This is a genomic window from Pseudomonas sp. HD57-3 (assembly GCF_056113135.1).
In genome coordinates this window covers 4737501-5660246 of the sequence record NZ_CM148568.1, presented here as the reverse complement: position 1 = coordinate 5660246, position 922746 = coordinate 4737501, and the positions used below count along the sequence as shown (strand labels likewise).

Sequence of the window (922746 nt, the reverse complement as noted above, 5' to 3'; positions counted from 1 at the left end):
GCTGTACCTCGGCGATTGCGGCCACATTCCTTATGGCGAGAAAACCCCGGAATTCATCCGCCAGCGTTGCAGCGTGATGGCCGGTTTTTTCCGCGAGCAGGGTGCCAAGGCGCTGGTGATCGCGTGCAACACCGCGACCGTGGCCGGCGTCGCCGATCTGCGCCGGGACTTTCCCGAGTGGCCGATTGTCGGCATGGAGCCGGCGGTCAAACCGGCCGCCGCCGCCACCCGCAGCGGCGTGGTGGGGGTACTCGCCACCACCGGCACTTTGCAGAGTGCGAAATTTGCGGCGCTGCTCGATCGTTTTGCCACCGATGTGCGGGTCATCACGCAGCCGTGCCCCGGACTGGTCGAGCGGATTGAAAGCGGCGATCTTCACAGCCCCGAGTTGCGTGCATTGCTCAAGCACTACGTCGATCCGCTACTGGCCAACGGTTGCGACACGATCATTCTGGGCTGCACTCACTATCCGTTTCTCAAGCCGATGCTCAAGTCGATGATCCCCGAGAGCATCAGCCTGATCGACACCGGCGCGGCAGTAGCCCGACAATTGCAGCGGCTGCTGGCCGAGCGGGATCAGCTCGCCGAAGGGCCGAACCGGCCGGTCAGATTCTGGACCAGCGCCGATCCCGCGTCTTTGCGCAAGACCCTCGCCCTGCTGGGTCAAGTCGATGGCGACGTCGAAAAATTCACCTTGTAAAAAAAATGTGAAATATCTAAAAAGTCAGCTGAACTTCTGACCAAGCGCAGATTTCTATAGCGCAGAGTGACCTAGAAAAACCAAACGATCGTTCCGGAAAAGGAAGTTTCAACGTGAAGCGACTATTCTGCTTGGCCGCGATTGCGGCTGCACTGATGGGGCAAAGTTTTACCGCACAAGCTGCTGGCGTCGAGTTTGCAGTGGGTGCCACCAGCGATTCGACGATGACTTATCGCCTGGGCATGAATTTCGATTGGGACAAGAGCTGGCTGCAAAGCGACGTCGGTCGCCTGACCGGTTACTGGAGTGGCGCCTACACCTACTGGGAAGGCGACAAGACCTCCAGCAACAACAGCCTGTCGTTCTCGCCGGTGTTTGTTTACGAGTTCGCCGGCCAGTCGGTCAAACCGTATGTCGAGGCGGGGATCGGCGTGGCGCTGTTCTCCAACACCGAGTACGAAGACAACAAGCTCGGCGGTTCTTTCCAGTTCGAAGACCGTATCGGTTTCGGCCTGCGCTTCAATGGCGGGCATGAAGTCGGGATCCGTGCGACGCACTATTCCAACGCCGGTCTGAGCAGCGACAACGATGGGGTCGAAAGCTACGCATTGCATTACACGATGCCGCTATAAGCCCCCAGAAAGTCAGCCCCGTAAAAAAGGAGCGCCTAGCGCTCCTTTTTTTATTCAGCGATACGCCGTGGCAATCCCCTGGCGTTCGTCGATGCATTCCGGTGCGCCCATTTCGAACTCGCGGCAGATCAGCGGACGCTTCTCGTAGATCGTGCACATCATCGTGTCGCGATCCAGCGCCGCGCACCAGCCGTCGTCCAGACGCAGCATCACCTCACCACCCCAATCGTCGGTATCGATAAAACGCTCGGGCACGCCGGTGTCGGTGATCAGCATTACTTCGAGCTGGCAGCAGCAGGCTGCACAGGTCGAGCAGGTGACCTCGGGCTCGGCGATTTGCCGATGGGGTATGGTTTTCATGGCGCCAGTGTACGGCAGTGGCCGATGAGCGTGTGAAAGGCCTGACAGGCGTTTAACGCGTCAGCCGTCGGGACAGTTGGTGCAGCAGCGGAAACAGCAACGCCCACAGCAGTGCGATGCCGATCAGGGTCGGTAACTCACCGAAAGGAAATTGCACACCGGCCAGTCGTCCGCCGGCGCCATAGGACAGCGCGCCACCTGTTGCGCCAAGCAGACTGGCCAGCCACCACGGCGTCGCGCTCCATTGCAGACAATGACGCAATGTCGTGGCAAATAACGCCCACAACAACATCAGCCACAGCGGAATCAGCGGCGACAGATCCTTGAACTCGAAAACCCCGAGGCCGCGCAACACGCTGTCCACCGCCGTGCCGATGATCACCACGCTGAGGATCAACCGGCCTTCCTGCGCCCAACTGCTGATCCAGCGCAAATGAATCACCAGCACCGCCAGCGCCAGCAGCAACCACAAACTGTTGCCGCCGAGTACGCAGGCCAACCAGCCGATCTGGAACAGCACCGCGTTGGCCAACCGCTCAAGCATCGAAACGGCCCAGCAAAGGCGCGGTCATCGCCGCCGGTTTGGCCAGCACCAGTTGTGCGGTGCCGATGGTGCGCTCGAGGAATCCGCCCTCGCAATAACACAGGTAGAACTCCCACAGCCTGAGGAAGTAATCGTCATAGCCCAATTCGGTCAGACGGCCGTGAGCATGGCGAAAGTTCTCGTGCCACAGACGCAGGGTGCGGGCGTAGTGAAGGCCGAAATCTTCCATGTGCAACAGGTTCATGTCGGTGTCGCGGCTGACGATCTCGAGCATTTTCTGCACGCAGGGCAGGGCGCCGCCGGGGAAAATGTAACGCTGGATGAAGTCCACCCCACGACGCGCCTGCTCGTAGCGCTGTTCGCGGATGGTGATCGCTTGCAGCAGCATCAGGCCGTTGCTCTTGAGCAAGTGCGCGCACTGTTTGAAGTAGGTCGGCAGGAAGCGGTGGCCGACTGCTTCGATCATTTCGATCGACACCAGTTTGTCGTACTGGCCGGTGAGGTCACGGTAATCCTTGAGCAGCAGCGTCACCTGATCCTGCAAGCCGAGGCGTTCGATGCGGGCGGCGGTGAAGGCGAACTGCTCCTTCGACAGCGTGGTGGTGGTGACTTTGCAGCCGTAGTGCTGCGCCGCGTAAAGCGCCATGCTGCCCCAGCCGGTGCCGATTTCCAGCAGATGGTCGCCGGGCTTGAGCGCGAGCTTCTGACAGATCCGCTCCAGTTTGTTCAGTTGCGCCTGCTCCAGGCTGTCTTCGGGGCTGAGAAACTGCGCGGCGGAATACATCATGGTCGGGTCGAGAAACTGTTCGAACAGGTCATTGCCGAGGTCGTAGTGGGCGGCGATGTTTTTCTGCGAGCCCTTGCGCGTATTGCGGTTGAGCCAGTGCAGCCCGCGCACCAGCGGGCGACCGAGTCGGGCCAGGCCACCTTCCATTCCGTCGAGCACTTCAAGGTTGCTGACGAAGACCCGCACCACCGCCGTCAGATCCGGCGAGCGCCAGTAACCATGAATGAAAGCCTCACCGGCGCCGATCGAGCCATTGCCCGCGACCAGGCCCCAGGCAGCCGGATCCATGACCTGAATTTCCCCCACCAACGCGCTACCCGGTGTGCCGAAGACGTGGCGTTCGCCGTCCTCGATGACGATCAGTTGACCCTGTTTGAGCTGCTCCAGCTGGCGCAGTACTCCCCGGCGCAGCAGCGAGCCGCTCAGGCCGTGGGGGCTGAACAGGCTGGCTTTGGCCGAGACGCTAGTGGATTTCATGGTGACGTTCCTCGGGCGGTACGGTGGCGGTTCGAAAACGGTCGTCGGCGCGCTGGTGGGCAAACACCGGCGTGCGCTTGAGCAACAGGCGTAGCGCCTGCCAATAGATCGCCAGCGCGGTCTTGGCGGTCATCCAGGGAAAGCGCCACAGGTGCCGGTGCAAGTGGTGTCGATCAAGGGGTTCACGTCGCAGGTCGAGGGTGGCGTCGAACAGTTTTTGCTCGCCTTGCCAGTCGGCCATGTGCACACCCAGGACCTGCGCGGCAGGGCTGAAGCTCATGCGGTATTCCAGGTCCGGCGGCAAGAATGGCGACACATGAAACGCCTTGGTCACGGCAAAGTGCTGGTGAAAGTCCTGCAGATTGCTGGGCGTTCGGGCCGGCAGCACGTAGTGAAAACGCTCGCGCCAAGGGGTATTGCTGACTTCGCAGAGAATCGCCGCCAGTTGCCCGTCGGCCTCGTGGCAATAGAAAAAACTCACCGGGTTGAACGACAGGCCCCAGCTGCGTGGCTGGGTCAGCAGGCAGATCGAACCTTGCGGCGCATGGCCCAGAGCTTCGCCAACCAACTGGCGCACCGCATCGCTCAGGCGCATGCCCCGGCCGGTGAAGGTTTTCAGGTAATCGGTTTCGCGAAATGAAAACGGTGCAAAGCGGCTGGCGCCCGCCAGTCGGGACAGGCCCAGCACCGCCTCCTGTTCAGCCAGATCGAGGTACAGCATGCCGATCCGGTAACGGAATTCATGACGGCGCGGGGCGAATCGCCGATGGGCGATCCAGCCACTGTAGAGTGCGCTGTTCACAGGCTTTCTCCGAAGGACGCGGCCACGCGCAAAGCGCTGACCACGCCATCCTCATGAAAACCGTTGGCCCAATAGGCGCCGCAATAATGCGTGTGCTGCTCGCCGTCGATTTCGGCCCAGCGCTGTTGCGCCGCCACCGCCGCGAGGCTGAATTGCGGGTGAGCGTAGGTGAAGCGCGCGAGCACTTTGGACGGGCTGATGCCGGCGCTCTGGTTGAGGCTGACGCAGAACGTGGTATCGCTCTGGATGCCTTGCAGAATGTTCATGTCGTAGGTCACGGCGGCCTGGGTATGACCGGCGCCGCCGAGGCGATAATTCCAGCTGGCCCAGGCCCGTTTGCGTGTGGGCAGCAGGCGGGTGTCGGTGTGCAGCACCACTTCGTTGTCGGCGTAGGGCAGGGCGCCGAGGATTTCCCGTTCGACCTTGCCGGGGTTGCCCAGCATTCGCAGGGCCTGGTCGCTGTGACAGGCCAGCACCACTTTGTCGAAACGCTCGATGCCGGCCGGGCTGTGGATAACCACGCCGTGCGCGTCGCGATCGATCCGGCCCACCGGGCAGTTCAGGCGGATGCGTTCCTTGAACGACTCCGTCAGCGGCGCAATGTAGGCGCTGGAGCCACCCTTGATGACCTGCCACTGCGGGCGATTGCTGATCGACAGCAACCCGTGGTTCTCGAAAAAGCGCACGAAGAACTGCAACGGAAAATTGAGCATCTCGGCCATCGGCATCGACCAGATCGCCGCGCCCATCGGCACGATGTAATGCAGGATGAAACGCTCGCCGTAGCCGCCGGCCTTGAAGTAATCGTCGAGGGTGGTGTCGGTGGCGATCCGCTGTTCGGCAAGGTCGCGCCGGGCTTCTTTGTTGAACCGCAGGATGTCGCGCAACATGCCCCAGAATCCGGGGGACAACAGGTTGCTGCGCTGGGCGAACAGGCTGTTCAGATTATTGCCGTTGTATTCCAGACCGGTGTCCGGATCGTTGACCGAAAAACTCATCTCGGTGGGTTTGAAGGCCACGCCCAATTGGCCGAGCAAACGAATGAAGTTCGGATACGTCCAGTCGTTGAACACGATGAAACCGGTGTCCACTGCGTAGTCGCGCCCTTCCACGGTGACCGGTACCGTGTGCGTATGACCGCCGACCCGGGCGTCGGCTTCGAACACGGTGATGTCATGTCGGCGAGCGAGCAGATACGCGCAGGTCAAACCGGCGATGCCGCTGCCTACGATGGCGATTTTCATGTTGCATCCCTGAGCGGCGGATTGCTGCGCACCATGCGTTTGCCAATCGCCAGTTGTACGCGCGCGGGCATTTTCGACAAGGGCCACAGGACCGCCATGAACAGCGCCGGAAAGGCGATCTCCAGCGGCCGGTCTTTCAGCTTGGCGAAGATATGCCGCGCGGCTTTATCCACAGGCCAGCTGAGCGGCATCGGAAAATCATTTTTGGCGGTCAGCGGCGTGTCGACGAAACCGGGGCTGATCACCGTGACTTCAATGCCTTCGTCCGCCAGGTCGATGCGCAGGGATTCGAACAGATAACGCAGCCCGGCCTTCGACGCACCATAAGCTTCGGCGCGAGGCAACGGCACATAGGTCACCGAGCTGGCCATCCCCACCAGATGCGGTGCCGTGCCTTTGCGCAACAAGGGCAGGGCGGCTTCGATGCAATAGCTGCTGGCGAGCAGGTTGGTGCGTACTACGTGTTCGATGATCGACGCGTCGAATTGACGGGCGTCGACGTATTCGCAGGTGCCCGCGTTGAGGATTACCGTATCGAGCGAGCCCCAGTCCGCAGCGATCTGTTCGCCGATCTCACGCACCGTCTGACTGTTGGTCAGATCGCCGGGCACCACCAGTACCTGTCCCGGATAACGTTGCGACAGCACTTTGAGCGGCGCGACCTGGCGGGAACTGACCGCCAGATGTGCACCGGTCTTGAGGATTTCTTCTGCCAATGCTGCACCGATGCCACTGCTGGCACCGGTCAGCCAATAACGCCGTGGAGCTGTACGACTCATCCCAATCTCCTTTTCAGCCAGGCAATCACTCGGCCCAATACGGGTAAATGTTCATAAAGCAGCGCTCCGGCATCGAAGTAATCCCGGTGGCGGTAAACCTTGTCGCTCCAGAGCAGGTGCGAGCAGCCGGCGACGCGGATCAGTTGCCCACCGCTCAGACGCGGGTGGCGGTAGCTCATGACCCAACGCAGATAGCCTTCGCCGTCGCTGATCTGGTCGAAGCCGTGGAAATCGAAGCGCAGTTCGTTGACGTTGGCGTACAACTCACTGAAGTAAGCGCGCAGGTTCGTCAGCCCCTGCACTTCGTGTAGCGGGTCGGTGAAATGAATGTCCTCGCTGTACAGCTCATCCAGGGTGCGCAAGTTGTCCTTGTTCAACTGTGCGAACCGCTGGGCGAAACCGCGCAGAAATTCACTCATCGCTCACTCCTTGAGACGCGCGTGACGGCAGGTTTTTGAACGCTGTCAGCGCCCGTTCCCGTGATGCGCTCAGATTGACGATCGGCGCCGGATAGTCCGCCACGCCGAACAACCCGCCGGCACTGGCCGGATTGTGGACTTCTTTCTTGTTCAGCCCGGCCAGTTCCGGCAACCAGTGCTTGATGAACAGGCCTTCGCTGTCGAATTTTTCCGACTGGCTGACCGGGTTGAAAATCCGGAAGTACGGCGCCGAATCGGTGCCGGTCGAGGAACTCCACTGCCAGCCGCCGTTGTTGGCGGCCAGGTCGCCGTCGATCAGGTGGCGCATGAAGAAACGCTCGCCTTCACGCCAGTCGATCAACAGGTTTTTGGTCAGAAACATCGCCACTACCATTCGCAGGCGGTTGTGCATCCAGCCGGTTTCCAGCAGTTGGCGCATGGCCGCGTCGATGATCGGCAAGCCGGTGCGGGCCTCTTGCCAGGCGGCCAGATCCTCGGGGGCGTCGCGCCAGACCAGGGCTTCGGTTTCCGGGCGGAATGCGCGATGGCGTGAAACCCGTGGGTAACCGACGAGGATGTGTTTGTAGAACTCGCGCCACAGCAGTTCGTTGATCCAGGTGACAGCCCCGACCTTGCCGCTTTCGAATTCGCCCTGATTGCTTTGCAGGGCAGCGTGCAGGCATTGGCGCGGCGAGATCACGCCAGCGGCAAGATATGCCGAGAGCTGGCTGGTGCCGGGTTTGGCCGGGAAGTCGCGTTCGCTCTTGTAGTAGTCGATCTGCGCATCGGCGAACGTGTCGAGACGGCGCCGGGCCTCGGTTTCACCGGCGGGCCACAGGGCGCGCAGGGATTCGCCGGGTGTCGGGAACCCTTCGATGGCTTCTGGAACGGGATCGCTGGCAATGTTCAGCGCTTGCTGTTTGCCCGGGGCCTGTTTAAGCGACGGCATCGAGCGGTGCAGGCGTTCGTAGCAGACCTTGCGAAACTGGCTGAACACCTGAAAGTAAGTGCCGGTTTTGGTCAGTACGCTGCCGGGTTTGAACAGCAATTGGTCGAGGTAGCTGTGGAAGGTTATGCCTGCCGCTTGCAACGCCTCGGCAACGGCCTCGTCGCGACGGCATTCGTTGATGCCGTATTCCTCGTTGACGTGCACGGCCTCGATCTTCAGTTGTCGGCACAGTTCGAGCAGCACGGCGGGTGCCTGATCCCAGTGAGGCGCGGTGCGGATCAGGAGCGGGATGTTCAGGGCACCCAGGCTTTTGCTCAACTCGCGCAAATTGCGCAGCCAGAAATCGATCTTGCACGGCGCGTCGTCATGTTCCTGCCATTGCAGCGGGCTCAACAGGTACACAGCCACGGTCGGGCCACGCTCGGCGGCGGCCGCGAGGGCGGTGTTGTCGTGTTGGCGCAGGTCGCTGCGCAGCCAGATCAATTGCATGTCGGTCTCTGTCTGAATCATTAAATCAATCCACGCTGAATGAGCACCCGATGCGCCGAAAGAGGGTCTTCGGCCAGGAGCAGATCAGCGAAATCGGAAGTCTTTGCGGACAACTCGGCGTGGTGAATGCACACCGTGGGTCCGGCAATCAGTTTTGGGCAGCTGACGCCATTCAACAGTTTCGGTAGTTGGGCAAGGCTCAGGGCTTTGCTGGAGTACAGCAGTACGCCACGGGCTTGCAGGGTATCGGTTGCCAGCGCCAGCTCTCCGGCCGGCAGCGGCCAGTCGAACACCTGCACCGGGCAGTCGGCGCTGCTGATCAGCCAGGCGCAAAGCCACAGGTGCGGCTCCAGCGGTAAATCCGACTGATTGACCAGCAGCAGCGGCGCGGTGCGCAACTGACGGTTGTTATGGTAGATGCGTGCGCCAAATTTGCTGCGTAACCAGGCAAAAAAGAACACGCGCTCCATCTGCGCGCCGAACTGGCCCTGCCAGCGCTGTTCGAGATCGCTCAGCAGCGGCAGCAACAATTGCTCGCAGAGTGTGCGTGGCGGATACAGCGCCATCGCCTGGTTGATGCTGTCGTCGAGGCTGCGCTCGTTCAGGTGAGTAACCGCCAGCAGGGCGGCCTGGCGCAGCGGATGCCATTCGTCTTCCACCGGTTCGTTTAAAGCTTGCGCAGTGTCGAGCAGCGGTTTGACCTGGCTGACCGCAACGCCCCGATTGAGCCAGGTGAGGATGTTCTGGATGCGCTGCACATGTTCGGCGCTGTAAAGACGATGGCCCTTGGGCGTGCGCTGCGGAACGATCAGCCCGTAGCGTCTTTCCCAGGCGCGCAGGGTGACGGCATTCACGCCGGTCTGGCGCGCAACTTCGCGAATCGGCAGCCAGCCTTCGTCGAGGGCTTTCTTGAAGTCGGCGCCGAGGTCTTCACGGGCGCTGGTGTCGGGTGAGTCGTTCATCAAATGGCGTTTCGCAGACTGAGGTTTTCCGGATGCGGTTGCAGGTACACCTGCTGCGCAATGTAAGGGTCCGGGTGGAGGCGAAAGTGATGCTTGAGCAGCGTCAGCGGCACTACCAGCGGCACGATGCCGTGCCGGTACTGGCCGATGATGTGCTGCACTTCCTGTTTGTCTTCGGGGGTGATGACCTGTTTCAGGTAACCACTGATGTGCTGCAGGACATTGCTGTGGGTGCGGCGGGTGGCGCATTTTTTTAGCGCCGCCATCAGTTCACTGAAATAGCGCGGGCCCAGCTCGTCCGGCGCTGTCTGGCCCATGTTGCCCAGCAGATTGCCCAGCGTCTTGTATTGCACCGGGTTGTGGGCCATCAACAGGTATTTGTAGCGCGAGTGAAATTCGGTCAGTGCACGGCGGCTCAAGCCCTGCTCGAGCACCTGCTGCCATTCGCGGTAGGCGAGCACGCGGGTGATGAAGTTTTCCCGCAGCACCGGATCGTTCAGGCGCCCGGCTTCCTCCACCGGCAGATTCGGATGCTGCGCACAGAACGCCTCGGCGTAAATGCCACGCCCGCCACCATTCACCGGTGCACCGTTGGCGTGGTAGACCTTGACGCGCTCCAGACCGCAGGAGGGCGATTGCTGCATGAAGATGTAGCCGCAGATGTCACTGAGTTCCCCCGCCATTTTCTCGCCGTAAGCGGCCAGTGGCTGGGTGACGTTAATCGACGGATTGACGGTGCCGACCGCTTCAGGCTTGGCCGGGTCGCCCACAAGTCGAATCGGCTCGCGGGGAATCCCCAGACCGATCGCTACTTCAGGACAGACGGGAACGAATTCAAAATGCTCGGCCAGGGTGCGGCTGCACAGCCGCGATTCCTTGTGTCCGCCGTTGTAGCGGACCTCGGCGCCCATCAGGCAGGCGCTGATGGCGATTTTCGGTAGGGACGTCGATGAGTCGGACATGCAGCAACCTCGAATCTAAACCTGTACAGACAAACTGATCTGTACAACATGCCTTCAGCATAGATTCATGGGTGTACAAGTCAAATTGTTTGTATAAGTTTTTTGAGGTTTTTAGCGCCAGCCCATTTTCCAGCGTGAGTCATCCTGCAGGACCTGCCAGTCGCATTGCTCGGTACGCCGGGTCAGCACCGCCTGCAATTCGATCGTCAGCACCGTACCTTCTTCGTCGCGGAACAGTTCGGTCACCAGAAAATGCTTTTCACGGTTTTGCGGGTGGGCTGCTGTCCATTTCGACAGCAGCAATTTGCGCGGATTGATGCGGTTCACTGCAGGTGTTCGTGCAAGCGTCTTGCAGCCTCCTGACCACTGAGCCACGCCCCTTCGACCCGACCCGACAGGCACCAGTCGCCACAGGCGTACAGGCCCAGATCGGCATCGGCCAGGGTGCCCCATTCATGACTGCTGGCCGGCCGGGCATAGAGCCAGCGGTGGGCGAGGCTGAAGGTCGGGGCTGGCATGGCGCTGTGCAGCAATTCGGCGAAGGCGCCGTGTAATTGTTCGATCACCGCTTCCTTGGGCAAGTCGATGTGCTGACGGCTCCAGGCGCTGGTGGCGTGCAGGACCCAGGTGTCGCACGTGGTGTCGCGTCCCGGTTTGCTGCGGTTGCGGGCCAGCCAGTCGAGGGCGCTGTCCTGGACGAAGCAGCCTTCGATCGGCGTATCCAGTGGCGTGTCGAAGGCGAGGGCGACGGCCCAGGTCGGATCCATTTTTACCCCGGCGGCGGCACCGGCGAGTTTCGGCGCGGCGGCCAGCAGGGCGGTGGCCTGAGGCGCCGGCGTGGCGATCACGACGTGGCTGAACGGCCCGTGAGTGAAGCCTTCGGCGTCCTGCAGGTGCCAGTGTTCTTCGCCGCGATAAACCTCGGTGATCCGGCAGGCGAAGTGCACTTCCAACCCGTCGAGCAGGCCTCGGGTGATGGCGCTCATGCGCGGCGTGCCGACCCAGCGGGTCTGTTCGTCCGGCGACAGGTTCAACTGCCCGCCATGAAAGGTGTAGAGCTGCGGTGCCCATTCGGCGACCCAGCCTTTGCTTTGCCAGCGCTGGACTTCGGTCACGAAGCGTCGGTCACGGGCGGTGAAATATTGCGCGCCCATGTCCAGCGAGCCGGCGTCGCTGCGCTTGCTCGACATGCGCCCGCCGCTGCCGCGGCTTTTATCGAACAACTGAACGGTATGCCCGGCATCCGTCAGGGCCTGGGCGGCGGAGAGTCCGGCGATGCCGGTGCCAATGATTGCGATAGGTACAGTCATAGGGGCCTCGTTTACCTTTCTGTACAGACTACGCCGTGGATGAAACCTGTACAATTTTGTTTTTTGGTATAACTTCCAGCGTTCTCGTTCTGACAGCTTGGCCTATGGTTAAACAATAGAGCCTGCCCGATAGAAAAGATCCCTGTTTATAAAAATAGACTAGTGATCGGGGTAAAACTCCACGCGAGGTAGAAGTCATGCACATATTGCTGACCGGCGGTACTGGATTGATCGGACGTCAGCTATGCCGGCACTGGTCCGGGCAGGGGCATCGCCTGACGGTCTGGAGTCGCCGTCCGGAAAAAGTCGCGAAAATCTGTGGCGACCAGGTGCGTGGAATCGCGCGTCTGGAGGACCTTGGCGACGAGCCGGTCGACGTGATCGTCAACCTCGCCGGCGCGCCGATTGCCGACCGGCCCTGGACCCATCGGCGCAAGGCATTGTTGTGGAGCAGCCGGATTACGCTGACCGAATCGTTACTGGCGTGGCTGGAACATCGGGGGCAGAAACCGTCGCTGCTGATCTCGGGCTCGGCCGTGGGTTGGTACGGTGATGGCGGCGAGCGCGAGTTGACCGAAGACTCGCCGCCGGTGATCGACGATTTCGCCAGCCAGTTGTGCATCGCCTGGGAGGAAACCGCGCAACGCGCCGAAGCAATGGATATTCGTGTGGTGCTGGTTCGCACCGGCCTGGTGCTGTCGGCCGAGGGCGGCTTTTTGTCGCGCCTGCTGCTGCCGTTCAAGCTCGGGCTGGGCGGGCCTTTGGGCAATGGTCGGCAGTGGATGCCGTGGATTCATATCGATGACCAAATCGCCCTGATTGATTTTCTTCTGCACCGCAATCAGGCGAGCGGTCCTTATAATGCGTGCGCGCCGAAACCTGTGCGCAATCGCGAATTCGCCAAGACGCTGGGCAGCGTGCTGCACCGCCCGGCGTTCATGCCGATGCCGGCCCTCGCGTTGAAGGTCGGGCTCGGCGAGATGTCATTGCTGTTGCTGGGTGGCCAACGGGCCACGCCGAAACGCTTGCTGGAAGCGGGATTCACTTTCCGGTTCACGGATTTACGCGCGGCCCTGGACGATCTTTCCAGCCGCCTCTGAAATAGGACGTTGCATGACCGATCACGCCTTGCTTCTGGTCAACCTGGGTTCGCCGGCCTCCACTTCGGTGGCCGACGTGCGCAGCTACCTCAATCAATTCCTGATGGACCCGTACGTGATCGACCTGCCGTGGCCGGTGCGGCGTCTGCTGGTGTCGCTGATCCTGATCAAACGCCCGGAGCAGTCAGCCCATGCCTACGCCTCGATCTGGTGGGACGAAGGTTCGCCGCTGGTGGTACTCAGTCGTCGCCTGCAACAGCAGATGAAGGCGCAGTGGACTCACGGTCCGGTTGAGCTGGCCATGCGTTACGGCGAGCCGTCGATCGAGACAAGCCTGCTGAAGCTGGTGGCGGCGGGGCATAAACGCATCACCCTCGCGCCGCTTTATCCACAGTTCGCCGACAGCACCACCACCACGGTGATTGAAGAAGCCAAGCGTGTGGTGCGTGAGAAAAAGCTCGATGTGCAGCTGTCGGTGTTGCAGCCGTTCTACGATCAGCCGGAATACCTCGACGCGCTGGTGGCGAGCGCCAAGCCGCACTTGCAGCAGGATTACGATCACCTGTTGCTGAGCTTCCACGGTTTGCCGGAACGGCATCTGACCAAGCTCGACCCGACCGGCAATCATTGCTTCAAAAATGAAGATTGCTGCAAGAACGCCTCGGCGGCCGTATTGGCGACCTGTTATCGCGCCCAATGCCTGCGCACAGCGGCGCTGTTCGCAGAACGCATGGGTTTGCCAGACGGTAAATGGTCTGTGTCGTTTCAGTCGCGACTGGGCCGGGCGAAGTGGATCGAACCCTACACCGAAGCGCGGCTGGATGAACTGGCCAAAAGCGGCGTGAAGAAGATTCTGGTGATGTGCCCGGCGTTTGTTGCCGATTGCATCGAGACCCTGGAAGAGATCGGCGATCGCGGCAAGGAACAGTTCTGCGAAGCGGGGGGAGAGGAGCTGGTGCTGGTGCCGTGCCTGAATGATGACCCGCAATGGGCGAAGGCGTTGGCAACGCTGTGTGAACGGGCGCCACTGGCCCTTTGATGATCGTCGATGATTGATTGTTCCCACGCAGAGCATGGGAACAATCAGTGTGGGGTGATCCGCGTGGGAACGATCTTGAAGCCAAGGCTTATATGAGCGGCTCATCCGCCTTCTTGTGTTTCCAGCTGTCGTTGCCCGGCAGGATCAGGTTCAGCGCAATCGCCACCACCGCGCACAGCGCGATGCCTTTGAGGCCGAAGTCGTCGGGACCGGTGCCGGTGCCGACCAGCACACCACCGATACCAAACACCAGGGTCACCGAAACGATCACCAGATTGCGCGCCTCGCCCAGGTCGATCTTGTGACGGATCAGGGTGTTCATCCCCACCGCCGCGATCGAACCGAACAGCAGGCACAGAATCCCGCCCATCACCGGCACCGGAATGCTTTGCAGCAAGGCGCCGAACTTGCCGATGAACGCCAGGGTGATGGCGAAGATCGCCGCCCAGGTCATGATTTTCGGGTTGTAGTTCTTGGTCAGCATCACTGCGCCAGTCACTTCGGCGTAGGTGGTGTTGGGCGGGCCGCCGAACAGGCCGGCTGCGGTGGTGGCGATGCCGTCACCGAGCAGGGTGCGATGCAGGCCCGGCTTCTTCAGGTAATCGCGACCGGTCACGCTGCCGACTGCAATCACGCCGCCGATGTGCTCGATGGCCGGGGCCAATGCTACCGGGACGATGAACAGGATCGCCTGCCAGTTGAATTCCGGCGCGGTGAAGTGAGGAAGTGCAAACCATGGGGCCGCCGCAATCTTCGCGGTGTCGACGACACCGAAATAGAAGGACATGGCGAAACCCACCAGCACGCCGGAAATGATCGGCACCAGGCGGAAAATGCCCTTGCCGAACACCGCCACGATCAACGTGGTCAGCAGTGCCGGCATCGAGATCATCATCGCGGTCTGGTAATGGATCAGCTCGGAACCGTCACCGGCCTTGCCCATCGCCATGTTCGCGGCAATCGGCGCCATGGCCAGGCCGATGGAGATGATCACCGGGCCAATGACGACTGGCGGCAGCAGACGGTCAATGAAGCCGGTGCCTTTGATCTTCACGGCCAGGCCGAGGAAGGTGTAGACGAAACCGGCCGCCATCACGCCGCCCATGGTCGCCGCCAGGCCGAACTGGCCCTTGGCGAGAATGATCGGGGTGATGAAAGCGAAGCTCGACGCCAGGAACACCGGCACCTGACGCCCGGTGACGATCTGGAACAGAATCGTGCCTAAACCCGCGGTAAACAGTGCCACGTTCGGGTCCAGGCCCGTGATCAGTGGCATCAGCACCAGGGCGCCGAAAGCCACGAACAGCATCTGTGCGCCGGACAGCACCGTGCGCCAGAGCGGATCGTTGAACTCTTGCTGCATGCTTACGCGTCCTTCTGCTTGGTGCCGAAGATCTTGTCACCGGCATCGCCAAGCCCAGGAATGATGTAACCGTGCTCGTTGAGTTTCTGATCGATGGACGCGGTGTAGATGATCACGTCCGGGTGGGCTTTCTCGACAGCGGCGATGCCTTCCGGCGCGGCTACCAGCACCATCGCGCGGATGTCTTTGCAACCGGCCTTCTTCAGCAGGTCGATGGTCGCAACCATGGAGCTGCCGGTGGCGAGCATCGGGTCGATGATCATCGCCAGGCGTTCGTCGATTTCCGGAACCAGTTTTTCCAGATAGGTGTGGGCCTGCAGGGTTTCTTCGTTACGGGCAACGCCGACGGCGCTGACCTTGGCGCCCGGGATCAGGCTGAGCACGCCTTCGAGCATGCCGATGCCGGCACGCAGGATCGGTACGACGGTAATCTTCTTGCCGGCGATTTTCTCGACCGACACGGTGCCGCACCAACCTTCGATGTCGTAGGTTTCCAGCGGCAAGTCTTTGGTAGCTTCATAGGTCAACAGCGCACCGACTTCCTGAGCGAGCTCGCGGAAATTCTTGGTGCTGATGTCTGCACGGCGCATAAGGCCAAGTTTGTGACGGATCAGCGGATGGCGGATCTCTTGGATGGACATGGGGAAAGGCTCCGGCGGCGGGCAAAAAAACCGGCCTAGATTAATCTATCCGAGGGTGATGTCCTATAGGACATACAGTACGTTAGTCCACAAATGCTTGATTCGGCCGTGCGGGATGCGTACCTTTGCCCGCTTTTCCGAAACAGACCCCCCTTGGAGAGCGCCATGTCCGCTGATCTCGAGCATATCCGTCAAATCATGCGAGAGGCTGACTGCCTGTACACCGAAGCTGAAGTCGAGGCTGCCATTGCCCGCGTCGGTGCACAAATCAACGAACAACTGGCCGACAGCAATCCGGTGGTGTTCTGTGTGATGAACGGTGGTCTGATCTTCTCCGGCAAACTGCTGACGCATCTGCAGTTCCCGTTGGAAGCGTCCTACCTGCACGCCACCCGTTATCGCAACGAAACCAGCGGCGGCGACCTGTTCTGGAAAGCCAAGCCTGAAGTCTCGTTCATCGACCGCGACGTGCTGATCATCGACGACATCCTCGACGAAGGTCACACCCTGGGCGCGATCATCGACTTCTGCCGTCACGCCGGCGCGCGCAAAGTGCACACCGCCGTGCTGATCGACAAGGATCACGACCGCAAGGCCCGTCCTGATCTGAAAGCCGACTTCGTCGGTCTGCCGTGCATTGACCGTTACATCTTCGGTTACGGCATGGACTACAAAGGCTACTGGCGCAACGCCAACGGGATCTTCGCCGTCAAAGGCATGTAAGAACCCCTGAAAGATCGCAGCCCCAGGCTGCGATCTTTTGCTTTTAAAGACTGCTAAAGTGCTCGGCCCCGCCCCCCGGAGCCTGTCATGAGCCTCTTGATCCGCAGCTGCGCCGCCCTGTTGCTGACCCTCAGCCTGCCCTTGGCCGCCGCCCCGATGCACAGCCAATTCCTGCCGCCCGACGATCTGACCCTGCGCGATGCCGAACCCGAGCAGCAGCAACTGTTGCAGGTCACCGATTATTCCGTGGTCGTGGGGGCCCAGCGCCAGTCCAATCAGCAGCCGATCCCGGTCACCTCGCCATTGATGATCCGCCTCAAGGGCAAATCCCTGAACAAGGGCGCGACGATCAATCAGGTGCTGGTCAACTTCGATGGCGAAAGCAAAAGCCTGAAAAAGCCGGTGTATGACGACAAGAGCAAGACCCTGACACTCTTTTATCCGCTCGCCCAGTACCGGGTGGTGATCGATCTGTTGCGCAATGACACCGTGTATTGCCAGTTCCTGACTTACGCCAACGGCCACATCTGGGCCGATTTGCACACCGGCAGCACGCGCTCGCGTTGAGCCTTGTGCCTGCGCAGGGGTAAACTGCCCGCCCCGTGAAATGTCTGCGAGCTGGAGTCGGCAATGCGTAAAGATAAGAAGCAAGTGATTGGTGACGAGATCGGCGATGAGCAGATCAAGCTGTTTCTCGATTTTGAGCCGGTCGACGCCACCTCGCCGTCGCTGCACAAACTGGTCAAGGCCTACCGTGGCCTGCGCATCGACGATTTCGAGCGTTTCCTGACGTTTTTCGTTGCAGCCGGTTATGACGTGGATGGTAAAGACGAGCACGGCAAGACCTTCGTCGACCAGATCCGCGATCAGCGCAACGCGCCGGAGTACATCGAGCTGATCGAGAAAGCACGCGGCTGATAGCCCGAAGTTTTCCACAGGCATAAAAAAACGCCCCGCACTCATCGAGTGCGGGGCGTTTTTCATGGAGCCGAATCAGGCGTAGCTTTCGGTCTCGTTGCTGGCTTCAACCAGTTCCAGCGCGACGTTGTTCTGCGTGTTGATCTTGCGATACAACGCAGCGTCGGTTTCCAGGACCTTTTCACGGGCCGGGAAGATTTCTGCCAGTTTGGCAGCCCATTCACCCTTGGCCTTGGCCGGGAAGCACTTCTCGATCAGTTCCAGCATGATCGAGACGGTCACCGAAGCGCCTGGCGAAGCGCCGAGCAGGGCGGCGATGGAGCCGTCCTTCGCAGCGACCAGTTCGGTACCGAACTGCAGGATGCCGCCTTTTTTCGGGTCTTTCTTGATGATCTGTACCCGTTGGCCGGCCACTTCCAGGCGCCAGTCTTCGGCTTTCGCCTCGGGGTAGAAACGGCGCAGAGATTCCAGGCGCTGTTCCATCGACTGCATCACTTCGCTGACCAGGTACTTGGTCAGGTCCATGTTGTTTTTCGCCACGGCCAGCATCGGGCCGATGTTGCCGGCGCGAACCGACAGCGGCAGGTCCATGAAGGAGCCGTGCTTGAGGAACTTGGTGGTGAAACCGGCGTATGGCCCGAACAGCAGGGATTTCTTGCCGTCGACCACGCGGGTGTCCAGGTGCGGCACGGACATCGGTGGCGAACCCACGGCGGCCTGGCTGTAAACCTTGGCCTGGTGATGCTTGACCACTTCCGGGTTGTCGCAACGCAGCCACTGGCCGCTGATCGGGAAGCCACCGAAGCCTTTGCTTTCTTCGATACCCGAGGCTTGCAGCAGCGGCAGGGCCGCGCCACCGGCGCCGAGGAATACGAATTTGGCGTCGACTTCACGGCTGCTGCCGCTGTTGACGTCCTTGATGCTGACGGTCCAGCCGTTGCCATTACGCTTGAGGCCGGTCACGCGCTTGCAGTACTTGACCTGGGCATCGGGTGCGCTGGTCAGGTGCTTGAGCAACTGATTGGTCAGGGCGCCGAAGTTGACGTCGGTGCCGTTGATCACGCGGGTGGCGGCGAGCACCTGGTCTTTCGGACGACCCGGCATCATCAATGGCATCCACTCGGCCATCTTCGCCTTGTCTTCGGTGTATTCCATGTCGGCGAAGGCGTGGTGCTTGTGCAGCACGTTGAAGCGTTCCTTGAGGAACGAAACGCCTTTTTCGCCTTCGACGTAGCTCAGGTGCGGCACCGGGCTGATGAAGGATTTGCACGAGCCGAACGTGCCCTTCTTGGTCAGGTACGACCAGAACTGCTTCGACACCTCGAACTGGGTGTTGATGTGCACGGCTTTCTTGATGTCGACGGTGCCGTCGGCAGCCTGTGGCGTGTAGTTCAGCTCGCACAGGCCGGCGTGGCCGGTACCGGCGTTGTTCCAGGGGTTGGAACTCTCCGCGGCACCGGAATCCATCAGCTCGACGACTTCCAGCTTGATCGCCGGGTCGAGCTCTTTGAGCAGTACTGCGAGGGTGGCACTCATGATGCCGGCCCCAACCAGAACTACGTCGACTGCTTCGTTATGCGCCATTTAACGCGTCTCCAAAATCTGCAGCACCAAATTGTCGGCATGGCTGCCAGGCGTCCAGGGCAGGTCAGTTGAGCCCCGGGTATCCTTGGTCAGGTGTGCCATGTCCGAATCTTCGCAATTTTTCGCAACTTCGACGGATGCGTGCGGCCTGGCTTCAAGAGTCCTATGAACTCATTTCGGCACGGGGCTGGCAATTCGACTTATGGTCGAGACATCCGTTTGTGCAACCAAATCCGTAGCGGACAGGCTTCAGGCTCCGGTATTCGAGGCGTTCCCGTTCCTGTGTCGTTGGGCTGTTTCAGACGCTAATGGTGCATGTTCAGACGCAAAACTATTCATTTGCTCGCCACACTCTTGTGAAGTTGTGAAAACCCGTTTTTTTCACGCTCTTTTGAAGACGTGAACCTCAAAAAGGGCTGTCCGGGGCTGGCACCGTGCCCGAGGGGGCAAACAACTCAGTGGCCGAGCGTCATGACAGCTCTGCAGATTCGCGAAAAGCGGGATTTGCCAGGGAAACAGCAAGCACGCCAGCTTCACTCGATCTGTGTGGGCGGCTCTCTGTGGGCGATTTGGATGCCAATGCAAGCGCATTGACGCTGTTGCGGGGCCCGATCAGGAGACGTCCTTATAATCGGGGGGAGATTGTATCGAAGAAATGCGGGGAGTTGGTCGAGTTTAATGACTTTTATTAGGCATCCGGTCAGATGCTCAACATCGCCTGAGCACGTGCGCGTGGGCGCTGCTGTTCGACCCGGGCGCTGGCGGGCAGTGGCTGGTGCAGCCAGTTGAGGCGGATTTCCTCGATTTCCACCCAGCCGTCACCCATCGGTTGCAGGCTGCATTGCTTGAAGGCCTGGCAATGGCCGTTGCGGTCGAGCAGGGCGAAGCTGCGGTGCAGCGGGCGTGGGGCGAACAACGAGATCAGATAGCGCATGGCAGTGCTCCTTTTGGGGATCTGTGAGCAAGATTGTCAAAAGGCCGTGACGCGAACGTGTATGGGGAGTGAAGAATGTGTGACAGGAACCGCTGGCGGCGGGTTTTGTCTGACATTTCAGTGCTGGTGACCCACAGTGGCCCACCGCTATACTGCCGGCCTGTCTGTGCCTGATTCTGGAGAGAAGAGCATGTTGCAACGCCTGTTGTTCGGTTTGATCACTGTGACCAGTTTGACCCTGGTTGGCTGCGCCCACAGCCCGCAACAACTGAGCCCGGAACCGAAGCTGACCACTCAGCTGGCACCGGTCGGCCATGGTCAGCCTGTCGTGGTCCGCGTGGTCGACGGTCGTCCGTCGCCAACTCTCGGCACCCGTGGCGGCCTGTACCCGGAAACCAGCGCCATCACCGTGCAGCGCGAGCAGATCCTGCCGAAGCTGCAGGCCCAGGCTGAAGCCGCCGTGCGTCTGCTCGGGTTCACCCCGACCAACAACGCCCCCAATGCACCGCAGTTGACCGTGACGTTGGCCGAACTGAAATACCAGTCGCCCAAAGAAGGCATGTACGTGACCGAAGCCACCATCGGCGCGACCTTCCGCTCCGACGTGCAGAACGCTAACCGTCGCTACAGCGGCCGTTACGGTGCCTCGCTGGACCAGCGTTTCGGCATGGCGCCGAACCAGGAAACCAACACCAAACTGGTCAGCGATGTGCTGAGCGATGCGCTGACCCGTCTGTTCAAGGATCCGACCGTGGGTCAGGTCCTCGCCGAGTAAGTGTCCGGTTGATGTGAAAAAGCCCGGGGCCAGTGATGGCTCCGGGCTTTCTCGTTCAGGCGGCCTGTGAATAGAAGTCGAGAACGCTGACACCAGTCAGCAAATCAGTCTCGGGCAAATCCGCATGCTGGTGCCCGCCGAGGGCGCAATACACCAGCCAGTGGCGGTCCTGAACATTGAAGGCCAGGCTGCCGACGAGGATCTGCTGTTCGTCGGACGGGGAGATGAGGTACAGGCGATCCTGGTTTTCAGCGTGAAGCATGTCGCGTTCCGTGTCGGTTTCGAGGCGCGCAGGGTGACTGAAACAAATGACGATGCCGTGACACAGGACAGCCATCGGTCGATTGACGGGTTATTTGTCGCAAAGGCTAGGGCAGTGGGGGAGGGTTTCGGTAGAATCCGCGCCGCGGTCGTCGGTCTGGCGTTCGCCATACCCGGTTTAGATTGAGGTCTGTGATGTCGCTGCACTTGATGACGCTGTTTACCGCCCATCCCGCCAAACTGATCAACCTGCTGGCCCTGCTGTTGGCCTTCCCCGGCAGTTGGCTGCTGCACGCGACCCGTCGCCGTGAACAACGGGCGATGGCCAGTATCGCGGCCCAGCGTCAGAGTCAGCCGAATCAGGAGCCGGTGCTCGATTGGGCGACCCTGCGCATGAATCGCTTCTTCTACCGCTTCGGTTTTGCCTGTCTGGGCCTGGCGTTGCTGGTGTCCTGGATCAGTACCCGCTTCTGAACGAAAAACGGCGCCCGAAGGCGCCGTTCTTGTATCTGGCCGACACCGCTTACAGCGGCAAACCAGCCTTGACCCGGTACTGATTGCGTACCGGCGTCGCATATTGCAGCACCAGATACGGACGATGCTCCTCGGGGCAGGCGTCCAGACGGTTCTGCCATTCTTCCTGGGCCTTGGCCAGTTCCTCGGCACCGAACACGTCGGCAGCCTTCGGCACGTTCAATTGCGGATCGGCATCGGCCCACTGCGCGTACGCCAGGTAATGCACCGGGAACAACCGGTAGCCGCCGAGAATCTGCTTGTCCATCTCGACCGCCAATTGCTTGGTGTCTTCGAACAGCTCGGTGATCGGCGCGGCGAAGTTCACGTGCACCCGGCCCTTGTAGCCGGTGATGCCCTTGGCGATGCTCACGTCATCCTCGCCCGGCGCCTTGCTGTAGGTGCCGGTGGTGGCGCGGATGTACAGCTCGCGGGCCTTGGCCTGGTCGCATGGGTCGTATTCGTAGCTGATCGACACCGGGGTCAGGTTCAGCGACTGAATGACCTCGCCGAACGGCTCGTCCTTGCGGCTCATGTGGAACATCTTGAGGATCGCCGACTCGGTACGGTCGTCACCGTCCTTCGCGCGGCCTTCGGCCTGGGCGATCCAGATTGAGGCGCAGTCGTTGCGGATCGAGTGGTTGATGTACGCCGACAGCAATTGATAGGCGGCCATTTTCTCGCGACGCCCGGTGATCGAGCGATGAACGATGAAGCTCTTGTTCAAGCGCATCAGATCGCTGACGAACGGCTTTTGCAGCAGGTTGTCGCCAATCGCGATGCGCGGCGTCGGCAGGCCGGCGTGGTACACGGCGTAGTTGACGAAGGCCGGGTCCATCACGATGTCGCGGTGGTTGGCGATGAACAGATAGGCGCTGCCGGACTTGAATTGCTCGACACCGGTGTAGGTCACGCCGTCGGTGGCGCGCTCGATGGTGTGGTCGACGTAGAACTCGACCTTGTCCTGCAAAGTGGCCACGGAGGTCACGTCGGCAAACTCACGACGCAGCCGATGGGCTATAAGTGGTTTGAGCATCCAGCCGAAGGCACCGGCAAAACGCGGGAAGCGGAAGTGGGTGAGGATATCTAGAAACGCCTTGTCGCCGAGCAGTCGCGCCAGTACCGCAGGTACTTCGCTGTCGTCGTAAGGTCGGATGGCATCGAATTCGCCCATCATGCTCTCTTGTTGGAAACGGCTAGGGTAAGTAAAGGTTTTGATCGAAAACCAACGGGGCACGGTCTGAAAAAGTAGCCAGACAAAAATAGCCCTGCAAATAGACCGGCGATTATACGCACAAGTCACCCGGGAGACCGCGATGCTGGAAAGCGCAGTATATGAATGTCCGTATTGTGGTGAAGAGGTCGAGACGACCGTGGATCTCTCCGCTGGCGACCAGACCTATATTGAAGACTGTCAGGTGTGCTGTCGGCCGATCACCTTTGTGTTGCAGGTCCACGGAGAGGACTGGTTTCTGGAAGTCTTCCACGAAAACGATTGAGGCGCGCTCATGCAGCGAATCTACGAGCCGGAAAACCTGATGGAAGGCGAAATGCTCAAGGGCATGCTCGCCAGCGAGGGCATCGAGGCGCATCTGGTCGGGCGCGATCTGCTGGGCGGCACGGGCGAGTTGCCGATCTTCGGTCTGCTGGGCCTGTCGGTCGATAACGACCAGGCCGAATACGCCCGCGAGTTGATCAGTGCGTACAATGCCGCGCTGCCGCTGCCCGGCGATGAACCGGACAGCTATCCCGGGACGCTGGTCTGTTAGGCTGGCGTTCGTTTTATTTGTGAGTCGTGCTGCCCCATGTGTGGACGTTATGCCCTGTTTCGCTGGAACCGCGATTTCGCGAACCTGCCAGGTTTTCCTGCCGATCAGCAGGCGCAGTGGAACATTTCCCCCAACGATTCGGTGTTGATGCTGCGCGCCGAACCCGACGGCCAGCGCACGCTGGCCCGTGCCCGTTGGGGGCTGACACCGCCGTGGCTGACCGACATGTCGCGCACGCCGGCCCACGCCCGGGCCGAAACCGTCGCCGAACAGCCGATGTTCCGTGAAGCCCTGCGCCTGCGCCGCTGCCTGCTGCCGGCCAACGGTTTCTACGAATGGCGCGGCAACGTGCGCAAACGCCCGTACTGGCTGACGCCGGGGGAAGGTGCTTCGTTGTTTTTTGCGGCGATCTGGGAAGCGTATCCGGTGCAGGAGCAGGTGTGGCTGAGCACGGCGGTGATCACTCAGTCGGCGGCCAGTCAGCGCCGGCCGTTGATTCTCGATGAGGCGGGGCAGGCGGCGTGGCTTGATCCTGAAACGCCGTTGCATGTCCTGCAGGGTTTGCTCGCCAGCGAACCCGCCGCCTTGCGCGAGCGGGTGCTGGCGAATCTGGTCAATGATCCGAAGCTCAACGGGCCGGAGTGCCTGACTCCGGCCTGATCGGTCAGACCTTGAACTGATTGATCAACCGCCGCTGTTGCTCCGCCAGTTTGGTCAAATCGGCACTCGCCGAACTCGATTCATCCGCACCACCCGCCACCTCATTGGCCACCTGACCGATATTGATCACGTTACGGTTGATGTCGTCGGCCACCGCGCTCTGTTCCTCGGCGGCGCTGGCGATCTGGGTGTTCATGTCGTTGATCACCGATACCGCCTGAGTAATGGTCTCCAGCGCTTCGGCTGCCTTGGCCGCGTGCTGCACGCTTTCGTCGGTGCGGTTCTGGCTGTCCTCCATGACCCGCACCACATCGCGGGTGCCCTGTTGCAGTTGCTGGATCATGCTCTGGATTTCTTCGGTGGCCTTCTGGGTTTTCTGCGCCAGGTTGCGCACCTCGTCGGCCACCACCGCAAAACCACGTCCTTGTTCACCAGCGCGGGCCGCTTCGATCGCCGCGTTGAGGGCCAGCAGGTTGGTCTGCTCGGCGATCCCGCGAATGGCGATGAGGATCGCGTTGATGTTTTCGCTGTCCTTGGCCAGGGTCTGCACCACGTCCACGGCCTTGCCGATTTCCACGGCCAGCACGCCGATCGAATTCGACGTATCGCGCACGATTTGCATGCCCTGGCTTGCCGCCTGATCAGCGTGGCTGGCGGCTTGTGCAGCCTGGGTCGCGTTACGCGCCACGTCTTGCGCGGTGGCGGTCATTTCCTGCACGGCGGTGGCGACCTGATCAATCTCGGCCATTTGTTTCTGAATGCCGATATTGGTGCGGATTGCGATGTCCGCGGTGTGCTCCGAGGAATCGCTGACGCTCTGTACCGACGACACCACCTGCGTGATCATCCCCTGCAGTTTGGCGAGGAAGGTATTGAAGCCTTTGGCGATTGAACCGAGTTCGTCTTTGCGGTCACTGGTCAAACGACGGGTCAGGTCACCTTCGCCCTGGGCAATGTCATCGAGCATGGTCACCATTTGTTTGAGCGGGCGGGCGATGCCGTGGCCCACCAGCCAGATCACCAGCAGGCCGAGGCCGGCAATGATCAGACCGACCATGGCCATGCCGAAGGTGTCGGATTTGCGCTGGGCGTCGAGGTCGCCTTGGAGCTTTTGCAGGTCAGCCATTACCGCGTCGAGCGGCAGTTGCAGCATCAGCGTCCAACGCGCGTCGGTCTGGCCGATGCCGAACGGCAGGTACAACTCGATCCGGCCTTGCTCTTTATTGACGGTGTAAGTCACTTCGCCGCGCTTGAGATTGGCCATGTTGGAGATCTGTTGCGCGTCGAGAATGTCGCTGACTTTCTCGCCGAATTTGCTCGGATCCTTGGTGTAGGCGACGATCCGGCCATTGCCGCCGATCAGGGCCATTTGCCCGGCGCCGCTGTACAGTTTCTGGTTGGCGCCCAGGAGCATTTCCTGGATGAAGTTCACCGACAGGTCGGCGCCGACGATGCCCTGGAAGGCGCCGTTGAGCATGATCGGTTCAATAAAGGAGGCGAGCATGACGATCTTGTCGCCGACCTTGTACGGGGCGGGATCGATCACGCAGGATTTCTTGGTTTCTTTCGAGCACAGGTAGTACTCGCTGGCGCGCACGCCGGTGGACAGGACTTTCTGGTCGTCGACGTCTACCAGTTTGTCCAGGCCCAGGGTGCCGTCGTCGTTGCGGAACCACCACGGCAGGAAACGTCCGTTGGCGGCGTCGATGCCGACCACACTGGTGCCGACGTAGGCCGAATCGTTGTGGTCGAGTGCGTTCTTTTCCCAACCGATGTAGGTGCCGAGAATCTTCGGGTTCTTCTCGACGTTTTCCTTGATCAGGCTGATCAGTTGCTCACGGCTGACGGTCAGTCGCGGCTGACCATCGGCGGCCGGCGTGCCGAGCAGGGCGTTGACGCGTACCAGTCCGCCGGCAATCAGCAACGGTGCTTCCAGTTCGCGCTGGATCTGGCTGACCTGGGTCTGTGCCAGCGACGTCAGGCGCTGTTCGATGACTTGCTCGAACTGGGCCTGGGTCCGTTGCTGGACCATTTCCTGTGTGCGGGCACCGGAGAACAGCGCGTACAGCACCAGCGCGGCGACTACGCTGAGTACGATGGCGCCGGCCAGGGCGGCCACGGAAAACTGGATCGACTTGAACTTCATGGGAGCTCCGCACGCGAGAGGACGTCTGCGCTGCTGTATCGGCAGCCACTATTGCGCCATGAGGTGCGGAGCAAGTAATTGCAGTCGGATGTCGCAAATGGATCAGTGCGCGACGCAGTTGCAGCGGGCGCGGCGGTGGATGTGAATTTTTTCCTGCAGGGCTGGCGTACGTGTTCTGAAAACAGGTGCAACACGTCCGTTGTATCTGGCGTCGATACAATTACCCGCCTAGGATACGCGGCAGGTTTTCAGGGAGCTTTTGAATGAACAAGACATTGGTTGTAAGTGCACTGAGCGCGGCGCTGTTGCTGGCCGGTTGTCAGTCGGTCAACACCACCAGCGGCGGTGCCGTGGGCGTGGAGCGCAAGCAGTACATGTTCAGCATGCTGTCCTCGCAAGAGGTCGACCAGATGTATGCCCAGTCCTATCAGAAGACCGTGGGCGAGGCGTCCAGCAAAGGCGTGCTGGACAAGACCAGCAATGACGCCAAACGCATTCAGGCCATCGCCAACCGGCTGATCGCCCAGGCACCGAATTTCCGTCCGGATTCGGCGCAGTGGAAATGGGAAGTGAACCTGATCAAGAGCGACGAGCTCAACGCCAACTGCGGTCCTGGCGGCAAGATCATTTTCTACACCGGGCTGATCGACAGCCTGAAACTCACCGACGATGAAATCGCCGCGGTCATGGGCCATGAAATCGCTCACGCCTTGCGCGAGCACGGACGTGAAGCCATGTCCAAGGCCTATGGCATCGAAATGGCCAAGCAGGGCGCCGGTGCGTTGCTCGGCCTGGGGCAGGACAGCCTGGCGCTGGCCGACACCGTGGCCAACTACGGCATGACGCTGCCCAACAGCCGCGCCAACGAGAACGAGGCCGACCTGATCGGTCTGGAACTCGCCGCGCGTGCCGGGTACAACCCGAACGCCGCCATCACTCTGTGGGAGAAGATGAGCAAGGCCTCTGAAGGCGCGCCGCCGGAGTTCATGAGCACTCACCCGTCTTCCAGCAGCCGCACGGCTGCGTTGCAGGCGGCGATTCCGAAGGTCATGCCGCTTTACGAGAAAGCGCCCAAGTCCTGAAGCCATGATCGCTCCCGCACTCGGTGCGGGAGCGATCTGCCGGATCAAACCCAGCCGCTGCTCTGCATCGCCTTGTACACCGCGACGATCGCCAGGATCAGGAACGCCGAGGCGGCCAGTCGACGGATCAGGGTCAGCGGCAGTTTCTCTGCTGCGAAATTCCCCGCCAGTACCACCGGCACGTTGGCGATCAGCATGCCCGCCGTCGTACCGATGATTACCAGCCACAGCTCCGGGTATTGCGCCGCCAGCATTACGGTAGCGATCTGGGTCTTGTCACCGATTTCCGCGAGGAAGAACGCAATCAGCGTGGTCAGGAATGGCCCGAACTTGCGGGCGGTGCTGGCTTCATCGTCGTCCATCTTGTCCGGCACCAGCGTCCACAGGGCGGTGGCGGCGAAGCTCGCGGCGAGAATCCAGTGCAGGACCGAATCGGAGAAGAAGCTGCCGAACCAGGCGCCGACCGCACCGGCTGCCGCGTGGTTGGCCAGGGTCGCAGCCACGATACCGGCAATGATTGGCCAGGGTTTGCGGAAGCGAGCGGCGAGAATCAGCGCGAGCAGTTGCGTCTTGTCGCCGATTTCGGCCAAGGCAACGATTGCGGTGGGAACGAGTAACGAGTCCAGCATCAGGATTTCCTAAGGGGCGGGTCGACACGGCTATGACACGTACAACCTTCCCGCCCCGGGTAAGGTGTGCGTGTCATAGGTCTTGTCAAACCCTGCGATCCGTCTGGTGCGGACGCTTGGGTCGCATACGCCATGATCTGAGGATCAAGTATGTTGACGTATGCCGGACGAGCTTGGCGCTCGTGGGAGACTACTCCCCTAGGACGGAGCGGATTCTGCCTAGGCAGAATCCATTCGGCAAGTGCTAATTTTCAGCCGCGCTTGGCCCGGTAAATCCGGAAACCATTGCCTTCGGCCTTGATCGCGCAGACCCCGAGATGCTCTTCGATCAGCGGCTGATACTTGAGGAAGCTGTTGGCAACCAGGCGAAGTTCGCCACCGTTTTTCAGATGTTTTGCCGCTTTTCGCAGCAAGTTCTCGGTAGCGAAATAATCGGTGTGCACGCCGACATGGAACGGTGGGTTGCTCAGAATTGCGTTCAAACCCATCGGCGCGGCGTCGATGCCGTCACCGGTCAATACTTCGGCTTCCAGACCGTTGGCCGCCAGGGTCAGACGGCTGCTGGCGGCAGCGAAGGCATCAACGTCGAGCAACGTGACCTGATTGTGCGGGTAACGACGCTTGACCGCCGCACCGAGTACGCCGGCGCCGCAACCGAAGTCCAGCAGATGACCGCTCGGCAGTTTGTCCAGGTGCTCCAGCAGCAGGGCGCTGCCGCGATCCAGTCGGCCATGGCTGAACACGCCCGGCAGGCTGATGACTTTCAACGGGCCTTCGGCCAGCGGCAGTTCGTAAGTCTGCGCCAGGCTTTCCAGCGGTTTGGCTTCCGGCGCGTTGGCCACGGTCACTTGCCACAACTGGCAATGGCGCGCGCTGTCGAGCTTGCGCGGCTTGCCGAACGGGTTGAGTTGCTTGGATGCGCCTTCGATACCACTGCGTTTCTCCCCGACCAGATACACCTCACGCCCGGCCAGACGCGAAGCCACGGCATTGAGGATGTAATCGGTCAGATCCTTGGCCTTGGGCAGGAACACCACGGCGTTGGTGAATTCGCGTTCCGGCACGTTCACGCCAAAATGGCTGCGGCCTTCGAAGCGCGCATCGAGCGCGGCCTGATCGCCGGCGTGCCAGCACCAGCCAAACGCATCGGGCAGACGCCCCAGCAGATCATCGGCAGGTAAACCGGCCAGCAACACCGAACCCTGGAATAACTCGGCCTGACGAAGCAGTACTTCACTGCGCGGATCCATAACTGCTCCTGTGAAAAAAAGTGCCGCAGTTTATCAACTGACGACCCGCAGCGCCTTACCGCTGTAGAACGCCTGGGTGTTTTCGACCAGTTGGCCAACGATCCGCTGCCGCGCTTCGCGGCTGCCCCAGGCGTTGTGCGGGGTGACGATCAGGCGCGGGATGTCGGCGGCGAGCAGCGGATTGCCGTGGGTCGGTGGTTCGACGCTCAGTACATCGGTGGCCGCGCCGCCCAGATGACCGCTGCGCAAGGCGTCGGCCAGGGCCTGTTCGTCGATCAGCCCGCCCCGGGCGGTGTTGACCACGAACGCGCCGGGTTTCATCGAGGCGAGTTCGCGAGCACCGATGAAATGCCGGGTGTGTTCGTTGAGCGGGCAGTGCAGGGTGAGGGCGTCGATCTGTGGCAACAGTTCTTCCAGCGGCAATCGATCCGGACGGGCCGGGCGCCCCGGAATCTGCCCCAGCAGCACGCGCATGCCGAAGGCTTCGGCCAGACGCGCGACCGCGCCGCCGAGTTCGCCGTGTCCAAGCAAGCCAAGGGTTTTGCCTTCCAGTTCGACAATCGGGTAATCCAGCAGGCAGAACTGTTTCGCCTGCTGCCAGCGGCCTTCGCCGACGGCTTTTTGATAATCGGCCAGGCGCGTGGCGAGGTTGAGCAGCAGCATGATCGTGTGCTGCGCCACCGACGGCGTGCCGTAACCCTGGCAGTTGCACACCGTGATGCCGTGGGCGCGGGCGGCGGCCAGATCGACGTTGTTGGTGCCGGTGGCGGTGATCAAGATCAGTTTCAACTGAGGGTTGGCGGCCATGGCGGCGGCGTCGATCAGGATCTTGTTGCTGATCGCCACGGTCGCCCCTTGCAGGCGTTCGCTCACTTGCGCAGGCAACGTCTGGGCGAACAGTTGCAGATCGCTGAAGCAGTCACGCAAAGGGCTCAGATCGAGATCGCCAAGATCCAGCGACGGGTGATCGAGGAATACGGCGCGGTGGGCGTTCGTCATCAACTGTACCTGTTGTGCTTTGAAGGGAAGGCGTAATCTGCCGAGCCTACCAGATGAAACAACTCGTTACGCTTGGCCGAAAGGAGCCCCCATGTACTGGACCGAATTCTTGACCGTTGCCCTGATTCACCTGCTGGCCGTCGCCAGCCCCGGTCCTGATTTCGCCGTGGTGGTGCGCGAAAGCGTGACCCACGGGCGACGCGCGGGGACTTGGACCGCGTTGGGCGTGGGCACGGCGATTTTCCTGCACGTCGGTTATTCGCTGCTGGGGATCGGCCTGATCGTTTCCCAATCGATTGTGCTGTTCAACGCCCTGAAATGGGCGGCGGCCGCGTACCTGCTGTACATCGGCTTCAAGGCCCTGCGTGCGCAACCGGCGAAAACCGTGACCGATGATCTGCACAAAGAAGCCGGCGAACGCACCGCCCGTGGCGCCTTCACCTCGGGTTTCGTGACTAACGGCCTGAACCCGAAAGCCACGCTGTTCTTCCTGTCGCTGTTCACCGTGGTGATCAACCCGCACACCCCGCTGGCAGTCCAGGCCGGTTACGGCATTTATCTCGCCGTCGCGACCGCCACCTGGTTCTGCCTGGTGGCCATGCTGTTCAGCCAGCAGCGCGTGCGCGCCGGTTTCGCCCGCATGGGCCACTGGTTCGACCGCACCATGGGCGCGGTGCTGATCGCCATCGGCGTGAAACTCGCGTTCACCGAGATGCATTGATCGAGCGAAGCTGATTCAGGGCGTTGAGGTACTCCCGGGGATTGTCCCCGAGCAAACGGCGAAACATCGCGCTGAACGCCCGCGCGCTGCCGTAACCCAGATCCCGCGCCACGCTCTGCACGCTGTCCCCGGCGAGCAGGCGGGGCAGGGCTTCCATCAGGCGCAGTTGCTGGCGCCAGGCATTGAAATTCATCTTCAGTTGTTGCTGGAACAGCCGCGCCAACGTGCGTGAGCTGGCGCCGACCTGCTGCGCCCAGTCTTCCAGGGTGTTGGGATGATCCGGCGTGCGTAACAGCGCCAGGCAAATGCCTTGCAGGCGCCGGTCAGTGGGCATCGGGATGTGCAGCGGCAGATTTTCGAGGCTGGCGAGTTCTTCCAGCATCAGTTGCTGGATCAGCGGATTGTCGGCATGCGGCGGGCCCTGCACCGCACGCAGGATCAGTTCGCGCAGCAATGGCGTGACCGCCAGCACACAACAGTTGCGCAGGCTGGCCGGCGCCAGTTCGGGGGCGATGAACAGTGAACGCATCTGCACATCGCCGGACATGAAAATCTCGTGGGCGACTTCGGGCGGAATCCACACCGCCCGACTCGGCGGAAGCACCCAGGCACCTTGCGCCGTCACCAGCCGCATCACTCCGCTCACGGCATAAAGCAATTGCGCCTCGCGGTGCAGGTGCAGCGGCTGGTGCGAGCCGTCCAGATAGTCCCGGGGATAGGCACTGACCGGTCCGTGTTCGAAATGGCTGATCAACATGTCGGATTCGATGACTTGGTTGGCATAAATGCGCTTTCCGGTCACCTTAGCATGAGCGCTCACTACAACGTAAAGCGTGCCGTCATGAACCAGTCCAGAAACGTCATTCGCTACATCAACGCCGCCCATGTGATCGATCACATGTTCATGCTGATTTTCCCCGCCGCCGTGCTTGGCATGACCCAGGCTTTCGCCCTCGACTACGCCGCGCTGATCGGCCTGTCGCTGGGCGGCTTCATCGCGTTCGGCGCGTGTTCGCTACCGGCCGGCTGGCTGGGGGATCACTGGAGCCGGCGGCAAATGATGCTGGTGTTTTTCTTCGGCATCGGTGCCTCGGCAATCTTCACCGGTCTCAGTAACAGCCCGACGATGCTGGTCATCGGCCTGACCCTGATCGGCATTTTCGCCGCGATCTATCACCCGGTCGGCACGGCGATGCTGGTGGCCTATGCGCAGAATCGCGGGCGCGAGATCGGTATCAACGGCATGTGGGGCAACCTCGGGGTCGCGTTCTCCGCGCTGATCACCGGGCTGCTGGTGGCGCAGTTCGGCTGGCGCTCGGCGTTTCTGATACCCGGTGCCGTGGCAATCGTGCTGGGGATCGGTTTTGCCTTGCAGGTGCACGAGGAGCCGATCCCCAAGCGCCCGCACACCGCGCTCAAAGGCGCAGGCGGCCAGCGTATTTCGATGGTCATGGTGTTCGGCGTGTTGGCTCTGGCCACGGCCACCGGGGGGGTGGTGTTCAACGCCACCACCATGACCTACCCAAAATTGTTTCAGGACCGCTTGCATGATCTGTTCGCCTCGCCGCAAACCCTCGGTGTGGTGGTCAGTCTGGCTTACGCCTTCGGTGCGATTGCGCAGTTGAGCATCGGCCGGGTGTTGCACCGCGCCAGCCTGAAGTGGCCGTTTATCGCGCTGACGTTGTGCCAGGCGCCGTTGCTGTTCGCCCTGGCTTATGTCGATGGCTGGGCGGTGATCGCCGTCGGGGCGGCGTTCATGTTCGTGGTGTTCGGCCAGGTGACGGTGAACGATTCGATGGTCGCCAACTTCGTTGCGCCGCAATGGCAGTCGCGGGTGTTTGCCTTGCGTTACTGTTTATCGTTCGGTGCCAGTGCGACGGCGATTCCGCTGATTTCTTATGTCGAACCGCGCCATGGCTTTGTGGGGCTTTACCTGATTCTCGCGGGTTTTGGCGCTTTGACTTTCCTCGCTGCGGTGGTTTTCCCACGTACGCCTTCCGAAGCGGCTGTAGGGCAAACGGCCTGATCGGTGACGAATACCGGCAAATGCTGGCGCAAAGCTAGCATTTGTACGGCTCTGCAAATCATTCCTTTGGCTGATTTGGCTGACGTATAAGGGTTCTAGAGTACGAAACTCCAAAGCCAACACCGTGCAGTCAGAAAAGGGATTCTTATGTTGCAGACTCGCGTTATTCCGCCCGCCGAAGGGGCGTACCAGTATCCACTGCTGATTAAACGGCTGCTGATGTCGGGCGCCCGTTACGAGAAAACCCGCGAGATCATCTATCGTGACCAGCTGCGCTACAGCTACCCGACGCTGATCGAACGGGTCGCGCGGCTGGCCAACGTGCTGACGGCGGCCGGCGTCAAGGCCGGTGACACCGTGGCGGTGATGGACTGGGACAGCCATCGCTACCTGGAGTGCATGTTTGCGATCCCGATGATCGGCGCGGTGATTCACACGATCAATGTGCGCCTGTCGCCGGAGCAGATCCTCTACACCATGAACCACGCCGAGGACCGCTTTGTGCTGGTCAACAGCGAGTTTGTCGGGCTGTACCAGGCCATCGCGCCGCACCTGACCACGGTGGAGAAAACCCTGCTGCTGACCGATCTGCCGGAAAAAACCGCCGATCTGCCGAATCTGGTAGGCGAGTACGAGCAACTGCTGGCGGCCGCGAGTCCGCAGCACGACTTCCAGGATTTCGACGAGAACTCGGTCGCCACCACGTTCTACACCACGGGCACCACCGGCAACCCGAAAGGCGTGTACTTCACCCATCGGCAATTGGTGCTGCACACCATGGGCGTGTCGACCATCATGGGCGCCATCGACAGCGTGCGGCTGCTGGGCACCAACGACGTGTACATGCCGATCACCCCGATGTTCCATGTGCATGCGTGGGGCCTGCCGTATGTGGCGACCATGCTCGGGCTCAAGCAGGTTTATCCGGGGCGTTACGACCCGGAATTCCTGGTCGAGCTGTGGCGCAAGGAAAAGGTCACGTTCTCCCATTGTGTGCCGACCATCCTGCAGATGGTGCTCAACGCCAAGGGCGCGCAAGGCACCGATTTCGGCGGCTGGAAAATCGTCATCGGCGGCAGTGCGCTCAATCGCACGCTGTATGAAACGGCCAAGAGCAAGGGCATTCAACTGACGGCCGCGTATGGCATGTCGGAAACCGGGCCACTGGTTTCGTGCGCGCATCTGAACGATGAATTGATGGCGGGCACCGAAGACGAGCGCACCACCTACCGGATCAAGGCCGGCGTGCCTGGGCCACTGGTCGAAGCGGCGATCGTCGACACCGAGGGCAATTTCCTCCCGGCCGATGGCGAGACCCAGGGCGAGCTGGTGCTGCGCGCACCATGGCTGACCGAGGGTTATTTCAACGAGCCGCAAAAGGGCGCCGAGCTGTGGGCCGGCGGCTGGCTGCACACCGGCGATGTCGCCACGCTGGACAGCATGGGCGTGATCGACATCCGCGACCGGATCAAGGATGTGATCAAGACCGGCGGTGAGTGGATCTCTTCACTGGACCTCGAAGACCTGATCAGTCGTCATGTCGCGGTACGTGAAGTAGCAGTGGTGGGCATCGCCGATCCGCAGTGGGGCGAGCGTCCGTTTGCCTTGCTGGTGGTCCGCGAAGGGCACGCCATCGGGGCGCGCGAGCTCAAGGAACACCTCAAGCCGTTCGTTGAACTGGGGCACTTGAGCAAGTGGGCGATTCCGAGCCAGATCGCGCTTGTTACTGAAATTCCCAAGACCAGTGTCGGCAAGCTCGACAAGAAGCGCATCCGCCTCGACATCACCGAATGGCAGGCCAACAACAGCACCTTCCTCTCGACGCTCTGAGCGTCCTCTGGCGCGCCGAAAACGGCGCGCCAGACCCACCAAGCAAGCGCTTGGCTTGTGAAATCCGAATTTTCAGCCATCCTTGCCGTGCCGACATGCGTCGGACTGGCGAAAGGACTGTTCCAGAGTGGTTGGCAGCTGCAAATCACACTTTAGAGGGATCAAGCAGTACCACCTGCTGGCTATAGTCCGCTCAAGGATTTTTAAGAACGGGGCACACGCACAAACGGGGCGATGCAACATTGAAGCGATTTCGGGAAGCCTCTGGCGCCCGGTCCTTCAGGCGTTTTTAAAAGTACTCACTGCCATAACAATAATGCACATGGAGTAGCGTCGATGACCTCAGTAAACCAGTTCTGGCGCCGGGCAAAGCTGCCTCTGGCCGTCAGTCTTGCTTCTTCGCTCGCCGGGCCCGCATTCGGCGTCAGTTTCAACGTCGGTGAAATCGAAGGCCAGTTCGACTCCTCCCTGTCGATCGGTGCCAGCTGGTCCACCCAGAGCCCGAACAAGAACCTCATCGGCGTCAACAACGGCGGTCACGGTCTGTCCCAGACTTCCGACGACGGCCATGCCAACTTCAAGAGCGGCGAAACCTTCTCGAAGATCTTCAAGGGCATCCATGACCTCGAACTGAAATACGGCGACACCGGCGTGTTCGTCCGTGGCAAGTACTGGTACGACTTCGAACTGAAGGACGAGAGCCGCGAGTTCAAGGACATCAGCGACAGCAACCGCAAGGAAGGCGCCAAGTCCGCCGGCGGTCAGATCCTCGACGCCTTCGTCTACCACAACTACTCGATCGCCGATCAGCCAGGCTCCGTGCGTCTGGGCAAACAGGTGGTGAGCTGGGGTGAAAGTACCTTCATCGGCGGCGGCATCAACTCGATCAACCCGATCGACGTGTCCGCGTTCCGTCGTCCGGGCGCCGAGATCAAGGAAGGCCTGATCCCGGTCAACATGTTCTACGTGTCCCAGAGCCTGACCGAAAACCTGTCCGCCGAAGCCTTCTATCAGCTCGAGTGGGACCAGACCGTCGTCGACAACTGCGGCACCTTCTTCTCCCAGCCGGACATCATTGCCGACGGTTGCACCGACAACCTGCGCGTGCTGAACAAGCGTTCGCAGATCCCGGCCATTGCCTTGGGGCCATTGGCTGCCAACGGCGTCAACGTCAATGAAGAAGGCGTTCTGGTCCAGCGCGGCGGTGATCGCGATGCACGCGACAGCGGCCAGTGGGGCGCGTCCCTCAAGTACATGTTCGAACCGCTCGACACCGAGTTCGGCGCGTACTTCATGAACTACCACAGCCGTGCGCCGATCTTCAGTGCTACCGGCGCACCGCAGTCGGTCTACAACACTGCTGCGTCCTTGCCTGGCCCGTTCGCCGCGTTGGGTCCGTTGCTGGTGGCGGGTAACTCGAAGTATTTCGTCGAGTACCCTGAAGACATCCGCCTGTATGGCCTGAGCTTCTCCACCACCCTGCCTACCGGTACGGCGTGGAGCGGTGAAATCAGCTACCGGCCGAACGCTCCGGTGCAGTTGAACTCCACTGACATCCTGTTCGCCGGTGTGCGTCCACTGGGCGGTGCGCTGACTAATGCTTCGCTGCTGACAGGTGTTCCGGGCCAGGACCTGCACGGCTATCGTCGCAAGGAAATCACCCAGTTCCAGACCACGCTTACGCACTTCTTCGATCAAGTCATGGGCGCCAGCCGTCTGACCCTGGTGGGTGAAGTGGGCGTGACTCATGTCGGCGGCCTGGAAAGCACCTCCGACGTCCGTTACGGCCGTGATCCGGTCTACGGGCCTGGCGAATTGCCGGCCACTGGCACGACCAATACCTGTGCCAACATCCTCAACGCCGGCACCATCAACGGTGCAGGCCCAGGCTCGCCACAGAACAACCGTAGCCGCAACTGCACCAATGGTGGCTTCACCACATCGACTTCGTGGGGTTATCGCGGTCGCGCCATCTGGGAATACAACGACGTGTTCGCCGGCGTGAACCTCAAGCCGAACGTGGCCTGGTCCCACGACGTCAGCGGCTACTCGCCAGGCCCTGGCGGCAACTTCGAGGAAGGTCGCAAGGCGGTGAGCCTGGGCGTCGATGCCGAGTACCAGAACACCTACACCGCGAGCCTGGCCTACACCAACTTCTTCGACGGCAAGTACACCACCGTGGATGACCGCGACTTCGTGGCGCTCAGCTTCGGCGTGAACTTCTAAGCACTGCATTTTCAGGACGAACGAATTTATGAAAATAACAAAAAGTCTGTTCCACGCCGGTGTTCTGGGCCTGTCGCTGCTGGCGACCGGTGTCATGGCGGCGGTGCCCGCCGCCGAAGCGGACAAGCTGGGCAAGAGTCTGACCCCGATGGGCGCGGAAATGGCTGGTAACGCCGACGGCTCGATTCCGGCCTGGAAACCGATGCCGAAGAATGCCGGCACCGTCGACAGCAAAGGCTTCCTGTCCGACCCTTACGCTAGTGAAAAACCGCTGTTCACCATCACCAAGCAGAACGTCGATCAGTACAAGGCCAAGCTTGCGCCGGGTCAGTACGCGATGTTCCAGCGCTACCCTGAAACCTTCAAGATGCCGGTCTATCCGTCCCATCGCGGTGCCACCGTGCCGGACTCGGTATTTGCCGCCATCAAGAAAAACGCCACCACCACGAATCTGGTGCAAGGCGGCAACGGCCTGGAAAACTTCGATACCGCCGTGCCGTTCCCGATTCCGAAAACCGGTGTGGAAGTCATCTGGAACCACATCACCCGCTATCGCGGCGGCAGCGTGACCCGTCTGGTGACCCAGGCCACTCCGCAACCGAACGGCTCGTTCAGCCTGGTGTACTTCCAGGATCAGTTCGTGTTCCGTGACCGGATGAAGGATTACGATCCGGCGAACCCGGGCAACATCCTGTTCTACTTCAAGCAGAAAGTGACCGCGCCGGCACGTCTGGCCGGTGGCGTGCTGCTGGTACACGAGACCCTCGACCAGGTGAAGGAACCGCGTTCGGCGTGGGTCTACAACGCCGGTCAGCGTCGTGTACGTCGCGCACCGCAAGTGTCGTATGACGGCCCGGGTACCGCGGCGGATGGCCTGCGTACTTCCGACAACCTGGACATGTTCAACGGTGCACCGGATCGCTACGACTGGAAACTGGTCGGCAAACAAGAGATGTACATCGCCTCCGATAGCTACAAGCTCGACGATCCGAAGCTCAAGTACGCCGACATCATCAAGGCCGGGCACATCAACCAGGATCTGGCGCGTTATGAACTGCGTCGCGTCTGGCACGTGACCGCGACCCTGAAGGAAGGCCAGCGTCACATCTACGCCAAGCGTGACTTCTTCATCGACGAAGACACCTGGCAAGCGGCCGTGATCGATCACTACGACGGTCGCAACCAGCTGTGGCGCGTGGCGGAAGCTCACGCCCAGGACTACTACAACGTGCAGGTGCCGTGGTACACCCTGGAAACGCTCTACGATCTGCAGTCCGGTCGTTATCTGGCACTGGGCATGAAGAACGAAGAAAGCCGGGCTTATGACTTTGGCTTCACCGCCACCATCAGCGACTTCTCGCCGGCCGCCCTGCGTCAGGACGGCATTCGCTAAGCTCCTGTAAACCGAGGCCGCATCCTCGTGAAAACGCCCCGACAGGTTCGGGGCGTTTTTTTGCCTGTCGCTTTTTCCGTAGCCTTTTTGTAGCCATTTGTAGCAACGACCTTCATAACCGCTCCGTTTAAGGCTAGTCTGCGGGCATCTGCTACGCCGCCAACAGCCATACAAACAAGAGCCGGCCATGACTGATCTGTCCCCACTTCCGGGCCCTGCAAGCGTTGCCGTCGCGGCACTGGACGGACGTTTTTTCCGTCCGCCGCTACCCGACGGCTACGTGCTGCGACCCCGTTTGTGCGAGCGCCTGAGCGCCGGGCTCGGAGGGCGCCTGTTGCTGGTCAGCGCCCCGGCCGGGTTCGGCAAGAGTTCGCTGGCGGTGGAGTTCTGCCAGAGTCTGCCGGCGCACTGGCAAAGCCTGTGGCTGGGCCTGAGTCCGCGAGACAACGATCCGGGGCGGTTTCTCGAGCGACTGCTCGAAGGTTTGCAGGACTACTTCCCGGAACTCGGCAGCCGCGCACTCGGCCTGTTGAAAATGCGCCAGCGTCATCAGCCGTTCGCCTTCGAAGAATGGCTCGACGGTCTGCTCGACGAGTTGGCACTGCAGCTGGAACCGTCTTCGCCGCTGTTGCTGGTGCTGGACGATTATCACCTCGCTCAAGGGCCGGTGCTCGACCGTTGCCTGCAATTTTTCCTCAACCACTTGCCCGATGGTTTGTTGGTCATGGTTACCAGCCGTCAGCGGCCGGACTGGCATCTCGCGCGTCTGCGCTTGTCGCGACAGTTGCTGGAACTGCATGAACAGGATCTGCGCCTGACCCACGACGAAGCGCTGGCCCTGCTTGATCGCCACAGCAGCGCGTTGCGCGGCGAAGCGCTGGAAAGCCTGATCCAGCGCAGCGAAGGTTGGGTGGCCGGGCTGCGCTTCTGGCTGCTGGCTGCCGCCGAGGCCGGCAGTGATGTGGCCTTGCCTCAAGCGTTGAATGGCGGAGAAGGGCTGATCCGTGATTACCTGCTGGAAGAGGTCATCGACTGCCTGCCCGCCGAGGTTCAGGCTTTTCTCTACGAAACCGCGCCGCAAGAACGCTTTTGCAGCGAGTTGTGCGACGCGGTGCGCGAAGCCCATGACAGCGCTGAAATCCTGCGTTTTCTCTCGGCGCACCAGGTGTTTCTGGTGCCGCTCGACGAGCATGGTCACTGGTATCGCTATCACCATTTGTTTTCCGATCTGTTGCGCAGTCGGCCGATGGCGCAGGCCATGGTACCGACCGCCACCCTGCATCTGCGCGCCTGTCGCTGGTTCAATGCCCAGGGCCTGCTGGATGAGGCGGTGGAGCAGGCGTTGCGCGCCGGGCATCTCGATGTCGCGGCGAATCTGGTGCAGAACCTGTCCGAAGAACAGCTGTTGGCCGAGCAGAACGTCGGCATGCTGCTGCGCTGGAAGATGGACCTGCCCGACAGCCTGCTGATCAGCACGCCACGTCTGATCGTGCTGTACAGCTGGGCGTTGGGGCTGGCCTGCCAGCTGGATGCCGCCGAAGAGCTCGCCAGTCACCTGAGCCGCTTCCTGCCGGCACCCTCGGCTACCGCGCAAAAGTCGATGCTCGCTCAATGGCTGGCGCTCAGCGGTATCATCGCTCGAGGTCGTGGGCACCGTGAATTGACACTAAGGTATTGCAGCGAAGCGCTGGAAAGTCTTCCGGCCAAGCGTTACGGCCAGCGTTTGATGTGTCTGTCGACGCTGTCCAACCTGGCCATTGCCGATGGCGATCTGTGGCGTGCGCGTGGCTTGAACCGCGAGTCCCTTGAACTGGCGCAACGGGTCGGCAATCCGTTGTTCGAAGCGTTGGCGCATTACGACCGGGCGCGGGTATTGCAGTCGCGCGGCGAAATCCTGCGCGCGCTGGAAGAAGTGCATCAGGGGCTGGAACGCTTGCGCGGTTTGTCCCCGCAGCGTTTGTACGCGGTACGCGCACGGCTGACGCTGTACGAAGGTTTTCTGTTGGCCATGCGTTTGCAGCCGCAGGCCGCGCGTGCGCGGCTGTTGGCCGGGATCGGTGAGGCGCGCGCGTGTCGTGATATCAGCGTCCTGATCGGCCACTGCGTGGTCGCTCGCCTGGACGGCAGTGGTGGCGAGTTTGCCAAGGCGTTTGCAGAGCTTGCCGAAGCGGAACGGTTGATGCACATCTGGGATGTTCCGCCGATCTACTACCTGGCAATGATCACTCTGGTCAAATGCGAACTCTGGCTTGCCCAGGGGCGTACCGATCTGGCCGAGGCGTGGCTGGCTCGTCTGGGGCAGACCTACACCGGAGAACGTGCCGCCGCACCTCCTGAATTTCATCCGCAGTTGCCCTTGCATGTTGAACTGCAACAGGCACTGCTCGATGTGATTCAGGGGCAGCCGATGCTCGCCGAAGGGCGTTTGAATGTGCTGCATGAAAACGGCCAGCAGACCGGCCGGCAATTGCTCAGCGTGATGGCACTGACGCAGAAAGTGGCATTGCTGCTGGCGGATGAAAGGGAGCCAGAAGCGCGCAAGGCATTGAGTCTGGCGCTGGAGGCAGCGGCGGGTGGGGTCGTGCAGCCGTTCGACGCACTGGTCGACCAGCACCCGGACTGGTTGCGTGGGCAGTTGGTAACGAGCGCCCCGGCTGCGGTCAGTCAGCAACTGCTGGAGCTTCTTCCGCAACCGATTGCTCGTCCGGTCCCGGAACAGGCCGCGACCGAACAACTCAGCAGTCGCGAGTTGGCCGTGTTACGTCTGATCGCCCAGGGCTGTTCGAATCAGGAGATCAGCGAGCAATTGTTCATTTCGTTGCATACCGTGAAGACCCACGCCAGCCATATCAACAGCAAGCTGGGCGTCGAGCGACGAACACAGGCCGTGGCCCGGGCCAAGGAACTGGGGCTGCTGTCCTAGAGCAAGCACAAAAAAACACCCCGCCAAGGCGGGGTGTTTTCATTTGCATCTATCTGTCCATTCAGGAGTCGAAAGGGTCAGACCAGTACATCGTTCGCGCTGAGGGTATGGACGCCCACCAGTTGCACTTGGAAGTCAGCTCCGAGGTCACCGCTTACGTTGCCGAGAAGGACCTGATCCACGAAGCGCATTTGACCGGCACCGGTGAACTCATTGGAACCGATGAAAGTCAGGTGCTGGACGCCGAGGCTCATCGGATCTATGTCGTAGCCGGAGAAATCGATCTTGTCACCTTCAAGCACGTTGAAATCGGTAACGATGTTCTGTGAGTTGGCAGGGCCCATGCCCAGTTCCGTTTCCAACGTGATCAAGTTATTAAAGGTAAACGTGTCGGCCCCTGTACCACCGGTCAGTTTGTTACTTCCCCATCCGCCGAACAGTATGTCGTTACCTTCTGCGCCAAAGAGTTGGTTGGTGCCGCCAAAGCCCATGAGTGTGTTATTGCCGGAGTTGCCGGTCAGGACGTTATCGAGATTGTTGCCGCGCAGGGTGAGGTCCGCATTGCCAAGCAATACGCCGTCTTCGACGTTCTCCGAAAGGCTGTAGTCGACCCACGTCTGGATCAGGTCGTGGCCGCCATTGAGTGGCGATTCATAGACGAGATCATTGACGTTATCCACGATATAGATATCGTCGCCGCCCTCGCCGATCATGTGGTCGGCACCGAGCCCGCCCGACAGGATGTTGTTGCCGCTGTTGCCGTGCAAGACGTTATCCAGGGCATTGCCGGTCAGGTTCAGGTTGGCGTTTCCAAGTATCTGGCCGTCTTCGACGTTGTCCGTCAGCGTGTAATCGACACTGGTTTTGACGGTGTCGATACCCTCATCGGCGAGTTCGATCACGACATCGTTGATGTTGTCCACGACGTAGGAGTCGTGGCCGCCGCCGCCGATCATGGTGTCCGCACCCAGTCCGCCATCGATGTAGTTGGTGGAGGAATTGCCCCTGATGACGTTGTTCAATGCGTTGCCGACCAATATCGAAGTAGCGTCACCGATCATCGTCAGGTCTTCGAGATTGGCTGAAAGGGTGAAGTCGATGCTGGTTTTGATCAGGTCATGGCCTTCACCGAATTGTTCGATCACGACATCCTTGTAGTTATCCACAATGTAGGTGTCATCACCGGCACCACCGATCATGGTGTCGGCGCCGAGGCCGCCATCGAGCGTGTTGGCCAGGGCGTTGCCGGTCATGCGGTTGTCCCGCTCGTTACCGGTGCCGTTGACCGCATTGCCGATCAGGATCAGGTTCTCGACGTTGGCGCCGAGGGTGTAATCGATGGAGGAGAACACACGGTCAAGGGCGGTCAGTGAAGCGTCGGTTTCGATGACCACATCGCCGACGTTGTCGACGTAGTAGGTGTCGACGCCGTCGCCACCGATCATGGTGTCGGCGCCGAGGCCGCCGTTGAGTGTGTTGGCCGCAGCGTTACCGGTCAGGGTGTTGTTCAGCTCGTTGCCGGTGCCGTTGACGGCGTTGCCGGTCAGGACCAGGTTTTCCAGGTTGGCACCGAGGGTCCAGTCGATCGATGAGCGCACGGTGTCGATTTCACCGACCAGGGTGCTGGTTTCGGTGGTGATGTCACCGATGTTGTCGACGATATAGGTGTCATTGCCCAGGCCACCGATCATGGTGTCCGCGCCGAGGCCGCCATCAAGGACGTTGTTGCCCTCGTTGCCGGTCATGCGGTTGTCCCGCTCGTTACCGGTGCCGTTGACCGCATTGCCGATCAGGATCAGGTTCTCGACGTTGGCGCCGAGGGTGTAATCGATGGAGGAGAACACACGGTCGAGGGCGGTCAGCGAAGCGTCGGTCTCGATGACCACATCGCCGACGTTGTCGACGTAGTAGGTGTCGACGCCATCGCCACCGATCATGGTGTCGGCACCGAGACCGCCATCGAGCGTGTTGGCCAGGGCGTTGCCGGTCATGCGGTTGTCCCGCTCGTTGCCGGTGCCGTTGATGGCATCGCCGATCAGGATCAGGTTCTCGACGTTGGCGCCGAGGGTGTAATTGATGCTGGAGAACACGCGGTCAAGGGCGGTCAGTGAAGCGTCGGTTTCGATGACCACATCGCCGACGTTGTCGACGTAGTAGGTGTCGACGCCGTCGCCACCGATCATGGTGTCGGCGCCGAGGCCGCCGTTGAGTGTGTTGGCCGCAGCGTTACCGGTCAGGGTGTTGTTCAGCTCGTTGCCGGTGCCGTTGACGGCGTTGCCGGTCAGGACCAGGTTTTCCAGGTTGGCACCGAGGGTCCAGTCGATCAATGAGCGCACGGTGTCGATTTCGCCGACCAGGGTGCTGGTTTCGGTGGTGATGTCACCGATGTTGTCGACGATATAGGTGTCATTGCCCAGGCCACCGATCATAGTGTCCGCGCCGAGGCCGCCATCAAGGACGTTGCTGCCCTCGTTGCCGGTCATGCGGTTGTCCCGCTCGTTACCGGTGCCGTTGACCGCATTGCCGATCAGGATCAGGTTCTCGACGTTGGCGCCGAGGGTGTAATCGATGGAGGAGAACACACGGTCAAGGGCGGTCAGCGAAGCGTCGGTCTCGATGACCACATCGCCGACGTTGTCGACGTAGTAGGTGTCGACGCCATCGCCACCGATCATGGTGTCGGCACCGAGACCGCCATCGAGCGTGTTGGCCAGGGCGTTGCCGGTCATGCGGTTGTCCCGCTCGTTGCCGGTGCCGTTGATGGCATCGCCGATCAGGATCAGGTTCTCGACGTTGGCGCCGAGGGTGTAATTGATGCTGGAGAACACGCGGTCAAGGGCGGTCAGTGAAGCGTCCGTTTCGATGACCACATCGCCGATGTTGTCGACGTAGTAGGTGTCGACGCCGTCGCCACCGATCATGGTGTCGGCACCGAGACCGCCGTTGAGTGTGTTGGCCGCAGCGTTACCGGTCAGGGTGTTGTTCAGCTCGTTGCCGGTGCCGTTGACGGCGTTGCCGGTCAGGACCAGGTTTTCCAGGTTGGCACCGAGGGTCCAGTCGATCGATGAGCGCACGGTGTCGATTTCACCGACCAGGGTGCTGGTTTCGGTGGTGATGTCACCGATGTTGTCGACGATATAGGTGTCATTGCCCAGGCCACCGATCATGGTGTCCGCGCCGAGACCGCCATCGAGCGTGTTGGCCAGGGCGTTGCCGGTCATGCGGTTGTCCCGCTCGTTGCCGGTGCCGTTGATGGCATCGCCGATCAGGATCAGGTTCTCGACGTTGGCGCCGAGGGTGTAATTGATGCTGGAGAACACGCGGTCAAGGGCGGTCAGTGAAGCGTCGGTTTCGATGACCACATCGCCGACGTTGTCGACGTAGTAGGTGTCGACGCCGTCGCCACCGATCATGGTGTCGGCACCGAGACCGCCATCGAGCGTGTTGGCCAGGGCGTTGCCGGTCATGCGGTTGTCCCGCTCGTTGCCGGTGCCGTTGATGGCATCGCCGATCAGGATCAGGTTCTCGACGTTGGCGCCGAGGGTGTAATTGATGCTGGAGAACACGCGGTCAAGGGCGGTCAGTGAAGCGTCCGTTTCGATGACCACATCGCCGATGTTGTCGACGTAGTAGGTGTCGACGCCGTCGCCACCGATCATGGTGTCGGCACCGAGACCGCCGTTGAGTGTGTTGGCCGCAGCGTTACCGGTCAGGGTGTTGTTCAGCTCGTTGCCGGTGCCGTTGACGGCGTTGCCGGTCAGGACCAGGTTTTCCAGGTTGGCACCGAGGGTCCAGTCGATCGATGAGCGCACGGTGTCGATTTCACCGACCAGGGTGCTGGTTTCGGTGGTGATGTCACCGATGTTGTCGACGATATAGGTGTCATTGCCCAGGCCACCGATCATGGTGTCCGCGCCGAGACCGCCATCGAGCGTGTTGGCCAGGGCGTTGCCGGTCATGCGGTTGTCCCGCTCGTTGCCGGTGCCGTTGATGGCATCGCCGATCAGGATCAGGTTCTCGACGTTGGCGCCGAGGGTGTAATTGATGCTGGAGAACACGCGGTCAAGGGCGGTCAGTGAAGCGTCGGTTTCGATGACCACATCGCCGACGTTGTCGACGTAGTAGGTGTCGACGCCGTCGCCACCGATCATGGTGTCGGCGCCGAGGCCGCCGTTGAGTGTGTTGGCCGCAGCGTTACCGGTCAGGGTGTTGTTCAGCTCGTTGCCGGTGCCGTTGACGGCGTTGCCGGTCAGGACCAGGTTTTCCAGGTTGGCACCGAGGGTCCAGTCGATCGATGAGCGCACGGTGTCGATTTCACCGACCAGGGTGCTGGTTTCGGTGGTGATGTCACCGATGTTGTCGACGATATAGGTGTCATTGCCCAGGCCACCGATCATGGTGTCCGCGCCGAGGCCGCCATCAAGGACGTTGTTGCCCTCGTTGCCGGTCATGCGGTTGTCCCGCTCGTTACCGGTGCCGTTGACCGCATTGCCGATCAGGATCAGGTTCTCGACGTTGGCGCCGAGGGTGTAATCGATGGAGGAGAACACGCGGTCAAGGGCGGTCAGCGAAGCGTCGGTCTCGATGACCACATCGCCGACGTTGTCGACGTAGTAGGTGTCGACGCCATCGCCACCGATCATGGTGTCGGCACCGAGACCGCCATCGAGCGTGTTGGCCAGGGCGTTGCCGGTCATGCGGTTGTCCCGCTCGTTGCCGGTGCCGTTGATGGCATCGCCGATCAGGATCAGGTTCTCGACGTTGGCGCCGAGGGTGTAATTGATGCTGGAGAACACGCGGTCAAGGGCGGTCAGTGAAGCGTCGGTTTCGATGACCACATCGCCGGCGTTGTCGACGTAGTAGGTGTCGACGCCATCGCCACCGATCATGGTGTCGGCACCGAGGCCGCCATCGAGTGTGTTATTGAGTGCATTGCCGGTAAGAATGTCATTGAAGGCTGAACCGACGGCATTCTCTATTTTGGCGCCGTACGCGATCGCCAGTCCGTCGTTGATCGAACTCAGGTTATTGAAATCAACAAATTTCTTGCCGATTTGACTGTAGGCGCCTTCATTCAGATTGATGCTGACGGCAGCAAGCTGATTACTACCATCGATTGTGTCGTTGCCACCGCCGTCCCAGATGGTTTCGAAAATCGACTGGTTGGCATCCCACTTGTAAACGTTGTCGCCGGCCTGCCAATGCATATTGGCGCCATACAGGCTCTGGATTGCGATGATGTCCAGCACCATCGGCGTCGTCGGCTGATAGGAATAGTTACTGTTGTAACTCATCACTGTGAAGTGAACATCGTCCAGTTTCGGGTCCAGCAGGGTCTTGTTGGTGGCACTGGTGTCGAATGGATGCTTGAGACCCAGGGCATGGCCGATTTCATGAACGAACGTCAAGTAGTCGTAAGTGCCTTTGCCAGGGTTCGGATTGTTGGTTTGCGGACCGACCCAGACATCACCGGCAACAGGACTGTTGGCCGGAAAATACGCCCAGGCAGCCGTTTTGTCGTCCATCAGGCGATAGCCGCCGAAACGCAGGTCACCCACGTTGGTCAGGGTGTCGCTGGTCAGCGTGAAATTGAGATTGGCAACACTGCTCCAGGCCCCCAAAGCATCGGTGATCGCGTTTTTCTGTCCTGCCGTGAGCTCATACAGCGCGTTGTATTCGTTATCGGGGCTGTAGTTGGTAACAAAATAGGAAGTCACCGGCGCCATGAAGCTATAGCTGAGGTTGGTCGGCCCGGACGGAGTCCAGTTGGCCCCCAGCCAGTAAGTACCGGAAATTAGGCTGTCGACAATGGCATTACCAGTCAACGTAGCGGGCAAACTTGAGGAATACGTCTTGGGCGTAGGCATGGAGAATTTCCTGAGTGCGCTGCGGCCCTTCCTGAATGCGACCGCTACAAAAAAATGCGATTTTGCACCAGAAACAGGAGGTTTGACATCATTAAGCCATCATTTTTTTGATTGCTGACGTCAAATAACTGACCGGGCGATCTGTATCGGCGCGTGAAGTAGAATTCTGAAACAAATCCCACTGCCGTTCGTCCAGGATTTTCCATGACCGCACATAAATCTACGCTTATTCGCGAAACCTTCCCCGTCGGCCCCCTGCAATGCAACTGCACGATCATCGGTGACCCTGTCACGAAAAAAGCCATTGTCGTCGACCCGGGCGGCAACCCCGATCTGATCATGGCGCGCCTTGATGCGCTGGGTCTGAAAGTAGTGAGCATCATCCACACCCACGCGCACCTCGATCACTTCCTGGCTTCCGGCCAGATGAAGGAAAAGACCGGTGCCACCTTGCACCTGCATAAAGAGGATCAGTTCCTGTGGGACAACCTGGAGATGCAATGCCAGATGTTCGGCGTGCCCTACACACCGGTGCCTTCGCCGGATCGCTGGCTGAGCGACGACGAAGAGCTGGCCTGCGGCTGCGGCGTGGCACTGCATACGCCGGGGCATACGCCAGGTTCCATGAGCTTCTGGTTTTCCGAGGCTAAGCTGTTGATTGCTGGCGACACGTTGTTTCGTCGCGGAGTAGGGCGCACGGATTTGTGGGGTGGCGATCAGGCGACCATCGTGCGATCGATCAAGCAGCGGCTGTACACCCTGGATGAAGACGCGACCGTTGTGGCCGGGCATGGTCCGGATACGCGTCTGGGGGATGAAATGCGCGAGAACCCGTTTGTGCGTGCCTAAACATTTTGTCACGGGTGCCCAGCGGAATTTTTGTGCATTGTCATGATCCAACGCCCGCACGGGCCAGTTGCCAATGGCCGCTGCACCACAGAATGCAAAATGTAGGAGCACTCCATGTTCACCACGCGTCGTTTGATTATTGTCGCTACTGCCGTGGCCGTCTTGTCCGGCTGCGCCTCGCCCAACCCGTATGACAATCAGGGTCAGGCCGACGGTGGCTCCCAGGGCATGAGCAAAACCGCCAAGTACGGTGGCCTTGGTGCACTGGCCGGCGCGCTGGCCGGTGCCGCCATCGACCACGACAACCGCGGCAAGGGTGCGCTGATCGGCGCAGCCGTCGTCGGTGCCTCGGCCGCCGGTTACGGCTACTACGCCGACCAGCAGGAGAAAAAACTGCGCGCCAGCATGGCCAACACCGGGGTTGAAGTGCAGCGTCAGGGCGACCAGATCAAGCTGATCATGCCGGGCAACATCACCTTCGCCACCGATTCGGCGAACATCGCTTCGAGCTTCTATCAGCCGCTGAACAACCTGGCCAACTCGCTCAAAGAGTTCAACCAGAACCAGATCGAAATCGTCGGTTACACCGACAGCACCGGCAGTCGTCAGCACAACATGGACCTGTCCCAGCGTCGTGCGCAGAGCGTGGCAACCTACCTGACTTCGCAAGGCGTCAGCGGTGCCAACCTGAGCGCCCGCGGTGCCGGTCCGGATAATCCGATCGCCAGCAACGGTGACGTCAATGGCCGCGCGCAGAACCGCCGCGTCGAGGTCAACCTCAAGGCGATCCCGGGCCAGCAGTACGGTGGCCAGCAACAACCGGGCACGGTTCAGCAGTACCCGTAACTGTCAGGTACAAAAAAGCCCCCGGACAAGTGATTGTCCGGGGGCTTTTTGTTGGCGCGAAGGCTGATTACTTCTTCAGGCCGTAATGCTCGTCGAGCATGCCCGGCGAGTTCGGGGTCTTCGGCGCGTAGTCACGCGGCGGTTCCTGATCCCGTGGTGGCGTCAGGCGTTCCCGTGGGGCCTGTGCTGCGTCGGCGTGCAGCGAGGCGAGCAAGCGTTGACGGGTCTGCTCGTCCAGGGCCAGACGGTTGGCGCCCTCGGCGAGGTGGTCCTGCACTTCCTGATAGCTTTGGGTCAGTTTCTTGACCAGATTGGCGGTGCTGTTGAAGTGGGTCACCACTTCGTTCTGATAACTGTCGAAACGTTCCTGAATATCATCCAGTTGACGCTGCGTGCGGCTGGGCGCGGCGTTCGGCGCAACGCGAGCGATCAGGAAACCAATGGCGACACCCACAACCAGGGCAAGAGTCGGTAACAACCAAACTAAGAGCGAGTGTTCCACGAGTCCTTCCTCTATAAACGGCTTTGCTTTACGTTAACGGCTCGAACCTGCGCTGTATACCGCGATTCACTCGCAATAGACTGGCACAGACAATTTGCTAGACGAGTCGACCCGATTCGAGGTCACGGAGTTCCTTCCTTGCTGATGCGTGAAACCCCTGTAGTGATTGATGGCCCGGTGGGTCAACTTGAGAGCCTTTACCTCGACAACGAGCAGCCACGTGGCATCGCGCTGATCTGCCACCCGAACCCGGTGCAGGGCGGCACCATGCTCAACAAGGTCGTCTCGACCCTGCAACGCACCGCGCGCGACGCGGGCCTGATCACCTTGCGCTTCAACTATCGCGGCGTCGGTGCCAGCGAAGGTTCCCATGACATGGGCACTGGTGAGGTCGACGACGCCCAGGCCGCTGCCGCATGGTTGCTGGAAAAACACCCGGATCTGCCGCTGACCCTGTTCGGTTTCTCCTTCGGTGGATTTGTTGCCGCAAGTCTCGGCGGCCGTCTCGAAGCCCAAGGCATCACGCTCAAGCACCTGTTCATGGTCGCGCCGGCGGTGATGCGTCTGGGCGATCAGGATCAGTTGCCGCAACAGGGCGAGCTGACCGTGATCCAGCCGGAAACCGACGAAGTGATCGATCCGCAGTTGGTCTACGACTGGTCTGACAAACTCCAGCGCCCCCATGAGCTGCTGAAAGTGGCAGAATGCGGACACTTTTTTCATGGCAAGCTGACCGATCTCAAGGATCTGATCCTGCCGCGTCTCTCGAATTGATTGCAGTCTGACAAGCGATTACCCATGACGAACCGTACCCGCATCCTCACCGGCATTACCACCACCGGCACCCCGCACCTGGGCAACTACGCCGGCGCCATCCGCCCGGCGATTCTCGCCAGCCGCGACAGCAATGCCGACTCGTTCTACTTCCTGGCCGACTATCACGCCCTGATCAAGTGCGATGACCCGCTGCGCATCCAGCGCTCGCGTCTGGAAATCGCCGCGACCTGGCTGGCCGGTGGCCTGGATGTGGATCGCGTGACCTTCTACCGTCAGTCCGACATTCCGGAAATCCCCGAACTGACCTGGTTGCTGACTTGCGTCGCCGCCAAGGGCCTGCTCAACCGCGCCCACGCCTACAAGGCTTCGGTGGACAAGAACGTCGAGACCGGCGAAGACCCGGATGCCGGTATCACCATGGGCTTGTACAGCTATCCGGTGCTGATGGCGGCGGACATCCTGATGTTCAACGCGCACAAGGTGCCGGTCGGTCGCGACCAGATCCAGCACGTGGAAATGGCCCGTGACATCGGCCAACGCTTCAACCACCTGTTCGGCCAGGGCAAGGAGTTCTTCACCATGCCCGAAGCGCTGATCGAGGAAAGCGTGGCCACGTTGCCGGGCCTGGACGGTCGCAAGATGTCCAAGAGCTACGACAACACCATTCCGCTGTTCTCCAGCGCCAAGGAAATGAAGGACGCGATCTCGCGGATCGTCACCGACTCCCGCGCGCCGGGCGAAGCGAAAGATCCGGACAACTCGCACCTGTTCACCCTGTTCCAGGCCTTCTCCACGCCGGCGCAGGCTGACGAATTCCGCAGCGAACTGCTGGGCGGTCTGGGTTGGGGCGAGGCGAAGAACCGTCTGTTCCAGCTGCTCGACAACGAGCTGGGCGAATCCCGCGAGCGTTATCACCAGTTGATCGAACGCCCGGCAGATCTGGAAGACATCCTGCAACACGGCGCCAAGAAGGCCCGTGCGGTGGCGACGCCATTCCTCAACGAACTGCGCGAAGCGGTCGGCCTGCGCTCCTTCGTCAATCAGGTTCAGGTGACCGCGACCACCAAGAAGAAAGCCGCGAAAGCTGCACGTTTCGTCAGCTTCCGCGAAGACGACGGCAGCTTCCGTTTCCGTCTGCTGGCGGCTGACGGCGAGCAACTGCTGCTGTCGCGCAACTTCGCCGACGGTAAAACCGCCGGTCAGGTGACCAAGCAACTGCAATCGGGTCAAGCGCTGGATGTACGCAGCGAAGACCTGAGCTTCAGCGTCTGGCTGGAAGGCGAGTGCGTCGGCGACAGCCCGGCGTTCGCCGACGTGGCTGCGCGCGATGCGGCTGTCGAGGCGTTGCGGATCGCTCTGACGCCGATTCAGGAATAATCAACGGGCCGGCCCGACCAAGGGCCGATTGCCATTCCCACGGGCCATCGCTACAGTGACGGCCCGTTTTTGTTGCCTTGCTAACGAATTATGACGCCCCTAGAACGATATCAAGCTGATCTGAAACGCCCGGACTTCTTCCATGACGCGGCGCAGGAAACTGCCGTTCGTCATCTGCAACGCCTGTACGACGATCTGATCGCGGCCGAGCAGAACAAGCCGGGTTTGCTGGGCAAGCTGTTTGGCAAAAAGGATCAGGCGCCGGTCAAGGGCCTGTACTTCTGGGGCGGCGTGGGTCGCGGCAAGACTTACCTGGTGGATACCTTCTTCGAAGCGCTGCCATTCAAGGAAAAGACCCGCACTCACTTCCACCGCTTCATGAAGCGCGTGCACGAAGAGATGAAAACCCTTGGCGGCGAGAAAAACCCGCTGACCATCATCGCCAAGCGTTTCGCGACTGAATCGCGGGTCATCTGCTTCGATGAATTCTTCGTTTCCGACATCACCGACGCCATGATCCTCGGCACGCTGATGGAAGAGCTGTTCAAGAACGGCGTGACCCTGGTCGCCACGTCGAACATCGTGCCGGACGGCCTGTACAAGGACGGCCTGCAACGCGCGCGCTTCCTGCCAGCCATCGCGCTGATCAAGCAGAACACCGAGATCGTCAACGTCGACAGCGGCGTCGACTACCGTCTGCGCCACCTCGAACAAGCGGAGCTGTTCCACTTCCCGCTCGACGAAGCCGCCCACGAAAGCCTGCGCAAGAGCTTCCGCGCGCTGACGCCGGAATGCACGGCGGCGGTGGAAAACGATGTGCTGATCATCGAGAACCGCGAAATCCGTGCCCTGCGCACTTGCGACGACGTGGCCTGGTTCGACTTCCGCGAGCTGTGCGACGGCCCGCGCAGCCAGAACGACTACATCGAACTGGGCAAGATCTTCCACGCCGTGCTGCTCAGTGGCGTGGAGCAGATGAGCGTCACCACCGACGACATCGCCCGACGCTTCATCAACATGGTCGACGAGTTCTACGACCGTAACGTCAAACTGATCATTTCTGCCGAAGTCGAGTTGAAAGACCTGTACACCGGCGGGCGTCTGACATTCGAGTTCCAGCGTACCCTCAGCCGTCTGCTGGAGATGCAATCCCACGAGTTCCTGTCCCGGGCACACAAGCCTTAAGCGGATTCGGCAAACAAAAAGGGCCTGCAGATGCAGGCCCTTTTTTGTGTCTGGTCGAATCGTCAGGCAGCTTGCTGAAACTGCTGCCGGTACTGGTTCGGCGACAGTTCGGTGTGCTGGCGGAACAGCCGTGCGAAGAAGCTCGCATCGTCGTAGCCGACTTCGTAGCTGATGGTCTTGATGCTCTTGCGACTGCCGGAGAGCAAGCCCTTGGCGGTCTCGATGCGCAGCCGTTGCAGATAGTGCAGCGGTTTGTCGCCGGTGGCGGTCTGGAAGCGGCGCATGAAGTTGCGGATGCTCATGCCGTGCTCGCGCGCCACGTCCTCGAAGCGGAACTTGTCGGCGAAATGCTCTTCGAGCCAGTGCTGGATCTGCAGGATGATCACGTCCTGATGCAGCTTCTGGCCGCCGAAACCGATGCGGCCCGGTGCGTAGCTGCGCTGCACTTCATAGAGAATGTCGCGAGCTACCGCCTGGGCTACATTGGCGCCGCAGAAGCGCTCGATCAGGTAAATGTAGAGATCGCAGGCCGAAGTGGTGCCGCCGGCGCAATACAGGTTGTCGGCGTCGGTCAAGTGCTTGTCCTGATTGAGGTAGACCTGCGGGAAGCGCTCGGCGAAAGCGTTGAAGAAGCGCCAGTAGGTGGTCGCTTCCTTGCCGTTGAGCAAGCCGGCCTCGGCCAGCCAGAACACCCCGGTAGCCTCGCCGCAGAGCACGGCGCCCCGGGCATGCTGTTCGCGCAGCCACGGCAGGATCTGTGGATAACGTTGGCACAGCGTATCGAAATCGTCCCAGAAGGCCGGGAGGATGATGACGTCGGCGTTTTCCAGGCCGCCGTCCACCGGCATGACCACGTCACTGAAGCTGTTCACCGGTTTGCCGTCGGGGCTGACCAGGCGGGTTTCGAACGCCGGAGTCAGGCCGTGGCCCAGTTGTTTGCCGTAACGCAGGCTGGCCAGATGGAAGAAATCCTTGGCTTGCATGAGGGTGGAAGCGAAAACCCGGTCGATCGCCAGGATGCTGACGCGCCGCAAGGGCGTGGAGACTTGCTTGGACATAATTCAACTTTTGTTTTTATAAGGGAAAGTGGTCACCAGACGGCTGGATCGTCTTATTTTTTGTCGGATGTGTCCAGTGTCCTGTATCGGAAGCGAGGCTTAGTCTCTGAAGGTCTGATCCCTCCAACAATAAAGAAAAGGTGCCGCATGATTCCCAGAACCTTGTTCAGCTCCGAGCACGAATTGTTCCGCGACAGCGTACGAACATTCCTCGAAAAGGAGGCCGTGCCGTTCCATGGGCAATGGGAAAAACAAGGCTACATCGACCGCAAACTGTGGAACAAGGCGGGGGAGGCGGGGATGCTCTGCTCGCACCTGCCGGAGGAATACGGCGGGCTGGGAGCGGACTTTCTCTACAGTGCAGTGGTCATCGAGGAAGTGGGCCGGCTGGGCCTGACCGGTATCGGTTTTTCACTGCATTCGGACATCGTCGCACCGTACATCCTGCATTACGGCAGCGAGGCGCTGAAACAGAAATACCTGCCGAAGCTGGTGTCCGGCGAGATGGTCACCGCGATCGCCATGACCGAACCGGGCGCCGGTTCCGACCTGCAAGGGGTCAAGACCACGGCGGTGCTGGATGGCGACGAATATGTGATCAACGGCTCGAAAACCTTTATCACCAATGGCTTCCTGGCGGATCTGGTGATCGTTGTGGCCAAGACCGATCCCAAGGCCGGCGCCAAGGGCACCAGCCTGTTTCTGGTGGAGGCGAACACGCCGGGCTTCGACAAGGGCAAGCGCCTGGAGAAGGTCGGAATGAAGGCTCAGGACACGTCGGAATTGTTCTTCCAGGACGTGCGAGTACCGAAAGAAAACCTGCTGGGTCAGGCCGGGGCGGGATTTGCCTATCTGATGCAGGAACTGCCGCAGGAGCGTCTGACCGTGGCGATTGGCGGTCTGGCTTCAGCCGAGGCGGCGCTGCAATGGACGCTGGATTACACCCGTGACCGCAAGGCGTTCGGCAAGTCGATTGCCGACTTCCAGAATACCCGCTTCAAACTGGCGGAAATGGCCACCGAGATTCAGATCGGCCGGGTGTTCGTCGACCGCTGCCTGGAGTTGCATCTGCAAGGCAAGCTTGATGTGCCGACGGCGGCGATGGCCAAGTACTGGGGCACCGACCTGCAATGCAAGGTGCTCGACGAGTGCGTGCAACTGCATGGAGGCTACGGTTTCATGTGGGAATACCCGGTGGCGCGAGCCTGGGCGGATGCGCGGGTGCAGCGGATCTATGCCGGCACCAATGAAATCATGAAGGAGATCATTGCGCGGTCGCTTTGATCCGAGCGTGTGATCGTACCCACGCTCTGCGTGGGAATGCCGCCATGGACGCTCTGCGTCCGCTTTGGGGTGCAGTCCACAGAGCGCGGGAACGATCATCGTCCTGGGTTACGGCGCCGGGTTCGGATGATCCTTGTGAATCGCTTCGATCCCTTCCAGCACTTCCCTCGACAGTTTCAGCTCGTAGCTGGCGATGTTGCTGTCCAGTTGCTCCAGCGTCGTCGCCCCGATGATGTTGCTGGTGACGAACGGTTGCTGGTTCACAAAGGCCAGGGCCATTTGTGCCGGATCCAGACCGTGTTCACGGGCCAGTGCCACATAACGGCTGCATGCCGCTTCCGATTGCGGGTTGAAATAGCGGCTGAAGCGGCTGTAGAGGCTCAGGCGGCCTTTTGGCGGGCGCGCCCCACCCTCGTACTTGCCCGACAGGAAACCGAACGCGAGCGGCGAATAGGCGAGCAGACCGCATTGTTCACGGATGGCGATTTCCGCCAGGCCGATCTCGAAACTGCGGTTGAGCAGGTTGTACGGGTTCTGGATCGACACGGCGCGCGGCCAGCCACGGGCTTCGGCCAGGGCGAGAAAGCGCATGGTGCCCCACGGTGTCTCGTTGGACAGGCCGATATGGCGGATCTTGCCGGCCTTCACTTGCTCATCGAGCGCTTCAAGGGTGTCTTCGAGGGGCGTCAGGTTGGCTTCGGTCTGGTGCTTGTAGCCCAGCTGTCCGAAAAAGTTGGTGCTGCGCTCCGGCCAGTGCAATTGATACAGATCGATGTAATCGGTCTGGAGGCGCTTGAGGCTGGCGTCCACGGCTTCGGTGATGTGCTGGCGGTTGTGGCGCAGGTTCTTGTCGCGGATGTAGTCGATGGTGTTGCCGGGGCCGGCGATCTTGCTGGCGAGGATCCAGTCGGCGCGGTCGCCACGGCTCTTGAAGTAATTGCCGATGTAGCGCTCGGTGGTGGCGTAGGTTTCGGCTTTCGGCGGCACCGGGTACATCTCGGCGGTGTCGAGGAAATTGATCCCGGCCTCTTTTGCCCGTTCGATCTGGGCGAAGGCTTCAGCTTCAGTGTTTTGCTCGCCCCAGGTCATGGTGCCGAGGCAGATTGCACTCACGTTCAGGTCGGTACGGCCTAGCTGGCGATAGTCCATCGGGTGCTCCTTGGGCAAAACAAGCATAAAAGCAGGTTGAAATTTTTTTCGCAATCTGCATAATTGCCGACCTCTTTCTGCAGTGGAAGTGATGCGCCGCCGCCGAAGAATCTTGCCGTTGAACGGACGCGCCGACCCGAGCCCCCGAAAGCGTCTGTATCCGGCTGCCTTTGACTTGTCAAAGTACGCACTATTCAGTAAGATCCGCCGTCTTATTTACAGGCGGCCCCTGAGGCTATAAAGAATGAAAACTTTTACTGCTAAACCGGAAACAGTAAAGCGCGACTGGTTTGTCGTCGACGCTGCTGGTCAGACCCTGGGTCGTCTGGCCACCGAAATCGCGAGCCGTCTGCGTGGCAAGCACAAGCCTGAGTACACTCCTCACGTTGACACCGGCGACTACATCGTCGTAATCAACGCTGAGCAGATCCGTGTTACCGGTGCTAAAACCACTGACAAAATGTACTACTCCCACTCCGGTTTCCCGGGCGGCATCAAGTCGATCAACTTTGAAAAGCTGATCGCCAAGGCCCCTGAGCGCGTGATCGAGACCGCGGTTAAAGGCATGCTGCCTAAAAACCCACTGGGTCGCGACATGTACCGTAAGCTGAAAGTCTATGCGGGCGCTGCACACCCTCATACTGCTCAGCAGCCCCAAGAACTGAAGATTTAACGGAATAGTTCATTATGTCGGCGACTCAAAATTACGGCACTGGCCGTCGCAAGACCGCAACCGCACGCGTTTTCCTGCGTCCGGGTACTGGTAACATCTCCATCAACAACCGCTCCCTGGACACGTTCTTCGGTCGCGAAACTGCCCGCATGGTAGTTCGTCAGCCGCTGGAACTGACTGAGACTGTCGAGAAGTTCGACATCTACGTCACCGTCATCGGTGGTGGTGTAAGTGGTCAAGCTGGCGCAATCCGCCACGGCATCACTCGCGCTCTGATGGACTACGACGAAACCCTGCGTAGCGCTCTGCGCAAAGCTGGCTTCGTTACTCGCGACGCCCGTGAAGTTGAACGTAAGAAAGTTGGTCTGCGTAAAGCGCGTAAGCGTCCGCAGTACTCGAAGCGTTAATTTCGCTTCCACGTTCAAAAAGAACGCCCGATTCCTCACGGAACCGGGCGTTTTTTTATGCGTGCGATTTCTTGAATAATTGCGCTGTGACAACTTGCCACATTCGTAGACCCCCTATACTACAAGGCTTGAGGGCCAGCCCTCCGGGTAATTACCTTGTCAGAATTGGGGGTTTTCATTACCATTCGGCAAAATTTTTATAAGTACATAGTTTCAATTTAGTAGACGCCTGATTTAACAGGCCACAAAGCTGATGGGAGAGGACTGAATGAGCAATGACGGCGTGAATGCAGGCCGGCGTCGCTTCTTGGTAGCAGCCACATCCGTGGTGGGTGCTGCAGGAGCGGTGGGGGCTGCGGTCCCGTTCGTGGGGTCATGGTTTCCCAGTGCCAAGGCGAAGGCTGCCGGAGCACCGGTGAAAGTGAATGTCAGCAAAATCGAGCCAGGGCAGCAGATGATTGCTGAATGGCGCGGCCAGCCGGTGTTCATTGTCCGCCGTACCGAGGAAATCCTGGGGAATCTCAAGAAGATCGAGGGCCAGCTCTCCGATCCGACCTCCAAAAACTCCACGCAACCCACTTATGTCGACCCTGAAGTGCGTTCGATCAAGCCGGAAATCCTCCTGTTGATCGGGATCTGCACTCACCTGGGTTGCTCACCGACTTTCCGTCCCGAAGTGGCACCCGCGGATCTGGGCAAAGACTGGGTAGGCGGCTATTTCTGCCCTTGCCACGGTTCCCACTACGATCTGGCTGGCCGCGTCTACAAGTCGCAACCTGCGCCTTTGAACCTGCCAGTACCCCCGCATTCCTATGAGACCGATGACCTGATTGTCATTGGCGTCGATACGGAGAAAGCGTGATGAGCAAGTTCATGGATTGGGTTGATGCACGCTTCCCCGCCACCAAGATGTGGGAAGACCATCTCAGCAAGTATTACGCTCCAAAAAACTTCAACTTCTTCTACTTCTTCGGCTCGCTGGCGCTGCTCGTTCTGGTCAACCAGATCGTCACCGGTGTCTGGCTGACCATGAGCTACACCCCGTCGGCGGAAGAAGCGTTCGCTTCCGTCGAATACATCATGCGCGACGTCGAGTACGGTTCGATCCTGCGCCTGCTGCACTCCACCGGCGCTTCGGCGTTCTTCATCGTGGTCTATCTGCACATGTTCCGTGGCCTGCTCTACGGTTCGTACCAGAAACCGCGTGAGCTGGTGTGGGTCTTCGGCATGCTGATCTACCTGGCGCTGATGGCCGAAGCCTTCATGGGTTACCTGCTGCCATGGGGCCAGATGTCCTACTGGGGTGCCCAGGTGATCATCTCGCTGTTCGGTGCGATCCCGGTCATCGGCAACGACCTGACCCAGTGGATCCGTGGTGACTACCTGATTTCCGGGATCACCCTGAACCGCTTCTTCGCCCTGCACGTGGTTGCGCTGCCGATCGTGATTCTCGGTCTGGTGGTGCTGCACATTCTGGCGCTGCACGAAGTCGGTTCGAACAACCCGGACGGCGTGGACATCAAGAAGCACAAAGACGAAAACGGTATCCCGCTGGACGGCATTGCCTTCCACCCGTACTACACCGTGAAAGATATCGTCGGCGTCGTGGTGTTCCTGTTCATCTTCTGCTTCATTGTGTTCTTCTTCCCGGAAATGGGCGGTTACTTCCTTGAAAAGCCTAACTTCGAGCAAGCCAACCCGTTCAAGACGCCTGAGCACATTGCACCGGTCTGGTACTTCACACCGTTCTACGCAATCTTGCGTGCGGTCCCTGACAAGCTCATGGGCGTTATCGCCATGGGTGCAGCGATTGCGGTGCTGTTCGTCCTGCCGTGGCTCGACCGCAGCCCGGTCAAGTCGATGCGCTACAAAGGCTGGATGAGCAAAATCTGGCTGGTGGTGTTCTGCATTTCGTTCGTGATCCTCGGCATTCTGGGCGTTCTGGCCCCGACGCCAGGCCGTACGCTGCTGTCGCAGGTCTGCACCTTCCTGTACTTCGCCTACTTCATTCTGATGCCGTTCTACACCAGGCTCGAGAAGACCAAACCGGTTCCGGAAAGGGTGACTGGCTGATGAAAAAGTTATTTTTTGCTCTGATTTTTGCTGCTCTGCCAGTGCTGTCTTTCGCGGCCGAACACGGTGGTCCGGAACTGGAAAAGGTCGACATCGACGTTTCCGACAAGGCTGCCTTGCAGGATGGTGCGCGTACTTTCGCCAACTATTGCATGGGTTGCCACAGTGCCAAGTTCCAGCGTTACGAGCGTGTGGCCGATGACCTCGGCGTTCCGCACGAACTGATGCTGGAAAAACTGGTGTTCACCGGCGCCAAGATCGGCGATCACATGAACATCGGCATGCAGCCGGCCGACGCCAAGACCTGGTTCGGCGCAGCGCCGCCGGATCTGACGCTGGTGGCTCGTGTTCGCGGCACCGACTGGCTCTACGGTTACCTCAAGTCGTTCTACGAAGATCCTGCGCGTCCATGGGGCGTGAACAACAAGGTCTTCCCGAACGTCGGCATGCCTAACGTGCTGGTCGGCCTGCAAGGTCGTCAGGTCGTGGGTTGCAAACAGGTACAGATCGTCGAAGACGGCAAGAAGCAATATGACCCGCTGACCGGTACGCCTCTGACTCATGAAGCGTGCGATCAGTTGACCATCGTGCCGAAAACCGGAACCCTCAACGAAGAGCAGTTCGATGAGAAGGTCAAGAATCTGGTAACCTTCCTGGCTTACTCGGCTAACCCGGTTAAGCTGCAACATCAGCGCATCGGTACTTATGTCTTGCTGTACCTGGCGTTCTTCTTTGTGTTCGCCTACCTGCTCAAGCGTGAATACTGGAAAGACGTGCACTGATACGCTTCAAGCAATTGCTGTTAATCGCGCGCGCCCAAGGGCGCCTCTGAAAACGCAACGCCTGGTTCGCCAGCCGTTGCGGGAGGCGCCCTCTGGGCGCGCGCGTTTTTCCGGCTCCGACTATTTCAACAAGCGAGGAGGATCGCCATGGGCGTGACCAATCGGTTGGCCTGTTACTCCGACCCCGCCGACCACTATTCCCACCGAGTGCGCATCGTGCTTGCAGAGAAGGGTGTCAGCGCCGAGATCATTTTTGTGGAGGCTGGTCGTCAGCCGCCTAAACTGATTGAAGTGAACCCTTACGGCAGTCTGCCCACGCTGGTCGATCGTGACCTGGCGTTGTGGGAGTCGACCGTGGTGATGGAATACCTGGATGAGCGTTACCCGCATCCGCCATTGATGCCCGTGTACCCGGTGGCGCGTGCCAACAGCCGTCTGCTGATTCACCGCATTCAGCGCGACTGGTGTGGTCTGGTGGATCTGATTCTGGATTCGCGCACCAAGGAAGCGGCCCGTGCCGTGGCGCGCAAGGAATTGCGCGAAAGCCTGACGGGCGTGTCGCCGCTGTTTGCCGACAAGCCGTTTTTCCTCAGTGAGGAACAAAGTCTGGTGGATTGCTGCCTATTGCCAATACTCTGGCGTTTGCCGATTCTGGGTATAGAACTGCCGCGGCCCGCCAAGCCGCTGCTTGATTATATGGAGCGTCAGTTTGCGCGTGAGGCTTTCCAGGCGAGTCTGTCTGGTGTCGAACGCGACATGCGCTAAGGCTTAAGGAGCCGCTATGAACTCCAGTCGACCTTATCTGGTCCGCGCGCTCTACGAGTGGATTGTGGATAACGATTGCACCCCGCACATGCTGGTCAATTCCGAGTACCCGGCGGTGCAGGTGCCACAGGGCTTTGCCAGTGACGGGCAGATTGTCCTGAACATTTCGCCGAGTGCCGTGCGGCACTTGCACATGGACAACGACGTTGTGACCTTCGAAGGTCGCTTCGGTGGCGTCCCGCACAGTCTGTACGTGCCGATTGCTGCAATTCTGGGGATCTATGCCCGGGAGAACGGTCAGGGCATGGTGTTCGATCTGGAGTCGCCGATGGATGACGAAGACGAGATCGAGCAGGATGACGATGTTCCGCCACCGGACAGCGAGCCGCCGCGCCCAAGCGGCCGGCCAAGCCTGAAAGTGGTGAAGTAATAAAAAAGGCGATCCGGTTGGATCGCCTTTTTTGTGCCTGCGTTTTGCGGGTCAGTCGATGTATTCGAACAGCTTCACAATCTTCTGCACGCCGGAGACGCCCTGAACCAGGTTGGTCGCCTGGGCGGCTTCCTGTTTGGTCAGCAGGCCCAGCAGGTAAACGATGCCGTTCTCGGTCACGACCTTGATGCGCGAGCCGGGAATGCTGGCATCGGCGAGCATCTGGGTCTTGATCTTGGTGGTCAGCCAGGAGTCGTTCTGACGGGCAACGAAGCCTGAAGGTGCGATCACTTGCAGTTCGTTGTGAACCTTTTTCACGCGCTGAACGTTGGCCGCGGCCTGTTCGGCCTTCTCCTTGAGGTCCGCGCGCGGGGTCTGGCCGGCCAGCAGTACGACACCGTTGAAGCTGGTGACGACGATGTGCGAGTCGTTGTCCAGGGCCGGATCGGCCTTGGCCACGTTGACGCCGACTTTGGTTTCGATCAGCGAGTCATCGATCTTGCTGCCGAAAGTGCGGGTACCGCGGTCGTCTTCGATCGGCGCTTCACGGCTGGCATTCACCACCGAGGTGCAGCCGCTGATGCCGAGGCACAGGGTCAAGGCCAGAAGGCCAAGGCGATTAGGGGTCATTCTTCACTCCCGAACAGTTGGCTGTCGATCAGATCGCAAAGGCAATGGATCGCCAGCAAGTGGACTTCCTGAATACGTGCGGTGACGTTGGCCGGTACGCGAATCTCGACGTCTTCGGGCAGCAGCAGCGAAGCCATGCCGCCGCCATCGCGTCCGGTCAATGCTACGACAATCATTTCGCGATCATGTGCGGCCTGGATCGCCTGAATAATGTTCGCCGAGTTGCCGCTGGTCGAAATCGCCAGCAATACGTCACCCGGCTGGCCGAGTGCGCGGATCTGCTTGGAGAACACTTCGTTGTAGCTGTAGTCGTTGGCGATCGAGGTGATGGTCGAGCTGTCGGTGGTCAGCGCGATCGCTGGCAGGCTAGGGCGCTCACGCTCGAAACGGTTGAGCAGTTCCGAGGAAAAGTGCTGGGCATCACCGGCCGAGCCGCCGTTACCGCACGAGAGCATTTTGCCCTCGTTGAGCAGGGCGTTGACCATTACCTGGCTGGCTTGCTCGATGTGCGGTGCAAGTACGTCCATCGCCTGTTGCTTGGTGTCGATGCTGGCCTGGAAAAGCTGGCGAATTCGGGATTGCATGTCCATCTGTGTGACCTTAATTAGCGCGGCTGTCCGGCACGTGAATGGGCAGCCCGCAAAGCAAAGAGCAAAAGTGTTGAGTGAAAGTGTCCGGGTCGGAGCAGGCGGTCAACTGTCGAACGCATTCTGCAACCAGTTCAGCTGACCCTGGTGGCTGTCGATGGCCACCACGTCGAAGCGGCAGGGGGAATTGGCCCAACGCGACTCGCGCTGAAGAAAATACTGTGCGGCGAAAATCAGTTTCTGCCGTTTGCGCCCATCGATGCTGTCGAGTGCGCCACCCCATTGAGTGTTCTTTCGGTAACGGACTTCGACGAATACTACTGTATCGCCATCAAGCATGACCAGATCAAGCTCACCGCGTTTACATAACCAGTTCTGCGCCAGCAGGCGCAGACCCTGGTGTTGCAGATGCTCGAGCGCCTGGCGCTCGGCATCCTTGCCGCTTTGCAGGTGTGACCTGTCGGGCATCAGCGTGGAGTGTCCGGCAGACGCTGGATCTGACCGCTGACGAACTGCGCCCATGGCAACTGACGTACGACGCGTTGGCTCTGAGTCATGCCCAGGCTGCCCGACTGACCTTCGATGCGGCTGTCCGGCAGTGCCTTGAGCTGATCCAGGCGTGGCGCGAGGCGGTAGGCATCGACGCCCATCGCGTACAGGCGGCCGAGGCTACCAGCGGCTTGTGGCCATTGCGCGGTGACCTGCTGGCGCAGCGGATCGCTGGTTTCCAGCAGCCATGGCGTTTCGCAGAAGCGCACGCCGTTCATGTCGTTGTACTGGTTCACGTCGCCGCTGGCGCTGAATACGTGGGAGGTCGCGTAAACCGGCACATCACCGGCGTACTGGAAGTTCAGTGTCGGCTTGATCTGCTGCGCCTGCTGCGGGGTGGCGGCGAGGAAGATGAACTCGATGTCCTGGCGACGCGAAGGCTGGGCGGCAACGTTGGTGCCGGCAGCATTCTGCAGGCTCTTGGCGCGAGCTTCGCTCTGACGCAGCTGGAACATGTCGGCGATCTGCTGAGCCAGTTGCACCGGCTGGTCGACGCGCTCGGTGGCGACAATGCTGCCGCCGTTGGCTTGCCAGTCCTGGCTGAACGCGCGCAGGACGCGGTCGCCCCATTCGCCTTTCGGCACCATGATGGCGGCGCGATGCAGGCCGTCGGCACGGGCGCGGCGGGAGACTTCGCGGGCTTCGTCTTCAGCGGCCAGACCGAACTGGAACAGCTGCGCCGGGCCTTGATCGCCTTCGCTGTAGTTCAGGGCGAGGGTGGTGATCGGCAGTTGCGGGCGAGTGCTCAGCTGTTTGACCAGCGGCTTCTCCAGCGGGCCGACGACCAGTTGCACGCCATCGGCCTGGGCCTTGCGGTAGAACTCGTCGAGGTTGGTCAGTTTCGAGCTGTCATAGAACTCGATGGCCGGTGGTTTCTGGCCGGCTTGCTGAGCCTGATAGTGCGCGGCCATGAAGCCGTCACGCAGGGCCTTGCCGACCGAGGCCAGTTGGCCGTCCTGTGGCAACAGCAGGGCGATCTTGCTCAAAGGCTGGCTGGCCAGTTCCTTGAGTTTGGTCAGGGGCAGCGGCAGGTTGATCGCGGCTGGGTGCTTTGGATGCTGGTTGCGCCAGTTGTCGATGGCGGCTTGCTGCTGTTCCAGAGTGCCGGCGGTTTTCACCGCCAGGGCCAGGCTCATCCAGCCGCCGAGGTCATCGGTGGTGTTCGCTTGCAGTTGATCGGCCGGCAGCGATGCAATCAGGGTCCAGATCGCTTCGTGGTTCTTGTTGGCGGCTTCACCTTCCAGCATCGGCGCGATGAAGATGCGCTCGCGGGCGGCGGCCAGGGTCTGGCCGTCGGCTTCAAGGGCGCGGGCGTGAACGGTGCCGGCGCGAACTTGCAGCGGTGCCGACATTTCGCTCAGGCGTTGCAGGCTTGGGTGGCTCAGGGCAGTCAGCGCGGCTTTCGGCTGGTTGCGGGTCATGGCCAGTTCTGCAGACAGCGTGCTGGCAAATGCCTGCTGGCCCGGCTGAAGTTGTTCCATCGGCACTTGCTGCAGGATTTGCGCGGACTGTCCGGCATTGCCCTGGCGGTACGCCATATCTGCCGCACTCAGGCGCAACAGCGCAGCCTTGTCCGGCGATTTGGCCTGGGCAGCCTGTTCGAGCAGTTGCTCGATGGTGGCATCCGGGGTCCGTGGAAGTTCGCCAAGGCTGGAGGAAGGGGAGCTGGCGCAAGCCGCCAGCAAGGCAGCGAGGCAGAGGGCAGTGAACAGCCGCAGGCAAGCGATCATGTAAGTGTTCCTGATACTCGATCAAATTAGCGTCGAATTGTACCCAAGCACTGGCCGGGGCGCGATGTTACTGGCGTGAAACCGTCAATTTAGCTGATACAAAGAGTGCGCAGCCTCACAATGGTGCGACAAACCGTGTCCGACTCGGACGCATCGACCGGCGCACGACGCGCTACAATGGCGGCTTTTACCGATCATGAGGTGTGCGCTTTGACTGCTCCAGGTCCTTTGAATTCCGCTGCGGGCTCGCTTTATGTGGTGGCGACGCCCATCGGCAACCTGGATGACATCAGCGCCCGGGCGTTGAAGATCCTGCGCGAGGTGGCGCTGATCGCCGCCGAAGACACACGCCATTCCCAGCGCCTGATGCAGCACTTCGGCATCTCCACGCCGCTGGCAGCCTGTCATGAACACAACGAGCGCGATGAAGGCAGTCGCTTCATTACCCGTCTGCTGGCGGGCGACAACGTCGCACTGATTTCCGATGCCGGTACGCCGCTGATTTCCGATCCGGGCTATCACCTCGTGCGTCAGGCTCGTGCCGCCGGGATCAATGTGGTGCCGGTGCCGGGTGCGTGCGCATTGATCGCAGCGTTATCGGCTGCCGGTCTGCCGTCCGACCGCTTTGTCTTCGAAGGCTTTTTGCCGGCCAAGGCCGTGGGGCGCAAGGCGCGTCTGGAAGCTATCAAGGAAGAACCGCGCACGCTGATTTTTTACGAGGCGCCGCACCGTATTCTGGAATGCCTGCAGGATATGGAAGTGGTATTCGGCGCTGATCGTCCTGCATTGCTCGCTCGTGAAATCACCAAGACCTTTGAAACGCTCAAGGGATTGCCGCTGAGTGAGTTGCGGGCATTCGTCGAGGCGGACAGTAATCAGCAGCGCGGCGAATGCGTCGTGGTGGTGGCAGGTTGGACCGCGCCGGAATCCGAAGACGCCGTCAGCAGCGAGGCGATGCGCATCCTCAATCTGTTGCTGGAAGAGATGCCGCTCAAGCGCGCGGCGGCTCTGGCAGCGCAAATCACCGGTGAGCGCAAAAACGTGCTGTATCAGGTAGCACTGGATCAGCAAAAAGACGCGTAACCCGTCGCGCAGACCGGTTTGCGGGCTATTAGCGCTTGTTCTTCGGCCGCTCTGCCGTTAACCTGCGCGGCGGAGAGTCGATCGGACAGTCGCTGCCCTCTATGAAAATTAGGGGGGGGAGGAAAGTCCGGGCTCCATAGGGCGAAGTGCCAGGTAATGCCTGGGAGGCGTGAGCCTACGGAAAGTGCCACAGAAAATAACCGCCTAAGCGCTTCGGCGCCGGTAAGGGTGAAAAGGTGCGGTAAGAGCGCACCGCACGTCTGGCAACAGTTCGTGGCTAGGTAAACCCCACTTGGAGCAAGACCAAATAGGGTCCCAAGGCGTGGCCCGCGCTGGGACCGGGTAGGTTGCTAAAGATGTCCAGTGATGGCCATCGTAGACGAATGACTGTTCAAGACAGAACCCGGCTTACAGATCGACTCTCCACCTTTTTCTTTTCCCTGCTTGAATTAAAGGCGACAGGGCTGTTTATTATCAGCAGGCCTGCGCTGGAAATCCGGTAGCGGCAGACGCAGTAATAGCCATTTCCCACCTTGCTTCAATCAACAGCAGAAGCGCTTTTGTAATACCGAAAAAATCTTACTCTTAACAAATTACTTTAACTTTCGAGCGCAGCTTTCAGTGCTGCTTCAAGTTATTGGATAAAAGCATCCGCCAGATTCTCGTTGCTCCTCCTTTTATGCTCCTAAATCTCCGTTCTGTAAGGGTTTTCCTTTAATCCGCGCCTTGACGGTGTGGTGGGCGCATTCCTATAGTGTGCGCAAGTGGCGGAAAGTGGCATGAAGTGGGTTTTTTGAGCTCAAAACGATAAAAATTGGAGAAACGCAGACGTGTTTCGCGGAGCTAACGCTATCAGTCTCGACGCAAAGGGCCGTCTCGCCATGCCGAGCCGGTACCGTGACGAGCTCGATTCGCGCAGTTCCGGCCAGTTGATCGTGACCATTGATGCCGTTGATCCATGTTTGTGTGTCTACCCGCTCGATGAGTGGGAAATTATTGAAACCAAGTTGCGCGCGCTTCCTTCGCTTCGCGAAGAGAACCGTCGTCTGCAACGTTTATTGATTGGTAATGCCGTTGACCTCGAGCTCGACGGCAGTGGTCGTTTCCTGGTGCCGCCGCGCCTGCGCGAATACGCGAAGCTCGACAAGCGCGCGATGCTGGTGGGCCAACTGAACAAGTTCCAACTGTGGGACGAAGATGCCTGGAATGCGGTTTCTGCCGCTGACCTGGCTGCCATACAACAACCGGGCGCCATGCCTGACGAACTGCGTGATCTGATCCTGTGACTATTGATAGCGGCTTTAACCACATCACCGTACTGCTTGACGAAGCCGTCGAGGCTCTCGCCGTACGTCCTGATGGCTGCTATCTGGACGGCACGTTCGGTCGCGGCGGGCACAGCCGGTTGATCCTGAGCAAGCTCGGGCCGGATGGTCGGCTCATCGGATTCGACAAGGATCCTCAAGCGATTGCCACCGGGCAAACGCTAGCGGCCGAAGACGGCCGCTTTGTCGTTGTGCAGCGCAGCTTTGCCGAGCTCGGCTCGGTGGTTGCGGAGCAGGGTCTGGCCGGCAAAGTCAGCGGCATTCTGCTGGATCTGGGCGTGTCTTCGCCGCAGCTCGATGATGCCGAGCGCGGCTTCAGTTTCCTCAACGACGGCCCGCTGGACATGCGCATGGATCCGTCCCGTGGCATCAGCGCCGCCGAGTTCGTCAACACCGCGCCGGTGGAAGAAATCGCCCGTGTTTTCAAGGAATACGGCGAAGAACGTTTCTCCGGTCGCATGGCCCGTGCCGTGGCCGAACGCCGTGACATCACGCCGTTCGAGCGCACCGCCGATCTGGCCGAAGTCCTGAAAGTCGCCAACCCGGCGTGGGAAAAGGGCAAGAACCCGGCGACCCGCGCTTTCCAGGGCCTGCGCATTCACGTCAACAACGAACTGGGCGATCTGGAAGCGGGTCTTGAAGCCGCGCTCGAATGCCTGGAAGTGGGCGGTCGTCTGGTCGTGATCAGCTTCCACTCGCTGGAAGACCGTATCGTCAAACTGTTCATGCGCAAGCTGGTGAAAGGCGAAGCCGACAACCTGCCGCGCAACCTGCCGGTTCGCCACGTTGCGTTCGAACCGAAAATCAAAGTCCATGGCAAAGCGCAGACGGCCTCCGACGCCGAACTCAAAGCCAACCCACGTTCCCGTAGCGCCGTCATGCGCGTCGCGGAGAAGCTGCGGTGAGCAAGCTTTTCGCCAAGCCACTGCCCGGCGGCAGCTTTTTCATGCTGCTGCTGTTCATCGGCGTGCTCGTGTCGGCCATCGGCGTGTCTTACAGCGCCCACTGGAACCGGCAGTTGCTCAACACCCTGTACAACGAATTGAGCGTGCGCGACAAGGCGCAGGCCGAGTGGGGGCGCCTGATTCTGGAGCAAAGCACCTGGACCGCCCACAGCCGGATCGAAGTGCTGGCCACCGAACAACTGAAGATGCACATCCCTGGCGCGGCTGACGTGAAGATGGTGGCGCCATGATGAAACTCGAGGGGGCTCTCTTCCCGTGGCGTTTCCGTCTGATGGTGGCACTGCTCGGCGTGATGGTCGCGGCGATCTGCTGGCGCATCATCGACTTGCAAGTGGTTGACCGTGACTTCCTCAAAGGCCAGGGCGACGCGCGCAGTCTTCGGCACATTCCGATTCCGGCTCACCGTGGTCTGATCACCGACCGTAACGGCGAGCCTTTGGCCGTGAGTACCCCGGTGACCACGTTGTGGGCGAACGCCAAGGAAATGCAGACCGCCAAAGAGAAGTGGCCGGCACTGGCCGCCGCGCTGGGGCAGGATCCGAAAGCCCTGGCCGAACGTCTCGAAGCCCAGGCCAATAAAGAATTCATTTATCTGGTGCGCGGGTTGACCCCCGAGCAGGGCCAGGCCGTGCTCGACCTGAAAGTGCCGGGTGTCTACGGCATCGAAGAATTCCGCCGGTTCTATCCGGCCGGTGAAGTGACGGCGCACATGGTCGGGTTCACCGATATCGATGACCACGGTCGTGAAGGCGTCGAACTGGCCTACGATGAATGGCTGGCCGGCGTGCCCGGCAAGCGGCAAGTCATCAAGGATCGGCGCGGACGGCTGATCAAGGATGTCCAGGTCACCAAAAACGCCAAGGCCGGCAAGCCCTTGGCGTTGTCGATTGACCTGCGCCTGCAATATCTGGCCAACCGTGAACTGCGCAACGCGATCATCGAGAACGGCGCCAAGGCCGGCAGTCTGGTGATCATGGACGTGAAGACCGGCGAGATCCTCGCCATGGTCAACCAGCCGACCTACAACCCGAACAACCGTCGCAACCTGCAGCCAGCGATGATGCGTAACCGCGCGATGATCGACGTGTTCGAACCCGGTTCGACCATGAAAGCGATCTCGATGAGCGCCGCGATCGAAACCGGCCGCTGGAAACCGAGCGACACCGTCGAGGTGTATCCGGGCTCCCTGCAGATCGGCAAATACACGATCAAGGACGTATCGAAGACCGAAGGTCCGGTACTCGACCTGACCGGCATTCTGATCAATTCCAGTAACGTCGGCATGAGTAAGGTCGCGTTCGATATCGGCGGCGAAACCATTTTCCGCCTCGCGCAGAAAGTCGGCCTCGGCCAGGACACCGGCCTCGGCTTCCCGGGCGAACGTGTCGGCAACCTGCCGAACTACCGCGAGTGGCGCAAGGCCGAGACCGCAACGCTGTCGTACGGCTACGGTATTTCGGTGACTGCGATCCAGCTGGTGCACGCGTTCTCGGCGCTGGCCAACAACGGCCGCCTCGCACCGCTGACCCTGATCAAAACCGACAAGGCGCCGCAGACCACCCAGGTGCTGCCGGAAGCCGTCGCCAAAACCATGCAAGGCATGCTGCAACAAGTGATCGAAGCCCCGCGCGGCGTGTTCCGTGCGCAGGTGCCGGCGTATCACGTGGGCGGCAAGTCCGGTACCGCGCGTAAAACATCGGTCGGCACCAAGGGCTACGCCGAAAACTCTTACCGCTCGCTGTTCGCCGGCTTCGGCCCGATGAGCGATCCACGTTATGCAATCGTCGTGGTGATCGATGAACCGACCAAGGCCGGTTACTTCGGTGGTCTGGTCTCGGCGCCGGTGTTCAGTCGCGTGATGTCGGGCACCCTGCGCCTGATGAACGTCACCCCGGACAACCTGCCGACCACACAACAGGCCAACGCCACCCCGGCCGTTCCGCTGAAAGCCAATGGAGGGCGCGGCTGATGTCTCTGAGTCTGAACAAGATTTTCCCCCACGCCGGCCACGATCTGTTGATCCGTGAACTGGCGCTCGACAGTCGCAACGTACGCGCGGGTGACCTGTTCCTCGCGGTGCCAGGCGGCAAGTTCGACGGGCGTGCGCACATCGCCGACGCCTTGCAGCGCGGTGCTGCTGCCGTGGCTTATGAAGTGGAAGGCGCCACCGTGCTGCCGATCACCGAAGTGCCGCTGATTCCGGTCAAGGGCCTGGCAGCGCAGCTGTCGGACATCGCCGGGCGTTTTTACGGTGAGCCGAGTCATCACCTGAACCTGATCGGCGTGACCGGCACCAACGGCAAGACCAGCGTGACCCAACTGGTGGCGCAGGCGCTGGACCTGCTCGGTCAGCATTGCGGCATCGTCGGCACTCTCGGCTCCGGTTTCCATGGCGCGCTGCAAAGCGGCCTGCACACCACACCGAATCCGATCGCCATGCAAGCGACCCTGGGCGACCTGAAAAAGGCCGGCGCCAAAGCCGTGGCCATGGAAGTCTCGTCCCACGGTCTGGATCAGGGCCGGGTTACCGCGCTGGCATTTGACGTTGCTGTGATGACCAACCTGTCCCGCGATCACCTGGATTACCACGGCACCATGGAAGCGTACGCCGAGGCCAAGGCCCGGCTGTTCGCCTGGAATGACCTGAAGTGCCGCGTGGTCAACCTCGACGACGATTTCGGCCGGCAACTGGCCGCTGAAAAACGTGAGTCGCGTTTGATCACTTACAGCCTGCTCGACAGCAGCGCCTATCTCTATGTGCGTGAAGCGCAGTTCGACGACCATGGCGTGCGTGCCACGCTGGTCACGCCGCAGGGCGAGCATCATCTGCGCAGCACATTGCTGGGCCGTTTCAACCTGAGCAACGTACTCGCCGCCGTCGGCGCCTTGCTCGGTCTCGACTACGCGCTTGACGAAATTCTCAAGGTGTTGCCGAAACTCGAAGGCCCGGCCGGACGCATGCAGCGTCTCGGCGGTGGCACCCAGCCGCTGGTGGTGGTCGATTACGCCCACACCCCGGACGCGCTGGAAAAAGTACTTACCGCGTTGCGCCCGCACGTCAAAGGCCAGTTGCTGTGCCTGTTCGGCTGCGGCGGTGATCGCGATCGCGGCAAACGGCCGCTGATGGCCGAAGTGGTCGAGCGTCTGGCTGATCGTGTGCTGGTGACCGATGACAATCCGCGCACCGAAGACCCGGCGGTGATTTTCGATGACATCCGCGCCGGTTTCGCGGCTGTGGATAAAGTGACGTTCGTGGCTGGCCGTGGCCAGGCTATCGCGCAACTGATTGCCGGCGCTTCGGCCGAAGACGTGATTGTCCTGGCCGGCAAAGGTCACGAGGACTATCAGGAAATCAACGGCGAGCGCCATGCATTTTCCGATCTGGTCGAGGCCGATCACGCCCTGACCGCGTGGGAGGTGGCCCATGCTTAAGGCCCTGAAACTCAGCGAACTGACCAACGCGCTCGACGCCCGTCTGATCAGCGCCGACGCCAGTTTTGACGGCGTGAGCATCGACAGCCGCGCGATCAAGGCTGGCCAACTGTTTATTGCCCTGACCGGCCCGCGTTTCGACGGTCATGACTATCTGAATGAAGTCGCCGCCAAAGGCGCCGTTGCGGCATTGGTCGAGCGCGAAGTCGCCGACAACACGCTGCCGCAATTGCTGGTCAAGGACACCCGCCAGGCCCTCGGCCAGTTGGGTGCGCTGAACCGTGCCGCGTTCACCAAACCGGTTGCGGCCGTTACCGGTTCCAGCGGCAAGACCACGGTCAAGGAAATGCTCGCGAGCATCCTGCGCACTCGCGGATCGGTGCACGCGACCCGTGGCAACCTGAACAACGACCTCGGCGTACCGCTGACCCTGCTCGAACTTGCGCCGGAACACAGCGCGGCAGTGATCGAGCTGGGCGCCTCGCGTCTGGGTGAAATCGCTTACACCGTCGGGCTGACCAAGCCGCACGTAGCGATCCTCAACAACGCCGGGACCGCCCACGTCGGTGAGTTCGGCGGGCCGGAGAAAATCGTCGAAGCCAAAGGCGAAATCATTGAAGGGCTGGCGGCCGACGGTGTCGCCGTGCTGAACCTCGATGACAAGGCGTTTGGCATCTGGAAGACCCGCGCAGGCGCGCGCAAGGTGCTGACGTTTGCCCTGAGCAACACTCAGGCGGATTTTTACGCCAGCGACCTGGCCACCGATGCCCGTGGCTGCCCGGCGTTCAATCTGCACAGTCCTGAAGGTGTGGAACGGGTTCAACTGAACCTGCTCGGCACCCATAACGTCGCCAACGCCATGGCTGCCGCCGCTGCCGCTCACGCTTTGGGCGTGTCGCTGTTCGGCATCGCCACCGGGCTTGGCGCGGTACAACCGGTCAAGGGTCGCACCGTCGCGCAACTGGCGAAAAACGGCATGCGCGTGATCGATGACACTTACAACGCGAACCCCACCTCGATGTGCGCGGCCGTTGATATACTCGCCGGCTTTTCCGGCCGCACCGTCCTGGTGCTCGGGGATATCGGCGAGTTGGGCGACTGGGCGGAGCAGGGGCACCGCGACGTGGGCGAATACGCCCGGGGCAAGGTTTCCGCGCTTTACGCCGTCGGGCCGAACATGGTCCACGCCGTGAACGCATTCGGTAACGAGGCGCATCACTTCGGCACACAGGCCGAACTGATCCAGGCCCTCGACGCCGAGCAGGACACAAACACCACCATTTTGATCAAGGGTTCGCGCAGCGCAGCGATGGAAAACATCGTTGCGGCCCTGTGCGGGTCCAGTCTGGAGAAACATTAATGCTGCTGCTGCTAGCGGAGTATCTGCAACAGTTCTACAAAGGCTTCGCGGTCTTCCAGTACCTGACCCTGCGCGGGATCCTCGGTGTGCTGACCGCGCTGGTCTTGTCGCTGTGCTACGGCCCGTGGATGATCCGCACCCTGCAGAACCGTCAGATCGGTCAGTCCGTTCGTAACGACGGCCCGCAATCGCACCTGTCCAAATCCGGTACGCCGACCATGGGCGGCGCGCTGATTCTGTCTTCGATCGGCGTCAGCACCCTGCTGTGGGCTGACCTGAGCAACCGCTACGTGTGGGTCGTGTTGCTGGTGACCCTGCTGTTCGGCGCCATCGGCTGGGTCGACGACTACCGCAAGGTGATCGAGAAGAACTCCCGTGGCCTGCCGAGCCGCTGGAAATATTTCTGGCAGTCGGTGTTCGGCCTCGGTGCGGCGATCTTCCTTTATATGACTGCCAGCACTCCGGTGGAAACCACCCTGATCCTGCCGATGCTCAAGGACTACAGCATTCCGCTGGGCGCAGGCTTCATCGTGCTGACCTACTTCGTGATCGTCGGCTCGAGCAACGCGGTCAACCTCACCGACGGCCTCGACGGTCTGGCGATCATGCCGACAGTGATGGTCGGCGGTGGCCTGGGCATCTTCTGCTACCTGTCGGGTAACGTGAAATTCGCCGAATACCTGCTGATCCCTTACGTACCGGGCGCAGGCGAGCTGATCGTGTTCTGCGGCGCGCTGATCGGTGCCGGCCTGGGCTTCCTGTGGTTCAACACCTACCCGGCGCAAGTTTTCATGGGCGACGTCGGCGCACTGGCGCTGGGCGCGGCCCTGGGCACCATCGCGGTGATCGTCCGTCAGGAAATCGTCCTGTTCATCATGGGCGGCGTGTTCGTGATGGAAACCCTGTCAGTCGTCATTCAGGTTGCCTCCTTTAAGCTGACCGGTCGCCGTGTGTTCCGCATGGCGCCGATTCACCACCACTTTGAACTCAAGGGCTGGCCCGAGCCGCGCGTGATCGTCCGTTTCTGGATCATCACCGTGATTCTCGTGCTGATCGGCCTTGCCACCCTGAAGCTGAGGTAGAACGAGTGTCTCTGATCGCTTCTGACCACTTCCGCATCGTTGTCGGCCTCGGCAAGAGCGGCATGTCCCTGGTTCGCTTCCTGGCGAACCGGGGCGTGGCGTTTGCTGTGGCCGACACGCGGGAAAATCCACCGGAACTGGCCACGCTCCAGCGTGACTATCCGCACGTGGAAGTGCGTTGTGGCGAGCTGGACGTCGAATTCCTGTGCCGTGCCGACGAGCTCTACGTGAGCCCCGGCCTGGCGCTGGCGACCCCGGCCCTGCAAGCCGCCGCGGCCCGTGGCGTGAAGCTGTCCGGCGACATCGAGCTGTTCGCGCGTAACGCGAAGGCGCCGATCGTGGCCATCAGCGGTTCCAACGCAAAAAGCACCGTCACCACCCTGGTCGGCGAGATGGCGGCTGCGGCCGGCAAACGCGTCGCCGTGGGCGGCAACCTCGGTACGCCGGCGCTGGATCTGCTCAGCGACGACGTCGAGCTGTACGTGATGGAGCTGTCGAGCTTCCAGCTGGAAACCACCGACCAGCTCAACGCCGAAGTGGCGACCGTGCTCAACATCAGCGAAGACCACATGGACCGCTACAGCGGTCTGCCGGCCTATCACCTGGCCAAGCACCGGATCTTCCGTGGTGCGAAGCAGTTCGTGGTCAACCGTCAGGACGCCTTGACCCGGCCACTGATGGGCGAGGGCCAGCCGTGCTGGACCTTCGGCCTGACCAAACCCGATTTCAAGGCATTTGGCCTGCGCGAAGAGAATGGCGAGAAATACCTGGCCTTCGAATTCCAGAACCTGATGCCGGTGCGCGAATTGAAGATTCGTGGCGCCCACAACCAGTCCAACGCCCTGGCGGCGCTGGCGCTCGGCCACGCGGTCGGGCTGCCGTTCGACGCCATGCTGGCAGCGCTGCGCACCTTCGCCGGTCTTGAACACCGTTGCCAGTGGGTGCGTGATCTGGACGGCGTCGGTTACTACAACGATTCCAAAGCCACCAACGTCGGCGCCGCACTGGCGGCCATCGAAGGCCTGGGCGCGGACATCGACGGCAAGGTCGTGCTGATCGCCGGTGGCGACGGCAAGGGTGCCGAATTCAAGGACCTGCGCGATCCGGTGGCGGCCCATTGCCGCGCCGTGATCCTGATGGGCCGCGACTCCGACAAGATCGGCGAAGCGATCGGCGATGCCGTTCCGCTGATTCGCGCGACCACGCTGGTCGATGCGGTCGCCCAGTGCCGCGCCGCCGCCCAACCGGGTGACGTGGTGCTGCTGTCGCCGGCCTGCGCCAGTTTCGATATGTTCAAGAACTACGAAGACCGTGGTCACCAGTTCGTCCGCGCCGTGGAGGATCTGGCATGAGCTTGAGAAACATCATCAAGCCATACCCGTCGCCGCTGATCACCGGACGCGGGATCGACCTCGACTTCCCGATGCTCGCCGGTTGCCTTGCGTTGCTCGGCCTGGGCCTGATCATGATTGCTTCGGCCTCGACAGAAGTCGGCGCGGCGCAGTCGGGCAGTGCTCTTTATTACATGACCCGTCACCTGATCTACGTGGTGCTGGGCCTGGGCGCGTGCGTCGTCACCATGATGATCCCGATCGCCACCTGGCAGCGACTGGGCTGGCTGATGCTGATCGGTGCGTTCGGTCTGCTGGTGATGGTGATCATCCCGGGGATCGGCCGTGAGGTGAACGGCTCGATGCGCTGGATCGGTTTCAGCTTCTTCAACGTTCAGCCGTCCGAGATCGCCAAGGTGTTCGTGGTGATCTACCTCGCCGGTTATCTGGTGCGTCGCCAGAAAGAAGTGCGCGAGAGCTGGATGGGCTTCTTCAAGCCGTTCATCGTTCTGCTGCCGATGGCGGGCCTGTTGCTGATGGAGCCGGACTTCGGTGCCACCGTCGTGATGATGGGCGCTGCGGCGGCGATGCTGTTCCTCGGCGGGGTCGGGCTGTTCCGGTTCTCGCTGATGGTGGTGCTGGCCGTCGGTGCGGTGGTGTTGCTGATTCAGATGCAGCCCTACCGGATGGCGCGTCTGACCAACTTCGCCGACCCGTGGGCCGACCAGTTCGGCGCCGGTTATCAGTTGTCGCAAGCCTTGATCGCGTTCGGTCGCGGCGAATGGCTGGGCGTTGGCCTGGGCAACAGCGTGCAGAAGCAGTTCTACCTGCCGGAAGCGCACACCGACTTCGTGTTCTCGGTCCTGGCCGAAGAGCTCGGCGCCGTAGGCTCGCTGTGCACCGTGGCGCTGTTCGTGTTCGTGTGTATTCGCGGCATGTACATCGGTCTGTGGGCCGAGAAAGCCAAACAGTTTTTTGCCGCTTATGTTGCCTACGGTCTGTCGTTTCTGTGGATCGGCCAGTTCCTGATCAACATCGGCGTGAACGTCGGCCTGTTGCCGACCAAGGGCCTGACCTTGCCGTTCCTCAGTTATGGCGGCAGTTCCCTGGTGATCTGCTGCGCCTGCCTTGGCCTGTTGCTGAGGATCGAGTGGGAGAGCCGGACCCACCTGGGCAGTGAAGAGATGGAATTCCATGAGAGCGACTTCGCCGAGGAGCCGAACCATGGGCGCTAACGTATTGATCATGGCCGGCGGCACCGGTGGCCACGTGTTCCCGGCGCTGGCCTGTGCCCGCGAATTCCAGGCGCGCGGCTACACCGTGCACTGGCTCGGCACACCGCGCGGGATCGAAAACGATCTGGTGCCGGCGGCGGGTCTTGAGTTGCACCGCATCAATGCTACTGGCCTGCGTGGCAAGGGCAAGCTGTCGTTGCTCAAGGCGCCGTTCATGCTGCTGAAATCGGTCTGGCAGGCGCGGGCGATCATTCGCCGCTTGCGTCCGGTGTGCGTGGTCGGATTCGGCGGTTATGTGACCGGCCCCGGTGGTCTTGCCGCCAAACTGGCCGGCGTGCCGGTGATCGTTCATGAACAGAATGCCGTGGCCGGCACCGCCAATCGGTTGCTGGTGCCGTTCGCCGCCCGGGTGTGTGAAGCCTTCCCCGACACCTTTACCCTGTCGGACAGCCGCCGTACCACCGGTAACCCGGTGCGCAGCGAGCTGTTCCTCGAAACACCGCGCCCGGCCCTGGCCGGACGCAAGGCGCGTTTGCTGATCCTGGGCGGAAGCCTGGGCGCAGAGCCGTTGAACAAGTTGCTGCCTGAAGCCTTGGCACAAGTCGCTGCCGACTTGCGTCCGGAAGTGTTTCATCAGGCTGGCAGAAACCACGATGAAGTGACTGCAGAGCGCTACCGCGCCGCCGGCGTGGATGCGCAGGTGCAGCCGTTCATCAAAGACATGGCCCAGGCCTATGGCTGGGCTGACCTGGTGGTGTGCCGCGCCGGCGCATTGACCATCAGCGAACTGGCCGCCGCCGGTCTGCCCTCGATGCTGGTGCCCTTGCCCCACGCGATCGACGATCACCAGACCCGCAACGCCGATTATTTGGCCCGCGAAGGCGCTGCCTTCCTGATGCCGCAAAGAACGACTGGCGCCGCGGACCTTGCCGCGCGCCTGACAGAGGTCTTGATGCAACCGCAACGACTCGAACAAATGGCCCAAGCGGCCCGCCGTCTGGCGAAACCCGAAGCCACCCGTAGCGTGGTCGATACCTGTCTGGAGGTGGCCCATGGTTGAGAATCAGAAAGCCATGCCGCAACCGGAAATGCGCCGCATCCGTCGCATCCACTTCGTCGGGATCGGCGGCGTGGGCATGTGCGGTATTGCCGAAGTGCTGCTGAACCTGGGCTATGAAGTGTCCGGTTCGGACCTTAAAGCTTCGCCGGTGACCGAGCGCCTGGAATCCTTCGGTGCACAGATCTTCATCGGCCACCGTGCCGAGAACGCCGCGGCCGCCGATGTGCTGGTGGTGTCGAGCGCCGTCAACACCTCCAACCCGGAAGTGGCGACTGCCCTTGAGCGTCGTATTCCGGTGGTGCCGCGTGCCGAGATGCTCGCCGAACTGATGCGCTACCGCCACGGCATCGCCGTTGCCGGTACTCATGGCAAGACCACCACTACCAGCCTGATCGCTTCGGTGTTCGCGGCCGGTGGCCTGGATCCGACTTTCGTCATCGGTGGCCGTCTGAACGCCGCGGGCACCAATGCCCAGCTCGGCACCAGCCGCTACCTGATCGCCGAAGCCGATGAAAGCGACGCCAGCTTCCTGCACCTGCAACCGCTGGTGGCCGTGGTCACCAACATCGACGCCGACCACATGGCGACCTACGACGGCGACTTCAACAAACTGAAGAAAACCTTCGTCGAGTTCCTGCACAACCTGCCGTTCTACGGTCTGGCGGTGGTGTGCCTGGACGACCCGGTGGTGCGTGAAATCCTGCCGCAGGTCAAACGCCCGGTCGTCACCTATGGCTTCAGCGAAGAAGCCGACGTGCGTGCGATCAATGTTCGCCAGCAGGGCATGCAGACCTTCTTCACCGTGCTGCGCCCCGAGCGTGAGCCGCTGGATGTGTCCGTGAACATGCCGGGCAACCACAACGTGCTTAACGCGCTGGCCACCATCTGCATCGCCACCGACGAAGGCGTCAGCGATGAAGCCATCGTCCAGGGCCTGTCCGGGTTCCAGGGTGTCGGCCGACGCTTCCAGGTCTACGGCGAACTGCCGGTGGACGGTGGCAGCGTGATGCTGGTCGACGACTACGGTCACCACCCGACCGAAGTCGCAGCCGTGATCAAGGCCGTGCGCGGTGGCTGGCCAGAGCGCCGTCTGGTGATGGTCTACCAGCCGCACCGCTACAGCCGCACCCGCGACCTGTACGACGATTTCGTCAATGTGCTGGCCGACGCCAACGTGCTGTTGCTGATGGAAGTCTATCCGGCCGGCGAAGAGCCGATCCCGGGTGCCGACAGCCGCAAGCTGTGCAACAGCATTCGCCAGCGCGGTCAGCTCGACCCGATCTACATCGAGCGCGGCGTCGACCTGGCGCCGGTGGTCAAGCCGCTGCTGCGTGCCGGCGACATTCTGCTGTGCCAGGGCGCCGGTGATATCGGCGGTCTCGCACCGAAACTGTTGAAAAGCGAGTTGTTCGCCGGTGCCGTGGCGGCATCGGTCGAGGGGAAGTTGAAATGACTGCTGCCTACGCCAATCTGTTTTCCACCATCGCCCCGAAGGATTTCGGCCGTGTGGCCGTGCTGTTCGGTGGCCTGAGTGCCGAGCGTGAAGTCTCGCTGAAGTCCGGCAACGCCGTGCTCACTGCGCTGCAAAGCGCGGGTGTGGACGCGTTCGGCATCGACGTCGGCGCCGATATTCTGCAGCGCCTGCTGAGTGAAAAGATCGACCGCGCGTTCATCATCCTCCACGGTCGTGGCGGTGAAGACGGCAGCATGCAGGGCCTGCTCGAAGTGGCCGGCATTCCGTACACCGGCAGCGGCATCCTGGCTTCGGCACTGGCGATGGACAAACTGCGCACCAAGCAGGTCTGGCACACGCTCGGGATTCCGACGCCGCGTCACGCCGTGCTGCGCAGCGAGGCCGATTGTATTTCGGCAGCGACGGAACTGGGCTTCCCTTTGATCGTCAAACCGGCGCATGAAGGTTCAAGTATCGGGATGGCCAAAGTGAGTTCTGCGTCCGAGTTGATCGACGCATGGAAAGCGGCCAGTACCTACGATTCGCAAGTGTTGGTCGAGCAATGGATCCACGGTCCGGAGTTCACCATCGCCACCCTGCGTGACCAGGTGTTGCCTCCTATCGCCCTGGGCACGCCACACACGTTCTACGACTACGACGCCAAGTACATCGCCAACGATACCCAGTATCGGATTCCGTGCGGGCTCGATGCCGCCAAGGAAAAAGAACTCATGGACCTCACGGCGCAAGCCTGCGAGGCGCTGGGTATCGCCGGTTGGGGCAGGGCAGACGTGATGCAGGACGCCGATGGCAAGTTCTGGTTCCTGGAAGTCAACACCGCTCCCGGCATGACCGATCACAGCCTGGTACCGATGGCGGCGAAAGCGGCCGGTCTGGATTTCCAGCAACTGGTCCTGGCCATTCTGGCCGCCAGTGTCGATGCCGATGGCAAGAAAGAGGCGCGAGGTTAAGACCATGCAAGGCGCACAGCTCAGACATCAGCCACCCGCACCCGGCCGCAAGCCGGTGCCGCGGGGTGCCAGCCGAATGGTGGCCAAAGAGCCGATGTCCGCGCGCCTGCCAAAAGCCAACTTCGGCTTTTTGAAAGGTCTGTTCTGGCCGGTGCTGCTGGTGGCCCTGGGGTTCGGCACTTACGAAGGCGCACAGCGTTTGCTGCCGTATGCCGACCGGCCGATCACCAAGATCGCGGTGCAGGGCGACCTGAGTTACATCAGCCAGCAAGCGGTGCAGCAGCGGATCGCCCCGTACGTGGCGTCGAGCTTCTTCACCATCGACCTGGCGAGCATGCGCACCGAGCTTGAGCAGATGCCATGGATCGCCCACGCCGAAGTACGCCGGGTGTGGCCGGACCAGGTGGTGATCCGCCTCGAAGAGCAACTGCCGGTGGCCCGTTGGGGCGACGAGTCGTTGCTCAACAACCAGGGCCAGGCGTTCACGCCCAAGGAACTGGCGAACTACGAACACCTGCCGCAGCTTTTCGGTCCTCAGCGGGCCCAGCAGCAAGTGATGCAGCAATACCAGGTGCTGAGCCAGATGCTCCGGCCATTGGGCTTCTCGATTGCGCGGCTCGAGCTGCGTGAACGTGGCAGCTGGTTCCTGACCACTGGTGCCGGCAGTTCCGGCCCCGGGATCGAGCTGCTGCTGGGACGCGGCAACCTGGTGGAAAAGATGCGCCGCTTCATTGCCATCTATGACAAGACGCTCAAAGAACAGATTACGAACATTGCGCGCATCGATCTGCGCTATGCCAACGGCCTTGCTGTTGGCTGGCGGGAACCAGTAGCGCCGACGACAGCCCAACCCGCTGTCGCAAAGAATTAAGAAGAGGCAGGACCCATGGCAAACGTGCAAAGCGGCAAAATGATCGTCGGTCTCGATATCGGCACCTCCAAGGTGGTGGCGCTGGTCGGCGAGGTTGCGGACGACGGCTCGCTGGAAATCGTCGGGATCGGCACTCATCCGTCCCGCGGCCTGAAGAAAGGCGTGGTGGTCAACATCGAGTCCACCGTGCAGTCGATCCAGCGCGCGATCGAAGAAGCCCAACTGATGGCGGGCTGCCGCATTCACTCGGCGTTCGTCGGCGTGGCGGGCAATCACATCCGCAGCCTGAACTCCCACGGCATCGTCGCGATTCGTGATCGCGAAGTCAGCTCGGCTGACCTGGAGCGCGTACTCGACGCCGCCCAGGCTGTGGCGATCCCGGCCGACCAGCGTGTGCTGCACACCTTGCCGCAGGATTACGTAATCGATAACCAGGAAGGCGTGCGCGAGCCGCTGGGCATGTCCGGCGTACGTCTGGAAGCCAAGGTTCACGTGGTCACCTGCGCCGTCAACGCCGCACAGAACATTGAAAAATGCGTGCGCCGCTGCGGTCTGGAAATCGACGACATCATTCTCGAGCAACTGGCTTCGGCCTACTCGGTCCTGACCGACGACGAAAAAGAACTGGGCGTGTGCCTGGTCGACATCGGCGGCGGCACCACCGACATCGCGATCTTCACCGAAGGCGCGATCCGCCACACGGCCGTGATCCCGATTGCCGGCGATCAGGTGACCAACGACATCGCCATGGCGTTGCGCACCCCGACCCAGTACGCCGAAGAGATCAAGATCCGCTACGCCTGCGCCCTGGCCAAACTGGCCGGTGCCGGCGAGACCATCAAGGTGCCGAGCGTTGGCGACCGTCCGCCGCGCGAACTGTCCCGTCAGGCCCTGGCCGAAGTGGTCGAGCCGCGTTACGACGAACTGTTCACCCTGATCCAGGCCGAGCTGCGTCGCAGCGGCTACGAAGACCTGATCCCGGCCGGCATCGTGCTGACCGGTGGTACGTCGAAGATGGAAGGCGCCACGGAACTTGCCGAAGAAATCTTCCATATGCCGGTCCGCCTGGGCGTGCCGCATGGCGTGAAAGGTCTGGATGACGTGGTACGCAACCCGATTTATTCCACTGGCGTTGGCTTGTTGATGTACGGCCTGCAGAAGCAGTCCGACGGGATCTCGTTCTCGGGCATCGGCAGCCGCGACAGCTACAGCAACGATGAGCCGCAGGCGCCGTTGCTGGACCGTTTGAAGAAGTGGGTTCAAGGCAACTTCTAACGCTTTACCGCAGCACCGCAACAAACAGCAGTAGGCGAAAAAACTAGAGAATGTAAGGAGAGGGAAAATGTTCGAACTCGTAGACAACATCCCCGCAAGCCCGGTAATCAAAGTTATCGGTGTTGGCGGTGGCGGCGGCAACGCTGTCAACCACATGGTCAAGAGCAACATCGAAGGCGTGGAATTCATCTGCGCCAACACCGATGCTCAAGCGCTGAAAAACATCGGCGCGCGCACCATTCTGCAATTGGGCACCGGCGTGACCAAAGGCCTTGGCGCCGGCGCCAACCCTGAAGTAGGTCGTCAGGCCGCTCTCGAAGACCGTGAGCGCATTGCCGAAGTCCTGCAGGGCACCAACATGGTGTTCATCACCACTGGCATGGGCGGCGGTACCGGTACCGGTGCTGCGCCGATCATCGCCGAAGTGGCCAAGGAAATGGGCATCCTGACCGTTGCGGTCGTGACCCGTCCGTTCCCGTTCGAAGGCCGCAAGCGTATGCAGATCGCCGATGAAGGCATCCGCATGCTCTCGGAAAGCGTCGACTCGCTGATCACCATTCCGAACGAAAAACTGCTGACCATCCTCGGCAAGGACGCAAGCCTGCTGTCGGCTTTCGCCAAGGCTGACGATGTACTGGCCGGTGCCGTTCGCGGTATCTCCGACATCATCAAGCGTCCGGGCATGATCAACGTCGACTTCGCCGACGTACGCACCGTGATGAGCGAAATGGGCATGGCGATGATGGGCACTGGCTGCGCCAGCGGTCCGAACCGTGCACGTGAAGCGACCGAAGCGGCCATCCGCAACCCGCTGCTGGAAGACGTGAACCTGCAAGGCGCACGCGGCATCCTGGTGAACATCACTGCCGGTCCTGACCTGTCCCTGGGTGAGTACTCCGACGTGGGTTCGATCATCGAAGCCTTCGCTTCCGAGCACGCGATGGTCAAGGTCGGTACCGTTATCGATCCGGACATGCGCGACGAACTGCACGTGACCGTGGTTGCCACCGGTCTGGGCGCGAAAATCGAGAAGCCTGTGAAGGTCATCGACAACACCGTTCACACCTCGATGGCGGCTGCTCAAGTGCAGCAACCGGCACCCGCTCGTCAGGAACAGCCAGCGGTGAACTACCGTGACCTGGACCGTCCGACCGTCATGCGCAACCAGGCTCAGGCCGGTGCTGCGACTGCCGCGAAGATGAATCCGCAAGATGACCTGGACTACCTGGACATCCCGGCTTTCCTGCGTCGTCAGGCCGATTGATGAAATGTATCAGGGGTATTCAGGTGATTGGTGTTCAGCAAAGGCTCGGTCTGCTATCATCGCCAGCCTTTGTTGATACCAGTTCGCAATTTGCGCTGAAGCGGCCCATGCCATGATTAAACAACGCACACTGAAAAATATTATCCGTGCCACCGGTGTAGGTCTGCACTCCGGGGAGAAGGTTTACCTGACCCTCAAGCCTGCACCTGTCGACACCGGGATCGTCTTTCGTCGTGCCGATCTCGATCCGGTTGTCGAGATACCGGCTCGTGCGGCCAACGTCGGCGAGACAACCATGTCGACGACGCTGGTCAACGGTGACGTGAAGGTAGACACGGTGGAGCACTTGCTCTCGGCCATGGCTGGCCTGGGCATCGATAACGCCTACGTCGAGCTCTCCGCGTCTGAAGTCCCGATCATGGATGGCAGCGCAGGACCTTTCGTATTCCTGATTCAATCGGCTGGCCTGGAAGAACAGGACGCCGCCAAGAAATTCATCCGCATCCTGCGTGAAGTGACAGTGGAAGACGGCGACAAGCGCGCCACTTTCGTCCCTTTCGAAGGGTTCAAGGTGAGCTTCGAGATCGATTTCGATCACCCGGTTTTCCGGGACCGCACCCAAAGTGCAAGCGTGGATTTTTCCAGCACTTCGTTCGTAAAAGAAGTCAGCCGCGCCCGTACTTTCGGTTTCATGAGTGACATCGAGTACCTGCGCAAGCACAACCTCGCACTCGGCGGCAGCGTGGAAAACGCGATCGTGGTCGATGCCGATGGCGTACTGAACGAAGACGGCCTTCGCTATGAAGACGAATTCGTGAAGCACAAGATCCTCGATGCGATTGGCGACCTGTACCTGCTGGGCAACAGCCTGATTGGTGAGTTCAAGGGCTTCAAGTCCGGCCACGCACTGAACAACCAGCTGCTGCGCAAGTTGATTGAGCAGAAAGATGCCTGGGAAGTCGTGACGTTCGAAGACGCCAGCACTGCACCAATCTCTTACATGCGCCCGGTTGCGGCGGTGTAAGTAAAAAACCTCTCTAGTTTTTTGAAGGCCACCTTTGGGTGGCCTTTTTTTATGCCTGTTCTCAGGCCACCACCACCCGGTTTCGCCCACCTTCCTTGGCCTGATACAACGCCTTGTCCGCCGCGAACAACAGCTGTTCCAGGCTGATCTCGCTCGTCGCCGTCCAGGTGCTGATGCCGATACTCACGGTCATCGGTGACTGGTCTTCATTCACGCTTGGCAGTTGTTCCACCGCTGCGCGAATGTGCTCGGCGATCTGTTGCGCCCCGACGCTGTCGGTTTCCGCGAGGATCACCGAAAACTCCTCACCGCCATAACGGGCCACCAGATCCGCCGGACGCCGCACATTGGAGGTGATTACCTTCGCGAGTTCACGCAACGCCTGATCCCCGGCCTGGTGTCCGTGTCGGTCGTTGAAAGCCTTGAAATGGTCGGCATCGATCATCAGCAATGACAGTGGCTTGCCCGAGCGTTGTGCGCGAAACCACTCGTGACGCAGCGACTGATCGAGCATCCGCCGATTGGCGACGCCGGTCAGGGCATCGGTCGCCGCCAGTTGCGCCAGTTCGCGTTCGGCCCGCTGGCGCAGGCGCAGCTCCCGGGCCAGCAGCCAGGTCAGCCACAGCAGCCCGGCACACAGCACGCCGGTGGCGCCGCTGATCAGGATCGCCGTGCGTCGCCACGCGCCGAACACTTCTTCGCTGGACAGGGCAACGATCACCGTCAGCGGCAGATTGCCGACCCGCGAATAGGTGTACAGCCGTTGCTGATAATCCATGCTCGAAATGCTGTTGAAACTGCCATTGCCGTTGCTGTCGCGCAGGATCCGCACCACATTGGGCCGAGCGGCAAAGCTCTTGCCGATCGAATCGCTTTGCAGATAAGGCTTCTGTGCCAGCAGGATGCCGTCGTTGTTGATGATGTTGAGGGTGCTGTCGATGCCGATGTCGAGGCTGTTGAACAGCTGATCGAAGTAATCCAGTTTCATCGACGCCACGGCCACGCCCAGAAACTCGCCGGTGTCCGAAGAGATGCGCCGGCTGAAACTGATTCGCCACTGGTTGGCGTCATCGCAGTCGCAGCGGGGTTTGAACGGACGGCTGATGAACATGCCGGTGTCGCGGTTGAAGGCGTGGGCGAGGAAGTAGTCGCGGTCGGCGAAATTGCCCGGCAGCGGATCGACCCGCGAGGAGTCGGCAATCACGTCGCCATACTTGTCGAGCAACAGGATGTCGCCCTTGAAGCGCGCCGTGGTGGACCGATCGAACAGCGCCAGATGGCGGATCTGCGGTGACACGTCTTTCAGGTCGTCACGCTGGGCGGCGGCGATCAGCCCTTGCAGCGTCAGGTCATACAGCTCGACGGTACGCAGCACGTCGGCGTCGATCAGCTGGGCGATGGTGGTGGCGCCCCGGGTGGCCGATTCCTGAGCGTTGGCGTGTTCGCGAATCAGCAGGAACGTGACGATGCACACAATCGCGATCACGCTCAGCAGGCTGCCGAGGATCAGCAGCAGCTCGGAGCGTCCGGTCGTGCCGGGAACGGTAGGGGTGCGGCTCGCGATCATGGTTCGGTTTCGGTAAGGGATTCTTGTAAGCGTAGTTGTACCCGCTTCGCTGCCACAGGCAAGAAAAAGGCCAGCGCATCAGGCTGGCCTTTTACTGTAGCGCCGATCTTAGAAGACGTTGATCGGGTAGTCGATGATCACACGGTATTCATCTGTGTCCGTATCCAGCGCGCCGTAACCGTTGCCGCCCCGGTTGGTCGCCCATTGCAGACGCACCGCCAGATCTTTGGCCTGGCCGCTCTGCACCACGTACTTGAGGTCGATGTCGCGCTCCCAGTGCTTGGCGTTGCGGCCTTCGGCGCTGTACCAAGAGGCGTAGCCTTTGCTGTCCGGATCGGTCTTGGTCAGGTCCAGTGTGCCGCGCGAGTAGGACAGCGACGAAGTCAGGCCCGGCAGGCCGACGCCGGCGAAGTCGTAGGCGTACTTGAGTTTCCACGAGCGCTCGTTCGGGCCGTTGAAGTCCGAGTACTGCTGCGAGTTGTCGAGGTAAACGCTGTCACCCTGGCTGATGTAATCGAACGGCGTGTTGCCGTTGACCCGCTGATACGCGGCGGTGACGCTGTGGCTGCCGATGCCGACGGTGAAATGCAGGCTGTAGGTGTTGTTGTCGATGTTGCCCAGCAGCGCGTCGCCGGTGTCCTGCGTGTGATAGAAGTGCAGGCCCGGGTTGAGGGTCACCAGATCGTTCAGCGCCCAGGTGTAGTCGAGGTCGTAGTAGTACTGGTTCCAGATGTCCTTCAGTTCGGAGGCATACAGGCTGCTGGTCAGGCCTTCGACACCGCTCCAGGCCACGCCGGCCCAGTTCAGGTGCTGGCTCTTGTCGCCGTCGGCGAGGGTGCCGTAAGAGGTGCCGATGCGTTTGTGACCGCTCTGGTTGTAGGGCTTGGTGAAACTGGCCTGACCGCCTTCGATCATCCAGCCATCGAAGCTGTGGTTGGTCAGGCTGAGGCCGCGAAAGGTCTGCGGCAGCATGCGCGTCTCGCCACCGGCGATCACCGGGTTGGCGAGGAACAGATCGCCGGCCTTCAGCTCGGTATCGAACGCGCGCATTTTCAGGGTGCCGCCCGCCGTGGAGAACGAGCCCGGCGCTTTGCCGCTACCGTCGCTGACCGGCAGGATGCTGGAGTTATCGGTGCCGCCACCGCCGTCGAGTTTCAGACCGAGCATGGCGTGGGCATCGATGCCGAAACCAACCGTGCCTTCGGTGTAGCCCGACTCGAATTTGCCGAGGAAACCCTGGCCCCACTCGATGTTGTCATCCGTCTGCTGCAGACGGTTGCGGTTCATGTAGTAGTTGCGGGCGTTGAGGTTGAGGCTCGCGCCTTCGACGAAACCTTGTTGCTCGGTTTCGGCAGCGTGGGCGGCGGGGGCAATCGTTGCGGCAACTGCAATGAACAGCGGGGTGAAGCGAACTGGGTAACGCACGTGCGGTAAAGCTCCTTGGGGTCAACTGACACTTCAATGTCTTGAGGTGCGGGATGTTTCTAATTGTTAAAGACGAACCGGACAGCTTACAGACCACAACGAAAAAAGGCCGCTGAAAATCAGCGGCCTGCAAGGACGACGGTTGAACGGGAAGAGCCAAACAACCGCGTCGAGGGAAACATTGCGCGGTGCGCGACTCAGCTGTCTTTCTCTGAAGCCTGAGTCTGGGAAGTTGCGGCCTGAGGGGCTTGCGTGGCGTCTTGAGCCTTGGCCATCACTTCTGCCTGATGCTGTTCGAATGCGTGAGCGCGAGCGGCGTTTTGCGCTACGAACGACTGCGATTCTTCAGCCATCGCCATCGGCGACAGGATCAATGAGGACAAAACGAAAGCGCTGGCAATACCCATACTGTTGGACATCTTGAAAACCTTCTTGCTTGGCAAGTGCTGTTTGGTGCGGGCAAAGATAAGGTTGCCGGCCATGTGTAAACAGAGCCAATTCATGAAAGGACTTTTGTTTGATTGGTAACAGTAAACGCAAGCCAGAAGAATAAAAGGGGAAAGGCCATGAGGTAGAAGATACTCATGGCCTTCAGCGGATTACGGTTAAGCCGTAGCCCAAATGTCAAACGTCCCCTTGAAAGCGTGATGTTTTCCTTGGATGGGAATCTTTACGACAAAGGAACCTTGAACATGCGCCTTGTCGACATCGAACAACGTGAGTGTGATCGTCCCTTCATCGGCGAGGGTGGATGTTCTATGGTCACCTATTTGAGTGAAATATTTGACGTTACGGTCCACCGGCCATGGTTGAACCGGAAATTCACCCAGCTCTGAATTGTAGGGCAGGTCTATCTGAATGCCACGGTAGTATGGACGACCGTCGCCCGGATCAGGATTGGGTGCCTGTACTTTTCCGTCGACGGTAATACTTCGAGTACCTACAGGGGACTGGCGGTAATTGACTTCGGTGGCGTCAATCGGCCCGCCAAAAGCCTCTTCAGCTTTGAGAGAACCTCCTGAACTGTTGGGGGATGTGTTGTGCGTGTCGCTGCTCATACTGACCTCCTGGTCATTCAATGAAGCACGGCAAATACCGGGCCGGAATTTGTCTGCTCATTTGATGAGCTGAGCGAAGGAACGTCTACTGTCAGAAATTACAGGTAGGGCCATTTTCGGGCGTTTATCTGACCGGTGGTCAAGGTGGGTCAGCGGTATCAGACCGGCAAGTGAATCCCGAAGGTATTCATCCCGCGATCACTGCGCACAAACACATCGCCGCCATGCATCAGCGCAATCGCCTTGACGATAGCCAGCCCGAGACCATGGTTGTTACCGCTGTTGCTGCGCGACGCATCGACCCGGTAGAAACGCTCGAACAACCGCGGCAAATGCTCGCTGGCAATCGGCGAACCGGGGTTGGCCACGCCGATGCTGACCTGATGTTCCTCGACCGCGATCTGCACTTCGATCACCTGACCGGGCGCGGTGTGTTGCACCGCGTTGCTCAGCAGATTGATCAGTGCCCGGCGCAGATGAGCGATCTCGATCTGCACCTGCGCATCGCCGCTTACCCGAACCTGGACCTGCGCGTCTTCGAGGATGAAATCGAGGTATTCGAGGGTAGTCGCCACTTCATCGGCCAGCGAGGTCGAGGTCAGTTTGGTGGCCTTGCTGCCCTGATCGGCGCTGGCCAGGAACAGCATGTCGTTGATGATCGAGCGCAGGCGCTCCAGTTCTTCGAGGTTGGATTGCAGCACTTCGAAATAATGTTCGGCGGAGCGCCCGCGAGTCAGGGCGACCTGGGTCTGGCCGATCAGGTTGGTCAGCGGCGACCGCAGCTCATGGGCGACGTCGGCGTTGAAGGATTCCAGCCGTGAATAGGCTTGTTCGACCCTCTCCAGTGTCGAGTTGAACGAGTCGACGAACTGCTCCAGTTCCGGCGGCAACGGCGACAGACGCAGGCGTCCGGCCCGCAACGGTGGCGCCAGGCGCTGGGCTTCGTGGGACAGCTTGATCAACGGCTTGAGGCCGATCCGCGCCACCCAGTAACCCAATGCCGAGGCCAGCAGCACGCCGATCACCGCCAGACTCACCAGTGCGATCAGCAACTGATGCTGGGTCTGGTGAAAGGTCTCGGTGTCGATGCCGATCATGAAGCGCAGGGGCGGGCGTTGATCCTTGGCCGGCAGCTCGGTGAGCAGCACTTTGAGCGGATAGGGATGGTCGGGCAGTTGCAGGTCGCGCATGCCCAACGGGCCTTGGGCGAACGCGCGGATCAAGGCATCCGGCTCGCCGAACTCGTAGCCCGGATTGCCGCTGACCACCCAGAAACGGATGCGCTTGTCTTCTTCGCCGAGCAGCTTGAGCTTGGCGTTGATCTTCACCCAATGCTCGGGGGTGCCATACCGATTGAGCGCGGATTCGAGCACGCTGTAACGCGCATCGAGCTCCGCTTCCGGCAGCAGGCCCAGGCCTTTGTCCACTTGTTGATACAGCGCGCCGCCGATCAACAGGAACACCAGCAGCGCCACCAGCGTGAACATCCCGCTCAGACGTAGCGCAATCGAATTACTGGACACCACGGCTCTCCAGCACATAACCCATGCCCCGGATCGTGTGCAGCAGTTTCTCGTCGAACGGCCCGTCGAGCTTGGCTCGCAGGCGTTTGATCGCGACTTCGACCACGTTGGCGTCGCTGTCGAAATTGATGTCCCAGACCATCTCGGCAATCGCGGTTTTCGAGAGGATTTCGCCCTGACGCCGGGCAAGCACGCTGAGCAGCGAAAACTCCTTCGCGGTCAGATCCAGCCGGGTGCCGGCGCGGGTGGCTTTGCGGCTGATCAGATCAATCCACAGGTCGGCGATGCTCACTTGTACCGGTTCATGGCCGCCACTGCGCCGGGTCAGCGCTTGCAGGCGCGCCACCAGTTCGAGGAAGGAGAACGGTTTGCCGAGGTAATCGTCGGCGCCGTCGCGCAGGCCTCGGATCCGGTCTTCGACCCGTTCACGGGCGGTGAGCATGATCACCGGCGTCTGCTTGCGCGCACGCAATGCGCGTAGTACGCCGAAGCCGTCGAGGCCCGGCAGCATCACGTCGAGGACGATCACCGCGTAGTCGCTTTCCAGCGCCAGGTGCAGGCCCTCGACGCCGTCGCGGGCCAGATCCACGGTGTAACCCTGTTCCGTCAGGCCGCGGTGCAGGTAGTCCGCGGTTTTCTCTTCGTCTTCGATAATCAGAACGCGCATGACCCGCCTCAGTCTGTCGTTGCCAGCGCCGCGATGGGCGCAGGTTTGGGCTTGTGGAACAGCCGCTCAAGCCACAAGTATATGACCGGCGTGGTGAACAGCGTCAGCATCTGGCTGACCAGCAAGCCACCCACCACCGCGATCCCCAGCGGCTGGCGCAGTTCGGCGCCGGTGCCGTAGCCGAGCATCAGCGGCAGGGCGCCAAGCAGGGCGGCGAGGGTGGTCATGATGATCGGCCGGAACCGCGTGATACACGCCTCGAAAATCGCATCCTGCGGCGACAACCCGCGATGACGCTGCGCTTCCAGCGCGAAGTCGATCATCAGGATGCCGTTCTTCTTGACGATACCGATCAGCAGCACCAGCCCGATCAACGCCATGATCGAAAAGTCCTGGCCGCAGATCCACAGCATGATCACCGCGCCAAGACCCGCCGCCGGCAAGGTCGAGATGATCGTCAGCGGATGGACGAAGCTCTCGTAGAGCACGCCGAGAATGATGTACACCGCCACCAGCGCCGCGAGAATCAGCCACGGCTGACTTTTCAGCGAACTCTGGAACGCCTGGGCCGCACCCTGGAAGTTGCCGCTGATGGCGGTCGGCATGCCGATCTCAGCCTTGGCCTGATTGAGCAGAATCACCGCGTCGCCCAGTGCCACACCGGGCGCCAGGTTGAACGACAGGTTGGCGGCCGGAAACATGCCGTCGTGGGCGATGGACAGCGGGCCGATGGTCGGCGCGTCGAATCGGGCCAGCGCCGACAGCGGCACCATTTCCCCACTGAGCGGTGAGCGCAGGTAGAAATAATTGAGGCTTTCGGCCTTGCCGCGCTGTTTGGTGTCCAGCTCCAGGATCACGTTGTACTGGTTGACCTGTGTCTGGAACTCATTGATCTGCCGTTGCCCGAACGCGTCGTACAGCGCCTCGTCGACATCACTCGCCGTCAGGCCGAAACGCGCAGCGGCGCTGCGGTCGATGCTGATGTGAGTGATGCTGCCGCCCAGTTGCAGGTCGTTGGAAATGTCACGGAACGCCGGGATGCTGCGCAGCTTTTCGGTGAGTTTCTGGGTCCAGGTGGCGAGGGTCGGCCCGTCGTTGCTCTTGAGCACGTATTGATACTGCGCACGGCTCGGGCCAGAGCTGAGGTTGATGTCCTGGCCGGCGCGCAGGTAAAGCACGATGCCGGGGACTTTCATCAGTTGCGGACGGATGCGGTCGATGAACTGGCTGGCCGAAACATCGCGGTCACCACGTTTTTTCAGGGCAATCCAGAAGCGGCCGTTGGCGATGGTCTGGTTGCTGCCGGACACGCCGACCGAATGGGAAAACGCCTGGACGGCGGGGTCGGCGGCGACGATTTCGGCCATCGCCAGGTGTTTTTTCACCATGTCGCTGTAGGAAATATCGGCGGCGGCTTCGGTGGTGCCGAGGACGAAACCGGTGTCCTGCACCGGGAAGAAACCCTTGGGGATAAACACGTAGCCGCCAATCGCCAGCGCGACGGAAATGCCGAACACGCCGATCATCAGTTTCTGGTGGGCGAGGGCGCGGCGCAGGCCTTTTTCGTACCAGCCGAGCAGCCGTTCGCTGAAGCCCGGTTTGTCATGGGCGTGATGCACCGGTTTGCGCATGAACAGCGCCGCCAGCGTCGGCGCCAACGTCAGGGATACCACCACGGAAATCATGATGGTCGAGGTGGCCGTCAGGGCGAATTCCTTGAACAGACGCCCGACCACACCGCCCATGAACAGCAGCGGAATGAACGCCGCCACCAGCGAGAAACTGATCGAGACCACGGTGAAACCGATCTCGCCGGCGCCCTTGATCGCGGCATCGCGCATGCTGTCGCCGGCCTCCAGATGGCGGTGAATGTTTTCCACCACCACGATCGCATCGTCGACCACGAAACCTACCGCCACGACGATGGCCACCAGCGTCAGGTTGTTCAGACTGAAGCCGAGTAAATACATCAGCGCGAAACTGGCAGTCAGCGACACGCCGAGCACCGCCGAGACAATCATCGTTGCCGACAGCTGGCGCAGGAACAGCGCCATCACTGCCACCACCAGCAGGATCGCGATCAGCAGAGTGATTTCCACTTCATGCAGCGAGGCGCGGATGGTCTGGGTGCGGTCGATCAGGGTCTTGACCTGCACCGAGGCCGGCAGCATGGCTTCGAGGCCGGGCAGGGCGGCCTGAATCCGGTCCACGGTTTCGACGATGTTGGCGCCAGGCTGGCGGGAGATCACCAGGTTCACGCCCGGTCGATCGCCGGCCCAGGCTTGCACGTAGGCATCTTCCGAACCGTTGACGACTTTCGCGACATCTTTGAGGTGAACCGGGGCGCCATCCTTGTAGGAAACGATGAGCTGGCTGTATTCCTCGGGATGGAACAACTGGTCGTTGGTCGACAGCGTGGAAATGCTCGAGTCGCCGTACAGCGCACCTTTGGCGAGGTTGAGGCTGGTCTGCTGGATCGCCACACGAATATCGGCGAGGGTCAGGCCGATGGCCGCCAGTTTGTCCGCCGAAGCTTGAACACGAATCGCCGGACGTTGCTGACCGGTGATGTTGATCTGGCCTACGCCGTCGATCTGACTGATCTGACGCGCGAGCAGGGTTTCCACAAGGTCGCTGAGTTCGGTGCCGGGCATTTGTGTGGAGCTGACACTGAGGATCAGCACCGGGCTATCGGCCGGGTTGACCTTCTTCCAGGTCGGCAGGGTCGGCATGTCTTTCGGCAGTTTGCCGGCGGCGGTGTTGATCGCGGCCTGCACTTCCTGGGCTGCGGTGTCGATGCTCTTGTCGAGGGTGAATTGCAGGGTCAGCAGGCTGGAGCCCAGCGCACTGCTGGAGGTCATCTGGGTCATGCCGGGGATGGCGCTGAATTGCACCTCCAGCGGCGTGGCCACGGACGAAGCCATGGTGTCCGGACTGGCGCCTGGCAACTGGGCGGAAACCTGGATCGTAGGAAATTCCGCTTCCGGCAGTGGGGCAATCGGCAGGCGCGGGAAGGCAATCACCCCGACCAGTACCAGCGCGATGGTCAGCAGAATCGTCGCCACCGGGTGATCGATGCACCAGGTCGAAACGCCTTTGTGCTGCTTCATGGCTTGGGCTCCGCTTGCACCACCTGCGGCGGTTCGCTCATGACCTGCACGGTCGAACCGGGCTTGAGCCGCGACTGGCCATCACTGACCAGTACGTCGCCGGGCTTCACGCCCTTGATGATGTCCTGGCCGCTGCCCTGATAAACCATCTGCACCTGCACGGCTTCAACCTTGTCGCCGTTGACCCGGTACACGAAGTGTTGATCCAGACCTCGCTGTACGACGGTAGGCGGGACCACCAGCGCATCTTTATCCAGCGCCGTCTGAATCTTTACCGTCACCAGCAGGCCGGGCCAGAGCTTCTGGTTCGGGTTGTCGAATTCGGCCTTGGCGCGGATGGTGCCGGTGTTGGCGTTGATCTGGTTGTCGATCAGGGTCAGGTGACCTTCGCCGAGCAGGTTGCCGGTTTCGCCGTCGGTGTCGGCGCCGATGTAGGCCTTGACCTGTGCGCGCTGTGGATCGCTGATCAGGCCTTGCAGGGTCGGCAGCATTTGCTGGGGCAGGGAAAACTCGACGGCGATCGGGTCGATCTGGGTCACGGTGAACAGACCCTGGGTGTCGGTCATGCGCAGGAAGTTGCCTTCGTCGACCGTGCGAATCCCGACGCGGCCGGTGACCGGGGAGCGAATCTGGGTGTAGGAAAGTTGTACCTGTGCCGCGTCAATCGAGGCCTGGTTGCCTTGGGCGGTGGCCTTGAGCTGGTTGACCAGTGCTTGTTGCTGGTCGTAAGTCTGCTTGGAGACGCCGTCGTCGACGCTGAGCAGTTTGTAGCGTTTGAGGTTGACCAGGGCGACTTGCAGTTGTGCCTGGCTTTCGCCCAGTTGTGCGCGGGCCTGATCGAGGCTGGCGCGGATCGAGCGGTCGTCGATGGTGGCGAGCAGGTCGCCTTGTTTCACTAACTGACCTTCTTTGACCAACAGCTTGGTGAGGATGCCGTCGATTTGTGGGCGCACCACGACGCTGTGCAGTGAGAGGACCGAGCCGATGCCGCTGGTGTAGCGGGGGACGTCTTTTTCGCTGACGGCGACGACCCGCACCGGGATGGCGGTGGGGGCTGCGAGTTTGGCCGGGGCGGGTTTCAGGGTGAACCACAGGGCCCCGGCTGCGACGGCGATCAGCAGGATAGCGAGCAGGGCTTTTTTCTTCTGGGTTTGCATGCTTGTGGGGCGCCAGGGGGACGGGGTTTGGGCAGGTTTTGTCTTTATAAACTTGTTTGGGGGTCAGGAGGGTGACGGCTAGCTGTCGCGGCTGTCAGTTTCGGCTTTTGATCAGGTTGGTTGATAAGTCCCAAAAAGAGACCTATCGTTCCCTTTTTGGGACTTTTGGTGTTTGACGTGGAAAACCTTTCCCTCGGTGAAGCCTTGTTCACCAATACTCAGCAAAAGGTGTTGAGCTTGTTGTTTGGTAAACCCGATCAAAGCTTTTATGCGAATGAAATCGCACGCTATGCAGGAGTTGGTAAAGGCAGTCTGATGCGTGAGCTCGACCGTTTGCAGCGGGCAGGTATTTTGTCGATGACGCGGGTGGGCAATCAGACCCACTATCAGGCGAATCCCGATTGCCCCATCTTTGCAGAGCTGTTGGGGATTGCTCGAAAGACCTTTGGCATCGCCCAGCCTTTGAGGTTGGCGTTGCAGCCATTTGCTGGGCAAATCACGTGGGCATTTATCTACGGTTCCATTGCTAGAGAAAGCGCAAACGCATTCAGTGACATTGATCTCATGCTGATCGGCGAAGGTCTGCACTACAGCGAAGTAATGGAACAGCTGATGCCTCTGGAAGAGCAACTGGGCCGCCCCATCAACCCGACGCTATACACCAGCGATGATTGGGCCGCGAAACTTGCGGCGCAGAACAGCTTTGTCGTACGGGTAGCCCAGCATGAAAAAATCAATCTGATAGGGTCAAACCCTCTGGAGTCCACGGATGGGCAACAACGAGAACCTCGAGAACCTTCTACGTAGTGGTGGGCTGAAAGCGGAGCCCCCCGATCGCAAGGAGTGCGAAGGGCTGCTGCGTTCAGCAGTTGATCGACTGAGGGATGCACAAACTTCGAAGCTGTCTTTCGCGAGTCGCTTCGACCTGGGATACAACGCGGCTCATGCGTTGGCGCTGACAGCGCTGCGTTTGAGCGGCTACCGGTCTGACAAGCGTTATCTGGTATTTCAATGCCTGATTCATACAGCGCAGGTGAGCAGAGTTGAAGTCCGATTGTTTGCTTTATGTCACGAGCGACGAAATCTGGCGGAGTACGAAGGCTATATGGACGAAGACGAGGCGCTGCTCTCACAGCTGCTGAAGAGTGCTTCCCTGTTGCTGGCTGAGGTTCGGTTACGGATGGAGAGACTTTGATGGAAGGAGGATGCTGGCAGGTGGAAGGAAGGTATACTGCGCGCTTTCGCGGCTCGTCCACCGGGCCGGTCTTTTTGCTTCGCGGAGCTTTCATGACTTCCCCAATCGACAACGCTGTGAGCGATGTCCCGGCAGAGCTGGCCGAGGCCGGCGAATCCAAGCCGACCATTCCTGCGTTCAAGTTTCCGTTCAAGCCAGGTGAGCTGGCGGCTGGCAAAGCGGCCAAGCAGCCGCAGTTCAAGGGCAAGGACGGTGATCGTCACGCCAAGATTCCGGGTGTGGCGCCGTCAGGCACTCGCCGTTCGATGGGCAAGCGCTGATTCATTCCCGCCTCGGCCCTCGCTGTGATTTTCGGTCACAGTGATGGCTAATTGCTCAGTTCCTGAGCCAGATCAACGTTTAACCAGTTAGTGCGCTTAGAGTCAGCAGCCCTGCCGACTCTTTCCAATAAAACGAGCGCGCTTTCCATGAAGATCAATCTCCCGGTGACCGGGCGCAATGTCGATGTTGCGCCGGATGCGAACATTCTCTCGACCACCGATCTGACCAGCGCGATCACCTACGCCAACGACGATTTCATCAAGATCAGCGGTTACAGCCGCGACGAGCTGCTGGGTGCGCCGCACAATTTGCTGCGTCATCCGGACATGCCGGCGCAGGCGTTTGCCCATATGTGGCAGACGCTCAAGCGTGGGCGGTCGTGGATGGGGCTGGTGAAGAATCGTTGCAAGAACGGTGATCACTACTGGGTCAGTGCCTATGTCACGCCGGTCACGCAGAACGGTGCGGCGGTGGAGTATCAGTCGGTGCGCACGCGGCCGGATGCGCGGCAGATTGCGTCGGCAGAGCGGGCGTATGCGCAGTTGCGCGAGGGGCGGGTGGCGCGGTGGCAGCGGCTGCCGAGCCTGAGTTTGCGGGCGCGGATCATGGTGTTGACCAGTTCGGTGCTTGCGGTGGTGCTGGGGATTGAAGCCTGGCTGCGGCCGGAGTCCATCGGGATCGAAGCCGCTGCGTTGGTGGCCGGCAGTGGTGCGTGTGCGCTGGGCGTGGGTTGGTTGCTGCGGCCGCTGGAGCGTCTGACCGAGCGTGCGCGGGTGATTGCCGACAACCCGTTGAGTCTGGGGATTTATACCGGGCGGCGGGATCAGTTCGGGCAGATCGAGTTTGCGTTGCAGATGCTCGAAGCGCAGGTCGGTGCAGTGGTGGGGCGGATCGGTGATGCCTCGCAGCGGTTGGCCGGGCATGCGGCGCAATTGGTGGATCATCTGCACAGCAGTCACACCAGCACGCTGGCGCAGCAGGCGGAAACCGATCAGGTGGCGGCGGCGATTCATCAGATGGCGGCCAGTGTGGCCGAGGTCGCCAGCCATGCGCAGCAGGCGTCGGTGGCGGCGGATATGGCTGGGACGGAAACCCGTGAAGGTCATCTGCTGGTCGGCGAAAGTCGCAGTGCGGTGTTGCGGCTGGCCGAGGAGTTGGGGCGGGCGACTGAGGTTATTCATCAGCTCGAAGGCCACAGCAGTGAGATTTCCGGAGTGCTGGAGGTGATTCGCAGCATCGCCGAGCAGACCAATCTACTGGCGCTCAACGCGGCGATCGAAGCGGCGCGGGCCGGGGATGCCGGGCGCGGGTTTGCGGTGGTAGCCGATGAGGTGCGCGGTCTGGCCCAGCGCACTCAGCAGTCGACCAACGAGATTCAAAGGATGATCAGCACCCTGCAAAACGGCGCGCGGGATGCGGTGCTGGTGATGCAGCAGAGCAGCGAGCATGTGGATAACAGCGTCGAACAGGCGCAGCGTGCGGCCCGGGCATTGGACGGCATCAGCGGACGGGTCGAGCAGATCACCGAGATGAGTCTGCAAATCGCGGCGGCGGTCGAGGAGCAAAGTGCGGTGAGCGAGGACATCAACCGTAACATCGTCAGTATTCGCACGGCCTGTGAATTGACGGTGGATGAGGGGCGGCAGAGCCAGCTCAACTCACAGGATGTGGCGGGGCTGGCGGGGGATTTGCGTTCGCTGGCGCGGGAATTCTGGGGGCGGCGGCAGGGCGCTTAGGCTGCTCGCAGTGAAATGAACGCGTAGGTCTGCGGCGGTTCGGACACCACTTGTGCCCCGGCCGCCCGCACTTGCCCGGCGATGTCGTCGCCGGAGACATGGAACAGCCATTCGCTGGAAACTTCGCTCAATGGCTGCGCCGTGACCTGATCGATCACCGAGGCAAACGCGCCCATGTCCGGCAGGTACGCGGTAAAACCGTCGCCCTTGAGCGCGGTGGTGCGGATGCCGAGCAAGCCGCAGATCGCATCCTTGATTCGGATGTCGTCGCGATCTGCCTGGCGGGAACGCTGGATCAGCGTCACCAGTTCCTGATCCACCAGTTCACCGCCGACGATCAGGTCCGGTCCTTGCTCCCACGACTCCGGCGGGCAGTCCTTGGCGGCGGGGTTGAGTGGGATGTGCGGATTGATTTCGGCGGGATAGATACGGCACACCAGCGGCCGGCGTTCATAGATGCGGCACAGCTTGTCTTCGTCAAGATTCCGGCAGGGGCCGACGTTGTAGGCGGCGAAAGTGATCGCCACATGGGCGTCGGACATCCCGCTGCGCACCACCGCCGAACGCCGTTGCGCATGTTCGCGCTGCTGTTCCGGCAGGCCCAGGCCGTTGGCGAGAAACGCCTCCACCAGCACGATCACCTGACCGCCGTCGGCCGCCCACATGCGGGCTTCGGCCAGGGTCAGGGGCACATGGTGATCGGTGCAGCATTTGCCGCAACCTACGCAGGAAAAGGTCGTATTCATTGAGCGGGCAATCTTCAATCAGGGTATGAATCGGCGACATAAAGCCGCCGTACAGGCCCGGAGTGAAGCAAGTTGTGCGCCATTCGCTCAGGGCTTGGCGGTCGGGCGGATCGAGTCCCATTCGGTGACGTACGCGGTTTTGGACTTCTTGTTGTACAGGCACAGCTCGGTGCCTTGCTGGCCCTTCATGTGTTTTTGCGGGTACTGGCCTTGCAGCAACAGGGCGGTGTAGCCGACCCGGTCATCGAATTGCGCGGCGTTGCCGACCGGTTTGGCGTTTTTCAGGCCGCTGGCCTTGGTGCAGCTGGCGAGCACGGTTTTGTCGTAGGCCGCCCAGGCGTCGGGGCTGGAGGCGTGGGCCAACGGGGCGATGAGGCAAAGCACGGAGAGGGCGAGGCGTTTCATGGTTCGGGCATCCTTGGAAGTTGATCGCCAAGGTTGGAGTATGCCGCAGGATTTTAGTTTGTCAGTCCGGCACCAATTCCCGGCGAACCACGTACATTCCAGACATTTCGTACAAGCGCTGCGCTCGCCGGTTGTCTTCCAGCACCTTCAGGTCGACATATCCTTCGCGTCGATCCTGAAACGCCTTGAACGCATGAAGCAACAACGCCCGACCCAGTCCACGGCCCTGGGCGCGAGGATGCACCACCAGATTCTTGATGTAGGAACTGGTCCAGCATTGCGCCACGCCGATGACGCCGTCGGCATCGCTGGCGATGAAACACAGTGCCGGATCGTATTCCGGATCGTTTTCGAACTGCTGTTGCCAGACGTCCAGCGCCGGCACCCGACCACCGCCTTCGCGGTAACCGATTTGCATCAGTTCATGCACGGCGGATGCGCGTTCGGCGCTGTAGGTCGTGAGTTCGATACCGTTCGGCCATTCGATGGCGGGCACGTCCTGGCTCAGGTCGCGCCGCATCAGGAAGCAGAACGTCTCGCTCAAGACTCAGTGGCCTTGGGCCGCGACGAATTTGGCCGCTTCGATCAGGCAGTGGGTCAGCTCCGGCGAGGAGAACTTGGTCAGCACGCCGTTGGCGCCGGCGAGGCGGGCCTTTTCGCTGTTCATCGCGCTGTCCAGCGAGGTGTGCAGCAGCACGTAGAGGTGAGCGAAGTCCGGGGTTTCGCGCAGGGTGCGGGTGAAGGCGTAGCCGTCCATCTCGGACATTTCGATGTCGGAGACGATCAGGTTGATCTGCTGCGCCGTGCCTTGCAGGTCCAGCAGGCAGTCGATGGCTTCCTTGGCGCTGCGCGCGGTGTGGCATTGCAGGCCGAGGTTGCGCAGGGTGTGCACCGATTGCTGCAGCGCCACCTGGCTGTCGTCGACCACCAGAATCCGCGCGTTGCCCAGGACTTCGGCGTCTTCCATGCTCAGCTCGGTCGGGGCCATTTCGATCTGCGCCGGGGCGATGCCGTGGATGACTTTTTCGATGTCCAGCACCTGCACCAGCGTGCCGTCCACCGAAGTCACGCCGGTGATGTAGGCGCGCGAACCGCCGGAACCGAACGGCGGCGGTTTGATGTCGGTGGTCAGGCAATGCACGATCTTGCTCACCGCCTGCACGTGCAGGCCCTGTTTCGAACGGCTGACGTCGGTGACGATCAGGCAGCCGCCGTTCGGATCTTCCAGCGGCCGCTCGCCGATGGCGCGGCTCAGGTCGATCACCGACAGCGAAGCACCGCGCAAAGTGGCGATACCTTTAACGTGCGGGTGTGACTCCGGCAGCTTGGTCAGCGGCGGGCAGGGGATGATTTCACTGACCTTCAGCAGGTTGATCGCCATCAGCTTGCCGCTGCGCAAGGTAAACAGCAGAAGCGAAAGTGAATCTGCGCGGGCTTTGTTGGAAGACATAAAAACCTTCTGTGGAAAAAGGTGAGCGGCAATCGCACGGATCGCCAGCAGGTATCGATGCCGGGTTATCGACTTGTAACCGGCAGGCTTTAGGGATTCTGGCGCCAATCCGACGGCGGGACTTTTATTTCATCCCCAACCGCTTCGCCATCCGCCCCAGATTCGCCCGGTCCAGCCCCAGTTCACGCGCGGCACTGGCCCAGTTGTCCTGATTGCGCTCAAGCGCTGCACTGATCAGCTGCCGCTGATACTGCTCGGTGGCTGCACGCAGATCTCCGCTGATCAATGGCAGGGCGGCAGTCGCTTCGGACGGCATCGGCGAGTTATCCACAACCTCGCGCGGCAGGTCGAGATCCATGGCGCTCAGGCTGAGAATCTTCGGCCGCACCTTGCAGTTGCCCAGCGCCTTCAGCGCGCTGCGCCCAATCAAATGCTCCAGTTCCCGCACATTGCCCGGCCAGGTGTAGGCCAGCAACGCTTCCTGGGCATCGCTGTTCAGGCGCAGGCTGTTGAGGCCCATGCGCGAGCGGTTCTGTTCCAGGAAGTAACCGCTGAGCAACAACACATCGCGCCCCCGGTCACGCAGCGCCGGGACCCGCAACGGGTAGACGCTGAGGCGATGATAGAAGTCGGCGCGGTAGCGGCCGCTGCGTACTTCTTCGGCCAGGTCGCGGTTGGTCGCGGCGATCAGGCGCACGTCGACCTGATGCTCCTTGTCCGAACCCAGGCGCTGCAACTGGCCGCTCTGCAACACCCGCAACAGCTTGGCCTGGACGGTCAGCGACAACTCGCCGACTTCATCGAGAAACAGCGTGCCGCCATTGGCCAGTTCGAACTTGCCGCGCCGGTCGCTGGTGGCGCCGGTGAAGGCGCCGCGCACGTGGCCGAACAGTTCGCTTTCCACCAGCGTGTCCGGCAGGGCCGCGCAGTTGAGGCTGATGATCGGTTTGTCGGCGCGCTTGGAAGCGGCGTGGATGGCCTGGGCCACCAGTTCCTTGCCGACCCCGGTTTCCCCGGTGATCAGCACAGTCAGGTCGCTGCCGCCGACCAGGTTGATCTCTTCCACCAGCCGTTTATGCGCTTTGCTCTGGCCGATCATTTCACGGTTCTGCTGACCGCTGGCCTGGCGATAGACCTCGGCGCGCTGGTGTTCGTCCTCGGCGCGGATGGCCAGGCGTTCGATGCGTTCGGCGGCATTCACAGTGGCCGAGGCGAGGCTGGCGAAGGCTTGCAAGGCGTCGAGTTCGATCGGCTCGAAACGCTCTGGATCGAGTGCGTCGAGGGTAATCAGACCCCAAAGCTTTTCATCGACGAACAACGGACAGCCGAGGCAGTCGTGAACTTCAAGATGATCGTCGAGGCCGTCTACCAGTCCGTCATACGGATCGGGCAAGTCGCTGTCGGCGGCAAAACGGGTCGGCCCTTCGCCGGCCAGCAGCACTTCAAAGCGCGGGTGTTCGCTGACCTTGAAGCGTCGACCAAGAGTGTCGGTGCTCAAGCCATCCACCGCCAGCGGCACCAGCCATTCACCATCGAGGCGCAGCAGTGCGGCGGCATCGCAGGGCAGCAGGGCGCGCATGGCCTCGAGCAGGCGTCGATAGCGCTCGCCTTCGGGCAGTTCGCGGGACAGGTCGGAGACCAGTGGGAGCAGGGCGGTGAGCAATGATTTGGCGGACATAGGCTTGTAGTCAAAGAGACACGTTGTAGTCGAAGCGACTATAGAGTGGCTTGTGTCGATCTGACTACATAATTTTCAAGCTATTGATTTATATAGAAAAAATAGTTGGCACGAATACTGGAATGGATAAGGCACTTTTAGAGAAAGCTCAGGAGTCACCCTTATGCTTAGCGTCCAGGATCGTGCCATCGTCAAATCCACTGTGCCTCTGCTGGAAAGCGGCGGTGAAGCGCTGATCACCCATTTCTACCGGATGATGCTCTCCGAGTACCCGGAAGTCCGCCCGCTGTTCAACCAGGCCCACCAGGCCAGCGGTGACCAGCCCCGCGCCCTGGCCAACGGCGTATTGATGTACGCCCGCCACATCGATCAACTCGACCAGTTGGGCGATCTTGTGGCCAAGATCATCAACAAGCACGTAGCCCTGCAAATCCTGCCGGAACACTACCCGATCGTCGGCACCTGCCTGCTGCGCGCCATCTCCGAAGTACTCGGCGAAGAAATCGCCACGCCGGAAGTGATGAGCGCCTGGGGCGCAGCCTACGGTCAACTGGCCGATATCCTGATCGGCGCCGAAACCGCCATTTATGACCAGAAAGAGCAAGCCGTCGGCGGCTGGCGCGGGGCGCGTGAATTCATCGTCGCGGCCAAGGTCGAGGAGAGCGCGGAAATCATTTCGTTCTACTTCGAGCCAGCGGACAAAGGCCCGATCCTCGCAGCCGAGCCAGGCCAGTACATCGGCATGAAGCTGATCCTCGACGGCGAAGAAATCCGCCGCAACTACTCGCTGTCGGCCCTGGCCAACAAAGGCCAGTACCGCATCAGCGTCAAACGCGAACCGGGCGGTCGTGCCTCCAATTACTTGCACGATCAACTGCACGTCGGCGCCAGCATTAAGCTGTTCCCGCCATCGGGCGAGTTCACCCTGACTGCCAGCGACAAACCGCTGGTGCTGATCAGCGGCGGCGTCGGCATCACTCCGACGCTGGCGATGCTGGAAGCGGCGCTGGAAACCGAGCGTCCGGTGTACTTCATCCACAGCGCGCGCAACGGCAGCGTGCACGCGTTCCGTGACTGGATCGATGGTCTGGCCGCGCGTCATCCGCAGCTCAAGCGTTTTTATTGCTACGCCGAAGATGACGGCGTGAGCCCAGCGGCGGACAAGGTCGGATTGTTGAGCGAGGAGCAACTGGGCAAGTGGCTGCCGGCGGAGCGTGATGTGGACGCTTACTTCCTGGGGCCGAAAGGTTTCATGGGAGCGATCAAGCGTCACCTGAAGGCACTGGGTGTGCCGGAGAAGCAGAGCCGTTACGAGTTCTTCGGGCCGGCTGCTGCTCTGGAATAATCCGGAACCGAGTCGCCTTCATTCGCGAGCAAGCTCGCTCCTACAAGTTTGATTCTTGTGGGAGCGAGCTTGCTCGCGAAGGCCATTACTCGGCCCTGATTCTTAAATTCTGTTTAAAGGTTAATCGTTTCTTAACCGGTTTATCGTTTATTCCCCGATGCTGATGATAGGCGCTCGTTCGTTTACATGATCAGGATCGCCCCCATGTCGCACTTCGCCTCTTCCCGTCGTTTCAGCCTGGCCACGTTGGGCCTGTCGGTGGCCTTGTTGTCCAGTCCGTTCGCGTTCGCCGAATCCGCCTTGATCGAACCCCAGACCCTGATCGTCGATCAGAGTCTGCCCAAGGCCCTGCGTGATGCGATGGAGCTGGCGGCGCGGCGTTACGGCAGTTTCTGGAACACGGGCGAAGAGGCGCTGGCCACCGCCGCCCTGTCGCCGCAGTTCGTCGACAAGACCCCGCCGGAAGGCCGGGTGCAGGGGCCGACCGGGCCGCTGCTGGCGTCGAAGTTCTTTCGCACGGCGGTGCCGGACTTGAATTGCGAGATCGAGCAAATGATCGTCGCCGGGGATCGCGTGGTGGTGCATCTGCACTTTCGCGGGCATTTCACCGGCACGTTCAAGGCTCTCAAAGGGCAGGGCCAGCGTGTAGACTTCCGGGCAACCGATATCTATCAGATCGACAACGGTCGCATCGCGGCCAATTGGCATATCGAAGACAACATCAGCCTGATGGCGCAACTGCAAGCGCAGCCGCCGGCCAGCTGAACCATGGACATGAAAGGGAAACGCGATGAGCGAGGAAACGATTCGATTGGGACGTGAGCGGCGCTATCTGGTGTTGCTGGGCATCATCTGCCTGGCGCTGATCGGCGGCGCGCTGTACATGCAGATCGTGCTGGGCGAGGCGCCGTGCCCGCTGTGCATCCTGCAGCGTTATGCGTTGCTGCTGATCGCGCTGTTCGCGTTCATCGGCGCGGCCATGCGCACCCGGCGCAGCATCACGGTGTTCGAGGTGCTGGTGGTGATTTGTGCCATCGCCGGGGCCGGTGTCGCCGGGCATCACGTGTACACCCAGTTCTATCCGGCGGTGAGCTGCGGCATCGATGTGTTGCAGCCGATCGTCGATGACCTGCCGCTGGCGAAGATCTTCCCGCTGGGCTTCCAGGTCGACGGTTTCTGCTCGACGCCGTACCCGCCTATCCTCGGCCTGTCGCTGGCGCAATGGGCACTCGTTGCCTTCGTGCTGGTGGTGATCCTGGTGCCGCTGCTGACCTCGCGTAACCGAAAAGCGTTGCGCTGAATCAACTTTTCGGCGCGTGCGCCGATAAACCAAACGCCTCGATTTGCGGTGACGCAGATCGAGGCGTTTTGCATTTCAGGGTCTGTGTGAAAACACCGTGACGAACGGCAAGGAAGGGTGCGACAGGTGTGCGACATGTTGTCACACAGGCCGTGTCGCAGCTCGTTTCACAGGCCCGGATTGGAGTGCTGTTACAAAAAAGGATTGGTCTGTTTCAGCGTTTTTCGGTTTTTGCACGCGTGTGCCGGATCAGGCAGTTTTAACAGAGTCCGGCAGATGGCCAAAAGCCTTGGCATATCGGGCTTTGCGCGGATCGCGCCGTGGGAAAAAGCCCTCGGAGCTGTCTGAACTGAGGCCGATAGACCTACATTTTTTGGTGTTTTTGTTGAGAATCGATTTCGATAACATGCGGAACTTTTGCAAAAACGGTGATGGATTGTTGCTCAGAGCGATAAAAATTATTTCGGGATAAGACATGGTGTATAGGGCGCTACCTATCTACAATCGCCCGCACTGAATTCCCGGCACTGTTCAGCCTTTATTAAGGAGGCGAGCAGGAAGTCGGGTGTCGAGCAGCCGAGAGGCTTGCGAGACACCCAGGTGTCGGTGCCTTCCAACTTTCCGCACCAAATGGAATTGGTCTGTAACAAGGCCTTTGACCACGAATTCGAATAAGAACTGACCGCTGTCCCAGGTTTTGTCGAGCGTCTGACGCGCGACGGGCGGCCCTTATTCAATCCAAAGAAAATGCCAACCCTTGGCAGGGTGAAGTGTTGGCGATCAAAACCCAACTGCATTGCGCAAGCTGCTTTAGAGGTCGTGAGATGAGTAAAAACAGGTACCCCAGATTACTAGGCCTAGTGCCGCTGCTCGGCACGTTGTTGCTGGGAGGCTGCAACATGACCTTGCTCAATCCAACGGGCCAGGTCGGCCTGGAACAGCGCAACCTGATCATCACCGCCACGCTGCTGATGCTGTTGGTCGTTGTGCCGGTCATCGTCATGACCTTCCTGTTCGCCTGGAAGTACCGCGCCTCCAACAAGAACGCCGTCTACACCCCGAAATGGTCGCACTCGACCAAGATCGAAGTGGCAGTCTGGACCATTCCGGTCCTGATCATCATTGCCCTGGGTTACATCACCTACAAGTCGACCCACTCGCTGGATCCGTATCGTCCGATCGAATCCGACGTCAAGCCTGTGACCATCGAAGTGGTCGCGCTGGACTGGAAGTGGCTGTTCATCTACCCGGAACAAGGCATCGCCACGGTCAACAAGATCGTGTTCCCGGCGCACACGCCAGTTAACTTCCGGATCACTTCGGACGCGGTGATGAACTCGTTCTTCATCCCGGGCCTGGGCGGCCAGATCTACGCGATGGCGGGCATGACCACCAAGCTGCACCTGATCGCTGACCGCAACGCTGAAATGGACGGCATCTCCGCCAACTACAGCGGCGCTGGTTTCACCGGTATGAAATTCAAAGCGATCGCAACTTCTCAGGAAGATTTCGACGCCTGGGTAAGTGAAGTCAAAAAGGCACCTAAACAGCTTGAACCAGCTGAATACGCAGCCCTTGCCAAGCCAAGCCAGAACAATCCAGTCGAGCTCTACTCCTCGGTCACGCCGAACCTGTTCCAGACCATCGTCGACAAGTACGAAGGCATGAAACCGGGCAAGCCGCTGAAGCACGAGAAGAAAGAGAAAGAAGTGGCGGCAACGGATATGGACTCGAATTCGCATTCAGCTGCCGGGGCAGAGGAGTAAACGATGTTTGGTAAATTAAGTTGGGAAGCGATCCCTTTCCACGAGCCGATCGTGATGGTCACCATCTCGATGATCGCGCTCGGTGGTCTGGCGTTGTTCGCTGCAATCACCTACTTCAAGAAGTGGACTTACCTGTGGACCGAGTGGCTGACTTCGGTCGACCACAAGAAAATCGGCGTGATGTACATCATCGTCGCCATGGTCATGCTGCTGCGCGGTTTTGCCGACGCCATCATGATGCGTACCCAGCTGGCCATGGCCACCGAGGGTTCGCCTGGCTACTTGCCACCTGAACACTATGACCAGATCTTCACCGCTCACGGTGTGATCATGATCATCTTCATGGCGATGCCATTCTTCACCGGCCTGATGAACCTTGCAGTGCCGCTGCAGATCGGCGCGCGTGACGTTGCGTTCCCGTTCCTGAACTCCCTGAGCTTCTGGCTGCTGGTGTCCGGCGTCGTGCTGATCAACCTGTCCCTGGGCGTCGGCGAATTCGCCAAGACCGGCTGGGTTGCCTATCCACCGCTGTCGGGTCTGCAATACAGCCCTGGCGTGGGGATGGACTACTACATCTGGGCGCTACAGCTATCGGGTCTGGGTACAACGTTAACGGGGGTTAACTTCCTCGCGACCGTGCTGAAAATGCGTACCCCTGGCATGAAACTGATGGACATGCCGATCTTCACCTGGACCTGCACCTGGGCAAACGTTCTGATCGTGGCTTCGTTCCCGATCCTGACCGCTACCCTGGCACTGCTGACCCTTGACCGTTACATGGATTTCCACATTTTCACCAATGAACTTGGTGGCAATCCAATGATGTACGTCAACCTGTTCTGGGCATGGGGCCACCCTGAGGTTTACATCCTGATCCTGCCGGCGTTCGGCATTTTCTCGGAAGTCATCTCCGCCTTCACCGGCAAGAAACTGTTCGGCCACCACTCGATGATCTACGCCTCGGGCGCGATCTCGGTACTGGGCTTCATGGTTTGGCTGCACCACTTCTTCACCATGGGTTCGGGTGCCAGCGTCAACGCCTTCTTCGGTCTGGCGACGATGCTGATTTCCATCCCGACGGGTGTGAAACTGTTCAACTGGCTGTTCACCATCTACCAGGGCCGTCTGCGCTTCACCAGCCAGGTTCTGTGGACCCTGGGCTTCATGGTGACCTTCGCCATCGGCGGCATGACCGGCGTACTGCTGGCCATCCCGGGTGCTGACTTCGTTCTGCACAACAGCCTGTTCGTGATCGCTCACTTCCACAACGTGATCATCGGCGGCGCGGTATTCGGCTACATCGCAGGCTTCGGCTTCTACTTCCCGAAAGCGTTCGGCTTCAAGCTGCACGAAGGCTGGGGTAAAGCAGCGTTCTGGTTCTGGATCTCGGGCTTCTTCGTCGCGTTCATGCCGCTCTACGCTCTGGGCTTCATGGGCATGACCCGTCGTCTGAACGCCACCACCAACCCTGAGTGGGTACCGTACCTGTACGTTGCCATGTTCGGTGCGGTGATGATCGCTGTGGGTATCGCCTGCCAGCTGATCCAGCTGTACGTGTCGGTGCGTGACCGCAACAAGCCGGAAAACATGTGCGAACACGGTGACCCGTGGAATGCCCATACCCTGGAATGGTCGACCTCGTCGCCACCTCCGTTCTACAACTTCGCTGTACTGCCAAAAGCAGACTGCATCGATCCGTTCACCGAGGCCAAGGAAAACGGTACTGCGTACAAGGCTCCGGCCAAGTACGAACCGATCCACATGCCGAACAACACCGCCACTGGCGTGGTGATGGGCGCACTGCTGACCGTGTTCGGTTTCGCGATGATCTGGCACATCTGGTGGTTGGCAATCGCCAGCCTGGCCGGCACTGTCATCTACTTCGTGATCCACGCAGCACGTGACGATCAGGGCTACATGGTGCCGGTCGACGTGATCGAGCGCATCGAAGCCGAGCAGCACAAGCGTCTGGTAGCGGCCGGGAAGATCCCAGCTTCCGCAACCCGTGTTGAAACCAAGTTGGAACAGGCTTAAACAATGTCGAACTTAGTGACCAATGCTGGACACGCCCATGGTCATGACCATGGGCACGATGACCATCACCACGACTCGGGCGAGATGACCGTATACGGTTTCTGGCTCTACCTGATGACCGACTGCATTCTGTTTGCGTCGATCTTCGCGGTGTACGCGGTACTGGTAAACAACGTCGCCGGTGGCCCGTCGGGCCACGACATCTTCGAACTGCCATACGTGCTGGGCGAAACCGCTCTGCTGTTGTTCAGTTCGATCACCTACGGCTTCGCCATGCTGGCGTTGTACAAAGGTAAAAAGCAGCAGGTTCTGGGCTGGTTGTTCATGACCTTCCTGCTCGGCGCAGGCTTCATCGCCATGGAGATCAACGAGTTCCACCTGCTGATCTCCGAGGGCTTCGGTCCTAGCCGTTCGGGCTTCCTGTCGGCGTTCTTCACGCTGGTCGGTACCCACGGTCTGCACGTGTCCGCCGGTCTGATCTGGATGGGCATCATGATGTACCAGGTCAACAAGCACGGCCTGACGGCGACCAACAAGACCCGTCTGAGCTGCCTGAGCCTGTTCTGGCACTTCCTGGACGTGGTGTGGATCTGCGTATTCACCGTTGTTTACCTGATGGGGACCCTGTAATGGCTAATGCACACTCCCATGACAGCCATGATGCTGGCCACGGCAGCGTAAAGTCGTACGCCATCGGCTTCATCCTGTCGGTAATCCTGACCGTCATCCCGTTCGGCCTGGTGATGTTCCCGACCCTGCCGAAGTCGACGACGCTGGCAATCGTCCTGCTGTTCGCCGTGATCCAGGTGATCGTTCACCTGTATTACTTCCTGCACCTGGACCGTTCCATCGCTCAACGTAACAACGTGATTGCGTTCGTCTTTACGGCCATCGTGATCGTGCTGCTGGTCGGTCTGTCGCTGTGGATCATGTTCAGCATCCACACCTACATGATGGCGAAGTGAGGTAAACCCGATGTCGCTCAAGCACTTTATCCAAATCACCAAACCGGGGATCATTTTCGGTAACGTGCTTTCTGTGGCAGGCGGGTTTTTCCTGGCCTCGAAAGGGCATGTCGATCTGGCCGTGTTTCTGGCAGCCATGATCGGCACTTCCCTGGTTGTGGCCTCCGGTTGCGTGTTCAACAACTGCATCGACCGCGACATCGACCTGAAGATGGAACGCACCAAGAACCGGGTGCTGGTCCAGGGCTTGATCTCCCTGAAACTGGCCCTGGTCTATGCGACCGTCCTGGGTGTCGCCGGCGTTGCGTTGCTGTACAAGGTGGCCAACCCGTTGGCTGCCCTGTTCGCCGTGATCGGCTTCATCATCTACGTCGGCTTCTACAGCCTGTACCTCAAGCGCAAGTCGGTTCACGGCACGCTGGTGGGCAGTCTGTCGGGCGCCATGCCGCCGGTGATCGGTTACGTGGCCGTGACCAACAGCTTCGACATGGCCGCGCTGACCCTGCTGGTGATGTTCAGCCTGTGGCAGATGCCGCATTCCTACGCCATCGCGATCTTCCGCTTCAACGATTACCTGGCCGCATCGATTCCGGTGCTGCCAGTGAAGCGCGGAATCCAGGTGGCCAAGAAGCACATCCTGATCTACATCCTGGCCTTCCTCGTGGCGACCTTGATGCTGACCTTCAGCGGTTACGCCGGCATGAGCTACCTCGCCGTCGCCGCGGCCATGGGCATGTACTGGCTGTACATGGCCTGGACCGGCTACAAGGCGGTGGATGACACGGTCTGGGCACGCAAGCTGTTCGTGTTCTCGATCTTCACCATCACCGCGCTGAGCGTCATGATGTCCCTGGACTTCAAGGTGCCGACCGAGCTGCTGCTGACGTACGCGCCGTAAGGTTCGAACGTTGTACGAGAAACCCCGTTCATCGAGAGATGAGCGGGGTTTTTTGTTGAGGATTGTTTATTCGCCGCGAAAGGTGTTTATTGTTCAGCTATAGGCAATTTGCTTATAGTTTTTGAATGAGAACAGTATTCTTTGAAACCACACTATTCACCGCAAACCTGGGTCATTACCTCACGGACGACGAATATCGTGAGCTGCAGACCTACATGCAAAGCAATCCGCATGCAGGCGATGTCATGCCACGAACAGGCGGCTTCCGAAAATTGCGTTGGGTTGATGTTCGTCGTGGCAAGGGCAGGCGAGGCGGCTTGCGAGTTATCTATTATTGGCTTATGAATGATGGCCAGTTCTGGATGTTTGCGATTTATGACAAAGATGAGCTTGAGAATTTGACCGCCGAGCAAGAGAAGGCGCTCAAGGGAGCTATAGAGAAAGAGTTGAAAACACGAGGTACCCCATGAAAAAACGCGACCTGTTTGCAGAATTGATGCAGGGCGTTGATGAGATGGCGGCTCAACGCGAAGGAAAAATCACGCTACGTAATACGACACTAAAGGACAAACCCGCTCCTGAAGTCGGTGCTCATGAAATCGTAGCGCTACGGGAAAAACTGCACATGTCACAGGCGGTTTTTGCCAGGCGAATCAGGACAAGTCCAAGCACTCTGAGAAACTGGGAGCAGGAGAAATCGAAGCCCAACGCTCAGGCTGCCTTGCTGATCCGTTTGGTGGAAAAATTCCCTGACATGGTCGAGCGATTGAGTGCTGTTTAAAGTCATTTCCAAGTCTAGATAAAGCCCCGCACGGTTTATGTCGTGCGGGGCTTTTTCGTTGTAGCAGTCACGGGTTGCGGCGCACTGGCAAAAGACCTAGATTTGGATCCAACCCTGTCAGTTATGGCGCCAGCACTGTTCGGCGCTCGACTGTCGTAATCTGCGGTTTTCATGCATCGATCAAGAGGCTGGGCGAAATGACTGAGAGGATGACCTGCGACGAGCGCTTCATTGCCCTGGCAAAAGAGCTGAATTACGACATCAACGGTGAGAACACGGTGGGTGGCAATTACGCGCCGTTGATCCGTCATCACGATGAGATTTACATCAGCGGCATGGTGCCGCGCACCGAGGGCAAGATTCAGTATCCGGGGCGGGTGGGGCAGGAGCTGACGCTCAAGGATGCGCAGGCCGCGGCGAGTATCAGTGCGATGCGTTGTCTGGCCTTTATCGTCGATGCAGTCGGTTCGCTGGACAAGGTCAGGTCGTTGTTGCGGGTCACGGTGTACGTGAAGTCCACGCCGGATTTCGTTGACCTCAGCGAAGTCGCCAACGGCGCGTCGGATGTATTCAGTTATGTGCTGGGCGATGTCGGGCGCCATACCCGCACCACCGTCGGCGTCTATCAGTTGCCGAAAAACGCAGCCATCGAAGTCGACATGATTGCCGCCGTGCACCCATCGGCATAACCGCCAATCTGCGGACAACAAAAAGCCCCGCCTGAATTTCAGAGCGGGGCTTTTTCGTCAGCGCCGGTATTACTGGGCGGCGATGCTGTAGCCATCAAACGCGGTCTGCTGTTGCAGCGCGGTGATGATGTTTTTGCGGTTGATCGCGTGCTCGGTGCCGGCGTTGTCGACGAAGGTTTCGCCTTCGATTTCCGCCTCTTCGCCTTCACCGACGAAGGTGAAGCCGAGGAACTCCAGCGCCTCGCGATCCACGCTCAGGCGCGAACGCGGTGTGCGCATTGGCAGGGTCACGCTGATGCCGTCCTTGCTGATGCTGAACACTTCGACGTCTTTCTTGGCGCGTGCGGCCTTGCTCTTGCCGCCGCTCGGGCTGCTGATCGCTTGGTGAGTCTGGTTCAGAACCTTGAGGGCCAGGCCGTAGACGATTTCCTGGAACGCCGGATCGTCCTTGAAGCTGGACAGGATGCGGCTGATCGGGAACTTGCTGCTGAGGTCTTCGAGGGCGGCGATGTCGGCGGCTTCGGCGTCCTTCAGGCGCTTGAGTTCGCCCATCAGCTCGTAAGCCTGGTCGTCATCGAAGCGGTCGTGGGCCTGACGGATCGCGGCGCGCAGTTCGCGGATCTGATCGCTCTCGCGGCTCGACTGGAACGCGTCCAGCACCATCTCGCTGATGATCTTCGCCTGTGGGATGTGTTGTGAAAGATTGATGGAGTTTTCGTATTCCGCTTTGGACGACAGAGTGACTACGGATTCAGCGGTGTTGAAATCGGACATTGAAATTTCACTACTTTTTTAACTTGAGATGAGACGAGAAAGCGCGGGGGGCTTTTTCAGGCCGACTAATTTAGGGGAGCGCGACGGCGTTGTCACGGAGCAAGGGGCCGGCGGTGCCGATTATTTATCCGGATGATTTGTGAAGGGCAACCAGACACCGCGCGCGCCTTGGCTCATTCATTGGCGACAGCGTTCTCCGGTAGCCGCCGGGATGTCAGGCCACGCAGCGTCCAGTAGAGCTTCAGAGAACGGGTGCCGATCAGGCCGCACATGAAGCCCGCAATGCCGCCCTTGAGCAGCAGCATGTCCGGTGACGCGGAACGCTCCGGATTCACGTCATTCTGGTAACCGAAGTAGTAGTTCGCGGAAAAGAACATCAGGTACATGATCAGGATTTTTGTGGTGCCCGGCATGATCAGCCCTTTCGCAGAGTCGTCGAGCACCACGCCCCGGCGGGAGAACACCAGCCAGGCCGAGAGACCGCCCAGCAACAGCGCGCCGAGCCAGATGCTGAAAAACAAGGCCGGGTTGATCGACAGGTTCAGGGAGTACAGCGACCACGCCAAAAACGCCGGGGGTGTTATCAGCATAGAGGCACGGCTTTCGCGGCGGGGAGAGAACGCCTTTATACCGAAGCAAACCACCAGCAGAAAAATCAGGTAAACCCGTATCGGAGTGTTTTGCAGAATCGTGAGCATTGCGCAGCATCCATGCTGGAAAAGGAGGAGGGTGGAGCATAGTCGGGGTCACAGTAACCGTCGGCTATTTCAGTCGCAAACGCTCCATCGCGATCACCGATGTTTCAAACCCCAGGCTGGCAAAAAACGCTTCCGCGCCTTCGCGCCCGGCACGCAGGACCCAGGTAATGTCGCTGTTGTCGCCCATCACATGTTCGACCAGCGCCCGCCCGATGCCCGCGCGCCGGTGTTGCCCGTCGACCACCACCATCGACAGGTAACCGTTGGAGATCCCATCGGTGATACCACGGGCGAAACCGACAATCTGCTGGCCGCTCAATGCAACGGCAGTGCGTTGGGAGTTCTGGATGAGCTGTGCGAAATGTTCGGCGGTGCCGGTGCGATGGCCCCAGCCGTTCGCCTCCAGAAACTGCCTTGCTGCCTCCACTTCCGTGGGCATGAGGTCGCGTATTGAAATGTCTTTGTTCATTCGTTGATCCCGTCCCTGGTGTATTTCCAACAGTAGTCGCGTTGCCTACGGTCTGCCCCACATCTGCATGGCGAACTCGACGAAGCGACGCAGTTTAGGCAACCGATAGCGATCCGGCGCGTAAAGCAGATGCATCGGGCGGTTCGGCGGCTGATAGTCCGGCATCACCACGACCAGTCTGCCGTCGCGCAGGTCCTGTTCCACAAGCGCGTCCGGCAGCATCACGATGCCCATGCCGGTGCGCGCGGCCTGATGCAGGCCGGCGGAGCTGTTGATCAGCATCGGGCCTTTGACGTCGACCATGATTTCGCCGTCCGGGCCGCTGAGGCGCCACTGTTTTTCCACCGATTGCCAGTCATCGCCGGCGGGGTAGGCGAAGGACAGACAGTCGTGTTGGCGCAGTTCTTCAGGCGTGAGCGGCATGCCGCGTCGGGCCACGTATTCCGGGGAGGCGCAGACGGTCAGGGTGTAGTCGATCAGCGGGCGGGCGATCAGGTTGGACTGGTCGAAGTGGCCCAGTCGGAAGGCCACGTCGAGGCCGCTTTCCAGCAGGTCCGGGCGGCGATTGGTCAGGATCACGTCGAGTTTGACCTGCGGACATTGCAGAGAAAACTCACTGAGCGCCGGGGCCAGGCGTTCGACGCCGAAGGTCAGCGGCGCGGTAACCCGCAGGATGCCGCGCGGTTCATCAAGCGTCTGCTCGGCGAGGCGTTCGGAGTCGGCGACAAGACCGAGCACTTCCAGACAGCGCTGGTAGTAAACGCTGCCGAACTCGGTCAGTCGCTGGCGGCGGGTGGTGCGTTGCAGCAATTGCACGCCGAGCCGTTGCTCCAGCGCCCGCAGGTGATTACCCACCATGGTCGTGGACATTTCGCACTGCAGCGCGGCCGCCGTCATGCTGCCGGACTCCACAACCTTGACGTACACGCTCATCGACTGGAACAGATCCATTATCAAGCCCGGCTTTTAAATGATTGAAGTTTTGCCGAGTTTATCCAGTTCAGGTGGATAACCATACTGCCAGCACCTCTCACCTCGCTGGAGTTTGCCGACATGACCGCCGCCCTGATGAACACCTATCAACCTCTGGATTTGAGCTTCATCAAAGGCCTGGGCACCCGACTCTGGGATCAGGCAGGCCGCGAATATCTGGACGCGGTGGCGGGCGTGGCGGTGACCAATGTCGGCCATTCGCACCCGCGCATCGTGTCGGCGATCAGCGAGCAGGCGGGATTGCTGCTGCACACCTCCAACCTCTACAGCATCGACTGGCAACAGTCGCTGGCGCAGAAGCTGACACGGCTGGCGGGGATGGAGCGGGCGTTCTTCAACAACTCCGGTGCCGAGGCCAACGAAACCGCGCTGAAACTGGCGCGTCTGTACGGCTGGCGCAAAGGCATCGAACAGCCGCTGGTGGTGGTGATGGCCAACGCATTTCATGGTCGTACCCTCGGTACCTTGTCCGCCAGCGATGGCCCGGCGGTGCGCCTGGGTTTCAATGACTTGCCCGGGGATTTCGTCAAAGTGCCGTTCGGCGATCTTGCGGCGCTGGAGCAAGTGCAGCGTAAGCATGGTCAGCGGATCGTGGCGATTCTGGTCGAGCCGATCCAGGGGGAAAGCGGCGTGCAACTGGCGCCGCCCGGCTACCTCAAAGCCCTGCGTGAATTGTGCAACCGTCACGCGTGGCTGCTGATGCTCGACGAAATCCAGACCGGCATCGGCCGTACCGGTCGCTGGTTTGCGTTCCAGCACGAAGGCATCGTTCCAGACGTCATGACCCTCGCCAAGGGCCTGGGCAACGGCGTGCCGATCGGCGCCTGTCTGGCACGGGGTCGGGCGGCCGATCTGTTCACCCCCGGCAGCCATGGCAGCACCTTCGGCGGCAATCCACTGGCGTGCCGGGTGGGCTGCACCGTGCTCGAGATCATCGAGGAACAAGGTCTGCTGGAAAATGCCAGGGTTCAAGGCGAGCGCCTGCTGACTCGCTTGCGTGCAGAGCTGGCGGACAATCCGAATGTGCTGGCGATTCGCGGGCAAGGGCTGATGATCGGCATCGAACTCAAACAGCCGATCCGCGACCTGACACTGATTGCCGCGCGGGATCATGGCCTGCTGATCAACGTCACTCGCGGCAAGACGATCCGGCTGCTGCCACCGCTGACGATTGATGAGCGGGAGGTGGGGATGATTGTCGGAGGGGTTGGCCGTTCCCTGAGCCATGTCTCATCCCTCGGTCAGTAGTGAAATCTGCAAGTTATGACGCAGATTTCGCCGTCTACGATTGCATAGACCAGGCGATGCTCGGCAGTTATCCGCCGTGACCAGAAGCCGCTCATGTTGTGCTTGAGCGGCTCCGGCTTACCCAAGCCTTCAAAGGGTTGGCGCTGGATCGCTTTGATCAGAAGATTGATTCGTTTGAGACCGGCCTTATCGTTTTGTTGAAACCATAAGTAGTCTTCCCAGCCCGTTGGCGTGAACTGGATTTTCATTCTTCAATCAGTTGCCTGACTTTGGCTTTTCCAGCGCGCATTTCGCCGATCGATTTGATCAAGCGCTCGGCATTGGCCGGAGAACGCAGCAGATAAGCCGTTTCTTCCAGCGCGTTGTATTCGGCCAGAGACATCATGACTACAGGCTCGCCTTTTTGGCGGGTTATCAGAAGTGGGGCGCAGTCTTCATTCACGCGATCCATGGTTTCAGCCAAGTGCGCACGAGCTGTGGTGTAGTTGATAGTGTCCATGTTGTAGTCCTCGCTTGATGCAAAGAACGTACAGAAATGAGTACAGGATGACAAGGCGATTCCTACCCGTGGTTGCGCCGCAGATGGGCTGCCTGCGGTGTGCTGAGTATCACCGAAGTCTCATCGAGACGTTTCTGGGTCTTCTGTAAGCTGATTCCGGCGAGCCTGCCATCCTTCTCGCTCTCTACGTGAGATTTTTCTAATCAGGGTAGTCCGACAAATCCGGTGCCAGCATCCGGGTCTTCGGTGCGCCGTTCGCGTTGTGCTGGATGATGTCGTTCGGCTGCCCCTGTTGATTGAAAAACACCTGGCCGATCCCCGCCGAATTCCACAGCCGTTCACCCGCTTCGGCGTGTTCCGGCACGTACGGGACGATGCGCATGCGGCGGCGTTTGGTCAGCCAGTTGAGCGGCGAGCGTGGTGAGTAGAGCCAGCGGTTGAGGCGGTCGAACCATTCCAGCAGGGTAGGCGGGAACTCGTTCTTGATACCGCTGCTGGTGATCTGCCAGATGCGCGGGCCGGCCTTGCGGTGTCGGATCAGGACTTCGTAGACGAAGGAATAATGCACGTCGCCTGACAGCACCACGTAGCTGCCCGGTGTACGCGAGTGTCGGAAAATGTTCAGGATCACTTGGGCTGCGCCGCGATGGGCCATCCAGTTTTCTGCGTCCACCAGCAGTGGATAACCGCACCAGCTGAACACTCGCTGCACGGTTTCGATCAGCTTCACACCGAAGATCGGTGCTGGCGACACGATGATCGCCGAAGGGTGGTCGAGCAGTTCCTGCTGCAGTTCGCTCAAGGCTTCCCAGTCCAGCAAACCCGACGGTTGCTTGAGCGCCATTTCGCTGCGCCAGCGTCGGGTGCGAGTGTCGAGCACCACCAGCGCCGGGCTGGTTGGCATTACGAAATGCCATTGCTGAAAGCGCAGCAGTTCCTCAATCAGTTCGTCCTGCACGGGAGCGTCGAGATAGCGGTCGTCACCGCTGGCGCTCAGGCCGCGGGTTTTCTCCAGCACTGCGCCGAATGCATCCGGATTGTTGCCCCAGCCCTGACACAACATGTAGGCGATCAGCGCGTTGCCGATGATGCGCTTGGAGAACGGGTGGCCGTAGGCCGTTTCCTCCCATTGCGCGGACAGGTTCCAGTCATCGGTGATGTCGTGGTCGTCGAAAATCATCAGGCTCGGCAAGTGCGCCAATGCCCGGGCCACCTGGCCGAGGCCGGCCTTGAACCCGTCGATGCGGGTCTGTTCGAGGGCATAGCGCTTGAGGCGTTCCGGCGTCAGTGTCGGCGGCTGCGGGTTGACCAGTGCCCAGGGCGTTGGCGACCACACCAGCAAATACATCGCCATGACTTCGGCGAAGGTCACTAGGTGATTGTCGGCGCTGCTGCTGGTGAAAATCGGCTTGCGTGCACCGCCGAAGAAGCGCTCGCGCAATGTCTCGTTGCTCTCGAGTGCCGGCAGCAAATCCGCACGATGGTAGTAGCTGGCCGGATGTTCATAGAGCTTCGCGCTGTCGCTGACCACCGCGCCTTCGAGGTGCTCACCGAACAGACCGAGGCGCTCGATCAGGGCATGAATCGCCCGCAACATCGGACCGGCAACATCGTCGGCGTAAACCTGATCGCCGCTCATCATCAACAGGGCGGGACGTTGCTGCGGATCGGTTTCGGCGGCCAGCAACCGGTCAACGCAGAGCAGGCCGTCGGCGGCCGGGTGATGGGGCTTGCGGCAGGAACCGTGGAGCAACTGGTCGATGCGCGAACGCAGGACGAAGTTCGGGCCGCTGGCGTTGTCGTAGAGCAGGTGTGGCGCCCAGTCGGCGATGGGCTTCTGGCCATCGATCAACAGGTCGTAGTCGATGCGGGTGTCGCAGGGCAGGGCGGTTTCCAGCGGAACGTCGATCAGGTGAACAAACGCCCGGGTGCCTACCGGAATGACCGTGCATTTCCCGGCATCCAGTGGAATGTCTCCTACACCTTGCAGGCGCAAGGTCAACGACAGTTCGCGGCTGCCGACCAGCCAAAGCACTAAGCGCGTCGGTTCCAGTCGGCGCAGCAGTGGCCCGGCCAGAACAGCAGGCAACGGGCTCAGGTCATCAGGTGTCGGAGGCATCGGGGGAAAAGCTCAAGGCGCACAGGCCGGCGATGATAGCGCAGCCGGCGCCTCGAACCCTTAAACCAGGCTTAAGAGCCCGCTTTTTCCAGCTTCAGCGCCAACAGGCGCCATTCGGCAGGCGTCGCATCGACTCTTGGCTGTTCCTGTACGGAGCAGTCGAAGCGGTACGTCACATCGTCGCCATTCATGTTCCGCGCGGTGACGGTGTTGCTGAAGGTGTAGACCTGATCCTTGAAGCGTTGCGGCGTCAGGCTTTTGCTGTCGGCAAACCGGGCAGATGCGGGGAAGCGCAAGGTGCTGGTCACGAACGGGCTGCACATGACATACGCGAGCATCGACTTGTCGCCTTGCGCATCGGCGCGCAATTTTTTGCTCAGCGCCGTCAGTGCCTTGCGCCCCTCATCGTCACTCTGGTCGATCACGGTTTGCACCGACATCGTCTTCGGCGCGCGACTGGCGTAATTCGGCAGCAACGCGGAATCCGCTGGAGAGGGCTTGTTGTCCGGCTCGATAGCGGCAAACACCGGCGCATCTTTCAGCGCAGCAGAACTTGCAACTGCCTCGGCTTCCGGCAGCAACGAGGTCGGTTCGGCTTCCTGCTGTGCCACGACGTTTTCAGTCTGCGCGGCTTCGTAGCGATGCGCCGACGGGAACAATGAAAAAGTGATCGCCAGCACCACCATCGAAACAATGAAACCGCCCGCGACACCGACCAGGTTGGCGTAAAACAGATTCCAGCTGCCGCGGTTTTTCACTACCCAGCGCCACATGAAACCCCAGGCCGCGACAAATGCCAGAAAACGCAAAAACTCCATTCGATCCTTTCCTTAAACCTGCAAAACCTGAATTCAGCGCTCGCAGTGCTGAGATGGGCGGCAAGATAGCAAAATAGACATCCGCTGCTACAGCAACCATCGCATTCAACGCCGGCAAAATTATTTGAGTGCAAAAAACATGAATGTTGTCAGGCCGGCCACGGTGCCGCAAAGACCTGCCAGTAGCTGACGCGCAACAGGATGTTCGACCTGCGATCGATGGGATACCAGCATCCATACACCCACCAGCGCCGCAGCGGTTGTCAGCATCTGCAGCACTGTGCCCATTAGCCCGGGTATGGGCGGCCGGTCCGCCCCGAACAGGCGAATGTAAAACTCCGAGATCACCACGCCTACCATCATGCCGCTGGCGGCACCGAGCACATTGGCGAGGATCAGATTCCAGGCACCACGTTGCCTGACGACCCATACCCACATGGCCGCCCAGGCAAAAAACATAACGGCTATTTCCATCGCATTCTTCCTTCGGAATCGGTGTTGATCAGGCCCTTGGCACCTTGCTCGACAGTGGACGGCAAGATAGCAAAATAGTAGCGTCGCGCCACTGACTTCATCTCCGTAATGGACTACTCATGCCTGCTCTCAAAACCTGCCGTCTGTTTTGTGCGTTCGTCCTTGCTACCACGCTGACTCCGGCATTCGGCGCCTGGAAAGAGCACCCGGAAAACAGCTGGAAGTATTACCTCGCCAACTGTCAGCGAATGCAGGAAAAAATGGCCGACGTCCAAAACGGTCGCGTGCCCAGCGCCTTTGAGGTGACGGGCGATCTGGAGAACAGCCAGGGGAGCATGAATGAGCACCGCCCAAACCTGCCTCCCCAGTACCTCGCCTCCCGGGAATTCGCTCAATGCGAAAACGTGGCGGCCGAGGCCGATGCGATGATTGCCCGTGGCAAAGCCGAGTTCGCCGACAGAATGAACCAGGCTGCCGAGCAAGGCCGGATCGCCCACCAGAACTCCCCCGAATACCAACGTGCCCGTTCACTCGGCTACAGCGATGTCGGTGAAATCTCCTTCCTCAAACTTCACGAAGACATGGACGGCGAAGCACGCCTGAAAACCATGATGATTACCGTCGATGAAGTCTGCGGCCAATACTTTCGTGCCACGCAATATGTGAAGCCGTATGTGATCTACACCGTTCGGCCGTCGGATGGCGGGTGTGGTGAGGAAAAGCGCGTGGCGATTGTCGGCGGAAGGTCGGTTGAGAAGGGTGATTACATCGATGAGCGGGGCGAGTTTCAGTATGTGGGCTGGAAGAAGATTGTCGGTGCGGACGGGTTTGCGTCGGATATTCGGGTGTTGAAGGCTCGGCGCTGACTGCAAAACAGCCACGCCGTCCAGTCACGTGTGGGGGAAGTAATTCACAGCAAGAAACAGCAGGGTCGCCATGCCGGCGGCCAAGCCACACACCGCGCCGAGCAACTGACGTGCAACCGGATGTTCGGGTTGACGGCGATTGGCAATCCACAGCCATACCCCCGCCAGAACGCCCGCGCTGGTGATGAACACCCCCAGACTGCGATGCAGGTTGGGTGTCGCCATTGACGTACCAATGACTGCGTCGTAAATCAGCGTGAACACAATGCCGGTAACCACGCCACTTCCGGCGCCGGCAAGGTTGGCCAGCAACAGGTTCCACTCACCCCGTTGCTTCACCACCCACAGCCAGGTTCCAGCCATCACCAGCAAGCACAACACAGCATCCATTTTGGTTTATTCCCGATTGCGCGATAACAGAGGCGGTTGACGGGCCTCTAGCGAGTGGACGGCAAGATATCAAAATAGAAGCTTCGCGCCACTTGCTTCATCTACGTAGCTTAAAGAATGTCCTTCAAATAACCCTTGAGCGCGAGGAGCGGCTGATCCAGCTGCTCCAGCGACTGCGCCTGACTGAAGTCGGTCGACAACTTGTGCAGTTCCCGCCCCAACGGTTTCTCGACGCCACCCAACGCATCCATCGCCAGCGCCAGACACTCATTCATCTTGAACTGGCTGGTTCTACTGTAGCTCGGGATCCCGGCATTCCCCACCATAGGAACTGCTACGATTATCGCGTAGACGAACATTGGAAAATAAACAGGCGCGAATCTGAGACGCGTCCGAATTTAAAAAAGAGCCGCCAGGGAGCCGTTAAAAATGGCCACCGCTTAGCTCTGTTATCAGCTCAAATTGAGCGTCGGGAGGATGATCTGGCAGAGTTATTAGAATTGTCGGATAGCTATGTGGGAGTAACTACCCATGTAATTTTTTTTCACGGTTTAGACGGTGATAAAGAGAAAACTTGGCTCTCCAGCAGCAAACCAGCAGAGCTATGGCCCCGTTGGTTAGGTGCAGACTGTGCCAGAGTAGGTATTTGGAGCGTGGGCTACGAGTCATCTGCAACTAAATGGCGGGGCGGCAGCATGCACCTACCAGATCGAGCGGAAAATGTTTTACCACTGATTCTAGCTGAACGGCGGCTTCAAGATGGCAATCTTATTCTTATTGGGCATAGTCTCGGCGGACTAGTAATAAAACAGTTGCTTAGAATCGCTCAGCGAGACGCATCGAAAAATACTAAAGCTGAGTCTTTTGTTCATCGTGTGAGACGTGTTGTATTTCTTGGTACGCCGCATTTTGGTGCAGGTTTGGCGCAGCTGGCAAAATTAATAAACCCACTTTTTAGACGTTCCTCGTCTACTCGAGCTCTCGAGCGAAATGATCCTAATTTACGTGATCTGAATAACTGGTACAGAAGGTTTTGCGTCGAAAGCAATCTAGAAACTCTGGTGCTCGTAGAAACAAAACCGATAAGTTTTTTTGGCGTGAGATTGCCCGAGTTCATTGGGCAAGTTGTACTCCCGGATAGCTCTGATCCAGGAGTAGATGCCATCGCTATCCCAGTAGATGCAGATCACATTCAAATAGCTAAGCCCGCTACCAGACGCTCGGAGATTTACATTCATGTCGCGGAATTCATCAGTCGGGAATTTACAAAGCAACATGAAGACTTTTTAATAGCAAAAGAAATTCAAGTTCAGGCGGAAGCTATCGAAACTCTTTCTGATAAAGCCGAAGGTCAAACTAAGGCAATCGAAGAGGTTGGTAAAATAGTAAGCTCACTTGAGAGCTTTGTATCGAAAAAGACAGTGGTTAGCGGGGGGTCAAAAGTAGTCGATAATGAAGCTTGTGAACGTCTAGAAGCTATTGTTAAGTCAAGACTGTTTCTAGAGTATAAGTCAGAGTTGCAATCGAAAAAACTAGTGGAGAGTTTACGGTCAGGAGATCTGAATGGGGTTTCGCTGCCGGTAAAAGCGCGGATTTTTAGTTGGTGTGCCCGTTTCTTATCTGTCTCGGATATACAGTATGCGCGTGAGCTGATAGAAGAAATTTGCAGTACAGACGCCATTGATGAAACAAATATCGCGAAGGCTTTTATAGCAGGGCAGGCTGGGGATTTACCGTCGGCTCTAGCTCTCTTGGACGAGTTGCAAACTCCGACATCAAGGTCGGCTGCTTTCATAATGATACGGAATATACATGGATCCTCTAAGGCGTTGACATGGATCGAGAGTTCCGAAATTGGTTTGGTAGATCTCGAATCAGATGGAAAATTTTTCTTGATTCAAAGTTTTGTCGAATGTGATTTTTGGGATGACGCTTTGAAAACGGTCGATGGTCTTTCTGAAGAAGATTACCTCTGTACGCCAGCTCTGGCATATTTGTCTGCGCTTGTTTACTTAGCTCAGGCAGTGCCTGAAGAGTTAAGGCCGTTAGTGTATCAAACTCCGCCTTTCGAGGCTCGAACGTTTCCCCTGGCAGGGGACGAAAAAGCTATCCAGTTTAGGCGAAAAGCCCAGGCTTATTTTGAAAGAGTTGCTCAAAGCGCAGTCGCCTTGACTCTCAATTCAATGGCGGAAATCGCAAACGATAGTGCGTTGTGGCTTGCTCTTAGAGATGTCGAACGGCATGACGCAGCCCGTAGAGAACTTGAACAGAGTATGAGTGATCGCGTTGTATCCCTCAGGCGCTTGCCGCTTGCGATGCAATTTGGTCTAAATATTGATGTACATGCAGTTGAGCGAGAGATTGAGAGGCGAACTGCTTTAAGCGGAGGTAAATCATCCGACGCCGCGGTGGCAAGGTTTGCTTTGGCATTCACACAAAAGAGTCCGAAAGATGTTGCTTTATATATTGATCGTCATAGGTCGCAATTAGTTGAGCATTTAAATTACAAAACCATCGCGTTTCTTGAAATTGAAATGTTAGTTCGATCCGGTCAAAAAACAGCTGCCGAGGAACGGCTGGCGGAAGTAATAGCGGCGGGGTTGTCAGAACCCGAGAAACAGAGAATTGAAAGATTGGTTTTCGAAGCGTCTGATTCTGATCTGGTTTCGCAACGAATTGCTTTATATGAAACCAGCAAATCTATCACGGACTTGCATAATGTAGTATCAATATTAGAGGAGCAGCAAGATTGGGGTGGGCTAGTAAATTACGCTCGCGAAATATTTGACCTCACTCGTGATATAAAGGACGCGCAGCGTTACGCACGGGCACTTTACAATGTTGGGAGGGTCGATGACACTTTAGGGTTTTGTACTGAGTACCCGATATTTTTAGAACAGTCAGAAGAGCTGCAGCGAATTCGCTGCTGGAGTCTTTATGAACAGGGGCGTTTCATTGAGGCGCGGGAAGCTCTAAGTAAGCTAAAAAATAACTTTAAAGAAGAGGAGCAGCGAAGTTTAACGATCAGTATAGCGGTAGCCTCTGGCGATTGGGATTCACTTCAGATTAATGTCGAGGAGGAGTGGAGGGCGAGGGATAATCGCACCGCTATGGACCTTCTTCGCGCGGCGAAACTTGCCCAGCTTATAGTTTCTCCTCGTCTGAAAGAGTTGGTGTTTGAGGCCGCTCGGAAAGGGGCGGAGGATCCGAAAGTATTAATAGCGTGTTATGGGATTTCAACAGAGTGTGGGTGGGAGGATGGCGACCTAACATTCGGATGGATGCAGGCCGCCAGTGAACTATCGGGTGATGACGGACCTGTTCTTAAAATATCTCTGCAAGAGTTGATGGATAGGCAACCAGATTGGGAGGAGCAGACTAGGCAAGCTTACAAGAAAATGGCGGATGGAGATATTCCAATATTTGTATCAGCTAGTCTTCATAATAAAAATCTACTAAGTTTTTATCTGGCTTTGGCACTTAATAACCTCGATCAGGTTGATGCAAGAAAACGAAGCGTGATTTTTTCATTTTCAGGATCTAGATCGATGCGTACTGTTAATCCTGACCGTATCGCGATTGATGTCACGGCACTATTAACATTAGAGCTTATTGGTGTATTGGATTCGGTCCTCAGTACCTTCGATGCCGTGGTTGTTGCGCATGGAACATTGAAGTGGCTATTTGATGAGAGACGTAGCTTGTCATTTCATCAGCCCAGTAAAATACGAGAGGCGCACGAGCTTAAGCAATTAATAGCTGCGGGTAGTATCAAGAATTTTGAAACTACCAAGAGAGCTTCGACTGCAACTTCTTCAGAAGTTGGTGACGGGTTAGCGTCAATGCTGGCGGTTGCATCAGATGAGCTTTCTGACAGCGTTCCACAGCGCCTTGTGATTCACCCAGGGCCTGTGCATCGAATCGGCAGCCTTGTAATGGAGGAAGCGGATCTATCGGAGTTCTCAGCGTGTCTTTGTAATTGCCAGTCGGTAATCGAAAAGTTGATCGAACGTGGTGTCTTAACAGCTGCGGAAGCGAAAGTTGCAAAAGACTTTCTCTCCCCTATTGAGCGTCCGTGGCCTCAGTCACCTGTGATAGCTGATTCTGCTCATTTATATTTGGATGATCTTGCGGTTTCATACTTTCAGCATTTGAAGTTGCTGCCAAAACTGTCTCGCGCCGGCTTTACTGTCTTTGTCTCGTCGCGTGAGGTTGCGGAGTCTGATGAGTTGATTAGTTATGAAAAGCAAGCTTTAGTTTCTATTTCGGTACTTGAAAATCTCAGGTTGAGGATCAGGGACGGAATTGCTTCTGGGAAAATTGAGGTCGGTTCGCTCTCTAGGAAATCCGAAGATGAAAACGAAAACTCTATGCGCGATCATCCTTGTCTAGATGTTCTGAAGTTGGTAAACGCTGCAGATGTGTTAGTTTCCGACGATAGATATATAAATAAATTCCTTGCTTTCGAAGAAGGTGGCGTTTCGCATAGTGTGCTTACAACGATCGATATTTTGTATAATCTTTCGTCTCGTGGGGTTCTGACAAATATTCAAGTTTCAGAACTTAAAACCCAATTGCGTCGTATGGGTATGGCATTAGTTCCGGTCGATGCTTTTGAGTTGATGCACAATTTGCAGCAATCGAAAATCGTAGACGGGAAAGTACTGGAAAATGCAGGGCTGAAAGCCATAAGGGAGGCAGTGTTCAGAATTGCAATGTCTGACATTTTGCAACTACCTAAAGAATTTCCTTGGTTACATGCCATATTTCAAGAGAGCTATAGTGTAATGAGAGAGCTCTGGTGTGAAGACGCGGAATTAACAACCTCCATAGCTCAATCAAATTGGCTTTTTAGTTTGTTGGACATCAGAAAGTGGTCGCATCGTTTTATACCGGCTGGCCTTGATGTAAGAAGTCAATTTGAAACGCAGTTAATGGCTCTTATGGTTCTTCCAAGTCATCAGTCTAAAGTTGTTCGTAAAAATTATTCGGATTGGCTGGAGCGAAGGATATTGGGACAGCTGAAAGAGGAGGATTCAGAGCTCTTTAATAGATTGATAGAACATGCATCAAGAGTTGTTGAGCATGGGGTTAAGCAGCAGTATGTCAATGAGGTGGACGATGCGCATTGAAGAGAACACGGCCTTGATGTTTGAGGCGGCATTGAATCTGTTTCCCGAAATCGTAAGTAATTCGCTTTTAAATGACTCACTGTTGACTCATCGTCTTGGTGTTGAAACTTCCACTCGGCTATCCTTTGGTGATTTAGAATTTTCATTTGATAGCAAGGATTTTTTTAACTGTGCTCGCAACATTATGTCTGAGATTGGTACAAAGTTCTCGGTACAAGACTCAGTTGGTAACGAATGGGTTTTGAGTGTCGAAACTGGAAAAGGAGGTAAGTTTACACTGCTAGCGTGCGGTGAAAAAAAAGCCCGACTTCCTTATTTTTGGCAGCTGTCTCCTAACGCAGTCCTACGTGCTTCAGAATTTGATAAGGAAGCTAAATTAATTAATCTGCGAGGTTCAGCCTTAAATTATTGGAGAGAAAGAATATTAGTTGCCCCTCTAGACGTGGATGGTCTTGATGCATTTAGAAAGGATTTGTCATTAACTCCAATACGCTTTGCTGAATCTCTAGCAGAGAAATTGCGTCAGGATGATTGCAGCCTTAAAGATCTTATACCTCGGGATGCCTCATACTATGAGGCGTTAGTAGGTTCTCTTACGCGAATTGCAGATCTCCCCGCATATACTCTAGAAGCGAAAGGTTTTTTGCTTCAACTTTTAGAGTGGGAGTGCGTGCGTGGGTTGGGGTTTGCGTTGCTTCTTTCAGGGCATTCAAAGTTTATTTCGAATATTGATATGGGGGATTGTCAGCTAAATGATTTTTTGTCCGTGTTGGAGTTTGTAAGGGATAAGGGCGATGTGTTCTCCAAAGTTGGTGTGATAGAGCTTGGTGCTGCAAATATTGAAAGGTGGCCGGAGGTTCAGCCGATCCTGTTGGATCTGTTTACTCAGTTGGTTGATGATGATCCGCTCAATACGAGTGGTCGATTTGCGTTTGTTTCGTCGCTTGTTGTTTTGGTTATAGGTGAGTTGTCCAGGATTAAAATTTTTAAAGATAAACCGCCTTTTTGGGTACGCCTCGCTGCGATAGCACACGCATCTCACATTGAAAGAGTGTATCTAGCTTCCCATGTAATGCCAGATGACTTTAAAAGTTGGGTTTTTGAAACTCGAGGTATGCATTTTTTCATGCAGTCGCTTTTAGATATGCGGCTAGAACCTAGGTGGCAGCCGGATTTTATTTCACCAACACAGCTAAAGTTTGAATTGCTTGGTAGGGCTGTAACTGCATTGAATCTAAAGCGAGACTGTATTACGTTTCCGGCATTGCTAGACCTTATAGAGGTAGATGCCGAAGGAGGGAATAGTTATTTAAAGTTTCCTGAATCATTTCTCCCTGGTCCTTTGGAAGGTGGGGTTGTATCCACATTAGATATGCCTGGCGAGATTCTGAAAGGTTTAGAGTTGAAGCTTAAATCTGAAGTTGTTAGTGTCGATTCTTTCAATGCTTTGGTCAATAGTTCGTTAATATTTAACATCACTGTAGATCATGCACGTTTCGCTGCTACGGCACTTAGAAAAGTTAAATACCAACTGGGGCAATCGGATAGTAGTAATGATCTTTTTGCCTTGATAAGTGGGTTGGCTGCTGTTGCTGCAGTGACTAGAAGTGAGGAGCTTGCAGCTGAAGTGCGAGTGTTGAGTAGGGTCACTAGGAGGCGTAAGGATTTAGCTATATTGGCGGGGCAGGAGTTTCGAATAGCTCTAATGGCTGCTGCTTCAATATCAGATTTCGAGGAGTGGTCTGTATTTTTAGGTGATTGGTTGACAGAGGTGGCATATGAGGTTGAGGCCGGTGAGCAGTCCGCGCATTTGTTAATTTGTCTGAAAACTATTGTGGGACTTATGCCGGAGCTCTCAGGGACATGCTCCAAAGCTGAAGCGTCATTGTATATAAGCTCTCAATGATTATTAATAGTTGTAGTGTTAACCAGCTTGATTAACTTGTTTTTTAATAAGACGGACATTTCTTTTGACACTTTAGCTAGAGAAAACCTGCGAGTCTGATAACCCGTGTAGGGGGCACCCCTTAGGGAGGACCCGTGAATTCTGCCGCTACGGCTCCTTTGCCTGGGACGAATCGGACACAACAGTCGGTAGGATCTGGAGCTATCCGCCGCGTCCGTTAGCGCTGAAGGTTCACGCCGTGAAAAGGGGCGAGGGGAAGGCTAATCGCTAGGTAGCGAAAAGGCGGTGTTCCGTGTGTTCCATGTGTTCCAGAAACTCTGGAGGCTAGGAAATACGTGGCTTTCAGAGGTGGAACACCAAATGCAAATAACCGGAACACCAGTTACGCGGAACACGTTTGGTGTTCCACGATTGGTGATCCGGTTAGGGGGAGGAAATGCTTCATCTAAGTTAGCGGCGATGCGGTGAGTCAGGCGGCTAGCAATTGCTCCATAGACAGTGCGTAGGCTTTATCGCTGATTGTCTTCTGGCTAATGCACGCAGGGCCGTGCGGGGTTTGCAATGGTACGTAGAGCTCACTCATCGAGCTTGTCCAACCCAACGCTTTCTCGGTGGCTTCCAAGTGTGCTGCGACGGCGGCAAATTCCAGAGCAGCCTTGTCCAAGCGGTCAGCCCACATGATTCGCGCTACCCGTAGCTGCTTCTGACGGAGATCTTTCAGAACCTCTTTGATTTCTGTGATTTCCTCGTCGAGCTTTTCAACTTCATTTTTCAAGGCTTGCGCGGTCGTTGCCACTCCCCGCTTGCCACGAGTTGCCGTTGCTAGCACTTCCGAGGCCAAACGCAGTGCCTTCTCCGCTCGCTGCTCATCTGCCTCGTTCCCATCGCTGAGAGCTACCGCATAGCTCGCTGCCGCTTGTTTCTCAGCATATTGGGCTTTCTCGACTTCGGTTCGTTTCTCATCCTCCAACTTTTGCAGCTTGGTCGATAGTTTCAAGCGTTTGTCCTGCAGCTTTTGCAGATCGCTCTCTACCTGGCTGATTTCTTTCTGAGCCTTTTTGATATTGGTGCTCGCGAACCGGGTGCCATCATCCCAGGCGATAAGCCTTTGAATACGCTTGATCTCGGTGGCATGGCCCTCGATAGCGGATTTAGCGTCATCAAACGCATCAACGATTTCGTGAGGATAGGGCGCTCTATTGATGCGGTTTTTGCAAAGAAGCGCTTGGCTTACTTTAGTGCTGGGCGGTTAAGGAGGGAGTCGATTTCGACTGGCCGACTTGGATTTAAGGGATGGTTGCAAATGGGGCAGTCAGTCAAGTTGCATGGATAAAAAGTAGAAGTCGAACTGCGTCGGGAGGGATGTTTGCGGTTATTGAATTCGACATTGAGCAGAACAGAGTGCAGTCCATCTCCCTTGCCCTCACTTTTCTGTAGACGAAAAAAAAGGCCTTGCTAAGCAAGACCTTTCTTAATTTTGGTGCCCCGAGGGAGACTCGAACTCCCACTCCTTTCGAAAACGGATTTTGAATCCGCCGCGTCTACCAATTCCGCCATCAGGGCTCAATGGCGGCGAAGTATAGAGAGGTGCCTACCGTTGGTCAATCACGTTTCATGGTCAATTTTCGATATTTCCGCTAGACTTTCCGGCCCTGCTAGACGAACCCCATCATGCGCGTTGCTGACTTTACCTTCGAGCTTCCTGATTCGCTGATTGCCCGCCATCCTTTGGCCGAGCGTCGCGGTAGTCGCCTGTTGACCCTGGATGGGGTCAGCGGCGCCCTGGCACACCGTCAATTCACTGATCTGCTGGAGCATTTGCGCCCGGGCGATCTGATGGTGTTCAACAATACCCGGGTGATTCCGGCGCGCCTGTTCGGGCAGAAGGAGTCTGGCGGCAAGCTGGAAATCCTCATCGAACGCGTGCTCGATTCCCACCGCGTGCTGGCCCATGTGCGTTCCAGCAAGTCGCCGAAGCCGGGTTCGAAGATCCTGATCGACGGCGGCGGCGAAGCCGAGATGCTGGCGCGTCACGATGCGCTGTTCGAGCTGGGGTTTGCCGAAGAAGTGCTGCCGCTGCTCGATCGCGTCGGCCACATGCCGTTGCCTCCTTATATAGACCGCCCGGACGAAGGTTCGGATCGCGAGCGCTATCAGACCGTGTATGCCGAGAAGCTCGGCGCGGTGGCGGCGCCGACCGCCGGGCTGCATTTCGATCAGACGCTGATGGAAGCGATCGCCGCCAAGGGCGTCGAGACTGCGTTCGTCACGCTGCACGTCGGCGCTGGCACGTTCCAGCCGGTGCGCGTCGAGAAGATTGAAGATCACCACATGCACACCGAGTGGCTGGAAGTCGGTCAGGACGTGGTCGATGCAGTCGCCGCTTGCCGTGAGCGCGGCGGTCGAGTCATCGCTGTCGGCACCACCAGCGTGCGTTCGCTGGAAAGCGCCGCCCGCGATGGCGTGCTCAAGCCGTTCAGCGGCGACACCGACATCTTTATCTTCCCGGGCCGGCCGTTCCATGTGGTCGATGCCCTGGTCACCAATTTCCATTTGCCCGAATCCACGCTGTTGATGCTGGTTTCGGCATTCGCCGGTTATCCGGAAACCATGGCTGCCTACAAAGCCGCGGTCGATAACGGATACCGCTTTTTCAGCTACGGTGATGCGATGTTCATCACCCGTAATCCCGCTCCCCGCGGCCCAGAGGAATCCGTATGAGTCGCACCTGTCGTATGTCTTTCGAGTTGCTTGCCACCGATGGCAAGGCTCGTCGTGGTCGTCTGACCTTCCCTCGTGGCACCGTCGAGACCCCGGCCTTCATGCCGGTGGGCACCTACGGCACGGTCAAGGGCATGTTGCCGCGTGACATCGTCGCCACGGGCGCGGAGATCATTCTGGGCAACACTTTCCACCTGTGGCTGCGCCCGGGTACCGAAGTGATCAAGGAGCACGGCGACCTGCACGATTTCATGCAGTGGAAAGGCCCGATCCTGACCGACTCCGGCGGCTTCCAGGTGTTCAGCCTCGGCGCCATGCGCAAGATCAAGGAGGAGGGCGTGACCTTCGCCTCCCCGGTCGACGGCTCGAAAGTGTTCATGGGCCCGGAAGAGTCGATGCAGGTCCAGCGCGATCTGGGCTCGGACATCGTGATGATCTTCGACGAATGCACGCCGTACCCGGCTGACGAAGACGTTGCCCGTGTGTCCATGGAGCTGTCGCTGCGCTGGGCCCAGCGTTCGAAGAATGCCCATGGCGACAACACGGCGGCGCTGTTCGGCATCGTTCAGGGTGGCATGCACCAGGACTTGCGCATGCGCTCGCTGGAAGGCCTGGACAAGATCGGCTTCGACGGCCTGGCCATCGGTGGTCTGTCGGTGGGCGAACCCAAGCACGAAATGATCAAGGTGCTGGACTACCTGCCGGGCATGATGCCGGCTGACAAACCTCGTTACCTTATGGGCGTTGGCAAACCGGAAGATCTGGTTGAGGGTGTGCGCCGCGGTGTGGACATGTTCGATTGCGTGATGCCAACCCGTAATGCCCGCAACGGGCATCTGTTCATTGATACAGGCGTGCTGAAGATCCGTAACGCGTTCCATCGCCATGATGATTCGCCTCTGGATCCGACCTGCGATTGCTATACCTGCCAGAACTTCTCCCGCGCTTATCTGCATCATCTGGACAAGTGCGGCGAAATGCTCGGCAGCATGCTCAATACCATCCACAATTTGCGCCATTATCAGGTGCTGATGGCTGGTTTGCGCGAGGCTATTCAACAGGGTACATTGGCCGCCTTTGTCGATGCCTTCTACGCCAAACGCGGGCTTCCCGTTCCGCCTTTGGACTGAGTTTTCTGACCCCAAGATTCAACATTTGCAACTGGAGTGCTAAATGAGCTTTTTTATCTCTAATGCCATGGCTGACGCGGCTGCACCGGCTGCAGCGCCTATGGGCGGCGGCTTCGAGTGGATTTTCCTGGTCGGCTTCCTGGTCATCTTCTACCTGATGATCTGGCGTCCACAGGCCAAGCGCGCCAAAGAGCAGAAGAACCTGCTGAGCAGCCTGCAGAAGGGCGACGAAGTGGTCACCACCGGTGGCATCGCCGGCAAGATCACCAAAGTGGCCGATGACTTCGTGGTTCTGGAAGTTTCCGACACCGTGGAAATGAAGTTCCAGAAGGGCGCCATCGCCGCCACGCTGCCAAAAGGCACGCTGAAAGCGATCTAAGGTTCCAACTTCTACTCAATCGACGGGGCGCGCAAGGCGCCCCGCGTTCATAACGGGCGGCGTGATGCTGAACAAATATCCTCTGTGGAAATACATTCTGATCCTGGCGGTGCTGGCGATCGGTCTGATTTATTCCGCTCCGAATCTATACCCCGATGACCCGGCCATTCAGATCAGCGGCGCCAGCACGGCCCTGCAGGTCAATCAGGCCGATCTGGATCGCGTGAGCACCGCGCTCAAGGAATCCGGGATCAACGTCAAGGCTTCGAGCCTGGCTGCGAACGGCAAGGGCGGTCTGATCCGTCTGACCAAGGCTGAAGACCAGCTGCCGGCCAAGGACGTTGTCCGCAAGGCATTGGGTGATGACTACGTCGTCGCGCTGAACCTGGCACAAACCACCCCGCAATGGCTGCGCAGCTTGGCCGCGCACCCGATGAAGCTGGGTCTGGACTTGTCCGGTGGTGTGCACTTCCTGCTGGAAGTGGACATGGACAAAGCCCTCGACGCCCGCCTGAAAGTCTACGAAGGCGACGTCAAGAGCCTGTTGCGCAAAGAGAAACTGCGTTATCGCAGCCTGCCGCAACTCAATGGCGCCATTCAGCTGGGCTTCAGCGATGCTGATTCCCGCGAACAGGCCCGCGCGCTGATCCGCAAGAATTTCAACGATTTCGACATTGTTCCGGCCGACCTCAACGGTCAACCGGTGCTGCGTCTGGCGATGACCCCGGCCAAGCTGGCGGAAATCCGTGAATACTCCATCAAGCAGAACCTGACCACGGTACGTAACCGCGTCAACGAGCTGGGTGTTGCCGAACCGATCGTCCAGCGTCAGGGCGCCAACCGTATCGTGGTTGAGCTGCCGGGCGTGCAGGACACTGCCGAAGCCAAGCGCATCCTCGGCAAGACGGCCAACCTGGAGTTCCGTCTGGCTGCAGAGCCGGGTGCTTCGAAAGCCACTTCCGAAACTTTCGAATTCCGCGAAGGCAATCGTCCTCCTGCCCAGATCGAGCGTGGCCTGATCATCACCGGTGACCAGGTGACTGACGCCAAGGCCGGTTTCGGCGAGCACGGCACGCCTGAAGTGAACATCCGTCTGGATGGCCACGGTGGCGAGCTGATGAGCCGCGCGACCCGCAGCAACGTCGGTCGCAGCATGGCGGTGATCTTCATCGAGCAGCGCCCGGTCACCACTTACACCAAGCAAGTGGTCGACGGCGTCGAGAAAGACGTCGCGGTGCAGACCTTCAAGGAAGAGAAGAAGATCATCAGCCTGGCGACCATTCAGTCGCCGCTGGGTGCTCAGTTCCGTATCACCGGCCTGAACGGCCAGGGCGAGTCGTCCGAACTGGCGCTGCTGCTGCGTGCCGGTGGTCTGGCTGCGCCGATGTACTTCGCTGAAGAGCGCACCATCGGCCCGAGCCTGGGTGCGGACAACATCACCAAGGGTATCGATGCATCGCTGTGGGGCATGCTGTTCGTCTCGCTGTTCATCATCGCCATCTACCGTTTCTTCGGTCTGATTGCCACCGTTGCACTGGCGGTGAACATGGTGCTGCTGCTGGCGCTGATGTCGCTGCTGGGCGCCACGCTGACCCTGCCGGGTATCGCCGGTATCGTGTTGACCATGGGTATGGCGGTCGACGCCAACGTACTGATCTTCTCGCGGATTCGTGAAGAGATCGCCGCCGGCATGACCGTGCAGCGTGCAATCAACGAAGGCTTCGGTCGGGCATTCACTGCGATTCTCGACGCCAACCTGACCACCTTGCTGGTCGGCGGCATCCTTTTCGCCATGGGCACCGGCCCGGTGAAGGGCTTCGCAGTAACCATGTCCCTCGGGGTTCTGACTTCGATGTTCACGGCCATCATGGTCACCCGCGCGATGGTCAACCTGATCTTCGGCGGTCGTGACTTCAAGAAGTTGTGGATTTAAGGGGCTGCCATGTTACGTACAATCAACTTCATGGGCGTCCGCAACTTTGCGTTCGGCGTCACTGTATTTCTGACCTTGCTGGCAATCTTCAGTGTGTTCCACAAGGGCATGAACTGGGGTCTGGACTTCACCGGCGGTACGCTCATCGAGCTGACTTACGAGCGTCCGGCCGATGTCACCAAAGTGCGCGAGCAGCTGGTTTCTTCCGGTTATCATGAAGCCGTGGTGCAGAACTTCGGCGCGACCACCGATCTGCTGGTGCGCATGCCGGGTGAAGACCCGCAGCTGGGCCATCAGGTGGCGGAAGCGCTGCAGAAGGTCGGCGGCGACAACCCGGCGACCGTCAAGCGCGTCGAGTTCGTCGGCCCGCAGGTCGGTGAAGAACTGCGCGACCAAGGCGGCATGGGCATGCTGCTGGCGCTCGGCGGCATCCTGATCTACCTGGCTTTCCGCTTTCAGTGGAAGTTTGCGGTCGGCGCCATCGTGTCGCTGATCCACGACGTGATCGTGACCGTGGGTATCCTGTCGTTCTTCCAGATCACCTTCGACCTGACGGTGCTGGCGGCGGTACTGGCGATCATCGGTTACTCGCTCAACGACACCATCGTCGTGTTCGACCGGGTGCGTGAGAACTTCCGTGTTCTGCGTAAGGCCACGCTGATCGAGAACATCAACATCTCGACCACGCAGACCCTGCTGCGGACTATCGCGACCTCGGTTTCGACCTTGCTGGCGATTGCGGCGCTGCTGTTCTTCGGCGGTGACAACCTGTACGGCTTCTCCCTGGCGCTGCTGGTGGGTGTTCTGGCGGGTACCTACTCGTCGATCTACATCGCCAACGTGGTGCTGATCTGGCTGAACCTGTCGACCGAAGACCTGATTCCGCCGGTCAACACCGAGAAGGAAGTCGACGACCGTCCATAACGGCCATCGTTTCCCCGGCTGTCAGTCAAAAAAGACGCGAGTTGAACTCGCGTCTTTTTTTTTGCTCCAAGGCTGGGAGAAGCGCGGGCGCGTCCCGCATGTGATGGTCAGGAGGTTCATGTGAACAAGTCGTTGCTGGTTGGTGCGGTATTGGGTGCTGTCGGTGTGACTGCCGGGGGTGCTGTTGCCACCTACAGCCTGGTTAAAAGCGGCCCTGAGTATGCGCAAGTGCTGGCTGTAGAACCGGTCAAAACACAGATCAAGACTCCACGTGAAGTGTGCAAGGATGTGACAGTGACCCGGCAGGCGCCGGTAAAAGATCAACACCAGATCGCCGGCACCGTGGTCGGTGCGCTGGCAGGTGGTCTGCTGGGTAACCAGATCGGCGGCGGCACCGGCAAGAAGATTGCCACGGTGGCCGGTGCGGTCGGTGGTGGTTACGCCGGTAACAAGGTTCAGGAGGGTATGCAGGAGCGTGATACCTACACCACGACTCAGACTCGCTGTAATACCGTGAATGACATCAGCGACAAGGTCGTGGGCTATGACGTCCGGTATTCGTTGGACGGCAAGGAAGGCAAGGTGCGGATGGATCGTGATCCGGGCAACCAGATTCCGGTCGACAAGGAAGGCAAGCTGATCCTGTCGCAGAACGAGCCGGGCCAGTGATTGGTTGACTGTTTATAAAAAAAGCACCCTTCGGGGTGCTTTTTCATGCCCATAAAAAAACACCCCGAAGGGTGTTTTTTTGGTTTCGCGAAACGCTTAGCGCTTCAGCGAGGCCGGCAGGTGCGGCTGGATCGCCGTCAGAACTGCCTTGAAGCATTTGGTGTTGCCGGCAACGACGTGGCCTTTTTCAAGGAAGTCGTGACCGCCGGTGAAGTCGCTCACCAGGCCGCCTGCTTCTTGAATCAGCAGGGCGCCAGCGGCCATGTCCCACTCGGACAGGCCTGATTCCCAGAACGCGTCGAAACGACCAGCAGCAACGTAAGCCAGGTCCAGGCTCGCCGAACCGGCGCGGCGGATGCCGGCAGTCTGGCCAACCAGGGCGCGGAACATGCCCAGGTAGTTGTCGAGGTTGTCCATCTGGTCGTCACGGAACGGGAAACCTGTACCGAGCAGAGCGCCGTCCAGGCTGGTACGACCGCTGACACGCAGGCGACGACCGTTCAGTTGAGCGCCGCGACCACGGCTGGCGGTGAATTCTTCCTGGCGAACCGGATCCAGAACAACGGCGTGTTCCAGGCGACCACGGTATTTGCAGGCAATGCTGACAGCGAAGTGAGGAATGCCGCGCAGGAAGTTGGTGGTGCCGTCCAGCGGATCGATGATCCACAGGTATTCTTCGCCTTCGATGCCGGTGCCGGCGTGCAGGCCGGTCTCTTCACCCATGATCGAGTGATTCGGGTAAGCCTTGCGCAGGGCGTCGATGATTTTCTGTTCGGCGGCGCGATCGACCTCGGATACGTAATCCTTGGCGTCTTTTTCGTCGACCTTGATGGTATCCAGGCGCTCGATGGAGCGGAAGATCAGTTCACTGGCGCTGCGGGCGGCGCGCAGCGCGATATTCAGCATGGGCTGCATGGATGTGTCACCTAAGGTTGTTAAAGAAAGCCGCGCATTCTATCAGAACTTTTCTTCAGGTGAAGGTCGCTGTTCGCTTTCATAGCTTAACGGTAGGCTGTTCTGTAAGATTTGCACCCCTTTGCCGAGTCCGAGAGCGCCCGCCGTGCTGCAAAATATTCGTGTCGTCCTGGTCAACACCAGCCATCCGGGAAACATCGGCGGGACCGCGCGCGCCATGAAAAACATGGGCCTGTCGCGGCTGGTGCTGGTTGATCCGCGAGTCTTTCCGCATCACGAAGCCGATGCCCGTGCTTCCGGTGCCGGTGACATCCTTGAAAACGCGCAAGTCGTCGCCACCTTGGAAGACGCCTTGGTCGGTTGCAATCTGGTGCTCGGCACCAGTGCCCGTGACCGGCGTATTCCCTGGCCATTGCTGGATCCGCGCGAGTGCGGGACCAAAGTGGTCGAGGAGGCCGGGCAGGGCGCGGAAATTGCGCTGGTGTTCGGTCGTGAAGATTCCGGCCTGACCAACGACGAGCTGCAGCGATGTCACTATCACGTGCACATCCCCTCCGATCCTGAATTCAGCTCGCTGAACCTCGGGGCGGCGGTGCAGGTGTTGAGTTATGAAGTGCGCATGGCGTGGCTGGCTGCACAAGGTCAGCCGACCAAGATCGAGAAGGAAGAAGTGGCCTCCGTGAAAAGCGCAGAGCTTGCGACCATGGATGAGCTGGAGCGGTTCTATGAGCACCTGGAGCAGACTCTGGTGGCCATCGAATTCCTCGATCCGGAAAAGCCGCGGCACTTGATGGCGCGCCTGCGCCGGTTGTACGGACGCAGCTCGGTCAGCCGGGCGGAAATGAATATTTTGCGTGGCATCCTCACGGAAACCCAGAAAGCGGCCCGTGGCGAGCTCCTTAAGCGGAAGGATTAATGATGTTCGAGCGTTTGCGTGAAGATATCCAGAGCGTATTCCACCGAGACCCGGCGGCGCGTAACGCTTTTGAAGTCCTGACCTGCTACCCCGGCATGCATGCAATCTGGATTCATCGACTGGCCGGCATGCTCTGGCGCAACGATCTGAAATGGCTGGCGCGGCTGGTGTCGAACTTCGGTCGCTGGCTCACCGGGATCGAGATCCATCCGGGTGCCAAGGTCGGTCGACGCTTCTTCATCGACCATGGCATGGGCATCGTGATCGGCGAAACCGCTGAAATCGGCGATGACGTGACGATCTATCAGGGCGTGACCCTGGGTGGTACCAGCTGGAACAAGGGCAAGCGTCACCCGACCCTCGGCGATGGCGTTGTGGTGGGGGCGGGTGCGAAGGTGCTCGGTCCGTTCACTGTGGGTGCCGGCGCCAAGGTTGGTTCCAATGCCGTGGTCACCAAGGAAGTGCCTCCGGGCGCTACCGTGGTGGGAATTCCGGGCCGGATCATCGTCAAGTCCGATGATGAGGCGGACGCCAAGCGCAAGGCGATGGCCGAGAAGATCGGCTTCGATGCCTACGGTGTCAGTGAAGATATGCCTGATCCGGTGGCGCGCGCCATCGGCCAGTTGCTCGATCACCTGCAAGCGGTGGACGGGCGTCTGGAAGGAATGTGCGGCGCGCTGAAGGACCTGGGCAGCAATTACTGTGCGAAAGACCTGCCCGAGCTGCGTGAAGAAGACTTCGCCTGCGTCAAGGGCAAGGACGAATCCAAGCTCCATTGATGCACTTGCAGGGCTGCTGCCGACCGGTGTGCCATTAGGCCGCAGACCCTGCTATCATTCGCGCGCTCTTTTGCGGGTAAACCCGACTAAAGCACTAGGTCTTATAGTTGACTTAAATGCTCGGGAATTGCATACTCCCGCCCATTCCGAACTCCGTGGTAATTGTCCATGCGACTGACTACAAAAGGCCGATACGCCGTGACCGCCATGCTTGACCTGGCGTTGCACGCGCAACACGGGCCGGTGTCCCTGGCCGATATCTCCGAGCGCCAAGGCATCTCCCTGTCCTATCTCGAACAGCTTTTCGCCAAGCTGCGCCGCAGTAACCTGGTTTCCAGTGTTCGCGGTCCGGGCGGTGGCTACCAGTTGTCCCGCGACATGCAGGGCATCCAGGTGGCTCAGGTGATCGATGCGGTGAACGAATCGGTCGATGCAACAAAATGCCAGGGCCAGGGCGACTGCCACTCCGGTGACACCTGCCTGACCCATCACCTGTGGTGCGACCTGAGCCTGCAGATTCACGAATTTCTCAGCGGTATCAGCTTGGCCGACCTCGTAACTCGCCGTGAGGTGCAGGAAGTGGCCCAGCGTCAGGATCAGCGTCGTTGCAATGGCAAGGCGCCGCGCCTGGACAAGATTGAAGCGTCCGCCGTCGAATGACAGCCAGAGAGCTAGCGGCACGCCAGCCAGCCTGATTTAGGAGATAGTCCATGAAATTGCCGATTTACCTTGATTACTCTGCGACCACCCCGGTCGATCCGCGCGTTGCGCAAAAAATGAGTGAATGCCTGCTGGTCGACGGAAACTTCGGTAACCCGGCGTCCCGTTCCCACGTGTTCGGCTGGAAAGCCGAAGAGTCTGTCGAAAACGCCCGTCGTCAGGTGGCCGATCTGGTCAACGCCGACCCGCGTGAAATCGTCTGGACCTCCGGTGCCACCGAGTCCGACAACCTGGCAATCAAGGGTGCGGCACATTTCTACGCCTCCAAGGGCAAGCACCTGATCACCTCCAAGATCGAACACAAGGCTGTCCTCGACACCATGCGCCAGCTGGAGCGTGAAGGTTTCGAAGTCACCTACCTCGATCCGACCGAAGATGGCCTGATCACCCCGGCCATGATCGAAGCCGCGCTGCGCGAAGACACCATCCTGGTGTCGGTAATGCACGTGAACAACGAAATCGGCACCGTCAACGACATCGCCGCCATCGGCGAGCTGCTTCGTTCGAAGGGCATCCTGTTCCACGTCGACGCCGCTCAGTCCACCGGCAAGGTCGAAATCGACCTGCAGAAACTGAAAGTCGACATGATGTCGTTCTCCGCCCACAAGACCTACGGCCCTAAAGGCATCGGCGCGCTGTACGTCAGCCGCAAGCCGCGTGTGCGCATCGAAGCGACCATGCACGGCGGCGGTCACGAGCGCGGTATGCGTTCCGGCACCCTGGCGACTCACCAGATCGTCGGCATGGGCGAAGCGTTCCGTGTGGCCAAGGAAGACATGGCTGCCGAAAACGTACGCATCAAGGCCTTGAGCGACCGTTTCTACAAGCAGGTCGAGCACCTGGAAGAGCTGTACGTCAACGGCAGCCTGACCGCCCGCGTTCCGCACAACCTGAACCTGAGCTTCAACTACGTTGAAGGCGAGTCGCTGATCATGGCGCTCAAGGATCTGGCGGTTTCGTCCGGTTCGGCCTGCACCTCGGCGTCGCTTGAGCCTTCGTACGTACTGCGTGCCCTGGGCCGCAACGACGAACTGGCACACAGCTCGATCCGTTTCACCTTCGGCCGTTTCACCACCGAAGAAGAAATCGACTACGCCGCGCAGAAAGTCTGCGAGGCCGTTACCAAGCTGCGCGCTCTGTCGCCGCTGTGGGACATGTACAAAGACGGCGTCGATATCTCGAAGATCGAGTGGGCGGCACACTAAATATAGAAGCCGCCGGATACAGATCCTGTAGCGACGCGGCGGTTTACGCAGCGCAGTTGCAGGGTCTCAAGAGCGGCCCTGATGAGTGAGGATTGAGAATCATGGCTTACAGCGAAAAGGTCATCGACCACTACGAAAACCCGCGTAACGTCGGCAAGATGAACGCGGAAGATCCTGATGTCGGCACCGGCATGGTCGGCGCTCCGGCGTGCGGCGACGTGATGCGTCTGCAAATCAAGGTCAACGATCAGGGCGTTATCGAAGACGCCAAGTTCAAGACTTACGGCTGCGGTTCGGCTATCGCCTCCAGCTCCCTCGCCACCGAGTGGATGAAAGGCAAGACCCTGGACGAAGCTGAAACCATCAAGAACACTCAGCTGGCCGAAGAACTGGCCCTGCCGCCAGTGAAAATCCACTGCTCGGTTCTCGCTGAAGACGCCATCAAGGCCGCCGTTCGCGATTACAAGCAGAAGAAAGGCTTGATCTAAGCATTGGGCGACGAGTAAGGAGTCAACGATGGCTATCAGCATGACAGAAGCGGCTGCTCGACACGTGCGACGCTCCCTCGACGGGCGCGGCAAGGGTGAAGGGATTCGTCTGGGTGTTCGCACCACGGGCTGTTCCGGCCTTGCCTACGTGCTGGAGTTTGTCGACGAGGTGGTTGCAGAAGATCAGGTGTTCGAGAGTCACGGCGAGAAAGTGATCATCGACCCGAAGAGCCTGGCCTACCTCGACGGCACCGAGCTCGATTTCGTCAAGGAAGGGTTGAACGAAGGCTTCAAGTTCAACAACCCCAACGTACGCGGTGAATGTGGCTGCGGCGAAAGCTTCAACATCTGAGGCTTGTCGTGGGTATTCCTTGTCATTTCGCTTTATTCGAGCTGCAACCGGGCTTTCGTCTGGATCTCGAGCAGTTGGCCACGCGCTATCGCGAGCTGGCGCGCGGCGTTCATCCTGACCGCTTTGCCGATGCTTCCGAGCGCGAGCAGCGGTCGGCGCTCGAACAGTCTGCGCGGCTCAACGATGCCTACCAGACGCTCAAGAGTCCGGCCCAGCGTGCACGTTACCTGCTGACCATCAGCGGGCATGAAGTGCCGATGGAAGTCACCGTCCACGATCCCGAGTTTCTTTTGCAGCAGATGCAATGGCGCGAAGAGCTCGAAGATCTGCAGGACAGTGCCGATCTGGACGGTGTCGCGGCCTTCAAGCGTCGCCTGAAAACCGCCCAGGAAGAGCTCAACGAAAGCTTCGCAGCCTGTTGGGATGATGCAGCGCAGCGCGAACAGGCCGAACGCCTGATGCGGCGCATGCAGTTCCTCGACAAGCTCACCTACGAAGTGCGCCAGTTAGAAGAGCGCCTCGACGATTAACCCAGTGCCGCTCCGGTCGCACGCCTGATATACAGATAAGTCCTGATCACGATGGCCCTACTGCAGATCGCCGAACCCGGCCAAAGTCCTCAACCGCACCAGCGTCGTCTGGCTGTGGGGATCGACTTGGGCACTACCAATTCGCTGGTCGCTGCGTTGCGCAGTGGTCTTTCCGAGCCGCTGGCCGACGCCGAAGGGCGGGTCATCCTGCCTTCCGCCGTGCGTTATCACGCCGATCGCGTCGAAGTCGGCGAGTCAGCCAAACTGGCTGCGTCCTCCGATCCCTTGAACACCGTGCTGTCGGTCAAGCGCCTGATGGGTCGTGGTCTGTCCGACGTCAAGCAATTGGGCGATCAGTTGCCGTACCGCTTTGTCGGCGGCGAATCGCACATGCCGTTCATCGACACCGTGCAGGGCCCGAAAAGCCCGGTCGAAGTCTCCGCCGATATCCTGAAAGTATTGCGTCAGCGCGCTGAAGCCACCCTTGGCGGTGAGCTGGTGGGCGCGGTGATCACCGTTCCGGCGTATTTCGACGATGCTCAGCGCCAGGCTACCAAGGACGCGGCGAAACTCGCCGGTCTGAACGTGCTGCGTCTGCTCAACGAGCCGACCGCTGCGGCGGTGGCATACGGTCTGGATCAGCATGCCGAAGGCCTGGTCGCCATTTACGACTTGGGTGGCGGTACATTCGATATTTCGATTCTGCGCCTGACCGGCGGTGTCTTCGAAGTCCTGGCTACCGGCGGCGATAGCGCGCTGGGTGGTGATGACTTCGATCACGCGATTGCCGGCTGGATCATCGAGAGCGCTGGCTTGTCCGCCGACCTCGATCCGGGCGCACAACGCAGCCTGCTGCAAACCGCCTGCGCCGCCAAAGAAGCCCTTACAGATGCCGACAGTGTTGAAGTTGCCTACGGCGACTGGAAAGCACAGCTGACCCGTGAAGCCTTTGATACGCTGATCGAACCAATGATTGCTCGCAGTCTGAAAGCCTGCCGCCGCGCCGTCCGCGATTCCGGTGTCGAGCTGGAAGACGTGCACGCCGTGGTCATGGTCGGTGGTTCGACCCGCGTTCCACGTGTTCGCGAAGCCGTCGCCGAAGCCTTCGGCCGTCAGCCGCTGACCGAAATCGACCCGGATCAAGTGGTGGCCATCGGTGCTGCGATCCAGGCTGATACGCTGGCCGGCAACAAGCGTGATGGCGGCGAACTGCTGCTGCTCGACGTGATTCCGCTGTCCCTGGGGCTGGAAACCATGGGCGGCCTGATGGAGAAGGTGATACCGCGCAACACCACCATCCCCGTCGCTCGCGCCCAGGACTTCACCACTTATAAAGACGGCCAGTCGGCCATGGCGATCCACGTGTTGCAGGGCGAGCGTGAGCTGATCAGCGATTGCCGCTCTCTGGCTCGCTTCGAATTGCGCGGCATCCCGGCAATGGTGGCCGGAGCGGCGAAAATTCGCGTGACCTTCCAGGTCGATGCCGACGGTCTGCTCAGCGTCTCTGCCCGTGAACTGGGTTCGGGCGTTGAAGCGAGCATCCAGGTCAAGCCTTCCTATGGTCTGACCGATGGCGAAATCGCCAAGATGCTGAAAGATTCGTTCCAGCACGCCAATGACGACAAGGTCGCCCGCGTTCTTCGCGAGCAGCAAGTCGATGCGCAGCGCCTGATCGAAGCGGTGCGGGGCGCTCTGGAGGCGGATGGCGAGCGTTTGCTCGACGCCGAAGAGCGCATGGTCATCGATCTGCAGGTGCAGGAACTGACCGAACTGATGAAAGGCACTGATGGTTATGCCATCGAGCAGCAGACCAAGCGTCTGTCGCAAGTGACCGATGCTTTTGCAGCCCGTCGTATGGATCAGACGGTGAAAGCCGCTCTGTCCGGGCGCAATCTGAATGAAATCGAGGATATCTGATGCCGCAGGTCATTTTTCTGCCCCACGAGAAGTTCTGCCCTGAAGGCATGGTCGTTGACGCTGCGCCTGGCACGTCGATCCTCGAACTGGCTCACGAACACCACATCGAGATGGAAAGCGCCTGCGGCGGCGTCTGCGCCTGCACCACTTGTCACTGCATCATTCGCGAGGGTTTTGACTCGCTGGAAGAAGCCGACGAGTTGGAGGAAGATTTCCTTGATCGTGCCTGGGGGCTGGAAGCCCAGTCGCGCCTGGCTTGTCAGGCGATTGTCGGTGAAGAAGACATCACCGTCGAAATTCCGAAATATTCGCTTAACCATGCGGCCGAAGCGCCGCACTGACTGGTAAGACTGTCATGAGCTACGGTTGGAATGATGTTCAACGTATTGCAGAAGAGCTGGCCGAAGCCAAGCCGGGTGTAGATCCGTTTTCTGTCAATTTCGTCGACCTGCAGCGATGGATCATGGAGCTGCCTGACTTCGACAACAACTCTGGCCGGGTCGGCGAGAAGGTGTTGGAAGCGGTTCAGCAGCTCTGGAATGATGAAATAGACTGATCGTCCTCACAGGTTAGGCAATACCCAAGAACCCGCGTATAATTCGCGGGTTTAATTTTTCGCAAATTACCGTTTCTGGAGTTACACCATGGCTGTTCAACGTACTTTCTCCATCATCAAGCCTGACGCCGTTGCTAAAAACGTGATCGGCGAGATCACCACTCGTTTCGAAAAAGCCGGCCTGCGCGTTGTAGCTTCGAAACTGAAGCAACTGTCCAAAGCCGAAGCCGAAGGCTTCTACGCTGAGCACAGCGCTCGTGGCTTCTTCGGCGACCTGGTTGCCTTCATGATCTCCGGTCCTGTTGTTGTTCAGGTTCTGGAAGGCGAAAACGCTATCGCTCTGAACCGTGAGCTGATGGGCGCTACCAACCCTAAAGAAGCTGCTGCCGGCACCATCCGTGCTGACTTCGCTGATTCCATCGACGCCAACGCTGTACACGGTTCGGACTCCGAAGCCGCTGCTGCTCGTGAAATCTCGTACTTCTTCGCAGCTACTGAAGTAACCACTCGCTAAGCATTGGCTTAAAGAGTGAAGGTGAATCCATGACTACATCGACTGTTAAAACCAACCTGCTGGGTCTGACCCAGCCGGAAATGGAAAAATTCTTCGACTCAATCGGGGAGAAGCGTTTCCGTGCCGGTCAGGTAATGAAATGGATTCACCACTTTGGCGTCGATGATTTCGACGCCATGACGAACGTCAGCAAGGCCTTGCGCGAAAAGCTCAAGGCTGTTGCTGAGGTCCGTGGTCCCGAAGTGGTCAGCGAGGACATTTCCAGCGACGGCACCCGCAAGTGGGTGGTGCGCGTGGCGTCCGGCAGCTGCGTCGAGACCGTTTACATCCCCCAGGGCAAACGCGGCACTCTGTGCGTTTCGTCCCAGGCAGGCTGTGCCCTGGACTGCAGTTTCTGCTCCACTGGCAAGCAAGGCTTCAACAGCAACCTTACCGCCGCCGAAGTCATCGGCCAGGTGTGGATTGCCAACAAATCCTTTGGCAGTGTTCCGGCTACCATCGACCGCGCCATCACCAACGTGGTGATGATGGGCATGGGCGAACCGCTGCTGAACTTCGACAACGTCGTGGCCGCCATGCATCTGATGATGGATGACCTGGGCTACGGGATCTCCAAGCGCCGCGTGACCCTGTCCACGTCGGGTGTGGTGCCGATGATCGATGAGCTGGCCAAGCACATCGATGTATCCCTGGCGTTGTCCCTGCACGCACCGAATGACGCATTGCGTAACCAATTGGTGCCGATCAACAAAAAATATCCGCTTAAGATGCTGCTCGAGTCGTGCCAGCGCTACATGTCCGAACTGGGCGAGAAGCGCGTGCTGACCATCGAGTACACCTTGCTCAAGGACGTCAACGACAAGCTTGAGCACGCTGTGGAAATGATCGAGTTGCTGAAGAACATTCCATGCAAGATCAACCTGATTCCGTTCAACCCGTTCCCGCATTCCGGGTACGAGCGGCCGAGCAACAACGCCATCCGCCGGTTCCAGGATCAGCTTCACCAGGCCGGTTTCAACGTCACCGTGCGCACCACCCGTGGTGAAGACATCGACGCGGCTTGTGGTCAATTGGTAGGGCAGGTGCTGGATCGCACCCGTCGCAGCGAACGTTACATCGCCGTGCGTGAGTTGAGCGCCGACAGCGATCTGGCACAGAACGCCGCGAACACTAACTAAGAGAGGATCTCTATGTCCCTGCGCTTTGCGCTGCTGTTGCTGTTGGCCAGCCTGTGTGCTGGTTGTGTCCTGTCGGGCGATTACAACCCGATGAAGACCAGCAAGGGCCGTGACGAAGCGCGGGCTGCCTACGTGCAGCTGGGGCTGGGATACTTGCAGCAGGGCATGACCGAGCGGGCCAAGGTTCCACTGAAGAAGGCCCTGGAGCTGGACGGTTCGGATCCCGACGCCAATGCCGCGCTGGGGCTGGTTTTCCAGGCCGAAATGGAACCTGCGCTTGCTGACGAACACTTCCGCAAAGCCTTGTCCTCCCGTCCCGCCGATGCGCGCATCCTCAACAACTACGGCAGTTTTCTCTACGAAGAACAGCGTTACAAGGAAGCCTACGAGCGTTTTGAACAGGCCGCCGCCGATACCCTGTATCCTGAGCGTTCGCGAGTGTTCGAGAACCTCGGCATGACGGCGGCGAAGCTCGGGCAGCGTGATCTGGCGCAGCAGCAGCTGGAAAAAGCGCTGCGTTTGAACCGTCAGCAGCCACGCGCATTGCTGGAAATGGCTGAGTTGTCATTCGAAGACAGGCATTATGTGCCCGCGCGTGACTATTACGACCGTTTCAGCCAGCTCTCCGAGCAAAATGCACGTAGTCTGTTGCTCGCCGTTCGGTTGGCAAAAGTATTTGAAGATCGCGACAAGGCCGCCAGTGCGGGCCTGCAATTAAAACGACTCTATCCCGGTACGCCGGAATATCAGCAATACCTGTCGGAGCAATGATGAAAGCGGCGCATCCCGAAGTTGTAGCAGCGAATCGCGTTAACCCCGGTGAGACCCTGCGCCAGGCCCGCGAAAGCAATGGCTGGTCGCTGGCCGAAGTGGCCCTCAAGCTCAACCTCACCGTGACTTCCCTGAGCAATCTTGAAGCCGGCGCATTCGACAAGTTGCCGGGGCATACCTTCGCTCGCGGTTACATTCGTGCGTACGCCAAATTGCTCGGCATGGATCAGACCGTTCTGGTCCAGCAATTCGACCAGTCCACCGGCACCGATTCCCAGGGCAGCAATGTACACGCACTGGGCCGTATCGAAGAGCCGGTACGGGTATCCCACACCATTTTGCGTATCGTCAGCCTGTTGCTGTTGATCGCGGTCATCGGCGGCGGTTTCGTCTGGTGGCAGGATCAGACCTCGCTGCGTACCAAGGACCTGATCGGCCTGGCGCCGGAGCACGTCGAAGTCGAAGGCGCCGACGGCACCACCCAGATTCATCCGCTGGACGAGCCGGAAGACCAGGCCGTCGCGGAAGGCGAAGCCGAGGGCTCGACCGCTCTGGCGCTGCCTCAATCGGAAACCACGGCTGAATCGACCGGTGCCGAGACCGAGGCCGCAGCGCCAGCGACCGCACCCATTGCTCCGGCACCTGCTGCGCCAGCCGCTACTCCGGCTGCACCGGCTCATACGCCAGCGCCTGTGGTTGCTGCTCCAGCGAATCCTGCGCCAGCCGCTCCGGCCACGCCTGCCCCGACCGTCACTGCCCCGGCCGTCGCTGCACCCGCGCCGACAGCGCCAGTTGCTCCGGTTGCAGGTCAGGGCCAGGTTCAGGTGCAGTTCATCGCCGATTGCTGGACTCAAGTGACCGATGGCAGCGGCAAAGTGCTGTACAGCGGCCTCAAGCGCAAGGGCGACAGCCTGTCTGTCGTCGGCAAGCCGCCGTTTGCCGTGCGTCTGGGCGTTGCCCGTGGCGCGCAGGTCAGCTACAACGGCCAGCCTGTCGATGTCGCTCCGTTCACCAGTGGCGAGACCGCTCGCCTGAAGTTGGGTCAATAAGTCATGCACGGCGAATCTCCAATCAAACGTCGCGAATCGCGCAAGATCTGGGTCGGTAACGTGCCCGTGGGCGGCGATGCCCCTATCGCTGTGCAGAGCATGACCAACAGCGACACCAATGACGTCGCTGCCACCGTCGCGCAGATCAACCGTCTGGAAGCCGCCGGCGTCGACATCGTCCGCGTTTCGGTGCCGGACATGGACGCCGCCGAGGCGTTCGGCAAGATCAAGCAACTGGTCAAGGTGCCGTTGGTTGCCGACATCCATTTCGACTACAAGATCGCTCTGCGCGTGGCCGAACTGGGTGTGGACTGCCTGCGCATCAACCCGGGCAACATCGGTCGCGAAGACCGCGTGCGTGCGGTGGTCGATGCCGCCCGTGACCGCGGGATCCCGATCCGCATCGGCGTCAACGCCGGCTCGCTGGAAAAAGACCTGCAAAAGAAATACGGCGAGCCGACGCCGGCCGCGCTGGTCGAGTCCGCCCTGCGTCACGTCGAACACCTCGAACGCCTGAATTTCCAGGACTTCAAGGTCAGCGTGAAGGCTTCCGACGTGTTCATGGCCGTTGAAGCCTACCGTCTGCTGGCCAAGGAAATCGTCCAGCCGCTGCACCTGGGCATCACCGAAGCCGGTGGATTGCGCTCCGGTACAGTGAAATCCGCCGTGGGCCTAGGTATGCTGCTCGCCGAGGGGATTGGCGATACTATCCGCATCTCGCTGGCGGCCGACCCGGTCGAGGAAGTGAAGGTCGGTTACGACATTCTCAAGTCTTTGCATCTGCGTTCCCGCGGTATCAACTTCATCGCCTGCCCGAGCTGCTCGCGGCAGAACTTCGATGTGGTCAAGACCATGAACGAGCTGGAAGGGCGCCTTGAAGACCTGCTGGTGCCGCTGGATGTCGCGGTGATCGGTTGCGTGGTCAACGGCCCCGGCGAAGCCAAGGAAGCCCATATCGGCTTGACCGGCGGCACGCCAAACCTGATTTACATCGACGGCAAGCCGTCGCAGAAACTGACGAATGACAATCTGGTGGACGAGCTGGAAAAGCTGATCCGCGAGAAAGCGGCCGAGAAGGTCGAAGCTGACGCAGCGGTTATCGCGCGCGGCTGATCGAACGAATTAAGGAATTTCTGTGAGCAAGTCTCTGCAAGCCATTCGTGGCATGAACGACATCCTGCCGGAACAGACGCCGGTATGGCGTTATTTCGAAGGCACCGTTTCGCGCCTGCTGGATAACTACGGTTACAAGCAGATCCGCATGCCGATCGTCGAGTTCACCGAGCTGTTCAAGCGCTCGATCGGTGAAGTGACCGACATCGTCGAAAAAGAGATGTACACCTTCGAAGACCGCAACGGCGACTCCCTGACCCTGCGTCCGGAAGGCACGGCCGCGTGCGTGCGTGCGGTGCTCGAGCACGGCATCACCGGCGGTGGCCAGGTGCAGAAGCTCTGGTACATCGGCCCGATGTTCCGTCACGAGCGTCCACAGAAAGGCCGTTATCGCCAGTTCCACCAGATCGGTCTGGAGGTGTTCAACCTCGATGGTCCGGACATCGACGCCGAGCTGATCGTGCTGACCTGGCGCCTGTGGGGCGAGCTAGGCATCCGTGATGCGGTCAAGCTCGAACTCAACAGCCTCGGTACCAGCGAGTCCCGTGGCCGTTATCGTGAAGCGCTGGTCGAGTATCTCTCGGCGCACCACGACAAACTGGACGAAGACAGCCAGCGTCGCCTGAAAACCAATCCGCTGCGCGTGCTCGACACCAAAAATGCCGACACCCAGGCCGTGCTGGTCGATGCGCCGAAAATGGCCGACTATCTGGACGACGAATCCCGTGCCCACTTCGAAGGCCTGAAGGCCCGTCTGGATGCCGTCGGCATTCCTTACGTGCTGAACCCGAAGCTGGTGCGTGGTCTGGATTACTACAGCAAAACCGTATTCGAATGGGTCACCGACAAGCTCGGCGCCCAGGGCACTGTCTGCGCGGGTGGGCGCTATGACGGTCTGGTCGAGCAGATGGGCGGCAAGCCGACCCCTGGCGTCGGTTTCGCCATGGGTATCGAGCGTCTGGTGCTGCTGCTGGAAACCCTGGAGCAGATCCCGGAAGAAATCTCCCGTCAGGTCGACGTCTATCTCTGCGCCTTCGGCGAAGAAGCAGAGCTGGCCGGTCTGGCCCTGGCCGAGCGTGTACGCGACCAACTGCCCAACCTGCGCCTGCAAGTCAATGCCGGCGCCGGCAGCTTCAAGAGCCAGTTCAAGAAAGCCGACAAGAGCGGTGCGCTGTACGCACTGATCCTCGGTGACGACGAAATGGCCCAGCAAGTGGTAGGTTTCAAACCCCTGCGTGGCCAGGGCGAACAACAAAGCATTGCCTGGGATGCGCTCGCTGCACACCTGGCCACCTGCGTCGTGCAGGGTTGAAGCTGTCTAAGCAGCCGATTTAGCGATTAAGGAGTATTGGGGTGTCGAGTACCGAAGACGAACAGTTGGCGGATTTGAAGGACTGGTGGACACGCAACGGCAAACCTCTGGTCACCGGCGGCCTGTTGGCGCTTGTCATCGTGTTCGGCTGGCAGGCTTTTCACAAGTATCAGAGCAACCAGTCGCAAGGCGCCTCGGTGCTCTATCAGCAATTGCTGGAAACCACGCTGACCCCGGATGGCAAGCCTGACGCCGCGCGCGTTGCGGATCTGGCCGGCAAGCTCAACAGCGAATTCGGCGGTTCTGCCTACGCGCAGTACGGCAGCCTGTTCGTGGCCAAGGTAGCGGTCGACAGCGGCAAGCTGGACGACGCGGCGACCGAACTGAAGGCCATCGTTGCCAAACCGGCCAACCCGGCGCTGGGCGAAATCGCCCGTCAGCGTCTGGCGCAGGTACTGGGCGCGCAGAACAAGGCCGATGAAGCCCTGAAACTGCTCGAAGGCGATGCCGACAAGTCGTTCCTGGCCACTCGCGAAGAACTCAAGGGCGACCTGCTGGTACAGCTGGGCCGTACCGATGAAGCGAACGCGGCGTATCAAAAAGCCAAGGCGGCACTGTCGGATGAAGCGGCGGTCGGTGGCCTTCAAATCAAGCTGGACGACCTGGCCAAAGGGGATGCGTGACGTGATCCGTTGGAAGCATGCAGCATTGCTGGCTCTGGCCATTCTGGCCGCGGGTTGCAGCAGCAACAGCAAAAAAGAACTGCCACCGGCCGAGCTGACCGACTTCAAAGAAGAAGTGGTCCTGCACAAGCAGTGGAGCCGCTCGATCGGTGACGGTCAGGGCGAAACGTACAACATGCTGGTGCCGGCGATCGACGGTGACACCATCTACGCGGCCGATGTGACCGGTATCGTGATGGGCCTGGATCGTGGCAACGGCGACGTGAAATGGAAGAAAGACCTTGAACTGCCTGTGTCCGGCGCCGTTGGCGTGGGTTACGGTCTGGTCATGGTCGGTACCCTGCGCGGTGAAGTCGTTGCCCTCGACGCCATCAACGGCGAAGAGAAGTGGCGTTCGCGCGTCAACAGCGAAGTCCTCGCGCCACCGGCCAACAACGGTGACGTGGTGGTGGTACAGACCCAGGACGATCGTCTGATCGGTCTGGACGCGTCCACCGGCAACCAGCGTTGGGTGTATGACAGCACGCCGGCCGTACTGACCCTGCGCGGCACCAGCGCACCGATCGTCACCAACCGCCTCGCGGTGGCTGGCCTGTCGACCGGTAAAGTGGTCGCTCTCGACATTTCCAACGGCGTGCCGGTCTGGGAACAGCGGATCGCGATTCCACAAGGTCGTTCGGAACTGGAGCGTGTGGTCGACATCGACGGCGGTCTGCTGCTGTCCGGCGGTACCCTGTACGTTGCCAGCTATCAGGGTCGCGTTGCGGCACTGGATCTGGAAAGTGGCCGTCAACTCTGGCAGCGCGACGCGTCGAGCTACGCCGGTGTTGCCCAGGGTTTCGGCAACGTCTACGTAAGCCTGTCGTCGGGCACGGTTGAAGGCGTCGACGAGCGTTCCACCACAGCACTGTGGAGCAACGACTCGCTGGCCCGTCGTCAACTGTCGGCGCCGGAAGTGTTCTCCAGCTACGTTGCAGTCGGTGACCTGGAAGGTTACCTGCACCTGCTGAGTCAGGTGGACGGTCGTTTCGTCGGCCGCGAGCGCATCGACAGCGACGGCCTGCGTGCCCGTCCGCTGGTGGTGGGTGACACGATTTATGTGTATGGCAACAGCGGCAAACTGGAAGCCCTGACCATCAAGTAATGGTTTGACTATGCTTGGGGTTAATTCCCCAGGCGGCCCTGCTTCTGCAGGGTTGCAGCACCCACGGGTGTTGCCCCGAGCACCAGCCGCTGCCTCGCAGCGGCTTTTGTATTTTCTGAAATAACGAAGTGGAGAGCCGCATGGTTCCCGTAATCGCCCTGGTGGGCCGACCGAACGTCGGCAAGTCCACCTTGTTCAACCGCCTGACCAGGACTCGCGACGCCATCGTCGGCGACTTGTCCGGTCTGACCCGTGATCGCCAGTACGGTGAGGCCAAGTGGCAAGGGCGTTCCTACATTCTGATCGACACCGGCGGTATCTCCGGTGACGAGCATGGTATGGACGAAAAAATGGCCGAGCAGTCGCTGCTGGCCATCGAAGAAGCGGATGTCGTTCTGTTCCTGGTAGATGCCAAGGCCGGTTTCACCGCTGCCGACCAGATGATCGCTGAACACTTGCGCAAACGTAACAAGCGTTCCCACGTAGTGGCCAACAAGGTCGACAACATCGACCCGGAAATGGCCCGCGCTGAATTCGCCCCGCTGGGCATGGGCCACGCGATCCCGATCGCCGGCGCCCACGGTCGCGGCATCACGCAATTGCTGGAAGCCGCCCTGAGCGATTTCCCGCGCGATGATGACGAGCCGGCCGAAGGTGAAGAGGAAGAAGTGGTCGCCGAAGGCGAGGAAGCCAAGCGCATTCCTGGCCCGAGCGAAAAAGACGGGATCAAGATCGCCATCATCGGCCGTCCGAACGTCGGCAAGTCGACCCTGGTCAACCGCATGCTCGGTGAAGACCGGGTAATCGTCTATGACCAGCCCGGCACCACCCGCGACAGTATCTACATCCCGTTCGAGCGTAACGACGAGAAGTACACGCTGATCGACACCGCCGGTGTACGCAAGCGCGGCAAGATCCACGAAGAAGTCGAAAAATTCTCGGTGGTCAAAACCCTGCAGGCGATCAAAGACGCCAACGTGGTGATCTTCGTGATGGACGCCCGCGAAGGCGTGGTCGATCACGACCTCAACCTGCTGGGCTTCGCCCTTGAAGCAGGTCGTGCGCTGGTGATCGCGATCAACAAGTGGGACGGCATGACGCCGAGCGAGCGCGACTTCGTGAAGGTCGAGCTGCAGCGTCGGTTGTTCTTCGTTGACTTCGCCGATATCCACTTCATCTCGGCACTGCACGGTACTGGCGTGGGCAACCTCTACGCCTCGGTGCAGAACTCGTTCAAGTCCGCGGTCACCCGCTGGCCGACCAGCCGCCTGACGCAGATTCTCGAAGACGCGGTCAGCGAGCACCAGCCGCCGATGGTCAACAGCCGCCGGATCAAGCTGCGTTACGCTCACCTGGGTGGTGCGAACCCGCCGATCATCGTGATCCACGGCAACCAGATCGAGAAAGTGCCGAAGTCGTACGTGCGCTATCTGGAAAACACTTACCGCCGTGTGCTCAAACTGGTCGGTACGCCGATCCGTATCGAGTTCAAGGGTGGCGAGAACCCGTACGAAGGCAACAAGAACACGCTGACCGACCGCCAGGTCAACAAGAAGCGTCGTTTGATGTCGCACAACAAGAAGGCCAGCAAGAAGCGCCGCGACAAGAAGTAAGGTCGCTGCGAACAGAGAGAAGGGGCGCCGTTTGGCGCCCTTTTTTTATGGGCGCCGGATGGGCTATCCTCGGGCTCTCCCGCGCCGTCGTCAGAGCCGGGGCAGAGCAGGGAACCCCGATGATCACCAGCAAGCTGCCGAATGTCGGCATCACTATTTTCACGCAGATGTCTCAGCTCGCGGCGCAGACCGGAGCGATCAACCTTTCCCAGGGTTTTCCTGATTTCGACGGCCCGCAGGCACTGCGCGACGCGGTTGGTCGACACATCGCCAGCGGTCATAACCAGTATTCGCCCATGACCGGCCTGCCGGCGCTGCGCCAGCAGATCGCGGCGAAAATCGCCCGCAGTTATGGCGCCAACGTCGATGCCGATACCGAAGTGACCGTCACACCGGGCGCGACCCAGGCGATCTTCTGTGCGATCCAGGCGGTTATCCACAGCGGCGACGAAGTCATCGTGTTCGATCCGGCCTACGACAGTTACGAGCCAGCAGTAGAGCTGGCCGGCGGGCGCTGCGTGCATGTGCAACTTGGGCTGAAAGATTTCTCCATCGACTTCGACAAACTCAGCGCAGCCCTGAGCCCGCGCACGCGGATGATCATCCTCAATACTCCGCACAACCCGAGCGGCGCATTGATCAGTCGCGCCGAGCTGGATCAACTGGCGGCATTGATCCGTGATCGCGACATTTACGTGATCAGCGACGAAGTCTACGAACACCTGGTATTCGACGGCATGCCGCACGTCAGCGTGCTGGCCCATGAAGAGCTGTATCAGCGTGCCTTCGTGGTCAGCTCGTTCGGCAAGACCTATCACGTCACTGGCTGGAAAACCGGCTACGTCGTGGCGCCGCCGGCCCTGACGGCAGAGCTGCGCAAGGTGCACCAGTACGTCAGTTTCTGCGGCGTGACGCCGTTGCAGTTCGCTTTGGCCGATTACATGGCCGAGCATCCGGAACACGTCGAAGTACTGCCGGGCTTCTATCAGGCCAAGCGCGATCTGTTCTGTGATCTGCTGGCGCCGTCGCGATTCAGCTTCACCCGTGTCACCGGCACCTATTTCCAGCTGGTCGATTACTCGCAAATTCGTCCTGACTTGAACGATGTCGAGATGGCGATGTGGATGACCCGTGAGCATGGCGTGGCGAGTATTCCGGTGTCGGTGTTCTACCAGAATCCACCCGAAGGCCAGCGCCTGGTGCGCCTGTGCTTTGCCAAACGTGAGGAGACGCTGCGGGAAGCGGCGGCCAAACTATGCGTGATCTGAGTGCGTTGCCCGATCTCAATCTGGCGCTGATCCAGACCAGCCTGGCCTGGCATGATCGTCAGGCCAATCTCGAGCATTTCGACGCTTTGCTGGAGCAGGCGCGCGGTGCGGATCTGATCATCCTGCCGGAAATGTTCACCACCGGATTCTCCATGGAATCCGAAACCCTGGCCGAAGCCGAAAACGGCCCGACCAGCAAATGGCTGCGAGCCCAGGCGGCGAAGCTGAATGCTGTCGTCACGGGCAGCGTGATCATCCAGGCCGCCGACGGCAGTCATCGCAACCGGCTACTGTGGGCGCGCCCGGACGGCGAAGTGCTGCATTACGACAAGCGTCACCTGTTCCGCATGGCCGGCGAGCACAACCACTACACCCCCGGCGAGCGCCAGGTGCAGTTCGAGCTCAAAGGCTGGCGGGTGCGCCCGCTGATCTGCTACGACTTGCGCTTCCCGGTGTGGAGCCGCGACGCTCAGGACACCGATCTGCTGCTGTACACCGCCAACTGGCCGGGCGCGCGGCGTCAGCACTGGAACCGCTTGCTGCCGGCCCGGGCGATCGAAAACCTGTGCTATGTGGCGGCGGTCAACCGGGTTGGCACTGATGGCAAGGGTTTCGCGTATACCGGCGACAGTCAGGTGCTGGATTTCCAGGGCGAGAGTTTGCTGGCGGCGGGGGAGGCTGACGGGGTGTTCAAGGTGGTTCTGGAAGCGGCTGCACTGGCCGCTTACCGCGAGCGGTTCCCGGCGAATCTTGACGCGGACACCTTCGAGTTCACTTGATAGCCCAGATCACCTAGATCGTTCCCACGCAGAGCGTGGGAACGATCAGATTGAAAATAAAAAGGCCCCGGAGTTCGCACTCCGGGGCCTTTTGCATTGCAGCGGTCAGTTACGCCGCTTTCGCTTCCGGCTGGCTCAGCGAGCGGTTCAGCGCGCTGAACAGGGCCTTGAAGCTGGCGGTGGTGATGTTTTCATCGATGCCCACGCCGTGCACCGCACGTTCGCCGTTCACACGCAGTTCGATGTAGGCCGCCGCCTTGGCGTTGGTGCCCGCGCCGATGGCGTGTTCGTTGTAGTCCATGATCTCCACCGGAATCGGCAGACCGGCCACCAGCGCCTCCAGCGCGCCGTTGCCCTTGCCGCGCCAGTGCAGGTTGGTTTCGCCCTGACCCTTGCTCGCCACTTCCACTTCGACGGCGCTGTTGCCGTTTTCTTCCTGCAGGCGATGGCTGACCAGCGCGTATGGGGTGTTGGCTTGCAGGTACTCGCTGTGCAGCAGCGCGTGGATTTGCTGCGCGGTCATCTCCAGGCCCAGGCGGTCGGTTTCACGCTGCACGACCTGGCTGAATTCGATCTGCATGCGACGTGGCAGGCTGATGCCGTATTCCTGCTCCAGCAAGTAGGCGATGCCGCCCTTGCCCGACTGGCTGTTGACGCGGATCACCGCCTCGTAGCTGCGGCCGATGTCGGCCGGGTCGATCGGCAGGTACGGCACTTCCCACAGAGTGTCCGGTTTCTGCTGCGAGAAGCCCTTGCGGATCGCATCCTGGTGGGAGCCGGAGAACGCGGTGTGCACCAGGTCGCCAACGTATGGGTGACGCGGGTGAACCTGGATCTGGTTGCACTCTTCGACGACCTTGCGCACGCCGTCGATGTCGGAGAAGTCCAGTTGCGGGTCGAGGCCCTGGGTGTACATGTTCAGTGCCACGGTCACGAGGTCGACGTTACCGGTACGCTCGCCGTTGCCGAACAGGCAGCCTTCGACGCGGTCGGCGCCGGCCATCAGGCCCAGCTCGGTGGCGGCCACGCCGGTGCCACGGTCGTTGTGGGTGTGCAGGCTGATGATCACGCTGTCACGACGGTTGATGTTGCGGTGGAACCACTCGATCTGGTCGGCGTAGACGTTCGGGGTCGCGCATTCGACAGTGGCCGGCAGGTTGAGGATGATCTTGTGCTCAGGCGTCGGGTTCCAGACCTCGATCACCGCGTCACAGACTTCCTTGGCGAATTCCAGCTCGGTGGCGCTGAAGGTTTCCGGCGAGTACTCGAAGGTCCACTCGGTGTCCGGCTGCATGGCTGCGTATTTGACGAACAGCTTGGCGGCGTTCACGGCGATGGCCTTGATCCCGTCCTTGTCCTGGTTGAAGACGATGCGACGGAAAGAAGGGGAGGTGGCGTTGTACAGGTGAACGATGGCTTTCTTCGCTCCGCGCAGGGATTCGAAGGTGCGCTCGATCAGGTCTTCACGGCCCTGGGTCAGCACTTGAATAGTGGTGTCGTCCGGGATGTGGCCGTCTTCGATCAGGGTACGCACGAAGTCGAAGTCGGTTTGCGAAGCGGCCGGGAACGAGGCTTCGATTTCCTTCACGCCCACCTGCACCAGGGTTTTCCAGAAGCGCAGCTTTTTCACCGCGTCCATTGGCTCGATCAACGACTGGTTGCCGTCACGCAGGTCGGAGCTGCACCAGATCGGCGCGGCATCGATGGTCTTCGACGGCCAGGTGCGGTCCGGCAGGTTGATCACAGGAAACGCGCGGTATTTCGAAGACGGGTCTTTGAGCATGCTCATCGGGAAATTCCTTATTGTCTGGGCCGAAAAGAGGCGGCCTGCCGGTGGAACGAACGTTCTTGGAAAAGCGTGGGACGAGGCGCAGCGATTCAGCCCGGCAGTCGTGCGCTGACGAGGCACAGGCTGCGGTGCTGGCGAAGCTGAATGAGGGTGTGAGAGGTTTTCATGCCTTCAACCCTAACCGCGGGGGATAAGGATGGCAAGCAGTCGAAAAAAATTGAGAGGAATACCCGGAAAGCGGTTTTTTCCGAGATTTTATTCTCTGAATCAAAGTGAATGTTTGCAGAGATTGCGCAGTCCGTTCGTCGTGCGCAATCCCTGTGGGAGCGAGCCTGCTCGCAATGAGGCCAGTCGCCTCACCCGCAAATCAAGGCTGGAAAGCCCCAATGAAAATCGCCGGATCGACCCGCGCATCGTTCAGGCTGACGTTCCAGTGCATGTGCGGCCCGGTCGCCCGACCTGTAGCGCCCACCTTGCCCACCACCGCACCGCGGGCCAGTTGCTGGCCGTTCTGCACATCGATCTTCGACATGTGGCAGAACATGCTGATGAAGCCCTGGCCGTGGTCGACGAACACCGTGTTGCCATTGAAGAAGTAGTTGCCGATCAGGATCACCTTGCCTGCTGCCGGGGTCTTGATCGGCGTGCCGGCCGGCACCGCGAAGTCCAGACCTGCGTGCGGATTGCGCTCTTCACCGTTGAAGAAACGGCGCACGCCGAACTTGCTCGACAGCGGTCCGTTGACCGGTTTGTCCAGCAGCAGATTGCTCGGGGTATTCGGACTGAAACTGCGGTAGGCCTTGATCTGCTCGGCCAGTTCGCCCTCGATGCGCTTCAGATTCGCCGGGTTCGGATTGACCTGCTGGGTGTTCTTCAGGGTGATGTGCTGTTCCGGGTATTTCTTGTTGCCGACATTGAAGTTGAGGTTACTGCCGCCACTGCTGATCTGCTGAACGCCGGGTTTGACGGTCAACGGAACGCCGACAATCGCCAGCCAGTTGTTCTGTTCCTTGACCACCAGCACCGGTTTGCCCTGATACGTGGCTTTCGGCGCTTGCGCAGCGGTGCCCAGATCGACGACAGCCACGCCGCCCGGCACCGGTTTGTTCAGCAGGCGGGTAATGTAACTGTCGGCGTGGGCATTGAAGGTCAGGCACAGCAACAGCAGCGGAGCAAAAAAACGCGGCATGGATCAGTCCAGTAAAGAGAGAGTGACAGGCGTCAGGTGATTGTCCTCGACGCGCACTTGCAGTTCGCCTTCGCCCAGTCTTGCCTTGAGGCGCTGGCCGGTGTGAGTCTGCGCGGCGTTGCGGATCGCGTTACCGCGCTCATCCAGCAGAATGCTGTAGCCACGGCCGAGTGTCGCCAGCGGGCTGACCACGTGCAGGGTCTGCATCTGGCTTTGCAACTGAAGGCGACGGCGTTTCAGACCTTCGTTCATGGCGCGCGGCAAGCGCTCGGCGAGGCTGTCGAGGCGGTGGCGCAACAGGGCCAGCTGGCGTCCCGGATGTTGCCCGGCGAGACGGGTTTCCAGGCGGATCAGTCGTTCACGACGGGTATTGAGCTGGCGCTCGAAGGCGCGGCGCATGCGCATGTCCAGATCATCCAGACGCTGTGCCTGCTGGCGCAGACGCTCGCCGGGATGGCGCAGGCGGCGGGTCATGCCTTCAAGGCGCAGGCGATCGCGCATCAGGCGGTCACGCATGCGCATCACCAACCGACGATGCAGGCTTTCGACCTGCCGGATCAGGTGGCTGGAATCCGGGGCAAGCAGTTCAGCGGCGGCGGACGGTGTCGGTGCGCGCACGTCCGCCACGAAGTCGCTGATCGACACATCGGTTTCATGGCCGACCGCACTCACGATCGGCGTGACGCAGGCATCTACCGCCCGGGCCACGGCTTCTTCGTTGAAGCACCAGAGGTCTTCCAGCGAGCCGCCGCCACGGGCCAGGATCAGCGCGTCGAAGCCACGGGCGTCCGCCAGTTTCAGGGCGCGGACGATCTGCGCGGTGGCTTCGCGGCCCTGAACGGCGGTGGGAATCAGCGTCAGTTGAACCTGCGGCGCGCGGCGGCGGAACACGCTGATGATGTCGCGGATCACCGCGCCGGTCGGCGAACTGATGATGCCGATGCGCTGCGGATGTGCCGGCAGCGGCACCTTGCGCTCGGCACTGAACAAGCCTTCGGCGCTGAGCTTTTCCTTCAAGGCATCGAAGGCCAGGCGCAGGGCACCGTCACCGGCTGGCTCCACGGTGTCGAGGATCAGTTGATAGTCGCCACGCCCTTCGAACAGCGAGACCTTGCCGCGCACCTTGACCGCCAGGCCATCCTTCAGCGCCTGACGCACCCGCGCCGCATTCTGCCGGAACAGCGCGCAACGCACCTGCGCGCCGCTGTCCTTGAGCGTGAAATACACGTGGCCGGACGCCGGGCGGGCGAGGTTGGAAATTTCGCCTTCGACCCAGATGTTGCTGAACACGTCTTCGAGCAACACCCGCGCGCGGCCGTTGAGCTGGCTGACGGTCAGGACTTCGCGGTCGAGGCCGAGTCTTGCAAAGGGATCTTTAATCATGGGGCGCAGTTTAAAGGCATTCGCCGGTGAATGTCTGGAGGAAGTGTTGCACCAGAGGTGTGGGATTTTGCCGAGAAGCAAGGGCGACGGTGCTCTGGCAATCGCCGGTCAGCGGCAGAAATCTCACACCGGCCGGCGCAATGTCCTGCATTGATTCCGGCAGCAGAGCGATGCCGAATCCGGCCTGGATCAACTGCAATTGTGTGGTCTTGCGCGACATCACTCGCGCAGCCTGGGGGAAGAAACCGTGACGCATGCACAGGTCCGCGCACAAATAACTCAGCCCGCCGCGCTGCGGATGCGGGATGGAGATGAAGGCTTCGTCTTTCAGTTGTGCCAGATCGACGGCCTCCGCCGACGCCAGTCGATGATCCGCCGGCACGGCAAGCAGCAAGTGTTCGGTATAGAGCGGCACAATCTGAACGCCCTCGCGCTGGCGCAGCACCGGCAGGCGCAGAAGGCCAATATCGAGGCGTCCCTCGGCCAGTTCTTCAAGTTGCGACTCCGAGGAGAGCGTGCCGATGTCCAGCGAAACCCCGGGTTGCTGCTTCAGATAAGTGCTCATGTCGCGCAACAGTTGGCCGCTGATCGGCACGGTACTCGAGTGGCATACGCGCAATGTGCCGCGTTGACCGTGGCCGATTTCCGTGGCCAAAGTGCTGGCCTTGTTCAATTCATTCAGCAGGTTTCTCGCCCGCGGCAGGAACGCTTCACCAGCGGCGGTGAGCCGGGGCTGGCGTGCGGTGCGTTCGAAAAGCGGCGTTTGCAGGCGGGTTTCCATGTCCTTGATCTGCCGGCTCAGCGCCGATTGAGCGATGAACAGCCGTTCGGCTGCGGCACTGAAGCTGCCGCTCTCGGCGATTTCCACGAAGTAGCGCAATTGACGGGTTGAAAGCACGAGGCATGCCTTTTCGAGATGGCTTGGCGGTTTCGAAGATATTAGTCGCAACCCTCGGCGCTGGCTAAAGTCATCGCAGGCTTATAAAGGAAGCGAGCGAATGAGTGTGGCGGGGTTGTTGAGCGAATGGTCGTGGGGCGCGCAAGGCTGGGTGGTGATCGGACTGGCGATCGCGCTGGCCTACATCGTGTTCGGGATTGCCGGTTTCGGTACGGCGCTGGTGGCGGGGCCGATTCTGATTCTGTTCATGCCGCTGTCGAAAATCGTGCCGTTGCTGGTGCTGCTGGATTTTGTCGCGGCGTTCGGCAATCTGCTGCCGTCGCGGCGTGATGTGGCGAAACCGGAATTGCTGCGGCTGCTGCCGTGCATGGCGGTCGGGTGCACGCTGGGGGTGATTTTCCTGCTTAACCTCAAGTCCGATCTTTTGCTGCTGTTGATGGGGCTGTTCATCAGTGCCTATGCGATCTACAGCTTGTGGATCAAGGCGCGACCGGCGCAGTTGTCTGCCGGGTGGGCGTTGCCGATGGGCACCGTGGGCGGGCTGTTCGGCGCGTTGTTCGGCAGTGGCGGCTTTCTTTATGCGATCTACCTCAACAGCCGACTACCCAAGGACGCAGCCCGGGCCACGCAAAGTGCGCTGATCAGTTGCAGCACGGTGGTGCGTTTGAGCCTGTTCGCCATCGCCGGGGTGTATGCCGAGCTACCCTTGTTGATGCTTGCGCTGTGCCTGTTGCCGGCCATGGCGCTGGGCTTGTGGGTCGGGCGGCGTTTGACGATGCGCCTGTCCCGCGAGGCCTTCGTGCGGTTGGTGACCTGGCTGGTGCTGGCGAGCGGGATTGCGCTGATCGGCCGCTATTTAAGCACTTGACCGGATTTTGTCAGGGATTAAGCTGCCGGCCGCGTTCGTCGCAGAACATCCTTTGACGCAGCAGGCTTGCACCATGAACTCCCAAAGCATCATCGTCCCGAAAATCTCCAACCTGCCGGTGCACGAACCCCGGGCCCGGGCGATCCTGCGCTGGCTAGTGCGCAAGAACATCGTCAAGGAAGAGCTGAGTACCTGCGGGCGTACCGGCAATCGCATGGCCTACGCCATCGCCGATGGTGCCCGCGCAGTGGTGCTGCACCCCGAGGCGCTGCCGTTCGGTGAGCCGATCAATGGGCTGGAAGTCATCACCAAGCGCTGCATCTACACCCCGGCCAAGGGTTTTCTCGAAGAGGCCGGTTGCGCCGAGTGCCGCCAGGAAATCGGCGAAGCGCTGTTCGAAAGCCTGGAAGACTGGATGCCGGGCCGCACCGACAACTTCACCTGCCCAGAATGCGGGCACGAAGACGACATCAACGGTTTTCTGTATTTGCAGGAGTGCGGGTTTTCCAATCTCGGTTTCATCTTCAACAACTGGCTGGAGGCGGGCTTCAAGCAGAGTTTCATCGACGAATTCGCCGACTGGCTGGATCAACCGGTGAGCTGGGTCAAGGTCGAGTTGTAAGGGGCGTTTTTCCCGTACATCAGCAACATTGATATAAGACAAGTTTTACATTGAGCCCGGTAGGGTGTCTGAGTATAATGGCGCGCTTCCATTTTCCCGCTCGGGAGCCCCCGCGATGCTGCGTATCAGCCAAGAAGCTCTGACCTTCGACGACATTCTTTTAGTGCCTGGTTATTCCGAGGTGCTTCCTAACGAAGTCAGTCTGAAGACCCGCCTTACCCGTGGCATCGAGCTGAACATTCCTCTGGTTTCTGCCGCCATGGACACCGTCACCGAAGCCCGTCTGGCAATCGCCATGGCTCAGGAAGGTGGCATCGGCATTATCCACAAGAACATGACCATCGAGCAGCAAGCTGCCGAAGTTCGCAAGGTCAAGAAGTTCGAAGCCGGTGTGGTCAAGGACCCAATCACCATCGAGGCTGACGCCACGGTTCGTGATCTGTTCGAACTGACCCGCATGCACAACATTTCCGGCGTTCCGGTTTTGCACGATGGCGACCTGGTCGGCATCGTCACCTCCCGTGACGTGCGTTTCGAAACCCGTCTGGACGCCACCGTTCGTGAAGTGATGACGCCTAAAGAGCGTCTGGTCACTGTTCGCGAAGGCGCCGACAAGAACGAAGTCCGCGAGCTGCTGCACAAGCACCGCCTGGAAAAAGTCCTGATCGTCGACAACAAGTTTGCCCTCAAAGGCATGATGACCGTCAAAGACATCGAAAAAGCCAAGGCCTACCCGCTGGCCAGCAAGGACGATCAAGGTCGTCTGCGCGTCGGCGCTGCAGTCGGTACCGGTAAAGACACCGGTGACCGCGTTGCCGCCCTGGTCAATGCCGGTGTGGACGTGGTGGTGGTCGACACCGCACACGGTCACTCCAAAGGCGTGATCGACCGCGTTCGCTGGGTCAAAGAGAATTTCCCTGAAGTGCAGGTGATCGGCGGCAACATCGCCACCGGCGCAGCCGCCAAGGCTCTGGCCGAAGCTGGCGCCGACGCCGTCAAGGTCGGTATCGGCCCTGGCTCGATCTGCACCACCCGTATCGTCGCCGGTGTCGGCGTTCCGCAAATCAGTGCCATCGCCAACGTGGCCGCTGCCCTCGAAGGCACCGGTGTTCCGTTGATCGCCGACGGCGGCATCCGTTTCTCCGGTGACCTGTCCAAGGCCATCGTGGCCGGTGCTTCCTGCGTGATGATGGGCTCGATGTTCGCCGGTACCGAAGAAGCGCCGGGCGAGATCGAACTGTTCCAGGGCCGTTCGTACAAGGCTTATCGCGGCATGGGTTCGCTGGGCGCCATGTCCCAGGCTCAAGGTTCCTCCGACCGTTACTTCCAGGACTCCTCGGCAGGCGCCGAGAAACTCGTTCCGGAAGGCATCGAAGGCCGTGTTCCTTACAAGGGTACCCTGAGCGCGATCATTCACCAGTTGATGGGCGGTCTGCGTTCCTCGATGGGTTACACCGGCAGCGCCAACATCGAAGAAATGCGCACCAAGCCTGAGTTCGTGCGGATCACCGGTGCCGGCATGGCCGAATCCCACGTTCACGACGTGCAGATCACCAAGGAAGCGCCAAACTACCGCGTAGGTTGAGGCTTCAAGCAAAACGTTAAATGACCGGGGCTGTTTTATTCAGCCCCGAGTCGTTTCTGAATCAAAGACTGTTTCTGAATTACTTAGACGAGACTGAATCATGGCCCTCGACATTCACGCTCACCGCATCCTGATCCTCGACTTCGGTTCGCAATACACCCAACTGATCGCCCGCCGCGTGCGCGAGATCGGTGTGTACTGCGAACTGCACCCGTTCGACATGGACGAAGATGCGATCCGCGAATTTGCGCCAAAAGGCGTGATCCTCGCCGGCGGTCCCGAGTCCGTGCACGAAGCCAACAGCCCGCGCTGCCCGCAAGCGGTGTTCGACCTGGGCGTACCGGTCTTCGGTATCTGCTACGGCATGCAGACTATGGCCGAGCAACTGGGCGGCAAGGTTGAAGGCTCCGAGCTGCGTGAGTTCGGTTATGCCCGCGTTGACGTGGTCGGCAAGAGCCGTCTTCTCGACGGCATCGAAGACCACATCGACGCCGACGGCCTGTTCGGCCTCGACGTATGGATGAGCCACGGTGACAAAGTCACCAAGATGCCGGAAGACTTCCACATCCTGGCCAGCACCCCGAGCTGCCCGATCGCCGGCATGTTCAACGACGAGCGCGCTTACTACGGCGTGCAGTTCCACCCGGAAGTGACCCACACCAAGCAGGGCGGTCGCATCCTGTCGCGTTTCGTTCTCGACATCTGCGGCTGTGAAGCCCTGTGGACTCCGTCGAAGATCGCCGAAGACGCCATCGCCAACATCCGCGCACAGGTCGGTACCGACAACGTGCTGCTGGGTCTGTCCGGCGGTGTGGACTCCTCGGTGGTTGCGGCACTGCTGCACAAGGCCATCGGCGACCAGCTGACCTGCGTCTTCGTCGACAACGGCCTGCTGCGTCTGCACGAAGGCGAGCAGGTTATGGCCATGTTCGCCGAGAACATGGGCGTCAAGGTGATCCGCGCCAACGCTGAAGACCAGTTCCTGAACAACCTGGCCGGCGAAGCCGACCCGGAGAAGAAGCGCAAGATCATCGGCCGTACCTTCATCGACGTGTTCGATGCCGAATCCTGCAAGCTGGACAACATCAAGTACCTGGCTCAGGGCACCATCTACCCGGACGTGATCGAGTCGGCTGGCGCGAAAAGCGGCAAGGCCCACGTGATCAAGTCGCACCACAACGTGGGCGGCCTGCCGGAAGAGATGAACCTGAAACTGGTCGAGCCACTGCGCGAACTGTTCAAGGACGAAGTCCGTCGTCTGGGCCTGGAACTGGGCCTGCCGTACGACATGGTCTACCGTCACCCGTTCCCGGGCCCGGGCCTGGGCGTGCGGATCCTCGGCGAAGTGAAGAAGGAATACGCCGACCTGCTGCGTCGCGCCGACCACATCTTCATCGAAGAACTGCGCAAGGCCGACTGGTACCACAAGGTCAGCCAGGCCTTCGTAGTGTTCCAGCCAGTGAAATCGGTTGGCGTGGTCGGCGATGGCCGTCGTTACGCCTGGGTCGTGGCCCTGCGTGCCGTGGAAACCATCGACTTCATGACTGCACGTTGGGCACACCTGCCTTACGAACTGCTGGAAACCGTCAGCGGCCGCATCATCAATGAAATCGAAGGTATTTCGCGCGTCACTTACGACGTGTCGAGCAAGCCGCCGGCGACCATTGAGTGGGAGTGATCCTGCATCACGCCCTCTAGCATTCAAGGTTGGATTCGCAGAGGCGCAAAAGGGGTTATAAAAAATGCCAGTCAGTTAATCTGACTGGCATTTTTGTTTTTGGGCGGAAGTGCGGAGGCAGGCGCAGGTATTAGAGGAACTGTGACCGAATCAAATCCGTATCGAACGGCGTTATCCCCTGATCAGGTGCAAACACCGCTTGTGCCTGCTGCGGCGAAGCCACTCGTTCGCCTCGTGCTCGTACATGCAAATCGAACAATGTCTCCAGATCAGGCCGTGGTGTATGTACCAAAGCCCGCAGCATCAACGAAATCCCACTGAGGTTGTTCCCGACATTGTTCCACCGAGGAGATGAGGTCAGTCCCAGGTCGGCCCAGATCACGCGCCGCTCCTGCAAGTCCATCACAAATGGCAGACAGATCTGTGTGTCGGAGGCGATATCGATACGATCGAACACGGTTCGCGGCTCGAATACTTCACCCGATGCAGTATCGGCGCGTGCCATCCAGCCAGCGAAGCATTCTGGAAGATCGCAGTACGGCTGCTGAGTGAATGAGTTGATAGACGTGACGACGTAGCGAATGCCCTTCTCGACGAGGACTTCAAGGTCGAGGTCGATGAACTCCGAAGCCCCTTCGGGTGCGTCGACGATGTCGCCGCTGTGGCAGCCGCCGTAATCTCTCAGGTTGTAGTACGCAACCGTTTCTCTGAACACGAAGTTGGCATCGAAAAATGCGGCGGACAAGTCGATGTCCGTGCGTGAACGACCGTTCTTCCACCAAAGAAAAAGGCGAATGAAACGTGTGTCAGGCATCGGCAATCGGCTGCCCCGCACCAGTGTCCGTAGCGATTTCGAAGAAGCGCGTTGTGCCAGCGGTACCCTGTATTCGAGTAATTCCGGATCGATGTAACAGCGACCCAATGGCGGGAGTGTCGCAAACCGCGTTACCAGAGCGTCCTCGCAGATTCGCGCTGCACGAGCCAGCACCTCGGGTGCGAGAGGCTCTCGGTCATCCTTGATGCCATAGACTTTGGCGAATGAACCTTTCGGTGTGAACGCCCGAAGTGGCAGGGGGCGCGGCGCACGTGACTGGGCCAGCAACTGCAGCAGGACAGGCGAGGACACTTGTGGTGCAACAGCCTCGAACGCATCGAGAACCGACTCTCGTTCTGTCGCGCGTCGCAGCGTTGCGTCCAACCGTCTTGCAAACTCACCGGGACGGCTCTGTAGTACGGGCACAAGCTTGGCAATATCGCGCTGGGCGAACAATGTTTCGACACGTGATCCAAACGAGGCAGGCGCTTCGTTGCGACGCGCTGCGGTGATGGCGGCCAGCGCTCTTGGGTATTTATCGGTGTAATCGCCCGGATGAAGTACTTCAGCCAGGCGTTTCCATCGCTCGGCATGCCGCATCACGTCTTCCGTAGCGTTGGGTATTCGGTCGAGCAGGCTCAACAGCAGACGGCGCATCGAGCGCTTCACCGCTTTGAAACGTGTCGTGGCGGTCGCCAGTGACACGTCTCCTCCATTCAGCGCGATCGCCAGTCGTAGCACGTCAGTCGCCGTTTCGACGTTCTGCTCCAGAAATGCATCCACCCGTGCATCGCCAGCTACATGCAGGATCAGTGTGCCGCCAACCTGTGCCCGGATCTCCCGGAACGGGACGACCTCAGGCAGCAGACGGAACACATCACTTTTGTACTCGCGGATAAACCAGATGACATCATTCGCTTCCTCTTCGGAGAGCGAGGTGCGTGATGAAACCAGTGGCTCGAGCAGCGACTCGAACTCAGGGATGCTTCCCGGTTCGATAACCCAGGAAATGAAGTTGCCTTCAAGCAGTGGAGGTCGAGAGTCTTCAGTCGCGGGTAAACGTCGAAGCGTGTGGTAGTGCATGACGGCGTTGAGGTACAGCTCGGCCTCCGAGGCCGTCAGAACCTGCTCAGGAAAGTCAGGGTAAAACGGCCGGTGGTGCACATGAGCGCCACTCCTGCGCCGAAGCACTCTGACAATGTCACGCAACCAGTACTTGAGCTCTGTCGCCGACAACAGGCCGATTTGCTCAATCAGGGGCTCTGACAGTACGCACCGGAACGCCGCGATTTCCCGAATAGCCGACGCGACCTGAGCGCGCGTGGCACCACCAGTGCCCATCGGGACGTGAACTTTACTGCGGCGACGCAGGAACAGCTCCTGATTCATGCTTGATTTTCTCCCTGGGTCGCCGTCGTGAGCGAGCTGCAGCATCGTGTCTACAGCCGATATGAAAACGCCTGCTGGGAGCAGGCGCGGTGTGGAGAGCGGAACCCCTAGTTCATAGGGTTTAGAAGGAAGGTGTTCCATAGCCACGCCGGCATTCTACGGAAGGTTTTCGCTTTTTGTCAGGCCGCTGTGTCTTTCAACAGTAACAAGCTGCTTCGCGAGTGGAGAGAAGTGATGCCCCTGCGGCCTGTGGTCACGGCCGCTTTGCTGTTTCTTTCTCATTTGCAGGTGTATCGTATTCGCCCTTTCCGGGTCTGCGGGCCCGCCGCAGATACGTGAGGTAGTTGAGTTCATGTCCTTTACCCGTCGCCAAATCCTCGGTGGCCTGGCCGGTCTTGTTGTCGTTGGCGTGGGAGCGGGGGGCGCGTCGCGTTACTGGCTGGGCAAGATGGCCGATGCCGATGCGGGGCATGACTATGAGCTGATCGCCGCGCCACTGGACGTTGAGTTGGTGCCAGGGCACAAGACCGAGGCCTGGGCATTTGGCCCGTCGGCGCCGGGTACCGAGTTGCGCGTGCGTCAGGGCGAATGGCTGCGGGTGCGGTTCATCAACCATCTGCCGGTGGCGACGACCATTCACTGGCACGGCATCCGCCTGCCGCTGGAGATGGACGGTGTGCCGTACGTTTCGCAATTGCCGGTGCTGCCGGGCGAATACTTCGATTACAAATTCCGTGTGCCGGACGCCGGCAGCTACTGGTATCACCCGCACGTCAGCAGCAGTGAGGAACTCGGTCGCGGGTTGGTCGGGCCGTTGATTGTCGAAGAGCGTGAGCCGACCGGGTTCAAGTACGAAAAGACCCTGAGCCTGAAGAACTGGCACATCGATGACGAGGGCAACTTCGTCGAGTTCAGCATTCCGCGCGAAGCCGCCCGTGGCGGTACGGCGGGGCGGCTGTCGACCATCAACGGCGTGCCTACGCCGGTGATCGAGTTGCCGGCGGGGCAGATCACCCGCGTACGCCTGCTCAACCTCGACAACACCCTGACCTATCGCATCAACATTCCCGGCGTCGAAGCGCAGATCTATGCGCTGGACGGCAACCCGGTCGAGCCGCGCCCCTTGGGCAAGGAATATTGGCTCGGCCCGGGGATGCGCATCTGCCTGGCGATCAAGGCGCCGCCGGCCGGTGAGGAACTGTCGCTGCGCAACGGCCCGGTTCGTCTCGGCACCCTGCGCTCAGTGGCCAACAATGACGCGCCGACCGACTGGCCGAAAGCACTGCCGGCCAACCCGGTGGCCGAGCCGGACCTGGCCAATGCCGAGAAACTCAACTTCAATTTCGAATGGGTCGGTTCGGTGTCGGTGAATGTCGACAACGGCAAGCCGCCGAGCCTGTGGCAGATCAACGGCAAGGCTTGGGACATTACCGACAAGACCTGCGCCGATCGGCCGATCGCCAGCCTGAAACTGGGCCAGAGCTATATTTTCGAACTGAAGAACATGACCCAGTATCAGCACCCGATCCACCTGCACGGCATGAGCTTCAAGGTGATTGCGTCGAACCGGCACAAGATCGTGCCGTACTTCACCGACACCTACCTGCTGGGCAAGAACGAGCGCGCGCAAGTGGCGCTGGTGGCGGATAACCCGGGGGTGTGGATGTTCCACTGCCACGTGATTGACCACATGGAAACCGGCCTGATGGCCGCCATCGAGGTGAAGTGATGCGCCAGATTCGCCCCGCGGCGATCATCGACCGCAGCCGTGACCGCGACTTCATGCGCGAGGCGCTGGAGTTGGCGGCGCAAGGCGCAGCGCTCGGCGAAGTGCCGGTGGGCGCGGTGCTGGTGCAGGATGGCGAGATTATCGGTCGTGGCTTCAACTGCCCGATCAGTGCCAGTGACCCGAGTGCCCATGCGGAAATGGTCGCGATCCGCGCCGCTGCTCAGGCTGTGAGCAACTATCGTCTGCCGGGCAGCACGCTCTACGTGACGCTGGAACCGTGCAGCATGTGCGCCGGGCTGATCGTGCATTCGCGGATTGCGCGTGTGGTGTACGGCGCGCTGGAGCCGAAGGCCGGGATTGTGCAGAGTCAGGGGCAGTTCTTCACTCAGGGCTTTCTCAACCATCGAGTGTTGTATGAAGGGGGAGTATTGGCGGAGGAGTGTGGTGCGGTGTTGACTGAGTTTTTCCGGGCGCGGCGGGCAAAACCGGCAGACTGAACACAAAACCAATGTGGGAGCGAGCTTGCTCGCGATTCGGTCCAACAGTTACAGAAATGTTGACTGTCAAACCGCTATCGCGAGCAAGCTCGCTCCCACAGGTTTTTCAGTGTTCGGAAGATTTACTTCTTCGCGACAATCACCGCCCGCATCGGCGCCGGCAGCCCTTCGATCGTCTTGCTGTGATCTTCCGGATCAAGGAAATCGCTCAACGACTGATACTTCATCCATTCAGTCCCGCGCTGTTCTTCAACGGTGGTGGTGCTCACATCCACGCACCTCACATCCGTGAACCCCGCACGACGTAGCCACAACTCCAGCGCCGGCACCGACGGCAGGAACCACACATTACGCATCTGCGCATAACGGTCTTCCGGCACCAGTACCTGATGTTTGTCGCCTTCGACCACCAGCGTCTCCAGCACCAGTTCACCACCTTTCACCAGGCAATCCTTCAGCGCCAGCAAATGCTCGATCGGCGAGCGACGGTGGTAGAACACGCCCATGGAAAATACCGTGTCGAAGCCTTCCAGATTCGGCGGCAAGTCTTCGAACGGGAACGGCAGGTGCCAGGCATTCGGCTCTGACAGATAACGCTGCACCGCCTGGAACTGGCAGAAGAACAGCCAGTTCGGATCGACGCCGATCACACTGTCGGCACCGGCGCCGAGCATGCGCCACATGTAGTAGCCGTTGCCGCAACCGACATCGAGGATGCGTTTGCCCTTCAGATCCAGATGCGGGGAGACCCGCGACCACTTCCAGTCCGAGCGCCATTCGGTGTCGACGTGCACCCCGAACAGATCGAACGGCCCCTTGCGCCACGGCGACAGGCCCATCAGGGCAGTACGCATTTGTGCGCGGGTTTCGTCGTCGCAATCGGTGTCGAGTTTCAGGCCGTCGAGCAGGTCGACTTCGGTCGGCTGGATCTTCGGCAGGGCGTCCAGCGCACTTTGCCAGCGCTCCAGATCGCCGTGGCCTTTCTCCATTTTCTTGTCGAGCTGCACTTGCAGGGTGTTGGCCCATTCGGCCAGCGGCGTGCCGGCCAGACGGCGGGCGAGGGGGGACAGATCAATCATGGCAAGGCAATCAACGAGGCAAAGTTAAGACACTGGAACCACGGCACGACTTTCGAGAACCCGGCGGCCAGCAGGCGCTCGCGGTGTTCTTCGAGGCTGTCGGGCTTCATGACGTTTTCGATGGCGCTGCGCTTCTGGGCGATTTCCAGTTCGCTGTAGCCGTTGGCGCGTTTGAACGCGACGTGCAGGTCGGTCAGCAGCGCATGTTCTTCGCTGTCGTTGAAACGCAGCTTCTCCGACAGAATCAGTGCGCCGCCCGGCAACAACGATTGGCGGATGCGTGAAAGCAACGCCGTACGCTGATCCGGGGCGATGAATTGCAGGGTGAAATTCAGCGCCACCACCGAGGCCGGTTTGAAATCGAGGGCGAGGATGTCGCCTTCGATCACTTCGACCGGAAGCAACTCCTGGAACATCGAATCCTGACCGTTGAGGTACTCGCGGCAGCGCTCGACCATCGCCGCCGAGTTATCCACCGCGATCACCCGGCAACCGTCGGTGCGCACGTGACGGCGCAGGGCCTGGGTCACCGCACCGAGGGAGGCGCCGAGGTCGTAGAGCACGCTGTTCGGCTGGGCGAACTGCGCCGCGAGCACGCCGAGGTTCTCGACGATGGTCGGGTAACCCGGCACCGAACGCTTGATCATGTCCGGGAACACCCGCACCACGTCTTCGTTGAAGGCGAAGTCGGGCACCTGGGCCATCGGCTGGGCGAAAATGCGATCGGGTTCTTTGCTCACGGCGGTTCCGGCGGTGTCGATGAAAAGGCCGGCATTTTAGCCAAACTGGCGCGCAGATGCGCGGGTTGTCTGATAAACCGCTTTGCAGCAGGTGATCGTTCCCACGCTCCGCGTGGGAATGCATCCTGTGACGCTCTGCGTCACTTGCGCAAGGACTCAAAGCGTGGGAACGATCAGTTTCAGAGGTCGGGGCGTTTGGTTTGGGAGAAGGCCGAGGCGGCAATCCCCCACTGCCCCAGCCAATAGCTGAGGATGATGATGTAAGGTGCCGCGTTGAACGGTGAGACAAACCGGTTGATGCCGATCACGCTGTCGGAGAACACGAACGCCACCGCGCCGCCCGCCGCCAGCAGCGCCGAACGTTGCGGTACGCCGCTGCCGAGTCGGGCCAGTGCGCGCCAGAGCATGGCGCTGATGGCGGTGCCGTAGACGATCACCGGCACGGTCAACGGGCCGAGTCCGCTGCTGATCAATATGCCCAACAGCACGGCGCCCACGCTGAGGGCCAGGATCAGCGGCAGCAAAGCCAAGCGCCGGCAATCGCTGAGGTAAGCCTTGAGATACGCCAAATGCGCGACCAGAAACGCTCCCAGACCGAAGACGAACAAATCCCCCGGCCACGCCAGCAACACATCGCCGATCAACGAGAAAATCAGACCTAGGCTGATCCAGCGCCGATAGTCGCTGGGCGGCGCATCGTGCAACCAGCCCAGCAACGCCAACACCGGCAGCGGTTTGACCAGCAGGCAGAGCAACGCCGCATGGGTGCTGACGCCATAGAGAAAGGTCACGGCGCCCATCAGCGCGAGGATCAGCCAGCCCACGATCAGTTCACCGAAATGGCGCAGTCAAAGGTTTCCACCGGCAACACTTCCGGCGCCCACGGTTGCTGCGAAGTCAGACGCAGGCGACCGGTGCCGGTGGCGAAAGCCTGGAAGCGCCAGGTCGAGAGACCGGCCGCGCCGACCACGCCGGCATCTTCCGGATTGCTGTAGACCTCGGGGCTGAGGGCGCGCAATACGCCGCCGGCAGAATCCTGGATGGCCCAGCGGTAACCGGTGGTGGGGTTGCTCGGGAGCATGACGATCAGGTTTTGCCCGTTGGTCAGCCGCACCGGGCATTCGCTCTGTTTTTCCACGGTCACGTTGGTTTTCGGTTGCGTGGCGCAGGCGGCCAGCAGGGCGAGGGACAGGGGGACAAACAGGCGAAGGGGGGACATGGATTCAGTGGCTCCGGCGTTGGCGACGAACGGCGAGCATAACTGAAGATGAGACAAAGTGTGACAACGCCAGGCTTGGCGTGATCGTTCCCACGTCGAGGCGTCGAACCGTCCGCGTGGGAATGCATCCTGTGACGCTCCGCGTCACGCTTGTGAAGGGACGCAGAGCGTCCCGGGCGGCATTCCCACGCAGAGCGTGGGAACGATCAGCAGGGGAGCGTTAGAAAAGCACCTTCGCCACATCCGCAAACTTCTTGGCGAAATGCACCGTAATGCCTTCCTTCAAGTAATCCGGCAGCTCTTCGAAATTCCCACGATTCGCCTCCGGCAGAATCAACTCGAAAATCTTCTGCCGTCGCGCCGCAATCACCTTCTCGCGCACCCCGCCAATCGGCAGCACATGCCCGGTCAGCGTCAGTTCACCGGTCATCGCCACGCCTTTTTTCGGCGCCTGATTACGGGCGAGGGAGAGCAGGGCGCTGGCCATGGTCACGCCGGCGCTCGGGCCGTCTTTCGGCGTTGCGCCTTCCGGCACGTGCAGGTGGACGAAAGCCTCGTCGAAGAATTTCGGATCGCCACCGAAGGATTTGAGGTGCGAGCTGACGTAGCTGTAGGCGATCTCCGCCGACTCCTTCATCACGTCGCCCAGTTGCCCGGTGAGTTTGAAACCACGATTGAACGTGTGAATCCGCGTGGCCTCGATCGGCAAGGTCGCGCCGCCCATGCTGGTCCAGGCCAGGCCGGTGATCACGCCGGTGCCGGACAACACTTGCTCGTTGCGGAACACCGGATGGCCGAGGGACGCTTCGAGGTCTTTCGGGCCGATCTTGATCACCGCTTTCGGATCGTCGATCAGCTTCATCACCGCTTTGCGCACCAGTTTGCCCATCTGTTTTTCCAGCTGGCGCACGCCGGCTTCACGGGCGTAACCGTCGATCAAGGCTTTGAGCGCCGTATCGCTGATGCTCAGGCTGCCCTTGGACACGCCGGCCTTTTCCAGCAGTTTCGGCCACAGGTGACGCTTGGCGATGGCGACCTTTTCTTCGGTGATGTAGCCGGACAGGCGAATCACTTCCATCCGGTCCAGCAACGGGCCGGGAATCGAATCCAGGGTGTTGGCGGTGCAGACGAACAGGACTTTCGACAGGTCCATCCGCAGGTCCAGATAGTGGTCGAGGAATTCGACGTTCTGTTCCGGGTCGAGGGTTTCCAGCAGCGCCGAGGCCGGGTCGCCCTGGTAGCTCTGGCCCATCTTGTCGATCTCGTCGAGCATGATCACCGGGTTCATCACTTCGACGTCTTTCAACGCCTGCACGAGTTTGCCCGGCTGCGCGCCGATGTAGGTGCGGCGGTGGCCCTTGATCTCGGCTTCGTCGCGCATGCCGCCGAGGCTGAAGCGGTAGAACGGCCGGCCGAGGGATTCGGCGATCGATTTGCCGACGCTGGTTTTACCCACGCCCGGCGGGCCGACCAGCAGCACGATGGAACCGCTGATCTCGCCTTTATAGGCACCGACCGCGAGAAATTCGAGGATCCGGTCCTTGATGTCGTCGAGGCCGGCGTGGTGTTTATCCAGCACCTTGCGCGCGTGCTTGAGGTCGAGTTTGTCCTCGCCGTACACGCCCCACGGCACCGAGGTGGCCCAGTCGAGGTAATTGCGGGTGACCGCGTATTCCGGCGATCCGGTTTCGAGGATCGACAGTTTGTTCATTTCTTCTTCGAGGCGCTTCTGCACCTGCGTCGGCAGGACCTTGCCTTCCAGGCGCTGCTCGAACTGTTCGAGATCGGCGCTGCGGTCGTCCTTGGTCAGGCCGAGTTCCTGCTGGATGACCTTGAGCTGTTCCTTGAGGAAGAACTCGCGCTGATGCTCGCCGATCTTGCGGTTCACTTCGGCGGAGATTTCTTTTTGCAGGCGCGCGACTTCGACTTCCTTGCGCAGCATCGGCAGGACTTTTTCCATGCGCTTGAGCATCGGCACGCAGTCGAGCACTTCCTGCAGCTCGGGGCCGGTGGCGGAGGTCAGGGCGGCGGCGAAGTCGGTCAGCGGCGACGGGTCGTTGGGGCTGAAGCGGTTGAGGTAGTTCTTCAGCTCTTCGCTGTACAGCGGGTTGAGCGGCAGCAGTTCCTTGATCGCGTTGATCAGCGCCATGCCGTAAGCCTTGACCTCGTCGGTCGGCTCGGTGGGCTGGTGCGGGTATTCGACTTCAACGAGATAGGGCGGGCGGTGGTGCTTGAGCCAGGTCTTGATGCGGACGCGGCTCAGGCCCTGGGCGACGAATTGCAGTTTGCCGTTTTCGCGGCTGGCGTGGTGCACCTTGACCAGGGTGCCGTATTGCGGCAACGCCTTGGTGTCGAAGTGGCGTGGGTCTTCCTGGGGGGTGTCCATGAAGAACAGGGCCAGGGAGTGGTGTTCGGATTTGCTGACCAGTTCGAGGGTTTCGGCCCAGGGTTCTTCGTTGACGATGACCGGCAGGACCTGGGCCGGGAAGAACGGGCGGTTGTGGATCGGGATGATGTAGACCTTGTCCGGCAGGTTCTGGCCGGGCAGGGCCAGGCCTTTGCCGGGGACGTGGTGTTCGATGTGTTCGGCGTCGGTTTCGGTGATGTCGTCGGGGTTCTCGGGGAATTCTTGCTGGTCGCTCATGGGGCACCTGCGCAATTGGGTATGGGTCTTAGATGGGGCAGGGTTTTGGTGGTTTCAATGGGTCGGGATGTTTCTGCTTGTGTGTTCAGGGTTTTGACAGGGTTTTGGGGTTGGGCTTGGGCTTGGCGGCCTTTGGGCCGGCCATGCTCTGGATGTTTGGGTGAATATCCGTTTCTGCGGGTGCGCCCGCTGGCGGTTTCGCCCTTACGGCGACTCACTTTTTTGACAAACGCCTCAAAAAAGTAAGCAAAAAAAGGCTTGTCCCAACGTTCGGCCCGCTCGCTGAGGCTCGGGGTTCCTTCGCTCCGGGATTCATCCGGGGGCATCGCCTCCGGTTTGCTTCGCTGCACCTCCTCTCGATGTGTTCGACTGCGTCGAACGGCGCTGCGCGCCTACCCCCCGGATGAACCCCTCCACTCAGCCTGCCGACGGGACGGGTGGATCAAGATCAAGAGCTTTGTCGAGCTAACGCTCATCCTGTTTTTTGGGGAGCTATGCGCGGGTTGGTCGACCGGGGAATGGAACCTGGCAGGGCGTAGGCCCTCCCGCGCATGGCTGTAACTTGATCGTTCCTACGCTCTGCGTGGGAATGCAGCCCGGGACGCTCTGCGTCCCAGTCGAGCTGCCAGCGAATGCGGTCTGTGGCTGGCAGTCGATTTCGTCAGGGTGGCTTTGATCGTTCCCACGCTCTGCGTGGGAATGCAGCCCGGGACGCTCTGCGTCCCAGTCGATCTGCCAGCGAATGCGGTTTGTGGCTGGCAGTCGATTTCGTCAGGGTGGCTTTGATCGTTCCCACGCTCTGCGTGGGAATGCAGCCCGGGACGCTCTGCGTCCCAATCGATCTGCCAGCGCATGCGGTCTGTGGCTGGCAGTCGATTTCGTCAGGGCGGCTTAGCTGGGTGTCGGGTAACGCTGTACTTCGACGTTATCCAGTACTCGGTTCACCGCCAGTTCCGCCAGCATGATCACCTGCTGAATTCCCAGGATCCGATGCCGCTGCGGCGTATCGACAAAAGCCGCTACATCACTGGCCATGACACTGGCTGTGGCCAAAGACTCACACGCATGAGCCAGGAGGGTTTCGTCGTCCATGTCCGGGGATATCTGGAACATCTGGCTCGGTCGGCGGCCGGGGCATTTTTTCGGGATAGGGTTGAAGTGATGGTCGAGGGCGCGTTCGGCGGCGTCGTGGAGTTTCTTTGAATCAGGGGATTCGTATGGCGAGGTGTCGTTTGATTCGGGGGGATTGGGTGTTGGTTTTTTCATGGTGGAACTCCAAGTGACAAATTGAGCTACCACGAATCGCTGCGAAACGATGGAGGGTGGCAGCTGTGCGCGGGTTCGCAGACCGGATCACTCGGAAAACTCCGGCATACCCGAAGGTATCCCGCGCACAGCCACCATTAACAAACGAAAAGTGCCGAGGCACTTCGGTTTGGGGTGGCGATTATGCACCAAGTGAGTTGAGCGGACTGCGACGCCCGTTCGCTGAATGTTTCAGCGACCCCCAAAGCCTATCCACCCCATTTCCGAGCCACAACCGACGCGACATGTCAGAAACATCCCCCGCAAACACCCCGTCTGTAGGACATAAACACCCCGTTGAAAAACCGCAGCCCACAAAAAAGGCGACACCCCTCACAGGGCATCGCCTTTTTCCTTACTGCCGTTACAACTTATTCCGGCAGTTTGTAAGCAATCACATAGTCACCCATCTTGGTGCCCAACGAACCGTGACCACCCACCACGAGCAGGACGTATTGCTTGCCGTCTTTGCCGGTGTAGGTCATCGGGGTCGCTTGGCCGCCGGCAGGCAGACGCGATTTCCACAGTTCTTTACCGGTGTTCACGTCGTAGGCGCGCAGGTACTGGTCGAGGGTGCCGCTGAGGAAGCCGACGCCGCCAGCGGTGACGATCGAGCCGCCCATGCTTGGCACGCCCAGGGTGAAGCCGATCGGGATTGGCGAGCTGTCGCGGCTGGTGCCGTTTTTGCGTTTCCAGACGACTTTGCCGGTGGTCAGGTCGATACCGGCGACGTAGCCCCAAGCCGGGGCCTGGCACGGTACGCCCAGTGGCGACATGAACGGGTGCATGATCACCGCGTATGGCGCGCCGGTGTTCGGTTGCACGCCGGCGGTTTCGCTCTCGCGTTTGCTGCCGGCGGCGACTTTCTCGCGTGGCACCATTTTCGAGACGAAGGCCATGTAGTTCGGGCTGGTGAACAGCATCTGGCGAACCGGGTCGACAGAAACACCGCCCCAGTTGAACACGCCGACGTTACCCGGGTAGATCAGGCTGCCCTGTTCCGACGGAGGCGTGTATTGGCCTTCGTAGCGCAGTTCCTTGAACTGGATGCGGCACAGCATCTGGTCGAACGGGCTGGCGCCCCACATGGCTTTTTCGGTCAGTTCCGGGGCCAGCAGGTTCAGGTCCGAACGGGCCTGGGTCGGGGCGGTGTGGTCGCCTTTCACGGCGCCTTGCGGAACCGGGATTTCCTGGATCGGGATGATCGGCGTGCCGTCACGACGGTCGAGGACGTACAGGCTGCCCTGTTTGGTCGGGGCGATTAGCGCAGGCTTGATGCCGTCGGCGGTTTTCATGTCCAGCAGGGTTGGCTGGCTGCCGACGTCCATGTCCCACAGGTCGTGGTGGGTGAACTGGTAGTTCCAGCGCACTTTGCCGGTGCCCAGGTCCAGGGCGACGACGCCGGCGCTGAATTTCTCGGCGCCCGGGGTGCGGTCGGCGCCCCATTGGTCTGGAGTCTGGTTGCCCAGAGGCAGGTAGACCATGCCGAGTTTTTCATCGACGCTGGCCAGCGACCACATGTTGGCCGAGTTGCGGCTGTAGGTCTGGCCCGGGGCCAGGGGTTCGGTGGCGTCCGGGTTGTTGCTGTCCCAGTTCCAGACCAGATGACCGTCGCGCACGTCGTAGGCGCGGATCACGCCGGACGGCTCGTTGGTCGATTCGTTGTCGGTGACGTGACCGCCCATGATCACCAGATCGCGAGTAATCGCGGCTGGCGAAGTGGAGTAGTAGCCACCGGCGGTGAACGGGCCGATGCCTTGGGTCAGGTCAACCACACCGTTGGTGCCGAAGCCTTCGCAGATCTTGCCGGTGTCGGCGTTCAGTGCGATCAGGCGGGCATCGGCGGTCGGCAGGTACAGGCGACGCGGGCAAGCCTGGGCGACGGCTTTGCCGGCCTCGGAGATGACGGCGGAGGCTGCATTTTCAGACTTGGCGTAAGCGGCTTCGTCGTAGTACGACACGCCACGGCAAGTCATGTGGGCGAAGCCCTTGAAGCCGACCGGGCTCTTGATCTGCGGGTCGAAGCGCCACAGTTCCTTGCCGGTGTCCGGGTCCAGTGCCAACACTTTGCTGTGCGCGGTGCAGGCGTAGAGCATGCCGTTGGCTTTCAGCGGGGTGTTTTCGTTGGTCAGTTCCACCGGGTCATCGGCAGTCGGCAGGTCGCCGGTCTGGATGCGCCAGGCTTCTTGCAGCTTGCCGACGTTGGCCGGGGTGATCTGCTTCAGTGGCGAGTAACGGTCACCGAACTCGGTGCGGCCGTAGGCCTGCCAGTCGCCGTCCGGCATTTGCGGGGCGGTGCTGGTGGTGTCGGCGGTGTCGCGACCCAGTTCGCCGAAGGTTTCGCCCGGGTGGGTGAACAGGCTGGCCAGAGCGGTGACGCCGGCCAGAATCACGGCCACGGTCAAACCGCCGGTGCCCATCGGTGCAGGACCGTTGAGCAGCAGCGGGCGACGGAACCACGGCAGCAGCATCACGAAGCCGAGGACAAACCACAGCGCCAGACGCGGCACCAGTTGCCACCAGTCCAGGCCGACTTCCCACAGCGCCCAGACGGTGCTGGCGAACAGCACGATGGCGTACAGGCCCAATGCTGCGCGACGGCCCATCAGCATCAGAATGCCGGTCAGCGTGATGCCGATACCGGCCAGCAGGTAATACAGCGAGCCGCCGAGCGTACTCAGCTTGATTCCCCCGGCCAGCATGGCCAGGCCCATCAGCAGAAGCAGAATGCCGAGCAGGTTCGGCAGAAGACGGCTTCGACTCGAAGCACCTTCAGTGCTCATAGTGTGGTTCTCCGTGACGTTTCAAGTAGTCCCGCGCTGTAGTCACTGTAGATGACGATCGGGCGCGGGCATGGTTCAGATAAAAACTTGTCTTGCTATCGAATTTCATCTGCAGGCCTGAGCGGCCTGCATTGGGTCAGAACGACGACTGGATCTTGATCCCGCCGATCAGCGCGTCATCGACCTTGTCCACACCGCCGGGATGGCGGATGTATTGCAGGTTCGGGCGCACGGTCAGCCAGTTGGTGACGTGCACGCCGTAATAGAGTTCGGCGCTGTATTCAGTGTCCTGTGGTGGCAGGAACGACGGATCGTCGTAGTCGTAGACGGCGCGAGCCTGGTTGGTCGCTTCGGCGTTCTTGCGGTAGGCCGGGTTGACGTGGACGCGGGCCAGGGCGAAGCCGATGTCGTCCTTGGCGCGGGCGCCGAACAGGCCTTTGTAGACCACGCCGGCCTGGACGTAGTTGTCGATGGCGTTGGTCTTTTTGTCGTGCATCGTGCCGTTGGCGAACACGCTCAGACCACGGGAGTTGTCGCTGGCGACGCTGGTGACCTGCTGTTGCACGCCGAGCCACACGCCGTGTTTGCTCGAAGCGCTGCGATAGGCTTCGCCGCTCAGGGCAGCCGGCTGGCCGTTGCTGTCTTTATAGGCGTCGGTGGCCTTGGCGTTGCTGTAGTAGTAACCGGCGCGGTATTCGCCCGGCAGGCCGTTGAGTTTCGGCTTCCACACCAGTTCGATCGGCAGGATCGCGCCCTGGGTGCCGCTGCCGCTGAGCTTGAAGCCGTTGCCGCGATCGAGGTTCGACGGGTTCTGCTCATAGGCGCCGATTTGCGCGTACAGCTCCGGCGTCAGGTGATATTTGACGCGCAGCGCCCACTGGCTGACCGGCCAGTTGTACCAGATGCCGCCGACCCAGTTGCCGACCTGCGAGCCGCAGAACGCCAGGTTCTGGAAGTCGCACGGGAAGGTGTTGAAGTCTTCGCCTTCGCCGAAGCGGCCGACCTTGATGTCGAGCTTCTGGTCGAAGAACTTCTGCTGGTACCACATCTGCGTCAGGCGGGTGGTCTGGCCACGGCCCCAGACTTCCTGGGCGGAAGTGAAGCCACCGATGCGCGGGTCGTTGATGCGGTCGTTGCTGATGTTGTTGCCGCTGCGCTTGGTTACGGTCAGCTGGAATTCAGCGTCGTTCCAGCCCAGCAGTTTTTGCAGGTCCAGATGAGTGCCGAGGCCCCATTGGTCGCTGTAGCGCGCAGTGCGGTCGTGGTCATAGCCGCCGTGCAGGTTGCTGCCCATTTCGCCGGTGTAGTCGAGCTTGAAGTCGATACCTTTTGCCGCGAGTTCGCTGCGGGTGCCGTTCCAATCACCGAGCATCCACGGTGATTCACTGTCGAAGGCCGGAGCGGCCTGGGTGCAGGTGGCGAGGCCAAGGGCGGTGCAGCCGCCGATCAGGCGCAGGGTTGAGATAGCGCTGTCTCGGGAGAACGGAAAATCGGGCATGAATAGGGTCTTTCTTGATCTTTTTGGGGGATAAGCTGGCCGCTACGATTTGACGCAGGCAGTGAAGCGATTCAGCAGAAGGGCGGCAGGATAATGTCCTGTTACAAAAACACAAAGTGCTTTTGCAGACATGAACCCTTTCGGATTCGGTAACAGTGCGGCAATACAGCGCATTGCGGGTGTTGGCGCAGGCTGCGATCTTCTCCGGTTGGCCTACATTTAACCCAAGGCCTTCCACCCGCCCATGCCCTCGGCTAAGGTGCGCGGCTTCTGCATTTTCACTTCGCCCAAAGGCCCGGCATGAACGACCACAATCCCGATCCGCTGCACGGCGTGACCCTCGAACAGATCCTCAATGCACTGGTGACCCACTACGAATGGTCGGGCCTGGCAGAGCGCATCGACATCCGCTGCTTCAAGAGCGATCCGACCATCAAGTCGAGCCTGACCTTTTTGCGCAAGACCCCATGGGCGCGGGAAAAGGTCGAGCGTCTGTACGTGAAACTGATGCGCACCAAGCGTCCGCTCTGAGATGAACGCCGAGCTGCGGCGACGCCTGATCACTTCGGCTGCGGTGCTGGGCTGGGCCGGGCTGGGAATTCAGCTGTACCTGATTTTCTTCGCGCGCCTGAGCGTTGGCGCCAGTCTGCTGGGCGGGCTGGTGAGTTTCTTCAGTTACTTCACTGTGCTCACCAACACCCTGGTGGCGGTGGTGCTGACCTGCGCGGTGACCGACCGCGAATCCGCAGCGCGACGCTGGTTTCTGCAACCCTGGGTCAGCAGCGGGATTGCCGTGAGCATTGCGGTGGTGGGCCTGGCATACAGCATTCTTCTGCGGCATTTGTGGCATCCGCAGGGCTGGCAATTTATCGCTGACGAATTGCTCCACGACGTGATGCCGCTGCTGTTTCTGGCGTATTGGTGGTTGTGCGTGCCGAAGGGCAGCTTGCGTCTGAAGCACCTGCCGTTGTGGCTGATCTATCCGCTGGTGTACTTCGCCTATGCGCTGTTGCGCGGGCATTTGCTGGGGGCTTACGCCTATCCGTTCATTGACGTGGCACTGCTGGGTTATCCACAGGTGTTCGTCAATGCCGGGGGGATTCTGCTGGGGTTTGTGCTAATTGCATTGCTGGTGATTGGCATCGACCGCTGGCAAGGGCGGCGCCTTTAACAGCGCCGCCGCTCGTAATCACTCTTCTTCGGAGCCTTCGGCGCGCCAGTAGCCTACGGCTTTGACGAACTGCTCATCCAGCCCGTGCTCATCAAGCAGCACTCGGCGGATCTGCCGCGAGACTTTGGTTTCCGTCGCCACCCACGCGTACAGATTGCCCTTGGGCACCTGCAACTGTTTGACGGTCGTCAGCAGATTGTCCTTGCCACCTTCGCGCAATACCCAGATCACGTTGACCTGCGCCGCACTTTCCAGGGTTTGCTGCTCCTTGCCGTTTTCCACCTCGATCACCACCAACGCCTTGCGATTGGCTGCCAGGCCTTCTAGGCGGCGGGCGATGGCGGGCAGGGCGGTTTCGTCGCCGATCAGCAGGTAGCTATCGAAGATGTCCGGCACGATCATCGAGCCACGCGGGCCGCCGATATGCAGGAATTGCCCCGGTTTGGCCTGCTCGGCCCAGGTCGAGGCAGGGCCGTCGCCATGCAGGACGAAATCGATGTCCAGCTCCTGCTTGTCGAGGTCGTAACGGCGCGGGGTGTAGTCGCGCATTTCGGGCATCGGCACATCGCTCTTGCCGCCGCCGAGCACCAGGGTTTCCAGCGCGGCGGTCTGTTCGGCGTTCTGCGGGAACAGCAGCTTGACGTGATCGTCGGTGCCCAGGCTGATGAAGCCGGCCAGTTCCGGCCCGCCGAGGGTGATGCGGCGCATGCGCGGGGTCAGGTCGACGACGCGCAACACTTCCAGGCGGCGACGTTTGATTTCGTGCATCACACGATGGATGCCTTGGGTCTGTACTTCAGTCATTCGGCTTTCTCCGGGGCAGATTGAACGGCGGGGCCGTCGACGATGGCTTTGGCGGTGTCGTTGAGCAGGTCGCGCACCCGCAGGATTTCTTCCGGGCTCCAGCGCCCGTGGTGCATCTGCAGGGCATGACGCAGGTTGTGCACCGCCTCATGGATTTCCGGCGGCCGGTCGTGGCCGCGCAGCGAGCGCTTGCTGACGTCGATGCGCATGCGCACGCCGTCCAGCGCCACCGCTTGTTCGCTGAGGGATTGACGGCCGGCATCGGTTACCGCGTAGCGCTTTTTGCCGCCTTCGGCGTCGCCGGTGATCATTTCGCTTTCTTCGAGGAATGTCAGGGTCGGGTAGATCACGCCCGGGCTGGGGCTGTACGCGCCGTCGAACATGGTTTCGATCTGGCGGATCAGGTCGTAGCCGTGGCACGGCTGCTCGGCGATCAGCGCCAACAGCAGCAATTTCAGATCGCCCGGGGCAAAGACCCGTGGGCCGCGACCGCCGCGCTCGCGGCCGTGGCGTTTTTCGAAGCCGTCACGGCTGTCGCCGTGGTCGCGGTGGGGGGAATGATGGTCTCTCATTTCAGTCTTCTCTCGTCGTGTTTAGATACAACTTAAGATATATCTTTACGGCTGGGCAAGGGCTTTTTGCCGCAGAGCTGACGAGTGGTCAACGGCGAGAAAGGCGCTCCGACGGAGGGACCGCCATGGCTTGTTGATCGAGACAGGAATAACCGGAAAGTTAAAGCTATCACTCTATTAATACTTGAGCTTATATTCTAAAAAGATTAGAAAGTGCTGACCGGTATTGTCGAAGCTGCTGTAACTTTTTTCATGAATAACTGTAGGTAGGGAATGTCTTACAGCTACTTTTATATATTTTTATTTTTTGATGTTTTTTCTTTCGTGTCGCGAGGTTGTTGAACTACAAGCTCGTGGGAAGTTGCCTGCTTACATTCTTGAGACAAGCGTCGATCATGCCCCGGCGTTGAACTTCCATGTTTCGGTACTTATCGACCGGTGTGACATGAACTTCAATGTTCCGATTCCTTAAAAAGAAAACAGGTACTGACCGATGTTCAAGAAAATCGCAATCACCGCTTCTCTCGCTGCCCTGGCCCTGAGCTCGTCCGTGACCTTCGCTGCCGGTGAAGCCCGTCACTCCATCAGCCTGATCGCCCACGTACCGACCAACGGTTTCTACGTGGTGCCGACCGACTCCGACCTGGTCAACAAAGACCAGGACATGAGCTTCCAGCCAAGCACCGGCAAGATGCGTGAAGTCAATGGCTTCTTCGATGTGCGCAATAACAACGGTTCTGTGCATGCCAGCCTGGAAAGCGTGCCGAAACTGATCTCCGGCGCCCAGGCGATCGATCTGCAAGTGCTGTTCAACAACAAGGAACTGACCCTGACCCCGCAAATGGTCGTGGGTGAGTCGGAGTCTGACGTCAACTATCGCGCGCCGCTGAAAATCAGTGCCAAAGGCAGCACTTTCCAGCCGGGTGATTACACCGGTGTTGTCGCCATGACTTTCGATGCCGTGCCGCCGATCGGTGGTGGCAAGTAATCGGTTGATCTGCACTCAACGCAGCTTGCCAGAGTCGCGTTCCCCGGCGGGATAAGCAGCAGTGTCTGTTCCGCCGGACTTCAACTTTTGTAAATCAGAGTACGAGTTCATGTTCCCGATGACACCCGTCGCGGCTGCGCTTGCGCTGTTGTTTTGTGCCAACGCAGCGGCCGCTTCCGAACCCGCCGGCACGACTCCGCGCAGTCTGCTGGCGCAGGCCAAAGGTTTGCCGGCAGATTTCGAAGAGCACTTTTTCGATGTGCCGCTGGCGGTGCGGGTCGAACTCGACCAGCAACCGCTGGGGGAAGCCATGGTGGTGTTGTCCCGCGATGATCGCGTCACGTTGCTGGAATTCACTGACACCAGTGAAAACCGCTACACACCCGCCGAACGCGAGAAGTGGGCGGCCTATCTCAAACCTGGCGTGCCGCTGGGCGCGTGCACCGGCTCCTGCCCCGATCAGGTGCTGGCGGTGCATTACAACCTGGAAAATTCGTTGCTCTCGGTTCTCACCGAGAACGCTGAGCGTGACCTGGAAACCAAGCGTTTCTATGACCAACCCGAAGACGGCAGCAGCGGGCTGATGGTGCGAAACCAGCTCAACCTCAATGGCGGCCAGGATCAGGATCTGGGCGGACGTTTTGGCCTCGAAGCCAGCGGCAGCCTGGGCAACTGGAGCCAGACCTTCAACATGCAAATGGCTCGCCTCGGCGGCCCGGACGACAAGCTCTATCACGCCGTCCACGAGCTCTACACCCAGCGCGAACTGCAAGGCAATTTCTTTCGCCTGGGCTATTTCACCCCCAATTCCGAAGGGCTGACCCGCCAGCCGCGCACGTTCGGCACCAGCCCTGACACGGCGGTCGGCGTGATGTACGGCAGCTCCGACAGCCTGGCGATCAACAACGCAGCGCCCAGCGTCTACCCGATTTACGTCACCGCCAATCGCCAAGGTTCGGTGGAGATCTGGCGCGACGGTCTGCTGATCAACACTCAATCGATACCCGCCGGTTTGCAGACCCTCGACACACGACCGCTGCCCGGTGGCATTTACGAGGTGGAAGTGCGGTTGATCGAAGACGGCCAGATCACGTCCAGTACCCAGGAGCTGGTGTACAAGCCCAGCAACTGGCGCAACCTCGACGAGCGCTGGCGTTACAACCTGTTTGCCGGCGAAGAACAGAAACTGCTGAGCAACTGGGATCAACAGTCCAGCGGCAGTCCTACGGCGGGCGCCTCGCTCAACTACCTGCTGCACCCGCGAGTGATCCTCGGCCTGTCGGCGCGGCAGATTCGCGAAAAGCTGCAATACGGTACGTCCATCGACTGGACCTTGGCCAATCACATCAGCCTGTATGCCAACGTCTACAAGACCGAGGATCACGGCACCGGCCTCGATTTGCAGAGCCTGTACAACTACGGTTCCGGCAGTCTGGTGATCAGCCACAACCGCAGCTGGCTCGACACCACCGACCAGTACGAAACCCTGCCGGACGGCACCCGGGTGCGTCAGCGCAATGTGTTCATCGGCGAAACCAGCAACTCGTCGCTGGCGCTCAACCACCGGCTCAACAGCCGCAATTCGCTCAACGCACGGGTCTCCCACAGCGAAGGCAATGTCGAAGGCGTCGGCGTGGATCTGGGCTGGACCCGGCGCAGCGAACTGTTCGGCAATGACGCCAACTGGCGCTTGTCGCTGTTCGATCGACCGGGCAGCTACAGCAGTGGCGATGCGCGTAATCGCGGGGTCGACTTGAGCCTGAACATGGCGCTGGGCGCGCCCGGCGAGCAGATCACCGGCAGCATCGGTTCGCGCACCGACCGCGACGGCGGGCGTGACAACAACGCTTCGATCGGCTGGCGCAAGGACCTCAAGGGCCACGTCCTGCAGAACGTCTCGGTGACGGCGTTGACCGACACCTATGGCATCGGCGCGTCCGGCCTGGCCAACTTTCGCACCGACACGATCAATGGCGACGGCTTCATCCAGCGCTCGTCCTACAACGGCAATTTCACCGGCGGTCTCAACCTCGACAGCACGCTGGTGGTCGGCGGCCAGCAGATGCTCATGACCAGCGAATACGAAATGCGCGGGGCCGGGATGATTGTCGACGTCGAGTCGGACATCGAGGGCATTGCCTTGCGCGCCGACGACTTCAGCGGCGGCAGCGCAGCGCTGAAACCGGGGCGCAACTTCATCCCTATCACGGCGTACCAGAACAGCTCGGTGAGCTTTGACTTCGAAGGCAACAGCGTGCCTGCGGCGACCATCGAACCGGCGCGTACCCGTTACCACCTGAACAAGGGTGGGGTCGACTACCGCAAGATCCGTGTGATGAAAACCCTGACCGTGCTCGGTCGGCTGGTCAACGAACAGGGCCAGCCGCTCAAGGGGCATCACGTGATCAACCACGCCAGTCGCGGGGTGACCGAGGTCGACGGGTTCTTCTCGATGGAAATGAACGCCGGATCGCCGACCCTCGAGGTGCGCCAGGATAACCGCCTGCTGTGCCAGTTCCGCCTCGAGGCGGATCAGCACCGCAGCGAAAACAATGTGTTGATGATCGGGGATCTGCGTTGCACACCGGACACCCTGGCCGATGCGACCTCTACCGATCAGAAGGCGGGTTGAGCGTGAAAAAGCTAACCGTATTCATGGCCTTGATCGCGGCACTGAGCCTGCCTTCGGTCGAGGCGGCGAATCAGGAAATCAGGGCATTGTTCCAACCCGACTCCTCGCAGCCGAACAAGAATGTGTTCGTCAACAAGACGCCAAACAGTGGTTATTGCGCGGATTTCCCGAGTGAGTGCGCCAGCAACGGCATGTTCAGCATCCGGGTGCCGATTCGCTTCAGTACGTTTACCCCGCTGTTTTCGTCCAATGGTGTCTGGGTGAAAGTGCCCGCCGCCTGGCAAGTCCTGAACGTAACCAATCAGCAGACCCAGCAGACGCGTCCGGTAGAGGTCCGAATCAGCGGAATCGGCTCGCGCTTTCGCTTGAGCAAGCCCGTCACCGAGTTGACAGGCGAGTCTGATGTGGGGGAGGCGCATCGCAAACTCTGGGAGGGCAGTTCCTGGGTCTACGCCGCGCCCCCCTGCCTCTATAGCGGATGGGGTCTTCCTTCACCGACGACTTATCAGTTTTTCTGGAAGACGCCCGTGCAAGGCAGCTGTATCAAGACTGCCGCGATGGATGTCGGGCATATGGATTTCGAGTATCTCGATATCGCCTACGAGTTGCGCACTCCCGATCCGTTGACCATGCCGACCGGTACGTACACCGGCGCATTGACCTATAGCGTCGGAGCGGGTGGCGCGGACTTCAACATGGGGCCCTTTTTTCGTGCGGATGACTCCAGCCTGACCCTGGACTTCGTGCTCGACGTTCATCACGCCCTGAAAGTCGATCTGCCACCCGGCGGCGACAAGGTGACGATGGAACCGGTTGGCGGATGGCAACGCTGGATCGACACGGGGCGCATGCCGACCGAGATCTATCGCGACCAGCAGTTTTACCTGTCGGCCTCGTCACCCTTCAAGGTGATGATGATCTGCAACTCGCTGGGCGGCACTGAGTGCGGCATCGGCAACAACGAAGTGGGCTTTTCCAAGTTCGAGGTCAAGCTGACCCTGCCCCGAGGTATCACAGGCCCCGGCAACAGCGATGGCTGGTCCGGCACGTTGTCGCACAACACCTGGCTGGGGCCGTTCGAGCCTACTCGTTACGTTGATCGAAAACCCGGCACCTTGCGTTTCCAGATCCCTCGACGATGGATCGAATCGCTGCTCAAACCCGGCATGAACGGCACGCTGTGGGGCAACGTCACCATCATTTTCGACTCGGAAGTATGAACCTCCGGGGCTGGCCAATTTTCATTTTCACGAGGTTGAATTCCATGACTCGAATGTTTTTGCTGATGCTGTCCGGCCTGTGTTGCCTGACTGCCCATGCCGGGCCGCAGATCAATGTCGGCACCGTGTACGACTATCTCGACGGCGACAAAAGTACGTACCTGAAGCGTGTTTTCAACAGCGGTGACAGCACCGCTTTCGTCAAGATCAATGTGCTGGAAATCGTCTATGACGCCGACGGCAAACCGCAGGAGATTCCCGTGGTCAACGCGGCCGACGGCGCTTCGCGCAACGGCATCATGGCCAGCCCCGCGCGCCTGATCGTGCCGGCGCAGGGCATGCAGGGCACGCGCTTGCTGTACATGGGTGAGCGGGATCGCGAACGCTACTTCCGCGTGCGTTTCGTGCCGGTCGTGCCGGAAAAGGAAGACGAATTCGTGGTCTCCCAAGAGGAGCGCGAAGACTACAAAAAGTCGCTGTCGGCCGGGGTCAACGTGATGACCGGATTTGGCATCGTGTTTTTCGTGCGCCCCAAAGATGCACGTTTCGACACGGTGATCAGCGACACGGCCGAACGCTACGAGATCCGCAACAACGGCAACACGGTGATGGTGGTCGACGAATTCAAAAGCTGTTCGGTGAGCAATGAAGCCGATTGCGGCGCGACCACCAAACACCACGTGATGGCTGGCAAAAGCTTCGCCTTTGAAAAAGAAGCCGGCCGCGAATACCGCTTCAAACTGGTGGAAGGCGACAACAGGAAAGACCTCAGGGTCGCGCGCCGCTAAGGCCTCTATCCACGACGCGCCAGGTATCGATCATGAACAAGCAATGCGCCGCTGCGGCACTGATGGCTTTCACCGCCCTGATGAGTATCCCCGCTTGGGCGGTTCGGGAAGAGCTCAACTTCGAAGTGTTCCTGACCATTCCCAGTCGGGCGTTCTACGTCATCCCCGCAGAGTCGGACTGGATTCACCGCCCGCAGCGCCTGCTCTGGGATTACAACACCTCGACCCTGCGCGGCTTGCGTAAATCGTTTGACGTGCGCCATGACAGCAGTGCAATCGAAGCGCGGCTGGAAAGCACCGGACGCCTCTCCAATGGCAGGCTGGGCGAAGAGATCCTGCTGCATGTGAAATTCAACGGCGTGTTGCTGAGCGCAGACGTTCGTCCGCGCGAAGTCCTGTCGCAGGCCGAAGCGGCCGTCGGGAAGCGTGTGCTGCTGGAAATCGATCCGATCAAGCCGCTCGGCGGTTTCAAGCCAGGGGATTACGACGGCACAGTCATGCTGTTGTTCAACGCAAAGGCACCGGGAAGTTGATTGTCACCATCACCCACGCAGAGATCCCAGCCATGATCAAGCGAGTCGCCATCGTACTCTGTCTGAGCGTCCCGACATCGATCCATCCGGCGGTGTTTGCCGCCCAGGAAAAGCACACCTTCGAAGTCTCGGTGGACATTCCGACACTGGGTTTTTACGTGCTCCCCAGCGAAGCCGACTGGATCCATCGTGAGCAGACCCTGCCGTGGGATATCCACACCTCGACGTTGCTGGGGCTGCGCAAGAGCTTTGATGTGAAAACCGACGGCAGTGCCATTGAAGCGCGTCTCGAGAATTTCCCTTACCTGACCGCCGGCGGCGATTCTCGTGACAACATCGTGTTGCGCGTCAGCTTCAACGGCAAGGAACTGGCCCAGGATCCGACGCCCCGGCAAGTGGTGTCCGCAGAGGAGGCGATGGCGGGCCGTCGTGTGCAACTGGAGATCGTGCCTCGCGAGCAGGCCGGTGGCTACAAGCCGGGCGAGTACAACGGCACGGTCAATATCGTGTTCAACGTGGCGGCGCCGGCAGGATGAACAGCGCATGCCGAACAAGGACAAACGACCTGACAGGCAAGGAAATAGCCAATGGTTTCAGCTGTGCGCAAGTGCTTGAAGAACAGCGTGTTTTGCTTCTGCGGTGGCCTGCTTTCAACGTCGGCGGCTGCCATCACTCAGGAACTTCGCGCGACCTACGTCCCCGATCCCGCCAACCCGCAGAACAATGGGTTCATCAACCAGACACCGCAGAGCGGTTACTGCGGCCAGTACCCGAATGATTGTCGACGCTACGACCTTATGGGGGTTTCGTTGCCAATGCGTTTCTCGTCGGTACAGGCAATACGGCCAGAAAGCGCTGAGCGCGACGGTGCGACATTCAAGATGCCGGCGCAATGGCGCAGCCTGACGGTGCGCAATATCGTTACCGGTGAGACGCAAACCGTGGAAATGCGTATCGGTGGCTTCGGTACACGTTATGTGCTCAGTGATACGGCAAGCAATCTGACTGGCGTTTCCGGAGAATACGAAGCGCATAACGCGCTTTGGGCAAGGTCGGGATGGCACGTACCGCCCAGGCCGTGCGAACCCGGTGCAATGTCCTCTTATGGTCCGAACTTCTTTCGTTTTTTCTGGTTTACCCCCGCCGAAAACTTTTGCAGCAAACAGTCTGCATTCGTCATTCCGTGGATGTCCTACGACTATCTGGACGTGGCCTATGAGCTGCGTACACCCAATCCGCTGGGCATGTCGGCGGGAATCTATGCGGGTGAACTGACCTATGGCGTGGGTTCCGGTCAGGACATCGACACGGGCAACAACCTGTTGCCTGACACCTCCAGCCTGACGTTCAGGGTTCTTCTCGACGTGCAGCATGTGCTCAAGGTCGACATCCCGCCCGGCGGCAACAAGGTTGCGCTGGTGCCGCAAGGCGGCTGGCAGGCCTGGTTGCAGCAGGGCAGCAAACCGACCCGGCTGTTTCGCGATCAGACTTTCAATATTTCCGCGTCCTCGCGTTTCAAAATGCACTTCGAATGCGAGCACGCCGCCGTCGGTGCCTGCGCATTGCGCGATACGCTCAGCGGCGCCACCGATGCGCAGGTTTTTCTGAGTGTGAGCCTGCCCGACAGCATTTCCGATACCGCAGGCCAACCGGTGAAGCGCCGCCCCTTGAGCAACAATCCTGATGGCGTGGCGTTTCAACCTTCCAGTTTCATGCAGCGAGCACCCGCGACGCTGCACTTCGAGATTCCGGGCGTGTATGTCGAACAGATGCTCCAGCCGGGAAAAGGCAAACGCTATGTCGGCAACGTCACGGTGATCTGGGATTCGGAGGTTTAGCGCTTGGGCCCTGAAGACTTTTGCAGCGAGGCTTCAGGGCGTGATCGTTATGCAGGCGATATTCAGATTCCGGCCCTGCTCATGGCCTCCCGGGTGAGCTGGCGGCGCAGTTCCTTCTCCTGATAACCGATGTCACGAAGCAGGCGGTCATAGGTTTCGGTGCTCATTTCCATTCCGGTGAAAACCTCCTGTTCGGCAATCGGCAAGCGCTTTGCCAGGTCGCTGAGGGTGCGCCTGCGCAATGCGCGCTCGGCAGGTAACGAGTCGGTTGATTGCGCCCAGTCTCGTTGCGCGGATTTCAGCGCTTCCAGCACGTCGAGCTTTTCCATGTGCAGCTGTTTGTTGGTTTCCATTTCACCTGGCCAGTTGTTGCGCAGATAGCTTTCCCAGAACGGTAGCTCGATCATCTGATTGACCAGGCCATCGCCTTCTTCTGCCTTGAGCAAAGACTCGATAGCCTTGGCAATGGTCTGATCATCGACACCGGCGACCAGGCGATACCTCATGCCTTCGGATTGCCAGGGCAGCTCCAGTCTGGCCGCCATGCCTGTTTCGTAGGCCAGATGCACTTCGACTTCATCGGGATTGCCCGTGCGGTTCCTGATATCGGCCCGGGCAATTTCAGTGACCTGACCGAGACGCGCCGATCCTTTGGCCAGTGTCACCAGCTTGCGCTCAAGCTCGGCCTGGTTGGTCGAGTACGAGTAGGCTTCGGAAGCCAGCACCTTGACCCCCATGTTGTTGAACAGTTGCGCGCCGGCATCCTCGCAACCTTCAGGATCGGTCGACATCAAAAACAGCTCCTCGCGCAGCGGCGTGTCGATGTCCATGGCGCCAATCATCCGCCAGACGCGGTCGGTCAGTTGATCATTGGCTTTGCCGCCAGCGATGTAATCGGCCGAATGGGTCAAGTCTTCGATCACCGAGAAGAAACCGTCGGCGTTTGGCTCCCCCGCAAGGTCGTGCCAGGCCTCGGGGCGATAGGTGCCGAGCCCGGCCGTTTCGTTGCGCAGCGAGGTGTCGACGAATGCGGGCCAGCGCTCGAGCAGATCTTCCGCCGCCCTGTTATACGTCAGGCGTGGATGGATCCCCACCGAAGTCCGGTAATGTTCGTACTTGACCCGAACCGGGTCCGAGAGCCTGTTGGCGTAGACCCGGGTACGGGCGATCAGCCGCGCGTTATCGGAGCCCGGCGGCACATCCGGGATGCGCTTGAGCGCATTCGCGCCCAGATCAAGAAAGAAGCCGCGTGGCCGGGATTTTTCGAACAATCCCGGTGGCCAGCTCTCGAGGCCGGTGTCGATCAGGCTCAACACCTTGAGCCGTGGCATGCGCTCGACATTCGGCGCAAGGCTCAGCGGGTTGTGATCGAGCCTGAGGGTTTCCATGCGCGTCATGTTGCGCAGTTGCTCGACAGTGGTCGGCGTCAGGCGGATCTGGTTGTCGTTCAGGCGCAGGGTTTCCAGCAAATGCATCTTGCCGACAGGCTCCGGCAGAACTGTCAGCCCGCAGTTGCGGGCGCTGAACTGGCGCAGGTGGGGAAGGTCTTTCAACAGGCCGTTCGGTGATTGAGAAAATACCGATCCGTCCAGGTTCAGGGTTGTGACCTGATCGATCCAGGGCTTCAGCTCTTCCGGCAACTGCCGCCACCAACGCTCGATGTCCTTGGGCAACCACTCGCTGGACAGGTCCAGTCGATAGCCTTCCTGCACGCTGAGACTGCGCTCGCCGAACACCTCGGACTTGCGTTCGAAACAGTCCAGCAAGCGTTCGGCGAGAAACTGCCCGCCCTTTTGCTGGTAGTCCCAATAGGCACGTGGCACGTTGCTGTCCGGGTTTTCAGGATCCCAATCAGTCAGGTAGCGCTGACGCCAGGTTTCCAGGGTCTGCTTGAGCTGTTGAATCTCCTGCTCAAGCATCTTGATCTGTGAGTGAGGGGCACCGTTCGCTTGCAGGGATCGACTGAAAGCCAACGCCTCGGCCTGGTCGAAATGCGGATAGAGATTCTGGACTTTCTCTTCCACGCTCAACGCTTTTTTCGATTGTCCCGGCCCGCGCAGCAGCAGTTCGGTTTGCAACGGAACCTGCGCGCGAATCGGTGGACGCGCAAGCAGCGTCCTGCGCTCGGCGGGGCGCTCGGTCATGACCAGCACCCATTGTCTGAACAATTGTCCCTGGCCGGCGCGGTAACCCAGCGCGGTACGCTTGTCGGCGGGCATGGCCAGCAGGATGGCTTCATACAAGTCTGCGGCAGGATGCAGACTGTCGTTGCGCGCATCGCGCACTTCATAGCGGCCACGCTGATCCCGGACCAGCACGCGCACGATACTGGCCTGCTCGTCGCCCACACTGCAGCGAAGCGCGCCGTCATAGAAGTGCTCGCGTACTTCAATGCGCAGATCGGCGAAGGTATCGGTGCGTTGTCTCAGGACGTTGAGAATCAAGCGCTCGGTATCGGGCAGTCGCAATGCCGGTTCATACAAACCTTCAATGGCACGCGCCGCACTGATTTCAAAGGCGCTTTCCCGGGCCTGATCTTTCAGGCGCAGGGGGATGCGCTGTTCTTCGCGGATGATGGCCTGTTCGGCCGGCGTCGCTTTCTTCAGCAGCGCCTCGGCGACCCGTGAAGGCAGTGGTGGAAATTGCTGTTGCAGCAGTTGCACCTGGGCATCGCCACTATGATCTGCGGCCCGATACTGGTAATCGAAAATGTCGGGCGTACGGGTTTCCACGATATCCCCCAGCTGGTTGCGCAACACCTGTGCCCGCTGGCTTTTGGGGTATTGATGGCCGAGCAGGGACTGCATGTCTGCATCGTCGAGAAAGTCCACCAGCCGTTCCGGCAGCTCGCCGGCCAACAGGTCAGGAATGCCGATGCTCATCGTCTGTTCGGCTGTCGCTTGTGGATTGCCGTACAGGTGAAAGTTGTCGCTCGAATCAGCGGTTTCAAATACTTTCAGCGCCTTGTCGGCAGGCCAGCCGGGCATGTCCGGCACCATTCGGCTGAACCAGTAGGCAGTCGGGGCCAGCGGTTGTCCGGAACGAATCAACTGGCCGACGTTGCGGGTTTCGTCCCAGATCCGGAAACGCGTCAGGGTATCGGACAGGAGCGCCGGTGGTGGCGTGTTTTCCACGTACATCCGGCGCAGTGATTCTGGCGCGGTGCCGCTGATGCTGCGCAGGTGTTCCAGTTCGCTATCGTTGTAGCCGTCAACGCCGGGGCCCAACCGGCGCATCAGGATCGAGCCCTCCCAGTCTTGCGGTGTTTCCCCCTCGTGCACCCACGCACCCTGTTCGTTGTGGCGCAGTTGTGGCGAGTAGGCTTGTGGACGGGTCGGATGCTGGACGCGATGGCGACCGTTGCTGCGGTCATATTTCACCGCGTAGTACCGACCGTCGAGGGGCAGCAGCACTTTGTCCGCGTGGCGATACAGCCCGGATGCGGACGGTTTCGATGCGGGCGGTGGGGTAATGTCTGTTTGCGCGTAGGGCGTGAGGTCGGTGTGCCACAAGCGGATTTTTCCGTCGTGTCCCGTCACCGGTTTCATGCTTTCGACCCGTGGCGACAATTTGAGGATTTTTTGGGCGGCCTGGCCACCGACGACAAATGCCGCCAGTTGCACCACATCGTTGACGACACCGACGACATGTTGCGCAGCCTCGGCCCAGTGTTTATAACCAAGCTCCACTGCGCCTTCGACGACTTCATTGGTCAGCTGAAAAGCCGTGTAGACCAGCATCGCGACACCGACATACGGCACGAACGGCATCAGGACGAACAACGCGGCGTTGAAAATGTCGCCGGCAATCTTCAGAACGTTTTCCCACCACGCCCAGCGCGCATTGTCATCGGCGTCGGCGGTTGGCACCGCAATCTGGCGGGCGTCATTGAGAATCTTGTTGAGTCGTTGCTGAAAAAGGTACGTCCACAGCGGCGAGCTGATCGGCGGTGCGCTGAATTGCAGTTGCGGTTTCTCCACCGGTGTTTCCCGCCAGGAGGGACGCGAATCTCCCCGTTCCCGCGGATACCATTTCACGTAGCTCAGGCGTTGTTCGAGCCCGGCGAAAAAATGCCCGCGCTGCTCATGATCGACAAACTGACTGAAGAATTGCCGGTAGCTGAGTCCGGAGGAAGGTGATGTCTGGTTGGTCCGCAGCTGGCGGGTCAGCTCTTGCATGAAGTCCAGGGTCGAGGCGTATTCCTTGAGCGGGTGCTCCGGGTCATGGGGGACATAGGCAATCATTTTTTGCGAGTGTTGCGGCTGTTCCGGATCCGGCCGAATGATCAGGATGCCGGTGAAAGTCAGGTCCATCATGCCCAGGTCGCAGACCCGCATCGCCTGGCCGTCCAGCAGCAGATTCTGACGGCCAAGCAGCACTTCGCGGATCAGCCCATGGGCGCTGTGACCAATGTCTTTTTTGAGCCGGGCCATTTGCGCGGCAGCCTTGAGCGTCGCTTGCAGGCTTTGCTCGACCCGGGTGCGCAGGTACGTTTCGGCCACCGGTTCCTTGTCCAGCAGAATGCTCTCGAGATGGCGCTTGTAGAGCGCGCCAATGTCCAGCTCCCGGCACAACGCCTGAAACTGGCTCACGCTTATTTTCTGGTTGATCGGCGAGGGGTCGAACAAGTCGCGTGCGACATCGGTTTTGATAATGAAGGTCGAATAATGTTGATAGCGCTCGTCGCGTGCGAAGTTATGCAATGCCGCATCAAGCATCGAAACGGTTCTGGCCTTGGAGCCTTTGCTGAAGTTGTGGACGTACCAGGGCGTTTGAGCCGAGGTATACAGTCTCAGGTAGGTGTTCTTGACGTCGATATCGATCTGGAACTGTTCGAGCAGCTTTGCCTTGAGCAAGGGTTCGGCGAATGCGTACACATCCTGAAGTCGTCCGAGCAGGCGATCGATACGGTTCTGTGCGCCCCACGCCTTTCGGTTATCGGCGGACATTCGTTCCAGCTCGTTGGCCGAAGTCTCGATCATCCATGGTTCAAGCTGCAGAGGCGTGTTGCTCAGCGCCTGGGCCCGATGTAACTGCATATCGCTGAACACCGGATCGATGCGCGATTTAATTAAGTCGTAATGTTGCCCTTTATATATGGATGTTGCAGTCATGGTGCAGGCCTTGAATAAGTAAAAAATTCTCAGCCTAACGTTCAATGAGCGGATTAATTAGTTTAAAAGCCTGCTGCCGAAGTGTCGGGTTAATACCTGATTTATTGAATATTGGAATGCATAAAATACATAACTACTACCCCGGATCAATTCAGTCCGCTGCGGATGCCACCGTCGCCACTTGCGGCGCCAGACACTGCGAATCACTGCCCGGTTGCAGGTACGGCATCAGAATCGGCGCCATGCCCTTGAGCACCTGCACCGGCAGGGCGGAAGTGAACTTGAAGTTCTCCGCCGAGCGCCCCGGCACGAACGCGGTGAGCGTGCCGAAATGGTGGTCGCCGATGTAGAACACGAAAGTCGCCGTGCGGTTGATCGACTTCGAGCTGAGAATCCGTCCGCCGGAGCCGATCGCCTCGATCCGGTTGTCGCCGGTACCGGTCTTGCCGCCCATGGTCAGGGGTGTTCCATCGTTCAATTTGAAACTGCCGGAAACACGTTTGGCCGTCCCCGAGTCCACCACTTGCGACAGCGCTTCGCGCATCGCCGTGGCGACTTCGGACGGCATCACCCGCTTGCCCACGTGAGGGTCATTGACCAGTTTGGTTTCGTAAGGCGTGCCGGCGGCGAAGTGCAGGCCGTCGATGCGCAGGGTCGGCATGCGCACGCCGTCGTTGAGGATGGTGCCGATCAGCTCCGCCAGCGCGGCGGGGCGGTCGCCGGAACTGCCGATGGCGGTGGCCAGCGATGGCACCAGGTGATCGAACGGATAGCCGACTTTCTGCCAGCGCTGATGGATCTCGAGGAATGCCTCGATCTCCAGCATCGTGCGGATCCGGCTGTCGCGGGCGCCTTTGTGCTTGCTCTTGAACAGCCAGCTGTAGACTTCCTGACGCTCGAACTGGCTGGCCTTGACGATGTCCTTGAAGGTCGCGTCGGGGTGGTTGAGCAGGTAGCCGATCATCCACAGGTCCAGCGGGTGAACCTTGGCGATGAAGCCCTGATCCGGCAGATCGTAGGTGCCGGGGCCGTAGGCCAGATAGAGCCGTTCCAGGCGTTCGTCGGTGAGTTTTTCGGTGATTTTTACGCCCTTGAGGTGCGAGCGCACAAAGGTATTGAAGTCTTCCTGACTGGCGTTGGGCAGCAGGTAACGGTGCACGGCGGCCATGCGGATCGGGGTCGGGCGCATGCTGTCGAGGAAGGTGTCGAGCCGGGCCTGGGTGTCCTTGTTCCGGTACTTTTTCCAGAACTTGAGCAGGAACGAAGTGCCTTCGCGGTCGGCGAACGAGGCGAGGTATTCCTGACGTCGCGGGTCACGGTCGTCCTTGAGCAACTCGGCGCTGTTGTTCGGGCCTGAGTAAGTGGTGTAGCGCACCAGATCGCGCATCAGGCGAATGAACGGCAGGTTGATCGACTCGCGCAGGGCATCGCGCAGGGTCGGCAGGCGGCCGTTGTCTTCCTTGCGGAAGTTATGGAACACATGCAGGCCGCCACCGGTGAAAAACGCCTCGCCGGGGCTGGCCGAGTATTTGCGGTCGAGGGCGGCGGAGAGCATTTTCGACAGGTCGTGATCCTTGTTCTGGATCAGGTAATCGATCACCCACTGGCTCAGACGATCCTGATCCGGCACCTCGACTTTCTTCAGTTCCGGCACGGTCATGGCGCCGTACTTGTCATGCAGCTCCGCGATGATTTGCAGGTAGGTGGTCAGCACCCGCATCTTCGCCGTGGAGCCCAGTTCCAGCTTGCTGCCTTCGTTGATGTCGAATGGCTGGTCGGTGCTGTCGGTCTGCACCCGCACGCGCGAACCGTCCGGGGTCAGCTCGAACAAGGTGAAGCTGTAGCGCACCTGAGTGGTGCTGGTGGGCGTCAGCAGGCGTTCGCCCATCAGGCCGACTTCGGTCGCGTAGGCCGGGTCGGCCAGTTTTTTCAGGTAGGCGGTGGCCTGGGTTTGCAGCTCGCCTTGCAGGGTGCTGGTGGCGGACAGATCGAGTCGGTCGAGGTCGTACAGCGGACGGTTGAGCATCGACGCCAACCGGCTGCGGGCGACACTGATGCCTTTGTTGGTTTCGATCGGCTGAATCGTCGGCTGGGTCTGCCAGTCGCGATAGCTGATGGTGCTGGCCAGCGCGGCATCGGCCAGGGCGGCGTCGATCACGCCGTTCTGCTTGAGCAGGCGCAAGTGACTGTTGGTCAGTTCGACCAGCTCTTCGCGACCCTTGGTCAGGTAATGCGAAGGACGGCGCTGGGCGATCATCAACGAGAGCATTTCGCGCAGGGCCAGGCCCTTGTCCGCCATGGTCTTCGGATCGGTTTCGGTACTCGCGAGTTTGCGGTTGGCCTCGTTGAAATCGGCGCCATACCAGACCCGCAGGCCCTCGGCCATGCCGTGCACTTCGCCATGCCCCGGCACCGCCGATAGCGGCACGCTGTTGAGATAGTCACGAATGATGTTCTGCCGCGCCGGCAAGGTGTCCGGGCCGCCCTGATAGGCGCGCACGCTGGCGGAAATCATCTGGCGGATCTTCTCCGCGCCGGACACCGTCAGCCCGTCGGGCGAGTGGCGGTATTTCTCAAGCTGGGTGGCCAGGGTACTGCCGCCGGCTGACTGCCCCGGCAAGTGCAGCAGCTTGGCGACCTGCGACCACGCGGCCATGCCGAAGCGGGGCCAGTCCACCGCCGGGTTGGCCATCGGTTGCTTGGGGTCTAGCAGAAAGCGGTTTTCGATGAACAGCAGGCTGTTGACCACCACCGGTGGGATCGAGTCGAAACTCGCGTACAGCTGCTGCGGATAGTTGTACTGATACAGCGGCGCGGCGCGGCAATCGGTGATCGACAGCCCGGCCTGGATCTTTTCGGAGTAGGGCACGAACAGGCCCTTGTCGGTGTAGTTGAGCAGCGCCGGGGAGAAGCGCGTCTGCTCGGTGATCACGTAGTTGCGCTTGATCAGCCGGGGCAGGAACTCGTCCAGCGAGCTGTAACCCAGACGCAGATCGAATGGCCCGTTGCCCGGATAGCGGATCGCTTCACTGGGTCCCGGTTGCAACTCGTACTTGAGCTTGGCGGCGTACTGGCTGACCTCCCGGGACTGAAAACGCGAGGTGCGCATTTCCTTCATCGCAGCCAGGCCCACGACAATCGCAATGATCACCAACAGGAGCCAGAAAGCCTTCCACCCATGCCGGTTACGACGGGGTTTTTCAGGTACAGGCGCTTCATCCACACGTTCAGTCGGAACCACTTTTTCACTCGAATCGGTTTGCCACAAAGCGCCCATAGTCGATTGATCCATTCACGCAGATTGATCGGACTTGACTGAAGCTTAGTCGGTGGTTGGCGCGGGTGAAAAAATTGTGAAGGCGGGACCCTGAACAAATCTGCAAATCTGGCTGCTGCCTTCCTGCAAGTGATCGAAAGCCTGAAAAGGCCGGAACAGAGAGGTCTTCAGGCCGCTGCGACTTTGGTCGCGGCATGACGTTGCACCATTGCTGTGCAATACTCGGCGCCCATTTGCGCGGTGAATAATCCTCGAAATGCAGGATGTTTTGTCTCGTAAACCTTGTATTTGGCGAGGTTTACGTCTGAATCAGATGCCTTATAGAGTGAAAAAACCTGTCGCAAGCTTTTTATACTGCATGCCCCGCTGATCCCGCAGGTTGCTTCTGCGGGACGATCCTGCCCACGAAGCAGGGCCGGTTTTACCCAGGCGCAGGCTTATCGGCCGACGCTTGAACACTCGGTGGTCACATCCAATAACAAGACGAGGAAGTCCCCCATGCCAGTCGGCAATCACCCGCCCCATGGCGAAACCGCTCAAGGCGGCCCGCTCAAACGCGAACTCGGTGAACGGCATATTCGCCTGATGGCGCTCGGCGCCTGCATCGGTGTCGGTCTGTTTCTCGGTTCGGCCAAGGCCATCGAAATGGCCGGTCCGGCGATCATGCTGTCTTACATCATCGGCGGTCTGGCGATCCTGGTGATCATGCGCGCCCTCGGCGAGATGGCCGTACACAACCCGGTCGCCGGCTCCTTCAGCCGTTACGCACAGGATTACCTCGGCCCGCTGGCGGGCTTTCTGACCGGCTGGAACTACTGGTTCCTGTGGCTGGTGACCTGCGTCGCCGAAATCACGGCGGTGGCGGTGTACATGGGCATCTGGTTCCCCGATGTCCCGCGCTGGATCTGGGCGCTGGCGGCGCTGGTCAGCATGGGCTCGATCAACCTGATCGCGGTGAAGGCGTTCGGTGAATTCGAGTTCTGGTTCGCCCTGATCAAGATCGTCACCATCATCGCCATGGTGCTCGGCGGCATCGGCATCATCGCCTTCGGTTTCGGCAACGACGGTGTGGCACTGGGGATTTCCAACCTGTGGGCCCACGGCGGCTTCATGCCCAACGGTGTGACGGGCGTGCTCATGTCCCTGCAAATGGTGATGTTCGCCTACCTCGGCGTGGAAATGATCGGCCTGACCGCCGGTGAAGCGAAGAACCCGCAGAAGACCATCCCGAATGCGATCGGCTCGGTGTTCTGGCGGATCCTGCTGTTTTACGTCGGCGCGCTGTTCGTGATCCTGTCGATCTACCCGTGGAATGAAATCGGCACCCAGGGCAGCCCGTTCGTGATGACCTTCGAACGTCTGGGCATCAAGACCGCCGCCGGCATCATCAACTTCGTGGTGATCACCGCGGCGCTGTCGTCGTGCAACGGTGGCATCTTCAGCACCGGGCGCATGCTTTACAGCCTGGCGCAGAACGGCCAGGCGCCGGCCGGTTTTGCTCGCACTTCGAGCAACGGCGTACCGCGTCGCGCATTGCTGCTGTCGATCTTCGCGCTGCTGCTGGGCGTGCTGCTCAACTATCTGGTGCCGGAAAAAGTCTTCGTCTGGGTGACTTCGATTGCCACCTTCGGTGCGATCTGGACCTGGGTGATGATCCTGCTGGCCCAGCTGAAATTCCGCAAAGGCCTGAGCGCCAGCGAACGGGCCGGCCTGAAGTACAAGATGTGGCTGTTCCCGGTCAGCTCGTATCTGGCGCTGGCGTTCCTGGTGCTGGTAGTCGGCCTGATGGCGTACTTCCCGGACACTCGCGTGGCACTTTATGTAGGCCCGGCGTTCCTGGTGCTGCTGACCGTGTTGTTCTACGTGTTCAAGCTGCAACCAAGCGATGCGTCCCAGGGCGCGGTGCGTTCGGCTTCGTAATTCGTTGTTCCTGAAACTCGAAAGCCCCGGTCGAAAGTCCGGGGCTTTTTCGTGGGTGCGAGGTTGATGCCGCTGGTCTGAAAGCGCCGCAAAAAACGACTTCTGATTCAGAGTCATGTTCGAAGGTTTATCTACGTTGTTTCCAGCGCAGCCGTGAACAGAGGCGCAGGTATGAGGATGAGCGATTTTCTCGTAAGAGAACTCGGCCGCCGTCAGGTCGTGCTGTTCTTCCTGCTCGCCACGCTGCTGTATATCTTGCCGCTGATCCTCGCCGACTTCCCCTACATCGACGACAACTGGCGCACGCTGGCCGCCGGCAACGCCTGGGCCGGGCAGGGGCGATTGTTCATGGACTGGCTGTATCAGGCGCTGACCTTCACCGGCGCTGCGCCGAATATTTTCCCACTGCCGCTGTTACTCGCCACGGTGGCCATGTCGTTCGCGTTGACCCGGCTGACCTTCCACTATTTTCCCGAACCGACGCTGGCCTGTTGTCTGGTGGTGTTGCCGCTCTGGTACAACCCGTTTCTGCTGCAGAACCTGTCCTATCAATACGACGGGGCCGGCATGGCGCTGAGTCTGGTCGCGGTGATTTACGCGATCACTTTTTGCGGCGCTTCACGCATTCAGCGATGGCTGGTGCCGTCGGTGTTGCTGGCGCTGGCGATCGGGCTGTATCAGATCAGTCTCAATGTGTTTCTCGGGCTGTGTTGCCTTGAATTGCTCAGGAATGTTCACGGGCGAATGCCGTGGTCAGCGCTCTGGTGCCAGTCAGGCTGGCGGCTGGCGCAACTGCTGCTGGCGGTGCTGATTTACAGCGTCACGGCCTATCCGTTCACGGACCACGGGCGCACGCAATTGCTGAAGGCGAGCGCTGATCCGTTGCTGCAGATCGGCATCAATATCGGTCGGGTGATGGAGAAGGTTGCGCTGCTGTTTCACGGCGGCTACACGGTGGTTTTTATTGTTTTGGTGCTGTGCGCCGTGTTCGGCGCCGTGCAATTGGGGCGGCAGATTCGCGAGCGCAAAATGTCCCGCGCCAAGGGTTTGTTCCTGAGCTTCAGCTGCCTGCTGGCATTGCCGCTGATTGTGCTGCTGGTGCCGGGCATGACGCTGCTGTTTCGCGATTTCAACGAAGGCGCGCGCACCCTGATGGGGTTCGGCGTGCTGCTGATGTTGCTGTTCTATCTGGCCTGGTTGGGGTTGATGCCGCTGCATCAACGGTTGCCTTTGGTGTTGGCGATTCCGCTTCTGGCCACGCTGTCGCTGTCCTTCGCTTATGGCCGGGTGCTGATGATGGAGAAAACCTTCGCCAGCAGTGCGCTCTACAGCCTGAACCACGACATCTCGTCCCATCGCGAACTGCGCGAAGCCAAACGGATTTATATCTCGGTGACGTACTCCGACCGCTGGCTGGCGGGGGCGGTGGGTACGTTCAAGCAGTTGCCGGTGCTGCACTATCTACTCAGCATCGATTACTTCATGCTCGCCGAAAATCTGCCCTCGGCCGGCATCACCAACGTGGTCGCCGAGCGCGAACGGCGCAACGCGACCCACGTCGGTCTGATGGGCTATCCACCCTTGGTGGACAGCCTCTATTACCGCCTCTACCTGATTGGCGACTACGGCTTCATCGTGATGAAGGAACCGCCCCACGGTCGCTTGCTGCAATGGTGACCGTTCAGAGTCTAGGCCGCCGCGATTTCCTGCGGTTCGAAACTGTCCGCCCGCGCCATCTGCCACATCCGCGAATAGAACTCGCCGTTCACTTCCCCGGTGAGCAATTCCCCTGGCTTCAGGAACACGTGCAGCTGCGAGAACAGTTTGATTTCGGTGGCCGACATGCGCCGCACCAGATGCTTGGCCGACAGTTGCGACGGGTGATCGAGGCCGGCGGCGGCGAGCATTTCCGCCAGGGCCTTGAGCGTATTGCGGTGGAAGTTGTAGACCCGCTGGGCCTTGTCCGGCACCACCAGCGCGCGCTGGCGCAGGGTGTCCTGGGTGGCGACGCCGGTCGGGCATTTGTTGGTGTGGCAGCTTTGCGACTGGATGCAGCCGATGGCGAACATGAAGCCGCGCGCCGAGTTGGCCCAGTCGGCGCCGATGGCCAGCACGCTGGCGATATCGAAGGCGCTGACGATCTTGCCGCTGGCGCCGAGCTTGATCTTGTCCCGCAGATTCAGACCCACCAGCGTGTTGTGCACGAACAGCAGGCCTTCGCGCATCGGCACGCCGATGTGGTCGGTGAACTCCACCGGCGCGGCGCCGGTCCCGCCTTCCTTGCCGTCGACCACGATGAAGTCCGGCAGGATGCCGGTTTCCAGCATAGCCTTGGCGATGCCCATGAACTCCCACGGATGGCCGAGGCAGAACTTGAAGCCCACCGGTTTGCCGCCGGACAGTTCACGCAGTTGCTGGATGAAATGCATCATCTCGATCGGCGTGGAGAACGCGCTGTGGCGCGACGGCGAGATGCAGTCTTCGCCCATCAGGATGCCGCGGGTGTCGGCGATTTCCTGGGTCACCTTGTGCTTGGGCAGAATCCCGCCGTGGCCGGGTTTGGCGCCCTGGCTCATCTTGATTTCGATCATCCGTACTTGCGGAGTCTGCGCCTGGGCGGCGAAGCGTTCCGGGTCGAAGCGGCCGTCGCTGGTGCGGCAGCCGAAATAGCCGCTGCCCAGTTCCCAGGTCAGGTCGCCGCCGTGTTCGCGGTGATAGGGGCTGATGCTGCCTTCGCCGGTGTCGTGGGCGAAGTTGCCGAGTTTCGCACCCTGGTTCAGCGCGCGGATCGCGTTGGCGCTGAGCGAGCCAAAGCTCATGGCCGAGATGTTGAACACCGACGCCGAATACGGCTGGGTGCACTGCGGGCCACCGACGGTGACACGAAAACTGCTCGGGTCGCTCAACGGCGCCGGGCGCATCGAGTGGCCGATGAATTCGAAACCGGATTGATAGACGTCGATCAGGGTACCGAACGGCTTGTCGGCGGTTTCATTCTTGGCCCGCGAGTACACCAGCGAGCGCTGGGCGCGGGAGAAGGGCAGGGCGTCGCTGTCGGATTCCAGCAGGTACTGGCGGATCTCCGGGCGGATGCCCTCGACCAGATAACGGATGTTGCCCAGGATCGGATAATTGCGGCGCACCGCGTGCGGGCTCTGCATCAGGTCGAACAGACCGATCAGGCTCAGGATCCCGGTAACGGCGGTGATCGGCCACAGCCAGTCATGTTCGAGAAAGGGCAGGCTGGCGAGGGTGAAAATCACGCAGACGGCAAAGAAGGCGTAGCGGCTCAGGAGTGACAGGCTCATACGGTTTCCTTGGTTCGGACGGTTTTTTTGCGACAGTCAGGCGTTCTGCGCCTGCAAAAAGATCGAAAACAGCTCCGACTGGGATTTGATCCCCAGCTTGCTGTACATGTGTTTCTTATGGACTTTCACGGTTTCAACAGAGATTTCCAGCTTACGGGCGATTTCTTTACTGGAGCAACCGCTGAGCATCAGGCGCCCGACGTCCAGTTCCCGGGCGGTCAGTTGCGCGCCCTTGAGTTGCTGCACCGACGCTTCGAGCTGCACCCGCCAGTCCGGTTGCGCAGGCGCCGGGGCCAAGGCCACGGTTTCGTTGATTTCATAGGGCAGGCGCTGACGCAACAGGCCGAGCACCCACGGCTGGATCAGCGACAGCAGGGCAATCTGCTCGCCGGTGAAGCGTTGCTGGCTGCCCAGCGACAGGCACAACGTGCGGTCGCCTTCGAGCTGGCAATTGAACTGGATTTCGTCGGCCACCACATTCAGACGAAAGTATCGCTGGTAATACTCGGTCAGTTCGAAGTGCTCCGGCGCGACCTCCGACAGGCGATACAAACCGGTGCGCGACTGCTCGCGGCAGGCGATGTAGAACGGGTCGAGCAGGTACAGACCGCGCAGGTAGTCCTGAAACAGTTGATCGGGACTGCCATCGGCGCCGGGGCATTCGGCGAACACCTGCGGGTGGCGGTCGGCGCTGAACAGCAGCGCCACCCAGCTATCGAACGGCACGTACTGGTCAAGCAGGCGCACCAGTTGCGCCCAGAAATTCGGCTTGTCGAGGGCGTCGATCAACTGCCCGACGGCGCGGTGCCAGGTGATGTCGTCAAACGAAAGAGTCATGCCTCTACCCCTATCGGGTTACCCCGGCCGCGTAATTCCCTGGCCGGTCGAATGCGAAGCATACTGGCCCACAGACAGCCGCCGGGCAATCTTTCGGCGCCCGGCGCTCATAACAAGGACTACCCATGAAAGTCGAACTCGCCCAACTGGCGGGCCGTGACAAAGACACGGCGTACAACCTCGAACGCGCCCTCGCGGCGATTGCGGCCTGCGCCGTCGACACGCAATTGATCGTGTTCCCCGAGACCCACCTGATGGGCTTCCCGACTTCTGACACCGTGGCGCAGATCGCCGAGCCGGTAGACGGCCCTACCGTCAGCGCCGTGCAGGCCGCCGCCCGCGAGCGCAACCTCGCCGTGGTGATCGGCATGGCCGAGAACGACAACGGCCGCTTCTACAACACCACGCTGCTGATTACCCCCGAAGGCATCGCCCTGAAATACCGCAAGACCCACCTCTGGGCGTCGGATCGCGGTGTGTTCGAGGCCGGCGACCGTTACGCCACGTGTCTGTGGAACGGCGTGCGGGTCGGTCTGCTGATCTGCTACGACATCGAGTTCCCGGAATCGGCCCGGGCCCTGGCGCAACTGGGCGCCGAATTGCTGATCGTGACCAACGGCAACATGGACCCGTACGGCCCGACTCATCGCACCGCGATCATGGCCCGGGCTCAGGAAAACCAGGCGTTTGCGCTGATGGTCAACCGTGTGAAAGCCGGGGATGACGGGTTGATGTTCGCCGGCGGCAGTGCGCTGGTGGATCCGCTGGGCACGGTGCTGTTCGAGGCCGGGCGAGAGGAAGGGCGGTTCAGTGTCGAGCTGGATTTCGGCCAGCTAGAGCTGGCGCGTAAGGATTATCGGTATCTGGATGATCAGCGGTTGAGGTTGCCGGGGGAGGTGGTTGAACACGCTTCTGGAGTACGCGAGCTGCTGATTCCTTGACCCGTTGTACCCGATCGTTCCCACGCGGACGGTTCGACGCCTCGACGTGGGAACGATCAGCAACACCCGAAACATTCGCCGAACTCGGCCTCTGCCATAAATCCAATAAAATCCGGAGTAAGTCGCCCATGGCTCGTTTGCAACGCACCCTTTCGCTAGGGTCGGTGGTGCTGTTCGGCATCGCCTACATGACGCCGATCATTGTCCTCGGCACGTTCGGCATCCTCGCCCAGTCCACCGCCGGCATGGTGCCCGCCGCGTATCTGGCGGCATTGGTGGCGATGTTCTTCACCGCCATGAGTTACGGGCGCATGGCCGCCGCGTTCCCGGTGGCCGGCTCGGCCTACAGCTACGTGCGCAAGGCCATCAGCCCGAAACTTGGCTTCATCGCCGGTTGGGCGGTGCTGCTCGATTATCTGTTTCTGCCGATGGCGATCTGGCTGATCGGCGCCGCCTATCTGGCTTCGGCCTTCCCGTCGATCCCGCAGTGGATCTGGGTACTGGCGTTCATCGGCATCACCAGCGCGATCAACATCATCGGTCTGAAACTGGCCAACGGCATCAACGCCTTGCTGATGCTGGTGCAGTTTCTGGTGCTGGTCGCCTTCGTCGCACTGTGCGTGCACTACGTCGGTGGTGATGCCAGCACGCCGTTGTGGTCGATCAAACCGTTCTTCAACGGCGACATGCAGATGCCGCTGATCATGAGCGGCGCCGCGATTGCCTGCTACTCGTTCCTCGGTTTCGATGCGGTCAGCACCCTCACCGAAGAAACCCGGGATCCACGTCGCACCATCCCTCGGGCAATCATGCTGATCACCCTGATCGGCGGGCTGATTTTTGTCGGTGTGTCGTACTTCGTGCAGATCGCTCATCCGTCGTTCCAGTTCGACAGCGTCGACTCGGCGGCCTACGAAATTGCGCGCAACATCGGCGGCGACCTGTTCGTGTCGATCTTCCTGATCGGCCTGATCGTCGGTCAGTTCGCCTCGGGTCTGTCCGCCCAGGCCAGTGGTTCGCGGCTGTTGTTTGCGATGGGCCGTGACGGAGTGCTGCCCAAGTCGTTTTTCGGCACCTTGCACGAGCGCTTCGGTACGCCGGTCAACAGCATTCTGCTGTGTGCGGTGGTGGCTTTGCTGGCGCTGAAACTCGACGTGACCACCTCGACCTCGTTCATCAACTTCGGCGCATTCCTGGCGTTCAGTCTGGTCAATCTGTCGGTGATTTTTCACTACTGGATCGGCGGCGAGAAAAAAGGCCTGCGCGAGTTGGTCCTGTTCCTGATCTTTCCGTTCATCGGCCTGGCAGCGGACTTGTGGCTGATGGTCAGCCTCGATCACCTGGCGGTGTATCTGGGCCTGAGCTGGCTGGCGATTGGCGTGGTGTACCTGGCGGTGCTCACGGGTGGTTTCCGCCGGCAGCCGCCGGAGATGGATTTCCAGGAAGCGACCTGAGGTTCCGGCGCCGAGTCTTTGCTCATGAACGGCAGGCGTGTGATGCTTGCCGTTTTTTGAGTCAAAGGCTTTCCGTTCATGTCGACCGCAAATAACTCCACGATCCGCATCGCCGCGGCGCTGTTGCTCAACCCCGACGGCCAGACCCTGCTGGTGCGCAAGCGCGGCACTACGGCGTTCATGCAACCGGGCGGCAAGATCGAACCTCATGAACTGCCGGTGCATGCATTGGCCCGTGAGCTGGAAGAAGAGCTGGGGCTGGTGATCGATCCGGCGCAGGCGAGCTTTCTCGGCCAGTTCTCGGCACCCGCCGCCAACGAGCCGGGATTCGTCGTGCAGGCCGAGATCTTTCAGCTGACCATCGACGCCAAAGTGTCTCCGGCCGCCGAGATCGAAGAGGTGATCTGGATCGACCCGGCTACTGACGGCGATGTGGTTCTCGCCCCATTGACACGTGACCTGATCCTGCCGTTTTATCGAGCCTCGCTGACCGCGATCGCCTGATCATTCGTACAAAGGACTTCGTCATGATCCCGCTTCCAGACCTGCTGATTTTTGCCGCCGCTGCACTGCTGATGGTACTGACGCCGGGGCCGAACATGATCTACCTGATCTCGCGGTCGATCTGCCAGGGACGCCGCGCCGGGGTGACCTCGCTGCTCGGCGTGGTGGCGGGGTTCTTCGTGCACCTGTTCGCGGCGGCCGCCGGTTTGACCGCGGTGTTTCTCGCGGTGCCGATGGCCTATGAAGTGTTGAAGTGGGCCGGTGCGCTGTACCTGCTCTGGCTGGCCTGGCAGGCGGTGAAACCCGGCGCCCGTTCGCCGTTCGAGGCGCAGCAATTACCGGCGGATTCCTCGCGCAAACTGGTCACTATGGGTTTCCTGACCAGCGCGCTGAACCCGAAAATCGCGGTGTTTTACCTCTCGGTATTTCCGCAATTCATTTCGCCAGAGCACGGCTCGGTGTTCACCCAGAGCATCATCCTGGGCCTGACCCAGATCAGCGTCAGCTTCTGCGTCAACCTGTTGATCGCGCTGTTCGCCGCTGGCATCGCGTCGTGGTTCGTCAACAACCCGACCTGGCTGGCGGCGCAGCGTTATTTCATGGGGTTTGTGCTGGGCGGCCTGGCCGTGCGGCTGATGCTTGAACAGCGCAAGGCCGCCTGACATGTGGATCGAACGGCTGGACGCCAGCCATGCGCTGGCCTATCGCGAACTGATGCTGGAAGCCTATGACCGGCATCCGCAGGCGTTCACTTCCAGTGTGCGCGAGCGCGCGGTGATGCCGCTGAGCTGGTGGGAGTCACGCCTGACCAGCAAGCTCGACGCGGTGTTCGGCGCGTTCGAAGACGGCCGTTTGGCGGGCATCGTCGGTCTGGCGTTCGAGCCTCGGGAAAAGGCCCGGCACAAGGCAACGGTATTCGGTATGTATGTGTCGGCGGAGTTTCGTCAGCGCGGGCTGGGGCTGAAATTGATGGAGGCGGTGCTGGGTGAAGCGCAGCAGCATCCGGCGCTGAAAGTCATTCAATTGACCGTCACCGCCGGCAATGACGCGGCGTTTCATCTGTACCAGCGCTGCGGCTTCATTCAGTTCGGCCTGGAGCCGATGGCGGTGCGGGTCGGCGAGGACTACTTCGACAAGATCCACATGTGGTGCGCGCCTTTCGTGCCAACCGCCAGCCTCAACGAACCGCGCTGACCCCATCCAGCGTCGAGAACGAAGTGTCCTTGGCCGTTAGCAGGAAATCGCGCATGTACGGCGCGTCCAGCATGTCGGCGCGGATTGCCGCGTACAGCGTCGCAAACAGACCTTTCTCGCCCAGCCGCTTGCCCTTCACGTAGCCCCGCGAGCTGTATTCATGCAGCGCCCAGTGCGGCATGCCGCACACGCCACGACCGCTGGCCACCAGCTGCATCATCATCACCGTCAGCTCTGAGGTGCGTACCTGCGCCGGTTCGATGTCGGCCGGTTCGAGGAAGCGGGTGAAGATGTCCAGCCGATCGCGTTCGACCGGGTAGGTGATCAGGGTTTCGGTCAGCAGGTCTTCGGGAACGATGTACGGTTTGCTTGCCAGTGCGTGCTGATTGGCGACCGCGAGCATGGCTTCGTAGGTGAACAGCGGCACGTAGGTGATGCCGGCGATTTCCAGCGGGTCGGACGTCACCACCAGATCCAGATCACCCCGGGCCAGCGCCGGCAGCGGGGCAAACGAGAAACCCGAAGCCAGGTCGAGTTCGACTTCCGGCCAGGCATCGCGGAATTGGTCGATGGTCGGCATCAGCCACTGGAAGCAGCTGTGGCATTCGATGGCCATGTGCAGACGCCCGGCGGTGCCACCGGCCAGACGCCCGATATCACGCTCGGCGGCGCGCAGCAGCGGCAGGGTCGCGTCGGCCAGTTGCAGCAGGCGCAGGCCGGCGCTGGTGAAGCGCACCGGTTTGGTCTTGCGCACGAACAACGGCATGCCCATGCGCTCTTCCAGTTCCTTGAACTGGTGGGACAGCGCCGACTGGGTCAGGTGCAGGCGGTCGGCCGCATCGACCAGGCTGTCGGCTTCGCGCAGGGCATGCAGGGTTTTCAGGTGACGGATTTCAAGCACCGCAGGCTCCATGAGGAAAATTTGTGATCAACACGAAAAGGTTGAGTTTGTCTCATGTTGCCCTGGCTGTCGACAATGGCGCCATCTTTTACGCAATGGAGAACACTCGACATGGCCGTGGCACACACCCTGGGTTTCCCGCGCATCGGCGCCGACCGCGAACTGAAAAAAGCCCTTGAAGCCTGTTGGAAAGGCGATCTCGATCAGGCCGCCCTGAATCAGGTTGGCCGTGAGCTGCGCGCCAAACATTGGCAACTGCAGAAGGACGCCGGCATCGATCTGCTGCCGGTCGGCGACTTCGCCTGGTACGACCAGGTGCTGACCCACTCGCTGACCTTCGGTGTGATCCCCGAGCGCTTCGACGGTGTGCGTGACGAACGCGGTCTGCCAACCCTCGACACGCTGTTCGCCATGGCCCGTGGCGCCACGTCGTCCTGCTGCGGCGGTGAGCACGGCAAGACTCAATACGCGCAAGAGCTGACCAAGTGGTTCGACACCAACTACCACTACCTGGTCCCGGAATTCAGCGCAGACCAGCAATTCAAGCTGAGCTGGGAACAACTGTTCGACGAAGTCGAAGAAGCCAAGGCCCTCGGTCACAACGTCAAACCGGTGATCATCGGCCCGCTGACTTACCTGTGGCTGGGCAAGGCGAAAGGCAACGACTTCGACAAGCTCGATCTGCTTGAGCGCCTGCTGCCGGTGTACAACGAAATCCTTGGTCGCCTCGCCGAACAAGGCGTGGAGTGGGTGCAGATCGATGAGCCGATCCTCACCCTCGACCTGCCGCAAACCTGGAAAAGCGCCTTCGAACGCGCCTATCACATCCTTCAGTACTCGCCGCTGAAGAAACTGGTGGCGACCTATTTCAGCGGCCTGCAAGACAACCTCGGTCTGGCCGTCGGCCTGCCGGTACAAGGCCTGCACATCGATGCGGTGCGTGCGCCCGATCAGCTCGGTCAGGTGCTTGATCGCCTGCCGACCTACAAGATTCTTTCGGTGGGCCTGGTCAACGGGCGCAACGTCTGGCGCTGCGAACTGGAGCAGGCGCTGGCGCAACTGCAACCGGCGCAGGAGCGCTTTGGCGATAACCTTTGGGTCAGCAGTTCCTGCTCGCTGCTGCACAGTCCGGTGGATGTCGAGCGTGAAGACAAGCTCGATCCGGAACTGAAAAGCTGGCTGGCATTCGCCGTGCAGAAGTGCAGCGAAATCTCTGTACTGCGTGATGCGCTGAACGATCCGCAAGCGCCAAAAGTGCAAAGCGCACTGGCCGAAAGCCGCGCGATTCAAGAGAGCCGCACTCGGTCGCCACGCATTCACAAAGCCGAGGTGCAGGCGCGGATCGAAGCGATCAACGCCAGCGACAGCCAGCGCCATTCGCCGTTCGCCAAACGCATCGCCGCACAGCAGGCGCGTTTGAAATTGCCGACGTTCCCGACCACCACCATCGGTTCGTTCCCGCAGACCGGCTCGATCCGTCTGGCCCGTCAGGCGTTCAAGCAGGGCAAGCTGTCGGCCAACGATTACCACGACGCCATGCGCAGCGAAATCCGCCACGCGGTGCAAGTGCAGGAGCGTCTGGGCCTTGATGTATTGGTGCACGGTGAAGCCGAGCGCAATGACATGGTCGAGTACTTCGCCGAACAGCTCGACGGTTATCTGTTTACCCGTTTCGGCTGGGTGCAGAGCTACGGCTCCCGCTGCGTGAAACCGGCGGTGATTTATGGCGATCTGTCCCGTCCGAACGCCATGACCGTGGACTGGATCACCTACGCCCAGAGCCTGACCGACAAGGTCATGAAAGGCATGCTGACCGGTCCGGTGACCATGCTGATGTGGTCGTTCCCCCGTGAAGACGTGTCGCGCAAAGTCCAGGCGCAACAACTGGCGCTGGCCCTGCGTGACGAAGTGGTGGATCTGGAAAACGCCGGAATCAAGATCGTGCAGATCGACGAGGCGGCGTTCCGCGAAGGCCTGCCATTGCGCCGTGAACAATGGCAGGAATACCTCGACTGGGCGGTGGAAGCGTTCCGCCTGACAGCCTCGGGCGTGAAGGATGAAACCCAGATCCACACCCACATGTGCTACAGCGAATTCAATGACGTGATCAAGGCGATCGCCGACATGGACGCCGACGTCATCACCATCGAAACCTCGCGCTCGGACATGGAATTGCTCGAAGCCTTCGAAGCGTTCGACTACCCGAACGATATCGGCCCGGGCGTCTACGACATCCACTCGCCGCGCGTGCCGGACACCGCCGAGATGGTGAAACTGATGAGCAAAGCCGTGAAGCGCATCCCGGCGCAGCGCCTGTGGGTCAATCCCGATTGCGGCCTGAAGACCCGAGCGTGGCCGGAGACCGAGGCGGCGCTGGTGAACATGGTGGCGGCGGCGCGGCAGTTGCGCAGTCAGTTGGCGTAACGCGTCGGGCGCGTCGCAAGGTCAGATAACCCGCTGAGTGTTTTCGCTCAGCGGGCTTCTGTCATTGACTCCAGCGCTTCCCCGCAGGACTTTTTTGTGAGTTGAGGGTGTAACTGACGTTGTCGATGTAGGTGCGCCCTTTGACCTGAAGAGGATCTGAAGGAAACGAAAGCTGCACTTCCGCCCTCACCACATTAGAGGGCATTGTCCCGATGTACCGGTGTGTCTGTTGAGTCACCTCCAGCCACCAGCTTCCGACGTCGAACTGGACAGTTGAGCCATCGGCTGCATAGCCCGTGACGAACATAAACAGGATCGGATGAGTTTCGATTTCACGTGGGTCCTGGTGAAACTGTGCTGTGGGCGCCGTGGCATCCAGCATCAAGGTAAAACGACCCGGGGTGATATCGAATCGGGTGTACAGCACAACGCCGTCGTCCAGACCTGGCTGCACCTCTACCTGGAAGCTTCGGTCATATAAAACAACACTGGCCTTTCCCTGATTGATTTGTAGGCCCCAGCCTGTGAGATCCCTTGTCTCGAAATCTCCGTTCTGAATCTGATTTACGTTCATCTCGCCTCCGCTTTCCATGAATGGGCTGTCAGCCTTGCACGCTCATGAAAGGCTTTAATCAGGTGACAATCCACTGTCAGATCTGACAGTCCGGACAGGTGGTTCGACCTCAATCCTGCCCCGTCATGACGGCACCTGCCCGTGCGCTTCGGAACGGTCAGGCTTGTCGCCCATTCGACCGCTCGGCACTCTTCATCAAACTGTCATCGAACTGTGGCAGCGCGCTTGAACAAACTTCATCAGACTCGCGCTCTACTGGGGTTCTGCGTTTCGGTGTTTTTCATGTTCAAGGGATTTTTTGCAATCGCGGCGTTGTTGGCCGCGGTTTTTTTCGTTCCGGCGTCTTATGCGGCGTCGCGTTGCGACGTCAATGTACCGACCGAGCGGGTCGATCTGGAGCAGGTGAGCCTGGCGTACCAGAGCATCGGCCGTGCGTCGGATCCGGCGCTGTTGCTGGTGATGGGCCTGGGCGGGCAGTTGATCCACTGGCCGGACGAAGTGGTGGTTGCGCTGTGTCAGCAGGGTTTTCGGGTGATCCGTTATGACAACCGCGATGTCGGTCTGTCGACCTGGCGCCAGACGCCGGTGGAAGCCAACCTGACCTTTGAGGTGCTGCGCTACAAGCTCGGCCTGCCGGTGGCGGCGCCTTACAGCCTGACCGACATGGCCGACGATGCACTGGGCCTGATGGACGCGTTGCACGTCGAGCAGTTCCACGTGCTCGGCGCGAGCATGGGCGGGATGATCGCCCAGCACATGGCGGCGATGGCGCCGCAACGGGTCGAGAGCCTGACGCTGATCATGACAAGCTCCGGTGCCGAAGGGTTGCCGGCGCCGAGTGCGGCGCTGGTGCAGTTGCTGGCTCGGCGTGGCGCTCCCAATCGCCAGATCGCGTTGGAGCAACAGGCTGATTTGTTGGCGGCGCTGGGCAGTCCTTCAGTCAGCGATGATCGGCAGGCTTTGCTGCATCAAGCGGCGCTGTCCTATGACCGGGCGTTCAATCCCGAAGGCGTGAAGCGCCAGATCATGGCGATCCTCGCCGAACCGAGCCGGGTAGCGTTGCTCAATCAACTGCGCGTCCCGACGCTGGTGGTGCACGGCACGGCCGATCCGTTGTTGCCGGTGATGCACGGCGTGCACCTGGCGGCGCATATTCGCGGCAGTCAGCTGCGGCTGATTCCGGGGCTGGCGCACCGCTTTCAGGAGGCATTCAAGGAGCCGTTGCTGGCGGTGGTGTTGCCGTACCTGCGTGAGCATCGCGAAGACACGTCGCACTGGGCGCAGATCGAACCGGTGGCGGAACACAACCTGCTCTGATTCAGGCGTGAAGCCGAACCCACACCGACACCAGCACCGTCGCCGCCATCAGCCACGCCACTGCCGCGACCGCCAGTGAAGCTTCGAGACGCATGCGGTCGACCATCACGTACAAGGTCGCCAGATAGACGAAGTACGGAATGATCGACCACATGCCGAAGACGATGGTGGTCTTCAGGTCGTCGATCGAACGGCCCTTGCCGACGATGTAGTGGGCGATCAGGGCGAAGGTCGGGAACAGCGGCACCAGCCCGGCGATGTAGTAGTTTTTGGTCTTGGCCAGCATGGCGAGGATCACCACCACGGCCGCACCGAGCATTGCCTTGAAAATCAGATCCACGTCGTTCTCGCTTAATGGCTCAGGCCGTATTTCTTCACTTTGTCGAACAGCGTGGTCTTGGCCATGCCCAGTTCCAGGCTGGCCTGGGTCAGGTTGCCGCCGCTGCGTTGCAGGGCGTCGCTGAGCAGGTTGCGCTCGAACGCTTCCACTGCTTCGGCGAATGCCAGACCCTGGCCCGCGCTACCCGCGCCGGTTTTCTTGAACGCCGGCAAACCGAGGGCAAAACGCTCGGCGACGTTGCGCAGTTCCCGTACGTTGCCCGGCCAGTCGTGGCTCATCAGGCTCGACAGGGTCTGGTTGTCCAGCTCCGGCAGCGCCCGGTCGAAACGCAGGGCCGATTGCTGGGTGAAGTGTTCGAACAGTTGCAGGATGTCTTCGCGGCGCTCGCGCAGGGGCGGCAGTTCCAGCGTCACCACGTTGAGGCGGTAGTACAAGTCGCTGCGAAATTCCCCGGCCTTGCTTGATTCGTCGAGGTCGGATTTGGTGGCCGCGATCACCCGGCAATCCACCGCCACGCTCTGGTTCGAACCGAGGCGTTCGAGGGTGCGTTCCTGCAATACCCGCAGCAGTTTGATCTGCAACGGCAGCGGCATGCTTTCCACTTCGTCGAGGAACAGCGTGCCGCCGTCGGCGTGTTCGATCTTGCCGATCCGCCGTTTGCCGGCGCCGGTGAAGGCGTTGGCTTCGTGGCCGAAGATTTCGCTTTCAAACAGGTTTTCCGGCAGCCCGCCGCAGTTCAGCGCGACAAATTGTTTGGTGTGGCGGCGGCTGAAATCATGCAAACAACGGGCGACCAGTTCTTTGCCGGTGCCGGTTTCGCCTTCGATCAGCACGTTGGCTGAGGTGTCGGCGACGTTGGCGATCAGCTCGCGCAGGTTCTGCATGGCCGGCGAACGGCCGATGATCCGCCCTTCAAGGGAATCGCGTTCGGCCAGTTGCCGGCGCAGGGACGAGACTTCGCGATTCAGGCTGCGTTGCTCCAGCGCGCGGCGGGCCACATCGACCAACCGCTCAGGGGAGAACGGTTTTTCCATGAAGTCGTAGGCGCCTTTCTGCATCGCGCCGACCGCCATAGAGATGTCGCCATGTCCGGTGATCAACACCACCGGCAAACTGCGGTCGCGTTGCTTGAGTCGGGTCAGCAGTTCCAGACCGTCGATGCCGGGCAGGCGAATGTCGCTGATGACGATCCCGGCGAAGTTGTCACCGACCTGCTCCAGCGCTTCTTCGGCACTGCCCACGCCGATGCAGGGAATGTCTTCCAGCGTCAGCGCCTGCTGGCAGCCGAGCAGGACATGGGGGTCGTCTTCGACGATCAATACACTGAGGTCGTTGTTCATATTGGCTCGGCAGGAGTAGGGCTTACCAACGGTAAACTGAGGACGAAAGTGGTACCACCGCTGGCCGGGTGTTCGACACCCAGATGCCCGCCGGTGGCGGCGGCGAGGCTGGCCGACAGGGTCAGGCCGAGGCCCAGGCCCTGTTCGCCGGGCTTGGTGGTGAAGAACGGTTCGAACAGGTGCTTGCGCGCTTCGGCGTCGATGCCGTGCCCGTTGTCGCGCACCCGCAGGCGATATTTGCCGTTGAATTCTTCGCCTTCCAGCCACAGTTCCGGCAGCGGTTGCGCCTGCATGGCGTCGAGGGCGTTGCCGATCAGGTTGACCAGAATCTGCTCCAGCCGCGTCTGGTCGATCTGCACCTGAACATCGTCGAACTGGCGATGCAGTTGCAGGGACGCACTTTCGACACGGGCGCCGAGCACTTGCAGCGCGGCATCCACCGCTTTGCCGAGGCTGGCGCGGCCCTTGTCGTCGCCGCGCCGGGCGAAGGAGCGCAGGCTGGCGGTGATCCGGCCCATGCGGTCGATGAGGTCGTTGATGGTCTTGAGGTTGGTGCTGGCGACATCCAGCTGGCCGCGCTCAAGGAAGCGAATGGTGTTGCCCGACAGCGTGCGCATCGCCGCCAGCGGCTGGTTCAGTTCGTGGGCGATGCTGGTTGACATCTGGCCGATGGCTGCGAGTTTGCCGGCCTGCACCAGTTCGTCCTGGGCGCGGCGCAAAGTCTCTTCGGCCTGACGCCGTTCGCGGATCTGGCTCTTGAGCCGGTCGTTGCTGGCGCGCAGGTCGGCGGTGCGTTCGGTAATCCGACGCTCCAGCTGATTGTTGGCTTCCTGCAGGGCTTCGCGGGCGGCGAGGCGGGTGGCGATGACCTTGCGCCGTTCGTTCCAGGCGATCAGCAGGAACGCCACCAAGGCAAACGCCACGGCCACCAGAATCCCCTGATTGATCGCTTCGCGCCGCAGATCCTGCAACGGCGTGAGCAGAGTGAAATTCCACGGGGTATCGCTCAGTGGTCGGGTTTGCGCCAGATAGCTGATGTTTTCCTCATCGCCATCCTGTTGGCTCGGCACTTCGCTGTTGGCCGGGAAAGTGAGTTTTTCCACGCCTTCGGACAGGGTTTCCCGGGCCAGCGGTTGCAGCTCGTTCAGCGGGAACCAGTAGTACTGCAGGCTGCGGGCGAGTTTTTCCTTGGTCTCGTCGCTCAGCGGTATCACCGATTTCAGGCGCCGGGCCGGATCGCTGGACAGAATGATGATGCCGTTTTCATCGCTGACGAAGGCTTCGAGACGTGCCCGTTGCCAGCGTTCTTCCATGGCTTCCAGGCGCACCTTGACCACCGCGACGCCGATGATCTTGCCGTGTTCTTCGAGGCCGTGGGCCAGGTAATAACCGGGTTCGCCGTTGGTGCTGCCGATCCCGTAGAAACGTCCGGGCTGGCCGCGGATGGCGTTCTGGAAGTAGGCGCGGAACGACAGGTCTTCACCGAGATAACTGTCGACGTCGCGCCAGTTGCTGGTGGCCATGACACGGCCGGTGGTGTCCATGACGTAGATGGCCCGACTGCGGCTGCGCCGGTTCAGGCCTTCAAGGTAATCGTTGACCGTTTGCCGGTGTTCCGGGGTCGGGTCGTCCAGCAACTGCGATACGCTCGATTCGAGCTCCAGCAGGCTGGGCAGGTAGGTGTATTTGCTGATCTCGCTTTCGACCGCGCGGGCGTGCAGTTCCAGCTGGCGCTGGCCGTTTTCGCCGAGACTGCGGATGCCGAAATGTTCGCTGGTCCAGAAGCCGATGTAACCCAGTCCGATCATCAGGGCGATGACCAGCGGCGGCAGGAACAGGTGGCGGATCAGACGGGGTTTCACGGCAAGTGATGGCGGCGTGGCGCGATAGAGAGTGGGGTCGCATTTCATCACAGATGCCTTGGGTCAACCACCTGCATTCCCCGACAGTGGATGTCGGGGAGTGCAGCAGTTTTTAGTGCTGCAGGATTTTCTCGAGGAAATGCTGCGCGCGTTCGGAGCGTTGGCTGATGTCGCCAAAGAACTCTTCTTTCTTGCAGTCTTCGATGATCTTGCCGGCGTCCATGAAGATCACACGGTCGGCCACTTTACGGGCGAAGCCCATTTCGTGGGTCACGCACATCATGGTCATGCCTTCGTGGGCCAGTTGCACCATCACGTCGAGCACTTCGTTGACCATTTCCGGGTCCAGCGCCGAGGTCGGTTCGTCGAACAGCATGACGATCGGGTCCATCGCCAGCGCACGGGCGATCGCCACACGCTGTTGCTGACCGCCGGACAGTTGGCCGGGGTGCTTGTGGGCGTGAGCCGACAGGCCGACGCGCTCGAGCAGTTGCAGGCCTTTCTTGGTTGCTTCTTCCTTGCTGCGGCCCAGCACCTTGATCTGCGCGATGGTCAGGTTTTCGGTGATGGTCAGGTGCGGGAACAGTTCGAAATGCTGGAACACCATGCCGACGCGCGAGCGCAGTTTCGGCAGGTTGGTCTTCGGATCGGCAATCGATGTGCCGTCGACCACGATGTCGCCTTTCTGAAACGGCTCGAGCGCGTTGACGCACTTGATCAGGGTCGACTTGCCCGAACCGGACGGACCGCAGACCACGATCACTTCACCCTTTTTGACCTCGGTGCTGCAATCGGTCAGCACCTGGAAGTCCCCATACCACTTGTTGATGTTCTTGATAGAGATCATACGGCGAACCTTTTTTGCAGACGCTTGACCAGCACCGAGGCGGCAAAGCTGATGGTGAAGTACACGAGACCTGCGAAGATCAGGAACTCATTCGAGCGGCCAATGATGTCGCCACTGGCGCGCGAGGCGTTGAGGAAGTCCACCAGGCCCACGGTGTAGACCAGCGAGGTGTCCTGGAACAGGATGATGCTCTGCTGCAGGAGCAGCGGGGTCATCTTGCGGAACGCCTGAGGCAGGATGATCAGGCGCATCATCTGGCCGTAGGTCATGCCCAGTGCCTGCGCCGCGCCCATCTGGCCTTTCGGGATCGACTGCACGCCGGCCCGGACGATTTCGCAGAAGTACGCCGCTTCGAACATCATGAACGCCACGATGCACGAGGTGAACGCGCCGATCGGGGTGTCTTCGCCGGTGATCCAGCGCAGCACGAACGGCACTGCCAGGTAGAACCAGGTGATCACCAGCAGCAGCGGGATCGAACGGAAATAGTTGACGTAGGCGCCGGCGATGCTCGACAGCAGTTTGCTGTGGGACAGGCGCATCAGCGCGAGGATGGTGCCGAGGATGATCCCGCCGACCACGCCGAGCGCCATCAGCTTGAGGGTCATCAGCATGCCGTTCCACAGGCCGGGAATGGCCGGAACGATGCCACTGAAATCGAATTCCATTATTTACCCCCCACGGAGATCAGGCCGGGCACGGCGACTTTCTTCTCGACCATGCGCATCAGCAGCATCAGGCTCATGTTGAGGGTGAAGTAGATCAGGGTCGCCAGGGTGAAGGCTTCAAACAGGTTGGCCGAGAATTCGGCGGTCTGTTTGGTTTGCGCCAGCAGCTCCATCAGACCGATCAGGGACGCCACGGAGGAGTTCTTGAACACGTTCAGGAATTCCGAGGTGAGCGGCGGAATGATGATCCGGTAGGCCTGGGGCAGCAGCACGTTCCAGTAGATCTGCGGCAGCTTGAAACCCATGGCGCGGGCGGCGGATTCCTGGCCGCGTGGCAGCGCCTGGATACCAGTGCGAACCTGTTCGCAGACACGGGCGGCGGTGAAGAGGCCCAGGCACACGACAACGCTCAGGTAGGCCGAGGTGGTCGGGTTCAGGTCCTGCTTGTACCACTCCTGCAGATCCGGCGGCAGCAGATCGGGCACCAGGAAGTACCAGATGAACAGCTGAACCAGCAGCGGCACGTTACGGAACAGTTCGACGTAGCAGGTCGCGATGCCCGACACGATGCGGTTTGGCACGGTGCGCATGATGCCCAGCAGCGAGCCGAGCAGCAGGGCGATGATCCAGGCCACGATGGCGATGGCGATGGTCCAGCCCAGACCGGAAATGAACCAGTCGAGATAGGTCTCGCTGCCCACGCCGGTGGACTTGAAGAACACGCCCCAGTCCCAGTTGTAATTCATTAGGGTCTCCCCTCGATTCGATCGATGTACAAGTGCCCGCCTGGGGAAGCTCCGTTCCCGCCCTGATTGTGAAAATCAGGCACACGCGATCGGCTCGACAGCCACCGGTTCGAGTGTTTCCAGAAAATGCCAGCAGGGAGTGACCATCCCCTGAAAAGGCAGGCGCCTCCTCAGGGGATAAGGTTAGTCAGAAATCAGGATTTCTTGTCGTCAGCCGCTTTGTCGGTCGGATTGGCGATCAGGGCCTTGAGCTCGTCGCTCATCGGGAAGTTCAGGTTCAGGCCTTTTGGCGGAATCGGCTGCATGAACCATTTTTCGTAGATCTTGTTGATCTCGCCCGAGGCGTAGGTTGCCTTGATGGCGTCGTCGACAGCCTTTTTGAACGGCTCGTCGCCTTTGCGCATCATGCAGCCGTAGATTTCGTACGACTGTGGAGTACCGGTCACGGCCCAGTCGGAGGCTTTCTTGGCCTTGGCGGCTTCACCGGCCAGCAGGGCGTCGTCCATCATGAACGCAACGGCACGACCCGATTCCAGCATCTGGAAGGATTCACCGTGGTCCTTGGCGGAGATCACGTTCATGCCCATCTGCTTGTCGGCGTTCATCGCCTTGAGGATGCGCTCGGAAGTGGTGCCGGCGGTGGTCACGACGTTCTTGCCTTTCAGATCGTCGAAATCCTTGTACTTGGAGTCAGCCTTGGACAGCAGACGGGTACCGATTTCGAAGATGCCGACGGAGAAGTCGACCTGTTGCTGACGCTCGACGTTGTTGGTGGTGGAGCCGCATTCGACGTCCACGGTGCCGTTCTGCACCAGCGGGATACGGGTTTGCGAAGTGACCAGGTTGTATTTGACCTGCAGATTTGGCAGGTCCAGGTCTTTCTTGATCGCTTCGACGATGGCCAGCTGGATATCGTGGGAGTAGCCGACCGGCTTGCCGGAAGCGTCAGCGATGTAGGAGAAAGGAATGGAAGCGTCACGGTGGCCCAGGGTGATGACGCCGGACTCTTTGATCTTCTTAAGGGTGCCGGTGAGTTCGGCAGCGAAAACTGGTGTGCTGATCAGAGCGGCAGCAATGGCTGCGCCCAGGATATGGGGAACGATGCGCATCAAATTTTCCTCGACATTGTTTTTTTTATGGAGCCGGTTGAGCGGGCCCTTTGTACTTCGAATGCCTGACGGCTCCTGTTGTGTTGGCGCAACAGGCATTCGTCGAAGGAGTGTAGAGCATGAGTCGTGCCAGACCAGTCGGTACGGGTTAATTCGTTGATTTATAACGTTATTAAAGTTTTGTGATGGTGTTTTTCCGTGAATCTGATCCGGTTAACCGAATTGACCGTCAGGTCGCGTTCGGAAAACCGAACGTCCTCATTGCGCCTTGTTTCAGCCTGAATGCAAAAAGCCCCTGAATCTTGCGATTCAGGGGCTTTTTGTTCAGCGACGAACGAATCAGGCCGCTTCGATCTTGCTGCGGTTCAGCTCGACCTTGTTCAGGTACGCCGCCAGTCGCTCTTGCTCGGCCGGCGTGGTGAACAGGCCCAGTTTGCTGCGACGCCACAGGATGTCATGCGCGGTGGTGGCCCATTCTTCGGTGCACAGGTAATCGACTTCACGGGTGTAGAGCCCGCCACCGATGTGTTCGCCCATGTCGGCGAGGGTGTCGACGCCTTCGAGCATGCGCCAGGTGCGGCTGCCGTAGGTGGTGGCCCAGCGGCGGGCGATTTCGGTCGGTACCCAGTCGAACTTGTCGCGGATCAGCGCGCTCAGGGCCTGTGGCGTGGTCATGTCTTCGCCGCCGGGCAGGGTGGCGGTGGCCGTCCAGCTCGGGCGCATCTGGGTGAAGTACGGCATCAGCTGCGCCATCGCCGACTCGGCGAGCTTGCGGTAGGTGGTCAGCTTGCCGCCAAACACCGACAGCAGCGGCGCTTCTTCGGTGCTGCCGGACAGCGCCAGGGTGTAGTCGCGGGTCACGGCCGACGGATTGTCGGACTCGTCGTTGCACAGCGGACGCACGCCCGAGTAGGTGTGCAGGATGTCATCACGGCTGATCTGCTTCTTGAAGTGGGCGTTGACCACTTTCAGCAGGTAATCGGTTTCGCCGTCGGTGATCGCCACTTTGGCCGGATCGCCGGTGTACTCGCGGTCGGTGGTGCCGATCAGGGTCAGGTTGTTCAGGTACGGAATGGTGAAAACGATGCGCTGATCTTCGTTTTGCAGGATGTGCGCGTGATCGCCTTCGTACAGTTTCGGCACGATGATGTGGCTGCCCTGGATCAGGCGGATGCCGTACGGCGATTCCATCTTCAGGTCGTCACGGATGAACTTGGCGACCCACGGACCGGCGGCGTTCACCAGTGCTTTGGCGGTAATCGAAAACAGGCTGCCGTCGGCGCGTTCCAGGTTCAGGTGCCACAGACCCTTGGCGCGGCGGGCACTGACGCAACGGGTCTGGGTGTGAATGTGCGCGCCTTTTTCACGGGCGGCCATGGCGTTCAGAACCACGAGGCGGGCGTCGTCGACCCAGCAGTCAGAGTATTCGAAGCCTTTGCTGATTTCGCTTTTCAGTGCGCTGTCGGCGCCGAACTTCAGGCTTTTCGAGCCCGCCAGTTTTTCGCGCTTGCCGAGGTGGTCATAAAGGAACAGGCCTGCGCGGATCATCCACGCCGGACGCAGGTGCGGGCGGTGCGGCAGCACGAAACGCATTGGCTTGACGATGTGCGGGGCCTTGGCCAGCAGCACTTCGCGTTCGGCCAGGGCTTCGCGCACCAGACGGAATTCGTAATGTTCGAGGTAGCGCAGGCCACCGTGGATCAGCTTGCTGCTGGCCGAGGAGGTGTGGCTGGCCAGATCGTCCTTTTCGCAAAGGAACACCGAAAGACCGCGACCGGCGGCATCCGCTGCGATCCCCACGCCATTGATCCCGCCGCCGATGACGGCGATGTCGTAGATCTCGGAGATAGGTGGCGTACGCAAGGTAGATGTGGACATCGGCTGGCCTCGGGCTCTTTTGATTTTCTGTCTTGGAAATCGAACATGAATGTTCATTTGCGAAAATGGTAGCCCATAAAGACGCGCGCAGCCAGTCGACTTCGATTGAAAAAACTCATCGAAGGACGGTTAAAAGAAAATTTTCGAACATCAGATGCGCGTTAGAGCACTGATCGTTGCACGCAGTGTGGCTGATCGTTCCCACGCTCTGCGTGGGAATACATACATTGACGCTCTGCGTCAGCGCTGGGGAGGGGACGCGGAGCGTCCCGGGCTGCATTCCCACGCGGAGCGTGGGAACGAGAAATAAAAAGGGGGGGTTAAACGACTTCCAGGCGAATCTTGTGCTGACTCAGCAGTTGCGCCAGGGCCGGCACCGGCTGCTGATCGGTCACCAGGCAATCGATCAGGCTGATCGGGCCGAGGCGGATCATCGCGTTACGGCCGAACTTGCTGGAGTCCGCCGCCAGGATCACCTGTCGGGCATTGGCGATGATCGCCTGGGACACCCGGACTTCCTGGTAATCGAAGTCGAGCAGGCTGCCGTCTTCGTCGATGCCGCTGATGCCCACCAGTGCAAAGTCGACCTTGAACTGGTTGATGAAGTCCACGCTCGCCTGACCCACCACGCCGCCGTCGCGACGCACATTGCCGCCGGTCAGCAGCACATCGAAATCATCTTTGGCACTGAGCATCGAAGCGACGTGCAGGTTGTTGGTGATGATCTTCAGGTGGCTGTGATTGAGCAGGGCGCGGGCAATCGATTCGGTCGTCGTGCCGATATTGATGAATAGCGAGGCGTGATCGGGAATCTGTGCGGCGATGGCTTCGCCGATGCGTTGCTTTTCATCGCGCATCTGATCGGCGCGCATCGCGTAGGCGGTGTTTTCGACGCTGGAATCATAAGCGGCGCCGCCGTGGTAGCGACGCAGCAGATTGGCTTCCGCCAGTTGATTGATATCGCGGCGGATGGTTTGCGGGGTAACAACGAACAGCGTGGCCATCTCCTCGATGCTCACATAGCCGCGTTCGCGGACCAGCTCGAGGATTTGCTGCTGACGGGGAGGCAGATTCATGGGGCTTCCTTTGGGCTGCCGTGCAAAATTTGCCCATGATGACGCAGGAATCCGCTCCCTACCAGTTTCCAAACAACGTGAAAGCTACTGCGCTCGGCAATCCTGCGTTAAAAACAGGCTCGGACTGCTCATTTACAAACCCGTAAACTCCGCGTCCTCGCCTGTTTTTGCCTTGTCTTGCCTTCGCTCGCTACGCTTTCACGCTGTTTGGACCAACAGGTTACGAGTACTCAGCTTGGCTTATTCAGCGTCTTCACGTTCCCAGTCGCGGGTACGGCTGACGGCTTTTTTCCAGCCTTTATAGAGCTTCTCTTTGGCCGCTTCGTCCAGGCTCGGTTCGAACTCGCGTTCGATCACTGCCTTGCCGCGCAGCTCTTCCAGGCTGCCCCAGAAACCGCACGCCAGGCCGGCCAGATAAGCGGCGCCCAGCGCCGTGGTTTCGCGCATTTTCGGACGCTCGACCTGAGTGCCGAGAATGTCGGCCTGGAACTGCATGAGGAAGTTGTTCGCTACAGCACCGCCGTCCACGCGCAGGGCCTTGAGGCGTTCACCGGAGTCCTGTTGCATGGCGTCGAGGACGTCGCGGGTCTGGTAGGCGATCGATTCCAGCGCAGCACGGATGATGTGATCCACACGCACGCCACGGGTCAGGCCGAACAGGGCGCCACGGGCATACGGGTCCCAGTAGGGAGCGCCGAGGCCAGTGAAGGCTGGCACCAGATAGACGCCGTTGCTGTCCTTCACTTTATTGGCGAAGTATTCGGTGTCGTGGGCGTCGTTGATGATTTTCAGTTCATCGCGCAGCCATTGCACAGTCGAGCCGCCGTTGAATACTGCGCCTTCCAGGGCGTAAGCCACTTCGCCGCGTGGGCCGCAGGCGATGGTGGTGAGCATGCCGTGCTGGGATTTCACGGCTTTGTCGCCGGTGTTCATCAGCAGGAAGCAACCGGTGCCATAGGTGTTTTTTGCCTGGCCCGGCTCGACGCACATCTGTCCGAACAGCGCAGCCTGTTGGTCGCCGGCGATACCGCCGATGGCGATGCCGCTCTTGGTGCGACCGTAGATTTCCGAAGAGGCTTTGACTTCCGGCAGCATCTCGCGCGGGATGTCGAGGATCTCCAGCATCTTCGCGTCCCACTCCAGTGTGTGGATGTTGAAGAGCATGGTGCGCGAGGCGTTGGTGTAGTCGGTGACGTGGACCTTGCCGCCGGTGAATTTCCAGATCAGCCAGCTGTCGACGGTGCCGAACAGCAGTTCGCCGTTGCGCGCACGTTCGCGGCTGCCTTCGACGTTGTCGAGGATCCACTTCAGTTTGGTGCCGGAGAAGTACGGGTCGGTGACCAGGCCGGTGGTGTCGCGGATGTAGTCTTCATGACCGTCGCGCTTGAGCTGCTGGCAGATCTCGGTGCTGCGGCGGCATTGCCAGACGATCGCGTTGTACACCGGGCGGCCGGTGGTCTTGTCCCAGACCACGGTGGTTTCGCGCTGGTTGGTGATGCCGATGGCGGCGACCTGGTCATGGTGCAGACCGGCCTGGGCCAGCGCTTCGACCATCACCGCGCTCTGGGTGGCGAAGATTTCCATCGGGTCGTGTTCGACCCAACCGGCTTGCGGGTAATGCTGGGCGAATTCGCGTTGTGCGGTGCAGACCACGTTCGCGTCGCGGTCGAAAATGATCGCGCGGGAGCTGGTCGTACCCTGATCGAGGGCAATGATGTAGTTCTTATTCTGAATGTCGGTCATGTCGATTGCCTTGGACGAAATAAGGGAGAGTGGGCCGTGGCGCGGGCTCTATAAGGGCAGGAGCCCGCGCCGACTGTTTCAAGAAGTTCTTGGTTTGCCGTCAATGGCCGGTTCTGCATCCTTTGTAGCAGGTGTGGCGCCGGTCAGGTGACGGGCAATCAGCCCGCGATACCCGGCAGCGCCGAGGCAGGCACCGACAATCGGTGCAAAAATCGGAATCAGGAAGTACGGGATTTCACGTGCGCCGGTGAAGGAAATTTCACCCCAGCCGGCGAAGAAAGTCATCAGTTTCGGACCGAAGTCCCGGGCCGGGTTCATCGCGAAACCGGTCAGCGGGCCCATCGAGCTGCCGATCACGGCAATCAGCAGACCGATCAGCAGCGGTGCCAGCGGGCCTTTCGGCAGGCCGTTGTTGTCGTCGGTCAGGGACATGATCACACCCATCAGGATCGCGGTGATGATCACCTCGACCAAAAACGCCTGGGCAGTCGAAAGCGCAGGGTTCGGGAAAGTGGAGAAGACCGACGCCAGTTCGAGGCTGGCTTCAGTGCCACGAACCATATGGTGAGTTTGTTCGAAATCGAAGAACAGGTTGCTGTACAGCGTGTAAACCAGCAGCGCGCCGCAGAAGGCGCCGGCGACCTGAGCCAGAATGTAGAACGGCAGTTTGCGCTTTTCGAAGTCGGCGAAAATGCTCAGGGCAATACTGACGGCAGGGTTGAGGTGCGCGCCGGAAACGCCGGCGGTGAGGTAGATCGCCATGCTCACGCCGATGCCCCAGATGATGCTGATTTCCCACAGACCGAAGCTGGCGCCCGCGACCTTGAGCGCGGCGACGCAACCCGTACCGAAAAAGATCAGGAGTGCAGTACCCAGAAACTCGGCCAGGCACTGGCTCGAGAGCGAAGGTTGCTGTAACGCAGTTGTCATTGAAAACCTCGGTTTTTGTTGTTGTCTGGCGCGTTGCCGACAGGGCAAGGCGCGATTTTCGCCGAGGCAGGATCCCCATCCTGTTCCCGGTTTACTGCTGGGTGCTGCGATGACGATAATTCTTACATTATTCAGATTCGAAAAAATATAGACAAGAAACAAACCTGTCAAAGGTCGAAAGTGAACCGTCAGTCACAAATAAACTATCAGTCACGTGAATGATCCTGCGGGTCACCCGTTCTGCACGAAAGTTATCGGCCTGCAAACGCCGGGAAACGTGGCGCGTGGTAGAGCCTTTTACACAGCGATGACCTAAAATCCGCCGCAGGTTTTTTTGCCACTGCCGAACCCGGAGCTGCCATGACCCCTGCGTTGGACTTGTTGAAAAAAGTTCGTGCCGAACATCGCGTGCACAGTTACGAACATGACCCGAAGGCGGCGTCGTATGGTCTGGAGGCCGCGGAAAAACTGGGGCTCGATCCGGCGCAGGTGTTCAAGACGCTGCTGGCGGCCAGTGAGAAAGGTGAACTGCTGGTGGCGGTGGTGCCGGTCGTCGGAAGTCTCGACCTCAAGGGGCTTGCCCACGCCGCCGGTGTGAAAAAAGTCGAAATGGCCGACCCGGCCGCCGCGCAACGTTCCACCGGTTACCTGCTGGGCGGCATCAGCCCGCTGGGGCAGAAAAAACGCCTGCGTACCTTCATCGATAACTCGGCCCAGCCTTTTGCGACCATTTATGTCAGCGCCGGTCGGCGCGGGCTGGAAGTGGAGCTGGCACCGGCGGTTTTGGCAGAGCACACCCAGGCGAAATTTGCCGACATTGGTCGCCCTTGACGTCTGTATGAAGAAAATTGGCCGGTACTGTCACTGGCGCTGATCCGGCCGGCGCTGCATGCTCGTTCGACTGACACAGGGAGAAGGTTATGCAGCTCGAGTTTCATCAGGTCGACGCGTTCAGTGATCGGCCGTTCAGTGGCAATCCGGCAATGGTCTATCGGCTCGACGCGTGGCTCGCGGATGAGCTGATGCAAAAGATCGCCGCCGAGCACAATCTGGCGGAAACCGCGTTTCTGGTGCGCGAAGGGCTGGCGTGGCACATCCGCTGGTTCACGCCGACGACCGAGGTGCCGCTGTGTGGTCACGCGACCCTGGCCAGCGCCTATGTGCTGTTCGAGATCTATAAGGAAACGGCCGGGCGTCTGGACTTCACTTGCAAGTCCGGGCCGTTGAGCGTCAGCCGCGAAGGCGACAGGTTGTGGCTGGATTTCCCGGCCATCGAAGCGGTGGAGAAAGGCGTCACCGTGGAGATCGAGCGGGCGCTGAATGTTCAGGCGGTGGATGTCCTGAGTTCCAACGAGCTGTTTGTAGTGCTGGAGTCCGAGCAGGCGGTGCTTGATTGCCAGCCGGACATGGTCGCCCTCGCCAAGCTGCCTTGGCTGGGTGCGATCGTCACCGCCCGGGGCAATCAGCATGATTTTGTCTCGCGCTATTTCGCCCCGGCCATCGGCATCAATGAAGACCCGGTGACCGGCTCGACCCATTGCAGCCTGATTCCGTACTGGTCGAAACGTCTGGGCAAATCCAGCCTCACTGCATGCCAGCGTTCGGCGCGGGGTGGTGAACTGTTCTGTCGGCTGGAAGGCGAGCGGGTGAAAATCGGCGGCAATGCGACGCTGGTGGCCAGCGGCACATTGATGCTGGGCTGAAGCCAAAAAATAAGGGAGCCATCAGGCTCCCTCATTGTTTGCGTGCAGATCAGTGCGCGGTGCTGTAACGGCGAACGCCGTTTTCCACCGCCGGAATCTGCGCAGCCGTGCTGCCGGAGGCCTGGAACAGCACCAGATGTTCCGCCGCCACACGAATCCCGACATCCGCACCCACCTGATGGTCGGCATGGCTCGGGAAGATTGATTCCAGCTGTGCGCCGGTCGGCAGTTGCAGGCGGTACAGGGTCGATGCACCGAGGAAGGTCTTGCCGACGATCCGCGCTTTCAAAGCGCTGTCCGGCGCGTAAACGATGTCGTCCGGACGCAGCAGCACATCCACCGCGCCACCGATCGGCCAGGTGTAGGCGCGATTGCCGCGCAGTTCACCGAGTTCGGTGTGCACTGATTCCGGGCTGCCGAGCTGGCCGCGAATGAAGTAACCCTGACCGATGAAGCTGGCAACAAATGGCGTCGCCGGCTCGTGATAGAGGTTGTAGGGCGTGTCCCACTGCTCCAGCCGGCCTTCCTTGAACACACCAACGTGATCGCTGACGGCGAAGGCTTCTTCCTGGTCATGAGTCACCAGAATCGCGCTGGTGCCACGGGCCTTGAGGATGTCGCGCACTTCGTGGCTGAGCTTGCGGCGCAACTCGCCATCGAGGTTGGAGAACGGCTCGTCGAGCAGCAGCAGTTGCGGCTCCGGCGCCAGGGCGCGGGCGAGGGCGACACGTTGTTGTTGGCCGCCGGACAACTCGTGAGGGAAGCGTTTGCCGAGGTTCTTCAGGTTGACCAGTTCCAGCAGCTCTTCGGTGACGCGCTCCTTGTTCGGGTGCTTGCGGATGCCGAAGGCGATGTTGTCCGCGACACTCAGGTGCGGGAACAGCGCGTAGTCCTGGAACACCATGCCGATCCGGCGCTTTTCCGGGGCGAGGGTGAAACCGGCGCTGGAGATCACTTCACCGCCGAGAGAAATCTCCCCTTCGTGCACCGGTTCGAAACCGGCAATCGCACGCAGGGTGGTGGTCTTGCCGCAGCCCGAGGAGCCGAGCAGGCAACCGATGTCGCCGGCGTTGAGGTGCAGATTGAGGTTCTGCACCACACGTTGATCTTGATAGCCGCAAGCGAGGTTGCGCAGGTTCAGCAGTAATTCATGGCTCATGCGTGGTGATATGCCGGTTCAACGAGGAACTCGAGCAGGGCCTTCTGTGCGTGGAGACGGTTTTCTGCCTGATCCCAGGCGACGGAGCGCGGGTCATCAAGCAGGTCGAGGCTGATTTCTTCGCCGCGGTGGGCGGGAAGACAGTGCAGGAATAACACGTCCTCCGCCGCCAGGTCGAGCAGGGCACGGGTGACCTGGTACGGCGCGAACAGCTTGAGGCGCTTGGCGGTTTCCTCTTCCTGGCCCATCGAGGTCCAGACGTCGGTGCTCACCAGATGCGCGCCGCGCACGGCGTCTTTCGGGTCGCGGACGATGGTCACGCGGTCACCGGCCTTGGCCACGAACTCAGGGTTTGGTTCGTAGCCTTCCGGGCAGGCCACGCGCAACTGGAAGTCGAACTGGATCGCCGCTTCTATATAGCTGTTGCACATGTTGTTGCCGTCGCCGATCCAGGCCACGGTCTTGCCCTGGATCGAGCCGCGGTGTTCGAGGAAGGTCTGCATGTCGGCCAGCAACTGGCACGGGTGCAGGTCATCGGACAGGCCGTTGATCACCGGCACGCGGGAGTTGGCGGCGAATTCGGTCAGGGTGCTGTGGGCAAAGGTACGGATCATCACCGCGTCGAGCATGCTCGACATGACGATGGCGCAGTCGCCGATCGGCTCGCCACGGCCCAGCTGGGTGTCGCGCGGCGACAGGAAGATCGCCTGGCCGCCGAGCTGGATCATGCCGGCCTCGAAGGAGATCCGGGTACGGGTCGAGGATTTCTCGAAGATCATCCCCAGGACGCGGTTTTTCAGAGGCTCGAACAGTACGCCGCGGTTACGCAGGTCCTTGAGCTCAACGCCTCGACGGATCACGCTGACCAGCTCTTCGGGCGTGCAATCCATCAGGGAGAGAAAGTGCCTTGCGCTCATCATTGACTACCTTTTTGCTACAAACCGCAGATGCTCAAAGCCTTGTTTATCGGAACAACGGGCGAGACCTGCGGCGTAAGCCGCACGGGGGCGACGAAATAGGGGAAGGCGCGATATTGACACTAAATGTCGCGTTTTTCCAATAGGCTACGGTTTTTGCAGAAATGTGACGGGGTTAGAACAGTGCGAACACTGTGATTTCCGGTCAGTTTTCGAGGGGGCAGCGAAGCATTTGTACACTGGCCTCACCGGGCTTGGCAATCAGGCGCGGCGGGGATGGCACAGCTCTGGTCGGTTTGCGACCGTTGAGCCACCGGTTCGCTTGGTCGGATGCGCAGGTTGAAACATTTGCTAAAGCAAAGTGCTGGGTTATAAATAAATCACGAGCGACGCAGGAAGCCTCCGCATGGAATCGAAAGAAAAACTGTTAATGGAACTGCTGGGCCACACGGCACGCTCATTGACCCACCTCACCGCCTCGATGACCTCGATGTCCTTCGAACTGCTGCGCAGCGATGACGACGTGGTCAAGGCCGCCAGCCGGCAGATGATCGACCGCATGGCGACCATCAGCGCCGGACTCGACGAGCATTGGCGACTGATCGGCGAACTCACCGGCGTCCACGTCGCCCACGAGCAGATCGAGACCATCCAGGAAATCCAGCTGGCCGCACCGCCTCAGCTTCCGGCGAACTGACGCGTCTATCGGCGGGCCTGATGGCCGCCGATTCACAAGACGAACGTCGCTGGCGCTGCACCGGGTCGCGGGCCATAGTTTTGTTCCCGCAGGCGTGATTGCCTGCCCAGAACAAGACAGAGACTGGCCATGACCAAGACTCTCCATCACCGTGCCTGCCACCTGTGTGAAGCCATCTGCGGCTTGACCATCGAAACCACCGAAACCGACGGCCAGGTGCAGATCACCTCGATCAAGGGCGACGCCCTGGACACGTTCAGTCGTGGCCACATCTGCCCCAAGGCCGTGGCGCTGCAAGACATCCAGAATGATCCGGATCGCCTGCGCCAGCCGATGCGCCGGGTCGGCAGCGAATGGCTGCCCATCGAGTGGGAAGAAGCGTTCGAACTGGTCGCCGAAAAACTCTCGGCGATTCAGGAGCGTCATGGGCAGAACGCGGTCGCCGTGTATCAGGGCAACCCCAGCGTGCATAACTACGGGCTGATGACCCACAGCAATTACTTCCTTGGCCTGTTGAAAACCCGCAACCGCTATTCGGCGACGTCGGTCGATCAACTGCCCCATCACCTGACCAGCTACCTGATGTACGGCCACGGCCTGCTGCTGCCGATTCCGGACATCGATCACACCGACTTCATGTTGATCCTGGGCGGTAATCCGCTGGCGTCCAACGGCAGCATCATGACTGTGCCGGATGTGGAGAAGCGTCTGAAGGCGATCCAGGCCCGGGGCGGCAAAGTGGTGGTGGTCGATCCGCGGCGCAGCGAGACGGCGGCGATGGCCGACCAGCATTTGTTCGTGCGCCCCGGCGGCGATGCGGCGTTGTTGTTTGGTGTGCTCAACACGCTGTTCAGCGAAGGGCTGACGTCTGACAGTCATTTGCCGGTGGACGGTCTGGACGACGTGCGCGCGGCGGTGGCGGGGTTCACCGCCGAGGCCATGAGCCCGTTGTGCGCGGTTCCTGCCGCACAGATCCGCCAACTGGCCCGGGACTTCGCCGCCGCGCCAAGCGCTGTTTGCTACGGCCGGATGGGCGTTTCCACTCAGGCCTTCGGCACGCTGTGTCATTGGGTCGTGCAGTTGATCAATCTGGTGACCGGCAATCTCGACCGCGTCGGCGGTGCCTTGTGCACCGAGCCGGCGGTGGATCTTGTGGCCTCGACTTCGGGCGGGCATTTCAACAAATGGCAGAGCCGCGTGTCCGGGCGCCCTGAGTACGGCGGCGAATTACCGGTCTCGGCGTTGGCTGAAGAAATGCTCACCGAAGGCGAGGGGCAGATTCGCGCGCTGATTACCGTGGCTGGCAATCCGGTGTTGTCCACGCCCAACGGCCGGCAACTGGAGCAGGCGCTGGACGGGCTGGAGTTCATGGTCAGCGTCGATCTGTACATCAACGAAACCACGCGCTACGCCGACCTGATCCTGCCGTCGACCTCGGCGCTGGAGAACGATCACTACGACACCACCTTCAACCTGTTCGCGGTGCGCAACGTCACCCGTTTCAACCGGGCAATCCTCGCCAAACCCGAAGGGGCGCTGCACGACTGGGAAATTTTCGTCGGCCTGGCCAAGGCCTTTGCCGCGAAGACGGGCAAGGAACTGAAGCCGACGATGGCGCCGGCGAAGATGATCGACATGGGATTGCGCATGGGCTTGTATGGCGATGCATCCGAGCAAAAATTGTCGCTTGCGACGCTGTTCGATCATCCGCACGGTGTTGATCTGGGAGCGCTCAAACCCAACCTGACATCTCGATTGAAGAGCGCCAATCAACGAGTTCAGGCAGCGCCGCCGGAAATCCTGGCCGACCTTGCGCGCTTCGCCGCGTTGCAGGCGCCCGCCGCCGATGAGCTGTTGATGATCGGCCGCCGCCATGTGCGCAGCAACAATTCGTGGATGCACAATTACCATCGACTGGTGAAGGGCAAGCCGCGTCATCAGCTGTTGATGAACCCGGACGATCTCGCCAGTCGCGGGCTCAGTGACGGTCAGCTTGTGCGGGTCAGTTCGCGGGTCGGGCAGATCGAGGTCGAAGTGCTGGGCAGTGCGGACATGATGAAGGGCGTGGTCAGCCTGCCGCACGGTTGGGGTCATGCTCGGCCGGGTGTGCAGATGGCGATTGCCAGCGGTCAGCCGGGTTCCAGCGCCAATGACCTGACCGATGAATGCCAGCTCGACGAGCTGTCAGGCAACGCGGCGCTCAATGGCGTGCCGGTGACGGTGGCGGCGGCTTGAGCAAGTCTGTCGGGGAGACCGAGCAGGGCGCTCTGGATTCCGTTACAATGCGCCACCGTGCCGACCCATGAGTCGGAAAGTTCAGCCGAGGTGCTCCATGGATATCATCGAAACGATTAAAGAGCAGATTGCCAACAACACCATTCTGCTTTACATGAAAGGCTCGCCGAATGCCCCGCAGTGTGGCTTCTCCGCGAAAGCTGCGCAGGCCGTGATGGGCTGTGGCGAGAAGTTCGCCTACGTCGACATCCTGCAGAACCCGGAAATCCGTGCCAACCTGCCGAAGTACGCCAACTGGCCGACTTTCCCGCAACTGTGGGTCGGCGGTGAACTGGTCGGCGGCAGCGACATCATGGCTGAAATGTTCGCCAACGGTGAGCTGCAGACTCTGGTCAAGGAAGCATCCGCCAAGGCTGCTGCGGCCAAGTCCGAAGCCTGATTGGCTTCTTTCCGGATTTCGGCGAGTCTGAAGTCCGGGCAATAAAAAGCCCCGCCTCTCGAAAGAGGGCGGGGCTTTTTAGTGTCTCGAGTTTAGCGTTGGCTAATTACTCGTCTTCGCCCATCTGCGATTGCAGATAGTTCTCAAGACCGACTTTATCGATCAGGCCCAGTTGGGTTTCCAGCCAGTCGATATGTTCTTCTTCGGATTCAAGGATGTCTTCGAGCAGTTCGCGGCTGCCGAAGTCACCGACGGATTCGCAGTGGGCGATGGCGACTTTCAGGTCGGCATGGCCGGTCTTCTCGATACGCAGGTCGCACTCCAGCATTTCCTTGGTGTGCTCGCCGATGTGCAGCTTGCCCAGGTCCTGCACGTTCGGCAGGCCTTCGAGGAACAGGATGCGCTTGATCAGCTTGTCCGCGTGCTTCATCTCGTCGATGGATTCTTTGTACTCGTGCTTGCCGAGCTTGTTCAGGCCCCAATCTTCATACATGCGCGCATGCAGGAAGTACTGATTGATCGCGACCAGCTCATTGGCAAGGATCTTGTTGAGATGCTGGATGACTGTTACGTCGCCTTTCATGATGGGAGTCCTGCCCTAAGTAGCGGTATATAAGGCAGAGTTTGAGCTTGGTATTTATAAGTGTCAAACCTAAGTTATTGAATAATAAATGAAAATTAATCGGAATAAGAATGTTTGTGTTCCGCGTCTAGACGCTAAGCAGTTGATTTTCAGGCATAAAAAAACCGGACATAAGTCCGGTTCTTCGAATTCGGGATAATTACGCGGCGGTAAATTCTGCCGGGTAGGGGATCGCAGCCTGGGCGGTTTGCAGCTTGGTCAGGGTTTCGCGAACCACTTCCTTCGCCAGGCACGCACATTTGCCGCATTGGCTGGCTACGCCGGTGGCCTGACGAACTTCTTTATAGCTGCAGCAACCTTCATAGATCGCTTCGCGGATCTGTCCGTCGGTGACGCCAGTGCAGAGGCAAACATACATAAGTGAGAACCGTCGCTGGTTGTGACTCAATTGCGATGGATCTTAATGTTAACGAGAATGATTGTCAAAGTGCTTTCCCAGTGGTTTTCATCGCCAACGCCTGTGACTGACGAACGGTGGTACATGGCCGGATGCCAGCCGGGATTTCGCGAAAAACCTTTAAGGACAGTCGAAAAACGCAGTGTATGATGGTCGGCCCTTGCGAAGGGGGTTCGTGTCACAGGGCTGTCGCCTGAGGGTGGCAGGCTGGCCCGAACCCTGAACTTCAAGTTTCTACACCAGGAGATATCAATGAGCGTACTCGTAGGCAAACAAGCCCCTGACTTCACCGTCCCGGCCGTACTCGGCAATGGCGAGATCGTTGACAGCTTCACCCTGTCCTCGGCCATCAAAGGCAAATACGGCCTGGTGTTCTTCTACCCGCTGGACTTCACCTTCGTCTGCCCGTCCGAGCTGATCGCTCTGGACAACCGCATGGCCGACTTCAAGGCACGCAACGTAGAAGTGATCGCCGTGTCGATCGACTCGCACTTCACCCACAACGCCTGGCGCAACACCCCGGTCAACAATGGCGGCATCGGCCAGGTGAAATACACCATGGCTGCCGACATGAAGCACGACATCGCCAAGGCCTACGACGTTGAGTCCGAAGGCGGCGTGGCTTTCCGTGGCGCGTTCCTGATCGACGACAAAGGCGTTGTCCGCTCGCAGATCGTCAACGACCTGCCGCTGGGCCGTAACATGGAAGAGCTGATCCGTCTGGTCGACGCGCTGCAATTCCACGAAGAGCACGGCGAAGTCTGCCCTGCCAACTGGAAAAAAGGCGACAAAGGCATGAACGCTTCGCCAGAAGGCGTTGCGGCTTACCTGACCGAGAACGCTGCTGCCCTGTAAGGCGCAACGTCGAGGTACAAAAAAACCGGCCCATGTGGCCGGTTTTTTCATGCTCGGAAGAAAACCGACGAGTATCAGTCGTCGAAGTCTTCCCAGCCGCCCATCTGTTTCCAGCGGTTGACGATGCCGCAGAACAACTCGGCCGTCTTCTCGGTGTCGTAGCGCGCGGAGTGCGCTTCACGGCCGTCGAAGTCGATGTCGGCTGCCTGACAGGCCTTGGCCAGTACGGTTTGACCGTACGCCAGACCGGCGAGGGTCGCAGTGTCGAAGCTGGAGAACGGGTGGAACGGATTGCGCTTCATGTCCAGCCGCGCGACGGCGGCGTTGAGGAAGCCCAGGTCGAAGCTGCTGTTGTGGCCGACCAGAATCGCCCGCTTGCAGCCGTTGGCCTTCAAGGCCTTGCGCACGCCGCGGAAGATGTCGGTCAGCGCTGTTTCTTCGCTGACGGCCATGCGCAACGGGTGATCGAGCTTGATCCCGGTGAACTCCAGTGCCGCCGCTTCAACGTTGGCGCCTTCGAACGGCTCGACGCGGAAGAAGTAGGTGTGATCCGGGTAGACGAAACCCTTTTCATCCATGGCGATGGTGGTCGCGGCAATCTCCAGCAGAGCGTCGGTGGCCGAGTTGAAGCCACCGGTTTCTACGTCGACGACAACCGGCAGGTAGCCGCGAAAGCGTGCTGCCATTGGATGGCGCGAACCGCCGCCACCTTGACCGTCCAGTTCGTCGTCGAAATGGTCTTCACTCACGCGTGTTCCTCCAGCAGGCGCCAGCGCAGTTTTTCACCGGCGCGCAGCGGGATAACGGTCAGCTCGCCGAAAGGCAGGCTGGTCGGGGCGGTCCATTCGTCACGAACCAGGGTGATGCGATCGGTGTTCGCCGGCAGGCCGTAGAAACGCGGGCCGTTGAGGCTGGCGAAGGCTTCGAGCTTGTCCAGCGCATTGCGTTGTTCGAAGGCTTCGGCATACAGCTCGATGGCGGCGTACGCGGTGTAGCAGCCGGCGCAGCCGCAGGCGGCTTCCTTGGCGTGCTGGGCGTGCGGCGCCGAGTCGGTACCGAGGAAGAACTTCGCGCTGCCGCTGGTGGCGGCGTCGAGCAGGGCTTCCTGGTGCGTGTTGCGCTTGAGGATCGGCAGGCAGTAGAAGTGCGGCCGAATCCCGCCTACCAGCATGTGGTTGCGGTTGTAGAGCAGGTGATGCGCGGTGATGGTCGCGCCGACGTTGGCCGAAGCCTCGTTGACGAACTGCACGGCATCACCGGTGGTGATGTGTTCGAACACCACTTTCAGCGTCGGGAAACGCTCGACCACGCGGCGCATGTGCTCGTCGATGAAGATTTTTTCGCGGTCGAACACATCGACGTCGCCACGGGTGACTTCACCGTGGATCAACAGCGGCATGCCGACTTCGGCCATGGCTTCCAGCGCCGGGAAAATCTTGTCGATGCTGGTGACCCCGGAATCGGAGTTGGTGGTGGCTCCGGCCGGGTACAGCTTGGCGGCGTGCACGAAACCGCTGGCCTTGGCCTCACGGATTTCTTCGGGCTGGGTGCGGTCGGTGAGGTACAGCACCATCAGCGGCTCGAAACGACTGCCGGCCGGGCGGGCAGCGAGAATCCGCTGGCGATAGCCGTCGGCTTCAGCGGCGTTGCGCACCGGAGGTACCAGGTTGGGCATGATGATGGCGCGACCAAAGGTGCGCGCGACATCCGCAACGGTATTGGTCAACACGGCACCATCGCGAAGATGAATGTGCCAGTCGTCGGGACGCAGCAGGGTCAGGCGGTCGGACATGAGGGGATTCCAGGCGGGTCAAACTGAGGCGAATGCTACCGGAAAAGACTCTTGCAGGCACTCGCTATCAAGTTTTGCGACGAGCGTCCGATATCCCATAGGTATGCCGTAAAGATGTATGTCTCGGTCTTTTTTGTTGTAGAAGCCAATGGAGCCTCCCGTGCGCCAGCGATATTTAGCCTTGCTCAGTGTGTTTGCCAGCCTTCCCGCGATGGCACTGACCTACCAGACCCGTCTGGAGAACATTGAGTGGACGGTCGAGGGCGACAAGTTCGAGTGCCGTCTGACGCAGCCGATCACCGACTTCGGCTCGGGGCAATTCGTGCGCAAGGCCGGCGAGCAGGCGACCTTTCGCCTGAACGCCTACAACGCCATGCTCGGCGGCGGGTCGGCGACCTTGCTGGCGGCGGCTGCGCCGTGGCAGCCGGGACGTGGCGACATCAACCTGGGCACGGTTCGACTGGGCAGCGGCAACGTGCTGTTCAACAGTTCTCAGTCCCAGGCCGGGCAACTGATCAGTGGGCTGATGGACGGTCGCAGCCCGGTGGTACGCCGGGCATCGGGCGATGGTCGGGTGTCGGAAGTGCGCCTGTTGCCGGTCAAGTTCAGCAAGGCGTTCAATGACTATCAGACCTGCGTGGCGAAACTGCTCCCGCAGAATTTCGATCAGGTCAAACAATCGCAGATCGGCTTCCCCGGCGAGGGCATCGAACTGGACGCCGCCGCCAAGGCCAAGCTGCAAGTGATGCTCGAGTACATGAAGGCCGATCCGACGGTCAATCACATCGAACTCGACGGCCATTCCGACAACAGCGGCAATCGCCTGACCAATCGCGAACTGTCGCGTCGCCGCGCGCTGGCGGTGGTCGACTTCTTCAAGGCCAATGGCATCCAGGAATCGCAGATCACCGTGCGTTTCCATGGTGAGCGTTATCCTCTGGTGCCGAACACCAATGCCGCCAACCGGGCCAAGAACCGCCGGGTCAACGTGCACCTGGCGCGGGTGGCACCGACGACTGCTCCGGCACCTCAGGCCAGCACGCCTGCCAACACTGCGGCGACTTCCTGACCTGCCGGTCATCGTCGCCCTCTCGACAGATTCTGTCGCTTTGTCGTCTTAAGCTGTCGCGCCTCTGTAAATTATCGCGTTTGAGCGGTAGACTCCTCGGCTTTCCGTAGAACCCCGTGGAGTGATGGCATGGCGGACGTAAACAAGGTCGTTCTGGCGTATTCCGGCGGCCTGGACACTTCGGTGATCCTCAAGTGGCTGCAGGATACTTATAACTGTGAAGTCGTGACCTTCACCGCTGACCTGGGTCAGGGCGAAGAAGTCGAGCCGGCTCGCGCCAAGGCGCAGGCCATGGGCGTCAAAGAAATCTACATCGACGACCTGCGCGAAGAATTCGTGCGTGACTTCGTGTTCCCGATGTTCCGCGCCAACACCGTTTACGAAGGCGAGTACCTGCTGGGTACTTCCATCGCGCGTCCGCTGATCGCCAAGCGTCTGATCGAAATCGCCAACGAAACCGGCGCCGACGCCATTTCCCACGGCGCGACCGGCAAGGGCAACGACCAGGTCCGTTTCGAACTGGGTGCCTACGCACTCAAGCCAGGCGTGAAAGTGATCGCCCCTTGGCGCGAGTGGGACCTGCTGTCCCGCGAGAAACTGATGGACTACGCCGAGAAGCACGCGATCCCGATCGAGCGTCACGGCAAGAAGAAATCCCCGTACTCGATGGACGCCAACCTGCTGCACATCTCCTATGAAGGCGGCGTGCTGGAAGACACCTGGACCGAGCACGAAGAAGACATGTGGCGCTGGACCGTCTCCCCGGAGAAGGCTCCCGACACCCCGCAGTACCTGGAACTGACCTACCGCAACGGCGACATCGTCGCGCTGGACGGCGTTGAAATGACCCCGGCCACCGTGCTGGCGACGCTGAACAAGATCGGTGGCGAGCACGGCATCGGCCGTCTGGACATCGTCGAGAACCGTTACGTCGGCATGAAGTCCCGTGGCTGCTACGAAACCCCGGGTGGCACCATCATGCTGCGCGCTCACCGCGCCATTGAATCGATCACCCTGGACCGCGAAGTCGCTCACCTCAAAGACGAGCTGATGCCGAAGTACGCCAGCCTGATCTACACCGGTTACTGGTGGAGCCCTGAGCGTCTGATGCTGCAACAGATGATCGACGCCTCCCAGGTCAACGTGAACGGCGTCGTGCGCCTGAAGCTGTACAAGGGCAACGTGATCGTGACCGGCCGCAAGTCCGACGATTCGCTGTTCGACGCCAACATCGCGACCTTCGAAGAAGACGGCGGTGCCTACAACCAGGCCGACGCGGCGGGCTTCATCAAGCTCAACGCCCTGCGCATGCGCATTGCTGCCAACAAGGGCCGCAAGCTGTTCTGAGTCCTTCGGGCCTGATGTAAAAAAACGGCCTTGTCGTAGTGACAAGGCCGTTTTTTTTGCACTTTTCCTTTGACTTGATCGATATCGGTCAACGTTACTGTCCTCATCGGCTGTACATCGTGCGTTGCGTGGATGTCTTGCCCCGCGTTTTATCCCCTTTCAAATCTTTCCCAATACAGATGTGGTCAACGAATGCGTGTCGTAGATAATACAGAACGTTATTCCTTGGCTTCTCTTTGTTTGTTTGGCCAAAGTTTCGATATTGTCCTTAAGTAAAATATCTGACACAGCGTCGGTCAAAAACAGGAATAACCTCAGCGAATGCTTGTTTGGATGTGGGAATTTTTCCAATAGCACTTCTATTCCCGAACTCGTGTGTATCTGCCGAATGTCGATGATGTACACCCTGTCCAACGGTCTGGGTAGTTTGATAGCGTGTAATTCGACGTTTGGTTGAGTGGGAGAAGTCTCGGTTGGAAGAGTGATTTCTTCTTCGAACGCCTTGAGGAAGTTCTTGTCGCTGTCGAAGTCTGATGGAGCATACAGAGAGCGATAGTTGAAGTTCAGCGTGACGAAGAACAGAAATAACAAGTAGAACGGAAAGCTGATCAGAAACCAGACGTAGAGCTCCCGCTCATTATTATTAAGAAATGGCAATGACACGGCCGCGGAGGTCTCCGATATAAAGGCGAAGATGGCAATAACGGTGATGGGGTTGGGGATCTTCCTGTTGATTTTTAGCATGGTCTTTACTCATGAATGGTCTTTCTCGTCGTCTGGGTTGGATTGAGTGGTCGTGTTTAAGTTGTCGGCTAAACAGGGCCGTCGGTGTCTGGTGTTTATATTAAATTTCGGGGGTGCGATATATGTAAGTTGTTTCAGTTGTTTTTAATGTCTGGTCGTTGATCTTTGTTTCGGAGTTTTTTCAGTCTGTCGTGAAGGCTCTGAAGGAGGGCGTGGCAGACGCCGAACTTCCTGATGTGAATTCATGATTTTCTGTAAGTGAGTCTTTTCTGTAGGAATAATCTTTATTGCCTGTAGGAGGCGTCTCTCGGTGCTGGTGCAGAGGAACTTATCCATGCCATGGGTGAAATGACTACGTTATTGTGCCGGTTCTAAAAATTCGAACAGCGAAACTGGACTTGCCCATGAATAAAGTGCTGATCGTGGATGATCACCCCGTCATTCGTCTTGCGGTACGTATGCTGATGGAACGTCATGGCTACGAAGTCATTGCAGAAACCGATAATGGCGTGGATGCGTTACAACTGGCTCGTGACCAGATGCCGGATATTGTCATTCTGGATATCGGCATACCGAAACTGGATGGACTGGAAGTCATTGCGCGTCTTACGACGAGTGCGATGCCGTTGAAAGTGCTCGTGCTGACATCCCAGTCACCGGGACATTTTTCCATGCGCTGCATGCAATCGGGGGCGGCGGGATATGTTTGCAAGCAACAGGATCTGACGGAGTTGCTGAGTGCAATCAAGGCGGTACTGTCCGGATACAGCTACTTCCCGAACCAGGCGTTGCACACCGTGCGGACCAGTCTTGGTAACGCCAGCGAAGCGGACATGGTTGATCGCCTGTCCGGGCGCGAAATGATGGTGTTGCAGCAGCTGGCGCGCGGCAAGACCAACAAGGAAATTGCCGACGGGATGTTTCTCAGCAACAAGACCGTGAGCACTTACAAGACCCGCTTGTTGTTGAAGCTCAACGCGCGCTCCTTGGTGGATCTGATCGAACTGGCGCAGCGAAACGGCCTGGTTTGAGGTTTGTAGTGGCTGACGGATCATGGGCGGATCGAAATCAGCGTATGGCAGAAAGAGAAAAGCCTCCGTTTCGGGAGGCTTTCAAATGTCAGAGATCAAAATCGTAATCGGCCAATTGCTTCTGCAGTCGGCGCTCCTCAAGCAGGTTGTCGATGGTTCGGCGCTTGCTCAAGTTGGTCTTGGCGACTTCAACCACAGGTTCGGCATCATCGGCCTCCGTGGCGATAAAGTCGTCATCCGCTTCCAATTGCTCTTTGCTGGTGCTCATAAGGTCAACTCCAGGCTAAGACTGCCTTTGGCGCTCCTTATATCGATATTCCAGCAGATGGTAAAAAAGATTTTTTCAATCGATAAATCAATAAAACCAATAGCCGCTCAATCGTCAGAAGTTTTGTGCTTGTAGTCGCACAGATCTTCGATCCGACAGCTGCCACAGCGGGGTTTGCGTGCCAGACACACGTAACGCCCGTGAAGAATGAGCCAGTGGTGCGAGTCGAGCAGGTATTCCTTTGGCACAAACTTCATCAGCTTCTTTTCCACCTCGACCACATTTTTACCCGGTGCAATGCCAGTGCGGTTGCTGACCCGGAAGATGTGGGTGTCCACCGCCATGGTCAATTGGCGGAACGCGGTGTTGAGCACGACGTTGGCGGTCTTGCGGCCAACGCCGGGCAAGGCTTCCAGTTCTTCGCGCGTCTGCGGCACTTCGCCGTTGTGCAACTCGACCAGCAGGCGGCAGGTCTCGATGACATTTTTGGCCTTGCTGTTATAGAGGCCGATAGTCTTGATGTACTCGGACAACCCTTCGACGCCCAAGGCGTGAATGGCCGCCGGCGTGTTCGCCACCGGGAACAGCTTCGCCGTCGCCTTGTTCACCCCGACGTCCGTGGATTGCGCGGACAGAATCACCGCAATCAACAGTTCGAAAGGTGAGGAGTAGGCCAATTCGGTCTTGGGCTCGGGATTGTCCTCGTGAAGCCTGCGGAAGATCTCCAGACGTTTTGCGGCATTCATGGGTGATGCGTTTCCTCGGGTGGGGCGGCCGGGCGAGTCCAGGCCTGACGGGCGGCCAGTAACAGTCCAAGCAATATGAAGGCGCCGGGAGCCAGTGTCGCGAAATGCAGGCCTTCGCTGAACAGAATCAAACCTTGCCAGTGTGCCGACAGATGATGGCCGATGCTGCCCTGACCGATCAGCTCACGCAACACTGCGAGCACAATCATCAGCACGGCAAACAGGCCGAACAGTTTCAGCCGTTTACGAACAGGCTGGCGAAAAAATCCATTGCGCTCCAGCACGATGCACTGCAAGCCGATCAGCCCGGCGTAAAGACTGATCAGTTGGTGCCACTGCATCGCACCGCGTTGCAGAACAATATCGGCGCAGCCCGCCAGGGTCGCGGCCAATACCAGGCTGACCGGCAACAGGCTTTCGCTGCTCAGGCGCGAGCGCAGCGGTGTCATGCACAAACCGTAAACGCCCACGACAACCGCACACATCAACAGAGTCGCCAGCGCGCCCGCCACAGAGTCGGTGGCGCCGATCAACAGCACCAGCATCATTGAGTTCGACAGTGTCGCTGACGTATTCATGGCGCGCTCCCGAGCAGGGTCGTCCGGTGTTCATCGAAATAACGCAGGGCATCGTGGATGGCATTGATCGCCGCGCGAGAGGTAATGGTTGCGCCAGCGATCTGGTCGAATTGCCCCTGATCCTTCTTCAAGGCCCATCCGGCGTCCGTCGGTTGATTGCTCGATTTTCCGCTAAAGGTTTGAAGCCAGCTATTTGGCCAGTCGCCGATATGTCCACCCAGCGAAGGTGTTTCGTTTTGCTCGAGGGTTTTGACACCGAGCAATCGGCCGTTGGCGTCGATGGCAATCAGCAACTCTATATTCCCGGCATAACCTTGGGTCTGGCTGCGCAACAGCACCGCTACAGGTTGGCCGCTTTTGCTCGCCCGATAACCGCCCAGCAACAGACTGTGGCTCAGGTTGATGTCGTTCAGCGTCAGAGTTTGTTCAAGCGGCAGATTGTCGTAAGCGTCGAGCGGCAGCACGTCCAGCAGCTTGCGACTTTCAAGCAGACGCTTTTCGGCGGCGATCTGAGGTGCGTTGCTTCGTTGCACCAGCCACGTCACGCCGATGCCCAACGCAGTAATCAACGCCAGTGTGATCAGGCTGCTCGTGCGGTTCATGGCGTCATCTGCGTCTGACGGGCCACCGCGAAGCGCTCCAGCGCCGGCACGCACAGATTCATCAACAGCACCGCAAACGCCACGCCGTCGGGGTAACCGCCCCAGGTGCGAATCATGTAAGTCAGCAACCCCACGCCGACGCCGAACAGCAGGCGGGCGAGCGGGCTTTTTGCCCCCGATACCGGTTCTGTGACGATGAAAAATGCCCCTAGCATCGTCGCGCCACTCAGCAGGTGAAACAGTGGCGAGCCGTGGGAGTCGGATCCCGAACCGTTCCAGCACAACAGGCTGATCACGAACAGGCTGGCAAGCATGCCGACCGGCGCGTGCCAGCCAAATACCCGACGCTGCAGCAGGAACAGCCCGCCGGCGAGGAACGCCAGGTTCACCCATTCAACGCCGTGCCCGCCAAAGCGACCGAATGCCGGATTGCCGGCAAACAGTTCGTCCATGGTCAGGCTTTTATTGATGCGCAGACTGTCCAGCGCGGTGGCCTGAACCCAGGCGTCTGGCTGCGCGCCCAGGTTGAACACCTGGCCAAAAGCCGCCGTCAGATTCATGCCATGGGCCGGCCAATGAGTCATCGGTTGCGGGAACATCACCATGGCCAGCGCGAAGCCGAGCATGGCCGGATTGAACGGGTTTCGGCCCACACCACCGTACAGATGTTTGCCCAGCAGCAGACCCGAGGCGATCGCCGTGACCGTCAGCCACCACGGGCAATAGGGCGGCAGCGCGACCGCCAGCAGCGTGGCGCTGACCACCGCGCTGCCATCGGTCAGGGTGGCCTGCAGAGGTTGCCGACGCAGATGAGTCACGGCGGCTTCAACGCCCAAAGCCGTGACGACGGACAGGACCAGGTTGATCAACCCGCCCCATCCGTAAAACCAGAACAGCGCCAGTACTCCCGGCAATGTCGCCAGCAAAACCAGCTTCATTGCCTGTTGCAGGCGCTCGTCTCTGGTTTCAATGGATGACATGGGCTTGTACCTGCCGCTCTGCTTCTTGCAGGCGGGCGCGGGCCTTTTCGAGGATATCGGCGGGCGTGCCGTCGCGCCGTTGCAGTTTGTTCAGATCGGCGCGAGCGTAGGCCAGTTCGGTTTTCAGCTGACGCAGCTGGTCGTCGATCGGACGTTTCTCGACACGCACAAGCTCCGGCGCCGGTTGATCGCTGGCGGCTTCGGCGTTGTGCAGCGCCTGTTCGGCGTCACGCAGCGCTTGCTCCAGCGCGGCGATCTCGGCTGGCGGGGCCTCTGTGGTTTGCGCCTTTTTCAGCTCGGCGCGGCGCATCGCCAACTGGATCTTCGCCCGTTTCAGATCGGCGTCCTTCGCCGGGGCGGCCACGACCGGCGCAGGTGCCGCGCTGCTTTCCAGCTTCGCCAGTGCCTGTTCGGCCGCTTCGAACTGCTGTTGCAGGACGATCAGTTGCGATTGCTGATCGAAGGTCGGCGGATGACCGAATGCCTTGAGCGACTTGTTCAATTGCGCCCGGCTCATGGCCACGTCGATCTTGGCTTTTTTCAGCGCAGCATCGGCGGTGGCGGCTTTTTGTGCGCGCACCCGTTCGAGCGCCGCCTGCACCGGATCGAGCGTGGTGGTGGCGACTTCGGCCTGTGCCGCGCGCTGCGCCCGGGCTTCGCGTTCGGCATGCTTCTGCTGTTCTTCGCGTTGCAGGCGAGCATTGCGCCGTTCAAAGCGCTGACGGGCGTGATCGCGTTTGGCTCCGCGGGCCTGTTGTTCTTCAAGGCTGGCGGCCAACCCACCGACCACCGGCAGCGTTCCCAGCGGCAACGGATGCATCTCGATGCAGTCGACCGGGCAGGGCGCCACGCACAGATCGCAGCCGGTGCATTCGTCGATGATGACGGTGTGCATCAGTTTTGCCGCGCCGACGATGGCGTCGATCGGGCAGGCCTGAATGCATTTGGTGCAGCCGATGCATTCGGCCTCGCGGATGTAGGCCACTTGCGGCGGCGCCGAACCGCGGCTGATGTCCAGCTCCAGCACCGGGATTTTCAACAGTTCGGCCAGTGCCGCGATGGTTTCGACGCCACCCGGCGGGCACTTGTTGATCGGCTCGCCGTCGGCGATGCCTTCAGCGTAGGGTTTGCATCCGGGATGGCCGCACTTGCCGCATTGGGTCTGCGGCAGCAGGGCATCGATGCGTTGAATCAGACTCATGTTTTGATCAGTCCACTGAATCCGAGAAAAGCCACGGCCATCAGTCCGGCGCCGATCAACAGGATCGGCAGGCCACGAAAGGGCAGGGGAATATCGTTGTCGGCCGTGCGCTCACGCAAATCGCTGAACAGGCTCAACACCAGCCAGAAACCCAGACCGGCGCCAAGGCTCAGCGCAATCGCATGAAACAGGCCTTTGTCCGCTTGCGCGATGATCAGCGTCAGCCCCAGCACACCGGCATTGCCCAGCAACAGCGGCCACAAACCGTCGAACGGCAGTGCGGGTAGCCAGCGCGCCAGCAACTTCAGCAACGGCGTGATCAGCAGGACGCTCAACGGCAGAAACACAAACAGGCGCAGGAATTCCAGTTGCAACGGTACCAGCAGCCAATGCCAGATCGCGTAACCTGCCACACCGACAATCAGCATCAGACACAACGTTGCCAGCCCCAGCGCATGCACCTGACGGCGTTCGCCCGCCAGCAGCGGATCGACGCCCAGCGGCCAGTGCAACACGAAGTTGTTGATCAGCGCAGCACTGAAGAGCGTAAGCACGAGTTCGGTCATGGTTCTGCCGGCAGGAACGGGCGTGTGTCACGTAAGGTTAGGCATTATCCGGCAGCCGTGGAGGGCGGGCCAGATATGAAAAATCCCACAGGCGCACGGAGCACGCCTGTGGGATCTGTCAGGGCAGAACCTTACTTGATGCGCTGACCCGGCTTGGCGCCGCTGTCCGGGCTCAGGAGGTAGATTTCTTCACCGCCAGGGCCGGCCGCCATCACCATGCCTTCGGAGATGCCGAACTTCATTTTCCGTGGCTTGAGGTTGGCGATCATCATGGTCAGGCGACCGTCGAGCTTGGACGGATCCGGATAAGCGCTCTTGATCCCCGAGAACACATTGCGTTGCTCGTCACCGATATCCAGGGTCAGGCGCAGCAGCTTGTCCGCGCCTTCAACGTGTTCGGCCTTGACGATCAGCGCGACGCGCAGGTCGACGGCGGCGAAGGTGTCGAAGTCGATTTCCGGCGACAGCGGATCCTTGGCCAGTTCGCCATTGCCGGCAGGTGCGGCGGCACCGGTGTCGGTCTGGCTGGCGGTCAGGTCTTCTTTCGAGGCGTCGGTCATGGCTTGCACTTTTACCGGGTCGATGCGGGTCATCAACGGCTTGAATTCGTTCAACTGGTGGTTGGCCAGCAGGGTGGTGTGGTCGTTCCAGGTCAGCGGGGCGACGTTGAGGAACGCCTCGGCATCGGCGGCCAGCAGCGGCAGCACCGGTTTGAGGAAGATCACCAGCTGACGGAACAGGTTGATCGCCGTGGCGCAGACCGCCTGGACTTCATCCTGCTTGCCTTCCTGCTTGTTCAGCGACCATGGCGCCTTGTCGGCGATCCAGGCGTTGGCGCGGTCGGCCAAAGCCATGGTTTCGCGCATGGCGCGGGCGAAGTCGCGGGCCTCATAGGCGTCGGCGATGCTCGGCGCAGCGGCCAGGAACGCTTCAGTCAGTTCCGGCGCGGCGTTGGTGTCCACCAGCAGACCGGCGTTGCCCTTCTGGATGAAACCGGCGCAACGGCTGGCGATGTTGACGACTTTGCCGACCAGGTCGGAGTTGACCTTCTGCACGAAGTCTTCGAGGTTCAGGTCGAGGTCGTCCACGCCACGGCCCAGTTTGGCCGCGTAGTAGTAACGCAGGTATTCCGGCGACAGGTGATCCAGGTAGGTACGGGCCTTGATGAAGGTGCCGCGGGATTTGGACATCTTCTGACCGTTGACGGTCAGGTAGCCGTGCACGTTGATCCCGGTTGGCTTGCGGAAACCCGCGCCTTCGAGCATCGCCGGCCAGAACAGGGCGTGGAAGTTGACGATGTCCTTGCCGATGAAGTGGTACAGCTCGGCGGTGGAGTCCTTGCCCCAGAACGCGTCGAAGTCCAGCTCCGGCGTGCGGTTGCAGAGGTTCTTGAAGCTGGCCATGTAGCCGATCGGCGCGTCCAGCCACACGTAGAAATATTTGCCTGGCTCGCCCGGGATCTCGAAGCCGAAGTACGGCGCATCGCGGGAGATGTCCCACTGTTGCAGGCCGGCGTCCAGCCATTCGGCGATCTTGTTGGCCACGGCATCCTGCAGGGTGCCGCTGCGGGTCCAGGCCTGCAGCATTTCCTGGAAATCCGGCAGCTTGAAGAAGAAGTGCTGGGAATCCTTGAGCACCGGGGTGGCGCCGGAGATTGCCGACTTCGGATCCTTCAGGTCGGTCGGCGCGTAGGTTGCACCGCACTTTTCACAGTTGTCGCCGTACTGGTCTTCGGTGCCGCACTTCGGGCAGGTGCCCTTGATGAAGCGGTCGGCCAGGAACATTTTCTTTTCCGGGTCGAAATACTGGGTGATCGAACGTTGGGCGATGTGCCCGGCGTCACGCAGCTTCAGGTAGATCTGGCTCGACAGCTCACGGTTTTCTTCGGCGTGAGTGGAGTGGAAGTTGTCGAAGTCCACCAGGAACTCGGCAAAGTCGGCGCTGTGTTCAGCCTGGACGTTGGCGATCAGTTGTTCCGGGGTGATGCCTTCCTTTTCCGCGCGCAGCATGATCGCCGAACCGTGGGCGTCGTCGGCGCAGACGTAAATGCACTGATTGCCACGATGCTTCTGGAAGCGCACCCACATATCGGTCTGGATGTATTCCAGCATATGGCCAAGGTGGATCGAACCGTTGGCGTAGGGCAGGGCGCTGGTGACGAGAATCTTGCGTGGTTCGGACATGTGGGGCTTCGCTACTTGATGAAACGGAGGTCGGCCACTATAAAGCGCCGGGAAAGATATTTCACCTCTGCAAATCGTTGCCGGACATGCCGTCCGGAGGACAGAAGGGGTAGGATACCCGTCATCTTTTCCCAGTCTTGTTATCGGAGTTGCCCATGAGTGCCGTCACTCGCGCAGCGGTGGAAGCCGTCCTCAGCCAATACACCGACCCTTACCTGAACCAGGATCCGGTCAGCGCCGGTTGCGTGCGCAACATCGAAATCACCGGCGATCGCGTCAGCGTGCAGCTGGAAATCGGCTATGCCGCCGGTCTGTTCAAGAGCGGCTGGGCGCAATTGCTGCAACTGGCCATCGAAAACCTCGACGGCGTGGTGACTGCGAAGGTCGAGGTCAACAGCGTGATCGCCGCGCACAAGGCCCAGGCGCAGATTCCGGGGCTGGCCAACGTCAAGAACGTGGTCGCCGTGGCCTCCGGCAAGGGCGGTGTGGGCAAATCCACCACCGCCGCCAACCTGGCGCTGGCATTGGCTCGCGAAGGCGCGAAGGTCGGGATTCTCGACGCCGATATCTATGGCCCGAGCCAGGGCATCATGTTCGGCATCCCCGAGGGTACCCGTCCGCAGGTCAAGGATCAGAAATGGTTCGTGCCGCTGCAGGCCCACGGCGTGGAAGTGATGTCGATGGCGTTCCTGACCGACGACAACACGCCGATGGTCTGGCGCGGGCCGATGGTGTCCGGCGCGCTGCTGCAACTGGTGACGCAAACCGCTTGGGGCGACCTGGATTATCTGGTGATCGACATGCCGCCAGGCACCGGCGACATCCAGCTGACCCTTGCGCAGAAAGTCCCGGTGGCTGGCGCCGTGATCGTCACCACACCGCAGGATCTGGCGCTACTCGATGCGCGTAAGGGCGTGGAGATGTTCCGCAAGGTCAACATTCCGGTGCTGGGCGTGGTGGAAAACATGGCCGTGCACATCTGCTCGAACTGCGGGCATGCCGAGCATCTGTTCGGTGAGGGCGGTGGCGAGAAGCTGGCGACCCAGTTCGGCGTCGAGCTGCTGGCTTCGTTGCCGCTGTCGATGCTGATCCGCGAGCAGGCCGATGGCGGCAAGCCGACGGTGATTTCCGAGCCGGACAGCCAGATCGCCATGGTTTATCAGGAACTGGCCCGTCACGTCGGCGCGCGGATCGTGTTGCAGGAAGCGGCTTCGCCGGCGATGCCGAACATCACCATCAGCGACGATTGATGCCTGTGGTTTAAACAAAAACGCCCCGGTGCCTGTGCACCGGGGCGTTTTTCATTGCGCGACAGAGGTCAGATGCGCAACCCGCCATCCATCTCCAGAATCCGACCGGTGTAGTAGTCGTTCTCGAAGATGTAGGCCGCCGAATGGGCGATCTCTTCCGGCTTGCCCATGCGCTTGAGCGGAATGCCCGAGGTCATTTTTTCCAGCGCTTCTGGCTTCATGCCCAGGGTCATCTCGGTTTCGATGAAGCCCGGTGCGATGCCCGCCACGCGAATGCCGTAGCGCGCCAGTTCCTTGGCCCAGGTCACGGTCGCTGCCGCCACGCCGGCCTTGGCGGCGGAGTAGTTGGTCTGGCCGACGTTGCCCGCGCGGGAGATCGACGAGATGTTGATGATCGCGCCGCTGTTCTTCAGCTCGACCATTTTCGCCGCCACTTCACGGGTGCAAAGGAATACGCCGGTCAGGTTGACGTCGATCACCGCCTGCCACTGGGCCAGGCTCATCTTGGTCATCTCGCCGTCCTTGACCTTGAGCAGCAGGCCGTCGCGCAGGATCCCGGCGTTGTTGATCAGGCCGTGGATCGCGCCGAAATCTTCGGCGACCTGGGCAACCATGTGCGTCACCTGCTCTTCATTGGCGACGTTGCACAGATAGCTGCGTGCCTCGACACCCTTGGCCTTGCAGGCCGCGACGGCATCATCGAGTTTTTCCTGGTTCAGGTCGACCAGCGCCAGCTTCGCGCCCTTGCCTGCGAAATACTCGGCCATCGAGCGGCCCAAGCCTTGGCAACCGCCAGTGATAATGATTACTTTGTCGTTGAGTTGCATTCGCATGCCCCCGAGAGCAGGTCAGAGTGGTCCTTATAGGTAGCCTCTCGATCTGCACCGGCCAGGGGCCTGTTGCACATGAGAACTGCCCGATGGCGTGTGGGACAAATCCCATGCGCCTGTCCGTTTTTTCGACGGATTCTATTTAAGGAGTCATAAATTGAGCGTTGAAGCGGCTAAGAATGCCCGAGAATTGCTTCTCAAGGAATACCGTGGCGTGCTGTCGACCCACTCCAAATCGATGCCCGGTTTTCCGTTCGGCTCCGTGGTTCCCTACTGCCTGGACGAGCAGGGCCGGCCGCTGATCCTGATCAGCCGCATCGCCCAGCACACCCATAACCTGCAGAAAGATCCGAAATGCTCGCTGCTGGTGGGTGAGCGCGAGGCCGACGATGTGCAAGCCGTTGGTCGCCTGACCTATCTGGCCGAAGCAGAAAAACTCGAAGACGCTGCCGCCATCGAAGCCGCCGCCGAGCGCTACTACCGTTATTTCCCCGATTCGCAGAATTACCACAAGGCCCACGATTTCGATTTCTGGTTGCTCAAACCCGTGCGCCATCGCTACATCGGCGGCTTCGGCGCGATCCACTGGATCGATCACCTGACCTTGGCCAACCCGTTCGCCGGCAAGGCCGAAATCAGCATGGTCGAGCACATGAACAGCGACCACGCCAAGGCCATCGCCCATTACGTCGACCTCGCCGGGCTGCCGAAAACCGTCCCGGCACAAATGGCCGGGATCGACACCGAAGGCATGCACCTGCGCATCGGCCAGGCGCTGTACTGGCTGCCGTTTCAAGCGCCTTGTCATACGCCGATACAAGTGCGCGAGGCCTTGGTTTCTCTGGCTCACGCCGAGGTCTGGCCAAAAAATGCGGTAGCCGACGCTTGAATTCACGAAAGGGCGACGTCATCTAAGGCTTACTGCAAGGCATTTCTTGCGTTGAGGAAACTTTGATGCGCCCTTTTTTGTTGCTCTTTCTGCTGTTCCCGGTGTTGGAGCTGTTCGTATTCGTCAAAGTGGCAGGCTCGATCGGATTTTTCCCGGCCCTGCTGCTGATCATTCTCGGCTCGATGTTCGGCGTGTTCGTGCTGCGCGTCGCCGGGCTGGCCACCGCACTGCGTGCCCGTGAAAGCCTGAACCGCGGCGAACTGCCTGCGCAAACCATGCTCGAAGGCCTGATGCTGGCCCTGGCCGGTGGCCTGCTGATTCTGCCGGGCTTCATCAGCGATGTGATCGGTCTGGTGCTGCTGTTGCCGTTCAGTCGTCGACTGGTTGCCAACAAGATGCGCCAGCGCGCCGAAGAACAGGCCATGCGCCAGCGAGCGTTCGCCGATGACCTGCAACCTCGCGGCGGTCCTGCACCGCGCCAGCCGCTGGGTCGCGAAGGTGATGTGATCGAAGGCGAATTCGAACACCGCGATACCAAGTAACGTCTGCATCGACACGGCACCTTCGGGTGCCGTGTTCGTTTGTGGGGCGAATTCATGCAATGTGCGTGAAAATTTTTTAGCCCCCGCCCTTGTAATAAGCTTATGCGCCCTTATGTATCGGTCACCGAAAGGTTTCCGACATTTTGAGTCGGACAGACTTCCGCGGTTCGCTCGACGAGCCGCAACCGGCGCAGGCCGGATTCGTTAAACCCGCCGGGACTACACCGGCCGATGAAAACCACAATTAGGAGAGATCGACAATGAAGCTTCGTCCTCTGCATGACCGCGTCGTTATCCGTCGCAGCGAAGAAGAAAAGAAAACCGCTGGCGGTATCGTCCTGCCAGGTTCGGCTGCTGAAAAAGCCAACCACGGTGTGATTCTCGCTGTAGGCCCGGGCAAAGTTCTGGAAAACGGCGAAGTGCGCGCACTGTCCGTGAAGGAAGGCGACAAGGTTGTGTTCGGTCCTTACTCCGGCAGCAACACTGTGAAAGTCGACGGCGAAGACCTGCTGGTAATGAGCGAGAACGAAATCCTCGCTGTTATCGAAGGCTGATTACCCGCTCATTTTCCCGCTACTACAAAGTATTTAAGGAATATCGATCATGGCTGCTAAAGAAGTTAAATTCGGCGATTCCGCCCGCAAGAAAATGCTGGTTGGCGTAAACGTCCTGGCTGACGCGGTAAAAGCGACCCTGGGTCCGAAAGGCCGTAACGTGATCCTCGAGAAGAGCTTCGGCGCTCCGACCATCACCAAGGACGGCGTTTCCGTCGCCAAAGAAATCGAACTCGAAGACCGTTTCGAAAACATGGGCGCGCAGCTGGTCAAAGACGTTGCCTCCCGTGCCAACGATGACGCTGGTGACGGTACTACCACCGCTACCGTTCTGGCTCAGTCGATCGTCAACGAAGGCCTGAAAGCCGTCGCTGCCGGCATGAACCCGATGGACCTGAAGCGCGGTATCGACAAAGCGACCATCGCGATCGTCAAAGAACTGAAAGCCCTGTCCAAGCCATGCGCTGACACCAAGGCTATCGCTCAGGTGGGCACCATCTCCGCCAACTCCGACAACTCCATCGGCGACATCATTGCCGAAGCCATGGAAAAAGTCGGTAAAGAAGGCGTGATCACCGTTGAAGAAGGCTCGGGCCTGGAAAACGAACTGTCGGTTGTAGAAGGCATGCAGTTCGACCGTGGCTACCTGTCCCCGTACTTCGTCAACAAGCCGGACACCATGGTTGCCGAGCTGGAAGGCGCGCTGATCCTGCTGGTCGACAAAAAGATCTCGAACATCCGCGAAATGCTGCCAGTACTGGAAGCCGTTGCCAAAGCCGGCCGTCCACTGCTGATCGTTGCCGAAGACGTTGAAGGCGAAGCCCTGGCGACTCTGGTCGTGAACAACATGCGTGGCATCGTTAAAGTCGCAGCCGTCAAGGCTCCAGGCTTCGGCGACCGTCGCAAGGCCATGTTGCAGGACATCGCCGTTCTGACCGGCGGTACCGTTATCTCCGAAGAGATCGGCCTGAGCCTGGAAAGCACCACCCTGGAACATCTGGGTAGCGCCAAGCGCGTGACCCTGTCCAAGGAAAACACCATCATCGTTGACGGTGCTGGCGTTCAAGGCGACATCGAAGCCCGTATCGCTCAGATCCGTGCCCAGGTTGCCGAGACTTCCTCGGACTACGACCGTGAAAAACTGCAAGAGCGTCTGGCCAAGCTGTCCGGCGGCGTTGCAGTGATCAAGGTTGGCGCCGGTTCCGAAGTTGAAATGAAAGAGAAGAAAGCCCGCGTTGAAGACGCCCTGCACGCAACCCGCGCAGCCGTTGAAGAAGGCGTGGTACCTGGCGGTGGCGTTGCGCTGATCCGCGCTCTGGAAGCCCTGACCGAACTGAAAGGCGACAACGCTGACCAGAACGTCGGTATCGCTGTACTGCGTCGCGCTGTTGAAGCGCCGCTGCGCCAGATCGTTGCCAACTCCGGCGACGAGCCAAGCGTGGTTGTCGACAAGGTCAAGAACGGCGAAGGCAGCTTCGGCTACAACGCTGCTACCGGCGAATACGGCGACATGATCGAAATGGGCATCCTGGACCCAACCAAGGTCACCCGTTCGGCTCTGCAAGCTGCAGCCTCCATCGGCGGTCTGATCCTGACCACCGAAGCTGCTGTTGCTGACGCACCGAAGAAAGAAGGTGCAGCTGGCGGCGGTATGCCAGACATGGGCGGCATGGGTGGCATGGGCGGCATGATGTAAGCCAGCCTTACCCTGTAACGAAAAACCCCGTCTGCGTGAGCAGACGGGGTTTTTTATTGCCCGCGTTTCAGGGTTCAGGCGTTGACCGGATGGGCCTGCGTGTCTGTTTCAGCCTTGACTGCCGGGCGATACAGAATCCAGTAATACGACCCCAGACAGATCAGCCAGCAGAAGATCGCCGTCCACACGTTGTGGGAAAAGAAGTGTGCGCCCTGCATCATCCGGCTGATCGAAAACACCGAACCCAGCGCGAAGGCAAAGATGAACGCCTGACGGGCCAACCGTGGGCGACGATCACGCAGCACGAAGAACAACGCAAACAAGGTAAAACCGGTGGCCGCATGACCACCCGGCCAGCAACGACCGGGCTTGTCGGTCGGCGGGCGATGATCCAGCAGTTTGCTGTAGGTTTCGTGGCCGCCGAACTGTTCGAGACTCCATGGGCATTGCACCGCTGTCACCGCTTTCACCGGCGTGACAAACGAGGTGGCCAGACCCAGCGACAACACCAGACAACCCAGCTCACGCTTGAACGGTTTGAGCCGATTAATGAAAAACGCACCGATGAACCCGAGGATGGCAAACACCGAAAAGGCGATCACCACTTGTTTGGCGCGGTCGTGGAGGATGTCTTCGAGAAAGTAACTGTGCCGGCCGATGAAGTCGCCCGCGACCGGATCGTAAAACAGCTGCGCCAGATCCATGTCCAGGTCGGTCAGCTCCAGCAACACCAGAATGACCGCCGCGACGGCGGGAATGCCCAGGCAAAGCCATACATTCAAAGGCCTTGAAGCGGGGCGGGCAGAGATCGAAACCATGGCAATTCCTTCATCGGTAAGGTCTTCAAAGAAGCACAACCGCGTGAGTCTGCGCCTGGTTCTGTCGGCGATTTGTCGGCCGCTCGTGAAAAACTCGTCAAGTCCGGCGATCCGTGCAATTAAGTCAAATCAACCCACCCGGCGCCTAGCCGTGAGCCACACTTGGCCGTAAGCTGCGCGGGCCAAGACGGCCGTTACTGTGTACGTAGGAGGTGCCCATGCGAATTCTATTGGTCGAAGACAACCGCGATATCCTGGCCAATCTGGCCGATTACCTGGGGCTCAAAGGCTATACCGTCGATTGCGCCCAGGACGGTCTGTCGGGCCTGCATCTGGCGGCCACCGAGCATTACGACCTGATCGTGCTCGACATCATGTTGCCGGGCATCGACGGCTACACCCTGTGCAAGCGCCTGCGCGAAGACGCCCGTCGCGATACACCGGTGATCATGCTTACCGCCCGCGATCAGCTCGATGACCGCTTGCAGGGCTTCAAGTCCGGGGCCGACGATTATCTGGTCAAACCGTTCGCGCTGTCGGAACTGGCGGCCCGGGTCGAAGCGGTGATGCGCCGCACCCAGGGTGGCGGTCGTCGTGCCCTGCAGGTCGGCGATCTGAGCTACGACCTCGATACCCTCGAAGTGACCCGCGAAGGCAAACTGCTCAAACTCAACCCGGTCGGCCTCAAACTGCTGGCGGTGCTGATGCAAAAGAGCCCGCATGTCCTGCGTCGGGAAATTCTCGAAGAAGCGCTGTGGGGCGATGACTGCCCGGACAGTGACAGCCTGCGCAGCCATGTCCACCAATTGCGCCAGGTGATCGACAAACCATTCGCCAAGCCACTGCTGCACACCGTGCATGGCGTGGGTTATCGCCTGGCCGAGGGCCGCGATGGAGTTTAAGCAAAGCCTTGCCCAGCGGATCATCATCGCCTTTGCGCTGATGAGTGCGCTGGTGGCCGGGGCGTTTGCGATGGGCATCGTCGCGACCGTGCACCTGGTCGAGGAAAAACTGATTTCCGCCGGGTTGGGCGGGGATCTGCAACGCCTGCTGCTGATGGACAACGTCTCGGACTGGAGCCACCGGCCGGAGCCGGATCAGCTGTTCTATTTCAGCGGCGGGCCGGGCGACTTCGAACTGCCCAAAGACCTGCGACACCTGGATTCGGGTTTCCATGAAGTCTTTCGCGAGCAGCTGTCGTACCACGCGATGGTCGAGGTGGTCGACGGTCGTCGTTATGTGCTGCTGCAGGACCAAAGCGATTTCGAAGAGCGCGAGCGCGTGCTGTTCGCCGTGGTGCTGGTGGGCTTTGTGCTCAGTCTGGCGCTGGCGGTGTTCCTCGGCTGGGTTCTGGCGCGCAAGGTGATGGCTCCGGTGGTGCGGCTGGCGCGCCAGGTACGCCATCGCGACCAGTTGCTCGGGCTGGCGCCTCCGCTGGCGCCGGACTACGCGGCAGACGAGGTGGGCGAACTGGCGGTGGCGTTCGACGCTACGCTCGGGCGCCTGCGTCAGGCGCTGACGCGGGAGCGGCTGTTTACCAGCGACGTCAGCCACGAATTGCGCACTCCGCTGATGGTATTGGCCAGCTCCTGTGAGCTGCTGCTGGAGAATCCGGGTATCGATCAACGCGGCAAGGCCCAGGTTCAACGCATTGCGCGAGCCAGTGAAGAGATGCGCGAGCTGGTGCAGACCTTCCTGATGCTCGCCCGCGCTCAGCGCGAAGACGCTGGCGCCGCCCCTCGGCACACCCTCGCGCAAGTGGCCGACAGCTTGCTCTGCCTGTGGCGCGCGCCTATCGAATCCAAGGGTTTGCAGCTGATTTTCGAACCGGGCACCCCGCTGGATACTCGTTACAACGCGACGCTGCTCAATGCCGTGATGGGCAATCTGCTGCGTAACGCCTTGCACTACACGGAGCAGGGGTTTATTCGCCTGACGCTCAATGAGAACGGTTTTGTGGTCGAGGATTCGGGCGTGGGCATTCCCGAGGAAAAACGCGAAGCCATGTTCCAGCCGTTTGTGCGCGGCAACGAAAAGCGCGGCGAGGGGCTTGGATTGGGCTTGTCGCTGGTTCAGCGCATTTGTGAAAACGAAGGCTGGAGCGTCACGTTGAGCACGATGGAGCCCAATGGCTGCCGTTTCGAGGTCGATCTGGGCAAGCGCTGAAGATCAGCCGGTTGTTGAGGGGACTCCCGCCAACCTGTCTAATTCCTGTATAACCTTGAAATAGTTTGCCGATTTACATGACGTTTTTTTCACAAAGGGATGACCTGACGCTGACACACCGCTGCTTAAGGTGGCGTCATCAGTAATTCAGGAGTCCTGGTGATGGCCGGCCCGATCAAACTCGATTTTTCCGAAAAGTACGACGACAACCATGCGCAGAAATACCTGCGTAAACACCAGGACGGTCTGGGGCGTCGTTTGTCCAACTGGCGGGATCAGCAGTTGGCCCGCAAGGCGTTGACCCTCGTTGGTGAGCCGGGACTGGTGCTCGACCTGCCATGCGGCGCAGGACGTTTCTGGCCATTGCTGGCGGAAAAACCCAATCGGGTGATCATCGGAGCGGACAACTCCGAGTCGATGATCAAGACCGCCATGCAGGCGCAACCGGCAGATGTGGTGAAACGGGTACAACCCTTGCACACGTCTGCGTTCGACATTGCCTTGCCTGATAACGCCGTCGACAGCATTTTCTGCATGCGACTGCTGCATCACATCGGCGAAGCCGAGCATCGCCGGGCGATTCTGCGCGAGTTCGAGCGTGTCACCCGGGACAGCGTGATCATTTCGCTGTGGGTGGACGGCAATTTCAAGGCCTGGAAACGCAAGCGCGCCGAGCGAAAGCGTGGCCAGGAGGGTTACCAGAACCGGTTTGTGTTACCGGCCGCAACAGTTGAAAAGGAATTCGAAGAAGCAGGATTCCGGATCCAGGAACAACTGGACTTTATTCCGCTCTATGCCATGTGGCGAGTCTACGTATTACGCAAGAGGTAAGAGGATGGCAGTGCAATTTGCAGCAGAAACGGAAGTAGCGCCCGAGGATCGCTTCGACTACTACTGGAACCAGCGTGGCGAATGGGTCGAGGAACCCAATGTGCGCCGTGGTGGCGAAAGTGGTGTGCAACGGGTCGTGGGGCGCGATGGCCAGCTGCTGTATGCCAAACGCCAGACCGGACATATCTATCGCAGCTGGCGGCATCCGTTCGGACGTCCGACTGTATTGCGCGAGCTGGATGCATTGACCGGGGTTTCCCGTCTCGGTGTCCGGGTGCCCGAAATTGTGTTCTGCGGTGCCCAGCCAGATCCAGAGTTCAAGTGGCGTGCGCTGTTGGTGACCAAGTCTCTCGATGGCTTTCAGGAACTCGAGCATTGGGAAGCCGGCGGCGGTCGCGAGCAATATGGCGAAGCCGTCTATGAGCGCGTGCTCAAGGACCTCGCTGAAAACCTGGCCCGCATGCACAAGGGCCGCTGGCAGCACAGCTGCATCTACATCAAGCACGTGTTTGTGCGAGTGACGGGCGAAGGTGATTCGGCCAAGGTCGAAGTCGCCCTGATCGATCTGGAAAAATGCCGTCAGCGTCTGACCGCTCATCGCGCCGCTGCCCATGACATGAAGCAATTGCGCCGCCACTCGTCGTTCAGCGCGACGGACTGGAAAAAACTCGTCTACTTTTATGAGACGGCGTTTGGCAGCGCTATCAAAGGTTTATAGCGATGAAACTAGAAATTGCTCGAGGTTTGTTTCTGGTAGGAGCCTTGGCAGTTGCATCATTGGCGGTGGCGGCCTGGGAACAGCCACGCATGCAGGTGATCGGCGCCTCGGCGAGCGACCCGCATTGCCCGATGCCACGGGTGGCGAAAGCCGCCGTGGCGACTCAGCCGGATCATGATCTGTTGCTGTTCATGTTCGGACTTTCTCAAGGGATGAGACCGCAGAGTTGAATCGATTGAAATCTCTTTCTACAAGAGCCGAAGGCCTCGCTGATGCGAGGCCTTTTTTATTGCGTCATGGCTTTTATGGCTTTTTTACTGCGTCATGTCTTGGGATCGGGTTTCGCCAGCAGGGTGTAAACGCACGGCAGGACAAACAGCGTAAACAATGTCCCGATCGACATCCCGGTGGCAATCACCGTCCCGATGTCGAAACGGCTGACCGCCCCGGCGCCGGTCGCCACGATCAGCGGCACCATGCCGAAAACCATCGCCGCGGTGGTCATCAACACCGGGCGCAGGCGAATCGCTGCCGCTTCCTCCACCGCCTCACGGGGTGTCAGGCCCTTCTCCTTGCGTAACTGGTTGGCGAACTCGACGATCAGAATCCCGTGCTTGCTGATCAGCCCGATCAATGTCACCAGCCCGACCTGGGTGTAGATGTTCATGCTCGACCAGCCGAGGAACAGCGGAATCAGCGCTCCGCAGATCGACAACGGCACGGTCACCAGAATCACCAGTGGATCGCGGAAGCTCTCGAACTGCGCCGCCAGCACCAGGAAAATGATCGCCAGGGCCAAGGCAAAAGTTACCCACAGCGCGCTGCCTTCCTGAACGAACTGGCGGGAGGCGCCGCCGTAATCGAAGGCGAACCCGGCCGGAGCTTCTTCCCGGGCAATCTGCAACACGCTGTCGATGGCTTCGCCCATGCTCACCAGCGGGAACCCGGACAGCTTGGCCGCGTTGAGTTGCTGGAACTGGTTGAGCTGTCGCGGTCGTGCGCGGTCGGTCACGGTGATCAGGGTCGACAGCGGCAGCAGTTCGCCCTGGGTGTTTTTCACGTAGTAATTGTTCAGCCAGTCCGGGTTGTCGCGGTAGGCCCGTTCGACCTGGGCGATGACCTTGTAGCTGCGGCCTTCGATAGTGAACCGGTTGATCTCGGCTTCGCCCAGCAGGGTGGCGAGGGTGCCGCCCAGATCCTGCATCGACACGCCCATCTGCGCAGCCTTGGCGCGGTCGATGTCGACCACCACTTCGGGTTTGTCGAAAGCCAGGTCGAGGTCGACGAAGGCGAACTTGCCCGACTCCATGGCGCGCTTCTTGATCCGGTCGGCCACTTGCAGCAACAGCTCGTAGTCGTTGGCGGTGTTGATCACGAACTCGAACGGCAGGCCTTCACCGGTGCCTGGCAGGGACGGCAGGTTGAAGCCGAAGATCTGCAGGCCCGGAATGCCCTCGAGTCTGCCCTGTACCTCGGGGAGGATTTCCATTTGCGTGCGGCTGCGCTCGTTCCACGGCTTGAGCAGGAAACCGCCAATGCCGGACTGCACGCCGTTGTAGCCGTTGATCTGGAACGAAGAGTAGTACTCCGGGAACTCCTTGAAGATCTTGATGAACTCGTCGGTGTAGGTGTTCAGGTAATCGAGGTTGGTCGGCTGCGGGGCGTTGGCCATCATGAAAATGATGCCCTGGTCTTCGTCCGGTGCCAGTTCCGACTTGGTGAACTTGAGCAGCACCGGAATCAGGCACAGCACGATCACCGCAAACACCAGCACCACCGGCCGGGTATTGAGCGTGCCGTGCAGCATGCTCTGATAGCGACGCTTGAGGCTGTCGAAAATCCGGTCGAGGCGATGGGCCAAACCGCTGGGGTTTTCGTCATGACGCAACAACACGGCGCACATCATCGGCGACAGGGTCAGGGCGACGACGCCGGAGATCACCACCGCCCCGGCCAGGGTCAACGCAAACTCCTTGAACAGTGCCCCCGTCAGCCCGGTGAGAAAACCGATCGGTGCGTACACTGCCGCCAGGGTGATGGTCATCGACACCACCGGCATGGCGATTTCGCGGGCGCCTTCGAGCGCGGCCTCCAGTGGTGTCTTGCCTTCCTCGATGTGACGGTGGATGTTTTCCACCACCACAATTGCGTCGTCCACCACCAGCCCGATGGCCAGCACCATTGCCAGCAGGGTCAGCAGGTTGATCGAGTAGCCCATCATCTGCATGAAGAACATCACGCCGATCATCGACAGCGGAATGGTCACCACCGGAATCACTACTGAACGCAGGGCACCGAGGAACAGGAACACCACCACGATCACGATCAGCACCGCTTCGAACAGGGTTTTCACCACTTCGTCGATGGAGGCCTGGATGAACAGCGTGGCGTCGTAGGCGATCTCGCTCTTGAGGTTGGGCGGCAACTGGGCTTCCAGCTCCGGCATGATCTTGCGCACTTCCTTGATCACTTCCAGCGGGTTGGCGCCGGGTGTGGCCTTGATCCCGATGTACACCGAGGGCGTGCCGCCGAACGAACTGATCGAGTTGTAGTTTTCCGCACCCATCTCGACCCGTGCCACATCGCTGAGCAGTACCCGGCTGTCACCGCTGACCTTGAGCGGGATCTTGCCGAAGGCTTCGGCGGACTTCAGTTCGGTGTTGGCGTTGATGCTGGTGACCACGTACTCGCCTTTCACTTCGCCGGCGGCGGAGAGGAAGTTGTACTGGCGCACCGCGTTGGTCACGTCGCTGGCGCTGAGGCCGAAGCCGGCGAGTTTCACCGGGTCGATCCACAGGCGCATGGCGAACACCTGGTTGCCGAGAATCTCAGCCTCGGCCATGCCCGGCAGGGTCGCCAGTTTCGGCTGGATTACCCGTGACAGATAGTCGGTGATCTGCGGGTTGTTCAGCTCCTTGCTGAAGAAGCTGATGTACATCAGCGCCGAGGCGTCGGCGGCCTCCTTGCTCAGCACCGGGTCTTCAGCGTCCTGAGGCAGCTTGTTCTTCACCTCGTTGGCCTTGGCCAGCAGCTCGGTGAACAAGCGGTCGCTGTTGGAGCCGATGCGCGCGTAGATCGAAATCACCGAGAAGTTCTGGCGACTGACCGAGGTCATGTAGTCGATGCCCTCGGCGCTGGCCAGGCTCTGTTGCATCGGCTGGGTGATGTAGCCCTGGATGGTTTCGGCGTTGGCCCCGGGGTACGCGGTGGTCACCGTGATCAGGGCGTTTTCCATTTGCGGATACTGGCGCAGCGGCAGTTTGCTCCAGGCCTGGAAGCCCAGCAGCACAATCAGCAGGCTGACCACGGTGGCAAGCACCGGGCGGCGGATGAACGGATCGGTAAAAGCCATGGGGTTTCCTTGATCAGTCGGCGCGGGGCGGACTGTTCTGCTCGCCGAGGGTCTTGTCGTCGCTGATGGCAATGTGGGCGCCGTTGTCCAGTTTGATCTGGCCGGCCGTCACCACCTGTTCGCCGCTCTGCACGCCCTTGTTGATCATCACCTGGCCATCGCGGCGTTCGCCGGTCTCGACGAACCGACGCTCGGCGATCAGCACAGGCTGGCCCTTGTCGTCCTTTTCGACGGAGCCGTCTTCGGCTTTCTTCTGGGTGACCACGTACGTCGAGTTGCCGTAGAGGGTGTAGGTGATCGCGCTTTCCGGGACCACGATGTGTTTCTGCGGATCCGGCAGCAGCACCTCGATACTGGTGAACATGCCCGGCAGCAACTTGCCGTCGGGGTTGGCCAGCGTGGCGCGCACCAGAATGTTACGGGTGGTGCTTTCGACGATCGGGTTGATCGCGGTAATGGCGCCGGTGAAGCTCTGGCCGGGGTACGCCGCGACCGTGATCTGTACCGGCTGACCGATGGCCAGTTTCGGCACCGACTGTTCGGGCACGTAGAAGTCGGCGTAGAGGCTGCTCAGATCCTGCAGGGTGGCGATCTTGGTGCCGCTGGCGAGGTAGTCGCCGATGTCCACGAGGCGGATGCCGATGGTGCCGCTGAAGGGCGCGACGATGCGTTTTTTCGCCAGCGCCGCATTGAGTTGATTGACCGTGGCCTTGTTCTTTTGCAGCTGCGCCGAGAGCCGGTCGAACTCGCCTTTGGAGATGGCGCTGCTGCCGACGAGCTGGCTGCCGCGACCGTAATCCAGCTGTGCGAGGCCGAGATCGGCCTTGGCGGTTTCGAGAAAGGCGGCTTCGACGGCGCTGTCCAGTTGCAGCAAGGGCTGGCCGGCCTTGACCTTCTGCCCCGATTCGAATTTCAGCTCGGTGACGGTGCCGGCGTTCTCCAGACTCAGGTCGACGCCTTGCAGCGCCTTCAGCGTGCCGACGGTGGGCAGACGCATCTGCCACGGGCGCTCGACGGCCGTGGCCACGGCGACGCTGATCGGCGGCTTCGGCTTGGAAAAGCCCTGGATCATCGTATAGATCGAGAAGGCCTTGTAACCGGCGAGAAGCAGAACGATCAGCAGTACAACACCCAACATGATCAGCATGCGGCGACGCAGCATATTTCCAGTTCCTTGGAGAAAATCAGGCGAGACAGGCGGGCACATTACCCCGAGTCCGGCAGGGATTCCAACTGCCAGTTTTTACCGGGTGTAAGGGAAGAAGGTGGAGAAAAGCGGGGCCGCCGACCGAACGGTCGGCGGCGAATTTCAGGCCATCAGATGAAGATGGTTGTCCCAGAGCCCTGCGGGCAAATCCAGCGGTTTGGCCAGCAGATCGTCCTGGCGGCAATCGTAGTAGCGGCAACGTCCCTGACCGGAGGTCACGACAAAACCGTCCTTCACCGCACCGACGCCGGCGCAGTCGGGTAATGGTGCGTCGAGGCGCACTTCGCCGCTGTCCAGATCCCAGATGAAGAAGCGGTTGCCGCGGGGTGCGGTCAGTGCCACCAGACGCAGGTCGCTGTGCACGGCGACACTGGCGGTGTAATGACCCATCGACTGCAACTGATGCTCCGGCACCGGGAACGCCACGAATGGCTGGCCGGGACGTTTGATCGCCAGCAGCTCCGAGCGCTCATGGGAAGGCCCCATGAATTGCTGGCCGGCGACGATGGTGCCGTCGCTGGCGATTCCCAGGTGGCGCACGCTGTTCATCTGCTGGGCGAGGGTTTCCTTGCTCAGCAGGGTGCCGTCGCGTTGCATCAGCACCAGGCTCGGTTCCATGGCATCGAGGTTCATGTCGACCCGGCTTTCGGCCTCGGTGCGGATCCCACCGTTGGCCACCACCAGGGTTTCACCGTCGGGCATCCACGACACCTGATGCGGGCCGAGACCGTGGGTGGAAATCTCGCCGCTGTGCACCAGCCGTTCGCCTTCGAATTTGTACACCCCGAGCAAGCCACGGCCCGGATCGGTGGTGTCGTTTTCGGTGGCGTACAGATAGTCGCCACTGTGATGGATCACCGCGTGGCCGTAGAAATGCCGGTTCGGCTGCGACGTCACGGTTTGCAGCAATGCACCGTTGCGCAAGTCGATCAGGTAGCTCTCGGTGCCCGGCCGGCGGGCAACGAACAGCGCGATCGGCAGCGTCGGGTGATTGATGATGTCGTGGCAGCGCTGGCCGACTTCCGTGGCGAACACCTGAGTGCCGTCCAGCCGATAACCGACGGCGTAATGCTTGCCGTCGGTGTCGTCCCGCGCCGACAGCAGCAGTGGGCTTTGATCCTTGCGTTTGAACAGCGTCCAGCCGCCCAGTGTCACTGCTCCCAGCAGCAAACTACCTAAAGTCAGAGCCTGGCGTCGCAGCATGGCACGTGCCCTCATCAGTCACCGTCGTTGGCGTTGAAGCCCAGTTGGATGCCCAGCGCCTTGGCCAGCTCGCCTTCGTGCAGGCGGTGGACGACGTTGAGGCTGTCGTAGATGTCGTTGAGCTGCTGGCGACCGGCGTCATCGTTGAGCATTTCAGTCAGCGAGCGCTGAGTGCTGCCGAACAGTTTGAGCGACGCCGCGTAGGCTGCATCGATCTTGTCCGCCAGCGGTTTTTGCTCAGCCGGTAACAAGCCGCGCAGACCTTTGTTGTCGACGCCTTCCCAGACGGTTTTGGCCGCTGCGAGGCTGGCTTCCAGCGACTCCATGGACGACTGGCTGCGCCATGCGTCAGCCTGGAACGGCTGAGGTACGCCCTTGCTCTGACGACCCATCGGCGTGCCGAGTTTTTTCTTCAGGGTGTCGAGGGCGGTGACCTGTACGCGCAGCAGATCGGCGATCGCTTCGTGGGAGTCGGCGTAGCGCTGGTTCGGGAACTTGCTCATCTGCGCGAGCATGCCGTCGGTGTTGTTCCAGCTGCTGAGAATCTCTTCGGCCAGTTGTTTCTGACGCTCGCCGATGGCCACCAGCAGTGGGCAGTATTTGGCTTTCTGCGCGTCGTTGGCCACGTCAGGCTTGGCGTCGAACAGGATGTACTCGTAAGCGGACAGGCCTTGCACCACAACGCTGGACTTGGCCAGTGCGGCGGCGTCGATCTGCGGCTGCGCGGTGACCAGTTGCTCGACCTGACGGCCGACCAGGTTTTTCTTGTCCGGCCAGAACTGCACCTGCCACGAGCGATTACCTTCGGCCAGCGGGCCGATCAGCAGTGGTTGCAGCTCGGCCCAGGCTTTCTGCGCGTGCAGGAAGTCGGCACGGGCGGTGTCCAGCGACTCTTTGCCCTGGCAGTAGGCGAGGGCGCTGACAGCCAGTTGCTTGTCGGCTTCGACCCAGCGGGTGTAGGTCGGCAGGATCACCGATTTGGCGATGGCCGCCGAAGTGACGGCTTGCGGATCCTGCGGCGAGCACGCGCCGAGGGCCAGTGCGGCAAGGCTGGTGAACAACAGCTTGGGACGGAACATGTCGGGCTCCCGATTCTTTTAAGTGTTTAAAGTGAGTTCAAGAACGCCAGCAGCGCGGCACGCTGCTCGGCGTTGAAAGACAAAACCTGTTGCTGCGCCGCCTTCGCTTCGCCGCCATGCCAGAGCACGGCTTCGAGCAGGTTGCGGGCGCGGCCGTCATGCAGAAACTGGGTGTGGCCGCTGACCGCCTGCGTCAGGCCGATGCCCCACAGCGGCGGGGTGCGCCAGTCGCGGCCGGAGGCCTGGAATTCGGTGCGGTTGTCCGCCAGGCCTTCGCCCATGTCATGCAGCAGCAGATCGCTGTACGGGCGAATCACTTGATTGGCCAGTTCAGGTTCGGCCGCGTTGGCGGCGGTGGTGTATTTCGGTGTGTGGCAGGACTGGCAGCCAGCCTGGAAAAACAGATTCTTGCCGGCCAGCACCTGCGGATCATTGACTCCACGGCGGGCGGGAACGGCGAGGTTGCGGCTGTAGAACAGCACCAGGCGCAGGATGTTGTCGCTGACTTCCGGTTCGCCGTCCGGGCCATTGCCGTTCGGCGCCTGTTTGCAGGCGGTTTGCGCATCGGTGCAGTCATCAAACGGTCTCAGGCTGGTGGTGAGGCCCATATCACCAGAAAACGCGTGAACATTTTGTTGATTGAGGTTCGGCTGGCCGGCTTTCCAGCCAAATCGTCCCATCACTGTCTTTTGCAGCTCATCGTCCCAGACCCGGTTTGGCCGGCCGTTGATGCCGTTGTTCTCTTTGGCTTGCGCAGTGGCGTTGGCGAGGATCGCTTCCTCGGGGATCGCTTCGAGCAGGCCCAGGCCGATCATCGGCGGCGCAACGCGGGCCGAGAAACGTGTGTCCGGGTGCATCGGGCCGTAGCCGAGCTGGGTGATCTGCAGGACCGGTTTGCGCAGTTCGACCTCGGTGCCGTCCTTGAAGCGGACCGGTACTGGCGTGTAATCGACCCGCACCTTGCCTTCCGGCGCGACGCCTGGGACGGCCATGTCCTGGAACTGGCCACCGTAGACCGGCTCGGGCACCACGCCCACCTGTTCGATGACTTTGGCATAGGCCGGCGCATCGGGAATCGACAGACGCACCAGCATTGAAACCGCGTTGGCCGCATCCGGCGTCGGCGGATGGCCGCGACCGTCCTTGATGTGGCAGTTCTGGCAGGCGTTGGTGTTGAACAGTGGGCCGAGACCATCGCGAGCGGTGGTGGTCGACGGCGCGATCACCCACGGGCTGCGAAAGAAGCTGTTGCCGACGCTGAAGTCCACCCGCCGCGAAGGCGGCAGGTTGGCCGACGGCAGGGAAAACGCGTTCTGATCGCTCTTGCGCACGGTCGCCGCACCGCCGGAACGGGCCTCACCCGGCTCGGCCTTGGTGAAACGCGGGGCGTCATCGCAGGCACTCAGGCCCAGGGCCAGAAACAGTGCGGACAAGCGAAGAGGCAGCGAGGGCATCAGACATCCTGCAAGAGGGGCGAATTTAAAGGCGCAAAGTCTAACAGGGCGAGGGGGTTTGAATAAGAGGAATTATCGTTTGCTTGATGCACGTCAGGTCAGCCAGAACGAAAAAGGCGACCCGAAGGTCGCCTTTATTAACGCGGACGCTGTGATCAGAACTCGTGATCGGCGTTGTCCGGGTTCAGGTCGCTGATGCCCAGTTTGCCGGCAGCGGCTTCGATCGAACCGGTCTGCTTGACCAGCGAAGCGATGGCGTCACGGACGATCTGGTTGCCGGCGGTGTTGCCGGCCGCGATCAACTGGTCGTAGTGCTCACCCTTGTTGGCGTGATCGACCATGACCTGGATCTTGGCTTCGGTGGCGGCCAGATCGGCTTTCAGTGCGGTGTCGGCAGCCGGATCAACCTTGGCCACCAGCGACGACAGGCTGGCGCCGGTCATTTTGGTGCCGTCGACACGGGTGTACTCGCCCAGGTAAACGTTACGAATGCCCTTGGCATCGTAGAAGTGCGAGTTGTGGGTGTTGTCGCTGAAGCAATCCTGTTCGTCTTCCGGTGAGTTCGCTTCCAGGGACACCTTCATGCGCTCGCCGGCCAGCTCGCCCAGGGACAGGCTGCCCATGCCGAACAGCATTTTGCGCAGGCCGCTTTCAGCCGGTTCGGCTTCCAGGGTGGCGCGGTAGTTGTCCGCCACGTTCGGCTTCCAGTTGCCGACCATTTCTTCCAGGTCGCTGACCAGCAGCTGGGTCACGGCTTTCAGGTAGGCACGACGACGGTCGTTGTGACCGCCGGTGGCGCCTTTGCCTTCCAGGTAGTCCGACGGTGGACGGTTGCCGGCGCCAGGGCCGGTGCCGTTCAGGTCCTGGCCCCAGAGCAGGAATTCGATGGCGTGGTAGCCGGTGGCAACGTTGGCTTCGGAACCGCCGAGCTCGTTCAGGCTGGCGAGTTTTTCCGGGGTGATGTCCTTGACGTCGACCTTGTCTTCGCCGACCTGTACTTCGGTGTTGGCGATGATGTTGGCAGTGGCGCCCGGGTTGCCCAGTGCGTGTTCGTAGGACTTGTCGACGTAGTCGATCAGGCCTTCGTCCAGAGGCCAGGCGTTCACCTGACCTTCCCAGTCGTCGATGATGGTGTTGCCGAAGCGGAACACTTCGCTCTGCAGGTAAGGAACGCGGGCGGCAACCCAGGCAGCCTTGGCGGCTTTCAGGGTGTCGGCGTTCGGCTTGGCGAGGAAAGCGTCGACGGCGGTTTGCAGGGTTTTCGCGGTGGATTCGGCATCGCTGTAAACGGCGAAGACCATGTCGGCGTAGTGCGAGACAACGGCTTTGCCGGCGGCCTCGTCGACTTTACCGGCAGCAGCAGGCGCAGCCGGTGCAGTGCTCGCAGCCGGAGTCGGCGCAGGAGCGGCGGCCTTTTCTTTGTCTTTACCTTCGCCGCAACCGGCGAGGGAAATAGCGATGGCCAGCAGACTGGCGGTAGCCAGAGGCATACGAATCATGGCGAACATCCTGCTTCGGTAATTGAGTGGACAGGCGCGGGGGTGCGCAAAAGCTGCGACATAATGCAAATCTTTCGCATTATGTGTAAAGGGTTGTAGCTGGAAATATTTCCTATTTGCGCGGGGGTTGCGCTGGATCAACAGCGTAGACCACGCCCGGCGGATCAAGGGTTTGCCGGGCTTCGCAGGGAGATTTCAGAGGATGGCCGCGTTGCTGCGCTGGGCCTGCTTGAGATAAACGCTCAGCTCGCGCGCCGGCAGCGGTTTGCTGTAGTGGTAGCCCTGACCTTCGTGGCAGCCTTCGGAGATGATGTAGGTTTCCTGTTCGGCGGTTTCCACGCCCTCGGCGATCACCTGCATGCCCAGGCTCTTGCCCAGTTGAATGATGGCGCGAACGATGGTCGCGTCATCGTCGTCATCCAGCAGGTCCTGGACGAAGCTCTTGTCGATCTTGATCTTGTCCAGCGGCAGACTCTTGAGATAACTCAGCGACGAATAGCCGGTGCCGAAGTCGTCGATGGCGATCAGTGCGCCGGAGCGGCGCAGGCTCAGCAGGTGCTGGGCGGCGGTGCTGATGTCTTCCATCAGGCCGGTTTCGGTGACTTCCAGCTCCAGGCTGCGCGGCGGCAGGCGGTACATCTGCAACAGGTTGTTGACCACCCGCGGCAGTTCGGCGTGGTGCAGTTGCACGGTGGACAGGTTGACCGCCATGCGCAGGTCGACGAAGCCCTGATCGTGCCAGTCGCGCAGTTGCTTGCAGGCCTGATCCAGCACCCATTCGCCGATGGCGATGATGGTGCCGTTCTGCTCGGCCAACGGGATGAACAGGTCCGGCGGCACCAGACCGTGTTCCGGATGTTGCCAGCGGATCAATGCTTCGACCCCGACTACACGGTGATCGCGGTAGCTGATCTGCGGCTGATAGACGAGGTAGAACTGATCGCGCAGCAAGGCATCGCGCAGGTCTTTTTCCAGTTCGCGACGGCGGCGCATCTCGCTGTCGACGCTGGCGATGTAGAACTGATAACGGTTGCGCGAGCGGGTCTTGGCCAGGGTCATGGTCTGCTCGGCTTTCTGCAACAGCTTCTCGGTGCTGTCGCCGTCCTCCGGGAACAGGGTGATGCCGATGGTCGCGCGCAGGCGGATTTCCTGATGATCGAGGGCGAACGGCGCTTCCAGGTCATCGAGGATGCTTTGGGCCAGTTCCGCCGCTTCGTAAGGCTGTTCGATATCGGCCTGCACCAGCGCGAACTGGTCGCCGCCGAGACGGGCGAGGGCGCCGAGGCGACCGCTGTGGGCGCGTAGACGATCAGCCAGGGCCAGCAACAACTGGTCGCCGGTCTGGTAGCTGAATTGTTCGTTGATGCCTTTGAAGTCATCCAGTCCGACACACAACACCGCAACCCGACGCTGCAGCTTGCCGGCATCCACCAGGATCTTGTCCAGTTGCTGCTGCAATTGCTGGCGGTTCGGCAGGCCGGTGAGGAAGTCGTACTGGGCCATGCGCAACAGACTGTTTTCCGCCTCGTGGCGCAGGTGGGTGTTGCGCTCGATGGATTCGAGCAACTGGTTGGCGGTGTTGATCCAGATACCCAGTTCGTTTTTTTCGTGACCCTTGAGCTGCGGAATCTTGTGTTCGCTGGGGCGGTCCGGGTTGATCTCGGTGAGGTGTTCGATGATCCGCGACAGTGGTTTGGTCAACAGCCAGTGATAGACCAGGTACAGCACCAGACCCATGGCCAAGGCGCGCAACACACCGGAAATGAAGATGATCACCGAGCTGACAATGAAACCCTGGCCGTAGGTGGCGGTGTCGAGGGTGATGCTCAGGTCGCCGTAATATTCGCTGTAGGGGCCGCGTCCCACCAGCTGGGTGGTAAACGTGCGTTCCTGGCCAAGAATCAGGTCGGTCAGCCAGCGGCTGTTGGAATGCTGCAGCTCACGGGACTTTTGCGCGAGCATCGCTTCGTTGGGATGGCCGATGGAGGCCTGGCGCACGGCGTCGTCCTGGAACAGGCCTTCGATCACCTGCATGCCCATCTCCCGGTCCAGGCTGTAGACCGCCTGGGTAGAGGGATCGCGGAACATGTCGAGGATGCGTTCGGCATCGCCGGCGACGGCCTGACGTGTTTTATAGGCATCGAAAACGATCTGCGCGCAGCTCAAGACCACGCCGACGATCAATGCCGACAGGAGCACGACCCGGAGCAACTTCACCGACAAGCTGTTCTTGAGTTCCAGCTTCAAAGGGTTATTCCTTGTTCCGTGCGGGTAGCGTCAAGTTGCCATGAGTATTGGCAATCCCGTGTTGGCAGTCAAAGGGACAATCAAGCCGCGGAAAATTTGTCCGTGGCCTTGGCCGAAATGCTGCTGTCTGGAGTATTTGCCCTATTTGTACTGTGTCGGTAGTTTTGGCCTCCAACTTGAGGGGCGTCGGACAATTTTTCCTCTTTTGATGGTAGTTCGCCGTGGCTTGGGAGCAAGGCGAGAAGGGCTGCTTTGCGTGTGGGAAAAGGCCCTGTTTGTGATGCGACTTATCCATGATGATTTCTGCGGGCAGAAAAAAACCCGGCAATGGCCGGGTTTTCTGTCTGGCGTGCAGCTTAAGCGGTGAAGGTCTTGCCTTCGAACTGCTCGGCCACGAACTTCCAGTTGACCAGGTTCCAGAACGCCTCGACGTACTTAGGACGCAGGTTACGGTAGTCGATGTAGTAAGCGTGTTCCCACACGTCGCAGGTCAGCAGCGGGGTGTCGCCGCTGGTCAGCGGGTTGCCGGCGCCGATGGTGCTGGCCAGAGCCAGGGAACCGTCAGCCTTTTTCACCAGCCAGCCCCAGCCGGAACCGAAGGTGCCGATCGAGGTTTTGCTGAACTCTTCCTTGAACTTGTCGAACGAACCGAAAGCCGCGTTGATGGCTTCAGCCAGTGCGCCGGTTGGTTGACCGCCGGCGTTTGGCGCCAGGCAGTTCCAGTAGAAGGTGTGGTTCCAGACCTGAGCGGCGTTGTTGAAGATGCCGCCCGAGGAAGTCTTGACGATTTCTTCCAGGGTCTTGCCTTCGAACTCGGTGCCTGGCACCAGGTTGTTCAGGTTCACGACGTAGGTGTTGTGGTGCTTGTCGTGGTGGAATTCCAGGGTTTCCTTGGAAATGTGCGGCTGCAGGGCATCGTGTGCGTAAGGCAGCGGCGGCAATTCGAAAGCCATGATGATTCTCCTAATCAGGTCTGTTGCGGTGAGCGCAAGGCCGATCACGGGCGGCCAGAAATGCACCGGCGAGTTTTTACTCTTTGCGGCGCAGGGTTCGGATCATAGCACCGGGGGGGCGGCTTAACCACGCAACAACTGTGTGGGATAGAGGTTCCAGAGCTGTTTGGAATAAATCATGAAGCCAATATCAATTGCCCTGCCACCGTGAACATCATCACCGCCACCAACAGATCGAGAATCCGCCACGTACTCGGCCGCGCCAGCCACGGTGCCAGCCATGCCGCGCCGAATGCCAGAGTGAAAAACCACAGCAGCGAGGCACTCGCCGCGCCCACGACATAAGCGCCGGGCACCGACTGCTGTGCGCCGAGAGAACCGATCAGCAGAACGGTGTCGAGATAGACGTGCGGGTTGAGCAACGTCACCGCCAGTGCGCTGAGCATCACCGCCCGCAGCGAACGTACGGTCTGGTTTTCACCCTGCTGCAAACTCTGTTTCGAGAAGGCCCGGCGCAACGCCTGGCTGCCGTACCAGATCAGAAACACCGCGCCGCCCCAGCGGGCAACCGCCAGCAACGTCGGGTTCTGCGCCAACACCGTGGCCAGACCGAACACTCCTGCCGCCACCAGCAACGCATCACAGGCAACGCACAGCGCCGCGACCGGCAGGTGATGTTCACGCCGCAGGCTCTGCGCCAGGACAAAGGCATTCTGGGTGCCGATCGCCATGATCAGCCCGAACGCCACCAGCAAACCGTTGGTATAGCTTTGCCACATGACGGTTACTCCGCGTTGGCTGCGAGATCGCGCAGCACTTGCATGGCGCGTTCGGCGTCGGCCTGACCGACAAACAAATGGTCGTGGTAATAGCCGGCAATCACGTTGCAACTGATCCCGGCCTTGCCCAGTGCGGTGGCGAATGCGGCGGTCAGGCCGACGGCTTCCAGCGCCGAATGCACGTTCAAGGTGATCCAGGCCGCGACGTAGTCGAAGCTGAAGCCGGCGCGCTCGGCGTGGGACCGTTCGAGAATCACCGTCAGGCCTTCCTGTTCACGGAAGCTGCCGACGATTTCCAGATCGCTCGGCAACTGGCCGTCGCGCAGGGTGCAGAACACGAATTCGCCGGCATTGAGCTGCGGGCTCATGCTGCGCAGCAGGGTGGTCAACGAGGTTTCGCCAGCCATGGGGGTGATCCTTGATAAAGAGTGCTTGCTGGCTATTCTCCCGGTTGACGTTGTATAAGAAAAACCAATAGTGCTGATCGCTCATTAGGAAAACTGATGTTCGACTACAAATTGCTTTCCGCTCTGGCCGCCGTGGTCGAGCAGGCCGGATTCGAGCGGGCGGCGCAGGTGCTGGGCCTTTCGCAATCGGCGATCTCCCAGCGGATCAAATTGCTGGAAGCGCGGGTCGGCCAGCCGGTTTTGGTACGTGGCACGCCGCCGTCGCCGACCGAGATCGGCCGACGTTTGCTCAACCATGTGCAGCAGGTGCGCCTGCTTGAACGGGATTTGCAGACGCTGGTGCCGGCGCTGGACGAAGAAGGCCTGCCGGAGCGCCTGCGCATCGCCCTGAATGCCGACAGCCTCGCCACCTGGTGGGCCGAGGCCGTGGGCGACTTCTGCGCCGAACAACATCTGTTGCTGGATCTGATCGTCGAAGACCAGACCGTCGGCCTCAAACGCATGCGCGCCGGTGAAGTGGCCGGTTGCCTGTGCGCCAGTGAGCGTCCGGTAGCAGGTGCGCGCAGCGTGTTGCTCGGAGCGATGCGCTATCGGGCGCTGGCCAGTCCGGCGTTCATCGAGCGGCATTTTCCCGAGGGCGTGCGGGCTGAACAGTTACCGCGCACCCCGGCGCTGGTATTTGGCCCGGACGACTTTCTGCAGCATCGATACCTCGCGTCCCTCGGCGTCGATGGCGGTTTCGAACATCATCTGTGCCCGTCGTCCGAGGGTTTTATCCGCCTGACCGAAGCCGGGCTTGGCTGGGGACTGGTGCCGGAATTGCAGGTGCGCGAGCAACTGGAGCGGGGCGTACTGCGCGAACTGTTGCCAGATAAACCGATCGACGTGCCCTTGTACTGGCATCATTGGCGCAATGGCGGTCAGTTGCTCGGTCTGTTGACCGAGCAATTGGTGCGTTCGTCGGCGCAATGGCTGGTGCCGTTGGACTGACGGCCAGCGTCAAGACTCACGAATCAGGCAAAACGAAAGACAGCGGAGCTTTACATGAAAATTCTGGTCACCGGCGCAAGCGGCTTCATTGGCGGACGCTTTGCGCGTTTCGCCCTGGAGCAGGGCCTGGACGTGCGGGTCAACGGTCGCCGGGCCGAGGGTGTCGAGCATCTGGTGCGTCGCGGCGCCGAGTTCGTTCAAGGCGATTTGAGCGATCCGGATCTGGTGCGTGCGCTGTGCAGCGATGTCGAAGCCGTGGTGCATTGCGCCGGTGCGGTCGGCTTGTGGGGCCGGTATCAGGACTTCCATCAGGGCAACGTGCAAGTCACCGAAAACGTGGTCGAGGCCTGCCTGAAGCAACGGGTTCGGCGGCTGGTGCATCTGTCGTCGCCCTCGATCTACTTTGACGGTCGCGACCATCTCGGCCTGACCGAAGAACAAGTGCCCAAGCGCTTCAAGCATCACTACGCCGCGACCAAATACCTGGCCGAGCAAAAGGTCTTCGGCGCCCAGGAATTCGGCCTCGAAACCCTCGCCCTGCGCCCGCGTTTCGTCACCGGCGCCGGCGACATGAGCATCTTCCCGCGCTTGCTGAACATGCAGCGCAAGGGCCGTCTGGCGATCATCGGCAACGGTCTGAACAAGGTCGATTTCACCAGCGTGCACAACCTCAACGAAGCGCTGCTCAGCAGTCTGCTGGCCGACGCCTCCGCGCTGGGCAAGGCCTACAACATCAGCAACGGCGCTCCGGTGCCGCTGTGGGATGTGGTCAATTACGTGATGCGCAAGATGGAAGTCCCACAGGTCACCAAGTACCGTTCCTACGGACTGGCCTACAGCGTGGCGGCGCTCAACGAGGGGGTGTGCAAGCTCTGGCCCGGGCGTCCCGAGCCGACCCTGTCGCGCCTGGGCATGCAGGTGATGAACAAAAATTTCACCCTCGACATCAGTCGCGCCCGGCATTATCTGGACTACGATCCGAAAGTCAGTCTGTGGACGGCCCTCGATGAGTTCTGTGGCTGGTGGAAGGCTCAGGACATTCGTTGATACGAATCTGCCGGCCGGCACTGAACCGCGCCACGGCTTGAGGGTCAACCCCAGCGGCCGCGGGGTTTATACTTCGCGCCAATCTGCCATCACCGCGTTTCACAAAGGTTGCCTCAATGTCCATGCGTAACGATGCCCACGACGATTTCGACGATGTACCGAGCCTGCGCGCCGATACCCTCGATGACGACGATTTCCCGGCCACCGCCCGCACCTCCGTGCATTCGCGCACGCCGCCTGTGGTCAAGGTCAAGGCCGCCAGCACCGGGCCGTTGTGGGCATTGGTCGGCGCATTGTTCTTCGCCTTCATTGGTCTGGCCTGGTGGAGCTTCCAGCAGATTTCGCTGATGGAGCAGCAACTGGTGGCGACCCAGGAAAGTTTCGCGCGCATCAGTGAGGAAGCGGCGGGGCGCCTGCAGGACATTTCCGGCAAGGTCGTGGCCAGCCAGACCAACGTCACCACCGACAGCGAAGCCCTCAAGCTGCAGATCAAACAGCTGCAGAGTGCGCTTCAGGATCAGAGCAAACAGCAGCAGGGCGTGGCCGGGCAGGCGACGGATCTGGACAAGCGTCTGGCGCAGATGACCGCCCAGACCACCGAACAACAGAACGCCAACACCCAGTTGCAAGCCCAGGTCAAAGCCCTGAGCGCCGAACTGGCCACGCTGAAAAGCACCCCGGCCGACACCAGCAAGCTTGACGCCCAGCTCAAGAGCTTCGATGCACAGGTGAAGGGTTTCGATGCGCAGTTCAAAAGCCTCGGTGCCGACATCACGGCCCTGAAAAAACAGGGTGGCTCAAACGCCGCCATCGACCGTCTGGAGCAGGAAATCGTCATCCTCAAAAGCGAGCAGGACAACCGTCCGGCCGCTGCGCAGGGCGGCACCAACACTGCCGAGTTCGATGCGTTCCGTGGGCAGATGACTCGCAACATCAACACCCTGCAAGCGCAGATCCAGAACCTGCAGCAGCAACTCAACGCCCGTCCGTAAGCCTCTTGTGTGGCGAGGGCGCGAACGCCCTCGCCATAGCAACATTCAGAAGCTTTCTGAATATCCATACATGCCTTCAGGCCGTCTACGCTCTTGAAACACCAACAAGAACGAGGGATGCGTCATGGGGTTTGTGCACAAGCTGGCCTGGCTCGGCGCGGTGCTGCTGTTGAGTTTCGGTCAGGCCAACGCGGCCACCACGGAAAAAGACGACAGCAAGGCCGCCATCGCCTTGCTGGAAAAGGCTCTGGCCTATTACCACGACAACGGCGACAAGGCGTTCGCGGCGTTCAGCCGTCAGGGCGAGTTCGTCGACAAGGACCGTTACGTGTTCGTGGTCGACACCAAGGGCGTGATGCTCGCCAGCGGCGGGCCGTCGTCGGCATTGATCGGTCGCGACGTCAGCGAAGTCCTCGGGCCGGACTTGCAGAAGTCCTTCAAGGACGCCTTGAAAGTACCGGAAGGCAACGGCATCCAGCAGGCCGAATACCGCTGGCAGAACTGGTCAGACGGCAAGGTCGAGCGCAAGCACGTTTACTATCAACGCATCGGTCAGCGGATTCTGGCGGTGGGTTATTACCTGCCGCGCGCGTCGGCGGAGCAGGCGAAAGCGTTGCTCGACAAAGCGGCCACCGATTTGACCAAGGACGAGAAGGGCACGCTGTCCGCGATCAACTCGCTCAAGGGCGGTTACCTGCAGGACGACCTGTATGTGTTCGTGGTCAATCTCGACAACCGGCGCTACGTCGCCCACGGCACCAATCTGCGGCTGATCAACACCGATTTCGCCAAGGTCGATGACCCGGAAGGCAAACCGGTGGGCGAACCGATTCTGGCGTTGATCGGCAAACAGGATGAGGGCGAGTACGAGTACCGCTGGAAAAACCCGGTGACCGGTAAGGTCGAGGACAAGCATGCCTACTTGAAGAAGGTCGGGAACATGCTGGTGGCGGTCGGTTATTACAGTGCTTGATTCGTGATGGCTCCCACGCCGCGCGTGGGAGCCATCGGCATCAATCAGCGGGCGCCATGCTCACGGCCCCGCAGCAACCGGTTGGGCATCGCAATTGCCGCCGCCAGCCCGAGCAGCGACACCGCCGCGCTGACCATCAGCAAATGCCGGAACGTCACCAGCAACTCGGCACGCAAGGCATTCTGCGCATCGCCGGGTGCCGCGTTCAGGCCATCGAGCAGCACGTTGCCGGAATGCCCTTCGCTCATCAGCGAGCTGCCGGCCAGGTGGGCGAAACTGGAGTCCTGCAACAACGCCAGCAACAGCGCCGACATCAATGCCACGCCCACCGCACCGCCCAAAGAGCGGAACAGGTTGGTGGTACTGGTGGCGACGCCAATGTCCTTTTGCTCGACCGAGTTCTGCGTACCGACCAGCGACGTCGGGAACTGCATGCCGCCGGCGATCCCGCTGAGCAACATGAACAGGCTGCTGAGCAATGTCGCATCCGGCGGGCTGAAGGCCATGCCGAGGATCGAGATCGGCATCAGCAGCGCGCCGGTCAAAATCTGCGGTTTGTAGCGCCCGGTGATCGAGGTGCGACGTCCGGCAAAATACGCGCCGATCGGCAAACCCATCGCCAGCGGCAGCAGGTGCAATGCCGCGCTGTCGGCCCCGGCGCCGGTCACGCTCTGAAAGCGCAGCGGCATCAGCACGATCAGGGAAATCGCCTGGAAGCTGCAAAAGAAAATCGTGCACCAGCACAGCAGCGCGCTGCGGTTGGTGAACAGGTGCATCGGCAGCAACGGTTCCCGGGCGCGCCGCTCGTGCCAGACGAACACTGCCAACACCGCCACCGCGCAAGCGAACAGCCCGAGCACTTCGCTGCTGCGCCACGCATGGCCTTGGCCGACCTGAGTGATCGCCAGCAACAGCGCGGTCAGGCCGATGATCATCAGTAGCGTGCCGAGATAATCGATGACTGGTTTGCGCTGCGGAATCGGCAGGCCGATCAGGTTGCGCCGCGCAACCCAGTACGCGCCGAGGCCCAGCGGCAGGTTGATCAGGAACACCCAGCGCCATGACAGGTACTCGGTCATGTAACCGCCGAGCACCGGCCCGGCGACGCTGGCCACCGCGTACATGCTGCTGAAGTAACCCTGATAACGCCCGCGTTCGCGAGGCGGCACGATATCGCCGATGATCGCCTGGCTCACCGAAATCATCCCGCCGGCACCGATGCCCTGGAAGATCCGCGCCAGCACCAGTTGCTCCATGCTCTGGGCCATGCCGCAGAACAGCGAGGCGAGGGTGAACAGGCCCATGCCGAACAGCATCAGTTTGCGCCGCCCGTACAGGTCACCGAGCTTGCCGTAGATCGGCACCGCCACGGTCATCGCCACCATGTAGCCGGAAATCACCCAGGCCAGCAGGCTGACGTCCTTGAACTGGGCGGAGATGGCCGGCATGGAAACGGCGACGATGGTCTGGTCCAGCGCGCCGAGAAAGATCGCCATCATCAGCGCGACCAGCACGCTGCGAATGGCCGGTTTGGGCGTTTCGGGATGGTTGAGATTGGTCACGGGCGAACCTGCGGGCAGTGATTGACCCGCAGTGCCAGGGCGAGCGGGTGAGTGCTCGCCAGTGTAAGTCGGTAGGAAGCTATTCGATAGCCTCATAAGGAAGCCCGACGTAATTTTCTGCAATGGTTTTTTGACCGGCCTCCGAGCTGACAAAGTAGTCCAGTTCCGAAGCACAGATCCGCTGGCTGAAATCATCATGCTCGTCGAAGCGGTGCAGCATCGAGGTCATCCACCAGGAAAACCGCTCGGCTTTCCACACCCGGCGCAGGCAGATCTCCGAGTATTTCTCCAGCAAGTCAGTGCGACCTTCGCGGTAAACCTTCAGCAGAATCCTGAACAGCGTGCTGACATCGCTGGCCGCCAGATTCAAACCCTTGGCGCCGGTCGGCGGAACGATGTGCGCCGCATCGCCGACCAGAAACATCCGCCCGAATTGCATCGGCTCGACCACAAAACTGCGCAGCGGCGCGATGCTCTTTTCAATCGACGGACCGGTCACCAGTTTCTGTGCCAGATCCTCCGGCAGACGATTGCGCAGTTCATCCCAGAAACGCTGATCCGACCAGTCATCGACGTTTTCTTCGGCCGGCACTTGCAGGTAATAACGGGTGCGAGTCGCCGACCGCATGCTGCACAGCGCGAAGCCGCGCTCGTGACGGGCGTAGACCAGTTCATCGTGAATCGGTGGCGTGTCGGCGAGAATCCCCAGCCAGCCAAACGGATAAACCCGTTCGAAGACTTTCAGGCAGTCCTCGGGAATCGACTGTCGGGCCACGCCGTGGAAACCGTCGCAACCGGCGATGTAGTCGCAATCGACGCGCCAGGTTTCGCCGTCCTTTTCGAAGGTGACATAGGCTTTGTCGCTTTTCATGCCACAGGGAACGACATGGCTGGCTTCATAGATTGTCTGTCCGCCGGTCTCCCGACGAGCGGCCATCAGGTCGCGAGTGACCTCGGTCTGGCCGTAGACCATCACGGTTTTTCCGCCGGTCAGGGCTTGCAGGTCGATGTGGATCCGGCGCCCGTCGAGGGCCAGTTCGAAACCACCGTGCACCAGACCTTCGGCGTCCATCCGCTGACCCACGCCAGCCTCGCGCAACAGCTCTACCATGCCTTGTTCAAGCACGCCTGCGCGGATTCGGCCGAGCACATAGTCAGGTGTCTGGCGCTCCAGAATCAGGGTGTCGATGCCGGCATTGTGCAGCAGTTGGCCGAGCAATAATCCGGACGGACCGGCGCCGATGATGACGACTTGGGTTTTCAGCGTTTTCATTGTTTTTATGACTCGCAAGCTTCACGCGACAACGGCCGGTGAATGATTTTCAGGATTCGAGTGCTTGCATTTTTCCCTTGCGGGTCTGTCAATTGAAGGTGAAAACTGAGCCGATACCTGTACATTCTGCCAATCGGTGCGATTATCGCCCGCAAACCTCGAGGCCTGGATTGAAGTGATGAACAAGCCTGACCTGCCTTCGATTCCGGTGTTCAAGCTCTACGGTGAAAGCCTGGACTGGCCGACCCCTGACTTGCTGCACTGTGAAACCATTTCCAAACGCAGCCGCGAACACCAATGGGAAATAAAACCCCACCGCCACGCCGATTTGTGCCAGTTGCTCTTCGTATTCAAAGGTCAGGCAGAGCTTGAAATCGAAGGCCAACGCACGCAACTGAACGAAGCCGCGATCCAGATCCTGCCGCCGTTATCGGTGCATGGATTCCGTTTTTCCGAGGACGTCGAAGGATTCGTCGTCACCCTCGCGACACCGTTGATCAACCATTTGCAGGCGCAACTGGGCAGCGCGGTGCAGGCCCTGGCCCAGGCCGAAAGCTACCCGGCGGGCAAGGACGCGGAGTACCTCAACAGTCTGTTTGCCGCGTTGCAGGCCGAGTACAACGGCCATCAACCGGCGCGGGAAATGCTCATGCATTCGCTGGTCAGCGTGATCATGGTCTGGGTCAGCCGCCAGGCGATCCACCGTCACAACGCCACGCAACGCCCGCAGCGTCAGCGCGAATACCTCAACGGGTTCATTCAGCTGGTGGAGGAAACCTACCGCCAGCACGTCAAGGTCGAAGACCTGGCCCATCGCCTGGGGATTTCCGTCTCGCACCTCAACGGCACCTGCCGTGAACTGGCGGGGCAGCCTGCGTTGCAGATCATGCATGAACGTCAGCTACTGGAAGCCAAACGTCTGCTGACTTACACCAGCATGACGATTTACGAGATGTCCGAGGTGTTGGGGTTTTCCGATCCGACCAACTTCACGCGTTTGTTCCGGCGCCGGGTGGGGATCTCGCCAAAGGCGTTCCGCGACCGCTTGAAGGCCGAGCAGAACGACGACGCCTGAGCCCTTTATCAGCGCAGGGCGTTGAGGGTGGCGTTGTGAGGGATGCAGCGCTCGAAGTTGCAGCTCGCGTACTCACGGGGCAGTTGCCGCAACTGCTCCACGCGCCACGCCGCGGTGCCATACAGCGCCAGCGTGGCCGCGCAGGTGATGAAAATCGCGAGGTATCTTCTTGTTCTGGTGTTCATGGCGTTGACCTCTGAACGAATACCCTTGGGTACTACTTTCAGCATAGGTCAGCGCCGTGGAGTTGCCAGCGGCTCTGCGAACAGGATTACAGCCCGATATCCCACTGCGGGTTTTCGGGAAAACGCTGCACCAGAAAATCCAGCATGCAGCGCAATGCCGCCGGCATGTGCTTGCGCGAGGCATACACGGCGTAGATGTTCATCTGCCGAGGCTCGGCGTGGGGCAGCAGGCGAACCAGTTCGCCGCTGTGCACATGCACCCCGGCCTGATAGGTCGGCAGCATCGCCACGCCGGCGCCGGCCAGGGTCGCGCGCAGCAGGGTGCTGGCCTCGTTGGCGCTGATGTTGCCCTGCACCGGCACCGAGACCGGTTCGCCATCCTCCTCGAAATGCCACAGGCTTTTGCCGAAGTAGGAATGGGTCAGGCAGTTGTGCCGGCTCAGCTCCTCGACCCGCTGCGGCTGCGGATGTTCCTGCAGATAGGCGGGTGCGGCGCAGACCACCGAACGGCAGACCGTCAGGCGCCGGGCGATCAGGTTGGGATCGAGGTCATTGCTGGTGCGGATCGCCAGGTCGATGCGCTCGTCTACCAGGTTCACGGTGCGATCGAGCATTTGCAGGTCGATGTTCACCCCCGGATACGCCTTGACGAACGTCGCCATGGCATCGGCCAGTTGCGCCTGGCCGAACGAGGTGCTGACGCTGATCCGCAGCAAACCTCGTGGCGCATCGGCAGGTTCGCTGACGGCGGCCTGCATGTCGCCGGACAGCTCCAGCATCTGCCGGCAGCGCGGCAGGATTTCGTTGCCGGCGGCGGTCAGGCTCAACTTGCGCGTGGTGCGGTGCATCAGGCGCGCGCCGACCCAGTCTTCCAGTTCCGCCAGATAGCGCGACACCACCGGCCGCGACAGGTCCAGGTGATCGGCCGCCGCCGACTGGCTGCCCAGATCCACCACCGTGACAAACACCCGCATTGCTTGGAGACGATCCATGATTTGCCCGCTTTCAGAAACAAACTATGTTCAAGCATCGCATTTTTTGTAACGAGTCTGGCAACTAAGCTCTGTCCCCATCGCCAAGCACGGCATTCGAACAGCGGAGCAACCCATGATCGGCTTCACCACCCTCAAGCGCGTTTTACTGGCCACCGCCACCCTCGGCTTTGCTGCCCACGCAGCGGCTGCGAACCTGACCCTCGATGTCTACAACCCAGGCACCAACGCGATCTTCCCGGTGACTTCGGTGCTGGTCAGCGGCGAGAAGGACGCGATTCTGGTGGACGCCCAGTTCGGCAAATCCCAGGCCGAGCAAGTGGTGGAAAAGATCCGCGCCAGCGGCAAGCAACTGACCACCATCTACATCAGCCACGGTGACCCGGATTACTACTTCGGTCTCGACACCCTGACCAAAGCCTTCCCGGATGCCAAGGTGCTGGCCTCGCAACCGACCGTTGATCACATCAAAAAAACCGTCGACGGCAAACTCGCCTTCTGGGGCCCGAAAATGGGCGCCGACGTGCCGGCCAAAACCATCGTGCCGGGCGTGCTCAAGGGCGACAGCCTGATGCTCGAAGGTCAGAAACTGCAGGTGGTCGGCCTGGAAGGCAAACAACCGGATCGCAGCTTCGTGTGGATTCCTTCGTTGAAAGCCGTGGTCGGTGGTGTGGTTGTCGCCGAGAACATCCACGTGTGGATGGCCGACACCCAGACTGCGCAATCCCACGCCGACTGGCTGGAAACCCTGCACTCGATCGAAACCCTGAAACCGAAAACCGTGGTGCCGGGTCACTACCTGGGTGACAGCGCCCGTTCGCTGGCGGCGGTGAAATTCACCGCCGACTACATCAAGGCGTTCGATGCCGAAACCGCGAAAGCCAAGGACTCTGCTGCGCTGATTGCCGCGATGAAAAAACGCTACCCGAAACTGGGCGAAGAAAGCTCCCTGGAACTGAGCGCCAAAGTCGCCAAGGGCGAAATGCAGTGGTAACCCGATTCTGAAAAACGCAGCACTCTCAAGCCAACTGGAGAATGTCATGAGCAAGATCGCAATCATTGGTGCCACCGGCCGTGCCGGCAGCCAACTGCTGGAAGAAGCACTGCGTCGCGGCCATAGCGTCACCGCCATCGCCCGGGATACCTCGAAGATCGGCGCCCGCGCCGGTGTGGTCAGCAAGAATGTCGACGTGCTGGACGCCGCCGCGTTGCAGGACGCCGTCGCCGGCCACGATGTAGTCATCAGCGCCGCGCATTTCGCCACGGTGCCGGCCAGCGCGCTGATCGGCCCGGTGAAACAGGCCGGGGTGAAACGTCTGCTGGTGGTCGGCGGTGCCGGTTCGCTGTTGCTGCCGGACGGCACCCGTGTGATCGACAGCGCCGGTTTCCCGGCCGAGTACAAGGCTGAGGCCAGCGCTGGCGCGGCGTTCCTTGATGCGCTGCGTCAGGAAAAGGAGCTGGACTGGACGTTCCTGTCGCCGTCGGCGCTGTTTGTCGAAGGCGAGCGCACCGGCAAGTTTCGTGTGGGCAAGGATGACTTGCTGGTGAGTGCTGACGGTCAGAGCTCGATTACCTTTGCCGATTACGCGATTGCGCTGATCGACGAAGTGGAAACGCCGAAGCATTCGCGTCAGCGGTTTACGGTCGGTTACTGACCGTATTGATCGTTCCCACGCGGAGCGTGGGAACGATCATCAGGTGAGGCCGGGCTCAACGCGTATGAGCCTGCTCCACCAACCACCCCATCAATTCCTGCAACTTCGCCGACGGCTCCGACGCCGGCGCCACGATGTAATAGCCCAGTCCCGTCTTCACCTTCAGATCGAACGGCATCACCAGTCGCCCGGCGTTCAAGTCGTCGCCGATCAGTGACCAGTCGCCGATCGCCACCCCCGTCCCGTGGGACGCCATCGACATCGCCTGATCCAGCGTCTCGAAATGCTGACCGCTGGCGATGTTGCTCAAATGCAGTTCGGCGGCTTCAAGCCAGAGTGTCCAGTCGTCATCCGTGTGAGTCGGATGCAGCAGCAGGTGCTGTTGCAGGTCTGCCGGTGTGTGCAGGGCCGGCCCACCGTTGAGCAGTGTCGGCGAGCAGACCGGCGTCAGTTGCTCATCGAACAGATGCAGGGTTGCGGGTGAGTCATGGGGCGCGGTGCCGTAGATCACCGCTGCGTCGAACTGCTCGCGATGAAAATCCACCCCGTGTTGCAACGACGCCGTGAGTTTCACCGGCACGTCCGGGCGCTCGCGCTGCCATTGCAGCAGTCGCGGCAACAACCAGCGCATCACGCAGCTCGGCGCCTTGAGTTGCAAGGTTTCGCGTTTGGCGCCGATCTGCTCCACCGAGTCGCCGATCAGGCTGAACACCTGCTGCACCCGTGGCAGCCATTCGCGACCTTCGGCCGTCAGCTCCAGGCCCCGGGCCAGGCGAATGAACAGCTCATAACCCAGATGTTCCTCCAGCCCGGCGATCTGCCGGCTCACCGCACCTTGGGTGATGTGCAACTGCTCGGCGGCCCGGGTGAAGTTGCAGCACTGCGCGGTAATCAGAAACGTATGCAGGGCGGGCAGGGGAGGCAGTCGTTTCATGTGGATCCAAGGTATGACGTGAGGACATGGCTAGTATGAGCTTTTATCGATTGTTGCGGCTACGGGTCGCCCGTTTCAATGAGGCCAATCACCGGTTCCTTTAAAGCCCGGTGCCTCAACGAACAAGAAGGGCAAAGACATGGCGACGTGTGGCGAAGTACTGGTCAAGTTACTCGAAGATTATGGGGTCGAGCAGGTGTTCGGCATTCCCGGGGTGCATACCGTGGAGCTGTATCGCGGGCTGGCCCGTTCGAGCATCAACCACGTCACCCCGCGCCATGAACAGGGCGCCGGCTTCATGGCCGACGGCTACGCCCGCACCAGCGGCAAACCGGGCGTGTGCTTCATCATCACCGGCCCGGGTATGACCAACATCACCACCGCCATGGGCCAGGCGTACGCCGATTCGATCCCGATGCTGGTGATCTCCAGCGTGCAGTCGCGCAGTCAACTGGGCGGCGGTCGCGGCAAGCTGCATGAACTGCCGAACCAGAGCGCACTGGTCGGCGGCGTGGCGGCGTTCTCCCACACGCTGATGTCGGCGTCCGAATTACCGGGCGTATTGGCCCGTGCTTTCGCGCTGTTCCAGGCCGGACGTCCGCGTCCGGTGCACATCGAAATTCCGCTGGACGTACTGGTCGAAGAGGCCGACGAACTGCTGACCAGCGTGCCGGTCAACATCGACCGTGCCGGTGCTGCGCCGGCCGCCGTGAGCCGCATGACTGAACTGCTGGCCGGCGCCCAGCGTCCGCTGATCCTCGCCGGTGGCGGCGCCATCGATGCGGCTGCCGAGCTCACCGAACTGGCCGAACTGCTCGACGCACCGGTGGCCCTGACCATCAACGCCAAAGGCATGCTGCCGTCGAGCCATCCGCTGTTGATCGGTTCGACTCAGAGCCTGGTGGCGACCCGCGCCTTGGTGGCCGATGCCGACGTGATCCTGGCGATCGGCACCGAATTGGCGGAAACCGACTACGACGTGACCTTCGCCGGCGGTTTCGAAATCCCCGGCAAGTTGCTGCGCGTCGATATCGATCCGGATCAGACCGTGCGTAACTACCCGCCTCACGTGGCGCTGGTGGCCGACTCGCGCAACGCCGCACAAGCGCTGCTCAGTGCGCTGTCGCACAAGCCGCTGGCCGAGCGCCGCAACGATTGGGGTCAGGTACGCGCCGCCCGTCTGCGTGAAGACCTGGCCGCGACCTGGGATGCACCAACGCTGGCCCAGACCCGTTTCCTCGAAACCGTGCTGCACGAATTGCCGAACGCAGTGTTCGTCGGTGACTCCACGCAACCGGTGTACACCGGCAACCTCACGTTCAACCCGGAGCGCCCGCGCCGCTGGTTCAACTCGTCCACCGGCTACGGCACCCTCGGTTACGCCTTGCCGGCGGCGATTGGCGCGTGGCTCGGCGGCAACCTCGAACATGGCGCACGTCCGCCGGTGGTGTGCCTGATCGGCGACGGCGGTCTGCAATTCACCCTGCCGGAACTGGCCAGCGCCGTCGAAGCGCGGACCCCGGTGATCATCCTGCTGTGGAATAACCAGGGTTACGAAGAGATCAAGAAATACATGGTCAACCGCGCCATCGAGCCGGTGGGCGTCGACATCTACACCCCGGACTTTATCGGTGTGGCCAAGGCCCTGGGTTGCGCGGCGGAAGCGATCAGCTCGGCCGAACACCTGCGGGGTGCATTGCGTGCCGCCACCGATCGTCAGGGCCCGACCCTGATCGAAATCGACCAGACCCAATGGATGAAGGCGGTGGCCCAATGATCAATTTCCCGACCACACTCGACGGCCTGTACATCAACGGCCAATGGTCCGCCGGCCGCGAACACCTGCGCGTGATCAACCCGGCCACTGAAGCGCTGCTGACCACGGTCAATGGCGGTGACGAAAGCGCCGTCAACCAAGCGGTAACGGCAGCGACCGAAGCTTTTAAAGGCTGGTCGAAAACCACCGGCGCCGAGCGCGCTGCGATCCTGCGCAACATCGCCAATGGCGTGCGCAACGGCCGCGAACATCTGATGAAATTGCAGTCGAGCAACAACGGCAAACCGCAGTTCGAAGCGGGCATCGATGTCGACGACGTGATCGCCACCTTCGAGTACTACGCCGAACTCGCCGAAGGCCTCGATGCGAAACAGGACAGCAATGTGCCGCTGCCCAGCGATGACTTCAGCGCACGTCTGCGCCGCGAGCCGTGCGGTGTGGTCGGGCTGATCGTGCCGTGGAATTTCCCGATGGTCACCACCGCGTGGAAACTCGCGCCAGCTCTCGCTGCGGGTTGCTGCGTGGTGCTCAAACCGTCGGAAGTCACGCCGCTGCCGGAGCTGGAACTGGCGACCATCATCGCTGAATCCGGTCTGCCCAAAGGCGTGTTCAACCTGGTGTGCGGCACCGGTCTGGCGGTCGGTGCGCCGCTGTCGGCGGACCCGCGCATCGCCAAGATTTCCTTCACCGGCAGCAACGCCGTCGGTGTGCAAGTGATGCAGCGCGCCGCTGAAACCGTTAAGGGCGTGAGCCTGGAACTGGGCGGCAAATCCTCGCTGCTGATTCTGGAAGACGCCGACCTGGATCTGGCGGTGGAGCTGGCCTGTGGCGGCGGTTTCTTCAACGCCGGGCAGATGTGCTCGGCCACTAGCCGGGTGCTGGTTGCCGATGAAATCGCCGATGAATTCCTGATTCGCTTGAAGGCCCGCGCGGAAAAAATCCGTGTGGCCGATCCATTCGATCCTGAAGTCGAGATGGGCGCGCTGGTCAATCAGGCGCAGTACCAGCGAGTGCTCGGTCACATCGACCGTGGCCTGAGTGCCGGCGCCAAGCTGATCTGTGGTGGCAATCGTCCCGCCGATCTGCCGCGCGGATATTTCTTGCAGCCGACGATCTTCACCGAAGTGCCCCTCGACAGTGCGCTGTGGTGTGAAGAGATTTTTGGCCCGGTGATCTGCGTGCGCAGTTTTGCTTCGGAGGCCGAGGCGATTGCCCTGGCCAACGACAGTCAGTTCGGTCTGGTCGCCAGCGTGGTCACGCGTAATGCCGAGACCGCGGATCGGGTCGCCAACGCCTTGCAGGCGGGGCTGGTGTGGCTCAACGCGCCGCAGGTGATCTTCCCGCAGACAGCGTGGGGCGGCTACAAACAGAGCAGCATCGGCCGCGAATTGGGCCCGTGGGGCCTGGCGGTATTTCAGGAAATCAAGCACGTGATCCGCGCGCTCTGAATGCCCGAAAAAGGTCAGCGCATGCCTCGCAACGAGGCATGCGCCGGCGTCATGGCTCCAATGAGTTTTTATCGATAGTCAGGTGTTTTGCACGACCTCAGGATGAACCCGCAGACCACGCTCAAGCCCTTTGAAACCGGGCGCTTGAGCAATTCCGGTCAGGCAGATGCAAGGGTTGCGATCAGTCTCATACTTACAAGAATAATGGGAGTCCTACATGGGCGAGCACGATCTGAACAGGCGTCAATTCATCAAAACCGTCGGCGTGGCCTCGGTGGCTGCGGCGGCCATGAGCATGCCCTTCATCCGGGCCAGTGCCAGCGACACCCGCTTTGCCGGCAAGACCCTGCGCCTGTTGACCTGGTCCGATGACACGGGCCTCGCTGCACTGCGCAATATCGCGGCAACCTTCGAAGCCAAGACCGGCGCCAAAGTGATTGCCGACCGCACCGGCAGCACCTCGGAAATGGTCGCCAAGCTCAAGGCCGGCGGTGACCGTCCGCAGTACGACATCATCACCCTGGCTGGCGTCGGCGCTGAAGGTCTGGCCGCTGCCGGACTGCTGGAAAAACCCGATCTCAACCGCATTCCCAATCTGGTCGACGTCCCGGAAAAATACCGCACCGGGGCCAACGGTCACGGCATCGGTTACCTGCTGTGGTGCAACAGTCTGGTCTACAGCACCCGCACCCAGACCACCGCGCCGGACAGTTACGCCGCGCTGTGGGATGCCGATCTGGCACCGAGCATTTTCCTGCCGCCGCCGAACTGGACCGAGGCGATGGACCTGATCATCATCGCCGCCAAACTGGCCGGTGGTGACGAGCACAACATCGAGCCGGGCTTCAAGAAACTCGCCGAGCTGAAAGACCGCGTGGTGACTCTGGGTGAAAACCCCAACCAGATCGCCGAGCTGTTCCGCACCGGTTCCCTGGACATGGGCGGCCTCTACGCCCCGGCATTTTTCCCCAAGCAGATCCGCGATCCGAACTATGGCCTGGGCGCCACGTTCGGCATGAAGGAAGGTTTCTACACCGACCTGATGCTCTCGGTAATGCCGAAGAATCGTCCGGGCGACACCGACCTGGCCTACGCCTTCATCGACCACTCCCTCGACCCGCTGGTGCAGGGCAAGATGGCCGAAGACATCTTCAACGGCCCGGTCAACGCCAAGGCGATCATCTCCGCCGAAGCGCGCAAGAGCCCGTTCATCCTCACGCCGGAGCAGATCGCGGAGAAGGCGATCATGCACGACAACGCCTTCCTGGCGACCGTGCATGACCAGTGGATTCGTCGCTACACGGAAATCTTTTCTTCCTGATCGAGTGATGGACGCAGGTTCTTCAAACACCGAAGTACCTGTGGGAGCGAGCTTGCTCGCGATTGCGGACTGACATTCACCGACAGTGTCGACTGACAGATTGCTATCGCGAGCAAGCTCGCTCCCACAGGTTTCTCGGTGAATTTGAAGGCAGTGTCTGTCAGTTGTTTTTCCATTGACGAGATCATTGCTATGGAACATCAATCCCTGACCCAACCGGTCGGCGCGGGTGACGTGCGCCCGGCGCGCGGTGTTTCGCCGACTGCACGGGCGTGGTTTTTCCTCACGCCGTCGATGCTGTTTCTCGGCGTGCTGATTGCCGCCAGCCTGCTGGTGCTGCGCATGAGCGTCGGCACCAAGGGTGCGGAGTGGTCCGGTTTCAGCCTGGCCAGTTACGCCCAGTTGCTCGAACCCTACTACCTCAAATCGTTGCTGCTGACCTTGCGTCTGGCGCTGATCAGCGCGGTGATCGCGGTGGTCTTGGCGATCCCGGTGGCGTACACCATGTCGCGTCTGACATCACCATTCGTGCGGCGGATTTTCCTTGCGGCGGTGCTGTTGCCGCTGCTGGTCAACCTGCTTCTGCAAAGCTATGGCTGGCTGGTGATCCTCGGTCCCGGCGGCATGCTCAACCAGACCCTGATGGGCCTCGGTCTGATCAAGCGGCCGATCATGTTGCTGTACAACCAGAACGGCGTGTTGATGGGCCTGGTGCAGACCGCGTTTCCGCTCGCCGTGCTGCCGATTGCCAGCGCCATGCGCGGTGTTGCTCGCAGCTACGAGGAAGCCGCCGCCACCCTCGGCGCCAGTCGTTTTCAGGTGTTCCGCCAGGTGGTGTTGCCGATGAGTCTGCCGGGGATCATCACCGGTGCGACGCTGGTGTTTGCCTACAACGCCAGCAGCTTCGTGGTGCCGCTGTTACTCGGTGGCCGTCGCGTGCCGATGCTCGCGGTGATGGTGCATGACCAGATCGCACCGCTGATGAACTGGCCTGCTGCATCGGCTGCCGGGGTGGTGCTGATCGTCACCACGCTCGCCATCATGACTTTGTCCGAATACATCACCGGCCGCCGTCGCCGTCTGCTGGAGGCTTCGCAATGAGTGCCCTGATCAAGAAGCGTCAGTCGCTGTTGCCGGGCGACACCGGCAAGTTCGCCGGCATCCTCTCCGGGATCATTTTGTTCCTGGCCGTGTTGCCGATCCTGACCATGATCGTGATGTCGTTCAGCGGCGCGTCGAACCTCGACTTCCCGCCGAGCAGCTATAGCCTGCAGTGGTACAAGGCGGCGTGGCACACCTTCGTTTCGCCCGATGCCAGCGATGTGCTGAGCCTCGGCCAGGCCATGGGCACCAGTTTGCTGGTGGCGTGCCTGACGATGATTTTCGCCACGCTGATCGCGGTGCCGGCGGCCTACGCGCTGACCCGTTGCGATTTCCGTGGCAAGGGCGTGGCGCTGCAATTGATGTCGCTGCCGCTGGTGTTCCCGATGGTGGTGCTGGGGTTGGCCTTGCTGCTGGTATTCGACAGCCTGCCGTTCCACATGACCACCTCGCGGCTGGTGATTGCCCACGTAATTCTGGCGCTGCCGTTCGTGGTGAAGAACTGCACGGCGGCCATGCTTTCCATCGGCAGTGAAGTCGAAGAGGCCGCGCAGATGCTCGGCGCCTCGCCGTTGCGCGCCATCGTCGATGTGGTGGTACCGCTGATGAAATCGGGGATTCTGGCGGGGATGCTGCTGGCGTTCATCGTCTCGTTCAACGAATTCACCGTGACCTATTTCCTCTACACCATCGACGTCATGACCGTGCCGATCTGGATGTACAGCCGCACCGTGTCATCGCTCGACCCTACCGTGTTCTCGTTTGCCGTGCTGATCGTGCTGATCGACTTCGTCCTGATCTGGGCGTTGGAGAAGCTGGTCGGTGAAGGCGGCGTTTCCTTTTGATTTCTTGAGGTGATTTTTATGTCTGGTCTGATTCTGGAAAACGTCGAGAAACACTACGGCTCGGCCTGCGCGGTGAAAGACGTCAACCTGCATTTGCCCGAGGGCAAACTGGTGTGCTTCCTCGGCCCGTCGGGCTGCGGCAAGACCACGTTGCTGCGAATGATCGCCGGGCTGGAAACCCTAACCGGCGGCGAGATCCGCCTGGACGGCGAGGACATCGGCCACACCCCGGCGCACCTGCGCAACTTCGGCATGGTGTTTCAGTCGCTGGCATTGTTCCCGCACATGACGGTGGGCGAGAACATCGCCTATCCGCTGAAACTGCGTGGTGTGAGCAAGGCTGATCAACAGGCGCGGGTGGTGGAGTTGCTGGAGCTGATCCAGCTGCAACCGATGATTGATCGTCCGGTGGCCAAGCTCTCCGGCGGCCAGCGTCAGCGAGTGGCGATTGCCCGGGCGATTGCTTCGCACCCGAAAATTCTTCTGCTCGACGAACCGCTGTCGGCGCTGGATGCCAAGTTGCGCGAGTCGATGCAGGTGGAAATCCGTCAGCTGCAACAACGCCTGAACATCACCACCATCATGGTCACCCACGATCAGCGCGAGGCCATGACCATGGCCGACATCGTGGTGGTACTGGGTGAGCATCGGGTGCAACAAGTGGGCACGCCGATTGAAATCTATCGGCACCCGGCCAACGAATTCGTCGCGGACTTTATCGGCTCGGGGAATATTTTCCCGGCCACCGCGCTGGGCGATGGCAAGGTCGTGCTGCCGGGTGGCGATGCGCTGCAAGTGCCGATCTGCAGCAGCATCGTGGTCGGGCAGAAAGTGAAAATGCTGATCCGCCCCGAAGACCTGCAACTGTCGGCGCCCCAGGCTGCGGCGGGCAATCGTCTGTTGGGCAAGGTGACGTTTGTGCGGGATATCGGCGCGACGATCGAGACTACGGTGGAGTGTTCCGGGGTGACCTTCACGGCGCTGAGCACGCCGTGTCAGGGCTTCGGTCTGGGGATCGGGCATCCGGTTTCGGTGACGTTGCCGAGTGAGGCGTGTCGGGTGCTCGGCGCCTGATCAGACACTCAATCGCAGGCGCGCCAGATCCCGCAACGGCGGCGCGCCAAACAACCGGCTGTACTCGCGGCTGAACTGCGACGGACTTTCATACCCTACCCGATACCCCGCCGCCGAAGCTTCCAGCCCCTCAGCCAGCATCAAACGCCGCGCCTCTTGCAGGCGCAGTTGCTTCTGATACTGCAACGGACTCATCGCCGTCATCGCCTTGAAACGGTGATGCAAGGTCGAGACGCTGAGGTTCACTTCCTTCGCCAGATCATCGATGCGCAGCGGCTGTTCGAAGTTGCCGTTGAGCCATTTGATCGCCTGGCTGATGCGGTGGCTCTGGCTGTTGGCGATGGCGATTTCGTACAGCCGATGGCCCTGCGGACTGCGCAGCAGGCGATAGAGAATTTCCCGGCGGATCAGCGGCGCGAGCATGGCGATATCTTTCGGCGCATCGAGCAGACGGGCCAGACGCAGCACCGCATCGAGCATCGCGCTGTCGATTTTCTCCACATACAAACCACGTCCGGTCGGCCGGGTCGGTACACCCATCGGGCCGGCATCGGCGATCAGCGCAGTGATCTCCGCCGGATCGATGTCCAGGCGCACGGCGAGGATCGGCTCTTCAGGCGAGACATTCACCACCCGACCGCTCAACGGCATCGAAACCGATACCACCAGGTAATTCAACGGATCGTAATTGAAGAATTCGTCCGCCAGCCGCACCTCTTTGCGACCCTGGGCCATGATGCACAGCGCCGGTTGCGCGAGCACCGGGGCGAAGTCATGGGACTGGGTGTGGCGCGACATGACCAGCGAGCCGACGGCAGTGGCATAACTGCCATCTTCGGAGGTATTGCGGCGAATGATGGCCGCCAGTTCCGCGCGCTGCTTTTCCATGTCGGCATCGGGCGGCGCCTGAAAACGATCGAATGACGTCATGCACAGCCTCCTCGGCAAGGGATGGAATGGGAGCAGAGCATAAGTTTGTGCAAGCGCAAGCGGTAGACACATCCTGCGAAATGCTTGCCTGATCCTGCATGGCGTTGCGTACCTGCCCAGACATGACAGGGCGAGCCCTGTAAAACTTGCTCGAAACCGGTGTGACAGGACGGTGACAGCAATTCACGACTTGTTACAGGTCTGCACGACAGTCTCGCAGGATTGTGCAACGCGACGGCAGGAATCGACTAACGGCGAACGGGGAGCGGCCCTTAACCTTGAATCCTGTCGCAGCCCGTCCCCGGCTGCTACGCGACTCCCTGGGAGGGTTGAACATGTCCAAGCAGATTCCCGTCAGTCATATGGCCTTCGTTCGAGCGCGCGCCGGGCGTTCGGCGGAACTCGGCATGCGCCTGAGCGCCCTGATCGAACCGTCCCGTGCCGCCCCCGGTTGCCTGAGCTTCGCCTTGCAGCATTCGCAGTGTGATCCAGAGTTGTGGCTGGTCTCCGGTTTCTGGAACAACCAGCAATCGATGACCGCGTATTTCAGCAGCCCGTCGATGGAAATCTTTGCCGAGCTGGTGCAGGAGCTGGTGGTCAACAGCCTGGATTTCCACACCTTCAAGGAAGTCTCGGCCGCACAGGCCGTAGGGCAATGCACTGCGCCGATACACAAACTCGCCGGTTGAATGTTTAATGTCGGGCTCATCTGACTGAGCCAGGACCTGCGATATGGCACGTAAAGAGTTCGAACACTTCGAAGCGGTTTCCGCTGTAGTCCCCGTCGAGTTGGGCGGCAACAAGGGTTATCACGCGGCAATCGCCGTCAAGGCCCTGGTCGACGGCGGCGCACCGCGCTTTCACAAACTGCTGAACGATCAGGTTTTCCCCGGCGCCATCGCCGCCGATGAAGCCGCGATCAATGAACTGGACAAGCTCAAGGGCGTCACCGAAGACGCCGAGCTGATCTGGTAAGCGCTTACTTCGTTGCCCCCGGGCGCCACATCTTGAACAACGCCTCCGGCCCCAGCTGGAAATAGTCCGCCGGCCCGCCGCCCCGCAGAATCGGTTCGGCGGCGGCGGTGTCGTAGATCCCGTCCTTCAACAGCCATTTGGCAATGTGCACGGCGACCACCTCGCCAAGCACCAGCCAGCTCGGCACGGTCTCGCCGTCGGCGCGCTGCAACTGAATGATCTGGGTGACCTTGCATTCGAAGGACACCGGGCTTTCGGCCACGCGCGGCACGGCAATCACCTTCGACGCCACCGGCGTCAGCCCCGCCAGTTCGAACTCGTTGACCTCCGGCCCGACCATCGCGCAGCTCTGGTTCATCTGCTCGGCCAACGGGCGAGTGGCGAGGTTCCAGACGAATTCGCCGGTCTGCTCGATGTTGTTCAGGCTGTCTTTGCGACCAACGCTGGAGAACCCGATGATCGGCGGAATGTAGTTGAACGCGTTGAAAAAGCTGTAAGGCGCCAGGTTCAGCCGGCCCTCGGCATCCTGCGAAGAAATCCAGCCGATGGGGCGCGGGCCGACGATGGCGTTGAACGGATCGTGGGGCAGGCCGTGGCCGTTGGCGGGTTCGTAGAAATGGATGTCGTCGGGCATGGCGGGGTGATCCTGAAGGCTTTTATAAGCGACCAATAGTGCAAGTCCGATCCGCGAAGATCAAATGCGCCGATGGTGAAGTTTTCAAACCTGTAGACATGAACAAGCCCGGCAATGGCCGGGCTTTGGTGTCTGCATTCTGGTAATCAGCTGATGGCAGCGGCGGTGCCGGTTTTATCGAAACCGTCGGCGGCGATGGCGTTGGCGGTACCGGTTTTATCGAAACCGTCAGCAGCGATTGCGTTGGCGGTGCCGGTTTTATCGAAGCCATCGGCAGCGATTGCGTTGGCAGTGCCGGTTTTATCGAAACCATCAGCAGCAACGGCTTTGCCGACGTTGGTCTTGTCGAAGCCGTCGGCAGCGTAGGTGCCGGTGTGGCTGGTTTCGATGGCAGCGCTGGCGCCGGAAATGAAGTCGGCGGATTTGGTTTTGTCCGAGCCATCGGCGGCGAAGGTATTGGCGGCCAGTACGGACAGGGTCAGGGCGAGGATCAGTTTGGTTTTCATGGTCGTTCTCCAGATTCGAAATTCGTTGGCGATGTGTTTCGCATGGGGTTCATGCTACGCCAATTAAATTGATTAAAAAGCGCAAAATAATGCTAAAAACAATCGATTAAATTGATATTAAGGGCGACGCATTCAATTCGCTTTCGTCGTCGGAGCGAGCGTCGCGCAGTTAATCGATCAGGTAGGTGCAGGATGCGGCAGGGGCATTAACCGGTGATTAATCGCCGTTTTTTGCGTGTGTGACAGATTTTTCATGGATTCCCGACCGGTTTTTCACCCGCGCAACGCCAGTCTGCCCACGGCCATAAAGCCAAAAACCGGCCGTCACACACTGGAGCGTTGCCCGCGATGAACAAACTGCCTCAAATCACCCTGGCCTTCTGGGTCATGAAAATCTGCGCGACGACCCTGGGGGAAACCGCGGGGGATTTGTTGTCGATGACCCTTAACGTCGGCTACGCCATCAGCTCGCTGATCCTGATCAGCGTGTTCGTCCTGACGCTGATCGCGCAGTTGATGTCCAAGACTTACAAGCCGTTGCTGTACTGGATCGTGATCCTGTCGACCAGCACCGCTGGCACCACCATGTCCGACTTCATGGACCGCACGCTGGAACTGGGTTACGCCACCGGTTCCATGATCCTGATCGCGATCCTGCTGGCGATCTTCGCGGCTTGGCGCCTGAGCGGCGATTCGCTCAACGTGACCAAGGTGCAGAGCTTTCGCGGCGAGATGTTCTACTGGATGGCGATTTTGTTCTCCAACACCCTGGGCACCGCGCTCGGCGATTACCTGGCGGACGACTCCGGCCTGGGCTTTGCCGGTGGCGCGCTGTTGATCGGCTCGGCGATTGGCGTGGTCGTGCTGCTCAAGTACTTCACGAAGATTTCGTCGGTGGCGCTGTTCTGGGTGGCGTTCGTGCTGACCCGGCCGTTTGGCGCGACCTTGGGCGACTTGATGACCAAGTCCCATGAGAAGGGCGGACTGGACTTCGGCACCATCGGTTCGTCGGCGGTACTGGCGGGGATTCTGCTGGTGATGATCGTCGGGGCGTCGTATGCGCAGAAGCGTTATGGCAGCAAACAGGGGGTTGCCGAATTGTCCTGATACCGAGGTGACTTCAATCGCGAGCAAGCTCGCTCCCACAGGGTCAGTTTTACGCCGATCCAATGTGGGAGCGAGCTTGCTCGCGATGGGGCCAGAACAGCCACCATTGCAGTGGCTGAATAAACCCGATCAGTCAGTGACGATGCGCGAGTGTTTCTGGGTGTCTTTCATGGTGATGTACACCAGCAGGGACACCGCGATGCACGCGGTCACGTACCAGTAGTAACCGGTTTCCATGCCGATGCTCTTGAACCACAGCGCGATGTATTCGGCGGTGCCGCCGAAGATCGACACGGTCAGTGCGTACGGCAGGCCGACACCCAGCGCACGGATTTCGGTCGGGAACAGCTCGGCCTTCACCACGGCGTTGATCGAGGTGTAGCCGCTGACGATGATCAGCGCCGCCATGATCAGGAAGAACGCGCCCCACCAGGTCTGGATGGTGTGCAGGGTCATCAGGATCGGCACGGTGAAGATCGTACCGAGCACGCCGAAGGCGATCAGGATCGGACGACGACCGATTTTATCGGACAGGCCGCCGATGATCGGTTGCAGGCACATGAACAGGAACAGCGTGGCGGCGGAAATGGTGGTGGAGTCGGAGATGCTCATGCCGACGGTGTTCACCAGGTATTTCTGCATGTAGGTGGTGTAGGTGTAGAACGCCAGCGTACCGCCCATGGTCAGGCCGACCACGGTCAGCAGTTCCTTCGGATGACGAAGCAAGGTGCGCATCGCGCTTTCCTTGGACTTTTCCTTCTTGGTGAACGACTCGGTTTCTTCCATGCCACGACGCAGGTACAGCGCCACGATTGCGCACAGCGCGCCGATGGCGAACGGGATACGCCAGCCCCACGCGTACAGCTCTTCGGTGGTCAGGAACTGTTGCAGCACGATCAGTACGCCCAGCGCGATGAGCTGGCCGGAAATCAGGGTCACGTACTGGAAGCTGGAGAAGAAGCCGCGACGCTCCTTGGTCGCCATCTCCGACAGGTAGGTCGCCGAGGTGCCGTATTCGCCACCGACCGACAGGCCTTGCAGCAGGCGGGCGAACACCAGCAGGATCGGCGCGCCGACACCGATGGTTTCATAACCCGGGCTCAGGGCGATGATCAGCGAGCCGAAGCACATCAGGTAAACCGAGGCCATCAGGGCCTTTTTGCGTCCGACCTTGTCGGCGTACAGGCCCATCAGCCAGCCACCGATCGGGCGCATCAGAAAGCCCACGGCGAAGATCGCGGCGGTGTTTAGCAGTTGGGCGGTGGTGTCGCCTTTGGGGAAGAAGGCTTTGGCGAAGTACAGCGAGAAGGCGGCATAGACGTACCAGTCGTACCACTCGACCATGTTGCCGACGGAACCGCTGAAGATCGACTTGATGCGACTGGCGGTGGTTCGTTCTTTAGCCGGCACGGCAGCCGACCCAAGAGGCAGGGCGTTGGAGTTATCCATTGAAGGATCCTTCGTTTAATTGTTTTTGTGGAGCGCGTTGAAACGCAGCCTGCGAGGGCTATAGCAGGAGCTGTGCCAACGGGGGGAGGGCCGGTTTAGAGGGGCTGGGGAGATGGGTTGAGCGGGATTTTGCCGATAGGAAGTTGGCGATGAGCGGATTTCCGCCTATCTGATCGTTGATCTGATCGTTCCCACGCTCTGCGTGGGAATGCCTCAATGGACGCTCTGCGTCCGCTTTGGGACGCAGAGCGTCCCGGGCTGCATTCCCACGCGGAGCGTGGGAACGATCAATTCAATCAGCCAAAAACATTTCCCGGGTCAAACCATGCCGCTGCATCTTTTCATTGAACGTGCGCCTCGGCAGTTGCAGCTCTTCCAGCACGGCTTTCACATCCCCCTTGTGCCGGGTCAAAGCAGCCCGCAAACACTGCGCTTCAAACGCTTCCTGCTGCGCCGCCAGCGACTGCCCCGGATCAATCCCCTGCACCGGTTCATCCAGCCCCAGCACCTGACGCTCGGCCACGTTCGCCAACTCCCGCACATTGCCCGGCCAGTCATGACTCAGCAGATGGCTCAACTGCGCGCCACTGAGCGGCGGAAAAGTCCGGCCCAAGCGCTGTGCCGCGCTCTGGGCGAAGGATTCGAACAACAACGGAATGTCTTCCCGACGATCACGCAGCGGCGGCAGGCGCAATTCGGCGACGTTCAGGCGATACGCCAGGTCTTCACGAAAGCGCCCGGCCCGCGCTTCATCCAGCAAATCGGGTTTGGTCGCCGCGACGATCCGCAAGTCCACCCGAATGCTCTGGTTCGACCCCAGCCGCTCCAGCTTCTGCTCCTGCAACACCCGCAGCAGTTTCACTTGCTGGGCCAGCGGCATGCTTTCGATTTCATCGAGAAAAAGCGTGCCGCCATCGGCGTATTCCAGCTTGCCGATGCGCTTGCCGGAAGCCCCGGTGAACGCGCCGCTCTCATGCCCGAACAGCTCGGCTTCGAACAGCTGCTCGGGGATCGCCGCGCAGTTCAGCGCCACGAACGGCTTGTCGGCGCGCGGGCCGAAGTCGTGCAGGCAACGGGCGACCAGTTCCTTGCCGCTGCCGGTCTCGCCACGGATCAGCACGTTGACCGGCAGCGTCGCCAGATCCAGCACCTGCCGGCGCAAGGTCTGCAAGCCACGGGAAACACCGAGCAACGTCGCATCCAGTCTGGCGCGGTTGTCGGCCTGCTCGTGCAGGGCGCGGTTTTCCAGCACCAAGCGACGCTTTTCCAGCGCCCGGCGCAGGCTGCCGAGCAGGGTCTCGGGGCTGAAGGGTTTTTCCAGAAAATCGTAGGCGCCGTCGCGCATCGCTTCGACCGCCATCGGCACATCGCCGTGGCCGGTCAGCAGAATCACCGGCAGGTCGGCATCCCGGCGCTGTACTTCGGCCAGCAGTTCAAGACCGCTGAGGCCGGGCATGCGCACGTCGCTGACAATCACCCCGGCAAAATGCGCGGGCAGCGCCGCCAGGCATTCCTCGGCGCGGCTGAACAGCTGCACTTCGAACCCGGACAGGCTCAGCCATTGCTCGACGGCACTGCGAATGCTGCTTTCGTCGTCGACCACCATCACCGAGTTGAGCATCAGATGTGCGCCTCCAGATCGATCGGCAAGGTCAGGCTGAACACCGCGCCGTTGTCACCATTCTCGGCGCACAGGCGCCCGCCGGATTCATGGACGATGGCGAACGATACTGCCAGCCCCAGACCCAGCCCGTCACCCACCGGTTTGGTGGTGAAGAACGGATCGAACACCTGAGCCAGATGTTCTTCGGCGATGCCGCCGCCGTTGTCGATGACGCTCAGGCGCCACAATTGTTCGTCGGCTTCCAGACGGATTTCCAGACGCTTGCACGGCTTGCCCTGCATCGCGTCGAGGGCGTTGCGCAGCAGATTGATCAACACCTGCTCCAGGCGGATCGCATCGCCGCGCACCCAGGCCGGACGGGTCAGGTGCAGCACCAGACTGACCTGCTCATCGCGCAGACGCGCATCGAGCAATTGCAGGGCCTGATCGACCACCGTCGCCAGATCCAGCCGTTCGCGCAAACCGCTGGGGCTCTTGCGGGCGAAGGTTTTCAGGTGGCCGGTGAGGGCGGCCATGCGCGTGAGCATGTCATCCACCGGTTTGAGCGCCTTGTAGGCGTCATCGACCCGGCCATGATCGAGCAGCAGACGCAGGGTCGCCAGCTGCATGCGCTGGGCGGTCAACGGCTGATTGATTTCGTGGGCCAGCGCGGCGGACATCTGCCCCAGTGCCGCCAGTTTTGCCGACTGCACCAGACCGTCCTGTGCGGTGCGCAAGTCGCGCGTGCGCTCTTCGACCAGTTGCTCAAGCTCTTCGCGGCTACGCTGGCGCATCTTTGCCAGGCGCCAGCGCTGATTGAGGAACAGCAGCAGGAACACCAGCGCCAGCCACACTCCGGCGGCGGCGAGCCCGGCATTGCGCTGATCCTCGAAGGACACCTGCGGATGCCGCAGCAGGTGCAGCGTCCAGCCTTCGGTGCTCAGCGGCAGCGATTCCCACAGGTAATCCGCCGTGCCTTGCGGGCCTTCGACGCGGCGCAGATCACTGTTGTCGTCGAAGGTGCGCAGCGCCAGATGCGTCAGCGGCACCAGCGACTGTTTGTCGTATTGGCGGGTGGCCTTGATCTCGCGGTAATCGGCCGGGCTCAGCGGGTGCAGCAGGCGATAGCGCCAGCCGGGCTGGTTGGCGATGAAGATGATGCCGCGCGCATCGCTGACCAGCAGGGTGTCATTGCCCTGGCTCCATTCGCGTTCGAGTTCGGGGAATTCGAGCTTGACCACCATCGCCCCGAGAAACTCGCCGTTGTCGCCGAGCACCGCGCTGGACAGGAAATAACCGGGAATGCCGCTGGTCACACCGACCGCGTAGAAACGCCCGGTGCCCTGGGTGCGGGTCTGACTGAAATAGGGGCGAAAGCCGTAGTTGTGACCGACGTAACTGCTGGGCAGACGCCAGTTGCTGGCCGCCACCGCGAGGCCGGTGTGGTCGAGCAGTTCAAGGGTTGAGGATTGGGCGGCGCCGTTGATTTTTTCCAGCTTCAGATTCAGCGCCGCTTGCTGTTCGGCGTCGACCGGGCCGGCCAGCGCCGCACGCAATTGCGGGTCCAGCGCCAGCACGGCGGGCAGGGCGCGATAGCGGTCGATCAGGGTATGCAGCGAGTTGGCGTACAGCGCCAGCTGTTGATTGGCCCGCGCGGCGTCTTCTTCCAGCGCCTGGCGCTCGGCGTGGCGGATCGCAAGCGTTGCAGCAAGGGCGGCACCGGCGATGATCAGCAGGGTATACAACGACAGACGCAAGGTACGGGAAGTCGGCAGCATGCTGAAGAACTGAGGGGGAAATGGGGCTGGCACCATACCATGAGGCGCTGTGCTTCGCCCGTTATCCCCCGCCGGATTGGCCCTGTTCCAGCGCTGGGCTACTGACTCCCGGTGAACCCGTTACCTGATTATTAATAGGTCGGGTGAGCCATGCGCCGCGAGTACTGATTGTCCGTGGTGCCCATCTCTTTGTAGGCGGCCAGACCGCGCTGGGCGTGGGCGATTTCATATCGGGTGGCTGCGGTTTGTCGACGCAAGCCCGAGCGGGTGATCGGTGCCAGCATTTCTTTTGTGGTCGTGTTGTTTACATTCGGCAGCACATCGGCTGGATAGAGGATATCTGTGCCCATTGCATCGAAAGCTTTCTCCATCCATGCCGAACGCTCTTCGAGCGCTGTCTGCCAGTCGCTGAGCATCGTCTCGATTTTTCCGACCTTGACCGGGTCCAGGCGGTTCTTGATGTCTTCGATTTCGATAGTCAGGGCAAGCATATTGAGCGCGGCGGGAATGATCGATATCCAGGAGGACATCACCCTGTTCATCATGAACTCCGGATTGAGGACTTTGTCGAGCGCCGGGGTGCCTCGTTCATTCATGAAGTCGCTGAAGTTGCGAATGTCCCCGACGGCTTGCTTGATTCCCAGATCGTGATCAATCGCACCAACGGACATCTTCGAGGTTTTCGGAATCATCCCTCCGACGGTGAGGCCGACGGATCTCAGTGGCACATCTGCCATGGCGCCCGACACATCGCCGCCGATGTTTCCTCCGATCAGCCCTCCGGTTGTCGCATATGGAGGGAGAGTCAATCCATGTGGTATGGCCATGTCAACCTGCGCACCACCAATCAACCCGGCTTCGTAGCCGATCGGGCCCTTTACGCCCTCCACGACAGCGTTGGTAAACAGCGCTTTTATGAAGCCTTTCTGGTGAATGATGTTGTGGAGTTGTGCATTGGTTTGTTCGGCATATTCACTCACGTGGCCCAGGAAGCCCGCGTATAACATGATGGTGGCTTCGGCTCTGGTTCCTCCCGACGGATCAACGTAACGCAGCGGATTATTCCCCACAAATGCATACCGGTTCAGCCCGTCCGTATCCCCGGCCGGGTCGGCGCTCACCCAGCGACACAACCACGGCGCGTAATACCGTGCGCCGTAGTAATAAAGCCCGGTGACATCCATTTCCTTGCCCGAATAGCGGGTGAACTTGTAGTCCGCTTCGATTTGCGAGCGAGCGGTCATCCAGGCCGTGCCGCCGTAGGCAAAATAGCCCTCGGCATTGATCAACAGTGCCTGCTGATCGAGTGTTTTTGTGATTGATCCCAGGTGGTCACTCAGCGAGTACTGCAATTGATCAGCGTCGATACCTGGCGGTTTGCCGGCGACCCAATGCAGACACGTCACCTCGCCGACACCGATTGCGACGGTGATGCGGTGCAATTCCTCTCCATTGTTGCTGGTGCGGACTTCCAGACTCCCTGCGTAATGCACTTCATCGACGTGGCTGACTTTACGGGTGTGGGTTTCGTGACGTTTGTAGACCCTTGTGCCCTGGCTGTATTGGTACCGCTCCTGATCCGATGGCCCGCTGTCATGTTCGACGAGGGTCAGCGATTGCAGTTGGTTGCGACTGTTCCAGTCGAGCGGCTGGCCGGTCTGCAGGTGCCTGAGATTGCCGGCAGGGTCGAAATGAATGCCAAAGTCAGGATCCGGATCGCCACTTTTCCAGCGCACGCCGCGATTGCTGGCAAGGTCGATGAACATCTCGCGGGTGTAGGTGTTGCCGTCGCGAACGTGGGTCAGTTTTTTCAGATTGTTGCCGTCGTCGTATTCGAAAGACTCGACATAGTTGAGTCGGTCATCGGGATCGGCGGGTATCGGCCACCCGGGGTTGTCCTTGGGCGGGGCATCGCTGTATCCGGTGGCACCGGTCAGCCGGTACATCGAATCGTAGAGAAATGTGCGGTCACCGTTGACCCGCTGGTTGCGGAAAAACGTCGTTTTGTAGATGGGGTCGACAATGTGAATGACGTTTCCCGCCGCGTCGTAGTCATACACGAAATCCTGAATTGCCGGTGCCGAACCCTTATGCGCGTACTGCCGCAACAGACGTCCATCGGCTGCCCGGTAGTGCCAATGATTGGTCACGCCGTTACCGAGTCGCTGTTCGGTGATCTGGCCGGCGGCGTTGTAATCCGCGCCGTTCAAAATATCCTGGAAGGCTTGCCCGCTGAGTTGCAGTTGCACCCGGACAAGTTGTCCGGCGATGTCGTAAGTCGATTGTTGTACATGCCCGCCGGCGTCGGTGGTTTGCAGCAGCGCACCGACGGCGCTGAAGCGCTGGCGGCTGGTGCAGATCTTGCCGTCCTTGAAGGTGCGGGTTTCTTCCAGTGACGGGCCGCTCATGGCGAAACTGTTGATTTGTAACGTGCTCGATGGATCGCTCAGCGCTGTCATCTGGCCGCGCAGGTTGTGTGTCGGGTCGGCTAGGTTGTTGCCGTAGTGGAAGGTTTCGAAGTCGGTTATCCCGTTTTCCGCGACGCTCCGCAACCGCAGTTGCGGGTCGTAGCTCATCTCCCGGTGATTGCCGTTTGCATCCCAGCTTTGCAGAAGTTCGCCACCGAGTCCTTGCAGAACAGTGGTTTCCCCGCCGTCGACGTTGAAGGTCCTGACCGTCGTACCGTCGAGTCTGTGCACGGTTATTGTATTGGGCGTGGGCAGGCGCGGATCCAGTTGTGCCACCGGTTGGCCGGCCACGTCATATTGCAGTCGGTTGATGAGTGCTCGCACCTCTTCGCCGGCCACCGAACGCAGGTATTCGGCTTGTCTGACGGTCGCGCCATGCGGACCGATTGACGACATCTTCGGTGTCAGATGGTGCACGCTGGCGTTCATGACTTGACCCGTTTTGCAGGTTTTGCAGGTGTCGGTTTTTTCGCGGGCCTGGCGGGTGATGGCTCTTGTGTGTCGTTGTAGTCGTAGCTGAGCGTGAACCATGGATGCAATTGCTCCAAGGCCGTATGGCCCAGCGCATTGATCGTTTTGATCAGTCGGCCCTGGGCGTCGTAGAACATTTGATCGTGATGGCCGTGTTCACGCATGGCGCGGTCATTGATGCAGCGATGGGTATTGAGAAAATACGAGCGATAGACCCGGATAGTCTCGCCCTTATGGTTGTATTCGACACGTCCCATGACTCGCCAGCGACGCGCGGCGGGCATTTCGATCGGCTTGCCGTCGGCGTCGGTCTCGAGGCCGTCCTCGGGCGTGGCGACAAGGGCATCGCCCGGCGGCACGAGCTGTTTGCTTTGCAGCTCGCGGCCAAAACCGTCGACGTAACGGACGGTCATCTGAATCTGTTGCTGCGGGTCGGTGTGGTAGCAGTCGGCAGTCAGGTTGACGCTGTTTACCGGCTGCCTGAGGGCGGTCTGGATGATCTTGAGCAGGGTTTGTTCGCTGGCAGTGCGTTTCTTTTGCTGGTTCAGCCAGCGCAGGGCCGATGCGCGTATGTGGCCGTCGGGCAGGATCAGGCCGTTGGCGATCCATTGCTTTCTTTTGAGCCGCGCCGTTTTGACCGGTAGCAATGGCATCCAGCTGAACAGATTGGTGCGCACCACGCCGGCAGCGGATGCCAGCACGGTTTTCGGGTTGGCGAGGGCAAACTCGACGCTCAGATCAGACTGAGGTGGATAAACGGACAGATCTTCGAAACCGGCACGCACGCCTTCCTCGTTACCATGAAAGCTGAAGGCAATCGGTCGACCGCCCGCTTCGTACCGCACTTCGTGAATGTTGTCGTTGTGATCCGTGACACGCTGCACCTGCAAGGTGTGCATGTCGTAGGTCATTGCCGTGACGCAGCCGTCCGGCAGGGTGATGGCAGTGGTCAGCAGATGGTTTGCGTCCCTGGTGATGTGGGTTGCGCCATGGCTCGCGGTCTGCTGAACATCGGTGACGTGGTAGAAACCGCTGGGGTCGGAGTAGGTGAACAAGCCGCTCTGTGCCGACCAGAGGTTTTTCAGAAGATCTTCATCCGTGTCTGGCGGCAAAAACAGGTTCATGGGCTTGTAGCCGATTTTTGTCAGCTCGTCCCGAATGACAATCGGGACGTCGACGTAAGCCGCCAATGCCTTTTTGTCGAACACAGCCCGCTCGGTCGGTCCCTGGCGCGGTGGGTACTCGATCTTGCCGACCGCCTCCAGATACGTTTGTTGCGAGAGTGACGTCAGTTCGCGTTCCGATGTCCACGCTGCGCAGCCCTCATACTTTTCGAAGTTTTCGAAACTGATGTCTGCCGATTGCAGCCCGTCCGGCAGCGCTCCCTTGGGCAGCCTCAGCGCATTGCTGCGCTGGCGCCAGGGCAAACCGAGCAGCCAGTGGTCGTCAGTGATCAGGTGAATCGGCTCGGCAAGGGTTTCCGTCAGATAGAAGTACCGCTGTTGCTCATCGTGACTGTCCAGCCAGGCGAGCTGTTGATCCTTTTGAGTGAAAGGCGGTTTGTCGGTTTTAGTGCGGCGGCGTGCGCAGGCGACCGCGAAGCGTTGGGTCGGATGACCGAACATGTCCCATGCCAGACCGACCGCGTGCTGACAGCGGGGATCATCCATGAAACGTTCGTATTGCTGGCTGCGGTTTTCCAGTTCCAGCACCAGCAGGCTGGACGGGGTTTCATCGACGACCCGAACCAGATAACGGAATTCGCTCAGGGAAATCGGGCGAGCGGGAGCGGGGTCGTCCGCCTGACAGGCTTCAATGCGAAGCAGACGACCGGCCAGGGCGTAGGCGACTTCGGGATCGTCGCTCTTGCGCCGTTTGCGAATTCGTTCTCTACCGCGTCTGGCGTCGAGCGTTGAAGTGACGGTGGGCCCAAAGGGCGTGATTTCATCGTCGAGTTCGCTGATACCTTTCAAAACCGGATCGACACTTTCGCCGGTATGAATCCATTGAGTGGTGCGCATCGGGGCTGTATGGCCACTTTCGGCCTTGCCCGGTTCCAGTTCGCTGTCGATCTGACAGACCCGGCCGAAGCCGCGAAATTCGCGTTCGCGACCGTCGTAATAACCCTCGAAATACTCATGGAACTGCATCAGGTAATTGCCGGTGATTTCATCTTCCTGACGCAGCCAATGGAGCACCATCTGCGGAAACGGCAAATGGCACACCGGCTTCCTGCGTGCCACCAATTCCTGGCGTTTTTCATCCAGCCAGAATTGCGCACTGCTGCGATATTGCAACGACGCGTTGTAACCCATGTTGTTGTTGCATCCAGTGAGCAGGTATGGCCGCGCGTCGACCAGGTTATACACATAGTGTCGAGGTGACATGTGCGGAACGGTCAGCAGCAGGCTGGCGCAGCCAATGCCCCTGAGATCAGCAAAGGTCACCTGGCAGAGGTTGTCGTAGCGCACGCCTCTGGGCCATGGAATTCGGACGGGTTCCGATGCCAGGGAGTTGCCACCGTGGTTCAACCAGATTTCGAAGAAGTCCGAATACAGGTAAATGAGAGCCGGAGCACCGGAATTGTCTACGTCGGCGATGCGCACTCGGTCGGGATCGAACTCGCCATATTTGAACGGCAAGTCGCTCATCTTGAAACCCTCGCCAAACCGGCCATGCCCGAGGCTGATCCAGCAGCGGATTTCATCATGGCGGATCCGGCACAGTTCCATACCGCTGGCGCCCATATCGCTGAAAGACACCAATTCGTTACCGGCTCCACTGAACAGCGGCAATCGGTCCGGGGTATGGGGTACATCCTTGCCGGGAGCAAAGCCTGTTTCCCTCAAATTCGCGTACACCCGCACGCTTTTCGGTCCGATCAGCGCCAGGGAGTTGAGACCGTCACCGCTCAAGTCACCCAATTGGGCCAAATAATGGAAGAACTCCACGGGAAACTGCTTGAACGATTTCAACAGCGACCAGGTGCCATCCGGATTGAGCGTGTAATACCCGCTGCCGTCGGGCTGCGCGACGACCCAGTCCAGGCGTCCGTCGCCAGTGAGGTCCATGAGGATTTGCACCACCGGTTTGTTGCTGTCGGCGTTGGGGATCAGCGGCAGCAAGGTCCACGGGCCGTAGATAATTTCGTCAGTGCCGGGTGTGCCGCGCAGAGGCTCACGGTAATACCAGGCGTTGTCGTGCTGGCAGAGAAAACCAGGCAGGCCTTCTCCGTAAAGGTCGACGCAATGATAGGGCTTGCCATCGTTGAGGCCCGGCATATGGTCGAGTGCCAGAAACGCCTGGGGAAAGGGGTTGAGCTTGAGCGGCTCATAGCAGTACTCAAGCGGCGGTAGTTGTTTGACGTGCCCCTCTGCGTCGTAACTCATGTAATGCGCGGCTTTGAGGTGGTTGTATTGAGACAGCGTGGGTTCGTGCTCCAGCAACAGACGTTCGACCAGTACCGGGTCGGGGCCGATGTGGTTGAACAACAGAAACTGCTGGCACAGGCGCCGGGTGCCAATCTCGAAACCGAAGCGATGATTGCGAAACGGATCGCTGCGCAGCAGCCATTTGTTCTCGTTCGGGGCTGAATAGGGGGGAACAGCCTCGCGCCGGGTGACGCGCTCCCCGTAGTCGACTATCAGACGGAACAGCCAGTCCAGCAGTTCTGGCTGCGAATGATCAAGGCAATACAGACCAGTGCTGGCGGTCTTGTTGCAATAACAGACCTGCCGCAGATAGCGCTGGGCCTGATAGTCAAAGCGATCGTCGGCGACCTTGTCATCGGCCTTGTACTCGTAAAAGATGTTTTCCCCCACCGCGTTCCTGGTTTCCACCAGCAGCCACGCGGCGATATGGCTCGGTTTTGCCGGGTCGTAGATGCACGATCCCTGGTTATTGCCATAGCAATGTTGTGAGCCGTCGGCGCGGGAAACGATCCAGTAGGGGGCGCCGTCTGCAGGTGTCCAGAGTTCGTAGCGGTCGAACGTGCTTTCCAGGCGAGGGATATAACGCACCACCGAAAACTTTCGGGCGCTCTTGCCTTTACCCCGAGTGCGTCGGGTTACCTTGATCTTGCCGCGGGTCGTCAGCTCGGGTCGCAGGTCGGTGCCGTCAGCCTGCATGACGTCGTCGGGTGCGTATTTCGGAACGCCCTTGCTGGTCTTGCGGGAGATGACCGGCAGCGGTAAATCCCAGCCGAGGCCGCACTTGCCGTTGCCCGCGTTGCCGTCATAGACCAGTTGCAGGTCAGGATTGAGCGAGCGCGCAGCGATGATCGGCAACGTCAGTGTGTAAGAGCGTTGCCCGGTTGCACCGATCTCTCCCCAGCTGCGTCCATTGGTGGCAATGGACGCGGTTTTGGCAATGGAGGGCGGGGTGACGAGCGCATCTGCATCTGGAACCATGGCAACGCAACCAGTGAATGCCGAGATTGCACGCTAACAGAGCGCCTTTGTTCCGACACCTGTCAGATCTGACAGGTGCCGGCGCCTGCACTTTTATGGCAGGCGAAAAAAAGGCCGGGCGGTCATTGCTGACCGCCCGGCCTTTTTGCTGGCAGATGAAGCGCTTACTGCACTTCTACCGCCAGGCTTTCGCTGATCTTCTGTTGCCAGATCGCAGGACCGGTGATGTGTACCGATTCACCTTTGCTGTCCACCGCAACGGTGACCGGCATGTCCTTGACCTCGAACTCGTAGATCGCTTCCATGCCCAGCTCGGCAAACGCCAGGACCTTGGACTTCTTGATCGCTTGCGCCACCAGGTAAGCGGCACCGCCGACGGCCATCAGGTACACGGCCTTGTTGTCCTTGATCGCGTCGATCGCGGTCGGGCCGCGCTCGGACTTGCCGATCATGCCCAACAGGCCGGTCTGCTCGAGGATCTGACGGGTGAACTTGTCCATCCGTGTGGCGGTGGTCGGGCCAGCCGGGCCAACCACTTCGTCACCGACCGGATCAACCGGGCCGACGTAGTAGATGAAGCGACCTTTCAGATCCACCGGCAGTGTTTCGCCCTTGTTCAGCATCTCGACCATGCGCTTGTGCGCAGCGTCGCGACCAGTGAGCATCTTGCCGTTGAGCAGGACGGTTTCGCCCGGCTTCCAGCTCTGCACGTCTTCCGGGGTCAGGGTGTCGAGGTTGACGCGACGGGCCGAAGGGCCGGCTTCCCAGACGATTTCCGGGTAGGCGTCCAGCGGTGGCGCTTCCAGCGAAGCCGGGCCGGAACCGTCGAGCACGAAGTGCGCGTGACGGGTGGCGGCGCAGTTCGGGATCATGCACACCGGCAAGGAGGCGGCGTGAGTCGGGTAGTCCATGATCTTCACGTCGAGCACGGTGGTCAGGCCACCGAGGCCTTGGGCGCCGATGCCCAGCTGGTTGACCTTCTCGAACAGCTCCAGACGCATTTCTTCGATGCGGTTCTGCGGGCCACGGGCCTTGAGCTCGTGAATGTCGATGGACTCCATCAACACTTCTTTTGCCATCACAGCGGCTTTCTCGGCGGTACCGCCGATGCCGATGCCCAGCATGCCCGGTGGGCACCAGCCGGCGCCCATGGTCGGAACGGTCTTGAGTACCCAGTCAACGATCGAGTCGGACGGGTTGAGCATGGCCATTTTCGACTTGTTCTCGGAGCCGCCGCCCTTGGCCGCTACGTCCACTTCCACGGTGTTACCCGGGACGATGGAGTAGTGGATGACCGCCGGGGTGTTGTCCTTGGTGTTTTTACGCGCACCGGCCGGGTCGGCCAGGATCGAAGCACGCAGGACGTTTTCCGGCAGGTTGTAGGCGCGGCGTACGCCTTCGTTGATCATGTCGTCCAGGCTCATGGTCGCGCCATCCCAACGCACGTCCATGCCCACACGCACGAACACGGTCACGATGCCGGTGTCCTGGCAGATCGGCCGGTGGCCGGTGGCGCACATGCGCGAGTTGATCAGGATCTGCGCCATCGAGTCACGGGCCGCTGGCGATTCTTCGCGCAGGTAGGCTTCGTGCATCGCCTGGATGAAATCCACGGGGTGGTAGTAGGAAATGAACTGCAGGGCGTCGGCAACGCTCTGAATCAGGTCGTCTTGCTTGATCACGGTCATGAGTCGCGCTCCTCTAAAAGACGGGAACATTCAATAAGGTGCCTGCGGCTTGGGTGCATCGGTCGGTCGCAGACACCTTTCAAGGCACGCCGGGGCTGCTGGCGCGACGCTAAAAAGGCGCGGCAGTATACCGCGCCTCGGTGGCGGGCACATCTGCCGGGAGTCATTCGTTGGTCGCATGGCTGCAGGTTTTTGACGCCAAATACCCGGCCCGAAAATCAATGGTCATTTATCGCCTGCGCCACTAAAGTGGCAGCCGGTCTGTAGAGTAGGACACTCGGTCAGCCTCTTATCGCACGGTGAGTCAACGATTGACCCATAACGCCATTCAACGTCTTTTGCTCAAACGCTTCGCCCTTGCTGCAGCCACCTATGGATTGGCTTTGCTGCTGCTGTGGCTGGCGTATTTCACCGGACACTACAACGACTCGCTGGCCGGCGTTGCCATCGGCAGCGCGCTGGTGGTGATCAGTCAGGCGGCCCTGTTCGCCGTGTTCTTTTCCGGCTGCAACCTGCGCTTCTCCGACCCGAGTCTGACCGAAGTCCAGGTGCTGCTGGGCCTTGGCTGGCAGACGTGGCTGATCGCCCATCTGGAAGAGGCGCGGGGCGAGTTTCTGGTTTTCTATGTGCTGGTGCTGCTGTTCGGCCTGTTCCATCTGTCACAGCGGGCGTTTGTGCGCTGCGCGATGCTGGTGTTTTTCAGTTTTTGCGCCATCACGCTGTGGGACGGTTACCACTTGCGGCTGCACGATCCGGCGCTGTCCGCGTTGCAGGCCTGCATCCTGTTGATCGTGCTGGCGTGGCTGGTGATTTACGCACGCTTCGTCCAGACCTCGCGCCAACGCATGCGCCAGCGGCGGTTCGCCTTGCAGGCGCATCAGGACACCCTGCGCGGGATGATGCGCCAGCTCGAAGACCTGGTGGCCACCGACGAACTGACCGGGCTGTTCAACCGCCGGCATTTCCTGCGCCTGGCCACCCGCGAGCTGAATGCGATGGAGGCCGACGTGGTGCACGGTCTGGCGCTGATCGACCTCGACCACTTCAAACGCATCAACGATATTCACGGCCACGCCGCCGGCGATCAGGTGCTGCAAGCGTTCGCCGGGGTCGCCGGTGCGTGCCTGCGCGACGGCGACGTGCTGGCGCGTTATGGTGGTGAAGAATTTGTGGTGCTGCTGCCCGATTGCAACGCCGAGCGCCTGACCGCCTGTTGCGAACGGCTGCGCATCGCCTTCACCGACGTTGAACTGGTGGGCCTGAACGTGAAAAACCTGAGCCTGTCCGCCGGCATGACCCTGCTGGAACTGGGCGATGATCTGGACGACGCCTTGCAGCGTGCCGATCAGGCGCTGTACCGGGCCAAGCGTGACGGGCGCAACCGCTGCGCAGCCGCGTGGGAGAACGTCGATGCCTGAACTGCGGGTCGGTGAACGACAGTGGTCGGTGGCAGCGGGCAGCAACCTGCTCGATGCCCTCCTTCAGAACGGTGTGGCGGTGCCTTACAGCTGTCGCGCCGGCAGTTGCCATGCGTGCCTGGTGCAATGCGTGCAGGGCTTGCCCGCCGACAGTCGCCCCGATGCCTTGAGCGCCGAGCAGCGTGATCAGGGCTGGCGGCTGGCCTGTCAGTGCCAGGTGATCGAAGACTTGCAGGTGCATACTTTCGACCCCGTCACCGATGGTCGCTCGGCCACGGTCGAAGCGCTGGACTGGCTCGGCGACAGCGTGTTGCGACTGCGCCTGACACCTCAGCGGCCGTTGCGCTACAGCGCCGGTCAGCATCTGGTGCTGTGGGCCGGCCACATTGCGCGGCCGTATTCGCTGGCGAGCCTGCCGGAAGAAGACCGCTTTCTTGAATTCCACCTCGATTGCCGCCAGCCCGGCGAATTCAGCGATGCTGCACGACGCTTGCAGATCGGCGACCCGATCCGCCTGGGTGAACTGCGCGGCGGCGCGCTGCATTACGACCCGGACTGGCACGACCGGCCGCTGTGGCTGCTCGCCGCCGGCACCGGGCTCGGCCCGTTGTTCGGCGTGTTGCGCGAAGCTTTGCGTCACGATCATCGGGGCGCCATTCGCGTCATTCATCTGGCCCATGATGCCGACGGGCATTACCTGGCCAAACCCCTTGAAGCATTGGCCGCGCAGCGGGAAAACCTCAGCGTGGAATTGTGGACGGCGGCCGAGTTGCCGGGCGCTTTGGCGCAACTGCGCCTTGTCTCCCGACAAACCCTGGCCTTAGTCTGCGGCTCGACTGCCAGCGTCGACGCGTTTGCCAAGCGTCTGTTCCTGGCCGGACTGCCGCGCAATCAACTGCTGGCCGATGTCTTCCTGAGCCGTGGTTGAGCGCTGAATTCTCAGACGCGAGACACACCATGCCCGAAGCCATCCTGCTGCACCGCGAACGCGGTTTGCTGACCCTGCGCCTCAACCGCCCGGACAAGAAAAACGCCCTGACCCGCGCCATGTACAGCCAATTGGCGGAGGCGCTCAAGCAGGCGAATCACGACCCCGAAATCAACGCCGTGCTGATCACCGGCAGCGCCGAGTGCTTTACCGCCGGCAACGACATCGCCGACTTCATCCAGCAACCGCCGAGCGACCTCGACAGCCCGGTGTTTCACTTCATGCTCGAACTGCTCGAATGCCGCAAACCGGTGATCGCCGCCGTGGCCGGGGCGGCGGTGGGGATTGGCACGACATTGTTGCTGCATTGCGATCTGGTGTACGTGGCGCGGGATGCGCGGTTGCGCATGCCGTTCGTCAATCTCGGGTTGTGCCCGGAGTTCGGTTCCAGCCTGATCCTGCCGCGTTTGTTGGGGCAGGCCAAAGCGTCGGAGTTGTTGCTGCTGGGTGAGGGTTTTACCGGTGAGCAGGCGGCGGCTTGGGGAATCGCGACCGAGTCCTTAAGCAGTGGCGAAGCCGCGTTGGCCAAGGCGCGGGAGATGGCGCTGCGGTTTGACGAGCTGCCGGCTGAAGCGGTGCGGATCAGCAAGCAGTTGATGCGGGCGCCGGATCGGGAGTTGATTCGTAAGGTGATCGAGGAGGAGGGCGCGTTGTTTACCCAGCGGCTGAGGTCGCCGGAGGCGTTGGCGGCGTTGACCGGGTTTATCAAGCGACACTGAGATTGCACAAACGAAAAAAGTCCCGGTACTCACATACCGGGACTTTGATGACTCAGACTTCTGTGTGTTGCCATTCTCAATCGAGCAGGCCTCGTGCAATGCTAAATTGCTCTCCCTTAGGGGTGGCGAAAACGGCGTAAAACAGAACGCTCCTGTCTTCGAAGGTGACCGGCCGACTGTAATTTGTCCTGGTCCCGGCGAAGTGAAGAAATCCGGCACCCTCACCGAAGGAGGTGTCGAGTTCTCCTTCATTCAAAACACGTGCGATGACAAAGTTGCCGCCGACGCCTCCACCGGTAATAAGCACGTGGCCATCAGCTTGCGCTTTACCCGAAGTCCATATAGTGGGTTGGTTTTCAAGTATGGACAGAAGCGGTTTACCGCCGTTGAATTGTATGTTCGCTGAACCATCCCGTTCGCGACTGATCAACAGGCCCGCCGTTGCCGCAGCGGTCGTATGGCCAACTCCCAAAATGCGTTTGTTAGGTTGGTTAATCAGTTGATACGAATGAAACTCTGTGTCGGGAAGTTGGCCAATCGTCAGATATCCCTTTTTATTGAAAGATTGATCAAATTGTCCGTTGCTATCCAACTGAACGAACAACGCCTCTCCGGGTTTTTCTGAATAATACACAGATCCTGCAGCAACATACTTGTCATCGTCGGTGACCGTGATCGCTCTCAGTTGTGTTTCATTGGCTTCCTCAAGGAAGAGGAAGGTATATCCATCTTTATTGAAAGTTCGATCGAGGGAGCCGTCTGGATTGACTCTTATAATATAGCTGCCGGTTCTGAAATCCCACGATGGTCGACCATCTCGCACCAGTACCACCTTGTTGTCCGGCAACGAAATTGCCCTCGTTCCATGTCCGTTGCCTGCGTCCCCAGAAGTCGATTGAGAAGGTTCGTCTGCTTTCCTTTCACGCGTGGGCAGATCAATCACTGTCACACCGTCTGTTCCGTAGCTACGGTCCACGCTGCCATTACTTTCCAGTCTGGTCAGAGCACTCTTGGAGTGGGATCCAGTGATGCTCGTCCCCACTAACACGATTTTCCGAACGCCATCTACGTTTTGAATGAGGATGTGTTCTGCTTCGGATTGGGTCGAACTGCTTCCTGGTAGGTCAAAAGTGCCTCTGGCATATCCATTTTCTCCAAAGGCCGTGTCCAGGACACCCCTTTCGGACAGGTGAATGCAAAAATACTCCGATCGTCCTCGAGCGTCGAGTACATAGCCTGCGCAATAAATAGTCTTGTCTTCATCACACGTTAGCGCTTTGACGATGACAATCTGATCTTCAGGATCAGGAGAAACGGGGGTGAAGCGGCCGTCAGTGCCAAAGGTTGGGTCAATCCGACCCACACCGACAGGTGATTGATTGTTCTTGGTATTCATTTTCGCTTGCCTTTTTATCTGGTGATTGTTGGGGGAACAGTGAAAAACCAGAAAAGCAGCTTTTGATTGGCTGGGCTACTGTCGGTTCTGACAGTAGCGATGAGCGGGGAAATGTGGATCTCGCAGCCAGGGAAATTGGCGAGTCACTTGCCTTATTTCGGACATAAAAAAACCTGCCGTTACTAGCGGCAGGTTTTTACACTACGAGTCACTCAGACCTGCGGGTCGCCCACGTGCAGGATCTTCATGCCGTTGGTGCCGCCGGTGGTGTGGTAGCTGTCGCCCTTGGTCAGGATGACCCAGTCGCCTTTCTCCACCACGCCGCGCTTGACCAGCTCGTCGATGGCTTTCTGGCTGACTTCGTTCGGAGCCAGCGAAGCCGGGTCGAACGGTACGGTGTACACGCCACGGAACATCGCTGCGCGGGCCTGGGCTTCGCGGTGCGGGGTGAAGCAGTAGATCGGCACCGACGAACGGATACGCGACATGATCAGCGGGGTGTAGCCGCTTTCGGTCAGCGCGATGATCGCCTTGACGCCCGGGAAGTGGTTGGCGGTGTACATAGTCGCCAGCGCGATGCTTTCGTCGCAGCGCTCGAATTCCTTGCCGATACGGTGGCTGGAAGTCTTGCTGGTCGGGTGCTTTTCAGCGCCGACGCAGATGCGCGCCATTGCCTGCACGGCTTCCAGCGGATAAGCGCCGGCAGCGGATTCGGCAGACAGCATCACGGCGTCGGTGTAGTCGAGCACGGCGTTGGCCACGTCGGACACTTCGGCGCGAGTCGGCATCGGGTTCTGGATCATCGACTCCATCATCTGGGTCGCCACGATCACCGCCTTGTTGTGGCGGCGTGCGTGCAGAATGATTTTCTTCTGGATGCCCACCAGTTCAGCGTCGCCGATTTCCACACCCAGGTCGCCGCGGGCAACCATCACAGCGTCGGAAGCCTTGATCAGACCGTCGAGGGTTTCGTCGTCGGCCACGGCTTCGGCGCGTTCGATCTTCGCCACCAGCCAGGCGGTGCCGCCGGCTTCGTCGCGCAGTTGACGGGCGTAGTTCATGTCGGCGGCGTCACGCGGGAAGGACACGGCGAGGTAGTCGACTTCCATTTCAGCGGCGAGCTTGATGTCGGCCTTGTCTTTTTCAGTCAGGGCCGGCGCGGTCAGGCCGCCACCGCGACGGTTGATGCCTTTGTGGTCGGACAGCGGACCGCCGATGGTCACGACGCAGTTCAGCTCGGTCGCGGTGGCGGTTTCAACGCGCATCACCACGCGGCCGTCGTCGAGCAGCAGCTCGTCGCCCACGCCGCAGTCCTTGACCAGGTCCGGGTAGTCGATGCCGACAACCTGCTGGTTGCCTTCGGTCAGCGGATGGCTGGTGGAGAAGGTGAACTGGTCACCGATCTTCAGCTCGATGCGCTTGTTGGCGAATTTGGCGATACGGATTTTCGGGCCTTGCAGGTCACCCAGCAGGGCGACAAAGCGGCCGTGCTTGGCAGCGAGGTCACGCACCAGCTTCGCGCGAGCCTTGTGCTCGTCGGGGGTGCCGTGGGAGAAGTTCAGACGGGCGACGTCCAGGCCAGCCAGAATCAGCTGTTCGAGAACTTCCGGCGAGTTACTGGCCGGGCCAAGGGTAGCGACGATTTTGGTACGACGGACGGACATGCAAAGACTCCTCAGGTTCAAGCGCTCGCAGAGGCTACTACGCTCTTTGGGTGTAGTCATTGTTCGTTTGCACTACTTATTGTTTTCTTTATTGAACGCGACAATCGGAACAAAGGGCTCTGAAGATTTCTCGCCAGAGGTCGATAATGATCACAAGACAGGAGAATACCCCATGCGATTCGTGCCCATTGCCGCCCTTGCCCTCAGCGTCCTCGCCGCTTCGGGCTGCACCCGTTGGTCGATGAACCATCATTTGAACAACGCCTACAGCGCCTACGACCGGGGCAACTGCGAGCAGGTGATGCTCGAACTGTCCAAGGTCGAACGCGCCAGCCGTGCACGCCCTTATGTGTGGCCGGAAGTGTCGATGATGCGCGGCCAGTGCCTCGAACGGCAGAAAATGTTCGTCGATGCGGCGCAGACCTATCAGTTCATCATCGCCTCGTACCCCAACAGCGAATACGCCTACCGCGCCCGAGCGCGTCTGGAAACCCTGCAGAGCCTGGGTCACTACCCGACTCGCAGCGCTGCCGCCGTGGTACGTCCAACCCGCTTCTGATGGCGGTTGTCATACAAAAGCTGGCTGCTTGTATAGGGTGAGCTATAGTCGAATGACACCGGTGCAGATCGAATTCAGTACCGGCGCAACACCTGCGACTGGCATGAGATGCACGTGGCAAGCGCCACACCGGGAGCGGGGAGAGCGAACCTGACGCACAGGTCCGTTCCGAAGCGAGAGTGCGGCTCTGTGATGGAGCCTTGCATGGCGAATTGCGTATGTTTACCGACCGTCGAATCGAACGGCATCAGCTGCCGTATTTTCTGCGAGTATTCAACAGCGTCACCGACAAACCCATCGGCTTTCTGGGCAACGTGTCCGAAGACGGTTTGATGCTCATCAGCCAGTTGCCGATGATGATCGGTGCCGAATTCAACCTGCGCCTGAAAATCCCCTTGGGTGAGGGCTGTCAGCAGGTCATCGACCTCACCGCGTGCTGCCTGTGGTGCCACGAAGACGCGACCCCCCGACACTACGACGCCGGCTTCAGCCTGTACCGGACGCCGCCCGAGTATGGGCAACTGGTCGAGGCGTTGAAGCAGTACTTCAGTTTTCAGCCGTTGCCGGCCTCGGCCTGAAAACAAAAAAGGGCCACAACCTGATGAAGGTTGTGGCCCTTTTTTCTTACGCGGTTATCGCAATCGCCCGCTCGTTATCCAGCGTCTTCTCCACCAGCAACAACCCCAACTCACTCAACTGATAGATCGCCATCGCCAGATGCCGCGGCTTGTCGTCCAGGCTGTCGGCCAGGTCGAGCAGCAGGATGCTGACCGAAGAAAAGGTCTCGTAGGTCTGGATGGCGATCGCCTCGGGGTTGATTTCAGGATCGACTTTGAACATCTGCATGCCGCGATCCACGGAGTTGCGCGGTTTGTCTTTTGGGGGATTGAGGTAGAAATCCAGGGCCCGGTGGGCTGCGTCGTGGAGTTTTTTTGAATCGATGGAGGCGTAGGGGGAGACGGGATCGGGTTGGTCGGTCGGATTCGTTGGATCGGTATCGAGTGGCGGATTTGGAGTTGCTTTGAACATAAACGTAAATCCTCTAGTGGGCCTGCCACCACCTCGCGACTAAACGAGGGGTGGCGGCTGAACGCAGGTTAGTCGACCGGGAGGAATTACGAAAAACCGGCGCGCCCGAGGGCGCCCTGCGTACAGCCACCATCGAGTGCGGGGATAGGGAGTACCCGACTTGATGACGCTTATACACCTTTCGTAATACCTGCCCGAGCGACTAAACCCGGCCGCTGATTGCAGCGACGGGGATCAAGTTACGGGGCAACGCCAAGGCGCACAAGCCGGCGGATTCTGAGTGATTTGTAGGCAATGGCACAAGGCGTCGTAGCCCGTTGTTACGACTTGCAGGACGCTGCCGGAGCGGGTTGTGGGAAAGGTTACCGTTTGTCGGGACTGTCAGATTTTACAGGTAGGCAAGTCCGCTATTGGGGGGTTTACTGTTTTAGAGGCGAGGTTACTTTTTCTCATTCGGTGTTTTTAGTTTGAAGTTCGAAAGGGCGTCAATTTGGTTTGTTGTCTATGAATAACTCTGGAGTGATCAGACTATGAATAATAATTTGGCTGATAAAGGCGATTTCAGTAATGAGGTGCTTGACCCGACAACTCAGGCGGAGCGGGACCAGTTTCGGACTCAGTGGTTACAGGATGTGCTGAATTCGGACCCGAACAAAGTATATGTTGACGATGAAGTGGCTATTCCCGAAGCGGGAAGGGCAGTTACCAAAACCCTTGTCGGAAACAAGGGGAACTTCAGAGGGCATTTGACTTACACGATTGAGAAAATAGGTGGGCAAGTAAAGTTCAATACTGTTCAGTATAAGATTGAGAGGTTTAATAATCAGGGCGGTGGTAACAAGGCAAATATGAATACGGCCCTCGCTACGTTTCTCAATCCTCAATTTGTGACATTCGCATCACCGGATGCCCTATGGCAGGATGGCGAATGGCATAGCTGGAGTGTCCAGCATTTTGTTCCTATTACGGGTGGGTCAACTGTTTTTAACATTCGCACAATTATGATTTTCGATATTGGTGGAAACGATCCGAAAGCAGATGTTGAGCAAAGTACTATGCTTAATGATTTTTGATTTGACCTCCGTCGGGTAGAGAGCGCTGAAGTTTGTATGTGATGTCGATGGCTCAGCTTCTAGAGCCACTGCATTTCATGCTCGCGCTGTTGTGTTATGAAATCCATAGTGCGCGGAAGAGGGAATAACATGGCGACTGAAATTGAAGAGGCTGGGTCTGCGGTCATAACATTTCCCGTCAATGGTGCTTCAGTCAGAAACAGCTCAATACCCGTCTCGGGAACGGTCCCGGTCACAACGCTGCCACTCGTATTACGCATGTACCAGGTTTCAAACCCGACGCCAGTAGCACAGGAAAACGTACCGCTTCCCAGTACTCACTGGAGTACCCAATTGCACGGTGTATTCGCCCCGGGGTCGTATTATATTGTTGCGACTCAAACCGGGGATACTGCAGTCAATGTGACCTTGCGCGTTCCTCCTGTAATCATTTCGTCACCGACTTCCGGCGCACAACTTCCAGACAAGCAATTCCCCGTTACCGGCACTGGTGGGGAATACAACATAGGCACGGTCGTGTTGTATAACGCCAGCAACAACAATCGCTTGGGTGAAGCCGTAATTGAACCAACCGGTACCTGGACGGCGACGCTGATGATGGCGGGAAATAGTCTTGGATTTTATGCCAGGCAAACGATCGGTGCTTTCTCTTCGGCCAACTCCGCTACCGTTAATGTCACATACAAGGTGGCCCCAGTGGTCATCACATCGCCTGTAAACAATGATGTCGTCACCACGCCAAGACCAACCGTCTCCGGAGATGGTGAAACGAATGCAAGTATAACGGTGCACCTGGCCGGTAATCCTGCCGATGTTTATGGCTCCGGGACGGTTGTCGGTGGTAAGTGGAAGATACCGCTCGCCAAGTCGTTGCCCCTCGGCTCCATTACATTACAAGCAACGCAGGATTATAACGGGGATAAAGCTTCGTCCAATCAGGTGCGCATTACGGTAGAAGTAGAAACACAGAAACCTGTCATCACCTGCCCCGACGCCCTCTCAAGGCAGAAAACCACATTTCGAGTTGGCGGCACTGGTGGGGTTGACGGAGCCCTCATGGAGATCGTGCGTGATCTAGACCATTCAAAAAAAGTCGGAGAGGCTACAGTCACTGACGATTTCTGGTCTGTGGAGGTGACCGACGAGCCAGGTCGGATCGGGCTGGTTGCGCGGCAGACAGTGCCATCACGCCCGCCAGTGTACAGCCTGCTGGCCCGAGCGTTCGACATCATTCCTCCCGCAATCACAGGCGTTGTTGTCACCAACCCAAGTGTAGGCATCGTGCAATTTTCAGGACACGGCCTTGACGGTGCCACGGTATTTTTCAAAAAGATCAGCGGTCCGGATGGAGATGCGCCAAATGAGGCTGTAGTCAGCAACGGCACGTGGCAAACCGCCGTAACAGGCTGGGTATATGGTCAGCACGAACTGGAAGTCATTCAGACAATTTCCAACAATGCAGGTGGCAGGATCGAGTCGGAGCCATTTCCGCTCAAGGTTACTTACTCGTTTCCACCTCCGTCCAACGTGAAGTCTGATGCGCAATACCAACCGACCATTTCAGGCGATGGGCTTATTGGCGCAAAGGTGTCGGTTCTGGACTCCGACCAGCTCACGAAAATCGCTCCGGATGCAGCGGTAGGGAACGATAACCGATGGTTGACCACAGCCTATGTGTCATGGGGGGCGACATGGGACCGGTCCATATACGCCCACCAATACCTCGGTAGTGAGAAATCTGCTTCCGTCGAACACAAAGTCCGCATTCCACCGATTATGCCTGGTATTGACAGCGTTTCACCGGACGGCTTGTCGCCTACGTTCACCGGCACCTGCGAGCTGAATGCCCGCGTCAATCTGGTGTTCAGTGGCAGTGATACTTCATTTCCTGCACTGGTGTCCGACAGGAAATGGTCGTTTCAGCGAACGCAGCCATTCACCCCGGATACCGAGCACACCATCACAGCAATCCAAATTGCCGCTCAGCAGCTTTCCCCTGCCGCCGTTCGATCGTTCCAGCTAAACAGGCCGATGGAGCCGGTGGTTATTACCGATCCCGCCCAGAATTCCGAGATTGGTCATGGTGAGGTGACCTTCAAAGGAACGGGGGGTATGAAAGGTGCCACAGTGTCTGTATGGGACTACGTGAACGGTGGCACTTTGGGTTCCGTTACACTGGAAGCCGACGGTTGGTGGGAAATTGTTGTGCAAATGACGTTTGGTCGTTGGGTGGTTCGGGCAAAACAGGTCATCGATGGCCGGGACTCGCCGCACTCTGATTCGCGCGTATTCGATGTGGTGCTGTTACAACCTGAGATCGGTATACCGAAGGAGGCCGACACTCGGACACGAACCTCGATGATCGAGGGCAGGGGCGAACCGCGTGGGTATGTCAATGTTTTTCTGGACAAATCGGAAGAGCCTTTTCTCGAAATGGTACCCATTGGAGACAGCGGCCAATGGGGCGCCGAAGCCATCATGACCGTAGGCTATAAAACCATCAAAGCCAGACAATACTTCCAGAATCAGATTTCGAAAGACACAAAGCTGCGCACATACGTAGTTGTACCGCATTCGGGGGTTATGGAAACGCCTGCTGCGTATGACCACGTTGGCAAAAAAGAGACGGTCTCGGGCTTCGGCGTGCCGGGTGACAGGGTCAAGGTAAAACTCGGCCCTGGCACAGGCCCGGCGTTGGGTGAAGCCCTCGTGGGTGAAGACCGCACATGGTCTGTGCAAGTGGAAATCCCTCACGCGGGGCCGGACGTCTCATTGGTGGTCACCTCCTCGGAGGGGGCTTTCGAGTCCGCTGCATCTGCGCCCCGCCCGGTGCTGGCCGGTATCTTTGAGCCCTCCATCGAGATACCTGCCGAGGGACGGCCTGTTTCCAATCCGGTGCATTTCGCAGGCACGGGCCAGGACGGTGAAGCTCAGATCTGCAGCTGGTTCAACCCGGATGTCATCCAGGCATCGGGTTTGCCCGTAACCACTGCGGCAGGCTGGGAAGGCGCGGCAAGGATTGCTCTTTCGCCGGACGGGAACTGGAGCGTGATTCAGCAAACCCTTACCGCGGATCAGGACGGTGCGACCGTTTCCGATAAAGTCACGAGCCGTCGATTCGAAGTTGGCCCCGTGCCTTCAGAACGCAAATCATCGGATATTCCCGATAAACGGTCGCCCTGACTGTCATTTCTGACAGTAGACGACCCGTGCATTCCAGCGCCAAATCTAACCATTGCAAACGAATGGTCCGACAACTGTGTCGGGCCATTCAGGGCCGCTTTCGTCTCAGGAAATACGCCATGGCCAAGACCCGCTTACGTCCAGCCGCAGAACTCTACGAGCGACTGTTTGCAACGCGCACGCGCCGCAAGAAATACCCGGCCTTGCATACCTATCTGACGCAGGGTGGTTCGATTTTTCCTTTGGTGGAAAAAGGTGTCGACAGCTTGGTGAAAGACTATCGGATGAGCCGCGAGGACGCGCAGGCTTTCTTGCGTCAGGCCAGCAGTATGGCGATTTACATTCGGCGCCGGTTCATCGAGCACACATTGACGTTTACCGAGCAGCAGACGCCCGGCAAAGCACTGAAAAAACCTGCATCGAGCGCGTTGAGTTCGCTGGTTGAAGGGCCCACGTTCGAAAAGTTGTTCAAGCCAAACTTTATCGGGTCTTGTCCGCCGAATGCGCTGGAGAGTCTGTGGGGACCTGTAGCTTATCTGGTGGAGTTGTTCCAGTGGATCAGCAAGCGTATAGAGCCCATTGGCGACATTGAGGATAAGTACAAGCTGCACGTACGGCGCAGCGACTTGAATGAGCTGGTGGTCGACGCCAATGCGGTTTTCCAGCCGGTATCTGCCGTAGAAATCATCAACAATGCGCTGGAAGCGTTCATCAAAAAACACGGGACGCTGACAGACCTGGTGGAAGCCTTGCTGACGGCGCGCTACCCCAATGACCTGCCCTGGTTTCAGCATTGGAGCACCCTTGATGGGGTCGCAGAGCATCTGGGCATGTCGGTAGGCAACTTTGTGTTCACGGTCGATTTGCTGTCTCCCTACTTTTTGCAATCAGAGGCCTGGGGAGCGGACGCCGACCGCGCCTTGGCCCACTCTTCACGTCTGGGGCCGTACCAGAGAACCTTGTTGACCGAGGCTCGGGTGGCCCATGCAGTCCGCAAAGCCTTCTTTGACGAAAACTACGGTTGCGAAGGCGACGAAGGTTATAAAACTCTCAATCAATTGCCGACGTTCGGCATGCAGACCGGCCTGGACCCCGCCGGTATCGAGGCGCTGTTATCGATTAAAGCTTCCGCACCGCGGCGTTCCGTGAATGTGAAGTTCGCTGATAACCCGCCAGTAGGTCCGGAAAGCCATCTTTTTGGATCGGTTTACATCAATGCTGGAGCGAGTCCTCCGGTGGGTATTGCCGAGGAGAGCGATGGTCTGCAAACACTGACGATCGTGCCCGAGTCGCCAGCAACCGACAAGGACCTTGAACGCTTCGACCGACTGAACCGCAAGATACGTCTGAACAAATGGTTCGGCCTGCGCAGTTTTGAGGTGGACTCATTACTGGTCGCCGCGATTCGCGCAGAGGAGCAGGGCGGGCTAGCCCCAGGCCAGTGGTGGATCACTGACAACGTGGTGCATGCGCTGGGACTGTTCCAGCTATTGCGTGAGAACTATGGCTGCAAGCCGATGGATTTTGTCGCTTTTCTCCACGAAATGTCGGTATACGGCGTCGAAAACGAGCTCTCGCTGTTTGATCGGGTTTTCAATGCCGACGGCGACTATCGTCGGGCCTTGGTGCTCGACGGTGCAAGCTTTCCCGCGATTCCCGCAGTGGGAAGCAACGATCTGACCGTCAACCAGTTGTGCAATGGTCTGCAGATCGATCCGCTGACCTATGGTTACCTGGCCCTCGCAATCGCCAAAGCTCAAGGACTTGGCGACAACCTGGAGCGCACGCCGGCGGTGGTTTCAGCCTTTTACCGATTAGTGAAGCTGGCGCGCTTGATGAGCCTCACACCGATCGAACTTGTGCTGATGCTGACCTTGTTCGCAGACGACGATAAATGGCTCAACGGGCTGGCGGGAGTGCCTCAAATCCACGGCCAATCGAGCGAAACGCGGGATGTATTGAACATCATCTATGCCGTGCATGAATGCGTTCGCTGGTGCAAGGATCGGCAGTTGCCGGTGCTGACAATGCTGCAGATGGTGGCGCAGCCGCAGGTGAGCGGCGCTGCCTCGGAGGCGCAACGGCAAATGTTCGACAAAGTGATCAGTCTGCTGCCGGCGGCTCGCTTGACCAATGCCGGATTACTGATGGCCGATGTGCCGCCAACTCCAGCAGGCAACTGGCTCCATTTTATGAAGTCGGTGGCTGATCCCTCTGGTTTGGTCCGCCCGCTCGGCTACAGCGAAGCGCAATACCTGTGGGAAGCACGCGTGAGGCTCAACCAGGCAGTCCTGGATGGGCTCCCGGCGATGGCCGCCGAAGTGCGAGCCCCCATAGTCGAAAAAATGCTCGGTGTTTTGCTGCAAGCCAGGGAGGCACAGGCCTCGGTGGCCAAGGAGGCATTGGCAGTATTCACCAGTCTGGACTCCGAGCGCGCGATGGGCGTTCTTGCCTGGGCCAACACGACGGTCTTTCTGATCTTGCGCGAAATCACCGCCCATGTTGGTGCGAGTGTGCAGGACGGTCCACGCCCGCGCGCTGTCGACAATCCCCTGCTCAGCAGGTTGGCCAATGTGCAACGCCTTGGCGAGGTCGTGACACAACTGCACCTGAGTGCTGCAGTGATGCGCGATTATCTGGATTACGGTTACAGGGCCTGGCTTGGCCAGGCGGACAAGTACCAGTTCTCGATGAGTACGCTGTATGACCTGACGGTGCTCGGCCGGGCGTTCGAGATGAGCGATCAGCCGGAGGAAAAGTTGCTGCACTACCTGCGTACCGTCGACCAGCTGCCAGGCAATATCGCAGGCGATTCGTTGTGGCTGGCCCAAGAGGCAGGCTACATCCTGCTGGCGGGGTTTTTCCAGTGGAGCGTTACGCAGGTGCGCGAGTGTGTCCATCACATCGATCCGTCCGACACGAAGATCTTGAAAACCCTGCGTCAACTGGATCTGTTGATGCGTATTCGCACACTGGCGGAGCAAAGCGGCATGGATGCCCAGACGATTTTACGGCTGGGCAGGTTGCCTGCAAGCATTGACAAGGCAGCCTACGCTGAAGCCGCCGAGCGCGCGTTGCTGAGCCAGTCCGAAACGCTCGTACTGGATCGGCAGCCTCCCGGCGAAGTAGAGCAACTGATTGTTCGCACATGCACCGTGGACAACAGTACCGTCGTGGCAAACAAGAAAGACGCGAAATCCATTTACACGGTGACGCTCAAGAATTCCGAAGGATCGCCGTTGAAAGGTGTCCGGGTTTTCTGGCAAGCCATTCTCGGTACCATCCAGACCTTGAGCACCGATGATAACGGCGTGCTCAAAGCCGAGTTCATTCCAGGCAGCGTGCTGGGCAGCGAAACGCCGACCTATTGGCTGGATCTGTTCCAACCGCTTGATGCGTCTGAAATTCATGTTGTTCCTGACCCGAAATCGCTGTTTTTCTCTGGCCCCTTCTCGTCGCCGATACCGTTGGAGGCTGTACGCGCGGGCGCAGAAGTGCAGTTGTTCGCCACGCTGAAGGACGAATTCAAAAACCTCGGGCCAGACCAACTCGTCAATTGGTTCTCCGAACCTGCCGAAGGGGATGAGTCAAAGCCGATCATTATCCGGCCAGCCTCAGACGTCTCTACCGATCAGTCAGGCCTGACAACAGTATTTGTCCACGCCCCTGAAGGCGGTACGTTCACGTTTGAAGTGCGCAGCCAGTCCAGTGATAAAAACCTTTTTTTCGGACCCATCACGTTCTTGCCACCGGGGTGAGCCTGATCGTTCGCGCGACATGCAGTTTCGGTTAATGCTTCAGGAGCAAAAGTCATGGCAACGATCGACAACATCGGCGGGCTGCAGGAAAAGCGTCAGCGCGCGTTGCTTGCTTACGCCATCGGAAAAATCCGTACAGGCAACGTCAAGAAGTACGAGTCTGTGACGACACCGGAAGATCTGTCCGAGGTATTGCGGCTGGATGGGCAGGATAGCTACGCAGTGCAAAGCTCCCGGGTTGCCGAGGTGGTGAGCTGTGCGCAGCAGTACACCGCTTCTGTGTATACCAAGCGTGAGCCTGGCTTTGAGACTGTAGAGTTCGACAAAAAAGATCTGCAAGCGTGGAGATTTATGAATAATTATCCGGACTGGGCGTCGTTGAAGATGCTCCAGACCTATCCGGAAAACTTCGTCCAGCCCTCGGTGCGCCAGGGCATGACCAGCCTGTTCAAGAACTTGCAAAACGATTTGAACAAGGCACGACTTACCACAGACGGTGTGCAGGCTGCGCTGCAGGCCTATCTGGAATCGTTCGAGAAAATTTGCAATCTGGACTTGGTCAGCATCTGCATGGCCGAGGGGCTGCCGGAGTCGACGGTCTATTATTTGCTCGGCCGAACGCGCAGTGATCCGCGTCAATACTTCTGGCGAATGGCTGACGTTGAACTGGGGATCACTGAGGAAGCCATGAATCCGGCGGCTTGGAGCGAATGGTTGCCCGTGGACATTCCGACGGGCGTACAAGTCCTGGATATGCGTCAGGTGGTATGGAATGAGCAGCTGTGCATCGTGTGGGCGGTGTGGCGCGACCGGGTGGATAACGACGAAGAGTTTCTACCGGACAGACTGGAGATCTTCGTGGCGTTCAAGCGCCAGAACGATCAGTGGTCGCCACCGACGACTTTGATCATCCAGGAATACCCGACAAAAACTTTGCACATCGGCGCCCGGCTGATCGCAACGGTCTGCAAGGATTATCAAAATCCAAAAGGCAAACTCGGAGTATTGCTGACCAACGGTAAAGAGGGCTCCGTGAATGTCCTCACCGTCCGGGATGTATTTCTGCGTGCCATGCCCCATGACGATGGCGCCTGGCTGAGGTCGGCGGCTGAACATCGCTTTCCGGAAGCCGCCATGGTTCAGCATCCGCTGATGAATCAGCCGACGGTGGTTGCCAGCGATGCAACGGCTTCGGGCGCTCTGTTGGAGTTTCTTGGGCTGCATGCCACAGCTCATCGCGTAGGCAGCAAAGATGTCCTGTTTGTTCAAGGTTATTGCTGGGTGACCGGGCTTGTCGGAGACAATGTTTCCCTCACATTGAACCTGGAAGGTGCCCTTCCCGATGACGGGTTTCCATTGACCGCTGACTACCCGCTCCCAGGCGGCTGGAGCACCGTTTCGATCCAGCTTGCTCGCGATGCTGGAGGCTGGGCCCAGCCAGCCGTCTTCACATTTGGCAGTACCACCCAAGGGCTGAAGCGCTTCGAGGTGCGGGTCAAGGATCTGACGGATTTCGCAGTTCCGACCCTACTCAAGAACACTCGGAATGCGGCGCAATTCTTATCGCTCAACCAGGCGCACCTTGCTCTGTGGGGCACCCGGCTCAACACCTTGTTCGGACCCGAGCTCGTACAGCGCGCCAGTAGGTCCATCGATTCCCTTCTGGACTGGTTCACTCAGTTCCTCGAGGAACCAGGTCCTGAATCGGACCTTGAGAAGTTCGAGGAGACCAACGGCGCATTCGACAGCGCCAACGGCCGGAATTTCTGGGAGCTGTTTTTTCACCTGGTGCATCTTGTCGCCACTCGCCTGCGCGATGAGCAGCGTTATGACGAGTCGTATGAATGGCTCAAGTACGTATTTGATCCACAGGCGCCTGCGGACAAACCGGGGGCCGGTCTCAGCTACGATGCGCGTCCCGCATATTGGCGGTGTCGGCCGTTGAACCGGGACGAGGGCAACCCGGGATATGAGGCCCTGAATCCGGGCGATGTGGATTCCATCTGCTACGCAGCACCCAGGCACTATCGGATTTTGATGTTCTGCGAGTACGTCCGGACTCTGATCGCCCAAGGTGATTGGCACTATCGCCAATTGACGCGCGACAGTCTGGTGGCGGCGAAGCTGTGCTACACCCGAGCGCAGTCAATGCTGGGCAAGCCACCTTCAGTTCGCGCCGTTAACCGTTGGAACCCGATCAAGCTCGGTAATCTGTTGGCCGCTAGCGAGTCGCGATCCAGGCTTGAGGCATTCGAAAAAACGTTGGCGTTCAGCCTCAAGGATTTTCCCCAAGCCACCGATGCCGATGCGCGATCGGGATTGCTCGGCTCCGATTTGTTCATCAATCCCCTCAATGAAGATCTGCTCAGGTTGTTTGCCTTGCCTGGCGCACGCCTGGATAACTTGCGCAACAACCGCAACATCGACGGCGTGTCGATGCTCATTGAACCATTCAGTGCCCCAACCGACCCCCGTCAGTTGATGCGCGATCTGGCAGCCGGAAGCGGTGGCGCGCCCAGGCCGATGGGTGGGCGCCTCAAGGTCAACGCTTTTCGCTGGCGCGTCTCGTTCGATGCCGCGTTTCGCGCAGCGCAAATGCTCTCGGAGTTCGGCGCGCAGGTGCTGAACTTGCTCGACCGGGGGGATCAGGCAGAACAGCAGGAAATTCAGTTGCGGCAGATGGTGGAGATAGGCGACTACGTGAGCGCAATGCAGGAGCAGACCATCGAGCAGTTGCGCCTGCAGGTCACAGCGCTGGAGCAGAGCGAAGCCGTGGCGCAAGAACGCGCTGCCGCGTACGCGCGACTCTATGACGAGCACATATCGAATGCTGAATATGAGGTCATGGACAAGATCCAGTCGGCCAAATTGTTTTCCTTGATTGCGTCCAGCATCAAACCGGTTGGCGCATTTGTCGCCGCACTACCCAACATTTTCGGTTTCGCCAATGGTGGGCACAGGGCGGAAAAAATCACCGATGCAGTGGTATTCGGACTGAACGTTGCCTCCTCGGTCGAGCAGATGGAGGCCGATAAACTGGCAACCACCGAAGCTTACCGCCGCCGACGTGCCGATTGGGGCCTGCAACGTGATCAGGCGCAGGCAGAAGCTCGCGCGCTGAAAACACAGATCAGCGCACAGCAGCAGTCTGTACTTGCAGCGCAGACCAATCTGGAGCAAACCAGGCTCTCCAACAGCCATACCTTGACGATTTACAACTTCCTCAAACAACGAGCGACCAATGCCGAGCTGTTCCGATGGATGCTGGGGCAGCTCAGTGCGCTGCACTATCAGGCACACGATACGGTAGCGAGCCTTTGCCTCAGTGCCCAAGACTCGCTGAATGCAGACACTGGCGATTACGATACGGTCCGCTCGTTACCCGGGGTCTGGCTGGACAATCGTCATGGCCTGACCTCCGGCGAGCATCTGCGGATGTGGCTAACGAACCTAGAACGTGACTATACGCAAAAGCACCAGCGACGACTGGAGCTGCGCAAAACGGTATCCCTGCGTCGCTTGTTCGACGACCCCATTGCGCCCCAACTCGGCCATGACAGCTGGACGCTAGCGCTGGCGCATTTGCGGAAGGAAGGAACACTGGATTTCTGCCTGACCCAGTTGCTGTTTGATCGTGACCATCCGGGGCATTACTGCCGGCAGATCAGTTCGGTCTCGGTCGATCTGCCAATGGTCAATGGGCCTTACGAGAATGCGCGTGCTTCCCTGGTCCAGATCAACAGCAGAATCGCCACCAAGGCAACGGCACAATCGGTTGCTTATTTGCACGATCCGGTAAACCACGTGGCCCCACCGGATGTGTTGATCAACTTGCTCTCCGGTCAGCAGATCACCCTGTCTACCGGAATGGCAGACAACGGTTTGACCGCCAGCAAACCAGATGAAGGCTTGCTCAATCCGTTCGAAAACACCGGGGCGGTTTCCTGTTGGCAGTTGAACTTCCCTTGGCCGCAGAAAGAACCGCAGAGCGGCATGCTGGCCTCACTGACGGACATCATCGTGGAGATCTGTTTTACCGCCAGAGCCGGTGAGCCGACCTTTACGCGCCAGGTCGAGGACATGGTGACGATTGCCGAGACACCGGAGAAAAACAAAAAACGCAAGGGAGCGAGCAACCATGGGTAATCAGGGCGTTCTCGCCAATCAGAATCTGGTGGCTTATGGGTCATTCGAGTCTGTCTTGACCGGCTGGACTGAGTATCCGAAAAACAGTCGATGGGTCACTGTTTCCTCACAGAAGTACAACGGCGAGGATATCAACACGCTGTCGGCCGGTTATGGGGCATCGGTTAGCCAGGATATTGTTGCACCAATAACCCCGGGCCAAGCGGCACAGTACGTTCTGAAGTTTCTGTGCGAGTCGCGCCATACGGGCACAGGGTTGGTACGCCTCTCCAGTCCGAACATGGCACCCGTAGACATTCAGATTCCCCCAGGTAGACAGCGCAATACAGGGCAGCCGTTGGACTTTGTCCCGGTCGAGTATTCAATCGCCTTGCCCGCTACGTTCAGCGCCCGGGATATTCTGACATTCAGTTTGACCAGCCCGACGAGCAGACCTGATGACGATCATTTATTGGTTTATCTCAGTCGCGTCATTATCGAGTTGCACCTGGGACCTTTGAAGCTGAAGGAATTCATACTCGACGGGCAACCCCATCCATCGACGTCTCTGGTGCCGCTATGCCTCGGTGCGGAAAACACCGCAACGCATATGCTCGGTTTTCACGTAGAGGAGGGCAATGTCTGGGAGGGTACCGATTACTCTCTGGAGTTCGGCAGCAATCCTGATGAAGCCGTTGTCGCCTATCCCGATGCGTCGATCGATCACCCGCTGCACGAGGGGCGGGCACTGAGCTGCCCGGCACTCGACCTGTCAGCGGCGCACCCGATGACGCTGAAATTGTGGAGCCAGTACCACGCCGCTCCCTATCTGTTACAGGCATCGCTGTGGCATCACCGGCTGGATTTTCTTGAAGTACTGGATGCGGCGTATTTTCCGATACTTGCGCTCAATCAAAGCGTCAAGTTGGGCGTGCGAGTTGCATCGTTTTACACAAGGCAGACGCTTGAGGGGGTGCCGGTCACCTGGACTGTTACCGGGAGCTCGATCCAGGTCAATGTGACCACCGGTGCCGATGGCTGGGCGTACTTGGACTTCCTGCCAGACGTTAAGGGTGTCGTTAACATCAGCGCCTCGGCTCCGAGCCTTTTCTACACGTCGGGCGTTGTCACGCAGGACTTTGAAGTGACGGTGTTAGAGAAGAATCCGATGGACGAGGTCATGGCGGTTGTCGAAGGCAAGCCAGAACCTTGGGCATTGAAGACGGGGTGGCTGAATCGGGCGTCGAAATATGATCTGCGGGTAACCGTGCCGGCGGTCCTTGAGAGAACCAATATGTCGCTCGGATGGAGTGGCGATTCCCAAGAGCAGCTTGAGGTCTATGTCAGTCCGCAGGTCAATAAAGAAGTGCCGGTACCGTCCAGCCTTGAACTGCTTTGGAGCATGGAAAACGGGGATGTGCTGGACGGCAGTTTCCATTTGCATTTGACCTGCTCGCAATTGCTCCTGCCGTCTGCGGACAAACTCATGCGCCTGGCACGCAACGAACTCGAGATTGGCCGGGTGATTGAGGCGGACAAGACGTGTGTCGTCGATGAACTGGAAAGTGCAACGGTTCAGGTCGAGGTTTTGCACAAGGTCACGGCCGGCGACGGTGATCCGGTGCAGGGAGCCTTGGTGAAGTGGATGCTGCCGGACGGAACCATTGTTCACTCGACTACGGGCGCTGGCGGCTGGACCAGTGTTTCGTATCGGCCGACCAGTCCCGGCGATCATGTAATCGTCGTGCGTATCCAGGCGCACCCGGACGCGATTCCGATTGAATGGAGTTTCGTCATATCCGCAATTGCGACCAGTCGGTGGAAGAGTGAGGTCACATTTTTACTTGATGGTGTTGCAGTACAGCGCAACACGCTTGGAGTGCTCTGCCGCCGTGGACAGACACATACCTTGAAAGTCTTGCCGATCGAAGGCAGAGACTGGATCGGGAAAAACATCAGTCTGAATTGGCGTGGTGAGGATCCCGATATCGGGTTGGTCATCAGCGATCCGGGCATGTCAAAGATTCTCGTGGAAGAGGGTGTGGAGTGGACCCTTACCTCTGAGGTAGCCAGCAGTTTCAGCAGGCGGTTCGAAGTCGAATTTCGTCTGGAGGGCGAGCCTACGGTGCGGGAGCTTTCCGGGCGTTTGCTGCACGCTGATCTCGGGGTGGAACTGAGTCTGTTACTCGATCAGGTTTCTCGACCACTGACCGGTCAACAGTTTGATCCCTGCCTGGGTGCGGTTCATTCGTTCAAAGTACTTCCCAATGCACTAAGTGCGCTGCTGGGGCTGAATATATGGCTGAAGTTGACGGGCACGCCGCTCGACCAGTTGGGTGCTTCGATAAACCCGGCACCGGATCAGCCTCATCCCCTGGACGCCGGCGGGGTGCACTGGGAGCTGAACTTCACTGATGCTGTGGCCGGTCTGTTCAATCTGATCGTGTCTGTGCCTGAGCTGAATTTCGTCGCTGTCGCCACACCCATGAAGCTGGATCACAACAAGCTCCGGTTGGCCACACTGCGCGATCCGGCAGTGGATCCGGTCGTCTGGCGGGACACGGCCTGGATCTGGGCGTGGGTGGTTTCCCATTTCACCGGCAAGCCGGTTGCGGGCGCGTTGGTAATTTGGGAGGCCGAAGGCACAAGCACCGAAGTCAAGTCCGATGCCGGGGGGGCGAGCGGTTATGGCATGGTGCCGAAATCGCCGGGAGAACACCTGGTCACAGGTTCTATCTTCAGCCGTTTTGATGGTTTTAAAGAAGCGCGCTCGACATCGGTCACCGCTTTGCCCAGTGATCCTTGGGATACGTTTCGCGTAAGTATGGACGGACTGACCGCCGTTGCTCCCGGAGAGCAAACCTACTACCCGCGCCGCAAGGCCCAGCACTCACTGGAAGTGTCGGCGCCCGCAGACAATGCGTTGATTGGACGCAAGTTGACATTGGGAATGGGCGGGAACGCTCCCAGCAAATTGGGGTTCGTTTTTGCTACGTCCAACATCCTCGGATTGGCGCAACCATTTCAGGGAAATTTGCGTTATGTGTTTTCTTTACTTGATCAGACGGACGGCAGCTGCACATTCCGCTTCGGGGCGGAGCGACTGGCACGTCTTTCTCCGGAAATCCATCTGTCGGTGGGGCCAGGCGCTCCAGTATGGAAGATCAGCGCGACCACGCTTGCACCTCCAACGCTTTACTGGAAGGAGACATTTACGGCTGAAGTCAAAGTCATTTCGTCCATCAGCCAGAGGCCAATGGCGGGTGTGCCCGTCGAGTTTCAGGGGGAAAACGGAGTGAAGTCCATGGTCGCTACCGACTATTACGGGGTGGCCAGATATAGTTTCATTCCAACGATAACTGGATTGAATGAAGTGATAGCGAAGGTTGGCGCTGGAGAGTTTTCGGATAGCGTCAAGTTGCCGTACATCTTGTTGGCGCCTCGGAAGATCGAATCATTCACCAGTCCGGAAACCTCAGCCCCGGTGGGTGCAAGAGTTTCAGCAGATATCCGGATAGTGTCGTTCCTGAATGACCAGCCTGTGTCGGGTGCCAGGGTTGTATGGAGCTTTCTGGATTTTGTTCTTCCTGATTCGATAACCGGTGCCGACGGTGGAGCGCATGTGGAGTTCAGGCTGCCTGGTATGAATCGAGCGCTTCTTAAAGCAACTGTAGAGGGCGGGGTTGCGGGTTGGGTAGGACGACATATCGAGTTCAGCGCGATACCGACTTGATTCATTCATCTGGTATTTCACGAAACACTGGAAGAACACGAGGTTTGAAAATGACCAATTTTTTACAGACTTCAACCTGGCGGGCAAATTTCAGGCCTCATCTCGATGGCGTGCGTTGCAGGTGGGACGATCTGAGGCTGAACTTGGTAGCAGGTAAGTGTTATCAACTGACATTGGAGTTTGATGGAAGCTATTTGATTGGCGATGCCGAATCACCCATTGCCATATGCCGTGTTTCAAACAGCGATATGAGCGGCATTGAAATTGCTCCTGAAGAAGGGCGGCCGATTCAAATGGTTGAGGATCCGAATACATTCAGCAATTTGGTTTGGAATATATCGACTAATCAGTCGCCAAGTAATTCGTGCAGTCTGCACTTTGAAATGCCGAATTATCCGGGAATGCCGAATTCGCCTTCCATTCCTGTCCGAATTGAAGACATGATCATTGGATCAGTGAGCTGTGATCGGCCTGTTACATATGCCGGATATAAAGTCAGTGCCCAGGCATTGGTCATCGCTACTCCCAGCGGTACGCCTGTCTCCGGGGTTCCTATCAATGCCTCATACGAAGGCAAAGCGTTGCCTGAGTCCGTTACGGATAAAAATGGTATTGCGCAATTTGATTTTGTGGCTGCAAACGTTGGGGAGAATGATCTGATCGTCACTCAGGGTATCGGGGCTCCCGATTCAAAGACGCTGCGGATAGTGGTTCAGGAACAGAAACGAGCAACGATTTATAGAATGACCCGCTATCCGTTTGAGCTACACATCGGACAAACCTGTGAATTTGCAGTGTTTGTTGCGGACCAGCAAACGCTGAAGCCTATCGCAGGAAGAGAAGTTCGTTGGAGACTCAATGACTTTGAGATAGGGGTGAGTTTTACGGGTGAGGATGGCAGGGCAACAGTGCAATGGCTCGCCACGGGAATCATAATGGGGATCGTGGAGGTATGGGCCTATGTGTTTAGCCAAACCGACACGGCGAAAGAATCGGCGCAGGTAAATGTCGTACGGTCTCCGATACTTGAATAAAAGATCTTTTTCGCAGGACATGATCAATGCAATACACCTGCTTTTTTCCACGCTTTGTAGCGAGTCACCAGTTCCGCGCTCATTTCACCTGCGTGGACGTCCAGTACCGGAACCCCATGAGCATTTAACCGCTCATTGATGTCGGCTCTGACGTTAAGGTAATCCACCGTGCCGCAGTAGGTCAGCGATTCCTCCATGGTCCTCGCAGGAGAATGAAGTACAAGATCCAGGATCCGTTCGCGGAGACTGACAACAAGTACTTGATGCTGGTGAATCAAACGTTTCACGGCATTCAACAGTTCTTGATCATGCTCATCTCTAAGGTTGGTGATCAACACCACCAGCGCCCGACGCTTCTGTCTGGCCAGTAACTGATTCACCGCCGCCGGATAATCCGCCGAACGCCGCGTGCTATCCAGATCATAAACACCGTTGAGCAACACCTTGAGCTGCCCCGCACCTTTGACCGGTGCAATGAACCGCGGCTGATCGCTGGCGAAGGTGGACAAGCCCACCGCATCCCCCTGGCGCAACGCCACATAACTCAATAGCAGACACGCATTCAACGCATGATCGAAATGCGACAGCTCGCCGTCCTGACTGCGCATCTGCCGCCCGCAATCGAGCATGAAAACAATCTGCTGATCCCGCTCGTCTTCGTACTCGCGGGCAATCGGTGTGCGGTGGCGGGCGGTGGCTTTCCAGTCGATCTGGCGCAGGCTGTCGCCTTCGCGAAATTCCCGAAGTTGATGGAATTCCATCCCTTGGCCACGGCGTTGGCGCTGGCGTACGCCGAGTTGGCTGAGCCAGTTGTCGACCGCCAGCAACTGGCCGCCGTAGAGGCGGGCGAAGTCGGGGTAGACGCGGGTGTGGTCGGTGATGTTCAGCAGGCGTTTGCCGGACCACAGACCCAAGGGGCTCGGCAGGTTGAGTTCGCAGATTTCGAAGGTGAAGTGGCCGCGTTTGAGTGGGCGCAGGCGATAGCCGATCAGGCTGCGCTGGCCGGGTTGCAGCTCGGTGGAGAGCGGCAGGTTTTCGTGGCTGAGGCCGTCGGGTACGTGGTCGAAGAGTTGAATGGCCAGTGGTGGGTCGAAGTCGTGTTCGACCTCCAGCCGGATTTCGCTCCAGCGACCGAGGGCCAGGCTGCCGGGCATCTGTCGTTGCACGCGGGGCGAGGGCAGGCGCTTGAGACGCAGCGCGTCCAGCAGGCTCAGCGCAAGCAGCGCCAGCAACAATCCCCAGTTGATCGACAACAGGCTCGACGGCACCTCGACGTCCAGCGCCTGCAACGCGCCCAGCACAATACCGATGGCCAGCAGGATCGCCAGCCAGATCAACAGCAGGCGCGACGGTTTCACAGGCGCGGCGCCGGTACTTGGTCGAGCAGTTGCTGAAGGACTTGATCGACTTGCAGCCCTTCGATATCCAGCTCCGGTGCAAGGCGTACGCGATGGCGCAACACCGCCAGTGCGCAGCCCTTGATGTCGTCGGGAATCACGAATTCGCCGCCGCGCAACAGGGCCCGGGCGCGTGCGCAACGCACCAGTGCAATGGAGGCGCGTGGTCCGGCGCCGAGGGTCAGCCCCGGCCAGGTGCGGGTGCTGCGGGCGAGGCGCACGGCGTAATCGAGCACCTGCTCGTCCAGCGGCAGATCGCTGGCGATGCGTTGCAGGGCTTGCACGTCCTTGGCCTGCAACACGGTGCGCAGCGGTTGCACGTCGAGCATGTCGGCACGGGTCGAGCGACTGACCTGCCGCACCATGTCCAACTCCTGATCGGCATCGGGGTAATCCATGCGGACCTTGAGCATGAAGCGGTCGAGTTCGGCCTCCGGCAGCGGGTAAGTGCCTTCCTGTTCGATCGGATTTTGCGTGGCGAGCACCATGAACGGCTGGGCAATCGGCAGGGCCCGGCCTTCGAGGGTGACCTGACGTTCCTGCATCGCTTCGAGCAGGGCGGCTTGCGTCTTGGCCGGGGCGCGGTTGATCTCGTCGGCCAGCAGCAGGTTGGTGAACAACGGGCCTTTGCGCAGTTTGAATTGCTCGGTCTGCAGGTCGTAGACCGCGTGGCCGGTGACGTCGCTGGGCATCAGGTCCGGGGTGAACTGGATGCGCGCGAATTCGCCGCCGAAGCATTTTGCCAGGGCGCGTACCAACAGGGTTTTGCCGAGGCCGGGAACGCCTTCGAGCAGCACGTGACCGCCGGCGATCAGGGCGGTCAGCACGTCGTCGATCACCGGGTTCTGGCCGATCAGCGCCTTCTGCAATTCACCGCGCACCGCTTGCGCCAACTGGCTCGCGCGCTGGCGTTGTTGGGCCGCGTGGCCGGGCGAGCCGGATTCGATGTGTTCGGTCATAGCGTGTTCCTCAAGGCTTGCAGGTGGGCGACCTGACGGCAGAATTCGGCGCTGGACATACGCCGCTTCGGTGCCGGGCTCAGGGCCTGGCTGATGGCACGGGTCGGTTGGCGGGTCAGGCGCGACAGCACCAGCCATTGTTCGGCGACGTTCAGTTGGTCGAAACCGGGATGACGGTGACGGGCGCGGCGCAGGACATCCTGCTGCAAGGCTTGCAGCAAGGTCTGTTGACCGTTGTGACGCAGGATGAAATCGGCACTGGCGCGCAGGTGTTCCATCAACTGTCGACGACCACTCGGAGCCGGCGCCTGCACCGGGCCGTGACGCACGCCGACATGCCACAGCCACAGGCCGATCAGCGCCAGCAGGGCGACAATGGCTTGCGGGAAATAGCGCCAGAGCAGGGTCAGCAGACTGTCGTGTTCGGTGTTGTACAACAAGGTCACGGCGGTGTCGGCGCTGAGGTACCAGAGCAGCCAGGCATTGTCGTGCTGTGCAATGGCCGGGGTTTTCCACAGATCGGCATCGGTGACCACGGTGATCGTGCCGAGGCCGAAAGCCAGTTGCATCATGTGTGTGGCTTTCGCGCTGTTGGCCCAGGCCTGGGCGAGGTTTTTCGGGTCGTCGAGGTGGAACGCGGTGTCGAACCCGGCATAGGCCGGGGTGTCTTCGTCTTCCAGATAGAGCTTGGTCAGATTGGGCCAGGGATCTTCGGCGGCATCCGGTGGCGTGCCCTTGAGATCCTTGGTGAAGGATTGATGCAGTTGCACGCGGTCAAGCAACAGGTCGTTGCTCTGGCCGGTCTTTTCATCCCAGATCGATTCGGCAACGAACACCAGCCTTCCGCCAGCCCGGGCCCAGTTCAGAACCTGATCGACCTGACGCGGAGTCATTTTCGAGCGGTCGTTGAACATCAGCAGCGTGTGCTGGCGCGGATCGATATCGGGCAACACGGCGAGGCTTTCGGCATGACTGACGTCGATCCCGCGTTCACGCAGAAACATCTCCGCTGCCAGATAAGGATTGGCTTGTGCAGCGGGGGACGGGCCGTGATCGACCTCGGCCTGGTAAGGCGTGGCGTTGAGGTACAGATAAATGCCCAGCGCACCGAGCAGGGCGACGATCAGCGCGCCGCACAACAGCCAGAGCGTGCGCCGCTTCAACGGGCGACTCCGTGGCCAAACAGAGTGCGCCAGCCGTCACACAATTCCTGTTGCAGATGCTCCGCCGGTACGCGGTGCCCGTAGGCCATGTTCTGCCAGTGGCCGGTGAGATGACGGCTATAAGTGAGCAGGTCCGGTCGCTGCAATTGTTCGATCCGGGCCAGCACTTCGTTTTCGGTGTCGGCGGGTTTCAGGGTCAGGTTGAAGTCGTGCAATAGATGACTGAGCAGTGCCCGGTACAGCAGACCCAACGCTGCGCGCGGTTCGGTTTGCCAGAGCTGTTCCGCGTGGCTGGCGATGTCATCGGGCAAGGTTTCCTTTTGCAGATCCAGACCGAAGGCCTGTTGCGGCAAGGGCCTTTTGTTCGCTTCGGGCAAGCGCGGACGGCGGCCGACGAACGCTTGCAGAAAATCCCGGTAGCGCCAGACCAGCCAGCCAATCCCGGCAGTCACCGCGCCCCACAGCACGACTTCGATCGCCTTGGCCAGGCCGTCGAGGTGTCGGCCGTCCAGCCAATCGAGCAGGGTCTTCAACCATTGCGGAGCTTCGCCTTCCCTGGGTTTTTCGGCAGCCGCGGGATCTTCGCCGAAGCGATAACGGGTGACGGTTTCCTTGTTCTTGAATGGTGGTTGTTCGAGCAAGGCCTTGATGCTGTTGCGGGACGCCTCGCTGGTCAGTGGCTGATTCAGGAGACGCGGTGCATCCGGAGCAGTGGCAGGCTCGGCAGCCCAGGCTGAGGGCAACCCCGGCAACAGCAGACACGCCACCATTAGCAAGCCGATCGCGCTGCTGTTCAAACGCTGGCGCAAGCGGCGGAACACCAGTTCGATGTCCCAGGCTTCGAGGACGGTGCGGCGGTTCAGATACAGGCTGAATCCGCAGGCGACATACACCGGTTCCCAGATCACCAGAATCAGCGCATAGAACGCATTGGTCAGATGCTCCAGCCAGCGCCATTCGTAGTCGGCCGCGAAGATCAGGCTTTGCCAGTCCCAATCGGTTTCGACCTGTTGCGGCAGAAGCAGGTAGAACAACACCATCAGGCCGATCCACAGCGCCGTTTCCAGGTGCACGCCGATGATCGTCAGCCACTGCGCGGCGCCGGCATTGCGTTGCAACAACACCTGCAAACGCTGCTGACGGGCCGTGCCGTCGAGGCCTTCGAGTTGCAGCACGGGCAGCAGGAAGCTGCGACTGAGGCTGAGGCGGCGCCAGGTCAGGCTGGCGATGAGTTGCGGCTTGAGCAGGCGCGGCCATTGGCGCAAGGCCTGTTTCAAGGTGGGGGTTTCGCCGAACAGCGCCTTGGACAGGATGTACAGCGGCAAGCGTTCGTAGGCCGGTTTCAGCCACCAGAAGATGAACACGGCCAGTGACGGCGAATCCCACAACAACAGGCTGAGCACCGCGAACAGCGGCAGGGTGACGATGGCCCAACTGGTCATCAGCAGGCGCCGATGTTGCTGGCTCATGAGCACGCCCAGATCCATGGCTTCCCAGGTGGTGCGCGGACGGATCGCCACGGTTGCGTCACTCAGGCGCATGGCGGGTCCTTCCGGCGAACAGCAGATAGAGCGCCACACAGAGCCAGAGCCCGGCGCCGACCAGGTATTTGGTCTGCGGCGTAACCCCGGTGCGCGACGACCAGTAGGCTTCGATAAACGCGGCGATCAACAGAAACAGCATCACGCCGCAGATCAGCAGGATGCTCTGGCGCGCCGCGATCTGCAGGGCCTCGATTCGTGTCAGGCGTCCCGGCGCGATCAATGCCCAACCCAGTTTCAGTCCTGCCGCGCCGGCCAGGGCGATGGCGCTGAGTTCGAACGCGCCGTGCCCGATCACGAACGACCAGAAGGTCTGGCCGAAGCCGATCTCGCTGAGATGGCCGGCCACCGCGCCGATGATCAGCCCGTTGTAGAACAGGAAAAACGCACTGCCCACCCCCAGCAGCAAACCGCTGGCGAAGGTCTGAAAGGCGATGCCGATGTTGTGCATGATGTAGTAGCCGAACATCACCCAGTCTTCGCTCGCCGCGCGCTCGGCGGAACGCCCGAGATGGCCGGCGGCAGGGTCGTACATGCTTTGCATCTCGCGGACCTGATCGGCGGGGATCAGGTTGTAGACCAGCTCCGGAAACAGGAAAACCAGCAAGCCGAAACCGGCCAGGCTGCCGAAGAACAGCAGGGCGGCGGCCAGCACGAAACGCCATTCGGCGCGCACCAGCTGTGGAAAACCGGCGAGGATGAAACCCAGCACGTTAGCGCCGAGCTGGCTGCGATGCCGGTAAAGCTGTTGATGGCCGCGCAGCACTTGCTGTTGCAAGGAGTCGACCAGAAAACTGCTGTAGCCGCGCTCTTGCGCCAGGGCCAGATGCTGGCAAAGTCGGCGATAGGCCTTGGGAAATTCCGCGACCTGCGAAGTGTCCTTGCCTCGTTCCAGACGTTCGAGGGCGAGGGTGAAGCGCTCCCATTCGGCCTTGTAGCGGGATTCGAAAAGGCTTTGCTTCATGTCGGACCCAACAGACCGCGAGCGATGCCGTTGAGTTCACCGACGGCTTTCGGCGCGCTGATGTGCAGCGGCTGGGCCAGCAATGCAGCGAGTTCGTTGACCCGCGCGGTCGACAGTTCGCTTTGGCGTTCGGCGAAAGCGAGCAGGGCGCGTTGTTCAGTCAGGGTCAGCGGGATCGGCGAGCGGCGCGGTTCGGCATCGGGCAATTGCGGGCGCTTGAGCGGGCGTTCGCTGTAGATCACCAGCGTGCCGGCAGCGATGTCGCCGAGGCGTTTGAAGGTCGGGTGTTGCAGGCAACTGATCACACCGAGGAAATAGCCGAACGGCATCAGGTCGACAAAACGCAGCAAATTGCGCAGCAGCGACGCCGACCAGCCGACCGGCGTGCCGTCGTCGTGCACCACCCGCAGGCCCATCCATTGCTTGCCCGGCGAGCGGCCCTGACGCAGCACTTCGAACAACACCATGTACCACCAGCTCACCACGAACAGCAGCAGTGAGCCCAGACCGATGCCGAGTTTGCCGAGCAGCGCCAGCACCATGAGCAGCAGGCCCAAAATCAGCCCGCGCAACCCCAGATCGATGGTGAACGCCACGGCACGCACCATCAGGCCGGCGGGACGCAGCGGCAGGTCGATGCCTTCCGGCGTTTCGACCTGGTGCCGCGTGTCCAGCGGGGCCAGCGGTGCTTTCCTTGGCGGTGCTGTGGTCTCGAGCATGGGCTACCTGATGTTGCCGGATCGGGATGCAAGTGCGTCCGATGCTAGCAGTCTCTCGGGGGGAAACGACATAACTATGTCATACACATCCTTCAACCAAAGGTGACTGAATGATGCGGCGCTGGCCGCGACCGCAGTCGAACGCCTAGACTTTGCCGATCTTCAGTTCAGGAACCGCCCGTGACTTCCATTTTCTGGTACGACTACGAAACCACCGGCATCAATCCCCGATGCGACCGCCCGTTGCAGGTGGCCGGGATCCGCACCGACCACGAACTCAACGAAATCGACGCGCCGGTCAATCTCTACTGCCAGCCCAGCGAAGACATCCTGCCACACCCGGCGGCGTGCGCGATCACCGGCATCACCCCGAGTCGTCTCGCCGAACAGGGCTTGAGCGAAGCTGACTTCATGACTCGGGTTCACGCCCAGCTCGCGGCTCCCGGCACCTGTGGCGCGGGTTACAACACCTTGCGCTTCGACGACGAGATGACCCGCTACAGCCTGTACCGCAACTTTTTCGATCCCTATGCCCGTGAATGGCAGGGCGGCAACAGTCGCTGGGACCTGATCGACGTGGTACGCGCCGCCTATGCGTTGCGCCCGGATGGGCTGGTTTGGCCGACCGATGACGAAGGCAAGGTAACGCTCAAGCTCGAGCGCTTGACCGCCGCCAACAACATCGATCACGGCAATGCGCACGAAGCGTTGTCGGACGTGCGCGCCACCATTGCTCTGGCCCGGTTGATCCGCGAGAAGCAGCCGAAGCTGTATGACTGGCTGTTCCAGTTGCGCAGCAAACAAAAGGTCATGGACCAGATTCGCCTGTTGCAGCCGATGGTGCACATCTCCGGTCGCTTCTCCGCTGCGCGCAGTTATGTCGGCGTGGTGCTGCCGCTGGCCTGGCATCCGCGCAACAAGAACGCGCTGATCGTCTGTGATCTGCACCTGGACCCGCAGGGGCTGCTCGACCTGGATGCCGAAACATTGCGTCAGCGGCTGTATACCCGCCGTGACCAATTGGCCGAAGGCGAGTTGCCGGTGCCGCTCAAGCTTATTCACATCAACAAGTGCCCGGTGGTGGCGCCGTTGGCGGTGCTGAGAGCCGAAGATCAGCAGCGTCTGGGTCTGGACATGGCGTTGTATCAGGCGCGTGCATTGCGACTAAGTGACGCACAACAAGTTTGGAAAGATAAAGTCTCGGCGATTTATGCCAGTGAAGATTTCGCCTCGAGTGAAGATCCCGAACAACAGTTGTACGACGGATTTATCGGTGATCGCGATCGTCGTTTATGTGAGCAAGTGAGGACGACCGATCCTGCTCAATTGGCGCGAGAGCAATGGCCGTTCGATGACGAACGTTTGCCTGAATTGTTGTTTCGATATCGAGCACGTAACTTTCCCGATACGTTGAATTTCGAAGAACAAGAACGCTGGAAAACCTTTTGCCGGCAACGCTTGTCCGCGCCGGAGTGGGGTGCCCCTAATACCTTGCAATCTTTTGCCGAGGCCATGGAGCAATGGCTGCTTAGTGCTGCGCCGATGCAGGCCGAGGTGTTGGTTGAATGGCAGAACTATGTCCAGGCATTGCGCAAACGTTTGGATCTTTGAAATCGAACATGTCCGGCGCTTGAATGCCGGGCATAAAAAAACGCCAGCATTCGCTGGCGTTTTTTTGTGTCACAGAAGCGCTCTGCGACAAGGGTTGCGGCTTAGCCCAGCAGGGTAGCCCAGCCTTCAACCACGTCACCGCCCCACTTGGCTTTCCACTCTTTCAGAGTTTTGTGGTTGCCACCTTTGGTTTCGATGACTTCGCCGTTGTGCGGGTTTTTGTATTGTTTAACTTTGCGAGCACGCTTGGTGCCGGTAGTTTTGGCTGCGCCGCCACGTGGTGCTTTGGTTTTGGACTCTGGATCCAGCAGCGCGATGATGTCGCGCAGGGATTTGGAATATTCGCCCATCAGTGTGCGCAGTTTGCCTTCGAATTCCAGCTCGGCTTGCAGTTTGTCGTCTTGCGACAGGTTCTTCAAACGGGCTTGCAGCTCTTTGATAGCTTCTTCGGTGGCACGATATTCGTTGATCAAGGACATGATTACTACCTTATGTGGGAGTGCGCGATGGCAGGGGACAGTGCGGCAATAATAGTCAGGCTGTTTCATCAAGTAAACATTTAACCGGGGTTTTTATTTGAATTAGTTACGTTGAAAAGCCCTGAATTGAATGTTCAGTTAAATAATGTGATGGAGTCTTCACAGATATTCACATCAGTCTGTTCATGCATGGCTATTACTGCGCCATCATTCTGGCGTTTACGGGCGTCAAAAAAGCTGCGACGGGCTGCCGTGAGCCTCCGAGGGTCATCAATACTGCAGTTTTCCCGCGCAGTCGCTAGAATGGCCGCCTTTGCGAAGTTCTGGAGTTTCCCCCTCATGCGCACTTTTCGGCTGGTGATTTCTTGCCCGGACCGCGTTGGCATCGTTGCCAAAGTCAGTAACTTTCTGGCGGCCCACAATGGCTGGATCACCGAAGCGAGCCACCACTCGGATAACCAGGTCGGCTGGTTCTTCATGCGTCACGAAATCCGTGCCGATTCCCTGCCTTTCGGTATCGAGGTGTTGCGCGAGAAGTTTGCACCGATCGCCGAAGAGTTCTCGATGGACTGGCGCATCACCGACACCGAGCAGAAAAAACGCGTGGTGCTGATGGCCAGCCGCGAATCCCACTGCCTGGCTGACCTGCTGCACCGCTGGCACAGTGATGAACTCGATTGCGAGATCTCCTGCGTGATTTCCAACCACGACGACCTGCGCAGCATGGTCGAGTGGCACGGCATTCCTTATTACCACGTGCCGGTCAATCCGCAGGACAAGCAACCGGCCTTCGATGAAGTGTCGCGTCTGGTCAAGCAGCACGACGCCGAAGTGGTGGTGCTGGCGCGTTACATGCAGATCCTGCCGCCGGACATGTGCCGGGAATACGCGCACAAAGTCATCAACATTCACCACAGCTTCCTGCCGTCGTTCGTCGGTGCCAAGCCGTACCACCAGGCTTCGATGCGCGGCGTGAAGCTGATCGGTGCGACCTGCCACTACGTGACCGAAGAGCTGGACGCCGGACCGATCATCGAGCAGGACGTGGTGCGTGTCAGCCACAGCGACAGCATCGAAGACATGGTGCGTTTCGGCCGTGACGTCGAGAAGATGGTGCTGGCCCGTGGTCTGCGTTATCACCTGGAAGACCGCGTGCTGGTGCACGGCAACAAGACCGTGGTGTTCTGATCGAACCTTTCGGTTGAAAAACAAAGGGCCTGGGCGTTCAATCGCCTCAGGCCCTTTTTTTCGACTTGTTGCAGCCCTGTGAGGAAGCGTTCATGAGCGATCCACTGGACAAAGCCACTTCCAAGGCACCCGCCACCCTCGGTGAGGGCTGCCTGAGCCGCTATGACCCGGATGACCTGAGCCCGGAGGACGGCACGGAGTTTCCCGGCGCTGCCGAGCTGTGGGAACAACTCAAGGACGAAGAGGATGACCTCAAGAAGCCTGTCTGACGCTCAGCAGCTTTTTCAGCAACGGCCGGCCCAGCATCAATAGAAACACCGGGCCACCGACCAGCAGATAGAAGTAATACGTCACCACCCGCCAGATCAGGATCGCCGCCGCCGCGGTCGATTTGCCGACCATCGGCGCCAGCAGCGCCGCCGAGGTCAATTCCGCTGCACCGGCACCGCCCGGCAACAGGCTGAATTGCCCCGCACCCAGCGAAAGCATCTGGATCAGAAACGTCCAGGCCCACTGCACGTCCGCCCCCAGCCCGCGCAACGCCAGATACAGCACGCTGTAACGCAGCGACCAATGCACGCAGGTCAGGACGAACACCTTGATCAATGTCTGCCACGGCAATTTCAGCGCATCGGTGAAAGCGGCCAGAAAGTGCAGCAACTGCCGCGCCCAGCGCCGTCGGGTACGCGGTTCGACGTTCATTCCGGCCAGCAGGCGCCCGCTCAGGCGGATCAAGCGACGGTGATAACGCGCGACCAGCACGCAACTGAACAGGCCGCCGGTCAACGACATCGCACTGACGATCAGCAACCATTCCATACGGTCGCTGAGATGCTGGAACAACGCGTAGATCAGAATTCCGATCAGGGCGCAGAGAAAGAACAGCAGATCGCTCAACTGATCCATCGCAAACACGGCGCTGCCCCGGGCCGGGCGCACGCCGCTGCGCGCCAGCAACGCCATGATCGTCAACGGCCCGCCGCTGCCGCCGGGCGTGGCGCACCAGGCGAATTCGGCAGCCATCACCACCCCAAGGCTTTTGACGGGCGTGACCCGGTCACGCTGATCGCCGAGCAGCAGCCGAAGGCGCAAGGTGTTGATGCCCCAGCACAGCAGAACCATGGCGAACATGATCAACAGCCAGCGCAGCGGAAAGGCTTGCAGGCGCTCCCAGGTCTCGCCGCCCCCGAGCAGGACGGGCACAGCGACGGCCACCAGCAGGCCGATCAGCAACAGAATGCCGCGGCTCAAGCGGCACGCTCGGCTTGAGTGCGCTGGCGCGTCATCCAGTCGATTTTGGTCATGGGCACGCGTCCGTCCGCCAACAGTCGTTCAAGGGTGCGCCACCAGTAATCCCGGGAAAACCGGTGGCGCATGTCCACCGGGTGCAAGCCTAGACGAATCACCGGCGCCTGACGCCAGCGCTGTTCACGCTGTTCGCTGACGACCTTCGACATGCCGCGACGCCAGGCGCTGCGTGCGCTCCAGACCAGTCCCGGAGCCTCGACCGCGGTGAAATCCGGCAAGTGATAAAGATGCTGCGGATCGCTGGTGTAGCGCAGCGGCAATTCGCGCAGTGCCTGGCGCGTGCCGGCGCTCATCAGCCAGGCGGGGGCGACGAAACCGTGCAGCGGCCAGTCGTGGCGCCGAAACAGATCGATGCCCGGGCGCAGGCGGGCGAGGGCGGCTTCCCGGGACAACTGATAGAACTCGCCTTCATGGGTGTAGACCCGGCGCATGAACCAGTCGCGCGCCGTGCGCGGGCCGGGTTCGGTGTCTTCATGAAAGTGGCCGTGCAGGGCCAGTTCATCGCCGCGAGCGACGCGCTCGTCGAGCATTCGACAAAACGCCGGATGAGCTTCAAGGGCATCGTGTCGGTGGAAGTCCGGGACCACCAGCCACGTCATCGGGACGTTGCCCAACCGGTCAACGGCTTCGACGAACGCTCGATAATCGGCCCACGTGGAGGGCGCCACGTCATGCAGCACCAGCATCAGCGCCGGGCGCTCGTGAGATTCAGCCATTGGCCACCCGTGGAACCGAATCGCCGAGTACGGCGTGATAATGCCCCAGCAGGCTATCGACCACCGTGTCCCAGGCGTAATGCCGTTCGACATGCTGGCGTGCCTGTTGACCGAGTACGCCAGTTCCGCGACTGAACAGTTCGCGCACGGCATTGGCCATGGCTTGCGCGTTGTTCGGCGCGCAGAGCAGGCCGCAGGATTCGCTGACGATTTCCTCGAACGCCCCGGCCGCCACCGCCACTACCGGGATGCCGCAGGCCATCGCCTCCAGAATCACCAGACCGAAGGTTTCCTGATCGCCGGCGTGGATCAGCGCGTCGGCACTGGCCATCAGTCGCGCGACCTGCGCGGCCGGGCAGAAACGGTCGATCACGCTGACGTTGTCCGGGACGGACGCCGGCATCGACGAGCCGACCAGCAATAGGTGATAGCGCGGGCCCAGGCGTTTCATGCAATCGAGCAGCACTGGCAGGTTTTTCTCTTTGGAACCGCGACCGGCGAAGATCAGCAGGCGCGTGTCCTCGGCAATCCCCAGCTCGCTGCGCAGTCCGGCATCGCGGGCATCTGGATGAAAGGTGTGCAGGTCAACGCCCAGCGGTTGCACGAAGACGTTGCGCACGCCCAGCCCGCTGAGCTTGTCGGCCATGACCTGGCTGGGCGCCAGCACCCGGTCGAAATTGCCGTACAACTTGCGCACATACGCATCGACATTCGGCGTGACCCAGTGGCCCATGCGGTTGCCCACCAGTAGCGGCAGGTCGGAGTGATAGAAACCGATCACCGGCACATCCAGCTGCCGACGCGCATCGAGCGCGGCCCAGGCGGTGAGGTACGGGTCGCCGACTTCGATCAGATCGGGTTGCAGATCCTGCAGGACATTTCGCCAAGGGGCCAGGCGCAGGGGAAAGCGATAGCCTTTGCCAAAAGGCAGGGCGGGGGCGGGAACCGTATAGACGCCATCACGTTCGCCGAAATCCGCGCCGGGAATCAGCAGGCTGTGGCGGATGCCGGGTTTGATCCCCAGCCGACGGTGCTTGGCATCCAGGTAGGTGCGCACGCCACCGCTGGCCGGGGCGTAGAACATGGTGATGTCGGCGATATGCACGGTGAACGTCCCTCCGCTTTGATCTCCCTTGGTTGACCTTTATCAAGAATAGATGTTCGGTCGGGGTTTCGCGGTGGGGTGCAAGGCCGGTTTCGGAGGGATTGTCGGTCGTCTTCGTCGGTGGGTAGCGCACCGACGAAGACGACCGGCAGAGCGGCTTTAAATGCGGAAGCTGCCAACCAGTTGCTTCAATCGCGAAGCCTGCTGTTCCAGATCCGAGCAAGCCCGCAACGTCGCCTGCAGGTTCTCGACGCCTTCCTGGTTCAGCGTGTTGATCTCGGTGATATCCACGTTGATCGACTCGACGACGGCAGTCTGTTCCTCGGTAGCGGTGGCCACCGACTGGTTCATCCCGTCGATTTCACCAATGCGCTGGGTCACGCTGTTCAAACGCTCGCCGGCGAGGTTGGCGATGTCCACGCTGTCCTGGCTGTGACGCTGGCTGTCGCTCATGGTGCTGACGGATTCGCGGGCGCCGACTTGCAGCTCCTCGATCATGGTCTGCACCTGTTGCGCCGATTCCTGGGTGCGGTGGGCGAGGTTGCGCACCTCGTCCGCCACCACCGCAAATCCGCGCCCGGCTTCACCGGCCCGCGCTGCTTCAATGGCCGCGTTGAGCGCCAGCAGGTTGGTTTGCTGGGAAATGCTGGTGATCACTTCCAGGATCTGGCCGATGTTCACGGTCTTGCTGTTCAGCGATTCGATATTGCTGCTGGATGCGCTGAGCATGCTCGACAGTTGGTTCATTGCCTTGATGCTGCGCTCCACCACTTGCTGACCGTCTTCGGCCAGGCCACGGGCGTCGCTGGCCTGGGTCGAGGCCTGGGCGGCGTTGCGGGCGATTTCCTGGGCGGCGGCGCCGAGCTGGTTGATCGCGGCGGCCACGCTGTTGGTGCGCGAAGCTTGCTGGTCGGAGTTGTACATCGACGAGTTCGAGGCTGCGACCACGCGCAAGGCGACTTCGTTGACCTGGCCGGTGGCCGACGACACTTCGCGGATCGAGCCGTGGATACGTTCGACGAAACGGTTGAACGCGGTGCCGAGCACGCCGAATTCGTCCTGGTTCTGGATGGTCAGACGCTTGGTCAGGTCGCCTTCGCCGTCGGCGATGTCTTCCATGGCGCGGGTCATCACGTGCAGCGGCTGGATCAGGATGCGGATCAGCATGCCGAGCAGGGCGATGATGATCGCCACCGCAATCACGGTCGCGATCACGGCCGAAGCGCGGAATTCGCTGAGCATCGAGAAGGCTTTGTCTTTGTCCACCGACAGACCGATGTACCAGTTCACCGACGGCAGGCCCTTGATCGGGGTGAAGTTGACGATGCGGGTCTTGCCGTCGACGGTGACTTCAGTGAAGTCGCTGCTGATGCGCGGAGTGTCCTGCGGATAGGCTTCCTTCAGTGACTTCATCACCAGGGCCTTGTCCGGGTGCACCAGGATCTTGCCGTCGGCGCTGACCAGGAACGCATAACCCATGCCGGAGAAGTCCCGGGCGCTGAGGGTGTTGATCAGGGTTTGCAGGCTCAGGTCGCCGCCCACCACGCCGACGCTCTGACCGGCCTTTTTCGCGGCGGTGGCGATGGAAATGATGGTCTGGCCGGTGGCGGCGTCGATGTACGGTTCGGTCAGGGTCGAGGTGCTGCTGCTTTCCGCACCTTTATACCAAGGGCGAACGCGCGGATCGAAACCGTCCGGCATCTTCGCATCCGGGCGGATGGTGAAGTGCCCGGTGGCATCGCCGAGGTAGGACGCCATGAAGGTCGACGTCAGGGCTTTCTGTTCCAGCAGGCTGGCGACGGCGGACGGCTCGGGGTTGATCGCAATGTTCTGTGCCGCGTTCTCGATCAGCAGGATGCGCCCGCTGAGCCAGGTCTGGATGTTGTCGGCGGTGACCTCGCCCATCTCGTTGAGGTAATTGTCCAGGTCCTCGCGGATCGCATTGCGCTGCAACCAGTCGTTGTACAGCGTGAACGAGGCGAAGGCGGCAATGACGATGAGGGCGGCGGCAAGCAGGATTTTATGGCTGAAACGCAGATTTTTGTTCATGGCTTGGGGTTCCGCTAAGGTCTTATTATTCAGGGCGTGCTTCTATAGATACTCGCCAGGTGGGCTTGATGGGTACAAGCAGGTATTTCCGCTTCTCCTTAGGGAAATCTCCGATGCGGATGTCAGTCGCATCTGTCACCTTTAGCTATCGGCCATGCTCGATCAAAGATTAACCATTGGGTGACCAAATGCCTGAATCTTCGCAACTCACAATCGGCGCCGACCTCGCCGGGCAACCGATCGCCCAGGCCATGCGCCTGGCCAACCGTCACGGACTGGTCGCCGGCGCAACCGGTACCGGCAAGACCGTTACTTTGCAGCGTCTGGCCGAGGCGTTCAGCGACGCCGGGGTCGCGGTGTTCGCCGCCGACGTCAAGGGCGACCTGTGCGGCCTCGGTGCTGCCGGCAACCCTCAAGGCAAGATCGCCGAGCGCATCGCCGGCATGCCGTGGCTCAAGCACACGCCTCAGGCGTATCCCGTGACCTTGTGGGACATTCACGGTCAGTCCGGTCATCCGTTGCGCACTACGTTGAGTGAAATGGGCCCGCTGCTGATCGGCGCCTTGCTGGAACTGACCGACAGCCAGCAATCGGCGTTGTATGCAGCGTTCAAGGTGGCGGATCGCGAAGGCCTGTTGCTGCTGGATCTCAAAGACCTGAAGGCGCTGCTCAACCACCTCAAGGACAATCCGCAGCTGCTGGGCGAAGACGCCGCGCTGTTCACCACCGGTTCCAGTCAGGCGCTGTTGCGGCGTCTGGCGACACTGGAGCAGCAGGGCGCCGAAGCGTTGTTCGGCGAACCGGCGCTGCAACTGGAAGACATTCTGCAGCCGACCGCTGACGGTCGCGGGCGCATCCATCTGCTTGACGCCAGTCGTCTGGTGCATGAGGCGCCGAAGGTCTACGCGACCTTCCTGTTGTGGCTGCTGGCCGAACTGTTCGAGCAACTGCCGGAGCGCGGCGATGCCGACAAACCGCTGCTGGCGCTGTTTTTCGATGAGGCACATTTGTTGTTCGGCGATACGCCCAAGGCGTTGCAAGAGCGCTTGGAGCAAGTGGTGCGGCTGATCCGTTCCAAAGGCGTGGGCGTGTATTTCGTCACCCAGTCACCGGGCGATCTGCCGGACGATGTGCTGGCGCAACTGGGGCTGCGGATCCAGCACGGCCTGCGCGCGTTCACCGCCAAGGAACAGAAATCCCTGCGGGCGGTGGCGGACGGCTTCCGGCCGAATCCGGCGTTCGACACGTTGTCGGTGCTCACCGAACTCGGGATTGGCGAAGCCTTGGTTGGCACCTTGCAGGAGAAGGGCACGCCGGAAATGGTTCAGCGAGTGCTGGTGGCGCCGCCGCAATCGCGGATTGGGCCGTTGACCGAGACCGAGCGCACGATGCTGATTGCCGGTTCGCCGTTCAAGGGCCGTTATGACAAGCCGATCGATCGCGAGTCGGCCTATGAAATCCTGATGCGTCGCAAGGGGCTGGCGCCGGAGGCTGAAGCGGCGCCGGGCAAACCGGCCGCTGAAGAGCCGAGTCTGGCGGACAAGGCCGGAGAATTCCTCGGCACGGCGGCAGGGCAGGCGCTCAAGTCGGCGATGCGTCAGGCGGCGAATTCGCTGGGTAAACAGTTGGTGCGCGGTCTGATGGGCTCATTGCTCGGCGGCAGCAAACGCCGCTGATCAACAAGGCTCAGGTTTTGGGTTTGGCGTGGGCGGCCAGTCGCTCCAGTGCCGCTCGCAGATTCGGATCGCTGATCCCGTCGGCGGTGGCCTGGATGGTCGCCGCCGCATCCGTCGACAGGTCGATCGTCGGCCCGCTCGCCTCGCGCTGGATGGTCGGTGGCCGCACGGCGAACTTGATCCGCGTCAGATTGGCGAACTCGTCGAACATCTGGAGTTGCCGTTGCAGACGTTTCTGCTGATAGCGCAGGCGCGTGGCCCAATGGCCGTCGGTGACAATCAGCAACAGTTCGCCTTCGCGCCACTTGGCCACGTGGCAATGTTCACGGGCGGCGGGTTGCAGTTGGCTTTCGAGCAGACGTTGCAGATGGGCCAGGCGTTGCGCATGACCGAGGATGGCTTTCAACGGCCTGGCTTCGCGTAGCAGAACGGCGGGCGCTCTGGCTGTGAGAGGGCGAAATGCCATGATCTAGGACCTGAAGTGACAGAGGCGCCATGGTAGCAGATGGCACCCATTTCACTCGCCCATTGCTTTTGTCCCTGCTTTGCCCATTAAATCAACGACTAACTTCTTTGCTGTACGGCTTGAAGTTGAGCAAAACGCCCCTATTTTAAGTGAGCCCCGTCAAAGCGCAGTGCCAGCATCGTGGAATATCCCCACTTTCCTCACCACCGTTTCCGGGTAGAATGCTCGTTCGCATGCGGCCATGAGGGCTGCACGGGCGACTCACGGGGCCGCCCTCCATCCCTTTAGTGTGGAAGATCCTGCCGATATGTTTGCGCCTTTGTTAAAGAAACTTTTTGGAAGCAAGAACGAGCGTGAAGTCAAACGCATGCTCAAGACGGTGCAGCTCGTCAATGCCTTCGAAGAGAAGATGGTCGCCCTCTCGGACGATCAACTGCGCGCCAAGACCGCAGAGTTCAAGGACCGCATTGCCAAGGGGGAGACCCTCGACAAGCTGTTGCCCGAAGCCTTTGCGGTCGCCCGCGAAGCCGGCAAGCGTGTCATGGGCATGCGCCACTTCGACGTCCAGCTGATCGGCGGCATGACCCTGCATGAAGGCCGGATCGCCGAAATGCGTACCGGTGAAGGCAAGACGCTGGTGGGTACCCTGGGTGTTTACCTCAACGCGCTGTCCGGCAAGGGCGTGCACGTTGTGACCGTGAACGACTACCTGGCCCGCCGTGACGCCAACTGGATGCGCCCGCTGTATGAATTCCTCGGCCTGACCGTCGGCATCGTGACGCCGTTCCAGCCGCCGGAAGAGAAGCGCGCCGCCTACGCTGCCGACATCACCTACGGCACCAACAACGAATTCGGGTTCGACTACCTGCGCGACAACATGGCGTTCAGCATGGAAGAGAAATTCCAGCGCGAACTCAACTTTGCCGTGATCGACGAAGTCGACTCCATCCTCATCGACGAAGCGCGTACCCCGCTGATCATTTCCGGTCAGGCCGAGGACAGCTCCAAGCTGTACATCGAGATCAACAAGCTGATCCCGAAACTCAAGCTGCACGTCGAAGAAGTCGAAGGCGAAGTCACCCAGGAAGGCCATTACACCGTTGACGAGAAGACCCGTCAGGTCGAACTCAACGAAGCCGGTCACCAGTTCATCGAAGACCAGCTGACCAGCATCGGTCTGCTGGCCGAGGGCGAGAGCCTGTACTCGGCGCACAACCTGAGCCTGCTGACTCACGTCTACGCCGGTCTGCGTGCGCACAAACTGTTCCACCGCAACGTCGAATACATCGTGCAGGACGGTCAGGTCGTACTGGTCGACGAACACACCGGCCGTACCATGCCGGGCCGTCGTCTGTCCGAAGGCCTGCACCAGGCCATCGAAGCCAAGGAAAACCTGAACATCCAGGCCGAGAGCCAGACCCTGGCATCGACCACGTTCCAGAACTACTTCCGTCTGTACGAAAAACTGTCCGGCATGACCGGTACGGCCGACACCGAAGCGTTCGAATTCCATCAGATCTATGGCCTGCCGGTCATCGTGATCCCGACCAACAAGCCGTTGGCCCGTAAGGACTACAACGACCTGGTGTTCCTGACCGCCGAAGAGAAATACGCGGCGATCGTCAACGACATCAAGGAAAGCATGGCTGCCGGCCGTCCGGTGCTGGTGGGTACTGCGACCATCGAAACCTCCGAGCACATGTCCGCATTGCTCGAGAAGGAAGGCATCGAACACAAGGTCCTGAACGCCAAGTTCCACGAAAAAGAAGCTGAAATCATCGCGCAGGCCGGTCGTCCGGGCGCACTGACCATTGCTACCAACATGGCCGGTCGTGGTACCGACATCCTGTTGGGCGGCAACTGGGAAGTTGAAGTCGCGTCGCTGGAAAACCCGACCCCTGAGCAGATCGCCCAGATCAAGGCCGACTGGCAGAAGCGTCACCAGCAAGTGCTGGAGTCCGGCGGTCTGCAGGTGATCGCCTCCGAGCGTCACGAATCCCGCCGTATCGACAACCAGCTGCGTGGTCGTGCCGGCCGTCAGGGTGACGCCGGTTCCAGCCGCTTCTACCTGTCGCTGGAAGACAGCCTGATGCGCATCTTCGCCTCTGACCGGGTGAAGAACTTCATGAAGGCCCTGGGCATGCAGTCCGGTGAAGCGATCGAGCACCGCATGGTGACCAACGCCATCGAGAAGGCACAGCGCAAGGTTGAAGGCCGCAACTTCGACATCCGCAAGCAACTGCTCGAGTTCGACGACGTCAACAACGAACAGCGTAAAGTGATCTATCACATGCGTAACACGTTGCTGGCTGCGGACAACATCGGCGAGACCATCGCTGATTTCCGTCAGGACGTCCTGAACGCCACCGTCAGCGCGCACATTCCGCCGCAATCGCTGCCAGAGCAGTGGGACGTGGCCGGTCTGGAAGCGTCGATCGCCAGCGACTTCGGCGTGAAACTGCCGATCCAGCAGTGGCTCGACGAAGACGATCACCTGTACGAAGAAACCCTGCGCGAGAAGCTGATGAACGAGCTGATCGCCGCGTACAACGAAAAAGAAGACCAGGCTGGCGCCGAAGCCCTGCGTTCCTTTGAGAAGCAGATCGTGCTGCGCGTTCTCGACGACCTGTGGAAAGACCACCTGTCGACCATGGATCACCTGCGTCACGGCATCCACCTGCGTGGTTATGCGCAGAAGAACCCGAAGCAGGAATACAAGCGCGAGTCCTTCACACTGTTCTCCGAGCTGCTGGATTCGATCAAGCGCGACTCGATCCGTGTGCTGTCGCACGTTCAGGTTCGCCGCGAAGATCCGGCCGAGGAAGAGCAACGCCTGCGTCAGGAAGCCGAAGCACTGGCCGCCCGCATGCAGTTCGAACACGCCGAGGCTCCTGGCCTGGAAGCGCAACCGGAACTGGTCGGTGAAGAGGTCGATGTGGCCCTCGCCACCGCCCCGGTTCGCAACGAGCAGAAGCTGGGCCGCAACGAACTGTGCTACTGCGGTTCGGGCAAGAAATTCAAGCATTGCCACGGGCAGATCCAGTAAAACCCGTTTCAATCGCTGAAATACCCGCGCCGCGACCGGCACCAGCCGTCGCGGCGTTTTGCCATTTACACCACCGCCACTACGCTTGGCGGTGCTGACATCATTGAGTAAGGAGCGCATTCATGGCTGTTGGTCTTGGTCCTTTGCCAACGTTGCACCCGGTTGCCGGTTTTGAACTCGGTATCGCTTCGGCCGGCATCAAGCGCCCGGGGCGCAAGGATGTCGTCGTGATGCGTTGCGCTGAAGGTTCCACCGTGGCGGGCGTGTTCACGTTGAACGCTTTCTGTGCAGCGCCGGTGATCCTGGCCAAGAAGCGCGTGCAGAACGCTGTGCGCTACCTGTTGACCAACACCGGCAATGCCAACGCCGGCACCGGCGAACCGGGCCTGGCCGCCGCCGAGCGAACCACCGCCAAACTGGCCGAACTGACCGGCGTGGATGCCAGCCAGATCCTGCCGTATTCCACTGGCGTGATCGGCGAGCCGCTGCCGGTTGAGAAAATCGAAGGCGCCTTGCAGGCCGCACTGGACGATCTGTCGGAAAACAACTGGGAAGCTGCCGCCACCGGCATCATGACCACCGACACGCTGCCAAAAGGCGCCAGCCGCCAGTTCCAGCATGACGGCGTGACCATCACCGTCACCGGCATCAGCAAGGGCGCGGGCATGATCCGTCCGAACATGGCGACCATGCTCGGTTACATCGCCACCGACGCCAAAGTCTCCCGCGATGTGTTGCACAACCTGATGCTGGACGGCGCCAACAAGTCGTTCAACCGCATCACCATCGACGGCGACACCTCGACCAACGACTGCTGCATGCTGATCGCCACCGGCAAGGCTGCGCTGCCTGAAATCAGCAGTGCCGAAGGCGAGCTGTTCGCCAAGCTGAAACAGGCCGTATTCGAAGTGTGCATGGACGTGGCTCAGGCCATCGTGCGTGACGGCGAAGGCGCGACCAAGTTCGTGACCGTTGAAGTCAACGGCGGCGGCAATCACCAGGAATGCCTGGACGTCGGCTACACCGTGGCCCACTCGCCGCTGATCAAGACTGCACTGTTTGCGTCCGACCCGAACTGGGGCCGAATCCTCGCTGCCGTTGGTCGTGCCGGCGTGCCGGATCTGGACGTGAGCAAGATCGACGTGTTCCTCGGCGACGTGTGCATCGCCAGCCGTGGCGCCCGCGCCGCGACCTACACCGAAGCCCAGGGCTCGGCAGTGATGCAGCAGGAAGAAATCACCATCCGTATCGAACTGGGTCGCGGCGATTGCAGCGAAACCATCTGGACCACCGACCTGTCCCACGAGTACGTGAAGATCAACGCCGAATACCGCACCTGATCCCTGCCGAAGAGGGAGGTCTGCGGACCTCCTTTTCTTCTGTCCCATGAAAGGACCCGAACATGAGCCTTCACCTGATCATCGGCGACAAACTGCTTTCCTCCTGGTCCCTGCGCGCGGCACTGGCGCTTGAACTGACCGGCGCGCCCTACACCGAAGAACTGGTCAAACTCGGCAAGCCCGACACCCGCGAGCGGCTGCTCTCGCACTCGCCGACCGCCAAGGTGCCGCTGCTGAAGACCGCCCGCGGCACCGTCGCCGACTCTCTGGCGATTGCCGAATACCTGGCCGAACAGTTTCCTTCCGAACAACTCTGGCCGACCGATATCGCCGCCCGCGCCCAGGCCCGATCCGCCTGCGCACAGATGCACAGCGGCTTCTTCGCCATGCGCAATCACATGCCGTTCAACCTGAGCCACGACGCGCCGCTCAACCCGGTGCCGCCGGAAGTGAAGGTCGATGTCGAGCGCATGCTCGCGCTATGGGCCGAATGCCGCGCCGTCGCGACTGAACCTGGGCCTTACCTGTTTGGTCGGGTGTCGCTGGCCGATGCGTTCTTCGCACCGATTGCCGTGCGCCTGCGCACCTATCAGGTGAAGCTGCCGGCCGATGATGAAGCCTATGTTGAAACCGTCTACCAATGGCCGGCCTTCAAGGCCTGGCAAAAGGCAGGACTGGAGGAGTTGCAGTCGTGAAACGTATACACGTCGCCGCCGCCGTCATTCGTGACGACAGCGGCAAGATTCTGATCGCCCGCCGTGCCGATACCCAGCATCAGGGCGGCCTCTGGGAATTTCCCGGTGGCAAGGTCGAAGCCGACGAGTCGGTGCAAACCGCGCTGGCCCGTGAGCTGCACGAAGAATTGGGCATCGTCGTCGGTGCCGCCCGGCCGCTGATCAAGGTGCGTCATGATTACCCGGACAAGCAGGTGTTGCTGGATGTCTGGGAAGTCTCGAGCTTCACCGGCGAACCCCACGGTGCCGAGGGCCAGCCTTTGGCCTGGGTTTCGGCCAAGGAGCTGACGGATTACGAATTCCCGGCGGCCAACCAGCCGATCGTCGCGGCGGCGCGTCTGCCTGCCGAATACCTGATCACCCCGGAAGACCTGGAAACCCCGGCCTTGCTGCGCGGCATCCAGAAGGCGATTGCCGGCGGTATCAAACTGATTCAGCTGCGTGCGCCCAACGGTTATGACCCGAAGTACCGCGACCTGGCGGTGGATGCGGTCGGCCTGTGTGCCGGCAAGGCGCAGTTGATGATCAAGGGCCCGTTCGAGTGGCTGGGCGATTTCCCGGCCGCTGGTTGGCACATCACCTCGGCGCAGTTGCGCAAGTACGCGGCAGCGGGTCGTCCGCTGCCGGCAGATCGCTGGTTGGCAGCGTCCTGCCACAACGCTGAAGAACTGGCGCTGGCCGAGCAGATGGGCGTGGATTTCGTCACCCTGTCGCCGGTGCAGCCGACCCTGACTCACCCGGACGCACAGCCGTTGGGCTGGGAGCAGGCTTCGACGCTGATCGAAGGCTTCAGCAAACCGGTGTTTCTGTTGGGTGGAGTCGGCCGGGCGGAGCGCGAAAAAGCGTGGAATGCCGGGGCTCAGGGTGTGGCGGGGATTCGGGCGTTCTGGCCACAGGCCTGAGTTTTTGTTGATTCTGCCGGCCTCATCGCGAGCAAGCTCGCTCCCACATTCGACCGCATTCTGTCTGTCGGAACTCGGTCAACTGTGGGAGCGAGCTTGCTCCGGGCGGCGTTCCGACGAAGGCAGTTTGTCAGGCGCTACTTTTCTGTGGGTTTTGCCGCCGGCTGCCACAGGATTTCTGCAACACCCTGGCGCCGGGCGATCAGTCTGGCCGCCACAAACAACAGATCCGACAAGCGATTGATATACGCCAGGCCAACCCCGGCCAACGGCTCGATCGCATTCAAATGCTGGCAACGACGTTCGGCACTGCGCGCCAGGCTGCGGCAGACATGGGCCTGGGCAATCAGCATCGAACCGCCCGGCAGAATGAAATTCTCCAGCGGCCCCAATTCCTCGTTCCATACATCAATGGCCGCTTCCAGCCGTTCGATTTCTGCTGCGTTCAGCGCCTGATATTCCGGCATCGCCAGCTCGCCACCAAGATCGAACAACCGATGCTGGCAGGGCGCCAACACGTCGATCAATTCATTGAGCCCGGGGCAGGTTTCGCGTTCGGCGATCAATCCGGCCAGCAGCACGCCGACCTGACTGTTCAGCGTATCGACCTCGCCAATGGCTTCGATGCGCGGGTGATCCTTGGGCACCCGGCGGCCGTCGCCGAGTCCGGTTTCGCCCTTGTCGCCGGTGCGGGTGTAGATCTTCGACAAGCGAAAGCCCATGGTTTACCTCGGTAGTTGATTGGTTTCGGCGGCGATGGGCGCCGGTTGCGCCAGTGGCAGGCGCAGGGTGAAGCAGGTGCCTTGTCCCGGCGCCGACTGCACTTCCATCTGCCCTTTGTGGTTGTTGGTGATGATGAAGTACGACACCGACAGGCCGAGGCCCGTGCCCTGGCCGATTTCCTTGGTGGTGAAGAACGGCTCGAAGGTGCGCTTGCGCACGTTCTCGCTCATGCCGATGCCGTTGTCCTCGACCTGAATCTCGGCCCAGGGCGGATTGAGTCGGGTGCGCAGAGTGATCCGCCCCGGCTCGCTGTCATCTTCGCGCTGGTGGATCGCCTGCGCGGCGTTTTTCAACAGGTTGAGCAGCACCTGTTCGAGTTCGTTGGCGGTACCGGGCACCGGGCCCAACGCGGGGTCGAACTGGCGAATGATCGCCTGGCCCTTGAAGTCGAAACCGATGGCCAGGTCGAAGTCGTTGCCGGCGATTTCCACGGCTTGATCGATCAGCGCCGGCAGGTCGCACGGCGCCATCTGCCGGTTGCTGCGACGACTGAAACTGAGCATGTGGGTGACGATTTTTGCTGCCCGGGCGCCGGCCTGCTGGATGCCGTCGAGCAGTTGCGGGACTTCCCGGCCTTGCAGGTAACGGTTCACGGTATCGAGTTCGATGCCCAGTTGTTCGGCTTGTTCGAGGTTCTTCGGCAGGTCTGGCGACAGGCGTCGGCGGATGTTCTGCACGTTGTGCAGGATCGCCCCCAGTGGGTTATTGATCTCGTGGGCCATGCCGGCGGCGAGGCCACCGACCGACAGCATTTTCTCCGACTGCACCATCATTTCTTCCAGTGACAGGCGCTGGGTGATGTCGTCGATGCGGATCACCACGCCGCGCCCGGCGCCGCCCATCAACGGATAGAAGGTCAGGGCGTAGTGCTTGGGCTCGTCGTCCTTGAACCACGTCACCCGCTCGATTTTCGCCACTGTGTGTTGCTCGACGGTCTGCTTGAGTTGCGGCAGGAACGGCTTGAGCGGCTCGAAGGCGAGGAAGATCGGCTGGTTCAGCGCTTCGTCCAGTCGTGTACCGGAAAGGGCGCTGGCCTCCTGGTTCCACTGCGTGACGTAGAGTTGCTCGTCGAGGGCGATCAGCGCCGAAGGCATGGAGTCGATGATGCTGTTGAGGTAGTTCTGGAACCCGGTGAGTTTCTTCTCGATCTTGCTGCGCACCTGGACTTCCAGTTCCAGCTTGCGATTGGTGTGGCGGGTTTCTTCGGCCAGACCCTGGGCCTGATCGTAAGCCGCCTGGGAATCATCGCGGGCGCGCTTGAGCTGCTGCTCCCGGGCCTCGATGCGCGAAAGCATGGTGTTGAATGCCTCGGCCAGACTGCCGATTTCGTCATGGTTACCCCGGGAGGCGCGCAGGGCGTAGTTTTCCTCGCGGGTCACCTGGCGGGACAGTTCTTCCAGTTGATGGATCGGGCGGGTTATCAGGCGCTTGATCTGCCGGGCGATGACCAGCCACAGCAGCACGCTGAAAATCAGAATCCCTAGGCTGGCCGTGAGTGTGCCGGTGTAGAACGCGACTGGCAGCTCGCTGCTGGCCACCAAAAGCAGGTGGCCCGGCGCAGTACCGGGGCGGGGCAGGGTGATGAGTTGATTGCTGCGAAACTCGGTCAGTTGCCAGGCTTCGATGTGCCGGTAGCGTTCCGGCAGTTTGAGTTTGTCGCCGTGTTGCAGCTGCGCCAGACGTTCGCCTTTGCCGTCATATAACGCGGCGGCACGCAGCGGGGAATAGCTGTCGAGTTCCTTGAGCAGGCGTTCGGCGCTTTGCGGCGACTGCAAGGCTTCGGCCACCAGACTCGGGTTCGACACCAGCCGGCCGATGGTCTGCAACGCCTGGGGCGCCATGCTTTCCTGGGAAATGTAATAGGCGGCGCTGATAAAGGTCAGGTTGGCGACCAGCAACACGGTGGTCAACAGCACCAGCAGGGCGGCCAGCAGTTTCTGGCCGACCGGCAGGTTTTCAAGACGCTGGCGCAATGGCATCAGGTTTATCGCAGCAAAGGAACAAGTGGCCAGCGTAGCCGCTGCTCAGTCGACGGGCAATCCGAGACTGTGCAGATGAGCGCTCAGCCGCTGTTGCAATTGCTTGAGATGCGGCAGGTTCAACTGATGACGCTCTGCAACCTTGCAGGCATGCCCAAGCAAATAGCTGATCTCGGTGCGGCGTTTGCTGGCCACGTCCTGATACATGGACGAGAAATTCGCCGCCGTGGCCTGGATCACCCGCTCCACTTCCTGTTGCAGGTTGTCCGCCGCCGCCGGTTGCCCGCAGCGTTCGAGCAGCTCGGTCAGTTCGCCGCACAGCGTGGCGACTTCGCAGTGATGTTGCTGCAAGCCGCCGTTGCGGCAGTCGTGCAGCACCGTCAGCGGATTGATCGCACAGTTGAGCGCCAGCTTGCGCCACAGGCGGGTGAGGATGTCGGCGCTCCATTCATGGGGGATTTTCGCTGCCTCAAGGTCGTCCAGCCAGAATGGCGCCACGGGATGACCGGCGTCGCCGAGCCAGGTGTAGCCGTGGCCGGCGAATACCACGCGCCAGTCGCCATCGCGAAACGCGCCCTCGGTGCTGGAGGCGCTGATGCAGCGGGCCTGCGGGACTTGTGCGGCGACCGCTTCCTGGCTGCCGAGGCCGTTCTGCAAAAGAATCAGTTCGGCGTCCGGTGCCAGACGATGGGCAAGCCCGGCCACGGCCGCTTCGGCGTCGTAGGCCTTGCAGGCCACCAGCAGGCGACGGATGGGGCCGGGACTGTCCGGGGTTTCACCGGGGATCGCGTAACTGCTGGCGATGCCTTGTTCGACGAGGGTCAGGCCGCCCGCCGTTGCATAGTCGTGCAGGCGGTCGATGTCGCGCAGGATCAGCCGGACCGGCAATCCGGCCCTAGCCAGACGCGTGGCCCAGAGCGTGCCGAGACTTCCGGCGCCGAGGACGTGCCAGGGGGTGGACATCAGTTTTTCACTCGGTAAGGTACAGGCATGCAAGGCTCGCCGTGTCGGTGGGAAAAGACCCGTTATAATGAGCCCGATTTTAACCGCAAGCCAAGCGCGCCGCGTCCCGTACGAGCGCGCCTTTTTATTGGAGAGATTACATGCCGTCGTTCGACGTGGTATCCGAACTGGACAAACACGAACTCACCAACGCGGTCGAGAACGCCGTGAAGGAACTCGATCGTCGTTATGACCTGAAAGGCAAGGGCAGCTTTGAATTCAAGGAAAAGGACCTGACCGTCCACCTGACCGCTGAAGCCGATTTCCAGCTGGAAGCGATGATCGAGATCCTCAAGCTGGCCCTGGTCAAGCGCAAGATCGACGTGCAGTGCCTTGAAGTCAAAGACTCCTTCGCCTCCGGCAAACTGATGAAACAGGACGCCGTCCTCAAGGAAGGCATCGACAAGGAACTGGCGAAGAAAATCGTCGGCCACATCAAGGAAGCCAAACTCAAGGTACAGGCCGCCATTCAGGGCGAGCAGGTGCGTGTGACCGGCAAGAAACGTGACGACCTGCAGGAGGCCATCGCGGCCCTGCGTGCCAAGGAATTCGGCATGCCACTGCAGTTCAACAACTTCCGCGACTAAGCTTTTCGGTCGGGAACCTCTCGGCGTTTAAAGCGTCCGAGGCCCAAGCAACGGCAGAAACGATTGAGCCCTTTACGGCCCGGTCTTTCTGCCGCTGGTTTTTTACAGCCCGGGAAGCCGGCAATCAGGAGATAAAAGATGGATTTGAATGCTGAGGTGGACAACCTGGTCAAGGCGTCCCAGGCGTGGATTCCGATGATCATGGAATACGGCAGTCGTGTGCTGCTGGCGGTGATCACCCTGGCCATCGGCTGGTGGCTGATCAACAAGGTCACGCAAAAGCTCGGCGGCCTGCTGGCCCTGCGCAATGCCGACCTGGCCTTGCAAGGTTTCATCAGCAGCCTGGCCAACATCATTCTCAAGGTGCTGCTGATTGTCAGCGTGGCGTCGATGATCGGCGTCGAGACCACTTCGTTCGTGGCGGCGATCGGTGCGGCCGGCCTGGCCATCGGTCTGGCGTTGCAGGGCAGCCTGGCGAACTTCGCCGGCGGCGTGCTGATTCTGCTGTTCCGTCCGTTCCGCATCGGTGACTGGATCGAAGCCCAGGGTGTGGCGGGTACCGTCGATAGCATCCAGATCTTCCACACCGTGCTGCGTACCGGTGACAACAAGACCATCATCGTCCCGAACGGTAATCTGTCGAACGGCATCATCACCAACACCAACCGTCAGCCAACCCGCAAGGTTGTGTTCGACGTAGGTGTGGATTACGAAGCCGATCTGCAAAAGGCCCGTCAGGTGCTGCTGGATCTGGCAAAGGATGATCGTGTTCTGCAGGATCCGGCACCTCAGGCCGTTATTTCGACGCTGGGTGACAGTTCGATCACTGTTTCTCTGCGCGTGTGGGTTAAAACTGCGGATTACTGGGATGTCATGTTCATGTTTAACGAACAGTCCCGTGATCGTTTAAAGACTGCTGGCATTGATATTCCTTTTCCGCAACGAGTGATTCGTGTGGTTCAGGAATCGGCAGTGTAATGATAGGTTGCTAATTAATTGCCTGACTTATCGGTCAGGCAGTTATTACAAGTGACAGGTAATAAAAAAGGCCCATCCGAAGATGGGCCTTTTTGTTTTGTTACCGCAACTAACTCGGTGCGATTACAAAAGCGACAGCGGGTAGTCGACGATCAGACGGAACTCTTTGATGTCGCCTTCGCCTTGGTCAGCGTTGGCGTTATGCCATGCTTGACGAACACGGAAGGAAAGATCTTTGGCCGGACCGGACTGAACAACGTACTTGACTTCCAAGTTGGTTTCGTTGTGTTTGCCGTCAGCGCCGTAGAGTGGATCACCGTTGGATTTACGGTAAACACTGTTGGCGGCCAGACCGGTACCATCGATATCCCAGCCTTTAACGTAACGGGTCATGAAGCTCAGACCAGGCACGCCGTACTCAGCCATTTTCAGGTCATAACGGATCTGGGCAGATTTCTCGTTCGGACCGTTGAAGTCAGAGTACTGGATGGAGTTGGCGAGGAAGATCGAGTCGCCACCACGGTTGTTCTTGCCCACACCGACGTAGTCGAATGGTGTGTCACCGTTAACTTTCTGGAAGGCCAGAGTAATGGTGTGCGCCTTCAGGAACGACAACGCGGTCGCCAGGGAGAAGGTGGTGTTGCTGATGTCGCCCGCTTCCTTGTCACCGGTGTCGGTGGTGCGGTAGATGTTGAAGTCAGTGTTCAGCGAAGTGTCGCCACCGAACGGGGTGGTCAGGTTCACGTTCGCGTAGTACTGGTTCCAGACGTCTTCCAGCTTGGCGCCGTACAGGGAAGCAGTCAGGTTTTCGGTGATGCCGTACTTGCCACCGAAGTAGTCGATGGTGTTGGCTGCAACGCCAGCATAGTTGGCCCACAGGTCGCCTTCACGGGAGTTGCGATCCTGGCTGGTCGACGAGTAGAAGTGACCGGCTTCGAGGTCAAGGTCTTTGACTTCGCTGCTCTGCAGTTGGAAACCGCTGGCAGTTTGCGGGAGGATACGGGAGCCGCCTACAGCGAACACCGGAGCGGTGCTTGGCTGCATGTCGCCAACTTTCAGTTCGGTTTTCGATACGCGGAATTTCACGGCTGCGCCGGCTTTGCCCTGACTGTCGTTGACGTGGCCGTCAGCGTCGCGGCTCATGTTGCCGGTACCGCCGGTGCCATCACCGCCGTCCAGTTTGATTGCCAGGTAACCGAAAGCATCAACGCCTACACCCACGGTGCCCTGAGTGTAACCAGAGCTGAAGTTGCCCCAGATACCCTGAGTCCAGTCTTTCTGGTCGTTGCCGCCGTCTTTGTTATTGCGGTTGAAGTAATAGTTGCGAATCAGCAAATCAGCTTTCGCGTCTTCAACAAAGCCTTTGGCTTCAGCCTGGTCACTTACGAACGGTGCGGCCGTAGCCATCTGAGTACTGGCTGCTGCTGCAACTGCCAGTGCGATCATGCTCCACTTCATCACGCGCATCGTGATTTGCTCCTTTGGTTTTAGAAGAGTACTGCCGTCCCACCTGTTTTATTATCTGGGCGGCTCTTTCTTTTTGTGTCGGCGCAAACTTATATCACGCCGACCATGTTGGCGATACTTGCGAATCCAACCTTTCAGCTTCTTTACGAGCGTGTCGCAAACGGCTTGGTAGATGTCGCAAATTTACAGTCCAAATGCAATGGGACTGACAACTTCAGCGCTGTTTTACAGAGCTTGAGCATCGGTAAAAAAGAGTCCCTTGGCAAAACGCTTGAATCTCCATCGGGCAACCCTGCCACTGTTTTTATGGGGCTCAAGGCATCCACTTCTTGTGGTGCGCTTATAGTCCATATGGGTATGAATGCAACAAGCGTGCACAAACCGCTGAATTGTTCCAGTTTTTTTCAAGGTGCTCGTCTGACGCTGTAAAAACCTCATAAAACCGGGGGCTTCGAGGGCCTTTCAAACAGGCTTGACGCCATCCTTCGCATGGTGTTGCTCCCTGAAAGTCGCATCGCGACAACCAAAAACGTTACCGGTTCACCCCGTCGGTGAGTATTCGGCGGATGCCCGACGCACTGAGCGTAGACGCACTGTGCGGTTTTGGTGCAAAAAAATTCAAAGGCTGTACTGAATTCATACAGTTGGGTCGCTGGATGAACGTAAACGCTGAGGTGTGAGCGGGTCATTTTGCTCGGTTTATTCGCATTGCCGGTTCCGTCCTGGTGCACGCGAGGCATAAATGTCACATCCCGGAGCGTGGAGGCATTCTTGCGGCAACGCTGTTCGTCGTGAAGCTCACTCCAATCGCAGGTATGCTGCCGTCCAGTCGCTTGGCGCAGCGCATTCACAGCGGGGCGCTAAGCTGAAAACAGGTCATTTCGCCGGGAGTGCGCGCAGTGTTTGCTTTAGATCCACGACTTCAACAGGACACGCTGACCATCGGCGATTTCCCGCTTTGCCGATTGCTGTTGTCCAACGACGCCAACTACCCGTGGTTCATCCTGGTGCCACGCCGCGACGATATCAGCGAGTTGTTTCAGTTGGATGTCGCCGACCAGCAGCGCTTGTGGGAAGAAACCACGGCCCTGGCCGAGGTGCTCAAGGACTCCTTCGACGCCGACAAGATGAATGTCGCGACCCTGGGTAATGTGGTCAGCCAGATGCATATGCATGTGATCGTGCGTAAACGGGACGACGCCGCGTGGCCGGCACCGGTCTGGGGCAAACATCCCGCCAAGCCTTACAGTGCCGAGCAAGTGGCCGCGATTCGCGAGCGCCTGCGTCTGGTGCTGGACGAAGAATTCACCTTTCTGGAGGGCTGATCATGAGCCTCGAGCAACGCGTTACCGAGCTGGAAAGTCGTCTGGCATTTCAGGATGACACCATCCAGGCATTGAACGATGTGCTGGTGGAGCAGCAGCGAGTGGTCGAGCGTCTGCAATTGCAGATGGCAGCCGTACTCAAGCGCCAGGAAGAGATGGTGGGGCAGTTCGGTTCTTTCGAAGAAGACGCACCGCCGCCACACTATTGAGAAGTGCGCGGGCAGGCTCCCGTGAAAAACGCACCCATTAAAAAACCGCGAACAGCCAGGCTGTTCGCGGTTTTTTTTTTGCGTGGACGTGGATCAGCGACGCGGCAGGGCGGCGATCACGTCCTCGGCCTGCAGGCCCTTGTCACGGTTCATCACCGAGAACTCCACACGCTGGCCTTCGACCAGAACGCGGTGGCCTTCGCCACGGATGGCGCGAAAGTGCACGAAAATATCATCGCCGGAATCCCGGGAGATAAAGCCGAAGCCCTTGGAGGTGTTGAACCACTTGACGGTGCCGGTATCGCGGTTGCTCATGTCGTAGCTTTGCGCGGCGGCGGCCGGGGAGGATTTGTAGAAGCTGACGGCCAGGTGCAGAACCACGGCGACCAGTGCGATCACCAGGCTGAACAGCACGGCTGGCTGGCCGGCGATGACAGGCATCGGCGCGATCAGGGTCAGGGTTTGCAGGACAACGGTCAGGACCAGCAAAGCGCTGACCAGGTTTTGCAGATGCTGGCGCGGACCTTTGTTCCAGTAAGGGATAACTGGCGCAAGGATCAGGTTCAGCAGGCCGAAAAAGGCCAGGTAAAGTGCATCGGGTTGTTGCAGGTAAGGTACCGCTTCGGACTTCAGGCTGGGTATGAAGGACAGCAGCAAGGCTGCTGCGCCCATTAGCAGGTGGACGATTTTCAACATTTTTATTGACTCACGTTATGACGGCTCACAAGGAAGAGCTGAAGGCGCACGGTTCGCTTCGGAACAATAAAGAGGCGTTGGACACGTGCCCGGCATCAGCCTATGCGCAGGCCCGGAAAACGGGGCGTAGCGACACACTGCCTATTTAACAGCAAAGCCTGCGGCTACTCAAATCACGCCGGCCAGCGGCAGCGTGTGGGGCGATTTGTCGCCTCTATCGGGTCGATACGGGGGCTGCGATGCGAGGGAGGCCTTGCTACAGTGAACCGACACCTGCTGGATGAATTCAATCGCCGTTAGGGGGTAAGCATGTCAATCGATATCGGTATCAGTGAAGAAGACCGCAAATCCATCGTCGAAGGGCTCTCGCGCCTGCTGTCCGACACCTACGTGCTCTACCTGAAGACTCACAACTTTCACTGGAACGTCACCGGGCCGATGTTCCGGACCCTGCATCTGATGTTCGAGGAACAATACAACGAGCTGGCCCTGGCGGTGGATTCGATCGCCGAACGGATCCGGGCACTGGGCTTTCCGGCGCCGGGCGCGTACGCGACCTATGCGCGCCTGTCTTCTATTAAGGAAGAGGAGGGCGTGCCGAGTGCCGAGGACATGATCAAACAATTGGTCGAGGGGCAGGAAGCGGTCACCCGCACGGCGCGGGGGATTTTCCCTCTGCTGGACAAGGTCAGTGACGAACCGACCGCCGACCTGCTGACCCAACGCATGCAGGTTCACGAGAAAACTGCGTGGATGCTCCGCGCACTGCTCGAGGCCTGATGACGGAAAGCGCACGGATCCTTCGCTCGTGCGCTTTTCTCTTTTTTGCCCGGAAAAATCATCCGCGAAGGTAGGAAACAAGGAAGACGACCCGCCGCTCCATGATCCTCCGTATCGCGTTGGCTTATCCTACGTGGATGGTCAAAAAGTCATCTGGATCTGCCTTTGCACCTGCGCTTTTAATGAGGTCACAGGAACTCGCCTTGATCACAGGCGCAGAAATGGCAAAGGAGTGTCAGCGATATGGAAGGTGGAGACAGGCGAGGCGACATTGCTGTCGGTTTGCAGCAGGAAAAGTTCGGGGAGCCGTTTCTCGGCGGGTTCGACATGGCGTTGATCCGGCCATTGTCCCGATCGGTACGCTTGAACGGGTTTGCGACCTGCATGCGGCTGGAGCAGGTTTACTGGAACATCCTGGGCCAAATGGCCGAGGACAATTGCTGTTCGGTCGGCACGTTGTTGTCCCGCGTCGATCGTGAAGTGCACTTGCGCCACGGCGGGGTGAAAAACTTCAGCGGTCTGGTGCGGGTGGTGTGTGTGGTGCATGGCCTGCGGGATTCTCCGGGGATGCACGACGCGGGTTGTCACTGACAATACGGCCTGTGCAGTCTTCCGGCTGCACAGGCCGCATTTAATGGATATAATCCCGCTCTTTCGCCGCACAGCCCTGCGCGTGCTGGCAATCTGATTGCCGAGACAACCCCATGCCGATGTACGATTACCAATGTGCTTCCTGTGGTCATCAGTTGGAAGCCATTCAAAAGATCAGCGACGCACCACTGGTCGATTGCCCTGCCTGCCAGGCGCCGGAACTCAAGAAGCAGCTGTCGATGCCGGGCTTTCGCCTCAGCGGCAGCGGCTGGTACGAAACCGATTTCAAGACCGGCGCGAAGAAGAATCTGGCCGGTGGCGACAAATCTGACTAGGGTTCAAACCCAGGTCGAACGACACGCGCGAGTTTCCACACGTTGCACAGTGCTTGAGTGCAGCGGGATCTCCACCGAATTTCGAATTACGAGAAGCGAACCACTACCATGATGCGCAGCCATTATTGCGGCCAACTGAACGAAAGCCTGGAAGGCCAGGAAATTACCCTTTGCGGATGGGTTCACCGTCGTCGCGACCACGGCGGGGTGATTTTCCTCGATATCCGTGATCGTGACGGTCTGGCCCAGGTAGTGTTCGATCCGGATCGCGCCGAGAGCTTCGCCGCCGCCGATCGCGTGCGCAGCGAATACGTCGTGAAGATCACCGGCAAGGTGCGTCTGCGTCCGGCCGGTGCCACCAACGCCAACATGGCGTCGGGCATGATCGAAGTGCTGGGCTACGAGCTCGAAGTGCTGAACGAGTCGGAAACCCCGCCGTTCCCGCTGAACGAGTTCTCCGACGTCGGCGAAGAAACCCGTCTGCGCTATCGCTTCCTGGACCTGCGTCGTCCGGAAATGGCCGAGAAGCTGCGTCTGCGTTCGCGCATGACCACCAGCATTCGTCGCTACCTGGACGAGAACGGCTTCCTCGACGTCGAAACGCCGATCCTGACCCGTGCCACTCCGGAAGGCGCGCGCGACTACCTCGTGCCGAGCCGTACCCACGCCGGTTCGTTCTTCGCGCTGCCGCAATCGCCACAGCTGTTCAAGCAACTGCTGATGGTTGCCGGCTTCGACCGTTACTACCAGATCGCCAAGTGCTTCCGCGACGAAGACCTGCGTGCCGACCGTCAGCCTGAGTTCACTCAGATCGACATCGAGACCAGCTTCCTCGACGAAAAAGACATCATGGGCCTGACCGAAGGCATGATCCGCAACCTGTTCAAGGAAGTGCTGGATCTGGAATTCGGCGAATTCCCGCACATGACCTTTGAAGAAGCCATGCGCCGTTACGGTTCCGACAAGCCGGACCTGCGTAACCCGCTGGAACTGGTCGACGTGGCCGATCAGCTGAAAGAAGTTGATTTCAAGGTCTTCAGCGGCCCTGCCAACGATCCGAAATGCCGTATCGCCGCACTGCGCGTTCCAGGCGGGGCGAGCATGCCGCGCAAGCAGATCGACGACTACACCAAGTTCGTCGGCATCTACGGTGCCAAGGGCCTGGCGTACATCAAAGTCAACGAGCGCGCTGCCGGTGTTGACGGTCTGCAATCGCCGATCGTGAAAAACATCCCGGAAGCCAACCTGAACGTGATCCTCGATCGCGTTGGCGCAGTCGACGGTGACATCGTGTTCTTCGGCGCCGACAAGGCCAAGATCGTCAGCGAGGCCCTGGGCGCGCTGCGTATCAAGCTCGGTCACGACCTGAAGCTGCTGACCTGCGAATGGGCGCCGATGTGGGTCGTCGACTTCCCGATGTTCGAAGAGAACGACGACGGCAGCTTCTCGGCTCTGCACCACCCGTTCACCGCGCCGAAGTGCTCGCCGGAAGAGCTGGAAGCCAACCCGGCTGGCGCTCTGTCCCGTGCCTACGACATGGTGCTGAACGGCACCGAGCTGGGTGGCGGTTCGATCCGTATCCACCGCAAAGAGATGCAACAGGCGGTATTCCGTCTGCTGGGCATCAACGAAGCGGAACAGGAAGAGAAGTTCGGCTTCCTGCTCGACGCCCTGAAATACGGCGCGCCGCCGCACGGTGGTCTGGCCTTCGGTCTGGACCGTCTGGTGATGCTGATGACCGGCGCCCAGTCGATCCGTGAAGTGATCGCCTTCCCGAAAACCCAGAGTGCTGCCGACGTGATGACGCAGGCGCCGGGTGTCGTGGATGCGAAGGCATTGCGCGAATTGCACATTCGTTTGCGCGAAACGCCAAAGGCCGAGTAAGACGGGCCTGAAGGCGCATCTTCGGATGCGCCTTTTTTCTTTCTGCAGTGATTGAAAACAAGATTTTTTTGCCGGCCGATGCACCTGCATGGCGGGCATTGTTCAAGAGAATTCGGAGCGAGTTATGGCAGGTCATTCCAAGTGGGCGAACATCAAGCACCGCAAAGAACGCCAGGATGCCAAGAGAGGCAAGATCTTCACCAAGTGGATCCGCGAACTGACCGTGGCGGCCCGTCAGGGCGGCGGTGATCCGGGCTCCAACCCGCGTCTGCGTCTGGCACTGGACAAGGCACTGGGCGCCAACATGAGCCGGGACATCATCGACCGTGCCGTGGCTCGTGGTGCGGGTGCGACCGAAGCCGACAACGTTGAAGAGCTGACCTACGAAGGTTACGGCCCGGGTGGCGTGGCGGTGATGGTCGAGTGCATGACCGACAACCGCAACCGCACCGCAGCAGCTGTTCGCCACGCGTTCAGCAAGTGTGGCGGCAACCTCGGTACCGACGGTTCGGTAGCCTATCTGTTCGAACGCAAGGGGCAGATCAGCTTTGCCCCGGGCGTCGACGAAGATGCACTGACGGAAGCGGCGCTGGAAGCCGATGCCGACGACGTGGTCAGCCACGAAGACGGCTCGATCGACGTGTTCACTTCGTTCACCAGTTTCTACGCGGTACGCAATGCCCTGGAAGCCGCCGGCTTCAAGGGTGATGACGCGGAAATCGTCATGCAGCCGACCACCAGCGCCGAACTGGATCTGGAGGGCGCCGAGAAGGTGCTCAAGCTGATCGACATGCTGGAAGACCTGGACGACGTGCAGAACGTCTACTCCAACGCGGACATTCCGGAAGACGTGGCCGCTCAGCTCGGTTAAGAGCGACTACGATTCAATGTGGGAGATTCCGTGTTTGAGGCTTACCCTCAAGCACGGGATCTCCCACATTTGTTTTTGTGTTTTTTCGAACCAGCAGGCTTATGACTTTAATTCTTGGTATCGACCCCGGTTCGCGCATTACCGGTTACGGCATTGTTCGCGATACCGGACGCGGCGGCTGCATCTATGTCGCCTCGGGTTGTATCCGCACCGGTGCCGGCGAGCTGCATGAGCGGTTGCAGATCGTCTATCGCGGCGTGCGGGAAATCATCCAGACCTACGGCCCGGTCACCATGGGCATCGAAAAGGTGTTCATGGCAAAAAACGCCGACTCGGCCCTCAAGCTCGGGCAGGCCCGTGGGGCCGCTATCGTTGCTGGCGCCGAAGAAAGCCTGGAGATCGCCGAGTACACGGCCACTCAGGTCAAGCAGGCTGTGGTGGGAACTGGCGCTGCCAATAAAGAGCAGGTGCAGATGATGGTCATGCACATGCTCAAGCTGACCAGCAAACCGCAAATCGACGCATCGGATGCTCTGGCGATTGCCATTTGTCACGCCCACACCCGCTCCAGTCTGTTGCCACACGGCCTGGGAACAGCACGCAGTCGTGGCGGGCGCCTGCGTCTCTGATAGCATCAGCAGTCAATTTCACGGAATGTGGATTTCGCGCCTGGGTCGTCGGCCGTCAATCCATGTTCTGTCGGTCGCCAGCCCACGGCTGGCCAACGCTCAAGGATCTGAAACGTGATTGGACGCTTGCGCGGCACTCTGGCTGAAAAACAGCCGCCGCACCTGATTCTGGATGTAAACGGCCTCGGGTATGAGCTGGAAGTGCCCATGACCACCCTTTATCGTCTGCCGTCGGTCGGTGAACCGCTGACCTTGCACACCCATTTGGTCGTACGCGAAGACGCGCAGTTACTCTATGGTTTTGCCGGCAAGCGTGAGCGAGACTTTTTTCGCGAGTTGATCCGTCTCAATGGTGTGGGGCCGAAACTGGCCCTGGCCTTGATGTCGAGTCTGGAAGTCGACGAACTGATCCGCTGCGTGCAGTCCCAGGACACCTCGGCGCTGACCAAGGTGCCGGGCGTGGGCAAGAAAACCGCCGAGCGTCTGCTGGTCGAACTCAAGGATCGCTTCAAGGCCTGGGAAACCTCGCCGGCCATGTTCGCACTGGTGCCGAACCAGCCGGACGGCCCGGCGCCGGTCAACACCGCCGAGAACGATGCGGTCAGCGCGCTGATTTCCCTGGGCTACAAGCCACAGGAAGCGAGCAAGGCGATTTCCGCGATCAAAGAGAAAGACCTGAGCAGCGAAGACATGATTCGACGCGCCCTGAAGGGAATGATTTAAGTGATTGAAGCTGATCGTCTGATCGCCGCCACGCACAGTCCGCGTGAGCGCGAAGAAGTCCAGGATCGGGCGATACGTCCCGTCAGCCTGGCCGAATACATCGGCCAGCCGACCGTTCGCGAGCAGATGGAACTGTTTATCCAGGCCGCCCGTGGCCGTAGCGAATCCCTCGACCACACCCTGATCTTCGGTCCGCCGGGGTTGGGTAAAACCACGCTGGCCAACATCATCGCTCAGGAAATGGGCGTGTCGATCAAGAGCACTTCCGGCCCGGTGCTGGAACGTCCGGGGGATCTGGCGGCGCTGTTGACCAATCTTGAGCCGCACGATGTGCTGTTCATCGATGAAATCCATCGCCTGTCGCCGATCGTCGAAGAAGTGCTGTACCCGGCGATGGAAGACTTCCAGCTCGACATCATGATCGGTGAGGGGCCGGCGGCGCGTTCGATCAAGTTAGATCTGCCGCCGTTCACTCTGGTCGGTGCGACCACGCGGGCGGGCATGCTGACCAACCCGTTGCGCGACCGTTTCGGTATCGTCCAGCGTCTCGAGTTCTACAGCACCGCTGACCTGGCGACGATTGTCAGCCGTTCGGCGAACATTCTCGGTCTGCCGCTGGATCCGGAAGGGGCTTTCGAGATTGCCCGTCGTGCACGTGGTACGCCGCGAATCGCCAACCGACTGTTGCGTCGGGTGCGGGATTTCGCCGAAGTCCGGGCCAAGGGCCATATCACCAAGGCTGTCGCGGATCTGGCGCTCAATCTGCTGGATGTCGACGAGCACGGTTTCGATCATCAGGACCGGCGTCTGCTGTTGACCATGATCGAGAAATTCGACGGTGGCCCGGTGGGCATCGACAGTCTGGCGGCAGCGATCAGCGAAGAACGCCACACCATTGAAGACGTGCTGGAGCCATATCTGATTCAGCAGGGTTACATCATGCGGACGCCGCGGGGCAGGGTGGTTACCCGTCACGCGTACCTGCATTTTGGTTTAAACATTCCGACACGAATGGGCGAGATGCCCGTGGTAGACGAGTTTCTCGATGCCGTGGACGATTAATACACATTTATTGTCGATTTATTCAGCGTTTGTACTGTCTCAGGACGGTACTTTTGCGGTAAAGCCTTCGAACAATGAAAAACAGTTGCCTGGCCGGATTGGCAACCCGAGGAGTAAGCACTAGAGTATGCGCGCGCAAAACGGGCTTGAGCCGTTCGCACATCGTTGTCGCGTTTATTACGAGGACACCGATGCGGGCGGCATCGTGTATTACGTTAATTACCTCAAGTTTATGGAACGGGCTCGAACCGAGCGGCTCCGGGAGCTGGGCTTTGCCCAGTCGGCGCTGGCAGGGGAGGACCTGTTGTTCGTCGTGCATTCCAGCGAAGCGCGTTATCACGCGCCGGCGCGACTGGACGACGAGCTTCTGGTAAGCGCTGATGTAATCGAATTGAACCGTGCCAGCCTGCGCTTTCGACAGCAGGTCAGGCGGGCAACGGATAATGTGCTGCTCTGCGAAGGGCAGTTTCTGGTGGCCTGTGTGCGCACTAACAGTTTGAAACCCCGGGCCCTTCCCGAAGACCTGCGTGCGGCCTTTGCCGACGCGGTCGGCACGGGTACACACTCAAAGCAGGAGATAAAGCGTGGAAGCTAACGTCGTCGACCATTCCTCCATGTGGAGCCTGGTCAGCAATGCCAGCATCGTGGTGCAGTTGGTAATGTTGACCCTGGTGGCCGCATCGGTGACCTCATGGATCATGATCTTTCAGCGCAGCAACCTGCTGCGCGCCGGTCGACGTGCCCTGGAGAGCTTCGAGGAGCGCTTCTGGTCGGGTATCGACCTGTCCAAACTCTATCGTCAGGCCGGCAGCAACCCGGATCCGGATTCGGGCGTCGAGCAGATCTTCCGTGCCGGCTTCAAGGAGTTCTCCCGTCTGCGTCAGCAGCCAGGCGTCGATCCTGAAGCGGTGATGGAAGGTGTGGCCCGTGCCATGCGCGTCGCCATCTCCCGCGAAGAAGAAAAGCTCGAGCAGAGCCTGCCGTTCCTCGCCACCGTCGGTTCCGTCAGCCCGTACATCGGTCTGTTCGGTACCGTCTGGGGGATCATGAACTCCTTCCGTGGTCTGGCCAGCGCCCAACAGGCCACTCTGGCTACCGTGGCTCCCGGCATCGCCGAAGCCCTGATCGCCACCGCGATCGGTCTGTTTGCCGCGATCCCGGCCGTTATCGCTTACAACCGTTTCTCTGCCCGCAGCGAAACCTTGCTGAGCCGCTACTACACCTTCGCCGATGAATTCCAGGCGATCCTGCACCGCAAAGTGCACACCAGCGAAGAATAAGCAGGTATTTCCCGATGGCTTTAATCACTCGAGCCCGACACAAGCGCAAGCCGGTCGCCGAGATGAACGTAGTGCCTTACATCGACGTGATGCTGGTGCTGCTGGTCATCTTCATGGTGACTGCGCCGATGCTCAATCAGGGCGTGAAAGTGGATCTGCCCAAGGTTTCCAGCGAAGCCTTGCCGCAGGACAACAACACCCAGGTGCTGACCATTTCGATCAAGTCGGACAAGACCTACTACTGGAACCTTGGCAGCGAAGTCGACACCGAGAAGCAGCAGGACCGGGCCATGACCCTGCCACAGATGACCGACGCGGTGACCAAGATCATTCGCGCCGGCACTGAAGGCGGCAAGCGTACCCAGGTCTTCATCCGTGGCGACAAGTCCGTCGATTATGGCTCCGTCATGGGCGCCATGGGCGGGTTGCAGAAAGCCGGGGTCGGTAACGTTGGCTTGATCACCGAGGCGCCCTGATGCAGCAACAGCGAGAGCCGTCCGCCTCGGAAAGCTACTTCTGGCCTAGTGTCTGGGCGATTGGCTTGCACGTGCTGGTGTTCGGCATGCTGTTCGTCAGTTTCGCCCTGACCCCGGAGCTGCCGCCGGCCAAGCCGATTGTCCAGGCGACCCTGTACCAGCTGAAATCGAAAAGTCAGGCAACCACCCAGACCAATCAGAAGATTGCGGGTGAGGCGAAGAAATCCGCCGCGCGCCAGACCGAAGTCGAGCAGATGGAGCAGAAAAAGGTCGAGCAGGAAGCGGTGAAGGCTGCGGAACAAAAGAAAGAAGAAGCGGCTCAAAAGGCCGAGGAAGCCAAGAAGGCCGATGAGGCGAAGAAAGCGGACGAGGCGAAGAAGGCTGATGAAGCCAAGAAAGCCGAAGACGCGAAGAAAACCGCCGAAGCCAAGAAGGCAGAAGAGAAACAATTGGCTGATATAGCCAAGAAGAAAGCCGAAGAAGAAGCCAAGAAGGCTGCTGAAGAAGAGGCCAAGAAAGCGGCCGCTGAAGAAGCCAAGAAGAAGATCGTCGAAGACGCGAAGAAGAAAGCCGCCGAAGACGCCAAGAAGAAAGCTGAAGCTGAAGAGGCGAAGAAGAAAGTCGCCGAGGACGCGAAGAAGAAAGCTGCTGCCGATGCTGCGAAGAAGAAAGCGCAGGAAGCGGCACGTAAATCCGCCGAAGACAAAAAGGCTCAGGCCCTGGCAGATTTGCTTTCCGACACGCCGCAGCGCCAGCAGGCCTTGGCCGATGAGCAGGGCGATGAAGTCGCGGGCAGTTTCGATGACCTGATTCGTGCGCGGGCAGCGGAAGGCTGGGCACGTCCACCTTCGGCACGCAAAGGCATGACGGTTGTGCTGCAGATCGGCATGTTGCCGGACGGTACGGTGACTTCGGTCAGCGTGGCCAAGTCCAGTGGCGACGGTCCGTTCGATGCGTCGGCAGTGGCAGCGGTCAAGAATATTGGACGTTTGACGGAAATGCAGGGAATGAAGCCGAGCGATTTCGCTCCGTATCGTTCATTCAAGATGACATTCACACCTGAGGATCTAGCCTTGTGAGAAACCTTCTTCGAGGAATGCTGGTCGTGATCTGCTGCATGGCAGGGATCGCGATGGCAGATGAAAAGAACATTCTGGTCACCAGCGGCAGCGATCGGGCAACTCCGATCGCCGTCGTACCGTTCGGTTTCCAGGGCGGTGCCGTCCTGCCGGATGACATGGCTGAAATCATTGGTAACGATTTGCGAAACTCGGGCTATTACTCGCCGATTCCAAAGCAAAACATGATCAGCCAGCCAAGCCAGCCGAGCGAAATCATCTTCCGTGACTGGAAGGCGGTGGGCGCGCAATACATGATGGTCGGCAGCATCGCGCCGGCCGGTGGCCGTCTGCAGGTGCAGTGGGCTCTGTTCAACGTCGCCACCGAGCAGAAAGTGGCTGACGGCAGTGTATCGGGTACCACCGAACAACTGCGTGACATGGCGCACTTCATCTCCGATCAGTCGTTCGAAAAACTGACCGGCATTAAAGGTGCATTCTCGACTCGCCTGCTGTACGTCACAGCCGAGCGTTTCTCCGAGAAGAACACCCGTTACACCCTGCAGCGCTCGGACTATGACGGCGCCCGCGCCGTGACCCTGCTGCAATCGCGCGAGCCGATCCTGTCGCCGCGTTTTGCACCGGACGGCAAGCGTATCGCCTACGTGTCGTTCGAACAGAAGCGTCCGCGCATCTTCATGCAGAACATCGACACCGGTCGCCGCGAGCAGATCACCAACTTCGAAGGCCTGAACGGCGCGCCAGCCTGGTCGCCGGACGGCAATCGCCTGGCGTTCGTGCTGTCGAAGGACGGTAACCCGGACATCTACGTGATGAACCTCGGTTCGCGTCAGATCACCCGCGTGACCGCAGGTCCTGGCATCAACACCGAACCGTACTGGGGCAAGGATGGTTCGACCATCTACTTCACCTCCGACCGTGGCGGCAAGCCGCAGATCTACAAGACCAGCGCTGGCGGCGGTGGTGCCGAGCGTGTGACGTTCGTGGGCAACTACAACGCCAACCCCAAGCTTTCGGCGGATGAAAAGACCCTGGTGATGATCCATCGTCAGGACGGTTTCACCAATTTCAAAGTGGCGGCCCAGGATTTGCAGCGCGGAAGTGTAAAAATCCTCACTGATAGCACTCTGGACGAGTCGCCTACTGTTGCGCCCAACGGCACCATGGTAATCTACGCCACCCGCCAGCAGGGCCGGGGAGTCTTGATGCTCGTGTCCATTAATGGACGCGTGAGGCTCCCGCTTCCTACCGCTCAAGGCGAAGTCAGAGAACCGTCCTGGTCCCCTTACCTGAACTGACGCGGCGCTTTACGTTTTACTTAACACACTGGGGTTCATTAGGAGTTTCACGATGGAAATGCTGAAGTTTGGTAAATTTGCTGCGCTGGCTCTGGCCATGGCTGTAGCTGTAGGTTGCTCGTCCAAAGGCGGCGACAACGCCGGTGAAGGCGCTGTTGATCCAAACGCTGGTTACGGCGCAAACACTGGTGCAGTTGACGGTTCCCTGAGCGAAGAAGCTGCTCTGCGCGCAATCACCACCTTCTACTTCGAATACGACAGCTCGGACCTGAAGCCAGAAGCCATGCGCGCTCTGGACGTTCACGCCAAAGACCTGAAAGCAAACGGCGCTCGCGTTGTTCTGGAAGGCAACACCGACGAACGTGGTACTCGTGAGTACAACATGGCACTGGGCGAGCGTCGTGCGAAAGCCGTTCAGCGCTACCTGGTACTGCAAGGTGTTTCCCCAGCTCAGCTGGAACTGGTTTCCTACGGCGAAGAGCGTCCAGTTGCTACCGGCAACGACGAGCAGTCCTGGGCTCAAAACCGTCGCGTCGAACTGCGTAAGTAATTCGATATGCGAACGTGCCGTCGTGCTGTAACTGTTCTGGCTCTCAGCCTCGCGCCGCTTGCGGCATGGGCTGCGGTTCCTGTGGTCGATGACAACTCCGGTTATAACAATAGCGGGAGCAGTTATCCGCCTGCAGGTTACGGTACGAGCGGCGCCTATGCCGGGGGAGCGGCTTCGGCCCCTGCCTCGGCAAACGGCATGCTGTTCAACCAACTGCAACAAATGCAGGATCAGATATCGCGCCAGCAAGGCGTGATCGAAGAACTGCAGAACCAAGTTTCGCGCATGAAGCAGGAATCCCTGGAGCGATACCAGGATCTTGATCGGCGCATAGGATCCGGCGTTGCACCTGCCGCGACTCCCGAGAATTCTTCTGCCGGTGGCGATGCAAGTGCTGCTGCCGGTGCCGCCGCTGGAGCCGGGGCTGCTGCTGCCGCCCAGGCACCTGCTGCGGGTGGCGAACCGGCTGATCCGGCCAAGGAAAAGCTGTATTACGACGCAGCTTTCGACCTGATCAAGGCCAAGGATTTTGACAAGGCCAGCCAGGCATTTGCCGCTTTCCTGCGTAAATACCCGAACAGCCAATATGCGGGCAACGCCCAGTACTGGCTGGGTGAAGTGAACCTGGCAAAAGGCGATCTGCAAGGTGCAGGTCAGGCTTTCGCCAAGGTTTCGCAGCTGTATCCCAAGCACGCCAAAGTGCCGGATTCGCTGTACAAGCTGGCTGACGTAGAGCGCCGTCTCGGTCATACCGACAAGGTCAAAGGCATTCTGCAGCAGGTGGTGGCCCAGTATCCGGGCACGTCCGCCGCGCAGTTGGCCCAGCGCGATCTGCAACGCATGTAACAGCTTTGACCCGTTTGGAAGAAACCCGCGCTTGTCGCGGGTTTTTTCGTTAGAATTCACGCCCTTTTATGAAACACGCTTCTGGTGATCTACGCGTTGGCGGGGTTGCCTGAAGTGCCTGACGGAGGCGGACAGCCTGTTTAGCTGTTACGCCCGTGGCGACTATGCAAGACACATTGAGAATCACCGAAGTTTTCTACTCGTTGCAGGGGGAAACGCGGACTGCCGGGCTGCCCACTGTTTTCGTGCGCCTGACCGGTTGCCCATTGCGTTGCCAATACTGCGACAGCGCCTACGCGTTCAGCGGTGGCACGATCCGTACCCTCGACGACATCCTCGAGCAAGTGGCCGGCTTTCGCCCGCGCTACGTCTGCGTCACTGGCGGTGAGCCGCTGGCACAACCCAATGCCATCCCTTTGCTCAAACAGTTGTGCGATGCCGGCTACGAAGTCTCGCTGGAAACCAGCGGCGCCCTCGACATCTCGGCGGTCGATCCGCGGGTCAGTCGGGTTGTCGACCTGAAAACGCCAGACTCCAAAGAAGCCCATCGCAACCGTTACGAGAACATCGAACTGCTGACGCCCAACGATCAGGTGAAGTTTGTCATCTGCTCGCGGGAGGACTATGACTGGGCGGTATCGAAGCTGATCCAGTACGGTCTCGAGCGACGTGCAGGTGAAGTGCTGTTTTCCCCAAGTCACCACGACCTGAACGCTCGGGATCTGGCGGACTGGGTGGTGGCGGATAACCTGCCAGTGCGCCTGCAACTGCAGCTGCATAAATATCTATGGAATGATGAGCCGGGGCGCTGAGATGACTGAACAACTGAACACTAGCCAGAAACGTGCGGTAATCCTGCTGTCGGGTGGCCTGGACTCGGCCACTGTCGTGGCCATGGCCCGCGCTGAAGGCTACGCCTGCTACACCATGAGTTTCGATTACGGTCAGCGTTCCCACGCCGAACTGCATGCCGCTGCTCGCGTTGCCCGCGACCTGGGCGTGGTCGAGCACAAGGTGATCGGCCTGAATCTGAACGGCATGGGCGGTTCGGCCCTGACCGACACCAGCATCGACATCCCGGAAGAGTTGGGCGAAGGTATCCCGGTGACTTACGTGCCGGCGCGCAACACGGTTTTCCTGTCGCTGGCCCTGGGCTGGGCTGAAGTGCTCGGCGCCCGTGACATCTTTATCGGCGTCAACGCGGTGGATTACTCCGGTTACCCGGATTGCCGTCCCGAGTTCATTGAGTCGTTCGAGCGCATGGCCAACCTGGCGACCAAGGCTGGCGTCGAAGGCAATGGTTTCCGCATCCAGGCACCGCTGCAGAACCTGAGCAAGGCGCAGATCGTTCAGGCAGGCGTGAAGCTTGGCGTTGATTACGGGCTGACCGTTTCCTGCTATCAGGCGGACGATGACGGCCGCGCTTGCGGTAAATGCGACAGCTGCCGACTGCGTGCAGAAGGCTTCGCAGCGGCCGGAATCAGCGACCCGACACCTTATTTTTGATTTTTTTCAAATTAGGTGTTGAATAGTCCTTAAAAATCAGTATTATACGCGCCACCACACAGCGGGTCGTTAGCTCAGTTGGTAGAGCAGTTGGCTTTTAACCAATTGGTCGTAGGTTCGAATCCCACACGACCCACCATATTTGGCGGTTTAGAAAATCCGGAAGGCCCACGAAAGTGAGGATTTCCGGGTTTTTTTTTGCCTGCGATTCGGGCATCCCTCCCTTCGTTTCTTCCTGCCGTGACGCAGGTCAGAATCATCTTTTGTATCAACGGGATATTCTGTAGCCTTGCGCAGCTTCAATGCTGTCCGTGCCTGATAATACTCACTCTCCCGGCGGTACCCTCAAGCGGTCCGGAGCCGGGTGTATACTCGACTTTCGCGCGAATGCGCCTGCAGGTCTTGCGAACATGACGCAGATTTCCGAACGCCTTCTGGTACAAGCCCACCTCGATGCCAAGCAGCCCAAGCCGCTGACAGCCGAGGAAGAGGCTTATTACCGTTCCGCCATCGCCGCCGAGCTCAAGGCTCAGGACGCGGTGCTGGTTGCCCACTTTTATTGCGATCCGATCATCCAGGCCCTCGCCGAAGAAACCGGCGGTTGCGTGTCCGATTCCCTGGAAATGGCCCGCTTCGGCAACGCCCATCCGGCCAAGACCGTGGTGGTTGCCGGCGTGAAATTCATGGGCGAGACCGCGAAGATTCTCAACCCTGAAAAACGCGTGCTGATGCCGACCCTGGAAGCGACCTGCTCGCTGGATCTGGGTTGCCCGGTGGACGAGTTCTCGGCGTTCTGCGATCAGCATCCGGAGCGCACCGTGGTGGTGTATGCCAACACCTCGGCTGCCGTCAAAGCCCGGGCCGACTGGGTGGTGACCTCCAGCTGCGCACTGGAAATCGTCGAAAGCCTGATGGACAACGGCGAAACCATTATCTGGGGCCCGGACAAGCACCTGGGCACCTACATCCAGCGTCAGACCGGCGCCGACATGTTGCTCTGGGACGGTGCCTGCATCGTTCACGAAGAGTTCAAGTCCAAGCAGCTGGAAGACATGAAAGCGCTGTACCCGGACGCTGCCATTCTGGTGCACCCGGAATCGCCGACCTCGGTGATCGAGCTGGCGGACGCCGTCGGTTCCACCAGTCAGCTGATTGCCGCCGCACAATCGCTGCCGAACAAGACCCTGATCGTCGCCACCGATCGCGGCATCTTCTACAAGATGCAGCAGCTGTGCCCGGACAAGGTCTTCATCGAGGCGCCAACCGCCGGTAACGGCGCTGCATGCCGCAGTTGCGCACATTGCCCGTGGATGGCCATGAACACCCTTGAACGCACGCTCAAGTGCCTGAAGGAAGGTTCGAACGAGATCTTCGTCGACCCTGCTCTCATTCCTCAGGCGATCCGTCCGCTCAAGCGCATGCTCGATTTCACTCAAGCCGCGCGCATGAAGCTGGCCGGCAACGCCTGACCTTGAGACGCAAACAAAAACGCCCCGATTGGATCGGGGCGTTTTTGCATCTGCAGGATTATTTGGCTTTCTTCGGAATTCGCACCAGCTGCGTGTCGGAGTACATGTCATGCCAGGCGCGTTTCTGTTTGTCGAACAGCGACCAGAAGAAACCCAGGCCCAGGCACAGCCACGACGCAATCGACACCATGAATCGCAGTAACGCCTGCCACAGGCTGATCGCAGTGCCATCGGCGTTCTGCACGCGAATGCCCCAGACCTGCATGCCCAGGGTTTGCCCGGCGTGAGTCCAGAACTTGGCGAAGAAGCCGAACAACACCAACAGCAGCACCGTGGAGTACAGCGGATCACCGTCCAGTTGCCCGGCGTCGGTCAGAACCCGCAGACGCTCCTCACCGATGATCGCGGCCTGGATCATCTTGTAGACGCCACCCGTCACGATCAGCAGGGCAGTGCACAGCAGAAAGTCATAGAACATCGCTGCCAGACGACGGCCGAGGCCGACGGCGGGGAAATCGCCCTGGGGAGTGAGCAGGTGTTTCGACATGGCAGCCTCTGGACGGGAAGTGAAGCGCCATTTTACGGATTTGCGCCCACAAAAAAGCCCCTGATATCAATATCAGGGGCTTTTTCGTAACAGAAATCAGGCTTCTGCGATGACTTCGTCAGCTTGCATGCCTTTCTGGCCTTGCACTGCAACGAAGGTCACTTTCTGGCCTTCTTTCAGGCTCTTGAAGCCGTTGCCCTGAATGGCGCGGAAATGCACGAACAGATCCGGACCGCTTTCTGGAGTGATAAAACCAAAACCTTTCTCGTCGTTAAACCACTTGACGGTACCGCTCTGACGTGTGGACATTTCTTATTTCCTTTGACGCATAAATTGATGACAGTCTCTTCCTCATGAAAGAGTACTGGGGCTGGTTGCAGGAGAGTAAGAAGACGTCGAACGGGATGTAGCTAACTTGTAGGCTACTGCCCAGGTCACGATTCCAAGCTGACCCATGCAAACACAGTGGACAAACTCTACGCCAACTACGGGAGGAAAAACAAGCCCTGTGAAGGCCCCGGTTTTCCTGCGCTTGCTGGCACTTAGTCGGTCCACTAGTCCGGCTTATTCGATTGGCTTGTTCAATTGTTTTCGAACGTTATAAGCCAAGTTCATATTCGAATCGAATGTAAACAGAGTGCACTGTTTTATGGCGATTGCGTTACACATTAGTGCACGCATAACGCAATCGCGTTACTTATAGAAACAGTCAATCAACCGCGATAGTAGCGTTGTGGAACAAATGGCATTTTGCTTACAAGCAATGGCACCTTTTTCCCACGAACAATCGCCCAAACTGGCGTGTCGAGCGCGACGTAGGCGCTGTCCAGGTAACCCATGGCCAGCGGGCCGCCCAAGGTCGGGCCGAAACCGCCGCTGCACACGCTGCCGATGATCTCGCCCGCTTCGTTGACGATCTCTGCACCTTCACGGACCGGCGTACGCTCTTGTGGCAGCAGGCCGACGCGTTTGCGCTGAACGCCGTTCTGCTGGTGAGCGAAGACTTGTTCCGCACCCGGGAAACCACCGGCGCGCGCACCGTCGGCACGCCGAGGCTTGGAGATTGCCCACAGCAGGCTGGCTTCGATCGGGGTGGTCTCGGTATTCATGTCGTGGCCGTACAGGCACAGGCCGGCTTCCAGGCGCAGCGAGTCACGGGCGCCGAGGCCGATGGCGGCGACTTCCGGTTCGGCCAGCAGGGCGCGGGCGAGTTTTTCCGCATCAGCTGCCGGAACCGAGATTTCGAAACCGTCTTCACCGGTGTAGCCCGAACGGCTGACAAAGCAGTCAACGCCCAGCAGCTTCACGCGGGTGAATTGCATGAAAGTCATTTTCGCCACTTCCGGCGCCAGGCGCGCCAGCACGGTCACGGCGGCCGGGCCTTGCAGGGCGAGCAGGGCGCGTTCTTCGAACAGCTGCTCGATCTTGCACTGGTCGCCGATGTGTTTTTGCAGATGGGCCAGGTCCTGGTCCTTGCACGCGGCGTTGACCACCAGGAACAGTTCGTCGTTGCCAAGGTTGGCGACCATCAGGTCATCGAGGATGCCGCCGGTTTCGTTGGTGAACATCGCGTAGCGCTGCATGCCCACCGGCAGGTCGATGATGTCCACCGGCACCAGGGTTTCCAGGGCTTTGGCGGCACTGGCGCCGGTCAGGCGGATCTGGCCCATGTGCGAGACATCGAACAGCCCGGCCTGCTCACGGGTGTGCTGGTGTTCTTTCATCACGCCCAGCGGGTATTGCACCGGCATGTCGTAGCCGGCGAACGGCACCATGCGGGCGCCGAGTTCGATGTGCAGAGCGTGCAGCGGGGTTTTCGACAGTTGTTCGGTGGACATGCGTGACTCCTTGATTCACACCAACCCTCTCCCGGAGGGAGAGGGGGCCATTTTTGTGTTCTCTCCCAAAGGGAGAGCGAGTTTATGGCGCGATCAGCACTCGATAATGTTGACCGCCAGACCGCCACGGGCGGTCTCCTTGTATTTGCTTTTCATGTCGGCGCCGGTCTGGCGCATGGTGCGGATGACCTTGTCGAGGGAGACGAAGTGCTGCCCGTCTCCGCGCATGGCCATGCGCACGGCGTTGATTGCCTTGACCGAGCCCATGGCATTGCGCTCGATGCACGGCACCTGCACCAGCCCGCCAATCGGATCGCAGGTCAGGCCGAGGTTGTGTTCCATGCCGATTTCAGCGGCGTTTTCCACTTGTTGCACGCTGCCGCCGAGGACTTCGCACAACGCACCGGCTGCCATCGAGCAGGCCACGCCGACCTCGCCCTGACAGCCGACTTCGGCGCCGGAAATCGAGGCGTTTTCCTTGTACAGAATGCCGATGGCCGCGGCGGTGAGCAGGAAGCGCACCACGCCGTCATCGTTCGCGCCGGGAATGAAGCGCATGTAGTAATGCAAAACCGCAGGAATGATTCCCGCCGCGCCGTTGGTCGGTGCCGTGACCACACGCCCGCCGTTGGCATTTTCTTCGTTGACGGCGAGGGCGTAGAGGTTGACCCAGTCCAGCACCGACAGCGGATCGCGCAGCGACGATTCCGGGTTCTTGCACAGTTGCCGGTGCAGCGCCGCCGCCCGCCGCTTGACCTTGAGGCCACCCGGCAGGATGCCTTCGTTGCGACAGCCGGCGGCCACGCAATCCTGCATCACTTGCCAGATTTTCAGCAGGCCGGCGCGGGTTTCCGCTTCCGGGCGCCAGGCGCTTTCGTTGGTCAGCATCACCTGACTGATCGACAGACCATAGGTGGCGCAGTGACCGAGCAAGTCCTTGGCACTTTTGAACGGGAAGGTCAGCGGGGTGGCGTCCTCGACGATGCGGTCGGCTCCGGCCGCGTCTTCGTCGACCACAAAACCGCCGCCGACCGAGTAGTACTCGCGGCTGCGGATCTGCAATCCCGCCGCATCGAAGGCGCGGAAGATCATGCCGTTGGGGTGATAGGCCAACGGCTTGCGGATCATGGCCAGGTGTTCTTTCTCGTTGAACGCAATGCTGTGTTCACCGAGCAGGTTCAAACGCCCGTTGCCACGAATCTCCGCGAGACGGGCGGCGACGGTTTCGGTATCCACGGTGTCCGGGTGTTCACCTTCCAGACCCAGCAGCACGGCCTTGTCGCTGCCGTGGCCCTTGCCGGTGGCGCCGAGGGATCCATACAACTCGACCCTGACGCTGGTGGTGGCCGACAACAGGTTTTCCCGACGCAGCCCTTCGACGAAGCGCGCAGCTGCGCGCATCGGGCCGACGGTGTGGGAGCTGGAGGGGCCGATGCCAATCTTGAACAGGTCGAACACGCTTAACGACATGGTTGTTCTCCGGTTTCTTGTTATAGGAATTGGCGGGATATCAGGCTTGATGCATTTCCTTGTGGGAGTGAGCTTGCTCGCTCCCACAGGGTTTTGTGGTGTTCTTGAAGTTGGGGGCGTAGTGGCCGCCCCCTCATTCGTTTAAGCGTAGCTTTCGATCGACGGGCAGGCGCAGACCAGGTTGCGGTCGCCGAACACGTTGTCGACGCGACCGACCGGCGGCCAGTACTTGCCTTCGATCAACGACGCCACCGGGTACACCGCCTGCTCGCGGCTGTACGGGTGAGTCCACTCGCCGACCAGCTCTGCCGCAGTGTGCGGAGCGTTCTTCAGCGGGTTGTCGTCCTTGTCCAGGGTGCCGTTTTCCACCGCGCGGATTTCTTCGCGGATGCGGATCATGGCGTCGCAGAAGCGGTCCAGTTCTTCCTTGGATTCGCTTTCGGTCGGCTCGATCATCAGCGTGCCGGCCACCGGGAACGACATGGTCGGGGCGTGGAAGCCGAAGTCGATCAGACGCTTGGCGACGTCATCGACGCTGATGCCGCTGCTGTCTTTCAACGGACGCAGATCCAGGATGCACTCGTGCGCCACCAGACCGTTGCTGCCGGTGTACAGCACTGGGTAGTGCTCTTCCAGGCGACGGGAAATGTAGTTGGCATTGAGGATCGCCAGTTGCGAAGCGCGCTTCAGGCCTGCGCCACCCATCATGCGAATGTACATCCAGGTGATCGGCAGAATGCTCGCGCTGCCGAACGGTGCTGCGCAGACCGCGCCTTCCTTGCGTTCCATGTGGCCGTGGCCCGGCAGGAACGGAGTCAGGTGCGATTTCACGCCGATCGGGCCGACGCCAGGGCCGCCACCGCCGTGCGGAATGCAGAAAGTCTTGTGCAGGTTCAGGTGCGACACGTCGCCGCCGAACTTGCCCGGTGCGCAGAGGCCGACCATCGCGTTCATGTTGGCGCCGTCGATGTATACCTGGCCGCCGTTGTCATGAATGATGCCGCAGATTTCGCGGATGCCTTCTTCGAACACGCCGTGGGTCGACGGGTAAGTGATCATCAGCGCCGCGAGGTGTTCGCGGTGCTCGATGGCCTTGGCGCGCAGGTCTTCGATGTCCACGTTGCCACGGGCGTCGCACGCGGTCACGACCACACGCATACCGGCCATGTTGGCGGTCGCCGGGTTGGTGCCGTGGGCGGACGACGGGATCAGGCAGATGTCGCGACGGTCTTCGCCACGGCTCTGGTGATAGGAGCGGATCGCCAAGAGACCTGCGTACTCACCTTGGGAACCGGCGTTCGGTTGCAGGGAGATCGAGTCGTAACCGGTGGCGGCGCAGAGCATCGCTTCCAGTTCGTCAGTCAGTTGCTGGTAACCGGCGCTTTGCTCGGCCGGGGCGAACGGGTGCAGGGCGCCGAATTCAGCCCAGGTCACCGGGATCATTTCGCTGGCGGCGTTGAGCTTCATGGTGCATGAGCCCAGCGGGATCATGGTGCGATCCAGTGCCAGGTCCTTGTCCGCCAGTTTGCGCAGGTAGCGCATCAGCTCGGTTTCCGAGTGATAACGGTTGAACACCGGGTGGCTGAGGATCGGCGACTGGCGTACCAGCGCGGCTGGGATAGTGCTTGCAGCCGAAGCGGCCAGAGCAGCGAAATCCGGCAGGGTCTTGTCGTCGGCGAACAGGCCCCACAGGGTTTCGATATCGGCCTGGGTGGTGGTTTCGTCGACCGACAGGCCCAGACGCTGAGCGTCGATCACACGCAGGTTGATCTGTTGGGCGCGGGCTTTGTCGTGCAGCGCAGCCGTTTGCGCGCCGGTGGCCAGGGTCAGGGTGTCGAAGAAGCTGGCTTGCTCGACGGTCACGCCCAGTGCGCTCAGGCCCTTGGCCAGGATCGCGGTCAGGTGATGCACGCGGTTGGCGATCTGGGTCAGGCCTTTAGGGCCGTGGTACACGGCGTACATGCTGGCGATGTTGGCCAGCAGCACTTGTGCGGTGCAGATGTTCGACGTGGCTTTCTCGCGGCGGATGTGTTGCTCGCGGGTCTGCATCGCCAGACGCAGGGCCGGCTTGCCGAAGCGGTCAACCGAAACACCGACCAGACGGCCCGGCATGTCGCGCTTGAACGCATCTTTGGTGGAGAAGTAAGCCGCGTGCGGGCCACCGAAACCCAGCGGTACGCCGAAGCGTTGCGCGCTGCCGATAGCCACGTCGGCGCCGAATTCGCCCGGCGGGGTCAGCAGGGTCAGGGCCAGCAGGTCGGCGGCCACGGCGACCAGTGCGTTGGCCGCGTGGAAGCGTTCGGTCAGTTCGCGGTAGTCGAACACATCACCGTTGCTGGCCGGGTATTGCAGCAGCGCGCCGAAGAACGGCGTCACGTCGGTCAGCTCGCGCTCATCGCCCACGACCACGTCGATACCCAGCGGCTCGGCACGGGTGCGCAGCACGTCGAGGGTTTGCGGGTGGCTGTGGATCGAGGCGAAGAACTGGTGGCTGCCCTTGTTCTTGCTCAGGCGTTTGCAGAAGGTCATGGCTTCGGCAGCGGCGGTGGCTTCGTCGAGCAGGGATGCGTTGGCGATCGGCAGACCGGTGAGGTCGCTGATCAGGGTCTGGAAGTTCAGCAGCGCTTCGAGACGGCCCTGGGAAATTTCCGGCTGGTACGGGGTGTAAGCGGTGTACCAGGCCGGGTTTTCCAGCAGGTTGCGCAGGATCGGTGACGGCGTGTGGCAGTTGTAGTAGCCCTGGCCGATGTAGGTCTTGAACAGTTGGTTCTTGCCGGCGATGCCTTTGATCATCGCCAGGGCATCGGCTTCGCTCAGGCCGTCGTCGAGGCCGAGTACGCTGGTGCCCTTGATGCTTTCCGGGATGACACTGGCGCTCAGGGCTTCGAGCGAGTCGAAACCGAGGCTGTTGAGCATGGCTTGCTCGTCACCGGCGCGCGGGCCGATGTGACGGGCGATGAATTCGTTGGCGGTGCCGAGATTTACTTGGGTCATGTCAGGTTCCTCAGGCTTCGGCTTGGGCTTTGATCAGGCGGTCGTAGGCGTCCTGATCCAGCAGCTTGGCGACGGCCGAAGCGTCGGCTGGCTTGAAGCGGAAGAACCAGCCTTCGCCCAGCGGATCTTCGTTGACCAGCTCAGGGCTGTCTTCCAGGGCCGGGTTGGTGGCCAGGACTTCACCGTCCAGTGGCATGTAAACGCCGCTGGCGGCTTTTACCGATTCCACGGTGGCGGCTTCGGCGCCTTTCTCGTAAGCCTGCAATTCAGGCAGTTGCACGAACACCACGTCGCCCAGGGCGTTCTGCGCGAAAGCGGTGATGCCAACGGTGACAGAACCATCGGCTTCGGCGCGCAGCCATTCGTGATCTTCAGTAAAACGCAACTCGCTCATGGAATCTCCTAGGGGCCAGACTCGTCTGGTGGACGCGGTGGAATACTCGGGCGGCAATGCCCTGATTTTATGAGAGGTTACTTAGCAAGAACGCGGCCAATGTAAAAATATCGTTATAAATCAATAGTTTGATTGATTTGTTGGCGAGCGCGATCAGGTTGGCTGTAGCGAAATCGCTACAGCGCGGGACGAAGAAAAAAGCTGAACCGGATCAAAGCCTTGCACAGCGGTGATCGGAGGAGGGTGTAGCGATATCGTTCCGCTGTAGCGCTTTCAGTACAGATGGAGGTCGCTTTTGGCGCGGTCTCAGGCTTTGCCCGGAATTCCGTACTTGCGCAGCCGATGGGCAATCGCGGTGTGCGAGGTTTGCAGGCGGCTGGCCAGTTGGCGGGTCGAGGGGTAGCTGACGTAGAGCTTTTCCAGCAGCGATTTCTCGAAGGCTTCGACCGCTTCTTCCAGGCTGTCGACGTCGGTGTCGGTCTGGCGCGCCACCGAGGTGCCGGCGATGTCGAGGTCGCCGATGTCCACCAGGCTGCTTTCGCAGATCGCGGCGGCGCGGAAGATCACGTTCTGCAATTGCCGCACGTTGCCCGGCCAGCGGTTGCCGAGCAGCGCCGGGTAAGTGCCCGGGGCGAGGCGGCAGACCGGGCGCTGGATCTGCGCGCAGGCCTGCTGCATGAAATAGCGCGCCAGCAACAGAATGTCCTGACCGCGTTCGCGCAACGGCGGCACTTCGACGTTGAGCACGTTGAGGCGGTAGAACAGGTCTTCGCGGAACAGGCCTTCGCTGACCATTTTCTCCAGGTCGCGGTGGGTGGCGCTGAGGATGCGCACGTTGACCTTTACCTCACGATCACCACCGACCCGACGGAAGCTGCCGTCGTTGAGAAAACGCAGCAGTTTGGCCTGCAAGTACGGCGACATCTCGCCGATCTCATCGAGGAACACCGTGCCCTGGTTGGCCAGTTCCATCAGCCCCGGTTTGCCGCCGCGTTGTGCGCCGGTGAAGGCGCCGGGGGCGTAGCCGAACAGTTCGCTCTCGGCGAGGTTCTCCGGCAGGGCCGCGCAGTTCAGTGCGAGGAATGGCGCACTGTGCCGGGCGCTGATGGCGTGGCAGGCGCGGGCCACCAGTTCCTTGCCAGTGCCGGTTTCGCCCTGGATCAGCAGCGGCGCATCGAGGGCCGCGACGCGCTGGGCGCGGGCCTTGAGGGTGCGGATTGGCGGCGACTCGCCGAGCAGCGCATCGAAGCCTTCGGCGTGATCGTGGTGCAGCGCCGAGAGTTGTTCGCCGATGCGGTTCGGTTGATACAGGGTCAGCAGGGCGCCGGCGTCGGTGATCGGCGTGGCATCCAGCAACAGGGTCTGGCCATTGACGGTGATTTCCCGCAGCGGCAGGCGGAAGCCTTGTTCGAGCAGGGTTTCGAGCAGGCCCGGATCGTTGAACAGTTCCGAAACGCTTTCGCCCGCTGGCTCGCGGCCGTACAGAGCGATCAGCGCCGGGTTGGCCAGCAGCACCTTGCCGGCGCTGTCCAGCGCCAGCACCGGGTCGGTCATTGCCGCGAGCAACGCGTCGAGCTGCAAGTGCCGACGTTGGCCGGGCAGGATGTCGACCACGGTTACTGCTTCTACACCACGCACGCGAAACAGCGCATCTTTCAGTTCTTCGAGCACTTGCGGGCTCAAGGTCGGGGCGTCGATGTAGACGTTGGGCGGGATCATCTCCACCGCATCCAGATTGAGATTGCGCCCGCCGAGGATAGCCAGGACTTCCTGGGTGATGCCGACGCGGTCGATGAAGCTGACGTGGATACGCATGGGGCGGTTCTGGGTTCTGGAGTGCGGAGGGGGGCAAGTATGCCTTGGGGCGGGGAAATGGTGAAATCTGAGTCCTGCGCTGATCGTTCCCACGCTCCTGCGTGGGAATGCATCCCGTGACGCTCTGCGTCACAGTGGACGCGGAGCCTCCGTGGCGGCATTCCCACGCGGACGGTTCGACGCCTCGACGTGGGAACGATCAGTACAAAGGGGTTACTCGAAATGCTCGGGATTGACCGGATCCCCGGATTGCATATTCAGCTGCTTGCGGATGTCCTCAAACATCAAGTCGTAATGCTTGTGCACCGAGCCGATCTGGCTGTGCGCCTTGGGAATCCCGTATTTCTCGGCGATCCGGGTCACGTCGCGGGCGAAGTTGTAGGCCTCTTCCTTGGGCAGGAAAAACGTCTCCTTCATGTCCTTGCCCTGCATGCTGCCGTGCAGCGTGAACTGTATCCCTTTGCCTTTCTGAGGATCGGTGAACACTTCATAGTCGAGGCACACGTTGTAATTGACGTCGTCGTCAGTCAACGCGTGGCGCTCGATGTGCAAGCGGCCGGGTTCGAACTGGGCCATGGTTTTCTCCTTTCAAGGCATGGGAGAAGGGCAGACCTGAGGTCTGCCCCCGGAGTTTCTTTTTATCGGTAGGTGATGCCCGGCGCTGCCGTGCTGACCCGCGTACCCGCGGTGCCCTGGACGATGGCTTCGATGTCCGAGAGCGAACCGATCACCGCGACCTTGCCAGTATGGCGCGCAAATTCACAGGCTGCCTGCACCTTCGGCCCCATGGAGCCGGCGGCGAAGCCCAGGCGTTCGAGTTCGTCCGGGTGGGCCTGGGCGATGGCTTTCTCGGTGGGTTTTTTGAAGTCGATGTACGCCGCGTTGACGTCGGTGGCGATCACCAACAAATCCGCCTCCAGCTGTTCGGCCAACAGCGCCGAGCACAGGTCCTTGTCGATCACCGCTTCGATACCTTTGAGGTTGCGGTTCTCGTCGTACATGGTCGGAATGCCGCCACCGCCGGCGCAGATCACGATGCTGCCCTTGTCCAGCAGCCACTTGATCGGGCGGATTTCAAAGATGCGTTTCGGCCGTGGACTGGCGACCACGCGGCGGAACTTGTCGCCGTCCGGGGCGATGGCCCAGCCTTTTTCGGCGGCGAGTTTTTCTGCTTCGGCTTTCTCGTAGACCGGGCCGATCGGTTTGGTCGGGTTCTTGAAGGCCGGGTCGTTGGCGTCGACTTCGACCTGGGTGAGCAGGGTGGCGAACGGGACTTCGAAGTCCAGCAGGTTGCCCAGTTCCTGTTCGATGATGTAGCCGATCATGCCTTCGGTTTCGGCACCGAGCACGTCCAGCGGGTAAGGGGTGACGGAGGTGTAGGCCGCTGCCTGCAACGACAGCAGGCCGACTTGCGGGCCATTGCCGTGGGCGATGACCAGTTGATTGCCGGGATGGATCTTGGCGATTTGCTCGGTGGCGATGCGGATGTTGGCGCGCTGGTTGTCAGCGGTCATCGGCTCACCACGGCGGAGCAGGGCGTTACCGCCCAGAGCTACGACGATACGCATGGTGCATGTCCTTTTTTCGTGTTGATCGCTGATCGTTCCCACGCTCTGCGTGGGAATGCCGCCACGGACGCTCCGCGTCCGCTGTGACGCAGAGCGTCACGGGATGCATTCCCACGCGGGAGCGTGGGAACGATCATCTTCAGCCAGTTACAGGTCTGCCAAAGTCGACACCAGAATCGCCTTGATGGTGTGCATGCGGTTTTCCGCTTGCTCGAAGGCGATGCAGGCCGGCGACTCGAACACGTCGTCGGTCACTTCGATGCCGTTTTTCAGGTGCGGATACTGTTCGGCGATCTGTTTGCCGACTTTGGTATCGCTGTTGTGGAACGCCGGCAGGCAGTGCATGAACTTGGTGCGCGGGTTGCCGGTGGCTTTCATCAGCTCGGCGTTGACCTGATACGGCAGCAGTTGCTGGATACGCTCGGCCCAGGCTTCCACCGGCTCGCCCATCGATACCCAGACGTCGGTGTGGATGAAGTCCACGCCTTTGACCGCAGCTTTCGGGTCTTCGGTCAGGGTGATGCGGGCGCCGCTTTCCTCTGCGTATTTTTTGCAGCGATCGACCAGATCGTCGTGCGGCCACAGGGCTTTCGGCGCGCAGATGCGCACGTCCATGCCGAGTTTGGCGCCGACCAGCAGCAGCGAATTGCCCATGTTGTTGCGCGCGTCGCCCAGGTAGGCGTAGCTGATCTCGTGGATCGGTTTGTCGGCGTGCTCACGCATGGTCAGCACGTCGGCGATCATCTGGGTCGGGTGATATTCATCGGTCAGACCGTTGAACACCGGCACGCCGGCGAACTTGGCCAGTTCTTCGACGATTTCCTGCTTGAAGCCACGGTACTCGATGGCGTCGTACATGCGACCCAGCACGCGGGCTGTGTCCTTCATGCTTTCCTTGTGGCCGATCTGCGAGGAATTCGGGTCGATGTAGGTGACGTTGGCGCCCTGGTCATAAGCGGCGACTTCGAACGCGCAGCGGGTGCGGGTCGAGGTTTTTTCGAAGATCAGGGCGATGTTGTTGCCCTTCAGGTGTTGCTGCTCGGTGCCGGTGTACTTGGCGCGCTTGAGGTCGCGGGACAGGTCAAGCAGGTAACGCAGCTCGCGTGGGGTGTGGTGTTCCAGGCTGAGCAGGTTACGGTTGTGAATGTTGAACGCCATGATGATTCTCCTTGGATTCGGTAATCGGCCCGGCCGCGACAGGGTCAGTGCGGCCGGGGAGATGGTCGTTTAGTAGTCGATTGGGTCGCGCACGATCGGGCAGGTCATGCAGTGGCCGCCACCACGGCCACGGCCCAGTTCGCCGGCGCTGATGGTGATGACCTCCACCCCCGCCTTGCGCAGCAGGGTGTTGGTATAGGTGTTGCGGTCGTAGCCGATGACCACGCCCGGCTCCACGGCCACCACGTTGTTGCCGTCATCCCATTGCTCGCGTTCGGCGGCGAAGCTGTTGCCGCCGGTTTCGACGACGCGCAGTTTCGGCAGGTTGAGGGCTTTGGCCACGACGTCGAGGAACGTGCCTTCTTCGCGACGGATGTCGATGCCGCCCTGTTTGCTTTCGTCAGGGCGCAGGGTGAAGGCGACGATCTGGTTGACCACTTCCGGGAAGATCGTGACGAGGTCGCGGTCGCAGAAGCTGAACACGGTGTCCAGGTGCATCGCCGCGCGGGACTTCGGCAGGCCGGCGACGATGACTTTTTCCACGGCCTTGTTCTTGAACAGGTTCAGCGCCAGTTGGCCGATGGCCTGACGGGATGAACGCTCGCCCATACCGATCAGCACCACGCCGTTGCCGATCGGCATGACGTCGCCGCCTTCGAGGGTCGAGCTGCCGTGATCCTTGTCCGGGTCGCCGTACCAGATCTCGAAATCGGCGTTGGTGAATTGCGGATGGAATTTGTAGATGGCGGTGGCCAGCAGGGTTTCCTGACGACGCGCCGGCCAGTACATCGGGTTCAGCGTCACGCCACCGTAGATCCAGCAGGTGGTGTCGCGGGTGAACTGGGTGTTCGGCAGCGGCGGCAGGATGAAGCTGGAGTGGCCGAGGAAGTCGCGGAACATCTGGATGGTCTTGCCACCGAAGCTGTCCGGCAGGTCATCGGCGGACACGCCGCCGATCAGGAATTCGGCGATGTGTCGCGGCTCCAGGCTTTTCAGCCAGGATTTGACTTCGTTGATCAGGCCCAGGCCCACCGAATCGGCGGTGACCTTGCGCTCAAGGATCCAGTCCAGCGCTTCAGGGATGGCGACGATGTCGGTCAGCAGGTTGTGCATTTCCAGCACGTCGATCCCGCGCTCACGCATCTTGGTCACGAAGTCGAAGTGGTCGCGCTTGGCCTGGGCGACCCACAGCACGTCGTCGAACAGCAGTTCATCGCAGTTGTTCGGGGTCAGCCGCTGATGGGCCAGACCTGGGGAGCAAACCATGACTTTGCGCAGTTTGCCGGCTTCGGAATGGACGCCGTACTTAGCTTTTTCCGTGGTCATTTCAGTGATCCTCCAGAGTGAAAACGTTGGGCAATTACAGAGTCAGGAAGCCGTCATACAGTCCGTAGGCTGCCACCAGGGCGCCCACGACCACTGCGGCGAAAATCAGCTTCTCGACGTTGGTGAAAACCGGTTGTTTGAGTTCGAGCTTGGCCTTGGCGAACAGAATCGCGCCGGGGGCATAGAGCAGGGCCGAGAGCAGCAGGTACTTCACGCCACCGGCGTAGAGCAGCCACACCGCGTAGATCAGGGCGATACCGCCGATGATCAGGTCCTTGCGCCGTTCGGCCGCGAAGCCTTCGTAGCTTTCGCCGCGCACCGCCAGGAGCAGGGCGTAGGCCGCCGACCACAGGTACGGCACCAGAATCATCGAAGTGGCGAGGTAGATCAGCGACAGGTAAGTGCTGGCCGAGAACAGAGTGATGATCAGGAACAGCTGCACCATCGCGTTGGTCAGCCACAGGGCGTTGACCGGCACGTGGTTGGCGTTCTCCTTGCGCAGGAACTCCGGCATGGTGTGGTCCTTGGCGGCGGCGAACATGATCTCCGCACACAGCAGCACCCAAGACAGCAACGCCCCCAGCAGCGAGATGATCAGACCGACGCTGATCAGCACCGCGCCCCAGTGACCGACCACGTGCTCCAGCACGGCGGCCATCGACGGGTTCTGCAGTTTGGCCAGCTCCGGCTGAGTCATGATGCCCAGCGACAGCACGTTCACCAGCACGAGGAACAGCAGCACGGTGATGAAACCGATCACGGTCGCCTTGCCGACGTCCGAACGTTTTTCCGCCCGGGCCGAGAAGATGCTCGCGCCTTCGATGCCGATGAACACCCACACGGTGACCAGCATCATGTTGCGCACCTGGTTCATCACACTGCCCAGGTCCGGGTTTTTCACGCCCCAGATGTCGGCGGTGAAGATGTCCAGTTTGAAGGCGAAGACCGCGATCAGCACGAACAGCAGCAACGGCACGACCTTGGCGACGGTGGTCACGAGGTTGATGAACGCCGCTTCCTTGATCCCGCGCAGCACCAAAAAGTGCACGCCCCACAACAGGACAGAGGCGCCGATCACGGCTGCAACGGTGTTGCCTTCCCCAAAAACCGGAAAGAAATACCCGAGGGTGCTGAACAGCAGAACGAAGTAACCGACGTTGCCCAGCCAGGCACTGATCCAGTAACCCCAGGCCGAGGAGAAACCCATGTAATCGCCGAAACCGGCCTTGGCGTAGGCGTAGACACCGCCGTCCAGGTCAGGCTTGCGATTGGCGAGGGTTTGAAAGACGAAAGCGAGGGTGAGCATGCCGACAGCGGTGATGGCCCAGCCAATCAGTACCGCGCCGACGTCGGCACTGGCGGCCATGTTTTGTGGCAAAGAGAATATCCCGCCACCGATCATTGAGCCGACTACCAATGCAACCAGTGCACCTAGTCGTAGTTTTCCGGGAGCTTCAGACATTGCATGACTCCATTGCAGGAGAGAAGAGTTCACAGCGTAGTTCTGTTGGCTTTTCAAACAGCTGACTTAGATCAGTGCATAGTCACATTCCATTGTTAATGAATGACTTATGAAACGTCTGGAGGCATAAAGCTATTGTCTGGAAGGCCCGTCCTAGAGGCGTTTTGTAAAAAGTGGTTAAGAATGGATCCTATTACTTTCGAGTTATCACGCTAGTTCCTTTTCAGGTTTTGGCAAATTTTTCACCGCTGTTTTCAGTACAGAATTGATTTATTAGGATTCGCGCACAAAACTGTCTGAGCGTGCTACGGCGTTAGCGCCAATGGCTATATATAAAGGGCGCAAGTTGGCGTTATTCAATAAACGTCATTACGCTTTATCCATTTAGTTAAAAGCCGGTTGCATAACGGTTTCGCGGCATTCGCCGCTCTGGAACTTGGAGACGCTGGAATGTCGCAACCGACGCAAAAGCTGCGCCTTGGCGCACTGATCGCCCTGGTGGTGGGTTCGATGATCGGCGGGGGGATTTTTTCCCTGCCGCAGAACATGGCGGCCCGCGCCGATGCCGGCGCCATCCTGATCGGCTGGGGCATCACGGCGATCGGCATGCTCACCCTGGCCTTCGTGTTCCAGACCCTGGCCAACCGCAAACCGGAACTGGACTCCGGCGTGTATGCCTACGCCAAGGCCGGGTTTGGCGACTACATGGGCTTTTCTTCCGCGTGGGGTTACTGGATCAGCGCCTGGCTGGGCAACGTCGGGTATTTCGTGTTGCTGTTCAGCACCCTCGGTTACTTCTTTCCGGTGTTCGGTCAGGGCAATACGCCGATTGCTATCGGCTGCGCTTCGGTGTTGCTGTGGGCTGTGCACTTTCTGGTGATGCGCGGGATCAAGGAGGCGGCGCTGATCAATCAGTTGACTACCGTGGCCAAGATCATTCCGCTGATCATGTTCGTGGTCATCGCCGCCGTGGCCTTCAAGGCTGACGTGTTTACCCGGGATATCTGGGGCCGCAGCAACCCTAATTTCGGCGGCGTGATGGATCAGGTGCGCAACATGATGCTGGTCACCGTGTTCGTGTTCATCGGCATCGAAGGCGCCAGCGTTTACTCGGCGCGGGCGGAGAAGCGCTCGGATGTGGGCCGCGCCACGGTGATCGGTTTTATCGGTGTGCTAGCGCTGTTGGTGCTGGTCAATGTGTTGTCGCTGGGCATCATGAGCCAGCCGGAACTGGCGACCTTGCAGAACCCGTCGCTGGCCGCCGTGCTGGAACACATTGTCGGGCCATGGGGCGCGCTGCTGATCAGCGTGGGCCTGGCCATTTCGTTGCTCGGTGCGTTGTTGTCGTGGGCGCTGTTGTGCGCGGAGATTCTGTTCGCCACCGCCAAGGACAATACGATGCCGGCGTTCCTGAAAAAGGAAAACGCCAACCATGTGCCGGTCAACGCGTTGTGGCTGACCAACGTGATGATCCAGATTTTTCTGCTGATCACGCTGTTTTCCGCTGGCACTTATACCAGTCTGATTTACCTCGCCTCGTCGATGATTCTGGTGCCGTATCTGTGGTCGGCAGCCTATGCGGTGTTGCTCAGCGGGCGGGGTGAAACCTATGAACATGCCTCCGCCGAACGTACCAAGGATCTGCTGATCGGCGGTATCGCGCTGTGTTACGCGGTGTGGTTGCTGTACGCCGGCGGGGTGAAATACCTGCTGCTGTCGGCGCTGCTGTATGCGCCGGGGGTGATCCTGTTCGCCAAGGCCAAGCATGAGCAGGGCGAGCCGCTGTTCACCACGCTCGAGAAGGGGATTTTCACTTGCGTGATCGCCGGGGCCGGGCTCGCGGCTTACGGGTTGTATAGCGGTGTGCTGTCGTTGTGAGGTTACGGCTCGACTGTCAGGGATCCTGTGATTGGCCGGCGATGCTCGGGTTTCTCGCGGCCCGGGCGGTGACAGGGATGGAGACGGTGGTCGATGGCGTGTATTCGCGCAGCATCGGGTTGAACGGGCTTCACGGTACGGTTTCGGTCTGGCCCGGTGACGCTGATGCGCTGGAGGTGGAACTGGATTTCCCGGATCCGTCGGCGGTTCCCGAGATTGTTGTGCGCTTGCGACGGATGTTTGATCTGGATGCGGATCTGCCGACCATGCAACGGCATCTGGCGGCGGATCCGCTGCTGGCGCGGCTGATCGCCGAGCGTCCGGGGTTGCGAGTGCCGGGGGCGTGGGATGGACTTGAACTGGCGTTTCGCGCGGTGTTGGGGCAGCAGATCACCGTGGTCGCGGCGATTCGGCTGGCGGGGAAGCTGGTGTCGCAGTATGGCGAGCCTTTGCGTTCTGCGGTGCCTGGCCTGACTCACGTTTTTCCTCAGGCAAAGGTTTTGGCGAACGCTGATCTGGCCGCGCTGGGCATGCCGAAAAGTCGCGGGCGCACCTTGTCCGGGGTGGCGCAGGCGTCGCTGGAGGATCCGTTGCTGTTTGCATCCGGGACGGCGCGCTTGCTGGCGCTGCACGGGATTGGCGACTGGACGGCGCAGTACATTGCCCTGCGGCAGTTGCGGGATATGGACGGGTTTCCGACTGGCGATGTGGGATTGCTGCGGGCGCTGGAGGTGCTGGAGGGGGAGCGGATGACGGCGCGGGAGTTGTCTGTTCGGGCAGAGGCCTGGCGGCCGTTTCGGGGGTATGCGGCGCAGGTGTTGTGGGCGTCTTTGAGTCGTGCGGATTGATATCCGCACGCCTTCAAAACCATTGTGCTGGATGTGAGCCCAACTCGGTCGCCGGCAATGCCCACTGCAACGGCGTTCCTGCGATGCGAAGCGGCGCTTGTAGCCGATGCGCCGGCCCCCAAGGTGTCTGCTCCACCAGCGAGCTTTGATCCTGTGGATTTTCCGGACGCAACGTTTCATCCGTCCCAGCCCCATGCTCAATCAACAACTTCGCCGTCCGCGCCAGCGACAACCGCGCCGATCCACCTCGACCACTGCGTAACCGTTCAGCCAGCAACCGGATCACACTCGCCGCCATCAGATACCCCGTCGCATGATCCAGCGCCTGTACCGGTAGCGGTGTCGGTTTGTCCGCCTGCTTCCAGCACTGCCCGGCCTCGGCAATCCCGCTGCTCATCTGCACCAGACTGTCGAAGCCCCGACGGTTCTGCCACGGGCCGCTCCAGCCGTAGGCATTGAGGCAGACGTCGATCAGCCCCGGCGCCAATTCCCGGCGACGTTCGACGCCGAAGCCGAGATGTTCAAGGGCGTCGGCGCGATAGCCGTGCAGCAGAATGTCGGCATCCTTGAGCAGACTTTCGAACACTGCGCGATCTGCCGGCGCATGCAGATTCAGTCGCGCACAACGTTTGCCGAGGGTCACCTCCGGCACCACGCCGGGTTCGTTCCAGGTCGGCGGGTCGATGCGCAGCACATTGGCGCCGAGCCCCGCGAGGAAGCGGCTGGCGGTCGGGCCGGCCAGTACGCGAGTCAGGTCGAGCACCTTGAGCCCGGCCAATGGTTGCGCCACTGTGCCTTGCCAGGGTTGATGGCTTTCTTCTTTTCCATCACTGAAATGCACCAAGGGTTCGGCATTCACCGCCAAGCCTTGGGGATGTTTCTGCCATTGTTCCCAACTGCGCATTTCAGCCGCACAACCCTTGGCCTCGACCACCGCTTGCTCCAGATCGGCACTGGCCCATTGCGCGACTTTCGCCGCCATCGCCGCACGGTCGGCACAGGCGCCGAGCACGCTTTCAGCGGCGACTCGATGATGCGGGGCGTTGGTGTGCAGGCGAATCCATCCGTCTTTGGTCGCGTAGTCGCCGGCCACCGGATCCCACAGTGGCGGCACTTCCCAGCCGATCGGTCGCAACGACGTGGCGAACCAGAACGAGGCGAGGCGGCGGTCGACTTCTACAGTGGGCAAGTCGCCGGTTTGCTGCTGAAGGAGTTCGGCGACGGCTTGCCCGGCAGCGGCGATGCTCGCGCAGGCAAGGTCGGTGACGGCAAACGCCGAAGGCAGGGCGCCCTCGGCGGTGAACGGAATCGGCGTGTGGGACAAGCCGAGCGCGGCTTGAATGGACGTGAGCAGATCAGTCATCGAAGGCCCTCCGGAAGAGGGCCTGATCATAGTGCAAAAGAATATCGAGTTAGATGAAAAACCTAATCTCCCTAGTCAACACAAATCCCTGTGGGAGCTTGCCTGCAAGCGATAGCGGAGTGTCTGCCGATAGATGTATCGACTGATCCACCGCCATCGCTTGCAGGCAAGCTCCCACAAGGGATGACAGTGATGTTCTAGACGCGGAACTGATCCATCAATTTCATCTGCTGACTGGCCAGGGCGTTGAGCTGGCTGCTGATCGCCGCCGATTCGGTGGCCTGTTCGGTCAGGGTTTCGGTGACGGTGCGGATCGCCGAGACGTTGCGGTTGACCTCTTCGGCGACGGCGCTTTGCTGTTCGGCGGCGCTGGCGATTTGCAGGTTCATGTCGCTGATCACGGTAACCGCGTCGCTGATCTTGCCGAGGGCGTCCACGGCCTGGCGGATCTGCCCGGCGTTGTTGTGGGCCTGGGTCTGGCTCGAATGCATGGTCGCGACCACACCACGGGTGCCGGTCTGGATGCGTTCGATGACCACGCGGATTTCTTCCACCGAGTCCTGCGTGCGCTTGGCGAGGTTACGAACTTCGTCGGCCACCACCGCAAAACCACGGCCGCTTTCACCGGCACGGGCCGCTTCGATTGCGGCGTTCAGCGCCAGCAGGTTGGTCTGTTCGGCGATGCTGCGGATCACTTCCAGCACCGAGCCGATCTGCTCGCTGTTGACCGCCAGCTCTTCGACTTCGGTCACCGCTTTGCTGACTTCATCGGCCAGTTGATTGATGTCGCGGGTGCTGCGCTCGATGATCGACATCCCGTCCTTGGCCGACTGGTCGGCACCTTTCGCCGCGTTGGCCGCATTCGAGGCGCTGTTGGCGACGTCGTGGGCGGTGGCGCTCATTTCGTTGGAGGCGGTGGCCACCTGATCGATCTCGCGGAACTGCACCTGCATGCCTTCGCTGGTCTGGCGGGCGATTTCCGACGACTGATCGGCGGTGCCACGGGCCTCGGTGATGCTCTGTTTGATCTGGGCGATGGTCGGTTGCAGCTTGTCGAGGAAGCGGTTGAACCAGTTCACCAGTTCGCCCAGTTCATCTTTCTTGGTGTAGTTCAGGCGCTGGGTGAGGTCGCCTTCACCGCTGGCGATGTTCTTCAGCATCTCGGCAACACTGTTGATCGGACGAGTCACGCCGGAGGCGGTGAGCCAGATCAGCACCAGACCGATCAGACCGGCGATCACTGCAACGGCGACGGCGGTAATCGTGCCGGTTTCCTGCGCATCGTCGAGAACGGCTTGCAGCTTGACCGAGTCGGCCAGCAGCACTTGTTTCGGCAGGTCGATGACCACGCCCCAGGCCCGGGAATTGCCGATTGGATCGACCGGGTACACGGCGCGGATCAGGTCGCCCTGTTCGAGAATCTTCGGCGTGCCGGCGCTCAGCAGTTGCAGGATGTCCTTGCCTTCGGCGCCGAGGGTTTCGGCGATGCCTTTGCCGACCTTGGTTGCGTCGGTGCTGTAAGCACCCAGCACGCCGCTGCCGGAGACAATCAGCATGTGCCCGGCACCGTTGAACAGTTCGCGCTGGGAACCCACGGCCGCCGCTTGCAGCGCATCGAGTGCGATGTCGATGCCGACCACGCCGATGGCCTTGCCGTCCACCAGTAGCGGCACGGAAATGGTGGTCATGAGCATTTCCTTACCGCCCACGGTGTCGGCGTAAGGGTCGAGCAGGCAGGTGCGCTTGTTGTCGCGAGGGCAGGTGTACCAGCTGTTATAGGGCGTGCCGCTGAGGCTGAGGGTGGTCTTGGTCATGTCTTCTTCGACCATGATCGTGTTCAGCGCAGAACCGGCGGCGCGGCTCCAGTAGGTGGCGAAGCGCCCGGCTTCGTTGGACTGGCGGGCGGCGTCGTTGACGAACTCGCTGTCCTTGCCGTCCAGCCCGTTGGGTTCGAAGGCCAGCCAGATGCCGAGCACCTTGCTGTTGCGCTCGAACGCGGTTTTCAGGCTCAGGTTCAACTCTTCACGCAGGGCGCCGGCGTCCAGCGAACGCTTGGCGGCCATGACGCGCATGTCCTTGATCTGGTCGGCCAGCGCGGTGATCACCAACAGGCTTTCGCCGAAGGTTTTCTGTACCTGCACGGCCTGTTCGGCAGCCTTGGCCTGCAGCAGATCCTGCACGCTGGCGGTGAGCATCTTGCTGCTCGACTGGCTGACCAGTTCGTCGTTCTGGTTGGTCTGGTAGATGTTGATGCCAACGATCAGCGCAACCACGCCGAGCAGGCACAGGCCGGACAGCAGGACGATTTTCAGGCGGATGGACAGAGAGTCGAACATGGGACGTTCTCGCGAATGAATGAACTGTTGGCTGCGGGGCAGGGGAGGTGCCCGGTTCGCCAAATCCATTCAGCGCCATTCAATGCTCATCGGCGCGGGGCGAGGGCGCATGAGCGGCATGCCGACGAACGGTCATGGCTAAACGTTTGCGCGGGTAAAAGCCCTGAAAACAAGGGAAAAATCAGGAAATCTTCGGCAACGCTTCCGGTCGTGACCAGATCCACAGGTTGCCCATCGTCATCCCTGCAATCGCCAGATAAATCGGCCAGCCGTGATCGAGCATCACCAGCATCAGCGTGGCACACAGCAGCATGCTGACGGTGGCGCTGACCTTGGCCTTGCGGGCGATGATCTTGCCGTTGCGCCAGTTGCTCAGGATCGGGCCGAACAGCCGATGGTTTTCCAGCCAGGCACTCAGGCGCGGCGAACTGCGGGTCGCGGCCCAGGCGGCGAGCAGGATGAACTCGGTGGTCGGCAGGCCGGGCACGACGATGGCGATCAGACCGATGCCGAGACTGACATAGGCGAGCAGACCGAACAGCAGGCGGGCGAGTCGGGAGGAGGCGGGTTGGGGCATGGGCTCGGGGGGAATGCGTGAGGCGAAATGGCAATCTTACAGACTTGTGCAGTTCCCTGTGGGAGCGAGCTTGCTCGCGAAAGCGGTACGTCAGTCAACGATGATGTTGAATCTGGCGGCCTCTTCGCGAGCAAGCTCGCTCCCACAATGGGCAGTCGGTGTAGCTTCAGGCCGGTTCGGCTTCTGTGGCGTAAGCCTGTTCCAGCAGCACCGTGAAGCGGTTGAATGCATCGATCGCGCCTTGCTCCACTTCGGCTTCCTCTTCAGCACTGAATTGCAGCGAATCGAGGGTACGCACAAAGCTCTTCCAGCCTTCAGCGCGACCACCTTCAGGCTCGCCTAGATGACGGGCGCCGAAGGTTTCGCTCAGCTCCAGCGCTACGGCTCGTTTGATCAGGAACGCAGCACCGAGCTTGGAACCTTCAGAGACGAAGATCCAGCCCAAGGCGCGGGCCTTGCTCGGATTCTTCACCGCGCCGGCGACTGGCGCAGGCACTTCGGTGTCCAGGTCGGCAAGGTCGGCCCTGGCCGCTTCGGCGCGGCAGCGGGCCGGCAGGTCAGGGACGATGGCGGTCAGTTCGGCATCGTTGTACAGCGACACCAGTTCCGACTGGAACAGGTACTGCGCGACCACGAAGCGGGCGAAATTGGCGCGGGTCTCGAACGGCGCGTGGGCCTTGACCAGTGCATCGAGCTTGCTGTGCGGCTCGTGGGTGATCTGGTTCAGGCGTTGCGAACGCAGGGCTTTTTCCGGGGTGCTCATGAGATGTCCTTGAAAAGAAGAGGCGCTTGATAACGAGACGTACGGGCAAGCGCCGGACAGTAAAAAAACCTCACGACGCGGCAAGGCATGCGCGCCGTGAGGTCATCCGGATCAGATATCCCAGACCAGATTGATCGCGAAATTGCGACCCGGCTGGGTCAGGCGATCGAGGTTGGCTGGTTGTGTCACCGACGCTTCGCCGACGCTGTCGTAACCGCGCACGTCATCCCACAGCCAGTATTTCTTGTCGGTCAGGTTGTAGATGCCGCCGCTGACGGTGACGTCGTCGGTGACCTTGTAATAACCGGCCAGATCGAGAATGCCGAAGCCCGGCGACTTGAACTGGCTGCTGACGCCGTCCGGCGACTTGAAGTTGCTGTCGTCGACGCGATCCTTCTTCTTGACCACGGTCCAGCTCAGCAGGCCGCCGTAGTTATCTTGGTCGTAACCGAGGCCGAACACGCCGGTCAGCGGGTTGACGCTGTTCAACGGCTCGCCGTTGTCGTTGTTGCGTCCGTAGGCGTAGGAGATCGAACCCTGGGTGTACAGGCCTTGCGGCGCGCCGAAGGAATCGAGATTCAGGCGACCTTTGACTTCGGCACCCTTGATGGTGGCGTGCTTGATGTTGCTGGACTGGAACGTCAGCTCGCTGTAGCCCGGGGTGACGGCATCTTCGTTGATGAAGTCGCGGTACTTGTTATAGAACACCGCCACGTCGAACGAGCCTTGCTCGAAGTTGCCGCGCAGGCCGGTTTCATAGCTTTTGCTTTTTTCCGGTTCCAGGTCCGGGTTCGGCGCCACGTTGTAGCCGGTGGTGCTGTTCTCGAAGCGGCCGTACAGCGCTTTCGCGGTCGGGGTGCGGAAGCCTTCGGCGTACTGACCGTACCAGGTGTAGTTTTCGGTCAGGGCGTAGGTCAGGCCGAATTTCGGCGAGACTTTATGCCAGGTCTTGTTCTCGTCGCTGACCGTGCCGTTGCCGTCGGCGGCCACGGTGTTGAGGAATTCCTGGGTGATGTGCGGCTTGAGCTGGGTGTAGTCGTAGCGCAGGCCCGGCAGGAAGGTCCAGTTGTTCCAGCTGATCTGATCCTGGGCGAACAGGCTGTAGGTGTTGATGGTCGGGTCCGGGAAGTCGCTGGATTTTTTCAGCACGTCAGCCGCGCTGGTGGCGCCGATGGCGGTGCAGCCGCGACCGATTGCCAGACACTTGCCGTCGCCGCTGCGCGAGCCGGTGACTTTCTGCTGCTTGATGGTGGTGCCGTAAGTCAGCACGTGATCGGTGGCGCCGATGCTGAAAGCCTTGTCCAGTTGCGCGTCGAAGACCCACTGTTTCTCTTCGTAGATCGTGTCGCGGGTGCGCAGCACTTTACGGGTGATCGGGTAATAGAACTCGTCGGTGCTCTGGTCGGTCTTGGCGGTCTGGTGGTTGAGGCTCCACTTCACGTTATCCGCCAGCAGGCTGTCGAGCTCGAAGCTGTGCTCCAGGCCAAAACGCTCGCGGGTGATGGTGTCGTTGCCGGTACGCCACTGGTACATGCCGCCGGGCAGCACGCTGTCCGGGATCGTCGGGGCACCGTTGAAGTACGGGCCGCCGTAAGCACTTTTCTGATCTGTGTCGCGATCATCCTTGTACTTTTCGTAGGTCAGGCCCAGGCGCGAACCTTCGTTGTAGTTCCAGCCGATCTTGGCCAGCACGTTGGTGGCTTTCACGTCTTCCGGGTTGGCGGCGGTGCGCTCAAGACCGGTGCCGTTGTTGCTGCCGTAGGAGTCGGTTTCATGACCGTCGCGCTGGCTGTAGTGCAACAAACCGTCGAACTGGTCGGCGCGACCGGCGACGGTGGCGGATTTCAGCCAGCTTTCGTCGGCGGAGCTGTAGCCGGTTTTCAGGCGAGCGCCGACGTCTTTGCCGGGCTTGATGATGTCGTCCGGGTCGAGGGTGTAGTAGCTCACAGCGCCGCCGATGGCGTTGCTGCCGTACAGCACCGAGGCCGGGCCACGAAGAATTTCGACGCGTTTGACGATTTCCGGGTCAACGTAGTTGCGCTGGGTCTTGGCGTACGGGCCATTGAAGAAACCGTCCGGCACTTCGACGCCGTCGACCTGAGTCAGAATCCGGTCGCCGTCGATGCCGCGAATGTTGTAGCCGCTGATCCCGCCGCGCTGGCCGGCGCCGCCGACGGAAACGCCCGGCTCGTAGCGCACCAGATCCTTGATGGTGTTGACGTTGTTGCGGTCCAGATCCTGACGGGTCTGCACGGTGACGGTGGCCGGCACGCTGTTGATCGACTGTTCCTGACGGGTGGCGCTGATGGTCACCTGATCAAGGTTAAGCGCGCCGCTGCTGGCGCGTTTTTCCAGCACGACGTTGTTGTTGCTCAGTTTGCGGAAGCTCAGGTTGGTCCCCACCAACAGACGCTCCAGGGCTTTTTCCGGTGGCAGCGAACCGCGAACGCCCGGCGACGACACGTCCTGACCCAATTGTGCCGGCAATCCGACCTGCCAACCGGTGACAGCGGTGAACGCGTTGAGCGCCGACACCAGCGGCTGCTGGGCAATGGCGAACGAGTAGTCGCCCATGTTGCGCGTCGGCTGTTCGGTGGCGGCCATCAGCGGCGCGGTGCCGGCCATCAGGATGGCAGCTGTCAGCAGCGACAGCACGCGGGAAGGGGAGGAAGTCTGGCGGGTAAGGCGAGAGGACATCGATAGCGCTCCGTGTCGCACGAATCTTTATAGGTGCTGATTGATGTCGCGAGATGCGAATCAATTGCATTGGCTATAACGAGACGAACGAGCTTTGGCTATCGAGTAAAAATAATTCTCATTTAGTTCAGAATCACCAGCGCCGGGAATTCCTGAAGCTTGGCCGAGGTGATGTGAGCGAGCGAACGCACCACGTCCAGCGGCTGGTCGAGACGGTAATTGCCAGTGACGGCGACGTCTGCCAACTGTTCGTTGGTGTTGATGATGAAGCCCGGATAGTAGCGGCGCAGTTCGGCCAGCACCTGGTTCAGCGGGCAGTTCTCGAAGATCAGCCGACCTTGCACCCACGCCAGATCTGTGGCGGCGTCGACCTTGGCCGGGCGGTCGAAACCGTTGGGGCCGATGCGGATGCTTTCCCCGGCAGACAAACGCACGCGGGCATCGTCACGGGTCGCACGCAGATCGACATCGCCGCGCTGCACCCGCACTTGCGCCACGCCGTCCAGATAACGCACGGCGAATGCGGTGTCGCGCACGCTGGCTTTCACCGGCCCGGCGTCGATTTCCAGCGGCTGGCTGCGGCTGGCCGGGATCTCGAAAAACGCTTCGCCCTGATACAACCGCGCGACTCGCTGCTGATCGTTGATCGTGCTGGAGAACGCGGAATTGGTGTTGAGCAGGACTTTCGAACCGTCCTCAAGTTGCAGGCGCTGACGCTCGCCGACCACGGTCAGGTGATCGGCCTGCAGACGCATCGGCAGGTTGCTGAAACTGAACAGCCCGAGCAGCAGCACCGCGGCGGTGGCCAGCGGTTTCCAGTGCGGGCGCAGGCGTGTGAGGACGGTGACTTTCTTCGGTTTGGCCGCGAGGTTCTGCGCGCACTGGGCGATCTGCGGGCCGTCCCAGATTGCCTGGGCCTTGGCGAACGCCTCGGCATTCAACGGATCGGCCGCCAGCCAGGCATGGAATTGCCGGGTCTGCTCCTCGTCCGGACTGCCGAGCACGATGAGCCAGTCCAGAGCCTGGTCCATTGCGCTTGCGGCGTCCTGCGCCGATGAAGGCGAAGGGGAGCGGTGGATGTCCGTCACGGTGTTTCCTCGGCAGTGTCTGTGCACGGCTGTTTTTTTAGTGAAGCGTAAAAGTCGGGCAAGGGTAACAAAGCCCGATGATCAGTGCAGTCGATCCTGTCGATTACAGAAAAGGCCTACAGATCAGTCGCCGTTCAGGCGCTCGGCGACACCGATGCAGATGGTCATGATCAGTTTGAGTTCTTTCTGCACCGTGCTGAGGGACACGCTCAGTTCTTCGGCGATTTCCTGATAGCTGTGCCCGTGCAGGCGGCTGAGGATGAAGATTTGCTGTTGGCGGGGGCTGAGTTCACCGAGGCTCACGTTCAGGCGCTCCAGCAATTGTTCGGCGTGGGCGGCGTCTTCGGCACTGCTGGCGGGGGCGGCGACGCTGTGCACCACGTCCTGCGGCACGTCGTCGACCATGGTGCGCGAATGAATCTTGCGCGCACGCAAATGGTCCAGCGCCAGGTTACGCGCGGTCTGGAAGACAAAGGGTTCAAGGTGATCGATGGCCCGTTCGCTCAGCGCCCGGGTGACGCGCAGGTAGGTTTCCTGCAACAGGTCTTCGGCGGTGCTGTGGTTGTTGACCATCCGTTCCAGGGTCCGCAGCAGCGAAGTGCGCTGGGCGAGGAAGACGTGATTGAAGTGTGATTGACTCACGGGAAGACCTGATCCATTTCGAGCGAATGATAATGCTTATCATCCGCCCGAGTGGTCAAGTGTTGATTTGTCAAAGGTTGGTAAAGCTTTTGCCTGCTCACAAAATGGCGGCAGCGGTTTTATTCCGCGTTGCACAGCGCCAGGCAGTTATCGAGCATGCGGTTGGAGAAGCCCCACTCGTTGTCATACCAAGCCAAGACTTTCAGCAGTTTGCCGCTGGCTTTGGTGTGGTTGGCGTCGAAGATCGACGACAGCGGGTTGTGGTTGAAGTCGCTCGAGACCAGCGGCAGGGTGTTGTAGCCGAGGATCTTCGAATGCTGGCTCGCCGCTTTCATCAGTGCATTGACTTCATCGGCCGAGGCTTCGCGCTTCAGCTGCACGGTCAGGTCAACCAGCGACACGTTGATCACCGGCACACGCACGGCCATGCCGGTCAGCTTGCCCGCCAGTTCCGGCAACACCAGGCCCACGGCTTCGGCGGCGCCGGTCTTGCTCGGGATCATGTTCTGGGTGGCGGAGCGGGCGCGGTACGGGTCGGTGTGGTAGACGTCGGTCAGGTTCTGGTCGTTGGTGTAGGCGTGGATGGTGGTCATCAGACCGCTTTCGATGCCCAGCTCGCGGTGCAGCACCTGGGCCACCGGGGCCAGGCAGTTGGTGGTGCACGACGCGTTGGAAATGATCTGGTGCGACTGACGCAGAATGTCGTGGTTCACACCGTAAACGACGGTGGCATCGGCGCCTTTGGCCGGGGCCGAGATAATCACTTTGCGTGCGCCGGCGGTAATATGCGCGGCGGCTTTGGCCCGGTCGGTGAACAGACCGGTGCATTCGAATACCACATCAATCTTTTCCGCGGCCCATGGCAGGTCGGCCGGGTTGCGGATGGCGCTGACCGAAATGCGGTCGCCGTTGACGGTCAGGCTCTCGTTGTCATGAGCCACTTCGGCGTCGAATGTGCCATGAACGGTGTCGTACTTGAGCAGATGCGCATTGATCGCGCTGTCGCCCAGATCGTTGATGGCGACGATCTGCAAATCCTGACGATAGCCTTGGGTATACAGTGCGCGCAGGACATTACGGCCGATGCGGCCAAAACCATTGATTGCGATTCGAAGAGTCATTGAACAGCGCCGCCGTCGTTTTGTTGTTGGAATTACAAGATTATTCGCATAAAAATAGAAAACAAGCCTTTTTAGTGGCAATATTTTGTTTTATCTACAACGAGTGACCTGAATCAACTGGTCCGAATGATCAAGAAAACCGTTCGTCATCCCACGCGAACGGGCTTTTGATCAGCATAGACAATCAGGTCGCCACATCCGTTAGCCTGGAGTTCTACACATGCATCCCCGCGTTCTTGAGGTCACCGAACGGCTTATCGCCCGCAGCCGCGCCACGCGTCAGGCTTACCTTGCGCTGATTCGCGGCGCTGCAACTGACGGGCCGATGCGCGGCAAGCTGCAATGCGCCAACTTCGCCCACGGCGTGGCCGGGTGTGGCAGCGAAGACAAGCACAGCCTGCGGATGATGAACTCGGCGAACATCGCGATTGTTTCGTCATATAACGACATGCTCTCGGCGCACCAGCCGTACGAAGTTTTCCCGGAACAGATCAAGAACGCCCTGCGCGAAATCGGCTCGGTCGGCCAGTTCGCCGGCGGCACGCCTGCGATGTGCGACGGCGTGACCCAGGGCGAGCCGGGCATGGAACTGAGCCTGCCGAGCCGCGAAGTGATCGCGATGTCGACGGCGGTGGCGCTGTCCCACAACATGTTCGACGGCGCGCTGATGCTCGGCATCTGCGACAAGATCGTGCCGGGCCTGATGATGGGCTCCCTGCGTTTCGGTCACCTGCCGACGATTTTCGTCCCGGGCGGGCCGATGGTCTCGGGGATTTCCAACAAGGAAAAAGCCGACGTGCGGCAGAAGTACGCCGAAGGCAAGGCGACCCGCGAAGAGCTGCTGGAATCGGAGATGAAGTCCTACCACAGCCCGGGCACCTGCACCTTCTACGGCACCGCCAACACCAACCAGTTGCTGATGGAAGTCATGGGCCTGCACTTGCCGGGCGCGTCGTTCGTCAACCCGAACACGCCGCTGCGTGACGCCCTGACCCGCGAAGCCGCGCATCAGGTCACCCGCCTGACCAAACAGAACGGCAACTTCATGCCGATCGGCGAAATCGTCGACGAGAAGGCGCTGGTCAACTCGATCGTCGCGCTGCACGCCACCGGCGGCTCGACCAACCACACTCTGCACATGCCGGCCATCGCCATGGCGGCGGGCATTCAACTGACCTGGCAGGACATGGCCGACCTCTCCGAAGTCGTGCCGACCCTGAGCCACGTCTATCCGAACGGCAAGGCAGACATCAACCACTTCCAGGCAGCGGGCGGCATGTCGTTCCTGATCCGCGAACTGCTCGAAGCCGGCCTGCTGCACGAAGACGTCAACACTGTGCTCGGCCACGGCCTGAGCCAGTACACCAAGGAGCCGTTCCTCGATAACGGCAAACTGGTGTGGCGCGAAGGCCCGACCGACAGCCTCGACGAAAACATCCTGCGCCCGGTGGCCCGTGCGTTCTCGGCAGAGGGCGGCTTGCGCGTGATGGAAGGCAACCTCGGTCGCGGCGTGATGAAGGTGTCCGCCGTGGCGCTGGAAAACCAGATCGTCGAAGCACCGGCCATGGTGTTCCAGGATCAGCAGGATCTGGCCGACGCTTTCAAGGCCGGTCTGCTGGAGAAGGATTTTGTCGCGGTGATGCGCTTCCAGGGACCGCGTTCCAACGGCATGCCTGAGTTGCACAAGATGACGCCGTTCCTCGGCGTGCTGCAGGATCGCGGCTTCAAGGTGGCGCTGGTGACGGACGGGCGGATGTCCGGCGCATCCGGGAAAATCCCGGCGGCGATTCACGTCAGCCCTGAAGCTTATGTCGGCGGCGCTTTGGCGCGCGTGCAAGAGGGCGATATCATCCGCGTCGATGGCGTCAAAGGCACCTTGGAACTCAAGGTGGACGCCGCCGAATTCGCAGCGCGCGAACCTGCCAAAGGCCTGTTGGGCAACAACATTGGCAGCGGTCGCGAACTGTTTGGCTTCATGCGTTTGGCCTTCAGCTCGGCGGAGCAGGGCGCCAGCGCCTTCACTTCTGCCCTGGAGACGCTTAATTGAAACTGGCTTTGGTCGGTGACATCGGAGGCACTAACGCGCGGTTTGCGTTGTGGAAAGATCAGCAGCTCGAATCGGTTCAGGTGCTGGCCACGGCCGACCATGCCAGCCCGGAAGAGGCGATCAGCCTCTACCTGAGCGGGCTCGGTCTGGCGCCGGGCGCCATCGGTTCGGTGTGCCTGTCGGTGGCGGGGCCGGTTAGCGGCGATGAATTCAAGTTCACCAACAACCACTGGCGCCTGAGCCGCAAGGCGTTCTGCCAGACCTTGCAGGTCGAGCAGTTGTTGCTGGTCAACGACTTTTCGGCCATGGCATTGGGCATGACCCGTTTGCAGCCCGGTGAATTTCGCGTGGTCTGCGAAGGCACGCCGGAGCCATTGCGCCCGGCAGTGGTGATCGGCCCGGGCACTGGCCTGGGCGTCGGCACCTTGCTCGATCTGGGTGAAGGTCGGTTTGCCGCTTTGCCAGGAGAGGGCGGCCACGTCGATCTGCCGCTGAGCAGCCCGCGTGAAACCCAGCTCTGGCAGCACATCCACAACGAGATCGGCCACGTCAGCGCGGAAACCGCGTTGAGCGGCGGCGGCTTGCCGCGGGTCTACCGGGCGATCTGCGCGGTGGATGGTCATGAGCCCAAACTCGATACGCCGGAAGCCATCACTGCGGCAGGTCTTGCAGGCGACTCGATCGCCCTGGAAGTGCTGGAGCAGTTCTGCTGCTGGCTTGGTCGCGTGGCCGGCAACAACGTGCTGACCACTGGCGGCCGTGGCGGGGTGTACATCGTGGGCGGCGTGATTCCGCGTTTCGCCGATTTCTTCCTCGAAAGCGGTTTCGCCCGCAGCTTCGCCGACAAGGGCTGCATGAGCGATTACTTCAAGGGGATTCCGGTGTGGCTGGTGACGGCGCCTTACTCGGGGCTCGTCGGTGCAGGAGTGGCGCTCGAACAGGAAGGCTGAAGATCGTTCCCACGCTCCGCGTGGGAATGCAGCCCGTGACGCTCCGCGTCACTGGACGCGGAGCGTCCCTTGATACATTCCCACGCAGAGCGTGGGAACGATCGGTCTACACATCAGGCATAATCCGCCCAATTCCAACAACAAGGATGCCTTCGAAGTGAGCTCAGTCAACAAGTCGATTTTGTTGGTCGATGACGACCAGGAGATACGCGAGTTGCTGGAAACCTACCTGACCCGCGCGGGTTTTCAGGTACGGGCCACGGCGGATGGCGCCGGTTTTCGCCAGGCGCTGAACGAAGCGCCGAGCGATCTGGTGATCCTCGATGTGATGCTGCCCGATGAAGACGGCTTCAGCCTGTGTCGCTGGGTGCGCCAGCATCCGCGTCAGGCCCAGGTGCCGATCATCATGCTTACTGCCAGTTCCGACGAAGCCGATCGTGTGATCGGTCTGGAGCTCGGCGCCGACGATTACCTCGGCAAACCTTTCAGCCCCCGCGAGCTGCAAGCCCGGATCAAGGCCTTGCTGCGTCGCGCCCAATTCGGTCAGGAACGCGGCGGCAGTGAAGTGCTGGCGTTCGATGAATGGCGGCTGGACATGGTCAGCCATCGGCTGTTCCACACTGACGGCGAGGAAGTGATTCTGTCCGGCGCCGACTTCGCCCTGCTGAAACTGTTCCTCGATCACCCCCAGCAAATCCTCGACCGCGACACCATCGGCAACGCCACCCGTGGCCGCGACCTGATGCCGCTCGATCGCATCGTCGACATGGCCGTCAGCCGTTTGCGCCAGCGTCTGCGCGACACCGAAAAGCCGCCGCGCCTGATCCGCACCGTGCGTGGCAGCGGCTACCAGCTGGCAGCCAATGTGGTTGCCGGCAATGGTCACTGAGTTCCTGCGCACCACCGCGCGTAAAGTGCCGATGCCGCGTTCGCTGCTCGGGCGGATGTTGCTGCTGACGCTGCTCGCGGTGTTGTTCGCCCAGACGCTGTCCAGCGTGATCTGGGTGTCCCAATTGCGCGCAACCCAGCTCGAAGGCCTGGTCACCAGCGCCCGCAGCCTCGCCCATTCGATGACCGCCAGTGTCAGTTACTTCCGCTCGTTGCCGGTGGCCTATCGGCCGCTGGTGCTCGATCAATTGCGCAGCATGGGCGGCACGCGTTTTGTGGTGACGCTCAATGACAAACCGCTGGGCATGGAAGTGCTGCCGGTGACGCCACGCAAGGCAGCGGTGCTGAAAGCGGTGGATGAAGTGCTGCGCCAGTCGCTGGGCCAGGACACCGACATTCTGGTGACCTTCGTCAGTCCCGATGACCTGCGGATCTTCAACGCCGGGTTGAAGCTCGATGAGTTGCCGCGCTCCTGGGCGCATTACGCGCTGACCCTGGAACCGGTGAATCCGCCGGTGCTGGTGACCCAGATTCAGTTGGCACCGGGTGAATGGCTGTACATCGCCTCGCTGTTGCCCGAGCCCTACACCAGTCTTGAAGAACAGGGCCTGCCGACTCAGCAGGTGTGGTTCATCGTCTTCACCAGCGGTTTTCTGCTGTTGTTCATCGGATTGCTGGTGCATTGGCAAAGTCGGCCGCTCAAGCGTCTGGCGCGGGCCGCGCGGGATTTGTCGCTGGGTGCCGACGTCGAGCCGGTAGCCGAGGGCGGTGGCAGTGAAGTGGTGGAAGTGGGCCGCGCTTTCAACACCATGCGCGAGCGGATCAGCCGTTACCTGACCGAGCGCAGTCAGTTGTTCAGCGCGATTTCCCATGACCTGCGTACGCCGATCACCCGTCTGCGACTGCGGGTGGAACTGCTGGAAGACGAAACGCTGCAAACCAAGTTCGGCCGCGATCTGGACGAGCTGGAGCTGCTGGTCAAAGGCGCGCTGCAATGCGTGAAGGACACCGACATCCACGAAAACATCGAGCCAGTGGATCTGAATCATGTGCTCGACTGCCTGGTGGAACCGTATCTGGCGCCCAACGGCAATGGTCGCGTGACCCAGCAGGGGCGGGCGCTGGCGGCGTATCCGGGCAAGCCATTGGCGCTCAAGCGCTGCATCGGCAACCTGATCGACAACGCGTTGAAGTACGGGCAGAACGCGCATTTGCACATCGATGACGATGACAGCGCGTTTGTGCTGCATGTCGACGATGAAGGGCCGGGGGTGCCGGAGCAGCGGTTGGAGCAGGTGTTCGAGCCGCACTTCCGGTTGGCGGGGCAGCAGCAGGGCTATGGGCTGGGGTTGGGGATTGCCCGCAACATTGCCCATAGTCATGGCGGTGAGGTGACTTTGCAAAATCTGCGTGAGGGTGGATTGCGCGTGACCCTGCAATTGCCGCGCTCGGTGGATTGATCTGAATGTCACCGGTCGGTGACAAAACCCGCCCCCTTCGTTACAAGCCCCTCCCGGCCCGTTGTTTAGACTGCCCGCAGTCATAACAACAAAAAAGGCCACCCATGGATCACTTCAATCCGGGCTTCAGCAGTTGGCTGAACGCCCCTGCCCACCAGCAATGGCTCGCCGACGAAGGCCTGCGCCTGCTGGCATTTGCCAAGGCTTCACGGTTGCCTGAAGGCTTCGGCAATCTCGATGAGCGCGGCCAGCTTCAGGCCGGCGCGCAAGCCGAAACCATGAACACCGCGCGCATGACCCACAGTTTCGCCATGGCCCACATTCAGGGCCTGCCGGGATTCGCCGAGCTGGTCGATCACGGCATTGCGGCCCTGCGCGGCCCGTTGCGTGATGCGCTGCATGGCGGCTGGTTCGCTGTCGCTGAACACCGTGACGGCAACACTGGCAAGAACGCTTATCTGCATGCTTTCGTCGCCCTGGCAGCGAGTTCTGCGGTGGTCGCGCAACGTCCCGGCGCGCAGGCGTTGCTGGATGACGCCATCGACATCATCGACACCTATTTCTGGAGCGAAGAAGAGGGCGCCATGCGCGAATTCTTCAACCGCGACTGGCGCGAAGAAGAAGCCTATCGCGGCGCCAACAGCAACATGCACGCCACCGAAGCCTTCCTTGCGCTGGCCGATGTCACCGAAGACCCGCGCTGGCTGGTGCGTGCGCAACGCATCGTCGAGCGGGTGATTCACGGTCACGCTGCCGCCAACGATTACCTGGTGATCGAGCATTTCGACCGCGACTGGCAGCCGCTGCGTGAATACAACCATGACAATCCCGCCGACGGTTTCCGTCCCTACGGCACTACGCCGGGCCACGGTTTCGAGTGGGCGCGGCTGTTGCTGCACCTCGAAGCCGCGCGGGTCCAGGCTGGCATGCTCACGCCTGGCTGGCTGGCCACCGACGCGCAAAAACTGTTCGAACAAAACTGCCGCCATGGTTGGGATGTCGACGGTGCGCCGGGCATCGTTTACACCCTCGACTGGGACAACAAAGCCGTGGTGCGCCATCGCCTGCACTGGACTCACGCCGAGGCCAGCGCTGCCGCCAGTGCCTTGCTCAAACGCACCGGCGATGCGCAGTACGAAACCTGGTATCGCCTGTTCTGGGAATTTTGCGAAACGCATTTCATCGACCGCTGCGACGGCAGCTGGCATCACGAACTCGATCCGCAGAACCTCCCAAGTGCCGATATCTGGGCGGGCAAACCGGATCTGTACCACGCCTGGCAGGCCGTTCTGATTCCGCGTCTGCCGCTGGCGCCGAGCATGGCCAGTGCTCTGGCACACCTGTCCCGAAGCGTTCCTGTGTAACCATGTGGTGACATTCGCGCGTCCCTTCGTTACCTGCGAGGGGAAACGCTCTGTTTAAACTCGTGTGCAGCGCAAGCACCAGACTTGCATGCATAACAACAAGAAAGGTACACCTCAGATGAATGCGATTTCTCGCCTCGCTACTGTCATTTCTGTCGCCTCCCTGTTCCCGCTCGCTGTGCTGCCCCTGAGTGTTTCCGCTGCCGAATCCAAAGGTTCGGTGGAAGTCGTGCATTGGTGGACGTCCGGTGGCGAAAAAGCCGCCGTCGATGTGCTCAAGGCACAAGTCGAGAAAGACGGTTTCACCTGGAAAGACGGCGCTGTCGCCGGCGGTGGCGGTGCGACTGCCATGACCGTGCTGAAAAGCCGCGCGGTAGCCGGCAACCCTCCGGGCGTTGCCCAGATCAAAGGCCCGGACATCCAGGAATGGGCGTCGACCGGTCTGCTCGACACTGACGTGCTGAAGGACGTTTCCAAGTCCGAGAAGTGGGACAGCCTGCTCGACAAGAAAGTCTCCGACACCGTGAAGTTCGAAGGTGATTACGTGGCCGTACCGGTGAACATTCACCGCGTGAACTGGCTGTGGATCAACCCGGAAGTCTTCAAGAAAGCCGGTATCGAAAAAGCCCCGACCACCCTCGAAGAATTCTACGCCGCCGGCGACAAGCTGAAAGCGGCGGGCTTCATCCCGCTGGCTCACGGCGGTCAGCCATGGCAGGACAGCACCGTGTTCGAAGCGGTCGTGCTGTCGGTGATGGGCGTTGATGGTTACAAGAAAGCCCTGGTCGACCTGGACAACGCTGCCCTGACCGGCCCGGAAATGGTCAAGGCCCTGACCGAACTGAAGAAAGTCGCGACCTACATGGACCAGGACGGCAAAGGCCAGGACTGGAACCTGGAAGCGGCCAAGGTCATCAACGGCAAGGCCGGCATGCAGATCATGGGTGACTGGGCCAAGTCCGAGTGGACCGCCGCCAAGAAAGTCGCCGGCAAGGACTACGAGTGCGTAGCCTTCCCGGGCACCGACAAGGCGTTCACCTACAACATCGACTCGCTGGCCGTGTTCAAGCAGAAGGACGCGGGTACCGCGGCCGGTCAGCAGGACATCGCCAAAGTCGTGCTGGGTGAAAACTTCCAGAAAGTCTTCAGCATCAACAAGGGCTCGATCCCGGTGCGTAACGACATGCTTGCCGACATGGGCAAGTACGGTTTCGACTCCTGCGCCCAGACTGCTGCCAAAGACTTCCTGGCAGACGCCAAGAACGGCGGCCTGCAACCGAGCATGGCGCACAACATGGCGACCACACTGGCAGTGCAGGGTGCGTTCTTTGATGTCGTGACCAACTACATCAACGACCCGAAAGCCGACCCGGCCGACGCTGCCAAGAAACTCGGCACTGCCATCAAGGCTGCCAAGTAATGTCAGCGTAGAGCAGCTGCAAGCTTCAGGTCGCGCATCGGCCTGAAGCCTGCAGCTTGCTGCGGTCCTTCATCTTCTTTACTGGATCTTCCCATGAGTTCTGTTGCTGTGTTCAGCAAGGCCTCGCCGTTCGACGCATTGCAGCGCTGGCTACCGAAACTGGTGCTGGCGCCGAGCATGTTCATCGTTCTGGTGGGCTTCTATGGCTATATCCTCTGGACGTTTGTCCTGTCGTTCACCACGTCGACCTTCCTGCCGAACTACAAGTGGGCAGGCCTGGCGCAATACGAGCGTCTGTTCGACAACGACCGCTGGTGGGTGGCGAGCAAGAACCTGGCCGTGTTCGGCGGCATGTTCATCGGCATCACCCTGGTAATCGGCGTGACACTGGCGATTTTCCTCGACCAGAAAATCCGTCGCGAAGGCTTTATCCGCACCATTTACCTGTACCCGATGGCGCTCTCGATGATCGTGACCGGTACTGCGTGGAAATGGCTGCTCAACCCGGGCATGGGCCTGGACAAATTGCTGCGGGACTGGGGCTGGGAAGGCTTCCGTCTCGACTGGCTGATCGACCCGGATCGCGTGGTGTATTGCCTGGTGATCGCGGCGGTCTGGCAAGCCTCGGGCTTCATCATGGCGATGTTCCTCGCCGGTCTGCGTGGCGTCGATCAATCGATCATCCGTGCCGCCCAGATCGACGGCGCGAGCATGCCGCGCATCTACTGGAAAGTGGTGCTGCCAAGCCTGCGTCCGGTGTTCTTCAGTGCGGTGATGATCCTGGCGCATATCGCGATCAAGAGCTTCGACCTGGTGGCGGCCATGACGGCCGGCGGCCCGGGTTATTCCTCCGATTTGCCGGCGATGTTCATGTACTCGTTCACGTTCAGCCGTGGGCAGATGGGCATGGGCTCGGCCAGTGCAATCCTGATGCTCGGTGCGATCCTCGCGATCATCGTGCCTTACCTGTACTCCGAGCTGAGGACCAAGCGTCATGACTAGTCTCGCCTCCAAACCGGCCATCAGCCTGAGTCGCATCGCGATCTACGCGGTGCTGATCCTCGCGGTCCTGCTGTATCTGGTGCCGCTGGTGGTCATGCTGTTGACCAGCTTCAAGACCCCGGAAGACATCTCCACCGGCAACCTGCTTAGCTGGCCGACCGTGGTCAGCGGCATCGGCTGGGTGAAAGCCTGGGCCACCGTTGACGGCTACTTCTGGAATTCGATCAAGATCACCGTTCCGGCCGTGATCATCTCCACCGCCATCGGTGCGTTGAACGGTTATGTGCTGTCGTTCTGGCGCTTCCGCGGTTCGCAGTTGTTCTTCGGTCTGCTGTTGTTCGGCTGCTTCCTGCCGTTCCAGACCGTGCTGCTGCCGGCGTCGTTCACCCTCGGCAAGATGGGCCTGGCCAGCACCACCACCGGCCTTGTGTTCATCCATGTGGTCTACGGTCTGGCGTTCACCACGCTGTTCTTCCGTAACTACTACGTGAGCATTCCGGATGCACTGATCAAGGCGGCACGTCTCGATGGCGCGGGGTTCTTCACGATCTTCCGTCAGATCATCCTGCCGATGTCCACCCCGATCATCATGGTCTGCCTGATCTGGCAGTTCACCCAGATCTGGAACGACTTCCTGTTCGGCGTGGTGTTCTCCAGCGGTGATTCGCAACCGATCACGGTGGCGCTGAACAACCTGGTCAACACCAGCACCGGGGCCAAGGAATACAACGTGGATATGGCGGCGGCGATGATCGCCGGGCTGCCGACCCTGCTGGTCTATGTGGTCGCAGGCAAGTATTTCGTGCGCGGGCTGACGGCCGGCGCAGTCAAGGGGTAATCATGGCTACGCTCGAACTTCGCAATGTAAACAAGACCTACGGTACCGGCCTGCCGGACACCCTGAAGAACATCGAACTGTCGATCAAGGACGGTGAGTTCCTGATCCTCGTCGGGCCTTCGGGCTGCGGCAAGTCGACCCTGATGAACTGCATCGCCGGCCTGGAAACCATCACCGGCGGCGCGATCATGATCGGTGACCAGGACGTCAGCGGCATGAGCCCGAAAGATCGCGACATCGCCATGGTGTTCCAGTCCTACGCGCTGTACCCGACCATGAGCGTGCGCGAGAACATCGAGTTCGGTCTGAAGATCCGCAAGATGAGCCAGTCGGCGATCGACGAAGAAGTCGCCCGCGTGGCCAAGCTGCTGCAGATCGAGCACCTGCTCAATCGCAAGCCGGGTCAGCTCTCCGGCGGCCAGCAACAGCGCGTGGCGATGGGCCGTGCCCTGGCGCGTCGGCCGAAGATCTATCTGTTCGACGAACCGCTGTCCAACCTCGACGCCAAGCTGCGTGTCGAGATGCGCACCGAAATGAAACTGATGCACCAGCGCCTGAAAACCACCACGGTATACGTGACCCACGACCAGATCGAAGCGATGACCCTGGGCGACAAAGTGGCGGTGATGAAGGACGGGATCATCCAGCAGTTCGGTACACCGAAAGAGATCTACAACGACCCGGCCAACCTGTTCGTCGCGAGCTTCATCGGTTCGCCGCCGATGAACTTCATCCCGCTTCGTCTGCAACGCAAGGACGGTCGTCTGGTGGCGCTGCTCGATAGCGGCCAGGCCCGTTGCGAATTGCCGATGGCGATGCAGGACGCCGGTCTTGAAGACCGCGAAGTGATCCTCGGCCTGCGCCCGGAGCAGATTGCGCTGGCGAACGGCGAGGGCAATGGCCTGCCGAGCATCAAGGCTGAAGTGCAGGTCACCGAGCCGACCGGTCCGGACACCCTGGTGTTCGTCAACCTCAACGACACCAAGGTCTGCTGCCGTCTGGCACCGGACGTGGCGCCGCAGGTGGGCGAAACCCTGACCCTGCAATTCGATCCGTCGAAAGTGCTGCTGTTCGACGCCAAGTCCGGTGAGCGCCTGGGGGTTGCAGGCCTGCCGAAAACCGAGTCGCACAGCGCCAACGTGGCCCAGTTCAAGGGTCGCTGATCAACAAAAGCGGGAGCGGGCTCGCCCGTTTTCGCAGGGAGCACGCGGTGCGTGGCCTGTCGCGCGCCGCATCAGATGTAAACCGCGTTAGATAAGAAGAACAGTTAATAACAATAAAACGAGGATGTAGGGATGAAGAAGAACAACAACGCTCAGCGTATCGGTCAGTTGTCGGCGATTGCGGCAATGATGCTGGCCGGTAGCGTCCACGCGGCTGACGCGTTCAGCTCCGATTCGGAGTGGATGACCGGGGACTGGGGTGGCGAACGTACCAAGCTGATCGAGCAGGGTATCGACATCAAGATGGACTACGTCGGTGAAGTAGGCGGCAACCTTCACGGCGGTTTCAACGACGACAAGACTGCGCGTTACGCCGACCAGTTCGGTCTGGGCGTGGCGCTGGATCTGCAAAAACTGTGGGGCTGGGACAACACCCAGGCCAAGGTCCAGTTCACCAACCGTAACGGCTACAACATTTCCAACGACCGCGTTGGCGATCCGCGTGCCGGCACCCTGAGTTCCTCGCAGGAAGTCTACGGTCGTGGGCACATGGTGCGTCTGACCCAGTTGTGGATCAAACATCAGTTCTTCGACAACAAGCTCGACATCAAGGCCGGTTACTTCGGTGAAGGCGAAGACTTCAACACCTTCCCGTGCGAGTTCCAGAACCTGGCGTTCTGCGGTTCGCAAGTGGGTAACTGGGCGACCAACATCTGGTACAACTGGCCGGTCAGCCAGGCGGCCATTCGCGTCAAGTACAACATCAACGACGAGCTGTACGCGCAGATCGGTGCGTACAACCAGAACCCGTCGCAGCTGGAACACGGCAACGGCTTCAAGCTGAGCGGCAGCGGCACCAAAGGCACCGTGTTGCCAGTGGAGCTTGTCTGGTTGCCTAACCCGAACGGCTTGCCGGGCGAATACCGTGTCGGTTACTACAAGAGCACGGCCGATGCCGACGACGTTCGCGAAGACGTCAACGGTTTCGACGCGGCAACCACCGGTGACGCCTACCGCACCCACAGCAGCAAGCACGGTTACTGGTTCGTTGCACAGCAACAACTCACCAGCCACAACGGTGACAAGAGCCGTGGTCTGAACATTGCCGCCAACGCCACGTTCCACGACAAGGACACCAACTTCATCGACAACTACCAGTCCGTGATGTTTGTGTACAAAGGCCCGTTCGACGCACGTCCGAAAGATGACGTCGGTATCGGTGCGGCACGTATTCACGTCAACAATGACGTGAAGAAAAACGCCGAGCTGCTCAACGTCGCCAACGGTGTTTCGGACTACGACAATCCGGTGTTCTCGCCGATTCGTGAAACCGAATACAACTACGAGATCAACTACGGCTTCCACGTGACCAACTGGCTGACCGTACGCCCGAACCTGCAATACATCACTCATCCGGGCGGTGTGGATGAAGTGGATAACGCTTTGGTCGCTGGCCTGAAAATTCAGTCTACGTTCTAACGCGTCTGCGATAAGCTCCTCTCTATGTGCGCATATTTGCGGACAGCCCAGGCTGTCCGCTTTTTTTTGGAAAGGGGTGTCGCAGCCCATGAAAGTTGAATCTGGAACCGTGGCCCATGCATGAGCATCCGCTGCAACGCTTCTTCAAATCCCTGCGCGAACGACCGGTGTTCGCCTGGGAGCGCTATCAGATGCGCGATGTGCTGGTGATCGATCATCCGCTGTGTCAGGCGGTGTTCAGTCGTCAGGGTGCGCAGTTGCTGCACTTTCAGCCGCGCGGGCAGAAACCGTGGTTGTGGTGCGCGGCGAAGTGGCCGCATGTCGGCGCGATTCGTGGCGGCGTGCCGGTGTGCTGGCCGTGGTATGGCCGCCACCCGAGCGAAAACGCGTGGCCGTCTCACGGCTGGGCGCGACTGCTGGACTGGAAACTGCTCGACAGCAGCACCGGCGATGACGGCGTGCGCCTGCATTGGCAATTGCAGTTGTGCGACTGGCAGGTGGACCTGCATGCGCACCTGGGCGAACGCATGGAACTGCGCCTGAGCACTGAGCATCAGGACGACATGCCGTGCCAGTTGAGCCAGGCTTTGCATGCTTACTGGCGTATTGGTGACGTGAGTGAGATAGCGCTGTCTGGGCTCGAAGGGGCGCAGGGTTACGACCAGTTGAACCGTGAGATTTGCCAGCAGGAAGGCGAGTTGCGGGTTGATGGCGGCTGTCAGCGGGTGTTTCAGCACGACGGCGAATTACAGCTCAAGGATCACGCCTGGCAGCGCGAGTTGTGCATCGATACCGGTGACAGCGCGGACACCGTGGTGTGGCATCCGGGTGCGCGGCCGTTACTGGGCGTGAGCTGGGATGAAATTTCGGAATTTGTCTGTGTTGAAGCGGCGGCGGGCGGGACTGACAGCTTGCATCTGGCGCCAGGGGAGAAGGCGCATCTGAGTTTGCAGGCGTGGGCTGGGGCCTAGCGATGATCGTTCCCATGCTCTGCGTGGGAATGCTTCTAGGGACGCTCCGCGTCCAGTGACGCGGAGCGTCACGGGCTGCATTCCCACGCGGAGCGTGGGAACGATCAACGGGCTAGGGTGAGGGGCTTCGGATCTTCAGTTGAACTCGTCACCCACCGGATACCGGCTAGCATTCAAGCTCTCTTTGATCTTGCGCAGATGCGGCTGGAAATCCACCCCGCGACGCAGCGTCATCCCCGTCGCCAGCACATCCAGCACCGTCAACTGAATGATCCGCGAAGTCATCGGCATATAGATGTCGGTGTCTTCCGGCAACGGAATGTTCAGGCTCAGCGTACTGGCCTTGGCCAGTGGCGAATTCTCGGCGGTCAGGCCCAGTACCGAAGCGCCGTTCTCCCGGGCGATGCGCGCCACTTCCACCAGTTCGCGGGTGCGCCCGGTGTAGGAAATGATCACGAACAGCTCGCCGGTGTGCGCCACCGAGGCAATCATCCGTTGCATCAGCACATCGGCGTGGGCGGTGACCGCGAGGTTGAAACGGAAGAACTTGTGCTGCGCATCCAAAGCCACCGGAGCCGAAGCACCCAGGCCGAAGAAGTGGATCTGCCGGGCCTGGATCAACAGGTCGACGGCGCGGCTGATCAGGTTCGGGTCCAGTGCCTGGCACGCGCTGTCCAAAGAAGCGATCGCACTGCCGAAAATCTTCTGCGTGTAGGCCTCGGGATTGTCGTCGGCTTCTACCGCACGGCTGACATACGCCGCGCCGCTGGCCAGGCTCTGGGCCAGTTGCAGCTTGAGTTCGGGGTAGCCGCTGACGCCGAACGAACGGCAGAAACGGTTGACCGTCGGTTCACTGACCGACGCCGCCTGGGCGAGGGCGGCGATGCTGAAGCGGGTGGCCTGCTGTGGGTTGAGCAGGATCACTTCGGCGACTTTGCGTTCGGCCTTGTTCAGCTCTTCAAGGCGACTCTGGATCTGTTCCAGTAAATTTCGCACGCGGTCCATAAGAATTCCTAGATTCACCGGCGCCGATAAGCGCGCGGCTATGCAAATTGGGCCTTTGATGTGGCCCGTGACGGTGGCCTATCCTACTGATGGCTCCGACCGACCACCACTCGGAATCTGTATTTTGCGAAAATGTTGTGGTTATTACTACATTTTCCCTTGAGTGATGCCTTGAAAAAAGGTATTTGTAGCTTAACTTGATAAAAGAACAAACATCATGCCTTCGATTACGGTTGAACCGTGCACCTTCGCCTTGTTCGGCGCCTTGGGCGATCTGGCCCTGCGCAAGCTGTTTCCTGCCCTTTATCACCTTGATGGCGCCGGCCTGCTGCACGAGGACACGCGCATTATCGCACTGGCCCGTGAGGCGGGCACCGAGCAGCAGCACCTGGCGTTCATCGCCGCCGAGCTGCGCCGTTACGTGGGCAAGGAACTGGACGAGGCCGTGGCCGAGCGCTTTCTGGCGCGTCTGACCTACCTGCACGTCGACTTCCTCAAGGCTGAAGATTACGTGGCGCTGGCCGAACTGGCCGGCAGCACGCAACGCATGATTGCCTACTTTGCCACTCCGGCGGCGGTGTACGGCGCGATCTGCGAGAACCTGGCGAACGTCGGTCTGGCGGAAAACACCCGCGTGGTGCTGGAAAAACCGATCGGCTCGGATCTCGAATCCTCGCGCAAGGTCAACGACGCCGTGGCGCAGTTCTTCCCGGAGAACCGCACCTACCGCATCGACCACTACCTGGGCAAAGAAACCGTTCAGAACCTGATCGCCCTGCGTTTCGCCAACAGCCTGTTCGAAACCCAGTGGAACCAGAACTACATCTCCCACGTGGAAATCACCGTGGCCGAGAAGGTCGGTATCGAAGGCCGCTGGGGTTACTTCGACAAGGCCGGTCAACTGCGGGACATGATCCAGAACCACCTGCTGCAACTGCTCTGCCTGATCGCGATGGACCCGCCGGCCGACCTGTCCGCCGACAGCATCCGCGACGAGAAGGTCAAGGTACTCAAGGCCCTGGCGCCGATCAGTCCGGAAGGCCTGACCACGCAAGTGGTGCGGGGCCAGTACATCGCCGGGCACAGCGAAGGCAAGTCCGTGCCGGGCTACCTCGAAGAGCCGAATTCCAACGCCCAGAGCGACACCGAAACCTTCGTTGCCCTGCGTGCCGACATCCGCAACTGGCGCTGGGCCGGCGTGCCGTTCTACCTGCGTACCGGCAAGCGCATGCCGCAGAAACTGTCGCAGATCGTCATCCACTTCAAGGAACCGTCGCACTACATCTTCGCCCCCGAGCAGCGCCTGCAGATCAGCAACAAACTGATCATCCGCCTGCAACCGGACGAAGGCATTTCCTTGCGCGTGATGACCAAGGAGCAAGGCCTGGACAAGGGCATGCAACTGCGCAGCGGCCCGCTGCAACTGAATTTTTCCGACACCTGGCGCAGCGCTCGGATCCCCGATGCCTACGAGCGGTTGTTGCTGGAAGTGATGAACGGCAATCAGAACCTGTTTGTCCGTAAAGATGAAATCGAAGCCGCGTGGAAATGGTGTGACCAACTGATCGCCGGGTGGAAAAAATCCGGTGACGCGCCCAAGCCGTATGCGGCCGGGTCGTGGGGGCCGATGAGCTCCATTGCATTGATCACGCGGGACGGGAGGTCGTGGTATGGCGATATCTGATGTGAAACTGCCCGAGGGCGTGAATGCCCGCGAATTCAAGAGCCCGGTGCTGCTCGCCGAAGGCCTGGCGCTGAATGTCGCCAAGCAATTGAGCGAAGCGCTGGCGGCACGTGGCAATGCGGTGCTGGTGGTGTCCGGCGGTCGTAGCCCGGTGGCGTTTTTCCAGCACCTGGCCAAGCAGGAACTGGACTGGTCGAAGGTCGTCGTGACCCTGGCCGACGAGCGCTGGGTACCGGTCGAACACGCCGACAGCAACGCCGGTCTGCTCAAGCAATATCTGCTCAAGGGCCCGGCGGCCAAGGCGCAGTTCCTCAGCCTTTACAGCGCGGCGGCCAACGTCGAGCAGGCTGCGGAGCAGGCCGATCGTTTGCTCGCCGAGTTGCCGCCCATCGACGTGCTGGTGCTGGGCATGGGCGATGACGGTCACACCGCGTCGCTGTTCCCGGACAGCCCGAACCTGGCCGAAGCCCTGCAAGCCGACGGCACCCGTCGCTGCTGGCCGATGCTGGCGCCCAGCGTGCCGCGTCAGCGCCTGACCATGAGCCGCGCACTGCTGGCCTCGGCCCGGCACAAGATTCTGTCGATTTCCGGTCAGTCGAAACTGACCACCCTGAATGCCGCACTGGCATCCAACGACGTCGCCGCCATGCCGGTTCGCGCGTTTCTGCAACCTACGTTAGAGATTTACTGGTGCCCATGAGCCAAGGAACAGCCGCTATGACAACCCCATCCCCGACCGTTTCCATGGCGGACAAAGTTGCCCTGATCGACAGCCTCTGCGCCAAGGCGCGGATCCTGCCGGTGATCACCATCGCCCGCGAACAGGACGTGCTGCCGCTGGCCGACGCCCTGGCCGCCGGTGGTCTGACCGCGCTGGAAGTGACCCTGCGTTCGCAGTTCGGCCTCAAGGCGATCCAGATCCTGCGCGAACAGCGTCCGGAACTGGTGACCGGTGCCGGCACCGTACTCGACCGCAACATGCTGGCCGCGGCCGAAGCCGCCGGTTCGCAATTCATCGTCACTCCGGGTATCACCCGTGACCTGCTGGAAGCCAGCGTCGAAAGCCCGATCCCGCTGCTGCCGGGCATCAGCAATGCCTCCGGCATCATGGAAGGCTATGGCCTGGGTTATCGCCGCTTCAAGCTGTTCCCGGCTGAAGTCAGCGGTGGCGTGGCGGCAATCAAGGCCCTCGGCGGCCCGTTCGGCGAAGTGAAATTCTGCCCGACTGGCGGCGTCGGCCCTGCCAACATCAAGAGCTACATGGCGCTGAAAAACGTCATGTGCGTGGGCGGTAGCTGGATGCTCGATCCTGAGTGGATCAAGAACGGCGACTGGGCCCGCATTCAGGAATGCACCGCCGAGGCGTTGGCGCTGCTGGACTGATCTTCAACTGACACTTCGTTGTGTGTTCTACGGCTTTACGGTGCGCTTGGTCGGTGCACCGTTTTTTTTTGCCCGCAAAAAACTTCGTTATCTGGAGATACGTTATTTGGAGATACATAGTTACCGCACCTGGCTTTGCGTGTGGCGTTAACCTGCGTTCATCTTAAGGAAGAGAGAACGCGTCATGGATAACCAGCCTTCAGCTCCATCGGTTTATCAACTGGCCCCCGAGCAAGTCGCCGGGCCTTATTTTCGCAATCCCAAACTGCTGCGCCGCAACATCAGCGAAGGCGCCGAGGGTCTGCCGCTGCTGCTGCGCCTGACCATCGTCGATGCCATGACCGCCGAACCGGTCAGCGGTGCGCTGGTGGATATCTGGCACTGCAACGCACGTGGCGCCTATTCCGGCTGGAGCCGGATCAATCCGGACGTGGAAGTCGACGTCGAGGACATCGGCTCGATCCCGCGAACCGACGACGATACCTACCTGCGCGGCGGCCAGTTCAGCGACCACAAGGGCAGGGTGCGCTTCACCACGATCTACCCGGGTTTCTATGCCGGGCGTGCCCTGCATGTTCACGTGGCGGTGCGCATCGTCGCCGGCAACGAATACCTGGAGGAGCGCAATGTGGCCTGGGTCGGGCAGCTGTATTTTCCGGAGGTTGTTTCTCGCGGCGTGCTCAATGCCAAGGCCTATCGCGGGCGCAGTTCGCTGCCGGTGTGCAACGCCGACGATGCCTACTACGCCAACATGGGCGGCGAAGAGTCGACCCTGACGGTGTGGCCGATCGGCCGCGATTCACACGAGGACGGTTACTTCGGCCACCTCACGATCGGCATCGACACCTTTGCGGTGTCGTCGCAGATCAAGCCCGAGGACTTCGACAAGTACACGGTTTAGCGCAGCTCGTTCAGCGCCAGAATCAGCGACTGAATCTCCGCCGCCGTCGTGGTCAGCGACGGCGTGACACGGATGCACGGCCCGCAGGCTGCGCCGTTGCGCACGACAGTGAACAGGTTGTAGTCGTTGAGCAGGCGTTCGACCATCGCCTGCTGGTCAGCATGCCGGGTAAAGCGCATCGAGGTGATGCCGCAATACAGACGCGGATCGTCCGGGGTCATGACTTCGATGCCCGGCAGGTTACGCACGGCGCTGACCCACAGGTTGCGCAGGTAATTGACCCGCGCGCCTTTGGCTGCCGCGCCACCCAGTGAGCGGTGTTCCTCGAACACCAAAGGCAGGGTCATCAGTGCCGGAATGTTCGGCGTGCTGTAGGGCGTGCGTGAGCGGATATCGCCAGCCGAAAAATGCATCTCGCCCATGTCCGGGTCGATGTCGGCGAGGCGCTGCGGAGCAATGTAGAGAAAACCGAGCGTCAACGGCGAGCCGATCCACTTGTGCAGGTTGTACCCGGCGAAGGCGATGCCCAGTGCTTCCAGGTCGAACTCGATCTGACCAAGGGCATGGGCGCCATCAAGGATGATGTCGACGCCGTGCTCCTTGGCCAGCGCGGCAATGGCCTGCACCGGCATCACCAGCCCGGTGCGGTGGGTGACGTGAGTCAGCGCCATCAGCTTGAGCTTCGGATAGCGGATGAAGGCTTCGCGATAAGTCGCCAGCAGGCTGTCGAAGGTGGCGGGGTGGGCGTGCTCGATCTCGATCACCTCGACCCCGCGATGCTTTGCCAGCCAGCGCATGGCGCCCTTGACCGTGTCGTACTCCAGATCGCAGATCAGCACCTGATCGCCAGGCTGCAGGCGGTTGTAGTTTCGGATCAGCGATTGCAGGCCGGCAGTGGCGTTGTGAGTGAAGGCCACGCTTTGCGCACGTACGCCGATCAGCTCGGCCAGTTGCGCGCGGATGTCGAGGCTGTCGTGCTGTTCGAAACGCTGGCGCACGTAGATCGAGTTGCTGTTGTTGATCAGCTCGATATTGCGCTGGTACTCCTCGACCACGGTGCGCGACATGCGCCCGAAGTAACCGTTCTCCAGATTCACGGGGCCGGGGTGGCGGTCGTAACGGTCGGCGAAGGTTTGCCAGAAGGCTTCATCTCGGGCGCGGCGGGTGTTATCGGGCATGGTCGACTCGACTCGGATCAGGGTGACGCCTCAGTGGCGCGGGGCAGGTTTGCCGTGTTTGGCGCGCAGCGGTTCGAGCAGTTCCGACAGGCCGTTGTGATCGATTTCCTGCATCAGGGCCAACAGTCCGCCCAGTTCGCCATGGGGAAATCCTTCCCGGGCAAACCAGTTCAGGTAGGGGCCCGGCAGGTCGGCAATGATCCGGCCCTTGTACTTGCCGAAGGGCATTTCGCGGGTGATCAGCAGTTCGAGCTTTTCAGGGTTCATCGTTGGAATCGTCTGGCTTTGAAAACACTTCGGAAAATACAGGCATTCTGCATGCAGGCCAAATGACAGATCATGCAAATAACAGGCATACAGATTCTCGTTGTATTTGTAACTTGTTGAAAATCAAAGATTAAATTCTTTTCTGGAAGCTGGCACGACCACTGCAACACTCCTTGCATCTTTCACCCACGCAAGGAATTGAAAAATGACTGACATGAATAAAGAAGCCATCTCCGTCCTCAACGACCTGATCGAAACCAGCAAGGACGGTCAGGAAGGCTTCAAGACCTGCGCTGAAGACATCAAGCACCCAGAGCTGAAAACCCTGTTCGTGAAACGCTCCGCCGATTGCGCAACCGCTGCGGCCGAGCTGCAAGCTGCCGTGCGTTCGATGGGTGGCGATCCGGAAACTTCGACCAGTGTCAGCGGTGATCTGCACCGTCGCTGGGTCGACGTCAAAGCGATGTTCACCGGCAAGGACGAAGAAGCGGTGCTCAACGAAGCCGAGCGCGGTGAAGACCACGCCCTGAAGGCTTATCGTGAGGCGATCGAGAAGATCAACAAACACAACCTGGTCGGCATCCGTGATCTGGTCGAACGCCAGTACCACGGCGTGCAACGCAATCACGATCAGGTGAAGGCGCTGCGTAACCAGGCTCGCGCACGCTCGTAAGCGTTCGAAGCCCACAAAAAACGCCAGCTGGTCTGGCGTTTTTTTGTGTCCGGATTTAACCGAAGACGATCAGCCGATGCTGATGGCCGGCAAGGTCGGCAGGGTAACGGTCTGCTGTTTACGTGGCGCCAGAATCTCGGCCTCGCCGTCCACCACCAGCTCATCGCGCTGGTTGAACACGCGAGTGGCGATGCGCACACGGAATTTCGGCAGCTTCTCGAGGATTTCCAGGCGCACGGTCAGGGTGTCGCCGATCTTCACCGGCTTCTGGAAACTCATCTGCTGGCCGATATAAATAGTGCCCGGCCCAGGCAGCTCGCAGGCTACTGCGGCACTGATCAGCGCGCCGCTGAACATGCCGTGGGCGATGCGTTCCTTGAACATGCTGGCGGCGGCGAACTCGGCGTCCAGGTGCACCGGGTTGTGGTCGCCGGACATCGCGGCGAACAGCTGAATGTCGCGTTCCTCGACAGTCTTGCTGTAGCTCGCGGTCTGGCCCACTTCGAGGGCTTCGTAAGGGATGTTGGTAACCTGGGTCATGGGTCTGAATTCCTGTGACGGATGAAATGAATCCACAAAAAAATTATTCGCTGCGGTGCGGCCGGCGATGGCTCAGGGCCTGGCCGATCCAGGCCAGCACATCGGCGGTCACTTCGTCGCGGTTGCTCTCGTTGAACAATTCGTGCCGCGCCTGCGGGTAGATCTTCAGTTGCAGGTTCTGGCTGCCGGCCGCGCGCAAGGCGTTGGCCAGATCAGTCAGACGCTTGCCTTCGCTCACCGGATCACATTCGCCGCCGATCACCAGCAGCGGCAGGCCCGGATCGATCTGGGCGAGATTGGACGCTTTGCTGATTTGCTGCAACCCGCCGAGCAGGTCGATCCACAGTTGATTGGTGCAGCGAAAGCCGCACAGCGGATCGGTGGTGTACTTGTCGACCTCGGCCGGGTCGCGACTCAGCCAGTCAAACGCGGTGCGCGCCGGTTTAAATTTATTGTTGAACGAGCCGAACGACAGCCATTCGATCAGCGCGCTGCGACCCTTGGCGCCCTGGCGCAGCTTTTCAAACCGGGCGATCTGCCGGGCCGCGCGGTACAGCGCAACCGGCTGGAAATTCGAGCCGCTGAGAATCGCGCCGTGCAGGCTGGCGCTGTGATGCAGTAAATAAGCCTGGGCAATGTAACTGCCCATGCTGTGCCCGAGCAGCACGATCGGAACACCCGGATGACGCTGGCCGAGGAACTGGTTGAGGCTCGCGATATCTCCAACCACCTTGCACCAGCCATCGCCGTCGGCGAAATGCCCCAGCGTCCCATGATCGGCGGTTTTGCCATGGCCGCGCTGATCGGGCGCGTACACACCGTAGCCTTCGGCGCAGAACGCCTCTGCCAGCCGTGCGTAGCGGGCGCTGTGTTCTGCCATGCCGTGGGCCAGCAGAATCACCGCCTTCAGCGGCGCGTTCGGCAGCCACAGGTTGACGAAGAGGCGGCTGCGGTCACTCGCGTCCAGCCAGAAGGTGTCGTGGATCATGGCGATTCCTTTTGCGGCGTGTTTTTGCTGAAGCGTGTTGCAGAGGTTGCATTGTATAGCGCGTCCGATCAGCTCACGCCACGGCAGGAAGATTCACACGATCAATGACGACCTTGCCCATATTTGCCTGATTGACCATAGCTGCTAGTGTCCGTGAAGCCCCGCTTTTTGCTCTCGGCTTTTTCAGGGACAGAAAGAAATGACAGCGAAGCGGCCCCGGATCGGCTCAGGTAAAGAGGACAAGAACAATGCAACCTGATTTCTGGAATGACAAACGCCCGGCGGGCGTACCCCTGGACATCGACGCGGGTGAATTCAAGTCGGTGATCGAGGTGTTCGAGCGTTCCTGCAAGAAATTCGCTGATCGCCCGGCGTTCAGCAACATGGGCGTGACCCTGACCTATGCCGAGCTGGAGCGCCAGAGCGCCGCATTCGCGGGTTATCTGCAAGCCCACACCGATCTGGTGCCGGGGGATCGCATCGCGGTGCAGATGCCCAACGTCCTGCATTATCCGATTGCCGTGTTCGGCGCGTTGCGTGCCGGGCTGATCGTGGTCAACACCAACCCGCTGTACACCGCGCGGGAGATGCGTCACCAGTTCAAGGACTCCGGCGCCCGGGCGCTGGTGTACCTGAACATGTTCGGCCAGAAGGTCCAGGAAGTGCTGCCGGACACCGACATCCAGTATCTGATCGAAGCGAAGATGGGCGACCTGATGCCCACCGCCAAAGGCTGGCTGGTCAACACCGTAGTCAGCAAAGTGAAGAAAATGGTCCCGGCGTATTCGCTGCCCCAGGCGATTTCCTTCAAGAGCGCGTTGCGCATGGGCCGGGGCCTGGGCATCAAGCCGCTGAAGGTCGGCCTGGATGACATCGCCGTGCTGCAATACACCGGCGGCACCACCGGCCTGGCCAAGGGCGCGATGCTGACCCACGGCAACCTGGTGGCGAACATGCAGCAGGTGCGTGCCTGTCTCGGCCAGTTCGGCAGCGACGGCCAGCCGTTGTTGCGCGAAGGGCAGGAGGTAATGATCGCGCCGCTGCCGCTGTACCACATCTATGCCTTCACCGCGAATTGCATGTGCATGATGGTGTCAGGCAACCACAACGTGCTGATCACCAACCCGCGTGACATCGGCGGCTTCATCAAGGAGCTGAAGAACTGGAAGTTTTCGGCGCTGCTGGGGCTCAACACGCTGTTTGTCGCGTTGATGGATCATCCGGACTTCAAGACCCTGGATTTCTCCACGCTCAAACTCACCAACTCCGGCGGCACCGCGCTGGTCAAGGCCACCGCCGAGCGTTGGGAGCAGATCACCGGTTGCCGGATTACCGAAGGTTACGGTCTGACCGAAACCTCGCCGGTGGCCTGCACCAACCCGTACGGCGAGCTGTCGCGGATCGGCACGGTCGGCCTGCCGGTGCCGGGCACCCGGTTGAAAGTCATCAATGACGACGGCGTCGAACAGCCTTTGGGCGAGCGTGGCGAGCTGTGCATCAAGGGCCCGCAGATCATGAAGGGCTACTGGCAGAAACCCGAGGCCACCGCCGAAGTGCTGGATGCCGAGGGCTGGTTCAAGTCCGGCGACATCGCGGTGATCGACCCGGACGGTTTCGTGCGCATTGTCGACCGCAAGAAAGACATGATCATCGTCTCCGGTTTCAACGTGTATCCGAACGAGATCGAAGACGTGGTGATGGCTCACCCGAAAGTCGCCAACTGCGCAGTGATCGGCGTGCCGGATGAGCGTTCCGGTGAGGCGGTGAAGCTGTTTGTGGTGGCGCGGGAAACCGGGGTGAGCCTGGAGGAGCTGAAGGCCTACTGCAAAGAGAATTTCACGGCGTACAAGGTGCCGAAACACATCGTGCTGCGTGAGTCATTGCCGATGACGCCTGTCGGGAAAATCCTGCGGAGGGAGTTGCGCGATATCGCTTAAAAGAACTGTGCTTCGCGCAATCGTCGGATCGCCGCCCGGAACAAGCTCGCTCCCACAGGGTTATCGATGAGCCTGCGGGAGCGGGCCTGCTCGCGATTTTTGTTTCAGGCCCCCGAAAACCGGGACTTTCAAGGTGTTATAGGATTTTTGCTCTAAAATGACTGCCAGTAGTTCTTGAGTCATGAAAATGACTGTAGGGGCCGCTTTTGGCTCTAGTCGACCCTTGGCAAAGCTGCTACTCTCGGCGCGCTTTGTGACTTCTCGGCCTTGTAAAAAGCCAGACTCACCAATAAACAAACACCAATAATAATCGCATCAAATGCGGTGCTGAATTCGCGTTGCTGAGGAGTGGGCTTCCATGATCGAAGACTTTTGGAAGGATAAGTACCCCGCTGGAATTGCTGCCGACATCAATCCAGACGAGTACCCGAATATTCAGGCAGTGTTGAAGCAATCCTGCCAACGCTTCGCCGACAAACCGGCGTTCAGCAACCTGGGCAAGACCATCACTTACGGTGAACTGTACGAATTGTCCGGTGCGTTTGCCGCTTATCTGCAACAGCATACCGATTTGCAGCCCGGTGATCGAATCGCCGTGCAACTGCCCAACGTGCTGCAGTACCCGGTCGCCGTCTTCGGCGCCATCCGTGCCGGGCTGATCGTGGTCAACACCAACCCGCTGTACACCGCGCGGGAAATGGAACACCAATTCAACGACTCCGGTGCCAAGGCGCTGGTGTGCCTGGCGAACATGGCGCACCTGGCCGAAGCCGTGGTGCCGAAAACCGGCGTCAAACACGTCATCGTCACCGAAGTCGCCGACCTGCTGCCGCCGATCAAGCGCCTGCTGATCAACAGCGTCATCAAGTACGTGAAGAAAATGGTTCCGGCCTATCACCTGCCCAAAGCCGTCAAGTTCAACGACGTGCTGAGCAAGGGCCAGGGCCAACCGGTCGCCGAAGCCAACCCGGACAGCGGCGATGTCGCGGTGCTGCAATACACCGGCGGCACCACCGGCGTGGCCAAGGGCGCGATGCTCACCCATCGCAACCTCGTTGCCAACATGCTGCAGTGCAAGGCGCTGATGGGCTCCAACCTCAATGAAGGTTGCGAGATCCTGATTACTCCGCTGCCGCTGTACCACATCTATGCGTTCACCTTTCATTGCATGGCGATGATGCTGATCGGCAACCACAACATCCTGATCAGCAACCCGCGCGACCTGCCGGCGATGGTCAAGGAACTGTCGAAGTGGAAGTTCAGCGGTTTCGTCGGCCTCAACACGCTGTTCGTGGCCCTGTGCAACAACGAAGGTTTCCGCAAGCTGGATTTCTCGGCGCTGAAAGTCACCCTGTCCGGCGGCATGGCCCTGCAACTGGCCGCGGCCGAGCGCTGGAAAGCGGTCACCGGTTGCCCGATCTGCGAAGGTTACGGCATGACCGAAACCAGCCCGGTGGCCACGGTCAACCCGATCCAGAACATCCAGATCGGCACCATCGGCATTCCGGTGCCGTCGACCCTGTGCAAAGTCATCGACGATGCCGGTGTCGAGCAGCCGCTGGGCGAAATCGGCGAGCTGTGCGTCAAGGGCCCGCAAGTGATGAAGGGCTACTGGCAGCGTCAGGAAGCCACCGATGAAATGCTCGACAGCGAAGGCTGGCTGAAGACCGGTGACATCGCGCTGATCCAGCCGGACGGCTACATGCGCATCGTCGATCGCAAGAAAGACATGATCCTGGTCTCCGGTTTCAACGTGTACCCGAATGAACTGGAAGATGTGCTGGCGGCCCTGCCGGGCGTGTTGCAGTGCGCGGCCATTGGCATTCCGGACGAGAAATCGGGCGAGGCGATCAAGATTTTTATCGTCGCCAAACCGGGCGTCACCCTGACCAAGGAACAGGTGATGGAGCACATGCGCGCCAATGTCACCGGCTACAAGGTTCCGCGTTCGGTGGAGTTCCGCGATGCACTGCCGACCACCAACGTCGGCAAGATCCTGCGCCGCGAACTGCGCGACGAAGAGCTGAAGAAGATCAAGGCGAAAAGCGCCGCATAAAACAAAAAGCCCCGCAGATGCGGGGCTTTTTGTTGGTTAACTGTTTGATCGTTCCCACGCAGAGTGGACTGACCCCAACAAATTGGACGATCGTAAATCTATACCTGAATAGACTGAGTCCTGTATTCAACAGGGCTCAGTCCGTTTAACTTCAGCCTGATCCGTCGGTGATTGTAGTAGTGGATGTAGTCCACCAAGCCGGCGTGAAGCTCGTCCAGACTACTGAATTTGTTCAGGTAAAAAAATTCGGATTTCAGCGTGCCAAAAAAGCTTTCCATCGCCGCATTGTCGTAGCAATTACCTTTACGCGACATGCTAGGCGTGACCGAGCGCTCTTTGAGAAGTCGACCATAGATCGGCATCCGATATTGCCACCCTTGGTCGGAGTGCAAAATTGGCTTCTCCTGCGGCTGAAGGCGATCAAATGCCTTTTTCAGCATCGCCCCGACCATGCTGAATAACGGTCGTCTGGCTATGTCGTAAGAAATGATTTCGCCGTTATACAGATCCAGGATGGGTGAGAGATAAAGTTTCTGCCCTCCAACCTTGAACTCTGTGACGTCGGTTACCCACTTCTGATTTGGCTGTTGTGCTTCAAACTCGCGCTTCAGCAGATTAGGAGCAGCCTGGCCTGCTTCTCCTTTGTAAGCGCGATATTTCTTCACACGCACAAGGCTCTTGATCTGAAGCTCGGTCATCAGACGTTGAACCGTCTTGTGGTTGACCCGGTGACCAGCATCTCGAACTGCCAAAGTGATGCGGCGATAGCCATATCGTCCTTTGTGCTCGTCGAAAATGGTGCGGATCCTGGCTTTCAGATCCGCATACTTGTCGGCCGCCTGGAGTACCTTGTGCTGATAGTAAAACGTGCTGCGCGCCAACCCGGCTGCTTTCAGCAAGTCCTCAAGAGGGTACTGCTGCCTTAGCTCGATTACGATTTGCGCTTTTTCTGCTGCGCTGCTCGTTTCTTCTGAACCAAGGCATCGAGCTTTTTTAGATAGTCATTTTCCAACCGAAGCTGATTCAGCTCCGCGATCAGCTCATCCCGAGTACGGGAATCATCATCGGGTGACTGGGGTTGAGAAGATGAAGTCGGTTTCGGCATTTTTTTCTGAGATCCAGGTCGGTTGGGCTGCCGAGACAAGGCATTTTTACCGGCCTTATCATAGCGACGCTCCCAGTCACCAATGATGTTGAATTTTCGGATATCAAACAATGCCGCCACTTGGCGGTAGGAAAGTTGCTCTTCGCGCATGCGTTTCAAGACGGATAGTCTGAATTCAGCGCTGTAATGCTGCACCTTTTTTGATTCTAGAGCGGCCGCGCCATGGACCTGATAGGCCGCGACCCACTGGCGCAATGAAGAAAAATCTACATCGTGCCGCCCCGCAACATCTCTAAGACCCGCTTTACCGGAGCAGTAGTCTTGCACCGCCAACAGCTTCACTTGAACTGTGTACTTCGCCATAAAACACCCCATCGGTTGTGTCCAACCTTTGGGGTGCAGTCCAGAGCGTGGGAACGATCAGCGTGAGTGTCTTATTGGCGGAACGGCGCGAAGTTCACATTGGTGCCCGCCGGGCGCATGTCCTGCAGGTACGAGTCCTTGTCGGCGCTCAGTTCCAGGCTCAGGGCAGCCTTGCGCTTGCCTTCGTTGCGGATCACCAGGCCTTCGAGTTTTTCGCGCAGGAACACGGTCGGCACTTTCAGGTGCAGCAGTTCGTCGGTGGCCGGGGTGTGCATCAACAGGTGAATCCACTCGTACTGACCGATCGCCAGGCGCGACACCGGCAAGTCGAACCACCAGATGTTGCGGTTGCGGTTCAGTTCGGCGAAGTGGCAGTTGTTGGTGCCGAGCACGGCACCGCCCAGTTCCTGGTTGCGACGGGCGATGGCCTGCTTTTTATCGAGTTTCATAACATTCCTGCGGGATCGGTTCTGTGGCGCATGGCGCCCTTATGGTGGGCATTCTCGGGGGTACGCTCGCAAACATAAAGCCCAACCTGCACGCCGCGACGAAATGAAGCCGTGAAAATAAATGAAACTTGGCGCAAACCGGGCCAGTCAATCATTACGTACTGACTTTCCCCGTTAATGTTCCAAGGAGAATCACCATGGGTAGCACGAGCGATAAAGTGAAAGGCATGGCCAACGAAGCCGTCGGCAACATCAAGCAAGGTGTCGGCAAAGCCACCGACAACACCAAACTGCAGGCCGAAGGTAAAGTGCAAGAGAAGAAAGGCGAGGCCCAGCAAGCGGTGGGCAAAGCCAAGGACGCGGTCAAGAAAGGCGTCGACAAGGCTTGATAGAGCCTTGAACGAAACAACGAAGCGGCCATCCAAGGATGGCCGTTTTCGTGTCCCGTTCATATGCGGTCACGGATCACAGTGTTTCAAAGTCGCCAAGTAAGCTACTTTGATGAGAGAAAAACGGCCCCTGAGTCGCCACGACTTCAACCTGTTTTGCGGCGAAAGGAGACGCGAATGATTTTTCCGGACATGAAAGGTCTGCCCCTGCACCGGGTGATGGTGCGCACGGTCACTGAATTCGTCGACGACGAGATGTCGACCTATGCCTCGGCACTGGCCTACCAGATGCTGTTCTCGCTGTTCCCGTTCATTCTGTTTCTGATTGCCCTGATCGGTTTCCTGCACCTGCCGGACTTCTTCTCCTGGTTGCGCCTGCAATCGGAGCTGGTGTTGCCGCCCCAGGCGCTGGAACAGGTCAACCCGGTGATCGATCAACTGCAGCAGTCCAAGGGCGGCCTGCTTTCGGTGGGTATCGTCATCGCCCTGTACACCGCGTCCGCCGGCGTGCGCCTGATGATGAGCGCGATGAACGCCGCCTACGACGTGGTCGAGGGCCGGCCCCTGTGGAAGCGCTTCCCGCTGTCGATCATCTACACCGTCGGCATCGCTGGCATGTTGCTGGTGGCCGCGGCGCTGATGGTGCTCGGCCCGCAGGTGATGGGCTGGATCGCCGCGCAGGTCGGGCTGGAAGAAGTCATCGTCACCTTGTGGACCATCGCCCGCTGGCCGGTGATCGTGATCCTGATGATGGTGGCCGTGGCGCTGATCTACTACGTGATGCCCGACGTCAAACAGGAGTTCCGCTTCATCACGCCTGGTTCGGTGCTGGCGGTGGTGGTGTGGATCATCGCGTCATTGGGTTTCGCGTTTTACGTCAAGACCTTCGCCAACTACAACGCCATGTATGGCAGCATCGGTGCGATCATCGTGCTGTTGCTGTATTTCTACATTTCCGCCGCCGTGCTGTTGCTCGGCGCAGAGATGAATGCGGTGATCGAACACATGTCCAGCGAGGGCAAGGATCCGGGCGAGAAAGTCCCCGGCGAACTCGATGAACATCCCAAACAACACGTTTCCGGCCTTGGGCGCGATCACTCGCTCAAGCCGAACACTGACGAAGCCTGATCATGATCCGTGAAATTCTGAAGATGGGCGACGAACGCCTGCTGCGCATCGCTCCGCCAGTGCCCGCCGAAATGCTCGACAGTCCGGAACTGTGGCAACTGATCGACGACATGTTCCAGACCATGGAAAGCGTCGGCGGGGTCGGCCTGGCCGCGCCGCAGATCGGCGTTGATCTGCAACTGGTGATCTTCGGCTTCGAGCACAGCGAGCGTTACCCGGACGCCGAAGCGGTGCCGCAGACGATCCTGATCAACCCGCTGATCACGCCGCTCAGCCCGCTGATGGAAGAGGGCTTCGAAGGTTGCCTGTCGGTGCCCGGCCTGCGGGGCGCGGTGGATCGTTACCGGCAGATCCGCTACGAAGGCGTCGACCCCAAGGGCGAGCCGATTGTGCGTGTGGCCTCAGGATTCCATGCGCGGGTGGTGCAGCATGAATGCGATCACCTGATCGGGCGCCTGTACCCGTCGCGCATTACCGATTTCAGCAAGTTCGGTTTCACCGAAGTGATGTTTCCGGACCTCGATCCCAACGCTGACGACTGACTAGCCCAGGCGCGGTGCCAGCTCCATGGCAATCATCGGTTTGCTCCGCGCATAACGGCTCAAGCGCTCGGCCATGGCCTGGGGCAGGGCGGGGTCGAAAGTGAAGCCGCGCCGCTCGTAGAAACCGCGCAAGTCCGGGTGGCAGAACAACCACACCGGGGCCTCGACGTCCTTCACGGCTTCGGCAATCAACTGCGCGGCGATGCCTTGTTCACGGCAGGCCGGATCAACAAACAGTCCGGTCAGCCAATGCCCGCCGAACATCGGCCGCAGACACAACGCCGCCACGATTTCCTCCCGCCGCGCCACCCACAATTGCGCCTCGCGCACCGCTTTCATTGACGATTGATGCTGGCGGTAGAACTTGTTCATCAAGGGCCAGGACAGGTCGTCGAGCTGGCTGTAACGGATGTCGGTCATGAATCGGACTGCCGGTGCAAAAGCCGCGGATTATAAAACAACGTGCCCGCCGGGATAGGTGTATACCTGATCTCACATCCCCTCTGAGTGGAGTACGCATCATGTCCAAAGGTATGGATTCGAAGAAAGCCGCGAAGAAGAAACCGGCCAAGACCGCCATCGAGAAGCGCCACGAGAAAAGGGCGAAGAAAGTCGATATTTTTGGCCATTGATCACGCCGTTCGGGAGCTCGGAATCGGGCTCCCGCTACCTCCTAAAAAATAATCTGCAAGAATTTCCGTTGTCGTTGCACAGAAGGAATGGACTCCTTTTCCGAGCAACGCCATGGCCCATTACTTTGACGATCAGCATCGTCAGCAAATCGAAACCCTGCGCCAGCGCTTCACCGCCCGCACCGAGTGGCCGACCTGGCTGCTGCTGATCGGCGTCTACGGCGGCTGGTTCGCGATTGTGCTGGGCAGCGAACGGCTCGGCGTCTGGTGGAGCACGCTGCTGCTGATTCCGTTGCTGGTGCTGTGGCTGTCGGTGCAGCACGAATTGCTCCACGGTCATCCGACGCGCTGGACCTTCGTCAACAAAATCCTCGGCTACGCGCCATTCGCGGTGTGGTATCCGTACACGCTCTATCGCGACAGCCATTTGCAGCACCATCGCGACGAAGACCTGACGATTCCCGGCGTCGATCCCGAAAGCCGTTACCTGAGTGCCGAACGCTGGCAGGGCAGTTCGCTGTTCGAACGCAGCCTGCACTGGCTGAACAAAACCGTATTGGGCCGATTCATTCTTGGCGCGCCGCTGGCGTTGCTGGCGCTGGCCGGTGAAGAATTGCAACGTCTGAAAAACGGCGAGCGCCAAGCCTGGCTGATGTGGCTGACCCACGGCGCCCTGACCGTGCTGATGCTGTTTTTCATCGCCCGCTACAGCGTGTTGCCGGTCTGGCATTACCTGTTTTTGATCAGCGTGCCGGCGCTGTCGATTGCGATGGTTCGCTCCTACTATGAACACCGGCCGCACACGCAACCGGAGCAGCGCACGGTGCTCAACGAGGCCGGATGGCCGTGGCGCTGGTTGTTCCTGAACCTGAATTTCCATCTGGTGCATCACGATTTGCCGAAGCTTTCGTGGTACGACTTGCCCGAGGCCTACCGCATGCGCCGGGAGCAATGGGTGGCGCGCAGCGGCGGATTTCTGGTGCAAGGTTATGGGCAATTGTGGCGCCAGCACGGCATCAAGCCGATCGACAGCCCGCAGCATCCGTTTATTTGAGGCCACCATGACGTCAGGTTACGCAGAGCTGTTGATGTACATCGCCCCCGAGCCGATCCGCGCGGCGAACGAGCAGTGGCTGGCGCGGATCCTCGAACACCTCGGCCGTTCGCGGCTCGATGCCGACGGCCTGTCGCTGCTCGAACTCTGGCGTTCGCCTGAGTTGCTGCTGACCCAGACCTGCGGCTATCCGTTGATGACCGCGCTGCGTGGGCAGGTCAGGATTGTCGGCCGTCCGCGCTACGAATTGCCCGACGCCAGCGCCGGTAACCATTGCAGCCTGATCCTTGCCCGCGCCGATGATCCGCGCCGCAGTCTGGCGGAGTTCTTCGACAGCCGCGGGGTGATCAACAGCGAAGATTCCAACAGCGGCATGAACCTGTTTCGTCAGCGTCTGGCCCCATTGCACCGGGACGGTCAGTTTTTCGCTTCGGTCGGCATCAGTGGCGGTCACCGCGAGAGCCTGCGCTGGTTGCGCGAAGACCGCGCCGATCTGGCGGCCGTCGACAGCGTGACCTTTGCGTACCTGGCGCAGTACGCCGCCGTAGAGGTCAGCGGGTTGCGGGTTGTGGCGCGCAGTGCGTTCAGCCCGACCTTGCCCTTTATCACCGCAGCCGGCACGACGGACGAGCAGATTGAACACCTGCGCCGGGCCATGAACCGCAGCCTTCAAGACTTGCCGGACGTGGCCCGCATCCTCGGTTTGCCCGAGGTCCTGCCCGTCAGCGAAAGCGATTACCTCGTCCTGCTGGATTATCAGCGTGAGGCCGAAGAGCTGGGTTATGGCCGCTTACGTTAGTGGTTTCTAGTAATTCACTAATGGAATATAAAAATTCTTTTTAAGTATTTTTAACGCATAAGGCACCTTGCTAGGATCGCGCCACCGGACGACCGGACATTCAGCGACCCTTTACCAAGGAGCCCCCATGTCCGGCGCCGACTCATCCCATCGCAATCATGTGAACACGTTGTTTCGCGACCACTACCAGTGGTTGTGCACACGTCTGCGTCGGCAATCGAATGATGCGGCCACCGCCGAAGACATCGCCGCCGAAACCTTCGCGCAACTGCTCGAAGCGCCGGGCCTGACCGCCATCCGCGAACCCCGCGCCTTGCTCACCACCATCGCCCAACGCTTGCTCTACGAGCGCTGGCGGCGGGGCGATCTGGAGCGTCGGCATCTGCACCAACTGCAACAAAGTGACCTCGATCACGCGCCGTCTCCCGAAGAACTCGCTGACCTGTCGCAGAGCCTCAAGCATCTGGACCGGACACTCCAGCGCCTGCCGGGCAAGGTGCGCTCGACCTTTCTGCTGGCGCGCCTCGACGGCCTGACCTACCCGCAAATCGCTGCCGAACTGGGCATCTCCCAGCGTTCGGTGAGCATGTACATGACCCGTTCCCAGGCCCTGTGCAACCGCCATAGCGCCAACCAAACCCTGATTTCCTCCCAGAACAAGAGGTCCGCATGAGATCGATCAAAACCCTGCTCGGCAGTTCGCTGCTGGCCCTGACCCTGACTGCCGGGCACGTCGTGGCAGCGGAAAAAACCGCGCCGATCCACTTCGGCGACATCACCTGGGAAAGCGGCAGTTTCATCACCGAAGTGCTGCGCCTGATCGTTGAAAAAGGTTATGGCTACCCGACCGATACGCTGCCGGGTAGCACCGTCAGCCTGGAAGCTGCGCTGGCGAAAAACGACATTCAAGTGATCGGCGAAGAGTGGGCCGGGCGCAGTCCGGCGTGGGTCAAGGCTGCCGCCGAGGGCAAGGTGTTCGGCCTCGGTGACACCGTGAAGGGCGCGACCGAAGGCTGGTGGGTGCCGGAATACGTGATCAAGGGCGACCCGGAGCGCGGGATCAAACCGCTGGCGCCAGAGCTGAAATCGGTGGCCGACCTGCCGCGCTACAAGGATGTGTTCAAGGACCCGGAAGACCCGAGCCGTGGGCGGTTCCTCAACAGCCCGACCGGCTGGACCTCGGAAATCGTCAACAGCCAGAAGCTCAAGGCCTATGCGCTGAACGACAGCTTCGTCAACTTCCGCACCGGCTCCGGCGCGGCGCTGGATGCCGAGGTGGCGTCGTCGATCAAGCGCGGCAAACCGGTGCTGTTCTACTACTGGTCGCCGACGCCGCTGCTCGGTCGCTTCAAACTGGTGAAACTGGAGGAGCCGCCGTTCGATGCCGAAGCCTGGAAAACCCTGGCCGATGCCAACAACCCCAACCCGAAAGGCACCCGCTCGATGCCGGCGAGCCTGGCGATTGGCGTGTCGGCGTCGTTCAAGGCGCAGTACCCGGAACTGGTGACGTTCTTTGAAAAAGTCGATTTGCCGATTGATCTGCTGAACCAGACCCTGGCCGGGATGAGCGAGAAGCGCCAGCAACCACGCCAGGTCGCCGAAGCGTTCCTGCGCGATCAGCCACAAGTGTGGAAGCCTTGGGTGCCGGGTGATGTGGCAAATAAGGTGAGCGGGAGTCTGTAGTTCTTTTCTGATATTTGTGTCGTTTCAAAAGTTGCCATTGCGAGTCGGTCGCAATGGCAACCAACACCTCTGCCGCTGAACCGTTTCTCGTCCGCTTCCTGTCCGAACTCCCTCATTACTGGCCGACTAGTGGCCTTGCGCAAGGCCTTGCGCTGTCTATGCTCATTCATAACTAACTATGTCGAACGCCATCCAATGCGCTACGACCGCTAGCGGTTACCGATCTCAAAGCTGCCAGAGTGCGCAATTCAAGGCACCGACACTTGACCGACAAGGAGCTGTTTTTAAATGGAAGTTCTTCTGCATGTTAGGAGTGGCCCGCCTGCGGGCTATCAAGAAAAGGATGTCTTGATTAGAGCGTCGTCGCATGGACTCTCCGATTAATCATCGTTTATCACCTGACAACTTCCTCCCGTGGAGGAAGGCGTGTGCCTGTTCTGTGGAACGTAGTGGTGGATTCTGAAAGACCTGAACTTTCATCAAATCAAAAGAACGCGCGGAAGGTGATCGAGACATGTTCAACCTACATCACAAGGCTGATCTGCAGGAAATCGAACGTTTCAGCTGTGCCCTGACCGAAGCCAACGCCAAGCTGGCGGCGATCAGCCGTTCGATGGCAATGATCGAATTCACCCCCGAGGGCATCGTTCTGGATGCCAATGAGAACTTCTGCAAGACCATGGGCTACAGCGCCGATGAAGTGCGTGGCAAACATCACCGGATTTTTTGTGAAGAAGAATTTTATCGCAGCGAGGAATACGCCAAGTTGTGGCGTGACCTGGCCCGTGGCGAACCCATCAGCGGGACTTTCCTGCGCTTGAACAAAAGCGGTCGGGAGATCTGGCTCGAAGCCAGCTACATGCCGGTGTATGGCGCGGACAAACAGGTCCGCAGTGTGATCAAAGTGGCGGCGGACATCACCGCGCGAGTGAACAAGGAAAAGGAAGAAGAAAGCATGCTGGCGGCGATCGGCCGGTCGATGGCAGTGATCGAGTTCACCCCGGAAGGCAATGTGATCACGGCCAACGACAACTTCCTCAAGACCATGCAGTACTCGCTCAACGAGATCGTCGGCCATCACCACAGCCTGTTCTGTCACCGGGTCGAAGCCGAATCCGCGCAATACAAGGCGTTCTGGGCATCGCTCAATCGCGGCGAATATCACTCGCACCGGTTCGAGCGCAAGAACAAGTCCGGGCAGACCGTTTACCTCGAAGCCTCGTACAACCCGCTGTTCGACGCCAAGGGCCGGCTGTACAAAGTGGTTAAGTTCGCCAGCGACATCACCCATCAGATGACTACCTTGCAGACCGCTGCGGAATCGGCCCACAGCACTTCGGTACAAAACGACGCCTGCGCGCAAAAAGGCTCACAGGTCGTGCAGCAAACGGTGCAGATCATTCAGGACATTTCCCGCGACCTCAACGAAGCGGCGCTGAGTATCGATGCGGTCAGCAAGCAGTCGGACATCATCGGCACCATCGTTCAGACCATTCGCGGAATTGCCGACCAGACCAACCTGCTGGCGCTCAACGCGGCGATCGAAGCGGCGCGGGCGGGTGAGCACGGGCGTGGTTTTGCGGTGGTGGCGGACGAAGTGCGCAGCCTCGCGGCACGGACCAGTCAGGCGACCTTGGAGATTGTCGATGTGGTGCGCAAGAACCATGAGTTGTCATTGAGCGCGGTGTCGAGCATGCAGTCGAGCCTGAGTCGCACCGGGCTCGGGGTGGAACTGGCGAACGAGGCGGGCGACGCGATCCGGGAGATTCAGCAGGGCTCGCGGCATGTTGTGGATGCGATCAGTCAGTTCAACGAGACGTTGCAGTTGAACTGACGGTTTCACGGCTGAAAAAAAGGATCCCCGTGGGGATCCTTTTTATTGAGCCGTTTTTCAGATCGAGGCGAATCAGAGCGAAGCGAGGAACTTGTCTGCCGACTCGTCGCTGATCTTCGTCGAGTTGGCGTCTTGCTTGTTCTGCTTCTCGGCTTCGGCCAGCTTCATCTTGTCCTGCAGGCGCTCGGCGATCTCTTTGCCGATGGCCAGTTGTTGAGCCGGCGGCATGGCTTTGATGTCGTCTTCAGTCAGGCCCATTTCCTTGAGGATACTGTCGCGCAAACGCTGTTCCGGCGTTTTGCTCATGTAGTCCTTGAACTCGTCCAGGGCCGATGAGCCTGTGGATTTGGTCGACGAAGTATCGGAGGTTTGCAGGGCGACGCGGGTCTTGGCGAACGCTTCGTCGACGTTGTCACTGATGCGCGTGGCTTCGCTGACTTGCTGGGTCGCCAGTTGGGTGGCCGATTCCTGCACTTTGGCGGTGGCTTCGGCGGTTTGCGCCTGGGCCTGGTTTTGCAGGGTCTGCAGCATTGCGCCGTGCAGTCCGCCTTGCAGACCGGCCGCGGCCGTGGCGGTTGCATCGTCATTCAGCTGCTTGGGCAGGTGGATGATTTGCTGTTGTTTTGCACTGACCAACATGATGAATGAACCTGTAGGTAATGACTGTCAGCCCTGGGCAGCAATTACCGTGCCTATCGAATAAGTCCTTTTATTTCAATGGTTTGTTTTTAAGTGAACGGCCAAAGCGGTCATCCCTTGCCGGTGGGCGGCAGGGGATGACCGTTGTCCGTCAGCGATGGGCAATGTTTTCCAGCGCCAGGTTTCGGGTGCGGGGGCCGAAGTAGCCGATGGTCAGCATCACGATCAGCATGCTGGCGACGATGAACGCCAACACGCCCGGTGTGCCGAAGTGATCAAGGAACAGACCGATCAACAGGCTGCTGAACACCGTCGACAAACGACTGAACGAATAGCAGAACCCCACCGCCCGGGCGCGGATGTTGGTCGGGAACAGTTCGCTCTGATAGGAGTGATAACTGAAGCTCAGCCAGGCGTTGCAGAAGGTGATCATCACGCCGCAGAAGATCAGGCCGAAGGCGCTGGTCTGCAACGCGAACAACGTGCCGAAAGTCATGGCGCCGAGGGCCGAGCCGACGATCTGCCACTTGTTCTCGAAGCGGTTGGCGAATTTCACGAACAGCAACGGCCCGAGCGGGTAGGCGAGGGTGATGATGAACGCGTACATCAGGCTGTGAGTGACGCTGACGCCCTGACCGGAAAGCAGCGCCGGCAGCCAGTTGCCGAAGCCGAAGAAACCGATGGCCTGGAAGATGTGGAAGACAATCAGCATCAACGCGCGGCGCCGGTACGGTGGCTGCCAGATGTCGGCGAAACGACCCTTGCCTTCGACATCGACGGCTACCGCTTCCGGCGCGTCCAGTGGCTGGCGGTGATCTTTTTCGCAGCGCGCCTCGATGCCGTCGAGAATCCGGTTGGCCTCATCGAACCGGCCATGCTGGGCCAGCCAGCGAGGCGACTCCGGCAGACGTTTGCGCAGCCACCAGATGAACAACGCAAACACCGCGCTGGCCAACACCACCCAACGCCAACCGGACACCCCGAACGGCGTCTGTGGCACCAACCACCAGGACATCAATGCCACCGCCGGCACCGACAGGAACTGCACGAAAAACGCGAAGGCGAACGCCGAACTGCGCATGCGTTTGGGCACCAGTTCCGAGAGGTAGGCGTCGATGGTCACCAGCTCGATGCCGAGGCCGATGCCCACCAGAAAACGCATGCAGATGATCCCCAGCGCCGAACTCTGCACGCCCATCAGCACCGTGGCCACGGTGTACCAGACCAGCGCGAAGGTGAAGATCGCGCGCCGCCCGAACCGATCCGCCATCGGGCTCAGCAGGCTGGCGCCGAGAAACAAACCGAGGAACGTTGCCGAGGCGAACGCGGCCTGATCGGAGAAACCGAACACGCCCTGATTGCCGGTGGCGAAGATGCCGTCGCGGATCAGGCCGGGGCTGATGTAGGCGGTCTGGAACAGGTCGTACAGTTCGAAGAAACCACCGATCGACAGCAGCGCCACCAGCCGCCAGATCGTGGCGACTGCGGGGAGGCGGTCGATGCGGGCGGAAATCTCGGCGGCGCGTATCGGGTCGATGCCGTCGCGTTGCGCGGCGGGGGCGTGTGCAGTCATGGGCAGATCCATTTTTTATTGATGGAAAAGCTTAGCCTGCTATCGGAAATCAAGGATTGTTTATATCGGCGGTTGGTGAGGGAAAACCGCCGATTTCTTGCAATATCCGCTTACCAATTAACGATTTATGTCGCGGGCTGCGGATCCGGTAGTGCCGACGCCGGAAGGCCGAACACCTTATCGAACAGCCAGTTGAACGCGAGGGTGTAGCAAGGGATGAACAGGATCAGCGCCAGATCCAGCAAAAAGGCCTGCACCAGACTGATGTTCATCCACCACGCGATCAGCGGAATCAGAAACACGATCAGTGTCAGCTGGAAGCCGACGGCGTGGGCGATGCGCCGTTTTACCGTGCGGGTGCGCGACACCTGGCGGCTTTCCCAGCGCTCGAACAGCGAGGTGTAGATGAAGTTCCAGGTCACGGCGATGGTGGTGATGATCACCGCCAGCGGGCCGGTGCTGCCGGGCGAAGTGCCGGATAACAGGGCGAGGCCGAGGGCCGAGAAGGTCATGCCGATCACTTCATAGAGCGACACATAGACCAGTTTGCGTTTGACGCCTTGCATGGGGAATTGCCTCTTTCTTGCGACTTGTGGCCAGTGGGGCTGGCGAAGGCGACGAAAGATAGCTTCAATGGAGGTGACAGAAAAAGTCAGTAGCTTTCAGTTTTATTGATAGGTGTGCGAAGTGAATTTCAACAGTGAAAGCATCGAGCTGTTTCTCGCCGTGATCGAGCGCGGCTCGTTTTCTGCCGCGGCCAGGGCATTGGGCAAAGTCCCGTCGGCGGTGAGCATGGCCATCGGCAATCTCGAGGCCGATCTCGGTTACTCGCTGTTTGATCGCAGCCATCGTGAGCCGCAACCCACGGCGATGGCATTGTCGCTGGTGCCCCATGCGCGGTTGATCGCCGATCAGCTCAAGCAATTGCAGGTGCACGCGGTGCAGTTGTCGCTGGGACTGGAGAGCAAGTTGTCGATCGGCGTGGCAGCGGACATTGATCGCCGACGGTTACTGACGGCGATCAAGGACCTCAGCGAGCGCCATCCGCTGCTCGACATCGAAGTGCTGACTGCGCCGCAGGATGATGTGCTGGCAATGCTCCACAGCGGCCGGGTGAGCGTGTGTCTGGCGTTCGCCGGGTTGAGCGTGAATGTGCTGGAGCGGTTTCAGTTTGTCGGCAGTGAACGGATGATCGCCACGCTGGCGGCGGACAGCCCGTTGTTGCAGGGGCAGGATCTGTTTCTCGAGGATTTGGTGCATGTGCGGCAGATCGTCGTCGGTAGTCGCGACTTGCCGATCAGCGAAACCCGGCCGCTGGTGGCCGAATCCCACTGGCGCACCGACAATCTGGAGACGGCGCTGGAAATGGTCGAGGCAGGGTTGGGCTGGGGCAATTTTCCGCTGTCGGTGGTGCAACCGTGGCTCGATAGCGGACGGCTTAAACGGCTGAATTTTCGCAACATCGAAAACGGCCTGGTGCTGCCGGTGCACGCGGTGTGGCTCAAGAGCCAGCCGCTGCAGAAGGGCGCGCTTGCGCTAGTGGAGTTGCTTGGGAAGTGATCATTAGGCGGTTGATCGTTCCCACGCTCCGCGTGGGAATGCAGCCCGGGACGCTCCGCGTCCCTTCCAGAGCCGAACGCGGAGCGTCCGTTGAGGCATTCCCACGCAGAGCGTGGGAACGATCAAACAGGGGGCTCAGGGGTCAGGTGCTCTCGCGAATCTTCAGTTCGAAGCCCATGTCCTCGACCGGACGCGCCACGCTGTTGCCGGCCATCAGCGTCAGCATCTGCTCCGCCGCACGTTTGCCGATCGCTTCGCGGGGCGTGTTGATGCTGCTCAGGCGCGGCACCATGTGTTCCGACATCGGCAGGTCGTTGAAGCCGAGGATCGCCACTTGCTCGGGGATCCTGATCCCGTTGCGCAACGCTTCGAGCAGGGCGCCCTGAGCCAGGTCGTCGTTGCCGAAGAAAATCGCATCGACATCCGGATGCGCCGCCAGCAATTGCAGGAACAACTCGCCGCCCAGGCCCACGGACGATGAGCGCGGGGTCAACACTTCCAGATCCGGGTCGTAACGGCCGGCCTTCTGCAACGCTTTGCGAAAGCCTTCACCGCGCAGCAGGGTGCGCTGATCGAGCTGCGCGCCGATGTACGCCAGACGCTTGCGGCCACGGGACAGCAAATGCTCGGCCGCGGTTTCGCCGGCGCTGAGCTGGGAGAAGCCGACGCAGTTCACCCCGGCGGCGCTGTCCAGCTCCATCATGTACACGCAGGGAATGTTGCTGGCCTCGATCATCCGTCGCGAGCTTTCGGTACGGTCGAAGCCGGTCAGCAGCAAACCGCGTGGCTGATAGGCCATGTAGTTGCGCAGCAGGTTTTCTTCTTCATCGCGGGAATAGTGGAAGTTGCCGATCAGCACTTCGAAGCCTTTGGGCGTGAGCACCCGATGAATGGCTTCCAGGGTGTCGATGAACAAAAGGTTGGACAGCGAAGGCACCAGAACCACCACCGAATGGCTCTGGGCCGAGGCCAGGGCGCGGGCGGCGGGGTTGACCACATAGTTGAGTTCCAGCGCGGCTTTCTGGACTTTTTCCACCAAATCGGTGGCGACCGTGCTGACCCCACGCAGGGCGCGGGAGGCGGTAATCGGGCTGACGCCGGCCAGACGGGCAACTTCATTGAGGGTGGGACGGCCGGTGGTGCGGGTGTTTTTATCGTTTTTAGGGGTGGTCATCGGGCGGCTTGCCAAACAAAAATCAAGGCACTAAGGTAGCGCTGTCCTTATGCAGCTGCAAATGCGTAAGCGAGGTCCTGCCTGATCCTCGCTTTTTGGCGTCGGGAACAAACCTGCTGCAACCCAAAAAAACGACAAGAAGGCGTCGGCAACTTCTGCCTGTGCACTAGAGTCATAGCTAGCAAAGGTAGCGCTGTCTGCGCGCTGAGGTGTTACATGAATCATCCCATCACCGCCCTGGTCATCATGGGCGTTGCCGGTTGCGGCAAGACGTGCGTCAGCGAGGCCCTGTGCCAATTGAGCGGCGCCACTGCCATTGAAGGCGATACTTTCCATCCGGCCGCGAACATCGAAAAGATGAGCGCGGGGATCCCCCTGAACGACGAAGACCGTGCCGGCTGGCTCGACAGCCTGTGCGATGAACTGCGTCGCGTCGATGCCCTTGGCGAACGCCCGGTGTTGACCTGCTCGGCCCTCAAGCACATTTATCGCGAACGTCTGCGCAGCGCCTTGCCGGGCCTGGGCTTCGTGTTTCTCGAACTAACGCCGGAAGTGGCCGCCGAACGTGTGTCCCACCGTCCGGGCCATTTCATGCCGGCCACCTTGATCGAAAGCCAGTTCGCCACCCTCGAATCGCCCAAGGGCGAGCCGTTGACCCTGGCCCTGAATGCTTCGATCCACAGCGTTGAAGAGCTCGCATCGCAAGCCCACGTCTGGTGGCAGGCCCATGGCCTGAAACAGGCGGTATGAGTGTGATTGCGAAGATAGCGCTGTCCTTTCGACTTCTGATTAACCCGCTTTAATAACAACAACAAACCAGGAGACACCCCCAATGTTTGGCATGTCCCATGACGCCTACCTGCTGCTCGATGCAGTGGTCACGGTGATCGGACTCATCGTCCTGATCACCAAATTCAAGATTCACCCCTTCATTGCCCTGACCATCGCCGCCGCGTTCCTCGGCCTGACGTCCGGCATGCCGATCGGCACCATCATCAAGGCGTTCCAGGACGGCTTCGGTGGCGTGCTCGGTTTCGTCGGCATCATCCTCGCGCTGGGTACGATGCTCGGCAAGATGATGGCCGAATCCGGCGGTGCCGATCAGATCGCCCAGACCCTGATCCGCGCGTTCGGCAAGGACAAGGTTCAGTGGGCGATGATGTTCGCCGCGTTCCTGGTGGGCATTCCGCTGTTCTTCGAAATCGGCTTCGTGCTGCTGATTCCGCTGGTGTTCATCGTCGCTCGCCGCACCGGTGTGTCGATCATCAAGATCGGTATCCCGCTGCTCGCCGGCCTGTCCGCCGTGCACGGTCTGGTGCCGCCGCACCCGGGTCCGCTGCTGGCCATCGGCGTGTTCGGTGCCGACATCGGCAAGACCATTCTGTACGGCCTGATCGTCGCGCTGCCGACCGCCATCATCGCCGGCCCGATCTTCGGTACGTTCATCGCCAAGCACATTCCCGGTACGCCGAATCAAGAATTGGTCGATCAACTGGCCCGTGAGTCGGACTCGCAGGAGCTGCCAAGCTTCGGCATCACCCTGGTCACCGTGCTGCTGCCGGTGTTCCTGATGCTGCTGAAAACCTTCGCTGACGTGGCGCTGCCGGACGGTCATTTCTTCCGCACATGGATGGACATGATCGGTCACCCGATCTCGGCGCTGCTGCTGGCATTGCTGCTGTCGCTGTACACCTTCGGCTACAAGCAGGGCATCGGTTCTCAGCAGATGCTCAAATGGCTCGACGCGAGCCTGGCGCCGACTGCCGCGATCATCCTGATCATCGGTGCCGGCGGTGGCTTCAAGCAGATGCTGGTAACCAGCGGCGTGGGCGACGTGATCGGCCACATGGCGGTCAGCGCGCAGATCTCGCCGATCCTGCTGGCGTGGCTGGTGGCGGCGGTGATCCGCATCGCGACCGGTTCGGCCACCGTGGCGACCATCACGGGCGCGGGCATTGTGGTGCCGGTGGTCGGGATGATTCCGGGCGTGAACCGTGAGTTGCTGGTGCTGGCTACCGGTGCGGGCTCGCTGATCCTGTCCCACGTCAACGACGCCGGTTTCTGGCTGGTGAAGCAGTACTTCAACATGACCGTGGCCGAGACCTTCAAGACCTGGACAGCGATGGAAACCATCCTGTCGGTGGTGGGTCTGGGCTTTATTCTGTTGTTGTCGCTGTTCGTTTAACCCGAACGCAAGACACAAAAAAACCGCAGCGATGCGGTTTTTTTGTGCCTAGATCGTTCCCACGCTCCGCGTGGGAATGCAGCCCGGGACGCTCTGCGTCCCAAAGCGGACGCGGAGCGTCCATTGAGGCGTTCCCACGCAGACGGTTCGACGCCTCGACGTGGGAACGATCATCACCTCAGGATTTGGTCACGAGGCCATCCGCCCGGAACATCCCGCGAATCCCGCGCACTGCCTGGCGAATCCGGTCCTGGTTTTCGATCAGCGCGAAGCGCACGTGATCGTCGCCGTACTCGCCAAAACCGACACCCGGCGAGACGCAGACCTTGGCCTCGGCCAGCAGTTTCTTGGCGAATTCCAGCGAACCGAGGTGCGCGTAGGCTTCGGGAATCTTCGCCCAGACGTACATCGAGGCTTTCGGATTTTCGACCATCCAGCCCAGTTCATGCAGCCCTTTGACCAGTACGTTGCGACGCTGACGATATTGCTCGGCGATGTCGCGCACGCATTGCTGATCACCTTCCAGCGCAGCAATCGCGGCCACCTGCAGCGGGGTGAACGTGCCGTAGTCGTGGTAGCTCTTGATCCGCGCCAAAGCGCTGACCAGTTCCGGATTGCCGACCATGAAACCGATCCGCCAGCCCGCCATGTTATAGCTCTTGGACAGGGTGAAAAACTCCACCGCAATGTCCTTGGCGCCCGGCACCTGCATGATCGACGGGGCTTTCCAGCCGTCGTAGACAATGTCGGCGTAGGCCAGATCGTGCACCACCAGCACGTCGTACTGTTTGGCGAGGGCGATCACCCGCTCGAAGAAGTCCAGCTCCACGCACTGCGCGGTCGGGTTCGACGGGAAGCCCAGAATCATCATCTTCGGTTTCGGGATCGAGCCGCGAATCGCCCGTTCCAGCTCGGCGAAGAAGTCCACGCCCGGCACCAGCGGCACCGACCGCACCTGGGCGCCGGCAATCACGGCACCGTAGATGTGAATCGGGTAGCTCGGGTTCGGCACCAACACGGTGTCGCCCTGATCCAGGGTCGCCAGCATCAGGTGCGCCAGGCCTTCCTTGGAACCGATGGTGACGATGGCTTCGCTTTCCGGGTCGATCTCGACCTCGTAGCGTTCCTTGTACCAGTTGGAAATCGCCCGGCGCAGGCGTGGAATGCCTTTGGACGTGGAGTAACCGTGGGTGTCTTCGCGTTGTGCAACCTGCACCAGTTTTTCAACGATGTGCGGCGGCGTGGCGCCGTCGGGGTTGCCCATGCTCAAGTCGATGATGTCTTCGCCACGACGTCGGGCGGCCATCTTCAGCTCGGCAGTGATGTTGAAAACGTAAGGGGGGAGTCGATCAATGCGCGCAAAGCGGCGCGGCGAACCTTGTTCAGCCATTGTTGCCTCGGATAACGTAAGCGCCCGGAACCGTCCGAGCGACGCTGGTCACTGCGGTGACCTGTGGCGGACGATAAGGTCAGCGATGGCATACTGTCCAGAGCCTTTGTAAACAAATTTTTCCCAAGGAAATCGGTTGATGGAATTTACCAGCGGCTTCTTGCTGAGCCTTTCGCTGTGCCTGGACATCGGCGTGGCCAACATCGCGATGATCACCCTGGCGATGCAGCGCGGCTATTTTCAAGGCTTCGCGCTGGGCCTCGGCACCTGCGTCGGCGACCTGATCTACGCGGTGCTGGCGCTGGCCGGGATGACCGTTCTGCTGCAATACGAAACCGTGCGCTGGGTGTTGTGGATCGGCGGTTCGGCGCTGCTGATCTACTTCGCGGCGAAGATGATCTATTCGGCGATCCACCACGAGGCGCAACTGGCGGCGACCGCCGAGGTCGGCCAGAACTCCCATCGCAAGGAATTCTTCCGTGGGATCTTTCTCGCCATGTCGTCGCCGAGCGCCATCCTCTGGTTCGCGGCAGTGGGCGGCACGTTGATCGCCCGATCGGGCGGCGGCGGTCCTTTGAGCTCGGCGCTGTTCCTCGGCGGTTTCCTGTGCGCCGGGTTGTTGTGGTCGGCGGGGCTGTGCTTCGCCGCGAGCCATGGCGGCAAGTTGCTGGGCGACAAACTGTTGCGCTATTCCTACATGGCATCTGCAGCGATCTTCTGCTATTTCGCGGTCTACGTGATCGTATCCGGTTATAACGAGTTTGTCGGTTCGGGCGCCGCCGAGGCCCTGCATACGCTGTAAATGTGCGAATCGGGTTTGGCTTCTATACTCCCAGCCGAACCCACTTTTTTCGTTCAAGGAGTCGAGTCATGGATGAGCAAAAACGCGTCGAAGTGGCTGAACCTCGCTTCGAACATGGACACTTCCTGCTGATTGCAGGTTTTCGCGATCGCTTTACCAAAGAGACTGTTCAAGACATTCCTGCGCTGTGGGAAAAACTGATCTCGCACATCGGAAATATTCCGGGGCAGAAGGGCGAAGTGACCTACGGCGTTTGCAGCAATTTCGACGGCAACGGCGGTTTCGATTACATGGCCGGGGTCGAGATCCGCAAGCTGGACGACTTCCCGCAGGAAAAGTATCCGTGGATCGAAGTCCTGCCGCGCCAGTACGCGGTGTTCGAACACAAGGGTTCGCTGGATCAGCTGCCGCAGACCATTGATTACATCTACAACACCTGGCTGCCGGCGTCCGACTACAAAGGGCTCAACGCTCCGGAGCTGGAACGCTACAGCGCCGATTTCAACCCGAAACTCAATACCGGCAAGCTGGAAATCTGCGTCCCGGTGGAAAAGAAAACCTGATTGGCAACCGGCAGCGCGAACCTGCTTCGCGCTGCCGTCGAGCCTTACTTGCCCTTGATCCGTCGCGCCCGCAACAGGTCGATGCCCAGGGTAATGAAGCCGAAGAAGCTGATGCCCAACACCATCAACAAACCGATCTCAACGCTGCTCATAAACGGTTCCCCCCTCGGGTGATCAGAGACAGGCGTCAGAAATAGACCGTCCCGAAGCCGAAGAAAAGCGCTTATACGCAGGCTTTACGCCGCCCGTGCGGATCGATATGAACACCTTATTCCTTTATCCTTGGCGGCCTTGTTTCCACTGATTTCGAGCCGCCATGAACACCGTCATCCGCCACGTCACCGCCGCCGACCTGGACCGCTGCTACGCCATCGAAACCCTCGCCTACGAGGGCGACGAAGCCGCGACCCGCGAGAAAATCGCCACGCGCATCGCCACCTGGCCGGACGGTTTCATCGTCGCCGAAGTGGACGGGCAGGTTGCCGGCTTCATCAACTCCGGTGCGGCGTTTGACGTGCAGATGTCCGACGAGGCGTTCAAGGAACTGATCGGCCACGATCCGGCCGGGCCGAACGTGGTGATCATGTCGGTGGTGGTGCACCCGGATTATCAGGGGCAGGGCCTGGCGAAACGCTTGATGGCCGAATTCATCGAACGCATGCGCGGGATGGACAAGGCGACGATTCATTTGATGTGCAAGGAAAAACATATTCCGCTGTATGCCGGGTTTGGCTTCGCCTACATCAAACCCTCGGAGTCCGACCACGGCGGCATGGCGTGGCACGAGATGATCCTGACGCTGTAACCGCGTTGATCGTTCCCACGCTCCGCGTGGGAATGCAGCCCGGGACGCTCCGCGTTCCTGCCGCACCACTGATGCAACGCCTGGCACCGTCATGACGCAGAGCGTCAAAGTCTGCATTCCCACGCAGAGCGTGGGAACGATCGGTGGGCGGGGTCAGTAGAGGGTGTCACGTACTCTGGCCGGGGCCTCGCGATCATAGGCCTCGGCATCGAACTGCCCATCATTCAGCCGCTTGTGAAACGCCCCCGCCGTCGGCAGCGCCGAGCGCGGCAAGTGGGTTTCAGGGTTCCACGCATCCGAACGCACGAAAGCCTTGGAGCAATGAAAGAACGCCGCCTCCACCGTCAGCAGCAACACCGTGCGCGCCGGTTTGCCGTTCACCGCGAAGCTATCCAGTAACTGCGGATCAGCGCTGATGGTCGCCGTACCGTTGACCCGCAACGTCTCGCCGATCCCCGGAATGATGAACAACAGCGACACTCGCGGATCGTGTAGCACGTTGCGCAAGGTATCGATGCGGTTGTTGCCCGGCCGGTCCGGCAGAGCCAGCGTGCGCTCGTCAATGATCCGCACAAACCCCGGCGCGTCGCCGCGCGGTGAACCGTCGATGCCATCGGCACCCACCGAGCTGACAATCACCAGCGGCGAAACCCGGACCATCGCCTGATAGTCCTCGTTGAGAAAGCCGATCTGCTTGCGCACCGCCCGCTCGTGGGGCAATCCGTAAATGGCTTCCAGCGCCTCGATTGAATCGATCATCGTTGCTCCCTCGACGATTAGAAGAACAGCCCCATGCGCCGCTCGTAACCGATGCGGCCCTTGTAGGCCTCGCCGCTGTCGACGAAACCGTACTTGGCGTACAGCGCAATCGCGGCGTCATTGTCGGCGTCCACCGACAGTTCCAGCCCTTTGATCTCCGGCCAGGCCTGACGCGCAACGTCCGGCAACGCGAGAAGGCAGGCTCTGCCATAACCCTTGCCCTGGGCGCGGTGATCGACCTGCAACGCATGCAGGGTGGCGCTGTGTTCATCGGCCCATTCCGGCAACACGGGCGGGCGCTTGAGCAGCAGAAAGGCCACCGGCACGTCTTCAGCCAGCAGCGCAAAACCCTTCACGCCAGGGCTGGGTTTCGACAGCAGCGTGTGCAGGGCGCCGTGGATGTCGCCGGAGAACTTGATCTGCTCGGCGTGGATTTCAATGGCCTCGACCTGTTGGCGTTGGGTGGCGTTCAGGCTTTCGTAAGGCACGAGTCGAGCTGACACGGGAATTTCCTTTTTCCTACAAAGATGAGTCTCGGATTCTAGCGATTTTGTCTTCTCCGGAATTTTTTTGTTTCAACTGTCGATCCAGCAAATCGCCGAACGACTAAGGGTGTCTTCACAACAAAAACCAGGGAGAAACCCCATGAGTACGCAAGCGCAGATTCAAAGCCTGATCGACACCTACCGCGAGGCGGTGATGACCAAGGACGTGGAAAAAGTCATGGCCCTGTACGCCGACGACATCGTTTCCTTCGATGCGATCAAGGCCCTGCAATTCAAGGGCAAACCGGCCTACCGCGCACACTGGGTGGATTGCATGGAAATGTGCCCCGGCCCGCACATTTTCGAGTTCCACGAAATCGCCATCGAGACCGCCGACAACATCGCTTTCGCCCACTGGGTCGCCAACTGCGGCGGTACCAATGAAAAGGGCGAAACCCAGAGTTGCTGGATGCGCGTCACCGCCTGCTACCGGCAGGTCGGCGGGGCGTGGAAGATCGCCCACGAACACTGGTCGGCACCGTTCGACCCGATGAGCGGCGCGACCCTGTTCGATGTGAAACCCTGATCTTCAGCCATAGTTGATCCGTCCGATTCAGGAGAACGCCATGAAGTATTTATGCCTGGTCTACAGCGATGAGCGCCTGCTGCATTCGTCGCCCGACAGCCCGGAAGATGCCGAGTGCTGGGCCTACGCCGAGTCGATCCAGGGCAGCGGCCGGATGGTCGCCGCCGAAGCGTTGGAGTCGGTGCAGACCGCCACCACGGTGCGCATGCGCAACGGCAAGCTGTCGATCACCGACGGCCCGTTCGCCGAGACCAAGGAACAGCTGGCCGGTTTCTACCTGATCGACGCGCGGGACCTCAACGAAGCGATCCAGGTCGCCGGCAACATTCCGGCGGCCCGGGTCGGCAGCGTCGAAGTGCGTCCCGTGCGCCAGTTGAATGTCTGAGGTCAGGACGCGGGTCGAGCAGGTCTATCGCGAAGACTCGCGGCGGATCCTCGCGACCCTGATTCGCCTGCTCGGCGATTTCGACCTCGCCGAAGAAGCCTTGCACGAGGCGTTCTTCGTCGCGGTCGAGCGCTGGCAGCGCGACGGCGTGCCGGACAATCCGCGAACCTGGCTGGTGTCCACCGGGCGCTTCAAGGCGATCGACGTGTTGCGCCGTCGGGCGCGGTTCAAGGCCTCGCAGCCGTTATTGCTGGCGCAACTGGAAGAACTGGAACAGTCCGAATGGGACGCCGAAGACGTGGAAGACGACCGCCTGCGCCTGATCTTCACCTGCTGCCACCCGGCGCTGGCGGCCGACGCGCAAGTGCCGCTGACGTTGCGTGAAGTCTGCGACCTCACCACCGAAGAAATCGCCCGGGCGTTTCTCTCGGCCCCAGCGGCGATTGCCCAGCGCATCGTGCGCGCCAAGGCGAAGATTCGCGATGCAAAAATCCCCTACCAAGTGCCGAGCCTGAGCGAATTGCCCGAACGCCTCGATAGCGTGTTGCGGGTGATTTATCTGGTGTTCAACGAGGGATATTCGGCGTCCGGCGGCGCTCAGGTGACCCGCGAAGACCTGACCCGCGAGGCGATCCGCCTCGGGCGGTTGCTGCTCGAGTTGTTGCCGGATCCGGAAGTTATGGGGCTACTGGCGCTGATGCTGCTGCATGAATCGCGGCGCTCGGCGCGGTCGACGCCAAGCGGTGAACTGATCTTGCTGGATGATCAGGATCGCGGATTGTGGAATGCCGAGCTGATCGCCGAAGGCTGCGATCTGGTGGAAAAGGCGCTGACCACGGGACGTTTCGGGCCTTACTGCCTGCAGGCAGCGATTGCGGCGGTGCATGCCGAAGCGCCGACGGCAGGGGAGACGGACTGGGCGCAGATCGTCGGGCTGTATGACGTTTTGTTGCGGGCGGTGCCGTCGCCGGTGATCGAGTTGAACCGGGCGGTGGCGGTGGCCAAACGGGATGGCGCGCTGGCGGGGTTGACCCTGGTCGAAGGGATTCTGGACCGTGGGGAATTGCAGGATTACCACTTGGCGCATTCGGCGCGGGCGGAGTTTTGTCGGCAGTTGGGGCGGGTGGAGGAGGCTCGGGAGGCTTATCGGCGGGCCTTGGAATTGACTCGGCAGGAGCCGGAACGCAGGTTTATCGAAGGACGATTGCAGGAGCTGGCGCCGAGCAATCGCCCTTGAAAAGATGGGATCAGGCCTGCTGCCGAGTAGCCGCCATCACAATCTCGCGAATACAAACCCCCTGCGGCTGCCCATAAGCATAAGCAATCGCCGTCGCCACATCCTCGGCACTCAACACCGTCCCCCCCATGTCCTGCTTCCAGGCCTGATACCCGGTCTTGATCGCCTCATCCGTGGTGTGGCTCAGCAACTCGGTCTCCACCGCGCCCGGCGCAATCGTGGTCACCCGCACGTTATGCGGCGACAACTCCTCACGCAGGTTCTCGGACAACCCGTGCACCGCAAACTTGGTGCCGACATACGCCACATGGTTCGGGAACGTCTTGCGCCCGGCCACCGAGCTGACGTTGATGATGGTGCCGTGCTTGCGCTCGATCATCCCGGCGACCACCGCGTGCACGCCGTTGAGCAGGCCTTTCACGTTGACCTCGAGCATCTGGTCCCACTGCGCCGGGTCCTGCTTGCTCATCTCGCCCAGCAGCATCACCCCGGCGTTGTTGATCAGCGCATCGGCCGGACCGAATTGCGCTTCCGCCTCGGCCACAGCGGCCAGCAACGCGGCGCGGTCGGTGATGTCGACGCGGCGGCTGAGGGTGTTCGGCAGGGCCAGTGCTTCAAGGCGTTCGATGCGCCGGGCCAGCAACAGCAGCGGATGGCCGGCAGCGCTCAAGCGGCGGGCGGTGGCTTCGCCGATGCCCGAGCTGGCGCCGGTGATGATGATCAATGGCTTGCTCATGGTTGAACTCCTGAGATAAGAAAAACAAATAACCAGATTCGGGACGCAGTATATTTAGCCCGCTGGAGGCTGAAAAATGCCTTATTCCTCTGTCTGCTATCGGAATCTCCTATGGATATCCGCCATCTCAAAGCCTTCCTCGCGGTGTTCGAGGAACGCAACATCACCGCCGCCGCACAACGGCTGTTCATCAGCCAGCCCACATTGTCGGTGACCATCAAACAGCTGGAAGAAGAACTCGGCGCGACGTTGTTCGTGCGTCAGCCAAGAGGTGTGGAAGTCAGCGACGAAGCGCGGCTGCTGTACCCGCAGGCACGGCGGATGGTGGCCGAGTCCGAGGCGCTGAGCCGGATGTTTCGCGGCCGCGAAAATCGTGCGCCGCTGACCCTCGGCATCGAGGGCGATATCGCCGCCAGTCACATCGAAGCCTTTGTGCGCATGGCCCATCAGGCGTTGCCCAATCTGCTGCTGACCCTGGAGGAGGGCTGTCACGGTGACGGTCGGTTGGCGGTCGAGGAAATGTGCTGCGAAGACGAACTGTTCCTGCCGCTGTGGGAAGAGTCCTATGTGATGGCGCTGCCTCTCGATCATCCGATGGCCAACGCGCAAGCAGGCTGGGCGCCGATCGAGGACTGGATCACCTGCCCGCAGCATCCGTCCCATCAGCGGTTGATGGCGCTGTACGGACGCTCGCCGGAAGCGGTGGCGGGGCATGCCGGTTCACTGCAACAGGCGTTGCACATGGTGGCCGCGGGTGTCGGTGTGGCGATGTTGCCGCAGTCGCTGGTCAGCGGGCATGAACGCATCGTCGTGCGCGCGCTGCACCTGCCGGCGCCGACCCGGCGGGTGGGATTGTGCTACGCGGCGCAGGCGTTGGAGCTGCCGACAATGCGCGGGTTGCACGAGTATTTTCAGGTGAACCGCCCGGTAGCTATCGAGGCGGCCTGAGCTATTCCAGCATCTTGCTCAGCAACCAGCTCCCCGCCGGCCCCGGCGGGTACAGCCTCGACCACAGCGCATCGACGAACACCGGTTTCGGCCAGCCGCGCACCTTCAGTTCAACCAGCAAGTCATTGCCGAAACGCTCCACCAGCCAGCGCGGCAGCGGCGCCCAGCCGAAACCTTTCTCGGCCATCTCCAGCAACATCAGATAACTCGGCGCCGACCACACCCGGCCTTTGCCGCGACTGTCATAGGGATTGACGATGGTGGCCAGGCGCAGCTCGCGATGCTGTTCAAGGATTGTTTGATCGATGGATTCCTGCGTCGCCAGCGGATGCCCGCGACCAACGAACAGGGCGATTTCAGTGCGCTCGGCGACGGTCGCGGTCGCCAGATCCGGCGGGTAGTTGTCCTGCATCTCGGCGAACGCCAGATGCGCTCGACCGCGCTGCACCAGTTCGACCAGGTCATCGCATTCGGCGATCAGGCATTCCAGCTCCAGATCCGGATAGCGCTGCTCGAACCCCACCAGCGCCGCCTCGAAACGGTCGGACTGATAAGTGTCGGAAATCGCCACCGTGAGTTTCGGCTCAACACCTTGGGCCAATTGCCGGGCGGTCATTTCCAGACGGCTGGTGGCGGACAGAATCGCCTCGGCCCGTTGCAGCATCACGTGCCCCGCCGGAGTCAGCGTCGGTTTGCGGCTGCTGCGGTCGAACAGGATCAAGTCCAGATCAATCTCAAGACTGGCCACCGCCGCACTCACCGTCGACTGACTGCGCCCGAGTTTGCGCGCCGCCGCCGAAAAGGAGCCTTGAGTCGCCGCCTGGACAAACGCGAGCAACACTTCCTGAGATGCCATGAACTATCGCCTTGATCGATGGTTATTGGTTATGAAGTATCGGTGCGGTGCTGGATCATGGCAACCATCTTCACAGAGGACTTCGGCCATGACTGCCAACAAATCCATCACTGAACGTATCTTCCAGGCCATCGGTTTCGAACTGCTGGCGATCCTGATCTGTACCCCGTTGCTGGCGTGGATCATGGGCAAACCGCTGGTCGAAATGGGCGCCGTCACTATCGCCATCGCGATGCTGGCCCTGGGTTGGAACGTGGTGTTCAACGGCTTCTTCGACCGCCTGCTCAAACGCTGGAACATCGCCCACAACGCCTGGGTGCGAGTGGCGCACGCGCTGCTGTTCGAGGGCGGGTTGATCGTGATGGGCGTACCGCTGATTGCCTGGTGGTTGTCGGCCAGCCTGTGGCAGGCGTTCCTGCTCGACATCGGCGTGCTGCTGTTCTTCCTGCCATACACCTACGTCTATCACTGGGGTTATGACGTGTTGCGCGAGCGGCTGGTGATGCGCAGCGTTTGCCAGAGCTGAAAACAAAAAATCGCCGCCTGTGAGGGCTGCGATTTTTTTTGTCCGGGATTTTTGCAGGGTTTAGAGAAACATCCCGCCCGACGCTTCAATCCGCTGACCGTTGATCCACTGCGCCCCCGGCGACAGCAGCAGCGCCAGCGCACCGCCAATGTCATCCGGCTGCCCGGCACGGCCCAGCGCGGTGTTGCTGGCGACCATCGCGTTCAGCGCCGAATTGTCGCGCACCGCGCCGCCGCCGAAGTCGGTTTCGATGGCGCCCGGTGCCAGGATATTCACGGCGATCTGCCGCGCCCCGAGCTCCTTGGCCTGATAACGGGTCAGCACTTCCATCGCGCCTTTCATTGCCGCGTAGGCGGCATAACCCGGCAAGGTGAAACGGGCCAGACCGCTGGAGATGTTAATGATCCGCCCGCCATCGTTGATCAGCGGCAGCAATTGCTGAGTCAGGAAGAACGGTCCTTTCAACTGCACGTTCATCAGCAGGTCGAACTGCTCTGGCGTGGTGTCGGCGAAGGAAGCATGCACGCCAATCCCGGCGTTGTTGATCAGGAAATCGAAGCGCGGACTTTCCAGCTGTTGCAGCGCTTGCTCGACCCGCACGGCGAACTCGGCAAAGCCTTCGCTGCGCCCGACATCCAGTTGCAGCATCACGGCTTTGGCGCCGAGTGTTTCCACTTCCTGCACCAGTGCCTGGGCTTCATCGGCGCGGCTGTTGTAGGTGCCGATGATGTCTACGCCTTGCGCGGCGAGGTGCAGGGCGGCGTTCTTGCCGAGGCCACGGCTGGCACCGGTGATCAGTGCGATTTTGCGGTTCATGGGTCTTCCTCGATGGCGGTGACGGTTGATGGGGCACAGTTTATTTATCCGCTGTGAGGTGATAAACAGACTGAAACCGGAATCACTGGTCGGATTGTCCGAACAATCAATGGGTGGCCCATGAACAAACTGGAACTGCTGCGCACCTTCGTCCGGGTCAGCGAATTGTCGAGTTTCACGATGGCGGGGGAGAGTCTCGGGCTGCCGCGTTCGACGGTGTCCGAGCAGGTGCAGGCGCTGGAGAGCCTGCTCGGCACGCGCCTGCTGCAACGCACCACACGCAAGGTCCAGGCGACTCAGGACGGCCTCGCGTTGTATGAGCGGAGCAAGGATCTGCTGTCGCACATGGACGAAATCGAGAACCTGTTCCGCCAGGACGAAGCGTCGTTGACCGGGCGGATCCGGGTCGATATGCCGAACATTCTGTCGCGGCGGCTGATCATGCCGAAGCTGCCGGAATTCATGGCCCGTCATCCAAATCTGGAGCTGGAAATCAGCAGCACCGATCGCCGGGTCGACCTGCTCGCCGAAGGCTTCGATTGCGTGGTGCGCATCGGCGCGCAGCCCGATCAGTCGGTGGTGGCGCGGCACCTGGGGGATTTCAGCATGATCAACTGCGCCAGTCCCGCGTATCTCGAGCGCTACGGCGTGCCGCAGACCCTTGAAGATCTGGCGCAGCATCGGCTGGTGCACTACGTCGGTGTGCTGGGTTCGCGTTCGGAAGGGTTTGTTTACGAGCAGGACGGGCAGGTTCATCGCGTGCCGATGGCCGGCAGTGTGACGGTCAACAGCACCGATGCCTACGAGTCGGCGTGCCTGGGTGGGTTCGGTCTGATCCAGGTGCCGCGTACCGGCATGAATACTTATCTGGATACCGGCGAGGTGGTGACAGTGCTGCCGCAATACACCGCGCCGGCGATGGGCATTTCACTGTTGTACGCGAGGCAGCGGCATCTGCCGTTGCGGGTGCGGGTGTTCATGGACTGGCTGGGGGATTTGATTCGCTCGACGCTCTGATTTCTGCGGCAAATCCCTGTGGGAGCAAGGGCTCTCACAGGGATTCGGCTGGATCAGAAGATCTGGGTAAACAACCAATACAGACTGCCCGACAGCAGAATCGCCGCCGGCAACGTCAGCACCCACGCCATCAGCAGATTGCGGATGGTCTTCATCTGCAGGCCGCCACCGTTGGCGACCATGGTCCCGGCCACGCCCGAGGACAACACATGAGTGGTCGACACCGGCAGGCCGAACATGTCGGCGGCGCCGATGGTCAGCATCGCTACCGTTTCCGCCGAGGCGCCCTGGGCGTAGGTCAGGTGAGTTTTGCCGATTTTCTCGCCGACCGTGACCACGATCCGCTTCCAGCCGACCATGGTGCCCAGCCCCAAGGCAATCGCCACCGCGATCTTCACCCACAGCGGAATGAACCGCGTTGCGTTGTCGATCTGTTGCTTGAACAGTTGCAGCTTGCCGCTGGTGTCGGCGTCGAAGGTGCCGACCTTGTTCTTGTCCATCAGGCGAATGGTTTCGCTGGCCAGGTACATGTCGTTGCGCACGTTGCCCATTGCCTCGGCCGGGACTTTCGCCAGCGAGCCGTAGCCTTTGACTTCTTCACCGATGTGCCCGGTCAGGGAGGCGAGGGCCGGAATCAGCTGCGGCGTGGCTTCCTTGCTGCGCACGTAGTCGGAGAGCACTGCACGTGGATCGGCCGGTGCCGGCAGTGGCGCACTTTTCACCAGTGCTTGCTGGGTCACCTGGGCGACAGCGGCGAATTGCAGCGACTGTTCTTCCGGCATGGTGCGGTTCAGCGCATAAGCCATCGGCAGGGTACCGACCAGAATCAGCATGATCAGGCCCATGCCTTTCTGGCCGTCGTTGGAGCCGTGGGCGAAGGACACACCGGTGCAGGTCAGGATCAGCAGACCGCGAATCCACCACGGCGGCGGGGTGTTGCCTTCCGGTGCCTTGTACAGCGAACGGTTCTTCACGAACGCGCGCAACGCCAGCAGCAACAGCGCTGCGCAACCGAAGCCCACCAGCGGCGACAGCAGCAGCGCGTAACCGATCTTGGTGGCCTGCGCCCAGTCCACACCGCTGGTGCCGTCGCGGCCGTGCATCAGCGCGTTGGCCACGCCGACGCCGATGATCGAACCGATCAGCGTGTGCGACGACGAGGCCGGCAGGCCCAGCCACCAGGTGCCGAGGTTCCACAGGATCGCCGCGATCAGCAGGGCGAAGATCATCGCGAAACCGGCGGACGAACCGACTTGCAGAATCAACTCTACTGGCAGCAGCGCGATGATGCCGAACGCCACCGCACCGCTCGACAGCAGCACGCCGAGGAAGTTGAAGAACCCCGACCAGACCACTGCGAAATGCGGCGGCAGCGAATGGGTGTAAATCACCGTCGCCACGGCGTTGGCGGTGTCGTGGAAACCGTTGACGAATTCGAAGCCCAGCGCAATCAACAGCGCCACGCCGAGCAGCAGAAACGGCGTCCAGGTGGTGACCACCGTGCCGAGTTCGTGCATGTCGTGCATCAGGCTGTAAGCGGTGAACAGCAGCCCCATCGCCAGCACCGCGAAAAACACCACGTAGGTGAACGGGCCGGTTTTCTTGTCGAGGGCCGGCCTGCCACTGGCAGCGGGGGCCGGGCTGGCGGTCAGGGAGGGAGTAGCCATGGGAGGACAATCCTGAGCGGGGGAAGGAGTGTCGCCCATGATCGTTGCTAAATATTACAGAGAGGCTGCGACAGATCAGTGTTTGGGGTTTTAGCTTCACCGCTGATCTGAAGGCGGTGATCGCTCTCACACTTACGGATGATCGTTCCCACGCTCTGCGTGGTAACGCCGCCCGGGACGCTCCGCGTCCCTGTGACGCAGAGCGTCACCTGATGCATTCCCACGCGGAGCGTGGGAACGATCTCGCAAAGTAAGTCAGTAATCCCGCCGCTTGCGAAACGCCCAGCGCCCGGCAATCACTGTGAACGTCGCCACCAGCGCCACCAGAATCCAGAAACCCTCCGGATCGGTGGCCAGCGGCACACCGCCGACGTTCATGCCGAAGAAACCGGCAATGATGTTGATCGGCAGCGCCAGCACCGTGACCACGGTCAGGGTGAACAGCGTGCGGTTGCTTTGCTCGTTGAGGTTGGCGGCGATCTCTTCCTGCAACAGCTTGATCCGCTCGCCGAGGGCCGTGAGGTCGTTGATGATCAGCGCGAACTCCTCGGTGGATTTGCGCAGCTCCTTCACGTCTTCCTTCTGCAACCACGGCGGCGGCCGGTTGAGCAGGCGCAGCAGCGATCCCGGTTCCAGCGCCAGCAGCCGTTGCAGGCGCACCAGCACTCGTCGGTTGGCACCGAGTTCGGCGCGGTTGGTCGACAGCCGCGAGGAGAGCAATTCGTCCTCGACCTGATCGACGCTCATGCTGGTCTTGCGCACGATCTGGGTCAGCACTTCGCCCTGGTCGCGCAGCAGATGCACCAGCAGTTCCAGCGGCGAACGAAAGCACTCGCCGGACTTCACCGAAGAACGCAGCTTGTCCACCGAGTGCAACGGTTGCAGACGTGCACTGACGATCAGTTTGCTGCGCACGCAGACCCACAGCGTCGACACGTCCGACGACACCATGCTGCTGAGGTTGAACACCACGTCGTTGACCACCGCCAGCAACGCCGAATCGACATGCTCGATGCGGGTCGAGCGCGAACCTTCGTGCAGCGCTTCGAAAAATTCTTCGGGCAATTGCAGATGGCTTTTCATCCAGCGCTCGCACGCGGCGTGGGCCAGGTTCAGGTGCAGCCAGAGAAATTCATCGCCCTCGCTATCGTCTTGCAGGCAGCGCAGGGCGGTCGCCGAATCCACCTCGCGCCCACGTTCGCCGGGGCGAAAGCGAAAGCCGTAAAGCAGGCCGAACAGGTCAGGATCACGATGACTGATATCGAGGCTGTGGTTCATGAAGGCTCGCTGCGAGGAGGCGTCTGTCGCGGGATTTGCAGATTCACCTGAGCCGCAGCATCGCAATGTCACATGACGGTTGTGTGACGGCAGGGTGACGTGAAATCCGACCGGCCAGCGACTGTGTACCGGTTCGGTTACCGAGTCGGTACACAGTCGATCTCAATTCGTGCAGACCGTCGCCGATGCCCGGTTATCTATAACCGGCATTGGAGATTTCCCATGGTCAGCATCACGTCTGTTTCGATCAATCAGACCGTCAGCACGCCCACCAGCAAAACCTCGATTGCCGACTCGGGCGACGACACCTCGACCACCGCGGCGGCCAGCACCGGTGTGAAAGCCGACACCAGCAAAGTCGCGGCGGGCGGTGGAGCGGCGCCGGCGGGGGACAGCAGTTCCAGCAGCGATGAGTCGGATACCGTGAAAGAACTGCGCAAGCAGATTGCCGAGTTGCAGAAGCAGTTGCAGGAAGAGCAAAAGGCGCTGCAAGCGGCTCAGGCGAAGCAGGAAAGCCAGGATGCCAAGGCGGCGGATGTTGCGGCTGCGCAGTCGCAGATTGCTACGACCTCGGCTTCGTTGCAGACGGCGACGGCGGCGTTGTTGGCGGCTTTGCAGGATTCGGATTCGAGTACGTCTGGCTCGCTGGTCAGTACCTCCGCATAAATTGCAGACACAAAAAAGCCGCACAACCCAAAAGTCGTGCGGCTTTGATTTATCAGCCAATCAAGTGTCTTGCTTGTCGCTCAGTACCTTGCCAGTGGTCGCATCGAAGTCCACATCAAACTCCTTGCCATCAGCAGTACGCAACTCAACTTCGTACTCATAACCATTGAAGTGGTTATCCAGATCCGTGTCAGTAATGGTCGCACCCGGATGCAGTTTCAGCGCTTGTTCGTTCATCGACTCCAGCGACTTGATCTTGCCTTCCTTGACCAGTTGCGGGATCTGGTCAACGCGAACGTCAGCCTGGGCCAGGCCAGCGGTGAGAGTCAGGGCGGCAGCAGTAAACAGGGCAGTCAGGGTTTTCATCGGTTATTCCTTTGGGTGATTCGTTTAAGTGAGTTCAGGTTAATCGCCGCAACTTAACTCACCCTTAAAAACACCCGGCCGGTTTGCGTCGTTTGTTCAATTGCGGTTCTGCGCAAACTTTCATGCTCAGCCTTCGATAAATGGAGGTGAGCATGAAACGCATCTTTTCGTGGCTGTACGCGCCGTTGTTCTGGGTTGGATTTATTGGCGGCGCAATAGGGCTGGCGGGGTATTCGCTGTTGTGGTTGTTGCCGCTTTTTGTTGTGGCGCTGGCGGTATCGTTCGCGGGCGAATGGCTGTTGCCTTATGAAGTGAACTGGAACCGTCCCATCGGTGATCGTCGGCGCGACATCCTGCACGCACTGGTCAACGAAGCGCTGAATGCCGTCGGCCTGCTGGCATTGCCGGGGCTGGTGGCGCTGCTGGCGATTGACGGTGCGTGGCCGTCGAACTGGCCGTTGTGGCTGCAAGTGGCGCTGGCGATTTTCATCGCCGATGCGGGCGTGAGCCTGATGCATTACGCCAGCCATCGCGTGCCGTGGATGTGGCGGCTGCACGCGATTCATCACAGTGTCGAGCGGCTCTACGGGTTCAACGGTTTGATGAAGCATCCGCTGCATCAACTGCTGGAGGCGACGGCGGGGTTGTTGCCGTTGTTGGTGTTGGGCATTCCGTCCGAGGTGGCGGTGTTGCTGGCGTTCGCCATTGCGATCCAGCTGTTGTTGCAGCATTCGAACGTCGACATGCGTATTGGCCCGTTGCGCTGGATCTTCGCCTGGGCGCCGCTGCACCGATTTCATCACATGAAGTACGGGCGCGCGGGTGACGTCAATTTCGGGTTGTTCTTCACGTTGTGGGACTGGCTGCTGGGCACTGGGTTTTACACCGAGGATTACCGGATCGGCGAGGGTGATCTGGGTATCGGCAGTCGTCCGGATTTTCCGCGTGGCTATGTGGCGCAGTTGTTCGATCCGTTCGAACCGGCAGCACTGGGAAAGGAGCCGAAAGTGCCGGAGGGCTTGAGACGTTGAGTCAACCCAGCAAGCGCAATTCGATGTGCTGCAACGCCTGACGCGCCGTGACCCCAAAGAGTTTTTTCAGGCTGCGGGAGAAGTGCGCCGAATCGGCAAATCCGGCGGCGTGGGCAGCATCGGTCACCGCACTGCCCGCCAGAATCGCCGCCATCGCCAGCCGCAATCGCCGCCACAGCACCAGTCTCCGTACCGGCAAACCGACCTGACTGACGAACAACCGCTGCAACTGGCTCAGCGACACATGGGCGGAATCGGCCACGGCGCTGGCGGCGACTTTGCTCGACAGCGAAGCATCGACATTGGCGAGGGCCCGTTCGATGCGCGGGTCATTCAGAGGTCGGCGCGGGCATTGGCCAATCGCGTGATCCAGCGCCGGCAGCGACCAATCGATGTCGAACAACGCATCGCGCAATGTCTCGGCATCAAACCGCAACGGTTCGGCGTACACGGTGAATACCGGATCCGGCGCTTCGACAATCGCATGCCGAGTCTGCGAGGCAATCAGCAGGCTGGAAGTGGTGACGGGTTTGTCCTCGACCAACACCGTCACCTGGCGGTCAGGGGCAAGAATCAGTTGGTGGGCATAGTGGGAGTGGGGCGCAGTGCGCCCCGACATCCCGTGGATCAGGCCATGGTCGTGCCCCAGCCAGAGGCGGCCTGTCCACGGGGTGTCCGGTTGCATCAGAAGCCGTTGTTCTTCAACACCTGGTCCACACTGGCGGCGGCCGGGCGTTTGTAGAACTTCAGCAGCTCGCTGGCGCGGTTGGTGAAGATGCCGTCGACACCTGAGGCCATGACTTTTTCGAAATCCACCGGCTCATCCACGGTGTAGACGTGCACCAGCAGACCCTTGTCGTGGGTGTACTTGTTCATCCATGGCTGCACCAGATCCGAATAGCTCTGATCGCCGCCGTGGGTCAGCTTCGCCGAAGGGCCGGTGCCGATAGCGCCCTGTGCCTTGGCGTAGTCGATCCACTGCTTGAATTCGGCTTCGGATTTCGGCTCTTGCTTGCCGTAGAAAGCGTTCTTGTCCTTCTCGCCGGATTCGGCAAAGGTCACTTTGGATTTCGGCTCGATGCTGCCTTCGCCGACCCACAGCAACAGGATCTTCGGCACCTGCGGCATTTCCTTTTGCAGCATTTCAAGGCTGCTCTTCTCGAAGGTTTGCAGGATCACCTTGCCGTTGCTCTCGCCGACGCTGGCGACGTTTTTAGCCGGTTTGGTGCTGGCCGGGATCAGCCAGCCGCGGGCCTGGAGTTTTTCCTTCAGGTCATGCTCGATCCCCGGGAACAGCTTCGGCTCCTTGGTTTCGATGTACAGGCCCGGCTTGTGCTTCGGATTGGCCTGGGCGATGTCGATGATTTCGTCGAGGGTCAGAATCTTCAGACCGACATAGGACGGGCGCGCGCGATCGGGGTACTTGGCGTTGTACCAGCTGCCGGCGTCGAGGGTTTTCAGTTCGGCCATGGTGAAGGCATTGGCCGGGCTGTCCTTGCGTTCCGGAAACTTGGTGGCGACGTCGGTGGTGCGCTGCAGGTTGTCGTCGTGCAGGGCGAACAGCACGCCGTCCTTGCTGCGCTGCAAGTCCATTTCCAGGTAATCGGCGCCAAGGTCGCGCGCCAGTTTGTAGGACGCGGCGGTGGATTCCGGGGCATCGAAGGACGCGCCTCGGTGGGCGATCACCGCCGGGTGCGGAATGCCCTCGGAGGCAGCGAGCGCAACCGGGTTTGGCTGGCTGGCGGCGTGGGCCTGGCCGAGGCCGAGCATCAGGCTCAGCAGCAGAGCGCTTTTGGTAAACGTGGCGGGCATGTCGAGGTCCTTTCGCAGGTATTTTCGAAGATGTCCCTTTTAGCAACTCAAACGAAAACGTGCTATCGCGAGACCGACATAAACGTACTGAAAGCGAAAATTTCCGCACTTTTGTGCGTTTGTTTGCAGTACGCTTGGCCACGGCAACCGCCCCGGCAGAGGGCGCGCCACTCATTGCCCTGCGTGTAGACCATCGATCCTTTTCGTGAGGTTTACCATGCGCATCACATCGCAACTCATCTGCCAGGCCGCCGACGACCTCAAGGGTTTTGTCGGCCTCAACCGCAAGACCGGCCAGTACATCGTGCGCTTCAGTGAGGACTCGTTCGGCATGGACGTGGCCGATGACGGCATCATTCCGTGCAGCGAATTCGTCTGGGCACCGACCACCGAACAGACCATGACCCTCAAGCGTGAGCTGATCCAGTTGCTGCTGGACCAGAACATCGATGACCGGATCAACATCACCGAGCCTTTGCGCGTTTATATGAATAAACGCGAAGTGCCGGAGATTGAGGCGGTGCGTAGTCTGGTGAAGGGCTGAGATGCTTCGGTGAATCATTTGCCGCCATCGCCAGCCTGCTGACGATGGCGCGATATTCACTTCCCGAACCGATACTCCCGCTCCACCCGACACACCCGCGTCTGAAACGCCGAATACCACTCAGCCCGCCCACGCGCCTGAATCACCCGGTGCTCCGGATGCTCGCGCCAGGCGAGAATCGCCGCCTCACTCTCCCAGTACGAAACCGTAATCCCCACCCCGTCCGCGCCCCGGATCGAATCGATGCCGAGAAACCCCGGTTGCTCGGCAACCAACTGCATCATGTGCTCGGACGCTTCGGTGTAGCCGTTGTCGCCCTCGGTACGGTTCGAAGTGAAGATCACGGCGAAACACTCAGTGTTCGGTTTCATCGACAGTGCTCCGAGCAGGCTTCGACAAATGCTCGCACCAGCGGTGGCAAGTTCCCCTTGAGCGCCGCACGTTCCGGCTGAAACAGTGTGGCGACAAAGAACACATGGTTTTTCAGTTCGATGGCGCGCAGGTCGCCTGCCGAATCGTGACCCACGGCGTGTAGTTCATGGGTCAGCAACTCCCGTTCGAATTGCGGATTCACACCGTAGCGGCAGCGATAGCCTTCACGAATCTCCGACGTTTCGTACGCCCTGGCGATCAACGAACCGGGCACCAGATGAATGCTGTCCACCGCTTCCACCAGCGAGCAGGTCAGCGGTGTGAGCACTGCGCGGCTCGAGTCAGGTGAAGTTTCGCCATGTTCGGCGTCGGCCCAGCCCAGCACGTGGCGGGAAAACTCCAGCACCGCATGCTGAAAACCGCCGCAGGTACCAAGGAAAGGGCGCTGCTGCTCGCGGGCAAAGCGGATGGCTCGCAGGGCACCGTCTTCGCTTTTATAGGGGCTGGCCGGCACACACCAGAAGCCGTCGAAATGTTCCAGCGGCGTCTCGGGCAAGATGTGCTCGGTGGCTAACCATTCGAATTCGACCGGACGGCGAAGGTGTTCTGCCGCCAGTCCTAGGGCGATCGGGATGGCCTGGTGGGCAGTGACTTGCGGATCGAAGTCACCGATCAGGGCGATGCGCAGGGCTCTGGATTCCATGAGTACTCGCTGTGCTTGTTGAGGGATGACGCTCACTATAGATTGGCGTTCACGCACTCTAAATTGGCGTTTGCCCAAGTGATCAATGCAGCCACGCAATATCAACTCGACTTCCCGGATCTGGCCCTGATCCTCGCTTTAGTGCGAGGCGGCTCTCTGGCCCGGGCCGCGCAGCTGTTGAAGGTCGATGTATCGACGGTGTTTCGCGCCGTACGCCGACTGGAGGCTTCACTCGGCCAGCAACTGTTCGAAAAAAGCCGCGCCGGTTATTTGCCCACCAGCCTCGCGCAAACTCTGGCCGAGCAGGCTGAACGTGCTGAACAAGCCCTGGAAGCGGCGCGGATTGGTGTGGAGCAGGGCGGGGAAGTGGTCAGCGGCACGGTGCGCCTGACCTGTACCGATTCGGTGTTGCAAGGTCTGCTGCTGCCGGCGCTGGCGCAGTTCATGCCGAACTACCCGGCGCTGACCATCGAACTGAGCACTTCCAACGATTTCGCCAACCTCAGCCGCCGCGATGCCGACATCGCCCTGCGCCTGACGCGTACACCGCCGGAGCATCTGGTCGGACGGGAGCTGGCGAAGATCTCCTACCGGGTCTGCGCCAGTCAGCGTTATCTACAAAATGTTGAAGCGGCCGATCTGGCGGTGCTGACGTGGATCGCCCCGGACGACTTTCTGCCCGATCACCCGACCGTCGCCTGGCGCCGCCAGCAGTTGCCGGGTGTCACGCCGAGCTATCGCTGCAACAGCATGCTGTCGGTGACGGAGTTAGTCCGCGCCGGGCTGGGCGTGGCGGCGTTGCCGGACTTTCTCATCAACGAAGGGCTGCAAGCCCTGAGCGAACCTTTGCACGGCTACGACACCGCGTTGTGGCTGCTGACCCGCCCGGACTGCCGCGCATTGCGCTCGGTGGTCACGCTGTTCGATGAACTGGGGCGGGCGCTGCGTTTGCCGTAGTCGTGTTTAACCCGGCGCCCGGTCATTGGCGAACATGCTCACAGCTTCCACTGCTTCACTGGCGCCGTCGCGGATCTGCAGAATCACCGTGCCGGCCTGATTCGCCAGTTCGACACCTTGCGCCGCGCGACCCTGGGTGCCCTCCATGCTCTTGATCGCCTGACGGGTTTCACTCTGGATCAGGCCGATCATGTTGGAAATTTCCGCTGTCGAGCCGCTGGTGCGCGCCGCCAGCTGCCGCACTTCATCGGCCACCACGGCAAAGCCGCGACCCTGCTCGCCTGCGCGGGCGGCTTCGATGGCAGCGTTCAGGGCCAGCAGGTTGGTCTGATCGGCAATCGCGCGAATGGTGTTGACGATGGCGGTGATCTGTTCGGAGCGCTCGCCCAGTTGCGCGATCAAGGTCGAGGATTCGGCAATGTCGTCGGCGATGTCGCGCATTTCACTGGCCGCTTGCTGGATCACTTGCGTACCTTGCTCGGCGACTTTTCGGGTGGCGACGGAGATGTGATAGGCGGCGCTGGCGCTGCGTGCATCCTGCTCGTGCTGCTCGACGCGGGCGGTGACGTCCGAGGCGAATTTCACCACTTTGCACAATCGGCCAGCAGCGTCATAGACAGGGTTGTAGTTGGCTTCGAGCCACACGGTCTGACCGCGTTTGTCGATGCGTTCGAACTGGCCCTGAAACAGTTCGCCCTGATTCAACCGGCGCCAGAAATCCTGGTAGGCGCTGCTGTTGACCAGTTGAGCGGTACAGAACAAGCGGTGATGTTTACCTTTCAGTTCGGCAAGGGTGTAGCCCATGCGTGTGAGGAAATTCTGATTGGCAGTGAGAATATTGCCGTCGAGATCGAATTCGATCACCGCCATGGCGCGGTCGATCGCCTGCAATTTCGCATTGGCTTCGCTTTCCTGCTGCACCTTCGAGGTGACATCCATGGCGTACTTGACCACTTTCACCACGCGGCCCGAGTCATCCTTGATCGGGTTATAGCTGGCTTCGAGCCAGATCGGTCGGCCCTGGCTGTCGATACGTTCAAAGGTGCCAGACTGGAATTGGCCACTTTTCAATCGCGACCACAACTCGGTGTACTGATTGCCACGGGCAAACTCTGGGGAACAGAAATGGCGATGGGGCTGGCCGACCACCTGTTCACGCGTGTAACCCATGGTTTTCAGGAAATTGTCGTTGGCGCGCAGAACCACACCGTCGACGTCGAATTCGATCACTGCCATGGAGCGGTTGATCGCCTCCAGTAGGCCCGCTTGTTGGTTGATGGTGTTTTGGAGATCGACGAGGGCAGTCTTGTGGCGGTTGAAAATCATGTTCATGGCACTCTGGAAATAGGACTGAAGGAGGGGTCCCTGTTTCCGCGTCAGCCAGCCAGATATATCAATGGCTGGAAGCAGTGTGCCAGCATCCCGGCTGGCGGATTAACTTATACAAAACTTTATAAACTTGTACAAGAAATCGATTTTTCTCAATTTTGTACAAGTTTTTTCAAGCGTTGGATCGACTCAACGCTACGCTGATTGTGTTACGTCCCGTGTGCTTGGCCGTGTACAACGCCTTGTCGGACTCTTCGAACCACTCAAGGGCATCGGCGTAAGAGGTTTGATAGCGAGCAAGCCCGATACTCAGGCTGACTCGCAGCTCGGAAACGTCGGGATGGCGGTATCGATCCAGTGCCTGACGCAGTTGCTCCATCAGCGCTTCAGCCTTGCTCAGGGGCAGGTTGGGCAGGATCACGCAGAATTCATCGCCGCCGTAACGCCCGGCCAGCTCGCTTTCGTCGAGCACGAATTTCAGCTCGCGACTCAATTGTCGCAGCACCGCATCGCCGACAATGTGCCCGTAACTGTCGTTGATCGACTTGAAATGATCGATGTCGATCAGCGCCAGGATGGCTTGGGAATTATGCTGCCGGCACTGCTGGAACTTGAGGTGCAGCAGGTCTTTCCAGGCGCCGTGGTTGAGCAGGCCGGTCAGGCTGTCGGTGCGGCTCAGGGCGCTCAAGCTGCGTTTGTGTTCGGCGAGTTTGATCGCCAACCGATAACAGACCATGCCCAGCGCCAGCGGATAAAGGGTCAACATCGGCAGGCAGGCCCAGACCTGAGTCTGCGTGGCCGTCAGGGTGAAATTGACGCCGAACACCGACCAGCCCAGCAGCACGCCGATCACCTGGGCGAGGGCGCCGAGCAGGAACAGACGCTGGCCGCCGGCGGCCACGTTGTTCATGGTCATCATCGACAGGATAGTCACGGTGGTCAGCGGATTTAACTGGAAACACGCGGTCCAAAAACCACCGCACACCGAGTCATAGAGCAGGTTGCGGCGTTCGGCGCGGTAGGGGAAAGCCGAGCGGGTCGAGCATTGATAGGCCACGTGCGGCCAGAGAAAACCGTTGAACAGCAACAGCGCCCAGAGCCAGCCCGGCATGTTCAACGGATACAGCGCGGCGCCGACACTGAAGAAACCGATGCCCAATCCGATGGCCCGTGGCAAATAAATGCGCCTGGCGAATGACAAGCCTTTGCCGCGTTGGTTTTCCATGATGTTCTGCGCCAGATTCATTCTGAAACACTTTGCAGTGTAATACTTCAGACAGACCGTTCATCGGCCAATGACAGACATTGTCATTTATTCCAGCGGGAAAATTCAGTGTCCTTGTGAGCCATTTACCGTGGCGCAGGCCTTGTCTAGAGCTGATAGCAGGCCAGGAACATGTCGAGCGCAGAATCGACCACGGCATTTTGCGTGGTGCTGTCGAGGGAGGGCTGGCCCATGGAGATCTGCGGCCAGAAGGCAAACGTCTTCAACAGCCCCTGCACCTGGTGCGCGGCGAACTCCGGATCCACCGGTTTCAGCCGACCGTCCGCCTGGGCTGCGCGAATCCACACGGTCACGCTTTCCTCACGTTCGCCCATGCGCGCCACCATGTTCTGCGCGCGCTCCGGCGAGTGGATCGCGGCCGCGATGGCGACGCGGGCCAGATTCATGAAGTTGTCGTCCGCCATCATCTGCAGTTTGGCCAGCAGCATCGTTCGCAATTGATCGCGCAAAGGCTGATCGGGCTGGTACGACACGGCTTGCTCGGTGCTGATTCGTGCCCACAACTGGTTGAGAATTTCGGCGAACAGCTCTTCCTTGCTCGGAAAATGGTTGTACACCGTGCGCTTCGATACCCCGGCCGTGGCCGCAATCTTGTCCATGCTGGTGACCTCGAAACCGTTGGTACGGAATTCGGCGATCGCGGCCTGGATGATGGCTTCGCGTTTACGGTCGGTGAGGCGCTGGGGAGCTGTCATAAATTCGATTCGGCAGGAAAAGGGTCAAATTACACTCGGCAGTTTACTTGTCATCGGGTTTGATGCAACCTAGAAACTACACCGGTCAGTGTAATGTTGCGTTAATCGGTGCACCCTAAAACCAGATGTCCGGCTGATGCGTGCGTGCCTTGGCCATTTATCGTCCCACCGTGGAAAGCCGTGAATTGCGCGGTGTTTCCGGAGTCACTCAGTCATGGCCAAATCCATTGCTTCTGCGGGCAGTCAAACCCCTGAACCTTCGCGTCAGGCCGAAGGTATATTCCGCAACCACGCGCCGGTGCAGCGCGAAGGTGTGCGCAAGATGCTACGGATCATGTGGAACATGATCTTCCACAAACCGCGCAACACGCGTCCTGCGTCGGCCATTCCCGTGCAGCCTTTGACCCGCGCCGACCTGATCGCTGCGCCGAATCACAGCGTCTATCGTCTCGGTCACTCGACCCTGCTGCTGAAACTGCAAGACAAGTTCTGGATCACCGACCCGGTATTTGCCGAGCGCGCCTCGCCTGTTCAATGGGCCGGGCCGAAACGCTTTCACCAGCCACCGATCAGCATCGACGAATTGCCGCCGATCGAAGCGGTGATCCTGTCGCACAACCACTACGACCACCTCGACTATGAGGCGGTGTTGAAACTGGCGGACAAGGTCAACGTGTTCCTGACCCCGCTGGGCGTTGGCGACACTCTGATCAAATGGGGGATCGATGCCGACAAGGTTCGCCAGTTCGACTGGTGGCAGGGCACCGAAGTCGCCGGCATCCGCTTCATCGCCACCCCGTCGCAGCACTTCTCCGGTCGTGGCCTATTCGATGGCAACCAGACCCTATGGGCTTCGTGGGTGATCATCGACGGCGACACGCGGATTTTTTTCAGCGGTGACAGCGGCTACTTCGACGGTTTTAAACGCATCGGCGAACAGTACGGCCCGTTCGATCTGACCCTGATGGAGACCGGCGCCTACAACGTCGAATGGCCTTACGTGCACATGCAACCCGAAGAAACCCTGCAGGCCCACATCGACCTCAAGGGCCGCTGGCTTTTCCCGATCCACAACGGCACGTTCGACCTGGCAATGCACGCCTGGCATGAGCCGTTCGACCGTATTCTTGCGCTGGCCTGGGAACGCAGTGTTTCCATCACCACGCCGCAAATGGGCGAGGCTTTCAACTTGGCACAGCCGCAACGCGGGAGTGCGTGGTGGTTGGCGGTTGAAGGGGAGAGTGAGGCGGTGGTCCAAGGGGCCTGACTCACTGGTGCAGGTTCGCCTCCATCAGGCGAACCGAATCACTCCGCCATCGCATAATCCCCACGCACTGATTCGGCTGTCGAACCATTGCTTGTCGAACGCCCCGGCGCAAACCCCGGAAAGAACACCAACCCCTGCGCCTCAAACCGATAGGTCAACGCCAGCCGCACCGCATCCGCCACGTCCTGCTGCGCTTCGAATCGCTGAATGTCGTCTACTGAAACCTTGGCCTCTCGCGACAACTGTTCAATGCTCCAGCCCAACATTCCTCGGGCCTGGGCGCAATGGGTCGGGGTGAACTGGAAAAGGGCGATACGTTCGAGGATGAGGTTCATCGCTGAAGAGGCCATGGTGTGCTCCGGGCTCGAGAGTGCTGATGGAAAATATACTGTGTTTTTGTACAGTTGTTTTCGGCCGGGATCAAACGCATTTTTTGATTTGCCCTAATTCGCCGCCTCCAACCAGACGGACGGTGCCTGACCGAGGATCCGGCGGAACATCGTCGAGAACGCCGCCGGGCTGTCATAGCCGAAATCCAGGGCAATTCGCGTCACCGCTTCACCCGCCGCCAGCCGTGCCAGCGCCAATACCACGCAGGCGCGCTGACGCCATTGACTGAAACTCAGGCCGGTCTGCTGACGAAACAGTCTGTTGAAGGTACGTAAGCTTACGTGCAGCTGATCGGCCCAATGCTGGGGTGATTGGTGGGCATTCGGCTGATGCAGAAAGGTCTGACACAGTTCGAGCAGCCTTCTGTCAGGCGGCAGCGGGATATGCAACGGCAACGGAGCACTGCGCACCAATTCATGCAGCAACAAGTCGATCAGCACGCCGTCACGCCCGGCCAGGTCATAGGTCAGCGGTAGCTCCACGGCTTCCATCAACAAGTGCCGCACTAGCGGCGACACACTGATCACCTGACAACGCTCACCCAGATCCACGGCCTCCGGCTCGATATACAAACTGCGAGTGCTGACCCCCAACATCAACACCTCATGCGCTACCCCCGGCGGAATCCACACCGCCCGCTGCGGCGGCACCACCCAGTTACCGTCATGCGTGCTGACCCGCATCACCCCGGTCGCGCCGTACAACAATTGCGCCCGCCGATGCGTATGACGTGGCAACAGATAGCCGTGGGAATAATCCGTACCGATCGCCACCACCGGGCGCGGCGTGTCATCCAGCAGATTGATCGAAACATTGCGCATCGAGCGGCACCCGGCAGTTGGCGTAAACGCAAACATTATTGGCTGACTTGCTGAAGCAGGCCAAGCGCCGCCGCTCTATCGTCGACCGCTCCCAAACAACGGACGACAGGCCATGTTCTACCTCCTGCTGACACTCTTCGGCTGCCTGACCGGCGTCACCGCCGTGCTCTTCGGCTTCGGCGGCGGCTTCGTCGTCGTGCCACTGCTGTACCGCATGCTCACCGCAAGCCACGGCGCCGACGACCCGATCAGCCAATCCGCCATGCACATCGCCGTCGCCACCTCGACCTGCGTCATGATCGTCAACGCCCTGGTCGCCACCGATAAACACCGCCGCGCCGGCAATCTCATCCGTGATTACCTGTGGCCGTTGGGCGGGTTCATCGGATTGGGCGCGGTCGTCGGTGCAATCGCAGCGGTGTGGGTCAGCGGCGAAGTCATTCGTTATGCCTTCATCGCCTACCTCGGCGTGACGATTGTCGATTGCCTGCTGCGACGCGGATTTCTTACGCAATCTGATGGCGTCATCCCACGTCGATTGAGAACAATGGAAACGTCCGGCGGCGGTGTAGGCATTGGCGCCATCGCAACCTTTCTCGGTGTAGGAGGAAGCGTCATGACCGTGCCGTTATTGCGGCGTTGCGGGTTGAGCATGTCCCAGGCGACGTCGATGGCCAATCCGCTGAGCGTGCCCGTGGCGCTGGCGGGAACCCTGACGTACATGATGTTGGCGGGGTACAGCGAGACAGAACTCGGGCCGTGGTTTGTCGGGTATGTGGATCTGCTGGCGTTTGCGGTGCTGACGCTGGGCTCGATGCTAGGGATTCGACTGGCCACGCCGTGGATCGGGCGGATAGCGGATCGGGTGCATGCTTGGGTCTATATTGGATTGTTGTCGGTAGTTCTGCTGATTATCTCAATGAAGTAATCAATTACCCGGTCTCACTTAAATATGGGCGAGAGGTGAGGTTCATGTCGATTTCCGAAAGTGACTGGAAAAAGTACAAAGAATTACGAAAGCTTGCGTTGGACCGTTTTTGCCAAGGTGTTTTGGCTGAGACCAGAACCGTTGCTCAAAACGGTGCTCTCTCGGCTCACGCTCGTTATCTGACGCTCTATCGACTTATACGAAGTCGAGACAAGGATATGGCAATGACCTTTGATGGACTGAGCCGCAAAGATGCATGGCTGTCGTTGAGGCTGATGGTTGCACACAACCTGCTGACCGATGCAGAGTTATCAGTCCTTAGCGACAAGGTGCGCGAGATTATTTCGGATGCTGTTCGCCAGCCATACGAAATCGAATGGGCGGAGGAGCGCGTACCGGACTATTGATGATCCCCCTCACGACAAACAGAGAAACACGATGTTGATCTTCAACTGCACAGAAGCCGCCAGCAAGTTCTTCAATCGCGTCCATAAGGGCAAAACGATCACGCCGGTTGAATACAACGCACCGTCACCCGTCATCGAAGATGACGAGCCGGACAGTTCGACCGAGCAGTGGCTGGTTCACGCCATCACCGTGCAGCGCAAGAATGTGTTGTTCGTCATGCACGTAAAAACGCGGTATTGCGTGATTCTTGCTGATGCGAAAAAAGCGGACGTTGAGGGCGTTGTCCAGCGCTTTGCTGATCGCTGGCTCAACGGTGTAATGGTTCATGCGATCAATCACGATCTTGCGCAATGGATCGACGCTGACCAGATGATCGAGCACTTCAGATCAGTTTGTCACTCACAGCAGTTCTATCGGCGCAGTCATCGCAGTGCGCAAAAACACATCGACGAGATCGCCTGGATCTTCAAGGAAAGGGTCGCCGAAAGAGGCAGTTTGCCGCCTGATGAAATGGCCGCAATGGTATTTGACGAGGATATGAATGACACCCCGAGAAGCAGCAAGGGTGCTAAGAATTACTACTGGCCACTTGAAGAAATGATTGTTCATTGGCTACGTCAGTATTGCGCTCTTGAGGAGGCTGAAGTCGAGGAAGCCAAAAAACGGCGCAAACAAGTGCGCCGAGAGATCGAAGCGTTAAAGCGCGAAGCCTGGCTGGAAGAGTACAACCGACAAAACTCGATTAGTTAAGCCACCCCCGCCATAATCCGCCCCGCATTTACCAGCGCTGGCACTCACGTCCCGGCGCGACCTCCGACTCACTCAGGGATCGATCCATGCTCAAGGGACTGTTGCGCCTGGCGCCATACGCCGCCGCGTTGTTTTCACTGCTTTCCACCGCTCAGGCTGATGACGGCAGACGTGTGTTCACCGGCACGCTGGGCAAGACGCCGATTGTGGTTGAGCTCAACACCCAGCAGCAGGACGAAGTGACCGGTCGCTACTTCTACGAGAAGTACCACCGCGACTTGCCCCTCAGTGGCGCGTTGCAGGACAGCACGCTGACGTTGGTCGAGGGCAATAATCGCTACGGCGATGACAAGCCTTTGCCGACCCTCAAGCTGGAAGAAACCGCCAACGGTTGGCAGGGTGAATGGCAAAGCCCTCAGGGCAAAAAACTTGCGGTACAACTCTCCGAGGCCAAAATAGCTGCGCCGACCGCCACCACGTTGCCCTTCATCGCCACGCTGCCTGCCAGCGAACCGTACGAATATCTGCGGCTACAGGGGCTCAAGCTCAAGGCCACGAAAAAAGAAGATTTCATGGGCTACACCCTGCAATGGTGGACGGAGCCCGAGTCAAAGATCGCGTTGTTTACCGTGGAATCCGGGCTGCCGAAAGATGACCTGCAGCGGGTCAACCAACAGTTGCTCGGGCGCTTGTGGAGCGAAGTCATCAGCTATCACGGCTGCCAGTTGCAGGGCGGGGAAAACGTCGAGTTCATGCAGCAGGCACAACCGCAACTGATCTCGCCAGCCGTGGTCAGCCTGAACATCTCGACCAGCTATTACTGCGGCGGCGCGCATCCGGACTTCGGCGATTCGCCGCTCAACATCGACGTGAACACCGCCCATCCGTTGTCGCTGGAAGATGTGTTGTGGGTAGGCGAGGGCAAACCACTGCTGCACGCCGAGCGCGATAGTCTGGGCGATCAGCCGCTGAGCGAAAAAGAAAGTGCAGCGCGCTCGACTTACCAGCGCGAAGTGCTGGTGCCGTGGCTGATCAAACAACTCACCGCGCTCTACCCAGATGAAATGAAGAAACCGGCAGAGGGCGATGAGGACAGTTGCGACTACACCGATGAAAGCATCTGGGGCTATCCGTCCTGGCACTTCACCCCGAAAGGCCTGTACCTGGGCGCCTACTTCGCTCGCGTCGCCCGCGCCTGCGATGCGCCGGACTGGTCAGTCCTGCCGTACTCCCTCATCAAACAACACCCCGGCGCCGTCCAACTGCAACTACCCCAGAACTAACCATCACGCCAGACCCGGCGCTTCACGAATAATGAAGTGATCCAGGTTCTCGATATTGGCATTGAAGACCTCGAAAGGCTTTTCGGGGTTCTTCTTGCCCGGCACCTGCTTCAACTCCGGCGTCACGCCATAAAAGAAGCAGAACAACTCCTTATCACTGTCGATCGCGTGCTTGATCTCTTCCAGAAACGCTTTGCGCTTGCGGTAGTTGTCGATCAGCTTTTTGTTCAGGTAGACACTGACCGGATAAGGCTTCTTCTTGCTGTCATCCGGCTTCTTGAACCAGACCTTGTCCTCGAAATCGATCCGGAAACTGGCGCTGTGAAAGTCCTCGATCTTCTTGATCCGACCCCAATAAATCAGCCCCTTGTTGTCCATCAAGTACTCGATCTTCTTGAAGAACGAACTGTACGGCGCCGTATGCTCGCCAATCTTCAGCGGCATACGCTTGAGCAAATCCTTGTCCGCGAAGTTCGACACAAAACACTCCACGGGATGGGCGAAGACACTGGTCTTGTCCGGCGCCGTCTCACGACTCGGCGAATCTTTCGAGGGGGGAGCCGCCACCCGCACCGGATCATCCCGCAACACATCCGCCGCCCCCGCTGGCGCGGCAGGCTTGCGCACATACTCACGGCGCGTCAGCAACAACTCCGACGGGAAATGCTCCTCCCGACCGTCATCCGTTTCCCCATCCGCCGCCTCAACCCCCGACGCCGACGTCTTCAAACTCACATACGGACAACCCGCCACATGCTGCGTACCGGGCAGATTCTTGAAGTGCGGCGTGCGCACGTAATTCACGTTCTTGGCGTTGAACGTACCCAACTCGTTGGAGGCATCGAACGCCGCACGACAGGCGTCGTTGGGGCACTGGAAATGTTCCTTCGCAGAATCGAACGCCACCGTCTCATCGAAATTGAGATCGCGAACGTCATAGATCGACAGCTTGTCGTCGAGGCTGAGGCAGTAGGCGAGGTCGAATTTCATGGTGGGGCTCGGGTCCTTGAGTGGGGGGAGGGGTATTAATAGCGGGTGGTGAGGTTGGTTACCAGTAATGGATCTCGCCACCCAGCATCAGGAGAACAGCTATAAAACCGAGATTGCCAAACAGGAAGGGCAGAATCGTAATGACGATTTGAATCACAACCGCGATTTTGAAGCCAACGGACAGGCCATAACGCTTCCAATAAATAACATGCATCACCATGGTTATCGCATTTGCGAACCAGACTGCTCCGACAGCCATGATTTCGTTCTTTTGAACGATGCGTAAGGCCATAAGCAGAAGGCCGAAAAAGGCGATTAGAAATGAGGCGGTCAGGAGTCGGGATTGACCCGGGGTGGTCGATTCCGTGGATGGTTTCTGCATGTGATGTTCGTCCATGTGTGTGGTCGAGGGGGCTCTCGGTCACGGTAATCCTTGTTCAGCAGCACACAAAAATTGTGGCGAGGGAGCATGCTCCCGCTGGGCTGCGATGCCGCTCCAAAACCAGCAAATGCGGTTAGTGAAGCAAGCCGCAATTATTCCTTTTCTAGTCTTCCAACGTTGTCATAAAGCCAAGCAGTGAAATCCTCTCTGTCGTCCGAATGATGGCAACGTTGGTGACAGTTGGGGCACAACGCCACAACATTCGAAGGCTGGTCTGATCCTTCTTGCGACATATGCTTAACGTGATGCACTTCCAGAAACGGTTCCCCATCCTTCGTAAATGGCGCTTCTTCGCCACAACCTTCGCACTTCCCATTGGCTTCCTGACGAACCCAGCCCCTTAATTCGGGATCACGAAAGTAAACCTTTCTGGTAGACGTCGTTTGGAGAGGTGTCTTAATCCCTTTGGGGACGTAATCAAATTGCTTTCGCTGAAATTTAGCCGCGCGTTGTTCCAGCAATGCCTCGTCCGCAGTTGGATCAGAGTCTTCAAGCGTCAGAACGGTGGAAGCATCAAGTGCCTTACGGATGCTACGCGCTACATTCGCACCAACATTCTTGGCAGGTTTGTAGCCTTCAATACGCTTTCGACCCAGCTCTACCAACACGGTAGAAATGTTCTGCATCCGAAATTCGACAGAGCCCTTCGTCCGACCGGCTAGTGGGCCTTCACGCAGAATGCGATTTTCCTCAGTCTTGACGAATTTCTGGCCGCTCTGCTCGCGTGCCAGCATTTTGAGGTAGGCATCGACCGCAGCCTGAATCTCTACGTCACTCCAATCGCTATTACTTTTTTCCGTGTCCATACAATCGCCGAGGGTTGAAAACCCTCGGACGATACTGAGTGGCCATTACAGATGTCTACGAAAATTCCTACAGAAAATAACGACGGATCTCGCGAAGTCCTACAGCCAGCATCACTAACCCATCGAGGGCCCCGAAGACTGAAACACCTGCGCAACCCTTCGCCACCAAGGCTTCCCCGGTCTCCGCCGTTGCATCTGATCGTTCAGCAGATAAGGCATATCCCGCAGCCGAATCCAGCCTTCATCCTGCCAATGCAGCAGACTCAACGACATCTCCGGCCAATCCAACAAACTCAACATCGGCCGATCTGAATGCCCCGAGTGTTCTGCATCACGCAAGGCCGGCACCACCTGCAGAGTCAACCACTCCCGCAACAACCGGTTCCCCGGGACGTAGTGATACACCAGCAGCGCATACACACCGGACTCGCTGAGCATCAGTTGCTTTTCGGGTTGCCGAAAATACTCAATCCACAAAACGCGACGTTGATCCTTATCTAGCTTGTTGACCATGCGTTCGCATAGATGGAAACCCATCAAGCGGCCGACATCGCGGGCGCAGAACCACGTTTGGTTTTCGAGCAGGAGGGCATGTAGTGCGAGGTTGTGACGAGAGAAGACTGTTACAGAAAAAGGATCGGGCATATCCATTACCTCTACGTTTAGATTTTTGGAGGGCCTGACCCCAACGTAGAGTGGGCTTAAGAAATCCCAACGAGCGAGGCAGCTCCACTGACGGCATATGCGTCTGTGTGACTGATCAAGCTTTCTACGTTGGGTGTTTCTTAGGCACCTGCAATTGATCTTAGAGGTGCTTGCAGTTGGCTTCAATGCGAAGCAGCTGTAAGTGCTGTAGGAGATTGAGCGCTGTAATGTAGGGACGGAAAAGTACAAACAGCCGCTAATAAAAAAGCCCCGATCAAATCGGGGCTTTTTGTTTTCTCAATTCGACGACTCAAGCAGCGGTCGTCAAATCGTGGCGAGCGAGACGATTAGTCCCAGCTAAGCGCACCACCAGTCTGATACTCAATAACCCGAGTCTCAAAGAAATTCTTCTCTTTCTTCAAGTCCATAATCTCGCTCATCCAAGGGAACGGGTTAGTGGTCCCTGGGTACTCTTCCTTCAAACCGATCTGCGACAGGCGACGGTTAGCGATGAACTTCAGGTAGTCCTCCATCATCGCAGCATTCATACCCAACACACCGCGAGGCATGGTGTCACGCGCGTATTCGATTTCCAGTTGAGTGCCCTGCAGAATCATCTGCGAAGCTTCTTCCTTCATTTCGGCATCCCACAGGTGTGGGTTTTCGATTTTGATCTGGTTGATCACGTCGATGCCGAAGTTCAGGTGCATGGATTCGTCGCGCAGGATGTACTGGAACTGCTCGGCGACGCCGGTCATTTTGTTGCGGCGGCCCATGGAGAGGATCTGGGTGAAGCCGCAGTAGAAGAAGATGCCTTCCAGAACGCAGTAGTAGGCGATCAGGTTGCGCAGCAGTTCTTTGTCGGTCTCTACGGTGCCGGTGTTGAATTCCGGGTCGGAGATGGCGCGGGTGTATTTCAGGCCCCAGGCGGCTTTTTTCGCGACCGACGGGATCTCGTGGTACATGTTGAAGATCTCGCCTTCATCCATGCCCAGCGATTCGATGCAGTACTGGTAGGCGTGGGTGTGGATCGCCTCTTCGAACGCCTGGCGCAGGATGTACTGGCGGCATTCCGGGTTGGTGATCAGGCGGTACACGGCCAGGGCCAGGTTGTTGGCAACCAGGGAGTCGGCGGTGGAGAAGAAGCCGAGGTTGCGCATTACGATGCGGCGCTCGTCGTCGGTCAGGCCTTCCGGGTTTTTCCAGAGGGCGATGTCGGCGGTCATGTTGACTTCTTGCGGCATCCAGTGGTTTGCGCAGCCGTCCAGGTATTTCTGCCAGGCCCAGTCGTACTTGAATGGCACGAGCTGGTTGAGGTCGGCGCGGCAGTTGATCATGCGCTTTTCGTCAACGGCGACACGGGCGGCGGAGCCTTCGAGTTCGGCGAGGCCTTCGGCAACGTCGAGGGAATCCAGTGCAGCCTTGGCGCGGGCCACAGCGGCCGAGTCTTCGGCGGTCACGGCGCGGGCTTCGAGGGCGGCAGCACCGCCGGCGCTGTCGAGGCGGTCCATGTTGGCTTCGCTAGCGTGGCCGGCATTGGCGCCTTTCACTGCTGCTACTTCACTGTCTTCTTTGTCGAATTCGTCCCAGCTCAGCATGACGTGTCGTCTCCTGCGTGAGGGCCTGTGCCCGTGTGAAAACTGATTGGTTGGTTTTTCACACGGCCGTACAGGCCGCGTTGGATGTCGTTTTTTGCAGCGGTGCTACGCAGGCAATAAACAGAAAATTTTTACGGGTTTCCGAGAGCCTCTGACGGGCGCAGGTCAGCGTTGTCGCTGCTGCGGGGCTTCAGAATGGCTTTGATCCCTGTAAGGGAATATTGCTGACCCGATTAGGGCGGCATTATAGGGAAAAAAACACGGGCGTGGGGGAGGGCGAAACAGCGCAGGGCGGTCGAGCGCGCGGGTGATTTCGATCGGAGCGAGGGTTTACAGGGCTTTCGCCGGGATTGGCCCCGGAGAAAATTTTTTCATTAATTTTTTGGCGTGTGATTGATTGCTCAAAAAACGAGCAAAAAACCGCGTTTTTCACTATATCTTGTGTTTTGCAACCCTTTTGCGCCGCTTCAAACACAACTGAGCCCGACCGAAGCCGGGCTGGAATCGATCCTCGATGTTGCGCCGAGTGATCCGATTCGGTGCAGTCTCAACGCATCAATTGGTGCAGCCGTTGCCCATGATGCTGTAACGCAGAATGTGACGCTGACCCTTGGAGTCGTCGTACTCCATTTTCGCCGGAACAACTTCGCAGACATTCGGAACTTCGCTCATGGAAACAACTTTGGCGATGTCCAGGTGAGTGGAGTAGGTGTATTCCTCGATAGCCGGCTGTTGCTGTGCGACATCAGTCGGAACCTCGTCTGCCATGGCGGTTGCGCACAGACTGCTGAGGGCCAGAACCAATAAAGCTTTCATTTGAAATTTACCTTCTTGAGGTCGAGTGGGGTCACGCAACCTTTTTGGGGTTGCGTGTGGAACTTCATCGTTTGGTTTGTTACTTCAGAGCTGGATTAACGGCCTTCGTGGGGGCTGTAACCTTGTTAATCGCTTTGCCTTGTCGGCGAGGTGAATTTTAGGCAGGCGGGGTAGGGGTAAACAGACCCGGTTTTGATAAACACCTTTGGCAGATTTGGTAACAATCCCCCAAAAACCAAAATATCCCGGCCCGGGCCAATGCCTGAAAGGCCGTGGCCGACGGGGTTCGCGGCAATCGCCACATTTTGTAGGGGCTTGTTACTACCATCGTCGAATGGTTCTATACGGGCGCCCCGGCTACAACAGGGTCATACAAAAACAACTATTACACCGAGGTAGGAAAGATGAGTGCGGCTTCCCTGTATCCCGTTCGTCCCGAGGTTCTGGCCAATACGCTGACCGACGAGGCGACCTACAAAGCCATGTACCAACAGTCGGTCGTCAACCCTGACGGCTTCTGGCGCGAACAAGCCAAGCGCCTCGACTGGATCAAGCCTTTCACCACGGTGAAACAGACTTCGTTCGACGATCACCATGTCGACATCAAGTGGTTTGCCGACGGCACCCTGAACGTTTCCTACAACTGCCTCGACCGTCATCTGGCCGAGCGCGGCGATCAGGTCGCCATCATCTGGGAAGGCGACGATCCTTCCGAAAGCCGCAACATCACCTACCGCGAACTGCACGAACAAGTGTGCAAACTCGCCAACGCCCTGCGTGGCCAGGACGTGCACCGCGGCGACGTGGTGACCATTTATATGCCGATGATCCCCGAAGCCGTGGTCGCCATGCTGGCCTGCACCCGGATCGGCGCGATTCACTCCGTGGTGTTCGGCGGTTTCTCGCCGGAAGCCCTGGCCGGTCGCATCATCGACTGCCGCTCGAAAGTGGTGATCACCGCTGACGAAGGCATCCGTGCCGGCAAGAAGATTTCCCTCAAGGCCAACGTCGACGACGCCCTTACCAACCCGGAAACCAGCAGCATCCAGAAAGTCATCGTGTGCAAGCGCACCGGCGGCGACATCAAGTGGAACCAGCATCGCGACATCTGGTACGAAGACCTGATGAAAGTGGCGGGCACTGTCTGCGCGCCGAAAGAGATGGGTGCCGAAGAAGCGCTGTTCATCCTTTATACCTCCGGCTCCACCGGCAAGCCGAAGGGCGTGCAGCACACCACCGGCGGTTACCTGTTGTACGCAGCGATGACCCACGAGCGTGTGTTCGACTACCGTCCGGGCGAAATCTACTGGTGCACCGCTGACGTGGGCTGGGTCACCGGTCACTCCTACATCGTCTACGGCCCGCTGGCCAACGGCGCGACCACGCTGCTGTTCGAAGGCGTGCCGAACTATCCGGACATCACCCGGGTGGCGAAGATTGTCGACAAGCACAAGGTCAACATCCTCTACACCGCACCGACCGCGATCCGCGCGATGATGGCCTCCGGCACCGCCGCTGTTGAAGGCGCGGACGGCAGCAGCCTGCGTCTGCTCGGTTCGGTGGGCGAGCCGATCAACCCGGAAGCCTGGGACTGGTATTACAAGAATGTCGGCAAGTCCCGCTGCCCGATCGTCGATACCTGGTGGCAGACCGAAACCGGCGGCAACATGATGAGCCCGCTGCCGGGCGCCCATGCGCTCAAACCAGGTTCGGCCGCACGTCCGTTCTTCGGTGTGGTGCCGGCGCTGGTGGACAACCTCGGCAACATCATCGAGGGCGAGGCCGAAGGCAATCTGGTGATTCTCGATTCGTGGCCAGGTCAGGCGCGCACCCTGTACGGTGACCATGACCGTTTCGTCGATACCTACTTCAAGACCTTCCGTGGCATGTACTTCACCGGTGACGGCGCACGTCGTGACGCCGATGGTTACTACTGGATCACCGGTCGCGTGGACGACGTGCTCAACGTGTCCGGCCACCGCATGGGCACCGCCGAGATCGAAAGCGCAATGGTCGCTCACCCGAAAGTCGCCGAAGCGGCGGTGGTTGGTGTGCCGCACGACATCAAGGGGCAGGGCATTTATGTCTACGTCACCCTGAAGAATGGCGAAGAGCCGAGCGAGCAACTGCGCCTGGAACTGAAGAACTGGGTGCGCAAGGAGATCGGCCCGATCGCTTCGCCGGACGTGATCCAGTGGGCGCCGGGGCTGCCGAAGACCCGTTCGGGCAAGATCATGCGCCGCATCCTGCGCAAGATCGCGACCGCCGAATACGAAGGTCTGGGCGACATCTCCACCCTGGCCGATCCGGGTGTGGTGCAGCATCTGATCGATACGCACAAGACCATGAACGTCGCGTAAGCGGCGGGTCTGAGGTGCAGAAAGCCCTGTCCGGTTTCGCCGGGTGGGGCTTTTTTGTGTCTGATGTTTTTGTAGCGTCGGGGTGGGCCTCTTCGCGAGCAAGCCCGCTCCCACATTGGGATTGTGTTTGGCGCGGATCAAGTGTGGGAGCGGGCTTGCTCGCGAAGACGGCCTGTCATTCTCCGCAGTGTTCCGCTGTCTTACCTCATCGGCATCCAGCCAATAATTATCGGTTTCACTTGTCAGAACATTCCCACTGTTACCCGTTCGCCTTCAAGTAACTGAATGTGTAACCGCCTGCTCCGCAACGGGGCATCCGGAAACGCATTGCCCCGTTTTCGGGCCTCGAAACCCCCGGTGAAAAATAAGACACAACCCCGCGCTTGCCGGATTAGAAGGGTTTGCGAATAATAGGCCCGCAATTTGCAGTATAGATCGGTTCACTGTCTTTCGCTCTTGCATGAAATTGCGGGGCTGTCAATGTGCTCAAGCGGGTTTCTCGGTGCATCTGTAATTAGTTGTCGCATTGAAGAAATATCGGCTTCGGGCCTGTCGTTAGAATGCCGATCACTCGCTCGTCGTGGCTTGCGTTGAAGCCTTCGCGGTTTTGACTGGAACTGTCCCACGCACGCAGCAACCGATTTTGTTACACCCATTCGCATATTGGGCTGTCGCTCACTCTGCCGTTTTTGCCCTTTACCGATGGAGTCCCAAGATGAAGAAACTTGTGCTGCTTGGCGCCCTGGCACTGTCCGTGCTGTCCCTGCCGACATTCGCCGATGAAAAGCCTCTGAAAATCGGTATCGAAGCGGCTTACCCTCCATTCGCCTCCAAAGCGCCGGACGGCAGCATCGTCGGTTTCGACTACGACATCGGCAACGCGCTGTGCGAAGAAATGAAGGTCAAGTGCCAGTGGGTCGAGCAAGAGTTCGACGGTCTGATCCCGGCACTGAAAGTGCGCAAGATCGACGCGATCCTGTCGTCCATGTCGATCACTGACGATCGCAAGAAGTCCGTGGACTTCACCAACAAGTACTACAACACCCCGGCCCGTCTGGTGATGAAGGAAGGCACTCAAGTCAGCGAAGGTCTGGCTGAGCTCAAGGGCAAGAACATCGGCGTGCAGCGTGGTTCGATCCACGAGCGTTTCGCCCGCGAAGTCCTGGCCCCGCTGGGTGCCGAGATCAAGCCGTACGGCTCGCAGAACGAAATCTACCTCGACGTGGCCGCCGGCCGCCTCGACGGCACCGTGGCGGACGCTACGCTGTTGAATGACGGCTTCCTGAAAACCGACGCCGGCAAAGGCTTCGCGTTCGTCGGCCCGGCGTTCACCGACGTCAAATACTTCGGCGACGGCGTAGGCATCGCGGTACGCAAGGGCGACGCCCTGAAAGACAAGATCAACACCGCCATCGCGGCCATCCGCGAGAACGGCAAGTACAAGGCAATCCAGGACAAGTACTTCGACTTCGACATTTACGGCAAGTAAAGACGTCGCTCGACCCGTCCGAAATGGCGCAAGCAACAGGATCTCTGCGGTTTGCGCCATTTTTTCATCCCAACTTTCGAGGACCTGAATCATGTTGAAAGGCTACGGGGCTGTCATCCTCGATGGCGCTTGGCTGACGCTTCAGCTCGCCTTGTCGTCCATGGCCCTGGCCATCGTTCTCGGGCTGATCGGCGTCGCGTTGCGCCTGTCGCCGGTGCGCTGGCTGGCGTGGCTGGGCGATCTGTATTCCACGGTGATTCGCGGGATTCCCGACCTGGTGCTGATCCTGCTGATCTTCTACGGCGGCCAGGACCTGCTCAACCGCGTCGCGCCGATGCTCGGCTATGACGACTACATCGACCTGAATCCGCTGGCCGCCGGTATCGGCACCCTCGGCTTCATCTTTGGTGCGTACCTGTCGGAAACCTTCCGCGGCGCGTTCATGGCGATCCCCAAAGGTCAGGCCGAAGCCGGCATGGCGTACGGCATGAGCAGCTTCCAGGTGTTCTTCCGCGTGCTGGTGCCGCAGATGATTCGTCTGGCGATTCCGGGTTTCACCAACAACTGGCTGGTGTTGACCAAGGCCACCGCGCTGATTTCCGTGGTCGGTCTGCAAGACATGATGTTCAAGGCCAAGCAGGCGGCCGACGCCACCCGCGAGCCTTTCACCTTCTTCCTCGCAGTGGCGGCGATGTACCTGGTGATCACCAGTGTCTCGTTGCTGGCGCTGCGTCACCTTGAGAAGCGCTACTCGGTAGGCGTAAGGGCGGCTGATCTATGATCTTCGACTACAACGTCATTTGGGAGGCCCTGCCGCTGTACCTCGGCGGTCTGGTCACCACCCTCAAGTTGCTCGCGCTGTCGCTGTTCTTCGGTCTGCTCGCGGCCCTGCCGCTGGGGCTGATGCGTGTGTCCAAGAACGCCGTGGTCAACGGCGCAGCCTGGCTCTACACCTACGTGATTCGCGGCACGCCGATGCTGGTTCAGCTGTTCCTGATTTACTACGGTCTGGCCCAGTTCGAAGCCGTGCGTGAAAGCTTCCTCTGGCCGTGGCTGTCCAGCGCAACGTTCTGTGCGTGCCTGGCGTTCGCGATCAACACCAGCGCCTACACCGCCGAAATCATCGCCGGCAGCCTGAAGGCCACGCCGAACGGCGAGATCGAAGCCGCCAAGGCCATGGGCATGTCGCGCTTCAAGATGTACAAGCGCATCCTGCTGCCATCGGCCCTGCGCCGGGCGCTACCGCAGTACAGCAACGAAGTGATCATGATGCTGCAGACCACCAGTCTGGCGTCCATTGTGACCCTGATCGACATCACCGGCGCGGCCCGTACCGTCAACGCGCAGTTCTACCTGCCGTTCGAGGCGTACATCACCGCCGGCGTGTTCTACCTGTGCCTGACCTTCATTCTGGTGCGCCTGTTCAAGCTGGCCGAGCGTCGCTGGCTGAGCTACCTGGCCCCGAGGAAGCACTGATATGGAACGCATCGACCACGTTCTGCCGTGGAGCCACCTGGGCAGCGAGCGCCGGATTTCGGTATTTCGCTTCGGCAACGGCGAGCGCAAGGCCTACATCCAGGCCAGCCTCCACGCTGACGAATTGCCCGGCATGCGCACCGCCTGGGAACTGAAAAAACGCCTCGGCGAACTCGAAGCCAAAGGCCTGCTCAACGGCGTCATCGAACTGGTGCCGGTGGCCAACCCGCTGGGTCTTGGCCAGTTGCTGCAAGGCAATCATCAGGGTCGTTTCGAGGCCGGCAGCGGCAAGAATTTCAACCGTGATTTCGTCGAGCTCAGCGCGCCGGTGGCCGCTACGCTGGAAGGACAACTCGGTGATGATCCGCACGCCAACATCCGCCTGATCCGTCAGGCAATGGCCGATCACCTGGCCGCATTGCCCGAGGCCAGCAGCCAGTTGCAAGGCATGCAGCGCACTCTGCTGCAACACGCCGCCACGGCCGATGTGGTGCTGGACTTGCATTGCGACTGCGAAGCCGCGCTGCACATGTACGCCTTGCCGCAGCACTGGCCGCAGTGGCGTTCGCTCGCCGCGCACCTGGATGTGAAGGTCGGCCTGCTGGCGGAAGATTCCGGCGGCAGCTCGTTCGACGAGGCTTGCTCGTTGCCGTGGCTGCGTCTGTCGCGCCTGTTCCCGGACGCGCAGATTCCACTGGCGTGCCTGGCGACCACCGTCGAACTCGGCGGTCAGGCCGACACCACGCCGGCGCAGGCCGAAGCCTGGGCTGAAGGGATTCTGGCGTTCCTCGCCGAACAGGGCCTGATCCGTGGCGAATGGCCGAGCGCGGCAAACGAGCCGTGCGAAGGCATGCCTTTCGAGGGCACTGAATTGCTCCTGCCGCCGCATCCGGGCGTGGTGAGTTTTCTGCGCAAGCCCGGCGAGTGGGTTGAAGCCGGTGACAAGATTTTCGAAGTGATCGATCCGCTGTCGGATCGGGTCAGCACGGTGTGTGCTGGTACGTCCGGGGTGCTGTTTGCCATTGAGCGGCTGCGTTACGCCCAACCCGGTTTCTGGCTGGCCAAAGTGGCGGGGCGCGATGCGCTGCGCGACGGCCCTTTGCTCAACGACTGACTGTTTTTGTGAGAACCGACCGCATGTACAAACTTGAAGTCCAAGACCTGCATAAACGCTATGGCAGTCACGAAGTGCTCAAGGGCGTTTCCCTGAAAGCGGCCGCCGGCGATGTGATCAGCATCATCGGCTCCAGTGGCTCCGGCAAAAGTACTTTCCTGCGCTGCATCAACCTGCTCGAGCAGCCGCACGCGGGCAAGATCCTGCTCAACAATGAAGAGCTGAAACTGGTAGCGAACAAGGACGGCGCGCTGAAAGCCGCTGATCCGAAACAGCTGCAACGCATGCGTTCGCGCCTGTCTATGGTGTTCCAGCACTTCAACCTGTGGTCGCACATGACCGCGCTGGAAAACATCATGGAAGCGCCGGTTCACGTGCTGGGCGTGTCCAAGGCCGAAGCCCGCGAGAAAGCCGAGCACTACCTGAACAAGGTTGGCGTGGCTCACCGTAAGGACGCGTTCCCGGGGCACATGTCCGGTGGCGAACAGCAGCGTGTGGCAATCGCCCGTGCGCTGGCGATGGAACCGGAAGTGATGTTGTTCGACGAACCGACTTCGGCCCTCGACCCGGAACTGGTCGGCGACGTATTGAAAGTCATGCAGGCCCTCGCTCAGGAAGGCCGGACCATGGTGGTGGTGACCCACGAAATGGGCTTCGCCCGTGAAGTGTCGAACCAGTTGGTGTTCCTGCACAAAGGCGTCGTCGAAGAAAGCGGCAACCCGCGTGAAGTGCTGGTCAATCCGCAGTCGGAACGTTTGCAACAATTCCTCTCGGGCAGCCTCAAGTAATCGCTCCCGTTATGCACCAAATTAGGTCATGCTGCGCAGCGCGCCAGATGGTCTAATTTGGTTGCAGCCGATTTCGGTTTTTCCCTCTGTTTACGTTTCGGATCGCCCGCCATGACTGCCCATCGAATTGGTTTCCTGATTTGGCCCAGCACTAAAGCTCTGACTTTGGCGCTGGCGGAGGAGGCCTTGCGTGTTGCCCAGCGTGTGCATCCGGACGTGGTTTACGAGTTGTCGTTCCTGCAGGCCGAAGCACCGACCGAAGGTGAATGGCAACTGCCCGGCGAACCCTGGGCCGGCAAACTCGAAAACTTCCAGAAACTGTTCCTGCTCGCTGACGAGCCACCGACCACGTTGGCGCCGGCACTCAGCAGCGCGCTCAAGCAAGTGGTGCGCGCCGGTTGTGTGATCGGCGGTCTGTCGGCCGGTGTGTATCCGCTGGCGCAACTCGGTCTGCTCGACGGTTACCGCGCGGCGGTGCACTGGCGCTGGCAGGACGACTTCGCCGAGCGCTTCCCGAAGGTCATTGCCACCAGTCATCTGTTCGACTGGGATCGCGATCGCCTGACCGCGTGCGGCGGCATGTCGGTGCTCGATTTGCTGCTCGCTGTTTTGGCCCGTGATCACGGTGCGGAACTGGCCGGTGCGGTCTCGGAAGAACTGGTGGTCGAGCGCATCCGCGAAGGCGGCGAGCGTCAGCGGATTCCATTGCAGAACCGTCTCGGCTCCAGCCATCCGAAGCTCACCCAGGCGGTGCTGCTGATGGAAGCCAACATCGAAGAGCCGCTGACCACCGACGAAATCGCCCAGCATGTATGCGTGTCCCGTCGCCAGCTGGAGCGGATCTTCAAGCAATACCTCAACCGCGTGCCGAGCCAGTACTACCTGGAACTGCGCCTGAACAAGGCCCGGCAGATGTTGATGCAGACCAGCAAGTCGATCATCCAGATCGGCCTGTCGTGCGGTTTCTCTTCGGGGCCGCACTTCTCCAGCGCCTACCGCAACTTCTTCGGCGCCACGCCGCGGGAAGACCGCAACCAGCGGCGCAGCAGCAGTCCGTTCGAACTGTCGTCGGTGCCACCAGAGCGCGGTTGATCCCTCGCCAACCACGCCATGGCATTGGCTGCCATGGCGCTGCACCCGTCAGTCTTCAATTTCCAGATCAGGCCTCATTTCCGGCGGGCGCGGCATGCCGTCGATGCCGTTGACGTTCAGGTTGTTGCCCGTTTCCTGATAGTAGGCCCGGACGCGTGCCAGGCTTTGCGGCGACAGCGGGTTGTTGCGCAAGTCGTAGCGGTCGCCGACTGACGCGGGCACATCCATGATTTCTTCCGGCACGTCCGTGATCGCATTGCCGGACAGGTCGATCTCGTTCCAGTGCAGATTTTCCAGCGTTCCTTTGGGGATTTCGGTGATGCCGGTGTCGCTCAGGTCGAGGTCGGTCAGGCTGTGCAGATTGCTGATGTCGGGCGTCAGGCCCAGCGGGTTGTCGCGCAGGTTGAGCACCTCGAGTTTGTCCATGCCCGCCAGTGCTGCTACCGATTCTGGCGTCAGGCTGATTTCGCAGTCCGGCAGGCTCAGCGCCGTCAGTTGACTCATGGTGAAAATGTCCTTGGGAATATCGCCCAGATTGCATTCGCGAATGGCCAGGCTGTCCAGCCCGGGAAAGGCTTCAAGGAAGCGTCCAAGCCGTGACGAGTGGCCGTCACCCACCAGGAACAGGTCCGGCACGTAGGGGAATCGGGCGCCGAGTGTCGGCAGTTCGCCGAGGAAGCTCACAGTGTGGCTGAACCCGTAGCTGTCGAGACTTGAATCCTCCATCGGGATTTTGTGCCAGCAAGTCAGCAGCGCTTCGGCGAATTGTGAACGCAGCTGTTCCTGACGCAGGCGCGCGGTTTCGGGCAGTGGTTGGCCGTCGAGTGGATTCACGGGGATGTCGCCGCTCCACTGCGCGAGGCTGCGGGTGAGATCGCTCAGCGCCATTTCCCGACGAGCCACTTCATTGCGACCGTCGGCCAATGTCCCGCTCAGGCGATAGATAAAAGTGCTGGCCTGCTCATTGTCCATCGCGGGATATAGCGTCTGTACCCTTGCCCGATCTGCCTCATCGGCAAGCACGCCGAGATCACCGCCGGTGCGCCGGAAGTAGTCCTTGACCCGCTCGCGTATCGCGGGGCTCAGGGGGTTGTTGCCGAAGTCGTAGCCATTGCCGATATCCGCCGGCAAGTTGAAGATTTCCTCGGGAATTTCGCTTATGCGATTGTTGTTGAGGATGACGATTTCCAGTTCCGGATGGTTGATGACCCCGTCGGGAACTTCGCTGATGGCAGTGCCGGCCAGGTCGAGAAAATCCAGTGCCGGCAGGGTGCGGATGTCTGGCGCCAGTCCCAGCGGATTGTTGTATAGGTCGAGTTTCTTCAGGCGTGTGAGGGTAGCGAGAATGGCGCGCCCTTGTGCATCCAGCACCACCGCGCAATTGCTCAGCACCAGATTTTCCAGGGTGGGCATGCGTTTGAGCGAGGCCGGCATTTGCTGCAAACCGAGATCGCGCAGCTCCAGGGTTTTCAGCCCTGTAAACGCGCCGATGAAATCATCGCCGGCGCGCAGTTGGGCGTTACCCGTAATGGACAAGGTGGTGACGTGGCTGAAGTCAGCGTCCAGTGCTGGCAGCTTACCCATGAAAGGAAGGTTGAGCACCAGCCTGTCTGACCGCAATTCGGGCTGGGCGGTCGAGCGTGCACGCCAGAATGCTTGCAGATCCCGGCGGCATTGATCACGGCCGGAGCGTTCGACGACGTTGTCTTCTTCAGTGAGCAGGGTGCCGGTTGACGGATGTCGCTCGGGAATCTCCCCGACCCAGCGGCTGAGCGTGGTCTCCAGCTGTTGCCATTCCGATTCCCAGTGGCCGATTTGAAGCCGACCGCGATCGAGTGTTCCCGGCAACAGATACAACAGGCGGCTCGCCTGCTCGGCATCCAGTACTGGAAACAGCGCGAGCACGCGCTTGATATCGGCTTGTGGCATCGATATACCGAAGTTCTGTCGGGTGCGCTGGTAACTGGACTTGATTCGTTCGCGAGTGGCGAGTGACAGCGGGTTTTCCCCGAGAATGAATTGATTGGGCGAGAGCACGGGCAGGTCGAACAAGCTGTCTGGCAGTTCGCTGATCCGGTTGTGATCGAAGTTGGCCATGATCAGAGTCGGATGTTCGACCAGGCCTTCGGGCAGGTGAGTGATACCGGTGTCGATCAAGCGCACGTGAGTCAGTGCCGGCAATGCCTGCAAATCCGGTGCGGCGCCCAACGGGTTGTGGCTCAGGTTGAGCATCTGCAACCGGGTCATGGAGGACAGGCGGGACGGAGTTGGCGGTGTCAGGGTCAACTCGCAGTACTCAAGCACCAGACGCTCCAGCAACGGCATGCGTTCGCAAGCCTCGGGCAGTTGCTCCAGTTTGAACTCGTGAAGTTCCAGATGGCGAAGACCGGTGAAGGACAATAGGAAAGCGTCGACGCCGCTCAGGGTCGAGTTGCCATCGAGAGTCAGTTCGGCGATGTGGCTGAAGTCTGCCGACAGCGCGGGTAGCTCGCCAATGAAGGGCAGCTCCGCGATCAGGACGTTGCCTCGTTCTGTGGGCTTTTCGGCAAACCGGAAGCGCCAGAGTTCTTCGATCCGCTGAGCGAACAATCGCCTGTTCGTTTGCGTCACGAAGATTTGTCGTGGATTGAGCAATTGCCCCGTGGTCGGATGAACGTTGGGCCCGGCAACAGCCCATTGCGCGAGGTCGGCATTCAGCTGACGGATTTCGGCCTGCCAGTGCCGCAGTTGGCTGCGGCCGAGTTCGAGCGAGCCCGGCAAACTGTAGAACACGTCGCTGGCGTCCTGTGTGTCGAGGTCGGGAAACAGCTGCTGGGTGGTTTCGATATCCGCCGCGTCGGCGAGTACGGCGAAGTCCTGGCCGGTTTCGCGGCAGTACTGCTTGATCCGCTCGCGAGTGCCGGCGCTCAGCGGATTGTTTGAAAGGTCGTAGCTGTCACCGGCCTGGGCCGATAGCTCAAACAGGGCTTCGGGCAATTCGGTGATCTGGTTCTCGCTGAGGATGGCGGTCTTGATTTTCGGGTGATCGAGGAGGCCGGGCGGGACTTCCAGCAAGCCCGTGCGTGACAGATCAAGGTAGGTCAGGGTGATCAGGGTTTGCAGGTCGGGCACCAGATTCAGCGGATTGCCCGGCAGTTCCAGTGATTCGAGTCTGGGCATCGCGGCCAGTGCTGTCAGTGATTCGGCAGTGAAGCTCACGCCGCAATTATCCAGCACCAATACCTCCAGCATCGGCAGGCAATTGAGCGTCCGGGTCAGTTGATCCAGTTCGCCGTTACGCAGAATCAAGCGTTTCAGCCGAGAGAAACTGCGCAGAAACGGCGCGTCACCACGCAGGCCTTTGTTGCCGTTGAGGGTCAGTGCGGTGATGTGGCTGAAGTCGGCGCTCAGCTCCGGCAGGTCACCGATGAACGTGGCATCGGCCGTGAACACATCGGCCCTGGCGTGAGGATGGATCTTCGAGCGGTGACGCCACAGGCGCAGCAACTTGCCGGCGAAAGTCTCGCGTGCGTCCTGTTCGGTGAAGCGCTCGTTGGCCTCAAGCATTGCGCCACTTACCGGGTGGCGGTCGGGGGTATCCCGTGCCCAAACGTTCAGGTCCGCGTTCAATGTGGCCAGCTCGGTTTCCCACGCGTTCAGTTGCAAGCGACCCTGGATCAGTGAACCGGGCAAGCGATAAATCAGGCTGCTGGCCTGGCCTTCGTCGATATCCGGAAAAAGCGCCCTGGTGCGGACGATATCGGCTTGTTCGGCGCGCACGCCGAAGTTGACGCCGGTGCTGGTGAAATAGGTCTTCACTTGCTCGCGTGTGACAGCGGAGAGTGGATTGCCGGAGAAGTCGTATCCAGCGCCGGCGGCGGGCGAGAACTCGAACAGCGCTGGCGGCAGCGTGCTGATCCGGTTGTCGGTCAGCCAGGCGCTTCTGATCTGCGGATGGTCGATCAAACCGGGTGGGGTTTCGGAAATCCCGGTGCGGGACAGGTTGAGGTAGGCCAGCGATGGCATGAAGGTCACGTCAAAGCTCGTCCCCAGCGGATTGTCCTTGAGATCCAGCTCAACCAGCTCGTCGAGTGACGTCAGCAGCGCCTGGTTTTCCGGGGTCAGAACGATTCCACATTGACGCAGGCGCAATTGGCGCAGGGTCGGCATGGTCGAGAGGCCTTGCGGCAGGTTGTGCAGGTCGAAGTGCTGTAGATCCAGACGGGTCAGTCGAGGGAAGCGACCAATAAAGTTCTCGATGTCCGCCGATGTTCCACTGCCGCAGAGCTCCAGGCTGACGACGTGACTGAAGTCTGCCGTCAGCGCCGGCAGATCGCCCAGCAACGGTTCGATAAAACGCATGCGGTAGCCAAAGCGCTGCGGGGTTTCCCGGCGCCAGCAACTGAGCAGGGTTCGGGAGAAAAGCTGTCGATCGCGTGCGGCCGCTGCTCGCCGGGCTAGAGATAATTCCTGGCCGGTTACAGGATCGACCAGCACGTCTCTCAGTCGCCACTGATCAAGGTCGATCTCCAGACGTGCGTACTCGAGGCGCAGGCGCGACAACTCGGCAATCGGGTTCTCCAGATGGCTTTGCAGATGCTGCACCATCGCCCGCTGCCCGTCCTCGGTGATGCCGGGAAAAACATCGCGCACCCGCGCTTCCAGAGTGGGCGGAGAATCGTCGGGTGACACATTGCGTGAGTAACCTTCAGCGCCTAGCAGACGCAAGGTGTCGACCTCACTGGCGGGAGCGCTTTCGACTGCCAGAGTGAGGCGCAGATTGGCGCGGGGCAGGGGATTGTCGCGAATCAGTTGCCGGAGTTTTGGTCCTTCGCCGATCTGCAGGTTCAGGGCCTGGCGCTGGGCATCAGGCAAGGCTTGCAGCACGCTGGTGTAGAAATCTGTCGGGCCGTGCAATTCCAGTCCGGTCTGATCAAACGGCTGCCATGTGCCATCGGCCCGGCGTACCAGAATTTTCTCGATGGCCGCACCCACGGGGCCGGTGGTGTCGACTCTGTTCCCTGTAAACGACTGGTCGCGTACTTCCAGACTCACAGCATCTGACCAACCCGACAGTAGCGGCAGGCTGTGCAGTGCCAGGGTTTCGGAATCCGGGTTGCGCACCGAATCGATTTCCAGTCCTTCATAGGCGCGGGTGATGCGCAGTTCGTGCAGGGCGGTTTCGCAAAGCTGCTGCTGACGCTCTGGAATTTTCCCTTCGCCCAGTTGCAGCAGCTCGGTGCCAGTGGCGGTGTGAACGAGTTCTTCGATGATTCGTGCAGGCAGCTCTGGTGCGTATCTGGCTACCTGTTGTTCGAGCGGGAGATTGCGCGGCTGGCGTGACGCATAACGTTGTTCGAACAGGGCCGGTCGCTGTTGTTCGGCAATCTGCGCGAGCCGGATCCGGAGTTGGCGAGTGCGCACATCGAGGGCGATTTTTTGCCCGAAGTCTTCATTGAGCAGGGTGTTGATTTCGCCCTCGTCGAGGGTCAGCAACAGGGTCTTGAGCAAGTCGCCGTCTACCAGTCGATCAGCGTGAATCTCGGTCAGTGTGGGCTGCGCATCGCCGGAGGACTGCCAGACCGTTTTGCCCCCGGCATCGATCAGGCGCAGACGCCGGGAGTCCGGCCACAAGTCCTGTTCGTGAAGTAACTGAAGCTGGATCAGCGGATCGGCCTTTCGATAAGTCGCTGGATCGTCGCTGCTCATCTGCTCGATGAGCGTCTGCAAATCCTGGTCGATCCTGAAACGCTCGAGGGTGTCGGCCAGCAGCGGCGGTATGCGCTCCTGATTCACGTGCATTTTGCGCAAACCGTCTTCGGTGTAACCGCTGACTTTCAGAATGCGTTCGCGCTGCGTCGGGGTAAACGACTCCACGCTGTGGCCGATTCGATGCAACGTAGTGGTGCTGTTCCACTGCAGCGGGTTTTCCAGCTCGGTGTGAAACGCCCCTTCGCCGTTATGCCGCACCACGGGTTCATAGGCGTCGGTGCGTGCAGGGTGTTCGATGCGCCACTTACCGGGTATTTCGTGATCGCTGACGACGTAATGTGCCTGATCCAGCGGTAGCAGTTTTTTACCCTCGTGCCGGTGCAGGCCCTGCGTGTCGGGCGTGGAATCTGCCGCTGGCACGGTGTTGCGGGCGTAGTTTTGCAGATCCGGCTTCCAGTACAGGGTTTTGCCGTTGCGCAGTTTCACCGGCCGGAAGCGGTCCATGAACGCCACGACTTCGGCCGGCAACACCTTGGGTAGCTCGGCCATGGCAATGCCGGTGCCACCGCCGAAAGCGCCGAGCTGGATCAGTGATTCGAGCGCAGCAAAGAAATGTTCGCCGGCTTCGGTTGTCTGGCCTTCAGCCCATTCGATGACCGATTCGAAAACCTCGTCGAGCAGTTGGTAAGTGATGTACGCCATCATCATTTCACCCAGAAACGGGATGAACGGCAGGACGACGAACGCGGCGCTTTCCAGGACCGACGCCGCGACACTGACAAACGAATCCCAGCGTTTCCAGCGTGCGTTGCGATCGACCATGGCGGTGGGAACTGCGATCACTGCGGCATCGTTGAGAATCTTGTTCAACTTGCCTTGGTAAAGGTGTTCCAAAAATTGGCCGACGAAGGGCGTGACTGCCAATTGCAGATCAGGCTTTTCGATGGGGGTGTCGCGCCAGGGCGGCAATTGGCTGTCGGCCTGTGGTGGGTGCCATTTGGTTTCGCTCAGTCGTTGCCTGAGCTGGCCGAAAAATTGTCCACGCTGCTCGTGAGCGACGAAGCGGCTGAAGAATCGTTGGTACTCCGTATCGCGTAATTGCCGGGTCAGTTCCTTGGCAAGGTCTGCGGTGGAGCGGTATTCCTTTACCGGATGTTCAGGGTCATCCGGAAAGTAAGCCACCACCGTGACTGCGGTTTTTGCGCGTTCGAGGTCTGGTGCAAATATCACGACTCCGGTCAGGGCGACCGACATCATCGTCAAGTCGTGGCAGCGCATTGGCTGACCGTTCATCAATACGGTAGACGCACCATCCAGCAATCGTTCAATCGAATGCCGATTCGCATGTCCAATATCGCCCTGCATGCGCGCCATCTTCAGCGCCGCGCGCAATGCGGTTTTTTGCGCTGTATTGACTCTGTGCCGCAGGACCGCAGCCGCTACCGGGCTGGAGATGGCGAGATTTTCCTCGAGATAAATCTTGTAGCGAGCGCCGATATCCAGCTCTCGGCAAAGATGGGAGAAAGCCGGGATACCGGGTTTTGCGTTTAGCGGTGCCAGCGTTTCGAATTGCCCTGTCGCCGACGGGCGGGTGATGAACGAGGAGCCGCTGGTGTAGGCATCTGCTTCTGTTTCGCCAGCCTCGAAGTTGTGCAGGGCTGCATCCAGCAGTGACACCGTCCACGTACGGGTGCCGGTGGTGATGCCTGCTGCCTTCACCGGGATGTACAACTGCAGAAAGGTGTCGTTGACGTTCAGATCCAGGTCGAAACGCGATTTCAGCGCCTCGGTCAGAATCGGCTCGGCGAAGCTGCTGGCGTTCTGTACCCGTTCGAGCATCTGATCGACGGCATTCTGCGCGGTCATGTGCCGCGTTATGGCGCTTCTAAGCGCTTGATGTTGATCTGCGGGTGCTGACCTGATCGGATCGGGGAGGGCGCGATGGTTGTTCTTCAAAGCCGTGCGTCGGGCGGGTGACGCCTTGCCCAGCCATTCGGGGATCGCGTTCACCAGCGGTTCGTAGTGGGAAGCGGGGTTTTGCGCGGTCGCACCGGGCGTGGGCGAACTGGCGGGCGATTGCCCGGTGGTGGAAGGCATCGTTAGCGTCCTTGAGCGTCGAAAAAGAGCTCAAGCAGAGCAAAATGCATCCCGTGTCAGGTGGTACATATGTACGACAGGCCGACCCTTCGCAATTGATAGGCTCGCAGGACTGCTGAAATGGCTGGCGGCAGTTTAAACTGCGCCTTTGCGACGCTATATGTCGCATTGCCGTAAACCCGGGAAAATCCGGGGTTTGCGCTATAAGAAGTTGTCGCTTGGCGACAAGGCCGGGCTGAAAACTGTCCTTACAATCCCCCCATCGCTCGCCAGTTTCAGGCGGGTGGCCCTCATCAGGAGACTCCGATGTCCGTTGAGCACGCTGCGGTACAACGCGCCGATTTCGACCAGGTTATGGTTCCCAACTACGCGCCTGCCGCTTTCATTCCTGTGCGTGGCGCCGGTTCCCGCGTCTGGGACCAGTCCGGCCGCGAGCTGATCGACTTCGCCGGCGGCATCGCCGTCAACGTATTGGGCCATGCGCACCCGGCGCTGGTCGGTGCCTTGACCGAGCAAGCGAACAAGCTGTGGCACGTGTCCAACGTGTTCACCAACGAGCCGGCCCTGCGCCTGGCGCACAAGCTGATCGACGCCACCTTTGCCGAGCGCGTGTTCTTCTGCAACTCCGGCGCCGAAGCCAACGAGGCCGCCTTCAAGCTGGCCCGTCGTGTCGCGTTCGACCGTTTCGGCACCGAGAAGTACGAAATCATCGCCGCGCTCAACAGCTTCCACGGCCGCACCCTGTTCACCGTGAACGTTGGTGGCCAGTCGAAGTACTCCGACGGTTTCGGCCCGAAAATCACCGGCATCACCCACGTGCCGTACAACGACCTGGCGGCGCTGAAAGCCGCTGTTTCGGACAAGACCTGCGCGGTTGTTCTGGAACCGATCCAGGGCGAAGGCGGCGTGCTGCCGGCCGAGCTGGCTTACCTGCAAGGCGCCCGTGAACTGTGCGACGCGAACAACGCGCTGCTGGTGTTCGACGAAGTGCAGACCGGCATGGGCCGCACCGGCAACCTGTTCGCCTACCAGCATTTCGGTGTGGTTCCGGACATCCTGACCAGCGCCAAGAGCCTGGGCGGCGGTTTCCCGATCGCGGCAATGCTGACCACCGAAGCGCTGGCCAAACATCTGGTCGTCGGCACTCACGGCACAACTTACGGCGGCAACCCGCTGGCGTGCGCCGTGGCTGAAGCGGTGATCGACGTGATCAACACCCCTGAGGTGCTGAACGGCGTCAACGCCAAGCACGACAAGTTCAAGACCCGCCTGCAACAGATCGGCGAGAAGTACGGCCTGTTCACCCAGGTGCGTGGTCTCGGTCTGCTGATCGGTTGCGTGCTGAGCGATGCCTGGAAAGGCAAGGCCAAGGACATCTTCAACGCCGCTGAGCAAGAAGGCCTGATGATTCTGCAAGCTGGCCCGGACGTGATCCGTTTCGCCCCGAGCCTGGTGGTTGAAGACGCGGACATCGACGCCGGTCTGGATCGCTTCGAACGTGCTGCCGCGAAACTGACTCAAGCCTGATTCATGCAAGACCGCCCGGCGTCTGTCGTCATCGACAGGCGCCGGGACCATTTTCCTGTGCCGGGCCTGCCCGGCATTTTTTTCCCGAGTCGGCGCTTTCGTCGACCTGAAGTAGAGAAAGGAGTGACACCATGCTGGTGATGCGCCCCGCGCAAATGGCTGATCTGGGCGAGGTACAGCGTCTGGCTGCGGACAGCCCGATTGGTGTCACTTCCTTGCCGGATGACGTTGAACGCCTGAGCGACAAGATCGCTGCGAGCGAAGCCTCGTTTGCCGCCGAAGTGAGCTTCAACGGCGAGGAGAGTTACTTCTTCGTCCTCGAAGACACCGCCACCGGCAAACTGGTGGGCTGCTCGGCAATCGTTGCTTCGGCCGGTTATTCCGAACCGTTCTACAGCTTTCGCAACGAGACCTTCGTGCACGCTTCCCGCGAGCTGAAGATCCACAACAAGATCCACGTGCTCTCGCAGTGCCATGACCTGACCGGCAACAGCTTGCTGACCAGCTTCTACGTGCAGCGTGAACTGGTGGGGTCGCCGTGGTCCGAGCTCAACTCCCGTGGCCGTCTGCTGTTCGTCGCCAGCCACCCGGAGCGGTTCGCCGATTCGGTGGTGACCGAGATCGTCGGTTACAGCGACGAGAACGGCGATTCGCCATTCTGGGACGCCATCGGTCGCAACTTCTTCGACCTGAACTACGCCGAGGCCGAGCGCCTGTGTGGCCTGAAAAGCCGCACGTTCCTCGCCGAGCTGATGCCGCATTACCCGATCTACGTGCCGCTGCTGCCGGACTCCGCTCAAGAGGCGATGGGCCAGGTGCACCCGCGTGCGCAGATCACCTTCGACATCCTGATGCGCGAAGGCTTCGAGACCGATCACTACATCGACATCTTCGACGGTGGCCCGACCCTGCATGCGCGTGTTTCGGGGATCCGTTCGATCGCCCAGAGCCGCGTGGTGCCGGTGAAGATCGGCGAGCCGGTCAAAGGTGCCGGTCGCCAGTATCTGGTGGCCAATGCCCAGTTGCAGGATTACCGCGCGGTATTGCTTGAACTGGATTACGCGCCGGGCAAACCGGTGACCCTGGATCTGGAAGCGGCCGAAGCCCTGGGCGTCGGTGAAGGTGCCAGCGTGCGCCTGGTGGCGGTTTAACGCCTTAGCGAGTTTCACGGGTGGCCACGGCGGCCCGTTTGAGGAGATAGCATGATTGTTCGTCCCGTACGCAGCAGCGATTTGTCCGCTCTGATCGACCTGGCCCGCAGCACCGGCACCGGCCTGACCACCTTGCCGGCCAACGAAGAGCGCCTGACCCACCGGGTCGGCTGGGCCGAGAAGACCTTTCGCGGTGAAGCCGGCCGTGGCGACGCGGACTACCTGTTCGTGCTCGAAGACGATGACGGTCGCGTGGTGGGGATTTCCGCCATCGCCGGCGCCGTCGGTCTGCGCGAGCCTTGGTACAACTTCCGCGTCGGCCTGACCGTCAGCGCCTCGCAGGAACTGAACATCTATCGCGAGATCCCGACGCTGTTCCTGGCCAACGACCTGACCGGCAATTCCGAGCTGTGCTCGCTGTTCCTGCACGCCGATTACCGCACCGGCCTTAATGGCCGCATGTTGTCCAAGGCGCGGATGCTGTTCATCGCCGAATTCCCGCAACTGTTCGGCAACAAGATCATCGCCGAGATGCGCGGCGTATCGGATGACGCTGGCCGTTCGCCGTTCTGGGAAAGCCTGGGCCGTCACTTCTTCAAGATGGAATTCAGCCAGGCCGATTACCTGACCGGTGTCGGCAACAAGGCGTTCATCGCCGAACTGATGCCGAAATTCCCGCTGTACACCTGCTTCCTGTCGCCGGACGCGCGCAACGTTATCGGTCAGGTGCACCCGGACACCGAGCCGGCGCTGGCGATGCTCAAGAGCGAAGGCTTCAGCTATCAGGGTTACGTCGACATCTTCGACGCAGGTCCAGCCATCGAGTGCGAGACCAGCAAGATCCGCGCGGTGCGTGACAGCGAAGCGCTGGTGCTGGCCATCGGCACGCCGGGCGACGACGCCACGCCGTTCATCATCCATAACCGCAAACGCGAAGACTGCCGCATCACGGCTGCGCCGGCCCGTCTGGCCGCCGGCACTCTGGTGGTCGATCCGCTGACCGCCAAACGTCTTCAACTCAACGCTGGCGATCAGGTTCGCGCCGTGGCGTTGTCTGCTGCCCGGGAGTCGAAATAATGAATTCGCTATACATCGCAGGTGAGTGGCTGGCCGGTCAGGGCGAGGCCTTTCAATCGCTGAACCCGGTGACCCAGCAAGTGCTGTGGTCGGGGGAGGGCGCTACTGCCGCTCAGGTCGAGTCGGCCGTGCAGGCTGCGCGTCAGGCGTTCCCGGGCTGGGCCCGTCGTACCCTGGAAGATCGTATCAGCGTGCTCGAGGCTTTTGCCGCTGCGCTGAAAAACCATGCCGACGAACTGGCCCGCACCATCGGTGAGGAAACCGGCAAACCGCTGTGGGAAGCCGCGACCGAAGTCACCAGCATGGTCAACAAGGTCGCGATCTCGGTGCAGAGCTACCGCGAACGTACCGGCGAGAAGAGCGGCCCGTTGGGCGACGCCACCGCCGTGTTGCGCCACAAACCCCACGGCGTGGTCGCGGTGTTCGGCCCTTACAACTTCCCCGGTCATTTGCCGAACGGCCACATCGTGCCGGCGCTGCTGGCCGGTAACAGCGTGCTGTTCAAACCAAGCGAGCTGACCCCGAAAGTCGCCGAGCTGACGGTCAAGTGCTGGATCGAAGCCGGTCTGCCGGCCGGTGTCCTGAACTTGCTGCAAGGCGCCCGCGAAACCGGTATCGCTCTGGCAGCGAATCCAGGCATCGACGGTCTGTTCTTTACCGGTTCGAGCCGTACCGGCAATCACCTGCACCAGCAGTTCGCCGGTCGTCCGGACAAGATCCTCGCGCTGGAAATGGGTGGCAACAATCCGTTGGTGGTCGATCAGGTCGCTGATCTTGATGCGGCGGTGTACACGATCATTCAGTCGGCGTTCATTTCTGCCGGTCAGCGTTGCACTTGCGCCCGTCGTCTGCTGGTGCCGGAAGGCGCGTGGGGCGACAGCCTGCTCAAGCGCCTGGTGGAAGTCAGCTCGACCATCGAAGTCGGCGCGTTCGATCAGCAGCCGGCGCCGTTCATGGGCTCGGTGGTTTCCCTTGGCGCGGCCAAAGCGTTGATGGATGCCCAGGCGCATCTGCTGGCTAACGGTGCAGTGTCGCTGCTGGCGATGACTCAGCCGCAGGCGCAGTCGGCGCTGCTGACCCCGGGCATCGTTGATGTGACGGCGGTTGCCGATCGCTCCGACGAAGAACTGTTCGGCCCGTTGCTGCAGGTGATTCGCTACGCCGATTTCGCGGCGGCGATTGCCGAAGCCAATGACACCGCGTTTGGTCTGGCCGCTGGCCTGCTGTCGGATTCCGAAGAGCGCTACCAGCAGTTCTGGCTGGAAAGCCGTGCCGGGATCGTCAACTGGAACAAGCAGCTGACCGGTGCTGCGAGCAGCGCACCGTTCGGCGGTGTCGGCGCTTCGGGCAACCACCGCGCCAGTGCCTACTACGCGGCGGATTACTGCGCGTACCCGGTGGCCTCGCTGGAAACCCCGAGCCTGGTGTTGCCGGCGGCCCTGACGCCTGGTGTGAAGATGGCGTGATGTCTATCGCTGGCAAGCCAGCTCCCACAAGGACGATGAGATCCCTGTGGGAGCGAGCTTGCTCGCGAAGGCCGCGACTCGGTCTTATTGAATTGTTACCCGATGCCTATAACAACAGATTCTCGTGGAGCCTCGCTGATGAAATCCTATGAAGTCAATTTTGACGGTCTAGTGGGGCCGACCCATAACTACGGTGGTCTGTCCTACGGCAACGTTGCGTCCCAGAGCAACAGCCAGCAATCTTCGAACCCGAAGGAAGCGGCGCTGCAAGGCCTGGCGAAAATGAAAGCGCTGATGGAAATGGGCTTTCAGCAGGGCGTTCTCGCACCGCAGGAACGTCCGGACGTGGCTGCTCTGCGCCGTCTGGGTTTCAGCGGCACCGACGCTCAGGTGATCGAGCGCGCCGCCAAAGAAGCGATGCCGTTGCTGGTTGCCAGTTGCTCGGCGTCGAGCATGTGGGTGGCCAACGCCGCCACGGTCAGCCCGAGTGCCGACACCGCTGACGGTCGCGTGCACTTCACCGCCGCCAACCTGAACTGCAAATACCACCGTAGCATCGAGCACCCGACCACCAGTCGCGTGCTGGGCGCGATGTTCGCCAACCAGCAACACTTCGCGCACCACGCCGCATTGCCGGCAGTGGCGCAGTTCGGCGACGAAGGCGCGGCCAACCACACGCGTTTCTGCCGTGAGTACGGCGAGGCCGGCGTTGAGTTCTTCGTGTTCGGTCGCAGTGCGTTCGACACCCGCTACCCGGCGCCGCAGAAATACCCGGCGCGCCAGACCCTCGAAGCGTCGCAAGCAGTCGCTCGTTTGCACGGCCTGCGTGACGAAGGCGTGGTCTACGCGCAACAGAACCCGGCGGTGATCGATCAGGGCGTGTTCCACAACGACGTGATCGCGGTGGGCAACGGCGAGGTGCTGTTCTATCACGAGGACGCGTTCCTCGACACCGATCAGATGCTGGCTGAACTGCAAGCCAAACTGGCCAAGGTCGGCGGCAACTTCCAGTCGGTCTGCGTACCGCGTTCGGCGGTCACCGTGGATGACGCGGTGCGTTCCTACCTGTTCAACAGCCAGCTGCTGTCGCGTCCTGACGGTTCGATGCTGCTGATCGTGCCGGAGGAGTGCCGTGGCAACGAGCGCGTGTGGAATTACCTGCAAGGCCTGACCAGCTCCGGCGGCCTGATCCGCGAAGTAAAAGTCTTCGATCTCAAGCAAAGCATGCAGAACGGCGGTGGCCCGGCGTGCCTGCGTCTGCGTGTCGCGCTCAACGAAACCGAGCTGGCGGCCGTCAACCCAGGGGTTATCATGACCGCCCCGTTGTACGGTTCGTTGACCGCATGGGTTGAAAAGCACTACCGCGACCGCCTGACCGAAAGTGATCTGGCGGATCCGCAATTGCTGCTTGAATGCCGGACGGCACTGGATGAACTGACGCAAATCCTTAAACTGGGCGCGGTTTATCCATTCCAGATCAATTGATGGCCGGCGCGCCGCCTGAACGCGGCGCGCGGCTTGTCTCCCCAACAGAGCGTAAAAAAGACATGAGCGATTCCCTGCGGCTGATCCTTGAAGACACCGACGGCAAGCAACTGGAAACTTCCTGCACCCGCGTCGCGGTCATGTGGCAAGGCAAAGAGCTGTGGATCCAGCAGGACGGCCGCGGCCAACTGTTGATCGGCGTGGACGTCGAAGAGGGCGACGAAGAGTACGCCAACCTGCTGTTGCGCCCATTGGCGACTAATCTGGTAAGTCTGCAACTGGAGATGGAACCGGCTGATCTCGGCGACGATAACGGCCACGTGCACGGCCCGGATTGCAATCACGACCACTAAGGAAACCGCTCTATGCTCGCCCTCGGCAAACTGCTTGAACTGACCCTCGCCGGCCGCGAACCGGCGGAGAAGACTCAACTGACTGTCGAAGGCGTGCGCATGCGCTGGCTGAGCGAGGGTGCGCTGGAAGTCCGGCCACCCGAAGCGCGCGACAATGGCCTGGATCTGCTGCTGTCGGCAGGCATCCATGGCAACGAAACGGCACCGATCGAATTGCTCGACCGGTTGCTGCATGACATCGCTCGCGGCGATCTGAAGCCGCGCGCACGCATTCTGTTCCTGTTCGGCAACCCGGAAGCGATTCGCAAGGGCGAGCGTTTCGTCGAGCAAGACGTCAATCGGCTGTTCAACGGCCGTCACGAACAAAGCAGCGGTTCCGAAGCCCTGCGCGCCTGCGAGCTGGAACGTCTGGCCGCGAGCTTCTTCAGCCTTCCTGACCGTCAGCGCCTGCACTACGACCTGCACACCGCGATTCGCGGTTCGAAGATCGAGCAGTTCGCCCTGTATCCGTGGAAGGAAGGTCGCCAGCATTCCCGTCTTGAACTGGCCCGCCTGCGCGCCGCCGGCATGGAAGCGGTGCTGTTGCAGAACAAGCCGTCGATCGTGTTCAGCTCTTACACCTACGACAAGCTGGGGGCCGAGTCCTTCACGCTGGAACTGGGCAAGGCGCGGCCATTCGGGCAGAACGCCGGGGTCAATGTGTCGCTGCTGGAAACCCGTCTGAAGCAGATCATCGAAGGCACCGAGCCGGAGATGGCCGAGCAGGGCCTGGACGGTCTGCAACTGTTCAGCGTGGCCCGGGAAATCATCAAGCACAGCGATGCGTTTCGCCTGAACCTGCCGGCGGACATCGAAAACTTTTCGGAACTGGATGTGGGTTATGTGCTGGCCGAAGATCTGGCCAATACCCGCTGGATCATCGAAGAGCAGGGCGCGCGGATTATCTTCCCCAACCCCAAGGTCAAGAACGGCCTGCGGGCGGGCATTCTGATCGTGCCGACCACTGACGAAAATCTCGCCTGATGATCATTCCCACGCTCCGCGTGGGAATGCAGCCCGGGACGCTCCGCGTCCCAAAGCGGACGCAGAGCGTCCATTGAGGCGTTCCCACGCAGACGGTTCGACGCCTCGACGTGGGAACGATCATTGTGGGGTCAGACCGCTACAGCACGCGGCTCGGTGCGGCGCAACGCACGCACTTTCTGCAGCGTATCGGCGCAGGTCTTCGCCGCTTCCTGACCCTTGTGTACGAAATGCTCGAAGAAGAACTTCAGGTGTTCTTCGCCGGCATGGAAGTGGTGCGGGGTCAGCGATACCGAGAACACCGGCACTTCGGTTTCCAGCTGAACCTGCATCAGGCCGCTGACGACCGACTGGGCGACGAACTCGTGACGGTAGATTCCGCCGTCCACCACCAGGGCGGCGGCAACGATACCGGCATAACGACCGGTCTTGGCCAGCAGCTTGGCGTGCAGAGGCATTTCAAAGGCGCCGCCGACTTCGAAGAAATCGATGTCCGATTCCTGATAACCCTGAGCGATCATTTCGGCGAGGAAACCTTTACGGCTCTGGTCGACGATTTCCTTGTGCCAGCAGGCCTGGATGAACGCGACGCGCTCGCCGTGGGTGTGTTTGCTTTTGCTGTCGATAGCGGTGGGTTGCATGTTCTGACTCCTGTTTGTGTGAAAAACAGGGCGTTATGAATCGAAAGGGATTCAAGGGTACGCACGCTCGCGCGAACACGGCAGACGGCCCTTTGGCGTCAATCCCGTTCTCTCTTCATCCGGACTATGACCGTCGGCCCCGGAATCACACCGGGTCTGCTGACCTTGCCGCCGCTCACGGTTTTTGCCGTGTCCGTCACCAAGCGCTCGCGGGCTATGCGCATTGCGCGCAATTACCGCCGGTGGGGAATTGCACCCCGCCCTGAGAACGTTTCGCCGCCCTTTATCGGGCGGCGCAGCGTTTTTAACACAGATTGCCGGACTGTGCATTGCGCCTTTGTGATGATTGTCATCGGATTTTTCGAAGCGCAGGAAACGACTTTTCCTTGCGCAAGGGTTGATTAATCCGCGCCATGCCCGCAGTAATTCTTCTTCGTAAAGGGATTTCCCCTACTGACTTGAGGCCAGGTTCATGAGCGTTATCGATCTTCGCAGCGACACCGTCACTCAACCGACTCCCGCCATGCTCGACGCGATGACCCGCGCCGATACCGGCGATGACGTGTATGGCGAAGATCCGACGGTCAATCGTCTGGAAGCCGAACTGGCGAAACGGCTGGGTTTCGCCGCCGCGCTGTTCGTTCCGACCGGCACCATGAGCAACCTGCTGGGCCTGATGGCGCACTGCGAGCGTGGTGACGAGTACATCGTCGGTCAACAGGCGCACACCTATAAGTACGAGGGCGGTGGTGCCGCGGTACTCGGTTCGATCCAGCCACAGCCGCTGGAAGTGCAGGCCGATGGCTCGCTGGACCTGGATCAGGTGGCAGCGGCGATCAAGCCTGATGACTTCCACTTCGCCCGCACCCGCCTGCTGGCGCTGGAAAACACCATGCAGGGCAAAGTGCTGCCGCTGGACTATCTGGCCCGGGCCCGCCAGTTCACTCAGGACAATGGTCTTCAGCTGCATCTGGACGGCGCGCGGCTGTACAACGCGGCGGTCAAGCTCGGGGTCGATGCCCGGGAAATCACCCAATACTTCGATTCGGTCTCGGTGTGCCTGTCCAAAGGCCTCGGCGCGCCGGTCGGTTCGGTGCTGTGCGGTTCGTCGGCGTTGATTGCAAAGGCCCGGCGCCTGCGCAAAATGGTCGGTGGCGGTATGCGTCAGGCCGGATTGCTGGCAGCGGCGGGGCTGTATGCGCTGGATCACAACGTCGAGCGTCTGGCGGATGACCATGCCAACGCCCAGTTTTTGGCCGAAGGCCTGCGCGAGGCCGGTTTCAGCGTCGAACCGGTGCAGACCAACATGGTTTACGTGCAGATGGGCGACCGTGCCGAGGCGATCAAGGCATTCGCTGCCGAGCGCGGGATCAAATTGAGCGCCGCCTCGCGGTTGCGGATGGTCACGCACATGGACGTCAATCGCTCGCAAATCGAGCAAGTGATCGCGACATTCGTCGAGTTTTCGCGCAAGTGACAGCGTTAGCCACCCAATTGACCGTTTCTATCGTATAAACACGCTGTACCCCGCGCGCAGGGCCGATATAATGCGGCCCTTTGCCGTCGTTTCGTCTGTTGACGTTTCGTACAGGCCTTTGGCCGCAGCCTCCGTGGAAGAACCTAATGAAAAGCGCAGAAATCCGTGAAGCCTTCCTTCGCTTCTTCGAAGAGCAAGGCCACACCCGTGTAGCCTCCAGCTCTTTGATTCCGGGCAACGACCCAACCCTGCTGTTCACCAACGCGGGGATGAACCAGTTCAAGGACTGCTTCCTGGGCCAGGAAAAGCGCGCGTACACCCGTGCGACCAGCAGCCAGAAATGCGTGCGTGCCGGTGGCAAGAACAGCGACCTGGAAAACGTCGGTTATACCGCCCGTCACCACACCTTCTTCGAAATGCTGGGCAACTTCAGCTTCGGTGACTATTTCAAGCACGACGCGATTACCTTCGCCTGGACCTTCCTGACCGGCGTTCTGAAACTGCCGAAGGAAAAACTCTGGGTCACCGTCTACGCCTCCGACGACGAAGCGTATGACATCTGGACCAAAGAAATCGGTGTGCCGGTCGAGCGCATGATTCGTATCGGCGACAACAAAGGCGCGCCTTACGCCTCCGACAACTTCTGGACCATGGGCGATACCGGCCCGTGCGGCCCATGCACCGAAATCTTCTACGATCACGGCGACCACATCTGGGGCGGCCCTCCGGGTTCGCCGGAAGAAGACGGCGACCGTTACATCGAGATCTGGAACAACGTGTTCATGCAGTTCAACCGCACCGCCGACGGTGTATTGCATCCGTTGCCAGCGCCGTCGGTCGACACCGGCATGGGCCTGGAGCGGATCAGTGCGGTGATGCAGCACGTCAACTCCAACTATGACATCGACCTGTTCAAGAACCTGCTGAAAGCTTCGGCTGAGGCAATCGGTTGCGAAAATGGCGACCAGTCTTCGCTCAAGGTTGTTTCCGACCACATCCGTTCGTGCGGTTTCCTGATCGCCGACGGCGTGCTGCCGTCCAACGAAGGCCGTGGCTACGTGCTGCGCCGGATCATCCGTCGTGCCTGCCGTCACGGTAACAAGCTGGGCGCCACCGGCAGCTTCTTCTACAAGATCGTTGCGGCACTGGTCGCCGAGATGGGCGAAGCGTTCCCGGAACTGAAGAAGCAGCAATCCAACATCGAGCGCGTGCTCAAGGCCGAAGAAGAGCAGTTCTCCAAGACTCTGGATCACGGCTTGAAGATCCTCGAGCAGGACTTGCTGGAGCTCAAAGGCACCGTGGTGCCGGGCGACGTGGTGTTCAAACTCTACGACACCTACGGTTTCCCGATGGACCTGACCGCGGACATCGCTCGCGAGCGCAGCCTGACCATCGACGAAGTCGGTTTCGAACGCGAGATGGAAGCCCAGCGTGTTCGTGCGCGTTCGGCCAGTTCGTTCGGTCTGGACTACAACACGCTGGTCAAGGTTGATGTGGCCACCGAGTTCACCGGTTACACCGACACCAGCGGTTCGGCGAAAATTGTCGCTATCTATAAAGATGGCCAGTCGGTCGACGTCTTGAATGAAGGCGAAGAGGCGGTGATCGTTCTGAATCAGACGCCGTTCTACGCTGAATCCGGCGGCCAGGTGGGCGATTGCGGTTATCTGCAGGCCGGCAACAGCCGTTTCGACGTGCGCGACACCACCAAGACCGGCGGCGCGTTCCTGCACCACGGCGTGCTGGCGTCCGGCAGCCTGACTATCGCTGCACCGGTTGAAACGCATGTGGATGCCGAAGTGCGTCATGCGACTTCGTTGAACCACTCGGCCACCCACCTGCTGCACGCTGCATTGCGTCAGGTGCTGGGTGAGCATGTTCAACAGAAAGGTTCGTTGGTTGATAGCCAGCGTCTGCGTTTCGACTTCAGCCACTTCGAAGCGATCAAGCCGGAGCAGATCAAGGCGCTGGAAGACATCGTCAACGCCGAGATTCGCAAGAACTCCGCCGTTGAAACCGAAGAAACCGACATCGAAACCGCCAAGCAGAAAGGCGCGATGGCGCTGTTCGGCGAGAAGTACGGCGACAACGTGCGCGTGCTGAGCATGGGCGGTGATTTCTCCGTCGAGTTGTGCGGCGGTATCCACGCCAACCGTACCGGCGACATCGGCCTGCTGAAAATCATCAGCGAAGGCGGTGTGGCATCGGGCGTGCGTCGTATCGAAGCGGTCACCGGCGCTGCGGCGCTGGCTTACTTGAACGCTGCTGAAGAACAACTCAAGGAAGCGGCCAGCCTGGTCAAGGGCAGCCGCGACAACCTGATCGACAAGCTGTCGGCTGTGCTGGAGCGCAACCGTGCGCTTGAAAAGCAGCTCGAGCAGTTGCAGGCCAAGGCTGCCGCCGCTGCCGGCGACGATCTGTCGGCTTCGGCCGTGGACGTCAAGGGCGTGAAAGTGCTGGCCGTGCGTCTGGATGGTCAGGACGGCAAGGCGCTGCTGGCGCTGGTCGATCAGCTGAAAAACAAACTCGGCCGCGCAGTGATCCTGCTCGGCAGTGTCCATGAGGAAAAGGTCGTATTGGTTGCAGGCGTAACCAAGGACCTGACTGGCCAACTCAAAGCCGGTGATTTGATGAAACAGGCTGCTGCGGCAGTGGGCGGGAAGGGCGGTGGTCGTCCGGACATGGCGCAGGGCGGCGGTGTCGACGCCGGCGCGCTGGATGGCGCACTGGCGCTGACCGTTCCATTCGTCGAGCAGGGTTTATAAGACGGCTCGTCGGGCCCGCAGTCTAGTGGCGGGCCCGACGGCTGTTCGAGTGATTATTGGGCGCCCTTCATGGGCAGAGGCGGCTTTGAAATGGCTTTGATCGTACAGAAATTTGGAGGCACCTCGGTCGGCACTGTCGAGAGAATCGAGCAGGTCGCCGACAAGGTTAAGAAATTCCGCGATGCCGGCGATGACCTGGTGGTTGTGCTGTCTGCAATGAGCGGCGAAACCAACCGTCTGATCGATCTGGCCAAGCAAATCAGTGGCGAAGATCAACCGGTTCCGCGTGAACTGGACGTGATCGTTTCCACCGGTGAGCAGGTGACGATCGCCCTGTTGGCCATGGCGCTGATCAAGCGCGGTGTGCCGGCGGTGTCGTACACCGGCAACCAGGTGCGGATCCTGACGGACAGCGCGCACAATAAAGCGCGTATCTTGCAAATTGATGACCAGAAGATTCGCGGTGACCTGAAAGCAGGTCGCGTGGTGGTGGTCGCCGGTTTCCAGGGCGTCGACGAGCACGGCAACATCACGACCCTGGGTCGTGGCGGTTCCGACACCACCGGTGTGGCGCTGGCCGCTGCGCTGAAGGCTGACGAATGCCAGATCTACACCGATGTCGATGGTGTCTACACCACTGACCCGCGTGTGGTATCGGTTGCTCAGCGTCTGGACAAGATCACCTTCGAAGAGATGCTGGAAATGGCCAGCCTCGGTTCCAAGGTGCTGCAGATCCGCGCCGTGGAGTTCGCCGGCAAGTACAACGTTCCGCTGCGCGTACTGCACAGCTTCAAGGAGGGTCCGGGCACCCTCATTACTATTGATGAAGAGGAAACCATGGAACAGCCGATCATTTCCGGCATCGCTTTCAACCGCGATGAAGCCAAGCTGACCATCCGTGGCGTGCCAGACACCCCGGGCGTGGCGTTCAAGATTCTCGGCCCGATCAGTGCCGCGAACATCGAAGTCGACATGATCGTGCAGAACGTCGCGCACGATAACACCACCGACTTCACCTTCACCGTGCACCGCAACGACTACCAGTCCGCGCAAACCGTGCTGGAAAACACCGCTCGCGAGATCGGTGCCCGTGAAGTGGTTGGCGACACCAAGATTGCCAAAGTCTCGATCGTCGGCGTCGGCATGCGCTCCCACGCAGGCGTGGCCAGCCGCATGTTCGAATCCCTGGCAAAAGAAAGCATCAACATCCAGATGATCTCGACCTCGGAAATCAAGGTTTCCGTGGTGATCGAAGAGAAGTACCTGGAACTGGCCGTGCGCGCCCTGCACACGGCTTTCGAACTGGACGCTCCGGCCCGTCAGGGCGAGTAATCCTGGTCAATAAAGGGCGCGGTCTGACCGCGCCCTTTATTTTTTGAATGGCGTGAGCCCTGAACTGTTCTTTTGCTCGCGCTGGTCAATACTCAGGCATGTAGGGCTACGATCGCTCCGGTTGTAGGTCGGGTGCCTTTTTTTTGCAGACTGCTGTCCCTGAAATGATTCGCGTGAGGAGAAAGGTATGCTGATTCTGACTCGTCGGTGCGCAGAAAGCCTGATTATCGGTGATGGCGAAATCACCGTGACCGTGCTCGGCGTTAAAGGAAATCAAGTGCGTATCGGCGTCAACGCCCCGAAAGAGGTGGCCGTGCACCGTGAAGAAATCTATCTGCGTATAAAGAAAGAGAAGGACGAAGAACCAAGCCATTAATTTTTATCGATTTTTATGTTTGCAAACGGGGAAGAAGGTGGTTAATATACGCCCCGTGTTGCGGAGAGCTGGCCGAGTGGCCGAAGGCGCTCCCCTGCTAAGGGAGTACACCTCAAAAGGGTGTCGGGGGTTCGAATCCCCCGTTCTCCGCCATTATTTGCTTAGTACGTTGTAATCTGGCTTTTTCTGTAAGTTGTTGAAATTTATAGAAAAAGTGGTTGGAATAGAGATTAGACGGGCTATAATGCGGCGCAACAAATGCACTCGTAGCTCAGCTGGATAGAGTACTCGGCTACGAACCGAGCGGTCACAGGTTCGAATCCTGTCGAGTGCACCATTTAAGAGTCAATTGCAGTGATGTAAATGACTCGGCTTCAACCAGTTGTGATCTGGTCTAAAAACACAAAATGCACTCGTAGCTCAGCTGGATAGAGTACTCGGCTACGAACCGAGCGGTCACAGGTTCGAATCCTGTCGAGTGCACCATTTAAGAGTCAGTTGCAGCAATGCAGATGACTTGGTTACAGCCAGTTGTGGTCTGGTCTAAAAACACAAATTGCACTCGTAGCTCAGCTGGATAGAGTACTCGGCTACGAACCGAGCGGTCACAGGTTCGAATCCTGTCGAGTGCACCATATACCGAAAAGCCCGCGTTTAACGCGGGCTTTTTGCTGTCCGGGATTTGGCTTTTCCCGTCACGCATCCTTTCTCATCAAAATCGATTTGAGCACTGCGGCCTCGCTTGAGGTCGTAACGATAACTCGTTGCCGAATTGCGGATGCTCACCTTGTCGGGTTTGCCCAAGGCGCTTTCAACATCCTGTTGGCTCATGCCGGCGATGATTCGTTGATTGATGATTGCCTCGCGTTTCTGTCGCGCGTCGATCAGATCTCCACATTTATCGTGAGCGCGCCCGACGACGGCCATTTCTCGTTTTTTGATATTCATACCGGATATTTCTTCGTGCCGGGCTTCGGGTATCAGTGTCACGGTCGAGCCAGGCGAGTAGGGGCGAACTTCCTGCAGTGAAAGGTGCTCATCGTTCGCGCAGCTCAATGTGGTGAACGTGACGCGACCATCAGAAGCTTCGCAGCGATGAAGTGTCGTTGCGCTCCCGATGGCGGGCAGGCAGAGCAGGGTGGTCAGCATGAATCGGGATGTTTTCGATGGCATTCGGCGTCCTCCATGACGATTGTCCTCAAGCGTAGCTGGCAGTTTTTTCACCGTCGGTGTGTTTTCTTTTCAGGATGAGTCGTCGCAGTGTGAAGGATCAGGACAGCGCTCAGCTTTGTCTCGCAAGCGCTTGTTTCAGCCACTATTTTTTAACGTTTAAAACCGTCAGGCGGTGTATCATTGCGCCCGTCAGCCCCGCCGGGGCTTATGGAAAACCTCCATGGACTTACCCAGTAGTTATTCAGTAACCCGTTTCACCAATCATGAATTGACTGATTGATCCTTCCGGCGTGCCCCGCTGCTGGGAGTGGAGTTCGCCTATGTCCGAAATCGAAGTAAAGAAAACACAGGAAAGCCTGCAGGATCGCCTGGCTCAGGTCGTCGAACTGCTGCAGCGCCAGCGGGTCGTCGAAGACCTGACTCATCGCCAGGAAGGCCCGCATCATGACCGGGTCGAGAACCTGGTCCACCGGCAAAACCTCGTCGAGCTGCAACGCAAGCTCGATGATCTGCACTCCGCCGACGTCGCCTACATTCTTGAAGCTCTGCCGCTGGACGATCGTCTGACGCTCTGGCAACTGGTCAAGGCCGATCGCGACGGCGACATTCTTCTCGAAGTATCCGATTCCGTCCGTGAAACGCTGATCGCCGACATGGACGATCACGAGCTCCTGGCTGCGGCCAAGGACATGGATGCCGACGAACTTGCTGACCTGGCCTCCGAGCTGCCGCGAGACGTCGTCCATGAGCTGATGGAGACTCTGGACCAGCAACAACGCGAACGTGTGCGTTCGGCTCTCTCCTACGATGAGGAGCAGGTCGGTGCGCTGATGGACTTCGAGATGGTGACCATCCGTGAGGATGTCAGTCTCGAAGTGGTTCTGCGTTACCTGCGCCGTCTCAAAGAACTGCCGGGTCATACCGATAAACTGTTCGTGGTCGATTACGACGGCGTGCTCAAGGGCGTGCTGCCGATCAAGCGTTTGCTGGTGAATGACCCGGAGAAACAGGTTTCCGAAGTCATGGCCAGTGACCCGGTGAGTTTTCACCCGGACGAAGACGCCTACGACGCCGCTCAGGCGTTCGAACGTTACGACTTGATCTCGGCCCCGGTGGTCGACAAGAACGGCAAGCTGATCGGCCGTCTGACCATCGACGAGATGGTCGACCTGATTCGTGAGGAGAGCGAAAGCGAAGTCCTCAACATGGCGGGTCTGCGTGAAGAGGAAGACATCTTCGCCTCCGTCTGGAAGTCCCTGCGCAACCGTTGGGCGTGGCTGGCGATCAACCTGATCACCGCATTCGTCGCATCGCGGGTGATCGGCCTGTTCGAAGGTTCGATCGAGAAGCTGGTGGCCCTGGCGGCGCTGATGCCGATCGTGGCGGGCATTGGCGGCAACTCCGGCAACCAGACGATCACCATGATCGTTCGCGCCATGGCGCTCGATCAGGTCAGTACTGGCAATACTTCGCGCCTGATGCGCAAAGAGCTGGCCGTCGCGTTGATCAATGGCCTGGTCTGGGGTGGCGTGATCGGCGTGGTCGCTTACTTGCTGTATGGCAGCTGGTCACTGGGCGTAGTGATGACCGCCGCCATGACGTTGAACCTGTTGCTGGCGGCGTTGATGGGCGTGTTGATCCCGATGACCCTGGCCAAGATGGGCCGCGATCCGGCGATGGGCGCCAGTGTGATGATCACGGCCATGACCGACAGTGGTGGCTTCTTCATCTTCCTGGGATTGGCGACGATTTTCCTGCTCTGACCGACTGCATTGAAACAGCCCGCCGATTGGCGGGCTTTTTTTCGTCCTTGGAAAACTCAAATTGCAGGCAAAAAAAAGCCAGCATTCATGCTGGCTTGAGATGTTCGGTTTGACTCAGGATGCGTCTGCGGCCATTTCGGCGTCGTGGGCGATCAGAGAAACCAGCGCGTTCTGCTGGCGGTGGGAGAGCTGGCGGAAGCGTTGCAGCAGCTCGCGTTCGTGCAGCGACAGCTCCGGGCTGTCCAGGCGCATGCTCAGCTCTTCGCCCAGTGCACCTTCCTGAATAAGACTCTGCTCAAGGCGCGCAATGATCTCGGAGTTCATGCTGCGATGATGATTGCGAGCCACCTCGGCAATGCGTTCACGCATTCCGTCTGGCAGACGTACGACGAACTTGTCAGCCGTACGGCTGGAATAAATTGCCTGTTTCAATGGGCGCATATATTTAACCGGTTAGTTCAGGGGAGCGGTTCTCGGGATTGGCCGCAGGATGTGTGGTAGGACAAGCATCCGCGCCAAATGGTTCAACCTGAATTGTTAAGAGGCGCGCATCATGCCTCAAAATTGCCAGATCATTGGCGTCAATTCTGTGACAAATATTGATCCGGGTAAAGGCGTAATGCCAGCACCAATTATCAGAAATGCGGACTGGTTTGAAAAGAAAGCATCGGCCCGTATCGCTGACCGCGTCCTGAAACACGTCGACTGATGCCCGAAGGCGTCAGAACGTGCATGCTATGCGGGTTGAATCGTTGTTCCTTACCTTGTACAGGATAGTGGCAAATGGCCGATTTACTAGGGGCAAATGCCCGCCGGAGGGCGTTTTCAGGATGGATGGCAGGCTGATTTACCTCATGGGACCTTCCGGCTCCGGCAAGGACAGTCTGATCGAGGCTGCGCGGGAACCCTTGCGGGCGTTGAACTGCGAAATCATCAGGCGAGTGATCACCCGTTCGGCCGAATCCGTGGGCGAGGATGCGATCGGCGTGACGCCGCAGGAGTTCGAGCAGCGTCAGCGCGCCGGCGAGTTTTCGCTGGCGTGGGAGGCCAACGGTCTCGCCTACGGGATTCCAGTGGAAATGGACCAATGGTTGAAAGCCGGTAAACACGTCCTGGTGAACGGGTCTCGGGCGAACCTTCGGCAAGCGCTGGAAAGCTACCCGACACTGGTGCCGGTGTTGCTGACGGTTCGAGATAATGTCCTGCGTGAGCGCCTGCTCCGGCGTGGCCGGGAGACGCTTGAGCAGATCGATGCGAGGCTGGCCCGCAACACGCTGTTCAAGGACAGGCGTTCAACCGACAGCCCTGTGCACCTGGTTGACAACTCGGGCGACCTGGCCGATGCCGTCAATCATCTGCTGGAGCTGGTCAGGCTTAGCGCAATACCGGATCAAACTTGATCTTGCGCCCAGCCACCAGCGCCAATACGAACAGCGCCGAGAAGACGCCGCAACCGATCAGCGGCAGGGATATTTCGGTTTCCTCGAACAGCGAAAAATGCCCGAGGCCACTCAATAAGGCGAGGATCAGAAATCCTGCAGCTGACTTGGACATGCTGTACTCCTGAAGATATTTCAAAACACCAGACGTTCAGTCGAATGCGCCGGCAACGCCTGTTCAGGCTCGCTGACCGCTTGCGGGGCGAAGCCTTGATCGCTCAACACCGCCCATTGCGGCGCCTTCTGCACTTGCAGGTAATGCGGCATGCGCCCGGCCACTTTCTCGTTGTCCTCGGGGACGAAGTGAAAGCCCACCAGGACGGCCAGTGCGATTGCGTTTGCGAACACGAGGGCGCTGTTCATGAGACGAGTCTCCGATTGTTCTTGTATAGAACCGGTAAAGCAGCCGTCGTGCCAATAGTCTAACCGCTGTTAAGTCCTTTAAAAACAAGCATTTAACAGGGTTTTTCGGAGAGGGCGCATTGCATTCTGCAATGATGGCTTTTTGCGGTGATGCAAATTGCACGGTAAAACATCCGGCCCCCTTGCGAGGCGCCTGCCTACACTTAAAAAGCCCTGCGGACGACATGACAAATCAGGGCCCGGCCGTTAACATGCACGCCGTCTGTCGCACCGACAGTCCTGTGTCCCAGTAGCTCAATTGGATAGAGCATCCCCCTCCTAAGGGGAAGGTTGGCAGTTCGAACCTGCCCTGGGACACCATCTATTGAAAAGCCCCGCGCAGAGTGATCTGCGCGGGGCTTTTTGTTTTCACGAATTTATAAGCGGAAGCGACTGACCATTGTGTTGAACGACGCCGCCAGGTTGGAGAGTTCCTGAGTCGAGGCGCTGGTCTGATGCGCGCCTGCCGCTGTCTGGGTGGAAAGATCCTGAATGTTGACCAGATTTCGGTCGACTTCACGAGCAACGTGTGCCTGTTCTTCCGAGGCTGTCGCGATGACGAGGTTGCGGTCATTGATCTGCGAGATGCCGTCGGCAATCAGCTCCAGGGCCTGGCCGGTCGCTTGCGCCAGTGACTGGGTTTCGCTGACCAGTGCCTGACTTTTCCCCATGGCGCCAACGGCTTCGTCTGCACTGTTGCGAACGTCGTTGATCATGCCTTCGATTTCCCCCGTCGAAGCCTGGGTTCTCGCCGCCAGGGCTCTTACCTCGTCGGCAACGACGGCAAAACCTCGACCTTGCTCACCCGCGCGTGCAGCCTCGATGGCGGCGTTAAGCGCCAGCAGATTGGTTTGCTCTGCTATCCCCCTGATGACATCCAGAACCTTGCCGATGTTCCGTACTTTCTCTGCCAGATCCTTGACCATGGTCGTGGAGGTAGCGATTTCCGTGGTTGCATGGTTGATCGCGGCAACGGCGTTTCGCGCCTGGTCGCGGCCGTTGCTGGCTTCCCGGCTGGTGGTCTGGGAGGCCTCGGAAGTGGATACCGCGTTGCGCGCAACCTCCTCCACAGCGGAGGTCATCTCCGTGACGGCGGTCGCAGCCTGCTGGATCTCGTCATTCTGACGTATCAAGCCACGGCTTCCATTGTCAGTGACGGCGGTGAGTTCTTCTGCAGCTGAAGCCAGTTGATCTGCCGCGCTGGCGATCTGCTGGATAGTGCTTTTCAGACTGCCCTGCATCTCGGCCAGGGCCGTGAGCAACTGGCCGGCCTCGTCGCGGCCGGTGCTGACGATCTGCTGAGTCAGGTCGCCGCCAGCGATGCTTCGGGCGCTTTCAACGGCTTTGGAGATGGGGCGGCTGATCAGTCGGCTGATGAACAGGCCGAGCAAAATTGCAGCGACGAAAGCCAGCACGATGCCAATGTACAACGACGTCTTGGCGGAAGACTCCGTCAGAACCGATCGTTTTGCGGCTTCGCTGACTTGCATGTCGTTGGAGTTGGTCATGATGGTCAATTCGTCCATGACGACGCGGTAGTTTTTCTGCAGGTCGCCGAGCAGCAATTCGCGGCCGTTTTCCAGGTCCCCGGCCTTCATCAGGGCCAGATACCTTTGCACGATCGCCTGGTAAACGGGCCAGGCTTTTTCCATTCGGTCACCGGCCGCACGTTCGTCGTCGGCAAGCTCGGTTTTTCGATATTCGGCAAAGGCTTTTTCGCTCGCCAACTGGTTGGCGCTCATCGAGGCGAGGAATTCGTCCTTGGTGCTCTGGGGCAGGTTGGCGGCTGTGGCGACGTAAAGCCGATACATGTCACGGGTCTGTCCGACAGCCTTGATTTTGGTCTGCGCAATGTTGGCGACGGCGACCAGGTTGTTGCCGAACACCGATCTGAGGCTCGTCGAAAGCTCGGTCACTCCCCGGCTTCCCAGCAGGCCCACCCCCAGGGTGATGAAGGCGCACGCCGCGAAGGCCGTGATCAATTTCGTGGAAAGTCTTGCGTCATTCAACCAACTCATAAAGGGCATCCTGCTGACATGTGGGGGCGGGTCAATATCGAGCGCAGCTCGTAAGTAAATGGCGTGTCGTCGTACATCTTTCGGCTGCGGAGTCCACAACTGTAGGGTTACCAGTTGTTTCTCATCTAAATATATTCTGCATAAAACCCCTTGTAACCATTGGTTTAGAGCATTCAGCACATACATACAAAAGATGGCACTTGGCCTTTTCTATTTATTGCCAAGTGTTACATTGTGTGGAATATTCCAAGAATACGTACGACATCGTACCTCTTCGTCCTCGGCTTACGAGATGGCGAGGATGCCGTGTTCGTGCTTGCCGGAACCGTGAAAAAAAAGAACGAAGCAGCCTAGGGTAGGACTCATGTCGCGTCGCATTGATAAAGGGAAACGCAGGGGGTACGCCTTTGCCGGATTGGTTACGCTGTTGATCGCTGCGGCTGGAACTGCGCATGGCGAGGCGCTCGACAGCACCGCGTCGGTGGGCAAGCGTCTGGCGGTAGCGGCTGACTGTGTGGCTTGCCACACGGCGCCAGGCGGCAAGGCTTTTGCGGGCGGCTATCCGCTCAGCTCACCGATGGGCACCATTTATTCGACCAATATCACGCCTTCGAAAACGGCGGGTATCGGCAATTACACGTCAGAGCAATTCGCCCGTGCGGTGCGTGACGGGGTAGCGGCCGATGGCACTCGGTTGTACCCGGCGATGCCCTACACCTCTTATTCGAAAATGACCGACAGCGATATTGCTGCGCTCTACGACTACTTCATGCACGAAGTGACGCCGGTCGACGCGCCCAACCAGAGAACCGCTCTGGATTTCCCGTTCAATATCCGTGCATCGATGATTGGCTGGAACGCGCTGTTCCACAGCAAAACACGCTTCACACCGGATCCGGCCAAGTCCGCCGAGGTCAATCGTGGCGACTATCTGGTCAACGGCCTGGCTCACTGCGACACCTGCCACACGCCGCGCAATGTCCTGATGGCGGCCGACAGCGCAAAACCGTTGGCCGGCGGATCGCTGGGCAGTTGGTATGCCCCCAATATCACTTCCGACAAAGTCAGCGGTATCGGTGCCTGGTCGAGCGACGAGATCGTGGCCTATCTGCGTACCGGTCACGTCGAGGGCAAGGCCCAGGCGGCAGGCCCAATGGCCGAAGCGGTGGAGAACAGTCTGCAGCATCTGAGCGATGTGGATCTCAAAGCCATCGCGGCCTATCTGCTGCAGACGGCGCCGATCAAGACCGGAGAGAGCAAGGCCCGGCACGAGTACGGTCAGGCTTCGGTCGATGAATTGACGCTGCGCGGAGGCAAACCGGGGGACAACCCGGGCTGGCACGTTTTCAGTGGCACTTGCGCCAACTGCCATCAGCCGAACGGTCAGGGCACCCGGGAATATCCATCGCTGTTTCACAACACCGCCACCAGTCGCAGCGACAACCTGATTGCGGCCATCGTGTATGGCGTGCACCGCGAAGTCGACGGTGTGGCCATCGACATGCCGGCATTCGGCCCGGACGCGTTGTTCACCGACCGCCTGAACGACCAGCAGATTGCCGACGTCAGCAACTACGTGCTGTCGCGCTACGGCAACGCCGACACGGTTGTCACCGCCGCCGATGTGGCGCAGGTACGGGAAGGTGGTCCCAAGGCACCGCTGGCAGTGATGGCGAAGTTTACGATCCCGGTCATCATTCTCGTGTGCTTGCTGATCGGCCTGGGCGCATGGGCCTTGATGGCACGTCGGCGCAAGGAGGCCTGAGCAATGGACACTTCAATGACGCACAAACACGTAAAAACTCAAACCGAAGGCTCGACGGGGCTCACTCGCCGCAACCTGTTGCGCGGTTCCGTGACACTGGGGCTGGCGGCGATGATCGGTGGTGCGCTGCCCTGGCAGTCGGTGCTGGCAGCCCAGGTTTCCAGCGACGATTTCATTGCGCTTTCCCGGTTTCTGGTCAGTCGTGCGGTCAATCCGGTTCTGGCCGGTCGTTACTACGCCGCACTGGACAAGCGCGCGCCGAATTTCTCGACCAATGTAATTGCCCTGAAGCAATTGATCGGCGCACAGGGGTACAGGCATGTCGACGAATACCTGGCGCAGCCGAATCCGGATCCATCGCTGCGAGCCACGGCCACCAGCATCATTTCCGCCTGGTATCTGGGCATTGTCGGTGAGCCGGCGGATGCCGAACTGATCAGCTATTCCCTCGCCATGATGTATCAGCCCACTCACGGCATTCTCATCATTCCAACCTACGGTGGCGGCCCGGATTCATGGGGTCCCAAACCAGCAGTCAATCAGGACTCGACAGTATGAGCAGCGATCAATTCGATGCCGATGTGGTGATCATCGGCTCCGGTGTCATGGGCGGCCTGATCGCCACGGGCCTGGCCAAAGCGAACAAGTCGGTGATCGTGCTCGAGGCCGGTCCTCGGGTGAATCGCCGTGATGTGGTGGAAACGTTCCGCAATGCTCCGGTGAAACTCTCGCTGGCCAATGCCAAGCTGCAGGGTGCCGGGTCGCCTTATCCGAGCCTGCCCCATGCGCCCTCTACCTATGGCGACTATCTGCAGCAGGTAGGGCCGGTGAAATACAACACCTCTTATCTGCGTGTAGTGGGCGGCACCACCTGGCATTTCGGGTCATCGCTGTGGCGCATGCTGCCCAACGATTTTCGTCTCAAGTCGTTGTATGGCCGTGGTCGTGACTGGCCCATCAGTTATGACGAACTGGAACCGTATTACGCTCGAGCTGAAATCGAACTGGGCGTTTCCGGCGTCGACGGCCAGGACGAAAGCGGGCAGGGCGGAGACGCCTATCCACCGCGCTCGATTCCCTATCCGATGGAAGGCCTGAAACCGAGCTACATGTTCAAGCGCCTTTCCGAATTGCTCAGCAAGGGCGGGTATAACCCGATCCTCGAGCCGAATGGCCGGGCAACCCGCCCCTATGGCAAACGGCCTCCCTGCGCCGGCAACAACAACTGCAACCCGGTGTGCCCGATCGCGGCGAAGTACGACGGTTCGATGCATATCGATGAAGCCGAGCGTCATGGCGCCAAGGTGCTGGACAACTCCGTGGTCTACAAGATCGAGGCGGGCGACGATGGAAAGATCACCGCGATCTGGTACATGCGCCCCGACAAGTCCAAACACAAACTGACCGCACGGGCCTTTGTGCTGGCGGCTTACGGTATCGAGTCGCCGAAGCTGCTCTTGATGTCGACCTCGGAAAAGTATCCGAACGGGATTGCCAACTCGTCGGATCAGGTCGGGCGCAACCTGATGGATCACACCGGCATCAGCATGAACGTCATGACCAAGGAAGACATGTGGCCGGGCGAAGGGCCGACGCAATTGCTGGTTTATCTGAACAGCCGCGATGGCGCGTTTCGCAACGATTACCCGAGCTACAAGATCAAGGTGCGCAACACCGTGCCGACGTCGCAGATCACTTCGAACCTGATTGCCAAAGGCGTGCTGGGCTCGAAGCTCGATGAGCAGATCCGGCTGCAATCGGCACGCTCCTTGAACTGGGCTGTCGACTTCGAAACCTTGCCACTGCCGGAAAACCGGGTCACCCCGAGCAAGACCAAGTTTGACGCAATCGGTCTGCCGGTTCCCGAGATCTACTACAGCGTTCCCGACTACTGGCACGCCGGCAAAGAGAAGGCTCTGGAGGACTTCAAACAGTTTGCGAAACTGCTCGACGCCGACATCCTCAGCACCGACACGGGCTTCCAGAACCGTCAGCACATCATGGGCACCACCATCATGGGCGATGATCCGAAAGACTCGGTGGTAGACCGCGATTGCCGCAGTCACGACCATTCCAACCTGTTCATCGCAGGCACGAGCGTCATGCCATCGTCCTCCTGCGTGAACCCGACGCTGACAGGTGCGGCATTGAGTATTCGGATTGCCGATGTGTTGGTAGCGGAGGTCTGAGAAGCGCCCTGAAGTACAAAGCCCCACGCAGAGGTGTCTGGTGGGGCTTTTTTGTGTCTTTCAATCTTCCAGGAGGAACGGTTAGAAAATTTCAGCTCCACCCTCTGCCTTTCCAATCGAGGTTGTGACGTTCGTGAAATGTCGGCGGCCGTTGACTGAGAAGCCCCGTTCGGGATCTTGAGACCCGGGCTTGCGCAAAGTCAGCAAGGCGGGCAATCCGTCTTTCTCGCTGTAACTACCAAACCAATTGTTCAGCCTTGCGATGAAGCACTCGTTGTCGATGAAGACTGGCAAGTCCATGACGGTTTCTACTGCGTAGTAACCTGCGCCGTAACTGTAATAATCATCGTCACCCGAGCCCGATGCAGGAATGGGGCAGAGGGGGCCTTTGTGTTGGCTGGGTTGTTGAGGTTTACCCGCACCCGATTGGATCAGGGCTTTTATGAGAGTCTTTCGCAAAACTGGGTCCAGTACGTAGCTGGTACTGCTTTCCTCGGAGTATTGATTACTCGGCACGATCAACTTGTAGTCATACCGAACCGTCACCGTTGGTATTTGGCTGTTTATCTTCAGAGGATTGAGCAGGTAGATCTGATCGACACCGTATGACCCGTTGCGATAGGCGAGATACATCCTTCCATGAGATTTGATCCAGCCTGCCGATTGGTTGGCGCCTCGATCATTGGTAGAGAACAACGAGCTGCCGGCGCCGGCGTCCGGATCATAGGGAGCCAGTCTTCTGGTGAACCGTTCTCCATCACGACGGAAGGTTTCATAGAAGCTGAAGAGGCCTGTACCACCGGTGTAAGTTGAAACGATCAGGTCCCGTTGGCCGTCGCCGTCCAGGTCTATCAATGAGTAATTCGCCTGGCCGTGCTCGGCGTCAGCGTCAAGGCCGGAAGCATTAAGCGCCTTCCATTCATTCTGGGTTACACCCTTGGGAATGCTTTTGGGAAACAAGGTTTGATCGTAAGTGTTGTCGTCGCTGGGATCACCGGAGAACGAAGTTTCGCCGTTATCGGTTGAGAAAGAATCCAGCGCCCGCTCCAGCGCAAACTCCGGATTCTCCTTGCTCATCTCCCGAACCCGCTGCTGCAGATCCTCCATGACCTGTTTATCGATCTCGTCCGGTTTGTAGGCCACCGCGTCGATCCACTGCGCGTTCAGAATCTGCAAACGCTCCTGATAACGCTGGCTCAGACAACTGACGCCCTCGCCACACCGATCACGCTCCTTCAGCCACTGACGCTGGGCCTTTTTCACGTCGGCCTGCGCCGGTGCAGCCTTCATCAACCTCCGGTAAGTCGCCCCCATCTGCGCATCCAGCTCATGCAACGGCTTGTCCGCGCAAATCGCTTTCTCCACAACACTCGCCGCCTTTGTGCAGTCCATTCCGCTCGCCAGCGCCTGCTGAAAAAACAGCAGCGCACAGGCCGACACGATGTAGCGTCCCTTGATGTACACGATGAATCCTTAGCCGTTGGAAGGTGAGAACCGCCGCGCAGGGTAATCCTTGCGCAATGATTCTTGAACCCTCGCTTCAAGAGAACCGCTGATCCGGCCGATAACCCGTTCGGTGACTTCAGAGTCGCGCGAAATCGCTTGATAGCATTTGGCCGGCAGCTATCATCTGCGCGCCTGGAAATGGTCCATCCTCTTCAATTGCCTGGAAATCCTCGATGCTGTCGTATCACCAAAAGAGTTTTCTGATCGTCGATGATTTCTCGGATTTCCGCAGTTCCGTGCGTTCGATGTTGCGCGAGTTGGGCGTCAAGGATGTGGACACCGCCGACACCGGTGAGCAGGCGCTAAAAATGTGTGCGCAGAAGTCCTACGATTTCATCCTCCAGGACTTCCACCTCGGTGACGGCAAGAAGAACGGTCAGCAGGTGCTGGAAGACCTGATGATGGAAAAGCTGATCAGCCACGAAGCGGTGTTTGTGATGGTCACGGCCGAGACCAGCCAGGCGATGGTGCTCAGTGCCCTGGAGCACGAGCCGGACGCGTACCTGACCAAGCCGTTCAACCGTTCCGGCCTGGCTCAGCGCCTGGAGCGTCTGGTGCAGCGCAAGACCCTGCTCAAGCCGATTCTGCAAGCCCTCGATCGCGGTAAACCGGTCGAAGTGCTCAACGCCTGCATCGCCCTGTGCAAACAGGACATCCGCTATTCGCCGCTGTGCCTGCGCTATCGCGCCGATGCGTTGCGCGACATGAACCAGAACGAAGCGCTCGAGCGTCTTTACGACAGCATCATCGCCGACCGGCCGTTGCCGTGGGCGTTTGCCGGGTTGGGCAAGTTGCTGTTCAAGCGCGGGCAGGTCAGTCAGGCCAAAGGCGTTTACGAAAAAGCCCTCAAGGTCTTCCCGATGATGCCGGCGCTGTATGACGGCATGGCCGACGTGCTGGTCGCCGAAGGCGATACCAAAGGCGCGCAGCAAGTGCTGGAGGAAGCCATTCGCCTGTCGCCGCTGGCGGTGCGCCGTCAGGCGTTGCTGGGCAAACTGGCGATGGCCAACGAAGATTTCGACACCGCCTCCCGGGCTTATCGCCAGGCAGTGAGTCAGGGCGCGCAATCGCGCTTCAAGGATCCGGAAAGCAATCTCGGCCTGGCCCATGCTTTGATCAGCAAGGGCAGCGAACGCGGGCTCGACACCCGCACGCGTCTGGAGATCAACACCACACTGAGTGCGGTGGCGAAAGAAAACCCGACCGATCCGGGCCTGCAGATTCGGGCGCGTCTGATGAAGGCCACGAGCCTGTTGCTCAACGATGCCGAGACCGCCGAGAAGCTCACTGAGCAAGCGCTGATGCGCCTCGACGGCATGGAGCAGTTCATGAGCCCCGAGGCGGCGTTGCTGGTCGCCAAGCAATTGCAGATGCTCGGCCAGGCCGAGGCGGGCACTTCGATGCTCAAGAGCTGTGCGGAAATCTACGGCGATGACCCGACGGTGATGAAAGACATCGCCAAGCTCACCGACGACCCGACTATTCTCAGCTCCAGCAACGCTGCCGCCGATCTCAACCGTCAGGGCGTGCGCGTGTACAAGACCGGCAACCTCGTGGAGGCCCGCGAGGTGTTCCGCAAGGCGCTGAAGATGCAACCGAAGAACATCAGTATCGCGCTGAACATGGCCCAGTCGCTGCTGCACGGCACCGACACCAATGTGCCGTCGGCGGAGCTGGAAGAATGTCGGGCCTGCCTGAAACTGGTGGGCATGATGCCCGATACCGACGCGCGTTATCCGCGTTATCAGAAGCTGAAAAGCAAGGCGTTTGGCGAATGAACCAAGACGAGCAGGCACTGGATTTTTCCACGGTGATCGCCTCCACCGTGCACGACATGAAGAACTCCCTGGCGATGCTGATGCAGGCCCACAGCCAATGGCTGGCGCGTCTGCCCGAGGCGCAGCGCCAAGGGGCGGAGCAGGGCGTGATCGACTTCGAGTTCGCCCACCTCAACGGCATGCTGGTGCAGTTGCTCGGGCTGTACAAGCTCGGTGTGAATCAGATGCCGTTGCAGCCGGCCTATCACGAGCTGGACGATTTCATCGAAGCGCAACTGGCGGCGCATCAGGAAGTGTTCGCCAGTCGTGGAATCATTGCCACTTACGAAGTCGACCCGCTCAGTCCTCTCGGTTTTTTCGACCGTGAACTGATCGCCTCGGTGCTGGGCAACTGCATCAACAACGCGATCCGTTACGCCCGTGAATCGCTGCTGATCACCGTCAGTGACGAAGCCGGTCAACTGGTGCTGAGCATCAATGACGACGGCGACGGTTACCCGGCTGAAATGCTCGAGCGCCAGTCCGATTACGTGCAGGGCATCAACCACAGCAGTGGCAGCACTGGGCTGGGTCTGTACTTCGCAGGACGCATCGCCGCGCTGCATCAGCGCAACGGTGTTGGCGGCCGGACCGAGATCCGTAATGGCGGCCCGTTGGGCGGCGGCGTGTTCAGTATTTACCTGCCCTGAATCACGGATTCATCGACCGGAATTCTTTTTGTTGGCTGCTGCTTGATATTCCGAACAGCCGAAGCCTATTTTGTCCGGGTCGCCGTTCGCGGCTCGCACAATAACAAGGATTGCGTCATGACAACCGATGGCCAGCGTTCACTCGCGCAGCGATTGACGGGCATTGATGAGATTGAATGTGTCACGCCGGATTTGAACGGTGTGCCACGTGGCAAGGTAATGACCGCCGAGGGCTTCCTCGAAGGGCGGCGTTTGCAGCTGGCCCGGGGGGTGCTGCTGCAATGCATCATGGGCGGTTATCCCGCCGCCAAATTCTATGGCAGCGATGACGGCGATCTGGCGCTGGTGGCCGATCCTGCGCAGATCCATCCGTTGCCATGGAGCGAAGAGCCACGGGCCTTTGCAATCTGTGATGCCGACGAGCTGACCGGTGAAAGCTCCAACCTGTCGACCCGTGGCCAGCTCAAGAAAGTCATTGCCCGCTACGCAGCCCTCGGTCTGGCGCCGGTGGTGGCGACCGAACTCGAATTCTTTGTGTTCGCTCCTAACACCGACCCGACCCAGCCGTTCCAGCCGCCTGTCGGTCTCGACGGTCGTCGCGAGGACGGTCACTCGGCGTTCAGCGTCAGCTCCAATAACGGTCTGCGGCCGTTCTTCAGTGAAATCTATAAATGCATGGCGGCCCTCGGTCTGCCGCGCGATACCTTCATGCACGAAATGGGCGTCAGCCAGTTCGAGATCAACCTGCTGCACGGCGATCCGCTGCTGCTGGCCGACCAGACCTTCCTGTTCAAACACCTGCTCAAGGAAGTCGCACTCAAGCACGGCTTGACCGTGGTGTGCATGGCCAAGCCGCTGGCGCACACGCCGGGCAGTTCGATGCATATTCACCAGAGCATCGTCGAGATCGGCAGCGGCAAGAATGTGTTCAGCGATGCGGACGGTCAGCCGACTGCGATGTTCCGCCACTTCATCGGCGGGCAGCAGGCGGGCATGGCTGACTTCACCGCGCTGTTTGCGCCGAACGTCAATTCCTACCAGCGCCTGTGCCATCCGTTTGCTTCGCCGAACAACGCTTGCTGGTCCCACGACAACCGCGCCGCCGGGCTGCGTATTCCCGCCAGTTCGCCGGTTGCCCGTCGGGTCGAGAACCGCTTGCCGGGTGCCGATGCGAACCCGTATCTGGCGATTGCCGCAAGCCTGGCCGCCGGCTTGTACGGCATCGAGCATGAGCTGGAGCCAAGTGAAGCGATTCAGGGCGAGTTCGACGTGCCGGACCATCTTTCGCTGCCGTGTACCTTGCACGCGGCGCTCGAACGTCTGAAGCGCAGCCAGCTTGCAAAGGAACTGTTCGGTACGGAGTTCATCGAAGGCTACATCGCTTCGAAGACCATGGAGTTGACCAGTTTCTTTGACGAAATCACTCCCTGGGAACGCCGTGTTCTAGCAGCCCAGGCCTGACGAAATGTCGCCGTCGGGCTATCGTTTGATAGCCCGATACTTACCGCAAGGAGCCGCTCGGAACGCCGATGCGCCAAATCTGGAAATCCTTTCGAGCGCTGTATTTCGCCTCGCTGATGATGTTGATCGGCTCGGGCCTTCTTTCTACTTATCTGGCTTTGCGTCTGGCTGCCGACCATGTCGACGGGTTGTGGGTCGGTGCGTTGATGGCGGCCAACTATTTCGGTCTGGTGCTGGGCGGCAAGATCGGTCACCGCCTGATTGCCCGGGTCGGCCATATCCGTGCCTACTCGGCGTGTGCCGGGATCGTCGGCGCGGCGGTGCTCGGTCATGGTCTGGTGGACTGGCTGCCGGCCTGGCTGGTGCTGCGGACCATCGTCGGCCTCGGCATGATGTGCCAATACATGGTCATCGAGAGCTGGCTGAACGAGCAGGCCGACGCCAATCAGCGCGGTCTGGTGTTCAGCGGCTACATGATCGCGTCGTATCTGGGGCTGGTGCTCGGTCAGCTGATTCTGGTCATGCACCCGGGCCTGGGCCTGGAGCTGCTGATGCTGGTCGCGCTGTGCTTTGCCCTGTGTCTGGTGCCGGTGGCGCTGACCCGGCGGATTCACCCGGCACCGCTGCATCCGGCGCCGATGGAGCCGCGCTTCTTTATCAAGCGCGTGCCGCAGTCGCTGAGCACGGTGCTTGGTGCAGGTCTCATCATCGGTTCGTTCTACGGTCTGGCGCCGCTGTATGCCTCGCAGCAGGGGCTGTCCACCGAACAGGTCGGTCTGTTCATGGGTAGCTGCATTTTTGCCGGGCTGCTGGTGCAGTGGCCACTGGGCTGGTTGTCCGATCGTTATGACCGGGCACTGCTGATCCGCTGTTTCGCGTTCTTTCTGGCGATTGCTGCATTACCGCTGGCGATCCTGCCGCAGGTGCCGCTGGAGGTGTTGTTCATTGTTGGCTTCCTCTGCTCGCTGGTGCAGTTTTGCCTGTACCCGTTGGCGGTGGCGTTCTCCAACGACCACGTCGAAGGCGAGCGCCGGGTGTCGCTGACGGCAATGTTGCTGGTGACTTACGGCGTGGGTGCGAGTATCGGCCCGCTGGCGGCCGGCGTGCTGATGAAGCTGTTCGGGCCGCAGAGCCTGTATGCGTTCTTCACCTTCTTCGCGTTGGTGCTGGTGTGGCGGATCCGGCCGAAAGCCGTGACCAATTTGCACCAGGTCGACGATGCACCGCTGCATCACGTGGCGATGCCGGACAGCATGTCCAGTTCGCCGCTGGTGGCTGCGCTTGACCCGCGGGTCGACGAGCAGGTGGTGCAGGAGCAGATGCAGAATACGGTCGCTCCTGAACCGGAGCCGGAACCTGCCGCGCCCACCGACTCGACAGTCGAAGACGAGGGGCCGGACATCACTCCCGCCAAGCCTTGATCCGGGCATAAAAAAAACGGGCAGTCACCGCAGTGACTGCCCGTTTTTTATGCCTGCCGATCAGAGATCGTCTTTATCGAACCGACGCGCTTCGCGTTGCAGTTGATAAACGAAACGCTCGACGTTGCGGGCCGCCGGGCCGCTGATGTTGTGAAAGCGCAGGCCGGCGAAGGTGATGTTGAGTTTTTCTTCGAAGTGCAGGTAACGCAGCTCGACCGATACCGGTTGATTGCCGAACAGCGGCGCGGCGATCAGGCGATCATAGACCTGGCCCAATTGCAGGCGGTCGGTGATGTCGCCTTCAAAGCGCAGTTTGCAGCCGGTGGCGGAGATATCCAGCAGTTTGCCGCCGATCGGCGACTTGAGCTTTTCGCCGCCCAGTTCGACGCTGACCAGGTCGGTCAGCTTCAAAGCGGCGCGAAAGGCATTGCGGCGCTGGTGATAAACCACTTCGGTGGGCAGGTCGCCGGTGTAGAAGCGGTCGCCGTCGGAATCCTTGATGCTCAGCGTGCCTGTGCATTCCCAGGCAATGCGCACGCCATCATGAAAGCCCTCAACCTTGAACGGTTCGCCTGCTTCCAGAAAACGTTCGCCGTCGCGCGGGATCATTTCATCAAGCTTGATCGAACCGTTCTCGCGATCGACTTCAATCAGGTAGCTCTGGAAGCGCTGGCTGCGCTCGTGGAACGTAATGATCAGCGGATCGTGGCTCTCTTGCAGCTGGCGCAGATTGCTGGAGATCTCCAGGGGCGTGGTGAGCACCTTTGGGGGCTGCGGAGCGTCATCGTTGGACACGTTAAATCAATCTCCAGACAAAATTTGACTACGGCTGGCCAGTATTTTGCCAGCATGTTTCGCACGTTGATAGGGCGCAAGCATAGAAGAAAGCATCACGCCTGGCTGAGCGCGCGTGGTTTCTGCAGTTTGGAGAAGGTGCCACTGGCATCGTAGAGCGCGGGAGGCTCGCCGCCGGTGAGGATTTTCAGCTGATTGGCCGTGGCGGCCTGCTGCATGATGATCGACTGGCCGTTCTTGACGTTGGCCGCCTGGCACTGGGCAATCAGGTCGGTCAGGACATCGCTCTGGCTCAGCAACTGGTCGCCGATGCTCGACTGGCTGGCCAGTTGTTCCAGGCCTGCGCGGTCGAGGGACAGATTGAGACTGGCGAGGATTTCGCTGCGCTTGCGGCCATGCTGTTCGAGCAGAATGATCAATGCCTGTTTGCGCGCCAGAATCTCTTCCAGCAGAGGCATGTCGCGACCGTGCAAGGCGAGGGACTCGGTTTGCAGTAACTCCAGCAATTGTTGAGCTGGAGCAAAGTCGTCGGTGATCAGTTGCAATAAATTAGTGTCGTGCATGGCTGGCCTTGGGTTTTAAGCGTCCAAAAGCCTGGCGCTGACCGAGGCCTAGCGCTGGGCTTCGAAATTAAGCAGTTTGCTGGCTACACGGTTGCTGTCGACTTTGTAGCTGCCATCGGCAATCGCTGCTTTCAATTCGGCCACGCGGGCTTTATCGACGGCAGGCTGATCACGCAGCTTGTCAGTGACCTTCTGCAACTGTTGAGCCTCATTGCTGAGGTGTACCGATTCCCCGCTTTTTGCGGTACTGGCCTGTTCGGCCGGGGTATTCAGCGGCGCGGAGGTGCCGGTTTCGGCGGTTTCCTTGGCGTTGCTGGTACGTGTACTGCCCGTAAGTGACGAGGAGCTGTTCAAACGGCTGAAATCGATGACCATGTTAAAAACCTCTGGGAATTTGGACGCTTGCCATGTTCTCGGCCATCCCCTGGAAAACTTTAGGCTCATTTAGCAATGAGCTTGCATGCGCCGTTGCAGATCCTGCTGCGGCACAGTTTAGGGAACAGCTCTGGTCAGCGCCAGTTTTCTGCTTGAGTACTCAGGGGCTTTTCAAATATCCGTTCATACAGCCGCTCACATCACCGCTACATGGCCATTCACATGGCAACTTCCACCTGGCCGGGCGCGATAACCTGCGCCTTGATAACCCGTTGGGAATTGAGGTTTTTCACCCGAATCTGTTCTTTCAGGCCACCGTTGGACAGGGCTTCGCCCGGCATCCGCACGGCGAGGGTGCCGCTGCGGGCGGTGATCACCACTTGATCGCCCTTGCGAACCACTTCCGCCTGTTCCAGATGCACGAGGGTGATGACTTGATCGGCTACCGTTGGTCGGGTCAATTTCTGCCCGATGGCTTCATCCACCGACGTCAGGAAACCCTGATTGATCGTGCTGACGTCGCGCTCGCGCAAGGTCACGTCCTGAGGCTCGATGATGCCGGCGCGTTTGAGTGGTCGCGTGGTGGTGACAATCTCGCGAAACAGGCGGACTTGAGCGGGCACGAACACCGTCCAGGGGGAGGCGCCTTCGCAGCGGACCTTGACCGTGACACGGCCCAGAGGGCGTGCCGGACTCTCCAGTGTCGCTGTCAATTCCTTGTCGCACATAGGCATGCGCATGCGGGGATCGAGCTGGTTGACCTCGATTTCATAACGGCCTTCCGTTTGACTGGTAGCCAGATAGTCTTCTACGGTGAATTCAAGAAAGCCCTGAGTGACGCCGATAAGCATGTCAGGCAAGGTAACCGCATCAGCACCGGCAGGGCTGCCAGCGAAAAAAAGGCAAACGGCGGACATCGCGCAAAGCCCTCTGCGGAGGGGAGATGTCAGGCGTCGGAAAAATGTCGTTTGAGCGTTCATACGAGTTAAAAAGCAAGCGCCGTGCCGTTTAGCAATGAATGTGCGTCGCAACAACACTTGGCGTTGGTGTAGGAGTCTGGGCATGGCTGGTGTAATGGATTCGGTGAACCAGCGCACGCAACTGGTGGGGCAGAATCGCCTGGAGCTGTTGTTGTTCCGTCTCGACGGCCAGCAGCTCTACGGGATCAACGTGTTCAAGGTTCGGGAAGTGCTGCAATGCCCGCAACTGACGCTGATGCCCAAGTCCAGTCCTGTCGTGTGCGGGGTGGCGAATATCCGGGGGGCGACCATTCCGATCCTTGATCTGGCGATGGCGACCGGCTCCGGTGCTTTGAAAGACAAGAACAGTCCGTTCGTGATCATCACGGAATACAACACCAAGACCCAGGGTTTCCTGGTGCGCTCGGTGGAACGTATCGTGAACATGAACTGGGAAGAGATTCATCCGCCGCCCAAGGGCACCGGACGCGATCATTACCTGACCGCTGTGACTCGGGTCGACAATCAGTTAGTCGAAATCATCGACGTCGAGAAGGTGCTGGCGGAAGTTGCGCCGACCCCGGAAGCGATTTCGGTCGGCGTGGTGGATGTCGAGACCCAGAGCAAGGCGTTGTCGCTGCGGGTGTTGACGGTCGATGACTCGTCGGTGGCGCGCAAGCAGGTGACGCGTTGCCTGCAGACGGTCGGTGTCGAGGTGGTGGCGCTGAACGACGGCAAGCAGGCGCTGGATTACCTGCGCAAGCTGGTCGACGAGGGCAAGAAGCCGGAAGAAGAGTTCCTGATGATGATCTCCGACATCGAAATGCCGGAGATGGACGGGTACACCCTGACGGCCGAGATCCGCAGCGACCCTCGCATGCAAAAGCTTCATATCATCCTGCATACTTCGTTGTCGGGTGTGTTCAATCAGGCGATGGTCAAGAAAGTCGGTGCCGATGACTTCCTGGCCAAGTTCCGTCCTGATGACCTGGCATCCCGGGTAGTCGACCGGATCAAAGCAGCAGATATCAGCTAAGGGCCTTCTGCCCCTGGCGTTCAACACGATTTAAGAGGCGGCATCATTTGTCTACGGGTAATTTGGATTTCGAACAGTTCCGGGTCTTCCTGGAAAAAGCCTGTGGCATTTTGCTCGGTGAAAACAAGCAGTACCTGGTGTCGAGCCGTCTCAACAAACTGATGGAGCAGCAAGGCATCAAGTCCCTGGGTGAGCTGGTTCAGCGCATCCAGACCCAGCCGCGCAGCGGTTTGCGCGAGCAGGTGGTCGATGCCATGACGACCAACGAAACCCTGTGGTTTCGTGACACCTATCCGTTTGAAGTCTTGAAGAACAAGGTGCTGCCCGAGGCGATCAAGGCCGCTCCCAACCAGCGTCTGCGGATCTGGTCGGCGGCCTGCTCGTCGGGTCAGGAACCCTATTCGCTGTCGATGTCGATCGATGAGTTCGAGCGGACCAACATCGGTCAGTTGAAGATGGGTGTGCAGATCGTTGCCACGGATCTGTCCGGCAGCATGCTGACCAACTGCAAGACCGGCGAGTACGACAGCCTGGCGATCGGTCGCGGTCTGTCCGCCGATCGTCTTCAGCGCTACTTCGACCCGAAAGGGCCGGGGCGCTGGGTGATCAAGGCGCCGATCAAGAACCGGGTGGAATTCCGCTCGTTCAACCTGCTCGACAGCTACGCCAGCCTGGGCAAGTTCGACATCGTGTTCTGCCGCAACGTGCTGATCTACTTCTCCGCCGAGGTGAAGAAGGACATCCTGTTGCGCATCCACAGCACGCTGAAACCGGGCGGTTATCTGTTCCTCGGCGCTTCCGAAGCGCTGAACGGTCTGCCGGATCATTACCAGATGGTTCAGTGCAGCCCGGGGATCATCTACCAGGCGAAGTGATCAAGACCGGCAACACCAGAAACGGGAGTCCTCAGGGGCTCCCGTTTTTTTATGCCTGAAGGTTTTGCCGGTGGCAGGCGGCAGAAAAGCGGCATCCGGCGGAAACCGGTTGCCGCTTTTCTGGCATTGCCGTGTTGCCGGTTCCGCGCAAAGCCCCGTAATCCGGGGCTTTCTTAAACTGGCACGCCGCTTGCTATAACCCTGTTACGAAAAATCCGGTCACCTGAAGGTTCCCGACATGAGCATCAGCTTCGATAAAGCGCTCGGCATTCACGAAAAGGCTCTGGGCTTCCGCGCCCAGCGTGCCGAAGTGCTGGCCAACAACATCGCCAACGCCGACACCCCGAACTACAAGGCGCGGGATCTGGAGTTCTCCAAAGTGCTCGAAGCACAGAGCCAGAAGAACGCCAACGGCACCATCGCCCTGAACATGACCAACAGCCGTCACATCGAAGCTGAAGGCCTGGGCAATGGCGACGAGTCGCTGATGTATCGCACGCCGATGCAGCCGTCGATCGACCAGAACACCGTGGACGCCCAGCTGGAACAGTCGAACTACGCGGAAAACGCCGTCGGCTTCCAGGCCAGCTTCACCCTGCTCAACAGCAAATTCAAAGGGCTGGTCTCAGCCCTGCGCGGAGAGTAATCCATGTCCCTGTCCAGCGTTTTCAACATTGCCGGCAGCGGCATGAGCGCCCAGACCACCCGTCTCAACACCGTGGCGTCGAACATCGCCAACGCCGAGACCGTCTCGTCGAGCATCGACCAGACCTACCGTGCCCGTCACCCGGTGTTTGCCACCATGTTCCAGGGCGGCCAGAGCGGCGGCAGCAATTCGCTGTTCCAGAACCAGGACGCAGCCGGTCAAGGCGTGCAGGTCATGGGCGTGGTCGAAGACCAGAGCAACCTCGAAGCGCGCTACGAACCGAACCATCCGGCGGCCGACGCCAAGGGCTACGTCTACTACCCGAACGTCAACGTGGTGGAAGAAATGGCTGACATGATTTCCGCGAGCCGGTCGTTCCAGACCAACGCCGAAATGATGAACACCGCCAAAACCATGATGCAGAAGGTGCTGACCCTCGGTCAGTAATAAGGGGCGACTGCCATGAGTGTTACCGATACCACCAGCAGCCTGACGATGAACGACATACTGGCCAACTCTTCGAAGAAGACCAGTAGCACGACCACCGGCGGCATCGCTTCGGCCACCAACAGCTCGACCGGCGGCCAGGCCCTGGGCAAGGACGCGTTCCTGCAACTGCTGGTCACCCAGCTGAAAAACCAGAACCCGCTCGACCCACAGGACAACAGCGCATTCGTTGCCCAGTTGGCACAGTTCAGCAGCCTTGAGGGGATCACCACCCTTAACAGCACCGTCAGCTCGCTGGCCGGCAACTACAACTCGTCGCAAGCCCTGCAGGCTTCGTCGCTGGTCGGCCGCAACGTGATCGTGCAGACCAACTCGGTCCAGCTTGACGATCCGAGCAAAGGCATGACCGGTTCGGTCACCGTCCCGTCGTCGATTGCCGGCGGTACCGTCACCATCTCCGACAGCAGTGGCACCGCCATTCGCACCATCGACCTGGGCAGCCGCGCCGCCGGCAATGCGAGCTTCACCTGGGACGGCAAGGACAAGGACGGCAACCTGGTGAAAACCGGTACCTACACCGTCAAGGCGAACGCCTCGATCAACGGTACCTCGACCGATATGGCGACCTATCTGCCAGCCACGGTCACCAGCGTGACGATCAGCCAGACCGGTGGCGAGCTGATGCTCAACCTGTCCGGCAAGGGCACCGTTGCCCTGTCCAAAGTACAAACCATTGGTATATAGAGCCGACTAACCGGCACAAAGGAGTGGAATATGTCTTTCAATATCGGCCTTAGCGGTCTCTATGCAGCCAACAAGCAACTGGACGTGACCGGCAACAACATCGCCAACGTTGCGACCGCCGGTTTCAAATCGTCCCGTGCAGAATTCGAAGACGTCTACTCGGCCACTCGCCTGGGTAGCGGCAGCAAGGTCATCGGCAACGGTGTGCGCCTGGCCAACGTTTCTCAGCAGTTCACCCAGGGTGACATCAACAACACCGGCAACGTGCTGGACATGGGCATCAACGGTTCGGGTTTCTTCACCCTGAGCAACAACGGCTCGATCTCCTACACCCGTGCCGGTACGTTCAAGGTCGACAAGGACGGCTTCATCACCAACACTGACTACACCTCGCGTCTGCAAGGCTACGGTGTGGACTCCAACGGCAAGGTCATCAACGGCGTGTTGACCGATCTGAAGATCGACACCTCGAACCTGGCGCCGAAGTCCACCTCGCTGGTGACCTCGACCATCAACCTGAACTCGACCGCTCCGGTGATCGACGACACAGCGGCGGCCGGCAAGTTCGACCCTACCAAGACCGAGACCTACACCAAGTCGTTCAGCACCCCGATCTATGACAGCCAGGGTAACTCCCACGTCATGGACCAGTACATGGTGAAAACCGGTGCCAACACCTGGAAGGTCTACACCCTGGTAGACGGTCGTAACCCGGATGCTACCGGTAGCGATCCGAAAATCACCGCACCTGTCGCCTCGACCATGACGTTCGACTCCACCGGTCAGCTGACTCAGGTCAGCACGCCGCCTGCCGTGATCAGCAGCGACCTGAAACTCACTGGCTGGGTGCCGGGCACTGTTACCAACGGCGTGTGGAAGGCCAACGGCGCTTCGGCGAACCCGGCTGGCATCACCATTTCGATGGCCAAGACCACTCAGTTCAACGCTGACACCGCGCGTTCGATCCCGACTCAGGATGGTTACGCTACTGGCCAGATCACCAACCTGACCATCGACGGTACCGGTACGCTGTTTGCCAACTTCAGCAACAACCAGAGCAAGGCCATCGGCCAGGTTGCGCTGGCGAGCTTCACCAACGAGCAGGGTCTGCAGCCGATTGGTGGTACCAGCTGGAAAGAGACTTACGCTTCGGGTATTCCGGGCTACGACGCGCCGGAGACCGGTACGCTGGGTTCGGTTGTTTCGAACTCGCTGGAGGAGTCGAACGTTAATCTGACCAATGAGCTGGTTGATCTGATCAAGGGTCAGAGTAACTATCAGGCGAACGCCAAGACCATTTCGACTCAGAGCACTATCATGCAGACCATTATTCAGATGACCTGATTCTGGGTTTTGGCTGGTTAAGGAGCCCCTCTTTTTGAGGGGCTTTTTTTTGGCTTGGGTTTGGGGGTGGATCCGTTGCTTCGGGTGTTGCGGATTATGGTTCCGCCCTTACGGCGGGTCACTTTGGCAAACGCCCCAAAGTAACCAAAGGTCTGGACCCCGGCGTTCGGCACCTCGCTTTGGCTCGGTGTTCCTTCGTTCCGATGGGGCCGGCATGTCAAGAGCGGTACTCGAGCTAACGCTCATCGTATTGAGTGGTGGGAAGCCAAAGCCAAAGCCAAAGCAGAAGAAGCAGCAGGAGTCGAGTTGCATGCTTTTTTAAACCCAAGTTCAACTCGGTATTTCACGTCGGCGCATCTCTCCCAAACCCCTCACCCTAACCCTCTCCCTCCGGGAGAGGGTTAGGGTGAGGGGGGCTTTTGCTTTTGCTTTTTGCGCGGGCAAAAGAAAACCCCCGACAAACCAGAAGTCTGTCGGGGGTTTCTCGGATCAGGCGTTTCGCAACGCCCGATTCAGCTCAGCTTATTGGCAAGCTTCGCAATCCGGCTCGTCGATGGCGCAAGCCTTCGGTACTGGAGCCGGGCCGGCAGGGGCTGCCAGGACCGAGTCGTCGCCGTGGTTGCCGCCGCTGGATACAGCGTTCAGCTTGCCGGTGTTGATGGTCGACTTCTCGGTGCTGGTCGCGGCCAGGGCACGGAGGTAGTAGGTGGTTTTCAGACCACGGTACCAGGCCATGCGGTAGGTCACGTCCAGTTTCTTGCCCGATGCGCCGGCGATGTACAGGTTCAGCGACTGTGCCTGGTCGATCCACTTCTGACGACGGCTGGCGGCGTCAACGATCCACTTGGTGTCCACTTCGAACGCGGTCGCGTAGAGCTCTTTGAGTTCTTGCGGGATGCGCTCGATCTGCTGAACCGAACCGTCGTAGTACTTCAGGTCGTTGATCATGACCGAGTCCCACAGACCGCGAGCCTTCAGGTCGCGAACCAGGTACGGGTTGATCACGGTGAATTCGCCCGACAGGTTCGATTTCACATACAGGTTCTGGTAGGTCGGTTCGATCGACTGCGATACGCCGGTGATGTTGGCGATGGTCGCGGTCGGTGCGATGGCCATGATGTTCGAGTTACGGATGCCTTTCTGAACACGGGCGCGAACCGGTGCCCAGTCCAGGGACTCGGTCAGGTCGACGTCGATGTACTTCTGGCCACGTGCTTCGATCAGGATCTGTTGCGAATCCAGCGGCAGTACGCCTTTGGACCACAGCGAACCCTGGAACGTCTCGTACGAGCCGCGCTCGTCGGCCAGGTCGCAGGAAGCCTGGATCGCGTAGTAGCTGACCGCTTCCATCGACTTGTCGGCGAACTCGACGGCAGCGTCGGAACCGTAAGGGATGTGCTGCAGGTACAGCGCGTCCTGGAAGCCCATGATGCCCAGACCGACCGGACGGTGGCGGAAGTTGGAGTTCTTCGCCTGCGGTACCGAGTAGTAGTTGATGTCGATCACGTTGTCGAGCATGCGCACGGCGACGTCGATGGTGCGCTTGAGCTTGGCGGTGTCCAGCTTGCCGTCGACGATGTGGTTCGGCAGGTTGATCGAGCCCAGGTTGCAGACCGCGATCTCGTCCTTGTTGGTGTTCAAGGTGATCTCGGTGCACAGGTTCGAGCTGTGAACAACGCCGACGTGCTGCTGCGGGCTACGCAGGTTGCACGGATCCTTGAAAGTCAGCCATGGGTGGCCGGTTTCGAACAGCATCGACAGCATCTTGCGCCACAGGTCTTTGGCCTGGATGGTCTTGAACAGTTTGACCTTGCCTGGGTATTCGGTCAGGGCTTCGTAGTACTCGTAGCGCTCTTCGAAGGCCTTGCCGGTCAGGTCGTGCAGGTCCGGTACTTCGGACGGCGAGAACAGGGTCCATTTGCCGTCATCGAAGACGCGCTTCATGAACAGGTCAGGGATCCAGTTGGCAGTGTTCATGTCGTGGGTACGACGACGGTCATCACCGGTGTTCTTGCGGAGTTCGATGAACTCTTCGATGTCCATGTGCCAGGTTTCCAGGTAGGCACACACAGCGCCTTTGCGCTTGCCACCCTGGTTAACGGCAACGGCGGTGTCGTTCACCACTTTCAGGAACGGAACCACGCCTTGCGACTTGCCGTTGGTGCCCTTGATGTAAGAACCCAGTGCACGAACCGGCGTCCAGTCGTTGCCCAGGCCGCCAGCGAATTTCGACAGCATGGCGTTGTCGTGGATCGCGTGGTAGATGCCCGACAGGTCATCCGGTACGGTGGTCAGGTAGCAACTCGACAGCTGTGGACGCAGGGTACCGGCGTTGAACAGGGTCGGGGTCGAAGCCATGTAGTCGAACGAGGACAGCAGGTTGTAGAACTCGATCGCACGGTCTTCTTTCTGCTTCTCTTCGATCGCCAGGCCCATGGCCACGCGCATGAAGAAGATCTGCGGCAGTTCGAAGCGCACGCCATCCTTGTGGATGAAGTAACGGTCGTACAGGGTTTGCAGGCCCAGGTAGGTGAATTGCTGATCGCGTTCGTGGTTGATCGCCTTGCCCAGTTTTTCCAGGTCGAAGGAGGCCAGCACAGGGTTCAGCAGTTCGAACTCGATACCTTTGGCGACGTAGGCCGGCAGGGCCTTGGCGTACAGGTCGGCCATCTCGTGGTGAGTGGCGCTCTCGGCCACGCCCAGGAAGCCCAGGCCTTCGGCACGCAGGGTGTCCATCAGCAGGCGGGCGGTCACGAACGAGTAGTTCGGCTCGCGCTCGACCAGGGTACGCGCGGTCATCACCAGCGCGGTGTTGACGTCGTTCAGGGCCACGCCGTCGTACAGGTTCTTCAGGGTTTCGCGCTGGATCAGGTCGCCGTCGACTTCAGCCAGGCCTTCGCAGGCTTCGGTGACGATGGTGTTCAGTCGGCCCATGTCCAGCGGCGCGAGGCTGCCGTCGGCGCGAGTGATGCGGATCGACGGGTGCGCCTGTACCGGTTCTTCGGCGGTGGTGCGAACGGCGCGTTCCTTGGAACGGGCGTCACGGTAGATCACGTAGTCGCGAGCCACTTTCTGCTCGCCGGCACGCATCAGGGCCAGTTCGACCTGGTCCTGGATTTCTTCGATGTGGATGGTGCCGCCCGACGGCATGCGACGCTTGAAGGTCGCGGTGACCTGTTCGGTCAGACGGGCAACGGTGTCGTGGATTCGCGACGAAGCGGCAGCGGTGCCGCCCTCAACTGCGAGAAACGCTTTGGTGATAGCGACGGTGATCTTGTCATCGGTGTAAGGAACGACAGTGCCATTACGCTTGATCACACGCAGTTGGCCAGGCGCGGTGGCAGCCAGATCCGAATTCGAATCGGCGGCCTGCGGCAAGGTGCCCTGCGGGTTCTCGCGAGTTGTGTCGGTTTGCATGGGTGTCTCCACGTTCTCTATGTTTGTTTGGGCACCATCACGGTGCCCACCGTTCCGTCCTGAAGCACTACAACCGGCAGTTGCCGGGTAACGACTTCGGGACAGTTCAGGAAGGGGGCCTTGTGGGCGCCGCTTCCATGCCGAAGTCTTCGGTTCGCGCGATACGCGTGAAACCGCATTCCTTTCGGGGAGCAGTTTGGGACTGCAACACCCGTACCGTTTACGCCGTGATCGGCTGAAAAACGGTAGCCATCCGCAGGCGCGGTTTGGGCTTCTGAAAATACGTTTGGTTCAACCCGACAATGGCAATAAAAAGCCTTGAATTCACTGTCCGGTTTGTGTTTGGTTTTTTGGCCTCAACCCCTACATGTAGGGTTTTTTCAAGCGCGGGCTACAAGATAATGCGTTTTGGGGGAGGATTGCAACGGACAGCCTGTGGATAACCCTGTGCGTAAATTGTGTGCGAAATGTCGAATTCACGTGTAGGCCGCGAACCTGCTGAGCTAGACCGTTTGTCACTGTTTTCCACCGCAAAAAAATGCCGCGGCGGAATTTTGAGGGCGCGAACCCTATCACAAAAATCCGCCTTGTCCGAACGCATTTACCGACTTGTGTTCTGGCTGTACGCCGTTTATACAATCGGCCCATGCGCACGCATTCTTATCCTCCTGAAAGATGACAAAAAGACGGGAGGATCCTTCCTTTATAAGCAGCATCGGCAAGCAGAGGTCACCCGTGGAGCAAGAAGCCTGGCAGGTATTGATAGTCGAGGACGACCAGCGTCTGGCCGAACTGACCCGCGAATACCTGCAAGCCAACGGATTGCGCGTGGAGATCGAAGGCAACGGGGCGCTGGCGGCGGCGCGGATCATCAAGGAACAGCCGGACCTGGTGATCCTCGACCTGATGCTCCCCGGCGAAGACGGCCTGAGTATCTGCCGCAAGGTGCGCGACCGCTACGACGGACCGATCCTGATGCTCACCGCGCGCACCGACGACGCCGACCAGATCCTCGGCCTCGACCTCGGCGCCGATGACTATGTCTGCAAACCGGTTCGCCCGCGGCTGCTGCTGGCGCGTATCCAGGCGCTGCTGCGACGCAGTGACACACCGGAGCCGCCTGCGGGCAATCCGCGTCGTCTGCAATTCGGCCCGCTGTTGGTGGACAACGCCTTGCGCGAAGCCTGGCTCAGCGACAGCGGCATCGAGCTGACCAGCGCAGAATTCGATCTGCTCTGGCTATTGGTGTCCAACGCCGGACGCATCCTGTCCCGGGAAGAAATCTTCACCGCACTGCGCGGCATTGGTTACGACGGCCAGGACCGCTCGATCGACGTGCGCATCTCGCGCATCCGCCCGAAAATCGGCGACGACCCCGACCACCCGCGCCTGATCAAGACCGTGCGCAGCAAAGGCTACCTGTTCGTGCCGGAAGCCTGCGTAGAACTGCCGCTGTGAATTCGATCTTCCTGCGCATCTATGGCGGCATGTGCGCGGCGCTTATTCTGGTGGCGGTACTCGGTGTGCTGGCGCTGCACCTGCTGAACCAGGTGCGCAGCGAGCAATATCGCGAGCGTCTGGCCCACGGCACGTTTTCGCTGATGGCCGACAACCTGCAACCGATGAACGAAACCGAGCGCCATCGCGCCTTGCTGGTGTGGGAGCGGCTGCTCGGGATTCCGCTGGCGCTGAAGACCTTCGCCCAGACCGACCTTGACCTGACCCAGCGCACCCGGGTGCAGCGCGGCCAGGCGCTGGTCGAGCAGACCGGCCCGCACGCGGCCAAGGTCTATCGGCTGGTCAGCGACAAGGATCAACTGGTGCTGGTGGGCGAGGTGCAGCAGATCAGCGAGCAACTGGCCCGGGCGACCATTTACCTGTTGGCCGATGAACTGGTGCGGGTGCCCGTGGGCGAGCAGCCCAAACGACTGGCGCAATTGAAGGAGGACAAAGGCTTCGGCTTCGATTTGCGGCTGGTCACCGTCAGCGACGCGGACATGGACGAAGACCAGAGCCGTCGGGTGTCCGAAGGCGATACGGTGATGGCGCTGGGCAAGGGTGGCGATTCGATCCGGGTGTTCGCCGGCATGGTCGGCACGCCGTGGGTGCTGGAAATCGGGCCGCTGTATCAGATGAACCCGTACCCGCCGGAATGGCTGGTGCTGATCGCTGCCCTCGGCCTGACCCTGATCGGCCTGATCGTCTATTTATTGGTGCGTCAGCTCGAACGGCGTTTGCGCGGGCTCGAAGCCGCTGCCACGCGCATCGCCAAAGGCAGCCTGGAAACCCGGGTTCCGGCCCGTGGTGCCGACTCGGTGGGCAAGCTGGCGGCGGCGTTCAACGGCATGGCCGAGCACTTGCAGCAGTTGCTCGCCATCCAGCGTGAACTGGTGCGCGCGGTGTCCCACGAATTGCGCACGCCGGTGGCGCGCCTGCGTTTCGGTCTGGAGATGATCGGCTCGGCCACCACCCCGCAGGCGCTGGAAAAATACCGTGAGGGCATGGACCACGACATCGAGGACCTCGACAAACTGGTCGACGAAATGCTCACGTACGCCCGGCTGGAGCAGGGCTCGCCGGCGCTGACCTTCCAGCGCATCGATCTGGATGCGCTGGTCAATCAGGTGATCGAAGAGCTGGCACCTCTGCGTGCCGAAGTCACGGTGCAGCGCGGTCTGTGCCTGTCGGCGGCGGATTGCGATGACGCCTGGGTCGAGGCCGAGCCGCGTTACCTGCACCGCGCCTTGCAGAATCTGGTGAGCAACGCCATGCGCCATGCACGCTCGAAGGTCACGGTCAGTTATCAGGTCGGGCAGATGCGTTGCCGGGTGGATGTCGAGGACGACGGCCCCGGTGTGCCGGAAACCGCTTGGGAGAAAATCTTCACGCCGTTCCTGCGCCTGGACGACAGCCGCACCCGGGCGTCCGGGGGGCACGGGCTGGGCCTGTCGATCGTGCGGCGGATCATCCACTGGCACGACGGCCGGGCGCTGATCGGCAAGAGCAAGAGTCTGGGCGGAGCGTGCTTCAGCCTGAGCTGGCCGAGGAATCAGGAGCGGCGCTGAAACCGCTTACGCCTGGATGCTCACCAGACTCAGCAACTGCCCGTCCTGCACGCCGAACTGAGCGTCCAGTTCCGTACCGTTGCGCCATTCGCTGGACAGATCCGTCAGGAGCCGCAGCCGCACCTGACCCTGTTCATTCCACTCCAGCACCTCGGCGTGTTCGAAGTAGAAGCGCTGTTGCACGATCGGGTACAGCGCCTTGAACAGGCTTTCTTTCACCGAAAAGGTCAGGGTCACCCAGAGCGCGATCTGATCCCGGGAACCGGCGGCCATGCGCTGCAATTCCGGCGGGGTCAGGATCTCTCCGGCCAGTCGTTCGGCGCGTTCGGCGTTGAGCAGGTTTTCCAGGTCCATGCCCAGTCCGCGCCAGTGCTGTTTGTTGGCGACAATCGCCGCCGCGCGGCCGGTACTGTGGGTGATCGAGCCGCAGATGTGCGCCGGCCAAATGGGCGCGCGGTCCTCGCCGATCGCCGGAACACTGCTCGAACCTTCCAACTGCTGCAACGCTGCCCGGGCGCAAATTCGCCCGGCAAGGAATTCCGCCTGCCGCTTGGCCACCGAACGCTGAATGCTCGGCGGCGGCTCGATGGCGCTGCGCCGGAAGTCATCGCCGAGCAGTTGCGACGGGTCGAAATGGGTGCTCAGCAGCACGGTGTCGGGCAACACCGTCGGCAGCGGCCAATGGGCATCGAGCGGGGTGCAGCAGGCGGGGAGGAAAGGGCTGGCAGTCATGTCGGCATTTTGCCGGGTTGTCTTCGGGCTGGATAGTGCCGACATGAGCGTTCCCACGCTCTGCGTGGGAATGCAGCCCGGGACGCTCCGCGTCCCTTCGCCGTGTGACGCAGAGCGTCACTGTATGCATTCCCACGCGGAGCGTGGGAACGATCAGCAACAGGGGGTCAGCCAAAAATCTTCTTGAAGAACGCCTGCATGTCCGCCCAGGATTTTTCATCGGCAGCCTTGTTGTAGCCAATATCCGGGCCACCGTGATCGCCGTGGCTCAGGCGATCCGCGTCAGGATTGCTGAAGCCGTGCTTGGCGCCGTCGAGGCTGACGAATTGATAGTCGGCACCGGCCTTGTCCATTTCCGACTTGAACGCCGCGACGTTGTCCGGGGTGACCATGCTGTCCAGCGCGCCGTGCTCGACGAGGACTTTCGCCTTCACGCTGCCCGGCGTAGCCGGAGTCTTGGTGGCCAGCGCACCGTGGAAACTCACCACGCCGGCCAGCGGCACACCCTGACGCGCCGCATTCAGCACCACGCCACCGCCGAAGCAGTAACCGATGGCGGCGATTTTATCCTTGTCGGTCTGTGGCTGTTTCTTCAACAGATCCAGCCCGGCCTCAAAGCGCTTGCTGGCCGCATCGGCGTTTTGCGTGGCCGCCTGCATGAACGCCATCGCGTCTTTCGGGTGCTCGGTGTTCTTGCCTTGACCGTACATGTCGATGGCCAGCGCGCTGTAGCCAAGCCCGGCGAGATCCCGGGCGCGGCGCTTGGCGTAGTCGTTCAGGCCCCACCATTCATGCACCACCACCACGCCGGGGCGCGGGCCCTTGATCGCGTCGTCGTAGGCGTAGTAACCGATCAGCTTCGTGCCGTCGGCACTCTGATAGGGAATTTCCTCGGTCTTGATCGCAGCCTGGCTGAGGCCGCTGAAGACAAGGAGGGCGAGGGTTAGAAGCAGGCGCATGATCGGGTCTCCTGACAATAAAGTGGTCAAAACAGCCTAGTTCATTTCATTCAGGCGAGGTTCAGAGAGCGTTCAGGGGCGGTACAGGGGAGGGCCAGTAACCTTGCGCCATACCCGAAGAGCACAACTGAGGAACACTCAATGACTCGTTTGAACAAACTGCTGCTGGCTTTCACCGTCATGAGCGCAAGCATCGCTGCCCATGCCGACACCACCACCAACTTCGCCGGCCTGACCTTTGGCCAGACCAGCGACAAGATCAAAAAATCCAACGCCCTGAACGACAACCTCGGTCACCCGGATGCCACCGCGGCCATCGACGGCAACAACACCTACGGCGTGCGTCTGGGCCAGCAAAACAGCCAGGGTCGCTACTACGCCACCTACGACAACGTGTCCGGCTCGCACAATGGCATTAAACTGCGCCAGGAAAACCTGCTGGGCAGCTACGATCTGTTCTACCCGGTGGGTAGCAGCACCAAGCTGTTCGGTGGCGCCACGGCCGGTCTGACCAAGTTGACCCAGGATTCGCCAGGCTACAGCCGCGACAGTGACATCGGTTACGCCGTCGGCGGCCAGTTCGGTGTGCTGCAGCAAGTCTCGCAGAACACCTCGGTCGAACTCGGTTACCGTTACCTGCGCAGCAACGCCAGCACCGAGATGAAAGAGAGCGGCGGCAGCAAGCAAGGCTCGCTGGATTTGACCAGCAGCGCCCAGACTTACCTGTCGGCCAACTACGCTTTCTAAAGCGCAGTTTGCCTTGGCCCCTGTGGGAGCGAGCTTGCTCGCGAAAGCGGTCTGTCAGTCGACAACAATGTTGACTGATACATCGCCTTCGCGAGCAAGCTCGCTCCCACAGGTGGTTGTCTGGAGATTTCGTTTTACCCGGGAGAAGGTTATGAAACTGTTGGTCGTCGAAGATGAAGCGCTGTTGCGCCATCACCTGCAAACCCGCCTGACGGAGAGCGGTCACGTGGTCGAGTCCGTGGCCAATGCCGAAGAGGCGTTGTACCAGACCGGGCAATTCAACTTTGACCTGGCGGTGATCGACCTCGGCCTGCCGGGTATGGGCGGGCTCGATCTGATCCGCCAGTTGCGCTCGGGCGGCAAGACCTTTCCGATCCTGATCCTCACCGCGCGCGGCAACTGGCAGGACAAGGTCGAAGGCCTGGCCGCCGGCGCCGACGATTACGTGGTCAAGCCGTTTCAGTTCGAAGAACTCGAAGCGCGGCTCAATGCGTTGCTGCGCCGCTCCAGCGGTTTTACCCAGTCGACCATCGTCGCCGGCCCGCTGTTGCTGGACCTGAATCGCAAGCAGGCGACCCTTGATGAGCAACCGCTGGCGCTGACCGCCTACGAATACCGGATCCTCGAATACCTCATGCGTCATCACCAGCAGGTGGTGCCCAAGGATCGGCTGATGGAGCAGTTGTACCCGGATGACGACGAGCGCGATCCGAACGTGATCGAAGTGCTGGTCGGCCGTCTGCGCCGCAAGCTCGAAGGCCCGGCCGGGTTCAAGCCGATCGACACCGTGCGCGGCCTCGGCTACCTGTTCAATGAGCGCTGCACTTGATCCGTTCCCTTCGCGTCCGGCTGATGCTCGCCGCCACCACCCTGGCGGTGTTGTTCATGCTCGCGTTGCTCCCGGCGATGCAGGGCGCGTTCAGCCTGGCGCTGCAGGACTCGATCGAGCAACGGCTGGCGTCCGATGTCACCACGCTGATCTCCGCCGCGCGGGTTGAAAACAACCGCTTGATGATGCCAGCACAGTTGCCCGACGAGCGCTTCAACCTCACGGACAATCGCCTGCTCGGCTACATCTATGACCGCGAAGGGCATCTGGTCTGGCGCTCGAAGGGCACCCAGGAAGAAAAGATCAACTACACGCCGCGCTACGACGGCCTCGGCAACGAGTTCGCGCGAATCCGCGAAGCCAACGGGCAGGAATTCTTCGTCTATGACGTCGAAGTCAAACTGCTTGGCGGCAAAAGCGCGGCGTTCAGTATCGTGGCCCTGCAACCGGTGCGCGAATACGAAACCACCCTCGAAGGCCTGCGGGAAAATCTCTACCTCGGATTCGGCGCGGCGCTGCTGGTGCTGCTCGCGCTGCTGTGGATCGGCCTGACCTGGGGCCTGAAAGCCTTGCGCCGGCTCAGTCAGGAGCTCGACGAAATCGAAGGCGGAACCCTCGAAAGCCTCAGCGAACAACACCCGCGCGAACTGCTGCGCCTGACCGGTTCCCTCAACCGCCTGCTGCACAGCGAACGACAGCAGCGCAGCCGTTACCGCGACTCCCTCGACGATCTGGCCCACAGCCTGAAAACCCCGCTGGCGGTGTTGCAAGGCGTCAGCGAAGACATGGCCCAGCGCCCCGAAGACCGCGATCAGGCGTGGGTGCTGCAAACCCAGATCGAACGCATGAGCCAGCAGATCGGCTACCAGTTGCAACGCGCCAGCCTGCGCAAAAGCGGTCTGGTGCGCCATCAGGTGCGTCTGCGCCCGGTGCTGCAAAGCCTGTGCGACACACTGAACAAGGTCTACCGCGACAAACACGTGCGCGTCGCCTTCGATCTGCCGGAGCACTGTTACGTGCCGATCGAGCAGGGCGCCTTGCTGGAAATGATGGGTAACCTGCTGGAAAACGCCTACCGCCTGTGCCTGGGCGAAGTGCGCATCAGCGTGCGCGAAGGCCTGGACGGAATTGAACTGTGCATCGAAGACGACGGCCCCGGCGTACCACCGGATCAGCGCGCACGGATTCTCGAACGCGGCGAACGCCTCGACCGCCAGCACCCGGGGCAGGGTATCGGGCTGGCAGTGGTCAAGGACATCATCGAGAGCTACAGCGCAAAACTGACACTGGGCGATTCACCGATGGGCGGGGCGGCGTTCAGAATTCATTTTCCGGCGGTGTGACGGTCTACTGCTCCTGCGCCCGATAAGCCCCAGGCGTCAGCCCCGTCCATTTCTTGAACGCTCGATGAAACGCCGACGGCTCGGAGAACCCGAGCTGTTCGGCGATCTGTTGCAACGACAGATCCGCCCGCCCGAGGTGATAAATCGCGATGTCACGCCGCAGCTGATCCTTCAATTCCTGAAAACTGGTGCCTTCCTCGCGCAAATGCCGGCGCAGGGTTTGCGGGCTGATGTGCAGGTGCGCGGCCACGGCTTCCAGGTCCGGCCAGCGTGCGCTGTCATGGCTGAGCAAACGGCGCAGCCGGCTGCTCAGGCTGTTGCCGTCGTCCGGGCGGGACAGCAGGTCGGCGGGGGAGCGTTCGAGGAAATGCTTGAGGGTGCGTTCATCCTGCAACAGCGGCATGTGCAGATAGCGGCTGTGAAACACCAGGCTGCTTTGCGTTGCCGAAAATTCCAGCGGGCAGGAAAACAGCAGATCGTATTCCGCTCCGTGCGCCGGTTTCGGGTAGCTGAAGCTCGCCTGTTCCAGACGAATTCGCTGGCCGATCAGCCAGCTGCCAAGGCGATGCCAGATCACCAGCAGGCTCTCGCTGAGAAAGTGATCCGGATCCCACAATTGCGCATCGTCGAGGCTCAGGCGCACCCATTCGTCTTCATGGGTCAGGGTCAGGCGCGGGGCTTCGGGGAATAGGCTATAAAACAATAAGCCGCGTTGCAGAGCCTTCTCCAGGCTGCGGCAGTGAATGATCGCGTGGCACATCATGGCAAAGCTGCCGGGTTTGCTCGGCGCGTTGCCGAAGCCCAGGTATTCGTCGTCCAGGGCCAGCCACAGGTTCTGGATCAGTTGGGTGAATTGCTCCGGGGCGATCCGCGCGCGCGGCTCGTCGAGCAGTTCGGGGCTGATGCCCAGTTGCTGCAGCAGGTCCGAATAGTCGTAACCCGAGCGCCGCGCGCCACCGAGGGCGGCGCGGGCAAAGTGACTGGCGATGGTGCGTTCGCGCATGAGCGGCAGGTCCTTCCTCTGGCGACCGATGGTAGCGGCTGCCTTTGATCGGTAACAAGGCGGATTTCCGCCAAATTGTAGGACGAGGTCGGGCGAGTTGGCGGAAATCCGCCACACTTGAGTAACCGAACGGTGACACAGAAAAAGCCGTATCCCCTGATATCAAAAGGCTTGCAGCGATTTGCACCAAAGTGGCACGACGTTTGCGATAAGAGCGACAGAAGCGTGCGCCGAGCCGGTCCGGAAAAGCGCCGTTCGACACAACAAATCCCTCCAGTGCAGGAGGGTTCGCAATTCAAGTGTCGCGTTCAACAGATGGATGTTGCCACGCGGGACTCTTGAGGAACTTTGCAATGACGACTCGTCAGCCACTGTACAAATCCCTGTATTTCCAGGTGATCGTCGCAATCTGTATCGGTATTGCGCTCGGCCACTACTACCCGCAGTTCGGCGTGGCCGTAAAGCCGCTGGGTGACGGGTTCATCAAACTGATCAAAATGATCATCGCCCCGATCATCTTCTGCACCGTGGTCAGCGGCATCGCCGGCATGCAGAACATGAAATCGGTCGGCAAGACCGGCGGTTACGCACTCCTGTACTTCGAAATCGTTTCGACCATCGCCCTGCTGGTCGGCCTGATCGTGGTCAACATCGTGCAACCGGGCAACGGCATGCACATCGACGTCAGCACCCTCGACGCCTCGAAAGTCGCAACCTACGTGGCCCAAGGCGCAGACCAGAGCGTTGTCGGCTTCCTGCTCAACGTGATCCCGACCACCATCGTCGGCGCGTTCGCCACCGGTGACATCCTGCAAGTGCTGATGTTCTCGGTGATCTTCGGTTTCGCCCTGCACCGCCTGGGTGCCTACGGCAAGCCGATCCTGGACTTCATCGATCGCTTCGCTCACGTGATGTTCAACATCATCAACATGATCATGAAGCTCGCGCCAATCGGTGCCTTCGGTGCGATGGCGTTTACCATCGGTGCCTACGGCGTCGGCTCGCTGGTGCAGTTGGGTCAACTGATGATCTGCTTCTACATCACCTGCCTGGCGTTCATCCTGATCGTGCTCGGCGGTATCGCCCGCATGCACGGCTTCAGCGTGCTGAAGATGATCCGCTACATCCGTGAAGAGCTGCTGATCGTGCTGGGTACTTCCTCCTCGGAATCGGTACTGCCACGCATGCTGATCAAGATGGAGCGTCTGGGCGCGAAGAAATCGGTAGTAGGCCTGGTGATCCCGACCGGCTACTCGTTCAACCTCGACGGTACCGCGATCTACCTGACTATGGCGGCCGTGTTTATCGCTCAGGCGACCGACACCCACATGGACATCACTCACCAGATCACCCTGCTGGTGGTGTTGCTGCTGTCCTCCAAAGGCGCAGCCGGTGTGACCGGTTCGGGCTTCATCGTACTGGCGGCCACCCTGTCGGCCGTAGGTCACCTGCCGGTGGCCGGTCTGGCGCTGATCCTGGGTATCGACCGCTTCATGTCCGAAGCCCGTGCCCTGACCAACCTGGTCGGTAACGCCGTTGCCACCATCGTTGTGGCCAAGTGGGTCAAGGAACTGGACACCGACGTACTGGACGCCGAGCTGGCCTCGGGCGGTCGTGGTATCGCCGATACCCGTCCTGAAGATGACCTGGGCGTGGCCGAAGGCCCGACCCCGAGCAATGTGAAGTAAGCATCGCTTGAATGGAAAAACCCGCTTCGGCGGGTTTTTTCTTGTCTGCGATTTAAGTGCACGATTTGAGCGCAACGGTCAGCGCAACTGATGGATCCGGTAATTGCCCCATCGCCGATGGCTGCCTAGGCTGCATGCATCGTTGATGGAGATCGCCCATGTCTGCACCGCTGGCCTCACTGAAGATTCTGGATTTCTCGACCCTGCTGCCGGGGCCGTTCGCCTCGCTATTGCTGGCGGACATGGGCGCCGAAGTGCTGCGCATCGAATCGCCGACCCGGCTCGACCTGGTGCGGGTGTTGCCGCCCCATGATCACGGCGTCTCGGCCAGTCACGCTTATCTCAATCGCAACAAGCGAAGTCTGGCGCTGGACCTCAAGCAGCCCGAGGCGCTGGAGCTGGTGAAGCAGTTGCTGGCGGATTACGACATCGTGCTGGAACAGTTCCGCCCCGGTGTGATGGAGCGGCTGGGGCTGGGTTACGAGGCGCTGAAGGCGATCAATCCGAAGCTGATTTATGTGTCGATCACCGGTTACGGCCAGACCGGGCCGTACAAGGATCGCGCCGGCCACGACATCAACTATCTGGCACTGGCCGGGCTTTCAAGTTACACCGGGCGCGCCGACAGCGGGCCGTTGCCGCTGGGCATGCAGGTGGCGGATGTCGCGGGCGGCTCGCTGCACGGGGTGATCGGTCTGCTGGCAGCGGTGATTTCCCGTCAGCAGACCGGGCAGGGCACCCATCTGGACGTGAGCATGACCGACTGCGCGTTCAGCCTGAACGCCATGGCCGGCGCCGGGTATCTGGCCTGTGGCGAGGAGCCAGGCTGGGAGGATCAGATGCTCAATGGCGGCAGCTTCTATGATTACTACCGCTCTCGCGACGGGCGCTGGATGTCGGTGGGCAGTCTGGAACCAGCCTTTATGCAGCAACTGTGTGCGGCGCTGGGCCGGCCGGAACTGGCGGCGCAGGGCTTGTCACCCAGACCCGAGCAGCAACGCGCGCTCAAGGACGCTTTGAAGGTCGAGTTCGAGAAGCATGACTTTGCCGAGCTGTGCGAGCTATTTGCCGGGATCGATGCCTGCGTCGAACCGGTGTTGAACCTGGGCGAGGCTGTGCGGCATCCGCAATTGCAGGCGCGGGAACTGGTGACGCAAGTGCCGCGTGGGGATGGCTCGGCGCAGGCGCAGATCGCTTGCCCGCTGAAGTTTTCCGAAGCGTTGCCGGCGCCGCGACATGTTGGCGCGGCGCTGGGGCAGCATACGGATCAGGTGTTGGCGGAGTTGGGGTTGAGCCCTGAACGGATTGCCGAACTGCGTGCCGCGAAAGTGGTTTTGTAGCTCGTTCCCACGCTCTGCGTGGGAATGCCGCCATGGACGCTCCGCGTCCACTGTGACGCAGTGCGTCACGGAATACATTCCCACGCAGAGCGTGGGAACGAGATGGGGTCTTATTCGACCCGCATCTCGCCACTGAACACCAATGTGTTCCGGCATCGGCGGCACAAGTACCGACGCCCCTGCCTGACCAGGCTATGGCGCTGCGCCGAAAACGGAAAATCGCTATCCGCACACGGGCATTTGTAGATATAGCGGGTCACGCTGCGGCGTTTGACTTCATAGGTATGGCAGCGGTCCGGCGGTAATTCATAGACGCCGCGCATGATCAATTGCCACTCCTCGCCGTGGGGCTGGATGCGGTCGCCGAACAACTGATGGGCGATCAGGTGCGCAACTTCGTGGGCCACGGTCTGCTTGAGGAAATGTTCGGTGTTTTCCCGGTACAGCTGCGGATTGAAGCGCAGCAGGTTCTCGTGCAGATGCGCGACCCCGGCTTTTTGCCCGCGCAGCTTGAGGCTCACCACGGGGCGTTTGAAAGGACGTTTGAAAAAGGATTCAGCGAGTTGGAAACAGTCTTCGACGCGGGTATTGAGTTGCTCGGGCATGCTTGATGGATCTCCAGAGGCGTCGAGTATGCCGCAACGCCGGGGCGTTGCGAATCGTCGAGCTGCCGAATGGTCGTCGCTCTTTTTCAACCGGCACGAGAAGGCCGCCTCGCGGCGGCCTGTGTTGGCGGATCTTGTTCTTCTCGGCGTTGCAGCCAGCTAGTTGGTGTAGACGGGCCCCACGCCCAGTCCCCAGACGATCACGGTAAACGCCATGATGGCGACCAGCACCACCAGACCCACCGCCAGCACCGAGCTGGAAAACAGGAAACCCTCGTCGGACGGAATGTTCATGAAGGTCGGCAGCCCCACATACAACAGGTACACCGTGTAGCAGATGGCCGCCGTGCCGACGATCATCCCCAGCCACATGTGCGGATAGAGCGCCGCCAACCCGCCGACGAACAACGGTGTCGCGGTGTAGGTGGCAAATGCCACGCAACGGGCCAGGCTCGGGTTGGCGTCATAGGTGCGGGCCATCCAGTGCACGAAGGCACCCATGACCGCGACCCCGCCGAGCATTGCCAGATAAGACATGATCGTCATCCACAACGCGCTTTCGACGGTGAGCATCACCGGTGCGCGGTTGCCGATCACCCAGCCGACCTGAGTCGTGCCGATAAATGCCGAAACAGCGGGGATCGCCGCCAGAATCAGCGTGTGCGTCAGGTACATGTGGCTGATGCTTTCTTCCTGGTCGCCACGGATTTCCTTCCATTCCTGATCGGGGTGGGTAAAAAGTCCCACTACGTGATGGATCATGCCAGTCACTCCTCTCGTTATTGCCATCGCCCCCCAGCGGAGCGCCTACGGGCCAATGCGGCCGAGCAAATACAGGTCTTCAGATTGTGTGCGACCTTATGTCGCAGTATAGAAAGGTCTTAACCGCACAGGTGATAGGGGCTTAGAGCAAATCGCGCTGTAAAACCTCGGGGTAATCGCGTCGGGGTCTGTGCAGACGGGCGCTGCAAGCGGCGACAACCTGTGGCCACAAGCGAAGTGTTTTTGCGTAAAATGCCCGCCTTTCGTCACACCTCACGGATTTCGCGTCATGGGCACTCTTACGGTCAACCAGAACAAACTGCAAAAGCGCCTGCGCCGCCTGGCCGGCGAAGCCGTCACCGACTTCAACATGATCGAAGACGGCGACAAGGTCATGGTCTGCCTGTCCGGGGGCAAGGACAGCTACACCATGCTCGACGTGCTGATGCACCTGCAGAAGGTTGCACCGATCAAGTTCGAGATCGTCGCCGTGAACATGGACCAGAAGCAGCCGGGTTTCCCCGAGCACGTGCTGCCGGCCTACCTGAAAGAGCTGGGCATCGAGTACCACATCGTCGAGAAAGACACCTACTCGGTGGTCAAGGAGCTGATCCCGGAAGGCAAGACCACCTGCTCGCTGTGCTCGCGCCTGCGTCGCGGCACGCTGTACACCTTCGCTGACGAAATCGGCGCGACCAAAATGGCCCTCGGTCATCACCGCGACGACATCGTCGAGACGTTCTTCCTCAACATGTTCTTCAACGGCAGCCTCAAGGCCATGCCGCCGAAGCTGCGCGCCGACGACGGCCGCAACGTGGTGATCCGTCCGCTAGCCTACTGCAACGAGAAAGACATCCAGGCCTACTCGGACTTCAAGCAATTCCCGATCATCCCGTGCAACCTCTGCGGTTCCCAGGAAAACCTGCAACGTCAGGTGGTCAAGGAAATGCTGGTGGACTGGGAACGCAAGACCCCGGGCCGCACCGAAAGCATTTTCCGCAGCCTGCAGAACGTGATCCCGTCGCAACTGGCCGACCGTAACCTGTTTGACTTCACCAGCCTGAAGATCGACGAGACGGCGGCTTCGCGTTTCGTCAATGTGGTGAACCTGTAAGTGATCTGATCGCTCGAAAGAAACGGCGCTCGCGGGCGCCGTTTTCAATTCATTTTTTAGGAGAGGGCATGCGCGACTACAAGTGGCTGCACGAATACTGTCTGAACCGCTTCGGTTCGGCGGCTGAACTGGAAGCCCATCTGCCCGTTCCCAAGACCCCGGCGCAACTGCGCAAGATCAGCGACGACCGTTATCTCTCGACCATGGCCCTGCGGGTATTTCGTGCCGGGCTCAAGCACAGTCTGGTGGACGCCAAGTGGCCGGCCTTCGAAGAAGTGTTCTTCAAGTTCGACCCGGAAAAGGTCGTGCTGATGAGTGCCGAACACCTTGAGCGGCTGATGCAGGATGCGCGGATCATCCGTCATCTGGGCAAGCTCAAAAGCGTGCCGCGCAATGCGCAGTTCATTCTGGACGTCGAGAAAGAAAAGGGCAGTTTCGGCGCGTTGCTGGCCGACTGGCCGGTGACCGACATCGTCGGTTTGTGGACCTATCTGAAAAAGCACGGCCATCAATTGGGCGGGCTGTCGGCGCCACGGTTCTTGCGGATGGTTGGCAAGGATACGTTTGTGCCGAGCTACGACGTGGTCGCGGCACTGAATGCGCAGAAGATCGTCGACAAGGTGCCGAGCAGTCTGCGGGATCTGGCGACGGTGCAGAACGCGTTCAACCAGTGGCATGAAGAGAGCGGCGGACGGCCGATGAGCCAGATCTCGATGATGCTGGCGTACACCGTCAATCATTGAGTCCAGAGTGATCGTTCCCACGCTCTGCGTGGGAATGCCGCCCGGGACGCTCTGCGTCCCTGAGACGCGGAGCGTCTCTTTATGCATTCCCACGCGGAGCGTGGGAACGATCTTGGAGTTGGAGCGCAGTCAGGCGACGGAGACTTCGCCTTCGCCCGCCAGTTTGCGATTCAACTGATACCGCCACCGCACATACAGCAACGCCGAGCAGAACACCGCCAGACTAGCGATCATCTCCAGCACACCGAACACCTGCCGGCTCGGGTCATACGCGGCCAGCGCGCCCTTGATGAAATACAGGTTCACCACAAAGCACATCCACGAATGCCCGCGTGCGCTGCCCATGATCATGCCCGGTGCGAGCACGATCCACGGGATCAGCTCGATCAGCAGAATCACCCACGGCCGCGCGCCGTGCAGGTCGGCGAACACCAGGTAATGCGCGGCGAGCAGTCCGGCCAGGCCGAAAAAGCACAGCAGACTGATCACCCGCATCGCCCGCACCCGTGGCTCCAGCCACTCGACGGCGGGCAGGACTTTCGGCTTTCTGGCCATCTCAGTTCCCCAGTTTCTGGGCCGTCTTGGCCAGGCGTGCGCCGAGTGCTCGGCACAGCGCCACTTCGTGCTGATCGAGCCCGCTTTTACCGTCGGCCCCGGCGTGATGGCTGGCGCCGTAAGGCGTGCCGCCGCCCTGGGTTTCCAGCAGCGCCGATTCGCTGTAGGGCAGGCCGGTGATCAGCATGCCGTGGTGCAGCAGCGGCAGCATCATCGACAGCAGAGTGGTTTCCTGACCGCCATGCAGGCTGGCGGTGGAGGTGAATACCCCGGCCGGTTTGCCGACCAGTGCGCCGGTCAGCCACAGGTTGCTGGTGCCGTCGAGGAAGTACTTGAGCGGCGCGGCCATGTTGCCGAAACGGGTCGGGCTGCCGAGGGCCAGGCCGGCGCAGTTCTTCAGATCATCCAAAGTGGCGTACAGCGCGCCTTCATCCGGAATGTCCGGTGCCACGGCTTCGCACTCGGTGGAGATCGCCGGCACGGTGCGCAGGCGCGCTTCGAGGCCGGCCTGCTCGACACCACGGGCGATCTGCCGGGCCATCTCTTTGGTCGAACCGCTGCGGCTGTAATACAGAACCAGAATGTACGGCGCACTCACGGCAGCAGCTCCAGGATCTGCTCCGGTGGACGGCCGATGATGGCTTTGTCGCCGGCTTCGAGAATCGGTCGCTCCATCAGCTTCGGATGGGCCGCGATCGCTTCGATCAATTGTTTCTCGGTGAGACTGGCATCGGCCAGGTTCAGGGTCTTGTACTCGTCTTCGCCGGTGCGCAGCAGTTGCCGTGCGCTGATGCCCAGCTTGCCGAGCAAGGCCTTGATCTGCGTGGCGTCCAGCGGGGTTTCGAGGTAGCGCACCACGTTTGGTGTCAGGCCACGGGCTTCGAGCAGTTCGAGCGCACCGCGGGATTTCGAGCAGCGCGGGTTGTGATAAAGCGTCAGATCGGTCATGGGCGGGTCGCTTCTTGCGTAGAGTGGCGGCTATTCTAACTGTGCAGCGCGCAATCCAGAACCTTGGGAGGCGATGGGTCGCAGGCGCATTCAATTTTTCACAAGGAACACGACATGACACGGGCACTGGCAGCGGCATTGACGATCATCGGGGCGTTGATGCTGGGGGGCTGCGGTAACGACTACGGCATCGACCAGAACGGGCAGAAAGTGGCGTCCGAGCGCCTCGACAAACAATGGGTCGTGCTCAACTACTGGGCCGAATGGTGCGGCCCGTGCCGCACGGAAATCCCGGAACTCAATCACCTGGCCGACGAGCTCAAGGGCAAGAAGATCGGCGTGTTCGGGGTCAACTTCGACAACGTGCAGGGTGAAGAACTGAAGAGTGCCAGCGAAAAACTGGGCATCAAGTTCACCGTGCTGGCGCAGGATCCGTCGGAATTGTTCGAACTGCCGCGCAGTGAAGCCTTGCCGGTGACTTACATCATCGACAACAAGGGCAAGGTGCGGGAACAGTTGATGGGCGAGCAGACGGCGGCGGGGGTGATGGCGAAGCTTGAGGCGTTGCAGGCGACCAACTGATTCGCCCTTTATGATCGTTCCCATGCTCTGCGTGGGAACGCCGCCCCGGACGCTCCGCGTCCGCTGTGACGCAGAGCGTCACGGGATGCATTCCCACGCAGAGCGTGGGAACGATCATTCAGTGCAGCAGGATCAGCCTTCTTCCAGCCACCAGCGCAACGGCTTGCCTTCAGCCGGCCAGAAGCGCATCTGCTCGATCGGCGAGATGTCCCAGCGCTCCACGTGCTCCAGGGCCTGGAGGAAGCGTTGCTCCTGCTCCATCAGCGCCGGTGCGCAGAGTTTGCGGGTCTTGCCGATCTTGCCGAAGCTCAGCTTGTCGCCTTCCAGGGTGTACGGCGCGAACCAGTGGTTGCAGCCGCCATTACCATAGGCCCGGCCATCATCGCCAAGGGTCACGGTCAGGTGGCTGTAGTCCATCAGCGGACGTTCGCCGATCCATTCCAGAATGTAGCTGCGGTTCTGTTGCAGTTGCACAGGCTCCGCGGCGCAACCCATCAGGCCGGCGCCGACAGCGGCAGTCAGGGCCAGGTGTTTCATCACGCCGGCTCCTGGCATTTCGGGCACAGGTGCTTGTCGCCGACTGCTTTCCAGCCCAGCTCCGCAATACGTGCCGTGGCGGCCGGTTTTTCCGCAGGCTTGCCCAGTTTGGCGTCCACCGCGAATTCGAAGCTCAGCTCCTTGGCGCAGCTGTCGCAGTTGACCTGCCAGGTGTGGATCGCCAGTTCACCGAACACCGGGCCGGTGGTCATGGCAGTCCATTGACCCGGCGGGTTGATCAGGTGGCGGACGGTGTCGACGGTCAGGCGCATGGACAAGTCCTTGCTGCCTTTGAGGGTCACGACCAGCACGTCGCCGATGCGGATCGAGCCACCGTTGCCGGTGACCTGATAACGGCCCGGTACGAGGGCGCGGCATTCGGTGAGGGTGTGTTGCGGGTTCATCAGGGTGTAGCGGAAATCGTGTTCGACCATGGGTCCTCCAAATATGCGCGACATGCTAGCACGGGCTTGATTGCAGAATGATGCGCGCGTGCGACCTTCGATCCGGTTCAAATCGACACCACAGTCGTGGCAAACTGCCGCATTCATTTTCAAGGAACGGAACATGGCGCTGATCGAATGTTATGAATGCAAGCGGAGCATCAGCTCAGAAGCCACGGCGTGCATTCATTGCGGGGCTCCGCTGGCAGAGGCGCAGGCTCCTCAAGACGAAAAGGGCACGTCGACGATTTCCTTTGGCAGCCTGCCGCGTAACAAGGCAGTGCCCGAGGCCTTCGTTCCGCCGCCGGCCCCCGAGCGGCCGAAGATCATGCCGGCCGCGGCGGGACGCCGCCGTCGTTCGCAGCCTGTCGAGCCGGTGGTGAACCCGGACGGTTCGCGCCCGGTGGAAGGCTGGCTGAAGATCATGGCGTTTCTGATGCCGCTGGTGTTTGTCTGGTTCCTGCTGCGCAGCGGGCACTCCTTCAAGCAACGTTTGCTGGGGTTCGGCTGGCTGGCGCTGTTGATCCTGTGCGTGGCGATTACCCCGACGCCGCCCCCGGTCTGAGTCCGATCGTTCAGCCTTCGACCTGGTTCTGCGGCGTGCCTGCCGCCCAGGTCGCGATGTTGTGCAAGGTGGTCGCGGCAATCGCGCCCAGCGCCTCATGGGTCAGGAATGCCTGATGCGCGGTGACGATCACATTCGGGAACGTCAGCAGCCGCGCCAGCACGTCGTCCTGTAGCGGCAGGTCGGAACGGTCCTCGAAGAACAGCTGCGCCTCCTCTTCATATACATCCAGTCCCAGATAACCGAGCTGGCCGTCCTTCAGGGCGTCGATCAGCGCCGGCGTGTCCACCAGACCGCCGCGCCCGGTGTTGATCAGCATCGCCCCCGGTTGCATGTGCGCCAGCGAATCGCGGTTGATCAGGTGTCTGCTCTGTTCGTTGAGCGGGCAGTGCAGGCTGATGATCCGCGCTTGCGCCAGCAGGTCCGGCAGGCTCAGGTAGCGCGCGCCCAACGCTTCGACGGCAGGGTTCGGATAAGGGTCGTAAGCCAGCAGTTCACAGCCGAAACCGTGCATGATTTTGGCGAAGGTCGCGCCGATCTGTCCGGTACCGACGATGCCGACGGTTTTGCCCACCAGGTCGAAACCGGTAAGCCCGTGCAGGCTGAAATCGCCTTCGCGGGTGCGGTTGTAGGCGCGATGCAAGCGCCGGTTGAGGGCGAGGATCAACGCCACCGCATGCTCGGCCACCGCATGGGGCGAGTAGGCCGGTACGCGCACGACGGCCAGCCCGAGGCGTTTGGCGACGGCCAGATCCACATGGTTGTAGCCGGCCGAACGCAAGGCGATCAGGCGTGTGCCGCCGGCCGCCAGACGTTCGAGCACCGGGGCGCTCAGGTCATCGTTGATGAACGCGCAGACTACTTCGTGATGTTCGGCCAGCGCTGCGGTATCGAGACTGAGCCGGGCTGGCTGAAAGTGCAGTTCGATCCCGGCCGGGCAGTCGGCGGCGAGGAAACTGTCGCGGTCGTAGGTCTGGCTGCTGAAAACGATCGTGCGCATGAAATCCTCCTGGAGCATCGACGCGGGCGCAAATCACCCGCGACAACTTTAGCTGCGTCGGCGTTGACCGGCATTGCCGTGGATCAGGCGCTGATCTTGGCCTGGGCCGCCAGACGATTGATCGCCCGCTCCAGCTCGTCCAGCGCGGTCGAGGCCTTGGGATCCTGCTGCTTGAGCAGGGTTTCGCTGCGCTGGCAGGCGGCGCGCAATTGCGGCACACCGCAATAGCGAGTTGCACCATGCAGACGATGCACCCGTTCGAGCAGGCTGTTCTGATCCTGATTGTCGCGGGCGGTGCGGATGGCTTCGCGGTCGGCCTCGAGCGAGGCCAGCAGCATCGCCAGCATGTCCGCCGCCAGATCCGCCTTGCCGGCAGCCAGGCGCAGACCTTCCTCGTGATCGAGTATCGGCAGTTCCTGATTGCCCAGCAGACTTTCGCCGCCACGGTCCGGCGCCTGATTGCGCAACGCCAGGCCCGTCCACTTCAGCACCACCTGCGCCAGTTGCCGCTCGCTGATCGGCTTGGTCAGGTAGTCGTCCATGCCGCTTTGCAGCAGCGCGCGTTTTTCATTGGCCATGGCGTGGGCGGTGAGGGCGACGATCGGCAACGGCGTGCAATGCCGCTCGCTTTCCCACTGGCGAATGGTTTCGGTGCTCTGGCGTCCATCCATGCCGGGCATCTGCACGTCCATCAGCACCAGATCGAAGGTTTCGTTCTGCACCGCCTTGACCGCGGCGTAACCGCTTTCCACAGCCAGCACCTTGGCGCCCATGTCTTCGAGCAGCGTCTGCACCAGCAACAGGTTGGCCGGGTTGTCGTCGACACAAAGCACTTTCGGCGCGCGGCTCGACAACGGTTCGCCCGGTTCGCTGCGCGGCTGGCGCGGGTTGACCATGTCTGACAAGGCCCGGCGCAGTTTGCGGGTACAGGCCGGTTTCGATTGCAGCTGACTGTGAGGGTTGGGCACAGAAAGGTGATACAGCGTCAGCTCGGTGGTCGGGCACAACACCAGCACTCGGCAACCGAGGTGCTCAAGGTCCCATATGTGCTGGTTGAGGCGTTCCGGCGGCATGTCATTGCTGGTGATGCCGAGCACGGCCAAGTCGATGGCCTGATCGGTCTGATGGGCGCCGGTGACGCCATTGGTCAGGCTTTCCAGGGTATTGAACGGCGTGACATCGAGGCCGCAGTCTTCCAGTTGATGCTGCAGGGCCTGACGCGCCAGTTCGTGGTTTTCCAGTACCGCCACCCGACGCCCGAGCAAGGGCGCGGAAGGCAGGTCTTCGGCGTCGTCGCGGGTCTTGGGCAGGTTCAGGCTGATCCAGAATTCCGAGCCTTCCCCCGGCGTGCTGTCGACGCCGATCTCGCCGCCCATCTGTTCGATCAGGCGCTTGGAAATCACCAGCCCCAGACCGGTGCCGCCGGGTTGGCGCGACAGCGAGTTGTCGGCCTGGCTGAACGCCTGGAACAACGCGCGCACGTCCTCGTTCGACAAACCGATACCGGTGTCCTGAATGCTGATGCGCAACTGCACGCTGTCGTCGTTTTCTTCTTCGAGCATGGCGCGGGCGACGATGGTGCCTTCGCGGGTGAACTTGATCGCGTTGCTCACCAGATTCGTCAGGATCTGCTTGAGCCGCAGCGGATCACCGACCAGCGACAGCGGTGTGTCGCGGTACACCAGACTCACCAGTTCCAGCTGCTTGGCGTGGGCAGCGGGGGCGAGGATGGTCAGGGTGTCCTGCAACAGGTCGCGCAGGTTGAACGGGATATGGTCGAGCACCAGTTTGCCGGCCTCGATCTTCGAGAAATCGAGGATCTCGTTGATGATCCCCAGCAGGCTGTCGGCGGATTTTTCGATGGTGCCCAGGTAGTCGAGCTGGCGCGGGGTCAGCTCGCTTTTCTGCAACAGGTGGGTGAAACCGAGAATGCCGTTGAGCGGCGTGCGGATTTCATGGCTCATGTTGGCGAGGAATTCGGATTTGATCCGGCTCGCTTCCAGCGCTTCCTTGCGGGCCAGGTCCAGCTCGATGTTCTGGATCTCGATGGTTTCCAGGTTCTGGCGCACGTCCTCGGTGGCCTGATCGACGCTGTGCTGCAATTCTTCGCGGGCGTTTTGCAGGGTGCCGGCCATGCGGTTGATGCCGGACGCCAGTTCATCCAGTTCCTGACTGCCCAGCGGTGGCAAACGGGTTTCCAGGTGACCGTCCTTGAGCTGCGCGACGGCCTGTTTGATCTGGCTCAGCGGGCGGTTGATCGTGCGGCCCATGCGCAAGGCCAGCAACGCGGCGCCGGCCAGTCCCGCGCCGATCAGCAGCAGGCTGGCGAACAGGCTTCGATAGCCGCGCAACAACATGCCGTTGTGCGACAGCTCCAGTTCGACCCAGCCGAGCAGGCGGTCGGACTCTTGCGGGATCAGCTCGCCAGCGAGGTTGCGGTGTTTGCCGAAGACCGGCAGCAGATAGCGGGTGGCGTCGTTGCCGCTGCGCCGCAGCAAGTGCGCGCTGTCGCCGCTCGGCGCCTGATTGAGCATGGTCGGGCCGGCGTGGGCGAGGGGAGTGCGGTCGGGCGCGAGGAAGGTGACGGCGCGCACGTCCGGTTGTTCAAGGGACTGGGTGGCGATGCGCTCGAGCAGTTCGGCATCGCCGTGGCCCATGGCCGGTGCCACCAGCGGAGCCAGTTGCTCGGCGATCATTTCGCCGCGCTGCATCAGTTGGGTTTGCAGGTCGGACTGCTGCGTCCAGGTGAAATACCCGCCCAGCACCAGTGCCATCAGGCTGGTCGGCAACAGGGTCAGCAACAATACGCGACCTTTGATTCCCAGTTTCTTGAGCACGCCTTTCTCCTGCATCCCGCTGATCGTTGACTCACACGTGCGTCCGGCACGCGGTATCGGCGCAGTGTAGCGATTTGCTTGCGGGCAATCTTGGGAAAAATGATGTCGTGGTTGTTCACTCGCAGGCCGGTCATCTGTCCGACAGGTCAAGCTTGGGTTGCCGGGCGCCGGGCAATCTTGAATAATCGCCCAACTGAGAATTATTTGCAGATAGTCATGACTCCTGTCTCTATTGGCCAACCCCGCATTCTTTCCATCGAAGACGATCCCGTCCTCGGTGCCTATGTCCATGAACAACTGGGCCGCAGTGGCTTCCAGGTCACCTGGTGCCAGAACGGCAGCGAAGGCCTGAGCATCGCCCGGCGCCAGCCGTTCGACGTGGTGTTGATGGATATTCTGTTGCCGGGGCTGGATGGATTGAACGTCCTGACCCAGCTGCGTCAGAGCCATTCCACGCCGGTGTTGCTGATGTCAGCCCTCGGTGCCGAAGCCGACCGCATCAGCGGATTCCGCCTCGGTGCCGACGACTATCTGCCCAAACCCTTCAGCATGGCCGAGCTGCATGTGCGGATCGAGGCAATCCTGCGTCGGGTCGCCCTCGACCGTCGTCCGGCGGCCATCGCTCCGGTGGTGCCGGTCGGCGGGCTGCGTTTCGACGACGAGCAGTGCGATGTGTTCTACCTCGACCAGCCCGCCGGCCTGACCCGCAGTGAATACCGTCTGCTGGAAACCCTCAACCGCAACGACGAGGAAGTGCTGAGCAAGGCCTTCCTTTATCAGCACGTTCTTCAGCGCGGTTATGCAGCCCACGACCGCAGCCTCGATATGCACATCAGCCAGATCCGCCGCAAACTCAAGTCGGTCGGCTACACCGAGCGGGAAGTGCGCACGGTGTGGGGCAAGGGTTACGTCCTGAGTGCCGTCGATGAAAGTGTCTGACCTGCCGGGCCGGCACTCGCTGTTCTGGAAACTCGCCTGTCTGCTGGTGGCGTTCTGTCTGCTGATGATCTGGCTGAGCTGGTCCTGGGGCCGGTACATGGAACAGCGCAATCAGTTCCTCTCCGACGACGCCCGTCGCACGCTGAGCCGTTATGCCGCCGAGGCCGAGCGCGCCTGGCAGCAGGGCGAGCGTGACGGTATCGATAGCTGGTTGCAAAGCATGGAGTTGCGCGAAGCCGGCTGGGTCGGCGTGATCGGCGGCAATCTGCAGTCGCTGGGCAGCCAGCCGTTGAACGCTCAGGAGCTTCAGCACCTGACCTTCCTGCGAGGCCTCGACTGGCCGATTCACAAAAAGGGCCGGCCGTGGCTGCGCGTACCGTTCCCCACTGACCCGACTGCCGGCAGTCTGGTCATCGAGTTGCCTGAGCGATTCCTGCCAGGCAAATACCGGGTGTTCTGGCGTGTCATCACCAACGGTGTGATTCCCGGCCTGTTCACCTTGCTGCTGTGCGTCGGCCTGTATCGCCTGCTGGTGGTGCCGCTGAACAATCTGCGCGAGCAGGCCAATGCCTGGCGCGCCGATCAATTGAATGTGCGGTTGTCGAGCGGCATCACCCAGCGCCCCGATGAACTTGGCGAACTGGCCCGCGCCTTCGATTCGATGTCCGAACGCCTGCAATCCACCGTGGCCCTGCAACAGCAGCTGTTGCGTGATTTGTCCCACGAACTGCGCACACCCCTGAGCCGGCTGCGGGTCGCCAGCGAAAGCGAGCAGCAGCTGCAGCCGTTGCGCGAGCGCATCGGTCGCGAGGTCGACGTGATGCAGCGATTGGTGGAAGACACCCTGCAACTGGCCTGGCTCGATACCGAGCGCGCACCGTTGCCGGACGAAGCGATCCAGATTCAGGCGCTGTGGGAAATGCTCACCGAAAACGCCTGCTACGAAAGCTGCTGTCCGGTCGGGCAGTTGCAGTGCGGGGTTGAAGCTTCCTGCTGGGTACGCGGCAATCTCAACACCTTGGCCCAGGCCCTGGAAAACATTCTGCGCAACGCCATTCGCCATTCGCCACCGGGCGGCATCGTGCGGCTCGACGGTCGGCGAGATGGCGATTACTGGCACCTGTGGCTGGAGGACGAGGGCGGCGGCGTGGCCGAGGCGGATCTGGAACGGATCTTCTCGCCCTTCATCCGCCTCGACGGCTCGCGGCCGGGGGACGGTGGATTTGGTCTGGGCCTGAGCATCGCGAGAAACGCGGTGCAACGCCAGGGCGGAACCCTGTGGGCCGAGAACGGCCCGTCGGGATTGCGACTGAGTCTGCGGTTGGTGGCGGATGACAGTGCTGTCAGTCCCGACGTCTTCGCTGGCAAGTCAGCTCCCACCGTGGACATGAGCCGCCCGCAGATCGTTTGAGCTGCACAAGAAAGTGTCAGCGCTGCTGACACTATTTAAAAGTCGCACCACTGGCGCGACTTTATTGCTTATTCCAAGAAACCATAAGCACCACACTTTGCGTGATATGGCCTGCGCAGGTTTGCCGGTATGATAGGCGCCCCCGCTGTCCGGATTGCGAAAAACGCCATGACCTTGCAGTACCCAACCATCGCCGATTGCGTCGGCAACACGCCGCTGGTGCGTTTGCAGCGCCTGCCCGGTGTCACCAGCAACACCCTTTTGCTCAAGCTCGAAGGGAACAACCCGGCGGGTTCGGTCAAGGATCGTCCGGCGCTGTCGATGATCACCCGTGCCGAGTTGCGCGGGCAGATCCACGAAGGCGATACGCTGATCGAAGCGACCTCGGGCAACACCGGGATCGCCCTGGCGATGGCCGCCGCGATCAAGGGTTACAAGATGATCCTGATCATGCCGGACAACTCCAGTGCCGAACGTAAAGCGGCGATGACCGCTTATGGCGCGGAGCTGATTCTGGTCAGCCAGGAAGAGGGCATGGAAGGGGCTCGCGATCTCGCCCAGCGGATGGAAGCCGAAGGCCGTGGCAAGGTGCTGGATCAGTTCGCCAACGGCGACAATCCTGAAGCGCACTACACCACCACCGGCCCGGAAATCTGGCGTCAGACCCAGGGCTCCATCACCCATTTCGTCAGCTCCATGGGCACTACCGGCACCATCATGGGCGTGTCGCGCTACCTCAAGGAGCAGAACGACAACGTGCAGATCGTCGGCCTGCAACCGATGGAAGGCTCGGCCATTCCCGGCATCCGCCGCTGGCCGCAGGAATACCTGCCGAAGATCTATCAGGCCGAGCGCGTCGACCGCATCGTCGACATGGCGCAAAGCGAAGCCGAAGACGTGACCCGGCGTCTGGCCCGCGAAGAAGGCATCTTCTGCGGCGTGTCCTCGGGCGGTGCGGTGGCAGCGATGCTGCGCCTGTCCAAAGAAGTTGAAAACGCAGTGATCGTCGCGATCATCTGCGACCGTGGCGACCGTTACCTGTCGACCGGCATTTTCGACGCGCCCAACTGATGGCCAAGCACGAGAGAGGCCTGCGCTTCCAGCCCACCGGCGGCAGCAAGGCCCCGCAAATCCCGACCGGCAAAAAGCAGCGCTTGAGCATCGAGCGCCTGTCCAATGACGGTCGCGGCATCGCGTTTTTTGAAGGCAAAACCTGGTTCGTCCTCGGCGCCCTCGCCGGTGAAGAGGTCGAAGCCCGGGTGCTCGGCGCCCACGGCAAAGTGGTCGAGGCGCGCACCGAGCGCGTATTCACCGCCAGTGAATTGCGCCGTCCCGCACCTTGCCAGCACGCCGGCCGTTGCGGCGGTTGCAGCGTTCAGCATCTGCCCCACAACGAACAGCTTGCCCTGAAACAGCGCATGCTCGCCGAGCAGTTGTCGCGAGTCGCCGGTGCCGAACCCGAGGAGTGGGCGGCGCCGTTGACCGGTCCCGAATTCGGCTACCGTCGCCGCGCCCGGATCGCCGTGCGCTGGGACAGCAAGGCCAAAAAGCTTGAAGTCGGCTTCCGTGCCGCCGGTAGCCAGGACATCGTCGCGATCAGCGAATGCCCGGTGCTGGTACAGCCCTTGCAGCCGATCATGACCCGCTTGCCGGAGATGCTTCGTCGCTTGAGCAAACCTCAGGCGCTGGGGCATGTCGAATTGTTCAGTGGCTCGTCAATCGCCGTTCTGCTGCGTCACATGGCGCCGCTGTCCGAAGCTGATCTGACGATCCTCAAGGATTTCTGCGCGTTCCATGAAGCGCAGCTCTGGCTGCATGGCGAAGGCGAACCGCAGCCGGTGGATGATGCCCAGTCGCTCGGTTACCGCCTGGAACAATGGGATCTGCAACTGGCCTACCGGCCGGGGGATTTCATCCAGGTCAACGCCGGGGTCAACGAGGCCATGGTGGCGCAAGCGCTGGACTGGTTGAAACCGACGAGCGATGAGCGCGTGCTCGACCTGTTTTGCGGTCTGGGCAACTTCGCTTTGCCGCTGGCGAAAGCCGCGCGTGAAGTGGTGGCGGTCGAAGGTGTGCAGACCATGGTCGATCGCGCGGCGGCGAATGCCGCTAGCAACAATTTGCATAACACAAAGTTTTTTCAGGCCGATTTATCCCAGCCTTTGACCGATGCCCAGTGGATCGGAAACGGCTTTTCTGCGGTACTCTTGGATCCACCGCGTGACGGTGCTTTCGAGGTGGTGCGCAAGCTGGCGACCCTGGGCGCCGAACGGTTGGTGTACGTGTCGTGCAACCCTGCAACTCTGGCGCGCGATACGGTCGAATTGATCAAGCAGGGCTACCGGTTAAAACGTGCCGGGATTCTCGATATGTTTCCTCAGACGGCACATGTCGAGGCCATGGCGTTATTTGAAGCGAGCCAGGATGGCTCGTCTGATCCGACTGGTCGTCCGTAGCGCTCGCATTGGCCCCGCGAGCGCGAACGGGCATTGAAGGTCAGTGATTTGACGCATTGAATCTGCGTCGTAGGGAAGGTAAAGCAAGATGGTACAGGTGAGAGCACACCAGCCGATCAACACTGACGGCAGTATCAATCTCGAGGCTTGGCTCGATCATGCGGTCAGTGTCGATCTGGCACTGGATCGCGAAGCCTTGAAAGAGGCCTGCGAGTACGCTCGCCAGGCCGAGCAACAATCCAATGCGGCGAAGAATCTCTGGTCCGAAGGCAGCGGCAGCTTTAGCACGGGCCTCGAGATCGCCGAGATCCTCGCCGACCTCAAGCTCGATCAGGATTCGCTGGTGGCGGCGGTTCTCTATCGCGGCGTGCGCGAAGGCCAGATCGAACTCGCGGCAGTCAGCCAGCGCTTCGGCCCGGTGGTCGCCAAACTGATCGACGGCGTGCTGCGCATGGCGGCGATCAGTGCCAGCCTCAGCCCTCGCCAGTCGATGGTGCTCGGCACCCAGGGCCAGGTGGAGAACCTGCGCAAGATGCTGGTGGCGATGGTCGACGACGTGCGTGTCGCGCTGATCAAACTCGCCGAACGCACCTGCGCGATCCGTGCAGTGAAAACCGCCGACGACGAAAAACGTAACCGGGTCGCCCGGGAAGTGTTCGACATCTATGCGCCGCTCGCGCATCGACTCGGCATCGGTCATATCAAATGGGAACTGGAGGACTTGTCCTTCCGTTACCTGGAACCCGATCAATACAAACAGATCGCCAAGCTGCTGCACGAGCGGCGGCTGGATCGCGAGCGTTTCATCGCCGACGTGATGACCCAGCTCAAGGACGAATTGCAGGCCACCGGCGTCGAAGCCGACATCAGCGGCCGGGCCAAACACATCTATTCGATCTGGCGCAAAATGCAGCGCAAGGGTCTGGAATTCAGCCAGATCTATGACGTGCGTGCGGTGCGCGTGCTGGTGCCGGAAATGCGCGACTGCTACACCGCGCTCGGCATCGTCCACACCCTGTGGCGGCACATCCCGAAAGAGTTCGACGACTACATCGCCAACCCGAAAGAGAACGGCTACCGCTCGCTGCACACGGCGGTGATCGGTCCGGAAGGCAAGGTGCTGGAAGTCCAGATCCGGACCCATTCGATGCACGAAGAAGCCGAGCTCGGCGTCTGCGCGCACTGGCGCTACAAGGGCACCGACGTCAAGTCCGGCTCGAACCACTACGAAGAGAAAATCTCCTGGCTGCGTCAGGTCCTCGAGTGGCACGAAGAGCTGGGCGACATCGGTGGTCTCGCCGAACAGCTGCGGGTCGATATCGAGCCGGACCGGGTCTACATCTTCACCCCGGACGGTCACGCCATCGACTTGCCGAAGGGCGCGACGCCACTGGACTTCGCCTACCGCGTGCACACCGAAATCGGTCACAACTGCCGTGGCGCGAAGATCAACGGGCGCATCGTCCCGCTGAACTACAGCCTGCAGACCGGAGAGCAGGTCGAGATCATCACCAGCAAGCACGGCACCCCGAGCCGTGACTGGCTGAACCCGAACCTCGGTTACGTCACCACGTCCCGGGCGCGGGCGAAGATCGTGCACTGGTTCAAGTTGCAGGCGCGCGACCAGAACGTCGCGGCGGGCAAGACCTTGCTCGAGCGCGAACTCAATCGTCTCGGCCTGCCGGCGGTGGATTTCGACAAGCTGGCCGACAAGGCCAACATGAAAACCGCCGAAGACATGTTCGCCGCCCTCGGGGCTGGCGACCTGCGTCTGGCGCAACTGGTCAACCTGGCGCAACAACTGGTCGAGCCGGAACGCGGCAACGAACAGCTGGAACTGATTCCGCGCAAGGCCACCGGCTACAAACCGGGCAAGCGCGGCGACATTCAGATCCAGGGTGTCGGCAACCTGATGACCCAGATGGCCGGCTGCTGCCAGCCGTTGCCGGGCGACGCGATCGTCGGTTACATCACCCAGGGCCGTGGCGTGAGCATTCACCGTCAGGACTGCGCCTCGGTGCTGCAACTGGGCGGGCGCGAGCCGGAGCGGATCATCCAGGTCAGCTGGGGCCCGGTGCCGGTGCTCACCTATCCGGTGGACATCGTCATCCGCGCCTACGACCGTTCCGGTCTGCTGCGTGACGTCTCGCAGGTGCTGCTCAACGAGCGGATCAACGTGCTGGCGGTCAACACCCGCTCGAACAAGGAGGACAACACCGCGCTGATGTCTCTGACCATCGAGATCCCGGGTCTGGACGCGCTGGGGCGGTTGCTGGGGCGGATTTCCCAGTTGCCGAACATCATCGAAACGCGGCGTAACCGGACTCCATGAAACCGATCTACAGCCTTGAAGACCTGCTGCACCTGATGAACCGTCTGCGCGACCCGCAGTACGGTTGCCCGTGGGACATCAAGCAGACTTACGCGACCATCGTCCCGCACACCCTTGAAGAGGCCTACGAAGTCGCCGACGCCATCGAGCGCGGCGACTTCGACCACTTGCAGGGCGAGTTGGGCGATCTGCTTTTTCAGGTGGTGTATTACAGCCAGCTGGCACGGGAGGAGGGGCGGTTCGAATTCGCCGGGGTGGTCGACAGCATCACCCGCAAGCTGATCCGTCGTCATCCGCACGTGTTTCCCACCGGCGATCTTTATGCGCCGCTGGACGTGCCGCGTCTGAACGAAGAGCAGGTCAAGCAGCGCTGGGAGGAGATCAAGGCCGAAGAGCGCGCCGAGAAATCCGCCGAGCCGCAGCAACTGTCACTGCTCGACGATGTGCCCGCCGCATTGCCGGCATTGTCCCGCTCGGCCAAGTTGCAGAAGCGCGCAGGGCAGGTCGGTTTCGACTGGCCGGATGCGTTGCCGGTGCTGGACAAGGTCCGTGAAGAGCTCGATGAAGTGCTCGAAGCCATGTCCGAAAATGACCCGGAAGCGGTGGTCGACGAGATCGGCGACCTGCTGTTTTCCGTGGTCAATCTGGCCCGGCATCTGAAGGTCGATCCGGAAACTGCACTGCGTGGCGCCAACGGCAAGTTCGAACGACGTTTCCGTTTTATCGAACAGGCATTGCGCGACACCCACCGACCCATAGAAGATTGCACCCTCGAAGAGTTGGACGCCTTGTGGGGCGAAGCCAAACGTCAGGAAAAGAATTTGCCCAGCTGCGGCTGAGCCGTTGCCTAAGTGAGTAAGCATCAATGAGCCTTTCCCTTCGCGACCAGTTGCTCAAAGCAGGGCTGGTCAACCAAAAGCAGGCCAAGCAGGTCAGCAAAGACAAACAGAAACAACAGCGCCTGGCCCACAAAGGCCAGATCGAACTGGACGACTCCCAGCAGCGTGCTGCCCAGGAAGCCCAGGCCGAGAAGGTCAAACGCGACCAGGAACTGAACCGTCAGCAGCAGGAGAAGGCGGAAGCCAAGGCCCGCGCCGCCCAGGTCAAGCAGTTGATCGAAGTCTCGCGTCTGCCGAAGCTGACGACTGAGGACTACTACAACTTCGTCGACGACAAGAAGGTCAAGCGCATCTCGGTCAACACGCTGATGCGCAACAAGCTCAGCAGCGGTTCGCTGGCGATCGTGCACCATGCCGGCGGTTACGAAGTGATCCCTCGTGAGGCGGCCCTGAAAATTCAGGAGCGCGATCCACAGCGCATCGTGCAGCTCAACGAGAAGGTCGAAGAGGTTAATGCCGAGGACGATCCGTACGCGGCCTACGTGATCCCTGATGATCTGATGTGGTAATCGGGTCTCGCTTGGCTGCGTAGCGGCCCTGAAACACCCCATAACTACAAACCCCGCTCATGGCGGGGTTTGTAGTTTTCAATGCTGTGGTTTTGCTTCAGGCGGATTTCCGATCCCGCTGCTGTTCCTGCAGTTCAAGTTCGGCCTTGTAGTTGTGGGCGTCGATCTCGTTGTGGAACATGCCGACCAGTAAGTCTTGTTGGTGCACATCCCAGATCCGTACGCCGGCGGCTACGCCTTCATGGGACATGTGTGAATCGTCGCGTTCAGTTACTTTTACAGTCATCTGCTAGCTCCAAATCTCAAGTTATCTGCAGCAAGGCGTGTGCAGGACTCTGTTATAGATTTTGTTAGCCTGCTAAGTAAACGCCCGATTTGTGCAATGTATTCTTGCGAAATCTGCAACAGCGCTGGAGCCCTCTGAATCCGCGACATTCAGTCGCAGGGCGGTAAGTTGCATGACAAACGTTTCATCTTGGCGCCGCTGAAAATGCTTTTCTCCAGGCCAAAAAAAACGCCCCGAACCAGTCGGGGCGTTTTCATGTGCGGCTCAGCGGAAGGGAATTACTTGCCTTCCCAGCGCTTCAGCACAAGGGTGGCGTTGGTGCCACCGAAGCCGAAGCTGTTGCTCATCACGGTGTTGATGGTGGCGTTCTCGCGGGTCTTGGTCAGCACCGGCAGATCGGCCACTTCAGGGTCCAGTTCGTCGATGTTGGCGGAACCGGCGATGAAGTTGCCTTCCATCATCAGCATGCAGTAGATCGCTTCGTGAACGCCGGCGGCGCCCAGGGAGTGACCCGACAGGCTCTTGGTGGAGCTGATGGCCGGGGCCTTGTCGCCGAACACTTCACGCACACCTTTCATTTCCGCAACGTCGCCGACCGGAGTCGAAGTGCCGTGGGTGTTCAGGTAGTCGATCGGGGTGTCGACGGTGGACAGCGCCTGCTGCATGCAGCGGATTGCGCCTTCGCCGCTTGGAGCCACCATGTCGTAGCCATCGGAGGTCGCGCCGTAGCCAACGATTTCCGCGTAGATCTTCGCGCCACGGGCCAGAGCGTGTTCCAGTTCCTCGACCACCACCATGCCGCCACCACCGGCGATGACGAAACCGTCACGGTCGGCGTCGTAGGCGCGGGAAGCTTGTTCCGGGGTGTCGTTACGCTTGCTGGACAGGGCGCCCATTGCGTCGAACAGGAACGACTGGCTCCAGTGCTCCTCTTCACCGCCACCGGCGAACACGATGTCCTGCTTGCCCATCTGGATCTGTTCCATGGCGGTACCGATGCAGTGAGCACTGGTGGCGCAGGCAGAAGCGATGGAGTAGTTCAGGCCCTTGATCTTGAACGGTGTGGCCAGGCAAGCCGAAACGGTGCTGCTCATGGTCCGCGTTACACGGTATGGGCCGACGCGCTTGACGCCTTTCTCGCGCAGGATGTCCAGCGCTTCCATCTGGTTCAGGGTCGACGCGCCGCCGGAACCTGCGATCAGGCCGGTACGCGGGTTGGATACCTGCTCTTCGGTCAGACCGGAGTCAGCGATGGCGTCTTTCATGGCCAGGTAGGCGTAAGCCGCTGCGTGGCCGACGAAGCGATAGATCTTGCGATCGATCAGCTCTTCAAGGTTGAGGTCGATGGAGCCGGAAACCTGGCTACGCAGACCCATTTCGGCATATTCCGGGTTGAACCGGATGCCAGGGCGGCTTGCACGCAGGTTAGCGGAGACGGTCTCTTTGTCATTGCCCAGGCACGAAACGATGCCCAGACCAGTGATAACGACGCGGCGCATGCGAATAACCCTTAGAAGTTGTCAGTGGAGGTGAACACGCCGACGCGAAGGCCTTCGGCGGTGTAGATTTCGCGACCGTCGACAGTCACCGAACCGTCGGCAATGGCCAGGTTCAGCTTGCCCTTGAGGACGCGCTTGATATGAATGTTGTAGGTGACTTTCTTGGCGGTCGGCAGGACCTGGCCGAAGAATTTCACTTCGCCCGAACCCAGCGCACGGCCACGGCCCGGCAGGCCTTGCCAGCCCAGGAAGAAACCGACCAGTTGCCACATGGCATCCAGACCCAGGCAGCCCGGCATCACCGGATCGCCTTCGAAGTGGCAAGCGAAGAACCACAGGTCAGGGTTGATATCCAGCTCGGCGACCAATTCACCTTTGCCGTACTTGCCGCCTTCTTCGCTGATCAGGGTGATGCGATCCACCATCAGCATGTTCGGGGCGGGCAGTTGCGCGTTACCTGGGCCGAACAGCTCACCGCGACTGCAGCGCAGCAGGTCTTCCCGAGTAAAGGCGTTTTGTTTGGTCATGCGAGCTCCTCAATAATCCCATGCGGCAGGTGGGGCAAATCTTCCCGGCCGATCGACGCGTTCATGCCTCGTACCGGCAGCCTACTCATAGACTATTGCGTTGTGGTGAAAGTCACAGCACCAAGGACATGAATGTACACTTGTGCACTGAAATTTTTAATCAAGCCCCTTTTGAGGCCCGTTCGGGTGCCTAAGACTGCCGCACTTTCGCTTTTCACGCCAGTCGCAGATGCTCGAAAAGGCCCCGTTACTGCACCCAGCGCTGCAGAATCTGCTGCAGATCATTGCGTTTGAATGGCTTGGCCAGGTAATCGTTCATCCCCGCCGACAGGCAGTTTTCCCGGTCGCCCTGCAACGCATTGGCGGTCAGGGCGATGATCGGCACATGGCCGCAACCGGGCAGGCGGCGGATCTGGCGGGTCGCTTCGTAGCCGTCGATGAGTGGCAAGCGGCAATCCATCAGGATCGCTTCGAAACGGCTGTCGCCGGCACTGCGCACCGCCTGCACGCCATCGGTGGCGACGCTGACAGTAAAGCCCAGGCTGCGCAACATGGCTTCGATCACCGTCTGGTTGACCGGGTTGTCCTCCACCAGCAGCACGTTGCGCCCTTCGCCATGACCGTCGCCGTTCAGCGTGCGCGGTGCGGCCAGCGCGGGCAGGGCCTGCTTATATAAAGCCAGGGGTATTTCCAGGGTGAAAACCGATCCGCGACCTTCTTCGCTCTGAGCGCGCAAGGTGCCGCCCATCCGCTCGGCGAGGGTGCGGGCAATCGGCAAGCCCAGGCCGGTGCCGCCATAACGACGGGAAATCGAGCTGTCGGCCTGCTGGAACGCGTTGAACATAAGCTCCAGGCTCTCCGGCGAAATGCCGATGCCGCTGTCACGTACCGCGCAGGTGAACCACAGCAACTCGTGATCCAGCGACTGCCACTGCGCCTCGATGCTGACGCGCCCCTGTTCGGTGAACTTCAGCGCATTGCCGACCAGGTTGACCAGAATTTGCCGGATCCGCGTCGGATCGCCCTGTACCTGCAAGTCGCGCATGTCTTCGGGGATTCGCAGTTGTAGGGCCAGCCCGCGTTGCGCCGCGCTGTGCTGGAACGACTGGGCGCAGGCGCCGATCACTTCGGCGAGGTTGAACGGAATGTGCTCCAGCTCCAGTTCCGAACGCTCGATGCGCGAGAAATCCAGAATGTCGTTGATCACCTTGAGCAGATGCTCGGTGGACTCGGAAGCCAGCGCCGCGTACTCGACCTGCTCCTCGGTCATTTCGGTGGTTTCCAGCAATTGCAGCATGCCCAGCACGCCGTTCATCGGGGTGCGCAGCTCATGGCTCATCATCGCCAGGAAATCCGATTTGGCATTGTTGGCTTTCTCGGCCTCTTCGCGGGTCTGGATCAGTTGCGCCATCGCCTGATGCTGTTCGCGGCTGGCCTGTTCCAGCGCCTGGGCCAGGTTGTTGATGTGCTGGGACAGGGCGCCCAGTTCGGTGTCATCGACAATCGGCAGCGGGGTCTTGTAGTCGCCGTCCTGAATCGCCTTGACCGCATTGCCGATGTCGCGAATCGGCTGCGAAAGGCTGCCGGCCAGCCGCCGCGCCAGGACAAACGTGAAGAGCAGGGCGAACAACGCCAGAATCCCGGCCTTGAGCAAAATCTCCTGTTGGCGCTGGCTGAAGGCGTCATTCGACAGCCCGACGATCACCCGCCCCAGATAATCCTCACTGGCCACGCCGGGATTGCTCTTGCCGTCCTGAAAGAAATCGTTGTGCAGGGCGATGCGTTGCAGCCGCACCGGGGCCTGGAACACTTCGACCTGATGCGGACGGTTGTGCGCATCCGCCGGCTGTTCGACATAGGCCAGAATCCGGTTGGCGCTGTCCTGCACTTCCAGAAACCGCACGTTCGGCGTGGCCAGCGTGGCCTTGAGCAGGCTTTCCAGGACTTCGTTGTTGCCGGAAATCACCCCGTACTCGGTGGCCGGTGCGAGCTGGTTGGCGATCAACTGGCCGGTGTGGTTCAGCTCCTGACGCAAATCCTGAATGCGCACGAAGGTGAAAAAGCTGATCAGCAGCAAGGTCAGCAACAGCGCAGGGCCCAGGCTGATCAACTGGGTGCGGGTGTTGATGTCCCAACGGCGGAAAATCATGGGCGGCGCTCTCCTTCGGCCAGCTCTGCGGCGACAGACGCTTCATTCATCGGTTCTATCCCTAAGGAACGAGCCACCTGCGCATTACTTGAGACTTTAAAACGCCCGGGGTAGAGCGTGCGCGGCCAGGTAGCCGGTGGCCGGTCCAGCAATTCGTCGAGGACGGCCAGCCAGTCGTTCTGATCGCTGTAGGTACTGGCCAGGCTGCCGGCACGGACGAAAGCAACATTCGGCCCGACCAGCGCCAGTTGCCGAGAGTAACTGCTGAGCAACAGGTTTTTTGCGGTTTTCGGGTTGTACAGGTCAGGGTCGTCGAGGCCCAGCAGCACGTCGCTGTTTTTCAGCACAGTCTGCAATGGGCGGCTGTCGTGGGTGTTGTCCCAGCGCTGCGGGACGATTTGCAGATTCAGCGGCTGGGCGGCCGATTGCAGCTCCTTGAGCAGGAATTCGCTGTGCTGATCGAACAGCACGCCGACTCGACCGGCCTGGGGCAGAATCCGGCGGATCAGTTGCAACTGACGACTCAGCGGCGGATCGGCCCACAGCAGACTCAAGTGAGGTGGTTGCGCGTCGCCGAAGCGTTGCCGGGCCTGCAAGCGGCTGATGCGCAGGACCAACGTCGCCGGGCCCTGGCTTTCCTGCATGCGCCAGTCGAGGCTCGGCAGATCCAGCAGAATCAGGCGCAGGCTCGACGGCAACTTGCCCGGCGCCGGCAGGCTGGCCAGCGGCTGGAAATGCACGCGGTCGGTCGGGCGCAGTTCGCTCAGGGCCTGAACGAAAGATTGCACGCCGGGGCTTTCTTCGGCGCCGGTCAGCAAAATGTCGGCCGCCTGCACCGCCACGCCATGCAGCCACGCTGTCAGGAACAGACAAAGCCCGGCCAGCCATTGGCCGAGTGTTGGCATCTTCCGTGACATGGCGTAGCGCATCTAGAACTCCAGCTCGGCGCTGAAATACACCACGCGGCGTTCGTCGTAATTGTTGTCGACGAAGGTGGTCGGCTCATGGTCGAGCCGCTGTTGCAGCACGCCGGCCAGTTGCAGTTGGGCCTTGCCCAAGGCGATGCGTTTGGCGATGCGCGTGTCGACCCGCTCGAAGCGGTAACCGTTGAGCGCGTTATCACCATAATAGAAGAGGGCGCTGTTCCAGCCGTGGCCCCAATCGCGCAGCCAGCCGGCCGAGCCGCTGTTGCGCGCGGTGAATTGCTGGTCCAGCGGATTGCTCGCCTCGGCGTCGACGAAGGCGTATGTCAGGCGCAAGCGGTCAGCCGCACTCAGGCGCCAGTCCAGTTGCGTCTCGGTGCCGCGAAACCGCGAATCGTTGGCGTTGCTGGCGATGTACTGATTGTTGCGCAGCGGCTCGCTGATCATCCCGGTGATTTCGTCGTAGAACAGCTTCACGTCCAGGGCCAGGCCCCACTCCGCGAAATAACCGTTGTAGCCCAGCTCCCGCGAGCGCATGTGTTCCTGGTCGAGATCGCCGGGGCCCCGGGTCTTGACGAAGTAGCGGGCTGAAGACTGGCCATAGGCGGCAGGCCGCAGGTTGGTCACCTGATAACTCCAGTTGACGTTGTTCTCGAACATGTCCGGCGAACGGATGGCTTCCGAATACACCGCGCGCAGGCTGTGCCGCGGGTTGAACAGGTAGTTGACTGCAAACCGGGGCGTCAGCGAGCTGCCGATCAATTGCGTGTCTTCGAACATGGCGCCGCCCTGCAACAGCCAGTGTTCGCTGGCGCGCCATTCGAGTTGGCCGAAGGCGCGCCAGGTGGTGTCGTCCAGCGTGCCGTTGAAATAGGTCTCGGAATCGGCACGGTCGTAACGATAGTTCAGGCCGCTGACCAGACGCAGGCTATCGGACAGGCTGAGGGTGTCCTGCAACTCCAGGTCGTAGCGCGATTCCCGGGCACTCTGGTCAATGTCGCCGCACAGGGTCTGGCGCGCACCGTTGCGCCACTGGTCCAGCACCTGATTGGCCAGGGTCATTTCCTGCGGCGTGCCGGCGGGTGCACCGGGGCCGGTGAACAGGGTCATGTTGCGCGCCAGGCGTTCGGTGTAGTTCGGGTTGAGCTGCCACAGCTCCGTCAGTTGCGGGCTGAACGACACTTCGGCGTCACAGGCGCGCCAGGTTTGTTGGCGATCCCAGTGTTGCGCAGAACCTTGCACATAAAGGCTGTGATCGGGATTGAGATCCAGATTCCAGCGCACCGACCCGGCGTAGTCCTTGGCAACCACGTCGGAATTGTTCCCGGCAGCGGTAATCCCGGAGAACACCGGACGGTAGGTATAGGGCCGTTGATTGGTCCCGTCCTTGGCGTTGACCTGCCAGTCCAGGCTCTGGTTATCGCTCAGGGTCTGGCTGACGGCGAGGCTGAAGCGGTTCAAGCGGCGGTTGTCGCGGTAATCGGCGCCGGTGCGGTCGCTGTCGAAGCCGTCGTCTTCCTGGCCGGACAGCGACAGACGCAGATCGCCGCCATTCCAGCCGGTGCTCTGACTGGCGTAGAAGTCGTTGATGCCGCGTTGGCCGCGCGTCAGCTTCAGCCGTGTGCCGTGGCTGTCCGCCGGGTTGCGGGTGATGATGTTGACCACCGCCATCAGCGCGTTGGCGCCGTAGCTGACGGTGTTCGGGCCGCGAAAGACTTCGATGCGCTCGATGTCTTCCATGGCCACCGGGATGTCGCTCCAGTCCACGGTCGCGAGACCGGCGCGGTACACCGAGCGGCCGTCGATCAACACTTGCATGCGTCGGGCTTCAGTGGCGTTGGTCCCGTGATAATTCACCACCGCCTGATTGCCGCTGATATTGCCGACCATCATCCCCGGCACCAGCCGCAACAGCTCGCTGATGTCCCGGGCGCCGCTGGCGCTGATCAGTTCGCTGTCGAGGACGGTCATGCTGCCCGGGACCTCCGCCGGCGACTGTTTCAGCCGCGTGGCGGTCAGGATCTGCGGCAAGGCCTCACTGTCGACAAACAGGTCGTCCGCCAGCAGCACCGGGCTGAACAGCAGCGCCAGCAGCAGGGACGAACGCGGGGAAGGGGGGCCAGAAAACACGACGCAGCCTTGATAGCAAAGAATTAGCGCGCATGTTAACCGAGGTCGACGACTTTTCCAGTCACGTTGCAGGCATTTTCCTCGGTTTTATTGGTCTTCTTCCTACAAATGCGGGTAATTGACGCCGGGGCTGTCCGAGAAGGGGACGCTCCGTATAATGCCGGCATCGCCACTGGTATGGATTAACGGATTACATATGACTGAACAGCGCCCGATTGCGGTCCTGGGAGGCGGAAGTTTCGGTACCGCCGTGGCCAATCTGTTGGCCGAGAACGGCCATCAAGTCCGGCAGTGGATGCGTGACCCCGAGCAGGCAGAGGCCATCCGGGTCAATCGCGAGAACCCGCGTTACCTCAAAGGCATCAAGATTCTGCCGGGCGTGACTGCGGTCACCGACCTGCAGGAAACCCTCGACGCCTGCGATTTGTGTTTCGTCGCGTTGCCGTCCAGCGCGCTGCGCACGGTGTTGGCGGCGCACGCCGAACGCTTGAGCGGCAAGATGCTGGTCAGCCTGACCAAAGGCATCGAAGCCCACACGTTCAAACTGATGAGCCAGATTCTCGAAGAGATCGCCCCGCAAGCGCGCATCGGCGTGCTGTCCGGGCCGAACCTCGCGCGGGAAATCGCCGAGCACGCGCTGACCGCCACCGTGGTCGCCAGCGAAGATGAAGAACTCTGCAAAGCCGTGCAGGCCGCATTGCATGGCCGCACTTTCCGCGTCTACGCCAGCGCCGACCGTTTCGGTGTGGAACTGGGCGGCGCACTGAAAAACGTGTACGCGATCATCGCTGGCATGGCGGTGGCGCTGGAGATGGGCGAGAACACCAAGAGCATGCTGATCACCCGCGCCCTGGCCGAGATGACCCGGTTTGCGGTGAATCAGGGCGCCAACCCGATGACCTTCCTCGGTCTGGCCGGGGTCGGCGATCTGATCGTCACCTGCTCGTCGCCGAAAAGCCGCAACTACCAGGTCGGTTTCGCCCTCGGTCAGGGCTTGAGCCTCGACGAAGCGGTGTCGCGCCTCGGTGAAGTGGCGGAAGGGGTCAACACCCTGAAAGTGCTCAAGGCCAAGTCCCAGGACGTCGGCGTGTACATGCCGCTGGTCGCCGGATTGCATGCGATCCTGTTCGAAGGGCGCACGCTTGAGCAGGTAATCGGTCTTCTGATGAGAGGCGAGCCGAAAACCGACGTCGACTTTATTTCCACCAGTGGTTTCAACTGATTCAGCAGGGAGCAGGGCATGAACGATCCGAAAACCGAAGCCAAATATGAATCCATCCTCCTGCGGGTGTTGTGGATGATCATCTACGTGCTGGTCTGGCAGGTAGCGCAGTTCATCCTCGGCGCGGTGGTGCTGGTGCAGTTGATCTATCGTTTGATCTATGGCGCCCCGAGCGCCAGCCTGATGAATTTCGGCGACAGCCTGAGCCAGTTTCTGGCGCAGATCGGTCGTTTCGGCAGCTTCCACAGCGACCAGAAACCCTGGCCGTTCGCCGACTGGCCGACGCCGCGTACTCCGGAAGGTGAAGCGCCACACGTTGTCGCGCCGGCACCGCATCCGGCCCGGGATGAGGAACCCAAGCTATGAAACTCTGGGTATTGCGTCACGGTGAGGCCGAGCCCTATGGCTCGCGCCCCGACTCCGAGCGGGAACTGACCGCCCACGGTCGCAAGGAAGTGTTGAGCAGCGCGGCCCGTTTGATGGGCCAGCCGCTGACCGCCATATACGCCAGCCCGTACCTGCGGGCGCAGCAGACGGCGCAACTGGTGCGCGAAGCCCTCGGCTTCGAGCCGGAGATCCGCACAGTCGAGTGGCTGACCCCGGAAGTTGACCCGGACCGCGTTGCCGAGCAACTGGTGTCGGTGAGCAACGTGCTGCTGGTCAGCCACAATCCGCTGGTGGGCAATCTGCTCAGCTACCTGCAACACGGTGCGGGTTATCCACCGGAAAAGGTCAGCACCGCCGGGCTGGCCGAGCTCGAACACAGCGAATTGCTGATCGGTTCGATGACGCTCAACAGCCTTAAACATCCCTGAAATTTTTTGTACGAAATAGTCAACCAAGCACTTGCTTGGTTGACTACGCTTGCTCCAGACCAAAAAACAGGAGCGAGTCGAATGTCTTCCGCCTTCCGTTTGCCGCTGGACGTGTTTTACGAACGCGAGGCCCGGCACCCGCGTCAGCGCTTTCTGGTGCAGCCGATCGGCGGCGGGCAGGTCGAGACACTGACCTGGGCCGACGTCGGCCATCAGGCCCGCTGCGCCGCGCATTGGCTGCGCTCCCGGGAGTTGCCGCAAGGCAGCCACATCGCCCTGATCTCGAAAAACTGCGCGCACTGGATCATCGCCGACCTGGCGATCTGGATGGCCGGGCATGTCTCTGTGCCGCTCTATCCGAACCTCACCGCCGAATCGGTGAATCAGGTGCTGACCCACTCGGAAAGCGTGCTGGCGTTCATCGGCAAGCTCGATGACTGGCCGGGTATGTCGCCAGGTGTGCCGGCGGGGCTGACCACCGTCAGCTTGCCGCTGCACCCACCGGGCACGTTCGATTTCAACTGGGACGATGTGCAGCGCAGCTCGCCGATCCAGGACGATCCGCGTCCCGCCGCCGAGCAACTGGCGACCATCATTTACACCTCCGGCACTACGGGCCTGCCCAAGGGCGTGATGCACAGTTTCGCCAATCTCGGGTTCGCGACGACGCGCGGCACGCAGTTGTTCGGTCTCAATGAGCACGACCGGCTGCTGTCGTATCTGCCGCTGTGTCATGTCGCCGAGCGGATGTTTGTCGAACTGGCGTCGATCTATACCGGGCAGACGGTGTTTTTCGCCGAGAGCCTCGACACCTTTCTCGCCGATCTCAAGCGGGCGCGGCCGACGGCGATGTTCGGGGTGCCGCGGATCTGGACCAAGTTCCAGATGGGCGTCTACAGCAAGATCCCGGCAAAACGTCTGGATTTCCTGCTCGGTCTGCCCTTTATCGGCAAACGGATCGGCCACAAGGTATTGGCGGGGTTGGGGCTGGATGCGTTGCGCGTGGCGCTGTCCGGTGCGGCGCCGGTGCCGCTGACCCTGTTGCGCTGGTATCAGAAACTCGGGCTCGACGTGCTGGAGGTCTACGGCATGACCGAAAGCTGCGGGTATTCGCACATCTGCCTGCCGGGGCAATACAAGGAAGGCTGGATCGGCCGGCCATGCCCCGACGTGGAAGTGCGGATCGATGAGTCCGGCGAAGTGCAGGTGCGCAGCCAGGCGAACATGCTCGGCTATTTCAAGGAACCGCAGAAAACCGCCGAGACCCTCACCGAAGATGGCTTCCTGCGCACCGGCGACAAGGGCGAGCAGGACGCCGAAGGGCGTTTGCGCCTGACCGGGCGGCTCAAGGAGATCTTCAAGACCAGCAAGGGCAAGTACGTCGCCCCGGCGCCGATCGAAAACCGGCTGGCGGTGCATTCGCGGATCGAGCAGGTCTGCGTGGTCGGCGACGGTCTGAGTGCGCCGCTGGGGTTGTGCGTGCTCTCGGCCGTGGGCCGGGAAGAGGCCCGCGCGCCGCTGCATTCGAGCCTGGAAAAATTGCTGGAGGAGGTCAACGCCGTACTCGACAAGCACGAGCGCCTGCGCCGGCTGGTGGTGGTCAAGGACAGCTGGGCGGTGGAGAACGGCTTCCTCACGCCGACTTTGAAGATCAAACGCAACATCATCGAAGACACCTACGGCGCACGTTTCGAAGAATGGAGCGAGCGCAGCGAGGCGGTGCTGTGGCAGGATTGAGCGTCGATCAAAACAACAAAGGAAGCCTGCGATGACCTTGTGGCGCACCACTCCGAACATCGAGCAGTTGAACGCAATCCAGAAGAACACCATCGGCGAAGTGCTGGACATCCGCTTCGAATCCTTCGACGAGGAGTCGCTGACGGCCAGCATGGTCATCGACCATCGCACCCATCAGCCTTACGGCCTGCTGCACGGCGGCGCCTCGGTGGTGCTGGCAGAAACCGTCGGCTCGATGGCCAGTTACCTGTGCATCGACGCCAGCAAGTTCTATTGCGTGGGCCTGGAAATCAACGCCAACCACTTGCGCGGACTGCGTAGCGGACGGGTGACGGCAGTGGCCAAACCGATCCACATCGGCCGTACCACCCACGTCTGGGACATTCGCCTGACCAGCGATGAAGGCAAGGCCAGTTGTGTGTCGCGCCTGACCATGGCAGTGGTGCCGCTGGGAGAACAACCGCCGGCGCGTTGATGGCCGAAGCGTCATAGCCCTGACCGGACTGTCATCATTCCTGGCAGTTACGGTCATTGCTGTGGGACGCGGTCTTACGGACAATCAACGCCTGTTTTCCGCTCATGGATTTGCCGGTATGTCGCAACCGATCTTCTTCGCCCACGCCAACGGTTTCCCTTCGGGCACCTACGGCAAACTGTTCGCGGCGCTGGCGCCCGAGTACCGGGTCGCGCATCTGGAGCAACACGCCCATGACCCGCGTTTCCCGGCGGGTGACAACTGGTACCACCTGGTCGACGAACTCATCCATCACCTGCAACAGCAAGATGAGCCGGTGTGGGGCGTTGGCCATTCCTTTGGCGGCATGCTGCATTTGCACGCCGCACTGCGTTGCCCTGAACTGTATCGGGGCGTGGTGATGCTCGATTCGCCGGTGCTGACCCGCACGGATCAATGGGTGATCCGCGCCGCCAAGCGCTTTGGTTTCATCGACAAACTGACGCCGGCCGGTCGCACGCTGGGACGGCGCGAAGAGTTTGCCGATCTGGACAGTGCCCGTGGTTATTTTGCCGGCAAGACGTTGTTCCGCAGCTTTGATCCGGAATGTTTCGATGCCTATCTGCAGCACGGCCTGCACAAGGTCGGCGACAAGCTGCGCCTGCGCTTCGATCCTGCGACCGAGATCAGCATCTATCGCGGCGTGCCGCACACCAGTCCTGCGCATACCCGGCAATTGAAAGTGCCGCTGGCGGTGGTGCGCGGGCACAAAAGCCGTGTGGTGATGAACCACCACACCCGCTTCGTCGGACGCCTGCCTCAGGGCGAGTCGCTGACCGTGCCTGGCGGTCACATGTTTCCGCTTGAGCGTCCGCAGGACACCGCGCAATTACTGAAAAACCTGTTCGATCGCTGGGAGCGCCGGCAAGACAAGGATTGCGCATGAACCCCGGCGTCGAAGAAGTGCGCCTGAGCCTGCCGCATATCGAGCTGGCGGCGCACCTGTTCGGCCCGGAAGACGGGTTGCCGGTGATCGCCCTGCACGGCTGGCTGGACAACGCCAACAGCTTCGCGCGCCTGGCGCCGAAGCTCAAAGGCCTGCGCATCGTGGCGCTGGACATGGCCGGTCACGGGCATTCCGGGCATCGCCCGAACGGCGCCGGTTACGCACTGTGGGATTACGCCCATGACGTGCTGCAGGTCGCCGAACAACTGGGCTGGAAACGTTTCGGTCTGCTCGGGCATTCCATGGGCGCGATCGTGTCGCTAGTGCTCGCGGGATCGTTGCCCGAACGCATCACCCATCTGGCGTTGATCGACGGGGTGATTCCTCCTACCGACAAAGGCGAAAATGCCGCCGAGCGCATGGGCATGGCCTTACAGGCGCAACTCGATCTTCGGGAAAAGCGCAAACCGGTCTACAACACCCTCGACCGGGCGATCGAGGCGCGGATGAAAGGGCTGGTGGCGGTCAGTCGTGAAGCCGCCGAACTGCTGGCCCAGCGCGGTCTGATGCCGGTGCCCGGGGGTTACACCTGGCGCACCGACAATCGCCTGACCCTGCCATCGCCGCTGCGTCTGACACAGGAACAGGCGATGGCTTTCGTGCAGCGCATTGCCTGCCCCGCGCAATTGGTGGTCGCCGCCGACGGCATGCTGGCCCAACATCCGGAGCTGCTGGAACGTCTACCCTTTGACCGGGAACAGCTGCCGGGCGGGCACCATCTGCACCTTAACGATGAGGCCGGGGCCGACCTTGTCGCAGACTGTTTCAATCGGTTCTTCGCCATTCCTTGACTTGCTCCCGGCAACTGTCGAGGCTGGGCAGGTTGAAATGGGAGACAACCAAGATGGATTTCTACACCGCTGCGACTTCGAACTGCCCTCAAGGCACCCAGGCCATGCCCCTGCGATGAGCCTGTCCATGCGATCTATCAGTCTGCTGGCGCTGTGCTGTTTCAGTCCCTTTCTATTCGCTGCCGACCTGCCGGGCAGTCAGGACCTGCCGATCGTGCCGCGTGTGGCCGATGCGCAGATCGTCGACTATCGCCCCGCCGTGGAGCTGGAGCGGATCTACCCGCTCGGCTCGATCCGCAAGATCAGCGGCCAGTTGCGTTTCGACGGCCAGGTCAGCGCCCGGGGGCAAACCACCTCGGTGACCTACGAATTGCCGCCGGAACATTCCGCTACTGAAGCCTTCACTCTCGCTCGCGAAGCCCTGCAAAAGCAGGATGCCCAGCTTTTGTTCTGGTGCCAGGCCCGGGATTGCGGCGAGAGCAGCCTGTGGGCCAATGAGGTGTTCGGTAATGCCAAACTGTACGGTGCCGACGAGCAGCAGGCCTATCTGCTGCTGAGGCTCGCGGCCCCGCGCGACAACACGCTGGTGGCGCTGTACAGCATCACCCGGGGCAATCGCAAAGCCTATCTGCACGTTGAACAGTTCGAGGCGCTGGCACCGCTCGGTGACCTGCTGCCGACCTCGGCCACGTTGCTGCGGGAACTCAAAAGCACCGGCGAACTGGACTTTCCCAAGCTCGCTGGCGATCCGGATGACACCTGGCTGCGCTTGTTGTCCCGTGGCCTGAACCTCGACACCACGTTGCGGGTGACGGTGTCCGGGCCGAAAGCCGAGGCCTGGCGGCAAGCGCTGATCGGGCAAGGCGTGCGCGCCGCGCGAATGGAAACCGGTAGTGTCGACGGCGAAGGCCTGCACATCGATCTGTTGCGATAAGGTGTCTTTGGCGGACACGCTCGACGTGTTCGCCTACTCTTTGCCTGACTGATTTTTTTCGAGATTTCACATGCCCAATAATGATCGTCTGCTGGTGCAGATCCTGTTGCTGGTGCTGTTTGGTGCCAGTTTCTGGGTGATGGCGCCGTTCTGGTCGGCGCTGTTCTGGGGCGCGGTGCTGGCGTTTGCCAGCTGGCCGCTGATGCGCTTGCTGACCCGCTGGCTCAACGGCCGGGAATCCCTCGCGGCGCTGTTGCTGACCATGGGCTGGATGTTGCTGGTGGCGGGGCCGCTGGTGTGGCTCGGTTTTAACCTGGCCGATCACGTGCGCGATGCCACGGCGTTCATCAAGGATGTGCAGGTCGACGGACTGCCCGAGGCGCCGAGCTGGCTGGGCGGCGTGCCAGTAGTGGGCGAACGGCTTGTCGGGATCTGGAACAGCATCGATCAGCAGGGCGCGGCCCTGATGGTGACGGTCAAACCTTATCTGGGGCAGGTCGGCAACTGGTTGCTGGCGCGCAGTGCGCAGATCGGCAGCGGGATTCTCGAGCTGACCCTGAGCATTGTCTTCGTGTTCTTTTTCTACCGTGACGGGCCGCGATTGGCGGCATTCGTGCACAGTCTGCTGGAGCGCTTGATTGGTGACCGGGCCGGGTACTACATCGATCTGGTGGCCGGTACGGTGCAGCGGGTGGTCAACGGGGTGATCGGTACGGCGGCGGCGCAAGCGGTGCTGGCGCTGATCGGGTTCCTGATTGCCGGGGTGCCGGGGGCGCTGGTGCTGGGGATCGTGACGTTTCTGCTCAGCCTGATTCCTATGGGGCCGCCGCTGGTGTGGATTCCGGCCACGGCTTGGCTGGCCTGGAAGGGTGAGTACGGGATGGCGGTGTTTCTCGGGATCTGGGGGACGTTCATCATCAGTGGCGTGGATAACGTGCTGAAGCCGTATCTGATCAGCCGGGGCGGGAATCTGCCGTTGGTGATTGTGTTGCTTGGGGTGTTTGGCGGGTTGATTGCGTTTGGGTTTATCGGGTTGTTTATTGGGCCTACGCTTTTGGCTGTGGCTTATAGTTTGTTGACGGATTGGAGTAAGAGTCAGGCTCGGGTTTGAGGCTTTGTCTTGGCGGCCTTTGGGCCGACCAGGTTTTGGGTTGACTGTGTACATATCCGTTTCTTCGGTAACGGCGGCTTATGGTTTCGCCCTTACGGCGACTCACTTTTTTACAAGCGCCTAAAAAAGTAAGCAAAAAACGCTCGCCCCGGCGTTCGGCCCTCGCAGGCTCGGGTTCCTTCGCTCCGGCGTCCCTCCGGGGGCATCGACTTCGTCGATGAGTTCGGCTTCGCCAAACGGCACTGCGTGCCAATCCCCGGATGAACACCTCCACTCAGCCTTCCGAAGGGGCGGGTGGATCAACATCAAGAGCGTTGTCGAGCTAACGCTCATCCTGGTTTTGGATTACCTCACGTTGCCACATTCAAATACTTGCCCACCGACGCAGTGCTTTCGAGCGAGTACTGCTTGCTCAGATTGGCAATCATGCGGTTCAGCGCTTCGGTGGTGGTTTGAGTATTGCTGGCAGTCTGTTCGTCATCCGGGCGTTCGCGACCTGCATGCAGTGCAGCTTTCAGTTCGTCGCTGCTGACGCCTCCGCTGCTGTCGCTGTCCAGCACTTTGAGCAGTGCGGTGGCGGTGTCGGTGTTGTTCGAAGAGGTGCTGTCGCTGGTCTGCAGCGCGCTGTTCAGTTCGGTGGCGGTAACAGTGCCGTCGCCGTCTGCATCGAGTTGGCTGAACAGTTCGTCGCTGGAGGCTTGCGGTGGTGGGGGTGGCGGTGGGGTGAGGCTGGCGGCGAGTTCGTCCTGGCTGACGACGCCGTCTTCGTTTTTGTCCAGGGCCGAGAAGATTTTGCTGCTGTCGGCGGTGCTGCCGGCGCTGGTCAGGCCGTTGCTCAGTTCGTCGCTGCTGATGGCGCCGTCGCCGTCGGCGTCGAGGGCGCTGATCAGGGCGTCGGCGAGTTCGGTGTTGGGGGCCTGGTCGCCAGGGGGCGGCGGGGGCGGGGCCATGGCGGTCATTTCTTCGGCGCTGAGGCTGCCGCTGGAATCGCTGTCCAGATCGCCGAATTGTTTGCTCAGGCTGACCAGCAGGCCGTCGTTGGACTTTTGCGACAGGGCGCTGCCCAGTTCGTCCTGATCCACCGCGCCGTCGCCGTTGCTGTCGAGTTTGGCGAACAGTTCCTTTTGCAGTTGCTGGCTGCGGGCGTTTTGGGTGGAGGTGCTGCTGGTGCTGGTATAGCTCGTGTAGTTGCTGACGCTACCGATCATCGGGCTCACTCCTTGGACTGGAAAACCGGTGGGTGTACCGGCTTATGCAGCCTCCAGTCGCAAGGTGTCGTGGGTATGTGGGGTTTGTACCGGCCGGTACACAGTCGGGATCAGTGGCGGGGCAGCTGGATCACGGCGGTCAGGCCGCCGCCGGGTGTTTCTGCCAGGGTCAGTTGTCCGCCCTGGCGTTGCGCCGCTTCCCGGGCGATGGTCATGCCCAGGCCGACGCCGCCGGAGTTGCGGTTGCGTGAGCCTTCGAGGCGGAAGAACGGTTCGAACACGGCTTCGCGCTTGTCCGCCGCGATGCCCGGGCCGTGGTCGATGACGCGGATCAGCAGTTGTTCGCGCTGGTCTTGCAGTTCGATGTGCGCTTGGCCGGCGTAGCGCAGGGCGTTGTCCATCAGGTTGTTGATGCACGAGCGCAGCGCCATTGGTTGTACCTGCAAGGGGGCGCAGTGGCCGCTGACCTGCACGTCGGCACCTTGATCCTGGGCGTTTTCGCACAGTGATTCGACCAATGCCTGCACGTCCATCAATTGCAAGGCTTCGCTGGTGCGCTGTTCGTGCAGGTAGGTGAGGGTGGCGTCGAGCATGCCGATCATGTCGTCCAGATCCTGGCGCATCTGGCCTTGCAGCTTGTCGTCGTTGATGTTTTCCAGGCGCAGTTTCAGCCGCGACAGCGGGGTGCGCAGGTCGTGGGATACGGCGCCGAGCATTCGTGCGCGCTGCTGCACCTGTTCGCGGATGCGGTGTTGCATCAGGTTGAACGTGTGTGCGGCCTGCCGGGCTTCCCGGGGGCCGGTTTCGTCCAGCGGCGGGCTGTCGAGGTCTTCGCTCAGGCGTTCGGCTGCATCGCTCAGGCGCTGGATCGGCCGGGTCAGCAGCTTGGCGCCGTACCAGGCGGCGATGATCAGCGAGATGAACTGGAAGGTCAGCGGCACGATCGGCCCGCCGAACCAGGGGCGCGGCGGACGGGGCGGGTAGCGTGGATCCTGCGTCGGCTGTTTGCCGTCGATGCTTTCCGAGAACTCCGGCGGCGGAGGTGGTGGCGGCGGACCGTAGAGGCGGAACCATGCAAAGGCCAGCAAGTGCGCCAGGACGATCGCCACCAACAGCACGCCGAACAGACGGCCGAACAGCGTGTCGAAGCGCGCCCGCATCAGCCGATGTCTCGCGCGTCGAACAGGTAGCCTTCACCGCGTACGGTTTTGATCAACTGCGGAGCTTTCGGGTCGTCGCCGAGTTTTTGCCGCAGGCGCGAGACCAGCAGGTCGATGCTGCGGTCGAAGGCTTCGATCGAGCGGCCACGGGCGGCGTCCAGCAACTGTTCGCGGCTAAGCACCCGGCGCGGACGTTCGATGAACACCCAGAGCAGGCGGAATTCGGCGTTGGACAGCGGCACCACCAGACCATCGTCGGCGATCAACTGGCGCAGGACGCTGTTCAGGCGCCAGTTGTCGAAGCGAATGTTCGCACGCTGTTCGGTGCGGTCGTCGCGCACCCGACGCAGAATCGTCTGGATCCGCGCCACCAGTTCCCGAGGCTCGAACGGTTTGGCCATGTAGTCATCGGCGCCCAGTTCCAGGCCGATGATCCGGTCGGTGGGTTCGCAGCGGGCGGTGAGCATCAGGATCGGGATGTCGGACTCTGCGCGCAGCCAGCGGCACAGCGACAAGCCGTCTTCGCCGGGCAGCATCAGGTCGAGCACCACCACGTCGAAATGTTCGGCCTGCATCGCCTGACGCATCGCCGCACCGTCGGTGACACCGCTGGCGTGAATGTTGAACCGGGCCAGGTAGTCGATCATCAGTTCGCGGATCGGCACATCATCGTCGACGATCAGTGCGCGGATGCTCCAGCGCTTGTCGTCTTTCTGCTCGTCGTTCACGGAGGCTTGGGAGTTGTGCATGAGGCTGTTCATCTGCCAGTAGGCCGCCAACCACAAAGATAGGCTGCGAGGTTGTGGTTTCAGCATAGGCGTCCGGCCGTGAGGCGGGAAGAGCTGCTGTAAGGACTTGTTGCGGCTGGCGAGGCTAGCGCGGGCGCATGTTGCCGGCGTGTCGGTTGTGTATCGGGTTCGACACAATACCCTGCAAGGCTATGCTGATCACGGTTGGCGCGACGATTTACCGATCATCGGGTGCCGCGCCGCCGCCGGTTCCGCTACAATGCGCGCCGATTTCGACTTGCCTGAGAGCCCATCCATGTCCGCCTGCCAGACTCCTATCATCGTCGCCCTGGATTTCCCTACCCGTGACGCCGCACTGAAGCTGGCCGACCAGTTGGACCCGAAACTGTGCCGGGTCAAAGTGGGCAAGGAACTGTTCACCAGCTGCGCCGCGGAAATCGTCGGCACCCTGCGTGACAAGGGTTTTGAAGTATTCCTCGACCTGAAATTCCACGACATTCCCAACACCACGGCGATGGCGGTCAAGGCCGCTGCCGAGATGGGCGTGTGGATGGTCAACGTTCACTGCTCCGGCGGCCTGCGCATGATGGCGGCCTGCCGTGAGGAGCTGGACAAGCGCAGCGGCCCGCAGCCGTTGCTGATCGGCGTGACCGTGCTGACCAGCATGGAGCGTGAAGATCTGGCGGGTATCGGTCTGGACATCGAGCCGCAGGAGCAGGTGCTGCGTCTGGCGGCACTGGCCGAGAAGGCCGGGATGGACGGTCTGGTGTGCTCGGCGCTGGAAGCCACTGCGCTGAAAACCGCGCATCCGTCGCTGCAACTGGTGACCCCGGGGATTCGTCCGGCGGGCAGCGCCCAGGACGACCAGCGTCGCATCCTGACCCCGCGTCAGGCGCTGGATGCCGGTTCCGACTATCTGGTGATCGGCCGTCCGATCAGCCAGGCGGCGGATCCGGCCAAGGCACTGGCCTCGGTGGTTGCCGAACTGGCCTGAGCGAACAGCTGAAGCATCAAAGAAGGGAGCCCGATGGCTCCCTTCTTTGTTTTCAGACCTTCAACACCAACTTGCCGAAGTTCTCGCCGCTGAACAGTTTGCCCAGGGTTTCCGGAAAGGTTTCCAGGCCTTCGACGATGTCTTCCTTGCTCTTGAGCTGACCCTTGGCCATCCAGCCGGCCATTTCCTGGGCGGCGCTGGCGTACTGCGCGGCGTAATCCATCACCACGAAGCCTTCCATCCGCGCGCGGTTGACCAGCAGCGACAGGTAGTTGGCCGGGCCTTTGACCGCTTCCTTGTTGTTGTACTGGCTGATCGCGCCGCAGATCACCACACGCGCCTTGAAGTTCAGGCGGCTCAGCACCGCGTCGAGGATGTCGCCGCCGACGTTGTCGAAATACACATCCACGCCTTTCGGGCATTCGCGTTTGAGGCCGGCGAGCACGTCTTCGCTCTTGTAGTCGATGGCGCCGTCGAAGCCCAGTTCATCGATCAGGAACTTGCACTTGTCGGCGCCACCGGCGATGCCGATCACCCGGCAGCCTTTGATCTTGGCAATCTGCCCGGCAATGCTGCCGACCGCGCCTGCTGCACCGGACAGCACCACGGTTTCACCGGCCTTCGGCGCACCGACATCGAGCAGGGCGAAGTAGGCGGTCATGCCGGTCATGCCCAGTGCGGACAGATAAACCGGCAGCGGTGCCAGTTTCGGATCGACTTTGTAGAAACCTCTTGGCTCGCCGAGGAAATAATCCTGCACGCCAATGGCACCGTTGACGTAGTCGCCGACGGCAAACCCCGGATTATTTGACGCGACGACTTTGCCTACGCCCAACGCGCGCATGACCTCACCGAGACCCACCGGCGGGATGTAGGATTTGCCTTCATTCATCCAGCCGCGCATGGCCGGGTCGAGGGACAGGTATTCGTTCTTGACCAGAATCTGCCCCGCCGCCGGCTCGCCGACCGGTACTTCCTGATAGGTGAAGGTCTCGCGGGTGGCAGCGCCCACCGGGCGTTTGGCGAGCAGGAACTGGCGATTGGTCTGGTTGGTCATGACAGGCACTCGAATTGAATGAAGCCTTGTTGATAGACCTTCAGGCGCGATGCCGCAAGGTTGGCTCACGGGGCGAATGCAGGCTGATCCAGTACGGTGATAGTGCCCGGCGGGGTTTCATCACTGCGATTCATGCAAGCCTAACCGGCCTTTTGATAGTGCTGACGTCACTCAAGCCCCTGTGGCTATGCTGCCTTCATCAATCCCCCCGCATTCGAGGACATAACAATGAGCATGACGTTTTCCGGTCAGGTAGCCGTCGTCACTGGCGCGGCCAACGGCATCGGCCGAGCGACGGCCCAGGCATTCGCCGCTGAAGGTCTGAAAGTGGTGGTGGCCGATCTGGATGCGGCCGGGGGCGAGGGTACTGTTGCGCTGATTCGTACAGCCGGCGGCGAAGCGACCTTCGTGCGCTGCAACGTGACCGTCGAAAGCGAAGTGAAAAATCTGATGGACGAGGTGATCAATACCTACGGCCGTCTCGACTATGCCTTCAACAACGCCGGGATCGAAATCGAGAAGGGCAAACTGGCCGAAGGCTCGATGGACGAGTTCGACGCGATCATGGGCGTCAACGTCAAGGGCGTCTGGCTGTGCATGAAGTATCAGCTGCCGTTGTTGTTGGCTCAGGGCGGCGGGGCGATCGTCAACACCGCGTCGGTGGCTGGATTGGGCGCCGCGCCGAAGATGAGCATCTACGCCGCCTCCAAGCATGCGGTGATCGGCCTGACCAAGTCGGCCGCGATCGAATACGCCAAGAAGAAAATCCGCGTCAACGCCGTATGCCCGGCGGTGATCGACACCGACATGTTCCGCCGCGCCTATGAGGCAGACCCGAAGAAAGGCGAATTCGCCAACGCCATGCACCCGGTCGGTCGCATCGGCAAGGTCGAGGAGATTGCCAGCGCCGTGCTGTACCTGTGCAGCGATGGTGCGGCCTTCACCACTGGCCATTCGCTGGCCGTGGATGGCGGCGTGACCGCCTTCTAAGGTGGCGTCGACTGATACAAAAACGGACCCGCCCATCGGCGGGTTTTTTTTCGCCTCGGGAGCGGTTCCGTGAATCCGCTAAACAATGTGTTTCAAATGGTGAGAACGGAGGCTTTTGGCGGTTTTGTCGCACAGCCTCAAGGGCGTGGCTGTGATTTACTGCCGCCAGCAAAACGGACAGGAGTTTGCGTGCTCATGGAATTGAGAATTGACCGACTGGCAATGGTGCCGGTCGTACAGCAGATTGTTGACGGGTTGACCGAGTGGATCATGCAGGGGCAGGTGCCGCCGACGACGCGTCTGCCCTCCGTGCGAGAGATTGCGCGGTGCAATCTGCTCAGCCAGTCCTGCGTCATGGAGGCTTGCGAGCGCCTGGTGGCGCAAGGGGTTCTGGCCTCGCGGCAGGGCTCGGGATTCATGGTGGCGGCTTCGTTGCCCGGTTGTTGCAAAGCTATCGATGGCTCCGGGTGTGAGGGGGAGCGTAGCGGGGGGGATCCATCCGCCCGATGGCGCAGCGGTTTGACGCTGGGAAGTGGCGTCCTGCCTGAGAGTTGGCGCGAGCCCGATGATCTCGCCTATGCGATCCGCGAAGTGACGCGCGCCGACATGGCCAGCCTGTTCAACTACAGCACGCCTCTGGGATTGCCGGCGTTGCGCGAACAGATCATCAAGCGCCTGGGATTGCTGAGTATCAAGGCCGTTGAAGAGCAGGTGATGACCACCGCCGGCGCCAGCCACGGGCTGGATCTGATCGTGCGTACCCTGTTCAAGGCCGGTGATTGCGTGGTGGTCGAGACGCCCGGTTATGCGCCACTGTTCGATCTTCTGCGCTTGCACGGCGTGCGCATGCTGGAGGTTCGTCGCACGCCGGGCGGGCCGGATGTCGAGGCGCTCGAAGCGTTGCTGCAGCAGTTTCGGCCCACCGCGTTGTTCATCAACAGTCACCACCACAATCCCACGGGCAGCTGCCTGCTGCCGGCCGTCGCCCGACGCATTCTGGAGTTGAGCAGGATCTACGATCTGCGGCTGATCGAAGATGATGTCTACGCTGACCTGCACAATGGCAGCGGCACTCGACTGGCAGCGCTGGACGACGAGGGGCGGGTAATTTATGTCGGCAGTTTTTCCAAGACCCTGAGCAGCTCGCTGCGGGTGGGTTTCGTGCTGGCCGATGGCGAGCTGATCGAGCGGATGGCGCGGGTCAAGATGATCAGTTGCATGGGCACCTCGAGGTTTTGCGAGGCGGTGCTGGCCGGAATGCTGGCCAGTGGCGCTTATCGCAAACTGGTGCAGCGCCAGCGCCAGCGTCTCAATACTGATCGTGCGGCGGCCTTGCAGGCCCTGGAAGATGCCGACTGGGAAGTGTTCGGCAAGCCCACGGGCGGCCTGTTCATCTGGGCGCGCGCGCCGCTGGCCGATGAGGCGCACTTGCGCAGGCATGCCTCGCGCTGCGGGGTGCAGCTGTCTTGTGCAACATCGTTCAGCCCCAGTGGCGAAGCCTGCGACTGGCAGCGCATCAACGTGGCTTACGCTTGTGATCCCCGGGCACGACAGTTTTTTCGCAGCACCACCGTGGATCGACCTCAAGCGTTCTGAAAACGACGCGTGCGTAGCTTTTTGCCATTATTCCGACGCCAGAGACTTGTGCTGGTTCAAGGCCGTTGCGAATCTTCGACAACAGACTATGGCAGGGGACTACGCGCAATGATTTCGGCCGTGCAAGGACGTTTTGCCAACCTCGGTATGGCAAAAAAACTGGGTATCGGGTTTGTGCTGGTGTTGTTGCTGACTGCACTGGTGGCAGCCATCGGCGTCTGGTCCCTGCAAACCATCAGTCAGCGCTTCGACGGCCTCAAGCAGATGTCGTCGCTCAACAGTGGTCTGCTCAAGGTGCGGCTGCTGGAGCAGGACTACGCCTTGCACGGCAACCCGAAAACCGTTGATGCCTTGCACGAGGGGGTCGACGGTCTGATCGCCATGGCCGACCAGCTCAAGGTTTTGTCGCCGGGCAATGAGTCGGTCATGAACGACGTCCAACAGTCATTGGGCGCTTACCGCAAGGCGTTCGATGAATTCGTCTCGTTGTCTCAGGCCAAGGATCTGGCGCTGGAAATGGCCAGTTGGTCGGTGTCCAGCGTCGCCAACAATCTCGACGTGTTGCAGGCCGGTCTGGCCGACGACGGCGCGTACACCCTGAAAGACAGTGAGGGCAAGGACGGGGCGCAATTCATCGAGCAGGCCGGCCAGGTCAGCCAGGTCTCACGCTTGATGTTGCAGGCGATGAACGAAGCGAGGGTGCGCCTGGATCAAAGCCGCAAGGGTGACGACAGCGCCGGCCAGGGCAATATCGAACAGGCTGCGCAAGCCCAGGCCCAGGCCGAACAGCTCAAGTCCACGGTCAAGGACGAGGGTTACCTGACGGTGCTCAATGAGGTCTCCGGGCACATTGCCGGTTTCAGCGACAAGCTTGCCGAGTACACCGGGTTGCTGGCCCAGGAAAAGACCGTCTATCAGCAGTTGCACCAGCGGGCCGACGAAGTCGTGGCGCGGGTCAATCAGGCGTATGTCGCGCAAGACGGCGCGATGCAGGGCGAACTGAAAAAGAATTCGGTGCTGATCATTGGCTCGTCGGCGCTGGCGTTGCTGGTGGGGCTGATTGCGGCGTGGGTGATCACCCGACTGATTGTGGCGCCGTTGCGCAGCGTGATCCATGTGGCGCAACAGATTGCGGCCGGTGATCTGAGTGCAACGATCGAGGTCACCCGGCGGGACGAAATCGGTCAGTTGATGCTGGCCATGCAGCAGATGGGCGCAGGTTTGAGCACGATTGTCAGCGGGTTGCAGGCGGGGATCGAACAGCTGGCGAGTTCGGCGCAATCGCTGTCGGCGGTGACCGAACAGACCAACCTTGAGGTCAGCAGCCAGAAAGAGGAAACCGAACAGGTCGCCACGGCCATGAACCAGATGACCGCCACCGTGCACGATGTGGCGCGTAATGCCGAGGAGGCGGCGCTCGCGGCGCAGACTGCTGATGGCAAGGTCGAAAGCGGCCAGCAGGTGGTGCGTCAGAGCATGGCGCGGATCGAGCAACTGGCGGATTCGGCGACGTCGGCCAGTTCGAGCATCGAAAGCCTCAGTGCGGAAATCCAGAACATTGGCACAGTGCTGGGGGTGATCAAGAGTGTCGCCGAGCAGACCAACTTGCTGGCGCTCAACGCGGCGATCGAAGCGGCGCGGGCGGGCGAGCAGGGCAGGGGCTTTGCGGTGGTCGCCGATGAGGTGCGGGCGCTGGCCCGGCGCACGCAGCAGTCGACCGAGGAGATCGAGCGGTTGGTCAGTGCCCTGCGTTCGGCGGCGCATTCTTCGGTGCAGCAGATTCAGAGCAGTGGTGAGCTGGTGAAGCTGGCGGTGAGTGATGCGTTGCAGACCGAGAGTGCGCTGGGGAGTATTGCGGCGGCGGTTTCGTTGATTCAGCAGATGAATCAGCAGATTGCGGCGGCGGCCGAGGAGCAGAGTTCGGTGGCGGAGGAGATCAATCGCAGTGTGACGAGTATTCGGGCGAGTGCGGATCAGTCTTCGATTGCCATGCGGGGGAATGCGGCTTCGAGTGTTGAGCTGGCGCAGTTGGGGAGTGAGCTCAAGGGGATGGTGGGGCACTTCAGGCTTTGATCTTGGCGGCCTTTGGGCCGACCAGGTTTCCGTTTTTTTGTGTTCATATCCGTTTCTGCGGGTGCTGCTGCTGGCGGTTTCGCCCTTACGGCGAGTCCCTTTGGCAAACGCCCCAAAGGAACCAAAGGTCTGGGCCCCGGCGTTCGGCCTCTCGCTGAGGCTCGAGGTTCCTTCGTTACGGGATTCATCCGGGGGCATCGCCTACGGTTTGCTTCGCTGCACCTCCTCTCGATGCATGCGGCTGCGCCGCACGGTCGCTGCGCTCCCACCCCCGGATAAATCCCTCCACTCAGCCTTCCGATGGGGCCGGCACGTCAAAAGCGGTACTTGAGCTAACGCTCATTGTGTTGAGTGGTGGGAAGCCAAAGCCAAAGCAGAAGCAAGAGTAGAAGAAGCAGAAGAAAATGCAGAGGGTGCAAGGTGCAGCAGGTGCAGCAGTGTGAGTTGAGTTGCATGCGTTTCAAAACCTGAGTGCGACTCGGTATTTCACGTCGGCGTACCTCCCACAATCACCTCGGTCAGTCCCCTCTCCCTCCGGGAGAGGGTTAGGGTGAGGGCGCTTTTGATTTTGATCTTTCTCGCGGGCAATAAAAAAGCCACCTCCCGGTGGCTTCTCTCTTTGACTGCACTCAGTCGTAAATCACTTTCTTCTTCCAGTCCGCGTCAGCCTCGACATCTTTGAGGCCGGCAGTCAGTTGGTTTTCTTCGCCTTCGACCGGGGCGATTTTGTCCATGACCTGGGCGTTGGCGCGGGCCAGGAGTTTTTCCAGGTATTGGAGTTGTTCGGCGTAGATTTGCGGGTCCTGCTGTTTGCGCAGGTATTGCACGCCGCGTTCGAAGGCGAGGCGGGCCTGGCCGGGTTGGTTTTGCTGGAGGGCGTGTTGGCCTAGGTTGTTGAAGAACTCGATGTGCAGGAGTACGAGGATGTGGCGTACTTCGCGGATCCAGTGTTTGGCTTCGTTCGGTGGCAGGAAGCCGTCCTGGGCGGCGCGGGTGATCTGGCCGTGGAGGGCTTCGAGGAGGAAGCGGACGTCTTTGGCCTTGGCTTCGGTCTGGATCGGAGCCGGTGGGTTGTTGACCGGGATCGATTCGCCCTGGGCGACGAGGGCGCTGAGTTCGGTGATGCGGGCCTTGGTGGTGGCGCTGGTTTTTTCCAGGTTCAGCAGGCGCTGGCAGACGTTCAGCTCAAGGCGGGTCAGCAGCAGCTTGAGGGCCGGGGTCATGAACTGGCCGGGGAAGGTTTCGGTCAGTTCGCCGCAGCGGCGCAGGCGGTCGTTGAGTTCGACCTTGGTGCGGGCCTTCTCCAGTTTGGTGTTTTCCACCACATGGTTCATGTAGCCAATGGCGATCAAGATTGCGATCCCGGCTATGACTAGCAGGGTGATCATGAGTGGTGTCACCGGTAAGACCTCTTTATAGGGTTCGCGTGCGAGTGTAGTGGCTTGGCATAGAGGAGCCTAGCGCCGCTCGACGGGTTTGGATCGGCGAAGCTGTATCTGTATCGGCCAGGGAGCCGCTTATATAAATGCTGGCCCTTGGGGTGCAGATTGCCATCACCTGTGCCGTGGACTATAACGCCTTGGCGAGTGTCGGAATATAGGCGTCAATCGTCGGGCGACGCAAAAGCCGGAAACGGCCGGTAAAGCGGGTCGAAGTCATTGATTTAAATAAATTTATATCTGGGGGTTGACGACCTTTCAATCCATCCATAGAATGCGCGCCACTTGCAGCGTAAAGCACACAGCGAAACGCGGCAGGGAGTGAATGTTGTAGTGTGTCCCCTTCGTCTAGTGGCCTAGGACACCGCCCTTTCACGGCGGTAACAGGGGTTCGAGTCCCCTAGGGGACGCCAATGCGGGAATAGCTCAGTTGGTAGAGCACGACCTTGCCAAGGTCGGGGTCGCGAGTTCGAGTCTCGTTTCCCGCTCCAATTTTAAACAGCAACGCTTTCGGGCGGTGCTGAGTGAAACCAGAACCCAATCTTCGGAGGCGGATCTGGACACCGAAACACACACCATGTGTTCCGGGTAGCGTGTCCCCTTCGTCTAGTGGCCTAGGACACCGCCCTTTCACGGCGGTAACAGGGGTTCGAGTCCCCTAGGGGACGCCATTTGCGGGAATAGCTCAGTTGGTAGAGCACGACCTTGCCAAGGTCGGGGTCGCGAGTTCGAGTCTCGTTTCCCGCTCCAAATTCAAAAAGCGCCGCTTTGCAAAGAGCGGCGTTTTTATTAGTGAAAGTTGTAGCCTGTCCCCTTCGTCTAGTGGCCTAGGACACCGCCCTTTCACGGCGGTAACAGGGGTTCGAGTCCCCTAGGGGACGCCATTGCGGGAATAGCTCAGTTGGTAGAGCACGACCTTGCCAAGGTCGGGGTCGCGAGTTCGAGTCTCGTTTCCCGCTCCATATTCAACAAAAACGCCGCTCAGTGATGAGCGGCGTTTTTGTTTGTGCGTTTTTTGTCGCGCAATAAAAAAGGACCGCGAGGTCCTTTTTTTGTGGGCCCGCCAATGTGGCAGGCCCGATATGCGATCAGAGCTTCGGCAATTGCCCGATGCGTCCCATCATTTCGGTGACGATCTGCAGGTCCAGCAGGAACTGGTCAACGGTCTTGAATTCGCCATCGGTGTGACCGGTGTACTTGACCTCCGGTCGCGCCAGGCCGAATTGCACGCCGTTCGGCAGTTCATGCACCGAAGTGGCGCCGGCCGAAGTGCCGAATTCGTGTTTCATGCCGAGGTTTTCGGTGGCCACGGCCAGCAGTGCCTTGACCCACTCGCCTTCAGGGTTGCGGTACATCGGTTCGGCGATCGAATAGTCGAAGTTCACCGCGACATGGTTTTTCTTGCTCCAGGCTGCCAGTTTGTCGGCGATTTCGCTTTTGAGCACTTCCGGCGACTTGCCCTTCGGCACGCGCAGGTTGACCGCGAGTTTGAAGGTTTTGTCGTCCATGCCGACGTAGGTCAGGGAGGTGGTCAGCGGGCCCATAAAGTCATCGGCGAAACCGACGCCCAGCTTGCCACCCTTGTAATCCAGGCCCCAGTTGTCGGCGGCGTAGTGTGCCGCGTCGGTGATGTGGTTGTGCTTGAAGGCGATCTTGCCGTCCACGCTGTGGATGAAGTCGAGCATGCGGGCGACCGGGTTGACGCCGGATTCAGGCTCGGACGAATGCGCGGAAACACCGGTGACGGTGAGTTTGACGTCTTTGCCATCGACCTTGGCGTTCACTTCGAAATCGCCGCCATTGCGCTTGGCGTATTCGGTGCCGGCCTTTTGCAGGCTGGATGCCAGCTCGGCGGGTTTGTCGGTCACCAGGGTGACGACCGAAACCGACGGAATCTGGTTGGTCGCCAGGCCACCGGTCATCGAGGTGATTTCCGCGCCTTTGCCCTCAGCCTTGCGCTTGGCGAACTTGGCCATGACGGTGCCGTAGCCTTTCTCGGCAATCACCACCGGGTAGCCGCCGTCCAGTGCCAGGTTGTACTCCGGCGTCGGGTTGCGTTCGAAGTAGTAAGGGATCGCGTCACCGGTGGTTTCTTCGGTGGTGTCCACCAGCAGTTTGAAATTGCGCGCCAGTGGCAGCTTCTCTTCCTTGATCACCTTCATGGCGTAGAGCGTCACGACGATGCCGTTCTTGTCGTCCTCGGTGCCTCGGCCGTACATGCGGTCTCCGATCAGCGTGACCTTGAACGGATCAAGTTTGGTGCCGTCCTTCAGCACCCAGTTCTCCGGCGTTACCGGCACCACGTCGGCGTGAGCATGAATGCCGACGACGTCCTTGCCACTGCCGTCGAGGGAGATTTCGTAAACGCGGTTGTCGATGTTGCGGTAGTTCAGGCCGAAGGACTCAGCCAGATCCTTGATCTTGGCAGCGATCTTGATGAATTCGGGGTTGTCGTGCTGATCGACACCGTCCTTGCGGAAGGTCGGGATTTCCACCAGTTCACGCAGGGTTTCCAGCGCAGCTTTGCCGTACTTCACGCGGGTGTAGAGGCCGAGCAGGCGATGGATCTCGTTCTGTTGTTCGGCGGTCAGCGTCTTGTTATCGAGGAAGGCACTGATGGCTGGACGCAGATCGTCGGTCTTGCTCAGGTCGTTCTTGGCCAGATCGCCAAGAAAAGCTCTGAAATCACTGACCTTTGCCTCATTGAATGTCTTGAGGATGGTCGCGCTCTGCTGCTCGGTCAGGTTGGCGTGGGCTGGCAGTGTGACGGACGAAAGGCTGGCCAGAATCAACGTCGACGCGGCCAGTTGCTTGAGTGAAAAGTCCATTGCTAAGGGCATTCCTTTGCAGGCAGTGAGTAGGAGGTGTCTGATCGAAGCGTCAGACGGTTTCGCAAACTAACACCACCGGCGAGTGATAGGGGAGCCCCCGAAGTGGGACGCGTCGCACAGAAATGCAAAAGCGGCGCAGAATCGAAAAAGGCCGGCTGGAAGTGTCTAGGACGGGACCGACAGTCAATATGGAAAATTTTCAGTCACTTTCCAGATCTGTCATGGGTGATCTACGCCCGGCCGAACTGGCGCATTTCCAGTCCTTCAACCTGACCTCATCCCTGATTTCGGCACAGGCGCCGACAAGTCGTTCGACATCTTTCCCGGTGAGTTCCGAGTTCATTGAGAAACGCATCAGGGAGCGATTGAGCGCAGTGGCCGGCGCGCAGAAAACCGATCCAAAAATACCGCGAGCCTGTAAGGCATCGCGCAACCGAAGCGTGAGCAGTTCTCGTCCAGGCTGTAATGCAATGATCTGTTCCGTACCGGCGCTGACGTCATAGCCCAATTGTGCAAGGGCTGTCCGGACCAGGCGGGAGACTGCGCGCAGTTGGTCTCGTCGTTCATCGGCGTGTTGCAGAAAGTCCGCTGCGCGTTCAAACCAGCTCATTTCATGATCCTGCAGGCTGGAGCTGAAAATGGCGGGGTAGGACTCCGTGGCGAAGTAATCCTTGAACGAATCCGGGCAAGTGATCAGTCCTGCACGCCCGGCGAACGCCTTGGCCAGGCTGGCGGTCTGGAAGTGTACTTTTCCAGATAAATGCTCCTGAGCAACCAGTCCTGCACCCTCAGGGCCGTGTGTGCCAAGAGAATGGGATTCGTCGACGAGCAGCACGCAGTCACGGCGCTTGGCAAGAGCGACAAAGTCCTTCAGGGGACAAAGGCTGCCGTTGGTGCTGTAGACCGCATCGACAACAATCACCCCTTGCCCATTCTTTTTGATTTGCCGTTCTGCATGCTCGGCATCGTTATGGATGAAGGGAATCGGACGCGCCCGCGCAGCCTGTGCGCCTTGCCAGAGCGACATATGGGCGTTCATGTCCAGATAGACCGGATGATCCTCGCTGGCGATTGCCTGCAATAACCCGACGTTGGCAGCCCAACCTGACTGGCAAAGAATAGCGTTCCGGGCCCCCATGAATCGGGCCAATCGCTGTTCCAGTCGGGCAGTGGAAGTGTCACCGTGAAGGAAAACGGCCGACATCAGCAATTGATGACGAGCCTGGAGAACGGCTTGTGCCTGGGCCTCTATCAAATGATGTTCGCTAGTCAGACTCAGGTAGTCGTTGCTCGACAGGTGCAGCGCGCCGGGTGAGGGCTGTATACCTCGCAACAAGTGCTGACCCGCCCAGCGCTGTTGAACGCGACCGATGGTGTGGCTTTCGATTCGTTTTTGCACGAAGCCTGGCAGATCCGCATGAACGGATTCGCTTGGAGAATGAACGGATGGCTCATGAATCGGCATGATGGCGTTCCTATCAGCACGGGCTGCGGGAGCCCCCCGTGGATCGAACTACATGCCTTATCCGCTTTTCCGGCTACTGTCAGAGTTGACAGTCCGCGAAGAAAACCGACGAATGACTTCATTAAAAAAGGCTCGCCAGTCCGACTGTGCGAGCCTTTTTTTGGTGGGTGGTTTACATCGACAACACCAGACGCCCGGCAAACAGGATCAGAATCACCCCCATGCTGCGCTCGAACCAGTGCCCCATGCGCATGAACAGCACGCGCACTTTGCTGCTGGAAAAGAACAGCGCGACGATCACGAACCACAACGCATTCACCCCGCACATCCACAACCCGTACAGGGCCTGAATTTGCAGCGGTGTGCTGGCGCTGATGATCGTGGTGAAGATCGCCAGGAAAAACAGCGTGGCCTTGGGGTTGGTGGCGTTGGTCAGGAAACCGGTGGAAAACGCCTTGAACAGCGATTGCTCGACCAGTGGTTCGTCGCTGGTCTTTTCGCCTTCCAGTGCCGTCTTGGGTTTACTGCGGATCAGGCTGACGCCCAGGTAAAGGATGTAAGCACCGCCGACCACTTTGGCGACGGTCAGCAGCCAGGGCGTGGTGTGCATCAAGGCGCCGACGCCCAGCAGGGTGTACAGCACGTGCACGGAAATTCCCGCGCCGATGCCCAATGCCGTGCAGATGCCGACCAAACGGCCGAAACGCACACTCTGGCGGATGGTCACGGCGAAGTCCGGTCCGGGAGCGACAACGGCCAGAAAGTGGATGGTGGCCAGCGCCAGAAACTCGCCCAGGTAATTCGATGTCATTTCAGCTCCAGAAAGTCAGGGGTGAAGCATTGCCGCGATAGCCGACAAAAAACGAAAGGCTCAAGCGCGGATCGGCCACGCCCGGCGTTACCGAGTGCATGCGACGCGAATTGAACATGATGAAATCCCCCGGTTCCGGGCGTACTTCGAGGGCGGGCGGGCCGAGGAGTGCCGGGTCGATGCCGTAGCTGTCGCCGCGCATTTCGTCGAAGCGGTCCGGCGAGATGTCGTCTTCCCACATCTGCAACGCGCCGCCCTCGGTCGGCATGTTGAGGTAGACGTTGCAGGCGAACTGCGCCTCCAGACTGCGGGCCTGGAAACTCTCCGGGGCGTCCTTGGCGAAGATGTCGTGATGGGCAAGAAAGCACACGCCCGGTTTCACGACTCGGGACAGGCCGACATACATTTTGCGACCGTAGAGGTTTTCCAGATGAGCACCTGCGGGCCAGGATTCGTCGAGCATGCAGCGCAGGGTGTCGACCGGCGACGAGTAGGGCGCGCAGCGGTTGCGCAGTTCGGCGATGTTGCTGGTGGCGCGCTCGAAGTAGTCTTCGATCAGCAGCGGCTGGTTTTCCGCCTCGTAGAACGCCATGCCGATGCGACCGATACTGGGCGCGTTGATGTAGCCCTCGAAGCCGGGGGCGAGGATCTTGTCGCCAATCTGGATCGCCTGCGCCTGGGGCAAAAAGCCTTTGACGCGGATGGCGAGGACTTCTTCGTTGGCCAGTTTTTTTATGCACGTCTCATCGAGACGCTCGACGTCAAGCATCATGGTTTCAGGTCCATCTATCGAATAGTCAACGGAACCGGCGAACGCGGTTCCCCCGGCGTCGGACGCTGCATCTGGCAGCGCCCGAAATCCTCAATCCACGCTGTAGTGGACGGACAACGTGCCTTTCTTCTGCGAAAGGGACGCGATCGTGACTGTGCCCAGATCCTTCAGGCTGCGTACATGGGTGCCACCGCAGCCATAGGCTGGCAGTTCACCGAAACCGATTTCCCGCGCGCCTTCGCGCAGGGACGTCAGGCGTGGCAGATCGTGTTCGATCCATTGGCCGATGCCGTATTGAACGACTTGTGCATCGACTTCCTGAGCCGAATCTCCGGGCTTGAATTGCACACGGCCTTCGTCCGGCCAGTGATGGGCCTTGATCGGCATCCAGCCCATGGCCTGGACAAAGTGGCCGATCAAATGCCCGGCAGAGTGCATGCGGGTGTTGAAGCGGCGGCGTTCTTCGTCGACGCGAATCTGGGTCATGCCCAGCGGCACCGGTTGTTCGACGAAATGAATGATCCGGTCCGGTTCCTGGACAACCCGCAGCACCTGGCTGTCGCCAATCCAGCCGGTATCACAGGGTTGGCCACCGCCCTGAGGATGAAAAAGCGTGGCGCGCAACACAACGGCGAATTCGTTCTCGTGGGGCGTGCAGTCGAGGACTTCCACATTGGCCTTGAGGTCATCACTATGGAAAAAGAGGCGAAGCGTCATATTCCATGCCCTTATTAAAGTTTCTTTTTTAATTATATGAATCGTGCAATAACGTGATAATCCGTTCAAACATCAAAGGACTGTTGCGCTGTGAGCATAAATCTCCCACTGCCGCTGCTCGGTGAAATGGCGATTTTCGTCAAGGTCGTCGAGACCGGCAGCTTCTCCGAAGCCGCTCGCCAATTGGGCTCATCGCCATCGGCGGTCAGCCGCAGTATTTCCCGGCTGGAGAAGGCGCTGGCCACGCGGCTGCTGCAACGCACCACGCGCAAACTGCGCTTGAGCGATGGCGGAGAAGAAGTGTTCAAGCGCTGCCAGGAAATGGTCAGCGCAGCGAAGTCGGTGATGGAGATCAGCGGCCAGTTCACCCACGAAGCCGAAGGTCTGGTGCGGGTCAGCGTGCCGAAAGCGGTAGGGCGCTTCGTGATTCATCCGCACATGCCGGAGTTTCTGCGGCGCTACCCGAAGGTCGATGTGGAGTTGTTGCTGGAAGACCGCCAGGTGGATCTGATCGACGATCATGTCGACCTGGCCATTCGCATCACGGATCGTCCACCGGCCGGACTGGTCGGACGACAACTGCTGACCATCGACCATTTGCTCTGCGCGACGCCGCAGTATCTGGCCGAACACGGGACGCCAACTCATCCCCACGACTTGCTCAACCACAGTTGCATTTACCTGGGCGAAACCCCGAGTGATGCGCGATGGAAATTCAAGAAAGGCACGAAGGCCGTCACCGTCGGCGTGCGCGGCCGGTATGCCGCCAATCACACCGGCGTGCGTCTGGGGGCCGTGTTGCAGCACATCGGCATTGGCAGCCTGCCGTATTTCACCGCGCGTTATGCCCTGGAGCAGGGGCTGATCGTGCAGGTGCTGCCGGACTGGACGTTCCTGGCGTCGTACCACGGCGGGTTGTGGTTGCTGCACTCGCCGACGCGCTATCTGCCGCCGAAGCTGCGGGTGTTCATCGACTATCTGGTGGAGTGCCTAGAGAAAGAGCCGACTTTGAGCAAGCCGGGAAAGTCCGGCGGTTCAAAACCGTTGGCGGAGTACGAATTGCCCGAGAGTGAAGGGTTGCTCTGACCTGATAAAAAAAGGCCCGCATGGATCACCATGCGGGCCTTTTTTATCGGGCGAAAATCAGTGCTTGCTGTCCTGTGCGGACATCGCCAGCAGCTGTTTTTCCTGATTCCAGTCGAACGGTTCGTCGTTCTGTTCGGCTTCGTAGCGGCGTTCTTCCAGCGCCTGATACATATCGATTTCTTCGTCGGACAGGTAATGCAGGCAGTCGCCGGCGAAGAACCACAGCAGATCCCGCGGGATCAGGTGGGCAATTTGCGGGTAACGGGTAATCACTTGAGTCAGGATGTCCTGGCCCAGGTATTGGCTTTCGATCGGCTCGATCGGCAGTGACGCCAGCAGTTCGTCGAAACGCTCCAGGAACAGGGCATGGCTTTCTTCGGGAACCTGATCGGCCTCACCTACGGCGACCAGGATACTGCGCAGGTGGTCGAGCAAAACCAGATGATCGGCAACGACGTTGGACACGAGATAAGTCCTCAAGAGCAAAACGGGCGCGGGAGTATAAAGCCCCTGCGCCCGTTTTTCACTGATTGAAGGGATCAGCGGATTTTGCCGTCCGCCGGTTTCAGTTGCTCCTTGTCGAAATCATCGACATCGATCACCTTGCGCCGCGCCGCTTCGGCATCACGCAGGGTCTGGGCTTCCACGGCCTGCAACACCCCGGCCTCCAGCGCCGCATCGATGGCATGTTCGCCGGCGACCGGTTTGACCTGACCGCTCTTGAGCGAGGTGTGCAGTTTTTTGTGCAGCGGTTGCGCAGCGTTCAACTGATCGCAGGCGTGTTGCAGTGCACCGACCGCATCGTCGGCCGATTGCGGGCGATAGCAGCCGGCAAGCAGTTCTTCCAGTGCCGGATCGCCCTTGGCCCGGCCGATGACCGCAGCCACCTCGGCACCGAGTCTGTCCGACGGGCCTTTGTGGCGGCGACCGAACGGGAACACGATCACTCGCAGCAGGCAGCCGAAGACCCGGTTCGGGAAGTTGGTCAGCAGTTCATCCAGCGCTTTTTCCGACTGGCCGAGGCTTTCTTCCATGGCCCATCTGAACAGCGGTTCCATGTACGCCGGGGAATCGAGGTCGTGATAACGCTTGAGCGCTGCGGATGCCAGATACAAGTTGCTCAGTACGTCACCCAGACGCGCCGACAGACGCTCGCGGCGTTTCAGTTCTCCGCCCAGCAGCATCATGCTCAGGTCGGCGAGCATGGCAAACGCGGCAGCCTGACGGTTGAGCGCACGGAAATAACCCTGGCTGAGCTTGTCTCCCGGCGCATGTTCGAAATGACCGAAACCGAGGTTCAGCACCAGCGTACTGGCGGCGTTGCTCACGGCAAATCCGATGTGCTTGAGCAGCAGGCCGTCGAATTCCTTGAGTGCCTGATCCTTGTCCTCGCGACCGGCGAGGGCCATTTCCTTGAGCACGAACGGATGACAGCGGATTGCGCCCTGACCAAAGATCATCAGGTTGCGCGAAAGAATGTTGGCGCCTTCCACGGTGATGAAGATCGGCGCGCCGTTCCAGCTGCGACCCAGATAGTTGTTCGGGCCCATGATGATCGCCTTGCCGCCGTGCACATCCATCGCGTGGCTGATGCACTCGCGACCGCGCTCAGTGAGGTGATATTTGAGGATCGCCGACAGCACCGAAGGTTTCTCGCCCAGATCCACCGCATTGGCGGTCAGCATCCGCGCGGCGTCCATCATCCACGCGTTGCCGCCAATGCGCGCCATCGCTTCCTGAATGCCTTCGAATGCTGACAGCGGCACGTTGAACTGCTCGCGGATCTGCGCGTATTGCCCGGTCACCAGACTGGTGAACTTGGCCGCGCCAGTGCCCACTGCCGGCAAGGAAATCGAACGCCCGACCGACAGGCAGTTCATCAGCATCATCCAGCCTTTGCCGAGCATGTCCTGGCCGCCGATGAGGAAGTCCAGCGGGATGAACACGTCCTTGCCGGAGTTGGGGCCGTTCATGAACGCAGCGCCCAGCGGCAGGTGGCGTCGACCGATTTCCACGCCGGGAGTATCGGTCGGAATCAGCGCGAGACTGATGCCGAGATCTTCCTTGTCGCCGAGCAGGTGATCCGGGTCATAGGCCTTGAAGGCCAGGCCGAGCAAGGTCGCGACCGGGCCGAGGGTGATGTAGCGTTTTTCCCAGTTCAGGCGCAGGCCGAGAGTTTCCTGACCTTCCCATTCGCCTTTGCAGATGATCCCGGTGTCGGGCATCGCACCCGCGTCTGAACCTGCGAGCGGGCCGGTTAGCGCAAAGCAAGGAATGTCGTCGCCCCGGGCCAGCCGTGGCAGGTAGTGATTGCGCTGTTCGTCGGTGCCGTAATGCAGCAGCAGTTCGGCCGGGCCGAGGGAGTTGGGCACCATCACGGTGGAGGCCAGGTCGCCGCTGCGGGTCGCCAGTTTCATCGCCACCTGGGAGTGGGCGTAGGCGGAGAAACCCTTGCCTCCGAACTCCTTGGGAATGATCAGGGCGAAGAAACCGTGTTCCTTGATGTGAGTCCAGGCTTCGGGCGGCAGATCCATCGACTGGCCGATCTGCCAGTCGGTGACCATCGCGCAGAGTTCTTCGGTCGGGCCGTCGATAAATGCCTGTTCTTCGTCGCTCAGTTGCACCTTGGGATAGGACAGCAGCTTGTCCCAGTCCGGACGGCCGCTGAACAGTTCGCCGTCCCACCACACCGTGCCGGCGTCGATCGCGTCGCGTTCGGTCTGCGACATCGGTGGCAGGGTTTTCTGGAACCAGCTGAACAGCGGCGCGGTGAAGTGTTTGCGGCGCAGGTCAGGCAACAGCAGAGGGGCGGCCACCAGGGCCAGCACGACCCAGAAAATCAGCAGCAACCAGCCCGGTGCGTGGCTGAAAATCCCCATCGCCAACAGGTAAGCGGCAACGATGCCCAGTGCCGGCAGCGGGGCGATGCGCCGGTGGGCCAGATACGCCACGCCGACGATCAGAACCAGTATCCACAACAACAGCATATTTAATCCTCCGTGAACCAGGGCGAACCGACCCACCAGAGCTTAGACGGCATCTGCAAAACGGGGCGGTCAGAGCAAGGTGATTGAAATCGTGGGAAACCCCGGATGTCTTTTGTAGGTTCGGTGGGCAACACGCGTGGGAAATCGTTCGCCGCTTCCGCGTCTTTGCGTGCATGTTTGGCCGAAACGTCGTTATCTCTGTGCTGAACCTCTCGCTAGACTCGGGGCTCAACCAGGAGAATGTCGTCATGCACGAGTATCTGAGCCCCGGCCGCTTCATCGATAGTGACCACCCCTCGGTGGTGGAGTTCGCCGAGCAGCACCGTGGTGCCAGCCGCGATCCGCTCGCGCAGGCGATCAGTCTTTATTACGCCGTGCGCGAGGCGGTGCGTTACAACATGTACACCTTCAGCCGCGACCCGCAGACCTTGCGCGGCAGCTACGCGCTGGCGGCGGGTGAGAGTTATTGCGTGCCCAAGGCCACGTTGCTCGCCGGTTGCGCGCGCCATTGCGGGATCCCCGCGCGCATCGGTCTGGCGGATGTGAAAAATCATCTGTCGACGCCGCGTCTGCTTGAATTGCTGAGAAGCGAAGTGTTCGCCATGCATGGTTATACCGAGCTGTTTCTCAATGATCGCTGGGTGAAAGCCACACCCGCGTTCAACCAGAAGCTCTGCGAAATGTTCAACGTTGCGCCGCTGGAATTCGATGGCGTAAACGACAGCGTTTTCCACCCGTACAACAGCGATGGCGCGCTGCTGATGGAGTACCTGGTCGATCACGGTCAGTTCGCCGATGTACCGGAATCTTTTTTCTTCGAACATCTGCAGAAATGTTATCCACACCTGTTCAACGATCAGCAGAAGCCACTGTCCAGTGACATGCGCGGTGATGTCGGCAGCCTCTGATCCGGCGTATGCTGCCTGCCCATTTACTGGAAAAGAGGCGGTCATGCTGAAGATCTGGGGTCGCAAGAATTCGTCGAATGTCAGAAAACCGTTGTGGGCTGCCGAAGAGCTCGGGCTGGCCTACGAGGCCATCGATGCCGGTGGTGCGTTTGGTGTGGTCGACACGCCGGAGTACCGGGCCATGAACCCGAACGGGCGGGTGCCGGTGATTCAGGACGACGGTTTTGTGCTGTGGGAATCGAATGCCATCGTGCGTTACCTGCTGGCAAAGCATGCAGCCGACACTTCGTGGTACCCGGCGGATCCGCAGACCCGCGCCACCGCTGACAAATGGATGGACTGGACGACTTCCAGTTTTGCCGGACCGTTTCGCACGGTGTTCTGGGGCGTTCTGCGTACCCCGGCAGACAAACAGGACTGGCCGGCAATTCATGCGGCGATCAAGGAATGTGACGGCTTGCTGGCGATGGCCGATCAGGCGCTGAAGAACCAGCCGTATCTGTCCGGCAATGAAATCGGCATGGGCGATATCCCGCTCGGCAGTTTCATTTATGCCTGGTTCGAGATGCCGATCGAGCGCGCGCCACAGCCTGATCTGGAGGCCTGGTATGCACGCTTGAAGCAGCGTCCGGCGTATCAGAAAGCTGTCATGACCGCGTTGACTTAATACCTACTATCGACACACTTGACTGTACTTGTGCGGCGACGGCAAGCACCATTGCGCTCGAGCGCTGCGGTTGTCTTCCTCGCCGCCGGCCTTTTATCAGTCCTTTTTTCTTCACTGGGTGCGTAAATCCGATATGAGTTCCGCTCTGTCCATCCGGCAGCTAACCAAAACCTACGGCAACGGGTTCCAGGCCTTGAGTGGTATCGATCTGGACGTCGCCGAAGGTGACTTCTTCGCCTTGCTCGGCCCCAACGGCGCCGGCAAATCCACGACCATCGGCATTCTCTCGACCCTGGTCAACAAGACCAGCGGCACGGTGAATATCTTTGGCCACGACCTGGACAAGAACCCGGCGGCGCTCAAACGCTCCATCGGCGTGGTGCCCCAGGAATTCAACTTCAACCAGTTCGAAAAGACCTTCGACATCGTCGTGACCCAGGCCGGTTACTACGGCATTCCGGCGAAGATCGCCAAGGAACGCGCCGAGCAGTACCTGACCCAGCTCGGCCTGTGGGACAAACGCGATGTGCCGTCGCGTTCGCTGTCCGGCGGCATGAAGCGTCGTTTGATGATCGCCCGGGCGCTGGTGCATGAACCGCGTCTGCTGATCCTCGATGAACCGACCGCCGGGGTGGATATCGAACTGCGCCGTTCGATGTGGACGTTCCTCACCGAACTGAACCAGAAAGGCATCACCATCATCCTCACCACACACTATCTGGAAGAGGCTGAGCAGTTGTGCCGCAACATCGGCATCATCGACCACGGCACCATCGTCGAGAACACCAGCATGCGTCAGCTGCTCGGGCAGCTGCATGTGGAGACTTTCCTGCTGGATCTGAAGAACGGTCTGAGTGCCGCGCCGCAACTGGCGGGTTATCCGGCACGTCTGCTGGACGGCCATACCCTGGAAGTCCAGGTCGACAAGTCCATGGGCATCACCGCGTTGTTCGGCCAACTGGCCCTGCAGAACATCGAAGTGCTGAGCCTGCGCAATAAAACCAATCGCCTTGAGGAGCTGTTCGTGTCCCTGGTGGAGAAAAATCTGTCGAAGGTGGCGGTATGAGTTCCGAGCTGCGCCCCAACCTCGTTGCCCTCAACACCATCGTTTACCGCGAAGTCAGACGCTTCACCCGGATCTGGCCGCAGACCCTGCTGCCGCCGGCGATCACCATGGTCCTGTACTTTGTGATCTTCGGTAACCTGATCGGCCGGCAGATCGGTGACATGGGTGGTTTCACCTACATGGAGTACATTGTGCCGGGGCTGATCATGATGTCGGTGATCACCAACTCCTATGGCAACGTGGTGTCGAGTTTCTTCGGCAGCAAGTTCCAGCGCTCCATCGAAGAACTGATGGTGTCGCCAGTGTCGCCGCACACGATCCTGATCGGTTACACCATTGGTGGCGTCCTGCGCGGCCTGATGGTGGGTGTGATCGTGACGATCCTGTCGCTGTTCTTCACCCATTTGCAGGTGCACCATCTCGGCGTGACGGTGCTGGTGGTGGTGCTGACGGCGACGATCTTCTCGCTGCTGGGCTTCATCAACGCCGTGTTCGCACGTAACTTCGATGATATCTCGATCATCCCGACCTTCGTGCTGACCCCGCTGACTTACCTCGGTGGCGTGTTCTATTCGATCACCTTGCTGCCGCCGTTCTGGCAGACCGTGTCGCTGGCCAACCCGGTGCTGCACATGGTCAACGCCTTCCGTTACGGCATCCTCGGTGTGTCGGACATTCGCATCGGCATCGCGATCACCTTCATGCTGGTGGCGACCGTGGTGTTGTATATCGGTTGTTCGCGGTTGCTGGTGAGCGGGCGCGGCATGCGCACCTGATCCCTTCAATGCTGCAATGAAAAACGGCCTCCCACAGTGGAGGCCGTTTTGCATTCACGCCTGACGTCTTTTCTTGCGCCGCGCCCATTGCCGGGCCACCCACCAGCGCCAATACATCATCACCAGGCAGTAGGCGAGGGCGCCCAGTGCCAGCCCGACCACCACCGAACCGAGCAGGAACGGTTGCCACAAAGTCGAGAGCTCGCCGCTGATCCATTCCCAGGTCAATTCGTCGGGGAGCGTGCGGGCGGGCACATCCATCAGCCAGGCCCCGGCCTGATACGTGCAGAAGAACACCGCCGGCATGGTGATCGGGTTGGTCAGCCAGACCAGACTCACGGCAATCGGCATATTGCCGCGCACCATGATCGCGAGGACGGCGGCCACCAGCATTTGCGCGGGAATCGGCAGGAACGCGGCGAACAGGCCGACGGCCATGGCGCGGGCCACCGAGTGTCGGTTGAGGTGCCAGAGGTTCGGGTCATGCAGCAACGTGCCGAGAAAGCGTAAGGATTTGTGTTCCCTGATGCTCGTCGGGTCGGGCATGTAACGTTTGAATAAGCGCCGGGGCATAAGGCTTCTCGGTCGGTTAAGGCGGCAAGTATGTCTGGATTCTACGAACCGCCCATTCAGACTTTGTGACAATTGATAACGACGCTCGTGCCCCGTAACCGCTATGCCTGAAGGTGGGACTCTCAAGGACGGGCTTATGCGCACAGGGATGATGGCGCTGGCGGTCGGTCTGCTGGCGCCGGTTTTTTTACCGGGCTTGCCGCCGGTCGGGTTATTGCTGGTGTTGCCGTGGGTGGCGCTGATGCTGCTGCCGTTTCGCAGCTATCCACTGGCGTTTTTGCTGCTTGGATTTACATGGGCGGGTTTCAACGCGCAAATGGCGTTGAATGATCGACTGCCTTCCCGGCTGGATGGCGAAACGCGCTGGGTGGAAGGGCGCGTCGTCGGCTTGCCGCAGAATGCCGAGGGCGTCGTGCGCTTCGAACTGGCCGATGCGCGCTCGCGACACGAGAAACTGCCGTCGCTGATGCGTCTTGCCTGGTACGCCGGGCCTGAGGTCAGCAGTGGCGAACGCTGGCGACTGGCAGTCAAGCTCAAGCGCCCCGGTGGCCTGCTCAATCCGGATGCGTTTGATTACGAAGCCTGGCTGCTGGCGCAGCGCATCGGCGCTACCGGGACGGTGAAGGATGGTCAGCGCCTGGCGCCGGCGCAGTGGGCCTGGCGCGACAGCATTCGCCAGCGCCTGCTTGCAGTGGATGCCCAGGGGCGTAACGGCGCCTTGGCCGCGTTGGTGCTCGGCGATGGTTCCGGCCTCAGTCGCGAAGACTGGCAGATCTTGCAGGACACCGGCACCGTGCATCTGCTGGTGATTTCCGGCCAGCACATCGGGCTGTTGGCAGCGTTGATGTACGCGCTGGTCGCCGGGTTGGCGCGATTCGGATTTTGGCCGTTGCGTTGGCCCTGGCTGCCTTGGGCGTGCGGTCTGGCATTCACGGCGGCGCTGGGTTACGGCCTGCTGGCCGGATTCGACGTGCCGGTCCGGCGGGCCTGCGTAATGGTTGCGCTTGTGTTGCTGTGGCGATTGCGATTTCGCCATCTCGGTGCCTGGTGGCCGTTGCTGCTGGCCTTCAACGGTGTGCTGTTGATGGATCCGCTGGCCAGTCTGCGCCCGGGGTTATGGCTGTCCTTTATCGCGGTCGCCGTGCTGATCTTTACCTTCGGTGCCCGTCTGGGGCCGTGGCGCTGGTGGCAGACCTGGACGCGCGCGCAGTGGTTGATCGCGATCGGCTTGTGCCCGGTGCTGGTGGCGTTGAGCCTTCCGATCAGTCTCAGCGGACCACTGGCCAATCTGCTGGCGGTTCCGTGGGTCAGTTTTGCGGTGCTGCCGCCGGCGTTGCTGGGCACATTGCTGCTGCCGATCCCCTATGTCGGGGAAGGGCTGCTGTGGCTGGCCGGTGGACTGATCGACGGGTTGTTCCGGGCACTGGCCCTGATTGCCGGTCGTTGGCCAGCGTGGGTGCCGACGACGATGGAGTGGTGGGTCTGGGCGCTGGGAGGTCTTGGTGCAGTGCTGTTATTGCTGCCTCGGGGCGTTCCCTTGCGTCCTTTGGGCTGGCCATTGCTGCTGGTGCTGGCATTTCCGCCCCGGGAACGCCTGGCCGAAGGCGTAGCGGATGTGTGGCAACTGGATGTCGGCCAAGGCCTGGCAATTCTGATCCGCACCCGGCATCACACCTTGCTGTACGACAGCGGTCCGCGTTTCGGCGACTTCGACCTCGGCGAGCGAGTGGTGCTGCCGGCATTGCGCAAACTGGGGGTGGAACACCTCGATCTGATGCTGCTCAGCCATGCCGATGCCGATCACGCGGGTGGCGCACTCGCCGTGGCGAAAGGATTGCCGGTCAGCCGGGTCATCAGCGGCGATCCGCCGGGGCTGGCCGAAGAACTGAACGCGGAGGCCTGTGAAAGCGGCCGGCAATGGCAGTGGGACGGCGTTGCCTTTCATCTATGGCAGTGGGCCGACGCCCATGACAGCAACCAGCGTTCCTGCGTGTTGCAGATCGAAGCCAACGGCGAACGGTTGCTGCTGACCGGCGACATCGACAGCGCCGCCGAACGGGACCTGCTCAACAGCGCGCTGGCAGTTCAAACCCAGTGGCTGCAAGCCCCGCACCATGGCAGCCGCAGTTCCTCATCGATGGCCTTGCTCAAGGTTTTGCAGCCCCACGCCGTGCTAATTTCCCGAGGGCAGGGCAATTCATTCGGCCATCCGCACCCGACGGTCACCGCCCGCTACCGCAAACAGGGCATACACATCCATGACAGCGCCGAACAGGGCGCCATTCATCTGCAACTGGGGCGGTTTCAGCCGGCCCGGTCGATGCGTCAACAACGCCGCTTCTGGCGCGACCCGCCGTTGCCGGGGGCGGAGTACCGTTGAGCACGGTCGTCGGGGCGACGGGTCTTTATCGCGAACCGGTATGGTAAAGTGGCGCACTTTTTCGAGGGGGCTGTCACTGTGTGGGAATTGGTCAAATCCGGCGGCTGGATGATGTTGCCGATCATTCTGAGTTCCATCGCCGCCATGGCGATCGTCGCCGAGCGCCTGTGGACCCTGCGCGCCAGTCGCGTCACCCCTGAGCATCTGCTGGGTCAGGTCTGGGTCTGGATCAAGGACAAGCAGCTCAACAAGGAAAAACTCAAGGAATTGCGCGCCAACTCGCCGCTGGGTGAAATCCTCGCCGCGGGCCTGGCCAACTCCAAGCATGGTCGCGAGATCATGAAAGAGTGCATTGAAGAAGCCGCTGCCCGGGTCATCCACGAGCTGGAACGCTACGTCAACGCGCTGGGCACCATCGCTGCCATGTCGCCGCTGCTCGGCCTGCTGGGTACGGTGCTGGGCATGATCGATATCTTCAGTGCGTTCACCGGTTCCGGCATGACCACCAACGCTTCGGTCCTGGCCGGCGGTATTTCCAAGGCGCTGATCACCACCGCTGCGGGCCTGATGGTCGGTATTCCGGCGGTATTCTTCCACCGTTTCCTGCAACGCCGCATCGATGAACTGGTGGTGGGCATGGAACAGGAAGCGATCAAACTGGTGGAAGTGGTACAGGGCGACCGTGACGTCGATCTGGCCGGGGAAAAAGCGTGAAATTCCGTCGCAAACCCCGGGAAACCATCGACATCAACCTCGCGTCGCTGATCGACGTGGTGTTCATCCTGTTGCTGTTTTTCGTCGTGACCACCACCTTCACCCGCGAAACCCAGCTGCGCGTCGACCTGCCGGAAGCGGTCAGCGGTTCGCCAGCCGAGGATCAGCAGGTCAAGCAACTGGACGTGGCCATCAGCGCCGAAGGCGTGTTCTCGGTGAACAACAAGATTCTGCCGAAAAACGATCTGGCGACCCTGATGGAAGCCATGCAGAAAGAAGCCAACGGCGACACCAACATGCCGTTGTCGATCAGTGCTGACGGCAAGACTCAGCACCAATCCGTGATCACCGCCATGGACGCGGCCGGCAAGCTCGGTTTCAGCCATCTGCGCATGACCACGGTCGAGGCGGCGCCCAAATCCTGATGGCCATGTCCGATCGTCTGCTCGCCGCGTGGTATCAGGGGCATCCGGCCCTGACGCTGTTGCGGCCGCTGGAGTGGCTGTACCGCCGCGTCGTGGCCGGCAAGCGTCAGCGTTTTCTCGACGGCGAGGGTGAGATCTATCAATCCCCGGTGCCGGTGATCGTGGTTGGCAATATCACCGTTGGCGGCACCGGCAAGACGCCGATGATCCTGTGGCTGATCGAGCACTGCCGACGCCACGGGCTGCGGGTCGGTGTGGTCAGCCGGGGTTACGGCGCCAAACCGGCGCAACTGCCATGGCGGGTCGAAGCTGATCAGACTGCCGACATCGCCGGCGACGAACCTTTGCTGATCGTGCAGCGCACCGGCGTACCGCTGATGATCGACCCCGATCGCAGCGCCGCCGTCAGAGCCTTGCTGGACAGCGAGCCGCTGGATCTGATCCTGTCCGATGACGGCATGCAGCATTACCGCCTCGCGCGGGATCTGGAACTGGTGCTGATCGACGCCGCCCGTGGTCTGGGCAACCAGCGATGCCTGCCCGCGGGCCCCCTGCGCGAACCGGCCGAGCGCCTGCAAAGCGTTGACGGTGTGCTGTTCAACGGCGCCCTTGAGGATCGCGACGGCGGTTTCGCTTTCCGCCTCAAGCCGTCGGCGCTGGTCAATCTGCGCAGCGGTGAGCGCCGGCCGCTCGATCATTTCCCGCCCGGTCAGGCCGTGCACGCGGTCGCCGGGATCGGTAACCCGCAACGTTTCTTCAATACCCTCGAAGCGCTAGACTGGCGGCCTGTGCCCCACGCGTTTGCCGACCACGCCGAATACAGCGTGCAGGCCTTGAGTTTCACGCCGTCATTGCCAGTGGTGATGACTGAAAAGGACGCGGTGAAGTGCCGTGCCTTCGCTGCCGACGACTGGTGGTACCTGGCGGTCGATGCCGTGCCGTCGCCGGCCTTCGTGGCCTGGTTCGACACACAGTTGATGCGCCTGTTGCCGGATCGTCTTTTGCCTTAATCCGTTTTATCCAGGGAATGTTCATGGACACCAAATTGCTCGACATCCTCGCGTGCCCGATCTGCAAAGGCCCGCTCAAGCTCAGCGCCGACAAGACCGAACTGATCAGCAAGGGCGCCGGCCTGGCGTACCCGATCCGCGACGGCATCCCGGTCATGCTGGAAAGCGAAGCCCGCACCCTGACCACCGACGAGCGTCTGGATAAATGACCACAGCCTTCACCGTTGTCATCCCGTCGCGATACGCCTCGACCCGTCTGCCGGGCAAGCCGCTGCTGGATATCGCCGGCAAGCCGATGATCCAGCACGTCTGGGAGCAGGCGAGCAAAAGCAGCGCCAGCCGTGTGGTCGTGGCGACCGACGATGCGCGCATTGTCGAGGCCTGCAAGGCTTTCGGCGCCGAAGTGGTGCTGACCCGAGAAGATCACAACTCCGGCACCGATCGTCTGGCTGAAGTGGCTGCGAAGCTGGGTCTGGAGCCGGATGCCATCGTGGTCAACGTGCAGGGTGACGAGCCGCTGATCCCGCCGAGCGTGATCGATCAGGTCGCCGCCAACCTCGCGGCCCACACCGAAGCGCGCATGGCCACCCTGGCCGAGCCGATCGAGGATGTGGAAACCCTGTTCAACCCGAACGTGGTCAAGGTTGTCAGCGACCTCAACGGTCTGGCGCTGACCTTCAGTCGCGCGACCCTGCCATGGGCCCGCGATGCGTTCGCCAAGAGCCGCGACGTGCTGCCGGAAGGCGTGCCGCATCGTCGCCACATCGGCATTTATGCCTACCGCGCAGGCTTCCTTCAGGACTTCGTGAGCTGGGGCCCGTGCTGGCTGGAAAACACCGAGTCCCTCGAGCAGCTGCGTGCCCTCTGGCACGGCGTGCGGATTCACGTGGCTGACGCGTTGATCGCGCCGCCGACCGGGGTCGACACCGCCGAAGACCTCGAGCGCGTCCGTCGCCTGCTGGAGGCCTGATGCGCGTTCTGTTCGTGTGCCTGGGCAACATCTGCCGTTCGCCCACCGCCGAAGGTGTGTTGCGCCACAAGTTGCGTGAAGCGGGGCTGGCGGATCAGGTCGAAGTGGCCTCCGCCGGCACCGGCGACTGGCACGTCGGCAATCCGCCGGACAAGCGCAGCCAGGCTGCGGCCAAACTGCGGGGTTATGACCTGTCGGCGCAACGCGCTCAACAGGTCAGCCGCGCCGATTTCGCCAGCTACGACCTGATCCTCGCCATGGACAACAGCAACCTGCGCAACCTCAAGGCCTTGCAACCGTCCACTGGCAAGGCCGAGCTGGATCTGTTCCTGCGCCGCTATGCAGGTGTGGTCGATGAGGTGCCGGATCCGTATTACGACGGCGATCAGGGTTTCGAGCAGGTGCTGGATCTGATCGAGCGTGCCTGCGATCAGCTGTTGATCGAAGTGAAGGGGCGGTTATGAGTTTGCAGGTACAGCCGCAGGTTTCCCTGAAACCCTTCAACACCTTCGGCGTCGACGTTCGCGCGCAGCTGTTTGCCGAAGCCCACAGTGACGCCGATGTGCGCGAAGCCCTGGCTTACGCGACTTCCCACGACGTGCCGTTGCTGGTGATCGGTGGCGGCAGCAATCTGTTGCTCACGGCGGACATCCCGGCGCTGGTGCTGCGCATGGCCACTCGTGGCATTCGCGTCATCAGTGACGACGGCAATCGTGTGGTGATCGAAGCCGAAGCAGGCGAGCCGTGGCACCCATTCGTGCAGCACACGCTGGCGCAGGGTTTTTCCGGGCTGGAGAATCTCAGTCTGATCCCCGGCACTGTCGGCGCCGCGCCGATGCAGAACATCGGTGCCTACGGTGTCGAGATCAAGGATGTGTTCGCCGGCCTGACGGCGCTGGATCGCCAGACCGGCGAGCTGCGCGACTTCAGCCTGGAAGAGTGCAACTTCGCCTACCGCGACAGCGTGTTCAAGCAGCAGCCGGGGCGTTGGCTGATCCTGCGGGTGCGCTTCGCGCTGGATCGAGTCGCGCATCTGCACCTGGAATACGGCCCGGTGCGGCAGCGCCTGACCGAGCAGGGCATCGAGCAGCCGACGCCGACGGATGTCAGTCGAGCGATTTGCAGCATCCGCAGCGAGAAACTGCCGGATCCGGCGGTGCTCGGCAATGCCGGCAGCTTCTTCAAGAACCCGCTGGTGTCGGCGGCGGTGGTCGCACAGATCAAGGCGCAGCACCCGGATCTGGTGGCTTATGCGCAACCGGACGGCCAGATGAAACTGGCGGCCGGCTGGTTGATCGAGCGCGCCGGCTGGAAAGGTTTCCGTGAAGCGGATGCCGGCGTGCATAAATTGCAGGCGCTGGTGCTGGTCAACTACGGCGCGGCGACCGGGCTGCAATTGCTCGATCTGGCCCAGCGCATCCAGAAAGACATTTCAGAACGTTTCAATGTCGAGCTGGAAATGGAGCCCAATCGCTATTGAGGCTACGCTTTCAAGGCTGAACCCAAAGCCCTGCACTATTTAAAAAGTGCAGGGCTTTTTTGTTAATCGCGGGTTAACGTAGCCAGCTAACGATACCAGTCATTTGCTCCACCAAAGGCCCGGTGCAGACGTTCCCGTCGGTACAAGAGAGCCTGATTAGCCTGAGCCGATCTGCGCGAACCACCACCGTCCCTGCGGTGGCAGATGGCTCGACCCCATAACCTCCACGAATATGCGGGCGTGCCCATGATTACCCTGAAACTCAATGGTCAAGACCATCCACTCGATGTCACCGAGGACATGCCCCTGTTGTGGGCGATCCGTGACGTCGCCGGTTACAACGGCACCAAGTTTGGCTGCGGCATGGGCCTGTGCGGTGCGTGCACCATTCATATCGACGGCGCGCCGGCGCGCAGTTGCATCACCCCGATCGGTTCGGTGGTCGGGCAGAACGTGACCACCATCGACAACCTGCATGCCGATCCGGTCGGTCAGATCGTCCAGCAAGCCTGGCTCGACACGGCTGTGGCCCAATGCGGTTACTGCCAGGGCGGGCAGATCATGTCCGCCACCGCGTTGCTCAAGACCAATCCGAACCCGAGCGACGAGCAGATCGAAGAAGCGATGGTCGGCAACATCTGCCGTTGCGGCACCTACAACCGGATCAAGACCGCGATCCGTCAGGCATCCACTCACCTGAAGGAGGCCAAGGCATGAGCCGTCTACCGAACGATTTTGCCCTGAGCAACCTGAGTCGCCGGGGCTTCCTCAAGGGCGTCGGCGCCACCGGCGCGCTGGTGCTGGCGGCGAGCTGGGGCTGGCAGGATGCGCTGGCCGAAGACAAGCCGAAGCAGTTCGGCGCCGACGGCATGCCCAACGGCTGGATCGACGATCCGAAGGTCTACGTCAGTATTGCCGCTGACGGCACGGTGACCGTGGTCTGCAACCGTTCGGAAATGGGCCAGGGCGTGCGCACCAGCCTGACCATGGTAGTCGCCGATGAACTGGAAGCCGACTGGGCGCACGTCAAGGTTCAGCAGGCGCCGGGTGATGAAGTGCGCTTCGGCAACCAGGACACCGACGGCTCGCGCAGCATGCGTCACTGGTACGAACCGATGCGCCGTTGCGGCGCCGCCGCCCGGACCATGCTGGAGCAGGCTGCCGCTGCGCAGTGGAAGGTGCCGGTCGGCGAATGCCGCGCGCAACTGCATAAAGTCATTCACACACCGTCCGGGCGCGAGCTGGGTTACGGTGAGCTGGCCGCTGCGGCCAGTGCGCTGACAGTGCCGGCCCGTGACAGCCTGCGGCTCAAGCAACCGTCGGAATTCCGCTACATCGGCAAGGAAGGCACCAAGGCCATCGACGGTGCCGACATCGTCAATGGTCGCGCGGTGTACGGGGCCGACGTGCATTTCGACGGCATGCTGTTCGCGGTCATTGCGCGTCCGGCGGTGTACGGCGGCAAGGTCAAGTCGGTCGACGACAGCGCCGCGCTGAAAGTGCCGGGCGTCCTCAAAGTCATCCAGATCGAACCCCGGCCATTGCCTTCGGAATTCCAGCCGTTGGGTGGCGTGGCCGTGGTGGCCAGCAACACCTGGGCGGCATTGAAGGGGCGTGAAGCGTTAAAGATCGAGTGGGACGATGGCCCGAACGCCACTTATGACTCGGTCGCCTATCGCAAGGAGATCGAAGCCGCTTCGCTGAAACCGGGCAAAGTGGTACGCAACACCGGCGACATCGACAAAGCGATCGGCAGTGCAGCCAGCACGCTCGAAGCCTCTTATTACTTGCCGCATCTGGCTCAGGCGCCGATGGAGCCGATGGTCGCCATCGCCCGTTACAAGGATGGCACCTGCGAGGCATGGGCACCCAGCCAGGCGCCGCAGGTCACCCGCGAGCGCATCGCCGAACGCCTGGGGCTGCCGTTCGATAACGTGACCTTCAACGTGACACTGCTCGGCGGTGGTTTCGGCCGTAAGTCGAAACCGGACTTCGTCGTTGAAGCTGCCGTGCTCTCCAAGGAATTTCCTGGCAAAGCAGTGCGCGTGCAGTGGACTCGGGAAGACGACATCCACAATTCGTATTTCCACACCGTGTCCGCCGAATACCTCAAGGCCGGTGTGGGCAAGGATGGTTTGCCGTCCGCCTGGTTGCACCGCACGGTGGCGCCGAGCATCACCGCGTTGTTTGCGCCGGGCATGAACCATGAAGCTGCGTTCGAGCTGGGCATGGGCTTTACCAACATGGCCTACGCGATTCCCAACGTGCGCCTGGAAAACCCTGAAGCCACGGTGCATACGCGAGTCGGCTGGTATCGCTCGGTGTCGAACATTCCCCATGGTTTTGCGATCCAGAGCTTCGTTGACGAACTGGCGCACAAAGCCAAGGAAGATCCGCTCAAATACCAGGTCAAGCTGCTCGGCCCGGATCGGCAGATCGACCCGCGCACGCTCAGTGAAGAATGGAACTACGGCGAATCCCCCGAGCGTTATCCGATCGACACCGGGCGCATGCGCACCGTGCTGGAAACGGCAGCCAAGGCGGCAGGTTGGGGGCGTCAATTGCCCAAGGGCCGTGGCCTGGGGCTGGCCGTGCATTACAGCTTCGTCACCTACGTGGCGGCGGTGATCGAAGTCGAGGTCAAGGACGACGGCACGCTGATCGTGCACAAGGCCGATATCGCCGTGGATTGCGGCCCGCAGATCAACCCCGAGCGGATCCGTTCGCAATTCGAAGGCGCCTGTGTGATGGGCCTGGGCAATGCCGTGTGGGGCGAAATCAGCTTCAAGGACGGCAAGGTGCAGCAGGACAACTTCCATATGTATGAAGTGGCGCGCATGTCGCTGGCGCCGAAGGAAGTCGCGGTGCATCTGGTGACGCCGCCGGGTGAAGTGCCGTTGGGCGGTGTCGGTGAGCCCGGCGTGCCGCCGATTGCGCCGGCTCTGTGTAATGCGATCTTCGCTGCCACTGGCCAACGCATTCGCAACCTGCCGGTGCGCTACCAGTTGCAGGGCTGGCAGAAGGCGCAAGCGTGATGGACAGCGCCGATCTGAATGTCCTGCGCAGTGTGCTCGAATGGCGTCGTGCCGGGCAGCGGGTGGTGTTGTTCACCGTGGTGCAGACTTGGGGCACCGCGCCCCGGGCGCCCGGCGCGATGCTGGCGTTGCGCGAAGATGGCGTGGTGATTGGCTCGGTGTCCGGCGGTTGCGTCGAGGACGATCTGATCGCCCGGCTTCACGATGGGCGGATTCCCGCCAACGGGCCGCCGGTGCAGTTGATCACCTACGGCGTGACACAGGAAGAGGCCGCGCGCTTCGGCCTGCCATGCGGCGGCACCCTGCGCCTGACCGAGGAGCGGGTCGGCGATCCAGCGTGGGTCGCCGAGTTGCTGGATCGTTGCGAGGCTCATGAAATCGTCGCGCGCGAGCTGAATATCGGCACTGGCGAAGTGGTGTTGCGAGCGGCCGGCAAGAGCGACATCTTGAGCTTCGACGGCCAGACCCTGCGTGCCATTTACGGCCCGCGCTGGCGCCTGCTGTTGATCGGCGCCGGGCAGTTGTCGCGGTATGTGGCCGAGATGGCGCGATTGCTGGATTTCGAAGTACTGATCTGTGATCCGCGCACCGAGTTCGTCTATGGCTGGGAAGAGCAGCATGGACGTTTTGTCCCCGGCATGCCGGACGAAGCAGTGCTGAATATCCAGACCGATGAACGCACGGCGATTGTCGCGCTGACTCACGACCCACGGCTGGATGACATGGCGTTGCTTACGGCGCTCGACTCCAAGGCGTTCTACGTCGGCGCACTCGGCTCACGGGTCAACAGCCGCAAGCGTCGGGAAAATCTGGCTGAGCTAGGCTTGTCGGAAGCGGCCATCGCCCGTTTGCACGGGCCGATCGGTTTGCATATCGGCAGCCATTCACCGGCGGAAATCGCCCTGTCGCTGTTGGCGGAAATCGTCGCGATCAAGAATGGTGTCGAGCTCAAGCAGAAGAAGACACTGGAGAGCGTATGAGCCGATCCATCGGAGTGATTGTGCTGGCGGCGGGCGAGGGCAGCCGCTTTCGCGAAGTGGCGGGTGCCGACAAGGACAAGCTGCTGGCTGATTGCACCGGGCGCGACGGCGCGGTGCGTTCGGTGATCGAGCAGGTGTTGGTGAACCTGCCGGCGAGTCTCGACAAGCGAGTGCTGGTGACGACCCAGGCGCGACCGCAGGCGATGCGCATGGCGCAGGCCTACGGGTGTGACATTATCTCGATCGAGTCCACGGGAATGGGCGACAGCATCGCGGCGGGTGTGGCGGCTTGCCCGGAAGCCGATGGCTGGCTGATTGTGCTGGGCGACATGCCGTTCATCCTGCCGTCGAGTATTGAGCGGGTCGTGGCGGCGATGGCCGAGGATGCGGTCAGCGTACCGACGTTGAACGGTGATTATGGGCATCCGGTCGGGTTTGGCCGCTCGTTCGCCGCAGGGCTGATGGCTTTGTCCGGTGACCGGGGCGCCAGACCGCTGTTTGCCCAAGGACGGGTGATTGAAGTCGCGGTGGATGACCCGGGTGTGGTGTGGGATATCGATGTACCGGATGCGCTGGTGTTCCCGCCATCCTGATAAAACCTTGAGATATAAAAAAGCCCCGCCTGGATCACCAAGCGGGGCTTTTTAGTGGCTTTTGGAATCAGACGAGGGGTTTAGGCTCGTGTTCTTTTTCCTGGGCCTCTTCGTGTTGCTCGACCGCTTCCTGAACGGAGCGTGGTGCTTCGGCAATCACGGCTTCAACGGCAACTTCCTCAGCGACCGGGGCAGGAGCCGCCTCGACCACGTCGGCAGCTGGAGCAGCAGCGGCGGCAGCCAGCTCGGCTTCCTTCTGCAGACGCTCTTCTTCACGCTTGCGACGACGCACTTCGCGCGGGTCGTTCGGCGCGCGCCCGCTTGGGGTCAGGGCGCTGACCGGAGCAGCTTCAACCACTGGCGCTGGTGCTTCGGCTACTACTGGCGCTTCAACCACAGGGGCTTCAACGACCGGTGCCGGTTCAGCAACAACTACTGGCTCGGCAGCCTTGGCTTCTTCAACAACAGGCGCTTCAACCACTGGCGCTGGTGTTTCAGTGACAGCCGGCTCGGCGACCCAGTTGAACGCGGTCTGTTCTTCGCGAACTTCACGCACGGTTTCGGTCACGGTTTCAGCGACGGTTTCGACAACCGACTGTTCAGCGACGGCTGGCGCTTCAAAGGACACAGCTGGTTCGGCAGCGACTTCAACCTGAGGCTGAGCTTCGCGAGCCGGAGCTACTTCGACTTCCGGAGCAGCAGGTGCTACGACCGGAGTGGTGGCTTCAACAACCGGCGCTTCTACTGGAGCAGTTTCCAGTGTTGCAGCGGTAGCGCGTTCAGCTTGCTCGTGGGCCTGAGCTTCAGCTGGAGCGCTGATCACGGTGCTGGCAACAGCAGCGGTCACAGCCAGGCCAGCGGCCAGATCGGCAGTGCTTGGCGCTTGAGCGTTTTCGCCGGACTCTGACTCTTCCGAACCTTCGATCACGTTGCCGTTGGCATCACGCTGACGCTCGCGACGGTTGCTGCGACGACGCTGACCACGGGAGCGGCGGCGTGGACGATCGCCTTCGGCGTTCTCCGAACCGTCTTCCGGCAGTTGCTCTTCGTTGGTGGTGATTTCTTCTTCAGCGACGGCAGCAGCGGCCTGTTCGGCACGCGGTTGACGCTCTTCACGCGGAGGACGTGGCGCACGCTCTTCACGTGGCTGACGGGCCGGACGCTCTTCAGCGGTGGCGGCGGCAGCAACGGCCGGAGCGGCATCCAGCGGCTCGCGCAGTTCACGTACGCGTTCTTCACGCTCGCCACGCGGCTTGCGATCTTCGCGCGGAGCACGTGGTGCACGTTCTTCACGAGGGGCGCGTGGTGCGCGTTCTTCGCGGGCTACCGGTGCTTCGTCACGGGATTCGCGTGGCTCGCGGACTTCACGTGGTTCGCGCGGCTGACGCTCTTCACGCGGCTCACGTGGTGCGCGCTCTTCACGCGGTGCACGCTCTTCGCGCGGCTTGCGTTCTTCATCGCGGCGACCGTTACGGTTGCGGCTCTGCTGACGACCGTTGCGACGCTCTTCGTTGCGGGCCGGACGCTCGGTGGCTGGTTTTTCAACCACAACCGGAGCAACTGGCTCTTCCTTGGTGGCGAACAGGCTGACCAGCGACTTCACCAGGCCTTTGAACAGGCTTGGCTCTGGCGCGGCAACCGGAGCAGGTGCCGGGGCTGGCGCGGCGACTTCGGTCGGAACCGGAGCGTTGGCGCGGGCCGGAGCAGTCTTGACCGCGGCTTCCTGGCGAACCAGGGTGCGGGTCGCGGCGGCTGGCTGGACGTCTTCGACATCGGCGGCAGCGGCAGCGATTTCGTAGCTGGACTGGTTGGTCGCGGCTTCCGGGCTGTCGTCACGCAGACGCTGAACTTCGAAATGCGGGGTTTCGAGGTGATCGTTCGGCAGGATGACGATGCGGGCGCGGGTGCGCAGTTCGATCTTGGTGATCGAGTTGCGTTTTTCGTTGAGCAGGAACGCGGCCACCGGGATCGGCACTTGAGCGCGAACTTCGGCGGTGCGGTCTTTCAGGGCTTCTTCTTCGATCAGGCGCAGGATCGCCAGGGACAGCGATTCGACGTCACGGATGATGCCGGTGCCGCTGCAGCGCGGGCAGACGATGCCGCTGCTTTCGCCGAGCGAAGGACGCAGGCGCTGACGGGACATTTCCAGCAGGCCGAAGCGCGAGATGCGACCGATCTGCACACGGGCGCGGTCGGCTTCCAGGCATTCGCGGACTTTCTCTTCCACGGCGCGCTGGTTCTTGGCAGGGGTCATGTCGATGAAGTCGATGACGATCAGGCCGCCGATGTCGCGCAGGCGCAACTGACGGGCGATTTCTTCAGCCGCTTCAAGGTTGGTCTGCAGGGCGGTTTCTTCGATGTCGCTGCCTTTGGTGGCGCGCGCCGAGTTGATGTCGATGGACACCAGGGCTTCGGTCGGATCGATGACGATGGAGCCGCCGGACGGCAGTTCGACGACGCGCTGGAAAGCGGTCTCGATCTGGCTTTCGATCTGGAAACGGTTGAACAGCGGAACGCTGTCTTCGTACAGCTTGATCTTGCTGGCGTACTGCGGCATCACCTGGCGGATGAAGGTCAGGGCTTCGTCCTGGGCTTCAACGCTGTCGATCAGCACTTCGCCGATGTCCTGGCGCAGGTAATCGCGGATGGCGCGGATGATCACGTTGCTTTCCTGGTAGATCAGGAATGGCGCGGAACGATCCAGCGAGGCTTCTTTGATGGCGGTCCAGAGTTGCAGCAGGTAATCGAGGTCCCACTGCATTTCTTCGCTGCTGCGGCCAAGGCCGGCAGTGCGCACGATCAGACCCATGTCGGCCGGAGCCACCAGACCGTTCAGCGCTTCACGCAGTTCGTTGCGCTCTTCGCCTTCGATGCGACGGGAGATGCCGCCGGCACGCGGGTTGTTCGGCATCAGAACGAGGTAACGACCGGCCAGGCTGATGAAGGTGGTCAGGGCTGCGCCCTTGTTGCCACGTTCTTCTTTTTCGACCTGAACGATGACTTCCTGGCCTTCGCTCAGGACGTCCTTGATGTTGACGCGGCCTTCAGGGGCTTTCTTGAAGTATTCGCGGGAGATTTCTTTGAGGGGCAGGAAGCCGTGGCGCTCGGAGCCGAAATCGACAAAGGCAGCCTCAAGGCTTGGTTCGATGCGAGTGATGCGGCCTTTATAGATGTTGGCCTTTTTCTGCTCGCGTGCACCGGATTCGATGTCCAGGTCGTAGAGGCGCTGGCCATCTACCAGTGCAACACGCAACTCTTCGGGTTGAGTTGCGTTAATCAGCATTCTTTTCATGTAGTACCGTCGGTTTCCGGGCTGCCGGAAACGGCGTTCGGCACACACGACTTCTCACGGTCGGTGTCAGGTGCGTCGGGAGTGGTTGGCCATTCCCGTGTCCAGCGATGTCCGGCCAATTGGGCCGTTATCGCGACGTACGCGTCCTGCTTGCTGTGGCTACTTAAGCACTCAGTCAGGAGGAGGAATCAACCGGTGGCTGTGGACGAGATGAAGCGTCTTGATAAAACCTGTTGCTACACAGTCCAGCGGTTGTGCATCTCCACCCTACACGTATCCCTGATAATTCGGGTGCTGCCGCGCGCAGAATCCGCAGCGGGTTGGCATTTACCGTGAGCTCCGAAAGGGGAGGTCACGCATCATGGCTAATTCAGGCGGTGTTTCCGGAGTCTTCGCTCGGGGTCATCCGCGGCTGACTGCACTTTGTGAACTGGCCGTGAATATGGCTCGCGTGGCGAGTCAAAACTCTGCTTTGCGGCGTGATTCAGGCCTCATGTCACCTGCGCTTGTTACAGCTGCAAACTCCACCGTTACGTAGCAAAAGCCCCGTAGGACGGCCTCGCGTCCTGGTGAATTGCGTTGGTCAGGGCCGGTTTTTGACCGTGGTTCCGCTGTCCAGGCCGCTTTTGGCGGCGTTCGCGACTATAGCAGCAATGATTAAGTGCTTCAATTCCATAAAAAATTGTTATCATCGGCGCCATGACGACTACTGCCCCTTCGACTCCAGGCGTTCAACTGCTTGAGGTCTCGCCGGAATATGCCGGCCAACGAATCGACAATTTCCTCCTCGCCCGGCTCAAAGGCGTGCCCAAGACCTTGATTTACCGCATTTTGCGCAAAGGCGAAGTGCGTGTGAACAAAGGTCGGATCAAGCCCGAATACAAGCTGCAGGCCGGCGACATCGTGCGCGTGCCACCCGTGCGCGTGCCTGAGCGTGACGAACCGGTGCCTTTGGCCCAAGGCCTGTTGCAGCGCCTGGAAGCCTCGATTGTCTACGAAGACAAGGCCCTGATCGTGATCAACAAGCCCGCCGGCATTGCGGTTCACGGTGGCAGCGGCCTGAATTACGGCGTTATCGAAGCCTTTCGTCAGTTGCGTCCCGATGCCAAGGAGCTCGAGCTGGTTCACCGTCTCGATCGTGATACCTCCGGCCTGCTGATGATCGCCAAGAAGCGCAGCATGTTGCGTCACTTGCATGCCGCGTTGCGCGGTGATGGTGTCGACAAGCGCTACATGGCACTGGTTCGTGGCAACTGGGCAACCTCGATCAAGCAAGTCCGTGCGGCTCTCGGCAAGAGCAATCTGCGCTCCGGTGAGCGCATGGTCGAGGTCGACGAGGAGGAGGGCAAGGAGTCTGTGACCGTGTTCAAGGTCCTGCGTCGCTTCGGCGATTTTGCCACTCTGATCGAAGCCAAGCCGATCACCGGTCGCACGCACCAGATCCGCGTTCACACGTTGCACGCCGGGCATTGCATTGCGGGTGACACCAAATACGGCGATGACGGTTTCAGTAAGGAAATCCGTGATCTGGGCGGCAAGCGCCTGTTTCTGCACGCCTACATGCTGACCGTGCCGCTGCCAGATGGCGGTGAACTCAAGTTGCAGGCACCGGTCGATGAAATGTGGGCCAAGACTGTGGAGCGATTGAGTGCGCCCATCTGATTACAAACTGCTGATTTTCGATTGGGACGGCACTCTGGCCGATTCCATTCATCGGATTGTCGAGGCAATGCACTCGGCATCCGGGCGTTCAGGTTTCGAGTTGCGTGATGATTTTGCCGTCAAAGGCATCATCGGTCTGGGCTTGCCCGAGGCGATCCGCACCTTGTATCCGGAAATCAGCGATGTCGAGATGACCTTGTTTCGCGAGTATTACGCCGATCACTACATCGCTGCAGAAGCGGTGCCTTCGCCGTTGTTCGAAGGTGTAGTCGAGTCGATGGCGTCTTTTCGCGAGCAGGGCTATCACCTGGCTGTCGCGACCGGCAAGAATCGTCGCGGGCTGGATCGGGTGCTCAAGGCCAATGGCTGGGAAGATTATTTCGATATCACCCGCGCTGCCGATGAAACTGCAAGCAAGCCGCACCCTATGATGCTGGAGCAGATCCTTGCGCATTGCGGTGTGCGTGCCGAGCAGGCGCTGATGGTCGGCGATTCGTCCTTCGATCTGCTGATGGCGCGCAATGCGGGGATGGATTCGGTGGCGGTCAGTTATGGCGCGCAATCGATCGAATCTCTGCAGCAGTTCGAGCCGCGACTGTCGATCGACCATTTTTCCGAATTGCACGCCTGGCTGGGGCAGCAGGCTTAATACGTTTTTGCTGGGGTGGATGGCATGACCGACGAATGGAAAGCACCGGCCAAGGCAACTGCCGACGACGGTGATGCGAAAAGCTGGAAGCTGCTGGAAAAGACTCTGCTGGCCGGCGTGCAGGAGCAGCGTCGTTCGCGGCGCTGGGGCATCTTCTTCAAGTTGCTGACCTTTGTTTATCTGTTTGTTGCGCTGATCCTGTTCACGCCGTTGATGGATATGGAGAAAAGCGCTACGCGCAGCTCCAACTACACCGCGTTGATCGACGTCACCGGCATGATCGCCGACAAAGAGCCTGCCAGCGCTGACAACATCGTCGGCAGCCTGCGCGCGGCGTTCGAGGACAAGAAGGTTAAAGGCGTAATCCTGCGCATCAACAGCCCGGGCGGCAGTCCGGTGCAGTCGGGTTATGTGTATGACGAGATCAAGCGTCTGCGCGGCCTGCATCCTGACACCAGGCTGTACGCGGTGATTTCCGATTTGGGCGCTTCCGGTGCCTATTACATCGCCAGTGCTGCTGATCAGATCTATGCCGACAAGGCCAGTCTGGTGGGCTCCATTGGTGTGACGGCGGCCGGTTACGGGTTTGTCGGTACCATGGAGAAGCTTGGCGTCGAGCGTCGCACTTACACTTCCGGCGAGCACAAGGCGTTCCTCGATCCGTTCCAGCCGCAAAAGCCGGAAGAGACGGCGTTCTGGCAAAGTGTGCTGGATACCACGCACAAGCAGTTCATCAATAGCGTCAAGCAGGGGCGTGGCGATCGCTTGAAAGACAAAGAGCATCCGGAGCTGTTCTCCGGGCTGGTCTGGTCTGGCGAGCAGGCGCTGCCATTGGGGCTGATCGATGGTCTGGGCAATGCCAGTTCGGTGGCGCGTGATGTGATTGGCGAAAAGGAACTGGTGGACTTCACCGTTCAGGAATCGCCGTTCGACCGCTTCTCGAAGAAGCTCGGTGCCAGCGTTGCCGAGAAATTGGCAATGTGGATGGGTTTCAATGGCCCGTCGTTGCGCTGATCGAATGCTGCAAGAAAAAACCGGCCTTAGGGCCGGTTTTTTGTGGGTCAGGGAATCTGTACGCCTTCCGTCAACAGCATGTCGATCAGGCGAATCAGTGGCAGGCCGATCAGGCTGGTAGCGTCCGGGCCTTCGGTGGATTGAAACAGGCTCACGCCCAGTCCTTCGGCCTTGAAGCTGCCGGCGCAGTCGTAGGGCTGCTCGGCGCGCAGGTAGCGCTCGACGCGGGCCTGGTCCAGTACGCGCATGTGCACGGTGAAAGGCACGCAGTCGACCTGGCAGTGGCCGGTCTGGCTGTTGAGCAGGGCCAGGCCGGTGAGGAAGGTCACGCTGGCGCCGCTGGCGGCCATCAGTTGTTCGCGGGCGTTTTCGAAGGTGTGCGGCTTGCCGATGATGCGCTCGCCGAGTACCGCAACCTGGTCGGAGCCGATGATCAGATGAGCAGGGTGGCTGTCGGCCAAAGCTTGGGCCTTTTGTTCGGCGAGGCGCTTGACCAGCTCGATTGCCGACTCGTCCGGGCGATGGCTTTCATCGATATCCGGCGAGCTGCAGACGAACGGCAGGCGCAGGCGGCTGAGCAATTCCCGACGATAGGTCGAGCTTGAAGCGAGTAATAAAGGCAGCATTCGCATCTCCAGAGGCAGGCGACAGATTCTAGCGGAGCCGCGCAAGTGACGGACAGGGCACAATTTCCTTTGACATGGGTGGGTGCATCCCTATAATGCTGCGCCTATGTTGAATGACCCGATTCCACCTCACGTTGACCCGCGCAAATTGGCTGACCGTGGCACCACCCTTCAAGGTGAACTGCTGCTGGCCGATTTGAAGAGACTCTGCGACCCGCTTTCCGACGATGTCGGTACGGTGCAGGCAAAATTCGTTTTTGAACGAGATGAACGTAAATCTGTGGTGATCCACAGCTTTATCGACACCGAAGTCAAAATGGTTTGCCAGCGTTGTCTTGAGCTGGTCACCCTGCCGATCCACAGCGAATGCAGTTACGCTGTAGTGAAGGAGGGTGCGAATACCCAGTCGTTACCGAAAGGTTATGACGTGCTGGAACTGGGCGAAGATCCATTGGATCTGCAGTCACTGATCGAGGAGGAGCTTCTGCTCGCCTTGCCCATTGTGCCTGCTCATCATCCGGAAGAATGCCAGCAGCCGGCGGGAGCAGATGAGCCCGAACCGAGCGAGGACGAGGTAACGCGGTCCAACCCGTTCAGTGTATTGGCGCAGTTAAAGCGTGACCCAAACGTTTAGGAGTTAATCAATTATGGCTGTTCAGCAGAACAAAAAATCCCGCTCTGCCCGTGACATGCGCCGTTCGCACGACGCTCTCGAGGCTAGCACCCTGTCTGTAGAAAAAACCACTGGTGAAGTTCACCTGCGTCACCACGTATCGCCAGAAGGCGTATACCGTGGCCGTAAAGTGATCGACAAGGGCGCTGACGAGTAATCACTTGTCCGCTCAAGTCATCGCGATTGACGCAATGGGCGGGGACTTCGGTCCCCGCAGCATTGTTCAGGCCAGCCTTGCTTGCCTTTCTGCTACGCCCTCGCTGCACCTGACCCTCGTCGGTCAACCCTCCCTTCTTGAAGAACTGATCACCGGCCAATCGGCTGCCGATCGCGCGCGCCTGACGATTGTTCCGGCGTCCGAAGTCATCACCATGGACGAAAAACCTGCCCAGGCCCTGCGTGGCAAGCCGGACTCGTCGATGCGTGTCGCCCTCGAATTGCTGCGTGACGGCAAGGTTCAGGCCTGTGTCAGTGCCGGCAATACCGGTGCTCTGATGGCCCTGTCGCGATTTGTGCTCAAGACTCTGCCGGGGATTGATCGTCCGGCCATGGTCGCCGCGATCCCTACCCAGAAGGGCTATTGCCAGTTGCTCGATCTGGGCGCCAACGTCGATTGCAGCGCCGAGCATCTGTTGCAGTTTGCCGTGATGGGGTCGGTGGCGGCGCAAACCCTGGGCATTGCCCGTCCGCGTGTCGCGCTGCTGAATATCGGTACCGAAGACATCAAGGGCAATCAGCAGGTCAAGCTGGCTGCGACGTTGCTGCAGGCTGCTCGGGGCATCAATTACATCGGTTTCATCGAAGGCGACGGCTTGTATCGCGGCGAGGCGGACGTAGTGGTTTGCGACGGTTTCGTCGGCAATATCCTGCTCAAGTCCAGCGAAGGTCTGGCGACCATGATCGCTGCGCGCATCGAGGCCTTGTTCAAGAAAAATCTCGCCTCCCGCGCTGTCGGCGCTCTGGCGCTGCCATTGATGAAGCGTCTGCAGGCAGATCTGGCACCGGCGCGACACAATGGCGCAAGCTTCCTCGGTTTGCAGGGCATTGTCGTGAAAAGTCACGGTTCGGCCGGGGTTCAGGGGTTTCAAAGTGCGATTCAGCGAGCGCTGATCGAGATTCAGGAGAATCTTCCCGAACGCCTGCACGGCCGTCTGGAGGATTTGTTGTCTTAGGCGTTTTCGTCGGACAATGCTTAAATGTGACCGCCCGGTTCAAAGGGCCATCCAACTGTCAGTTTCTTGCGTCCCTCTAGCGGGATGCCATTTTTCCGACGACAAGATCATTAGGGGCTTGTTACATGTCTGCTTCCCTCGCATTCGTCTTTCCAGGACAGGGTTCGCAGTCCCTCGGCATGCTGGCCGAGCTGGGCGCGCAACATCCACTGATCCTCGAAACTTTCAAAGAAGCATCCGATGCTCTGGGCTACGACCTGTGGGCGCTGACCCAGCAGGGCCCGGAAGAGCTGCTCAATCAAACCGACAAAACCCAACCGGCCATTCTGACCGCTTCGATCGCCCTGTGGCGTCTGTGGCTGGCGGAAGGCGGTGCGCGTCCGGCCTTCGTTGCCGGTCACAGCCTGGGCGAATACAGCGCGCTGGTCGCTGCCGGCAGCCTGAGCCTGGCGGACGCGGTAAAACTCGTCGAGCGCCGTGGCCAGTTGATGCAGGAAGCCGTTCCGGCCGGGCAGGGCGGCATGGCTGCCATCCTCGGTCTGGAAGATGCCGATGTTCTTGCTGCCTGTGCCGAAGCGGCGCAAGGCGAAGTGGTCAGCGCGGTGAACTTCAACTCCCCGGGTCAGGTGGTGATCGCCGGTGCCAAGGCTGCCGTCGAGCGCGCCATCGAAGGCTGCAAGGCCCGTGGCGCCAAGCGCGCCATGCCGCTGCCGGTCAGCGTGCCGTCGCACTGCGAGCTGATGCGCCCGGCTGCCGAGCGTTTCGCCGAATCGATCGCTGCCATCGACTGGCAGGCGCCGCAGATCCCTGTGGTACAGAACGTCAGCGCCCAGGTGCCGGCGGATCTGGAAACCCTCAAGCGTGATCTGCTGGAGCAACTCTACAAGCCGGTCCGCTGGGTCGAGTCCGTACAGACTTTGGCCGCCAAAGGCGCGACCAACCTGGTCGAGTGCGGTCCTGGCAAGGTGCTGGCCGGTCTGAACAAACGTTGCGCCGAAGGCGTTTCGACTTCCAACCTCAATACCCCAGACGCTTTCGCTGCTGCTCGCGCAGCGGCTGTCTGAATCAGGAGAAGCTTGCATGAGTCTGCAAGGTAAAGTTGCACTGGTCACCGGCGCAAGCCGTGGCATTGGCCAGGCTATTGCACTGGAACTGGGTCGTCAGGGCGCCATCGTTGTTGGCACCGCGACTTCCGCTTCGGGCGCCGAGCGTATTGCTGCGACCCTGAAGGAAAACGGCATCCAGGGCGCAGGTTTCGAACTGAACGTCACCAGCGACGAATCGGTCACCAAAGTGCTGGCGAGCATCCAGGAGCAGTTCGGTGCTCCGGTGGCGATTCTGGTCAACAATGCCGGCATCACCCGCGATAACCTGATGATGCGCATGAAAGACGACGAGTGGTACGACGTGATCGATACCAACCTGAACAGTCTGTATCGCCTGTCCAAGGGCGTTCTGCGCGGCATGACCAAGGCGCGTTGGGGCCGAATTATCAGTATTGGCTCGGTGGTGGGTGCCATGGGCAACGCTGGCCAAGTAAACTATGCAGCCGCCAAGGCCGGTCTGGAAGGTTTCAGCCGTGCAATGGCGCGTGAAGTCGGTTCGCGTTCGATTACGGTCAACTCGGTGACCCCAGGGTTCATCGACACCGATATGACTCGCGAGCTGCCTGAAGCACAGCGTGAAGCCTTGCAGACGCAGATTCCGCTGGGCCGTCTGGGACAAGCTCAAGAGATCGCGTCCGTGGTCGCTTTTCTTGCATCCGACGGTGCGGCATACGTGACCGGGGCTACAATCCCGGTTAACGGCGGGATGTACATGTAATTCAAATGTGACGGATTGCTTCAAAAAAATGTCATACGAGCTGTCTAAAATCCGTTATAAAGCTGCAATCTATTTATAGGCAGAGGGCCGCAGGGTTTGAGGAGTGAAGCTTTCAGTTGAAAAGCTGAAAAGTCTTTCTATACACTTACCCACTGGCCAGCTGCCTGAATTTGTCCATTAGGAGTGAAAACAAGGTATGAGCACCATCGAAGAGCGCGTCAAGAAAATCGTTGCCGAGCAACTGGGTGTTAAAGAAGAAGAAGTGGTCAACACCGCTTCCTTCGTAGAAGACCTGGGTGCCGACTCCCTTGACACCGTTGAGCTGGTGATGGCTCTGGAAGAGGAATTCGAGACCGAAATCCCTGACGAAGAAGCTGAGAAGATCACTACTGTACAAGCTGCAATCGACTACGTTACTAGCCACCAGGCGTAATAGTTTGTAATCGTTGCTTGCTGTCATGGAAAAACCGCACTGCCATCATGGCGTGCGGTTTTTTCTTTAGGCCTGATGCAAAGTCGTCATTTGAAAAAGGAGAGTGCTGTGTCGCGTAGACGCGTCGTAGTCACCGGTATGGGTATGTTGTCGCCACTGGGCACGGATGTGCCGAGCAGTTGGCAGGGCATTCTGGCTGGCCGCAGTGGCATTGGTCTGATCGAACACACCGACCTTTCTGCCTATTCCACCCGCTTTGGCGGCTCGGTAAAGGGCTTCAATGTCGAGGAATACCTGTCGGTCAAGGAAGCGCGCAAGCTCGACCTGTTCATTCAGTACGGTCTGGCGGCCGGCTTTCAAGCCGTACGCAATGCCGGTCTGGAAGTCACCGATGCCAACCGTGAACGCATTGGCGTGGCCATGGGTTCGGGTATCGGCGGTCTGACCAACATCGAAGAAACCAGCCGCACCCTGCACGAGACTGGCCCGCGCCGGATTTCTCCGTTCTTTGTGCCTGGCTCGATCATCAATATGATTTCCGGTTTCCTGTCCATCCATTTGGGTGCACAGGGGCCTAACTACGCCATCGCCACAGCGTGTACCACCGGTACGCACTGCATCGGCATGGCGGCGCGCAACATCATGTACGACGAAGCCGACGTGATGATTGCCGGCGGTGCCGAGATGGCTGCGTGCGGTCTGGGCATGGGCGGCTTCGGTGCTTCCCGTGCGCTGTCGACCCGCAACGACGAGCCGACCCGCGCCAGCCGTCCGTGGGACAAGGGCCGTGACGGCTTCGTGCTGTCCGACGGCGCCGGTGCCCTGGTGCTCGAAGAGCTCGAGCACGCCAAGGCCCGTGGCGCGACCATCTACGCCGAATTGATCGGTTTCGGCACCAGTGGCGACGCCTTCCACATGACTTCGCCACCTGCCGACGGCGCCGGTGCTGCACGCTGCATCACCAATGCGCTGCGCGATGCGAAGATCAACGTTGATCAAGTGCAGTACATCAATGCCCACGGCACTTCGACCCCGGCCGGCGACCTCGCTGAAGCCAACGCGATCAAGTCGGTGTTCGGTGATCACGCCTACAAGCTGGCGGTCAGCTCCACCAAGTCCATGACCGGTCACCTGCTGGGTGCGGCGGGCGCGGTCGAGGCGATCTTCAGCGTGCTGGCGATCAACAGCCAGGTGGCGCCGCCAACCATCAACCTCGATGAGCCGGACGAAGGCTGCGATCTCGATTTCGTGCCGCATACCGCGCGCAACATGGATATCGATGTCGTGCTGTCCAACTCGTTCGGGTTTGGCGGCACCAACGGCACGTTGGCGTTCCGTCGGTTCGCCGGCTGATGGACTGCTGGGTCGACGGTCTGCCGGCTGACGCTCTGTCGCTGAAAGATCGCGGCCTGGCTTACGGCGACGGTCTGTTCGAGACCATCGCCGTGCGTGGCGGTCAGCCGTTGCTGCTGGATCGGCATCTGACGCGACTGGCCGATGGCTGTGCGCGTCTGGCCATCGCAGCCGACATCGAACGGGTTCGCCATGAGCTGCAATCCTATGCCGCCGCGATGGGCGAGGGCGTGCTCAAACTCATCCTCACCCGTGGCGACGGATTGCGCGGTTATGCGCCGGATCCTTCGGCGCAGGGCCGACGCATTCTGCAAGGCAATCCTCCCGCCGCTTATCCAGCGGCCCACGCCGAGCAGGGCGTTCGCCTGTTTCCGTGCAGCACGCGCCTGTCCAGGCAGCCGTTGCTTGCCGGGCTCAAACACCTCAATCGACTGGAACAGGTTATTGCCCGCGCCGAATGGCAGGACACTGAGCATGCCGAAGGTTTGATGCTCGACCAGGCCGGTCGGGTGATCGAAGGCGTGTTCAGCAATCTGTTCCTGGTGCGTGACGGTGTGCTGATCACGGCGGACCTGAAACGCTGCGGCGTGGCTGGTGTGATGCGCGCAGAAATATTGTTTCAGGCCGAGTCCCTGGGCATTCCCGTGCAAATCACCGACATCCCCCTCGAACAGCTGCAATGGGCCGATGAAGTCTTTGTCTGCAACAGCGTGTATGGCGTCTGGCCGGTACGCGCCTGTGCTGCTCTGAGCTGGCCGGTTGGCCCGCTCACCCGTAAACTGCAAACCATTGCCCGCGCGCTACTGGATGCCTGATTCGTGAGACGTAAACTTTTGCTGCTGCTGGAAACCGGACTGGTTCTGGCAGGGCTGCTGTTGGGCGCCAGCGCCTGGAAGATTCATTCGGCACTGGAACAGCCCCTGAACATCACGCAGGAAGAACTGCTGGATGTGCCCAAGGGATCCACCCCGACCCGTACTTTTCTTGGACTCGAAGCCGACGGCGTCATCAAGGACGCGTTCTGGCTGCGGGTCTATTGGCGTTTCAACCTCGCCGGCACGCCGATTCACAGCGGTGAATACCGCATGCAGCCGGGCATGACCGTCAACGGCCTGATCGACCTGTGGAAGCGCGGCGATGTGGTTCAGTACAGCCTGACCCTGGTCGAAGGCTGGAATTTCCATCAAGTGCGCGCCGCGCTGGCCAAAGATGAAAAGATCGAGCAGACCCTCAACGGCCTGAGCGACAGTGATGTGATGGCCAAAATCGGCCACAAGGGCCTGTTCCCTGAAGGCCGCTTCTTCCCCGATACCTACCGCTTCGTGCGCGGTGTGACCGATACCGAACTGCTGAAAAAGGCTTTCGACCGCCTCGACGAAGTGCTGGCCAAGGAGTGGGAAAAACGCTCCGCCGACGTGCCTTACACCGAGCCCTATCAGGCGCTGATCATGGCGTCGCTGGTGGAGAAGGAAACCGGCGTGCCTCAGGAGCGTGGCCAGATTGCCGGCGTCTTCGTGCGGCGCATGGCGCTGGGCATGCAGTTGCAGACCGATCCGACGGTGATCTACGGCCTGGGTGACCGCTACAACGGCAAACTGACTCGTGCGCATCTCAAGGAAGCCACGCCGTACAACACGTACATGATTCCCGGCTTGCCGCCGACGCCGATCGCCATGGTCGGACGTGAAGCCATTCACGCCGCACTCAACCCGGTGGATGGCACCAGCCTCTACTTTGTTGCCCGTGGCGATGGCAGCCATGTGTTCTCCGATGATCTGGATGCGCACAACAACGCGGTGCGCGAGTACCAGCTCAAGCGGCGCGCGGATTACCGTTCGAGCCCGGCGCCGGCGACCGCGCCCGAGGCCGCTCCGGCAGCCGAGGAGGCGATTCCTGCCGCTTCGCCCGATACCGCACCGGAATCGTTGCCGCAGCCGCCTGCTCAAGAGCCTGCGCCGACGCCGGAACCGGAAGCGTCCGCTCCCCAAAACACGCAATGACTTTGATTAAGGACTGCCTGTGACTGGCTTGTTTATTACCCTGGAAGGCCCGGAAGGCGCCGGCAAAAGCACCAACCGCGAATACCTCGCCGAGCGCCTGCGCGCCGCCGGTATCGAAGTGGTGCTGACCCGCGAGCCCGGCGGTACGCCGCTGGCCGAGCGCATTCGTGAGGTGTTGCTGGCCCCGGTCGACGAAGTGATGAACCCGGACACCGAGTTGTTGCTGGTGTTCGCCGCCCGTGCCCAGCATCTGGCTGAGGTCATTCGCCCGGCGCTGGCCCGTGGTGCGGTCGTGCTGTGTGATCGTTTCACCGATTCGACTTACGCCTATCAGGGCGGCGGTCGCGGCTTGTCGCTGGAGCGCATCGCGGCGCTGGAGACTTTCGTGCAGGGCGATTTGCGTCCCGACCTGACGCTGATTTTCGATCTGCCGGTGGAAATCGGCCTGGCCCGCGCCAGCGCCCGCGGTCGTCTGGATCGTTTCGAGCTGGAAGGCCGTGAGTTTTTCGAGGCCGTGCGCAGTGCGTTCCTCAAGCGCGCCGAAGCCGATCCGGCGCGTTACGTGCGGATCGACGCCGGTCAGCCGTTGGCCAAGGTTCAACAATCGCTGGATACGCTGATTCCCAACTTGCTGGAGTTGAGCCGTGGCTGAGGCCTATCCGTGGCAGGACAGCCTCTGGCAGCAACTGGCCGGTCGCACTCAGCACGCCCACGCTTATCTTTTGCATGGCCCGGCTGGTATCGGCAAACGCGCGCTGGCCGAGCGGCTGATGGCCAGCCTGCTGTGCCAGCGTCCGACGCCTGAAGCCTGCGGCGAGTGCAAATCCTGCCTGCTGCTCAAGGCCGGCAGCCACCCGGACAATTACATCCTCGAACCGGAAGAAGCGGACAAGGCGATCAAGGTCGACCAGGTGCGCGATCTGGTCAGTTTCGTGGTGCAGACCGCACAACTGGGCGGGCGCAAGGTGGTGCTGATCGAACCGGTGGAGTCGATGAACATCAACGCCGCCAACGCCTTGCTCAAGAGCCTTGAAGAGCCGTCCGGCGATACCGTGCTGTTGCTGGTCAGCCACCAGCCGAGCCGGTTGTTGCCGACCATCAAGAGCCGCTGCGTGCAGCAGGCCTGTCCGCTGCCGAGCGAGGCTATGAGCCAGCAATGGCTGGCTCAGGCATTGCCGGAATGTTCCGAAGACGAACGGGTCGAACTGTTGACTCTTGCCGCCGGCTCGCCGTTGGCCGCCGTCACGTTGCAGGGGCAGGGCGTGCGTGAACAGCGCGCTCAGGTTGTGGAAGGCGTGAAGAAGCTGCTCAAACAGCAGCAATCGCCGACGCAACTGGCCGAGGAGTGGAAAAACATTCCGATGCTGCGGCTGTTCGACTGGTTCTGCGACTGGTCGAGCCTGATCCTGCGCTATCAATTGACCCAGGATGAATCGGGTCTCGGCCTGACCGACATGCGCAAGGTCGTGCAATATCTGGCGCAGAAAAGTGCCCAGGCTAAAGTGCTCGATATCCAGGACTGGATTCTCGCCCAGCGCCAGAAAGTCCTGAGCAAGGCCAACCTCAATGCGGCGTTGCTGCTGGAAGCGTTGTTGGTGCAATGGGCGAGCTTGCCTGGTCAAAGATAAGAATGTGTACCTAGACTCTGAACATCAGCAGTGGAGGTCAACATGAATGAACCTGTCAGCCCGGGGCCGCGTAACGGCATCTTGTCCCTGACCATCAAGGACAAGTCGGTCCTTTACGCTGCCTACATGCCGTTCATCAAGAACGGCGGCCTGTTCATCCCGACCAACAAGAACTACAAGTTGGGCGACGAGGTGTTCATGCTGCTGAACCTGATGGACGAGGCGGAGAAGATTCCGGTGGCCGGCAAAGTCGCCTGGATCACCCCCAAAGGCGCGCAGGGCAACCGCGCGGCCGGCGTCGGCGTGCAATTCAACGATGGCGACAACACCGCGCGCAGTCGCATCGAAACTCATCTGGCCGGAGCCCTGAAATCCGACCGTCCCACTCATACGATGTAAGTTGCAGTCCTTTTTATGCTCGTAGATTCCCATTGTCACCTTGATCGCCTCGACCTCGCCGCTCACGACGGTTCCCTGGATGCCGCTCTGGATGCGGCCCGCGAACGCGGCGTCAGGCATTTCCTGTGCATTGGCGTCAGCGCCGACAACGCGGCCGACGTCAAAGCCTTGGCCGAGCGTTACGACGATGTCGATTGTTCGGTCGGCGTGCATCCGCTGGATGTGCAGCCGGGCGCGGCGCCGGCGCTGGACTGGCTGCTGCATGAGCTCAATCACCCGAAAGTGGTGGCGATCGGTGAAACCGGTCTGGACTATCACTACGAGCCGGAAGCCGCCGAGTTGCAGCAGGAATCGTTCCGTCTGCACCTGCAAGCCGCGCAGCAGACCGGCAAACCGGTGATCATCCACACCCGTGGCGCCCGTGCCGACACGCTCGAGTTGTTGCGCGAAGCCGCGTTGCCCCAGGCCGGTGTGCTGCATTGCTTCACCGAAGACTGGGACATGGCCAAGGCAGCGCTGGACATGGGTTATTACATTTCCCTGTCGGGCATCGTCACCTTCCGCAATGCCGATGCGCTGCGCGATGTAGCGAGCAAGGTTCCGGTCGATCGCCTGTTGGTAGAAACCGATTCACCGTACCTGGCGCCGATCCCGTATCGCGGCAAACCGAACCTGCCGCAATACGTGCGGGAAGTGGCAGAGTTTCTGGCGATGCTGCGCGGCGAGAACTACGAGCGTTTTGCCGAGCAGACCACCGAGAATTTCAAGCGACTGTTTCCGCTGGCGAATGTAAAAGCCTGAATCGCAGGCAAAAAAAACCCGGGTTCTGGGGGGTGAATCCGGGTTAAGACCATTAGGAGTAAAACAAAGGCACGCGGTCCCTTGGTACCTTTACCGGCGCGACACTTGGGGGAGATGTCGCCCGACAGTTCAAGTATTGATCAGTCTGGCGCCGAGTCCAGTTGGCCAGCAGGGGTTTTTAAACAAATTTGGAATACGTTCGCTTCGGTTATGTTCTCATTCCCCCCGAAACGTTCGTGAAATGAACAAGAAACACAGATATGGTCGGATGATCCGTGCATTTTTGCGCAAGTTAGGCATAATACGCGGCTTCGAATTTTGACCCCTACAGACCTTTTCTTATGCACAAAGAACCTCGTAAGGTCCGTGAGTTTCGTCGCCGCGAGCAAGAAATTCTCGATACCGCGCTCAAGCTGTTCCTCGAACAAGGTGAAGACAGTGTCACCGTCGAGATGATTGCTGATGCCGTGGGTATCGGCAAAGGCACGATCTACAAGCACTTCAAGTCCAAGGCCGAAATCTATCTGCGCCTGATGCTCGATTACGAGCGCGATTTGAACGAGCTGTTGCACTCGGCCGATGTCGACAAGGACAAGGAAGCGCTGTCCCGTGCCTACTTTGAATTCCGCATGCGCGACCCGCAGCGCTATCGCCTGTTCGATCGCCTGGAAGAGAAGGTGGTCAAGGGCAATCAGGTGCCCGAGATGGTCGAGGAGCTGCACAAGATCCGTGCCTCGAACTTCGAACGCCTGACGCTGCTCATCAAGGGCCGCATCAGCGAAGGCAAGCTCGAAGACGTGCCGCCGTACTTCCACTACTGCGCATCCTGGGCGCTGGTGCACGGCGCGGTGGCGCTGTATCACTCGCCGTTCTGGAGCAATGTGCTGGAAGATCAGGAAGGTTTCTTCCAGTTCCTGATGGATATCGGCGTGCGCATGGGCAACAAGCGCAAGCGCGACCCTGAAACGCCAAGCAGCTGAATCATTCAGTCGCCTTATGCGCCGTGTTTTTCGCTACATGGCGCAGTACCGCAGGAATATACTCAGGCATAGGGCTTGCTAAAACTTGAATTGTGAGTCAAGTTTTAGCCGCTCGATTTTCCATCGCCGGAGTGCTTCATGATCGTTGACCGTCAAGGCAGGCGTTTTCGCAATTTGCGGATCAGTCTGACTTCAGCCTGCAATTACGCCTGTACCTACTGCGTGCCCAACGGCAAGCGGCTGGTGGCTGCGCAGGATGAATTGTCGGCCGAGGCCATGGCACGTGGCGTGGCCTATCTTATCGAAGCCGCCGGCATCGAGCGCCTGCGCATCACCGGCGGCGAGCCGCTGGTCAGCCCCAAGCTCGAATCTTTCATGAGCGCCGTTGGCAAGATGGGGCTGGAAGACATCAGCCTGACCACCAACGGCCAGCTCCTGGCGAAAAAACTCCCGCTGCTGGTCGATGCCGGCCTGCGACGCATCAACGTTTCCCTCGATACCCTGGACGCCGGCGCGTTCCGCAGCATCGCCCGTGGCGGCGATCTGGCCACCGTGCTGGATGGCATGGATCAAGCGGCCGCGGCGGGGATGAAGATCAAGGTCAACATGGTGCCGTTGCGCGGGCAGAACCTCGACCAGGTAATGCCGCTGCTCGATTACTGCCTTGAACGCGGCTTCGAACTGCGCTTCATCGAGCTGATGCGCATGGGCCATCTGGCCACTGATTCCAACGCCTTCCTGCAACAGTTCGTCAGCCTGCAACAGCTGCTGAGCCTGATCGGCGAACATTACGAGTACGCGCAAACCGACGCGCCGGTGGACGCCACGGCGGTTCGCTATGCGATTCCCGGTCGGGGCAACTTCGGCGTGATCGCCAACGAAAGCGTGCCGTTCTGCCGAACCTGCTCGCGCCTGCGGCTGTCGTCCACCGGATGGCTGCATGGCTGCCTGTCGTCGAGCAACCGCCACTACGTCGGTGATCTGCTCGACAAGCCGCGTCACGAGGCGCTGCCGGCGTTGCAACGATTGCTGGTCAAGGCGCTCGGCGACAAGCAGGAAGTCGCGTTCTCCGGCGGCGCAACCGTCATGAAGATCATCGGCGGCTGAGTCCGGTTTAGCCACGAAGTCTTATTTCAAAGCGGATACCTGCACATTTCCAAGGACTGGCGCAAAAGCTGCATCCTACGGCCATTCGCCGGTTTTCCGTCACCGGCTTCTGGAGGATTAGTATGCGTAGCCTGGTTTTGCTGCTGGCCGTTTTGGCGCTGGGCGGCTGTATGACTGTCAGTGACATGGCCGAAGGGACTCGCTACCAGATGAGCGACGCTGGGCTGCTGGATCACAGCGACAGCCGCCGCGTAAACAATTTCCGTATTCAGCCGGATTCGTTCATCTACATTGCGCAAGGCTCGTTCGCGCCGCCGGGTGGTTCTTACCCGCGTCCCAACGTCGTCGCCGAAGAGGCCTTCAAAGGCTTCGTCGAATACTTCCCGATGGTCCGCCGCGCCCGCGCGCCGGAAGGCCTCGATCAGGCGATGGGCGAAGCTCGCGACGCCGGTGCCCACTACCTGCTGTACACCCGTTTCGCCAAGGCGGACGACCGCATCGGCAACTCCGATGAATGGCTGGATCAGGAAGCAGTGGATCGCCTCGGTATCGACGGCGGCGTGATTCAGATCATGTTGATCGAGACCAGCACCCAGTATTTGATTGATACTGCACGGATCAAGAGTCGTGGCGGTTTACTGACGTTCCACGACAACAAGCCCGAAGACCTGATCGGCCCACCGCTTGCGCAGTACGCGCGCAGCCTGCTGGGCGTCGGGGACCAGTAATTCAAGGAGTACGCCATGAGTGGCCCGCAAAAAGCCAATGACCTGCTGGGGCAAATCCCCAAAACCAAAGGCTTGCCGCCGGTGCACTTGTGGAACCCGGATTTCTGCGGCGACATCGACATGCGCATCGCCCGCGACGGCACCTGGTATTACCTGGGCACGCCGATCGGGCGCAAGCCGATGGTCAAGCTGTTCTCCACCATCATCCGCCGCGACGGCGATGACTATTTCCTGATTACTCCGGTTGAGAAAGTCGGGATCAAGGTCGACGACGTACCATTCGTGGCGATTGCCGTCGAGGTGGAAGGCGAGGGTGAGGCGCAAGTGCTGCGCTTCACCACCAATGTCGATGAAACCACCGAGGCCGGCGCGGAACATCCGATCCGGGTCGAGATCGATCCGACCACGCAAGAGCCCGCACCTTACGTGCATGTACGCACCAATCTCGAAGCGCTAATCCACCGCAACGTGTTCTACCAATTGGTTGAACTGGCAGTCAGCCGTGAAATCGATGGCCAGCGCTGGCTCGGCGTCTGGAGCGGCGGCGAGTTCTTCCGCATCGGTCTCGAACCTTAAAAAAACCGCAGTCTGTGAAAGCAGGCTGCGGTTTTTTGTCGTTGACTCTTAATCGTATGATGATTAGCGTGGGCATCCACAGCGAACGGCTTCGGGGTGTCCATGTCGAGCAGTTTTCACGCATCAACGGTTGACTGGCTGGGCGCCTGGATTGCCGCCGGCCAGGTCAAACCCGGGCAGGCGATCAAGGTCGAGGCCGATCTGGGCGAGCAGCTCGGGGTCAGTCGCACCGTAATCCGCGAAGCCATCAAGACCCTCGTCGCCAAAGGCATGCTCGAAGTCGGGCCGAAAGTCGGCACGCGGGTGCTGCCGATCAAGCGCTGGAATCTTTTCGATCCGCAAGTCGTCGGCTGGTTGTCACGCAGCGGCCTGCCGGAAAACTTCGTCGATGATCTGCTCGACCTGCGCCGCACCATCGAACCGATGGCGGTGCGCTGGGCCTGCGAGCGGGCGACCGTCGAACAGGTGCAAGCCGTGCAGCAGGCTTACAACGCGCTCGAGCGGGCGGTCGACAGCGGCATCGATTACAACCGCGCCGACCAGTTTTTCCATGAGTGCATCCTGGCCGCCAGCCACAATCAATTCATCGAGCAAATGGTGCCGGCCCTCGGCGCGCTGCTTGCCGTGTCCTTCGAAGTCTCTGCGGCCGATCCTGACGAACTGCGCCGCACTTTGCCCATCCACAAAGACATGGCCGACGCCATCGCCGCACGGGATGCCGCGCGCGGGGTGTGGGCCTGCATGACCCTGATCGACAATGCCGACCTGGCCATCAAGCGGTTCTACCCGCAGGTGATGGCCGACAAAAAAGCCAGCTGACAAAAACAACAAGACAGGAGGTTGCATGACGTGGACTGCGGTGACAGAACATCGGGCGCAACTGGGCGAGGGCCCGTTCTGGGACGCCCCGACCCAGGCGCTGTACTGGGTGGACATCGCCGGCAAGCAGGCGCTGCGGCTGATCGGGCAGAACGTGCAGATCTGGCAGATGCCGGAGCACGTCTCGGCGTTCATTCCCTGTGCCAGCGGCGACGCGCTGGTGACCCTGAGCAGCGGCGTTTACCGGCTCGATCTCGATTCCCCCGGACTTGAGCCGCGACTGACGCTGTTCTGCGTCGCCGACCCGCAACCGGGCAATCGCGCCAACGAAGCGCGTTGCGATGGCCTGGGCCGCTTGTGGCTCGGCACCATGCAAAACAACATCGGCGAGGAGGGTGAAGATCTGCCGATCACCCGTCGTTCCGGCGGACTGTTCCGGGTTGATCCGGATAAACGCGTCACGCCATTGCTGCGTGGTCTGGGCATCCCCAACACGCTGCTCTGGAGTGACGACGGCACCACGCTGCTGTTCGGCGACAGCCTCGACAGCACCTTGTACCGCTACTTCATCCACACCGACGGCAACCTCGACACCGCCCAGCCTTGGTACAGCGGCGATCAGCACGGCGGCCCGGACGGTTCGGCAATGGACGCCGAAGGCTATGTGTGGAACGCCCGCTGGGACGGCAGCTGCCTGCTGCGCCTGACGCCGGATGGCCAGGTCGACCGCAAGATCGATCTGCCGATCAGCCGCCCGACCAGTTGCGTGTTCGGCGGCGAAGACCTGAAAACCCTGTACATCACCAGCGCCAAAAGTCCTCTGAACCACCCGCTGGACGGCGCCGTGCTGTCGTTGCAGGTGGATGTCGCCGGAAAGCTCTGTACGCGATTTGCCGGTTAAATCCCAAAATATGGGATGCAAAATTATATATTGAGATTATTCGGCGGTCGGGTTTATAGTCGGCTCCAGCAGTAACACGCACTCACACTTAAAAAGAACAAAACAGGTGAAGTGATGCAGCGAATTTCCATTGCACTCCACAGCGGAGTCAGCGCTTCGGGCCGTTTCGGTGCCGCGGCGTGCGCTCGCCTGTTTTGTTCCAGAAGCCTTCCAGACCGGACATCGTCAGATGCCCGGTTTTTTTATGCTTTCGAACAGGAGTCCTGATTCATGGCTGAACCTCTGTCCCTGCCACCGGTGCCCGAGCCACCGAAAGGTGAGCGCCTGAAAAACAAGGTCGTATTGCTGACCGGCGCCGCTCAAGGCATCGGCGAAGCAATCGTCGCGACCTTCGCCTCGCAGCAGGCCAAACTGGTGATCAGCGATATCCAGGCTGAAAAGGTCGAGAAAGTCGCCGCGCACTGGCGCGAGCAGGGCGCCGATGTGCAGGCGATCAAGGCCGACGTCTCGCGTCAGCAGGATCTGCACGCCATGGCCAAACTGGCCATCGAGCTGCACGGTCGCATCGACGTGCTGGTCAACTGCGCCGGGGTCAACGTATTCCGCGATCCGCTGGAAATGACCGAAGAGGACTGGCGCCGCTGCTTCGCCATCGACCTCGACGGCGCCTGGTATGGCTGCAAGGCCGTGCTGCCGCAGATGATCGAGCAAGGCATCGGCAGCATCATCAACATCGCCTCCACCCACTCCACGAACATCATTCCCGGCTGCTTCCCGTACCCGGTGGCCAAGCACGGGTTGCTCGGCCTGACTCGCGCGCTGGGCATCGAGTACGCGCCGAAGGGGATTCGCGTCAACGCCATCGCCCCGGGCTATATCGAAACTCAGCTCAACGTCGATTACTGGAACGGCTTCGCCGACCCGCATGTCGAACGCCAGCGCGCCTTCGATCTGCATCCACCGAAACGCATCGGTCAGCCGATTGAAGTGGCGATGACCGCCGTGTTCCTGGCCAGTGATGAAGCGCCGTTCATCAACGCCTCGTGCATCACCATCGATGGTGGTCGTTCGGTGATGTACCACGACTGAAAATCCGGATTTCAGGTGGCAAGGTCCGCCTGAAATCCAATCATCATACGATATGACTATTGTCGTCATGATTTGCGGGAAACGCTTCGACCGCTGTAACGCTTTTCAAATAACGCTCAAGAAAAATAACAAGGAGTCTGCTTATGAAACGTCGTTTCGGGATTCGTACCCTGTGCAGTACCGCGCTGGCGGTCACTGCGTTCAGCCTGAGCAGTTCGCTGCTGGCCGCCGATCCGGTGAAGATCGGTTTCCTGGTCAAGCAGGCCGAAGAGCCGTGGTTCCAGACTGAATGGGCCTTCGCCGAGAAAGCTGCCAAGGACAAAGGCTTCGAGCTGATCAAGATCGCCGTACCGGACGGCGAGAAAACGCTCTCGGCCATTGACAGCCTCGCGGCCAACGGCGCCAAGGGCTTCGTCATCTGCCCGCCGGACGTGTCCCTCGGCCCTGCGATCATGGCCAAGGCCAAGCTCAATGATTTGAAAGTCATCGCTGTCGACGACCGCTTCGTCGACGCCAATGGCAAGTTCATGGAGGACGTGCCGTACCTCGGCATGGCCGCGTTCGAAGTCGGCCAGAAGCAGGGCGCCGCCATGGCCGCCGAGGCGAAAAAGCGTAACTGGGACTGGAAAGACACCTACGCGGTGGTCAACACCTACAACGAACTCGACACCGGCAAGAAGCGCACCGACGGCTCGATGAAAGCCCTCGAAGATGCAGGCATGCCGAAAGATCACATTCTGACCGCCGCCCTGAAAACCCTCGACGTACCGGGCAGCATGGACGCCACCAACTCGGCGCTGGTCAAGCTGCCGGGCGCGGCGAAGAACCTGATCATCGGCGGCATGAACGACAACACCGTGCTCGGCGGCGTGCGCGCCACCGAAGCCGCCGGGTTTGCCGCGGCCAACGTGATCGGCATCGGCATCAACGGCACCGATGCGATCGGCGAGCTGAAAAAGCCCAACAGCGGCTTCTACGGTTCGATGCTGCCGAGCCCGCACATCGAGGGCTACAACACCGCGAGCATGATGTACGAGTGGGTCACCACCGGCAAAGAACCGCCGAAGTACACCGCGATGGACGACGTCACCCTGATCACCCGCGACAACTTCAAGCAGGAGCTGGAGAAGATCGGCCTGTGGAACTGACGGCAGCGGCGGCCCGGGCAGCCGGGCCGTTTGAACGGTGTGATGAGGTGGCTTAAATGCACGCGCAAGTACAGACACAAGAACACAGCGCCAGCGGCAGCCTGCGTTTCAACGGGATCGGCAAGACCTTCCCGGGCGTGAAGGCGCTGGACGGCATCAGTTTCGTCGCTCACCCCGGGCAGGTTCACGCTTTGATGGGCGAGAACGGCGCCGGCAAATCGACCTTGCTGAAAATCCTCGGCGGTGCCTACATCCCGAGCAGCGGCGAGCTGCAGATCGGCGAGCGGACGATGGCGTTCAAGTCCACCGCCGACAGCATCGGCAGCGGCGTGGCGGTGATTCACCAGGAGTTGCATCTGGTGCCGGAAATGACCGTGGCCGAGAACCTGTTTCTCGGTCACCTGCCAGCCAGTTTCGGCTTGATCAATCGCGGCGCGCTGCGCCAGCAAGCCTTGGCCTGCCTCAAAGGCCTGGCCGATGAAATCGACCCGCAGACCAAGGTCGGACGCCTGTCCCTCGGTCAGCGGCAACTGGTGGAGATCGCCAAGGCGCTGTCCCGTGGCGCGCATGTGATTGCCTTTGACGAACCGACCAGCAGCCTGTCAGCGCGGGAAATCGACCGGTTGATGGCGATCATCGGCCGACTGCGCGACGAGGGCAAAGTGGTGCTCTACGTCTCCCATCGCATGGAAGAAGTGTTCCGCATCTGCGACGCGGTGACGGTGTTCAAGGACGGCCGTTACGTGCGTACCTTCGACGACATGAGTCAGTTGACCCACGATCAACTGGTGACTTGCATGGTCGGGCGCGACATTCAGGACATCTACGATTATCGCGGTCGTCCACGCGGTGCCGTGGCGCTGAGAGTCGATGGATTGCTCGGCCCGGGCCTGCGCGAGCCGATCAGTTTCGATGCGCACAAAGGCGAGATTCTGGGCCTGTTCGGACTGGTTGGGGCAGGGCGCACCGAGCTGTTCCGGCTGCTCAGCGGTCTTGAGCGCAACACCGCCGGACGACTGGAATTGCGCGGCCATGAACTGAAGCTGCGTTCGCCCCGCGATGCGATTGCCGCCGGGATTCTGCTGTGCCCGGAGGACCGCAAGAAGGAGGGCATCATCCCGCTCGCCAGCGTCGCCGAGAACATCAACATCAGTGCCCGCGGCGCGAACTCCGGGCTCGGTTGCCTGCTGCGCGGGATCTGGGAAAAGGGCAACGCCGACAAACAGATCAAGGCCCTGAAAGTGAAAACGCCCCACGCCGGGCAACAGATCAAGTTCCTGTCCGGCGGCAATCAGCAGAAAGCCATTCTCGGCCGCTGGCTGTCGATGCCGATGAAAGTCCTGCTACTCGACGAGCCGACCCGGGGCATCGATATCGGTGCCAAGGCCGAGATCTACCAGATCATCCATAACCTGGCCGCCGACGGTATTTCGGTGATCGTGGTGTCCAGCGATCTGATGGAAGTGATGGGTATTTCCGACCGCATTCTGGTGCTGTGCGAGGGCGCCCTGCGTGGCGAAGTCAGCCGCGACCAGGCCAACGAATCCAACCTGCTGCAACTGGCTTTGCCGCGCCACCGCGCTGACGGCGTGGCGAACTGAGAGGTGACTATGATGACAACCCAAAACGAAACCCTGCCGACCGAGCGCAAACCTCTGGATATGCGGCGCTTCCTCGATGACTGGGTGATGCTGCTGGCGGCGGTGGGCATTTTTGTCGCCTGCACCTTGCTGATCGACAACTTCCTCTCGCCACTGAACATGCGTGGCCTGGGCCTGGCGATTTCCACCACCGGGATCGCCGCGTGCACCATGTTGTATTGCCTGGCGTCGGGACATTTCGACTTGTCGGTGGGTTCGGTGATTGCCTGCGCCGGGGTGGTGGCGGCGGTGGTCATGCGCGATACCAATAGCGTGTTTCTCGGCGTCAGCGCGGCGCTGGTGATGGGCCTGATCGTCGGCCTGATCAACGGCATCGTGATCGCCAAGTTGCGGGTCAATGCGCTGATCACGACGTTGGCGACCATGCAGATCGTCCGTGGCCTGGCCTACATTTTTGCCAACGGTAAAGCGGTGGGTGTGTCCCAGGAGTCGTTCTTCGTATTTGGCAACGGCCAGTTGTTCGGCGTGCCGGTGCCGATCCTGATCACCATCGTCTGCTTCCTGTTTTTCGGCTGGTTGCTGAATTACACGACCTACGGGCGCAACACCATGGCCATCGGCGGCAATCAGGAAGCGGCGCTGCTGGCAGGGGTGAATGTTGACCGCACGAAGATCATCATCTTCGCGGTGCATGGGGTGATCGGTGCGCTGGCGGGGGTGATTCTGGCTTCGCGGATGACTTCCGGGCAGCCGATGATCGGGCAGGGTTTTGAGCTGACGGTGATTTCGGCTTGCGTGCTGGGCGGGGTGTCGCTGAGTGGCGGGATCGGGATGATCCGGCATGTGATTGCCGGGGTGTTGATTCTGGCGATTATCGAGAATGCGATGAACCTGAAGAATATCGACACGTTTTATCAGTATGTGATTCGGGGTTCGATTCTATTGCTGGCTGTGGTTATCGACCGACTCAAGCAACGGTAATCCGCAATACCCTGTGGGAGCGAGCTTGCTCGCGATAGCGGTAGATCCGGCACTTTGATGTTGGATGTTCAGGCCTTATCGCGAGCAAGCTCGCTCCCACAATTCCCCTTATCTACCGAACCTTCCGTCACTTCCAGATAAATACTCCTTGCTCGTCCTGTCTTGTTTCGGTTATCACTTTGTACATGATTAGACAGGTACGATTTGACAAGAAACAACGGGTGGTCGACGAGCTCGTCCGACGCATCGAAAGCGGTCTCATGGAGGACGGCTTTCTGTTGCCCGGCGAGCATCAGTTGGCTCAGGAATTCAACGTCAGCCGTGGCACGTTGCGCGAAGCGCTGGCCGAACTGAAGCGGCGCAATTACATCGCCACGCAAAGCGGGGTCGGCTCCATCGTCACGTTTGACGGGGTGGTGCTCGACCAGCGCAGCGGCTGGGCCCAGGCCCTGGCCGACAGCGGGGCGCTGATCAATACCGATGTGCTGCGTCTGGAGGCCGTGACCCGCGAGGATCTGCTTCCGCGTTTCGGCTCCGATCAATTCATTCTTCTCGAACGTCGCCGACGCTCCAATGACGGCACGGCGGTGTCCCTCGAACGTTCTCTGATGCCCGCCACCGGAGGCCTGGAAAGCCTGCCGAGGGTCGGCCTGATCGACAATTCCCTGACCATCACCCTGGCCGCCTACGGCTACGTCGGCGAGCGCGGCGATCAATGGATCGGCGCCGAACCGCTCAACGCCGTGGACGCCGAACTGCTCGGCCGCCCAGAAGGCACGGTGTTCCTCAAGGCATTGCGCACCACCTACGACCGGCAGAACCGTTTCATGGAACAGGTCGAAAGCCTGCTCGACCCGGTGCATTTCCGTCTGCACCTGCAATTTGGAGAATCGAAATGACCGCCCTCGACCGTGCCTTGGGCGCGTTTTATGGCCTTGCCCTGGGCGACGCGCTGGGCATGCCGACCCAATCCCTGAACCGCGAAACCATCAAGCAGCGCTTCGGCCAGATCACCGACCTGCAGGACGCCGGCCCCTTGCAGCCGATTGCCGCGAACATGCCCAAAGGCTCGATCACCGACGACACCGAACAGGCGATTCTGGTCGGCGAGTTGCTGGTTGAAGGCAAGGGCCGGATCGAACCGGCGGTGCTCGCGCAACGGCTGATCGAATGGGAAGCCGAGATGCAGGCCAAGGGCTCGCAGGATTTGCTCGGCCCGTCGACCAAACGTGCGATCGAAATGATCCTCGCCGGCCATTCGCCGGAAGAGGCCGGGCGTTATGGCACCACCAACGGCGCAGCGATGCGCATCACCCCGGTGGGCATCGCGGCGGATGTCGCCGATCCCGAGCGCTTTATCGCGGCGGTGGTGCAGGCCTGTCAGGTCACTCACAACACCACGCTGGGGATTTCCAGCGCGGCGGCGGTGGCGGCGGTGGTTTCGGCCGGCATCAACGGTCTGGATCTGGGCGAGGCGCTGAACCTCGGTCAACAGATCGCCCAGCAAGCGGAAGCGCATGGGCACTGGGTGGCCGGCGGGCGCATCGCCTCGCGGATCAGTTGGGCGCGCAGCATCAGTGTCGAGAGCGACCCGGTGTTGCTCGCGGATCTGCTGTACGACGTGATCGGCACCTCGGTGGCCTCGCAGGAATCGGTGGTGGTGTCGTTCGCCCTCGCGCAGCAAGTCGCGGTCGGTGAAATGACGCCGTTCGATGCGCTGTGCATGGCCGCGAGCCTGGGTGGCGACACCGACACCATCGCCGCGATTCTCGGCGCCATGCTCGGGGCCTGCCTGGGCCTGCAGAGCTGGCCGGCGCCGATGATCGAGACGGTGAAGTCCGTCAATGGTCTGGAGCTGGAACCGTTGGTGCAGGGGCTTTTGGCCCTGCGTTGACCGGGCTGACGCCATCGCGAGCAAGCTCGCTCCCACAGGGGTAACGCCGTACTTGTGGGAGCGAGCCTGCTCGCGATGGACGCACCACAAACCCTGAATATTCACCCGCAATGGATCGTGCAGACAGGCCCAGGAAGGGCGGGATGTCTTGTCGTTCTGCGTCATTGCCACAACCACAATAAAGGCAAACAGGAGCATTTTTCATGAGTTCATCGAACGCCGGGCAAAGCGCCGGGCAGCTGGAAACCCGGGGCATCGAACCGGTGCCGGAAGGCGAGTGCAACGGTCATCCGCTGCAACTGTTCTGGGTCTGGTTCGCTGCCAACATTTCCATCCTCGGCCTGCCGCTGGGCGCCACGCTGGTTGCCTTTCGCGGCCTGGCGATCTGGCAGGCGATCATCGTCGCCATCCTCGGCGCTGCCGGTTCGTTCGCGGTGGTTGGGATCATCTCGATTGCCGGCCGTCGCGGTCGTGCGCCGAGCCTGACGCTGTCGCGGGCGATCTTCGGTGTGCGCGGCAATATCGGCCCGACGCTGGTGTCGCTGATGTCGCGCCTGGGCTGGGAAACCGTCAACACCACAACGGCTGCGTTCGTGCTGTTGTCGTTGTGCTCGATCCTGTTCGGCTCGCCGGTGGAAGCCAAAAGCGCGCCGGTGCTGACCCTGATCTTCATCGCGATTTTCGTGCTGCTGACCCTGTCGGTATCCGGCCTCGGCCACGCCACGTTGCTGGTGATCCAGAAGTGGGCGACCTACGTGTTCGGCGCCCTGAACATTCTGGTCGGCGGCTTCCTCTGCGCGACTATCGACTGGAGCGCGGTGTTCAACGCCACGCCGGCGCCAATCAGCGCGATGATCATCGGCATCGGCACCATGGCCGCCGGCACCGGGATCGGCTGGGCGAATGCTGGCGCCGACATGTCGCGCTATCAACATCGCAGCGTCAAAGCCGTGCGCCTGGTCGCTTCGGCGGCGTTCGGTGCGGGGATTCCGCTGGTGCTGCTGATCACCCTCGGCGGCCTGCTGTCGGTGGGCAACAACGATCTGGCGTCGGCGACTGACCCGATCGTGGCGATCCGCGACATGCTGCCGACCTGGATGGCCGTGCCGTACCTGATCACCGCATTCGGCGGCCTGCTGTTGTCGAACAACCTGTCGGTGTACTCCGCCGGCCTGACCACGCTGACCCTCGGCCTGAAGGTCAAGCGCGTGTACGCGGTGGTGGTCGACATCGTGGCGATCTTCGCCGGTTCGATCTACTTCATGCTGATCGCCGACAGCTTCTACGGCCCGTTCATCACCTTCATTTCCCTGCTGGCAGTGCCGATCACCGCGTGGGTCGGGATCTTCGTGGTCGACCTGATTCACCGTCACTACTACAGCCCGCAAGACCTGCTCGACGTCAGCCCGAGCAGCGCCTACTGGTACAGCGGCGGCATCGAGTGGCGCGCATTCGGCGCGTGGGCGATCGCGATCGTGCTGGGCTTCAGTTTCACCACCATCGGTACCACCGCCGAGAATGTCTGGTTCAAGGGCTTCCTGTCCGACTCGTGGCTGGGCCACAACGGCCTCGGCTGGATCGTGACGTTCGTGGTCGCCGGCGGCATTTACTTCGTACTCGGCGGGGCGAGAGATCGCCGCGCTGCGCAATCCGAGAATGCTCATGCCTAAGATGTTGCACACCGGCCAGGTCATCATCGACCTGGTCATGGCCGTGGATGCGCTGCCGCAAATCGGCGGTGACGTGCTGGCGCAGTCCGCCAGTTTCGAAGCCGGCGGCGGTTTCAATGTGATGGCTGCCGCCGCGCGTAATGGCTTGCCGGTGGTCTATCTCGGCCGTCATGGCAATGGGCGTTTCGGTGATCTGGCACGGCAGGCGATGAACGCCGAAGGCATTCGCATCGGCATCGAACAGCCTGCGGAACGCGACACCGGGATCTGCGTGGCGCTGACCGATGCGTCGGCCGAGCGCAGTTTCATTTCCTACATCGGCGCCGAAGGTGAGGTGACGGCGGCGGAGCTAAGCAGCGTTGCCGCCGAGGCGGGAGATTACGTCTACGTCAGCGGCTACAGCCTGCTGCACAGCGGCAAGGCCCAGGCGTTGCTGGACTGGACGCTGGCGTTGCCGAAGACGATCAACGTGGTGTTCGATCCGGGCCCGCTGGTGGAATCGCCGGACTCACCGATGATGCAAGCGTTGCTACCGCGCATCGATGTGTGGACCAGCAATAGCGTCGAGGCGCTGCGTTTCACGGGCGCGGCTGACATCGAAACCGCGCTGGACCGATTGACCGTGCACCTGTCACAGAATGTGCTGATGGTCGTGCGCGACGGTCCGCAAGGTTGCTGGATTCATCAGCGCGGCGAGCGTCAGCACGTGCCGGGTTTCAAGGTGCAGGCGGTGGACAGCAACGGCGCGGGTGACGCGCATGCAGGCGTATTCGTCGCCGGGCTGGCACAAGGACTGGCCGCTCACGAAGCCGCCCGGCGCGCCAACGCTGCGGCTGCGTTAGCGGTCACTCGGTGGGGCCCGGCGACCGCTCCTGGCACTGCGGAGGTTGATGTGCTGATCAGCAAAAAATGCACTGACTGAACGATCGCAATCGCTGGCAAGCCAGCTCCCACAGGTTTCAGTAGGGGGCGCAGTTTTTGCGAGCACTTTGATTTCTGTGGGAGCTGGCTTGCCAGCGATAAGGCCTTCAGGCGTTACATCCAGTCTGGACCTAGCCGGCTCTGCGCAACGCCGCAATCAACTCATCTTTACGCATCGACGAACGCCCGGGAATCTTCCGCTCCCGGGCCTCCTTGCGCAGGCTGTCGACCGTCTGCACTTCGCGTGAAGCTTTGCTATCGCGCGAATGTCCCTCGCGGCTTACTGTCGCGCGCCGCGCCGACTCCTTGCGATCCGCAGCTTTGGCGCTGGCCGGTTTCCGACGCCCGGAACCTCCGGCCTTCTCGCCGCCGCCGGACTGTTTGTTCACAGTCGCCCAGGCGCGAGCCTCGGCTTCGTCCTTGGACATCCCTTTGTTCTGATAGCTGTCTTCGATGTGTTCGGCTTTGCGCTTCTGTTCTTCCGTGTATTTGGCTTTGCTTCCACGAGGCATGGCGAGTCTCCTGGTGGTTGGATGAATCCCGGTATGAGCTGGCGCAGGCAATGCATTCGAACACTGCCTGCGCCAGTGACCGCAAGCGTCAGGTATCGAGTTTACGCGCCGCTTCCACACCTGCAGCGCTGAGCTTGATCGGCAGATTCAGCGAATGCTCTCCTGCTTCATTGCAAGTGATGTGTCCGTGGTGAATCAGTCCACGCTCCTGCAAGGCGGCGAGGGCACTGGCCACGACTTTCTCGCCGCGATAATTGTCCAGCACCTCTTTGCCGAGGCCGCTCGGGTGGGCATGCAGCAGGCGGGTGAGGACTTCTTTCTCCAGGTTTTTATCGACGTTCATGGTTACCTCTTCAGGGAAGTGGATAAGACACGTTGCGTGGATGAAGCACGGATCACTGTCCTGCGCCTTCAGAGCCCGAACCACCCGTGGTGGTTTTCGAGCCGACGCCGGGACCGGCGTTGTCGGGGGCGGCCGGAGCGTCGGGGGTGTTCATGCCGCCCTGGCGTCCGGGATCGCTGCCTTGGGTGCGAGGATCTGTTCCCGTGGCGGGTGGCTGATTGATCAGCGGTACACCCGAACCGTCGGTATTCATACCGGGGGCACTGTTGATGGCGGGGGCTCTTGGCTGGGTAACCGGATCGGTCGGTCCGGTACCGGCAGCGGTAGTCGAGGCGGCGAATACCGCCGGGCTGAGGAGGGTAGCGAATACGAGCGCAGTCAACCTTGACGAGATCATAGGGTGTCTCCAGTGATTGAAATCCTTACCTCCTTTTGGTCTGCCCTCGTGAAGGATTGGTGCCTGATGATCGACGAACGGTTCAGAAGGGCTGAGCGCTTTCGAGGCCGATCTCTTCCTTGAATTGCTCCATGAAACCTTTCAAGCGTCGATGACGGAGCTGTGCCAGACGTTGACCGGCAACGGTCTGGAAACCGTTGGCGAGGTGCAGCAGTTTGGTCTGGAAATGATCGAGGCAGAATCGCTTGTCGTCGTAGTCCCTTTCCCGGGCCTCGGGATCGTGCGGGTCGTATAGCGCACTGCCCATGCGCCCGGCGGTGTAGAAGGTGCGGGCGACGCCGAGCATGCCGAGGGAGTCGAGACGGTCGGCGTCCTGCACCAGTCGCGCTTCGAGGGTAAGCGGGGTGATGTTGGCGGAAAAGCTGTGGGCTTCGATGGCGTGGATGACGGCGTCGATTCTGGCTTCGGGCCAGTTCAGGTTTGCCAGCACCTTTGAGGCTTTTTCCGCTGCCAGGCGTGATGCCTGTGAACGCAGCGGCGAGTTCTTTTCCACCGCCACGCAATCGTGCAGCAACACCGCTGCCAGAAGGACTTCAAGATCGCCGCCTTCCTCGGCCTGCAAGGTGCGCGCGTTGTGCCAGACCCGTTGCAGATGCGAAAGGTCATGGGCGCCGTCTTCCGACGGTTCCAGCGCGTGGGGCAGCAGTTCGGCGGCGAGTGAGGCCAGTGGTTCGAATGCGTTCATGAATATCCTTCCAGCCAGACAAAAATCCCTGTGGGAGCGAGCCTGCTCGCGATGACGTCTGGTCGGTCGATGAAGGCTTCGACCTTACGATCGCCTCGCGAGCAGGCTCGCTCCCACATGAACTGCGGTGTTTCTGTGATTGAGTAGGGTAGTGTTTGCTTTGCCATGTGACGAGCGCCGCGCGCCGCCTTAGTATGGCGTTTTCCTTTTTCCGACAAGGCCCGTCCATGACGATCGAAATCCGCCCGGCGACCCCCAGCGATGCTCCGCAAATCCTCGCGTTCATCACTGAACTTGCAGACTTCGAAAAGGCCCGTCACGAAGTCATCGCCAGTGTCGCCGACATCGAGCGCAGCCTGTTCAGCGAAGGCGCCACCGCTCACGGTCTGATCTGCCTGCGCGACGGCGTACCGATCGGTTTTGCGGTGTTCTTCTTCAGCTATTCGACCTGGCTGGGCAGCAACTGCCTGTACCTCGAAGACCTCTACATCACCCCCGAACAACGGGGCGGCGGCGCCGGCAAAACCCTGCTGCGCCACCTCGCGAAAATCGCCTGCGCCAACGACTGCGGCCGCTTCGAATGGAGCGTGCTGGACTGGAACACCCCGGCCATCGAATTCTACAAATCCCTCGGCGCCCAACCGCAGGAGGAATGGGTGAGGTATCGCATGGATGGCAAGGTGTTGCGCGAGTTTGCCGAGGGCTAAGTAAATAGTGGCAATCTGATTACTGATTCGATTGTCCAAACCGCTCTGGTCCGGCATTCTACGCGCCATTTTTGCGCGCTCACGGACGACACCTGCAATGCCTCTGGCACTCTTTCTCCACGCCCGTGGAGCCTTCGCTGCGTCAACGAGTGACCGGCGATGAGCGGACTACGGGCGTCGATCCGCCTGTACGGTCTGGTCAAAAACCTCGGCTCAAGCGACAACCCGAACCGCCAACCGGTGGACATCCTCTGCACGGTGAATCGCATGGGCGGCAAAGCCATCCGTGCGTTTGTCTCGCGCCTCGATGCCGAGCTGATGACGCGCAGTGCGGGCTTCGATGACTACCGGGTGATACCGCTGCGCACGTTCGATCCGAACGGATTTATCGATGCGCATCAAGGATGGCTGGCCCTGCACGTGTGCTGCGGTTTTGTCGCGCCCGCCGGGCAATCGATTTTCCACCAAGGCCTGCTATCGCCGATGGGCTGGTACGTCTACTCGGAAACCGGCCGCTGGACAGCCGAGCGCTATCTGGAACTGGGCCCACAAATGGCCGAGCTGCTGCAAACCACCTACGACCAGCATCGACTGACCGGCTACAACACCTGGCTCAACAAACTCGACGACGCCACAACTGCAGAGTTGAACTGGTTTGCCGATGAAGCCTGGCAACAACTGCAAACCCTCACACCCCCGAACAGCCGCGAGCATTGTCACGCGCTGTTTGATTCCGTCGACAACCGCTGGCGTTTCGCCGCGACCGACGTCGATCTCTATCAGCCTCACCCGGAACCTCTGAAGCAAGGAGCTTTGAATTGAGTGGTAAACCCGCTGCACGCGTCACCGACCCAACCGCCTGCCCACTGCCTGGCCACGGCAACAACCCGATTGTCTCCGGCTCGCCGGACGTGTTCTTCGACGGACTCGCCGCTGCGCGCATGACCGATAAATCGGCGTGCGGCAGCCCGATTACCGGCGGTGTTTCCGCCACGGTCTTCATCAACGGCCTGAATGCCGCGATGCTCGACAGCACCGGCGGGCACGGCAATGTCGTGGTCGGTGGGTCGGGGACGGTGATTATTGGACAAAGCGGGGGAGGAGCGGCGTTTAGTGGGTTGTTGCCGATGCCGGTGCATTTCAATGATCGGATGCAGATCGTAGATGAATCTAGCGGCGAGCCGTTGCCCTACATTGCCTATGCCATCGAGCGGGCGGATGGGACGCTGGAGCGAGGAGTCACTGACGCTGGGGGGCATACTCATACTGTCAGTTCGCACCTCAAAGAAACCATCAAACTGTACGTGGAGTAATGCCGATGGGCGTCCAAAACGGAGCTGTTCAAGGATGCATGGGGAGACTGGTTGCCAGCCATGAGCTGACGACAAAAGAAGATCAGAAGGTCAAACCCGTTACGCTTGCCAGAGAAGTTGTAGCTTTTTTTATTGGTGGTGCGGGTGACTCGGAAAGTTACTATTTTGATGGGCCGAGTAACTACACTTTACGGGCTATGGAAGCCTTGGAAGGACGGTTGGGCGGGAAGTATGGCGATAAATTCCAGCCCTATTACATGGGCTACAACGACGCTAAAGGTGATTCCGATCTGGAGGAATTTGTGTTCTCCAGGCTTCCTCATAAGTCCGCGCACGTTTATATCGTCGGCCACAGTTTGGGTGGATGGAATGGCGCACACCTCTCGCAAATTCTGACTGATAAGGGTTACATCGTAAAAATGCTGGTCACATTGGACCCTGTAGGTGAAGGTGTGGGAGTGGCATTAATCTCGGACATATATTGGTCTGAACCAACCCCGAAGGCTGAAACGTGGATTAACGTTCGTGCCGAACCCGCCGAAATGGATAGAACCGATTTTGTGGCGTGGCTGGGTGGTAAATGGGATATCGAGTCAGGGCCTGACGTGATGGGAATTGTCAGGTTTCACCACTATTCAGCGAGAATCCTCTATGAAACCAAGCTGGAATGTGGCCAGTCCGCGTTGGACCTGTCTGCTGAGTCTATTGCAGGTTACTTGGGAGCAGGTCAATGAGGTTTGTCATTTTATTCGTGATCTCGATACTTTGTGCCTCGTGCGCGAAGTCTAGTGGAATCCCCCCCGCACTGATTGAATTTGATTCAATAGTGCCTCATCAGGATAGTGTCTATTTTGATGTTGGATTTCATTCCAATACGGAACTGCTGGAGCTGTTTTGGCGTGAGAAAAAAACCAATAGCTATGATCAGGTGTTCATTTGCGCGTTGGCCGATGATGCCGATTTCTCTATTGAGCACACAATCTCGAAGGCTGCAGTGGGTCTGATTGAAGAAAACAAGATGGCTTTGAACAAAGAGCGATTCGACTATATAGCCAAGATCTCATTTAGAGACGTGGCGAACAACAAGGCAAGCTCTAGATATCTAACTCGTGACGCGCTGCGCGGCTTGCTGGCTGATAAGACGCATGTCCCTTGTAAAGTCATTGTTACCGCGACTGGTTACAAGGCGTACTACACAGGGTTACTGTATATTCCGGTTAATGATATTTTTTCTGCTTTATCGGGTAATCCGAATGTTCAATGAAGTATCCTGCTAGGTTTCTGATCGTCTGCGGTCGGTTTGTGGAGTTTTGTGAGTTGTTGGGAGCGGTGATGGCAAGGTTGCTTTTGGTTGTTTTGTTTGCGATGTGTACCTCCTGTATGCAGTTGCATGTACCAGCGCCCCGGATTGAATTTACATCTATTGAATACAAGGGCGGGTATTACAATTTTCGCTTCCGGTCTGACAGGGATTTGGTCAATTTATACAGGGCGCATGGTGTTAATGAGCAGGTCGGCACTTGGTTGAAGTGCTCGCTGGATGGTGATGTTGATTTTTCCATACTTCACAAAATTCGTCTTTACGGTGATGGTGTCGTCCACGATGTTCATATTGTGGAGGGTGATCGGCGTTATGAGTTTGATGTGTGGTTCAGGTTTGAAGAGGATGTTGATCAGGGTAGTAGTTCCAGAACAATCAGAAAGGAGGTGTTGTTGTCGTTGTTGGGCAAGCAGGACTATATTCCGTGTCAGGCAACAATAACGGCTACTTTTTATAACGCTTATTATTCGAAGGTTATGTATGTTCCCACCTCTCGGATTGTTGCTGAGGTTGAAAAAGTAATTACAGCGCCGGAGTATGTAATATTGCCGCCAGAACTTCGGCCGCTATCATGGCTGCAGTTTGAGCAAATTTGCATTACGGAGAGACGCTACCACGCAGGAGATACCATCGTTCATGGCGGCGTGTGCAGTGGCCTGCCTTACAGTGGGTTATTAAGTTCGTTTGCACCGCTGAATGGCAAATTCCGAATTGTCGATGCCCAGACGCGAAAACCCCAACCGAACGTGCGCTACATCATCAAGCGTCCGGATGGAAGGGAAGAAGAGGGGCTGAGTGATGCTCAGGGCGATACACATGTCTTTGGTTCGAATTACCCTGAAAGTTTCAAGCTTTGCTTGTTTGACGAAGGGCTGGAAGCCATGACGATGTAGATTTGGCGTGTCCCAAAATATGGGATGCAAAATTACATATTGAGATTTCACACTTGAGAGGTCTATAGTCCAGCTCACTCACTGCCAATAACAAAACAGGTGAAGCGATGCTGGCGCAATTGATCGCGCTCGATTGGGGGACGACCTCACTACGTGCTTACAAACTCGCGGCGGGCGGGCAGGTGCTGGCGCAGCGGTCGCTGTCGTTCGGGATCATGCAGTTGCCGAAGACGCCGAGGGTCATCAACGGTCGTGAATGCTCCGACGGTTTTGAACTGGCGTTCGACGAGGCGTGCGGCGACTGGCTCGACGCGCAGCCCGACTTGCCGGTGATTGCCTGCGGCATGGTCGGCAGCGCCCAGGGCTGGCGCGAAGCGTCCTACCGCGATACGCCGGCCAACGTGGCCGATCTCGGAAAATCCCTGCAAACCGTTCGCAGTCTTCGCGGTGTAAATGTGCACATCGTGCCGGGTGTGATTCAGCGTTCGACGCTGCCGAACGTGATGCGCGGCGAGGAAACCCAGGTCCTCGGCGTCCTGCAGAATCTGCCGGTCGAGGCGGGCAACGATCTGCTGATCGGCCTGCCGGGCAGTCATTCGAAATGGGTGGAAGTGGCCGATGGCTGCATCACCCGTTTCGACACCTTCATGACCGGCGAAGTGTTCGCCGTGCTCAGCGAGCACAGCATTCTCGGCCGTACCCAACAGCACAGCGCGACGTTTGACGCCGAGGCCTTTGATCGCGGCGTGCAGGTGGCGTTGTCGGCAGAAGGCGAAATCGGCGTGCTGTCGACCCTGTTCAGCGCCCGCAGCCTGGGCCTGACCGGTGCACTCGGCGCCACCGCGCAACCGGACTATCTGTCCGGCCTGCTGATCGGCCACGAGCTGACAGCATTGGCCGCCGTGCAACGACGCCGGCGCAACAGCACACATCTTCCTTCGATCATCCTCATCGGCAACGCGCAGTTGTGCGCCCGCTACAGCCGTGCCCTCGACGCCTGCGGTTTCGCCCGGGTGACCCTGGCCGAACAGGCCACCGAGCGTGGTCTGTGGCAACTGGCGCTCGCCGCCGGACTGATCGATTCCTCATCCCGTTAACCCTGACTGGAGGCCTGACATGCTCAAGCAAGCACTGGCGCAAAACGGTCTGATCGCGATCCTGCGCGGCCTGCATCCGCAGGAAGCCGCCGCTGTCGGAGAAGTCCTGTATGCGGCCGGATTTCGCGTCATCGAAGTACCGCTCAATTCCCCTGCGCCGTACGAAAGCATTCGCATCCTGCGTAAGACCCTGCCCGCCGATTGCCTGATCGGTGCCGGCACGGTGCTGACCCCGGAACAAGTGGAATTGGTGAAGGAGGCCGGCGGCCAGGTCATCGTCATGCCCCACAGCGATGCCAAGGTGTTGCGGGCTGCGAAAGCGGCGGGGCTGTACCTGTCGCCGGGCGTTGCCACACCGACCGAAGCCTTTGCGGCACTGGAGGAGGGCGCGGACATTCTCAAGCTGTTCCCGGCCGAGCAGATGGGCCCTGCGGTGGTGAAAGCCTGGCTGGCGGTGTTGCCGGCCGGGACGATTCTGGCGCCGGTCGGCGGCATCACGCCGGACAACATGCAGGCGTTCATCGACGCTGGCGTCAAAGGCTTCGGCCTCGGGTCCGGGCTGTTCAAGCCGGGCATGACGACTGAGCAAGTGGCGGCCAATGCCAAGGCCTACGTGGCGGCCTGGAAAGCCCTTCGCTAAGACTTTTCCGGCGCTGCGTGCGCTGCATCTAACAAGAGAGACAAGCAGATGAAAATCACCAAACTCACCACCTTCATCGTCCCGCCGCGCTGGTGCTTCCTGAAAGTCGAAACCGACGAGGGCGTGACCGGTTGGGGCGAGCCCGTGGTCGAAGGGCGCGCCCATACGGTCGCCGCTGCTGTTGAGGAATTGTCCGACTACCTGATCGGCAAAGACCCACGCAATATCGAAGACATCTGGACCGTACTGTATCGCGGCGGCTTCTACCGGGGCGGCGCGATCCACATGAGCGCGCTCGCCGGTATCGATCAGGCGCTGTGGGACATCAAGGGCAAGGCCCTGGGCGTGTCGGTCAGCGATCTGCTTGGCGGTCAGGTGCGGGACAAGATCCGCGTGTATTCGTGGATCGGCGGCGACCGTCCGGCGGACACCGCGCGAGCCGCGAAAGAGGCGGTGGGCCGTGGTTTTACGGCGGTGAAAATGAACGGCACCGAAGAGCTGCAATTTCTCGATACCTTCGAAAAAGTCGATCTGGCGCTGGCCAACGTTGCCGCCGTGCGTGATGCGGTCGGGCCGAACGTCGGCATCGGCGTCGACTTCCATGGCCGGGTGCACAAACCCATGGCCAAGGTGCTGATGAAGGAACTCGACCCGTACAAACTGATGTTCATCGAAGAGCCGGTGCTCAGCGAAAACTACGAAGCGCTGAAGGAGTTGGCGCCGCTGACCAGCACCCCGATTGCCCTCGGCGAGCGGCTGTTCTCGCGCTGGGATTTTAAACGGGTGTTGAGCGAAGGTTACGTCGACATCATCCAGCCGGACGCATCCCACGCGGGCGGCATCACCGAGACTCGCAAAATCGCCAACATGGCCGAAGCCTACGACGTGGCGCTGGCACTGCACTGCCCGCTGGGGCCGATCGCATTGGCGGCGTGTCTGCAACTGGACGCCGCTTGTTACAACGCGTTTATCCAGGAGCAGAGCCTGGGCATCCATTACAACGAGAGCAATGACCTGCTCGACTATGTGAAGGATCCACGGGTGTTCGACTACGACAAAGGCTTCGTGAAGATCCCGAACGGCCCGGGCCTGGGGATCGAGATCAACGAGGAATACGTGATCGAACGCGCGGCAGTCGGCCACCGCTGGCGCAACCCGATCTGGCGCCATGCCGATGGCAGTTTTGCCGAGTGGTGAGTCGCTGACTCTCTGCCGTGAGCTCGACGAGAACTACGAGATCGTTCCCACGCTCCGCGTGGGAATGCAGCCCGGGACGCTCTGCGTCCCAAAAGCGGACGCAGAGCGTCCATAGAGGCATTCCCACGCAGAGCGTGGGAACGATCTCGCCTGCTAAATCCGACCTCAATAAACATAAGAAGAGGCGCTCCCCATGCAACCGCAAACCCTCACCGGGCAAGCGACGTTAGTCACGCCCAGCCGCAAGCGATTTTTCATCATGGTGTTGCTGTTCATCACCGTGGTCATCAACTACCTCGACCGCAGCAACCTGTCGATTGCCGCCCCGGCACTGACGACGGATCTGGGCATCGACCCGGTGCACGTCGGGCTGATCTTCTCGGCGTTCGGCTGGACCTACGCCGCCATGCAGATCCCCGGCGGCTGGCTGGTGGATCGGGTGCCGCCGCGCATCCTTTACAGCGTCGCGCTGCTGTTGTGGTCGCTGGCCACGGTGATGCTCGGTTTCGCCGCCAGTTTCATCGCCCTGTTCGTGCTGCGCATGGCGGTCGGTGCGCTGGAAGCACCGGCGTATCCGATCAACAGCCGCGTGGTGACGACCTGGTTCCCCGAGCGTGAACGGGCCACGGCCATCGGCTTCTATACCTCCGGGCAGTTTGTCGGGCTGGCATTCCTGACCCCGGTGCTGGCGTGGCTGCAACATGAATTTGGCTGGCACATGGTGTTTGTCGCGACCGGCGCAGTGGGCATCGTGTGGGCGGCGATCTGGTACGCGGTGTATCGCGAACCGCGTGATTTCAAAGGCGCCAACCAAGGCGAAATCGACCTGATCCGCGAGGGCGGCGGGCTGGTGGATATCGCCGCCGAAACCGCCAAGGTGAAGGCGAAATTCAGCTGGACCGATCTCGGCATCGTCCTGAGCAAACGCAAGTTGTGGGGGATCTACCTCGGCCAGTTCTGCCTGAACTCGACGCTGTGGTTTTTCCTGACCTGGTTCCCGACCTACCTGGTGAAATATCGCGGTATGGACTTCATCAAGTCCGGCCTGCTGGCGTCGCTGCCGTTTCTCGCCGCGTTCATCGGCGTGCTGTGCTCCGGGTTCTTTTCCGACTTCCTGATTCGCCGTGGTTGCACCGTCGGGTTTGCGCGCAAGTTGCCGATCATTGGCGGGCTGTTGATTTCCACCTCGATCATCGGCGCCAACTTCGTCGAATCGACACCATTGGTTATTGCCTTCCTGGCGCTGGCGTTTTTTGGCAACGGGCTGGCTTCGATCACCTGGTCGCTGGTCTCGACACTGGCGCCGGCGCGGCTGCTGGGCTTGACCGGAGGGGTGTTCAACTTCATCGGCAACCTGTCGGCGATTGCCACGCCGATTGTCATCGGCTTCCTGGCCAGCGGCGATTCGTTCGCCCCGGCGATCACCTACATCGCGGTTCTGGCATTGATTGGTGCTTTGTCCTACGTGCTGCTGGTGGGCAAGGTCGAGCGCATCGAGTTGTAGTCGGCCATGCCGGGCGACCATAATGCCGCCCGTTCCCTCGCTCAACGCTAAAGGCTGGATATGCAGGAAGACGCCCCAAAAACCGCCAAGGACGCCGCGCCGACCGGCACCCAGACCCTGCTTCGCGGGTTGGGTGTGGTGCAGGCCGTCGCCAGTGGCGCCCGCGATCTCAAAGAGATTGCCCGCCTGATCGGCACCACGCGCAGCACCACCCATCGTCTGGCCAGTTGTCTGGTGGACGAGCGTTACCTGCGCGTCGTGCCGCAAGTCGGTTATCTGCTGGGGCCGAAGCTGATCGAACTGGGTTTCCAGGCGCGTGAAGAATTGCCGCTGGTGACGTTGGCCGGGCCTTATCTGGACGAGTTGTCGGCGCTGACGGGGGACACCGTTCACCTGGGAATTCGCGAAGGCGACGAGGTGCTTTATTTGCTGAAGAATCCGGGGCGCAACGGCCCGGAAATGCGCTCGCGGGTCGGCCATCGCATGCCGCTGGCGCGGACCGGGATCGGCAAGGCGCTGATGCTGGATGACGCGCCGCAGGACTGGCAGCGTCTGTACGACATCAGTCTGCCGGCGGGTGGGAAAAGTCAGTTCTGGCCGCAGCATCCCCAGCAGTCGTGGGAGCAGCTGGAGCAGCGGATGACCGAATACGTGGCCGGCGGCTACGCGTTCGATCTGGAAGACAACGAACCGTCGATCCGTTGCGTGGCGGCGCCGATTCGCGACGCGAGCAAGCGCATCGTCGCGGCGATCAGCATCGCCAGCACCGTGCCGTACATGCCACTGGAAAAAATGGCCGAGCTGATTCCCCTGATCAAAGGGGTCACGGCCCGGCTCTCGGCAGAACTTGGCTTGAAGGTCTGAGGAATCAGAGCTTCAGCGTCGCCATGTCGATGACGAAACGGTACTTCACATCACCGGCGATCATGCGGGCGTAGGCTTCGTTGATCTGGCGGATGTCGAGCATCTCGATATCGCAGCTGATGTTGTGCTCGGCGCAGAAATCCAGCACTTCCTGGGTTTCGGCGACGCCACCGATCAACGAACCGGCCAATACGCGACGACCCAGCACCAGTTTCGCGGCGTGGACCGGCGGATCGATCGGTTCGATCAGGCCCACCAGAATGTGCACGCCATCGAAGCGCAGGGTGTCGAGGTACGGGTTGAGATCGTGCTGCACCGGAATGGTGTCCAGCAGGAAGTCGAAACGACCGGCTGCAGCTTTCATCTGCTCTTCGTCGGTGGAGACGATCACATGATCGGCGCCCTGACGACGACCTTCCTCGGCCTTGCTCGCCGAGCGGGTGAACAACGTCACTTCAGCGCCCATGGCCTTGGCGAACTTGATGCCCATGTGGCCGAGGCCGCCCATGCCCAGAATCCCGACCTTGTCGCCGGCCTTCACGCCGTAGTGCTTGAGCGGCGAGTAGGTGGTGATGCCGGCGCAGAGAATCGGTGCGGCAGCCGCCAGATCCAGTTTCTCTGGAATGCGCACCACAAAGTGCTCGCTGACCACGATGCTGTCCGAATAACCGCCCATGGTGTTGCTGCCATCGACCCGGTCGGGCGTGGCATAGGTCATGGTCGGGCCTTCGAGGCAGTATTGCTCGAGGTTCGACTGGCAGGCTTCGCAGGTGCGGCAGGAATCGACCATGCAGCCGACGCCGACCAGATCGCCTACCTTGTGTTTAGTGACATTCTCACCGACGGCGGTGACTTTTCCGACGATCTCGTGGCCGGGCATCAACGGGTAAACGGCGATGCCCCATTCGTTGCGCGCCTGGTGGATGTCGGAGTGGCAGACGCCGCAGTACAGGATCTCGATGGCGACGTCGTCGGCCCGTGGGCTGCGGCGTTCGAATTTCATCGGGGCGAGGGGCGTGGTGGCCGTTTGAGCGGCATAGCCGATGGCGGTGTACATGTGAAACCTCGCAAAAGCAGTGACAAGTGAGGCGGCGCATTCTGGGCGCCGTCCGGTCGTCCGGCCATGGCGATTCCTCCGGGTGTCATGCCTAATCCTCCGGCATGCGGGGTTGATCAGTCGCATTGGCAAAAGGATCTGCGATGATGCTTTCATCCCTTTTTCCGTGATTTTTTCTGAAGAGCCACCCGATGCAATTGACCCGTCACCTTGATGCCAACGCCACCTTGGTTTCGCTGATCGAACCGCTGGCGCTGCGCGATGGTTACAGCCAGACCGGGCTGCCGGGCGTGCAGGTGTTGCGCGCCAGTTGCGACGTCGCCCGTGGCCCGCACATTTATGAACCGAGCCTGATGATCATCGCCCAGGGCAGCAAACTGGCGTATCTGGGGCCGCGCACCATGGAGTACGGCGCCGGGCACTACCTGATTCAGGCGTTGCCAGTGCCGTTCGAGTGCGAAACCTACGCGTTGCCGGACGCGCCGTTGCTCGGCGTGTCGGTGGCGATCGACCGGGTGCTGCTCGGTGAACTGGTGCTGGCCATGGGGCTGGCGCCGGGACGGCATATTCCGGCGCAGACACCGGAGTCGATGACTTCGGTGGTGCTCGACGATGACATGCGCGGTTGCGTCGAACGCCTGCTGCGCTGTCTGCACGATCCGCTGGAATGCCAGATTCTCGGGCCAGCACGGGTGCGGGAGTTGTTGTTCGTCGCGTTGCGCGGACCTCAGGCTGATGTGTTGCGGGCATTGGTGGAGCAGCAAGGGCAGTTTGCCCGGGTGGCGGCTTCGATCAGCCATTTGCACTCGCACTACACCGAACCGTTGAACGTCGAGACGCTGGCCAGTTGCGCGAACATGAGTGTTTCGACCTTTCATGAGCATTTCAAACGCAGCACGTTGCTGTCGCCGGTGCAGTATCTGAAGCGTTTACGTTTGTTGAAGGCGCAGACATTGCTGATCGCCGAGGGGCTGGGCGTGGCGCAGGTGGCGCATCGGGTGGGGTATCAGAGCACGTCGCAGTTCAGTCGCGAGTACAAACGCTATTTCGAACGCAGTCCGGGGGATGAGCGCGCGGCTTGATTTTCACCAAATCGCAGGCAACAAAAAGGCCCCCATAAAGGGAGCCTTGATGTTCAGCAGATCGACTTACATGTTCGGGTAAGTTGGGCCGCCGGCGCCTTCCGGCGTCACCCAGGTGATGTTCTGCGAAGGATCCTTGATGTCACAGGTCTTGCAGTGCACGCAGTTCTGGGCGTTGATCTGGAAGCGCTTCTCGCCGTCTTCCTTGGTGATCACTTCATACACACCGGCCGGGCAGTAGCGCTGTGCCGGCTCGTCGTACAGCGGCAGGTTCTTGCTCAGCGGGATGGTCGGGTCGGTCAGTTTCAGGTGGCACGGCTGTTCTTCTTCATGGTTGGTACCGGAGATGAACACCGAGCTCAGCTTGTCGAAGCTGATCTTGCCGTCGGGTTTCGGGTAGTCGATCTTCTTGCAGTCGGCCGCGAGCTTGAGGCAGGCGTAGTCAGGCTTGGTGTCGTGCAGGGTGAACGGCAGTTTGCCGCCGAAGATGTTCTGGTCCAGCCAGTTGAAACCGCCGCCGACGATGGCGCCGAACTTGTGGATCGCCGGGCCGAAGTTGCGGCTGGCGAACAGTTCTTCGTAGAGCCAGCTTTTCTTGAAGGCGTCGACGTAAGTGGTCAACTCTTCAGTGCCGTCCTTTTCAGCGAACAGCGCATCAGCCACGGATTCAGCGGCGAGCATGCCGGACTTCATCGCAGTGTGGCTGCCTTTGATCTTGGCGAAGTTCAGGGTGCCGAGGTCGCAACCGATCAGCGCGCCGCCCTTGAACACCATCTTCGGCAGCGAGTTCAGGCCACCTTTGCAGATTGCACGTGCGCCGTAGCTGATGCGCTTGCCGCCTTCCAGGTACTGCTTGAGTACCGGGTGATGCTTGAGGCGCTGGAATTCGTCGAACGGCGACAGGTAGGTGTTGCTGTAGGAAAGATCGACGATCAGACCGACTACAACCTGGTTGTTTTCCAGGTGATAAAGGAAAGAACCGCCGGTGTTCTCGGTGCCCATGATGTCCATCGGCCAACCGGCGGTGTGCACCACCAGGCCTGGCTGGTGTTTGGACGGGTCGATTTCCCAGATTTCCTTCAGGCCGATGCCATAGTGCTGGGCGTCGGCATCACTGTCGAGGTTGTAGCGCTTGATCAGTTGCTTGCCGATGTGACCACGGCAGCCTTCGGCGAACAGCGTGTATTTGCCACGCAGTTCCATGCCTGGGGTGTACAGGCCTTCTTTCGGATGACCTTCGCGGTCTACGCCGAGGTCGCCGGTGATGATTCCGCGCACCACGCCGTTTTCATCGATCAGCGCTTCCTGAGCGGCGAAGCCCGGGTAGATTTCCACGCCCAGGTTTTCGGCCTGCTGAGCGAGCCAGCGGCACAGGTTGCCGAGGGAAATAATGTAGTTGCCTTCGTTGTGCATGGTCTTGGGCACAAAGAAGTCAGGAATTTTCTGCGCGCTTTCGGCGTTTTTCAGCACGAAAATGTCATCGCGGGTGACTGGCGTGTTCAGCGGGGCGCCGAGTTCTTTCCAGTCCGGGAACAGTTCGTTCAGGGCCCGTGGTTCGAATACGGCACCGGACAGGATGTGTGCGCCGACTTCGGAGCCTTTTTCGACCACGCAGACGCTGATTTCCTTACCGGCTTCGGCGGCCTTCTGCTTCAGACGGCAGGCGGCGGACAGGCCAGCGGGGCCGGCACCGACGATGACCACGTCGAATTCCATGTATTCGCGTTCCACAGGCTATCTCCTACTCAAGGCTCAACAGTTTTTTTTCTAATTTGGAGGTTCGGTGTCGTATCCGTTATTGCCTTTACGTTAACGTCAAGGCTAATAATGGGCAAACCACCTTTCTCTCTAGGCGGCGCATTATATCTACACCACTCCTAGCGTCCAATACAAACGTTTGTTTGAATCGGCTCCAGCCCAGAGAAATCAAAGAAGCGCGGCTTATGACAGGGCATTTTGGCGTATTGACCAGAATGGGCGTTCCGGTCAAGATACGGGCGGTTTTGCGCTCGCCGTAGGCTGAATGGTGGTTTCAAGAGCACCTCTAAAGACAGGGCGTAGGCGGTAACCGGTGATGCGCAGCGCAAGTTCGGCGCGCAGTTTACACACCGCGACGCGGCATGACTCGTCGGTCACGACTGACGAACGGTCATTCCGCTCAGCCGGCGTTTTTAGAGGTGCCCTTGTGCCCGATGAGCATCAACCGCCAGGTTCGCCTAGGCGACTTTCTTTTCACCGGAGAGTAACGAGGAATCCATGAAGGTTCTTGTAGCTGTCAAACGCGTTGTGGATTACAACGTCAAGGTTCGCGTCAAGGCGGACAATTCCGGCGTAGACCTCGCCAACGTCAAGATGTCGATGAACCCGTTCTGCGAAATCGCAGTGGAAGAAGCCGTACGCCTGAAAGAAAAAGGCGTTGCGACTGAAATCGTCGTCGTCTCCATCGGCCCGTCCACCGCTCAGGAACAGCTGCGTACCGCACTGGCTCTGGGTGCCGACCGCGCCATCCTCGTCGAATCCGCTGAAGACCTGACTTCCCTGGCCGTGGCCAAGCTGCTCAAGGCCGTGGTCGACAAGGAACAGCCTCAGCTGGTGATCCTGGGCAAACAGGCCATCGACAGCGACAACAACCAGACCGGCCAAATGCTCGCTGCACTGAGCGGCTACGGTCAGGGCACTTTCGCCTCGAAAGTCGAAGTCTCCGGCGACAGCGTTGCCGTGACCCGCGAAATCGACGGCGGCGCGCAGACCGTTTCCCTGAAACTGCCAGCGATCGTCACCACCGACCTGCGTTTGAACGAGCCGCGCTACGCGTCCCTGCCAAACATCATGAAAGCCAAGAAGAAGCCTCTCGAGACGCTGACTCCGGACGCTTTGGGCGTTTCCACCGCCTCCACCAACAAGACCCTGAAAGTCGAAGCGCCGGCTGCACGCAGCGCGGGCATCAAGGTCAAGTCGGTGGCTGAACTGGTCGAGAAACTGAAAAACGAAGCGAAGGTAATCTGATCATGACTATCTTGGTAATCGCCGAACACGACAACAAGGTGCTGGCTCCGGCCACCCTGAACACCGTGGCTGCCGCTGCCAAAATCGGCGGCGACATCCACGTTCTGGTTGCAGGCCAGGGCGCTGGCGCCGTGGCTGAAGCCGCCGCGAAAATCGCTGGCGTGAGCAAAGTCCTGAACGCTGACAATGCTGCCTACGCGCATCAGCTGCCGGAAAACGTTGCTCCTCTGGTAGCAGAGCTGGGCGCTGGCTACAGCCACATCCTGGCTGCCGCCACTTCCAACGGCAAAAACATCCTGCCGCGCGTTGCTGCCCAGCTGGACGTTGACCAGATCTCCGAGATCATCTCGGTAGAAAGCGCTGATACCTTCAAGCGTCCGATCTACGCCGGTAACGCCATCGCTACCGTGCAATCGACCGCTGCGATCAAAGTGATCACCGTGCGTGCCACCGGTTTCGACCCGGTTGCCGCTGAAGGTGGTTCGGCTGCCGTTGAATCCGTTGCTGCTGCTCACAACGCCGGCACTTCCAGCTTCGTCAGCGAAGAACTGGCCAAGTCCGATCGTCCTGAGCTGACCGCTGCCAAGATCGTCGTTTCCGGCGGCCGCGGCATGCAGAACGGCGACAACTTCAAACACCTGTACGCTCTGGCCGACAAGCTGGGCGCTGCCGTCGGTGCTTCCCGCGCCGCGGTCGACGCAGGTTTCGTACCGAACGACATGCAGGTCGGTCAGACCGGCAAGATCGTTGCGCCACAGCTGTACATCGCCGTCGGTATCTCCGGCGCGATCCAGCACCTGGCCGGCATGAAAGACTCCAAAGTGATCGTTGCGATCAACAAGGACGAAGAAGCGCCGATCTTCCAGGTGGCCGATTACGGCCTGGTAGCGGATCTGTTCGAAGCCGTACCTGAGCTGGAGAAGCTGGTCTAATCCGGCCGCTTCACTTATAAAGAGCCCGACCTTTTGGTCGGGCTTTTTTTTGTCTCGGATTTGAGTGGGAGCGTTTCGCCATGGATCTGCATCGTCGGTTGGGCTGCTCGTGGTTGCTGGGGCTGGCATTGTTGCCGGGCCTGTCGGTGGCGGCGGGCAAGTGCGAGCGGCTGGTTGTCACCGGCAGCCCGGATGCACCGCCGTATCTCTGGCAGGATCCGCAGAACCCCAAACAACTGATCGGTGCGAGCGCCGACCTGTTGCAACAGGTGGCGAAAGAGCTGGGGATCAAAGTCGATCTGCTGTACGCCGGCAAGCGTTCCCAGGCCCTCGACGAAGTGCGCAGCGGGCGCATGGACATGTTGGCCGACGCACCGCTGACCTTCAACGAGCTGGAAAACCTCGACTATATACACCCGCCGTTGCTGGAAAACGACTATCTAGTTTGGACCCGCAAGGGGTCGACTCTGGTCTACAGCGAAGCGAAGGATCTCCAGGGCCATCAAGGAGGCTTGTCGGAAAAGTCTCGAATGACCCCGGCATTCGGCACTTTCGCCGAGCAGCAATTGACCCTGACCCGTACGGCAAACCTGACTCAGGCGTTTCAGAAACTTCTGCTGGGCGAGGTGGAATATGTACTCGCCGGTCGCTACTCGGGCATGGCGGCCGCGCAGGCACTGGGCATGGCCAATGATCTGCTGGCTTTTGAACAACCCATCGACCGCCCCGGTCTGTTCCTCGCGGTTTCGCACAACTCGGCCTGCAACGATCCGTGGTTGCGCGGACAGCTGGCCAAAAAGATGACAGAATTGCCCGCGTCCGGCCTGACGGAAGCCGCGCTGCAACGCAACATCGAGCGCTGGAAGGCGCAGCAGCAACAGCCGCCGCAACCACCTGTCAGCGCCCCAAAACAGTAGGGATTCTTAGTGAGTAATCGACTTCTTTTCGCGGCCATGGCCGTTCTGGCCCTGGCCGGTTGCGCCAGCGATCCGGCACCCAACGAACAAATGCGCCTGACCGAGCAGGCCCTTGAGCAAGCCAAAGCCGTGGGTGCCACCGCCGAAGACGTGCCGGAAATGAAACTGGCAGAAGACAAGTTCAACCGGGCCAAAGGCAGCATGGCGGGTGAGTCCTACAAGAATGCGCGGATGCGATTCGAACAGGCCGAACTCGACGCACGTCTGGCGGAAGCCAAAGTGTTGACCCAGAAGAGCGAAGAGCAAGTGAACGTGCTCAACACCCGCATCGTCCGACTGCGCAAGCAACTGGGGGATGCCCAATGAGCCTGAAGTCCAAAGCCCTCGGCACTCTGATCCTCGCCGGTTGCGCCAGCCTGTACGGCTGCGCCGGTCAGCACAGCGAATCCGCATTGCAGCAGGCCAGCACCGACTTCCAGAAGGTCAAGGAAGATTCCAACGTGCTGCGTATCGCGCCGAAAGACGTGATCCGCGCCGGTGAGTCCCTGGCCCGTGCCGATCGTCTGTCGACGTACTGGGGCAGTGGCTCGGACGTGGTGCATTACGCCTACCTGAGCCAGCGCTACAGCGAAATCGCCCGTGAGCACACCAATCAGGTGCTCAACGAAGAGCGTGTGGCGAAGCTGGAGCTGGAGCGCCAGCGCCTGCAACTGGCCTTGCGCGAGTCCAAACTGCTGAGCGTGCAACAGCAGGGCAAATGGCTGGAAGAGCAGATCGTTGCGCTGGCCACCACCCAGACCGATCGTGGTCTGGTGATGACCCTCGGTGACGTGCTGTTCGATACCGGTGAAGCCGAACTGAAAAACTCGGCCAATCGCGTGGTGCTGAAGATCGTGCAGTTCCTGCAACTCAACCCGAAACGCATCGTGCGCATCGAGGGCTACACCGACAGTACCGGCGGCAAGCAGGAAAACCTCAAGCTGTCCCGTGATCGCGCGCAGTCGGTAGCCGATGTGCTGACGGATCTGGGCATCGACGAAAAACGCATTCAGGTCGAAGGCTACGGCGACGAATATCCGGTGGACGCCAACGCTTCAGAGCGTGGGCGTGCGCAGAACCGTCGGGTGGAAATCGTGTTCTCCGACGAAAAAGGCCAGCTCGGCGCCGCCCGCTGAGGGTGGCGTTACTGGAAAGCCCGGGCTGTCAGGCAGCACCGGGCTTTTTTACGTCTGTCGATTACCTCACAAAGCAGTACAGATTTAACCGACACAGCACTGTATGGTTGACTAATATGGCAACTGTCCCAGTACACTTCCAAACTGTTCCGGTATTGTTTCACACAAGAATAAAACGCCCGTGAAATCGAGTGCTGCGTCATGACCAATCTCTTGCTCTACCAACGTATTGCTCAACAGCTGGCCGAAGATATCCGCCGTGGCGTCTATCAACCGGGCGAGCGCGTGCCTTCGGTGCGCAAGATGAGTTCGCAGCTCAACGTCAGCCATGCCACCGTATTGCAGGCATACGCCAATCTCGAGGATCAGGGCCTGATCCGCGCGCGGCCGCAGTCCGGTTACTATGTCCACCAGACTCCCGCACTGACGGCGCCCACGCCGGACATTGCCCGGGTCGAGCGGCCAGGCTTGGTCACCCGCAGCAGCATCATTCAACAAGTATTGGTCGAGTCCCGTCGCGAAGGCGTGTTCCCGCTGGGGGCGGCGGTGCCGAGTGTCGATTACTTGCCGGTGCGCGCCCTGCATCAGCAACTGGCCAAGGTCACCCGCTTTCACAGCCCTCGGGCGTTCAGCTACATGTTCAGCCCGGGTTTCGAGCCGCTGCGCCGGCAGGTGGCGATTCGCATGCGTGACGCAGGCGTGGTGGTCGACCCTTCGGAAGTGGTGATCACCCACGGCTGTGTCGACGCATTGCAGATGTCGTTGCGAGTGCTGACCCGCCCCGGCGACCTGATCGCCGCCGAATCGCCAACCTATTACGGACTGTTGCAACTGGCGGATCTGCTAGGCCTGAAAGTCATCGAGATCCCCAGCGACCCCGCCACCGGCATGAGCCTCGAAGCCCTGCAACTGGCGGCCAACCAATGGTCGATCAAGGCGTTGGTGCTGACCACCCGCCTGAGCAATCCACTCGGCGGCACCATGCCCGAAGAGCGGCAGAAACAACTGCTGCGCCTGGCCTCGGACTTTGACATCCAGATCGTCGAAGACGACATCTATGGCGAGTTGATGTTCGAGCAGGGTCGCACCAAGTCGCTCAAGGCCTACGACCGGCTCGACCGGGTGATCTACTGCTCGAGTTTTTCCAAGACGTTATCGCCCGGTGTACGCATCGGTTGGATGATCGCCGGCAAGTACCAGCAGGAAATCCAGCGCTTGCAGACTTTCAGCACCCATTCGGCGTGCAGCGTCACGCAAATGGCCATCGCGGCGTACCTGGAAAACGGCGGCTATGACCGGCATTTACGGTACATCCGCCAGGAATACCGAAAAAATCTCAGCGCGTTCCAGCTGGCGGTTCAGCAGTACTTTCCCGAAGGCACACAGATGACCCGGCCCACCGGCGGATTCATTCTGTGGGTCAGTCTGCCGGGGCGGGTCAACACCCAGGAATTGCACGTGCGGGCGCTGCAACAGGGCATCAGCATTGCGCCGGGCCTGATCTTCAGCAACACGGAACAGTTCAACCACTGCATCCGGTTGAACTGCGGCATCCCGTGGAATCGCGAGGCGGAACGGGCGCTGATGACCCTCGGAATGCTGGCGACACAGCTCTGCCAGGAGATGGCCGGCGGATTTTGAAACAATGGCGGAGCTTGTCATGTGGCGTCCAACAGGCGAGCATATGGCCCTCTGCCGTTAGCTTCGTTGGGTTCATGAAAGCGAAATTTTCTGCCGTCTGGGTTGTGCTCTGCCTGCTGATGATGGGTCATGTGCCTGGCGCCATGGCGGCCGCGGCTCAGGAAAAGACGCCGGCCGCTGCCACCGCGAAAAAACCGGTCACGGCCAAGAAAACCGTTCCAGCGAAAAAAACACCGCAGAAAAAGGCTGCGCCCGCCAAGAAGCGCGCTCCGGTCGCTTCCAAGTCGAAGTCGGCGAAAGAAGTGGCCAAGACGCCATTGCCGTCCGCGAAGCTCGATTTGAGTTTGCCCAAAGACATGGTTCAGGAGTTGAAGCCTCCCGGCTCTGTGACGCTGCCAAAGCGCGAGCCGATCCTGCCGCAGATGTTCGGCGAAAAGAACAGCGGCTTCCAGCTCAACGGCCGTTTGCTCAGCAACGAAATGCAGCTGCAATTGCGCAATGAAGAGCGCCGGGAAGTCGAAGGCGCGGCGCTGGATTTCGAGTTCAAGCAATAAATCGTCCCCGTCGGTGACCCGCAGACCAGACGCTTTGTCGGAGACTGGTCAGTCACTTTCGTTTCTGCGTAAAAACCCCGGTTCAGGCAATTTAAAACAGCCGTTTAAGCGGTTACCCTGTTCCGCGTCCCTTTAACACATTGCCCGCTGCGAGGAATGCGTCGTCATGAAATGCCGTGAAGGCTGTGGCGCCTGCTGCATTGCCCCTTCCATCAGTTCGCCGATTCCAGGCATGCCCGATGGCAAACCTGCCGGTGAACGCTGCGTTCAGTTGTCGGTCGATAACCTGTGCAACATTTTCGGCCGACCGGAACGTCCGGCGGTCTGCTCAGGATTCAAGGCCGATCCCGAAGTCTGCGGCAGCAGCCAGGAAGACGCGATCAGACTGCTCGGCTGGTGGGAGCAGATGACGGCGGCGTGATGTGTCAAACGAACGGAACTTCAACAATAAGGAATAAGACTATGGGTTCGCTGCATCGTATCGCTGTGTTGTGTGGTTTGACGGCCGTGCTGGCCACCTCGGCCGCCCAGGCTGAAGACTGGAAAGTCGCCAAGAACGAGGACGGCATCAAGGTCTCCCTGAGCGAAGTGCCGGGTTCGGACTACAAGTCCTATCAGGGCGTGACCGTGATGAAGACCACCATCGCCAAACTGCGCGCCTTGCAGGAAGACGTCTCCGGTGCGTGCGCGTGGATTCACGAGTGCAAGACCCAGAAACTGCTCAAGCACGAAGGCGACCAGAGCTGGACCTACACCCAGTTCAACACCCCATGGCCGGTGACTCCGCGCGATTCGATCCTGCACGTCACCACCGTCGAAGGCGCCGATGGCAGCCTGACCCGTAACCTGGAAGGCGTGCCGAAGTACCTGCCTGAAGAAAAGGGCTTTGTGCGGGTTGCTCAAGTCAAAGGCTTCTGGAAGTTCGTGCCAAAAGGCGACCAGGTTGAAGTGACCTATCAGGTTCACACCGAACCGGGTGGCAGCGTGCCGTCGATGATCGCCAACAAGTTTGTGGTCGACGCACCGTTCAACACCCTGAAAGCCTTGAAAGAACGCGCCGAGAAGTAACTGTCGCGTTCATCTGTAAACGCCCCGAACAACTCGGGGCGTTTTGTTATCCAGGTTTATTGTGTTTCCAGATATGCGTTGGACGAAATTTTCACAAAGTCTCCAAGACAATTCGCCCGCGCTGTCTGCACCTGTCCCGGTGCGCTGTGCCTTGAATGAAAGCGTCCGGCAGCGGGCACTAATCAATGGCAATGCCGCCGGTGATCGTGCAACATTTGCGCTCCGCGCAAGCCCCGGGGCCTGGATAGGCCAACAGAGGGCAGGGCGCAGCTGAATTTTTGCAACTTCAACTTCCAATGGGTCCTAAAACGACATGGCAAACCCGGACGCCCTGAGTCAGCAGCGATCTTCCAGTCGCCTGCTGCAACCGACCGTCAAATCGCATCTGGCCTACACGCTCCTGTGCGCGCTGGTCATGATGGTGATGTTTTCCGTGCTGCGCCTCGCGCTGCTGGTCTACAACCGCGAGATGATCCTCGACACCCCGGCCTCGACCTTCCTCGAAGCCTTCGCCAACGGCCTGCGCTTCGATATTCGCCTGGTGGTGTATGTCTGCATTCCGCTGGTGCTGGCGCTGTTCAGTGCCCGGGCCATGGCGGCGCGCGGGTTCTTCCGTCTGTGGCTGACCGTCGCTTCGAGCATCGCGCTGTTCCTCGGCCTGATGGAGATGGACTTCTATCGCGAGTTCCACCAGCGCCTCAACGGCCTGGTGTTCCAGTACGTGAAGGAAGACCCGAAAACCGTGATGAGCATGCTCTGGTACGGTTTCCCGGTGGTGCGCTACCTGCTGGCCTGGGCCGTGGGCACGCTGATCCTGACCCTGGCGTTCAAGGGCGCCGATCGTCTGACCCGTCCGCGTGGCCCGTTCAGCGGTGGCAACGTCGGCACCCGTCAAGTAGCGCCGTGGTATGCGCGTCTGGCGGTGTTCGTAGTCTGCCTGCTGATCTGCGTGGTCGCCGCTCGCGGTACGCTGCGCCAAGGCCCGCCGCTGCGCTGGGGTGACGTGTACACCACCGATTCGAACTTCGCCAACCAGCTCGGCCTCAACGGCACGCTGTCGCTGATCGCGGCGGCCAAGGACCGGATGGGCGAGGATCGCGACAACATCTGGAAAGCCACGCTGCCGCAGGATCAGGCGCAGAAAGTGGTTCGCGAAATGCTGATGACGTCGGACGACAAACTGGTGGATGCCGATATCGCCGCCGTGCGTCGTGAATACACGCCGCCTGCCGACAAGACCCTGCCGATCAAGAACGTCGTCGTGATCCTGATGGAAAGCATGGCCGGTCACTCGGTGGGCGCACTGGGCGCGCCGGGCAACATCACGCCGTACCTCGACAAGCTGTCGAAGGAAGGCTTGCTGTTCGACCGTTTCTTCTCCAACGGCACCCATACCCACCAGGGCATGTTCGCCACCATGGCCTGCTTCCCGAACCTGCCGGGTTTCGAATACCTGATGCAGACCCCGGAAGGCAGCCACAAGCTGTCCGGCCTGCCGCAGTTGCTCAGCGCTCGCGACTATGACGACGTGTACGTCTATAACGGTGATTTTGCCTGGGACAACCAGTCCGGTTTCTTCAGCAACCAGGGCATGACCAACTTCGTCGGCCGTAACGACTTCGTGAACCCGGTGTTCTCCGATCCGACCTGGGGCGTGTCCGACCAGGACATGTTCGACCGTGGTCTGGTGGAGCTCAAGGCTCGGGAAAACGGCAAGCCGTTCTACGCGCTGCTGCAGACCCTGTCCAACCACACGCCGTACGCCTTGCCGACGCCGTTGCCGGTCGAGCGCGTGACTGACCGTGGCCCGCTCAACGAGCACCTGACCGCCATGCGTTATTCGGACTGGGCGCTGGGCCAGTTCTTCGAGAAGGCTCGCAAGGAGCCGTACTTCAAGGAAACCCTGTTCGTCATCGTCGGCGACCACGGCTTCGGCAACGAGCGTCAGATCACCGAAATGGACCTGGGCCGCTTTAACGTGCCGATGCTGATGATCGCACCGGGCATCCAGGAAAAATTCGGTACTCGTGACCACACCGTGGGTACGCAGATCGACATCGTGCCGACCATCATGGGTCGCCTCGGTGGCGAAGTGCGCCATCAGTGCTGGGGCCGCGATCTGCTGAACCTGCCGCAGGGTGACACCGGTTTCGGTGTGATCAAGCCGTCGGGCAGCGAGCAGACCACCGCCATCGTCACCGCTGACCAGATCCTGGTGCTGCCGAAAGAGAAGGAAATGGCACCGAAGATCTATCAGTACGAACTGGGCGCGAACCCGCACGCCGAAGTGGTACCGGATGCACCGCGCACTGCCGAGCTGAAACTCAAGCTCGAAGCGTTCCTGCAAACGGCCACCAAGAGCCTGATCGACAACACCGCCGGTGTGATTAACGGCAAGCCGGACTGATCATTCGGCGCAATAAAAAAGAGGCCCTTGAAGGGCCTCTTTTTTTTGTCGGTCAAACAGTCATATCCGACCGAGTAACAACAGCACCAACAGTACTACCAGCACCACACCGATAATGCCCGAAGGGCCATAACCCCAACTTCTGGAGTGCGGGAAGACCGGCAGACCACCGATCAGCAACAGGATCAGGATAATGATTAGAATTGTGCCCATGTCTATTTCCTTGTTGATAGTGTCTGTGAAGTCTTGGTGTTCAAGGGCGGCTGGAAGTTGAACTAAATCCAGACGGCTTACAAATTCCGACTGGTGCGCATGAAAGAAAATTCAATGTTTTTTTAAGGTATTTGGCTCGCGTGCTTATTTCGTTTGTTGTCGCGGTTTGCCCTCGCCATTCAGCAATCTGATGGAGCGTGGGTCGCTGCGGATCCTTCGCTACACTCCGCGCATCTTCCCCGGAACAACAAGGCTGTCTGCTATGCAAAATCGCATGATGATCACTGGCGCGGGCTCAGGCCTGGGTCGCGAAATCGCGCTGCGCTGGGCGCGTGAAGGCTGGCAACTGGCCTTGTCCGACGTCAGCGAGCCCGGTTTGCAAGAGACCCTGAAACTGGTCCGCGAAGCCGGCGGCGACGGCTTCATCCAGCGCTGTGACGTACGCGATTACAGCCAGCTCACCGCATTCGCCCAGGCCTGCGAAGTGAAACTGGGCGGCATCGACATCATCGTCAACAACGCCGGTGTGGCCTCGGGCGGTTTCTTCAGCGAGTTGTCGCTGGAGGACTGGGACTGGCAGATCGCGATCAACCTGATGGGCGTGGTCAAGGGCTGCAAGGCGTTCCTGCCGCTGCTGGAACAGAGCAAGGGCAAGATCATCAACATCGCCTCGATGGCCGCGCTGATGCAGGGCCCGGCGATGAGCAACTACAACGTGGCCAAGGCCGGTGTGGTGGCGTTGTCGGAAAGCCTGTTGATCGAACTGGCCCAACAGGAAGTCGGGGTTCATGTGGTCTGCCCGTCATTCTTCCAGACCAATCTGCTGGATTCTTTCCGTGGCCCGACGCCGGCGATGAAAGCCCAGGTCGGCAAGTTGCTGGAAAGTTCTCCTATCACCGCCAGCGATATTGCCGACTATATCTACCAGCAAGTCGCGGCCGGCGAGTTCATGATTCTGCCCCACGAACAAGGGCGCATGGCCTGGGCGCTCAAACAGAAGAACCCGCAGTTGCTGTACAACGAAATGACCGCGATGGCCGAAAAGATGCGCGCCAAGGCCAAACAGAACAACGGCTGAACTTGCCCGGGGTTCGCCGCATCGTTAGGGTGGCCGCAACAGTCACCCTGACGAGATGTCTTGCATGCTCAACTACCTGTGGTTCTTCCTCGCCGCGCTATTCGAAATCGCCGGCTGTTTCGCGTTCTGGATGTGGTTGCGCCAGGGCAAGAGCGCCCTGTGGGTGATCCCGGCGCTGATCAGCCTCACCCTGTTCGCGCTGCTGTTGACGCGTGTCGAAGCGACCTACGCCGGTCGCGCCTACGCCGCTTACGGTGGCATCTACATCATTGCTTCGATTGGCTGGCTGGCGGTGGTCGAGCGCATCCGCCCGTTGGGTTCGGACTGGATCGGTGTGGCGCTGTGTGTGATCGGGGCGAGTGTGATCCTGTTCGGACCACGGTTTTCCGCGAGCTGAATCTTGCAGCCCTGAAGGAAACGTCTGAAGGCTTGCGCGACCTGATGCGTAGGGAATGACTGAATTGCCCGGCGTGCATTGTAGGGCGGTCGAAACCCGCGCATCTTCAAGGCTCGCAAACCTTGAAGGACACCCCCCCATGCTTGTACTCAGCCGTGTTGTCGGTGAACTGATTTCCATCGGCGACAACATCACTCTGCGCGTTCTGGCGGTCAACGGCTCCAGCGTGCGGTTCGGCGTCGAAGCGCCGGAGCAGGTCGGCGTGCATCGCGCCGAAGTCTACGAACGGATCCAGCGCAAGCAGGCCAGCGGCAAGGGCCGCTGAGCGTTTTCAGTCGAACAGGTGCTTGGGCACGTCGTGCTTGAGCATCAACTGGCATTGCTCGCTTTCCGGATCGAAAACGATGAGCGCCTGGCCTTTGGTCAGCGCCTGGCGAACCCGCAATACGCGGGTTTCCAGCGGCGTGTCGTCACCGTTGTCGGTACCGTCGCGGGTGACGAAATCCTCGATCAGACGGGTGAGGGTGTCGACTTCGAGCGCGTCGTAGGGAATCAGCATGGGCACCTCGGCTAAATCAATGTCGGGATGCTACGGCGAATGATCGCCGAGGGCCAGACTCAACTGTCCGAGCGTTGCCCCACCAGGCTGTCCACCGACGGCACACGGGTGTCGCTCTCCATCTGCGTTTCGTGCTCGATCTGATGACTGAAGCGGTCCAGTGACCCGGTGGCCGGTTGCGCATCGCTGGCAAATACCGGCGGACTCAGAATGTACGCCCCCAACAAGCGACTGAGCGCCGCGAGGCTGTCGATGTGCGTGCGTTCGTAACCGTGGGTTGCGTCGCAGCCGAAGGCGAGCAGGGCGGTGCGAATGTCGTGACCTGCAGTGACCGCCGAATGGGCGTCGCTGAAGTAGTAGCGGAACAGGTCGCGGCGCACCGGCAGTTCGTGCTCACCGGCAAGGCGCAACAGGTGGCGCGACAGGTGATAGTCGTACGGCCCGCCGGAATCCTGCATCGCCACGCTCACCGCGTGTTCGCTGGAGTGCTGGCCCGGCGCGACCGGGGCGATGTCGATGCCGACGAATTCGCTGACGTCCCACGGCAATGCTGCCGCTGCGCCGCTGCCGGTTTCCTCGGTGATGGTGAACAGCGGATGGCAGTCGATCATCAACTCCTGGCCGCTGTCGACGATTGCTTTCAGAGCGGCCAGCAGCGCGGCGACGCCGGCCTTGTCATCCAAGTGGCGGGCGCTGATATGGCCGCTTTCGGTGAACTCCGGCAGCGGATCGAACGCCACCACATCGCCGACGCTGATGCCCAGCGAATCGCAATCGGCGCGGGTTGCGCAGTAGGCATCCAGGCGCAGCTCGACGTGATCCCAACTGATCGGCATCTCGTCCACGGCCGTGTTGAAGGCATGCCCGGACGCCATCAATGGCAACACGCTGCCGCGAATCACGCCGTTGTCGGTGAACAGGCTGACTCGGCTGCCCTCGGCGAACCGGCTCGACCAGCAGCCCACCGGCGCCAGGGTCAGACGCCCGTTGTCTTTCACCGCGCGCACGGCGGCGCCGATGGTGTCCAGGTGCGCCGAGACCGCACGGTCGGGGCTGTTTTTCTTGCCCTTGAGGGTGGCGCGGATCGTGCCGCGACGGGTCATCTCGAAAGGAATGCCGAGTTCTTCCAGCCGCTCGGCGACGTAGCGCACGATGGTGTCGGTGAACCCGGTAGGGCTGGGAATGGCGAGCATTTCCAGCAGGACTTTCTGCAGGTAGTTCAGATCCGGTTCGGGAATTTGGGTGGTCATGGAAACTCCTGTTGCGGGGCGTCATTCGCGCGTTGAACGCGGGAATGACGCTGAAGAGAGATCAAACGGCCGGCTGACTGTGCGGAAACAACAGATCGACAAACCGCTCCGCCGTCGGTTGCGGCTCGTGGTTGGCGAGACCCGCCCGCTCGTTGGCTTCGATGAACACGTACGCCGGTTGATCCGCCGCCGGCACCATCAGGTCGAGGCCGACCATCGGGATCTCCAGCGCCCGGGCCGCGCGCACAGCAGCGTCGGCCAGGGTCGGGTGCAGAATCGCCGTGACGTCTTCCAGCGTGCCGCCGGTGTGCAGGTTTGCCGTGCGCCGCACGAACAGATGCTCACCGGCCGGCAGGATGCTGCTGTAGTCGTAACCGGCCGCGTGCAGGGTGCGTTGGGTTTCTTGGTCCAGCGGGATTTTGCTTTCGCCGCTGGTGGCTGCTTGCCGGCGTCGGCTCTGCGCTTCAATCAACGCGCCGATGGAATGATGACCGTCGCCAACCACTTCCGCCGGGCGGCGAATCGCCGCTGCAACCACCTCGAAACCGATCACCAGAATCCGCAGGTCGAAGCCCTCGTGGAAGCTTTCGAGCAGCACGCGAGTGTCAAACTGTTTGGCGGCTTCGATGGCTTGCTGCACGTCCTCGATGGTTTGCAGATCCACCGCCACGCCTTGGCCCTGTTCGCCATCCAGCGGTTTGACCACCACGCGCTGGTACTCGTCGAGGAACGCCAGATTATCGTCCGCATTCCCCGCCAACTGTTGTGACGGCACATTCAACCCGGCAGCTTTCAGCACGTTATGAGTCAGGCTCTTGTCCTGGCACAGGTTCATGCTGATAGCGCTGGTCAGGTCGCTGAGGGATTCGCGGCAACGCACCCGGCGCCCGCCGTGACTGAGGGTGAACAGCCCGGCGTCGGCGTCATCCACTTGCACGTCGATGCCGCGCCGATGGGCTTCCTCGACGATAATCCGCGCATAAGGGTTGAACTGCGCCTCCGGCCCCGGTCCGAGGAACAGCGGCTGGTTGATGCCATTTTTGCGCTTGATGGCGAACGTCGGCAGGTTGCGAAAGCCGAGTTTGGCGTAGAGGTTTTTCGCCAGGCGGTTATCGTGCAACACCGACAGATCGAGGTAGCTCAGACCGCGACTCATGAAGTGCTCGATCAGATGGCGCACCAGCACTTCGCCGACACCGGGGCGCGAGCACTGCGGGTCGACCGCCAGGCACCACAGGCTGCTGCCGTTTTCCGGGTCGTTGTAAGCCTTCTGGTGATTGAGGCCCATGACGCTGCCGATCACCGCGCCACTGTCGTCGTCTTCCGCCAGCCAGTACACCGGGCCGCCCTGATGGTGCGGGGTGAGCAGGGTGGCATCGATCGGCAGCATGCCGCGCGCCTGATACAGCTGATTGATCGCCTGCCAGTCCGCGTCACTCTGCGCGCGACGAATACGAAAACCACGAAACACCCGGGTGGCCTGACGATAATCACTGAACCACAACCGCAGAGTGTCGGACGGGTCGAGAAACAGTTGTGTCGGTTCCAGGCCGAGAATCTGCTGCGGCGCGGCGACGTACAAGGCAATGTCGCGCTCGCCCGGCTGTTCGTTGAGCAGTTCCCGCGCAAGGCTGGCCGGATCGGGAAAAGTGTGGCCGATCAGCAACCGGCCCCAGCCGCAATGCACCGCAATCGGCTCGGCGGCCGGCTCGCTGCCGTCCTCGGCCAGACGCGCCTGCAAGCGTTCGTAGGACGGTGTCTGACCGCGCAGTAGCCGTTGGCTGTAAGCCGTGGCGTGAGGTTTCATCGATCAGATTCCTTGTTCGCTGAGCCACAGATTCAGGGCCGCCAGTTGCCACAGCTTGGAGCCGCGCAGCGGGGTCAACTGACCTTGTGGATCGGTCAGCAGTTTGTCGAGCATGGCGGGGTTGAACAGGCCGCGATCCTGACTCGGATCGAGCAGCAGTTCGCGCACCCAGTTGAGGGTATCGCCCTGCAAATGCTTGAGGCCCGGCACCGGGAAGTAACCTTTCTTGCGGTCGATCACTTCGCTCGGGATGACCAGTCGCGCAGCTTCTTTCAACACTTGCTTGCCACCGTCCGGCAGTTTGAACTTGCCGGGTACACGGGCCGACAATTCCACCAGGCGATAGTCAAGAAACGGCGTACGCGCCTCCAGGCCCCAGGCCATGGTCATGTTGTCGACGCGTTTGACCGGGTCGTCCACCAGCATCACCGTGCTGTCCAGACGCAAGGCCTTGTCGACCGCCGCATCGGCGCCGGGCTGTGCGAAATGTTCCTTCACGAAGTCACCGGCAGCGTCATTCGCTGTCAGCCATTTCGGCTGCACCGTGGCGGCGTAGTCGTCGTAGCTGCGGTCGAAAAACGCCTCGCGATAAGCCGCATACGGATCGGCCGCGCCGTCCACCTGCGGATACCAGTGATAACCGGCGAACAACTCGTCGGCGCCCTGGCCGCTCTGCACTACCTTGCAATGCTTGGCCACTTCGCGGGACAGCAGATAGAAGGCGATGCAGTCGTGGCTGACCATCGGCTCGCTCATGGCGCGGAACGCGGCGGGCAGTTGCTCGATGATTTCTCTTTCGTCGATACGCAGTTGGTGATGCTGGGTGCCGTAATGCTTGGCGATCAGATCGGAATACTGGAACTCGTCGCCGCGCTCGCCGCCGGCATCCTGGAAACCGATGGAAAAGGTCGACAGGTTTTCCACGCCGACTTCGCGCAGCAGACCGACGAGCATGCTCGAATCGACGCCGCCGGAAAGCAGCACGCCGACATCCACCGCCGCCCTTTGGCGGATCGCCACGGCTTCGCGGGTGCTGTCGAGCACGCGGTCGCGCCAGTCTTCGAGAGTCAGGTTTTTCTCGTCGTCGTGTGGGCCGTAGGGCAGGGTCCACCAGGTTTTCTGCTCGGTGGTGCCGTCCGCTTCAATGCGCATCCAGCTCGCGGGTGGCAGTTTTTCGATGCCCGCCAGCAAGGTGCGCGGCGCAGGCACCACGGCGTGGAAATTCAGGTAATGGTTGAGCGCCACCGGATCGAGGATCGGGTTGATGTCGCCGCCCTTGAGCAGCGCGGGCAGTGCCGAGGCAAAACGCAAACGCTGGCCGGTGCGCGACAGGTACAGCGGCTTCACACCGAGACGGTCGCGGGCGATGAACAGGCGCTGGGCATCGCGCTCCCAGATGGCGAAGGCGAACATGCCGTTGAGTTTCGGCAGCAGCGCTTCGCCCCAGGCGTGATAACCCTTGAGCAGCACTTCGGTGTCGCCGCCGGAGTAGAACGCATAACCGAGCGCTTCAAGTTCGGCGCGCAGTTCCGGGAAGTTGTAGATCGCGCCGTTGAAGGCCAGGGACAGGCCCAGTTGGCTGTCGATCATCGGCTGCGCCGAGCCGTCCGACAGGTCCATGATTTTCAGGCGTCGATGGCCCAAGGCAATCGGCCCCTGAGCATGAAAGCCCCACGCGTCGGGGCCGCGAGGCGCCAGGTGATGGGTGATTCGCTCGATGGCTGCAAGGTCTGCAGGTTGTTGATCAAAACGTAACTCGCCAGCTAATCCGCACATAAAGTCCTTACCGGTTTTTCCGTTGGGGAGGGTGTCGCTGCACCGCGCCGAAATGGCCGGTACCCAGAAACTGACCCGGTGCGGATGTGGGAGTTTTAGAACGATCAGTTATAAGCGTGTTGGCCTGACCGGTGGCCCATTAACAGCTTGGGTGAAGGGGGAGGTAGTAGATAAGTATTCGAAACATAAGGATTGCTGGTTGTTTCCCGGCCCGAACGGGCAGTTATTCGTGTTTTTTATTCGGCGGCGGGATCGATAGGGTGGAAGGGACTCAACAGCAATAAAGGAATATTGCCCATGTCCACTACACCCGCGTCGATCGCACCGATCGCCCTGACGGAAAAACAGAAACTGAGCTTTTTGCTGGAAGCCACCGGCGATCTGGACACCGCCACGGCCTTGCAGAAAAACTTCCCCTCCGTGCTGCTCAATGCCAGTGCCGACACATTGGCGGCACTGGACAAGACCGCCTGTGACCTGCACGCCATCCAGGCCCAGGTCGAGACAGACTTGAGCCGGCTGCAGTCGCTGAAAAGCTTTTGCATCGCGCAATTGAAATACGCCCTGACCAAACGCTGGTCAGCTGTGTTCGATGTCGAGAAAGACCACCTCGAGTTACCGGGAAGCTATTGCGGTTGCGAGCCGGTAACGCCACCGGGCGGCGGAGCGAAGGTCATGCCGTCGGCTACCCCGACTCTGCTGGAAGCGGCGATGCAGAACTTCACGCAAGATGAGGCGCAGGCCGATTATTTCCCCGAGGGCAGCGTTGTACGGATTGCCAGCACGCCTGACGGTTTACCCGGCCTGACCCCGGCGGCGTTCGCTGCGCTCTGCCGGGAGCTGGATCTGGGGCAGCAATACCAGGCGCATTTTCAACAGGTGTTTGGCGTCAAGGAGGTCGATGGCAGCAGGGTCGCCACCGGTCCGATGGTTCGCAATATCACTGTGATGAAAAAGCAGATGCTGAAACTGGATCTGCACCTGGCGCTGATGAAGGAACACGTCTCCCGGGACGGTTTTCAGACGGTTCAGCGCCTGATCGACGCCGGTGGCATAGCTGATGCCAAAAGCCTTCAGTTCAAGGGGCGACCGCTGATCATGCAGGGCATCGAAGCGCTCGACAGTTGCCTCTGGGGTGTTGTGGTCTTCTCCGAAAAATCGGTCGAGCTGGATCCGGATCAATGGTGTCTGGTGTACATGCCCGGGGAACCTGACCAGCCCCTCTACGAGTACGCGAGTTTCACGGCGTTCATCGCATATCTGGAGTTCAAACTGGGAGTCGGCAGTTACAAAAGTTACTTCACCCACTGCATCGGCGAAGTCGACAAGGTCGAGTTTTTCAAGACGTTTGCGGAGACCGATAGCCTGGGGCACGTCAAACAATTGGAAATGCCCGGCCCGCTGTTCGATTTCATGCTCAAAAGTCATGTCGGCAAACTGCAACTCGACGCCCGTGCGCTTGCCGTGCCGACTGCCGATGTCGATGAGGAGGAGCGCAAGAAACGTTTGATCCAATACCTGGAAATCGGCATGACGATCGCCAACGTGGCGGGATTCGTCGTTCCGGTACTGGGGCAACTGATGATGGGCGTGGCTATCGGACAAATGCTGGCCGAAGTGTACGAAGGAATCGAGGACTGGAATCGCGGCGACCGCCAGGAAGCTTTTTCACACCTGCTCAGTGTCGCGGAAAACCTTGCCCTGATGGCCGCCGTGGGTGCCGGCGTCAAGGTCTTGAAGTCCCTGGCGATCAAAACCGTTCAAAAACACCCGGATTTCTTTCAGCCCTTTACCGCCATTCTCGACCGCAGTGGTCAGTCCCGATTATGGAAGCCGCAACTGAGCGCCTATGAACAGCCTCTGCCTGTCGAAGAGGGCCTCGAACCTGACACGACGGGCTTGTATCAGGTCAACGGCAAGACTTTCGCCCGCATCGACGATCGCACTTATGCCGTGGCGCTGGATCCGGCTTCGAAGACCTGGCGGATTCAGCACCCTGTCCGTCCACAGGCGTATGCGCCGACGCTCAAGCCCAGCCGAAACGGTGGCTGGCGTCATGCCTCGGAGCCGAGCGAGCAATGGTCCGGCGCCTATACCCTCAAACGCATCGATCCGCAGTTGGCGAGTCTGGACGACAGTCGACTGGAGATGATCCGGCGGCTGACCGATACGCGCTTCGACGAACTGCATCGCTTGAGCGATGACAGCCTGCCAATAACGCCTCGTTTACGAGACATGATCGAGCGGTTCGCTCTCGAGCACCGGGTGCGTGACTTCGTTGCCGCCATGGAGCGTGGCGAAGCGACCGATGCACGGCATGCCCAGGAACAGTTGCAGGCACTGCCAAGGCTTTCCGGTTGGCCGCAGGATCGCTACATCGAGGTCGTTGATGAAAAAGGGGAGATCACCGAGACCTTTCCTCCCGGCTCGATTGAAGATGACACCCTGAGCGTCATTGTCAGCAACGATCAGTTGGAGAAGGGCGAGTTGCTGCAGACCGTCATCGACGGTCTGTACCCCAAAGAGGTCGAAGCTCTGGTCGGCGCTGACGTTGCGCTGACCGATCGGGGGGTGAAACTGGCGAAAGTCATCGGGGCGGCGGTCAAGGCTGATCGTCGTTCGACGTTCGATCATCTGTACCGGCGCTATGACCAGACGCTGGACAGTGAGGTGCTCAAGACCAGAGCGGCTTATCCCGACGTACCGACGCGTTACGCACAGGAACTGATCCGTCAGGCGTCGAGTGTCGAACGCGCGCTTCTGCGCACCACCGGACGAGTGCCAATGGGCCTGGCGCAGCGCTTGAGCGAGGCCGCGAGCAATGTTCGCCTGGATCGGGCGCTGACCGGGTTCTACCTGGCTGAAGTCGCCAACGCCGATACCGAAAAACTGGCCATCGGCTTGTTGCCGCAACTCGAGGGTTGGGATCCGCAGCTTTACCTGGAATTGCGGGCTCAGTCACTCAAGGGAGACCTGCTTGAGACCCTCGGCAAGAAACCGCTCACTGCCGGAAATTCGCTGACGCTGGTCAGGCTCGATGAGGGCTATGAGGCGTTTGACAGCCAGGCTCGATCACTCGGAAAAACCCAGGGGACGGACAGCCTCTATCAGGCGATCCTCAAAGGCCTTTCTCCTCCGCAGGCCAAGGCAATTGGACTGGCAGAGGCCAAGCCCGAAGACAGTTGGCGTTTGCGAAGCCGGTTACTTGACACCGCACTGGATGAGCGTGAGGGCTGTAACCGCGTCTTGAACGGCGACAGGTTCGAGCCACCGGCCCCTGAACCGGCATGCAGGCTTTCCGATCCACCCGCTGAAGCCACGCATCATCCGCAACGCCTGTTGCGCAAGGTGAAAAAACTCTACCCCTTGTTTTCCGATATCCAGGCCCGTGAGTTTCTTGATCAGTTGGGCGCAGACCATCTGACACGCGCACTCAGGGTCAGGCAATTGCAGGATGACCTGGCGCGCCTGCGAGAGGTGCTCGATACCTGGATGGACGATACCGTGGCCATCAAGGCTCAGGGCGGGATATCGAGTGAAGTGCGCGAATGCCGGCATCTCGTGGCGTACGAGATCGAAGACAGTTTTCGCCGGCTGGTTTTCCTGCCCGACGAGTATTACCGTCCGGCCTATGGCCTGAAGCTCGATGGCATGCGGTTTGGAAAGCTGCCGATCCTGCCGCCCGGGCTGAGCTTCGATCACGTGAGGCATCTGTCACTGCAAAACATGCAACTGGACAATGATGTCGCGTATTTCCTCAAAGCCTTCAAAAACCTCGAGACACTTGAGCTGGGTCGCAACAGGCTCACCCAGTTGCCGGAGGCGGTCTCGCTCATGCCGAATCTCAGGCGTTTGGGCCTGATGCACAACCGTCTTCAGATGACCGAGCATGCCCTGGTGAAATTGTCGCGAATGCGCAATTTGCAAAGTCTGGACCTGAGCGAAAACCCTCTGGGGGCGACGGTGGACGTCAGCGGGATGTTCGAGCTGTCTGACCTGAGCGTACGCAATACCCGCACCACGGAACTACCCAAGGGGTTGCACCGTTTGCCAAACCTGGATCGGGTAGATCTGCGCGACAATGACATTCGCGATTTACCACAGTGGCTGTTTGAAACACCGCGGCGCTTCAGTGAAACGATCAATCTGCGCAACAACCCGATTTCCGCTCTCAGCAGTACTCATCTGGAGAACTACCGCAAGAAAATCGGGGTCGGCATGGGGTATCTGGAAAACGATATCGCGCGCCTGGATGAACACCAGGCACGTTCGATCTGGCTGACCGAAACCGGAGGAACGGTGGGTTCAAGGCGGCTGCAAACATGGAACGCGATCAAAGACGATCCGATGGCTGAAGGCCTGTTTCATTTGCTGGCGGAGCTGGGTAATACCGCTGACTCCGAGTTCGTGCGAGAGGATATGTCCAGGCGGGTCTGGGCGGTGCTTGAGGCGACGCAGGCCAACGCCGAACTGCGCGAGCAGATTTTCAATCTGGCGGCCAACCCGATCAATTGCACGGATAGCGCAGCGCTGAACTTCAGTCATCTGGAGGTCGCCGTGCATGTGCGCAATGTATTGCGCTTTGCCGGTGAGAGGCAGGTCTCCCCGACGGTCCTGATGAAGCTTGCCCGAGGCTTGTTCCGGCTTGAGCAAATCGACTTGATAGCGGCGGAACACGCCCGGGATCAAGGATCCCCCGACCCTCTGGAAGTGACCCTTGCGTATCGCACGGGGCTGGCACGGGCGTTCGACCTGCCTGGGCAGGCGGCGCATATGCGTTACAGCGAACTGGCTGATGTGACGAGTGATGAATTGATAGCGGCGCTCCACCGAATCCAGACGGCTGAACTGTCCTCCAGCTGGGTGAAGTTTCTGGTTCGCCAGCCGTTCTGGAGTGACTACCTGAAAACCCGTTTCGCGCAGCAGTTCGAAGACGCCATTGCCCCTCACCATGAGGAAGTTCAGGCACTGTTCGAAAAAGCTGAGGAGCTCACTTCTGCCGACTACCTGAGTGAAATGGGTCTGTGCACCTCGCGTAAGCAACAGACCGAGAACGCCCTGTTGCAACGCTTGACCCTGCGTATCGCGGAGCAGATCGAGCGGGGCACCTGCATCGTGCCCGGTGACTGACGGCGACCGGACAGTGCGCCCGGTTCACTTGCCGCGAATCAACTGGCGCAGGGCGAAGCGGTTGGGGTGACAGGCCTCGGCGACACTGCGCGGCAGCGGCAGCGGTTCGTTGTCCAGCCACGCGGCCAGCAACTCGCCAGACAGTGGCGCGGTGATCAAGCCGCGTGAACCGTGGCCACTGTTGACGTACAGGCCATCCAGCCACGGGCAGGGAATGTCCGGCACTTGCCGGGCATCCTTGCTCAAGGCGCGATAGGCCTCGGTGAAGGCTTCGCGATCGGCGAGCGGGCCGACAATCGGCAGGTAATCCGGGCTGGTGCAACGGAAGGCGGCGCGGCCCTCAAGGCTGTCGGCGTCGAGTTCGCCGATGTGCAGGCGCGCGACCAGATCCGTGGAGATCTCTTCGAGCATCGCCAGATTGCCCAGGTGTTCGGCGGTGGTCGGGGTCAGGTCGTCGCTGTTGAAATCGAAACTGGCGCCGAGGGTGTGTTCGCCCAAGCGTGCCGGTGCGACGTAACCTTCGGCGCACACGACAGTGGTCAACGCCTGGCTTTGTGTGGTCTGCGTCAGCCGGGTGATCTGCCCGCGAATACGCTTGAGTGGCAGGTCGGCACTCTGGGGGAAACGCTTGATTTCGGCGGCACCGGCCAGCACCACGACGGGTGCTGTTGCGATCAATTGTTCACCGTCGAAGGCTTGCCACTGACCGTCGATTTTGCGCAGCTCCACGGCTTCCTGATGGGTAAGCAGCGTGACGCCCGGTTGTGCGGATTGCGCCTGACACAGCGCTGGCGGATGCACCCAGCCACCCTCGGGATAATACAAACCACCATGGGCCAGACCGACCCCGGCACGGGCCTGCGCTTCGGGTTGATCGAGCCATTGCAGAAGGTCTTCGGGGAACGCCGCCGCCAGTTGTGCCTGACGCTCGCGTTCCTTTTCATTGAACGCCAGTTGCAGCACGCCGCAGTCGTCCCAATCGGTGCCGCGTTGCAGGGTTTCCAGCAGACGTCGGGTGTAGCCGAAACCGCTGACGATCAGCTGCGACAGGGCGGTGCCGTGGGCGGACAGTTTCAGGTACAGCACGCCTTGCGGGTTGCCCGAAGCTTCCTGTGCAACCGCGTCATGCCGTTCCAGCAGACTGACCTGCCAGCCCCGCGCCGCGAGGCTGGCAGCGGTGGCACAACCGGCAAGACCGGCGCCGATCACCAGAGCACTACGCTCATCGCTCAACGGAGCCGGACGGGCGAACCACGGTTTTTCGGCGGCGGGGGGCGCAACGTCCTCGGGCCAGCCGAGAAATGTGCCGCGCAGGATCTCCCACTTGTGGCCGATGCCCGGCGTGCGCTTCATCTTGAAGCCGGCGGCGTTGAGCAGGCGCCGTACCCAACCGGTGCTGGTGAACGTGCTGATGGTCGAGCCGGGCGCCGCCAGCCGCGCCAGTTCGGCAAACAGTTCGGCAGTCCACATCTCCGGGTTTTTCGCCGGGGCGAAACCGTCGAGAAACCACGCGTCGATCTGGCCGTCCAGTTGCGGCAACTGCTCCAGTGCATCGCCGATCAGCAGCGTCAGGGTCACACGACCGTTATCCAGAACAATGCGCTGGAAACCTTGATGAATTGCCACGTAATGCTTGAGCAACTGATCGGAGAATGGCTTCAGTTCGGGCCACAACGCCAGCGCCCGTTGCAGGTCGGCAGGGCTCAACGGAAATTTTTCGACGCTGACAAAATGCAGCCGCGCACCGGCCACCGCGTGTTGTTGGAACAACTGCCAGGCGCAGAGAAAATTCAGCCCGGTGCCGAACCCGGTTTCACCGATCACCAGTCGCCCACCCGCCGGCAGCGCGGCAAAACGCTCGGCCAGACGGTTCTGTTCGAGGAACACGTAGCGGGTTTCATCCAGCCCCGACTGGTCGGAAAAATACACATCGTCGAACACTCGCGAACGCGGGCGTCCCTGGTCATCCCAGTCGAGTTGGGCGTGGGGCATTACAGGTTTCATGGCAGGCTCGGCAACGACAAGGCGGCCATTCTAGCCGATCACGCAGGCGGCGCTTGATCCATGGCAAGCCTTGCTGACGATGACTCAAGGACAATCCGCCGCCGGCGGGAATTTCTGTGCCGCGTCAGAGCCCAATCCGCTAGTCTTGCTGAATCCTGGAAGGAGCCGTCCCTATGTTCGAATCCGCTGAAATCGGTCACGCCATCGACAAAGACACCTACGAAGCCGCCGTGCCCGCCCTGCGTGAAGCGTTGCTTGAAGCCCAGTTCGAGTTGCAGCAGCAGAAGCGTTTCCCGGTGATCATTTTGATCAACGGCATCGAAGGCGCCGGCAAGGGCGAGACGGTGAAGTTGCTCAACGAGTGGATGGACCCGCGCCTGATCGAAGTGCGCACCTTCGATCAGCAGACCGATGAAGAGCTGGCGCGACCACCGGCCTGGCGCTACTGGCGGATGCTGCCGGCTAAGGGGCGGATGGGGATTTTCTTCGGCAACTGGTACAGCCAGATGCTGCAGGGCCGGGTCCACGGCTTGTTCAAGGACCCGCGTCTGGATCAGGCGATTGCCGGCGCCGAGCGCATGGAAAAGATGTTCTGCGATGAAGGTGCGCTGATCTTCAAGTTCTGGTTCCACCTGTCCAAGAAACAGATGAAGGCGCGGCTCAAGGCCCTGGCCGATGACCCGCTGCACAGCTGGCGCATCAGTCCGCTGGACTGGCAGCAATCTCAGACCTACGACAAGTTCGTCAAATACGGCGAGCGCGTGTTACGTCGCACCAGTCGCGATTACGCGCCGTGGCATGTCATCGAGGGTGTCGACCCGCACTACCGCAGCCTGACGGTCGGCAAGATTCTGCTCGAAGGCCTGCAAAACGCCTTGAAGCGTCCCGATGTGCATCCGCACGATGTCAGTGCCCAGCCGCTGGGCTCGTCGGTGGATCAGTTGAACCTGCTCGACAGCCTCAACCTGACTCAGCGTCTGGAAAAGAAAGATTACGAAGAGCAATTGATCACCGAGCAGGCGCGGCTGTCCGGCCTGATGCGTGACAAGCGCATGCGCCGGCATGCGCTGGTGGCGGTGTTTGAAGGCAACGATGCGGCGGGCAAGGGCGGTTCGATTCGTCGAGTGGCGGCGGCGCTTGATCCGCGCCAATACAGCATCGTGCCGATTGCCGCGCCGACCGAAGAGGAGCGGGCGCAGCCGTATCTGTGGCGGTTCTGGCGGCACATCCCGGCGCGGGGCAAATTCACCGTGTTCGACCGCTCGTGGTACGGCCGGGTGTTGGTGGAGCGGGTCGAAGGCTTTTGCAGCACCGCCGACTGGATGCGTGCCTATGGCGAAATCAATGACTTCGAGGAGCAACTGGCCGACGCCGGGGTGATCGTGGTCAAGTTCTGGCTGGCCATCGACAAGGACACGCAGATGGAGCGCTTTCAGGAGCGCGAAGAAATCCCGTTCAAGCGCTTCAAGATCACCGAAGACGACTGGCGCAACCGTGACAAGTGGGACGCCTACCGCGCCGCCGTGGGCGACATGGTCGACCGCACCAGCACCGAAATCGCGCCGTGGACCCTGGTCGAGGCCAATGACAAGCGCTGGGCCCGGGTCAAGGTGCTGCGCACGATCAACCGGGCGCTGGAAGAAGCTTTCGAAAAGTCCGACAAGCGAGCCAAGAAGCACAAGGACTGAACCGATGGGCCCGCATACGCGAGGTGAATGATTGTCGCCGTCGGCGATTGGGTGGACTTATGCTCGGTCCACTCTCAACCGACTGCAACAATGAGGTATGCCATGCGTGAAGTGGTGATCGTCGACAGCGTACGGACCGGCCTGGCCAAGTCCTTTCGCGGCAAGTTCAACCAGACCCGTCCCGATGACATGGCGGCCCATTGCGTCAATGCGTTGCTCTCGCGCAACGACATCGACCCGGCCAGCGTCGAGGATTGCATCGTCGGCGCCGGCTCCAACGAAGGCGCCCAGGGCTACAACATCGGCCGCAATGTGGCGGTGCTCTCGCAATTGGGTACCGGCACCGCCGGCATGACCCTCAACCGTTTCTGTTCTTCGGGCTTGCAGGCGATTGCGATTGCCGCCAATCAGATCGCGTCGGGTTGCAGCGACATCATCGTCGCCGGCGGCGTCGAGTCGATCAGCCTGACCCTGAAAAGCGTCAACACCGATCACCTGATCAACCCTTTGCTCAAGCAGCAGACCCCCGGCATCTACTACACCATGGGCCAGACCGCCGAGGTGGTGGCGCGTCGTTATGGTGTCAGCCGCGAGGCGCAGGATCGTTACTCGCTGCAAAGTCAGATCCGCACCGCCCAGGCGCAGGCAGCCGGCCTGTTCAGCGATGAAATCGTGCCGATGGCGGTGAAGTACCGCGTTGAAGACAAAAACAGTGGTGAAGTGCAGGTCCTCGACGGCATCGTCGATCACGACGACTGCAACCGCCCGGACACCACTTATGAGAGTCTCGCCGGGTTGAAACCGGTGTTCGCCGAGGACGGTTCGGTGACCGCCGGCAACTCGTCGCAGTTGTCCGATGGCGCCTCGATGACGCTGGTGATGAGCCTGGAAAAAGCCCTGCAACTGGGGCTCAAGCCGAAAGCGTTTTTCCGTGGGTTCACCGTGGCCGGTTGCGAGCCGGACGAAATGGGCATCGGCCCGGTGTTCTCGGTGCCGAAACTGCTCAGGGCCAAAGGCTTGCAGGTGGCGGATATCGATCTGTGGGAATTGAACGAAGCGTTCGCCTCGCAGTGCCTGTACGCCCGTGATCGTCTGGAAATCGACAACGAGAAGTACAACGTCAACGGCGGCTCGATTTCCATCGGTCACCCGTTCGGTATGACCGGCTCACGCCAGGTCGGGCATCTGGTGCGCGAGTTGCAGCGGCGCAATCTGCGTTACGGGATCGTGACCATGTGCGTGGGCGGCGGGATGGGCGCGACCGGGTTGTTCGAAGCCGTGCGCTAAGTCCGGGAATTTGTTTTGCTCTCTCGATAACTTTCGCGAGCAAGCTCGCTCCCACAGTTGACCCTATTCTTATTGAAGGAATGTGATCGAATGTGGGAGCCAGCTTGCTCGCGAATGGGGCGACCGGATCTACCTGCCAGAATCCCGCAACTGCATCCGCGCGATATACGCGCGGATTTCCTGCTCGGCTTTCTCGTGGCTGTCGAACGGCCCTTCGAGGGTGTTTTCCCGGGTGCTGAAATACAGTTCGCCGTTGACCCGGCACACGCGGTCGCTGCGAAAGTGCGTGGCGGGGGCGGTGTCCTGGGCGCGCATGCCTAACATGACGGGGTCTCCTTGGTGAGTGATGTCCCGGGCTGGATCCAATCAGCTTATGCCTGAACCACTTACCTTGCCCGGGCAGCCGATCAACGGCCCATCGTCAATTTTCTGCTGCGACCTGCACAGTTTCATTTGCGGCTGGAGCGCAACTGTCCCTGTGTCGGGCAGGGTCTGTGCGCCTAGAATGAGCGCTCCTGTCTCTGGCGCTTGGGGTTCTCATGCACGTTTCATCGGGTCGTTGGGTGTACGGCATGTTCCTGGCGTTGTTGACGGCGTTTCTGTGGGGAATCCTGCCGATCAAGCTCAAGCAGGTGCTGGTGGTGATGGACCCGGTCACGGTGACCTGGTTTCGCCTGCTGGTGTCCGGCGGCTGTCTGTTCCTTTATCTGGCGGCGACCAAACGCTTGCCGAGTCGCAAGGTGCTCGGGCCTAAGGGCGGCTGGCTGGTGCTGATGGCGGTGCTCGGGCTGGTGGGCAACTACGTGCTGTATCTGATGGGCCTGAACCTGCTCAGCCCCGGCACTGCGCAATTGGTGGTGCAGATGGGGCCGATCATGTTGCTGATCGCCAGTCTGTTCGTGTTCAAGGAACGCTTCAGTATCGGTCAGGGCATTGGCCTGGCGGTGCTGCTGATCGGATTCGCCTTGTTCTTCAATCAGCGTCTGGCTGAATTGCTCACCTCTTTGTCTGACTACACCGCTGGCGTGTTGCTGGTGCTGTTGGCGTCGACCGTCTGGACCTTTTACGCGCTGGGGCAGAAGCAACTGCTGACCGTGTGGAATTCGCTGCAGGTGATGATGGTGATCTACCTGTTCTGCGCCCTGTTGTTGACGCCTTGGGTGCATCCGCTCGAAGCGCTGTCACTGAGCCCGCTGCAGGGCTGGCTGCTGCTGGCGTGCTGCATGAACACCCTGATCGCCTACGGCGCGTTTGCCGAAGCACTGGCGCACTGGGAAGCTTCACGGGTCAGCGCGACGCTGGCGATCACGCCGTTGGTGACGTTCGGTGCGGTGGCCGTGGCGGCCGGGGTGTGGCCTGAATATGTGCACGCCGAGCAAATCAATCTGCTGGGGTATGGCGGGGCGGTGCTGGTGGTGCTGGGTTCGGCGCTGGTGGCGCTCGGGCCTTCGCTGATTGCCGGGCTCAAGGCGCGGCGGATGCGCATGGCAGCAGGTTAACCGAGTCATCGTTCTTCGCGAGCAAGCCCGCTCCCACTTTTAACCGCATTCCTGACATGGGATTGCGGTCAACTGTGGGAGCGGGCTTGCTCGCGAAGACTGACTTACAGACGCTGCAGATCTCAGCCCTTGGCGCCGGCCTCGACCATGTTTTCCGGCCGCACCCAGGCATCGAACTCCTCATCGGTCAGATAACCCAGCTCCAGCGCCGCTTCGCGCAGGGTCTTGCCTTCGCTGTAAGCCTTCTTGGCGATTTCCGCCGACTTGTCGTAGCCGATGTGCGGGTTCAGCGCCGTTACCAGCATCAGGCCGCGTTCCAGATGTTTCGCCATGACTTCGGCGTCCGGCTCAAGCCCGGCGATGCAGTGCTGCTGGAAGTTGCTGCAGCCATCGGCCAGCAGACGGATCGATTGCAGCAGGTTGTGGATGATCACCGGTTTGAACACGTTCAGTTGCAGGTGACCCTGGCTGGCGGCAAAACCGATCGCCACGTCATTGCCCAGCACCTGGCAGGCGAGCATCGACAGCGCCTCGCACTGGGTCGGGTTGACCTTGCCGGGCATGATCGAACTGCCCGGCTCGTTGGCCGGCAGGCGCACTTCGGCAAAACCGGCACGCGGACCGGAACCCAGCAGGCGCAGATCATTGGCGATTTTCATCAGCGCCACGGCGAGGGTTTTCAGGGCACCGGACAGCGTGGTCAGCGGCTCATGGCCGGCGAGGGCGGCGAACTTGTTGGGCGCGGTGACGAATGGCAGACCGGACAACGCCGCCAGTTCAGCGGCAATCGCTTCGCCGAAACCGTGGGGCGAGTTGAGCCCGGTGCCGACCGCGGTGCCGCCCTGTGCCAGTTCGCAGACTGCCGGCAGCGCCGCGCGAATTGCCCGTTCGGCGTAATCCAGCTGCGCTATGAAGCCGGAGAGTTCCTGGCCGAAAGTGATCGGCGTGGCGTCCATCATGTGGGTGCGACCGGTCTTCACCAGCTTCATGTGCCGCGCCGACAGCTCGGCCAGGCCACCCGACAGCTCGGCGATCGCCGGCAGCAGTTGGCCCTGCACCGCTTGCGCGGTAGCGATGCTCATGGCGGTAGGGAAGCAGTCGTTGGAGCTCTGCGAGCGGTTGACGTGATCGTTGGGGTGCACTGGCGTCTTGCCGCCACGCGGGTTACCGGCCAGTTCGTTGGCGCGGCCGGCAATCACTTCGTTGGCGTTCATGTTGCTTTGGGTGCCGCTGCCGGTCTGCCAGACCACCAGCGGGAACTGGTCGTCATGCTGGCCGTCGAGCACTTCGTCGGCGGCCTGTTCGATCAGGCGGGCGATGTCGGCAGGCAGGTCGCCGTTGCGGTCGTTGACCCGGGCCGCGGCTTTCTTGATCAGGGCCAGGGCGTGCAGTACCGGCAAGGGCATGCGTTCCTGACCGATGGCGAAGTTGATCAGCGAGCGTTGCGTCTGAGCGCCCCAGTAAGCGTCGTCCGGGACCTCGATCTGGCCCAGGCTGTCGGTTTCGATACGGCTCATCGTGCACACTCCTGTTGGTCTGTTTGCGCAGTTTAGGCCGGTGTCGGCCCGGGTGGTTCCCTCCAGTCGATTGTTGACCGGCAAATCCCCGCCAATCAAGCGCGGCAAGGCCCGGGGGTTGAGCCGCAGCGTTATTCAGGCGCAGAATGGTCGCCCTTGGGGTTTTACCTCGCCTAGCTGAAAAGGAAACTCGATGACTCGTCTTCGTGCCATCTGCACCGCGGTTGCCCTGGTTTGCGCCAGCGGCCAGGTGCTTGCCGATACCGCCAGCCACAACGCCAGTGCCGAAGCTTTCCTGACCCTGGCGCACGCTGACAAGCTGGGCACTCCTGTGTACATGCAGGTTCAGCAAATGTTCGCCCAGCGTTTTGAACAGACCAAGGCGCCGGAATCCAAGAAAGCCGTTCTGGATACCTACCAGGCCAAGGCCAACGCCGCTCTGGATCAGGCCATTGGCTGGAACAAGCTGAAACCGGACATGGTCAAGCTCTACACCAGCAACTTCAGCGAGTCCGAGCTCAAAGACCTGGTCGCGTTCTACCAGTCGCCACTGGGCAAGAAAGTCCTGGAAAAAATGCCGCAGCTGACTCAGCAATCGGCCCAGATGACCCAGGCCAAACTGGAAAGCGCCGTACCGGTGGTCAACAAGCTGCTGGACGACATGACCAACGAGCTGGCACCGAAAGGCGCAGCTCCGGCCAAGAAGAAGTAAGCGGAGTTCGTGATGACCATGCAACAACGCATCGAATCGACGCTGGCGCTGCTTCAGCCTGAGCATCTGCAAGTGCTGGACGAAAGCCACATGCACAGTCGCGGGTTGCAGACCCACTTCAAGGCAGTGGTGGTCAGTGCGCAGTTCGAAGGCCTGAACCGGGTCAAGCGCCACCAGAAAGTCTACGGCACGCTCGGCGAGCTGATGGGCGAGTTCCATGCGTTGGCGCTGCACACCTACACCCCGCAGGAATGGGCAGAGACAGGCGTCGCTCCGGCGTCGCCGACCTGTGCCGGCGGCAGCAAGCATTGAGCCTTGCAGCAATGAACTGAGGTTTTTTGCTAGAATCCGAAACGCGCCGCTTACCCGGCGCGTTTTTTTTCGCATCCGGTTCACCCTTTACGAGGGTAGCCACCTGGAGAAATACCCATGACACAACCGATTGTCGTGGCGGCACTGTACAAGTTCGTCACCCTCGAAGATTACGTCAACCTGCGCGAGCCCCTGCTGCAAGCGATGGTCGACAACGGCATCAAAGGCACCCTGCTGATCGCCGAAGAAGGCATCAACGGCACGGTTTCCGGCAGCCGTGAAGGCATCGACGGCCTGCTGGCCTGGTTGCGCAACGATCCACGCATGATCGATATCGATCACAAGGAATCGTACTGCGACGAGCAGCCGTTCTACCGCACCAAGGTCAAGCTCAAGAAAGAGATCGTGACCCTGGGCGTCGAAGGCGTCGACCCGAACAAGAAGGTCGGCACCTACGTCGAGCCGCAGGACTGGAACGCGCTGATCAGCGACCCGGAAGTGCTGCTGATTGACACCCGCAACGATTACGAAGTCTCGATTGGCACCTTCGAAGGCGCCATCGATCCGAAAACCACCAGTTTTCGCGAATTCCCCGACTACATCAAAGAACACTTCGATCCGGCCGTGCACAAGAAGGTCGCGATGTTCTGCACCGGCGGCATTCGCTGCGAAAAAGCCTCGAGCTACATGCTCGGCGAAGGCTTCGAAGAGGTTTACCACCTCAAGGGCGGCATCCTGAAGTACCTCGAAGAGGTGCCGCAGGAAGAAACCAAATGGCAGGGCGACTGCTTCGTCTTCGACAACCGCGTGACCGTGCGTCATGACCTGAGCGAAGGCGACTACGATCAGTGCCATGCCTGCCGCACCCCGGTCAGCGTTGAAGATCGCGCCTCCGAGCATTACGTGGCCGGCATCAGCTGCCCGCACTGCTGGGACACCCTGAGCGAGAAGACTCGCCGCAGTGCAATCGACCGCCAGAAGCAGATCGAACTGGCAAAAGCGCGCAACATGCCGCACCCGATCGGCTACAACTATAAGCAAGCATCCACCGAGGCTTAATCATGTCTGCACGCCTGCTCTATGTGATGGATCCGATGTGTTCGTGGTGCTGGGGATTTGCCCCGGTGGCCAAGGCATTGGTGGAGCAGGCGCAGACAGCCGGGGTGGAACTGCACCTGGTGGTCGGCGGGTTGCGCACCGGCAGTGGTGCGGCGCTGGAGCCGACCACCCGCCGCTACATTCTCGAACACTGGCAGGCGGTCACCGAGGCCACCGGCCAGCCGTTCAAGCTGGAAGGCGCGTTGCCGGACGGCTTTGTCTACGACACCGAACCTGCCTGCCGGGCCATCGTCACCGCACGCAGCCTGGCACCGGATTGCGCGTGGAAACTGGTCGGGTTGATCCAGCACGCGTTTTACGCTGAAGGTCGCGATGTCACCCAGGCCAGCGTTCTGGTGGAGTTGGCGGAGAAGGCCGGCGTCCCGCGCATCGAATTTGCTGCCCTGTTTGATCACGCCGATCAACACAAGGCGACCCAGGCCGATTTCAGTTGGGTGCAGGATCTGGGCATCGCCGGATTCCCGACCCTGCTCGCCGAACGCAACGGCCAACTGGCGTTGCTGACCAACGGCTACCAGCCGCTCAGTGAACTGTCGCCGTTGCTCGGTCGATGGCTGGAGCGCGCGGCCTGTGTCTGACCCGGCCGATGACACGCCAGCCGTCAAGCGTGTCGACCGGCTGAGCTGGGCTGAAGTCCGGCGACTGGCACTTCATCACAAAAAATCCCTGTGGATCGCCAACGGCGTGGCCGTACTGGCGACGCTGTGCAGCGTGCCGATTCCGCTGCTGTTGCCGTTGCTGGTGGACGAAGTCCTGCTCGGCCATGGCGATGCTGCGCTGAAAGTCATGAACCATGTGCTGCCTTCGATGTGGCAGCAAGCGGCGGGCTATATCGGCCTGATGCTGGTGGTGACGCTGACCCTGCGCTGCAGCGCCCTGTGTTTTGGCGTGTTGCAGGCGCGGTTGTTTGCGCGGCTGGCCAAGGACATCGTTTATCGCATTCGCGTGCGTTTGATTGAACGACTCAAACGGATCTCCCTCGGCGAATACGAAAGCCTGGGCAGCGGCACGGTCACCACGCACCTGGTCACCGACCTCGACACCCTCGACAAGTTTGTCGGCGAAACCCTCAGTCGTTTTCTGGTGGCGATGCTGACGCTGGTCGGCACCGCCAGCATCCTGATGTGGATGCACTGGAAGCTGGCGCTGCTGATCCTGTTGTTCAACCCGTTGGTGATTTACGCCACCGTGCAGTTGGGCAAGCGGGTCAAGCACCTGAAGAAACTGGAGAATGACAGCACCTCGCGCTTCACTCAGGCGCTGAGCGAAACCCTCGATGCGATCCAGGAGGTGCGCGCCGGCAACCGCCAGGGCTTCTTCCTCGGACGGCTGGGTTTGCGTGCGCAGGAAGTGCGCAACTACGCGGTTAACTCGCAGTGGAAGACCGACGCCTCGAACCGCGCCAGCGGTCTGCTGTTCCAGTTCGGCATCGATATTTTCCGCGCGGCGGCCATGCTGACGGTGTTGTTCTCCGACCTGTCGATCGGCCAGATGCTCGCGGTGTTCAGCTATCTGTGGTTCATGATCGGCCCGGTCGAACAACTGCTGAACCTGCAATACGCTTATTACGCGGCGGGCGGTGCGCTGTCGCGGATCAACGAACTGCTGGCCCGCGCCGACGAGCCGCAATACCCCGGCGGCGTCGACCCGTTCAAGGGCCGTGATACGGTCGGGATTCAGGTGCAGGGTCTGAGTTTCGGTTACGGCGACGAACTGGTGCTGGATCAGTTGAACCTGTCCATCGCCCCCGGTGAGAAAGTGGCGATTGTCGGCGCCAGTGGCGGCGGCAAAAGTACTCTCGTGCAATTGCTCCTGGGCCTGTATACGCCGCTGGCCGGGACGATCCGTTTCGGCGGATCGACCCAGCAGGAAATTGGCCTGGAAACGGTTCGGGAAAATGTCGCGGTGGTGCTTCAACATCCGGCGCTGTTCAACGACACCGTGCGAGCCAACCTGACCATGGGCCGTACCCGCAGCGATGAAGCCTGTTGGCAGGCACTGGAAATCGCCCAGCTCGAGCCGACCATCCGCGCCTTGCCGGACGGGCTGGACAGCATCGTCGGCCGCTCCGGCGTGCGCCTGTCGGGCGGTCAGCGGCAGCGGCTGGCCATTGCCCGGATGATCCTCGCCGAACCCAAAGTGGTGATCCTCGACGAGGCGACGTCAGCCCTCGATGCCGCCACCGAATACAACCTGCACCAGGCCATGGCGCGGTTCCTCCATGGCCGCACCACGCTGATCATTGCCCACCGCCTGTCAGCGGTGAAGCAGGCGGACCGGGTGCTGGTGTTCGACGGCGGGCAAGTGGCTGAGGATGGCGACCACCAGCAACTGATTGCCGATGGCGGGTTGTACGCCAAGCTTTATGGGCATTTGCAGCGGTTGTAGTTCAGTTCCACAGCACCTCCAGCGCGTTGGCTGTGCCGTCGTAACCAAACTCCTTAACGATCACCGAGCAACTGGTGCAGGGGGGCATGGTCGTGGCCACGTCGACCGAAGCGATCATGTGGTTTTCGGGATATTTCTTGCGAAGCACGCTGATCAGTTTGGCCTCGCTGTCCAGGGAGGTCGGCCTTCGGGTCAATTCAGGCGTGTAGGTGTCGATGTCCTTTATCGTATGGGGAATCGCCACCAATTGCCCTTCGCTCGAGACCTCCAGTGAGGTTCTGTTGAAGGTCTGGCCGAAGTCGATATTGAAGTAGGTGGTGTCGCCGACAATCACTTTGTCTGACCTAGGCAGCGTTTTGAACAACGGTAGTTCGCCAGTCAGTCCTTGCGCGCCGGAAACGCTTATGTAGACCTCACGGTTTCCGGTTGCGGTCATGATGTCTGCATAGGCGATGTTTCTTGGATTCTGTGCTCGATAACGGCCAGGAAGCAGCGCCTGGAGTTTGTTCATCGCCTGATTGATTTTCAGATCTGCGTGCTGCCGGACGTTGATTGTTTTTTCGCCAAACAGCGTGTCGAAAATGTCTGCGGTTCGTTGGCGAAAGCTGTCTGAGGCGTCCCGGCTACGTGACCAGGATGCTGCACCGTCCGGCAGCCGGCTGACGATCATGCGCGTGGAATGATCGAACAACACCGCTTCACCGGGGCTGGTATCGACTTTAAGCAGTTTGAGCGTGTCCGGCGGGTTCGCATGACCACCAATGCGAATGGCAATTTTCTCCATGGTTTCGAGGGCGCGTTCCACGGCTGGAATGCCGTAGATTCTCGCCATGTTGTTGGCATTGAGCGATCCGGTATAAACCGTCATCAGTTCACCTTTCAGATCGGCAGGCAGGGTATTGGCCTTGCGCAACGTCAACGGCGTGGCGAGGCTTTGCCCCTTGGGCAGTTCGGCGACGTAGAAGGATCCGGCGTCCAGTCGGGTGAACACATAGTGCCTTGAGTCGTCGATAGCGGGGACGATGATGGCGCCGGCCTCGAAGGTGTCGAACTGATTCCGGGTGCCGAAGGGGATATCCACTTTGATCCTCCCGTAAATCCCTTTTTGAAACGCTATTGCCGCCAAGTGTCTGCTTTTCTTTTTCAGGGATTTGAGCAGCATCGCTCGACCCGCTGTGGCCGGGGTGTAAATGCTGTCCCCGAACCAGGGTGCCCAGCCTTTATCCGTGTCGTAAGTGCCGTTGGCTGGCGTGGGGGCCGGATTGCGGGTGACATAGCTCGTTTTACAGGCGTCCGACCCCGGCATGCGCCGCACTCTGCAGGGCAGGGCTTTGAGTAGCGACTGATCATCGATCAGGTCGGCGCGGCGCAGTTGGTTGCCGTCCGGTCGATAAGGGATGTCATCAATCAGCAGGGTGGTTCGACCATCGACCTCAAGCACTTCACGAACGTGGGCGTGTTCCGGAACTTGCGCAACGACGTGGGTTTCGCTCGGGGGCAATGTCTTGAAGCCGGATCGACCTTGCGCGAGATTTTTGCCGTTGTTGCGCAGGCGCGGGCCGTAGGGCAGGGAGGTCATCGGGTCGACCAGATGAAAGCGTTCCAGTCCCGAAGAATCTGTATGGCGCAGGAGTACATCATCAATACCGTTGACCGTCGCGAGCTGATCACCGTTCGTCAGCGGCTTCCAGTCCCCGGGATCGATGGCTTGTGGCAGATTCTGGACCAGGCGGAAGCCATCGGCCTTTCCCGTCAGTTTTCTGATGCCGACAACGCTCATTCCGCCGATGAAGAGCAGCCCTTTTCCGGCACCGCTTCCCAGACCCTTGAGCAGCGAGGGAATGCCGTCCAGTGGGTTGAGGTTCGCCAGTGAGCGGGTGAGGAGTTGGCGGGCCAATGTCGAAAACGGCGGCAGCGTTGCATTGACGACCATGCGAGTGGTGCCGGCAGCGGCGCGGAGCAGGCGCACCGAACCCGAGATGAATTTGCCGATCGGGCAAAGGAACGAAGCCAGGTCGAACAGGAGTCCGACCCCGCCCAGGGCTTTGCTTTTGACATCGTCGGAGAGCAGGTCCTCGATGCTGCCCCAGAAAGGAACGAACCCTTTGACGATCGTCACGAATACTTCCAGCCGTTTCTCGATCTTCGCCCTGTGGCTGTCGAAGATTGTCATGCCTCGGGCTTGCTGGCGCAGGTGTTCTTCATCGACGTAGAGGTAGTTTGTCGCGATGTAGTTGGCCAGTGCGTCCAGTCGTGATGTCAGCGTCGCAGCATCGGTCCCGGTATCCACGGAGGCTGCGGCTATAGTGCCCACGGTGTCGAGGTAGCCGATGTAGGCCCCCCGGGCGGCAGGTGTCCTGCCGTGGAGATGGGCCGACCAGTCGAGCAGCAACGAAGTACTGATGTCACGCTCTGGTGAATAGGTTTGCCCGGGGATGGTGGCGTGCAAGGCAAACTCGGTCCGAACGCCATTGACGGTTGAAAACCTCAAGGTGGGTCGAAGGCGAATGACACCGGCACTCGGGATCAGCTCGTAGTAGGCAATATTTCCCTGGTGGGTCACTTTTATAACGAAGCCCTTCCTGGCCCGGGTCAGATCCGGCGGTTCGTTGGGTCCTGATTTTCGACGCATCCCCAACAACTCGATTTCACCCATTGCCAATGCCTGGCGTTCGCTCGCTGGCAGTGAAGTCAGCAAGCTGGCGATCAAGGTCTGATAGGGCGGCCTGATCGTCGCCAGATATTGGTTGAAGGCGCTTTCAAACTGCGCATTGATATCCGGCAAGGATTTGCCGGCCCAGCTGTAGTCATCTGCATTTACCCGTTCATAACCACCCCGCGAGTTTTCACGCTCGGCATAGAGGACGCGCTGGTCATCCAGCCGGAGTGCTGTGGTGGATCGCGTTGTGCCGTCGGGCATGGAGACAATCCATCGCTTTTCGCCATCGAGCTGGCCGTCTGCATAGACATCCAGAAAGTTGTGGCCCTGCTGATTCTTCTGGTCCAGTGGTGCTCTTGAATGACTATGGCTCGGATCGGCAGACATCAACTTGCGTCCGTCCTTGTTGAATGTAAAACCACTGAACCGGTCAGCCAGCACGTCCCTGGCCATCTGTATCCGGTCAGGCGGGGTGGAATCCAGCGTCATCACGGCCTTGTTCAGGTTTTCGCTTTGTTCTTCCAGCGCAGTCAGCGCTCGCTTGATGTCTTCCTGATCGTGACCGGATGCCGCTCGCGCCGGGATGACGCCAGTGCACACCGCCCATTCAAGGGCGGGGCTTATTCGCAGTCGTGCAATTGTTTCCAGCTCTGCGGGGGAGGCGCCAGCACTGCGTTCCAGAGGCAAACTGACCAGTTGCTGGAAAGACAAGGGTTGCGACTGATCCAGGCCAAGCACCTCGGCCAGCAGCACGCCGTGCATGAAGTTCACCCACACGATCGACGTCTTGTAACGAAGCTCGGGCGGGATATCGCGCACGGCAAAGTCTTTCGACAGGCGATGTTGAAACACCTGGGCCAGCAGGATCGCCTCTTTGGTAGTGGCAACCCGTCGGGTACGCAGCAAATGCTGTTCGAAATCGCTGCGCAGGGTCTGGTAGCTTTTGCCCCAGTGAGCAGGGTCTTGCCAGTGGAATCCGGCGAGCTCCTGCGACTCGTCGGGAGACGGCGCATGCAAATGCAGGCAGATGGCTTTGCATGACAACTGATAGCGCACGGACGACGGTGTCTGTTCGCCGGGGGATGCACCGAACCATTTGAGCCTTTTCAGCAGCCGTTCTGTCAGGTCCAGTGATTCGGGGGAATTCAGTACTCGCTGGAGGAAAACCGAAGGGGTCGCGCGCAGTTCGTCCGTGTCGGCGAGCCGCAGGATATCGCCACTCAAATGACGGATCAGCGAAGGTTTGCCGATCAAAAAGGTTTTGACCGTGTCGAGCATTCGTTCATTGATGCGTTGTGCCATGTACTGTTCGAGGGTCATGGCGGGTGTAATAGCCGGTGTTGCGACTCGGGCTGCCTTGAACCTTTTGCGGTCCCGGCCGGTCGGTTGGGGAATCAGGGACTCGATATCCGGGCCGGTAGCCAGTCCAAGCGCCTCGATGGCGCTGGTTTCTGCGGTTGTCGATAAGTCGGTTGAGGCTGAAAACGTCGAGGGCATATCACACTCCTTGTGAAGGCATTCCCATTACAGAGGGGGGCAGACCTGAAGTGCTTAGTAAATCGATGCCGCCAGCGACCGTGGCTGTACATATGTCTATCCGGCGTTTGTCCTGAACTGAGGCGGATCCGCCGCTTGCCGGAAACCCGAACGCCTCCTAGTCTTTGGGGGGTTGGTCTGATAGAGACGGACAATCAGGCAGTGACCACGCAAGGAACTCCATGAAGCAAAAGCGGACTCTCGGAACGCCTCGGTTGCTGGGCATCGTCTGGCCATTTATCGCCGTCGTGTTGTTTCAAGCCTTGTTGGGGGGCGTGAGTCTTTACGTCCTATCGGCCGTTCGCGGCTATGTTGCTGGTGAAAGCCTTTGGTCCAAGGGCCAGAAAGACGCGATCTATTACCTCAATCTCTACGCCGACAGTCGCGACGAAGCGATTTATCTCAAGTACCAGAACGCCATTGCCGTGCCTCAGGGCGGCCATCAATTGCGCCTGGCGCTGGACAAGCAACCGCCCGACCTGCAGGCGGCGCGTGAGGGCATTCTCAAGGGCGGCAACCACCCGGATGATGTTTCCAGCCTGATCTGGCTGTATCTGAACTTTCGTCACTTCAGTTATCTGGAAACCGCCATCGACCGCTGGACGCTGGGCGACGCCTATCTGGTGGAACTCGACGGCGTGGCGCAGGAGATGCATCAACGTATCACTGCCAATGCCGCCACCGAGGCTGATATCCACCGCTGGAAAGACCGGATCTTTGCGATCAATGACGGCGTGACCCCGGCCGCCAAGGCGTTCAGCGATGCCTTGGGTGAAGGCTCGCGGATGATTCTGCGGCTGCTGCTGTTCACCAACCTCGCCACCGCGCTGGGCCTGATCGTGCTGGCGCTGCTGCGTACCCGCAAGTTGCTAAAGCAACGGCATGCCTTCGCCGAAGCGCTGCAACTGGAAAAGGATCGGGCCCACGTCACCCTGCACTCGATTGGCGATGGGGTGATCACCACCGATGTCAGCGGGGCGATCGACTACATGAACCCGGCGGCCGAGGCGTTGACTCACTGGAAGGCCGAGCAGGCTGCCGGTCTGCCACTGGCGGCGTTGTTCAACTTGCTGGATGACAACGCCCAGACCGAAGGGCTGACCCTGATCGAACACATTCTCAGCGGCCAGCTCACCGGCGGCAGCGAACACTCGAAGCTGATCCAGCGACTGGACGGCAGCACCGTGTCGGTGACCCTGGTCGGCGCACCGATCCGCAATGCCGGCAAGGTCAGCGGCACGGTGCTGGTGCTGCATGACATGACTCAGGAGCGGCAATACATCGCCAATCTGTCGTGGCAGGCCACCCACGATGCGCTGACCGGACTGGCCAACCGTCGCGAGTTCGAATACCGCCTCGAACAGGCCCTGCACAACCTGACGCGGCAGGCCGGGCGACATGCGCTGATGTTCCTCGATCTCGATCAGTTCAAGCTGGTCAACGACACCTGCGGGCACGCGGCAGGCGATGAGTTGCTGCGGCATATCTGCGCGTTGCTGCAATCGGGCTTGCGTGAGGGCGACACCCTGGCGCGGCTGGGCGGCGATGAATTCGGGATCCTGCTGGAGAACTGCGCACCGGAGGCGGCCGAGAAGATCGCCGAGAGCCTGCGCCAGACCGTACAGAACCTGCATTTCGTCTGGAAGGGACGGCCGTTCCTGACCACCGTCAGCATTGGTCTGGTGCACGTCGCACAGAACCCGACCACCCTCGAAGCCTCGCTGCGGGCCGCCGACATGGCCTGCTACATGGCCAAGGAAAAGGGCCGCAACCGGGTGCAGGTCTACCACGCCGACGACTCGGAACTGTCCCTGCGTTTCGGCGAGATGGCCTGGGTGCAGCGCCTGCACATGGCCCTGGAGGAAAACCGCTTCTGTCTCTACGCCCAGGAAATCGCCCCACTGGGTTCGGTTGCCGGTGGCACCCGCGGGCACATCGAAATTCTGCTGCGCCTGCATGACGAAGCGGGCCGGATGATTCTTCCGGACAGTTTCATACCGGCGGCAGAACGTTACGGTTTGATGACGTCGCTGGATCGCTGGGTTGTGCAGAATGTATTTAAGGTAATTGCCCAATGTATTAACGAAGAGTGCGAAGGCCCTCTGGCAATGTGTGCGATTAATCTTTCAGGCATTACTATCGGAGATGACGCGTTTTTGCACTTTCTACGCGAGCAGTTTGATAACTACGGCGTACCGCCTGAAATGATTTGTTTTGAAATTACAGAAACCAGTGCCATTGCAAATCTCGGGAGTGCAATCAGATTTATTAATGAACTCAAAGGCTTGGGTTGTTATTTCTCACTCGATGACTTTTGTGCCGGAATGTCTTCATTCGCTTATCTGAAACATTTGCCTGTAGACTTCCTGAAGATCGACGGGAGTTTCGTAAAGGATATGCTGGACGACCCGATTAACCGTGCAATGGTCGAAGTGATCAATCACATCGGGCATGTCATGGGTAAGCAGACAATTGCCGAGTTTGTCGAAACAGCGCAGATCGAGCAGGCATTGCTTGAAATCGGCGTGGATTACGCTCAGGGTTATGTTGTGGAGCGTCCGCAGTTGTTTACCTGTGACAGTTTGCAAAGTCGGCCCGCCAGACCGCAGCCGTTGTTATTCAAGGCGCCTGGCACGTTCCGTTGAAGTCTCTTGCCGATCCGTACAATCACAAATCAAAAGGAGCCGAACAGTGATCGACACATTCAACCGAACCGGACCACTCATGGAAGCTGCAAGTTATCCCGCCTGGGCGCAACAGTTGATCCAGGATTGCAGCGAGAGCAAACGCCGGGTTGTCGAACATGAACTTTATTTGCGCATGCGTGATAACAAGCTCAGCGCCAAAACCATGCGCCAGTACCTGATCGGGGGCTGGCCCGTCGTTGAGCAATTCGCGTTGTACATGGCGCAGAATCTCACCAAGACCAAATTCGCCCGTCATCCGGGTGAAGACATGGCGCGGCGCTGGTTGATGCGCAACATTCGCGTCGAACTCAACCATGCCGATTACTGGCTGCACTGGAGCCGGGCCCATGGTGTGAGCCTGGAAGACCTGCAAGCGCAGCAAGTGCCACCTGAGTTGCACGCCTTGAGCCACTGGTGCTGGCACACCAGTTCGGCGGATTCACTGATCGTGGCCATCGCGGCCACCAACTACGCCATCGAAGGCGCGACCGGGGAGTGGTCGGCGCTGGTGTGTTCGACGGGTGTCTACGCCGCGGCCTTCCCTGAGGAAGATCGAAAGCGGGCCATGAAGTGGCTGAAGATGCACGCCCAGTACGATGATGCCCATCCGTGGGAGGCGCTGGAGATCATCTGCACCCTGGCCGGGTTGAACCCGAGCAAAGCCTTGCAGGCGGAGCTGCGACAGGCGATCTGCAAGAGCTACGACTACATGTACCTGTTCCTCGAGCGCTGCATGCAGCTTGAGTTGTCGGAGCGGGTGTTAGTCGGGCGTGAACGCCGGGCGCTGGTCGAGAGCTGATTTTCGGCAACATCCATAAAAAAAACGGGAGCCTTGGCTCCCGTTTTTTGTTGGCGGCGAATAGTCAGCCCGCCATGGTCAGGCGATTGCGGCCCTCGCGCTTGGCGACATACAGCGCGCTGTCGGCGCGACGCAACAGGCTGTCGGCGGATTCGCCCGGCAGCAGGGTCGAGCAGCCGAGGCTCACGGTCAGTTCGATCAATTGGTTATTGGCGTAGTAATCCTGGGCCTGCGCTGCCTGACGCAGGCGCTCGCCGACCATGGCGGCCGCATCGCGGCCGGTGTTGGACAGCAGGATCAGAAACTCTTCCCCGCCATAACGGAACACCATGTCGACATTGCGCAACTGGCCCTTGATCGACGCGGCCACGGCTTTGAGCACGTCGTCGCCGGCGCTGTGGCCATGGAGGTCGTTGACCTGTTTGAAATGGTCGATGTCCAGCATCAGCAACGACAGCGGTTGCAGGTGCCGGCGTGACATCTCGATTTCCCGCAGCAGTGTCTGCTCCATGGCAATGCGGTTGCCGGCGCCGGTCAGCGGATCACGCAGGGCGCTTTGTGTGGCGGCGCGGTACAGCAGCGCATTGCGCATCGGATACAGCAGGGCCGACAGCAGCGATTCGAGATTACCCAGTTCCTGTTCGCTGAAGCGCTGGTTACGGCGGAACACCAGCTCACCCATGTGCTCGCCTTCGTGGCTCAGGCTGTAGCTGGCCGAGTGGTGGCCGCGGGCACCGAACTCCAGGCGCAGATCGCTGCCGTTGTGCACGTAGGTCAAGGCGTCCAGCGGCACCAGGCGCTGAACTTCGCGGAAAAACAGACCGAGGATGCGTTGAGGCTCAAGGCTGGTTTGCAGTTGCAGGCTCATTTGCTGGCGCAATTGCGCCAGGCTGACAGGTCGCGCCAGGAGAGGCGGCTGCTGACCAAAGCCCAGGCGTTGCAATTTGGCACTGTCGAAGTCAATTGCAGTGGTCTGGGAGGGTGATTTCATATGGCGTGAGCCCCTAAGCAGTAAGTCTGTCTTACAGGCTGGGTGAGAGCGGCTATGGGCTGCGCGTCATACTGATCCATCAGTCCCGTAGGACATTTGGCGTAAGTTTAGTCTGCCCGATGACGATTAGTCAGCTATCGAATCAGGCCTTGCCCGACTGCCTTCACTCGGCGTGCTTTGAGGAAATGTAGAGCGAAAGTCGTGCCATACGGTTCATATTTTATTAAAACCGTTGTGGATCAATGGCTTGAGATTTTAGCGAAAAGAAGGGCGGTGGTTATTTGACTGAATTTTCCGCGCTCAAGGCGGCAATTGCATGCCGCGACGGTATTCCGCCACGGCAACAAATGCGACGTATGGCATTACTGGGCGTTGAAGGCCTGGCCATTGATCCCGGTGCTGTCGGGGCCCATCAGGTACAGATAGACCGGCATGATCTCTTCTGGTGTCGGGTTGTTCAGCGGGTTTTCACCCGGGTATGCCTGGGCGCGCATGCTGGTGCGGGTGGCGCCCGGGTTGATGCTGTTGGAGCGTACCGGGGCGACGTTTTCGACTTCGTCGGCCAGGGTTTGCATCAGGCCTTCAGTGGCGAACTTCGACACGCCATAGGCGCCCCAGTAAGCACGGCCCTTGCGCCCGACGCTACTGGAGGTGAACACCACCGAGGCGTCCTGCGACAATTTGAGCAGCGGCAGCAGGGTGCTGGTCAGCATGAACATCGCGTTGACGTTGACCTGCATGACGCGCATGAAGTTTTCACCGGACAACTGCTCGATCGGCGTGCGCGGGCCGATGATCGAGGCGTTGTGCAGCAGGCCGTCGAGGTGGCCGAACTCGGTCTCGATCATCGCTGCCAGCTCATCGTATTGATGGGGCAGGGCGGTTTCGAGGTTGAACGGGATCACGGCCGGCTGTGGATGACCGGCCGCTTCGATCTCGTCGTAGACCTGGGTCAGATTGGCTTCGGTCTTGCCCAGCAGCAGCACGGTCGCGCCGTGGGCGGCGTAGGTCTTGGCGGCAGCCGCGCCGATGCCGCGACCGGCACCGGTGACCAGAATGACCCGATCCTTGAGCAATTCGGGGCGAGCGGAGTAATCAAACATAAGAAACCTCTAATCCATTAACTTCTGATCGTTCCCGCGTCCTGCGCGGGAATGCAGCGATGGTCGCTTTGCAGCACCACTCAGCAACTGCACAGCGCGTTGTCGAGCACCTTGCGCAACTCCAGCGGATGATCCACCACCACGTCCGCGCCCCAGTGTCGTGGGTTGTCGTCCGGGTGGATGTAGCCATAGGTCACGGCAGCGGTTTTGGTGCCGGCGTCACGGCCGGATTCGATATCGCGCAGATCATCGCCGATAAACAGAACGGTCGACGGATCCAGATCAAGCATCTTGCAGGCAAGGGTCAGCATCTCGGGATCCGGCTTGCTGTTCTTCACGTGATCCGGGCAGATCAGCAGGGCCGAGCGCTCGGCCAGCCCCAGTTGCTGCATGATCGGCTCGGCGAAGCGCAGCGGCTTGTTGGTGACCACGCCCCAGACCAGATGGGCTTTCTCGATGTCGGCCAGCAATTCGCCCATGCCGTCGAACAGCTTGCTGTGCACGGCGCAACCGACGAGATAGCGCTCAAGGAACTCCAGACGCAATTCCTCGAAGCCCGGCGACTCCGGATCCATCGAGAACGTCACCGCAACCATGGCCTTGGCGCCGCCGGAGATTTCATCACGAATGTGTTTGTCGTTCATTGGCGGCAAGCCGCGATCCGCGCGCATCGCCTGGCAGATGGCGATGAAGTCCGGCGCGGTGTCGAGCAGAGTGCCGTCCATGTCGAAGAGGACTGCTCTGATGGCCATCGGCTTACTCCTCGCGCAGGGTCTGGATCATGTAGTTGACGTCAACGTCCGCCGCCAGTTTGTAGTGCTTGGTCAGCGGGTTGTAGGTCAGGCCGATGATGTCCTTGACGGTCAGGCCGGCCATGCGGCTCCAGGCGCCCAGCTCGGACGGGCGGATGAATTTCTTGAAGTCGTGAGTGCCGCGCGGCAGCAGCTTCATGATGTATTCGGCGCCGACGATGGCGAACAGGTACGCCTTCGGGTTGCGGTTGATGGTGGAGAAGAACACCTGGCCGCCGGGCTTGACCATGCGGAAGCAGGCACGGATCACCGAGGACGGGTCCGGGACGTGCTCAAGCATTTCCAGGCAGGTGACGACGTCGAACTGCTCGGGCATTTCTTCGGCAAGGGCTTCGGCGGTGATCTGCCGGTACTCGACGTTCACGCCGGATTCCAGTTGATGCAGTTGTGCGACCGCCAACGGTGCTTCGCCCATGTCGATGCCGGTCACGGTCGCGCCACGCTGGGCCATGGCTTCGCTGAGGATGCCGCCGCCGCAACCGACATCGAGGACCTTCTTGCCGGCCAGGTTGACGCGTTCGTCAATCCAGTTGACCCGCAGCGGGTTGATGTCGTGCAGCGGTTTGAACTCGCTTTCGCGGTCCCACCAGCGATGGGCCAGGGCTTCGAATTTGGCGATTTCGGCGTGGTCGACGTTGCTCATGATTCAATCCTCTAAAACTTGAAAAAGGCTGTAGCCCCGGAGTTTGCTCCGGGGTGTTTACGATTCGGTGTGGCCGCTGATGCGTCGGCCCCAGGCCCGGGCGGTTTCGCCGAGCTGTTGTTCGTCCAGTCGGGTCAGGCGGCGGTCGTCGAGCAACTGCTTGCCTGCGACCCACAGGTGTTTCACGCAGTCGCGACCGGTGGCGTATATAAGCTGCGAAACCGGGTCATAGACCGGTTGTTGCGCAAGGCCGGACAGGTCGAAGGCGACGATGTCGGCTGCCTTGCCGAGCTCCAGCGAGCCGGTCTCGGCTTCGATCCCCAGGGCTCGCGCGCCGTTCAGCGTGGCCATGCGCAGCGCCCGGTGGGCGTCCAGTGCGGTGGCCGAGCCGGCGACGGCTTTGGCCAGCAGGGCGGCAGTGCGGGTTTCACCCAGCAGGTCCAGGTCATTGTTGCTCGCGGCGCCATCGGTGCCGACCGCGACGTTGACCCCGGCCTGCCACAGGCGTTCCACCGGGCAGAAGCCGCTGGCCAGTTTCAGGTTCGACTCCGGGCAATGGATCACGCTGGTGTTGCTTTCTACCAGCAACGCCAGGTCGTCATCGCTGATCTGGGTCATGTGCACGGCCTGGAAGCGCGGGCCCAGCAGACCGAGACGACCGAGGCGGGCCAGCGGGCGTTCACCGCGCTGTTCGACCGCTTGCTGCACTTCGAACGCGGTTTCGTGGACGTGCATGTGGATCGACGCATCCAGCTCTTCGGCGATCACGCGGATTTTTTCCAGGTTCTCGTCGCCCACGGTGTAGGGTGCATGAGGGCCGAAAGTGATCTTGATGCGCTCGTGATGCTTCAGGTCGCCGAACAGTTCGACGCCCTGACGAATGGCTTCATCGGCGCTGGCGGCACCCGGAATCGGGAAGTCGAGGATCGGAATCGCGATCTGTGCACGGATTCCGCTGTTGTGTACGCGCTCACTGGCAACCTTCGGGAAGAAGTACATGTCGGAAAAACAGGTGATGCCACCTTTTATCTGCTCGGCGATGGCCAGATCGGTGCCGTCACGCACAAAATCTTCATTGACCCATTTGCCCTCGGCCGGCCAGATGTGGTTCTCCAGCCAGGTCATCAGCGGCAGATCGTCGGCCAGGCCGCGGAACAGCGTCATCGCGGCGTGGCCGTGGGCGTTGATCAGGCCGGGACTGAGCAAGACGTCCGGCAGTTCGCGGACTTCGGCGGCGTTACACTTCAGCGCTTCGGCACGCGGGCCGATAAACACGATGCGACCGTCGCGGATGCCCAGGCCATGCTCCTTGAGCACAACGCCTGCGGGTTCGACGGGTACCAGCCAGGTCGGCAGCAATAATAAGTCGAGCGCAATGGCAGGTTTCGGCATCGAGGGTCGGTTCCAGTGCTTTTGTAAAGGATGGCGAAGTATACCCGAGCGTCTTCGCGGGGGGATCGCTATAATCGGCGGCTTTTGTTCATGAGTGCGGGGTGAGGGATGCGCGATCGACTGTTGGCTGCGGAGAAAGTAAAGGCCATCGATTGGCGTGATGGCGCGCTCCACCTGCTGGATCAGCGCGTTTTGCCGTTCGAGGAAAACTGGATCGCCTACACCAGCGCCGCCGGCGTGGCCGAGGCAATTCGTTCGATGGTGGTGCGCGGTGCGCCGGCCATCGGCATCAGTGCCGCCTACGGCATCGTGCTGGCGGCCCGTGCCCGGATTGCCGAAGGTGGCGACTGGTACGCGTCGCTGGAAGAGGATTTCATGCTGCTGGCCGATTCCCGGCCGACCGCGGTGAACCTGTTCTGGGCGTTGAACCGCATGCACGACCGGCTGGACCGTTTGAAGGAAAACGCCGATCCGCTGGCGGCGCTGGAAGCCGAAGCCATCGCCATTCATGAAAGTGATCGTGAAGCCAACCTGACCATGGCCCAGCTCGGCGTCGACCTGATCCGCAAGCATCAGGGCAATGCCCAGGCGATTCTGACGCACTGCAACACCGGCGCCCTGGCCACCGGCGGTTTCGGTACGGCGCTCGGAGTGATTCGCGCGGCGTTCATCGAGGGCATGGTCGAGCGCGTCTATGCCGATGAGACCCGGCCGTGGCTGCAAGGCTCGCGCCTGACCGCGTGGGAACTGGCCAACGAAGGCATTCCGGTGACCCTGAACGCTGACTCCGCCGCTGCGCACATCATGAAAACCAAAGGCGTGACCTGGGTGATCGTCGGCGCCGACCGGATCACCGCCAATGGCGACGTGGCGAACAAGATCGGCACCTATCAACTGGCGGTCAACGCCATGCACCACGGCGTGCGTTTCATGGTGGTGGCACCGAGTTCGACCATCGACATGAATTTGGCCAGCGGTGATGACATTCCGATCGAAGAACGCGACGGCGCCGAGTTGCTGGAGGTTGGCGGCAAGCGCGTCGGGGCTGACGTTGAAGCGTTCAACCCGGTGTTTGACGTGACCCCGGCAGATCTGATCGATGCGATCGTCACCGAAAAAGGCATCGTCGAGCGCCCGGATACGGCGAAAATGGCGCAGTTGATGTGCCGCAAGCGCTTGCATTGATTGGCTTGATGTCCGCGTTGTCCTCTTCGCGAGCAGGCTCGCTCCCACAGGTTTTGTGATCGCCACAGAACTTTGTGGGAGCGAGCCTGCTCGCGATGGGGTCTTGAAAGTCAATAAACATCCGCAATTTCGTCCCGAAATTTGCATTCAGGGAAGCTCTGAGCCTCTCTCGTCCCCGTTAAGCCTGTCATCGGTCATCTAACTATGCTCCATGCGCATCTGGGGGATAGGTGCGTGGCGGCTCTTGTGATAACATCCGGCGTTTTCCGAGGCAGTCCCACGGGGTTGTCTTCACTGCGCAAATCCAGGGTCAACTTGTCGATTTGTCGTAAGTCGGCGCATGGCACTCGGCCTGCATCGACGAGCTTCGTGCGTCCCCTATGGATATGGCGAAGTTTCACCAGAAAAAGGAATCAGGCTTCTCATGGGCGAACTGGCCAAAGAAATCCTCCCGGTCAATATCGAAGACGAGCTGAAACAGTCCTATCTCGACTACGCGATGAGCGTGATCGTCGGCCGTGCACTGCCGGATGCGCGCGATGGCTTGAAGCCCGTGCACCGTCGCGTGCTGTTCGCGATGAGCGAGCTGGGCAACGACTTCAACAAGCCGTACAAGAAATCTGCCCGTGTCGTCGGTGACGTGATCGGTAAGTATCACCCGCACGGTGATACCGCGGTGTACGACACCATCGTCCGCATGGCGCAGCCTTTCTCCCTGCGTTACCTGCTGGTCGACGGCCAGGGCAACTTCGGTTCGGTGGACGGCGACAACGCCGCGGCCATGCGATACACCGAAGTGCGCATGACCAAGCTGGCGCACGAGCTGCTGGCCGACCTGCACAAGGAAACCGTGGACTGGGTGCCGAACTACGACGGCACTGAACTGATCCCGGCGGTCATGCCGACCCGCGTACCGAACCTGCTGGTCAACGGCTCCAGTGGTATCGCCGTGGGCATGGCGACCAACATTCCGCCGCACAACCTCGGTGAAGTCATCGACGGTTGCCTGGCCCTCATCGACAACCCCGAGCTGACCGTCGATGAGCTGATGCAATACATTCCCGGCCCGGACTTCCCGACTGCCGCGATCATCAACGGTCGCGCCGGCATCATCGAAGCCTACCGCACCGGCCGTGGCCGCATTTACATGCGCGCCCGCTCGATCATCGAAGACATCGACAAGGTCGGTGGCCGTCAGCAGATCGTCATCACCGAACTCCCTTACCAGCTGAACAAGGCGCGTCTGATCGAGAAGATCGCCGAGCTGGTAAAAGAGAAGAAACTCGAAGGCATCACCGAGCTGCGCGACGAGTCCGACAAGGACGGTATGCGCGTCGTGATCGAGTTGCGTCGCGGCGAAGTGCCTGAGGTGATCCTCAACAACCTCTACGCCCAGACCCAGCTGCAATCGGTATTCGGCATCAACATCGTTGCGCTGATCGATGGCCGTCCGCGGATCCTGAACCTCAAGGACCTGCTGGAAGCCTTCGTCCGTCACCGTCGCGAAGTGGTTACCCGCCGTACCGTGTTCGAACTGCGCAAGGCGCGCGAGCGTGGTCACATCCTCGAAGGTCAGGCCGTTGCCCTGTCGAACATCGACCCGGTGATCGCCCTGATCAAGGCTTCGCCGACGCCGTCGGAAGCCAAGGAAGCGCTGGTCAGCACGCCTTGGGAATCCTCGGCTGTGGTGGCGATGGTGGAACGTGCCGGTGCCGATTCGTGCCGTCCGGAAAACCTCGATCCGCAATACGGTCTGCGCGACGGCAAGTACTTCCTGTCGCCAGAGCAGGCGCAAGCCATTCTGGAACTGCGTCTGCACCGTCTGACCGGTCTGGAACACGAAAAGCTGCTGGCCGAGTATCAAGAGATCCTCAACCAGATCGGCGAGCTGATCCGCATCCTCAACAGCGCCGTGCGCCTGATGGAAGTGATCCGCGAAGAGCTGGAAGTGATCCGCGCCGAATACGGCGACGTGCGTCGCACCGAAATCCTCGATGCCCGTCTCGACCTGACCCTGGGCGACATGATCCCGGAAGAAGAGCGCGTCGTGACCATCTCCCACGGTGGCTATGCCAAGACCCAGCCGCTGGCTGCGTACCAGGCCCAGCGTCGTGGCGGTAAAGGCAAATCGGCTACCGGCGTGAAGGATGAGGACTACATCGCTCACCTGCTGGTCGCCAACAGCCACACCACGCTGCTGCTGTTCTCCAGCAAGGGCAAGGTGTACTGGCTGAAGACCTACGAAATTCCGGAAGCGTCCCGTGCCGCCCGTGGTCGTCCGCTGGTCAACCTGCTGCCGCTGGATGACGGTGAATACATCACCACCATGCTGCCGGTCGAGGAATACACCGAAGGTCACTACATCTTCATGGCCACCGCCAACGGCACCGTGAAGAAGACCCCGCTGGAATCCTTCAGCCGTCAGCGCAGCGTCGGTCTGATCGCGCTGGAACTGGACGAAGGTGACGTGCTGATCTCCGCGGCCATTACCGATGGCGAGCGTGAAGTGATGCTGTTCTCCGACGGCGGCAAGGTCACCCGCTTCAAGGAATCCGACGTTCGTGCCATGGGCCGTACCGCCCGCGGTGTGCGCGGCATGCGTCTGCCGGAAGGGCAGAAGCTGATTTCGATGCTGATCCCGGAAGAAGGCAGCCAGATCCTCACCGCTTCCGAGCGGGGCTACGGCAAACGTACCGCGATCACCGAGTTCCCTGAGTACAAGCGTGGCGGCCAGGGCGTGATCGCCATGGTCAGCAACGAGCGTAACGGCCGTCTGGTCGGTGCGGTTCAGGTGCTCGACGGCGAGGAGATCATGCTGATTTCCGACCAGGGCACGCTGGTGCGTACCCGTGTCGACGAAGTCTCCAGCCTGGGTCGTAACACCCAGGGCGTGACCCTGATCAAGCTGGCCAAGGATGAAACCCTGGTTGGTCTGGAGCGGGTACAGGAGCCGTCGGAAGTCGAGGGTGAAGAGTTTGAAGGTGAAGAAGGTGTCGAACTGGAAGAAGGCGTGATCGGCGCCGAACCGGACGATGCGGTCGACAACCTGCAGGCGGACGCCGCAGACGAAGAAGAGTCGCAAGACTAACCAAATCGTAGCAGGGCAGAGTGTTTGCTCTGTCCGCTACCGTGATTGCATAGCGAGAGTGGATGTGAGCAAACGAGCCTATAACTTCTGCGCAGGTCCCGCTGCGCTGCCTGAAGCTGTCCTGTTGCGTGCCCAGTCCGAGATGCTCGACTGGCACGGCAAGGGTCTGTCGGTCATGGAAATGAGCCATCGCAGTGATGACTACGTGGCCATCGCCGAGAAGGCCGAACAAGACCTGCGCGACCTGCTGTCCATCCCCTCCAATTACAAAGTGCTGTTCCTGCAGGGCGGTGCGAGCCAACAGTTCGCCGAAATTCCGCTGAACCTGCTGCCCGAGAACGGCACTGCCGACTATGTCGAAACCGGCATCTGGTCGAAAAAAGCCATCGAGGAAGCGCGTCGCTTCGGCAACATCAACGTTGCTGCCAGCGCCAAGCCTTATGATTACCTGGCCATCCCTGGCCAGAACGAGTGGAAGCTGACCCCGGGTGCGGCCTATCTGCACTATGCGTCCAACGAAACCATCGGCGGCCTGCAGTTCGACTGGGTTCCCGAGGCCGGTGACGTTCCGCTGGTGGTCGACATGTCCTCCGATATCCTCTCGCGTCCGATCGATGTGTCGCAGTACGGCCTGATCTACGCCGGCGCGCAGAAGAACATCGGCCCGAGCGGTCTGGTCGTGGTGATCGTCCGTGAAGACCTGCTGGGCCGCGCTCGCAGTTCGTGCCCGACCATGCTCGACTACAAGATCTCCGCCGATAACGGCTCGATGTACAACACCCCGGCCACCTATTCCTGGTACCTCTCGGGCCTGGTTTTCGAGTGGCTGAAGGAGCAGGGCGGCGTCGCCGCGATGGAGCAGCGCAACAAGGCGAAGAAAGATCGCCTGTACGGCTTCATCGACAACAGCGACTTCTATACCAACCCGATCAGTGTCAACGCCCGCTCGTGGATGAACGTGCCGTTCCGTCTGGCTGACGAGCGTCTGGACAAGGCGTTCCTGGCGGGTGCCGACGCCCGTGGCCTGCTCAACCTCAAGGGGCATCGTTCGGTTGGCGGCATGCGTGCCTCGATCTACAACGCCCTGGGTCTGGACGCCGTCGAAGCGCTGGTTGGCTACATGGCTGAATTCGAGAAGGAGCATTCCTGATGTCCGAGCAGGAGCTCAAGGCGCTGCGCGTTCGCATCGATAACCTGGATGAGAAAATCCTCCAGCTGATCAGCGATCGCGCGCGCTGCGCCGAAGAAGTTGCCCGGGTCAAGATGGCCAGCCTGGCCGAAGGCGAGCAGCCGGTGTTCTACCGTCCCGAGCGTGAGGCGCAGGTTCTCAAGCGCGTGATGGAGCGCAACAAGGGGCCGCTGGGCAACGAAGAAATGGCGCGCTTGTTCCGCGAAATCATGTCTTCGTGCCTGGCCCTTGAGAACCCGCTGAAAGTGGCTTATCTCGGCCCGGAAGGTACCTTCACTCAAGCGGCGGCCATGAAGCACTTCGGTCACGCGGTGATCAGCAAGCCGATGGCGGCGATCGACGAAGTGTTCCGTGAAGTGGCGGCCGGTGCGGTGAACTTTGGCGTGGTGCCGGTGGAGAACTCCACCGAAGGCGCGGTCAACCACACCCTCGACAGCTTCCTCGAGCACGACATGGTGATCTGCGGCGAAGTCGAGCTGCGGATTCACCACCACCTGCTGGTCGGTGAAAACACCAAGACCGACAGCATCAGTCGCATCTATTCCCATGCCCAGTCGCTGGCCCAGTGCCGCAAGTGGCTGGACGCCCATTACCCGAATGTCGAGCGCGTGGCGGTGTCCAGCAACGCCGAAGCGGCCAAGCGGGTCAAGGGTGAGTGGAATTCGGCAGCGATCGCCGGCGACATGGCAGCCGGGCTGTATGGCCTGACCCGTCTGGCCGAGAAGATCGAAGATCGCCCGGACAACTCCACGCGCTTCCTGATGATCGGTAACCAGGAAGTGCCGCCGACCGGCGACGACAAGACGTCGATCATCGTGTCCATGAGCAACAAGCCCGGCGCGCTCCACGAGCTGCTGGTGCCGTTCCATGACAACGGAATCGACCTGACCCGGATCGAAACCCGTCCGTCGCGCAGCGGCAAATGGACCTACGTGTTCTTCATCGACTTCGTCGGTCATCACCGTGATCCGCTGATCAAAGGTGTACTGGAAAAGATCAGTCAGGAAGCAGTAGCACTCAAGGTGCTGGGTTCCTACCCGAAAGCAGTTCTTTAAGGGGTGGTAGCAATGAGTGGCAACTTCCTCGCTCTGGCACAGCCGGGCGTGCAACAACTTTCGCCATACGTGCCGGGCAAGCCCGTGGACGAACTGGCGCGCGAGCTGGACCTGGATCCGGCAAGCATCGTCAAGCTGGCGAGCAACGAAAACCCGTTGGGCGCGAGCCCGAAAGCGCTGGCCGCGATCCGCGAAGCGCTGGACGAGCTGACCCGTTATCCGGACGGCAACGGTTTTGCCCTGAAATCCCTGCTGGCCGAGCAGTGCCGTGTCGAGCTGAACCAGGTGACCCTGGGCAACGGCTCCAACGATATTCTCGAACTGGTCGCGCGCGCCTATCTGGCGCCGGGCCTGAATGCCGTGTTCAGCGAGCACGCGTTCGCGGTCTACCCGATCGCGACCCAGGCGGTCGGCGCTCAGGCCAAGGTCGTTCCGGCCAAGGATTGGGGGCATGACCTGCCGGCCATGCTGGCGGCCATCGACGCCAACACCCGCGTTGTGTTCATTGCCAACCCGAACAACCCGACCGGCACCTGGTTCGGCGCCGAAGCGCTGGACGAGTTCCTGCAGGACGTGCCGGAGCATGTGCTGGTGGTGCTGGACGAGGCCTACATCGAATACGCCGAAGGCAGCGATCTTCCGGATGGCCTGGATTTCCTCGCCGCTTACCCGAACCTGCTGGTCTCGCGCACCTTCTCCAAGGCCTACGGTCTGGCGGCGCTGCGCGTTGGTTACGGTCTGTCCACTCCGGTGGTGGCGGACGTGCTGAACCGCGTACGTCAGCCGTTCAACGTCAACAGCCTGGCCTTGGCTGCGGCGTGTGCGGCGCTGAAGGACGAGGAATATCTGGCGCAGAGCCGTCAGCTCAATGAATCCGGCATGCAACAGCTGGAGGCGGGTTTCCGCGAGCTGGGCCTGAGCTGGATTCCGTCCAAGGGCAACTTTATCTGCGTCGACCTCGGTCAGGTGGCGGCTCCGGTGTTCCAGGGCCTGCTGCGCGAAGGCGTGATCGTGCGTCCGGTGGCCAACTACGGCATGCCGAACCATCTGCGGGTGACCATCGGTCTGCCGGCGGAAAACAGTCGCTTCCTCGAAGCGCTGCGCAAGGTTCTGGCTCGTGGGTGATGTCACTGCGCTGCAATCTGCTGCACCTATGATCGGGCGCCTGGTGGTGGTCGGTCTGGGGTTGATCGGTGGTTCGTTTGCCAAAGGCTTGCGTGAAAGCGGCGTGTGCCGCGAAGTGGTCGGGGTCGATCTCGATCCGCAATCGCGCAAGCTGGCGGTCGAGTTGGGCGTGGTGGATCGTTGCGAAGACGACCTGGTGGCGGCTTGCCAGGGCGCGGACGTGATCCAGTTGGCGGTGCCGATCCTGGCCATGGAAAAAGTGCTGGCCCGTCTGGCCAGTATGGATCTGGGGCAGGCGATCCTCACGGATGTCGGCAGCGCCAAGGGCAATGTGGTGCGTGCGGCGACCGAAGCGTTCGGTGGCATGCCGGCGCGTTTCGTGCCGGGCCATCCGATTGCCGGCTCCGAGCAGAGCGGGGTGGAAGCCTCCAACTCGGAACTGTTCCGCCGTCATAAAGTGATTCTGACCCCGCTGGAGCAGACCGATCCGGCTGCCCTGGCGGTGGTTGATCGCTTGTGGCGCGAGCTGGGCGCCGACGTCGAGCACATGCAGGTCGAACGTCACGATGAGGTGCTGGCCGCGACCAGTCATCTGCCGCATCTGCTGGCCTTCGGTCTGGTCGATTCGCTGGCCAAGCGCAATGAAAACCTTGAGATCTTCCGTTACGCTGCGGGCGGTTTCCGTGATTTCACAAGAATCGCCGGAAGCGACCCGGTCATGTGGCATGACATCTTTCTCGCCAACCGCGAGGCTGTCCTGCGCACACTCGATACATTTCGCAGCGACCTCGACGCCTTGCGCGACGCGGTCGATGCAGGGGATGGGCACCAATTGTTGGGCGTCTTCACGCGCGCCCGGGTTGCCCGCGAGCATTTCAGTAAAATCCTGGCCCGCAGGGCCTATGTGGACGCTATGAATTCCAACGATCTGATTTTCCTGGCTCAACCTGGTGGCCGCCTTTCCGGTCGGATTCGCGTACCAGGTGACAAATCGATTTCCCACCGTTCGATCATGCTCGGTTCCCTGGCTGAAGGTGTCACCGAAGTCGAAGGCTTCCTCGAGGGCGAAGATGCCCTGGCGACCTTGCAGGCGTTCCGCGACATGGGCGTGGTCATCGAAGGCCCGCATCACGGCCGCGTGACCATCCACGGTGTTGGCCTGCACGGCCTGAAGCCTGCGCCGGGCCCGATCTATCTGGGCAACTCCGGCACTTCGATGCGCCTGCTGTCCGGCCTGCTGGCCGCGCAGGACTTCGACAGCACCCTGACCGGTGATGCTTCGCTGTCCAAGCGCCCGATGAATCGCGTCGCCAACCCGCTGCGGGAAATGGGCGCCGTGATCGAAACCGCTGCCGAAGGTCGTCCACCGATGACCATTCGTGGCGGTCACAAGCTCAAAGGCCTGACCTACACGATGCCGATGGCCAGTGCCCAGGTTAAGTCCTGCCTGCTGCTGGCGGGTCTGTACGCCGAAGGCAAGACCACCGTCACCGAGCCGGCCCCGACTCGTGACCACACCGAGCGCATGCTGCGCGGCTTCGGCTACCCGGTGAGCGTCAACGGTGCCACGGCATCGGTTGAGTCCGGCGGCAAGCTGGCTGCGACCCACATCGAAGTGCCGGGCGACATCTCGTCTTCGGCATTCTTCCTGGTGGCCGCGTCGATCGCCGAAGGTTCGGAGCTGGTGCTCGAACACGTCGGCATCAACCCGACCCGTACCGGCGTGATCGACATCCTGCGCCTGATGGGCGCAAACATCACTCTGGAAAACCAGCGTGAAGTGGGCGGCGAGCCAGTAGCGGATCTTCGCGTGCGAGCGGCTAAACTCAAGGGTATCGAGATTCCGGAAGCGCTGGTTCCACTGGCGATCGACGAATTCCCGGTGCTGTTCGTGGCCGCGGCCTGTGCCGAAGGGCGCACCGTGCTGACCGGCGCCGAAGAGCTGCGGGTCAAGGAATCGGACCGTATCCAGGTCATGGCGGACGGTCTGCTGGCGCTGGGCGTCAAGTGTGAACCGACTCCGGACGGCATCATCATCGACGGCGGCCAGATCGGCGGCGGCGAAGTGCATGGTCATGGCGATCACCGCATCGCGATGGCTTTCAGCGTGGCCTCGCTGCGCGCCACGGCACCGATCCGCATCCATGACTGCGCCAACGTCGCGACATCGTTCCCGAACTTCCTGGCGCTGTGCGCACAGGTCGGCATTCGTGTGGCGCAAGAGGCTCAGTCGTGAACAACATTGCACCGGTCATCACCATCGATGGGCCAAGCGGCTCGGGCAAAGGCACCGTAGCCGGGATTCTGGCCAAGCGTCTGGGCTGGAACCTGCTGGATTCCGGTGCGCTGTATCGCCTTTTGGCGTTTGCTGCGCACAACCATGGTGTCGACCTGACCAATGAAGAGCTGCTGAAAAAACTGGCCGCTCATCTGGATGTGCAGTTCATCGCGGCGACCGACGGTCAACTGCAACGCATCATTCTGGAAGGTGACGAAGTCAGCGATGTCATCCGTACTGAAAGCGTCGGTTCCGGCGCTTCTCAGGTGGCTGCATTGCCGGCCGTGCGCGAGGCGCTGCTGCAGCGCCAGCGTGCTTTCCAGGAAACCCCGGGCCTGGTGGCCGATGGTCGGGACATGGGTACGGTGGTTTTTCCGAATGCGCCGCTGAAGATTTTCCTGACCGCCAGTGCCGAGGAGCGGGCGCGCCGTCGATATTTGCAGTTGAAGGGCAAAGTCGAGGGTGTTAGTCTGTCGAGTCTGCTAGATGAGATCCGTGCGCGCGACGAGCGTGATACCCAGCGAGCGGTCGCCCCGCTCAAGCCGGCGGCTGACGCCATACAGCTGGATTCCACGGAGTTGTCCATCGATCAGGTGCTTGAACGCATCATGAGCGAGATCGCCATTCGCGATATCGCCGGGTGACCAGGAAGGCCGCAGGGGACCAGTCATAGTCCTGCGGTGGCTTCCTTTAAATGAAACTGACCCGCATCGTCTGGGATGTGGAGACGGGCGTATTTTTCGCCCTAATCAACAGGAATTAAAATGAGCGAAAGCTTTGCGGAACTCTTTGAAGAAAGCCTAAAGACCCTGAACCTTCAGGCAGGCTCCATCATCACCGGTGTTATCGTTGATATCGATTACCAAGCTCGCTGGGTAACCGTTCACGCTGGCCTGAAGTCCGAAGCACTGATCCCTCTGGAGCAGTTCTACAACGACGCTGGCGAACTGAACATCAACGTCGGTGACGAAGTTCACGTTGCTCTGGACTCGGTTGAAGACGGTTTCGGTGAAACCAAGCTGTCCCGTGAAAAAGCCAAGCGCGCTGAATGCTGGATCGTTCTGGAAGCAGCCTTCGCAGCTGAGGAAGTGGTCAAGGGCGTTATCAACGGTAAGGTTAAAGGCGGCTTCACTGTCGACGTTAACGGCATCCGTGCGTTCCTGCCAGGTTCCCTGGTTGACGTCCGTCCAGTGCGCGACACCACGCACCTGGAAGGCAAAGAGCTGGAATTCAAGGTCATCAAGCTGGACCAGAAGCGCAACAACGTTGTCGTTTCCCGTCGCAGCGTCCTGGAAGCCGAGAACTCCGCCGAGCGTGAAGCTCTGCTGGAATCCCTGCAGGAAGGCCAGCAAGTCAAAGGTATCGTCAAAAACCTCACCGATTACGGCGCATTCGTCGATCTGGGTGGCGTGGACGGCCTGCTGCACATCACCGACATGGCGTGGAAGCGTATCAAGCATCCTTCCGAAATCGTCAACGTTGGCGACGAGATCGACGTCAAGGTTCTGAAATACGATCGCGAGCGCAATCGTGTTTCCCTGGGCCTGAAGCAACTGGGCGAAGATCCATGGGTTGCTATCAAAGCCCGTTACCCAGAAAGCACTCGCGTTACCGCCCGTGTAACCAACCTGACCGACTACGGCTGCTTCGCTGAGCTGGAAGAAGGCGTTGAAGGTCTGGTACACGTTTCGGAAATGGACTGGACCAACAAGAACATCCACCCTTCGAAAGTCGTACAAGTCGGCGACGAAGTGGAAGTCATGGTTCTGGACATCGACGAAGAGCGTCGTCGTATCTCCCTGGGCATCAAGCAGTGCAAGTCGAACCCATGGGAAGACTTCTCTGGCCAGTTCAACAAGGGCGACAAGATCTCCGGCACCATCAAGTCGATCACCGATTTCGGTATCTTCATTGGTCTGGACGGCGGCATCGACGGTCTGGTTCACCTGTCCGACATCTCCTGGAACGAAGTGGGCGAAGAGGCCGTACGTCGTTTCAAGAAGGGCGATGAGCTGGACACCGTTATCCTGTCGGTTGATCCGGAGCGTGAGCGTATCTCCCTGGGTATCAAGCAACTGGAAAGCGATCCGTTCTCCGAGTACGTCTCGGTTAACGACAAAGGCGCAATCGTTACTGGCACCGTGAAAGAAGTTGACGCCAAAGGCGCCATCATCGTTCTGGCCGACGACATCGAAGCGACTCTGAAAGCCTCCGAAATCAGCCGTGACCGCGTTGAAGACGCGCGCAACGTTCTGAAAGAAGGCCAGCAAGTAGAAGCCAAGATCATCAGCGTTGATCGTAAGAGCCGCGTAATCCAGCTGTCGATCAAATCGAAAGACGATGCTGAAGAGAAAGAAGCCATCCAGAGCCTGAAAGCGGCTCCGGAAGGCGAAGCAGCTGACACCACTATGGCGGCACTGCTGCGTCAAGCAATGGCCAAACAGAACTGAGTTCTGTCTGATCATTAAAAAAGGGCGACTTCGGTCGCCCTTTTTTGTGCCTGCGATTTGGTGGGGCATCGCTCGCTGTTTGTTCGAGTGAAACCATTCCCTTTGCCGGGCGGTCTGTTTCTTTAATCGGATCAATCGTCTATTCGCGTCTAGGCTTAGTCTGAAGATTGCAGTAGTCGGGCGGGCGCCTGGCATAAGGAAGTGAATGAGCAGGTTTATAGTATTTATAGGTGTCTTGATGTTGGCGGGCTGCACAACGAGCGCCAAGACCCATGCGGTGCGTGGAGTCAGTGGTATCGAGGTTGACTGCTCCGGCTTGGGTTCGGGCTGGGAGAAGTGTCAGAAGCGTGCCGCCAAGGAATGCAAGGGGGCGGGGTATAAGGTGATCACGCGATCTGATGACGCCCGGGATGAGGATGAGTTTCCCTTTGGCTTCAATCCGGCAGGCTACGTCACTCGAACCATGTTGGTGATTTGTCGGTGAGTGAGCGTTGGCGGGCTCGTCATCCGATGCCCTGAAAATGGGCGTTTCGGCGAGCGGAAAGATATGTCAAGCCCTGGGCTGTTCAAAATCTTCCGGGCGTGCTAAAACCTTTCAAGCGCTGATCTAGCTGCTTGAAAAAGAAGGGAAAAATATGACGAAGTCGGAGTTGATCGAACGAATTGTCACCCATCAGGGGCTGCTCTCATCCAAAGATGTGGAGCTGGCCATCAAGACCATGCTTGAGCAAATGTCCCAGTGTCTGGCCACGGGGGATCGTATCGAGATCCGTGGTTTTGGCAGCTTTTCCTTGCACTATCGTGCGCCGCGTGTCGGTCGTAATCCGAAGACCGGTCAATCCGTCAGCCTTGATGGAAAATTCGTTCCGCATTTCAAGCCAGGCAAAGAGCTGCGCGATCGCGTGAATGAAGAAGAGGAGGAGGGGGTTTGACGGTTGTCGCGATCCGGGGAGTCGTCCATGCGTAGATTCTGGCGTGTAGTGCTTGCAGTTTTTGTTTTGCTGCTGGCGTTGGTGATCTTGGCGTTCGTGCTCGAGAATCAGCAATCAGTGTCCCTGTTGTTCCTTGGCTGGTCGGGGCCGCAACTTCCGGTTTCGGTGGTCATGGTTCTTGCGCTGCTGGCAGGTATGCTGATCGGGCCGGTTTTGGGGTGGTTTCTGGGGTATAAGTCTCGAGCTTCGCGCAAACGCCTTTCCTGATTACGAAATGAAAGGAAAAGTAACCTAAACTTTAGCCACAGCTTATCTATATCCATTAGTAAAACGTTCATTAAGCTGTAAAATGCTGGGCTTGTCCGATGGTGGCATATTCCCACGTCGGTGCAGACTGACTTTGTCAGAAGCCTCGGCTCTATTGATGGCTTTTGCATTCATGGATTAGACAGCGCTCGATAGGCGGCCCTGTCAGTAACTCAAGGGTATGGTTTCGCGTGAAAATTCTAGTAACCGGCGGCGCCGGTTTTATCGGTTCGGCCGTCATCCGTCATATCATTTCCAACACTGCCGACGCTGTGGTCAACGTCGATAAGCTTACCTACGCCGGTAATCTTGAGTCGTTGGCGGAAGTCAGCGGAAACTCGCGTTACGCGTTCGAGCGTGTCGACATCTGTGATCGTGACCAGATTGATCGTGTTCTGCGTGAGCACCAGCCGGATGCAATCATGCACCTGGCTGCCGAGTCTCATGTCGATCGTTCTATTTCTGGTCCGTCCGAGTTCATTCAGACCAACATCATCGGCACTTACACTTTGCTGGAAGCTGCTCGTCATTACTGGGCTGCGCTGGATGACGCCCGTAAGGCGAACTTCCGTTTCCACCATATTTCGACTGACGAAGTCTATGGTGATCTTGAAGGACCGGAAGACCTCTTCACCGAAACCACGCCTTATCAGCCAAGCTCGCCGTACTCGGCCAGCAAGGCCAGCTCTGATCACCTTGTTCGCGCCTGGGCTCGGACCTATGGCCTGCCGACACTGGTGACCAATTGCTCAAACAACTATGGTCCGTGTCACTTCCCTGAAAAGCTGATCCCGCTGATCATTCTCAATGCGCTGGAAGGCAAGTCTCTGCCGGTGTACGGCAAGGGTAATCAGGTTCGCGACTGGCTCTATGTCGAAGATCACGCACGTGCACTGTACAAGGTCGTCACTGAAGGCGTGATCGGAGAGACTTACAACATCGGCGGTCATAACGAAAAGCAAAACATTGAAGTCGTTCACACCCTGTGTGCACTGCTGGATGAGTTGCGTCCGGATTCCGCTCATCGCCCGCATGCGAGTTTGATCACTTATGTCCAGGATCGCCCTGGTCATGATCAGCGTTATGCTATTGACGCCAGCAAGATTCAGCGTGAGCTGGGCTGGGCGCCGGAAGAAACCTTCGATACCGGTATCCGTAAAACGGTTGAATGGTATCTGAGTAATACCGAATGGGTGGCCAACGTGAAGAGCGGCAGCTACCAGCAGTGGATCGATCAGAATTACAGCGATCGTTCGGGCAAGGCATGACAATCCTCCTGTTGGGAAAGAACGGTCAAGTGGGCTGGGAGCTGCAACGCTCCCTGGCTCCTCTTGGCGAGTTGATTGCGCTGGATAGGCATGCGGCAGGCGGATTGAGCGGTGACCTTTCGGATCAGGACGCGCTGCGAGCCACGATTCGCAAGGTCAAGCCTGGCATCATCGTCAATGCTGCTGCCTACACCGCCGTGGACAAGGCCGAGTCGGATACCGACTTGGCTGATCGGGTGAACAGTGATGCGTGTAGGGTCTTGGCCGAAGAGGCTGCTGGTCTTGGGGCCTGGTTGATTCACTATTCGACGGATTATGTCTTCAGTGGGCAGGGCGACCAGCCTTGGCGAGAAGACGATGCGGTCGCTCCGGTGAATTACTATGGCGCCAGCAAGCTTGCCGGCGAGCGGGCAGTTATCAGCTCTGGCTGCAAACACCTGATTTTCCGAACCAGTTGGGTCTACGGCGCGCGAGGAAACAATTTCGCCAAGACAATGCTTCGTTTGGCCAAGGACCGCGAGACTCTGAGCGTTATCGCCGATCAGGTCGGCGCACCGACCGGTGCCGATTTGATTGCTGACGTGACTGCGCTGGCGATTCGGCAGTCTCAGTCGTGCCCCGAGTTGTCAGGCCTTTATCACCTGGCTGCCGGTGGGGAAGTGTCCTGGCACGGCTACGCAAGTCATGTAATCGACTTTGCGAAGGCTAATGGTGAGGAGCTTGCCGTTACGTCGATAAATGCCATTGAAACCACTGCATATCCAACACCTGCGCGCCGACCACTGAATTCGCGATTAAGCACTCAGAAACTGCGTGACAACTTTTCTCTACACCTGCCGGATTGGCAGAGTGGCGTAACCCGAATGCTTAGGGAAGTTCTGAACAAATGACCACGATCAATCGTAAAGGCATCATCCTCGCTGGCGGCTCAGGCACGCGTCTTCATCCGCTGACACTCGGTGTGTCCAAGCAGATGCTGCCGATTTACGACAAGCCGATGATTTTCTACCCGCTTTCAGTTCTGATGCTTGCGGGCATGCGTGAGATCCTGATTATCTCGACGCCAGAAGATCTCCCGTGCTTCCGCAAGCTGCTCGGTGACGGCAGCCTCTACGGCATCAAGCTGACCTACGCCGAACAGCCTAGCCCGGATGGTTTGGCTCAAGCGTTCATCATTGGTGAAGAGTTCATCGGCAAGGACCCTTGCTGTCTGATTCTTGGCGACAACATTTTTTACGGACAACATTTCTCGGACAATCTGCGTTCGGCCAGCTCTCAACAGCAGGGTGCTACCGTTTTCGGTTACCACGTATCCGATCCAGAGCGTTTCGGGGTGGTTGAATTCGACGCTTCGGGTCGTGCTCTGAGCATCGAAGAAAAACCGTTGAAGCCAAAGTCCAACTATGCTGTCACGGGTTTGTATTTCTACGATAACGATGTCGTTGAAATCGCCAAGAGTATCAAGCCATCGGATCGCGGCGAGCTGGAAATCACTGACGTGAACCGGGCTTACCTGGAGCGTAAAACACTGAAGGTGGAGATGCTTGGTCGCGGGTTTGCCTGGCTGGATACCGGGACTCACGATTCGTTGCTCGAGGCCAGTCACTTCGTGCATACGATCGAGCAGCGTCAAGGGCTGAAAGTGGCATGTCTGGAAGAAATTGCCTATCACAATGGCTGGATCACTGCCGAACAGTTGGCGGCGCAGGCTGATGCGCTCAAGAAGACCGGCTACGGGCAGTACCTGCAGAAGTTGCTGGACTCGCCCTCTCATTAACAGGGGCATTTACCTTTCCGAACGGCAACGTTCGCACCGTTTTTAACAGGATTGGTATGCCAGTACGACATCCCAAGGTTGCGGTTTTGCTGGCTGCCTTTAATGGTATGCAGTGGATCGAGGAGCAACTGGCCTCGATTCTCGAGCAGACCGGTGTTGATGTAACGGTGTATATCAGTATTGATCCTTCGACGGACGGTACTGAAGCCTGGTGCATGGAGTTCGCGTCTCTTTATCCAAGCGTCGTCGTGCTGCCACCCGCAGGTAGCTTCGGCGGCGCATCGCGCAATTTCTTCCGACTGATTCGTGATGTCAGCTTCGACGAGTATGACTTTGTCGCATTCGCCGATCAGGATGACGTCTGGGACAGGGATAAGCTTCAGCGAGCATGCGAAACACTTGGCACCAAAAATTTTGATGGTTACTCCAGTAATGTTATTGCGTTTTGGAGTAATGGTAAAACGCATTTGATCGACAAGGCCCAGCCTCAAGTTGCCTGGGACTATTTGTTCGAAGCGGCCGGTCCCGGCTGTACCTATGTTCTGGGTCATACGCTTGCCAATGAACTCAAGGCCGCGGTATGTGCCGACTGGCATGACGTGAAGGAGATCAGTCTGCACGACTGGTACTGCTACGCATTTGCCAGAAGCAACGGTTTTCGCTGGTATACCGATCCGATACCTTCCATGCAGTATCGTCAACATGAAAGCAATCAGGTCGGTGCCAACATCGGGATCAATTCGTTATTGATGCGCTATAAAACCATTCACGATGGTTGGTGGTTTGCCCAGGTACGGCTCATCGCAGAGTTGGTCGGGAAACACGAGGATCCATTTGTTCGACCTTGGTTTCGATTTGGGCGCAGGCACTTGATGAGACTCTCATTTCACGCCTGGAAGTGCCGGAGGCGAGTGCGCGACAAGGTGTTCTTTTTCCTTGTTTGCTGGGCTACGGCAATAATCGGGAAGAAAGCCCGATGAATAACGCGATTGTTATGGTGACGGGTGCGACAGGCTTTGTGGGCGAAGCGGTGTTGTTGCGTTTGCTGCTCGATCGCAAGTTCGCACCTGTGGCTGCTATTCGTGGTGCTTCACGCTTCGCAGGGCTCTGCAAAGTGGTGCCTTTGTCGCTTGGTGAAACTTCGGAGTTGCCTTCTTTGGTGGGTGTTGCGGCGGTAGTTCACTGCGCTGCGCGTGTTCATGTGATGAATGAGACAGCCCAGGATACTTTGGCCGAGTTTCGCAAGGTCAATGTTGATGGTACGGCTTCCCTGGCGCGCAAGGCTGCTGCGGAGGGCGTAAGACGTTTCATTTTCATAAGTTCGATCAAGGTGAACGGTGAACGCACCAATGAGACGGCGCCCTTTAGATTCGACGATGTAGCTGCACCTCAAGATCCTTATGGCCAATCCAAGTACGAGGCCGAGCAGATTTTGCATGAGATCAGCCGGGAAACCGGTATGGAAGTGGTGATCATTCGCCCTCCATTGGTCTACGGTCCGGGCGTGAAGGCCAACTTTTTGACCATGATGAATTGGCTCAGCAAAGGGGTTCCGCTTCCTTTCGGAAAAATAACCAATCGCCGGAGTCTGGTCTCGGTTGGCAATCTTGCTGATCTGGTGGTTCTTTGCGTGGATCATCCTGCTGCACCAGGCAATACCTTTTTGGTCAGTGATGGGGAGAGTCTTTCCACTACGCAGTTGCTGAAAAGTATCAGCAAGGCGCTGGGGCGTCCGGCGTTGCTGCTTCCGGTTCCGGCCTGGTTGTTGAAAGGTTTGCTGCGGCTGTTGGGAAAAGGCTTGATAGCTCAGCGTTTGTTTGATTCGCTCGAAGTTGATATCTCTCGAACACAAGAGATTCTTGGATGGGCTCCCTCGGTGAGTGTGAGTCGTGCAATACATCAGACAGTTGACCACTATCTGGATACTCAAACGAAATGATTTTTTGTGGATTGTTATTTGCAGTATTCGTGGTTGCGTTAATGCTGACGTATGCACTGCGAAGTTATGCCTTGGCCAACAGTCTGATCGATATTCCGAACTCGCGAAGTTCTCACACCATTCCTACACCGCGAGGCGGGGGCGTGGCGATTGTCGTCTCTTTCCTGATTGCGTTACCTGCATCACATTACTTGCAACTGATCGATTTGCCGACGCTGATCGGCTTGTCCGGTGCGGGGGCGCTAGTGGCGGTATTGGGGTTCGCTGATGATCATGGACACATCGCTGCAAGGTGGCGGCTGATCGGGCACTTCGCCGCTGCTGGATGGGCGTTGTACTGGCTGGGTGGGGGAGGCGGTATTTCCCTGTTCGGTTACTTGTTCGATCTGAAATGGCTTTCAAGTATTTTCTTCGCCGTGTACCTGGTCTGGATGCTTAATCTTTACAACTTTATGGATGGGATTGATGGATTGGCCAGCGTCCAGGCTATCTCTGTCTGTCTGTCTGCCAGCCTTGTCTATTGGATGGCCGGTCATCAGGATTTGTCGTGGACGCCTTTGTTGATGGCAGGCTCTGTCGCCGGGTTTCTCTGTTGGAATTTTCCTCCTGCCCGAATATTCATGGGGGACGCCGGTAGTGGTTTCCTGGGATTGATCATCGGTCTGCTGGCAATTATTGCGGGCAGGGATACGCCTGAGTTGCTGTGGTGCTGGTTGATATTGTTGGGGGTATTCATCGTCGATGCGACCTGGACGCTCCTTCGCCGACTTGTTCGTGGTGACAAAATCTTCGAAGCACATCGCAGTCACGCCTATCAATACGCGGCTCGACATTACGGAAGCCACAAAACAGTCGTCTACGCCGTTCTGGCAATCAACTTGTTTTGGCTCACTCCGCTAGCGATTTTGACGGGCGTTGGTCTGATCTCCGGTCTGCTGGCGGTTTTCATTGCTTACATTCCGCTGGTGCTGCTTGCAAAAAAATACAAGGCAGGAATGTTGGAGACTCCAAAATAGCCGGTGCAGCTCATCCATGAGCTGTATTGAAGAATTCTCCTACAGTCGTCCCGGAAATGTCAGATTTCTTACTTTGAAGATTTCTGTATTCTGCGCGAACAGGATTTTCCTGTATCGGCAGGTCGAGGGCATGTCAATCCAGAGCTTTCACCTCCGAGCCGAGTCAGACTCCGTGTACAGCTAACGCTAAAATCGCTTCGACTGGTTTACTGCAGGACTGACTTGCCCCATGGCCTCTTTGCTGCGTTTTCAATCTGAACCAGTGTGAATCTGCAATTGGTTGGCGTGGCTTTTGGTGGCTGAAGCGGGGAGGGCGCAATATCTGAGTCGAAGGGAGTGGTTTGATGCGTATGTTCAGAAAATTGGCACGAAGTCGCAGGGTATTGTTGAGCCTGATACTCAATGATCTTCGCGCGCGATACCTCACTAATTATCTCGGCATCTTGTGGGTATTCATCCAGCCTGTCGCAACCACCCTGATCCTATGGTTTGTCTTTCAGTTTGGATTCAAGGTGCCGGCGCATACGTCTTTTCCATTTGTCTTATGGTTGGTATGTGGTCTGGTGCCATGGTTCTTTATTGTCGAATCTCTAAATTCGGGCTGTGCGTCAGTCAAGGAAAACAGTTTTCTTGTGAAGAAAATTGTGTTCGAAGTTTCGTTGTTGCCGCTGGTGAAGTTGGGATCGGCACTCGTGGTCCATATGTTTTTCGTATTTATTCTGGTTGTTCTGTTGTTGGTGTATGGTTACAAACCTACGGTGTACTGGTTTCAGATTATCTACTACGTCTTTTGTCTATTTGCCTTGCTGTTGGCCTTTGCGTGGGTTACGAGTTCGGTGGTCGTATTTTTTCCCGATCTGGCACAGCTGGTTTCCATGGCTGCGCAGTTTGGCTTCTGGCTGACGCCGGTATTCTGGGATATTGATGCCATGGGCGGTCCGCTGGCTGACTATCTTCGTCTTAGCCCATTCGCTTATGTGGTAGAAGGTTTCAGGGACAGCTTCATTCGAGAGATCTGGTTCTGGGATCGTATGGAACAGACGATGTTCTTCTGGGGATTCCTGATCGTGCTGATGTTCGCTGGCCTTCGGATATTTAAAAAATTGCGACCTCACTTCGCGGATGTCCTGTGATGAACGAAGAAAATCCGGATGTCATTGTTGTCAATAATATTTGTAAATCCTATCGTCTTTACAAAAAGCCCATCGATCGATTGATCGAGGCATTGTCCTTGTCGGGAAAAAGCCGACATCAAGAGTTTCATGCCCTGTCGAACATATCTTTTTCTGTGAGAAAAGGACAAACCGTCGGTGTTCTGGGGGCGAACGGTGCCGGCAAGAGTACGTTGCTGAAAATCCTGACCGGAGTCCTCACCCCTTCGAGTGGTCATGTCAAGGTCGCTGGAAGGGTGGCTTCACTCTTGGAATTGGGAGCTGGCTTCAATCCCGATTATACCGGGATGGAAAACATTTACTTTCAAGGCACACTGATGGGGTACAGCCATGCCGAGATGCGTGAGCGCGTCTTGGCAATCACCAGGTTTGCAGATATTGGTGAATTCATAGACCAGCCCGTCAGGATGTACAGCAGTGGTATGTTTGCCCGCTTGGCATTTTCGGTAGCGATTAATGTACAGCCCGATGTGCTGATAGTGGATGAGGCCCTGAGTGTCGGTGACGCGGGGTTCCAGCTTAAATGCATGCTTGAAATGAAGAGCATGCAGGAGCGCGGTACGACTATTCTGTTTGTCTCGCATGATACCCAGTCAATAATTAGGTTTTGTCAGTCTGTAATTATTATGAAGGAAGGACGAATTGTCGATTACAGTTCGGATGTCCTGAATACAACCAAGAACTATGAGAAAAATATTCGGAATTGCTCAGTGTCGGCACTGAACGGTGCTGATGAGAAGCACGTGGATGTTTCTTATCTGGATGAGTTGGCTGATATTTTCGAGACGAGGTTTGGCTCAGGCCAGGCGAAGATAAACTCAGTCGACTTTTTGGATTTTTCGGGCGTGCCTGACAATCAGTTTTCGCCTGCCGAAGAAGTCACGATGGTCTGTCATATAAAGTCCCTGGGAGCCATCAAGGATGTAGTCGTCGGTTATTCATTGCGCAATGCCAAGGGCATTGATGTTGCGGGTGATAATACGTTACTGGCAGGGCAGCAAATTGATTTGCAAGAAGGTTTTTATGAGGTGAGTTTTACTTATTCACTGAATGTCGCGCCTGGAGAGTATTTTTTATATATCGGCATGGCCAGTCTGGACGGTGAGCGTGTAGAGCTAGACCAGCGCTGGCCGATGAGGAGAATCAGTATCTCGGGTGTGCGGCAGGTCGTTGGATCGGCGTTTTGCCCTTCCTCTGTGTCCGTTGCCAAGGTGGTCTGATTATGCTCACTATTGGAGAGTCAGTAGTTGCAGCTTCGGCAAAATTTTACGTAGATGAAACGGCGACCTGTATTGTTGAGGACGGTGTCGAAATTCGCGATAACGTTGTTATTGAATGCGGGGCTGGTGGTTATCTGAAGCTGTCCTGCGGAACGGTCGTTAATTGCGGAGTCTGGATAAATGGCAGTGGCAGGATCACGATCGGGAAAAATGTACTGATCGCTCCCAATTCTTCAATAACGTCGTCTTCGCACCGGTACGATCGCAAGATACCGATCAAGGATCAGGGCTTAAAGCTCGCCGAGGTGCGCATTGGTGATGATGTGTGGATTGGCGCAAACGTATCCATACTGGCAGGCGCTGAAATCGGCGATGGCGCAATTGTAAGTGCAAATTCTGTAGTGAAATACAATGTCAGTGCAATGACGATCGCAGCAGGAAATCCTGCGGTTAAGGTTGGGCAGAGAAAGTTTAAGTGTGTTGTTTTCTATACGTTGCCGCTTGTTCTAAGAATGCAGCCAACGCTGTTTAGCAGTATTGTTGATCTTTATATGCCGCTTGCCGACAAGTTTTCGCGAGACGGTTGGGAGTGCGTATTTGTTGGTTCGGATCAGCTTAAAAATGAATATCCAGGTTTTCGTCATCGGTGGGTAAGTCCGGAAGAGTTCGATTGTTCATATCCGGATGCACGGGTAGATAACTGGCTTGCTGACTGGACCAGGATACTCAGAAGAGAAACTTTGGGGTTTCACGATGATTTTATTCAAGGCTTTTTGAATGATATTGATCCTGATCTCGTTTTTTGCTGGAACTACGACGGCAGGCTTGAGGAGGCCTGTGTGTCCAGAGGCATACCTTTGATTTTCAATGAGTTGGGCATGTTGCGACCACCCAATTCCATGGGGTATTACTCGGATTCAAAAGGGGTGAATGCTCGAAGTTCATTCAAAGACAGTTACCTGGCCTTCACGGCAGGCCATTCAGCTGATGAATGCGTCGAATCAAGCGACAGGCTCACCGCGCTCGAGAAACGATATGCCCGGCAGGGCAGAGTCAGTCAGCGTAGTGCGTTGATTTTGCTTCAGGTGCATGATGATTCCAATGTGATCATGGGATCGCCGTATGCAAGCATGAAAGAATACGTGCAACACATATCGAATGTCTTAGCCGGTTCTGCTTTTGATATTGTCGTCAAGCCGCACCCTCTGGATGCCGTTCCTGATCTTCCGGAAGGTGTACTTGTTGCCGATAAGGCACAAGATATAACTGAGCTTGTCGCGGCCGCAGATGCAGTGTTTACCCTCAACTCCTCGGCGGGATTCGAAGCGGCGCTGGCTGGGAAGTGTGTCTATGTGCTCGGAGTGGCTCCGTATGCAGGACTGGGCCTCACGATCGACGTTGCGGATCCAGCGAATTTGCGGCAGAGCTGGCAATCTTGGGGGGCGGAATACTCAGCGCCACAATCTATCAGGAGCAAGGTGCTTGAATTCGCAGAGGCGCAGTACTTTCTGACATATGAGCAGTTCTGCGAGCCTTCGAGTCATCTGCTCAGGCTCAAGCCTGATGACGACGAGCTGCGTGAGCGAAAAGTATCAGATCCCGATCTGGAGAGTTATCGGCAGCAGTCATATATTTCCTGGTTGGAATCAAAAAATAAAGAATTGAATACGGATTTGGATTTGCTGAATAATGAGCTTTTTCAAGTCAATGGAAGGCTTTTCGAGTTGGAAAAAAAACTCGAAACTTTGCAGCAAGGTAAACTGCAGTCTGACTGTTCAGCAGAGAAAGATTCGTTTGTAAAGGATAAATTGTTCGGTATGAGGTTTTCGAAAAAGTCGTTGGTTACACGTTGCCTGTCAAGACTGCGCCTGTCGTTTTCGAGCCCGAAAGCGGCTCTTCGGCCTCTCTATCAGAAATTTCCTTTTCTGGCGCGTGTTCGCGTGCGGCTGGGGCTGTTTTCCCGGGGATTGCGGCGCAGAATGCTTGCCGTCATCTACGCCAAAAATAACCTGAAGGCTTTACAGGATTTGACGGAGCATCGGTTTTCACATGTCGTGTCAAGTTTGGAGCCCGATGAGCGCCCAACCATTGATATATCGATTGTTACCTACAACAGCTCAAAGTGGGTTGATGGTTTTTTCGAGTCTTTAAAAAAACAGAGTTATCCTTGTGACAAGATAAATCTTTTCTTCGTTGATAATGGTTCTTCGGACGCTACCGTTGAAGAGCTCGAACGTTGGCAAGCAGAGCTTTCTGAAAAGGTCGCATGTTTTAATATCTTGCGTGGCGAAAACATCGGTTTTGGCGCAGGTCATGATCGAGCCATCGCCATGGGGTGTGCGGATTATTTTCTGGTCAGCAATATTGATATTCAGTTTTCCGAAACGGCTATTGAACAGATTGTTGCTCATGCCTTATCCCAAGGGCAGGATGATGTTGCATCCTGGGAGATGAGACAGGCGCCTTTCGAGCATCCCAAGTACTACGACCCTGTGACATTGGACACCAACTGGTCCTCACATGCTTGCATACTTATCCGCCGTGCTGCCTATGCGCGAGTTGGTGGGTACGAAGAGCAGATATTCATGTATGGCGAAGATGTGGAGCTTTCTTATCGCTTCAGATCTTATGGCTATCGGCTGAAGTTTTGCCCTTCTGCCGTTGTCTATCATTACACGTATGAGCATGAAAACCAGGTCAAGCCGATTCAGTATGTTGGTAGCACTGCGGCGAATGCGTATATCCGGCTACGTTATGGCAGTCTGCTCGATAAAGTTGGTGGTGTAATACTTCAGTTTTTACTGATGCTTCGACCTCAAGTCTATCCAGGCTCTCGCCTGGACGTGATGCGCAGCGTTCTTCGTCTTTTGAAAAAGGCGCCTCATTTCCTCAAGGGTAAAGGCCCGGAAAAGGGCGTGAGTTTTCCATTCCGAGGGTTCGACTACGAAATGGTCAGGGACGGGGCCTTCTGGCATGTCGGTACTCCGATCGTAGAATCGCCATTGGTTACTATCGTGACGCGCACGTATCGCAAGCGAGAGGAGTTCCTCAGGCAGTCGATCATGTCAGTGCTCAATCAGACCTATCGAAATATTGAGCTGATCGTTGTCGAGGACGGAGGAGCCACCATGAGGTCTCTTGTGGAGAAAACTCCATCGGTAGACGGGTTGAGCGTGCGATTCTTTGGTTTGGAAAAGGTCGGACGTTCAGTAACCGGTAATCACGGTCTTGAAATGGCCACTGGCAGGTACTGCATGTTCCTGGATGATGATGATCTGCTGTTCCCTGATCATGTCGAAATTCTGGTCGCTGCTTTGCTGAAGGAAGAGCACGCCGTTGCGGCATACTCGTTGGCCATGGAAGTCGGGACGGTCGCGGGGGGTGAGGGGCGGTATGTCGAAGTCAGTCACGAAACCAATGTTGCGTTCAAGCAGGATTTCGATTACGAAACGCTGCTCGACCATAATTACATCCCGATTCAATCAATTCTTTTCAAGCGTGATCTGTATACAAAGCGGGGAGGCTTCGAGACGGATATGAGCAACCTGGAGGACTGGAATCTTTGGTTGCGCTATGCCTACAAAAACCGTTTTTGTTATGTGCCGAAAACCACTTCGCTTTTCAGAACGCCCGCAGATCCCAAGGTGAGGCTGGATCGCCACAAGCAGCTTCATGATGCCTATTACATTGCCAAGAGTCGCGCCTTGAAATCGTGCGAGGCCTATCAATAACGCTGTCGTTTTTTGGTTCGTATTCACCGAAGCCGTCTTTTTAGACGGCTTTGCGTTTTCAGTCGTGTTCTGGCGAAAAAACCCAACCTATTTCTTGCATTCGATTTTTCGGGGGGGCGGTGGCTGTGCGGAGGTGGGCTGGGCGTGTCAGTCGATCGTCTGTCCTGAGTGCACAATCGGCGGCGTGTCCCACTCATTTTTCTCGCCTGAATTTGCTTCCTTGAAGTGTAAATGCGCGTAGGAAAAGTCGTGTTTCTATGTCGTGTTGAATGTTATCATCCGGCAGATTATTGACCTTGATGTCATTTGGTCAGAGTGGGGAGTCAGACATCAGGCCGGCGGTCAGGGAAGTCGTGAAATGTGCAGTTTGGCAAGCATTGGTTGATGTCTGTGTCATCAGTTTTGGCCCCGCTTTTCAAGGCGAATGGTCTTTTCGTTCTGGCTGTACTTTCGTTTTTGACGGTCCTTTACAGTCGCCTGAGTGGGTACCTGTTCAGTCTCGCTTGCTCTGTATGGAGTGCAGGCCGAGCCACCTCCTCATCGGCTTTTCTGGTGCCAAGCGACTGCAAGGCTGCGTAGATTTTTCAAGGAAATGCTGACTTTCATGAATGGAACTCCCTGAAGATGCATGACAACGTTTTGACTTGCCTCAAGCCTTGTATTGAGGCGCATGTCACTTTTCCTGATATTTTCCGCTTTCGACCCTTGGGATGACCCCGTCGCTTGTTGTCAACGATGTGCGCCGGCACGTAATTTTTTCTGTTGAGGCTTTTGCTTGATGCGCCAGTTTTCTGCCAATCCATTGGAAATGTTCGCCAGTCTCTGGCGCAATACAGCCTTGATCAGAGCCTCTACGATCCGCGAGGTGCTCGGACGGTATCGCGGCTCGGCGATGGGATTGCTGTGGTCGTTCTTCAACCCGCTCTTGATGCTTGCTGTTTACACCTTTGTATTCAGCGCTGTCCTTCGCGCCCGCTGGAGCGTGGATAGCGATTCGAAGACCGAGTTTGCGCTGATCCTTTTTGCCGGACTGATCATCTTCAACCTGTTTTCCGAGTGCATCAACCGGGCACCGGGTCTGATTCTCGGGAAGGTCAACTTCGTCAAGAAGGTTGTTTATCCTCTGGAAATCCTGCCCGTCGTGGTATTGGGTTCAGCGTTGTTTCACGCTGCCATCAGCCTGGGCGTCTGGTTCATAGCCTACGGGATTTTCTTCGGCGTACCACACATAACGGCGCTCTATCTCCCGCTGATTGTCATGCCTCTGATTATGTTCATCATGGGCGTCAGTTGGGCATTGGCTTCTCTGGGTGTCTACTTGCGCGATGTTTCGCAATTCATCGGGATTCTCACCACAGTCCTGATGTTTTTGAGCCCGATTTTCTACCCTGCCACGGCACTTCCCGAGGCTTATCGCCATTTGCTTTATCTCAATCCCCTGACGCCAGCCATCGAGATGACGCGCGACGTTCTGTTCTGGGGGAAATTGCCGGATTTTGAAATGTTGGGCATCTATTGGATTGCCACGACTTGCATTGCCTGGCTGGGTTTTGCCTGGTTCCAGAAAACACGTAAAGGGTTTGCTGATGTCCTCTGAAGTCGCGATTAAGGTTGAGAACCTTAGCAAGTGCTATGAAATCTACGATCAACCGCGTGACCGGCTGAAGCAATTTATCCTGCCTCGGCTGCGAGGCGCCGTGGGCATGAAGCCAGGCCAGTTCTTCCGCGAATTTTGGGCTTTGAGGGATGTTTCCTTTGAAGTGAAAAAAGGAGAAACGGTCGGCATTATCGGTTGCAATGGCAGCGGCAAATCCACGCTTCTGCAGATGATCTGCGGGACGCTGAATCCTACCAGCGGCACAGTGCAAACCAATGGGCGGATTGCCGCGTTACTGGAGTTGGGTTCCGGATTCGATCCTGAGTTTTCCGGTCGGGACAATGTCTACATGAACGGGGCAGTTCTCGGGCTGGCGCGAGAGGAAATCGATCAGCGCTTTGATGAGATTGCAGCCTTCGCGGATATTGGCGACTTCATCGAACAACCCGTAAAGAGCTACTCAAGCGGCATGGTCGTTCGATTGGCTTTTGCCGTTCAAGTGATGATTGAACCTGAAATCCTTATCGTTGACGAAGCGCTCGCTGTGGGAGACGAAAAGTTTCAACGCAAGTGCTTCGCTCGTATGGAGGAGTTGAAAAGTCGGGGTACCTCCATTTTGTTCGTGTCCCATTCGGGCCCGAGCATTATTGAATTCTGTGACCGAACCCTGTTTCTCGATCATGGGATCCGTCTTATGTACGGTGCGGCCCCACAAGCCGTCAGAGCCTATCAGAAGCTCATTTATGCGCCGGAAGCAGAGTACAAAAGACTCGTTCAGGCCTATCTGGCTGCCGATAAATCGGGTGAGGATGTCGATCTTCAGAAAGTCGCGGTCGAGCGCCCGGCAGAGTCTAGGGAAACCGCCAGCGATGCGTTTGATTCGGGTCTTGTGCCTGAAACGACCGCGATTTACCCCACTCAAGGTGCCGAGATCAAGTCGTTCTCCATTCTCGATGCCGAAGGGCGCCTGGTGAATGTTCTGCAGGCGGGCAAGACGTACCAGATTCAGGTGACCGGGCGCTTCGAGCAGGGTTTCGATGCTACTTACTGGGGCATTCATATCCGTAATGTCTCAGGTGCTGTTTTAACCGGGCAGCGTTTCCCAGAAGAAGGTACTTATTTTGAGCCTGTGCTAGCCGGTAGTGACTTCAATGTGAGGTTTACTTTCCAGATGAACTTGCTGCCTGGTGTCTATTTTGTGGGGGGCGGAGTTTGGTCGAATCAGGAACCTAGCTGTGCTCACCGGATCATGGACGCAATCATGTTTCGAGTGGCTCCGGGGGAAAGACTGAACTCCTTTGGTTATGTGGACTTGATGACGAGTGCGCCTCAGGCGGAAGTCGGTCGAATAGCCACTATTTAATGAGTGTAATTGCCTGCTTATGCGGTGCGCAGGCAGTTCGATACGAGATAAGACAAGCCAACGATAGTGCTGTTGGTTTGTGTAATCGATTAATCAGTTTGGAAGTTTGGTGTTGCACAGCAGCACATTCATAGGGTTTATGACGTACATGCTAAATATCAGTGATTGGCCGCCAGGCGACGAAGAAAAGGTATTCAACTATCTGCGCTGGAGTGGCTATCGTTCGGAGCGCTACAAGCTTTTTTATGTGAGCACCCCAAAAGTTGCCTGTACTTCGCTCAAGTGGTGGTTTGCCTCTCTGGAAGGTTGCTCGAAGGCGCTGAACGAAATCACTGATAGTGCTGAAAGCAATCCGGATCAGATCGTCCATGAAATGCATCGTGTCGCACCGCACGTCACTGGTCTGCTACCAGACGATTTGAAAGAGGCGCTGACTTCGGATGACTATTTTCGCTTTGCTGTCGTAAGAAACCCTTTCAAGCGCATTTTTTCGGCGTGGCAATCAAAATTGATGCTGCAGGAACCGCAGCAAGTGGGTCCTTATCGCCAACGGGACTTTTATCATCGGCCACTGAAAAACGCCGAAGACATTGCCTTGGCGTTCGAGGGCTTCCTCGAGCATCTCGCCAGCCAGGAAGCACCAACGTATTGGGATCAGCACTGGACGCCTCAAGTCATGTTGCTGCGCCCCGACTTGATCAATTACACCCAACTGGTCAAGATCGAGGAGTCACAGCCGCTTAGTGAAGCGCTGTCCGAGCACTTGGGGCAGTTCGTGCCTGATCCTTTTGCGGACCGTCGGGCAAACGAGAGCCTGATCCCCTATCTTCCAGAGTTTTTCACAGAGCGCAGTGTCAGCCTGGTCCGTACCCTGTATGCCCAAGACTTTTCGATGTTTGGGTACGACACTGAGTTGCCGCAAACAAAAGAGACTTTCTCGAAGGATCAACTGGAGCTTGCCTTGCGCGCGGTGATGCTGATTCGTGGACGCCACCAGCGTCTCGGTGAGCGTACGGCCCAGGTAGCGGCTCTTCGTCAGACGGCAGGAGCGCTTGAAGCGAAAGTCGAGTCTCTGAGTGCCGCAGTCAATGAAAGCGGGGATCAGATCAGTGATTTGGGTCTTCTCGTTGTAGATCGCGAGACCGAAATAGGTAAGCTCAAGCATCGTATTGACGAGTTGGAGACCGAACTTTCTACGCAAAGTCTCAATAGTGCTCGCGTCATTGAATACGATGAGAAAATTACCGAGCTCAGCCATGTGCTGGTGGAACGTGATGGCCAGATTGTTGGATTGACGAAGGTGACCGCCGAGCGCGATGCGCAGATTTCAAATCTGCGTTATTCCATTGTCGAGCTTGAAGCCCAACTGCGGGGCTTTACGCATATTGATAGTGCGCGTGAGGGAGAAATCAGCAACTATTCTCAGACTATAAAAACCCTTAATCACGCGTTGGTTGACCGTGACGGGCAAATTGCCCATTTCAACAATCTCGTGGGCGAGCGCGATGCTCATATCAATAACCTTAAACACGACATTGTTGAGCGTGAAGGTGAGATCGGGTGTCTGCAAAAGGAACTGTCGCGTATCAGTCAGCAGAAAGATGCGGACGTCGATTCGATGCGACAAGAACTTGATCGACTGTTGCAGTCCCGTTCGTGGCGCGTGACCTCACCGCTGCGTGGCCTCGGTGGACTCGCTCGCCGGACAAAGCGAGTGTTGAGCGCTCTGTCCTTGAGCAAGGTTGTCGAGGTGTTGAAGAATCGCCGCGATTTCAACAACAAATCGACAGTCGCCCTGGTTCGCGAAAGTGCGCTGTTTGACCAGGATTACTATCTGGCGAATAACGCCGATGTCGTTGCACTTGGGGTTGACCCACTTAAACACTACATGCTTCACGGGTGGAGAGAAGGCCGGAATCCGTCCGAGTTGTTCAACACATCCAAGTACCTGCTGGACTATCCGGATGTAGCGGCAGCTCATGTAAACCCGTTGGTTCACTACCTCAGAAGTGGGCATGCGGAAGGGCGATCAATTGTCTCGCATTCCCGCCGGGTGAAAAACAAGCTTGGCGTTGATGTCGCCCCGTCTCCTCAAGTCATCGCTCCGGTGCCGAAGACAATCGTTGATGCTCAATTCGAGGCCATTGATAAGTCGGGCATGTTTGATGGCGGTTATTACTTTGCGATGTATCCAGAGCTGAATCAGGAAGGCCTGGATCCTCTTCGCCATTATTGTGAGCGAGGATGGCGGGAAGGAAAAAATCCATGCGACGATTTTGATACCCTTTCGTATCTTGAAACCTATAAGGATATTAAAGAGGCTGATATCAACCCGTTCTGGCACTACGTTGTTGCCGGTGCTTCCGAGCAGCGGATTGCGGTGCCCGGTTCGGTACTTCGATATCAGGAAAATATCAGATTCGGCGCTGTCGACAGCCTCATCAAGCTACTCGCTCTTTATGTTTCTCCAGAGTGGGACAAGCTGCGCAATGCACGCTCTTTTTCCAAGGGTGGAGCCCAGTTGCTTCCGGACGATCACCTTGGTTTTTATGACTCGCTCGACGCCAGTGTTCTGCGTAAACAGGCTGAATTGGCCAGGACTCATGGCCTCTACGGTTTCTGCTTCACGTGGAAAGGCGGCGAGACTCTCGGTAATGCGCAACAGCCGGTGGATGTATTCCTCGATCACAAAGAGATCGAGTTCAATTTCTGCGTCATGGTCTCCGAGCAAGTCAGCCGTATCCCGGCACGATTGTCGGAAGCCGTTGCAGATCAGCGTTATATGCGAATTGACGGGCGTCCCGTCATCGTGGTGGAGTGCCTGGCAGATGACAAAGTTGCAGCGCTCAGCCAACTGGGAACTGAACTTTCCAAACTTGATATCGATGCTTACCTGATCGTCCGGTCGGCAACTGTTGACGACGCTGCGCAAAGCAAGACGCTCCTGGAGCATTGCGACGGCTTGCTGGATCTTCCTGTGGAGCCTGTTCCCGGTGAAACTGCTGCATTCAAGCCTCGCCAGCAGAATGGGGTCGTTGCTGTTCCTTACTCGGTGATTGTGGCAAACGGGATCAAGCGAACGGAACGTGCGCAGCAGTCCTCTTTCCCGATCTACAACGGGATTACCCTGGCAAGGGATGAGTCGGCGGTTAAATCCGATTCGCCGCTCGTGTACACGCGTTTCGCTACAGGTGAATACCGCCGTTGGCTGGATGCCGCCATTTCCAGTACCCGGCGCATGCACGCTGAAGATCGTCAGTTTGTCTTCTTGAATGCCTGGAACGACTGGAGCCAGGGACTGTTTCTCGAGCCAGACAGAATTGCCGGTTTCGCTCGCGTGAACGAGACAAGCTGTGCTTTGCTGGATATTGAATCGAATAAATTGATGCCAAAAGTGTCGGTCATTGTGCCGAACTTCAATCACGCACGTTTTCTACGCCGCCGTCTGGATAGCATCTACGCGCAGACTTACAAGAACATTGAAGTCGTTTTGATGGATGACTGCTCAACCGATGACAGTCGAGTGGTATTGAGCGAATACGCGGAGAGATTCCCCGACGTCACGATCAAACTGTTCAACGAAACCAATTCCGGCGGCGTATTCCGGCAGTGGGCGAAAGGCATCAAGGCTGCGACCGGCGATCTCGTATGGGTTGCCGAAAGTGATGACTATTGCGACGAGAACTTCCTGCAGGCTCTGGTTCGCTGCTTTGATGACGAAGCGGTCATGCTGGCCTATGCACGTTGTGAATTTGTCACCAGCGATGAAGTTGTCATGGAAGACGAATTCCATAAATATGTCAGCGATCTGGAGTGCGCCGAGAAATGGCGGAATTCCTACGTGGAAACCGCTCACAACGAAGTGCAAACAGCGTTAGGGATCAAAAACACGATTCCAAACGCCAGTGGCGTGGTCTTCAAGCGTCCGGTCGATATGCCATTGCTCGAAGATGAATCGTGGCTTTCCATGCGTGTGGCTGGAGACTGGGTTTTCTACCTGCATCTCATTCGTGGCGGCAAGGTCGCCTACTCGATCGATGGCACAAACTTCTTCCGTCGTTATGTGGGTAGTACTGCGCAAACTACGTACAAGAGAGAAGTTTTTTACCACGAGCTGGGTATGGCGAGCCGCACGGTTCAGGCGTTGTACAACGTGCCACTGACCGTGCTTGAACTGTGCGAGGAAAGCAGTCAGCGGCTTTACGACCATAACGTCGGCAATTCGCTGGAAGAGTTTCATACGTGGTATGGCCGAGATTCCATTTTGGAAGCGCGTGCCAATCGCACCCCAAACATCATGGTGTCGACAATCGGTTTCTATCCGGGGGGCGCAGAGATTCTGCCCATCCGTCTGGCGAACGAATTCAAGCGCCAGGGTTATTCGGTATTCCTGTTGAGTGCCGGCCTGACTGCACGTGAAGACGGTATTCGCCGTATGCTTCGTCCAGATGTTCCTCTGGTTGAAACTTCTGATCTGGATGAAGTGAAGGCGGTTATTCACGAGTTCGGCGTGGAGGCGATGAACACTCACCAGTGGCATATTCAGAAGTACCCGATTCAACTTCCGGATGTATTCTCGGCGTTGGGCTCCCACGTTGCATCTCTGCACGGCATGATCGAACACGGTGACGCCTTTGCAGTAACTGAAGAGCAACTACGGGCTGCAGACGGAGGTGTCACTACCTGGGTTTACACCGCTGACAAGAACATCGTTCCTTTCGCGAATTTTTCGCTGTACGACCAGACTTCAGAGCGTTTCGTCAAAGTCCCCAACGGTCTGCAGCCCAAGGATGTCGTAGCTATTGAGCGAGAGCAGCTGGGAATTCCGCAGGATGCCTTCGTACTTTGCTGCGTAAGCCGGGCGATTCCTGATAAAGGTTGGGAAGAGACGATTCAGGCGGTGGAGTTGGCACGCCAGCTGTCGGGCCGTGACATCCGTTTGCTGCTCGTCGGCAATGGGCCTGTTTACGACGAATACTGCCGGACAGGGGCTCCTGACTTTGTCTATCTGGCGGGTTTCAGTGACAACTCGGTCGGGCACTATGCCGCTGCAGACATGGGCATCATGTTGACCAAGTTCAAATCCGAAAGCTTCCCTTTGACAATCGTGGACTGCCTCTTTGGCGGAAAACCGTACATCGCTTCCGACGTCGGCGACATCAGAAACATGTTGACGATCAACGAGCAGATCGCTGGTGAAGTCGTCGCCCTTGAAGACTGGGAGGTCCCGGTTGAGAAGGCGGCGAAAGTGATTGCGGGGTTTGCAACCGATAAAGAACAGTATCGTGAGGCTCTGGGACGGGTGAAGGAGCTTTCCAAACGTTATCAAATCGATGCGGTGGCGGCGCAATACGTTCGTTTGTTCGAGCGTGATATCAAGGCCAGTCGTGATCGCCAGTCTGTTTAGACAAACCCAACCGTATGTCGCCGTCGGATTTTCTGGCGACGGCTGATGGTATGCCCGCTACACGCAGGGGGGAGGGGAGCCCGAGCTCATCAGGTCAATGCTTTTTCAAGTATGACTTCATGTCTTTCATCGGCTCCCTTTGTACTGCTTCGCCTGTGACTGATACATTTTCTATTTGCAACGCTTTGTAAATGCTGGTTGGCACAGTGATTCACTCACTGCAAATCAATGCGGCGTAACAAACTGTTGAAGCATTGGAGGCTAACGTTGAAAAAATCCGAGAACACCTCAGCCGTTAAATCAGTACGGACGCTGGTATTAGGTGGGCGAGGCTTCATCGGTACACCTCTTATCGATGCGTTGCTCGATCAGGGACATGCCGTACGTTGTTTTGATCGGCCAAACGTCATGGCGCTTGGAGCTTCTCATGGAGAGAATCCAGCCTTTGAGTTGTATGAGGGCGACTTCACCAGCGAGGCCGATATCAGCGAGGCGCTGCAAGGTTGCGACTTCTGCTATCACCTGGTGTCTACGACTCTGCCCAAGTCATCGAATGCAGACCCGGTTTTCGACATCGAAAGCAATCTGGTGGGTACCATCCGTCTGTTAACGCTGGCCGTCGAGGCGGGTATCAAGAAGGTGATTTTTGTGTCTTCGGGAGGCACTGTCTACGGCGATCCTGTCGAGTTGCCCATTCCTGAAACGCACCCTACGGAACCTGCTTGTTCCTATGGAATTGCCAAATTGGCAATCGAGAAATACCTTTCGCTGTTCAAGCGTCTGCATGGCCTCGATTACACAGTTCTGCGATTGGCAAACCCGTTCGGAGAAGGTCAGCGTACGCACGCCAGTCAGGGCGCTGTGGCGGTGTTCCTGGGTAAAGTGCTGCGCGGCGATCCGATCGAGATCTGGGGCGATGGTTCGGTGGTGCGTGACTACATTCACGTCGCTGATGTGGTGCAGGCGTTGTTGTCCTCTCTCGAGCCTTCGAGGGAGGAGCATGTCTTCAACATCGGCTCTGGCAAAGGGCACAGTTTGAATGATGTGCTTGACGCGATTGAGAGGATCACCGGGCGTAGGGCCATTCGTGAATACCAGCCGGCCCGAGGTTTTGACGTGCCTGTCAGCATACTCAGCATCGAACGTGCACGGCAGGTATTGGGGTGGACGCCTATCGTCAGTTTCGACGAAGGGCTTGAACGGTTTGTGGCGTGGCTGGAAGAAAACTCGTCCGCCAGTCATCCGTGACAGCTATACGTTGAGCTGGCGGTTGTAGTTTGCCGTCGATCATGAAAAAGCCCCGTTGAGTCATCAACGGGGCTTTTTTATGGTTCTTGTCTCGTCCTGAATAAGGTTTACACCTTCTGGCTTCTTATCAGGAGGGTGCAATGGATTCGGGCGCAAAACGCAGTCAACTCGATTACACGCTGACTTTTAAATTGTCGGTTGTCGACCAAGTCGAAAAAGGCGAGTTGAGTTATAAAGAGGCTCAACGGCGCTACGGAATTCAGGGTCGGTCGACGGTGTTGGTTTGGTTACGCAAGCATGGTCGGCAAGACTGGAGCCAAGGCGCCTCCATTCGTTCCCAAAGGAACCGACCGATGGGCGAGCCCACTTTGCCCTTAACTCCCGAGCAGAGAATCAAAGAGCTTGAGGAGCAGTTGGCGCTGGCGAATCAGAAAGCCAAGTTTTTTGAAGACGTGGTGGATGTACTGAAGAACGACTACGGCGTCTCTGTCGTAAAAAAGCGGCCCGGCAAGTCGTTGCGCAGACCCAAACCCTGAGTGTTAGCAGGGCTTGCCAGTTTATGGGGATCAGTCGCCAAGCCTTTTACAAACGTAATCGCGTCTATCGGGCTCGCATCGAGCAAGATCAGAAACTCATCCAGTTTGTGCAGACAATCCGAGTACGCCAACCCTGCATTGGCGCCCGCAAATTGCACTCGTTGATGCACGCGGAGCGTGAGAAACAGGAGCTGCATGTCGGCCGCGATCGGTTATTGGCTGTCTTGCGTGATCACCGCCAACTGGTCCGCAGGAAGCGGGCTTATCACAAAACGACCGACAGTCATCATCACTTCCGCTGCCATCCCAATTTGCTCAAACCAGGCCCATCGCAAGTTGTCGCTACCGGTCCGGAACAGGTTTGGGTAGCCGATATCACTTATCTGTCCACCAAGCGTGACGATCCGGTCTATTTGAGTCTGGTGACGGATGCCTTCTCGAGAAAAATAGTCGGCTATCACGTGCATGGCAGCTTACATGCCGACTCGGTGGCTCAAGCCTTGCGCATGGCTTTGAAGACGCGTCGAACACGCCAGAAACTGGTTCATCACTCGGATCGAGGTGTGCAGTACTGCTCGGCGCTATATCAAAAGCTCCATGCCAAACATGGCATCACGTGCTCAATGACTGATGGCTACGACTGCTACCAAAACGCCTTGGCAGAGCGGGTCAATGGCATCTTGAAGACAGAGCTTTTGCTCCATCGGCCAACAGACCTGGCGCAAGCGGAGCAAATGGTGCGGGAGGCGATCTTGATCTACAACCAGGAGCGCCCGCACCTGTCCTTAAAATACAAAACGCCCGATGCGGTGCATCGGGCGTTAGGGTGAAACAGGTGTAAACCTATTTCAGGACTAGACATTCCTTCCAACTGACCGGTGTGCATCGGCCAGCGAACCCGACTCACGATGCCCCGCCAGTAACCCTTTAGCCGTTTGGCAAATTGGATCAGGGCCGGTGTTTCGCTTTCATGAGCATGACGCAGCCATAGCTTCCAGGCCGATCTCCAAGCCCAGGCGGTGCTCGGTGCCCAGAGTGTTCTGAGTTCAGCCTTCATCAAATAGACCGTCATCAATGATTGGTTGGCTGCCAATAAATCCTGCAGGTGAACCTCTTGTTCAGGTGTTTTCAGATTCTGAGGATTGCGCAGCCACAGCCATCGCGCTTGTTTGATGACCTTGCGAGCCGGCTTGTCGTGACGTAGCCGGTTGGCTTCGTCGACGCGGACCCGATCAATGACCTCTCGACCATATTTGGCCACTACGTGAAACGGGTCGTAGACCACTCGCGCTTTCGGGCAGTGCTGACGAACTTCCAGGTCAAAAGCGGTATTCATGTCCATCGCCACCGCTTCGATTTTGGCGCAAACCTCTGGCCCAAGCTCTTCGAAGAATGGTCTGACCGCCGCCCGGCTGCGGCCTTCGCCGATCCACAGAACCCGTCGTGTGTCGGCATCGAGCACAACGCTGGCGTAGCGATGCCCTTTGAACAGCGCGAGTTCATCCATCACCAAACGTCGTGGTTGCGCCTTCGGCAGTTCGCTCAATACCGCCTGCAAGGCGCGACGCTCCAGCAATCTAACCGTGTCCCAGTGCAGGCCAAACATTTGGGCCACGTGCAGGGTGGGAAGGCGCTCGCAAGCCTGAATAACCGCATCGGCCAGGCGGCGCGTTATGCGCGCATAGCGATCCAGCCAATTGACGGCCTCCATGCGTTTGCCACAATCGCGGCAGCCAACTCGCCTGAGCAAAACGTTGAGGCGTACCGCACGGCCAAGAATGGGCAAATCACGAACGACTCGCTCGCAATACTCATGAGTGTTTGAACAGGTTTTTTGGCAGCTGCCACAGGAAGGGAATCGGGTGGCGTGGGGTGTTAGATCGATCTGGAGGGCGTCACCATCAGGCTCGATGTTGACGACAGAAAATCCCTCCCAAAAAGGAAGGAAAGTATTAATATCGCGCATAAGAACGCCGGTTTGTTAGATGTGTTTGCTCGCACGAACATCATCAATCAAATCGGCGTTCTTGTTTCCGTGTTTCCCGGGATTCCGTGAAGAACCTTTTTTATTTCAGGCCCAGAATCCGTCTCAGAAGTTTGCCGGCCATGGAGCGTTTTTCTGGAGCGGGTGCACAGGCCGAGATGTATTCGGCTCTGCTTCGGCGTTCCGCATCGCGGTCTCGCTGGAGAATTGGCCTTAACAGTGGTGCGATCATCAGCGCATGGGCTGATGGCTGATAGTGATGATCATTGGGGTCAGGGTTGCGCAGGCTTTCTTTGAGCAAGCCACGTTCGTCAACAGAGAGCTTATCCAGGTTCAGATGGCTTATGCCCTCCTGCATGCAAAAGGACTCCATGAGTGCATTGAACCTTACGGTCAATCGCGTCCTGTCGGAGAGGGACGTTTTTACTTCTTTTCTCAAGTTGGCAACTTCTCCCCATTGCGTATCGTCGCCAATGGTTGGAAGCGGGGTGCTGACGCAGATCACCTGGAATTTTTCTGCAATATCCCTCAGAAGCTTTTGATAGTTGCCTATGGCCTGTTCCAGCATTTCTTCCACGGAACTGCCGTATTTTTGTGCCCGATACCAGATGACAAAGCCTGTATCGACCTCTCCCAGCATCACGATGGCTGTTGTTGCCGACGTGGTTTGCATCGCCGCGATGTATTGCGGCATGGCCTGGGTAACGGCATTCGGATTTTTCAATCCCGAGACGGTGGCACCGCCCACGGACGTCACTTCGAAGGTGTGCTCGGGAAATTGGGTCTTCATTTGCTCTGAACTGAAAACCAAAGCGTGAGAGTCGCCGAGTACAAGTACAGGCTTCATTATCGGGGTTGATCCTGATGGAGTTCTTTTCGATCACATGGGCGCGAGGGGGCCGGGTACTTGCACCTGACGGACTTAACCGGAGCTGACGGGCCGGGCGGGCTCATTGCACCGCCCTGGCCTCTTGCGCTGTCACGCAATGCTGAATTTCGCGGATATTTTTCTGGCGAGTGCCGAGGCGTGCAGCCGCAGTTCGGGCACTGCCGTGGCCTCCCAGAAGTTGGCTTTGAGCATGGGACCCACGTAACTCAGCCAGTCGGAAGATTTTCCGCTTTCGTTCAGAACGGCCAGATCGCTATCGACGCGTACCCCGAGGCCCAGATCATCGATGGAAATAAGATTGTCGAGGATCAGTTGCCGAATCAGTGGTTCGTCGATCAAGTGCGGATTGGAGTTGGGGCCAGTGCAGTTGATGACGCGGTCAACTTCCAGTTTTTCCGGAGTATCGTGACCGCGACGCTGGAAGGTGATCAGCATTTTCTCGCCCACGGCTTCAATTGCGCGGATCCGACCGGCAATCGGAATGATATGTTTGAGGCGCAGCGCCTTTTCAAACAGTTCGTGGGTGTCTGGCGCTACACGATGGCGGTGAACGTCCCAGTACGGTTGCAGGTGGCGCAGAAAACGTCTGCGCTCCAGGTGAGGCAGGCGAATCCACAGTCGGGAAGTGATCGGTCGTATCGAGGCGACAACGTCACGCCAGTCGAGACCGGCGGCTTGCCCGGCTTTGACTTGCGCCTTGAGTGTGCGCAAGTAGCCCAAGGCTGTAGCCGGAGCGTTCAACAGTTCGTCTTGACCGCCAGCAGGTGCAGAGTGCCCGCCCTTGCTTACCCGGTGTGCCAGAGGCAGAAGCCCGCGTCGAGACAACATGTAGATCCGATTGTTATCGGAAACCTTCTCAAGGCTGGAAATGACATCGAGTGCGGTCAGACCGCTCCCCAGCAACAGCACAGAGGCATCTTTACCTTCAGCCGCCGTAATCGAAGCGTTCCAAGGATTGGCGATGTAGTACGGGGAGTCGAGCATGCTCTCGAGTGCGGCCGGCGTGCGGGGAGGGAAGTGGCCGAACGCCAGAATGACCTGGTCGGCGAAGATCGTCTCACCGGACGTCAGTTCGATGATCGAGCCGCGATCCTGGGACTTGAGCGTCCTGACTTCGGCAGTGATACGTCTGACGTCGATACGACCCTTGGCATCCTGCTCGGCGTTTTCCAGAAGGGATGCAAGGTAGTCGCCATACTGCTTTCTGGATACGAAAGAACTGGAGGTTGTGCCGGGAGAACAGCTCTGGCAGTAGCGCAGAAAGGAGTCAGGATCGTCGACCAGGGCACTCATGTTGCCCGCCGGAACATTCAGCAGGTGTTTCGAACTGCTGGTGCCATAGGCCAAGCCTCTTGCTACGGCCCCGGACCGGTTGATGATGATCAGCCGGGTGTGTTCGGGCGCCGAGCGTAAAAACTCGATGGCGGCGACAGTTCCACTGAAGCCCGCCCCGATAATGACTAGCGTTTTCATGTTCGTTCTTGCTTGTTGATGACGTCGATAATGCGCTGGGCTGCGGTTTGCAGGTCATCTTGCAGAGTGCAGATTCTGATCTGGGGATTCTCCGGCGGCTCATAGGAGGAGTCGATGCCGGTGAAGTTCTTGATCAGACCCTGGCGGGCCTTTTTGTAAAGCCCCTTGGGATCCCTGCGTTCACATTCGGAGAGAGGGGTATCGACGTAGACTTCGATGAAATTTTCTGTGCCGATAACGTCTTGCGCCAGAGCGCGATCACGCAGGAAAGGCGAAATGAATGCGGTGATAACGATCAGCCCTGCATCAATGAACAGTTTGGCAACTTCAGAGATGCGTCGTATGTTTTCAACGCGATCCTTGTCGCTGAATCCCAGATCATTACACAGTCCTAGCCGGACATTGTCGCCATCAAGCAAATAGGTATGGCGACCTTCATTGCAAAGTGCCAGCTCCAAAGCGTTGGCAATTGATGATTTACCCGCGCCGCTAAGCCCTGTCAGCCAAATGACGACAGGTTTCTGGTTTTTTATACGACTGCGGCGTTCGGCATCGACGGCAGATGTATGAGCTACAAGATTCTCGGGCATGTTTTCTCGTTAAACACTGAAAATTGGAAAATGATGTTTGCTGGATCAGACGCCTTGGCGGAGCGGGATAAGTTCCATTTTCCCTGCTTGTCTGATCTGTGTCGTGCGTCGATAGAGTCTATCGGCAGCATGGGGCTTATCATCACCCGTCAATCCAAGAGTTTTTACATTTTCGGTAGGCGGATTGTAGCCATGGTCCCTATAAATTGCTCGTTCTGTATCGGTAAATCCCCATCGACCCGCCTCCGGGCGGCGGCTTTCAGATCAAGTAATCCGCTGATGGTTCAAGTATTGGGGGTACAATGCCCAACCTCGACTGCTGAAGGAGGGAGCCGCGTGCTCTGATTTGGGAATGGATAAAGTGCGGACGGTGTTGCTCGGTTTGCCTCGCAAACAGAAGCGTTTGTTGCAGGTGTTAACCGATGTCGTATTAGTATGGGTCGCTCTCTGGCTGTCGTTCATAGTTCGATTGGGCATTGATGACATGTACAACCCGATCAAAGCGCATATATGGCTATTTGCTAGTGCACCGGTTATCGCTATTCCATTCTTCATCCGCTTCGGCATGTATCGCGCTGTCATGCGTTACTTCGGCAACGATGCGCTGATCGTGATAGTCAAGGCTGTAAGCCTGTCATCATTGCTGCTGGCTGTGGTGGTTTTCTGGTACAGCAATCACGAGTCCGTAGTGCCGCGATCGATCATCTTCAACTATTGGTGGTTGAGCATGGTCATCATCGGCGGCCTGCGGCTGTGTCTGCGGCAATATTTCATGGGCGACTGGTTTACGGCCGCGCAATATGTTCCATTCACCAGTCGTGACGACGGTCTGACCAAAGTGGCCGTCTACGGTGCCGGTGTCGCCGGCAATCAGCTTGTCGCCGCGCTTCGCATGGGTCGGGTGATGCGTCCGGTGGCGTTTATCGATGACGATCCAGGCATTTCGGATCGATCGATTTCCGGTCTTCAGGTTTACAAGCCCAAGCACATCCAGCAGATGATCGATGTCACCGGTGCTCAGGAAATCCTTCTGGCACTCCCGTCTTCCACTCGGGCCCGGCGCCGGGAGATCCTCAATATCCTGGAAGGCTTTCCGCTGCATGTACGCAGTGTTCCGAATTTCACCGATCTTGCCAGTGGACGCGTTAAGGTCGAGGATATTCAGGAAGTGGACATCGCCGACTTGCTGGGTCGCGATTCCGTCCCTGCGCAACCCGACCTGCTGGAACGGTGTATCAAAAACAAGATCGTTATGGTGACAGGAGCTGGCGGGTCAATCGGAGCGGAACTGTGTCGACAGATTTTCGCCCTCGGACCGACCACGCTGCTGCTCTTTGAACATAGCGAGTTCAATCTGTACAGCATTCTCTCGGAGCTGGAACAGCGTGGCTGCCTGGAATCGACCCCGGTTCGACTGCTGCCGATCCTCGGTTCCATCCGCCATCCAGACAAACTGCTGGAGGTCATGAAGACGTGGAAGGTCGACACGGTTTATCACGCAGCGGCCTACAAGCATGTACCGATGGTTGAACACAACATTGCCGAGGGTGTGTTGAACAACGTGATCGGCACGCTCAACACGGCGCAAGCGGCGTTGCAGTCCGGTGTTTCGAACTTTGTACTGATCTCGACCGACAAGGCTGTTCGCCCGACCAATGTCATGGGCAGTACCAAGCGTCTGGCAGAGTTGACCCTCCAGGCTCTGAGTCGGGAAGTGGCTCCGGTGCTGTTCGGCGACAAGGCCAATGTTTCCCGTGTCAACAAGACCCGTTTCACGATGGTCCGCTTTGGCAATGTACTGGGTTCGTCCGGCTCGGTGATCCCGCTGTTTCACAGTCAGATCAAGTCCGGCGGCCCGCTGACGGTCACCCACCCAAAAATCACCCGCTACTTCATGACGATCCCGGAAGCCGCCCAACTGGTGATTCAGGCGGGCTCCATGGGGCAGGGCGGCGATGTGTTTGTGCTGGACATGGGGGAGCCGGTGAGAATCGTCGAGCTGGCCGAGAAAATGATTCATCTGTCCGGTTTGAGCATTCGTTCCGAACGTAATCCACAGGGCGATATTTCCATCGAGTTCACGGGTTTGCGCCCCGGTGAAAAGCTCTATGAAGAACTGCTGATTGGCGACAACGTTGCCGCGACGCCGCATCCGATGATCATGACCGCCAGTGAGGATCACTTGCCCTGGGATGTGTTGAAAATACGTTTGGGTGAACTGCTCGCTGCGGTGGACGCGGATGATTACTCTCGGGTCCGCCAGCTTCTGCGTGAAACCGTCAGCGGCTATACCCCCGACGGTGAGATCGTCGACTGGATTCATCAACAGCGCCGCCTCGAACCCTGATTGTTTCACATCCTGTAACGGACGCGTTTTTGACAGGCTCCCATCATCGCCTAAGTTTGGAGAGCAGCTTCGGAAAAGCTGCTTTCTCAATTGATGATGGAGCGTCACTTATGCGTACCGGATATTTCTACTCCCTGATTTTTGCCTTGCTGACCAGCGCCTCGATTGCCGCCATTGCTGCGCCTCTGGCTTCTCCCGAAGCGAACAAGGCACCCGTGGTGATGGACGCCTCAGCCACTTCTGAAAATCAGAAGGTCGATCTGAACGGTGCCGACGCGGCCACTCTGCAAAAGGAACTGGCAGGCGTGGGCGAGGCCAAGGCGAAAGCGATTGTTGCTTATCGTGAAACAAACGGGCCGTTTGCGTCCGTGGATGAGCTGCTGGAAGTGAAGGGGATCGGCAAGGCGATCCTGGATCGCAATCGCGACAAGCTGGAAGTGAACTAAGCTGATTGTTCAACGCCAAGGGGCCGGTCATTGACCGGCCCTTTTTGCTTCCCGCTTCCTTCAAGCGTTGCAGGAGGGCTACAGCCTTTCCGTCGGAAAATAGAAAATTACGGCTATCATATTGGTTTCAGATTATGCCTATAATAATTTCGGTCGCCACTGAAGCCCTCTGCTTTTCAGCGGTCGCTCATACCTCACGCATTCCAGGAGTATCGTCATGAATTCCCCGAAATCCCAAGGCACTGCGCTGGTCACTGGCGCTTCTTCCGGCATCGGTGCGGTGTATGCCGAGCGGTTGGCGGCACGTGGTTTTGATCTGTTGCTGGTCGCTCGCGATCAGGAGCGTCTGGAGTCCGCGGCCAGCAAACTGCGGGACGCACATGGCGTTCGGGTCGAAGTGCTGAAGGCCGATCTGACGCAAAAGGATGAAGTACTCAAGCTTGAGCAGCGCCTGCGCAGCGATTCCAGTATCAGCCTGCTGGTCAACAATGCGGGCGTAGCGGTTAATGGATTGCTGGCCAATGCTGACCTGGATGAGCTGGAGAAACTGATCCAGCTGAACGTCACAACGCTGACCCGACTGGCTTCAGCTGCTGCTGCGGCATTCACCAGTGCCGGGCGCGGCACGATCATCAACATTGCGTCGGTGGTCGCCCTGTTCCCCGAACGTTTCAACGCCACCTACAGCGCCAGCAAGGCTTACGTGTTGAGCCTGACTCAATCGCTCAATACCGAGCTCGAAGGCACCGGGGTCAAGGTGCAAGCGGTATTGCCCGGTGTGACCCGCACCGAAATCTGGGAGCGCTCCGGTTTTGACGCCAGCGGCATTCCGGCTGAGATGGTCATGGAGGCCGGCGAGATGGTCGATGCCGCGCTGTCCGGTCTGGATCAGGGCGAGCTCGTCACGATTCCTTCGCTGCCCGATGCGGGCGAGTGGCAAGCCTTCGTCGCCGCCCGTCATGTGATGGCGCCCAATCTGTCCCACAGCTCGGCAGCCAGCCGTTACAAGTAAAAGTCTTTTGAGTCACGAGAGGTCAACCCGATATGGATCAGCGTCGAGTAGTTGTCACGGGTATGGGCCTGGTATCGCCCTTGGGAAGCGGTGTCGAAGTCGTCTGGCAGCGCCTGTTGGCCGGGCGTTCGGGATTGCGGAACCTGCCGGACGCGGTGATTGCCGATCTGCCGACCCGGGTCGGTGGCGTGGTGCCAACGATCGAGGAGGACGCCGAAGCGGGTTTCGATCCGGATCGCGCCACACCGCCCAAAGAACAGAAGAAAATGGACCGTTTCATTCTGTTCGCGATGGAAGCTGCGCGGCAGGCGCTCGAACAGGCCGGCTGGCACCCGACCGAATCCCACGCTCAGGAGCGCACCGCGACCATCATCGGCTCCGGTGTCGGCGGGTTCGGTGCGATCGCCGATGCGGTGCGCACCACCGACAGCCGTGGCCCGCGACGCTTGTCGCCGTTCACCATTCCCTCGTTTCTGGTCAACCTGGCGGCGGGGCATGTTTCGATCCAGCACGGTCTCAAGGGTCCGCTTGGTGCGCCGGTCACCGCGTGTGCCGCCGGCGTGCAGGCGATCGGTGACGCCGCTCGATTGATTCGTGCCGGTGAGGCCGACATCGCGGTGTGCGGCGGTGCCGAGGCATCAATCGATCGAGTAAGCCTCGCCGGCTTTGCGGCGGCGCGGGCCTTGTCCAGCGGCTACAACGACACGCCTGAACGCGCCTCGCGTCCGTTCGACAGCGGCAGGGACGGTTTCGTGATGGGCGAGGGTGCCGGGCTGCTGGTGATCGAGTCGCTGGAGCATGCGCTGGCGCGTGGCGCGCAGCCGTTGGTCGAACTGGTCGGCTACGGCACCAGCGCTGACGCCTATCACCTGACCGCCGGGCCGGAGGACGGCAGTGGTGCTCGGCGGGCGATGACTCTGGCGCTGGTCCAGGCCGGCATCACGCCGGATCAGGTGCAGCATCTGAACGCCCATGCGACTTCGACGCCGGTGGGCGACCTCGGTGAGTTGGCTGCAATCAAGTCGGTGTTTGGTGCGCAAAACGCAATCGCCGTCACCTCGACCAAATCCGCGACGGGGCATCTGCTCGGCGCGGCGGGAGGTCTGGAAGCAATCTTCACGCTGTTGGCGATCCGCGATCAGATCGTTCCGCCTACCCTCAACCTGGAGAATCCCGATCCGGCCAGCGAAGGCGTGGACATCGTCCACGGTCAGGCGCGTTCGATGCCGATCGAGTATGCGCTGTCCAACGGGTTCGGCTTCGGCGGGGTCAATGCCAGCGTGCTGTTCAAGCGCTGGCAGGCTTAGTCTTCCGAGCGTTTGAGATGTTCGCGGGTGACGTCGAGGATCTGCTGCGCAAATTCAGGATCCGCGACACTGCGTGACAGCAGGAGCGCCCCGGCCAGTGTCGCCATGATGACGATGCTGCGTTCGGCGGCGTTCTCTCCTTCAAGGGTGCCTTCGATCTGATCCAGGCGCGCCTTGAGTACTTCGTCGCTGGTCGGGCTCGGCTGGCCGCGCAACCCCAGCTCCGATGAAATGGTCAGCAGCGGGCAGCCTTCATGCGGCGTGGTCTGGTGCCACTCGGACAGATAAGTGTCGATGAAGGCTTCCAGCGGTTTTTCTTGAGCGAAGAGTTCGGCACAGAGCCCCGCAACCTGATCACCGGCTGCCTGCAGAGCTTTCTCCACCAGGTCGTCTTTCGATTTGAAATGCGAATAAAAGCCGCCATGGGTCAGGCCCAGCGCCTTCATCAATGGTTGCAGACCGGTCGCACCAATGCCGTCCTTGCGAAACCGCTCGGACGCTTCCTTGATGATGCGCTGATGGGTCTGGGCTTTATGATCCTGCGAGTAACGCATTTAAACTCTCCGCAACAAGATCGCCATCTTAACCAATGCAAATTGAATGGTGACTGTACTTCTACTTCTAAAAAAACGGCCGGTGACTCCGACATGTTCGTAACAGCCATCCTCGGTTGGCACGGATAGTGGTTGCGGCTTGCAAAGTTGCCATCACTTGAGGAGCAGGAGAATCATGTACAAAGACTACCCGGCCGCCTATCAGGTCAGCAAAGGCTCGGCGTTACAGGTCAATACACCTTTCTACGAACGGATTCGCGACCGCAAGGACGGGCGCACGCTGATCGAACAATTCGAAGTGCCGATCCGCACCGGGCGTGCCTGGCACGTGCCGGCCGGGCATGTGTTTCGTGTCACCACACCGGTCGGGCCCCAGGTGGGCGATTTCAATGTGTGGAACGCACACGATCCACGTGAACGGATGTGGGCGGCGCGCACCCGGCAGCTGCAGGGCGCGCATGTCAGCACTCATGACCGGTTGTGGTCGAACCTGCCTTTTCTGCGACCTCTGGTGACCATCACCGATGACAGCCTGGCCGACTATGGCATCGACGAGCACGGTGGGCGTCTGCACGATTTGCTCGGCACGCGTTGCGATCCCTATGTGAACAAAATGCTCACCGGCGAGGATTTCCATCATCACTGCCATTCCAACCTGACCCGCGCCGTGTTGCCCCATGGCCTCACCGAGTTCGATGTGCATGACGTGCTGAACATCTTCCAGTGCACCGGCCTGAATCACGATGACCTGTATTTCATGAAGGCCTGCCCGGCACAGAAGGGCGATTATCTGGAGTTCTTCGCCGAAATCGACTTGCTGTGCGCGTTGTCGACCTGTCCGGGTGGTGACTTGTCTTTGGCGATGTGGGGGCCGGACGCACAGGATCCGCTGACCGTGTGCCGCCCGCTCGGTGTGGAAATCTATCGTCTGGATGATGCGCTGCTCGAAGGCTGGAGCCAGCCGGAACGTGCGGCGTACAAAGGCCTGCATGGCTTGCACATCGCCAAGGCCGAGTGGGAAAAGTAATCGCCACAAAAAAACAAACCCCGCCGATTCAGGCGGGGTTTTTCGTTCAGCGGTCCTGCGCGTCCTTGATGTCCGCTTCGGCATTGCGTTCAGCGACGCGCTTGCGTTGTTCATCGGTCAGTTCGACCTTGTTGGCGGTGTCACGCAACATCATCAGACCGCCGACGATCGAGCCGATTGCAACGACCAGAATCAACCAGGCATACCAGGGCATAACGGCTCTCCTTAAAGGCAGGTCGACGGGCGAGGGTTTCGCCGTGCAACGCTGCATACCACTTTGAGCGAAGTGCATTCGCAGTGGTTCCATTCTAGGCCGGTTATGCCCGTCGCGGTTTACAGGCCGGTGAGCATCGCGTCTGCCGGGGCGTTGGCGCGCAATTGGCCGGTCAACAGGAAGTAGCCGAAACCGACCGCCATGAAGCCGAGAAAGATCAGCCCGATCAGCGCATTGAACCAGGCCATCGCCACCAGGCACACCACGGCCAGCACCAGTGCGATCAATGGAATCAGCGGATAGCACGGCGCGCGGAAGGTGCGCTCCAGATTGGGTTCGGATTTACGCAGTTTGAACAGGCTGAGCATGCTCATGATGTACATCACGATCGCCCCGAAAACGGCCATGGTGATCATCGCGGCAGTGAGGGTCATGCCGCCGAGGTTGATCAGGCCGTCACTGTAGATCGCCGCGATACCGATCACGCCGCCGGCGATGATGGCGCGGTGCGGGGTTTGAAAGCGCGACAGCTTCGCCAGCGTGGCGGGCAGATAACCGGCGCGGGCGAGGGCGAAGAACTGCCGCGAGTAGCCGAGAATGATCCCGTGGAAACTCGCCACCAGCCCGAACAGGCCGATCCACACCAGCATGTGCAGCCAGCCGGAATTGTCGCCGACCACGGTTTTCATCGCCTGTGGCAGCGGGTCGTTGATGTTCGACAGGGTGCGCCAGTCGCCGACGCCACCGGCGAAGAACATCACGCCCATCGCCAGCAACACCAAAGTCAGAATGCCGCTGATGTAGGCCTTGGGAATCGTGCGTTTCGGGTCCTTGGCTTCTTCGGCGGCCATGGCCGCGCCTTCGATGGCGAGGAAAAACCAGATCGCAAACGGAATCGCCGCGAACATCCCGGCAATCGCCGGAGCGCCGAAGATGTCCGAGCCGGCCCAGCCGTTGAGGGCAAAGTTGCTGAAGCTGAAGGCCGGTGCGACCACGCCCATGAACACCAACAGCTCGGCGACGGCCAGGACGCAGACGATCAACTCGAAGGTCGCGGCCAGTTTCACACCGAGAATGTTCAGCCCCATGAACACGATGTACGCGCCGACCGCCGCGTGTTTCGGATCGAGGGCCGGAAACTGCACGTTCAGGTACGCACCAATCGCCAAGGCAATCGCCGGCGGGGCGAAGACGAATTCGATCAGCGTTGCCAGTCCGGCGATCAATCCGCCTTTTTCACCGAAGGCGCGGCGACTGTAGGCAAACGGCCCTCCCGCGTGGGGGATCGCCGTGGTCAGTTCGGTGAAGCTGAAAATGAAACAGGTGTACATGGTCGCGACCATGAACGAGGTCACCAGAAAGCCCAGTGTTCCCGCGACGCCCCAGCCATAACTCCAGCCGAAATACTCCCCGGAAATCACCAGCCCCACCGCGATGCCCCACAGGTGCAACGTGCCCAGCGTGGGTTTGAGTTGTGTGTTCATGCGTTTGCTCCCTGAACGGTTTGGAAAGCTCGGGGAAGGGCGTGTGCAGTGGGCGTGCCATTTTGTATTGGCGGGTCGTAATGGGCTGAAAGCTGTCGTATCGGGGATGTTCGCGGCTTGATGGCTTCTTTTTTGTGCGCCAGTCAGGTGCGCCGCCAGCCGGATGCCGTCGTAAAGAAGGCATAAACCCACTCTTTACGCTTTCTTTATGCCCCGCGCGCACCCTCGCTCTCGTTCCTTTACAGCCTCCTTTCCGACAATGCCTCCACACGCGGCAATACGCCGTAACACGGAGATCTTCCATGAGCGTTCTGGACGGGGTGTCACTGCTGCTGGCAGTGGGGCTGTTCATTTATCTGTTGGTTGCGCTGTTGCGCGCGGATCGGACTTAGGAGCGGCTATGCACAGTTATGACTATTGGCTGATCCTCGCATTCTTCGCGGTGGTCTTGCTGCCGGCGCCGTTCCTCGGGCGCTTCTATTACAAGGTGATGGAGGGTCAGCGCACCTGGCTGACGCCGATTCTCGGCCCGGTCGAGCGCGGCTGTTACCGCATCGCCGGGGTTAATCCGCAGGATGAACAGAGCTGGCAGAAATACACGCTGGCGCTGCTGGCGTTCAACCTCGCCGGTTTCCTGCTGCTGTTCGCGATCCTGCTGTTCCAGGATCACCTGCCGCTGAACCCGCAAAACCTGCCGGGTCAGGAGTGGACACTCGCGTTCAACACCGCCGTCAGCTTCATGACCAACACCAACTGGCAGGCCTACAGCGGCGAAGCGTCGCTCAGCTACCTGAGCCAGATGGTCGGCCTCACCGTGCAGAACTTCGTCAGCGCCGCCACCGGCCTCGCCGTGCTGGTAGCGTTGTGCCGTGGCATCGGGCGCAAATCCACCAAGACTCTCGGTAACTTCTGGGTCGACATGACCCGCGCCACCCTCTACGGCCTGCTGCCGCTGTGCCTGCTGCTGGCGCTGTACCTGGTGTGGCAGGGCGTGCCGCAGACCTTCGCGCAATACGTGAATGCTGTGACGATGCAGGGCGTTGACCAAGTCATCCCGCTCGGCCCGGCCGCCAGCCAGATTGCGATCAAGCAACTGGGCACCAACGGCGGTGGTTTTTTCGGCGTCAACTCGGCGCATCCGTTCGAGAACCCGACCGCGTGGAGCAACCTGTTCGAAGTCGCCTCGATCATCCTGATCCCGGTGGCGCTGGTTTTCACCTTCGGCCACTACGTGAAGGATCTGCGTCAGAGCCGCGCCATCATCGGCTGCATGCTCGCGCTGTTCATCATCGGCGGCGCCACTTCGCTGTGGGCCGAGTATCAACCTAACCCTGCCTTGAACAATGTCGCAGTCGAGCAGACCGCGCCGCTGGAAGGCAAGGAAGCGCGCTTCGGCACCACCGCCACTGTGCTCTGGTCGGTGACCACCACGGCGGCGTCGAACGGTTCGGTCAACGGCATGCATGACAGCCTCAACCCGCTCAGCGGCATGGTCGCGCTGGTCAACATGATGGTCGGCGAAGTGATCTTCGGCGGCGTCGGCGCGGGGCTCTACGGCATGTTGCTGAACGTGCTGATCGCGGTGTTCCTCGCCGGCCTGATGATCGGTCGCACCCCGGAATACCTCGGCAAGAAACTCCAGGCCCGTGAAGTGCAATTGCTGGTCGTCACCCTGCTGGTGATGCCGGTCGGCGTGCTGGTGCTCGGCGCGATTGCCGCGAGCCTGCCCGGCCCGGTGGCGGCGGTGAGCAACCCCGGCCCGCACGGTTTCAGCCAACTGCTCTACGCCTACACCTCGGCCAGTGCCAACAACGGTTCGGCGTTCGGCGGCTTCGGCGCCAACACCGCGTTCCACAACCTGATGCTCGGCCTGGGCATGTTGATCGGCCGCTTCGGTTACATCCTCCCGGTACTGGCCCTGGCCGGCAGCCTGGCGATGAAGAAAACCGCACCGATTGGCCAGAACAGCTTCCCGACCCACGGTCCGCTGTTCGTGACCCTGTTGACCGTGACCATTTTGCTGGTGGGCGGCCTGACCTTCTTGCCGACCCTTGCATTGGGCCCTATCGCTGAACACCTGAGCATGGGCTTCTAAGGAGCTGATGATGAATATGCCCGCAATCAAACCCGCCGCCGTCAAGGCGCCGGAACAAGCGAAAACCGCGATCAGCGCCCTGTGGCGTCCGGCGCTGGTGCAAGCGTTCGTCAAGCTCGATCCGCGACAGTTGCAGCGCTCGCCGGTGATGCTGGTGGTCGAACTGACGGCGATCCTGACCACCGTGCTGTGCTTCATTCCCGACAGCAGCGTGCCGACTTTCGTTGCCGCGCAAATCGCGTTGTGGCTGTGGTTCACCGTGCTGTTCGCCAACTTCGCCGAAGCGCTCGCCGAAGGTCGCGGCAAGGCCCGCGCCGACAGCCTCAAGGCCGGCAGTGAAGGCCTCAGCGCCCGCCGCAAACTGGCCAACGGCAGCTTCCAGGTCGTGCCGGCCACCAGCCTGCGCAAGGGTGATGTGGTGCGCGTCGAAGCGGGGGAAATGATCCCCGGTGACGGCGAGGTCATCGAAGGCATCGCGGCGGTCAACGAAGCGGCGATCACCGGTGAATCGGCGCCGGTGATCCGCGAGTCCGGTGGCGACCGTTCCGCTGTCACCGGCAACACTCGACTGGTGTCCGACTGGTTGCTGGTGAAGATCACCGCTAACCCTGGTGAATCGACTCTGGATCGGATGATCGCGCTGGTCGAAGGTGCCAAACGCCAGAAGACCCCGAACGAAGTCGCGCTGGATATCCTGCTGATCGGCCTGACCCTGATCTTCCTGCTGGTGGTCGTGACCCTGCAGCCGTTCGCCCACTTCGCCAACGGCAGCCTGCCGCTGGTGTTCCTGGTGGCGTTATTGGTCACGCTGATTCCGACCACCATCGGCGGTCTGCTGTCGGCGATCGGTATTGCCGGGATGGATCGCCTGGTGCGTCTGAACGTGATCGCCAAGTCCGGTCGTGCAGTGGAAGCGGCGGGTGACGTGCACGTGTTGCTGCTGGACAAGACCGGCACCATCACTTTCGGCAACCGTCGTTGCAGCGCGGTATATGCCGCGCCGGGCGTGAATGCCCGTGAGCTGGCCGAAGGCGCGCTGTTCGCTTCGCTGGCTGATGAAACTGCCGAAGGCAAGTCCATCGTCGAGTACCTGCGTGGCACCAATCCACAGCCGGAACCGGCGCCGGAAACCCTGACTGCCGTACCGTTCAGTGCCGAAACCCGCTTGTCCGGTGTCGACTATCAGGGCCGTGTATTCCGCAAGGGCGCGGTGGATTCGCTGCTGGCCTTCCTCGGTCAGCAACGCAAGGATCTGGCCCCGGCGCTGTCCCGGGAAATCGACAAGATCGCTCAGAGCGGCGGCACCCCGTTGCTGGTTTGCGCCGACGGCAAACTGCTCGGTGCGATCCACCTCAAAGACGTGGTCAAGCCGGGCATCCGCGAGCGTTTCGCCGAGCTGCGCAAGCTGGGGATTCGCACGGTGATGGTTACCGGTGACAACCCGCTGACCGCTGCCGCGATCGCCGCTGAAGCAGGCGTCGACGACGTGCTGGCCGAAGCGACACCGGAGAAAAAACTGGCGCGCATCCGTCACGAGCAGAACGACGGTCGTCTGGTAGCCATGTGCGGCGACGGCGCCAACGATGCCCCGGCGCTGGCCCAGGCTGACGTCGGCATGGCGATGAACGACGGCACACAAGCCGCGCGTGAAGCGGCCAACATGGTCGACCTCGACAGCGACCCGACCAAACTGCTGGACGTGGTGCAGATCGGCAAGGAATTGCTGGTGACTCGCGGCGCGCTGACGACCTTTTCCATCGCCAACGACGTGGCCAAGTACTTCGCGATCCTGCCGGCGTTGTTCGCGGCGATCTACCCGCAACTGGGCGTGCTGAACATCATGCATTTGAGCAGCCCGCAGAGCGCGATCCTGTCGGCCATCGTGTTCAACGCTTTGATTATCGTGGTGCTGATTCCGCTGGCCCTGCGTGGCGTGCGCGTGCAGGCGGCGAGTGCGGCGGCGCTGCTGCGTCGCAATCTGCTGATCTATGGCCTGGGCGGGATTCTGGTGCCGTTCGTGGGGATCAAGGCGATCGACATGCTGTTGACGGCGTTGCATCTGGTTTGAACCTGAACAGCGGTGTGCCGGGCACACCGCTTCAAGCACGAATTCGAGGATTTTGAAATGTCCACAATGTTACGTCCGGCCCTGAGCCTGCTGGTGCTGATGACCCTGGTCACCGGCGTTGCCTATCCGCTGGTAGTTACGGGCGTCGCGCAAGTCGCCTTCCCCGAGCAGGCCAACGGCAGCCTGGTGCGGGATGCCGAAGGCAAGGTGCGCGGCTCGTCGCTGATCGCTCAGGATTTTGTCGGCGATGCCTGGTTCCATCCACGTCCATCAGCCGGTGCCTTTGCAACCGTGTCGAGCAGTGCGAGCAACCTGTCGCCAAGCAATCCGGCGCTGGCCACTCGGGTAATCGATGACGCCAACAAGTTGCAGGTGCCCGGTCAGGGCCCGGTGCCGTTGGCGATGCTGACCACCTCCGGCAGCGGTCTCGATCCGCACTTGCCACCGGCCGCGATTGCCTATCAACTGGCGCGTGTCGCGGCAGCGCGCAATTTGCCGGTGGCGACTCTGCAGCAACTGCTCGACACGCACATCGAACAGCCGCTGGTAGGCCCGCCAGTGGTGAATGTGCTGGCGCTGAACATGGCGCTGGAAAAGTTGTGAATCGCGATCACATCAGGAAGAGAGAGCTTCAAGCATGAGTGACTCCGGCCGCGCCGACGCGCTGTTAGCAGACTTGCCCCGCGATGGACGCGGCCGGCTCAAGGTTTTCCTCGGCGCAGCGCCGGGCGTGGGCAAGACCTACGCGATGTTGCAGGCGGCCCACAGCCAGTTGCGCCAGGGTGTGAAAGTCATCGCCGGGGTGGTCGAAACCCACGGCCGCGCCGAAACCGAAGCGCTGCTTGGCGGCCTGCCGCAACTGCCGCTGGTGCGCTCGGAATATCGTGGCGTGACGCTCGAAGAAATGGACCTCGACGGCCTGCTCGCCGCCAAGCCGAAGCTTGTGCTGGTCGACGAACTCGCCCACAGCAACGCCCCCGGCAGTCGCCACGCCAAACGCTGGCAGGACATTCAGGAACTGCTTGCCGCCGGCATCGACGTGTACACCACGGTCAACGTCCAGCACCTGGAAAGTCTCAACGATCAGGTGCGTGGCATCACCGGTGTGCAGGTACGCGAAACCCTGCCGGACTGGGTGTTGCAGGAAGCCTACGAACTGCTGCTGATCGACCTGCCGCCCCGCGAACTGCTCGAGCGTCTGCGCGAAGGCAAGGTCTATGTGCCGGAGCAGGCGCGCGCCGCGATTGATGCGTTTTTCACCCAGACCAACCTCACCGCGCTGCGCGAACTGGCAATGCAGACCGCTGCCGCGCAGGTCGATAACGATCTCGCTCAGGGCTATCGCCAACTCGGCCAGGCCGCGCCGGCGGTGCGCGGTCGTTTGCTAGTCGGGGTCGATGGCGATGCCCAGGCTGAACGGCTGGTGCGTCACGCCAGTCGGGTTGCCCAGCGTCGGCATTTGCCGTGGAGTCTGGTGCACGTCGACAACGGCAGAGTGCGTGACGAGCAATCGCGTCTGCGCCTGCAAAGCGCCCAGCAACTGGCCGAACGCCTCGGTGGCGAAGTGGTGTTGCTGCGGGCCGGCGAAGTGGCGAAAACCCTGATCCAGCATGCCGCTGAACGTCGGGCGAGTCTGGTGCTGGTCGGCCAGTCGCGACCACGTCTGCGCAGGCGTCTGTTCGGTGGTGGGCTGGCGGCGCGTTTGCTGCGTCAGGCCCATGGTCTGGAAATCAACGTGCTGGACAGTGATCAGGAACAGCATCAGCCGCGCCCACGTGTAGCGCCGACGCTGGTGTGGTTCGACTATGCGTTGGCGCTGGTCGCCACGCTGTTGGCCAGTGCGCTGGCCTGGGCGGTGTCCAGTGTGCTGCCGTTGCCGAACATCTCGCTGGTGTTCCTTGCGGCGGTGTTGCTGGTGGCGGTGCGCAGCAGTCTCGGCCCGGCGCTGGCCTGTGCGGCGTTGTCGTTTCTGACCTATGACTTTCTGTTCATTCCGCCGAATTTCTCCTTCAGCATCCAGCGCGAAGAAGACGTGCTGACCTTGCTGTTCTTCCTGCTGATGGCGGCGCTCACCGGCAATCTCGCGGCGCGTCAGCGGCGGCAATTGCAGGCACTGCGCGATACCCAGGAAGAAACCACCGAACTGCTCGACCTGTCGCGCAAACTCACTGCCGCCACCGACCGCCAGGCCGTGGTCAGCGCCGCTGCGCAGCACCTCAATGGCTGGAGCGATTTGCAACTGTGCCTGCTCAATCGTGACGGGCAGGGCGGCTGGAAAGTCGAAACCGGCGGGCCGCTGCAATTCACTGAATCCGAACGCGCCGCCGCCGACTGGGCCTGGCAACACGATCAGCCGGCGGGCATGGGCACCGGCACGTTGCCGTTCGGCCGCTGGTGGTGGTGGCCGCTGTCGGTGGAGGACGGGCCGCTGGCGTTGCTCGGTGTGTGCGCCAAAGAGGGCCAGACCCTGAGCGGCCAGCGCCGTCGCTTGCTGACCGCGTTGAGCCAGCCTTTGGCTCAAGCATTGGCCCGTGCGCAACTGGCCGATGACCTGGAAGCCGCGCGCCTGCACGGCGAAACCGAACAACTGCGCAGCGCCTTGCTGGCCTCGGTGTCCCACGATCTGCGCACGCCGCTAACCTCGATGCGCGGCAGCATCGACAGCCTGCTGGCCCTCGGCGAAGCGATCCCGCTGGAGGATCGCCGCGAGTTGCTCGAAGGCACCCGCGATGAAGCCGAACGTCTCGACCGCTACATCCAGAACCTGCTGGACATGACCCGTCTCGGCCACGGCGCCCTGAAGCTGGCGCGGGACTGGGTGTCGCCAGCGGACATCGTCGGCAGTGCGCTCAATCGTCTGCGGGCGGTGTTGTCGTCATTGCAGGTCGCGACCGATGTGCCAGCCGAATTGCCACTGTTGTTCGTGCATGCGGCGCTGATCGAGCAGGCGCTGGTCAACGTGCTGGAAAACGCCGCCCGATTCTCGCCGTCCCACGGGCGTCTGCAATTGCGCGCCGGGGCGGATGACAGCGAAGTGTTTTTCTCGGTCAGCGATGAAGGGCCGGGGATTCCGGTCGATGAGCGGGCGAAGATTTTCGACATGTTCTACACCGCCGCCCGAGGTGACCGGGGCGGGCAGGGCACGGGGCTGGGGCTGGCGATCTGTCAGGGCATGGTCGGCGCCCATGGCGGGCGGATCAGTGTCGGCGACGGCATCGACGGACGCGGCACCTGCATCACCCTGCACCTGCCGTTGCAGACGCAACCGGGGATGGACGGTGAAGCCTGATCCGCGCTGCGCTACTCTCTTGCCACTCTATTGTGTTGATGTGAATTCATGAGCCAGACCGCGACCATTTTGGTCATCGATGACGAACCGCAGATCCGCAAGTTCCTGCGCATCAGCCTCGCTTCCCAGGGCTACAAAGTGCTGGAGGCCGGCACCGGCGCCGAGGGCCTGGCCCAGGCGGCGCTGAACAAGCCGGATCTGCTGGTGCTCGACCTCGGCCTGCCGGACATGGACGGCCAGCAAGTGCTGCGCGAGTTTCGCGAGTGGGCCACGGCGCCGGTGCTGGTGCTGTCGGTGCGCGCCAGCGAAGGGCAGAAAGTCCAGGCACTGGATGGCGGCGCCAATGACTACGTCACCAAGCCGTTCGGCATTCAGGAATTTCTCGCTCGGGTCCGCGCATTGCTACGTCAGGCACCTGCCGGGGAAGCGCAGCAGGCCGCGTTGAATTTCGGCCCGCTGACCGTGGACCTGGCGTATCGCCGGGTGTTGCTCGACGGCGTCGAAGTCGCTCTGACCCGCAAGGAGTACGCGGTGCTGGCGCAACTGGCGCGGCATCCGGGGCGGGTGATCACCCAGCAGCAATTGCTCAAGGACATCTGGGGTCCGACCCACACCGAGGACAGTCACTACCTGCGGATCGTGGTCGGGCATCTGCGGCAGAAGCTGGCAGACGATCCGACCCGGCCACGCTTTATCGTGACCGAGGCGGGTGTCGGTTATCGGTTGTTGAGCGAGAGCAGTCTTTAGTTCTGCTCGCTCTCGTAGCGATCCAGCGTATCCCGGGCGATCTCGCGACCCAGCGCGATCAGTTCCGGCGCCTTGTAGAACTCGAAGAACCGGCACACCCGCTTCGGCACGTTGATCAGGATGTCCGGCGGATACCCGGCGATCTTGTACTGCGCCAGCGAGGTCTGCATCACCTCGAAACTCTGGTTGATCAAGTCCAGCAGTGACGCCGGCCCGACGTTATCGATGATGAACGAACCGGTGGCGGACTTCGGCGCGCCGTCGCGCTCAGGGGCGGCGGCCGGTTGCTGGGTTTCCGGTTCGGCGCCTTCGACCCACGGATTGATGTCCGCCGCTTCGGCGCGCAGCGCTTCCTGTTCCAGCATCAGCAGTTGCTCGGCCTGTTTGCGGCGGAACGGCATCTTCGAGCCCAACGAATTGATCAGGCTGTCGAAGCGCGTGCGGAACGCGGCGGGGCGCTGGATCACCGGCAGTTTGTAATGGCGCTGGTTGGTCGAGTTGAGATTGACCGCGATGATCAGATCGCAGTGGCTCGACACCACCGGCACGATCGGCAACGGGTTGAGAATGCCGCCGTCCACCAGCATCCGGTTGCCTTGCATCACCGGGGTGAACAGGCTGGGAATCGCCGCCGAGGCGCGCATTGCCTGATGCAGGCAACCTTCCTGGAACCAGATTTCCTGTTGATTGGTGAGGTCGGCGGCCACCGCCGTGTAGGGGATGCGCAGGTCTTCGATGTTGATCTCGCCGACGATCTTGCGGATCTGGCCGAAGACTTTTTCGCCGCGGATCGCGCCGAGACGGAAGCTCACGTCCACCAGGCGCAGTACGTCGAGGTAATCCAGGCTTTCGATCCAGTTGCGGTACTCGTCAAGCTTGCCGGCGGCGTAGATTCCGCCGACCACGGCCCCCATTGAACAGCCGGCAATACAACTGATGTCATAGCCCCGTCGTTCAATCTCTTCAATGACCCCGATATGGGCATAGCCCCGGGCGCCACCGGAGCCCAGCACCAGTGCGACACGCTTTTTCATCCGACTTCCTCCCGGCAAGGTTCCACAATGCACCCATCGAGGGCCGGGCGACAATTGCCAGGGTCGCTCGGGCGGCGATGGCGTCGTTTTTTCGATACTTCATGACCTGTCGGCGTTATCTTTTGCAGTGCGGTGCAATTGCGGGACACAAGGCACTTTTTCGCTGCCGCACCGTCTTACCTGCACGACTGTTGACCTATCTTTGAGGTGTGAGTGATGAAAGCCTGGATCTGTGTGCCGTTGATGGCGCTGGCATTGGCCGGTTGCGCCGGCAAGACCGCTTACCGCGACAGCTGCGGCAGCCAGCTCGACGCGGCGTGGCATGAACTGGATCTGGCGAAAGCCGAAGGGTTTGCCGGCACCGTCAGCTATTCCAAGGCGCTGTCGCTGTTGACGGCAGCCAAAACCCAGCAGCAATTCGAAGGGTTCGAAGGCTGCACCAAGAAAGCCGAAAAGGCGCGTTTCTACATTCGCGAATCCCGCGCCGGGCGCTAAGCTGCTGACGTGGCGCAAGGGCAGGTCGCTTGCGCCGGCGCACACTCGCGCAAAGCCATTGAATTCAGGAGCAAGCGATGTCTGCGTTGGTTGATCGGCTGGTGGCCCACGTCCTGAGCCTCGAAGTGCGGCTGCTGGCCTGTCAGGCCCGTATGACCGGGCGCACCGACCCTGAAGCGCTGCACGATCTGCGCACCACCGTGCGGCGGTTGCGCAGTCTGCTACGACCGTTGCGCGGCTTGCCCGGTGTCGAACAACTGGAAAGCGCGGCAGCCAGCGTCGGGCAACTGACCACTCCGTGGCGTGACCGCGAGGTGCTGGCGGCCTGGCTGATCAAACATGACCAGCCGGAAGCCGCGCAGCGCCGAATGGCGCAGATGGCCGAGGCTTACCCGACGCTGGCGGCTAGCGCGGAAGTAGCGTCGCTGCTGATGATCCTCGACGCCTTTCCGCGTTTTCTGCGCGCGTCCCAGCGCCAGGGATTACTCAAGCGTCTGGACAAGCGCATCGAAAAACGTCTGGGCAAACAATGGAAAAACCTCGACGTGGCGCTGCACGATCCGGCCCACGATCGTCATCGCCTGCGCCTGCTGATCAAGCGCGTGCGTTACGGCATCGAGGCTTACCCTGAACTGGATCGTTTGCCGAAAGCCGCATTGCCCCGTTTGAAATCCGCACAAGGCGCCCTCGGTGACTGGCACGATTGCTGGCAATGGCTGGCCCGCGCCGCGCAGGAGCCGGATCTGCAACCCTGCGTCGCCACCTGGCAGGCGACCATGGCCAAGGCCGAAATCAAGGCCGACCGGGTGCTGGAAAAACTCAGCGCGGCCTGCTTCAAGTCCTGAAACCCGCTGGCGCGCAGCAGCGCTGTCTTATCTGTCAGTCTCTTTGACCGGAATGGACGCTGCGCCGCTCTGCCGCGCTGGTTAAGATCCGGTCATTCCCTTTTTCGTGTCCGAGGTTTCCATGCGCTTTTGCGATCTGATCGATGCTGTCCGTCGTCAACCGGAGGTCACGATTCCGGCGGAGTGGGGGCAGGGCCGTGCCAGTTTTGGCGGGTTGGTGGCTGCGCTGCAATTTGAAGTGATGCGCACCAAGGTTCCGACCGATCGGCCGGTGCGTTCGCTAGCGATCACCTTCGTCGGCCCGGTCGAGCCCGAAGTGCCGGTGAGTTTTGAAGTCGAGGTACTGCGCGAAGGCAAAGCGGTCAGCCAGGTGCTGGGGCGTGCGGTGCAGAACGGTCAGGTGGTGACGATGGTGCAAGGCAGCTTCGGGGCTTCGCGGCCTTCGGAAGTGGCGGTTGAAGCCTATCCGGCGCCGGAGATGAAACACTGGGACGATTGCCAGGAACTGCCTTACATCAAAGGCGTAACCCCGGAGTTCATGCGTCATCTGGCGATGCGCTGGAGTGTCGGCGGCATGCCGTTCACCGGCACTCAATCGCGGCTGATGGGCGGCTGGGTGCGCCTGCGTGGGGATGTGAAGGAAGAGCCGGTGAACGAGGCACACCTGCTGGCGCTGGTCGATGCCTGGCCGCCCGCGCTGTTGCCGTACCTGAAGAAACCGGCACCGGGCAGTACGCTGACCTGGACCATCGAATTCGTTCAGCCGTTACGGGATTTGAGTACGCTGGATTTTTGCCAATACCTGGCGGACATCGAGTATGCGGCTGACGGTTACGGCCATGTCGCCGCCAAGCTGTGGAGCGCGAAGGGTGAACTGATTGCCATGAGTCGGCAGACGGTGACGATCTTCGCCTGACTCAATGGCGGCGATGGCGTTCACGCCAGGCGCGATACCAGCCGCCACTGAGGAAGAACCGCGGAAACGTCAGGAACTGCTCGACCAGCAGACGCGAGACGGCGTCCTTGCGATCACTGAACGGCTCGGAGGCTTGCGCCTCCAGGCTGTGGCCGTGACGCTGCAAACCCAGCGCCGCGATGATGCCGATCACGCCGATCGCCACGCTGGCCAGACTCAGGCTGAACACACCCGAGACGATCAACAGAAACGCGACGATGAACAGCGGCACGGCAATCAGGTGCAGCACCAGATTGGTCGGGTGCTGATGGTTGTTCGGGTACGCGCGCCATTGCCACGCGGGAAGGTTGGGGTGACGTTTGCCCATGTTGCTGCTCCTCGATCCATGTTTGGTACATGGTTGAAGAATAGGCCCGGGCAGCCAGGGCGGCGAATCAAGGTTGGCTATTGAAGTGATAGGGACAATGGCCATTCTTGATGTTGCCCCCTAGAGCTTCAACTGACCGATCGCCTTGTTCAGTTCACCGGCCAGCGTCGCCAACTCGTTACTGGTGGTCGCCGAATCAACGGTCTGTTGCACGGTGTTCTCGGTGACATCGCGAATGCTCACCACCGCGCGGTTCATCTCTTCGGCCACCTGACTTTGCTGTTCCGCCGCCACCGCAATCTGTGTGTTGCTTTCGCGCATCTGCGCCACCGCTCCGGTGATTTCCGCCAGCGCTTCGCCGGCCTCTTGCGCCTGCTGCACGCAGTCATCGGCCTTGTACGAACTCTCCTGCATGAAGTCCACCGCGTCGCGGGTGCCGGCCTGCAACGCCGAGACCATGGAGGTGATCTCATCGGTGGAGGTCTGCACGCGTTTGGCGAGGTTGCGCACTTCGTCGGCGACCACCGCGAACCCGCGACCCATTTCCCCGGCACGCGCCGCTTCGATCGCGGCGTTAAGTGCCAACAGATTGGTCTGCTCGGCGATGCTGTGGATCACGCTGACCACGCCGTTGATCTTCTGGCTGTCCTCGGCCAGACGCTGGATCATCTCGGCGGTCTGTTGCACGCCGCTGGACAGCCCGGCAATCGAAGTCTGCACCCGGCTCACCACTTGCTGGCCGCTGCCGGCCAGGCCGTCGGCGGTCTGCGACAGGTCGCGCGTGGCGCCGGCGTGCTGGGCGATGTGGTAGACGGTTGCGGTCATTTCGTTGATCGCCGTGGCGGCCTGATCGGTTTCGCTCTGCTGGCCGAGCATGCCGTGACGCACCTCGTTCATGCTTGATGCCAGCCGCGCGGCGCCGACGTCGAGTTGCCGGGCGGTGTTGGCCACGGTGGTCACCACTCGCTGGTAACCGGCCTGCATCGCATTGAACGCGTTGGCCATCTGACCGACTTCATCCTTGCAGGCCAGCGGCACACGGGCGGCGAGGTCGCCGGTTTTCTCCACGTGCAGCATCACGTCCTTGAGGGTGTTCAGCTGACTGAGCAGAAAGCGGATCAGCAATTGCGAGGCACCGAGCATCGCCAGCATCAGGATGAACACCGCCACCGCGTAGTTGGCGAAGCGTTCGCTGAACACCTGGCTGAGGCTGGGGGCGTAGGCGATCACGGCGACCTGCTGACCATCGGCACGGCTGAAGACCTCGGCGCCGAGCAGCGGGTTTTCACCGAACAACGGCAAGTGACTGATTTCGATCCAGCCGTTGCTGTCGGTGATCTCCAGCAGCGGTTGATCGTTGAGGCGCGGCGCTTCGCCGCGTTTGAAAGTCAGCACTTGATCGGATTTGGGCAGCGCTTGCCCGGCCGGCCAGGCCTTGAGCAGTTGCGCCTGGGCCTGGGCCGAAGTTTGCGCGGCATGACTGCGGGCCTGTTGTTCGAGCTGTACGGCGTACAGCACCAGCAACAAAGTGGTGACAAAGGCGACCGCGTTGACCGCCCAGAATTTGTATTTCAGCGAGATATTGCTAAGCCAGGCACCCATGGAGGTCTTCTCTGATAGCGGAAACAGTTTTGGCAAGGTGCCATTATTGTGCCGCTACGCAGGTGTCCGGATCTTGATGTGCATCAACAAGTGATGCATTGGCCTCGGCTCAGGGCAGGGTAGGTAAACCGTAAAACGCCCGTGCGCACGCGGTGGTGTGGGCGGCCAGGTCTGCTTCGGTTTCGCCTCGATGCAACGCGACTTCACGCAGCACTTCGGTCAGATACGCCGGTTCGTTGCGCCCGTTTTTCGGCTTCGGCCGCAGTGTGCGTGGCAGCAGATACGGCGCATCGCTTTCCAGCATCAGGCGACCGCGTTTGATTTCCTTCACCAGCGGATGCAAATGGGTACCGCGACGCTCGTCGCAGATCCAGCCGGTGATGCCGATGTGCAGATCCAGATCGAGGTAGCTGAACAGGGCTTTTTGCTCGCCGGTAAAGCAATGCACCACGGCGGCGGGCAATCGGTCGCGGAAGTCACGGAGGATTTCCAGCAGGCGCTGGCTCGCATCACGCTCATGCAGGAACACTGGCAATTGCAGTTCGGCAGCCAGCGCCAGATGTTCTTCGAGGACTTTTTCCTGCTGCGGGCGCGGCGAGAAATCGCGGTTGAAGTCCAGCCCGCATTCGCCCACTGCTACCACGTTCGATTCCTGCAACAGACTGCGCAGACGCCGCGCGCTGTCGGCATTCCAGTCGCTGGCGGAATGCGGGTGAATGCCGGCGGTGGCGAACAGTCGTTGGCCGTCCGGATCCAGTTGCTGGCACAGCTCCAGCGCCTGTTCGCTGCCCTCGACGCTGGTGCCGGTCAGCACCAGTTGGCAGACCCCGGCAGCGTAGGCGCGGTCGAGCACGGCCTGGTGTTTGTCGGCGAAACTGGGGTTGGTCAGGTTGACGCCGATATCGATGAGTTGCATGGTGCTACCTCGGGCCGAAGGCCGGAAAGCATATCAGAGCTGTAGATTTATAAGAAAAGCCAAGAACTACAACGGCTTATGGCTGTCTGTTGAGGCCGCGAGGCAGCACGGGTTGGCAGAGTTGCCATCACTGTGCCAGTCTCTCGCACTTTATCAGCGCTCCAGGCGCTCTGTTTTCGTCGGTGTTTCGCGACCGCTCAGCGGTGAAAACGCCCCGTATTCTTTCCGGAGAGTGGATGGTTCGTCCCTCGGTTTTGCTCCTGCTGTGTGGTTCGCTGCTGCTGCCGATGACGGCGGTCGCGCGGCTGCCCGGGCCGCTGCAAGCCGTGCCGGCCGCCAAGGTTCGCGACCTGACCGAAATCCGCAGCAGCCGCGTCTTGCGGGTGCTGGTCAACCAGAGCCGCAACAGCTCCGGCGAAGTCCAGGGCCAGGCGATCGGCATCGAATACCACCGTTTGCGCGCCTTCGAGCAATACCTCAATGGCTACGCCCGCGATGGCCAGGAAATCACCCTCAAGATCATCCCCAAAGCCAAGGATCAACTGCTCGGCGCGTTGCAGCGCGGCGAAGGCGATCTTGTTGCGCCGGGCGAACTGCTCGAGCTGCAACCGGGCCACGCGGTCGCCAGCAGTGAGCCGATCGCCAGCAACGTGCCGCTGGTGCTGGTCGGCATCAAGGGTGAAAAGCGCTACACCAAGGTCGAGCAACTGGCCGGCAAAACCCTGGCGCTGCCCACCGGCAGTGCGGCGGGGGAGGCGGTCAGTCAGCTCAACCAGAAGCTGGCGCTGCACAAGCTGGCGCCGATCAAGATCGAATGGGTTGATCCGACGCTGGCGGTCGAAGATGTGCTGGAGATGGTTCAGGGCGGGATCTTCCACCTGACCATCGTCGAGCAACCGATCGCCGAGCGGTGGGGCAAGATCCTGCCCAAGCTGCGTTTCGACCGTCAGGTGATGATCAGCGAACCGGGCGAGGAATACTGGTTCGTGCGCCGTGATGCCTCGATGTTGCGGGCGAGCATCGACCGCTTCCTGACCGGCTACAAAAAACCGTCGAACGAAGATGCGGCGTTTTTGCGGATCTACCGCCGTCTCTATCAAGTGCACTATCCGTTGGCCAAGGCTGACCGCCAGCGCCTGGAGAAACTGCGCCCGACCCTGCAGAAGCACGCCGAAGCGCAAAACATGGACTGGCTCAACCTGGCGGCGCTGGCCTTCAAGGAGTCGGCGTTGCAGCCCAACGCGCGCAGCGGCAGCGGCCCGACCGGGCTGATGCAGATCACCCCGTCCGCCGCGCAGCGAGTCGGCGTCAACAATATCCAGAATCTCGATGCGAATGTGCAGGCCGGGGCCAAGTACCTGGCGATGATCCGCCGCAAGTTCTTCAACAGCCCCAAGCTCAACGAACGCGAGCGCATGGCGTTCACCCTGGCGGCGTACAACATCGGCCCGGAGCGGGTGCAAGGCATGCGCGCCGAGGCGCGGCGTCGCGGTCTGAACCCCAACCAGTGGTTCTTCCAGGTCGAGCGCATTGCCATGGAGCAGGTGGGAATGGGGGCCGTCAGCTATGTTAATAGCGTGAACAAGTATTACTTGGCGTTCGACCGGGAGCGGGAGTCGTTGGAGCCCCGGGGGCAGAAAGTGGTCTCACGCAAATGATCTAATAAGTTGATTGTTATGGCGGAATTTTTGCGCTTTTAACATGAAATTAACTGATTAATATAGCGGCCAACCAACAAGCACTTCTGACAACAAGGAAACGCAACATGAGCTCTCTGATCAACAAGGTTCTGTTCACCCGCGCCGGCTACGGTCTGACCATTCTGCGCATTGCCGTCGGCGTGATCTTCGCCGCCCACGGCTCGCAGAAGCTCTTCGGCCTGTTCGGTGGCTACGGTCTGGCGGGCACCGCGCAATACATGGAAAGCATCGGCCTGACCCCGGGTTACCTGATGGCCACCCTGGCCGGCGGCACCGAGTTCTTCGCCGGTCTGGCGCTGATCATCGGCCTGCTGGTTCGCCCGGCGGCACTGGGTCTGACCTTCCTGTCGCTGGTGGCGATCTTCACCGTGCACATCAGCAACGGTCTGTTCATGGCCAACAACGGTTACGAGTTCGCTCTGGCCCTGCTCGGCGGCAGCCTCGCGGTGCTGATCGAAGGTGCCGGCAAGCTCTCGGTGGATCGCGCCATCGCCGGTTGAAGGCTCTGGCTCAAGCAAAAGGCCCGCATTGTGCGGGCCTTTTTTGTTACGGCTGATTCTTGACACTGGCCGGTCACGTTCTCTAGGATGCCGCTCATGCGCCGATTTAAACAGCTACTTGCGGGGCGCCAGGTGACTATTCTTCAGTTGCCGTCAGAAGCCGGAACAGGGCTTCGAAATACCGCTAAAGCGCTGGTTCGGTGTTGCCTCTCACCTGCCATGCAGACTTTTGAGGCAGAGACACGACACGATGAATGCACTACGCCCTCCAGCACGTCCCGCGCCGATCACGGCACACATCACCCAGCGCAATCCGAAAATCCTGCTTGGCGGCAAACATCAGCCGACGCTGTTGCGTTATCTCGATGGCTGGCCACGTCGCAGCGGCGGTCCTGCCGCGTTCCTGATCCAGTTTGTCGAAGACGGTGAGTCGCTGGCGCGTTTTGCCAATGACAGTTTCGATCTGGCCGTCATTCAGGCCCCGAGCCTTGAAGAGGCGCCGGAAATGATTCGCCAACTGACCCGCGTCGCACGCCAGGGCCTGATCACCCGGCGCTGAGCGTCAGGGATATTCGATCGCCACGATGTAGACGAACTGTTCGCCGGTCGGCGTCTGTACCCGCACTTCAGCATCCAGCGCCTTGCCGATCAGGGCGCGAGCCAGCGGCGAGTCGATGCTGATCAGGCCGAGTTTCAGGTCCAGTTCGTCCGGGCCGACGATGCGATAGCGCGACTGTTTGCCGTCCTCGTCTTCGATGGTCACCCAGGCACCGAAGTAGACTTTGTTCGGATCACTCGGTTTTTCGCTGACCACTTTCAACGCCTCAAGGCGTTTGGTGAGAAAACGCACGCGGCTGTCGATCTCGCGCAGCATTTTCTTGCCGTAGGTGTACTCGGCATTTTCCGAACGATCACCCTGAGCCGCCGCCTCGCTGACCGACTGCGTCACCTGCGGACGGCGCACATGCCAAAGCTCATGGAATTCGGCGCGCATCCGCGCTTCACCTTCAGGGGTGATCAGCGCGGTGCCGGCGGTGCGGGGAGGGCGATAACGGCTCATGGCAACTTCTTTTGATTAAGACGGCTGGAGTCTATCAACCCTCGCGCAACACTGTCAGCGGGCTGGCGTTGAGTGCACGCCGTGTGCCGAACACCCCAGCTCCACCGATCAGCGCCGCGCCGATCAACGGCAACAGCAGCAACCACGGATGGGGATGCCACGGCAGGTCGAAGGCGAAGCGATACAGCACCAGACTCACCACTTCCGAACCGATCGCCGCGAGCAATCCGCTGACCGCGCCGAGCAAGCCGAACTCGATCCGTCGCGCCTTGATCAGCAACTGCCGCTCGGCACCCAGCGCGCGCAACAGCGCCCCTTGGCGAATGCGTTCATCCAGCGTTGCCTGCAACCCGGAAAACAGCACCGCCATCCCCGCCGCCAACACAAACAACAACACATACTCCACCGCCAGGGTGACCTGGGCGAGGATGCTGCGCAGCTGTTCGAGCAAGGCTTCGACCTGCAGGATGGTTACCGCCGGGAATGCTCGCGACAACTCGACAATCTGCTGATCGTGACCGGGGGCCAGATAGAAGCTGGTCAGGTAGGTCGCCGGCAAGTCCTTCAGGGTGCCAGGCTGGAAGATCATGAAGAAGTTCGGCTGGAAGTTGTCCCAGTTGATCTCCCGCAAACTGGTGACCTTCGCTGCGCGATTGACCCCGCCGACGCTGAACACCATGTGATCGCCCAGCTTGAGCTTGAGGCTTTCGGCCACCTTGCCTTCCACCGAGACGCCCGGAACGTCATCCGAAGGTTGGCCGGTCCACCACGATCCGGCGGTGATCTTGTTGCCCGCCGGCAGATCGGCCGCCCAGGTCAGGCTCAGGTCGCGCTGGATGGCGCGGTCGCCGGCCGAATCCTTGCTGACGATCTGCTGCACTGCTTCGCCATTGATACTGATCAGCCGTCCCGGCACCACCGGGTACAACGGCGCGGCCTGGGCCGAGACATTGATCAGGTGATCGGTGAAAGCTTGTTTGTCCGCCGGCAGGATGTTCAGGGCGAAATAGTTGGGGGCATTTTTCGGCAACTGGTTCTGCCAGGTGTCGAGCAGTTCACCGCGCAGCAGTGCAATCAACGCCATGGACAGCAGAATCAGCCCGAAGGCCAATGACTGGCCGGCGGCCGCCAATGGGTGGCGCAATAACTGACCCAACCCGAGACGCCACGGCAGGGACGCCCGTGCGAGCAGGCGACGCAGGCTTTGCAGCAGCAACAGCAGCAAACCGCCGAGCACCAGCGCGGCGACCACACCGCCGCCGAGCAGGGCGAATGTCAGCAGCAGGTCGAGGCTCAGTCGCCACATGATCAGCCCGAGCGCACCGAGTGCCGCGCCATAGACCATCCAGGTGCTCGATGGAATCGGCAGCATGTCCCGACGCAATACCCGCAACGGCGGCACGCGGCCCAGTGCGGCGAGCGGTGGCAGGGCGAAACCGGCCAGCGCCACCAGCCCGGTGCCGATGCCGGCCAGTGCCGGCAGCAAGCCACCCGGCGGTACGTCGGTCGGCAGCAGATCATGCAGCAGTGCGAACAATCCCAATTGCGCGAGCCAGCCCAGCAGGGCGCCGCTGAGGCTGGCGAGCAGGCCGAGCACCGTCAGTTGCAGACTGAACAGCACCAGGGTTTCCCGCCGCGACAAGCCCAGGCAACGGAGCAGGGCGCTGGCATCGAAACGCCGGCTGGCGAAGCGGTTGGCCGATAGCGCCACCGCGACACCGGCCAGAAGCACGGCCACCAGGCTGGCCATGTTCAGATAGCGTTCGGCCTTGCCCAGTGCGCCGCCAATCTGCCGGTTGCCGTCGCGGGCATCCTGAATCCGCTGGTTGGCGGCGAGTCCCGGTTTGATCAGTTGGCGATAGGTTTCCAGCGCCTGCGGCTCACCGCGCCACAGCTCGCGGTAACTCACGCGGCTGCCGGGTTGCACCACGCCGGTCGCGGCGAGATCGTCAAGGTTGATCAATACTCGTGGAGTCAGGCTGTAAAAGTTGCCGGCGCGATCCGGTTCGTAAGTCAGCACTCGCGTCAGTTTCAACGTCTTCATGCCGACGTCGATGCTGTCGCCGATCTTCAGGTCCAGCGCCGTCAGCAGGCGCGCTTCGACCCAGGCTTCACTTGGCTGCGGCTCACCACCAGCCTCTTCTGTCGCGTAAGGGGCGGGGGCGCTTTTCAGTTCGCCGCGCAGCGGATAGGCGCGGTCGACGGCTTTGATACTGGAGAGCTGAATGCCGTTGTCCGTGGCGATGACGCTGGAAAACTCCACCACCTGCGCATGATCCAGACGCAGCTCAGTGCCGCTCCTGATCTGTTCCGGTCGGGCCGGCGAACTGCCTTCGAGTGACAGGTCGGCACCGAGAAATTCGGTAGCGCGCAGCATCATTGCGCCGTTGAGGCGGGCGCCGAAATAGCCGATCGCGGTACTCGCCGCGACCGCCACGACCAAGGCGAAAAACAGCACCCGCAGTTCACCGGCGCGGGCATCGCGCATCAGTTGGCGCAGGGCGAGACTGAACAGACGCAATAGCGGCAGACGTGCCATCAAGGCTCCAGAGGGGCGACCAACAGGCCGGCTTCAAGACGGATCAGGCGCCGGCAACGATGGGCCAGGCGTTCGTCGTGGGTCACCAGCACCAGGGTGGTGCCGCGTTCCTTGTTCAATTCGAACAGCAAGTCGCTGATGCGCTCGCCGGTGTGGCTGTCGAGGTTGCCGGTGGGTTCGTCGGCGAACAGCACGTCCGGTTCGGCGGCGAACGCCCGGGCAATCGCCACGCGCTGTTGTTCGCCACCGGAGAGTTGGCGCGGCGAGTGAGTCAAGCGCTGGCCGAGGCCGACCCGTTGCAGTAACTCGGTGGCGCGGCTGCGGGCGTCTTTGCGACCGTCGAGCTCCAGCGGCAGCATGACGTTTTCCAGCGCGTTGAGGCTGTCGAGCAGCTGGAAAGATTGAAAGACGAAACCCACGTGTTCGGCGCGAATGCGCGCGCGCTGGTCTTCGTCGAGATTGCTCAGGCCTTGTCCGGCAAGCGTCACTTCGCCACTGCTTGGCAGATCGAGGCCGGCAAGCAGACCGAGCAGGGTAGATTTGCCGGAACCGGACGCGCCGACGATGGCCAGGCTGTCGCCCTTGTTCAGTTCCAGGCTGAGTTCGTGCAGGATGGTCAGTTCACCTTCCGCGCTGGGAACCACTTTGCTAAGGTTCTTCGCGGTGAGAATGCTTGCGCCCATGGAGAATCCGATGCGTGTGTGGTTTTTGAGTGCTGGCCTGGCCTTGATGTGCATGGCCCAGAACGCAGCGGCGGGTACAGTCCTGATCGTTGGCGATAGTATCAGCGCCGGTTTCGGACTGGATACCCGGCTGGGGTGGGTGTCGTTGCTCGAACAGCGGCTCAAGACCGAAGGTTTTGACGATAAAGTGGTCAATGCGTCCATCAGTGGCGACACCAGTGCCGGAGGCCAGGCACGGCTGCCTGCGCTGCTTGCAGAGCACAAACCGGAACTGGTGATCCTCGAATTGGGCGGCAACGATGGCCTGCGCGGAATGCCGCCGACGCAATTGCAACAAAACCTTGCGGCGATGATCGACAGCTCCCGTCAAAGCGGTGCCAAGGTGTTGTTACTCGGTATGCAATTGCCGCCCAACTACGGTAAGCGCTACACCGATGCCTTTGCCGAGGTCTACGGCAAACTCGCCGAGGAGAAAAAAATCCCGCTGGTGCCGTTTTTCCTCGATGGTGTGGGCGGGCATCCGGACTTGATGCAGGCAGACGGTCTGCACCCGGCGGCCGGGGCTCAGGGCAAGTTGCTGGAAAATGTCTGGCCGACGCTAAAACCGCTGTTATGAGGCTTTTCTAGCGGCAGGCTTTCGGCTAATGTGGCGCCCCCTAATTTGGAGCCCCCGATGCCGCGTTCTGCCTGGTCCCTGTTTGCCTACCAACTGATCGAGCCTGACGAACAGCTGGATCTGTTCGCCTGCCAGGAAGTGCGAGTGCATCTGGTGACCCGTCAACTGGAGCTCGGTGGCTCGGCTGACCGAACCCTGTGCGGCAGTCTGCTGCCGGCGCAACCGCGCTGGTCGAGCGTGGATCGCCGGGTGTTTCAGGATCAGCGCCTGTGCTCGCTGTGCCGGGCGATCCTCGAATCGCAGAAGCGCGGCACGTCGCCGATCTGGCCTGAGCTGCGTTTCGAGCTTTAAGCGCAAGCCTCTTCCGAATGCAGTCAGAGTTGGCGGCAGCTTCATTTATGAAGAGTTCTGCCAGCCCATCGGCGCATCTCCCCGAATTCTCTGGGCGCGGTGTACAATCGCGTTCTTATTACCCTTGTCGATCTTGCGAAGGATTCTCCGGATGTTGCCGCGTTTTCCTGCCGTCACCCGCTGCCTGTCTCTTGCCGCCCTGTGTGTGGCCGGTCCCGTTGCCGCACTGGAGTTTCCCCTGCCACCGCCTGGTGAAGACATCATCGGCCAGGTGCAGGTGATCAAGGCCAAGTACGAAGACACCTTTGCCGATCTGGGCACCACCTACGATCTGGGCTATTCGGAAATGGTCGCGGCCAACCCGGGCGTCGATGCCTGGTTGCCGGGTGCCGGCACCGAAATCGTTCTGCCGACCCGCTTCATCCTGCCGCCGGGCCCGCGTGAAGGCATCGTGATCAACCTGGCCGAATACCGCCTCTACTATTTCCCGAAAGGCCGGAACGTGGTGTACACCTTCCCGCTGGGTATCGGTCGTGAAGGCTGGGGGTCGCCGATCGCTCACACCACGATCACCGCCAAGACACCGAATCCGACCTGGACGCCACCAGCCTCGATCAAGGCCGAGCACGCCGCCGACGGTGATCCGCTGCCGAACGTAGTGCCGGCCGGCCCGGACAACCCGCTAGGCCCGTTCAAGTTCACCCTGGGCACGCCGGGCTACCTGATCCACGGTTCGAACAAGAAGTTCGGCATCGGCATGCGCACCAGCCACGGCTGCTTCCGCATGTTCAACAACAACGTGCTGGAAATGGCCGGCATGGTGCCAGTGGGGACTTCGGTGCGAATCCTCAACGACGCGTACAAGTTCGGTCGCAGTGGCGGCAAGATCTACCTGGAAGCGCACACGCCGATCGACGACAAGGGCAACCCGTCGGTGGTCGACAAGCACACCGCCGTGATCAACGCGATGCTCAAGCGTGAAGACATCACCAACAACCTGCGCATGGACTGGGATGTGGTGCGTGATGTGGTGGCGGCCGAAGATGGCCTGCCAACCGAAATCGGCACACCGAACACCTCGGCGCCGATGGTCTCCAGCGCACCGATCGACCTGCAGCAATAATCTGAAAGACAGAACCCGCCGAGGCTTGCGCAGCGGCGGGTTTTTTATTGCCTGCAGAAAACTGCAGGCACAAAAAAGCCGACCCAAAAAATGGGTCGGCTTGATAACAATCCCGAAGGACTATTACTTGCGGCTAGCTTTTTCCAGCATGCGCAGAGCACGCTCGTTAGCTTCGTCAGCAGTCTGTTGTGCTTTTTGAGCAGCAGCCAGAGCTTCATCAGCTTTACGGTAAGCTTCGTCTGCACGAGCCTGGGAGCGAGCAGCTGCGTCTTCAGTAGCGGTCAGACGTGCTTCGGTTTCTTTCGATGCGCTGCTGCAACCGGTAGCCAGAACTGCGGCCAGAGCCAGAGCAGAGAATTTCAGAACGTTGTTCATCGTGTTCCCCTTCAAGGACTTTCAATTAAGTGGCTGTCTCCTCCGATTGAGGAAATAGCCGGCGTACATACTACCCATTACTTGTAGTAAGTAAACTGACGTGAGGCAAGAAGCAAAAAAAATTGTAGGCGTTGATTCTTTTTCGAGCAACTTTTAACTGCGCTGTATAAAAAATATCCAGCTGGAAGCCGCGAGCTGAGCGAGTTAATGAGAAAAAGTTCCCGTTGCTGCGCGTTGTTTTGCAGGTAGTGGCTAAAGTCTGCCTATATGGATTCGTCCACACTTTTGTTGCGAATTTGCGCAGCGCCTCGCATATCTTTGTCCATGTTGAGGTGACTTTAAAACAGGGGGCTCGTCTTAAGTCTCAACATCCGGCGATGTTCAGCCTTTCGGCTCGGGAAGATCGTCTCCCGAACCGGCCCTGAGTCCACCGGAACTGCCTCGCCAATCCGCATGTTGACGAGCGTACCTTGAGCATTTTCGCCAATGGTGCCTACTATTTGATACGTGCTCGGGTTGCGCGAGATCGGTGCAGTTCTTCTCGGTGTCCATCAGGCACGGGGTGGCGTAGATGTTCCTTCGCCGGGAAAACATCGGTAAGGTAGGGGTCAGAATTCGAGACCCGCGAGGAGTAGTGATGAGCGAGGCGTTGTCCATCCACCATGACCAGGCTGGTCATCAGTTCGAGACCAATGTGGACGGTCATCGTGCCTACCTGACCTATATGGATCTGGGGAAACAGACCCTGGATATCTACCGCACCTTCGTGCCCAACGCCTTGCGTGGCCGAGGCATCGCGGCAGCCCTGACCGAGCGGGCGTTGCAGTACGCTGATGAAATGGGCTACACGGTCATTCCATCGTGCTCCTATGTGGAGCGCTACATGGAGCGTCATCAGCGGCGCACCGCCAAGATCTGACTGACCTCACCGCACACACAAAAACGCCGGGCAATGCCCGGCGTTTTTTTATGCCTGCGAAACGGCTGTCAGCCGCGCTGACGTTTCGGCAGTACATCCTTGAGCTTGGCGTGCATGCTGCGCAAGGTGTTTTCGGTAGCGGACCAGTCGATGCAGGCATCGGTGATCGACACGCCGTATTGCAGGTCGGCGAGGTCTTTCGGGATCGCCTGGCAGCCCCAGTTCAGGTGACTCTCGACCATCAGGCCGATGATCGACTGGTTGCCTTCGAGGATCTGGTTGGCGACGTTCTCCATCACCAGCGGTTGCAGGGCCGGATCCTTGTTGGAGTTGGCGTGGCTGCAATCGACCATGATGTTCGGCTTGATCTTGGCCTTGTTCAGCGCCTGCTCGCACAGGGCGACGCTGACCGAATCGTAGTTCGGCTTGCCGTTGCCACCGCGCAGCACCACGTGACCGTAGGCGTTGCCTTTGGTGGTGACGATCGACACGCCACCTTCCTGGTTGATACCCAGGAAACGGTGCGGGCTGGAAACCGACTGCAGGGCGTTGATCGCCACGGTCAGGCCGCCGTCGGTGCCGTTCTTGAAGCCGACCGCCGAGGACAGGCCGGAAGCCATCTCGCGGTGGGTCTGGGATTCGGTGGTCCGTGCGCCGATGGCCGACCAGCTGATCAGGTCCTGCAGATACTGCGGGGAGATCGGGTCGAGGGCTTCGGTCGCGGTCGGCAGGCCTTTCTCGGCCAGGTCCAGCAGCAACTGGCGACCGATGTGCAGACCGTCCTGGATCTTGAACGAGTCATCCAGGTACGGGTCGTTGATCAGACCTTTCCAGCCGACGGTGGTCCGTGGCTTTTCGAAATACACGCGCATGACCAGATACAGGGTGTCCGAAACTTCTGCCGCCAGCACCTTCAGGCGATCGGCATATTCGTGGGCAGCCTTGATGTCGTGGATCGAGCAGGGGCCGATCACCACGAACAGACGATGGTCGGTGCCATCGAGAATGTTGCGGATGACCTCGCGACCCTTGGTGACGGTGCGCAGGGCAGCGTCGCTCAGAGGGATATCACGCTTGAGCTGATCGGGAGTGATCAGGGTCTCGTTGGAAGCGACGTTCAGGTCGTTGATCGGTAAATCAGCCATCGTTTACTCGTCAGGTCACGGGTGCCGGCCGCCAGCGATCCCCGCGCGGCGGAGCACAGCGGATTTAAGCGCGTCGGGGAGCCGAACCTTATCGCGTTAGACGCCTGCTAGACAATGGGCAAGTAACTGTTCAGTCCAGCTCTGGTTACGCAAAAGCCTTGCGAACGCTGTCGTGGGAGAACTCTTCGGCGTGTTGCTCGACCCATTGCAGGGCGCGCGCCTGGATATCCTGCAGGTCATCGTGGGCATCGTTGATTCGGCAATAGCGCTCGATCTGACACACCTGCTCACCCATTCGCGCGCTGAACAGCGTCTGCTCATCAGTGAACGCAATGCCCACCAGATAACCTTTTTTACGACGCAGGCACCACGCCACATAGCCCGGATAGGCGAAATCGGCATTGATGGTCGGCATGCGCACTTGCAATGCAGTGCCATGGCGCCAGGCACGGTGGTAATTGCAAGCGATGCCGCCGAGGCTGATAGTGTGCAGCCGTTGACGCGAAATACACTCCGGTGTGAGCAGGGTCAATTCAACGGGCACATCATCCGGATGAGGAATAAACCGTCCCATGAGCACAGACTCCCTGTGTCGGCCATTTGACATTGTTTCCCCCAGTATAGTGGTCGAATCGCAGCTGACCGATTTTGACGCCGACCAACGGCTGCTGGCGATGAACGGCGTTTCGCTGGTGATCTTCACCAGCGTCGGCTGCGCCAGTTGCCGCTATGCCCGCGAAGTGTTGCCGGGGCTCGATCTCGCCGTCGATCGCGTGTGCTGGATCGATGCCGGCGACAACGGCGGACTGGTCGAGCGTTATCAGGTCTTTCATTTGCCGGCGCTGTTTGTGGTGCGCGACGGCGAGTTCTTTGGGGCAGTGCACACGCGCCTGAATGCCGATGAGCTGAACGCAGCCGTGGCGCAGGCGCTGGGTCGAATTGCAGAGGAGTTGCCGTGATGGGAGCAGTGAACAAACCGGTGGTGGGGATTATCGGCACCGGCGCCATCGGAGGGTTTTACGGGGTGATGCTGGCCCGGGCCGGGTTCGATGTGCACTTTCTGTTGCGCAGTGAATTTTCCGCGGTCGCCGAGCGCGGCTTGCAGGTGGACAGTGCCGTGCATGGCACATTGACGCTGAATCCGGTGCAGGCCTATTCGTCAGCTGAAGACATGCCGCCCTGCGACTGGCTGCTGGTCGGCGCCAAGACCACCAGCAATGCCGGGCTGGCGCCGTCGATCATTCAGGCGGCCAAACCCGACGCGAAAGTGCTGGTGCTGCAAAACGGCCTCGACGTCGAAGACAGCTTGCGGGCGTTGCTGCCCGACTCCCTGCACTTGCTGGGCGGTTTGTGCCTGATCTGCGTCCACCGCGAAGGGCCGGGGCAGATCACCCACCAGGCGTTGGGGGCGGTGAACGTCGGGTATCACAGCGGCCCGGCACCGGATGACGCGGCGCGCATGGCAATCGTCGAGGAGGGCGCCGGCCTGTTCCGCGCCGCCGGTCTCGACTCCCAGGCGATGCCGAACTTGCATCAGGCGCGCTGGCAGAAACTGGTGTGGAACATTCCCTACAACGGCCTTTCGGTGTTGCTCGGTGCGAGCACCACGCCGTTGATGGCCGACACTGACAGCCGCGTATTGATTCAGGCACTGATGGCCGAAGTGGTGCAGGGCGCCAAGGCCTGCGGTCACGACATGCCGCCCGGTTACGCCGAATACCTGTTCATGATGACCGAGAAAATGCCCGACTATTGGCCGAGCATGTACCACGACTTTTTGCACAAACGACCGCTGGAGCTCGAGGCGATCTACGCTCGTCCTTTGACGGCGGCAAAAGCGGCAGGCTGCGAGTTGCCGCGAATCGAATCGTTGTATCGCACATTGAGCTTTATCGACCGGCGTAACGTTTAAACCGGTCGCACTGGGGGAAAGGCATGGCCAAGAACATCGATGACAAACTGGTGCTGGCGATTTCGTCCCGTGCCCTGTTCGACCTGAGCGAAAGCCACAAGGTGTATGAGTCGAGTGGCGTCGAAGCCTACCGGCAATATCAGATCGATCACGAAGACGAAATTCTCGCGCCGGGCGATGCCTTTCCGCTGGTGGAAAAACTGCTCAACCTCAACAGTCGCCTCGGCCGCGCCCGGGTCGAGGTGATTCTGGTATCGCGCAACAGTGCCGACACCGGCCTGCGCGTTTTCAACTCCATTGGGCATTACGGCCTGGCGATCTCCCGCGCGGCGTTTGTCGGCGGGCGCAGTCCTTATCCGTATCTGAAGGCTTTTGGTTGCGACCTGTTTCTCTCCACCCACGCCGAAGATGTGCGCGCTGCGCTGGATGCCGGTTTCGCGGCGGCGACCATTCTGTCCGGCGGCGCCAGTCGTGCGGCCAGCGATGAATTGCGCATCGCCTTCGACGGGGACGCGGTGCTGTTCTCCGACGAATCGGAGCGGGTCTATCAATCCGGTGGCCTCGAAGCCTTCCAGGCCAAGGAGCGTGAATCCGCTCGCGAACCGTTGCGTGGCGGGCCGTTCAAAGGCTTTCTCGCGGCGCTCAATCTGTTGCAGCGCGAGTTCTCCGACGAGGAGTGCCCGATCCGCACCGCCCTGGTCACCGCGCGCTCGGCCCCGGCCCACGAGCGGGTGATCCGCACCTTGCGCGAATGGGACATTCGTCTGGACGAGTCGCTGTTCCTCGGTGGCCTGACCAAATCGGCATTCCTTGAAGCTTTCGCCGCCGACGTGTTTTTCGACGACCAGGCGGGCCACTGCGAGCTGGCCCGGGAAGTCGTGGCGACCGGTCACGTGCCCCACGGCATCAGCAACGAACCGGCGGTCTAAAGCCCACGTGGTTCAAGACGTTGCGTCGCACGTCGTACTCGCCAAGGCACTGCTAAGCTGAATCAAATCTCCGCCATGTTGGCACGCGAGGAGGTCATATGATTCGTTCGATGCTGTATGCCACTGACCTCGGTCTGTACGCACCGTTAGTGATGCAGCATGCCCTGGCGATGGCGCGAACGTTCAATGCCGATCTGTACGTGGTGCACGCGGTGGAACCCATGGGGTTGTTTGCCGAATCGGTTTTGCAGAGCTATCTCGACGAACAGGCGTTGAACGAATTTCACAGTCAGGGTCTGAAAACCGTCATCGCCAATATCGAGCAGCGGGTGCTCGACAGTTTTCGTGAAGAACTGGGGGACGAGGGCGAGCAGGACCTGCAGCGGATACGCGCGGTGCGGGTGCTGCAGGGCGATCCGTCACAGGTGATTCTCGATCAGGTGCAGAAACTCTCTGTCGATTTGCTGATCGTAGGAAGTCACAGCCACGGGGTCGGGGCGGAAACACCTTTGGGGCGAACGGCGGCCCGGCTGCTGCAATTGTCCAAGGTGCCGGTTTATCTGGTGCCGCTGGTGGAGCGTCGGCGTCGGGAGGATCGCTGAAGCAGGAATAATGGCACTTTGATAAAAAAGTTCTAGATTTATTCTTCAAACCATTAATATAGTTATATACCGTCGCTGATGCCCGTGGCGTCTACCTGCTTTGAGGGATTCATATGAAGCTTCAACAATTGCGCTACATCTGGGAAGTGGCGCACCACGACCTCAACGTTTCCGCTACAGCCCAAAGCCTCTACACCTCGCAACCGGGCATCAGTAAACAGATCCGTCTGCTGGAAGACGAACTGGGCGTCGAAGTGTTCGCCCGCAGCGGCAAGCACCTGACCCGCGTCACTCCGGCCGGCGAGCGCATCATCACCACCGCCGGCGAGATTCTGCGCAAGGTCGAAAGCATCAAGCAGATCGCCCAGGAATTCTCCAACGAGAAGAAGGGCACCCTGTCGATCGCCACCACCCACACCCAGGCGCGTTATGCACTGCCGCCGGTGATCAGCAATTTCATCAAGCAATACCCGGACGTGGCGCTGCACATGCACCAGGGTTCGCCGATGCAGATCGCCGAAATGGCCGCTGACGGCACCGTCGATTTCGCCATCGCCACCGAAGCGCTCGAACTGTTCGGCGATCTGGTGATGATGCCGTGCTACCGCTGGAACCGTTGCGTGGTCGTGCCTCAGGGCCACCCGCTGACCAAACTGCCGAAGCTGACCCTCGAAGCGCTGGCCGAATACCCGATCGTGACTTACGTGTTCGGTTTCACCGGTCGTTCGAAACTCGACGAAGCCTTCAGCCATCGCGGCCTGACGCCGAAAGTGGTGTTCACCGCCGCCGACGCCGACGTGATCAAAACCTACGTGCGTCTGGGCCTGGGTGTCGGCATCGTGGCGAAAATGGCGGTCGACACCAAACTGGATAACGACCTGGTGGTGCTCGATGCCAGCGAACTGTTCGAGTCCAGCGTGACCAAGATCGGTTTCCGTCGCGGCACTTTCCTGCGCGGCTTCATGTGCGACTTCATCGAGAAGTTCGCGCCGCACCTGACCCGTGAAGTCATGGCCAAGGCCATTCAGTGCCACAACAAGCAGGAACTGGAAGAACTGTTCGAAGGCGTCGAACTGCCGGTTCACTAAGCCCCTGTCTACAGCACCTCGGTGACAGCGAACTGTTGCCGGGTGCCCGCCACCAGAATCTCCACCTCGTCACCCTCGAACTTGCCCAGCAGGCTTTTGCCCAGCGGCGAGCGCGGGGTGATGACGGTAATCGGCTGACCCACCACGTCGACTTTCAGACCCGCCGCATCCGGCGCCAGAAACAGCCATTGTTCACGACCCTTTTCGTCTTCCAGACCGAGCAGGGCGCCGATTTCAATCCCGCGTTGATCGTCATACGCGCGTAGCGTCAGGTTCTGGCACAGCGCCAGTGACTGACGAATTTCCTCGACCCGTTTTGCCTGGCCCGCCGCCAGGTACGACGCCTCGAGTCCCAGAGTGTCGTACTTGTTTTCGGCGATGTTCTCTTCGTGGGTCGCGGTTTCGTAAGCGGTTTGCGCTGCGCGTTCGGCGATGTCGAGGTCGACGCGCAGCTTGTCGAGAATCAGTTGGTGAACAATCTGTTTATTCATGATCAATCGCAGAATTGCAGGACGTTGGCGCGGCTTTTTTCGCTCGGGGCCGTCTGATCCTGTTGCAGCCAGAACTGGCATTTGGGGTTCGACAGATTACGTGTGCTGCCACGGGCCTGATCTAGGCGTGCCTGTTGCTCGTTCTTGCGCAGGTTTTCTTCGTACTGTTCAAACAGCGGGCTCTGCGGCGGAATGTCCGGCACCACTCGGACGGCGGGTGGATTGGCCAGTTGCTGTACGGCCTGGGCAACCGGCGCCAGTTTTTCATTGAAGAAAAAGCGTGAAGCGAGCCAGCACGTCAGCGCAATGGCCAGGAAACCCAGCCACAGACCCAGGGCAATGCTGCCGGTCAATTGCAGCGCGCTAAGCTGAACAGGCAAGGGGCGACGCGGGTTGGGACGATAGGGCATGGCTGCCTCCTGGCGGATGAATGCGGGCGAGTGGCGATTGTCGCACGAAGATTAATTGCCGTCGGCTCTTCTGCATGGAGACATTTATGCGGACAATCGGCGCTTTTGCCAACGGGAGCCTTGAATGCCGCCACTGAACACCCGCTGGGACATTTTTTGTACGGTCGTCGACAACTACGGCGACATCGGCGTGACCTGGCGTCTGGCCCGGCAACTGGTCAGCGAGCATGCGATGACGGTGCGGCTGTGGGTCGATGACCTGCGCGCTTTCGAACGCATCTGCCCCGAAATCGACATCGGCCTCGATCAGCAATGGCAGCAGGGCGTCGAAGTCCGGCACTGGCCGGCCGAGTGGCAGGAGGCGGAGGCGGCCGACGTGGTGATCGCCGCGTTTGCCTGCCAGTTGCCGAGCGTCTACATGGACGCCATGGCGGCACGGGAAAAGCCGCCGTTGTGGATGAACCTCGACTACCTCAGCGCTGAAGACTGGGTGGTCGGTTGCCACGGTTTGCCTTCAGTGAAGTACAAGTCGGTGCAGAAGTACTTTTTCTTTCCGGGGTTTCAGCCGGGCACCGGCGGCCTGTTGCGTGAAAGCGGTTTGCTGGAGCGGCGTCAGCAGTTTCAGCAGGATCCCGAGGCGCAGCGACAATTCCTGCACGGTCTGGGGATCGTTCCGGCAGCGGGTGCGCAACTGATCTCGTTGTTTGCCTATGAGAATGCCGGGCTCGGCAGCTGGCTGGATGTGCTGGCGGCGGACTCGACGCCCACTCATCTGCTGGTGCCGGAAGGGCGGATTCTCGGCGATGTCGCCCGTTGGCTAGGGGTCGAGTCGCTGACGGTCGGGGCGACGCATGTTCGTCAGTCGCTGACCGTGCAGGTGCTGCCGTTCGTCCGGCAGGATCAATACGATCAATTGCTCTGGTGCTGCGATTTCAACGCGGTGCGCGGCGAGGACTCGTTTGTCCGGGCGCAATGGGCGGGGCGGCCGATGCTGTGGCACATCTATCAGCAGGACGAAGACATTCATCTGGACAAGCTCGACGCCTTCCTTGCGCTCTACACAAAACGTCTTTCGCCGGCTGCCGCCGAGGCGATGAACGGTCTATGGCGTGCCTGGAGTGCCGGGCAGCCTATCGGCGACCACTGGCTTGAGGCCCGCAAACACTGGCCCGAACTGCAGGAAAATGCCCGCGCGTGGTGTCTGGAACAGGCCTTGCAAGCGGATCTTGCGACGGCGCTGGTACAGTTTTACCGAAATTGGATATGATACGCGGCCTAGATTTTTGTAAATCCCATCCAAATTCGGATATTCGCAATGAAAACTGGTAAAGAACTCAAACCCGGTACCGTGATCCGTATCGACAACGATCCTTGGCTGGTTCAGAAAGCTGAATTCACCAAATCGGGCCGTAACAGCGCGATCATGAAGACCAAGCTGAAGAACCTGCTGACCGGTTACAAGACCGAAACCGTTTACGGTGCGGACGACAAGCTGGACGACGTGATCCTGGATCGCAAAGAAGCGACCCTGTCCTTCATCAGCGGTGACTCCTACACGTTCATGGACACCACCGACTACACCATGTACGAGCTGAACGCCGAAGACATCGAAAGCGTTCTGCCATTCGTGGAAGAAGGCATGACCGACGTTTGCGAAGCCGTATTCTTCGAAGGCCGTCTGGTTTCCGTAGAGCTGCCGACCACCATCGTGCGTCAGGTTGACTACACCGAAGGTTCCGCTCGCGGTGACACTTCCGGCAAGGTGATGAAGCCTGCCAAACTGAAGAACGGTACCGAGCTGTCGGTTGCTGACTTCATCGAAATCGGCGACATGATCGAGATCGATACCCGCGAAGGCGGTTCCTACAAAGGCCGTGCCAAATAAGCACTGCTTTTTGCGGAAAGAAAAAGCCCGACCATTGAGTCGGGCTTTTTTGTGCCTGATGAAAATTACTTCTTCAGGTGCTGCTTCAGTTCTTCCGAGGCCTGCAGCATTGCCGAACGCACTGCCGGCACTTGGCTGACCACGTTGAGCAAACCGTAGTCGTGGATCATGCCGTTGTAGCGCACCGAGGTCACCGGCACGCCGGCTTCGTCGAGTTTGCGGGCGTAGGCTTCACCTTCGTCACGCAGCACGTCGGCCCCGGCGGTCTGTACCAGTGCAGGCGGCAGACCTTTCAACTGCGCGGTCGTGGCCCGCAACGGCGAGGCATAGATCTCGTTCCGCTGGTTGGCGTCGGTGGTGTAGTTGTCCCAGAACCACTTCATCATGTTGCGGGTGAGGAAGTGCCCCTCGGCGTACTGGTTATACGAACCGGTGTCGAAACTGGCATCGGTCACCGGCCACAGCAGCACTTGGAATTTGATCGCCGGGGTGCCTTTGTCTTTGGCCATCAAGGCGACGACTGCCGCCATGTTGCCGCCGACGCTGTTGCCTGCCACCGCCAGACGCTTGCCGTCGACGTTGATCTCTTTGCCGTGTTCGGCCACCCATTTGGTCGCGGCGTAAGCCTGATTGATCGCCACCGGGTAATGCGCTTCCGGCGAAGGGGTGTAGTTGACGAACACCGCCGCCGCACCCGAGCCGACCACCAGATCCCGCACCAGTCGTTCGTGGGTCGGGAAATCCCCCAACACCCAGCCGCCGCCGTGGAAGAACATGAACACCGGCAGCTCGCCCTTGACCCCGGCCGGCCGGACGATGGTCAGGCTCAACGGTTGGCCATCGACCTGGATGGTCTTCTCGCTGACGTCTGCCTTGGGCAGCGTCAGTTTGACCCCGGACTGCGCGCCGGTCAGAACGGCGCGAGCATCCTTGGGCGTCATCTGTTCCATCGGTTTGCCGGTGCCGGCATTCAACACATCGAGGAATGCCTGGGTGTTGTGTTCAACCTCCCCGGCAAATGCGCTGTGGATGGACAGGGCGAGAAGGGTACCGGTCAAGACTTTGCTGAAAGTGTTCATGTTCATTTCCTGTACGGGCCTGAGTGTCAGTGATTACACGGTGACGTGCAGACGCACATCGACGTTGCCGCGAGTGGCGTTGGAGTACGGGCAGACCTGGTGGGCCGCGTCGACCAGGCTTTGTGCGTCAGCCTGTTCCAGGCCCGGCAGGCTGATATGCAGGTCGATGTCCAGACCGAAGCCGCCAGGAATCTGGCCGATGCCGACGTGAGCGGTGATCGAGGCGTCGTCCGGGATTTTGCGTTTGGTCTGGCTGGCGACGAATTTCAGGGCGCCGATGAAGCAGGCCGAGTAGCCGGCGGCGAACAGTTGCTCAGGGTTGGTAGCCGCGCCGCCGGCACCGCCGAGTTCTTTCGGAGTGGCGAGTTTGACGTCGAGGATGTTGTCGCTGGAGATCGCACGACCGTCACGGCCGCCAGTGGAGGTTGCGATTGCGGTATAGAGAGTTTGCATGGTGTGAGCCTCATTAAGTGTGGTTTGTTGCGCTAATTGTTTGCGCGCTAACTAGGTGCGAAGTAAATGTACTTCGCTAATATTTAGTGCGCAAGATAAATTTTTGAAGAAAGCGCGAATCGGCACTTGGATCGGGCGGGTTCTTGATCTCAAGCCTTTGATATAGAAAGTTTTTTAATGTGAAACGTGAGGAAGAATTTTTTCGGGGATCAGCGGGGAAGGTGCGATTCGCCTGCAGGCGCAAGGCTGCGCCCACAGGGAAGGGGGGAGTGTTAAGCGAGGCTGTCCTGCAAATGACCACGCAAGGCCTGCAACTCGGCTTGCAGATTTTGCAGACGTTCCAGGGTGAAGCCACTGGCCCCCAGGATGCACTGTGGAACGGTTCGAGCCTTGTCTTTCAAGGCGCGGCCCTGTGCGGTCAATTCGACGATCACCACACGCTCATCCTCACGGCTGCGGGTTCGGCTGAGCAAACCTTCACCTTCCAGACGTTTGAGCAGCGGGGTCAGCGAGCCAGGATCGGTCAGCAGACGCGTGCTGATTTCTCCGACGGTCAAACCATCCTTCTCCCACAGCACCATCATCGCCAGGTATTGCGGATACGTCAGGCCAAGCGCTTGCAACAGCGGCTTGTAGACCTTGGTCATCATCAGCGAAGTGGAATGCAGGGCGAAGCAGGCCTGATTGTCGAGCAGCAGGTCTTCGCAGTGATCGGTGGTGTCGCGGGTGGTGGTCATGTCGGTGCCTTGAACGGTGATGCAGATGAATCTAGCGCTCGAATCTTTAATGCGCCAGACAATTGTGCCCGGTGGCGAGTCGGTCAGTGCCGGCCCAGTTCCCGTTGCAGGGCCAGATCCCACGGCGGCACGGGGCTGAACCGGGTCTTGAGGTATTCCAGCAGCAGGCGGCTGCGGGAGCTGGCCTGTTGCTCCAGTCGCAAAGCATAGATGCCGGTGCTTTCCGGTTTTGGCAGGCCGTTTTCACAAAACAGCGGCAGCAACTCGCCACGCAACAGGTATTCGCTGGCCAGCCAGGTCGGCAGATGTGCGATCCCGAGTCCTGCGAGTGCACCGCAAACCAGCGCCTCAGCGTTGTTCGCGCTCATGCGTACCCGCGCCGGGCGGTGCAATTGCATCTGCCCGTCCTGTTCGAAGCGCCAGGCGAAGGGCGGGGCAAGGCCGTCCCAATCCAGACCGTCATGTTCTCCCAATTGGGCTGGCTCGCTCGGAACGCCCCGACGCTTGAGATAGTCAGGGCTGGCGCAGGCGATACGCACCATGCTCGCCAACGGTGTGGCCACCAACCGGGTGTCGGCCATTTGCCCGGCGCGCAACACCAGATCGACCTTGCCCAGGTTCGAACCGTCCATATCGACGAAGCTGTCGATCAGATGCAGTTGCACATCGAGGCCCGGATACAGCACCAGAAAATCGGCAATCACCGGCGCCAGATGCCGACGCCCGAACGCTGCCGGCGCATCCACCCGAATCAGACCCTCCGGCGCGCTGCTCAGGGACACCGCTTCAGCCCGTGCCAGTTGCAACTCCGCCACGATGCGCCGCGCTCGTTCGGCAAAAGCCAGACCGGCCGGCGTGGCGCGCACCGCATGCGTGCTGCGGATGAACAATTGGCTGCCGACAGCACTTTCCAGACTGTCGATGCGCCGGGCAACGGCGGAGGGCGTCAGCGGATGCCGGCGCGAAGCCGCAGAAAAGCTGCCGCTCTCGAGTACATCGAGAAACAACCCGAGTTGTTCGGTCAATTGATTAGGATTCATGAATCAGCTCAGTGCCTATGCGGATTTGGCACAGCCATTGTGCGTTGCTGTGCGTTTCCGTGCCAGCGCCGACTGCGTAGGATGAGTCGCCTGACGTATGAGGAATTCTGCTGTGATCGAGTTTTTGCTGTACCTGTTGTTTGGCGCCGCCCTTGGCACATTAGGTGGGATATTCGGCATTGGTGGCGGGCTGATCGCCATTCCGCTGCTGGGCGTGTGGTTCGGGCTCGATCAGCAGATCGCCCAAGGCACGGCGCTGGTGATGGTGGTACCGAACGTGATGCTGGCGTTGTGGCGTTATCACCAGCGCAACCGCATCGAACTCCGCCATGCGTTGCCGCTGGCAGTGATGGGATTCTGCTTTGCGTGGATCGGCTCGATCTGGGCCGTGGGCATCGACGCGCAAACCATGCGCATCGGGTTTGTCGCGTTCCTCGTGGCGTTGTCGGCCTACAATCTGGTGCGCATGTTTGGCGCGCGTCCGGCAGCGACTTCCGAGATGCGTTATTCATGGCCGTGGCTGGGCGTGCTCGGCGCGGCGTCGGGCACCATGGGCGGTTTGTTCGGTGTCGGCGGGGCGGTGGTGGCGACGCCGGTGCTGACCAGCCTGTTCGGCACCACTCAGGTGGTCGCTCAGGGGCTGTCGCTGGCATTGGCGCTGCCGAGTACCGGAGTCACGCTGGTGACGTACGCGGTGCACCACGAAGTGGACTGGATGATCGGTCTGCCGCTGGCCATCGGCGGTCTGGCCAGCATCAGCTGGGGCGTGAAAGTGGCCCACGCGATGCCGGAAAAACTCCTGCGCGGGCTGTTCTGCGGGTTCCTGGTGCTGTGCGCGGTGATGCTCGCCTTTAAAGTTTGAAGCCTTCGACGATGTGCTCGGCCAGGCATTCGGTGATCGGCGAGGGATTGTTGAGGTTGCGGATCAGCATGATGCTGGCCTCGGGCAACAGCGGCAGATCTTCGGCGGCGCCGAGAATGCGCAGATCCGGGGTGATCAGGCTTTCCAGTTGCGCGGTGATCGCCAGACCCGCGCTCACCACCGCCATCAACGCTGACAGGCTGGTGCTGTTGTAGGCGATCCGGTATTCGCGGCCCATCGCGTCCAGCGCATTGCAGGCCCACAGGCGGCAGAAACAATCACTGTTGAACATCGCCAGTGGCAACGGCGTCTGCTCGTGGGCGCTGAAATTCTGCGCCTCGGCCCAGACGAAGCGCTCCTTGCGCAGCAACTGGCCGATTTCATTGCCCGGCTCGCGGGTAACGATCGACAGATCGAGATCCGTGCGTTGCAGCAATTGCTTGGTCGACTCGCAGTGCACTTCGATCTGGATCAGCGGATAGAACTGGGCAAAGCGCGACAGGATCCCCGGCAGGAATCGCATCACGTAATCGTCCGGCGTGCCGATCCGCACCGTGCCGACCATGTGCGGCTCGCGCAGGGTGTTGAACACTTCACTGTGCAATTTCAGGATGCGCCGCGCGTAACCGAGCAGTACCTGGCCTTCGGCGGTCAGGCGCACCTGACGCCCGTCGCGCTCGAACAACTGGCGCTGCAAAACATCTTCTTCCAGACGCTTCATCTGCATGCTCACCGCCGATTGGGTGCGGTTGACCATTTCGCCGGCACGGGTGAAACCGCCCTGATCGGCAATCGCGACAAAGGTGCGCAGGACATCGGTATCGATACTGGGGTATGCCGACAATTGATGAATCTCCGTGATGCATGCCATCAGAAACATTCGTTGGATTGATCGTAGCCCCGGCGCGAGACTTGAGCCATCCCTAAAGGAGGGCAACACGATGAAAGGTCAAAAACTGTATGTGAGCGATGAAAGAGTGCCGGTCCATCTGATTTCCGATCTGCTGCACAAGTTTAGCCGCTGGTACGAACTTCACCGCGAACGCGAGTTGCTTGCCAGTCTGAGCGACGAAGCGTTGAAGGACATCGGGGTCAGCCGTGCCGATGTCGAGCACGAAGCGATTCGGCCGTTCTGGGACGATCCGATGCATAAATGATGAGGCCATCGCTACACAAACCCCTTTGTAGTGAGGTAGGTTGCGAGCAGACATGGAGGTACACATGCCCGCGACATTGTCCTTTTCCCTTAAACAGGCTCGACGTCTGGCACTGGCTGCCCAAGGGTTTCACGGGCGCCAGCCGCCGGCTGTCAAGGCGATGCACGTCAACCGGCTGATCGAACGTCTCGGCCTGTTGCAGATCGACTCCGTCAACGCCGTGGTGCGCTCGCACTACCTGTCGCTGTTCTCCCGTCTCGGTTCCTATTCTGCTGACTTGCTCGATCAGGCTGCCTGGAGTTCGGGGCGACGTCGTTCGCTGTTCGAATACTGGGGCCATGAGGCGTCGTTGCTGCCGCTGTCGATGTACCCGTTGATGGGCTGGCGCATGCAGCGGGCCAGGCGCGGTGAGGACATCTATCAGCAACTGGCGCGGTTCGGCCGGGAGCAACAGGACACCATTCGCCGGGTGCTGGCGTCGGTCGAAGAGCAGGGCGCATTGGGCGCTGGCAGCCTGTCGACCCGCGAGGAAAAGGCCGGGCCATGGTGGGACTGGAGCGCGGAAAAGCACGCACTGGAATGGCTGTTCGCCGCCGGCGAAGTCACCGTCGCCGGACGGCGTGGCTTCGAGCGTTTGTATGACTTGCCGGAACGGGTGATTCCGGTTTCCGTGCTGCAACAGCCATTGCCCGATGAAGCCGAGGCGCAGCGCGGTTTGCTGCTGCATGCAGCGCAGGCGCTGGGTGTCGGCACGGAAAAAGACCTGCGTGATTATTTCCGACTGAATCCTTCCGATGCCCGCCCGCGTCTGGCCGAACTGGTCGAGGACGGACAACTGCTGACCTGCGAAGTCGCCGGTTGGCGCCAGATCGCCTATTGCCTGCCCGAGCCGAAAATCCCGCGCAAGGTCGAGGCCAGTGCATTGCTGTCGCCGTTCGACTCACTGATCTGGGAACGCAGCCGGACCGAGCGGCTGTTCGACTTCCGCTATCGGCTGGAGATTTATACGCCGCAGGACAAACGTGTCTACGGCTATTACGTGTTGCCGTTCCTGCACAACGAACGGATTGCCGCGCGGGTTGACCTGCGCGCCGAACGGGCGGCAGGGCGCCTGGCAGTGCATGCGGTGCACGAGGAAGAAACGGGGCTGGATGACGCGGGGATGCTGGCGCTGGCGCTGAACCTGCGGCGCATGGCGGACTGGTTGGGGCTGGAGCAGGTGCAGCTCAATTGTCAGCGGGAAAGTGCAGGGAGGTTGCGGATGGCGCTGACTCAAATTGACTGAGTCAGCGCCCTCGCAATTTAGCGTTTTACCTGTTTCAACGTCTCGGCGATCAAGAACGCCAGTTCCAGCGACTGATCGGCATTCATCCGTGGGTCGCAGTGGGTGTGATAACGATCCGACAAGCCATCTTCAGTGATTGGCCGTGCGCCACCGATGCACTCGGTGACGTTCTGCCCGGTCATCTCGATGTGGATCCCGCCGGCGTAGCTGCCCTCCGCTTCGTGAACCTGGAAGAACTGCTTCACCTCGCCAAGAATCTGCGCGAAGTCGCGGGTCTTGTAGCCGCTGCTGGCCTTGATGGTGTTGCCGTGCATCGGGTCGGAGCTCCACAGCACCTGCTTGCCTTCGCGCTGCACCGCACGGATCAGCGCCGGCAGGTGATCACCGACCTTGTTCGCGCCCATCCGCGCGATCAGGTTCAGACGGCCCGGATCGTTGTCCGGGTTGAGCACGTCGATCAGGCGGATCAGGTCGTCGGGATTCATGCTCGGGCCGACTTTCACCCCGATCGGGTTGTTCACCCCGCGCAGGAATTCGACGTGGGCGCCGTCGAGCTGACGGGTGCGGTCGCCGATCCACAGCATGTGCGCCGAGCAATCGTAGTAATCGTTGGTCAGGCTGTCGCGGCGTACGAAGGCTTCTTCGTAGTTCAGCAGCAGCGCTTCGTGGGCGGTGAAGAAACTGGTCTCGCGCAGTTGTGGCGAGCTGTCCATGCCGCAGGCGCGCATGAACGCCAGGGTTTCATCGATGCGGTCGGCGAGGTGGCTGTACTTCTCGGCCAGCGCCGAGTTGGCGATGAAATCGAGGTTCCACTTGTGCACCTGATGCAGGTCGGCAAAACCGCCCTGGGCGAAGGCGCGCAGCAGGTTGAGGGTGGCGGTGGACTGGTGATAGGACTGCAGCAGACGCTCCGGATCCGGTACGCGGCTGGCCGAGTCGAAACCGATGCCGTTGACGATGTCGCCCCGGTAGGCCGGCAGGGTCACGCCGTCGATGGTCTCGTCGTTGGCCGAGCGCGGCTTGGCGAACTGACCGGCCATGCGCCCGACTTTGACCACCGGGCAGCCGGCGGCGAAGGTCATGACGATCGCCATTTGCAGCAACACTTTAAAAGTGTCGCGAATCTTCGCGGCGGAGAACTCGGCGAAGCTTTCCGCGCAATCGCCGCCCTGCAGCAGGAATGCTCGGCCCTGGGTGACTTCGGCAAACTGACGGCGCAGCTCGCGCGCTTCGCCGGCAAACACCAATGGCGGGTAGCTGGCCAGCGTCTGCTCGACCTGGCGCAGATGCGCGGCGTCGGGGTATTGGGGTTGTTGCTGGATCGGCAGGGCGCGCCAGCTGTCAGGGCTCCAGGGTTGGCTCATCACGGTCTCTAAGGTTCTACGCACGGACGGCCATGTTAGCAGCAATTAGTGCGTGACCTGCTCCCGCCGCTTCGCCGACAATCGCCGCTTTGCCACGGCACCACAGCGGTGCCATCGCGTCACCGCGCCCGGTGACCACCAGGAGACGAAATGACTGAGGAGCGCGTCGAGCTGTTGCTCGCCGAGGTACAGGATGAGTTCGGCGTGATTCGCGTGCTGGAAGTGGCCGACTACCGCTTTCTGGAGTTCGGCGATGCCATCGAGCAAAGCTGCGTGTTTACCGCCGACCCGAGCTGGCTGGAGTACGACTACACCCGGGCGATGCTGATCGGCGCGTTGTGCCATGAGCAACCGGAGAGCGCACTGTTTCTCGGGCTGGGCGCTGGGACGCTGACCCAGGCCTGCCTCAAGTTTTTGCCGCTGGAAGATGTCGAAGCCATCGAGCTGCGCCCGGATGTACCGCGTCTGGCCATCGAATACCTCGGGCTGGATGACGATCCACGGCTGTACATCCGCGTCGGCGATGCCCTCGAACTGCTGCCGACCGCTGAACCTGCGGATCTGATCTTCGTCGACCTTTACACCGATGTCGGCCCCGGCGCCGGGCATCTTGCGTGGAATTTCCTCGGTGACTGTCAGAAACGTCTGAATCCTGGCGGCTGGCTGGTGATCAACCAATGGGCCACCGATGACGGCAAACCCTTGGGCGCGGCGCTGCTGCGCGGGCTCTATCACCGGCATTACTGGGAACTGCCGGTGAAGGAGGGCAACGTGATTCTGCTCGTGCCGGCAGATCTTGATCAGGTGCTGGACATGCAGGCGCTGACCGCCCGGGCTGAAGCGCTGGCGCCGAAGCTGGGTTACTCGTTGCAGGCGTTGATCAACTGCATCCGTCCGGCGACCTGATCTTCAAAGGCCTTTGAAAACGCCAGGCCTGCGCTCCACCAGCGAGCGCACACCTTCCTTGGCGTCTTCAGTGGCCAGCAACTTCTTCACCAGTGGCGGCAAGCTCTTAGCCGCCGCAGTTTCTCCTTCATAGCGCGCCTGACGCGCCGACATCAGCGTCGCCTGCACGCCAAGCGGCGCCTGCCGGGCGATGCGCTCGGCCAGTTCGATGGCACGCGGCAGCAGATCTTCGCTGGCCATGACTTCCTGCACCAGGCCCAAGCGTAGCGCATCATGGGCATCGAACTCGTCACCGGTCAGCAGCCAGCGCATCGCGTTGCCCCAGCCGGCGATCTGATGAAAGCGCAATGTCGCACCGCCGAACGGAAAGATCCCGCGCTGTACTTCCATCTGCGCGAAACGAGTGTTGCTGGCGCACAGGTTGATGTCGGCAGCGAGCATCAATTCGATACCGATGGTCAGGCAATAACCCTGCGCGGCCACGATCACCGGTTTGCTGACCCGTGGCCCGACGAACACGCCCCAGGGATCGCAACCACCGGGCGGTACCTGCCAGCCTTGGGCGAGGGCGGAACTGGCGTTGACCAGATCGAGCCCGGCGGTGAAATGTTCGCCGTGCCCGAACACCACCGCCACCCGTGCGTCACTGTCGGCCTCGAATTCGCCGTAGGCCAGGGCCAGGTCGTTGAGCAGGTCGAGGTCGAAGGCATTGCGCTTGGCGGCGCGGTCCAGGCCGATCAAATGCACGTGACCGTGGCGCGCACGGCTCACGCGGCCGGGGCAGGGCTGATTCATGGGTGTTTCCTCGCAGGGGAAGAAAGGGTGCAGCGACCAGATGCCGCACGTCGGTGAATCGTTTAAGCGCCATCGCCCGCAGGGCCGGGGTCTTTGAAAAATAGACCTTTGCCCGATTATCCGCAAAACCCCGTTACACAGCGGTGACAACTGTATTTCGCCGATAAAAAAAGCTCCCTTTTTGGGCAAATTCCGGTATAGTGCGCGCCGGCCTTTAACCGGGCCGCGTTTAGGTAGCGCAATTCCCCGAAGTCAGCTTCGGCTGCACGTCCGCACTGCGGGCTCTTCCTTGACGATTCTTTTTCATTCATTCGTTTTCGCAAATCCCCGCCGACAAAGCTGCCAGGGCGACTCTTGAGTCTCAACACGGCATGTGCAGCTTTGGAGCATGGGTCTTTGCGGATGCACTTAGAGGCAGACCCATGACCCAGGAAATCGGCGGCTTCGCCGCTCTTGAACTTCATCCCAATATTGTCGCTGCAGTAGTCGCTACCGGCTATGAAGAGCCTTCGGCCATTCAGCAGCAGTCGATCCCGATCATCCTCGCCGGTCACGATATGATTGGTCAGGCGCAAACCGGTACCGGTAAAACCGCTGCCTTTGCCCTGCCTATCCTGCACCGCATTGATCCGTCCAAGCGCGAGCCGCAAGCTCTGATCCTGGCCCCAACTCGTGAGTTGGCGCTGCAAGTTGCAACCGCTTTCGAAACCTACGCCAAGCAAATGCCGGGCGTGACTGTTGTGGCTGTCTACGGCGGCGCGCCGATGGGCCCACAATTGAAAGCAATCCGTAATGGCGCACAGATCGTTGTCGCCACTCCGGGCCGTCTGTGCGACCACCTGCGTCGCGACGAAAAAGTGCTGCAGACCGTGAACCACCTGGTTCTCGACGAAGCAGACGAAATGCTCAAACTGGGCTTCATGGACGACCTCGAAGTCATCTTCAAGGCCATGCCGGAAACCCGTCAGACCGTATTGTTCTCGGCGACCCTGCCGCAATCGATCCGTGCCATCGCCGAGCGTCACCTGCGCGATCCAAAGCACGTGAAGATCCAGAGCAAGACCCAGACCGTTACCGCAATCGAACAGGCTCACCTGTTGGTTCACGCTGACCAGAAGACTTCTGCCGTTCTCAGCTTGCTGGAAGTGGAAGATTTCGACGCTCTGATCATGTTCGTGCGCACCAAGCAAGCGACCCTGGATCTGGCCAGCGCCCTCGACGCCAAAGGCTACAAAGCCGCAGCGTTGAACGGCGACATCGCCCAGAACCAGCGTGAGCGCGTCATCGACTCGCTGAAAGATGGCCGTCTGGACATCGTTGTAGCGACCGACGTTGCCGCCCGTGGTCTGGACGTTCCGCGCATCACCCACGTGTTCAACGTGGACATGCCGTACGATCCGGAATCCTACGTGCACCGTATCGGCCGTACCGGCCGTGCCGGTCGCGAAGGCCGCGCGCTGCTGCTGGTGACGCCACGTGAGCGCCGCATGCTGCAGGTAATCGAGCGTGTGACCGGTCAGAAAGTTGCCGAAGTGCGTCTGCCGGACGCCCAGGCCGTTCTTGATGCCCGCATCAAGAAACTGACCAACAGCCTGTCGCCGCTGGTGGCTGACGCCGAATCGACTCACGGTGATCTGCTGGATCGCCTGACCGCCGATATCGGTTGCACCCCACGCGCCCTGGCTGCCGCACTGCTGCGCAAGGCCACCAATGGTCAGGCGCTGAACCTGGCAGCGATCGAGAAGGAACGTCCACTGGTGCCGAACAGCGCACCGCGTGGCGACCGTCCTGAGCGTTCCGGTGATCGTCCGGACCGTGGTGACCGCGAGCGTCGTGCGCCAATGCCTTTGGGCGAAGGCCGTGCCCGTTGCCGTACCGCGCTGGGCGCGCGTGACGGTATCGCGGCGAAAAACCTGCTGGGCGCCATCCTCAACGAAGGTGGTCTGGCACGTGAAGCCATCGGTCGCATCCAGGTGCGTGACAGCTTCAGCCTCGTCGAGCTGCCGGAAGATGGTCTGGACAAACTCCTGACCAAGCTGAAGGACACTCGCGTTGCCGGTAAGCAGCTGAAACTGCGTCGCTACCGCGAAGATTGATCCGCCTCTGGGCTGATTGATCGAACATAAAAAATCCCCGACTGGTTCGGGGATTTTTTTTGCCTGCGATTTGAGTCGGGAATGAGCAGCTCAGCCGAAGCGGTAGATGTCCATGCCCAGCGCGCCCATGGTGAAACCTTGATGGGCGATGCTGAAATCACTGCCAGCGCCGCGGGCAAAGTACAGCGGTAGCAGATGTTCATCACTTGGATGGCTGCGCACGGCGTTCGGTGCCTGCTGGCGGTAATCGTGCAGGGCGGCTTCGTCGTTGGCGGCGAGCCTGTCGACTATCCAGTCGCGGAATTCCCGGGCCCACGGCTCGACGCTTTCCGGGCCGGCGTGCCAGTCCAGCTCCCGCAGGTTGTGGGTGATGCTGCCGGAGCCGATCAACAGAATGCCTTGATCGCGCAGACTGGCCAGCGCCTGACCGACGCGGTTCTGCAAGGCCGGGCCGCCACGGCTGGGCAGGGAAACCTGAACCACCGGGATATCGGCCTGCGGGTACATCAGCGACAGCGGAACCCACACGCCGTGATCGAACGGTCGTTGTGGATCGAGACGTGCGGGCAGGTCGTTGGCGGTCAGCAGGTCGGCAACCTCGCGGGCCAGTTGCGGATTGCCCGGTGCCGGGTACTGAACTTCAAACAGCGCACGGGGGAAGCCACCGAAGTCATGCCAGGTTTCCGGTTGCGCATGGCTGCTGACCAGCAGCTCATGGCTTTCCCAATGGGCGGAAACGATGACGATGGCTTTCGGGCGTGGCAGTTCGGCCGCCAGCCGCGCCAGGGCCGGGCCGCTGGCGCCGGGCTCCAGCGCCAGCATGGGCGAGCCGTGAGAGATAAACAGGCTGGGAAACATGGAAGGGTTCCTGAGCGTTAAGATGGCTCATCTTCAGTCAGTTCATTATCTAATTCCAATATAAGTTTTAAAGCCTTTTGATCGAATTCTTAGGAGGATGCATGCAGCCGGAGTTTTGGCACAAGAAGTGGGAATCGAACCAGATCGGCTTTCACCAGCCTGAGGTGAACCCGTATTTGCAGCGGCACTGGCCCGATCTGGCCATCCCGGCGCAAGCGCGTGTGTTGGTGCCGTTGTGCGGTAAAAGTCTGGATCTGCTGTGGCTTGCCGGCTGTGGTCACCAGGTGCTCGGTGTCGAGCTGTCGGAGAAGGCTGTGGAAGACTTCTTTCTTGAGCAGCAATTGCAGCCGCAGGTGATCGAGCAGGGCGACTTCAAGGTTTATCGCGCTGGCGCGATCGAGTTGTGGTGCGGGGATTTCTTTTCGCTGACGGCGGCTGATGTGGCCGGTTGCACCGCGCTGTATGACCGGGCGGCGCTGATCGCCTTGCCGGCGCCAATGCGTGAGCGCTATGCGGCGCATTTGTTGAGCATCCTGCCGACGGGTCTGCGTGGTTTGCTGATCACGCTGGATTACGATCAGGCTCAGATGCCCGGGCCGCCGTTTGCGGTGATAGATGCCGAGGTGCAGCAGCTGCTCGGTGGCGACTGGGCGGTGCAGGCGCTGGAAGAACAGGACGTGCTGAGCGAAAGCGGGAAGTTCCTGCAGGCGGGTGTGACACGGCTGGAAGAACGGGTGTACCGCCTGACCCCTCAGTAACAGGTACAACAAAAAAGGCCCGCATCACTGCGGGCCTTTTGGTTGGTGCGCCGGTTTGATCAACCGCGACGACGCAGGGCGTCGATACGCTCTTCCAGCGGCGGGTGGCTCATGAACATGCGGGCGAACCCTTGTTTGATGCCACCGTTGATGCCGAAGGCGTTCAGGGTGTCAGGCATGTGCACCGGCAGGCCCTGTTCGGCGCGCAGACGTTGCAATGCGTTGATCATCGCGCCGGTACCGGCCAGGCGGGCACCGGCATCGTCGGCACGGAACTCGCGTTTGCGCGAGAACCACATCACGATCGCGCTGGCCAGAATGCCCAGCACCAGTTCGGCGAAAATGGTCGCGATGTAGTAGGCCATGCCCTGACCTTCTTCGTTCTTGAAGATCACCTTGTCGACAAAGTTGCCGATGATCCGTGCAAAGAACATCACGAAGGTGTTCACCACGCCCTGGATCAACGCCAGGGTGACCATGTCGCCGTTGGCCACGTGGCCGATCTCGTGGGCCAGCACGGCCCGCACTTCGTCTTCCTTGAAACGCTCGAGCAAGCCCTGGCTGACCGCGACCAGTGCATCGTTCTTGTTCCAGCCGGTGGCGAAGGCGTTCGCCTCATAGGCCGGGAAAATCCCGACTTCAGGCATCTTGATCCCGGCTTCCCGGGACAGTTGCTCGACGGTTTGCAGCAGCCATTGTTCGTGGCGGGTGCGTGGCTGGGTGATGATCTGGGTGCTGGTGCTCATCTTCGCCATCCACTTGGAGATGAACAGCGAGAACAGGGAACCGGCGAAACCAAAGACTGCACAGAAGACCAGCAGCTGACTGAGGTTGAGATCAACCCCGTTGGCCGCCATGAACCCGTTGAAGCCGAAAAGGCTCAGGGTGATGCTGGCTATCAGCACGACCGCCAGGTTAGTGGCCAAAAACAGCAGGATGCGCATCATGGTTGTAGAAATCTCCTCAAGCTAAAGATGTAGCGTACTGCGGGGTATATAAGGTGCTGCACCTGGCGATTCAACCGAGTGACTATTTCAAACTGTGTCCTACACCGGATTCGTCGGGCATGGGACATTTCCCACCGCCGAATCCGCTATGGATGACAGGCACGCGGCACCCGGTCTCATTGCGTCAGGCACGCATGATTTGTATGAGTCGAAAGTGTAGAAGGTGCTGGAGGAGGGGCGGAGCAGAAGTGTTGCTGAATCAGACAGTGCGCAACGTTCGGGCCGTTGCGCACTGAGCGCCGGTTACTGGCGGTAGGACTTGAGGAAGTTGCCGATGCGACCGATGGCCATGTCCAGGTCATCGACCCGTGGCAGCGTGACCACTCGGAAGTGGTCAGGCCACGGCCAGTTGAACGCCGTGCCTTGCACCACCAGCAGCTTCTCGGAGAGCAGCAGGTCGAGCACGAATTTCTCGTCGTTGTGGATCGGGCAGACTTTCGGGTCGATTTTCGGGAACGCGTACAGCGCGCCCATCGGCTTCACGCAGCTCACGCCGGGAATGTCGTTGAGCAGTTCCCAGGTGCGGTTGCGCTGTTCCAGCAGGCGACCTTGCGGCAGCACCAGATCATTGATGCTCTGATAGCCGCCGAGTGCGGTCTGAATTGCATGCTGGCTCGGCACGTTGGCGCACAGACGCATGTTGGCCAGCATGTCGATGCCTTCGATGTAGCTGTGAGCGTTGTGTTTCGGCCCGGAAATGGCGATCCAGCCCGAGCGGAAACCCGCCACGCGATACGACTTGGACAGACCGTTGAAGGTCAGGCACAGCAGGTCCGGTGCCAGCGAAGCGGTGCAGATGTGCACGGCGTCGTCGTAGAGAATCTTGTCGTAGATCTCGTCGGAGAACACCACCAGGTTGTGCTGGCGGGCCAGTTCCAGCATGCCCAGCAGCACTTCCTTCGAATACACCGCACCGGTCGGGTTGTTCGGGTTGATGATCACCATCGCCTTGGTGTTCGGGGTGATCTTGGCCTTGATGTCGGCCAGGTCCGGGAACCAGTCGGCGCCCTCGTCGCACAGGTAATGCACCGCGTTACCGCCGGCCAGGCTCACGGCTGCGGTCCACAGCGGGTAGTCCGGCGCCGGCACCAGCACTTCGTCGCCGTTGTTGAGCAGTGCCTGCAGCGACATCACGATCAGCTCGGACACGCCGTTGCCCAGGTAGATGTCCTCGATGCCGACACCTTCGACCTGCTTCTGCTGGTAGTACTGCATCACCGCCTTGCGCGCGCTGAACAGGCCTTTGGAATCGCTGTAGCCCTGGGCGGTCGGCAGGTTGCGGATCACATCCTGGAGAATTTCGTCCGGCGCTTCGAAACCAAAGGGCGCCGGGTTGCCGATGTTCAGCTTGAGGATGCGATGGCCTTCCTCTTCCAGGCGTTTGGCGTGCTTGAGCACCGGGCCGCGAATGTCGTAGCAGACGTTGGCGAGCTTGTTCGATTTGCTGAACTGCATGGCGATGTGATCCCGAAAATGAACGATCCAGGCGGCGGGTGGACAACCGTGCTGGGAATCCTGCGTCTTCACACAGGCAAGTGTCTCGAGCGGCGGTTTCCAACAATCCGTTTGAATGCGCAGGAACCCGCTGCCAGACTGGCGTGTGACGAGGCGCAATCATACGTGCCGCCCGATCCGTGGAAAAGGTACAGATCGGGCTTTTTCAGCCGCTGAGGTGTGATGATGGAAAAGATTGAAAAGACCCTGGAAGAATGGCGGGCGATGCTCGACCCCGAGCAATACAACGTGTGCCGTCTCAGTGCTACCGAGCGACCGTTCTCCGGTAAATACAACGCTACCAAGACTGACGGTATCTATCACTGCGTCTGCTGCAGCGAGCCGTTGTTCGATTCCAAGACCAAATTCGATTCCGGTTGCGGCTGGCCAAGCTTCTACGCGCCGATCGGCGAGAGCGCCATGACCGAAATCCGTGACACCAGCCACGGCATGATCCGCACCGAAGTGAAATGCGCCAAGTGCGATGCGCACCTGGGCCACGTATTCCCTGACGGTCCGCCGCCGACCGGCCTGCGTTATTGCATCAACTCGGTGTGCCTGGACCTGGTGCCGCGCGAGTAACTGATACGGGCGATCCACGGGTCGCCTTTCGAATAATTAAATTGCACACAATTCAATTGCTCGCTATTTTTGCCGTCTACCCATTTTTCAAGAGTGCGCACCATGAGCGATAACCTGCTGAACATTCCGTGCACCACCATCAAAGGCGAGCAAAAGACCCTCGCCGATTTCGCCGGCAAAGCTGTGCTGGTGGTCAATACCGCCAGCAAGTGCGGTTTCACGCCGCAGTACAAAGGCCTTGAGGAACTGTGGCAGACCTACAAGGATCAGGGCCTGGTGGTGCTGGGCTTCCCGTGCAATCAGTTCGGCAAGCAGGAGCCGGGCAACGAGGGCGCCATCAGCGAGTTCTGCGAGCTGAACTACGGTGTCAGCTTCCCGCTGTTCAAGAAGATCGAAGTCAACGGTAACGGCGCCCATCCGCTGTTCGTGCAGTTGAAAAAGCGCGCGCCGGGTGTGCTGGGCTCGCAGGGCATCAAGTGGAATTTCACCAAGTTCCTGATCGGCAAGGATGGCCGGTTGGTCAAGCGCTTTGCCCCGGCCACCAAGCCGCAGGATCTGAGCCGCGAGATCGAAGCCCTGCTCAAATGAACAGCCTGTCCGCCGATTCGCTGAAGCTCGACAGTCAGCTGTGCTTCAAGTTGTATGCCGCATCGCGGGCGGTGATCCGTGCCTACAAACCGATGCTCGATCAGCTTGGCCTGACCTACCCGCAATACCTGGCGATGCTGGTGTTGTGGGAATGGCAGCAAACCGCGCCGGAGCAACCGACGGTCAAGGCGCTGGGTGAACGTCTGGCGCTGGATTCCGGCACGCTGACGCCGTTGCTCAAGCGTCTGGAGCAACTGCAACTGGTCCAGCGTCAGCGCTCGGCCCGTGACGAGCGTGAGGTTCATCTGAGCCTCACGCCGCAAGGGCTGGCGCTGCGCGAACAGGTTGGGCCGTTGAAGGTGCGGCTGTTGTGCGACAGCGGGGTGGATCTGGACCGGCTCAATGACTTGCGCGACGGTCTCGATCACCTGCTGGGGCAGATCAAAGCACTGTCGTAGTCGGAATCCACTGGTCCAGCAGCGCCGCCAGTTCTTCCCGACGGAACGGCTTGGCCAGATAGTCGCTCATGCCCGCCGCCCGGCAGCGTTCGCGTTCCTCGGACATGGCGTTGGCGGTCAGGGCAACAATCGGCAGATGCGGCCAGCGTCCGCTCTGGCGAATCTGACGGCTGGCTTCGTAGCCGTCCATCACCGGCATGTTGCAGTCCATCAGCACCAGATCGAATTCGTCGTGTTCCAACTGATCCAGCGCTTCCACACCGTGGGCAGCAACCACGACATCGCACCCGAGTTTCCCCAGCATGCCCTTGGCCACCAGTTGATTGACCGGGTTGTCCTCCACCAGCAGTACCCGTCCCCGCCGCTGCGACGGCACGCTTTCGAGGCGTGCGCGGTCGATGGTGGTGAGGTCCGGCTGCAGTGTCCGGCGCAGATTCTGATACAGCGCGTTGCGGGCCAGCGGTCGAGCCTGCTGCTGCAATGGGGCAAGGGCAGTGGCTTCTTCACCCGGCATGAAACTGCCATAAGCCGTCACCAGCAGAATCGGCGCCGTCATCGCCGGACGCAGACCGAACAGGCATTCGGGGCAGTCGGTGATGATGACGTCGGGGGACAGGCCGAGCAGTGGGTCGTCGAGGGTTCGTTGTTCGTAGGTCAGCCCCCAGACCGGCAGCAGACTTTCCAGCAGCTCCGCCAGCCCGCTGACCGCGTTGGTGATCGCCAGCACCTTGCCGTGCAACGGTGGCGGAATCACCGCGCGGGTGTGGCAGGGCAGTGGCAGTTCGGCGCAGAACTGACTGCCAAAACCCACTTCGGAACTGATGGTCAGACGCCCTTGCATGGCTTCGCACAGGTTGTAGGTCAATGCCAGGCCCAACCCGGTGCCGCCGTACTGGCGGGTGATGCCGGCGCCCGCCTGGGTGAACGGCTGGAAAATCTTCACCTGCGCTTCCTGGGCGATGCCGATGCCGGTGTCGCAGACTTCGATCCGGACGCCGTCCTTCCAGGTGGACAAGCGCACATCGACCCGACCGAAGCGGGTGAATTTCAGCGCATTGGACAGAAGGTTGCTGACGATCTGCCTGACCCGGGTCGGATCGCCGAGCACCAGCGCCGGGAAGTACGGATCGATCAGGCAAGTCAGTTCAACGCTCGGCGCTGCGTTCTGCGACAGCAGGTTGGCGGTGTCTTCGATCAGCGAGCCGAGATCGAACGGAATGTGTTCCAGCTCGAGTTGCCCGGCATCGAATTTCGAAAGGTCGAGAATATCGTTGAGCAACTCCACCAGCACTTTGCCCGAGTCGTGGGCGATCGACAGTTGCTGCTGCTGTTCGGCGTTGAGCGGGCCGTCGAGCGACAGGGCGATCATCCCCAGCAGGCCGTTGAGCGGGGTGCGGATCTCGTGGCTCATGTTGGCGAGAAAGGCCGAACGCGCTTCGGCCATGTCCAGTGCCGTGCTGCGGGCCACTTCCAGTTCCTGGTTGGACTGGCTGAGCCGCGCGTTGATTGCCTTGAGCTCGGCGGTCCGCGCGGACACGATGTCTTCGAGTTGTGCGAGGTAGTCGGTGAGGCGGTTTTCCGCATTGCGCCGCTGCTGGATTTCCGTGGCGATGTTTTCGAACTGCTGGTTGGCAACCTTGACCAGCACGCCGATCTCGTCATTGGCGTGCCCGCCCGGACATTCCAGGGTAGTCGGCTCGGCACTGCGCGGATCGCGGCCACTGAGTTCGCGGATCACCCGCACCAGCGGTTTGGTCAGCATCACGTAGAACAGCGCCAGCAGGATCCCGGTGAGAATCAGGCTGCGGGCGAAACCGTTGAGCAGCGTGACCTCGGCCCGGCGCAGGAAGCGGCTGCCGAACGCGTAGGTGTCGACTTCCAGGCGCAGGGTGCCGAGGGCTTCGTTGGGCAAGTGATCGAGGTAGAGGCGGTCTTCGAACTGGCGTTTGGCGCCGAACAGGAAGTCGCTGATCATGCGGTAGCCGCTTTGCAGTTCCGGGCGTTTGACGTTGGCCAGCACCGTCTGATTGTTGTCGGTCAGTTGTGCGGAAATGATCGCCGGCGAGCGTAGCAGGCCCAGGGTCAGTTCCTGCGCCAGTTCGGCATCGATGTTGTAGGCGATGCGCGAGGCCGGGTTATGGCTGATTTCCAGCAAAGACAGGATTTCACGGTTGATGGACGCGTCTTCACTGGCATAATCGATGCCGATTTGCAGCAGGCTGAGCAGCGTGCCCAGAATGAACCCGACCAGCACGGTAAGCCGGGCCTGTTTGTACGACAGCCGGTGGGTGAATTTGATATCCATGGGGTGTTGAACCACTTCCGTTTCCCTTCGCTGCTCAAGCATAGTCGATCATGCACGGATTCCGGGGTTCCCGAAGCGCCTTGTAACAAGGCCCGGGACAGGTTTCGAACGCTGTCTGTCGTCGCTGCACCGCCATCATCACTGTGAACGAGCCCGAGGAGAAGACGTGGATTCCCGATTGAATGCTTTTCTTGAACGCGCCGAGTCGGTTCTGGCGCGGATCGAACCACTGCTGCCGGCTCCACGCCCGGTCATCGACTGGGGTACCTGCCTCGCCGCACGCTGGCAGCGTGACGGTCGCAGCGGTTATCTGCTGCCGCTGGAAGTCAGCCTCGACATGCGCCTGTCGGACCTGATCGGCGTCGACCGCCAGCTTGAGCAACTGGGCCGCAACACTCAGCAATTTCTCGATGGCATGCCGGCCAACCATGCGCTGCTGTGGGGTTCGCGCGGTACCGGTAAATCGTCGCTGGTCCGCGCGCTGCTGGCAGAACATGCCAAGGCCGGTTTGCGTCTGATCGAAATCGAGCGTGATCACCTGGCGGACCTGCCACGGGTGGTGGAGCAGATCGCCAAGCTGCCGCAGCGCTTTGTGCTGTTCTGCGATGACCTGTCGTTCGAGTCCGGCGAAGGCGACTACCGCGTGCTGAAAAGCGTGCTGGACGGCTCGCTCGAACAGGCGCCGGACAACGTGTTGCTGTACGCCACTTCCAACCGTCGCCATCTGGTGCCGGAAAAGGAAAGCGACAACGAAAACTGGAAGCGCGTCGATGGCGAACTGCATCCGAGCGAAGCAGTGGAAGACAAGATCGCGCTGTCGGATCGCTTCGGCCTGTGGCTGTCGTTCTATCCGTTTACCCAGGAACATTTCCTCAACGTCGTCGAGCACTGGATCGGCCAGTTGGCCGCCAAGGCCGGCCTGAGCTGGGAGCGCGACGAACAACTGGACATTCTCGCCGTGCGCTGGGCAACCGGCCGTGGCAACCGCAACGGACGTTGCGCGTACCAATTCGCCCGTTACTGGGTGGGACTGAAATTGTTGGAGCACAAGGCATGATTGATTTGCAACAGAGCGGCCAGGGCCTCGAAGGCTATGGCATGTTGGCCGCGCAACTGGAGTCGCTGCTGGCGGACGAGCGCGATTTCATCGCTAACGCCGCACAGTTTTCGGCGTTCCTGTTCAACCAGCTCGATGACCTGAACTGGGCCGGCTTCTACCTCAATCGCAACGAAGAGCTGGTGCTCGGCCCGTTCCAGGGCCAGATCGCCTGCGTGCGCATTCCGTTCGGTCGCGGTGTATGCGGCGCGGCGGCTGCCAGCCTGCAGACGCAACGGGTCGAAGACGTTCATGCATTTCCCGGCCATATCGCTTGCGACAGCGCATCGAACAGCGAGCTGGTCGTGCCGTTGGTCAAGGACGGTCGCCTGATCGGCGTGCTCGACCTCGACAGCCCGAAGCTCGCGCGTTTCGGTGCCGACGATCAGGCCGGGATCGAACAACTGGCGGCGATCTTCCTGCGTCTGACCGACTGCTGATCACGCCGCCAGGCCTGCCTTGAGCAGCACGGCCGCCGGGTCCACGGCATCGATCTGCCGTGGATCGAGAAAGCGCGTGGCGTACTGCAAATACACGCCATCGCGGATGAACAGCCCGAACAGCTCGGCATCGATGTGCGCTTCGCGGCACATGGTGGCCATGATCCCCAGCGCTTCACTGAGGGACTTGGCCTTTTTGTACGGGCGGTCGGCGGCGGTCAGGGCTTCGAAAATATCGGCAATCGCCATCATGCGCGCCGGCAGGCTCATGTCCTCGCGTTTCAGGCGCTTGGGATAGCCGGTGCCATCCATCTTTTCGTGATGCCCGCCGGCGATTTCCGCGACGCTGTTCAGGTGTCCGGGGAAGGGCAGGTGGCTGAGCATCAGGATCGTCTGCACCATGTGATGGTTGATGATGTAGCGTTCCTCGCGGGTCAGGGTGCCCCGGGGGATGCTCAGGTTGTACAGCTCGCCGCGATTGTATTTGTAGGGCGGGACGTCGAGCTTGAAGCCCCACGGATTGTCCTCGGGAATCAACTCGCCTTCGGCGCGTTCCAGCAGATGTTCGGGCTTGTCTGCCAGCAACGGTTCGGTGACCGGCAAGGTCGGTGCCGGGGTGCGTGACTGACGCCGGTTCTCTTCCCATGACAGGCCCAGCCGATCATCCAGCGTACGCGTCCATGGGCGTTTCGCGATGCCTTGCAGGCGTTGCAGGTCGGCCTCGGCCATCGCTTCACTGCCCAGATTGCAGTGGGCGACGAATGCAAAATCATCATCCAGTGCTGTCAGGGTTGCGTCGCGCAGCTCGGCCAGTTGCCGTTCTTCGCCGCCCATGGCCAGGGCTTGCCAGTAGCTGACCCAGGCATCGCGCTTGAGCACTTCGAAGCGGGTGCGGATTTCGTGCAGGCGATCGTTCAGGGTTTCCAGTTTGGTGGCTTTGTCGACCACGTATTCCGGGGTCGTGACCTTGCCGCAATCGTGCAGCCAGGCGGCGATGTGCAGGGCCTCCCATTCGTCTTCGTTCGGCTGGTAATCGCTGAAGGCCGGCGCCTCACTGGCTGCGGCGGCATGGGCGAGCATCAGGGTCAGCTCCGGCACGCGCTGGCAATGCCCGCCGGTATAAGGGCTCTTGGCATCGATGGCGCCGGCCAGCAGTTGAATGAACGCATCCAGCAGTTGCTTCTGCCGGGCTTGCAGGCGCTGGCTTTCGATACTCACCGCCGCTGCCCCGGACACCGCTTGCAGGAAGGCAATGCGGTCGGGCCGCAGCTTTTCCAGATCACTCGCCGTGCCGCTGTCATTGATCAGCAGCACCAGCAGGCCGACGGTCTCGTTGTGCCGGTTATGCAGGCGGATACCGATCAGATGAACCCTCGGCGACTCCATGGCCAGCAGCACTTTCTGCAGGTCGGTGGCCTGTTCGAAACCCAGATTGCTCACGACGGTGTTGGCGTTCGCCAGTTCCCGGAACCATTCGGGGCTCTCAGTGGCGTCAAGGTTGCGCCCCTGGATATCGAACGCGGCCAGGGCTTGGGACGCGCCGTCGACCACCAGTCCGTAGGGCTCCATGCGATTGCCATCGTTTTCGCGCAGATAAATCAGGCCCGCCTGGGCCTGGGCGATCTGCACGGTCTCGAAGAGGACTCGTTGCAGCAGCGGGGCGAAGCGGGTTTCGGCGGTCAGGCTGTCGGTGATCCGGAAGAAACTGGCCAGGGTGTCTTTCATGCGGGCCATCGACAGACTCAACTGGTCGACCTCCAGCACCGGTGATCGACGGGTCACGGGAAAGTTGAAATCGAAACTGCGAATCGCGTCGGCTTCCTTGACCAGCGCATGCAGCGGCTTGACCAGAATTCGCGAGATCAGCCACCCGAGCGGCAGGCACAGCAGCAAAGTAGCCAGCGTGATCAGTGCGCCTTGCCAACGCATGCGATAGGCATCGACCAGCAACTCGTCCTCCGGCACCAGCAACGCCATCTGCAAACCTTTCGGCCCGCCTTCCTGCAGCTGGCTGCGGGCGACGATCCATAGTCGGCCATCGGCCTTGAGCCGGTTGCCTTGATGGCCGGACAACAAGGCGCCGAGGGCGGGGCTCAAGTCGGCAGCCTTGGCCAGGCGCGCCGTTCGGTCATCGACGATCAACCGGCTGCTGTCGGGGTAGGCCACGGCGTTGCCTTCGGCGTCGAACAGGACGATTTCCGTGGCCGGTGTCACCACGTGTTTGATCAGGGTTGCGGAGAGTGCGTCGAGGGTCAGGTCGGCGCCGATCACGGCGTCTTCACCGCTGCGCCGGGCGAGCGTCGTGCCGACGTTGTGGGTGGAGAAAAAGACGTAGGGTTCGGTGGTGATCTGTTCGGTCTGCTGCCGCGCGTTGATGTACCACGCCCGGCTGCGGGGATCATAAGGATCGTCGGGGTTGTCCTGCCGGCCGACCGGAGACAGGGCCTGGTCGAAGAACAGAGACTGCGAATGCGCCTGACCGCTGGCGTCATGTTCGATGCTCCAGACCTGAAACGCCGCGGCGTCCGGTGCCTTGAGCAGGGTTTTCAGCGCCGGCGTGCGCAAATGACGGACCATGAAAAAATCGCCGTTGCCATAACCCAGGTACAGCGAGGCCAGGTCCGGGTTGTCCGTCAGTGACTGGCTGAACGGCTTGAGCAGCGCCAGACGCGGTTCGAGGCCGGAAGAGCGGGCGGCGGGGGTCTCCGCCAGCAGGCTCAGCAGGTGTCGAATCGGTTCATAAGTGGCCTGCAGATCAAGGCGCACGTCCTGTTCGATGCGGTTGAACAGTTTTTCGCTGCTCGACAGGATGATCTGTGTGGTCTGTCGATAGTTGAACAGACCCAGCACCACCCCGGTGAGCAACAGCAGAAAGGTGAACATGACGCTGATATGCACATGCAGCGGAAACCGGCGTTGTTCCGGGCGCAGTGGGCTGGGCATTGCGGACTCTCCGTGTAGGTAAGCACACTGCTCAGCGTCCAAGCATAGTTAAGCCCCGGTCACTTTGCTCTCGCTGATCCGGTTCAGTTGCTGTTCCAGTGCCTGCTCCAGTTCCAGGATGGCGAGACGGCTGGCCTGGCAGCGACGCTCGATCTCATCCCCCGGCTGTGCTTGCAGGCACGCCAGCTCAAGCGCGTCGCAGCTGTCGATCAGGCGCGAAGCCTGGGCAATGCGCGCGGCGCCCTTGATCTTGTGGGCGATGACGGCCAGCGCAGGAGGATCCCGGGTGAGGGACAGGGCCTGCAATTCCTGGCGATCAAGACGACTGCTGTTGAGCAGTTCTGCCAGCAAGCGGTGAGTCTGGGACGGGTTGCCACCGGTCAGCAGCGTGAGCCCTTGCAGATTGAATACCGGCGCACGGAACAGCGGCTGAATACTGTCGACCCATTGGCTCAGGCTGTTCAGGCTCAGGGGTTTGAACAGACACTCGTTCATGCCGGCCTGTTTGCAGCGCAGGATCTCCTCCGGCTGGGCATTGGCGGTGAACCCCAGCACCGTGCAGGCCGGACGACGGGTGAGTTTTTCGTGCTGACGAATCGCCCGGGTCAGCTCGTAACCGTTCATGACGGGCATGTTGCAATCAGCGATGACCAGATCGAATTCGCCATTTTTCCACTGTTCCAGCCCGCGCAAACCATCTTCGGCGATACAGAAACGATGGCCGAGGTATTCAAGCTGTTGGCACATCAGCAGCCGGTTGGCCGGATGGTCATCGACCACCAGAACCGTCAACGGAATGAGCGGGGCCTGAATCTGTGGTTCCTCTTCAGATCTCGCCACTTGCGCAGGCAGGATCGCCACCGGCAGAGAAACAGTGACCTGGGTGCCGATTCCGGGGAGGCTGCTCAACCGCAGTTTTCCACCCATCATCTCGCACAGGTTGCGGCTGATGACCAGCCCCAGTCCCGCACCACTGACGGTTCGCTGCCCGCCGTTGCCAGCCTGGGCGAAGGGTTCGAACAGGCGCGACTGATCCTGCGTCGTGATCCCGATGCCGCTGTCCTGTACGGTCAATTGCATCACCGAGCGTTCGGGGTCATCCGTGGGTAGAAGATCCAGCGTGATTCTGATGTGTCCTGCTTCGGTGAACTTGATGGCATTGCTGATCAGGTTCGACAGCACCTGCTTGAAGCGCAGCGGGTCGAGGTGCACATCGACATTCAGTTCAGGGGGCGAGACGGACACGGTCAGTGAGAGCTGTTTCTGCCGGGCGAGACCTTCGAAGATTCTGACCACCGAGCCGACGGTATCGATCAGGTTGATTCGCTCGGGGTTCAGGCTCAGCCGCCCGGATTCGATGCGGGCAATGTCCAGGATGTCGCCGATCAGGCCCAGCAAGTCCTTGGCCGAGTGGTAGGCCGTTTCGATGCCCGAGCGATCCGGATGAGCCTGATCCATGCGCTTGAGCGTCAACTCGAGCATGCCGATCACGGCGTTCATCGGGGTGCGGATCTCGTGGCTCATGGTCGCCAGAAACGTACTCTTGGCCCGGTTGGCATCGTCTGCCCGTTCCTTGGCTGCGCGAAGTTCGTCGAGCAGTTCGCGGCGCTCACTGATGTCGATCCAGCCGCCGATGATTCCCTGGACTTCACCGCTGGAGTCCCGATACGGCAGGATCCAGTGATAGATCGTCAGGTGCCGGTTGCCGATCTGCAAGGGCCGGTCGAGCACCAGCGGTTTGCCCTCCGCCACTACCCGCTGATAGTCGGCCTGATACGTCAGGGCCTCGAAAGCATTGTTCAACGCACCCTGCATCACGCTTTTTCCAATGACGTCTTCGCGCCGGGCATTGAACGCCTGGAGATAGCTGTCATTGCAACTTTGGAGCACGCCTTGGCGGTCACGCACGTAGATCGGGTGGGGCGTCCCGTTGACCAGTGAGCCCATGAATTCCAACTGGTCATTCAAGGCCCGTTCGGCGGCCTTGCGTTGCCTGATCTGGCGGCGCATGTAGGCATTCCACAACAGCGACAGGAGCAACAACAGGCAGGCGCCGCCGATCACTTGATAGAAAAAACGCTGGTATTGGCGCCAGGTGCCTTGCGAAACGCTCGAGTAACCCCGCCAGCGCCCGTTGATGATGCCCAGTTCTTCGGGGGTGATGCTCATCAGCGTCTTGTCGATGATCGAGCCCAGCTCCGTGTTGTCCCGGGCGGTTGCCAGCGAGAAAGCCGCCTGACGGGTGCCGATGGTGGTGGTGATCTGCAGTGGCTGTTCGAAGATGCGGGAAGTAATGAAGTAGTTGGCGATGACCAGCGAGTTCACGGCGCCCTCGACCTGACCTTCGTCGAGCAGTGCCACGGCGCTGAAGGTGTCCGGCGTTTCGATCAGCTGAATACGCGGAAATTCGGTGCGCAGATATTCGATCATCGGATTGCCTTGGGCAATCGCCAGCCGCTTGCGTTTGAGCTGGCCCAGGTGTGTCGGGCTGTCGGCCGCTTTTCGGGTCAACAGCACGTAGGAGTTTTCCAGGTAAGGACGGCTGAAGGTCAGGGTTTCTTCGCGTTGGGTGGTGGGCAGCAGGGCGGCGATCAGGTCGGCCTGGTGATTTTCAATCTGCTTGATCATCTCGGCATCGCTGCGACTGCGGCGTATCTCGAAACGCAGACCGGTGCGCAGGCGAATGAGTTCGAGCAGGTCGGCACTGATGCCGCGAAAGTTGCCATCACTGTCGAAGAACGTCAGCGGAGCGAAGGCCTCGTTGACGACCACACTCACCACCGGATGCTTTTTCAGCCATTGTTCTTCGCGTCGGGTCAGTTGCAGCTTCTGGTCGGTGAGCAGTGTGTCGCTGCCGACGCTCCAGCGTTTGGCGATGTTTTCGCGCTCGCTGCCCGGGACAGCCTTGAGCACGGTGTCGATGATGCCGGTCAGCTGCGCGTTGTTGCGATGCACGGCGAAGCTGAAACCGTGTGCCTCGTGCTTGCCGAAATTGGCCATGCGGATGTTGTTCAGGTAACCCTTGCTGATCATGTAATGGGTGGAGATGGTGTCGCCGAGAAACACGTCCGCCTGATCGAATGCGACCGCGTTGATTGCGTTCTGGTAGGACGGATAGGACGTGATGAGGGCTTTGGGATACATCGCCTTGACCTCATCCAGCGGCAGGTAGTGATAGAGCATGCTCAGCCGCAGACCGGCCAGGCCTTCGGTCAGCGAGCGGGTTTCGCCTTCGCGGGTCACCAGCACCGGCTGGTCGACTGCATAGGGTCGTGACAACACGATGTCAGGGTTCTCCGCTTCGAAACCGTTGGACGTACCCAGGATGTCGATGCTGCCGTCGATCAATGCCCGGATCGCGGCTTCTCGCGAAGCGAAGCGCCTGACCTTGACCGGCAGGCCGGTCGCCTGGCCAATCAGTCCGGCGTAATCCGCCGTGAAACCCTCGAAGTCGTGACCGCTGGTGGTCATGTCGAAGGGCGGATAGTCGGGAGCTGAGGCTCCCAGAATCAACTCTTTGCGAGTGTGCAGCCACGCCGCTTGTGATGGCTCGAACAAGACCGGTAGCGATCGATCGGTCGAGCGCGCGAGCAGGGCAAAGTCCTGAAAAGTGGGCGATGCAACTGTGACAGGCGCGCTGAGACTCAGGCATGCACTCAATGCAATCAGAAAATTCTTTAAGCGACGGGGCATGTTGGCTCTCACACGAGTGCGTTACGTTTGGCCATTTCGATAAGTTCTACAAGGGACTTGGCTTTCAGTTTTTGCATCAGGCGTTTTTTATAAGTGCTGACGGTTTTATTGCTGAGAAACATGCCTTTGGCAATTTCCTTGTTGGTGCGCCCTTGGGCAAACAGTTGCAGGACCATCAGTTCCCGGTCATTGACGGATTTGAAAAGTTCAAGTTCTACATAGCGCACATCATCGTGACGAACAGGATTCAAAGCCTGGCTGGGAAAGTAGTTGTAACCGGACAGCACAGCTTTGATTGCACTGACCAGTTCACTCAAGTCTTCCTGTTTACACACATACCCCGACGCACCTGACTGCATGCAGCGGATGCCGAACAGGGTCGGGCATTGTGCGGTCAGCACCAGCGTCTTGAACGGCGAACTCATGGAGTTGAAGCGGGCCAGGACCTCCAGGCCGTCGAGCTTGGGAATGCTGATGTCGAGGATGATCAGGTCGGGCATGCATTCGCGAACCATCTGCATGGCATCGACACCATTATCGGTTTCTCCGACGACTTTATAACCTTCATGCTCCAGCAGCATTCGAACGGCGAGGCGGATGACCGGGTGATCGTCGACAATAAAAACGGAGTTCATAATCAAATCCCATACGAGCGCAAATAAAGGGCGAACCTTAGCTCAGATGAACGAACGCACGCATGAACTGACAAGGCGTCAGCGGCAATCAAGGAGAAGTCCTACAAATAAAGAGGAATCAGACTACGTGTTAACTAGGTTTGACGTAGGTAGAGGCGTGAGATGTTCAAGAGTTGTACTTGATTAATTTGGCAGATGCGCAGGAAAAGTTTGTGCGGTCAAGGTTGAAGCTATTATTCGTTGTTTGTTTCTGTCTTCTTGAAACTATAAAAAGGACGACTTTGTCTTTTCGCCGCTACTGCACCAGACCCGACCGATCCATTGCAGATCGGTCGGGCGGCAGGCGTCAATGACTGGAACGTCCGGTCATTTCCAGCGCCATGTCACTGGCGTAGCTGTCGGTCATGCCGGCGATGAAGTCGATCATGCGCAGGAACGATGCGTGCAGTGGGCCGTGCGGGTCCGGCGCGTTGTTGCCCAGCAGATCGAGAATCCGGCGGCTCTTGAACGACGGCGTGCGGCCATTGTGCTGTTCCAGGGCCGCACCACAGAAGGCGTTGAGCAAAATCTCCAGGGTCGTGTAGGCGCCGATTTCATGCAGGGTCTTGCGCTTGTCCTGGAAGATTTTCTTGCGGGCGATGTCCTTGGCGTTCAGTACGCAACGCTTGGCCGGACCGTGCATGTGTTCCACCAGATCCCCAGGCAGTGTACCGGCCAGCAGTGCGTCCTGTTGTTCGACGAAGGCGCGGGCCGCAGCGTTGGTCAGGTGCTCGATGGCCTTGCCGCGCAGGATTGCCAGTTTGCGCCGGCGCGAATCCTGCGGGCCGAGTTGACGATAGGTTTCCGGCAGGTCATCGCCGACCAGACCGAGCAGCAGCGACTCGACTTCGGCGTACTCCAGCAACTCCATTTCCAGGCCATCTTCCAGATCGATCAAGGCGTAACAGATGTCGTCCGCCGCCTCCATCAGATACACCAGCGGATGGCGCGCCCAGCGCTGTTCTTCGAGTTGCGGCAGCCCCAGTTTGTGGGCGATCTGTTCGAGCAACGGCAGTTCGCTCTGGTAGCAACCGAATTTGTGCTTCTTGTAACCGAGGGAGTCGGCGTGACGCGCGGTCCACGGGTACTTCAGGTACGTGCCGAGGGTGGCGTAGGTCAGCCGGGTGCCGCCGTCGAACTGGTGATACTCCAGTTGCGTGAGGACCCGGAAGCCCTGCGCATTGCCTTCGAAGTTCAGGAAATCACCGCGTTCCGCATCACTCATCGCATCCAGCCAGCCGCGCCCGGCAGCCTGCTGGAACCAGTGTCGGATCGCGTCTTCGCCGGAGTGGCCGAATGGCGGGTTGCCGATGTCGTGCGCCAGACAGGCCGACTGGACCACCATGCCCAGATCGCTCGGCTCGCACCATTCGGGCAGGGCGCGGCGCAGGGTTTCGCCGACGCGCATGCCCAGCGAGCGGCCGACGCAACTGACTTCCAGCGAGTGGGTCAGGCGCGTGTGAATGTGGTCGTTGCTCGACACCGGATGCACCTGGGTCTTGCGCCCCAGGCGGCGGAAGGCGCCGGAGAAGATGATGCGGTCATGGTCTTTATGGAACGGGCTGCGGCCAAGTTCCTGCGGGCTGTGCAACGGTTTGCCGAGACGTTCGCGGTTGAGCAGGGTATGCCAATCCAAGGCTGATTCTCTCCGTCTGGTGACTGATTCCCTAGCTTCCCGGTTCAGGCTGGCATCTGCAAGCGCAACTACAAGCCCGCCGCATCGATGTCGATCAGCAGCAGGCGCTCGCCGTTATCGAAGAACTGCCCGGCGGTCAGGCAATACTGGTTGCTGGTGGCGTCGCGATAGGTGTTGGAAAGGGTCAGGCGCCGTTCCTCCCAGCCCTCGGCCAGCAGGTGATAGAAGTACGGACGCCACGACCAGTTGTGGCCCAGGTAGCGGTTGTCGGCCACCCAGCCGCTGGGTCGCCATTCCAGGTTTGGCGTCAGCTGGGTGCCGTGACGGTCGCACTGATAAAAGCGCAGCAGCCAGGGAAAGGCGTCGAGCTGCGGCAGGGCACTGAGCGGGGCGCGGGCCTGGGCCCAGGTTTGCAGGATGGTCATGAGTTCGCTCAGCTGCTGGCGCATGAACATCAGTTTGCTGCGTTCGGCCAGCTTCTGGCGCACATAGGACTGGCGCAGCTCGGCAAAACGCTCGACGAAGTCATCCGTACCGAAAAGCGCCTCCTGAGCCCGGGCGAACAGAAATCCCTGCACGTAACGCGATCCGCATTCCAGCGCGAAATTCAGTTGCGCCGCGGTTTCCACGCCTTCGGCAATGATCCAGCAGCCAGTCTTTTCGGCCATTTGCGCGAGGGCCTTGACCACGTCACTGCTCGGTCCGCCCAGTGCAGCGGCCTGGAACAGGCGCATGTCGAGTTTGAGAATGTCCGGTTGCAGCGCCAGCACGCGATCGAGCTGCGAATAACCAGCGCCGAAATCGTCGATGGCGATCCGTGCGCCGGCATCGCGATAGCGCGCCACGACTTCGCTCAGGCGCTGGCTGTTACCGCCAAGCTCGGTGATTTCGAAAACAATCCTTTGCGGGTCGATGCCATGCCGCGCAAGTTGTTTCAGGCTCGGCAGTGCCTGGTCGGCACGCAAGCGACTGATCCAGCGCGGTGACATGTTCAGGCTGAGAAACCAGTCCGGCGGTGCCTCGTGCAGTCGACTTAGCGCGTTGTCGCGAATCTGCCGGTCCATTCGGCGCAGCGCGATGGCCGGGGTGCGCGGGTCGGCGAACAGCGGTCCGACCGACGCCAGTTGGCCATCGGCCTGACGTAGACGACCCAGTGCCTCGACCCCTGCAATGCGTCCGGTGGCGGTATCGATGAAAGGTTGAAAGCAGGCGAGCGGTTGCCCGTCGATCACGGGGCCTCCTTGTCGTTCTTGTTCTGGTCGAATTCTGCCGGCCGGATAGGCAAGCGGGATTGAACCTCCGGATAAGAGATTCAATCCCGCCGGTATTGCAAGAATGCAGCCAGATGCGAGGGATCAGCGCTTGCTCGAACTCTGCATGACCAACTTGATCAGCGGAGCGAGGCTGGTGCCCAGGCGGATCAGTCGGGTCAAGCCGCCGACACCTCCGCTCTTGGCCCCTTTTCCCGTGATGAAACCCAGCAGCGTCACGGCCGCCACGCCCCACAACGGCGCGTGCTTGATGCCGAAACCGCCCTGCAGGTTTTGCGTCATGCCACGCATGCGTTGCAGAGGTTGCAGGACCTGGCCGGTTTCGTGGCGGATTTCCTGACGATGCATTTCCATGCGCAGACGGATCAGTGCCTTGCGCATTTCCCGGCGTGAGCTGTTGTGCGGAAGTTCAGGCAGGCTCATGGCAGCAGGCGCTCCCGGTCGTTGGCCAGTTCTTCCAGCGTGCCGTGGAAGGGCGAGGATTCATCGAAGATCGCGGCCTTGAGACGCAGCGCGCAAAAGATTGCCGCCAGGGTATAGAACACGCACAGCCCAATGATTGCGGCGAGGCGATAGGTGTCCCAGAACACGATCAGGACAAGCGTCGACAGGCCAACCAGCAACAGCAGCGCAAACACCAGCGCCAGGCCGGCGAACAGCAACAGGCTGACGGTGCGTGATTTCTGTTCCTGCAGTTCGATGCCGAACAGTTCGACGTGGCTGTGCAGCAGACCGAGAACGGCAGCACCCAGACGACGTGTGGAGGAGGCGGTGCCCGAGTCCGGGCCGGATTCACCGATCGACATGATCAGCGCCGCGTGGCCAGCAGGCCGATCAGGAAGCCGACGCCAGCGGCGATGCCCACCGATTGCCACGGGTTGGCCGAGACATATTCCTCGGTGGCGGTGACCGCAGCCTGACCGCGTTCGCGCAGGGTGTCTTCGGTCAGCTTCAGGGTTTCCCGTGCGCGCAGCAGGCTTTCGTGGATCTGTTCGCGCAGCTCGTCAGCCTGATCACCGGCCAGCGTGGCGGTGTGTTCCAGCAAGCGTTCAGTGTCGCTGACCAGAGTCTGGAAGTCGTTCATCAGGATTTCTTGAGCAGTCTTTGCCTTGATGCTGGCCATGGGGGATCTCCGTAAGTGGCGTTCTGAAGCGGTGTTCTGAAGCGTTCGAGTATGAGCCAAGTGTGAAGGTTCAGTGCAAATGGCTGGTACAACTTTTGCTGTGTCGTGGTGCGTCGATCGGTGACAGTGCGCTGTTGCCGGGCGCGAAACCGGGCAGAGCATGGCCCGGATGATGAGGGTTCATGTCAGCCCATCGACCTTGTGCGCCAAAGCGGTTCACCGGACCACCGGTACAGTGACCGTGCAGTCGCAACTTGGTGCATGAAATGTGCGCATGAACCGCTTTGGTGCCTTTTTCAGCCTTGGGTCTGCCTTCTCATGGAAAATCTGCAAAGCGCTGTGGAAACACTGGTTCACAGTTCCAACACGTTGTTCATTCTGATCGGTGCGGTCATGGTGCTGGCCATGCACGCCGGGTTCGCGTTTCTGGAGGTCGGAACGGTTCGCCAGAAAAACCAGGTTAACGCCCTGTCGAAAATTCTCAGCGACTTTGCGGTCTCGACCCTGGCCTATTTCTTTATAGGCTACTGGCTTTCGTACGGGGTGACCTTCCTGCAACCGGCGGCGGTGCTCAGTGCCGATCATGGTTATGGACTGGTGAAGTTTTTCTTCCTGCTGACCTTTGCGGCGGCGATCCCGGCGATCATCTCCGGCGGCATCGCCGAGCGGGCGCGGTTTGTGCCGCAACTGTGCGCCACGGCGCTGATCGTGGCGTTCATCTACCCGTTTTTCGAAGGCATGATCTGGAACGGCAACTACGGTTTGCAAGCCTGGCTGACCGCGCAGTTCGGTGCCCCTTTCCATGACTTTGCGGGTTCGGTGGTAGTGCATGCCATGGGCGGCTGGCTGGCGCTGGCGGCGGTGTTGCTGCTCGGGCCGCGCAACGGGCGCTATCGCGATGGCAGGCTGGTGGCGTTCGCGCCGTCGAGCATTCCTTTTCTGGCGTTGGGTTCGTGGATCCTGATCGTCGGCTGGTTTGGCTTCAACGTGATGAGCGCGCAGACCCTGCAAGGGGTCAGCGGACTGGTGGCGGTCAACTCGCTGATGGCGATGGTCGGCGGCACGGTGGCGGCGTTGATCGTCGGGCGCAACGACCCGGGCTTTCTGCACAACGGCCCGCTTGCCGGGCTGGTGGCGGTGTGTGCCGGTTCCGACCTGATGCATCCGGTCGGCGCGCTGGTGACCGGCGCGATTGCCGGCGCCCTGTTTGTCTGGTGCTTCACGGCGGCGCAGGTCAAATGGCGCATCGATGACGTGCTGGGTGTGTGGCCGTTGCACGGTCTGTGTGGCGTGTGGGGCGGCATCGCCTGCGGGATCTTCGGCTCGACCGCGTTGGGCGGGCTCGGTGGCGTCAGCCTGATCAGCCAGTTGATCGGCACGGCCCTCGGTGTGGTGGTGGCGCTGATCGGTGGTTTCGCCGTCTACGGTTCGATCAAGGCGCTGCATGGTCTGCGCCTGAGCCAGGAACAGGAGTACTACGGCGCCGACCTGTCGCTGCACAAGATCGGCGCGGTGAGCCAGGACTAGGTCTCCTCATCGTCGGCTCCGGGGTAAAAGCCGTGAAGCAGGCGATAACGATCGATGCGCACCTGATCGACTTTCTCCTGCACCCGGTGCGCAGGAAACCCCAGCAGGATCAGGGCATGGGAGCCGAGCATCAGGCTCGACTCCAGCAGTTCCGGCACCACTTCGCTGGCGCCGGCTGCTTTCAGCTCGGCCGACTGGCTGTCGTCCCGGGTGCGCACCAGGATCGGCACTGTCGGGTTGAGGCGTCTGGCCTCCTTGAGAACCCGCAAGGCCACGTCGGCTTGATCCACGGCAATCACCAGCAGTCTGGCGCGCAGCAAACCGACAGCGATCAACAGATCGCCGCGGGTTGAATCGCCGTAGTGGACGTCGCGTTCGGCGGTAGCGGCTTCCTGAATCCGTACCGGATCGTTGTCCAGCGCGACGTAGGATTGCCCGGCATTGCGCATGAAGCGCCCGATCGACTGACCGACACGGCCGTAGCCACAGATCACCACATGCCCGTCGAACCCGGCATTGAGGGCGCTGATTTCCTCGATCTGCGCTTCCTGATTGGGCTTGCGGTGCAGGGCGGCGGCGATGCGTGGTGCGGCGCGTAACAGCAGGGGCGTCAGCAGCATCGAGCAGAAGGTGGCGGCGAGCAGCAGGGCACCGAGCTCGGCGGGGAGCAGCCGGCTCTGCTGCATCTGCGCCATCAGGGCGAAGCAGAATTCACCGCCCTGGGCGAGCGCGAGGCCGCTGCGCCAGGCCGTTTCACTGTCGCTGCCACGCCATTTCACCAATAGCGCCACCACCAGGCCTTTGATCACCAGCAAACCCAGGGTCATGCCGATAATCAGCAGGCTGTGGCTGGCGAACAGTTGCAGGTCGATCAACATGCCGATGCTGACGAAAAACAGTCCCAGCAGAATGTCGCGAAATGGCCGGATGTCGGCCTCGATCTGATGCCGGTAATGGCTCTCGCCCAGCAGCATGCCCGCGAGGAACGCGCCGAGGGCTGGAGAAAGACCCAGCAGGTGGGTCAGCCAGGCCGTCAGCAACACGATCACCAGCGCCAGCAGCACGAACAACTCTGCGGAACGGGATGCCGCGACTTCCTGAAACAGGCGGGGCAGCAGCCAGCGGCTGGCCAGCAACAAACCGAAAAACAGCAATACGGTCTTCAACAAGGTCAGGGGCAACGCCCAGTACCAGGCCTGATCACTGCTGCCGGCGAACACCGGTACCAACGTCAGTAGCAACACGGCCACCACGTCCTGGAACAACAGGACGCCCACCGCGTTCTGGCCATGGGTGCTGAAGATTTCGCCGAGACTGCCCAGCTCCTTGGTCACAATCGCCGTGGATGACAGCGACAGGCCGGCGCCCATCAGCAAGGCCGGTGTGGCGGGCATGCCCAGTAACATCAGCACGCCTCCCAGCAGGAATGTGGTGATCAGCACCTGCTGGCTGCCCAGACGGAAAACCACCTTGCGCAGGGCAATCATTTTAGAGAGGGAAAATTCCAGCCCCAGGGAAAACAGCAGAAACACCACGCCCAGTTCGGCAAGATCCGGCAGATGTTCGCTTTCATTGATCCAGTCGAATGCCTTCGGCCCGACCATCAAGCCCACGCACAGGTAGCCCAGCACAGGCGGCAGGCGCAGGCGTCGGAACAGGGCAATCATCACCAGGGACGACGCCAGAATGATCAGCAGATTGGCAAACACAAGGTACTCCGGGACAGGTCAGGCTCTTCAAGCGTAGAGGTAAAAAACACCGGAGCATCGCGTAAATGGCGATTTTGTGGGCTGATTTACATCAGGGTTTTACGAGGCGCGGGATCGAACCCGGTGGGTGGGTCGACGGGCTTTGCGGGCAGGCCTAGAATGATCACTCGATTTTTGGGGTTGAGCGCACATGCTTCCTGAATGCCAGTTGTTCGGCACCCTGGGGTGCCATTTGTGTGAAGTCGCGGAGGCCGAGCTGATGCCTTTTGTCGAGCATGGTCTGCTGGTGGAACTGGTGGATATTGCTGACGATGAATCGTGGTTCGAGGCCTACAGCCTGCGGATCCCGGTCTTGCGCAGGGTCGATACCGGCGCGGAACTGGGGTGGCCGTTCAGCGCCGATCAGGTGGTGGCATTCCTGCGTTAACGGCCTTTTCTCTTTCGCGTTGGTGGCGCTCGTCACCTTCGCTCAATCACGGCTTGGCACTTTTCGGGTTATTCGGTTACTGTATGCGCATACAGTAATTGGGTTGGCCTGCCATGCCGTTTCCGGGCATTCGTCAGGGCAAGCCGGATGTCAGAGGGAGCAACCGTGGTCAATGTCGAACAGTTGAAAAGCAGCGTGAACGGGATGTCGGTTGACGTAGTGCGTGAGGCCGTCCACGAATTGCGCCTGGACGGTCTGGTCACGGAAGGCAAGACTCCCTTCAACAAGCTGCATTTCAATACCTGCTTTGCCGAGATCGAGGCCTTGTTCCAGCGTGCCGGCTATCACAAGCAACTGGATGTGGTCGGATATCAGGGGCTTTTGTACGCCTTGTACGATCCGGGCCGTTGGGACGCCGTGGATGTGTTGCGCTGGCTCAAGGAGTTCACCGAGGCGGCGGCGCTCAAATCGATCCCCGCCTGATTCCGCGCTAGGACTGCCGCGTCCGGTGTTGGATAATGCCGCTCTGCTTTGAAGGTTAGAGTTTCCGAATGTCCAGCACATCAACGTTTTCCGCCGCACAGAATCAGGCCAGCACGCTGTATCTGCCCCCCGGTAGCTGGCGGACAGTGCTCGACTGCCTGTGTGAGCATTTCAGCGCCATCGGGCGCGATCAATGGCTGGATCGAATCGCCCGGGGTCGGGTGCTGGATGGTCAGGGGCAGCCGATTGCGCTGGACTTGCCCTACAAGGAAGGGCTGCGCATTCACTATTTTCGTGAAGTGCCGGATGAAAAGCCGATCCCGGTGGTCGAGTCGATCCTGTATGCGGACGAGCATCTGGTGGTGGCGGACAAGCCGCATTTCCTTCCGGTGACCCCGGCAGGCGAGTACGTCGAACAGACGCTGCTTCGCCGATTGATCCGGCGCCTGGACAATCCCCATCTCGTGCCGCTGCACCGGATTGACCGGCATACGGCCGGGCTGGTGATTTTCTCTGCCAATCCACAGACGCGGTCGGCGTATCAGTCACTGTTCCCGACACGGCAAATCGAAAAACGCTATGAGGCCATTGCGGCCGCGCTGCCCGGGCTGGACTTTCCATTAGTGCACAAGAGCCGCATGATCGACGGTGAACCGTTTTTCCGCATGCAGGAAGGGCCGGGTGTAAGTAATACCGAAACGGCGGTGGAGGTTCGTGAAAAGAACGGCGAGCTCTGGCGCTACGGCCTGTATCCGGTGACCGGCAAGAAGCATCAGCTACGGGTGCACATGACGTCTCTGGGGGCGAGCATCTGCAATGATCCGTTCTACCCTGAAGTGCTCAAAGATGTTGAAGATGACTACGCCAACCCGCTTAAGCTTCTGGCGCAGGGTTTGCGATTCATCGATCCGGTCACGGGGCACGTGCGCGAATTTGAAAGCCGAATCACGCTGGACTGGTGATCCCGGGTATCGACCCTTTTCTGCCAGACACGAAAAAGCCCGCAATATGCGGGCTTTTCTGTATCCGCTGTCGAACTGAAGACTTACAGCTCTTTGACAGTACGGATCTGATCCTTGTTGATGCGGGTGTGCTTGCCGTCCAGCTGTTCGAACTCGTAGAAGCCCGAATCTTCATCATACTTAGGGGCGTCGACAGCCTGGATTTCGCGACCGTCATTCAAGGTGATCACTGTTGGCGAAGCGCAACCGGCGAGGGTGGCGAGGCCCAGTGCGAGCATGAAAGTGGCGAGGGTCCGTTGAGTCATGAGTGTGTCTCCGAAGGGGAATTCTTTTGGTTACTGAGCTTGAGACGTATACAAGGCGTGCAAGTTCCTTGAATGCTGTCAGTCTGACACAGTGTTGTGCGAACTCAACAGTTCAGGGGTGTTGAGATTGGCCAGGCGTGGATCGTTGTCAGGGCAAACCAGGGCCTGGGCATCAAGATTGCGCATCACTCGGCCGGGGCTGCGTTCTCCAGCGTTCCAGGCGTTTTCGAATGCCGGCAGGAGTGCCACCGGGATCACGCAAAGCAGCGGTTCCCAGTGATTGTCATGACGCAACATTAAAGGTTTTTCAGAATTCAGACTGGCCGCCTCACGCATGCTGTGCAGCAATGCCAGATCGATGCGCGGAACATCGCAGGGCAATACCAGCAGGTGGGTATGGCGCGCAGCTTTCAAGCCGGCACGAATACCAGCCAATGGTCCGGGAAAGTCCTCCTCGTCATCGCTCACCAACTGGTCGGCGAACGGCGCATAGCGTTCACGATTGCGGTTGCAGGAGATGATCAGGTCATCCGTCAACGGCCGAACCTTGCGATGCAGATGGGCGATCAGTGGTTCACCGTGCCATTCCACCAGTCCCTTGTCCTGGCCGCCCATCCGCTGGCCGCGTCCACCGGCCAGCAACAGAATGGAGCAGGGTGGTAATGGCGTGTTCGAAGTCATGGCAGCTCTCCGCAGGGGCGGCGAAAAAAGGGGGCGCTGTGATATAACACCGGGCTGTTTCTCCTACAACTGGACGAGCCTATGAAAGCCAAGGCTGATGTACCTTTCGTGCCGCTCAATATCGCGGTGCTGACGGTCAGCGACACCCGAACCCTGGAAACCGATACCTCCGGCCAGGTCTTCGTCGACCGGCTGATGGCCGCGGGCCACCATCTGGCGCAGCGAGTGCTGCTCAAAGATGACCTGTACAAGATCCGTGCGCAAGTCGCGCACTGGATTGCCGAAGACGTCGTGCAAGTCGTGCTGATTACCGGCGGTACCGGTTTTACCGGCCGCGACAGCACCCCGGAAGCGGTCGCTTGCCTGCTGGACAAGCAGGTCGATGGTTTTGGTGAGCTGTTCCGCCAGATCTCGGTCGCCGACATCGGCACCTCCACCGTGCAATCCCGAGCTTTGGCGGGACTGGCCAATGGCACGCTGGTCTGCTGCCTGCCAGGCTCGACCAACGCAGTGCGCACCGGTTGGGATGGCATCCTCGCCGAGCAACTGGACTCACGCCACCGCCCGTGCAATTTCGTCACTCATTTGAAACAGGCGGCGCCTTGTGAATCCCGTGGGTAAGCCGGGCAAGACCGGTAGCCTGATGCCCGTCGAAGATGCATTGGCGCGATTGCTGGAAATGGCCGGGAGCTCGGGGATTGTCGAGTGCGAGTTTTTGCCCCTGGCTCAGGTTCAGGGGCGGGTGCTGGCGCAGGATCTGATTTCGACGCTGGATCTGCCGCCGTGGCCGAACAGCGCCATGGACGGTTATGCCTTGAGTCTGGCCGACTGGACCGGCGAACCGTTGCCGGTCAGTCAGAAAATCTTCGCCGGGCAGGCACCGGAACCCTTGAAGCCAGGCACCTGCGCACGGATCTTTACCGGTGCGCCGGTACCTGCCGGTGCTGATTGTGTCGAGATGCAGGAAAACGCCGAGATTCATGCCGATGAGCGCGTGAGCTTCATCGAGGCGATGGTGGCCGGGCAGAACATTCGCCCGCAAGGCCAGGAAACGACAGTCGGTGAGTTGGTCCTTGCCGCTGGAACCCGGCTCGGTCCGATCGAACAGGGGTTGGCCGCATCGCTGGGTTGCGCAGGGCTCGAGGTGGTTCGCCGGGTTCGTGTGGCGGTGTTGTCCACGGGGGATGAGCTGGTCGAACCGGGGATAGCATTGGGGCCAGGACAGATCTACAACAGCAACCGGGTGCTGTTGTGCAGCTGGTTGCAGCGCCTGGGATGTGAAGTGGTGGATGCCGGTATTCTGCCTGACGATCTGCCCACCACCCGTGCGCGACTCGGGGAGCTTCAGGATGTAGACCTGATTCTTTCAACCGGTGGCGTATCGGTCGGGGAAGCGGATTTCCTCGGAATCGCATTGAGGGAAGAGGGCGAGCTGACACTCTGGAAGCTCGCAATCAAACCCGGCAAGCCGTTGACGGTCGGGCATTTCCGTGGTGTCCCGGTGATTGGACTGCCGGGGAATCCTGCCTCGACACTGGTGACCTTTGCCTTGCTGACCCGGCCATATCTATTGCGTCGCCAGGGTGTGCAGGATGTCGAGCCGCTGAAGTTTTCGGTGCCCGCAGGATTTGTCTGGCCTCAGGCCGGTAACCGCCGTGAATTTTTGCGCGGACGTCTGGAGCAGGGGCAAGCGATTATCTACCGTAACCAGAGTTCGGGCGTTCTGCGCAGCGCTGCCTGGGCCGAGGGTCTGGTGGAAGTGCAGGAGGGGCGAATCCTGGCCAAGGGTGATCAGGTGCCATTCATTCCACTCAGCGAGCTTCTCGGTTGATTGCAGGCATTTGAAAGGCAGGCATAGTCGCAAAACGATGCCTGCCTTTCAGCGGGTCAACGGCTGAGCAGTGTGACGAGCTGATCGAACCGGCTGTTGGCAATCCAGCCCAACAGTCCGAGCACCATCGCTGTCGCCCCTGCCGAGTAGGCAAGGCGATGCTTGATGGCTTTGACGTCCCCTCTGACTTCGTCCATATCGCGTCGAATGTACTTGAGGTGGGTTTCCAGCTCGGTGACACGCGGTTCCATATCGGTTTCTCCAGTGTTTCTGGCGCTGCATTTGAATTCGTCTTTAAGACTGGCGCGACTTTCGGAGAGAGAGGCAACCGGACTCACGGATAGTCTTGCTTCATGGCTTTGCATGGAAACGTCCGCCTGCGGCCATTGGGGGCAGTTGGCAAATGCCGGAATGCAAAGTATCGAAAGTCCTGAAACTGTATCCACTCATTACATGCACATCCTTGTGTAATTGAATTGAAGATCGCTAACGCCGACACACGTTGTACCAACGACCGGGCTGGGTCAATTGAGCCGATTCCTTACGTTCTGTACGAAAAATTACCGATATGTAGGACGGGCCAGACGGGCAGCATGAATTAATCAGAAGACGTGCGACTTTTTTGCCGGTCTTGAGGGTCAAGATGTCTCGTACTGATTCAATTCCGGGAGTAACCGCAATGAGTGAACGCAAGGCATTGTTGATTCTGCATGGCAAGCAGGCACTCAACGAGGCGGTTCGTGCCGCTGTCGAGAACAAACGCAAGCAGGGCTGGGAACTGGCGGTGCGCCTGACCTGGGAGGCCGGCGATGCCCAGCGGCTGGTGGAGGAGGCGCTGGCGGCGGGATACCGTCAGATCATTGCCGGTGGCGGAGATGGCACCCTGCGCGACATCGCCGAAGCACTGGCGGCGCATCCGGGCAAGGCCAGTCTGGTGCTGCTGCCGCTTGGAACCGCCAACGACTTTTCCCGCGCGGCGGCTATTCCGCTGGAGCCGGCCGAAGCACTCGAATTGCTTGAGGCACCCGCCCATGACATTGATCTGGGCGAGGTCGGCGGGCAGATTTTCCTGAACATGGCCACCGGCGGATTCGGCAGCCAGGTGACGGCCAACACGTCGGAAGATTTGAAAAAAGTGCTGGGCGGCGCGGCCTATCTGTTCACCGGTTTATCGCGGTTTAGTGAGCTGCATGCCGCCTATGGCGAATTGCAGGGGCCGGATTTTCACTGGCAGGGCGAGTTGCTGGCGCTGGGGATCGGCAATGGTCGTCAGGCGGGTGGCGGGCATGTGTTGTGCCCGGAAGCGCTGGTGGACGACGGTCTTCTGGATATCAGCATTCTGCCGGCGCCGCAGGAGCTGGTTGGCACGCTGAAAAATCTGCTCAGCGACGGGTTTGGCATCGACAACATGTTCGTGCGCACGCGTTTGCCGTGGGTTGAAATCAAGGTCGCCGAAGGGCTTTGCATCAATCTCGACGGTGAGCCACTGGAGGGCGACAGTCTGCGGTTTGCGGCGCGTCCCGGAGCTTTGCGTGTGCATTTGCCCAAGGACTCGCCGCTGTTGACTGCATCACCTCGGCTCAGTCGTCCAGACTGATGATCTGTTCCCGCACGGCGAACAGCACCAGGCCCGCCACATCGTAGATCTGCAGGCGTTTCATGATCTGCGACCGGTGGGTTTCGACCGTCTTGATGCTCAAGCCCAGGCCATTGGCGATTTCCCGCGTGGACTTGCCGCGCACGATCAAACGCAGGATTTCCAACTGGCGTGCCGTGAGGTTGTGCGACTCGGCGACTTCCGGCTGCTGCTTGAGGTTACGGGTCAGCGCCTGATTGATCACGGTGTGGGCGATGGCGGGGCTCAGATAGCGTTCGTTGTTGCGCAGCGCCTCCAGTGCATGTTCGAGCTCGGTGGCCGTGGTGTCCTTGAGCAGGTAACCGTGCGCACCGGACTCCAGCGCCTGCATGATCAGCGCGGGGTCGGTGTGCATCGACAGAATCAGCACTTTGGCGTGCGGGCGTACGCGTCTGAGCCGCTGCAGGGCTTCCAGACCGCCGGTTTCTTTCATGGAGATGTCCAGCAATACGATATCGGGAGACAGCAGCTCGACCATCTCGAGCAACTGCGAGCCGTCATTGGCCTCGCCGATGACCGCATAACCGGGAATATCCAGCACCAGGGCGCGCACGCCGGCCCTGATCAGCGAGTGGTCATCCACCAGAAGTAAGTTACAAGTCAACGCATAACCTTATTCGTACTGGCCCGCTCGAGTGCACGGGGCGCCCAGGGGAATAGTGCTTCGATTTGAGTACCTTTGCCCGGCTCGCTGGTCACGCTCAGTGTGCCGCCCAGTTGCTCGATGCGTTCGGCCATCCCGGCCATGCCCCGCTGTCCTTCGCGACCCGGATTCGCCGCCGGGGAAAAGCCCAGGCCATCATCGCTGATCAGCAGGGTCAGGCCCTGTGGCAGGCGTTGCACGCGAATCAACAGGTTTTTGGCCTGCGCATGGCGAAGGATGTTGGTCACCGCTTCCTGAGTGATACGAAAGGCCGCGACGGCCATTTCTTCGGGAATTCCATTCAGACGCTGCTGGCAGTCCAGACTCCAGTGCACCGAAGTATTGGTCAACACCTTGAGCAGGTGTGCACGCAGGCTCGCTTCCAGGCCAAGGCTGGTCAGTTGCCGCGGGTTGAGAATGGCCGAAACGTCGCGAACCTTGTTGAGGGTTTCTTCGAGGGTCTCGCAAAGTACTGAACAGTGTTCCTGCATGTCGGCGGGCAAGCGACGCTTGAGCCATTCGCTTTGCAGCTTGGCGGCGGTCAGCAGTTGGCCGATATCGTCATGCAGTTCACGGCTCAGGCGATGGCGCTCGTTTTCCTGGACTTCCAGCAAACGGTCGGCCAGTTCCTGAGGCTGGAACTTGATGGATTTGCGTGACAGACGATGTTGTGTCCAGACGCAACCGGCAGCCGCCACGTTGATCAGCAGCAGGCCGAGCGACAACGGCGCAGAGACGCCATAGCTCAACAGACTGCCCAAGGCCGAAGCCGTGCACAGCAGGAGTGTGAACCTGCGGGCATTTTCTCGGGAGGGAGGCCATGTGGTAATTGACTTGAGGCTGGCGTACATAGCGGATGGAGCCAATGGATGTTCGCTGCGGGCAGACCGGTCAGAAGGGCTGGCGGTCTCTGTCTGGAAAACTGTCATTCAGGTTGTTGATTTCAAAACGGTTCAGTGATCGATAATTGAGCGCCAACTTCGGTAGAGGCCGCTCATTGAAGTCACAGTGCCATTAACTGAAACAACTAACGGGCGGCATAATACCACTTAACATACCGTTGGTCGCGTTTGCCCTATATGTCCAAAGAATCAGGAAACAGGCCATGTTGGACGGGGGTTCCATAATGGAAAAGTTGAAGTACCTGAATCGATAATTATCGATGCAACCGCAAGTTTTCTTTTACACAGGAAAACCCTGACATCCGCAGAGGATAGTCCGCATTCATCGCTCGTAATTATTTATTGGAAGGTGTCGCAGGCAGGCATGAACTATTCAATTGCGACATTCGACGGCGAAAACTGACGGGCCCGAATAGCCCACTGTGTGCCCGGTTACGCTTGGCGCTCCGACCAGGAGACGAGGGACATCGGCTTGCCATTGAGCGGCATTTGAAAGTGAGTCTGTCCGACCTGGCAGGCGAAGGCTTCAATCAGCGACACCTGCTCGCTTTCATCGAGGCCCAATTGGCCGGTGCTTGGGTCAACCAGTTCCAGTTGCCAGGCCATCAGGGTGAAGCAGTCTTTCAGTGCTTCCAGGGCCTGCGCATGCAAATCCACGTGATCCTGGACCTGAGTGAGCAGGCCATGCAGGTGCAGGGAGAATTCCGACACTGCCCCCAGCGCCAGGGCATCAGCCTTGTTCGCCAGCTTGAGGAGGGTGCTGAGCATGCAGTCGATGGCGTCCTTGTCATTGCTGATCAGCTGTAAGTGGCTGAGGCATTCTTCAGACTTGGCCAGGAGCGTTTCAGCCTCGACAAGGAATTCGGGGAACCGCTGCGCCCAGTCACTACGGTCGTTCGGCATGCTTATCTCCACCACGTCATGTCTGATGAGGGAATGCCGTGTGTGTCGACGATCATGAACCGTCGCGAGACCGCGCCCCGGTGTGCATTGGCACAGACCTGGGGTTTCAAGAGGATGTGTTTCCACTGAACTGCGATCGCACACAATAGCCTGACTCCGTTCATGCAATGAGAATGGCGTCACATTAATGGCTATTGGATATCGCGAATATCAGGTTGGGCCTGATTGTTACTAGGGGATTCCCTTAGGCACGGGAACCTGTCGCGCAAAACGAGGTCGCGCCGAAGAGAATGTAGCAGATGATTTCACCGGGCCAGTAAAGCATGATGTTAATGTGACATCAATGCCTGCTCATGGCATTTTGTTGGTGATTTGTGACGGGATCAAGATCCGCCAGATTCAGCCGATAACCCCCAATAGTGAATTCATCAGAACAAGCCCAGGAGTCATTGATGGCCGGCATTCTCGACACGGTAGACCAACGCACGCAACTGGTGGGTGAGAATCGCCTGGAAATTCTCATGTTTCGACTGGCCGGGCGCCAATTGTTCGCGATCAACGTGTTCAAGGTTCAGGAAGTCCTGCAGTTGCCGAAACTGACCCTGATGCCCCAGCGTCACCCGTTTGTCTGCGGTGTGGTCAATCTGCGCGGCCAGACGCTGCCGGTGATCGACCTGTCCCAGGCGATCGGTATGCGCCCGCTGGTGCCGGGCCCGAACAGCACGATCATCGTCACCGAGTACAACCGTTCGGTGCAGGCGTTCCTCGTTGGCGGCGTGGACCGCATCGTCAACATGAACTGGGAAGCCATCCTGCCACCGCCGACCAGCGCCGGTCGCCAGCATTACCTGACCGCAATCAGCAAGGTTGACGATCAACTGGTGGAAATCATCGACGTCGAGAAAGTCCTCGCCGAAATCGTGCCGTACAACGCCAAGGTTTCGCGCGACAAACTGGACGATCCGGTTCTGGAGCGCGCCCGTGGCCGTGAAGTGTTGCTGGTGGACGACTCCAACGTGGCGCTCTCGCAATTGCGCGACACCCTCGGCCAGTTGGGCGTGAAGATGCATATCGCCAGCGACGGCCTGAAAGCCCTGAACATGCTCAAGGCCTGGGCGGACACCGGGGTGAACATGACTGACAAACTGCTGATGGTGTTCACCGACGCGGAAATGCCGGAAATGGACGGCTATCGCCTGACCACCGAAATCCGCAATGACCCGCGCCTGCGTGGTCTGTATGTGGTGTTGCACACTTCGCTGTCCGGCAGTTTCAACGACTCGATGGTGAAGAAGGTCGGGTGCGACAACTTCCTCTCCAAGTTCCAGCCGGACAAACTGGTCGATGTGGTGCGCCAGCGTCTGATGCTCGACGAAGTGCCGGCCTGATCAACCTGTCGAGGCTGACCCTGCGCCAGCCTTTGATTCGCTGACAAAGCTCGTATAGGGTGGCGTTTTTGACCCACCAGGGAGCTGGCCATGCTGCGTCTGAGCGCGCTTTATCGTTACCCGTTGAAATCCGCCAAGGGTGAGGTCCTGCAAGGGATCGGCCTGGACAAACTGGGGCTTGAGGGCGATCGACGCTGGATGCTGGTGGACGAAGCCAGCGGGCGATTCCTGACCCAGCGTGCCGAAGCGAAAATGAGTCAGTTGTCGGCACTTTGGAATGCCAGCGGCGGTCTGACGCTCAACGCGCCGGGGCATTCGGCAATCGATGTCGCCTTGCCCGGCAGTGACGACGATCTGCGTGGTGTGACCATCTGGCGTGACACCCTGCGTGTGCCGGATGCCGGTGAGGAGGCGGCCCGCTGGGTCAGCGATTTCATCGGCAAGCCGACTCGACTGGTGCAAGTGCCGCTGGATCGTGCCCGGACAACCCAGGCCGGGTACGGCAACGATGACGACCAAGTGGCGTTCGCCGATGGTTTCCCGCTGCTGCTGATTGGTGAGGCCTCGCTGCAACACCTGTCGCAGGAAGTCGGGCGTCCGCTGGAAATGCTGCGGTTCCGGCCGAATCTGGTGATCGAAGGCAGTGATGCTTACGCCGAGGATGGCTGGAAGCGGATTCGAATCGGCGATGTCGAGTTCCGCGTGGTCAAGTCGTGCTCCCGCTGCATTCTCACCACGATCGACCCGAAAACCGGTGAGCGCAGCGCTGATCGTGAGCCGCTGGCGACCTTGCAGAAGACCCGTGCCCAGGCTGACGGCGCGATGTTCGGCCAGAACCTGGTCAACGACGGTAATGGTCGACTCGAGGTCGGCATGCCGGTGGAAATCCTCGAATAACCGGCCCTGAAATGAAAAATGCCCGTGTCCTTGGACACGGGCATTTTTTATGACCGCCGGAAACCGGAGTTTTAGCCGCGGTATTCGCACAGGTAAGCGGTGTCGACGGCCACTTTCAGCTGGAATTTGCTGTTGGCTGGCACGTTGAACTGGCTGCCGGCGGCGAAGGTTTCCCAGTCGCTGCTGTCCGGCAGTTTGACGGTCAGTGCGCCCGAAACCACGTGCATGATTTCACGTTGGCTGGTGCCGAATTCGTATTCGCCCGGGGCCATGACGCCGATGGTCGCAGGGCCTTCAGCAGTGCCAAAAGCGATCGACTTGACGGTGCCGTCGAAGTACTCGTTGACTTTAAACATGGGCGATTCCTCTCGAAAAGGGCTTAAAAAGGGTCAAAAAGGTCGGCCAGTATGCACAAGGCTCATGGCGCCGTCACCTGCGCTAGAGCGGCAGCACTAATGGCAATAATCGGGCGGTATTGCGCGCATCCTCCAGCGCTCGATGCTGCTGGCCGGTGAACTGCATGCCCGCCAGTTGCAACGCGCCATTGAGGCCCAGAGGCCGTTCGAGGCGTCGGGCCTTGGCAAAGCGCTGTTTGAGGTTCATGTGCGGCACCCGGCTCAGGGCGCTGTCGAGTTGCAGGCGCTGCCATTCCTGAAGCAACTGCTTGCGGTCGTAATCGCCCCAGCTGGCCCAGCCTTCAAGGCGTGTCTGGTGCTGACCGAGCCAGCGCTCGAACGCCGGCCACACTTCACTCAACGGCTGCGCGGCGTCGATGTTGGCCTGGGTGATGTGCGTGAGTTCGCGGCAAAACGGCGTCAACAAGGGGCGCCGCGTCGGTTTGACGAAGCGCTGAAAGTGATCCTGCTCGCGACCGGCGCGATCCACCAGGGTCGCGCCGATCTCGATGATCTCCATCTCCGTAACCGGCCAGCCACCCTCATCGGTGGTGGCTTCCAGATCTATGACCAGCCAATGGGGCATCGCAGGGTTCCTGATTTCCGCGTCCTGATTATTCAGAGCGTAGTCAAACCTTGCGGATGCGCGCGGCGACTACTCGACCTGCAACAGAACCTGACGATTTTTTACCTGATCGCCGACCTTGACCTGCACCCGCTTGAGCACGCCGTCGATGCCGGCCTTGAGCGGGTGCTCCATTTTCATCGCTTCCAGCACCACCAGCAGCTGGCCCTTGCTGACCGGGCTGCCTTCGCTGACAAGCACATCGATGATGGCGCCATCCATCGGGGCTTTCAACGTGCCGGAACTGACGCTGGTCTGACTGTCGATCACCGCGTGAGTTCGATCCACCAGGTGCAGGCTGCCGGGGTGGGTGAACAGCCAGAGCTGGTCGTCGCGCAGGCGATAGGCATGGCGCTGGCGCAGGCCTTCGATTTCCAGCGTCACGGCCGCGGTGGTGTGTTCGACGAGTTTGAGTTCGATGACGCGCTCCGCGACCTGCACTGCAAACGTGTTGTCCGGACTGGCGCGCAGTTGCACGTTCCAGTCGCGGGCGTCGAGGCCGATGCGATAAAGCAACGGCGCACCGGCGTTGTTGCGCCATCCGGACAACGGGGCGAGATGTTGTTGCGCGGCGGATTGGTAAAACAGCACCGCCGCGATGGCCAGCTCTTCGGCACTGGGCGAATAGGCGTGCAGGCAGTCGTGATCGGCGAAATGTTGAGGGATGAAGCCAGTGCCGAATTCCCCGCTGATGAACTGCGGATGCTGCAACAGGCTGGCGAGCAACCGCTGATTGCTCTGCACGCCAAGCAAGACGCTGTCCTGCACCGCACACAACAGTTTGCGCCGGGCTTCTTCGCGGGTTGCGCCGTGGGCGATCAGTTTGCCGAGCATCGGGTCGTAGAAAGGTGAGATTGACTGCCCTTCGATCAGGCCGTGATCGATCCGCGAACCGCGATCCAGTGCCGGCATCCAGGCTTCGACACGCCCGGTCTGCGGAAGAAAACCCTGAGCCGGATCTTCGGCATAGAGGCGCACTTCCATGGCGTGGCCATCGAGTTTGACCTGCGCTTGCGACAGCGGCAGAGGCTGGCCTTCGGCAACCAGAAGTTGCCACGCCACCAGATCCAGCCCGGTAATCAGTTCAGTCACCGGATGCTCGACCTGCAAACGGGTGTTCATCTCCAGAAAGTAGAACCGGCCATCGGCATCAAGCAAAAACTCCACGGTGCCGGCGCCGACATAGTTCACCGCACGCCCGGCCTTGAGCGCCGCTTCGCCCATCGCCTGACGCAGGTCCTCAGTCATCACCGGGCACGGTGCCTCTTCGATGACTTTCTGGTGGCGGCGCTGAATCGAACAATCGCGCTCGCCGAGGTAGATCAGGTTGCCGTGATGATCGCCGAACAGCTGCACTTCGACATGGCGCGGTTCGATCAGCGCCTGTTCGAGGATCAGTTCGTCGCTGCCGAAACCGTTCAAGGCTTCGGAGCGGGCCGTGCGCAATTGCGCCGGCAGTTCCTCGGCACTGTGCACCAGCCGCATGCCGCGTCCGCCACCGCCGGCGCTGGCCTTGATCATCAACGGGTAACCGATGCGCTCGGCTTCACGGGCCAAGGTCGCGTCGTCCTGCTCGGCGCCTTGATAACCGGCGATGCACGGCACACCGGCGGCGAGCATGGCGATTTTCGACTGGCGTTTGCTGCCCATCAGTTCGATGGCTTCGACGCTGGGGCCAATGAAAATCAGGCCGGCCTGTTCGCAAGCTCGGGCGAATTCGGCATTTTCCGAGAGAAAACCGTAGCCCGGATGGATGGCGTCGGCACCACTGCGGCGGGCGGCGTCGAGAATGGCCGGGATGTTCAGGTAGGACTGTTGCGCGGGTGCCGGACCGATGTTCACGGCCTCGTCCGCCATTTGGACATGAAGCGCATTGGCGTCGGCGTCGCTGAAAACGGCGACCGTGCGATAACCGAGGGCCTGGGCGGTGCGCTGGATGCGGCAGGCGATTTCACCGCGGTTGGCGATCAGGATTTTGTGGAGGGCGGGCATGATAATTTTCCTGAGTTTTTGGCGGTGAATTGAAGGGCCTCATCGCGGGCAAGCCCGCTCCCACAGGTTTTGTGAATGTCATCGAACTCTGTGGGAGCGAGCTCGCTCGCGAAGTTTTTAAGGGGCCCACCTCGGTTTGCGCTTTTGCACAAACGCCATCGTGCCTTCGATCCCTTCGGCACCGGTCACCGCTGCGCTGAACCACTGCGCGGCTTCGTCCAGCAGTTCGCTCGACGGCTGGCCGGCGCTGGCCAGCAGCAGTTGTTTCGTCACGGCATTCGCCTCGGGGGCGCAACACAAAACGTGATCGAGCACTTCATCCAGCCGCTCGGCGAGCGCCTGTGGATCCTGCTCGACAAAATGCACCAGCCCCAGGCGTCGGGCCTGATGGCCGTCGAAGCGGGCGGCGGTCAGGGCCAGGCGTCGGGTCTCGGTTAGGCCGATGCGCTGCACCACAAACGGCGCGATCTGCGCCGGTAACAAGCCGAGGCTGGTTTCCGGCAAACCGAATTGCGCCTGATGATCGGCGATGGCGATATCGCTGACACACGTCAGGCCGAAGCCACCCCCGAGCACAGCGCCCTGCAACACGGTGATCAGCACTTGCGGTGCGTGCTGCGCTTCTTCCAGCAACGACCCGAACGCTCGGTTCAACTCACGATAGGCATCGCTGCCCTGAGCGCGGGCATTGGCCATGTCCTTGATGTCGCCGCCGGCACAGAAATGCCCGCCCGCACCGCTCAGCACCAGCGCGCGAACACTACGGTCATCGCGCACGGAGGCGAGCACGGCGCGCAACTCGGCGACCATTTGCAGGCTCATGGCGTTGCGGCTTTCCGGGCGATTGAGGGTGATGTGCAACACGCCGTTGTGCCGTTCCAGCAGCAGCGTCTGGCAATCGGGCAGGGCGCTCATTTCTTTTTCCCCGGCAGGATGCCCATCAGTTTGCAGATGATCCCGAGCATGATTTCGTCGGCGCCGCCGCCAATCGACACCAGCCGCACGTCGCGATAGGCGCGTGCCACCGGGTTGTCCCACATGAAGCCCATGCCGCCCCAGTATTGCAGGCAACTGTCGCTGACTTCACGGCCGAGACGCCCGGCCTTGAGCTTGGCCATCGAGGCCAGTCGGGTGACGTCCTGGCCCTTCACATATTGCTCGGTGGCCTGATAGACCAGCGCCCGCAGGCATTCGATTTCGGTCTGCAATTCGGCGAGGCGGAAGTGGATCACCTGATTGTCGATCAGCGCATTGCCGAAGGTCTTGCGTTCCTTGCAGTACTCGATGGTGCTGTCGACGCAGTATTCCAGGCCCTTGATCATGTTGGCCGCGCCGAACAGGCGTTCCTCCTGGAACTGCAGCATCTGCATCATGAACCCGGCGCCTTCATGGCCGATGCGGTTGCGTTGGGGCACACGCACGTTGTCGAAAAACACCTGGGCGGTTTCCGAGCTGCGCATGCCGAGCTTGTCCAGATGCGAACTGAGGCTGATGCCCGGTGTGTTCATCGGCACCATGATCAGCGATTTGTTGATGTGTGGTTTGTCGTCCGAGGTGTTGGCCAGCAGGCAGATGAAGTCGGCGCTCGGCGAGTTGGTGATCCACATCTTGCTGCCGTTGATCACGTAGTCGTCGCCGTCCTTGCGCGCGGTGGTCTTGAGACCGGCGACATCGGAACCGGCGCCGACTTCCGAGACACCGATACAGCCGACCTGCTCGCCAGTGATGGCTGGACGCAGAAACTCTTCGCGCAACTCATCGGAGCCGAAGCGGGCGAGGGCCGGGGTGCACATGTCGGTCTGCACGCCGATCGACATCGGAATGCCGCCGCAATGGATGGTGCCGAACTCTTCGGCGGCGACGATCGAATAGCTGTAATCCAGGCCCATGCCGCCGAATTTTTCCGGCTTGGAAATCCCCAGCAGACCGAGGTCGCCGGCCTTGCGGAAAATCTCGTGGATCGGAAAACGCCCGGCCTTTTCCCACTCATCGACGTGCGGGTTGATCTCGTGCTCGACGAACTGGCGGACGGTACGGCGCAGGGCTTCGTGTTCCGGGGTGAAGATCATTTTTATTGTTCTCCTTTAATCCGTGGCGATCAGAACCGGCTGACGCCGAAGCTGTTGGGTTGCAACGTGCGGATGTCGGCTTCGTGGCAGATGTCCAGCAGATAACCGAGCAGCGTGCGGGTGTCGCGCGGATCGATCAGCCCGTCGTCCCACAGGTTGGCGCTGCCGTAGAGGGCGGTGGACTGGCTGTCGAGTTTCTGCGCGGTGACCTGCTCCAGCATGTCGAGCATTTTCGGGTCGGGCACCAGGCCGTCCTTCAGCTGTTTGGCTTCGGTGACGATGCGCAACACCTTGCCGGCCTGGGCGCCGCCCATGACGGCGGTGCGACTATTGGGCCAGGCGAAGATGAAGCGCGGATCGAGCCCACGTCCGCACATCGCATAGTTGCCCGCGCCGTAGGAGCCGCCGACCACGATCGTCAGTTTCGGCACCCGCGCATTGGCCACGGCCTGGATCAGTTTCGAGCCGTGTTTGATCACGCCGTGCTGTTCCGATTCGGTGCCGACCATGAACCCGGTGGTGTTGTGGAAAAACAGCAGCGGTGTCTGGCTCTGGTCGCACAGTTGAATGAACTGCGCCGCCTTGCTCGCACCGTTGGGCGTGATCGGGCCGTTGTTGCCGATGAAACCGCAGGCGCGGCCCTGAATTTTCAGGTGGCCACAAACGGTCTGCTGATCGAACTCGCCTTTGAATTCCAGAAAGCGCGATTCGTCGGCGATCCGCGCAATGATTTCGCGCACGTCGTAAGGTTTTTTCGGGTCGTCCGGGATCAGTCCGAGCAGTTCGTCGATGGGATACAGTGGCTCCTTGAATTGCGGCTCGGGCAGCCACGGTATTTGCTCGTTCCAGTTCAGCAGGCTGACGATTTCCCGCGCCTGACGCACGCCGTCGGCATCGTTTTCGGCCAGGTATTCGGCGGTGCCGGCGACTTGCGCGTGCATCTCGGCGCCGCCCAGTTCTTCGTCGGTGGCGACTTCGCCGGTCGCTGCTTTAAGCAACGGCGGGCCGGCAAGAAACAGCTTGGCCTTGCCGCGCACCACCACCACGTAATCCGACAGCCCCGGCTGATAGGCGCCGCCAGCCGTAGCCGAGCCGTGCACCACGGTGATCTGCGGCAGGCCCATGGCCGACATCCGCGCCTGATTGGCAAAGCTGCGCGCGCCTTCGACGAAGATTTCCGCCGCGTAATTGAGGTTGGCGCCGCCGCTTTCGGCGAGGGTGATGACCGGCAGTTTGTTTTCCTGAGCGATCTGTTGCAGGCGCAGGGATTTTTTCAGACCCGACGGGGAGATCGTCCCGCCCTTGATCGCGCTGTTGTTCGCCACGATCAAGGCGCGCACACCGGACACGTAACCGATGCCGGCGATCAAGCCACCACCCGCCGAGCTGCCGTCCTTGTCGTCGTGGAGTTTGTAGCCGGCCAGGCTCGCCAGTTCGAGGAATGGCGCGCCGGGGTCGAGCAGCAGATTCAGGCGCTCACGGGGCAGCAATTGTCCGCGTTTGTCGAATTTCGGTTTGGCTTCGGCGGCCTTGTTCAGCAGGTTTTGTTCGAGCTGCTGGACTTGCTCGATGGCGACGAGCATCGCTGCGCGGTTGCGGGCGAAGGCTTCGCTGTGCGGGTCGAGTTGGGACTGGATCTGCGGCATGGCTTACTCCTTGTCCTTCAAGACGTCCGGCATATAGGCCCGGTGAAAACCGTTGAACGATTCGCTGTGGCTCGCCTTGTGCAACGGCCATGCGCGGCTGCCCAGGCTTGCCGCGCCGTCGATGCGCAAGGTGCTTCCGCTGATGAACGCGGCCGCCGGGCTGAGCAGAAACACGATCGCCGCGCTGACTTCCGATTCGGTGCCGATGCGCTTGAGCGGCACGTGTTCGCGCAATGTCGGGATCACGGCTTTGAACGCGCCTTCGTAAGTGTCCATGCCGCTGGAAGCGATCCAGCCCGGCGCCACCGCATTCACCCGAACGCCGGCATAACCCCATTCGAACGCCGCCGTCTTGGTGAAGTTGTCCATGCCCGAACGCGCGGCGCCGGAGTGGCCCATGCCGGGCATGCCGCCCCACATGTCGGCGAGCATGTTGACGATGTTGCCGCCGTGTTTGCTCATCGACTGGTTGAACACTTCCCGGGCCATCAGGAAGCCGCCGACCAGATTGGTGCGCAGCACGGTTTCGAAGCCTTTCTGATTGATCGAGGCCAGGGGCGACGGGTACTGGCCGCCGGCATTGTTGACCAGCCCATGGATCGGCCCGTGTTCGCGGATCAGTTCGCTGACCAGCGCCTTCACCGCTTCTTCGTCACGGATATCGCAAGCCTTCCAGTGGGCGCGACCGCCGTCCTCGGCGATTTCGGCGGCGACGGTTTGCAGCTTTTCCGGTTTGCGTCCGACCAGTACAACGTTGGCACCGAGCGCCGCCAGTTCATGGGCGGTGCAACGCCCGATGCCACTGCCGCCCCCGGTGACGATGACGGTCTGACCGCTGAACAGATCAGCCCTGAAAATCGATTCGAACGCCATGGTGCCAATCCTCTAGTCGAACTGTTCGGCGATGCTCTGCGGCACCGGGATCTGGATTTCCAGTAGTTGTTGGGCGAAGGCCTTGCCTTGCGGGTCGATGCGCAGACTCGCCACGCCGCCGCCACCGAGGGCGTTTTCCAGCAGGAAGTTGAGGCTGTGGGTGCCCGGCAGATACCAGCGCTCGACCCGGCCGTGAATCGGGTCGAGGACATGGTTCATCCAGTCGACGACTACCGCCGGGGTCAGCGCTTCGGCGATCCACGGCAGGTATTCGGGACGGCGCGGCATGACGCCGATGTTGCTGTGATTGCCCTTGTCGCCGGAGCGCGCCACCGCCAGCTTCACCAGTGGCACACTCGCGTCGGCGCGGCCCTGGGGTTTGGGCGTTTCGTGGGGCAGGGGCAGATCCTGACTGTCGAGGGTGGCGGGGGCGGGCAGGGCGAACGGGTGAGATTCGCCGGCGATGTCGATCTGCAATGTGCAGGCGCTTTTGTCGATCAGGAACGAGAACAGCCGGATCAGCGGATACACCGTCGGCCGCCCGCCGACGATGCCGGTCAGGCCCGGCGCCATGCCGGTCGCGGCCTGGGCGATCTCCCGGGAGAACAGGATCAGCGCCTGTTTGTTCGGGTGGCGCACGGCGAGTTTGATCACCACTTCGCGGCTGTCCCGGCGCTGGCCGTGAGGGCCGTAGGTGGCTTCGCTGCCGAGCAGTTCGACGTGGGTTTCGGTGTAGGGGCCGAGGCCTTTCTGGTCGAGCATCTCCGAGGTTTTGTCGAGGATCGCCTGACTGACGCGCCGGGCTTTTTCCACGGCATCGATGCCGGCGATCAGGCAACTGGCGGTGCAGCGGAAGCCGTCCGGATACGTTGCGCTGACCTTGTATTGGTCGCTGGGCGGCAAGCCTTTGGCACCGTGGACCCGGACGGCGTTTTTGCCTTGTTGCTGGAGTTTGACCTGGCTGAAATCGCAGACCACATCGGGCAACAGATAGGCCTGAGGGTCACCGATTTCGTAGAGCATCTGCTCGCCGACCGTCAGCGGCGTGACCAGCCCGCCGGAGCCTTCGGGTTTGCTGACGATGAACTGGCCGTCGGCGCTGACTTCGACGATCGGAAAACCGATGTGCTCGTAATCCGGCACGTCGCGCCAGTCGGTGAAGTTGCCGCCGGTGCACTGCGCGCCGCATTCGATGATGTGCCCGGCCAGGGCGGCTTGCGCGAGTTTGTCGTAGTCGTGCCACGACCAGCCGAATTCATGCACCAGCGCAGCGCTGACCACTGCGCTGTCGACCACCCGGCCGGTGATGACGATGTCGGCGCCCAGACGCAGCGCTTCGACAATGCCCGGCGCGCCGAGGTAGGCGTTGGTCGACACGCACATCGGCGGCAGTGGGGCGCCGCTGAACATTTCCGTAATTCCTTGGGAGGCGAGTTTTTTGAAGTGCGGTTGCAGGTCATCGCCCGACAGCACGGCGATTTTCAGCGTCACGCCGGCCTTGTCGCAGGCCGCTTGCAGCGCGGCGGCGCAGGCTTTTGGATTGACTCCGCCGGCATTGCTGATGACGCGAATGTTCTGTGCAGCCAGTTGCGGCAGCAGGGGCGCGAGGACTTCGATGAAGTCTCCCGCGAACCCGGCCTGCGGGTCCTTCATGCGGGCGCCGGCCATGATTGACATGGTGATTTCGGCCAGGTAGTCGAAGACCAGATAATCCAGTTGTCCTGCGGCCACAAGCTGCGCGGCGGCGGTCGAGGTGTCTCCCCAGAATGCGCTGGCGCATCCGATGCGAACCGTGGTGGGCATTTTGATCTCCGACTCAGCAACCTGTGACAGAAGTGCATCGAGACTACCAAGCAAGCGCTTGGTTTGTAAACGCCTGGAATTATCTTCTGCCCAAGCGCTTGCTTGGTCACCGCCGGCGGCTTAAATTGCCCGCGCAACCCCGCCGTTTCTGCGGCGTGCGGCGCATTTGACTGATCGACTGTAGGAGAGAACGGGTGGACGAGCAAAAAGCCCTGAGGGTCATGCGTGAACTGGTCGATGCCGGCCAGCTGACCGATCCGGACAGCGCTCGCGGCAAATTGCTGCAAGTGGCGGCCCACCTGTTTCGCAACAAAGGCTATGAACGCACCACGGTGCGCGATCTGGCCGGTGCCGTGGGGATTCAGTCGGGCAGCATCTTTCATCACTTCAAGAGCAAGGATGAAATCCTGCGGGCGGTGATGGAAGAAACCATCCGCTACAACACTGCGCTGATGCGCGCAGCCCTGGCCGATGCCGCCGATGTGCGCGAGCGGGTGCTGGCGCTGATCCGCTGCGAATTGCAGTCGATCATGGGCGGCAGCGGCGAGGCGATGGCGGTGCTGGTGTATGAATGGCGCTCGCTGTCCGAAGACGGCCAGGCCAAAGTGCTGGCGCTGCGCGACATCTACGAAGACCTCTGGCTGCAAGTGCTGGGCGAGGCCAAAGAGGCGGGGTTCATCCGTGGCGACGTGTTCATTACCCGACGTTTTCTCACGGGCGCGCTGTCCTGGACCACCACCTGGTTCCGTGCCGGCGGCAGCCTGAGCCTGGATCAACTGGCCGAAGAAGCGCTGGTTCTGGTGCTCGAAGAGCGCTAGGCGCTTTCTATCGAGTCGGGAAACTGGCTAACTGGGCGAAACCGCCTAGCTTGAATGCAATGATCGGTACTTTTTCGGGGAGTGGGGTGTTTTGAAGTCTTCGCCAATTCGGACGGCCGCCGGGCTGATGCTCGCAGCGCTGGCTGCATTATGGGTATTGCCTGCTCCGGCGGCGCAAGTGGTTCGGGTGGGCGCGGCGCATTTTCCGCCCTACACCATTCGCCCGGAAAACGGCGCTGATACAGGGCTGCTGCCGGAACTGGTCGCGGCTTTGAACAGCGCCCAGAGCGACTATCGTTTCGAGCTGGTGCCCACCTCGATTCCCCGCCGGTTCGGCGATTTCAAGGATGGCCGCACGGACATGGCGATCTTCGAAAACCCGGAGTGGGGCTGGAAAGACATTCCCCACATCACCGTAGACATGGGCCTGGAGGACGCGGAGATTTTCGTCGCGCAGAACAAGCCCGGTCGCCAGCAGAATTACTTCGCCGATCTGAAGGGCAAGCGCCTGGCGCTGTACAGCGGCTATCACTACGAATTCGCCAACTTCAACGCCGATCCCAAGTACCTCGCTGAAACCTACAGCGCCACGCTGACCTATTCCCACGACAGCAACCTGCTGATGGTCTTGCGCGGGCGCGCGGACGTTGCGTTAGTGACCCGCTCGTACCTTTTCGATTACCTGCTGCGCAACGAAAAAGTGCGCGACGAGTTGCTGGTGTCCCAGCGCATCGACCAGATCTACCACCATTACGCGATTCTCAGTCCGAAGGCGCCGATCACCGGCGAAGCCTTCGGCAAGCTGCTGCAAGGCCTGCGCGACAACGGGCAGATGCTGAAGATCTTCGATCCGTACAAGATTGCGGTGGTGCCGGTGCCGCATCAATGACCGGCGGTTTTTGCCAAACGGCCTAAATTTCCTGCCCCGGCTCACGTCCCATCGTTGAACTGTCGACGATTATCGTGAGCCCGACCCATGTCCAATCTGAATGACCTGACTGCCCTGGCCCTGCCTTCGGGCAGCCAACTGGTAGCCGATGCCACCGAAAGCCGTCTGAGCCTGAGCCTGGACGGGCAACCGCTGATTCGCCTGCGTCTTGATCGTGAAGGCCAGGGGCCGATCCAGATCGATGAACGCTATGCACTGCCGCCGGGCCAGGCGCTGTGGGCGGCCTGTTATTGGCTGTTTGCCCGGGATCCGGCGCGTCAGCAATTGATCTGGCAACTGGATCAGGCGCCGACCGAAGCCTTGCTCAGCGGTTTGCTGGTGGGCACCGAAGTGGCGGGCGAATATCGCTGCGAGCGCACGCTGTTCTGGCAACTGCCGCAGCCGTGGCTCGGCACCTCGCTGACGAGCAGTTATCCGCAGCAGATGGTCATCAGCAATGGCAAGCGTCATCCGCTGCGCCCGGTCAAACCGCGTGGTGAGGTTTATCGGCGTTTCGATGCGCGCCTTGGTGCCTGGATTTCCCTGCGAACGGTGGAGATCGAGCAGGATCTGGCGCGTTTCAATCGCTGGCAGAACAGCCCGCGCGTCGCCAGTTTCTGGCAGGAAGAGGGCAGCCTCGAACAGCATCGCGAATACCTGAGCAAACTCGACGCCGATCCGCACACGCTGACTCTGATCGGTTGTTTCGATGATCAGCCGTTTGCCTATTTCGAAGCCTACTGGGCCAAGGAAGATCGCATCGCGCCGTTCTACGATGCCGACAATTACGATCGCGGCATTCACATGCTGGTCGGTGAGGAAGACCATCGCGGCCCGCACAAAGTGGCGAGCTGGTTGTCGGCGCTGGTGCATTATCTGTTCCTGGATGATCCGCGCACTCAGCGCGTGGTCGCCGAACCGCGCGCCGACAACGCGAAGATGATCGGCCACATGCACAACCAGTGCTTCCACTGCGAGAAAGAATTCGACTTCCCGCACAAGCGCGCGGCGCTGATGATCCTCGGGCGCGAGCGCTTCTTCGACCGGTGCACGCTGGTATGACATTTCGCTGAAAACAAAAAAGATCGCAGCCCTTCAACGAAGACTGCGATCTTTTTTTTGCGGCCGTTTTTTATCAGCGACGGTTTGCGGACACCGCATCGGCACGGCTGCCGGATACCTTGCGGCAGTGCACCAGCGCATCGCGAATCATGAAGTTGACCAGGGTCGGCGAAACGCCGAGTTCCTTGGCGATGTCCTTCTGCGGCACGCCGTGCAGACGGTACATCTCGAACGCATAGCGGGTGCGGACCGGCAGCTCGGTCAGCGCGTCGGCGATGTGTTCCAGGGTCGAGAAATTGATGTGCGAGGTTTCCGGCGAAGCGCCCTGAATGACCACGTTCAACCCTTCCTCCTCGGGGCCGGCGTACTTCTGCTCCAGCGCCTGTTTGCGGTAGTGATCGATCGCCAGATTGCGCACGATCTGGAACAGATAACTCAGCTGGGCCTTGATCGACGACGTGATCGGCGGTGCCGACTGCAGTCGGAAGAACGCATCCTGCACCACATCTTCGGCGCGTGACCGGCAGCCGGTAATGCGGGCTGCAATCTTGACCAGAATCAGTCGATTGTCGACGAATGCCTGAAGTAGCGGTGAATCGCACCTGCTTGTGGATACTTGTTCCGTCATGGAAATCACCTTGCTGCCAATAGGTTAGTGGGACGCCTGGGGGACGGGGCCGTCCTACACATCGAGCGACAAATTATGTTGAATGATAATGATTGTCAATTGAGAAAGAGAACTAATGATCCATAACAGTGCGATCTGAGAACTGCGACACGCCGCCGCACTCGCCCAAGCGCCCAGCCCCGTTGGCGATCCAGCCTGCCGACTAATTATTTCAAGACGTCATCCGTTCTCATTGGTGAATGGATCCGGGTACGCAGCCCCGGACCTACCGCATTCCAATGCCTTGCACGGTCGGCGAAGACCGTGTCCCGCATGCCTTGCACGGGCATGCCGCAGCCAACCCGATTCCACCAGCAAGCCGAATTCAGGCAGGAAACCTCATGACCGACGCGTTCGAACTCCCCAGCACCCTGGTCCAAGCCCTCCAGCGCCGCGCGGCCCTGACGCCGGATCGGCTGGCCTTGCGCTTTCTCGCCGAAACCGAGGAACAGGCTGTGGTGCTCAGTTATCGCGAACTCGATCAGCGCGCGCGCACCATCGCGGCAGCGTTGCAGGCCGAGGCCGGATTCGGTGATCGTGCGGTATTGCTGTTCCCGAGCGGCCCGGATTACGTCGCGGCGTTCTTTGGTTGCCTGTACGCGGGCGTGATCGCGGTGCCGGCTTATCCGCCGGAATCGGCCAAGCGTCACCATCAGGAACGCCTGCTGTCGATCATCGCCGATGCCGAACCGCGCTTGCTGCTGACCAGCGCCGACCTGCGCGACGCCCTGCAGCAAATCGAAGGCGCGCCGCCGCTGTTGTGCGTCGACACCCTCGACGCTGCACTGGCCGAACGCTGGGTCGAGCCGACCTTGCCGCAAGATCACATCGCCTTCCTGCAATACACCTCCGGCTCCACCGCGCTGCCCAAGGGCGTGCAGGTCAGCCACGGCAACCTAGTGGCCAACGAACTGCTTATTCGTCACGGTTTCGGCATCGACGTGAACCCGGACGACGTGATCGTCAGCTGGCTGCCGCTGTACCACGACATGGGCCTGATCGGCGGTCTGCTGCAACCGATCTTCAGCGGTGTGCCGTGCATCCTGATGTCGCCGGCGTACTTCCTCGGCCGGCCGTTGCGCTGGCTCGAAGCGATCAGCCAATACGGCGGCACCATCAGCGGCGGGCCAGACTTTGCCTATCGTCTGTGCAGCGAGCGGGTCAGCGAATCGGCGCTGGAACGTCTCGACCTGAGCCGCTGGCGCGTGGCCTATTCCGGCTCCGAGCCGATCCGTCTCGACACCCTCGAGCGCTTCGCCGAGAAATTCACCGCGTGCGGTTTCAGCGAAGACAGTTTCATGGCGTCCTACGGTCTGGCGGAAGCGACTCTGTTCGTCGCGGGCACACCGCGCGGCACCGGGATTCCTGCACTGCGCGTCGACGATCAAGCCCTGGCAAAGAACCGCGCCGAAGCGGGCGAGGGCAGCCCGATCATGAGTTGCGGTATCAGCCAGCCCGATCATGCGGTGCTGATCGTCGAGCCGAACACCCTCGAAGAACTGGCCGACAATGCCGTCGGTGAAGTCTGGGCTGCCGGCCCGAGCATCGCCCTCGGCTACTGGCGCAACCCCGAGGCCAGCGCCAAGACTTTCGTCCAGCATGCCGGCCAGACCTGGCTGCGTACCGGTGACCTAGGTTTCATCCGCGAAGGTGAACTGTTCATCACCGGCCGCCTGAAAGACATGCTGATCGTGCGCGGTCACAACCTCTATCCGCAGGACCTCGAAAAGACGGTCGAGAACGAAGTGGAAGTGGTGCGCAAGGGGCGCGTTGCAGCATTCGCGGTCAATCAGAATGGCGAAGAAGGCATTGGCATCGCGGCGGAAATCAGCCGCAGCGTGCAGAAAATCCTCCCGCCCGAAGCGCTGATCAAAGCCATCCGCCAGGCCGTGGCCGAGGCGTATCAGGAAGCGCCGAGCGTGGTGGTGCTGCTCAACCCGGGCGCGCTGCCGAAGACCTCCAGCGGCAAGCTGCAACGTTCGGCCTGCCGCAATCGCCTGGCTGATGGCAGCCTCGACAGCTACGCGGTGTTCCCGTCGGCCACCGCTGAAACCGCTCATGAGTCGACCGCGTCCGCCTCCGAACTGGAAGCGTTGATCGGCAAAATCTGGGCCGAACAACTCAACGTCAAACAGGTCAACGCCGACGATCATTTCTTCCTGCTCGGCGGCAACTCGATCGCCGCGACTCAAGTGATTGCCAAGGTTCGCGAAGAGCTGAGTCTGGAGCTGAACCTGCGCCTGCTGTTCGAAGCCCCAACCCTGTCCGCATTCGCCGCAGCCGTCGCGCAACAGCAACAGGACGGCGGCAGCGCCCAGGGCGAAATCACCGCCCTGTCGCGCAACGAAGCACTGCCGCAATCCCTGGCGCAGAACCGATTGTGGATCACCTGGCAACTCGATCCGCACAGCAGCGCCTACAACATCCCTGGTGCCCTGCGCCTGCGCGGCGAACTGGACGAAGACACCCTGCGCGCCAGTTTCCAGCAACTGATCGAGCGCCACGAATCCCTGCGTACGCGCTTCTTCGAACGCGACGGTGTGGCGCTGCAACAGGTCGAAGCGGCGGGTGAGTTCAACCTGCAACTGATCGACATCAGCGACCTGCCGGCCAGCGAGCGTGAAGCCCGCGCACAACAGATCCGCGAAGACGAAGCCCGCTCCCAGTTCGATCTGGAGAAAGGCCCGTTGCTGTGGGTGACGCTGGTTCGTCTCGATGACGAGGATCACCAGTTGCTGGCGACCCTGCACCACATCATCGCCGACGGCTGGTCGCTGAACGTTTTGATCGACGAGTTCTCGCGTCTGTACGCCGCCGCTTCCCAAGGTCAGCGCGCGGAACTGGCGCCGCTGCCAACCCAATACGCCGACTACGGCAGCTGGCAGCGCCAATGGCTGGCGCAAGGCGAGGGCGAGCGGCAACTGGCGTACTGGAAAACGCAGTTGGGTGACGAGCATCCGACCCTGGAACTGGCGACCGACCATCCGCGTTCTGCCAAGCAAAAGCACAGCGCCGCACGCCATAGCGTTCGTCTGGGGATCAGCCTCAGCGACGCGATCCGCCAGACGGCACAGGCTTATCAATCCACGCCGTTCATGCTGTTGCTCTCGGCGTTCCAGAGTTTGCTGCATCGCTACAGCGGCCAGCGCGACATTCGCATCGGTGTGCCGAACGCCAACCGTCCGCGTCTGGAAACCCAGGGCCTGATCGGCTTCTTCATCAACACCCAGGTGCTGCGCGCCGATGTCGATTCGCGTCTGCCGTTCACCGAACTGCTGGCGCAAACCCGTCAGGCGGCACTCGGTGCCCAGGCGAATCAGGACCTGCCATTCGAACAACTGCTCGAAGCCTTCCCGCAGGCCCGCGAACAAGGCCTGTTCCAGGTCATGTTCAACCACCAGCAGCGCGACCTGAGTGCGCTCAAACGTCTGCCGGGCCTGCTGGCCGAGGAACTGCCGTGGCACAGCCGCGAGGCCAAGTTCGATCTGCAACTGCACAGTGAAGAAGACCATAACGGTCGCCTGACGCTGTCCTTCGACTACGCCGATGAGCTGTTCGACGCCGCGACCATCGAGCGCCTCGCCGAGCATTTCAGCAACCTGCTGCGTGCCGTCTGCGAACGTCCGGAACAAACCATCGGCGAGCTGCAATTGCTGACCGCCGCCGAAAATACTCAGCAAAGCGAATGGAGCATTGCCCCGTGCACCCCGGCGCAACAATGGCTGCCGGAACTGCTCAACGAACAAGCGCGGCAAACCCCTGATCGCACCGCACTGGTGTGGGACGGCGGCAGCCTCGACTTCGCCGAACTGCACGCCCAGGCCAACCGTCTCGCCCATTACCTGCGCGACAAAGGCGTCGGCCCGGACGTGTGCGTGGCCATCGCCGCCGAGCGTTCGCCGCAACTGCTGATCGGCCTGCTGGCGATCATCAAGGCCGGTGGCGCCTACGTGCCGCTGGACCCGGATTACCCGGCCGAGCGTCTGGCCTACATGCTCAATGACAGCGGCGTCGAACTGCTGCTGACCCAGACCACATTGCTCGACCGCTTGCCGGCCCGCGAAGGCGTCAGCGTGATCGCCATGGACACCCTGCACCTGGAGAACTGGCCGAGCCAGGCACCGGGTCTGCATCTGCACGGCGACAACCTCGCCTACGTGATTTACACCTCCGGCTCCACCGGCCAGCCGAAAGGCGTGGGCAACACTCACGCGGCGCTGGCCGAACGTCTGCAATGGATGCAAAACACCTATCGCCTCGACGAAACCGACGTGCTGATGCAAAAAGCGCCGATCAGTTTCGACGTGTCGGTGTGGGAATGCTTCTGGCCGCTGATCACCGGTGCGCGTCTGCTGATCGCCGGCCCCGGCGAACACCGCGATCCGCATCGCATCGCGCAGCTTGTTCAAGAATATGGCGTGACCACGCTGCACTTTGTGCCGCCGCTGCTCTCGCTGTTTATCGACGAACCGTTGAGTGCCGAGTGCACCAGCCTGCGCCGCGTGTTCTCCGGCGGTGAAGCGCTGCCGGCGGAACTGCGCAACCGCGTGTTGGCGCAACTGCCAGCGGTGCAACTGCACAACCGTTATGGCCCGACCGAGACCGCGATCAACGTCACCCACTGGCATTGCAGCATGGCGGATGGCGAGCGTTCGCCGATTGGTCGTCCGCTGGGCAACGTGGTCTGCCGCGTGCTCGATAGCGATCTCAATCCTGTGCCGGCCGGTGTGCCGGGTGAACTGTGCATCAGCGGTATCGGCCTGGCCCGTGGTTACCTCGGCCGGCCGGCGCTGACCGCCGAGCGTTTCGTGGTTGATCCGCTGGGCGAGCAGGGCGCGCGTCTGTACCGCACCGGTGACCGCGCACGCTGGACGAATGATGGCGTGATCGAATACCTCGGCCGTCTCGATCAGCAGGTCAAACTGCGCGGCTTCCGCGTCGAGCCGGAAGAAATCGAAGCCCGTCTGCTGGCTCAGGATGGCGTCGCTCAGGCCGCCGTGCTGGTGCGTGAAACCGTCGCCGGCCCGCAACTGATCGGCTACTTCACCGCCACTGATGCCAGTGAAGATCAGGACGGGCAAATCGCTCGCCTGAAAGCCGCACTGGCTGCCGAGTTGCCGGAATATATGGTCCCGGCGCAATTGATGCGCCTGGACGCAATGCCCTTGAGCCCGAGCGGCAAACTCGATCGCCGCGCCTTGCCCGAGCCGCAATGGCAGGTGCGCGAGCACGTCGAGCCGGTCACCGAGCTGGAAAAGCAGGTCGCCGCAATCTGGCGCGAAGTGCTCGGCCTGAAGCAGGTCGGCCTGCGCGACGATTTCTTCGCCCTCGGCGGTCACTCGCTGCTGGCCACGCAAATCATCTCCCGCACCCGTCAGGCCTGCGACGTCGAACTGCCGTTGCGCGCCTTGTTCGAACACAGCGAACTGGGTGATTTCGCCGAGCAGATCCGCCAGATCCAGGCCAGCGGTCGCACCAACAAACAGCCGCCGATCGACAAGGTTGATCGCAGCCAACCGGTGCCGCTGTCCTACTCGCAGCAGCGCATGTGGTTCCTCTGGCAGATGGAGCCGGACAGCCCGGCGTACAACGTCGGCGGCATGGCGCGCCTGCGTGGCGTGCTCGATGTCGGGCGTTTCGAGGCAGCATTGCAAGCGTTGATCCTGCGTCACGAAACCCTGCGCACCACGTTCCCGAGTATCGACGGCGTGGCCCGTCAGCAGGTGCATGCCGAGACCGGCGTGCGCATGGACTGGAAGGATTTCTCGAAACTCGCCACCGATGTGCGCGAGCAGAAAGTTCAGCAACTGGCCGACGATGAAGCGCATCTACCGTTCGATCTGGAAACCGGCCCGCTGCTGCGCGCCTGCCTGGTCAAGACTGCCGAGCAAGAGCATTACTTCGTCCTGACCCTGCACCACATCGTCACCGAAGGCTGGGCGATGGACATCTTCGCCCGTGAACTCAGCGCGCTGTATGAAGCGTTCGTCGACGATCGCGAATCGCCGCTGCAACCGTTGCCGGTGCAGTACCTCGACTACAGCGTGTGGCAGCGCAACTGGCTGGAGTCCGGCGAGCGTCAGCGTCAGCTCGACTACTGGACCGCGCAACTGGGCCGCGAACACCCGCTGTTGGAACTGCCGGGCGACCGGCCGCGTCCGCCGGTGCAAAGTCATCAGGGTGAGCTGTTCCGTTTCGACCTCAGCGATGATCTCGCCGCGCGGGTTCGCGCCTTCAATGCGCAGAACGGTCTGACCCTGTTCATGACCATGACCGCTGCCCTCGCCACACTGCTTTACCGCTACAGCGGCCAGACCGATCTGCGCATCGGCGCGCCAGTGGCCAACCGTATCCGCCCGGAAAGCGAAGGCCTGATCGGTGCGTTCCTCAACACCCAGGTGCTGCGTTGCCAGCTCGACGGCCAGATGTCGGTCGGCGAATTGTTCGAGCACGTGCGCCACACCGTGATCGAAGGCCAGTCCCATCAGGATCTGCCGTTCGATCATCTGGTGGAGGCGTTGCAGCCACCGCGCAGTGCCGCGTACAACCCGTTGTTCCAGGTGATGTGCAACGTGCAGCGCTGGGAATTCCAGCAAAGCCGCATGCTCGCCGGCATGACCGTCGAGTACCTGGCCAACGATGCGCGGGCGACCAAGTTCGACCTCAACCTGGAAGTCACCGACCTCGACCATCGCCTCGGTTGCTGCCTGACGTACAGCACTGATCTGTTCGACGAGCCGACCATCGCGCGCATGGCCAAGCATTGGCGCAACCTGCTGGAAGCGTTGATCGCCGACCCGCAACAACGCCTCAGCGAACTGCCGTTGCTCGACGCTCCTGAACAGCAGCAATTGCTCGACAGCCTTGGTGTCGAGCCGGGCGAGCGTCGTCTCGATCAGTGCATCCATCACCTGTTCGCCGAGCAGGCACTGGCGCGCAAAGACGCGCCGGCCCTGACCTTCGCCGGGCAGACCCTGAGCTACGCCGAACTCGATGCCCGCGCCAACCGCCTGGCCTGGGCCCTGCGTGAACGCGGTGTCGGCCCGCAAGTGCGGGTCGGCCTGGCGCTGGAGCGTTCGCTGGAAATGGTCGTCGGCCTGTTGGCGATTCTCAAGGCCGGCGGCGCCTATGTGCCGCTGGACCCGGAATACCCGCTCGACCGTCTGCATTACATGATCGAAGACAGCGGCGTCGGCCTGTTGCTCAGCGACCGCGCGATGTTCAAGGCACTCGGCGAGCTGCCGTCGAATGTGGCGCGCTGGTGCCTGGAAGACGACAGCGCGGCGCTGGCCCATTACCCGGCAACCGAGCTGCCATTTATCAGCCTGCCGCAGCATCAGGCGTACCTGATCTACACCTCGGGTTCCACCGGCAAGCCGAAAGGTGTGGTGGTGTCTCACGGTGAAATCGCCATGCACTGCCAGGCGGTGATCGAGCGCTTCGGCATGCGTCCGGACGACTGCGAACTGCACTTCTATTCGATCAACTTCGACGCCGCCACCGAGCGTCTGCTGGTGCCGCTGCTCAGCGGCGCGCAGGTTGTGCTGCGTGCTCAGGGTCAGTGGGACGCGGAAGAAATCTGCGGCCTGATCCGCGAACATCGGATCAATATTCTCGGTTTCACCCCGAGCTACGGCAGCCAGCTGGCGCAGTTCCTCGCGACGCAAAACGACATCCTGCCGGTGCGCATGATCATTACCGGCGGCGAGGCGCTGACCGGCGAACACCTGCAACGGATTCGCGCGGCGTTCAAACCGAGCCTGTTCTTCAACGCCTACGGCCCGACCGAAACCGTGGTCATGCCGCTGACCAGTCTCGCGCCAGAAGTATTGGAAGAGGGCGCCGGCAGTGTGCCGATCGGCAGCGTGATCGGTGATCGCGTGGCCTACATTCTCGACGCTGATCTGGCGCTGGTGCCGCAAGGCGCGACCGGTGAATTGTTCGTCGGTGGCGCCGGTCTGGCGGTGGGGTATCACGAGCGTGCAGGCATCACTGCCGAACGTTTCGTCGCCGACCCGTTTGCCATCGATGGCGGGCGCATGTACCGCACCGGCGACCTGGTGCGCCAGCGCGCCGACGGTCTGGTGGAATACCTGGGGCGGATCGACCATCAGGTGAAGATCCGTGGTTTCCGCATCGAGCTGGGCGAGATCGAAACCCGTCTGCTCGATCACGATTCGATCCGCGAAGCGGTGGTGCTGGCGCTGGATGCGCCGAGCGGCAAGCAACTGGTTGGCTATCTGGTGACCGAGGTCGCTTCGCGCGGCGAAGCCGAGCAGGCCGAACTGCGCGAAGCGCTGAAGGCGCACCTGAAGACGCAACTGCCGGACTACATGGTGCCGACCCATCTGATTCTGCTGGCGAGCATGCCGCTGACCGCCAACGGCAAACTCGATCGCCGCGCCTTGCCGGCACCGGATCCGGAGCTCAATCGTCAGGATTACGTGGCGCCAAGCAACGAGCTGGAGCAGACCCTGGCGCAGATCTGGTGCGAGGTGCTCAACGTCGAGCAGGTCGGTCTGAACGACAACTTCTTCGAACTGGGCGGCGACTCGATCCTGTCGATTCAAGTGGTCAGCCGGGCGCGTCAGCAGGGCATTCACTTCAGCCCGCGTGATCTGTTCCAGCACCAGACCGTTCAGACGTTGGCGGCTATCGCCAGTCGCAGTGAAACCGTGACGGCTGAACAAGGTTTGGTGTCCGGCGAATCGCGTCTGACACCGATCCAGCACTGGTTCTTCGACACCGAGATTCCCGAGCGTCAACACTGGAACCAGGCGTTGTTGCTGGAGCCGACTGTTGCACTGGAACCGCATCGTCTGGAGCAAGCGCTGTTGGCGGTAATCGAGCAGCATGACGCCTTGCGTCTGCGCTTCAGCGAGATCAACGGCGCATGGCAAGCGACCCATCAACCGGTGACTGATGCTGCCGTGCTGTGGCAGGTTCGCGTGCCGTCGATGGACAAGTGCGCCGCGCTGTTCGCCGATGCCCAGCGCAGCCTCGACCTTGCCCAGGGCCCGCTGATGCGCGCAGTTTTGGTCGATGGGCCGGACGCTCGGCAACGGCTGTTCATCGCGATCCATCACCTGGTGGTCGACGGTGTGTCGTGGCGCGTTCTGCTCGACGATCTGCAAACCGTGTATCGCCAGCTCGACGCCGATCAGTCGGTGAAACTGCCGGCCAAAACCAGCGCCTTCAAGGACTGGGCGGCGCGTTTGCAGGCTTACGCCGGCAGTGAATCCCTGCGTGAAGAACTGAGCTGGTGGCAAGCGCAACTGGCCGGCCCGACTGCCGATTTGCCGTGCGAACGTCCTGAGGGCGGTCGCGAGAATCGCCACGCGCAAACCGTCAGCGTGCGTCTGGATGCCGAGCGCACCAGGCAACTGCTGCAACAGGCGCCGAGCGCCTATCGCACGCAGGTCAACGACCTGTTGCTGACCGCGCTGGCCCGCGTGCTGTGCCGCTGGAGCGGTCAGCCGTCGGCGCTGATTCAACTGGAAGGCCACGGCCGCGAAACCCTGTTCGACGAGATCGACCTGACCCGTACCGTCGGCTGGTTCACCAGCGCCTATCCGCTGCGCCTGACCCCACACAACATCGAAGAGGCTGCCGGGCAGGGCGCTTCGATCAAGGCGATCAAGGAACAACTGCGTGCCGTGCCGCACAAGGGTCTCGGTTATGGCGTGCTGCGTTATCTCGCCGATGACGCCAGCCGTCAGAGCATGGCGGTGTTGCCGAGCGCGCCGATTACCTTCAACTACCTCGGCCAGTTCGACCAGAGCTTCGGCAGCGATGCGCTGTTCCGTCCGCTGGATGAATCGGTTGGTGCCGCCCACGATCCGCACGCACCACTGCCGAACGAGTTGAGCGTCGACAGTCAGGTGTACGGCGGGGAACTGCTGCTGCGCTGGACCTTCAGCGCCGAACGCTACGACGCGCAGACCATCAACGAGCTGGCCGATGCCTACGTCGGCGAGTTGCAGAGCCTGATCGAACATTGCCTGCAGGACGAGGCCGGTGGCCTGACGCCGTCGGACTTCCCGCTGGCGAAACTGACCCAGGCGCAACTTGACGCATTGCCGGTGCCGGCGGCGCACATCGAAGACGTGTACCCGCTGACGCCGATGCAGGAAGGCATGCTGCTGCACACCTTGCTCGAACCGGGCACCGGTCTGTACTACATGCAGGATCGCTACCGCATCAACAGCGAACTCGACCCCGAGCGTTTCGCCCAGGCGTGGCAAGCGGTGGTCGCCCGTCACGAAGCGTTGCGTGCGTCGTTCTGCTGGAACGTCGGCGAAGACATGCTGCAAGTGATCCATACGCCGGGTCGTACGCCGATCGAATATCTGGACTGGAGCGCCATCGCTGACGCCGAGCAGGAGCCGAAACTGCAAGCGCTGCTCAAGGCCGAACGCGAAGCCGGGTTCGATCTGCTCAATCAGGCACCGTTCCACCTGCGCCTGATCAAGGTCGGCGCGGCGCGTTACTGGTTCATGATGAGCAACCACCACATTCTGATCGATGCCTGGTGCCGTTCGTTGCTGATGAACGATTTTTTCGAGATATACACCGCTCTGGGCGAAGGTCGTGAAGCGCAACTGGCAGTGCCGCCACGCTACCGCGATTACATCGGCTGGCTGCAACGCCAGAGCCTGGCCGAGGCGCGTCAGTGGTGGCAGCAGAACCTGCAAGGCTTCGAGCGCACCACGCCGATCCCGAGCGACCGTCCGTTCCTGCGTGAACACGCCGGCGAAAGCGGCGGCATGATCGTCGGCGACCGCTACACCCGACTGAATGTCGAGGACGGCGCCCGTCTGCGCGAACTGGCCCAGGCCCATCAGCTGACCATCAACACCTTCGCCCAGGCGGCGTGGGCACTGGTGCTGCGCCGCATGAGCGGTGATCGCGACGTGCTGTTCGGCGTGACCGTGGCCGGGCGCCCGGTGGAAATGCCGGAGATGCAGCGCACCGTCGGCCTGTTCATCAACAGCATCGCGCTGCGGGTGCAGATCCCGGCGGACGATCAGCGCGCCAGCGTGCGTCAGTGGCTGAGCGGTCTGCTCGACAGCAACATGCAACTGCGCGAGTACGAATACCTGCCGCTGGTGAACATCCAGGAACAGAGCGAACTGCCGAAAGGCCAGCCGCTGTTCGACAGTCTGTTCGTGTTCGAAAACGCCCCGGTGGAAGTCTCGGTGCTGGACCGTGCGCAGAGCCTCAACGCGACCTCGGACTCGGGCCGTACCCATACCAACTTCCCGCTGACAGCCGTGTGCTACCCGGGTGACGACCTCGGTCTGCACCTGTCTTACGATCAGCGCTACTTCGACGAGTCGACCATCGAGCGCATGCTCGGTGAGTTCAAGCGTCTGTTGCTGGCGTTGGTCGACGGCTTCCATGGCGACATGGCCGACCTGCCGTTGCTTGGCCAAGAGGAACAGGACTTCCTGCTCCACGGCTGCAACCAGAGTGAGCACGACTATCCGCTGGAACAGAGCTACGTCGAGCTGTTCGAAGCGCAGGTCGCACAACATCCGCAACGCATTGCCGCCAGTTGCCTCGATCAGCAACTGAGCTATGCCGAGCTGAACCAGAACGCCAACCGTCTCGGCCATGCATTGGTCGCGGCCGGGGTGCAGATGGATCAACCGGTGGCGTTGCTGGGCGAACGTAATCTGGATCTGCTGGGCATGATCATCGGCAGCTTCAAGGCCGGTGCCGGTTACCTGCCACTGGATCCGGGTCTGCCGAGCCAGCGTTTGCAACGCATTATTGAGCTCAGTCGCACGCCGGTGCTGGTGTGCACCGAGGCTTGCCGCGAACAGGCGACGACCTTGCTGGATGAGTTCAGCTGCGCCAACCGTCCACGCTTGCTGGTGTGGGAAGAGGTTCAGGCCAGCGCGGTGTCGTCGGCGAATCCGGGCCTCTTCAGCGGCCCGGACAACCTGGCTTACGTGATCTACACCTCGGGCTCCACCGGGTTGCCGAAAGGCGTGATGGTCGAACAGCGCGGCATGCTCAACAACCAGTTGAGCAAGGTGCCGTACCTGAACCTGAGCGACGCCGATGTGATCGCCCAGACCGCTTCGCAAAGCTTCGACATTTCGGTCTGGCAGTTCCTCGCCGCGCCGCTGTTCGGGGCGCGGGTGGACATCGTGCCGAACACCATCGCCCACGATCCGCAAGGCTTGCTGGTGCATGTGCAACAGCAGGGCATCACCGTGCTGGAGAGCGTGCCGTCGCTGATTCAGGGCATGCTCGCCTCGGATCGTCTGAGCCTCGACGGGCTGCGCTGGATGCTGCCGACCGGTGAAGCAATGCCGCCGGAACTGGCGCACCAATGGCTGCTGCGTTATCCGGAGATCGGTCTGGTTAATGCCTATGGCCCGGCGGAGTGTTCGGACGACGTGGCGTTCTTCCGCGTCGACCTGGCCTCGACTCGCGGCAGCTATCTGCCGATCGGTACGCCGACCGACAACAACTTGCTGTACCTGCTCGATGGCGCGCTGGATCTGGTGCCGCTAGGTGCGGTGGGTGAGTTGTGTGTGGCGGGCACCGGGGTCGGTCGTGGCTATGTCAGCGATCCGCTGCGCACCGCGCCGGTGTTTGTGCCGAATCCATTCGGTGCGCCGGGTGAGCGCCTGTATCGCACCGGTGACCTGGCGCGCCGCCGCAGTGACGGCGTGCTGGAGTACGTCGGCCGGGTCGATCATCAGGTGAAGATTCGCGGTTACCGGATCGAGCTGGGTGAAATCGAGGCGCGTCTGCACGAGCAACCGGAAGTCCGCGACGGGGCGGTCGGCGTGCAGGAAGGCGTCAACGGCAAGCATCTGGTCGGCTACCTGGTGGCCGCAGATTCCGCACTGAATCAGAGCGAACGCCTGGAGCGGATCAAGCAGCGCCTGCGCGCCGAACTGCCGGAATACATGGTGCCGCTGCACTGGTTGTGGCTCGACCGGTTGCCGCTCAACGCCAACGGCAAACTCGACCGCAAGGCTTTGCCGGTGCTGGAGATCGGCCAGTTGCAAAGCCAGGATTACCTGGCGCCGCGCAGCGAGCTGGAGCAGACCCTGGCCGATATCTGGGCCGAGGTACTGAAGGTCGAGAAGGTCGGGGTACGTGACAACTTCTTCGAACTCGGCGGCCATTCGCTGCTCGCCACGCAGATCGCCTCGCGGGTGCAGAAAGCGCTGCAACGGGACGTTCCGCTGCGGGCGATGTTCGAATGCAGCACGGTGGAGGAACTGGCCGGGTACATCGAAGGGCTGGCGGCCAGCGACATTACCGAGGAGAAGGTTGATCGTCTAAATGATCTGATGGCGGAGTTGGAAGGCTTGTAGTTTCCAATGTCTGTACCGGCCTCATCGCTGGCTTGCCAGCGATGGCGTCGGTGCATTCAATGCAATTCAGCCGGTGCATTGGTGTACGTTTGTATAGTTGACGATCCCGAACCGGCAGCCCAGTCTGCCGGTTCTCTTTTTTGTCGCGGGGGTGATCGATGGCTTTCTTCGAAGTTGACGGACAGGCGCTTCACTACATTGATCAAGGCACAGGCCCGGCGGTGTTGCTGGCTGGCAGCTACCTGTGGGATCAGGCCATGTGGGCACCGCAGATCGCAGCGCTATCGGCGCACTATCGGGTGATTGCACTGGATCTGTGGGGGCACGGCGAATCCGGTCGCTTGCCTGAAGGCACCGCTTCGCTGGACGACATCGCCCGTCAGGCACTGGCCTTGCTCGATCATCTGGACATTGACCGGGTGACGCTGGTCGGGTTGTCGGTCGGCGGCATGTGGGGCGTGCGTCTGGCGTTGTCGGCGCCGCAGCGGCTCAACGGTCTGGTGCTGATGGACACTTACGTCGGCGTCGAGCCGGAACCGACTCGTCAGTATTATTTCTCGCTGTTCAAACAGATCGAGGAAAGCGGCGGGATCTCCGAGCAACTGCTGGATATCGTGGTGCCGATCTTCTTCCGCCCGGGCATCGATCGAGAGTCGGCGCTGTATCAGGATTTCCGCGCAAAACTCGCCGGGTATTCCGCCGAACGCCTGCGCGACAGCATCGTGCCGATGGGTCGCATCACCTTTGGCCGTGACGATCTGTTGCCGCGTCTGGGCGAACTGAATGCGGCGACCACGCTGGTGGTCTGCGGCGATCAGGACAAGCCACGCCCGCCGTCGGAAGCACGGGAAATGGCTGAGCTGATTGGCTGTCCGTGCGTGCTGGTGCCGGAGGCGGGGCATATCTCCAATCTGGAGAATCCGTCGTTCGTGACCGACACGCTGCTGAAATTTCTGGCTGAACTGAAGTAACGAAAACGCCCACGCATTGCGTGGGCGTTTTTTATTTCGGGCCGAGAATCTTCGCCAGTTTGTCCGGCGTCGGCGCGCCTTGCTGTTGTTGCAGTTCGCCCTTGTCGTCCATGTAGAAGATCGCCGGGGTGGCCTGCAAGTCCAGGTCTTCCATCAGTTGCATGTTCGCGGCAAGTTTGGTCTGCACCGCGACCGGAATGTCCTTCAAGGCCTTGAGGGTGCTGGCCTTGCCGGCCTTCTCGTGATCTTCCAGGGCTTTGCTCGGGTCTTTGGCGGCGAGCAGGGCGGCGGATTTGGCCGGGCTGTCTTCGCGGATGATGCCGACCATGATGTGCCGCAGCTGCACCTTGCCGGCCTTGACCCATGGACGGGCCTGTTCCCAGAACATGTTGCAGTAAGGGCAGTTCGGATCGCTGAACAGGTACACGGTGCGCGGCGCATCCTTGTTGCCGTCCTGAATCCAGTTGCTCGCTTCGAACTTGGCCCAGACTTCCTTGGCCATCGGCGCGTAGACCAGTTTTTGCAGCGGCGCGCTGCTCAGGTCATTGCCGTCGGCGTCATACAGATTGCCCAGCAGCACATGCTTGCCGTCCGGCGTCAGGTACAGCGCCATGCCGCGGTTTTGGTATTGCGCGGCGTAACCGCGCAAGCCGTCCGGCGCGTCGAACTGGCCGACGATTTTCGCGCCCTTGGCTTCGATTTTCTTGATCGCTTCAGGCAGTTCTTCAGCGGCCTGGACCGACGGCAAGTGCAGCAGGGCTGCGCTCATGGTCAGCGTCAGCAAGTGGCGGAGGCGGGGCATGGCAGTTTCCTTGAAGAAGAGGTGGCCGGATTCGGGCTGGAAGCCGGGGTGTCGAAGTTTTCCAGAGCGCGGGCCAGGCTGGCGTTCGACAACTCGCCCAGATGGCTGCCCAGCAGGCGACCGTCCGGGCTATAGAACAGCGTAGTCGGCAGGGCCATGGAACCCACGGCCTGGCCGAGGCGTCCGCTGCGGTCGAACAGCACGTTGTTCAGGCTCAAGCCCTGGGTTTCGAGAAACGTGGCGACGCTTTGCATGCTTTCGGCCTGATTGACGAACAGGAATGTCAGGTCCGGGCGTTGTTGCTGGGCGTTTTCCAGCACCGGCATTTCCCGGCGGCACGGCGGGCACCAAGTGGCCCAAAGGTTGATCACCAGCGGCCCGCCCTGATAGTCGGTGAGTTTCACGGTTTCCCCGGCGGCGTTGCGCAGGCTGATGTCCGGCAGGCGCGTGCCTTGCTCGTAGATGTTCAGGGACAAAGTCGCCAGCACCCAGAACGCCACGCCGCTGACCACGCCGAACCCCAGCGGTCGACGCAAACCCGGCCGGCGCCAGCCGCGATACAGCGCCGCCAGCAACAGCACGATCACCCCCGGCCAGGCGAGAAAACCGCCGTCGCGCAGGTCGATGATCTGCCACGGGTCGTTGCGATAGTGGCCCCAGTACACAGCGACAAACGCAATGCGCGCCGCCAGCATGCCGAGCAGAAACAGGCTGAACAGCGCCGACTCGGGGTTGTCGCCGCCGCGCTTGGCCACCCGCCAGCCGACGAAGGTCGCCAGCGCCAGCGCGCTGATCAGCAGCAGGTGGTTGAGTGCGATGGCAAAGGTGCCGAGGGTGAAGGTCAGCATTAACGGGCGTCTCGGGTGGTGGTCCAGCGTTGCAGGAAAGTATCGGCATCGACCTCGCCGGTGATGCGCTGGCTGCGGCGCTCTTCGCCGTCGGCGCCGACCCACACGAAACTCGGTGGCCCCGGCACTTTATAACGGCCGAGCAGTTCGCGGCTGGCGGCATTGTCGGCGGTGACGTCGAGTCGGAGCAAGCGCACATCGCTCAGGGCCTGCATCACCCGCGCCTGGCCGAACACCTGTTTCTCCATGACTTTGCACGACGTGCACCAGTCGGCGTAGTAATCGAGCAGCACCCACTGGCCCTGCGCTTTGGCGGCGTCGAGCTCGCGTTGCAGGGCAGCGGGATCCTTGATCGTCGTGAAGGCTTCGTGGCCGCTGGGCGCCGCAGATCCGACGCGGCCGCCGCTGTACACCTGCAACGGCTGATACGGATCGTCACTGCCGCCTGCCGCACCGACCACCAGCAGACTGCCCCACAAGCCCAGCAACAGCGAACCGGCACCGAACAAGTGAGCCACGCGACCAAAGCCGTCGGACTGTTTCCAGGCACTGTACGCGGCGATCAACAGCAGCGCGCCGCACAAACCCAGCCATAGCGACGGATCCAGCACCGGGCGCAGCATCAGCAGCGCGGTGGCAAGGAACAGGAAACCGAACACGCCCTTGAGCAGGTTCATCCACGCGCCGGGCTTGGGCAGGAAGCGATTGCCGACGGTTACCAGCAACAGCAGCGGAACGCCGATGCCGATGCCCAGGGCAAACAGGATCAGACCGCCGTGCAGCGCGTTGCCACTTTGCGCGATGTAAAGCAGGGCGCCGGCCAGCGGTGCGGTCATGCACGGGCCGACCAGCAGACCGGACAACGCGCCCAATACACCGGCGCCGACCAGACTGCCACCGCGTTGACTGCGCGAGGCGTGTTCCAGTCGATCCCGCAGTGCCACCGGCAATTGCAACTCGAAGAAGCCGAACATCGGCAGCGCCAGAACCACAAACACGGCCGCGAACGTTCCGAGCAGCCACGGGTTCTGCAACCACGCCTGCAGGTTCGCCCCCAGCAGCGCGGCGATGACGCCCATCGCCGCATACACCAGCGCCATGCAAACCACATAACTGCCAGCCAGCGCGAAACCGCGACGCGGCGTGGCGCCACTGCCCACGACCATGCCCGCCAGAATCGGCAGCATCGGCAACGAACACGGGGCAAACGCCAGCAGCAGACCGAGGCCGAAGAACACCAGCAGACTCCAGCCCAGCGAATGCTGTTGCAGACCGCTGGCCAGTGCCTGATCCGGCGCTTCACCTGTCGTTGCTGCGGCTTTGCCGCCGAGGTCAATCACTCTGGTTTGTGGTGGATAGCAAAGACCGGCGTCGGCGCAGCCCTGATAACTGACCTTGATCTGGCCCTGTGCGGCTGCCGGGATTTTCAGCTCGAGGCCCTGGCGATAAACCGGCTGTTCGCCGAAATACTCGTCGCTGTGGGACTCGCCTTCGGGCAGGGCCGGCACGTTTTGCGTCGCCAGCCCGTCGAACTTCAGACGCTTCTGATACAGGTAATAGCCGTCGGCGATTTGCCAGAACAGCTGGGTCTCACCGGAATCCAGACGTTCCGAGGTCAGCACGAATGCCTTGTCGACCGGCAGGAACTCCGGTTTTGACGCAAAGGGATCATTCCCCGCCTGGGCCAGACTCGAAATCAACAGTGCAAACAATAGAAAAAAATGACGCATGGAGGAGCCTTGTCCCTGTGCAATTGAGGGGCACAGTGGCGGGCGGCGATTAACCGATGATTAACCGGAGTTATCCATGCGTCGAGCCTGCGAGACGCTGCAGCGTTGCAAACGAATGAGGGAATCAGAGACCGCGGGTTAACCCGGCGAATGTGCCACTGACATTGCGCACACCTCCCTCGACTGCGCCTTTTTGCATATTGAAAACCACAAACTGGTCATTGGTCAGGAAGATGCACCAGAGGTTATCGCTGAAAGTCGGATCAATCTGCGCCGCAGTAACAAGGCGATCTTTATAAGGTGCAAGTCCGGGCAGTATTGCATCGGCTTGGTGATTGATTTTTTGCGTCACCGTGTGGAATGTCAGACGAGTTCCGTCATTCAACAGGAAAAGAAACTCGTACTTGTGTCCGATGGCTTCCAGCCAGGTGCCGGCAACGATTCTGTCGAAGTAAGGCAGGATCGGCGTCCAGAGAGAGTTGGATAGATCGTAAAAGGCATCAGCCTTGTCATTGTCCTGGTCATAGGCGCACACCCACGGGCGTTCACCGTTGTAGAAGAACAACCAGGCAATGTCCTTGTCGCCTGCCCTTGTTTGCGTAAATCCGAAGCGCAGGTGCTTGGCATAGGCATCGAAACCTGGCCAGTTTCCCTTGATCGGTTTTGGATATTCGTTGGGTACTTTTTCATCGCCATTGTTGTAACGGGAGAATTGATCAGTATCTTTGAAGAAGAAGTAAATCCGGTCAGGGCCGGAGCGCCAGTCGATGGCGACGAAGTTGTTAAGTTTGGACATTTGATGTTTGCTTCTGAAGAATGATAGTTGTTTGATTTGATGTTTGTGTGTTTTGCAGTTGGAGGTTATATCGATAAATAGTGGTTGTGCACTGATTTAGTGATTGCTGTTTGTGACATTGGGGGGTGTCAAGTTGTTGCCTGTGAACTTATTAGTTGTCGTTGCAGTAATTGGCGTTGAGAAAGACCTCGCCCGTGGTCGTATACGTCGGGATCGTGCTTTTCCTTGGCGCGGGCAGTGTCCATAATTGCCGCTTAATCCTCTCCTGCTTGAATCGCGTTTTTTCTCATGGAGCTCCCATGCACGTACTGGTTTGCGAAGACGATGAGTTGATCGCCAGCGGGATCGTCGCCGGGCTGACGACACAAGGCCTGACGGTCGAGCACGTCAACACCGCCTCCAAGGCGCGGGCGATCCTCAAGGTTGCCGAATTCGACGTGATGGTGCTCGATCTTGGCCTGCCGGACGAAGATGGCCTCAAACTGCTGCAACAACTGCGTCAGCAGGGCCTGGAGATTCCGGTACTGATCCTTACCGCGCGGGACTCGGTCACCGATCGTGTCGACGGTTTGCAGTCCGGTGCCGACGACTACCTGCTCAAGCCGTTCGACCTGCGTGAATTGTTCGCCCGTCTGCAAACCCTGTTGCGCCGGGTAGCCGGGCGCAGCGTCAACCTGATCGAACACGGCGCGCTGACCTACGACCCGAGCAGTCGGGAAACCACGCTGGCGGGCCGTTCGGTAGACCTGTCCCGTCGCGAACAATCCCTGCTGCAGGCCTTGCTGCACAACCGTGGCCGGGTGCTATCCACCGAGCAGTTGAAGGACAGCGTCTACGGTTTCAACGATGAACTGGAGAGCAACGCACTCAACGTGCACATCCATCACCTGCGCAGCAAACTGGGTAAAGGCATCGTCGAAACCGTGCGCGGTCTGGGCTACCGCCTCGGCCCGGCCGATGGTGGAGAACCTGACAAGTGATGAGTCTGCGCCTGCGCCTGAGCCTGACCCTCGGCGCCGCGTTCGCGCTGATCTGGGCACTGGCGGCTGCCTGGATGCTCAGCGACTTGCGCAACCAGATGATGTTTTCCCTCGACCAGCGGCTGGTGGCGTCGGCGCGGATGGTCGCCGGGCTGCTGGAACAACTGCCGGCCATCCCGAGCAAAGGCGAAGGCACTCACTTCAGCGCCGAGCAACTGAACATTCCCGGCGGGATGGCCTGTCAGGTCAGTTCGCTGCGCGGGGAAATCCTCGCCCGCAGCCACAACAACCCGGAGCAGGCGCTGGAAGCCCAGAAGATGGGCTTCCACGATCAGATGATCGATGGCGCGCCATGGCGCAGCTTCACCCTCGCCCGAGGCGATGTGCGAATCACCACCGCCGACCGGGTGATCGAGCGCGAAGCCCTGAACATGTCGATCCTGCTGGCGGCCTCGGTGCCGGTGGGTGTGGCGCTGCTTGGCTGCCTGTGCCTGTTGTGGCTGGGGATCGGCCAGGGCCTGGCGCCGCTCAATCGCTTGCGTGAAGCCTTGATGCGTCGCAATGCGGATTCGCTGGAGCCTTTGCAGTTGCAGTCATTCCCCAGCGAATTGAAACCGCTGCTCGAAACCCAGAACCAGTTGTTCCAGCGCATCGGCAAGACCATCGAACGCGAACGTCGCCTGACCGGCGATGCCGCCCATGAACTGCGCAGCCCGCTGACGGCGATCAAGACCCACCTGCAAGTGGCGCGCATGACCGAAGGCAGTGCCCGCGATCAGTCCCTGGCCCGGGCCGAGGAGGGCGCCGACCGCCTGCACCGGACCCTTGAGCAATTACTGTTGCTGGCGCGGGTCGAGGGCAGTCTGTCGTTCGACGACGGTGTGCAGTGCAGCGCCGAACAGGTGGCGAAACTGGCGATTCAGGATTCGGCCAGTGACCAGCGCCAGCGGATCAAGCTGCATCTGCCTGAGCGATTGTCCGATGCGCCCTTGCAAATGCCGGCGGTGCTGTCGATCGCGGCTCTGCGTAATCTGTTGGACAACGCCCTGCGCCATACGCCGACCGACGGCGCGGTGGAGTTGAGCCTGGAAACCACCGCCAATCGCGTGCGTTTCGTGGTGCGCGATCATGGGCCGGGGATTGCCCCGGACGATCTGCAACATCTGACCCAGCGCTTCTGGCGCAACGGCCAGAGCACCGGCTGCGGGCTGGGGCTGGCGATTGTCCAGGCCATCGTTCAACGCTGCGCCTGCACCCTGCATTTCGACAGCCGCCCGGATGGTTTGCGGGTCGAGCTGACCATGCCGCTGCAACCGGTCTGACATTTGCCAGGCACATCAAATGTAACCTCTCTCCATTAGTCATCCGCCGGCCGCGACGTTATTGTCGCCCCAGCCTTTGACTCAATGGATTGAGGGAAACAGCGCCATGGAAGCACCCATTCACATCTGTCCCGCCACAGTCGCCGACGCCGGCCTCATCAGCCGGATTCTCGAACGCTCGATCCGCGTCGGTTGCGCGCTCGATCATCGCAACGATCCACAACTGGTCGACCACTGGGTTCGCCGACAATCGGCGGAACACATCAGCGGCTGGCTCGCTGATCCGCATCTCTATCTGAATATCGCGCTTCTTCACGATAAGCCGGTCGGGGTCGGCATGGCCGCCGCCAATGGCGAGATCACGTTTTGTCATGTGCAGCCGGAGTGGTTTCGCCGGGGTGCGGGCCGCGCGTTGATGGGCGATCTCGAGGGCTGGCTGCGGGTTCGCGGCCGGCCTTGCGTCATGCTCGCCAGCACGCGCACCGGCGAGGCGTTCTACCGGCGCCTGGGGTATCGCGAAGCGGCGTCTGCCTTCACGCATCACGGCGTTTTAAGCCTGCCGATGCACAAGCCGCTGGCATTGTCGGCCTGACATTCGATCAAGAGTGTAAATCCTCGACACGCTGGTGCGTTTCCAGAACAGGAAAACCTGCATGTGCGCCCCGCGACCGGAACGCGCACCTGCCCGGTGTGCAGTTTTGGTCACTATCCATAGCGTATTGAGGGGTCGAGAGATGTCAGTCGCCACCAGCCTTATCGAAGAGTCTTCGGCCCGGATCGCCTCCGCGCCGGCTGAAACGCTGTATCAGTTCAATGAATCGCCGTTGCTGGCCCGTCAGAGCCAGCAGGAATCCAATGCCCGCAGCTATCCGCGGCGTATTCCCTTGGCACTCAAACGTGCCAAAGGTCTGTACGTCGAAGACGTCGAAGGTCGTACCTTCATCGATTGCCTGGCCGGTGCTGGCACTCTGGCGCTGGGGCATAACCACCCGGTGGTGATCGAAGCGATCCAGCAGGTGCTGGCCGATGAACTGCCACTGCACACCCTGGACCTGACCACGCCGGTGAAAGACCAGTTCGTGCAGGACCTGTTTGGCCTGTTGCCGCCTGCATTGGCCAAGGAAGCGAAAATCCAGTTCTGCGGCCCGACCGGCACCGACGCCGTGGAAGCTGCGCTGAAACTGGTGCGCACCGCCACCGGGCGCAGCACCGTGCTGTCGTTTACCGGCGGTTACCACGGCATGAGCCAGGGGGCCTTGAGCCTGATGGGCAGCCTGGGGCCGAAAAAGCCGCTGGGTGCGCTGCTCAGCAACGGCGTGCAATTCATGCCGTTCCCGTACGACTACCGCTGCCCGTTCGGCCTCGGTGGCGCGGCGGGTGTGAAGGCTAATCTGAGCTACCTGGAAAACCTGCTCAATGATCCCGAGGCTGGCGTGCAATTGCCGGCAGCGGTGATCGTCGAAGCGGTGCAGGGTGAGGGCGGTGTGATCCCGGCGGACATCGAGTGGCTGCGTGGTCTGCGTCGCATCACCGAAAAGGCTGGCGTGGCACTGATCATCGACGAAATCCAGAGCGGCTTCGCCCGCACCGGCAAGATGTTTGCCTTTGAACACGCCGGCATCACTCCGGACGTGGTGGTGCTGTCCAAAGCCATCGGCGGCAGCCTGCCGCTGGCGGTGGTGGTTTATCGCGACTGGCTCGACACCTGGCAGCCGGGGGCCCACGCCGGTACGTTCCGTGGCAACCAGATGGCGATGGCCGCCGGTTCTGCGGTGATGCGTTATCTGGTCGAGCACAAGGTCTGCGAACACGCCGCCGCCATGGGCGAGCGCTTGAGCGAGCACTTGCACATTCTGCAGCGTGACTTCCCGCAACTGGGCGACATTCGCGGTCGTGGCCTGATGCTCGGTGTCGAACTGGTCGATCCGAACGGTACGCCGGACGCACTGGGCCATCCGCCGGCCTTCGCACGTCTGGCGCCGCTGGTTCAGCGCGAATGCCTCAAGCGCGGGCTGATTCTGGAGCTGGGCGGGAGGCATGGTGCGGTGGTGCGATTCCTGCCGCCGCTGGTGATCACCGCCGCTGAAGTCGACCGCGTCGCCGAGATTTTCGGCCGAGCGTTGAGCGCTGCGACCGCCGGCCTGTAAATTTTTCGCCACGTCGAACGTTCTTTCTACATACCCGGCTGCACCCGTCGTGCAGCCCACCCCTACAGCGATGGAGACACAGCATGACGTCAGTATTCGACCGCGAGGACATCCTCTTTCAAGTCGTGGTCAACCACGAAGAGCAGTACTCGATCTGGCCGGACTATAAGGCCGTGCCGGAAGGCTGGCGCACCGTCGGCAAGAGTGGCCTGAAAAAGGAATGCCTGGCCTACATCGAAGAAGTCTGGACCGACATGCGCCCGCTGAGCCTGCGCCAGAAAATGGAAGCGCAAGCGGCTGCACAGTAAGTCTTCAGCCAAAAAGAAACCCGCTGGACTGGAAACAGTCAGCGGGTTTTTTCATGTCGATCGTTCCCACGCTCTGCGTGGGAATGCAGCCCGGGACGCTCCGCGTCCCTTCCGAAGCGGACGCGGAGCGTCCAATGAGGCATTCCCACGCAGAGCGTGGGAACGATCACTTCTCCTCAGGCGCCGGCCAGGCCCTTGAGCAGTACATCCACATTGTCTTCCAGCTCTGTCACCGGATCTGCCGCATCGGTGCTCAACACCAGCAAATGACTGCCCGATTCGGCAATTGCCGCTTTTACCGCGTCCGACGGCTGCCGATGGTGCAGCACCACCGCCACGTCATTGTCTTTCAGGGTGGCGGTGAGTTTTTTCAGATCTTCCGGCGTCCACTCGGCATCCGGTCGCGCGTCCTGCCCGATCAATTCCAGATTCAGGCTGCCGATCAGGTAACCGAAGTGATCGCTCAGGCTCATCACGCTCAGGTTGTCGGCACTGGCCAGACGCGCCTCGCTGTCGGCACTGAGTTTCAGCAGGCGCTGCTTCAGTGCCGCCAGATTGGCCTCGATTTTCGGTTTGTCCTTCGGCGCCAGGCGCACCAGGTCCGCCGCCATCACGTCAGCCATACGCCCCATGTTGTTGCTCGCCAGCCACGGCTGGCTGTTCAGGCCGTCGACCTTGAGCCCCGGTTGCACGGCAATGCCGGGCAGGGCGCCGTCCACCGGGCGGGCGGCGTCGACTTCAACGATGCGGATGTTGCTGCGGCGGGCGATCGGGTACAGCGGATCATCGGCCCACAGCGAGCGCACACCGATCACCGCATCGGCGCCGGTGGCCAGTTTGCTCAGCGCCGGGGCGCCGCGCCCGGTGAAGTAGGCGGTCTGGCGACTGCCCGGCAGGTTGGCCGGCGCCGCGCGCTCGAGGCTGATGTCAGTGCCCTTGAGCAGGACTTCGCCCAGACCATAAGTGATGGGCAACGAGGCCAGCACCCGCAGCGGTTTCTCGGCAGCCAGCAGAGGGCTGGAAACCGCGCCGCTGAGGGCGATGGCCAGGGTCAGTTGTCGTAATGAAAAAGCCATTTATCCAAGGTTCCCTTTCAGACTGGGGACGACGCCCCGGGCAATCGCGGCGAGGGCGAAGGCGATACCGGCGACCAGAATGATCGCGGCGCCGGACGGAATCGGCAGGTCGAACACGATCGGCGCGAGAATCCCGCACAGCGTACTGACCGTGGCAATCAGCACCGAACACCAGAAAAAGCCCTTGAGCGACTGGCTGAGCAAACGGGCGGCCGCTGCCGGAATCACCAGCAGCGCACCGACCAGAATCGCGCCGATGACTTTTACTGCGGCGACGGTGATCAGCGTCACCAGAATCACGAACAGGTAATCCAGGGTTTTCACCGCGACGCCGCGCACCGCTGCCAGTTGCGGGTTGAAGCTGGCCAGCATGATCCGGTTGTACAGCGGCAGGGCCAGCGCCATGACCAGTGATCCGACAATCGCCAGCACCAGCAGATCGTTACCGTTGACCGTCAGTACTGAGCCGAACAGCACGTTTTCCAGAATGTGCACGTTGATCTTGCCCGCCAGAATCAACAGTAGACTGGCGCCCAAAGCGAGGGACACCGACAGGAACACGCCGATCAAAGTGTCGGGTGCCAGGCCGGTACGATTGCGCAGGTAGTTGAGCAAAATGCCGAACAACAGGCAGTAGCCGAACAGGCTGCCGTAGGGGCCGGTGTAGGGTTCGCCGAGCAGAATGCCGATGGCCACGCCGGTCAACGCCGCGTGGCCCACCGCCTCGGAGAAAAACGCGAAGCGCTTGACCACCACCAGCGTGCCGAGACCACCGAGTACCGGGCCGATCAGCAGACCGGCAAGCAGGGCGTTGACCACAAACCCGTAGGCCAGGGCTTCCGGCAGGTAACCGGAGGAAGCCCAGCCTTGCACCATCAAACGAAAGGCTTCGTAACTCATCAGGCAGCGCTCCGTGGATGGGTCGAGAACAGGGTCAGCAGGCGTTCCGGGGTCAGGGCCTGTTGCGGCGAGGCGTCGAACAGCACGCGGCGGTTGAGGCCGGTGACGCGATTGGCCAGTCGCCCGACCGCTTCCAGATCGTGCTCGATCCACAGCACCGTGATGCCCGCCGCGCGCCAGTCGCCGAGCAGGCGTTCGAACACCTGGATCCCGGCTTCGTCGAGGGCCGACATCGGTTCATCCAGCACCAGCAATTGCGGCGCTGGAATCAGGCCCTGGGCAAGCAGTACCCGCTGGCGTTCGCCACCGGACAGCGCACCCATCCGGCGTTTGCGCTTGTCCTGCATGCCGACCCGCTCCAGCGCATCACCGATAGCGCCGGCGTAGCGTTTACTCAAGCCGAGGAAGGCCGGGCGACGCTGACACATGGCGGCCATGAAATCATCGACGGTCATCGGCAGACCCCGATCGAACTCCAGCGCCTGCGGCACGTAGCCGATGGTGCCGGGTTCGCCGGGCCATTGCAGGCTGAGCCGGCCCTGATGGGGCATCTGCCCGAGCAGGGTTTTGATCAGCGAGCTCTTGCCGCCGCCGTTGGGGCCGACCAGCGCATGCACGCTGCCTGGCTGCACCTGGAAGGTGACTTTGTCGAGGATCGTCGTGCGGCCGAGGGTCAGGCTGACGTCGGCGAAATCCAGGGTCGGGCCGTTATGGGTGATTGAGAGGTTTTCCTGGGCCGTCATGCGCCGGACTCCTGAATCGCCCGCACCACGGTGTTGAGGTTGCCGGTCATTTCCTTTTCGTACTTGTCGGCGGTGTATTCGCCGTAGGAAATGTGCGACAGCGGGTACAGCTTCACACCGGATTCACGCTGAATGGTTTCGACGTAGGTGGACGGGAAATCCATCTCGGAGAAGATCACTTTCACGTCCAGCTCGCGCAGTTGGTCGATGGTTTTCTTCAACTGGCTCGGGCTCGGCTCGATGCCGTGGGCCGGCTCGACCACGGCGGTGACTTCCAGACCGAATTCGCGCAGCAGGTAGTCATAGGCGGCGTGCACCGTGGCCACTCGCAGTTCGGCGTTCGGCGCCTGGGTCAGTTTGGCCAGGGCGTCGGCGCGCATCTGCCGCAGGCGTTTGCCATAGGCGCGGGCGTTCTGGGTGTAGGTCTTGGCGTTGTCCGGGTCGAGCTTGCCCAATTCCCGGGCGATGTTGTTGACCTGGGCAATCGAGGCGCTGATCGACAGGAACGTGTGTGGGTTCACCACTTTGCCGGCACCGCGCGCGGCAACCCCGGTGGCGGCCAGCAACGGCACGTTTTCGTTGGCTTCGATGGTCTTGATGTTCGGCGTTTCGCTGGCGGCGATCATGCGGTCGGCGAAGTCGTCATGACCGACGCCGTTGAGCACGATCACGTCCAGCCCGCTGATGCGCTTGATGTCTTCGGCGCGGGGCTCATAGGCGTGTGGGTTGAAGCCGGCGGGAATCAGCGGCACGACCTCGGCCTTGTCACCGACGATGTTCGCCACATAGCTGTAATACGGATGCAGGGTGATGCCGATGCGCAGGCGTTTGGCCTGATCGGCGCTGGCCAGCGGGCTCAGCAGGCAGGCGCACAGGCCGATCAGCAGCAGGCGCAGGAAAGGTCGGCGTTGAGATGAACTAGGCATGGGCAAGCGGTCTTCTCTCGAATGAAGGCGAGGGTTCAATGACGATGTTCGCGGGTCACCCCGGCATCGAATTGCGCGACGATCTGTTTCCAGCCGGCGGCGGACAGCGCTGCGTCGGACAGTTCTGCCGGCGCTTGCAGGTCGGTGGCGCGGTTGAGCCAGATGTCCGGCACGGCGCCATCGGCTGCGTTCAGGCGCATCAGAAACGAACCGGCCACGGCCGGTGCCTGGCTGTGGCCGAAGTAGGCGCGGTCGGCCAGCAACTGCCAGGCATGACCACCACGACTGACCGAGCTGGCGTCATGGGCAAACGGGGCAAAGCCTTCGTCCGCCAGGTTCTGCGGGGTCGGCAGCGTTTGCTGTTCTTCGCGCAGCAGGTGGATCTCGTCGAGGGTCACCCGCAAGTCGGCATAGATGCCTTGCTCGCTGGCGCCGAGATCGCGGCGGGCATCCAGCTGATGGCTGGAAACCGGCTCCGGTTCGTGGGAGACGCCGCGCCATGCGACTACCGATCCGGCGACCGCGAGGATCAACAGGCACATCAGCAGCACATTGAGAGTTTCATGCCCGGCACCGGCCGGGCGTACAACCTGGGTGGTCGGCGTGGTCATGGGGCTTCGATATCCGCTTGGTCGATTTCGACCACGTGGCCGGGACCTGCGTCGAACAGCACGTAGAACTCGGCGCCGGGTTTCTTGAAGGTCAGGGTCGAATCGGCGCCAAGCTTGCCCGGCACCAGAATGGTTTCGTCATAGCCGATCACATCGAGGGTCACCCCCGGTGCGCCGCTGCCGTCGGAGAAGCCGCCGGTGCATTTGATCTGCTCGGCGTCGATGGCCTTGCACTCGCACATCGGGTTGTGGGCCAGGGCGCTGGCGCTGAAACCGGCACACAGCACCAGCATCAGGCTGCTCAGGCGCAGGCGGGAAAAGCGTCGGGCGAGAGTCATGGTTTGGCTCCTTGTTTGTTCAGCCAGGCGATGGTGGCGGGGGAGGCCTGGCTCAGGGGGATCGAGGCCTGATGCATGCTGCCGTCCCAGCCTTCCATGGTGATCCACAGTTCGGCGTCGGTTCGGGTCTTTTCCGGGATCGGCAACTGGGTGCCCATGCGATACGGCGTGCCGAAGAAGATCACCCCGGCGGCGCGCAGGCTGCGCGGTTTGCCGATGCGCAGGTAGGTGGCCTTGACCTGGTCGATGCAGGCATCGCACAACGCGACATTGAAGCTTTTCATGTGGCCGGCAGGCCCGGCGGGGCGGGGCGCCTCGTCACGGAATTCGGCCATGCGCAGGCTCCAGGGGCCGACCTGGACTTCTCCGACTTCGCGTTCGCCCAGGCCAGTGTCGCCGCGAAACAGCGACTGGTCCGCAAAGTACCGGGGCATGAAGCCCAGCGGGATCAACAGCAGCAACACGTTGATGTGGAAGCGCCACTTGTGCCAGAACAGGCTCAGGCGTGAAGGACGGTTTGCAACGTTGGACTGGCTCACGGGTTGACCTCCGACGGTTCACGGTTCAGGGCCGGTTGCGCCTTGACGCGTTGCTTCTTGTGCTCGCGCTTGAGGGCGTTGGCGGTGGCCAGTGCGGTGCGTTTGGTCCAGATCAGCAGTCCGCTGAGCACCATCATGCTCAGCAGCAGCCCGAAGAAGAACCAGATCAGCTTGATCCACAATCCGCCGAAGTCACCGGTGTGCAACGGCCGCATGGATTCGGTGACGAACTCCAGCGAAGTCCGGTCGGACAGCAGGCGCGAGGCAGCGATTTCGCCGTTGTACGGATTGATCGTCGCGCGCTGATACATCAACGGATACCAGCCGCGCCCCCCGATATCGAGGTGGCTGTAGGCGTTGCCCGGCAGACTGACATAGCTGGTTTCCAGCCCGGGGATTTTCTGCTGGGCGATCTCGATCGCGCGATCGAGACTGATCTGTGGGGCCGGCGAACCGTCCGCCGAGAGGGGCACGCTCTCACGGGACATGGCCGGGATCACCGGTTCGCTCGAGATGGAAATGTGGTTGTCGGCCAGCAGCGCCTGAATCAGGAACCAGGTGCCGGTAATAGAAATCACCGCAATGAACCAGATCGACCAGATGCCGCTGAGGCGGTGGAAATCGCCCCAGAAAATCCGCGCGCCGTGGCGCAATCGCAAGGTCGGGCTGAAAAAGCCTTTCCAGAAGCGCTTGTACACCACCAGCCCGGTCACCAGCGAGGCGAGCATGGGCAGGCCGAGGATCGACACCAGGTACCAGCCCCAGCTGTAGCCGTTGGTGAAGGGCACCAGCCACCAGCCATGCAGGGCGCGGGTGAAACCTTTGAAATTGAACGCCGGGGCCTCGCCCTGAATGACGCCCGTGTACGGATTGACGTAGACCGTCAGCGAGCGCCCGTCGGGGTAGCTGACGCGGACATCGAGGGCAAAGTGCGATTCATCGGGGCGGTCGATCTCTTGCACGACCGTTTGCGGCTCGGCTTTCTTGATGGCCGCGATGATCTGGTCGTAGCTGAGCAGCGGCGCATCGTCCGACGGCGCGCTGGCACGCATTTGCGGGTTGGCCAGCCAGACGATTTCCTGGCTGACCACCGCCAGGGTGCCGGTGACGCAGACGATCAGCACGAAAAACCAGATCGGCAACGCCAGCCAGCTGTGTACCAGGAACCACAGTTTCGAGCGGGATTTCTTCGACATGATGACAAGTCTTGATTCAGAGTGAGGGGGCGGTACTACGGGCTTCGCAGCACGGGGTTCCCCTGAAAGGCCGGTCGTGGCTTTTGCCTACGCGACCAGCCCGCATCTCTATAAGACGGATGACCGAAGCAAATCCCGATAAACGATATGAAAGTAAATGTTTCGCGATTGCATGTTGCTGTCGCGTGGGCAGATTTCTGGGGGGAGGCGAAGCAGTCCGACGGCACATGCCGTCGGATTGAAGGAGGGGAATCAGCGGAGAAAGTCGAGTGCTTCGGTGAGCAACAGCTCAGGGACTTCTTCGGCGAGGTAATGCCCGGCAGGCAGGGCCTTGCCTCTTACGTCGGTGGCAACCTGTTGCCATTCCTTGAGTGGATCGAAGCAGCGACCGACAGTGCCCTCGGCGCCCCACAGCACCAGTAAGGGCAAGTTTAGGTGGCGACCGGCCGCGAGATCGGCGCGATCATGTTCCAGGTCGATGCCGGCACTGGCGCGGTAGTCCTCGCAGATCCCCCGAGCACTGCCGGGACGTTCCAGGCAACGCCGGTATTCGCTGAAGGCCTCGTCGGTGAAGGGCGCGAGCCCGGCGCTGCGGCTGCCCATGACACTGCGCAGGTAACCTTCGGGATCGGCTTCGATCAGGGTTTCCGGCAACGGCGCCGGGCGGATCAGGAAGAACCAGTGCCAGTAGGCCCGGGCGAAGGCTTCATTGGTCTGGCTGTACATCGCCAGCGTCGGCGCGATGTCGAGCAGAACCATGCGCTGTACGACGGCGGGATGATCAAGGGCCAGACGATGGGCGACCCGCGCGCCACGGTCATGGGCAAGGATCGAGAACTGCTCGAAACCCAACGCTTTCATCAATTGCACGCCGTCGCGGGCCATCTCGCGCTTGGAATAATTGAGGTGAGCCTCATCCGCCGGCGGTCGGCTGCTGTCGCCATAACCGCGCAGGTCGGCGGCGACTACCGTGAAGTGCTCCGCCAGTTGCTCGGCGATCTTGTGCCAGATGACGTGGGTCTGCGGGTGCCCGTGTAACAGCAGCAGGCCCGGGCCGCTGCCTTTGAGGCGGTAGCTGATGTCCACACCGTTGACGTGGCGCTGGTCTTTGCGGAATCCGGTAAACATCGGAGGCTGACCCTCTATTCAGACTGTTGTCTGCATACTGGAATCAGCTGTCCTCCGGGGCAAGGCACAAACCGTGAATTGTCTGTCCATGAAATGTGTTGCCAACAGAACTCCGTTCGAACCCACCTGTGTCTATTGAAGTGGCGTCAGTGCCGGCAAGGGATCAAATGAGCCAATTCCTGCATTGTTATAGGCGGCCTGCAGAGTGGTTTCGCTGTTGTCCAGTCTTTCATAAGCGATTCTGGCCCTCGCGAGTGCTTTGGTCTTTTCAATGCCGGTGGCATTTTTATAAGTGGTGTAGCTTGCACTTGCGTTGTCGTAGGCGGTCGAATAGTCGTTATATTTTTTTTCGATATCCCCCACGGCCGATTGTCTGGCCGTAATGCGTGCCTGTTGTGAAAATGCTTGCGTTACGGTGTCCTCGGCAGCACTGCTCAATGCCGCTCTCTGGCTCTTGAGGGCATCGCCCGTGTATTTGAGTAATACATAAGGTTTGGCGGTTTCTGTAAAGATGGCACTGACGTTGACGGGATAGATCATTTTTTTGCTTTCAGAGGTCACTTTCGCCGCCGCTTGTGTCAATCCTTCAGGCAATGGAGACCATGGTAATTTTCTGCCTACGACAGACTGTCTACTGATGCCACCGCTTTTGACTGCATTCCACTGCAACTCCAGCAGGCCGAAGGGCGATGTTGCACCTGGACTGCTCAGTTCAGCGCGCAACAATACATCACGCTCGGAACCAAAGCGCCAGCTGTCAGGTGTGATGAACTGGGGGTAGTACCAGTACACGGGAACGAAAGTGAACGCAGTGGGGAGATTTTTTTCCCCACCGCTGAATACGATGGTCGATTCGAGATAGAAAGCTAATGACCCGTTAATGCCCGTGGCTTCATTGATTGAGGTTCTAGCACTTTGAAGTTTGGTGTCGTGGGAGAACGACTGAGCATCACCAGATAACGTTCCGAAACTTTTCGCGATCGCGATAATCATGCATGACTGTTCTTCGTTTGCTGTAAGGAGGTGGTCCTTGCTGGTCTTTGCAAAACCGTCCATGCGGCTGGAGTCTTTGTAGCTGATGGCTTGCTCTTTACTGAGATAATCTCCCAAGGCATCTACGGCATTACCTACAACCTTACCGGCGACTTCTGCGGCGATTGCAACACCTGCCGCGGCCAATACGGCGGCCTCCTGTCCAGCTCCTTTGGTAACGGGGCAATTCTCGCCAGGGAAAAAGGCAATTCGCATCTGATAACCTTGATCCGCTACGCGCTCCATTGACGGCGTCGGCTTGGAAGTGTCTGCGCAGCCGGCAATGGACGTGATTAGCAGGGCAATAAAAAATCGATTGGATATCATGATTTTTCTCGCTTTATGGAGTTCCGATAAATTTCACCGCGTTAGAGAACGGTTGCAGCAGTGCCTTGTTAATGTAGGTTGCGACGTTGAGAACAAAGCTTTCTTCACAGTTGTTAGTCTTGTCGGAATCGCCGATATGTGTGCCTGCCAGTGTCAGGTCTTTTTGGTTGGCGACAAAGAGGGCAGAGCCACTTCCTCCAGATTCCATGCTGCAGAAATGACTGAAACATCCCTTATTTTTTTCTTTTGCAGCACACACCCCGGACTTTCCTTGTACATAGCCCGATGGGAATCTATTGGGGCTCACCGTATTCGCCAAAGGCATGTAAGAAATTTGGGTAAGCAACGTGGGTGCTGTGGTGTCACCATTTTTTTCTTCGACCATTGATCGGAGGGATGACTTTAATAAAACGCTGATGGCAGCCGGATCTTTCAATCCTGGCGCAATCCTCACGATAACTTGATCTTGAGCAACATCCTTGAGTTTGTCCTCGGACAGCGCGTTTGCCTGACCAATAGCGCAAACTTGATATCGATCCTGGCTTGTTGCGGGCCTGAACCAAAGATCTGAATGGCTGTTGATTTCTTTGAAACAGTGTCTTGCCGTCAGCACATACGTACCTTTACCTACCAGCATACCTGTACATGCATCGTTGTCTGCCCAGGTAATGCGTCCCAGACGACTCATCAAGGAATGGTCCTTTACAAAAGAAGATTGTTCGGCAGCGGTGTAGCAGTTATCAATGAGTTGCTTGAATGAATCGATATATTTTGCGGTGAGTTCCTGGACCGTTTTTTCACTATGTTGACGATTGAATTCATTTCTATTGTTTAAGTAGAGTCTCGCCAGCTCTTGTGGGAGGCCTATTCCTGTGCCTTTCAAGGCGATGCGCTGTTTTTGGTAAGCATTAGTAATTTCTGGTGTACAGGCTGAGAGGTTCTTGTTTCTATAACGATCAATCAAGTCTTTCGCATTGCCACCTTTTGGAGAAGGGCTCATGGATTCGGTGATTTGAGTTTCAGAATCGTCAGTGCTGATGGTTCGACTGGTAACGTCATGTCGAAAGTTGAAGGCGATCAGTTGCGCGCTTCTCTCAATGCCCAAAATGGTTGGCGATACTCGCTCTCCAGAAAGTGGTGGAGAAGAGACAGGATGTTTATCGTTCCAGTATCCAATCGTGTCGCTCGGTAATTTGATGAAGTTGCTTTCGTTCGAGTTTTTTGCCGATAACTCATTTCTGATATCCATTGTCCGATGGTTGACGCTGGCGATACTTGGCTGATCTCCCATCGATTTGTAGAGCACGCCATTGAAGTAACGAATGACTTGATATTGCTTGTCAGTTGACGCGTCCGACACATTTGAAAATTTCACCAAGGGCGTTTCGCTAGCCAATCCAACGGGTATGGCGGCAAGCTCTGCGGTACTGTTTCGACATGTAAAATCAGTTGCGTGAACAGTGTTCGATGAGGAGAACGTGAACGTTGCCCAGGAAATCAGAAATACCTGACGAAATGGGAACATGGGATCCTTCCTTGGCGGACGGCCAGTATTCAATTGATTCAGTTTCGATGAATGCTGGACACCGTATCTTGAGGTATAGCACTTTGCCTTTACGTTGCAAGCCCGCCTTTTGTCTGGATCTCTGGTCGTGAAGCAAAGCAGTTGACGTTCTCCAGTCAACCGCCATGCTGGTTGATCGGTCACATGACTTCTACTGAAACATCTCCTTCGCCCGCTGCTCGATCTGCTCTTGCGTCAGATCCTCCTTGCGCGTGGCCAGGAACCACAGATGCCCGTACGGATCTTTCAATGTCCCGCTGCGGTCGCCGTAGAACTGATCCTTGACCTCGGACACGGCTGTCGCCCCGGCCTCCAGCGCACGCTGAAAGGATTTGTCGACATCGGTCACGTACAGGTGCAGACCGACCGACACCGCTGTGTCCGGATTGCTCAACGGCCCTTGATCGCATGGCGAGCCGAGCATGATCGCGCTGTCGCCGATGCGCAGTTCGGCGTGGCCGATGCCGCCGTCGGGCATGCTCAGGCGCATGACTTCGGTGGCACCGAATGCTTTCTTATAGAAATCGATGGCTTCGGCAGCTTTGTGAATGCCGAGGTACGGGGTAATGCTGTGATACCCCTCGGGAATGGGTTTGACGCTCATGGCGGTACTCCCTGTTATTTGTTGCCTGGTTTTTATTAGAGGTTGACGGTGTGCCTTCGCCGGGGTTGCCGGTCGCTCAACTATAGATCCGTGCCGCCGCCATGGCCGAGTAGCCGACGAGCAGCCACCGCACTGTTCAGCCATCGACAGTGAAGCAGCAGAATGCGCGGGTTTTCATCGTCAGATACCCTGAAAGTCCGCTGTAACCCCCGAAAGACAAGGCTTGTCAGTCAGGCACAGAAGCTGCAATGACCCGGTACAAAACCGATACCGAGAGTCATCCATGTCTGAATCTGCCGTTTATCCCATCAACCCGCCCGCCGCCCACCGGATCGCCGACGACGCCGAAGCCTTGCGCGTGGCCGCGCAGGTCGCCGCCGTCTTGCAGGAACATGCCGCCGAGCGTGACCGTAACCGCGAAGTGCCCGCCGAGATCATCGATCTGTATTCCAAGAGTGGCCTGTGGGGCATCACAGTGCCGAAGGAATACGGCGGCGCGCAGGTGTCCTACGCGGTGCTGGCGCAGGTGATCGCGATCATTTCCGCCGCCGATCCGTCCCTCGGGCAGATCCCGCAAAACCATTACTGCCTGCTCGAAGACATCCGCCTGCAAGGCACGCCGGCGCAGCAGGCGCATTTCTTTGAGCTGGCACTGCAAGGTCATCGCTTCGCCAATGCGCTGTCGGAAACCGGCGGCAAGAACGTGCAGGATATTCAGGCGACCCTCCGCCGTTATGGCGACGGTTTCGTGATCAACGGTCGCAAGGGCTACTGCACCGGTTCGCTCTACGCCCACTGGCTGGCGGTGCTGGCGCTGGATGAAGAACAGAAGGGCCAGTTGGCCTTTGTCGAGCGCGGCACGAAAGGGCTGGTGATCGTTGATGATTGGGACAGCATTGGCCAGCGCACCACCTCCAGCGGCACGGTGCTGGCGCAGGATTTACAGGTGGCACCGTTCAATCTGTTTCCGACGTACCGTTCCTACGAAAGCCCGACCCTGGCCGGGCCGTTCGCCCAGTTGACCACCGCCGCCATCGACGCCGGCATCGCCCGGGCAGCCTTGCGCGATACCGTGGAATTTGTCCGCCAGTTCGCCCGACCGTGGATCGATGCGGGTGTGGAAAAGGCCAGTGAAGATCCGCTGACGATCATTCAGATCGGCGCGCTGGAAATCCGTCTGGAAGCCGCCGAAGCCTTGCTCGAACGCGCGGGTTGGGCGCTCGACGCTGCACGTCCGGCACCGGATGAAGACAACGTCGCGCTGGCGTCCCTGGCGGTAGCCAAGGCCAAAGTGCTGACCACCGAAGTCGCCATCGAGGCCAGCAACAAGCTGTTCGAACTCGGCGGCACCCGCTCGACCCTGAAGAAGCACAACTTCGACCGCCACTGGCGCAACGCCCGGGTTCACACCCTGCATGACCCGGTGCGCTGGAAGTACCACGTGGTCGGCAACTGGCTGCTCAACGGCGTCAAACCGCCGCGCCACGACTGGTCCTGATCATGGCCGAGTGGTTCAAACACATTTACTGGGCCGACATCGCCCAGGCCTGTCTCGACACCCTGAGCATGCTCGGCGCGGCGTTGCTGTTCACGGTGTTGCTGGGCCTGCCGTTGGGGCTGCTGCTGTTTCTCACCGGCAAGCGCCAGTTGCATGAAACCGTCGGCCTGTACCGGGTGCTGTCGGTGATCGTGAACATGCTGCGTTCGCTGCCGTTCATCATTTTGCTGATCGTGCTGATTCCGCTGACCACGTTGCTGGTGGGCACCTCGCTGGGCGTGCCCGGAACGATTCCGCCGCTGGTGGTCGGTTGCACACCGTTCTTTGCGCGACTGGTGGAAACCGCGTTGCGCGAAGTCGATCGCGGCGTGGTCGAGGCGACCCAGGCCATGGGCGCCAACACCTGGCAAATCATTCGCCACACCTTGCTGCCGGAAGCCCGCGGCGGGTTGCTGGCGGCGGTGACGGTCACCGCCATCGTGCTGGTGGATTACACGGCGATGGCCGGCGTGATCGGTGGCGGCGGGCTCGGTGATCTGGCGATCCGCTACGGCTATCAGCGTTTTCAGACCGACGTGATGGTGGTCACCGTGGTGTTGCTGCTGATTCTGGTGCAGGCCCTGCAAATGACCGGCGACCGATTGGTGGCGCACTACAGCCGACGCTGACAAAACAGTTTCAACCCATAAAAGGCCCCACGTTCACCCCACGACGGCCACTCAAATCTGCCTTGGAGCACAGCATGAAAAAGACCCTGGCCGTACTGGCTGCCGTACTGTCGTTCGGCGCCCATGCCAACGAAAAACTGATCGTCGGTGCCACCCCGGTGCCGCACGCGGAAATCCTCGAGTTCGTCAAACCGACCCTGGCCAAGGAAGGCGTGGATCTGGACATCAAGGTCTTCACCGACTTCATCCAGCCCAACCAGCAACTGGCGCTGAAAAACCTCGACGCCAACTATTACCAGTACCGGCCGTTTCTCGATGATTTCAACAAGACTCGCCACACCGATCTGGTGCCGGTGGTCGGCGTGCACATCGAACCGTTCGGTGCTTACTCGACCAAGATCAAAAATATTTCGGAGCTGAAGGACGGCGCCAGCGTGTCGATCCCCAATGACCCGGTAAACACCGGTCGTGCGCTGGTGCTGCTGCACGAGGCGGGTCTGATCAAACTCAAGGATCCGAGCAACACCCTGGCCACCCAGCGCGACATTGCCGAAAACCCCAAGCACCTGAAAATCCGTGAGCTGGAAGGCGCGTTGCTGGCGCGTTCGGTGAGTCAGGTGGACCTGGCGTTCGTGTTCGCCAACTACGCGCTGGAAGCCGGGATCGACACCAACAGTGCGTTGATCGTCGAGAAGGGCAAGAGCCTGTACATCGAGTTTCTGGTCGCACGTCCCGACAATATCAACGATCCGGGCCTGCAAAAACTGGCCAAGGCGTTGAATTCCGATGAAGTGCGTCAGTTCATTCTGACCCGTTACAAAGGGCAGATTGCGCCGGGTTTCTGATGGATTGACCCGAGGGTTCCCATTGAATGGGAACCCTCACTTGGGTACGTCGAGAAAGTGTGCCCCCGGCCCTTGCTCGCCCAGCACATCGCCCTGATTGCGCAGCGGGCAGGCCTCCATCGAGAGACATCCGCAACCGATGCAACCGGTCAGCCGGTCCCGCAGCAGCATCAATTGTTCGATTCGCTCGTCCAGCTCACGCCGCCACTGCTCCGACAACACTTTCCAGTCCGACGCCGTTGGCGCGCGGTTGTCCGGTAGCTGTTTCAACGCCTCGCCGATTTCCGCCAGCGGAATGCCCAGGCGTTGCGCCACCTTGATCAACGCGACCCGCCGCAGCACTTCCCGTGGATAACGCCGCTGGTTGCCGGCATTGCGCTGGCTCTTGATCAAACCCTTGGATTCGTAAAAGTGCAGGGCGGTGACCGCCACACCGCTGCGGGCCGCGACTTCTCCGACGGTCAATTGCTTGTGCACATTTTCCGCAGTGATCATTTGCAAATTGCCTCTTGACCTTTAGTTAACTCGAGGTTTTACCCTGCAGGCCTTCGAATCGCAAGATTCGTCTGACAGAGTGGGGATGTCATGCAAGCACCAGCGAAAAACCGCAGCTTTACCCAATTGATCGAATTTGAAATCGAACCCGGCCAGCAACCGGCGCTGGTCTCGGCGCTGGCGGTGCAGACCGAGCGTCTGGCCCAGCGTTACGCCGGCTTCGTCAGCGCCAGCGTCCAGGCCAGCGATGATGGCCGGCGAGTGTTGAGTTTTCTGCAATGGCAGTCCCGCGAGGCGGGGGAGGCGGCGTTCCAGAGTTTCGAAACCGGCGAGCAGGATTTCTGGCAACTGATCCGCACCCATCAGGCGCGCACCGTGACCTTCGGTTCATTCCAGGTGCTGAGCAGCATCGCCCGTAGTCACGACGACGGTTTGCACTGCCAACTGGTCGGCTAGATCGACAGCTGGATCAAGCGCTCGCCTTGCAGGTTTTCCGTGGGCCGCCGCTTGTTTACCGCCAGTTCGCCGATCTTGATCAGTCGCGTGCGGGTGACGTTGCGGCTCAGGCCGAGCAGAGACGCGGTGTGCACCTGGTTGTAATGGCAGAAGCGATAAGCCGCGCGCAGCAACGCGTCTTCGACTTTTTCATGCAGGGCGCCGGCCTGCTGCTCGAAGAGTTTCTGGAAGGCGCGTTCCAGCAGCGCTTCCGGTGAGTCGTCGGCGGTCGCGTGCTGATCGTCCGGACGGTCGATGCGCAGGTTCGACAGGCGCAGATCGTCGCGTTCGATCACTCCGTTACGGCAGATCAACAGCGTGTGATGGATGACGTTTTCCAGTTCGCGGATGTTGCCCGGCCAACTGTAGCCGCGCAGTTTGTGTTCGGCGCCGGGGCTGATGGTGATGCGTCCGTAGCCCAGGCGCTGACTGTAGGCCTCGATGAAATGCCGGGTCAGCGGCAGGATATCGCCGGGCCGCTCGCGCAACGGGCTCAGTTCCAGATTGACCACGTTCAGCCGGTAATACAGATCCTCGCGGAAATGCCCGGCGTTGATGGCTTTCTCCAGTTGCACGTTGGTCGCTGCGAGCACCCGCACATCGATGGGAATGCTCTTGCGCGAACCCAGGCGCACCACTTCACGTTCCTGCAACACCCGCAGCAATTTGACCTGAATGGCCATCGGCAGATCGCCGATTTCATCGAGGAACAAAGTGCCGCCATCCGCCTCTTCGAACCACCCGGCCTTGGCACTGAGGGCGCCGGTGAAGGCGCCTTTTTCGTGGCCGAACAGTTCGGCTTCCACCAGCGATTCGGAAAACGCCCCGCAGTTCACCGCAATGAACGGCCGGTTGCGCCGGTTGCTCAGGTTGTGGATGTGCCGCGCCACCAACTCTTTACCGGTGCCAGTTTCGCCGATGATCAGCACGCTGGCTTCGCTCGGCGCGACTTGTTGCAGATGCGCGAGCAGGGCCTGGGATTTCGGGTCTTCGAACACTTGGGCAGTGGCGCGAATCGATGTGGCCAGGGCGGGTGAGGGCGGCAGGGTCAGCAGTTGCATGGGTCTCGCTCCACGAAAGGAAATCAGGAATAGAACGTCGGCACCGGCAGGGACTGGTTCAGCGCCCAGTCGCCCAGCTCGTGGAGTTTGTAATCCAGCGGGTCGTGCAGGGTTTGCGTGCGCAGGTTGCGCCAGTGTCGGTCGAGGCGCAGCGATGCGTGGGTCGAACGGGCGCCGGTGACTTCGAACAATCGGCTGCAAATCTCCAGTCCCTGGCGACTGGCGGCGACCTTGGCCGTGGCAATCGCCGTGGCCAGATGGCCGCGTTCTTCTGCGCTGAGGTTCGGGCCTTTGGCCCAAGCCTCGTCGAGCAACGCAGCGGCGCGTTCCACCAGCAATCGGATGCCTTCGAGGGCGACCCAGAACTCGCCGTAGTGGGCCAGCACATAAGGATCTTCACGCACCTCACGCACCGAGGATTTGTGCCAGACACGGGTTTCGCTCAGGGTGTATTGCCGCGCTTCTTCAAAGGCCCCTTCGGCGATGCCGAGGAACATGTGGGTGAACGTCAGTTGCGCGATCAACGGGCGCAAGCAGGCGAACGGTGTGCTCAGCGGCCCCGGATCCAGCAGCAGTTCCGATTCCTCGACCCGCACCCGTTCGAACGTGGCGCTGCCGCTGTCGGTCTGGCGCTGGCCGATGTTGTTCCAGTCGTTGTGCAGGGTGATGCCGCTGCGGCCGCTGGGGATCGCCGCGATCAGCAGTTTGCCGCCGTTGCTTTCGTCCACCGCCGAGGCGATCAGCATCTGCGAATCGCTGGCGCCGGAGCAGAAGCTCTTCTTGCCGGAAAACTCGCGCCAGCCGCCGAGATCCTTGACCACGGTGCGGGTGTCCAGCGGATTGAGCGCGTTGCCCCAGAACCAGTTCTGCCGCGCGGTCTGTTCGAACCACGGCTGCCATTGTTCCGGGCGGGAAAACAACCGGACGGTGGCGAGCATCAAATGATGAAAGCCGAAGACGTGGGCGATCGAGCTGTCGACCTTGGCGAACTCGCGCACGACTTCCAGGGTTTCGCTCCAGCGCGCGCCGAGTCCGCCGTAACGGGTGGGAATGCTCAGGGCCAGCAGACCGCTGTCGCGCAGGGCGTCGCGTTCGGCTTTCGGTGTGCCGCCGCGTTCGTCGCGCTCGACGGCGGTCAGGGCAAATTCGGCGGCCAGTTGTCGGGCGGTCTGCAACGGAGAGAGCAGGGTGCTTTGCGGTTTGGCAGTCACTCGGTCTTCCTCAGGCGTTGGCTTTGGCGGGCAGAACATCGTTGGCGATCATTTCGCCGAACGGCCCGGTGAGGTTGGTCACGCCGCGTCCGGCCAGGCTCGCATACGGCTCGGGCAACAGCGGGAAGACCAGCTCGGCAAAGCGGTAGGCCTCTTCCAGATGCGGGTAGCCGGAGAAGATGAAGCTCTCGATGCCCAGATCCGCGTATTCCTTGATTCGCGCCGCCACTTGCTGCGGATCGCCCACCAATGCAGTACCGGCACCGCCGCGCACCAGGCCGACGCCGGCCCACAGGTTGGGGGCGATTTCCAGGTTGTCGCGGCGCCCGTCGTGCAGGGCGGCCATGCGTCGTTGGCCTTCGGAATCGAAGCGGGAAAAGGATTTCTGCGCGGCCTCGATGGTTTCGTCGCTGATGTGTTCGATCAGTTTGTCGGCGGCTTTCCAGGCTTCTTCGGCGGTCTCGCGCACGATCACGTGCAGGCGAATGCCGAACTTCACCTTGCGCCCGTGACGGGCGGCGCGCTCACGCACGTCGGCGAGTTTTTCGGCGACGGCGGCCGGTGGTTCGCCCCAGGTCAGGTACACGTCGACCTGCTCGGCGGCCAGATCGTGGGCCGCGTCGGAGGACCCGCCGAAATACAGTGGCGGATAGGGTTTCTGCACCGGCGGATAAAGCGCCTTGGCGTTCTGCACCTTCAGGTGTTTGCCTTCGAAATCCACTGCTTCGCCTTGCAACACGCGACGCCAGATCTTGAGGAATTCGTCGGTGACTTCGTAGCGCTCGCTGTGGCTGAGGAAACTGCCGTCGCCACGGTTTTCGTCCGGATCACCGCCGGTCACGACGTTGATCAGCAAGCGGCCGTTGGACAGTCGATCAAGGGTTGCGGCCATGCGCGCCGAGACCGTCGGCGAGATGATCCCCGGACGAATCGCCACCAGATAACGCAGGCGTTCGGTCAGCGGCACCAGGGCCGAGGCGATCACCCACGAGTCTTCGCAGGAACGCCCGGTAGGAATCAGCACGCCGTGGTAGCCGAGGCTGTCGGCGGCTTGCGCCACCTGTTTCAGGTAATTGAGGGTGACCGGGCGCGCGCCTTGGGTGGTGCCCAGATAGTGACCGTCGCCGTGGGTCGGCAGGAACCAGAAAACATCCATGAACAGCTCCTTAAGCGATTTTCAGCAACGGTTTGATGTGAGTGCCGAACAGTGGCGCGGCGCGTTCGGCGGCCAAGCGGATACGCGCCTTGAGCGGTTCGCTGGTGATCTGGTAGTCGGCGAAATCGGCTTCGGTGGCGTACACGCCGATCGGAAGGGTCACGGCCTGGAAGAAACTGAACAGTGGGCGCAACTGGTGATCGAGGACCAACGCATGGCGTTCGCTGCCACCAGTGGCGGCGAGCAGCACAGGCGTGTCGATCAGCGCATTCAGGTCGATCAGGTCGAACAAATGCTTGAGCAGTCCCGGATAGGAGCCGCGATACACCGGCGCGGCGACGATCAGCAAGTCAGCCTGTTCGATGGCTTGCAGTTCGGCTTCGATCTCGGCCGGCAGTTCCTGACGGGACAGTGCAGCGCCCAGCGGGCGGGCGATGTCACCGAGTTCTATCAGGTGACTCTCGACGGGTAAGTGCCCGGACAATTCGGCCAGCAAGGCCTGGGTCAACACCAGGGTGCGGGACGGACGCCAGGTTCCGCCGGACAGGGCGACGACTTTCAGTGGACGCGACATGGTCAGTTCCTTTTTCAACAGTTGCTCGGCGAGCAGTGAGTAGTCACTGGAGCAGAGCAAGCGCTGTACCAATTCCTGTAAGGCCCGTATTTCGGGGCTTTGAGCGTTTTCGGTGGCTGTGCTCATGTGACTTTCAGCCCGGTTTGTTGAACCGCTGTTGCCTGGGAAACAGTTGCTGGAGCAACAGTGCCGAACGCGATGAAGGATTTATAAAGGCTGTCTGTTATTCCGTAAAAGACTGTTAATTGATATTGATAGGTCTTTTGAGAATATGCAGGACGAATCCTGCCCGAATTCTGATAGCCACTATTGAGAGCGTTGATTTCTGCCAGAGCGTGCCCGGGCGTAGCCTTTCTCCATCGACCCACACTGCTCGCCAGGACGCTCCCATGAATCGTTTACTGACTGTTTCGCTGATGCTCGCTCTCTCCGTTCTCGCTGGTTGCGCGAGCCACGTTTCCCCGGAACTGCGCCCTTACACGGCGGAAGAAACCCGCGAACTGGCGCTCGAAACCTTGAACCGTCGGGGCTTGTCCTTCGAGGAATATCATGCGAAAAAAGCCGAATTGCTCGGCCAGCCACAAAAGACTTTCGGTTTCGACAGCAAGGGTGAAATGAGCGCCGAGCGGGCCGTACAGCTGCACGGTCGTCCTAGCTGATCCGCAACTGTACTGCTCGAAGTTTTACCCAACTGTCCGTGGGTTTGCGCGGCGCCGTGGGATAGGGTCAACACCTGAATGACCCTGACGGAATGCCTGCCATGACCCTCTCGCTCGACCTGCTGCTGGGCTTCGCCCTGTTTGCCCTTGTCACCTCGATCACACCGGGGCCGAACAACACCATGTTGCTGGCATCGGGCGTGAACTTCGGCTTTAACCGCACCATCCCCCATATGCTCGGCATTACCTGCGGTTTCTTCGTGCTGGTGGTGGCGGTGGGTTTTGGCCTGGGCGCGGTGTTCCAGACTTATCCGCTGCTTTATACGGTTCTGCGTTACGTCGGCGCGGCGTACTTGCTGTACCTGGCGTGGAAAATCGCCCATTCTGGCCCCGTCGGCGACAGCGAGCAGGGCGAGGCAAAACCGATCAGCTATCTCGGTGCGGCAGCCTTCCAGTGGGTCAATCCCAAGGCGTGGATCATGGCCATCGGTGCCATCAGCACCTATACGCCGATGCAGGGTTATTTCACCAACGTGATCGTGATTGCGGCAGTGTTCGCCATCATCAACCTGCCGAGCGTCGGCGTCTGGGCGGCGTGCGGGACTCTGTTGCGCAACGTACTGAAGGATCGCCGCTGGTTGCGGGTGTTCAACTGGGGCATGGCGGCGCTGCTGGTGATTTCGCTGTATCCGTTACTCCTTGAAAGCTTTAGCTGACGCAGTGCTACAACCGCCGGCCCGATGCCTGTTAAAGTCGCGTTCAGGAGCGTTCCTACGCACTTTTAAATGAAGTTGTTCTTCTTTAACGGCATCCGATCAGGTATTGATGACGCTCTCGAACCCGGACGCAGCTCACAAGGCTGCGTCGTGCCGTTTGTAGACACGAGCTTCCTGATCCCGGAACACGCTCTGCGAGTCTTTTTATGAACACACGTCCGCTGTATTTCGATTACGCCGCCACCACCCCGGTGGACGAGCGGGTCATCCAGGTGATGATCGAGTGTCTGGGTTTCAACGGTAACTTCGGCAACCCGGCCTCCAGCTCCCACGCCTTCGGCCAGCAGGCCCGGCAAACGGTCGAGAACGCTCGCCGGCAAGTCGCCGAACTGGTCGGCGCCCAGGCGCAGCAGATCGTCTGGACCTCCGGCGCCACCGAATCCAACAATCTCGCCCTCAAAGGCGTGGCCCAGGCCCGTGGTGTGTCCGGCGGGCACATCATCACCAGTCAGATCGAACACAAGGCCATCCTCGACACCGCCCGGCAATTGCAGGACGCCGGTGTCGCCGTGACCTATCTGGTGCCGGACGCCGAGGGCCTGATCACCCCGCAAGCGGTCAGCGAAGCGATGCGCGATGACACCTTTCTGGTGTCGCTGATGCTGGTCAACAACGAGCTCGGCACCGTCAACGACATCCCGGCCATCGGCGAAGTGGTGCGCGGGCGTGGGGCCTTGTTTCACGTCGATGCGGCCCAGGGCGCCGGCAAGGTCGCGATCGATCTGGCGCAATGGCCGGTGGATCTCATGTCGTTCTCGGCGCACAAGCTCTATGGCCCCAAAGGCATCGGTGCGCTGTACGTCGGGCCCCGTGCGCAGCAGCGGTTGCAGGCACAGATTCACGGTGGTGGGCACGAGGGCGGCTTGCGTTCCGGTACGCTGGCGACTCACCAGATTGCTGCCATGGGCTCGGCCTTTGCCCTGGCCGCCGAAGCGTTTGATGACGAGAAGAAAACCATCGTCGCGCTGCGCGAGCGACTGCTCGATCAACTCTTGAGCCTGCCCGGCGTGCGCCTCAACGGCAGCAGCACCCAACGTATCCCGCACACCCTGAGCCTGACCTTCAGTGAAGGCGAGTTCAATCCGGCGGCGCTGAGCCATTCGATCGCGTTTTCCGCGACCTCGGCCTGCAATTCTGCGAGCAACACACCGTCCCACGTTTTGCTGGCGTTGGGGCACGACGCGCACCTGGCGGGACGCACGATTCGTCTGAGCCTCGGCCGTTTCACCACCGCCGAAGACATCGACAAGGCTGTAGATCTGATCAAGACCGCCTGCGCCAGTGCTCCGGCATTCTGGGCGACAGGGCTTTAACGAGCCGGCTTCGAACGGCACCGAACAATAACGATGAAGTGATTGGCAGGAGACATGATGAGTACCCAGACTTTGACCGAAGGAACGGTTCCCCAGCGCCTCGCGCACACCCGTGAACTGATGCGTCGCGAAGGTATCCACGCGTTGCTGGTGCCGTCCGCCGACCCGCACCTGTCGGAATACCTGCCGGGTTACTGGCAGGGCCGGCAATGGCTGTCGGGTTTTCATGGCTCGGTCGGCACGTTGATTGTCACCACCGATTTCGCCGGGGTCTGGGCCGACAGCCGTTATTGGGAGCAGGCGACCAAGGAACTCAAGGGCAGCGGCATCGAACTGGTGAAACTGCAACCGGGTCAGCCGAGCCCGCTGGACTGGCTGGCCGAGCAGACGCCGGAAGGTGGCGTGGTCGCGGTTGACGGCGCGGTGATGGCCGTCGCATCGGCGCGTACGCTGGGCGGCAAGCTCGAAGCGCGGGGCGCCAGTCTGCGGACCGACATCGACGTGTTGAAAGAAGTCTGGAGCGATCGCCCGGCGTTGCCGAATGCGCCGATCTATCAGCACCTGCCACCGCAGGCGACTGTCAGCCGTGGCGAGAAACTCGCCAAACTGCGCGAAACTTTGCAGGAACGCGGCGCCGATTGGCACTTCATCGCCACCCTCGACGACATCGCCTGGCTGTTCAACCTGCGCGGCGGCGATGTGTCGTTCAACCCGGTGTTCGTTTCCTTCGCCCTGATCAGCCAGCAGCAAGCCACGCTGTTTGTGGCCTTGAGCAAGGTCGATGCTGAGTTGCGTGCCGTGCTGGAAAAAGACGGCGTGACCCTGCGTGACTACAGCGAAGTCGCCGGCGCCTTGCGTGCGATTCCGAGTGGCGCGAGTCTTCTGGTGGATCCGGCGCGGGTCACCAGCGGTCTGCTGGACAACCTCGACACTGGCGTGAAACTGGTCGAAGGCCTGAACCCGACCACACTGGCCAAGTCGCAAAAGAGTCTGGCGGATGCCGGGCACATCCGTCAGGCGATGGAGCAGGATGGCGCGGCGCTGTGCGAGTTTTTCACCTGGCTGGAATCGGCCTGGGGTCGTGAGCGCATTACCGAACTGACCATCGACGAAAAACTCACGGCGGCCCGTGAGCGTCGTCCGGATTATGTGTCGCTGAGTTTCAACACCATTGCCGCATTCAATGCCAACGGCGCGATGCCGCATTACCACGCCACACCGGAAGAACATGCGGTGATCGAGGGTAACGGCTTGTTGCTGATCGATTCCGGTGGTCAATACCTGGGCGGCACTACCGACATCACGCGCATGGTGGCTGTTGGTACGCCAACCGAAGAGCAGAAGCGCGATTGCACTCGTGTGCTGAAAGGTGTGATTGCCTTGTCCCGCGCACATTTCCCGAAAGGCATTCTGTCGCCGTTGCTGGATGCGATTGCCCGTGCGCCGATCTGGGCTGAAAACGTGGATTACGGTCACGGCACCGGTCACGGCGTGGGTTATTTCCTCAACGTTCACGAGGGTCCGCAGGTGATTGCCTATCAGGCGGCGCCGGCGCCGCAAACTGCCATGCAACCAGGGATGATCACTTCCATTGAACCGGGCACGTATCGTCCGGGCCGCTGGGGTGTGCGGATCGAGAACCTGGCGATGAACGTTGAAGCAGGAAGCAGCGAATTCGGCGAGTTCCTCAAGTTCGAAACCCTGACCCTGTGCCCGATCGACACTCGCTGCCTGGAACCGTCGTTGCTGACGCAGGAAGAGAAACAGTGGTTCAACGCCTATCACGCCGAGGTGCGCGAGCGCCTGAGTCCGCTGCTTGAAGGCGCGGCACTGGAATGGCTGAACACGCGTACTGCCGCTATCTGATCGGTTGAAGCTCGGGCGCTGCAGCCAGCGCCTGGGTCATGAAATCGACAAACGCGTTGACCCTGGCGGACTGGCGACGGTTCGCCGGGGACACGGCGTGAATCGGCAATGATCGGGTCTGGTAGTCCTGCAACAGGGCGACCACTCGACCCACCTTCAAATCTTCGCTGAACAGCCAGACCGGTGACAGCGAAATCCCCAATCCTCCCAAGACCATTTCGCGGATCGCTTCGGAGTTGTTGCTCTGGGCGTTGCCCTGGATGCGTACGTCGTGGTGTTGGCCATCCTTCTCGTAGGTCCACAGATTCTGAGTGCTGAGCAGGTTGAATTGCAGGCAGTTGTGCTTCGCAAGATCCTGAGGTGATTGTGGGTGACCGTGGCGTTGCAGGTAATCGGGCGTCGCCACCGTGAGCCGGTGGGTGGTGCCGATGCGTCGGGCGATCATGCCGCTGTCGTTCAGCTCGCCGATGCGCAGGCTGACGTCCAGGCCTTCGCTGACCAGATCCAGATTCTGATCGCTGAGTTGCAGGTCGATCTGCACCTGCGGGTAGCGCTGCAGAAATTCCGCCAGTCGCGAGGCGATCTGCAAACGGCCGAAACTGACGGAGGAGCCGATCCGCAAAGGTCCGGCGACGGTTTCCCTGCCGGACTGGAAACTGTGCTCGGCAGCGTCCACAGCGGCGAGGATATTTCGACATTCGTTGTAGTACCGCTGACCTTCATCGGTCAGTGACAGCTTGCGTGTACTGCGGGCAATCAGCTTGCCGCCCAATTGACTCTCAAGAGCGCGCAGGACTTTGCTGATGGTCGGCTGGGTGGTGTGCAGTTCCCGGGCGACGGCGGAGAAACTGCCGCGTTCGACCACCCGGACGAAGATGGTCATTGCGTTGAGCTTGTCCATGAAGCGCCTCATTCATGCCGATTTGGCATGCTCACTATAGTCATTTGGCGTCTTATCGGCATGGATCTGCTGCGGGAACATGGCTTCACTTTCTCCCACAGGAATGACCGAAATGACTGACTCACTGAACATGAAAGCCCTGATAGTGGACACCGCCAACGGGCCGTTACGCTTGGTTTCCCTTGAGCGCCCCGTGGCAGAGGCCGGGCAGGTATTGGTGCGGATCAAGGCCAGCGGTGTGAATCCGCTGGATCTGAAAATCCGAGCAGGGCAGGCCGCCCATGCCCGGCAACCGTTGCCAGCGGTGTTGGGGTTGGATCTGGCGGGTGTGATCGAAGCGGTGGGTGAGGGCGTGCAGGATTGGGCGCCGGGCGATGAGGTGTATGCGTTGGCCACGGGCATTGGTGGCGCGCAAGGTTCGTTGGCCGAGTTTGCAGTGGTGGACGCGCGACTGCTGGCACGAAAACCTTTGAACCTGAGCCCGCGCGAGGCCGCGAGCCTGCCATTGATATTGATCACGGCGTGGGAAGGCCTGGTGGATAGGGCTCGGGTGAGTGCGGGGCAGAAGGTGTTAATTCACGGTGGTGCGGGTGGTGTCGGGCATCTCGCCGTTCAACTGGCCCGAGCATTCGGTGCTGAAGTGTATGCAACGGGTTCTGCGGGACAACGCTCGATCATCGAGGGTTACGGTGCGACGTTCATCGATTATCGAGAGAGCTCGGTGGAGGACTATGTCGCCGAGTTCACGGCGGGAGAGGGGTTCGACATTGTTTATGACACGGTCGGGGGAGAGACGCTGGACGCCTCGTTCAAAGCCGCACGGACCTACAGCGGGCATGTGCTCAGTTGCCTCGGTTGGGGGCAGCACAGTCTTGCGCCGTTGTCGTTTCGTGGGGCGACGTATTCGGGCGTGTTCACCTTGTTGCCGTTATTGACCGGCAGGGGCTGTGAGCATCATGGCGAGATTTTGCGACAGGCTGCCGCGCTGATTGAGTCCGGTCAGCTGCGACCTCTGCTTGATCCGCGTCGGTTCACGCTGGAAACCGCCGGGGAAGCCCATGAGCTGCTGGCGACGAAAGCAGCTCAGGGGCGTTTGGTTGTGGAGATTTAGCGAAGGGCTTCCACCACGAAGTCGAGCCGGTCCTGACCGAAGAACAACTGGTTGTCGATGAACATGCTCGGCGCACCGAAGACGCCACGCTTTACGGCGGTTTCGGTGTTGTCCTTTAGTGCGGCCTTGACTGCTTCATCGTTGGTCAATGCCAGTACTTCTTCAGGATTGAAGCCATGTTCAGTCAGCACGGCGGCAACCGCTGCCGGCTCATCGAGGGGGCGGCCTTCAACCCACAGCGCTTTGAACAGGCAATCGATGAATGCCAGGAAGCGATCAGGATGACGCAGTTGAATGCCGGTGACCGCGCGCATCAACATCAGGGTATTGATCGGGAAATGCGGGTTGAATTTAAGGGGCACGCCGTAGCGTTTGGCGTAGCGGTCCAGGTCCTGAAACATGTAGCGACCCTTGGCCGGGATCATTGCCGGCGACGCGTTGCCGGTGGCTTTGAAGACGCCGCCGAGCAACATCGGAATGTAGATCAACTGGCTACCGTTTTCGGCGCAGATTTTCGGCAGTTGGGTGTACGCCAGATAAGTGGCGGGGCTGCCGAGATCGAAATAGAACTCCACGGTTTTGCTCATGTTCGCTGCACTCTGTTTTTGTTATTGGGGAGATTACCAGCGCTCGCTCCACGGACGCAGATCCAGTTCGAATGTCCAGGCATCCCGTGGCTGGCTATGCAGATACCAGTAGTTCTCGGCGATGTGTTCTGGATTGAGAATGCCGTCCTGGTCCTTGGTGGCGTATTTGTCAGGGAAGTTGTCGCGGATGAAATCGGTATCGATGGCGCCGTCGACCACGACGTGGGCGACATGGATGTTCATCGGGCCAAGCTCTCTGGCCATGCTCTGTGCCAGAGCCCGGATACCGTGCTTGGCTCCGGCGAATGCGGCGAAGCCTGAGGCGCCGCGTAATCCGGCAGTTGCGCCGGTGAACAGGATCGTGCCGCGGCTTCGGATCACCATCCGTTTGGCGACTTCTCGGGCATTGAGGAATCCGGAAAAACACGCCATTTCCCAGATCTTGAAATACTTGCGTGCGGTTTCTTCGAGGATGCTGCACGGCACGTTGGCGCCGATGTTGAAAACGAATGCTTCAATCGGACCGAGGCGGGTTTCGATGTCTTCGATCAGTGCAATTACATCTTCTTCCTTGCGCGCATCACAGGAAAAACCGTGGGCTTCACCGCCGTCCGCCTGAATCGCTTCCACCAACGGCTGCAATTTGTCGGCGCTGCGCCGCGTGACGCACGCAACGAAACCTTCCTTGGCGAACCGCTTGGCGATCGCGCCGCCCGTGGCATCACCTGCACCGACAACCAATACGACCTTCTTGTTATTCATGGGTGAATCCCTTTAGTAAACGATCGTTAAGTGAACGAACGTTATGCTAGGATTTGCTCAGCGTCAAGGCACTCAATGTGAGGACAAATACATGCGGTACTCCGCCGGTCACAAGCTGGAAACCAAAGAAAAGCTCCTGCAAAGCAGCTCGCTGTCTGCGAAAAAAACCGGGTTTTCTTCAATGGGCGTCGATGGCCTGATGAAGGCAATCGGCTTGAGCGGGGCGGCGTTCTACAGTCATTTCTCGTCCAAGGACGCCTTGTTCGCGGCTATCGTCGAGCGAGAGTTGTGCCAGAGTCTGGAGCGCTTGGGCGGGCAGGGTACGCAGGATCGCGAACGGCTTGAACGGTGCCTGAAACTGTATCTGAACATGGCCCATGTCGAGCAACCTGAACTGGGCTGCGCATTACCTGCGCTTGGCGCCGAGATAGCGCGGTCGGATATTGTTGTGAGGGAGCAGGCCGAGCTGTGGATTTGCAAGCTTCAGGAAAGTTGGGCGCAGATTCTGGAAAGCGACAGCCTGGCCTGGGCGATTCTGTCGCAATGTGTCGGAGCGCTGGTCGTGGCACGTATGCTGGCGTCACCGAAGATTCAGCAGCGGGTGCTGAACTCCTGTCATGAAGAGATCGGACACCAGCTCGCCGCTTCGCGAGTGCAGTAGCGGCGATGGTTTATTTGCAGATGA

General features: G+C 60.2%; 834 protein-coding genes, 13 tRNA genes, 1 other RNA gene, 9 pseudogenes and 2 riboswitches (2 of these 859 running past the window's edge). Of the genes and pseudogenes, 501 read left to right on the top strand and 356 right to left on the bottom strand.

All coding sequences use genetic code 11. The features are described 5' to 3' along the window. Both murI and AC0R79_RS25635 read left to right on the top strand, forming a co-directional pair. Positions 1–700 carry the 3' portion of a glutamate racemase gene (gene murI / locus AC0R79_RS25640; RefSeq protein ID WP_474732178.1) on the top strand. Its footprint begins 92 nt before the window's first position, so only the last 700 of its 792 coding nucleotides appear in the window; its start codon lies beyond the left edge, outside the window; the stop codon is at positions 698–700. 113 nt (positions 701–813) lie between these two features. After that, positions 814–1332: an acyloxyacyl hydrolase gene (locus AC0R79_RS25635; protein WP_039766327.1), complete on the top strand. Its 519-nt coding sequence runs from the start codon at positions 814–816 to the stop codon at positions 1330–1332. Between the two features lie 54 nt (positions 1333–1386). Here AC0R79_RS25635 and AC0R79_RS25630 read toward each other — a convergent pair whose 3' ends face one another. From AC0R79_RS25630 to AC0R79_RS25575, 12 genes are all read right to left on the bottom strand, one after another. Then, on the bottom strand, positions 1387–1692 hold the full coding sequence (locus AC0R79_RS25630) for a YkgJ family cysteine cluster protein (protein ID WP_007951707.1): 306 nt from the start codon (positions 1690–1692) through the stop codon (positions 1387–1389). A gap of 52 nt (positions 1693–1744) precedes the next feature. Next, entirely contained in the window at positions 1745–2236 is a 492-nt protein-coding gene (locus AC0R79_RS25625; protein ID WP_474732176.1) for a DUF2878 domain-containing protein, read from the bottom strand. Next, complete coding sequence (locus AC0R79_RS25620; protein ID WP_474732173.1) at positions 2229–3500, bottom strand: class I SAM-dependent methyltransferase; 1272 nt, start codon at positions 3498–3500, stop codon at positions 2229–2231. Before AC0R79_RS25620 ends, AC0R79_RS25625 begins: the two co-directional genes overlap by 8 nt. Next, a complete protein-coding gene (locus AC0R79_RS25615) occupies positions 3487–4302 on the bottom strand; it encodes a DUF1365 domain-containing protein (protein ID WP_474732171.1) in 816 nt (271 codons plus the stop codon). Before AC0R79_RS25615 ends, AC0R79_RS25620 begins: the two co-directional genes overlap by 14 nt. Then, positions 4299–5546, bottom strand: coding sequence for an NAD(P)/FAD-dependent oxidoreductase (locus AC0R79_RS25610; protein WP_474732168.1), 1248 nt, complete (start codon positions 5544–5546; stop codon positions 4299–4301). The genes AC0R79_RS25615 and AC0R79_RS25610 overlap by 4 nt, the downstream gene beginning before the upstream one ends. After that, positions 5543–6325: an SDR family NAD(P)-dependent oxidoreductase gene (locus AC0R79_RS25605; RefSeq protein ID WP_085606979.1), complete on the bottom strand. Its 783-nt coding sequence runs from the start codon at positions 6323–6325 to the stop codon at positions 5543–5545. The genes AC0R79_RS25610 and AC0R79_RS25605 overlap by 4 nt, the downstream gene beginning before the upstream one ends. Further along, positions 6322–6744, bottom strand: coding sequence for a nuclear transport factor 2 family protein (locus tag AC0R79_RS25600; protein ID WP_258712302.1), 423 nt, complete (start codon positions 6742–6744; stop codon positions 6322–6324). The genes AC0R79_RS25605 and AC0R79_RS25600 overlap by 4 nt, the downstream gene beginning before the upstream one ends. Continuing rightward, the gene (gene phrB / locus AC0R79_RS25595) at positions 6737–8182 is read right to left on the bottom strand and encodes a deoxyribodipyrimidine photo-lyase (RefSeq protein WP_474735190.1); all 1446 of its coding nucleotides are present in this window, start codon (positions 8180–8182) and stop codon (positions 6737–6739) included. Before phrB ends, AC0R79_RS25600 begins: the two co-directional genes overlap by 8 nt. 20 nt (positions 8183–8202) lie before the next feature. Further along, positions 8203–9144 carry a MerR family transcriptional regulator gene (locus AC0R79_RS25590; protein ID WP_127799877.1) on the bottom strand — a complete coding sequence of 314 codons (942 nt, stop codon included), beginning with the start codon at positions 9142–9144 and terminating at the stop codon, positions 8203–8205. Continuing rightward, complete coding sequence (locus AC0R79_RS25585; RefSeq protein ID WP_085606971.1) at positions 9144–10106, bottom strand: YbgA family protein; 963 nt, start codon at positions 10104–10106, stop codon at positions 9144–9146. The genes AC0R79_RS25590 and AC0R79_RS25585 overlap by 1 nt, the downstream gene beginning before the upstream one ends. A 111-nt stretch (positions 10107–10217) precedes the next feature. Next, positions 10218–10433: a TIGR02450 family Trp-rich protein gene (locus AC0R79_RS25580; RefSeq protein ID WP_127799873.1), complete on the bottom strand. Its 216-nt coding sequence runs from the start codon at positions 10431–10433 to the stop codon at positions 10218–10220. Then, entirely contained in the window at positions 10430–11416 is a 987-nt protein-coding gene (locus tag AC0R79_RS25575; protein WP_007951687.1) for an NAD(P)/FAD-dependent oxidoreductase, read from the bottom strand. The genes AC0R79_RS25580 and AC0R79_RS25575 overlap by 4 nt, the downstream gene beginning before the upstream one ends. Before the next feature lie 197 nt (positions 11417–11613). Between AC0R79_RS25575 and AC0R79_RS25570 the strand changes: the two genes are divergently transcribed. After that, on the top strand, positions 11614–12516 hold the full coding sequence (locus AC0R79_RS25570; RefSeq protein WP_127799871.1) for a TIGR01777 family oxidoreductase: 903 nt from the start codon (positions 11614–11616) through the stop codon (positions 12514–12516). Between the two features lie 13 nt (positions 12517–12529). After that, positions 12530–13555: a ferrochelatase gene (hemH, locus tag AC0R79_RS25565; protein WP_474732161.1), complete on the top strand. Its 1026-nt coding sequence runs from the start codon at positions 12530–12532 to the stop codon at positions 13553–13555. A gap of 88 nt (positions 13556–13643) precedes the next feature. On the opposite strand, the gene AC0R79_RS25560 is transcribed toward hemH, so the two are convergent. Further along, the gene (locus AC0R79_RS25560; protein WP_007951684.1) at positions 13644–14918 is read right to left on the bottom strand and encodes a uracil-xanthine permease family protein; all 1275 of its coding nucleotides are present in this window, start codon (positions 14916–14918) and stop codon (positions 13644–13646) included. 2 nt (positions 14919–14920) lie between these two features. Then, positions 14921–15559 (bottom strand): uracil phosphoribosyltransferase, encoded by a 639-nt coding sequence (gene upp, locus AC0R79_RS25555; RefSeq protein ID WP_007951682.1) that lies wholly within the window; start codon positions 15557–15559, stop codon positions 14921–14923. Positions 15560–15724: 165 nt separating this feature from the next. On the opposite strand from upp, the gene AC0R79_RS25550 reads away from it, so the two are divergent. The 3 genes from AC0R79_RS25550 to AC0R79_RS25540 all read left to right on the top strand — a co-directional run bounded on the left by AC0R79_RS25550 (position 15725) and on the right by AC0R79_RS25540 (position 17200). After that, positions 15725–16282, top strand: a complete 558-nt coding sequence (locus AC0R79_RS25550) for a hypoxanthine-guanine phosphoribosyltransferase (protein ID WP_007951681.1) — start codon at positions 15725–15727, stop codon at positions 16280–16282. 87 nt (positions 16283–16369) lie between these two features. Then, entirely contained in the window at positions 16370–16849 is a 480-nt protein-coding gene (locus AC0R79_RS25545) for a hypothetical protein (RefSeq protein ID WP_007951680.1), read from the top strand. Positions 16850–16912: 63 nt separating this feature from the next. Continuing rightward, positions 16913–17200, top strand: coding sequence for a PA4642 family protein (locus AC0R79_RS25540; RefSeq protein ID WP_007951679.1), 288 nt, complete (start codon positions 16913–16915; stop codon positions 17198–17200). A 75-nt stretch (positions 17201–17275) separates the two neighbouring features. On the opposite strand, the gene mqo is transcribed toward AC0R79_RS25540, so the two are convergent. Together mqo and AC0R79_RS25530 are read right to left on the bottom strand one after the other, a co-directional pair. Next, entirely contained in the window at positions 17276–18784 is a 1509-nt protein-coding gene (gene mqo, locus AC0R79_RS25535) for a malate dehydrogenase (quinone) (RefSeq protein WP_474732156.1), read from the bottom strand. Positions 18785–19484: 700 nt separating this feature from the next. Beyond that, a complete protein-coding gene (locus AC0R79_RS25530) occupies positions 19485–19718 on the bottom strand; it encodes a hypothetical protein (protein WP_039766297.1) in 234 nt (77 codons plus the stop codon). A gap of 190 nt (positions 19719–19908) precedes the next feature. Here AC0R79_RS25530 and AC0R79_RS25525 point away from each other — a divergent pair, with 190 nt between their 5' ends. Then, positions 19909–20493 carry a YajG family lipoprotein gene (locus AC0R79_RS25525; protein ID WP_007951676.1) on the top strand — a complete coding sequence of 195 codons (585 nt, stop codon included), beginning with the start codon at positions 19909–19911 and terminating at the stop codon, positions 20491–20493. Between the two features lie 55 nt (positions 20494–20548). Here the strand turns inward: AC0R79_RS25525 and AC0R79_RS25520 are convergent, their stop codons facing one another. Continuing rightward, entirely contained in the window at positions 20549–20755 is a 207-nt protein-coding gene (locus tag AC0R79_RS25520; protein WP_474732153.1) for a hypothetical protein, read from the bottom strand. Positions 20756–20949: 194 nt separating this feature from the next. Between AC0R79_RS25520 and AC0R79_RS25515 the strand changes: the two genes are divergently transcribed. Then, positions 20950–21228 (top strand): hypothetical protein, encoded by a 279-nt coding sequence (locus AC0R79_RS25515; RefSeq protein WP_007951673.1) that lies wholly within the window; start codon positions 20950–20952, stop codon positions 21226–21228. Between the two features lie 49 nt (positions 21229–21277). On the opposite strand, the gene AC0R79_RS25510 is transcribed toward AC0R79_RS25515, so the two are convergent. Then, on the bottom strand, positions 21278–22441 hold the full coding sequence (locus tag AC0R79_RS25510) for a 1-acyl-sn-glycerol-3-phosphate acyltransferase (RefSeq protein WP_007951672.1): 1164 nt from the start codon (positions 22439–22441) through the stop codon (positions 21278–21280). A 142-nt stretch (positions 22442–22583) separates the two neighbouring features. Between AC0R79_RS25510 and AC0R79_RS25505 the strand changes: the two genes are divergently transcribed. Genes AC0R79_RS25505 through AC0R79_RS25495 form a run of 3 tightly spaced genes read left to right on the top strand, consistent with a single transcriptional unit; the run spans position 22584 to position 23696 of the window. Further along, positions 22584–22766, top strand: a complete 183-nt coding sequence (locus tag AC0R79_RS25505) for a CPXCG motif-containing cysteine-rich protein (protein ID WP_474732151.1) — start codon at positions 22584–22586, stop codon at positions 22764–22766. Positions 22767–22775: 9 nt separating this feature from the next. Further along, positions 22776–23036, top strand: coding sequence for a putative signal transducing protein (locus tag AC0R79_RS25500; protein WP_011335895.1), 261 nt, complete (start codon positions 22776–22778; stop codon positions 23034–23036). A 36-nt stretch (positions 23037–23072) separates the two neighbouring features. Then, positions 23073–23696 (top strand): SOS response-associated peptidase, encoded by a 624-nt coding sequence (locus AC0R79_RS25495; protein ID WP_127799865.1) that lies wholly within the window; start codon positions 23073–23075, stop codon positions 23694–23696. A gap of 4 nt (positions 23697–23700) precedes the next feature. Here AC0R79_RS25495 and AC0R79_RS25490 read toward each other — a convergent pair whose 3' ends face one another. Beyond that, positions 23701–25842, bottom strand: coding sequence for a methyl-accepting chemotaxis protein (locus tag AC0R79_RS25490; protein ID WP_474732146.1), 2142 nt, complete (start codon positions 25840–25842; stop codon positions 23701–23703). 263 nt (positions 25843–26105) lie between these two features. Here AC0R79_RS25490 and AC0R79_RS25485 point away from each other — a divergent pair, with 263 nt between their 5' ends. After that, positions 26106–26924 (top strand): M48 family metallopeptidase, encoded by an 819-nt coding sequence (locus tag AC0R79_RS25485; protein ID WP_007956847.1) that lies wholly within the window; start codon positions 26106–26108, stop codon positions 26922–26924. 44 nt (positions 26925–26968) lie between these two features. Here the strand turns inward: AC0R79_RS25485 and AC0R79_RS25480 are convergent, their stop codons facing one another. From AC0R79_RS25480 to AC0R79_RS25470, 3 genes are all read right to left on the bottom strand, one after another. Then, complete coding sequence (locus AC0R79_RS25480) at positions 26969–27553, bottom strand: TMEM165/GDT1 family protein (protein ID WP_007956837.1); 585 nt, start codon at positions 27551–27553, stop codon at positions 26969–26971. 87 nt (positions 27554–27640) lie between these two features. Further along, a riboswitch (yybP-ykoY riboswitch) is annotated at positions 27641–27765 on the bottom strand. A 39-nt stretch (positions 27766–27804) separates the two neighbouring features. Continuing rightward, positions 27805–28803 carry a class I SAM-dependent methyltransferase gene (locus AC0R79_RS25475; RefSeq protein WP_007956835.1) on the bottom strand — a complete coding sequence of 333 codons (999 nt, stop codon included), beginning with the start codon at positions 28801–28803 and terminating at the stop codon, positions 27805–27807. A gap of 33 nt (positions 28804–28836) precedes the next feature. Further along, the gene (locus AC0R79_RS25470; RefSeq protein ID WP_273901799.1) at positions 28837–29802 is read right to left on the bottom strand and encodes a 2-hydroxyacid dehydrogenase; all 966 of its coding nucleotides are present in this window, start codon (positions 29800–29802) and stop codon (positions 28837–28839) included. A 91-nt stretch (positions 29803–29893) separates the two neighbouring features. On the opposite strand from AC0R79_RS25470, the gene AC0R79_RS25465 reads away from it, so the two are divergent. Next, positions 29894–30523 (top strand): LysE family translocator, encoded by a 630-nt coding sequence (locus AC0R79_RS25465; protein ID WP_085655278.1) that lies wholly within the window; start codon positions 29894–29896, stop codon positions 30521–30523. On the opposite strand, the gene AC0R79_RS25460 is transcribed toward AC0R79_RS25465, so the two are convergent. Continuing rightward, on the bottom strand, positions 30507–31280 hold the full coding sequence (locus tag AC0R79_RS25460) for an AraC family transcriptional regulator (protein WP_474732140.1): 774 nt from the start codon (positions 31278–31280) through the stop codon (positions 30507–30509). The two genes, AC0R79_RS25465 and AC0R79_RS25460, sit on opposite strands and share 17 nt — an antisense overlap. An 84-nt stretch (positions 31281–31364) precedes the next feature. On the opposite strand from AC0R79_RS25460, the gene AC0R79_RS25455 reads away from it, so the two are divergent. From AC0R79_RS25455 to AC0R79_RS25435, 5 genes are all read left to right on the top strand, one after another. Next, complete coding sequence (locus AC0R79_RS25455) at positions 31365–32549, top strand: MFS transporter (protein ID WP_474732137.1); 1185 nt, start codon at positions 31365–31367, stop codon at positions 32547–32549. 147 nt (positions 32550–32696) lie between these two features. Beyond that, positions 32697–34379: a fatty acid--CoA ligase gene (locus AC0R79_RS25450; RefSeq protein WP_474732134.1), complete on the top strand. Its 1683-nt coding sequence runs from the start codon at positions 32697–32699 to the stop codon at positions 34377–34379. Between the two features lie 336 nt (positions 34380–34715). Next, positions 34716–36605 (top strand): DUF1302 domain-containing protein, encoded by a 1890-nt coding sequence (locus AC0R79_RS25445; RefSeq protein ID WP_127799853.1) that lies wholly within the window; start codon positions 34716–34718, stop codon positions 36603–36605. Between the two features lie 28 nt (positions 36606–36633). Beyond that, positions 36634–37998 (top strand): DUF1329 domain-containing protein, encoded by a 1365-nt coding sequence (locus AC0R79_RS25440; protein WP_127799851.1) that lies wholly within the window; start codon positions 36634–36636, stop codon positions 37996–37998. A gap of 187 nt (positions 37999–38185) precedes the next feature. Further along, on the top strand, positions 38186–40921 hold the full coding sequence (locus AC0R79_RS25435) for a winged helix-turn-helix domain-containing protein (RefSeq protein WP_474732130.1): 2736 nt from the start codon (positions 38186–38188) through the stop codon (positions 40919–40921). A 77-nt stretch (positions 40922–40998) separates the two neighbouring features. Here the strand turns inward: AC0R79_RS25435 and AC0R79_RS25430 are convergent, their stop codons facing one another. Next, positions 40999–46788, bottom strand: coding sequence for a matrixin family metalloprotease (locus AC0R79_RS25430; protein WP_474732127.1), 5790 nt, complete (start codon positions 46786–46788; stop codon positions 40999–41001). Positions 46789–46992: 204 nt separating this feature from the next. On the opposite strand from AC0R79_RS25430, the gene AC0R79_RS25425 reads away from it, so the two are divergent. Continuing rightward, positions 46993–47637 carry an MBL fold metallo-hydrolase gene (locus AC0R79_RS25425; RefSeq protein ID WP_474732123.1) on the top strand — a complete coding sequence of 215 codons (645 nt, stop codon included), beginning with the start codon at positions 46993–46995 and terminating at the stop codon, positions 47635–47637. A gap of 114 nt (positions 47638–47751) precedes the next feature. Then, positions 47752–48483 carry a YiaD family glycine zipper/OmpA-like lipoprotein gene (locus AC0R79_RS25420; RefSeq protein ID WP_474732120.1) on the top strand — a complete coding sequence of 244 codons (732 nt, stop codon included), beginning with the start codon at positions 47752–47754 and terminating at the stop codon, positions 48481–48483. A gap of 67 nt (positions 48484–48550) precedes the next feature. Here the strand turns inward: AC0R79_RS25420 and AC0R79_RS25415 are convergent, their stop codons facing one another. Further along, on the bottom strand, positions 48551–48985 hold the full coding sequence (locus AC0R79_RS25415; RefSeq protein WP_007956803.1) for a Z-ring associated ZapG family protein: 435 nt from the start codon (positions 48983–48985) through the stop codon (positions 48551–48553). Between the two features lie 144 nt (positions 48986–49129). Here AC0R79_RS25415 and AC0R79_RS25410 point away from each other — a divergent pair, with 144 nt between their 5' ends. From AC0R79_RS25410 to zapE, 3 genes are all read left to right on the top strand, one after another. Then, entirely contained in the window at positions 49130–49759 is a 630-nt protein-coding gene (locus AC0R79_RS25410; RefSeq protein WP_085607037.1) for an alpha/beta hydrolase, read from the top strand. Positions 49760–49783: 24 nt separating this feature from the next. Next, positions 49784–51139 (top strand): tryptophan--tRNA ligase, encoded by a 1356-nt coding sequence (locus AC0R79_RS25405; RefSeq protein WP_375747856.1) that lies wholly within the window; start codon positions 49784–49786, stop codon positions 51137–51139. 90 nt (positions 51140–51229) lie between these two features. Then, positions 51230–52324 carry a cell division protein ZapE gene (zapE, locus tag AC0R79_RS25400; RefSeq protein WP_474732114.1) on the top strand — a complete coding sequence of 365 codons (1095 nt, stop codon included), beginning with the start codon at positions 51230–51232 and terminating at the stop codon, positions 52322–52324. Between the two features lie 62 nt (positions 52325–52386). Here zapE and AC0R79_RS25395 read toward each other — a convergent pair whose 3' ends face one another. Next, complete coding sequence (locus tag AC0R79_RS25395; RefSeq protein WP_170929381.1) at positions 52387–53283, bottom strand: GlxA family transcriptional regulator; 897 nt, start codon at positions 53281–53283, stop codon at positions 52387–52389. 246 nt (positions 53284–53529) lie between these two features. On the opposite strand from AC0R79_RS25395, the gene AC0R79_RS25390 reads away from it, so the two are divergent. Further along, positions 53530–54666: an acyl-CoA dehydrogenase family protein gene (locus tag AC0R79_RS25390; RefSeq protein ID WP_207983896.1), complete on the top strand. Its 1137-nt coding sequence runs from the start codon at positions 53530–53532 to the stop codon at positions 54664–54666. 108 nt (positions 54667–54774) lie between these two features. On the opposite strand, the gene AC0R79_RS25385 is transcribed toward AC0R79_RS25390, so the two are convergent. After that, the gene (locus AC0R79_RS25385) at positions 54775–55815 is read right to left on the bottom strand and encodes an NADP(H)-dependent aldo-keto reductase (RefSeq protein ID WP_085606928.1); all 1041 of its coding nucleotides are present in this window, start codon (positions 55813–55815) and stop codon (positions 54775–54777) included. Between the two features lie 244 nt (positions 55816–56059). Here AC0R79_RS25385 and rplM point away from each other — a divergent pair, with 244 nt between their 5' ends. From rplM to AC0R79_RS25350, 7 genes are all read left to right on the top strand, one after another. Next, positions 56060–56488 carry a 50S ribosomal protein L13 gene (gene rplM / locus AC0R79_RS25380; protein ID WP_003228062.1) on the top strand — a complete coding sequence of 143 codons (429 nt, stop codon included), beginning with the start codon at positions 56060–56062 and terminating at the stop codon, positions 56486–56488. A gap of 14 nt (positions 56489–56502) precedes the next feature. Then, positions 56503–56895, top strand: coding sequence for a 30S ribosomal protein S9 (rpsI, locus tag AC0R79_RS25375; protein WP_007956794.1), 393 nt, complete (start codon positions 56503–56505; stop codon positions 56893–56895). A gap of 268 nt (positions 56896–57163) precedes the next feature. Then, positions 57164–57757, top strand: coding sequence for a ubiquinol-cytochrome c reductase iron-sulfur subunit (gene petA / locus AC0R79_RS25370; RefSeq protein ID WP_007917031.1), 594 nt, complete (start codon positions 57164–57166; stop codon positions 57755–57757). Then, entirely contained in the window at positions 57757–58968 is a 1212-nt protein-coding gene (locus tag AC0R79_RS25365; protein ID WP_007956792.1) for a cytochrome b, read from the top strand. The genes petA and AC0R79_RS25365 overlap by 1 nt, the downstream gene beginning before the upstream one ends. After that, positions 58968–59750, top strand: a complete 783-nt coding sequence (locus AC0R79_RS25360; protein WP_007956790.1) for a cytochrome c1 — start codon at positions 58968–58970, stop codon at positions 59748–59750. Before AC0R79_RS25365 ends, AC0R79_RS25360 begins: the two co-directional genes overlap by 1 nt. A 147-nt stretch (positions 59751–59897) precedes the next feature. Further along, positions 59898–60515: a glutathione S-transferase N-terminal domain-containing protein gene (locus tag AC0R79_RS25355; RefSeq protein ID WP_011335872.1), complete on the top strand. Its 618-nt coding sequence runs from the start codon at positions 59898–59900 to the stop codon at positions 60513–60515. Between the two features lie 16 nt (positions 60516–60531). Continuing rightward, positions 60532–60945 carry a ClpXP protease specificity-enhancing factor gene (locus AC0R79_RS25350; protein ID WP_007956787.1) on the top strand — a complete coding sequence of 138 codons (414 nt, stop codon included), beginning with the start codon at positions 60532–60534 and terminating at the stop codon, positions 60943–60945. Positions 60946–60996: 51 nt separating this feature from the next. Here AC0R79_RS25350 and AC0R79_RS25345 read toward each other — a convergent pair whose 3' ends face one another. The 4 genes from AC0R79_RS25345 to AC0R79_RS25330 all read right to left on the bottom strand — a co-directional run bounded on the left by AC0R79_RS25345 (position 60997) and on the right by AC0R79_RS25330 (position 64441). After that, entirely contained in the window at positions 60997–61575 is a 579-nt protein-coding gene (locus tag AC0R79_RS25345) for a BON domain-containing protein (protein WP_007956785.1), read from the bottom strand. Further along, the gene (locus AC0R79_RS25340; RefSeq protein ID WP_007928463.1) at positions 61572–62165 is read right to left on the bottom strand and encodes a phosphoheptose isomerase; all 594 of its coding nucleotides are present in this window, start codon (positions 62163–62165) and stop codon (positions 61572–61574) included. The genes AC0R79_RS25345 and AC0R79_RS25340 overlap by 4 nt, the downstream gene beginning before the upstream one ends. A gap of 102 nt (positions 62166–62267) precedes the next feature. Further along, the gene (locus AC0R79_RS25335; protein WP_007956783.1) at positions 62268–62630 is read right to left on the bottom strand and encodes a YraN family protein; all 363 of its coding nucleotides are present in this window, start codon (positions 62628–62630) and stop codon (positions 62268–62270) included. Next, positions 62630–64441, bottom strand: coding sequence for a penicillin-binding protein activator (locus AC0R79_RS25330; RefSeq protein ID WP_258712291.1), 1812 nt, complete (start codon positions 64439–64441; stop codon positions 62630–62632). Before AC0R79_RS25330 ends, AC0R79_RS25335 begins: the two co-directional genes overlap by 1 nt. A 177-nt stretch (positions 64442–64618) precedes the next feature. On the opposite strand from AC0R79_RS25330, the gene rsmI reads away from it, so the two are divergent. The 18 genes from rsmI (at position 64619) to lpxC (ending at position 84172) form a co-directional block, all read left to right on the top strand. Continuing rightward, the gene (gene rsmI, locus AC0R79_RS25325) at positions 64619–65524 is read left to right on the top strand and encodes a 16S rRNA (cytidine(1402)-2'-O)-methyltransferase (RefSeq protein ID WP_474732095.1); all 906 of its coding nucleotides are present in this window, start codon (positions 64619–64621) and stop codon (positions 65522–65524) included. A 73-nt stretch (positions 65525–65597) separates the two neighbouring features. Then, positions 65598–65951, top strand: an RNA gene (gene rnpB / locus AC0R79_RS25320) — RNase P RNA component class A. A 403-nt stretch (positions 65952–66354) separates the two neighbouring features. After that, positions 66355–66810, top strand: coding sequence for a division/cell wall cluster transcriptional repressor MraZ (mraZ, locus tag AC0R79_RS25315; protein ID WP_007917012.1), 456 nt, complete (start codon positions 66355–66357; stop codon positions 66808–66810). Beyond that, positions 66807–67754, top strand: a complete 948-nt coding sequence (gene rsmH / locus AC0R79_RS25310; RefSeq protein WP_039766256.1) for a 16S rRNA (cytosine(1402)-N(4))-methyltransferase RsmH — start codon at positions 66807–66809, stop codon at positions 67752–67754. Before mraZ ends, rsmH begins: the two co-directional genes overlap by 4 nt. Then, positions 67751–68044 carry a cell division protein FtsL gene (gene ftsL, locus AC0R79_RS25305; protein WP_007956777.1) on the top strand — a complete coding sequence of 98 codons (294 nt, stop codon included), beginning with the start codon at positions 67751–67753 and terminating at the stop codon, positions 68042–68044. Before rsmH ends, ftsL begins: the two co-directional genes overlap by 4 nt. Next, a complete protein-coding gene (locus AC0R79_RS25300; protein ID WP_170929382.1) occupies positions 68044–69783 on the top strand; it encodes a peptidoglycan D,D-transpeptidase FtsI family protein in 1740 nt (579 codons plus the stop codon). The genes ftsL and AC0R79_RS25300 overlap by 1 nt, the downstream gene beginning before the upstream one ends. After that, a complete protein-coding gene (locus AC0R79_RS25295) occupies positions 69783–71246 on the top strand; it encodes a UDP-N-acetylmuramoyl-L-alanyl-D-glutamate--2,6-diaminopimelate ligase (RefSeq protein WP_474732091.1) in 1464 nt (487 codons plus the stop codon). Before AC0R79_RS25300 ends, AC0R79_RS25295 begins: the two co-directional genes overlap by 1 nt. Beyond that, positions 71239–72606, top strand: a complete 1368-nt coding sequence (locus tag AC0R79_RS25290; RefSeq protein WP_474732088.1) for a UDP-N-acetylmuramoyl-tripeptide--D-alanyl-D-alanine ligase — start codon at positions 71239–71241, stop codon at positions 72604–72606. The genes AC0R79_RS25295 and AC0R79_RS25290 overlap by 8 nt, the downstream gene beginning before the upstream one ends. After that, positions 72606–73688, top strand: coding sequence for a phospho-N-acetylmuramoyl-pentapeptide-transferase (mraY, locus tag AC0R79_RS25285; RefSeq protein WP_007956769.1), 1083 nt, complete (start codon positions 72606–72608; stop codon positions 73686–73688). Before AC0R79_RS25290 ends, mraY begins: the two co-directional genes overlap by 1 nt. A 5-nt stretch (positions 73689–73693) precedes the next feature. Next, the gene (gene murD / locus AC0R79_RS25280) at positions 73694–75040 is read left to right on the top strand and encodes a UDP-N-acetylmuramoyl-L-alanine--D-glutamate ligase (protein ID WP_127799832.1); all 1347 of its coding nucleotides are present in this window, start codon (positions 73694–73696) and stop codon (positions 75038–75040) included. Beyond that, a complete protein-coding gene (gene ftsW / locus AC0R79_RS25275) occupies positions 75037–76254 on the top strand; it encodes a putative lipid II flippase FtsW (RefSeq protein WP_007956765.1) in 1218 nt (405 codons plus the stop codon). The genes murD and ftsW overlap by 4 nt, the downstream gene beginning before the upstream one ends. Continuing rightward, the gene (gene murG / locus AC0R79_RS25270) at positions 76244–77314 is read left to right on the top strand and encodes an undecaprenyldiphospho-muramoylpentapeptide beta-N-acetylglucosaminyltransferase (protein ID WP_011335863.1); all 1071 of its coding nucleotides are present in this window, start codon (positions 76244–76246) and stop codon (positions 77312–77314) included. The genes ftsW and murG overlap by 11 nt, the downstream gene beginning before the upstream one ends. Next, positions 77307–78767 (top strand): UDP-N-acetylmuramate--L-alanine ligase, encoded by a 1461-nt coding sequence (gene murC / locus AC0R79_RS25265; RefSeq protein ID WP_085606920.1) that lies wholly within the window; start codon positions 77307–77309, stop codon positions 78765–78767. The genes murG and murC overlap by 8 nt, the downstream gene beginning before the upstream one ends. Further along, a complete protein-coding gene (locus AC0R79_RS25260) occupies positions 78764–79738 on the top strand; it encodes a D-alanine--D-alanine ligase (RefSeq protein WP_007956758.1) in 975 nt (324 codons plus the stop codon). The genes murC and AC0R79_RS25260 overlap by 4 nt, the downstream gene beginning before the upstream one ends. A gap of 4 nt (positions 79739–79742) precedes the next feature. Further along, positions 79743–80609, top strand: coding sequence for a cell division protein FtsQ/DivIB (locus tag AC0R79_RS25255; protein WP_007956757.1), 867 nt, complete (start codon positions 79743–79745; stop codon positions 80607–80609). Between the two features lie 15 nt (positions 80610–80624). Then, positions 80625–81884, top strand: a complete 1260-nt coding sequence (ftsA, locus tag AC0R79_RS25250; RefSeq protein WP_007956755.1) for a cell division protein FtsA — start codon at positions 80625–80627, stop codon at positions 81882–81884. Between the two features lie 67 nt (positions 81885–81951). Then, the gene (gene ftsZ / locus AC0R79_RS25245; protein ID WP_085606919.1) at positions 81952–83148 is read left to right on the top strand and encodes a cell division protein FtsZ; all 1197 of its coding nucleotides are present in this window, start codon (positions 81952–81954) and stop codon (positions 83146–83148) included. Positions 83149–83260: 112 nt separating this feature from the next. Continuing rightward, positions 83261–84172 (top strand): UDP-3-O-acyl-N-acetylglucosamine deacetylase, encoded by a 912-nt coding sequence (lpxC, locus tag AC0R79_RS25240; protein WP_007956752.1) that lies wholly within the window; start codon positions 83261–83263, stop codon positions 84170–84172. Between the two features lie 61 nt (positions 84173–84233). Here the strand turns inward: lpxC and AC0R79_RS25235 are convergent, their stop codons facing one another. The 8 genes from AC0R79_RS25235 to AC0R79_RS25200 all read right to left on the bottom strand — a co-directional run bounded on the left by AC0R79_RS25235 (position 84234) and on the right by AC0R79_RS25200 (position 94679). Further along, positions 84234–85739: a sensor domain-containing diguanylate cyclase gene (locus AC0R79_RS25235; RefSeq protein WP_474732082.1), complete on the bottom strand. Its 1506-nt coding sequence runs from the start codon at positions 85737–85739 to the stop codon at positions 84234–84236. Positions 85740–85847: 108 nt separating this feature from the next. Beyond that, positions 85848–87164, bottom strand: a complete 1317-nt coding sequence (locus tag AC0R79_RS25230; RefSeq protein ID WP_474732079.1) for an OprD family porin — start codon at positions 87162–87164, stop codon at positions 85848–85850. 197 nt (positions 87165–87361) lie between these two features. Further along, the gene (locus AC0R79_RS25225; RefSeq protein ID WP_127799824.1) at positions 87362–87583 is read right to left on the bottom strand and encodes a hypothetical protein; all 222 of its coding nucleotides are present in this window, start codon (positions 87581–87583) and stop codon (positions 87362–87364) included. A 186-nt stretch (positions 87584–87769) separates the two neighbouring features. Continuing rightward, positions 87770–88222 (bottom strand): hypothetical protein, encoded by a 453-nt coding sequence (locus tag AC0R79_RS25220; protein WP_127799822.1) that lies wholly within the window; start codon positions 88220–88222, stop codon positions 87770–87772. Between the two features lie 158 nt (positions 88223–88380). Beyond that, the gene (locus tag AC0R79_RS25215) at positions 88381–89745 is read right to left on the bottom strand and encodes a heavy metal sensor histidine kinase (protein WP_102687556.1); all 1365 of its coding nucleotides are present in this window, start codon (positions 89743–89745) and stop codon (positions 88381–88383) included. Beyond that, on the bottom strand, positions 89735–90412 hold the full coding sequence (locus AC0R79_RS25210) for a heavy metal response regulator transcription factor (protein WP_003228008.1): 678 nt from the start codon (positions 90410–90412) through the stop codon (positions 89735–89737). The genes AC0R79_RS25215 and AC0R79_RS25210 overlap by 11 nt, the downstream gene beginning before the upstream one ends. An 8-nt stretch (positions 90413–90420) precedes the next feature. Continuing rightward, complete coding sequence (locus AC0R79_RS25205) at positions 90421–93522, bottom strand: multidrug efflux RND transporter permease subunit (RefSeq protein ID WP_085606911.1); 3102 nt, start codon at positions 93520–93522, stop codon at positions 90421–90423. Beyond that, positions 93519–94679 carry an efflux RND transporter periplasmic adaptor subunit gene (locus tag AC0R79_RS25200; RefSeq protein WP_085606909.1) on the bottom strand — a complete coding sequence of 387 codons (1161 nt, stop codon included), beginning with the start codon at positions 94677–94679 and terminating at the stop codon, positions 93519–93521. The genes AC0R79_RS25205 and AC0R79_RS25200 overlap by 4 nt, the downstream gene beginning before the upstream one ends. Positions 94680–94856: 177 nt before the next feature. On the opposite strand from AC0R79_RS25200, the gene AC0R79_RS25195 reads away from it, so the two are divergent. The 5 genes and pseudogenes from AC0R79_RS25195 to AC0R79_RS25175 all read left to right on the top strand — a co-directional run bounded on the left by AC0R79_RS25195 (position 94857) and on the right by AC0R79_RS25175 (position 97931). Then, positions 94857–95486, top strand: a complete 630-nt coding sequence (locus AC0R79_RS25195) for a transcriptional regulator (protein WP_474732074.1) — start codon at positions 94857–94859, stop codon at positions 95484–95486. Next, positions 95449–95874 carry a hypothetical protein gene (locus AC0R79_RS25190; RefSeq protein ID WP_127799814.1) on the top strand — a complete coding sequence of 142 codons (426 nt, stop codon included), beginning with the start codon at positions 95449–95451 and terminating at the stop codon, positions 95872–95874. Before AC0R79_RS25195 ends, AC0R79_RS25190 begins: the two co-directional genes overlap by 38 nt. 92 nt (positions 95875–95966) lie before the next feature. Beyond that, positions 95967–96194: a hypothetical protein gene (locus tag AC0R79_RS25185; RefSeq protein ID WP_127799812.1), complete on the top strand. Its 228-nt coding sequence runs from the start codon at positions 95967–95969 to the stop codon at positions 96192–96194. Positions 96195–96341: 147 nt separating this feature from the next. Continuing rightward, positions 96342–96623: pseudogene (locus AC0R79_RS25180) on the top strand (PAS domain-containing protein); the annotation flags it as partial. A 204-nt stretch (positions 96624–96827) separates the two neighbouring features. Then, positions 96828–97931: a methyl-accepting chemotaxis protein gene (locus tag AC0R79_RS25175; protein WP_375748051.1), complete on the top strand. Its 1104-nt coding sequence runs from the start codon at positions 96828–96830 to the stop codon at positions 97929–97931. On the opposite strand, the gene AC0R79_RS25170 is transcribed toward AC0R79_RS25175, so the two are convergent. The 5 genes from AC0R79_RS25170 to norR form a co-directional block, all read right to left on the bottom strand. Further along, on the bottom strand, positions 97928–98677 hold the full coding sequence (locus AC0R79_RS25170) for a YkgJ family cysteine cluster protein (RefSeq protein WP_433898474.1): 750 nt from the start codon (positions 98675–98677) through the stop codon (positions 97928–97930). The genes AC0R79_RS25175 and AC0R79_RS25170 overlap by 4 nt on opposite strands. Positions 98678–98764: 87 nt before the next feature. Then, positions 98765–99082, bottom strand: coding sequence for a hypothetical protein (locus AC0R79_RS25165; protein WP_474732071.1), 318 nt, complete (start codon positions 99080–99082; stop codon positions 98765–98767). Positions 99083–99143: 61 nt separating this feature from the next. Then, positions 99144–99602 (bottom strand): GNAT family N-acetyltransferase, encoded by a 459-nt coding sequence (locus AC0R79_RS25160; RefSeq protein WP_474735187.1) that lies wholly within the window; start codon positions 99600–99602, stop codon positions 99144–99146. A 27-nt stretch (positions 99603–99629) separates the two neighbouring features. Beyond that, a complete protein-coding gene (locus AC0R79_RS25155; RefSeq protein WP_007956731.1) occupies positions 99630–100532 on the bottom strand; it encodes a chemotaxis protein CheV in 903 nt (300 codons plus the stop codon). Positions 100533–100656: 124 nt separating this feature from the next. Further along, positions 100657–102210 carry a nitric oxide reductase transcriptional regulator NorR gene (gene norR / locus AC0R79_RS25150; protein WP_127799804.1) on the bottom strand — a complete coding sequence of 518 codons (1554 nt, stop codon included), beginning with the start codon at positions 102208–102210 and terminating at the stop codon, positions 100657–100659. 163 nt (positions 102211–102373) lie between these two features. On the opposite strand from norR, the gene hmpA reads away from it, so the two are divergent. The 11 genes from hmpA to AC0R79_RS25095 all read left to right on the top strand — a co-directional run bounded on the left by hmpA (position 102374) and on the right by AC0R79_RS25095 (position 111988). Beyond that, on the top strand, positions 102374–103555 hold the full coding sequence (hmpA, locus tag AC0R79_RS25145) for an NO-inducible flavohemoprotein (RefSeq protein WP_474732068.1): 1182 nt from the start codon (positions 102374–102376) through the stop codon (positions 103553–103555). Between the two features lie 204 nt (positions 103556–103759). Beyond that, positions 103760–104320: an ester cyclase gene (locus AC0R79_RS25140; protein WP_474732066.1), complete on the top strand. Its 561-nt coding sequence runs from the start codon at positions 103760–103762 to the stop codon at positions 104318–104320. Positions 104321–104345: 25 nt separating this feature from the next. Then, positions 104346–104855, top strand: coding sequence for a disulfide bond formation protein B (locus AC0R79_RS25135; RefSeq protein WP_007956723.1), 510 nt, complete (start codon positions 104346–104348; stop codon positions 104853–104855). An 824-nt stretch (positions 104856–105679) separates the two neighbouring features. After that, on the top strand, positions 105680–106621 hold the full coding sequence (gene cyoA / locus AC0R79_RS25130) for a ubiquinol oxidase subunit II (protein WP_085606895.1): 942 nt from the start codon (positions 105680–105682) through the stop codon (positions 106619–106621). A gap of 3 nt (positions 106622–106624) precedes the next feature. After that, the gene (cyoB, locus tag AC0R79_RS25125; protein WP_127799800.1) at positions 106625–108655 is read left to right on the top strand and encodes a cytochrome o ubiquinol oxidase subunit I; all 2031 of its coding nucleotides are present in this window, start codon (positions 106625–106627) and stop codon (positions 108653–108655) included. Between the two features lie 3 nt (positions 108656–108658). Next, complete coding sequence (locus AC0R79_RS25120; RefSeq protein WP_007956720.1) at positions 108659–109285, top strand: cytochrome o ubiquinol oxidase subunit III; 627 nt, start codon at positions 108659–108661, stop codon at positions 109283–109285. Continuing rightward, the gene (gene cyoD, locus AC0R79_RS25115) at positions 109285–109620 is read left to right on the top strand and encodes a cytochrome o ubiquinol oxidase subunit IV (protein ID WP_007956718.1); all 336 of its coding nucleotides are present in this window, start codon (positions 109285–109287) and stop codon (positions 109618–109620) included. The genes AC0R79_RS25120 and cyoD overlap by 1 nt, the downstream gene beginning before the upstream one ends. A 10-nt stretch (positions 109621–109630) precedes the next feature. Continuing rightward, entirely contained in the window at positions 109631–110518 is an 888-nt protein-coding gene (gene cyoE, locus AC0R79_RS25110) for a heme o synthase (RefSeq protein ID WP_007956716.1), read from the top strand. A 125-nt stretch (positions 110519–110643) separates the two neighbouring features. Then, positions 110644–110988 carry a toxin gene (locus AC0R79_RS25105; RefSeq protein ID WP_065261338.1) on the top strand — a complete coding sequence of 115 codons (345 nt, stop codon included), beginning with the start codon at positions 110644–110646 and terminating at the stop codon, positions 110986–110988. Further along, the gene (locus AC0R79_RS25100; protein WP_375747851.1) at positions 110985–111299 is read left to right on the top strand and encodes a helix-turn-helix domain-containing protein; all 315 of its coding nucleotides are present in this window, start codon (positions 110985–110987) and stop codon (positions 111297–111299) included. The genes AC0R79_RS25105 and AC0R79_RS25100 overlap by 4 nt, the downstream gene beginning before the upstream one ends. Before the next feature lie 197 nt (positions 111300–111496). After that, positions 111497–111988 carry a RidA family protein gene (locus tag AC0R79_RS25095; RefSeq protein ID WP_007956714.1) on the top strand — a complete coding sequence of 164 codons (492 nt, stop codon included), beginning with the start codon at positions 111497–111499 and terminating at the stop codon, positions 111986–111988. Positions 111989–112057: 69 nt separating this feature from the next. On the opposite strand, the gene AC0R79_RS25090 is transcribed toward AC0R79_RS25095, so the two are convergent. From AC0R79_RS25090 to AC0R79_RS25075, 4 genes are all read right to left on the bottom strand, one after another. After that, positions 112058–112762, bottom strand: a complete 705-nt coding sequence (locus tag AC0R79_RS25090) for a hypothetical protein (protein WP_127799796.1) — start codon at positions 112760–112762, stop codon at positions 112058–112060. Positions 112763–112935: 173 nt separating this feature from the next. Next, positions 112936–113460: a hypothetical protein gene (locus AC0R79_RS25085; protein ID WP_474732061.1), complete on the bottom strand. Its 525-nt coding sequence runs from the start codon at positions 113458–113460 to the stop codon at positions 112936–112938. Between the two features lie 64 nt (positions 113461–113524). Continuing rightward, entirely contained in the window at positions 113525–113929 is a 405-nt protein-coding gene (locus AC0R79_RS25080) for a GNAT family N-acetyltransferase (RefSeq protein ID WP_474732059.1), read from the bottom strand. A gap of 45 nt (positions 113930–113974) precedes the next feature. Continuing rightward, positions 113975–114880: a LysR family transcriptional regulator gene (locus AC0R79_RS25075; RefSeq protein WP_007956710.1), complete on the bottom strand. Its 906-nt coding sequence runs from the start codon at positions 114878–114880 to the stop codon at positions 113975–113977. 102 nt (positions 114881–114982) lie between these two features. Here AC0R79_RS25075 and AC0R79_RS25070 point away from each other — a divergent pair, with 102 nt between their 5' ends. Next, complete coding sequence (locus tag AC0R79_RS25070; protein WP_474732054.1) at positions 114983–116170, top strand: acetylornithine/succinylornithine family transaminase; 1188 nt, start codon at positions 114983–114985, stop codon at positions 116168–116170. Here the strand turns inward: AC0R79_RS25070 and AC0R79_RS25065 are convergent. The 5 genes from AC0R79_RS25065 to AC0R79_RS25045 all read right to left on the bottom strand — a co-directional run bounded on the left by AC0R79_RS25065 (position 116164) and on the right by AC0R79_RS25045 (position 120080). Then, positions 116164–116418, bottom strand: a complete 255-nt coding sequence (locus tag AC0R79_RS25065; protein WP_011335833.1) for a Txe/YoeB family addiction module toxin — start codon at positions 116416–116418, stop codon at positions 116164–116166. The two genes, AC0R79_RS25070 and AC0R79_RS25065, sit on opposite strands and share 7 nt — an antisense overlap. After that, positions 116415–116669: a type II toxin-antitoxin system Phd/YefM family antitoxin gene (locus AC0R79_RS25060; protein ID WP_474732050.1), complete on the bottom strand. Its 255-nt coding sequence runs from the start codon at positions 116667–116669 to the stop codon at positions 116415–116417. Before AC0R79_RS25060 ends, AC0R79_RS25065 begins: the two co-directional genes overlap by 4 nt. Before the next feature lie 199 nt (positions 116670–116868). Next, positions 116869–118788 (bottom strand): alkaline phosphatase D family protein, encoded by a 1920-nt coding sequence (locus AC0R79_RS25055; protein WP_474732046.1) that lies wholly within the window; start codon positions 118786–118788, stop codon positions 116869–116871. A gap of 71 nt (positions 118789–118859) precedes the next feature. Then, the gene (locus tag AC0R79_RS25050) at positions 118860–119606 is read right to left on the bottom strand and encodes a hypothetical protein (protein ID WP_474732043.1); all 747 of its coding nucleotides are present in this window, start codon (positions 119604–119606) and stop codon (positions 118860–118862) included. A 120-nt stretch (positions 119607–119726) separates the two neighbouring features. Then, positions 119727–120080, bottom strand: a complete 354-nt coding sequence (locus AC0R79_RS25045; protein ID WP_474732042.1) for a hypothetical protein — start codon at positions 120078–120080, stop codon at positions 119727–119729. A gap of 119 nt (positions 120081–120199) precedes the next feature. Between AC0R79_RS25045 and AC0R79_RS25040 the strand changes: the two genes are divergently transcribed. Beyond that, the gene (locus AC0R79_RS25040) at positions 120200–120946 is read left to right on the top strand and encodes a hypothetical protein (protein WP_474732040.1); all 747 of its coding nucleotides are present in this window, start codon (positions 120200–120202) and stop codon (positions 120944–120946) included. 24 nt (positions 120947–120970) lie between these two features. On the opposite strand, the gene AC0R79_RS25035 is transcribed toward AC0R79_RS25040, so the two are convergent. Both AC0R79_RS25035 and AC0R79_RS25030 read right to left on the bottom strand, forming a co-directional pair. Then, positions 120971–121336, bottom strand: a complete 366-nt coding sequence (locus tag AC0R79_RS25035) for a hypothetical protein (protein WP_127799778.1) — start codon at positions 121334–121336, stop codon at positions 120971–120973. A 110-nt stretch (positions 121337–121446) separates the two neighbouring features. Beyond that, positions 121447–121626: pseudogene (locus AC0R79_RS25030) on the bottom strand (hypothetical protein); the annotation flags it as partial. Between the two features lie 405 nt (positions 121627–122031). Between AC0R79_RS25030 and AC0R79_RS25025 the strand changes: the two are divergent. Beyond that, positions 122032–126468: an esterase/lipase family protein gene (locus AC0R79_RS25025; protein ID WP_474735185.1), complete on the top strand. Its 4437-nt coding sequence runs from the start codon at positions 122032–122034 to the stop codon at positions 126466–126468. Further along, positions 126458–128374 (top strand): hypothetical protein, encoded by a 1917-nt coding sequence (locus tag AC0R79_RS25020; protein ID WP_474732037.1) that lies wholly within the window; start codon positions 126458–126460, stop codon positions 128372–128374. The genes AC0R79_RS25025 and AC0R79_RS25020 overlap by 11 nt, the downstream gene beginning before the upstream one ends. A gap of 469 nt (positions 128375–128843) precedes the next feature. Here the strand turns inward: AC0R79_RS25020 and AC0R79_RS25015 are convergent, their stop codons facing one another. Then, complete coding sequence (locus tag AC0R79_RS25015; protein WP_474732036.1) at positions 128844–129371, bottom strand: hypothetical protein; 528 nt, start codon at positions 129369–129371, stop codon at positions 128844–128846. 18 nt (positions 129372–129389) lie between these two features. Here AC0R79_RS25015 and AC0R79_RS25010 point away from each other — a divergent pair, with 18 nt between their 5' ends. After that, on the top strand, positions 129390–129707 hold the full coding sequence (locus tag AC0R79_RS25010) for a hypothetical protein (protein ID WP_474732034.1): 318 nt from the start codon (positions 129390–129392) through the stop codon (positions 129705–129707). A gap of 145 nt (positions 129708–129852) precedes the next feature. Here the strand turns inward: AC0R79_RS25010 and AC0R79_RS25005 are convergent. Further along, a tRNA-Leu gene (locus AC0R79_RS25005) sits at positions 129853–129937 on the bottom strand. Positions 129938–130045: 108 nt separating this feature from the next. On the opposite strand from AC0R79_RS25005, the gene queA reads away from it, so the two are divergent. From queA to AC0R79_RS24975, 6 genes are all read left to right on the top strand, one after another. Beyond that, a complete protein-coding gene (gene queA, locus AC0R79_RS25000; RefSeq protein WP_236191909.1) occupies positions 130046–131095 on the top strand; it encodes a tRNA preQ1(34) S-adenosylmethionine ribosyltransferase-isomerase QueA in 1050 nt (349 codons plus the stop codon). A gap of 14 nt (positions 131096–131109) precedes the next feature. Further along, positions 131110–132225, top strand: a complete 1116-nt coding sequence (gene tgt / locus AC0R79_RS24995; protein ID WP_161794909.1) for a tRNA guanosine(34) transglycosylase Tgt — start codon at positions 131110–131112, stop codon at positions 132223–132225. Positions 132226–132268: 43 nt separating this feature from the next. Next, positions 132269–132604 (top strand): preprotein translocase subunit YajC, encoded by a 336-nt coding sequence (gene yajC, locus AC0R79_RS24990; RefSeq protein WP_007956696.1) that lies wholly within the window; start codon positions 132269–132271, stop codon positions 132602–132604. 64 nt (positions 132605–132668) lie between these two features. Next, on the top strand, positions 132669–134537 hold the full coding sequence (gene secD, locus AC0R79_RS24985; RefSeq protein ID WP_474732030.1) for a protein translocase subunit SecD: 1869 nt from the start codon (positions 132669–132671) through the stop codon (positions 134535–134537). A 9-nt stretch (positions 134538–134546) separates the two neighbouring features. Then, positions 134547–135461: a protein translocase subunit SecF gene (gene secF / locus AC0R79_RS24980; protein ID WP_007956694.1), complete on the top strand. Its 915-nt coding sequence runs from the start codon at positions 134547–134549 to the stop codon at positions 135459–135461. A gap of 120 nt (positions 135462–135581) precedes the next feature. Beyond that, a complete protein-coding gene (locus AC0R79_RS24975; protein ID WP_007956693.1) occupies positions 135582–136130 on the top strand; it encodes a glycine zipper 2TM domain-containing protein in 549 nt (182 codons plus the stop codon). A gap of 96 nt (positions 136131–136226) precedes the next feature. On the opposite strand, the gene suhB is transcribed toward AC0R79_RS24975, so the two are convergent. Further along, positions 136227–137045 (bottom strand): type III secretion system regulator SuhB, encoded by an 819-nt coding sequence (suhB, locus tag AC0R79_RS24970; RefSeq protein WP_007941397.1) that lies wholly within the window; start codon positions 137043–137045, stop codon positions 136227–136229. Positions 137046–137190: 145 nt separating this feature from the next. Between suhB and trmJ the strand changes: the two genes are divergently transcribed. From trmJ to AC0R79_RS24865, 21 genes are all read left to right on the top strand, one after another. Then, complete coding sequence (gene trmJ / locus AC0R79_RS24965) at positions 137191–137961, top strand: tRNA (cytosine(32)/uridine(32)-2'-O)-methyltransferase TrmJ (protein WP_007956692.1); 771 nt, start codon at positions 137191–137193, stop codon at positions 137959–137961. A 2-nt stretch (positions 137962–137963) separates the two neighbouring features. Beyond that, positions 137964–138740 (top strand): serine O-acetyltransferase, encoded by a 777-nt coding sequence (gene cysE / locus AC0R79_RS24960; protein ID WP_007956691.1) that lies wholly within the window; start codon positions 137964–137966, stop codon positions 138738–138740. A gap of 168 nt (positions 138741–138908) precedes the next feature. After that, on the top strand, positions 138909–139400 hold the full coding sequence (gene iscR / locus AC0R79_RS24955) for a Fe-S cluster assembly transcriptional regulator IscR (protein ID WP_007956690.1): 492 nt from the start codon (positions 138909–138911) through the stop codon (positions 139398–139400). A gap of 50 nt (positions 139401–139450) precedes the next feature. Next, on the top strand, positions 139451–140665 hold the full coding sequence (locus AC0R79_RS24950; RefSeq protein ID WP_007956689.1) for an IscS subfamily cysteine desulfurase: 1215 nt from the start codon (positions 139451–139453) through the stop codon (positions 140663–140665). 101 nt (positions 140666–140766) lie between these two features. Further along, entirely contained in the window at positions 140767–141153 is a 387-nt protein-coding gene (iscU, locus tag AC0R79_RS24945) for a Fe-S cluster assembly scaffold IscU (RefSeq protein WP_003227907.1), read from the top strand. A 28-nt stretch (positions 141154–141181) separates the two neighbouring features. Further along, on the top strand, positions 141182–141505 hold the full coding sequence (iscA, locus tag AC0R79_RS24940) for an iron-sulfur cluster assembly protein IscA (protein WP_003227904.1): 324 nt from the start codon (positions 141182–141184) through the stop codon (positions 141503–141505). A gap of 8 nt (positions 141506–141513) precedes the next feature. Continuing rightward, the gene (hscB, locus tag AC0R79_RS24935) at positions 141514–142035 is read left to right on the top strand and encodes a co-chaperone HscB (RefSeq protein WP_007956687.1); all 522 of its coding nucleotides are present in this window, start codon (positions 141514–141516) and stop codon (positions 142033–142035) included. A 51-nt stretch (positions 142036–142086) separates the two neighbouring features. Next, positions 142087–143952 (top strand): Fe-S protein assembly chaperone HscA, encoded by a 1866-nt coding sequence (hscA, locus tag AC0R79_RS24930; protein WP_474732025.1) that lies wholly within the window; start codon positions 142087–142089, stop codon positions 143950–143952. Continuing rightward, the gene (gene fdx, locus AC0R79_RS24925; protein WP_007956685.1) at positions 143952–144293 is read left to right on the top strand and encodes an ISC system 2Fe-2S type ferredoxin; all 342 of its coding nucleotides are present in this window, start codon (positions 143952–143954) and stop codon (positions 144291–144293) included. Before hscA ends, fdx begins: the two co-directional genes overlap by 1 nt. Before the next feature lie 14 nt (positions 144294–144307). Continuing rightward, positions 144308–144508: a Fe-S cluster assembly protein IscX gene (gene iscX, locus AC0R79_RS24920; RefSeq protein ID WP_085684618.1), complete on the top strand. Its 201-nt coding sequence runs from the start codon at positions 144308–144310 to the stop codon at positions 144506–144508. 88 nt (positions 144509–144596) lie between these two features. Further along, the gene (ndk, locus tag AC0R79_RS24915; protein WP_007916882.1) at positions 144597–145022 is read left to right on the top strand and encodes a nucleoside-diphosphate kinase; all 426 of its coding nucleotides are present in this window, start codon (positions 144597–144599) and stop codon (positions 145020–145022) included. 29 nt (positions 145023–145051) lie between these two features. Then, positions 145052–146200, top strand: a complete 1149-nt coding sequence (gene rlmN / locus AC0R79_RS24910) for a dual-specificity RNA methyltransferase RlmN (protein ID WP_007956683.1) — start codon at positions 145052–145054, stop codon at positions 146198–146200. Positions 146201–146212: 12 nt separating this feature from the next. Continuing rightward, a complete protein-coding gene (pilW, locus tag AC0R79_RS24905; protein ID WP_007956682.1) occupies positions 146213–146971 on the top strand; it encodes a type IV pilus biogenesis/stability protein PilW in 759 nt (252 codons plus the stop codon). Then, on the top strand, positions 146971–148020 hold the full coding sequence (locus tag AC0R79_RS24900; protein ID WP_474732021.1) for a RodZ domain-containing protein: 1050 nt from the start codon (positions 146971–146973) through the stop codon (positions 148018–148020). Before pilW ends, AC0R79_RS24900 begins: the two co-directional genes overlap by 1 nt. 3 nt (positions 148021–148023) lie before the next feature. Then, positions 148024–149133, top strand: a complete 1110-nt coding sequence (gene ispG / locus AC0R79_RS24895) for a flavodoxin-dependent (E)-4-hydroxy-3-methylbut-2-enyl-diphosphate synthase (protein WP_007956680.1) — start codon at positions 148024–148026, stop codon at positions 149131–149133. A gap of 22 nt (positions 149134–149155) precedes the next feature. Next, positions 149156–150445: a histidine--tRNA ligase gene (gene hisS, locus AC0R79_RS24890; protein ID WP_085606838.1), complete on the top strand. Its 1290-nt coding sequence runs from the start codon at positions 149156–149158 to the stop codon at positions 150443–150445. 41 nt (positions 150446–150486) lie between these two features. After that, the gene (locus tag AC0R79_RS24885) at positions 150487–151128 is read left to right on the top strand and encodes a tetratricopeptide repeat protein (RefSeq protein ID WP_007956678.1); all 642 of its coding nucleotides are present in this window, start codon (positions 150487–150489) and stop codon (positions 151126–151128) included. Beyond that, positions 151121–152272: an outer membrane protein assembly factor BamB gene (gene bamB, locus AC0R79_RS24880; protein WP_039765728.1), complete on the top strand. Its 1152-nt coding sequence runs from the start codon at positions 151121–151123 to the stop codon at positions 152270–152272. The genes AC0R79_RS24885 and bamB overlap by 8 nt, the downstream gene beginning before the upstream one ends. 140 nt (positions 152273–152412) lie before the next feature. Next, complete coding sequence (gene der / locus AC0R79_RS24875) at positions 152413–153885, top strand: ribosome biogenesis GTPase Der (RefSeq protein ID WP_007956675.1); 1473 nt, start codon at positions 152413–152415, stop codon at positions 153883–153885. A gap of 119 nt (positions 153886–154004) precedes the next feature. Next, positions 154005–155153, top strand: coding sequence for a pyridoxal phosphate-dependent aminotransferase (locus AC0R79_RS24870; RefSeq protein ID WP_375747840.1), 1149 nt, complete (start codon positions 154005–154007; stop codon positions 155151–155153). Beyond that, on the top strand, positions 155141–155932 hold the full coding sequence (locus AC0R79_RS24865) for an amidohydrolase (RefSeq protein WP_375747839.1): 792 nt from the start codon (positions 155141–155143) through the stop codon (positions 155930–155932). The genes AC0R79_RS24870 and AC0R79_RS24865 overlap by 13 nt, the downstream gene beginning before the upstream one ends. 109 nt (positions 155933–156041) lie before the next feature. Here the strand turns inward: AC0R79_RS24865 and leuA are convergent, their stop codons facing one another. The 4 genes from leuA to AC0R79_RS24845 form a co-directional block, all read right to left on the bottom strand. Then, positions 156042–157721: a 2-isopropylmalate synthase gene (gene leuA / locus AC0R79_RS24860; RefSeq protein ID WP_179693826.1), complete on the bottom strand. Its 1680-nt coding sequence runs from the start codon at positions 157719–157721 to the stop codon at positions 156042–156044. Positions 157722–158088: 367 nt separating this feature from the next. Beyond that, positions 158089–158910 (bottom strand): peptidoglycan DD-metalloendopeptidase family protein, encoded by an 822-nt coding sequence (locus AC0R79_RS24855; protein ID WP_474732015.1) that lies wholly within the window; start codon positions 158908–158910, stop codon positions 158089–158091. A 3-nt stretch (positions 158911–158913) separates the two neighbouring features. Further along, positions 158914–160293: an exodeoxyribonuclease VII large subunit gene (gene xseA, locus AC0R79_RS24850; RefSeq protein WP_102688188.1), complete on the bottom strand. Its 1380-nt coding sequence runs from the start codon at positions 160291–160293 to the stop codon at positions 158914–158916. Positions 160294–160303: 10 nt separating this feature from the next. Further along, on the bottom strand, positions 160304–161191 hold the full coding sequence (locus AC0R79_RS24845) for a LysR family transcriptional regulator (RefSeq protein WP_474732013.1): 888 nt from the start codon (positions 161189–161191) through the stop codon (positions 160304–160306). 100 nt (positions 161192–161291) lie between these two features. Here AC0R79_RS24845 and AC0R79_RS24840 point away from each other — a divergent pair, with 100 nt between their 5' ends. The 4 genes from AC0R79_RS24840 (at position 161292) to guaA (ending at position 165944) form a co-directional block, all read left to right on the top strand. Further along, positions 161292–162059, top strand: coding sequence for a sulfite exporter TauE/SafE family protein (locus tag AC0R79_RS24840; protein WP_074691031.1), 768 nt, complete (start codon positions 161292–161294; stop codon positions 162057–162059). A gap of 73 nt (positions 162060–162132) precedes the next feature. Beyond that, a complete protein-coding gene (locus AC0R79_RS24835; protein WP_011335799.1) occupies positions 162133–162681 on the top strand; it encodes a hypothetical protein in 549 nt (182 codons plus the stop codon). A gap of 115 nt (positions 162682–162796) precedes the next feature. Then, positions 162797–164266, top strand: a complete 1470-nt coding sequence (gene guaB / locus AC0R79_RS24830) for an IMP dehydrogenase (protein ID WP_127799758.1) — start codon at positions 162797–162799, stop codon at positions 164264–164266. A gap of 100 nt (positions 164267–164366) precedes the next feature. Continuing rightward, a complete protein-coding gene (guaA, locus tag AC0R79_RS24825) occupies positions 164367–165944 on the top strand; it encodes a glutamine-hydrolyzing GMP synthase (protein WP_108590389.1) in 1578 nt (525 codons plus the stop codon). A gap of 130 nt (positions 165945–166074) precedes the next feature. Here guaA and AC0R79_RS24820 read toward each other — a convergent pair whose 3' ends face one another. Then, on the bottom strand, positions 166075–168147 hold the full coding sequence (locus tag AC0R79_RS24820) for a TerD family protein (protein ID WP_474732010.1): 2073 nt from the start codon (positions 168145–168147) through the stop codon (positions 166075–166077). 352 nt (positions 168148–168499) lie between these two features. On the opposite strand from AC0R79_RS24820, the gene AC0R79_RS24815 reads away from it, so the two are divergent. Both AC0R79_RS24815 and tadA read left to right on the top strand, forming a co-directional pair. After that, positions 168500–169876, top strand: coding sequence for a multicopper oxidase family protein (locus AC0R79_RS24815; RefSeq protein WP_085745305.1), 1377 nt, complete (start codon positions 168500–168502; stop codon positions 169874–169876). Next, positions 169876–170373: a tRNA adenosine(34) deaminase TadA gene (gene tadA / locus AC0R79_RS24810; protein ID WP_085606826.1), complete on the top strand. Its 498-nt coding sequence runs from the start codon at positions 169876–169878 to the stop codon at positions 170371–170373. Before AC0R79_RS24815 ends, tadA begins: the two co-directional genes overlap by 1 nt. Positions 170374–170495: 122 nt before the next feature. Here tadA and cmoB read toward each other — a convergent pair whose 3' ends face one another. From cmoB to AC0R79_RS24770, 8 genes are all read right to left on the bottom strand, one after another. Continuing rightward, complete coding sequence (gene cmoB / locus AC0R79_RS24805) at positions 170496–171452, bottom strand: tRNA 5-methoxyuridine(34)/uridine 5-oxyacetic acid(34) synthase CmoB (protein ID WP_474732007.1); 957 nt, start codon at positions 171450–171452, stop codon at positions 170496–170498. Beyond that, positions 171449–172156: a carboxy-S-adenosyl-L-methionine synthase CmoA gene (gene cmoA / locus AC0R79_RS24800; RefSeq protein ID WP_375748050.1), complete on the bottom strand. Its 708-nt coding sequence runs from the start codon at positions 172154–172156 to the stop codon at positions 171449–171451. The genes cmoB and cmoA overlap by 4 nt, the downstream gene beginning before the upstream one ends. Positions 172157–172371: 215 nt before the next feature. Continuing rightward, a complete protein-coding gene (locus AC0R79_RS24795) occupies positions 172372–173016 on the bottom strand; it encodes a lysoplasmalogenase (RefSeq protein ID WP_179693836.1) in 645 nt (214 codons plus the stop codon). Positions 173017–173018: 2 nt separating this feature from the next. Continuing rightward, positions 173019–173411 carry a protease inhibitor I42 family protein gene (locus tag AC0R79_RS24790; protein ID WP_102688178.1) on the bottom strand — a complete coding sequence of 131 codons (393 nt, stop codon included), beginning with the start codon at positions 173409–173411 and terminating at the stop codon, positions 173019–173021. Between the two features lie 220 nt (positions 173412–173631). Beyond that, positions 173632–176055: an endopeptidase La gene (gene lon, locus AC0R79_RS24785; protein ID WP_127799742.1), complete on the bottom strand. Its 2424-nt coding sequence runs from the start codon at positions 176053–176055 to the stop codon at positions 173632–173634. A gap of 891 nt (positions 176056–176946) precedes the next feature. Beyond that, positions 176947–177321 carry a DUF6124 family protein gene (locus tag AC0R79_RS24780; protein ID WP_127799740.1) on the bottom strand — a complete coding sequence of 125 codons (375 nt, stop codon included), beginning with the start codon at positions 177319–177321 and terminating at the stop codon, positions 176947–176949. Between the two features lie 410 nt (positions 177322–177731). Then, positions 177732–180143 (bottom strand): glucose/quinate/shikimate family membrane-bound PQQ-dependent dehydrogenase, encoded by a 2412-nt coding sequence (locus AC0R79_RS24775; RefSeq protein WP_127799738.1) that lies wholly within the window; start codon positions 180141–180143, stop codon positions 177732–177734. Between the two features lie 136 nt (positions 180144–180279). Next, the gene (locus AC0R79_RS24770) at positions 180280–181641 is read right to left on the bottom strand and encodes a carbohydrate porin (protein WP_474732005.1); all 1362 of its coding nucleotides are present in this window, start codon (positions 181639–181641) and stop codon (positions 180280–180282) included. A 300-nt stretch (positions 181642–181941) separates the two neighbouring features. Here AC0R79_RS24770 and AC0R79_RS24765 point away from each other — a divergent pair, with 300 nt between their 5' ends. Next, positions 181942–182172 (top strand): VF530 family protein, encoded by a 231-nt coding sequence (locus tag AC0R79_RS24765; protein WP_007956650.1) that lies wholly within the window; start codon positions 181942–181944, stop codon positions 182170–182172. 1 nt (position 182173) lies between these two features. Next, positions 182174–182812, top strand: a complete 639-nt coding sequence (locus tag AC0R79_RS24760) for a Pr6Pr family membrane protein (RefSeq protein WP_127799734.1) — start codon at positions 182174–182176, stop codon at positions 182810–182812. Positions 182813–182830: 18 nt separating this feature from the next. Here AC0R79_RS24760 and AC0R79_RS24755 read toward each other — a convergent pair whose 3' ends face one another. Both AC0R79_RS24755 and AC0R79_RS24750 read right to left on the bottom strand, forming a co-directional pair. Beyond that, on the bottom strand, positions 182831–183616 hold the full coding sequence (locus AC0R79_RS24755; RefSeq protein WP_474732002.1) for a siderophore-interacting protein: 786 nt from the start codon (positions 183614–183616) through the stop codon (positions 182831–182833). Then, positions 183613–184188 carry a PadR family transcriptional regulator gene (locus tag AC0R79_RS24750; RefSeq protein ID WP_011335784.1) on the bottom strand — a complete coding sequence of 192 codons (576 nt, stop codon included), beginning with the start codon at positions 184186–184188 and terminating at the stop codon, positions 183613–183615. Before AC0R79_RS24750 ends, AC0R79_RS24755 begins: the two co-directional genes overlap by 4 nt. 493 nt (positions 184189–184681) lie before the next feature. Here AC0R79_RS24750 and AC0R79_RS24745 point away from each other — a divergent pair, with 493 nt between their 5' ends. The 7 genes from AC0R79_RS24745 (at position 184682) to AC0R79_RS24715 (ending at position 192187) form a co-directional block, all read left to right on the top strand. Beyond that, positions 184682–185176, top strand: a complete 495-nt coding sequence (locus AC0R79_RS24745; RefSeq protein WP_127799732.1) for a CS1 type fimbrial major subunit — start codon at positions 184682–184684, stop codon at positions 185174–185176. A 109-nt stretch (positions 185177–185285) separates the two neighbouring features. Then, the gene (locus AC0R79_RS24740) at positions 185286–187808 is read left to right on the top strand and encodes a CS1-pili formation C-terminal domain-containing protein (RefSeq protein WP_375747831.1); all 2523 of its coding nucleotides are present in this window, start codon (positions 185286–185288) and stop codon (positions 187806–187808) included. Positions 187809–187810: 2 nt separating this feature from the next. Continuing rightward, the gene (locus AC0R79_RS24735; protein WP_375747830.1) at positions 187811–189028 is read left to right on the top strand and encodes a hypothetical protein; all 1218 of its coding nucleotides are present in this window, start codon (positions 187811–187813) and stop codon (positions 189026–189028) included. A gap of 44 nt (positions 189029–189072) precedes the next feature. Further along, positions 189073–189816 carry a molecular chaperone gene (locus AC0R79_RS24730; RefSeq protein WP_127799726.1) on the top strand — a complete coding sequence of 248 codons (744 nt, stop codon included), beginning with the start codon at positions 189073–189075 and terminating at the stop codon, positions 189814–189816. A gap of 32 nt (positions 189817–189848) precedes the next feature. Continuing rightward, on the top strand, positions 189849–190349 hold the full coding sequence (locus AC0R79_RS24725; protein WP_474731999.1) for a CS1 type fimbrial major subunit: 501 nt from the start codon (positions 189849–189851) through the stop codon (positions 190347–190349). Between the two features lie 32 nt (positions 190350–190381). After that, positions 190382–190885 (top strand): CS1 type fimbrial major subunit, encoded by a 504-nt coding sequence (locus AC0R79_RS24720; protein WP_375747829.1) that lies wholly within the window; start codon positions 190382–190384, stop codon positions 190883–190885. 51 nt (positions 190886–190936) lie between these two features. After that, entirely contained in the window at positions 190937–192187 is a 1251-nt protein-coding gene (locus tag AC0R79_RS24715; protein ID WP_127799722.1) for a hypothetical protein, read from the top strand. Between the two features lie 62 nt (positions 192188–192249). Here AC0R79_RS24715 and AC0R79_RS24710 read toward each other — a convergent pair whose 3' ends face one another. Together AC0R79_RS24710 and AC0R79_RS24705 are read right to left on the bottom strand one after the other, a co-directional pair. Beyond that, positions 192250–197226: an NEL-type E3 ubiquitin ligase domain-containing protein gene (locus tag AC0R79_RS24710; RefSeq protein WP_474731997.1), complete on the bottom strand. Its 4977-nt coding sequence runs from the start codon at positions 197224–197226 to the stop codon at positions 192250–192252. A gap of 226 nt (positions 197227–197452) precedes the next feature. Further along, positions 197453–200578: a transglycosylase domain-containing protein gene (locus tag AC0R79_RS24705; protein ID WP_474731995.1), complete on the bottom strand. Its 3126-nt coding sequence runs from the start codon at positions 200576–200578 to the stop codon at positions 197453–197455. Positions 200579–201076: 498 nt separating this feature from the next. Here AC0R79_RS24705 and AC0R79_RS24700 point away from each other — a divergent pair, with 498 nt between their 5' ends. Both AC0R79_RS24700 and AC0R79_RS24695 read left to right on the top strand, forming a co-directional pair. Then, positions 201077–202498, top strand: a complete 1422-nt coding sequence (locus AC0R79_RS24700; protein WP_115079077.1) for an amino acid permease — start codon at positions 201077–201079, stop codon at positions 202496–202498. Positions 202499–202669: 171 nt separating this feature from the next. Further along, positions 202670–204175, top strand: coding sequence for a glucosyltransferase domain-containing protein (locus AC0R79_RS24695; RefSeq protein ID WP_474731993.1), 1506 nt, complete (start codon positions 202670–202672; stop codon positions 204173–204175). A gap of 11 nt (positions 204176–204186) precedes the next feature. Here the strand turns inward: AC0R79_RS24695 and AC0R79_RS24690 are convergent, their stop codons facing one another. Both AC0R79_RS24690 and AC0R79_RS24685 read right to left on the bottom strand, forming a co-directional pair. Then, positions 204187–205806 carry an FMN-binding glutamate synthase family protein gene (locus tag AC0R79_RS24690; RefSeq protein WP_474731992.1) on the bottom strand — a complete coding sequence of 540 codons (1620 nt, stop codon included), beginning with the start codon at positions 205804–205806 and terminating at the stop codon, positions 204187–204189. Between the two features lie 36 nt (positions 205807–205842). Further along, positions 205843–206643: a helix-turn-helix transcriptional regulator gene (locus AC0R79_RS24685; protein WP_011335770.1), complete on the bottom strand. Its 801-nt coding sequence runs from the start codon at positions 206641–206643 to the stop codon at positions 205843–205845. A gap of 125 nt (positions 206644–206768) precedes the next feature. On the opposite strand from AC0R79_RS24685, the gene AC0R79_RS24680 reads away from it, so the two are divergent. The 5 genes from AC0R79_RS24680 (at position 206769) to AC0R79_RS24660 (ending at position 210736) form a co-directional block, all read left to right on the top strand. After that, complete coding sequence (locus tag AC0R79_RS24680; protein WP_474731990.1) at positions 206769–207584, top strand: carbon-nitrogen hydrolase family protein; 816 nt, start codon at positions 206769–206771, stop codon at positions 207582–207584. Positions 207585–207712: 128 nt separating this feature from the next. Next, a complete protein-coding gene (locus tag AC0R79_RS24675) occupies positions 207713–209038 on the top strand; it encodes an APC family permease (protein WP_474731988.1) in 1326 nt (441 codons plus the stop codon). Between the two features lie 78 nt (positions 209039–209116). After that, entirely contained in the window at positions 209117–209542 is a 426-nt protein-coding gene (locus tag AC0R79_RS24670; protein WP_375747821.1) for an NUDIX hydrolase, read from the top strand. A 23-nt stretch (positions 209543–209565) separates the two neighbouring features. Further along, complete coding sequence (locus AC0R79_RS24665; RefSeq protein ID WP_007953155.1) at positions 209566–210204, top strand: LysE family translocator; 639 nt, start codon at positions 209566–209568, stop codon at positions 210202–210204. 1 nt (position 210205) lies between these two features. Further along, positions 210206–210736 (top strand): GNAT family N-acetyltransferase, encoded by a 531-nt coding sequence (locus AC0R79_RS24660; protein WP_179693877.1) that lies wholly within the window; start codon positions 210206–210208, stop codon positions 210734–210736. On the opposite strand, the gene metR is transcribed toward AC0R79_RS24660, so the two are convergent. Beyond that, the gene (gene metR / locus AC0R79_RS24655; protein WP_007953158.1) at positions 210720–211637 is read right to left on the bottom strand and encodes a transcriptional regulator MetR; all 918 of its coding nucleotides are present in this window, start codon (positions 211635–211637) and stop codon (positions 210720–210722) included. The genes AC0R79_RS24660 and metR overlap by 17 nt on opposite strands. Positions 211638–211748: 111 nt before the next feature. On the opposite strand from metR, the gene metE reads away from it, so the two are divergent. Further along, positions 211749–214061 carry a 5-methyltetrahydropteroyltriglutamate--homocysteine S-methyltransferase gene (metE, locus tag AC0R79_RS24650; RefSeq protein ID WP_474731986.1) on the top strand — a complete coding sequence of 771 codons (2313 nt, stop codon included), beginning with the start codon at positions 211749–211751 and terminating at the stop codon, positions 214059–214061. A gap of 61 nt (positions 214062–214122) precedes the next feature. On the opposite strand, the gene AC0R79_RS24645 is transcribed toward metE, so the two are convergent. After that, positions 214123–214635 carry a hypothetical protein gene (locus tag AC0R79_RS24645; protein ID WP_127799702.1) on the bottom strand — a complete coding sequence of 171 codons (513 nt, stop codon included), beginning with the start codon at positions 214633–214635 and terminating at the stop codon, positions 214123–214125. Between the two features lie 282 nt (positions 214636–214917). Here AC0R79_RS24645 and AC0R79_RS24640 point away from each other — a divergent pair, with 282 nt between their 5' ends. Next, on the top strand, positions 214918–215952 hold the full coding sequence (locus AC0R79_RS24640; protein ID WP_127799700.1) for an alpha/beta fold hydrolase: 1035 nt from the start codon (positions 214918–214920) through the stop codon (positions 215950–215952). A gap of 1 nt (position 215953) precedes the next feature. Here AC0R79_RS24640 and AC0R79_RS24635 read toward each other — a convergent pair whose 3' ends face one another. The 11 genes from AC0R79_RS24635 to AC0R79_RS24585 all read right to left on the bottom strand — a co-directional run bounded on the left by AC0R79_RS24635 (position 215954) and on the right by AC0R79_RS24585 (position 228491). Beyond that, positions 215954–216283, bottom strand: a complete 330-nt coding sequence (locus tag AC0R79_RS24635; protein ID WP_162831789.1) for a GlpM family protein — start codon at positions 216281–216283, stop codon at positions 215954–215956. Between the two features lie 20 nt (positions 216284–216303). Beyond that, positions 216304–217632: a two-component response regulator AauR gene (aauR, locus tag AC0R79_RS24630; protein ID WP_085606770.1), complete on the bottom strand. Its 1329-nt coding sequence runs from the start codon at positions 217630–217632 to the stop codon at positions 216304–216306. Next, positions 217629–219542, bottom strand: a complete 1914-nt coding sequence (gene aauS / locus AC0R79_RS24625) for a two-component sensor histidine kinase AauS (RefSeq protein ID WP_102718078.1) — start codon at positions 219540–219542, stop codon at positions 217629–217631. Before aauS ends, aauR begins: the two co-directional genes overlap by 4 nt. A gap of 64 nt (positions 219543–219606) precedes the next feature. Next, positions 219607–220341, bottom strand: a complete 735-nt coding sequence (locus tag AC0R79_RS24620) for an amino acid ABC transporter ATP-binding protein (RefSeq protein ID WP_007953170.1) — start codon at positions 220339–220341, stop codon at positions 219607–219609. Continuing rightward, a complete protein-coding gene (locus AC0R79_RS24615; protein ID WP_007953172.1) occupies positions 220338–221009 on the bottom strand; it encodes an amino acid ABC transporter permease in 672 nt (223 codons plus the stop codon). The genes AC0R79_RS24620 and AC0R79_RS24615 overlap by 4 nt, the downstream gene beginning before the upstream one ends. Then, complete coding sequence (locus tag AC0R79_RS24610; protein ID WP_007953174.1) at positions 221009–221755, bottom strand: amino acid ABC transporter permease; 747 nt, start codon at positions 221753–221755, stop codon at positions 221009–221011. The genes AC0R79_RS24615 and AC0R79_RS24610 overlap by 1 nt, the downstream gene beginning before the upstream one ends. Positions 221756–221949: 194 nt before the next feature. Continuing rightward, entirely contained in the window at positions 221950–222864 is a 915-nt protein-coding gene (locus AC0R79_RS24605) for a glutamate/aspartate ABC transporter substrate-binding protein (RefSeq protein ID WP_011335750.1), read from the bottom strand. Between the two features lie 339 nt (positions 222865–223203). Continuing rightward, positions 223204–224742 carry a glycerol-3-phosphate dehydrogenase gene (gene glpD / locus AC0R79_RS24600; protein ID WP_127799698.1) on the bottom strand — a complete coding sequence of 513 codons (1539 nt, stop codon included), beginning with the start codon at positions 224740–224742 and terminating at the stop codon, positions 223204–223206. Positions 224743–225062: 320 nt separating this feature from the next. Then, entirely contained in the window at positions 225063–225818 is a 756-nt protein-coding gene (locus AC0R79_RS24595) for a DeoR/GlpR family transcriptional regulator (protein ID WP_007953179.1), read from the bottom strand. Between the two features lie 240 nt (positions 225819–226058). Further along, a complete protein-coding gene (gene glpK, locus AC0R79_RS24590) occupies positions 226059–227561 on the bottom strand; it encodes a glycerol kinase GlpK (protein WP_007953181.1) in 1503 nt (500 codons plus the stop codon). Positions 227562–227639: 78 nt separating this feature from the next. Then, the gene (locus tag AC0R79_RS24585) at positions 227640–228491 is read right to left on the bottom strand and encodes an MIP/aquaporin family protein (protein ID WP_375747818.1); all 852 of its coding nucleotides are present in this window, start codon (positions 228489–228491) and stop codon (positions 227640–227642) included. 360 nt (positions 228492–228851) lie between these two features. Here AC0R79_RS24585 and ybaK point away from each other — a divergent pair, with 360 nt between their 5' ends. Together ybaK and AC0R79_RS24575 are read left to right on the top strand one after the other, a co-directional pair. After that, complete coding sequence (gene ybaK / locus AC0R79_RS24580) at positions 228852–229322, top strand: Cys-tRNA(Pro) deacylase (RefSeq protein ID WP_007953184.1); 471 nt, start codon at positions 228852–228854, stop codon at positions 229320–229322. An 89-nt stretch (positions 229323–229411) separates the two neighbouring features. Continuing rightward, a complete protein-coding gene (locus AC0R79_RS24575) occupies positions 229412–230194 on the top strand; it encodes a PhzF family phenazine biosynthesis protein (protein WP_127799696.1) in 783 nt (260 codons plus the stop codon). A 49-nt stretch (positions 230195–230243) separates the two neighbouring features. Here AC0R79_RS24575 and AC0R79_RS24570 read toward each other — a convergent pair whose 3' ends face one another. Next, on the bottom strand, positions 230244–231353 hold the full coding sequence (locus AC0R79_RS24570) for an ABC transporter ATP-binding protein (protein WP_474731981.1): 1110 nt from the start codon (positions 231351–231353) through the stop codon (positions 230244–230246). Further along, positions 231350–232270, bottom strand: coding sequence for an ornithine carbamoyltransferase (gene argF / locus AC0R79_RS24565; RefSeq protein ID WP_045121707.1), 921 nt, complete (start codon positions 232268–232270; stop codon positions 231350–231352). Before argF ends, AC0R79_RS24570 begins: the two co-directional genes overlap by 4 nt. A gap of 406 nt (positions 232271–232676) precedes the next feature. On the opposite strand from argF, the gene AC0R79_RS24560 reads away from it, so the two are divergent. From AC0R79_RS24560 to grxD, 3 genes are all read left to right on the top strand, one after another. After that, on the top strand, positions 232677–232967 hold the full coding sequence (locus AC0R79_RS24560; protein WP_007953190.1) for a hypothetical protein: 291 nt from the start codon (positions 232677–232679) through the stop codon (positions 232965–232967). Between the two features lie 129 nt (positions 232968–233096). Next, positions 233097–235202, top strand: coding sequence for a molybdopterin oxidoreductase family protein (locus AC0R79_RS24555; protein WP_474731978.1), 2106 nt, complete (start codon positions 233097–233099; stop codon positions 235200–235202). Between the two features lie 97 nt (positions 235203–235299). Next, positions 235300–235641 carry a Grx4 family monothiol glutaredoxin gene (gene grxD / locus AC0R79_RS24550; RefSeq protein ID WP_003227729.1) on the top strand — a complete coding sequence of 114 codons (342 nt, stop codon included), beginning with the start codon at positions 235300–235302 and terminating at the stop codon, positions 235639–235641. A gap of 106 nt (positions 235642–235747) precedes the next feature. On the opposite strand, the gene bfr is transcribed toward grxD, so the two are convergent. Continuing rightward, a complete protein-coding gene (bfr, locus tag AC0R79_RS24545; protein ID WP_007953192.1) occupies positions 235748–236224 on the bottom strand; it encodes a bacterioferritin in 477 nt (158 codons plus the stop codon). A gap of 199 nt (positions 236225–236423) precedes the next feature. Beyond that, entirely contained in the window at positions 236424–236642 is a 219-nt protein-coding gene (locus AC0R79_RS24540; protein ID WP_007953193.1) for a bacterioferritin-associated ferredoxin, read from the bottom strand. 291 nt (positions 236643–236933) lie between these two features. Between AC0R79_RS24540 and AC0R79_RS24535 the strand changes: the two genes are divergently transcribed. Continuing rightward, complete coding sequence (locus AC0R79_RS24535) at positions 236934–237536, top strand: peroxiredoxin (RefSeq protein WP_007953195.1); 603 nt, start codon at positions 236934–236936, stop codon at positions 237534–237536. Between the two features lie 74 nt (positions 237537–237610). Here AC0R79_RS24535 and rnt read toward each other — a convergent pair whose 3' ends face one another. Further along, entirely contained in the window at positions 237611–238285 is a 675-nt protein-coding gene (rnt, locus tag AC0R79_RS24530; RefSeq protein WP_007953196.1) for a ribonuclease T, read from the bottom strand. Then, positions 238282–239328, bottom strand: a complete 1047-nt coding sequence (gene pyrC / locus AC0R79_RS24525; protein WP_039765844.1) for a dihydroorotase — start codon at positions 239326–239328, stop codon at positions 238282–238284. Before pyrC ends, rnt begins: the two co-directional genes overlap by 4 nt. A gap of 160 nt (positions 239329–239488) precedes the next feature. Here pyrC and AC0R79_RS24520 point away from each other — a divergent pair, with 160 nt between their 5' ends. Together AC0R79_RS24520 and AC0R79_RS24515 are read left to right on the top strand one after the other, a co-directional pair. Next, the gene (locus AC0R79_RS24520) at positions 239489–240397 is read left to right on the top strand and encodes a flagellar protein MotY (RefSeq protein WP_007953200.1); all 909 of its coding nucleotides are present in this window, start codon (positions 239489–239491) and stop codon (positions 240395–240397) included. Positions 240398–240526: 129 nt separating this feature from the next. Next, positions 240527–241744 (top strand): argininosuccinate synthase, encoded by a 1218-nt coding sequence (locus AC0R79_RS24515; protein WP_007953201.1) that lies wholly within the window; start codon positions 240527–240529, stop codon positions 241742–241744. A gap of 159 nt (positions 241745–241903) precedes the next feature. Here the strand turns inward: AC0R79_RS24515 and AC0R79_RS24510 are convergent, their stop codons facing one another. After that, positions 241904–242488 carry a hypothetical protein gene (locus AC0R79_RS24510; RefSeq protein WP_127799689.1) on the bottom strand — a complete coding sequence of 195 codons (585 nt, stop codon included), beginning with the start codon at positions 242486–242488 and terminating at the stop codon, positions 241904–241906. 404 nt (positions 242489–242892) lie between these two features. Here AC0R79_RS24510 and AC0R79_RS24505 point away from each other — a divergent pair, with 404 nt between their 5' ends. After that, positions 242893–243519: a response regulator transcription factor gene (locus AC0R79_RS24505; RefSeq protein ID WP_007953203.1), complete on the top strand. Its 627-nt coding sequence runs from the start codon at positions 242893–242895 to the stop codon at positions 243517–243519. An 88-nt stretch (positions 243520–243607) separates the two neighbouring features. On the opposite strand, the gene AC0R79_RS24500 is transcribed toward AC0R79_RS24505, so the two are convergent. The 8 genes from AC0R79_RS24500 to metG all read right to left on the bottom strand — a co-directional run bounded on the left by AC0R79_RS24500 (position 243608) and on the right by metG (position 250643). Beyond that, entirely contained in the window at positions 243608–243787 is a 180-nt protein-coding gene (locus AC0R79_RS24500; protein ID WP_007953204.1) for a PA3496 family putative envelope integrity protein, read from the bottom strand. Between the two features lie 107 nt (positions 243788–243894). Then, positions 243895–244533 (bottom strand): endonuclease III, encoded by a 639-nt coding sequence (gene nth, locus AC0R79_RS24495; RefSeq protein ID WP_007953205.1) that lies wholly within the window; start codon positions 244531–244533, stop codon positions 243895–243897. Next, positions 244530–245111: an Rnf-Nqr domain containing protein gene (locus tag AC0R79_RS24490; RefSeq protein ID WP_474731970.1), complete on the bottom strand. Its 582-nt coding sequence runs from the start codon at positions 245109–245111 to the stop codon at positions 244530–244532. The genes nth and AC0R79_RS24490 overlap by 4 nt, the downstream gene beginning before the upstream one ends. Next, complete coding sequence (locus AC0R79_RS24485) at positions 245108–245713, bottom strand: RnfABCDGE type electron transport complex subunit G (protein ID WP_474731966.1); 606 nt, start codon at positions 245711–245713, stop codon at positions 245108–245110. The genes AC0R79_RS24490 and AC0R79_RS24485 overlap by 4 nt, the downstream gene beginning before the upstream one ends. Then, positions 245710–246693, bottom strand: a complete 984-nt coding sequence (locus AC0R79_RS24480) for an RnfABCDGE type electron transport complex subunit D (RefSeq protein WP_474731964.1) — start codon at positions 246691–246693, stop codon at positions 245710–245712. The genes AC0R79_RS24485 and AC0R79_RS24480 overlap by 4 nt, the downstream gene beginning before the upstream one ends. Beyond that, the gene (gene rsxB / locus AC0R79_RS24475; protein ID WP_474731962.1) at positions 246680–247894 is read right to left on the bottom strand and encodes an electron transport complex subunit RsxB; all 1215 of its coding nucleotides are present in this window, start codon (positions 247892–247894) and stop codon (positions 246680–246682) included. The genes AC0R79_RS24480 and rsxB overlap by 14 nt, the downstream gene beginning before the upstream one ends. Continuing rightward, complete coding sequence (locus tag AC0R79_RS24470; RefSeq protein ID WP_474731961.1) at positions 247891–248460, bottom strand: electron transport complex protein RnfA; 570 nt, start codon at positions 248458–248460, stop codon at positions 247891–247893. The genes rsxB and AC0R79_RS24470 overlap by 4 nt, the downstream gene beginning before the upstream one ends. 131 nt (positions 248461–248591) lie before the next feature. Next, on the bottom strand, positions 248592–250643 hold the full coding sequence (gene metG / locus AC0R79_RS24465; protein ID WP_085606738.1) for a methionine--tRNA ligase: 2052 nt from the start codon (positions 250641–250643) through the stop codon (positions 248592–248594). 155 nt (positions 250644–250798) lie between these two features. Here metG and apbC point away from each other — a divergent pair, with 155 nt between their 5' ends. Further along, positions 250799–251893 (top strand): iron-sulfur cluster carrier protein ApbC, encoded by a 1095-nt coding sequence (gene apbC, locus AC0R79_RS24460; protein WP_064383825.1) that lies wholly within the window; start codon positions 250799–250801, stop codon positions 251891–251893. Positions 251894–251961: 68 nt separating this feature from the next. Here apbC and AC0R79_RS24455 read toward each other — a convergent pair whose 3' ends face one another. Next, entirely contained in the window at positions 251962–252720 is a 759-nt protein-coding gene (locus AC0R79_RS24455; RefSeq protein WP_011335726.1) for an SDR family oxidoreductase, read from the bottom strand. A gap of 160 nt (positions 252721–252880) precedes the next feature. On the opposite strand from AC0R79_RS24455, the gene AC0R79_RS24450 reads away from it, so the two are divergent. The 4 genes from AC0R79_RS24450 (at position 252881) to groL (ending at position 256404) form a co-directional block, all read left to right on the top strand. Next, positions 252881–253612, top strand: a complete 732-nt coding sequence (locus AC0R79_RS24450) for a HugZ family pyridoxamine 5'-phosphate oxidase (RefSeq protein ID WP_474731958.1) — start codon at positions 252881–252883, stop codon at positions 253610–253612. Between the two features lie 65 nt (positions 253613–253677). Beyond that, positions 253678–254154 carry an FxsA family protein gene (locus tag AC0R79_RS24445; protein WP_085684484.1) on the top strand — a complete coding sequence of 159 codons (477 nt, stop codon included), beginning with the start codon at positions 253678–253680 and terminating at the stop codon, positions 254152–254154. A 260-nt stretch (positions 254155–254414) separates the two neighbouring features. Then, positions 254415–254708, top strand: coding sequence for a co-chaperone GroES (locus AC0R79_RS24440; RefSeq protein WP_085606734.1), 294 nt, complete (start codon positions 254415–254417; stop codon positions 254706–254708). A 49-nt stretch (positions 254709–254757) separates the two neighbouring features. Further along, positions 254758–256404, top strand: coding sequence for a chaperonin GroEL (gene groL, locus AC0R79_RS24435; RefSeq protein ID WP_007953220.1), 1647 nt, complete (start codon positions 254758–254760; stop codon positions 256402–256404). 74 nt (positions 256405–256478) lie between these two features. Here groL and AC0R79_RS24430 read toward each other — a convergent pair whose 3' ends face one another. After that, a complete protein-coding gene (locus tag AC0R79_RS24430; RefSeq protein WP_474731956.1) occupies positions 256479–257222 on the bottom strand; it encodes a phosphatase PAP2 family protein in 744 nt (247 codons plus the stop codon). 218 nt (positions 257223–257440) lie between these two features. On the opposite strand from AC0R79_RS24430, the gene colR reads away from it, so the two are divergent. From colR to AC0R79_RS24405, 5 genes are all read left to right on the top strand, one after another. Next, positions 257441–258124: a two-component system response regulator ColR gene (gene colR / locus AC0R79_RS24425; protein ID WP_007953224.1), complete on the top strand. Its 684-nt coding sequence runs from the start codon at positions 257441–257443 to the stop codon at positions 258122–258124. After that, positions 258114–259388, top strand: coding sequence for a sensor histidine kinase (locus tag AC0R79_RS24420; RefSeq protein ID WP_375747810.1), 1275 nt, complete (start codon positions 258114–258116; stop codon positions 259386–259388). The genes colR and AC0R79_RS24420 overlap by 11 nt, the downstream gene beginning before the upstream one ends. 162 nt (positions 259389–259550) lie before the next feature. Further along, the gene (locus tag AC0R79_RS24415) at positions 259551–260219 is read left to right on the top strand and encodes a class I SAM-dependent methyltransferase (RefSeq protein WP_011335719.1); all 669 of its coding nucleotides are present in this window, start codon (positions 259551–259553) and stop codon (positions 260217–260219) included. Positions 260220–260223: 4 nt separating this feature from the next. Continuing rightward, on the top strand, positions 260224–260937 hold the full coding sequence (locus tag AC0R79_RS24410; RefSeq protein ID WP_474731953.1) for a lipopolysaccharide kinase InaA family protein: 714 nt from the start codon (positions 260224–260226) through the stop codon (positions 260935–260937). Between the two features lie 2 nt (positions 260938–260939). Continuing rightward, positions 260940–261167 carry a hypothetical protein gene (locus AC0R79_RS24405; RefSeq protein WP_011335717.1) on the top strand — a complete coding sequence of 76 codons (228 nt, stop codon included), beginning with the start codon at positions 260940–260942 and terminating at the stop codon, positions 261165–261167. A 92-nt stretch (positions 261168–261259) separates the two neighbouring features. On the opposite strand, the gene AC0R79_RS24400 is transcribed toward AC0R79_RS24405, so the two are convergent. From AC0R79_RS24400 to AC0R79_RS24355, 10 genes are all read right to left on the bottom strand, one after another. Continuing rightward, positions 261260–264289: a multidrug efflux RND transporter permease subunit gene (locus tag AC0R79_RS24400; protein WP_474731950.1), complete on the bottom strand. Its 3030-nt coding sequence runs from the start codon at positions 264287–264289 to the stop codon at positions 261260–261262. A gap of 13 nt (positions 264290–264302) precedes the next feature. After that, positions 264303–265451 carry an efflux RND transporter periplasmic adaptor subunit gene (locus AC0R79_RS24395; RefSeq protein WP_127799667.1) on the bottom strand — a complete coding sequence of 383 codons (1149 nt, stop codon included), beginning with the start codon at positions 265449–265451 and terminating at the stop codon, positions 264303–264305. A 147-nt stretch (positions 265452–265598) separates the two neighbouring features. Further along, the gene (locus AC0R79_RS24390; protein WP_007953242.1) at positions 265599–266699 is read right to left on the bottom strand and encodes a DUF1513 domain-containing protein; all 1101 of its coding nucleotides are present in this window, start codon (positions 266697–266699) and stop codon (positions 265599–265601) included. A gap of 14 nt (positions 266700–266713) precedes the next feature. Beyond that, positions 266714–267778 carry an imelysin family protein gene (locus tag AC0R79_RS24385; protein WP_007953243.1) on the bottom strand — a complete coding sequence of 355 codons (1065 nt, stop codon included), beginning with the start codon at positions 267776–267778 and terminating at the stop codon, positions 266714–266716. 26 nt (positions 267779–267804) lie between these two features. After that, complete coding sequence (locus AC0R79_RS24380) at positions 267805–269232, bottom strand: di-heme oxidoreductase family protein (RefSeq protein WP_474731947.1); 1428 nt, start codon at positions 269230–269232, stop codon at positions 267805–267807. A 155-nt stretch (positions 269233–269387) separates the two neighbouring features. Further along, the gene (locus tag AC0R79_RS24375) at positions 269388–270731 is read right to left on the bottom strand and encodes an imelysin family protein (RefSeq protein ID WP_474731946.1); all 1344 of its coding nucleotides are present in this window, start codon (positions 270729–270731) and stop codon (positions 269388–269390) included. A 195-nt stretch (positions 270732–270926) separates the two neighbouring features. Beyond that, positions 270927–272978, bottom strand: coding sequence for a putative bifunctional diguanylate cyclase/phosphodiesterase (locus AC0R79_RS24370; RefSeq protein ID WP_007953246.1), 2052 nt, complete (start codon positions 272976–272978; stop codon positions 270927–270929). Between the two features lie 356 nt (positions 272979–273334). Continuing rightward, a complete protein-coding gene (locus AC0R79_RS24365) occupies positions 273335–273931 on the bottom strand; it encodes a superoxide dismutase (protein WP_003227660.1) in 597 nt (198 codons plus the stop codon). Positions 273932–274107: 176 nt separating this feature from the next. Then, positions 274108–274710: a LysE/ArgO family amino acid transporter gene (locus AC0R79_RS24360; protein WP_007953256.1), complete on the bottom strand. Its 603-nt coding sequence runs from the start codon at positions 274708–274710 to the stop codon at positions 274108–274110. A gap of 5 nt (positions 274711–274715) precedes the next feature. Beyond that, entirely contained in the window at positions 274716–275117 is a 402-nt protein-coding gene (locus AC0R79_RS24355) for an ACT domain-containing protein (protein ID WP_127799659.1), read from the bottom strand. Between the two features lie 96 nt (positions 275118–275213). Between AC0R79_RS24355 and AC0R79_RS24350 the strand changes: the two genes are divergently transcribed. From AC0R79_RS24350 to AC0R79_RS24335, 4 genes are all read left to right on the top strand, one after another. Next, positions 275214–276107 (top strand): LysR family transcriptional regulator ArgP, encoded by an 894-nt coding sequence (locus AC0R79_RS24350; RefSeq protein ID WP_127799657.1) that lies wholly within the window; start codon positions 275214–275216, stop codon positions 276105–276107. 54 nt (positions 276108–276161) lie between these two features. Further along, the gene (locus AC0R79_RS24345) at positions 276162–277154 is read left to right on the top strand and encodes an NAD-dependent epimerase/dehydratase family protein (RefSeq protein WP_085684455.1); all 993 of its coding nucleotides are present in this window, start codon (positions 276162–276164) and stop codon (positions 277152–277154) included. A 116-nt stretch (positions 277155–277270) separates the two neighbouring features. After that, positions 277271–278146, top strand: coding sequence for an ATPase (locus AC0R79_RS24340; protein WP_127799655.1), 876 nt, complete (start codon positions 277271–277273; stop codon positions 278144–278146). Positions 278147–278270: 124 nt separating this feature from the next. Beyond that, the gene (locus tag AC0R79_RS24335) at positions 278271–279119 is read left to right on the top strand and encodes a cache domain-containing protein (protein ID WP_085606706.1); all 849 of its coding nucleotides are present in this window, start codon (positions 278271–278273) and stop codon (positions 279117–279119) included. A gap of 44 nt (positions 279120–279163) precedes the next feature. Here AC0R79_RS24335 and AC0R79_RS24330 read toward each other — a convergent pair whose 3' ends face one another. Together AC0R79_RS24330 and pobA are read right to left on the bottom strand one after the other, a co-directional pair. Continuing rightward, on the bottom strand, positions 279164–280681 hold the full coding sequence (locus AC0R79_RS24330; protein ID WP_103387419.1) for an MDR family MFS transporter: 1518 nt from the start codon (positions 280679–280681) through the stop codon (positions 279164–279166). 79 nt (positions 280682–280760) lie between these two features. Further along, positions 280761–281954, bottom strand: coding sequence for a 4-hydroxybenzoate 3-monooxygenase (gene pobA, locus AC0R79_RS24325; protein WP_474731936.1), 1194 nt, complete (start codon positions 281952–281954; stop codon positions 280761–280763). 178 nt (positions 281955–282132) lie between these two features. On the opposite strand from pobA, the gene AC0R79_RS24320 reads away from it, so the two are divergent. Further along, positions 282133–283029, top strand: coding sequence for a helix-turn-helix domain-containing protein (locus AC0R79_RS24320; protein ID WP_007953272.1), 897 nt, complete (start codon positions 282133–282135; stop codon positions 283027–283029). 8 nt (positions 283030–283037) lie between these two features. Here the strand turns inward: AC0R79_RS24320 and AC0R79_RS24315 are convergent, their stop codons facing one another. Together AC0R79_RS24315 and AC0R79_RS24310 are read right to left on the bottom strand one after the other, a co-directional pair. Continuing rightward, a complete protein-coding gene (locus AC0R79_RS24315; RefSeq protein ID WP_007953274.1) occupies positions 283038–283214 on the bottom strand; it encodes a hypothetical protein in 177 nt (58 codons plus the stop codon). An 86-nt stretch (positions 283215–283300) separates the two neighbouring features. Further along, on the bottom strand, positions 283301–284206 hold the full coding sequence (locus tag AC0R79_RS24310) for a LysR family transcriptional regulator (protein WP_474731931.1): 906 nt from the start codon (positions 284204–284206) through the stop codon (positions 283301–283303). A 115-nt stretch (positions 284207–284321) separates the two neighbouring features. On the opposite strand from AC0R79_RS24310, the gene AC0R79_RS24305 reads away from it, so the two are divergent. After that, positions 284322–285200, top strand: a complete 879-nt coding sequence (locus AC0R79_RS24305; protein WP_474731930.1) for an MBL fold metallo-hydrolase — start codon at positions 284322–284324, stop codon at positions 285198–285200. A 46-nt stretch (positions 285201–285246) separates the two neighbouring features. Then, on the top strand, positions 285247–285861 hold the full coding sequence (locus tag AC0R79_RS24300; RefSeq protein ID WP_474731928.1) for an NAD(P)-dependent oxidoreductase: 615 nt from the start codon (positions 285247–285249) through the stop codon (positions 285859–285861). A gap of 55 nt (positions 285862–285916) precedes the next feature. On the opposite strand, the gene AC0R79_RS24295 is transcribed toward AC0R79_RS24300, so the two are convergent. After that, the gene (locus AC0R79_RS24295; protein ID WP_074688417.1) at positions 285917–286795 is read right to left on the bottom strand and encodes a LysR substrate-binding domain-containing protein; all 879 of its coding nucleotides are present in this window, start codon (positions 286793–286795) and stop codon (positions 285917–285919) included. 139 nt (positions 286796–286934) lie between these two features. Between AC0R79_RS24295 and AC0R79_RS24290 the strand changes: the two genes are divergently transcribed. The 6 genes from AC0R79_RS24290 (at position 286935) to AC0R79_RS24265 (ending at position 294361) form a co-directional block, all read left to right on the top strand. Next, positions 286935–288572, top strand: coding sequence for a 5-guanidino-2-oxopentanoate decarboxylase (locus tag AC0R79_RS24290; protein ID WP_127799643.1), 1638 nt, complete (start codon positions 286935–286937; stop codon positions 288570–288572). Then, on the top strand, positions 288569–290020 hold the full coding sequence (locus tag AC0R79_RS24285; protein ID WP_474731924.1) for an aldehyde dehydrogenase family protein: 1452 nt from the start codon (positions 288569–288571) through the stop codon (positions 290018–290020). The genes AC0R79_RS24290 and AC0R79_RS24285 overlap by 4 nt, the downstream gene beginning before the upstream one ends. 217 nt (positions 290021–290237) lie before the next feature. Next, the gene (locus tag AC0R79_RS24280; RefSeq protein ID WP_474731922.1) at positions 290238–291341 is read left to right on the top strand and encodes an extracellular solute-binding protein; all 1104 of its coding nucleotides are present in this window, start codon (positions 290238–290240) and stop codon (positions 291339–291341) included. Positions 291342–291533: 192 nt separating this feature from the next. Further along, positions 291534–292442 carry an ABC transporter permease gene (locus AC0R79_RS24275; RefSeq protein ID WP_007960163.1) on the top strand — a complete coding sequence of 303 codons (909 nt, stop codon included), beginning with the start codon at positions 291534–291536 and terminating at the stop codon, positions 292440–292442. Further along, complete coding sequence (locus AC0R79_RS24270) at positions 292439–293287, top strand: ABC transporter permease (RefSeq protein WP_474731920.1); 849 nt, start codon at positions 292439–292441, stop codon at positions 293285–293287. The genes AC0R79_RS24275 and AC0R79_RS24270 overlap by 4 nt, the downstream gene beginning before the upstream one ends. Before the next feature lie 18 nt (positions 293288–293305). After that, on the top strand, positions 293306–294361 hold the full coding sequence (locus tag AC0R79_RS24265; RefSeq protein ID WP_127799637.1) for an ABC transporter ATP-binding protein: 1056 nt from the start codon (positions 293306–293308) through the stop codon (positions 294359–294361). Here the strand turns inward: AC0R79_RS24265 and AC0R79_RS24260 are convergent, their stop codons facing one another. Beyond that, positions 294362–295291: an AraC family transcriptional regulator gene (locus AC0R79_RS24260; protein ID WP_085606682.1), complete on the bottom strand. Its 930-nt coding sequence runs from the start codon at positions 295289–295291 to the stop codon at positions 294362–294364. A gap of 335 nt (positions 295292–295626) precedes the next feature. On the opposite strand from AC0R79_RS24260, the gene AC0R79_RS24255 reads away from it, so the two are divergent. Together AC0R79_RS24255 and AC0R79_RS24250 are read left to right on the top strand one after the other, a co-directional pair. Next, the gene (locus tag AC0R79_RS24255; RefSeq protein ID WP_007960171.1) at positions 295627–295980 is read left to right on the top strand and encodes a putative quinol monooxygenase; all 354 of its coding nucleotides are present in this window, start codon (positions 295627–295629) and stop codon (positions 295978–295980) included. A 43-nt stretch (positions 295981–296023) separates the two neighbouring features. Beyond that, the gene (locus AC0R79_RS24250) at positions 296024–296266 is read left to right on the top strand and encodes a hypothetical protein (protein ID WP_127799635.1); all 243 of its coding nucleotides are present in this window, start codon (positions 296024–296026) and stop codon (positions 296264–296266) included. Positions 296267–296270: 4 nt separating this feature from the next. On the opposite strand, the gene AC0R79_RS24245 is transcribed toward AC0R79_RS24250, so the two are convergent. Next, positions 296271–296900 carry a flavin reductase family protein gene (locus tag AC0R79_RS24245; RefSeq protein WP_011335689.1) on the bottom strand — a complete coding sequence of 210 codons (630 nt, stop codon included), beginning with the start codon at positions 296898–296900 and terminating at the stop codon, positions 296271–296273. A 146-nt stretch (positions 296901–297046) separates the two neighbouring features. Further along, complete coding sequence (locus AC0R79_RS24240; RefSeq protein WP_064383791.1) at positions 297047–297406, bottom strand: hypothetical protein; 360 nt, start codon at positions 297404–297406, stop codon at positions 297047–297049. A gap of 348 nt (positions 297407–297754) precedes the next feature. Here AC0R79_RS24240 and AC0R79_RS24235 point away from each other — a divergent pair, with 348 nt between their 5' ends. After that, positions 297755–298513: a COG4705 family protein gene (locus AC0R79_RS24235; protein WP_127799631.1), complete on the top strand. Its 759-nt coding sequence runs from the start codon at positions 297755–297757 to the stop codon at positions 298511–298513. A gap of 129 nt (positions 298514–298642) precedes the next feature. Here AC0R79_RS24235 and AC0R79_RS24230 read toward each other — a convergent pair whose 3' ends face one another. The 6 genes from AC0R79_RS24230 to AC0R79_RS24205 all read right to left on the bottom strand — a co-directional run bounded on the left by AC0R79_RS24230 (position 298643) and on the right by AC0R79_RS24205 (position 312379). Next, a complete protein-coding gene (locus AC0R79_RS24230; RefSeq protein ID WP_007960177.1) occupies positions 298643–299962 on the bottom strand; it encodes an MFS transporter in 1320 nt (439 codons plus the stop codon). A gap of 292 nt (positions 299963–300254) precedes the next feature. Continuing rightward, positions 300255–301583: a sigma-54-dependent transcriptional regulator gene (locus tag AC0R79_RS24225; RefSeq protein WP_474731915.1), complete on the bottom strand. Its 1329-nt coding sequence runs from the start codon at positions 301581–301583 to the stop codon at positions 300255–300257. Further along, positions 301583–303343, bottom strand: coding sequence for a sensor histidine kinase (locus tag AC0R79_RS24220; protein WP_474731912.1), 1761 nt, complete (start codon positions 303341–303343; stop codon positions 301583–301585). Before AC0R79_RS24220 ends, AC0R79_RS24225 begins: the two co-directional genes overlap by 1 nt. A gap of 131 nt (positions 303344–303474) precedes the next feature. Continuing rightward, on the bottom strand, positions 303475–306240 hold the full coding sequence (locus AC0R79_RS24215) for an RHS repeat-associated core domain-containing protein (RefSeq protein ID WP_375747795.1): 2766 nt from the start codon (positions 306238–306240) through the stop codon (positions 303475–303477). After that, complete coding sequence (locus tag AC0R79_RS24210) at positions 306237–310691, bottom strand: SpvB/TcaC N-terminal domain-containing protein (protein WP_474731910.1); 4455 nt, start codon at positions 310689–310691, stop codon at positions 306237–306239. Before AC0R79_RS24210 ends, AC0R79_RS24215 begins: the two co-directional genes overlap by 4 nt. Before the next feature lie 164 nt (positions 310692–310855). Beyond that, complete coding sequence (locus AC0R79_RS24205) at positions 310856–312379, bottom strand: fumarate hydratase (RefSeq protein WP_007960181.1); 1524 nt, start codon at positions 312377–312379, stop codon at positions 310856–310858. Positions 312380–312690: 311 nt separating this feature from the next. Between AC0R79_RS24205 and AC0R79_RS24200 the strand changes: the two genes are divergently transcribed. Genes AC0R79_RS24200 through AC0R79_RS24190 form a run of 3 tightly spaced genes read left to right on the top strand, consistent with a single transcriptional unit; the run spans position 312691 to position 315504 of the window. Next, positions 312691–313797, top strand: a complete 1107-nt coding sequence (locus tag AC0R79_RS24200; RefSeq protein WP_085606669.1) for a GGDEF domain-containing protein — start codon at positions 312691–312693, stop codon at positions 313795–313797. Further along, positions 313790–314725: an iron-sulfur-binding ferredoxin reductase gene (locus AC0R79_RS24195; protein ID WP_474731907.1), complete on the top strand. Its 936-nt coding sequence runs from the start codon at positions 313790–313792 to the stop codon at positions 314723–314725. Before AC0R79_RS24200 ends, AC0R79_RS24195 begins: the two co-directional genes overlap by 8 nt. Before the next feature lie 29 nt (positions 314726–314754). After that, complete coding sequence (locus tag AC0R79_RS24190) at positions 314755–315504, top strand: enoyl-CoA hydratase-related protein (protein WP_474731905.1); 750 nt, start codon at positions 314755–314757, stop codon at positions 315502–315504. Positions 315505–315580: 76 nt separating this feature from the next. On the opposite strand, the gene AC0R79_RS24185 is transcribed toward AC0R79_RS24190, so the two are convergent. After that, positions 315581–316900, bottom strand: coding sequence for an NHL repeat-containing protein (locus tag AC0R79_RS24185; protein WP_127799617.1), 1320 nt, complete (start codon positions 316898–316900; stop codon positions 315581–315583). Between the two features lie 212 nt (positions 316901–317112). Continuing rightward, complete coding sequence (gene pyk / locus AC0R79_RS24180; RefSeq protein WP_007951250.1) at positions 317113–318564, bottom strand: pyruvate kinase; 1452 nt, start codon at positions 318562–318564, stop codon at positions 317113–317115. Between the two features lie 172 nt (positions 318565–318736). On the opposite strand from pyk, the gene AC0R79_RS24175 reads away from it, so the two are divergent. Both AC0R79_RS24175 and AC0R79_RS24170 read left to right on the top strand, forming a co-directional pair. Further along, the gene (locus tag AC0R79_RS24175) at positions 318737–319123 is read left to right on the top strand and encodes a tetratricopeptide repeat protein (protein WP_011335675.1); all 387 of its coding nucleotides are present in this window, start codon (positions 318737–318739) and stop codon (positions 319121–319123) included. Between the two features lie 218 nt (positions 319124–319341). Continuing rightward, the gene (locus AC0R79_RS24170) at positions 319342–319701 is read left to right on the top strand and encodes a PilZ domain-containing protein (protein WP_007951248.1); all 360 of its coding nucleotides are present in this window, start codon (positions 319342–319344) and stop codon (positions 319699–319701) included. A 46-nt stretch (positions 319702–319747) separates the two neighbouring features. Here AC0R79_RS24170 and AC0R79_RS24165 read toward each other — a convergent pair whose 3' ends face one another. Further along, positions 319748–320152: a DUF6124 family protein gene (locus AC0R79_RS24165; protein WP_474731902.1), complete on the bottom strand. Its 405-nt coding sequence runs from the start codon at positions 320150–320152 to the stop codon at positions 319748–319750. 530 nt (positions 320153–320682) lie between these two features. Here AC0R79_RS24165 and AC0R79_RS24160 point away from each other — a divergent pair. From AC0R79_RS24160 to AC0R79_RS24135, 6 genes are all read left to right on the top strand, one after another. Then, the gene (locus AC0R79_RS24160; RefSeq protein WP_127799611.1) at positions 320683–321225 is read left to right on the top strand and encodes a hypothetical protein; all 543 of its coding nucleotides are present in this window, start codon (positions 320683–320685) and stop codon (positions 321223–321225) included. A 129-nt stretch (positions 321226–321354) separates the two neighbouring features. Then, complete coding sequence (locus tag AC0R79_RS24155) at positions 321355–324408, top strand: hypothetical protein (protein ID WP_474731898.1); 3054 nt, start codon at positions 321355–321357, stop codon at positions 324406–324408. Positions 324409–324527: 119 nt separating this feature from the next. Further along, a complete protein-coding gene (locus AC0R79_RS24150; protein WP_474731897.1) occupies positions 324528–328166 on the top strand; it encodes a Tc toxin subunit A in 3639 nt (1212 codons plus the stop codon). Between the two features lie 54 nt (positions 328167–328220). Next, complete coding sequence (locus tag AC0R79_RS24145) at positions 328221–332312, top strand: Tc toxin subunit A-related protein (protein WP_375747788.1); 4092 nt, start codon at positions 328221–328223, stop codon at positions 332310–332312. Continuing rightward, positions 332305–336024 (top strand): Ig-like domain-containing protein, encoded by a 3720-nt coding sequence (locus AC0R79_RS24140; RefSeq protein ID WP_474731895.1) that lies wholly within the window; start codon positions 332305–332307, stop codon positions 336022–336024. Before AC0R79_RS24145 ends, AC0R79_RS24140 begins: the two co-directional genes overlap by 8 nt. A 44-nt stretch (positions 336025–336068) precedes the next feature. Next, the gene (locus tag AC0R79_RS24135; RefSeq protein ID WP_375747787.1) at positions 336069–337058 is read left to right on the top strand and encodes a hypothetical protein; all 990 of its coding nucleotides are present in this window, start codon (positions 336069–336071) and stop codon (positions 337056–337058) included. Positions 337059–337081: 23 nt separating this feature from the next. Here the strand turns inward: AC0R79_RS24135 and AC0R79_RS24130 are convergent, their stop codons facing one another. Genes AC0R79_RS24130 through AC0R79_RS24105 form a run of 6 tightly spaced genes read right to left on the bottom strand, consistent with a single transcriptional unit; the run spans position 337082 to position 343801 of the window. Then, a complete protein-coding gene (locus AC0R79_RS24130) occupies positions 337082–338416 on the bottom strand; it encodes a DUF58 domain-containing protein (protein ID WP_474731893.1) in 1335 nt (444 codons plus the stop codon). After that, a complete protein-coding gene (locus AC0R79_RS24125) occupies positions 338413–339414 on the bottom strand; it encodes an AAA family ATPase (protein WP_474731892.1) in 1002 nt (333 codons plus the stop codon). Before AC0R79_RS24125 ends, AC0R79_RS24130 begins: the two co-directional genes overlap by 4 nt. Beyond that, positions 339411–340577, bottom strand: a complete 1167-nt coding sequence (locus AC0R79_RS24120; protein ID WP_474731890.1) for a DUF4350 domain-containing protein — start codon at positions 340575–340577, stop codon at positions 339411–339413. Before AC0R79_RS24120 ends, AC0R79_RS24125 begins: the two co-directional genes overlap by 4 nt. After that, a complete protein-coding gene (locus AC0R79_RS24115; RefSeq protein ID WP_474731888.1) occupies positions 340574–342118 on the bottom strand; it encodes a DUF4129 domain-containing protein in 1545 nt (514 codons plus the stop codon). Before AC0R79_RS24115 ends, AC0R79_RS24120 begins: the two co-directional genes overlap by 4 nt. Then, positions 342105–343082, bottom strand: coding sequence for a stage II sporulation protein M (locus AC0R79_RS24110; protein WP_127799591.1), 978 nt, complete (start codon positions 343080–343082; stop codon positions 342105–342107). The genes AC0R79_RS24115 and AC0R79_RS24110 overlap by 14 nt, the downstream gene beginning before the upstream one ends. Next, positions 343079–343801: an RDD family protein gene (locus AC0R79_RS24105; protein WP_474731886.1), complete on the bottom strand. Its 723-nt coding sequence runs from the start codon at positions 343799–343801 to the stop codon at positions 343079–343081. Before AC0R79_RS24105 ends, AC0R79_RS24110 begins: the two co-directional genes overlap by 4 nt. Before the next feature lie 180 nt (positions 343802–343981). Between AC0R79_RS24105 and sbcB the strand changes: the two genes are divergently transcribed. After that, on the top strand, positions 343982–345412 hold the full coding sequence (gene sbcB / locus AC0R79_RS24100) for an exodeoxyribonuclease I (protein WP_474731884.1): 1431 nt from the start codon (positions 343982–343984) through the stop codon (positions 345410–345412). A 101-nt stretch (positions 345413–345513) separates the two neighbouring features. On the opposite strand, the gene mvaT is transcribed toward sbcB, so the two are convergent. Next, a complete protein-coding gene (mvaT, locus tag AC0R79_RS24095) occupies positions 345514–345891 on the bottom strand; it encodes a histone-like nucleoid-structuring protein MvaT (protein WP_007951234.1) in 378 nt (125 codons plus the stop codon). Between the two features lie 339 nt (positions 345892–346230). Here mvaT and purU point away from each other — a divergent pair, with 339 nt between their 5' ends. Further along, positions 346231–347079, top strand: a complete 849-nt coding sequence (purU, locus tag AC0R79_RS24090; protein ID WP_011335666.1) for a formyltetrahydrofolate deformylase — start codon at positions 346231–346233, stop codon at positions 347077–347079. Positions 347080–347171: 92 nt separating this feature from the next. Continuing rightward, complete coding sequence (locus tag AC0R79_RS24085; RefSeq protein ID WP_007951232.1) at positions 347172–347348, top strand: hypothetical protein; 177 nt, start codon at positions 347172–347174, stop codon at positions 347346–347348. On the opposite strand, the gene AC0R79_RS24080 is transcribed toward AC0R79_RS24085, so the two are convergent. The 5 genes and pseudogenes from AC0R79_RS24080 to AC0R79_RS24060 all read right to left on the bottom strand — a co-directional run. Then, entirely contained in the window at positions 347332–348330 is a 999-nt protein-coding gene (locus AC0R79_RS24080; RefSeq protein ID WP_085730245.1) for a lysylphosphatidylglycerol synthase transmembrane domain-containing protein, read from the bottom strand. The genes AC0R79_RS24085 and AC0R79_RS24080 overlap by 17 nt on opposite strands. Beyond that, entirely contained in the window at positions 348327–349103 is a 777-nt protein-coding gene (locus AC0R79_RS24075) for a DUF2334 domain-containing protein (protein WP_474731881.1), read from the bottom strand. Before AC0R79_RS24075 ends, AC0R79_RS24080 begins: the two co-directional genes overlap by 4 nt. Further along, on the bottom strand, positions 349096–350208 hold the full coding sequence (locus tag AC0R79_RS24070; protein ID WP_474731879.1) for a glycosyltransferase family 4 protein: 1113 nt from the start codon (positions 350206–350208) through the stop codon (positions 349096–349098). The genes AC0R79_RS24075 and AC0R79_RS24070 overlap by 8 nt, the downstream gene beginning before the upstream one ends. Before the next feature lie 159 nt (positions 350209–350367). Beyond that, positions 350368–351132: a methyl-accepting chemotaxis protein gene (locus AC0R79_RS24065; RefSeq protein WP_371855245.1), complete on the bottom strand. Its 765-nt coding sequence runs from the start codon at positions 351130–351132 to the stop codon at positions 350368–350370. Positions 351133–351225: 93 nt separating this feature from the next. Beyond that, positions 351226–352257 (bottom strand): annotated as a pseudogene (locus AC0R79_RS24060) (HAMP domain-containing protein); the annotation flags it as partial. A gap of 188 nt (positions 352258–352445) precedes the next feature. Between AC0R79_RS24060 and AC0R79_RS24055 the strand changes: the two are divergent. Then, positions 352446–353933 (top strand): helicase HerA-like domain-containing protein, encoded by a 1488-nt coding sequence (locus AC0R79_RS24055; RefSeq protein ID WP_474731877.1) that lies wholly within the window; start codon positions 352446–352448, stop codon positions 353931–353933. A gap of 10 nt (positions 353934–353943) precedes the next feature. Here the strand turns inward: AC0R79_RS24055 and AC0R79_RS24050 are convergent, their stop codons facing one another. Beyond that, positions 353944–354399, bottom strand: a complete 456-nt coding sequence (locus AC0R79_RS24050) for a DUF721 domain-containing protein (RefSeq protein WP_007951226.1) — start codon at positions 354397–354399, stop codon at positions 353944–353946. 307 nt (positions 354400–354706) lie between these two features. Between AC0R79_RS24050 and secA the strand changes: the two genes are divergently transcribed. From secA to AC0R79_RS24030, 4 genes are all read left to right on the top strand, one after another. Continuing rightward, the gene (gene secA / locus AC0R79_RS24045) at positions 354707–357445 is read left to right on the top strand and encodes a preprotein translocase subunit SecA (RefSeq protein WP_127799575.1); all 2739 of its coding nucleotides are present in this window, start codon (positions 354707–354709) and stop codon (positions 357443–357445) included. A 122-nt stretch (positions 357446–357567) separates the two neighbouring features. Beyond that, positions 357568–358785 carry a bifunctional glutamate N-acetyltransferase/amino-acid acetyltransferase ArgJ gene (argJ, locus tag AC0R79_RS24040; RefSeq protein WP_127799573.1) on the top strand — a complete coding sequence of 406 codons (1218 nt, stop codon included), beginning with the start codon at positions 357568–357570 and terminating at the stop codon, positions 358783–358785. A gap of 62 nt (positions 358786–358847) precedes the next feature. Beyond that, entirely contained in the window at positions 358848–359480 is a 633-nt protein-coding gene (locus tag AC0R79_RS24035) for a glutathione S-transferase family protein (RefSeq protein WP_007951223.1), read from the top strand. Continuing rightward, positions 359477–360421, top strand: coding sequence for a Nudix family hydrolase (locus tag AC0R79_RS24030; RefSeq protein WP_474731873.1), 945 nt, complete (start codon positions 359477–359479; stop codon positions 360419–360421). The genes AC0R79_RS24035 and AC0R79_RS24030 overlap by 4 nt, the downstream gene beginning before the upstream one ends. A gap of 137 nt (positions 360422–360558) precedes the next feature. On the opposite strand, the gene AC0R79_RS24025 is transcribed toward AC0R79_RS24030, so the two are convergent. From AC0R79_RS24025 to AC0R79_RS24015, 3 genes are read right to left on the bottom strand one after another with little or no spacing between them, the layout of a single operon-like run. Then, a complete protein-coding gene (locus AC0R79_RS24025; RefSeq protein ID WP_179693963.1) occupies positions 360559–361143 on the bottom strand; it encodes a cob(I)yrinic acid a,c-diamide adenosyltransferase in 585 nt (194 codons plus the stop codon). 3 nt (positions 361144–361146) lie between these two features. Then, positions 361147–363183, bottom strand: coding sequence for a sensor histidine kinase (locus AC0R79_RS24020; RefSeq protein WP_085745209.1), 2037 nt, complete (start codon positions 363181–363183; stop codon positions 361147–361149). Positions 363184–363228: 45 nt separating this feature from the next. Next, positions 363229–364146, bottom strand: coding sequence for a putative 2-dehydropantoate 2-reductase (locus AC0R79_RS24015; RefSeq protein ID WP_474731868.1), 918 nt, complete (start codon positions 364144–364146; stop codon positions 363229–363231). Between the two features lie 140 nt (positions 364147–364286). Between AC0R79_RS24015 and AC0R79_RS24010 the strand changes: the two genes are divergently transcribed. Together AC0R79_RS24010 and AC0R79_RS24005 are read left to right on the top strand one after the other, a co-directional pair. Then, positions 364287–364772: a YajQ family cyclic di-GMP-binding protein gene (locus AC0R79_RS24010; protein ID WP_007951218.1), complete on the top strand. Its 486-nt coding sequence runs from the start codon at positions 364287–364289 to the stop codon at positions 364770–364772. Between the two features lie 138 nt (positions 364773–364910). Continuing rightward, positions 364911–365750, top strand: coding sequence for a mechanosensitive ion channel family protein (locus tag AC0R79_RS24005; RefSeq protein WP_007951217.1), 840 nt, complete (start codon positions 364911–364913; stop codon positions 365748–365750). A 123-nt stretch (positions 365751–365873) separates the two neighbouring features. Here AC0R79_RS24005 and AC0R79_RS24000 read toward each other — a convergent pair whose 3' ends face one another. Beyond that, entirely contained in the window at positions 365874–367217 is a 1344-nt protein-coding gene (locus AC0R79_RS24000) for an OprD family porin (RefSeq protein WP_127799564.1), read from the bottom strand. A gap of 899 nt (positions 367218–368116) precedes the next feature. Here AC0R79_RS24000 and AC0R79_RS23995 point away from each other — a divergent pair. Together AC0R79_RS23995 and AC0R79_RS23990 are read left to right on the top strand one after the other, a co-directional pair. Further along, positions 368117–368542, top strand: coding sequence for an HIT family protein (locus AC0R79_RS23995; protein WP_007951215.1), 426 nt, complete (start codon positions 368117–368119; stop codon positions 368540–368542). Between the two features lie 2 nt (positions 368543–368544). After that, entirely contained in the window at positions 368545–368751 is a 207-nt protein-coding gene (locus AC0R79_RS23990) for a SlyX family protein (RefSeq protein ID WP_007951214.1), read from the top strand. Positions 368752–368844: 93 nt separating this feature from the next. Here AC0R79_RS23990 and AC0R79_RS23985 read toward each other — a convergent pair whose 3' ends face one another. Beyond that, the gene (locus tag AC0R79_RS23985) at positions 368845–369447 is read right to left on the bottom strand and encodes a cold-shock protein (protein ID WP_007951213.1); all 603 of its coding nucleotides are present in this window, start codon (positions 369445–369447) and stop codon (positions 368845–368847) included. 309 nt (positions 369448–369756) lie between these two features. Here AC0R79_RS23985 and AC0R79_RS23980 point away from each other — a divergent pair, with 309 nt between their 5' ends. From AC0R79_RS23980 to nadA, 19 genes are all read left to right on the top strand, one after another. Beyond that, the gene (locus AC0R79_RS23980; protein WP_474731863.1) at positions 369757–370227 is read left to right on the top strand and encodes a Dps family protein; all 471 of its coding nucleotides are present in this window, start codon (positions 369757–369759) and stop codon (positions 370225–370227) included. 243 nt (positions 370228–370470) lie between these two features. Then, positions 370471–370818: a ribbon-helix-helix domain-containing protein gene (locus tag AC0R79_RS23975; RefSeq protein WP_127799560.1), complete on the top strand. Its 348-nt coding sequence runs from the start codon at positions 370471–370473 to the stop codon at positions 370816–370818. A 113-nt stretch (positions 370819–370931) separates the two neighbouring features. After that, positions 370932–371153: an FmdB family zinc ribbon protein gene (locus AC0R79_RS23970; protein ID WP_007951210.1), complete on the top strand. Its 222-nt coding sequence runs from the start codon at positions 370932–370934 to the stop codon at positions 371151–371153. A gap of 108 nt (positions 371154–371261) precedes the next feature. Then, entirely contained in the window at positions 371262–373037 is a 1776-nt protein-coding gene (gene aspS, locus AC0R79_RS23965) for an aspartate--tRNA ligase (RefSeq protein WP_007951209.1), read from the top strand. Between the two features lie 124 nt (positions 373038–373161). Then, a complete protein-coding gene (locus AC0R79_RS23960; protein ID WP_003227527.1) occupies positions 373162–373908 on the top strand; it encodes a YebC/PmpR family DNA-binding transcriptional regulator in 747 nt (248 codons plus the stop codon). Positions 373909–374009: 101 nt separating this feature from the next. Further along, a complete protein-coding gene (gene ruvC / locus AC0R79_RS23955; protein WP_007951206.1) occupies positions 374010–374537 on the top strand; it encodes a crossover junction endodeoxyribonuclease RuvC in 528 nt (175 codons plus the stop codon). A 114-nt stretch (positions 374538–374651) separates the two neighbouring features. Then, positions 374652–375260 carry a Holliday junction branch migration protein RuvA gene (gene ruvA, locus AC0R79_RS23950; RefSeq protein WP_474731860.1) on the top strand — a complete coding sequence of 203 codons (609 nt, stop codon included), beginning with the start codon at positions 374652–374654 and terminating at the stop codon, positions 375258–375260. Further along, positions 375261–376322, top strand: coding sequence for a Holliday junction branch migration DNA helicase RuvB (gene ruvB / locus AC0R79_RS23945; protein ID WP_007951204.1), 1062 nt, complete (start codon positions 375261–375263; stop codon positions 376320–376322). A gap of 127 nt (positions 376323–376449) precedes the next feature. Next, positions 376450–376917 carry a tol-pal system-associated acyl-CoA thioesterase gene (gene ybgC / locus AC0R79_RS23940; protein WP_007951203.1) on the top strand — a complete coding sequence of 156 codons (468 nt, stop codon included), beginning with the start codon at positions 376450–376452 and terminating at the stop codon, positions 376915–376917. After that, entirely contained in the window at positions 376907–377602 is a 696-nt protein-coding gene (tolQ, locus tag AC0R79_RS23935) for a protein TolQ (protein WP_007912733.1), read from the top strand. Before ybgC ends, tolQ begins: the two co-directional genes overlap by 11 nt. 23 nt (positions 377603–377625) lie before the next feature. Beyond that, entirely contained in the window at positions 377626–378078 is a 453-nt protein-coding gene (tolR, locus tag AC0R79_RS23930; RefSeq protein ID WP_162130475.1) for a protein TolR, read from the top strand. Then, complete coding sequence (tolA, locus tag AC0R79_RS23925; protein WP_085606614.1) at positions 378078–379157, top strand: cell envelope integrity protein TolA; 1080 nt, start codon at positions 378078–378080, stop codon at positions 379155–379157. Before tolR ends, tolA begins: the two co-directional genes overlap by 1 nt. A 17-nt stretch (positions 379158–379174) precedes the next feature. Next, positions 379175–380455, top strand: coding sequence for a Tol-Pal system beta propeller repeat protein TolB (gene tolB, locus AC0R79_RS23920; protein WP_162831782.1), 1281 nt, complete (start codon positions 379175–379177; stop codon positions 380453–380455). Between the two features lie 52 nt (positions 380456–380507). Next, a complete protein-coding gene (gene pal, locus AC0R79_RS23915) occupies positions 380508–381005 on the top strand; it encodes a peptidoglycan-associated lipoprotein Pal (protein WP_003178634.1) in 498 nt (165 codons plus the stop codon). A gap of 6 nt (positions 381006–381011) precedes the next feature. Continuing rightward, the gene (gene ybgF / locus AC0R79_RS23910; RefSeq protein WP_474731856.1) at positions 381012–381851 is read left to right on the top strand and encodes a tol-pal system protein YbgF; all 840 of its coding nucleotides are present in this window, start codon (positions 381012–381014) and stop codon (positions 381849–381851) included. 164 nt (positions 381852–382015) lie between these two features. Then, positions 382016–382663 (top strand): 7-carboxy-7-deazaguanine synthase QueE, encoded by a 648-nt coding sequence (gene queE / locus AC0R79_RS23905; RefSeq protein WP_007951198.1) that lies wholly within the window; start codon positions 382016–382018, stop codon positions 382661–382663. Position 382664: 1 nt separating this feature from the next. After that, the gene (gene queC / locus AC0R79_RS23900) at positions 382665–383357 is read left to right on the top strand and encodes a 7-cyano-7-deazaguanine synthase QueC (RefSeq protein ID WP_007951197.1); all 693 of its coding nucleotides are present in this window, start codon (positions 382665–382667) and stop codon (positions 383355–383357) included. Between the two features lie 63 nt (positions 383358–383420). Beyond that, positions 383421–383496 (top strand) — tRNA-Lys (locus tag AC0R79_RS23895). Positions 383497–383767: 271 nt separating this feature from the next. Next, positions 383768–384826 carry a quinolinate synthase NadA gene (gene nadA, locus AC0R79_RS23890; protein WP_039766022.1) on the top strand — a complete coding sequence of 353 codons (1059 nt, stop codon included), beginning with the start codon at positions 383768–383770 and terminating at the stop codon, positions 384824–384826. 58 nt (positions 384827–384884) lie between these two features. On the opposite strand, the gene AC0R79_RS23885 is transcribed toward nadA, so the two are convergent. From AC0R79_RS23885 to arcD (AC0R79_RS23830), 12 genes are all read right to left on the bottom strand, one after another. Next, entirely contained in the window at positions 384885–385373 is a 489-nt protein-coding gene (locus tag AC0R79_RS23885; RefSeq protein WP_474731854.1) for an RDD family protein, read from the bottom strand. A gap of 96 nt (positions 385374–385469) precedes the next feature. Next, complete coding sequence (locus tag AC0R79_RS23880) at positions 385470–385682, bottom strand: cold-shock protein (RefSeq protein ID WP_007951194.1); 213 nt, start codon at positions 385680–385682, stop codon at positions 385470–385472. Between the two features lie 404 nt (positions 385683–386086). Continuing rightward, positions 386087–387211: a glycine cleavage system aminomethyltransferase GcvT gene (gene gcvT / locus AC0R79_RS23875; protein ID WP_474731852.1), complete on the bottom strand. Its 1125-nt coding sequence runs from the start codon at positions 387209–387211 to the stop codon at positions 386087–386089. Positions 387212–387304: 93 nt separating this feature from the next. Continuing rightward, positions 387305–388681: an L-serine ammonia-lyase gene (locus AC0R79_RS23870; RefSeq protein WP_007951192.1), complete on the bottom strand. Its 1377-nt coding sequence runs from the start codon at positions 388679–388681 to the stop codon at positions 387305–387307. A 141-nt stretch (positions 388682–388822) separates the two neighbouring features. After that, a complete protein-coding gene (gene gcvP, locus AC0R79_RS23865; protein ID WP_474731850.1) occupies positions 388823–391675 on the bottom strand; it encodes an aminomethyl-transferring glycine dehydrogenase in 2853 nt (950 codons plus the stop codon). Between the two features lie 10 nt (positions 391676–391685). After that, positions 391686–392069, bottom strand: coding sequence for a glycine cleavage system protein GcvH (gcvH, locus tag AC0R79_RS23860; RefSeq protein ID WP_007951190.1), 384 nt, complete (start codon positions 392067–392069; stop codon positions 391686–391688). A 306-nt stretch (positions 392070–392375) separates the two neighbouring features. Further along, positions 392376–393884: a sigma-54-dependent transcriptional regulator gene (locus AC0R79_RS23855; protein WP_011335629.1), complete on the bottom strand. Its 1509-nt coding sequence runs from the start codon at positions 393882–393884 to the stop codon at positions 392376–392378. Positions 393885–394097: 213 nt separating this feature from the next. Beyond that, on the bottom strand, positions 394098–394460 hold the full coding sequence (locus AC0R79_RS23850; RefSeq protein ID WP_007951188.1) for a DUF5064 family protein: 363 nt from the start codon (positions 394458–394460) through the stop codon (positions 394098–394100). Positions 394461–394522: 62 nt separating this feature from the next. Then, positions 394523–395452, bottom strand: coding sequence for a carbamate kinase (gene arcC, locus AC0R79_RS23845; RefSeq protein ID WP_127799554.1), 930 nt, complete (start codon positions 395450–395452; stop codon positions 394523–394525). 147 nt (positions 395453–395599) lie between these two features. Beyond that, positions 395600–396610, bottom strand: a complete 1011-nt coding sequence (locus AC0R79_RS23840; protein ID WP_007951186.1) for an ornithine carbamoyltransferase — start codon at positions 396608–396610, stop codon at positions 395600–395602. Between the two features lie 69 nt (positions 396611–396679). Beyond that, positions 396680–397936, bottom strand: a complete 1257-nt coding sequence (arcA, locus tag AC0R79_RS23835; RefSeq protein WP_221533958.1) for an arginine deiminase — start codon at positions 397934–397936, stop codon at positions 396680–396682. Positions 397937–397970: 34 nt separating this feature from the next. After that, positions 397971–399398: an arginine-ornithine antiporter gene (arcD, locus tag AC0R79_RS23830; RefSeq protein WP_007951184.1), complete on the bottom strand. Its 1428-nt coding sequence runs from the start codon at positions 399396–399398 to the stop codon at positions 397971–397973. Between the two features lie 450 nt (positions 399399–399848). Here arcD (AC0R79_RS23830) and arcD (AC0R79_RS23825) point away from each other — a divergent pair, with 450 nt between their 5' ends. Together arcD (AC0R79_RS23825) and AC0R79_RS23820 are read left to right on the top strand one after the other, a co-directional pair. Beyond that, the gene (gene arcD / locus AC0R79_RS23825; protein ID WP_007951183.1) at positions 399849–401276 is read left to right on the top strand and encodes an arginine-ornithine antiporter; all 1428 of its coding nucleotides are present in this window, start codon (positions 399849–399851) and stop codon (positions 401274–401276) included. Next, complete coding sequence (locus tag AC0R79_RS23820) at positions 401273–402124, top strand: DNA-3-methyladenine glycosylase family protein (RefSeq protein ID WP_474731842.1); 852 nt, start codon at positions 401273–401275, stop codon at positions 402122–402124. The genes arcD (AC0R79_RS23825) and AC0R79_RS23820 overlap by 4 nt, the downstream gene beginning before the upstream one ends. A 13-nt stretch (positions 402125–402137) precedes the next feature. On the opposite strand, the gene AC0R79_RS23815 is transcribed toward AC0R79_RS23820, so the two are convergent. The 9 genes and pseudogenes from AC0R79_RS23815 to gap all read right to left on the bottom strand — a co-directional run bounded on the left by AC0R79_RS23815 (position 402138) and on the right by gap (position 412711). Then, a complete protein-coding gene (locus tag AC0R79_RS23815; protein WP_474731839.1) occupies positions 402138–403487 on the bottom strand; it encodes a CoA transferase in 1350 nt (449 codons plus the stop codon). 197 nt (positions 403488–403684) lie between these two features. Further along, positions 403685–404440 carry a methyl-accepting chemotaxis protein gene (locus AC0R79_RS23810; protein WP_371320921.1) on the bottom strand — a complete coding sequence of 252 codons (756 nt, stop codon included), beginning with the start codon at positions 404438–404440 and terminating at the stop codon, positions 403685–403687. 102 nt (positions 404441–404542) lie between these two features. Then, a pseudogene (locus tag AC0R79_RS23805) lies at positions 404543–405550 on the bottom strand (methyl-accepting chemotaxis protein); the annotation flags it as partial. A 454-nt stretch (positions 405551–406004) separates the two neighbouring features. After that, complete coding sequence (locus AC0R79_RS23800; RefSeq protein WP_085606588.1) at positions 406005–406400, bottom strand: YbaN family protein; 396 nt, start codon at positions 406398–406400, stop codon at positions 406005–406007. Positions 406401–406566: 166 nt separating this feature from the next. Further along, entirely contained in the window at positions 406567–407163 is a 597-nt protein-coding gene (locus AC0R79_RS23795) for a biliverdin-producing heme oxygenase (RefSeq protein WP_474731837.1), read from the bottom strand. Between the two features lie 111 nt (positions 407164–407274). Continuing rightward, a complete protein-coding gene (locus AC0R79_RS23790; RefSeq protein ID WP_474731835.1) occupies positions 407275–409860 on the bottom strand; it encodes a TonB-dependent receptor in 2586 nt (861 codons plus the stop codon). 122 nt (positions 409861–409982) lie between these two features. Then, on the bottom strand, positions 409983–410948 hold the full coding sequence (locus AC0R79_RS23785) for a FecR family protein (RefSeq protein WP_085606584.1): 966 nt from the start codon (positions 410946–410948) through the stop codon (positions 409983–409985). Positions 410949–411071: 123 nt separating this feature from the next. After that, a complete protein-coding gene (locus tag AC0R79_RS23780) occupies positions 411072–411590 on the bottom strand; it encodes an RNA polymerase sigma factor (protein WP_007951175.1) in 519 nt (172 codons plus the stop codon). Positions 411591–411709: 119 nt separating this feature from the next. Beyond that, positions 411710–412711 (bottom strand): type I glyceraldehyde-3-phosphate dehydrogenase, encoded by a 1002-nt coding sequence (gap, locus tag AC0R79_RS23775; RefSeq protein WP_085689348.1) that lies wholly within the window; start codon positions 412709–412711, stop codon positions 411710–411712. A 220-nt stretch (positions 412712–412931) separates the two neighbouring features. Here gap and edd point away from each other — a divergent pair, with 220 nt between their 5' ends. The 11 genes from edd to AC0R79_RS23720 all read left to right on the top strand — a co-directional run bounded on the left by edd (position 412932) and on the right by AC0R79_RS23720 (position 426293). Continuing rightward, positions 412932–414758, top strand: coding sequence for a phosphogluconate dehydratase (gene edd / locus AC0R79_RS23770; RefSeq protein ID WP_085606582.1), 1827 nt, complete (start codon positions 412932–412934; stop codon positions 414756–414758). Next, entirely contained in the window at positions 414755–415708 is a 954-nt protein-coding gene (locus AC0R79_RS23765; protein WP_474731834.1) for a glucokinase, read from the top strand. The genes edd and AC0R79_RS23765 overlap by 4 nt, the downstream gene beginning before the upstream one ends. A gap of 157 nt (positions 415709–415865) precedes the next feature. Next, positions 415866–416597: a response regulator gene (locus AC0R79_RS23760; RefSeq protein WP_007951171.1), complete on the top strand. Its 732-nt coding sequence runs from the start codon at positions 415866–415868 to the stop codon at positions 416595–416597. Positions 416598–416628: 31 nt separating this feature from the next. Continuing rightward, entirely contained in the window at positions 416629–418056 is a 1428-nt protein-coding gene (locus AC0R79_RS23755) for an ATP-binding protein (protein ID WP_202949240.1), read from the top strand. 104 nt (positions 418057–418160) lie between these two features. Beyond that, a complete protein-coding gene (locus AC0R79_RS23750) occupies positions 418161–419420 on the top strand; it encodes a D-mannose isomerase (RefSeq protein ID WP_474731833.1) in 1260 nt (419 codons plus the stop codon). Between the two features lie 118 nt (positions 419421–419538). Beyond that, positions 419539–420840 carry an ABC transporter substrate-binding protein gene (locus AC0R79_RS23745; protein ID WP_007951167.1) on the top strand — a complete coding sequence of 434 codons (1302 nt, stop codon included), beginning with the start codon at positions 419539–419541 and terminating at the stop codon, positions 420838–420840. Between the two features lie 93 nt (positions 420841–420933). Beyond that, the gene (locus tag AC0R79_RS23740) at positions 420934–421842 is read left to right on the top strand and encodes a carbohydrate ABC transporter permease (RefSeq protein ID WP_007951166.1); all 909 of its coding nucleotides are present in this window, start codon (positions 420934–420936) and stop codon (positions 421840–421842) included. Further along, complete coding sequence (locus AC0R79_RS23735) at positions 421835–422680, top strand: carbohydrate ABC transporter permease (RefSeq protein WP_007951164.1); 846 nt, start codon at positions 421835–421837, stop codon at positions 422678–422680. Before AC0R79_RS23740 ends, AC0R79_RS23735 begins: the two co-directional genes overlap by 8 nt. 2 nt (positions 422681–422682) lie before the next feature. Continuing rightward, on the top strand, positions 422683–423843 hold the full coding sequence (locus tag AC0R79_RS23730; protein ID WP_085689333.1) for an ABC transporter ATP-binding protein: 1161 nt from the start codon (positions 422683–422685) through the stop codon (positions 423841–423843). Between the two features lie 132 nt (positions 423844–423975). Continuing rightward, positions 423976–425322 (top strand): carbohydrate porin, encoded by a 1347-nt coding sequence (locus tag AC0R79_RS23725; protein WP_007951162.1) that lies wholly within the window; start codon positions 423976–423978, stop codon positions 425320–425322. 116 nt (positions 425323–425438) lie between these two features. Beyond that, positions 425439–426293, top strand: a complete 855-nt coding sequence (locus AC0R79_RS23720; RefSeq protein WP_134022918.1) for a D-hexose-6-phosphate mutarotase — start codon at positions 425439–425441, stop codon at positions 426291–426293. A gap of 135 nt (positions 426294–426428) precedes the next feature. Here AC0R79_RS23720 and AC0R79_RS23715 read toward each other — a convergent pair whose 3' ends face one another. Beyond that, positions 426429–427289: a MurR/RpiR family transcriptional regulator gene (locus AC0R79_RS23715; RefSeq protein WP_169842436.1), complete on the bottom strand. Its 861-nt coding sequence runs from the start codon at positions 427287–427289 to the stop codon at positions 426429–426431. 226 nt (positions 427290–427515) lie between these two features. Between AC0R79_RS23715 and zwf the strand changes: the two genes are divergently transcribed. The 4 genes from zwf to AC0R79_RS23695 all read left to right on the top strand — a co-directional run bounded on the left by zwf (position 427516) and on the right by AC0R79_RS23695 (position 431266). Beyond that, entirely contained in the window at positions 427516–428982 is a 1467-nt protein-coding gene (gene zwf, locus AC0R79_RS23710) for a glucose-6-phosphate dehydrogenase (RefSeq protein ID WP_011335604.1), read from the top strand. Then, on the top strand, positions 428969–429682 hold the full coding sequence (gene pgl, locus AC0R79_RS23705) for a 6-phosphogluconolactonase (RefSeq protein ID WP_085606568.1): 714 nt from the start codon (positions 428969–428971) through the stop codon (positions 429680–429682). The genes zwf and pgl overlap by 14 nt, the downstream gene beginning before the upstream one ends. Before the next feature lie 17 nt (positions 429683–429699). Beyond that, positions 429700–430365 (top strand): bifunctional 4-hydroxy-2-oxoglutarate aldolase/2-dehydro-3-deoxy-phosphogluconate aldolase, encoded by a 666-nt coding sequence (locus tag AC0R79_RS23700; RefSeq protein ID WP_011335602.1) that lies wholly within the window; start codon positions 429700–429702, stop codon positions 430363–430365. A gap of 184 nt (positions 430366–430549) precedes the next feature. Then, complete coding sequence (locus tag AC0R79_RS23695) at positions 430550–431266, top strand: intradiol ring-cleavage dioxygenase (protein ID WP_085606566.1); 717 nt, start codon at positions 430550–430552, stop codon at positions 431264–431266. Here AC0R79_RS23695 and AC0R79_RS23690 read toward each other — a convergent pair. Both AC0R79_RS23690 and AC0R79_RS23685 read right to left on the bottom strand, forming a co-directional pair. Next, positions 431263–432444, bottom strand: coding sequence for an aminotransferase class V-fold PLP-dependent enzyme (locus AC0R79_RS23690; protein WP_474731832.1), 1182 nt, complete (start codon positions 432442–432444; stop codon positions 431263–431265). The two genes, AC0R79_RS23695 and AC0R79_RS23690, sit on opposite strands and share 4 nt — an antisense overlap. A gap of 30 nt (positions 432445–432474) precedes the next feature. Continuing rightward, complete coding sequence (locus tag AC0R79_RS23685) at positions 432475–432711, bottom strand: DUF3820 family protein (RefSeq protein WP_003213031.1); 237 nt, start codon at positions 432709–432711, stop codon at positions 432475–432477. A gap of 205 nt (positions 432712–432916) precedes the next feature. On the opposite strand from AC0R79_RS23685, the gene AC0R79_RS23680 reads away from it, so the two are divergent. Beyond that, entirely contained in the window at positions 432917–433384 is a 468-nt protein-coding gene (locus AC0R79_RS23680; protein WP_007951153.1) for a PA2169 family four-helix-bundle protein, read from the top strand. Positions 433385–433453: 69 nt separating this feature from the next. Here the strand turns inward: AC0R79_RS23680 and AC0R79_RS23675 are convergent, their stop codons facing one another. Beyond that, positions 433454–433924: a MaoC family dehydratase gene (locus AC0R79_RS23675; RefSeq protein ID WP_003227420.1), complete on the bottom strand. Its 471-nt coding sequence runs from the start codon at positions 433922–433924 to the stop codon at positions 433454–433456. Between the two features lie 43 nt (positions 433925–433967). Beyond that, positions 433968–434912 carry a lysophospholipase gene (locus AC0R79_RS23670; RefSeq protein ID WP_474731831.1) on the bottom strand — a complete coding sequence of 315 codons (945 nt, stop codon included), beginning with the start codon at positions 434910–434912 and terminating at the stop codon, positions 433968–433970. A 248-nt stretch (positions 434913–435160) separates the two neighbouring features. On the opposite strand from AC0R79_RS23670, the gene fadD2 reads away from it, so the two are divergent. Together fadD2 and fadD1 are read left to right on the top strand one after the other, a co-directional pair. Then, entirely contained in the window at positions 435161–436849 is a 1689-nt protein-coding gene (gene fadD2 / locus AC0R79_RS23665) for a long-chain-fatty-acid--CoA ligase FadD2 (RefSeq protein ID WP_007951151.1), read from the top strand. Positions 436850–437207: 358 nt separating this feature from the next. Continuing rightward, a complete protein-coding gene (gene fadD1 / locus AC0R79_RS23660; protein WP_085606558.1) occupies positions 437208–438905 on the top strand; it encodes a long-chain-fatty-acid--CoA ligase FadD1 in 1698 nt (565 codons plus the stop codon). Between the two features lie 98 nt (positions 438906–439003). On the opposite strand, the gene AC0R79_RS23655 is transcribed toward fadD1, so the two are convergent. Next, positions 439004–440373 (bottom strand): IS3 family transposase gene (locus tag AC0R79_RS23655; protein ID WP_127796595.1). Its coding sequence is split into 2 segments (ribosomal slippage): positions 439004–439902 and positions 439902–440373, totalling 1371 coding nucleotides; the frame shifts between segments, so codons are not numbered across the junction. Positions 440374–440444: 71 nt separating this feature from the next. Further along, positions 440445–440822 (bottom strand): hypothetical protein, encoded by a 378-nt coding sequence (locus AC0R79_RS23650; RefSeq protein ID WP_007951149.1) that lies wholly within the window; start codon positions 440820–440822, stop codon positions 440445–440447. Between the two features lie 197 nt (positions 440823–441019). On the opposite strand from AC0R79_RS23650, the gene AC0R79_RS23645 reads away from it, so the two are divergent. From AC0R79_RS23645 to def, 3 genes are all read left to right on the top strand, one after another. Next, positions 441020–441211, top strand: coding sequence for a CsbD family protein (locus tag AC0R79_RS23645; RefSeq protein WP_102687273.1), 192 nt, complete (start codon positions 441020–441022; stop codon positions 441209–441211). Between the two features lie 177 nt (positions 441212–441388). Further along, complete coding sequence (locus AC0R79_RS23640; protein WP_085606556.1) at positions 441389–442339, top strand: YihY/virulence factor BrkB family protein; 951 nt, start codon at positions 441389–441391, stop codon at positions 442337–442339. A 2-nt stretch (positions 442340–442341) separates the two neighbouring features. Continuing rightward, positions 442342–442881 (top strand): peptide deformylase, encoded by a 540-nt coding sequence (gene def / locus AC0R79_RS23635; RefSeq protein WP_474731830.1) that lies wholly within the window; start codon positions 442342–442344, stop codon positions 442879–442881. Here the strand turns inward: def and AC0R79_RS23630 are convergent, their stop codons facing one another. Beyond that, on the bottom strand, positions 442882–443301 hold the full coding sequence (locus AC0R79_RS23630) for a GNAT family N-acetyltransferase (RefSeq protein WP_474731829.1): 420 nt from the start codon (positions 443299–443301) through the stop codon (positions 442882–442884). Between the two features lie 324 nt (positions 443302–443625). On the opposite strand from AC0R79_RS23630, the gene AC0R79_RS23625 reads away from it, so the two are divergent. From AC0R79_RS23625 to AC0R79_RS23600, 6 genes and pseudogenes are all read left to right on the top strand, one after another. Then, the gene (locus tag AC0R79_RS23625) at positions 443626–444567 is read left to right on the top strand and encodes a fatty acid desaturase (protein WP_474731828.1); all 942 of its coding nucleotides are present in this window, start codon (positions 443626–443628) and stop codon (positions 444565–444567) included. A gap of 7 nt (positions 444568–444574) precedes the next feature. After that, positions 444575–445366: a phosphate/phosphite/phosphonate ABC transporter substrate-binding protein gene (locus tag AC0R79_RS23620; protein ID WP_474731827.1), complete on the top strand. Its 792-nt coding sequence runs from the start codon at positions 444575–444577 to the stop codon at positions 445364–445366. 127 nt (positions 445367–445493) lie between these two features. Continuing rightward, complete coding sequence (locus AC0R79_RS23615; RefSeq protein ID WP_207983730.1) at positions 445494–446039, top strand: sigma-70 family RNA polymerase sigma factor; 546 nt, start codon at positions 445494–445496, stop codon at positions 446037–446039. Next, a complete protein-coding gene (locus AC0R79_RS23610) occupies positions 446036–447049 on the top strand; it encodes an ABC transporter substrate-binding protein (RefSeq protein ID WP_474731826.1) in 1014 nt (337 codons plus the stop codon). The genes AC0R79_RS23615 and AC0R79_RS23610 overlap by 4 nt, the downstream gene beginning before the upstream one ends. A 514-nt stretch (positions 447050–447563) precedes the next feature. Then, positions 447564–448334: pseudogene (locus tag AC0R79_RS23605) on the top strand (PAS domain-containing protein); the annotation flags it as partial. Between the two features lie 9 nt (positions 448335–448343). Further along, entirely contained in the window at positions 448344–448883 is a 540-nt protein-coding gene (locus AC0R79_RS23600) for a methyl-accepting chemotaxis protein (protein WP_371320920.1), read from the top strand. Between the two features lie 72 nt (positions 448884–448955). Here the strand turns inward: AC0R79_RS23600 and AC0R79_RS23595 are convergent, their stop codons facing one another. The 3 genes from AC0R79_RS23595 to AC0R79_RS23585 form a co-directional block, all read right to left on the bottom strand. Next, positions 448956–449522, bottom strand: coding sequence for a hypothetical protein (locus AC0R79_RS23595; protein WP_085606541.1), 567 nt, complete (start codon positions 449520–449522; stop codon positions 448956–448958). Positions 449523–449673: 151 nt separating this feature from the next. Next, positions 449674–451095, bottom strand: coding sequence for an MFS transporter (locus AC0R79_RS23590; RefSeq protein ID WP_127799508.1), 1422 nt, complete (start codon positions 451093–451095; stop codon positions 449674–449676). 125 nt (positions 451096–451220) lie between these two features. After that, positions 451221–451661, bottom strand: coding sequence for a PACE efflux transporter (locus AC0R79_RS23585; RefSeq protein WP_127799506.1), 441 nt, complete (start codon positions 451659–451661; stop codon positions 451221–451223). 121 nt (positions 451662–451782) lie between these two features. On the opposite strand from AC0R79_RS23585, the gene AC0R79_RS23580 reads away from it, so the two are divergent. Then, positions 451783–452655, top strand: a complete 873-nt coding sequence (locus tag AC0R79_RS23580; RefSeq protein ID WP_127799504.1) for a LysR family transcriptional regulator — start codon at positions 451783–451785, stop codon at positions 452653–452655. A gap of 142 nt (positions 452656–452797) precedes the next feature. Here AC0R79_RS23580 and gntR read toward each other — a convergent pair whose 3' ends face one another. Next, the gene (gntR, locus tag AC0R79_RS23575) at positions 452798–453829 is read right to left on the bottom strand and encodes an HTH-type transcriptional regulator GntR (protein WP_127799502.1); all 1032 of its coding nucleotides are present in this window, start codon (positions 453827–453829) and stop codon (positions 452798–452800) included. A 216-nt stretch (positions 453830–454045) separates the two neighbouring features. On the opposite strand from gntR, the gene AC0R79_RS23570 reads away from it, so the two are divergent. Together AC0R79_RS23570 and AC0R79_RS23565 are read left to right on the top strand one after the other, a co-directional pair. After that, complete coding sequence (locus AC0R79_RS23570; RefSeq protein ID WP_007951121.1) at positions 454046–454579, top strand: gluconokinase; 534 nt, start codon at positions 454046–454048, stop codon at positions 454577–454579. Between the two features lie 82 nt (positions 454580–454661). Beyond that, positions 454662–456014: a GntP family permease gene (locus AC0R79_RS23565; protein WP_007951120.1), complete on the top strand. Its 1353-nt coding sequence runs from the start codon at positions 454662–454664 to the stop codon at positions 456012–456014. Positions 456015–456192: 178 nt separating this feature from the next. Here the strand turns inward: AC0R79_RS23565 and alaC are convergent, their stop codons facing one another. Continuing rightward, positions 456193–457404, bottom strand: a complete 1212-nt coding sequence (gene alaC, locus AC0R79_RS23560; RefSeq protein WP_085606535.1) for an alanine transaminase — start codon at positions 457402–457404, stop codon at positions 456193–456195. Positions 457405–457543: 139 nt separating this feature from the next. On the opposite strand from alaC, the gene AC0R79_RS23555 reads away from it, so the two are divergent. From AC0R79_RS23555 to AC0R79_RS23545, 3 genes are all read left to right on the top strand, one after another. Continuing rightward, positions 457544–458206 carry a LysE family translocator gene (locus AC0R79_RS23555; protein WP_039766147.1) on the top strand — a complete coding sequence of 221 codons (663 nt, stop codon included), beginning with the start codon at positions 457544–457546 and terminating at the stop codon, positions 458204–458206. Between the two features lie 68 nt (positions 458207–458274). Further along, positions 458275–458769, top strand: coding sequence for a GyrI-like domain-containing protein (locus AC0R79_RS23550; RefSeq protein WP_474731825.1), 495 nt, complete (start codon positions 458275–458277; stop codon positions 458767–458769). A gap of 316 nt (positions 458770–459085) precedes the next feature. After that, complete coding sequence (locus AC0R79_RS23545; RefSeq protein WP_474731824.1) at positions 459086–459574, top strand: GNAT family N-acetyltransferase; 489 nt, start codon at positions 459086–459088, stop codon at positions 459572–459574. A 153-nt stretch (positions 459575–459727) separates the two neighbouring features. Here AC0R79_RS23545 and AC0R79_RS23540 read toward each other — a convergent pair whose 3' ends face one another. Together AC0R79_RS23540 and AC0R79_RS23535 are read right to left on the bottom strand one after the other, a co-directional pair. After that, a complete protein-coding gene (locus AC0R79_RS23540; protein ID WP_375747755.1) occupies positions 459728–460333 on the bottom strand; it encodes a pyridoxamine 5'-phosphate oxidase family protein in 606 nt (201 codons plus the stop codon). A gap of 17 nt (positions 460334–460350) precedes the next feature. Beyond that, entirely contained in the window at positions 460351–460836 is a 486-nt protein-coding gene (locus AC0R79_RS23535; protein ID WP_474731823.1) for a GNAT family N-acetyltransferase, read from the bottom strand. A gap of 142 nt (positions 460837–460978) precedes the next feature. On the opposite strand from AC0R79_RS23535, the gene AC0R79_RS23530 reads away from it, so the two are divergent. From AC0R79_RS23530 to AC0R79_RS23520, 3 genes are read left to right on the top strand one after another with little or no spacing between them, the layout of a single operon-like run. After that, positions 460979–461404, top strand: a complete 426-nt coding sequence (locus AC0R79_RS23530) for a YybH family protein (protein ID WP_085606525.1) — start codon at positions 460979–460981, stop codon at positions 461402–461404. A 40-nt stretch (positions 461405–461444) separates the two neighbouring features. Continuing rightward, the gene (locus tag AC0R79_RS23525) at positions 461445–461789 is read left to right on the top strand and encodes a YciI family protein (RefSeq protein WP_007951101.1); all 345 of its coding nucleotides are present in this window, start codon (positions 461445–461447) and stop codon (positions 461787–461789) included. After that, positions 461782–463026 carry an RNA polymerase sigma factor gene (locus tag AC0R79_RS23520; protein ID WP_474731821.1) on the top strand — a complete coding sequence of 415 codons (1245 nt, stop codon included), beginning with the start codon at positions 461782–461784 and terminating at the stop codon, positions 463024–463026. Before AC0R79_RS23525 ends, AC0R79_RS23520 begins: the two co-directional genes overlap by 8 nt. Before the next feature lie 10 nt (positions 463027–463036). Here the strand turns inward: AC0R79_RS23520 and AC0R79_RS23515 are convergent, their stop codons facing one another. Beyond that, the gene (locus tag AC0R79_RS23515) at positions 463037–463762 is read right to left on the bottom strand and encodes an SDR family oxidoreductase (RefSeq protein WP_474731819.1); all 726 of its coding nucleotides are present in this window, start codon (positions 463760–463762) and stop codon (positions 463037–463039) included. Positions 463763–463873: 111 nt separating this feature from the next. On the opposite strand from AC0R79_RS23515, the gene AC0R79_RS23510 reads away from it, so the two are divergent. Continuing rightward, positions 463874–464710: a LysR family transcriptional regulator gene (locus tag AC0R79_RS23510; RefSeq protein ID WP_127799492.1), complete on the top strand. Its 837-nt coding sequence runs from the start codon at positions 463874–463876 to the stop codon at positions 464708–464710. 1 nt (position 464711) lies between these two features. Here the strand turns inward: AC0R79_RS23510 and AC0R79_RS23505 are convergent, their stop codons facing one another. Further along, a complete protein-coding gene (locus AC0R79_RS23505) occupies positions 464712–465566 on the bottom strand; it encodes a LysR family transcriptional regulator (protein WP_474731817.1) in 855 nt (284 codons plus the stop codon). An 88-nt stretch (positions 465567–465654) separates the two neighbouring features. Between AC0R79_RS23505 and AC0R79_RS23500 the strand changes: the two genes are divergently transcribed. Then, positions 465655–466092 (top strand): multidrug/biocide efflux PACE transporter, encoded by a 438-nt coding sequence (locus tag AC0R79_RS23500; RefSeq protein ID WP_474731816.1) that lies wholly within the window; start codon positions 465655–465657, stop codon positions 466090–466092. Positions 466093–466152: 60 nt separating this feature from the next. Here AC0R79_RS23500 and AC0R79_RS23495 read toward each other — a convergent pair whose 3' ends face one another. After that, positions 466153–466908 (bottom strand): SDR family NAD(P)-dependent oxidoreductase, encoded by a 756-nt coding sequence (locus tag AC0R79_RS23495; protein ID WP_474731814.1) that lies wholly within the window; start codon positions 466906–466908, stop codon positions 466153–466155. Between the two features lie 120 nt (positions 466909–467028). On the opposite strand from AC0R79_RS23495, the gene AC0R79_RS23490 reads away from it, so the two are divergent. Then, positions 467029–467925, top strand: coding sequence for a LysR family transcriptional regulator (locus AC0R79_RS23490; protein ID WP_007951094.1), 897 nt, complete (start codon positions 467029–467031; stop codon positions 467923–467925). Positions 467926–467978: 53 nt separating this feature from the next. Here the strand turns inward: AC0R79_RS23490 and AC0R79_RS23485 are convergent, their stop codons facing one another. Together AC0R79_RS23485 and AC0R79_RS23480 are read right to left on the bottom strand one after the other, a co-directional pair. Further along, entirely contained in the window at positions 467979–469592 is a 1614-nt protein-coding gene (locus AC0R79_RS23485) for an inorganic phosphate transporter (protein WP_007951093.1), read from the bottom strand. Between the two features lie 255 nt (positions 469593–469847). Then, positions 469848–470870 (bottom strand): transporter, encoded by a 1023-nt coding sequence (locus tag AC0R79_RS23480; RefSeq protein WP_085606510.1) that lies wholly within the window; start codon positions 470868–470870, stop codon positions 469848–469850. Positions 470871–471092: 222 nt separating this feature from the next. Here AC0R79_RS23480 and AC0R79_RS23475 point away from each other — a divergent pair, with 222 nt between their 5' ends. Continuing rightward, positions 471093–471536, top strand: a complete 444-nt coding sequence (locus tag AC0R79_RS23475) for a hypothetical protein (protein ID WP_375747745.1) — start codon at positions 471093–471095, stop codon at positions 471534–471536. A gap of 60 nt (positions 471537–471596) precedes the next feature. Here AC0R79_RS23475 and AC0R79_RS23470 read toward each other — a convergent pair whose 3' ends face one another. Further along, positions 471597–471902, bottom strand: a complete 306-nt coding sequence (locus AC0R79_RS23470) for a PepSY domain-containing protein (RefSeq protein ID WP_011335562.1) — start codon at positions 471900–471902, stop codon at positions 471597–471599. Positions 471903–472054: 152 nt separating this feature from the next. Here AC0R79_RS23470 and AC0R79_RS23465 point away from each other — a divergent pair, with 152 nt between their 5' ends. Then, positions 472055–472933: a sterol desaturase family protein gene (locus AC0R79_RS23465; protein WP_474731812.1), complete on the top strand. Its 879-nt coding sequence runs from the start codon at positions 472055–472057 to the stop codon at positions 472931–472933. 1 nt (position 472934) lies between these two features. On the opposite strand, the gene AC0R79_RS23460 is transcribed toward AC0R79_RS23465, so the two are convergent. Together AC0R79_RS23460 and AC0R79_RS23455 are read right to left on the bottom strand one after the other, a co-directional pair. Further along, entirely contained in the window at positions 472935–473618 is a 684-nt protein-coding gene (locus AC0R79_RS23460) for a helix-turn-helix transcriptional regulator (protein ID WP_474731810.1), read from the bottom strand. Beyond that, a complete protein-coding gene (locus tag AC0R79_RS23455) occupies positions 473618–474745 on the bottom strand; it encodes a glycerophosphodiester phosphodiesterase (RefSeq protein ID WP_474731808.1) in 1128 nt (375 codons plus the stop codon). Before AC0R79_RS23455 ends, AC0R79_RS23460 begins: the two co-directional genes overlap by 1 nt. Before the next feature lie 217 nt (positions 474746–474962). Here AC0R79_RS23455 and AC0R79_RS23450 point away from each other — a divergent pair, with 217 nt between their 5' ends. Then, the gene (locus AC0R79_RS23450; protein ID WP_007951085.1) at positions 474963–475289 is read left to right on the top strand and encodes a DUF2025 family protein; all 327 of its coding nucleotides are present in this window, start codon (positions 474963–474965) and stop codon (positions 475287–475289) included. A 56-nt stretch (positions 475290–475345) separates the two neighbouring features. Here the strand turns inward: AC0R79_RS23450 and AC0R79_RS23445 are convergent, their stop codons facing one another. Beyond that, a complete protein-coding gene (locus AC0R79_RS23445; protein WP_127799478.1) occupies positions 475346–475660 on the bottom strand; it encodes an antibiotic biosynthesis monooxygenase family protein in 315 nt (104 codons plus the stop codon). Beyond that, positions 475657–476364 (bottom strand): CTP synthase C-terminal region-related (seleno)protein, encoded by a 708-nt coding sequence (locus AC0R79_RS23440; protein ID WP_474731806.1) that lies wholly within the window; start codon positions 476362–476364, stop codon positions 475657–475659. The genes AC0R79_RS23445 and AC0R79_RS23440 overlap by 4 nt, the downstream gene beginning before the upstream one ends. A 15-nt stretch (positions 476365–476379) precedes the next feature. On the opposite strand from AC0R79_RS23440, the gene AC0R79_RS23435 reads away from it, so the two are divergent. Continuing rightward, a complete protein-coding gene (locus AC0R79_RS23435; protein ID WP_474735181.1) occupies positions 476380–477321 on the top strand; it encodes a LysR family transcriptional regulator in 942 nt (313 codons plus the stop codon). 6 nt (positions 477322–477327) lie between these two features. Here the strand turns inward: AC0R79_RS23435 and AC0R79_RS23430 are convergent. The 4 genes and pseudogenes from AC0R79_RS23430 to AC0R79_RS23415 form a co-directional block, all read right to left on the bottom strand. Further along, a pseudogene (locus AC0R79_RS23430) lies at positions 477328–477765 on the bottom strand (methyl-accepting chemotaxis protein); the annotation flags it as partial. A gap of 108 nt (positions 477766–477873) precedes the next feature. Then, positions 477874–478557, bottom strand: a pseudogene (locus tag AC0R79_RS23425) (PAS domain-containing protein); the annotation flags it as partial. A gap of 265 nt (positions 478558–478822) precedes the next feature. Continuing rightward, positions 478823–479875, bottom strand: a complete 1053-nt coding sequence (locus AC0R79_RS23420; protein ID WP_474735179.1) for a diguanylate cyclase — start codon at positions 479873–479875, stop codon at positions 478823–478825. 146 nt (positions 479876–480021) lie between these two features. Next, on the bottom strand, positions 480022–480630 hold the full coding sequence (locus AC0R79_RS23415; RefSeq protein ID WP_007951079.1) for a TetR/AcrR family transcriptional regulator: 609 nt from the start codon (positions 480628–480630) through the stop codon (positions 480022–480024). 214 nt (positions 480631–480844) lie between these two features. Here AC0R79_RS23415 and AC0R79_RS23410 point away from each other — a divergent pair, with 214 nt between their 5' ends. Then, positions 480845–481897, top strand: a complete 1053-nt coding sequence (locus AC0R79_RS23410; RefSeq protein WP_474731804.1) for an MBL fold metallo-hydrolase — start codon at positions 480845–480847, stop codon at positions 481895–481897. A gap of 38 nt (positions 481898–481935) precedes the next feature. On the opposite strand, the gene AC0R79_RS23405 is transcribed toward AC0R79_RS23410, so the two are convergent. Together AC0R79_RS23405 and AC0R79_RS23400 are read right to left on the bottom strand one after the other, a co-directional pair. Continuing rightward, the gene (locus AC0R79_RS23405) at positions 481936–482247 is read right to left on the bottom strand and encodes a helix-turn-helix domain-containing protein (RefSeq protein ID WP_102717822.1); all 312 of its coding nucleotides are present in this window, start codon (positions 482245–482247) and stop codon (positions 481936–481938) included. A gap of 93 nt (positions 482248–482340) precedes the next feature. After that, positions 482341–483108 carry an AraC family transcriptional regulator gene (locus AC0R79_RS23400; RefSeq protein ID WP_375747737.1) on the bottom strand — a complete coding sequence of 256 codons (768 nt, stop codon included), beginning with the start codon at positions 483106–483108 and terminating at the stop codon, positions 482341–482343. Between the two features lie 112 nt (positions 483109–483220). Between AC0R79_RS23400 and AC0R79_RS23395 the strand changes: the two genes are divergently transcribed. The 4 genes from AC0R79_RS23395 to AC0R79_RS23380 all read left to right on the top strand — a co-directional run bounded on the left by AC0R79_RS23395 (position 483221) and on the right by AC0R79_RS23380 (position 486477). Continuing rightward, positions 483221–484036, top strand: coding sequence for a sulfite exporter TauE/SafE family protein (locus AC0R79_RS23395; protein ID WP_474731801.1), 816 nt, complete (start codon positions 483221–483223; stop codon positions 484034–484036). Between the two features lie 44 nt (positions 484037–484080). Beyond that, a complete protein-coding gene (locus tag AC0R79_RS23390) occupies positions 484081–484443 on the top strand; it encodes a hypothetical protein (protein WP_127799465.1) in 363 nt (120 codons plus the stop codon). A 31-nt stretch (positions 484444–484474) separates the two neighbouring features. Next, positions 484475–485194 carry a DUF6933 domain-containing protein gene (locus tag AC0R79_RS23385; RefSeq protein WP_127799463.1) on the top strand — a complete coding sequence of 240 codons (720 nt, stop codon included), beginning with the start codon at positions 484475–484477 and terminating at the stop codon, positions 485192–485194. Between the two features lie 86 nt (positions 485195–485280). Beyond that, positions 485281–486477 (top strand): hypothetical protein, encoded by a 1197-nt coding sequence (locus tag AC0R79_RS23380; RefSeq protein WP_474731799.1) that lies wholly within the window; start codon positions 485281–485283, stop codon positions 486475–486477. A 3-nt stretch (positions 486478–486480) separates the two neighbouring features. Here AC0R79_RS23380 and AC0R79_RS23375 read toward each other — a convergent pair whose 3' ends face one another. From AC0R79_RS23375 to AC0R79_RS23350, 6 genes are all read right to left on the bottom strand, one after another. Continuing rightward, positions 486481–487467, bottom strand: a complete 987-nt coding sequence (locus AC0R79_RS23375) for a hypothetical protein (protein WP_474731797.1) — start codon at positions 487465–487467, stop codon at positions 486481–486483. A 58-nt stretch (positions 487468–487525) separates the two neighbouring features. Beyond that, positions 487526–487849 carry a hypothetical protein gene (locus AC0R79_RS23370; RefSeq protein ID WP_474731796.1) on the bottom strand — a complete coding sequence of 108 codons (324 nt, stop codon included), beginning with the start codon at positions 487847–487849 and terminating at the stop codon, positions 487526–487528. A gap of 152 nt (positions 487850–488001) precedes the next feature. Next, positions 488002–488715 carry an HNH endonuclease gene (locus AC0R79_RS23365; RefSeq protein ID WP_474731795.1) on the bottom strand — a complete coding sequence of 238 codons (714 nt, stop codon included), beginning with the start codon at positions 488713–488715 and terminating at the stop codon, positions 488002–488004. Between the two features lie 114 nt (positions 488716–488829). Next, complete coding sequence (locus AC0R79_RS23360; protein ID WP_474735177.1) at positions 488830–489360, bottom strand: BRO-N domain-containing protein; 531 nt, start codon at positions 489358–489360, stop codon at positions 488830–488832. Between the two features lie 347 nt (positions 489361–489707). Further along, positions 489708–490958 carry a ribonucleotide-diphosphate reductase subunit beta gene (locus AC0R79_RS23355; RefSeq protein WP_007951068.1) on the bottom strand — a complete coding sequence of 417 codons (1251 nt, stop codon included), beginning with the start codon at positions 490956–490958 and terminating at the stop codon, positions 489708–489710. 555 nt (positions 490959–491513) lie between these two features. Next, on the bottom strand, positions 491514–491774 hold the full coding sequence (locus AC0R79_RS23350; RefSeq protein WP_011335542.1) for a DUF2790 domain-containing protein: 261 nt from the start codon (positions 491772–491774) through the stop codon (positions 491514–491516). 404 nt (positions 491775–492178) lie between these two features. Here AC0R79_RS23350 and acs point away from each other — a divergent pair, with 404 nt between their 5' ends. The 7 genes from acs to argR all read left to right on the top strand — a co-directional run bounded on the left by acs (position 492179) and on the right by argR (position 500093). Further along, complete coding sequence (acs, locus tag AC0R79_RS23345) at positions 492179–494134, top strand: acetate--CoA ligase (protein WP_007951065.1); 1956 nt, start codon at positions 492179–492181, stop codon at positions 494132–494134. Positions 494135–494849: 715 nt separating this feature from the next. Beyond that, entirely contained in the window at positions 494850–495623 is a 774-nt protein-coding gene (locus AC0R79_RS23340; protein ID WP_011335541.1) for an ABC transporter substrate-binding protein, read from the top strand. A gap of 91 nt (positions 495624–495714) precedes the next feature. Next, on the top strand, positions 495715–496404 hold the full coding sequence (locus AC0R79_RS23335; protein ID WP_007951063.1) for an ABC transporter permease: 690 nt from the start codon (positions 495715–495717) through the stop codon (positions 496402–496404). Then, positions 496401–497099, top strand: coding sequence for an ABC transporter permease (locus tag AC0R79_RS23330; protein ID WP_007951062.1), 699 nt, complete (start codon positions 496401–496403; stop codon positions 497097–497099). The genes AC0R79_RS23335 and AC0R79_RS23330 overlap by 4 nt, the downstream gene beginning before the upstream one ends. 1 nt (position 497100) lies before the next feature. Continuing rightward, positions 497101–498213 carry a succinylglutamate desuccinylase/aspartoacylase family protein gene (locus tag AC0R79_RS23325; RefSeq protein ID WP_474731790.1) on the top strand — a complete coding sequence of 371 codons (1113 nt, stop codon included), beginning with the start codon at positions 497101–497103 and terminating at the stop codon, positions 498211–498213. A gap of 23 nt (positions 498214–498236) precedes the next feature. Beyond that, positions 498237–499001 carry an ABC transporter ATP-binding protein gene (locus AC0R79_RS23320; protein ID WP_003227281.1) on the top strand — a complete coding sequence of 255 codons (765 nt, stop codon included), beginning with the start codon at positions 498237–498239 and terminating at the stop codon, positions 498999–499001. A gap of 111 nt (positions 499002–499112) precedes the next feature. Further along, entirely contained in the window at positions 499113–500093 is a 981-nt protein-coding gene (argR, locus tag AC0R79_RS23315) for a transcriptional regulator ArgR (protein ID WP_258712200.1), read from the top strand. A 48-nt stretch (positions 500094–500141) separates the two neighbouring features. On the opposite strand, the gene AC0R79_RS23310 is transcribed toward argR, so the two are convergent. Beyond that, positions 500142–507881 (bottom strand): dermonecrotic toxin domain-containing protein, encoded by a 7740-nt coding sequence (locus tag AC0R79_RS23310; RefSeq protein WP_474731789.1) that lies wholly within the window; start codon positions 507879–507881, stop codon positions 500142–500144. 306 nt (positions 507882–508187) lie between these two features. Here AC0R79_RS23310 and AC0R79_RS23305 point away from each other — a divergent pair, with 306 nt between their 5' ends. The 7 genes from AC0R79_RS23305 to astE all read left to right on the top strand — a co-directional run bounded on the left by AC0R79_RS23305 (position 508188) and on the right by astE (position 515963). Then, positions 508188–509408: an aspartate aminotransferase family protein gene (locus tag AC0R79_RS23305; protein ID WP_007951058.1), complete on the top strand. Its 1221-nt coding sequence runs from the start codon at positions 508188–508190 to the stop codon at positions 509406–509408. Between the two features lie 131 nt (positions 509409–509539). After that, on the top strand, positions 509540–510559 hold the full coding sequence (gene aruF / locus AC0R79_RS23300) for an arginine/ornithine succinyltransferase subunit alpha (protein WP_007951057.1): 1020 nt from the start codon (positions 509540–509542) through the stop codon (positions 510557–510559). A 51-nt stretch (positions 510560–510610) separates the two neighbouring features. Next, on the top strand, positions 510611–511636 hold the full coding sequence (gene astA, locus AC0R79_RS23295; RefSeq protein WP_007951056.1) for an arginine N-succinyltransferase: 1026 nt from the start codon (positions 510611–510613) through the stop codon (positions 511634–511636). Beyond that, entirely contained in the window at positions 511633–513102 is a 1470-nt protein-coding gene (gene astD / locus AC0R79_RS23290; RefSeq protein ID WP_474735175.1) for a succinylglutamate-semialdehyde dehydrogenase, read from the top strand. Before astA ends, astD begins: the two co-directional genes overlap by 4 nt. A 138-nt stretch (positions 513103–513240) precedes the next feature. Beyond that, on the top strand, positions 513241–514587 hold the full coding sequence (gene astB / locus AC0R79_RS23285; protein ID WP_127799433.1) for an N-succinylarginine dihydrolase: 1347 nt from the start codon (positions 513241–513243) through the stop codon (positions 514585–514587). A gap of 62 nt (positions 514588–514649) precedes the next feature. Then, positions 514650–514940 carry a topoisomerase II gene (locus AC0R79_RS23280; protein ID WP_474731788.1) on the top strand — a complete coding sequence of 97 codons (291 nt, stop codon included), beginning with the start codon at positions 514650–514652 and terminating at the stop codon, positions 514938–514940. A gap of 12 nt (positions 514941–514952) precedes the next feature. Next, the gene (astE, locus tag AC0R79_RS23275; RefSeq protein WP_007951052.1) at positions 514953–515963 is read left to right on the top strand and encodes a succinylglutamate desuccinylase; all 1011 of its coding nucleotides are present in this window, start codon (positions 514953–514955) and stop codon (positions 515961–515963) included. A 131-nt stretch (positions 515964–516094) separates the two neighbouring features. Here astE and AC0R79_RS23270 read toward each other — a convergent pair whose 3' ends face one another. Beyond that, positions 516095–516604 carry a 6,7-dimethyl-8-ribityllumazine synthase gene (locus AC0R79_RS23270; protein ID WP_007951051.1) on the bottom strand — a complete coding sequence of 170 codons (510 nt, stop codon included), beginning with the start codon at positions 516602–516604 and terminating at the stop codon, positions 516095–516097. Between the two features lie 102 nt (positions 516605–516706). Then, a riboswitch (FMN riboswitch) is annotated at positions 516707–516878 on the bottom strand. 198 nt (positions 516879–517076) lie between these two features. On the opposite strand from AC0R79_RS23270, the gene ltaE reads away from it, so the two are divergent. From ltaE to AC0R79_RS23230, 8 genes are all read left to right on the top strand, one after another. After that, positions 517077–518081: a low-specificity L-threonine aldolase gene (gene ltaE, locus AC0R79_RS23265; RefSeq protein WP_474731787.1), complete on the top strand. Its 1005-nt coding sequence runs from the start codon at positions 517077–517079 to the stop codon at positions 518079–518081. Between the two features lie 146 nt (positions 518082–518227). After that, positions 518228–520846 carry an alanine--tRNA ligase gene (gene alaS, locus AC0R79_RS23260; RefSeq protein WP_474731786.1) on the top strand — a complete coding sequence of 873 codons (2619 nt, stop codon included), beginning with the start codon at positions 518228–518230 and terminating at the stop codon, positions 520844–520846. A 90-nt stretch (positions 520847–520936) separates the two neighbouring features. Then, a complete protein-coding gene (locus AC0R79_RS23255; RefSeq protein ID WP_007951048.1) occupies positions 520937–522178 on the top strand; it encodes an aspartate kinase in 1242 nt (413 codons plus the stop codon). Positions 522179–522365: 187 nt separating this feature from the next. Beyond that, positions 522366–522554 (top strand): carbon storage regulator CsrA, encoded by a 189-nt coding sequence (gene csrA, locus AC0R79_RS23250; RefSeq protein ID WP_002554426.1) that lies wholly within the window; start codon positions 522366–522368, stop codon positions 522552–522554. A gap of 62 nt (positions 522555–522616) precedes the next feature. Beyond that, positions 522617–522707 (top strand) — tRNA-Ser (locus AC0R79_RS23245). Between the two features lie 107 nt (positions 522708–522814). Beyond that, a tRNA-Arg gene (locus AC0R79_RS23240) sits at positions 522815–522891 on the top strand. A 72-nt stretch (positions 522892–522963) separates the two neighbouring features. Continuing rightward, positions 522964–523040, top strand: a tRNA-Arg gene (locus AC0R79_RS23235). A 72-nt stretch (positions 523041–523112) separates the two neighbouring features. After that, a tRNA-Arg gene (locus AC0R79_RS23230) sits at positions 523113–523189 on the top strand. Between the two features lie 19 nt (positions 523190–523208). On the opposite strand, the gene AC0R79_RS23225 is transcribed toward AC0R79_RS23230, so the two are convergent. Beyond that, on the bottom strand, positions 523209–523727 hold the full coding sequence (locus tag AC0R79_RS23225; RefSeq protein WP_474731785.1) for a cell envelope protein SmpA: 519 nt from the start codon (positions 523725–523727) through the stop codon (positions 523209–523211). Between the two features lie 320 nt (positions 523728–524047). Between AC0R79_RS23225 and mgtE the strand changes: the two genes are divergently transcribed. Beyond that, positions 524048–525490 (top strand): magnesium transporter, encoded by a 1443-nt coding sequence (gene mgtE, locus AC0R79_RS23220; RefSeq protein ID WP_007960287.1) that lies wholly within the window; start codon positions 524048–524050, stop codon positions 525488–525490. A gap of 114 nt (positions 525491–525604) precedes the next feature. Here mgtE and AC0R79_RS23215 read toward each other — a convergent pair whose 3' ends face one another. Next, positions 525605–525931, bottom strand: coding sequence for an Arc family DNA-binding protein (locus AC0R79_RS23215; protein ID WP_003178899.1), 327 nt, complete (start codon positions 525929–525931; stop codon positions 525605–525607). A 389-nt stretch (positions 525932–526320) separates the two neighbouring features. Between AC0R79_RS23215 and phnN the strand changes: the two genes are divergently transcribed. Further along, on the top strand, positions 526321–526890 hold the full coding sequence (gene phnN, locus AC0R79_RS23210) for a phosphonate metabolism protein/1,5-bisphosphokinase (PRPP-forming) PhnN (RefSeq protein WP_474731784.1): 570 nt from the start codon (positions 526321–526323) through the stop codon (positions 526888–526890). Here phnN and AC0R79_RS23205 read toward each other — a convergent pair. Further along, a complete protein-coding gene (locus AC0R79_RS23205) occupies positions 526865–527044 on the bottom strand; it encodes a PA3371 family protein (protein ID WP_007960291.1) in 180 nt (59 codons plus the stop codon). The genes phnN and AC0R79_RS23205 overlap by 26 nt on opposite strands. A 20-nt stretch (positions 527045–527064) precedes the next feature. Then, entirely contained in the window at positions 527065–527292 is a 228-nt protein-coding gene (locus AC0R79_RS23200; RefSeq protein WP_474731783.1) for a hypothetical protein, read from the bottom strand. Between the two features lie 283 nt (positions 527293–527575). Here AC0R79_RS23200 and AC0R79_RS23195 point away from each other — a divergent pair. Beyond that, a tRNA-Arg gene (locus tag AC0R79_RS23195) sits at positions 527576–527652 on the top strand. Positions 527653–527708: 56 nt separating this feature from the next. Here AC0R79_RS23195 and AC0R79_RS23190 read toward each other — a convergent pair. Both AC0R79_RS23190 and AC0R79_RS23185 read right to left on the bottom strand, forming a co-directional pair. After that, positions 527709–528572, bottom strand: a complete 864-nt coding sequence (locus AC0R79_RS23190) for a methyl-accepting chemotaxis protein (protein ID WP_474735173.1) — start codon at positions 528570–528572, stop codon at positions 527709–527711. Further along, positions 528567–529349 (bottom strand): annotated as a pseudogene (locus tag AC0R79_RS23185) (MCP four helix bundle domain-containing protein); the annotation flags it as partial. The pseudogene AC0R79_RS23185 and the gene AC0R79_RS23190, both read right to left, overlap by 6 nt. A gap of 364 nt (positions 529350–529713) precedes the next feature. Here AC0R79_RS23185 and AC0R79_RS23180 point away from each other — a divergent pair. The 3 genes from AC0R79_RS23180 to AC0R79_RS23170 are packed head-to-tail and all read left to right on the top strand — an operon-like array spanning position 529714 to position 533303. Next, positions 529714–531114, top strand: coding sequence for a cytochrome c (locus tag AC0R79_RS23180; protein ID WP_127799417.1), 1401 nt, complete (start codon positions 529714–529716; stop codon positions 531112–531114). Between the two features lie 3 nt (positions 531115–531117). Continuing rightward, positions 531118–531672 (top strand): sugar dehydrogenase complex small subunit, encoded by a 555-nt coding sequence (locus tag AC0R79_RS23175; RefSeq protein ID WP_127799415.1) that lies wholly within the window; start codon positions 531118–531120, stop codon positions 531670–531672. Then, positions 531669–533303 carry a GMC family oxidoreductase gene (locus AC0R79_RS23170; RefSeq protein ID WP_039772094.1) on the top strand — a complete coding sequence of 545 codons (1635 nt, stop codon included), beginning with the start codon at positions 531669–531671 and terminating at the stop codon, positions 533301–533303. Before AC0R79_RS23175 ends, AC0R79_RS23170 begins: the two co-directional genes overlap by 4 nt. Before the next feature lie 81 nt (positions 533304–533384). On the opposite strand, the gene AC0R79_RS23165 is transcribed toward AC0R79_RS23170, so the two are convergent. After that, positions 533385–534767: a lysozyme inhibitor LprI family protein gene (locus tag AC0R79_RS23165; RefSeq protein WP_474731782.1), complete on the bottom strand. Its 1383-nt coding sequence runs from the start codon at positions 534765–534767 to the stop codon at positions 533385–533387. Between the two features lie 215 nt (positions 534768–534982). Between AC0R79_RS23165 and AC0R79_RS23160 the strand changes: the two genes are divergently transcribed. From AC0R79_RS23160 to AC0R79_RS23145, 4 genes are all read left to right on the top strand, one after another. Beyond that, positions 534983–536587 carry a response regulator gene (locus AC0R79_RS23160; RefSeq protein WP_474731781.1) on the top strand — a complete coding sequence of 535 codons (1605 nt, stop codon included), beginning with the start codon at positions 534983–534985 and terminating at the stop codon, positions 536585–536587. Beyond that, complete coding sequence (locus AC0R79_RS23155) at positions 536584–537276, top strand: sensor histidine kinase (protein ID WP_007960318.1); 693 nt, start codon at positions 536584–536586, stop codon at positions 537274–537276. Before AC0R79_RS23160 ends, AC0R79_RS23155 begins: the two co-directional genes overlap by 4 nt. A 219-nt stretch (positions 537277–537495) precedes the next feature. Further along, a complete protein-coding gene (locus AC0R79_RS23150) occupies positions 537496–538737 on the top strand; it encodes a glutamine synthetase family protein (RefSeq protein WP_474735171.1) in 1242 nt (413 codons plus the stop codon). A gap of 68 nt (positions 538738–538805) precedes the next feature. After that, complete coding sequence (locus tag AC0R79_RS23145) at positions 538806–540158, top strand: MFS transporter (RefSeq protein ID WP_474731780.1); 1353 nt, start codon at positions 538806–538808, stop codon at positions 540156–540158. A gap of 60 nt (positions 540159–540218) precedes the next feature. Here the strand turns inward: AC0R79_RS23145 and AC0R79_RS23140 are convergent, their stop codons facing one another. The 4 genes from AC0R79_RS23140 to flgA all read right to left on the bottom strand — a co-directional run bounded on the left by AC0R79_RS23140 (position 540219) and on the right by flgA (position 542871). After that, complete coding sequence (locus tag AC0R79_RS23140; RefSeq protein WP_085607428.1) at positions 540219–540953, bottom strand: flagellar brake protein; 735 nt, start codon at positions 540951–540953, stop codon at positions 540219–540221. 95 nt (positions 540954–541048) lie between these two features. Then, complete coding sequence (locus AC0R79_RS23135; protein WP_007960323.1) at positions 541049–541516, bottom strand: flagella synthesis protein FlgN; 468 nt, start codon at positions 541514–541516, stop codon at positions 541049–541051. Between the two features lie 48 nt (positions 541517–541564). Then, positions 541565–541891, bottom strand: coding sequence for a flagellar biosynthesis anti-sigma factor FlgM (gene flgM / locus AC0R79_RS23130; protein WP_007960324.1), 327 nt, complete (start codon positions 541889–541891; stop codon positions 541565–541567). Between the two features lie 218 nt (positions 541892–542109). Further along, entirely contained in the window at positions 542110–542871 is a 762-nt protein-coding gene (gene flgA, locus AC0R79_RS23125) for a flagellar basal body P-ring formation chaperone FlgA (RefSeq protein ID WP_081493604.1), read from the bottom strand. An 82-nt stretch (positions 542872–542953) separates the two neighbouring features. On the opposite strand from flgA, the gene AC0R79_RS23120 reads away from it, so the two are divergent. From AC0R79_RS23120 to flgE, 6 genes are all read left to right on the top strand, one after another. Continuing rightward, a complete protein-coding gene (locus AC0R79_RS23120; RefSeq protein WP_007960326.1) occupies positions 542954–543886 on the top strand; it encodes a chemotaxis protein CheV in 933 nt (310 codons plus the stop codon). A gap of 47 nt (positions 543887–543933) precedes the next feature. After that, entirely contained in the window at positions 543934–544761 is an 828-nt protein-coding gene (gene cheR, locus AC0R79_RS23115) for a protein-glutamate O-methyltransferase CheR (RefSeq protein WP_007960327.1), read from the top strand. A 238-nt stretch (positions 544762–544999) separates the two neighbouring features. Continuing rightward, positions 545000–545407 (top strand): flagellar basal body rod protein FlgB, encoded by a 408-nt coding sequence (flgB, locus tag AC0R79_RS23110; protein WP_007960328.1) that lies wholly within the window; start codon positions 545000–545002, stop codon positions 545405–545407. Positions 545408–545410: 3 nt separating this feature from the next. Further along, positions 545411–545854 carry a flagellar basal body rod protein FlgC gene (flgC, locus tag AC0R79_RS23105; protein ID WP_007960329.1) on the top strand — a complete coding sequence of 148 codons (444 nt, stop codon included), beginning with the start codon at positions 545411–545413 and terminating at the stop codon, positions 545852–545854. A gap of 15 nt (positions 545855–545869) precedes the next feature. After that, the gene (flgD, locus tag AC0R79_RS23100; protein ID WP_375747722.1) at positions 545870–546598 is read left to right on the top strand and encodes a flagellar hook assembly protein FlgD; all 729 of its coding nucleotides are present in this window, start codon (positions 545870–545872) and stop codon (positions 546596–546598) included. 30 nt (positions 546599–546628) lie between these two features. Next, on the top strand, positions 546629–547942 hold the full coding sequence (gene flgE / locus AC0R79_RS23095) for a flagellar hook protein FlgE (protein ID WP_127799405.1): 1314 nt from the start codon (positions 546629–546631) through the stop codon (positions 547940–547942). A gap of 522 nt (positions 547943–548464) precedes the next feature. On the opposite strand, the gene AC0R79_RS23090 is transcribed toward flgE, so the two are convergent. Then, positions 548465–551359, bottom strand: coding sequence for a ribonucleoside-diphosphate reductase subunit alpha (locus tag AC0R79_RS23090; protein WP_127799403.1), 2895 nt, complete (start codon positions 551357–551359; stop codon positions 548465–548467). A gap of 735 nt (positions 551360–552094) precedes the next feature. On the opposite strand from AC0R79_RS23090, the gene AC0R79_RS23085 reads away from it, so the two are divergent. After that, a complete protein-coding gene (locus tag AC0R79_RS23085) occupies positions 552095–552817 on the top strand; it encodes a response regulator (RefSeq protein WP_474731778.1) in 723 nt (240 codons plus the stop codon). Continuing rightward, a complete protein-coding gene (locus AC0R79_RS23080; protein ID WP_007957745.1) occupies positions 552814–554424 on the top strand; it encodes an ATP-binding protein in 1611 nt (536 codons plus the stop codon). The genes AC0R79_RS23085 and AC0R79_RS23080 overlap by 4 nt, the downstream gene beginning before the upstream one ends. Before the next feature lie 6 nt (positions 554425–554430). Here AC0R79_RS23080 and AC0R79_RS23075 read toward each other — a convergent pair whose 3' ends face one another. Continuing rightward, positions 554431–555156: a 4'-phosphopantetheinyl transferase family protein gene (locus tag AC0R79_RS23075; protein WP_127799399.1), complete on the bottom strand. Its 726-nt coding sequence runs from the start codon at positions 555154–555156 to the stop codon at positions 554431–554433. A 167-nt stretch (positions 555157–555323) separates the two neighbouring features. Continuing rightward, positions 555324–556115, bottom strand: a complete 792-nt coding sequence (locus AC0R79_RS23070; protein WP_127799397.1) for a dienelactone hydrolase family protein — start codon at positions 556113–556115, stop codon at positions 555324–555326. Positions 556116–556256: 141 nt separating this feature from the next. On the opposite strand from AC0R79_RS23070, the gene AC0R79_RS23065 reads away from it, so the two are divergent. The 3 genes from AC0R79_RS23065 (at position 556257) to AC0R79_RS23055 (ending at position 559034) form a co-directional block, all read left to right on the top strand. Then, entirely contained in the window at positions 556257–556862 is a 606-nt protein-coding gene (locus tag AC0R79_RS23065) for a hypothetical protein (RefSeq protein ID WP_474731777.1), read from the top strand. Between the two features lie 151 nt (positions 556863–557013). Next, entirely contained in the window at positions 557014–557691 is a 678-nt protein-coding gene (locus AC0R79_RS23060) for a response regulator transcription factor (RefSeq protein WP_007957754.1), read from the top strand. Continuing rightward, positions 557688–559034: an ATP-binding protein gene (locus AC0R79_RS23055; protein ID WP_474731776.1), complete on the top strand. Its 1347-nt coding sequence runs from the start codon at positions 557688–557690 to the stop codon at positions 559032–559034. Before AC0R79_RS23060 ends, AC0R79_RS23055 begins: the two co-directional genes overlap by 4 nt. A gap of 4 nt (positions 559035–559038) precedes the next feature. Here AC0R79_RS23055 and AC0R79_RS23050 read toward each other — a convergent pair whose 3' ends face one another. After that, positions 559039–560037, bottom strand: a complete 999-nt coding sequence (locus tag AC0R79_RS23050; protein ID WP_085654900.1) for an AraC family transcriptional regulator — start codon at positions 560035–560037, stop codon at positions 559039–559041. Positions 560038–560390: 353 nt separating this feature from the next. Between AC0R79_RS23050 and AC0R79_RS23045 the strand changes: the two genes are divergently transcribed. Together AC0R79_RS23045 and AC0R79_RS23040 are read left to right on the top strand one after the other, a co-directional pair. Continuing rightward, positions 560391–561725, top strand: a complete 1335-nt coding sequence (locus AC0R79_RS23045) for a dicarboxylate/amino acid:cation symporter (protein ID WP_007957758.1) — start codon at positions 560391–560393, stop codon at positions 561723–561725. Between the two features lie 158 nt (positions 561726–561883). Beyond that, positions 561884–563065 (top strand): CaiB/BaiF CoA transferase family protein, encoded by a 1182-nt coding sequence (locus AC0R79_RS23040; protein WP_474731774.1) that lies wholly within the window; start codon positions 561884–561886, stop codon positions 563063–563065. A gap of 110 nt (positions 563066–563175) precedes the next feature. On the opposite strand, the gene AC0R79_RS23035 is transcribed toward AC0R79_RS23040, so the two are convergent. Both AC0R79_RS23035 and AC0R79_RS23030 read right to left on the bottom strand, forming a co-directional pair. Then, positions 563176–563670, bottom strand: a complete 495-nt coding sequence (locus AC0R79_RS23035) for a SprT family zinc-dependent metalloprotease (protein ID WP_007957760.1) — start codon at positions 563668–563670, stop codon at positions 563176–563178. A 159-nt stretch (positions 563671–563829) separates the two neighbouring features. Then, entirely contained in the window at positions 563830–564432 is a 603-nt protein-coding gene (locus AC0R79_RS23030; RefSeq protein WP_007957761.1) for a Yip1 family protein, read from the bottom strand. A gap of 289 nt (positions 564433–564721) precedes the next feature. On the opposite strand from AC0R79_RS23030, the gene ttcA reads away from it, so the two are divergent. Both ttcA and AC0R79_RS23020 read left to right on the top strand, forming a co-directional pair. After that, the gene (gene ttcA, locus AC0R79_RS23025; RefSeq protein WP_064598661.1) at positions 564722–565546 is read left to right on the top strand and encodes a tRNA 2-thiocytidine(32) synthetase TtcA; all 825 of its coding nucleotides are present in this window, start codon (positions 564722–564724) and stop codon (positions 565544–565546) included. Between the two features lie 68 nt (positions 565547–565614). Then, on the top strand, positions 565615–566289 hold the full coding sequence (locus tag AC0R79_RS23020) for a DNA-3-methyladenine glycosylase I (RefSeq protein ID WP_085683575.1): 675 nt from the start codon (positions 565615–565617) through the stop codon (positions 566287–566289). Positions 566290–566418: 129 nt separating this feature from the next. Here the strand turns inward: AC0R79_RS23020 and AC0R79_RS23015 are convergent, their stop codons facing one another. The 3 genes from AC0R79_RS23015 to arsC are packed head-to-tail and all read right to left on the bottom strand — an operon-like array spanning position 566419 to position 567792. Continuing rightward, positions 566419–566844, bottom strand: a complete 426-nt coding sequence (locus tag AC0R79_RS23015) for a DUF2069 domain-containing protein (protein ID WP_474731773.1) — start codon at positions 566842–566844, stop codon at positions 566419–566421. Between the two features lies 1 nt (position 566845). Next, the gene (gene wrbA, locus AC0R79_RS23010) at positions 566846–567442 is read right to left on the bottom strand and encodes an NAD(P)H:quinone oxidoreductase (protein ID WP_474731772.1); all 597 of its coding nucleotides are present in this window, start codon (positions 567440–567442) and stop codon (positions 566846–566848) included. After that, positions 567439–567792 carry an arsenate reductase (glutaredoxin) gene (gene arsC, locus AC0R79_RS23005; protein WP_474731771.1) on the bottom strand — a complete coding sequence of 118 codons (354 nt, stop codon included), beginning with the start codon at positions 567790–567792 and terminating at the stop codon, positions 567439–567441. Before arsC ends, wrbA begins: the two co-directional genes overlap by 4 nt. Before the next feature lie 114 nt (positions 567793–567906). On the opposite strand from arsC, the gene AC0R79_RS23000 reads away from it, so the two are divergent. After that, positions 567907–568374 (top strand): TlpA disulfide reductase family protein, encoded by a 468-nt coding sequence (locus AC0R79_RS23000; protein ID WP_007957768.1) that lies wholly within the window; start codon positions 567907–567909, stop codon positions 568372–568374. A gap of 132 nt (positions 568375–568506) precedes the next feature. On the opposite strand, the gene AC0R79_RS22995 is transcribed toward AC0R79_RS23000, so the two are convergent. After that, the gene (locus tag AC0R79_RS22995) at positions 568507–568911 is read right to left on the bottom strand and encodes an META domain-containing protein (RefSeq protein ID WP_007957769.1); all 405 of its coding nucleotides are present in this window, start codon (positions 568909–568911) and stop codon (positions 568507–568509) included. After that, positions 568911–569345: a hypothetical protein gene (locus tag AC0R79_RS22990; RefSeq protein ID WP_007957770.1), complete on the bottom strand. Its 435-nt coding sequence runs from the start codon at positions 569343–569345 to the stop codon at positions 568911–568913. Before AC0R79_RS22990 ends, AC0R79_RS22995 begins: the two co-directional genes overlap by 1 nt. Positions 569346–569478: 133 nt before the next feature. On the opposite strand from AC0R79_RS22990, the gene AC0R79_RS22985 reads away from it, so the two are divergent. After that, a complete protein-coding gene (locus AC0R79_RS22985) occupies positions 569479–569919 on the top strand; it encodes a hypothetical protein (protein ID WP_375747717.1) in 441 nt (146 codons plus the stop codon). A 10-nt stretch (positions 569920–569929) separates the two neighbouring features. On the opposite strand, the gene AC0R79_RS22980 is transcribed toward AC0R79_RS22985, so the two are convergent. Both AC0R79_RS22980 and AC0R79_RS22975 read right to left on the bottom strand, forming a co-directional pair. Then, positions 569930–570919, bottom strand: coding sequence for a 2-hydroxyacid dehydrogenase (locus AC0R79_RS22980; protein WP_007957772.1), 990 nt, complete (start codon positions 570917–570919; stop codon positions 569930–569932). A gap of 83 nt (positions 570920–571002) precedes the next feature. Next, positions 571003–573756 carry a response regulator gene (locus tag AC0R79_RS22975; RefSeq protein WP_375747715.1) on the bottom strand — a complete coding sequence of 918 codons (2754 nt, stop codon included), beginning with the start codon at positions 573754–573756 and terminating at the stop codon, positions 571003–571005. Between the two features lie 216 nt (positions 573757–573972). Here AC0R79_RS22975 and AC0R79_RS22970 point away from each other — a divergent pair, with 216 nt between their 5' ends. The 7 genes from AC0R79_RS22970 (at position 573973) to AC0R79_RS22940 (ending at position 582302) form a co-directional block, all read left to right on the top strand. Then, a complete protein-coding gene (locus AC0R79_RS22970) occupies positions 573973–574695 on the top strand; it encodes a response regulator transcription factor (RefSeq protein ID WP_127799380.1) in 723 nt (240 codons plus the stop codon). Then, positions 574682–576106, top strand: a complete 1425-nt coding sequence (locus AC0R79_RS22965) for a HAMP domain-containing sensor histidine kinase (RefSeq protein WP_474731770.1) — start codon at positions 574682–574684, stop codon at positions 576104–576106. Before AC0R79_RS22970 ends, AC0R79_RS22965 begins: the two co-directional genes overlap by 14 nt. Before the next feature lie 168 nt (positions 576107–576274). Then, positions 576275–577177 (top strand): cysteine synthase CysM, encoded by a 903-nt coding sequence (cysM, locus tag AC0R79_RS22960; RefSeq protein ID WP_045121847.1) that lies wholly within the window; start codon positions 576275–576277, stop codon positions 577175–577177. Further along, positions 577177–578562, top strand: a complete 1386-nt coding sequence (gene rlmD / locus AC0R79_RS22955; protein ID WP_127799376.1) for a 23S rRNA (uracil(1939)-C(5))-methyltransferase RlmD — start codon at positions 577177–577179, stop codon at positions 578560–578562. Before cysM ends, rlmD begins: the two co-directional genes overlap by 1 nt. Positions 578563–578650: 88 nt before the next feature. Next, the gene (gene relA / locus AC0R79_RS22950; protein ID WP_474731769.1) at positions 578651–580894 is read left to right on the top strand and encodes a GTP diphosphokinase; all 2244 of its coding nucleotides are present in this window, start codon (positions 578651–578653) and stop codon (positions 580892–580894) included. Between the two features lie 5 nt (positions 580895–580899). Next, positions 580900–581733 carry a nucleoside triphosphate pyrophosphohydrolase gene (gene mazG / locus AC0R79_RS22945; protein WP_375748044.1) on the top strand — a complete coding sequence of 278 codons (834 nt, stop codon included), beginning with the start codon at positions 580900–580902 and terminating at the stop codon, positions 581731–581733. 26 nt (positions 581734–581759) lie between these two features. After that, on the top strand, positions 581760–582302 hold the full coding sequence (locus AC0R79_RS22940; RefSeq protein ID WP_007957793.1) for a DUF2058 domain-containing protein: 543 nt from the start codon (positions 581760–581762) through the stop codon (positions 582300–582302). 97 nt (positions 582303–582399) lie between these two features. Here AC0R79_RS22940 and AC0R79_RS22935 read toward each other — a convergent pair whose 3' ends face one another. The 6 genes from AC0R79_RS22935 to AC0R79_RS22910 all read right to left on the bottom strand — a co-directional run bounded on the left by AC0R79_RS22935 (position 582400) and on the right by AC0R79_RS22910 (position 589816). Continuing rightward, positions 582400–582588 carry a hypothetical protein gene (locus AC0R79_RS22935; protein WP_039772867.1) on the bottom strand — a complete coding sequence of 63 codons (189 nt, stop codon included), beginning with the start codon at positions 582586–582588 and terminating at the stop codon, positions 582400–582402. Positions 582589–582866: 278 nt separating this feature from the next. Next, positions 582867–584087, bottom strand: a complete 1221-nt coding sequence (gene fabB, locus AC0R79_RS22930) for a beta-ketoacyl-ACP synthase I (RefSeq protein ID WP_007957797.1) — start codon at positions 584085–584087, stop codon at positions 582867–582869. 11 nt (positions 584088–584098) lie between these two features. Next, positions 584099–584614: a 3-hydroxyacyl-[acyl-carrier-protein] dehydratase FabA gene (gene fabA, locus AC0R79_RS22925; RefSeq protein WP_003227150.1), complete on the bottom strand. Its 516-nt coding sequence runs from the start codon at positions 584612–584614 to the stop codon at positions 584099–584101. Positions 584615–584861: 247 nt separating this feature from the next. Next, a complete protein-coding gene (locus AC0R79_RS22920; protein WP_085607384.1) occupies positions 584862–586763 on the bottom strand; it encodes an ATP-binding protein in 1902 nt (633 codons plus the stop codon). Next, positions 586760–587692: an ABC transporter substrate-binding protein gene (locus AC0R79_RS22915; protein WP_085745092.1), complete on the bottom strand. Its 933-nt coding sequence runs from the start codon at positions 587690–587692 to the stop codon at positions 586760–586762. Before AC0R79_RS22915 ends, AC0R79_RS22920 begins: the two co-directional genes overlap by 4 nt. Continuing rightward, a complete protein-coding gene (locus tag AC0R79_RS22910; protein WP_474731768.1) occupies positions 587693–589816 on the bottom strand; it encodes a TonB-dependent receptor plug domain-containing protein in 2124 nt (707 codons plus the stop codon). Positions 589817–590012: 196 nt separating this feature from the next. Between AC0R79_RS22910 and AC0R79_RS22905 the strand changes: the two genes are divergently transcribed. The 9 genes from AC0R79_RS22905 (at position 590013) to AC0R79_RS22865 (ending at position 597886) form a co-directional block, all read left to right on the top strand. Beyond that, positions 590013–591038, top strand: coding sequence for an NAD(P)H-dependent glycerol-3-phosphate dehydrogenase (locus tag AC0R79_RS22905; protein WP_007957803.1), 1026 nt, complete (start codon positions 590013–590015; stop codon positions 591036–591038). Between the two features lie 18 nt (positions 591039–591056). Beyond that, entirely contained in the window at positions 591057–591404 is a 348-nt protein-coding gene (locus tag AC0R79_RS22900) for a DUF4389 domain-containing protein (RefSeq protein ID WP_115078878.1), read from the top strand. Continuing rightward, positions 591401–591853 (top strand): phosphohistidine phosphatase SixA, encoded by a 453-nt coding sequence (gene sixA / locus AC0R79_RS22895; protein WP_007957806.1) that lies wholly within the window; start codon positions 591401–591403, stop codon positions 591851–591853. The genes AC0R79_RS22900 and sixA overlap by 4 nt, the downstream gene beginning before the upstream one ends. A gap of 81 nt (positions 591854–591934) precedes the next feature. Further along, positions 591935–593590: an AMP-binding protein gene (locus AC0R79_RS22890; RefSeq protein WP_127799368.1), complete on the top strand. Its 1656-nt coding sequence runs from the start codon at positions 591935–591937 to the stop codon at positions 593588–593590. A 31-nt stretch (positions 593591–593621) separates the two neighbouring features. Next, complete coding sequence (locus AC0R79_RS22885) at positions 593622–594065, top strand: hotdog fold thioesterase (protein ID WP_007957810.1); 444 nt, start codon at positions 593622–593624, stop codon at positions 594063–594065. A gap of 118 nt (positions 594066–594183) precedes the next feature. Continuing rightward, positions 594184–594990 (top strand): alpha/beta fold hydrolase, encoded by an 807-nt coding sequence (locus AC0R79_RS22880; RefSeq protein WP_085683559.1) that lies wholly within the window; start codon positions 594184–594186, stop codon positions 594988–594990. After that, positions 594987–595841 carry an alpha/beta hydrolase gene (locus tag AC0R79_RS22875; protein ID WP_474731767.1) on the top strand — a complete coding sequence of 285 codons (855 nt, stop codon included), beginning with the start codon at positions 594987–594989 and terminating at the stop codon, positions 595839–595841. The genes AC0R79_RS22880 and AC0R79_RS22875 overlap by 4 nt, the downstream gene beginning before the upstream one ends. A 127-nt stretch (positions 595842–595968) precedes the next feature. Continuing rightward, the gene (locus tag AC0R79_RS22870) at positions 595969–596775 is read left to right on the top strand and encodes a DUF4892 domain-containing protein (RefSeq protein WP_474731766.1); all 807 of its coding nucleotides are present in this window, start codon (positions 595969–595971) and stop codon (positions 596773–596775) included. 70 nt (positions 596776–596845) lie between these two features. After that, positions 596846–597886 carry an AI-2E family transporter gene (locus tag AC0R79_RS22865; protein ID WP_007957818.1) on the top strand — a complete coding sequence of 347 codons (1041 nt, stop codon included), beginning with the start codon at positions 596846–596848 and terminating at the stop codon, positions 597884–597886. A gap of 350 nt (positions 597887–598236) precedes the next feature. Here AC0R79_RS22865 and xopAW read toward each other — a convergent pair whose 3' ends face one another. The 3 genes from xopAW to AC0R79_RS22850 form a co-directional block, all read right to left on the bottom strand. Continuing rightward, on the bottom strand, positions 598237–599094 hold the full coding sequence (xopAW, locus tag AC0R79_RS22860) for an EF-hand domain-containing protein (protein ID WP_085695832.1): 858 nt from the start codon (positions 599092–599094) through the stop codon (positions 598237–598239). Between the two features lie 110 nt (positions 599095–599204). Next, positions 599205–600254, bottom strand: a complete 1050-nt coding sequence (locus AC0R79_RS22855; protein ID WP_474731765.1) for a sensor histidine kinase — start codon at positions 600252–600254, stop codon at positions 599205–599207. Further along, the gene (locus AC0R79_RS22850) at positions 600254–601003 is read right to left on the bottom strand and encodes a response regulator (protein ID WP_085607468.1); all 750 of its coding nucleotides are present in this window, start codon (positions 601001–601003) and stop codon (positions 600254–600256) included. The genes AC0R79_RS22855 and AC0R79_RS22850 overlap by 1 nt, the downstream gene beginning before the upstream one ends. A 295-nt stretch (positions 601004–601298) precedes the next feature. Between AC0R79_RS22850 and pyrF the strand changes: the two genes are divergently transcribed. Then, the gene (gene pyrF, locus AC0R79_RS22845; RefSeq protein WP_007960372.1) at positions 601299–601997 is read left to right on the top strand and encodes an orotidine-5'-phosphate decarboxylase; all 699 of its coding nucleotides are present in this window, start codon (positions 601299–601301) and stop codon (positions 601995–601997) included. 52 nt (positions 601998–602049) lie between these two features. On the opposite strand, the gene AC0R79_RS22840 is transcribed toward pyrF, so the two are convergent. Continuing rightward, on the bottom strand, positions 602050–603054 hold the full coding sequence (locus tag AC0R79_RS22840; protein WP_127799358.1) for an NADP-dependent oxidoreductase: 1005 nt from the start codon (positions 603052–603054) through the stop codon (positions 602050–602052). A 228-nt stretch (positions 603055–603282) separates the two neighbouring features. On the opposite strand from AC0R79_RS22840, the gene AC0R79_RS22835 reads away from it, so the two are divergent. From AC0R79_RS22835 to AC0R79_RS22820, 4 genes and pseudogenes are all read left to right on the top strand, one after another. After that, the gene (locus AC0R79_RS22835) at positions 603283–604044 is read left to right on the top strand and encodes an SDR family oxidoreductase (protein ID WP_007917441.1); all 762 of its coding nucleotides are present in this window, start codon (positions 603283–603285) and stop codon (positions 604042–604044) included. Positions 604045–604239: 195 nt separating this feature from the next. After that, complete coding sequence (locus tag AC0R79_RS22830) at positions 604240–605640, top strand: aminotransferase-like domain-containing protein (protein WP_474731764.1); 1401 nt, start codon at positions 604240–604242, stop codon at positions 605638–605640. 108 nt (positions 605641–605748) lie between these two features. Beyond that, positions 605749–606852, top strand: a pseudogene (locus AC0R79_RS22825) (HAMP domain-containing protein); the annotation flags it as partial. Further along, the gene (locus AC0R79_RS22820; protein ID WP_371857318.1) at positions 606832–607713 is read left to right on the top strand and encodes a methyl-accepting chemotaxis protein; all 882 of its coding nucleotides are present in this window, start codon (positions 606832–606834) and stop codon (positions 607711–607713) included. The pseudogene AC0R79_RS22825 and the gene AC0R79_RS22820, both read left to right, overlap by 21 nt. A gap of 629 nt (positions 607714–608342) precedes the next feature. Here AC0R79_RS22820 and AC0R79_RS22815 read toward each other — a convergent pair. Next, on the bottom strand, positions 608343–609101 hold the full coding sequence (locus AC0R79_RS22815; protein WP_011335462.1) for a hypothetical protein: 759 nt from the start codon (positions 609099–609101) through the stop codon (positions 608343–608345). A gap of 388 nt (positions 609102–609489) precedes the next feature. Between AC0R79_RS22815 and AC0R79_RS22810 the strand changes: the two genes are divergently transcribed. The 6 genes from AC0R79_RS22810 to AC0R79_RS22785 all read left to right on the top strand — a co-directional run bounded on the left by AC0R79_RS22810 (position 609490) and on the right by AC0R79_RS22785 (position 610114). Continuing rightward, a tRNA-Glu gene (locus AC0R79_RS22810) sits at positions 609490–609565 on the top strand. Positions 609566–609567: 2 nt separating this feature from the next. Continuing rightward, positions 609568–609643 (top strand) — tRNA-Gly (locus AC0R79_RS22805). Between the two features lie 104 nt (positions 609644–609747). Then, positions 609748–609823, top strand: a tRNA-Glu gene (locus AC0R79_RS22800). 3 nt (positions 609824–609826) lie between these two features. Next, positions 609827–609902, top strand: a tRNA-Gly gene (locus AC0R79_RS22795). Positions 609903–609960: 58 nt separating this feature from the next. Continuing rightward, positions 609961–610036 (top strand) — tRNA-Glu (locus AC0R79_RS22790). 2 nt (positions 610037–610038) lie between these two features. After that, positions 610039–610114: transfer RNA gene (locus AC0R79_RS22785), tRNA-Gly, on the top strand. A gap of 126 nt (positions 610115–610240) precedes the next feature. Here AC0R79_RS22785 and AC0R79_RS22780 read toward each other — a convergent pair. The 5 genes from AC0R79_RS22780 to AC0R79_RS22760 all read right to left on the bottom strand — a co-directional run bounded on the left by AC0R79_RS22780 (position 610241) and on the right by AC0R79_RS22760 (position 615748). Then, complete coding sequence (locus tag AC0R79_RS22780; RefSeq protein WP_474731763.1) at positions 610241–611980, bottom strand: dipeptidase; 1740 nt, start codon at positions 611978–611980, stop codon at positions 610241–610243. A 202-nt stretch (positions 611981–612182) separates the two neighbouring features. Next, entirely contained in the window at positions 612183–613448 is a 1266-nt protein-coding gene (gene cqsA / locus AC0R79_RS22775) for an alpha-hydroxyketone-type quorum-sensing autoinducer synthase (RefSeq protein WP_127799348.1), read from the bottom strand. Positions 613449–613620: 172 nt separating this feature from the next. After that, positions 613621–614259 carry a LysE family translocator gene (locus AC0R79_RS22770; protein ID WP_064383517.1) on the bottom strand — a complete coding sequence of 213 codons (639 nt, stop codon included), beginning with the start codon at positions 614257–614259 and terminating at the stop codon, positions 613621–613623. A 1-nt stretch (position 614260) separates the two neighbouring features. Then, a complete protein-coding gene (locus tag AC0R79_RS22765) occupies positions 614261–615031 on the bottom strand; it encodes a 2OG-Fe(II) oxygenase (protein WP_007952184.1) in 771 nt (256 codons plus the stop codon). A gap of 90 nt (positions 615032–615121) precedes the next feature. Beyond that, the gene (locus AC0R79_RS22760) at positions 615122–615748 is read right to left on the bottom strand and encodes an alanyl-tRNA editing protein (protein WP_375747692.1); all 627 of its coding nucleotides are present in this window, start codon (positions 615746–615748) and stop codon (positions 615122–615124) included. A gap of 90 nt (positions 615749–615838) precedes the next feature. Between AC0R79_RS22760 and AC0R79_RS22755 the strand changes: the two genes are divergently transcribed. After that, positions 615839–616834, top strand: coding sequence for a LysR family transcriptional regulator (locus AC0R79_RS22755; protein WP_064598590.1), 996 nt, complete (start codon positions 615839–615841; stop codon positions 616832–616834). Positions 616835–616891: 57 nt separating this feature from the next. Here AC0R79_RS22755 and AC0R79_RS22750 read toward each other — a convergent pair whose 3' ends face one another. Both AC0R79_RS22750 and AC0R79_RS22745 read right to left on the bottom strand, forming a co-directional pair. After that, a complete protein-coding gene (locus AC0R79_RS22750) occupies positions 616892–617299 on the bottom strand; it encodes a PA2817 family protein (protein ID WP_007950758.1) in 408 nt (135 codons plus the stop codon). 74 nt (positions 617300–617373) lie between these two features. Continuing rightward, positions 617374–619821 (bottom strand): acyl-CoA dehydrogenase, encoded by a 2448-nt coding sequence (locus AC0R79_RS22745; RefSeq protein ID WP_474731761.1) that lies wholly within the window; start codon positions 619819–619821, stop codon positions 617374–617376. 248 nt (positions 619822–620069) lie between these two features. Here AC0R79_RS22745 and AC0R79_RS22740 point away from each other — a divergent pair, with 248 nt between their 5' ends. The 4 genes from AC0R79_RS22740 to AC0R79_RS22725 all read left to right on the top strand — a co-directional run bounded on the left by AC0R79_RS22740 (position 620070) and on the right by AC0R79_RS22725 (position 623238). After that, complete coding sequence (locus tag AC0R79_RS22740; protein ID WP_474731760.1) at positions 620070–620729, top strand: transglutaminase-like domain-containing protein; 660 nt, start codon at positions 620070–620072, stop codon at positions 620727–620729. Positions 620730–620772: 43 nt separating this feature from the next. Continuing rightward, positions 620773–621396, top strand: a complete 624-nt coding sequence (locus AC0R79_RS22735) for a glutathione S-transferase family protein (RefSeq protein ID WP_474731758.1) — start codon at positions 620773–620775, stop codon at positions 621394–621396. 133 nt (positions 621397–621529) lie between these two features. Next, entirely contained in the window at positions 621530–622462 is a 933-nt protein-coding gene (locus AC0R79_RS22730) for an ABC transporter ATP-binding protein (RefSeq protein WP_007950762.1), read from the top strand. Further along, complete coding sequence (locus AC0R79_RS22725; RefSeq protein ID WP_007950763.1) at positions 622459–623238, top strand: ABC transporter permease; 780 nt, start codon at positions 622459–622461, stop codon at positions 623236–623238. The genes AC0R79_RS22730 and AC0R79_RS22725 overlap by 4 nt, the downstream gene beginning before the upstream one ends. 54 nt (positions 623239–623292) lie before the next feature. Here AC0R79_RS22725 and AC0R79_RS22720 read toward each other — a convergent pair whose 3' ends face one another. Then, on the bottom strand, positions 623293–623811 hold the full coding sequence (locus AC0R79_RS22720) for a DUF2062 domain-containing protein (protein ID WP_007950764.1): 519 nt from the start codon (positions 623809–623811) through the stop codon (positions 623293–623295). A gap of 136 nt (positions 623812–623947) precedes the next feature. Here AC0R79_RS22720 and AC0R79_RS22715 point away from each other — a divergent pair, with 136 nt between their 5' ends. The 12 genes from AC0R79_RS22715 (at position 623948) to AC0R79_RS22660 (ending at position 635398) form a co-directional block, all read left to right on the top strand. After that, positions 623948–626191 carry a DNA internalization-related competence protein ComEC/Rec2 gene (locus AC0R79_RS22715; protein WP_474731757.1) on the top strand — a complete coding sequence of 748 codons (2244 nt, stop codon included), beginning with the start codon at positions 623948–623950 and terminating at the stop codon, positions 626189–626191. A 78-nt stretch (positions 626192–626269) separates the two neighbouring features. Further along, the gene (locus tag AC0R79_RS22710) at positions 626270–626905 is read left to right on the top strand and encodes a MotA/TolQ/ExbB proton channel family protein (protein WP_007950766.1); all 636 of its coding nucleotides are present in this window, start codon (positions 626270–626272) and stop codon (positions 626903–626905) included. Continuing rightward, the gene (locus AC0R79_RS22705) at positions 626902–627330 is read left to right on the top strand and encodes an ExbD/TolR family protein (RefSeq protein WP_007950767.1); all 429 of its coding nucleotides are present in this window, start codon (positions 626902–626904) and stop codon (positions 627328–627330) included. The genes AC0R79_RS22710 and AC0R79_RS22705 overlap by 4 nt, the downstream gene beginning before the upstream one ends. Continuing rightward, a complete protein-coding gene (lpxK, locus tag AC0R79_RS22700) occupies positions 627330–628340 on the top strand; it encodes a tetraacyldisaccharide 4'-kinase (RefSeq protein WP_474731756.1) in 1011 nt (336 codons plus the stop codon). The genes AC0R79_RS22705 and lpxK overlap by 1 nt, the downstream gene beginning before the upstream one ends. Before the next feature lie 23 nt (positions 628341–628363). After that, on the top strand, positions 628364–628549 hold the full coding sequence (locus AC0R79_RS22695) for a Trm112 family protein (protein ID WP_003174668.1): 186 nt from the start codon (positions 628364–628366) through the stop codon (positions 628547–628549). Then, positions 628546–629310: a 3-deoxy-manno-octulosonate cytidylyltransferase gene (gene kdsB / locus AC0R79_RS22690; protein WP_474731755.1), complete on the top strand. Its 765-nt coding sequence runs from the start codon at positions 628546–628548 to the stop codon at positions 629308–629310. The genes AC0R79_RS22695 and kdsB overlap by 4 nt, the downstream gene beginning before the upstream one ends. After that, positions 629310–629774 (top strand): low molecular weight protein-tyrosine-phosphatase, encoded by a 465-nt coding sequence (locus tag AC0R79_RS22685; protein ID WP_007950772.1) that lies wholly within the window; start codon positions 629310–629312, stop codon positions 629772–629774. The genes kdsB and AC0R79_RS22685 overlap by 1 nt, the downstream gene beginning before the upstream one ends. Further along, a complete protein-coding gene (murB, locus tag AC0R79_RS22680; RefSeq protein WP_474731754.1) occupies positions 629771–630790 on the top strand; it encodes a UDP-N-acetylmuramate dehydrogenase in 1020 nt (339 codons plus the stop codon). The genes AC0R79_RS22685 and murB overlap by 4 nt, the downstream gene beginning before the upstream one ends. Before the next feature lie 246 nt (positions 630791–631036). Then, positions 631037–631507: a (2Fe-2S)-binding protein gene (locus AC0R79_RS22675; protein ID WP_039770687.1), complete on the top strand. Its 471-nt coding sequence runs from the start codon at positions 631037–631039 to the stop codon at positions 631505–631507. Continuing rightward, the gene (locus tag AC0R79_RS22670) at positions 631504–633825 is read left to right on the top strand and encodes a xanthine dehydrogenase family protein molybdopterin-binding subunit (RefSeq protein WP_474731752.1); all 2322 of its coding nucleotides are present in this window, start codon (positions 631504–631506) and stop codon (positions 633823–633825) included. Before AC0R79_RS22675 ends, AC0R79_RS22670 begins: the two co-directional genes overlap by 4 nt. After that, a complete protein-coding gene (locus AC0R79_RS22665) occupies positions 633825–634805 on the top strand; it encodes an XdhC family protein (protein ID WP_474731751.1) in 981 nt (326 codons plus the stop codon). Before AC0R79_RS22670 ends, AC0R79_RS22665 begins: the two co-directional genes overlap by 1 nt. Beyond that, a complete protein-coding gene (locus tag AC0R79_RS22660; protein ID WP_103386990.1) occupies positions 634802–635398 on the top strand; it encodes a nucleotidyltransferase family protein in 597 nt (198 codons plus the stop codon). The genes AC0R79_RS22665 and AC0R79_RS22660 overlap by 4 nt, the downstream gene beginning before the upstream one ends. A gap of 67 nt (positions 635399–635465) precedes the next feature. Here the strand turns inward: AC0R79_RS22660 and rne are convergent, their stop codons facing one another. After that, positions 635466–638690 (bottom strand): ribonuclease E, encoded by a 3225-nt coding sequence (gene rne, locus AC0R79_RS22655; RefSeq protein ID WP_163976118.1) that lies wholly within the window; start codon positions 638688–638690, stop codon positions 635466–635468. 699 nt (positions 638691–639389) lie between these two features. Here rne and rluC point away from each other — a divergent pair. From rluC to AC0R79_RS22640, 3 genes are read left to right on the top strand one after another with little or no spacing between them, the layout of a single operon-like run. Beyond that, positions 639390–640352: a 23S rRNA pseudouridine(955/2504/2580) synthase RluC gene (gene rluC / locus AC0R79_RS22650; RefSeq protein ID WP_007950779.1), complete on the top strand. Its 963-nt coding sequence runs from the start codon at positions 639390–639392 to the stop codon at positions 640350–640352. Continuing rightward, positions 640339–641001, top strand: a complete 663-nt coding sequence (locus AC0R79_RS22645) for an HAD-IA family hydrolase (protein ID WP_474731749.1) — start codon at positions 640339–640341, stop codon at positions 640999–641001. Before rluC ends, AC0R79_RS22645 begins: the two co-directional genes overlap by 14 nt. 24 nt (positions 641002–641025) lie before the next feature. Beyond that, positions 641026–642015, top strand: coding sequence for a S49 family peptidase (locus tag AC0R79_RS22640; RefSeq protein WP_085607331.1), 990 nt, complete (start codon positions 641026–641028; stop codon positions 642013–642015). A gap of 47 nt (positions 642016–642062) precedes the next feature. On the opposite strand, the gene AC0R79_RS22635 is transcribed toward AC0R79_RS22640, so the two are convergent. After that, a complete protein-coding gene (locus tag AC0R79_RS22635) occupies positions 642063–642641 on the bottom strand; it encodes a Maf family protein (RefSeq protein WP_474731748.1) in 579 nt (192 codons plus the stop codon). A gap of 106 nt (positions 642642–642747) precedes the next feature. Between AC0R79_RS22635 and AC0R79_RS22630 the strand changes: the two genes are divergently transcribed. From AC0R79_RS22630 to AC0R79_RS22500, 27 genes are all read left to right on the top strand, one after another. Then, positions 642748–643275, top strand: a complete 528-nt coding sequence (locus AC0R79_RS22630) for a YceD family protein (RefSeq protein WP_003204262.1) — start codon at positions 642748–642750, stop codon at positions 643273–643275. 13 nt (positions 643276–643288) lie between these two features. Further along, positions 643289–643471 carry a 50S ribosomal protein L32 gene (rpmF, locus tag AC0R79_RS22625; protein WP_003179396.1) on the top strand — a complete coding sequence of 61 codons (183 nt, stop codon included), beginning with the start codon at positions 643289–643291 and terminating at the stop codon, positions 643469–643471. Between the two features lie 4 nt (positions 643472–643475). Next, complete coding sequence (plsX, locus tag AC0R79_RS22620) at positions 643476–644486, top strand: phosphate acyltransferase PlsX (protein WP_074688106.1); 1011 nt, start codon at positions 643476–643478, stop codon at positions 644484–644486. Between the two features lie 125 nt (positions 644487–644611). Further along, positions 644612–645550 (top strand): ACP S-malonyltransferase, encoded by a 939-nt coding sequence (gene fabD / locus AC0R79_RS22615; protein WP_007950787.1) that lies wholly within the window; start codon positions 644612–644614, stop codon positions 645548–645550. A 16-nt stretch (positions 645551–645566) separates the two neighbouring features. Further along, the gene (gene fabG / locus AC0R79_RS22610) at positions 645567–646310 is read left to right on the top strand and encodes a 3-oxoacyl-ACP reductase FabG (RefSeq protein WP_007950790.1); all 744 of its coding nucleotides are present in this window, start codon (positions 645567–645569) and stop codon (positions 646308–646310) included. Between the two features lie 196 nt (positions 646311–646506). Continuing rightward, the gene (gene acpP, locus AC0R79_RS22605; protein ID WP_003175607.1) at positions 646507–646743 is read left to right on the top strand and encodes an acyl carrier protein; all 237 of its coding nucleotides are present in this window, start codon (positions 646507–646509) and stop codon (positions 646741–646743) included. Between the two features lie 108 nt (positions 646744–646851). Continuing rightward, on the top strand, positions 646852–648096 hold the full coding sequence (gene fabF / locus AC0R79_RS22600) for a beta-ketoacyl-ACP synthase II (protein ID WP_007908259.1): 1245 nt from the start codon (positions 646852–646854) through the stop codon (positions 648094–648096). Beyond that, a complete protein-coding gene (gene pabC / locus AC0R79_RS22595; protein ID WP_474731747.1) occupies positions 648096–648911 on the top strand; it encodes an aminodeoxychorismate lyase in 816 nt (271 codons plus the stop codon). The genes fabF (AC0R79_RS22600) and pabC overlap by 1 nt, the downstream gene beginning before the upstream one ends. A 3-nt stretch (positions 648912–648914) precedes the next feature. Next, positions 648915–650096 (top strand): endolytic transglycosylase MltG, encoded by a 1182-nt coding sequence (gene mltG, locus AC0R79_RS22590; RefSeq protein ID WP_262193522.1) that lies wholly within the window; start codon positions 648915–648917, stop codon positions 650094–650096. A gap of 19 nt (positions 650097–650115) precedes the next feature. Further along, positions 650116–650748: a dTMP kinase gene (gene tmk / locus AC0R79_RS22585; RefSeq protein ID WP_007950797.1), complete on the top strand. Its 633-nt coding sequence runs from the start codon at positions 650116–650118 to the stop codon at positions 650746–650748. Next, positions 650741–651724 carry a DNA polymerase III subunit delta' gene (locus tag AC0R79_RS22580; protein ID WP_474731746.1) on the top strand — a complete coding sequence of 328 codons (984 nt, stop codon included), beginning with the start codon at positions 650741–650743 and terminating at the stop codon, positions 651722–651724. Before tmk ends, AC0R79_RS22580 begins: the two co-directional genes overlap by 8 nt. A 42-nt stretch (positions 651725–651766) precedes the next feature. Continuing rightward, positions 651767–652123, top strand: coding sequence for a PilZ domain-containing protein (locus AC0R79_RS22575; RefSeq protein ID WP_039770657.1), 357 nt, complete (start codon positions 651767–651769; stop codon positions 652121–652123). Between the two features lie 15 nt (positions 652124–652138). Next, positions 652139–652924: a TatD family hydrolase gene (locus AC0R79_RS22570; RefSeq protein ID WP_474731745.1), complete on the top strand. Its 786-nt coding sequence runs from the start codon at positions 652139–652141 to the stop codon at positions 652922–652924. A 341-nt stretch (positions 652925–653265) separates the two neighbouring features. Further along, entirely contained in the window at positions 653266–653904 is a 639-nt protein-coding gene (locus AC0R79_RS22565) for a TetR/AcrR family transcriptional regulator (RefSeq protein WP_007950805.1), read from the top strand. Positions 653905–654042: 138 nt separating this feature from the next. Next, entirely contained in the window at positions 654043–655011 is a 969-nt protein-coding gene (locus AC0R79_RS22560) for a GTP 3',8-cyclase MoaA (RefSeq protein WP_007950807.1), read from the top strand. 122 nt (positions 655012–655133) lie between these two features. Further along, positions 655134–655739 carry a DUF4823 domain-containing protein gene (locus tag AC0R79_RS22555; RefSeq protein WP_007950810.1) on the top strand — a complete coding sequence of 202 codons (606 nt, stop codon included), beginning with the start codon at positions 655134–655136 and terminating at the stop codon, positions 655737–655739. 15 nt (positions 655740–655754) lie between these two features. Continuing rightward, a complete protein-coding gene (locus AC0R79_RS22550) occupies positions 655755–656315 on the top strand; it encodes a DUF1285 domain-containing protein (RefSeq protein ID WP_127799304.1) in 561 nt (186 codons plus the stop codon). Between the two features lie 102 nt (positions 656316–656417). Continuing rightward, complete coding sequence (locus AC0R79_RS22545) at positions 656418–657134, top strand: FadR/GntR family transcriptional regulator (protein ID WP_007950814.1); 717 nt, start codon at positions 656418–656420, stop codon at positions 657132–657134. Positions 657135–657159: 25 nt separating this feature from the next. Beyond that, positions 657160–658035, top strand: a complete 876-nt coding sequence (locus AC0R79_RS22540; protein ID WP_474731743.1) for an SMP-30/gluconolactonase/LRE family protein — start codon at positions 657160–657162, stop codon at positions 658033–658035. A gap of 270 nt (positions 658036–658305) precedes the next feature. Next, positions 658306–659124, top strand: coding sequence for an SDR family oxidoreductase (locus AC0R79_RS22535; protein ID WP_474731742.1), 819 nt, complete (start codon positions 658306–658308; stop codon positions 659122–659124). Positions 659125–659267: 143 nt separating this feature from the next. Beyond that, the gene (locus AC0R79_RS22530) at positions 659268–660272 is read left to right on the top strand and encodes a substrate-binding domain-containing protein (RefSeq protein ID WP_007950821.1); all 1005 of its coding nucleotides are present in this window, start codon (positions 659268–659270) and stop codon (positions 660270–660272) included. A gap of 56 nt (positions 660273–660328) precedes the next feature. After that, positions 660329–661873, top strand: a complete 1545-nt coding sequence (gene araG, locus AC0R79_RS22525; RefSeq protein ID WP_007950823.1) for an L-arabinose ABC transporter ATP-binding protein AraG — start codon at positions 660329–660331, stop codon at positions 661871–661873. A gap of 12 nt (positions 661874–661885) precedes the next feature. Next, entirely contained in the window at positions 661886–662854 is a 969-nt protein-coding gene (gene araH / locus AC0R79_RS22520) for an L-arabinose ABC transporter permease AraH (protein ID WP_011335422.1), read from the top strand. 185 nt (positions 662855–663039) lie between these two features. After that, complete coding sequence (locus AC0R79_RS22515) at positions 663040–663753, top strand: GntR family transcriptional regulator (protein WP_007950828.1); 714 nt, start codon at positions 663040–663042, stop codon at positions 663751–663753. Beyond that, the gene (locus tag AC0R79_RS22510; RefSeq protein WP_474731741.1) at positions 663750–664748 is read left to right on the top strand and encodes an ADP-ribosylglycohydrolase family protein; all 999 of its coding nucleotides are present in this window, start codon (positions 663750–663752) and stop codon (positions 664746–664748) included. Before AC0R79_RS22515 ends, AC0R79_RS22510 begins: the two co-directional genes overlap by 4 nt. Before the next feature lie 203 nt (positions 664749–664951). Beyond that, positions 664952–666418 (top strand): purine-cytosine permease family protein, encoded by a 1467-nt coding sequence (locus tag AC0R79_RS22505; protein WP_474731740.1) that lies wholly within the window; start codon positions 664952–664954, stop codon positions 666416–666418. Continuing rightward, positions 666411–667340 carry a PfkB family carbohydrate kinase gene (locus tag AC0R79_RS22500; protein ID WP_474731739.1) on the top strand — a complete coding sequence of 310 codons (930 nt, stop codon included), beginning with the start codon at positions 666411–666413 and terminating at the stop codon, positions 667338–667340. The genes AC0R79_RS22505 and AC0R79_RS22500 overlap by 8 nt, the downstream gene beginning before the upstream one ends. Before the next feature lie 130 nt (positions 667341–667470). On the opposite strand, the gene AC0R79_RS22495 is transcribed toward AC0R79_RS22500, so the two are convergent. From AC0R79_RS22495 to AC0R79_RS22480, 4 genes are all read right to left on the bottom strand, one after another. Beyond that, positions 667471–667851, bottom strand: a complete 381-nt coding sequence (locus AC0R79_RS22495) for a Rho termination factor N-terminal domain-containing protein (RefSeq protein WP_474731738.1) — start codon at positions 667849–667851, stop codon at positions 667471–667473. An 88-nt stretch (positions 667852–667939) separates the two neighbouring features. Beyond that, on the bottom strand, positions 667940–668194 hold the full coding sequence (locus tag AC0R79_RS22490; RefSeq protein WP_011335416.1) for a hypothetical protein: 255 nt from the start codon (positions 668192–668194) through the stop codon (positions 667940–667942). Between the two features lie 52 nt (positions 668195–668246). Further along, positions 668247–668591, bottom strand: a complete 345-nt coding sequence (locus AC0R79_RS22485) for a hypothetical protein (RefSeq protein ID WP_039770633.1) — start codon at positions 668589–668591, stop codon at positions 668247–668249. Positions 668592–668673: 82 nt separating this feature from the next. Continuing rightward, complete coding sequence (locus tag AC0R79_RS22480; protein ID WP_474731737.1) at positions 668674–669336, bottom strand: HD domain-containing protein; 663 nt, start codon at positions 669334–669336, stop codon at positions 668674–668676. Between the two features lie 227 nt (positions 669337–669563). Between AC0R79_RS22480 and AC0R79_RS22475 the strand changes: the two genes are divergently transcribed. The 11 genes from AC0R79_RS22475 to AC0R79_RS22425 all read left to right on the top strand — a co-directional run bounded on the left by AC0R79_RS22475 (position 669564) and on the right by AC0R79_RS22425 (position 678872). Continuing rightward, positions 669564–670043 carry a GNAT family N-acetyltransferase gene (locus AC0R79_RS22475; protein ID WP_085607298.1) on the top strand — a complete coding sequence of 160 codons (480 nt, stop codon included), beginning with the start codon at positions 669564–669566 and terminating at the stop codon, positions 670041–670043. Positions 670044–670202: 159 nt separating this feature from the next. Further along, the gene (locus AC0R79_RS22470) at positions 670203–670865 is read left to right on the top strand and encodes a hypothetical protein (RefSeq protein ID WP_375747669.1); all 663 of its coding nucleotides are present in this window, start codon (positions 670203–670205) and stop codon (positions 670863–670865) included. Then, on the top strand, positions 670862–671356 hold the full coding sequence (locus AC0R79_RS22465) for a PAAR domain-containing protein (RefSeq protein ID WP_375747668.1): 495 nt from the start codon (positions 670862–670864) through the stop codon (positions 671354–671356). Before AC0R79_RS22470 ends, AC0R79_RS22465 begins: the two co-directional genes overlap by 4 nt. Before the next feature lie 5 nt (positions 671357–671361). After that, positions 671362–672090: an alpha/beta hydrolase gene (locus tag AC0R79_RS22460; protein WP_127799286.1), complete on the top strand. Its 729-nt coding sequence runs from the start codon at positions 671362–671364 to the stop codon at positions 672088–672090. Beyond that, positions 672087–672620, top strand: coding sequence for a hypothetical protein (locus AC0R79_RS22455; protein WP_127799284.1), 534 nt, complete (start codon positions 672087–672089; stop codon positions 672618–672620). Before AC0R79_RS22460 ends, AC0R79_RS22455 begins: the two co-directional genes overlap by 4 nt. Then, positions 672617–673570 (top strand): hypothetical protein, encoded by a 954-nt coding sequence (locus tag AC0R79_RS22450; RefSeq protein ID WP_474731736.1) that lies wholly within the window; start codon positions 672617–672619, stop codon positions 673568–673570. Before AC0R79_RS22455 ends, AC0R79_RS22450 begins: the two co-directional genes overlap by 4 nt. A 107-nt stretch (positions 673571–673677) precedes the next feature. After that, positions 673678–674667, top strand: coding sequence for a 2-dehydro-3-deoxygalactonokinase (locus tag AC0R79_RS22445; RefSeq protein ID WP_375747667.1), 990 nt, complete (start codon positions 673678–673680; stop codon positions 674665–674667). A 19-nt stretch (positions 674668–674686) separates the two neighbouring features. Then, positions 674687–675307 (top strand): 2-dehydro-3-deoxy-6-phosphogalactonate aldolase, encoded by a 621-nt coding sequence (locus AC0R79_RS22440; protein ID WP_474731735.1) that lies wholly within the window; start codon positions 674687–674689, stop codon positions 675305–675307. 48 nt (positions 675308–675355) lie between these two features. Next, a complete protein-coding gene (gene dgoD / locus AC0R79_RS22435; protein WP_007950849.1) occupies positions 675356–676504 on the top strand; it encodes a galactonate dehydratase in 1149 nt (382 codons plus the stop codon). A gap of 193 nt (positions 676505–676697) precedes the next feature. After that, positions 676698–678008 carry an MFS transporter gene (locus AC0R79_RS22430; protein WP_273898538.1) on the top strand — a complete coding sequence of 437 codons (1311 nt, stop codon included), beginning with the start codon at positions 676698–676700 and terminating at the stop codon, positions 678006–678008. Positions 678009–678068: 60 nt separating this feature from the next. Then, positions 678069–678872 carry an IclR family transcriptional regulator gene (locus AC0R79_RS22425; protein ID WP_007950852.1) on the top strand — a complete coding sequence of 268 codons (804 nt, stop codon included), beginning with the start codon at positions 678069–678071 and terminating at the stop codon, positions 678870–678872. Positions 678873–678876: 4 nt separating this feature from the next. Here AC0R79_RS22425 and AC0R79_RS22420 read toward each other — a convergent pair whose 3' ends face one another. After that, positions 678877–679929: an NAD(P)-dependent alcohol dehydrogenase gene (locus tag AC0R79_RS22420; RefSeq protein ID WP_127799276.1), complete on the bottom strand. Its 1053-nt coding sequence runs from the start codon at positions 679927–679929 to the stop codon at positions 678877–678879. 191 nt (positions 679930–680120) lie between these two features. On the opposite strand from AC0R79_RS22420, the gene AC0R79_RS22415 reads away from it, so the two are divergent. Then, the gene (locus tag AC0R79_RS22415; protein WP_007950856.1) at positions 680121–681011 is read left to right on the top strand and encodes an AraC family transcriptional regulator; all 891 of its coding nucleotides are present in this window, start codon (positions 680121–680123) and stop codon (positions 681009–681011) included. Between the two features lie 66 nt (positions 681012–681077). Here AC0R79_RS22415 and AC0R79_RS22410 read toward each other — a convergent pair whose 3' ends face one another. Beyond that, positions 681078–682742, bottom strand: coding sequence for an electron transfer flavoprotein-ubiquinone oxidoreductase (locus AC0R79_RS22410; protein ID WP_085607280.1), 1665 nt, complete (start codon positions 682740–682742; stop codon positions 681078–681080). Between the two features lie 525 nt (positions 682743–683267). Here AC0R79_RS22410 and AC0R79_RS22405 point away from each other — a divergent pair. From AC0R79_RS22405 to AC0R79_RS22360, 10 genes are all read left to right on the top strand, one after another. Beyond that, a complete protein-coding gene (locus AC0R79_RS22405; protein WP_007950859.1) occupies positions 683268–684017 on the top strand; it encodes an electron transfer flavoprotein subunit beta/FixA family protein in 750 nt (249 codons plus the stop codon). A 2-nt stretch (positions 684018–684019) separates the two neighbouring features. Then, positions 684020–684949, top strand: a complete 930-nt coding sequence (locus AC0R79_RS22400) for an electron transfer flavoprotein subunit alpha/FixB family protein (RefSeq protein ID WP_007950863.1) — start codon at positions 684020–684022, stop codon at positions 684947–684949. Positions 684950–685029: 80 nt separating this feature from the next. Beyond that, positions 685030–685866, top strand: coding sequence for a substrate-binding periplasmic protein (locus AC0R79_RS22395; RefSeq protein WP_085607278.1), 837 nt, complete (start codon positions 685030–685032; stop codon positions 685864–685866). A 9-nt stretch (positions 685867–685875) separates the two neighbouring features. Further along, the gene (locus AC0R79_RS22390) at positions 685876–686232 is read left to right on the top strand and encodes a DUF4398 domain-containing protein (RefSeq protein ID WP_170929392.1); all 357 of its coding nucleotides are present in this window, start codon (positions 685876–685878) and stop codon (positions 686230–686232) included. Further along, positions 686229–687041 carry an OmpA family protein gene (locus AC0R79_RS22385; RefSeq protein WP_007950867.1) on the top strand — a complete coding sequence of 271 codons (813 nt, stop codon included), beginning with the start codon at positions 686229–686231 and terminating at the stop codon, positions 687039–687041. Before AC0R79_RS22390 ends, AC0R79_RS22385 begins: the two co-directional genes overlap by 4 nt. 201 nt (positions 687042–687242) lie before the next feature. After that, the gene (locus AC0R79_RS22380; RefSeq protein ID WP_007950868.1) at positions 687243–688682 is read left to right on the top strand and encodes an aminotransferase-like domain-containing protein; all 1440 of its coding nucleotides are present in this window, start codon (positions 687243–687245) and stop codon (positions 688680–688682) included. Between the two features lie 74 nt (positions 688683–688756). Further along, positions 688757–689236, top strand: coding sequence for a translation initiation factor 2 (locus AC0R79_RS22375; RefSeq protein WP_474735169.1), 480 nt, complete (start codon positions 688757–688759; stop codon positions 689234–689236). A 166-nt stretch (positions 689237–689402) separates the two neighbouring features. Beyond that, positions 689403–689657 carry a YkgJ family cysteine cluster protein gene (locus AC0R79_RS22370; protein WP_007950870.1) on the top strand — a complete coding sequence of 85 codons (255 nt, stop codon included), beginning with the start codon at positions 689403–689405 and terminating at the stop codon, positions 689655–689657. 41 nt (positions 689658–689698) lie between these two features. Further along, positions 689699–690304: an START domain-containing protein gene (locus AC0R79_RS22365; RefSeq protein WP_007950871.1), complete on the top strand. Its 606-nt coding sequence runs from the start codon at positions 689699–689701 to the stop codon at positions 690302–690304. Positions 690305–690617: 313 nt separating this feature from the next. Beyond that, a complete protein-coding gene (locus AC0R79_RS22360) occupies positions 690618–692711 on the top strand; it encodes an LTA synthase family protein (RefSeq protein WP_127799270.1) in 2094 nt (697 codons plus the stop codon). A 60-nt stretch (positions 692712–692771) separates the two neighbouring features. Here the strand turns inward: AC0R79_RS22360 and AC0R79_RS22355 are convergent, their stop codons facing one another. Next, the gene (locus tag AC0R79_RS22355) at positions 692772–692930 is read right to left on the bottom strand and encodes a DUF3309 family protein (RefSeq protein ID WP_169432680.1); all 159 of its coding nucleotides are present in this window, start codon (positions 692928–692930) and stop codon (positions 692772–692774) included. 256 nt (positions 692931–693186) lie between these two features. Between AC0R79_RS22355 and AC0R79_RS22350 the strand changes: the two genes are divergently transcribed. The 3 genes from AC0R79_RS22350 to csrA (AC0R79_RS22340) all read left to right on the top strand — a co-directional run bounded on the left by AC0R79_RS22350 (position 693187) and on the right by csrA (AC0R79_RS22340) (position 694724). Continuing rightward, positions 693187–694002, top strand: a complete 816-nt coding sequence (locus tag AC0R79_RS22350; RefSeq protein ID WP_273898529.1) for an SDR family oxidoreductase — start codon at positions 693187–693189, stop codon at positions 694000–694002. Between the two features lie 64 nt (positions 694003–694066). Beyond that, complete coding sequence (locus AC0R79_RS22345; protein WP_007950874.1) at positions 694067–694399, top strand: YnfA family protein; 333 nt, start codon at positions 694067–694069, stop codon at positions 694397–694399. Between the two features lie 139 nt (positions 694400–694538). After that, positions 694539–694724: a carbon storage regulator CsrA gene (csrA, locus tag AC0R79_RS22340; protein WP_007950875.1), complete on the top strand. Its 186-nt coding sequence runs from the start codon at positions 694539–694541 to the stop codon at positions 694722–694724. 6 nt (positions 694725–694730) lie between these two features. Here csrA (AC0R79_RS22340) and AC0R79_RS22335 read toward each other — a convergent pair whose 3' ends face one another. The 4 genes from AC0R79_RS22335 to AC0R79_RS22320 form a co-directional block, all read right to left on the bottom strand. Continuing rightward, the gene (locus tag AC0R79_RS22335; protein ID WP_003192759.1) at positions 694731–694958 is read right to left on the bottom strand and encodes a YheU family protein; all 228 of its coding nucleotides are present in this window, start codon (positions 694956–694958) and stop codon (positions 694731–694733) included. Between the two features lie 59 nt (positions 694959–695017). Beyond that, complete coding sequence (locus AC0R79_RS22330; RefSeq protein ID WP_007950879.1) at positions 695018–696208, bottom strand: osmoprotectant NAGGN system M42 family peptidase; 1191 nt, start codon at positions 696206–696208, stop codon at positions 695018–695020. Between the two features lie 61 nt (positions 696209–696269). Continuing rightward, positions 696270–698015 carry an N-acetylglutaminylglutamine synthetase gene (gene ngg / locus AC0R79_RS22325; RefSeq protein ID WP_474731730.1) on the bottom strand — a complete coding sequence of 582 codons (1746 nt, stop codon included), beginning with the start codon at positions 698013–698015 and terminating at the stop codon, positions 696270–696272. Between the two features lie 3 nt (positions 698016–698018). Next, positions 698019–699791: an N-acetylglutaminylglutamine amidotransferase gene (locus AC0R79_RS22320; RefSeq protein WP_236189721.1), complete on the bottom strand. Its 1773-nt coding sequence runs from the start codon at positions 699789–699791 to the stop codon at positions 698019–698021. 297 nt (positions 699792–700088) lie between these two features. Between AC0R79_RS22320 and AC0R79_RS22315 the strand changes: the two genes are divergently transcribed. Beyond that, positions 700089–704921, top strand: a complete 4833-nt coding sequence (locus AC0R79_RS22315; RefSeq protein ID WP_474731728.1) for an NEL-type E3 ubiquitin ligase domain-containing protein — start codon at positions 700089–700091, stop codon at positions 704919–704921. A 24-nt stretch (positions 704922–704945) separates the two neighbouring features. Here the strand turns inward: AC0R79_RS22315 and mnmC are convergent, their stop codons facing one another. Next, positions 704946–706925: a bifunctional tRNA (5-methylaminomethyl-2-thiouridine)(34)-methyltransferase MnmC2/FAD-dependent 5-carboxymethylaminomethyl-2-thiouridine(34) oxidoreductase MnmC1 gene (mnmC, locus tag AC0R79_RS22310; RefSeq protein ID WP_474731726.1), complete on the bottom strand. Its 1980-nt coding sequence runs from the start codon at positions 706923–706925 to the stop codon at positions 704946–704948. A gap of 173 nt (positions 706926–707098) precedes the next feature. Here mnmC and pap point away from each other — a divergent pair, with 173 nt between their 5' ends. Both pap and AC0R79_RS22300 read left to right on the top strand, forming a co-directional pair. Then, positions 707099–708613, top strand: a complete 1515-nt coding sequence (gene pap, locus AC0R79_RS22305; RefSeq protein ID WP_221533145.1) for a polyphosphate:AMP phosphotransferase — start codon at positions 707099–707101, stop codon at positions 708611–708613. Between the two features lie 102 nt (positions 708614–708715). After that, entirely contained in the window at positions 708716–709900 is a 1185-nt protein-coding gene (locus AC0R79_RS22300) for a thiolase family protein (protein ID WP_474731724.1), read from the top strand. A gap of 129 nt (positions 709901–710029) precedes the next feature. Here AC0R79_RS22300 and AC0R79_RS22295 read toward each other — a convergent pair whose 3' ends face one another. Beyond that, on the bottom strand, positions 710030–710224 hold the full coding sequence (locus AC0R79_RS22295) for a DUF6316 family protein (RefSeq protein ID WP_474731723.1): 195 nt from the start codon (positions 710222–710224) through the stop codon (positions 710030–710032). 215 nt (positions 710225–710439) lie between these two features. Here AC0R79_RS22295 and AC0R79_RS22290 point away from each other — a divergent pair, with 215 nt between their 5' ends. Then, the gene (locus AC0R79_RS22290; protein WP_474731722.1) at positions 710440–711399 is read left to right on the top strand and encodes a DMT family transporter; all 960 of its coding nucleotides are present in this window, start codon (positions 710440–710442) and stop codon (positions 711397–711399) included. Positions 711400–711521: 122 nt separating this feature from the next. Here AC0R79_RS22290 and AC0R79_RS22285 read toward each other — a convergent pair whose 3' ends face one another. After that, on the bottom strand, positions 711522–712916 hold the full coding sequence (locus AC0R79_RS22285; protein WP_474731721.1) for a class II fumarate hydratase: 1395 nt from the start codon (positions 712914–712916) through the stop codon (positions 711522–711524). Positions 712917–713109: 193 nt separating this feature from the next. On the opposite strand from AC0R79_RS22285, the gene AC0R79_RS22280 reads away from it, so the two are divergent. The 5 genes from AC0R79_RS22280 to AC0R79_RS22260 all read left to right on the top strand — a co-directional run bounded on the left by AC0R79_RS22280 (position 713110) and on the right by AC0R79_RS22260 (position 717447). Then, positions 713110–713628, top strand: a complete 519-nt coding sequence (locus AC0R79_RS22280; protein ID WP_007950895.1) for a DUF2059 domain-containing protein — start codon at positions 713110–713112, stop codon at positions 713626–713628. A gap of 12 nt (positions 713629–713640) precedes the next feature. Further along, on the top strand, positions 713641–713940 hold the full coding sequence (locus AC0R79_RS22275; protein ID WP_007950896.1) for a BolA family protein: 300 nt from the start codon (positions 713641–713643) through the stop codon (positions 713938–713940). Between the two features lie 117 nt (positions 713941–714057). After that, on the top strand, positions 714058–714999 hold the full coding sequence (gene trhO / locus AC0R79_RS22270; RefSeq protein ID WP_096821010.1) for an oxygen-dependent tRNA uridine(34) hydroxylase TrhO: 942 nt from the start codon (positions 714058–714060) through the stop codon (positions 714997–714999). A 35-nt stretch (positions 715000–715034) separates the two neighbouring features. Next, on the top strand, positions 715035–715637 hold the full coding sequence (locus tag AC0R79_RS22265; protein WP_474735166.1) for a DsbA family protein: 603 nt from the start codon (positions 715035–715037) through the stop codon (positions 715635–715637). Beyond that, positions 715630–717447 (top strand): ABC transporter ATP-binding protein, encoded by a 1818-nt coding sequence (locus AC0R79_RS22260; RefSeq protein WP_039770577.1) that lies wholly within the window; start codon positions 715630–715632, stop codon positions 717445–717447. The genes AC0R79_RS22265 and AC0R79_RS22260 overlap by 8 nt, the downstream gene beginning before the upstream one ends. 1 nt (position 717448) lies before the next feature. Here AC0R79_RS22260 and AC0R79_RS22255 read toward each other — a convergent pair whose 3' ends face one another. Then, a complete protein-coding gene (locus AC0R79_RS22255; protein WP_474731720.1) occupies positions 717449–721603 on the bottom strand; it encodes a hypothetical protein in 4155 nt (1384 codons plus the stop codon). Positions 721604–721824: 221 nt separating this feature from the next. On the opposite strand from AC0R79_RS22255, the gene AC0R79_RS22250 reads away from it, so the two are divergent. Together AC0R79_RS22250 and AC0R79_RS22245 are read left to right on the top strand one after the other, a co-directional pair. After that, a complete protein-coding gene (locus AC0R79_RS22250) occupies positions 721825–724287 on the top strand; it encodes an EAL domain-containing protein (protein WP_007950901.1) in 2463 nt (820 codons plus the stop codon). Between the two features lie 46 nt (positions 724288–724333). Then, a complete protein-coding gene (locus AC0R79_RS22245; protein WP_007950902.1) occupies positions 724334–725128 on the top strand; it encodes a TenA family transcriptional regulator in 795 nt (264 codons plus the stop codon). A gap of 64 nt (positions 725129–725192) precedes the next feature. On the opposite strand, the gene AC0R79_RS22240 is transcribed toward AC0R79_RS22245, so the two are convergent. From AC0R79_RS22240 to AC0R79_RS22220, 5 genes are all read right to left on the bottom strand, one after another. Then, positions 725193–726119, bottom strand: coding sequence for a GGDEF domain-containing protein (locus AC0R79_RS22240; protein WP_007950903.1), 927 nt, complete (start codon positions 726117–726119; stop codon positions 725193–725195). 362 nt (positions 726120–726481) lie between these two features. After that, entirely contained in the window at positions 726482–727222 is a 741-nt protein-coding gene (locus AC0R79_RS22235) for a YciK family oxidoreductase (RefSeq protein WP_007950904.1), read from the bottom strand. 80 nt (positions 727223–727302) lie between these two features. After that, positions 727303–727974 (bottom strand): N-acetylmuramic acid 6-phosphate phosphatase MupP, encoded by a 672-nt coding sequence (mupP, locus tag AC0R79_RS22230; protein WP_085745014.1) that lies wholly within the window; start codon positions 727972–727974, stop codon positions 727303–727305. Between the two features lie 4 nt (positions 727975–727978). Next, the gene (gene ubiG / locus AC0R79_RS22225) at positions 727979–728677 is read right to left on the bottom strand and encodes a bifunctional 2-polyprenyl-6-hydroxyphenol methylase/3-demethylubiquinol 3-O-methyltransferase UbiG (RefSeq protein WP_007950906.1); all 699 of its coding nucleotides are present in this window, start codon (positions 728675–728677) and stop codon (positions 727979–727981) included. Positions 728678–728734: 57 nt separating this feature from the next. Beyond that, positions 728735–730069, bottom strand: a complete 1335-nt coding sequence (locus AC0R79_RS22220; RefSeq protein WP_085607241.1) for a TRZ/ATZ family hydrolase — start codon at positions 730067–730069, stop codon at positions 728735–728737. 108 nt (positions 730070–730177) lie between these two features. Here AC0R79_RS22220 and mtnA point away from each other — a divergent pair, with 108 nt between their 5' ends. The 25 genes from mtnA to AC0R79_RS22095 all read left to right on the top strand — a co-directional run bounded on the left by mtnA (position 730178) and on the right by AC0R79_RS22095 (position 766781). Next, positions 730178–731254, top strand: a complete 1077-nt coding sequence (gene mtnA, locus AC0R79_RS22215; RefSeq protein WP_007950910.1) for an S-methyl-5-thioribose-1-phosphate isomerase — start codon at positions 730178–730180, stop codon at positions 731252–731254. Positions 731255–731678: 424 nt separating this feature from the next. Further along, a complete protein-coding gene (gene gyrA / locus AC0R79_RS22210) occupies positions 731679–734342 on the top strand; it encodes a DNA gyrase subunit A (protein ID WP_127799246.1) in 2664 nt (887 codons plus the stop codon). Positions 734343–734406: 64 nt separating this feature from the next. Further along, the gene (gene serC / locus AC0R79_RS22205; protein WP_007950912.1) at positions 734407–735492 is read left to right on the top strand and encodes a 3-phosphoserine/phosphohydroxythreonine transaminase; all 1086 of its coding nucleotides are present in this window, start codon (positions 734407–734409) and stop codon (positions 735490–735492) included. Further along, the gene (gene pheA / locus AC0R79_RS22200; protein ID WP_007950913.1) at positions 735492–736586 is read left to right on the top strand and encodes a prephenate dehydratase; all 1095 of its coding nucleotides are present in this window, start codon (positions 735492–735494) and stop codon (positions 736584–736586) included. The genes serC and pheA overlap by 1 nt, the downstream gene beginning before the upstream one ends. Positions 736587–736598: 12 nt before the next feature. Beyond that, entirely contained in the window at positions 736599–737711 is a 1113-nt protein-coding gene (hisC, locus tag AC0R79_RS22195) for a histidinol-phosphate transaminase (RefSeq protein WP_007950914.1), read from the top strand. A 28-nt stretch (positions 737712–737739) separates the two neighbouring features. Next, complete coding sequence (locus tag AC0R79_RS22190; RefSeq protein ID WP_474735165.1) at positions 737740–739947, top strand: bifunctional prephenate dehydrogenase/3-phosphoshikimate 1-carboxyvinyltransferase; 2208 nt, start codon at positions 737740–737742, stop codon at positions 739945–739947. Further along, the gene (gene cmk / locus AC0R79_RS22185) at positions 739944–740633 is read left to right on the top strand and encodes a (d)CMP kinase (protein ID WP_007950916.1); all 690 of its coding nucleotides are present in this window, start codon (positions 739944–739946) and stop codon (positions 740631–740633) included. The genes AC0R79_RS22190 and cmk overlap by 4 nt, the downstream gene beginning before the upstream one ends. A gap of 120 nt (positions 740634–740753) precedes the next feature. After that, complete coding sequence (gene rpsA, locus AC0R79_RS22180) at positions 740754–742439, top strand: 30S ribosomal protein S1 (protein WP_007950918.1); 1686 nt, start codon at positions 740754–740756, stop codon at positions 742437–742439. A gap of 205 nt (positions 742440–742644) precedes the next feature. Next, entirely contained in the window at positions 742645–742923 is a 279-nt protein-coding gene (locus AC0R79_RS22175) for a hypothetical protein (RefSeq protein WP_127799240.1), read from the top strand. A gap of 151 nt (positions 742924–743074) precedes the next feature. Next, entirely contained in the window at positions 743075–743371 is a 297-nt protein-coding gene (gene ihfB, locus AC0R79_RS22170) for an integration host factor subunit beta (protein ID WP_003189779.1), read from the top strand. A gap of 27 nt (positions 743372–743398) precedes the next feature. Continuing rightward, positions 743399–743638: a LapA family protein gene (locus AC0R79_RS22165; protein WP_474731718.1), complete on the top strand. Its 240-nt coding sequence runs from the start codon at positions 743399–743401 to the stop codon at positions 743636–743638. A 230-nt stretch (positions 743639–743868) separates the two neighbouring features. Beyond that, positions 743869–744945 carry a dTDP-glucose 4,6-dehydratase gene (rfbB, locus tag AC0R79_RS22160; RefSeq protein WP_474731716.1) on the top strand — a complete coding sequence of 359 codons (1077 nt, stop codon included), beginning with the start codon at positions 743869–743871 and terminating at the stop codon, positions 744943–744945. Further along, positions 744942–745835, top strand: coding sequence for a dTDP-4-dehydrorhamnose reductase (gene rfbD, locus AC0R79_RS22155; protein WP_474731715.1), 894 nt, complete (start codon positions 744942–744944; stop codon positions 745833–745835). Before rfbB ends, rfbD begins: the two co-directional genes overlap by 4 nt. Next, positions 745832–746722, top strand: coding sequence for a glucose-1-phosphate thymidylyltransferase RfbA (gene rfbA / locus AC0R79_RS22150; RefSeq protein ID WP_474731714.1), 891 nt, complete (start codon positions 745832–745834; stop codon positions 746720–746722). The genes rfbD and rfbA overlap by 4 nt, the downstream gene beginning before the upstream one ends. 56 nt (positions 746723–746778) lie before the next feature. Next, on the top strand, positions 746779–747702 hold the full coding sequence (locus AC0R79_RS22145) for a glycosyltransferase (RefSeq protein ID WP_474731713.1): 924 nt from the start codon (positions 746779–746781) through the stop codon (positions 747700–747702). Continuing rightward, positions 747699–748661 carry a UDP-glucose 4-epimerase family protein gene (locus AC0R79_RS22140; protein WP_474731712.1) on the top strand — a complete coding sequence of 321 codons (963 nt, stop codon included), beginning with the start codon at positions 747699–747701 and terminating at the stop codon, positions 748659–748661. Before AC0R79_RS22145 ends, AC0R79_RS22140 begins: the two co-directional genes overlap by 4 nt. After that, positions 748658–749677 carry an MraY family glycosyltransferase gene (locus tag AC0R79_RS22135; protein WP_474731711.1) on the top strand — a complete coding sequence of 340 codons (1020 nt, stop codon included), beginning with the start codon at positions 748658–748660 and terminating at the stop codon, positions 749675–749677. Before AC0R79_RS22140 ends, AC0R79_RS22135 begins: the two co-directional genes overlap by 4 nt. 344 nt (positions 749678–750021) lie before the next feature. After that, positions 750022–750810, top strand: a complete 789-nt coding sequence (locus tag AC0R79_RS22130) for an ABC transporter permease (protein WP_474731710.1) — start codon at positions 750022–750024, stop codon at positions 750808–750810. Then, complete coding sequence (locus AC0R79_RS22125) at positions 750810–752069, top strand: ABC transporter ATP-binding protein (RefSeq protein ID WP_474731709.1); 1260 nt, start codon at positions 750810–750812, stop codon at positions 752067–752069. The genes AC0R79_RS22130 and AC0R79_RS22125 overlap by 1 nt, the downstream gene beginning before the upstream one ends. 2 nt (positions 752070–752071) lie before the next feature. Further along, positions 752072–755800 carry a glycosyltransferase gene (locus AC0R79_RS22120; RefSeq protein ID WP_474731708.1) on the top strand — a complete coding sequence of 1243 codons (3729 nt, stop codon included), beginning with the start codon at positions 752072–752074 and terminating at the stop codon, positions 755798–755800. 778 nt (positions 755801–756578) lie between these two features. Continuing rightward, positions 756579–757397 carry an ABC transporter permease gene (locus AC0R79_RS22115; protein WP_474731707.1) on the top strand — a complete coding sequence of 273 codons (819 nt, stop codon included), beginning with the start codon at positions 756579–756581 and terminating at the stop codon, positions 757395–757397. Then, complete coding sequence (locus AC0R79_RS22110; protein WP_474731706.1) at positions 757387–758760, top strand: ABC transporter ATP-binding protein; 1374 nt, start codon at positions 757387–757389, stop codon at positions 758758–758760. The genes AC0R79_RS22115 and AC0R79_RS22110 overlap by 11 nt, the downstream gene beginning before the upstream one ends. A 148-nt stretch (positions 758761–758908) precedes the next feature. Next, complete coding sequence (locus AC0R79_RS22105; protein WP_474731705.1) at positions 758909–764167, top strand: glycoside hydrolase family 99-like domain-containing protein; 5259 nt, start codon at positions 758909–758911, stop codon at positions 764165–764167. 267 nt (positions 764168–764434) lie between these two features. Beyond that, complete coding sequence (locus tag AC0R79_RS22100) at positions 764435–765415, top strand: NAD-dependent epimerase/dehydratase family protein (RefSeq protein WP_474731704.1); 981 nt, start codon at positions 764435–764437, stop codon at positions 765413–765415. A gap of 140 nt (positions 765416–765555) precedes the next feature. Further along, positions 765556–766781 (top strand): IS3 family transposase gene (locus AC0R79_RS22095; RefSeq protein ID WP_474731703.1). Its coding sequence is split into 2 segments (ribosomal slippage): positions 765556–765907 and positions 765907–766781, totalling 1227 coding nucleotides; the frame shifts between segments, so codons are not numbered across the junction. Here AC0R79_RS22095 and AC0R79_RS22090 read toward each other — a convergent pair. From AC0R79_RS22090 to cysC, 4 genes are all read right to left on the bottom strand, one after another. After that, positions 766709–767917: an ISL3 family transposase gene (locus AC0R79_RS22090; protein ID WP_474731702.1), complete on the bottom strand. Its 1209-nt coding sequence runs from the start codon at positions 767915–767917 to the stop codon at positions 766709–766711. The genes AC0R79_RS22095 and AC0R79_RS22090 overlap by 73 nt on opposite strands. Positions 767918–768017: 100 nt before the next feature. Further along, entirely contained in the window at positions 768018–768782 is a 765-nt protein-coding gene (locus tag AC0R79_RS22085; protein ID WP_474731701.1) for an SGNH/GDSL hydrolase family protein, read from the bottom strand. Between the two features lie 132 nt (positions 768783–768914). Next, the gene (locus tag AC0R79_RS22080) at positions 768915–770297 is read right to left on the bottom strand and encodes an FAD/NAD(P)-binding protein (RefSeq protein WP_474731700.1); all 1383 of its coding nucleotides are present in this window, start codon (positions 770295–770297) and stop codon (positions 768915–768917) included. Beyond that, on the bottom strand, positions 770294–770887 hold the full coding sequence (gene cysC / locus AC0R79_RS22075; RefSeq protein WP_474731699.1) for an adenylyl-sulfate kinase: 594 nt from the start codon (positions 770885–770887) through the stop codon (positions 770294–770296). The genes AC0R79_RS22080 and cysC overlap by 4 nt, the downstream gene beginning before the upstream one ends. 352 nt (positions 770888–771239) lie before the next feature. Here cysC and AC0R79_RS22070 point away from each other — a divergent pair, with 352 nt between their 5' ends. The 4 genes from AC0R79_RS22070 (at position 771240) to fabF (AC0R79_RS22055) (ending at position 775999) form a co-directional block, all read left to right on the top strand. Continuing rightward, complete coding sequence (locus tag AC0R79_RS22070; protein WP_474731698.1) at positions 771240–773234, top strand: polysaccharide biosynthesis protein; 1995 nt, start codon at positions 771240–771242, stop codon at positions 773232–773234. Positions 773235–773344: 110 nt separating this feature from the next. Next, on the top strand, positions 773345–773680 hold the full coding sequence (locus AC0R79_RS22065) for a ComEA family DNA-binding protein (protein ID WP_127800949.1): 336 nt from the start codon (positions 773345–773347) through the stop codon (positions 773678–773680). Positions 773681–773897: 217 nt separating this feature from the next. Beyond that, complete coding sequence (locus tag AC0R79_RS22060; RefSeq protein ID WP_127799212.1) at positions 773898–774692, top strand: SDR family NAD(P)-dependent oxidoreductase; 795 nt, start codon at positions 773898–773900, stop codon at positions 774690–774692. A 32-nt stretch (positions 774693–774724) separates the two neighbouring features. Further along, entirely contained in the window at positions 774725–775999 is a 1275-nt protein-coding gene (fabF, locus tag AC0R79_RS22055) for a beta-ketoacyl-ACP synthase II (protein WP_127799210.1), read from the top strand. On the opposite strand, the gene AC0R79_RS22050 is transcribed toward fabF (AC0R79_RS22055), so the two are convergent. Next, entirely contained in the window at positions 775996–776553 is a 558-nt protein-coding gene (locus tag AC0R79_RS22050) for a TetR/AcrR family transcriptional regulator (RefSeq protein ID WP_127799208.1), read from the bottom strand. The two genes, fabF (AC0R79_RS22055) and AC0R79_RS22050, sit on opposite strands and share 4 nt — an antisense overlap. A gap of 175 nt (positions 776554–776728) precedes the next feature. On the opposite strand from AC0R79_RS22050, the gene AC0R79_RS22045 reads away from it, so the two are divergent. Continuing rightward, positions 776729–777580, top strand: coding sequence for an urea carboxylase-associated family protein (locus AC0R79_RS22045; RefSeq protein WP_085607190.1), 852 nt, complete (start codon positions 776729–776731; stop codon positions 777578–777580). A 46-nt stretch (positions 777581–777626) separates the two neighbouring features. Here the strand turns inward: AC0R79_RS22045 and AC0R79_RS22040 are convergent, their stop codons facing one another. Further along, a complete protein-coding gene (locus tag AC0R79_RS22040) occupies positions 777627–777794 on the bottom strand; it encodes a DUF2897 family protein (RefSeq protein ID WP_007950938.1) in 168 nt (55 codons plus the stop codon). 119 nt (positions 777795–777913) lie between these two features. After that, a complete protein-coding gene (gene eat, locus AC0R79_RS22035; protein WP_127799206.1) occupies positions 777914–779278 on the bottom strand; it encodes an ethanolamine permease in 1365 nt (454 codons plus the stop codon). Positions 779279–779580: 302 nt separating this feature from the next. Between eat and kdpF the strand changes: the two genes are divergently transcribed. Genes kdpF through AC0R79_RS22005 form a run of 6 tightly spaced genes read left to right on the top strand, consistent with a single transcriptional unit; the run spans position 779581 to position 787477 of the window. Then, positions 779581–779670 (top strand): K(+)-transporting ATPase subunit F, encoded by a 90-nt coding sequence (kdpF, locus tag AC0R79_RS22030; RefSeq protein ID WP_007950940.1) that lies wholly within the window; start codon positions 779581–779583, stop codon positions 779668–779670. An 8-nt stretch (positions 779671–779678) separates the two neighbouring features. After that, positions 779679–781373: a potassium-transporting ATPase subunit KdpA gene (kdpA, locus tag AC0R79_RS22025; RefSeq protein WP_039770510.1), complete on the top strand. Its 1695-nt coding sequence runs from the start codon at positions 779679–779681 to the stop codon at positions 781371–781373. A gap of 10 nt (positions 781374–781383) precedes the next feature. Next, entirely contained in the window at positions 781384–783441 is a 2058-nt protein-coding gene (gene kdpB, locus AC0R79_RS22020; RefSeq protein ID WP_127799204.1) for a potassium-transporting ATPase subunit KdpB, read from the top strand. A 57-nt stretch (positions 783442–783498) separates the two neighbouring features. Next, the gene (gene kdpC / locus AC0R79_RS22015) at positions 783499–784044 is read left to right on the top strand and encodes a potassium-transporting ATPase subunit KdpC (protein ID WP_474731694.1); all 546 of its coding nucleotides are present in this window, start codon (positions 783499–783501) and stop codon (positions 784042–784044) included. Positions 784045–784078: 34 nt separating this feature from the next. After that, entirely contained in the window at positions 784079–786730 is a 2652-nt protein-coding gene (locus AC0R79_RS22010) for a DUF4118 domain-containing protein (RefSeq protein ID WP_474731692.1), read from the top strand. A 48-nt stretch (positions 786731–786778) separates the two neighbouring features. After that, positions 786779–787477 carry a response regulator gene (locus AC0R79_RS22005; protein WP_039770498.1) on the top strand — a complete coding sequence of 233 codons (699 nt, stop codon included), beginning with the start codon at positions 786779–786781 and terminating at the stop codon, positions 787475–787477. On the opposite strand, the gene AC0R79_RS22000 is transcribed toward AC0R79_RS22005, so the two are convergent. Beyond that, entirely contained in the window at positions 787474–788511 is a 1038-nt protein-coding gene (locus AC0R79_RS22000; protein WP_085607182.1) for a patatin-like phospholipase family protein, read from the bottom strand. The genes AC0R79_RS22005 and AC0R79_RS22000 overlap by 4 nt on opposite strands. Positions 788512–788727: 216 nt before the next feature. On the opposite strand from AC0R79_RS22000, the gene AC0R79_RS21995 reads away from it, so the two are divergent. The 3 genes from AC0R79_RS21995 to AC0R79_RS21985 all read left to right on the top strand — a co-directional run bounded on the left by AC0R79_RS21995 (position 788728) and on the right by AC0R79_RS21985 (position 790767). Continuing rightward, the gene (locus AC0R79_RS21995; RefSeq protein ID WP_007950948.1) at positions 788728–789006 is read left to right on the top strand and encodes a hypothetical protein; all 279 of its coding nucleotides are present in this window, start codon (positions 788728–788730) and stop codon (positions 789004–789006) included. Between the two features lie 77 nt (positions 789007–789083). Then, entirely contained in the window at positions 789084–789851 is a 768-nt protein-coding gene (locus AC0R79_RS21990; protein ID WP_474731689.1) for a CHAD domain-containing protein, read from the top strand. A 121-nt stretch (positions 789852–789972) separates the two neighbouring features. Beyond that, positions 789973–790767, top strand: coding sequence for an acyl-CoA thioesterase (locus tag AC0R79_RS21985; RefSeq protein ID WP_474731688.1), 795 nt, complete (start codon positions 789973–789975; stop codon positions 790765–790767). Between the two features lies 1 nt (position 790768). On the opposite strand, the gene AC0R79_RS21980 is transcribed toward AC0R79_RS21985, so the two are convergent. The 3 genes from AC0R79_RS21980 to AC0R79_RS21970 form a co-directional block, all read right to left on the bottom strand. Beyond that, on the bottom strand, positions 790769–791134 hold the full coding sequence (locus AC0R79_RS21980) for an Mpo1-like protein (protein WP_039770492.1): 366 nt from the start codon (positions 791132–791134) through the stop codon (positions 790769–790771). Between the two features lie 120 nt (positions 791135–791254). Then, positions 791255–792736, bottom strand: coding sequence for a methyl-accepting chemotaxis protein (locus AC0R79_RS21975; protein ID WP_127799194.1), 1482 nt, complete (start codon positions 792734–792736; stop codon positions 791255–791257). 109 nt (positions 792737–792845) lie between these two features. Next, complete coding sequence (locus tag AC0R79_RS21970) at positions 792846–793652, bottom strand: TatD family hydrolase (protein ID WP_127799192.1); 807 nt, start codon at positions 793650–793652, stop codon at positions 792846–792848. A 236-nt stretch (positions 793653–793888) separates the two neighbouring features. Here AC0R79_RS21970 and AC0R79_RS21965 point away from each other — a divergent pair, with 236 nt between their 5' ends. From AC0R79_RS21965 to AC0R79_RS21955, 3 genes are all read left to right on the top strand, one after another. After that, complete coding sequence (locus tag AC0R79_RS21965) at positions 793889–795310, top strand: MltF family protein (RefSeq protein WP_127799190.1); 1422 nt, start codon at positions 793889–793891, stop codon at positions 795308–795310. 107 nt (positions 795311–795417) lie between these two features. Then, positions 795418–795852 carry a DoxX family protein gene (locus AC0R79_RS21960; protein WP_007950955.1) on the top strand — a complete coding sequence of 145 codons (435 nt, stop codon included), beginning with the start codon at positions 795418–795420 and terminating at the stop codon, positions 795850–795852. Between the two features lie 250 nt (positions 795853–796102). Beyond that, positions 796103–796411 carry a hypothetical protein gene (locus tag AC0R79_RS21955; RefSeq protein WP_007950956.1) on the top strand — a complete coding sequence of 103 codons (309 nt, stop codon included), beginning with the start codon at positions 796103–796105 and terminating at the stop codon, positions 796409–796411. Positions 796412–796414: 3 nt separating this feature from the next. Here AC0R79_RS21955 and greB read toward each other — a convergent pair whose 3' ends face one another. From greB to AC0R79_RS21940, 3 genes are read right to left on the bottom strand one after another with little or no spacing between them, the layout of a single operon-like run. Beyond that, positions 796415–796912 carry a transcription elongation factor GreB gene (gene greB, locus AC0R79_RS21950; RefSeq protein ID WP_039770483.1) on the bottom strand — a complete coding sequence of 166 codons (498 nt, stop codon included), beginning with the start codon at positions 796910–796912 and terminating at the stop codon, positions 796415–796417. 34 nt (positions 796913–796946) lie between these two features. Next, entirely contained in the window at positions 796947–799451 is a 2505-nt protein-coding gene (locus tag AC0R79_RS21945) for an ABC transporter permease (RefSeq protein ID WP_474731684.1), read from the bottom strand. Beyond that, positions 799451–800134, bottom strand: a complete 684-nt coding sequence (locus tag AC0R79_RS21940) for an ABC transporter ATP-binding protein (protein WP_007955651.1) — start codon at positions 800132–800134, stop codon at positions 799451–799453. Before AC0R79_RS21940 ends, AC0R79_RS21945 begins: the two co-directional genes overlap by 1 nt. A 10-nt stretch (positions 800135–800144) precedes the next feature. Between AC0R79_RS21940 and AC0R79_RS21935 the strand changes: the two genes are divergently transcribed. From AC0R79_RS21935 to AC0R79_RS21925, 3 genes are all read left to right on the top strand, one after another. Further along, complete coding sequence (locus AC0R79_RS21935; RefSeq protein WP_375747645.1) at positions 800145–800750, top strand: arylesterase; 606 nt, start codon at positions 800145–800147, stop codon at positions 800748–800750. Positions 800751–800807: 57 nt separating this feature from the next. Then, entirely contained in the window at positions 800808–801101 is a 294-nt protein-coding gene (locus AC0R79_RS21930) for a hypothetical protein (protein ID WP_007955656.1), read from the top strand. A 151-nt stretch (positions 801102–801252) separates the two neighbouring features. Continuing rightward, positions 801253–802224 (top strand): L,D-transpeptidase family protein, encoded by a 972-nt coding sequence (locus tag AC0R79_RS21925; protein WP_007955657.1) that lies wholly within the window; start codon positions 801253–801255, stop codon positions 802222–802224. Positions 802225–802347: 123 nt separating this feature from the next. Here the strand turns inward: AC0R79_RS21925 and oprI are convergent, their stop codons facing one another. Then, positions 802348–802599: an outer membrane lipoprotei OprI gene (gene oprI, locus AC0R79_RS21920; RefSeq protein ID WP_003183784.1), complete on the bottom strand. Its 252-nt coding sequence runs from the start codon at positions 802597–802599 to the stop codon at positions 802348–802350. A gap of 637 nt (positions 802600–803236) precedes the next feature. On the opposite strand from oprI, the gene AC0R79_RS21915 reads away from it, so the two are divergent. Continuing rightward, complete coding sequence (locus tag AC0R79_RS21915; RefSeq protein WP_007955658.1) at positions 803237–803518, top strand: GNAT family N-acetyltransferase; 282 nt, start codon at positions 803237–803239, stop codon at positions 803516–803518. Between the two features lie 68 nt (positions 803519–803586). Here the strand turns inward: AC0R79_RS21915 and AC0R79_RS21910 are convergent, their stop codons facing one another. Both AC0R79_RS21910 and AC0R79_RS21905 read right to left on the bottom strand, forming a co-directional pair. Further along, positions 803587–804663, bottom strand: a complete 1077-nt coding sequence (locus tag AC0R79_RS21910; RefSeq protein ID WP_011335309.1) for a 3-deoxy-7-phosphoheptulonate synthase — start codon at positions 804661–804663, stop codon at positions 803587–803589. Between the two features lie 145 nt (positions 804664–804808). Continuing rightward, the gene (locus AC0R79_RS21905) at positions 804809–805237 is read right to left on the bottom strand and encodes a PilZ domain-containing protein (RefSeq protein WP_007955677.1); all 429 of its coding nucleotides are present in this window, start codon (positions 805235–805237) and stop codon (positions 804809–804811) included. Here AC0R79_RS21905 and AC0R79_RS21900 point away from each other — a divergent pair. From AC0R79_RS21900 to cysB, 5 genes are all read left to right on the top strand, one after another. Further along, positions 805236–805622, top strand: a complete 387-nt coding sequence (locus tag AC0R79_RS21900; RefSeq protein WP_179694173.1) for a thioredoxin family protein — start codon at positions 805236–805238, stop codon at positions 805620–805622. The two genes, AC0R79_RS21905 and AC0R79_RS21900, sit on opposite strands and share 2 nt — an antisense overlap. Next, complete coding sequence (locus AC0R79_RS21895; RefSeq protein WP_474731679.1) at positions 805619–806575, top strand: putative 2-dehydropantoate 2-reductase; 957 nt, start codon at positions 805619–805621, stop codon at positions 806573–806575. Before AC0R79_RS21900 ends, AC0R79_RS21895 begins: the two co-directional genes overlap by 4 nt. A gap of 23 nt (positions 806576–806598) precedes the next feature. Continuing rightward, positions 806599–807504, top strand: a complete 906-nt coding sequence (locus AC0R79_RS21890) for a 5'-nucleotidase (protein WP_007955682.1) — start codon at positions 806599–806601, stop codon at positions 807502–807504. Between the two features lie 98 nt (positions 807505–807602). Continuing rightward, positions 807603–808106, top strand: a complete 504-nt coding sequence (locus AC0R79_RS21885) for a universal stress protein (RefSeq protein WP_007955683.1) — start codon at positions 807603–807605, stop codon at positions 808104–808106. A gap of 113 nt (positions 808107–808219) precedes the next feature. Further along, positions 808220–809194: an HTH-type transcriptional regulator CysB gene (gene cysB / locus AC0R79_RS21880; protein WP_007955684.1), complete on the top strand. Its 975-nt coding sequence runs from the start codon at positions 808220–808222 to the stop codon at positions 809192–809194. Between the two features lie 8 nt (positions 809195–809202). On the opposite strand, the gene AC0R79_RS21875 is transcribed toward cysB, so the two are convergent. Together AC0R79_RS21875 and AC0R79_RS21870 are read right to left on the bottom strand one after the other, a co-directional pair. Next, positions 809203–809685 (bottom strand): GreA/GreB family elongation factor, encoded by a 483-nt coding sequence (locus AC0R79_RS21875; RefSeq protein WP_085744974.1) that lies wholly within the window; start codon positions 809683–809685, stop codon positions 809203–809205. 2 nt (positions 809686–809687) lie between these two features. Beyond that, positions 809688–810095 carry a hypothetical protein gene (locus tag AC0R79_RS21870; RefSeq protein WP_474731676.1) on the bottom strand — a complete coding sequence of 136 codons (408 nt, stop codon included), beginning with the start codon at positions 810093–810095 and terminating at the stop codon, positions 809688–809690. 124 nt (positions 810096–810219) lie between these two features. Here AC0R79_RS21870 and earP point away from each other — a divergent pair, with 124 nt between their 5' ends. Then, entirely contained in the window at positions 810220–811362 is a 1143-nt protein-coding gene (gene earP, locus AC0R79_RS21865; RefSeq protein ID WP_474731674.1) for an elongation factor P maturation arginine rhamnosyltransferase EarP, read from the top strand. Positions 811363–811410: 48 nt separating this feature from the next. Next, positions 811411–811980, top strand: a complete 570-nt coding sequence (locus AC0R79_RS21860; RefSeq protein ID WP_007955690.1) for an elongation factor P — start codon at positions 811411–811413, stop codon at positions 811978–811980. A gap of 65 nt (positions 811981–812045) precedes the next feature. Here the strand turns inward: AC0R79_RS21860 and AC0R79_RS21855 are convergent, their stop codons facing one another. The 4 genes from AC0R79_RS21855 to AC0R79_RS21840 all read right to left on the bottom strand — a co-directional run bounded on the left by AC0R79_RS21855 (position 812046) and on the right by AC0R79_RS21840 (position 815289). Beyond that, positions 812046–813059 carry an alpha/beta hydrolase gene (locus AC0R79_RS21855; RefSeq protein ID WP_115078752.1) on the bottom strand — a complete coding sequence of 338 codons (1014 nt, stop codon included), beginning with the start codon at positions 813057–813059 and terminating at the stop codon, positions 812046–812048. Between the two features lie 33 nt (positions 813060–813092). Next, positions 813093–813512 carry an organic hydroperoxide resistance protein gene (locus tag AC0R79_RS21850; protein ID WP_034155242.1) on the bottom strand — a complete coding sequence of 140 codons (420 nt, stop codon included), beginning with the start codon at positions 813510–813512 and terminating at the stop codon, positions 813093–813095. 272 nt (positions 813513–813784) lie between these two features. Then, positions 813785–814249 carry a MarR family winged helix-turn-helix transcriptional regulator gene (locus tag AC0R79_RS21845; RefSeq protein ID WP_007955696.1) on the bottom strand — a complete coding sequence of 155 codons (465 nt, stop codon included), beginning with the start codon at positions 814247–814249 and terminating at the stop codon, positions 813785–813787. Positions 814250–814332: 83 nt separating this feature from the next. Beyond that, positions 814333–815289, bottom strand: coding sequence for a LysR family transcriptional regulator (locus AC0R79_RS21840; protein WP_096821073.1), 957 nt, complete (start codon positions 815287–815289; stop codon positions 814333–814335). A gap of 112 nt (positions 815290–815401) precedes the next feature. Between AC0R79_RS21840 and AC0R79_RS21835 the strand changes: the two genes are divergently transcribed. Continuing rightward, the gene (locus AC0R79_RS21835) at positions 815402–816151 is read left to right on the top strand and encodes a sulfite exporter TauE/SafE family protein (protein WP_085744971.1); all 750 of its coding nucleotides are present in this window, start codon (positions 815402–815404) and stop codon (positions 816149–816151) included. Here AC0R79_RS21835 and AC0R79_RS21830 read toward each other — a convergent pair. After that, on the bottom strand, positions 816141–816995 hold the full coding sequence (locus AC0R79_RS21830; protein ID WP_007955701.1) for a LysR substrate-binding domain-containing protein: 855 nt from the start codon (positions 816993–816995) through the stop codon (positions 816141–816143). The genes AC0R79_RS21835 and AC0R79_RS21830 overlap by 11 nt on opposite strands. Positions 816996–817092: 97 nt before the next feature. On the opposite strand from AC0R79_RS21830, the gene AC0R79_RS21825 reads away from it, so the two are divergent. Together AC0R79_RS21825 and AC0R79_RS21820 are read left to right on the top strand one after the other, a co-directional pair. Next, entirely contained in the window at positions 817093–817308 is a 216-nt protein-coding gene (locus AC0R79_RS21825) for a DUF1127 domain-containing protein (protein ID WP_085607148.1), read from the top strand. 64 nt (positions 817309–817372) lie between these two features. Next, positions 817373–818593: a winged helix-turn-helix domain-containing protein gene (locus tag AC0R79_RS21820; RefSeq protein WP_474731672.1), complete on the top strand. Its 1221-nt coding sequence runs from the start codon at positions 817373–817375 to the stop codon at positions 818591–818593. A gap of 17 nt (positions 818594–818610) precedes the next feature. Here the strand turns inward: AC0R79_RS21820 and AC0R79_RS21815 are convergent, their stop codons facing one another. Next, positions 818611–819957, bottom strand: coding sequence for a class II 3-deoxy-7-phosphoheptulonate synthase (locus tag AC0R79_RS21815; RefSeq protein ID WP_007955704.1), 1347 nt, complete (start codon positions 819955–819957; stop codon positions 818611–818613). A gap of 150 nt (positions 819958–820107) precedes the next feature. On the opposite strand from AC0R79_RS21815, the gene AC0R79_RS21810 reads away from it, so the two are divergent. After that, complete coding sequence (locus tag AC0R79_RS21810) at positions 820108–820863, top strand: spermidine synthase (protein ID WP_474731671.1); 756 nt, start codon at positions 820108–820110, stop codon at positions 820861–820863. Positions 820864–820866: 3 nt separating this feature from the next. On the opposite strand, the gene AC0R79_RS21805 is transcribed toward AC0R79_RS21810, so the two are convergent. Beyond that, a complete protein-coding gene (locus AC0R79_RS21805; protein ID WP_007955706.1) occupies positions 820867–821658 on the bottom strand; it encodes a crotonase/enoyl-CoA hydratase family protein in 792 nt (263 codons plus the stop codon). 422 nt (positions 821659–822080) lie between these two features. On the opposite strand from AC0R79_RS21805, the gene AC0R79_RS21800 reads away from it, so the two are divergent. Next, positions 822081–823754, top strand: a complete 1674-nt coding sequence (locus AC0R79_RS21800) for a DEAD/DEAH box helicase (RefSeq protein WP_007955707.1) — start codon at positions 822081–822083, stop codon at positions 823752–823754. 90 nt (positions 823755–823844) lie between these two features. On the opposite strand, the gene AC0R79_RS21795 is transcribed toward AC0R79_RS21800, so the two are convergent. Beyond that, positions 823845–824612 (bottom strand): DODA-type extradiol aromatic ring-opening family dioxygenase, encoded by a 768-nt coding sequence (locus tag AC0R79_RS21795; protein ID WP_221535303.1) that lies wholly within the window; start codon positions 824610–824612, stop codon positions 823845–823847. 101 nt (positions 824613–824713) lie between these two features. Between AC0R79_RS21795 and AC0R79_RS21790 the strand changes: the two genes are divergently transcribed. Then, the gene (locus tag AC0R79_RS21790) at positions 824714–825370 is read left to right on the top strand and encodes a thiopurine S-methyltransferase (RefSeq protein ID WP_474731670.1); all 657 of its coding nucleotides are present in this window, start codon (positions 824714–824716) and stop codon (positions 825368–825370) included. 59 nt (positions 825371–825429) lie between these two features. On the opposite strand, the gene htpX is transcribed toward AC0R79_RS21790, so the two are convergent. Then, on the bottom strand, positions 825430–826317 hold the full coding sequence (gene htpX, locus AC0R79_RS21785; protein ID WP_007955710.1) for a protease HtpX: 888 nt from the start codon (positions 826315–826317) through the stop codon (positions 825430–825432). 303 nt (positions 826318–826620) lie between these two features. Further along, on the bottom strand, positions 826621–827832 hold the full coding sequence (locus tag AC0R79_RS21780; protein ID WP_007955711.1) for a pyridoxal phosphate-dependent aminotransferase: 1212 nt from the start codon (positions 827830–827832) through the stop codon (positions 826621–826623). Positions 827833–828057: 225 nt separating this feature from the next. Here AC0R79_RS21780 and msrB point away from each other — a divergent pair, with 225 nt between their 5' ends. The 3 genes from msrB (at position 828058) to AC0R79_RS21765 (ending at position 829499) form a co-directional block, all read left to right on the top strand. Beyond that, positions 828058–828453, top strand: coding sequence for a peptide-methionine (R)-S-oxide reductase MsrB (gene msrB, locus AC0R79_RS21775; protein ID WP_007955712.1), 396 nt, complete (start codon positions 828058–828060; stop codon positions 828451–828453). Between the two features lie 102 nt (positions 828454–828555). After that, a complete protein-coding gene (locus AC0R79_RS21770) occupies positions 828556–829041 on the top strand; it encodes a glutathione peroxidase (RefSeq protein WP_474731669.1) in 486 nt (161 codons plus the stop codon). After that, positions 829038–829499: a MarR family winged helix-turn-helix transcriptional regulator gene (locus AC0R79_RS21765; protein ID WP_474731668.1), complete on the top strand. Its 462-nt coding sequence runs from the start codon at positions 829038–829040 to the stop codon at positions 829497–829499. The genes AC0R79_RS21770 and AC0R79_RS21765 overlap by 4 nt, the downstream gene beginning before the upstream one ends. Here AC0R79_RS21765 and AC0R79_RS21760 read toward each other — a convergent pair. After that, positions 829483–831804 (bottom strand): hybrid sensor histidine kinase/response regulator, encoded by a 2322-nt coding sequence (locus AC0R79_RS21760; RefSeq protein WP_474731666.1) that lies wholly within the window; start codon positions 831802–831804, stop codon positions 829483–829485. The two genes, AC0R79_RS21765 and AC0R79_RS21760, sit on opposite strands and share 17 nt — an antisense overlap. Positions 831805–831970: 166 nt before the next feature. Here AC0R79_RS21760 and AC0R79_RS21755 point away from each other — a divergent pair, with 166 nt between their 5' ends. Together AC0R79_RS21755 and AC0R79_RS21750 are read left to right on the top strand one after the other, a co-directional pair. Next, positions 831971–832861 (top strand): ATP-binding protein, encoded by an 891-nt coding sequence (locus AC0R79_RS21755; RefSeq protein WP_007955716.1) that lies wholly within the window; start codon positions 831971–831973, stop codon positions 832859–832861. Further along, entirely contained in the window at positions 832858–833340 is a 483-nt protein-coding gene (locus AC0R79_RS21750) for a GAF domain-containing protein (RefSeq protein WP_011335287.1), read from the top strand. The genes AC0R79_RS21755 and AC0R79_RS21750 overlap by 4 nt, the downstream gene beginning before the upstream one ends. Here the strand turns inward: AC0R79_RS21750 and AC0R79_RS21745 are convergent, their stop codons facing one another. From AC0R79_RS21745 to AC0R79_RS21710, 8 genes are all read right to left on the bottom strand, one after another. Continuing rightward, positions 833341–836283, bottom strand: coding sequence for an HD domain-containing phosphohydrolase (locus AC0R79_RS21745; RefSeq protein WP_474731663.1), 2943 nt, complete (start codon positions 836281–836283; stop codon positions 833341–833343). Positions 836284–836331: 48 nt separating this feature from the next. After that, a complete protein-coding gene (locus tag AC0R79_RS21740; RefSeq protein WP_474731661.1) occupies positions 836332–839976 on the bottom strand; it encodes a transporter substrate-binding domain-containing protein in 3645 nt (1214 codons plus the stop codon). A gap of 8 nt (positions 839977–839984) precedes the next feature. Next, on the bottom strand, positions 839985–840611 hold the full coding sequence (locus AC0R79_RS21735; RefSeq protein WP_007955724.1) for a response regulator transcription factor: 627 nt from the start codon (positions 840609–840611) through the stop codon (positions 839985–839987). Between the two features lie 346 nt (positions 840612–840957). Further along, entirely contained in the window at positions 840958–842286 is a 1329-nt protein-coding gene (locus AC0R79_RS21730) for a deoxyguanosinetriphosphate triphosphohydrolase (RefSeq protein ID WP_064383277.1), read from the bottom strand. 68 nt (positions 842287–842354) lie between these two features. Continuing rightward, the gene (locus tag AC0R79_RS21725; protein ID WP_127799161.1) at positions 842355–843518 is read right to left on the bottom strand and encodes an EAL domain-containing protein; all 1164 of its coding nucleotides are present in this window, start codon (positions 843516–843518) and stop codon (positions 842355–842357) included. A 123-nt stretch (positions 843519–843641) separates the two neighbouring features. Further along, the gene (locus AC0R79_RS21720; protein ID WP_064598290.1) at positions 843642–843980 is read right to left on the bottom strand and encodes a hypothetical protein; all 339 of its coding nucleotides are present in this window, start codon (positions 843978–843980) and stop codon (positions 843642–843644) included. After that, complete coding sequence (locus AC0R79_RS21715) at positions 843977–844363, bottom strand: phage holin family protein (protein ID WP_127799159.1); 387 nt, start codon at positions 844361–844363, stop codon at positions 843977–843979. The genes AC0R79_RS21720 and AC0R79_RS21715 overlap by 4 nt, the downstream gene beginning before the upstream one ends. Positions 844364–844365: 2 nt before the next feature. Then, on the bottom strand, positions 844366–844680 hold the full coding sequence (locus tag AC0R79_RS21710) for an ElaB/YgaM/YqjD family protein (protein ID WP_007955729.1): 315 nt from the start codon (positions 844678–844680) through the stop codon (positions 844366–844368). Positions 844681–844998: 318 nt separating this feature from the next. Here AC0R79_RS21710 and AC0R79_RS21705 point away from each other — a divergent pair, with 318 nt between their 5' ends. After that, positions 844999–846207 carry an ammonium transporter gene (locus AC0R79_RS21705; protein ID WP_474731659.1) on the top strand — a complete coding sequence of 403 codons (1209 nt, stop codon included), beginning with the start codon at positions 844999–845001 and terminating at the stop codon, positions 846205–846207. On the opposite strand, the gene AC0R79_RS21700 is transcribed toward AC0R79_RS21705, so the two are convergent. Then, positions 846204–847916 (bottom strand): cation:proton antiporter, encoded by a 1713-nt coding sequence (locus AC0R79_RS21700; RefSeq protein WP_474731658.1) that lies wholly within the window; start codon positions 847914–847916, stop codon positions 846204–846206. The genes AC0R79_RS21705 and AC0R79_RS21700 overlap by 4 nt on opposite strands. A gap of 190 nt (positions 847917–848106) precedes the next feature. Between AC0R79_RS21700 and AC0R79_RS21695 the strand changes: the two genes are divergently transcribed. From AC0R79_RS21695 to AC0R79_RS21685, 3 genes are all read left to right on the top strand, one after another. Then, on the top strand, positions 848107–848343 hold the full coding sequence (locus tag AC0R79_RS21695) for a glutaredoxin family protein (RefSeq protein ID WP_007955734.1): 237 nt from the start codon (positions 848107–848109) through the stop codon (positions 848341–848343). 165 nt (positions 848344–848508) lie between these two features. Then, positions 848509–848826: a hypothetical protein gene (locus tag AC0R79_RS21690; RefSeq protein ID WP_007955735.1), complete on the top strand. Its 318-nt coding sequence runs from the start codon at positions 848509–848511 to the stop codon at positions 848824–848826. A gap of 68 nt (positions 848827–848894) precedes the next feature. Beyond that, complete coding sequence (locus AC0R79_RS21685) at positions 848895–849788, top strand: pseudouridine synthase (RefSeq protein WP_474731657.1); 894 nt, start codon at positions 848895–848897, stop codon at positions 849786–849788. Positions 849789–849871: 83 nt separating this feature from the next. Here AC0R79_RS21685 and AC0R79_RS21680 read toward each other — a convergent pair whose 3' ends face one another. Together AC0R79_RS21680 and mobA are read right to left on the bottom strand one after the other, a co-directional pair. Beyond that, complete coding sequence (locus tag AC0R79_RS21680) at positions 849872–850093, bottom strand: YgdI/YgdR family lipoprotein (RefSeq protein WP_007955739.1); 222 nt, start codon at positions 850091–850093, stop codon at positions 849872–849874. 78 nt (positions 850094–850171) lie between these two features. Then, positions 850172–850774, bottom strand: a complete 603-nt coding sequence (gene mobA, locus AC0R79_RS21675; RefSeq protein WP_474731656.1) for a molybdenum cofactor guanylyltransferase MobA — start codon at positions 850772–850774, stop codon at positions 850172–850174. Positions 850775–850855: 81 nt separating this feature from the next. On the opposite strand from mobA, the gene moaB reads away from it, so the two are divergent. Both moaB and AC0R79_RS21665 read left to right on the top strand, forming a co-directional pair. Further along, positions 850856–851395 (top strand): molybdenum cofactor biosynthesis protein B, encoded by a 540-nt coding sequence (moaB, locus tag AC0R79_RS21670; RefSeq protein ID WP_474731655.1) that lies wholly within the window; start codon positions 850856–850858, stop codon positions 851393–851395. Then, a complete protein-coding gene (locus AC0R79_RS21665; RefSeq protein ID WP_474731654.1) occupies positions 851379–852605 on the top strand; it encodes a molybdopterin molybdotransferase MoeA in 1227 nt (408 codons plus the stop codon). The genes moaB and AC0R79_RS21665 overlap by 17 nt, the downstream gene beginning before the upstream one ends. A gap of 56 nt (positions 852606–852661) precedes the next feature. On the opposite strand, the gene AC0R79_RS21660 is transcribed toward AC0R79_RS21665, so the two are convergent. Further along, a complete protein-coding gene (locus tag AC0R79_RS21660; protein ID WP_205891530.1) occupies positions 852662–852970 on the bottom strand; it encodes a hypothetical protein in 309 nt (102 codons plus the stop codon). Between the two features lie 314 nt (positions 852971–853284). Here AC0R79_RS21660 and yegS point away from each other — a divergent pair, with 314 nt between their 5' ends. Next, entirely contained in the window at positions 853285–854202 is a 918-nt protein-coding gene (yegS, locus tag AC0R79_RS21655) for a lipid kinase YegS (protein WP_474731653.1), read from the top strand. Here the strand turns inward: yegS and AC0R79_RS21650 are convergent. The 3 genes from AC0R79_RS21650 to AC0R79_RS21640 form a co-directional block, all read right to left on the bottom strand. Then, the gene (locus tag AC0R79_RS21650; RefSeq protein ID WP_007955750.1) at positions 854186–854845 is read right to left on the bottom strand and encodes a response regulator; all 660 of its coding nucleotides are present in this window, start codon (positions 854843–854845) and stop codon (positions 854186–854188) included. The genes yegS and AC0R79_RS21650 overlap by 17 nt on opposite strands. Next, a complete protein-coding gene (locus AC0R79_RS21645) occupies positions 854842–855735 on the bottom strand; it encodes a sensor histidine kinase (RefSeq protein ID WP_007955752.1) in 894 nt (297 codons plus the stop codon). The genes AC0R79_RS21650 and AC0R79_RS21645 overlap by 4 nt, the downstream gene beginning before the upstream one ends. 483 nt (positions 855736–856218) lie before the next feature. Further along, positions 856219–856689: a hypothetical protein gene (locus AC0R79_RS21640; protein ID WP_221535313.1), complete on the bottom strand. Its 471-nt coding sequence runs from the start codon at positions 856687–856689 to the stop codon at positions 856219–856221. 452 nt (positions 856690–857141) lie between these two features. Between AC0R79_RS21640 and AC0R79_RS21635 the strand changes: the two genes are divergently transcribed. Further along, positions 857142–858077 (top strand): chemotaxis protein CheV, encoded by a 936-nt coding sequence (locus AC0R79_RS21635; RefSeq protein WP_003226705.1) that lies wholly within the window; start codon positions 857142–857144, stop codon positions 858075–858077. A 90-nt stretch (positions 858078–858167) separates the two neighbouring features. Then, on the top strand, positions 858168–858974 hold the full coding sequence (locus AC0R79_RS21630; RefSeq protein ID WP_474731652.1) for an MOSC domain-containing protein: 807 nt from the start codon (positions 858168–858170) through the stop codon (positions 858972–858974). A 71-nt stretch (positions 858975–859045) separates the two neighbouring features. On the opposite strand, the gene ppnP is transcribed toward AC0R79_RS21630, so the two are convergent. From ppnP to AC0R79_RS21590, 8 genes are all read right to left on the bottom strand, one after another. Then, complete coding sequence (gene ppnP / locus AC0R79_RS21625) at positions 859046–859330, bottom strand: pyrimidine/purine nucleoside phosphorylase (RefSeq protein WP_007940055.1); 285 nt, start codon at positions 859328–859330, stop codon at positions 859046–859048. Between the two features lie 82 nt (positions 859331–859412). After that, positions 859413–859955 (bottom strand): 3'-5' exonuclease, encoded by a 543-nt coding sequence (locus AC0R79_RS21620; protein ID WP_011335265.1) that lies wholly within the window; start codon positions 859953–859955, stop codon positions 859413–859415. 69 nt (positions 859956–860024) lie between these two features. Continuing rightward, positions 860025–861986 (bottom strand): acetyl/propionyl/methylcrotonyl-CoA carboxylase subunit alpha, encoded by a 1962-nt coding sequence (locus tag AC0R79_RS21615; protein WP_474731651.1) that lies wholly within the window; start codon positions 861984–861986, stop codon positions 860025–860027. 117 nt (positions 861987–862103) lie between these two features. Continuing rightward, a complete protein-coding gene (locus AC0R79_RS21610) occupies positions 862104–862901 on the bottom strand; it encodes an enoyl-CoA hydratase/isomerase family protein (RefSeq protein WP_375747629.1) in 798 nt (265 codons plus the stop codon). Then, positions 862898–864055: a citronellyl-CoA dehydrogenase gene (gene atuD, locus AC0R79_RS21605; RefSeq protein ID WP_007908685.1), complete on the bottom strand. Its 1158-nt coding sequence runs from the start codon at positions 864053–864055 to the stop codon at positions 862898–862900. Before atuD ends, AC0R79_RS21610 begins: the two co-directional genes overlap by 4 nt. A gap of 29 nt (positions 864056–864084) precedes the next feature. Further along, on the bottom strand, positions 864085–865701 hold the full coding sequence (atuC, locus tag AC0R79_RS21600; RefSeq protein ID WP_474731650.1) for a geranyl-CoA carboxylase subunit beta: 1617 nt from the start codon (positions 865699–865701) through the stop codon (positions 864085–864087). Between the two features lie 3 nt (positions 865702–865704). Beyond that, the gene (locus AC0R79_RS21595; RefSeq protein WP_474731649.1) at positions 865705–866574 is read right to left on the bottom strand and encodes an SDR family oxidoreductase; all 870 of its coding nucleotides are present in this window, start codon (positions 866572–866574) and stop codon (positions 865705–865707) included. Between the two features lie 12 nt (positions 866575–866586). Then, positions 866587–868377, bottom strand: coding sequence for an acyclic terpene utilization AtuA family protein (locus tag AC0R79_RS21590; protein ID WP_474731648.1), 1791 nt, complete (start codon positions 868375–868377; stop codon positions 866587–866589). A 194-nt stretch (positions 868378–868571) separates the two neighbouring features. On the opposite strand from AC0R79_RS21590, the gene AC0R79_RS21585 reads away from it, so the two are divergent. The 3 genes from AC0R79_RS21585 (at position 868572) to AC0R79_RS21575 (ending at position 871185) form a co-directional block, all read left to right on the top strand. Next, the gene (locus tag AC0R79_RS21585) at positions 868572–869195 is read left to right on the top strand and encodes a TetR/AcrR family transcriptional regulator (RefSeq protein ID WP_474731647.1); all 624 of its coding nucleotides are present in this window, start codon (positions 868572–868574) and stop codon (positions 869193–869195) included. Positions 869196–869286: 91 nt separating this feature from the next. Further along, on the top strand, positions 869287–870084 hold the full coding sequence (locus AC0R79_RS21580) for a substrate-binding periplasmic protein (RefSeq protein WP_474731646.1): 798 nt from the start codon (positions 869287–869289) through the stop codon (positions 870082–870084). A gap of 87 nt (positions 870085–870171) precedes the next feature. Then, a complete protein-coding gene (locus AC0R79_RS21575) occupies positions 870172–871185 on the top strand; it encodes a GNAT family N-acetyltransferase (RefSeq protein WP_474731645.1) in 1014 nt (337 codons plus the stop codon). Between the two features lie 73 nt (positions 871186–871258). Here the strand turns inward: AC0R79_RS21575 and AC0R79_RS21570 are convergent, their stop codons facing one another. Next, positions 871259–871813, bottom strand: a complete 555-nt coding sequence (locus AC0R79_RS21570; protein WP_007955779.1) for an RNA polymerase factor sigma-70 — start codon at positions 871811–871813, stop codon at positions 871259–871261. Positions 871814–872193: 380 nt separating this feature from the next. Here AC0R79_RS21570 and AC0R79_RS21565 point away from each other — a divergent pair, with 380 nt between their 5' ends. Next, positions 872194–885195: a non-ribosomal peptide synthetase gene (locus tag AC0R79_RS21565; protein ID WP_474731644.1), complete on the top strand. Its 13002-nt coding sequence runs from the start codon at positions 872194–872196 to the stop codon at positions 885193–885195. Between the two features lie 158 nt (positions 885196–885353). Continuing rightward, complete coding sequence (locus AC0R79_RS21560; protein ID WP_127799123.1) at positions 885354–886166, top strand: alpha/beta fold hydrolase; 813 nt, start codon at positions 885354–885356, stop codon at positions 886164–886166. Positions 886167–886197: 31 nt separating this feature from the next. Here the strand turns inward: AC0R79_RS21560 and dsbG are convergent, their stop codons facing one another. The 4 genes from dsbG to AC0R79_RS21540 form a co-directional block, all read right to left on the bottom strand. Next, a complete protein-coding gene (gene dsbG / locus AC0R79_RS21555; protein ID WP_007955786.1) occupies positions 886198–886968 on the bottom strand; it encodes a thiol:disulfide interchange protein DsbG in 771 nt (256 codons plus the stop codon). Next, positions 886944–887816: a TlpA family protein disulfide reductase gene (locus AC0R79_RS21550; protein ID WP_474731643.1), complete on the bottom strand. Its 873-nt coding sequence runs from the start codon at positions 887814–887816 to the stop codon at positions 886944–886946. The genes dsbG and AC0R79_RS21550 overlap by 25 nt, the downstream gene beginning before the upstream one ends. Then, positions 887816–889546, bottom strand: coding sequence for a protein-disulfide reductase DsbD (gene dsbD, locus AC0R79_RS21545; protein ID WP_474731642.1), 1731 nt, complete (start codon positions 889544–889546; stop codon positions 887816–887818). The genes AC0R79_RS21550 and dsbD overlap by 1 nt, the downstream gene beginning before the upstream one ends. Positions 889547–889670: 124 nt before the next feature. Next, positions 889671–890342, bottom strand: a complete 672-nt coding sequence (locus AC0R79_RS21540) for a hypothetical protein (RefSeq protein WP_474731641.1) — start codon at positions 890340–890342, stop codon at positions 889671–889673. A 299-nt stretch (positions 890343–890641) separates the two neighbouring features. Between AC0R79_RS21540 and AC0R79_RS21535 the strand changes: the two genes are divergently transcribed. The 5 genes from AC0R79_RS21535 (at position 890642) to AC0R79_RS21515 (ending at position 895099) form a co-directional block, all read left to right on the top strand. Beyond that, positions 890642–891322 (top strand): response regulator, encoded by a 681-nt coding sequence (locus tag AC0R79_RS21535; RefSeq protein WP_474731640.1) that lies wholly within the window; start codon positions 890642–890644, stop codon positions 891320–891322. Next, entirely contained in the window at positions 891322–892644 is a 1323-nt protein-coding gene (locus tag AC0R79_RS21530) for an ATP-binding protein (RefSeq protein WP_127799113.1), read from the top strand. Before AC0R79_RS21535 ends, AC0R79_RS21530 begins: the two co-directional genes overlap by 1 nt. Positions 892645–892750: 106 nt before the next feature. Then, positions 892751–893236 carry a GNAT family N-acetyltransferase gene (locus AC0R79_RS21525; RefSeq protein WP_375747618.1) on the top strand — a complete coding sequence of 162 codons (486 nt, stop codon included), beginning with the start codon at positions 892751–892753 and terminating at the stop codon, positions 893234–893236. Positions 893237–893378: 142 nt separating this feature from the next. Then, positions 893379–894791, top strand: a complete 1413-nt coding sequence (locus tag AC0R79_RS21520; RefSeq protein WP_207983524.1) for an aspartate aminotransferase family protein — start codon at positions 893379–893381, stop codon at positions 894789–894791. A gap of 83 nt (positions 894792–894874) precedes the next feature. Beyond that, complete coding sequence (locus AC0R79_RS21515; protein ID WP_007917715.1) at positions 894875–895099, top strand: MbtH family protein; 225 nt, start codon at positions 894875–894877, stop codon at positions 895097–895099. Between the two features lie 176 nt (positions 895100–895275). Here the strand turns inward: AC0R79_RS21515 and AC0R79_RS21510 are convergent, their stop codons facing one another. The 12 genes from AC0R79_RS21510 to AC0R79_RS21455 all read right to left on the bottom strand — a co-directional run bounded on the left by AC0R79_RS21510 (position 895276) and on the right by AC0R79_RS21455 (position 906083). Continuing rightward, on the bottom strand, positions 895276–896175 hold the full coding sequence (locus AC0R79_RS21510; protein ID WP_474731639.1) for a metal ABC transporter substrate-binding protein: 900 nt from the start codon (positions 896173–896175) through the stop codon (positions 895276–895278). Then, positions 896176–897075, bottom strand: coding sequence for a metal ABC transporter permease (locus tag AC0R79_RS21505; protein WP_003226663.1), 900 nt, complete (start codon positions 897073–897075; stop codon positions 896176–896178). Beyond that, positions 897075–897818 carry a metal ABC transporter ATP-binding protein gene (locus AC0R79_RS21500; RefSeq protein WP_085607076.1) on the bottom strand — a complete coding sequence of 248 codons (744 nt, stop codon included), beginning with the start codon at positions 897816–897818 and terminating at the stop codon, positions 897075–897077. Before AC0R79_RS21500 ends, AC0R79_RS21505 begins: the two co-directional genes overlap by 1 nt. After that, on the bottom strand, positions 897815–898744 hold the full coding sequence (locus AC0R79_RS21495; protein ID WP_064598220.1) for a metal ABC transporter substrate-binding protein: 930 nt from the start codon (positions 898742–898744) through the stop codon (positions 897815–897817). The genes AC0R79_RS21500 and AC0R79_RS21495 overlap by 4 nt, the downstream gene beginning before the upstream one ends. Before the next feature lie 35 nt (positions 898745–898779). Beyond that, complete coding sequence (locus tag AC0R79_RS21490; RefSeq protein WP_474731637.1) at positions 898780–899355, bottom strand: DUF6162 family protein; 576 nt, start codon at positions 899353–899355, stop codon at positions 898780–898782. Continuing rightward, on the bottom strand, positions 899352–899693 hold the full coding sequence (locus AC0R79_RS21485) for a hypothetical protein (protein ID WP_007955813.1): 342 nt from the start codon (positions 899691–899693) through the stop codon (positions 899352–899354). Before AC0R79_RS21485 ends, AC0R79_RS21490 begins: the two co-directional genes overlap by 4 nt. Further along, positions 899690–900232: a thiamine pyrophosphate-binding protein gene (locus AC0R79_RS21480; RefSeq protein WP_085607072.1), complete on the bottom strand. Its 543-nt coding sequence runs from the start codon at positions 900230–900232 to the stop codon at positions 899690–899692. The genes AC0R79_RS21485 and AC0R79_RS21480 overlap by 4 nt, the downstream gene beginning before the upstream one ends. Further along, positions 900229–901428 carry a PepSY-associated TM helix domain-containing protein gene (locus tag AC0R79_RS21475; protein WP_127799101.1) on the bottom strand — a complete coding sequence of 400 codons (1200 nt, stop codon included), beginning with the start codon at positions 901426–901428 and terminating at the stop codon, positions 900229–900231. The genes AC0R79_RS21480 and AC0R79_RS21475 overlap by 4 nt, the downstream gene beginning before the upstream one ends. Positions 901429–901680: 252 nt before the next feature. Then, positions 901681–902556, bottom strand: coding sequence for an alpha/beta fold hydrolase (locus tag AC0R79_RS21470; RefSeq protein ID WP_474731635.1), 876 nt, complete (start codon positions 902554–902556; stop codon positions 901681–901683). Positions 902557–902688: 132 nt separating this feature from the next. Continuing rightward, positions 902689–903915, bottom strand: a complete 1227-nt coding sequence (locus tag AC0R79_RS21465) for a hypothetical protein (protein ID WP_474731633.1) — start codon at positions 903913–903915, stop codon at positions 902689–902691. 13 nt (positions 903916–903928) lie between these two features. After that, positions 903929–905440, bottom strand: coding sequence for a trypsin-like serine peptidase (locus tag AC0R79_RS21460; protein ID WP_474731632.1), 1512 nt, complete (start codon positions 905438–905440; stop codon positions 903929–903931). A 190-nt stretch (positions 905441–905630) separates the two neighbouring features. After that, complete coding sequence (locus AC0R79_RS21455) at positions 905631–906083, bottom strand: VOC family protein (protein WP_474731631.1); 453 nt, start codon at positions 906081–906083, stop codon at positions 905631–905633. Between the two features lie 283 nt (positions 906084–906366). Between AC0R79_RS21455 and AC0R79_RS21450 the strand changes: the two genes are divergently transcribed. From AC0R79_RS21450 to AC0R79_RS21440, 3 genes are all read left to right on the top strand, one after another. Beyond that, complete coding sequence (locus tag AC0R79_RS21450) at positions 906367–907581, top strand: SfnB family sulfur acquisition oxidoreductase (RefSeq protein WP_474731630.1); 1215 nt, start codon at positions 906367–906369, stop codon at positions 907579–907581. A 2-nt stretch (positions 907582–907583) separates the two neighbouring features. Continuing rightward, on the top strand, positions 907584–908249 hold the full coding sequence (locus AC0R79_RS21445) for a methionine ABC transporter permease (RefSeq protein ID WP_007955819.1): 666 nt from the start codon (positions 907584–907586) through the stop codon (positions 908247–908249). A gap of 74 nt (positions 908250–908323) precedes the next feature. Beyond that, positions 908324–909094, top strand: a complete 771-nt coding sequence (locus AC0R79_RS21440; RefSeq protein WP_262193662.1) for a MetQ/NlpA family ABC transporter substrate-binding protein — start codon at positions 908324–908326, stop codon at positions 909092–909094. 36 nt (positions 909095–909130) lie between these two features. Here the strand turns inward: AC0R79_RS21440 and soxR are convergent, their stop codons facing one another. Beyond that, positions 909131–909589, bottom strand: coding sequence for a redox-sensitive transcriptional activator SoxR (gene soxR / locus AC0R79_RS21435; protein WP_474731629.1), 459 nt, complete (start codon positions 909587–909589; stop codon positions 909131–909133). 90 nt (positions 909590–909679) lie between these two features. On the opposite strand from soxR, the gene AC0R79_RS21430 reads away from it, so the two are divergent. Then, positions 909680–910045, top strand: coding sequence for an antibiotic biosynthesis monooxygenase (locus AC0R79_RS21430; RefSeq protein ID WP_007955823.1), 366 nt, complete (start codon positions 909680–909682; stop codon positions 910043–910045). On the opposite strand, the gene AC0R79_RS21425 is transcribed toward AC0R79_RS21430, so the two are convergent. Genes AC0R79_RS21425 through msuE form a run of 4 tightly spaced genes read right to left on the bottom strand, consistent with a single transcriptional unit; the run spans position 910042 to position 914086 of the window. Beyond that, positions 910042–911145 carry a sigma-54 interaction domain-containing protein gene (locus AC0R79_RS21425; protein WP_127799091.1) on the bottom strand — a complete coding sequence of 368 codons (1104 nt, stop codon included), beginning with the start codon at positions 911143–911145 and terminating at the stop codon, positions 910042–910044. The genes AC0R79_RS21430 and AC0R79_RS21425 overlap by 4 nt on opposite strands. A gap of 23 nt (positions 911146–911168) precedes the next feature. Then, a complete protein-coding gene (locus AC0R79_RS21420; protein ID WP_007955826.1) occupies positions 911169–912356 on the bottom strand; it encodes an acyl-CoA dehydrogenase family protein in 1188 nt (395 codons plus the stop codon). A 10-nt stretch (positions 912357–912366) separates the two neighbouring features. Further along, positions 912367–913512, bottom strand: coding sequence for an FMNH2-dependent alkanesulfonate monooxygenase (gene ssuD, locus AC0R79_RS21415; protein ID WP_007955828.1), 1146 nt, complete (start codon positions 913510–913512; stop codon positions 912367–912369). A gap of 10 nt (positions 913513–913522) precedes the next feature. Continuing rightward, positions 913523–914086 (bottom strand): FMN reductase, encoded by a 564-nt coding sequence (msuE, locus tag AC0R79_RS21410; RefSeq protein ID WP_007955830.1) that lies wholly within the window; start codon positions 914084–914086, stop codon positions 913523–913525. A 389-nt stretch (positions 914087–914475) separates the two neighbouring features. On the opposite strand from msuE, the gene AC0R79_RS21405 reads away from it, so the two are divergent. The 4 genes from AC0R79_RS21405 (at position 914476) to AC0R79_RS21390 (ending at position 918700) form a co-directional block, all read left to right on the top strand. Beyond that, positions 914476–914745: a hypothetical protein gene (locus AC0R79_RS21405; protein WP_474731628.1), complete on the top strand. Its 270-nt coding sequence runs from the start codon at positions 914476–914478 to the stop codon at positions 914743–914745. A gap of 101 nt (positions 914746–914846) precedes the next feature. Then, positions 914847–915461 (top strand): LysE family translocator, encoded by a 615-nt coding sequence (locus AC0R79_RS21400; protein WP_007955835.1) that lies wholly within the window; start codon positions 914847–914849, stop codon positions 915459–915461. 206 nt (positions 915462–915667) lie between these two features. Then, positions 915668–916834 carry an aminotransferase class V-fold PLP-dependent enzyme gene (locus AC0R79_RS21395; RefSeq protein WP_127799089.1) on the top strand — a complete coding sequence of 389 codons (1167 nt, stop codon included), beginning with the start codon at positions 915668–915670 and terminating at the stop codon, positions 916832–916834. A 57-nt stretch (positions 916835–916891) separates the two neighbouring features. Beyond that, a complete protein-coding gene (locus AC0R79_RS21390) occupies positions 916892–918700 on the top strand; it encodes an aminopeptidase P family protein (protein WP_127799087.1) in 1809 nt (602 codons plus the stop codon). Here AC0R79_RS21390 and AC0R79_RS21385 read toward each other — a convergent pair. Next, on the bottom strand, positions 918693–919601 hold the full coding sequence (locus tag AC0R79_RS21385) for a LysR family transcriptional regulator (protein ID WP_375747607.1): 909 nt from the start codon (positions 919599–919601) through the stop codon (positions 918693–918695). The two genes, AC0R79_RS21390 and AC0R79_RS21385, sit on opposite strands and share 8 nt — an antisense overlap. A 112-nt stretch (positions 919602–919713) precedes the next feature. Here AC0R79_RS21385 and AC0R79_RS21380 point away from each other — a divergent pair, with 112 nt between their 5' ends. Further along, positions 919714–920712, top strand: coding sequence for a zinc-dependent alcohol dehydrogenase family protein (locus AC0R79_RS21380; RefSeq protein ID WP_127799083.1), 999 nt, complete (start codon positions 919714–919716; stop codon positions 920710–920712). On the opposite strand, the gene AC0R79_RS21375 is transcribed toward AC0R79_RS21380, so the two are convergent. Further along, on the bottom strand, positions 920709–921299 hold the full coding sequence (locus AC0R79_RS21375) for a 2-hydroxychromene-2-carboxylate isomerase (protein WP_127799081.1): 591 nt from the start codon (positions 921297–921299) through the stop codon (positions 920709–920711). The genes AC0R79_RS21380 and AC0R79_RS21375 overlap by 4 nt on opposite strands. Before the next feature lie 33 nt (positions 921300–921332). After that, complete coding sequence (locus AC0R79_RS21370) at positions 921333–922061, bottom strand: SDR family oxidoreductase (protein ID WP_474731625.1); 729 nt, start codon at positions 922059–922061, stop codon at positions 921333–921335. Between the two features lie 91 nt (positions 922062–922152). On the opposite strand from AC0R79_RS21370, the gene AC0R79_RS21365 reads away from it, so the two are divergent. Next, on the top strand, positions 922153–922722 hold the full coding sequence (locus AC0R79_RS21365) for a TetR/AcrR family transcriptional regulator (RefSeq protein WP_007955849.1): 570 nt from the start codon (positions 922153–922155) through the stop codon (positions 922720–922722). 10 nt (positions 922723–922732) lie between these two features. Here AC0R79_RS21365 and AC0R79_RS21360 read toward each other — a convergent pair whose 3' ends face one another. Then, positions 922733–922746, bottom strand: partial view of a hypothetical protein gene (locus AC0R79_RS21360; RefSeq protein ID WP_007955851.1) — the end only. It continues 268 nt past the right edge of the window; the window shows 14 of its 282 coding nt (coding positions 269–282); its start codon lies beyond the right edge, outside the window; it ends in the stop codon at positions 922733–922735.

Coding starts and splice junctions, on each gene's coding strand:
- AC0R79_RS25630 (WP_007951707.1), bottom strand. CDS start 1,692: ATGAAAACCATACCCCATCGGCAAATCGCCGAGCCCGAGGTCACCTGC.
- AC0R79_RS25625 (WP_474732176.1), bottom strand. CDS start 2,236: ATGCTTGAGCGGTTGGCCAACGCGGTGCTGTTCCAGATCGGCTGGTTG.
- AC0R79_RS25620 (WP_474732173.1), bottom strand. CDS start 3,500: ATGAAATCCACTAGCGTCTCGGCCAAAGCCAGCCTGTTCAGCCCCCAC.
- AC0R79_RS25610 (WP_474732168.1), bottom strand. CDS start 5,546: ATGAAAATCGCCATCGTAGGCAGCGGCATCGCCGGTTTGACCTGCGCG.
- AC0R79_RS25605 (WP_085606979.1), bottom strand. CDS start 6,325: ATGAGTCGTACAGCTCCACGGCGTTATTGGCTGACCGGTGCCAGCAGT.
- AC0R79_RS25600 (WP_258712302.1), bottom strand. CDS start 6,744: ATGAGTGAATTTCTGCGCGGTTTCGCCCAGCGGTTCGCACAGTTGAAC.
- phrB (WP_474735190.1), bottom strand. CDS start 8,182: ATGCAATTGATCTGGCTGCGCAGCGACCTGCGCCAACACGACAACACC.
- AC0R79_RS25590 (WP_127799877.1), bottom strand. CDS start 9,144: ATGAACGACTCACCCGACACCAGCGCCCGTGAAGACCTCGGCGCCGAC.
- AC0R79_RS25585 (WP_085606971.1), bottom strand. CDS start 10,106: ATGTCCGACTCATCGACGTCCCTACCGAAAATCGCCATCAGCGCCTGC.
- AC0R79_RS25575 (WP_007951687.1), bottom strand. CDS start 11,416: ATGACTGTACCTATCGCAATCATTGGCACCGGCATCGCCGGACTCTCC.
- AC0R79_RS25570 (WP_127799871.1), top strand. CDS start 11,614: ATGCACATATTGCTGACCGGCGGTACTGGATTGATCGGACGTCAGCTA.
- hemH (WP_474732161.1), top strand. CDS start 12,530: ATGACCGATCACGCCTTGCTTCTGGTCAACCTGGGTTCGCCGGCCTCC.
- AC0R79_RS25560 (WP_007951684.1), bottom strand. CDS start 14,918: ATGCAGCAAGAGTTCAACGATCCGCTCTGGCGCACGGTGCTGTCCGGC.
- upp (WP_007951682.1), bottom strand. CDS start 15,559: ATGTCCATCCAAGAGATCCGCCATCCGCTGATCCGTCACAAACTTGGC.
- AC0R79_RS25550 (WP_007951681.1), top strand. CDS start 15,725: ATGTCCGCTGATCTCGAGCATATCCGTCAAATCATGCGAGAGGCTGAC.
- AC0R79_RS25545 (WP_007951680.1), top strand. CDS start 16,370: ATGAGCCTCTTGATCCGCAGCTGCGCCGCCCTGTTGCTGACCCTCAGC.
- AC0R79_RS25540 (WP_007951679.1), top strand. CDS start 16,913: ATGCGTAAAGATAAGAAGCAAGTGATTGGTGACGAGATCGGCGATGAG.
- mqo (WP_474732156.1), bottom strand. CDS start 18,784: ATGGCGCATAACGAAGCAGTCGACGTAGTTCTGGTTGGGGCCGGCATC.
- AC0R79_RS25530 (WP_039766297.1), bottom strand. CDS start 19,718: ATGCGCTATCTGATCTCGTTGTTCGCCCCACGCCCGCTGCACCGCAGC.
- AC0R79_RS25525 (WP_007951676.1), top strand. CDS start 19,909: ATGTTGCAACGCCTGTTGTTCGGTTTGATCACTGTGACCAGTTTGACC.
- AC0R79_RS25520 (WP_474732153.1), bottom strand. CDS start 20,755: ATGCTTCACGCTGAAAACCAGGATCGCCTGTACCTCATCTCCCCGTCC.
- AC0R79_RS25515 (WP_007951673.1), top strand. CDS start 20,950: ATGTCGCTGCACTTGATGACGCTGTTTACCGCCCATCCCGCCAAACTG.
- AC0R79_RS25510 (WP_007951672.1), bottom strand. CDS start 22,441: ATGGGCGAATTCGATGCCATCCGACCTTACGACGACAGCGAAGTACCT.
- AC0R79_RS25505 (WP_474732151.1), top strand. CDS start 22,584: ATGCTGGAAAGCGCAGTATATGAATGTCCGTATTGTGGTGAAGAGGTC.
- AC0R79_RS25500 (WP_011335895.1), top strand. CDS start 22,776: ATGCAGCGAATCTACGAGCCGGAAAACCTGATGGAAGGCGAAATGCTC.
- AC0R79_RS25495 (WP_127799865.1), top strand. CDS start 23,073: ATGTGTGGACGTTATGCCCTGTTTCGCTGGAACCGCGATTTCGCGAAC.
- AC0R79_RS25490 (WP_474732146.1), bottom strand. CDS start 25,842: ATGAAGTTCAAGTCGATCCAGTTTTCCGTGGCCGCCCTGGCCGGCGCC.
- AC0R79_RS25485 (WP_007956847.1), top strand. CDS start 26,106: ATGAACAAGACATTGGTTGTAAGTGCACTGAGCGCGGCGCTGTTGCTG.
- AC0R79_RS25480 (WP_007956837.1), bottom strand. CDS start 27,553: ATGCTGGACTCGTTACTCGTTCCCACCGCAATCGTTGCCTTGGCCGAA.
- AC0R79_RS25475 (WP_007956835.1), bottom strand. CDS start 28,803: ATGGATCCGCGCAGTGAAGTACTGCTTCGTCAGGCCGAGTTATTCCAG.
- AC0R79_RS25470 (WP_273901799.1), bottom strand. CDS start 29,802: ATGACGAACGCCCACCGCGCCGTATTCCTCGATCACCCGTCGCTGGAT.
- AC0R79_RS25465 (WP_085655278.1), top strand. CDS start 29,894: ATGTACTGGACCGAATTCTTGACCGTTGCCCTGATTCACCTGCTGGCC.
- AC0R79_RS25460 (WP_474732140.1), bottom strand. CDS start 31,280: ATGTTGATCAGCCATTTCGAACACGGACCGGTCAGTGCCTATCCCCGG.
- AC0R79_RS25455 (WP_474732137.1), top strand. CDS start 31,365: ATGAACCAGTCCAGAAACGTCATTCGCTACATCAACGCCGCCCATGTG.
- AC0R79_RS25450 (WP_474732134.1), top strand. CDS start 32,697: ATGTTGCAGACTCGCGTTATTCCGCCCGCCGAAGGGGCGTACCAGTAT.
- AC0R79_RS25445 (WP_127799853.1), top strand. CDS start 34,716: ATGACCTCAGTAAACCAGTTCTGGCGCCGGGCAAAGCTGCCTCTGGCC.
- AC0R79_RS25440 (WP_127799851.1), top strand. CDS start 36,634: ATGAAAATAACAAAAAGTCTGTTCCACGCCGGTGTTCTGGGCCTGTCG.
- AC0R79_RS25435 (WP_474732130.1), top strand. CDS start 38,186: ATGACTGATCTGTCCCCACTTCCGGGCCCTGCAAGCGTTGCCGTCGCG.
- AC0R79_RS25430 (WP_474732127.1), bottom strand. CDS start 46,788: ATGCCTACGCCCAAGACGTATTCCTCAAGTTTGCCCGCTACGTTGACT.
- AC0R79_RS25425 (WP_474732123.1), top strand. CDS start 46,993: ATGACCGCACATAAATCTACGCTTATTCGCGAAACCTTCCCCGTCGGC.
- AC0R79_RS25420 (WP_474732120.1), top strand. CDS start 47,752: ATGTTCACCACGCGTCGTTTGATTATTGTCGCTACTGCCGTGGCCGTC.
- AC0R79_RS25410 (WP_085607037.1), top strand. CDS start 49,130: ATGCGTGAAACCCCTGTAGTGATTGATGGCCCGGTGGGTCAACTTGAG.
- AC0R79_RS25405 (WP_375747856.1), top strand. CDS start 49,784: ATGACGAACCGTACCCGCATCCTCACCGGCATTACCACCACCGGCACC.
- zapE (WP_474732114.1), top strand. CDS start 51,230: ATGACGCCCCTAGAACGATATCAAGCTGATCTGAAACGCCCGGACTTC.
- AC0R79_RS25390 (WP_207983896.1), top strand. CDS start 53,530: ATGATTCCCAGAACCTTGTTCAGCTCCGAGCACGAATTGTTCCGCGAC.
- AC0R79_RS25385 (WP_085606928.1), bottom strand. CDS start 55,815: ATGGACTATCGCCAGCTAGGCCGTACCGACCTGAACGTGAGTGCAATC.
- rplM (WP_003228062.1), top strand. CDS start 56,060: ATGAAAACTTTTACTGCTAAACCGGAAACAGTAAAGCGCGACTGGTTT.
- rpsI (WP_007956794.1), top strand. CDS start 56,503: ATGTCGGCGACTCAAAATTACGGCACTGGCCGTCGCAAGACCGCAACC.
- petA (WP_007917031.1), top strand. CDS start 57,164: ATGAGCAATGACGGCGTGAATGCAGGCCGGCGTCGCTTCTTGGTAGCA.
- AC0R79_RS25365 (WP_007956792.1), top strand. CDS start 57,757: ATGAGCAAGTTCATGGATTGGGTTGATGCACGCTTCCCCGCCACCAAG.
- AC0R79_RS25360 (WP_007956790.1), top strand. CDS start 58,968: ATGAAAAAGTTATTTTTTGCTCTGATTTTTGCTGCTCTGCCAGTGCTG.
- AC0R79_RS25355 (WP_011335872.1), top strand. CDS start 59,898: ATGGGCGTGACCAATCGGTTGGCCTGTTACTCCGACCCCGCCGACCAC.
- AC0R79_RS25350 (WP_007956787.1), top strand. CDS start 60,532: ATGAACTCCAGTCGACCTTATCTGGTCCGCGCGCTCTACGAGTGGATT.
- AC0R79_RS25345 (WP_007956785.1), bottom strand. CDS start 61,575: ATGACCCCTAATCGCCTTGGCCTTCTGGCCTTGACCCTGTGCCTCGGC.
- AC0R79_RS25340 (WP_007928463.1), bottom strand. CDS start 62,165: ATGGACATGCAATCCCGAATTCGCCAGCTTTTCCAGGCCAGCATCGAC.
- AC0R79_RS25335 (WP_007956783.1), bottom strand. CDS start 62,630: ATGCCCGACAGGTCACACCTGCAAAGCGGCAAGGATGCCGAGCGCCAG.
- AC0R79_RS25330 (WP_258712291.1), bottom strand. CDS start 64,441: ATGATCGCTTGCCTGCGGCTGTTCACTGCCCTCTGCCTCGCTGCCTTG.
- rsmI (WP_474732095.1), top strand. CDS start 64,619: ATGGCGGCTTTTACCGATCATGAGGTGTGCGCTTTGACTGCTCCAGGT.
- AC0R79_RS25300 (WP_170929382.1), top strand. CDS start 68,044: ATGAAACTCGAGGGGGCTCTCTTCCCGTGGCGTTTCCGTCTGATGGTG.
- AC0R79_RS25295 (WP_474732091.1), top strand. CDS start 69,783: ATGTCTCTGAGTCTGAACAAGATTTTCCCCCACGCCGGCCACGATCTG.
- AC0R79_RS25290 (WP_474732088.1), top strand. CDS start 71,239: ATGCTTAAGGCCCTGAAACTCAGCGAACTGACCAACGCGCTCGACGCC.
- mraY (WP_007956769.1), top strand. CDS start 72,606: ATGCTGCTGCTGCTAGCGGAGTATCTGCAACAGTTCTACAAAGGCTTC.
- ftsW (WP_007956765.1), top strand. CDS start 75,037: ATGAGCTTGAGAAACATCATCAAGCCATACCCGTCGCCGCTGATCACC.
- murG (WP_011335863.1), top strand. CDS start 76,244: ATGGGCGCTAACGTATTGATCATGGCCGGCGGCACCGGTGGCCACGTG.
- murC (WP_085606920.1), top strand. CDS start 77,307: ATGGTTGAGAATCAGAAAGCCATGCCGCAACCGGAAATGCGCCGCATC.
- AC0R79_RS25260 (WP_007956758.1), top strand. CDS start 78,764: ATGACTGCTGCCTACGCCAATCTGTTTTCCACCATCGCCCCGAAGGAT.
- AC0R79_RS25255 (WP_007956757.1), top strand. CDS start 79,743: ATGCAAGGCGCACAGCTCAGACATCAGCCACCCGCACCCGGCCGCAAG.
- ftsA (WP_007956755.1), top strand. CDS start 80,625: ATGGCAAACGTGCAAAGCGGCAAAATGATCGTCGGTCTCGATATCGGC.
- ftsZ (WP_085606919.1), top strand. CDS start 81,952: ATGTTCGAACTCGTAGACAACATCCCCGCAAGCCCGGTAATCAAAGTT.
- lpxC (WP_007956752.1), top strand. CDS start 83,261: ATGATTAAACAACGCACACTGAAAAATATTATCCGTGCCACCGGTGTA.
- AC0R79_RS25235 (WP_474732082.1), bottom strand. CDS start 85,739: ATGATCGCGAGCCGCACCCCTACCGTTCCCGGCACGACCGGACGCTCC.
- AC0R79_RS25225 (WP_127799824.1), bottom strand. CDS start 87,583: ATGTCCAACAGTATGGGTATTGCCAGCGCTTTCGTTTTGTCCTCATTG.
- AC0R79_RS25220 (WP_127799822.1), bottom strand. CDS start 88,222: ATGAGCAGCGACACGCACAACACATCCCCCAACAGTTCAGGAGGTTCT.
- AC0R79_RS25210 (WP_003228008.1), bottom strand. CDS start 90,412: ATGCGCGTTCTGATTATCGAAGACGAAGAGAAAACCGCGGACTACCTG.
- AC0R79_RS25205 (WP_085606911.1), bottom strand. CDS start 93,522: ATGAAGCAGCACAAAGGCGTTTCGACCTGGTGCATCGATCACCCGGTG.
- AC0R79_RS25200 (WP_085606909.1), bottom strand. CDS start 94,679: ATGCAAACCCAGAAGAAAAAAGCCCTGCTCGCTATCCTGCTGATCGCC.
- AC0R79_RS25190 (WP_127799814.1), top strand. CDS start 95,449: ATGGGCAACAACGAGAACCTCGAGAACCTTCTACGTAGTGGTGGGCTG.
- AC0R79_RS25185 (WP_127799812.1), top strand. CDS start 95,967: ATGACTTCCCCAATCGACAACGCTGTGAGCGATGTCCCGGCAGAGCTG.
- AC0R79_RS25170 (WP_433898474.1), bottom strand. CDS start 98,677: ATGAATACGACCTTTTCCTGCGTAGGTTGCGGCAAATGCTGCACCGAT.
- AC0R79_RS25165 (WP_474732071.1), bottom strand. CDS start 99,082: ATGAAACGCCTCGCCCTCTCCGTGCTTTGCCTCATCGCCCCGTTGGCC.
- AC0R79_RS25160 (WP_474735187.1), bottom strand. CDS start 99,602: ATGCGGCGCGACCTGAGCCAGGACGTGCCCGCCATCGAATGGCCGAAC.
- AC0R79_RS25155 (WP_007956731.1), bottom strand. CDS start 100,532: ATGTCTTCCAACAAAGCCCGCGCAGATTCACTTTCGCTTCTGCTGTTT.
- norR (WP_127799804.1), bottom strand. CDS start 102,210: ATGTCCGCCAAATCATTGCTCACCGCCCTGCTCCCACTGGTCTCCGAC.
- hmpA (WP_474732068.1), top strand. CDS start 102,374: ATGCTTAGCGTCCAGGATCGTGCCATCGTCAAATCCACTGTGCCTCTG.
- AC0R79_RS25140 (WP_474732066.1), top strand. CDS start 103,760: ATGTCGCACTTCGCCTCTTCCCGTCGTTTCAGCCTGGCCACGTTGGGC.
- AC0R79_RS25135 (WP_007956723.1), top strand. CDS start 104,346: ATGAGCGAGGAAACGATTCGATTGGGACGTGAGCGGCGCTATCTGGTG.
- cyoA (WP_085606895.1), top strand. CDS start 105,680: ATGAGTAAAAACAGGTACCCCAGATTACTAGGCCTAGTGCCGCTGCTC.
- cyoB (WP_127799800.1), top strand. CDS start 106,625: ATGTTTGGTAAATTAAGTTGGGAAGCGATCCCTTTCCACGAGCCGATC.
- AC0R79_RS25120 (WP_007956720.1), top strand. CDS start 108,659: ATGTCGAACTTAGTGACCAATGCTGGACACGCCCATGGTCATGACCAT.
- cyoD (WP_007956718.1), top strand. CDS start 109,285: ATGGCTAATGCACACTCCCATGACAGCCATGATGCTGGCCACGGCAGC.
- cyoE (WP_007956716.1), top strand. CDS start 109,631: ATGTCGCTCAAGCACTTTATCCAAATCACCAAACCGGGGATCATTTTC.
- AC0R79_RS25105 (WP_065261338.1), top strand. CDS start 110,644: ATGAGAACAGTATTCTTTGAAACCACACTATTCACCGCAAACCTGGGT.
- AC0R79_RS25100 (WP_375747851.1), top strand. CDS start 110,985: ATGAAAAAACGCGACCTGTTTGCAGAATTGATGCAGGGCGTTGATGAG.
- AC0R79_RS25095 (WP_007956714.1), top strand. CDS start 111,497: ATGACTGAGAGGATGACCTGCGACGAGCGCTTCATTGCCCTGGCAAAA.
- AC0R79_RS25090 (WP_127799796.1), bottom strand. CDS start 112,762: ATGTCCGATTTCAACACCGCTGAATCCGTAGTCACTCTGTCGTCCAAA.
- AC0R79_RS25085 (WP_474732061.1), bottom strand. CDS start 113,460: ATGCTCACGATTCTGCAAAACACTCCGATACGGGTTTACCTGATTTTT.
- AC0R79_RS25080 (WP_474732059.1), bottom strand. CDS start 113,929: ATGAACAAAGACATTTCAATACGCGACCTCATGCCCACGGAAGTGGAG.
- AC0R79_RS25075 (WP_007956710.1), bottom strand. CDS start 114,880: ATGGATCTGTTCCAGTCGATGAGCGTGTACGTCAAGGTTGTGGAGTCC.
- AC0R79_RS25070 (WP_474732054.1), top strand. CDS start 114,983: ATGACCGCCGCCCTGATGAACACCTATCAACCTCTGGATTTGAGCTTC.
- AC0R79_RS25065 (WP_011335833.1), bottom strand. CDS start 116,418: ATGAAAATCCAGTTCACGCCAACGGGCTGGGAAGACTACTTATGGTTT.
- AC0R79_RS25060 (WP_474732050.1), bottom strand. CDS start 116,669: ATGGACACTATCAACTACACCACAGCTCGTGCGCACTTGGCTGAAACC.
- AC0R79_RS25055 (WP_474732046.1), bottom strand. CDS start 118,788: ATGCCTCCGACACCTGATGACCTGAGCCCGTTGCCTGCTGTTCTGGCC.
- AC0R79_RS25050 (WP_474732043.1), bottom strand. CDS start 119,606: ATGGAGTTTTTGCGTTTTCTGGCATTTGTCGCGGCCTGGGGTTTCATG.
- AC0R79_RS25045 (WP_474732042.1), bottom strand. CDS start 120,080: ATGGAAATAGCCGTTATGTTTTTTGCCTGGGCGGCCATGTGGGTATGG.
- AC0R79_RS25040 (WP_474732040.1), top strand. CDS start 120,200: ATGCCTGCTCTCAAAACCTGCCGTCTGTTTTGTGCGTTCGTCCTTGCT.
- AC0R79_RS25035 (WP_127799778.1), bottom strand. CDS start 121,336: ATGGATGCTGTGTTGTGCTTGCTGGTGATGGCTGGAACCTGGCTGTGG.
- AC0R79_RS25025 (WP_474735185.1), top strand. CDS start 122,032: ATGCACCTACCAGATCGAGCGGAAAATGTTTTACCACTGATTCTAGCT.
- AC0R79_RS25020 (WP_474732037.1), top strand. CDS start 126,458: ATGCGCATTGAAGAGAACACGGCCTTGATGTTTGAGGCGGCATTGAAT.
- queA (WP_236191909.1), top strand. CDS start 130,046: ATGCGCGTTGCTGACTTTACCTTCGAGCTTCCTGATTCGCTGATTGCC.
- tgt (WP_161794909.1), top strand. CDS start 131,110: ATGTCTTTCGAGTTGCTTGCCACCGATGGCAAGGCTCGTCGTGGTCGT.
- yajC (WP_007956696.1), top strand. CDS start 132,269: ATGAGCTTTTTTATCTCTAATGCCATGGCTGACGCGGCTGCACCGGCT.
- secD (WP_474732030.1), top strand. CDS start 132,669: ATGCTGAACAAATATCCTCTGTGGAAATACATTCTGATCCTGGCGGTG.
- secF (WP_007956694.1), top strand. CDS start 134,547: ATGTTACGTACAATCAACTTCATGGGCGTCCGCAACTTTGCGTTCGGC.
- suhB (WP_007941397.1), bottom strand. CDS start 137,045: ATGCAGCCCATGCTGAATATCGCGCTGCGCGCCGCCCGCAGCGCCAGT.
- cysE (WP_007956691.1), top strand. CDS start 137,964: ATGTTCGAGCGTTTGCGTGAAGATATCCAGAGCGTATTCCACCGAGAC.
- iscR (WP_007956690.1), top strand. CDS start 138,909: ATGCGACTGACTACAAAAGGCCGATACGCCGTGACCGCCATGCTTGAC.
- AC0R79_RS24950 (WP_007956689.1), top strand. CDS start 139,451: ATGAAATTGCCGATTTACCTTGATTACTCTGCGACCACCCCGGTCGAT.
- iscU (WP_003227907.1), top strand. CDS start 140,767: ATGGCTTACAGCGAAAAGGTCATCGACCACTACGAAAACCCGCGTAAC.
- iscA (WP_003227904.1), top strand. CDS start 141,182: ATGGCTATCAGCATGACAGAAGCGGCTGCTCGACACGTGCGACGCTCC.
- hscA (WP_474732025.1), top strand. CDS start 142,087: ATGGCCCTACTGCAGATCGCCGAACCCGGCCAAAGTCCTCAACCGCAC.
- fdx (WP_007956685.1), top strand. CDS start 143,952: ATGCCGCAGGTCATTTTTCTGCCCCACGAGAAGTTCTGCCCTGAAGGC.
- iscX (WP_085684618.1), top strand. CDS start 144,308: ATGAGCTACGGTTGGAATGATGTTCAACGTATTGCAGAAGAGCTGGCC.
- ndk (WP_007916882.1), top strand. CDS start 144,597: ATGGCTGTTCAACGTACTTTCTCCATCATCAAGCCTGACGCCGTTGCT.
- rlmN (WP_007956683.1), top strand. CDS start 145,052: ATGACTACATCGACTGTTAAAACCAACCTGCTGGGTCTGACCCAGCCG.
- pilW (WP_007956682.1), top strand. CDS start 146,213: ATGTCCCTGCGCTTTGCGCTGCTGTTGCTGTTGGCCAGCCTGTGTGCT.
- AC0R79_RS24900 (WP_474732021.1), top strand. CDS start 146,971: ATGAAAGCGGCGCATCCCGAAGTTGTAGCAGCGAATCGCGTTAACCCC.
- ispG (WP_007956680.1), top strand. CDS start 148,024: ATGCACGGCGAATCTCCAATCAAACGTCGCGAATCGCGCAAGATCTGG.
- bamB (WP_039765728.1), top strand. CDS start 151,121: ATGCGTGACGTGATCCGTTGGAAGCATGCAGCATTGCTGGCTCTGGCC.
- der (WP_007956675.1), top strand. CDS start 152,413: ATGGTTCCCGTAATCGCCCTGGTGGGCCGACCGAACGTCGGCAAGTCC.
- AC0R79_RS24870 (WP_375747840.1), top strand. CDS start 154,005: ATGATCACCAGCAAGCTGCCGAATGTCGGCATCACTATTTTCACGCAG.
- AC0R79_RS24865 (WP_375747839.1), top strand. CDS start 155,141: ATGCGTGATCTGAGTGCGTTGCCCGATCTCAATCTGGCGCTGATCCAG.
- leuA (WP_179693826.1), bottom strand. CDS start 157,721: ATGAGCATGCTCAAAGACCCGTCTTCGAAATACCGCGCGTTTCCTGTG.
- AC0R79_RS24855 (WP_474732015.1), bottom strand. CDS start 158,910: ATGCCGCGTTTTTTTGCTCCGCTGCTGTTGCTGTGCCTGACCTTCAAT.
- xseA (WP_102688188.1), bottom strand. CDS start 160,293: ATGATTAAAGATCCCTTTGCAAGACTCGGCCTCGACCGCGAAGTCCTG.
- AC0R79_RS24840 (WP_074691031.1), top strand. CDS start 161,292: ATGAGTGTGGCGGGGTTGTTGAGCGAATGGTCGTGGGGCGCGCAAGGC.
- AC0R79_RS24835 (WP_011335799.1), top strand. CDS start 162,133: ATGAACTCCCAAAGCATCATCGTCCCGAAAATCTCCAACCTGCCGGTG.
- guaB (WP_127799758.1), top strand. CDS start 162,797: ATGCTGCGTATCAGCCAAGAAGCTCTGACCTTCGACGACATTCTTTTA.
- guaA (WP_108590389.1), top strand. CDS start 164,367: ATGGCCCTCGACATTCACGCTCACCGCATCCTGATCCTCGACTTCGGT.
- AC0R79_RS24820 (WP_474732010.1), bottom strand. CDS start 168,147: ATGAATCAGGAGCTGTTCCTGCGTCGCCGCAGTAAAGTTCACGTCCCG.
- AC0R79_RS24815 (WP_085745305.1), top strand. CDS start 168,500: ATGTCCTTTACCCGTCGCCAAATCCTCGGTGGCCTGGCCGGTCTTGTT.
- tadA (WP_085606826.1), top strand. CDS start 169,876: ATGCGCCAGATTCGCCCCGCGGCGATCATCGACCGCAGCCGTGACCGC.
- cmoB (WP_474732007.1), bottom strand. CDS start 171,452: ATGATTGATCTGTCCCCCCTCGCCCGCCGTCTGGCCGGCACGCCGCTG.
- cmoA (WP_375748050.1), bottom strand. CDS start 172,156: ATGGCCCAGGTGCCCGACTTCGCCTTCAACGAAGACGTGGTGCGGGTG.
- AC0R79_RS24790 (WP_102688178.1), bottom strand. CDS start 173,411: ATGTCCCCCCTTCGCCTGTTTGTCCCCCTGTCCCTCGCCCTGCTGGCC.
- lon (WP_127799742.1), bottom strand. CDS start 176,055: ATGAGCGACCAGCAAGAATTCCCCGAGAACCCCGACGACATCACCGAA.
- AC0R79_RS24780 (WP_127799740.1), bottom strand. CDS start 177,321: ATGAAAAAACCAACACCCAATCCCCCCGAATCAAACGACACCTCGCCA.
- AC0R79_RS24775 (WP_127799738.1), bottom strand. CDS start 180,143: ATGAGCACTGAAGGTGCTTCGAGTCGAAGCCGTCTTCTGCCGAACCTG.
- AC0R79_RS24770 (WP_474732005.1), bottom strand. CDS start 181,641: ATGCCCGATTTTCCGTTCTCCCGAGACAGCGCTATCTCAACCCTGCGC.
- AC0R79_RS24765 (WP_007956650.1), top strand. CDS start 181,942: ATGAACGACCACAATCCCGATCCGCTGCACGGCGTGACCCTCGAACAG.
- AC0R79_RS24760 (WP_127799734.1), top strand. CDS start 182,174: ATGAACGCCGAGCTGCGGCGACGCCTGATCACTTCGGCTGCGGTGCTG.
- AC0R79_RS24755 (WP_474732002.1), bottom strand. CDS start 183,616: ATGACTGAAGTACAGACCCAAGGCATCCATCGTGTGATGCACGAAATC.
- AC0R79_RS24750 (WP_011335784.1), bottom strand. CDS start 184,188: ATGAGAGACCATCATTCCCCCCACCGCGACCACGGCGACAGCCGTGAC.
- AC0R79_RS24745 (WP_127799732.1), top strand. CDS start 184,682: ATGTTCAAGAAAATCGCAATCACCGCTTCTCTCGCTGCCCTGGCCCTG.
- AC0R79_RS24740 (WP_375747831.1), top strand. CDS start 185,286: ATGTTCCCGATGACACCCGTCGCGGCTGCGCTTGCGCTGTTGTTTTGT.
- AC0R79_RS24730 (WP_127799726.1), top strand. CDS start 189,073: ATGACTCGAATGTTTTTGCTGATGCTGTCCGGCCTGTGTTGCCTGACT.
- AC0R79_RS24725 (WP_474731999.1), top strand. CDS start 189,849: ATGAACAAGCAATGCGCCGCTGCGGCACTGATGGCTTTCACCGCCCTG.
- AC0R79_RS24720 (WP_375747829.1), top strand. CDS start 190,382: ATGATCAAGCGAGTCGCCATCGTACTCTGTCTGAGCGTCCCGACATCG.
- AC0R79_RS24715 (WP_127799722.1), top strand. CDS start 190,937: ATGGTTTCAGCTGTGCGCAAGTGCTTGAAGAACAGCGTGTTTTGCTTC.
- AC0R79_RS24710 (WP_474731997.1), bottom strand. CDS start 197,226: ATGCAGTTACATCGGGCCCAGGCGCTGAGCAACACGCCTCTGCAGCTT.
- AC0R79_RS24705 (WP_474731995.1), bottom strand. CDS start 200,578: ATGGGCGCTTTGTGGCAAACCGATTCGAGTGAAAAAGTGGTTCCGACT.
- AC0R79_RS24700 (WP_115079077.1), top strand. CDS start 201,077: ATGCCAGTCGGCAATCACCCGCCCCATGGCGAAACCGCTCAAGGCGGC.
- AC0R79_RS24695 (WP_474731993.1), top strand. CDS start 202,670: ATGAGGATGAGCGATTTTCTCGTAAGAGAACTCGGCCGCCGTCAGGTC.
- AC0R79_RS24690 (WP_474731992.1), bottom strand. CDS start 205,806: ATGAGCCTGTCACTCCTGAGCCGCTACGCCTTCTTTGCCGTCTGCGTG.
- AC0R79_RS24685 (WP_011335770.1), bottom strand. CDS start 206,643: ATGACTCTTTCGTTTGACGACATCACCTGGCACCGCGCCGTCGGGCAG.
- AC0R79_RS24680 (WP_474731990.1), top strand. CDS start 206,769: ATGAAAGTCGAACTCGCCCAACTGGCGGGCCGTGACAAAGACACGGCG.
- AC0R79_RS24675 (WP_474731988.1), top strand. CDS start 207,713: ATGGCTCGTTTGCAACGCACCCTTTCGCTAGGGTCGGTGGTGCTGTTC.
- AC0R79_RS24670 (WP_375747821.1), top strand. CDS start 209,117: ATGTCGACCGCAAATAACTCCACGATCCGCATCGCCGCGGCGCTGTTG.
- AC0R79_RS24665 (WP_007953155.1), top strand. CDS start 209,566: ATGATCCCGCTTCCAGACCTGCTGATTTTTGCCGCCGCTGCACTGCTG.
- AC0R79_RS24660 (WP_179693877.1), top strand. CDS start 210,206: ATGTGGATCGAACGGCTGGACGCCAGCCATGCGCTGGCCTATCGCGAA.
- metE (WP_474731986.1), top strand. CDS start 211,749: ATGGCCGTGGCACACACCCTGGGTTTCCCGCGCATCGGCGCCGACCGC.
- AC0R79_RS24645 (WP_127799702.1), bottom strand. CDS start 214,635: ATGAACGTAAATCAGATTCAGAACGGAGATTTCGAGACAAGGGATCTC.
- AC0R79_RS24640 (WP_127799700.1), top strand. CDS start 214,918: ATGTTCAAGGGATTTTTTGCAATCGCGGCGTTGTTGGCCGCGGTTTTT.
- aauR (WP_085606770.1), bottom strand. CDS start 217,632: ATGAACAACGACCTCAGTGTATTGATCGTCGAAGACGACCCCCATGTC.
- aauS (WP_102718078.1), bottom strand. CDS start 219,542: ATGAAATGCGACCCCACTCTCTATCGCGCCACGCCGCCATCACTTGCC.
- AC0R79_RS24620 (WP_007953170.1), bottom strand. CDS start 220,341: ATGATCTCTATCAAGAACATCAACAAGTGGTATGGGGACTTCCAGGTG.
- AC0R79_RS24615 (WP_007953172.1), bottom strand. CDS start 221,009: ATGGAATTCGATTTCAGTGGCATCGTTCCGGCCATTCCCGGCCTGTGG.
- AC0R79_RS24610 (WP_007953174.1), bottom strand. CDS start 221,755: ATGAATTACAACTGGGACTGGGGCGTGTTCTTCAAGTCCACCGGCGTG.
- AC0R79_RS24605 (WP_011335750.1), bottom strand. CDS start 222,864: ATGCGCATCGTTCCCCATATCCTGGGCGCAGCCATTGCTGCCGCTCTG.
- glpD (WP_127799698.1), bottom strand. CDS start 224,742: ATGTCCACATCTACCTTGCGTACGCCACCTATCTCCGAGATCTACGAC.
- AC0R79_RS24595 (WP_007953179.1), bottom strand. CDS start 225,818: ATGAATCTGCCTCCCCGTCAGCAGCAAATCCTCGAGCTGGTCCGCGAA.
- glpK (WP_007953181.1), bottom strand. CDS start 227,561: ATGACCGACATTCAGAATAAGAACTACATCATTGCCCTCGATCAGGGT.
- AC0R79_RS24585 (WP_375747818.1), bottom strand. CDS start 228,491: ATGACAACTGCGTTACAGCAACCTTCGCTCTCGAGCCAGTGCCTGGCC.
- ybaK (WP_007953184.1), top strand. CDS start 228,852: ATGACCCCTGCGTTGGACTTGTTGAAAAAAGTTCGTGCCGAACATCGC.
- AC0R79_RS24575 (WP_127799696.1), top strand. CDS start 229,412: ATGCAGCTCGAGTTTCATCAGGTCGACGCGTTCAGTGATCGGCCGTTC.
- AC0R79_RS24570 (WP_474731981.1), bottom strand. CDS start 231,353: ATGAGCCATGAATTACTGCTGAACCTGCGCAACCTCGCTTGCGGCTAT.
- argF (WP_045121707.1), bottom strand. CDS start 232,270: ATGAGCGCAAGGCACTTTCTCTCCCTGATGGATTGCACGCCCGAAGAG.
- AC0R79_RS24560 (WP_007953190.1), top strand. CDS start 232,677: ATGGAATCGAAAGAAAAACTGTTAATGGAACTGCTGGGCCACACGGCA.
- AC0R79_RS24555 (WP_474731978.1), top strand. CDS start 233,097: ATGACCAAGACTCTCCATCACCGTGCCTGCCACCTGTGTGAAGCCATC.
- grxD (WP_003227729.1), top strand. CDS start 235,300: ATGGATATCATCGAAACGATTAAAGAGCAGATTGCCAACAACACCATT.
- bfr (WP_007953192.1), bottom strand. CDS start 236,224: ATGAAAGGCGACGTAACAGTCATCCAGCATCTCAACAAGATCCTTGCC.
- AC0R79_RS24540 (WP_007953193.1), bottom strand. CDS start 236,642: ATGTATGTTTGCCTCTGCACTGGCGTCACCGACGGACAGATCCGCGAA.
- AC0R79_RS24535 (WP_007953195.1), top strand. CDS start 236,934: ATGAGCGTACTCGTAGGCAAACAAGCCCCTGACTTCACCGTCCCGGCC.
- pyrC (WP_039765844.1), bottom strand. CDS start 239,328: ATGTCCGACCGCCTGACCCTGCTGCGTCCCGACGACTGGCACATTCAT.
- AC0R79_RS24515 (WP_007953201.1), top strand. CDS start 240,527: ATGGCGGACGTAAACAAGGTCGTTCTGGCGTATTCCGGCGGCCTGGAC.
- AC0R79_RS24510 (WP_127799689.1), bottom strand. CDS start 242,488: ATGCTAAAAATCAACAGGAAGATCCCCAACCCCATCACCGTTATTGCC.
- AC0R79_RS24505 (WP_007953203.1), top strand. CDS start 242,893: ATGAATAAAGTGCTGATCGTGGATGATCACCCCGTCATTCGTCTTGCG.
- AC0R79_RS24500 (WP_007953204.1), bottom strand. CDS start 243,787: ATGAGCACCAGCAAAGAGCAATTGGAAGCGGATGACGACTTTATCGCC.
- nth (WP_007953205.1), bottom strand. CDS start 244,533: ATGAATGCCGCAAAACGTCTGGAGATCTTCCGCAGGCTTCACGAGGAC.
- AC0R79_RS24490 (WP_474731970.1), bottom strand. CDS start 245,111: ATGAATACGTCAGCGACACTGTCGAACTCAATGATGCTGGTGCTGTTG.
- AC0R79_RS24485 (WP_474731966.1), bottom strand. CDS start 245,713: ATGAACCGCACGAGCAGCCTGATCACACTGGCGTTGATTACTGCGTTG.
- AC0R79_RS24480 (WP_474731964.1), bottom strand. CDS start 246,693: ATGTCATCCATTGAAACCAGAGACGAGCGCCTGCAACAGGCAATGAAG.
- rsxB (WP_474731962.1), bottom strand. CDS start 247,894: ATGAGTCTGATTCAACGCATCGATGCCCTGCTGCCGCAGACCCAATGC.
- AC0R79_RS24470 (WP_474731961.1), bottom strand. CDS start 248,460: ATGACCGAACTCGTGCTTACGCTCTTCAGTGCTGCGCTGATCAACAAC.
- metG (WP_085606738.1), bottom strand. CDS start 250,643: ATGTCCGAACCACGCAAGATTCTCGTCACCAGCGCCCTGCCCTACGCC.
- apbC (WP_064383825.1), top strand. CDS start 250,799: ATGAGTGCCGTCACTCGCGCAGCGGTGGAAGCCGTCCTCAGCCAATAC.
- AC0R79_RS24455 (WP_011335726.1), bottom strand. CDS start 252,720: ATGCAACTCAACGACAAAGTAATCATTATCACTGGCGGTTGCCAAGGC.
- AC0R79_RS24445 (WP_085684484.1), top strand. CDS start 253,678: ATGCGCCCTTTTTTGTTGCTCTTTCTGCTGTTCCCGGTGTTGGAGCTG.
- AC0R79_RS24440 (WP_085606734.1), top strand. CDS start 254,415: ATGAAGCTTCGTCCTCTGCATGACCGCGTCGTTATCCGTCGCAGCGAA.
- groL (WP_007953220.1), top strand. CDS start 254,758: ATGGCTGCTAAAGAAGTTAAATTCGGCGATTCCGCCCGCAAGAAAATG.
- AC0R79_RS24430 (WP_474731956.1), bottom strand. CDS start 257,222: ATGGTTTCGATCTCTGCCCGCCCCGCTTCAAGGCCTTTGAATGTATGG.
- colR (WP_007953224.1), top strand. CDS start 257,441: ATGCGAATTCTATTGGTCGAAGACAACCGCGATATCCTGGCCAATCTG.
- AC0R79_RS24420 (WP_375747810.1), top strand. CDS start 258,114: ATGGAGTTTAAGCAAAGCCTTGCCCAGCGGATCATCATCGCCTTTGCG.
- AC0R79_RS24415 (WP_011335719.1), top strand. CDS start 259,551: ATGGCCGGCCCGATCAAACTCGATTTTTCCGAAAAGTACGACGACAAC.
- AC0R79_RS24410 (WP_474731953.1), top strand. CDS start 260,224: ATGGCAGTGCAATTTGCAGCAGAAACGGAAGTAGCGCCCGAGGATCGC.
- AC0R79_RS24405 (WP_011335717.1), top strand. CDS start 260,940: ATGAAACTAGAAATTGCTCGAGGTTTGTTTCTGGTAGGAGCCTTGGCA.
- AC0R79_RS24400 (WP_474731950.1), bottom strand. CDS start 264,289: ATGGCTTTTACCGATCCGTTCATCCGCCGCCCGGTGCTTGCCACCGTG.
- AC0R79_RS24395 (WP_127799667.1), bottom strand. CDS start 265,451: ATGCTGCGTCGCCGCATGCTGATCATGTTGGGTGTTGTACTGCTGATC.
- AC0R79_RS24390 (WP_007953242.1), bottom strand. CDS start 266,699: ATGCTGCGACGCCAGGCTCTGACTTTAGGTAGTTTGCTGCTGGGAGCA.
- AC0R79_RS24385 (WP_007953243.1), bottom strand. CDS start 267,778: ATGTTCCGTCCCAAGCTGTTGTTCACCAGCCTTGCCGCACTGGCCCTC.
- AC0R79_RS24380 (WP_474731947.1), bottom strand. CDS start 269,232: ATGCCCTCGCTGCCTCTTCGCTTGTCCGCACTGTTTCTGGCCCTGGGC.
- AC0R79_RS24375 (WP_474731946.1), bottom strand. CDS start 270,731: ATGATTCGTATGCCTCTGGCTACCGCCAGTCTGCTGGCCATCGCTATT.
- AC0R79_RS24365 (WP_003227660.1), bottom strand. CDS start 273,931: ATGGCTTTCGAATTGCCGCCGCTGCCTTACGCACACGATGCCCTGCAG.
- AC0R79_RS24360 (WP_007953256.1), bottom strand. CDS start 274,710: ATGTGGCAAAGCTATACCAACGGTTTGCTGGTGGCGTTCGGGCTGATC.
- AC0R79_RS24355 (WP_127799659.1), bottom strand. CDS start 275,117: ATGGCTGGCGAAACCTCGTTGACCACCCTGCTGCGCAGCATGAGCCCG.
- AC0R79_RS24350 (WP_127799657.1), top strand. CDS start 275,214: ATGTTCGACTACAAATTGCTTTCCGCTCTGGCCGCCGTGGTCGAGCAG.
- AC0R79_RS24345 (WP_085684455.1), top strand. CDS start 276,162: ATGAAAATTCTGGTCACCGGCGCAAGCGGCTTCATTGGCGGACGCTTT.
- AC0R79_RS24340 (WP_127799655.1), top strand. CDS start 277,271: ATGTCCATGCGTAACGATGCCCACGACGATTTCGACGATGTACCGAGC.
- AC0R79_RS24335 (WP_085606706.1), top strand. CDS start 278,271: ATGGGGTTTGTGCACAAGCTGGCCTGGCTCGGCGCGGTGCTGCTGTTG.
- pobA (WP_474731936.1), bottom strand. CDS start 281,954: ATGAAAACGCTGAAAACCCAAGTCGTCATCATCGGCGCCGGTCCGTCC.
- AC0R79_RS24320 (WP_007953272.1), top strand. CDS start 282,133: ATGAACAAGCCTGACCTGCCTTCGATTCCGGTGTTCAAGCTCTACGGT.
- AC0R79_RS24315 (WP_007953274.1), bottom strand. CDS start 283,214: ATGAACACCAGAACAAGAAGATACCTCGCGATTTTCATCACCTGCGCG.
- AC0R79_RS24310 (WP_474731931.1), bottom strand. CDS start 284,206: ATGGATCGTCTCCAAGCAATGCGGGTGTTTGTCACGGTGGTGGATCTG.
- AC0R79_RS24305 (WP_474731930.1), top strand. CDS start 284,322: ATGATCGGCTTCACCACCCTCAAGCGCGTTTTACTGGCCACCGCCACC.
- AC0R79_RS24300 (WP_474731928.1), top strand. CDS start 285,247: ATGAGCAAGATCGCAATCATTGGTGCCACCGGCCGTGCCGGCAGCCAA.
- AC0R79_RS24295 (WP_074688417.1), bottom strand. CDS start 286,795: ATGAAACGACTGCCTCCCCTGCCCGCCCTGCATACGTTTCTGATTACC.
- AC0R79_RS24290 (WP_127799643.1), top strand. CDS start 286,935: ATGGCGACGTGTGGCGAAGTACTGGTCAAGTTACTCGAAGATTATGGG.
- AC0R79_RS24285 (WP_474731924.1), top strand. CDS start 288,569: ATGATCAATTTCCCGACCACACTCGACGGCCTGTACATCAACGGCCAA.
- AC0R79_RS24280 (WP_474731922.1), top strand. CDS start 290,238: ATGGGCGAGCACGATCTGAACAGGCGTCAATTCATCAAAACCGTCGGC.
- AC0R79_RS24275 (WP_007960163.1), top strand. CDS start 291,534: ATGGAACATCAATCCCTGACCCAACCGGTCGGCGCGGGTGACGTGCGC.
- AC0R79_RS24270 (WP_474731920.1), top strand. CDS start 292,439: ATGAGTGCCCTGATCAAGAAGCGTCAGTCGCTGTTGCCGGGCGACACC.
- AC0R79_RS24265 (WP_127799637.1), top strand. CDS start 293,306: ATGTCTGGTCTGATTCTGGAAAACGTCGAGAAACACTACGGCTCGGCC.
- AC0R79_RS24260 (WP_085606682.1), bottom strand. CDS start 295,291: ATGACGTCATTCGATCGTTTTCAGGCGCCGCCCGATGCCGACATGGAA.
- AC0R79_RS24255 (WP_007960171.1), top strand. CDS start 295,627: ATGTCCAAGCAGATTCCCGTCAGTCATATGGCCTTCGTTCGAGCGCGC.
- AC0R79_RS24250 (WP_127799635.1), top strand. CDS start 296,024: ATGGCACGTAAAGAGTTCGAACACTTCGAAGCGGTTTCCGCTGTAGTC.
- AC0R79_RS24245 (WP_011335689.1), bottom strand. CDS start 296,900: ATGCCCGACGACATCCATTTCTACGAACCCGCCAACGGCCACGGCCTG.
- AC0R79_RS24240 (WP_064383791.1), bottom strand. CDS start 297,406: ATGAAAACCAAACTGATCCTCGCCCTGACCCTGTCCGTACTGGCCGCC.
- AC0R79_RS24235 (WP_127799631.1), top strand. CDS start 297,755: ATGAACAAACTGCCTCAAATCACCCTGGCCTTCTGGGTCATGAAAATC.
- AC0R79_RS24230 (WP_007960177.1), bottom strand. CDS start 299,962: ATGGATAACTCCAACGCCCTGCCTCTTGGGTCGGCTGCCGTGCCGGCT.
- AC0R79_RS24225 (WP_474731915.1), bottom strand. CDS start 301,583: ATGCTCAACTCGGTGATGGTGGTCGACGACGAAAGCAGCATTCGCAGT.
- AC0R79_RS24220 (WP_474731912.1), bottom strand. CDS start 303,343: ATGCTGCCGACTTCCCGTACCTTGCGTCTGTCGTTGTATACCCTGCTG.
- AC0R79_RS24215 (WP_375747795.1), bottom strand. CDS start 306,240: ATGAACGCCAGCGTGCACCATCTGACACCGAAGATGTCGTCAATCGGT.
- AC0R79_RS24210 (WP_474731910.1), bottom strand. CDS start 310,691: ATGGTTCCAGATGCAGATGCGCTCGTCACCCCGCCCTCCATTGCCAAA.
- AC0R79_RS24205 (WP_007960181.1), bottom strand. CDS start 312,379: ATGACCGTGATCAAGCAAGACGACCTGATTCAGAGCGTTGCCGACGCC.
- AC0R79_RS24195 (WP_474731907.1), top strand. CDS start 313,790: ATGCCTGAACTGCGGGTCGGTGAACGACAGTGGTCGGTGGCAGCGGGC.
- AC0R79_RS24190 (WP_474731905.1), top strand. CDS start 314,755: ATGCCCGAAGCCATCCTGCTGCACCGCGAACGCGGTTTGCTGACCCTG.
- AC0R79_RS24185 (WP_127799617.1), bottom strand. CDS start 316,900: ATGAATACCAAGAACAATCAATCACCTGTCGGTGTGGGTCGGATTGAC.
- pyk (WP_007951250.1), bottom strand. CDS start 318,564: ATGTCCGTCCGTCGTACCAAAATCGTCGCTACCCTTGGCCCGGCCAGT.
- AC0R79_RS24175 (WP_011335675.1), top strand. CDS start 318,737: ATGCGATTCGTGCCCATTGCCGCCCTTGCCCTCAGCGTCCTCGCCGCT.
- AC0R79_RS24170 (WP_007951248.1), top strand. CDS start 319,342: ATGTTTACCGACCGTCGAATCGAACGGCATCAGCTGCCGTATTTTCTG.
- AC0R79_RS24165 (WP_474731902.1), bottom strand. CDS start 320,152: ATGTTCAAAGCAACTCCAAATCCGCCACTCGATACCGATCCAACGAAT.
- AC0R79_RS24160 (WP_127799611.1), top strand. CDS start 320,683: ATGAATAATAATTTGGCTGATAAAGGCGATTTCAGTAATGAGGTGCTT.
- AC0R79_RS24155 (WP_474731898.1), top strand. CDS start 321,355: ATGGCGACTGAAATTGAAGAGGCTGGGTCTGCGGTCATAACATTTCCC.
- AC0R79_RS24150 (WP_474731897.1), top strand. CDS start 324,528: ATGGCCAAGACCCGCTTACGTCCAGCCGCAGAACTCTACGAGCGACTG.
- AC0R79_RS24145 (WP_375747788.1), top strand. CDS start 328,221: ATGGCAACGATCGACAACATCGGCGGGCTGCAGGAAAAGCGTCAGCGC.
- AC0R79_RS24140 (WP_474731895.1), top strand. CDS start 332,305: ATGGGTAATCAGGGCGTTCTCGCCAATCAGAATCTGGTGGCTTATGGG.
- AC0R79_RS24125 (WP_474731892.1), bottom strand. CDS start 339,414: ATGACCGAACACATCGAATCCGGCTCGCCCGGCCACGCGGCCCAACAA.
- AC0R79_RS24115 (WP_474731888.1), bottom strand. CDS start 342,118: ATGCGCCTGAGTGACGCAACCGTGGCGATCCGTCCGCGCACCACCTGG.
- AC0R79_RS24110 (WP_127799591.1), bottom strand. CDS start 343,082: ATGAAGCAAAGCCTTTTCGAATCCCGCTACAAGGCCGAATGGGAGCGC.
- AC0R79_RS24105 (WP_474731886.1), bottom strand. CDS start 343,801: ATGCTCGAGACCACAGCACCGCCAAGGAAAGCACCGCTGGCCCCGCTG.
- mvaT (WP_007951234.1), bottom strand. CDS start 345,891: ATGTCCTTGATCAACGAATATCGTGCCACCGAAGAAGCTATCAAAGAG.
- purU (WP_011335666.1), top strand. CDS start 346,231: ATGCGCACTTTTCGGCTGGTGATTTCTTGCCCGGACCGCGTTGGCATC.
- AC0R79_RS24085 (WP_007951232.1), top strand. CDS start 347,172: ATGAGCGATCCACTGGACAAAGCCACTTCCAAGGCACCCGCCACCCTC.
- AC0R79_RS24075 (WP_474731881.1), bottom strand. CDS start 349,103: ATGGCTGAATCTCACGAGCGCCCGGCGCTGATGCTGGTGCTGCATGAC.
- AC0R79_RS24065 (WP_371855245.1), bottom strand. CDS start 351,132: ATGTACAACTCCGACCAGCAAGCTTCGCGCACCAACAGCGTGGCCGCC.
- AC0R79_RS24055 (WP_474731877.1), top strand. CDS start 352,446: ATGCCTGAATCTTCGCAACTCACAATCGGCGCCGACCTCGCCGGGCAA.
- AC0R79_RS24050 (WP_007951226.1), bottom strand. CDS start 354,399: ATGGCATTTCGCCCTCTCACAGCCAGAGCGCCCGCCGTTCTGCTACGC.
- secA (WP_127799575.1), top strand. CDS start 354,707: ATGTTTGCGCCTTTGTTAAAGAAACTTTTTGGAAGCAAGAACGAGCGT.
- argJ (WP_127799573.1), top strand. CDS start 357,568: ATGGCTGTTGGTCTTGGTCCTTTGCCAACGTTGCACCCGGTTGCCGGT.
- AC0R79_RS24035 (WP_007951223.1), top strand. CDS start 358,848: ATGAGCCTTCACCTGATCATCGGCGACAAACTGCTTTCCTCCTGGTCC.
- AC0R79_RS24025 (WP_179693963.1), bottom strand. CDS start 361,143: ATGGGCTTTCGCTTGTCGAAGATCTACACCCGCACCGGCGACAAGGGC.
- AC0R79_RS24020 (WP_085745209.1), bottom strand. CDS start 363,183: ATGCCATTGCGCCAGCGTCTTGAAAACCTGCCGGTCGGCCAGAAACTG.
- AC0R79_RS24015 (WP_474731868.1), bottom strand. CDS start 364,146: ATGTCCACCCCCTGGCACGTCCTCGGCGCCGGAAGTCTCGGCACGCTC.
- AC0R79_RS24010 (WP_007951218.1), top strand. CDS start 364,287: ATGCCGTCGTTCGACGTGGTATCCGAACTGGACAAACACGAACTCACC.
- AC0R79_RS24005 (WP_007951217.1), top strand. CDS start 364,911: ATGGATTTGAATGCTGAGGTGGACAACCTGGTCAAGGCGTCCCAGGCG.
- AC0R79_RS24000 (WP_127799564.1), bottom strand. CDS start 367,217: ATGCGCGTGATGAAGTGGAGCATGATCGCACTGGCAGTTGCAGCAGCA.
- AC0R79_RS23990 (WP_007951214.1), top strand. CDS start 368,545: ATGAGCCTCGAGCAACGCGTTACCGAGCTGGAAAGTCGTCTGGCATTT.
- AC0R79_RS23985 (WP_007951213.1), bottom strand. CDS start 369,447: ATGTTGAAAATCGTCCACCTGCTAATGGGCGCAGCAGCCTTGCTGCTG.
- AC0R79_RS23980 (WP_474731863.1), top strand. CDS start 369,757: ATGTCAATCGATATCGGTATCAGTGAAGAAGACCGCAAATCCATCGTC.
- AC0R79_RS23975 (WP_127799560.1), top strand. CDS start 370,471: ATGGAAGGTGGAGACAGGCGAGGCGACATTGCTGTCGGTTTGCAGCAG.
- AC0R79_RS23970 (WP_007951210.1), top strand. CDS start 370,932: ATGCCGATGTACGATTACCAATGTGCTTCCTGTGGTCATCAGTTGGAA.
- aspS (WP_007951209.1), top strand. CDS start 371,262: ATGATGCGCAGCCATTATTGCGGCCAACTGAACGAAAGCCTGGAAGGC.
- AC0R79_RS23960 (WP_003227527.1), top strand. CDS start 373,162: ATGGCAGGTCATTCCAAGTGGGCGAACATCAAGCACCGCAAAGAACGC.
- ruvC (WP_007951206.1), top strand. CDS start 374,010: ATGACTTTAATTCTTGGTATCGACCCCGGTTCGCGCATTACCGGTTAC.
- ybgC (WP_007951203.1), top strand. CDS start 376,450: ATGCGCGCGCAAAACGGGCTTGAGCCGTTCGCACATCGTTGTCGCGTT.
- tolA (WP_085606614.1), top strand. CDS start 378,078: ATGCAGCAACAGCGAGAGCCGTCCGCCTCGGAAAGCTACTTCTGGCCT.
- tolB (WP_162831782.1), top strand. CDS start 379,175: ATGCTGGTCGTGATCTGCTGCATGGCAGGGATCGCGATGGCAGATGAA.
- pal (WP_003178634.1), top strand. CDS start 380,508: ATGGAAATGCTGAAGTTTGGTAAATTTGCTGCGCTGGCTCTGGCCATG.
- ybgF (WP_474731856.1), top strand. CDS start 381,012: ATGCGAACGTGCCGTCGTGCTGTAACTGTTCTGGCTCTCAGCCTCGCG.
- queE (WP_007951198.1), top strand. CDS start 382,016: ATGCAAGACACATTGAGAATCACCGAAGTTTTCTACTCGTTGCAGGGG.
- queC (WP_007951197.1), top strand. CDS start 382,665: ATGACTGAACAACTGAACACTAGCCAGAAACGTGCGGTAATCCTGCTG.
- nadA (WP_039766022.1), top strand. CDS start 383,768: ATGACGCAGATTTCCGAACGCCTTCTGGTACAAGCCCACCTCGATGCC.
- AC0R79_RS23885 (WP_474731854.1), bottom strand. CDS start 385,373: ATGTCGAAACACCTGCTCACTCCCCAGGGCGATTTCCCCGCCGTCGGC.
- AC0R79_RS23880 (WP_007951194.1), bottom strand. CDS start 385,682: ATGTCCACACGTCAGAGCGGTACCGTCAAGTGGTTTAACGACGAGAAA.
- gcvT (WP_474731852.1), bottom strand. CDS start 387,211: ATGTCCACCGAACAACTGTCGAAAACCCCGCTGCACGCTCTGCACATC.
- AC0R79_RS23870 (WP_007951192.1), bottom strand. CDS start 388,681: ATGTCGTTAAGCGTGTTCGACCTGTTCAAGATTGGCATCGGCCCCTCC.
- gcvP (WP_474731850.1), bottom strand. CDS start 391,675: ATGACCCAAGTAAATCTCGGCACCGCCAACGAATTCATCGCCCGTCAC.
- gcvH (WP_007951190.1), bottom strand. CDS start 392,069: ATGAGCGAGTTGCGTTTTACTGAAGATCACGAATGGCTGCGCGCCGAA.
- AC0R79_RS23855 (WP_011335629.1), bottom strand. CDS start 393,884: ATGCGTATCCACGTCAGCTTCATCGACCGCGTCGGCATCACCCAGGAA.
- AC0R79_RS23850 (WP_007951188.1), bottom strand. CDS start 394,460: ATGGCCCAGTTCGAACCCGGCCGCTTGCACATCGAGCGCCACGCGTTG.
- arcC (WP_127799554.1), bottom strand. CDS start 395,452: ATGCGTATCGTCGTAGCTCTGGGCGGTAACGCCCTGCTCCGCCGTGGT.
- AC0R79_RS23840 (WP_007951186.1), bottom strand. CDS start 396,610: ATGGCGTTCAACATTCACAACCGTAACCTGCTCAGCCTGGAACACCAC.
- arcA (WP_221533958.1), bottom strand. CDS start 397,936: ATGACCACGGAAAAAGCTAAGTACGGCGTCCATTCCGAAGCCGGCAAA.
- arcD (WP_007951184.1), bottom strand. CDS start 399,398: ATGTCTGAAGCTCCCGGAAAACTACGACTAGGTGCACTGGTTGCATTG.
- arcD (WP_007951183.1), top strand. CDS start 399,849: ATGTCGCAACCGACGCAAAAGCTGCGCCTTGGCGCACTGATCGCCCTG.
- AC0R79_RS23815 (WP_474731839.1), bottom strand. CDS start 403,487: ATGACTGATCTGCTCACGTCCATTCAAGCCGCGCTCGGCTTGTCCCAC.
- AC0R79_RS23810 (WP_371320921.1), bottom strand. CDS start 404,440: ATGCAGGTGCAGTTCCGCGAGATCGATCAGGTGGCCACCGCCTCCAAC.
- AC0R79_RS23800 (WP_085606588.1), bottom strand. CDS start 406,400: ATGCCCCAACCCGCCTCCTCCCGACTCGCCCGCCTGCTGTTCGGTCTG.
- AC0R79_RS23795 (WP_474731837.1), bottom strand. CDS start 407,163: ATGAGCACCCCGGAAAAAGCCCTGCGTTCGCAACGCCTGAACCAGATC.
- AC0R79_RS23790 (WP_474731835.1), bottom strand. CDS start 409,860: ATGTCCTCTCGCCTTACCCGCCAGACTTCCTCCCCTTCCCGCGTGCTG.
- gap (WP_085689348.1), bottom strand. CDS start 412,711: ATGACTCTTCGAATCGCAATCAATGGTTTTGGCCGCATCGGCCGTAAT.
- edd (WP_085606582.1), top strand. CDS start 412,932: ATGCATCCCCGCGTTCTTGAGGTCACCGAACGGCTTATCGCCCGCAGC.
- AC0R79_RS23755 (WP_202949240.1), top strand. CDS start 416,629: ATGCCGCGTTCGCTGCTCGGGCGGATGTTGCTGCTGACGCTGCTCGCG.
- AC0R79_RS23750 (WP_474731833.1), top strand. CDS start 418,161: ATGGATCACTTCAATCCGGGCTTCAGCAGTTGGCTGAACGCCCCTGCC.
- AC0R79_RS23745 (WP_007951167.1), top strand. CDS start 419,539: ATGAATGCGATTTCTCGCCTCGCTACTGTCATTTCTGTCGCCTCCCTG.
- AC0R79_RS23740 (WP_007951166.1), top strand. CDS start 420,934: ATGAGTTCTGTTGCTGTGTTCAGCAAGGCCTCGCCGTTCGACGCATTG.
- AC0R79_RS23735 (WP_007951164.1), top strand. CDS start 421,835: ATGACTAGTCTCGCCTCCAAACCGGCCATCAGCCTGAGTCGCATCGCG.
- AC0R79_RS23730 (WP_085689333.1), top strand. CDS start 422,683: ATGGCTACGCTCGAACTTCGCAATGTAAACAAGACCTACGGTACCGGC.
- AC0R79_RS23725 (WP_007951162.1), top strand. CDS start 423,976: ATGAAGAAGAACAACAACGCTCAGCGTATCGGTCAGTTGTCGGCGATT.
- AC0R79_RS23720 (WP_134022918.1), top strand. CDS start 425,439: ATGCATGAGCATCCGCTGCAACGCTTCTTCAAATCCCTGCGCGAACGA.
- zwf (WP_011335604.1), top strand. CDS start 427,516: ATGCCTTCGATTACGGTTGAACCGTGCACCTTCGCCTTGTTCGGCGCC.
- pgl (WP_085606568.1), top strand. CDS start 428,969: ATGGCGATATCTGATGTGAAACTGCCCGAGGGCGTGAATGCCCGCGAA.
- AC0R79_RS23700 (WP_011335602.1), top strand. CDS start 429,700: ATGACAACCCCATCCCCGACCGTTTCCATGGCGGACAAAGTTGCCCTG.
- AC0R79_RS23695 (WP_085606566.1), top strand. CDS start 430,550: ATGGATAACCAGCCTTCAGCTCCATCGGTTTATCAACTGGCCCCCGAG.
- AC0R79_RS23690 (WP_474731832.1), bottom strand. CDS start 432,444: ATGCCCGATAACACCCGCCGCGCCCGAGATGAAGCCTTCTGGCAAACC.
- AC0R79_RS23685 (WP_003213031.1), bottom strand. CDS start 432,711: ATGAACCCTGAAAAGCTCGAACTGCTGATCACCCGCGAAATGCCCTTC.
- AC0R79_RS23680 (WP_007951153.1), top strand. CDS start 432,917: ATGACTGACATGAATAAAGAAGCCATCTCCGTCCTCAACGACCTGATC.
- AC0R79_RS23675 (WP_003227420.1), bottom strand. CDS start 433,924: ATGACCCAGGTTACCAACATCCCTTACGAAGCCCTCGAAGTGGGCCAG.
- AC0R79_RS23670 (WP_474731831.1), bottom strand. CDS start 434,912: ATGATCCACGACACCTTCTGGCTGGACGCGAGTGACCGCAGCCGCCTC.
- fadD2 (WP_007951151.1), top strand. CDS start 435,161: ATGCAACCTGATTTCTGGAATGACAAACGCCCGGCGGGCGTACCCCTG.
- fadD1 (WP_085606558.1), top strand. CDS start 437,208: ATGATCGAAGACTTTTGGAAGGATAAGTACCCCGCTGGAATTGCTGCC.
- AC0R79_RS23650 (WP_007951149.1), bottom strand. CDS start 440,822: ATGAAACTCGATAAAAAGCAGGCCATCGCCCGTCGCAACCAGGAACTG.
- AC0R79_RS23645 (WP_102687273.1), top strand. CDS start 441,020: ATGGGTAGCACGAGCGATAAAGTGAAAGGCATGGCCAACGAAGCCGTC.
- AC0R79_RS23640 (WP_085606556.1), top strand. CDS start 441,389: ATGATTTTTCCGGACATGAAAGGTCTGCCCCTGCACCGGGTGATGGTG.
- def (WP_474731830.1), top strand. CDS start 442,342: ATGATCCGTGAAATTCTGAAGATGGGCGACGAACGCCTGCTGCGCATC.
- AC0R79_RS23630 (WP_474731829.1), bottom strand. CDS start 443,301: ATGACCGACATCCGTTACAGCCAGCTCGACGACCTGTCCTGGCCCTTG.
- AC0R79_RS23625 (WP_474731828.1), top strand. CDS start 443,626: ATGGCCCATTACTTTGACGATCAGCATCGTCAGCAAATCGAAACCCTG.
- AC0R79_RS23620 (WP_474731827.1), top strand. CDS start 444,575: ATGACGTCAGGTTACGCAGAGCTGTTGATGTACATCGCCCCCGAGCCG.
- AC0R79_RS23615 (WP_207983730.1), top strand. CDS start 445,494: ATGTCCGGCGCCGACTCATCCCATCGCAATCATGTGAACACGTTGTTT.
- AC0R79_RS23610 (WP_474731826.1), top strand. CDS start 446,036: ATGAGATCGATCAAAACCCTGCTCGGCAGTTCGCTGCTGGCCCTGACC.
- AC0R79_RS23600 (WP_371320920.1), top strand. CDS start 448,344: ATGACTACCTTGCAGACCGCTGCGGAATCGGCCCACAGCACTTCGGTA.
- AC0R79_RS23595 (WP_085606541.1), bottom strand. CDS start 449,522: ATGTTGGTCAGTGCAAAACAACAGCAAATCATCCACCTGCCCAAGCAG.
- AC0R79_RS23590 (WP_127799508.1), bottom strand. CDS start 451,095: ATGACTGCACACGCCCCCGCCGCGCAACGCGACGGCATCGACCCGATA.
- AC0R79_RS23585 (WP_127799506.1), bottom strand. CDS start 451,661: ATGCAAGGCGTCAAACGCAAACTGGTCTATGTGTCGCTCTATGAAGTG.
- gntR (WP_127799502.1), bottom strand. CDS start 453,829: ATGACCACCCCTAAAAACGATAAAAACACCCGCACCACCGGCCGTCCC.
- AC0R79_RS23570 (WP_007951121.1), top strand. CDS start 454,046: ATGAATCATCCCATCACCGCCCTGGTCATCATGGGCGTTGCCGGTTGC.
- AC0R79_RS23565 (WP_007951120.1), top strand. CDS start 454,662: ATGTTTGGCATGTCCCATGACGCCTACCTGCTGCTCGATGCAGTGGTC.
- alaC (WP_085606535.1), bottom strand. CDS start 457,404: ATGGCTGAACAAGGTTCGCCGCGCCGCTTTGCGCGCATTGATCGACTC.
- AC0R79_RS23555 (WP_039766147.1), top strand. CDS start 457,544: ATGGAATTTACCAGCGGCTTCTTGCTGAGCCTTTCGCTGTGCCTGGAC.
- AC0R79_RS23550 (WP_474731825.1), top strand. CDS start 458,275: ATGGATGAGCAAAAACGCGTCGAAGTGGCTGAACCTCGCTTCGAACAT.
- AC0R79_RS23545 (WP_474731824.1), top strand. CDS start 459,086: ATGAACACCGTCATCCGCCACGTCACCGCCGCCGACCTGGACCGCTGC.
- AC0R79_RS23540 (WP_375747755.1), bottom strand. CDS start 460,333: ATGATCGATTCAATCGAGGCGCTGGAAGCCATTTACGGATTGCCCCAC.
- AC0R79_RS23530 (WP_085606525.1), top strand. CDS start 460,979: ATGAGTACGCAAGCGCAGATTCAAAGCCTGATCGACACCTACCGCGAG.
- AC0R79_RS23525 (WP_007951101.1), top strand. CDS start 461,445: ATGAAGTATTTATGCCTGGTCTACAGCGATGAGCGCCTGCTGCATTCG.
- AC0R79_RS23520 (WP_474731821.1), top strand. CDS start 461,782: ATGTCTGAGGTCAGGACGCGGGTCGAGCAGGTCTATCGCGAAGACTCG.
- AC0R79_RS23515 (WP_474731819.1), bottom strand. CDS start 463,762: ATGAGCAAGCCATTGATCATCATCACCGGCGCCAGCTCGGGCATCGGC.
- AC0R79_RS23510 (WP_127799492.1), top strand. CDS start 463,874: ATGGATATCCGCCATCTCAAAGCCTTCCTCGCGGTGTTCGAGGAACGC.
- AC0R79_RS23505 (WP_474731817.1), bottom strand. CDS start 465,566: ATGGCATCTCAGGAAGTGTTGCTCGCGTTTGTCCAGGCGGCGACTCAA.
- AC0R79_RS23500 (WP_474731816.1), top strand. CDS start 465,655: ATGACTGCCAACAAATCCATCACTGAACGTATCTTCCAGGCCATCGGT.
- AC0R79_RS23495 (WP_474731814.1), bottom strand. CDS start 466,908: ATGAACCGCAAAATCGCACTGATCACCGGTGCCAGCCGTGGCCTCGGC.
- AC0R79_RS23490 (WP_007951094.1), top strand. CDS start 467,029: ATGAACAAACTGGAACTGCTGCGCACCTTCGTCCGGGTCAGCGAATTG.
- AC0R79_RS23485 (WP_007951093.1), bottom strand. CDS start 469,592: ATGGCTACTCCCTCCCTGACCGCCAGCCCGGCCCCCGCTGCCAGTGGC.
- AC0R79_RS23480 (WP_085606510.1), bottom strand. CDS start 470,870: ATGAACCACAGCCTCGATATCAGTCATCGTGATCCTGACCTGTTCGGC.
- AC0R79_RS23475 (WP_375747745.1), top strand. CDS start 471,093: ATGGTCAGCATCACGTCTGTTTCGATCAATCAGACCGTCAGCACGCCC.
- AC0R79_RS23470 (WP_011335562.1), bottom strand. CDS start 471,902: ATGAAAACCCTGACTGCCCTGTTTACTGCTGCCGCCCTGACTCTCACC.
- AC0R79_RS23465 (WP_474731812.1), top strand. CDS start 472,055: ATGAAACGCATCTTTTCGTGGCTGTACGCGCCGTTGTTCTGGGTTGGA.
- AC0R79_RS23460 (WP_474731810.1), bottom strand. CDS start 473,618: ATGCAACCGGACACCCCGTGGACAGGCCGCCTCTGGCTGGGGCACGAC.
- AC0R79_RS23455 (WP_474731808.1), bottom strand. CDS start 474,745: ATGCCCGCCACGTTTACCAAAAGCGCTCTGCTGCTGAGCCTGATGCTC.
- AC0R79_RS23450 (WP_007951085.1), top strand. CDS start 474,963: ATGCGCATCACATCGCAACTCATCTGCCAGGCCGCCGACGACCTCAAG.
- AC0R79_RS23445 (WP_127799478.1), bottom strand. CDS start 475,660: ATGAAACCGAACACTGAGTGTTTCGCCGTGATCTTCACTTCGAACCGT.
- AC0R79_RS23440 (WP_474731806.1), bottom strand. CDS start 476,364: ATGGAATCCAGAGCCCTGCGCATCGCCCTGATCGGTGACTTCGATCCG.
- AC0R79_RS23420 (WP_474735179.1), bottom strand. CDS start 479,875: ATGGAAAACCAACGCGGCAAAGGCTTGTCATTCGCCAGGCGCATTTAT.
- AC0R79_RS23415 (WP_007951079.1), bottom strand. CDS start 480,630: ATGACAGCTCCCCAGCGCCTCACCGACCGTAAACGCGAAGCCATCATC.
- AC0R79_RS23410 (WP_474731804.1), top strand. CDS start 480,845: ATGGCCAAATCCATTGCTTCTGCGGGCAGTCAAACCCCTGAACCTTCG.
- AC0R79_RS23405 (WP_102717822.1), bottom strand. CDS start 482,247: ATGGCCTCTTCAGCGATGAACCTCATCCTCGAACGTATCGCCCTTTTC.
- AC0R79_RS23400 (WP_375747737.1), bottom strand. CDS start 483,108: ATGCGCAATGTTTCGATCAATCTGCTGGATGACACGCCGCGCCCGGTG.
- AC0R79_RS23395 (WP_474731801.1), top strand. CDS start 483,221: ATGTTCTACCTCCTGCTGACACTCTTCGGCTGCCTGACCGGCGTCACC.
- AC0R79_RS23390 (WP_127799465.1), top strand. CDS start 484,081: ATGTCGATTTCCGAAAGTGACTGGAAAAAGTACAAAGAATTACGAAAG.
- AC0R79_RS23385 (WP_127799463.1), top strand. CDS start 484,475: ATGTTGATCTTCAACTGCACAGAAGCCGCCAGCAAGTTCTTCAATCGC.
- AC0R79_RS23380 (WP_474731799.1), top strand. CDS start 485,281: ATGCTCAAGGGACTGTTGCGCCTGGCGCCATACGCCGCCGCGTTGTTT.
- AC0R79_RS23375 (WP_474731797.1), bottom strand. CDS start 487,467: ATGAAATTCGACCTCGCCTACTGCCTCAGCCTCGACGACAAGCTGTCG.
- AC0R79_RS23370 (WP_474731796.1), bottom strand. CDS start 487,849: ATGCAGAAACCATCCACGGAATCGACCACCCCGGGTCAATCCCGACTC.
- AC0R79_RS23365 (WP_474731795.1), bottom strand. CDS start 488,715: ATGGACACGGAAAAAAGTAATAGCGATTGGAGTGACGTAGAGATTCAG.
- AC0R79_RS23360 (WP_474735177.1), bottom strand. CDS start 489,360: ATGCCCGATCCTTTTTCTGTAACAGTCTTCTCTCGTCACAACCTCGCA.
- AC0R79_RS23355 (WP_007951068.1), bottom strand. CDS start 490,958: ATGCTGAGCTGGGACGAATTCGACAAAGAAGACAGTGAAGTAGCAGCA.
- AC0R79_RS23350 (WP_011335542.1), bottom strand. CDS start 491,774: ATGAAAGCTTTATTGGTTCTGGCCCTCAGCAGTCTGTGCGCAACCGCC.
- acs (WP_007951065.1), top strand. CDS start 492,179: ATGAGTGCGGCTTCCCTGTATCCCGTTCGTCCCGAGGTTCTGGCCAAT.
- AC0R79_RS23340 (WP_011335541.1), top strand. CDS start 494,850: ATGAAGAAACTTGTGCTGCTTGGCGCCCTGGCACTGTCCGTGCTGTCC.
- AC0R79_RS23335 (WP_007951063.1), top strand. CDS start 495,715: ATGTTGAAAGGCTACGGGGCTGTCATCCTCGATGGCGCTTGGCTGACG.
- AC0R79_RS23330 (WP_007951062.1), top strand. CDS start 496,401: ATGATCTTCGACTACAACGTCATTTGGGAGGCCCTGCCGCTGTACCTC.
- AC0R79_RS23325 (WP_474731790.1), top strand. CDS start 497,101: ATGGAACGCATCGACCACGTTCTGCCGTGGAGCCACCTGGGCAGCGAG.
- AC0R79_RS23320 (WP_003227281.1), top strand. CDS start 498,237: ATGTACAAACTTGAAGTCCAAGACCTGCATAAACGCTATGGCAGTCAC.
- argR (WP_258712200.1), top strand. CDS start 499,113: ATGACTGCCCATCGAATTGGTTTCCTGATTTGGCCCAGCACTAAAGCT.
- AC0R79_RS23310 (WP_474731789.1), bottom strand. CDS start 507,881: ATGCCTTCCACCACCGGGCAATCGCCCGCCAGTTCGCCCACGCCCGGT.
- AC0R79_RS23305 (WP_007951058.1), top strand. CDS start 508,188: ATGTCCGTTGAGCACGCTGCGGTACAACGCGCCGATTTCGACCAGGTT.
- aruF (WP_007951057.1), top strand. CDS start 509,540: ATGCTGGTGATGCGCCCCGCGCAAATGGCTGATCTGGGCGAGGTACAG.
- astA (WP_007951056.1), top strand. CDS start 510,611: ATGATTGTTCGTCCCGTACGCAGCAGCGATTTGTCCGCTCTGATCGAC.
- astB (WP_127799433.1), top strand. CDS start 513,241: ATGAAATCCTATGAAGTCAATTTTGACGGTCTAGTGGGGCCGACCCAT.
- AC0R79_RS23280 (WP_474731788.1), top strand. CDS start 514,650: ATGAGCGATTCCCTGCGGCTGATCCTTGAAGACACCGACGGCAAGCAA.
- astE (WP_007951052.1), top strand. CDS start 514,953: ATGCTCGCCCTCGGCAAACTGCTTGAACTGACCCTCGCCGGCCGCGAA.
- AC0R79_RS23270 (WP_007951051.1), bottom strand. CDS start 516,604: ATGCAACCCACCGCTATCGACAGCAAAAGCAAACACACCCACGGCGAG.
- ltaE (WP_474731787.1), top strand. CDS start 517,077: ATGAGCGTTATCGATCTTCGCAGCGACACCGTCACTCAACCGACTCCC.
- alaS (WP_474731786.1), top strand. CDS start 518,228: ATGAAAAGCGCAGAAATCCGTGAAGCCTTCCTTCGCTTCTTCGAAGAG.
- AC0R79_RS23255 (WP_007951048.1), top strand. CDS start 520,937: ATGGCTTTGATCGTACAGAAATTTGGAGGCACCTCGGTCGGCACTGTC.
- csrA (WP_002554426.1), top strand. CDS start 522,366: ATGCTGATTCTGACTCGTCGGTGCGCAGAAAGCCTGATTATCGGTGAT.
- AC0R79_RS23225 (WP_474731785.1), bottom strand. CDS start 523,727: ATGCCATCGAAAACATCCCGATTCATGCTGACCACCCTGCTCTGCCTG.
- mgtE (WP_007960287.1), top strand. CDS start 524,048: ATGTCCGAAATCGAAGTAAAGAAAACACAGGAAAGCCTGCAGGATCGC.
- AC0R79_RS23215 (WP_003178899.1), bottom strand. CDS start 525,931: ATGCGCCCATTGAAACAGGCAATTTATTCCAGCCGTACGGCTGACAAG.
- phnN (WP_474731784.1), top strand. CDS start 526,321: ATGGATGGCAGGCTGATTTACCTCATGGGACCTTCCGGCTCCGGCAAG.
- AC0R79_RS23205 (WP_007960291.1), bottom strand. CDS start 527,044: ATGTCCAAGTCAGCTGCAGGATTTCTGATCCTCGCCTTATTGAGTGGC.
- AC0R79_RS23200 (WP_474731783.1), bottom strand. CDS start 527,292: ATGAACAGCGCCCTCGTGTTCGCAAACGCAATCGCACTGGCCGTCCTG.
- AC0R79_RS23190 (WP_474735173.1), bottom strand. CDS start 528,572: ATGCAGGGCAGTCTGAAAAGCACTATCCAGCAGATCGCCAGCGCGGCA.
- AC0R79_RS23180 (WP_127799417.1), top strand. CDS start 529,714: ATGTCGCGTCGCATTGATAAAGGGAAACGCAGGGGGTACGCCTTTGCC.
- AC0R79_RS23175 (WP_127799415.1), top strand. CDS start 531,118: ATGGACACTTCAATGACGCACAAACACGTAAAAACTCAAACCGAAGGC.
- AC0R79_RS23170 (WP_039772094.1), top strand. CDS start 531,669: ATGAGCAGCGATCAATTCGATGCCGATGTGGTGATCATCGGCTCCGGT.
- AC0R79_RS23160 (WP_474731781.1), top strand. CDS start 534,983: ATGCTGTCGTATCACCAAAAGAGTTTTCTGATCGTCGATGATTTCTCG.
- AC0R79_RS23155 (WP_007960318.1), top strand. CDS start 536,584: ATGAACCAAGACGAGCAGGCACTGGATTTTTCCACGGTGATCGCCTCC.
- AC0R79_RS23150 (WP_474735171.1), top strand. CDS start 537,496: ATGACCGCCGAGGGCTTCCTCGAAGGGCGGCGTTTGCAGCTGGCCCGG.
- AC0R79_RS23145 (WP_474731780.1), top strand. CDS start 538,806: ATGCGCCAAATCTGGAAATCCTTTCGAGCGCTGTATTTCGCCTCGCTG.
- AC0R79_RS23135 (WP_007960323.1), bottom strand. CDS start 541,516: ATGCACGACACTAATTTATTGCAACTGATCACCGACGACTTTGCTCCA.
- flgM (WP_007960324.1), bottom strand. CDS start 541,891: ATGGTCATCGATTTCAGCCGTTTGAACAGCTCCTCGTCACTTACGGGC.
- flgA (WP_081493604.1), bottom strand. CDS start 542,871: ATGAACGCTCAAACGACATTTTTCCGACGCCTGACATCTCCCCTCCGC.
- AC0R79_RS23120 (WP_007960326.1), top strand. CDS start 542,954: ATGGCTGGTGTAATGGATTCGGTGAACCAGCGCACGCAACTGGTGGGG.
- flgB (WP_007960328.1), top strand. CDS start 545,000: ATGAGCATCAGCTTCGATAAAGCGCTCGGCATTCACGAAAAGGCTCTG.
- flgC (WP_007960329.1), top strand. CDS start 545,411: ATGTCCCTGTCCAGCGTTTTCAACATTGCCGGCAGCGGCATGAGCGCC.
- flgD (WP_375747722.1), top strand. CDS start 545,870: ATGAGTGTTACCGATACCACCAGCAGCCTGACGATGAACGACATACTG.
- flgE (WP_127799405.1), top strand. CDS start 546,629: ATGTCTTTCAATATCGGCCTTAGCGGTCTCTATGCAGCCAACAAGCAA.
- AC0R79_RS23090 (WP_127799403.1), bottom strand. CDS start 551,359: ATGCAAACCGACACAACTCGCGAGAACCCGCAGGGCACCTTGCCGCAG.
- AC0R79_RS23075 (WP_127799399.1), bottom strand. CDS start 555,156: ATGACTGCCAGCCCTTTCCTCCCCGCCTGCTGCACCCCGCTCGATGCC.
- AC0R79_RS23070 (WP_127799397.1), bottom strand. CDS start 556,115: ATGCGCCTGCTTCTAACCCTCGCCCTCCTTGTCTTCAGCGGCCTCAGC.
- AC0R79_RS23065 (WP_474731777.1), top strand. CDS start 556,257: ATGACTCGTTTGAACAAACTGCTGCTGGCTTTCACCGTCATGAGCGCA.
- AC0R79_RS23060 (WP_007957754.1), top strand. CDS start 557,014: ATGAAACTGTTGGTCGTCGAAGATGAAGCGCTGTTGCGCCATCACCTG.
- AC0R79_RS23050 (WP_085654900.1), bottom strand. CDS start 560,037: ATGCGCGAACGCACCATCGCCAGTCACTTTGCCCGCGCCGCCCTCGGT.
- AC0R79_RS23045 (WP_007957758.1), top strand. CDS start 560,391: ATGACGACTCGTCAGCCACTGTACAAATCCCTGTATTTCCAGGTGATC.
- AC0R79_RS23040 (WP_474731774.1), top strand. CDS start 561,884: ATGTCTGCACCGCTGGCCTCACTGAAGATTCTGGATTTCTCGACCCTG.
- AC0R79_RS23035 (WP_007957760.1), bottom strand. CDS start 563,670: ATGCCCGAGCAACTCAATACCCGCGTCGAAGACTGTTTCCAACTCGCT.
- AC0R79_RS23030 (WP_007957761.1), bottom strand. CDS start 564,432: ATGATCCATCACGTAGTGGGACTTTTTACCCACCCCGATCAGGAATGG.
- ttcA (WP_064598661.1), top strand. CDS start 564,722: ATGGGCACTCTTACGGTCAACCAGAACAAACTGCAAAAGCGCCTGCGC.
- AC0R79_RS23020 (WP_085683575.1), top strand. CDS start 565,615: ATGCGCGACTACAAGTGGCTGCACGAATACTGTCTGAACCGCTTCGGT.
- AC0R79_RS23015 (WP_474731773.1), bottom strand. CDS start 566,844: ATGGCCAGAAAGCCGAAAGTCCTGCCCGCCGTCGAGTGGCTGGAGCCA.
- arsC (WP_474731771.1), bottom strand. CDS start 567,792: ATGACCGATCTGACGCTTTATCACAACCCGCGCTGCTCGAAATCCCGC.
- AC0R79_RS23000 (WP_007957768.1), top strand. CDS start 567,907: ATGACACGGGCACTGGCAGCGGCATTGACGATCATCGGGGCGTTGATG.
- AC0R79_RS22995 (WP_007957769.1), bottom strand. CDS start 568,911: ATGAAACACCTGGCCCTGACTGCCGCTGTCGGCGCCGGCCTGATGGGT.
- AC0R79_RS22990 (WP_007957770.1), bottom strand. CDS start 569,345: ATGGTCGAACACGATTTCCGCTACACCCTGATGAACCCGCAACACACC.
- AC0R79_RS22985 (WP_375747717.1), top strand. CDS start 569,479: ATGGCGCTGATCGAATGTTATGAATGCAAGCGGAGCATCAGCTCAGAA.
- AC0R79_RS22980 (WP_007957772.1), bottom strand. CDS start 570,919: ATGCGCACGATCGTTTTCAGCAGCCAGACCTACGACCGCGACAGTTTC.
- AC0R79_RS22970 (WP_127799380.1), top strand. CDS start 573,973: ATGACTCCTGTCTCTATTGGCCAACCCCGCATTCTTTCCATCGAAGAC.
- AC0R79_RS22965 (WP_474731770.1), top strand. CDS start 574,682: ATGAAAGTGTCTGACCTGCCGGGCCGGCACTCGCTGTTCTGGAAACTC.
- cysM (WP_045121847.1), top strand. CDS start 576,275: ATGACCTTGCAGTACCCAACCATCGCCGATTGCGTCGGCAACACGCCG.
- rlmD (WP_127799376.1), top strand. CDS start 577,177: ATGGCCAAGCACGAGAGAGGCCTGCGCTTCCAGCCCACCGGCGGCAGC.
- relA (WP_474731769.1), top strand. CDS start 578,651: ATGGTACAGGTGAGAGCACACCAGCCGATCAACACTGACGGCAGTATC.
- AC0R79_RS22940 (WP_007957793.1), top strand. CDS start 581,760: ATGAGCCTTTCCCTTCGCGACCAGTTGCTCAAAGCAGGGCTGGTCAAC.
- AC0R79_RS22935 (WP_039772867.1), bottom strand. CDS start 582,588: ATGACTGTAAAAGTAACTGAACGCGACGATTCACACATGTCCCATGAA.
- fabB (WP_007957797.1), bottom strand. CDS start 584,087: ATGCGCCGCGTCGTTATCACTGGTCTGGGCATCGTTTCGTGCCTGGGC.
- fabA (WP_003227150.1), bottom strand. CDS start 584,614: ATGACCAAACAAAACGCCTTTACTCGGGAAGACCTGCTGCGCTGCAGT.
- AC0R79_RS22920 (WP_085607384.1), bottom strand. CDS start 586,763: ATGATTTTCCGCCGTTGGGACATCAACACCCGCACCCAGTTGATCAGC.
- AC0R79_RS22915 (WP_085745092.1), bottom strand. CDS start 587,692: ATGCGCTACGCCATGTCACGGAAGATGCCAACACTCGGCCAATGGCTG.
- AC0R79_RS22905 (WP_007957803.1), top strand. CDS start 590,013: ATGACTGAACAGCGCCCGATTGCGGTCCTGGGAGGCGGAAGTTTCGGT.
- AC0R79_RS22900 (WP_115078878.1), top strand. CDS start 591,057: ATGAACGATCCGAAAACCGAAGCCAAATATGAATCCATCCTCCTGCGG.
- sixA (WP_007957806.1), top strand. CDS start 591,401: ATGAAACTCTGGGTATTGCGTCACGGTGAGGCCGAGCCCTATGGCTCG.
- AC0R79_RS22890 (WP_127799368.1), top strand. CDS start 591,935: ATGTCTTCCGCCTTCCGTTTGCCGCTGGACGTGTTTTACGAACGCGAG.
- AC0R79_RS22885 (WP_007957810.1), top strand. CDS start 593,622: ATGACCTTGTGGCGCACCACTCCGAACATCGAGCAGTTGAACGCAATC.
- AC0R79_RS22880 (WP_085683559.1), top strand. CDS start 594,184: ATGTCGCAACCGATCTTCTTCGCCCACGCCAACGGTTTCCCTTCGGGC.
- AC0R79_RS22875 (WP_474731767.1), top strand. CDS start 594,987: ATGAACCCCGGCGTCGAAGAAGTGCGCCTGAGCCTGCCGCATATCGAG.
- AC0R79_RS22870 (WP_474731766.1), top strand. CDS start 595,969: ATGCGATCTATCAGTCTGCTGGCGCTGTGCTGTTTCAGTCCCTTTCTA.
- AC0R79_RS22865 (WP_007957818.1), top strand. CDS start 596,846: ATGCCCAATAATGATCGTCTGCTGGTGCAGATCCTGTTGCTGGTGCTG.
- xopAW (WP_085695832.1), bottom strand. CDS start 599,094: ATGATCGGTAGCGTCAGCAACTACACGAGCTATACCAGCACCAGCAGC.
- AC0R79_RS22855 (WP_474731765.1), bottom strand. CDS start 600,254: ATGCGGGCGCGCTTCGACACGCTGTTCGGCCGTCTGTTCGGCGTGCTG.
- AC0R79_RS22850 (WP_085607468.1), bottom strand. CDS start 601,003: ATGCACAACTCCCAAGCCTCCGTGAACGACGAGCAGAAAGACGACAAG.
- pyrF (WP_007960372.1), top strand. CDS start 601,299: ATGTCCGCCTGCCAGACTCCTATCATCGTCGCCCTGGATTTCCCTACC.
- AC0R79_RS22840 (WP_127799358.1), bottom strand. CDS start 603,054: ATGACCAACCAGACCAATCGCCAGTTCCTGCTCGCCAAACGCCCGGTG.
- AC0R79_RS22835 (WP_007917441.1), top strand. CDS start 603,283: ATGAGCATGACGTTTTCCGGTCAGGTAGCCGTCGTCACTGGCGCGGCC.
- AC0R79_RS22830 (WP_474731764.1), top strand. CDS start 604,240: ATGGAATTGAGAATTGACCGACTGGCAATGGTGCCGGTCGTACAGCAG.
- AC0R79_RS22820 (WP_371857318.1), top strand. CDS start 606,832: ATGCTGGCCATGCAGCAGATGGGCGCAGGTTTGAGCACGATTGTCAGC.
- AC0R79_RS22815 (WP_011335462.1), bottom strand. CDS start 609,101: ATGATCACCCTGCTAGTCATAGCCGGGATCGCAATCTTGATCGCCATT.
- AC0R79_RS22780 (WP_474731763.1), bottom strand. CDS start 611,980: ATGGACTTTTCACTCAAGCAACTGGCCGCGTCGACGTTGATTCTGGCC.
- cqsA (WP_127799348.1), bottom strand. CDS start 613,448: ATGCCGATTCATGAGCCATCCGTTCATTCTCCAAGCGAATCCGTTCAT.
- AC0R79_RS22770 (WP_064383517.1), bottom strand. CDS start 614,259: ATGACATCGAATTACCTGGGCGAGTTTCTGGCGCTGGCCACCATCCAC.
- AC0R79_RS22765 (WP_007952184.1), bottom strand. CDS start 615,031: ATGATGCTTGACGTCGAGCGTCTCGATGAGACGTGCATAAAAAAACTG.
- AC0R79_RS22760 (WP_375747692.1), bottom strand. CDS start 615,748: ATGACGCTTCGCCTCTTTTTCCATAGTGATGACCTCAAGGCCAATGTG.
- AC0R79_RS22745 (WP_474731761.1), bottom strand. CDS start 619,821: ATGCTGTTGTTGTGGATACTGGTTCTGATCGTCGGCGTGGCGTATCTG.
- AC0R79_RS22740 (WP_474731760.1), top strand. CDS start 620,070: ATGCACGAGTATCTGAGCCCCGGCCGCTTCATCGATAGTGACCACCCC.
- AC0R79_RS22735 (WP_474731758.1), top strand. CDS start 620,773: ATGCTGAAGATCTGGGGTCGCAAGAATTCGTCGAATGTCAGAAAACCG.
- AC0R79_RS22730 (WP_007950762.1), top strand. CDS start 621,530: ATGAGTTCCGCTCTGTCCATCCGGCAGCTAACCAAAACCTACGGCAAC.
- AC0R79_RS22725 (WP_007950763.1), top strand. CDS start 622,459: ATGAGTTCCGAGCTGCGCCCCAACCTCGTTGCCCTCAACACCATCGTT.
- AC0R79_RS22720 (WP_007950764.1), bottom strand. CDS start 623,811: ATGCCCCGGCGCTTATTCAAACGTTACATGCCCGACCCGACGAGCATC.
- AC0R79_RS22715 (WP_474731757.1), top strand. CDS start 623,948: ATGCGCACAGGGATGATGGCGCTGGCGGTCGGTCTGCTGGCGCCGGTT.
- lpxK (WP_474731756.1), top strand. CDS start 627,330: ATGGCCATGTCCGATCGTCTGCTCGCCGCGTGGTATCAGGGGCATCCG.
- AC0R79_RS22695 (WP_003174668.1), top strand. CDS start 628,364: ATGGACACCAAATTGCTCGACATCCTCGCGTGCCCGATCTGCAAAGGC.
- kdsB (WP_474731755.1), top strand. CDS start 628,546: ATGACCACAGCCTTCACCGTTGTCATCCCGTCGCGATACGCCTCGACC.
- AC0R79_RS22685 (WP_007950772.1), top strand. CDS start 629,310: ATGCGCGTTCTGTTCGTGTGCCTGGGCAACATCTGCCGTTCGCCCACC.
- murB (WP_474731754.1), top strand. CDS start 629,771: ATGAGTTTGCAGGTACAGCCGCAGGTTTCCCTGAAACCCTTCAACACC.
- AC0R79_RS22675 (WP_039770687.1), top strand. CDS start 631,037: ATGATTACCCTGAAACTCAATGGTCAAGACCATCCACTCGATGTCACC.
- AC0R79_RS22670 (WP_474731752.1), top strand. CDS start 631,504: ATGAGCCGTCTACCGAACGATTTTGCCCTGAGCAACCTGAGTCGCCGG.
- AC0R79_RS22665 (WP_474731751.1), top strand. CDS start 633,825: ATGGACAGCGCCGATCTGAATGTCCTGCGCAGTGTGCTCGAATGGCGT.
- AC0R79_RS22660 (WP_103386990.1), top strand. CDS start 634,802: ATGAGCCGATCCATCGGAGTGATTGTGCTGGCGGCGGGCGAGGGCAGC.
- rne (WP_163976118.1), bottom strand. CDS start 638,690: ATGAAAAGAATGCTGATTAACGCAACTCAACCCGAAGAGTTGCGTGTT.
- rluC (WP_007950779.1), top strand. CDS start 639,390: ATGACGACTACTGCCCCTTCGACTCCAGGCGTTCAACTGCTTGAGGTC.
- AC0R79_RS22640 (WP_085607331.1), top strand. CDS start 641,026: ATGACCGACGAATGGAAAGCACCGGCCAAGGCAACTGCCGACGACGGT.
- AC0R79_RS22635 (WP_474731748.1), bottom strand. CDS start 642,641: ATGCTGCCTTTATTACTCGCTTCAAGCTCGACCTATCGTCGGGAATTG.
- AC0R79_RS22630 (WP_003204262.1), top strand. CDS start 642,748: ATGTTGAATGACCCGATTCCACCTCACGTTGACCCGCGCAAATTGGCT.
- rpmF (WP_003179396.1), top strand. CDS start 643,289: ATGGCTGTTCAGCAGAACAAAAAATCCCGCTCTGCCCGTGACATGCGC.
- fabD (WP_007950787.1), top strand. CDS start 644,612: ATGTCTGCTTCCCTCGCATTCGTCTTTCCAGGACAGGGTTCGCAGTCC.
- fabG (WP_007950790.1), top strand. CDS start 645,567: ATGAGTCTGCAAGGTAAAGTTGCACTGGTCACCGGCGCAAGCCGTGGC.
- acpP (WP_003175607.1), top strand. CDS start 646,507: ATGAGCACCATCGAAGAGCGCGTCAAGAAAATCGTTGCCGAGCAACTG.
- pabC (WP_474731747.1), top strand. CDS start 648,096: ATGGACTGCTGGGTCGACGGTCTGCCGGCTGACGCTCTGTCGCTGAAA.
- AC0R79_RS22575 (WP_039770657.1), top strand. CDS start 651,767: ATGAATGAACCTGTCAGCCCGGGGCCGCGTAACGGCATCTTGTCCCTG.
- AC0R79_RS22570 (WP_474731745.1), top strand. CDS start 652,139: ATGCTCGTAGATTCCCATTGTCACCTTGATCGCCTCGACCTCGCCGCT.
- AC0R79_RS22565 (WP_007950805.1), top strand. CDS start 653,266: ATGCACAAAGAACCTCGTAAGGTCCGTGAGTTTCGTCGCCGCGAGCAA.
- AC0R79_RS22560 (WP_007950807.1), top strand. CDS start 654,043: ATGATCGTTGACCGTCAAGGCAGGCGTTTTCGCAATTTGCGGATCAGT.
- AC0R79_RS22555 (WP_007950810.1), top strand. CDS start 655,134: ATGCGTAGCCTGGTTTTGCTGCTGGCCGTTTTGGCGCTGGGCGGCTGT.
- AC0R79_RS22550 (WP_127799304.1), top strand. CDS start 655,755: ATGAGTGGCCCGCAAAAAGCCAATGACCTGCTGGGGCAAATCCCCAAA.
- AC0R79_RS22545 (WP_007950814.1), top strand. CDS start 656,418: ATGTCGAGCAGTTTTCACGCATCAACGGTTGACTGGCTGGGCGCCTGG.
- AC0R79_RS22540 (WP_474731743.1), top strand. CDS start 657,160: ATGACGTGGACTGCGGTGACAGAACATCGGGCGCAACTGGGCGAGGGC.
- AC0R79_RS22535 (WP_474731742.1), top strand. CDS start 658,306: ATGGCTGAACCTCTGTCCCTGCCACCGGTGCCCGAGCCACCGAAAGGT.
- AC0R79_RS22530 (WP_007950821.1), top strand. CDS start 659,268: ATGAAACGTCGTTTCGGGATTCGTACCCTGTGCAGTACCGCGCTGGCG.
- araG (WP_007950823.1), top strand. CDS start 660,329: ATGCACGCGCAAGTACAGACACAAGAACACAGCGCCAGCGGCAGCCTG.
- araH (WP_011335422.1), top strand. CDS start 661,886: ATGACAACCCAAAACGAAACCCTGCCGACCGAGCGCAAACCTCTGGAT.
- AC0R79_RS22515 (WP_007950828.1), top strand. CDS start 663,040: ATGATTAGACAGGTACGATTTGACAAGAAACAACGGGTGGTCGACGAG.
- AC0R79_RS22510 (WP_474731741.1), top strand. CDS start 663,750: ATGACCGCCCTCGACCGTGCCTTGGGCGCGTTTTATGGCCTTGCCCTG.
- AC0R79_RS22505 (WP_474731740.1), top strand. CDS start 664,952: ATGAGTTCATCGAACGCCGGGCAAAGCGCCGGGCAGCTGGAAACCCGG.
- AC0R79_RS22500 (WP_474731739.1), top strand. CDS start 666,411: ATGCCTAAGATGTTGCACACCGGCCAGGTCATCATCGACCTGGTCATG.
- AC0R79_RS22495 (WP_474731738.1), bottom strand. CDS start 667,851: ATGCCTCGTGGAAGCAAAGCCAAATACACGGAAGAACAGAAGCGCAAA.
- AC0R79_RS22490 (WP_011335416.1), bottom strand. CDS start 668,194: ATGAACGTCGATAAAAACCTGGAGAAAGAAGTCCTCACCCGCCTGCTG.
- AC0R79_RS22485 (WP_039770633.1), bottom strand. CDS start 668,591: ATGATCTCGTCAAGGTTGACTGCGCTCGTATTCGCTACCCTCCTCAGC.
- AC0R79_RS22480 (WP_474731737.1), bottom strand. CDS start 669,336: ATGAACGCATTCGAACCACTGGCCTCACTCGCCGCCGAACTGCTGCCC.
- AC0R79_RS22475 (WP_085607298.1), top strand. CDS start 669,564: ATGACGATCGAAATCCGCCCGGCGACCCCCAGCGATGCTCCGCAAATC.
- AC0R79_RS22470 (WP_375747669.1), top strand. CDS start 670,203: ATGAGCGGACTACGGGCGTCGATCCGCCTGTACGGTCTGGTCAAAAAC.
- AC0R79_RS22460 (WP_127799286.1), top strand. CDS start 671,362: ATGGGCGTCCAAAACGGAGCTGTTCAAGGATGCATGGGGAGACTGGTT.
- AC0R79_RS22455 (WP_127799284.1), top strand. CDS start 672,087: ATGAGGTTTGTCATTTTATTCGTGATCTCGATACTTTGTGCCTCGTGC.
- AC0R79_RS22450 (WP_474731736.1), top strand. CDS start 672,617: ATGAAGTATCCTGCTAGGTTTCTGATCGTCTGCGGTCGGTTTGTGGAG.
- AC0R79_RS22445 (WP_375747667.1), top strand. CDS start 673,678: ATGCTGGCGCAATTGATCGCGCTCGATTGGGGGACGACCTCACTACGT.
- AC0R79_RS22440 (WP_474731735.1), top strand. CDS start 674,687: ATGCTCAAGCAAGCACTGGCGCAAAACGGTCTGATCGCGATCCTGCGC.
- dgoD (WP_007950849.1), top strand. CDS start 675,356: ATGAAAATCACCAAACTCACCACCTTCATCGTCCCGCCGCGCTGGTGC.
- AC0R79_RS22430 (WP_273898538.1), top strand. CDS start 676,698: ATGCAACCGCAAACCCTCACCGGGCAAGCGACGTTAGTCACGCCCAGC.
- AC0R79_RS22425 (WP_007950852.1), top strand. CDS start 678,069: ATGCAGGAAGACGCCCCAAAAACCGCCAAGGACGCCGCGCCGACCGGC.
- AC0R79_RS22420 (WP_127799276.1), bottom strand. CDS start 679,929: ATGTACACCGCCATCGGCTATGCCGCTCAAACGGCCACCACGCCCCTC.
- AC0R79_RS22415 (WP_007950856.1), top strand. CDS start 680,121: ATGCAATTGACCCGTCACCTTGATGCCAACGCCACCTTGGTTTCGCTG.
- AC0R79_RS22405 (WP_007950859.1), top strand. CDS start 683,268: ATGAAGGTTCTTGTAGCTGTCAAACGCGTTGTGGATTACAACGTCAAG.
- AC0R79_RS22400 (WP_007950863.1), top strand. CDS start 684,020: ATGACTATCTTGGTAATCGCCGAACACGACAACAAGGTGCTGGCTCCG.
- AC0R79_RS22395 (WP_085607278.1), top strand. CDS start 685,030: ATGGATCTGCATCGTCGGTTGGGCTGCTCGTGGTTGCTGGGGCTGGCA.
- AC0R79_RS22385 (WP_007950867.1), top strand. CDS start 686,229: ATGAGCCTGAAGTCCAAAGCCCTCGGCACTCTGATCCTCGCCGGTTGC.
- AC0R79_RS22380 (WP_007950868.1), top strand. CDS start 687,243: ATGACCAATCTCTTGCTCTACCAACGTATTGCTCAACAGCTGGCCGAA.
- AC0R79_RS22375 (WP_474735169.1), top strand. CDS start 688,757: ATGAAAGCGAAATTTTCTGCCGTCTGGGTTGTGCTCTGCCTGCTGATG.
- AC0R79_RS22370 (WP_007950870.1), top strand. CDS start 689,403: ATGAAATGCCGTGAAGGCTGTGGCGCCTGCTGCATTGCCCCTTCCATC.
- AC0R79_RS22365 (WP_007950871.1), top strand. CDS start 689,699: ATGGGTTCGCTGCATCGTATCGCTGTGTTGTGTGGTTTGACGGCCGTG.
- AC0R79_RS22360 (WP_127799270.1), top strand. CDS start 690,618: ATGGCAAACCCGGACGCCCTGAGTCAGCAGCGATCTTCCAGTCGCCTG.
- AC0R79_RS22350 (WP_273898529.1), top strand. CDS start 693,187: ATGCAAAATCGCATGATGATCACTGGCGCGGGCTCAGGCCTGGGTCGC.
- AC0R79_RS22345 (WP_007950874.1), top strand. CDS start 694,067: ATGCTCAACTACCTGTGGTTCTTCCTCGCCGCGCTATTCGAAATCGCC.
- csrA (WP_007950875.1), top strand. CDS start 694,539: ATGCTTGTACTCAGCCGTGTTGTCGGTGAACTGATTTCCATCGGCGAC.
- AC0R79_RS22335 (WP_003192759.1), bottom strand. CDS start 694,958: ATGCTGATTCCCTACGACGCGCTCGAAGTCGACACCCTCACCCGTCTG.
- AC0R79_RS22330 (WP_007950879.1), bottom strand. CDS start 696,208: ATGACCACCCAAATTCCCGAACCGGATCTGAACTACCTGCAGAAAGTC.
- ngg (WP_474731730.1), bottom strand. CDS start 698,015: ATGAAACCTCACGCCACGGCTTACAGCCAACGGCTACTGCGCGGTCAG.
- AC0R79_RS22320 (WP_236189721.1), bottom strand. CDS start 699,791: ATGTGCGGATTAGCTGGCGAGTTACGTTTTGATCAACAACCTGCAGAC.
- AC0R79_RS22315 (WP_474731728.1), top strand. CDS start 700,089: ATGTCCACTACACCCGCGTCGATCGCACCGATCGCCCTGACGGAAAAA.
- mnmC (WP_474731726.1), bottom strand. CDS start 706,925: ATGAAACCTGTAATGCCCCACGCCCAACTCGACTGGGATGACCAGGGA.
- pap (WP_221533145.1), top strand. CDS start 707,099: ATGTTCGAATCCGCTGAAATCGGTCACGCCATCGACAAAGACACCTAC.
- AC0R79_RS22300 (WP_474731724.1), top strand. CDS start 708,716: ATGCGTGAAGTGGTGATCGTCGACAGCGTACGGACCGGCCTGGCCAAG.
- AC0R79_RS22295 (WP_474731723.1), bottom strand. CDS start 710,224: ATGTTAGGCATGCGCGCCCAGGACACCGCCCCCGCCACGCACTTTCGC.
- AC0R79_RS22290 (WP_474731722.1), top strand. CDS start 710,440: ATGCACGTTTCATCGGGTCGTTGGGTGTACGGCATGTTCCTGGCGTTG.
- AC0R79_RS22285 (WP_474731721.1), bottom strand. CDS start 712,916: ATGAGCCGTATCGAAACCGACAGCCTGGGCCAGATCGAGGTCCCGGAC.
- AC0R79_RS22280 (WP_007950895.1), top strand. CDS start 713,110: ATGACTCGTCTTCGTGCCATCTGCACCGCGGTTGCCCTGGTTTGCGCC.
- AC0R79_RS22275 (WP_007950896.1), top strand. CDS start 713,641: ATGACCATGCAACAACGCATCGAATCGACGCTGGCGCTGCTTCAGCCT.
- trhO (WP_096821010.1), top strand. CDS start 714,058: ATGACACAACCGATTGTCGTGGCGGCACTGTACAAGTTCGTCACCCTC.
- AC0R79_RS22265 (WP_474735166.1), top strand. CDS start 715,035: ATGTGTTCGTGGTGCTGGGGATTTGCCCCGGTGGCCAAGGCATTGGTG.
- AC0R79_RS22255 (WP_474731720.1), bottom strand. CDS start 721,603: ATGCCCTCGACGTTTTCAGCCTCAACCGACTTATCGACAACCGCAGAA.
- AC0R79_RS22250 (WP_007950901.1), top strand. CDS start 721,825: ATGAAGCAAAAGCGGACTCTCGGAACGCCTCGGTTGCTGGGCATCGTC.
- AC0R79_RS22240 (WP_007950903.1), bottom strand. CDS start 726,119: ATGAAATCACCCTCCCAGACCACTGCAATTGACTTCGACAGTGCCAAA.
- AC0R79_RS22235 (WP_007950904.1), bottom strand. CDS start 727,222: ATGTTTGATTACTCCGCTCGCCCCGAATTGCTCAAGGATCGGGTCATT.
- mupP (WP_085745014.1), bottom strand. CDS start 727,974: ATGGCCATCAGAGCAGTCCTCTTCGACATGGACGGCACTCTGCTCGAC.
- ubiG (WP_007950906.1), bottom strand. CDS start 728,677: ATGAGCAACGTCGACCACGCCGAAATCGCCAAATTCGAAGCCCTGGCC.
- AC0R79_RS22220 (WP_085607241.1), bottom strand. CDS start 730,069: ATGCCGAAACCTGCCATTGCGCTCGACTTATTATTGCTGCCGACCTGG.
- mtnA (WP_007950910.1), top strand. CDS start 730,178: ATGCGCGATCGACTGTTGGCTGCGGAGAAAGTAAAGGCCATCGATTGG.
- gyrA (WP_127799246.1), top strand. CDS start 731,679: ATGGGCGAACTGGCCAAAGAAATCCTCCCGGTCAATATCGAAGACGAG.
- pheA (WP_007950913.1), top strand. CDS start 735,492: ATGTCCGAGCAGGAGCTCAAGGCGCTGCGCGTTCGCATCGATAACCTG.
- hisC (WP_007950914.1), top strand. CDS start 736,599: ATGAGTGGCAACTTCCTCGCTCTGGCACAGCCGGGCGTGCAACAACTT.
- AC0R79_RS22190 (WP_474735165.1), top strand. CDS start 737,740: ATGATCGGGCGCCTGGTGGTGGTCGGTCTGGGGTTGATCGGTGGTTCG.
- rpsA (WP_007950918.1), top strand. CDS start 740,754: ATGAGCGAAAGCTTTGCGGAACTCTTTGAAGAAAGCCTAAAGACCCTG.
- AC0R79_RS22175 (WP_127799240.1), top strand. CDS start 742,645: ATGAGCAGGTTTATAGTATTTATAGGTGTCTTGATGTTGGCGGGCTGC.
- ihfB (WP_003189779.1), top strand. CDS start 743,075: ATGACGAAGTCGGAGTTGATCGAACGAATTGTCACCCATCAGGGGCTG.
- AC0R79_RS22165 (WP_474731718.1), top strand. CDS start 743,399: ATGCGTAGATTCTGGCGTGTAGTGCTTGCAGTTTTTGTTTTGCTGCTG.
- rfbD (WP_474731715.1), top strand. CDS start 744,942: ATGACAATCCTCCTGTTGGGAAAGAACGGTCAAGTGGGCTGGGAGCTG.
- rfbA (WP_474731714.1), top strand. CDS start 745,832: ATGACCACGATCAATCGTAAAGGCATCATCCTCGCTGGCGGCTCAGGC.
- AC0R79_RS22145 (WP_474731713.1), top strand. CDS start 746,779: ATGCCAGTACGACATCCCAAGGTTGCGGTTTTGCTGGCTGCCTTTAAT.
- AC0R79_RS22140 (WP_474731712.1), top strand. CDS start 747,699: ATGAATAACGCGATTGTTATGGTGACGGGTGCGACAGGCTTTGTGGGC.
- AC0R79_RS22135 (WP_474731711.1), top strand. CDS start 748,658: ATGATTTTTTGTGGATTGTTATTTGCAGTATTCGTGGTTGCGTTAATG.
- AC0R79_RS22130 (WP_474731710.1), top strand. CDS start 750,022: ATGCGTATGTTCAGAAAATTGGCACGAAGTCGCAGGGTATTGTTGAGC.
- AC0R79_RS22125 (WP_474731709.1), top strand. CDS start 750,810: ATGAACGAAGAAAATCCGGATGTCATTGTTGTCAATAATATTTGTAAA.
- AC0R79_RS22120 (WP_474731708.1), top strand. CDS start 752,072: ATGCTCACTATTGGAGAGTCAGTAGTTGCAGCTTCGGCAAAATTTTAC.
- AC0R79_RS22115 (WP_474731707.1), top strand. CDS start 756,579: ATGCGCCAGTTTTCTGCCAATCCATTGGAAATGTTCGCCAGTCTCTGG.
- AC0R79_RS22110 (WP_474731706.1), top strand. CDS start 757,387: ATGTCCTCTGAAGTCGCGATTAAGGTTGAGAACCTTAGCAAGTGCTAT.
- AC0R79_RS22105 (WP_474731705.1), top strand. CDS start 758,909: ATGCTAAATATCAGTGATTGGCCGCCAGGCGACGAAGAAAAGGTATTC.
- AC0R79_RS22090 (WP_474731702.1), bottom strand. CDS start 767,917: ATGCGCGATATTAATACTTTCCTTCCTTTTTGGGAGGGATTTTCTGTC.
- AC0R79_RS22085 (WP_474731701.1), bottom strand. CDS start 768,782: ATGAAGCCTGTACTTGTACTCGGCGACTCTCACGCTTTGGTTTTCAGT.
- AC0R79_RS22080 (WP_474731700.1), bottom strand. CDS start 770,297: ATGAAAACGCTAGTCATTATCGGGGCGGGCTTCAGTGGAACTGTCGCC.
- cysC (WP_474731699.1), bottom strand. CDS start 770,887: ATGCCCGAGAATCTTGTAGCTCATACATCTGCCGTCGATGCCGAACGC.
- AC0R79_RS22070 (WP_474731698.1), top strand. CDS start 771,240: ATGGATAAAGTGCGGACGGTGTTGCTCGGTTTGCCTCGCAAACAGAAG.
- AC0R79_RS22065 (WP_127800949.1), top strand. CDS start 773,345: ATGCGTACCGGATATTTCTACTCCCTGATTTTTGCCTTGCTGACCAGC.
- AC0R79_RS22060 (WP_127799212.1), top strand. CDS start 773,898: ATGAATTCCCCGAAATCCCAAGGCACTGCGCTGGTCACTGGCGCTTCT.
- fabF (WP_127799210.1), top strand. CDS start 774,725: ATGGATCAGCGTCGAGTAGTTGTCACGGGTATGGGCCTGGTATCGCCC.
- AC0R79_RS22050 (WP_127799208.1), bottom strand. CDS start 776,553: ATGCGTTACTCGCAGGATCATAAAGCCCAGACCCATCAGCGCATCATC.
- AC0R79_RS22045 (WP_085607190.1), top strand. CDS start 776,729: ATGTACAAAGACTACCCGGCCGCCTATCAGGTCAGCAAAGGCTCGGCG.
- AC0R79_RS22040 (WP_007950938.1), bottom strand. CDS start 777,794: ATGCCCTGGTATGCCTGGTTGATTCTGGTCGTTGCAATCGGCTCGATC.
- eat (WP_127799206.1), bottom strand. CDS start 779,278: ATGAACACACAACTCAAACCCACGCTGGGCACGTTGCACCTGTGGGGC.
- kdpF (WP_007950940.1), top strand. CDS start 779,581: ATGAGCGTTCTGGACGGGGTGTCACTGCTGCTGGCAGTGGGGCTGTTC.
- kdpA (WP_039770510.1), top strand. CDS start 779,679: ATGCACAGTTATGACTATTGGCTGATCCTCGCATTCTTCGCGGTGGTC.
- kdpB (WP_127799204.1), top strand. CDS start 781,384: ATGAATATGCCCGCAATCAAACCCGCCGCCGTCAAGGCGCCGGAACAA.
- kdpC (WP_474731694.1), top strand. CDS start 783,499: ATGTCCACAATGTTACGTCCGGCCCTGAGCCTGCTGGTGCTGATGACC.
- AC0R79_RS22010 (WP_474731692.1), top strand. CDS start 784,079: ATGAGTGACTCCGGCCGCGCCGACGCGCTGTTAGCAGACTTGCCCCGC.
- AC0R79_RS22005 (WP_039770498.1), top strand. CDS start 786,779: ATGAGCCAGACCGCGACCATTTTGGTCATCGATGACGAACCGCAGATC.
- AC0R79_RS22000 (WP_085607182.1), bottom strand. CDS start 788,511: ATGAAAAAGCGTGTCGCACTGGTGCTGGGCTCCGGTGGCGCCCGGGGC.
- AC0R79_RS21995 (WP_007950948.1), top strand. CDS start 788,728: ATGAAAGCCTGGATCTGTGTGCCGTTGATGGCGCTGGCATTGGCCGGT.
- AC0R79_RS21990 (WP_474731689.1), top strand. CDS start 789,084: ATGTCTGCGTTGGTTGATCGGCTGGTGGCCCACGTCCTGAGCCTCGAA.
- AC0R79_RS21985 (WP_474731688.1), top strand. CDS start 789,973: ATGCGCTTTTGCGATCTGATCGATGCTGTCCGTCGTCAACCGGAGGTC.
- AC0R79_RS21980 (WP_039770492.1), bottom strand. CDS start 791,134: ATGGGCAAACGTCACCCCAACCTTCCCGCGTGGCAATGGCGCGCGTAC.
- AC0R79_RS21975 (WP_127799194.1), bottom strand. CDS start 792,736: ATGGGTGCCTGGCTTAGCAATATCTCGCTGAAATACAAATTCTGGGCG.
- AC0R79_RS21970 (WP_127799192.1), bottom strand. CDS start 793,652: ATGCAACTCATCGATATCGGCGTCAACCTGACCAACCCCAGTTTCGCC.
- AC0R79_RS21965 (WP_127799190.1), top strand. CDS start 793,889: ATGGTTCGTCCCTCGGTTTTGCTCCTGCTGTGTGGTTCGCTGCTGCTG.
- AC0R79_RS21960 (WP_007950955.1), top strand. CDS start 795,418: ATGAGCTCTCTGATCAACAAGGTTCTGTTCACCCGCGCCGGCTACGGT.
- AC0R79_RS21955 (WP_007950956.1), top strand. CDS start 796,103: ATGAATGCACTACGCCCTCCAGCACGTCCCGCGCCGATCACGGCACAC.
- greB (WP_039770483.1), bottom strand. CDS start 796,912: ATGAGCCGTTATCGCCCTCCCCGCACCGCCGGCACCGCGCTGATCACC.
- AC0R79_RS21945 (WP_474731684.1), bottom strand. CDS start 799,451: ATGGCACGTCTGCCGCTATTGCGTCTGTTCAGTCTCGCCCTGCGCCAA.
- AC0R79_RS21940 (WP_007955651.1), bottom strand. CDS start 800,134: ATGGGCGCAAGCATTCTCACCGCGAAGAACCTTAGCAAAGTGGTTCCC.
- AC0R79_RS21935 (WP_375747645.1), top strand. CDS start 800,145: ATGCGTGTGTGGTTTTTGAGTGCTGGCCTGGCCTTGATGTGCATGGCC.
- AC0R79_RS21930 (WP_007955656.1), top strand. CDS start 800,808: ATGCCGCGTTCTGCCTGGTCCCTGTTTGCCTACCAACTGATCGAGCCT.
- AC0R79_RS21925 (WP_007955657.1), top strand. CDS start 801,253: ATGTTGCCGCGTTTTCCTGCCGTCACCCGCTGCCTGTCTCTTGCCGCC.
- oprI (WP_003183784.1), bottom strand. CDS start 802,599: ATGAACAACGTTCTGAAATTCTCTGCTCTGGCTCTGGCCGCAGTTCTG.
- AC0R79_RS21915 (WP_007955658.1), top strand. CDS start 803,237: ATGAGCGAGGCGTTGTCCATCCACCATGACCAGGCTGGTCATCAGTTC.
- AC0R79_RS21910 (WP_011335309.1), bottom strand. CDS start 804,663: ATGGCTGATTTACCGATCAACGACCTGAACGTCGCTTCCAACGAGACC.
- AC0R79_RS21900 (WP_179694173.1), top strand. CDS start 805,236: ATGAGCACAGACTCCCTGTGTCGGCCATTTGACATTGTTTCCCCCAGT.
- AC0R79_RS21905 (WP_007955677.1), bottom strand. CDS start 805,237: ATGGGACGGTTTATTCCTCATCCGGATGATGTGCCCGTTGAATTGACC.
- AC0R79_RS21890 (WP_007955682.1), top strand. CDS start 806,599: ATGGCCAAGAACATCGATGACAAACTGGTGCTGGCGATTTCGTCCCGT.
- AC0R79_RS21885 (WP_007955683.1), top strand. CDS start 807,603: ATGATTCGTTCGATGCTGTATGCCACTGACCTCGGTCTGTACGCACCG.
- cysB (WP_007955684.1), top strand. CDS start 808,220: ATGAAGCTTCAACAATTGCGCTACATCTGGGAAGTGGCGCACCACGAC.
- AC0R79_RS21875 (WP_085744974.1), bottom strand. CDS start 809,685: ATGAATAAACAGATTGTTCACCAACTGATTCTCGACAAGCTGCGCGTC.
- AC0R79_RS21870 (WP_474731676.1), bottom strand. CDS start 810,095: ATGCCCTATCGTCCCAACCCGCGTCGCCCCTTGCCTGTTCAGCTTAGC.
- earP (WP_474731674.1), top strand. CDS start 810,220: ATGCCGCCACTGAACACCCGCTGGGACATTTTTTGTACGGTCGTCGAC.
- AC0R79_RS21860 (WP_007955690.1), top strand. CDS start 811,411: ATGAAAACTGGTAAAGAACTCAAACCCGGTACCGTGATCCGTATCGAC.
- AC0R79_RS21855 (WP_115078752.1), bottom strand. CDS start 813,059: ATGAACACTTTCAGCAAAGTCTTGACCGGTACCCTTCTCGCCCTGTCC.
- AC0R79_RS21850 (WP_034155242.1), bottom strand. CDS start 813,512: ATGCAAACTCTCTATACCGCAATCGCAACCTCCACTGGCGGCCGTGAC.
- AC0R79_RS21845 (WP_007955696.1), bottom strand. CDS start 814,249: ATGACCACCACCCGCGACACCACCGATCACTGCGAAGACCTGCTGCTC.
- AC0R79_RS21840 (WP_096821073.1), bottom strand. CDS start 815,289: ATGAATCCTAATCAATTGACCGAACAACTCGGGTTGTTTCTCGATGTA.
- AC0R79_RS21825 (WP_085607148.1), top strand. CDS start 817,093: ATGAAAGGTCAAAAACTGTATGTGAGCGATGAAAGAGTGCCGGTCCAT.
- AC0R79_RS21820 (WP_474731672.1), top strand. CDS start 817,373: ATGCCCGCGACATTGTCCTTTTCCCTTAAACAGGCTCGACGTCTGGCA.
- AC0R79_RS21815 (WP_007955704.1), bottom strand. CDS start 819,957: ATGAGCCAACCCTGGAGCCCTGACAGCTGGCGCGCCCTGCCGATCCAG.
- AC0R79_RS21810 (WP_474731671.1), top strand. CDS start 820,108: ATGACTGAGGAGCGCGTCGAGCTGTTGCTCGCCGAGGTACAGGATGAG.
- AC0R79_RS21805 (WP_007955706.1), bottom strand. CDS start 821,658: ATGAATCAGCCCTGCCCCGGCCGCGTGAGCCGTGCGCGCCACGGTCAC.
- AC0R79_RS21800 (WP_007955707.1), top strand. CDS start 822,081: ATGACCCAGGAAATCGGCGGCTTCGCCGCTCTTGAACTTCATCCCAAT.
- AC0R79_RS21795 (WP_221535303.1), bottom strand. CDS start 824,612: ATGTTTCCCAGCCTGTTTATCTCTCACGGCTCGCCCATGCTGGCGCTG.
- AC0R79_RS21790 (WP_474731670.1), top strand. CDS start 824,714: ATGCAGCCGGAGTTTTGGCACAAGAAGTGGGAATCGAACCAGATCGGC.
- htpX (WP_007955710.1), bottom strand. CDS start 826,317: ATGATGCGCATCCTGCTGTTTTTGGCCACTAACCTGGCGGTCGTGCTG.
- AC0R79_RS21780 (WP_007955711.1), bottom strand. CDS start 827,832: ATGCAGTTCAGCAAATCGAACAAGCTCGCCAACGTCTGCTACGACATT.
- msrB (WP_007955712.1), top strand. CDS start 828,058: ATGGAAAAGATTGAAAAGACCCTGGAAGAATGGCGGGCGATGCTCGAC.
- AC0R79_RS21770 (WP_474731669.1), top strand. CDS start 828,556: ATGAGCGATAACCTGCTGAACATTCCGTGCACCACCATCAAAGGCGAG.
- AC0R79_RS21765 (WP_474731668.1), top strand. CDS start 829,038: ATGAACAGCCTGTCCGCCGATTCGCTGAAGCTCGACAGTCAGCTGTGC.
- AC0R79_RS21760 (WP_474731666.1), bottom strand. CDS start 831,804: ATGGATATCAAATTCACCCACCGGCTGTCGTACAAACAGGCCCGGCTT.
- AC0R79_RS21750 (WP_011335287.1), top strand. CDS start 832,858: ATGATTGATTTGCAACAGAGCGGCCAGGGCCTCGAAGGCTATGGCATG.
- AC0R79_RS21745 (WP_474731663.1), bottom strand. CDS start 836,283: ATGCCCAGCCCACTGCGCCCGGAACAACGCCGGTTTCCGCTGCATGTG.
- AC0R79_RS21740 (WP_474731661.1), bottom strand. CDS start 839,976: ATGCCCCGTCGCTTAAAGAATTTTCTGATTGCATTGAGTGCATGCCTG.
- AC0R79_RS21735 (WP_007955724.1), bottom strand. CDS start 840,611: ATGAACTCCGTTTTTATTGTCGACGATCACCCGGTCATCCGCCTCGCC.
- AC0R79_RS21720 (WP_064598290.1), bottom strand. CDS start 843,980: ATGAGCCTGCCTGAACTTCCGCACAACAGCTCACGCCGGGAAATGCGC.
- AC0R79_RS21715 (WP_127799159.1), bottom strand. CDS start 844,363: ATGTCGATCGGTGAATCCGGCCCGGACTCGGGCACCGCCTCCTCCACA.
- AC0R79_RS21710 (WP_007955729.1), bottom strand. CDS start 844,680: ATGGCCAGCATCAAGGCAAAGACTGCTCAAGAAATCCTGATGAACGAC.
- AC0R79_RS21705 (WP_474731659.1), top strand. CDS start 844,999: ATGGAAAATCTGCAAAGCGCTGTGGAAACACTGGTTCACAGTTCCAAC.
- AC0R79_RS21695 (WP_007955734.1), top strand. CDS start 848,107: ATGCTTCCTGAATGCCAGTTGTTCGGCACCCTGGGGTGCCATTTGTGT.
- AC0R79_RS21685 (WP_474731657.1), top strand. CDS start 848,895: ATGTCCAGCACATCAACGTTTTCCGCCGCACAGAATCAGGCCAGCACG.
- AC0R79_RS21680 (WP_007955739.1), bottom strand. CDS start 850,093: ATGACTCAACGGACCCTCGCCACTTTCATGCTCGCACTGGGCCTCGCC.
- mobA (WP_474731656.1), bottom strand. CDS start 850,774: ATGACTTCGAACACGCCATTACCACCCTGCTCCATTCTGTTGCTGGCC.
- moaB (WP_474731655.1), top strand. CDS start 850,856: ATGAAAGCCAAGGCTGATGTACCTTTCGTGCCGCTCAATATCGCGGTG.
- AC0R79_RS21660 (WP_205891530.1), bottom strand. CDS start 852,970: ATGCAAAGCCATGAAGCAAGACTATCCGTGAGTCCGGTTGCCTCTCTC.
- yegS (WP_474731653.1), top strand. CDS start 853,285: ATGAGTGAACGCAAGGCATTGTTGATTCTGCATGGCAAGCAGGCACTC.
- AC0R79_RS21645 (WP_007955752.1), bottom strand. CDS start 855,735: ATGTACGCCAGCCTCAAGTCAATTACCACATGGCCTCCCTCCCGAGAA.
- AC0R79_RS21640 (WP_221535313.1), bottom strand. CDS start 856,689: ATGCCGAACGACCGTAGTGACTGGGCGCAGCGGTTCCCCGAATTCCTT.
- AC0R79_RS21635 (WP_003226705.1), top strand. CDS start 857,142: ATGGCCGGCATTCTCGACACGGTAGACCAACGCACGCAACTGGTGGGT.
- AC0R79_RS21630 (WP_474731652.1), top strand. CDS start 858,168: ATGCTGCGTCTGAGCGCGCTTTATCGTTACCCGTTGAAATCCGCCAAG.
- ppnP (WP_007940055.1), bottom strand. CDS start 859,330: ATGTTTAAAGTCAACGAGTACTTCGACGGCACCGTCAAGTCGATCGCT.
- AC0R79_RS21620 (WP_011335265.1), bottom strand. CDS start 859,955: ATGCCCCATTGGCTGGTCATAGATCTGGAAGCCACCACCGATGAGGGT.
- AC0R79_RS21615 (WP_474731651.1), bottom strand. CDS start 861,986: ATGCCCGCCCTCCACAAAATCCTGATCGCCAACCGCGGTGAAATCGCC.
- AC0R79_RS21610 (WP_375747629.1), bottom strand. CDS start 862,901: ATGAGCGCCCTGCCCGATTGCCAGACGCTGCTGCTGGAACGGCACAAC.
- atuD (WP_007908685.1), bottom strand. CDS start 864,055: ATGATCTTCACCCCGGAACACGAAGCCCTGCGCCGTACCGTCCGCCAG.
- atuC (WP_474731650.1), bottom strand. CDS start 865,701: ATGCCGCAGATCCAGTCCCAACTCGACCCGCACAGCGAAGCCTTCGCC.
- AC0R79_RS21595 (WP_474731649.1), bottom strand. CDS start 866,574: ATGGCGTTCGAATCGATTTTCAGGGCTGATCTGTTCAGCGGTCAGACC.
- AC0R79_RS21590 (WP_474731648.1), bottom strand. CDS start 868,377: ATGCCCACCACGGTTCGCATCGGATGCGCCAGCGCATTCTGGGGAGAC.
- AC0R79_RS21575 (WP_474731645.1), top strand. CDS start 870,172: ATGTCCAATCTGAATGACCTGACTGCCCTGGCCCTGCCTTCGGGCAGC.
- AC0R79_RS21570 (WP_007955779.1), bottom strand. CDS start 871,813: ATGACGGAACAAGTATCCACAAGCAGGTGCGATTCACCGCTACTTCAG.
- AC0R79_RS21565 (WP_474731644.1), top strand. CDS start 872,194: ATGACCGACGCGTTCGAACTCCCCAGCACCCTGGTCCAAGCCCTCCAG.
- AC0R79_RS21560 (WP_127799123.1), top strand. CDS start 885,354: ATGGCTTTCTTCGAAGTTGACGGACAGGCGCTTCACTACATTGATCAA.
- dsbG (WP_007955786.1), bottom strand. CDS start 886,968: ATGCCCCGCCTCCGCCACTTGCTGACGCTGACCATGAGCGCAGCCCTG.
- AC0R79_RS21550 (WP_474731643.1), bottom strand. CDS start 887,816: ATGCTGACCTTCACCCTCGGCACCTTTGCCATCGCACTCAACCACCTG.
- dsbD (WP_474731642.1), bottom strand. CDS start 889,546: ATGCGTCATTTTTTTCTATTGTTTGCACTGTTGATTTCGAGTCTGGCC.
- AC0R79_RS21540 (WP_474731641.1), bottom strand. CDS start 890,342: ATGTCCAAACTTAACAACTTCGTCGCCATCGACTGGCGCTCCGGCCCT.
- AC0R79_RS21535 (WP_474731640.1), top strand. CDS start 890,642: ATGCACGTACTGGTTTGCGAAGACGATGAGTTGATCGCCAGCGGGATC.
- AC0R79_RS21530 (WP_127799113.1), top strand. CDS start 891,322: ATGAGTCTGCGCCTGCGCCTGAGCCTGACCCTCGGCGCCGCGTTCGCG.
- AC0R79_RS21525 (WP_375747618.1), top strand. CDS start 892,751: ATGGAAGCACCCATTCACATCTGTCCCGCCACAGTCGCCGACGCCGGC.
- AC0R79_RS21520 (WP_207983524.1), top strand. CDS start 893,379: ATGTCAGTCGCCACCAGCCTTATCGAAGAGTCTTCGGCCCGGATCGCC.
- AC0R79_RS21515 (WP_007917715.1), top strand. CDS start 894,875: ATGACGTCAGTATTCGACCGCGAGGACATCCTCTTTCAAGTCGTGGTC.
- AC0R79_RS21510 (WP_474731639.1), bottom strand. CDS start 896,175: ATGGCTTTTTCATTACGACAACTGACCCTGGCCATCGCCCTCAGCGGC.
- AC0R79_RS21505 (WP_003226663.1), bottom strand. CDS start 897,075: ATGAGTTACGAAGCCTTTCGTTTGATGGTGCAAGGCTGGGCTTCCTCC.
- AC0R79_RS21500 (WP_085607076.1), bottom strand. CDS start 897,818: ATGACGGCCCAGGAAAACCTCTCAATCACCCATAACGGCCCGACCCTG.
- AC0R79_RS21495 (WP_064598220.1), bottom strand. CDS start 898,744: ATGCCTAGTTCATCTCAACGCCGACCTTTCCTGCGCCTGCTGCTGATC.
- AC0R79_RS21490 (WP_474731637.1), bottom strand. CDS start 899,355: ATGACCACGCCGACCACCCAGGTTGTACGCCCGGCCGGTGCCGGGCAT.
- AC0R79_RS21485 (WP_007955813.1), bottom strand. CDS start 899,693: ATGACTCTCGCCCGACGCTTTTCCCGCCTGCGCCTGAGCAGCCTGATG.
- AC0R79_RS21475 (WP_127799101.1), bottom strand. CDS start 901,428: ATGTCGAAGAAATCCCGCTCGAAACTGTGGTTCCTGGTACACAGCTGG.
- AC0R79_RS21470 (WP_474731635.1), bottom strand. CDS start 902,556: ATGTTTACCGGATTCCGCAAAGACCAGCGCCACGTCAACGGTGTGGAC.
- AC0R79_RS21465 (WP_474731633.1), bottom strand. CDS start 903,915: ATGATATCCAATCGATTTTTTATTGCCCTGCTAATCACGTCCATTGCC.
- AC0R79_RS21460 (WP_474731632.1), bottom strand. CDS start 905,440: ATGTTCCCATTTCGTCAGGTATTTCTGATTTCCTGGGCAACGTTCACG.
- AC0R79_RS21455 (WP_474731631.1), bottom strand. CDS start 906,083: ATGAGCGTCAAACCCATTCCCGAGGGGTATCACAGCATTACCCCGTAC.
- AC0R79_RS21450 (WP_474731630.1), top strand. CDS start 906,367: ATGTCTGAATCTGCCGTTTATCCCATCAACCCGCCCGCCGCCCACCGG.
- AC0R79_RS21445 (WP_007955819.1), top strand. CDS start 907,584: ATGGCCGAGTGGTTCAAACACATTTACTGGGCCGACATCGCCCAGGCC.
- AC0R79_RS21440 (WP_262193662.1), top strand. CDS start 908,324: ATGAAAAAGACCCTGGCCGTACTGGCTGCCGTACTGTCGTTCGGCGCC.
- soxR (WP_474731629.1), bottom strand. CDS start 909,589: ATGATCACTGCGGAAAATGTGCACAAGCAATTGACCGTCGGAGAAGTC.
- AC0R79_RS21430 (WP_007955823.1), top strand. CDS start 909,680: ATGCAAGCACCAGCGAAAAACCGCAGCTTTACCCAATTGATCGAATTT.
- AC0R79_RS21425 (WP_127799091.1), bottom strand. CDS start 911,145: ATGCAACTGCTGACCCTGCCGCCCTCACCCGCCCTGGCCACATCGATT.
- ssuD (WP_007955828.1), bottom strand. CDS start 913,512: ATGGATGTTTTCTGGTTCCTGCCGACCCACGGCGACGGTCACTATCTG.
- msuE (WP_007955830.1), bottom strand. CDS start 914,086: ATGTCGCGTCCACTGAAAGTCGTCGCCCTGTCCGGCGGAACCTGGCGT.
- AC0R79_RS21405 (WP_474731628.1), top strand. CDS start 914,476: ATGAATCGTTTACTGACTGTTTCGCTGATGCTCGCTCTCTCCGTTCTC.
- AC0R79_RS21400 (WP_007955835.1), top strand. CDS start 914,847: ATGACCCTCTCGCTCGACCTGCTGCTGGGCTTCGCCCTGTTTGCCCTT.
- AC0R79_RS21395 (WP_127799089.1), top strand. CDS start 915,668: ATGAACACACGTCCGCTGTATTTCGATTACGCCGCCACCACCCCGGTG.
- AC0R79_RS21390 (WP_127799087.1), top strand. CDS start 916,892: ATGAGTACCCAGACTTTGACCGAAGGAACGGTTCCCCAGCGCCTCGCG.
- AC0R79_RS21385 (WP_375747607.1), bottom strand. CDS start 919,601: ATGGACAAGCTCAACGCAATGACCATCTTCGTCCGGGTGGTCGAACGC.
- AC0R79_RS21380 (WP_127799083.1), top strand. CDS start 919,714: ATGACTGACTCACTGAACATGAAAGCCCTGATAGTGGACACCGCCAAC.
- AC0R79_RS21375 (WP_127799081.1), bottom strand. CDS start 921,299: ATGAGCAAAACCGTGGAGTTCTATTTCGATCTCGGCAGCCCCGCCACT.
- AC0R79_RS21370 (WP_474731625.1), bottom strand. CDS start 922,061: ATGAATAACAAGAAGGTCGTATTGGTTGTCGGTGCAGGTGATGCCACG.
- AC0R79_RS21365 (WP_007955849.1), top strand. CDS start 922,153: ATGCGGTACTCCGCCGGTCACAAGCTGGAAACCAAAGAAAAGCTCCTG.